General features: G+C 44.8%; 571 protein-coding genes, 3 tRNA genes and 1 pseudogene. 303 read left to right on the top strand and 272 right to left on the bottom strand.

Annotated features, from left to right (window positions below):
• From tnpA to B5X68_RS07180, 3 genes are all read right to left on the bottom strand, one after another.
• Window positions 1-267 (bottom strand): IS66 family insertion sequence element accessory protein TnpA (tnpA, locus tag B5X68_RS07190; RefSeq protein ID WP_141110203.1); only part of this gene is annotated, 267 nt, incomplete at its 3' end.
• A 46-nt stretch (window positions 268-313) separates the two neighbouring features.
• Window positions 314-811 carry an ATPase gene (locus B5X68_RS07185; RefSeq protein ID WP_141110202.1) on the bottom strand — a complete coding sequence of 166 codons (498 nt, stop codon included), beginning with the start codon at window positions 809-811 and terminating at the stop codon, window positions 314-316.
• A 33-nt stretch (window positions 812-844) separates the two neighbouring features.
• Window positions 845-1,267, bottom strand: a complete 423-nt coding sequence (locus tag B5X68_RS07180; protein ID WP_082213910.1) for a helix-turn-helix domain-containing protein — start codon at window positions 1,265-1,267, stop codon at window positions 845-847.
• A 189-nt stretch (window positions 1,268-1,456) separates the two neighbouring features.
• On the opposite strand from B5X68_RS07180, the gene B5X68_RS07175 reads away from it, so the two are divergent.
• Together B5X68_RS07175 and B5X68_RS07170 are read left to right on the top strand one after the other, a co-directional pair.
• Window positions 1,457-1,705 (top strand): hypothetical protein, encoded by a 249-nt coding sequence (locus B5X68_RS07175; RefSeq protein WP_082214047.1) that lies wholly within the window; start codon window positions 1,457-1,459, stop codon window positions 1,703-1,705.
• Window positions 1,706-1,788: 83 nt separating this feature from the next.
• Entirely contained in the window at window positions 1,789-2,454 is a 666-nt protein-coding gene (locus B5X68_RS07170; RefSeq protein ID WP_082213909.1) for a hypothetical protein, read from the top strand.
• Between the two features lie 169 nt (window positions 2,455-2,623).
• On the opposite strand, the gene B5X68_RS07165 is transcribed toward B5X68_RS07170, so the two are convergent.
• From B5X68_RS07165 to B5X68_RS07130, 8 genes are all read right to left on the bottom strand, one after another.
• Window positions 2,624-4,003, bottom strand: coding sequence for a putative oxidoreductase C-terminal domain-containing protein (locus B5X68_RS07165; RefSeq protein ID WP_082213908.1), 1,380 nt, complete (start codon window positions 4,001-4,003; stop codon window positions 2,624-2,626).
• 45 nt (window positions 4,004-4,048) lie between these two features.
• On the bottom strand, window positions 4,049-4,825 hold the full coding sequence (locus B5X68_RS07160) for a glucosamine-6-phosphate deaminase (protein WP_082213907.1): 777 nt from the start codon (window positions 4,823-4,825) through the stop codon (window positions 4,049-4,051).
• Between the two features lie 12 nt (window positions 4,826-4,837).
• The gene (gene nagA, locus B5X68_RS07155; protein ID WP_082213906.1) at window positions 4,838-6,019 is read right to left on the bottom strand and encodes an N-acetylglucosamine-6-phosphate deacetylase; all 1,182 of its coding nucleotides are present in this window, start codon (window positions 6,017-6,019) and stop codon (window positions 4,838-4,840) included.
• 30 nt (window positions 6,020-6,049) lie between these two features.
• On the bottom strand, window positions 6,050-7,372 hold the full coding sequence (locus B5X68_RS07150; RefSeq protein WP_082214046.1) for a sugar MFS transporter: 1,323 nt from the start codon (window positions 7,370-7,372) through the stop codon (window positions 6,050-6,052).
• 1 nt (window position 7,373) lies between these two features.
• A complete protein-coding gene (locus B5X68_RS07145; protein ID WP_082213905.1) occupies window positions 7,374-8,762 on the bottom strand; it encodes a Gfo/Idh/MocA family protein in 1,389 nt (462 codons plus the stop codon).
• A gap of 34 nt (window positions 8,763-8,796) precedes the next feature.
• A complete protein-coding gene (locus B5X68_RS07140; protein WP_082213904.1) occupies window positions 8,797-10,170 on the bottom strand; it encodes a neutral/alkaline non-lysosomal ceramidase N-terminal domain-containing protein in 1,374 nt (457 codons plus the stop codon).
• Window positions 10,167-11,162 (bottom strand): Gfo/Idh/MocA family protein, encoded by a 996-nt coding sequence (locus B5X68_RS07135; RefSeq protein WP_082213903.1) that lies wholly within the window; start codon window positions 11,160-11,162, stop codon window positions 10,167-10,169. The genes B5X68_RS07140 and B5X68_RS07135 overlap by 4 nt, the downstream gene beginning before the upstream one ends.
• 173 nt (window positions 11,163-11,335) lie before the next feature.
• Window positions 11,336-12,394, bottom strand: a complete 1,059-nt coding sequence (locus B5X68_RS07130; protein WP_082213902.1) for a LacI family DNA-binding transcriptional regulator — start codon at window positions 12,392-12,394, stop codon at window positions 11,336-11,338.
• A 347-nt stretch (window positions 12,395-12,741) separates the two neighbouring features.
• Here B5X68_RS07130 and B5X68_RS07125 point away from each other — a divergent pair, with 347 nt between their 5' ends.
• A complete protein-coding gene (locus B5X68_RS07125; RefSeq protein ID WP_082213901.1) occupies window positions 12,742-14,196 on the top strand; it encodes an arylsulfatase in 1,455 nt (484 codons plus the stop codon).
• A 28-nt stretch (window positions 14,197-14,224) separates the two neighbouring features.
• Here B5X68_RS07125 and B5X68_RS07120 read toward each other — a convergent pair whose 3' ends face one another.
• From B5X68_RS07120 to B5X68_RS07100, 5 genes are all read right to left on the bottom strand, one after another.
• The gene (locus B5X68_RS07120; RefSeq protein WP_082213900.1) at window positions 14,225-14,932 is read right to left on the bottom strand and encodes a hypothetical protein; all 708 of its coding nucleotides are present in this window, start codon (window positions 14,930-14,932) and stop codon (window positions 14,225-14,227) included.
• 77 nt (window positions 14,933-15,009) lie between these two features.
• Window positions 15,010-15,423, bottom strand: a complete 414-nt coding sequence (locus tag B5X68_RS07115) for a putative toxin-antitoxin system toxin component, PIN family (RefSeq protein ID WP_082213899.1) — start codon at window positions 15,421-15,423, stop codon at window positions 15,010-15,012.
• Window positions 15,413-15,625 (bottom strand): hypothetical protein, encoded by a 213-nt coding sequence (locus B5X68_RS07110; protein ID WP_082213898.1) that lies wholly within the window; start codon window positions 15,623-15,625, stop codon window positions 15,413-15,415. The genes B5X68_RS07115 and B5X68_RS07110 overlap by 11 nt, the downstream gene beginning before the upstream one ends.
• Window positions 15,626-15,679: 54 nt before the next feature.
• Window positions 15,680-16,297, bottom strand: coding sequence for a response regulator (locus B5X68_RS07105; RefSeq protein ID WP_082213897.1), 618 nt, complete (start codon window positions 16,295-16,297; stop codon window positions 15,680-15,682).
• Between the two features lie 45 nt (window positions 16,298-16,342).
• A complete protein-coding gene (locus B5X68_RS07100) occupies window positions 16,343-18,265 on the bottom strand; it encodes a tetratricopeptide repeat-containing sensor histidine kinase (RefSeq protein ID WP_082213896.1) in 1,923 nt (640 codons plus the stop codon).
• Window positions 18,266-18,467: 202 nt separating this feature from the next.
• Between B5X68_RS07100 and B5X68_RS07095 the strand changes: the two genes are divergently transcribed.
• On the top strand, window positions 18,468-18,872 hold the full coding sequence (locus B5X68_RS07095) for a hypothetical protein (RefSeq protein ID WP_229208312.1): 405 nt from the start codon (window positions 18,468-18,470) through the stop codon (window positions 18,870-18,872).
• 21 nt (window positions 18,873-18,893) lie between these two features.
• Window positions 18,894-19,799 carry a hypothetical protein gene (locus B5X68_RS07090; RefSeq protein ID WP_082213894.1) on the top strand — a complete coding sequence of 302 codons (906 nt, stop codon included), beginning with the start codon at window positions 18,894-18,896 and terminating at the stop codon, window positions 19,797-19,799.
• 103 nt (window positions 19,800-19,902) lie between these two features.
• Here the strand turns inward: B5X68_RS07090 and B5X68_RS07085 are convergent, their stop codons facing one another.
• Together B5X68_RS07085 and B5X68_RS07080 are read right to left on the bottom strand one after the other, a co-directional pair.
• Window positions 19,903-21,072, bottom strand: coding sequence for a peptidoglycan DD-metalloendopeptidase family protein (locus tag B5X68_RS07085; RefSeq protein WP_082213893.1), 1,170 nt, complete (start codon window positions 21,070-21,072; stop codon window positions 19,903-19,905).
• A gap of 87 nt (window positions 21,073-21,159) precedes the next feature.
• Window positions 21,160-21,657 carry a DUF1579 domain-containing protein gene (locus tag B5X68_RS07080; protein ID WP_082214045.1) on the bottom strand — a complete coding sequence of 166 codons (498 nt, stop codon included), beginning with the start codon at window positions 21,655-21,657 and terminating at the stop codon, window positions 21,160-21,162.
• A 215-nt stretch (window positions 21,658-21,872) separates the two neighbouring features.
• Here B5X68_RS07080 and B5X68_RS07075 point away from each other — a divergent pair, with 215 nt between their 5' ends.
• On the top strand, window positions 21,873-22,880 hold the full coding sequence (locus B5X68_RS07075) for a GlxA family transcriptional regulator (RefSeq protein ID WP_082213892.1): 1,008 nt from the start codon (window positions 21,873-21,875) through the stop codon (window positions 22,878-22,880).
• On the opposite strand, the gene B5X68_RS07070 is transcribed toward B5X68_RS07075, so the two are convergent.
• The 3 genes from B5X68_RS07070 to B5X68_RS07060 all read right to left on the bottom strand — a co-directional run bounded on the left by B5X68_RS07070 (window position 22,877) and on the right by B5X68_RS07060 (window position 28,798).
• Window positions 22,877-27,037, bottom strand: a complete 4,161-nt coding sequence (locus tag B5X68_RS07070) for a carbohydrate-binding protein (RefSeq protein ID WP_082213891.1) — start codon at window positions 27,035-27,037, stop codon at window positions 22,877-22,879. The genes B5X68_RS07075 and B5X68_RS07070 overlap by 4 nt on opposite strands.
• Before the next feature lie 81 nt (window positions 27,038-27,118).
• On the bottom strand, window positions 27,119-28,438 hold the full coding sequence (locus B5X68_RS07065; protein WP_082213890.1) for an alpha-amylase family glycosyl hydrolase: 1,320 nt from the start codon (window positions 28,436-28,438) through the stop codon (window positions 27,119-27,121).
• A 96-nt stretch (window positions 28,439-28,534) separates the two neighbouring features.
• Window positions 28,535-28,798 carry a filamentous hemagglutinin gene (locus tag B5X68_RS07060; RefSeq protein ID WP_082213889.1) on the bottom strand — a complete coding sequence of 88 codons (264 nt, stop codon included), beginning with the start codon at window positions 28,796-28,798 and terminating at the stop codon, window positions 28,535-28,537.
• 121 nt (window positions 28,799-28,919) lie between these two features.
• Here B5X68_RS07060 and B5X68_RS07055 point away from each other — a divergent pair, with 121 nt between their 5' ends.
• The 8 genes from B5X68_RS07055 (at window position 28,920) to B5X68_RS07020 (ending at window position 37,817) form a co-directional block, all read left to right on the top strand.
• On the top strand, window positions 28,920-29,597 hold the full coding sequence (locus tag B5X68_RS07055) for a response regulator transcription factor (RefSeq protein WP_082214044.1): 678 nt from the start codon (window positions 28,920-28,922) through the stop codon (window positions 29,595-29,597).
• Window positions 29,594-30,862 carry a sensor histidine kinase gene (locus B5X68_RS07050; protein ID WP_082213888.1) on the top strand — a complete coding sequence of 423 codons (1,269 nt, stop codon included), beginning with the start codon at window positions 29,594-29,596 and terminating at the stop codon, window positions 30,860-30,862. The genes B5X68_RS07055 and B5X68_RS07050 overlap by 4 nt, the downstream gene beginning before the upstream one ends.
• Before the next feature lie 40 nt (window positions 30,863-30,902).
• Window positions 30,903-31,220, top strand: a complete 318-nt coding sequence (locus tag B5X68_RS07045) for a type II toxin-antitoxin system HigB family toxin (RefSeq protein ID WP_229208311.1) — start codon at window positions 30,903-30,905, stop codon at window positions 31,218-31,220.
• A gap of 8 nt (window positions 31,221-31,228) precedes the next feature.
• A complete protein-coding gene (locus tag B5X68_RS07040; RefSeq protein ID WP_082213887.1) occupies window positions 31,229-31,615 on the top strand; it encodes a helix-turn-helix domain-containing protein in 387 nt (128 codons plus the stop codon).
• Window positions 31,616-31,745: 130 nt separating this feature from the next.
• Window positions 31,746-32,021 (top strand): ArsR/SmtB family transcription factor, encoded by a 276-nt coding sequence (locus B5X68_RS07035; RefSeq protein ID WP_082213886.1) that lies wholly within the window; start codon window positions 31,746-31,748, stop codon window positions 32,019-32,021.
• A 184-nt stretch (window positions 32,022-32,205) separates the two neighbouring features.
• Window positions 32,206-33,282 carry an efflux RND transporter periplasmic adaptor subunit gene (locus tag B5X68_RS07030; protein ID WP_082213885.1) on the top strand — a complete coding sequence of 359 codons (1,077 nt, stop codon included), beginning with the start codon at window positions 32,206-32,208 and terminating at the stop codon, window positions 33,280-33,282.
• Window positions 33,283-33,295: 13 nt separating this feature from the next.
• Window positions 33,296-36,421, top strand: a complete 3,126-nt coding sequence (locus B5X68_RS07025; RefSeq protein ID WP_082213884.1) for an efflux RND transporter permease subunit — start codon at window positions 33,296-33,298, stop codon at window positions 36,419-36,421.
• Between the two features lie 31 nt (window positions 36,422-36,452).
• A complete protein-coding gene (locus B5X68_RS07020) occupies window positions 36,453-37,817 on the top strand; it encodes a TolC family protein (RefSeq protein WP_082213883.1) in 1,365 nt (454 codons plus the stop codon).
• A gap of 98 nt (window positions 37,818-37,915) precedes the next feature.
• Here the strand turns inward: B5X68_RS07020 and B5X68_RS07015 are convergent, their stop codons facing one another.
• Both B5X68_RS07015 and B5X68_RS07010 read right to left on the bottom strand, forming a co-directional pair.
• Window positions 37,916-38,761, bottom strand: a complete 846-nt coding sequence (locus B5X68_RS07015) for a hypothetical protein (protein ID WP_082213882.1) — start codon at window positions 38,759-38,761, stop codon at window positions 37,916-37,918.
• A 31-nt stretch (window positions 38,762-38,792) separates the two neighbouring features.
• Window positions 38,793-39,710, bottom strand: a complete 918-nt coding sequence (locus B5X68_RS07010) for a hypothetical protein (RefSeq protein WP_082213881.1) — start codon at window positions 39,708-39,710, stop codon at window positions 38,793-38,795.
• Window positions 39,711-39,882: 172 nt separating this feature from the next.
• Here B5X68_RS07010 and B5X68_RS07005 point away from each other — a divergent pair, with 172 nt between their 5' ends.
• The 4 genes from B5X68_RS07005 to B5X68_RS06990 all read left to right on the top strand — a co-directional run bounded on the left by B5X68_RS07005 (window position 39,883) and on the right by B5X68_RS06990 (window position 46,591).
• Entirely contained in the window at window positions 39,883-40,710 is an 828-nt protein-coding gene (locus B5X68_RS07005; protein ID WP_082213880.1) for an SHOCT domain-containing protein, read from the top strand.
• Window positions 40,711-40,813: 103 nt separating this feature from the next.
• Entirely contained in the window at window positions 40,814-41,680 is an 867-nt protein-coding gene (locus B5X68_RS07000) for a mechanosensitive ion channel family protein (protein ID WP_082213879.1), read from the top strand.
• A 303-nt stretch (window positions 41,681-41,983) separates the two neighbouring features.
• A complete protein-coding gene (locus B5X68_RS06995; RefSeq protein WP_170916592.1) occupies window positions 41,984-46,231 on the top strand; it encodes a M4 family metallopeptidase in 4,248 nt (1,415 codons plus the stop codon).
• Between the two features lie 3 nt (window positions 46,232-46,234).
• The gene (locus B5X68_RS06990) at window positions 46,235-46,591 is read left to right on the top strand and encodes a T9SS type A sorting domain-containing protein (RefSeq protein ID WP_082213877.1); all 357 of its coding nucleotides are present in this window, start codon (window positions 46,235-46,237) and stop codon (window positions 46,589-46,591) included.
• Window positions 46,592-46,674: 83 nt separating this feature from the next.
• Here the strand turns inward: B5X68_RS06990 and ahcY are convergent, their stop codons facing one another.
• Window positions 46,675-47,991 (bottom strand): adenosylhomocysteinase, encoded by a 1,317-nt coding sequence (gene ahcY, locus B5X68_RS06985; protein WP_082213876.1) that lies wholly within the window; start codon window positions 47,989-47,991, stop codon window positions 46,675-46,677.
• Window positions 47,992-48,290: 299 nt separating this feature from the next.
• Here ahcY and B5X68_RS06980 point away from each other — a divergent pair, with 299 nt between their 5' ends.
• From B5X68_RS06980 to B5X68_RS06950, 7 genes are all read left to right on the top strand, one after another.
• Window positions 48,291-49,394, top strand: coding sequence for a sensor histidine kinase (locus B5X68_RS06980; protein ID WP_082213875.1), 1,104 nt, complete (start codon window positions 48,291-48,293; stop codon window positions 49,392-49,394).
• A complete protein-coding gene (locus B5X68_RS06975) occupies window positions 49,394-50,116 on the top strand; it encodes a LytR/AlgR family response regulator transcription factor (RefSeq protein ID WP_082213874.1) in 723 nt (240 codons plus the stop codon). Before B5X68_RS06980 ends, B5X68_RS06975 begins: the two co-directional genes overlap by 1 nt.
• A gap of 151 nt (window positions 50,117-50,267) precedes the next feature.
• Window positions 50,268-51,737 carry a PKD domain-containing protein gene (locus B5X68_RS06970; protein ID WP_082214042.1) on the top strand — a complete coding sequence of 490 codons (1,470 nt, stop codon included), beginning with the start codon at window positions 50,268-50,270 and terminating at the stop codon, window positions 51,735-51,737.
• 11 nt (window positions 51,738-51,748) lie between these two features.
• Window positions 51,749-52,057: a hypothetical protein gene (locus tag B5X68_RS06965; protein ID WP_141110201.1), complete on the top strand. Its 309-nt coding sequence runs from the start codon at window positions 51,749-51,751 to the stop codon at window positions 52,055-52,057.
• The gene (locus B5X68_RS06960) at window positions 52,044-52,523 is read left to right on the top strand and encodes a hypothetical protein (protein WP_082213872.1); all 480 of its coding nucleotides are present in this window, start codon (window positions 52,044-52,046) and stop codon (window positions 52,521-52,523) included. Before B5X68_RS06965 ends, B5X68_RS06960 begins: the two co-directional genes overlap by 14 nt.
• Before the next feature lie 56 nt (window positions 52,524-52,579).
• Window positions 52,580-53,416, top strand: coding sequence for a TapB family protein (locus tag B5X68_RS06955; RefSeq protein ID WP_082213871.1), 837 nt, complete (start codon window positions 52,580-52,582; stop codon window positions 53,414-53,416).
• Window positions 53,413-54,168 carry a carboxypeptidase-like regulatory domain-containing protein gene (locus B5X68_RS06950; protein WP_141110200.1) on the top strand — a complete coding sequence of 252 codons (756 nt, stop codon included), beginning with the start codon at window positions 53,413-53,415 and terminating at the stop codon, window positions 54,166-54,168. Before B5X68_RS06955 ends, B5X68_RS06950 begins: the two co-directional genes overlap by 4 nt.
• A gap of 82 nt (window positions 54,169-54,250) precedes the next feature.
• Here B5X68_RS06950 and B5X68_RS06945 read toward each other — a convergent pair whose 3' ends face one another.
• The 3 genes from B5X68_RS06945 to B5X68_RS06935 form a co-directional block, all read right to left on the bottom strand.
• Entirely contained in the window at window positions 54,251-54,841 is a 591-nt protein-coding gene (locus B5X68_RS06945) for a carboxymuconolactone decarboxylase family protein (RefSeq protein WP_082213869.1), read from the bottom strand.
• A gap of 12 nt (window positions 54,842-54,853) precedes the next feature.
• A complete protein-coding gene (locus B5X68_RS06940) occupies window positions 54,854-55,405 on the bottom strand; it encodes a peroxiredoxin (protein WP_082213868.1) in 552 nt (183 codons plus the stop codon).
• 218 nt (window positions 55,406-55,623) lie between these two features.
• Window positions 55,624-56,928, bottom strand: a complete 1,305-nt coding sequence (locus B5X68_RS06935; RefSeq protein WP_082214041.1) for a UDP-N-acetylmuramoyl-tripeptide--D-alanyl-D-alanine ligase — start codon at window positions 56,926-56,928, stop codon at window positions 55,624-55,626.
• Between the two features lie 125 nt (window positions 56,929-57,053).
• Here B5X68_RS06935 and B5X68_RS06930 point away from each other — a divergent pair, with 125 nt between their 5' ends.
• The 10 genes from B5X68_RS06930 to B5X68_RS06885 all read left to right on the top strand — a co-directional run bounded on the left by B5X68_RS06930 (window position 57,054) and on the right by B5X68_RS06885 (window position 74,013).
• Window positions 57,054-59,303 carry a T9SS type A sorting domain-containing protein gene (locus B5X68_RS06930; RefSeq protein WP_082213867.1) on the top strand — a complete coding sequence of 750 codons (2,250 nt, stop codon included), beginning with the start codon at window positions 57,054-57,056 and terminating at the stop codon, window positions 59,301-59,303.
• Window positions 59,304-59,350: 47 nt separating this feature from the next.
• The gene (rhaT, locus tag B5X68_RS06925; protein WP_082213866.1) at window positions 59,351-60,433 is read left to right on the top strand and encodes an L-rhamnose/proton symporter RhaT; all 1,083 of its coding nucleotides are present in this window, start codon (window positions 59,351-59,353) and stop codon (window positions 60,431-60,433) included.
• Window positions 60,434-60,449: 16 nt separating this feature from the next.
• Window positions 60,450-61,697 carry a DUF6786 family protein gene (locus B5X68_RS06920; protein ID WP_082213865.1) on the top strand — a complete coding sequence of 416 codons (1,248 nt, stop codon included), beginning with the start codon at window positions 60,450-60,452 and terminating at the stop codon, window positions 61,695-61,697.
• Between the two features lie 119 nt (window positions 61,698-61,816).
• Window positions 61,817-62,413 (top strand): RNA polymerase sigma factor, encoded by a 597-nt coding sequence (locus B5X68_RS06915; RefSeq protein ID WP_170916591.1) that lies wholly within the window; start codon window positions 61,817-61,819, stop codon window positions 62,411-62,413.
• A gap of 93 nt (window positions 62,414-62,506) precedes the next feature.
• Window positions 62,507-63,592: a FecR family protein gene (locus B5X68_RS06910; RefSeq protein WP_082213863.1), complete on the top strand. Its 1,086-nt coding sequence runs from the start codon at window positions 62,507-62,509 to the stop codon at window positions 63,590-63,592.
• Between the two features lie 207 nt (window positions 63,593-63,799).
• Complete coding sequence (locus B5X68_RS06905) at window positions 63,800-67,054, top strand: SusC/RagA family TonB-linked outer membrane protein (RefSeq protein WP_082213862.1); 3,255 nt, start codon at window positions 63,800-63,802, stop codon at window positions 67,052-67,054.
• A gap of 9 nt (window positions 67,055-67,063) precedes the next feature.
• Window positions 67,064-68,647: a RagB/SusD family nutrient uptake outer membrane protein gene (locus B5X68_RS06900; RefSeq protein ID WP_082213861.1), complete on the top strand. Its 1,584-nt coding sequence runs from the start codon at window positions 67,064-67,066 to the stop codon at window positions 68,645-68,647.
• A 142-nt stretch (window positions 68,648-68,789) separates the two neighbouring features.
• A complete protein-coding gene (locus tag B5X68_RS06895) occupies window positions 68,790-71,903 on the top strand; it encodes a PVC-type heme-binding CxxCH protein (protein WP_082213860.1) in 3,114 nt (1,037 codons plus the stop codon).
• Between the two features lie 57 nt (window positions 71,904-71,960).
• Entirely contained in the window at window positions 71,961-73,166 is a 1,206-nt protein-coding gene (locus B5X68_RS06890) for an FG-GAP repeat domain-containing protein (RefSeq protein ID WP_082213859.1), read from the top strand.
• 1 nt (window position 73,167) lies between these two features.
• Window positions 73,168-74,013 (top strand): sugar phosphate isomerase/epimerase family protein, encoded by an 846-nt coding sequence (locus B5X68_RS06885; RefSeq protein WP_082213858.1) that lies wholly within the window; start codon window positions 73,168-73,170, stop codon window positions 74,011-74,013.
• Between the two features lie 58 nt (window positions 74,014-74,071).
• Here B5X68_RS06885 and B5X68_RS29440 read toward each other — a convergent pair whose 3' ends face one another.
• From B5X68_RS29440 to B5X68_RS29080, 4 genes are all read right to left on the bottom strand, one after another.
• On the bottom strand, window positions 74,072-74,347 hold the full coding sequence (locus B5X68_RS29440; protein WP_082213857.1) for a hypothetical protein: 276 nt from the start codon (window positions 74,345-74,347) through the stop codon (window positions 74,072-74,074).
• Window positions 74,335-75,177: a phage tail-like protein gene (locus B5X68_RS06875; protein ID WP_082213856.1), complete on the bottom strand. Its 843-nt coding sequence runs from the start codon at window positions 75,175-75,177 to the stop codon at window positions 74,335-74,337. The genes B5X68_RS29440 and B5X68_RS06875 overlap by 13 nt, the downstream gene beginning before the upstream one ends.
• A gap of 189 nt (window positions 75,178-75,366) precedes the next feature.
• Window positions 75,367-76,893 carry a malate:quinone oxidoreductase gene (locus B5X68_RS06870; protein ID WP_082214040.1) on the bottom strand — a complete coding sequence of 509 codons (1,527 nt, stop codon included), beginning with the start codon at window positions 76,891-76,893 and terminating at the stop codon, window positions 75,367-75,369.
• Between the two features lie 247 nt (window positions 76,894-77,140).
• A complete protein-coding gene (locus B5X68_RS29080) occupies window positions 77,141-77,719 on the bottom strand; it encodes a hypothetical protein (RefSeq protein WP_082213855.1) in 579 nt (192 codons plus the stop codon).
• Window positions 77,720-78,068: 349 nt separating this feature from the next.
• Here B5X68_RS29080 and porU2 (B5X68_RS06860) point away from each other — a divergent pair, with 349 nt between their 5' ends.
• The gene (gene porU2 / locus B5X68_RS06860; protein WP_082213854.1) at window positions 78,069-81,098 is read left to right on the top strand and encodes a putative type IX secretion system sortase PorU2; all 3,030 of its coding nucleotides are present in this window, start codon (window positions 78,069-78,071) and stop codon (window positions 81,096-81,098) included.
• Between the two features lie 75 nt (window positions 81,099-81,173).
• The gene (gene porU2 / locus B5X68_RS06855; RefSeq protein ID WP_082213853.1) at window positions 81,174-84,494 is read left to right on the top strand and encodes a putative type IX secretion system sortase PorU2; all 3,321 of its coding nucleotides are present in this window, start codon (window positions 81,174-81,176) and stop codon (window positions 84,492-84,494) included.
• Window positions 84,495-84,516: 22 nt separating this feature from the next.
• On the opposite strand, the gene B5X68_RS06850 is transcribed toward porU2 (B5X68_RS06855), so the two are convergent.
• The 9 genes and pseudogenes from B5X68_RS06850 to gcvT all read right to left on the bottom strand — a co-directional run bounded on the left by B5X68_RS06850 (window position 84,517) and on the right by gcvT (window position 93,910).
• Window positions 84,517-85,860, bottom strand: coding sequence for an asparagine synthase-related protein (locus B5X68_RS06850; RefSeq protein WP_170916590.1), 1,344 nt, complete (start codon window positions 85,858-85,860; stop codon window positions 84,517-84,519).
• A gap of 42 nt (window positions 85,861-85,902) precedes the next feature.
• Window positions 85,903-86,475 (bottom strand): annotated as a pseudogene (locus B5X68_RS29560) (class II glutamine amidotransferase domain-containing protein); the annotation flags it as partial.
• A 24-nt stretch (window positions 86,476-86,499) separates the two neighbouring features.
• Entirely contained in the window at window positions 86,500-86,649 is a 150-nt protein-coding gene (locus B5X68_RS29435; RefSeq protein WP_141110199.1) for a lasso RiPP family leader peptide-containing protein, read from the bottom strand.
• Window positions 86,650-86,782: 133 nt separating this feature from the next.
• Window positions 86,783-87,487, bottom strand: coding sequence for a hypothetical protein (locus B5X68_RS06845; protein ID WP_082213851.1), 705 nt, complete (start codon window positions 87,485-87,487; stop codon window positions 86,783-86,785).
• Window positions 87,488-87,541: 54 nt separating this feature from the next.
• A complete protein-coding gene (locus tag B5X68_RS06840) occupies window positions 87,542-88,183 on the bottom strand; it encodes a uridine kinase family protein (RefSeq protein ID WP_082213850.1) in 642 nt (213 codons plus the stop codon).
• 4 nt (window positions 88,184-88,187) lie between these two features.
• Window positions 88,188-90,005 (bottom strand): PorZ beta-propeller-like domain-containing protein, encoded by a 1,818-nt coding sequence (locus B5X68_RS06835; protein ID WP_082213849.1) that lies wholly within the window; start codon window positions 90,003-90,005, stop codon window positions 88,188-88,190.
• A gap of 39 nt (window positions 90,006-90,044) precedes the next feature.
• Entirely contained in the window at window positions 90,045-92,018 is a 1,974-nt protein-coding gene (locus tag B5X68_RS06830; protein ID WP_229208310.1) for a hypothetical protein, read from the bottom strand.
• 59 nt (window positions 92,019-92,077) lie between these two features.
• Window positions 92,078-92,788, bottom strand: a complete 711-nt coding sequence (locus B5X68_RS06825) for a 2-phosphosulfolactate phosphatase (RefSeq protein ID WP_082213847.1) — start codon at window positions 92,786-92,788, stop codon at window positions 92,078-92,080.
• 39 nt (window positions 92,789-92,827) lie between these two features.
• Window positions 92,828-93,910 carry a glycine cleavage system aminomethyltransferase GcvT gene (gene gcvT / locus B5X68_RS06820; protein WP_082213846.1) on the bottom strand — a complete coding sequence of 361 codons (1,083 nt, stop codon included), beginning with the start codon at window positions 93,908-93,910 and terminating at the stop codon, window positions 92,828-92,830.
• A 159-nt stretch (window positions 93,911-94,069) separates the two neighbouring features.
• Here gcvT and B5X68_RS06815 point away from each other — a divergent pair, with 159 nt between their 5' ends.
• On the top strand, window positions 94,070-95,239 hold the full coding sequence (locus B5X68_RS06815; protein WP_082213845.1) for an FG-GAP and VCBS repeat-containing protein: 1,170 nt from the start codon (window positions 94,070-94,072) through the stop codon (window positions 95,237-95,239).
• 127 nt (window positions 95,240-95,366) lie between these two features.
• Here B5X68_RS06815 and B5X68_RS06810 read toward each other — a convergent pair whose 3' ends face one another.
• From B5X68_RS06810 to panD, 4 genes are all read right to left on the bottom strand, one after another.
• Window positions 95,367-96,047: a zinc metallopeptidase gene (locus B5X68_RS06810; protein ID WP_082213844.1), complete on the bottom strand. Its 681-nt coding sequence runs from the start codon at window positions 96,045-96,047 to the stop codon at window positions 95,367-95,369.
• Window positions 96,048-96,054: 7 nt separating this feature from the next.
• Entirely contained in the window at window positions 96,055-96,543 is a 489-nt protein-coding gene (gene rfaE2 / locus B5X68_RS06805) for a D-glycero-beta-D-manno-heptose 1-phosphate adenylyltransferase (RefSeq protein ID WP_082213843.1), read from the bottom strand.
• Between the two features lie 81 nt (window positions 96,544-96,624).
• On the bottom strand, window positions 96,625-97,662 hold the full coding sequence (locus B5X68_RS06800; protein ID WP_082213842.1) for a lysylphosphatidylglycerol synthase transmembrane domain-containing protein: 1,038 nt from the start codon (window positions 97,660-97,662) through the stop codon (window positions 96,625-96,627).
• Window positions 97,663-97,707: 45 nt separating this feature from the next.
• The gene (panD, locus tag B5X68_RS06795; RefSeq protein ID WP_082213841.1) at window positions 97,708-98,058 is read right to left on the bottom strand and encodes an aspartate 1-decarboxylase; all 351 of its coding nucleotides are present in this window, start codon (window positions 98,056-98,058) and stop codon (window positions 97,708-97,710) included.
• A gap of 192 nt (window positions 98,059-98,250) precedes the next feature.
• Between panD and B5X68_RS06790 the strand changes: the two genes are divergently transcribed.
• Entirely contained in the window at window positions 98,251-99,723 is a 1,473-nt protein-coding gene (locus tag B5X68_RS06790) for a Gfo/Idh/MocA family protein (protein WP_082213840.1), read from the top strand.
• A 139-nt stretch (window positions 99,724-99,862) separates the two neighbouring features.
• On the opposite strand, the gene panC is transcribed toward B5X68_RS06790, so the two are convergent.
• Window positions 99,863-100,705: a pantoate--beta-alanine ligase gene (gene panC / locus B5X68_RS06785; protein ID WP_082214039.1), complete on the bottom strand. Its 843-nt coding sequence runs from the start codon at window positions 100,703-100,705 to the stop codon at window positions 99,863-99,865.
• Window positions 100,706-100,911: 206 nt separating this feature from the next.
• Between panC and B5X68_RS06780 the strand changes: the two genes are divergently transcribed.
• The 4 genes from B5X68_RS06780 (at window position 100,912) to B5X68_RS06765 (ending at window position 105,293) form a co-directional block, all read left to right on the top strand.
• Window positions 100,912-101,718, top strand: coding sequence for a glycogen/starch synthase (locus tag B5X68_RS06780; protein ID WP_082213839.1), 807 nt, complete (start codon window positions 100,912-100,914; stop codon window positions 101,716-101,718).
• 223 nt (window positions 101,719-101,941) lie between these two features.
• Entirely contained in the window at window positions 101,942-103,780 is a 1,839-nt protein-coding gene (glmS, locus tag B5X68_RS06775; protein WP_082213838.1) for a glutamine--fructose-6-phosphate transaminase (isomerizing), read from the top strand.
• Window positions 103,781-103,919: 139 nt separating this feature from the next.
• Window positions 103,920-104,504, top strand: coding sequence for a gliding motility lipoprotein GldD (gene gldD, locus B5X68_RS06770; protein WP_082213837.1), 585 nt, complete (start codon window positions 103,920-103,922; stop codon window positions 104,502-104,504).
• A 72-nt stretch (window positions 104,505-104,576) separates the two neighbouring features.
• Entirely contained in the window at window positions 104,577-105,293 is a 717-nt protein-coding gene (locus B5X68_RS06765) for a hypothetical protein (protein WP_082213836.1), read from the top strand.
• A 4-nt stretch (window positions 105,294-105,297) separates the two neighbouring features.
• Here the strand turns inward: B5X68_RS06765 and B5X68_RS06760 are convergent, their stop codons facing one another.
• Both B5X68_RS06760 and B5X68_RS06755 read right to left on the bottom strand, forming a co-directional pair.
• Window positions 105,298-106,092 (bottom strand): SDR family NAD(P)-dependent oxidoreductase, encoded by a 795-nt coding sequence (locus tag B5X68_RS06760; RefSeq protein ID WP_082213835.1) that lies wholly within the window; start codon window positions 106,090-106,092, stop codon window positions 105,298-105,300.
• 42 nt (window positions 106,093-106,134) lie between these two features.
• Window positions 106,135-107,853 carry an IlvD/Edd family dehydratase gene (locus B5X68_RS06755; protein WP_082213834.1) on the bottom strand — a complete coding sequence of 573 codons (1,719 nt, stop codon included), beginning with the start codon at window positions 107,851-107,853 and terminating at the stop codon, window positions 106,135-106,137.
• 173 nt (window positions 107,854-108,026) lie between these two features.
• Here B5X68_RS06755 and B5X68_RS06750 point away from each other — a divergent pair, with 173 nt between their 5' ends.
• Window positions 108,027-109,220 carry a serine hydrolase gene (locus tag B5X68_RS06750; RefSeq protein ID WP_229208309.1) on the top strand — a complete coding sequence of 398 codons (1,194 nt, stop codon included), beginning with the start codon at window positions 108,027-108,029 and terminating at the stop codon, window positions 109,218-109,220.
• Between the two features lie 3 nt (window positions 109,221-109,223).
• Here the strand turns inward: B5X68_RS06750 and B5X68_RS06745 are convergent, their stop codons facing one another.
• Complete coding sequence (locus B5X68_RS06745; protein ID WP_082213832.1) at window positions 109,224-109,616, bottom strand: MerC domain-containing protein; 393 nt, start codon at window positions 109,614-109,616, stop codon at window positions 109,224-109,226.
• A gap of 223 nt (window positions 109,617-109,839) precedes the next feature.
• Between B5X68_RS06745 and B5X68_RS06735 the strand changes: the two genes are divergently transcribed.
• Window positions 109,840-110,250 carry a Fur family transcriptional regulator gene (locus B5X68_RS06735; RefSeq protein WP_082213830.1) on the top strand — a complete coding sequence of 137 codons (411 nt, stop codon included), beginning with the start codon at window positions 109,840-109,842 and terminating at the stop codon, window positions 110,248-110,250.
• A gap of 2 nt (window positions 110,251-110,252) precedes the next feature.
• Here the strand turns inward: B5X68_RS06735 and B5X68_RS06730 are convergent, their stop codons facing one another.
• Window positions 110,253-110,807 (bottom strand): hypothetical protein, encoded by a 555-nt coding sequence (locus B5X68_RS06730; protein ID WP_082213829.1) that lies wholly within the window; start codon window positions 110,805-110,807, stop codon window positions 110,253-110,255.
• A 36-nt stretch (window positions 110,808-110,843) separates the two neighbouring features.
• Entirely contained in the window at window positions 110,844-113,165 is a 2,322-nt protein-coding gene (locus B5X68_RS06725; protein ID WP_082213828.1) for a TonB-dependent receptor, read from the bottom strand.
• Between the two features lie 162 nt (window positions 113,166-113,327).
• Between B5X68_RS06725 and B5X68_RS06720 the strand changes: the two genes are divergently transcribed.
• Window positions 113,328-114,098 (top strand): hypothetical protein, encoded by a 771-nt coding sequence (locus tag B5X68_RS06720; protein ID WP_229208308.1) that lies wholly within the window; start codon window positions 113,328-113,330, stop codon window positions 114,096-114,098.
• A 29-nt stretch (window positions 114,099-114,127) separates the two neighbouring features.
• Here B5X68_RS06720 and B5X68_RS06715 read toward each other — a convergent pair whose 3' ends face one another.
• The 5 genes from B5X68_RS06715 to B5X68_RS06695 all read right to left on the bottom strand — a co-directional run bounded on the left by B5X68_RS06715 (window position 114,128) and on the right by B5X68_RS06695 (window position 119,409).
• The gene (locus B5X68_RS06715) at window positions 114,128-115,189 is read right to left on the bottom strand and encodes a 6-bladed beta-propeller (protein ID WP_082213827.1); all 1,062 of its coding nucleotides are present in this window, start codon (window positions 115,187-115,189) and stop codon (window positions 114,128-114,130) included.
• A gap of 70 nt (window positions 115,190-115,259) precedes the next feature.
• On the bottom strand, window positions 115,260-116,219 hold the full coding sequence (locus B5X68_RS06710) for a 1-phosphofructokinase family hexose kinase (RefSeq protein ID WP_082213826.1): 960 nt from the start codon (window positions 116,217-116,219) through the stop codon (window positions 115,260-115,262).
• Window positions 116,220-116,353: 134 nt separating this feature from the next.
• Complete coding sequence (locus B5X68_RS06705; protein ID WP_082213825.1) at window positions 116,354-117,130, bottom strand: SDR family NAD(P)-dependent oxidoreductase; 777 nt, start codon at window positions 117,128-117,130, stop codon at window positions 116,354-116,356.
• Window positions 117,131-117,236: 106 nt separating this feature from the next.
• Entirely contained in the window at window positions 117,237-118,481 is a 1,245-nt protein-coding gene (clpX, locus tag B5X68_RS06700) for an ATP-dependent Clp protease ATP-binding subunit ClpX (protein WP_082213824.1), read from the bottom strand.
• Between the two features lie 253 nt (window positions 118,482-118,734).
• Complete coding sequence (locus B5X68_RS06695) at window positions 118,735-119,409, bottom strand: ClpP family protease (protein WP_082213823.1); 675 nt, start codon at window positions 119,407-119,409, stop codon at window positions 118,735-118,737.
• Between the two features lie 251 nt (window positions 119,410-119,660).
• Here B5X68_RS06695 and B5X68_RS06690 point away from each other — a divergent pair, with 251 nt between their 5' ends.
• Window positions 119,661-120,041, top strand: a complete 381-nt coding sequence (locus B5X68_RS06690; RefSeq protein WP_082213822.1) for a helix-turn-helix domain-containing protein — start codon at window positions 119,661-119,663, stop codon at window positions 120,039-120,041.
• A 53-nt stretch (window positions 120,042-120,094) separates the two neighbouring features.
• Here the strand turns inward: B5X68_RS06690 and tig are convergent, their stop codons facing one another.
• Together tig and B5X68_RS06680 are read right to left on the bottom strand one after the other, a co-directional pair.
• Window positions 120,095-121,444, bottom strand: coding sequence for a trigger factor (tig, locus tag B5X68_RS06685; RefSeq protein ID WP_082213821.1), 1,350 nt, complete (start codon window positions 121,442-121,444; stop codon window positions 120,095-120,097).
• Window positions 121,445-121,610: 166 nt separating this feature from the next.
• Window positions 121,611-121,692 (bottom strand) — tRNA-Leu (locus B5X68_RS06680).
• 171 nt (window positions 121,693-121,863) lie between these two features.
• On the opposite strand from B5X68_RS06680, the gene B5X68_RS06675 reads away from it, so the two are divergent.
• The 3 genes from B5X68_RS06675 (at window position 121,864) to B5X68_RS06665 (ending at window position 126,144) form a co-directional block, all read left to right on the top strand.
• The gene (locus tag B5X68_RS06675) at window positions 121,864-124,155 is read left to right on the top strand and encodes a RelA/SpoT family protein (protein ID WP_082213820.1); all 2,292 of its coding nucleotides are present in this window, start codon (window positions 121,864-121,866) and stop codon (window positions 124,153-124,155) included.
• Between the two features lie 117 nt (window positions 124,156-124,272).
• Entirely contained in the window at window positions 124,273-124,773 is a 501-nt protein-coding gene (locus tag B5X68_RS06670; protein ID WP_026630576.1) for a Fur family transcriptional regulator, read from the top strand.
• 75 nt (window positions 124,774-124,848) lie between these two features.
• On the top strand, window positions 124,849-126,144 hold the full coding sequence (locus B5X68_RS06665) for an adenylosuccinate synthase (protein ID WP_082213819.1): 1,296 nt from the start codon (window positions 124,849-124,851) through the stop codon (window positions 126,142-126,144).
• Window positions 126,145-126,316: 172 nt separating this feature from the next.
• Here the strand turns inward: B5X68_RS06665 and B5X68_RS06660 are convergent, their stop codons facing one another.
• The 7 genes from B5X68_RS06660 to B5X68_RS06630 all read right to left on the bottom strand — a co-directional run bounded on the left by B5X68_RS06660 (window position 126,317) and on the right by B5X68_RS06630 (window position 133,352).
• The gene (locus tag B5X68_RS06660; RefSeq protein WP_082213818.1) at window positions 126,317-129,256 is read right to left on the bottom strand and encodes a DEAD/DEAH box helicase; all 2,940 of its coding nucleotides are present in this window, start codon (window positions 129,254-129,256) and stop codon (window positions 126,317-126,319) included.
• A 207-nt stretch (window positions 129,257-129,463) separates the two neighbouring features.
• Window positions 129,464-130,375 carry a bestrophin family protein gene (locus tag B5X68_RS06655; RefSeq protein WP_082213817.1) on the bottom strand — a complete coding sequence of 304 codons (912 nt, stop codon included), beginning with the start codon at window positions 130,373-130,375 and terminating at the stop codon, window positions 129,464-129,466.
• On the bottom strand, window positions 130,366-130,824 hold the full coding sequence (locus B5X68_RS06650; protein ID WP_082213816.1) for a putative universal stress family protein: 459 nt from the start codon (window positions 130,822-130,824) through the stop codon (window positions 130,366-130,368). The genes B5X68_RS06655 and B5X68_RS06650 overlap by 10 nt, the downstream gene beginning before the upstream one ends.
• A gap of 139 nt (window positions 130,825-130,963) precedes the next feature.
• Entirely contained in the window at window positions 130,964-132,340 is a 1,377-nt protein-coding gene (locus B5X68_RS06645; RefSeq protein WP_082213815.1) for a sensor histidine kinase, read from the bottom strand.
• A complete protein-coding gene (locus B5X68_RS06640) occupies window positions 132,324-133,022 on the bottom strand; it encodes a response regulator transcription factor (protein ID WP_082213814.1) in 699 nt (232 codons plus the stop codon). The genes B5X68_RS06645 and B5X68_RS06640 overlap by 17 nt, the downstream gene beginning before the upstream one ends.
• Window positions 133,023-133,128: 106 nt before the next feature.
• Window positions 133,129-133,214, bottom strand: a tRNA-Leu gene (locus tag B5X68_RS06635).
• A gap of 65 nt (window positions 133,215-133,279) precedes the next feature.
• Window positions 133,280-133,352: transfer RNA gene (locus tag B5X68_RS06630), tRNA-Gly, on the bottom strand.
• Window positions 133,353-133,712: 360 nt separating this feature from the next.
• Between B5X68_RS06630 and B5X68_RS06625 the strand changes: the two genes are divergently transcribed.
• Together B5X68_RS06625 and B5X68_RS06620 are read left to right on the top strand one after the other, a co-directional pair.
• The gene (locus B5X68_RS06625) at window positions 133,713-134,786 is read left to right on the top strand and encodes a TerC/Alx family metal homeostasis membrane protein (RefSeq protein ID WP_082213813.1); all 1,074 of its coding nucleotides are present in this window, start codon (window positions 133,713-133,715) and stop codon (window positions 134,784-134,786) included.
• Between the two features lie 24 nt (window positions 134,787-134,810).
• Window positions 134,811-138,809, top strand: a complete 3,999-nt coding sequence (locus B5X68_RS06620; RefSeq protein ID WP_082213812.1) for an AAA domain-containing protein — start codon at window positions 134,811-134,813, stop codon at window positions 138,807-138,809.
• On the opposite strand, the gene B5X68_RS06615 is transcribed toward B5X68_RS06620, so the two are convergent.
• Window positions 138,804-139,514 carry a 3-keto-disaccharide hydrolase gene (locus tag B5X68_RS06615; RefSeq protein WP_082213811.1) on the bottom strand — a complete coding sequence of 237 codons (711 nt, stop codon included), beginning with the start codon at window positions 139,512-139,514 and terminating at the stop codon, window positions 138,804-138,806. The genes B5X68_RS06620 and B5X68_RS06615 overlap by 6 nt on opposite strands.
• A 127-nt stretch (window positions 139,515-139,641) precedes the next feature.
• On the opposite strand from B5X68_RS06615, the gene B5X68_RS06610 reads away from it, so the two are divergent.
• Window positions 139,642-140,034: an HIT family protein gene (locus B5X68_RS06610; protein ID WP_082213810.1), complete on the top strand. Its 393-nt coding sequence runs from the start codon at window positions 139,642-139,644 to the stop codon at window positions 140,032-140,034.
• 26 nt (window positions 140,035-140,060) lie between these two features.
• Here the strand turns inward: B5X68_RS06610 and B5X68_RS06605 are convergent, their stop codons facing one another.
• The 23 genes from B5X68_RS06605 to aspS form a co-directional block, all read right to left on the bottom strand.
• The gene (locus B5X68_RS06605; RefSeq protein ID WP_229208307.1) at window positions 140,061-141,542 is read right to left on the bottom strand and encodes a capsule assembly Wzi family protein; all 1,482 of its coding nucleotides are present in this window, start codon (window positions 141,540-141,542) and stop codon (window positions 140,061-140,063) included.
• A 103-nt stretch (window positions 141,543-141,645) separates the two neighbouring features.
• The gene (locus B5X68_RS06600; protein ID WP_229208306.1) at window positions 141,646-143,067 is read right to left on the bottom strand and encodes a capsule assembly Wzi family protein; all 1,422 of its coding nucleotides are present in this window, start codon (window positions 143,065-143,067) and stop codon (window positions 141,646-141,648) included.
• 68 nt (window positions 143,068-143,135) lie between these two features.
• Window positions 143,136-144,551, bottom strand: a complete 1,416-nt coding sequence (locus tag B5X68_RS06595; RefSeq protein ID WP_082213807.1) for a capsule assembly Wzi family protein — start codon at window positions 144,549-144,551, stop codon at window positions 143,136-143,138.
• Between the two features lie 41 nt (window positions 144,552-144,592).
• Window positions 144,593-145,594, bottom strand: coding sequence for a sugar transferase (locus tag B5X68_RS06590; protein ID WP_082213806.1), 1,002 nt, complete (start codon window positions 145,592-145,594; stop codon window positions 144,593-144,595).
• A 256-nt stretch (window positions 145,595-145,850) separates the two neighbouring features.
• Entirely contained in the window at window positions 145,851-147,020 is a 1,170-nt protein-coding gene (locus tag B5X68_RS06585; RefSeq protein ID WP_082213805.1) for a glycosyltransferase family 4 protein, read from the bottom strand.
• Between the two features lie 31 nt (window positions 147,021-147,051).
• Complete coding sequence (locus B5X68_RS06580; RefSeq protein WP_082213804.1) at window positions 147,052-148,044, bottom strand: SDR family oxidoreductase; 993 nt, start codon at window positions 148,042-148,044, stop codon at window positions 147,052-147,054.
• 65 nt (window positions 148,045-148,109) lie between these two features.
• Window positions 148,110-149,375 carry a nucleotide sugar dehydrogenase gene (locus tag B5X68_RS06575; protein WP_082213803.1) on the bottom strand — a complete coding sequence of 422 codons (1,266 nt, stop codon included), beginning with the start codon at window positions 149,373-149,375 and terminating at the stop codon, window positions 148,110-148,112.
• A 100-nt stretch (window positions 149,376-149,475) separates the two neighbouring features.
• Window positions 149,476-151,629 (bottom strand): glycosyl hydrolase family 28-related protein, encoded by a 2,154-nt coding sequence (locus tag B5X68_RS06570; protein WP_212567976.1) that lies wholly within the window; start codon window positions 151,627-151,629, stop codon window positions 149,476-149,478.
• Window positions 151,630-151,830: 201 nt separating this feature from the next.
• Complete coding sequence (locus tag B5X68_RS06565; protein WP_082213801.1) at window positions 151,831-152,940, bottom strand: glycosyltransferase; 1,110 nt, start codon at window positions 152,938-152,940, stop codon at window positions 151,831-151,833.
• 38 nt (window positions 152,941-152,978) lie between these two features.
• Window positions 152,979-154,292 (bottom strand): right-handed parallel beta-helix repeat-containing protein, encoded by a 1,314-nt coding sequence (locus B5X68_RS06560; RefSeq protein WP_082213800.1) that lies wholly within the window; start codon window positions 154,290-154,292, stop codon window positions 152,979-152,981.
• A 141-nt stretch (window positions 154,293-154,433) separates the two neighbouring features.
• The gene (locus B5X68_RS06555; RefSeq protein ID WP_082213799.1) at window positions 154,434-155,552 is read right to left on the bottom strand and encodes a glycosyltransferase; all 1,119 of its coding nucleotides are present in this window, start codon (window positions 155,550-155,552) and stop codon (window positions 154,434-154,436) included.
• A complete protein-coding gene (locus tag B5X68_RS06550) occupies window positions 155,521-156,645 on the bottom strand; it encodes a hypothetical protein (protein WP_141110198.1) in 1,125 nt (374 codons plus the stop codon). The genes B5X68_RS06555 and B5X68_RS06550 overlap by 32 nt, the downstream gene beginning before the upstream one ends.
• Before the next feature lie 178 nt (window positions 156,646-156,823).
• Window positions 156,824-157,867, bottom strand: coding sequence for a hypothetical protein (locus B5X68_RS06545; protein WP_082213797.1), 1,044 nt, complete (start codon window positions 157,865-157,867; stop codon window positions 156,824-156,826).
• 25 nt (window positions 157,868-157,892) lie between these two features.
• A complete protein-coding gene (locus tag B5X68_RS06540) occupies window positions 157,893-159,194 on the bottom strand; it encodes a lipopolysaccharide biosynthesis protein (protein ID WP_170916589.1) in 1,302 nt (433 codons plus the stop codon).
• Between the two features lie 10 nt (window positions 159,195-159,204).
• Window positions 159,205-160,041 carry a phytanoyl-CoA dioxygenase family protein gene (locus tag B5X68_RS06535; RefSeq protein WP_082213795.1) on the bottom strand — a complete coding sequence of 279 codons (837 nt, stop codon included), beginning with the start codon at window positions 160,039-160,041 and terminating at the stop codon, window positions 159,205-159,207.
• Between the two features lie 41 nt (window positions 160,042-160,082).
• Window positions 160,083-161,123, bottom strand: a complete 1,041-nt coding sequence (pseI, locus tag B5X68_RS06530; RefSeq protein ID WP_310588617.1) for a pseudaminic acid synthase — start codon at window positions 161,121-161,123, stop codon at window positions 160,083-160,085.
• Complete coding sequence (gene pseG / locus B5X68_RS06525; RefSeq protein ID WP_082213793.1) at window positions 161,101-162,552, bottom strand: UDP-2,4-diacetamido-2,4,6-trideoxy-beta-L-altropyranose hydrolase; 1,452 nt, start codon at window positions 162,550-162,552, stop codon at window positions 161,101-161,103. The genes pseI and pseG overlap by 23 nt, the downstream gene beginning before the upstream one ends.
• Window positions 162,542-163,231, bottom strand: a complete 690-nt coding sequence (pseF, locus tag B5X68_RS06520; RefSeq protein ID WP_082213792.1) for a pseudaminic acid cytidylyltransferase — start codon at window positions 163,229-163,231, stop codon at window positions 162,542-162,544. The genes pseG and pseF overlap by 11 nt, the downstream gene beginning before the upstream one ends.
• Window positions 163,224-164,402 carry a UDP-4-amino-4,6-dideoxy-N-acetyl-beta-L-altrosamine transaminase gene (pseC, locus tag B5X68_RS06515; protein WP_082213791.1) on the bottom strand — a complete coding sequence of 393 codons (1,179 nt, stop codon included), beginning with the start codon at window positions 164,400-164,402 and terminating at the stop codon, window positions 163,224-163,226. Before pseC ends, pseF begins: the two co-directional genes overlap by 8 nt.
• A 10-nt stretch (window positions 164,403-164,412) precedes the next feature.
• Entirely contained in the window at window positions 164,413-165,429 is a 1,017-nt protein-coding gene (pseB, locus tag B5X68_RS06510) for a UDP-N-acetylglucosamine 4,6-dehydratase (inverting) (RefSeq protein ID WP_082213790.1), read from the bottom strand.
• 44 nt (window positions 165,430-165,473) lie between these two features.
• Complete coding sequence (locus tag B5X68_RS06505; protein WP_082213789.1) at window positions 165,474-166,523, bottom strand: Wzz/FepE/Etk N-terminal domain-containing protein; 1,050 nt, start codon at window positions 166,521-166,523, stop codon at window positions 165,474-165,476.
• A 5-nt stretch (window positions 166,524-166,528) separates the two neighbouring features.
• A complete protein-coding gene (locus B5X68_RS06500) occupies window positions 166,529-168,733 on the bottom strand; it encodes a polysaccharide biosynthesis/export family protein (protein WP_229208305.1) in 2,205 nt (734 codons plus the stop codon).
• A gap of 341 nt (window positions 168,734-169,074) precedes the next feature.
• On the bottom strand, window positions 169,075-170,832 hold the full coding sequence (aspS, locus tag B5X68_RS06495) for an aspartate--tRNA ligase (protein WP_082213787.1): 1,758 nt from the start codon (window positions 170,830-170,832) through the stop codon (window positions 169,075-169,077).
• A 92-nt stretch (window positions 170,833-170,924) separates the two neighbouring features.
• Here aspS and B5X68_RS06490 point away from each other — a divergent pair, with 92 nt between their 5' ends.
• From B5X68_RS06490 to B5X68_RS06470, 5 genes are all read left to right on the top strand, one after another.
• Window positions 170,925-171,842, top strand: coding sequence for a PE-PGRS family protein (locus B5X68_RS06490; RefSeq protein WP_082213786.1), 918 nt, complete (start codon window positions 170,925-170,927; stop codon window positions 171,840-171,842).
• A 9-nt stretch (window positions 171,843-171,851) separates the two neighbouring features.
• Complete coding sequence (locus B5X68_RS06485; protein ID WP_082213785.1) at window positions 171,852-173,735, top strand: CocE/NonD family hydrolase; 1,884 nt, start codon at window positions 171,852-171,854, stop codon at window positions 173,733-173,735.
• Window positions 173,736-173,845: 110 nt separating this feature from the next.
• On the top strand, window positions 173,846-175,933 hold the full coding sequence (locus B5X68_RS06480) for a prolyl oligopeptidase family serine peptidase (protein WP_082213784.1): 2,088 nt from the start codon (window positions 173,846-173,848) through the stop codon (window positions 175,931-175,933).
• A gap of 290 nt (window positions 175,934-176,223) precedes the next feature.
• On the top strand, window positions 176,224-178,347 hold the full coding sequence (locus tag B5X68_RS06475; protein WP_082213783.1) for a bifunctional aldolase/short-chain dehydrogenase: 2,124 nt from the start codon (window positions 176,224-176,226) through the stop codon (window positions 178,345-178,347).
• Between the two features lie 126 nt (window positions 178,348-178,473).
• A complete protein-coding gene (locus B5X68_RS06470; protein WP_082213782.1) occupies window positions 178,474-179,757 on the top strand; it encodes a sugar isomerase in 1,284 nt (427 codons plus the stop codon).
• Between the two features lie 181 nt (window positions 179,758-179,938).
• On the opposite strand, the gene B5X68_RS06465 is transcribed toward B5X68_RS06470, so the two are convergent.
• On the bottom strand, window positions 179,939-180,958 hold the full coding sequence (locus B5X68_RS06465) for a GntR family transcriptional regulator (protein ID WP_082213781.1): 1,020 nt from the start codon (window positions 180,956-180,958) through the stop codon (window positions 179,939-179,941).
• A 95-nt stretch (window positions 180,959-181,053) separates the two neighbouring features.
• Complete coding sequence (locus B5X68_RS06460; protein WP_229208304.1) at window positions 181,054-182,337, bottom strand: DUF6600 domain-containing protein; 1,284 nt, start codon at window positions 182,335-182,337, stop codon at window positions 181,054-181,056.
• 313 nt (window positions 182,338-182,650) lie between these two features.
• Here B5X68_RS06460 and arfB point away from each other — a divergent pair, with 313 nt between their 5' ends.
• Together arfB and B5X68_RS06450 are read left to right on the top strand one after the other, a co-directional pair.
• The gene (gene arfB / locus B5X68_RS06455; RefSeq protein WP_082213779.1) at window positions 182,651-183,058 is read left to right on the top strand and encodes an alternative ribosome rescue aminoacyl-tRNA hydrolase ArfB; all 408 of its coding nucleotides are present in this window, start codon (window positions 182,651-182,653) and stop codon (window positions 183,056-183,058) included.
• Window positions 183,059-183,090: 32 nt separating this feature from the next.
• Window positions 183,091-184,332 carry an MFS transporter gene (locus B5X68_RS06450; protein ID WP_082213778.1) on the top strand — a complete coding sequence of 414 codons (1,242 nt, stop codon included), beginning with the start codon at window positions 183,091-183,093 and terminating at the stop codon, window positions 184,330-184,332.
• Between the two features lie 12 nt (window positions 184,333-184,344).
• On the opposite strand, the gene B5X68_RS06445 is transcribed toward B5X68_RS06450, so the two are convergent.
• From B5X68_RS06445 to B5X68_RS06410, 8 genes are all read right to left on the bottom strand, one after another.
• The gene (locus tag B5X68_RS06445) at window positions 184,345-184,686 is read right to left on the bottom strand and encodes a DUF6984 family protein (RefSeq protein ID WP_082213777.1); all 342 of its coding nucleotides are present in this window, start codon (window positions 184,684-184,686) and stop codon (window positions 184,345-184,347) included.
• Window positions 184,683-185,732 carry a hypothetical protein gene (locus B5X68_RS06440; protein WP_082213776.1) on the bottom strand — a complete coding sequence of 350 codons (1,050 nt, stop codon included), beginning with the start codon at window positions 185,730-185,732 and terminating at the stop codon, window positions 184,683-184,685. Before B5X68_RS06440 ends, B5X68_RS06445 begins: the two co-directional genes overlap by 4 nt.
• A 54-nt stretch (window positions 185,733-185,786) precedes the next feature.
• A complete protein-coding gene (locus tag B5X68_RS06435) occupies window positions 185,787-186,131 on the bottom strand; it encodes a DUF5615 family PIN-like protein (protein ID WP_082213775.1) in 345 nt (114 codons plus the stop codon).
• Window positions 186,121-186,366 carry a DUF433 domain-containing protein gene (locus B5X68_RS06430; RefSeq protein WP_082213774.1) on the bottom strand — a complete coding sequence of 82 codons (246 nt, stop codon included), beginning with the start codon at window positions 186,364-186,366 and terminating at the stop codon, window positions 186,121-186,123. Before B5X68_RS06430 ends, B5X68_RS06435 begins: the two co-directional genes overlap by 11 nt.
• Before the next feature lie 75 nt (window positions 186,367-186,441).
• Window positions 186,442-189,885 (bottom strand): HEAT repeat domain-containing protein, encoded by a 3,444-nt coding sequence (locus B5X68_RS06425; RefSeq protein WP_082213773.1) that lies wholly within the window; start codon window positions 189,883-189,885, stop codon window positions 186,442-186,444.
• A 44-nt stretch (window positions 189,886-189,929) separates the two neighbouring features.
• Window positions 189,930-190,256 (bottom strand): HigA family addiction module antitoxin, encoded by a 327-nt coding sequence (locus B5X68_RS06420; RefSeq protein WP_310588614.1) that lies wholly within the window; start codon window positions 190,254-190,256, stop codon window positions 189,930-189,932.
• Between the two features lie 17 nt (window positions 190,257-190,273).
• Window positions 190,274-190,549 (bottom strand): type II toxin-antitoxin system RelE/ParE family toxin, encoded by a 276-nt coding sequence (locus B5X68_RS06415; protein WP_082213771.1) that lies wholly within the window; start codon window positions 190,547-190,549, stop codon window positions 190,274-190,276.
• A 37-nt stretch (window positions 190,550-190,586) separates the two neighbouring features.
• Window positions 190,587-191,792: a DUF763 domain-containing protein gene (locus B5X68_RS06410; protein ID WP_082213770.1), complete on the bottom strand. Its 1,206-nt coding sequence runs from the start codon at window positions 191,790-191,792 to the stop codon at window positions 190,587-190,589.
• 132 nt (window positions 191,793-191,924) lie between these two features.
• On the opposite strand from B5X68_RS06410, the gene B5X68_RS06405 reads away from it, so the two are divergent.
• On the top strand, window positions 191,925-193,217 hold the full coding sequence (locus B5X68_RS06405) for a hemolysin family protein (protein ID WP_082213769.1): 1,293 nt from the start codon (window positions 191,925-191,927) through the stop codon (window positions 193,215-193,217).
• A gap of 15 nt (window positions 193,218-193,232) precedes the next feature.
• On the opposite strand, the gene B5X68_RS06400 is transcribed toward B5X68_RS06405, so the two are convergent.
• Window positions 193,233-195,581, bottom strand: a complete 2,349-nt coding sequence (locus B5X68_RS06400) for a PDZ domain-containing protein (protein WP_082213768.1) — start codon at window positions 195,579-195,581, stop codon at window positions 193,233-193,235.
• Window positions 195,582-195,633: 52 nt separating this feature from the next.
• On the opposite strand from B5X68_RS06400, the gene B5X68_RS06395 reads away from it, so the two are divergent.
• Window positions 195,634-196,056 carry a hypothetical protein gene (locus tag B5X68_RS06395; RefSeq protein WP_082213767.1) on the top strand — a complete coding sequence of 141 codons (423 nt, stop codon included), beginning with the start codon at window positions 195,634-195,636 and terminating at the stop codon, window positions 196,054-196,056.
• A gap of 88 nt (window positions 196,057-196,144) precedes the next feature.
• On the opposite strand, the gene galU is transcribed toward B5X68_RS06395, so the two are convergent.
• From galU to atpA, 6 genes are all read right to left on the bottom strand, one after another.
• Entirely contained in the window at window positions 196,145-197,008 is an 864-nt protein-coding gene (gene galU, locus B5X68_RS06390; protein WP_082213766.1) for a UTP--glucose-1-phosphate uridylyltransferase GalU, read from the bottom strand.
• Window positions 197,009-197,093: 85 nt separating this feature from the next.
• On the bottom strand, window positions 197,094-198,089 hold the full coding sequence (locus B5X68_RS06385; protein WP_082213765.1) for a mevalonate kinase family protein: 996 nt from the start codon (window positions 198,087-198,089) through the stop codon (window positions 197,094-197,096).
• A 154-nt stretch (window positions 198,090-198,243) separates the two neighbouring features.
• Window positions 198,244-198,771, bottom strand: coding sequence for a YceI family protein (locus tag B5X68_RS06380; protein ID WP_082213764.1), 528 nt, complete (start codon window positions 198,769-198,771; stop codon window positions 198,244-198,246).
• Between the two features lie 137 nt (window positions 198,772-198,908).
• A complete protein-coding gene (locus B5X68_RS06375; RefSeq protein ID WP_082213763.1) occupies window positions 198,909-199,640 on the bottom strand; it encodes an outer membrane lipoprotein-sorting protein in 732 nt (243 codons plus the stop codon).
• A 128-nt stretch (window positions 199,641-199,768) separates the two neighbouring features.
• Entirely contained in the window at window positions 199,769-200,653 is an 885-nt protein-coding gene (gene atpG, locus B5X68_RS06370; RefSeq protein ID WP_082213762.1) for an ATP synthase F1 subunit gamma, read from the bottom strand.
• Between the two features lie 5 nt (window positions 200,654-200,658).
• Window positions 200,659-202,236 carry a F0F1 ATP synthase subunit alpha gene (gene atpA / locus B5X68_RS06365; protein ID WP_082213761.1) on the bottom strand — a complete coding sequence of 526 codons (1,578 nt, stop codon included), beginning with the start codon at window positions 202,234-202,236 and terminating at the stop codon, window positions 200,659-200,661.
• Between the two features lie 289 nt (window positions 202,237-202,525).
• Between atpA and bamJ the strand changes: the two genes are divergently transcribed.
• Both bamJ and B5X68_RS06355 read left to right on the top strand, forming a co-directional pair.
• Entirely contained in the window at window positions 202,526-203,284 is a 759-nt protein-coding gene (bamJ, locus tag B5X68_RS06360; RefSeq protein WP_082213760.1) for a BamJ family beta-barrel-assembly machinery protein, read from the top strand.
• 13 nt (window positions 203,285-203,297) lie between these two features.
• Entirely contained in the window at window positions 203,298-205,421 is a 2,124-nt protein-coding gene (locus B5X68_RS06355) for a carboxy terminal-processing peptidase (RefSeq protein WP_082213759.1), read from the top strand.
• 81 nt (window positions 205,422-205,502) lie between these two features.
• Here the strand turns inward: B5X68_RS06355 and B5X68_RS06350 are convergent, their stop codons facing one another.
• Window positions 205,503-205,742, bottom strand: a complete 240-nt coding sequence (locus tag B5X68_RS06350; protein WP_082213758.1) for a helix-turn-helix domain-containing protein — start codon at window positions 205,740-205,742, stop codon at window positions 205,503-205,505.
• 287 nt (window positions 205,743-206,029) lie between these two features.
• Here B5X68_RS06350 and B5X68_RS06345 point away from each other — a divergent pair, with 287 nt between their 5' ends.
• From B5X68_RS06345 to B5X68_RS06325, 5 genes are read left to right on the top strand one after another with little or no spacing between them, the layout of a single operon-like run.
• Window positions 206,030-206,386: a hypothetical protein gene (locus B5X68_RS06345; protein ID WP_141110197.1), complete on the top strand. Its 357-nt coding sequence runs from the start codon at window positions 206,030-206,032 to the stop codon at window positions 206,384-206,386.
• Window positions 206,322-206,906 carry a hypothetical protein gene (locus B5X68_RS06340; RefSeq protein WP_510185899.1) on the top strand — a complete coding sequence of 195 codons (585 nt, stop codon included), beginning with the start codon at window positions 206,322-206,324 and terminating at the stop codon, window positions 206,904-206,906. Before B5X68_RS06345 ends, B5X68_RS06340 begins: the two co-directional genes overlap by 65 nt.
• Window positions 206,907-206,908: 2 nt before the next feature.
• Window positions 206,909-207,919, top strand: a complete 1,011-nt coding sequence (locus tag B5X68_RS06335) for a thioredoxin domain-containing protein (protein ID WP_082213755.1) — start codon at window positions 206,909-206,911, stop codon at window positions 207,917-207,919.
• Window positions 207,920-207,974: 55 nt separating this feature from the next.
• Window positions 207,975-208,802 (top strand): DUF4249 domain-containing protein, encoded by an 828-nt coding sequence (locus B5X68_RS06330; RefSeq protein WP_170916587.1) that lies wholly within the window; start codon window positions 207,975-207,977, stop codon window positions 208,800-208,802.
• Window positions 208,803-208,822: 20 nt separating this feature from the next.
• Window positions 208,823-211,180: a TonB-dependent receptor gene (locus B5X68_RS06325; protein WP_082213753.1), complete on the top strand. Its 2,358-nt coding sequence runs from the start codon at window positions 208,823-208,825 to the stop codon at window positions 211,178-211,180.
• 16 nt (window positions 211,181-211,196) lie between these two features.
• Here the strand turns inward: B5X68_RS06325 and B5X68_RS06320 are convergent, their stop codons facing one another.
• The 4 genes from B5X68_RS06320 to B5X68_RS06305 form a co-directional block, all read right to left on the bottom strand.
• On the bottom strand, window positions 211,197-212,639 hold the full coding sequence (locus tag B5X68_RS06320) for an efflux transporter outer membrane subunit (RefSeq protein WP_082213752.1): 1,443 nt from the start codon (window positions 212,637-212,639) through the stop codon (window positions 211,197-211,199).
• A gap of 54 nt (window positions 212,640-212,693) precedes the next feature.
• The gene (locus B5X68_RS06315) at window positions 212,694-215,846 is read right to left on the bottom strand and encodes an efflux RND transporter permease subunit (RefSeq protein WP_082213751.1); all 3,153 of its coding nucleotides are present in this window, start codon (window positions 215,844-215,846) and stop codon (window positions 212,694-212,696) included.
• Window positions 215,847-215,876: 30 nt separating this feature from the next.
• Window positions 215,877-217,025 (bottom strand): efflux RND transporter periplasmic adaptor subunit, encoded by a 1,149-nt coding sequence (locus B5X68_RS06310; RefSeq protein ID WP_082213750.1) that lies wholly within the window; start codon window positions 217,023-217,025, stop codon window positions 215,877-215,879.
• 167 nt (window positions 217,026-217,192) lie between these two features.
• Complete coding sequence (locus B5X68_RS06305; RefSeq protein ID WP_082213749.1) at window positions 217,193-217,609, bottom strand: hypothetical protein; 417 nt, start codon at window positions 217,607-217,609, stop codon at window positions 217,193-217,195.
• Between the two features lie 293 nt (window positions 217,610-217,902).
• Here B5X68_RS06305 and B5X68_RS06300 point away from each other — a divergent pair, with 293 nt between their 5' ends.
• Both B5X68_RS06300 and B5X68_RS06295 read left to right on the top strand, forming a co-directional pair.
• Window positions 217,903-218,943 (top strand): GNAT family N-acetyltransferase, encoded by a 1,041-nt coding sequence (locus B5X68_RS06300; protein ID WP_082213748.1) that lies wholly within the window; start codon window positions 217,903-217,905, stop codon window positions 218,941-218,943.
• A gap of 4 nt (window positions 218,944-218,947) precedes the next feature.
• Complete coding sequence (locus tag B5X68_RS06295) at window positions 218,948-219,559, top strand: YdeI/OmpD-associated family protein (RefSeq protein ID WP_082213747.1); 612 nt, start codon at window positions 218,948-218,950, stop codon at window positions 219,557-219,559.
• Window positions 219,560-219,605: 46 nt separating this feature from the next.
• Here the strand turns inward: B5X68_RS06295 and B5X68_RS06290 are convergent, their stop codons facing one another.
• The 7 genes from B5X68_RS06290 to B5X68_RS06260 form a co-directional block, all read right to left on the bottom strand.
• Entirely contained in the window at window positions 219,606-220,094 is a 489-nt protein-coding gene (locus B5X68_RS06290; protein WP_229208303.1) for an HmuY family protein, read from the bottom strand.
• Window positions 220,095-220,204: 110 nt separating this feature from the next.
• Window positions 220,205-221,599, bottom strand: a complete 1,395-nt coding sequence (locus tag B5X68_RS06285; RefSeq protein ID WP_082213746.1) for an HmuY family protein — start codon at window positions 221,597-221,599, stop codon at window positions 220,205-220,207.
• A gap of 25 nt (window positions 221,600-221,624) precedes the next feature.
• The gene (locus tag B5X68_RS06280) at window positions 221,625-223,691 is read right to left on the bottom strand and encodes a TonB-dependent receptor plug domain-containing protein (protein ID WP_229208302.1); all 2,067 of its coding nucleotides are present in this window, start codon (window positions 223,689-223,691) and stop codon (window positions 221,625-221,627) included.
• Window positions 223,692-223,812: 121 nt separating this feature from the next.
• Window positions 223,813-224,349, bottom strand: coding sequence for a YceI family protein (locus B5X68_RS06275; RefSeq protein WP_082213745.1), 537 nt, complete (start codon window positions 224,347-224,349; stop codon window positions 223,813-223,815).
• Between the two features lie 27 nt (window positions 224,350-224,376).
• Window positions 224,377-224,715 (bottom strand): avidin-fold protein, encoded by a 339-nt coding sequence (locus tag B5X68_RS06270; RefSeq protein WP_082213744.1) that lies wholly within the window; start codon window positions 224,713-224,715, stop codon window positions 224,377-224,379.
• Between the two features lie 3 nt (window positions 224,716-224,718).
• Window positions 224,719-225,105 (bottom strand): VOC family protein, encoded by a 387-nt coding sequence (locus B5X68_RS06265; protein ID WP_082214035.1) that lies wholly within the window; start codon window positions 225,103-225,105, stop codon window positions 224,719-224,721.
• Window positions 225,106-225,172: 67 nt separating this feature from the next.
• Entirely contained in the window at window positions 225,173-225,982 is an 810-nt protein-coding gene (locus B5X68_RS06260; protein ID WP_082213743.1) for a helix-turn-helix domain-containing protein, read from the bottom strand.
• Between the two features lie 213 nt (window positions 225,983-226,195).
• On the opposite strand from B5X68_RS06260, the gene B5X68_RS06255 reads away from it, so the two are divergent.
• Together B5X68_RS06255 and uvrB are read left to right on the top strand one after the other, a co-directional pair.
• Complete coding sequence (locus B5X68_RS06255; protein ID WP_082213742.1) at window positions 226,196-227,050, top strand: cupin-like domain-containing protein; 855 nt, start codon at window positions 226,196-226,198, stop codon at window positions 227,048-227,050.
• A gap of 75 nt (window positions 227,051-227,125) precedes the next feature.
• Window positions 227,126-229,144: an excinuclease ABC subunit UvrB gene (gene uvrB / locus B5X68_RS06250; RefSeq protein ID WP_082213741.1), complete on the top strand. Its 2,019-nt coding sequence runs from the start codon at window positions 227,126-227,128 to the stop codon at window positions 229,142-229,144.
• Here uvrB and B5X68_RS29430 read toward each other — a convergent pair.
• The 3 genes from B5X68_RS29430 to B5X68_RS06235 all read right to left on the bottom strand — a co-directional run bounded on the left by B5X68_RS29430 (window position 229,141) and on the right by B5X68_RS06235 (window position 230,255).
• Window positions 229,141-229,452, bottom strand: coding sequence for a type II toxin-antitoxin system RelE/ParE family toxin (locus tag B5X68_RS29430; RefSeq protein ID WP_082213740.1), 312 nt, complete (start codon window positions 229,450-229,452; stop codon window positions 229,141-229,143). The two genes, uvrB and B5X68_RS29430, sit on opposite strands and share 4 nt — an antisense overlap.
• Window positions 229,439-229,654 carry a hypothetical protein gene (locus tag B5X68_RS06240; protein WP_082213739.1) on the bottom strand — a complete coding sequence of 72 codons (216 nt, stop codon included), beginning with the start codon at window positions 229,652-229,654 and terminating at the stop codon, window positions 229,439-229,441. The genes B5X68_RS29430 and B5X68_RS06240 overlap by 14 nt, the downstream gene beginning before the upstream one ends.
• 64 nt (window positions 229,655-229,718) lie before the next feature.
• The gene (locus B5X68_RS06235) at window positions 229,719-230,255 is read right to left on the bottom strand and encodes a 5' nucleotidase, NT5C type (RefSeq protein WP_082213738.1); all 537 of its coding nucleotides are present in this window, start codon (window positions 230,253-230,255) and stop codon (window positions 229,719-229,721) included.
• 108 nt (window positions 230,256-230,363) lie between these two features.
• On the opposite strand from B5X68_RS06235, the gene B5X68_RS06230 reads away from it, so the two are divergent.
• Window positions 230,364-231,113 (top strand): DeoR/GlpR family DNA-binding transcription regulator, encoded by a 750-nt coding sequence (locus B5X68_RS06230; RefSeq protein ID WP_082213737.1) that lies wholly within the window; start codon window positions 230,364-230,366, stop codon window positions 231,111-231,113.
• Window positions 231,114-231,126: 13 nt separating this feature from the next.
• Here the strand turns inward: B5X68_RS06230 and B5X68_RS28865 are convergent, their stop codons facing one another.
• From B5X68_RS28865 to ileS, 6 genes are all read right to left on the bottom strand, one after another.
• The gene (locus B5X68_RS28865; protein WP_170916586.1) at window positions 231,127-231,279 is read right to left on the bottom strand and encodes a hypothetical protein; all 153 of its coding nucleotides are present in this window, start codon (window positions 231,277-231,279) and stop codon (window positions 231,127-231,129) included.
• 84 nt (window positions 231,280-231,363) lie between these two features.
• Window positions 231,364-231,759, bottom strand: a complete 396-nt coding sequence (locus tag B5X68_RS06225) for a hypothetical protein (RefSeq protein WP_141110194.1) — start codon at window positions 231,757-231,759, stop codon at window positions 231,364-231,366.
• On the bottom strand, window positions 231,756-232,535 hold the full coding sequence (locus B5X68_RS06220) for a 3-hydroxyacyl-CoA dehydrogenase (RefSeq protein WP_082213735.1): 780 nt from the start codon (window positions 232,533-232,535) through the stop codon (window positions 231,756-231,758). Before B5X68_RS06220 ends, B5X68_RS06225 begins: the two co-directional genes overlap by 4 nt.
• A gap of 6 nt (window positions 232,536-232,541) precedes the next feature.
• A complete protein-coding gene (locus B5X68_RS28860; protein WP_170916585.1) occupies window positions 232,542-232,709 on the bottom strand; it encodes a hypothetical protein in 168 nt (55 codons plus the stop codon).
• Window positions 232,710-232,720: 11 nt separating this feature from the next.
• Window positions 232,721-233,173: a DUF6934 family protein gene (locus tag B5X68_RS06215; RefSeq protein ID WP_082213734.1), complete on the bottom strand. Its 453-nt coding sequence runs from the start codon at window positions 233,171-233,173 to the stop codon at window positions 232,721-232,723.
• Entirely contained in the window at window positions 233,173-236,619 is a 3,447-nt protein-coding gene (ileS, locus tag B5X68_RS06210) for an isoleucine--tRNA ligase (protein WP_082213733.1), read from the bottom strand. The genes B5X68_RS06215 and ileS overlap by 1 nt, the downstream gene beginning before the upstream one ends.
• A 417-nt stretch (window positions 236,620-237,036) precedes the next feature.
• Here ileS and B5X68_RS06200 point away from each other — a divergent pair, with 417 nt between their 5' ends.
• The 8 genes from B5X68_RS06200 to B5X68_RS06165 all read left to right on the top strand — a co-directional run bounded on the left by B5X68_RS06200 (window position 237,037) and on the right by B5X68_RS06165 (window position 244,781).
• Entirely contained in the window at window positions 237,037-238,200 is a 1,164-nt protein-coding gene (locus tag B5X68_RS06200) for a PepSY-associated TM helix domain-containing protein (RefSeq protein WP_082213731.1), read from the top strand.
• A gap of 67 nt (window positions 238,201-238,267) precedes the next feature.
• The gene (locus B5X68_RS06195) at window positions 238,268-239,293 is read left to right on the top strand and encodes a bile acid:sodium symporter family protein (RefSeq protein WP_082213730.1); all 1,026 of its coding nucleotides are present in this window, start codon (window positions 238,268-238,270) and stop codon (window positions 239,291-239,293) included.
• 11 nt (window positions 239,294-239,304) lie between these two features.
• A complete protein-coding gene (locus B5X68_RS06190) occupies window positions 239,305-239,919 on the top strand; it encodes a DUF4230 domain-containing protein (RefSeq protein WP_082213729.1) in 615 nt (204 codons plus the stop codon).
• A 28-nt stretch (window positions 239,920-239,947) separates the two neighbouring features.
• Window positions 239,948-241,324 carry a glutamine synthetase family protein gene (locus B5X68_RS06185; protein WP_082213728.1) on the top strand — a complete coding sequence of 459 codons (1,377 nt, stop codon included), beginning with the start codon at window positions 239,948-239,950 and terminating at the stop codon, window positions 241,322-241,324.
• Between the two features lie 36 nt (window positions 241,325-241,360).
• The gene (locus tag B5X68_RS06180; protein ID WP_082213727.1) at window positions 241,361-242,134 is read left to right on the top strand and encodes a glucose 1-dehydrogenase; all 774 of its coding nucleotides are present in this window, start codon (window positions 241,361-241,363) and stop codon (window positions 242,132-242,134) included.
• Between the two features lie 2 nt (window positions 242,135-242,136).
• A complete protein-coding gene (locus B5X68_RS06175) occupies window positions 242,137-243,528 on the top strand; it encodes an aldehyde dehydrogenase family protein (protein ID WP_082213726.1) in 1,392 nt (463 codons plus the stop codon).
• An 8-nt stretch (window positions 243,529-243,536) separates the two neighbouring features.
• Window positions 243,537-244,235 carry a glutamine amidotransferase-related protein gene (locus B5X68_RS06170; RefSeq protein ID WP_082214034.1) on the top strand — a complete coding sequence of 233 codons (699 nt, stop codon included), beginning with the start codon at window positions 243,537-243,539 and terminating at the stop codon, window positions 244,233-244,235.
• 30 nt (window positions 244,236-244,265) lie between these two features.
• Window positions 244,266-244,781 carry a phosphoribosyltransferase family protein gene (locus B5X68_RS06165; RefSeq protein ID WP_082213725.1) on the top strand — a complete coding sequence of 172 codons (516 nt, stop codon included), beginning with the start codon at window positions 244,266-244,268 and terminating at the stop codon, window positions 244,779-244,781.
• Window positions 244,782-244,787: 6 nt separating this feature from the next.
• Here B5X68_RS06165 and B5X68_RS06160 read toward each other — a convergent pair whose 3' ends face one another.
• Window positions 244,788-246,734: a KUP/HAK/KT family potassium transporter gene (locus B5X68_RS06160; RefSeq protein WP_082213724.1), complete on the bottom strand. Its 1,947-nt coding sequence runs from the start codon at window positions 246,732-246,734 to the stop codon at window positions 244,788-244,790.
• Window positions 246,735-246,916: 182 nt separating this feature from the next.
• Entirely contained in the window at window positions 246,917-248,266 is a 1,350-nt protein-coding gene (locus B5X68_RS06155; RefSeq protein ID WP_082213723.1) for an Nramp family divalent metal transporter, read from the bottom strand.
• A 154-nt stretch (window positions 248,267-248,420) separates the two neighbouring features.
• On the opposite strand from B5X68_RS06155, the gene B5X68_RS06150 reads away from it, so the two are divergent.
• From B5X68_RS06150 to B5X68_RS06100, 11 genes are all read left to right on the top strand, one after another.
• Window positions 248,421-249,083 carry a metal-dependent transcriptional regulator gene (locus B5X68_RS06150; protein ID WP_026630661.1) on the top strand — a complete coding sequence of 221 codons (663 nt, stop codon included), beginning with the start codon at window positions 248,421-248,423 and terminating at the stop codon, window positions 249,081-249,083.
• A gap of 19 nt (window positions 249,084-249,102) precedes the next feature.
• Window positions 249,103-250,179, top strand: a complete 1,077-nt coding sequence (locus B5X68_RS06145) for an LptF/LptG family permease (protein WP_082214033.1) — start codon at window positions 249,103-249,105, stop codon at window positions 250,177-250,179.
• A 2-nt stretch (window positions 250,180-250,181) separates the two neighbouring features.
• On the top strand, window positions 250,182-251,096 hold the full coding sequence (locus tag B5X68_RS06140; RefSeq protein WP_082213722.1) for a DMT family transporter: 915 nt from the start codon (window positions 250,182-250,184) through the stop codon (window positions 251,094-251,096).
• Between the two features lie 91 nt (window positions 251,097-251,187).
• Entirely contained in the window at window positions 251,188-252,138 is a 951-nt protein-coding gene (locus B5X68_RS06135) for a glycosyltransferase family 2 protein (protein WP_082213721.1), read from the top strand.
• Complete coding sequence (locus B5X68_RS06130) at window positions 252,131-253,564, top strand: DUF6056 family protein (protein ID WP_082213720.1); 1,434 nt, start codon at window positions 252,131-252,133, stop codon at window positions 253,562-253,564. Before B5X68_RS06135 ends, B5X68_RS06130 begins: the two co-directional genes overlap by 8 nt.
• Window positions 253,565-253,586: 22 nt before the next feature.
• A complete protein-coding gene (locus B5X68_RS06125) occupies window positions 253,587-255,251 on the top strand; it encodes a hypothetical protein (RefSeq protein ID WP_082214032.1) in 1,665 nt (554 codons plus the stop codon).
• 70 nt (window positions 255,252-255,321) lie between these two features.
• A complete protein-coding gene (locus B5X68_RS06120; protein WP_082213719.1) occupies window positions 255,322-256,269 on the top strand; it encodes a glycosyltransferase family 2 protein in 948 nt (315 codons plus the stop codon).
• A 4-nt stretch (window positions 256,270-256,273) separates the two neighbouring features.
• The gene (locus B5X68_RS06115; protein ID WP_082213718.1) at window positions 256,274-257,734 is read left to right on the top strand and encodes an MBOAT family O-acyltransferase; all 1,461 of its coding nucleotides are present in this window, start codon (window positions 256,274-256,276) and stop codon (window positions 257,732-257,734) included.
• A gap of 82 nt (window positions 257,735-257,816) precedes the next feature.
• Window positions 257,817-258,197, top strand: coding sequence for a co-chaperone GroES (locus B5X68_RS06110; protein ID WP_082213717.1), 381 nt, complete (start codon window positions 257,817-257,819; stop codon window positions 258,195-258,197).
• Window positions 258,198-258,251: 54 nt separating this feature from the next.
• Window positions 258,252-259,568, top strand: coding sequence for a DEAD/DEAH box helicase (locus tag B5X68_RS06105; RefSeq protein WP_082213716.1), 1,317 nt, complete (start codon window positions 258,252-258,254; stop codon window positions 259,566-259,568).
• Window positions 259,569-259,580: 12 nt separating this feature from the next.
• Window positions 259,581-260,510 (top strand): polysaccharide deacetylase family protein, encoded by a 930-nt coding sequence (locus B5X68_RS06100; protein WP_082213715.1) that lies wholly within the window; start codon window positions 259,581-259,583, stop codon window positions 260,508-260,510.
• A 65-nt stretch (window positions 260,511-260,575) separates the two neighbouring features.
• On the opposite strand, the gene B5X68_RS06095 is transcribed toward B5X68_RS06100, so the two are convergent.
• Window positions 260,576-260,767: a cold-shock protein gene (locus tag B5X68_RS06095; protein ID WP_026630672.1), complete on the bottom strand. Its 192-nt coding sequence runs from the start codon at window positions 260,765-260,767 to the stop codon at window positions 260,576-260,578.
• Window positions 260,768-260,880: 113 nt separating this feature from the next.
• Between B5X68_RS06095 and B5X68_RS06090 the strand changes: the two genes are divergently transcribed.
• The 31 genes from B5X68_RS06090 to B5X68_RS05940 all read left to right on the top strand — a co-directional run bounded on the left by B5X68_RS06090 (window position 260,881) and on the right by B5X68_RS05940 (window position 308,070).
• The gene (locus B5X68_RS06090) at window positions 260,881-261,852 is read left to right on the top strand and encodes a YheT family hydrolase (RefSeq protein ID WP_082213714.1); all 972 of its coding nucleotides are present in this window, start codon (window positions 260,881-260,883) and stop codon (window positions 261,850-261,852) included.
• 109 nt (window positions 261,853-261,961) lie between these two features.
• Window positions 261,962-263,869 carry a phosphoglycerate dehydrogenase gene (gene serA, locus B5X68_RS06085; RefSeq protein WP_082213713.1) on the top strand — a complete coding sequence of 636 codons (1,908 nt, stop codon included), beginning with the start codon at window positions 261,962-261,964 and terminating at the stop codon, window positions 263,867-263,869.
• A gap of 86 nt (window positions 263,870-263,955) precedes the next feature.
• The gene (locus tag B5X68_RS06080; protein WP_082213712.1) at window positions 263,956-265,029 is read left to right on the top strand and encodes an aminotransferase class V-fold PLP-dependent enzyme; all 1,074 of its coding nucleotides are present in this window, start codon (window positions 263,956-263,958) and stop codon (window positions 265,027-265,029) included.
• A gap of 249 nt (window positions 265,030-265,278) precedes the next feature.
• Window positions 265,279-265,992, top strand: coding sequence for an RpnC/YadD family protein (locus tag B5X68_RS06075; RefSeq protein ID WP_229208301.1), 714 nt, complete (start codon window positions 265,279-265,281; stop codon window positions 265,990-265,992).
• A 152-nt stretch (window positions 265,993-266,144) separates the two neighbouring features.
• A complete protein-coding gene (locus B5X68_RS06070; protein WP_229208300.1) occupies window positions 266,145-266,762 on the top strand; it encodes an RNA polymerase sigma factor in 618 nt (205 codons plus the stop codon).
• A 63-nt stretch (window positions 266,763-266,825) separates the two neighbouring features.
• The gene (locus tag B5X68_RS06065) at window positions 266,826-268,001 is read left to right on the top strand and encodes a FecR family protein (protein WP_229208299.1); all 1,176 of its coding nucleotides are present in this window, start codon (window positions 266,826-266,828) and stop codon (window positions 267,999-268,001) included.
• Between the two features lie 250 nt (window positions 268,002-268,251).
• A complete protein-coding gene (locus tag B5X68_RS06060) occupies window positions 268,252-271,755 on the top strand; it encodes a TonB-dependent receptor (protein WP_229208298.1) in 3,504 nt (1,167 codons plus the stop codon).
• Window positions 271,756-271,772: 17 nt separating this feature from the next.
• Window positions 271,773-273,695 carry a RagB/SusD family nutrient uptake outer membrane protein gene (locus B5X68_RS06055; protein WP_082213711.1) on the top strand — a complete coding sequence of 641 codons (1,923 nt, stop codon included), beginning with the start codon at window positions 271,773-271,775 and terminating at the stop codon, window positions 273,693-273,695.
• Window positions 273,696-273,723: 28 nt separating this feature from the next.
• A complete protein-coding gene (locus tag B5X68_RS06050) occupies window positions 273,724-274,425 on the top strand; it encodes a DUF3823 domain-containing protein (protein WP_229208297.1) in 702 nt (233 codons plus the stop codon).
• A 35-nt stretch (window positions 274,426-274,460) separates the two neighbouring features.
• Window positions 274,461-278,000: a PVC-type heme-binding CxxCH protein gene (locus B5X68_RS06045; RefSeq protein WP_082213710.1), complete on the top strand. Its 3,540-nt coding sequence runs from the start codon at window positions 274,461-274,463 to the stop codon at window positions 277,998-278,000.
• 48 nt (window positions 278,001-278,048) lie between these two features.
• Entirely contained in the window at window positions 278,049-278,783 is a 735-nt protein-coding gene (locus B5X68_RS06040) for a ThuA domain-containing protein (protein ID WP_082213709.1), read from the top strand.
• 82 nt (window positions 278,784-278,865) lie between these two features.
• Window positions 278,866-279,981, top strand: a complete 1,116-nt coding sequence (locus tag B5X68_RS06035; protein WP_082213708.1) for a Gfo/Idh/MocA family protein — start codon at window positions 278,866-278,868, stop codon at window positions 279,979-279,981.
• Between the two features lie 48 nt (window positions 279,982-280,029).
• Window positions 280,030-280,878: a sugar phosphate isomerase/epimerase family protein gene (locus B5X68_RS06030; RefSeq protein WP_082213707.1), complete on the top strand. Its 849-nt coding sequence runs from the start codon at window positions 280,030-280,032 to the stop codon at window positions 280,876-280,878.
• A gap of 11 nt (window positions 280,879-280,889) precedes the next feature.
• Window positions 280,890-282,995, top strand: a complete 2,106-nt coding sequence (locus tag B5X68_RS06025) for a CehA/McbA family metallohydrolase domain-containing protein (protein ID WP_082213706.1) — start codon at window positions 280,890-280,892, stop codon at window positions 282,993-282,995.
• A gap of 29 nt (window positions 282,996-283,024) precedes the next feature.
• Window positions 283,025-284,080, top strand: a complete 1,056-nt coding sequence (locus B5X68_RS06020; RefSeq protein ID WP_082213705.1) for a family 43 glycosylhydrolase — start codon at window positions 283,025-283,027, stop codon at window positions 284,078-284,080.
• Between the two features lie 24 nt (window positions 284,081-284,104).
• Entirely contained in the window at window positions 284,105-285,253 is a 1,149-nt protein-coding gene (locus tag B5X68_RS06015; protein WP_082213704.1) for a cellulase family glycosylhydrolase, read from the top strand.
• Between the two features lie 315 nt (window positions 285,254-285,568).
• The gene (locus tag B5X68_RS06010) at window positions 285,569-287,110 is read left to right on the top strand and encodes a sulfatase family protein (RefSeq protein ID WP_082214027.1); all 1,542 of its coding nucleotides are present in this window, start codon (window positions 285,569-285,571) and stop codon (window positions 287,108-287,110) included.
• A gap of 68 nt (window positions 287,111-287,178) precedes the next feature.
• The gene (locus B5X68_RS06005; protein WP_229208296.1) at window positions 287,179-288,213 is read left to right on the top strand and encodes a T9SS type A sorting domain-containing protein; all 1,035 of its coding nucleotides are present in this window, start codon (window positions 287,179-287,181) and stop codon (window positions 288,211-288,213) included.
• A 111-nt stretch (window positions 288,214-288,324) separates the two neighbouring features.
• Window positions 288,325-288,933 carry an RNA polymerase sigma factor gene (locus B5X68_RS06000; protein WP_082213702.1) on the top strand — a complete coding sequence of 203 codons (609 nt, stop codon included), beginning with the start codon at window positions 288,325-288,327 and terminating at the stop codon, window positions 288,931-288,933.
• Between the two features lie 117 nt (window positions 288,934-289,050).
• Window positions 289,051-290,175, top strand: a complete 1,125-nt coding sequence (locus tag B5X68_RS05995) for a FecR family protein (protein ID WP_082214026.1) — start codon at window positions 289,051-289,053, stop codon at window positions 290,173-290,175.
• Window positions 290,176-290,384: 209 nt separating this feature from the next.
• Window positions 290,385-293,693 (top strand): TonB-dependent receptor, encoded by a 3,309-nt coding sequence (locus B5X68_RS05990; protein ID WP_229208295.1) that lies wholly within the window; start codon window positions 290,385-290,387, stop codon window positions 293,691-293,693.
• Window positions 293,694-293,719: 26 nt separating this feature from the next.
• Complete coding sequence (locus B5X68_RS05985) at window positions 293,720-295,159, top strand: RagB/SusD family nutrient uptake outer membrane protein (RefSeq protein WP_082213701.1); 1,440 nt, start codon at window positions 293,720-293,722, stop codon at window positions 295,157-295,159.
• 30 nt (window positions 295,160-295,189) lie between these two features.
• Window positions 295,190-296,848: an FAD-dependent oxidoreductase gene (locus B5X68_RS05980; RefSeq protein WP_082214024.1), complete on the top strand. Its 1,659-nt coding sequence runs from the start codon at window positions 295,190-295,192 to the stop codon at window positions 296,846-296,848.
• Between the two features lie 121 nt (window positions 296,849-296,969).
• Window positions 296,970-298,211, top strand: coding sequence for an MFS transporter (locus B5X68_RS05975; protein WP_170916584.1), 1,242 nt, complete (start codon window positions 296,970-296,972; stop codon window positions 298,209-298,211).
• A 41-nt stretch (window positions 298,212-298,252) separates the two neighbouring features.
• Window positions 298,253-298,774, top strand: coding sequence for a gluconate 2-dehydrogenase subunit 3 family protein (locus tag B5X68_RS05970; protein WP_229208294.1), 522 nt, complete (start codon window positions 298,253-298,255; stop codon window positions 298,772-298,774).
• Between the two features lie 37 nt (window positions 298,775-298,811).
• Window positions 298,812-300,524, top strand: coding sequence for a GMC oxidoreductase (locus B5X68_RS05965; RefSeq protein WP_082213699.1), 1,713 nt, complete (start codon window positions 298,812-298,814; stop codon window positions 300,522-300,524).
• A 163-nt stretch (window positions 300,525-300,687) separates the two neighbouring features.
• Complete coding sequence (locus tag B5X68_RS05960) at window positions 300,688-301,353, top strand: RNA polymerase sigma-70 factor (protein ID WP_082213698.1); 666 nt, start codon at window positions 300,688-300,690, stop codon at window positions 301,351-301,353.
• 48 nt (window positions 301,354-301,401) lie between these two features.
• Window positions 301,402-302,412, top strand: a complete 1,011-nt coding sequence (locus tag B5X68_RS05955) for a FecR family protein (protein WP_082213697.1) — start codon at window positions 301,402-301,404, stop codon at window positions 302,410-302,412.
• A gap of 19 nt (window positions 302,413-302,431) precedes the next feature.
• Window positions 302,432-305,902 (top strand): SusC/RagA family TonB-linked outer membrane protein, encoded by a 3,471-nt coding sequence (locus B5X68_RS05950; RefSeq protein WP_082213696.1) that lies wholly within the window; start codon window positions 302,432-302,434, stop codon window positions 305,900-305,902.
• A gap of 29 nt (window positions 305,903-305,931) precedes the next feature.
• A complete protein-coding gene (locus B5X68_RS05945; RefSeq protein WP_082213695.1) occupies window positions 305,932-307,437 on the top strand; it encodes a RagB/SusD family nutrient uptake outer membrane protein in 1,506 nt (501 codons plus the stop codon).
• 132 nt (window positions 307,438-307,569) lie between these two features.
• Complete coding sequence (locus tag B5X68_RS05940) at window positions 307,570-308,070, top strand: hypothetical protein (RefSeq protein WP_082213694.1); 501 nt, start codon at window positions 307,570-307,572, stop codon at window positions 308,068-308,070.
• Window positions 308,071-308,212: 142 nt separating this feature from the next.
• Here the strand turns inward: B5X68_RS05940 and xylA are convergent, their stop codons facing one another.
• The 3 genes from xylA to B5X68_RS05925 all read right to left on the bottom strand — a co-directional run bounded on the left by xylA (window position 308,213) and on the right by B5X68_RS05925 (window position 312,349).
• On the bottom strand, window positions 308,213-309,541 hold the full coding sequence (xylA, locus tag B5X68_RS05935) for a xylose isomerase (RefSeq protein WP_082213693.1): 1,329 nt from the start codon (window positions 309,539-309,541) through the stop codon (window positions 308,213-308,215).
• A 144-nt stretch (window positions 309,542-309,685) separates the two neighbouring features.
• Complete coding sequence (locus tag B5X68_RS05930) at window positions 309,686-311,803, bottom strand: peptidylprolyl isomerase (protein ID WP_082213692.1); 2,118 nt, start codon at window positions 311,801-311,803, stop codon at window positions 309,686-309,688.
• Window positions 311,804-311,860: 57 nt separating this feature from the next.
• Window positions 311,861-312,349: a hypothetical protein gene (locus B5X68_RS05925; RefSeq protein ID WP_229208293.1), complete on the bottom strand. Its 489-nt coding sequence runs from the start codon at window positions 312,347-312,349 to the stop codon at window positions 311,861-311,863.
• Between the two features lie 156 nt (window positions 312,350-312,505).
• On the opposite strand from B5X68_RS05925, the gene B5X68_RS05920 reads away from it, so the two are divergent.
• Together B5X68_RS05920 and B5X68_RS05915 are read left to right on the top strand one after the other, a co-directional pair.
• Window positions 312,506-312,808: an SCP2 sterol-binding domain-containing protein gene (locus B5X68_RS05920; RefSeq protein ID WP_082213690.1), complete on the top strand. Its 303-nt coding sequence runs from the start codon at window positions 312,506-312,508 to the stop codon at window positions 312,806-312,808.
• A 72-nt stretch (window positions 312,809-312,880) separates the two neighbouring features.
• Window positions 312,881-314,335 (top strand): Gfo/Idh/MocA family protein, encoded by a 1,455-nt coding sequence (locus B5X68_RS05915; protein WP_082213689.1) that lies wholly within the window; start codon window positions 312,881-312,883, stop codon window positions 314,333-314,335.
• Window positions 314,336-314,362: 27 nt separating this feature from the next.
• On the opposite strand, the gene B5X68_RS05910 is transcribed toward B5X68_RS05915, so the two are convergent.
• Window positions 314,363-315,082 (bottom strand): pyridoxine 5'-phosphate synthase, encoded by a 720-nt coding sequence (locus B5X68_RS05910; RefSeq protein WP_082213688.1) that lies wholly within the window; start codon window positions 315,080-315,082, stop codon window positions 314,363-314,365.
• 241 nt (window positions 315,083-315,323) lie between these two features.
• Here B5X68_RS05910 and B5X68_RS05905 point away from each other — a divergent pair, with 241 nt between their 5' ends.
• The 6 genes from B5X68_RS05905 (at window position 315,324) to nadB (ending at window position 321,913) form a co-directional block, all read left to right on the top strand.
• Window positions 315,324-315,773, top strand: a complete 450-nt coding sequence (locus B5X68_RS05905; RefSeq protein WP_082213687.1) for a GatB/YqeY domain-containing protein — start codon at window positions 315,324-315,326, stop codon at window positions 315,771-315,773.
• Complete coding sequence (locus B5X68_RS05900; RefSeq protein ID WP_082213686.1) at window positions 315,770-316,333, top strand: CvpA family protein; 564 nt, start codon at window positions 315,770-315,772, stop codon at window positions 316,331-316,333. The genes B5X68_RS05905 and B5X68_RS05900 overlap by 4 nt, the downstream gene beginning before the upstream one ends.
• Window positions 316,334-316,461: 128 nt before the next feature.
• A complete protein-coding gene (gene rlmN / locus B5X68_RS05895; RefSeq protein WP_082214022.1) occupies window positions 316,462-317,514 on the top strand; it encodes a dual-specificity RNA methyltransferase RlmN in 1,053 nt (350 codons plus the stop codon).
• Between the two features lie 104 nt (window positions 317,515-317,618).
• Window positions 317,619-319,040 carry an inorganic phosphate transporter gene (locus tag B5X68_RS05890; RefSeq protein WP_082213685.1) on the top strand — a complete coding sequence of 474 codons (1,422 nt, stop codon included), beginning with the start codon at window positions 317,619-317,621 and terminating at the stop codon, window positions 319,038-319,040.
• A 198-nt stretch (window positions 319,041-319,238) separates the two neighbouring features.
• The gene (gene nadA, locus B5X68_RS05885) at window positions 319,239-320,234 is read left to right on the top strand and encodes a quinolinate synthase NadA (RefSeq protein WP_082213684.1); all 996 of its coding nucleotides are present in this window, start codon (window positions 319,239-319,241) and stop codon (window positions 320,232-320,234) included.
• A gap of 26 nt (window positions 320,235-320,260) precedes the next feature.
• Window positions 320,261-321,913 carry an L-aspartate oxidase gene (nadB, locus tag B5X68_RS05880; protein WP_229208292.1) on the top strand — a complete coding sequence of 551 codons (1,653 nt, stop codon included), beginning with the start codon at window positions 320,261-320,263 and terminating at the stop codon, window positions 321,911-321,913.
• A 6-nt stretch (window positions 321,914-321,919) separates the two neighbouring features.
• On the opposite strand, the gene B5X68_RS05875 is transcribed toward nadB, so the two are convergent.
• On the bottom strand, window positions 321,920-323,269 hold the full coding sequence (locus B5X68_RS05875; RefSeq protein WP_082213683.1) for a vanadium-dependent haloperoxidase: 1,350 nt from the start codon (window positions 323,267-323,269) through the stop codon (window positions 321,920-321,922).
• A 483-nt stretch (window positions 323,270-323,752) separates the two neighbouring features.
• Between B5X68_RS05875 and B5X68_RS05870 the strand changes: the two genes are divergently transcribed.
• The 4 genes from B5X68_RS05870 to B5X68_RS05855 all read left to right on the top strand — a co-directional run bounded on the left by B5X68_RS05870 (window position 323,753) and on the right by B5X68_RS05855 (window position 333,645).
• Window positions 323,753-326,986 (top strand): SusC/RagA family TonB-linked outer membrane protein, encoded by a 3,234-nt coding sequence (locus tag B5X68_RS05870; RefSeq protein ID WP_082213682.1) that lies wholly within the window; start codon window positions 323,753-323,755, stop codon window positions 326,984-326,986.
• 11 nt (window positions 326,987-326,997) lie between these two features.
• Window positions 326,998-328,878, top strand: a complete 1,881-nt coding sequence (locus B5X68_RS05865) for a RagB/SusD family nutrient uptake outer membrane protein (RefSeq protein WP_082213681.1) — start codon at window positions 326,998-327,000, stop codon at window positions 328,876-328,878.
• Window positions 328,879-328,973: 95 nt separating this feature from the next.
• Window positions 328,974-332,360, top strand: coding sequence for a VCBS repeat-containing protein (locus tag B5X68_RS05860; RefSeq protein WP_082213680.1), 3,387 nt, complete (start codon window positions 328,974-328,976; stop codon window positions 332,358-332,360).
• Entirely contained in the window at window positions 332,344-333,645 is a 1,302-nt protein-coding gene (locus B5X68_RS05855) for a vanadium-dependent haloperoxidase (RefSeq protein ID WP_229208291.1), read from the top strand. The genes B5X68_RS05860 and B5X68_RS05855 overlap by 17 nt, the downstream gene beginning before the upstream one ends.
• A gap of 29 nt (window positions 333,646-333,674) precedes the next feature.
• Here the strand turns inward: B5X68_RS05855 and B5X68_RS05850 are convergent, their stop codons facing one another.
• The 3 genes from B5X68_RS05850 to B5X68_RS05840 are packed head-to-tail and all read right to left on the bottom strand — an operon-like array spanning window position 333,675 to window position 336,511.
• Complete coding sequence (locus B5X68_RS05850; protein ID WP_082213679.1) at window positions 333,675-334,841, bottom strand: ATP-binding protein; 1,167 nt, start codon at window positions 334,839-334,841, stop codon at window positions 333,675-333,677.
• A gap of 52 nt (window positions 334,842-334,893) precedes the next feature.
• Window positions 334,894-335,661, bottom strand: a complete 768-nt coding sequence (locus tag B5X68_RS05845; protein ID WP_082213678.1) for a patatin-like phospholipase family protein — start codon at window positions 335,659-335,661, stop codon at window positions 334,894-334,896.
• Window positions 335,662-335,665: 4 nt separating this feature from the next.
• Window positions 335,666-336,511, bottom strand: coding sequence for an MBL fold metallo-hydrolase (locus tag B5X68_RS05840; protein WP_082213677.1), 846 nt, complete (start codon window positions 336,509-336,511; stop codon window positions 335,666-335,668).
• A 216-nt stretch (window positions 336,512-336,727) separates the two neighbouring features.
• Here B5X68_RS05840 and B5X68_RS05835 point away from each other — a divergent pair, with 216 nt between their 5' ends.
• Entirely contained in the window at window positions 336,728-337,876 is a 1,149-nt protein-coding gene (locus tag B5X68_RS05835; protein WP_082213676.1) for an FAD-dependent oxidoreductase, read from the top strand.
• A gap of 4 nt (window positions 337,877-337,880) precedes the next feature.
• Here the strand turns inward: B5X68_RS05835 and B5X68_RS05830 are convergent, their stop codons facing one another.
• A complete protein-coding gene (locus B5X68_RS05830; RefSeq protein ID WP_082213675.1) occupies window positions 337,881-338,075 on the bottom strand; it encodes a hypothetical protein in 195 nt (64 codons plus the stop codon).
• A gap of 63 nt (window positions 338,076-338,138) precedes the next feature.
• Here B5X68_RS05830 and B5X68_RS05825 point away from each other — a divergent pair, with 63 nt between their 5' ends.
• On the top strand, window positions 338,139-339,158 hold the full coding sequence (locus B5X68_RS05825) for a threonine aldolase family protein (protein WP_082213674.1): 1,020 nt from the start codon (window positions 338,139-338,141) through the stop codon (window positions 339,156-339,158).
• Here the strand turns inward: B5X68_RS05825 and B5X68_RS05820 are convergent.
• The 11 genes from B5X68_RS05820 to B5X68_RS05770 form a co-directional block, all read right to left on the bottom strand.
• Entirely contained in the window at window positions 339,155-339,550 is a 396-nt protein-coding gene (locus tag B5X68_RS05820; protein WP_229208290.1) for a DUF1398 family protein, read from the bottom strand. The two genes, B5X68_RS05825 and B5X68_RS05820, sit on opposite strands and share 4 nt — an antisense overlap.
• Window positions 339,551-339,627: 77 nt before the next feature.
• Window positions 339,628-340,320: a DUF421 domain-containing protein gene (locus B5X68_RS05815; protein WP_082213672.1), complete on the bottom strand. Its 693-nt coding sequence runs from the start codon at window positions 340,318-340,320 to the stop codon at window positions 339,628-339,630.
• An 8-nt stretch (window positions 340,321-340,328) separates the two neighbouring features.
• Window positions 340,329-341,084: a hypothetical protein gene (locus B5X68_RS05810; protein ID WP_082213671.1), complete on the bottom strand. Its 756-nt coding sequence runs from the start codon at window positions 341,082-341,084 to the stop codon at window positions 340,329-340,331.
• A 101-nt stretch (window positions 341,085-341,185) separates the two neighbouring features.
• On the bottom strand, window positions 341,186-341,599 hold the full coding sequence (locus B5X68_RS05805; protein WP_082213670.1) for a hypothetical protein: 414 nt from the start codon (window positions 341,597-341,599) through the stop codon (window positions 341,186-341,188).
• Window positions 341,600-341,901: 302 nt separating this feature from the next.
• Window positions 341,902-342,852: a DUF4249 domain-containing protein gene (locus B5X68_RS05800; RefSeq protein ID WP_082213669.1), complete on the bottom strand. Its 951-nt coding sequence runs from the start codon at window positions 342,850-342,852 to the stop codon at window positions 341,902-341,904.
• A gap of 10 nt (window positions 342,853-342,862) precedes the next feature.
• A complete protein-coding gene (locus B5X68_RS05795; protein WP_082214020.1) occupies window positions 342,863-345,271 on the bottom strand; it encodes a TonB-dependent receptor in 2,409 nt (802 codons plus the stop codon).
• Window positions 345,272-345,409: 138 nt separating this feature from the next.
• Complete coding sequence (locus B5X68_RS05790; protein ID WP_229208289.1) at window positions 345,410-347,467, bottom strand: M3 family metallopeptidase; 2,058 nt, start codon at window positions 347,465-347,467, stop codon at window positions 345,410-345,412.
• Window positions 347,468-347,511: 44 nt separating this feature from the next.
• Window positions 347,512-348,432 (bottom strand): SMP-30/gluconolactonase/LRE family protein, encoded by a 921-nt coding sequence (locus tag B5X68_RS05785; RefSeq protein ID WP_082213667.1) that lies wholly within the window; start codon window positions 348,430-348,432, stop codon window positions 347,512-347,514.
• A 66-nt stretch (window positions 348,433-348,498) separates the two neighbouring features.
• Window positions 348,499-349,305, bottom strand: a complete 807-nt coding sequence (locus tag B5X68_RS05780) for a helix-turn-helix domain-containing protein (RefSeq protein ID WP_082213666.1) — start codon at window positions 349,303-349,305, stop codon at window positions 348,499-348,501.
• A gap of 4 nt (window positions 349,306-349,309) precedes the next feature.
• Window positions 349,310-350,197 carry an oxidoreductase gene (locus B5X68_RS05775; protein ID WP_082213665.1) on the bottom strand — a complete coding sequence of 296 codons (888 nt, stop codon included), beginning with the start codon at window positions 350,195-350,197 and terminating at the stop codon, window positions 349,310-349,312.
• Between the two features lie 303 nt (window positions 350,198-350,500).
• The gene (locus B5X68_RS05770; RefSeq protein ID WP_082213664.1) at window positions 350,501-350,737 is read right to left on the bottom strand and encodes a SymE family type I addiction module toxin; all 237 of its coding nucleotides are present in this window, start codon (window positions 350,735-350,737) and stop codon (window positions 350,501-350,503) included.
• Window positions 350,738-350,842: 105 nt separating this feature from the next.
• Between B5X68_RS05770 and B5X68_RS05765 the strand changes: the two genes are divergently transcribed.
• Window positions 350,843-351,058: a helix-turn-helix transcriptional regulator gene (locus B5X68_RS05765; protein ID WP_082213663.1), complete on the top strand. Its 216-nt coding sequence runs from the start codon at window positions 350,843-350,845 to the stop codon at window positions 351,056-351,058.
• Between the two features lie 2 nt (window positions 351,059-351,060).
• On the opposite strand, the gene B5X68_RS05760 is transcribed toward B5X68_RS05765, so the two are convergent.
• The 10 genes from B5X68_RS05760 to B5X68_RS05715 all read right to left on the bottom strand — a co-directional run bounded on the left by B5X68_RS05760 (window position 351,061) and on the right by B5X68_RS05715 (window position 361,563).
• Window positions 351,061-352,056: a glycosyl hydrolase family 18 protein gene (locus B5X68_RS05760; RefSeq protein ID WP_082213662.1), complete on the bottom strand. Its 996-nt coding sequence runs from the start codon at window positions 352,054-352,056 to the stop codon at window positions 351,061-351,063.
• A 23-nt stretch (window positions 352,057-352,079) separates the two neighbouring features.
• Window positions 352,080-353,192, bottom strand: a complete 1,113-nt coding sequence (locus B5X68_RS05755; protein ID WP_082213661.1) for a Gfo/Idh/MocA family protein — start codon at window positions 353,190-353,192, stop codon at window positions 352,080-352,082.
• A 13-nt stretch (window positions 353,193-353,205) separates the two neighbouring features.
• A complete protein-coding gene (locus B5X68_RS05750; RefSeq protein ID WP_082213660.1) occupies window positions 353,206-354,318 on the bottom strand; it encodes a Gfo/Idh/MocA family protein in 1,113 nt (370 codons plus the stop codon).
• A 136-nt stretch (window positions 354,319-354,454) separates the two neighbouring features.
• On the bottom strand, window positions 354,455-354,835 hold the full coding sequence (locus B5X68_RS05745) for a hypothetical protein (RefSeq protein WP_082214019.1): 381 nt from the start codon (window positions 354,833-354,835) through the stop codon (window positions 354,455-354,457).
• Window positions 354,836-355,120: 285 nt separating this feature from the next.
• Window positions 355,121-356,362 (bottom strand): MFS transporter, encoded by a 1,242-nt coding sequence (locus tag B5X68_RS05740; protein ID WP_082213659.1) that lies wholly within the window; start codon window positions 356,360-356,362, stop codon window positions 355,121-355,123.
• 24 nt (window positions 356,363-356,386) lie between these two features.
• Entirely contained in the window at window positions 356,387-357,157 is a 771-nt protein-coding gene (locus tag B5X68_RS05735) for a 3-ketoacyl-ACP reductase (RefSeq protein ID WP_082213658.1), read from the bottom strand.
• Window positions 357,154-358,299 (bottom strand): Gfo/Idh/MocA family protein, encoded by a 1,146-nt coding sequence (locus tag B5X68_RS05730; protein WP_082213657.1) that lies wholly within the window; start codon window positions 358,297-358,299, stop codon window positions 357,154-357,156. The genes B5X68_RS05735 and B5X68_RS05730 overlap by 4 nt, the downstream gene beginning before the upstream one ends.
• Window positions 358,300-358,334: 35 nt before the next feature.
• Window positions 358,335-359,168 carry a sugar phosphate isomerase/epimerase family protein gene (locus tag B5X68_RS05725; protein ID WP_082213656.1) on the bottom strand — a complete coding sequence of 278 codons (834 nt, stop codon included), beginning with the start codon at window positions 359,166-359,168 and terminating at the stop codon, window positions 358,335-358,337.
• Window positions 359,165-360,547 carry a glycoside hydrolase family 88 protein gene (locus B5X68_RS05720; protein WP_082213655.1) on the bottom strand — a complete coding sequence of 461 codons (1,383 nt, stop codon included), beginning with the start codon at window positions 360,545-360,547 and terminating at the stop codon, window positions 359,165-359,167. Before B5X68_RS05720 ends, B5X68_RS05725 begins: the two co-directional genes overlap by 4 nt.
• 92 nt (window positions 360,548-360,639) lie before the next feature.
• Complete coding sequence (locus B5X68_RS05715) at window positions 360,640-361,563, bottom strand: helix-turn-helix domain-containing protein (RefSeq protein ID WP_082213654.1); 924 nt, start codon at window positions 361,561-361,563, stop codon at window positions 360,640-360,642.
• Between the two features lie 170 nt (window positions 361,564-361,733).
• On the opposite strand from B5X68_RS05715, the gene B5X68_RS05710 reads away from it, so the two are divergent.
• Window positions 361,734-363,500 carry an ABC transporter ATP-binding protein gene (locus B5X68_RS05710; RefSeq protein WP_082213653.1) on the top strand — a complete coding sequence of 589 codons (1,767 nt, stop codon included), beginning with the start codon at window positions 361,734-361,736 and terminating at the stop codon, window positions 363,498-363,500.
• Here the strand turns inward: B5X68_RS05710 and B5X68_RS05705 are convergent.
• The 3 genes from B5X68_RS05705 to B5X68_RS05695 form a co-directional block, all read right to left on the bottom strand.
• A complete protein-coding gene (locus B5X68_RS05705; RefSeq protein WP_082213652.1) occupies window positions 363,497-366,055 on the bottom strand; it encodes a penicillin-binding protein 1A in 2,559 nt (852 codons plus the stop codon). The two genes, B5X68_RS05710 and B5X68_RS05705, sit on opposite strands and share 4 nt — an antisense overlap.
• Window positions 366,056-366,137: 82 nt before the next feature.
• The gene (msrB, locus tag B5X68_RS05700) at window positions 366,138-366,530 is read right to left on the bottom strand and encodes a peptide-methionine (R)-S-oxide reductase MsrB (RefSeq protein ID WP_082213651.1); all 393 of its coding nucleotides are present in this window, start codon (window positions 366,528-366,530) and stop codon (window positions 366,138-366,140) included.
• Between the two features lie 76 nt (window positions 366,531-366,606).
• The gene (locus B5X68_RS05695) at window positions 366,607-368,154 is read right to left on the bottom strand and encodes a DUF5723 family protein (protein ID WP_082213650.1); all 1,548 of its coding nucleotides are present in this window, start codon (window positions 368,152-368,154) and stop codon (window positions 366,607-366,609) included.
• A gap of 347 nt (window positions 368,155-368,501) precedes the next feature.
• On the opposite strand from B5X68_RS05695, the gene B5X68_RS05690 reads away from it, so the two are divergent.
• Both B5X68_RS05690 and B5X68_RS05685 read left to right on the top strand, forming a co-directional pair.
• Window positions 368,502-369,932 (top strand): circularly permuted type 2 ATP-grasp protein, encoded by a 1,431-nt coding sequence (locus B5X68_RS05690; protein ID WP_082213649.1) that lies wholly within the window; start codon window positions 368,502-368,504, stop codon window positions 369,930-369,932.
• A 118-nt stretch (window positions 369,933-370,050) separates the two neighbouring features.
• Window positions 370,051-370,782, top strand: coding sequence for an esterase family protein (locus B5X68_RS05685; protein ID WP_082213648.1), 732 nt, complete (start codon window positions 370,051-370,053; stop codon window positions 370,780-370,782).
• Between the two features lie 149 nt (window positions 370,783-370,931).
• Here the strand turns inward: B5X68_RS05685 and pheS are convergent, their stop codons facing one another.
• A complete protein-coding gene (gene pheS / locus B5X68_RS05680) occupies window positions 370,932-371,972 on the bottom strand; it encodes a phenylalanine--tRNA ligase subunit alpha (RefSeq protein WP_082213647.1) in 1,041 nt (346 codons plus the stop codon).
• 332 nt (window positions 371,973-372,304) lie between these two features.
• On the opposite strand from pheS, the gene B5X68_RS05675 reads away from it, so the two are divergent.
• On the top strand, window positions 372,305-372,703 hold the full coding sequence (locus B5X68_RS05675) for a LytR/AlgR family response regulator transcription factor (RefSeq protein ID WP_229208288.1): 399 nt from the start codon (window positions 372,305-372,307) through the stop codon (window positions 372,701-372,703).
• A gap of 103 nt (window positions 372,704-372,806) precedes the next feature.
• Here the strand turns inward: B5X68_RS05675 and B5X68_RS05670 are convergent, their stop codons facing one another.
• Complete coding sequence (locus tag B5X68_RS05670) at window positions 372,807-373,526, bottom strand: porin family protein (protein WP_082213646.1); 720 nt, start codon at window positions 373,524-373,526, stop codon at window positions 372,807-372,809.
• Between the two features lie 167 nt (window positions 373,527-373,693).
• Between B5X68_RS05670 and radA the strand changes: the two genes are divergently transcribed.
• Entirely contained in the window at window positions 373,694-375,067 is a 1,374-nt protein-coding gene (gene radA / locus B5X68_RS05665; RefSeq protein WP_082213645.1) for a DNA repair protein RadA, read from the top strand.
• A gap of 19 nt (window positions 375,068-375,086) precedes the next feature.
• On the opposite strand, the gene B5X68_RS05660 is transcribed toward radA, so the two are convergent.
• Genes B5X68_RS05660 through B5X68_RS05650 form a run of 3 tightly spaced genes read right to left on the bottom strand, consistent with a single transcriptional unit; the run spans window position 375,087 to window position 377,666 of the window.
• Entirely contained in the window at window positions 375,087-376,235 is a 1,149-nt protein-coding gene (locus tag B5X68_RS05660; RefSeq protein ID WP_082213644.1) for a hypothetical protein, read from the bottom strand.
• Window positions 376,236-376,286: 51 nt separating this feature from the next.
• Window positions 376,287-377,201, bottom strand: a complete 915-nt coding sequence (locus B5X68_RS05655; protein ID WP_082213643.1) for a DUF58 domain-containing protein — start codon at window positions 377,199-377,201, stop codon at window positions 376,287-376,289.
• A gap of 12 nt (window positions 377,202-377,213) precedes the next feature.
• Entirely contained in the window at window positions 377,214-377,666 is a 453-nt protein-coding gene (locus B5X68_RS05650; protein ID WP_082213642.1) for a septal ring lytic transglycosylase RlpA family protein, read from the bottom strand.
• Between the two features lie 237 nt (window positions 377,667-377,903).
• On the opposite strand from B5X68_RS05650, the gene B5X68_RS05645 reads away from it, so the two are divergent.
• Together B5X68_RS05645 and ychF are read left to right on the top strand one after the other, a co-directional pair.
• The gene (locus B5X68_RS05645) at window positions 377,904-378,251 is read left to right on the top strand and encodes a DUF3276 family protein (RefSeq protein ID WP_082213641.1); all 348 of its coding nucleotides are present in this window, start codon (window positions 377,904-377,906) and stop codon (window positions 378,249-378,251) included.
• 160 nt (window positions 378,252-378,411) lie between these two features.
• Window positions 378,412-379,512: a redox-regulated ATPase YchF gene (ychF, locus tag B5X68_RS05640; protein WP_082213640.1), complete on the top strand. Its 1,101-nt coding sequence runs from the start codon at window positions 378,412-378,414 to the stop codon at window positions 379,510-379,512.
• A gap of 58 nt (window positions 379,513-379,570) precedes the next feature.
• Here ychF and B5X68_RS05635 read toward each other — a convergent pair whose 3' ends face one another.
• Window positions 379,571-380,857 (bottom strand): type IX secretion system plug protein, encoded by a 1,287-nt coding sequence (locus tag B5X68_RS05635; RefSeq protein ID WP_082213639.1) that lies wholly within the window; start codon window positions 380,855-380,857, stop codon window positions 379,571-379,573.
• 105 nt (window positions 380,858-380,962) lie between these two features.
• Here B5X68_RS05635 and B5X68_RS05630 point away from each other — a divergent pair, with 105 nt between their 5' ends.
• Window positions 380,963-381,541: a Uma2 family endonuclease gene (locus B5X68_RS05630; protein WP_082213638.1), complete on the top strand. Its 579-nt coding sequence runs from the start codon at window positions 380,963-380,965 to the stop codon at window positions 381,539-381,541.
• A gap of 68 nt (window positions 381,542-381,609) precedes the next feature.
• Here the strand turns inward: B5X68_RS05630 and B5X68_RS05625 are convergent, their stop codons facing one another.
• The gene (locus B5X68_RS05625) at window positions 381,610-383,565 is read right to left on the bottom strand and encodes an ABC-F family ATP-binding cassette domain-containing protein (protein WP_082213637.1); all 1,956 of its coding nucleotides are present in this window, start codon (window positions 383,563-383,565) and stop codon (window positions 381,610-381,612) included.
• Between the two features lie 108 nt (window positions 383,566-383,673).
• Here B5X68_RS05625 and B5X68_RS05620 point away from each other — a divergent pair, with 108 nt between their 5' ends.
• From B5X68_RS05620 to B5X68_RS05600, 5 genes are all read left to right on the top strand, one after another.
• Window positions 383,674-384,252 (top strand): precorrin-2 dehydrogenase/sirohydrochlorin ferrochelatase family protein, encoded by a 579-nt coding sequence (locus tag B5X68_RS05620; RefSeq protein WP_082213636.1) that lies wholly within the window; start codon window positions 383,674-383,676, stop codon window positions 384,250-384,252.
• 196 nt (window positions 384,253-384,448) lie between these two features.
• Complete coding sequence (locus tag B5X68_RS05615) at window positions 384,449-387,805, top strand: SusC/RagA family TonB-linked outer membrane protein (RefSeq protein WP_082213635.1); 3,357 nt, start codon at window positions 384,449-384,451, stop codon at window positions 387,803-387,805.
• A 44-nt stretch (window positions 387,806-387,849) separates the two neighbouring features.
• Window positions 387,850-389,322 (top strand): RagB/SusD family nutrient uptake outer membrane protein, encoded by a 1,473-nt coding sequence (locus B5X68_RS05610; protein ID WP_082214017.1) that lies wholly within the window; start codon window positions 387,850-387,852, stop codon window positions 389,320-389,322.
• Window positions 389,323-389,340: 18 nt separating this feature from the next.
• Entirely contained in the window at window positions 389,341-390,267 is a 927-nt protein-coding gene (locus B5X68_RS05605; protein ID WP_082213634.1) for a zinc-binding metallopeptidase, read from the top strand.
• Between the two features lie 22 nt (window positions 390,268-390,289).
• The gene (locus tag B5X68_RS05600; protein ID WP_082213633.1) at window positions 390,290-391,594 is read left to right on the top strand and encodes a DUF4302 domain-containing protein; all 1,305 of its coding nucleotides are present in this window, start codon (window positions 390,290-390,292) and stop codon (window positions 391,592-391,594) included.
• Window positions 391,595-391,691: 97 nt separating this feature from the next.
• On the opposite strand, the gene B5X68_RS05595 is transcribed toward B5X68_RS05600, so the two are convergent.
• The 4 genes from B5X68_RS05595 to B5X68_RS05580 form a co-directional block, all read right to left on the bottom strand.
• Window positions 391,692-393,068 (bottom strand): RagB/SusD family nutrient uptake outer membrane protein, encoded by a 1,377-nt coding sequence (locus B5X68_RS05595; protein WP_082213632.1) that lies wholly within the window; start codon window positions 393,066-393,068, stop codon window positions 391,692-391,694.
• Between the two features lie 30 nt (window positions 393,069-393,098).
• On the bottom strand, window positions 393,099-396,188 hold the full coding sequence (locus B5X68_RS05590; RefSeq protein WP_082213631.1) for a SusC/RagA family TonB-linked outer membrane protein: 3,090 nt from the start codon (window positions 396,186-396,188) through the stop codon (window positions 393,099-393,101).
• Window positions 396,189-396,404: 216 nt separating this feature from the next.
• Window positions 396,405-397,181, bottom strand: coding sequence for a glycosyltransferase (locus B5X68_RS05585; protein ID WP_082213630.1), 777 nt, complete (start codon window positions 397,179-397,181; stop codon window positions 396,405-396,407).
• Window positions 397,174-398,427, bottom strand: coding sequence for a glycosyltransferase family 4 protein (locus B5X68_RS05580; RefSeq protein ID WP_082213629.1), 1,254 nt, complete (start codon window positions 398,425-398,427; stop codon window positions 397,174-397,176). Before B5X68_RS05580 ends, B5X68_RS05585 begins: the two co-directional genes overlap by 8 nt.
• 134 nt (window positions 398,428-398,561) lie before the next feature.
• On the opposite strand from B5X68_RS05580, the gene B5X68_RS05575 reads away from it, so the two are divergent.
• The gene (locus tag B5X68_RS05575; protein ID WP_082213628.1) at window positions 398,562-399,470 is read left to right on the top strand and encodes a class I SAM-dependent methyltransferase; all 909 of its coding nucleotides are present in this window, start codon (window positions 398,562-398,564) and stop codon (window positions 399,468-399,470) included.
• Window positions 399,471-399,594: 124 nt separating this feature from the next.
• Here the strand turns inward: B5X68_RS05575 and B5X68_RS05570 are convergent, their stop codons facing one another.
• From B5X68_RS05570 to B5X68_RS05555, 4 genes are read right to left on the bottom strand one after another with little or no spacing between them, the layout of a single operon-like run.
• A complete protein-coding gene (locus tag B5X68_RS05570) occupies window positions 399,595-400,401 on the bottom strand; it encodes an FkbM family methyltransferase (protein ID WP_082213627.1) in 807 nt (268 codons plus the stop codon).
• Between the two features lie 15 nt (window positions 400,402-400,416).
• Window positions 400,417-401,319, bottom strand: coding sequence for a glycosyltransferase (locus B5X68_RS05565; RefSeq protein WP_082213626.1), 903 nt, complete (start codon window positions 401,317-401,319; stop codon window positions 400,417-400,419).
• Between the two features lie 2 nt (window positions 401,320-401,321).
• A complete protein-coding gene (locus tag B5X68_RS05560) occupies window positions 401,322-401,936 on the bottom strand; it encodes a class I SAM-dependent methyltransferase (RefSeq protein WP_082213625.1) in 615 nt (204 codons plus the stop codon).
• A gap of 41 nt (window positions 401,937-401,977) precedes the next feature.
• Window positions 401,978-403,498, bottom strand: coding sequence for a lipopolysaccharide biosynthesis protein (locus tag B5X68_RS05555; RefSeq protein WP_082213624.1), 1,521 nt, complete (start codon window positions 403,496-403,498; stop codon window positions 401,978-401,980).
• Window positions 403,499-403,628: 130 nt separating this feature from the next.
• Here B5X68_RS05555 and wecB point away from each other — a divergent pair, with 130 nt between their 5' ends.
• Together wecB and B5X68_RS05545 are read left to right on the top strand one after the other, a co-directional pair.
• Window positions 403,629-404,762 carry a non-hydrolyzing UDP-N-acetylglucosamine 2-epimerase gene (gene wecB / locus B5X68_RS05550; RefSeq protein WP_310588624.1) on the top strand — a complete coding sequence of 378 codons (1,134 nt, stop codon included), beginning with the start codon at window positions 403,629-403,631 and terminating at the stop codon, window positions 404,760-404,762.
• Window positions 404,762-405,406, top strand: coding sequence for an FkbM family methyltransferase (locus tag B5X68_RS05545; protein ID WP_082213622.1), 645 nt, complete (start codon window positions 404,762-404,764; stop codon window positions 405,404-405,406). The genes wecB and B5X68_RS05545 overlap by 1 nt, the downstream gene beginning before the upstream one ends.
• On the opposite strand, the gene B5X68_RS05540 is transcribed toward B5X68_RS05545, so the two are convergent.
• On the bottom strand, window positions 405,403-406,350 hold the full coding sequence (locus B5X68_RS05540) for a hypothetical protein (RefSeq protein ID WP_082213621.1): 948 nt from the start codon (window positions 406,348-406,350) through the stop codon (window positions 405,403-405,405). The two genes, B5X68_RS05545 and B5X68_RS05540, sit on opposite strands and share 4 nt — an antisense overlap.
• A 255-nt stretch (window positions 406,351-406,605) precedes the next feature.
• Here B5X68_RS05540 and B5X68_RS05535 point away from each other — a divergent pair, with 255 nt between their 5' ends.
• The 4 genes from B5X68_RS05535 (at window position 406,606) to B5X68_RS05520 (ending at window position 412,951) form a co-directional block, all read left to right on the top strand.
• Window positions 406,606-407,226, top strand: coding sequence for a response regulator transcription factor (locus B5X68_RS05535; protein WP_082213620.1), 621 nt, complete (start codon window positions 406,606-406,608; stop codon window positions 407,224-407,226).
• 210 nt (window positions 407,227-407,436) lie between these two features.
• Window positions 407,437-411,759, top strand: coding sequence for an FG-GAP-like repeat-containing protein (locus B5X68_RS05530; RefSeq protein ID WP_082213619.1), 4,323 nt, complete (start codon window positions 407,437-407,439; stop codon window positions 411,757-411,759).
• 94 nt (window positions 411,760-411,853) lie between these two features.
• Window positions 411,854-412,384 (top strand): RNA methyltransferase, encoded by a 531-nt coding sequence (locus B5X68_RS05525; RefSeq protein ID WP_082213618.1) that lies wholly within the window; start codon window positions 411,854-411,856, stop codon window positions 412,382-412,384.
• Between the two features lie 141 nt (window positions 412,385-412,525).
• The gene (locus B5X68_RS05520) at window positions 412,526-412,951 is read left to right on the top strand and encodes a histone H1/H5 family protein, HCT subfamily (protein ID WP_082213617.1); all 426 of its coding nucleotides are present in this window, start codon (window positions 412,526-412,528) and stop codon (window positions 412,949-412,951) included.
• Window positions 412,952-413,014: 63 nt separating this feature from the next.
• On the opposite strand, the gene pgeF is transcribed toward B5X68_RS05520, so the two are convergent.
• Window positions 413,015-413,785, bottom strand: coding sequence for a peptidoglycan editing factor PgeF (gene pgeF / locus B5X68_RS05515; protein ID WP_082213616.1), 771 nt, complete (start codon window positions 413,783-413,785; stop codon window positions 413,015-413,017).
• A gap of 204 nt (window positions 413,786-413,989) precedes the next feature.
• On the opposite strand from pgeF, the gene B5X68_RS05510 reads away from it, so the two are divergent.
• Window positions 413,990-414,976, top strand: coding sequence for a glycosyltransferase family 2 protein (locus B5X68_RS05510; protein ID WP_082213615.1), 987 nt, complete (start codon window positions 413,990-413,992; stop codon window positions 414,974-414,976).
• Between the two features lie 38 nt (window positions 414,977-415,014).
• Here the strand turns inward: B5X68_RS05510 and B5X68_RS05505 are convergent, their stop codons facing one another.
• Window positions 415,015-415,530, bottom strand: a complete 516-nt coding sequence (locus B5X68_RS05505; RefSeq protein WP_082213614.1) for a DinB family protein — start codon at window positions 415,528-415,530, stop codon at window positions 415,015-415,017.
• A gap of 98 nt (window positions 415,531-415,628) precedes the next feature.
• Here B5X68_RS05505 and B5X68_RS05500 point away from each other — a divergent pair, with 98 nt between their 5' ends.
• Window positions 415,629-416,858, top strand: a complete 1,230-nt coding sequence (locus tag B5X68_RS05500; protein ID WP_082213613.1) for a metallophosphoesterase family protein — start codon at window positions 415,629-415,631, stop codon at window positions 416,856-416,858.
• Window positions 416,859-416,896: 38 nt separating this feature from the next.
• Here B5X68_RS05500 and B5X68_RS05495 read toward each other — a convergent pair whose 3' ends face one another.
• Window positions 416,897-417,088: a hypothetical protein gene (locus B5X68_RS05495; RefSeq protein WP_082213612.1), complete on the bottom strand. Its 192-nt coding sequence runs from the start codon at window positions 417,086-417,088 to the stop codon at window positions 416,897-416,899.
• Window positions 417,089-417,244: 156 nt separating this feature from the next.
• On the opposite strand from B5X68_RS05495, the gene B5X68_RS05490 reads away from it, so the two are divergent.
• Window positions 417,245-418,705 carry a gluconokinase gene (locus tag B5X68_RS05490; protein WP_082213611.1) on the top strand — a complete coding sequence of 487 codons (1,461 nt, stop codon included), beginning with the start codon at window positions 417,245-417,247 and terminating at the stop codon, window positions 418,703-418,705.
• Between the two features lie 63 nt (window positions 418,706-418,768).
• On the opposite strand, the gene B5X68_RS05485 is transcribed toward B5X68_RS05490, so the two are convergent.
• From B5X68_RS05485 to B5X68_RS05465, 5 genes are all read right to left on the bottom strand, one after another.
• Window positions 418,769-421,147, bottom strand: a complete 2,379-nt coding sequence (locus tag B5X68_RS05485) for a TonB-dependent receptor (RefSeq protein WP_082213610.1) — start codon at window positions 421,145-421,147, stop codon at window positions 418,769-418,771.
• 193 nt (window positions 421,148-421,340) lie between these two features.
• Window positions 421,341-421,748 (bottom strand): c-type cytochrome, encoded by a 408-nt coding sequence (locus tag B5X68_RS05480; RefSeq protein ID WP_082213609.1) that lies wholly within the window; start codon window positions 421,746-421,748, stop codon window positions 421,341-421,343.
• Window positions 421,748-422,923: a PQQ-dependent sugar dehydrogenase gene (locus tag B5X68_RS05475; protein WP_082213608.1), complete on the bottom strand. Its 1,176-nt coding sequence runs from the start codon at window positions 422,921-422,923 to the stop codon at window positions 421,748-421,750. The genes B5X68_RS05480 and B5X68_RS05475 overlap by 1 nt, the downstream gene beginning before the upstream one ends.
• A gap of 30 nt (window positions 422,924-422,953) precedes the next feature.
• Window positions 422,954-423,949, bottom strand: a complete 996-nt coding sequence (locus tag B5X68_RS05470) for an aldo/keto reductase (RefSeq protein ID WP_082213607.1) — start codon at window positions 423,947-423,949, stop codon at window positions 422,954-422,956.
• A gap of 126 nt (window positions 423,950-424,075) precedes the next feature.
• Window positions 424,076-426,358 carry a GH92 family glycosyl hydrolase gene (locus tag B5X68_RS05465; RefSeq protein ID WP_082213606.1) on the bottom strand — a complete coding sequence of 761 codons (2,283 nt, stop codon included), beginning with the start codon at window positions 426,356-426,358 and terminating at the stop codon, window positions 424,076-424,078.
• Window positions 426,359-426,495: 137 nt separating this feature from the next.
• On the opposite strand from B5X68_RS05465, the gene hslU reads away from it, so the two are divergent.
• Window positions 426,496-427,890, top strand: a complete 1,395-nt coding sequence (gene hslU, locus B5X68_RS05460) for an ATP-dependent protease ATPase subunit HslU (RefSeq protein WP_082213605.1) — start codon at window positions 426,496-426,498, stop codon at window positions 427,888-427,890.
• Between the two features lie 77 nt (window positions 427,891-427,967).
• On the opposite strand, the gene B5X68_RS05455 is transcribed toward hslU, so the two are convergent.
• From B5X68_RS05455 to fmt, 3 genes are read right to left on the bottom strand one after another with little or no spacing between them, the layout of a single operon-like run.
• Window positions 427,968-428,756 (bottom strand): alpha/beta hydrolase, encoded by a 789-nt coding sequence (locus tag B5X68_RS05455; RefSeq protein ID WP_082213604.1) that lies wholly within the window; start codon window positions 428,754-428,756, stop codon window positions 427,968-427,970.
• A 41-nt stretch (window positions 428,757-428,797) separates the two neighbouring features.
• On the bottom strand, window positions 428,798-429,295 hold the full coding sequence (locus tag B5X68_RS05450) for a dihydrofolate reductase (RefSeq protein WP_082213603.1): 498 nt from the start codon (window positions 429,293-429,295) through the stop codon (window positions 428,798-428,800).
• Between the two features lie 19 nt (window positions 429,296-429,314).
• Window positions 429,315-430,235 (bottom strand): methionyl-tRNA formyltransferase, encoded by a 921-nt coding sequence (gene fmt / locus B5X68_RS05445; protein ID WP_262485857.1) that lies wholly within the window; start codon window positions 430,233-430,235, stop codon window positions 429,315-429,317.
• Window positions 430,236-430,466: 231 nt separating this feature from the next.
• Here fmt and greA point away from each other — a divergent pair, with 231 nt between their 5' ends.
• The 5 genes from greA to B5X68_RS05420 all read left to right on the top strand — a co-directional run bounded on the left by greA (window position 430,467) and on the right by B5X68_RS05420 (window position 434,993).
• A complete protein-coding gene (gene greA, locus B5X68_RS05440; protein ID WP_026630790.1) occupies window positions 430,467-430,949 on the top strand; it encodes a transcription elongation factor GreA in 483 nt (160 codons plus the stop codon).
• A 98-nt stretch (window positions 430,950-431,047) separates the two neighbouring features.
• Window positions 431,048-431,377 (top strand): hypothetical protein, encoded by a 330-nt coding sequence (locus B5X68_RS05435; protein WP_082214016.1) that lies wholly within the window; start codon window positions 431,048-431,050, stop codon window positions 431,375-431,377.
• A gap of 57 nt (window positions 431,378-431,434) precedes the next feature.
• Entirely contained in the window at window positions 431,435-432,505 is a 1,071-nt protein-coding gene (locus B5X68_RS05430) for a M42 family metallopeptidase (RefSeq protein ID WP_082213601.1), read from the top strand.
• 150 nt (window positions 432,506-432,655) lie between these two features.
• Entirely contained in the window at window positions 432,656-433,708 is a 1,053-nt protein-coding gene (locus B5X68_RS05425; RefSeq protein ID WP_082213600.1) for a PA0069 family radical SAM protein, read from the top strand.
• Between the two features lie 16 nt (window positions 433,709-433,724).
• A complete protein-coding gene (locus tag B5X68_RS05420) occupies window positions 433,725-434,993 on the top strand; it encodes an exo-beta-N-acetylmuramidase NamZ family protein (protein WP_082213599.1) in 1,269 nt (422 codons plus the stop codon).
• 404 nt (window positions 434,994-435,397) lie between these two features.
• Here the strand turns inward: B5X68_RS05420 and B5X68_RS05415 are convergent, their stop codons facing one another.
• The 3 genes from B5X68_RS05415 to B5X68_RS05405 all read right to left on the bottom strand — a co-directional run bounded on the left by B5X68_RS05415 (window position 435,398) and on the right by B5X68_RS05405 (window position 438,519).
• Window positions 435,398-436,132 (bottom strand): LytR/AlgR family response regulator transcription factor, encoded by a 735-nt coding sequence (locus B5X68_RS05415; RefSeq protein ID WP_082213598.1) that lies wholly within the window; start codon window positions 436,130-436,132, stop codon window positions 435,398-435,400.
• Between the two features lie 190 nt (window positions 436,133-436,322).
• On the bottom strand, window positions 436,323-437,675 hold the full coding sequence (gene eat / locus B5X68_RS05410; protein WP_082213597.1) for an ethanolamine permease: 1,353 nt from the start codon (window positions 437,673-437,675) through the stop codon (window positions 436,323-436,325).
• A gap of 58 nt (window positions 437,676-437,733) precedes the next feature.
• Window positions 437,734-438,519, bottom strand: a complete 786-nt coding sequence (locus B5X68_RS05405; protein WP_082213596.1) for a phosphatidylinositol-specific phospholipase C/glycerophosphodiester phosphodiesterase family protein — start codon at window positions 438,517-438,519, stop codon at window positions 437,734-437,736.
• 207 nt (window positions 438,520-438,726) lie between these two features.
• Between B5X68_RS05405 and B5X68_RS05400 the strand changes: the two genes are divergently transcribed.
• Entirely contained in the window at window positions 438,727-440,412 is a 1,686-nt protein-coding gene (locus tag B5X68_RS05400; RefSeq protein ID WP_082213595.1) for an amino acid permease, read from the top strand.
• On the opposite strand, the gene B5X68_RS05395 is transcribed toward B5X68_RS05400, so the two are convergent.
• Both B5X68_RS05395 and hxpB read right to left on the bottom strand, forming a co-directional pair.
• The gene (locus B5X68_RS05395; protein WP_082213594.1) at window positions 440,409-441,749 is read right to left on the bottom strand and encodes a sensor histidine kinase; all 1,341 of its coding nucleotides are present in this window, start codon (window positions 441,747-441,749) and stop codon (window positions 440,409-440,411) included. The two genes, B5X68_RS05400 and B5X68_RS05395, sit on opposite strands and share 4 nt — an antisense overlap.
• Window positions 441,750-441,775: 26 nt before the next feature.
• Window positions 441,776-442,450 carry a hexitol phosphatase HxpB gene (gene hxpB, locus B5X68_RS05390; RefSeq protein ID WP_082213593.1) on the bottom strand — a complete coding sequence of 225 codons (675 nt, stop codon included), beginning with the start codon at window positions 442,448-442,450 and terminating at the stop codon, window positions 441,776-441,778.
• Between the two features lie 79 nt (window positions 442,451-442,529).
• Between hxpB and thiD the strand changes: the two genes are divergently transcribed.
• The 6 genes from thiD to B5X68_RS05360 all read left to right on the top strand — a co-directional run bounded on the left by thiD (window position 442,530) and on the right by B5X68_RS05360 (window position 447,487).
• Window positions 442,530-443,351 carry a bifunctional hydroxymethylpyrimidine kinase/phosphomethylpyrimidine kinase gene (gene thiD / locus B5X68_RS05385; protein ID WP_082213592.1) on the top strand — a complete coding sequence of 274 codons (822 nt, stop codon included), beginning with the start codon at window positions 442,530-442,532 and terminating at the stop codon, window positions 443,349-443,351.
• 130 nt (window positions 443,352-443,481) lie between these two features.
• Complete coding sequence (vapB, locus tag B5X68_RS05380; RefSeq protein ID WP_082213591.1) at window positions 443,482-443,691, top strand: type II toxin-antitoxin system VapB family antitoxin; 210 nt, start codon at window positions 443,482-443,484, stop codon at window positions 443,689-443,691.
• Window positions 443,688-444,077: a type II toxin-antitoxin system VapC family toxin gene (locus B5X68_RS05375; protein ID WP_082213590.1), complete on the top strand. Its 390-nt coding sequence runs from the start codon at window positions 443,688-443,690 to the stop codon at window positions 444,075-444,077. The genes vapB and B5X68_RS05375 overlap by 4 nt, the downstream gene beginning before the upstream one ends.
• Window positions 444,078-444,162: 85 nt before the next feature.
• Window positions 444,163-446,481: a TonB-dependent receptor gene (locus B5X68_RS05370; protein ID WP_082213589.1), complete on the top strand. Its 2,319-nt coding sequence runs from the start codon at window positions 444,163-444,165 to the stop codon at window positions 446,479-446,481.
• A 162-nt stretch (window positions 446,482-446,643) separates the two neighbouring features.
• Window positions 446,644-446,919, top strand: a complete 276-nt coding sequence (locus B5X68_RS05365; protein ID WP_082213588.1) for a 2TM domain-containing protein — start codon at window positions 446,644-446,646, stop codon at window positions 446,917-446,919.
• 67 nt (window positions 446,920-446,986) lie between these two features.
• Window positions 446,987-447,487: a pyridoxamine 5'-phosphate oxidase family protein gene (locus tag B5X68_RS05360; RefSeq protein WP_082213587.1), complete on the top strand. Its 501-nt coding sequence runs from the start codon at window positions 446,987-446,989 to the stop codon at window positions 447,485-447,487.
• Window positions 447,488-447,640: 153 nt separating this feature from the next.
• Here B5X68_RS05360 and B5X68_RS05355 read toward each other — a convergent pair whose 3' ends face one another.
• From B5X68_RS05355 to B5X68_RS05345, 3 genes are all read right to left on the bottom strand, one after another.
• Complete coding sequence (locus B5X68_RS05355; protein WP_082213586.1) at window positions 447,641-448,180, bottom strand: YciE/YciF ferroxidase family protein; 540 nt, start codon at window positions 448,178-448,180, stop codon at window positions 447,641-447,643.
• A 228-nt stretch (window positions 448,181-448,408) separates the two neighbouring features.
• The gene (locus tag B5X68_RS05350; RefSeq protein ID WP_082213585.1) at window positions 448,409-450,358 is read right to left on the bottom strand and encodes a glycoside hydrolase family 127 protein; all 1,950 of its coding nucleotides are present in this window, start codon (window positions 450,356-450,358) and stop codon (window positions 448,409-448,411) included.
• Between the two features lie 63 nt (window positions 450,359-450,421).
• Window positions 450,422-451,789, bottom strand: a complete 1,368-nt coding sequence (locus tag B5X68_RS05345) for a sigma-54-dependent transcriptional regulator (RefSeq protein WP_082213584.1) — start codon at window positions 451,787-451,789, stop codon at window positions 450,422-450,424.
• A gap of 362 nt (window positions 451,790-452,151) precedes the next feature.
• Here B5X68_RS05345 and B5X68_RS05340 point away from each other — a divergent pair, with 362 nt between their 5' ends.
• The 13 genes from B5X68_RS05340 to B5X68_RS05280 all read left to right on the top strand — a co-directional run bounded on the left by B5X68_RS05340 (window position 452,152) and on the right by B5X68_RS05280 (window position 477,461).
• On the top strand, window positions 452,152-453,399 hold the full coding sequence (locus B5X68_RS05340) for an efflux RND transporter periplasmic adaptor subunit (RefSeq protein ID WP_082214015.1): 1,248 nt from the start codon (window positions 452,152-452,154) through the stop codon (window positions 453,397-453,399).
• Window positions 453,400-453,459: 60 nt separating this feature from the next.
• Entirely contained in the window at window positions 453,460-454,137 is a 678-nt protein-coding gene (locus tag B5X68_RS05335; protein WP_082213583.1) for an ABC transporter ATP-binding protein, read from the top strand.
• Window positions 454,138-454,167: 30 nt separating this feature from the next.
• The gene (locus tag B5X68_RS05330) at window positions 454,168-454,767 is read left to right on the top strand and encodes a hypothetical protein (protein WP_082213582.1); all 600 of its coding nucleotides are present in this window, start codon (window positions 454,168-454,170) and stop codon (window positions 454,765-454,767) included.
• Between the two features lie 31 nt (window positions 454,768-454,798).
• On the top strand, window positions 454,799-457,228 hold the full coding sequence (locus B5X68_RS05325; RefSeq protein WP_082213581.1) for an ABC transporter permease: 2,430 nt from the start codon (window positions 454,799-454,801) through the stop codon (window positions 457,226-457,228).
• Between the two features lie 86 nt (window positions 457,229-457,314).
• Window positions 457,315-459,675, top strand: coding sequence for an ABC transporter permease (locus B5X68_RS05320; RefSeq protein WP_082213580.1), 2,361 nt, complete (start codon window positions 457,315-457,317; stop codon window positions 459,673-459,675).
• A 47-nt stretch (window positions 459,676-459,722) separates the two neighbouring features.
• Window positions 459,723-462,107, top strand: a complete 2,385-nt coding sequence (locus B5X68_RS05315) for an ABC transporter permease (RefSeq protein ID WP_082213579.1) — start codon at window positions 459,723-459,725, stop codon at window positions 462,105-462,107.
• A 20-nt stretch (window positions 462,108-462,127) separates the two neighbouring features.
• Window positions 462,128-464,518, top strand: coding sequence for an ABC transporter permease (locus tag B5X68_RS05310; protein WP_082213578.1), 2,391 nt, complete (start codon window positions 462,128-462,130; stop codon window positions 464,516-464,518).
• Window positions 464,519-464,555: 37 nt separating this feature from the next.
• Window positions 464,556-466,937: an ABC transporter permease gene (locus B5X68_RS05305; RefSeq protein ID WP_082213577.1), complete on the top strand. Its 2,382-nt coding sequence runs from the start codon at window positions 464,556-464,558 to the stop codon at window positions 466,935-466,937.
• A gap of 232 nt (window positions 466,938-467,169) precedes the next feature.
• A complete protein-coding gene (locus B5X68_RS05300; RefSeq protein ID WP_082213576.1) occupies window positions 467,170-469,626 on the top strand; it encodes an ABC transporter permease in 2,457 nt (818 codons plus the stop codon).
• Window positions 469,627-469,650: 24 nt separating this feature from the next.
• Entirely contained in the window at window positions 469,651-472,071 is a 2,421-nt protein-coding gene (locus B5X68_RS05295; RefSeq protein ID WP_082213575.1) for an ABC transporter permease, read from the top strand.
• A gap of 49 nt (window positions 472,072-472,120) precedes the next feature.
• Window positions 472,121-474,535, top strand: a complete 2,415-nt coding sequence (locus B5X68_RS05290) for an ABC transporter permease (RefSeq protein ID WP_082213574.1) — start codon at window positions 472,121-472,123, stop codon at window positions 474,533-474,535.
• Between the two features lie 26 nt (window positions 474,536-474,561).
• Complete coding sequence (locus tag B5X68_RS05285; RefSeq protein WP_082213573.1) at window positions 474,562-476,940, top strand: ABC transporter permease; 2,379 nt, start codon at window positions 474,562-474,564, stop codon at window positions 476,938-476,940.
• 149 nt (window positions 476,941-477,089) lie between these two features.
• Window positions 477,090-477,461, top strand: a complete 372-nt coding sequence (locus B5X68_RS05280) for a hypothetical protein (RefSeq protein ID WP_082213572.1) — start codon at window positions 477,090-477,092, stop codon at window positions 477,459-477,461.
• A gap of 53 nt (window positions 477,462-477,514) precedes the next feature.
• Here the strand turns inward: B5X68_RS05280 and B5X68_RS05275 are convergent, their stop codons facing one another.
• On the bottom strand, window positions 477,515-478,033 hold the full coding sequence (locus tag B5X68_RS05275; RefSeq protein ID WP_082213571.1) for a hypothetical protein: 519 nt from the start codon (window positions 478,031-478,033) through the stop codon (window positions 477,515-477,517).
• Between the two features lie 7 nt (window positions 478,034-478,040).
• Complete coding sequence (locus B5X68_RS05270; protein ID WP_082213570.1) at window positions 478,041-478,592, bottom strand: RNA polymerase sigma factor; 552 nt, start codon at window positions 478,590-478,592, stop codon at window positions 478,041-478,043.
• A gap of 159 nt (window positions 478,593-478,751) precedes the next feature.
• Between B5X68_RS05270 and B5X68_RS05265 the strand changes: the two genes are divergently transcribed.
• From B5X68_RS05265 to B5X68_RS05190, 16 genes are all read left to right on the top strand, one after another.
• Window positions 478,752-479,099: a DUF6249 domain-containing protein gene (locus B5X68_RS05265; protein ID WP_082213569.1), complete on the top strand. Its 348-nt coding sequence runs from the start codon at window positions 478,752-478,754 to the stop codon at window positions 479,097-479,099.
• Between the two features lie 179 nt (window positions 479,100-479,278).
• Window positions 479,279-481,717, top strand: coding sequence for a TonB-dependent receptor (locus B5X68_RS05260; protein WP_082213568.1), 2,439 nt, complete (start codon window positions 479,279-479,281; stop codon window positions 481,715-481,717).
• 152 nt (window positions 481,718-481,869) lie between these two features.
• Window positions 481,870-484,272 carry an ABC transporter permease gene (locus tag B5X68_RS05255; RefSeq protein ID WP_082214014.1) on the top strand — a complete coding sequence of 801 codons (2,403 nt, stop codon included), beginning with the start codon at window positions 481,870-481,872 and terminating at the stop codon, window positions 484,270-484,272.
• A gap of 24 nt (window positions 484,273-484,296) precedes the next feature.
• Window positions 484,297-486,708 (top strand): ABC transporter permease, encoded by a 2,412-nt coding sequence (locus B5X68_RS05250; protein ID WP_082213567.1) that lies wholly within the window; start codon window positions 484,297-484,299, stop codon window positions 486,706-486,708.
• 11 nt (window positions 486,709-486,719) lie between these two features.
• On the top strand, window positions 486,720-489,095 hold the full coding sequence (locus B5X68_RS05245) for an ABC transporter permease (protein WP_082213566.1): 2,376 nt from the start codon (window positions 486,720-486,722) through the stop codon (window positions 489,093-489,095).
• Window positions 489,096-489,123: 28 nt separating this feature from the next.
• On the top strand, window positions 489,124-491,556 hold the full coding sequence (locus tag B5X68_RS05240) for an ABC transporter permease (RefSeq protein WP_082213565.1): 2,433 nt from the start codon (window positions 489,124-489,126) through the stop codon (window positions 491,554-491,556).
• Between the two features lie 115 nt (window positions 491,557-491,671).
• Window positions 491,672-492,088 (top strand): hypothetical protein, encoded by a 417-nt coding sequence (locus B5X68_RS05235; protein ID WP_082213564.1) that lies wholly within the window; start codon window positions 491,672-491,674, stop codon window positions 492,086-492,088.
• A gap of 183 nt (window positions 492,089-492,271) precedes the next feature.
• Window positions 492,272-494,653: an ABC transporter permease gene (locus B5X68_RS05230; RefSeq protein WP_082214013.1), complete on the top strand. Its 2,382-nt coding sequence runs from the start codon at window positions 492,272-492,274 to the stop codon at window positions 494,651-494,653.
• Window positions 494,654-494,695: 42 nt separating this feature from the next.
• Window positions 494,696-497,074: an FtsX-like permease family protein gene (locus B5X68_RS05225; protein WP_082213563.1), complete on the top strand. Its 2,379-nt coding sequence runs from the start codon at window positions 494,696-494,698 to the stop codon at window positions 497,072-497,074.
• Window positions 497,075-497,104: 30 nt separating this feature from the next.
• Window positions 497,105-499,483 carry an ABC transporter permease gene (locus B5X68_RS05220; protein ID WP_082213562.1) on the top strand — a complete coding sequence of 793 codons (2,379 nt, stop codon included), beginning with the start codon at window positions 497,105-497,107 and terminating at the stop codon, window positions 499,481-499,483.
• A gap of 12 nt (window positions 499,484-499,495) precedes the next feature.
• Window positions 499,496-501,916: an ABC transporter permease gene (locus B5X68_RS05215; protein ID WP_082213561.1), complete on the top strand. Its 2,421-nt coding sequence runs from the start codon at window positions 499,496-499,498 to the stop codon at window positions 501,914-501,916.
• Window positions 501,917-501,927: 11 nt separating this feature from the next.
• A complete protein-coding gene (locus B5X68_RS05210) occupies window positions 501,928-504,345 on the top strand; it encodes an ABC transporter permease (protein ID WP_082213560.1) in 2,418 nt (805 codons plus the stop codon).
• Between the two features lie 187 nt (window positions 504,346-504,532).
• Window positions 504,533-505,948 (top strand): capsule assembly Wzi family protein, encoded by a 1,416-nt coding sequence (locus B5X68_RS05205; protein WP_229208286.1) that lies wholly within the window; start codon window positions 504,533-504,535, stop codon window positions 505,946-505,948.
• A 150-nt stretch (window positions 505,949-506,098) separates the two neighbouring features.
• Window positions 506,099-508,498: an ABC transporter permease gene (locus tag B5X68_RS05200; RefSeq protein WP_082213558.1), complete on the top strand. Its 2,400-nt coding sequence runs from the start codon at window positions 506,099-506,101 to the stop codon at window positions 508,496-508,498.
• 57 nt (window positions 508,499-508,555) lie between these two features.
• Window positions 508,556-508,843: a hypothetical protein gene (locus B5X68_RS05195; protein WP_082213557.1), complete on the top strand. Its 288-nt coding sequence runs from the start codon at window positions 508,556-508,558 to the stop codon at window positions 508,841-508,843.
• Between the two features lie 110 nt (window positions 508,844-508,953).
• The gene (locus B5X68_RS05190) at window positions 508,954-510,162 is read left to right on the top strand and encodes a hypothetical protein (protein ID WP_082213556.1); all 1,209 of its coding nucleotides are present in this window, start codon (window positions 508,954-508,956) and stop codon (window positions 510,160-510,162) included.
• 41 nt (window positions 510,163-510,203) lie between these two features.
• Here B5X68_RS05190 and B5X68_RS05185 read toward each other — a convergent pair whose 3' ends face one another.
• Genes B5X68_RS05185 through B5X68_RS05175 form a run of 3 tightly spaced genes read right to left on the bottom strand, consistent with a single transcriptional unit; the run spans window position 510,204 to window position 513,291 of the window.
• The gene (locus B5X68_RS05185) at window positions 510,204-511,130 is read right to left on the bottom strand and encodes a serine hydrolase (RefSeq protein ID WP_082213555.1); all 927 of its coding nucleotides are present in this window, start codon (window positions 511,128-511,130) and stop codon (window positions 510,204-510,206) included.
• On the bottom strand, window positions 511,127-511,963 hold the full coding sequence (locus tag B5X68_RS05180) for a carbohydrate-binding family 9-like protein (RefSeq protein ID WP_229208285.1): 837 nt from the start codon (window positions 511,961-511,963) through the stop codon (window positions 511,127-511,129). Before B5X68_RS05180 ends, B5X68_RS05185 begins: the two co-directional genes overlap by 4 nt.
• Before the next feature lie 5 nt (window positions 511,964-511,968).
• The gene (locus B5X68_RS05175) at window positions 511,969-513,291 is read right to left on the bottom strand and encodes a hypothetical protein (protein WP_082213553.1); all 1,323 of its coding nucleotides are present in this window, start codon (window positions 513,289-513,291) and stop codon (window positions 511,969-511,971) included.
• A gap of 147 nt (window positions 513,292-513,438) precedes the next feature.
• Between B5X68_RS05175 and B5X68_RS05170 the strand changes: the two genes are divergently transcribed.
• Window positions 513,439-514,008 carry an RNA polymerase sigma factor gene (locus B5X68_RS05170; RefSeq protein ID WP_082213552.1) on the top strand — a complete coding sequence of 190 codons (570 nt, stop codon included), beginning with the start codon at window positions 513,439-513,441 and terminating at the stop codon, window positions 514,006-514,008.
• Window positions 514,009-514,143: 135 nt separating this feature from the next.
• Window positions 514,144-515,493 (top strand): GH1 family beta-glucosidase, encoded by a 1,350-nt coding sequence (locus B5X68_RS05165; RefSeq protein ID WP_082213551.1) that lies wholly within the window; start codon window positions 514,144-514,146, stop codon window positions 515,491-515,493.
• 15 nt (window positions 515,494-515,508) lie between these two features.
• Here B5X68_RS05165 and B5X68_RS05160 read toward each other — a convergent pair whose 3' ends face one another.
• Window positions 515,509-515,739, bottom strand: coding sequence for a hypothetical protein (locus B5X68_RS05160; RefSeq protein ID WP_082213550.1), 231 nt, complete (start codon window positions 515,737-515,739; stop codon window positions 515,509-515,511).
• A gap of 104 nt (window positions 515,740-515,843) precedes the next feature.
• Here B5X68_RS05160 and B5X68_RS05155 point away from each other — a divergent pair, with 104 nt between their 5' ends.
• Together B5X68_RS05155 and B5X68_RS05150 are read left to right on the top strand one after the other, a co-directional pair.
• Window positions 515,844-516,887, top strand: a complete 1,044-nt coding sequence (locus B5X68_RS05155) for a DUF4097 family beta strand repeat-containing protein (protein ID WP_082214012.1) — start codon at window positions 515,844-515,846, stop codon at window positions 516,885-516,887.
• Window positions 516,888-516,995: 108 nt separating this feature from the next.
• The gene (locus B5X68_RS05150; RefSeq protein ID WP_082213549.1) at window positions 516,996-517,973 is read left to right on the top strand and encodes a ComEA family DNA-binding protein; all 978 of its coding nucleotides are present in this window, start codon (window positions 516,996-516,998) and stop codon (window positions 517,971-517,973) included.
• Window positions 517,974-517,994: 21 nt separating this feature from the next.
• On the opposite strand, the gene B5X68_RS05145 is transcribed toward B5X68_RS05150, so the two are convergent.
• Window positions 517,995-518,765 carry an LOG family protein gene (locus tag B5X68_RS05145; RefSeq protein ID WP_082213548.1) on the bottom strand — a complete coding sequence of 257 codons (771 nt, stop codon included), beginning with the start codon at window positions 518,763-518,765 and terminating at the stop codon, window positions 517,995-517,997.
• Between the two features lie 130 nt (window positions 518,766-518,895).
• On the opposite strand from B5X68_RS05145, the gene rpiB reads away from it, so the two are divergent.
• Window positions 518,896-519,327, top strand: a complete 432-nt coding sequence (gene rpiB, locus B5X68_RS05140) for a ribose 5-phosphate isomerase B (protein WP_082214011.1) — start codon at window positions 518,896-518,898, stop codon at window positions 519,325-519,327.
• Here rpiB and B5X68_RS05135 read toward each other — a convergent pair.
• The gene (locus B5X68_RS05135) at window positions 519,324-520,736 is read right to left on the bottom strand and encodes a hypothetical protein (protein ID WP_082213547.1); all 1,413 of its coding nucleotides are present in this window, start codon (window positions 520,734-520,736) and stop codon (window positions 519,324-519,326) included. The genes rpiB and B5X68_RS05135 overlap by 4 nt on opposite strands.
• A gap of 101 nt (window positions 520,737-520,837) precedes the next feature.
• Here B5X68_RS05135 and rbfA point away from each other — a divergent pair, with 101 nt between their 5' ends.
• The 3 genes from rbfA (at window position 520,838) to B5X68_RS05120 (ending at window position 525,115) form a co-directional block, all read left to right on the top strand.
• Window positions 520,838-521,221: a 30S ribosome-binding factor RbfA gene (rbfA, locus tag B5X68_RS05130; protein ID WP_082213546.1), complete on the top strand. Its 384-nt coding sequence runs from the start codon at window positions 520,838-520,840 to the stop codon at window positions 521,219-521,221.
• Window positions 521,222-521,237: 16 nt separating this feature from the next.
• On the top strand, window positions 521,238-522,464 hold the full coding sequence (locus tag B5X68_RS05125; protein ID WP_082213545.1) for an ABC transporter permease: 1,227 nt from the start codon (window positions 521,238-521,240) through the stop codon (window positions 522,462-522,464).
• Between the two features lie 95 nt (window positions 522,465-522,559).
• Window positions 522,560-525,115, top strand: a complete 2,556-nt coding sequence (locus B5X68_RS05120) for a M1 family metallopeptidase (RefSeq protein WP_229208284.1) — start codon at window positions 522,560-522,562, stop codon at window positions 525,113-525,115.
• 21 nt (window positions 525,116-525,136) lie between these two features.
• Here B5X68_RS05120 and B5X68_RS05115 read toward each other — a convergent pair whose 3' ends face one another.
• From B5X68_RS05115 to rplU, 6 genes are all read right to left on the bottom strand, one after another.
• Complete coding sequence (locus B5X68_RS05115) at window positions 525,137-526,201, bottom strand: LacI family DNA-binding transcriptional regulator (RefSeq protein WP_082213543.1); 1,065 nt, start codon at window positions 526,199-526,201, stop codon at window positions 525,137-525,139.
• Window positions 526,202-526,648: 447 nt separating this feature from the next.
• A complete protein-coding gene (locus B5X68_RS05110) occupies window positions 526,649-527,695 on the bottom strand; it encodes a ferredoxin--NADP reductase (protein WP_082213542.1) in 1,047 nt (348 codons plus the stop codon).
• Between the two features lie 26 nt (window positions 527,696-527,721).
• Window positions 527,722-528,813 (bottom strand): hypothetical protein, encoded by a 1,092-nt coding sequence (locus B5X68_RS05105; RefSeq protein WP_082213541.1) that lies wholly within the window; start codon window positions 528,811-528,813, stop codon window positions 527,722-527,724.
• Window positions 528,814-528,894: 81 nt separating this feature from the next.
• The gene (locus tag B5X68_RS05100; RefSeq protein ID WP_082214010.1) at window positions 528,895-529,491 is read right to left on the bottom strand and encodes a NifU family protein; all 597 of its coding nucleotides are present in this window, start codon (window positions 529,489-529,491) and stop codon (window positions 528,895-528,897) included.
• A 156-nt stretch (window positions 529,492-529,647) separates the two neighbouring features.
• The gene (gene rpmA, locus B5X68_RS05095; protein WP_082213540.1) at window positions 529,648-529,947 is read right to left on the bottom strand and encodes a 50S ribosomal protein L27; all 300 of its coding nucleotides are present in this window, start codon (window positions 529,945-529,947) and stop codon (window positions 529,648-529,650) included.
• A 41-nt stretch (window positions 529,948-529,988) separates the two neighbouring features.
• On the bottom strand, window positions 529,989-530,300 hold the full coding sequence (rplU, locus tag B5X68_RS05090) for a 50S ribosomal protein L21 (RefSeq protein WP_026632321.1): 312 nt from the start codon (window positions 530,298-530,300) through the stop codon (window positions 529,989-529,991).
• A 268-nt stretch (window positions 530,301-530,568) separates the two neighbouring features.
• Between rplU and B5X68_RS05085 the strand changes: the two genes are divergently transcribed.
• The 6 genes from B5X68_RS05085 (at window position 530,569) to B5X68_RS05060 (ending at window position 534,742) form a co-directional block, all read left to right on the top strand.
• Window positions 530,569-531,213, top strand: coding sequence for a thioredoxin family protein (locus B5X68_RS05085; protein WP_082214009.1), 645 nt, complete (start codon window positions 530,569-530,571; stop codon window positions 531,211-531,213).
• 20 nt (window positions 531,214-531,233) lie between these two features.
• Entirely contained in the window at window positions 531,234-532,142 is a 909-nt protein-coding gene (locus B5X68_RS05080) for an SMP-30/gluconolactonase/LRE family protein (RefSeq protein WP_082213539.1), read from the top strand.
• A gap of 96 nt (window positions 532,143-532,238) precedes the next feature.
• Window positions 532,239-532,919, top strand: coding sequence for a DUF1361 domain-containing protein (locus tag B5X68_RS05075; protein WP_082213538.1), 681 nt, complete (start codon window positions 532,239-532,241; stop codon window positions 532,917-532,919).
• On the top strand, window positions 532,894-533,268 hold the full coding sequence (locus B5X68_RS05070; protein WP_082213537.1) for a diacylglycerol kinase family protein: 375 nt from the start codon (window positions 532,894-532,896) through the stop codon (window positions 533,266-533,268). The genes B5X68_RS05075 and B5X68_RS05070 overlap by 26 nt, the downstream gene beginning before the upstream one ends.
• Window positions 533,269-533,293: 25 nt before the next feature.
• Complete coding sequence (locus B5X68_RS29395; protein ID WP_082213536.1) at window positions 533,294-534,409, top strand: hypothetical protein; 1,116 nt, start codon at window positions 533,294-533,296, stop codon at window positions 534,407-534,409.
• 36 nt (window positions 534,410-534,445) lie between these two features.
• Window positions 534,446-534,742, top strand: a complete 297-nt coding sequence (locus tag B5X68_RS05060) for a winged helix-turn-helix domain-containing protein (RefSeq protein ID WP_082213535.1) — start codon at window positions 534,446-534,448, stop codon at window positions 534,740-534,742.
• Window positions 534,743-534,803: 61 nt separating this feature from the next.
• Here B5X68_RS05060 and B5X68_RS05055 read toward each other — a convergent pair whose 3' ends face one another.
• On the bottom strand, window positions 534,804-535,304 hold the full coding sequence (locus B5X68_RS05055; protein ID WP_082213534.1) for a DUF2911 domain-containing protein: 501 nt from the start codon (window positions 535,302-535,304) through the stop codon (window positions 534,804-534,806).
• A gap of 179 nt (window positions 535,305-535,483) precedes the next feature.
• Here B5X68_RS05055 and recG point away from each other — a divergent pair, with 179 nt between their 5' ends.
• Window positions 535,484-537,604, top strand: coding sequence for an ATP-dependent DNA helicase RecG (recG, locus tag B5X68_RS05050; protein ID WP_082213533.1), 2,121 nt, complete (start codon window positions 535,484-535,486; stop codon window positions 537,602-537,604).
• 5 nt (window positions 537,605-537,609) lie between these two features.
• Here the strand turns inward: recG and B5X68_RS05045 are convergent, their stop codons facing one another.
• From B5X68_RS05045 to B5X68_RS05020, 6 genes are all read right to left on the bottom strand, one after another.
• Window positions 537,610-538,953, bottom strand: coding sequence for an FGGY-family carbohydrate kinase (locus B5X68_RS05045; protein ID WP_082213532.1), 1,344 nt, complete (start codon window positions 538,951-538,953; stop codon window positions 537,610-537,612).
• Between the two features lie 129 nt (window positions 538,954-539,082).
• Window positions 539,083-539,778 (bottom strand): GDSL-type esterase/lipase family protein, encoded by a 696-nt coding sequence (locus tag B5X68_RS05040; protein ID WP_082213531.1) that lies wholly within the window; start codon window positions 539,776-539,778, stop codon window positions 539,083-539,085.
• Window positions 539,779-539,865: 87 nt separating this feature from the next.
• Window positions 539,866-540,546: an outer membrane beta-barrel protein gene (locus B5X68_RS05035; RefSeq protein WP_082213530.1), complete on the bottom strand. Its 681-nt coding sequence runs from the start codon at window positions 540,544-540,546 to the stop codon at window positions 539,866-539,868.
• Window positions 540,547-540,554: 8 nt separating this feature from the next.
• Window positions 540,555-541,211 (bottom strand): outer membrane beta-barrel protein, encoded by a 657-nt coding sequence (locus tag B5X68_RS05030; protein ID WP_082213529.1) that lies wholly within the window; start codon window positions 541,209-541,211, stop codon window positions 540,555-540,557.
• Window positions 541,212-541,372: 161 nt separating this feature from the next.
• Complete coding sequence (locus tag B5X68_RS05025; protein WP_082213528.1) at window positions 541,373-542,683, bottom strand: TolC family protein; 1,311 nt, start codon at window positions 542,681-542,683, stop codon at window positions 541,373-541,375.
• Between the two features lie 13 nt (window positions 542,684-542,696).
• Window positions 542,697-543,359 (bottom strand): ABC transporter ATP-binding protein, encoded by a 663-nt coding sequence (locus B5X68_RS05020; protein ID WP_082213527.1) that lies wholly within the window; start codon window positions 543,357-543,359, stop codon window positions 542,697-542,699.
• Between the two features lie 198 nt (window positions 543,360-543,557).
• On the opposite strand from B5X68_RS05020, the gene B5X68_RS28855 reads away from it, so the two are divergent.
• Window positions 543,558-543,734 (top strand): hypothetical protein, encoded by a 177-nt coding sequence (locus B5X68_RS28855; protein WP_170916583.1) that lies wholly within the window; start codon window positions 543,558-543,560, stop codon window positions 543,732-543,734.
• A 10-nt stretch (window positions 543,735-543,744) separates the two neighbouring features.
• Here the strand turns inward: B5X68_RS28855 and B5X68_RS05015 are convergent, their stop codons facing one another.
• Together B5X68_RS05015 and B5X68_RS05010 are read right to left on the bottom strand one after the other, a co-directional pair.
• On the bottom strand, window positions 543,745-544,659 hold the full coding sequence (locus B5X68_RS05015) for a winged helix-turn-helix domain-containing protein (protein WP_229208283.1): 915 nt from the start codon (window positions 544,657-544,659) through the stop codon (window positions 543,745-543,747).
• Between the two features lie 60 nt (window positions 544,660-544,719).
• Window positions 544,720-545,181, bottom strand: a complete 462-nt coding sequence (locus B5X68_RS05010; RefSeq protein ID WP_082213526.1) for a hypothetical protein — start codon at window positions 545,179-545,181, stop codon at window positions 544,720-544,722.
• 143 nt (window positions 545,182-545,324) lie between these two features.
• Between B5X68_RS05010 and B5X68_RS05005 the strand changes: the two genes are divergently transcribed.
• Window positions 545,325-546,569, top strand: coding sequence for an MFS transporter (locus B5X68_RS05005; protein ID WP_082213525.1), 1,245 nt, complete (start codon window positions 545,325-545,327; stop codon window positions 546,567-546,569).
• A gap of 153 nt (window positions 546,570-546,722) precedes the next feature.
• Here the strand turns inward: B5X68_RS05005 and B5X68_RS05000 are convergent, their stop codons facing one another.
• Both B5X68_RS05000 and B5X68_RS04995 read right to left on the bottom strand, forming a co-directional pair.
• On the bottom strand, window positions 546,723-549,128 hold the full coding sequence (locus tag B5X68_RS05000; RefSeq protein WP_082213524.1) for an ABC transporter permease: 2,406 nt from the start codon (window positions 549,126-549,128) through the stop codon (window positions 546,723-546,725).
• Between the two features lie 95 nt (window positions 549,129-549,223).
• The gene (locus tag B5X68_RS04995) at window positions 549,224-551,617 is read right to left on the bottom strand and encodes an ABC transporter permease (RefSeq protein ID WP_082213523.1); all 2,394 of its coding nucleotides are present in this window, start codon (window positions 551,615-551,617) and stop codon (window positions 549,224-549,226) included.
• A gap of 346 nt (window positions 551,618-551,963) precedes the next feature.
• Between B5X68_RS04995 and B5X68_RS04990 the strand changes: the two genes are divergently transcribed.
• The 4 genes from B5X68_RS04990 to B5X68_RS04975 all read left to right on the top strand — a co-directional run bounded on the left by B5X68_RS04990 (window position 551,964) and on the right by B5X68_RS04975 (window position 555,540).
• Window positions 551,964-553,034, top strand: coding sequence for a DUF6973 domain-containing protein (locus B5X68_RS04990; protein WP_082213522.1), 1,071 nt, complete (start codon window positions 551,964-551,966; stop codon window positions 553,032-553,034).
• Window positions 553,035-553,079: 45 nt separating this feature from the next.
• The gene (locus tag B5X68_RS04985; RefSeq protein WP_082213521.1) at window positions 553,080-553,520 is read left to right on the top strand and encodes a hypothetical protein; all 441 of its coding nucleotides are present in this window, start codon (window positions 553,080-553,082) and stop codon (window positions 553,518-553,520) included.
• Window positions 553,521-553,544: 24 nt separating this feature from the next.
• The gene (locus B5X68_RS04980) at window positions 553,545-553,973 is read left to right on the top strand and encodes a hypothetical protein (RefSeq protein ID WP_082213520.1); all 429 of its coding nucleotides are present in this window, start codon (window positions 553,545-553,547) and stop codon (window positions 553,971-553,973) included.
• Between the two features lie 82 nt (window positions 553,974-554,055).
• Window positions 554,056-555,540, top strand: coding sequence for a glycine--tRNA ligase (locus tag B5X68_RS04975; protein ID WP_082213519.1), 1,485 nt, complete (start codon window positions 554,056-554,058; stop codon window positions 555,538-555,540).
• 66 nt (window positions 555,541-555,606) lie between these two features.
• On the opposite strand, the gene B5X68_RS04970 is transcribed toward B5X68_RS04975, so the two are convergent.
• Window positions 555,607-555,864 carry a helix-turn-helix domain-containing protein gene (locus B5X68_RS04970; RefSeq protein WP_082213518.1) on the bottom strand — a complete coding sequence of 86 codons (258 nt, stop codon included), beginning with the start codon at window positions 555,862-555,864 and terminating at the stop codon, window positions 555,607-555,609.
• 434 nt (window positions 555,865-556,298) lie between these two features.
• Here B5X68_RS04970 and B5X68_RS04965 point away from each other — a divergent pair, with 434 nt between their 5' ends.
• Entirely contained in the window at window positions 556,299-557,768 is a 1,470-nt protein-coding gene (locus tag B5X68_RS04965) for a nicotinate phosphoribosyltransferase (protein ID WP_082213517.1), read from the top strand.
• An 11-nt stretch (window positions 557,769-557,779) separates the two neighbouring features.
• Entirely contained in the window at window positions 557,780-558,013 is a 234-nt protein-coding gene (locus B5X68_RS04960) for a DUF3820 family protein (protein ID WP_082213516.1), read from the top strand.
• 34 nt (window positions 558,014-558,047) lie between these two features.
• Here B5X68_RS04960 and B5X68_RS04955 read toward each other — a convergent pair whose 3' ends face one another.
• From B5X68_RS04955 to B5X68_RS04945, 3 genes are all read right to left on the bottom strand, one after another.
• Entirely contained in the window at window positions 558,048-560,858 is a 2,811-nt protein-coding gene (locus B5X68_RS04955) for a M16 family metallopeptidase (protein WP_082213515.1), read from the bottom strand.
• A 63-nt stretch (window positions 560,859-560,921) separates the two neighbouring features.
• Window positions 560,922-561,380, bottom strand: a complete 459-nt coding sequence (locus B5X68_RS04950; protein ID WP_141110193.1) for a hypothetical protein — start codon at window positions 561,378-561,380, stop codon at window positions 560,922-560,924.
• A gap of 137 nt (window positions 561,381-561,517) precedes the next feature.
• The gene (locus tag B5X68_RS04945) at window positions 561,518-564,487 is read right to left on the bottom strand and encodes a DNA polymerase III subunit alpha (RefSeq protein ID WP_082213514.1); all 2,970 of its coding nucleotides are present in this window, start codon (window positions 564,485-564,487) and stop codon (window positions 561,518-561,520) included.
• A 56-nt stretch (window positions 564,488-564,543) separates the two neighbouring features.
• Here B5X68_RS04945 and B5X68_RS04940 point away from each other — a divergent pair, with 56 nt between their 5' ends.
• Entirely contained in the window at window positions 564,544-564,825 is a 282-nt protein-coding gene (locus B5X68_RS04940; RefSeq protein WP_082213513.1) for a type II toxin-antitoxin system RelE/ParE family toxin, read from the top strand.
• A gap of 9 nt (window positions 564,826-564,834) precedes the next feature.
• A complete protein-coding gene (locus B5X68_RS04935) occupies window positions 564,835-565,134 on the top strand; it encodes a HigA family addiction module antitoxin (protein WP_082214006.1) in 300 nt (99 codons plus the stop codon).
• A 21-nt stretch (window positions 565,135-565,155) separates the two neighbouring features.
• On the opposite strand, the gene dinB is transcribed toward B5X68_RS04935, so the two are convergent.
• Entirely contained in the window at window positions 565,156-566,385 is a 1,230-nt protein-coding gene (dinB, locus tag B5X68_RS04930; protein ID WP_082214005.1) for a DNA polymerase IV, read from the bottom strand.
• 139 nt (window positions 566,386-566,524) lie between these two features.
• Here dinB and B5X68_RS04925 point away from each other — a divergent pair, with 139 nt between their 5' ends.
• Window positions 566,525-567,301 (top strand): XRE family transcriptional regulator, encoded by a 777-nt coding sequence (locus tag B5X68_RS04925; RefSeq protein ID WP_082213512.1) that lies wholly within the window; start codon window positions 566,525-566,527, stop codon window positions 567,299-567,301.
• A gap of 24 nt (window positions 567,302-567,325) precedes the next feature.
• On the opposite strand, the gene B5X68_RS04920 is transcribed toward B5X68_RS04925, so the two are convergent.
• Window positions 567,326-567,538, bottom strand: a complete 213-nt coding sequence (locus tag B5X68_RS04920; protein ID WP_082213511.1) for a hypothetical protein — start codon at window positions 567,536-567,538, stop codon at window positions 567,326-567,328.
• A gap of 65 nt (window positions 567,539-567,603) precedes the next feature.
• Window positions 567,604-569,385, bottom strand: coding sequence for an ABC transporter ATP-binding protein (locus B5X68_RS04915; protein ID WP_082213510.1), 1,782 nt, complete (start codon window positions 569,383-569,385; stop codon window positions 567,604-567,606).
• 244 nt (window positions 569,386-569,629) lie between these two features.
• On the opposite strand from B5X68_RS04915, the gene nusB reads away from it, so the two are divergent.
• The 6 genes from nusB to coaE all read left to right on the top strand — a co-directional run bounded on the left by nusB (window position 569,630) and on the right by coaE (window position 573,319).
• A complete protein-coding gene (nusB, locus tag B5X68_RS04910) occupies window positions 569,630-570,796 on the top strand; it encodes a transcription antitermination factor NusB (protein WP_082213509.1) in 1,167 nt (388 codons plus the stop codon).
• A 35-nt stretch (window positions 570,797-570,831) separates the two neighbouring features.
• Complete coding sequence (locus tag B5X68_RS04905; protein WP_082213508.1) at window positions 570,832-571,134, top strand: YtxH domain-containing protein; 303 nt, start codon at window positions 570,832-570,834, stop codon at window positions 571,132-571,134.
• A 10-nt stretch (window positions 571,135-571,144) separates the two neighbouring features.
• A complete protein-coding gene (locus B5X68_RS04900; RefSeq protein WP_082213507.1) occupies window positions 571,145-571,585 on the top strand; it encodes a DUF1573 domain-containing protein in 441 nt (146 codons plus the stop codon).
• A gap of 51 nt (window positions 571,586-571,636) precedes the next feature.
• On the top strand, window positions 571,637-571,939 hold the full coding sequence (yajC, locus tag B5X68_RS04895) for a preprotein translocase subunit YajC (RefSeq protein WP_082213506.1): 303 nt from the start codon (window positions 571,637-571,639) through the stop codon (window positions 571,937-571,939).
• A gap of 129 nt (window positions 571,940-572,068) precedes the next feature.
• Entirely contained in the window at window positions 572,069-572,683 is a 615-nt protein-coding gene (locus B5X68_RS04890; protein ID WP_082213505.1) for a YbbR-like domain-containing protein, read from the top strand.
• Between the two features lie 27 nt (window positions 572,684-572,710).
• Window positions 572,711-573,319: a dephospho-CoA kinase gene (gene coaE / locus B5X68_RS04885; RefSeq protein WP_082213504.1), complete on the top strand. Its 609-nt coding sequence runs from the start codon at window positions 572,711-572,713 to the stop codon at window positions 573,317-573,319.
• Here the strand turns inward: coaE and B5X68_RS04880 are convergent.
• From B5X68_RS04880 to B5X68_RS04870, 4 genes are read right to left on the bottom strand one after another with little or no spacing between them, the layout of a single operon-like run.
• On the bottom strand, window positions 573,316-575,094 hold the full coding sequence (locus B5X68_RS04880; protein WP_082213503.1) for a DNA polymerase III subunit gamma/tau: 1,779 nt from the start codon (window positions 575,092-575,094) through the stop codon (window positions 573,316-573,318). The genes coaE and B5X68_RS04880 overlap by 4 nt on opposite strands.
• Window positions 575,095-575,129: 35 nt before the next feature.
• Entirely contained in the window at window positions 575,130-575,966 is an 837-nt protein-coding gene (locus B5X68_RS04875) for a glycoside hydrolase family 16 protein (protein WP_082213502.1), read from the bottom strand.
• Window positions 575,963-576,127 carry a hypothetical protein gene (locus B5X68_RS28850; protein ID WP_170916582.1) on the bottom strand — a complete coding sequence of 55 codons (165 nt, stop codon included), beginning with the start codon at window positions 576,125-576,127 and terminating at the stop codon, window positions 575,963-575,965. The genes B5X68_RS04875 and B5X68_RS28850 overlap by 4 nt, the downstream gene beginning before the upstream one ends.
• Window positions 576,124-576,597, bottom strand: coding sequence for a DUF6934 family protein (locus B5X68_RS04870; protein WP_082213501.1), 474 nt, complete (start codon window positions 576,595-576,597; stop codon window positions 576,124-576,126). Before B5X68_RS04870 ends, B5X68_RS28850 begins: the two co-directional genes overlap by 4 nt.
• Window positions 576,598-576,686: 89 nt before the next feature.
• Here B5X68_RS04870 and B5X68_RS04865 point away from each other — a divergent pair, with 89 nt between their 5' ends.
• From B5X68_RS04865 to B5X68_RS04840, 6 genes are all read left to right on the top strand, one after another.
• Window positions 576,687-577,691, top strand: coding sequence for a GSCFA domain-containing protein (locus B5X68_RS04865; RefSeq protein ID WP_082213500.1), 1,005 nt, complete (start codon window positions 576,687-576,689; stop codon window positions 577,689-577,691).
• 106 nt (window positions 577,692-577,797) lie between these two features.
• On the top strand, window positions 577,798-578,904 hold the full coding sequence (locus B5X68_RS04860; RefSeq protein WP_082213499.1) for an Mrp/NBP35 family ATP-binding protein: 1,107 nt from the start codon (window positions 577,798-577,800) through the stop codon (window positions 578,902-578,904).
• A 67-nt stretch (window positions 578,905-578,971) separates the two neighbouring features.
• Window positions 578,972-579,229, top strand: coding sequence for a NifU family protein (locus B5X68_RS04855; RefSeq protein ID WP_082213498.1), 258 nt, complete (start codon window positions 578,972-578,974; stop codon window positions 579,227-579,229).
• Between the two features lie 164 nt (window positions 579,230-579,393).
• Window positions 579,394-581,103, top strand: a complete 1,710-nt coding sequence (locus B5X68_RS04850) for a D-alanine--D-alanine ligase family protein (RefSeq protein WP_082213497.1) — start codon at window positions 579,394-579,396, stop codon at window positions 581,101-581,103.
• Window positions 581,104-581,191: 88 nt separating this feature from the next.
• Window positions 581,192-583,882 carry an MGH1-like glycoside hydrolase domain-containing protein gene (locus tag B5X68_RS04845; RefSeq protein ID WP_082213496.1) on the top strand — a complete coding sequence of 897 codons (2,691 nt, stop codon included), beginning with the start codon at window positions 581,192-581,194 and terminating at the stop codon, window positions 583,880-583,882.
• 50 nt (window positions 583,883-583,932) lie between these two features.
• A complete protein-coding gene (locus B5X68_RS04840) occupies window positions 583,933-585,696 on the top strand; it encodes a phospho-sugar mutase (protein WP_082213495.1) in 1,764 nt (587 codons plus the stop codon).
• A 58-nt stretch (window positions 585,697-585,754) separates the two neighbouring features.
• Here B5X68_RS04840 and B5X68_RS04835 read toward each other — a convergent pair whose 3' ends face one another.
• Window positions 585,755-586,498 carry a hypothetical protein gene (locus B5X68_RS04835; protein ID WP_141110192.1) on the bottom strand — a complete coding sequence of 248 codons (744 nt, stop codon included), beginning with the start codon at window positions 586,496-586,498 and terminating at the stop codon, window positions 585,755-585,757.
• A gap of 171 nt (window positions 586,499-586,669) precedes the next feature.
• Between B5X68_RS04835 and B5X68_RS04830 the strand changes: the two genes are divergently transcribed.
• Window positions 586,670-587,821, top strand: coding sequence for a carboxypeptidase-like regulatory domain-containing protein (locus tag B5X68_RS04830; RefSeq protein ID WP_082213493.1), 1,152 nt, complete (start codon window positions 586,670-586,672; stop codon window positions 587,819-587,821).
• On the opposite strand, the gene B5X68_RS04825 is transcribed toward B5X68_RS04830, so the two are convergent.
• Window positions 587,822-589,339 (bottom strand): FG-GAP repeat domain-containing protein, encoded by a 1,518-nt coding sequence (locus B5X68_RS04825; RefSeq protein WP_082213492.1) that lies wholly within the window; start codon window positions 589,337-589,339, stop codon window positions 587,822-587,824.
• Window positions 589,340-589,589: 250 nt separating this feature from the next.
• Here B5X68_RS04825 and B5X68_RS04820 point away from each other — a divergent pair, with 250 nt between their 5' ends.
• The 5 genes from B5X68_RS04820 (at window position 589,590) to B5X68_RS04800 (ending at window position 603,815) form a co-directional block, all read left to right on the top strand.
• Window positions 589,590-592,835 (top strand): SusC/RagA family TonB-linked outer membrane protein, encoded by a 3,246-nt coding sequence (locus B5X68_RS04820; protein ID WP_082213491.1) that lies wholly within the window; start codon window positions 589,590-589,592, stop codon window positions 592,833-592,835.
• Window positions 592,836-592,902: 67 nt separating this feature from the next.
• Window positions 592,903-594,645, top strand: coding sequence for a RagB/SusD family nutrient uptake outer membrane protein (locus B5X68_RS04815; protein ID WP_082214004.1), 1,743 nt, complete (start codon window positions 592,903-592,905; stop codon window positions 594,643-594,645).
• Between the two features lie 90 nt (window positions 594,646-594,735).
• Complete coding sequence (locus tag B5X68_RS04810) at window positions 594,736-598,305, top strand: CRTAC1 family protein (protein ID WP_082213490.1); 3,570 nt, start codon at window positions 594,736-594,738, stop codon at window positions 598,303-598,305.
• A 492-nt stretch (window positions 598,306-598,797) separates the two neighbouring features.
• Window positions 598,798-601,998: a SusC/RagA family TonB-linked outer membrane protein gene (locus B5X68_RS04805; RefSeq protein ID WP_082213489.1), complete on the top strand. Its 3,201-nt coding sequence runs from the start codon at window positions 598,798-598,800 to the stop codon at window positions 601,996-601,998.
• Between the two features lie 38 nt (window positions 601,999-602,036).
• The gene (locus B5X68_RS04800) at window positions 602,037-603,815 is read left to right on the top strand and encodes a RagB/SusD family nutrient uptake outer membrane protein (RefSeq protein ID WP_082213488.1); all 1,779 of its coding nucleotides are present in this window, start codon (window positions 602,037-602,039) and stop codon (window positions 603,813-603,815) included.
• A 100-nt stretch (window positions 603,816-603,915) separates the two neighbouring features.
• Here B5X68_RS04800 and B5X68_RS04795 read toward each other — a convergent pair whose 3' ends face one another.
• The 4 genes from B5X68_RS04795 to B5X68_RS04780 all read right to left on the bottom strand — a co-directional run bounded on the left by B5X68_RS04795 (window position 603,916) and on the right by B5X68_RS04780 (window position 605,824).
• Window positions 603,916-604,410, bottom strand: coding sequence for an Hsp20/alpha crystallin family protein (locus tag B5X68_RS04795; RefSeq protein WP_229208282.1), 495 nt, complete (start codon window positions 604,408-604,410; stop codon window positions 603,916-603,918).
• 91 nt (window positions 604,411-604,501) lie between these two features.
• Window positions 604,502-604,762 (bottom strand): hypothetical protein, encoded by a 261-nt coding sequence (locus tag B5X68_RS04790; protein ID WP_082213487.1) that lies wholly within the window; start codon window positions 604,760-604,762, stop codon window positions 604,502-604,504.
• Window positions 604,763-604,892: 130 nt separating this feature from the next.
• Window positions 604,893-605,264, bottom strand: a complete 372-nt coding sequence (locus B5X68_RS04785) for a poly-gamma-glutamate biosynthesis protein PgsC/CapC (protein WP_229208281.1) — start codon at window positions 605,262-605,264, stop codon at window positions 604,893-604,895.
• An 11-nt stretch (window positions 605,265-605,275) separates the two neighbouring features.
• Complete coding sequence (locus tag B5X68_RS04780; protein ID WP_082213486.1) at window positions 605,276-605,824, bottom strand: RNA polymerase sigma factor; 549 nt, start codon at window positions 605,822-605,824, stop codon at window positions 605,276-605,278.
• Between the two features lie 417 nt (window positions 605,825-606,241).
• Between B5X68_RS04780 and B5X68_RS04775 the strand changes: the two genes are divergently transcribed.
• A complete protein-coding gene (locus tag B5X68_RS04775) occupies window positions 606,242-606,607 on the top strand; it encodes a T9SS type A sorting domain-containing protein (RefSeq protein ID WP_082213485.1) in 366 nt (121 codons plus the stop codon).
• Window positions 606,608-606,684: 77 nt separating this feature from the next.
• On the opposite strand, the gene B5X68_RS04770 is transcribed toward B5X68_RS04775, so the two are convergent.
• Window positions 606,685-607,722 (bottom strand): Gfo/Idh/MocA family oxidoreductase, encoded by a 1,038-nt coding sequence (locus B5X68_RS04770; protein WP_082213484.1) that lies wholly within the window; start codon window positions 607,720-607,722, stop codon window positions 606,685-606,687.
• 139 nt (window positions 607,723-607,861) lie between these two features.
• Here B5X68_RS04770 and B5X68_RS04765 point away from each other — a divergent pair, with 139 nt between their 5' ends.
• Together B5X68_RS04765 and B5X68_RS04760 are read left to right on the top strand one after the other, a co-directional pair.
• Window positions 607,862-608,062, top strand: coding sequence for a hypothetical protein (locus B5X68_RS04765; protein ID WP_082213483.1), 201 nt, complete (start codon window positions 607,862-607,864; stop codon window positions 608,060-608,062).
• A 2-nt stretch (window positions 608,063-608,064) separates the two neighbouring features.
• Entirely contained in the window at window positions 608,065-608,457 is a 393-nt protein-coding gene (locus tag B5X68_RS04760; protein WP_082213482.1) for a type II toxin-antitoxin system VapC family toxin, read from the top strand.
• 9 nt (window positions 608,458-608,466) lie between these two features.
• Here the strand turns inward: B5X68_RS04760 and B5X68_RS04755 are convergent, their stop codons facing one another.
• Window positions 608,467-610,560, bottom strand: a complete 2,094-nt coding sequence (locus tag B5X68_RS04755; protein WP_082213481.1) for a pyrroloquinoline quinone-dependent dehydrogenase — start codon at window positions 610,558-610,560, stop codon at window positions 608,467-608,469.
• A 22-nt stretch (window positions 610,561-610,582) separates the two neighbouring features.
• Window positions 610,583-611,536 carry a sugar phosphate isomerase/epimerase family protein gene (locus B5X68_RS04750; RefSeq protein WP_082213480.1) on the bottom strand — a complete coding sequence of 318 codons (954 nt, stop codon included), beginning with the start codon at window positions 611,534-611,536 and terminating at the stop codon, window positions 610,583-610,585.
• Window positions 611,537-611,816: 280 nt separating this feature from the next.
• Between B5X68_RS04750 and B5X68_RS04745 the strand changes: the two genes are divergently transcribed.
• The 8 genes from B5X68_RS04745 (at window position 611,817) to B5X68_RS04710 (ending at window position 621,435) form a co-directional block, all read left to right on the top strand.
• A complete protein-coding gene (locus B5X68_RS04745) occupies window positions 611,817-613,103 on the top strand; it encodes a Gfo/Idh/MocA family protein (protein ID WP_082213479.1) in 1,287 nt (428 codons plus the stop codon).
• Between the two features lie 56 nt (window positions 613,104-613,159).
• Window positions 613,160-613,591 (top strand): tRNA (adenosine(37)-N6)-threonylcarbamoyltransferase complex ATPase subunit type 1 TsaE, encoded by a 432-nt coding sequence (gene tsaE / locus B5X68_RS04740; protein WP_082213478.1) that lies wholly within the window; start codon window positions 613,160-613,162, stop codon window positions 613,589-613,591.
• 37 nt (window positions 613,592-613,628) lie between these two features.
• A complete protein-coding gene (locus B5X68_RS04735; protein WP_082213477.1) occupies window positions 613,629-614,855 on the top strand; it encodes an alanine dehydrogenase in 1,227 nt (408 codons plus the stop codon).
• Between the two features lie 32 nt (window positions 614,856-614,887).
• Window positions 614,888-615,292, top strand: coding sequence for a hypothetical protein (locus B5X68_RS04730; protein ID WP_082213476.1), 405 nt, complete (start codon window positions 614,888-614,890; stop codon window positions 615,290-615,292).
• A gap of 131 nt (window positions 615,293-615,423) precedes the next feature.
• Window positions 615,424-615,858: a hypothetical protein gene (locus tag B5X68_RS04725; RefSeq protein WP_082213475.1), complete on the top strand. Its 435-nt coding sequence runs from the start codon at window positions 615,424-615,426 to the stop codon at window positions 615,856-615,858.
• 175 nt (window positions 615,859-616,033) lie between these two features.
• Window positions 616,034-616,948, top strand: coding sequence for an ABC transporter ATP-binding protein (locus B5X68_RS04720; protein ID WP_082214001.1), 915 nt, complete (start codon window positions 616,034-616,036; stop codon window positions 616,946-616,948).
• Window positions 616,949-616,982: 34 nt separating this feature from the next.
• Entirely contained in the window at window positions 616,983-618,308 is a 1,326-nt protein-coding gene (locus B5X68_RS04715) for an ABC transporter permease (protein ID WP_082213474.1), read from the top strand.
• A 154-nt stretch (window positions 618,309-618,462) separates the two neighbouring features.
• Window positions 618,463-621,435 carry a glycosyltransferase family 117 protein gene (locus B5X68_RS04710; protein ID WP_082213473.1) on the top strand — a complete coding sequence of 991 codons (2,973 nt, stop codon included), beginning with the start codon at window positions 618,463-618,465 and terminating at the stop codon, window positions 621,433-621,435.
• 129 nt (window positions 621,436-621,564) lie between these two features.
• Here the strand turns inward: B5X68_RS04710 and B5X68_RS04705 are convergent, their stop codons facing one another.
• The 3 genes from B5X68_RS04705 to B5X68_RS04695 form a co-directional block, all read right to left on the bottom strand.
• Complete coding sequence (locus B5X68_RS04705) at window positions 621,565-622,743, bottom strand: endonuclease/exonuclease/phosphatase family protein (RefSeq protein WP_082213472.1); 1,179 nt, start codon at window positions 622,741-622,743, stop codon at window positions 621,565-621,567.
• 120 nt (window positions 622,744-622,863) lie between these two features.
• Window positions 622,864-624,027: a molecular chaperone DnaJ gene (gene dnaJ, locus B5X68_RS04700; protein ID WP_082213471.1), complete on the bottom strand. Its 1,164-nt coding sequence runs from the start codon at window positions 624,025-624,027 to the stop codon at window positions 622,864-622,866.
• Window positions 624,028-624,042: 15 nt separating this feature from the next.
• The gene (locus B5X68_RS04695; protein WP_082213470.1) at window positions 624,043-624,663 is read right to left on the bottom strand and encodes a nucleotide exchange factor GrpE; all 621 of its coding nucleotides are present in this window, start codon (window positions 624,661-624,663) and stop codon (window positions 624,043-624,045) included.
• A gap of 112 nt (window positions 624,664-624,775) precedes the next feature.
• Here B5X68_RS04695 and queG point away from each other — a divergent pair, with 112 nt between their 5' ends.
• From queG to ppk1, 16 genes are all read left to right on the top strand, one after another.
• Window positions 624,776-625,723 (top strand): tRNA epoxyqueuosine(34) reductase QueG, encoded by a 948-nt coding sequence (gene queG, locus B5X68_RS04690; RefSeq protein ID WP_082213469.1) that lies wholly within the window; start codon window positions 624,776-624,778, stop codon window positions 625,721-625,723.
• A gap of 107 nt (window positions 625,724-625,830) precedes the next feature.
• Window positions 625,831-626,244, top strand: coding sequence for a DUF1761 domain-containing protein (locus B5X68_RS04685; RefSeq protein ID WP_170916581.1), 414 nt, complete (start codon window positions 625,831-625,833; stop codon window positions 626,242-626,244).
• Between the two features lie 381 nt (window positions 626,245-626,625).
• The gene (locus tag B5X68_RS04680) at window positions 626,626-629,718 is read left to right on the top strand and encodes a SusC/RagA family TonB-linked outer membrane protein (protein WP_082213467.1); all 3,093 of its coding nucleotides are present in this window, start codon (window positions 626,626-626,628) and stop codon (window positions 629,716-629,718) included.
• Window positions 629,719-629,736: 18 nt separating this feature from the next.
• Window positions 629,737-631,284, top strand: a complete 1,548-nt coding sequence (locus B5X68_RS04675; RefSeq protein WP_082213466.1) for a SusD/RagB family nutrient-binding outer membrane lipoprotein — start codon at window positions 629,737-629,739, stop codon at window positions 631,282-631,284.
• A gap of 97 nt (window positions 631,285-631,381) precedes the next feature.
• Window positions 631,382-634,693, top strand: coding sequence for an FG-GAP-like repeat-containing protein (locus tag B5X68_RS04670; RefSeq protein WP_082213465.1), 3,312 nt, complete (start codon window positions 631,382-631,384; stop codon window positions 634,691-634,693).
• Between the two features lie 239 nt (window positions 634,694-634,932).
• Window positions 634,933-638,040 (top strand): SusC/RagA family TonB-linked outer membrane protein, encoded by a 3,108-nt coding sequence (locus B5X68_RS04665; protein ID WP_082213464.1) that lies wholly within the window; start codon window positions 634,933-634,935, stop codon window positions 638,038-638,040.
• Window positions 638,041-638,048: 8 nt separating this feature from the next.
• Window positions 638,049-639,653 (top strand): SusD/RagB family nutrient-binding outer membrane lipoprotein, encoded by a 1,605-nt coding sequence (locus B5X68_RS04660; protein WP_170916580.1) that lies wholly within the window; start codon window positions 638,049-638,051, stop codon window positions 639,651-639,653.
• A gap of 142 nt (window positions 639,654-639,795) precedes the next feature.
• The gene (locus B5X68_RS04655) at window positions 639,796-643,110 is read left to right on the top strand and encodes a VCBS repeat-containing protein (RefSeq protein ID WP_170916579.1); all 3,315 of its coding nucleotides are present in this window, start codon (window positions 639,796-639,798) and stop codon (window positions 643,108-643,110) included.
• Window positions 643,107-644,426 carry a vanadium-dependent haloperoxidase gene (locus B5X68_RS04650; RefSeq protein WP_229208280.1) on the top strand — a complete coding sequence of 440 codons (1,320 nt, stop codon included), beginning with the start codon at window positions 643,107-643,109 and terminating at the stop codon, window positions 644,424-644,426. The genes B5X68_RS04655 and B5X68_RS04650 overlap by 4 nt, the downstream gene beginning before the upstream one ends.
• An 81-nt stretch (window positions 644,427-644,507) precedes the next feature.
• On the top strand, window positions 644,508-645,179 hold the full coding sequence (locus B5X68_RS04645; RefSeq protein ID WP_082213462.1) for an outer membrane beta-barrel protein: 672 nt from the start codon (window positions 644,508-644,510) through the stop codon (window positions 645,177-645,179).
• Between the two features lie 167 nt (window positions 645,180-645,346).
• The gene (locus B5X68_RS04640) at window positions 645,347-646,222 is read left to right on the top strand and encodes a ThuA domain-containing protein (protein WP_082213461.1); all 876 of its coding nucleotides are present in this window, start codon (window positions 645,347-645,349) and stop codon (window positions 646,220-646,222) included.
• A gap of 46 nt (window positions 646,223-646,268) precedes the next feature.
• The gene (locus tag B5X68_RS04635; protein WP_082213460.1) at window positions 646,269-649,442 is read left to right on the top strand and encodes a PVC-type heme-binding CxxCH protein; all 3,174 of its coding nucleotides are present in this window, start codon (window positions 646,269-646,271) and stop codon (window positions 649,440-649,442) included.
• 288 nt (window positions 649,443-649,730) lie between these two features.
• Window positions 649,731-652,289: a beta-galactosidase gene (locus B5X68_RS04630; protein WP_082213459.1), complete on the top strand. Its 2,559-nt coding sequence runs from the start codon at window positions 649,731-649,733 to the stop codon at window positions 652,287-652,289.
• 203 nt (window positions 652,290-652,492) lie between these two features.
• Window positions 652,493-654,193: a hypothetical protein gene (locus B5X68_RS04625; RefSeq protein ID WP_082213458.1), complete on the top strand. Its 1,701-nt coding sequence runs from the start codon at window positions 652,493-652,495 to the stop codon at window positions 654,191-654,193.
• Between the two features lie 117 nt (window positions 654,194-654,310).
• Window positions 654,311-656,266, top strand: a complete 1,956-nt coding sequence (gyrB, locus tag B5X68_RS04620) for a DNA topoisomerase (ATP-hydrolyzing) subunit B (RefSeq protein ID WP_082213457.1) — start codon at window positions 654,311-654,313, stop codon at window positions 656,264-656,266.
• A 170-nt stretch (window positions 656,267-656,436) separates the two neighbouring features.
• A complete protein-coding gene (gene ppk1 / locus B5X68_RS04615; RefSeq protein WP_082213456.1) occupies window positions 656,437-658,755 on the top strand; it encodes a polyphosphate kinase 1 in 2,319 nt (772 codons plus the stop codon).
• Here ppk1 and B5X68_RS04610 read toward each other — a convergent pair whose 3' ends face one another.
• Genes B5X68_RS04610 through B5X68_RS04600 form a run of 3 tightly spaced genes read right to left on the bottom strand, consistent with a single transcriptional unit; the run spans window position 658,756 to window position 663,252 of the window.
• Entirely contained in the window at window positions 658,756-661,230 is a 2,475-nt protein-coding gene (locus B5X68_RS04610) for a bifunctional UDP-N-acetylmuramoyl-tripeptide:D-alanyl-D-alanine ligase/alanine racemase (RefSeq protein ID WP_082213455.1), read from the bottom strand.
• 36 nt (window positions 661,231-661,266) lie between these two features.
• Entirely contained in the window at window positions 661,267-662,394 is a 1,128-nt protein-coding gene (gene corA, locus B5X68_RS04605) for a magnesium/cobalt transporter CorA (protein ID WP_082213454.1), read from the bottom strand.
• Window positions 662,395-662,400: 6 nt separating this feature from the next.
• Window positions 662,401-663,252 (bottom strand): universal stress protein, encoded by an 852-nt coding sequence (locus B5X68_RS04600; protein WP_082213998.1) that lies wholly within the window; start codon window positions 663,250-663,252, stop codon window positions 662,401-662,403.
• Between the two features lie 354 nt (window positions 663,253-663,606).
• On the opposite strand from B5X68_RS04600, the gene B5X68_RS04595 reads away from it, so the two are divergent.
• Both B5X68_RS04595 and B5X68_RS04590 read left to right on the top strand, forming a co-directional pair.
• On the top strand, window positions 663,607-665,007 hold the full coding sequence (locus B5X68_RS04595) for a dicarboxylate/amino acid:cation symporter (protein WP_082213453.1): 1,401 nt from the start codon (window positions 663,607-663,609) through the stop codon (window positions 665,005-665,007).
• Window positions 665,008-665,026: 19 nt separating this feature from the next.
• Window positions 665,027-665,380 (top strand): ArsC family reductase, encoded by a 354-nt coding sequence (locus tag B5X68_RS04590; RefSeq protein ID WP_082213452.1) that lies wholly within the window; start codon window positions 665,027-665,029, stop codon window positions 665,378-665,380.
• Here the strand turns inward: B5X68_RS04590 and B5X68_RS04585 are convergent.
• Entirely contained in the window at window positions 665,377-666,603 is a 1,227-nt protein-coding gene (locus tag B5X68_RS04585) for a THUMP-like domain-containing protein (RefSeq protein WP_082213451.1), read from the bottom strand. The genes B5X68_RS04590 and B5X68_RS04585 overlap by 4 nt on opposite strands.
• 257 nt (window positions 666,604-666,860) lie before the next feature.
• Here B5X68_RS04585 and acs point away from each other — a divergent pair, with 257 nt between their 5' ends.
• Entirely contained in the window at window positions 666,861-668,750 is a 1,890-nt protein-coding gene (gene acs / locus B5X68_RS04580; protein ID WP_082213450.1) for an acetate--CoA ligase, read from the top strand.
• Between the two features lie 69 nt (window positions 668,751-668,819).
• Here the strand turns inward: acs and B5X68_RS04575 are convergent, their stop codons facing one another.
• From B5X68_RS04575 to B5X68_RS04550, 6 genes are read right to left on the bottom strand one after another with little or no spacing between them, the layout of a single operon-like run.
• The gene (locus B5X68_RS04575) at window positions 668,820-668,975 is read right to left on the bottom strand and encodes a FeoB-associated Cys-rich membrane protein (protein ID WP_082213449.1); all 156 of its coding nucleotides are present in this window, start codon (window positions 668,973-668,975) and stop codon (window positions 668,820-668,822) included.
• A gap of 20 nt (window positions 668,976-668,995) precedes the next feature.
• Entirely contained in the window at window positions 668,996-669,529 is a 534-nt protein-coding gene (locus tag B5X68_RS04570; protein ID WP_082213448.1) for a YfiT family bacillithiol transferase, read from the bottom strand.
• A gap of 27 nt (window positions 669,530-669,556) precedes the next feature.
• Window positions 669,557-670,348 (bottom strand): inositol monophosphatase family protein, encoded by a 792-nt coding sequence (locus B5X68_RS04565; protein WP_082213447.1) that lies wholly within the window; start codon window positions 670,346-670,348, stop codon window positions 669,557-669,559.
• A gap of 7 nt (window positions 670,349-670,355) precedes the next feature.
• On the bottom strand, window positions 670,356-671,543 hold the full coding sequence (locus B5X68_RS04560; protein WP_082213446.1) for a lipoprotein N-acyltransferase Lnb domain-containing protein: 1,188 nt from the start codon (window positions 671,541-671,543) through the stop codon (window positions 670,356-670,358).
• Complete coding sequence (rsmI, locus tag B5X68_RS04555; RefSeq protein WP_082213445.1) at window positions 671,533-672,234, bottom strand: 16S rRNA (cytidine(1402)-2'-O)-methyltransferase; 702 nt, start codon at window positions 672,232-672,234, stop codon at window positions 671,533-671,535. The genes B5X68_RS04560 and rsmI overlap by 11 nt, the downstream gene beginning before the upstream one ends.
• A gap of 35 nt (window positions 672,235-672,269) precedes the next feature.
• The gene (locus B5X68_RS04550) at window positions 672,270-672,515 is read right to left on the bottom strand and encodes a 4a-hydroxytetrahydrobiopterin dehydratase (RefSeq protein ID WP_082213444.1); all 246 of its coding nucleotides are present in this window, start codon (window positions 672,513-672,515) and stop codon (window positions 672,270-672,272) included.
• Window positions 672,516-672,777: 262 nt separating this feature from the next.
• On the opposite strand from B5X68_RS04550, the gene B5X68_RS04545 reads away from it, so the two are divergent.
• From B5X68_RS04545 to B5X68_RS04535, 3 genes are read left to right on the top strand one after another with little or no spacing between them, the layout of a single operon-like run.
• Window positions 672,778-673,206 carry an OsmC family protein gene (locus B5X68_RS04545; protein WP_082213443.1) on the top strand — a complete coding sequence of 143 codons (429 nt, stop codon included), beginning with the start codon at window positions 672,778-672,780 and terminating at the stop codon, window positions 673,204-673,206.
• Window positions 673,207-673,247: 41 nt separating this feature from the next.
• Window positions 673,248-674,069, top strand: a complete 822-nt coding sequence (locus B5X68_RS04540) for a thymidylate synthase (RefSeq protein ID WP_082213442.1) — start codon at window positions 673,248-673,250, stop codon at window positions 674,067-674,069.
• A 12-nt stretch (window positions 674,070-674,081) separates the two neighbouring features.
• Entirely contained in the window at window positions 674,082-674,690 is a 609-nt protein-coding gene (locus B5X68_RS04535) for a trimeric intracellular cation channel family protein (protein ID WP_082213441.1), read from the top strand.
• A gap of 313 nt (window positions 674,691-675,003) precedes the next feature.
• Here the strand turns inward: B5X68_RS04535 and B5X68_RS04530 are convergent, their stop codons facing one another.
• Entirely contained in the window at window positions 675,004-675,921 is a 918-nt protein-coding gene (locus tag B5X68_RS04530) for a DUF2911 domain-containing protein (RefSeq protein ID WP_082213440.1), read from the bottom strand.
• 75 nt (window positions 675,922-675,996) lie between these two features.
• On the opposite strand from B5X68_RS04530, the gene B5X68_RS04525 reads away from it, so the two are divergent.
• The gene (locus tag B5X68_RS04525; RefSeq protein ID WP_082213439.1) at window positions 675,997-676,533 is read left to right on the top strand and encodes an NUDIX hydrolase; all 537 of its coding nucleotides are present in this window, start codon (window positions 675,997-675,999) and stop codon (window positions 676,531-676,533) included.
• Here B5X68_RS04525 and B5X68_RS04520 read toward each other — a convergent pair.
• The 5 genes from B5X68_RS04520 to B5X68_RS04500 form a co-directional block, all read right to left on the bottom strand.
• The gene (locus B5X68_RS04520; RefSeq protein WP_082213438.1) at window positions 676,523-678,187 is read right to left on the bottom strand and encodes a S8 family peptidase; all 1,665 of its coding nucleotides are present in this window, start codon (window positions 678,185-678,187) and stop codon (window positions 676,523-676,525) included. The genes B5X68_RS04525 and B5X68_RS04520 overlap by 11 nt on opposite strands.
• 11 nt (window positions 678,188-678,198) lie before the next feature.
• A complete protein-coding gene (locus B5X68_RS04515; RefSeq protein ID WP_082213437.1) occupies window positions 678,199-679,791 on the bottom strand; it encodes an FMN-binding glutamate synthase family protein in 1,593 nt (530 codons plus the stop codon).
• Between the two features lie 27 nt (window positions 679,792-679,818).
• Window positions 679,819-681,054, bottom strand: a complete 1,236-nt coding sequence (locus B5X68_RS04510; protein ID WP_082213436.1) for a 3-phosphoshikimate 1-carboxyvinyltransferase — start codon at window positions 681,052-681,054, stop codon at window positions 679,819-679,821.
• 15 nt (window positions 681,055-681,069) lie between these two features.
• Window positions 681,070-681,684: a hypothetical protein gene (locus B5X68_RS04505; protein ID WP_082213435.1), complete on the bottom strand. Its 615-nt coding sequence runs from the start codon at window positions 681,682-681,684 to the stop codon at window positions 681,070-681,072.
• A gap of 86 nt (window positions 681,685-681,770) precedes the next feature.
• On the bottom strand, window positions 681,771-682,394 hold the full coding sequence (locus B5X68_RS04500) for a DUF502 domain-containing protein (RefSeq protein ID WP_082213434.1): 624 nt from the start codon (window positions 682,392-682,394) through the stop codon (window positions 681,771-681,773).
• A 159-nt stretch (window positions 682,395-682,553) separates the two neighbouring features.
• Between B5X68_RS04500 and B5X68_RS04495 the strand changes: the two genes are divergently transcribed.
• The 10 genes from B5X68_RS04495 (at window position 682,554) to B5X68_RS04450 (ending at window position 693,929) form a co-directional block, all read left to right on the top strand.
• Window positions 682,554-683,633, top strand: coding sequence for an Ldh family oxidoreductase (locus B5X68_RS04495; RefSeq protein WP_082213433.1), 1,080 nt, complete (start codon window positions 682,554-682,556; stop codon window positions 683,631-683,633).
• Between the two features lie 15 nt (window positions 683,634-683,648).
• The gene (gene mltG / locus B5X68_RS04490) at window positions 683,649-684,686 is read left to right on the top strand and encodes an endolytic transglycosylase MltG (protein WP_082213432.1); all 1,038 of its coding nucleotides are present in this window, start codon (window positions 683,649-683,651) and stop codon (window positions 684,684-684,686) included.
• Window positions 684,686-685,099: an acyl-CoA thioesterase gene (locus B5X68_RS04485; RefSeq protein WP_082213431.1), complete on the top strand. Its 414-nt coding sequence runs from the start codon at window positions 684,686-684,688 to the stop codon at window positions 685,097-685,099. Before mltG ends, B5X68_RS04485 begins: the two co-directional genes overlap by 1 nt.
• An 11-nt stretch (window positions 685,100-685,110) precedes the next feature.
• Window positions 685,111-686,034, top strand: a complete 924-nt coding sequence (locus B5X68_RS04480) for a YihY/virulence factor BrkB family protein (protein ID WP_082213430.1) — start codon at window positions 685,111-685,113, stop codon at window positions 686,032-686,034.
• A 121-nt stretch (window positions 686,035-686,155) separates the two neighbouring features.
• Window positions 686,156-687,148, top strand: coding sequence for a glycosyltransferase (locus tag B5X68_RS04475; protein WP_082213429.1), 993 nt, complete (start codon window positions 686,156-686,158; stop codon window positions 687,146-687,148).
• Between the two features lie 30 nt (window positions 687,149-687,178).
• Window positions 687,179-687,805, top strand: a complete 627-nt coding sequence (locus tag B5X68_RS04470) for an L-threonylcarbamoyladenylate synthase (protein ID WP_082213428.1) — start codon at window positions 687,179-687,181, stop codon at window positions 687,803-687,805.
• A 103-nt stretch (window positions 687,806-687,908) separates the two neighbouring features.
• Entirely contained in the window at window positions 687,909-688,568 is a 660-nt protein-coding gene (locus B5X68_RS04465) for a WbqC family protein (RefSeq protein WP_229208279.1), read from the top strand.
• A 66-nt stretch (window positions 688,569-688,634) separates the two neighbouring features.
• Window positions 688,635-691,175 (top strand): ATP-dependent Clp protease ATP-binding subunit, encoded by a 2,541-nt coding sequence (locus B5X68_RS04460; RefSeq protein ID WP_082213426.1) that lies wholly within the window; start codon window positions 688,635-688,637, stop codon window positions 691,173-691,175.
• 160 nt (window positions 691,176-691,335) lie between these two features.
• Complete coding sequence (locus tag B5X68_RS04455; protein ID WP_082213997.1) at window positions 691,336-693,012, top strand: carboxylesterase family protein; 1,677 nt, start codon at window positions 691,336-691,338, stop codon at window positions 693,010-693,012.
• 32 nt (window positions 693,013-693,044) lie between these two features.
• Window positions 693,045-693,929, top strand: coding sequence for a sugar phosphate isomerase/epimerase family protein (locus tag B5X68_RS04450; protein ID WP_082213425.1), 885 nt, complete (start codon window positions 693,045-693,047; stop codon window positions 693,927-693,929).
• 70 nt (window positions 693,930-693,999) lie between these two features.
• Here the strand turns inward: B5X68_RS04450 and atpH are convergent, their stop codons facing one another.
• The 6 genes from atpH to B5X68_RS04420 form a co-directional block, all read right to left on the bottom strand.
• Complete coding sequence (atpH, locus tag B5X68_RS04445) at window positions 694,000-694,536, bottom strand: ATP synthase F1 subunit delta (protein WP_082213424.1); 537 nt, start codon at window positions 694,534-694,536, stop codon at window positions 694,000-694,002.
• A 23-nt stretch (window positions 694,537-694,559) separates the two neighbouring features.
• A complete protein-coding gene (atpF, locus tag B5X68_RS04440) occupies window positions 694,560-695,054 on the bottom strand; it encodes a F0F1 ATP synthase subunit B (RefSeq protein ID WP_229208278.1) in 495 nt (164 codons plus the stop codon).
• A 141-nt stretch (window positions 695,055-695,195) separates the two neighbouring features.
• A complete protein-coding gene (gene atpE / locus B5X68_RS04435; protein WP_026630873.1) occupies window positions 695,196-695,459 on the bottom strand; it encodes an ATP synthase F0 subunit C in 264 nt (87 codons plus the stop codon).
• Between the two features lie 46 nt (window positions 695,460-695,505).
• Entirely contained in the window at window positions 695,506-696,600 is a 1,095-nt protein-coding gene (gene atpB / locus B5X68_RS04430; RefSeq protein ID WP_082213422.1) for a F0F1 ATP synthase subunit A, read from the bottom strand.
• A 24-nt stretch (window positions 696,601-696,624) separates the two neighbouring features.
• Complete coding sequence (locus B5X68_RS04425) at window positions 696,625-696,984, bottom strand: hypothetical protein (protein WP_082213421.1); 360 nt, start codon at window positions 696,982-696,984, stop codon at window positions 696,625-696,627.
• 21 nt (window positions 696,985-697,005) lie between these two features.
• Window positions 697,006-697,254 carry an AtpZ/AtpI family protein gene (locus tag B5X68_RS04420; protein ID WP_082213420.1) on the bottom strand — a complete coding sequence of 83 codons (249 nt, stop codon included), beginning with the start codon at window positions 697,252-697,254 and terminating at the stop codon, window positions 697,006-697,008.
• Window positions 697,255-697,387: 133 nt separating this feature from the next.
• On the opposite strand from B5X68_RS04420, the gene porW reads away from it, so the two are divergent.
• The 4 genes from porW to uvrC are packed head-to-tail and all read left to right on the top strand — an operon-like array spanning window position 697,388 to window position 704,935.
• Window positions 697,388-699,589 carry a type IX secretion system periplasmic lipoprotein PorW/SprE gene (porW, locus tag B5X68_RS04415; RefSeq protein WP_082213996.1) on the top strand — a complete coding sequence of 734 codons (2,202 nt, stop codon included), beginning with the start codon at window positions 697,388-697,390 and terminating at the stop codon, window positions 699,587-699,589.
• 51 nt (window positions 699,590-699,640) lie between these two features.
• Window positions 699,641-701,938 carry a penicillin-binding protein 1A gene (locus tag B5X68_RS04410; RefSeq protein ID WP_082213419.1) on the top strand — a complete coding sequence of 766 codons (2,298 nt, stop codon included), beginning with the start codon at window positions 699,641-699,643 and terminating at the stop codon, window positions 701,936-701,938.
• An 18-nt stretch (window positions 701,939-701,956) separates the two neighbouring features.
• Complete coding sequence (locus tag B5X68_RS04405; RefSeq protein WP_141110189.1) at window positions 701,957-703,090, top strand: glycerate kinase; 1,134 nt, start codon at window positions 701,957-701,959, stop codon at window positions 703,088-703,090.
• Window positions 703,091-703,117: 27 nt separating this feature from the next.
• Window positions 703,118-704,935 (top strand): excinuclease ABC subunit UvrC, encoded by a 1,818-nt coding sequence (gene uvrC, locus B5X68_RS04400; protein WP_082213417.1) that lies wholly within the window; start codon window positions 703,118-703,120, stop codon window positions 704,933-704,935.
• Here the strand turns inward: uvrC and B5X68_RS04395 are convergent.
• The gene (locus B5X68_RS04395) at window positions 704,902-706,176 is read right to left on the bottom strand and encodes a BaiN/RdsA family NAD(P)/FAD-dependent oxidoreductase (RefSeq protein WP_229208277.1); all 1,275 of its coding nucleotides are present in this window, start codon (window positions 706,174-706,176) and stop codon (window positions 704,902-704,904) included. The two genes, uvrC and B5X68_RS04395, sit on opposite strands and share 34 nt — an antisense overlap.
• 92 nt (window positions 706,177-706,268) lie before the next feature.
• On the opposite strand from B5X68_RS04395, the gene B5X68_RS04390 reads away from it, so the two are divergent.
• The 6 genes from B5X68_RS04390 to B5X68_RS04365 all read left to right on the top strand — a co-directional run bounded on the left by B5X68_RS04390 (window position 706,269) and on the right by B5X68_RS04365 (window position 711,739).
• On the top strand, window positions 706,269-707,321 hold the full coding sequence (locus B5X68_RS04390) for a saccharopine dehydrogenase family protein (protein ID WP_082213416.1): 1,053 nt from the start codon (window positions 706,269-706,271) through the stop codon (window positions 707,319-707,321).
• Window positions 707,322-707,360: 39 nt separating this feature from the next.
• Complete coding sequence (gene amaB / locus B5X68_RS04385) at window positions 707,361-708,890, top strand: L-piperidine-6-carboxylate dehydrogenase (protein WP_082213994.1); 1,530 nt, start codon at window positions 707,361-707,363, stop codon at window positions 708,888-708,890.
• 61 nt (window positions 708,891-708,951) lie between these two features.
• The gene (locus B5X68_RS04380; RefSeq protein ID WP_082213415.1) at window positions 708,952-709,221 is read left to right on the top strand and encodes a PqqD family protein; all 270 of its coding nucleotides are present in this window, start codon (window positions 708,952-708,954) and stop codon (window positions 709,219-709,221) included.
• 5 nt (window positions 709,222-709,226) lie between these two features.
• Window positions 709,227-709,667, top strand: coding sequence for a lasso peptide biosynthesis B2 protein (locus B5X68_RS04375; RefSeq protein ID WP_229208276.1), 441 nt, complete (start codon window positions 709,227-709,229; stop codon window positions 709,665-709,667).
• A 16-nt stretch (window positions 709,668-709,683) separates the two neighbouring features.
• Window positions 709,684-710,601, top strand: a complete 918-nt coding sequence (locus tag B5X68_RS04370) for a serine kinase (RefSeq protein WP_082213413.1) — start codon at window positions 709,684-709,686, stop codon at window positions 710,599-710,601.
• Window position 710,602: 1 nt separating this feature from the next.
• On the top strand, window positions 710,603-711,739 hold the full coding sequence (locus tag B5X68_RS04365; RefSeq protein WP_141110187.1) for a nucleotidyltransferase domain-containing protein: 1,137 nt from the start codon (window positions 710,603-710,605) through the stop codon (window positions 711,737-711,739).
• Here B5X68_RS04365 and B5X68_RS04360 read toward each other — a convergent pair.
• The 3 genes from B5X68_RS04360 to rsfS all read right to left on the bottom strand — a co-directional run bounded on the left by B5X68_RS04360 (window position 711,736) and on the right by rsfS (window position 715,300).
• Window positions 711,736-712,683 carry an aldose 1-epimerase gene (locus B5X68_RS04360; protein ID WP_082213993.1) on the bottom strand — a complete coding sequence of 316 codons (948 nt, stop codon included), beginning with the start codon at window positions 712,681-712,683 and terminating at the stop codon, window positions 711,736-711,738. The genes B5X68_RS04365 and B5X68_RS04360 overlap by 4 nt on opposite strands.
• 102 nt (window positions 712,684-712,785) lie before the next feature.
• Window positions 712,786-714,843, bottom strand: coding sequence for an ATP-dependent zinc metalloprotease FtsH (gene ftsH, locus B5X68_RS04355; RefSeq protein WP_082213412.1), 2,058 nt, complete (start codon window positions 714,841-714,843; stop codon window positions 712,786-712,788).
• Between the two features lie 73 nt (window positions 714,844-714,916).
• Entirely contained in the window at window positions 714,917-715,300 is a 384-nt protein-coding gene (gene rsfS / locus B5X68_RS04350; RefSeq protein ID WP_082213411.1) for a ribosome silencing factor, read from the bottom strand.
• Between the two features lie 44 nt (window positions 715,301-715,344).
• Between rsfS and B5X68_RS04345 the strand changes: the two genes are divergently transcribed.
• Window positions 715,345-716,112: a biotin--[acetyl-CoA-carboxylase] ligase gene (locus B5X68_RS04345; protein WP_082213410.1), complete on the top strand. Its 768-nt coding sequence runs from the start codon at window positions 715,345-715,347 to the stop codon at window positions 716,110-716,112.
• 1 nt (window position 716,113) lies between these two features.
• On the opposite strand, the gene B5X68_RS04340 is transcribed toward B5X68_RS04345, so the two are convergent.
• Window positions 716,114-716,443: a transmembrane 220 family protein gene (locus tag B5X68_RS04340; protein WP_082213992.1), complete on the bottom strand. Its 330-nt coding sequence runs from the start codon at window positions 716,441-716,443 to the stop codon at window positions 716,114-716,116.

The raw sequence follows: 716,443 nt of genomic DNA, 5'->3' as shown, positions 1-716,443 counted from the left end.
CCAGCCCTTTTTTGCGAAAAGTTCTTTAAGAATTTGATTGTCCAGGCTCAGGTCGGCAAACATCTTTTTCAGGCGTGAATTTTCCTCCTCCAAATCTTTCAGCCGTTTGACGTCAGATGCTTCCATTCCTCCATACCGGCTTTTCCAGTTATAAAAAGTGGCCTCAGAAATGCCATGCTGCCGACAAATCTCCTTAGTAGTGATGCCGGTTTCCTGCTGTTTGAGGATCGAAACGATCTGGGTTTCTGTGAATCTCGTCTTTTTCATCAGTTTAAAATTAAGTGATATTCTCTAATTTCAAACTGTCTGTCATTTAGGGACACTTACAAAAGGAGTTGTCAATTATAAAGGCAAGATCAACTATTGGTAAGTAGATGTCAAATAAATTTTTGATTCCTTTTACATACCTCCTTTCAATCACATCAGGCTCAATATTATGCCCTCCTTCTGAAACCCTCATCTGTACACGCTCTTTTGCTAACTGAACATCATTGAGCCAGTAAAAAATTAATGTCACTATGAAGCCTTTTTTCTTCGCTTCTTCAATTTTGGGCTTATAGCTTCGTGTAGATAATGTCGTCTCGAATGCAAAACTGTCATTTCCGTTCAGTAGTTCATTGACTCTGCTTAGCATGATTCGCCCGGCTTCTAGTGCAACTTTTTCTGGTTGAAATGGAGACACTCCCTTGGCAATTTCGTCCGCGTTTACAAATTCTTTACAGTCTAAAATCTCCGGTAATATTGCAAATGAGGCTGCTGTTTTTCCGGCGCCATTACAACCGGCAATGATGTATAGATTCTTTTCTAGCATTGTATTTAAGAACGAGGAATTATTGAAAATAGCTCACTTCCCCCCAATCAACCGCTCCAACCGCCCCATCATCTCATCCTTCTCCTTCAACATCCGCTCGTAAAGCTCCATTTTCTCTTCATGTAATCTCCTGATTTCTGCGATTGGATTGACATTAAAAGTCGAATGTGGATTTCCTAAATATGCCTGATCGTGAAATGTATTTGAAATAATATTAATAGCCTGATCTTCATCAAAATTCCGAATCGCCTCGCTCGGGATTTTCAGTATTGCGGAAACCTGCTCCAAAATGTCGGAATCGATCTTTTCTCTTTGTTCCAGTAAGGAAACCTTTTGCTGGTTCCACTCTTCGCCGAGCTCGAAGGCGAGGACGTCTTGCTTGATTCCGAGCATTTCGCGGAAGCGTTTCAGGTTGCGGCCTTCGTGGATTTTGGAGTTGGATGTAGTATGTGTCATGCGGGAAGGTGGTTGGTTAAAAAGGCAATTTATATAAATCTATCGGTAAGTTTCCGAGTAATTTACAAGCATTTCGGAGTAAGATACCAGCGCGATGTGTTGCGTATCATTTCCAGGAATCCGTGCTTTGCCGCCAGACAAATAGGGAAAGCTCCATCAGGCTTCCGATCACACATTCAAAATTGGCAAATGAACACAGAAGCACACACTAACGAGTCGCCCGACTCGAAATGGATCGCATATGGTCGCGAAGTAAGCGCATTGCTCAGCAGCAGCACCGCCGAAAACTGGACCAACGAACTTTGGACGATGTTCAGCGGCTTCATGCTCGCTCAAAACGAAATGGGCCGGTCGGAGAATTTGAGCAATACTTACTTTTCATTTAAGGAGTTGCTGGAGTTTTTTGAGAGGGTTGAGGGGATTCGCAAAGGGACATGATCATTTGTTTGTAATAAGAGAAATTTAAGTAACTTGTTGGTTAATAGTGAGTAATAGTGTTGAAATTATTAACTGCACAGGTTATGAGAATAATAATTTTACTTTTTGCGTCTATTGTATTTAGTTTTTCGGCCATTGCGCAGCAGGCTCCGGGTTGGGAATTAGGCATTCAGTTAGAACACGGCAGAGATTGGTACAATCGTGAATATTACGATTGGGGTGAACTTCCCAATGGCTACATTGAAAGCTTTCCTTCACACTATTCGCGTGGAGTGGGCTTTTACGTAGAACGAGTTGTTAATTCGAGGCTTTCTGCTTTGGCGCAGATCAGCTATCAACAGAAGAAAATGTACGTCGATATGTATGATGAGACGAGCAGGACGCATGGAGGTTGGATTACAAAAGAAATGCATCACCGAGGCGCATTCGACGCCGGGATTCGGTGGTATGTCAATCCAAAATCAAAAATAAGGCTTTTTGTAGATGGAAAAGTAGGAGCAAATATGTTCATCGCCGCTGTGCAGCGAGAAGCAAGGCTAGGAAACATTGTGATCAACAATGCATTTGGTTATGATCGTGTTATTCCAGTGGCCTCGGGTTCCATTGGAGCAAAGTGGCAAAGACTGAGTGTTTCAGTGGAATACAGGCAGGACCTGGCTGCCGTGAAACGGGCAAGGACTGGAACGGGGATAACCGGTAAGGGTGTTTTTGGGAAGGTGGCTTTTGCGTTGTTTCGAGCAAGGAAATAGTAGCTACCGATAACGCAAAAGAAAAACTAGCAAATCGTAACTAACCCTGTCATGCTGAGCGGAGTCGAAGCACGTTACCAAGGAGTAGCGTGCTTCGACTCCGCTCAGAATGACAGGGTTAGATGGCATTGCAGCTAGAATGCATTTGACATTAAAAACGCTTGTTCAATCACTTAGCCTCCTTCAAAGCCAGCGTCGTCAAATAATACTTAGCAATCATATTAGGAACCTCCCATCTCGGCAACTGACCAGCTTTCAAATACTCCATATACTTATTAGCAACTTGTGCGAAATGTGCTTCATGCCCATTGTCATATTTCGCAGGAATAGTTACTTCCCAGCCTGCTGCGTTCTTTTTTAGCTCGATGCCAGGGTATTTTCCCTGGACCATTTTGAAGCTGTTGGCCACTGCGTCTTCGTAGGCTTTTGATTTATCGATGGTTTCAATGTAAAGCACGGGCTTATATTTTTGGTCTTTGCCCTGGCGTACGATCAGGTTCGCTTTGGAGCCCTTCATGATGGAGTAATGTGTGTCGCCTGTGCCTTCGGGGGCTTGGAAATTCCATAATACGGAGACCTTGGCGTGCACACCTTTCAATGTGTAATTCATTGCGCCATTTGCGTAAACGCTTAATGTTGTGTCTTTTACGTCTTTGCTTAGGAAGTCGGGGAAATTATCGCTTTTGGTTACGAGCTTGAATTGCGATTTGGTAAGTTTCGTAGCGGTGCGTTTTGCGGAAAGGAGTTTAATATCCTTTTTGTAGTCCAGTTCGGTGTTTGGGAAACAGCTCCATTGCACAAGATCCACTAAATGCGTGGTAACGTCCACCATACCTTCGCCTTGCTGTTTTACATCAAAAAACCAGGTTGGACGCACAAGCGGTTCTCCCGAAATGTATTTGAAAAAATGGTGTACGCTTTCCTTGGCAACGGCCGGATTTTCTGCCGTTCCTTTTTGCAATTCACCGAAAATCTCGGCCGAAGCCGCTAATTCGCGCTGTAATGCATTGGTGATCTCATAACGCTCGGTCATGATGTCGTAAAGCAGCACTTTGTTTTTCTCGGCGCTTGCAAATGCTTCTTTTAATTTTTCAAAACCGGCGGCGTCAATTGCCATGGGTTTGTCGGCAAGCACATTCAGACCTGCGTCCACGGATTGCTTAATGTAATCGGTCTTTTTTTGGTTGTTTCCAGCCAGTATGACCACATTTCCCTTCTTTTCTGAAAGCATTTTTTCAAGAAAATCGGAGCCTGTGTAAACTTCCTCTTTCCAGCGCGTGGGGTCTTGCGGACTTGCATTGTATTTCTCAACTTTATCCAGATAAGCCTTCACATCCGGGCCTTCGGACGCATATACATGCACGACTGAATCGACATCCGGATACATGGATTTTTGAACAAGTGCCGCGTGAAAGTGCCCGGGTTCGACCACGATCAGGCTTAAAGGTTTTTTTGTTGCTTCGTCTTTGGCTTCTTCTTTCTTCGTATCACATCCTTGATTTAATGCCATAGCGCTCATGAAAGCGATTGTCAAGAGTTTGTTTCTCATGTTGGTGGATTGAGGTAATAATGCAAGATAGGCCCAAAAATGATGTTACGCCTGACTGTATGACGAAATTTCTTTCAACTTCCCTGAACTCGCCTTGTCAATAAACAAAATCGCATGAGGATGTTTGCGGAGGATCGTGGACGGATATTCTTCCTGGATTTCTTCGGCAACGGTGTGATAAATGGCCTGCGCTTTTTTCTCGCCCGGAACCATCGCATAGGCAAATTTTGCCTTCATTAATGTCGGGATTGTGAGCGTTAATGCTGTTTGAGGCACTTCGTCGAATGTGTCAAAACATGCATCATTCACTTGCTGTTGACGGCAAGCCTGATCCAGATCCACTTGCTTTACAATCAAAGGATCATCAAAAAATGCCACATGCGGATCATTAAAGGCCAAATGTCCGTTTTCCCCAATGCCCAGACAAACAATATCAATCGGATTTGCTTCCAAAAGTTTCGCATAACGAATGCATTCGTCCTCGATATTTTCCGCATTGCCATTGAGATACGAAGCCGATTTCAAGGGCACGAAATCGAACAACTTGACTTTGAGAAAATTCCCGAAATTCTGTGGTGCGTCATTCGGAAGGCCCACATATTCGTCCATATGAAAAGCATTGACTTTCTCCCATTCAATTCCTTTTTCCTCTTTCAATGCTGCCAAAAACTCATTTTGAGACGGCGCGGAAGCGAAAATTATATTAACCGAATCCTGGATTTGCTGTAATTCGCGGATTTTATCAGCAACCATTTTGGCTGCATCTATTCCCATTTCCTGTCTGGTGTCGAAAATTTTTATTTCCAAATCGTCAACCTTCATAATTTGTGTTTTTTAAAATTGCTTGTCGTAAATTATTCTGCCTCTTACTATTGTCTTTTGAATGTTAATGTCACTGTCGAAAATGACGATATCCGCGTCTTTCCCTGCGACCAATGTGCCTTTTTTGTGATCTACACCCATAATGCGCGCTGGCGTGGCGGTCATCATCCGCACTGAATCAAGCAAGGAAACATCAGCCATTTGCACCATATTTCTCACCAACCGGTCGGTTGTGGAAACGCTTCCGGCGAAGGAAGTGCGGTCTGGTAACTTGGCAACGCCGTCTTCAACGATCACTTTCAGGCCGTTTTTCAGAGAGCCCAATGTGCTTTCGCCTTCCGGCATTCCGGCTGCACGCATGGCGTCGGTGATTAATGCAATGCGGTCCGGACCTTTTATTTTGTATATCAATTTCAAAAGCGGAGCTGGCATATGCACGCCGTCTGCAATGATCTCCACGTCCATATCAAGTAAAAAAGCGCTTTCAATTGTCCCTGCATAGCGAAACGCATTCTTGCGTGTCACACCAGACATAGCGGAATACAAGTGCGTTGCCAGCGTGTATCCATTCTCGTAAGCTTCCAGCACTTCCTCATAAATGGCATCTGTATGCGCCACGGCAGCCAGAATGCCTTTTTGTTTTAATCTTTTACCAAAATCAATGGCTCCCGGAAGTTCCGGCGCAGCGCTCCACCGCGTGATCGACGAAGAGTAAGCCAGCACTTCTTCGTATTCCTTCGGATCGGGGTTGCGGATGTAACGTGGATCCTGCGCACCACGCTGACTTAATGCGAAATAAGGCCCTTCCAAATGCATTCCGAGGAACTGCGCGCCTTTCAGGTTGGTAGCATTGGCCTCTTCGTAATTGTCCAGAGTTTGCAGCAAATCCTCTTTTTCGCTGGTTAATGTCGTCGGAACCATGGCCGTTGTTCCGTATTTGGCGTGGGTTTCGGCAATGCGCAGGAATGCATGTGCCGTTCCGTCCATAAAATCATGACCGCCGCCCCCGTGAATGTGCAGGTCAATGAAGCCCGGCGCAATGTAATTCCCGCCTGCATCAATGATCTCCGCGTCTGGAAAATCGACGTTACCTTCATGTATGCCCAAGATCACACCATCTTCAACCAGCAATGTTCCGTTCCGGATGTAGCGAAATGGGGTGATGATGTGACCGTTGGTAATTTTCAATTTCATAAGCAATGTTTTAATTCCTGTCGGCAGGTTTTAAAATCCCCATTTTCTCAACTTATGTCCTTTCACGGCATAAAAAACGAGATACAAATAGCAAGGCAACAGCACCCAGTAAGCCTGCCGCACATCCAGCGTGTCTGCAAAATAGCCGTAGAAAAGGGGCATAATGGCGTTTCCGCAAAGTCCCATGATCATAATGGAAGCGCCCAGCTTGGTAAACCGGCCAAGATCATCCAGCGCCAGCGGCCATATGCCCGCCCAAACCAGCGAATTGGCTAATCCAAGCAGCACCACAAACCAGATTGAAACGTCTGCCGCATGTCCGAGGAAATGGATTTCGCCTCTTGCAAAAATGATCAGCAAAGTAAAAATCGTCCCCAGCAAAGTGCAGATCCTGAGCGCAGTAACCTGACTGATGTATTTCGGAATAACCGTGATTCCAATTAAATATCCGCAAATGGTGCAGAAAAGCGTATAGGAGGGGAAAACCTTCGCTTCCAGCAGATCAATGCCCATTGAATTGGCATATCCTATAATGGTGTCGATGGCAATAACCTGCGTTCCTACATGCAAAAAGATGGCTAATGCGCCGAGGATCAGGTGCGGAAACTGGAAAATGCTCGTTTTGCCTGCATTAGCAGTTGCCAAATGCTCACTTTCGTGTTCGGTATCGATCTCCGGTAAGGGTGATTTGTATACCAAAAAACCAAGGATGAAAAGAAAACTTCCAAGACCGATGTAAGGATTAATAACCCGGCGGATCAGTTCGTCCAATGCGGCGCTCCGCTCAATGTCCGTCATCGAGCTCAGTTGCTGGAACATGGCCGTGTCGGTAGGGCGGAGGATGACGGCCGCGAAAACAATTGGCGACAAAATGCCGGCTGCTTTGTTGCAGATTCCCATGATGCTGATGCGCTGGGCTGCACGCTCTTTGGAACCAAGAATGGTAATGTAGGGATTGGCGGCAGTTTGTAAAATCGCCAATCCAATGCCAATTGTGAACAACCCAAGCAAGAAAATCTCGTATGTCCGGGACATAGCGGCAGGCACAAAAATGAATGCACCCAAAGCCATCGCCCAAAATCCAAACATCATTCCCTTCTTAAAACCCACCGCTCTTAATAAGTAGGAAGAAGGCACTGACATCACAAAATAGGCAATGTAAAACGCAAATGCGACCAGATAAGCCTGAAAACTGGTAAGCTCGCAGGCGATTTTGAAATACGGAATGAGGATGGAATTCACCCAGGAAACGAAGCCGAATATAAAAAACATCAGACCGATCAGGAAGATCGAGATCATCGTTTCCCGCTTAGAAAGATCTTCAACTTTAATTGCTATGGAGGCGGTTTTCATATTATACAGTTGGTTCCCAGCCCTTTTGATATTCTCTTTTCCAGAGTTTTTCGGCTTCTTTGTTGTTTTTGATATGGCCATTTGAAGAATCCACATTCAATGTTCCGCCGGAGCGGAAGGCAATGTTACCGAGTTGCGCGAGCAGCGTGCTTTGATGGCCGCCGACGATCTCGGAAGCCAATGGCGTTCCCTTTTTGATCGCATCAAAGAAGTTCTGAATGTGCAATGCGTCCAGTCCTTGCGATGGGTTCATTTTATTCCTTGGATCGATCACGAAGTCATTTTTTACTTCCTTAACAATCTTGTTATCAAGCCCATAAATCGTGTAAGTGTTGCCTTCGCCGATTTGTAATGAGCCCGTTTCACCGTAGAAAACGACGCCTACGCTGGCGCCTTCAATTGTGCGGCCGTTGCAGCTCCGTCCTTCCCAGGTCATGGCCGTGTTGTTGTCAAATTCGAGGTTAATAACTTGTGTGTCAGGTGTTTCCCAGTCGTCTTTATAACGGAAGCGTCCGCCCGAAGAAGTGACGCGGTTGGGATACTCAACCTGCAACCCCCAGCGCATCAGGTCCAGCATATGCGTGCCGTTATTGAGCGCTTCTCCCGTTCCCCAGTTCCAGAGCCAATGCCAGTTGTAATGCACGAGGTTGTCCTTGTAAGCGCGGCGCGGCGCGGGCCCTTGCCATAATTCGTAGTCCAGCCATGATGGAACGGCTGTTTCTTTTCCTACGCCAATAGATGCCCTGTTATTTGTATACCAGCCTTTTACAAAATACGGACGGCCGATCGCGCCATTATGAACTTCCTTAATGCCCGCTGCAACATTGGGCCAGGAACGGCGCTGGTTGCCCATTTGAATCACATTCTTATATTTTTTTGCCGCCGCGATCAGCATTTCGCCTTCGTTTGGGTTGTGGCTGCAAGGTTTTTCGAGGTAAACGTGCTTGCCAGCTTTGGAAGCCAGGATAGCTGCGGGCGCGTGCCAGTGGTCGGGCGCTGCGATAACCAATGCATCCATATCCTTGTTTTCCAGTGCTTTCCGGAAATCAGGCATGTTAGCTGGCTTGGATTTTTGAATGTCGTTAACCGTATTAATGCATTTTTCTGCTGCTCTCGTGTCTACATCAGAGATCGAAATAACCTCACAGTTTGGTTGCAAAGCATAGTTGGACGAAAGTGCCAAACCACGGCTATTTACGCCCATTACGCCTACACGAACTTTTTCATTAGCACCGATAATCTTCGCATAACTTTTTGGACTAAAACCAGGCAGAACGCCTCCGAATGTGAGCAATGCACTTCCTGCCAGCGTTTTCTTCAAAAAATCTCTTCTCTGATCATGCGTTGAATCCGACACGACTTTGCTGTCTTTTTCAAGGTTATTTTTCATAGGGATAAGGTTTTAGAATGACTTTTCAATATAATTAATTTTTTATGAGCCTTGATTCCGGTGTTGCCACACCTGCTTCTTTCGCAAGCTTAACCATGCTGCTAATGATCTGAATTTCAGCATCCGAAGCCCAGGTGGCGGGCAGTCCATAAACGATTTGCGCCACTTCGCCTTCGTAACCGCCTTCTCTCAGGATGGTGGTGCTGGGAATGTAGGTCATCACGTCATTGGAATAACCCATCACAAAAATGTCTTGTCCGAAAATCTGTTTGAGACTGATGGCATAACTCACCACCAATTCACCGCCCAGCGTCATAATCGCCTGGTCGCCAAGCTTCCAGACTTGCAATGGGAAAGGGTAGGCGCTTTGGAAAGTTTCGCCTTTATTGGCCTTATCCAGCATTCTCAGCGCCCATTTCTTTTGGAAACCATCAGATTTCTGCACCATTTTAGTCAATTCTTCTTGGGTCGGGGCAGTGGTTAAAGGGAGGTCAATTTCCGTGTAAGCCGTTGTTAATGTTGGCTCTAATATTTTCATGTCTTCACTCAAAACACGCTCCACAGCAGCGGCAAGCGTCTTGCCGTATTGAACGGCGCGTGGAACCGTGCGGCGGGGAAGTGGGTTTTGGTCGGCGCCAGCGCCTTGAAAAAACAATGCTGTCGCACCGGGATAGAGCTTTTCGAGCTCAATCTGCGCATAACCGGGATAATCGCCCGACCATTGATAATTATCCAAAACCGTAGGATGGCAAGCATAACCAAACGCAACGGCCATCAATTTTCCTCTCGCATCCGTTACTTTCAAAACAGGCACAGCAGCATCGCCAGGGCCGGTTATCTCCGTAAGCCTTTCCAGGGTAGCCGCATCATTGTTGCGGCGGTTCACCTGGAATCGGGCCGCTCCGTTTTGCGATTGTATGGTTGCCGACTGCAGTGATTTTAATGCATTACCAGTCAAAGCCACAAGCTGATCGATCAATTTCGAGGAATACTGGCCAATTTTCCCTTTTTCGGCTGCATCAATAGGGTAAATGTCCGACAGCGCATCGCCCAGGACCGGGCCGGAATGGGTGTGCGAGCTGTTGATAATGATCTGCGCTTTTGACAATTTGAACTGATCATTTATTCTTTTCCGGATCTCGTCGGACATATTTTTGGGCATGCCCAGCAAATCTGTCGTAATCAGCACTGCCTGCTTCCCATTGGCGTCTTCCAGTGCAAGCGCTTTTGCCCACAAATCGTGCAATTTACCATCGGAAGGCTTGGTCCTGGCTGCAAAACCGGCCATCCACATCGGATTTTCGGGCGTGATAACCACACGCGACACGCCAGCCTTCCAACCTTTGTTTTGACCAAAAGCTGCAACTTGAGATAAAATAAAAAGCGTAGTAAAGATCAATAATCTCATTTGGCTTTTTTTAGCACGCTTTCTAATGTTACGCTTTTTCCGCCTTGTCGCTTACTCTCGTCAGCCGCCTCCATAAAGGCAAATATTTCAATGGTTTCTTCCGGCGTTACCGGCATTTCACCTGTTTTGAAATACTTAATAATATCTACCAAAAGCGGTGCATAACCGCCATATGGGCCTAAAACTTTATTGCCGTCTTCTGTGAAAACGGTTCCGCCGTAATCGTGTTTTCCTGTGCGAGTTCCTCGGAATGTGCCCGTGCGTCCATCGCCCCATATGCCCACCACGATGTCCGTATTAGGCGTGCTCACGCGGGTAACGCTTTTACACCCAGTTCCCATGACGGTATAAAGCGTTTCCACACCATGAACCCCATACCAGAAAAAGTCAGGATGGGTTTTTTCCAAAACCGCCGGGCTGTAAGTGTCTGCGCCCAAAACCTTGGCTTTGTCTACGTTTTCGAGCCCTTTGATATATCTTAGCGATGAAGCCGAAAAAATAGGGATTTTATATTTCTCCGCAGCCTTATAGATGGCAATTGCGTCTGATAATGAGCCAGCTACGGGTTTGTCGATAAACATTCTTTTGCCCGTCTTGAAAACTTCTGTTGCCTGTTGCAAATGCAATCGCCCGTCATTTGTTTCCAAAAGGATCACATCGGTTTCGGCCAGCAATTCTTGTATCGAACCTGTGATCTTGACACCCATTTTCTTTACTTCATCAATGTAACCGGGAATGCGTTTCGTGCTGGATTCAATGTCTTTACTTCCATATGGATACGCGGCTGTGACTTTGTACCCGTCGTAAACAGGGTCGGGCTGATCGGCATTCAGTGCCTTTGTAAAAGCAATGCTGTGAGAGGTGTCCAGGCCGATGATGCCTACTCTCTTTCCGTCGGCCGGCTTTGCTAATGCAGGTAAATAATCCAGTAATCCCAATCCTGCGCCAGTTGCGACGGATTTGAGAATGAAGTTTCTTCTGCTCAGATGCATATATGAATAGTAAAGTGTTTAGGAATAGACTCGATCAAGTGAATGAGTTCGGGTACGTACCCGCAAATATATAACTATATTTTTATTAACAACTTATTGGCCGATTTGATTATAAATAATTTTGGCTTAACTCAAAAACAAAAGACTTTGTATGGCTATAATTGATTATCGCCTCAATTTTGATAAAAAGCCTGATTTTCTCTTGTGATGATATCAATGGGCATAAAATGCACTTTTTCTACCGCAGACCCGAGCACCAATGTTTGATACAGGGCCATTAATCCGCGGTAACCTTGTTCTTCCGGCTTGTGGCAGATCAGGAAGTCGATCAGCCCTTCGTTCAGATATCGGACATTCTCTTTGAGAAAGTCGTATCCGATCAGAGAAATGTCACCGCGTTTATTTTTTTCAAGAAAAGAGGCGACCGCGGAAACACGCGAATTGGTCACAAAAATAGCTTCGATGTCTTCATTTGTATGCAGGATGCGTTTAAGGTCTCGCGTCACGGAGAGGTTATCCGTATCTTTAATGTCCACACGAATAATCTCACCTGGAAGACTGTTATCTTTAAAGTAGGAACGAAAACCTTCTTCAATTTGCAGATAATTGTAAGTATCTGTTTCTTTTGAGATATTGACAACCAGTACTTTATGCTTTTCTTTCAACCGGTAAGTCAGCAGCTTTGCGCCTACATAACCGCTCTGAAACAAATGTGGGCCGATATAAGCCAGGTTTTCCTGATCCGGAATGTCAGAGTCAATGAACGTGAAAGGGATTTTCAGTTTGTTACATGCCTTCGCAAACTCCCGGGATTCATCCACAAAGGAAGGCGCCAGCAAAACACCGTGAAATGTGCCTTCCAGAATTAATTTTGTTTGTTCGCTGAAAGATTTATGATCATTCAGATCAAAAAGAAATGTGCTGACCTGGACACCATATTTTTTGATTTCCTGCTGCGCACGGTCTATTCCTTTAAGCGGCGCCTCCCAGAAATCGGTTTCGGGCGAAACCTTCGGAAGCAACACAGCGAGCGAAATGATTTTTCTGGAAGCCAGGCGGCTTGCTAAGATGTTAGGTTGATAATCAAGTTCTTTAATGATCTCATTGATCTTCCTTTTGGTTTTTTCAGAAACCCCTGTGCGATTATGAATAACCCTGTCCACCGTGGCAATCGAAACATTGGCACGCCGCGCGATTTCCTTTACGCCAAAATAAGTATTGTCTTTCTCCATCCGGAAAGGTTAGTAATATTAGATGACCAAAGAAGTTGTATTTCAAAAAATCTACCTGTCAGCGCAGCTTTATTGCTTATGACTATTGCTTGTTTGATTTTTATATCCTTATTTTGTCTATCAAGCAAGTAGATTATATCTTCAAGATCGCATCAGGATAAATACTATTGAACCCTGATACCCTATGAGACAGCTCAGGACCGACTTGCCGGAATTTTCGGTGGTTGTCAATTTCATGCGAGTCGTCTGTGCTGTCGTAGGGTATCAGGGCAAAGATAGCCACCGATTTTCAAGTATTCCAGTGGTTTCAATGTCTTTTTGAAGTATACCAAATTTAGTAGTAAATAATGAAAAACGTTATTGCACTGATTTGCTGCTTGATAGTTCATCTCACCGGAGCAGAATTACACGCGCAGACTCAGGCCTCAAAAGCAGTTCGACCCAATATCATTTTTATTCTTGCCGATGACCTTGGTTACGGGGATGTTGGGTTTAACGGGCAGAAGCTCATTAAAACGCCTAACATTGATCGTCTGGCGAGGGAAGGGATGGTTTTTAATCAATTTTATGCAGGCACCTCTGTTTGCGCCCCTTCCAGATCTTCGCTGTTAACGGGCCAGCATACAGGACATACATATATCAGGGGAAATAAAAGCGTTTCGCCCGAAGGCCAGCAACCCATCGCAGATTCAGTGTTGACGGTTGCTGAAATTTTGCAAAAAGCAGGTTACGTTACCGGTGCGTTTGGTAAATGGGGACTTGGGCCGGTTGGCTCCGATGGAGATCCTAACAAACAGGGTTTCAGCCAATTCTATGGTTACAATTGCCAGAGTCTCGCTCATCGTTACTACCCGGACCATCTTTGGGAAAATGATAAGAAAATAGTCCTCGAAGCCAACAAAAACCTGCTTTACAATAAAGAATACGCACCGGACCTCATTCAGAAAAAGGCATTGAGCTTTATGGATAGCAGGGATGGTAAGCAGCCATTTTTCCTGTTCCTGCCGTACATTTTGCCGCACGCGGAGCTGCTTGTGCCCGATGACAGCATTTTTCAATCGTATAAAGGCAAGTTTGAAGAGAAATTTCACCGAGGCGCAGATTATGGTTCCAATGCAAAAAGTGGTGGCTATGCTTCCCAGGAACATCCGCGGGCCACATTTGCAGCGATGGTAAGCCGTCTGGATATGTACGTGGGACAGGTTTTGGATAAATTAAAAGAAAAAGGACTCGATAAAAATACGCTTGTCATATTCACCAGCGATAATGGCCCGCACGTGGAAGGCGGTGCGGACCCGAAATTCTTTAATAGCAGCGGTGGTTTCCGTGGCGTGAAGCGTGATTTATACGAAGGCGGAGTAAGAGAACCATTCGCTGCACGGTGGCCAGGGGTTATCAAGCCAAATTCAAAAAGCGACTATATAGGAGCATTCTGGGATATTTTGCCCACTTTCACCGAACTGGCCAATGCACAGTCGCCTGCTAACATTGACGGCATATCGTTTACCGACGCATTGAAAGGAAAGCCTACGCAGAAAAAGCACGATTATCTATACTGGGAATTTCATGAACAAGGTGGCCGGCAGGCTGTCAGGCAGGGGAACTGGAAAGCGGTAAGGTTGAAAGCTGCCGGGAACCCGGATGCATTAGTTGAACTATACGACCTCTCCAAAGACCCGGGCGAAACCACCAATATCACGCCCCAATTCCCCGAAAAAGCCAAAGAACTCGGTCAGATCATGAATCGGGCGCATGTGTCATCGGCATTGTTTCCCTTTGGAAGTTTGGTCACAAATGAGTGATGTAGGTGTCGTTTTGAGCCTGGCAGTATTACGGCACATAGGTAACCTGCAGCACCCAGCCCTGGGAGCCGTCGGCGTTCGAGCGTTGCCAGCCTACTGAGACGGGCAGATGTTTCAGGAAGTAAATTCCGACGCCTGTGGAAAGCTGTCCTTTTGAATGGGAGCCGGAAAGCCAGTCGGCTAGTATGTGTATTTTTTCGTACCAGATTCCCGCATCAAGCCCGAGCTGAACCCCTTCAACAGGACCTTCGCCCAGGTAACCATTATTGGCGAAATAGCCTCCGGCTGCTAATTTATAATGATCATCTGCGAGTGAAGCAGCCAGATTGGTGTAAGTAAAATAAACCAAATGCTTTTTGTGGGCAAGATTTGTCCCGATCAAGCCCCCTATGCCAATTCCCAGCACCTTATTAATCTTGAACAACTTCTGCGTATTGACAAGAACCAAAGGTGCATAGGGCTCTACGGCGCTGGAATCGTTATGGACAAAATGATGTGAAGCGCGTTCGTAGTTGATATTGAAAACATTAACACCAACTTCCCAAAATTTGCCCAGGCCGTAGGTTGCGGTGGTTGTAGAGTTGATAACGTCTTGAATTTCAAACTGCTGCTGAAAGCTCAACTTATTCTTTTCCGTAATCTCGGAAGAAGAAACATTAAAAATTGTAAGCTGCGCAAAAGCGCCTGTTACAGAAAAGACCAACGCAAAAAAGAAACAGTAAATCGTTTTAGTCATATGGAAGGATAAATATTCTTAATAGGAATAAAAAATCCTTGCCAGCGACGTTATAGGTGAGATTTTTGGCGGAGTTGTTATATTTTGTGAAGGAAGTTTGAAATAGTCAGTATTTCTGTATCATCAATTTTCTCGATATTCAGAAGGTCGGCGTCCCCGGTCAGCAAATAAGCAGCTTTGCTGTCTATTGCCAGCGAAAGTAGAAAGTTATCCTTGGGATCTCGACAGAGTGTTGTTTCTGTGGTGACGTGAACGAAATCCGCATACGCTTCTATCGATTCCAGGATGGCTTCGAAGTCGTCCGAAGAGAAATGTTTTCTAAACTTTGGCCTGCCTGCGACTTGCAAGAATTCCTGCATAAGCTCTTCGCTAAAAACCAAACGGCATTTCCGGGAGAAGAGGATTTTATCTAGCTTCGAAAAGTCTTTTGAAATGAGAAAACTTATCCAAAGATTGGTGTCTAAAATTATTCTTTCGGGGTTATTTCTCATATCGTTTGCTACGGACCAACTCTACTTCCCTGGTGATTTCATCCATATTGGGAACTGATTTGTTTTTGGAACGTAGTCGTTTGAGAATTGAAGCAAAACCGGAAGCAGACTGCTTTTCAATTGCGATCAATTCAAGATCTGCCAGATCTTTCAGCAATTTTGTCGCTTTTGGGTTTAGTATGCTTACTCTTAATGTTGTCATTCTCAAATTTAATTAATTTTTTGAGTCTTCCACCAATTGAAACTTTACTTGTCATCAAATCAACCCCAACCCCGCTGCAAGCTTAATGAGTGATGCGGTATTTGAAACTTCGAATTTCATGAGAAGGTTTTGGCGGTGGCTGTTTACGGTGGTGACGCTGATGAATAGTTTGTCGGCGATCTGGGGATTGGTGAGGCCTTCTGCGATGAGAATAAGAACTTCTTTTTCCCGGCGTGTCAGGAACGGGATTGTTTTAGGCGTAGGCGCGGCAGCGGCCTGATCAAAATTGACATTCATGAAATAACCGCCCGCCTGGACCTGATCAATGGCTTCCAGTATTTCTTCCTTGCTGGAACTCTTGATCAGATATCCCGAAGCGCCGTTCTGGATCATTCGCGAGACGTAAGCCCGTTCGCTGAATGTGCTTAGCGCAAGTGTTTTCACTTCCGGGAATTGATCCTTAACCTTCTTGCAAAGCTCTATTCCGCTGATATCTGGCAGGTTAATGTCCAGAAAAGCAATGTCAACTTCGTTGGATTTGAGGAATGCAATGGCGTCTATGGCGTTGGTGGCGGTGCCTACGACCGATATGCCTTCACTTTCAGACAAAAGGGATTTCAGGCCTTCCAATACCAGCGGGTGGTCATCTACAATCAGGATTTTGACACTCATAATGTTCAGATAAAGTTGGGATACGTTTTTTTGCTAAAAAGCAATTTATACTACAATTTCTACCAGCACCGAGGTGCCTTCTTCGGGCGTGGACTGAATATCGAGCTTGCCATTGAGATAATCAACCCTGGCTTGCACATTTCTGAACCCTGCGCCCTTGCTCGTTTCCAGGCTGTTAACATCAAAACCTTTGCCATTATCCTCCACTGTGAGGCTGACGTTGCTCCCGACCCGCGTAAGCTGAACCTGCGCTTCCGTAGCTTCCGCATATTTGAGCACATTGTTCAAAAGCTCCTGCACGACGCGGTAAAGCACGATTTCAATGGAAGAATCGAGGCGTTCCTCAAAGCCAAAGTTCTGCATAGTGACTTTAAGTTGTCCGGATGAGCTGATGCCTTCGCAAAAATCATTAAGAGCTTCGATGAGGCCAAACCTGACCAATGTTTCGGGCATCATGCTGTGTGCCACGCGGCGCATTTCGCTGATTGCGCCATCAAGTTGTGTGAGTGCCCGGGTAAAGGTCATAGCGCTTTCCTCGGGTAGAATTACATTTCCTTTCACGGAATTTAAAGTTAATTTGATACCAGATAATAATCCGCCGAGACCGTCATGCAAGTCCCTGGCTACGCGGGTGCGTTCTTCTTCTTGGCCCTTCAAAATTGAATTTGTGGCTACCAGCTGTTTTTCCTGTTGCAATTGTAAAACCTCCTGTTCGGCGATCCGCTTGCGGATCGCGATGTTCCTGTAAACTAAAACCGCTATCAGTATGAATACGACTAAACCTGCTATCAGGCTATAAATTAGTGTGTTACGGGTTTGTTTTTCTTTTTCAAGCGTGACGATCTGCTTTTCCTTTTGCGCTGTCAGATATTTCGTGTCCAGTTCCTGCAATTGTTTTTGAATGTCAAGTCCCTGGATCGAGTCGTTCATGATCGTGTATTTCATCAGATAATCGTAAGCTCCTTTGTAATTGTTTTCGCGCGCCAGATCCGTTGCATAATCCTCGTACAGCTCCACCAAATGATCCGTCATTTCATTGGCTTCGGCAATTTTGAGCGCTTCCCTGGTGTATTTCGCAGAAAGTTCTGGCTGATTGCTGTCTTCTGCTACGAACATTAGTGCACGGAGACATTCCATTTCCAAAAACACATTGCCCGTCTTCCTTGCCAAATCCAACCCTTTTTCTCCATATTCCCGCGCCACATCCAACTTTTTCAGACCCCTGTTAACCCTGCAAAGTCCGCCATAAGCCTGCACCACAAAAATATCCGACTTGATTTTTTGCGCCACTGCAAGTCCTTCGGTGTAAACTGCCAAGCCTTCTTTATAGCGTTTTAAATTGAAGTAACAGCCACCGAGATTTGTCAGAATGTCTGCAAGTGTGAGACTGTCCTTCATCGGACGGGCCAGCTGCAATGCTTTTTGTTTGTATACCAATGATTTATTAAAAAGATTGGCATGTTCAAATGCTGATCCGATGCTAATGTAAAGTCTTGGCAAAAATTCCTTCATTCCCAGCTTCTCAAACTGATCTGCCGATCGTTGGTAATACTTGATGGCTTCCGTAAAATTGCCCATATAGACGTGACTGGTGGCGATATTGGCAAGGCTTTTTCCAATGTTCACCTCGTGTTTCAATTCCCTGGCGATTTCGAAACTCTCTTTGTTCAGTTTGAGTCCTTGATCAAACTTGCCTTGCAAATTCAGAATGTAAGTGTAGTTCGAGCGGAATTTGAACTTACCTATACCATAGTTCAGCTTCTGGCTTAATGCTTCGGCCTTCAAATAATATTTACCGGCACTGTCGAGATTCTGATTTTCCAGCAACTGACCATATTCAATGTACGCCAGCACGCGGTTTGTGTCTTCCTTACTTTCCCTGATCTTCTTCAAAATCGCATCTGCGTTTTGGGCGCTCGCATGTACATAAAGAAAGAAGAGTAGGGCCGTCTTATAAACTAATTTCATCGATTCACGGAGGAGTTGTGGCTGGAAAATTACGGGTGTAAAATTCCTAAATAAAACCTTTCAATAATATCCTCTAAAAGCATGATTTTTCGAAAATCCTACTTTTAGAGGATTGATTGCCTGGCTAGTAGCGGTCTACCTTTGTAGAGTCAAAAAGGACAATTTATAACATCTATCTATTCAATTTTTAATTAAAACAGCCATGAAAAAGATTTTTCTGATTTTATTCCTGAGTACATTATTCTTTGCCTGCGAAGAAGACAAAGACAAGAATCCTGCTCCCGAACTGGCCGCCCAGGTTGCCGGTACTTATAGGGTCACCGAGTTGAATTTGGATGGCACCAACAAGCCACTAAACGGAGCAGTGATCACGGTTCAGCTCGACAAGTTTTCGGCCGAAGTTATCACTGCCAAAATGAAACTGAAACTAGGCGGTGTTTCTGAACCGGACGAAGATCTTGGTACATTAAACCTTAAAAATGCAGGCAGTACAGGCATTGACATTTATGAAGGAACGGAAAAAGTAGGCAGCGTAAAATCCAGTAAGCTCAATATTTTCGTGATTTTCGACGGCCAGGAGATAGAAATGATCGCAGATAAACAATAGTGCCCCCCATTTATTATAGCCATGAAAAATAAAATTAGTATCCTCTTTCTCTACGCATTCTGCCTTTGCTTTTTGAACTTCACCTTTTCGGAAGATTTCTCCGAAATGGGCGCCACCCGGAAGGATTTTCAAGAAAGGTTATGGAACACTTTGCAAAATAATACTGTAAACTCTCCCTATGTAAGCAGCTCTGTAAAAGCGGCATGCCGCGCGATTTCGACGGAAAACCAAGCAGCCGCCATTCACAAAGCCGGTGGTTTCGTGAAGGATTATTTTAAATCCGACGAATTCAAAAACCGTTACAACAATTGGCTCAGCAAGAACTTTCAGCAAACCGATGCGAAGGTCAGCGAACAAAGAAAAGCGGAGATCCTTGCCAGTCGGCTGAAAGGTGTGCAGGGACTGAAAGCTGCGGATATGGCCCCGATCGTCGATATCCAGATACAGTCCGGTGAAACCTATGCAGGCATGGAAGGAATGCTGACAAGCCTGCCAGCCGATCAGCGCGCGGATTTCAAGAAAACAATTGAAAACGGAAAGCAGACAGCCGCGTTTTTCAAGAAGATCAAGCCGCTTTTAAAATCGGATTTTGAAGCGTTTAAAAAGCAATACGCTGAATTTCTTGCTGCCGACGAAATTGCGCAGTCGGAGCAAACGATGGCTAAGAATAACCAGCAGAATGCGGAAGAATATGAGAAGTGGAAAGATCCTAAAAAGGTGCTTTCTGCGCGCTTGACAGAGTTTCTGGACAAAAGCAAGGGCGTTGACTTCGCTGCAAAGACAAAGGTGGTTGATAACCGCGACAAATTTGTGAATGCTGCTTACGAAGGCAAAAATGATGTCTGGAAATTTTGTTACAGAATGGGCGCCGGGCCAACCAATGCTGCACGCGGATTTGCCCAGCAATGGTTAACAGAACTAAAATAGGTTTTATAGAAGATCACAGTCCGAGGCGCTTGCTTCCAGGCTGTATGCAAATCCGGGACAGATTTACCAGTTCATCTGCTCTCGGATTTTTTGTATGCCAATGTTATCTGATTGAAGAAATTTGTTTTGAATATGTTGCCAGCGGCACGGTAGGAATATATCCTTTCGTGCCATTTTCCAGTTCCACCCGGAAGCCTTTCGCCATTTCTCCCAATATCCGCACCGATGTATTGGCAGCAAGGATAGCGATCTGGCCAGACTGTTCAAACTGCGGAGAAATATATAAATTGGCTTTTCGCCGAATGCGGACCGTATCTCCCAGCCAGCGTGATTGCTCAGGCAAGCCGGGAATTTTCTCCTTGCGATTGTCGATGAATGGCAACGGGTTCACCGCTCCGGAACCGCGCGCATAAATGCCAAAGTGCAGATGCGGCGCAGTTGTAATGGCATTTCCTGTATTTCCGACCAATCCAAGCGTGTCACCAACCACTACACGCTCACCTACCGAGACAAGTTGACTGTCCAAATGTGCATAATATAATGAATAGGGACTGCTCATGGAAGATAAGAAAACAACTTTTCCTCCAAGATTATTGGTGCCCGTTTGTGTTACAAATCCATTTTGAGCTGCAATTACGGGCGTTCCGCGTTTTGCCCGGATGTCAACCCCTTCGTGTGAACGGATTCCGCCATCCCGGTCGGCTCCCCAGAAACTGATCACAGAAGACATGCTATGTCCTGAAACCGGGAAACCTAATGCTGGTTCGGTGGTTAATGACAGGGATACTGCTGTTTTTTCGGCAAGGCCAGTCTGTAGGCGCAGCAATAATGTATCGTTATCCTCATTTGTGTAAATCAATGTTTGCGTTTTGTTGCTGATGTAGTCGAGGCGTTGAGGCTTGCCATTGCGTTTGATCTTATAAAGCTCCATAAAAAAATGAGCGGACGTATCACCCGGCTCTCGTGAGGGTGCGATAACTAATTTCCTTCCTTCTGGAATTTTCAACCGGATAGCCTGCGCCGGAACAGAATCGCCCAGGAAAAACCGCTCCTGATAAGGGGCAAGGGAAAACAGTGAATCATTCAAAACGGCCTCACCAACGCTGAACCAGGTTTGGCCAGCTGCGGTCTTCTCCATTTTGGCCTTAAAGAGCTCTTTCTCATAATGTTCCCGCGGTGTCACCGGAAACCAATGCGAAACCGGAACGGGCTTACAGGAAACGACAAACCCCACAACCACCAACACAATCAAAAGTCGGATCAAGTAATTCATTTTTAGCAGATTTGTAACCTCTTACCGATGGTTAACAAATCCGTGCCATTGGGTGATCAATTGGGCAGACACTGTCTGCCCAATTGATCACCCAACTCGCTTATAAACCGTCTCCGTAGCCTTGTCTTCCTGGCCTTCTGGTGAAATGTTGTAAGCTGTGATGATGAGGTTGTCATTGTCCAGAAGTTCGACAACGGTTCGCCAGCCCCAGGGTTCGGGGAAATCAGGGCCGCCGTAACTGCCTAGTACGGAAAAGCCGGATGTTGTGGGAGCGCCGCTGGATAACATGATCCCGGTGCCCATATGGAAACTGTCGATCCAGGCGGACTGGAAATTGTTGTTTGGGATATCGTGGCCGTAAATGGCAATGCCTTCAAATGGCTGATCGGTTAATGATCCATTGTATTCGTGGATGACGAATCTGCCTCCCAGGATAGACCGGATAGTTCCTTCCATTGGTGATTCGTCGGCTACTACTCCCGGTTCGAACCACGTTTTAGTGGTTCCTTTCCAACTTCCGACGAGAGATTGCAACTGATTGTGAACGCCTGATTCCAGAGATGTTTCGAATTTTGATTTGCTCATAAGTTTCGGATTTTTGCCACGGATGCACGGATTTCCACTAATGCTTTTTAGGCCCACTTATGCATCCATGCCATTAATGTTAATATTCGATTTTAGTTTAAAACAAAAATAAGGACAGAATTTGTAACAAGCTGGCTTCAAACGGTCAACTAGCAGGGGCATTTGAGACAAAAAAACAGTATATTGTCCCGCACTTTGCTTAAATCGTTAAAACAATGATACAGTTAGGTCTTTTGATTACAAATAAGCATCGTTTGCTAAGTGTAGCGGCTATCCTGGATGTTTTTGAATCAGCAAACATGTTTTACGAGCGGGAGCACGGCGCTCCCTTTTTCAATATTAATCTTTTCTCACCAGACATCAATCCGCCTCAGTTTTACGGAGCCTATGAAATCAGCTCGGTGACTTTGGCAGAGCAGCAAAATCTCATTTTAGTGCCGGCTTTCGGTGCGGGTGATTTAAAAGCTTCGATTGCGAAAAACCAGATTTGTATTCCGTGGCTTTGGGATCAATACAAGAACGGGGCTGAAATTGCGAGCTTTTGTACGGGTGCCTTCTTGCTCGCAGCGGCAGGTTTACTGAATGGAAAAGAGGCCACAACGCACATTGACGCCGCGATGGCGCTGGCTTCAAACTTCCCGGAAGTAATTATGAAAAGCGATGCTGTTGTAACGGATGACCATGGCATCTACACAAGCGGCGGCGCGACGAGCAGTTTTCATTTAATGCTTTATTTGATCCAGAGATTTTGCGGCAAGGAGTTGACCCTTCGCACTGCTAAAATGTTTGCGATTGATATGGACCGTGAGCAGCAGACTTATTTCGGGACATTTTCACCTTCGCTGGACCATGGGGACGGTTTGGTAAACATGGCCCAGCAGAAAATTGAAAAGGAATATCAGGAGGGGAGCACGATTGAGGCTTTGATCCAGGATATTCCGGCCAGCAGGCGCAATGTGGTGCGGCGGTTCAAGCAGGCAGTTGGGGTTACACCGATTGAATATTTACAAAGAACGCGCATAGAGGCTGCCAAAAAACTTCTCGCACAAACAGATCAAAGCGTGCTTGAAGTGATGTTGAACTCAGGCTATAATGATCTCAAATCGTTTCGACAACTTTTTAAAAAGAGCACAGGCGTTACGCCGAAGGAATATCGGGATAAGTTCAATATTTCCAGGCTGGATGGAAGCAGGATGGCGAACCGCGGGGTGCCCCATTATTAAAGCACTTTTGCCACTTTGCGGAATGTGCTTTGATTTCCCTGCTTCACCTCGATAATGTAAGTGCCAACCGGCAAATGTGTCAAATCAAGCTTATGGGATAATTTATTTGATTGTTTTTGTAGATAACCGTTTTTATAAAGTCTTCCTGTCTTTGCGTCAAAAAGTTTCAACTCAACATTTGCGCTATTTTCATTTGCCAATTCAATGTTGATAAAATCTGCTGCCGGATTTGGGAAAACATTTACATCTTCATGCAGAGGCAATTCGTTAATTAACTCCGGCGCTGCGGCTGCGGTCCGGGCATTTTGAGCACTTGAAGCAATCACGAAAATCGGTGTTTCTGTAACCGTAACTGTCACTTTTCCATCCACAATGCCTTTTTCCTGCATGGCCATGTAATCGCTTCCGGCAGTGGGTGTATAAATTTTCGCAACGCCAGTTTCACCTAAATCAATAGTATACTCCGCTGTGCGGCCCACTTCGTCGGGGATAGCCAGTATGAACAGCGATTTTCCGTTCAGCTCATAGCGATCCACAACCGGGTCAGCATGAATGGTTTCTTTGTAAATGTAATCACCAAACAGGTTTTTGGTTTGAATAAAATAATCTGAAACCGGTCTGCGCGACTGATCGTCGTTTAATAGCCCCGAAGAACCAAACATCCATCCCCAGGCAGGGTTATCATCATACATTTGATAATAAAAAATCTTTTCGATCCCATGACGGGCAGAAAATAGCGACGTGCGCAGGATCCAGTCTGCTTGTGTTTGCATCGGAGATTTATCGCCAATAGGGATCGCTTTCAACGGGCTGGTTTGCGTTAGATCATAACCCGCTTCCGTGATCCAAACCGGCATATCCTGAGACATTTCTTTGGAAGTCTTTACAAAATTATCAAGCGTGATATGTGCATTACCAACCTCAGGAGCCACTCCACGCGTGGAAGTGCCGCTTTGGTTTGATGAAGCATCATCCGTATAAAGGTGGAAATTGACAACGTCCCAGCAAAGGTTTACACTGCCGTCCGGGCGGTAACCTCTGAATTCCTTACACCAGTCAACCATTCCTTTAAGATAATCCGGGCCTGTAACCATTCCTGCGATAACGACCTTCATATTTGGGTCGGCATTTTTCACACCTACGCCTGCGCCCATCGTGTTTTTATGCCCATCGTAGAATGCAGAAATATTGGCTGCATATTCGCGTGCAGTCTGGTAACCTTTTCTGCCTTTCCACCATTTGTCACGCTCGTTATCGCATTCAATGTATTTGATCAGATCCAGGCCAATTTTTACTGTATTGGCATAATCGCCAAACCATCTTGGAATCGTATCCACTTTCAATAATGATGGATCAACATTCACATTGCTGCCGTAACGTGCAACATATTGGAAAGCAACTTTGGCTTGCTCGATGTAGGAAAGCGGATCTTTGAAATCCTTTCCATAGCGAACCGGCACGTTCTCGGAATCTCTTTCTCCTTCGGGGTAAGAGGCCAGCATCCAGCCTGGAAGCGTTTTAAGGCAGGCCAGCACTTCAATGTTTTCCTGTTTTAATCTTTCATAAATCAGGTCATAATTCCAGCTTCCGCTCAATGTCGGGTTATAAGAGAAAACGCCTTCTCTGGATTCCAGTTTTTCCCAATCCATATAATGTCTGAAACCGGAAAAACTTTTGGCAGCGGTCACTTTCGACTCTACAAGCGATTCGGTATGAGCGCCATCCTGGAAATTCCATTCATAACCATTCACGCCCAGCAGATCCTTTAACCGGATGTTCTTTGTTCGTCCCGGCGCGTTGGATGGAGGTGCTGGCGTGTAACTTCCATACAGTTCCAATTCGGTAGGAAGCAGATTTGGAATTGTTAAAACGAGATAACGAATGTTGGAAACAGGCGCGTCCAGCGTGAATTGATTGTTTGAAGCTCTGTCTGGATAAGGTCCCACCCAGCCATTATAAACGGAACCAGTGAATGTTGCCACCTGAATGCGGTTCCATTGATCGTCAATCACAGACAATATAAACGGTTGATTTTCTGTCGAACCTGTAAAATCGAAAAATTTAACACTTTCCAATGTGATTTGCTCACCATCTTTAAGCGGATAATAAGCGTCATAATAGTCAATTGCCTTTCCCCAGCCTGTCAGCACATCCGCTTGAGTGTTACCATCAAAAAGGCCTTCCAATCCGTTGGCGGCGTTGGTCAGCTGGTACCAGCGTTTCGGATCGAGAATAATTTTGGCTCCGGCAATCGGATCTGTTGGGGTGGATTGTTCCGTAACTGTCAAATCTCTGCTCACATTTTCCGCTTGCAGATAATGCTCGCTTGCGCTTTGCGAAGCGATTATTGTAGTTTGTCCCGCGCCAACAAGTGTTGCTTTCCAAACGCCGGTGGCATTAGAAACGGTCGCTACTGCGGTGTTGGAAGAAGAAAAAGTAATGGGCGACTCAATGTTATTGCTACTGGCAACGAGATTAAATGTTCCTTCCTGCAAACCTTTGGTACCAAGCTCGCCAAATGTAATGGTCGATTGTTCCTGAACGGTGCCTGTTGTGATTTCAAACCAGTTCAGATTGAACGCACCGCGGTTTGCATAAATTCGTAAAATCTGACTGCCGGCTGGAAGGTTAACCGTCGTGCGGATTGTGCTGTAATTGTTCCAGCCGCCTGTTTGCGGAACATTAATGTTTCCAAGGACGTTGCCAGCGCCATTTTTGATCTCAATAAGGCCGTTTCCATAACTATTAGAAATCCGGAAACCGATGGTATAAGCGCCAGCCGCTGCAATCTTCACATTGTAATCGAGCCAGTCGGCGTCGTCAATGTAAGTGACCGCTGAGCCGCCGTCTGTGTCGGAGGTTTCTTCCGTTCTCACGTCGCTGGCGAGGTCAAATGTTTCGGCTTCCATTCTGCCCGTAAGCGGGCGCGATGCTTTGGCTTCAAACCAGTTAAAATTCCAGCCGCTTTTCAATGACTGTATTTTTAATGTTTCGTTTCCTGCGGGCAGTGCTGCCAGCATATTAACGGTTCGCCAGCCCTGCATGCCACCCGTTTGTGGGACCGTAATGCGGCCGAGTTCCGTTCCGTCGCCCTTTTTTAAAGCGAAAGAGGCTTCGGGACTATAACCATTTGCCACGCGATAACTGAAAGTGTAAATGCCTTGCTCAGCGGAGTTCACCTTGTATTCCATCCAACTGTCGTCCTGGATCCAGCCTACATTTTCACCGCCGCCGTCATCAGTGGTTGCCTCTGTTCCAATGTTGTTGGACGCGTCAAAACTTTCAGCCTGCATTCTTGCAGGCAATGCTGTACCGATGGTTGGTTCGCCCTGGGAAACGAGTTCAAACCAGTTAAAATTGAATGCACCCTGGGGAGTTGCCAGGCGGATAACCTGACTTCCTGCTGGCAATGTTAGTTGTGTGCTGATAGTGGCCCAATTTTGCCAGCCGCCTGTTTGCGGCACATTCAGCTGTCCCAGCAATGTTCCGCTGCCGTTTTTTATTTCAATAACACCTGAACCATAACTATTGGCAATCCTGAAATTGGCCGTGTAAGTGCCGCCTGATGCGAGTTTAATGTTATAATCCAAATAATCGCCATCGTCAATATAACCCACATTAAGATTTCCGTCCGTATCAGCCGTTGTCTCCGTCCGGACATCGCTTACAGCATCGAAATCTTCTGCCTCTATCCTCCCGGAAACATTGCGTGATGCGGATCCTTCAAACCAGTTGAAGTTAAAACCGCCCTTTTCTGCGAAAATTCTTAATGTCTGGTTGCCTTGCGGAAGCAACGCTACAAAGCTAACGGTCGTGTAGTTCTGCATGCCGCCGGTTTCTGGCAAAATGCGCTGTCCAAGCATGTCGCCATTGGCATTTTTCACCGAAAGCATAGCTTCCGGACTGTACCCGTTGGCAACTCTAAAACGGAATGTGTAGTAACCTGCGACGGTCGCATTCACGTCATAATCCATCCAGCTGCCATCCTGAATCCAGCCAACATTCTGGCCGCCGTCTATGTCTGATGTGCCCTCAGTGCCTACTGAGTTCATTGTGGTGTAATCCTCCGCCTCAATCTTACCTGGAAGCGACTTATATGACTGAGCCTGACTAATAAAGGAGGAAAGCAAAAAGTAAGCTAGTAAAAGTTTTTTCATGCCTGAGGAGTATATTTTTTCTCGGAAGATACAATTTCTTTGAATAATTTCAGGTAGAATGTAGAAATTTTACTAGGTTATTCAGGCCACTACTTCAAGCAGATAAAATCCATAAGGTTCGATCACCAAAAATTCGGCGTCACTGCCGGGTTCATAGTAATCTTCACGCCAATGGTCATACAATTTTTCAGGCGCCAAACCATTGTGCCGAAATGAGTGCCACGTTAAATATGCGCTTTCGTTGCTGTAATTGAAAATACAATAGAGCGCCTTTTCGCGACCATTTCGTACGAAACCCGCAATGTGGATATTGTGCCGGGGCAGCCAGCGCGTATTTTTTGTATCAGCAACCACATTCAGCCTTTTCCGGATTGTGAGCAATTTTTTAATTCCGGAAAAAATCTTGCTTTCAATTGTGCCTTCCAACTCATCCTGGTAAGACAGCATCGGAAGTCCGCCAATTAAGAAACAATTGGCTTGCATGAGCAGTATTTGTTGAAGGGAAGCGGAAGAGTTACCTGTGTTACCGACATTACTTGCAGATGTGATCCAGGTTGTACCGAACGGTTTATTCAGCATAAGAACCTCCGCTTCCGCCATCTCAGTAACCTGCCCGGAAGCCAGCGCATCCCGTTGCAGGGCCGTTTGCGTGGTATTGTATACAAAATCAGCTTCCTTAGCCATATATCGGCCTTCACCAAAAAACGTCATCGCTTCTTCTGCTGAACCAATTGCTGAAACCGCCAGGGCCATTCCTGGCGATGTAACCTGCAAACATTGTTTAACTAACTGGAAAATGGTATGGATATGAAATTGGTTTTCTTTAAAATCAGCAACATCAATCCGTAAAATATCCACTCCGACATTAGCCTGGGTGAAAATTTCTTCTAATAGCTTTACTAATCCAGCGGGATTGGTACAATCAGAAATTGCTTGGTTATTTTGACTCAAATCCAACATAAGGGACATGCCATTTTGATGCATGGCAGCTCTTATTTCGTTAAGATTTGTTCCCGCATTGATGAGGTGAAGCACATTGATCCCGAGATCTTGGAAATAGGGAAATTTGTCTCGCAGTGCATTCAGACCGCCACTGAACCGGTCCATATGAATGCTCATTCCAGCGAGTTCGTTACTGATATACCAGTTTTCGGGCTTCTTGTTATCGCGGTCTTTTAATTCCTGTGGGCGGTTAAGATGTGCGGAAATCAGCACTTCTATCAACTTTGTAAAGTTGGTGCCAAACTCGGGGTGATCATTATATAGTTGTGTGTATAGATCACGAATTTCGGCAGCGTGCAGAACAAGTTTGGTGTAAAATTTTTTGTCTGCGCCGGCAATGTCCAGATTATTGTTTTGTACAGCGTCAAAAAGCGCTGTAACGATTTGATTGTTATCCATGATTCTAAAAATTAAGCCACTTCACTCCAAACAGATTCTTTAATAACGGGAATGTAATAGGAGTTGCTGAGACTTACATCGGTGGATTACCGCGGCTTAATTAAAAGCAGGGATATCGGGCTCGCCACCTGGATCCCGTAATGGTTCCACTTCCGGAACAACAGGCTCAACCGGAGGCATTTCGGGCTCCGGACGAACAGGAGGCGTTTCCGGGTCTCTTTCAAATGGCGGCGTTTCCTCAGGCACATCCGGCGAGGGCACTTCGGGACGCGGATCAAATGGAGGCGTTTCACGCGGATCGGAAGGATCGTTTTCGATGTTCGACCCTTCCCACTGAGAGGCTATTTGGTAAATATCCATGGTTTTCAGACGTTTGTTGTTCAATAGAAATGTAAGTAGGCAGATTACAATAACTGTGCCCGGCAAACGTCGCCCGGCAATTCCAGATTCTTTCCAGTTTTATTTCCCAATTTCGCGGTTGATGAAAATTCTGATAATAGAAGACGAGAAAGAGCTGTCGGACGTGATCCGCCAATCACTTGAAATGGAAGCGTTTCTGGTGGAAACCGCCGGAGATTATCGCAGCGCATTGGATAAGATCATTTCCTTCGACTACGACTGTATTTTGCTGGACATTATGCTCCCCGGCGGCAGCGGGCTCAGCCTTTTGCAGGAGCTGAAAAGCACGGGAAAGTCGGATAATGTCATTATCATTTCAGCCAAAGATTCACTGGATGACAAGCTCGCAGGCCTGAACCTCGGCGCCGATGATTATCTCACCAAACCTTTCCACATCGCAGAACTCACCGCCAGGGTAAAGTCTGTTTTGAGGCGAAAATCTTTCCAGGGCAAACATCTGATCGAGATTGCAAATCTGACACTGGATCATGAGGAAAGAACGGTTGTTGTTGATGGTAATCTGCTGGCTCTGAACAGAAAGGAGTTCGATATTTTAATGTACATGATCCTGAACAAGAACCGGCTGGTGAACAAAACTTCGCTGGCCGAACACGTTTGGGGTGACTATATGGACGATTCGGATGATTATGAATTTATTTATTCCCAAATTAAAAACCTGCGTAAAAAGCTCAAAGAAAATAGGGCGGGCATAGAAATTCAGGCCGTTTATGGTATTGGTTACAAACTGGCACAACTATGAATTTGCTCAATCACACATTAAAATACCTCTCGATCGCATTGTTGGGAATACTCAGTGTGTGGGCTGTGCTATTTTACATCAATATGCTGGATGAGGTTTATGACAGTCTGGACGATGGTTTGGACAACTATAAAATGCTCATTGTCGACAAGGTTAGGGAAGATCCCGCAACGTTATCGCGGAATACTTTTGGGGAAGGGAACTACGAGATTTTTGAAATTTCGGAACAGGAAGCGCGTAAGGTCCGGGACGTTTATCAGGACACGCTCATGTACATGCAGAATGAGAAGGACCTGGAACCTGTCCGCATGTTGTCAACCGCGTTTTTCCAAAATGGCAAACATTATGAGTTGAAAATCATATCGTCCATGGTTGAGGAGGATGACTTGATCGAGGATCTTTTTTTTGCATTGATCTGGCTTTACGTGGCACTGCTTGCGAGTATTCTATTGGTCAATAATTTGTTGTTACAAAAGGTCTGGAAGCCGTTTTACGATATTTTAGAGCAATTGAAGCGCTTTCGGCTGGGTAAGGAGCAGTCTTTTGAACCGGTCGAGACCAATGTAAAGGAATTCCGGGTTTTGAACGAAACCGTCGGCACACTTGTAAATCACGCGGTTGACATTTATAGCAGTCAAAAGCAATTTATTGAAAACGCTTCTCACGAGCTGCAGACGCCAATTGCAATCAGTATGAACAAACTGGAATTGCTGGCGGAAAGAAACAATCTGCCAGAAAGTGATATGGAAACTGTTGGGCAGGTTATCCAGACACTGGAACGGCTCACCAGGCTTAATAAGTCGCTTTTATTGCTTTCTAAGATCGAGAACCGACAGTTTAGTGATGCTGAAAATGTTTCTATTAATTTAATTGTCAAAGATCTCGCGGAGGAGTTTGCTGATTTTGCAGAATTTAAAGACGTAACCATTTCAGTAGACGAAAAAGCAGATCTGCATGTATTAATGAATAAGGATCTTGCCGCAATCCTGATTTCCAATCTGCTAAAAAATGCCATCGTCCACAACACATCCCCTGGAAAAGTAGACATTGAAATCAATCCTAATTCATTTAAAATCACCAATTCATCCAAAGCCGCCGCGCTCGACCCCGAAAAAATGTTTCACCGATTTCATAAAGGTTCAAATGATAAAAATAACACAGGTCTCGGACTGGCAATTGTAAAGGCGATAGTTGGATTTTATGGTTTTGAGATACGATATTGGTTTGATAAAGAGCATGTTATCGAGGTATTTCTAATGGCTTGACAATAGCTGTATTTTCATATTTTGAAATATTTTTCATTTTATGAAAAATGCTATAATTTTGCTTATGGTGATAATCGCAAAGACAGCCTTACTAGACTTTATTAAAGTGCATCACAACGCCGCTGAGCCGCTTAATGATTGGTATGAAAAGGTGCGAAAGAGTGATTGGGCGACATTTGCGGACATCAAGAAAACATTTAATAGCGTAGATGCCGTTGGCAATGATCGGTTTGTTTTCAACATTAAAGGGAATTCATACCGCTTGGTGGCAATGGTCCATTTTAATAGAAGAACGCTGTGTATAAGATTTATCGGGACGCACACTGGCTATGATAAAATCAACTGTTCCACCATTTGAAAAAAGCTATGATCGATAAGATAAGAAACGAGACGCAATACAAGCAGGTTATGACGTTGATCGAAGGATTTATTCAGAAGGCTACTGATGCCGGTGGTTTTAATGCATTGAATGAGAAAGAAACTGAGGAGTTGCACAAACTGACTTTGCTGGCGGAATATTATGAGGATAATGTTATGAACATCATGCCCTTGACTGTGACGATCACTGCCGTTGTTCAACAACGGATCAATGAGATGAACATCACGCAGGGAAAACTCGCGGAAATGTTCGGAATGGGCTCGGCTAAAATCTCGCAAATACTAAATGGGAAAAGACAGCCGGATGTGCCTTTTCTAAAAGCTATACATGAAAAATTGGGAATCGACGGCAACTTTATTCTGGATCGGGTTTAGGCTCGCTTAAAAAAGGTTGGGTCATTTTGGAAAGTTTTTGTTCATCATGGAATTATTTATTCATTTGCTTTGTAATGTCTGCACTGTACAGTTTATTAATACATTCAAATTTATCTATATATCTTAAATCATGGAGGTCAGGAGAGTGGAGCGGATATCGAAAGCGTTGAGCGACCCCAGCCGTATTCTTATTTTACAGGAGTTGCGCCAAAAAGAAGATTGTTTGTATTGTCACGAAATTTCCGAGTTTATTGATTTAACCCAACCCTCGATCTCACATCATGTAAAGCAATTGGCCGATGCAGATCTGATCGTTGTGGAAAAAGAAGGAAGAAACGTGAAATACAAATTAAACAAAGAGGTTCTCAATGAGTACGTTCAGTTTTTGAACAAATTAAAAATCTGAGTTTTTTTACCCTAATATATCGATACATTTCGATATATTAATAAGTAACCAACGTTTACTTAATGTTCATAGACCTGGCAGATAGCCCAACATTTGTCAAGTCTAAATTTTGAAAAAGTACCATTAGCCATGAAAAATAAAAAACCATTTTCTAATCAATCGAAATATTTAAATTAATCTATACATGGAAAAGACCATTCAGTCAGCCAAAATAATATCCGGTCTCATTATTACTGCCGTGATATTGCTATCCGTATTCTTCAAAGGATACACGTCCGAAAAGCCTGAGCCTGCTAAACCAGCAGCAGCAACACAACCAACAGGAACGCCGGTTGACGGCCAGGTGCTCAAATCGGAATCATTAAATGAAGAAATGACCGTTTCAGGGACGCTGATGGCGTATCAGGAAGTGAGCATTTCAAGCGAACTTAACCGCAAAGTAGTTGCGGTGCATGCCAAAGAAGGAAAATTCGTAAATGCCGGGACATTGTTGTTCAAACTGGATGACGCCGATCTGCTTGCCGAACTGGAACAATTGAAACAACAGGAGAAACTGGTTTTGCTTAACGAAAGAAGACTTAAAGATCTGATCGACAGGGAAGCAGCGATTCAGCAGGACTACGATCAGGCATTTACAAACCTGAAAGTTTTGCAGGCGAAAATCGAGCAGTTGAAAGTAATGATTGCCAAAACCAGCATTCGCGCCCCGTTCAGCGGTTACCTGGGCATTGTGAATGTGTACACCGGCGCCTTTGTAACGCCCGGAAGTCCGCTTGCGTTGCTTACCGATAACAGCCGCCTGAAAATCGACTTCGCAGTTCCCGAAAAACATGCAAATACGCTCAAAACCGGTGATGAAGTGCAGTATAATGTTGAGTCCAACGACAAAATTTACAAAGGCAGGATCGTTGCCCATGAAGCCGGACTGGATCAAAAAACCAAAACATTGCTGATGCGGGCCGTTACGGACAATAAAGGCGGAACGTTATTACCTGGCCAAAGTGCACGCCTGACTTTACGTTTAAGCAACACCGGTAATGCGTTACTGGTGCCAAATCAGGCCCTGATCCCATCTTCGAAAGGTTACAGCGTATATGTGGTCAATGCTGGTAAAGCAGGTTTTAAATCGATCGAAGTTGGCGAGCGCAGCGCTTATTCTGTGCATGTTACGAAAGGACTCGCTCCCGGCGACACCATTATTACGAGCAATATGCTGCGTTTGACACCAGGTTCAGCCATTCAATTGGTCTCCATTAAATAAAAATCTATTAGTCATGAGTGCTATTTCACAAGTTAGTATTTCCCGGCCGGTTCTGGCCGGGGTAATGTCCGTACTGCTTATACTTTTTGGGATCGTTGGTTACACATTTTTGGGAACACGGGAATATCCCGTTACAGATTCGCCAATTGTGATGGTAACAACCGTTTATCCCGGTGCCAGTGCCGACATTATTGCTTCCCAGGTTACGAAGCCATTGGAGGAAGCCATTGCAGAGGCGAACGGTATCCGTTCTGTATCTTCGACTTCCCGCGAACAGGTGAGCATTATCACCGTTGAATTTGAACTGAACGCGGACTTGGAAGCAGCCGCAAATGACGTTCGGGACAAAGTTTCCAAATCCCGCCAGCAACTGCCGACGGATATTGAGCCAACCATTGTTGAGAAAGCCGGGCCGGCGGATTTCCTGGTTTTTCTTACAGTTCAAAGCAAGACCAAAACACTCGAAGATGTCACTGATTTTGTTAATATCAACATCAAGGAAAGACTGCAATCCATCCCCGGTGTAAGGCTGGTTGATTCCTACGCTGGCAGAAAACGCGCGATGCGATTGAGAATGGACCCGGTAAAACTGGCTTCCTACGGCCTGACACCGACAGACATTCAAACTGCTTTGCAACGTGAGAATGTAGATTTACCAAGTGGTCGCATTGAAGGCGAAAACACAGAAGTGACATTGCGAACGCAGGGAAGGCTTGTTACCGAGGACGATTTCAACAACATGATCCTGCGGGAAAGCGATGGCGCCATTGTGCGGTTCAAAGACGTGGGCCAGGCCGTCATGTCTTCCCAAAATGAGCGGACTGCGATGATCGTCTATAATGGAAAAACAGCTGATTATGGCGTGGGAACGGGTGTGAGCCCACAACGCGGTGCCAACTCGCTGGCCATTGTGGATGAGTTCAAGAAACGTTTTGAAGAAATTAAAAAGACAGCCCCAAAAGAATACGAAATCGCCCTTGGAAAAGACTTTACAGTTCCGGTAAGAAACTCATTATCAGAAGTAGAGGAAACATTATTGCTTGCCTTCGCATTGGTTTCTCTGATCATATTCGTCTTTCTGAGAGACTGGCGAAGCACATTGATCCCGCTGCTGGCCATCCCTGTTTCCATCGTTTCGGCATTTTTCATCATGTATATCGCCGATTTCTCGATCAATGTGTTAACACTCTTAGGACTGGTTCTGGCGATCGGGCTTGTCGTCGATGATGCGATCATTGTTTTGGAAAACATTTATAGTAAAGTGGAGGAGGGGATGTCGCCCATTCAGGCGGCGCGGGAAGGCTCCAATGAGATTTATTTTGCAGTTATTTCAACCACCATTACGCTCGTCGCGGTGTTCCTGCCGATCCTTTTCCTGGGCGGTCTTACCGGACGTCTGTTCAAAGAATTTGCCATTGTCGTCGCTGGTTCGGTGACCGTTTCAGCATTTGTAGCGCTTACTTTGACGCCAATGATGAGCGCCTATCTGCTCAAATCGGGCACTTCGCACAATTGGCTTTACAAAAAAACAGAGCCCTGGTTCATCGCCATGAACAATGCCTATGCAAGATCGCTTACTGCGTTTATGAAAGTGCGCTGGCTGGGTATCGTGCTGCTTTTGGTGTCGTTTGGGGTTGCTTTCTGGCTCGCTCCGAAACTGCCATCCGAGCTCGCTCCATTGGAAGACAGGTCAATGGTTGGACTTGCCGTAATGGCGCCCGAAGGCACTTCGTATGAAAGTATGGAGCAAAGCATGAAGGAGATTGGGAATTTCGTGAGCGATTCTATTCCCGATCTGAACGAGGAACGCACGTATACAGCCGTTGCTGCTGCTGGCGGAACATTAACACAGCCTGTGAACGGTGGTTTTCAATGGATTTTTCTCAAAGAACCAAAGGATCGGAAAAGCGGATTGACGCAACAGCAAATCTTTATGAAGCTGGTCGGCGCTTCGCAGAAGTTCAGAAATGTGCTTATTATTCCCATTCAGCTTCCAACTATTGGTGGTTATGGAAATACGCAGCCGGTTCAATATGTTGTGCAAGCGCCTGATTTGAAAGCATTAATCGACATTATGCCCAAATTAATGGGCGAGGTGAGCGGCAACAAGAAACTGGTTTTCGCTGACGCAGACTTTAAAATCAACCGCCCCGAGATCAGCATCAGCATTGACCGTCAGCGCGCCGCACAATTGGGGATTTCCACGCAGGCGATCGGCCAAACATTGCAACTCGCACTCAGCAGCAGAAGATATGGTTACTTCATTCACAACGATCGCCAATATGAAGTGATCGGCCAGCTTGATCGGGAAGACAGATCAGCACCTTATGACCTGAAATCGTTGTATCTGAAATCAGGAAGTGGCCAAATGGTGTCCCTGGATAACCTCACAAAGCAAAACGAAGGCATAAGTCCTCCGGCGATCTATCGCTATAATCAATCTTACAGCGCTACTATTTCCGCGACACCGGCCGCTGGCGTAAGCTTAGGCGAAGCCATTCAGGAATTGGATAAAATTACTTCAAAAGAACTTCCTAAGGGTTTCAGTACAGCATTAGCAGGACAAAGCCGTGATTACTCTGAAAGTAGTTCAAGCCTGATCTTCGCATTCATTTTCGCCATTGTGCTGATCTATCTGGTTCTGGCGGCGCAGTTTGAAAGTTTGGTAGATCCGTTTATTATTCTTTTGACGGTCCCAATGGCGTTAACGGGTGCATTGCTAAGTCTTTGGTTTACAGCGCAAACGGTGAATATTTTCAGTCAGATCGGGATCATTATGCTCATTGGTTTGATTACCAAGAACGGTATCCTGATTGTCGAATTCGCCAATCAGAGCAAGGAATCGGGCACTTCAACATTTGAAGCCGCAAAAATTGCAGCTGTCAGCAGATTCCGTCCAATCCTCATGACCACGCTCGCCATGATTTTCGGAACATTACCGATCGCATTGTCTCTCGGAACAGCTTCCGGCAGCCGCCAGTCACTGGGAATCGTGGTTGTGGGAGGCCTGATCTTCGCCGGTGTGCTCACACTTTATGTAATTCCTTCGATCTATTCCTATCTGTCCAGACCGCACAAAAAGCGCAAAGATGATGGAAATGTGGCGGTCGAAGAAGAGGCTTTATTACACACGCATTAATTCCAGGGAATATTAATACCACATTTCAATCATGAAAAAGTCATTTTTAAATCAATATGCCGGGTTGGCGAAAGCATTAGTTATTGCATCAATGCTGAGTCCTTTGCTGTCCTTCGGGCAGGCCCAGACGCTGTCTTTGCAAAAGGCGATCGAGCTCGCGCAAGGTCGGAACCGCGACTTGCGGATCGATTCGATTAACATTCACAAAGCCAAACAACAAACCGCCATCACGCGCGGTTTGTTGATGCCAAACATCAGTTTGACGGGACAGTTTCAGCATTATTTTCAGAAACCGGTTTTCTTCGGTCTCAATGGAAATACAAGTAACTCTGAAAAAATAGGTTATGGACGCTTTGGCGGTGAAGACATTGGTGCTGCGCAAATTTCCCTTGTTCAACCCATTTATAATTCGGGTGCAAAACATGAGATCGAACGAAGAAAACTGCTTGAGAAACAGAGCCAACTTTCTTTCCGCCAGCGAGAGGTGGACGTGGTGGCTCAGGTCAAACAAAATTACGTTCAATTGCTCGTTTTGAATGAAAGACTGAAATTACAAAAGGAAAGCATTGTCAGAAATCAGAAAGCGTTGAATGATTCTCGTTCACTGCTCGCGCAGGGCCGTGCCTTGCGGGTTGACACATTACGGGCATACACATCCGTAAAAAATCTCGAACCCGATGTGCTCAGGCTAACATATGCATTGCAGATCAGCCAGCAGCAACTGAGAAACTTGCTAGGGGACGTTTCTGAAACCGATTATCTACTTTCAGATTCACTCGAACTCAATGCCAACGAATCAGTTCCTGGCGAGGACGGAACCTACAAATTATCCATCCAGCAACGCCCTGATTTGCAAATCCTGTCATTGAACAAAGAGATCAATGACAAAGAAATAGAATTGTATAAATCTGCCAGATTGCCGGTTGTGAGTTTCATCAGCCAATATCAAATCCAGACGCAAACCAATCAATTCCGCTTCGGTAATGCTGCTTATCCTCCCGTTTTCTACACTGGTGTGCAGTTTGCCATCCCCATTTTCAGCGGAAACCAGAACATTAACAAAATAGCATTAGGCAAAATCGAAAGACAGCAAGCCGATGTGATTTACAACAATGCCCAGGAGCAATTAAAAACGGAAGTGAAACAAGTTCTGGCAAGCCTTATTGAAACATCCGAGCGGATCAAAACCCAGCAGAATGTCTCAGAAACAGCGGAACTCAGCTATTCCATCACAAAATACAGATATGAAAAGGGCGTCGCGTCCAGACTGGAGCTAATCGATTCCGAATTTGCATTAACATCAGCCAAATCCAATTATCTGGAAGCAGTTTATGATTATTTATCCTCAAAAATTGAATTAGACCGCATTACAGGCAATGTAAAAGACCAGCTATAATATTTTACTCAGCGTTAATAATGATCAACTGATTGTGTTTAGGTTGTGTATTAAGAAGAACCCCGGATACTGTTTGGGGTTCTTCTTGTTTTTGTAGCTTAATTTGCCACCATTGCGGAAGCGTAAGTTCTATTGCTTATCATATAAGTATTGCCGGTCTTTACATCAGATGCTTCGATGGATTTAACCCTTCCATCTGCATAAAACTTATAATTATAAAGTTCTGCCGAAGTATATTCTTTATGCGGGTGGTAGGTGTGTTCCGTTTCGCTAACCATTTTAATTAGATAGGGACTGAATTTACCGAAAATCGGAAGATACTTACCGGTGCCTGACGCCAGGAAATCTGGATTCAAAGGATACAAATCAGGCATGTTACCAACGTAACTGTAAATCAATTCTCTTGTTTTATAATTTTGCTTATCATAAAATGACACTGAAAGCAATCTTGCTTGACCGTTGGGTTCGGAGGAGTATTTAAATTCCTGACGCTCATTCGGCTCAAATTTGTTAAATGCTAATATTAATTGCTGGTTGTCATTATACTTGTATTGAGTAGTGCCACTGAAACTGTTTCCGACACTGCTTTCAATACAAAGCCCGCTTGCATTTAAGATATATGTACTAGTTGATACCGCCTTTTGGCTACTAATTTCATATTTGGTTGCCTTGATACCTTGCGCTGTGTAAACATAGTCTATGTAGTAATTATAGCTTTCCAGCGTTTCTTTCGCAAGTAAATTTCTAGGCCCTGAATAGGAAAGTTTCCTTGAAAAGTCGCTTATCAACTTACTGTCGGCAGAAATTTTAGCATTCTCATCAACTTTTTCGGCTTGTTCTACGACTGGGCTTACAACCGCATCCTTCTCACTTTGGCAAGATGCTATCAAGCCAGCAGTAATAAACACTTTCGTAATAGTGAGTGCTTTATTAAATAATTTCATACTGTTCATGTTTGTGTTAAAATTGATTTCATTACAGACCTACCATAACTGCCTGCGGAGTGGTGGAGTATTTCCTTTCAACTTTGGATAGTACTTGGCCAAAATCATTTTTTGTTATAAAATCATATGTCGATATTTCTTCTCCCAAAGTTTTTGCAGTCAAGCTATAATTGAAAATCGGGTAAGGATAAATGACTTGACCCGTAAAGCCTTTATGAACAGTTTGTCGCAGGGCGAATCTGCTGAATCTGCCAAAGATTGGCAAATATTTGCTATTGGCTTCGGCAAGTCCCGTTGGGTTCAAAGGGTTATCTTCGTTTGCAGTCTCATAAATATTACCATTAGGATGGTATTGAGTTACGAACTTACCATTCGCATGTTTGAAAATAATTTCTTTTTCTTTTACATCGTATTGATCGTAAAACGTAATCTTGCTCAACGATTTACCCTGAAGGCTGTTATCCGCATCTTGTTCGTATTCAAATACCTGGCGAAGCTTAGGAAGCGTTTTGTGGTAAACCAAGGAAAGTTGGTTAAATTCATTGTATACATACACATACGTTCCTGCAATAACTTTATCAGTGGCGGTATGTACACTTTGTACACATTGCCCTTTTGCATTTAAAGTATAAGTAATGAAGTTTTTGTTAATCGTGATCCCATTTTTTTTGAGGTCACAAGTAATTTTGTTACCGTCATAAGTATATTCTTTGAGGTATCCGGCGCCATCTAATTCTTTCACTAAAAAGTTTCTAATTCCGGAATAGGTGAGTTTCGTTCCACCGTCTTTAATTAGATACTTAACAGCAATTTTTGCATTTGCATCTGTTGCCTGTTCCAGCGAAGATGTTGGTGCGACGATGGCGTCCTTTTCATTTTGGCAGGCGCTCATGAGACCGGCGAGAATCATTGCTTTTGTGATAGCATGTGCACTTTGTAGTAATTTCATACTGTTGTTGTTTTGTTAAAAAAATATGTTTTCGTCATCAAACATAGGGCGGGTCTAATTCTAAATAGAAATTCGATGGACAAGTGGTTGGCCTCAATGAGCCTTCGGTTAAACTACATTTGCTGCGCGATGGCACCATTTTTGTTACGTATACAGAAAAAGACAAGAAATCATGAAAGCATTAACGAGTACGGGCAAACAACATGTTAAAGAGATTGCTGCAAAATATAATCTTAAAAATGAGACTGTTGAGTCGCTGTTGATAGCGGTGATCAGCGGTCGCGGAACAATGGCTCAGTTCAACATTGCAGAGCTCGGCGGGTCGGGGCAGTGGATGAAAGGCGGGATGACGATGGTGGGAGACATGTTCAATAATTCATTGAAAACTACGGTCAACAACCTTTGCAACGAGCTATCTGAACTGGTTACCAGCCAGGTTTTGTATGAAGAAACTGCTGATGAATCGTCAGAATGGCATCAGGAGAGCAAGTCTGCGGCGAGCAGTAACAATGTAAGCAGTTCCTGGCCATCGGTTTTTGGCAATCCAACGTCGAGCGGCGCACAGAACAATTTCCGTTATGCCTATTTTGCACCTGTGCGGAGATTAGTCGTAGAAGAAAATGGAAAACGAACCATTTATGACACCAAGCATCACAACATTACAGGCGTTTCGCAGCAGCAAGGTTCAGGAAACTCTTATAAGTTCACAAGTCAGGAAGGCCCAGTTGATCTGGGAAGTCTCGATTTGATTTCGGAGCCGAGCGGACAAACGCAGCCAACTCCGGAGCCTGTTTATGATGTAACCTCAACGGCGGACCTGCACGGCGAAACTGACCGTAGCCCGACTGATCGCAGTCCGACTGACCGCAGTCCGACTGATCGCAGCCCGCAAGATATAATCATTGCGACGATTGAAAAGGTTAATGTTTTATTTGAAAAAGGTCAGATCAGTGAGGAAGAATTCAAAGCCAAGAAGCAGGAGTTGCTCGCCAGATTGTGATTTAAGCGTATATAGTTCATGAAAGCGGCCGGAAAAATCATTCTCCGGCCGCTTTTTGTATGTTTTGAGGCTTATTCACGTTATTTGCGTCAAATACCCAACCATGATATTTGCTCAAATAACAAAAATTACGGATCCCATCGTCGTTAAGCTGGACAAGTGGTTTGATGAAAGTGTCCGTTTCGTGCCGAACCTTATTATTGCAATCCTGATCCTTGTGGTTTTTCGATTCCTGGCCCGATATGGAAGTCGGTTTATGGAAAAAGGGCTTACAAGGGCATCTCAAAACATTGCATTGGTAAGTCTGATTTCGGCATTAACCCGCATTGCGATCGTTACAACCGGCTTGTTTTTCGCGCTGGGTGTTTTAGGACTAGATAAGACAGTAACATCATTGCTCGCAGGGGCCGGCGTACTTGCATTGGCACTGGGTTTTGCTTTTCAGGACCTTACTACCAATTTTATCTCCGGCGCTTTCATCGCCATCCAGCGCCCTATCAAAGTGGGCGACGTGATTGAAACAAACGGTTTTACCGGCAAGGTGCTTTCCATTGGTTTGCGCTCGGTTAAGCTGGATAATTTTGCAGGACAACTCGTAGAGCTTCCGAGTAAGGACATTTTTCAAAAACCCATAGTAAACTTCACACATTCAGGAGATAGGAGAGTCCAGCTGGAATGCAGCATTGGTTATAAAGACGATCTGTTTTTCGTGGAAAATGTGGCGCTTTCAGCCATCAGGCCGCTCCTGTTTTTGCAAAAACTTAAACCAATAGAATTAAACTTCATCCGGTTCAGTGAAAAGAGCATTGATTTTGAAATCTTATTCTGGATCGATCAAGCGAAAATAGGCCCAGGGCCAGGGAAAAGTTTGGCTATGAAGGCTATCAAGAAGGCCTTTGACGAGAATAATATTGCTTTTCCAACGCCCGCCCGGCCGGTTGAAACGGGGCCGCCGCTGGCAAAGGATTAGCGACAAGTGTAATTCTTCATTCTTCCCGTAGGATAGCTCGGACTAACCGCAGGCTCATTCCATTCGTGCTCCTAAATGACTTATGCCATTCTTCACATCTCAACAAGCAGAATAGCATAAACCATTTTATTATTTAGCACATCTATTTTCATGTTAAAGACACCCTTCTCTCAATGGTGGCATTGCCTGCCATTTGTTCTGATGTTTCTATGCACAGGACTACACGCACAACCGATTTACAATAAGAAAAATGTTACTATGACGCTGCCAACTTATTTTAATGGACAGCAAAATGTACGGCTTATGGTATACTCAACTGATCCCGCTGGATTGAATAAGGAATGCCGGCTCGAAACCTTGCCGGAAAGCAATTTACCAGCGATAGAGCTCATGGCGCTTACAGGTGACGTCGTAAAACAAAAAGTCAATTTTACAGATAAGAACAATGATGGCATATTCACCGACGAACAGCCTAATCCCTTTTCTACTCCTGTTGGTGCAGGTGTGATGTTTTCTATGAAAGGAACAATGGATGTCTTTCAAAAGCACTTTGATTGGAGCGGTTTGGATAATGCAGGATTAACGATTAAGTGTGAGTTGATTGATTCGGCATACAATGATCCTGGTTATAGCCGAGCAGCCAGAAAATTTCAGTTTTTTGGGAACTCAGGGAAGTATGTTCCGGTCACAGGAATTGAATTTGTTGCCCATGAGTACACACATGGTGTTTTTCACCATCGAACCGCATATGGATCAATTTTTCCTATACCTCCATTATCGATACCAACTGCATCAATAAATGAGGCCTTTGCAGATATTTTCTCAGTATTTGTGAGAAAGGAAGTTGAAAAAGCTTTGGATTATAACTGGGTGGTGGGTGAAAACCTCGTCGCGGGGGGGATCAGGAATTTTGTAAATCCTAATCTGACGAAGCAACCCGATACTTACAAGGGCAATAACTGGCAGGATTGGGGCGATCCAAAATTTAAGCCGCACAAAAATGCCGGAATAATTAATCACTGTTTCTATTTATTAGCTGTTGGATCAAATGGTATTCAAAAAAATGATCATGGAACAGAATTTAATTGTGTCGGAATTGGGGTCCCAAAGGCAATAGAAATTTTTTGGGAAACCATGCCCAAATTAACAAGCAATTCGGACTTCTTTGACCTTCGAAAAAAAACGCTCGAAGTTGTACATGAGATGGGTCATCCGATTGGTTCTGAGTTGGACTTGGCTTTACGTGAAGCCTGGAAGGCAGTTGGTTTGGGTATGCGGATCGAGACATTTGGACAGGAGTGCGAGGTTAATAATCCCAAAACGGCCGAATCGATTTACTACGGTTTCGTTCCGCTTGCTACTTCTGAAGTAAAAACGGCACCGGATGCATCAGGTTCTGCGGCATCGATATTGCTGGACTGTTCTCAAGATGGAAGAGTAGGGACATCCATTTTTAATCCCACGCAAAGCATGTATTTTATTGATACAGATGATGCGGATCAAATTTACACTTTGGACAATGACGTGGCGCTTTCACGAAAAGGTGTTTCGGCGCATTTTACAACTTGTCTGGCAAGAGAGCATTTTAAAGACAAGTATCAATTTGTTGGGCTTGACGGGCAGGGCGGTATCGAGATAAATAATAGTGTGGGTCCAAAAGCTCCTTCAATCTCATCTGGATATAATAAGGAAACTAACTATTTTAACTACCTGGACGACGATAATGTATTCACAATTGATCAAATTGCCGGGACGTATTTTTCGGGAATCTACGGCAACGTTAAAAACGTAAAGTTGCCCGAATCGGCTGAATCCATTGCAATCCGTTTTGCATTACAGGATATTTTCGGATCAGAAGTAAATAATCAATATAGGATTTCCAAAAATCAGCAACCTGTATGGACTATCGGTGCGGATGCTTTTGGAGGTGCAAATTATTTACGCAGCCTTTCAGATCCAACCCAAAAAGGACAGTTAAACTTTTACAACGGGCTAGGCTGGGCCGGTGCAACCCCGGAGCAGAGGGCGGGTGTATGGACGCAATTTTATTACCTAATTTCGAACGGGACCGGGCCAAACGGTTTTACAAACGAAAATGGACAGACACGCTTTTTTACGAAACTTGAAGATGACGTTCCGGGAAAAATTATCTTTGAAGCTTTTTCGAAATTCCTGCCGGCAAATCCGACCTTCGATGATATGGCCGTGGCGATCCAGTCTTCCCTGCTCGCCAACAGTTACAAAGAAACTTCTGCGACCTGGAAAAAATGCATGGATGCCTTGACCTGTGTGCTTGGCAAAGAGTTTGTTGATCAGCCCAAAATATGGGCAGTCAATGCTGATGACATTGAAATTAAAGAAGTGCAGGGTTTTGATGCCAGATTTCGTTCGGACGTGTTCTATCCTGGCAAAGAAGAGATTAGTTTAACAGAGGTTTCCGAAGATGTTGCTTTTGACGACCTTATATCACCGGTTTACAGAGCTTTTCAGCATACGACAGAGGTGCTTTTACCTTACATTGACGAAAAAGACCCAGGCAAACAGACAACAACGGCCAAGTTTTATTTAGAGGGAGGTAAAAAATATTTTGTCCGTCGCAGGCTTTATGCTGCAGGTGGACAGGGATGCGCCAGTTTGTTAGGCGGATATTTAGAGTGCCGTAATTTGGAAAAAATGGCAAACAACTGGAGTCCTATCCTAGAAGTAACAACTGCATCCATAACTACCTTACCAATCAGTCCTTTAGAGCATGACAAGATACCTGCATGGAATAGTGTCATTGAATGGCAGGCAACACCCGGCGCGGCAGGTTACATATTAAGAGTAACCGATTTGACAGGCGAAGTGCCTGCGCAGGATTTTCCTGTGGAAGCAGTCGATGACGAGAAGGAGGCGAAGGAATTGGCTTTGGCTAAGGAGCGGGATTATAGCTGGCAAGTGATCGCAACCCATAAACTGGGTTCAGAAGAAGGGGTGACTTGGGATAAAGGCTCGAAGAGCTTTATGAAGACGGGGCTCACTGATACTGATATCTTTGGCGACTGGCTTGACCCCATTTCTTTCCAGACCGATCTGCCTGAGACGCCGCTGCTGGTTCCGCCTAGTCCGGCTGACGGCGAACACGTCCCTCCTTTCGGAAAAGATTTAGTGCTATCAGCCGAAGAAACGCCCGGCGTCAGCGGTTACCGCTTTCACATCCAGGACAAAAAAGATGATATGGAATCTCCACAGGTGCTTTATGACCATGAAAACTTAAAACTGCCTGACCAATCTGACGGAAAAGTATATACATGGGCGTTCGAACCTTATAAGGAGGCAACGCCTCCATTTATCACTGAGAAAGAGTTTGGAAAGAAGTACTTTTCAACATTCGTGCTGGATTATTCGCTGGTGCCTGCCCCGGTGCTGGTAAGCCCCAAAAATGATCAGGTTGTTACGTTTCAGTATGGCGGCGCACAAGGGTTGGCTTGGTCGGAGGTGACTGGTGCACATGAATATGAATATACCATTTATAGAACTAGTGATGATGCCATCATTCCTAATGGGCTCGGCTCAACAATTCAAACCGCAGCTACAATACCTGATGCTTTAATGCTGCCGTTGGACAAAAATGGTGGTTTCAAATGGCGCGTCCGGGCGAAGGCAAAGGATGACAAAGGGGACTGGATTTATGGCCCGTATTCAAAACCGTTTTTCTATTGGTTGCGTCCGGAGAAGTCAAACTTGTTCCATCCCAGCGAAAATCAACAGGATGTGGACATTTCGAAACTGGAATTCTCATGGGCAAATCAATGGGCACCAGATGGCTATCTTTTCAGGCTGCATAAAAACAACCAGGTCGTATTCGAAAAAGCAACAGCGGGAACTTCAATAATGCTTACCAATCTCGAATATGGTGTGGATTATGCCTGGGACGCATTGGCAATGAACGTTACACCAACCGGGACACATTACCCTGATCCGTACACGTTTCATCATTTTTCGACAATGCATGGGGCTAATAATGGAGAAAAGAAGGTGAAAGAATATGATCCTGATGAAGAGCAAACAACCTCTAACGACCCAAATAATCCTGGTAACACCAATGATTCCGACGATGATCCAAGTAAAGTGTTTTATCCACAGTTAGGTTTTACAGTTGATCTCACAGATAATGATTTTTCTGATATACATTCTTACAGCTATCGCGTCACAGTGACAAGTGATAAGGGTTATTTCCGAGAGTGGGACTGTGCGGTAAATGGATTTGGAGTTGTATTTATCCCAGAAGATCTCTTTCAAACAAAAATTAATGGTGATTTGCCCGAGGATACAGCGCTATATCATTTCCACATTGAAATTACCAATCTTAATGGGAAGGACGACAGTTACGCGACAGGTCCTGGTTTTGATTTTCGACTCTATCTATATGATGGTCTTCCCGCGCACTTACAAAATGGCAAAATGCCTTTTATAGACATGCTCCCCAAATCAGGTGTGTTCGGTGGAAGATGGGTCGGTGCCAGCGTTGACTTTGATTTTGATTATATATTCTCTACTAAAAAGCCTTGAAGGATGAAAAAGATCAGTTTAGTTGTATTGACGTTGTATGCAATTTGCGCGCTTCAAGTTCAAGCTCAGGAGAAAGTCATTAGAAGCGAATATGGATTAACGATTTATCCGGTAAAAAAGATAGTCAACAACATAGCCGTTTTTCCAAATCCAGCAGCTGCAAATATCAGCTTTAAATCAACACATCCAGCTGTCGGCTACAATGTGGAAATATTTGATAAGAAAGGGCGCAGTTGTATGAAACGTGAGCATTGGGATGGGGAGGAGCTCGACATTTCTAAATTGCAAACCGGCACTTACATTGTGAGATTTACAAGAGGGAGAGAAGAATATTCGCGAGAACTGGTTGTACAACTTTAGAATTGGCAGTAAAAAAAGCATCCCAGGTTTTCGGCCCGGGATGCTTTTACAAATGTTGACCCCAAAAAGGCCAACCCCAAACATCAATAACGATAAGTCTCCGATTTGAACGGCCCCTCAGTGCTGACACCGATGTAAGCTGCTTGCTCGTCCGACAGCGTTTCCAATTTTGCGCCTACGTGGGCAAGGTGGAATGCTGCTACTTTTTCGTCCAATGCTTTTGGAAGTACGTAAACTTTTTTCTCGTAAGCGGCAGTGTTCGTCCAAAGTTCGATCTGCGCAAGCGTCTGGTTAGAGAACGAGCATGACATTACGAATGATGGATGGCCCATTGCGCAGCCTAAGTTTACCAAACGGCCTTCTGCAAGAATGATAATGTCTTTGCCTTCAACCGAATAAATGTCAACCTGTGGTTTGATCTGCACTTTTGAGGCACCGTAAGTTGAGTTCAGCCAAGCCATGTCGATTTCGTTATCGAAGTGGCCGATGTTACAAACAACCGCTTTGTCGCGCATTTTCAAGAAATGACGATCTGTAATGATCTTGTAGTTTCCAGTTGCTGTCACGAAAATGTTAGCGCGTGTTGCAGCTTCGTCCATTGTAACAACTTCAAAACCGTCCATAGCAGCTTGAAGTGCGCAAATTGGGTCGATTTCCGTAACCAATACTCGGCATCCTGCGCCACGAAGCGATTCTGCTGAGCCTTTACCAACGTCACCGTAACCAGCGACAACAGCCACTTTGCCGGCAAGCATTAAGTCCGTTGCGCGGCGGATTGAATCCACAAGTGATTCGCGGCAGCCGTATTTGTTATCAAATTTCGATTTTGTAACGGAGTCATTTACATTGATTGCAGGCAAATGAAGCGTTCCGTTTTTCAAACGGTCATAAAGGCGAAGCACACCTGTTGTAGTTTCTTCTGAAAGTCCTTTAATGCCTTCGATCAGCTCAGGATATTCGTCGAAAACCATGTTGGTAAGGTCGCCGCCGTCATCCAGGATCATATTCAATGGCTTGCGGTCCTCACCGAAGAACAATGTTTGTTCGATACACCAGTTGAATTCTTCTTCATTCATGCCTTTCCAGGCGTAAACAGGGATTCCCGCTGCTGCGATCGCCGCTGCTGCGTGATCTTGCGTTGAGAAAATGTTGCAGGATGACCAGGTCACTTCCGCACCCAGTGCAGTAAGCGTTTCGATCAAAACTGCTGTTTGGATTGTCATGTGCAAGCAACCGGCAACACGCGCACCTGCAAGGGGCTGTGACGGACCGTATTCTGCGCGGATTGACATTAAACCCGGCATTTCAGCTTCTGCAAGCGTAATTTCTTTCCGGCCCCACTCGGCCAAACTGATGTCTTTTACCTTGTAAGGAATGTACGTTTCTGTTGACGTTGCCATTATTTGACAGTTTAGTTTATATCTTTATTTTAATACAAAACTAAGTAGAAAAACCACGGACGGGAAGAAAAATAGATACAAATTGTGATTTTGCTCTTCAATTTGGATGTTTTATCTTCTGTGAGCTGCATATGGAGTGCTTTGTAAGTGAGGATAAGGTTTGTGGGCAGTCCTGGCAGATATTTTGTCTTGACAGATCTAAAAATCCGCGTGCCATGCCGTTCGTCGACGTTACTGTGGTCTTTGTCGACAATATTTTCGGCGTCAAAAAATAGGCGGTGAATTGGTTATATTTGCCTATGCGCCCAAACGTTTACCCTACTAATCAGGCCCGGTTAAGGATTTTGCAGCATGCCGCGTTCTGGATCGTCGTCCTGATTATCCTGACGGTGATTTATGGTGCCGGAATGCCTGATTACTGGATCGCAATTGGGGTCGTTGCCTTGTTTTTGCCTATACACATTGCTTATTTCTATTCGATCGGGTATGTCATTATCCCGAAGTTTTTCAACAGAAAAAAGCGAATCGAATTTTTTGTCCTGCTCATTGCAGCAGTGGTTTTGTCGACGCTGGCTTTCAGGTTGATGGAAATTTTTGTTGCCGATCCCATCATTTACAGCGCGGTAAAAAAAACAGATCCAACATTTGTTTGGAAAAAACTGGAAGGAACATTCTGGCAGCAGCTTGCAAAACCGGTCTATCTGATCAGCGCTTTTGAGCAGACTAACATTTTTGTCTGGGTGGCTTTATCGGTTAAATTTTTTAAAATGTGGTTTGAAAGAAGGCAGGCGGCGATGGAAGCCGAGCTTAACTTTTTAAAGGGGCAGTTACACCCGCACTTTCTTTTTAATACACTCAATAATCTCTACGCATTAACATTAAACCAATCGCCGCAATCGCCTTCTGTGGTGATGGGACTGGCAGAAATATTACGCTATATGCTTTATGAGGCTAATACGGATGTGGTTGATTTAGAGCGGGATATAAAAATTGTCGAGAGTTACATCGAGCTTGAGAAGATTCGTTATGAAGAGCGCCTGGACATTAATTTCAGCATTAATGGTGTTTCCAGTGAATATAAGATTGCGCCCTTGTTAATCCTTCCGTTGGTAGAAAACGCATTCAAGCATGGCGCCAGCGAGCAGGTAGGGCAGGCCTGGATCAACATGGATCTGCGGGTTAAGAACAATTTTCTTAAATTTAAAATATCCAACAGCAAGCCTGATCGGCCCGATCCGAAAGACGGCCGAAGCCATCACACCAGCATTGGATTAGCTAATGTCAGGAAGCGGATGGAAATTTTGTATCCTTCGGCATACCAGCTCAAAATTTTGGAAGAAGAAGAAGTTTTTGCCGTAATCCTCGAATTGGAATTGGATAAAAAAATTGATATAGCCTCATAATGAAGATAAAAGCGATTTTGGTGGACGACGAACCGCATGCCATTGAAGTGCTGGACAATTATCTCCGGAATTTCAATGAGATCGAAATCGTTGCCCGGTGCCAGGATGCTATTCAGGCTTTTCAGGTTTTGCAGCAGCAAAAAGTTGATCTGATGTTCCTGGATGTAAAAATGCCTGGACTAACAGGGACCGAACTATTAAGGAGTCTCAAAACACCGCCCAAAGTCGTTTTTACAACTGCTTACCAGGATTATGCCGTTGAAGGTTTTGACCTGAATGCGGTGGATTATTTGCTGAAACCCATTCCTTTCGAGCGCTTTCTGCGTGCTATGGACAAGGTTTTTACGGGTTTGAATGTTACCAATCAATCCGTTTCCATCGCGCAAAAAACCGCTGTCAGTAACCAGGATGTGTTTTTATATCTCAAAGTGGACAGGAAAATGGTGAAGGTCAATGTGAATGATATATTTTGGGTAGAAAGCCTCCGGGATTACATTAAGGTTGTTTTGAAAGATAAAGTGTTGATCACGAAACAAAAAATAAGCCTTTTGGAAGAGTTGCTTCCTGAGGACAGCTTTATCCGTGTGCACCGTTCATTTATTGTGGCTGTGGATAAAGTGGAAAGTTACCATGCGCATAAAATTGAAATCGCCGGAAAAGAACTGCCCATTGGCCGCAACTTCCGGAACGATTGTCAGCGACGTTTCAAGCTGACTTTTTAGCAAACGGTCAAAATTAGCGTCTACTGACGCCTTTTGTCGATAAAACCTGCTGTTAATCGACAGCACTTTCTCACATCGCTATTTCGACTTACCATTGCACCGCCATTTAGCCGATGGCGAAAATCAGTGTCCAGTAAAATCAAAAATAGCCATGTTAAAAAGTAAAAGAATTCTGCTTGCCCTCTTTTCGCTTGCCCTTTTTGTAACAAGCTGTAAGGAAGATGAAGACGTAAAACCAGGCAATACGCTCACCGCCCGAGCCGGCGCAGACCAGAATCTGAATGCTGGCGCCATTGTTACCCTCGACGGAAGTGCCTCGACCGACAGCGAAAACAAACCCTTCGATTATCGGTGGACATTCACGAAAAAACCGACCGGAAGCACCACAACCCTCAGCTCGGCTACCGTTAACAAGCCAACATTCAAAACCGACGTTTCAGGTGAATACGAGCTGGAATTGACCATCAGCAATGCGAATGGCGAAAGCAAGGACAAAGTCCTGATCACAGCAGCTGCTATCCAGCCGATCGTGCTGGATGCAAATATTAATGCAAAAACCACACTGGAAGACCGCATTGATAATCCTGACCTTCCCGACTACATTGCTAATGGCAATGTTGCAGTGAATGCCGAACTGACAGTGAAACCCGGCGTGGTCATTGCATTTGCAAGGGACGCTCGTTTCGAGGTGAATGATAAAGGCGGAATCTTGCTTGCGAGCGGTGAGCCTAACAAACCGATCCGCCTGATAGGCCAGGAAGCGAAAAAAGGTTTTTGGGCTGGTGTGATTTTCCGTTCTGCGAGCAGTGCCAATACATTGGAAAATGTGCATGTGCTGCATGCGGGAAGTAAGGTGCTTTATAGTGGAATCAAGGCCGGAATGGCCATTACGGGCGTGTCCAAGGCGGAATTGTCGATCAAAGACTGCCTTTTCGAAAAGAATGACGGATATGGTTTATGGGTTGAAGATGCTGTTATTTTGTCTGCATTTGCGTTTAATGTATTTAAGGACAACACGGAAGCCGGCATTTTGCTGACAGCCCGAAACGTTGCAAAACTGGATCCTAACTCCGTTTTTACGGGAGGCAACGGGCGAAATGTTGTGGAAATATCACCTTCGCAGCTTTCTAAAAGCTCTGCTGGTGAAATTGTTTGGCAAGGTTTCAAAGACAAAACGCCCTACCGTATCCTGGAAAGCCTTACAGTGGATGCCGATTGGAAATTGATGCCCGGAGTGATAATAGAAATGTCCTCAGGCGCGAGAATGTCCATCGACGGCGGTTATCTGAATGCAAAAGGAACCGAAGCGTCTAAAATTATCATCCGGGGCGCGGAAAACAAGCCGGCATATTGGAGAGGAATTATCTGCTTCTCAACCAGTGCGATGAATGTTTTTGAATATGCGGAAATATCAGGCGGAGGAAGTACGGCGCTGGTTTCGGGTAAGAAAGTGAACATTGCCGTTTACGGAAGTCAGGCAAGTTTCCAGATCAAAAATTCCAAGATCTCAGGCAGTGGCGGATACGGTGTTTATGTGAATTATCAGGCAAAAGTGAATGACGATATCGAAACTGCTAACACGTTCGCTGATAACGTGGAAGGCAAAGTCCTGAAAGAATAATAATGCGCACCATGACGATAATGCTTGCGGCCATACTGATGGTCGCAAGCATACAACACGCGCCCAAGTCTCAGAAGAGACCTTTACGACAGCCATATCCCGAAACCGGATTTTGGGTAACCGAAAGCTCATTTCTAAAAAACAGTACGCTCGTGCGATATTATGCCAACAGCAATCACCTTGTTTCCACGGTCACTGAACCCACCAACCTGGATATTACCAAAGTTTCCGTAAGGAGATATCTGAACAAAAAACTTGCAGAAGAGCTAGCGAAGGATACGACAAAAGCCTCTATTCAGAAAATTTATGAAACCAATTGAATTGATCTCCGTCGTCCGGATCATTGGGATAACACTTTACTTTTTTATCGCTGCACAAGGTGCATTTTACCATTTCGGTTTTGGGAAAGCATTGTATAGCATTCCCGCCGATGATTTTATAGTGCTTCGCAAAGCTGTCGACCCGATTGTCCGGGGCAAATTCAAAGTGCTGTATTTGTCTGCATTGGCCGTTATGTTCATCTGGTTTTTGATGAGTAATAAAAGTGCGGGATTCCTTTCCTATGCGCCTGTTTTGCTTGCTTTTTTGCTTTTGGTGGCCGATATGGCGCTTATTTTGAAATTTAGCGAACCGGTTAATGCCCTTATCAATAGCAACTCAATCGACACAAAAGCTGGTTTTCAAGATGCCAGGAATGAGTGGTTAAAGTTTATTTTGATCAGGGGTTATCTCTCAATTTCAGGATTTCTTCTGCTGCTGGTTCATCTTGTTTTCAAAATCCGGTGATTATAGCCTAATACGTATATAGTAATCAGTTTCATATTTTAATTATTACAAAAGCCATGTTAAATAAAATTCAACCTTCCATTACATTCGCCCGACGGACACGGGCAGCGTTTCTTTCACTGGCAATTGCAGCTGTCTCACTGGCATCTTGCAAGGATGACAAAGACAATGTTAAGCCCGATGACGGCAATCCGCCTGCCGAAGACAAAGCATTTTTGCCTGAGAAAGATCAGATTTATACATATAGGATACTGGACAGTGATGGCGAAAAAAGCAGTTCTACATTACAAGTTGTTAATACAAAGGATTCTTCGGGTATTGCCGTTTATGATATTGAAAATGTGATCCAGGAGGGAAGGGTTTTTGTTACAACCAGAAGCAGGGCATTCAGTAAGGGCGGACTTACGACTAACGAAATGCTGCATGAGGATGCCGTGCATGCATTATACGATATCGTAAATGAATTTGCTGAAATTGAAGATGTTACAATGAGTGGCTTTCCTCAAAAGCAAGTGTTGGAAAACAAAGGAACGGTCGGCAGCAACGTTACTTTCGGTAAAGATCCGCTAAAAGTAGACATGGCATTGCTGATACCAATCGATGAACAAAACAAAATCGAAGCAGATTGGGAAACCACATTGACCTATCTGGATGGAAAGGCGACTAAGCAGGAAGAAATAACGACGCCAGCAGGGACATTCAAGTGTACCAAGTGGGAGTATAAATATGAAATGCATATAAAATTATCAAGCCTTTTCATACCAGTTGAGGAAACCGAAGATGTTTGCACAGTTGAGCTATGGACCGCTCCGGGCGTTGGCATCGTGAAGTCGATCGAAACGGTGGGCGAGGATTCTTCCACCACGGAACTGCAAAAGATCACTAAAAAATGAGACGCGTTTCTATATTAATGCAATGCATATTCGTGCTGCTTGCCGTTGCGTGCACCGAAACCGATGGCCCTTCGCCGGATGGATCGGCCCCGGAAGAAGGTTATACAACGGGGAAAGTTATCAATACGGACGGATCGCCGATGCCAGGCGTGAAAGTGGTGGTGGATAACACAATGATCTACGCGTCCTATTCCATCGGAACTTCGGACGAAAAGGGGAATTATAAAATCCAGTTACCAAAAGTGGGCACATTCATGGCCTCAGCGCACATTACCAGGAAATATAATGGCCGCGAATATGAGCTGGACCTGGATCCGGATGTGTATGAGGAGTTCAGCATTAACGGAGCAGTCCGGAATTTTCAATGGAAGCTCACGGGAAAAAGACCTGTGGAGGCGCAAGGCTACTATGGAGTCACTATTGAAGTGAATAAAGCCATAATGAGCAGCATTTACGATTCCGAAAACATTGAATTCACACTTGTGCCGGTTGGCGATCTTATTGACGGTTCAAAGGGTAAAACCCTCAAAATGAAGCATGGAGAGCCTTTTACAAGTGACTATGGGAAGTTGGTTGACATTCCATTAGGCAGATACAAAATGACGGCTTATTACAACGGGGAAGCGGGAAAAGGGCCGTTAAAACTCAGGAAGCATTTTTCTGAGGATGAATATGAAGACGAAATCATCATCGATTTCGAGCCGCAGACAATGTGGGGTGACAATATCGCTTTTGTCAGCTATTCAGAATAGCTAGCGGCAAACATCAAGAAATACGGAGTAAAGAGTAGTAGTGCAAAATTCCCAGGCCATTTCGGACCTGGGAATTTTTATTTTACACCAAAACAGTGAAGCTTTTGAAAATGGCGCCAACCCTTACCGCGTCGAATATACGCGCAGGCGTTCCGCCGTGGTTCAGCACCGATTGCTCGTGTGAAGTCACGCACATTTCGCAGCCATTCAATGCGGAAACGACAAGGCTCAGCAGCTCAAAAAATTCTTTACCCAAAACAGGGTTCACCATAATGCTCATTTTGATTCCCGCAGGCGCATTATCGTAAAATTCCTTGTGCATGAAATGCCTGAAACGATAGAAAACGTTGTTCGCATTCATCAAAGAAACGCAGGCTGTAACTTCCGCAATTTCCTTTTCGTCGGCACCCTCATTAGCAGCCAGTTCTTCGAGCGCTGTGATCAGTGCCGCATTTTTCTCATTTACAGCCACCGAAAGCGCGATCAAAAGCGCTTCTTTTCGGTTCAATGTCTGCGATTTGAGCACATTACCAACATTGATCTTCAAATCTTTGAGATAACGGTGGTCCAATGCGGCCAGCTTATTGATCAGCACGCTTTCAAATTCTGCCGGCAGGTTCACTTCTTTATACAGGGAATCTTTTGTATTCCCTGTTGTCGCGAATGGATACATTTTTGGTTTTGATTAAGCTAATGTTGCTTCTCCTTTAACCCAGTTGCAAGGGCAAAGTTCGTCGGTTTGCAAAGCATCCAAAACGCGGATCACTTCGTCAACATTACGGCCAACAGAAAGGTCGTTAACACTTACCCAGCGAATAATTCCTTGTGGATCAACGATGTAAGTTACACGGTAAGCAATTTTCTCGTTTGCTTCAAGAATCCCCAGTTCTTCTGCAAGAGACTTGGAAGTGTCAGCCAGCATTGGGAATTGAAGGTCACGAAGATCATCGTGGTTTTTTCTCCAGGCCAGGTGAACGAACTCGCTGTCAGTAGAAGCACCGATCAGCATGGTATCGCGGTCAGCGAAGTCTTCAACGTGCTTTCCGAACTCAGCAATTTCGGTAGGGCATACAAAAGTGAAATCTTTTGGCCACCAGAACATAACCATCCACTTTTCAGCGTTTTTGTGATCTTCTGAGGTAATATCGTAGAATTCGTTTCCTTTTTCAAGAGAAACAACGGATGTTTTTTTAAATTCAGGGAAGGTTGATCCCACAGATAAAATCCTATTTGCCATGATTGTGGTTGGTTTATAATTTGTACATTTTTAATGTCACAAAACTACAACCGGCGCTTGCACAAGGCAACTTTTGGGCTGGTACTATATCAGGAAAGAGTTGTTTTAAATAAATGAATTTGATTTTATTTATCAAAAACTGATATTTATCAATTTCATCAATAATGTGATAGACGCGGCCAATATAATTTAACTAATAATTCCTTAAATTATAGAATTCAATCCGGCATCAGGTTCAGGACAGTTTCCAGAGCCATGCCTCTTGAACCTTTGATTAAAATGTATGTATTTTCCTGCGGGTTATCCATAACCCAGTTGTGAAGTGAAAACTTGTCGGGAAAATAGTAAGCCTTGGGCAATGCAGGCAATGCATGTTGCATGAGACTGCCGGCCAGGATCACGATATCAAACTTGTGTTTTGCGATCTGCTCGCCTAATGCCAAATGTTCTGCCGGAGCCGCATCACCCAGCTCGAACATGTCACCCAGGATTATCATTTTACGTGGCGCGTCAATGCCCGCAAAGTTGGCGATAGCCGCCGACATGGAAGACGGATTCGCATTATAAGCATCCATAATGACCGTATTGCTCCCTTTTTTAACGATTTGCGAACGATTATTATCAGGCTTGTAAGTCGCCACGGCCTCGTTTGCATCCTCATCTGCCACATCAAAATGCTTTCCCATAGCGAGCGCGGCGCACATATTATCGAAGTTATAACCGCCCGTCAGCTGCGTGGAAACCGTTTTTCCATTGTTTTGATAAATTACAAAAGGGCTTTCCTGCACCAAAATGGGGTTGACAGCACTATTATCCGAGCAGTAAAAGACGATTTCCCCGAATGCACGGCGCTTGCTCGCCATTTCCATGATCACATCGTCTTTGGTGTTCACGAAAACGGTGCCCTTCTTTTTGGAAAGAAAATCAAAAAGCTCTCCTTTTCCCTTCATAATGCCAGCTATTCCGCCAAAACCTTCCAGGTGCGCCTTACCAATGTTGGTGATCAGGCCGTGTGTGGGAATAGCAATGGTGCTCAGCAGCGCGATTTCCTGCTGGTGGTTGGCGCCCATTTCAACGACAGCCATTTCGTGTTTGGCGGGATCAATGGACAGGATCGTCAGCGGGACGCCAATGTGGTTGTTCAGGTTGCCTTTGGTTGCGTATGTGTTGTATTTCATGGATAACACCTTTGCAATCAGTTCTTTTGTTGTGGTTTTTCCATTGGAGCCCGTCAGTGCGATAACCGGGAATGTGAATGTTTTGCGGTGATGCCGGGCCAAGTCCTGCAATGCTTCCAACACATTTTCAACCAGTAAAAAGCGCTCGTCGGCAACCATCTCCGCATCGTCCACTACAGCATATGCGGCGCCCTTGCTCAATGCTTCTGCCGCGTATTGGTTTCCATCAAAATTGTCACCTTTTAATGCGAAAAACAGGCAGCCTTCGCCGATCTTGCGGGTGTCGGTGCATATGGCAGCGCCGTTTTGGAAGTGGTTATAGAGCGTTTCGGTCGAAGTATACATGAAATCGGGAATCAATATAAAGTTATAAGCGCTTATTTCGTTAGGTTTAAAAGCCAGATCAGTAAACCCGGGTTCGGCGTCCGCGCGCGGCGGGAACCGCAAAACTAATAGATTATTCCTCAACGATGCGAACGAAATTTACCTCCTTTTTCCTCTTCATTCTTAACATTGTAACGCTTTCAAGTGCTTTTTCACAAAAGTCATGGTTTAAAATCGACACGCTGACCAGCGTCACATCCAAAGGCGCGAAACTAACCAATCCCTGGACCGGCGGACTCAATGCTTCGCAATTCCTGAAAATGCATTTGAACAATGATGCGGATGAAGACCTGGTTGTGTATGATCGTACCAATAGCAAAATCACCACATTCCTGGCTGGGCCTGACCCATTGAACCCAGGCAAGAAAACATTCATTCACACGCCTTATTATGAATCCCTTTTTCCCAAAGCAGACAACTGGATGATCCTGGCGGATTACGACGGAGACGGTAATAAGGATCTTTTTACAAGCACGTCATTAGGGATCAGCGTTTACCGGCAAGAGAAAACCGCACAATCCTGGACATTCAGGCAAATGCAGGAAGTGCTGTATACGAAGGGCTTTTCGGGAAATATCAATTTGCAGGTTTCGGGAACGGACATTCCAGGAATTGTAGATGTGGATGATGATGGCGATCTGGACCTTTTGCTGTTTGATTTTTCGGGTAATTATATTGAGCTGCACCAGAATTTGAGCATGGAGAAGTTTGGCAAGCCGGATAGCCTTGGAAATGTGCAAAGTCCTGTTTTTCAGCGTAATGGTGACTGCTGGGGGGATTTTCACAAAGGCACCAACGAAGGTTTTGAATTCGGGTTGGATTGCGGCGTGACGGTGAGTTCGGGTAATCGCGAAATGCATGCGGGGAACTCTATTTTGTTGCAGGATCTGAATGGGGACGGCAAAAAGGACCTTTTGGTTGGGCACGTCAGTAACACGCACATTTCATTTTTAACCAATTCAGCAAGCGGATTGATTGGCAATTTTACGGCTTATACCAACACTTACCCCACGGTAAATCCTGTGCTTTTACACATTTTCCCGGCTGCATTTATGGAAGATGTGAATTTTGATGGCAAAAAAGACCTGCTAATAGCGCCTAACACGGCTTCCAACGATGGTAACCTGACCGATTTCAAGTCCTCCGGCTGGTATTATCAAAATGCAGGAACGGATACCAAACCAGATTTTAAACTCACAAAAAAGAACTTCTTGCAGGATCAAATGCTGGACGTGGGTGAAAATGCAGCGCCTTCATTTTTCGACATAGATGGTGACGGCGACCTGGATATGCTCATTGGGACGGGCGGGATTCCCGGGCAAACCGGTTTCAAAGGTGGTTTCTGGCTTTTGAAAAACACAGGAAATAACACAACACCCGCATTTGAAGTGGAATCGGAAAATTATCTCAATCTGGCTTCCGCATTCGGCGTTTACAACATTAAGCCTCAATGGGCTGATTTCAATGGAGATGGCGTTTCGGACCTCGGTTTCTCCGCGACTTCGACCACGACATTAAAACTGGAATATCGCTACATCCCCAACAAAGCACAATCCGGCGCAGCAGCGCAATTGAACCTCGCGGATGCCGTGACTATTGCCATGCCCGCAGAATCTCAAACCGGCGATTCGCCCCATTTTTACGATGTAGATGGTGATGGAGACCTGGATTTGCTGCTGGGCAAGACGCAGGGAAACATTTATTTTTATGCCAATACAGGAACCAGCAAGCAGTTTACATTCAAGCTGGAAAGTGACGCTTTTGCGGGTGTTACCATCAGTTTCGAGGGACGGTCCCCGCAGCTAGCCGTGGCCGATTTTGATCTCGATGGCCGTGCAGATGTTATTACGGCAGATCATACAGGCAACATTCGCCTTTTCCATGGCGCCGACTGGGGCAAATGGACGGAGCGGGAAACATTGCTCGTGGAGCAGAACGGAAAAGCGTCTGCACCTTCGTTCGGAAACTATCTCTCTGTGGCCGTTGGTGATTACAATGGAGACAAAAAGCCCGATATCGCCGTCGGCAGCAACGCGGGGGGGCTAAGGTTGCTGACCAACATTGTGCCTGTTACCATTACAGGCAACGAACCAGCAGCGGGGCCGCTCGTTAATGTCTTTCCAAATCCGGCTGCCAATTATTTAAAGATAAAATCCTCGAAATCCGCAACATTTGACATTGTCAGTGTAACGGGCAGGAAAATTGTCAAAGATCGAAAGCTGAATGCAAATATCGAGCAGGAAATTGTCACGGAACATTGGCCGGCTGGGTTATATCTGGTTGAAATAAAATCGGGTAACAGCCATGTTGTGAGGAAAGTGATGGTGGCCAATTAGCAAGTAGATAGCCGCAGAAAAGCTCTTACAAGATAAAATTCATTTTCATGCAAGCTCTTCTTGGCGTAATTTTCCATTTTATTGGCGGTTTTGCTTCCGGCAGTTTTTACATTCCATATAAACAAGTCAAAGGCTGGGCCTGGGAATCCTATTGGATCGTTGGCGGGCTGTTTTCCTGGCTTATCGTTCCGCCGCTGGCAGCATTCCTGACGATTCCCGGTTTCACCGACATTATTGCCGCCACAGACGGAGGCATTTTATTGATAACCTACATTTTTGGCGTTTTATGGGGCATAGGCGGGCTAACCTACGGATTAGGGGTCCGTTATCTCGGCGTCTCGCTCGGAAGTTCCATCATTCTTGGGCTTTGCTCCGTTTTCGGCGCATTAATCCCTTCGGTTTATTATCAGTTTTCACCACGGCCCGGCAAAGACACGATCTCTGATTTGTTTACAAACAGCTGGGGCCAGATGGTCTTACTCGGCCTGCTCGTCTGCGTGATCGGCATTATCATTTGTGGAAAAGCGGGTGCGATGAAGGATAAGGACCTCAAAAAGTCGGGATACATTGCCGATGATAAAACGGAATTCAAAATCGGCCTTGGGTTGACGGTTTCTATCATTTCCGGTGTGTTAAGCGCTTGTTTTGCGTTCGGGATTGATGCAGGCAAGGTGATGGCCGAAGAAGCCAATGCAGCCTGGAAAGCGCTGAACCCGGATCAGGGAGAGTTTTTATTCCAAAACAATGTGACTTATGTCGTGATCCTTTTGGGCGGGCTTACCACCAATTTTATATGGTGTATGCTTCTGAATGCGCGTAACAAAACATTCGGCAACTACACCGATTCGCGCACGCCGTTGCTATCCAATTACATTTTCTCAGCACTCGCCGGCACAACCTGGTTCCTGCAATTCTTCTTTTACGGCATGGGCGAAAGCAAGCTGGGCAATGGTCCAAGTTCGTGGATCCTGCACATGGCGTTCATCATATTGGTCGCCAATTCATGGGGGTTGATCCTGAAAGAATGGAAAGGGATCAGTAAAAAGACCCTTACGACGATCATTTCAGGCATTTTGGTGATTGTGTTGTCTGTGCTGATAGTTGGTTATGGTAACTATTTGAGGGAGTAGTTTTAGAGGTTTTGTCATGCAAAAACATCTTTCCGTTTCCTTACTGATTCTGGCGGTTTTTGCAATGAATGCTTGCCGGAGCAATAACCAAAGCAATCAAGAAACATTGGAGCAAACAAATAATGATGCAAAAGGCACATTCGGTTATGATGTAGCTTTTTTGAAAAAGTATAACAATGCATTGACCCTGCAAGCGCCGGATAATGCGGATGCACAAGCCATTATCGTTCCCGAATATCAGGGACGCGTAATGACCAGCACGGCAAGTGGCACGAAAGGAAACAGTTACGGCTGGATCAATTATAATCTGATCGAAAGTGGTGTAAATCAGCCGCATATCAATGCTTTTGGCGGAGAGGAACGCTTCTGGCTTTCACCGGAAGGAGGGCAGTTTTCTGTTTATTTCAAAAAAGGGCAAACATTCGATTTCGCCAACTGGCAAACGCCTGCGATCATTGATACGGTCACTTACCAGGCCGTAGAATCGGACAGCTCATCGGTTAGTTTCCGTGCAAATGCGATCATCGAAAATTACAGTGGGACAGTTTTTGTGGTAGAAATAAACCGCAAAATTTCCATGCTGGACAAAGCTGCGATCATGTCGGAACTGAACGTTGCATCCCTGGAAGGCTGCAAATCCGTCGCATATGAATCAATTAATTCACTGACTAATAAGGATACCGACTGGAAAGCTGAAACGGGAATGCTTGGGATATGGCTTTTAGGCATGTTTCAGCCGACTGAAAAAACGGTGATCGTCGCGCCGTTTTCGACGCGATTATCCAAAAAACCTTTGCTGACCGACGACTATTTTGGCAAAATCCCTTCTGACCGCATTGCAGTGAAAGACTCGGCCGTTTACCTCAGAGCCGACGGGAAATTCAGGAGTAAAATAGGCATTGCGCCTAGGTCGGCGCGCAATGTTGCAGGAAGTTACGATGCCGAAAAAGGCATTCTGACCATCATTCAGTATGATCTCAAAGCAGAAGAAAAGTATCTTAAATCCACCTGGGAAATTCACAAAGACCCTTATGACGGCGATGCTTTCAATGCTTATAATGATGGTAAGCTGGCCGACGGCTCCCAAATGGGGCCATTTTACGAACTCGAATCCAACTCGCCAGCCAAAGCATTAAAAGAAGGCGAAACGCTGACACACCGCCAGCGGACATATCATTTTGAAGGAAGTAAGGAAACACTTGGGGCGATTTCGCAGAGCGTTCTGGGCGTAAGTCTGGACAACATTGCGGCTGCGTTTCAGTAGAAGCATGACAGCGCAGGATAGTTGGCGCAGCGGGATTAAACATATTTACATTCTAAAAGTAAGATTTAATTGGATGTATTGAAGTTTAAACGCGTTTGGCTAGTAAAATCTACACTCCTGTGCATCACTCCGACAATCTACATGACGCATATTTAACCACCCGATGGCAGCAATTTTGCGCAGGTGACAAGCATGCATTTGGGGAAGTAACAGAAAGCTATTATGTAGCATTACACCATTATGGAACGCGTTTCACATCCGACCGCGACCTGATAAAGGACTGCCTTCAGGATCTGTTCCTGGAACTTTGGGAGAAGCGCGAGTCACTTTTGCGGATCACTTCCATTAAACCCTATCTTTTCCAATCATTGCGGAACAACTTGCTGAGGAGCGTTAAAAAGCAGGCTAAATTCCTCGATGCAAGCGATCCGGGCCACGAACCACTGGATGAAGTATACCCGGAATCCGATTGGATCATTAACGAAACCGAGCAACTTACGAGTCACCGCCTCAAAAAGGCTATTGATTCGCTTCCGAAGCGCCAGCGGGAAGCGCTGTATCTGCGTTATTATGAGAACCTTTCTTACGAGGAGATCGCCACAGTAATGGGTTTGCAAAGGCAGGCCGTTGCCAACTATCTGCAACACGGCATCCAAAAACTTCGGGATTACTGGCAATATGTTGCGATAATCCTTTCTATACTTCATTTTGAATAATTAGCATTAAAAATTAAATTTTTTTAATGTTTCGTGGGTACTATTCACTTCCGGGATACTCATCGTATCAGAAGTAAATAAAAACGGCATCCCATGAAAAATTATACCGGATTTGAAATCAAGGACTGGCTGGAAGACATTGCCTTTCAAAAATGGGTTTATAATCAGGAAGCGGACGAATTCTGGCAGCAGTTCCTGAGGGATACGCCGCAACAGGCAACTAACATCACTCAGGCCAAAGTGATCCTGTTATCGGTCCGCGGTGAGCTCGATAACATTCCTGAGGTTGAACTGAAATCCAGGGTTGCTGAAATTCTGGCCGCCATTCCGGAAGAAATACCGGAATACAAAATTCCCTGGTGGAAAGGGAAGTGGCTCCGGGTTGCGGCCGTGCTGTTCCTGACGATTGGAATCGGCCTGGTCAAACTGAACTGGCACAAATTCAGCGGTTCGCAGGAGCCTTATTATACGACGATCGCGAGCCTGGACCGGCGGGAAATTACAGAAGTCGTTAACACGACGGATCACATAAAAATGGTGAGCCTGCCAGACGGAAGTTCCGTGATCCTGAAAAAGGACGCGCGCATTGCTTATCCCAATCAGTTCAATGAAACGAAGCGTGAGGTTTATATGCTTGGGGAAGTTTTTTTTGAAGTTGAAAAAAACCAGGACCAGCCATTCTACGTGCACACTGGCAATATGATTACCAAGGTAACCGGAACCAGTTTCAGCATTCAGGCCAATGAATCCGACGAGGCCGTGCGGCTGGTGGTGAAGACAGGTCAGGTGGAAGTTTCTACTTCTAATGGAAAAATCGGGAATGGTGCAAAAGGTAAATCACTGCATTTGAACCCTAATCAACTGGTAATCATGCAAAAGAAAGGGCAGGATTTGAAAACACGTAATGTTAAAAACGCTGTTTTGCTTGACCTTTCCATTGAATCCGCAGATTTCGTTTTCAAAAGAACACCATTAAAAGATGTTTTCAAGGCTTTGGAAGAAGCGTATGGTGTAACATTCAAATTTGATGCGTCAAAAATTTCCGATTGCAGCATTACGGCCCAGCTAGGCGACGAGCCGATCTTTGAAAAGCTCGCAATGCTTAGTGCGGTTGTCAATGCCAGATATGAACTGAAAGACAGCCAGGTATCCATTTATTCCAATGGCTGCAAGAACTAAAAGATATGTTGATAACCCACTTAATCAAATAAAGAGTGCCTATGGGAGAAGATTTGCCTATAAATAGCCGGCAATGTTTGCAGCATTACCGGCCAGATTGAATAGCTCCGGCGCGGTCTTCGAACCCGGTCTCGCGAACCAGGTTTAACTAGAAAGATAGCTGAGGAGTGGTTTGTAACTCTAAATCACATAACCTAAAACAAAACTATGCAAAAACGTCGACAAACGTGTTTGGTTCTACGCAAACTTATAAGGATTACCGTATTGCAATTGTATATTTCCGTGCTGTTTATCAGCGTTGCAGCTGCCAATGACCTTCGGGCACAGGAACTGCTGGATAAACGTATAGACTTGACGGTTAGCAATCAGGAGATAGAAAAAGTGATTGAACAGATTGGCAATAAGTCCAAAGTCCGGTTTGTTTACAGCCCCGAAGTGATCCAGGCGGATCGTAAAGTTTCCTACAACAGCCAGCATCAGCGGTTAGAGCAAGTGCTCAAAGATATTTTCGGACCATTAGGTGTAGCGTTTGAAGTTGCCAACAAGCGAACTATTTTACTGAAACGCTCCGCCAGGATAATGGCAAAACCCGAAGCAAGCATTAAACCTACGAATCGCGCTGCCCGCGCTGACAGCTCTTTTGTGATCAAAGGCCAGGTTTTTGACAGCAGCGAGCCACCGGTTTCGCTTCCCGGTGTAACGGTTCAGGTAAAGAATACGGATCGCGGCGTCACAACCGACGCAAATGGGAATTATGAAATCGAGGTGAGCAGGGGTGAAACACTCGTTTTTACATTCATTGGTCTTGATACAAAACAAATCGTGATCGAGAATACGCGCAATATGGTTGTGTCACTCAAACAGCAGGAGACAGCATTGAACGAAGTGGTGGTTACAGGTTACTCGGAGCAGAAAGCCAGGAACCTGGCCAATGCGATTGGGAAGCTGGACGTAAAAGCTGCTGTTACCAACAAGCCCATTACCCAACTTTCGCAAGCACTGCAAGGCGGGGTAACTGGTTTAACCGTGATGCAAGGTAGCGGGATGGCAGGAGAGGACCGGTCTAATATTCTGATCCGTGGGATATCGACCATAGGAGGCACTTCGCCACTGGTTTTGGTGGACGGCGTCCCTTTTGACATTAACTCCGTAGACCCGACGACCGTGGAGAGCATTACCGTCCTGAAAGATGCCGCAGCAGCCTCTATTTACGGAGCCAGGGCGGCTAATGGTGTGATTTTGGTTACCACAAAAAGAGGGATTCCCGGGAAGCTTTCGGTTACATACGATGGATACGGCGGCGTCCAGAACGCAACTTATCTGCCCACATTCGTGGATGCGCCCAAGTATATGACGATGGTCAATGAGGCCTACGCGAATATTGGCGGGCTGGAACCTTACAGTGAAACAACCATTCAAAAAACCATTGAAGGCACGGACCCGATCAGTTATCCGAACACAAACTGGTCCGACCTAATGCTGAACAAAAACCCGATCATTCAGAGTCATTCAGTAAGCATTTCAGGGGGTAATGAGCTGGCCCGCTTTGCGGTGAGCGGTAACTATCTTTTTCAGGATGGGCTTACACCCAAGCGGGATTATGAGCGCTTTTCGTTCCGTGCCAACACGGGTGTCACGCTCACGAAGAATGTATCCATGTTGCTGGACCTCGTGGCAAACCGGAGCAGAAACCGTTCGGAGCTGGTCAGGTTTGGGAATTCGCTGCATTTGATTTACTCAACACCACCCAACATTGTCCCGAAATATCCGCTGAAAGACGATGGTTATCAGGCATATGGCAATTTCGGCGAAATGATGAATCCGATGGCGGAACTGGAAAAGGGAGGTTATGCGCAGAATAAGGCCGATCAGATCAATATTAATTTCCAACCGATCTGGCAAATCACCCCTGAATTGAAGTTGCGCGGCCAGTATTTGTATCGGGTTAATTCAAATGGTTATCTCGACAACCGGAATTCGTACAATTTCCTGGACTATTACACGGGTAATCTCGTATTCACTTATGGAAATTCCAAAACGTCCACTGTCGGCAGAAGCACCTATAATTATTTGTCGGGTAACCTTGAATTTTCTCAAACTTACGGCAAGCATTTCATTTACGCCATTGGCGGGCTGGCGCGGGAGGGCGATAACCCGTCCAATTTTGATCAGGTCACGCTTGCTTCTTATTTTTTCAAGTTCAATTATGTTTTTAATAACAAATATTTATTGGAAAGCACCGTTCGCTCGGATGGTTCTTCCAAGTTTGGGCCGGGACAAAAATGGGGGACATTTCCTTCTGTTGCAGTTGGCTGGAATGTGCATAATGAAAGCTTTCTGAAAGACTTTAAACCCCTTACCAGCTTCAAATTACGAGCTTCTTATGGCTTGATGGGTAATAATGGTAATGTAGAACGATACAGATATCAAAGTCTGATCGATGGGGGAAACGGAAATGAAACTTCCATAGGTAACCCTTCAATTACATGGGAAACGGTTAAAATGCTGGATATAGGAACGGATATCAGGCTTTTCAACAACCTGGGAATCACCATTGACTGGTTTCACAAAGTCACGGACGACATTCTGCTCACGCCGCCGCTGTCGCTGTCGTCTGGTGTTAATTCGCTTCCGGTCAACTCGGGTTCGGTTTCTAATAAAGGTTGGGAATTCATGGTTAATTATGCTACGCTGATCAATAAGGACATGGAATTCAGCGCCAGTTTGGGTTATTCCAATTATCAGAACAAAATCCTTTCCCTGCGCGGCGGTCCGTACATCGGAACTACGGATATCCAGCAAATCGGAAGCCCTATCGGCAGTTATTATTTATATAAAACCGATGGCTTGCTCAAACAAAGCGACATTGATTCGGGCATTCCTCTGCTTCCGGGGCAACAAATCGGTGACATTAAATACATTGATGTAAACGGGGACAAAATCATTGATAAGGAAGACCGGGTGATAGCGGGAAATCCGAATCCGCAGGGCAGTTACTTCGCAAACCTTTCATTTACATACAAGCGCTTCGGGTTTGAAACGCAGCTGAATGGTTTTACCAAAAGTCTTGCCTACGCGCAAGGCCGTTTTCAGACTGTTTTGAATGTTACTTCCAACTTTGACGGCGGAACGCCAATGACCTATCAAACAGATTACTGGACTCCCGAAAATCCGGACGCGATGTTTCCCAGATTATCCCCGGCACCGGGCAATAATGCGCTTCCCGCAGATTACTGGCTCACGAACGCAGCTTTTTTGAGAGTGAAATATATGCAGCTCGGCTACAATTTTGAACCAAAAACCGTGGCGAAGCTGGGACTCAGCAATCTCCGCGTTTTTGTAAATGCGCAAAATGCCATCACGCTAAGCAAGATGAAGTATTTCGATCCGGAAACGCGTGGGAAGGAAGACAATTACCCAATGATGAAAGTGTACACATTAGGTTTAAACATCAAATTTTAAGATCGAACCATGAAAAAGATATTTTTTCTGCTGCCGGCATTTTTACTGCTGAGCTCATGCGCAGACGAATTTTTGACCAAAGACCATCCTACTGCCACAACCGACGAAAATTTCTGGAATACGGAAGGCGAGATCAACACGGCCTTGAACATTATTTATGACCAGGTTCCGAGCGGGCAGTTTCGTTACCAGAAAAATACACGTATCACTTTCGACGGCATGACGGACGACGCGGTGTGGTATGCCAACTTTTTTGGGGAGGTTAATATCATTGCATTGGGTAACGCCACTTCGCAGATGCGCGGAACAGGTTGGGATGCGATCCAGCCCGTTTGGGAAGAAAATTATTTAGCCATCCGCAGGGCCAACCGTTTTCTGGAATTTGCGGGAAAAGCGTTGGTAGGGCCCGAATTGAAAAAAAGATATTTTGCCGAAGCACGTGCATTAAGGGCATGGCTGCATTTAGACCTTTTTCTATATTACGGCGAAATCCCGATTGTGACAAAAGTGGTGCTGCCAACGGAAACCGACCTGGCCAAAAATTCCAAGCAGGAGATCATCGATTTTATCGTCTCCGAACTCGACCTCGCTGCCCAGGATCTGCCGTTGAATTACGCAATCAATGATATCCGCAGAATTACAAAAGGAGTTTGCTACACAATGAAAACCGTCGCATTTCTGAACAGTGGCCGTTATCCCGAAGCCGTTGCAGCAGCAAAGCAAGTCATTGATCTGAACCTGTATAAGTTACATCCCAAATATCAAGCGATCTTTAATTACGAAGCGCAAGTGAATGAGGAGCGCATTTTTATTCGTCAGGGCGGCAATGATGATAGTTTTTACAGAGCGGCGCCCGGATATTTGGGCGGTAATGCCTGCCTTAATCCCACCGCAGCTTTGGTAAATACTTATGAAACCAAACAGGGTAAAACGCTGGCAGAGCTTGGACCAGACAGCGCGGCCATTTATAAATTGAGTCCAAACTATAAAAATAACCGGGACCCGCGGATGGAAGCGACCATTGCTTACCCGGGGTCAACATTTTACGGCAACCTCGACCCATTTGATGATTCTCCTAATAATCCCAACCGCCTAGCAGCCAATTATTCCTCAAAAACGGGTTTCTGGTTAAGGAAATATGTCGATCTGGCCGATAAGGGTAGGGGACGGGGGACATTGGATTATGCCGTTTATCGCTATGCCGACCTTTTGCTCATGTACGTGGAGGCGCTCGTGGAAAGCGGGCAATGGAAACATCCAGACGTGATCAAATATCTGGACCAGATCCGCCTGCGAGCCGGAATGCCCAAAGTGAATGTGGCCGTTTATAATACAGAGGAAAAAGTCCGGGAGCTTTACCGCCGCGAGCGGCGCGTCGAGCTTGCTTTTGAAGGCAGTCGTCTTTTTGATATCAGAAGATGGAGGATTGCCGAAAAAGTAATGAATGGTGTTGTGGAAGGCGCGATTAATCCCAAAACCAAGAAGGCGGTAAATGTAGAAACCCGCACATTTTCACAAAAAGATTATCTCTGGCCCATTCCGGCAAGGGAAATTGACGGCAACCCGCTGATGACGCAAAATCCGGGTTACTAACCTCATAGTGTTCTTGTTAATGTCATTCGCCCCGGTCGCAAATCGGGGCGAATTTGCAGTAAAAAACGGGTGCAAAATGTTTTTATAATTGAAGCCTGAGCTACCGGCCGATTCCTAAACCACCTCTTCAAGTTTTTTGCCAATGAAATTGTTTCACTTGACCGGAAAGGCCATTTTACTTCCTGCTGTTCTCATTTTATTTGGCCAGGGCTGCGGTCTTCCCCGGCAAAAAGCCGCTAAATCTTCCGGAAACGTCATTAAAATTCACAAAAAGGACATTTACGCTGAGCATGTCCGAACGTCTGAATTTCAAACACCCGAGCAGGAAAAGCTGGGTTTCAAGCTTCCGCCGGGCTTTGAAATAACATTGTTTGCTTCCGAGCCGGACATTACAAAGCCCATGAACATGGAATTTGATGACCGCGGCAGACTTTGGGTCACACAATCTTCCGAATATCCCATCGCAGCCGGCACAAGCGATGGCAGGGACCGGATCACGATCCTCGAAGATAAAAACGGCGACGGAAAAGCAGACACATTCACGCATTTCGACGACAACCTCAACATTCCGATTGGCATTATGCCCGTTTCAGATGGTGCCATTGCATACAGCATTCCCAATCTTTATTATTTCAAAGACGGGGATCATGATGGCAAGTCGGACAGCAAAAAAGTGCTTGTGGGCGGATTCGGGCATAAGGATACGCATGGCATGGTGAACAACATTATCCGGGGTTATGACGGCTGGCTGCATGTTTGTCATGGTTTTTCCAACACTTCCAACATTGCCGGAACGGATGGTGATTCTGTGAAAATGACTTCGGGAAACACATTTCGTGTGAAAATGGATGGCAGCCGCGTGGAGCAAACGACATTCGGCAGGGTGAATCCGTTTGGTTATGCATATGATGAAAAAGGATATCTGTTTTCGGTGGATTGCCATACGAAACCAATTACACAGCTGATTTTTGGCGGGGATTACCCGCATTTTGGGAAAAAAGTGCCGGCAGGATTGGGCTTTGCGCCGGAAATGATGAGCTATGAATTGGGCTCCACAGCGCTCGCAGGGCTCGTTTATTACACCGGAACGCATTTCCCGGAACAATATAGAAACAGCTTTTTCACGGGTGATGTGGTGACCTGCCGCATCGACCGGAATACAATGACTTACCAAGGCACAACGCCCGTTTCAAAGAAGGAAGAACCATTTTTGCTGAGTAAGGACCCGTGGTTTCGGCCTGTTGATGTGAAACTCGGGCCCGATGGCGCCTTATACATTGCCGACTTTTATAACCGCATTATAGGACATTATGAAGTGGCGCTGAACCATCCCGGCCGGGACCGGGTTAGCGGCAGGATTTGGAAAATTACTTACAAAGGAGATCAGCCGCACACAAATATGACCGTTACGGATTGGTCAAAAGCGTCGCTGGAACAACTGCTTTCAGGACTCAATCATCCGCAAATAAACACGCGCATGAAAGTCGCCGACAGGATCGTGGATTCCTGGAAAGGCAAGGCAGCTGAACCCGTAAAAGCAATGCTGGCCATGGCAGATCCGACGGCATACATTCACGGTTTGTGGATTTTACACAGGCTTAATGCGTTGGATAATACAACATTGGAGAAAGCATTAACCCATAACAATGCATTGATCCAAATCCACGCGCTGAGAATTGTAGGTGAAAACAAGGCGTCATTTGAAAAACATAAAGCATCAGTTGACCATGCCTTAAAAAGCAGAGACCCGTTCATTCAACGGAGCGCTGCCGAAGTGCTGACGCGGTTTCCGAATGCTGAAAATCTAGCCCCATTAATGGAATTGTTTGAAAAAACAGATTCGTTGGACACACATTTGCGCTACACAGCCTTGCTTGGCGTGAGGAACAATCTTCGAAATCCGGGTGTCATGTGGCGCGTGCCCGCCATGGCCTGGAATGAGCCGCAACTGGCATTGTTAACGCGGGCCATGCTGGATGTTCCGTCCAGTGCAGCAGCGGCATTTGTGCTGGATTACACGCGTAATCACGATTTGCCTTCCAAGACATTGGTCAAAAACCTCGAACAGATCGGGCGCTATGTGTTGCCTTATCAGCTCGATCAGGCAATTGATCTGATCAATAACAAATTTGCAAATGAGCCTGAAACGCAATTGTCATTATACAAAACCATTCGAGCAGGTGTGAAGCAAAGTGGTGCGGAACCGGGCCAGAAAATGAGGGATTGGGGTTCGAAATTAGCGACGTCGTTCCTGAGTAGCATTCCCGATAAGAGAGAAAAACCTGCTAAAAACTCAGCATTGCTTGCTTCTCAGCGTGTTTTGGCTGCGGACATAGCCGCCGAATACAGGTTGAAATCCAGTGAGCCCGATTTGCAGAGAATTTTAAAACTGAGTTGGCTCGAATCTGCGGTCAGAGGCGCCGCAGCAGGTGCATTGATGCGCATTGATCCTGATACAAATGAAAAGCTGTTGGCTGAATTGTTCAATGACCCGGCTGAACTTCCTGAATTGCGTGAGAAATTGGCCGAGTTAATCGGTCGGCAGCCTTCGCCCACGGTTTTTGAAATGTTGAAAAAACAAATGGCGGGCGGCGCAAGGAACTTGCAGGTTGCGATTGCGACGGTTCTGGCAAACACTTCCGAGGGTATAACATATCTGCTGAATGCCTTTAAGGAAGAAGAGGTGAATGTGGAAATTGCGAACGAAATTCCGGTTAAAGAGCGGTTTGCGATCAATGCCAAATCGGACCAGCAAAAGCAAATGGACAAATTTCTTGCTGCCGGAGCGGATGAACGTGTGGTAAGACAAAAGCTGATCGACGAACGCATTGCAACATTCACGCCGACTGGGGGCGTTAATGTTCCTGGAAAGGCCGTTTTTGTTCAGAATTGCAGTGCTTGCCATCAAATTCAGGGATCGGGAGGAATGGTTGGACCGCAGCTTGATGGCATTGGCAACTGGGGCCATAAAGCATTAACCCAAAAAATACTTGACCCGAACAGAAATATAACGGAGGCTTTCAGGACTTATAACATTACATTGAAAGACGATAAGACATTGACGGGGCTTTATCGCCGGGCAGAAGGTGAAACGCTGGTTTTTGCAGATCTTACAGGTCAGGAATTTGCCGTAGCGAAGAACGAGATGAAGGAATACCGTGCCTCGAAATATACATTAATGCCCGATCAGTTTAGAAATATAATTGCTGAAAAGGACTTCTATGCATTGCTGGATTATCTGCTCAGTGTAAAATAATGGCAGTAAAATTGATGTTCATTTCATTTTAATAATAGAAATCTAAATCCTTAATAAATGAGAACAATTGCAAAACAATTAAAATGGCTTTGCCTGATCCAGGTTTTATTGCTTATGGCCTATGCTTCAAACGCGCAGACCAAACAGAAAAAGGGCAGCACGGTCTCATTTAAAAAACAGGTTTTGATCAAAAAATTCATTTCCGAAGGCGCAGCCATGGGCGATGTGAACAAAGATGGCAAAAAGGACATTCTCGCAGGCGCTTATTGGTTTGAAGCACCGAGCTGGAAGGCGCACGAGCTCGCAAAACCTGACTCATTCATCGTAAACGGCGGTTATAGCGATTCATTTCTTGATTTCGCCATGGACGTGAACCAGGACGGCTGGATTGATCTGATCCGGATCGACTGGCCTGGGAAAGCATCTGTCTGGCACGAAAACCCAAAAGGAAAACCGGGTTACTGGCCCGCGCACGTAATCCATTCTTCGGTTGGAAATGAGTCGCCCATGCTGGTGGATATTGACGGGGACGGTCGTTTAGACTTATTAGGAAATGATCCCACGGCCAAAAAAGTGATCTGGCTGCGCTGTCCGTCCAAAAAAGGGGAGACAGAGTGGGAGAAATTTACAATTAGTAATGATGAGAAAAATGCCACACATATGTACACGCATGGCATCGGTTATGGCGACATTAATGGCGATGGCAGGAAAGATGTTTTGGTGAAGAACGGCTGGTGGGAAGGTCCGGCAGAAGGGCCGGCAAAGGTCGCGAAAGATGCGGATTGGAAATTTCATCCCGCCGATCTGGGAAAAGATTGTTCGCAAATGTATGTCATGGACCTCAACGGCGACGGCCTGAACGATGTTTTGAGTGCCTCAGCGCACGATTATGGCATTTGGTGGCATGAGCAGGGCAAAGATGAGCAGGGCAATGCAACATGGCGTCATCACAGCATCGACAATACTTTTTCTCAAACCCACGGACTTGCCCTGGCAGACATTAATGGCGATGGAAACATGGATTTCATCACTGGAAAAAGATATTTCGCCCACCATGGAAATGATCCCGGTGAATTTGAGCCGGCGGTAATTTACTGGTTTGAATACAAGCCGGGAAAGGTCCCAAGCTGGACCAGGCATGAGATTGACAATGATTCTGGCGTAGGATTGCATGTTACCGTGGAAGACCTGAACAAAGACGGGCTGCTGGATATTGTTACCGGAAATAAAAAAGGCGTTCGCATATTTACTCAAAGCCGCTAGTATGAAATTTGGCATTAACACGTATTTGTTCTCCTCGCCATTCACCAATGAAAGCGTTTCCTTTTTTCCAAAGTTCAAGGAATGGGGCTTCGATTTTGTGGAGATCGCGGTGGAGGAACCTTCGAACATTGATGCCAGGTATATCAGAAAAGCCTTGGATGATAATGAGTTGGAATGTCGTTCTGTATGCGCGGCAACTGGCCCAGGTCGCGACTTGCGTGGAAACCGCAAGGAGCAGGTTACATCATTGGAATATGTTCAAACATTAATCGACATTGCCCCGATATTGGGAAGCCAGCTTGTTGCCGGGCCAATCTATTCTTCGGTCGGGCGGGCTGACCTTGTTCCTGAGGAAAAAAAGGAAAAGCAATGGACTACGGTTGTAAAAAACCTGAAAATCCTTGCCGACTATGCTGTCCAGCACAATGTGAAACTCGCATTAGAACCGCTAAACCGATACGAAACAGACTTTATCAACACCTGCGAACAAGTGCTCAAAATGATCGCAGATGTTGGAAGCGAAGCATTAATGGTGCATCTGGACTCTTTCCATATGAATCTCGAAGAAAAAGACCCCGCACTCGCAATCAAACTAGCCGGCAACAAACTCGCGCTCCTGCACGCATCCGGCAGCGACCGCGGAACCCCCGGCGGCGACCAAATCAACTGGGACCGCATCTTCGCAGCTTTGGACAACATCAACTACCAGGGCGACATCGTCATAGAATCCTTCACCCCAGACGTCAAGATCATCGCCAAAGCCGCCTCAATCTGGCGGCAGGTGGAGCCTTCAAAGGAGGCGATAGCGGTGGATGGGTTGCGGTTTTTGCGGTCGCTGGCGTTTTGAAGTCGCTTGAAAATATGGTAAAAATCACCAGTTCTTACAAGTAGCCGATTAATGACAGCTATTGTTTGAAGAGTAGTCGTCCGCTAAAAAATGAATCTTGCGGCGCAACACCTAATGTACCGGACTTTGTGGCATTCATTGTTGCCTCAATATGTATTTTATCACCTTGTATCAGTTGAATATCTGTAGAGACTGATGATGGAGCTTGTATTACATCTGTTGCCTGAGATTCGACAATCACCGATGATAAATTGTTTCTTGTAAGAACGAGAGCTATACTATGAAAAAACGTTTGATAGTCGTCACCATCTTCAATGGGGACTACAAAATGCACTTGAGCATCAAAGTGATAAAGGCCAGGAAAAGGTACATTGAATGTGCTGTGCGGGGCTGAGTTGATATCGTATAGTTATTACTTATGTCGTAATTTTGTGCTGCAAAAGCAACTTTCATTGGTACAGTGTTACCTGCAATAATCTCACTCCCCCCTCCCTGCACCCCACTCGCCCGAAAAGCGACATTCCCCGAAATATTCTCCCAAGTAGCATTTCCACTCCCATCAGAAGTAAGCACTTTACCATTCCCAGGCGATTGACCAGGCCCGGCGATTGTTATTGGTCCGCTAACTTCCAACGCTTTTCCATTAGTGTTTGCCGCGGATGCGAAAATCCCCGTGCCTGTTGATGCTGAGTGGCCAACTATCCCTTTGCCAGATAGTGTGGCGCCCCTAAGACCGATTGCATTTGCAGCAAGTCCACTAATTGCAACCGAATTATCATTAGCGTCCTGATTATTAATAAGGAACAGCGGGCCGCTATTCGTCGCAGTTTGCGAAAAAGGCAGCGTCAAACTTCCACCTCCACCAACCAAACTCCAAGAAGGACTGGCAGACGTTCCGGAATTGTAATAAAATCCAGCTTTCCCTAATCCTGCATTTGTATTATAAACCAGCAACGCAGTCGCCGGATTAGGAATCGTAGCGTTGTCTGTCAGTGATTGCAGCGATACTCGTGGAATAAGCAGGCCTTTGTCTGTCCCGACGATGTCAAGAGCGGCGCTTGGGTCGGGTTGTGTGGTGTTAATACCAACGTTTTGTGCGAACGAGCTTTGGCTTGCGAATAAAAGTGCTGCTGCCATAGCGAGTGGGGTAATCAGTTTTCTCATTGTATTGGGTGAATAGTGTGAAACATTCGAAAGTCCAATATTGACGAGACAGGCTAATAAAAGTGAAACCGATGAGCCTGCGGTGCGGTGGGATTAGTATACGGTTTGGGCATAAAAAAAGCGCCGGACCTAAATCCAGCGCTTTTGATATATACATTGTTATCGGCTCGTAAAAAACATTGCGTTCAACTACGCACTGAACTCCTCCGAATAATGCGAAGCACCCAGTTCTAACACCTCGGTCGTCCACGCACGGGTTTTCGCAGCCAGCTCGGCGTCTTTTGCCAAAGATTTGCCAAATGACGGGATGATTTTTCTAAATTCGGCTTGCCAGTCTTCTGATTTAGCTTCTTTGAAGCACTTCTGAATCAGCTCCAACATGATCGAGACAGCTGTGGAGGCGCCCGGAGATGCTCCCAGTAATGCTGCCAGTGAGCCGTCGGCCGCAGTAACCATCTCCGTTCCAAATTCGAGCACACCGCCCACTTTTTTGTCTTTTTTAATAACCTGGACGCGCTGACCAGCCATTTCAAGATCCCAATCTTCCAGTTTTGCTTCCGGCAGATAATCTTTCAAAGCCTCCAGACGATCCTGCGGCGATTGTCTCACCTGGTCGATCAGATATTTGGTCAAAGGAATATTATGAATTCCGGCTGCCAGCATGGGCCGGATATTATCCAGCTTGATGGACAAAGGCAGGTCTAGGAAGGATCCGTTTTTCAGGAATTTGGTAGAAAAACCGGCATAAGGCCCGAATAAAAGTGCTTTTTTGCCGTCAATCATACGTGTGTCCAAATGTGGAACGGACATGGGAGGCGAGCCAACGGAAGCTTTTCCGTAGACTTTTGCCTGATGTTTTTCAATGATTTCGGGATTATTGCAAACCAGCCACTGGCCACTTACCGGGAAACCGCCGAAGCCTTTGCCCTCGGCAATGTTCGATTTTTCAAGAAGAGGCAACGATCCACCGCCTGCTCCGATAAAGACAAATTTGGTCTGAACGCGTGAAGTTTTTCTGGTAGCGCGATCTTTCACTTCAATGATCCATGAGCCGTCTTTCTTTTTTTCAAAGTCGTCAACCTCGTGATTCAGATAAAGGTTTACGCCTTCCTGTTTTTCAAGATATTCGAACATGAATTTGGTAAGTGTCCCAAAATTGACGTCCGTGCCCAGGTCCATCTTCGTTGCCGCGACTTTTTCTTCCGGATCACGTCCTTCCATCACCAAAGGAATCCACGAGTTGATCTCGCTTTTATCCTCGGTATATTCCATTCCTTTGAAAAGGTGATGTTTGGTTAGACCGTCGTAACGTTTCCTAAGATATTCTACATTATCATTTCCCCACACGAAACTCAGATGTGGAATGTTGTGGATAAATGCGTCAGGAGAATCGATAATGCCGGTTTCCACAAGGTAAGACCAGAATTCCTTCGAAACTTCAAAAGACTCAGCGATTTTGATCGCCTTTTTTGTGTCTACCGAGCCGTCTTCCAGCTGTGGCGTGTAGTTTAATTCGCAGAACGCGGAATGTCCGGTTCCTGCGTTATTCCATGGGTCAGAACTTTCGGCGGTAACCCGGTCCAGTCTTTCAAAAATAGAAATGGAAATAGACGGACTCAATTTTTTAAGTAAAACTCCAAGAGTTGCACTCATGATACCGGCCCCTATCAAAACAACATCAGGGGAGATCGTTTTTGAAGATTTTTTGGTAATCATCGGAGAAAAAATGGTATGATACATGGGCTAGCTAGCCCGGAATAGTACAATAAATAAATTGCTACAATGTAGTAAACACATCTTGCCCCAAAAATAGTTTAATTTAAAAAAGAAAAGTTATGGCTGGTTACAAGTTCTTGGTTGCGGGCAATTAAAACTTGGATGGGTTAAAATCTGATACAAAAAATAAGGAAGCACAATCACGTTAAACGCATCATGCTTCCTTACGAACCGAGGCAATCTGGATTTACAGATCCGCCTTGATTATGTCTTTATCCGTAAGCCCCAATGTTGATACAACCTCTTCGTAGTTGTTCCAATCCACCTCGGCATTGCGTCTGAATTTCTCAGATGGTATGATGACCGCTCTTATGCTTTGAAACACACGTTCCGGCGCTTTGTCACCTCCATCAGTCCAGGAAACAGGTCTGATATCAATGAAGAACTGATTGCGTCTGAGCAGCGTGATAAAGTTAAATGTAGTTGACGTAGAGTCACTAAAATCAACTTTTCCCGGTAATGCCCACCATAGGTTTTGGCTTTTTATAAATACAATTACCACACTAGATGCAAGTGCCACGGTATCAGCAGGAGTCAGGTTGTTTTTACCCATTGTGTATCCGCCATTTGTGCTGTTAACTTGTCCTGTTACAAGTTCTCTTGCACCGATTCCGTCCTGGCCAGCAACGCCGGAGTCACCTTTAGGCCCTACCGCACCAGCAGGTCCTGCAGGTCCCGCTGGACCAACATCGCCCTTCTCTCCGTCGCAACCCAGGGATAAACCAATCAGACCAAGCCAGGCGACCACCATTAATTTTTTAAGCATAGTAGTATACGTTTTAGTTAAACAGTGAATAGATTTAAGACAAATAAAATAGGAAATGTCACAAATACCTAAGTTTTGGAAGGGTTACTTCCACGAACGGGCATGGCAAATTTCGCTTTCGTATAGTGATATAAAAATTGTACCAAAATGTGCAAATTAGCTTACCCATCCGATCAGCTACCGACCTGTCGTGGGAACTACTAGGTGCGACCTAGAATTTTTACTAAAAAGTTGTTCTACTATTCAACTTATTGTAGCTTTATTATTTATTTTGTATATAAATTTATATATAAAACACTTATACATTAGAAGCGCATTTACTTAAAAGGGATACACTAACTGGAGATTTATGAGAGCAAGAATTTTTACAAAAACTATTTTTTTATTGGTACTGGTTTATTCATTCACCACTATTAATTTAAAAGTACATGCTCAGTGGAGCGGGACCTACGGGAATGACTGGTTAGCTGGCAAATATTCCCAACCATGGGTGAAGATCAATGTAGGTGTGGTGAGCGGAGCGCTTACGAAGGGCGTTTACCGGGTGGCAATGACTTCGGCAAAGTTACCTGATGCGATCAAGAATGCAGATAAAGCCAAATTGCAGCTTTGGCATCGTGGCAAGCAGGTTAATATCCTGAAAGCTGATAATACTGAATTACTATTTTATGCTGTGCCAAACGATGGAAAGTCAGATGAGTTACTTTTCAGGCCGACGTCATCGAGGGCTAACCCGTATTACAGCATGTATTCCGATGAAAGCTCCTATTTTTTAACAGTTGGGGCCGCTAATGGAGATCGTGCGCCGGAAGAGACATTAAATGACGCCTCGTCGGTTACTTTAACGCAGCACATTAGAACGGAGTCAAAAAACTATCAGTTAGCAAATGAGTACTCACATGCTACAAACATTCCTTTAAGGCCGATTGATCAAAATAGTTTTTTCGAAGATGGCAAGACAAGGACCGGTTCGAGGCTTTTTGACGATGCAAGCCATCCGATTCACACAAAGGATGCTACCAAGGATTTCGATTTCACACTGAAAGCAAGGTCCGGCACCGACAAGCCAAAGGTTGAGGTGCTGATCAACGGACGAACCTTCTTCCCTTCAAATCCGGGTGATTCAAGAAATATTCATATTTACGTAGGAAAGGATGCTGCCAACCTAAGAGAAGTAGGCATGGTGTATATTGCGGGTTTCACTTTTGGCAAGTTCTCATTTGACCTGGAAAATACTGACCTGGATGCAAATGGAAAGGGCTTATTGGGTTTCAAGACCGATGCCAGCCCTGAAAATATCCAGGGCAACACAATTTATGACGTATTTTCCCTGACTTACTACAATGTAACTTATAACCAGCAAATTGATATGCTAGGCGCGGCTTCTGCCGAGTTTCGGTTTGCTGCGACTTCGCAGGGAGTAAAAAATAAAATCGTTATCGCTGGCGCACCTTCCGGGACATTGAAATTTTATGACATCACAGACATCGATAAGCCCCGAATTATCAATGGTACAGCGGCGAGTCTGGTTTTTTCAAGACCGAACGCTAACGAGCTTGTATTATTGGCAACGAATCAGACACCAACAACGGTCGCTGATGCCAAAATCAACCAGGTTAGCTTCACCAACTATAACAAGTCTGATTACAATTATCTGATCATATCCAATACCACGCTTCTGGATGCTGCAGAAGATTTCAGAAAGTATCGCACCGAACAAACGCCTGGCGAGAAATACAAGGCTCCCACCATCTTCAACATCACTGACATTTACAATCACTTCAACTATGGCGAGCCTAGCCCTGTTGCAATCCGTCGTTTTGTTGATTATATGGTTTCCGACGGAAACTTGAACAAATATCTTTTGCTTTTAGGGAAGTCGATCACAAGAAATGATAAGATTGTGGCAAAGGAACTAGTGGACGAAGTTCCAACAGTTGGTTTCCCCGGATCTGATTTTCTGTTGGTTGATGGCCTGGGTGGGCAGCCAGAAGATGTGGAAGCGATTCCGGTGGGCCGGATTCCTGCGATCAGTAACGCGCAGGCTCGTGCTTATCTCAAAAAAGTTGAGGTGTATGAAAACTCGTCAACAGGACTGGACTGGCGTAAAAAAGTGCTGCACATAAGTGGCGGAAAAAGTCTTAGCGAAGTTGGTATACATTCAGGCAATTTATCTACCGCCGGGAACGCTGTTACAGGAGCTTTCGGAGGAACGATTGATGTTAGAAATAAGACTCAGGGCGGGGATGTAATACAGCCTCTGGATATTTCTGCGGCTATTAATTCGGGAGTAGGGATGATTACCTATTTTGGACATAGTGCGCCGTATCAGACGGACTATAATTTTGGCTACGTCTCCGACAACGCCAAAGGATACACTGATCAGAACGTAGACGCAGGGATTGGGAAATTTGCAATCATGTATTATAATGGTTGTGATATCCTGAATGTTTTTAACAATCAGTTTAACGAAACGGTTAATATCAGCTCATCAAGGGCACAATCTCTTGACTGGTTATTGAATCCGAAGAGAGGCGCTGTTGCGGTGTTTGGGAATACATGGGCAGGATATAACCAAAGCTGTAACGAATATTTGCAGGAACTGTATCCAATCATATTCGGACAAAGCGATAAAAACCGGCTTACAATCGGCCAAATTCTTCGCAAGACTGCTATCGAGACAAAAAACAATCCTAATCCATTCAGACTTGGTGCTGACGAAAACGCAAGAATAGCTTCTGCTTCTTACAGCAAAAGACAGGCGCAAATGCACCAAACATTATTGCTGGGAGATCCTGCATTAAAGATCCTGATCAGTACGGAGGGAAGCATGCCGGTCGACTTGTCGTATTTCGAAGCAAAGCTGGTTTCGGCAAATTCTGTGGAGGTTGCTTGGAAAACAAACTCAGAGACAAACAACAGCCATTTCCTTGTCGAGAGAAGCTATAATGCGAAGAATTTCGAGCAAATCGGGTATGTGGAGGGAAATGGTGACATGGTAACAGAAAGCTCCTACAAATTCTTTGATAACAAGCCTTTGCCAGGAACGAGCTATTACCGCCTGGTACAGGTAGATAAAGTTGCCGAGGGCAAAACGGAGGAGGGGAAAAAAACACTATCATCCATTGTATCGGTTAACAGACCTTACACGAATTCGCTTGTCGTTTCTCCGAACCCATCCAGCGATTTTGTTGAAATCAAATTGGATCTGCCGGTTGCTATAAAAAGCTGGAATTTGGTTGATATCAAAGGAAGAGTGGTTAGAAGAAATGAAACCAAGTTAACATTGGACATCTCTAACTTAGCTTCGGGCGAATATATCGTTGAAATCCTTACCGAAAACGGTGACGTGATTTCGAGGAAGCTTGTTAAACAATAAAAATAATTAGCAAAAAAAGCATAGGTTGTGTCACACACTGCAACCTATGCTTTTTGTATTTTTGAACAAAAATCAATGATGATAAAGCACACTCTCTACATCCTTTTCTCTCTTTCGCTTACATTCTTTTACGTCACGGAAGGATTTGCGCAATCAGCTGCACCTTATGCGAATAGCTGGATCAATTATGAGCAACCCTATGTAAAAATCGCAGTTAATGCGAAGGGCATGCATAAAGTGCCACTTTCTGCTCTTCCTGCATCTTTCCCGGTTAACCAGCCAGAAAAATTACAACTCTGGCATTTAGGAAAACAGGTTGCTATTATCATTGAGAGTAAGGAAATATCATTCTATGGTGTTCCAAATACCGGAGAAAGCGATTCACTGCTATATCGGCCAATGAGTTCCAGGCTGAACCCATTTTACAGCATTTATTCGGACGAATCCGCTTATTTTCTCACCGTATCTTCATCAAAATCACTTCGTGCAGAAACTGTCAACAGGGCAGTCAACGATGCAACACCAGCGCTGGCATATCACATTGCAAAGGCATCAACAGTGCTCAGCACAGATTACTCGCTCGGCGCAAACAGCCCGCTTCGCCCGAACTTCTTCAATAGCTTTTTCGAGAAAGGCGCCAGTAGGACCGGCCCTAACATTTTAAAGAATGTGCAGTCAACATATCCTATTCAATTAACTAACCTGGTAAGCAACTCTATCAAACCAAAGGTAAAATTGCTCGTTCATGGCAGAAGTAATAATGAAAGAAAGGTTGAAGTATACATAGGTAAAACGGAGCAAACGCTGAGATTAGCGAAAGTCTTGGCCAGTTCCAATTTTGAAGGTGTAGATGGTGAATTCGAAATTGAAAAAGCAGATCTGGACGCCAATTTTAAGGGAATAATTGCATTAAAGTCGGTTAGCACGGATCAATATGAGCGGTTTTCGCTGGCTTACTTCACTGTAACTTATCCACAAAGTTTTTCAATTGCTTCCAGGAAGTCGATTGAATTAACACTAGATCCGCAAGCAAGCACATTGAGCAGAGTTGCAACTACGGGGGCACCGGCGGGCGTAAAAATATACGATATAACCGACACATTGCGTGTCATTGCTGGTAATGCAGGCAATTTCATGGTTCCCAGAAAATCAGGCAAAGTGTCAACATTGTTGGTCACAAATGAGGTAATCACAGTCCCTGCCGCGAAAATCAGTGCAGTAAACTTTCAGAAATTTGACCCGAAAGCTGCGAACTACATTATTGTAAGTGGCGAGAACTTGTTAGCCGGATCGGCGGAATATGCGGCGTACCGCGCTTCACAGGTTGGCGGAGGTTTTAAAACAGTTGTAGCCAACATTAAGGATGTATATAATCAGTTCAATTACGGCGAACCAAGTCCGCTCGGCATTCGTCGATTCGCGAGCTATATGATTTCGGACGGCGTGAAGGACAAATCGCTTTTTCTCATCGGGAAGTCTATATCGTTGACCGAACGTATGAAAAAAGAATTGCCAGAGGAGGTTCCAACTATCGGCTTTCCAGCCTCAGACATTCTTCTGGTAGAAGGTTTAGGTGGGGTAAGTCGTGACGTTCCCGCTTTGAATGTGGGTCGCTTGCCCGCGATGACGGATCAGCATATTAAGGACTATCTGGAAAAAGTAAAAGAATATGAATTAAATGATGGTGAGGAACTGGGTTGGAGGAAGCAAATTTTGCACTTGAATGGAGGGAAGTCGGCTAGTGAAATAACCCAGTTGAAAAATGTTCTCGAGACGCTTAAACCGGCTGTTGAAAATGGGTTTGTTGGAGGCCGGGTAACGCCTTTTGTAAAACAGCAGGCCATTTCTGAGGTTGAAAAAGTAAATATCACGCCGCAGGTTAACGAGGGCGTCGGCATGATTACTTATTTCGGACATGGCTCTGCAACCGTTACTGACCTGGATATGGGCTACATTACAGATGCCGACCGGGGATACAATAATTATAAGAAATATCCTTTCATGTTTTTCAACGGATGCGGTGTAGGAAACGTTTTTGCTGCAAGGTATAACGCCAGTCCGACGGCATCAGATCGGAGACCGCTATCTATGGATTGGATACTAACGCCGAAGAAGGGCACGGTTGCCTTGGTTGCCAATTCATTTGAGAGTTATGTGAGTTCATCCAGTAAATACCTGAGTAATCTCTACAACACCATGTTTGCAGACGAAGCGACTTCCAGTGCTTCTATCGGCAGGGTCCAGGCCGTAGTTGCTCAGAAGATCGTTACTGGCGGTGCCAACCAGTACGATATCGCGAACATTCATCAATCGTTGTTGCAAGGAGACCCGGCTATTGAAGTTGTCACGGTAAGTAAACCCGACTACGCAGTTGGAGCGGATGATGCCATTATGCTTTATTCCGAGTCCGCCGGTAAAACGATCGACAACTCAGCGTCTGTAAGGGCAGTTGTCAAATTAGCAAATGAAGGACGCTATATCAAGGATCAAAAAGTGCCGGTCCAGGTCGAAATACAATACAGCGATGGCAAAAACGACGTGAAAAGTGAGACCGTTTCGGCAATGGCTTATAAAGACACACTGTCATTCTCATTCGCAAACAAAAAAAATATTAAGAGGATTCTTTTCAAAGTAGACCCTGCTAATACGCTGCAGGAATTGAGCAAAGGGAATAACAATTCTGAGCTTGTCGTCGAATGGGATGTTGCCAAAACACTGAATTTCTATCCAGGTGCTCCTTTAAAGGATTTGATCGCACCACTTTTGGAGGTAAAATTTAATGATAGGATTATTGAGAACAAGGATGTTGTCGATCCATCTACATTGATCACTATTAAGCTCGAGGATGATCGCATTCTGTCTCCTGATACTTCGCTGGTAAATGTTTTCATCAAGCCTTGCGAGGGTAGCGATTGTGACTTTACCAAGCTTTCCTATTCGAGCAATGACCTCAAAATATCATCCTTGTCCGAGCGGTCACTCAGCATAGCTTACCAGGCTGAGAGTTTGAAGCCAGGCATTTACGAATTATTGGTTAATGCAAAAGATGGCTCATCCAACGCTTCTGCCAATCCATATCGCATTGTATTTACGGTAACCGAAGAAAATCAGGAGAACCAGCTCACAGTGAGCCCGAACCCTGCCTCATCCTATGTTAGATTTCGTCTGGAAGCTGGAAGCAAGGAAGCTGATCAGTCAGTTCACTGGACCATGTACTCGCTTAAAGGAGTCGCCCTGGACGAAGGGGAAGTTCAGTTGGGAGGTTCTGGTATCAAGGACTGGTATTGGATTCCTGGCCTACATATTCCGTCCGGAACATATGTTTATAAGCTTAATTTAAAAACGGGCGCTGAAACAAGAAAAAGCTTTGCCGGCCGAGTGGTAATCCTGAAATAAGCCGGTTACCGCGGGTTGAATGCTAAGAAGCTGTGAGAAGTAGATCATTTTTTTTCAGCCAGTGGAACCAAATGGCCAGCGAAATGGCGCGCGTGACATGGAATTGTGATAATGTGTGATTGGACTCGGACGCGCTTGGGTCAACCAAGATCTTTGCTGATTCAATGTATTTCTGTTGATCTATAAAGTTCCAGACAATATTGCTTCCGTCGTTCATAAGCTCCTTGGACTGATGGTACAAACGAAGCGCAGCTTCTCTCCCATAAATGCTGAAATTAGCTTTGTTTGGCCTGCTCCTGACTGTCTCGGGCAGCAAACCTTTCATCGCTTCTCTGAAATGCTCACGACCGATGCCTCTACCAAATTTTATCTCCATCGGGACGGAAATGCATAATTCAAACAGATCTTTATCATAGAACGGGAATCGGTTTTCCAGGCCGTAATGATTTCCAAGTGCGAAAAACTGCTCGCTGGCGATAATGGTCTGACCATTAAAAACATCGTCAAACCAGACTTTATAATTCACCGGTAAATCTCCTCTAAGTAAATCGGCCAGGTTTTCCCGTTTAATAACTTTAACGGCAGCAAATTCCGGTTTAAGAATTGTCGCTTCAAGTGTTTTCGTTCTAATGAGCTTCTTCCAGAGCCGTTGAAGGCCCGCTGAGAAAAAATGCCATAATGAAACATCCATTTCTCTCGAAGATTCATTGAGAAGCTTCACAATTTCAAAAGGTTTAAGCCTTCTGGTTTGCTCGAAAAACTTGCTTACAATCAAATGCTTCGTGTATTGCCTTATCTTCTCGTCAATATTGAGGGATCCCCACTGTGGAATTGCGCGGTTGATCGAGGCATACGGGGCTCTTTTTATGATAAGCGCTTTTAGCTCGGCCCAATTTCTTTCAAAATATGCTTTTGTCAACTTTTCGAGACCACTTCCTACAACAGAGTCGCCGTCATGGCCTATCAACAGAATCTTACATCCAAGATGACTCGCGAACTCCATGAGGCTTCCCTGGGATGAAGGGCTTATGACCATACATTCAGGATGCCCGTACACAGACGTATAGCGGGATATCATTTCAAAATCCTCATTCGAGGGAGGCACTTCGTGGTGGATCGAACGGATCTTTTCTGCTACTTCACCAGCAAATTGGATCTCGTCCGAATATTTTGTTTTCGTATCCAGATATAACGTGTGCAATGAAAGTTCCGGATCTATCGCCTTCACGACAGCACTGATGGAAGAAGAGTCCATCCCTCCACTCAGGTGAGCGCCCAGCTTTGCTCCATCTTGACCAATGTTCTGCTCGACGGATTTGAAAAAGAGATCTTTAAAAGCTTTCGCATAATCTTCGATCGAATGCAAGTGGCTCCATTTGCTGGGGTCAAAACTGGCGAATCGCTTAGTTGTAACTTTTTCGGAAGTTATGGAAATAACGTGTCCCGGAAGGACAGTCTTGATGTTTTTAAAAAATGTACCGGAGGAGTAACTGCTGGACTGATCGCCTCGAAACCGGGAGTATGAAACTATTCTGTCGGAATCTAATTGCAAATATGGTCGGCAAATTGGCATTTTTAGCAACGAGACCAAACTAGTCGAAAATGCCACGAAAGAGCCTGGGATATGAATGTAGTAAGTAGGAATTACGCCAAAAATATCCCTTGATAAGTAAAGTGTCTGCTGGATCTCATCAAACCAAGCCCCGAAATCACTCAATTCCCTTCCTGACTGGGAATCCGGGACATCAGAAGCAGAATGAAAGACCCGGGAATGTTGTCTTGCGTATGCTCTGTTTAGATATTGAGGCTCCCTGTCACCCAAAAAATTAACCCCTAGTGCAAAGACATGTTGCAGTCTCGTACTAGGGGTTAATTCTAAGGATGAGAACCATCCATTGTTCCAGGTAATGATGTTTTTAGTTTTTTCTTCAGTAATGGTATACGGAAGATCACTAAAACTAACTACGCCTTCAATAATCACCAGGGGAAATTATTTTATCTTGGATCAAAGATCGTCGAAATCAAACGTAGGGCCCAAATCAGCGGCGCTGCCTAATTTTCCTTTTGTCAATTTAGCAACGTTTCCGAACCTGTTCAAGGTTGGTTTGCGATAAGACTTTTTCGTCTGTGTAGAGTGCGAATTCACTGTTTTCATTTTGAATTTGTTATATGATTAATACCAGTATCCAGCGTAAATTTAGTCAGATAAATTTAATTTGCAAACATTAACGCCATTCAATGTGAAAAAAAACAGGTTAGATATTTGCTGCGATGCTTAAAATGTACTATTAACGTTTACCGAATTCTACAATAATGCGGGCCCTATGCGTCCCAGATTCTATTTTGCCGGAGCCTATACAATCCTCGCTCTGGCACAGTTCAAAGGCGGTTTGATCATCAGAAATTAACCCTACGCCCAAGCCATACTGCTTAACACCAATGTATCGATTGATGATCGAAGAGTCTTTCCGTTCCACCACTACGAGCGCCTTATCGAAAGATTGGGTCCCAACCTGAACCGGCTTGTTCAAATCTTCATAATGGTAATTTTGTGCGTCCAAACTGTTATAGCTGTTTCCGTTCCATTGAACTTTCGGATCAACGGGAAATGCAAGAGAAAAGAATGTTTGGTTATCAATGTTGGTCAGCAGCTTGTCGGGATATCTTTGCACGGTAAATTCCTTTTCCTTTTGCCAATACTCTGCTGCACTATTTCTCCTCGATCTTGAAATGATGTAAGTAGGGATTCCCTCGTCATCGGTTGAAACCCTGTCGACCTCATCTTTTTCCTGCCAGCTCTTCTTTACAGGATTCGCTTGCCCGGCCGAATAAACCTCTTCCTTCACATCATAGATGAGATAACGGCCCACTTCCAGAGGATAGTAATTGTTGGAATCCACAGGTTCAGAGCGATCACGCTTGCATGAAATGATCAGACTTATTGCCAAAAGGGAAAAAATACCTGATCTGATAATGTGTGTAAAATGTTTCATTCTTAAGAAGGTTTTTGTAAAACTTATATATTAAGTAAAAATAGGGAAAGCTTGTCAAACTTTTCGCTCCGCCAGTTTTCCTTTCAAAAATCCTTTCAGGACTTCCAGGCCTGTGTCAAAGCGGGTGTTGTTATTAATGATCATATCCGCTTCGGAGCGCAGTGGCAGTATAAACTTGTCATACGTCGGTGCCACATGATGTTCCCAGCGGTAGAGCACGTCATCCAGATCGTAACCGCGCTCGTTATTATCACGAATAATTCTCCTTTTTATTTTAACATGCTCTTTGGCATCCACAAATATTTTCAGATCGATCAGCCTGGCGATCTCAGGGAAATAGAAAACGAAAATGCCTTCGACAATGATAATGGGCCTTGGTTCAAAGACAAGGATTTCGGGTTTGATCAGTGGATTGTTGAATGTATATTCTTTCTGATGCACTTCACGACCAGCCCTCAGTACGGCAATGTGTTCGGCAAATAAGTGGTGGTCAATGGTCTCAGGAAGATCAAAATTTTCCACGCCATTCTCATCTCTGGGAATTTCGTGAATGGGACGGTAATAGTTGTCCTGGGAAATTCTGGTGATTTCTTCTTTTTCAAACGAATCGATCAGGCTCTTCATAAAGAACGTCTTGCCGGATGCGCTTCCGCCGGTTATGCCTACAATATAGGGTGCAAATTCTGGGGTTGTCATAGTTTTAGTTAATTACTGCCAGTTTTCCGGCAAACGTCTCGTTCCCGTCGGAGGTCACAATGAGGACCATATAAATTCCGCCTTTGGCACGTCTGCCAGTGTAGTCAGTTAGGTTCCAGGAAGCAGTGCCACCCTGCGATTTCGTTTCATAGATCAGTCGGCCGGAAAGTTCGGTGATCTTCACGACCGATCCGGTCATTAAGCCAGTTATGCCAATTGTTCCTCCAAATCCGGGATGAACCGGGTTGGGGAAGATCTTTACATCCGAAAAATCCTCAGACGAAGTGGTTGAGTTGCTTCTAAATGACACCATTCCATTGGGGGTGTCAATAAATAAAATGCCTTTTTGTGGATCAAATTGTAATGCACTAATGGAGTCGGAGGGCAAAGGACTCTCTGATGCGGTGATTTTTTGGATCAACTCGGTTCCATCTTCATTAAATAAATAAAGGCCATTTCGCGTGCCTATCCATTTCCGATTGCCTGGTTCAATGGCAATAGCGGTGCATTTTTCATTAGCGAAAAGCTTCCTTTGGCCATAAACGGGTAGAACAGCATCGACCCGGGCCGCATTCAGAATGTCATCGGTAACAAAATAGCCAACGCCTCTATCGCTCGCAAACCAAATGTTCCCATCCACATCCAGGGCCAGACTATTGATAACGGAAGAAGGTAAACTGCCGCTTCCCAAATTTGTCGTGAGGACGCGTTGTTGATTTTGGGCATTTTTCACCAGAATGCCACCGCCCAGATATTCCGGAAGTCTCGTCCAGCTTAGTGCATTCAAATCAATTACCGAGGAATCTTTCCTGGGGAAAATAGTGGTGTCGGCTTGCAAAGCAGTGAAAGATTGAAATGCTTGGTTCTCGTTATGTAGCAAGCCGTTTTGCGCATCTGCCACCCAAAATTTACCAACATTTGTCTGTATGGATTCCTTAGGAAATTTGAACAAAGGGCTTGCAAACGCTTTTGCCTCATTGTTTTGGTTAAGCGAAACAACCCTGTCGTCCAATGTTACAGTCAAATTGTTTGCCAAGGCAGTAAAAGAATAAGTTTCGCTGCCCGACGGAAAAACAGATTTCCAGTTTCCATTTTCTTTTTGATATAAACCTTTGCCTGCACAACCTATATACAACTGAGAAGCATTCACAGCAATGGCTACTGCTTTTGCCGGTGTGGCTATTGTTTTCCAATTGGCGAAATACTGCCTGTTAACAGCCGGCGACATGGAAGTCGCAAGAATTCCATGTGATGTTACCGCGAAAAGCGAGTCCGAAGTAAAAGCGATATCGCTGACAGCAACCTGCGTTCCGTTTGCACCTATATAGCGGTAAGTTTCTTCGACCTGCTGATTTTTGGTATCCAAAATGACAATTCCAAAACCCGTGCAGAGATAGGCCAGGTTTTCCCGAAAGATGACGCGCTTAATGTTTTTATTTTCAGGTAAATCCGGATTTTGAGAAAAGATAGGCCAGGAAATAATTTCTTCTTTCTGAGCGGATTGATCCAGATAAACCAGATCAACATTACCGTCTCTATATGCCAAAAGCAAAAGGTTTTGCTCCTGATCAAATGCCATGCTGCTGATTCCGGTGCTGGTCAGGCCATCCGATTTCGACCAGGTTTTTATCTGTTTATCAATAGTATTAATGCTGAAAAGGCCGTTGTGCGAGGCGCAAAAAATATGATCGTTAACCTGGACAACGTGTTTCGCAGAAAGATAATTGAAATGCGTTTCCCATTGGGCTATTGGCACATTCTGACCTAAACTCATCCGAGATAGGGGGCCGCAAAGAAGCACAAACAAAACCAGCCGCTTCATGATCACTTCCTTTTACGGCGATAAGCTGCCTTTTGCTTTCTAATTAGAGACCGTAACTACTGCCGAACCTTTGCCTGTTCCTGCACCGCAACCACTTTTCAGGGAGCTGATCGTATATTCTGTGGTTGTCGCGGGAGAAACGGAAATCAGATAAGGGTTCAGGAATGTTCCGTTGATAGCGGTTCCGTCCGATAATGTGAACGACCAGGGAGGCAAGCCGTTCTTGAATTTCAACTGAATGCGCGTTGTTCTGCCGGCAGTAATGGTGCCTTTGCCTGAAACCTCTCCCAAAGCCTTGTCCGGTGCGATCACGTCCAGCTCTTCAATGGCGCTTGAAACGGCCGGGGAAGACGAAATAATCCTTATTTTTTGTGTCCTGATGGTATCGCCCTGGGCTGCATTGCTGATTTTTACCTTCATTGCAGTAGGTGTTACCGTGGTCGGCAAGCTCACAAAACGACCCGACTTGTCCGTAATCTGAACACTAAATTTGTTATTAGGGTTATACCGGCCTTCTGTTTTGTAAGGTATTTCAATGGTAGAGCCGGCGCAAACCATATTTTGAGGCAATTTCTCCAGCGTTATGCTGGCAGGAGGACTTTTAACAGACACTTTTGCAGATCCCGAAAATTTACCAACACCGCACAAGCCGCCAGCGGAAGTGATCTGATAATTGGTGTCAAAAACAGGCTTAACTTTCACTTTATATGGAGATTCCTGAATGTTGTTTTCGTAGGTTCCGTCCGAAAGCAGAACGAACCAAGGGCCGCCGCCTGTAAATTTTACAGTCAGCTCTCCTGTTTCATTTTCCCCTAATCTCAAAGAATCCCTTTGCAATGTGGCAACGGTGGGTGAAACGATGGTAACATTGGTGGTCTGGCTTACCAGATAAGGCGCAGAAGAAACTACGCGCAATTTGTATTCGCCGGGTTTGTAATTTGTTGGGATTTGCGTCGTAATGTATCCGGTCGTGTCGGGTGTTGAAATGGTTTTAAATGCACCCGTGCGTTCTGCGATCTGCACAACGAACTTGTTTCCATCCTTATATTTCCCTGTTGCATTGAAAGGAACCTGAAATGGAATCCCGCTGCAAAGCTTCGCGATTTTCTCCACTTCCTTTAATTCCAGTTTCGGCTCAGGATTGTTGTTAACATTCACAATGGCTTCCCCTGAAACGGTTCCGCTGCCGCAAGCATTGGCAACGCCCATTAATTTATAAGCTTTTACGTCCTTGGGTTTCACAGTCAGATAATGCGGATTGGACAATGTTTGATATACAACTGTGCTATCCGACATCAGGAAAGACCAGGGCGCTGCACCCGTAAAATTTACCTTCAAATTAACCTCCTGCCCCGGCATAATGCGCACAGATTGCGTCCCATCGATCACTTCGAGCCTCGCGCTGGCATTTTGCAACAAGCGGATCGGCACTTCTTGGCTCCTTACAACAGGAATAGAAGCCACAATTTGTATCCGGTAAACTTCGCCGCCTATTTTATAAGAAGGAATGACAGCCTTAACGGGACTTTTGCTTACCGGTAATGATATAGGAACTGATTTTCCGTTTGCATCAATCAGCTGTGCAATGAATGTGTTGCCTTCATCGTAAGGTCCAACTGTTTTAAAAGGGATGTTAATTGTCGTTCCCGGGCAAACGGACAAGTAAGAAATGTCGTCAATAATGATTTTGAAGGACTTAACACTGTCCGCTGCCGGTTCGGTTTTGGCGAGCCGTTCTTCGGCTTCTTTTTCCGTAAGTGTGTCTGAGGAAATCTCAATGTTGCTGCTGTCCGGCGTAATAATGGTGTCCCGGACGGCATCTCGAACGGCCGTTGTATCAGCGACAGGCGCTGCTACTGGTGCCGCCTGCGTTGCCTGAGGGACAGCAATAGTGTCTGCCTTAGGCGTCGTAGCCGGCTGGTTAGGAACAGGAGCCTTTTTCTTTGGAGCAAGAATTTGTCTTTTCGGTGAACTTGTTCTTCGCTGGGCATTGGCTTGATTTGAAAAAATCATTAACCCACAAAAAATAATAAAGACGAATCTGAACATGTAAGAATTTTTAGTTTTTTAACTTAATTCATTGCTACCAAAGTGCTTCCGCGCAAAACAGGCACGACATCATAAAGGTCTTTTTGCAAACAATAAGAAATATCTTTCTGGATTCCCAGGCGCTGTAACCTGCGCACATGGGAAGAATTGGAAACGCTTGCGAGCAAATTATCGCGGCTTTGATCGTATAGCCGTTGCGCCATAAGCGTGCCGTCTTCCAAAAGCATAAATTGGTCTTTTAGCGCATCCGCAAGTGCACCTGCAAAAAGCGTGTCTTCCAGGTTAGGCCTGCCTTTCCAGCCCGCGCAAAGCACCAGAATGTCATAAGGTTCCGAGCGCAAGTGGTTCGCCAATGCACCCAGGTTCAGGAATGATCCGATCATTACTTTCACAGCAGAGGCTTTCGCTTTGGAGATTGATAACGTTCCGTTGGTTGTTGTCATTGCAATTTGGGAGCCGATCAGCCGCTCATTCATATAACTGAAAGGCGAATTGTCGAGGTCAAAACCTTCCACTTTCCGCGCATCGCGTTCCGCAGCTGCTATGAAGCCTTTATCCTGTAGAAATTTACATTCTTCAATACTGGCAACCGGCGTAATGCTTTTTACACCATACGCAAGGCCGGTAACCATGCATGAAGTAGCCCTGAAAACATCAGCAACGACTACAATTGAATTATCCAGTTTGTGTAAATGAAGCAGGTCGGGTGTAAGGCAAACATCAAGTTGTTTCATAAAATGCAATCGATACTATGGAGTGGATTTGAGGAGATATTAGTTTTTTACAAAAGGAAGTTTAACAACTTTCACTTTTAATAATCTGTCACGGACTTTTACGAAAATTTCCGTTTCAGGCTTGGCAAATGCTGTCGGGACATAACCCATTCCGATTCCTTTTTGCAATGTGGGCGACTGCGTGCCCGAAGTCACTTCTCCCAATTTGGCGCCAGACTCATCGCACAGTTCATAGTGTCCTCGTGGAATTCCTCTGTCGATCATTTCAAAACCAACCAGTTTTTTCTTCAAACCGGCTTCCTTCTGGTCTTTCAGTTCTTTTGCATCAATAAAATCTTTTGTGAATTTGGTAACCCAGCCCAGGCCCGCTTCCAATGGCGATGTGTTATCATCGATATCGTTTCCGTACAGACAGAAGCCTTTTTCAAGTCTTAATGTGTCACGGGCGCCTAATCCCACAGGTTTTATGCCAAATTCTGCTCCCGCTTCAAATATGGCTTCCCACATCTTAATTGCGTCCGCGTTTTTTACATATATTTCAAATCCGCCAGCCCCTGTATAACCTGTTGCAGAGATAATTACATCCGAAATGCCAGCCATTTCGCCGATCTTGAATGTATAATAATCCATTGCACCCAGATCAACAGAAGTGAGCTTTTGTAAAGTAGGTGTCGCATTAGGGCCCTGAACTGCGAACAGGCACAGCTCATCGGAAACGTTTTCCATTTCAACGCCTTCTGTATTGTGGCTTTGGATCCAGTTCCAGTCCTTATCAATGTTGGATGCATTCACAACCAGAAAATATTCATCTTCTTTTACTCTGTAAACCAGCAGATCGTCCACCACGCCGCCTCGTCCGTTGGGAAGATAACTGTATTGAACTTTTCCATCAAACAACGCCGAAGCATCATTTGAAGTCACTTTTTGAATCAGATCGAGTGCTTTTGGGCCTTTAACACTAAATTCTCCCATGTGAGAGACGTCAAAAACGCCTACATGATTTCTTACAGTGTGGTGTTCATCCAGATCCGAGGAATAGCGTACAGGCATTTCAAAACCTGCAAATGGGACCATTTTGGCACCCAAATCAATATGGACCTGATGTAAAGGGACGGTTTTCATGAATGGTAAATTGGTTCACAATAATTTACAAAAGTAGGCAAAGCCGATCAAAGCCACACAAAAAAGTCTTTTTTCAAATGCTGCTGTGCACTTTTTGAAGTATATTGTGAAAAAATATGCTTAAATAATTAGCGGGGCAAATGCTCTGAAACGGAGATTATGAAGAAAAAATTATTGTTTTTTGCCCTTACACTGGTTGCTGCACAAGCGGTTGCGCAAACCGCGACTTTTGTGGGGGAAGTTATTGATGATAAAATCAGTATCGGCTATGGCGTTACGTCCGGTGATGTGGACGGAGACGGCAAGGCGGACATTTTGCTGGCGGATAAGAAGGAAATTGTTTGGTATAAAAATCCCGGGAAAAAGACCGAAAAATGGACACGCAATGTGATTGCAAGAGATTTGACGGAGCAGGACAATGTGTGCATTGCTGCCAGGGACATTGATGGGGATGGAAAAGTGGAAGTGGCAGTGGGTGCGCAGTGGAACCCTTCGGAAACAAAAAATATAAAACAATCCGGCGCGGTTTATTATTTATCTGCGCCTAATGACCGTACGCAGCTTTGGGAGCCGGTTCGCTTGCATCATGAAGTAACAATCCACAGAATCCAATGGCTTAAAAAGGCCGACGGAGGGTTTCAGCTTGCGGTACTTCCGTTACATGGCGAAGGTAATGCAGGAGGTGAAGGCGCTGGCGTAAAACTGATTGTATTTGACGTTCCCGAGAAAAAAACAGGCATTTGGGGCTATGAATTAGTTGAAACAGGCATGCATATGACGCACAACATGCAGCCTATGGAAGTGCCTGGCAGAATGCTTGGACTTGCAGTGGCAGGCAAAGAAGGAGTTCAGGTTTTCCTGAGCGGCGCAGATGGATGGGCTCCATCAGGAACGTGGATGGTGCCTGGAACGGGAGTAGGGGAGATCAGAACGGGAAGTTTGGGGAAAAACCAATTATTTACAGCCACTATCGAGCCAATGCATGGAACCAGCGTCGTAGTTTATTCAAAAGATAACAGAACCGTCCTAACCGATAGAATAAAAGAAGGCCACGCACTGGTTTGCGCCGATTTCTTCGGACAAGGTCGTGACCAGGTCGTAATGGGCTGGCGTAACCCGAATGTTACGGGAGAAACAGGCGTAAGAATTTTTGTAGGATCAGATCCGGAAGGCAAAAAATGGCAGGAATACGCGTTAGACGATAAAATCAAGATCGCTTGCGAAGATGTTGCAGCGGCGGATCTGGATGGAGACGGTGATCTGGATATTCTGGCCTCGGGCCGAGCTACGCATAATGTAGTTGTGTACTGGAATCAGAAAAAGAAATGAAAAAGGGCTAAGAAGCCATGGTTTCTTAGCCCTTTTCCCTTGTCAGCCTGAGCGGAGTCGAAGGCGCGCTACTTGTCGAAGGCGTCATGCACGTGCCTTCGACTCCGCTCAGGCTGACAAACGCTTGTTAGTCTCTTCTGCCCATCAACAAGCTCACATAATAAAGCAATGTTGCAAGAGAACCGATTGCAGCAACCAGATAAGTCCTGGCAGCCCATTTCAATGCATCGGCAGACATAATGTATTCTCTTTCGTTCACAATCCTGTTGTTCTTAATCCAGGCAAGCGCTCTGTTACTTGCGTCATATTCAACAGGCAACGTGATGAAACTAAATAAAGTGGTTGCTGCAAACAATGCGACACCGACCATTAATGGAATCGGGGTTGTGTTCAGCAGAATGATCCCGCCCAAGATTATCCATTGCATATATGAGGATGCGATGCTCAGAAATGGCACCATTTGCGACCTGAACTGCAACCATTTATACGCAGTCGCATGCTGTACAGCGTGGCCGCATTCGTGGGAAGCCACAGCCGCAGCCGAAACGCTTCGTCCGTGATAAACATCCGGGCTCAGGTTAACTGTCTTGTCCTGAGGATTGTAATGATCAGTCAGCCGTCCTTCGACAGATAAAACCCTTACATCGTATATTCCGCTTTCGCGAAGCATGGTTTCCGCGATTTCTTTTCCGCTCATGCCATTGCTCAACCCTACTTGCGAATATTCTTCAAATTTACTTTTGAGACGCCATTGTACATAAAGGCTAATGAGCATCACCAAAATACCAATTACATATGCACCAGCCATATTTGTGTCAGTTATATCCTTGTTTAATTTTCTCAATCAGCGCGGTAGTCGAGTAGCCTTTTACAAGAGCTATCGTTTTCACCTCGCCTCCTTTACCTAAAACAAAATCCGCGCCAGCAATAGTTTCAACTGTATAATCGTCTCCTTTGACCAAAATGTCAGGTTTTACAGCTTCAATTAACTGACTAGGCGTCGGTTCGTCGAACAAAATGACAGCATCAATGAATGAAAGGGCTGCCATCAACCGGGCTCTCGCGTACTCATTGACCACCGGTCGCAATGGTCCTTTGAGGCGGCTTACAGAAGCATCTGTATTCAAGCCCAAAACTAGTCTGTCGCCCAATGCGCGTGCTTTTTCAAGATAATCAATGTGCCCTAAATGAACAATGTCGAAGCAGCCGTTTGTGAAAACTACTTTCTGTCCGGCACGTTGCCAGTCTTCCACGGTTGTGATGGCTTCTTCCAGTCTTAAAATTTTGCTCTCGGTAAGGCTCATTGGATCAGCTGAATAGGATATGGATGATTATAATACGGTATCATACGGCATTTTGATATGACCGGACTATGAAAACAATAATTAATTTTCGATTGGAACCTCAGTACTTTCGGAGACCGATTTTTTGTTTTGTACTAAAACGTATAGGAATGCAAGTGCGCCGATAATCAGCATAAAAATCATTTGGGCACCATGAATAAATGTGGCTAATGTAATGCCATCATTTTGTGATAACCCATACAAGATCATCACATTACCAACCAGCAAATGATACGCGCCGATCCCTCCTTGCGTGGGTGCAGTCATGCCGATGGCACCCACAACTAGTAACGTGAGCCCTGCTAATGGTCCAAGATCAGAGGTTTCAGGAATACAGAAAAACAAAACGTAGGAAACGAAATAATAGAAAACCCAGATGGCAATGGTGCTAAGGATGAACAATCCGGGGCTTTTCAATTTGCGAATGCTTAAGAAGCCATCCAGCATTCCTTTTCCAAACGAGACTATTTTTTGAACCAGTGCATTTTGCTGTATTTTGTCCCTAAGCGCGATGTTTTTAAAGATAATAAATGCCGCTACCACCACAGCTAACATGAATACAATGAGTATGCCCAGCAGCATTCCGCTACCGGAGCCGCCGCCTTGCCCTCCTGAAACTTTGCTTTGAAAGAAATCAGTGAAAAACTTACTCAGGCGATCAAATTCGAGAATGAAATTCAACCCGATCATGATTAATAAAATCAGGACGTCGAATATACGTTCGGCTACAACGGTTCCGAAGCTCAGGTTTACGGGAATGCGTTCAAGCCGGTATAATGTGCCGCAGCGGGTTACTTCTCCCATTCTTGGCACAATATAATTGGCGAAATAACCGGTGAGTACGGAAATAGAGCTGTTAAAAAGGCCAGGTTTGTGTCCCAATGGCTCCATTAGCATTCCCCAGCGCCATGCTCTCGTAATATGTGCGCCAAGCAGCAAAACGCACGATAGCGCAATCCATCGCCAGTCTGACTTGGCAAACCTGTCAAGCATTTCTGCGAAGTTGATGTCTTTGAAGACAAACCAGATCAGGCCGCCTGCGAGTGCGAGCGATATGGCGTAACGTAAGGCGCTTTTCATAGCTGTTTAAAAAATTTGGGAACCCGTAAAGAAAGGAAGTTTAGGTCAGACCACAAGATGATTATTATGATCCGGGAAGACTACCATCGGCTTGAATGACTTTGCCTCTTCCTGGCTCATAGAGCCGTAAGCAATGATTATGATAATGTCACCGATCTGAACCCTTCTGGCGGCCGCTCCGTTCAGACAAATCATTCCTGAACCTCTTTCGCCCTTGATTACATAGGTTACAAAGCGTTCTCCGTTATTGTTATTGACAATGTGAACCTGTTCATTTTCAACCAATCCGGCAGCGTCGATCAGGTCTTCGTCGATCGTGATGCTGCCTACATAATTCAACTCCGCCTGAGTCACCTTAACCCGGTGAATCTTCGATTTCATGAGTGTTATTTGCATTACCAGGTAATGTAAGTCGGGAATTTATTAATGTCCTTATTCACCCCAAAGTTAAGGGAATAATATACAGCCTTCAAAACATCCCCGTTATGGTTACGGTTCCCGCTCACAATTCGGGCAGCTGCAAGTAATTATCATGACAAGTATGCTTTAAACAATATTATCCACTTTATCTTTTTACTATCAAATCAGATGAGTTCAGAAAATAAACCAAAAGATGTAAAGCGCCGGGATTTTTTGCAAAAAACAACGGCGGCAGCGATTGGAAGTTTCTTTATTGTCCCACGCCATGTTTTGGGCAAAGGCTTCCTGGCACCCAGTGACAAATTAAATATTGCGGGAGTAGGCGTTGGAGGAAAGGGTTTTTCAGATACAAATAATGCATGGAATAAAGGTGCGGAAAATCTTGTAGCGCTTTGCGACGTGGACTGGAACCAGGCCAAAAAGAATTTTGAGCTTCATCCGACTGCGAAAAAATACAAGGATTTCAGAAAGATGTTTGATGAAATGGAAAAGGACATTGATGCCGTAACCGTTTCAACAACCGACCATATGCATGCAATTATCGCTATGGCCGCTATGCAGCGCGGCAAGCACGTATATGTGCAAAAGCCGTTGACGCATGACATTTATGAAGCGCGTATGCTTACAGAGGCAGCGCGTAAATACAAAGTTGTAACACAAATGGGAAATCAGGGCGCTTCAAATCCTGCGCAAACCCAGATGAAGGAATGGTTTACCAAAGGCCTAATCGGCAATGTGCATGAAGCGCACGTTTGGACCAACCGTCCGGTGTGGCCGCAAGGAATTCCTGTTCCTACTGAAAAATTCCCTGTTCCTGCTGACATTGACTGGGAACTTTGGGTAGGATCTGCGGACTGGGTGGATTACAATCCCGCGTGGCACCCATTCAAATGGAGAGGCTGGTGGAATTTCGGAACAGGCGCACTAGGCGACATGGGCTGCCACCTGATCGACCCGGCTTTCCGAACATTGGGATTGGGTTATCCAACAGAACTGGAATGCAGCGTAGGACAAGTTTTCATTAAAGACTGGACACCAGAATACATTCCGGAAGGCTGCCCGCCATCATCACGTGTTCAATTGAAATTCCCGGCCAACAAGATCAACAAATCCGAAGTAACATTAACGTGGCACGACGGCGGTTTGCGTCCATTCCACCCGGAAATTATCCCTGCAAACGACCCGCTGGGCGAGCCAGACAGCAGCAATGGTGTTTTGCTAATCGGTGAAAAAGGCGTTATGACCTGCGGAACTTACGGTATAACCCCGAAACTTTACCTGAACGATGGCACGAAGCTGGAATACAAGCAAGGTGATTTTGGAAACAAATACACGACAATGCCGGAATTCGGTCACCATGTTTCCTGGACAGACGCTTGCAAAGCAGGTTTCAACAGCAAAGAGCACAAGGCATTAACGTCATCATTTGACTATGCGGGACCTTTGACCGAAACCGTAATCATGGGTAACCTCGGAATCCGCAGCTACAACTTGCGCACAGCAAAAGCAGATGGCAAAGGTTTCGACTATCCAGGTCGTAAGAAATTGCTTTGGGATGGAAATAATATGAAGATTACTAACTTCGACGAGGCGAACCAGTTTGTGAAAAGGAAATACAGAGGAGACTGGAAGTTGTCGTAAGCGGGAGCACTTGCCATCTTATGCTTGTCAGCCTGAGCGGCCCGGGCCGCCGGGCGGTCGAAGGCGCGTTCACCAAGAAGTAGCGCGCCTTCGACTCCGCTCAGGCTGACAAGCTTTAGGCTCCTGTTTTAACAGCCTTCTAAAACACAACATTATCAATCAGCCTAACCGGGCCTAAAAACGCTGCTACGCAAATAGCGTTCGTTCCGGCTGTTCCTATGGCGGAAATGGGTTGTAATGTTTTCACATCCGCTACTTCGAAATAATCAAGCTTAAATTCAGGGATAATATTAAATGCATGGGTTGCCGTTGCGATGACTTGCTTCACGTCCTTACCTGCTTCTAAACTACTTTTCGCTTCTTCCAAAATCCTGTAAATGTGCGGCGCGATGGCGCGTTCGGCGTCATTAAGTCTGCGGTTGCGGGATGACATAGCCAGGCCGTCCGTTTCTCTGATCGTTGGGCAAACGATTAGTTCGAGATTAAATGCCAGGTCGGCGACCAATCTTTTTATGATTGACACCTGCTGCAAATCTTTTTGTCCAAAGTAGGCGCGGTGTGGGCTGACTATGTGAAAGAGCTTTGATACAACAATGCCAACACCATTAAAATGTCCTGGCCTCGAAGCGCCTTCCATTACGCTTTCCAGTGGGCCGAAATTGATCACTAATGACGATTTTTCAGGATACATTTCTTCCACGGACGGAGCGAAGACGGCTGTGCAGCCTGCTTGTTCCAGCATAGCACAATCTGCTTCTAACGTACGCGGATATTTCAACAGGTCTTCCGGGTTGTTGAACTGGGTAGGGTTGACGAAAATACTGGCGACAGTGATGTCATTTTGTTTAATAGATGCGTCAACGAGTGAAATGTGACCTTCGTGCAAAGCGCCCATGGTGGGGATCAGACCGATTGTCTTTTGCTGTGAAAGTTGTTGATCGAGGAAATTGCGCAGGCCTTTGATTGAAGTAAATACTTCCATTGAAAAAGTGAAATCAGAGGGAGTAATCAAACCGTAACTGTTGCTTTTTAATATCGAGTCTGGCAACAGAAAGGCGATGAAAATAATTTGGAATGGGAAATCCCAAACTGAGCGCAATATTACATTTAGTTTGGAATATTTTTTGATTTTGCCATTTTTTTTGTATAATTTTGCAAAACTTTTTTTCACAAACTGCTAAAACATCTATGGAGAAACTACGAATTTTGTATGTAGCCAGTGAAATCAATCCTTTCCTCCAAACCACCGATGTTGCCGATTACGTTAGGAAGCTTCCTCAGGCAATGCAGGAACGAGGTGCAGAAATCAGAATTCTTGTTCCCCGTTTTGGTCTTATCAATGAACGCAAAAACCGGCTTCATGAAGTAGTTCGACTGTCAGGAATAAATATTACCGTAGGAGATGAAGAAAAGCCATTAATCATCAAAGTTGCTTCCATTCCAAATGCGAAGCTCCAAGTCTATTTTATTGATAATGATGACTATTTTCACCGTAAATCGGTGTTTTTCGATAAGGAGAACAACTTTTACGATGACAATGACGAACGTGCCATTTTCTTCTGCAAGGGTGTATTGGAAACCGTAAAAAAATTGGGCTGGGCGCCTGATGTTGTTCACTGCAACGACTGGATGACCGCCTTGATTCCATTGTATCTGAAAACCACTTATCGCAATGATCCGATGTTTAAGGATACGAAAAGTGTGTTTACAGTTCATAATAACGCTTTTGACTTCAAGTTTGATGCGGATTTACAAAGTAAAGCAAAAGCAATGGACGTAAGCGACGAAGCTTTGGCTCACTTGCATTCTGCTGATTTTGAAGGATTTGTTAAGATTGGATGTGCATATGCAGACGCTGTTTTGAAAGCGGACGATCATTGCAGCGAAAGTCTGAACCAGATTTTTAACAATGCGCCAAAACGGGTTGAGCTCGATGAGCAGGATGAGAAGTTTTCGGAATCGTATTACAATCTTTATACGGATCTGATGAACTGATCCAGATCATATTCACTGAAAACGATGGCGACCATAATGGTCGCCATTTTTTTGTGCGAAAGACGAAAATCGGATCTGATAATATTTCGCACGCGTGTTCGAGCACTCTCGGATAATTGGATAATTTTTAGTAATTAATTAAAATATAGCTTGTTAAGCATTCCTGATTGCTATTTATTTGCACCGTATCATTTAACATACACTCAAACTTAATCTTGGAAATATGTGTGGAATAGTAGCTTATGTAGGAAGCAGAGAGGCTTATCCTTTAATTTTGAAAGGTCTGAAAAGGCTCGAATACCGGGGATATGACAGTTCAGGAATTGCTTTGCTGGAAAATGACAAATTGGATATTTATAAGAAAAAAGGTAAAGTATCCGACCTTGAAAGCGAGCTGGCTTCTAAACATTTAACCGCCACGATTGGCATTGGGCATACCCGCTGGGCGACACACGGCGAACCGAATGATGTAAACGCTCACCCACATTATTCCAACAATCGCAAACTTTCTATTATTCATAACGGAATTATAGAAAATTATGCTTCGATCAAACAGAACCTGATCACAAAAGGGCATAAGTTTCTCAGCGATACAGACACAGAAGTTTTAATTCATTTTATAGAAGATATTCAGCAGGAAACAGGCGGCTCGCTGGAATCTGCCGTAAAACTTGCGCTGAAAGAAGTCGTAGGAGCATATGCGATTGTGGTTATGTCCGTGGAACATCCCGGACAGCTGATTGCTGCAAGAAAGGGAAGTCCGTTGGTAATCGGTATTGGTGAAGATGAATTCTTCTTTGCATCTGATGCAACGCCAATAATCGAATACACAAAAGATGTTGTTTACCTGGATGATTATGAGGTGGCTGTCATTAGCGAAGGGCGGTTAAGTATTCAAAATCTGGACAATACTGAAACAATTCCTTACATCCAGAAACTGGAAATGGAGCTGGAAACCATCGAAAAAGGTGGCTATGACCATTTCATGATCAAGGAAATTTTTGAGCAGCCCCGCTCCATTGCGGACAGTATGCGCGGCCGGTTGCGCGCAGACGACTCACACCTGCAACTAGGCGGACTAAGCAATTATCTCGATAAACTGGCACAATCCGAGCGGATCGTGATCGTGGGCTGTGGCACTTCCTGGCATGCAGGCCTCGTGGCAGAATATCTTTTTGAGGAGCTTGCCCGGGTCAATGTAGAGGTTGAGTATGCTTCGGAATTCCGTTACAGGAATCCGGTTATTAATGAAAAAGACGTTGTTATTGCCATTTCGCAATCTGGGGAAACGGCTGATACACTGGCTGCTATTGAGCTTGCCAAGTCAAAAGGAGCGACCATATTCGGTGTTTGCAATGTTGTGGGATCGTCCATCGCCCGTGCGACGCATGCAGGTGCTTACACACACGCTGGACCGGAAATTGGTGTAGCGAGTACAAAGGCGTTCACGGCGCAGGTTACAGTGCTCACATTAATTGCCATCGCAACTGCAAAGCGTAAGGGCACAATTTCCGAAGAGACTTACCGTCAATTATTGATTGAATTGGAAACAATTCCTGCAAAAGTTGATAAGGTGTTCGAGAATGCGGACAAAATCAAAGAGATCGCGTTTATTTTTACCTATGCACGCAACTTTATTTATTTGGGAAGAGGATTGAACTTCCCGGTTGCGCTGGAAGGAGCTTTGAAACTGAAAGAGATTTCTTACATCCACGCGGAAGGTTATCCTGCCGCCGAAATGAAGCACGGGCCGATTGCGCTGATCGATGAGGATATGCCTGTGGTTTTCCTGGCGACAAAGGATGGCTCTTACGAGAAGATCGTTTCCAACATTCAGGAAGTGAAAGCGCGGAAAGGGCGGGTTATAGCCATTGTTACTGAGGGCGATACGCTTATTCCGGGTATGGTTGACTTTGTGATTGAGGTTCCAAAGGTTCATGAATTACTTACGCCGCTTGTTTCGGTGATCCCGTTGCAGTTATTGTCTTATTATATTGCCGTCATGCGTGGCAGAAATGTAGATCAGCCGCGAAATCTTGCAAAATCGGTGACGGTTGAGTAGCATTTGATTTATCATTCCAAAAAGCGAAGTTGTCTCCCAGGCAGTTTCGCTTTTTGTTTTAGACAAACCTTTGCAGGAAATAATGTAAAATTGTTTTCGTTAAGTTTGCGCGTCCAGTTTTTCCAAAGACATTATTTCAATGCTGAAAAAAATACTGCTTTTCTCTGTCATTTGCATTGTATTGGCATCATGTAGTAAAAAAGAGGAGCGTTATGTGCCCAAGCCAAAAGGGTTCAACCGGGTGAATTTGCCGCCGCACGCCTACCAAAAGCTGGCGGAGGTACATCCTTACACATTTGAAATTTCCAAATTTGCAGAAGCTGTGCCAGACACTTTCCGGACCGCAGGCAAGCACTGGATTTTTATTAATTATCCTCAGTTTAAAGCCAATATTCAGATTACCTACAAGGAAATTGGCAATAACCCTGCCTTGTTGAAATCGTACATCGATGATTCCTATAAGCTTGCCAGTAAGCATCAAATCCGGGCTTCGTCCATCCAGGAGCAGCGGGTTTTGAGTAAAAGCGGCAAGACCGCAATCCTCTTTAAGATAGATGGGGATGTGCCCAGCCCTTATCAGTTTTATACTACGGACAGTACAAAACACTTCATGCGGGGCGCTATTTACTTTCCAACGGCCACAAAAAACGATTCGCTGGCACCGGTTATTGACTATCTGCAAAAGGACATGATCCAGCTTTTGAACACACTAGACTGGAGATAAAAAGCCGAAAGGTTTTGCTGCGGAAGGCGCAAGGCCGTATCTTTGAAGTTCTGACCTCAACTTCCAAACACTATGGGTAAAAAGCAACCAAAGAACCAGCTACTTCTCGATTTCTCGGTGCGTGGTAACCGGATCGTCCTGCATCTTGGTCAAGTGGAAAGTCAGCGCCTGGCTGACCAGCTTTTTGAAGGATTAGTGAATGGAGATTGGATGATCGAGCCTGCGGGTGCTGTTGCAGACATCTCGTATGCACAGGACATTGTGCATCAAATCGGTCATAAACTGCCTTACCCTGAGGGAATTAAAATTGCCCAGCTTCACAATGTTGATCCGGGTTTCAAAGGATTTTCTGCTATTTATCGTCAGAAAGGGTGGGTGTTTGTAAATGCCGCTTCGGAGATCAATGAGCGTAATTATCACATTCATTTGCTTACGGTGTCATTGGGCTTGCATACATTATATGCCAATACAATTTCGCTTGCGGCGCGTTCGGAGCAGTTGATATTTGACGCGTTGCTGCCGTTTGAAGAAGTGGAGAGCTTTTTCCGGAATGATATCTCCAAAATTCCTGATTTCCTGGCATCGGATATTGCCAATTTCTTTAAAGTGCCATTTCCTATGGTGCTGAAAAGGGCCCTGGCGCTGAAAATTATCAGCGACGATCAATATCGCACATTTATGACGGTTACTCCTGTAGCGTCTTCCAAACCACGCGAGCTTTTTGTTTCCAAAGACGGGAACATTGATGACCTGGAAGCACAGCTGTTTTCCCAGGGAATGGAAGACTGATCACCTATTTTTTTACTTGCAAATTGCTCAGGTCGGGGAGGGGACTTACCGAAGTCCAGCCGCCGTCCACTACAAGGCTTTGCCCTGTAATATGCCCTGAATGCGGCGAAAGCAAGAATAACGCGGCATTGGCAATGTCTTCGCAGATCGCCGGACGGCCCATAGGCGTTATAGCGGACCACATTTTTGGATAAGTCGGATCTTCGGCCAATGTCCTTTCCGTCAGTGTTGCGCCCGGCGCGACCGTATTAATGGTGATCCCGTGCGGGGATAATTCGAGTACCAGGTTTTTAGCCAGCATTTCCAAGCCTGCTTTTGTCATGGCATATGCACCAAGGAACTGGTGTGCCTGATGTCCCACAACAGATGACATCAGCAATACTCTCCCTCCCGTTTTTTGCGTGCGCATTTGGCGTGCTGCTGCCTGCGTCAAGAGGAAAGATCCCATGAGATTTACTTCCAGGACCTTTCTCAAATTCTCTTCCGGATAGGTAAAAAAATTTCCAAAAAGCGTAATGCCTGCGTTGGCAACCACAATAGAGAGTTTTCCAAAGCATTTGACAGCTTCTTCAACCATTCCTTCGATCACCTCCATTTTCGAAGCGTCGCCAGCGAATGCAACACATTCACCTGCCGTATCCCTGATTTTGCGGGCTGCCTCTGTTGCCAGATTAGCGTCGTAGTCGTTCAGAATTACGCACGCTCCTTGGGCAGCAAGTTGCCTGGCTATCTCAAACCCGATCCCTTGTCCTGCCCCGGTTACAATTGCTACTTGATTATCAAATAATTGGCTGCTCATTACAATGTTGTCAATTTCAAAGGCGTTGAAACAGCCTGTACTTTAATGCGAATCCCTTGTCACTTTATCCCCTGAACCTCCTTTTAAAAAGTCAAGATCTGCGCCTTCATGTGCCTGCATAACATGGTCGATGTGCAGTTTCACATATCCCCGGTTATAGCCCATATCAAGCGGTTTCCATGATTTGCTGCGTTCTTCCAGCTCTTCATCGGACACTTCCAGATGCAGCTTCCGGTTCTCAACATCCAGCACAATGTAGTCGCCGTCCCGCACCAATGCGAGTGTTCCGCCGACTGCTGCTTCGGGAGAAACGTGCAAAACAACCGTTCCAAACCCTGTTCCGCTCATTCGCCCGTCCGAAATCCGGACCATATCAATGACCCCTTTTGCAAGCAACTTTTTAGGCAAAGACATGTTTCCCACTTCCGGCATGCCCGGATAACCTTTTGGTCCGACGTTTTTAAGAACCAAAACACTATTTTCATCTACATCCAGATCGGGATCGTCCAAACGCGCTTTGTAATCATCAATATCCTCAAACACAACTGCCCTTCCGCGGTGTTGCATAAGCTCCGGGTTCAATGATGCCGATGGCTTGATCACCGCACCATTCACACAAAGATTACCACGCACAACGGCCAATCCTGTCAGGTCCTTCACTGGTTCTGCCAAGGTCCCGATCACTTCCGGGTCGAAGCATTCAGCTGTGCTGCAGTTTTCGGCCATTGTTTTTCCATTCGCAGTGATTACATTCTGATGCAGGAGCCCGATCATTTCCTTTATCACCACAGGCAAGCCGCCCGCGTAGTAGAAATCTTCCATGAAGTAACCGCCGGATGGCTGCAAATTGAGCAGCAAAGGGATCTTAGCACAAAGAGCATTGAAGTCATCCAATGAAAGGTCTACGCCGATCCTGCCTGCAATTGCCAGAAGGTGAATGACAAAATTCGTTGAGCCGCCAATTGCTGCATTGAGCATAATGGCGTTTTCAAAAGCTTCTTTTGTTAATATCTGAGAAAGCCGAAGATCTTCATGCACCATCTGCACAATCCTGCGTCCCGATAGATGTGCTATCCTTTTCCTGCGTGAATCCGCCGCTGGGATTGCAGCATTTTCAGGCAATGTTAGTCCAAGCGATTCCACCATACATGCCATCGTCGAAGCTGTGCCCATTACTGCGCAATGTCCATCGCTGCGGCACATGCAGGCTTCCGCCGTGGCAAATTCTTCCTGGGAAAGTTCACCTCTCCGATGCATTTCACTGAACCGCCACACGTCACTGGTGCCGATTGTTTTGCCTCTGTAACGGCCAGTCAGCATTGGTCCGCCGGAAACGACAATGGTTGGAATATTTACACTGGCAGCGCCCATCACGAGCGATGGCGTGGTCTTGTCGCAACCGCAAAGCAGCACAACACCGTCAATTGGGTTTGCGCGGATTGATTCTTCAACATCCATGCTGGCCAGGTTTCGGTAAAGCATGGCGGTGGGCTTCATCAATGTTTCACCCAGCGACATCACCGGAAATTCGAGCGGAAAACCGCCTGCCTCCCAGACACCCCGTTTTACAGACTCCGCCAGTTCACGAAAATGACCATTACAAGGCGTTAACTCAGAAAATGTATTGCAAATACCGATTACGGGCCGTCCTTCAAACTCATCCGCAGGGTAACCCTGATTTTTCATCCAGGCCCTGTATATAAATCCATCCTTACCCGATTTTCCGAACCATCCGCGGCTGCGCAATTTGTTTTCTTCCATTATTTCGCCATTGTTTTACATTCAAATAAGTAAAGGCCGTTATCAGTAAAATATAATTCAAGTAACCCTTTAAAATAAATATTGTATCTTCGTTTTACACGTGCCCAAGGATTTCCATGATTTTGTTTAGAGGTTATAAATTGTTGCTACACTTGCTTTTATCATTGGTTGCATTGCCCTCTTCAGCACAATTTCAAGCCGATAATTTTATTGAGAAATTACTAAAAAAGCACCCCGAACGGTTCGCAGAACTCCTCAAAGACCCGGACAAATACCAGATCCAGATCCTTTATACGAAGATTGACAGAAACCGCAAGAACGAGCCGCATTTCACAACGCATCGTTACCATGTCAACAATGCGCAATATTTTTACCCCGCAAGCACCGTTAAGCTTCCTGCCGTTGCGCTGGCATTTGAAAAACTGAATAAACTGGGCATTGATAAAAACACGCCGATGTTCACCGGTGCGGACAGGCCGGAGCAAACCGCTGTCAAATCAGATTCTACTGCTGAGAATGGCCTTCCTTCTGTTGCACATTATGCCAAAAAGATTCTGCTCGTTAGCGACAACGATGCTTTTAACAGGTTATATGAGTTTATAGGACAGGAAGAGTTTAATGATTCGCTTCATAAAAAAGGCTTTACGAATGTGCGGATCACCCATCGCCTGGAATCGCCGATCGGGCCTGAAAACAACAGATATACCAACCCGATCCGGTTTGAAAAAGACGGGAAAGTAGTTTTTGAACAACCTGCGAAATACGCAACAAAAGAACTTAAATCCCCGCAGCCTATTTTAAGGGGCAAAGGTTATATGAAGGGCGACGAACTGGTAAATGAACCTTTCGACTTTTCATCCAAAAATTATTTCGCATTGGAAGATCAGCACAGATTGCTGAAAACACTTTTCTTTCCGGACGAAACACCTGCCAGTCAACGTTTTAATCTGACGCCTGATGATTACAGGTTCATGTATCAGTATATGTCGCAATTTCCCGTGGAAACAAGTTTCCCGGAACATTATACAGACGATTACTACGATGGATATGCCAAATTTTTGCTTTTTGGTGCTACTAAAACACGGTTACCGAGGCACATTCGCCTTTTTAATAAAGTTGGGGACGCTTATGGCTTCCTGCTGGACAATGCTTATATCGCCGACTTTGAGAAGGGGATTGAATTCATGCTAACAGCGGTGATCTACTGCAATGAGGATGAGATCTTCAATGACAATAAATACGATTATGACACGGTGGGATTCCCTTTTATGGCCAATTTGGGCAAGACCATTTTTGAATACGAATTGAGCCGGAAAAGGGCGAACAGACCAGATCTGAGCCGGTTTGAAGTTGAATACGACAAGTAGCAGTTAAGAAACCTTCCACTTCATTTTCGGCGCGATCTGACAAATGTACAGATTCACCAAATGGCCGATGATCAGCAAGCCGGAGCCGATGTAACCTAACCAGGTAAATACCGGATGTGCTGCTTCAAATATCAATGAGACGGAGAACAATGCTAAGGCTCCCCACAAAATAGTCCTTACTACTAATGATTTATGGTTTTTGGTTGCATAAAAAACGGCAACCCCATTGATCAAAATAAAAAGATAATCAAGTGAGATCAGTCCTGCGTGTTCGTGATGCGAGCCCAGGGTGGTGCCGAATGCCAATGCAGGCATGAGGAGGCAATGCACAATGCATAACACAGAACCAAGGATTCCGATATAATCTGCTTTGCTATGTGAGTGTTCCGCTTTCATCCTATATACAATAATGTTGCAAAAATAAACCTATCCTGTATCAGTTGCAACAAAGTTGCACAATTATTTTTTCACGTCAATGGCGACTTCGCTTACTGTATTAGCCAACAGACTTTGAAATTGACGGCATTAGAACTTAACTTTGACGAGAAAGGTTTTATAAAAAGGATACCAAAAATGGAATTCCAAGATTCCATTGAAAAAATATAAAGTATTGGAGACAATGGAGCAGTTAAGAGAAACATTGAAAGGGCATCACCTGAGAACAACCACATGCCGTGAAGATGTGCTTTCGACATTTATCAGCAAAAAAAATGCATTATCTCACGGTGATCTGGAAGGGGCGCTGGGCGAAAATTATGACCGCGTAACCATTTACCGCACGCTAAAAACCTTTCTTGAAAAAGGCATCATTCATAAAGTGCTGGACGATGAAGGCTTACGCTACGCGTTATGCTCGCACAATTGCTCAGAGGAAAAACATCAACACGACCATATCCATTTTAAATGCAGTGAATGTGGAGAAACCAATTGTCTTGAGAATCTGCACATTCCTGCGGTTCAGTTACCCAAGGGTTATCAACCTGAAAATTTCAATTTACTGATCCAGGGTGTTTGCCCCAAATGCGGTTAGTCTTACTGCACTTTCAGGTTAAATTCCAGATTTACGTCGTCGCTGCCAGGACTTGGCGTGCCGTTTTTGCTGCCAGGCTGATGACGCAGCTGAACCTTTAATTTTCCCGTTCCCGCAGTTGTGGTCACCGCTTTTCCGGTCAATCCGATCCCGTAATTATTCGCATCCTTATCGCCATACGTGTAAGTTAGCAATGTGGATGGGGTAGGCGTGTAAACAAATAAATGCTCATCCGACTCTTCCGCAACTTCTTCCGTAATGTTGCTCGCCGGTGTTTTGCTTTCGTCGAGCAATTCAATTGCCAATGTGTAGGTCTTGTTGGGTTTCAAAGCGACCGTATCAAACTGCGTAGGCGCATTTCCCCCATCTCCGTCAGCATCCTTATAGGAAAATGATGTTGTGTTCGTCGTGCCTTCCTCAGTAAACTTCAAGGTAACAGAAGTGATCAATTCGTTTTCGTCATCGATTTGAACATCATCTCCGGCATCCTTGCATTGAGTAAAAGACATTGCCGCAGCCAAAAGTATCATCCAGGTGATTTTGCGGGTCATTTTCATATTTAACGGATTTATGTAATTGAGTAAAAAATCATTTTAAGCGCCGAATTTCCATTTCAGGCGCAGCGAAACATTACGCCCCATGTCATCGGCATAATAGCGGAAGCGGTTCAGATAATCGCGATAGGCAACATTGAAGAGGTTTTGTACAGCAATGCCCACTTCCAGCTGTTGTTTTTCGGAAAGATTGAATGTTGTCCCAGTCTGTACATTCCATAGCGAATATGCCTTGGGCGGCGCCATAAAATCGCTTGCAGGTGGCACACGCTTTTGCTGCGCGACAAACAGATTGCCAATTGAAAAATAGGCTTTGTGCCACTTTGCATCCTCGGGCAATTCATATTTTATCTGATTGTCGATCCGGTTGGAAGGGATCATTACCAGATAATTATTATTGCGTTGGTCATAAACGCGCAGATAACTCAGCTTGCTCGAAATCGTCGTGTATTTTACAATTTCCCAGCTTGCCGAAAGATCAATTCCCTTGAATGTCGCGTCTGTTTGTGTGTATTTGAAATATGGAAATGCACCACGGACAGTCAAAATAGGCTCTGATTGTGGTTTGAGATAAATAAAATCTGAGATAATGTTATAGTAACCACCCAATTCCGCTGTAAACTTCGGACCGGCATATTTGATGCTCGCAATGGTGTTAAGCGCCTTTTCGGGTTGTAATGTTGCATCACCCTTTTCAAAAGCCGCAGCGCCGTGATGCACGCCGTCGCTGAATAACTCACTCACATTAGGCGCGCGCCAGGCCGTTCCGAAATTCAGTCTTGCTGAAAATTTTTCGCTAAAATTTCTGGTCGCCCCTAATGTTCCCGAGAAGTTGGAAAATTTGAAGTCCTGTGACACTTTTTCGCGGTTCACGATCCTGAACGAGGTTAATGTTCGATAGTCGTAACGCATGCCCGCTTCCAGTTCCCAACCATTCTTCACATAGCGCTCCATCCAGAAAAATCCAATGTTAAACTGGTTAAAGTTTGGGATCAGCGGCCGTCCGTCCATCAGGTTATATTGGTATAATGTACTGATCCCCAGCTGACCGGCCAATTTTCCGGCTATTGGCTTATGATCCCAGATCACATCGTTAGTCAATGTTGTGAGTTTAAAAGTCAGTTCAGGATGGTTCAGGGCCGCTATGGAATCATTTCTGGGCCGGTGTAAATCAAATTCGTTCCGGTCATTTAACTGCCGCGCAATGGTCCATTGAAAGCGGTTGCCATTTTGAAAATGATAATGTGTTTCAGCCTTAATAAGCTCATGACTTACATTCTGATTTGGCCGACCAATGTTATAACTGAACCCCGACTTTACGAACGGCTCCCCATTTTCGATCACGCTCAGCAAATCCGTGACACTGCCAATGTGAGATCCGGAAAATATGCCGATTTTAGTGTCAAAACGGCTGTAAAACACATCAATACCCAATCCTTTCTTTCGATAGCCCGCAGCGAGTGAAAAGTTTTTCTCGCTAATGCCCGTATTATCCAGGAAATAGTTGGGTGTCCTTATATTTCCGCCTCTTTTGATCGTTCCCTGCGCCCTCCATCCAAAACCTTTGAAACCCTTAATGCCGCCTTGCAATGTGCCGGACAAAACGCCTTGCCTGCCATTTGTAAAACCCACCGCGTTAAGTTCACCACTCAATGATTTATCAAACGGAAGCTCCTCCGGCTCCACGAGGATTACGCCGCCGATAGCATCCGAACCATATCGCACGCCAGCCGCGCCTTTCACCACAGACAATCGCGTTGCGATAAAAGGGTCAATTTCGGGTGCGTGCTCAGAGCCCCATTGCTGGCCTTCCTGCCTCACACCATTGTTCATAATGAGAATTCTGTTGCTGTGCAGACCGTGAATGACGGGTTTTGAGATTGATGAGCCGGTTTGCAACGAAGTAACGCCGGTAAATCCTTTTAAACTTTCTGCCAGATTTTGCCCACGTGTTTTTTCAAGATCGCTTCCGCTAATGGTTGATAGCGGCTGGGAACTGGGCGCATCGGTCCTGTGCGCCGTTATTTCTACATCTTTTAAATGCACTTCCTGTTCCAGCAGGTTAAAGTTCTCTTCGTGGCCCGCCGTCAAGTCCAGTTTTTCGCGGAAAGGATTGTAGCCGATGATCCTGCATTCCAATGTATAAGCGCCGGGGCAAAGATTGCGCAACTCGTAACGCCCGTTTTCGTCTGTAAAAACACCACTATTCTGACCAACGATCAAAACAGTTGCGCCAACAATGGGCTGTCCGGTGTGCTGATCTTTCACCACTCCCTTTACAAAACAAGCACAATCCGAGGTTTGGGCACGCGCGATAAGGGAAGTAATTACAAAGAAAAAACTGAAAACAATCCGGTTCATTGTCAGCACGATATGCCCGATAATAGAGGTTTGCGTAACATTAACGTGTTACAATGTTGCAAAAATATATTATCTGCAACTGTGTTGCAAATAAAAGAGTGAACAATTTTCTGATTTTAACAGCGATTTAATGGCTGAAATGTAAATTTGTGATCACATTTTATGCCTGCTGCTTTGTCTGATCTGCTTCTTGCCAAAATTCTGCTTATGCCTCCGCTCATCGCCGGGGTAACACTTGCTGTCAGAAAATGGGGAGAGGGCCTGGGCGGCTGGATTGGTGGGTTTCCCTGGGTTGCAGGGCCAATCTCTTTTTTTATTGCATTGGAGCACGGACCCTTGTTCGCAGCGTCAACTATTACATCAGCTTTGCTGGGCTCCGTTGGAACAATGCTTTTTGCATTGGTCTACTCCATTGTATCATCCCGACTTTCCTGGTTACCAACCGTTCTGATCAGTTATGTGGTCTTTTTTATCGTTGCGGTTTTGTCTCTGGGTAACACTATTTCGCTGGTTTCCGCAGTTTTGCTGAATCTCGTCGTGTTAACGGCAGTTTTATATTTTTTCCCAAAACCAAAAGGAAAAGGTGAGTTCAGGAAACAGCCTGTTTATGACATTCCTTTGCGAATGCTTGTTGCGACGTTTTTCGTGGTGCTGCTAACGCAGGCAGCCGATTATCTCGGCCCGACTTGGAGCGGCATATTGACGCCTTTTCCCATTATGACCTCAACATTGGCTGTTTTCACGCATTCGCAGCAGGGATCCGACGCAGCGGTGCGGATTCTTTACGGTTTGCTTTTGGCGGGATATGGTTTTGTAGCTTTTCTCGTAGGGGTTGCTATGCTTGTGCCTCAAATGTCAATCGGCGCGGCTTACGGGATTTTGACCGTTGGCACAATGATCATTAATGGCATTACAATCAGGCTGATCCGCTAATGCTGAGCAAATCAGCCCGATTGTTGGAATTAAACTCTTTCTAATTTTACAGGATACGTCTTTTTGGCATTCCACTGACACACGTAAATGTTTTCATCATTGTCAACGCAGACATCGTGACAATGCATGAAAATTGGTTTTTCCTGCAACATTAACTGCAATTCACCCTTTTGATAAACTGGCGCCGTTCCTCCGGGATTTGAGATGACCTTGTTGTTTTTATCAATAATGGTTACAAAACCTGAGTTGGGCGTCTGGTTCAAATAGCGCAATCTTGACCAGCAAACGCCTGCAAACAGCGTATCGCCATGGAACACAGGGCGACAAACAAATGCACCCGGCAAGAACAATGTGCTGATATATTTCCCGTCTAATGTAAATTTCTTGAAGGCGTTGTGTGCGCGCGAGGTTACCAGCAATATTGGATTTGCCTTATCGCGGTAATCGATCGCTATGCCGTGTGCTGTTGAAAACTGGGCATCGCCATCTCCCGAACCACCGAATTTGTCGATAAATTCTCCTTTTTGGTTGTATCGCAAAATCCACTGAGAACCGTAGCCGTCTGCAACGTAGATTGTTCCGTCCGGTCCAATTGCCGTTTCTGTTGGCTTAAACGGATCGGCTTCCTTGTATGCGCCTACTTTTGAAGGGTGCTCGATGGTGAGCAAAATTTTACCTTTTAAATCTGTTTTGAAAACCTTGCCAATGTTCGGATCACTAATAAAAAGGAATTCCTCACCATTAGCATTCCAAAGCGTCAGACCGTGCCCGCCTGGAAATTCGTGTCCCCAGGTTTCCAGCAATTTGCCGGATCTATCGTAAATGAGAATATTATTTTTGATTTCATCACCGACCATGATCAGCCTGCCTTTACTGTCCTGCACCATTTCGTGGCAGTTATTGACAGGAAATTTCGAAGCATCCAGATTTCCCCAACCCTGATGGACCTTATATTTATAAGATCCATGGCCGATCACTTCGCCATCCACTTTTGGCTTCGCATGAAGAATGTAAAATGGCTTGAATGTAATCGCAGCAGCAGTAAGCGCTGTTAGTTTTGCAAAATCGCGGCGGGTGTGTTGTTCAGGCATAACTAATGTTTTCTAAGCAAAAGGCGGTTCCAATAAATTCTTACTATTTTACCTTTTGACATTAAAAGAATCAGCTCGCGGAATAGCGTTTGCCGTAACGGTTGAGCCAATCCAGAAGGCGGTTCACGTCCTGCATCTTAAACAATTCGCTGCCAGAGTTCATCGTAGCGGCAGTTCCGCAGGCAACGCCCATTCTTACCGCTTCGCGCACAGATTTTCCCTGAGATAATGTCCATATAATGCCGGCGAGCATGCTATCACCGGCACCAACCGTGCTTTTCGGTTCAACTGGCGGAGCCGGAATATGTTCAACCTGATCTTCGGTGACCAGCATTGCACCCATTGCGCCCATGGAAACGACCACAATTTCGCATTGTCCGCGAATGATTAATGCTCTTGCTGCGTCGTCCACTTCATCCAGTTCCAGTTTTTCAACCCCCACCAGCTCGCTTAGCTCGTCAATGTTTGGTTTTAATAAATAAATTCCTGCTTCTGTCGCATAGCGAAGTGCGTCACCGGATGTGTCCGCAATGAATTTGGCACCTTGCTGGTTTGCGATCTTGGCAATTTGTCCGTAAAAATCTATGGGAACTCCCGGCGGTAAGCTTCCACTCGCGATAATGTATGAGGGTTTTGGATCCAACTCTTCCAATGTTTCCAGAATAGATCTTACTTCCGTGGGCATCATTTCGGTTCCAGGCATCCCGAAGCGATATTGGAATCCGGTGCTCGTTTCCAGCACGTGGAAATTTTCCCTTGTCCATTGCTTGGTCTCTATCACCATTGTCTCAACGCCCTCAGCCTTAACCAATTTATGCAAACGCTGACCCGTGGGGCCGCCTATTGTAAATATGGCTATGGGATTTCCACCCAATCTGTGCACGGCTTTGGCAACATTAATGCCGCCGCCGCCTGCTTCAAAGTTCGGGGCATCACAGCGCAATTTATTGTCGGGTACAATGCGTGAAACATTTGAACTCTTATCAAGGGCAGGATTGATTGTAAGCGTTACAATGGGGCCGGTTGCCATATAATTTGTATTGCGTGAGTTAAAAACCAATAAGCTTATTTGACTTATTGAACGAATTTACGCGAATAAAAGAAAAAAAGTGATGTCTGGTGCAGCCGACTCAATTTCTTCACAAAACAATGGCTTCCTCTTAACTAATATTGCCCGTCGGTAATCTCCCAGCCTCCGTCCACTGTGAAAATCTGCCCGGTTGTAAATCGCGCGTAATCAGACATAAAATAGACCGAAATGCCGTCCAGATCATTGGGTAAGCCATAACGGCCGCCATCGAGTGGTTGTTTGCTTTTGATAAATTTGTCGGAAGCCTCCGTGCTGTTTTCCAAGCCCTCGATAATACCGGGCGTTAAAACATTCACGCGGATATTTTTGGAAGCATAGGAAGCTGCGATGGATTTGGAAAAACCGATCACTGCTGATTTGGCGGTCGCATATGCGTGATTGGCAAAATGCTGCGCGGCGGGTGCATGCGCAAGCACTGAACTCATATTCAATATGCTGCCGCCTTTGTTCATGCCCATAAATGTGCGGATAGCAGCCTGGTTTGAGAGCATTAAGGATGTTAAATTAAGATCGAGTGTCTTATTCCAGCCTTCCAGGGATAGTTCGTGCAAAGGGCCGTCCCCGAATTTTTCGCCGCTTCCGCCGGCCACATGGTATAGTCCGTCAAAACTTCCAAATTCGCGAATACAAAGCTGAATGGCATCCAATGCAGTTTGCGGATGTGTGGCGTCTCCTTGTTTCGCTCGGGCTGTATTGCCCAGATGAAGCTCAGCCACGAGGCAGTTCTCAGGGTTTCGGCCGACTACAACCACATTTGCCCCATTTCTTACAAAAGCCTTGGCAGCAGAGAAGCCCAGCCCAGTCGTTCCTCCAATAATTACAATAGACTTGTTTGCTAACCAATTTTCCATTTTTCGAATCAATTTTGATGCAAAATAGGACTATTGCCATAAAAAGTAAAACGCCCTGAATTCCGATGAGGAAAGCAGGGCGTTTTAAATGCAGTTAATCGCTTTTTTAAGCCACTGAGCGTAGTAAAGACATGGAAGATTTCTCAAACTTGTCTTTTGCGTAGTCCAGCGAAAGCGTGAATTCCTTGACGTCTTTTTGGGATGGCAAATCAAACATGGCATCTGTCATGATGGACTCGCATATTGCACGCAAGCCACGTGCCCCTAGCTTGTAAGTCATTGCCTGATCCACAATGAAATCCAGCACTTCGTCTTCAAAATGAAGGGTTATCCCTTCCATTGAGAAGAGTTTGGAATATTGTTTTACCAAAGCGTTTTTCGGTTCTGTTAAAATCCGGCGCAATGTTTCGCGGTCCAATGGATTTAAATGGGTCAAAACGGGCAAGCGGCCGATTAGCTCAGGGATCAAACCAAATGATTTCAAATCCATGGCAGTCACATAACGCATCAGATTTCCTTTATCAAAGATCTCGATAATGCGGTTATCGCCGGAGAAACCGATCGGACGCGTGTTAATGCGCTTTCCAATGTGTCTTTCAATGCCGTCAAAAGCGCCGCCGCAGATGAACAGAATGTTCTCTGTGTTCAAAGTGATCATTTTCTGATCCGGGTGCTTGCGTCCTCCTTGCGGTGGAACATTGACAGACGAGCCTTCCAGTAATTTCAAAAGTGCCTGCTGAACGCCTTCGCCACTAACATCACGTGTAATTGAAGGATTATCCGATTTACGGGCGATTTTGTCGATTTCATCAATATATACAATCCCGCGTTCCGCTGCCTCTACATTGTAATCCGCAGCTTGCAGTAATCTTGTCAAGATTGTTTCCACATCTTCACCCACGTAACCAGCCTCTGTCACAACCGTCGCATCCGCCACGCAAAAAGGAACTTGCAGAATGCGTGCGATGGATTTAGCAAGATAGGTTTTGCCTGTTCCTGTTTCGCCCACCATAATGATGTTTGACTTTTCGATCACCACATCATCTTCGGAAGTCGGCTGATTCAGACGCTTATAATGATTGTAAACTGCAACCGCCAATGAACGTTTTGCTTCGTCCTGACCGATTACATATTGTTCAAGAAAATGCTTGATTTCGTGTGGAGGAATTGGTTTAAGCTTGGGTAACTTCGTTTTTTTCTCCTTTTTATCTTCTTTGGAACCCAACTCCTCTGTTATAACCTGATGTCCCTGCGCAATGCAGTGATTACATATGTGTGCATCGATTCCGGAAAGTAATAAATCTACTTCGTTTTTCTTACGTCCGCAGAACGAACAACTTACTTGTGCCATTGATTTCGCTATATTTTAAAAATTTGCCGGGTTGCTGCCGACTGGCAAGTCCTGAAAGGATCAAACAAACCAGAAGTCACATTAACAAGAAGATAGAAATTATTGTTTCACAATCTTCACAACATTCGTTGATGTAGTGACAATTACAAATTTCCGGTTTTTTGTCCGGGATACCAAATTGCCGATAGGCCATATAATAAAACAGCCCGGACAAGTTGTTTGTCCAGGCTGTTGAAATTGGATCTGTTAATCGTTATTTGTCTCTTGTCAAAACCTCATCGATCAAACCGTATTCCTTTGCTTCCAAGGCTTTTAGCCATTTGTCGCGGTCGGAGTCAATCGCAATCTGCTCAGGAGTTTGTCCCGTGTGATTGGCCAGGATTTCATACAATTCGTGACGTAATTTTACGATTTCGCGCGTAGTGATTTCAATGTCGACAGATGTTCCCTGTGCGCCGCCTGATGGCTGGTGGATCATGACGCGGGCGTGAGGAAGGGCTGATCTTTTACCAGCCGCACCGCCTGCAAGAAGCACCGCACCCATAGAAGCCGCGAGGCTCGTACAAACTGTGGCAACATCAGGACGCACATACTGCATGGTATCGTAAATGCCTAATCCTGCATAAACCGAACCGCCCGGGCTGTTAATGTACATCAGGATATCCTTTTTTGCATCCGCAGATTCGAGGAACAAAAGCTGTGCAACGATAATGTTAGCAATGTTGTCGTCAACACCAGTTCCCATAAAAATAATGCGGTCAGCCATAAGGCGTGAGAACACATCTACTTCACGGAAGTTCATCGGACGCTCTTCGATAACCGAGCGCGTCATATTTTCAACTGTGTGGTTTACGTAGCCGTCAACTGTAAGGCCATTCATTCCAAGATGGTGAACGGCGTATTTTCTAAATTCATTTCCGTGATTCATCGATAAACTTAAATTTTAATTGAATTTATATTTAAAGGGCAAACTAACTAAAAGAACAAAAAGCACTATATGTTAGTTTCTGATAATAATCAGGCTCTTTCATTCTTTGGTTTTCACAAAATTGATTATTTCATTGAATAATCCTTGTTTATTCTAGCGATAAATTATCGAAAATTGCGAGAGCCAGCAAAGAAAGTGTTGATTACATTGCATTATAAATTGATCCATCGACATTTAAAATAGATTTAGCTATGAATGTTGCATCTAACTTATCGGAGAAAATCAGGATGATCCGGTTGCAGAAAGGCCTTTCCCAGGAAAACATGGCTGATATGCTCGGGCTTTCCACCACAGCATACGGCGATCTGGAACGAGGCAGGACCGAATTGTCGGTTTCACGTCTTGAAAACATTGGCAAATTATTAGACGTCCCGCTTCCCGAATTGCTCGGTTTCGACTCATTAACAATGTCGGAAACGGAGTGGCTCCGCCAGGAAAATACCCGGTTGCTGGCCGAAAACAGGCGAATGCAGAATGAGCTGGACCAATGGAAATTAAAATTCCGTCAATGGTTTGGCGATGGAATTATCCGTCACATTGGTGAGGAACGTGAGCGGATAGGCTTTAAATAAAAACACCGCCCCGAGCGATCGGGGACGGTGAAAAAAAATATTATTAAAACTGATTAAGCAGCGACTTCTTCGCCTTTTGCCAGTTTTTCAAATTCACTTACTTCAATGGTCTGCTCGTCCGTAGAAACCTGGCTGCGGATGATCTCCATTACTTTGTTATCAAAAACCTGGTTGAAAACATTGGTATAGTTGTCGCGCTCTTTGTCTGCAAGATAACCCTGCGCAACGCGATCAATTGTTTCTTTCATGCTTTCGTCGTCACCGTAGATTCCGAATTGTCCTTTTACCATGTTGCGGGTAAATTCAAGGATTTCAGGATATTCAACTTTAACGCTTTCTCTGTCAGCAACTTTATTTTTGATCAGGCTCAATTTCAATGATTTCTTAAAATCTTCGAATTGATCTTCAATCTGCTCGCGGGTAAATTTGCCTTCGTTCGTACGCTCCAGCCAATCTTTCAGAAAGTCACCTGGAAGTTCGATTGCAATGCTGTCAAGCAAAGCGTTCTCAATGTCGCGGCGAAGCAATGCTTCTGTTTCACGCTCGTAATTTCCTTTGATGATTTCAAGCAATTTTTCGTTGAACTGCTCTTCGCTTTCAACTTGTCCTACGCCCAAAACCTTGTCGAAGAGATCCTGGTTCAATTCCGATGCTGCCGAACGCGTTACGTCCTCAACAACCAATGTGAAATCGCCGGAAAGTTCTGCTACGTCTTCTTTCTTTTTTCCGGTCACATGCGCAATCGCAGCTTCGTCAGAAAATGTATTTTGAATGTCGAAAACAACTTCGTCGCCTTTCTTAACACCGATGAATTTCGCCAGCGTGTCTGCTTTTACCTGTTTGGTAGGGATTGCAGTGCGGGTTGTGAATTCAGAAGATTCCTGTTTCAGTTCTCCAAAAATCATATCGCCCTCTTCGCTTACTTCCGGGTGGATATTTTCGGCAAAACGCTCACGAAGGCTTTCAATGGTTTTAGACAATTCAGCATCGTCCACATTGATTGTGTAACGCTTTACCGCAGGAAGGTCAGAAAAATTGACTTCGAAATCGGTTGCAACACCCAGGTCATAAATGAATTCCAGTTCGCTTGGGCTGTCCCAGTTTACTTCGGCAGCTTTTTCGCGGTTTGGGACAGGGTCACCAACAACCTGCAATTTATTTTCTCTGATATAGCTGCTTACCGCAGTGCTCAACAGGTTGTTCACTTCGTCAACCAGAATGCTTTTACCATACATGCGCTGAATCACATGGGATGGCACTTTGCCGGGACGAAAGCCTTTCAGGTTAACCTTTTTAGAGTAATCCTTGATCGTTTTATCAATTTTTGGCTGATAATCGTCTTTTGTCAACGTTACTTTCAGAGAGGCTAATGTTGGCGAATTTTTTTCTAATACAACTTCCATGTGTCGCTTATGCTATGGGTAAATACCTTTTAGATTAAACAGAAAAGAAAAACAAAAATGCCCTCAAAACTAAGTCCTGAGGGCATTTGACGGGTTTTACTTCGGAGCAGCTCATTTTTCTTATCGAGATAGGAATCCTGACGCCCCGTCATTCCCTTGTAATTCGTACGGGCGGAGGGAATCGAACCCCCACGCCTTGCGGCACTAGATCCTAAGTCTAGCACGTCTACCAGTTCCGCCACGCCCGCTCACTTTTTATCCCGTTTTCGACGCCTTTTGTCGAATTGGGAGTGCAAAGGTATTCTTATTTTTTAGATACATCCAAATTTTTTTGAAAATTTTATCTTTGGGTAAAATAAAATTGAAAACTGTCGCCGGAATTTGTTATTTTGGTGAAGCATACCAATTAAAATATAGCAGTGGAGCAACTCGTTGAACCCCTCACCATTGATCTGGAACAGGAGCGTAAGGATATTCTCAAAAAATACCGGAGGTTATTACGAACAGCCAAGCCCTTTTTGAAGGATAATGATGCAAAATTAATTAAAAAAGCCTTTTACACCTCCGTTGACGCGCATAAGGACATGCGTCGCCGGTCAGGTGAGCCTTATATTTACCATCCGCTTGCTGTTGCCCAGATCGTTGTTGAAGAAATTGGTTTGGGAACCACAGGCATCGTAGCCGCATTGCTTCATGATGTTGTTGAAGATACGGATATGCGTATCGAGGACATTGAGCGACTTTTTGGAAAGAAAGTCGCCAAGATCATCGATGGCCTGACCAAAATCTCGGGCAGGTTTGAATATGGAAGTTCGCAGCAAGCTGAAAACTTCCGGAAAATGCTGCTGACGCTTTCGGATGACGTGCGGGTGATCCTTGTGAAGCTGGCCGACAGGTTGCATAACATGCGGACGCTGGACAGCATGCCGCGTGACAAGCAGCTTAAAATTGCTTCCGAAACGATCTTCATTTACGCGCCACTTGCACACAGGCTTGGACTTTACAGCATTAAATCCGAGCTGGAAGAACTGTACCTGAAATATACTGAGCCGCAGGAATATCGCGCCATTGCCCGGAAGTTGAGAGAAACCAAAGGCATTCGTGATCGCTTCATTGCGAAATTCATGGAGCCTATTGCGCAGGATCTGGAATCTGCCGGTTTAAATTTTATTCTCAAAGGCCGTCCCAAATCGATTTATTCGATCTGGAACAAAATGAAGAAGCAGAATAAGCCTTTTGAAGAAATCTATGACCTTTTTGCCATTCGCATTGTGCTGGAATCTTCGGCGGAGAATGACCGGGAAAAAGCGATTTGCTGGCAGGCATATTCCATTGTTACTGACCATTATAAGCCTAACCCCGATCGTTTAAAAGACTTCCTGAGCACGCCTCGCGCGAACGGTTACCAATCGTTGCACTCTACCGTGATGAGCAAGAGCGGGCAGTGGGTGGAAGTTCAGATCCGGACGTCACGTATGGATGAAATTGCTGAAAAAGGTTACGCGGCGCACTGGAAATACAAGGGCAATGATACCAAAGTAAGAGGCAACATTGAACAGTGGATCACGCAGGTCAGGGAGACATTGGAGAATGGTTTTGGCGACAAAACAGCCGCTATCGAGTTTCTGGATGAGTTCAGGAGCAATTTGTTCAATGAAGAGGTTTTTGTTTTTACACCAAAAGGAGAATTGAAAGTATTGCAAAGCGGTGCTACTGCGCTGGACTTTGCATTTGATATACACTCGGAAGTAGGCGCGCATTGCATGGCAGCAAAAGTGGGCGGCATCCTGGTTCCGATCAGTTATGTGCTCAACAACGGCGATCAGATTGAAATTATCACTTCCAGCAAGCAGAAACCTAATGAAGACTGGCTGCGGATCGTTGTAACGTCAAAAGCCAGGGCGCGGATTAAGGACTTTCTGAAAGAAGATAACCGTCGTTACGAAACGGACGGTCGTCAAATGGTTGAAAAGAAGCTGAAAATCCTGGGAATGGATCTGACAGCCGAAGTTGTAAACCAGTTAAGGGCGTTTTTTGAATGTAAAACAGCGGCCGATTTCTTTTACAGAATTGGAAAAGGATACATTCAACTCGATGAATTAAAGCGTTTTAAGAGAGATAAAGAAGCCAAGGAACGCAAAGCCACGGACACCGGTAATGCTACACCGCCTGCGAGCAGCCAGTCGGGTGATGGCAAAACGCTGACCAAATTTTTAAAACACATTCATGGTGACCGGGCGGATAGTGATACGCTGCTGATCGGTGACGATATGGATAAGATCGATTATAAGCTTGCCGTGTGCTGTAATCCAATTGCCGGTGATGACGTCTTTGGTTTTGTGACGATTAATGAAGGAATCAAAATCCACAGAACAACATGCCCGAATGCCGCAGAATTGATGTCCAAGCACGGAAACCGCATCATTAAGGCCAAGTGGGAATCGGGTAAGGACGAGGCGTTCCTGGCGGGGCTTTACCTTTCGGGAACCGATCGCGTGGGCCTGGTTAATGATGTTACCAGGATCATTTCAAATGAGCTGCACATTAATATGAGAGGGCTCACTATTGATACAAAAGATGGAGTTTTCAATGGTGATATCAAACTTTATGTGCAGGATACCAAGCACTTGGATATCCTGATCGGGAAATTGGAACAAGTTGAAGGCGTGTACAATGTGCAACGTTTTGACACAAACCTGAACGGCAAATAGCAGCAGTGAACGATTAGCATGCTGATGTGTTATAAAATTGGATAGTCTGAACTAAGACTGTGAAAGTGACTGTGATTTAAGTAAAAAAGCGTATTTTCGCGCAAGAATATCAGAGATATGCCACAAGCCAGCAAACCGAATTTTGAAGCCGCAAAGAAAATCTTAACGGCTTACCTGGAAAATAAAGGACTGCGTAAAACGCCTGAGCGTTTCGCGATCCTGGAGGAGATCTACACCAGGGAAGATCACTTTGATGTAGATGAGCTTTACATCAGCATGAAAAACAAGCGTTACCGGGTTAGCCGCGCGACTGTTTACAATACATTGGACGTTCTGGTGGATTGTGACCTGGTTACCAAGCACCAGTTTGGTAAGAACCTGGCGCAATTCGAAAAATCCTATGGTAACAAACAGCACGATCACCTGATCTGCACAGATTGCCATAAAGTGATGGAATTCTGCGATCCGAGGATCCAGTCTATCCAGAACATGGTGGGTGAAATGCTGAATTTCAGCGTGATGCACCATTCGCTTATTTTTTATGGAAACTGCACCAAAGAGAACTGCCAGAACCGGAACGAGGTCCGGGAAACTTCTGCTGTTTACGAAGACAGATAATACTTTATTGGGCCGGACAGCATTCGCCTGTCCGGCCAACCTTACACCATATTAGTTTCAGTAATCATAAATTGAATGAAAGTTGACGTATTACTTGGTCTTCAATGGGGAGACGAGGGAAAAGGAAAGATTGTGGATGTCCTGGCGCCACGTTATCAGGTTGTAGCCCGTTTTCAAGGAGGACCTAATGCTGGTCATACATTGGAATTTGACGGAATTAAGCATGTTTTGCACCAGATTCCATCAGGCATTTTCCGTAGCGATATCCAGAATATCATTGGAAACGGCGTTGTGCTGGATCCAATCGTTTTCAAAAGAGAAATTGAGAATCTCGCAAAATATAATCTTGACCTGATCAGTAATCTTTATGTTTCCAAAAAAGCATCGATTATTGTTCCTACCCACGCTTTGCTGGATGCTGCTTATGAGCGTTCGAAAGGCGATTCCAAGATCGGTTCAACATTGAGAGGAATTGGCCCGGCTTACCAGGACAAAGTAGCAAGATTAGGCCTGCGCGTAGGAGACGTTCTTTCTCCGAACTTTGCTGCCAAATATAAAAAACTGGTTGACGCACATAAAGTAATCCTTGATTTCTATTCATTTGATTACTCGGAGGTGCTTCCAAAATCGGAAGAAAACTTCTTTGGTGCCATTGAGTTTATGAAGCAGTTTTCGTTGGTAGACAGCGAGTACGTTGTCAATGAAGCATTAGCGGAATCAAAAACTGTTTTGGCAGAAGGTGCGCAAGGATCATTGCTTGACATTGACTTCGGTTCCTATCCTTTCGTTACAAGCTCCACAACCATGACGGCTGGTGCTTGCACCGGTCTTGGCATTGCACCAAGTCAGATCGGAGAGGTTTTCGGGATTTTTAAAGCTTACTGCACACGCGTAGGAAGTGGCCCTTTCCCAACAGAATTATTAGAAGAAACAGGTGAAAAAATGCGCCAGGAAGGTCGTGAATTCGGTGCTACAACTGGACGCCCGCGCCGTTGCGGCTGGCTCGACCTGCCTGCATTGAAATATGCAATCATGATCAACGGCGTAACGCAGCTGATCATGATGAAAGTGGATGTCCTTACCATTTTCGACAACATCCGCGTTTGCACCAATTACCGCCTGCCGGACGGAACATTAACAGATCATTTGCCATACGATCTGTGTGACGAAACGGTTGAGCCTGTTTACAAAGATTTTAAAGGATGGCAACAATCATTAGACGGAATACACGATTTTGACGCAATTCCTGACGAATTGTTGGCATATGTGAAGTTCCTGGAAGAAGAATTGAAATTGCCGATCACGTTTATTTCAACTGGGCCGGATAGAGAGGCGTTGATTAGTCGGGAGGCTTCGGCGCTGTCGGTTTAAGGAATAGAAGAAGAGATACTTTCTCTGTCAGCCTGAGTAGAGTCGAAGGCACGTTACTGGGAAGTAGCGTGCCTTCGACTCCGCTCAGGCTGACAATTTTAAGGGGGCTCGGGCTGACAGGATTGAGGGGGCTCAGGCTGGCAAGCCGTAGGGCGCTCCGAATGACGGGCTTTTATGCCAGCAAATTCAACACATCTTCCCTGCTCAACGACTTAATAAATCCTTCTTCATTAGAAATCAAGTCATCCGCTAGCTGCTTTTTCGTTCTCTGCAACGCAAGGATCTTTTCCTCTACTGAATTTTTGGTGATAAACTTATATGTGAAAACCGTACGGTCCTGACCGATTCGGTGGGCTCGGTCTATGGCTTGGGCTTCGATGGCGGGGTTCCACCAGGGGTCGAGGATGAAAACGTAGTCTGCGGCGGTGAGATTCAGACCTAATCCACCGGCTTTCAGCGAAATAAGGAAGATTTTAATGTCGTTGTTGTTTTGAAACAGCTCGACTTGCTCCTGACGATTTTTGGTTGAACCATCCAGGTAAGCATATGTTATCTCCTTCTCATTCAGAAATTGTCTGAAAAGGTCAAGGTGTTTAATGTATTGGCTGAATATCAATATTTTATGGTTCTCGCTGATGACAGTCTGCATTTTGTATAACACATCTTCAAATTTCCCCGAACCATGTGCATATTCCGGATCGACCATAGATGGATGATTGGCTAGCTGCCTGAGCTTGGTAAGACCTTGTAAAACAACGAGCTGTGATTTCGAAATGCCTTCTGTATCAATGCTTTGCAGGATCATATTGCGGTAATATGCTTTCGCTTCCTCATAAGCTTTTTCCTGTTCCTCAGACATGTCGCAATATTGAATGCTTTCGACCTTCTCCGGCAGGTCGGTGGCAACTTGTGATTTTAATCTTCTTAATATGAATGGTTTAATTAGATTATAGAGCCGTTTTGTCTTTTCTTCATCCCCGCGTTTTTCAATCGGGATTTGAAATTCATCCCTGAAAAAGGATTGGCTGCCCAAAAGTCCGGGGTTGACAAAAGACATCTGAGACCAGAGATCCAATGTATTATTTTCAATTGGCGTACCTGTAAGAACGAGCCTGTTAGCGGAATTGAGCTTTCTGACTGCTTTTGTAATGATGGAAGCCGGATTTTTAATCGCCTGAGACTCATCCAGGATCACGTAATTGAAACGATAAGACTGAATCAGCTCAATGTCCAGGCGGACAATGCCATAAGAAGTTAAGATAAGGTCGTAGTTGTCGAATTGTGCTGTATCTTTTTCGCGATTGGTGCCTGTATAGAGCAGCACTTTCATATCAGGCGTGAACTTTTTCGCTTCTAGTTGCCAGTTGTAGAGTAGGGAAGTGGGCATAATGAGCATGGACGGCTCTTTTACACCGGTCTCTTTCTCGGCCTGCAGCAATGCCAGCGTTTGGACGGTTTTCCCCAAACCCATATCGTCCGCGAGGCATCCGCCAAAGCGATATTGTTTCAAAAACCTTAACCAATCATAACCTGTTTTTTGATAAGGACGCAATGTTCCTTCGAAATGCAGCGGCGGTTCAACGGCTTCAATATGGTTAAAATCGCGCAGATTTTCCAGTTTCCGGCTGATTGTGGCGGTGGCAAGATTTTCTTCCTTTAACTCCTGTACCAATGCTAGATGGTGCATACGCAGCCGCAAGGGATCATTCTCACCATCGTGTTCGGTAAAGGAGAAGAACTCGGAATATTTTGTAAACCACCATTCCGGAATTACCGCGATCTCACCGTTGGGAAGCAAAAATTCTTTCTTACGGTTCAGTATATAGCTTCTTAGCTGTATAAACGGAATTTCAAATTCGCCGAATTTTACTTTTGCATTAATATCAAACCAATCGCGTCCCTCCTGAATTGAAATGTCGATGGAGGAATAGCCCAGGAAATAACGTTTTGCATCACTCGTGTTTTGCCTGACCGCAATGCCGTTTTCAGCCAGCAGATTTGCATTGCCCTGCAGCCAGCCGAAAGCTTGTGACTTGGGCATCTGGACCTTGCCATTTCTAATGTTAAGCCCCCATTCTTTCAACAGGGCCACATTCTGACTTTCTATTTCAATACTGCGTTTTACTTTATTGAAAAGATAATCATTGCCTTTCTTTTCCATATGCACGCTCGACGCGTGTGCAAAGCTGTCGTAATGGAAAGAGAAACTGGCATATTGAAATGACAAATCGAAAGCGACGTCGTTGTCCTCCTCTTCGTCAATCACCTCCACGTCGGAATCCTGGAAAAGGGCAGGGGCTTTCTTGGTGGAACTGTATTCAGAGATAGTCAGAACGGTTTTGGGTGTGGAAGACACATTTCGGATTTCGAAACCTCTGGCGACCACGTCATAGGAGGCAATGAGAGGCGCTACAAATCGGCCATAATATTGTTCCTCAACCTGCCCGGGAATGGCAATAAATTTTTTGGCCAAAAATGGTTTGATCTTTTTACCATCCACATGCCCTTCAAAATGCAATAAATGTCCGTCCAGTACGAGCCAGGCTGGTTCTTCGCAGATCAGAAAAGCGTTTTTATACTGAAAATCAACTTTTTGAAATTTGTGGCGGATCGTGGGGAAGTAATGTGTGTTATCCTCGTTTCTGATAAAATGGAAGCGGATCGTTGCTTTTTCGGATTCCCACATTACAGGTTTCCAAAGCGGGTTTCCATCACTTCCCATGATAAAAATATCCTTGCCGCTAAGCCTTTCCAGAATCTTAGCCTTACAGCTTTCAAGATAGGTCGAAATGGCTTCCTGGACCAGTTTATCGCCCTTTTGCGTGTCATAAACTTTCAGGAAAAAATCTACTGCGTTTAATTTCTTAGGATTAAACTTCCGGAGGATCACATCTTGCTGAATGTCGTCGATGAGTCCCACCAGTTCGACGTCACGCTGGTCAATGCCGGTGCGGAATTCCTTAATGTTTTTTGATGAAATGTTCTGGATCTGAAAGGAAAAATCGCCCTGATGATTCAATTGAACCACAAAGGATTCAAAAATGTATCCCAAAAATTCATGATTGAGAATGGAATAAACAATTTTAAACGGCTCTGTGGGAGAAACTTTCATTCTTTTATAGTTGGCTAGGCGTGAAGTGCTTTGTAAAGCGCGGCTCTTGGAATTTAAGAGCCTCTTTACAATTTGGAAAACTTCAAATATAGGTGAAAAGCGACCAATAAAAAAGACTTCCACGCGGAAGTCTTTTTTATATTTTATAGAACAAGTTCCTAGTTTATTGTCGCATAAATTCACGTAAAAAGAGGGCTTACGCGCGGCCTACAAAACATAAAATTGTTCAGGCTGCGGCACCATTACCGGCATTTGTTTATCACGCATCATTTGTTTCAAATCGCGCTCAATGTTCCGCGAAATAGTCAGCATAGGCGTATCCGTAGGTTTGTTTTCGAATGGATCCTGCAAATGGATTGCCATTTTTTCGATCAGAAAAAAGCATCCGGTGATCACGATCAGCACAGGAACCATCAGGAAACCGAAAAGTTCTACCAGTCCGAACGGGAGCAGCAAAATAAAGAAGTGCAGCGCCAGATGAATGTAAAGGCTATACGTTGACGGGAAAACAGTGTTTTTGATCCGTTCGCATTTACCCATCGAGTCCACCAGGCGCGTGAGCGTTGCATCCATCTCAATTTGCTGATAAGGATTTACCCAACCCTGCTTTAATGCATTATTATAATCGCGCGCATGCAGCTGAATTAATCCAACATGCTTATTATCATAATCTTGCAATGATTCGCTTTCTTCTGCTGATACATATTTTTCGATGGCAGGCATTGGGTCTTCTTTTCTAAGACCGTGCGCCAATGCATAGCACCATGCAATTTGGCGTTTAATAATGCGGTTTTTAAATCCATCTATCTGATCCGGATTATAAGGATCATCGATCAGGAACATTACCTGGCGGGCCAGTGTCCTGGAATCATTAACCACAGCTCCCCAAATCTGACGGGCTTCCCACCAACGGTCGTAAGCCTGGTTGGACCGGAATGCGAGCAGGAGTGAAATGATCGTTCCCAGCACCGTAGGCACGGTCATCGGGATTGAGATCTCTGTAATGTTGAAATTTTTATAGATGATCTCAATCGCAAATCCATAAATGGCAACGAACAAAATTTCGTATTTGATCTTGCCAAAAATGTATTTAATGGGAATATTTTTTTTCAGAAGCATATTTCTTGTGAATTTGCTGGTTCCTCTATCTTATCAACATTAATCAGCTCTACGCCAGACTTTTTTATAACGGGTAATGCGTCCAGACTGCTTTTTGACAATTTTGGGATGCCATTGTTTTCTGAGTAAGCAATGAAATCGGCGTCGTGGGCGTCAAGGAAATTTTTGAATGCGGCCAATTTGTTGCCATAGAAAAATTCCACTTTGATGCTATGGACCTTATTTCCGTACAAATTTTTAATAACGTGACACTCTTCCCAGAAAGCTTCTGAAACGAAGTCGTATTCTTTCTTTCTGTAAGTTGAGAAAAGCAGGTCCTGAATGTCGTCTGCCACATGGAAAAGATGTGTAAAGACGATTGAAAATTTTTCCTGCGCATTTCTGGCCAGGATGTGCGCAACCTGCAAGCTTTCAGGGGAAAAGTCAGCCGGGATAACTACAGTCTTCATATTTTCTCGCGTTTTGTTGATAAATACATTGATTAAAATGATAATACAATGTTACAGCGAGGTTGTTAGCACCAATTAAAAGCGGCGTTATAATACAATAAGAGAGTTATTAAAACCGGGTTAGATTATTAAAATGAGATTAGAGCCTGGCTTGTGAGAATGGCAGGAATATTTTAAAGCTCGTTCCCGTACCCACCTGACTGTTAACGGCTATGGTCCCGTTATGCTTTTTGATGATGTTGTTAGCCAGCGGAAGCCCTATCCCATAACCTTTGTAGCGTTCGGTGTTGGATGCCCTGAAAAACGGGACGTAGATTTGGGCGATCTCGCGATCAGGAATGCCGATTCCTACATCCACTATTTCTACAATGGAATGTTTTTCATCAGCAGAAATTATAATGTTCACAGGCTTGTTGTCAGAGTATTTGCAACTATTAAGCACAATATTGGACAATGCGGCCGTCAATAATGTCTGATTTCCATTGATGGTTAATTTAGCTTCGTCATCGGGCAAGTGATCAAAATTGATTTCAACCCTGTTATCTGGAATGATCTTGTCCACAGCTTCTTTTACAGACAGCACAAGTTCATCCACCCGAATAGAGGACCATTGTTCTTTTGTGCCATCAAAGCCCGTCTGAGCGAGTTTCAACATGCTGTTTGCCAAATGTTCCAGCTTTCCGGCTTCATGGTAAATGACTTCGAACGATGTTTTTGCCGCCTCGGGAATACCATCCAGTGAAAGACCCAGCTGCGCTTCGCCACTGATCACCGTAAGCGGGGTTTTAAATTCGTGAGAAGCATTGCTTACGAAGTTGTTTTGTATTTCAAATGTAATTTCAAGCCGATTGAGCATGTCGTTGAATGTGTGTGTAAGGTCGTCGATCTCGTCCTTACTCCCGGCAACTTCCAGCCGCTGATGCAGATTGTGCGCGCTGATGCCCTTCACATTGCTGACAATGCGCCTGATTGGATTAAAAACCTGGGTAGAAAACAGTTTCCCAAATGTGAAAACGAAGAACATTGAAATGAAAAAGCCCACAGTAAGCAGTTTTTTCAGGTTTTCAATCTCTTCCAGACCGTAAAGATCCACCGCAGACGACAGTATAATAATTGTTTTCCCTCCCTGGCTAATGTTCAGACCAACGTAAGAAGTGTCGTTTTTGAAAAAACGGGCAGGTTCTTTCCGGACAATGTTGTCGTAGAAAGAAGGAGGCATGGGCAATTGCTCTTTCAGTTTTTTTGCCTTATCAACTTCACCGTTCTTTATAATGTGATGTTGCTCAAAAGGCAAGTCACCCAAATGCCTTTCTTTAATGTCATAATAAATGGAAGTGGTAGATTTGCTTTCCTGTAATGCTGCATGTCCGATGATGTCGGACCTCACTTCCAGGCGGTGATAAAAGCTGTTCGAAACGCTCTCCGACCCGAAAGTATAGATGAATATACTCAGCGCCACAATGATGCCCGAAGTGAGCATCGTGAAAATGAGTGCAATTTTAGTTTGTATCTTCATAAGACTGGCGCATCACATATCCCATGCCGAAAACGGTATGTATCAGCTTATTCTTTTGATTTTTATCCACTTTTTTGCGGAGATAGTTGATATACACATCCACGACATTGGTGCCCAGATTGAAGTTAATGTCCCAAACATTTTCCAGGATCTCCATTCTGTTCAGCACTTTATTTCTGTTGTTGATCAAAAATTCGAGCAGGCGAAATTCTGTGGCGGTGAGGTCAATGGTTTGCCCGTTTCTTTGCACGATCTTGGTCTCGGTATTCAAAATCAGATCTGCGATTTTCAATGTTACGCCATTATTTTCTTTTTCAAGTTCTTTTCCCCGTCTTGTCAGCGTCCGTATGCGGGCTTCGAGCTCGGCCAGCTTGAATGGTTTCGTCATGTAGTCGTCGGCACCAGCGTCCAGTCCCGACACAATATTTTCAGTTGTGCCTAGCGCGGTGAGCATAAGGATAGGAGTAGCAAAGCCAGCGCTGCGGATCTTTCTGCAAACCTCCATGCCATTGATCACAGGCAGCATCAGGTCGAGAATAATCATATCGAATGCATGGTGCGTGGCCATTTCCAGCCCGGATTTGCCATCCATCGCCACCGTTATTTCATGTCCCGAAGCAGAAAGACTTCTTTGAATGAGGGAGATCACACTGGGTTCGTCTTCGATAAGCAAAAGCTTCATGCGGGCAAAAATTGAAAAATCGTCAGGATGATAAATGTAGAAAAGTATTGCTTAATTAAAGCATAAGGGCAAGAAAAAAGCCTCTGGTGAGATTCCAGAGGCTTTGTACCGGGGACGGGAATCGAACCCGTACGAGCGTTTCGGCTCACAGGATTTTAAGTCCTGCGTGTCTACCAGTTCCACCACCCCGGCATTAGCCACGTAATTAAGATGGCATATAGAGAAAAAAAGCACCGTTTCCGGTGCTTTAACCTCTGAGCGAAAGACGGGGTTCGAACCCGCGACCTCGACCTTGGCAAGGTCGCGCTCTACCAGCTGAGCTACTTTCGCATAACCGTTTTTGATTATGGTGGTGCAAATGTAGGTACAGGCAGTATGTGACGCAAGTTTTTGAGTGAAATATTTAGTAAAAAAATCTCGACTTTTTATTAACAAATTGTTACTCAATCGGTAGGCAATACATATTTTTTTATTTGGAGCGGAATTTTCTAAAAAATCAGAATGTAACGCAGGGCTTTCGTAGCAAGTGATTCACGGGCTGGCATAAATTTTCTACCGCCCGTCCTATTTAATTCTAGCACTTTATATTTTAGTTACCTTTGCCTCCTTTGACAGGATTGCTTAGATTACTGTTTCAATGACAGATCCTGTCTTCGTTCCGATTTATTTGTTTTAAAAAATATTGTATTCATGTTTTCTAACGAAGTTCTGTTTTTTGGCGGGTTTATATTGGTCATCAGCGTAATGCTGCTTTTGGACCTGGGCGTTTTTAATAAAAAAGACCATGTTGTAAAATTTGGTGAAGCTGCCGCCTGGACGGTTGCCTGGATTTTCCTTGCCCTTGTCTTCTATGTGATCATTAATACACACGGTGACCTCGTGCACGGAATGAACAATTTTGCCGACTTGTCCGCAGTAAAAGACAAGTATGCGCCGCATTTAAAGCTTATTCCCGGCGACTATGAGGGCAGTCTCGAGATTTATCGAAAGAACATGTCCCTTGAATTTATCACGGGATATCTGCTTGAATATGCGCTTTCAGTCGACAACATATTTGTCATTATCCTGATATTCTCATCTTTTGGTGTCAGGCCGATATATTATAAAAAAGTGCTTTTCTGGGGTGTTCTGGGCGCAATTATCATGCGTTTTATCTTTATTTTCCTTGGTTCCGCACTAATGCAGCGCTTTGAATGGATCATTTACATTTTCGGTTTACTGCTGGTTTACCAGGGTGGCAAGATCTTTTTTGAAGGTGGCGAGGACGAAAAAATTGACCCGGCCAAACATCCGGTTGTAAAGTTTGCTTCGAAATACCTGCCGGTTTTTCCAAGATATGTCCGCGAACACTTCTTTGTTTTGAAAAAAGGCAAGTGGATGGTAACCCCGCTTTTTGTCGTTGTCCTGATCGTTGAATTCACCGACCTCATCTTTGCAGTTGACTCAGTTCCGGCCGTTTTTTCGGTTACAAAAGATCCTTACGTCGTATTCTTTTCCAATATTTTCGCCATCATGGGGCTTCGTTCCATGTTCTTTTTCTTGAGCAACATTATGGGCCTTTTCCGCTTTCTTAAATACGGATTGGGTGTTTTGCTCGTGTTTATCGGTGGGAAAATGCTTTTCCATACACAACTGGAAGCGATCGGATTTGAAACTGTTTATTCCCTTTATGTGATTCTGGGCATTTTGGCGGTTAGTATCCTGGCCTCTGTAGTGTTTCCGGAGAAAAAGGAAGTAACTCCTGAGACCATATCCAATAGTTAAGCAGTCAGGCTCGTTTGAGTATCTATGAATCGCATTCTAAAAGCTTACTTAAAACGCCTTACAAATCTTAGCACACGCAATAAATCGCTATTGCTGTCCGGGTTACCATCGGAACAGTTTCTGGATCTTCATGAAACCGATTTTTTGCTGGAAAAGCCGTCTGTTGAGCTGGTAAGGCAATTGGTGCTTGGAAAGACCCGTATTGCGCTTTGCGACGTTGCCGATTCCCGGTTCGAAAAAGTGAATGAAGTCAGCAAGAAGCTGCGGAAAATTGCGCGTACGGAAAGATTTATTGAAGAGGAGCGGGGTTCGCGGGATTTGTATGTAGGTTATCCGTTTGTAAAGGGAAAACTTTCAGATGGAACCCCCATTCACGCGCCGTTTTTGTTTTTCCCGGTCACATTGAAAATGGATAGGGAGCAATGGTGCCTTTTTGAGGTTCCCGAAAGTGAAGTAATCCTCAATTCGAGTTTCGCGCTTGCTTATGCGCATTTCAATGAGTCGCCGATATCAGACGAAGTTCTCGAAAAGTCGTTTGAAGACTTTCCCAAAGATTTTCTGGAATTCAGGACGCAGGTGTATGAATGGTTGAAGTCTACTCCCCTGAAAATCAATTTCAATCAGGAGCTCTTTGACGATAAAATTGTGGCATTTAATGCACAGAAAAGCTCGGAACTGATTGCTAATGAGCGTAACGGGGAATTGAAGCTTTTCCCGGAAGCGGTGCTCGGGATTTTTCCTCAGGCGGGTTCCTATCTTGTTCCGGATTATAATTTGCTCCTTGAAAAAGCGCAGGATGACTCTTTTTCCATTCCGCTGCTCGCAGAAGACGAGCTGGAAACGGACTGGGATGGGCAAACGGACACTGTAGATTCACCTTTCAAAAACAAAACGGTAAGGGAAGAGGAGATCTTGACGCCATTTCCTATCGACCAATCTCAGGAGGAAATTATTCTGGCTGTAAAGTCCGGTAAATCGGTGGTTGTGCAAGGTCCCCCCGGCAGTGGCAAATCGCAGCTTATTTGTAATCTGATGGCGGATTTTGCCTCTAGAAGAAAGCGTGTATTGCTGGTTTGTCAGAAAAGGGTTGCGCTCGATGTTGTATATCAAAGACTTCAAACGATTGGTATGACCGGTTTCGTGGGCCTTATTCACGATTTCAAGAATGATCGTCCTGCGCTTTACAGACAGCTGGCCTCACAAATTGAAAAGGTTGAGGAATATAAACAACAAAATTACAGTCTGGATGCGGTTTTTCTGGAAAGGCAATTTACGCAGCAAAGCAGGGCAATAGATCGTACGGTTCAGGATTTGAATGCATTTCGCGAAGCATTATTTGATGAAACGGAATGTGGGGTAAGCATCAAAGAACTTTATCTGAAAAGTGATCAGAAGGGCCCGAATGCCGATATTAAGGAGCATTACCGGTTTTTCCGGATGGATAATCTGGATCATTTCAGAAGACGACTTAAGACGTATAGCGTGTATGTTTTGCATTTTTCTGCCGATCACGTCTGGGCAAAACGCAAAAGCTTTGCCAATTTTGGGTTAAGCGAATTGCGAAGCATGGAAAAGATGCTTTCTGAATGGCCGGAGGTGTTTTCCAAACAAGTGAAAAGGTTTGAGTTTTTGACCAAACAGCCTTTTTCTTTGGATTATTTACAAAGGAAAAGTGAGATCACGGAGCGCCTGACGGACATTACCGCGCTGATTTCCAGTGCAACTACATTTGATCTTTTCAAAAAATATATATCTGACCTTGCGAGCGGACACGAGCGGCTCGCATTCATCAGGCAGACGACGGATGCACTGGAAGGTTATCTTTCCGAAGATGGTATCGAATTTTCCCTTCCAAAAGACAAACTGCATTCCTTTCTGCAATCTCTGAGAAAATCAATCGATGCCAATAGTTCTGCGGTTTCAGGGCTTTGGTGGAATATGTTTGGAAAAGAGAAAAAGGAAGTAGAACGGGTTGCAAAGAAAAATGGGCTGTCAACCTCCCTGGATGATCTTTCGGCACTTGAAATAAAAGTCAAAAACCGGATTGAGCTGGAAAGTTGGCTGACAAATAAGAATCTAAATTTTGACCCAAGGTACGTTGATCTGGATGAAGGCAATGTGGGTGCGCAGTACGTTTCGTTTTTTCAAAATTCCGAAGCCGCAGCCGATGCAGCGGTGAGGGCAACATTAGATCCCTGGTTTACGACTTTGAAGCTTATTGCCCACGAAAGTGTAACCGCAGACGTATTTATTCAAAGCCTTGACGATCTGATATCCTGGATCGGGGTTTGGAGTAAATTGGAAGCAGCAATGTCTCCATTTCTGTTGCCGCAACAAATCAAGAAACTGCTGGAAGACCCGGGCTTATACAGTGAGGAAATGCTTGCGTCGCTCACCAGGGATTTTGATTCATTGGTGGATATGGATAGTTTGTTTGAAAATATGACCTTCCCTGAGCAAGCCATGACCAGGATTATCGTGGACCAAAGCAAAAAGTTGGGATTATCGAACGCGGAGGACCTCGTAAATTTCTTTGAAAATAGCATCCGGCTTGCCTGGATCGAACATATCGAAACAAAATTTCCTGATTTGCGTGCAGTTACTTCATTGAAAATGAAACAATGGGAGACAAATCTGCAAGAAAGCATTACAGAAAAACAGAAGCTGAGCACAGACATTACCGGCATTAAATTGCGTGAAGCCACTTATGAGGATATCGAAAAAAACAGGCTCGGTAACCGCGTTACTTACCGGGAACTGGGGCACCAGGTAACCAAGAAAAGAAAGATCTGGCCGATCAGGAAACTGCTCGAAAGTTATACAGACGAGGTTTTTTCGTTGGTTCCGTGTTGGATGGCCTCGCCAGAAGCAGTCTCTGCCATTTTTCCAATGCAGTCAGCCTTGTTTGACCTGGTGATATTTGACGAAGCGTCGCAATGTTATGCCGAGTATGGCTTGCCGGCCGCGTTTCGTGGAGCACAAATTGTGGTTACAGGCGACAGCAAGCAGCTGTCTCCTAGTGATTTGTATAAAATCCGATACGAAGAAAAAGGGGAGGAGGAAGAATACTCAGCGGCTATCGAAATTGAATCATTGCTCGACCTCGCAGCGCAATCGCTTGACCAATATCAACTTACAGGACACTATCGCAGCCTTTCGCTGGATTTGATTGATTTCTCGAATCGGAATTTTTATAAAGATACATTGAGGTTGCTTCCGGATTTTTCAAGAATAAATGACGATCAGCCTGGAATCCAATATATTAAAACGGATGGAGTTTGGAAAAACAACATTAATGTTGTTGAAGTTGAGCAAGTTATTGAATTGATAAAAGAGCTTGGTGAAACCGGTAAGAGCATTGGCGTTGTGACGTTTAACTTTTACCAGCAAAATGCCATTCAGGATGCATTGGAAAAGGAAAATGTTTCCGTTAAAGATCTCTTTGTCAAGAACATCGAGAATGTTCAGGGCGACGAACGCGACATCATTATTTTTTCAATGGGATATGCACCTGATGAAAAGGGAAAGGTTTCCATGCAATTTGGAAGCTTGAACATGCAGGGCGGCGAAAACAGGCTTAATGTGGCGGTTACGCGTGCGCGGGAGCGAATTTACTTCGTAACGAGCCTCTGGCCATCACAGTTGCAAACGGATCAAACGGCCAATGCAGGCCCTAAAATACTGAAAGCATATCTTGAATACGCACTCAATGTATCAGAAGGGAAATTTCACCCTGAGCCATTTAAAGCCGGAAAATTCAGGTCCGACTGGCTTCTGAAAGACCAGCTGTTGAAGCAAAATGATGATTTCGGAAAGGAGCTTCCGTTTGGGGACATTACAATAAAAAAAGAAGGGGTTTATAAGGGTTTGATCCTCACTGACGATGATTTGTACCATTACAGTAAATCGTCAAAAGAACCGCACGCTTATCTACCCCTTCTTTTGCAGCAGAAAAACTGGCCTTACAGCCGGATTTATAGCCGCGAGTATTGGACTAAAACGGTGAATTACGAGCCATTATAGCTCCTTAATCCGGATATTTCTGAAAGAAACTTTGTTGCCGTGATCCTGTAAAGCGATTTTGCCTTTTGCAGAAGCACCAAATCCTTCCCAGGTTTTGAATTTGCTGTTGGAAACCAATTTATCCCATTCTCCGCCTTGCGTTGGGAAATCGACCAACTTCTGGCCATTCAACCAACTTTCACCACGACCGCCTTTCACTACTATTTTTGCTTTGTTCCATTGTCCCGCTGGTTTCACAGCTGCGAAATCTTTTGGAGGAAGCATGTCGTAAAGTGATCCGGATTTGTGATTTCCTGCCTTACCCGCTTTTGCGTCAGGGTGTTTCACGTCATCCAGGATCTGGATTTCAGGTCCGGTTGAATATGGACAGCAATATTTTTTATCTTCAATTACATGATAAATAATGCCGCTGTTGCCGCCTTCGGATATCTGCCATTCCAATTCTAATTCGAAATCGCCGTATTCTTTGTCCGTAACAAGATCCTTGCCGCCTTTTTCCGCAAGAACAATAGCGCCGTTTTCAACTTTCCATTGTGGCAACACCTCGTCCGACTGCCAGCTATGCCAGCCGTTCAGGCTTTTTCCGTCGAATAATTTCACCCATTTTCCCTTTTCCTGCGCCTCTGCGGTGTTTGAGATAAAAGCCAGTGAAAATAATGCAACCACGCCAGCCTTAGTGAAAGCACGCCAATTTGTAAAATTCATATCCTTGTTGTTAAAGTTTTGGAACACAATATTAAGTACTTTTCAGTTTTTAATTACTTATTTGAAAAAAGTTAAGGCGCGATTGTCGTGCGCGTCTTCAGCACAACGATATTTAATTGATAATCTGATGGCATCTATATTTTCAAAAATTGTAAAAGGTGAAATTCCCAGTCATAAAATTGCCGAGAATGATGATTTTCTGGCATTTCTGGACGCATTTCCTATTACAGCAGGGCACACATTAGTTATTCCCAAGCGAGAAATTGACTACATTTTTGACCTCGAAGAAAAGGCGTATTCAGACCTTTTTCTTTTTGCCAGAAGCATTGTCCCTGCTTTGCAAAAAGTTGTTCCGTGCTTGCGTATTGGTCTGACGGTAATTGGATTAGAAGTGCCGCATACACACATTCACCTGCTGCCTTTGAACAGCATGGCAGATGCAGATTTCTCAAAAAAGATAAAGACTTCTCAGGATGAACTGGCTGCGCTGGCTGCGAAGATCAGGGCTGAAATTCAGTAGGCAGTCTGGAATCTTATAGGAGTCGATCAATTAAAGGAAAAATCTTTTCTGATTGCCAGCATAAACCCGTGGGTTTTGCGATATAAATCCCCGATATCGCTTGCATAAGATCCTTTAATAGTCATTCCTCCGAGAACATTAACATCCGTTTGAGCTCCGATAAGACCAGAGAATTGTTTTGGAGAACCTACAAAACGTTCTCTGTATGATCCCGAATTGCTGGAAAAAGACATTTTTGTATGCCATTGCACCTTTCGGAATAGTGTTCCCCTTAAACCCACGTGCCAGACCAGCACACGATTGTTACTGGTGAAATTGTCGGCGTAATTTGGCCATTTCCAATTTGTCTGTGAAGTAGGAGGGATAAATGGCGTTCCTATGGTGCGATCGTGGTAGGACCATCCGTCGCGAATTTGTTGATTGTTGAAATAATTATCATTACCACGTTTCTTACCATTCCCCAGCTCAAACTGGTCGCCGCCTTGATCCTTGGTGAAAAGCATTTCCAAAACGCCTTCGGTTATTTCGAAGTTAGCTCCGTATGAATTCTTCCTTTTGATACGAAGGCCCGTCAATCCATCCTTTATGCCTTCCATATAAAATAGGGAGCCATCTTCGTAAATGAACTGCCGGTACAAATAAATGGTGCTCCCGTAGGTCTCAACTTCAATTGCTAAATCTAACGAGCCTAAATGGTTCCCTACGCGGTTAGTGCTGTCAAAATGGGAAATATCGTTTCCAGTTCCTCCTATCGTTCCAAAAACGGCGTAAACGTAATTAGCGAAGCCATCCGGTAATTTCCCACTCTCTGGATCTTTGATTAAATATTTTGTTTTCCCGCCCCATTGCACTTGATGGTTGAACCCACCATACAATTTAAGTTTTGAATTAACTTTTCCTATCCGAGCATAGAAGGCCTTTTGATGAAATTTGAGACCGCTGGTTACGGGCCTGCCTTTCTCAAAAAGTCCGTCTGAATAAAACGCATTGAATGAAATCCACCCTTTTGTAAACGGAACGGCCACAAAGCCGTTTGTTCCAATGGATATCTTGGGTATTGGCAGGGCATTTCCTGACCAGGCATAAGAGCCCGTGCCCAATGTGGAGTCGGCAAGGCCGACATATTGTTTTTTTCTTCCTACAAAAAGTTCCCAGTTTTTGTATCTCAATGTCGCATGCAGTTGCGGTATGAGCAATTTTTTGTTTTCGTTAAAATTCCCGACCGCTTCAACACCAACTCCGGCACGCCAATTGGAAGAAAGAGGCCAATAGTTTTCAAGGGAGATACGCGCTGTTCCGGCTGGAACGTCGAGCGGCACAGTGCCAAATTGATTGGCCTGGATCCAGAATGGAGTGTGCGTATTGGTGCTTCCAAAACCTGCTATCTCAATAAAATTATTAGTAGAATCCGCATATTCGGTCACCTGGCCAGACTCCTCCGATTGAGAAAAACCGGCTAATGAAACACAAAGCAGAAATAGTAGGATCGGAAAGATTTTCATAGGCATACCCTCAAGCTTTTTCGTAATGTGTATACTGTGACATCTGACAAAAATAAGTATAACTTTTTGCTATTCATATTGGACATATTAGGAATAGCAAAAAGCGATCCTAATCCAAAAATCCACTTTTCCTTAAACCAATGATCAAGCCATGTGAATCAGGGTAAAGTTGGCCAAAATCAGATGTAATATTGGTAAAAACACTACAACCGTTTAATAATTTAAGGTTTCTTTCCGCAGTAAACGATAAAGAAACTTGCTCTTTCATAGAGTCAAAAGGACTCAATAGAGAGCCAGAATTTCTTGAAAAAGTGCCTTTCAAGCCAAAATACGTTTTAAGCCAGGAAGCCGTAATACCAGTATGAAACGCCCAGAAACGGTTATTATTAGTAAATTCCGAAGCATTGACGGGCAGAGATCCACGTGTAATGCGAGACGACGGAGCCAGTGGCGTGCCAATTCCCCTGTTGAAATACGACCACCCGCGTTCATAAATGTAACTATTGTAATAATTCCCTTTCTCATAAATTGCCAGGCCCGACAACGGCGATTTGTTTGTCTGACTATTAGTGCCAACAGCTTCCAATAGAAAACTCTGAAATGCGAAACGGGATGATCCCGCGGGCAAAGGTCTTATTCTCTTTACCCTGATCCCGTTCAAGCCATCATCTAAATTGATAATGCTGAAAAGTGAGCCTGTCTCGTAAATGTTTTGTCTGTAAACAAAGTAAGACCATGTTTTTCCCCGCCATTCTGCTCCGATGTCAACAGTTCCGAAATGATTGCCAACCTTATTGTATTTCAAAGTTTTACCGGAAATTGTATACCAATAGGCTTTCAGGGGGTCCAGATTATAGAGTGGAGTAATTTTTTCCTGTCCACCCCAAACTGCCTGATGATTGGCTCCCAGGTAAACATTCAAGCGGTCAGTGGGTTTTCCGAAGCGGAAGTACAAAGATTTCTGGTGGAAATATGTATATGAAACTTCCCTTTCGACTCCGTAATTAAGTCTGCTGTTTCCCAGATAGCCTTCTGAATAAGAAAACTTCAGTGACACAAGATTTTTCGTAACATACAGCGGAAGATATTCCGGAATTGATATTTGTATTCGGGGAAATGGCCGGGAGTTTCCGGCAACGGACATTGAACCGGATGTCATGGTAGTGTCCATAAGTCCAACCACATTGCTTTTTTGACCAGCCAGGATTTCCAGTTTGCCTACTTTTCCGGCTATGTAAGCGTCCGATAGAAATACTTTTCCCGTTTTACCATAACTCGCAATCCCCTGAATGCCAGCGCTCCATTGGAAAGTCCTTGGATTGTGCGGATTATAAATTTTGTATACACCTGCATTAACAAGGCCAAAATTCCCATCCATTGGAATGTTACCGTTCTGGTTTGCATGTGCCCAGAAGGGAGTTTGATCCGTTGCGCCAGACAACATCAGGCTGGCTCGATAGTAAACAGTTGAGTCTTGGGCGTGAGCATTTAACGCGAGACAGATAATTACGGCAAAAAGGCAGACTCGCATCTGAGAGATTGGGACCGGCATTTAAATGTAAAAATTACTCATTAAGGGACTGAGTTGATTTCCCAAAGTTATCTGATAAAACCGGATTTTCTCCATCCTATCAAAATAGCAGTGTTGTTTGGGTAAAAATGTCCAAAATCCGTGCCTAAAGACAGGTTCAAATGGCTTTCGTTCATAAATGTCAAGGGTATTTCAGTGCGTGCGAGCAAAGACGTCTGGTTGAGCGAACCGCTAAACGGCCTGTTATATGTCCCTGAATTAATGGAGTGGCTTGCTTTCAACAGAAATGTGACTTTGTTAATCGAGCCGTCTATTCCGGCATGAAGTGCGATAAGGCGATTATTTGCTGTAAAAAGGTTTGGCGAACTTCTCAATTCGCCTCTCATCAGATGTTGAGGAGCAATTAGTGGCGTGCCGAGCGTTCTGCCCTTATATGACCAACCTTGACTGTAAACGTAATGATTGAAGTAATTATCACGGCCAAAGGTGCCTGTTACAAAGTCAAAAACGTCTCCACCCTGGTATTTTGTGTACACGTATTCCAGCAGTATTGTATTTAAACGAAAACTGTCATATTGACGGGTGTTTCTCTTAAACCTCAGCCCGTTAAGTCCGTCGGTGATGTTGGAAACGTTGGCTATCGAGCCGTCTTCGTAAATACTTTGGCGGTATAAGAAAGTTGTCCAGCTTTTTCCTTGTAATTGTACTCCGACATCAATCGTACCAAAGTGATTTCCTACCCTGCTGGCCGCCCAGGGCTTACCAAGGACGACATAACCATAGGCTTCGGAGCGTTTGAGCCCACCTGAGAAAATCTTATCTTCCCCACCCCACATTACCTGGTGGTTAAATCCTGCAAAAAGATTTAGAATGTGGCTCTTCTTCCCGAGTTTAAGGTAAATGGATTTTTGGTGAAGATATGTTTCAGGCACGGTTATCCTGTTTCCGTAAATTGATTTTGCCGGTCCAAACAAACCATCAGAATAGGAAAACTTGAATGAGATAATGTCGTTCCCCGGAATAATGTTGACGAAGTGGGGCGTTGAGATCTGAATTTTAAGGTAGGGTCTCGCATTGGAAGATATTGCAACACTCCCGGTGGTTAATAAACTGTCACCCAGCCCATAAAACTCTTTGCGTTGTCCAATGCTAACCTCTACCGGGCCAGCTTTGGCCGCAAGAAAAAGGTCAGTAAAGAATACCGAGGATGATTTGTTTGCCCTCGCTACAAACTCTGCTCCCGCTGACCATTGAAAAAAGCGGGGATTGTGCTGGTTATAAAGCTTATGGAAACTTGCCTGAGCGAGCGCAAACGAACCGCTTGTTGGGATTACACCATACGTATTTGTGTGAAATAAGTATGGTGTTTGTGTTGAAGCCAGGGCGCCTTTAATTTCCGCAGAATAGTGTAAAGTTGAATCTTGAGAGAAACCGCCTGCTTGCGTTGCTACATAAAGTAGCAGCATTAAGAATAAATTCCTCATGCAGAACTTTTTAACTGCGAAAAACAAATCCGGGAATTAATCTAGCGACCTCTCTTGCCGAAAATTACAACGGCTGTAAGCAGGATAATTTTCAATTCCAGATACAATGACCAGTTTTTGATGTAATAAAGATCGTACATCAGCTTATGGCGCGCATCGAAAACGCCTGCTCCGTAGGAATACATAACCTGAGCATAACCTGTAATTCCGGGTTTGATAGCATGCCTGCTATTATAGTAAGGAATCAGTTCGTCGAAGGTTTCTGTAAAAACCTGTCTTTCCGGCCTTGGGCCTATGAGTGACAGATCTCTCTTGAATATATTGATAATCTGTGGAAGCTCGTCAATCCGGCTCATTCTCATAAATGATCCGTACGAAAATGTTCTCGAATCGTTTTTCTTGGAGAAAGTTGCCCCATTGGATTCTGCATCCAATGCCATAGAACGAAACTTGATACATTTGAATGATTTGTTATCCATACCAACCCGTTCCTGATAATAGAAAACAGGACCAGGAGACTGAAACTTGATCCGGAAATAACTTAAAATCCAGAGCGGGAGGGTCAGCGTGAAAAGGATGATAGAGACTGAGACGTCAATAATCTTTTTAGGATACCTGACTCTTTTGCCGAAAGCCGGCATGTCCGTAATATTCGGATTAAGTTCAGAAATGTCGTCAGGAATGTAAACCTTCTTTAAGTTTTTCTCGCAAAAGTCGTAAACCGTTGTGATCCGTATCGACTTGTTTTTACGAATAACCAACTCGTAAATTACTTTGTTTCGCTTGTCGTAATGTGGATTTGTGACAAGATGGACTTTTTCAAATTTGTCCAGCAAAGGCCGTACCGTATAATTGATCAGATAGTCATCGTCTGCGGTATGCGGAACTAAAATAATCTCCCTGTAAATCCCTCGCAGAAGCTTGAGGTCGTATTTCTGAAGAAAATAGTCATAACTTGTGATAATCAGAATTTCATCGGTAGAAGCGTTTTTGCTTAACAATCGATGTACGTACTTTCGATTAGAAACAGAAGTTTGATCCATATGTGTGCGGCAATAGTAAATTAAGAGCGTGTGCAAAAAGAATGCAATTATAACCTAAAATTTCTTAATTTGAAACATTTAGCTTGTTATAGTGAACCTTCGGTGCGTTTCAACTATTTTAAGGCCGATAATCCGAACCAATGCAAAACAATGAATTGGGCAAATTATGGAAGGGGAGGATGTCGTTAAGTATTCTATAAAAGATAAGTGTGATTGATTTATACTGGTGTGCAAGTTATTATTTTTTAATTTTTTTTCAAGACTTATGCGGGGATAAATGTGCATTGTAAAATGTGTGTATCGCTTTCCATAATTGTTGCTGTTCAAAATTCTTGAGAACAAATTGTTGCGCTAACATCCCCATCTTTTCGCTTGCCTGCCGGTTTCCTATCAGTTTTTCGCAAGCTTCAACAATCGCTTCAACGCTTTTGGGCTGTATGAGAATTCCGGTTTTTCCATCCTCGATCATTTCATTGCAGCCGTTAATGTTGCTTGCTATGCATGGAATGCCCATAGCGCTCGCTTGTAAAAGTGCCTGGGGAAAACCTTCTCTGTAACTTGGAAATACGAAGATGTCGGAAGCGGCCAGAAACTTTCGCACATCATTTTGGTGTCCGACCGCGATGATAGATTTGTTATTAATGATTTCACTATCAGTTGTTTCCTCTAAGGGATTCAAATCCTCAGGCGCGCCAATCAGTATGAGTTTGAGATTTTGATGACGCTTTTCGAGAATTTGAAACGCTTTTACTAACTCATTAACTCCTTTATAATTGGCAAGCCGGCCCATAAAGGCCAGAACTGTGTCGTGCTCTTGAATGCCGTGCTGTTTTCTGAAATCCCTGCTTTCTGCCAGTAATTTTGCATTTACAGCGAAATAATCCAGGTCGATACCATTGCTGCTGCCATTTCCCACTACGCTCACTTTTGATTTATCCGAACTCAGATTGTTGTCCAGGATGAATTGTTTAAGCTCCTGAGAGTTAGGTAATACCCAGTCTGCGCACCAATAAGTCAGAGACTCTACAAAGTTGAGCAGTTTCCTTTTTGGGCCTGTCACTTCCATCAGCGGTAAGCCGGCAACGGTGTGCATTTTAAGAGGAACATTGCAGATGTATGCTGCCAGCATTCCAATAATTCCAGCCTTGGGTGAATGTGTGTGGACAACATGCGGCTTAATTTTTCTGATCAGCCGAATGGCCTTGAACAAGGCAGCCAAATCTTTAAACGGCGTCAGCTCTCTGGAAAGCTGGAGTGGATAAAAGTGCGCTTTCTGACTTTCCACCATCTCCGGAACATGCTTGTCGGGCGTGCTGGACATGTATACATCCATCCCGTTTTCCGACATATATCTCAATTGTCCTTTGAGTAGTATACGTAGCGAATAAGTTTCGGTGGTTATTCTAAGTAATTTGATTTTGTTCATCTAGGTGTGCTGCTGTTACATCCAAAAATTATCAGGACGCGCCAATTAATTCCTGAAAATACGTGATGGTTTCCTTCAAGCCATCTTTAAATAAAATCTCAGGTTGATAATGCAATTGATTGCTGGCTTTTGAGATATCTGCAAGGCTATGCTTTACGTCCCCTTTTCGTTCGGGCTTATAAACAGGTTCCAGCGAGCTGCCTAAATTCTCGGTAATGGCAGATACAAGTTCTGTCAGCGAAGTTTGCTCGTTGCAAGCGACATTAAAGACTTCGTGCTTTACAATATTGTCCGTAAGCAGCGCCTTAATGTTTGCCTGAACTACATTTGATACGAATGTGAAGTCTCTGGAAGTAAGTCCATCTCCATTGATTACAGGTGTTTCACCATTTAAAATTTGAGTAATAAATAGCGGAATCACTGCGGCGTAAGGCCCATTAACATTTTGTTTAGGCCCAAAAACATTGAAATACCTCAAACCGATACTATGGAATTGATATGTACGGGAATACACATCCGCGTAAAGTTCGTTCACATATTTGGTGACCGCGTAAGGCGATAACGGATTTCCTATGACAGCTTCCTGTTTTGGCAGCGTAGGGCTGTCGCCATAAGTGGACGATGAAGCTGCATACACCATTCGTTTTACTCCGGCTTCTTTGGCTGCTTGCAATACATTCAGAAAGCCGCTGATATTGACATCATTGGTTGTAATTGGATCATTGATACTTCTCGGCACCGATCCAAGTGCTGCTTCGTGCAAAACAAAATCAATTCCTTGCATGGCCTCTGTGCAGGTTTTGTAATCGCGAATGTCCCCTTCAATAAATTGAACTTCACCCCTTTCTATAAATTCAGCAATGTTCTCCAGATAACCGGTTGACAAATTATCGAGGACAACAATCTTGGCAGCTTGATATTGAACAAGATAAGCGACAAGATTTGAGCCGATAAAACCGGCACCTCCTGTAATTAAAAACTTGGAGGATGAGATATCCTGCTGATGATATTTATTGAAAGTCATGGGATACAAAACGACGAATTGTGTACTGAGAAAGCAATTGCAATTTATAATGAGCAGGCATGGAATTACAGCCTGGCGTACATTTTTTCTTTTGGAAATATTCCTTTTACATCGTAAACGATAGGGCCATTTTCTCCTGAGGGTATTTGAAGATCGAGCAACTGATCATGACCAACGGCTGCGATAATGCCCTGGTATTTTTCGATTTCTTCCAGATTATCGATTAATGTAATCCCATATTCGTGCTGAACCTCCTTTTTGTCGGCCCAGGGATCATAAACATGAACATTCATTTCATAAGATTCCAGTTCCCTGATAATGTCAATAACTCTGCTATTACGAATATCAGGGCAGTTTTCCTTGAAAGTAATCCCAAGGACCAGCACATCCTGGCCTTTTATTTTACGTTCACTTTGTATGAGCAGTTTGATAAACTGGGTGGCAACATACGGACCCATTGAGTCATTTAACCGGCGACCAGCCAGAATGATCTCCGGATGATAACCTACTTCCTTGGCCTTTTGCGCCAGATAAAAAGGGTCAACACCAATGCAGTGCCCGCCTACCAGTCCCGGTTTGAACGGGAGAAAATTCCACTTCGTTCCCGCTGCTTCTAGCACTTCGCTGGTGTCGATTTTTAGCAGGTTGAAAATTTTTGCGAGCTCGTTAACAAAGGCAATGTTGATGTCACGCTGTGCATTTTCGATCACTTTGGCGGACTCGGCCACCTTGATGCTCGAAGCTTTAAATGTACCGGCCGTGATGATAGCGCCGTACAAGTTATTTACTTCTTCTGCAATCTCAGGAGTCGATCCAGAAGTCACCTTTCTGATTTTCGTCAAAGTGTGATGCTTGTCGCCGGGATTGATCCTTTCCGGAGAATAACCGCAGAAAAAATCCTGGTTAAATGTCAACCCGGAAATCTTTTCCAGGATCGGAACGCAGTAATCTTCCGTAACGCCAGGGTAAACGGTTGATTCATAGATGACAATGTCACCAACTTTTAAATTACGCGCAACAGTTTCCGTAGCCTTCCTGACTGGAGTAAGATCAGGATTATTGAATTGATCAACCGGGGTAGGGACTGTGATGATAAAGATGGAGGCTTGCTTAATGTTGTCCGGATCTGAGGTAAACCTCAATTTAGCAGCAGCTTTTAAACCGTCCGAATCAACTTCAAGTGTTCGATCAAAATGATTAATCAGTTCATTAATTCTTTGCTGATCAATGTCAAGCCCTATTGTTTCAAAAATTTTACCAAATTCAACTGCAAGAGGCAGGCCCACGTAACCAAGGCCGATTACACAAATTGACTTATTTTCTAGGTGCATATAGTCTGTTATAATTGTCAATAATTGACAAAAATAGTTGATACGCGGAAAAATCGGTTGCCTTTGATGTAAAAATGTTTAATGCCGACTTAAAAGTGCGTCAAGGCTGCACTGTCCAGGTTCCTATCATTTCCTTTACCTGCCAGGAATTTGTGGTGGTTTTGCGCAAGGTGATCTTATTACCTACCACATTACTTTGAATGTACTTTCCTTTATTAACCGATATTGGAAGGATGTTGTCATTTATGGTCGGTATCAGTCGTAGGATCTGTCCGTTACGCACTTCAAAAGTTATTTCAGGATAGTTAGCAGGCAAACCATTTAGTGAAATAGTTCTTGTTCCGGTTGAAGTTGCGTTATGGAATATCCTTTTGTAAAAACCATAAGTTAGCGTTCTGTTAAGTTGAGCAATGTCAAAAGTCAGCTTCTCGTGCTTGTCGGACAATGCAAAATTGTCTAAAACAGCAAAGTGTACATATTTTAAGACATCAAGACCTTCCAGCGTCACCGGGTCTATAAGGCTGCAATTTTTAACGGTTCCTTTTTTGGAAATGTCTTCAAATGCAAATGCAGAGACAATCTTTCTAACGCTTCTTGTATCGTGGACCTTGGGCCGGATAATATGAACATTTCCAACATTTGCGTCTCCTATTGCGCTGGCTTCGCGATACACCAGTAACGCAGAGCCGAAGACCGCGTGCGTTGAACCAGCTACATTGCAATCGATCACCGTGGGATCATTAACTTGAACCGTACAGGCATTTGAACTGTAATTGCTGGCGCAGAAGCCATTATGGCGATTATTTTTCCAGACCGGATTTTGAAATGTGATGGTTCCGGCAATAGCACCTGTCGCCCTGGAAACATAAGCCCCATACACGCTGCCGTCATCATTGTGATTGGTAATGGTAATGTCTACCACGCGATTTGTCCCCTTAAAATCATCAATAAGGATCACTATGCCGGGCCCGGCGTTGTTTCTTGTGGTCGGATTTGTGATGCGGATGCCTTCCAGAAATTCGTCAGGATTGTTGGGTTCAATGTCAATTCCCGCGTTTGGAGCAGTGCCATTTGAATTAGAAAACACCGAACTAACTACCTCAATGTTCTTACCGGAAACAATTGAAAGACCTTGCCTTCTGTTATTGTCGGCGCTTACATTGAGCAGTTTTACATTTTCCGAGTATTTTTGAGTGGAGCTCGCACCGATGTAAAATCCGTCGCCACCACTATTGTTCGCAGCAACTCCTTCTATTGTAACATTGGTCACGCCCAGCATTGCAAAAATATGCCGCTGTTCTCCAGTGGTATATTTTGCCTTTTGATCTTTAAATACAACATTGGTTCCTTTGATGGAGATGTTTTGCACATTGTTCATCATGATCATTCTTTCCTCCGCACCCAATGTGCCAAGGCCCTCAATCACCGTCCCCTCGTCCAAAGTGATCGTTTTGTTAGAGCGGAGATTTAATCTCTTAATCCGATATGATACAGCGGGTTTTGGAAAATAGATGCTGCTGATATCTGCTCTGTCCAGCATTGCCTGTAACGCCGCAGTGTTATCGGTTGCTCCATCGCCTACTACTCCAAACCACTCTACATTTACCGGGCCTGAATAAACGCGTTCATATCTTTTTCCCGACGTAATGATTGTGAGGGCACCATCATCTGCTTTGGTCGAGGATGGGTTATGCTTGAAAATTCCAGCTCCGCCCTGATCTGTGATGAAAACACTGGTGGCGGTATCCGTAATGGATCGCAGGGCTGACATGCTAAGATAAGGAACGTATGAAATGGTTCCTGCGAGTGCGATGCGGGCATTGGCCGCCCCTTCCTGCAAGCCCTCAGTCATACCGAACGAAAGTCTGTCGACTTCAACGAAGTTGCTCGCACTGTTTGCGGATTTATGGCTTCTCAGTAACTGAAAAACACCGGCCCTTTCGGCAGTGACGAATTTTCCTTTGATTGTATAGAAAGCGGAAGGTTTGCTACCACTCAATTCGCCCTCAATGAAGTCGTTATAGGAACCGCCTGTTTGCCGGAATCCTTCGGGCAGTACAACCTTTAAGCGGAATGCACGGGCACTTTCGAAAACATAGACTGTATTGGTAGGGATATTTAGAAGATCTGCCTTGATCTTGATCTCAAACTCTTCGTTAACCAGAACTTCTGTTGCAGATGTGCTTATTGAAAAACGGATAGGGTCAATTGCAATGGTGTGTGCGGATGAAAGTGTTAGGATACTAACCAACACGAGACAAAAAATTTTTGATAAACAAGTTGTCATGTTACAATGTTTGATTAAAAATGTCCGAACCTAGAAGTAGTTTCTAAATTTGTAGAACAAATTTAATTAGCAAAATAACAATAAACAATGTTGTTTGTAGAATATTTACGAACTGCTACTATAAACAATTTGATTTGGTATAAATAATCTGGACTTGAAAGTTGCCTTTTAGCGGTGTAGCATTGTTTTTTCGTACAAAAGAATATACTTATCAACCATATATTCCATGTCAAATTTCTTTACAAATGTAGTAGCTATTGAAGTCATCTTTTCGGGCAAGTCGGTACTTTGAAAAATAGATGCAATCTTATCGGCTAAATCTTGCTCATCGCCGGGCGCAAAAAGAAAAGATTTATCAGGTACAATTTCACAAATCCCGGCAACATCTGAACCAAGAAATGGAACTGCGGCAGCAAGCGATTCCAATGTAACACCAGACATCCCCTCGTATGCGGATGAGAGAATGTTCAAATCCACCGTTTTCATCAGTGAAGAAATATCCGTCCGGAAGCCCAGGTAATGAACTTGACTCTCTACGCCGCATTCGACCGCAAGTGCCTGGGTCTTTTCTTTTAATTCCCCTTCTCCTGCAAGCAGGACGTGGTAACCTTTTCCCAAAATTGCACAAGCTTTAATGACCGCTCCCTGATCTTTCGGATATCGGAAGCTGGCAGCCATTAACATCAGCTTTGCGTTTAATGGAATGTTCAGCTGGGTGCATAAAACTGTCCTGTCAAGTTTCGGGGCATTCGCAATGGTTGTGAGGTCCACACCATTGTTGATCGTCCGGATTTTATTGCCCTGGCCAGTCCAGTCACTTAACTTTTCGTTTACGCTATCAGTAATCGCGATAATGGCAGCGTAGGGCCTGTATGCGGCTTGCTCGATTTTTTGCAGATATTTTTTATCCCGTCTTTTGTTGTGATTACTGTGCTCGGTAAAGATTAAAACCGGCTTGACTTTCATTAAAGAGACAGCCAAGCTTGCCCAATAAAGCGCAGGAAATAAGTGGACATGAACAATGTCGTAGGAATTTTCCCTTAGAAAATCCCGGATTTTCCAGGCACACAACGGATTATAAAAGCTACTGATGCCAAGATCGTGAATCGTGATACCGGATTTTTCGATATCCGACAAAAAAGAGGGTACGGATCCTTTTGCATTAAGCAGCAGGAGGGAAATATCAATGCCTTTCTTTTTAAAAATCGGAAGAGAAGAGGCCAGGAGCTTTTCTCCGCCGCCCTGTGAAATATCATTGGTGATTACTAATACTTTCATTAAAGCTTTTTATACGGTTATCGCGTAAAGGGAGCGACTTAATCTACCAATACATTATTTCGAAAGACATTCTCGGGACTTGATGTTCGCAATGTACTAATGCTTCTTGCGCTTTTGGACTGAACCTCATCCCTGATATCGATTTTTTTATCTTCCAAAAGAATGATTTTGGTGCCGCTGATCCTGTTATTAACGAATTTGTATCCTGTATTTTTCCTTCCAAGATTGATCGCCCGGGTTGAACTCTTAATGTCACAACCCTCAAAGGTGATATTTGATGAGCCTAATCCAAATTTCGCCAGAATTTCTCCGGAGCTGTTATTACTGAACTTGCAATTGGTGAACTTAACATTGGTCACCAGTTTTTCTTTTCTTTTTGCATCGATCTGAGCTTCAATGTCTACGCCTGTTCCTGTGGATGCATACATACAACGGCCGGTGTTGGTGAGGGAGGTGCCGGTAATTTCCATCTTATCGCCGCCAGTCAGCGCCAGGCCGGTCCGGGCGTTAAAGTCGAGCTTGCAATCTATAATTTTTACATTTTTCTGATCAGGGGCTGTATGTGAATTGGCAACCTGTATGCCGTCTAATCCAAATCTTTCCGCTGTGACTTTCTTGATCGTAATGTCACCGGAATGTGAGACAAACACGCCGTAATGTGCCAGCTGGATACCGCAATCGCCGTAACCACCTCCAATGTTAATCTTTTTCGGATCGAATGCTGTGCTTTTCTTACCCATGCATTTGACATTATAACTGTTCATATTATTGAGGGTTTCGGAGTAGAAATTGCCGTCCAGTTCCAGATTCTCAACAATCACATTGCTGCTGCTTGCAATGACGATACATCTTCCCAGGTCGGCCCGCTTGTTGGATGTCGTTTTGGTTTTTGGCGTACAGTCCATGGTGATGTTTGTACTGGCCCCATCTGCCGGATCAAACGTGCCGAACCTGAATCCGACGTCATACTTCAGCTTGGCACCGGCTTCACCTCTAATAGTAACATTCTTCGCATTTAAAATTTGTATGACATCGGTGCCGCGATAGAAGTAGTCCCGGTTTTTCAATTTTTCTTGCTTACCTACAATGTAAGTTCCCTTAGGAATGACCAATACACAATTTCCTTTCCTGCGGTTAATGAACTCAGACGCGGCCTGGAATGCGGCATGATCATTGATTGTGTCGTTTGGGATTGCGCCAAAATCTTTCTGGATATTTAATTGGATAATCGCTTTGCTAACTCTGCTTGAATGCTTCAGTGAATCGTAGGACAGGACTTTCCGCTGAGAATAGGCTTCCAGGTTTAAAAGTTGCAGAAAGATAAGCGTTGCCGAGAGTGCTAAGAGTTTCATAAATGGAGTATTTAATTTTCAAATGCGACAGACCAGAATTTGCCTGATATGATTTCAGGTAACATTCAAGTTCATCGTTGGACAGCAATGGAGTGTGTCCTTTAGATACACTTGGACGGATAACAATCGTGCCAAGTTTCCCTACTTTGACATCATTTTTTGACTGTATAAGCCGTAGTAATTTTCAGCAGTTGAGCGAATGTGGTAATTTTTGGCAAATGTTTGAACACAATTTTCTTTTATATCTTCTTTATTATCAGATAGATGAAAGTTCAGGATCGCATCCAGGTATGCTTCCTCGCTTGTGTTGCTGCTGAGGAAGCCATTCACGCTATCGGTAAGCATCTCTTTGATACCGCCAACGGGGGTGCATATGGGGATGCAGCCGAGAGACAGTGCTTCGATCAGGGAGATGGGCATTCCTTCATAAAGGCTTGACAAGCAAAAAGCATCAGCGATGGACAGATAATCCACTACATTTTCTTTTGCTCCAATCAGATCGATGAACGGATCTGCTTTAACAAGTTCCCTGAGCTGACTTGCAACATGCTGTTCTCTTAGGTCCCCAATAATCAGCAGCCGGCATTTTTTGTCAGAAACCTGCCGGTTAAAAGCCTGAACAGATCGAACCAGCATAGCCTGATTTTTCGCCTCCACAACCCGGCCTACATTCAACAATAAATATTCATCTTCACGGGCCGGATATCTTCTTTTCACCTCCGGCAATTCAGGGGTCACATGTAGCTCCGGCCGGCCGTTTACAATTAAGTGATCGTTATTAAGGCCATAATATTCGCTGAATGTGGCCCTTCCGTCCCGGGAAATGGTGATTGGCACCACGCTGCCTGTTTTGTAATAATAGCTGCGAATTTTTTTTAGGACGTTGTTAGGACATTCCTGAGCAGCCCTGTTATGGACTGTATGAAAAACTTTGACGCCAGACGGGAAATTGAAAAAAACATTAATGTTCAGATACTCGAACGAACTGGTATGTGTATTGACAACATCCGGCTTCACCCGGTAAATCCATTGAGCGACTTCCCATAAAACTTTGGGATCAAATCCTGCTTTTTTTCCAAATGAAGTATAAGTCACCCGGTCGCTTATTTCTGATACAAACGAATCGAGGGCTGCATTATCTTTTAATGAAATCAAAAATATCTCTGAACCCTCGATATTGGCAAGTTCGTTGCATAAATCGACAACAAATCTTTCTGCCCCACCTCGGCTAAGAGACGGAATAATATGGACTATTCTCATTATTTGGATCTATTTCTTCAGACTTATTCTCCGCTTGCATTTCAAACAGCTTCAAACCAACATACACCAATAAAAAGTAATTAAGTGAATACAGCATGGGGCGCTGGAAAAATACGAGCATTAAAATCAGCATAGAAATGAGGCTGAATATGAGATACTTTCGCCAGGGATGAAAATAAGCGAATAGGAATGTCAGATAAACAAGGATGAGTATCCCGCGTTCCAGAACAAACACCCGGTATGATAGTGTCGATCCCCCGTATACTTTTAACATATAATCCTTTCCACGGCCCGTATACAGGTCTGCGTCGCTTTCATCAATGAAACCCTGATACATGGATTCAAAACCTCTGATACGTGTGTCCCGGTTATTCACAACACCAACAATCCAATCGTTTTGCCATTCGAAACGATTGTAAACCCTGTGCGACAATATTGGATCGTCCTGTGTGCTCCTTGCTGCGAAAACGAAGGTCACGTAGGAAATACAAATAAACACAGTAGAAAAAGCAATGCGAAAGGCTAGCTGCTTTGTTCTTAATAGTCGAGTGTTAGAGAAATATATTACAGGTAAAAAAACAATCAGGAAGAAGAGGGATAAAGAAAGCACTCCGGATATAATCAATACCCAGAATTCAAAACGACTTAACATACGTCGATAGTAAAACATGATGAGGGGAATAATCGTACCGACAACGCCTGGCTCATCAAAAACTGAGCTGAACCGATTTTCCACTCCTGCCCGGCTCCAATAAAAGAACAGATAATTGTCATAAATCCGTCCTTTTCCCACTTCACCTCGTTGAATAGAGAATAACGGGGGAATATCAAATAGGTTGATGAGCAGATAAATGGGTAATCCGATTATCAGTAAAGAGATAAATAGCTTTATATACCATTGAGCTACTTTAAATCGCTCCTCGTCTCTCAGTAGCGCAAAGGTTAAAACCGGCAGAATACCAGAATATAACAATTGAATTGAAATCAGCAGAGAGCTTTCATTATAATAGGCCCACCAAACAGGAAATATTAATGCAGCGAGAATATAGTTTTTGTAGCTGTTCCTGAGCAAAAGCACCAGAAGAGCATACATATTGAGAAATTTCAACCCATATACAAACACACGAACCGGCACAATGGTGCTATAAACTGGGTATGAGTCAAAAAATGCAATTAGCACAAGGTTGATACATATCAATTTCCGGATATCAATTTTGAGATCCTTTTTGATAGAGATATGTAGTGCCGGTACTTTCATACACAATGAAGAACTAGTTAAGTAAAATTGATTTCAATTCATCAGGTGTTCTAACGTAATCAAAACCCCAAATATATCTTACTAACTCATATTGTTCCGGAGTAATCTTTTCTTCAAAAACATTAAATGTGTCGTAAAGCTGTTGATTATCCTTGTTTTTTGTATTCTTCACTTCGGTTTGATAGTGGTTACGCAACAAGTTATCACCGCTTTTTGATTTTGAAACCAGGGTGACGTCTTGCTTGAAAAGGAAATTCGGTTTGTTCAGAAAAAGGCTGTACCCAATATGCGTCCCCGTGCTATTCGAGATAACCATATCAGCAAGTGAGATGATTGATTTCAACCTGTTCAAAAAATACAGGTCGTCTCGGTGCCCCGCGGTCGTAAGCTTGTAACCCATTTTTTGATAATAATCATGGTCACCATTCTGCGCGTCTTTCCAGTACATACACACCAGAACGGTATCATATCCGGCTTTTCGCTTCTCGATTTCCAGGCAAAACTGATGCTTGTCGTATTCCGCAGCAACTGCACCGATGGAATGACTTGGAAATACCAGGAGAACCCTGCCTAAGCTCTTTTTGATTTTTGATAAAGCTTCCTGATCAAGAATTCCCTCAGCATAGTGAATGTATGGGCCAATCAGCATAGGCAATTTACCTGTCTTTTCTAAAATGAATTGCGCCCTGTAATCACTGTAAGTCAATGTCTTCTTCGCAAGATTAACCGAATCTGCGCGAACAAGATTTCCGATGACTATCCCATGTTCGAGGTAGATTTCGTGGAGAGGGAGATTGCTGTCAGTGATATCAATTTTACTATATTGTAAAAGCTGAAAAAGAATTCCGTAATAGTTACAATCGTCAAAATAAAACTGAGGATAATAGGGCAGGGGGGCACTCAGCTTTGGAAGATCAAAAATGTCAGTTGATTGCCGTGACTTTACTTGTTCAGGGAAGTCGGCAGATTTGGATCTCTTGAGGGCACAATATATTTTCCGGAAGATTTTCGTTTTCTCGGCTTGTATTACAATCTGTCTTTTTAAATCATTAATCATTGCGTATAGTGAGTTTGGTATAGTGCTACTTAGCCAGGAGAACGCGAAAGTTGAACCAGGGCATTGGATAGACTCTTGCACTAAGAATCATCACAACAATACAGTTGAGCAGACTGATTGCGAAGTTCGAATAAGCAGCACCCAGTGGTCCGATATTGCTTACGAGGTAATATGATGATGCGACTTGTAGTGCGGAGCACATAAAAGTAACAATTGCCAGCGATGCGGATCTCTTTACATAAAAAATGTATGTTGCATACATTAGATATACTCCCTGAAAAGCTTGTGAAAATAAAGCCCAGCCCACATACATTTTTGCATCACTATATTTTTCTGACAAGAAATTGTCAATCAACAAATCCGAAGCAAGAGATGCAACGAATGTAAGTAGCAGTAACGAAGCAATGTATAGATATGTAAACTTGACCAATTTTTGCTTCTTTGCGTCAAGAACCCCTTGGTCGGAGATTGATAGTGTCTTATAAACGAAGGGTGTAAAGGCGTTATTAAATGCTAATGTCAAGAATGAAATGATCAGGCTAAACTGGAACCCTGCGGCATAAATGCCACTTGCTGCAACCCCTGCTAGATTTGATATAATAAGCCTATCAGCTCCTGCCCTGGCCCAGATGCTGATCGCATGAGGAACCAGTGGAAGACAAAATGTGAAAATGTCTTTGATATATTGTCGATTATAGGAAATGTTCAGATAACCCCGTTTCCAAAGTATTATAACGCTTAAAAATGCATACAGTATTGAGCTTGCACCAATTCCTATAATTCTTCCCTGCCAGCTCATCTGAAACATGATAATCAGAATTAAGGAAAGCGTAACATCACAAACAGTCTGTGAAATCTGATAGCTTCCAAAATACAACGGACGCTCTTCAAGTCGCCAGATTATCAAATTGATTGCACTTAATACCTGTGATGTAGCAATAATGAGGCCGCTCATCACGAAAGTCATACTAACAGATAAGAAACTCCTGATTTGTTCATTGAACAAAAGTACTACCAGCCCACATATTGTGAGCGTGGCAGCAATTACAAATAGGATATTGAAAATGTATTTTCCAATTTCCGCTTTATCAATTCTATAAAAATTTATTGAAATAATACTCTGAACATTGATACCTATAAATATTACCAATAAATTGATATACACATTATAATTGGCAACTATTCCGTAATCTCCCGGTAAAAGATAATGAGTGAGTAACGGAAGGATCAAAAACGGCACTGCCTTATTTACAGCATCCGTAATAACATAGAGTACGCTATTTTTAACAAGTGGATGTTTTTTTAAATTTCCAATCTTATTCCTCAAAATGGGCTTTCTAATTAGGTAACTCAACATGACCTTTATTTAATGTGCTCTCGTCAATGTCCTTGACCTGAGGGTACATATCGATTAATGTAATATTCTTACTCTTTGCAAAGGTAAAGCAAGAATCGTCGTATTGGGATCTTTTCCAGCCTTGAACCATGTACTCTCTGGTTTTCAAATAACGTAGGTAACGATCAAGCAAGGGGCTTTTCCGGCCGAATGTCATAAAATATGCAATTCGGTATTTTTCTTCCGGTACGAACATTGAATCCGGTACAAATCTGTAAAGAGATGTGTTTAAAAATAATTTTGGAGCAATTCGCAAGCGTTTTGAATAGCCTGCATGAGTTGTTGTTAAATACCACACACTAAGATCTCCGACTTGATTGTCAACGTAAAAGGCAGTTCCAGTCTTGATATTATTCGTTTTGTGAGATTTATCTCTGATTGCTAAGGCACCTGAAAAATTGTCATGATTTTGAAGATAAATACCTAACCGAATTACTGGATATTCTTCTTGCCAGTCAGGTCCGTTACCATTTATCTTATCAGGATTGTCTTTATGAAAATGAGCATTTCCGGGTTTCTTAGCAATCGTACAACTAGAGTCGCCGAAATATACCAGTTCATCCGTTCCCAACAATTGTTTCACAACTTTTAGAATGCGATCATCGAAAAGAATGCCTCTGGTCAAAGGATGACCAAGAAGGTCGCCGTCGTAGTGGTCAGTTTTAAGTTGATTTGCGATGTCGCGATATTTTTCAATTTCGCTGTTAGAGAAGACATTTTTAATTAATGCCCAACCGTTTGTTTTGAATTCTTCCGTAAGATTTAGAATGTGTTGCATAGTGGAGATAATTGTTATGGTGAATAAAAAACCGATAATAGCTATGTAATTTTATCCAGCGACATCCGGGACCCTTTCTTAAGATCCTCCTTAACAGGCTTTCCGATGATGTCTTTCAAATGTTTTGGGTGAAGACCGAAGCCCGGGCGGATTGAGCGAACGTTTGATTCTGTTACCAGCTCTCCTGCCGCGATGTCTTCAACTACATATAAAGATCGAGAAAAGTCTTTTCCTTTTGCTTGCTTTTCCGTCAATTTATAATCTACAACACCGATCGCCTGCTCCGCCTCTCTCACCAACCTCACCATTTCTGAGAATTCCGATTCGTTCATCGAGAATGATGCGTCCGGACCTCCGATAGCCCTGTCTAAAATAAAATGCTTTTCAATGATTTTTGCACCAAGAACTGTGGCTACAACGGGAACCGTATTGCCGATGGTGTGGTCAGAAAGACCGCTTATGACATCAAAACGCTCTGTAAAGTCTTTGATCATAGCCATATTTGCCTCAGCAATCGGGGCCGGGTAGCTCGATGTGCATTTAAGTAAGGCAACCTGATCATTACCCTGTCTTGCACAAGCGTCCAGAGCAAGTCGAATGTCCTCTTCGGTGGCTATTCCAGTGGAAATAATGACCGGTTTGCCCTTCGACGCTACTAGTTCAATCAAAGGGATATCGGTAATTTCGAACGAGGCAATCTTATAAGCAGGCACATCCAGCTCTTCAAGAAATTCAACGGCAGTAGGGTCGAAAGGAGAGGAAAAACATATTAACCCCTCTTCTTTTGCTACACGAAATAATTCCGCATGCCACTCCCAGGGCGTATATGCCTCCTTGTATAAATCAAAAAGATACTGACCGTCCCAAATCGTCCCGCCGATGCGAAAATCATCCAGGCGTGAGTCAATAGTAATCGTTTCGGCTGTATAGGTCTGCAATTTTATGCAATCCGCACCTGCTCTTTTGGCTGCCCTGATAGTCTCTATCGCTGTTTCAAGGCTGCCATTATGGTTAGCCGACAGTTCTGCAATGATAAATACAGGACTGTTCTTATCTATTTCAAATGTTCCTATTTTCATCATGAATGTTCATAGTGTATTTGTAGTTCTCACCTTCAACCTGTTTCTCAAATCCAAATCGTTCAAATGTTTTACAAGACGAAATGTTTTCGGGCATCACAATCCCGGAGACTTGTGTTATTTTGTGCCCTGTAACTTCGCAGAGGGATAAAATTCCCTTTTTTAGCATCACAGCGCCCAAACCCTGACCATGGTAATCAGGATCCAGCAGATAGCTAATCACCGCCTCTTGATCGCTCAAATCAAATCTGATCGAACCGACAGGTTTCCCGCAAAACAATGCAATATAAAATATACATTTCGGATCCGTCAATTTTCTGGCTAGCCAGGCCGTGTGCTCGTTGAATTGTATTGTGCTTTTGTTAAGGGAATATTGGCGGACCTTCTGGTCGGAGGCCCATTGATATGTCAGTTCTGCGTCTTCGCTTGTTAATCCGCGAAGTTGAAAGAATTGCTCATTAGCCAGTTGCTGGAAATGTTTTTTAATGCGTTCCCCAGATTTTCCATCGACCAGCGGGGCATTACTAACATGCTCTTGGGAAAGGTAATTTTTTACTGCCGCAAACAGATTTTCCTCTGAAAAATTTTCAGCGCTGATGAAAGCATTTGCCTTTTTATAGTTTTCAAAGACAAACCGCTGGTTATCAACATACATCCCGGAAATGATCTTTGCTCCCGAAGTAAGTGCTTCCGTCAAAATCCCACTTGCAGGAACGATGCAAAGATCGCTTTCGGCCATTCTTTGCGCCATTTCCTCAGCACGGATGTTATGGTAATGCACAACATTGGCTTGCTTGTTCACTAGATCAGCCAACGACTCCTGATGCCTGTATGCAGCCCCGGTTATGATACATATATTTTTAAACTGGCTGAATGTCGAAACCACATTCAGTGCTACTTTTGTCAAATTTCTGCTGTCCGAGCCACCAAAACAAATCAGCACGGAGCCATCACCAGCTTGTCGGCGGCTTTGTCTGGCCAGCTCTAAAAAGGGCGGACGAATCAAGGCGTAGGAGGGACCCAGTGCAAATTGAGTGTAAGGTCGTGCTTCGTATTCCTGAGGAGAAACACAGGGCGTATGGTTCAGAATCAAATCTGCAAACGTCGGCTTCTCATGCAGATCATCAATAGAAATTAGCTGGCAGCCAATTTCCTTTATTGCTTTTTGGTAATCGCTTTCGATCTCATAGCTATCAATAACGATCAAGTCATCCGGTGACAAAAGAGATAAAAGATCGTTGTCATGTTCGAGAAGAAGAAAGACAAAACCCGCATCCTCGATCTCGGTAATGATACTACCCGGAACTTGCTTACATGCAAAATGAATGTTAAAGCTGTCATCCAGCATTTTGGCCAACGCTATACACCTGACGAGATGGCCGAGGCCAATGGCGGGACTTCCATCCGTTCTGATATATAGTTTACTTTTCATAAAGCAATTTGTATTTCATTTCCGCCATCAACCAATCCGAAGGCGTATCTATATCCTGCACTTCCTCTTCCGATAAAATTATCGACGCTGTATTTGACGTAAAAAGAGAGCTCGTGATCTTTGAGGGATTGTACCAATACCATTGACCTGCATCATGGTAAACTGGTTTCAGGTCCTGTGATCTTACATTTTGATTTTCCGGCCAGACCATTTTTACTCTGCCATCCGTCACTTCCAATCCCCTCCAGATAGGATAAGAAAAAGGAACAACCGGAAAGACAGAGTCAAAGTCAGATTCCCTCATCAATGACAACCCGGCACTCAAATGCTCCGTTTTAATTAATGGAGCAGTAGGATAAATACAGCAAATTTTATCGAATACAAGTGAAAATCGGGCCTCATACTCTTTCTCCACTTCTTTGATAACGTCAACAGTGGAAGCGAAATCATTGGAATTGGTATGACTTCTCAGAAATGGAACAGATGCGCCATAGGTTTTTGCAATTTCAGCAATTTCCGGATCATCCGTTGAAACCATTACATCACTGAATAAGCCACAATTCAAAGCGGTTTCGATAGCGTAAGCGATAATCGGTTTCCCCAGAAAATCCTTGATATTTTTTCTTGGAATACGTTTGCTGCCGCCCCTTGCCGGGATGATTGCTAAGAACTTATCCATGATGATAGTAATCGTTAACAGCGTCAATCACGAATGACTGTTCTTCTTCTGTCAGCGTTGGATACATGGGCAGGCTGATACAGCCACGATAGTAAGCCTCAGCCTTGGGCATATCGCCCGTTTTCCAGCCTAAGCTTTGGTAGTAAGGCATCAAATGGCAAGGAATGTAATGTATCTGTGCAAAAATCTCTTTTCCCCGCAAATGGTTATATAAACCTAAACGATCTTCAACTTCAATAATATACAAGTGATATGCATGGCCTTCTACCACGCCACTTTGTCCGTATACAAATGCTTTGTCGGAAAAGCCAGCTTGATAAGTTGCAGCAATTGCTCTGCGTTTTTCAAGGCCGGCGTCGGCTCTTTTTAGCTGACTTACGCCCAAAGCAGCCTGGAAATCGGTTAAACGGTAATTATAACCCAGAGTTTGCATTTCCATATACCACCCCGGATACTGTTCCGATCCGCCAGCCAACTCGATGCTGTTTACATACAGATCATTGGATTTAACAATGCCGTGTGTTCTAAGTGCAAGCAATTTTTGATACAGCTCCAAATCATTGGTTGTAATCATTCCGCCTTCTCCACAAGCAATATGCTTAACGGGATGGAAACTGAAAATGGCAAGGTCCGCAAAGTTGCTGTTTCCGCAAAGCTGTTTATTCCCTGCCGAATCTGTAAAAAAACCACCCGGCGCATGGCAAGCGTCTTCAATGATCCATAGGCCATATTCGTCGGCCAGATTTTTGAAATCTTCCAGATTAACAGCGGCGCCTGCAAAATCAACAGGGATAATCCCTTTATATGTCCCTTTTGGAGCACTTTCCAGCAAGTTGCGTACTGCATCAATATCGATCAGATAACTTGATGGATCTATATCTGCAAATACAACTTCTCCTCCGCAATAACGGATGCAGTTGGCAGAAGCTGCAAAAGTAATCGGGGTAGTTATCACTTTGTCACCTGGACTTACGCCTAATGCAAGCGTACACAAGTGCAGGGCTGCGGTGCCATTTGCCACAGCAACTGCGTATTTCGCTCCCACATATTCAGCGAACGCAGTTTCAAATTGCTGAATGTTAGGACCCTGGGTAAGATAATCGGATTTTAATACCTCGGTTACGACTTTAATGTCTTCCTCGGTAATATTTTGCTTTCCGTACGGTATCATTCAAGAAAAATTAAACTGTGAAGTCGGGATCTACGTGTTCTATGATTAAGGCCCGCAAACTTTCAACCGTTTCCCATTCTGTGTTGTTTCCGGAATTATATGAAAAGCCGTCCGGCACTTTCTTGGCATCGAAGTGACTAATGAAGTCCGAGATACTCCATGTAGGCGTCTGGGGGACTATGGCGTAGTATTTACCTAAATCATACGTGAAAAATGAGTCAGAAGTAGTGATCATTTCTTCATGAATCTTTTCACCGGGGCGGATCCCAATGACACGGTGCTCACACTCCGGACCGATTGCTTTGGCAATATCAAGAATGTTGTATGACGGAATTTTAGGGACAAAAAGTTCTCCGCCCCAGGCTGTTTCCAATGCATGCAAAACCATGTCCACGCCGCCTTGCAGCGATATATTGAAGCGGGTCATGCTTTCCACTGTTATCGGAAGCACGCCTTCTTTTTTCTTATTGATAAAAAATGGGATTACGGATCCGTTTGAACCCATCACATTGCCATATCTGACAACAGAAAACTTAATAGGATTGCGTCCGCGAATATTATTAGCCGCAATAAACAACTTATCCGAAGTTAGCTTAGTAGCACCGTATAAATTGATCGGAGCCGCCGCTTTGTCTGTTGACAATGCAACTACATGGCTTACTTCGGTATCCAGCGCAGCGTTAATGACATTTTGCGCACCGTTAATGTTTGTCTTAACACATTCGGTGGGGTTGTATTCAGCAATAGGCACATGCTTCATTGCAGCAGCATGTATCACAAAGTCAATTCCTTTAAAAGCTCTCCGCAAACGTTCCTCATCTCTTACATCACCAATAAAAAAACGAATCTGTGGATATTTTTCTGGTGTGTATTCCTGCGCCATCTGAAATTGCTTTTGTTCATCTCTTGACAAGATGACCAGCCTTTTCACATTGGGCCATTTTTTGAAAATTGTTGCGGTTAATGCTTTACCTAAAGAACCAGTTCCTCCTGTTATAAGTATTGATTTACCGGTCAAATCTAGCATGTTAATTGAAATTTAGTTAAAAATAGTTTTACAGATGTATAGTGCTAAACAAGTTGCTTGTGAAGCTTTTCTTTGAAGAAAATAATGTAGGTAAGCGTAATAAAAACTCCCAGAACCGAGAATATGATACCAATAAAAAGGCGTTTCGGGCTGCTTTTTGCAAGAGGAACACGCACGGGTTCAAGAACTTTGAAAACCGGTTTCTCTTCTTTCTCACGAATTTTGAATTGTTCCAGCTTTGTTGACAAGTCAGAATAAATAGCCTGGGAAAGAACGTATTCGGCCTGTAATCTTTGTTCTTCAATCCTTGCCACATTCAGAAACGTGTTTCTATGTGTGTCTCTGTATGCTTGCAAGGAATATTCAGCGCTTTGCTGCCTTTTTCTGGCTTCCTGTACGCGTTTTTCAAGAAAGTCGACCTGTTGTGTTGTTTTGGATATGGTGTAATCGCTTACGTAGTCTATCAGATATTTCTCGCTTGCATCCACCACCATTGCTGCAACAACCGGATCGGTCATTTCGCTTTCAATTGTGATAATACCATCCGTGGTTCCAACTGTTGCCTGTACCAAGCCCTTTGCAGCATTCACCATCCTTTCCTGTTTTGACGAAAATGCAAGGATCTTGATGTTGGGATTAGGCGATTTAGCCTTGGGCTGATCTTTTGATGACCTTCCGAAAGATAATAAGCTGGACAAAAAACTCTGTGAACTGTCTTTGGTCATGTAGTTTTCCAAAGTAGGGTAGGAAACATCATTTTCGTCAACTACCGGAATTTTCAACAAGTACTGACCAAAAGGAACTGTTGAAAGGATGTTGGGATACAGTTCAGGCACCAATTTGCCACTGGGATCAGATCCGGCACCCAGCGCCATGCTAAAAAAAGAGCTGTTTCTACTGGAACCTAATTCGGGCAACAAAATGGTCTGCGCTGTGTATTTCTTAGCAAGCAAGAAACTGAATGCCACGCCAATAATGGCCGACAAGATTGCAGCTGCAATAAGAACCAATAAATATCTCTTGAAAAACCCTACAACTTCAAAAAAGCTAATTTCAAGTGTGTCGGTGTTTTTATCAGGTTGTATCTCGGGCATACCGTTTATAGAATTCTTATTAAAGCAATGGCTAATGTTGTGAATAGCGAGATGATAGCTAATCGTTCACCGCGAGACATGGGTTGCTCAGGTTTTGGTTCCTTCACGGGAACTGTCACAGTTGAACCGGGTTCCACCTTTGGATAAGACCGGAAAAATAAAAACTTGCTGGTTCTGTGTGTTCTTCCGTTCGGATAAGAGACATAAATCCTATTTTTTCGTGCTCTTTCGATAAATCCACCAGCCTGTGAAATGTATTCCTGGAAATTAAACCCAGGGTCAAAATTTACCAGTGATGGATTGTAAACTCCTCCTTGAATCCGAACCATTTCCGACTTCTTGGGAACATAAATCGTGTCTCCGTCAGCAAGAAGCAAGTTAGCTGGGATGGAAGGTTTGTCTAAAATAGCTTTCAAATCCAATGCGACCAGTTCTTGTTTCCGGTAAAATCTTGCACCCTCAATGTATGCTTCTTTCTTCATTCCGCCCGCTTTTGGGAAGAGGTCAGATATTTTTTCGAAATTATTAAGGATCGTGTAAGTTCCCGGATAAGTAACCTCGCCAAAAATTGTTACCATTTTCTGCGATTCATATCTTGGAGATTTGCGCACAAGCACAATGTCATACGGGTGCAGCGCGAACTTCTGATCCAGCTCATTTAATGTTAGGTTGTCTGCAACGTCCAGGGTGAAAATTCGTACATTCTGATCGTTGGGAAGTCCTGTTGTATCGTTCTTAACCCTTCTGGATACTTCAATGCGATAGGGAATACCGCCTTCTGTGTAGCCACCTGCCTGAAAGATCAAGTCGGCGATGGTAATGTCTTTATAATAATAGTATTCACCCGGATTGATCACGGAACCCCGAACGGAGAGAAATGTAAATTCCTTTAAATCTTCGACAGACTTGATTGTAAGGATATCGCCGGGCAATAACTCTATGTCCGGAATTTCATTGTTTAACAATTTTCTCAGATCAATGGCGACAAGCCCTGTCTGCGTGTCTCCGCTGGATCTTTCAAGTAATGCGCGATTTAAGAACGCTCTTGGACTGATTCCGTCTGAAATTGTTATTAATTCTTTGACGGTCTTTGTACGCTCGTCCAGCGGATAAACGCCGGGCCTTGTAACTGCACCGCGAATTTCAACTTGGTTAGCAACCACATCAAGGATTCTTTTGACACTAAATATGTCGCCGTTCTTTGGTGTAAATGTGCCAACCTGAACGGAATCAATGCTCCCGATAACAAAATTATTGCCCGTATTCCTTTGATACTGGATCAGTTTGGTGAAGGCTTCGGGCGTGAAGCCGCCCGCATATTTTAGCAGATCTTTCACTGTCTCGCCCGCTTTCGCCTCAAAGATCCCGGTCTTTTTAACTTCGCCGGTGAGTTCTATACGGGTATCATACGGCCGAATTAAAATGATGTCCTGGTCTTGCAAAGAAATATTGTCCCGCAAATCCGCGTCTATCAAAAACCGGTAGAGGTCAATTTGGCGAATGACCTGATTATTACGGATCACTTCAATGTTACGGTAAGATCCGTTACGTCCTGGACCTCCTGAAACGTAAAGTGCGTTGAAAGCAGATGATAACGAGGAAACTGTGTAGGTTCCTGGCCGTACAACTTCTCCGGTTATCATGACACGGATACTGCGTACATTCCCAAGTGTGATCGTGGAATGGGTTCCTGAACCTGGGCGGTTAAGATTCGAATAAGCTTGTCTTAATCTGTTGACAATCCGTTCGCTGGCTTGTTCAATAGTGAGGCCATTAACATAAACTGGCGCCAGATTGAGCATCTTAACCGTTCCTTCCGGACTGATTTTCATGCGGAAGTTATCCACTGAATTTCCGTAAATGTCAACAACAAGTTCGTCATCCGGCCCGAGTATATAGTTTCTCGGAGTTGGTATTCTGAGATTGGGCTCGAATGTGGTGGAACTCCTGCGGAAGAACGACGAACCGAATGTCCTGTTAAGTCGTCTATTTCTTGCTCTTCCTGCGGCCGTTGTATCTCTTTCGTTATTTGTTTCGTCTTCTAACTCATCCAGGTCATCCTGTTCCCTGGTTTCGTCCAGCTGGTCACGATTGGGATCGTTTTTCGTGTTGTCTTTTGTCGTCTGTTCCAGGCGTTTGCGCATGGCAGAAATATCGTCCAGCGTGTAACCTCTCTGCAAAGCTGCTTTTTCAATGTCCATATCAGACATCCCCGACTGCTTGGCTTGATTATAAAATTCAATAGCCTGTGAGTTGGAAACGGGAGGCTGAGTCGTTTGTGTTGGATTCGGTTGACTCGGTACGGTAGTCGGAGTTTGTGGTGCTGGATCTTGTGCTCGAGTAGCTGTACTTACCAGTAGGATAAAAAAAGCTATCCGAATGGCGCTTAATTTTTTAGATAAATAATGCATGCAGTGTTAATTATATTAAATGGCGTCGAAACGCATTTTAAATTGATCCGGGGTGCTCGAACAAGCAAGCAGCAAAACTACGAAATCTTACAATAATTAAATTCCCCGTGATAAATATATTAATCCAATAAGTATTTAAACTATTCTACTTTGATGGCCAATTCTTTTAATTGTGCATCGGATATAACAGACGGAGAATCAATCATTACGTCACGTCCGGAGTTGTTCTTTGGAAAAGCGATAAAGTCCCTTATCGAGTCTGCTCCGCCGAAGATTGAACACAGACGGTCAAATCCAAACGCGATTCCTGCGTGAGGAGGAGCGCCAAATTCGAATGCATTCATTAAAAATCCGAACTGCTCCTGAGCCTCTTCTTCGGTAAATCCAAGTATTCCGAACATTTGCTTTTGAAGCTCTTTTTCGAAAATCCTTACAGAACCTCCGCCCACTTCAACGCCGTTGATCACCATATCGTATGCATTGGCCCGAACCTCTCCTAAATTTTTGTCCAGCAAAGCAATATCTTCCGGCTTCGGGCTGGTAAAAGGATGGTGCATAGCAAACCAGCGGTTTTCGGCTTCTCCGTATTCCAAAAGCGGGAAATCCAGCACCCATAATGCCCTGTATTCGTCTGGATTTCTTAGCCCTAACCTCGTTCCCATTTCCAGACGAAGTTCATTCAATTGCTTTCGCGCCTTATCTGATGCTCCCGAAATGATCAGTATCAGATCTCCCGGTTTAGCATTAAACGCCTCAGCCCATTTCTTAATGTCTTCTTCGGCGTAGAATTTGTCAACGGACGATTTCAGTGAACCATCGGTATTATATCGCACATAAATGAGCCCTTTTGCTCCGATTTGTGGACGCTTCAACCATTCTGTTAATTCGTCCAGCTGCTTGCGGGTGTACACGGCACTATCCGGTGCACAGATGCCCACGACCAATTCGGCGTCATCAAATACACTAAAACCTTTACCCGAAGTAAGGTCCTGAGCTGCGCCCTTTAATTCAACGAACTGCATATCAAACCGGATATCCGGCTTATCTGAGCCATAAAGTCGCATCGCGTCCGCGTAAGTCATGCGGGGAACCTCCGGCAGGTCAAGCCCTTTAACTTTGGCGAATAAATTCCGGATAAGCCCTTCAAATGTATTGAGGACGTCTTCCTGTGTTACAAATGACATTTCACAGTCTATCTGCGTAAACTCCGGCTGGCGGTCAGCACGCAGATCTTCATCCCTGAAACATTTCACGATCTGATAGTAACGGTCGAAGCCTGCTACCATTAGCAATTGTTTGAATGTTTGCGGTGATTGGGGCAAAGCGTAAAATTCACCCGGGTTCATGCGGCTTGGAACCACAAAATCCCGCGCGCCTTCCGGTGTGGATTTTATTAATACCGGTGTTTCAACCTCTATAAAATCAAGATCATCCAGATAAGCACGTGTATGACGCGCAACCTGATGTCTTAATTGTAAATTTTTACGAACATTATTTCTTCTCAAATCCAGATATCTGTATTTCATACGGATATCATCGCCACCATCCGTTTCATCTTCAATCAGGAAAGGCGGTAATTTTGCCGGATTTAATATATTGAGTTCAGAAATGCGGATTTCAATGTCACCGGTTGCGATTTTATCATTTTTGGAAAGCCTTTCTATCACCTGGCCTTTTGCAGAAATAACAAACTCGCGGCCCAATGAACGCGCGATTTCAAGCACATTAGCCTGTGTTTTTCCTTCTTCAAACAGAAGCTGAGTTATTCCATAGCGGTCACGCAAATCAAGCCAGATCATGCCGCCCTTATCGCGGACACGCTGAACCCAGCCACACAATACAACTTCTTGATTTACATGTTCTAAGCTTAACTCTCCACAGGTATGGGTACGTAACATATAACTTTTTTAATACTGATATAGTGAAACTGCCTGATAATAAATGGCGCAAAAGTACGTATTTTTAGCAAATCTAACATGAAGTGTTTTTTATGAAATTATATAAAAGGCTGAGCGGACAAGTAGGAGTGGTTCTGTTGTCCCTTATTTTTTGTGCTGCTTTTTCATGTGATCCTCCTCCAAAGCCCGATGAAACACCAACTGCGGATTTTGAAACAACCCCCCAGAAAGTTGCCATTACACCAGGCATTATTGATGAAGCTTCGGGAATTGTTCCGAGTTATAACCTACCCGGGAATTTCTGGATCAACCAGGATTCCGGTCAGCCTAATTCACTGTATCTGTTAAGTTCAGACGGGAAGAATATTAAGCAAATGAACATCCCAGGGTCGGTTAACCGTGATTGGGAAGACGTTGCCGCTGGCCCCGGACCCAGTGCAGGTATAAATTATTTATATATCGGAGACATTGGCAATAATAATGAACCGAAAAGCCAGGTTGGGGTCATTTACAGGATCCCGGAAATAACCGATCCAAATGCAAGTTTTGACGGATCGAAGCTGGAAAAAATCACATTCAGTTATCCCGACGGCCCCAGAGACGCTGAGTCATTGATACTTGATCCAGGTACAAAAGATATTTATGTTGTTTCAAAGGAGGCCCAAAATACTGGAATTTACCGGCTTGCCTTTCCACAATCCACAACTGAAACCACCATCGCAGAAAAACTGGGAACCGTTCCCGGTGTAGGGTTGGCAACGGGTGCAGATATTTCAAAAGATGGCAGCGAAATCCTCATCAGAACGTATCTTGCCGTATATTACTGGAAAGTAAAGACAGGAGAATCTGTCGGGCAAACGTTGACTCGGCCTTCCGCAAAGCAGTTACTGGTTGCGCTCGAACCTCAGAGCGAGGCCGTTTGTATGGATGCTGATGCCAAAGGATTTTACACAATCAGTGAAAAATCTAATGCTGCGAGCGTCACTTTGAATTTTTATAAGAGAAAATAAACAAAAGCCATGGTCAAAAATCTACTAAGCATCGTTTTGATGCTCGTTGTCACTGTTGCTAATGCGCAGAATGGGGATGAAAAGTTTATCCGCGAAAATTACTCCAAAGCTGAATATGACATTCCGGTTCGTGATGGCATAAAGTTGCACACGATTGTTTACAGCCCGAAAGACGCTTCTGCCGACAAAAAATATCCCTTTCTAATGCAGCGCACTTGTTACAGCGTCGCGCCGTACGGTCCGGACAATTATCCGCCAAGGATCGGACCGAGCCCAACATTGATGCGTGATAAATTCATTTTTGTTTATCAGGACGTGCGTGGCCGTTATATGAGCGAAGGTGAGTGGACCAATATGACGCCACACATTGCGCAGAAAAAAGGTAAAACGGATGTGGATGAGGCTTCGGATACTTATGATACGATTGAGTGGCTATTAAAAAATGTCCCTAACAACAATGGGAAAGTTGGGCAATGGGGCATTTCTTACCCCGGCTTTTACACCACTGCCAGCGCACTTTCGGAGCATCCGGCGTTAAAGGCGTCCTCACCACAAGCACCCATTGCCGATTTCTTTTTCGACGATTTCCATCATAATGGTGCATTTACGCAAGGTTACTATCTGACATTTCCGGTTTTTGGGATTAAGCCTCCAAAGCCGACGACGTCTTCCTGGTTTACTTCCGAAATGGTGGAAGCCAAGCCCGATGGTTACACATTCAACATGAACATTGGTTCACTCAAAAATTTCGATAAATATTATTCAAAGAATTTCTATTGGCAGGAAACAGTCAATCACCCAAATAAGGATCAATTTTGGCAAAAAAGGGACATTCTGCCACATTTGAAGAACATTAAGCATGCCTTTATGACCGTCGGCGGCTGGTTCGATGCCGAGGATCTTTATGGTCCTTTGAACACTTACAAAACCATTGAAAAAAATAATCCTTCCACGTATAATACGATCGTCGTGGGTCCTTTCGGGCATGGGCGTTGGAGCAGGGAAACCGGGCACACATTGCATAATGACATTTATTTCGGGGATAGCATCGCCACATTTTATCAAACCAACATTGAGGCCAAGTTTTTCAAACATTTCCTGAAAGAGTCGGGCGATGGAAAAACGGGTTTGCCGGAAGCATATATGTTTGATACAGGCAAAAAGACATGGGAAACTTTTGACAAATGGCCTGTGGCGGCTGTCGAGAAGCGTAAACTCTATTTCCACGAAGCCGGAAAGCTGGATTTCAAAGAGCCTGTACAAACAAAATCTGTGAGCGAATATGTGAGTGATCCTGCAAAACCGGTTCCTTATACGGCAAATTACAAGCAGATGTCGGGTTTTACGCCATTTGAATATATGTCGGAAGATCAGCGTTTTGCTTCCACGCGATCGGATGTGCTGGTTTTTCAAACCGACGTGCTGGATCAGGACATTACATTAGGCGGAGAAATTACAGCATTATTGAAGATCAGCACGACCGGAACGGACGCGGATTTTTTTGTGAAGCTGATCGACGTGTATCCGGGCGATGAGAAAAACCACGGGTATCTGCCGAATCCTACAACTGTCCTGGCGGGTTACCAGCAAATGGTGCGAAGCGAAATCATGAGATCCCGATTCCGCAATAGTTTTGAGAAACCGGAAGCATTGGTTACCGGAAAAATGACCGACATTAAATTCCGCTTGCAGGATGTTTTGCACACATTCAAAAAAGGTCACCGCATTATGGTCCAGGTCCAGAGCACAGCATTCCCGCTTTTCGACCGCAACCCACAGAAATATGTGGAGAACATTTATAAGGCAGAAGACTCCGATTTTATCAGCGCCAAACAAACTATATATCACCAGGCCGGGGCAGCAAGCTCGCTTGAAATTGACGTGATCAAATGATACGACACCATTCAGTGCGACACCATTCAGTGCGACACCATTCGGCGCGACACCATTCGGCGCGACACCATTCGGTGCGATCTTATTTTTTGAATTTTAAAATTGTTGGAATGACTATCATTGCCGCTTCCATGCTGAACAACGGTTTGGCCCAAAAGCTTGATTACCCATTAACAAACCGCGTTGATCACGTTGACGAATATCACGGAGTGAAAGTTTCGGACCCTTATCGCTGGCTGGAAGATGACCGCTCCGAGGAAACGGGTCAGTGGGTTAAGGCCCAGAATGCTGTTACATTCAGTTATTTGGATAAAATCCCTTTCAAGAGTAAGATTTTTGTCGATCTGGAAAAGGCCTATAATTACCCCAAATATTCGGCTCCCAGGAAAAAGGGCGACTATTATTATTTTTATAAAAACGATGGACTGCAAAATCAGGCCGTACTTTATCGTCAAAAGGGCGAAAACGGAATTCCAGAAACAGTCATTGATCCCAATAAACTTTCTGCGGACGGAACGACCCGGCTTACTGTTTTCAGTCTTTCAAAAGATGGTAACCATGCTGTTTTAGGCTTTTCCAAAGGCGGGTCCGACTGGCAGGAATATCAGGTTATGGAGATGAAAAGTCTCTCAATGCTTTCCGACAAAGTCGAATGGGTTAAAATTTCAGGCGCTGCGTGGCAGGGAGATGGTTTTTATTACAGTCGTTATCCAAAACCGGAAGGCAGCGCATTAGCGGCCAAAAATGAAAACCACCAGGTTTATTTCCATAAAATTGGAACAACTCAAAACGACGACAAACTTATATTTGAAGATGCTGCAAACCCGCAACGCTTTCATACGATAGGAACAACTGAGGATGAGCAGTTTGCCGTGCTGAGTGTAAGCGATAGGGGAAAGGGAAAGGATGGAAACGGGTTGTGGATTCTGAAAAAAGGAGAAACAACATTTACACCGATCAAGGAAGAGATAACCGATTTTCAATATGGTGTTATAGAGAACATTGGCGATGATTTTTTAATTGAAACCAACGAGAATGCGCCGAATAGCAAGGTTATGCGCTACGTTTCGGCGGCAAAGAGCTGGAAAATTGTTCTTCCGGAAAAGGATGAACCACTTTTAGGCGCCGGACTTGCCGGTAACAAATTATTTGCCTCTTACTCCAAAGATGTAAGCAGCCGTGCATATGTTTACAGCATGGATGGCACATTGGAAAATGAAGTGAAATTGCCTGGACTGGGAACTGCCAGCGGCTTTGGTGGTGAGCGGGAAGATAGCTTTGTTTTTTACACCTACACATCATTCAATTACCCGCCGACGATCTTCAAATACGACATTGCCAGCAAGAAAAGCACAGTTTTCCGTGAGCCGGAAGTCTCATTCAATCCGGAAGATTACGAGACGGAGCAAGTTTTCTATCCGAGTAAAGACGGCACCAAAATCCCTGCGTTCATCACCTATAAAAAAGGAATGAAACGCGATGGCTCAAATCCGACGATTTTATACGGTTATGGTGGTTTTAACATCAGCCTAACCCCGGGTTTCAGCCCTACCCGTATTCCATTTCTGGATCAGGGTGGCATTTATGTGCAGGCAAATTTGCGCGGAGGAAGCGAATATGGTGAGAAATGGCACGAGCAGGGAATGAAGCTCAAAAAACAGAATGTCTTCGACGACTTCATTGCCGCAGCTGAGTTCTTGATCAAAGAAAAATATACATCTGCCGCTAAACTAGCCATTCAGGGTGGTTCTAATGGTGGATTGCTGGTAGGAACCGTCATGAACCAGCGGCCGGAGTTGTTCAAAGTAGCTTTTCCCGCAGTAGGCGTCATGGATATGCTTCGTTTTCACAAATTCACCATAGGCTGGAACTGGATCGCAGACTACGGAAGCAGCGATAACGCCGAAGAATTTAAAGTGCTATATGCGTATTCACCCCTGCACAATATTAAAGAAGGTGGAAAATATCCGGCAACAATGATTACAACCGCGGATCACGACGACCGCGTAGTGCCCGCACATTCATTCAAATACGCGGCAGAACTTCAAGCCAAAGCAGGCAAATCATCTGATAACCCACTTTTGATCCGCATCGACACCAACTCCGGCCACGGCGCGAGCAACACGAAAAAGGCACTTGAAACCCAGGCGGACATTTATGCATTTTTGTTCGCGAATATGGGGTTGGTTTGGCAATGATATCTGGCTGTTGAAAAAAACTAATATTTCAAAAGTAACCGACTAAGGTAAAACGCCCGGAAAATGGTCTGAACAGTTAATGGCTGGTTCAGACCATTTTAATTTTATGTAAACTTCCAATTTTCCCATTATTTCTTAATTTATTTCTACATGCAGGATACAACAGGACGGTGGGAATAGGTAAGTTTTCTAATCTTGTGCCCGTTACAGAGTAGTATTTGTAATTTGAAACCCTTTCAGGAAATGGGACCTTTTACCTCAAAAAATGATAATTAATTAAATAAGAAAATATGAGCAGTTCTAATGTAAGCCAGTACAGGTACGTAAGCTATTTATGGGATGAAAGTAAAGCGGCTTCGCTCGGTGATGATCAGGTAGCACTTCTTTTGTACCGTTCGAATTTGTTGGGTGCAGACCTTCGTCTTACCAATTATGCGGGCGGTAACACAAGTTGCAAGACCATTGAAAAAGATCCGCTGACTGGCAATCCGGTTGAGGTAATGTGGATCAAAGGTTCTGGGGGTGATATTGGCACTTTGACAAGAAGTGGCCTTGCCGGACTTTATCAGGACCGCTTGCACAATTTGAAAAACATTTACCGTGGACTGGAATTTGAAGATGAAATGGTAGAGCTTTTCAACCACTGCATTTATGATCTCAAATCCAAAGCACCTTCCATTGATACGCCCCTGCACGGCTTATTGCCCTTCAAACATATTGATCACCTGCACCCTGACGCATTGATCGCCATCGCGGCATCCAAAGAAGGAGAGGCTATTACAAAAGAATTATTTAACGGAGAACTGGCGTGGGTGCCCTGGCAACGTCCCGGATTTGATCTTGGATTAAAACTGGAACAGGCATTGGCAGAAAACCCGGGAATCCGCGGAATCGTATTGGGCGGACACGGTTTGTTTACCTGGGGTGATACAGCTTATGAATCTTATATCAATACGCTGGATACGATTGAAAGAGCATCGGAATATCTGAACGAAAATTATGGCAAAAACCGTCCGGTTTTCGGAGGTCAGCGCCTTGAAAGCGAACCGGAAGCACGCCGTTCTGAAATTGCGGGTAAGCTGGCTCCGTATCTGCGCGGGCTTGCTTCTGAGCAACAGGCGATGATCGGTCACTTTACGGATGATGCGCGTGTGCTTGAATTTATCGGCAGCCATGATCTTGATAAGCTGGCTCCACTAGGCACAAGCTGCCCGGACCACTTCCTTCGTACGAAGATCCGTCCGTTGGTTCTGGATTTCCCATTTGATAAGCTTGGCGGAACAGATCAGGAAATTCTGGATCAAATTCGTCCGCAGTTTGAAGCATATCGCGTTGATTATCAAGCATACTATGATCGTTGTAAACATGATAACAGCCCGGCTGTGCGTGACCCGAACCCGGTGATCATATTGTTGCCAGGCGTCGGCATGTTCTCGTTTGCGAAAGACAAGCAGACAGCGCGTGTGGCGGCGGAGTTTTATATCAATGCAATCAATGTGATGAAAGGCGCGGAAGCAATTTCTTCCTACGTTTCATTGCCTGAGCAAGAGGCGTTTGACATTGAATACTGGCTTCTTGAAGAAGCTAAATTGCAGCGTATGCCAAAAGAAAAGTCAGTTTCACGCAAAATTGCGATCGTTACCGGCGGCTCCGGAGGAATTGGAAAAGCCATTGCATTAAAACTGTTGCAAGAAGGCGCCTGCGTGGTGATTTCCGACATTGACGAAAAAGCATTGGCTGAAACCAAAGCCGAATTTGACGCAAAGTTTGGCAAAGACTTTTCAGCTACGACCATCGCAAATGTACTGGAAGTAGATCAGATCAAAGCTGCATTGCATACTACGAAGTTGAAATATGGCGGCGTTGATATCATTGTAAACTGCGCCGGTTTGTCTATTTCAAAACCACTGGCTGAAACCACCATTAAGGATTGGGATATTTTGCAGGATGTGTTGGTAAAAGGCCAGTTCCTGGTTTCTCAGGAAGCGGTTGCTATCATGCGCCAGCAAGGATTGGGTGGTGATATCATCAACATTGCCAGCAAGAACGGCATCGTTTCAGGGCCAAATAATGTGGCATACGGAACTGCAAAAGCGGCTCAGCAACATATGTCACGCCTTTTAGCGGCGGAATTAGGGCCTGATAAAATCCGTGTCAATGTCGTTAACCCTGATGCTGTAATCGCAGGAAGTAAGATCTGGGAAAGCGGCTGGGCAGCAGGACGCGCGAAAGCTTATGGTATTAGCGTAGCGGAACTGCCTGCATATTATGCCAAAAGAACCGTTCTGAATGCAGAAATCCATACAGAAGACATTGCAAACGGAGTTTACATTTTCGTGAGCGGTCTGCTAAACAAAAGCACAGGAAACGTGATCAACGTGGATGGCGGTGTTCCGGCAGCGTTTTTACGGTAAGCGATAGCGAAATATTCCCGCGCCTTTAAAGTCGCGGAAATAACTACAATATTTTCAAATTTCAGAATTTTCAAATTAGACTTTCTAAGTTTCTATAACTTGGAAAGTCTTTTAAATTTCAACAAAATGAAAATCGACCAGTATCAGATTGACCAGCATAACGACAGCTTATTGTCGCGCCATAACAACCAGTTTATTTTCTTAAAAGAGCAACTTGGCGAGCAGGGGATCAATGCCAGCGAAGTAATAAGTGCTTTGGAGGCTTTTCAGGTTGCCATTCCGAGCTGGGCCCTGGGCACGGGCGGGACGCGTTTCGGGCGATTTTCAGGTGGCGGGGAGCCGCGTTCTTTGGAAGAAAAAGTGGAGGATGTAGGTCTTCTACATGCATTGAACCGTTCAAGCGGATCTATTTCGCTGCACATCCCCTGGGATATTCCCCAGCAGGCAGAATCAATTATCAGTCTGGCTTCTTCATTGGACCTGAAATTTGATGCAGTTAACTCGAATACTTTTCAGGATCAGAAGGATCAGGAGCATTCCTATAAATTCGGGTCACTTTCGCACGTTGATCCTGCCGTTCGAAAACAAGCTGTTGAGCATAACATTGAAGTGATAAAATATGGTAAAGATTTGGGATCAAAAGCATTGTCGATCTGGCTCTCAGACGGTTCTTGCTTTCCGGGACAATCCAATTTTGTACAAGCATTCCAAAATACGCTCGAATCTTTGCAGGAAATCTACGCCGAGCTGCCTGCTGACTGGAAAGTTTACGTGGAATACAAAGCCTACGAGCCGAATTTCTATTCAACCGTAATCCAGGATTGGGGAAGTTCATTGCTTTTCTGCCAGAAACTGGGCCCGAAAGCCGATGTGCTGGTGGATCTTGGTCATCATTTACCTAATGCCAACATTGAGCAAATTGTAGCGACATTAATGATGGAAGGCCGCCTGGCAGGTTTCCATTTCAACGATTCTAAATATGGTGACGACGATCTTACCGTCGGCAGCATTCGTCCTTATATGCTGTTCCTGATATTTGTTGAACTGGTAGAGGGCATGAAACGCGCAGGAAAAGGAAGTGATGGTTACGCCTGGATGATCGACGCCAGTCACAATGTAAAAGATCCTTTGGAAGATTTGCTTCAATCCGTGGAAGCGATTTTGATTTCCTACGCACAAGCATTGCTGGTCGATCGCCAAAAACTGGAACAAGCCAGGAATCAAAATGACGTCGTTCTGGCGCAACAAATCCTTCAAAATGCATTCAGAACGGATGTACGGCCATTAGTACGTGAATCCATGCGCCTAAGCGGCGGTTCGCTGGATCCGATTGGGTTGTTCAGGAATTTGAAGGTTCGGAATGAGCTGATGAATGAGCGGGGTAGGGTTACTGTGGCTACTGGGCTTTAAGGGTTGCGAGGAGCATTGTGGACGTGCCTTCGTCTCCGCTCAGGCTGACAGAGCTTGGTTCAATGCTTGTTAGCCTGAGCGAACAGCGCCGCTGCGCCACCGAAAGGAAGAACCGCAATGCTTTGTCACACTGAGCGGAGTCGGAGTGAAGTCCACAATGCCCGCCAAGAAGCACATTGCATCAAAGCGACTTCCTCCGAATCAGCGTAAACGGATTCTTGATAATCGCCCTTCTATTCTCGGTTATCAACTCCGCTGCAGTCTTTCCCATTTGCTCGTGATCGGTGGAAATGGTTGTGATTCCATCCAGCAGGATCTCTTTTAACGGCGTTTCGTTGTAGGAAATAATGCCAATGTCTTTGCCGATTGTAAGTTGCTGCTCACGGCATTTTTTGATGAGATTAACCAGATCATTTTCTTCAATAACCACATATGCTGTGTCTTTAACAGCAATGCTGTTTTCGTGAAAATCGTACATGATTTCATGTTCGAACTCATGCTGAATGCAAAAAATCCGGAAGCCTTTGATGATTTCTTTGGGATAACGGATAATGGTTGGGAAAATAAGGATCAGCTTTTTGTAGACTTTGAGCAGGTCAACGGCTTCATTTAATGCAGAAACAATGTCCTTTTCGAAGTTCTGGAATACAGACGAATGCTTTTTACTATTCAGTTCAATGTCCTTGTCCAGTAAAATCAGCTTCTCGGGCGGGATCATTTTCAATGTTTCAATCGCCTCTTCTGCCTTTTCGTAGAAATGCGGCATGATTACGTAATAATCGTATTCGCCCAGACTGTTTTTAATCAGGTTTTTAAAAATATTGGCATTAGAATGGTGAATATGAAGATCAACATTCACATTGCGCCCTACATTTTCAACAAATGCATTATAAATCTGTTTTTTATAATTACTTATTTTATTGAAAACCAGCAGGATACGAACCGATGTTTCAATGTCGACACGATTAATAAAGTAACCTTTTCCCCGGACGGAAATCAACACGCCATCTTTAATGAGGTGTTTGTAAGCCTTTTCAACAGTGTCCCGGGAAAGCAGATATTCTTCACTTAACTGATTGATCGAAGGAATTTTATCGCCACGTTTCAGTTTCCCCTTACTAATCGCCTGCAAAAGCGACTTGATGATCTGCATGTATTTTGGCGCACTTTCCTTAAACTCAATGTCAAATTGTATTTCCATCAAAAACAGTGATTATAGGCCCGGTAACAATAAATAAAAACAGCCGAGGAAGAAAACTACTTTCTCCCCCGGCTGTTTATTGCGCTTTCTGCTAATTATCTTGGACCTCTGCTGCTTCTCTCCGAGCCGCCACCGCCACCTCTTGATCCTCTTTCAGAACCTCCCGATGAACGTTCATTAGGAGCGCTGCTTCTTGATTCGGAAGAACCTCTATCCACTGATCCACGTTCCGAACGGCTTTCGCGTTGAGCCGGGGCTTCGTAGGATCCTCTGTCTGACCGGCTTTGTCTTGGCGCAGGCGTTTCATAGGAACGGTTTTCACGTTGCGCAGGAGCTTCATAGGAACCTCTTTCGGACCGGCTTTGTCTTGGTGCCGGCGACTCGTAAGATTCTCTGCTCCGGCCAGGGTTCACCGATTCGTTACTGCGCTCAGATCTATTGCTTCTTTCTGAGCCGTAGTTTGGCACGTTGCGATCTGGCGAACGTTCGGCACGGGTCGGTGCTTCATATTCCCGATTGGTGCGGCTGTTGTTATCGCTACGGTTGGCTCCATATCCCGGGTTTCTGTCATTGCCTCTGCTGCTGCGATCTGATCCTACATCAACGGTTGATCCGCGGCGATTGGATTCATTGATTCTGCTGTTACGTTCATTGGAACCGCGGCTGTTGTCGTATCTGTCGTTACCACGGCTATTTCCGGCCACAACCACTCTTCCCCGGTTACGCATATCAATATCACGAACTGCTACGCTTCTCCTGGTTACGCGTTCGATTTCATCTCGTCTTGGGCCGTAAGCATATGTCCGGTTGTTGTTGTAATAGTAATTATTTATGATCGTCGTTCTGCCGTAATAATGCGAAACGCGGTTGCGCGGAGCACAGTAATCATACCAACGCGGGCTTGAAATGTAACGTTGCGGCACGAAAACCCACCAGAAAGAAGGAAGATTCACCGAAATGTTTACCTGCATTCCCGGGCCCAGCGGTGCCCAGCCATAATAACCTCCACCCGAACGCCAGTTTACCCAAGCCGGCCCCCATTCATAACCTGGGATCCAGAACCAGCCATTATAATCATCAAAAGACCAGCGGCCATAATGAAAAGGCGCCCAGCCCCAGTCGTAATCCGAAACCCAGGTGTTACCATATTCGGTCACTTCCCAGTATCCGGCGGTGGAGTAAGGCTGGAAGCCCTGTGGCGCATCAGGCACCCAAACGGAACCATATTGCGGCGTCCGGACCCACCTTCCGTAAGGGGACAATTCTTCGTAAAATGTTTGAAATGAAATGTTAACCCCGGGCTGAGCCTGCGTCTTGGTGAATGTGGAAACACCGCCAAGCATTAGCAAGATCAGGCCCAGTATCCGAAGTTTTCGCATGATATTCATGGCTATATGGATTAGTTGTTTTTCTTTATTTAATTCGTTTGTAAGACACTGTTTTTTTGTTTTGGTTTAAACGTTACGGAGTGCAGTAATCGGTATAAACGAAACTTCCCGGAACGGTGCAATCGTTTGTGGTTTGATCGGTTCATTGTGCTTGTTTGGTAAATAGTTGATAATTAATGCCTTATTTTATTTTGACAAAAGAATTCGTCAGTTGTTTGCTTGCTCTAAGACATTTGTAAACTACTTTAGCCCTATCTGCCATCATCAACATTAACAACACGTTAACAATATTTTCAGTTAGCCAATGATCAACCCTGAAATTCTCCATAACGAACTTGTCTTCCAAACTGCGCGCAGTGGCGGCAGCGGAGGCCAGAACGTCAATAAAGTTGAAACAAAAGTTGAGTTGAGATTTGACATCAAAAACTCGCAGCAACTTTCCGACGAGCAGAAACAAACATTGACTGATAAACTCGCTAACAAGCTTACTAACGATCAGATACTCGTCCTGTATCATCAGACGGAACGCTCTCAGCTGGCCAATAAAGAAAAGGTTATCAGCAAATTCAATGATCTGATAAAAAAGGCATTTACAGTGCGAAAAAGCCGTAGGGCAACCCGGCCGACCCTTGCTTCAAAATTAGAACGGCTTCAAACGAAGCAACGTAATTCAAGCATTAAATCACTGCGAAAAAAGAGTTTCGAAGATTAATTTATCTGCATTGCCAATTCATCATTTAGCCAATGAATGTGATCACTCCTGCTCAACCAAAAATAAGTGCCGTTCTTACGCTTCCTGTTATCGTTGCCTCGCTCGGTTACTTCGTGGATGTTTATGATCTGCTTTTGTTTAACATTGTTCGTGTTCCAAGCCTCAAAGACCTGGGGTTATCAGAAGAAGAAATATCCCGCATTGGTGCCAACATTTATAACTGGCAGCAGGCCGGACTGTTGATAGGAGGCTTTATGTGGGGTATTTTGGGTGATAAGCTGGGCAGGCGCTCGGTTTTGTTTGGTTCCATATTCACTTATTCACTTGCCAACATTGCCTGCGGTTTTGCTAATAATGTGGAATTATATTCCTTTTTGAGGTTTGTCGCAGGTTTAGGGCTTGCCGGAGAGCTTGGCGCGGGCATCACGCTTATTGCCGAGATTTTACCAAAAGAACTGCGCGGTTACGGTGCGTCCGTTGTGGCCAGTGTAGGTCTGGCCGGCGCGATCGCCGCATTTTTTGCAGTAAAACTTACAGACTGGCGTATTGCTTACTTTATTGGAGGAGGAATGGGCCTTTTATTGCTGGTTTTGCGGATTAATGTGCTGGAATCCATCATTTTTGATAAAAGCATTGAAAAGCGAGGGAATAAGCCTGTGCCCTGGTGGACGATTTTTACGAGCTGGGCGCGCTTTGTGCGCTATATCCGCTGCATGGGCATTGGATTGCCTACTTATATGGTGATTGGAATTTATTCAACTTTCGGAAACGAATTCGCAAAAGCGCTTGGCATAGCGGCCGACGTACAAGCAGCATCGTGTGTGCTTTACACCTACATTGGCGTCGTGACCGGCGACTTTTTTAGTGGAATTTTGAGTCAATGGCTGCGATCCAGGCGTAAAGCCATCTTGCTTATGATGTCCATGACGCTTGGTGGCGTCATATGGCTGCTTTATGGTGGCATTCAATCTTCTGCTGCGCTATATGCCTGCTATGTATGGCTTGGGTTTTCAATTGGCTACATTGCCATGTTCCTGACCACAACGGCTGAGCAGTTTGGAACAAACCTGCGTGCAACAGTCACCACTTCGGTCGCTAACAATGTAAGGGCAACGGTGCTGATCACATTACCTCTTTTCCAACTTTTGAAGCCTGGCTGGGGAGTTTTAAATTCCGGTGCAATCGTGGGAGCAATATGCTTCTCGCTCGCCCTGTTGTCCTTATGGAAGATGGAAGAAACTTACGGCAAGGAGCTGGATTATGAAGAAGCCTGATTCCGGATGCTCCTAATCGGCTTTTTGTGAAAATATAAGCTGATCCGGCCGCGGGTAATCGATCAGTTTTGAAAAATCAACTTTCCAAAAATCCAGGTCCAGAAGATGGTTTTGATTGTCCTTGGTGAGCGTTATAACGACCGGCGTCCCATCAGTATCCACGTATTCCGCTTGGATCAGATCACCATCGTAGGCGTCCACTTTGCCTCCCAAACTAATGCTGCCCATTTTTCCACCCTCGTATTCGTCCACTTGCTCGGTGATCGGGTAATCCTGGGGATCGAGGTTTAATTTGGAAAGCAGGAAATGGATCAGGTCAATTTCATTCTGCCTTATGGGCCTGATATTACTCATGAGTCCGCTTTTGAAATGCTGTTTCCCTTGTTTCGCAGCTGCTCCGCCTTTTTTCCGACAAACCAGAAAGACAGCGCAAGAATGGCGAAGAAAATGCCTTTGTTGGTTCTGTCCCAGAAATATTCAAAATATCTTGTATAAATATTTACAAGAAAGAATACCAGCCCCAAATCCCGTAATGTATCCAGTTTATTCTGGAATGCATAAACGAGCAGCAATGCCAGCATAATGGAAAAACCCAGGGCCCAATACCAGAAATAGCTCTGCTTAATGGCCGTCCAGCCACTCAGATCATCATAATTTCCAAATATAGAGAGCGTCCAGGCTGCCAGTAAAAAGAGGAACAGTCCAATGGAATAGGTGGTGTCTTGAAAAAAAGGCAACAGTTTAAGCCTCTGCAAAGCGATAGAAAACAGCCAGATAGCAAGTCCGAAAACGGTCATCCGCAGTGGATAATTCATTCCCAGGAAACGGTAACTGCCGCCTGACCAAAAGTGGGTTTGAGCGCCCCACCAACCGGCCAGAGAAATGATCATTACCGTCCAGAGCAATGTAGAGCGAAGAAAAACCGCCGCACTGCCGTAAACAATCGTTGCTATCAATAGAGGAATAGCATAATTTCCTTCAAAATTCGTAAAACTGCGCGTCCAGTAAGTGATCGCAACGCCGATCGTCAGGATGATGGTAATGTTATAGGTTTCGTTGCTTGCTTTTGACGCGGGATATTTGGCTTGTCTTCTTTTTGCGAGATAAACAAATAAGGCCGCCAATGCAGTAAATCCAATCCCGAAAATGGTTTCGGAAAACCCCCACTTATTACGCAACTGTTCAAGCCATTTTTCATCGAGAACCAATGCACCAAATGCCAGTAACCCACAGGAAACCGCGGAAATCAATGCGTAAACGGCAATTGCATCCACATTGGCATTCCGCAATTGATAACTATTCTTCAAGTCCTCAGCCAGTTCCCCCGAAATTTTGTTGCTGTCCTGCCAATACTGAATAGCTCTATTAACAGTCTCCGCCTCTTTCTTATCTAATTCCATTAATGTCCAGCGTTGATGAATGCAATTGCGGCTCAGCTGTAACTAGCCCGTTTATTAATTAAAAGCCTCAATTTTATCATTAAAAATAACGACCAATTTGTATTCCTCACTTAATGCCAAAACTTCTTCCCAGATCCTCGATACCAGCATATGAAAATTCTTCATTGACATGTTGCCGGTTCGGAAATGTATAATTCTTGGAGGAGGGAAGGTTATGAGGATGCGATTGGAAAAATCAGCGTCTTTTGAAATAATGGTCATCTGCATTTTTTTCGCATTTGCCCAGATGTCCGAATCAACAGCGGTTCTTTCAATGTCCAGCTGATGAACGTATTTTTCGTTATTCCAAAGAGAAAAGTAATAGGGCAAATTTACGTCAATCAGATACTTAGGCGACATGCTTAATCTCTTTGATGAAATAATTTCGGTTCATCATTTCAATAGCAAACTGATAACAAGCGTCAATATCTTCACTTTCAAGGCTTGGATATTGATATAGTAACTCCTCCCGACTTGTGCCAGCGAACAAGAATTCCAAAACGGTCTGCACAGTAATTCTCATCCCGCGTATTACAGGCCGACCGTTGCATATATCCGGATTTACGGCTATTCTCTCCGTCAGGTAAGTTGTCATCACATTTACTTTTTTGCAAAGATAAGTATATAAATCGTCAAGGTCCGAATCGCCCGCGACCCGGACCTTTGATGATTATTTGCCGCTTTTTAATCCGGATAAAAACTCAACCACATCCCTGATCTCTCTTTTGGACATGATAGTGCCCATGGGTGGCATGCTGGACGGAACGTTTTCGCGTTTGGCGATCCGGGCTGTTGCGATTTTTAATGGTTCGGCTTCTGATGTTTTTAAAACCAGTTCATGATCATTTTCCTGCGCGAGGATTCCCGCAGCGGATGTGCCATCTTTCAAAGTAAGCATCACCATTCCGAATCCTGGGGAAAGTCTTGCACTTGGCTCAATCAGCGCTTGCAATATTTGCTCTCTCGACAGCACATTGCCTATATTGGAAAGGTTAGGCCCAACTTCGCCGCCCTGACCTCCGATGGAATGGCAGCGCACACATTCAGCTGCCGAATTTGTCATAAAATATCTGCGACCTAATTGCGCATTTCCACCGAAAAGTGCATCCTGATAATCAGTAACGGTCATCCCGGTTGTTCTTAATGGCGCCAGCTTGGCAATCAGCGTACTTGATTTGGTTGAATCTACTGCTTCTGAGAGATCCAGCGCAAGGCTCTGCGGCAGTTTTTTATCAGTCATTTTGCCGATCAGATCTTCAAAAATTCCTTCTGTTTTAGCAACTGGAATGGTTCCCAGCACGCGCAACATTTGTTGTTGCTCTCTGACACTTCCTTTTTCAAAAATACTCTTAGAAATGTCAGTCAATGCTTCCTTGGACATATTCACGCTTCCTGCCATTCCTAATGCTGCCGTACGAACATCGGCATCGGTGTCAGTCATTCCGAGTTTCATGGCGGTTTCCATGTCTGCATATTTCAGGTCATTAAGCGCCACGAGCATAGCTGTCCGCACTTTCGGGTTTTTATGAGTGCTCAGGATTTTAGCCAAAGCAGCGTTGTTTTCTGACATACCCAGGTTTGTAACCATCTGAGCCGCTGCGATCAAAGTTTCAGCATCGTCATCATTCAACAGCTCAGCAACAACAGGCTGCACTTTAGATTTAACAAGTGCCGGGTCGCGCTCTACAACACCTCTGTAACGGCCATCCACGCGATCCATCACGGACGGACTTGCCCACGTTCCCAATGCTGCTAATGCCTCCGTGCGGACGCCCTTTTCGACATCCTTCCGTTGTGCAAAAGCAATAAGATTATCCAATTGATCATTCGTTCCAACGCGCAGGGACGCATTGATGGCCCTTCTTAATAAGGGCTCCGAAGTGAACTTTTTGTCCTTCAAAAGCGCCGCTAATGCCGGCAGGGAAGCAGGAATTGAAAGGTCGTCATTGATCGCACGCGCTGCTTCTGTCACAATGTATTCGTCTTTATCTTGCAAGAACAAACTCACTTTTTCACTGCGTAACCTTCTCAATACGAGTACTGCCGCAGTTCTAAGGGACTTTTCAGGACTCGATGATAATGCTACGATCGGCTCTACTTCACCAATGCGTGACAACGCAAGCACAGCAGCGTGCCTCAGGTAAACATCCTCATCATTGTTGGTTTTAATCATGCTGATAAGGGGCGCCACTGCCTGTTTGTCGGCAATGCGACCAAGCGCCTGTGCGCCAAAGAACTGCATTCTCGGATTCTTAGATGAAAGCATCGGGATCAGCATTGGTCCCGCCTCGGCAATTTTCGCGTCGCCTAGCACCTTTGCAGCTTGAACAGAAATTTCTTCGTCCGAATCTTTCAGTAAGGTCATCAGGACATTCGCGTAGGATTTGTCCTGGCGTGCCAATTGGCCCATTCCCCAGATGCCATGAATTCGTTCCAGTTGATTGCCTGTTTGTGCAATTGCTTTGCTCAAAACGGCTGCGCCTTTTGCTCCGCGCGTTGCCAGTTCAAACTGCGCTTTCTGGCGGATGCGCATATCCTGGTTCCCGAGCAGGGATAACAGCATTTCATCCGTTTGCTTTGCGTAATCCAGCTGCATAAGGCGTTTTGTGATCGCCCGTACGTCTTTTAGGTCATTTTTATCATCGGAAACATCCAGTTTCCAGACTCTTCCGTAATTTTTTGTATCCCAGCCATTGATCCAGTCGGCCACATACAATGCGCCATCCGGCCCGAAGCGAATGCCTGTTGGCAGGATTCCGTTCAAAATATTTTTCTCACCATCCAGAACAAATGAAGCGCCTTTTGGCTTTAAACCAAATGCCCAGATCGGTGAACGAGCGGGGTTACCAACAAATTCAACCAGGAAAAATTTGTTTTTCCAAGCCGATCCCAATGCTGTTCCGGGATTGTATTGCATGCCGGTAGGGCCATTGTGGAAATTCTGAATCGGCGGGATAATGTATGCCGCCTGACCGTCCCAGCGTGGTTTGTAAAGTTTTTCATCCATCCAGACTTTATAGGAATTGTTCTTTGGATCGGTATATTTTCCATATTGCCAGTTGGATCTCCAACCTGCATCTGAACCTTCCACGACGTGCACAAGTCTTTCGCTTTCTCCTGGGTGGTCACCATCATTATCTGAACTGATGAGGTTTCCGTACTCGTCAAAAACAAATTCGTGCGTATTTCTCAAACCATGCGCAAAAACCTCAAAATCGCTTCCATCAGGATTGGAGCGGGCGATGATGCCGGAATTCGGATGCTCATGTTTTACGCCTTCCGCTGTTGTAATGTTGGCGCCAATGTCCCCGATGTTCCAGTAAATCTTGCCATCCGGGCCTTCGATCGGGTTTGACATACCATGTCCGCCAAAACCAATGTGAACCCCGTAGCCGTGGCTAATGGATGTTTTCTGATCCAAAACCCCATCGCCGTTTGTATCTTTCAATCTCCACAAATCAGGTGCAATGGCAACAAATGCATCGTGCGCACGGATAAGCACACCGCCCGCTACGTCTGAAACTTCTTCAAAAAAGTCGTCCAGAATTCGCATCGAAACATCCGCTATGCCATCATTGTCCGTGTCTTCAATGCGCCAAACTTCGTCCTTTTCAACAGCAAGGTCCTTCCAGTCGTGGCTTCCATCACCGTTAAGGTCTTTAAGCCAGCTGTTTTCTTTGCTTTTTTCAGGAGCAAAAGTGCTGCGCAGAAATGCCCGGCGCTCTTCCACAGTCTGCAAAGCAATAGAAGCTGTCATCCAGTTGCGGTGGCCACGAATGTCAAATTCTGAATTTTTCTGTCGGTTTGTCCGGTTCAGGTAAACCCTCCCCATATCATCCACCGAAATAGCCACCGGATCCGGTGCCAGCGAATCGGAGGCCCAAAGGTCTAGTTTGAGGCCGTCTGCCAGTTTTACAACGGTTTTGTTACGAATTTCTTTGGCCCTTGCTTTGCCGGTTGCAGCGTCTTCTTTAATAACAACCGCCGTACTGTTGGTTTTCGAAGTAGCGCCCGTCTTAGAGCTCGTCGGGGACATTTTCATACAAGAAACCACCACAACAGCAGTGACAGCAAGAAGAATTAACGGTTTTTGTAAATGTTTTTTGGGGATCATTGAGTTAAGGCTTAATCATTTAAATTGTAGATAGGGCTGTATGCTTATGCAGTTTGCAACCCTTGTTTGCGGTTAGGCAAAAAATGCCTGATATCAGATCGGTTTACTTTCTTCTCGGCATGCCAAAGCTCATAATCACGTTGAAGTTTCAGCCAAAATTCCGGGGGCGATCCAAAAGCCTCCGAAAGTCGGACGGCCATCTCTGATGTAATACCCTGATGTTCGTTCAAAATATTTGAAAGCGTTTTAGACGCAATCCCTAAACCTTCCGCCACCTGCCGAATGGTCAGATCTTGGCCTGTTTCTTCTTTAATTCCCTCAATAACATCCCTGATCATCGAACCAGGATGCGGAGGCATCATTCCCCTCATTACCATATATATTTTACTTAATGATAGTCTATGTAATCAACATCAAAAGTGTCAACATTAAACCGAAAAGTGATTCTGTAATTTCCATTAACCTTTATTGACCAATGGTTCTTCAAATCGCCTTTCAATTGGTGAAGACCCCAACCTACGATATTTACTTCCTCGATTGAATGAGCTTCGTCCAATCGATAAAGAATTCTTCTAATTTTTTCAATGTGGTGTGGTTGCAACTTGGATGGATCATTGTTTTCAAAAAATAATCTCAATCCCTTATGCTTAAAGCTTTTGATCATCGTGTTTCAAATGTAATACATAACACGATGTTGTACATCAAAACAATTCTAACTGACCATTGAGGCCTTTCGGCTTTTTTGCTTTGCCCATCACGGTTCTTCCTTCGTATTTCCAGGAATTGTTTCGTTCTTCTTCGATAATGTCATTAAAACGATTATTAGGTTGGAAATCTTTTTCGAGCTGGATGGACACTTTTGATAGATTTTTAAGCGCTTCCAATTTATCATTTTCACCTAGCTTAGCCTTTTGAATGGCTTTATCCAGAGTCATAATGGATTCGTCGTAAACAGTGATCGGCACAGGGAACGGATGTCCGTCCTTGCCGCCGTGTGCAAACGAAAACCGTGCCGGATCTGAAAAACGGGATGGTGTGCCATGAATAATTTCACTAACCAATGTAAGCGATTGCACTGTCCGGGGCCCAACGCCTTCCAAAAGCAACAGCGACTCCATATCATTCACCGGGTTGTCATGCGCCAGCGCCAGCACCGCCCCTAACCGTTTTAAATTCACATCTTCGGCACGCACATCATGGTGTCCGGGCATGACGAGGCGGCCAACTTCCCGCATAATTTTGTCCGGATTTTCCTTTGTAAGTTCCAGAATACCAGTCCGTGTGGGCGCTGCATCTTTGTCTGTCAAATTTAAGATCTTGCCTTGATTTTCTCCGTAAATGAAAGAATGTGGCTCCTCAACAAAGGATTTAATTTCAGGAGAATGCCAATGGTAACGTCTGGCCATTCTGCTGTCTGTGTTCATGCCTTGCTGAACCACCGTCCAGTTGCCTTCTTTGGAAAGAACAAATGAATGCAGATACAATTGAAAACCGTCCTGAATTGCGGTGCTGTCGATTTTCGCCGATAAGCGGCTGTTATGCACCAAAAGCTGGCCGTCCAAACCGGTTTTTTCAGCAATTGCCAACAATTCAGCAGGAGTTTGTCTCGAATACTTTCCGCGACCTCCACAAATGTAAATGCCTAATTCGGCGGATTTTCTGTTCACCGCATTTTTCAATGCGCCCATTACCGAAGTTGTAATGCCTGAGGAATGCCAGTCCATGCCCAAAACGCAACCTAACGACTGGAACCAGAACGGATCGCTCATTTTCTGTAAAAATGCATCGCGGCCGTATTCGATGACAATCGATTCCACAATGGCGCCTCCCAGCGCGCTCATGCGCTGGGCCAACCAAACGGGCACTTTTCCGTAATGCAAAGGCAGATCTGCGTGGCCACTTTTCATAGTTAGGTGTAAGTTACAAAAAAACCAAACCCGGCGTAAAGTCGGCACCGGTATGCGCTTCCGTTATTAATTGGAATAATTTTTTCATAACATGCATTGCATTACCCTTTTTGTTCCAAAAACACATTTTGAATGGCTATCCAGGTTTTAATCACATTAGTACTCGTCTTGTTAAATGGTTTTTTTGTAGCGGCAGAGTTTGCTATCGTGAAAATCCGGGCTTCACAATTGGAGCAAAAAGCGCAGGAGGGAAATGCGATGGCCATTTTGTCTAAAAAAATTGTTGCTAATCTCGACGGATATCTTGCTGCTACGCAATTTGGAATAACGCTTGCAAGCCTTGGTTTGGGTTGGATAGGCGAGCCGGTTGTTTCTAAACTACTGATCGGCGGAATGGAGTTGGTGGGCATTTCACTGGATCCCGAACTCGCGCATCAGATAGCATTACCCACTGCCTTTGCCATTATAACCATTCTGCACATCGTTTTTGGCGAGCTGGCACCCAAATCCATCGCGATACAACGTCCCGAAGCGACCACCTTGTTCTTATCTTATCCGTTGCACGGCTTTTACCTTGTTTTCCGACCTGTTGTCTGGATGTTAAATGGCATTGCCAATTTTATCCTGAAAGGCGTAGGCATCACACCCTCGCACGGAAGCGAAGTGCATAGCAGTGACGAATTGCGCTATCTGGTTCAGCAGCAAAAAGATAGCGGAATGATCGAAGCCGCGGACTATGACCTTATCAAAAATGCATTTAACTTTTCAGAAAGGATTGCGAAACAAATTATGATCCCGAGGCCACAGGTTTTTGGCATTGATATCAATGATTTTAACGAGGCAAAACTGGAAAAGGTCATTGAGGAAGGCTATTCCAGAATCCCGGTTTATGAAGATACTTTGGATCAAATTGTAGGCGTGCTGCATTTGAAGGACTTGCTTTTGAAAATGCGTCAGGGCAAAGAAATCGTGCTTACGGAACTGATAAGGCCTATTTCAACAGTTCATGAGTCCAAGCCAATTGGTGCCTTACTCCGCGATTTCCAGCTGAACAGGCAGCAAATGGCCGTAATCATCGATGAATACGGCGGGGTCGACGGCATTGTGACAATGGAGGATATTTTGGAAGAATTGGTGGGTGAAATCCAGGACGAATATGATAATGAGATCCCCATTGTGAAGAATGAAAGCGACAATACATATACAGTGCTAGGTTCCGCGTCGATCACAGATATTAATGATAAGCTTCCGCACGATATTTCAAAGGAAAGCGATTACGAAACATTGGCTGGTTATCTGATCTACAAATTTGGCAGAATTCCGGCGGTAGGAGAGAAGTTTAAAACAAAGCATTTTGAATTCACAATCCTGAAAAAGCAGCGCGCCACCATCTCACAGGTGAAAATCACAGTTTTTGACTCATAAGGCAGTTTTCCTTAGCTATTTAAGGTTCAGTTTCAATGTTAATGTCTGCTGATTACGCAAGACTTCTACATCCATTTGCCCCGTCCAGTTGATTTGCTGACGGATGGCTTCGAGTCGAACAACATTGTCTGTTTTCTCTTTGTTAGCACTGATAATTACGTCGTTACTTTGCAATCCGCTTTTTGCTAAAATGTTATCTGACGGAACATTCACAATGACAACGCCTTTTTCATCCGGCAACCCAAATGCAGAGCGGTCTCCAAGGCCTCGTACATTCCTTATTTTTACACCCAGCCAGGTCATTTCCTGCATGTCTTTCTCCAAAGCAGCATTCAGTAAAACAGGATAGGAAACCTTTCGCGCTATTTTCTTAAATGCTTCTTTTTGTACACCAAATTGATCCATAGGGAAATTTTTAAATCCCAGGACGAATGCCGGACTTTCAGATTTTACCTGATAATTGCCGTTTTTAGGATCCATAAAAATCGCGTCGCCAAAACTGCTATGCGCGTCTGTTTTGTTCGCCTGAGCGTTTTTCAGGTCATTTTCATTGGGGAAAAGATTGTAGTCAATTTTTTTGCCCCAATCTTTAACAAGGATTGGAAAATAAGGCCGCATCAGGATATTTTTCCTGAAAATGTCACCGCTGTTTTTAAACCAAACATGCGGATGAAAGCTGTTATTGAGGAAGATATTGTTTTCGGCAATGCGCTGAAACCCTTCCCGGAATTTTAATCCGCCGCTCATAAATACATTGTTATAAATATGATAATTGCTGCTGCCATCGTCCAGGTCCACATCCCAGCCATGGTCGCATCGAAAACGGTTGTTGCGAATGATTACCGTTTTTTGCGCATCCAGCAGAATAAGTTCGGGATGCGAAACAACAATGCTATCCATGGTTTTGCGGTCGGGGTGCCAGAAACGATCGCGTCCCCAGGAATTAAATGCGCCATGGTCGCCGGTTTCCAGCACCGTTTCGAACACGTCATTATGCTCGATGATATGCCCTCCCCAGGCTCCGTCGCCAATATTTATCCCGGCACGCGGCACCTGATAAATGGTGTTATGACTCACAAGGATTTCCGAAGCCATTTCAATTTGCACACCGGTGCACTGTTTTTCTGTTTTTCCAATGTTATGGATCAGATTATCCTCAGCAAAGCATTTGAGGGGATACTTATTATTCTTAGGCCCGGGTGTGCGATCTATTTTCGAGAGGGGAATAAAGTTTTCATATCCAATGGCGGCCGAGCGAACGGCTGAGGAATCGCCTATGAAGCATATGGCGCTGGATCCAATGTTGTAAATATGCGATCCGGTTACACCTGAACCAACATTATAGCCGCTGATCATCACCGCATTCCCTCCCAGATTTGTGAATTCGGAATCCTTTACCACGCAGTTTTCCGAGTTCTCCATCAGCACGGCCCCACCCCGGTAGATCATCCAATCACTTCGCAATAATGGCTCGTAATGTTCCATAAATGTGCGTTCCGTATGTTCAAACCGAACATTGCTAATTATTACGTTCTTGACTGGCTGCTTGTCGGTTCCAACCAGTTCAATGATGTGTTTAAGGTTAGAGACTTCAATGTCAGCAGTGTTAATGTTCAGGTTTTGAGGAGGATATAAATAGAGTAATTGTGATTTTTTATCCAAAAACCATTCACCGGGGGCATCCAGATCTGTAAAAACGTTTTCCACAAACCGATGCTGTAAATGCAATGTCGATGGCCGGTTATTCTGCCAGCCGCCTTCCAGATCGGCCTCTCCGTTTTTAATCCCCTTGATCCGGTAATGAAAACTTCCCCACTCAGACTTATGCAATGCATGCACATAAGCACCTGCCATATCGCCTGACTTCGCAATTCTCGCTGGTGAAAGTGCATCTTCGGCGGTTCCGTTGAAAACGCGGGCTGTCGAATCGAAATTGGGATAGCGTGCCATCGGCAACTGTTTGCCATTGATAAAAAGCATTTCGAAATGATTGCCCGAGACTTTGGCTTTTAAAATATTTTGGTTGTGCTTTTCCCACTTCAATGCTAATTTTCTTCCTGCGCTTAATGTTACGGGTTCATTTTTGTAAGCTTCAATATTGAGCGATTTCCCGTTTAGCGACTCAGGATCTATTTTCAGAGGCTTATTCAGATAATAAATGCCGCGGCGGAGAAAAATGGTAACCTTGGATTGGCTTACCCGTTTTATTTTGGCGATGGCAGCGAATGGCGTTTTCAACGGCGCCTGCAATGTGCCTGCATTTGCATCATTTCCGGCAGGCGACACGTACAGATTTTGCGCGTGACTATCTGCAACCAATGTTATCAAATTGAACAAAAGGAGACCGAGGATCCGATAATGCATTGATGCGGCTATATTTATGGAATGACTGACTTCAAATTAAGACTTAAATTCTATGAAATGTCCTTATTCGATCATCATTTTAATGGTGGCGGGCTTTAACCAGCTCGTTTTCGCTCAGAAGAAAGAGAAAGGTTCTTTCCCTACTTACGACCAAATAAGAGGGAATAAGTCTGAGATTTACGATTTTGTAGCCCCTCAAAGCATTCAGGTTAACCCAACCTCGGCAGTTCCCGAAACAGGTAAATACACGCTTATCAAACGCAGCATTGTCACTGAGCATGGATTTGACGTTTTTGGTTATCCCAAAGACAGCGTTACTTATATTTTGAACGGAAGAAAGGAAAAAGACGCGCAACGCGCAGAGAAGGAAATCAGGACTAAGAGTAAGAACATTACCGATATTTCTATCGGGGCAGTTGATAGTAAGGGGAGGCGCGTGATTCGGATTGACTATGAGCAGGCGCCGCAGCACTGAATGAATGTAGGGAGTTTACTGGCCTTGTCAGCCTGAGCGGACCGCCCGGCGGTCCGGTCCGCTCAGGCTGACAAGGCCAGTAAACTCCCTACTTATTCAAAATATCAATCAAAAACTGCCTGAAAGGCTCTGCGAACTCTTTTCTTTTCAAAGCAAATTCAACCGTCGTTTTCAGATAATCCAGTTTGTCACCAATGTCGTGGCGTTTGCCTTCGATGTGGTGGGCGTAGATGTTTTCGCGTTTTAAAAGCAGCAATAACGAGTCGGTTAGTTGAATTTCGTTGTTTTTGCCTTTTGGTGTTTGCTCGATCGTGTTAAAAATTTCAGGCGTTAGAATGTAACGTCCGGCAATTGCCAGATTGGAAGGTGCAAGATCGATGGCTGGTTTTTCAATCAGTGTACTAAGCTCCAATATCGTATCACTTAATGACGTGCCGCCTACAATTCCGTAGCGGTTTACTTTGTTTGCAGGCACTTCCTCAACCGCGATAACGGAGCCGCCATATTGCTCGTAAGTGTCCATTAACTGCTGCGTAACCGGGATTACAGAATCCATAATGGTGTCGCCCAGCAGCACTGCAAATGGTTCATTACCAACGTGATGGCGTGCGTAGTAAATGGCATCGCCCAATCCGTTAGCTTCTTTCTGACGTACAAAATGCACATTGGCCATGTCGGCCAGGCGGCGCATTTCGTTGAACCACATTAAATCTTCTTTCTCTTCCAAACGGCTTTCCAGTTCAACATTGCGGTCGAAATGGTCTTCAATGGCACGTTTTCCTTTTCCTGAAATGATCAAAATGTCTTCAATTCCCGAATCAACTGCTTCCTGCACCACATATTGGATCGTAGGAATGTCGATAATGGGAAGCATTTCTTTGGGCATCGATTTGGTTGCGGGAAGAAACCGCGTTCCAAGTCCGGCAGCAGGAATTACAGCTTTACGAATCATAAGTTGGCTTTCGGCCGTCAGCTTTCGGCTTTCGGTTTATAAGTGTTTGTAAATAAATATTTTAAGGCAGTATGACAGCGAAAATTTACACAACAAATGGCCTGATAACCCGCGCGTTGTGTTTTTTTAGCTCCACAAAAAGCTGGTTCAGCATATCATCGTCGTGATAAATGCCAATGATCGTTCCGCCGGATCCCGCAAATTTTGCAGATGCGCCGCATGATCGGGCTGCGTTAATCAGTCTTTTATTGGATTCGGGCACATTGTAAATTTTACAGCGCAAGTCGAAATTCTCATTCATCAACTGGTGCAGATCATGCGCGCGGCCTTCCAAAAGTGCTTCGCGGCCATCAGCCGCTTTTTTCGCAATCTGGCCCAAAACGTCAATCACATCGGTTTCGCCGCGATCAAAACGCGTCCGGACATCACTATGTACTTTCCCTGACACTTTACTGAGGTTGGTGTTATATGCAACATAAAGCTTAGGCAACAGCGCCGGGTTAATGCGCTCGTACATTCCATAACCCTGATTATCAATTAGTTTTTTATCGAAATCCATATAGACACAGCCTTCGTAACATTGTATAACCCGATCCTGCAAACCGGCAGTAATGCCCAGTTCTTCAGTTTCGGTTACCATGACAAGCTGCGGAAGGATTTCAATGGGAATTTCAACCTTATAAAACTGCATAAGCGCCCTGAAAAGCGCAACCACGATCGCGCTTGAACCCGACATTCCTACCTGACGTGGGATCGAAGAGCGGTAACGAACGGTGAAATTGCGGTTAGGAAGCCGGATCCCGTTGTCTTCACAGTAGTCGCCGAATTTTTTAATGCCGGCTTTGATCAAAGGAATCCCGCCGTTGTAACCCAGCATGCTAACCGTGTCCCGCAAGTGGAAAATGCTGCGAAATGTGCTTTCATCCTGCGGCTCCGATTCAATGTGGAGTTCGGGAGATTCATATAATGAAATGGAAGCGCCAAAATTTCTGACAGAAATGGAAATTGTTTTGCCAAAAAAACCATCAGAAGGATTGCCAAGCAGCCCGGCCCGGGCGTATGCACGTGTTTCAATTATCAAGGTGAAAATCTTTTTTGGTCAAAAGTAATAACTTAATGACGATACAAAGCGATTTTGCCCTGATATGCTGACAATTATTCAAAAACGACCGGGCACAAAAAAAGCGGGACGATTCAACGCCCACGCTTCACTGAGACTGGTTTACTGATATATCTTATTGTTTTACAACCTGAATATTAGCGATCAATTTCACGTCGTCGCCTACAACCACGCCGCCTGCTTCGGTAACAGCGCTCCATTCAAGACCAAATTCTTTACGGTTGATTTTACCCGTAATTTCAAAACCTGATTTGTTGTTTCCGTAAAAGTCGGTCATGTTACCACCGTATTCGACAGCAAATTCAATTGCTTTGGTCACATCTTTCACGGTCAGGTCGCCTTGCAAAGTGTAGCTTTCGTCTCCTTTTTTAACTAATGTTCCTTTAATAGTAAGCTTAGGATGTTTCGCCGCGTCAAAGAAATCACCTGATTTCAAGTGCTCATCGCGCTGTGCCTGATTTGTATCTATACTGGTAACGTCTGCTGAAAACTGAACAGTTGCACCGTCAAAATCCTCAGTTTCTGTTTTTACTGAACCTTCGAAAGATTTGAAAGAACCTGTAACAGTTGAAATTACCAAATGTTTCACTTTGAACTGAACCTCTGAATGTGTCGGGTCAATAACCCATGTTGTAGTAGCCATGATCTATAAATATTTAATGTTTTTACATTTAATGTATATACATGTATTATTAAAAATTAGTTTCAAATTGGTTAAAAAAAATCCCGGATATTTTCTGTCCGGGATTTTTTTTAACCAATTGTTATGTCTGCAAAATGTCACTTTGGCATCTCGAAAATCTTGGGATCTATTTTTGGATTAACTTCCAGTGAGCTGATTTTTAATACCATAGTTGTTCCCGGCATGGCGGTTGTGGAAACTTCCGACGTGTAAGGATAAGTTACGCCATCAACCTGGCGGAAATCGGATTGCGTATTTTCAGATTTCACCTCCTGTCCATTGATCGTGGTCTGAACGATCATTTTGAGAATGTAAAATGTGTCTTTTGAAATATAATTAATCCGCTTGGTGCCATTTTTCAAAGCCATAGACACTTTGTAAACTTTTGCACCAGCTAAATCCTCCTCGCCATCAAGGGTTAGGGCATAACCCTTTTGCTTGTAATTATATAAGCCGGTTAAGTCCGTTTCAGTAGCCATGGCTTTTACCGATTCTTCGGGTAACGCCGTTGCCGTGGTTTGTCCGGCCATCGGATTAATGGTCCAGCCTGTATTGCCGCTGATCGCCTGCACAACGGTCATGCCTTGCACCGTCGTTTCACTGCGAAAACCCTTGTCCTGCACTATGATAGTGCTGATGGGCACTTTCATATTCATCACCTCCATGTCGGCTGTGATTTTCAGACTTTGCAATTTGGATAATTTGTCCGCACCGCCCATTGCTTTGATATGTTTGTCAATGATTTCGTCCACATTCTGAGCGGCAGCAAAATGTATAACTCCCAGGAGAAATATGGCGACCAGTGATCTGAATAAGATTGATTTCTGCATGAAATGTTCGTTTGTTTTAATTTGAACTCCCGCGGAGCTTCGATATTGTGAATATGGCAAGATTTGAAACAAAAACGGGCAGATAAATCAATATCCGCCCGTTTTAATAAAGATATTTCTTAACCCTGTTAGTTCTTCAAAGCTTCTGCTCCGCCAACAATTTCAAGAATTTCAGTTGTAATCGCAGCCTGACGCGTACGGTTGTAGACTAATTTCAGTTCTTTCAAAAGCTCCTGAGCATTTTCGGTTGCCTTATCCATCGCAGTCATACGAGCGCCTTGTTCGGATGCATTGGATTCCAGAACAGAGCGATAAAGCTGGATTTTCAATGATTTTGGAATTAACTCAGCAAGAATTTCTTCCTCAGTCGGTTCGAAAATATAGTTAACCTCAGCTGTTTTTGTTCTTGTTGTCTTATCCTCTGCTGTAATCGGCAAGAAACGATCTGTGTGGATGATCTGGGTTGCTACGTTTTTAAATTCATTGTAAACCAAATCAACAGCATCGTACTGACCGTCTGAAAACGCTTTCATGATTTCTTCCGCAGCCTGTTTAACAGCCACGAAATTCAATCTCCCAAAAAGGTCCATGTAGTTTTTATTCACTACGAAACCTCTTTTTGCGAGAGATTCTGCACCTTTTTTTCCGATTGCAAAAATCTCGACATTTCCTCTGGCAGCTTGCGCAGCATATTTCTGCTCAATCAACAGCAATGTTGCTTTCACAATATTGGTGTTGAAAGCACCACACAATCCACGGTCAGAAGTTACAACCACGATAAGCACCTTTTCAATCGGACGAACCGTTTTCAAGGGGCTATCCACCGCACTTTCTGCACCTGAAGAAACAGTTGTAAGCATTTCACCGAGCTTCTGGGCGTAAGGTCTCATTTGCATGATGTTATCCTGTGCCCTGCGCAACTTTGCAGCCGCAACCATTTTCATGGCTTTGGTGATTTGCTGTGTGGAATTAACGGATACGATCCGGTTACGGACTTCTTTTAAGCTCGCCATAATGTTTAACGATATTTTACAGCAACTTCACGCGCAACTTTATCAATCACGTCGGTTACACTGTTATCCAGTTTTCCTGCACGCAAGGCCAATAAAGTGTCTTTATGCTGAGCGCTCAAAACAGTAAGGAAATCTTTTTCAAATTCCTTCACCCGGTTAACGTCAACTAAGTCAAGCAAACCTTTTGTAGAAGCATAAACCGTTGCCACTTGTTGCTCAACAGGAACCGGTGCGTATTGAGGTTGTTTCAAAACTTCCTGGTTACGGCGACCTCTGTCAATCGCAAGTTTCGTAGCCGCATCAAGGTCAGAACCGAATTTTGCAAACGCTTCCAATTCACGGAATTGCGCCTGATCCAGTTTCAATGTTCCTGAAACCTTCTTCATCGACTTGATCTGTGCATTACCACCCACACGTGATACCGAAATACCCACGTTGATGGCTGGACGGATACCAGAGTTAAACAAGTTAGACTCCAAGAAGATCTGACCGTCGGTAATAGAAATTACGTTTGTCGGAATATATGCTGAAACGTCTCCCGCTTGTGTTTCGATAATTGGGAGAGCAGTTAACGAACCACCACCTTTAACAATTCCTTTCAATGAAGGAGGAAGGTCGTTCATGTTTCTTGCAATTGTATCATCCGCGATGATTTTCGCTGCACGCTCCAAAAGGCGGCTATGCAGATAAAATACGTCACCTGGATAAGCTTCACGTCCCGGAGGGCGGCGAAGAAGCAGGGACACTTCACGATATGAAACCGCTTGCTTCGAAAGGTCATCATAGATAACCAAAGCAGGACGGCCTGTATCACGGAAGAATTCACCAATCGCTGCACCTGTAAATGGCGCATAAAATTGCATTGGTGAAGGATCCGATGCTCCGGCAGCAACGATAACTGTATAATCCATTGCTCCGTAGCGACGAAGTGTAGCTTCAATCCCTTTGATGGTTGATGCTTTTTGTCCGCAGGCTACATAAATACAGAATACAGGTTCGCCTTTGTCGAAATATTCTTTTTGATTGATAATCGTATCAATAGCAACTGCCGTCTTACCAGTCTGGCGGTCACCGATGATCAATTCCCGCTGGCCACGGCCGATGGGGATCATTGCGTCGATTGCCTTGATACCAGTTTGAAGAGGCTCAGTTACAGGCTGACGGAAGATAACCCCTGGCGCTTTACGCTCAAGTGGCATTTCATAAAGGTCACCTGTCAACGGACCGTTTCCGTCGATTGGTTCAGCGAGTGTATTTACAACGCGGCCTATAATTCCGTCTCCAACCTTTACAGAAGCAATTTCTTTTGTACGCTTCACGGTGGCTCCTTCCTTGATGTCGCTAAAATCACCCAGCAACACGGCTCCGACGTTGTCTTCCTCGAGGTTAAGCGCGAGGGCTTTAAGGCCGTTCTCGAAAACAAGCAGCTCACCTGCCTGCACCTGGGAAAGGCCATAAATGCGGGCAACACCGTCGCCAACCTGAAGGACTGTTCCTACTTCTTCGAGTTCTGCTTCTGATTTAGCTCCTGCAAGTTGTTCGCGCAGGATGGCCGAAACTTCATCCGGTCTAACAGATACCATAGTATAATTGACTTATTGAAAGTATAGTAGTAAGTTTTTGAAAACTGCCGCAAAGGTAGCGTTTTATTTTGGTATAAAAAGAATGTTTGGAGTAAAACCTGTCACTAAAAATTAGATTTTTCCAAGGCATTTCGATTACCTGCTTCACGGGAAAAGAATTTGCCGTTCATCCCTCATAATTAACATTTTTAAAACTTTTTTAGGTACTATTTGTGTTTTTGTTGTAATTGAGTTCGTTAATAACACTTATAAATCGAATTTCAATTTAATTGACCATTCTCCAATCGTAATGTACAAATTAGAAAAAACCATTTTAGCAGCCTTCGTTTTAGCAGTTTTGGTAACAACAGGAAGCACAGCACAGACTATCAAAAAGACAACAAAACCGGCAGCAGCAGTTAAGAAGGCGCCGGGCACACCAGTAAAAGCAGCAGCAACCCCTGCCGTACTCAAAAATCAGATGGATTCTTTGTCGGCGGCGATCGGTGTAAGCTTCTCAAATTCATTAAGTTCACAAGGAATCACGGATATTAATACAGAAGTTTTGACAAAAACCATCAATGCTTCGCTTAAAGGTGGAAAAACGGCCTTTACGCCAGAGGATGCCAACAAATTTATAGGGGAATATTTTCAAAAAATAACTGAAGAAAAAGGGGCCGTGTTTAGAGTCGAAGGAGAAAAATTTCTAGCAGAAAATAAGAAAAAAGAGGGGGTTACTACTACTGAAAGTGGCCTTCAATATCAGGTTATTAAAACAGGGGATGGTCCTAAGCCTACCGCCACAGATAAAGTGAAGACCCATTATCATGGGACATTAACCAATGGAACGGTTTTTGACAGTTCGGTGGATCGAGGCGAGCCTGTAGAGTTTCCGGTTAACGGTGTGATTAAAGGGTGGACAGAGGCGCTACAGCTTATGCCCGTTGGTTCGAAATGGAAATTATTCATTCCTTACCAGCTTGCATATGGAGAGCGTGCAGCAGGCCCTCAGATCCCGGCTTATTCAGCGCTGGTATTTGAGGTTGAATTATTAGAAATTGTTAAATAGCAAACGTTCAACAATGAAAAAGTACTTAATCACGCTTATTCCGGTAGTATTACTGGGCTGGCAGAAGGGGCCTGTTCAGGAAAAAGCGGCTTTAACACCAGCCGCAGAGGTGTCAATGGATGAGGATATCAAGCCTATTCCTGCTCAGTTTAAAGCTGAGGAGCTGACGACCCGTATTCTTTCGAGTTATCACTACAGAAAGACCAGGCTCAGCGATTCGCTATCACAGGCGATCTTTGATAAGTACGTTGACGCAATAGATCATGGCAAACTTTACTACCTGGCCAGCGATCTTAAAGATTTTGAACAATACAAAAATTCATTTGATGACTATCTCCAGAAGAGAGAACTGGACGTGCCTTTTAGCATGTACAATGTTTTCAGAAAACGCTACAAGGAGAGAAGTGACTACATTCAGGCGTTGCTGAAAGAGCCAAAACCATTTGACTTTACAGCAGACGAATCCATGAACACAGACCGCGAGAAAGCTACCTGGGCTAAAACTACGGATGAGCTGAATGATACATGGCGGAAATATTTGAAAAGTGAAGCCCTTGATCTGAAACTTTCTGGAAAAGCGGATACGGCGGTTGTGACTATGTTGAAAGACCGTTACAAAAACCGTGATCGCGCGTTAGGCCGCATTCGTACGGAACAGGTTTTTCAAATGTATATGAATGCCTATGCAGAGTCTATGGACCCGCATACGAGCTATATGGCACCAACTTCGGCAGACCGTTTCAAGCAGGAAATGAGCCAGTCCCTGGAGGGGATCGGAGCATTGCTTCGCGAGGAAGATAATTATATCAAAATTGTGGAAGTAATCCCTGGCGGACCTGCATTTAAAGGAAAGCAACTTAAAAAGGAAGATAAGATCATTGCCGTAGCCCAAGGTGACGAAGGCAAAATGGTTGATATCGTTGGCTGGTTTGTTGACGACGCTGTGAAGTTGATCAAAGGCCCAAAATCAACGGTTGTTCGTTTGCAGATCATTTCGGCAGATGCGCTTCCAGGGACACCTCCAAAAGAATACAGATTGGTGCGTGAAAAAATTAAGCTGGAAGAGCAGCGTGCGAAAAGCGAGATCGTTTCTGTAAACAATGCTAATAAGGAATACAAGGTCGGTGTAATTGACATTCCACTTTTCTACCGCGATTTCGAAGGTGCTCAGCATAAGGAAAAGGAGTTTTCAAGCACAACACGCGACGTCCAAAAGCTTATTACTGAGCTGCAAGCTTCTAATGTGGACGGAATCGTGATCGACTTACGAAACAATGGCGGTGGTTCTTTGACCGAAGCAGTTTCGCTAACAGGTTTGTTCATTAACAAAGGACCGGTTGTACAGGTTAAGGAAGGCCAGGGAGAAGTTGAAGTGCAGTCTGACAATGATCCAGCCGTTGCTTATGATGGCCCAATGGCTGTTATGGTAAATCGTTTCAGCGCTTCTGCATCAGAGATTTTTGCAGCAGCCATTCAGGATTACAAACGTGGTATTATTGTAGGGGAGCAGACATACGGGAAAGGAACCGTTCAAACATTGATTGACCTGAACCAATGGGTGCCAAAAGAGACGGATCAGTTGGGACAAGTGAAACTAACTGTTGCTAAATTCTACAGAATAAACGGAAGCAGCACGCAGTTAAAAGGTGTAATGCCTGATCTGGAATTGCCAACCGCATTTAAAGTAAATGAATATGGAGAAGGTTCTCAACCAAGCGCATTACCCTGGGATCAAATTGCTTCTTCGCGCTATGAGCCAACCAACAACATTAACGCGAAAGTTGTTGACCAGCTTAAAAGCAAATACAACCAGCGTTTGAAAACTGATGAAGAATTGAAAACATTGGTTAAAACACTTGATGAGTTCAAAGTGGCGCGTGAAAACAAAATGGTCTCTTTGCAAGAGTCAAAACGCAAAATAGAACGTGACGAAGCTGAGAAGAAAAGATTGGCTATGAAGCAACTGGGAGAAGATAATGCAGATGGTGATGATGAGGAAGAAGACGGCAAAGCTGTTGAAGCCCCAAAAGAGGTTAAGAAAAAGAAAGATATCTATTTGACTGAAACCAGCCGCATGCTAGCCGATTTGATCGTGATCTCGAAAGAGCCAAGCTTGGCGGGAACTAAGAAGAAGTAGTTTTAATAATCATATTTTTATGGCCCGGACTGCATACAGTCCGGGCCTTTTTTGTGTCTTTGCTGGTTTTTTTTCAAATGGTCAGACTTTTTCCAAGCAATGTTTATGGATATGTTTCTCATAAAATACTTCCATCTCCTCTTTGCTTCGAAAGCCTAAATAATTCGCAATCTTAGCTGCGATCTCATCACTGATGTTGGTTTTGTCATTTTCCAACTTGCTAATGGACTGCTGCTTGACATTTAAAAAACAGGCCAATTCCGATTGTTTAATCCCTTTCATCATTCTGACAGCACGGATTTTTTCACTAAAGGCGGGCATGGAAGGTTTGGTTTAGTGTGTATAAAGACTGGTGCAAAATATACTTTTTACGCAGAACCGTCAAGTTGTAAAATACAACCAGCCGAGGCGTATTGTACAACCATATAATTTTGGTCTTGGTGAGATAGATGTATCTATTTGTAGAGTTATTTAAAATCTAAGTTCCACGAGATATGTCATCACACATTACAAGAAATCGATTAATACTGCCCTTTTTTCTGTGCGCACTATTACTATTGCAAGCGTGTCAAGATGAAGTTGCTCTGACTTCTGACACATCGCAAATTATGAATGCGTTAGATACAGATGGAGCTTCAATTTCCAGGGCGATCGAAAAGATCGAAACCGCTTACAAGGAGGGGGAGATCAAGGTTGAAACTGGTGGGTCCATAGAACTAGAAAGCCAGGCTTCGCCTGAGGTTATGGCAGTGGTCAAATCAAAACTCCTGGCCTATCAACAAGTTTTTGAATCTAGATATAATGAGACTAGTGATTTCTCAGAGGCCTATCCTGTTGGTGTCATTCCTTTAAATGATGCATGTCCAGCTGGTTCCACTAAAATTAAATTTATGATGGACAATCAAGACAACGGAAGTTCTTCCAACGTCTGGTTGGACGGGATCTTGGTATTTAAATGCCAATAATAATGGTGAGCATACCATATGTTCTGTTTGGGGAGGTGCCTTCACATTCATGACCTTAAACACTGCTACCCAATATTTGCTGGTTCGTCTGGGAAACAATAAAACAACGTTTATGGAGCCCAGAGTTTGGAATGTCTATTTTGATAATGAAGACAATAGCAATAAAAATACACTCTATTCCGGTGACCTTGGTCCAAACACATTAAATAGCCAAGGAATCAACCTTCAATTCTGGGCAATTGCTGGCAAGAATACGCCAGGAGTCAATCAAGCGGCCGAGTTTCCCGATCTGGGTTTTGCTTATGGAGTTTTTGGGACATTTACTTCACCTGTTGTAGGCGGAGCAGCTGGAATGGGGACATTTCATACAGATGACGAAAATAAAAATAATGCTAATCAGCTCTATTCTGTGGACTGGACTACTAATGCAATTACACACGCATCATCTGTGCAGGGCAAGGGTGTAGACCGTACTAACGATCCTGCCAATACAACATTTAATATCCGTCGGGTTAGGTAAGGATGGGTCTAAAAAGTAAATCCGTAATCATTGGATTGCTCCTTATTATTCTTGCTAGCTATTACTCGTGTAAGAAGCAGTCGAAAGGAAGAACAGTTGCAAAGGTGGAAGGCGAGGAGATTACTATGGAGGAAGTTGACAACCTTGTCAAAAACTCGCTCTTCGAATATCTTTTTGCAATCTACGATGTCAGGAGAATTGCAATGAATGAGCTCATTTACAATAAGCTGATAGCAAAGGAGGCAAAGGCACATCACATCAACGTGGACTCAGTTACTGCTCTGAAAATTGCAGAATTGAAGAGAAAATTAACAAAAGACCAATACATAACGGATAATGCTTTAATGTGTGGGGTGGTTGATGAAAAAAATCCATTTAAACTTATTCCGTTAGATACGCCAGAAGGCCAGCGGATTTTGGAAGAAAGCTATGTGAAATTTCTGAAGCTTACTTCCAACAAAGAGCTAAGAGCGAAATACGAAGTAAGTATTTCACTTGAGCCGCCAGAAACACCTAAACTGGATTTAAGAGGCGTTGTGACCTACAAAAGAGGAAATCTACAATCGCAAAATTCCGTCACCATTGTATCAGATTTTGATTGTCCAGTATGTCAAAGTAAGGAACCGGTCTTGAAAAAGATCTTTAAAAAGTATGGGGATAAGGTTCGCTTTGAATATCTACGTCTCTCATCATCGCTTAACAAATCAATATTATTTTCTGAGTGTGCTGCCAGGCAAGGAAAATTTTGGGAAGCGCATGAATTGTTATATCAAAAGGGAGAAAACAGTTCTACCAGAATAGAGGACTTGATTTCAGACTTGAATCTAGACAAAACAGTTTGCGAAGCTTGTATGCATGATGGACAGGTTGCTACCGAAATAAATGCTAACATGGAGCGGTTGAGAGCGCTGGGCATTACGGTCACGCCCACAATCATTATCAATAACAGAATTTATTATGGTGAGATATCGGAAGAAGTTTTGGGCCAGTTTATTGAGAAGTCTCTTAAATGATGTGTACTTACCCGTCTCTATATCGTTCTTGCTGTTGCTGACTCCTTTTTCATGCGTGCAGAATGTCGAGTTGCATTTGCTTAAAGGCAATGAAAAAGTGCTGGTTGTGGAAAGTGAATTTAATAATCTGAATACGGGAAACTATGTACGCCTAACATGGCTTCGCCAAGTGCAAGATAAGCAGGTTCTACCCGTAGATGATGCGCTCATTGTAGTCAGTTCTGATAGTGGTGAAAGCGATACTCTTGAGCAAGGATACAATTACGATGACCTTTTCAAAGGATACTATTTTTCAAACAATCTGATTTGTAAGCCTAATAGAACCTACAAGTTAAAAATAGATGTGGGTGGGCAAATCTATGAGGCAACTGCCACTATGCCTCGCCCACCAAAGATCGACTCACTAAGGTTAGATTCGATATATGGATCTTCAGGAAAATTTAACAGCACATTACCATTCATATATTTTAAGGAGCCACTTGAAGAGAAAAATTATTATATGGCGAAAGTTTGCTATGATGCTAGTAACGAACCAAAAAATCCTTGCGAGGTGATATTCCCTAAGGGCCACTGGGGTTTATTGCTTCTGGATGATCAATATTTACCAGCGTATGTCAACGGCATCAATGTGAACCTGCCGTCCATGCCAAAAGATGACTTTGTACAAAATCTTAGTGGAAATTATCTAGCCATTCTTTATTCAGTCACTCCAGAATGCTTTGCCTATTATCAGGCATTATTAGATGCTTTAAAAAGCGATGGTGGTGTTTACTCGCCATCACCGGCAAATCATCCAACAAATATCAAAAGCGATCATAAAGTAGTCGGGTTTTTTCACGTAGTCAGCCTTGATTCATATCCTTTCCATGCGCTATCTTTTTAGACGAACCTCTACTAACTTTCATGGCTAAACTGCTTTTTGTAGTCGCAATTTTCTTGTCATTTTCGATCTGCGCTCAAAAATTTAATGTCAGCGGCAAGGTTACGGATGTCGTTTCCGGAGAAAGCCTGGCAAATGCCAGTTTCCGGATCGCCGGACTCGAAACTGGCATGCAGAGCAATGGATATGGCTACTATTCGCTGAGTCTCATGAAAGGAATTTATCAGATAGAAATTTCTTATCTGGGTTATACCAAAAAAATAGTTCGTGTTGATTTGCTTGGAAACATGAAGCTGGATATACAATTAAATCCTGTAAATCAACAGCTTAGGGAAATTCAGATTGGAGAGCGCGATCAGGTTGATTTAAGTAACATCGTCCTGGGAAAAGCCAGCATCCAAATGAGCCAGGTGGAAAGTATGGGCACTATGACTGGAGAAGCGGATATATTTCAAGCGCTGCAATATCTTCCAGGAATTAAAGCTGCGGTCGAAGGAAATACGGGCCTTTCAGTGCGTGGAGGATCATTTGATCAAACGTTAATTTTACTGGACGAAGCGCCCGTTTATAACGCATCGCATGCATTAGGCTTCTTTTCCGTGTTTAATACTGATGCTATCAAGTCGGTTGACATCTATAAGGGAACAATTCCCGCTCAGTTTGGCGGAAGATTGTCCTCCGTGGTTTACCTAAAAATGAAAGAAGGCAACATTAATAAACTAAATGTCTCAGGTGGATTGGGAGCAATTGCCAGTAAATTAACCATCGAGGGACCGATTCAAAAGGAGCAATCGTCATTCATTGTTTCCGGCAGATACAGCTATGCGGGTAACACAGCAAATTTATTGGGCAAAACGGCACAGTATCTGCACATCTATCCATTTCGAAATTTCACAGAAAATAATGATATCAGATTTTATGACCTGAATGCCAAAATAAACTGGAAACAGAAGAATGGTAGAGATCAATTTTTTTTGTCGGGCTACGCGGGAAAGGACTGGTTCAAATATTATCTTTTTCAACAAGGCACTTTCATGAAGTGGCAAAACAATACAGTTTCTTTCAGGTGGAACCATATTCAGAAGGATAATCTGTTTTCAAATACAGCAGCATATTTTAGCAACTACGGTTATAATTACAGCTTGCTCATGGATCGCCGGGATTTTGAGTGGAAAGCAGGTTTGCAGGAAGTTGGCTTAAAAAATGAATGGGATTACTTTATTGATCACATCGCCTCATTGAAAGCGGGGACTTCACTAACGTATACACGATACAGTCCGGGATCGATCAAGCCAAGGTCTGATAGTTCACTAACGCGACCGTTTGACTTGGAGCGTAAGCATACGCTCCAAGTTGTGGTTTTTGTAGGTTACTCCAAACAATTTACCAAGCAGTTATCTGCCTGTCTTGGTGTCCGAATGGTGACTTATTCCTTGCTTGGTGAGGGAGTTGCCTATCAATATTCTGAGGACAGGAAAACGGTAAAGGATTCGACACATTACAATGGTGGCCGTGTGATCAATTTCAGATCTGGTGTTGAGCCCAGGTTGTCAATGAATTTTACTCCGGACAGCAATTCTGTATTTTCATTTGCTTTCAACCGTTCCAGGCAATATGCCCATTTGTTGAGTTCTTCCGCTGTTGGCTTACCGACTGACATTTGGCTTCCCTCCAATAGAATTGTCCGACCTCAGTCAGCCAACCTGATTTCCTTGGGCTACAAATATTTATTTAGACATTATGCAGTTTCAGTAGAGGGTTATCAAAAATGGATGTATGGTGTAATCGATCTTATTGATAATGCAAACCTGTTTGTAAATCAATACGTGGATTCACAAGTGCGCTCGGGAAAAGGAAATGCGCGCGGGCTGGAAACAATGCTCGAAAAGAAGACAGGACGGGTGACCGGCTGGGTTACTTACACATTGTCCAAAACCGATCGTACGATTGAAGGGGTTAATGCTGGGAAAGCTTATCCTGCCCGGTATGACCGCAGGCACAGCTTGTCATTTGTAACAACATTTCATGCAAATAAGAAGATTGCACTTTCCATGGACTTTCAATATAATTCCGGCGGTGCAGCATCATTTCCGATCGGTGCATATGAATACATGGGTGCAACTTTCAATTACTATAACAGCAGAAACGGTTACAGGTTGCCGGCTTTTCACCGGCTTGACCTGCAAGCTATGTTTACCAAAACAAGGAAGAAATGGGAAAGACAATTCGTCATCGGTATCTTTAATGTTTACGATAAACGAAACTTGTTCTCTGCTCAAGTCGAAACCGATACTTTTAGTCAGCCTTATACGCTTTCCCGTGTCTCAGCCATATCGCTTTACGGTGTAATGCCGTTTTTTAGCTATGGATTTAAATTTTAAAGATTAGTAGTAATCATTATTCCCAACCGCCGCCTAGCGAGCGATATAATTCTATTAAAGCCAGATATTGGTTCTTCTGAACATCCGTTAGCGACAGCTCAGCTTCCAAAACGCTTCGTTGCGCGGTGATCACTTCCAGGTAAGATGCATAACCTGTTGCAAACAAGTCTTTTGAGGTAACCACGGCTTGCTGCAATACTTCCACTTCCTGGGTTTTGAAGTCATTGACTTTTCTGTTGTTTTCCAGCTTTTTCAGACTCGTGCTTACTTCCTTGAAACCAGTGAGGACAGCTCTGTTATAAGTGTACAATGCTTCTAAGCTTGCGGCCTCGGTTCTTTTTTGCCCCGCTTTCAATGCTTTCCTATTCAAAAGTGGTGCAGCAAGCCCTCCGATCGCGTTATAGGCGATGGAGCCGGGATTGAGGAGCAAATTGCTTTTGAATGAATTAAAACCAAGAAATGCAGTAATGTTTAATGACGGCAGGAACGCCAGTTGCGCTGCCTGCTGCTCAGAATAATTGGCAAGGAGGTCAAACTGGGCTTGCTGAATGTCCGGTCGTCTTCTCAGCATATTGGCAGGAACTCCCGCCTGGGCGGTTTGGGGTAATGTTTGTTCTAAAATCGTGCTGCGCACAATGGGCTGCGGAAACCGCCCCAGCAGCAAATTGAGTTTATTTTCAGATTCAATGATCTCTTGTTGTTTTTCAACTTCAAGACTTTGTGTATTGAATAATTGTGCGCTAAGCTGTTGCACGCCTAGCTCGTTAGCCCGGCCGCCCTCTTTCTGGATCTTGATGGTCTCCACTGCCGACTGTTGCAAGGCAATGTTCTTCTGAATGATCGCCATTTCAGTATCCAGCGCGATCAGCTCGTAATATGCACTTGCAATTTCTGCAATAAGGCCAGTAACGATTGCATGGCGTGCTTTTTCAGTGGCCAGCAAGCGGTTATAGGCCGCTTTTTTTTGCGTTTTCAGCTTGCCCCAGATGTCGATTTCCCAGGCGCTTCTCAATCCAACAAAATAGTCGGGTAGGAAAGGAGCGGGGAGTCGGCGGTTCGCGTCAATGTTATCTGAGAAATTCGTATCGTAGTTTCCCACGCCGTCCATGGTGTAATCGCCGAATTTCCGGCCTCCACCGGTCACTTCCGCCGAGACGGAAGGAAGTAATGCGCCTTGTGCTGCTAGAATGTTTGTTCTGGCCATTTCAATCCGTTGCGCAGCAATTCTGAGATCCAGATTGTTTTGAAGAGCCGTATCGATCAGCGCCACCAGTTGGGCATCTTTAAAAAATGATTTCCACTGAATGGCTGCTATGCCCGTTGAATCGATTTGGCCGGCGAATGTCTGAGGCGCAGCAATGCGCGCTTTCTGCTCAATGGGCTGCGTAAGCTTGCACCCAGCTACACCTGAAAGTGCACCTGCGAGCAGAAGGTTATATATAATTTTATATGTTTTCATTAATCTAAAATCTGTGAGAAGGCAGCCGAAGCAGTTTGCCCGGCTGCCAAATGATTATTCCAAAACGACTTCCGCGTGTTGCTTCGTCACTTTCGGTTTTTTAGGTCTGACCATACTTGCGAACAGCACATACAATCCAGGGATTATAATCACCCCGAACAATGTTCCGATCAGCATCCCGCCAGCAGCAGCGGTCCCGATAGACCTGTTTCCGATCGCGCCGGCACCTGAGGCCATTACTAATGGAATAAGTCCGGCTACAAATGCGAGTGAAGTCATGAGGATCGGGCGAAGCCGTTCCGTGGCGCCTTCCAATGCCGCTTCAATCACAGAACGTCCTTCTTTTTGCCTGATTATCGCGTATTCTACAATCAGAATTGCATTTTTACCCAATAACCCAATGAGCATGACGAGCGAAACCTGCGCGTAAATGTTGTTTTCCAATCCCATCAATTTCAATGCGAGGAATGCTCCGAAGATCCCCGTCGGCAGGGAAAGTATAACAGGCAACGGCAACAGGAAGCTTTCATACTGCGCTGCCAGCAGCAGATAAACGAAGATGAGACAGATGCCAAAAATGTAAATCGCCTGGTCGCCTGACAGGATTTCCTCTCGCGTCATTCCCGACCATTCATATGTGAAACCTCGTGGCAGGCTGGTGGCAGCAACACGCTCAACCGCCTTAATGGCATCCCCGGAGCTATAACCCGGCGCCGCATCACCATTGATCATGGCAGAAGTGTACATATTATAGCGCGTCAGCAACTCTGGTCCATAAACCCTTTCGAGGCGGATGAATGTCGAGAACGGCACCATTTCGCCGCGGTTATTCTTTACATAAAGCTTCAAAATGTCCTCAGGATTTTTCCTGAAACTCGGATCAGCCTGGACCATCACTTTATACATTTGCCCGAAACGGATAAAGTTCGAAGCGTACAAACTGCCGATCAATGTCTGTAAAGTGCTCATCGCTACATCCACCGAAACGCCCTTTTTTGCAGCTATATCCGGATCAACGTGAATCATATATTGCGGAAAACTCGCGTCGAAGCTGCTGAATGCACTTGCTATTTCCGGCGAGTCCATCAGGTCTTTTACAAATTTGTTGGTGATCTCTGCGGTTTTTTGCAGATCATCACTGCCTGTGCGGTCCTGCACGCGAAGCTCAAAACCACTTGAATTACCAAATCCGGGGACGGTGGGCGGAGGGAAAAACTGGATTTCCGCGTCAGTAATATGCTTGGTTTTCGCCTCCATTTCGGAAATAATATCCTGAACAGACACCGTCCGCTCATCCCAGGGTTTCAGGTTGATCATGGCCATACCGTATGAAGAACCCGCAGATTCCGTGATCAGGCTGTACCCTGAAAGTGACGAAACGGACTCGACAGCTTCCAATCCCTGTGCTACTTTTTGTATTTCGTCCAAAACGGCCTCCGTCCTTTCAACGGTGGCAGCAACAGGCGTGGTAACATTTACATTGATAACGCCCTGATCTTCTGTGGGAATAAAGCCTGTTGGAAGGACGGTGTTGATGCCGTAAGTCGCAACGCAGAATGCTAATAGCAGCCCGATTGTGATCACTCTTCGATTAACGATCAAGCCAAGCAGCTTTCTGTATTTCGCTGAAATCCCGTCGTAACCTTTGTTGAATCCTGCAAAAAATCTGTCTAGTAATGTGTTCTTTGACGGTTGTCCGTGGGTATTTTTCAACATTAAGGCGCAAAGCGCAGGGGTTAATGTCAACGCATTGATCCCGGAAATGACAATGGAAATGGCGAGTGTAATCGAGAATTGACGATAGAAAATCCCGACCGGGCCAGACATAAACGCAACCGGAACAAAAACCGCCGACATTACCAGCGTGATCGCGATGATCGCGCCGCTCATTTCTTTCATCGATTCTATGGTTGCTTCGCGGGCATCCAGGTGCTTTTCGGCCATCTTCGCATGGACGGCCTCGACGACGACAATGGCATTATCCACCACAATCCCAATCGCAAGGACAAGCGCAAACAATGTTAAAAGGTTGATCGAAAACCCGAATAACTGCATAAATGCAAACGTTCCGATCAATGCAACTGGCACCGCAAGCGCGGGAATCAGCGTGGAGCGGAAATCTTGCAGGAATATGTAAACAATGATGATTACCAGAATAAATGCTTCGATCAGCGTGCGCACAACCTCATGAATGGACGCGTCGAGGAAGCGGGAAACGTCATACGAAACCATATAATCCATGCCGGGAGGGAAGGTGGTGGCTTTTAGTTCAGCCACTTTCTTTTTCACATTGGCAATTACTTCCTGCGCATTGGAACCCGGGCGCTGTTTCAACATGATGGACGCCGAAGGCTTACCATTGGACTTGGAAGCCATATCATATTCCAGCGTACCAAACTCAATATCAGCCACATCCTTCAATTTCAGCATGGAGCCGTCCGGATTGGAGCGTAAGACGATATTTTCATACTGGGCTGGCTCAAACAACTTTCCGGTATATTTCAACACATATTGCAACGCCTGCACCTCGCGGCCCGAACTTACTCCCGTTTTACCAGGAGCAGCCACAACATTCTGTTCACGGATCGCCTTAACCACATCATCTGCCGAAATATTGTAACCATTCATACGGTCGGGCTTTAACCAAACACGCATGGAATAATCACGGCTACCCATAATCACGGCGCGGCCCACGCCATCGATCCTTTTCAGCTCTTTGAGCAGGTTAATGTCTGCGAAATTATATACAAAGTCCTCAGCCACAGATGTATCCGAACTCATAATGTCCAGATACATGAGCATACTGTTCACTTCTTTTTCGGTGGTAACTCCCGCCTTGATTACTTCTTCGGGGAGCTCGTCAATCACGGTCTGAACGCGATTTTGCACGTTTACCGCTGCCAGATCCGGGTCAATCCCAACATTAAAGGAAATTGTAATGGTTGTAACACCATCATTACCAGACACGCTGGTCATGTAGGTCATGCCGGGCACACCATTGATGGCGCGTTCGAGCGGAACAGCAACGGCGTCCACACCAACCTCGGAATTGGCACCGGTGTAGGTTGCGGTTACAACGACCGAAGGCGGCACAATGTCCGGAAATTGTGAAACGGGTAAGTCTACGAGCGCAAAAAGCCCGAGTAGGGTTATGAAGATCGAGATGACCAGTGATAACACGGGCCGCTCTATAAATTTTTGAAACATGATTTGAAATTCAGGTGAGAAAAATGAACCCTAGCGTGCGGTCAGCTCTATTTTTGCTGCTTTCACGTTCAGGCTGTCAAGCGGAATGTTTTTAGGCGTAATGGTCGCCCCGTCCTTCAATCCCTGAAGTCCTTCATACACAATGGTTTCCCCTGATTGCAAACCTGACTTCACCACATAATATCCGGCTAACCTCGATTTTGGGACAAAACTGCGCGTTTTGATCACATTATCTTTTCCCAGCACATATACAAAATTCTTATCCTGTATTTCAAAAGCGGCTTTCTGCGGAACAAGGATCGCATTTTCCACCGTGTTCGTGAGTCTGATGGTGCCGGTGGATCCGTGTTTCAGCAATTTTTCGGGATTCTGAAAGCGCGCCCTGAAAGCAATAGAGCCAGTTCCTTCGTCGAAAGCGCCTTCCATTGTTTCCACTGTTCCTTTTTGTTTGAAATAAGAACCGTCCGCCAGTTCGAGTTCCACCACTGTTGCACTTTCTGCTTTTCCGCGTGCTTTCACATATTCCAGGTATTCATTTTCAGAAACATTGAAATACGCAAAAACACTTTTCGTATCCGAAAGCGTTGTCAGCAAGGTTCCCTCGTCAATCAGGCTGCCCATTTTATGCGGAATACGGTCTACTATGCCGTCGAAAGGTGCTTTTATTTCTGTTTGGGCCAGGTGAATGGCTGCTTTGGATTTTTCAGAACGTGCTTCCTCGATCCTTGCGTTCACAGCCGCCAGTTTTGCTTCTGCAACTTCTACTTCCGATTTAGCAATCACATTTTTTTCAACCAGCAGTTTTACCCTTTTCAATTCAAGTTCAGCACCTTTGGCTTCTGCGATGGCGCTTTGAAGGTTCGCCTTGGCTGAGGCTAGCTGCGCCTGATATTCCTCATTGTTTATTCTGAACAATGTTTGTCCTTTTCTTACTTCTTTACCCTCGTCTACATAAACCTCTTCGAGATAACCTTTGACACGGGCATATATTTCAACATTCCTGACAGCGTGAATGTCACCCACATATTCGCGGTGCACTTCGGTTTTCTGAGGGACTAACTCCGTAACGGGAATGGTTGGGATAGCGGTTTCTTTTTTAGCTTCACTCGCACCTTCCGAAGTACATCCATACGCAAACACGCATGACAAGGCAAGCAGAAACCATCTGAAATTTTTCATAATAAGTTGATCGTTAATGTGATAATGGATTTTGGGGATAGGAATAGCCTAATGATGGCGGGGTGGCCAACAAGATATATGTGCTGATCCGGGGCAGATAAACAGCGCTTTTTAGGCACAGTGAACCTGTCCGTCAGTAATCAAAACATAACACGCACAATGAGAAATTAGAATGGGCAGAGGCGGTGCAGAAAGCCGTAATAACCAGGAAGCACAATGTTCCTGTCACTGAAATTTACCGATAGTAAACTTTCACGGATAAACCCGGGCTTGCGTAGAAAAAAGTAATTTGAAAAAACAACGGTTTCAAAAGAAGCGAACCGGTAACTGGAATGGCGGTGCCGAAGCAGCTTTGATAAATTCTCGCGCCATTTGCATCCATCTGCCTTTATGATGGTGCGGTTTGGATCAATTGTGTCGTCCAAAATCACCACATCTGCCGATTCAACGCTAGTTTCAACTGAATAGGGCGAGAATCCGGTTCCGTAATCAAGCTTGCACAGCGTAGCCGGCTGCTTTGCGGACAGCGAGAGAGCCAGAAAGTGAATTAGGCTGAAAAACAATACAAAAGTTCTTTTTGTCATGATGCTGATTTAATCAGAACATTGAAAAATCCATACTTTTATAATGAATTCAAGAATGATTGGGAATAATGGAAAGGAATCTTAATAAATTGATGCTTACTGCCAAATATAATAATTCAAATGTATACCACAAATTTTATCAATTGTTAATGACTGTTAATTAGCAAAAAAGTTGATAAATCTCGCTGAATTTGAAATTTTTCCTTTGAATTTTATAAAATTACAAGGAGGGAATAATGTGACTTATTTGGGAAACAAAGTATATTTAGAGAAGTAATCTACGTTTGGCCCTAATGAAAGTTAAAACCATAAGCACGGAAAATTTCGTGTTGACCAAAATGACCGCAGCGGACGGGGACAAATATTTCAGGTTGAGCAATAATGATAATGTAATGAAATATGTGACGGGACACGCGCTGGACCGTCAGGAGTCAGACAAAATGCTGCGCACTTTTCTGGCTGAGTATGGAAATGACACTTTCCTGGGAAGATACTTAATTGAAGGCCGTTATTCCGGCGAATTAATTGGTACGGCAAAACTCGATATGGATGGAAGCGAGGCCGAGATTGGTTACCGGATTATGGAAGAGCATTGGGGGAAGGGGATTGCGACTGAGATTGCACGCGGGCTCATCCATTTTGCAAAGCAAACGCTGAATGCAAAGCAGGTTATTGCTTATGTGAATGTTGATAATGCCGCGTCGATCCGGGTTCTGGAAAAGGCCGGAATGGTCAATGCAGAGCGCATAGAAGATCTTGATGAAGTCAAGTTTAAATTTATTTATTCACCTCAAAAAAAATCCCGTATGAAAAAAGTGCTCTACGTTATCCTGGGACTAATTGCTATTGTCCTCGTTGCGGCGTTCATTATGCCAAAAGATTACGCAGTTGAAAGGGAAGTCATCATTAACCGCCCTAAATCCCAGGTTTTCGAATACATTAAATCCCTGAAAAACCAGGACAACTGGAGTGTCTGGATGGGAAAAGATCCGAACATCAAGAAGGATTACTCGGGAACAGACGGAACAGTGGGCTTTACGTCCATGTGGGAGGGGAATGAGGATGTAGGAAAGGGTGAACAGGAGATTACAAAAATAACGGAAGGCGAGCGCGTAGACACGCAACTCAGGTTCATTGAGCCTTTTGAAAGCACTAATGACGCTTATATGATCACGGAGGAGGTTGATCCGAGTGCCACGAAGGTGAAGTGGGGCTTCTCGGGTTCGATGCCTATACCCATGAACGTAATGCTTCCGTTTATGGGAATGGAAGAGTCTGTCGGAAAGGATTTCCAGGACGGATTGAACAATTTGAAAGGACTTTTGGAAAAATAAACACATGAAAAAGACGGATCCGAGGATAGACACTTACATTTTGAAGTCTGCGGATTTTGCTATTCCCATTCTCACTTACCTGCGCGAGCTGGTTCACATTTACTGTCCCGACGCAACGGAAACCATGAAATGGAGCTTCCCGCATTTTGAATATAAGGGAAGTATACTTTGCAGTATGGCATCGTTTAAGCAGCATTGTTCGCTGGGATTCTGGCACGGTTCCCGGCTCTCTGATCCTAACAATTTGCTGGCATTGGGCGAAAAAGCTGCGATGGGGCATCTTGGAAAAATTCAGAAAATTGACGATCTGCCGGATGAGTCGGTCCTTGGCGATTTTATTGTCCAATCCATGCAACTGATCGACAGCGGCGTAAAGATCGCCCGTGAACCAAAACCCGCTGTAAATAAGGAGCTTGAAGTTCCGGAATATTTTCTGAATGCAATGACGTCGAAAGCGCGGCAGACCTTTGATAACTTCTCCTATTCCCAAAAGAAGGAATACGTCATGTGGGTTACCGAGGCAAAAACAGAGGCAACGAGAGAAAGGAGAATTGCCACGTCTGTGGAGTGGCTGGAAGAAGGGAAAATCCGGATGTGGAAATATGCCGCTAAATAAAAAAGCCCGGAAAGCTTCAAAACTTTCCGGGCCTGACCTGCTGAACCTAAAATTTACCGCTTTCGTCTGCTAAGGCATAGCGAAAAGTGAAATAGCTGGACTCTTCCGTCGGCACTTCTTCGGGTGCACCTTTGTAATAACTAATGATCTGCACTTTGGCATATTTACCGTCCGACGTTTTTACCAAAAGCGTCCTTCCGACAATCGGTCTAATTGCGTGCACACTCATATCGTATTTATACCACGAATTTCCGCTTCCTCCGGGAATGGCGAATGTATCGTCGTGATCCGATTTATATCCGTCTTTGGGAGCGTCGGTTATCGACTCAAAAGGCTGCTCAACAACTTGCGCGCCTGCCTGGCCCGGGCCGCTGCTGCCGCTGTTTACCGCAATGGTTGTTTTGCTGAATGCAATGTCCCAGTTTGCAGTTTTGGCATCGTCGGCGGAAACGGCTTTTCCAGTTGCCAGACTGAAATACGCATATGGCTTCGCATTTGCGTCCAGATCTTTGATGACAATTATCTCAGATTTCATATGATCAGGTTCCTTATGTTCTTTTTGCGTTGAAAAAATTGCAAAGGACAAGATAAGCGTTGTTAGTAACATCATTTTCTAAATCTTGGATTTGATGACAAAATATTTGATCAGGCGCCTTTTTTAACCAATTTGTATTCCAGTTTCGGCTTGCCTCTTACACCACCATCTTCCGCGTGAAAGCTTACAAACCTTAGCTTATACACATTTCCGGCAGAATCTTTAATCACATAAAACCGGTCGGTTTTAACGCCCACTGTGCCACCCGAAGTAACCCGCCACTTCGAACCGATCGCATCTGCGTCTGTGCTGAATGTGAGGCCTGCAATGTTGCTTTCAGCGAATGCATCATAAGTTACTGCGCTTGTCAGCACTTCTGCGGCTTCGGTTTTTGCTTGTTTGTTGATAAACACAAGATCCGAAAATCCGTAAGGGATCAAGCCTGTTCCAAAATTGGTGTAGTACATGCTATAACCCCAGTTCAGGTCCCAGCGTGTTTTCACCGGCTCTACGTCCACCGTTGCGCCTTTTTCAAGCGAAACATATTCAAAGTTGTAGGTTGCGTCTTTGGTTATATCAATAGTCTTTGAAGTCGTTTCGTTAAGCTTTGCATATTGCAATGCATAACCCGTTCCTTTTCTCAAAACCCGGATCTTGTAAATCTGATCAGCAGGAAGAACGGTGGCGCTTCCGCCTTGTCTGTTCAGGATGTACACTTTGTTGTCGGCATCTGTTGCGGAAATCTCCTTGATCGCTGTTTTTGTCAGATCACCCTTTGCATCGTCAACCAGGCTCAGTTTGCCCATTCCCTGACCCACAGCCAAAGAATCCAGCACAATGTCTTTTGCTGACACAGCATTAATGTCTGTTTTATTGACCATTAGCACCGAGGCGCCGTTCGTTGCATTGATCACCACGCGGAAATCAGCATCATTATAAAAACCCAAATCCCAGCTGTTGCGTAACACAGGTGTTTGAATGTTGCTGCTCAGGTCCAGAAATACGGAATTAGCGGCGTTGCTTCCAAGCTCGGTTCCTGCAATTCCGTTCAGTTGAATGCTGGTTCCTTCCGAAACGATTGCTTTGAAGCTTAGTTTAAGCTCGGTGTTGGTTCCTGTTACTGCGGGAGCGGCAACGGAAGTAATTTTAAATGCTACGCTTTCGTCACCATCCAGCAAGACGCCAGCTTTCCTGGTAACTTTAATAGAAGCCGATGACTGCCCGGCCGGAACGGTCAGGGCAATTGTGTTATTTGTTGCGGCCGGTGTTGTTGTGAATTCTGTGCCGTAAACAAGCAGTGTTGGCGCAAGCGAAACGGTAATAGGCGTGGCAGCATCCACTGCTCTGGACAAAACGATCTTTATTTCTGCTTCTTCACCTTCAAAACCTTGGGCTGCGCTTTCAAAGCTGGCTGTGTTGTCGGGAAGTGGTGGCTCATCATCATTACAAGCATTAAAGCTGGCAAGAAAAGCGATCAGTAAAAGGGATTTGGCTATCTTCTTCATGTTTAACTTGTTATTAGGGTAAATATTAATTTTTTGACCATTGAAAATTGAGTCCCAGAAAGTAGGATCTGCCATAAGACAGCGGCACGGAGCCACCCGTGCTGTGTGCGCCGCCTGTGTCTGTGGATGAATTGTTAAGGGTTGTGACGTCGAACAGGTTTTTTACGCCCGCCAACAGGTTGATATATTTTCCAAAATTCTTGCTGAATGTAAGATCGGCCATATGGAAACCATCCGTTTCAGCCAGTTTCACAGTAACCTGGTCTGTGGTCTCGTAAATAGGCCTTTTGCCTGAATATTTGTAAAACAGGTTCACGCTCGCGCCGATTCTACTGAACTTGTAAAGCAGATTGGCATTAATTTCTGGCGACCATACAAACTCTGGAAGTGAGCCAAATTGTTCAGGATCGGCTGAAAACTGGTTATAGCGGCCAATGTAAGAGCCTCCCAATGACGCTTGCAGATTTTTCAGGAAAATCTTGTTGTCAAGGGTGAAGCCAGTGGTTTTGAAAAGGAAAATATTCAGATATGTGGTCTGCGTGCGGTCGTTTGGATCTACGCCGGTGTCGATGAGATCGTGAAAAATGTTATAAAACCCGCCTAATGTTGTGTTAAGCCGCATTGTAGGTTTGCTCACCGACTGCCAGACCAGGAACGAATTGAAACTATTGGAATATTCCGCTTTCAGGTTCGTGTTGCCATTAATGGAGTGGGATGCGTCATGGAAATCAAAATACAGCTCCCTTAATGCCGGCGAGCGGAATCCGCGCGCATAGCCAGCCCGCAGATCAAGCGTTTTGGTTATAGAAAGTTTTCCATTGATGGAAGGGATCACTGGCGGCGCATCATAAACCGAGTTTTTCAGGAAACGCAAACCGGGGCTTAATTTGAAGATGCTGCCAAATTTAAATTCGGGAGCCACGAACAATGCATATTCGAGGATTTTCGGGGAGCCGAGGATGCGCGCGCCGGAGCTTTGGTTATCGGAAAAATCAAAACCTGCGAGAAGTGAAAAGTGGGGATTGGCTTTATAAAAAGCGGTTCCTCTGAAAAAAGTTGTCGTAAAAACCGATTTGTCCTGCGAGCCCGGTTCCAGCGAGAGTGTTTCGCGACCGCTAGCATCTACGTTCGTGCTTAATGTTTTGCGGGAATAGTCGGTGTAGGAAAGCACACCGTTAACATTCAGCTTATCATTGATTTTCAACTCTGACTGGATTTGATGAAACCAGCGATAGGTGTTATAATCTTTATCAGCTGCGATTTGCGTGATGGGATTGCGGTTTCCTTCGAATTGGATCGTTTCGTCCGTGCCATTGAACCGATACCAAACATTCCACTTACTGCCCTGATATCTGGCAGAAGCGCTGTAAAGCATTTGATCTTTGGGCATCCAATCCTTTGAACGTCCCGTAGAGCCTCCTTGCCAGCCGCCGAAATTGTTGCGGGTAACGTTGCCCGAAAATTGGAGCGCTTTATTTTGCCAGGTTATGCCAAGACTTTCGTTGTGCGTGCCTTTTTTCGATAATGCATTGTATTCTTTTCCAGCAGTTTCTTCCTGAATGCGCGCATTTAATATCAGATTATCACCGCTATGCACTTTTTTAGTGATCAGATTAATAACCCCGGCCAATGCGTCTGTCCCGTAAATGACCGACATCGGCCCTTCCACGATTTCGATTCGCTCAATGGTGTTAATGTCAATCTGGCCAAGGCTCTCACGGGTGCTCCCACGATCGACCATAGGAATGCCGTCCAGCAGAATTTTCACGTTTTGGCCAGACATGCCCATCAGCTGGATGTCGCTGGTTCCCAATGTGAGATCATTGGAAAAGCGGATGCCAAGTTCTGTATTAAGGATGGATTGCAGATTGGTGGCGCCTCTTGCAACTATACGTTCACTATCAATGGTGCGGACCTGGTAAACAGAATTTTTCAGGGATTGTACTTCAAATTGCCCGGTAACCACAAATTCGTCCAGCGAAATGGAATCCTTAGCAAGTGAATCACTTTTCATACGTCCACGATCCGGTTGTCCTGTCACCGGACAGACTGCCCAAAGCAAAAAGAATGTGATAGTAGAAAGATGCTTCATGGAAGGTTATTTAGAATAATTGCAAATAAAGATATTATTTAGACTAAATCAAATTAGAGAATCAGAATAAATAAAAACCCGGTCCAAGTGAACCGGGTGCAATGCTGGAATCTTTTAAATCTTACCTGATAACCGCCTTCAAATCAACGGTAACCACATCTTTAAGCTTCCAATCTTTTGTGCCGACTTTGTAATCGAGCCGGTTGACTTCGAATGTGCTGGAAAGGGCGTAACCGCCATCAGCATTCTTTTTAGCATCAAAGGGAAGCGTAACCGTCTTGGTAACGTCTCGGATGGTTAGTTTCCCGGTTGCCTCGTATTTGCCATTCTTTTTCTCCACTTTGGTGGATTTGAAATGGATATTGGGATACTTTTCGATATAAAAATACTTGTCGCTTTTCATATCCTTATCCCGCGAATTATTGCCGGTTTTGAATGTATTAGCCGCTATCTCAATGTCGAATGAAGCATTCTCGGGCGATTTTTCGTTAAAAACAGCTTCACCTTTCGGCGCATCAAATGTGCCTTCACAAGTTCCAAGCACGTACTTTACCTTAAAATTGGTAGCGCCTGAAACGACTTTGGAAGTTTGCCCGAAAGCGAAGGTTGAACCAATAAATGCAAAAATGAAAGCGATGATTTGATGGCGGTTGCGCATATGAACAGAATGAACGGTTTTTAAAATCTATATTTCTTCCAATAGCGATTCGCCTTCGGATTGATCCCCGGAAGTCCATTGCCATTTCTCATGCATACGGATTTTTCCGTTTGAGAGTTGCTCAGGCGTCGATTTGCATATGCCCGTTGTGATCTCGCCTTTGTCGTTCACCTGATGGTAACGCATATCCAGGTTTCCATTTTCGTCCGCCAAGGCAATCAAATGTCCGGTTTGAATCCTGCCGCCGGAATACGTGGAAGTGACAATGTTACCATTCTGTTTGTATACAAATTGCATCGAAAGGTCAACCTCGCCATTTTCTGAATTGGAAAGTGGAACGAAGACTTTGTTATTATAATTGATCATTTTTTAAAGAACTGACGTGATCCACCAAACATTTCCGCAAGGATCTTCTACTCCGCAGCTGCGCCCGTAATCCTGGTCAGCAGGCTCCATAACCGACTTTCCGCCTTCCGTTAATGCTTTTTGATAAGTGTCATCCGCATTTTCCACATATACAAACATATTCGCAGGCTGGGCCGGCCACTCCGCACGACTGTCGCAAAACATGATCGTGCTGTCATTAATGCTCACTTCACTGTGCTTGATTAGATTTGGATCGTCCTTCTGAAAATGCGTATGTGTGACAACGCCGTCAAATACATTGGTAGTGAAATCTTTGAATTTGGAAGCGCCATCCAACATTAAGTAAGGCATAACTGCCTGATGGCCATTTGGAATTTTTACCGTGCTCATGATTTTATTTTTTAGTTTATGCAAATGTAGCGGTGTCCCAAGCACCCAAAATTGGAAAAACACGACATTATTCATCCCGATATGCTTGTCCTTCGGATCTTCCGGAAAAGTAAAAGCGCGGGTGCTGCCCGGAAAAGGATTTGAAATCATGAATGAAATGGGATTGATCATAATAACCACATTCATAAGCGATCTCGGTCAGCGATTTTTCTTTATCCCCGTAAGCATCCAACGCCGCGTGAAATCGGGCAATGCGGAGGTAAAGTTTTGGGCTGAATCCGGAGAACTCCTTGAATTTCCTTTCAAATTGTCGGGTTGACAGAAAGCTCTGCGCCGCAAGTTCCTGGACATTGGTAAGCCCTTTATTTTGGATAATTTGATTAATGACCGAGAAAACGGCCGGTTCGATTGTCCGGGTTTTTGCAAGCAGCGATTCGAGGAACGACGAAATAATGGCAACGCGCTCCATGTGATCTGCCGCAAGCATCATCCGCTCTTCCAGGCCGACTGCTTGGTTACCCAGAAAAGTATGCAGGTCCGGCATTTGTCCGGTAAGTTCCGTGGAAGGCATCCCAAAAAGCACGGGAATGGCAAACGGATATAAGTAAACCCCGAAGATCCCGAAATCTTCGTGAATTATGAACCGCCGGAATGTCTGCGACTGCCCGTGAATGCCCGAATGAAACGAGGGTTCGGTTTTATCCGCTGTAACGAATTCATCAAACCGGCCTTTGTAATGAAATATCAGTTCCGCGCAACCATCGGCCATGGTGCGGTGAATGTAAGGCTGTCCGGATCCAACTTCATGTTCTAGCACCCAGAAAAACCTAACATATTTGGCCAGTGCGGTGGATGGTGGTATGGTAAAATATTTCATTGCAGCAGGTTAAATGAACATTCTACTATTTCTATATATTAATGTTGCGTTTAAGGAATGGTTCAGAAATTTATATTTTTGAAATCTCTTTAATACATTTGATCCAGCTAAGATTCATATAAATTTAGAATTATTCGCCTGCAATGGATGTTAGAAAAATAATTCAATCGTTAGCTTTTCAATAGTCGATTACCTTTTTACTCAGTTTCTGACATGAAATTAGTGCCCATAGAGAAACGAAGCGGGCTTACCCGTGAAGAATTCATTGAAAATTATTTAAAACCAAGTCGCCCGGTCGTTTTTACAGACCTCGCAAAAGATTGGCCTGCGGTCCAGAAATGGACATTTGAATGGCTCCGCGAAAACCATGGGAATATTGATGTGCCATTGGTGGATAATCACATGCACGACGCAGACAAATACTTTCAGATTGCCAAAACAATGAAGTTTGGCGATTACCTGAAACTTATCGAAGGCGGCCCGACAGATCTTCGCATTTTCCTTTTTGATATATTTAAAAAAGCACCGGAACTTGCCAATGACATTCGTTTTCCAACCATTATGGATGGGTTTTTGAAGTCTTACAAGTTTGTATTTTTCGGTGGACAGGGGTCGATTACGAGTTTACATTATGATATGGACTGCTCCAATGTGTTTTTGACCCAATTTCAGACCCGTAAGCAAGTAATTTTGTTCTCGCCCGAGGAAAGCAGAAGGTTATACCATCACCCGTTTACAGTAATGAGCAAAGTGGATCCGATTAACCCGGATTACGAGCGATTCCCTGCATTAAAAGGTGCAGTAGGTCACGAAACCACATTGCTTCATGGTGAAACGATTTTTATTCCGTCACTTTGGTGGCATTATATCCGCTACGTTGATGGCGGTTTCAGCCTGGCGCTTAGAGCCAATAATTCAATATTTACAGCAGTTCGTGGTGGCATGAACCTTGTGAGACATACATTCGTAGACAAGAGCATGACCAAGCTGCTTGGCCTTGGCTGGCAGCATTGGAAAGAGAAGAAGGCTGTTGAAAATGCACAAGAAGTGTTAACAGAACAGGCGTAGAAGTATTCGGGACGCATTTCAAAGAAACTAATCTATCTTTGAAATGCGTTATCTCTGGAATGCTTACAATACGTTATGGACTTTGAAATAACCTCTGAATACCAGCCAACAGGTGATCAACCTATTGCTATCCAACAACTTGTACAGGGAATTGAAGCCGGAGAGCCTGCCCAAACGCTCCTGGGTGTAACTGGTTCCGGTAAGACTTTCACCATTGCCAATGTGGTGAAGCAGGTTAATAAACCGACCCTTGTATTAAGTCACAACAAAACACTCGCTGCCCAGCTTTACGGGGAATTTAAGCAATTCTTTCCGAAGAATGCTGTCGAGTATTTTATCAGTTACTATGACTATTACCAGCCGGAAGCCTTCATTTCCAGCACCAACACCTATATAGAAAAGGACTTGCAGATCAATCAGGAGATTGAAAAACTGCGTTTGCACACCGTTTCGTCGCTGATGAGCGGACGACGTGATGTAATTGTGGTAGCCTCAGTTTCCTGCATTTATGGCGCGGGTAACCCTAATGAATACAAGAAAAGCATCGTCAGCGCCAAGCTGGGTGATATTGTGAGCCGTAACCAGTTCCTTTTTCGTTTGGTTGAAATTCTTTATAGCCGGACAGAACTTGAATTCAATCGCGGAACATTCCGCGTGAAAGGGGACACCGTCGACGTTTTTCCAGGTTACGCGGATTTTGCGTACAGGATCATCTTTTTTGGGGATGAAATTGAAGAAATACAACGCATTGAGCCAGAGACAGGTAAAAAGATATCTTCTGAGCGTGCAATCGCTATTTTCCCTGCGAACCTTTTTGTTACGGGAAGAGATGTGCTGGTACAGTCGATTAAAGAAATCCAGGATGACCTGGCTATGCAAATCAGCTATTTCACAAAGGAAGGCAGATTAGCAGAAGCGGAGCGTGTTAAAGAGCGAACAGAATTTGACATGGAAATGATGCGCGAATTGGGTTATTGTTCCGGGATTGAGAACTACTCACGTTATTTCGACCGCCGCTTGCCGGGTCAAAGGCCATTCTGTCTGCTCGATTATTTTCCGGATGATTTCTTAATGGTGGTGGACGAAAGTCACGTTACCATGCCGCAGATCCGCGCCATGTGGGGTGGGGACCGTTCGCGTAAGGAGCAGTTGGTGGAATATGGTTTCCGTTTGCCTTCGGCTTTGGACAACAGACCATTAACATTCCAGGAATTCGAAGACATGACGCCGCAGACTATTTTTGTAAGTGCAACACCCGCTGATTATGAGCTTCGCAAATCAGAAGGGGTTGTCGTTGAGCAAATTATACGCCCGACCGGCCTGCTGGATCCTGAAATTGAAGTAAGGCCAAGCTTAAACCAGATAGACGATCTGCTCGAAGAAACCCACAAGCGCATTGCCATGGGTGACCGCGTTTTGATTACAACACTCACCAAAAGAATGGCCGAGGAATTGAGCAAATATCTGGATCGCGTTGGAGTGAAATGTCGCTATATACACTCGGAAGTGAAGACGCTGGACCGTGTGGAGATTTTGCGCGAGCTAAGACTAGGCATTTTTGATGTGTTGGTTGGGGTTAACTTACTTCGTGAAGGGTTGGATTTGCCGGAAGTTTCCCTCGTGGCAATTATGGATGCGGATAAGGAAGGGTTTTTAAGAGACACACGCTCCATGATTCAGACTATTGGTCGCGCTGCGCGGAATGACCGGGGAAAAGTGATTATGTATGCGGATGTCATGACAGGTTCCATGCAGCTCGCTATTGATGAGACGAACAGGAGAAGGAATATACAGCTGGAATACAATATGGAAAATGGCATTACGCCCAAAACCATCCTGAAATCCAAAGAAGCAATCATGGAACAGACTTCCGTGGCCGATTCAAAAGTCCGCAAAGTTTACGTGGAACCGACCGAAGTACGCATTGCCGCGGATCCTGTCGTTCAGTATATGGGTAAAAACGATCTTCAAAAGCTCATTTCCGAAACCCAGCGCAAAATGGAAACCGCTGCTAAGGATTTGGACTTCCTGGAAGCAGCGCGGTTAAGAGACGAGTTGTTGCAATTGAAAGAGCGAGCGAAGCAAGCGGCTTAAATACTGCCTGGCTCAAATTTTTTCGGATTACGGCTAGTGTGAAAAATAGAGACAACGAAGACTGTCTTTAATGTCTCATCAACCCAATATACGATTACGAAAGGGAAAATTTTTAACGTTGCAAAGTGAAGTTCGTTGCCGTATTTGGCAGCGAACTTATAGGGGTTTTCGGAGATTGAAGATAGATATCTTGAAACCTCGCCGAAAAACTTTTTCCCTAGGCCTACAAGCTGTTTGTTGTACCACTCAAAAGCCTGATCAAATTCAATTTCTGCCGGTTTTAAAATTTCAATCCTATATTGACTCATAACGAGCCTTTATTTCGGACCATGATTTTGAAGAAATGTTTCCGGCAAGAAACTCTTTCTTACGTTTAAGAAGTTCAGCTTTCGCTTCCTCTGAAATCACGTAATCGTCTTCCAATGCACTTTTGATCTGGATTTTTTCAACTTCATCCATGCCGTTGATAACTTCTATGAGCTGATCAACTGAGATATTTATTGATACCATAACTTTAAATGACTTGACAATAAGTTAACACCATTCTAAATTACAAATATTTGAACGAATGCCATTACTTTTCCTCTTGTAATTCCAGCAGTGCCAGCGCTTCTTTCCAATTATTTACCCGCTTGTGCCTGGTCACATTCACATTATGGCTTGCAGTGAAAAGAATGGGTGTGCCTTTGCAAAAATCAAGATTTTTTAAGTGGTCGTCGATGAGATAATCGGTGTCGATGATTCTTTTGTCTCCGCAGAAAACGATGTTTTTCCAGGAAATAAACGGGAAATGTTCGTTAAGCCAATCGTATTTTTCGGGAAGAGAATTAGGGAATTCCATGGCGGCGGACACGATGAAGATGTCATAATGTTCCTGCAATTTCAATAGCGCTTCCTGCGCACCGTTAATGATAGGCGCATAGCGGAAAAAACCCGTTTTATAGATCAAACTCCTGGCAGCAATAGGATCGGGGAAAGCGTCGTCTTCTGGTATGCCCAGCAAATCTTCTTTATCAATTCTGACTCCGAATTCTTTTTCGTACCAACCTATCCAGTTGGTTTCAATATCAACGATGACATTATCCATGTCAATGGCAATCGATTTTTTCATAATCTGAATTTACTTTGCAATTTTATGCAACAAATGTAAATTTAATCTGCAATATTTTGCAATTTTATTCCAGCTAAATTTCTATTTTTGCATAAAACAGATGTGATAATGTTAAAAGAGGAACGGTTTCAACTCATACTGGATCGGCTTAATAATGATCAGAAAGTATATCTGGCAGGCCTGAGCACGTTATTGAATGTTTCTGAAGATACAGTTCGGAGGGATATCAAAGAGCTTGCTGATCAGGGACTATTGAAATCCGTGCGCGGAGGAGCTGTGCCGCATTCTCCGGGTCCGCATCATTTTAGGGACAGGATTTTGCATGACAATGAGCAGAAGCAAATTATTGCAAAAAAGGCTTTGGATTTCCTCAAAGACGGTCAACTCGTCATTTTTGATGGAGGAACGTCTGCTATGCTCATTGCCAAGTCGTTACCAAAAGACATCCGGTTGACGGTTGTGACAAACAGCTTTCCGATTGCATCTACTCTCGAAGAACACGAGCATGTTGAGGTGCTGTTTGCAGGCGGGCGTCTGTTAAAAAACTCCTTCGTGACAGTTGGTTATGACACAATCCAGTTTTTGAAGAAATTTCGAGCTGATATTTGTCTGCTTGGCATATGCAGCATTCATTCCCACTTAGGCGTTACAGGTCCGGATTATGAGGAAAGCGAGGTAAAAAGAGCAATGATTGAATGCTCAAAAGAAGTGATCGCACTCGCATCCGTAGAGAAGCTTGCGACCGCAGAAGCACATTATGTCTGTCCGGCTGAGCAGTTATCTATAATCATTACCGATCAGCCGGCAGACAAGGAAGAGTTTAAAATTTACACCGATATCGGGATCCGAATGGTTTGAGGTTTATATTGACTTAACCTTTCTTTTCCTTTTGAACTTCTTCTGTTTTAAAAAAGGTGTCGTCCACATTCTTAACTTCTTGATTAATTGCGTTGGCAAACCCGAGCATATAAGCCATAGCAACTCTTCTGAGCCACTTTTTAGCGGCTGGTAGAAACTTCTCCATTCCATTCCTTGATTTAAAATGAGAAATAGCTCATTCCTTTCGGGAAAGAGCATAACATCACACTGACAGCATGTCAAATGTGTTTCAGGAAAGAAAATGAAATGGTTCTTCGGAAGATTGGCGCCTTATTTTAAGATGCCGGCCAGTCGCACGCATCAGGATAGGAAGCAAGTTGGGCGCGGTGGAAATGGCTAAATCAGCGTGTATTTGACTGGATTGGGAAAGAAAGCGAAGGCGTTCACATTGCAATCTATATTTATTTGAATAAACGAATTGCTTACCAGTCTTTTGGGAGGAATGGAAAAATGCTCCCGTTTTCGCTGAGATTGCCTGATTTCCCGAACCCGCAACAACTTCCTCAATCCTGTAAATGGATCTTGGGGGATTGAAATTCTGAGAAACAATGCCCGTAAGCAACACGGCCAGGAGTAACCAGCGCCACATTGAGTTTCCATCCAAAAGTTTCGCTGGCTTTCTCACTTCGGACTCATTCTAATGGCCCCGTCCAGTCTTATAACTTCACCGTTCAGCATTGGATTTTCAACAATGGATTTTGCCAGCAAAGCATATTCTGACGGCCGACCCAGACGTGAGGGAAAAGGAATTTGCTGTCCCAATGAAATCCGGGCTTCTTCGGGCAAGCTGAGCATTAATGGCGTTTCAAAAAGCCCCGGCGCAATGGCCATAACCCGAATGCCGGACTTTGCCAGATCACGAGCGACGGGTAACGTCATACTTACGATTCCGCCTTTGCTGGCAGCATAGGCAACCTGACCCATTTGTCCGTCAAATGCGGCCACGGAAGCCGTATTGATAATCACACCCCGTTCTCCTTCATCATTTGGAGTGTTCTTTTCCATAGCAAACGCAGCCAATCGCATCACATTGAATGTGCCGATCAGGTTGGTTTTAATGGTTTTTTCAAAAAGATCAAATGAATGCGGGCCATAAATACCATCCGCTTTTCCCACGATTTTCCGGGCAGGCGCAATGCCCGCACAGTTCACCGCGATGCTTATAAAGCCAAATGTTTCCAGCGCAAGATCGACGGCTTTTTGCACATCGCTTTCGCTGGAAACATCAGTTTTTACAAATTTTATTTTATCAGGAAATTCGGATTGCAACTTTTCTCCGGCAGCAACATTCAGATCAAGGACAACGACATTAGCCCCGGATTCAACAAACAAGCGCGCTGTCGCCTCGCCAAGTCCGGAGGCCCCGCCTGTTATTAATGCCGTAGACTTTTGTAGTTGCATAAGGCGCTATTTCCTTAGCAAATGTTCTGGAATGGGATGTTTTTTAAGGGATTCGCGAGCGCGCTCCATCTTTTCTAAAACGATCTGAGGAACTGGCAAATTATCCAAAGCAGGATCATAATTGCTTTGGGGAGACTTTACAATCTTATCCGAATATTTATCAAGAACCTTCATTATCTTAGAATTTAGTAATTCAAGTTACGCTTTTTTTTAATTAAAAAACTCTCAAAATTGATATTAGGTTCGAAGATCGACCAGTTTTCACCTTTACTTCCTTGAATTAAAAATTCTGATTCATCATAGTTGTAAATCTTGGAAATTGCAATTTGATACAACCTTGTGCGTGCCGGAGAACTTCCTTCGAAGTATATGGTCTTAGTGGGATTTATGTTTAGAAATATTGTTACGGCTTTCAGTACTGTTGCAAGCACCTCAGGCATGTCGCCATTGTCTGTCACAGAAATATCATTATATTCCTCTGTTTCAACATTATAATCTACCAGCGCCAGATTATAAATGTCATCGCTCATTGCAGTGATGAAAATTACTTTTTCAAAAACACCACGCTTCCCAACACTTTGGAATTGGAAGCGGGTATTTTCGCTATTACTAGTAAAACAATAAGCCTCGTAATGCATTACGAAACAACCTCAATCTTAACTTTCAATAAAAACTCATCCATTTCAATCTCGTTTGCTTCGCCGTTGAGATCGTTGATGAGGGTTAGTTCGAGTGCCTGCACTTCCTGGCAAATGTAATCTTTGTTGGCAGTCACGGCACTGGCCAGCAGGGCATCGTTGTCTTGTAATGTGATCTTTATTTTATCTGTCACTTCATAGCCGCTGTCTTTGCGAAGGTTTTGAACACGGTTCACAAAGTCACGCGCGATTCCTTCCAGGCGCAACTCATCAGTGATTGTGATGTCAAGTGCAACGGTTAAGCCGCCTTCACTTGCTACTAACCATCCCGGAACGTCTTCTGCATGGATTTCAACATCAGTAAGGGCGATTTCGAGTGGCGATGCTGCTCCATTAAGCGTTATCGAGCCGTTTTTCTCTATTTCTTTAATCGCCACTTCATCCATTGCAGAAATTGCTGCCGCAACTTCCTTCATTTTCGGGCCAAATTTTGGTCCTAATGTCTTGAAATTTGGCTTGATTTTCTTGGTCAGAATACCGCTGTCGTCATGGACGAACTCAATGGTCTTTACATTAACCTCAGATAAAATGATAGCCGTAACCTGCTCAATCTGACGTTTTGTATTATCATTCAAGACCGGGATCAAAATCTTGGAAAGTGGCTGGCGAACCTTAATCTTATGTCCTTTACGGATCGAGTGAACCAGCGAACTGATCGTTTGTGCCTGCTCCATCGCCGCTTCCAGGTCCAGATCAACCGCTTCGGTTTCGATCTTCGGCCAGTAAGTCAGGTGCACTGATTCGTATTTATGATCTGTGTTATTTGCGATCGAAGCGGCGCGGTCACCATCTGTAAGGTTTTTATATAACCATTCCCCAAAAAACGGAGCGATAGGCGACATCAGTTGCGAAACTGTTACAAGGCAATGCTGCAATGTTTCGTATGCCGCTTGTTTGTCTTCCGTCAAACCTTCGGCTGTATCCTGTGACGGATTCCAGAAACGGCGGCGGTTTAAGCGGATATACCAGTTGGAAAGCTGATCCGTAACAAAGTCCTGAACCAGTCGGCCGGCTTTGGTCGGGTTGTATTCATCAAATTGCTCGCCTACCTCTTTTACCAGCGTATTCAGCTTAGAAAGGATCCAGCGGTCCAGTTCAGTGCGTTTTTCGATCGGCACAGAATTGGTCTCATGGAACTCATAACCATCCAAATTGGCATATAATGCAAAGAAATTATAAGTGTTAACAAGTGTTCCGAAGAACTTACGCTGCACTTCCCCAATGCCTTCAATGTTGAATTTCAGGTTATCCCAGGGCTCGGCGTTGGTGATCATATACCAGCGTGTAGCGTCCGGGCCGTATTTGGAAAGCGTTGTAAATGGATCCACTGCGTTACCAAGGCGCTTGGACATCTTGTTGCCGTTTTTATCCAAAACCAAACCGGTGGAAACGACATTTTTAAATGCCACAGAATCAAACAACATTCCAGCGATCGCGTGCAGTGTAAAGAACCAGCCACGTGTTTGATCCACACCTTCCGAGATGAAATCCGCAGGGTAACTTTGGTCAAATATTTCCTGGTTCTCAAACGGATAATGCCATTGCGCGTAAGGCATCGCACCGGAATCAAACCAAACGTCGATCAGATCGGGTTCGCGGTGCATAACATTGCCCCTTTTTGAAACCAGCACAATGTTGTCCACATACGGTCTGTGCAGATCGAAATCACCGTTTTCGAGTTTTAGTAAATAATCCGAATTCCGTGCAGCCTGCTCTCTTGTCAAATGTTCCGAGATCAATGCTTCTTCAAGCAAATCCTTCAATTGCTCAATCGATCCCACGCACACCTCATCTCCATGATCGTTACGCCAGATCGGCAGCGGCGTTCCCCAGTAACGCGAGCGTGAAAGGTTCCAGTCTACCAGATTTTCGAGCCAGTTTCCAAAACGACCTGTTCCGGTGCTTTCAGGCTTCCAGTTGATGGTTTTGTTCAATTCTACCAGTCGATCTTTCATTGCAGTGGTTTTGATAAACCAGCTATCCAATGGGTAATATAAAACCGGCTTATCCGTACGCCAGCAATGTGGGTAAGGGTGCTCGTATTTTTCGACCTTAAATGCTTTTCCCTCTTCTTTCAGCTGGATCGCAATTAAAACATCGGTTGCCCTGAATTCGGGATCTTTTTGCTCTTCATCGGAATAATATTCCGGTTTCACAAAGCGACCTGCATAATCTGTAATTTCTTTGACAAAACGGCCGCGGCGATCTACAATCGGAACATCCTTTCCAGTTTCATCTTTCACCATAATGGCAGGAATTCCATTGGCTTGCGCCACCCGAAAGTCATCGGCGCCAAAAGTTGGTGATGTATGCACTACGCCCGTTCCATCCTCTGTTGTGACAAAATCACCAACAATAACACGGAAAGCGGGCGATGCAGGCTGGATATATGGCATTAGTTGCTCATATTCAATGCCTTCCAGGTTTTTCCCCTTGAATTCTTTCAAAATCGTCCACGGAAGCAGTTTTTTATCGCTTGCTTCGTAGCCTTCGAAGTCACCGTCGCGTCCTTTTTCCGAGAAATATTTGGCAATCAGGTCTTTGGCCAATACTACGGCCACCGGCGCATGCGTATATGGGTTAAAGGTTTTTACCAAAACATAGTTAATGTTGGCACCAACCGTCAGCGCCGAGTTCGCAGGAAGTGTCCATGGCGTTGTTGTCCAGGCAAGGATTCTAATGTCCAGACTGTTGGCATCCTGATTTTCCAGGTTACCAAAGACGGTGTAATTCCCAGGCGTTTTCACCTTGAACATCGCCACAATGGTCGTGTCTTTCACATCCTTGTAAGTGCCCGGCATATTGAGCTCGTGGGATGAAAGGCCTGTTCCGGCAGCTGGCGAGTAAGGCTGAATCGTGTAACCTTTGTATAGCAAACCTTTGTCATACAGCTTTTTAAGCAAGTTCCAAAGGCTTTCAATGTATTCACTCTTATAGGTGATATATGGATCTTCCAGATCAACCCAATAACCCATTTTCTCGGTCAGGTCATTCCATTGATCTGTAAACTTCATCACCGTCTGACGGCATTTTTCATTATATTCTTCAACGGAGATGGTTTTGCCAATGTCTTCTTTGGTAATGCCCAATTCCTTTTCCACCTGCAATTCAACAGGAAGCCCATGTGTGTCCCAGCCGCCCTTTCTCTTTACCTGAAATCCCTGCAATGTTTTGTAACGGCAAAAAATATCTTTGATCGAACGGGCCATAACGTGGTGAATACCAGGCGTTCCGTTAGCAGATGGCGGTCCTTCAAAAAAAGTGAATGATGGTGCGCCTTCACGTGTTTCAACCGATGCTTCAAATATCTTTTTGTCCTTCCAGAATTGCAGAACTTCGTCTCCTATTTGCGGATAACTCAGGTTTTTATATTCGCTGTATTTCATATGTGCTGGTAGCTTTTAGCGCTCGACTATTAGCTTTCTAATGTAAATGCAATGTATTGTTAACACCAACCGGGAATTTAAGAGCGCAAAATTACGATTTTTTTTCTGCTAAAAGGATGTATGGCTTTCAATGAATGTGAAAGCAGATTGCATTATTTTGAACCGTTTCACAGGGACTACATAACTACACAAAACGCATATGGAAGCAACGTCAAAGATGTGTACGACAAACATGAAACAGAGCTTGAAGCCATTACAGAACAAGGAAAACGTTTTGACAGGCATTTACAAATATCAGTTTGACTAAAAAAACAAGGAATCCTGGTCGTAATCGATCAGGATTCCTTGTTTTTTGAAATGTTCGCATTACATTAGTAATTTGATTGAGTCTAAATAGTAATTGCGAACATTGTGTCAATGAAAAAACTGATCGGGAAATTACATCTTTACCTTGGTCTGGCATCCGGGATTGTGGTTTTTGTGGTGGCCATAACCGGCTGTATTCTGGCATTTGAACAGGAAATAAAAAGTTTCACGCAGCCTTACATGTTCGTGGAGCCGCCAGCCAATGCAAAGGTTTTACCGCCATCGGTTTTACAGGCCAGCGCAGAAAAAATGCTTCCCGGCAAAAAAGCAAACGGCGTGCTCTATGGCGTCCCGACTCGCAATGCCGAAGTCGGGTTCTACAATGCTGATCCGGAATACTACTATGTGGTTTATGTCAATCCTTATACCGCGGAAGTAAAGCACGTTTGGAATGAAGAAGGCGATTTTTTCCATTTCATATTACACGGACATTACTATTTATGGCTACCGCCCACAATTGGCCAGCCAGTGGTGGCATCGGCAACATTGATATTCCTCGTAATGCTGATCAGCGGATTAGTTCTTTGGTGGCCAAAAAATAAGTCAGCTGCAAAACAGCGTTTTTCGATCAAATGGGACGCGGCGTGGAGACGGAAAAATTACGATCTGCATAATGTTTTTGGTTTTTATGTTTTGTCAATTGGCTTCCTGCTGGGCTTTACAGGTTTAGTTTGGGGTTTCAAATGGTTCTCCCAGGGACTTTACACGGCCACCGGCGGCAAAGGGTCCGACGAATATTATAACCCGGTTTCTGACTCGACATTGCAGACAGGCGTTTTTAAACCCATTACAGCTGTTGATAAAGCCTGGAATTCGTTACGGGCAGAATATCCTGTTAATGAAGGCATTAATATTTCAATCCCACATACGAAATCAGAATCCATTTACTCCTATGTGAATTTCAGAGCAGGGACTTATTACAATGTGGACTACAATTATTTTGATCAATATTCCCTCAAAAAAATAAAAGTTAACGGTCCTTATGCCGGGCGTTATAAGGATGCTGATTTTGCGAACACATTGCGGCGAATGAACTATGACATTCACGTTGGGGCCATTTTAGGACTTCCGGGCAAGATCATCGTTTTTCTGGCCAGCCTTATTTGTGCCAGCCTGCCTGTAACCGGGACCATTATCTGGTGGGGGAGGAGGAAAAAATCCAAAAAAACCAAGAAGAATCTTCGCGCTTTAAAACCCGATCTGGTAATCCGGTAACATTATTCTCATCTAAATTTGGCCCAATTTTTCTACTTCCATAGGAAAGAGCCTATATTGGGAAAAGATGAGTAAAATATTTGACACAGCTAAAAAAGCCGGACTGGACGGGTTCATGCTGGCATTGCTGGCTATGATTTTCCTGGCCTGGCTTTGGCCCTATCCCGGCATGAAAGAAAGTCCGGTGCCACTTTCGGACATATCCAGTGTTGCCGTTTCCATCATTTTCTTCTTTTACGGATTAAGGCTGAGTCCCGAGAAGCTCGGCGCAGGGTTGGTTAACTGGAAATTGCATGTAATGGTGCATTTGTCCACCTTTATCCTGTTTCCATTGCTGGCGCTGGCATTCAGGCCGCTTTTCAACTCAGATGACAGCCAGACTTTATGGCTGGCAATCTTCTTTCTGACCGCGCTGCCTTCCACAGTTTCTTCCTCCGTTATCATGGTTTCCATTGCGAAAGGAAATGTTCCGGCTGCCATCTTCAATGCAAGTATTTCCAGCCTGATTGGCGTCTTTATTACACCATTATGGATGGGTTTAGTAATGGACGCCAGCTCCGGACAAGCCAGCCAGGGGCATTTTGATCTACTTTCAGTAGTCGGAAAGTTGTCTTTACAAGTATTATTACCGGTTTGTGCGGGCATTGCATTGAACAAAAGATGGGGACATTTTGCCGAGCAGCACAAAAAATACATCCGCTATTTCGACCAGTCTTCTATTTTGCTTATTGTTTATACTTCTTTCTGCGAATCCTTCGGCGAGCATTTGTTTAGTTCGCTGGGATTAAAAGAAATTGTATTTTTAGGGATAGGAATGCTGACGCTGTTTTTCGGGATTTATTTCCTGCTCACATTCATCAGCAACCTGTTGCATTTCAACCACGAGGATAGGGTTACGGCTGTATTTTGTGGTTCCAAAAAATCCCTGGTGCAGGGAGCCGTCATGTCGAAAGTGCTTTTTCCAGGCGCTCAGGCGGGCTTAATGCTGCTTCCGATTATGATTTACCACGCTTTGCAGCTGATAGCGGCGAGTATCATTGCACAACGAATGGCGGCTCGTTTGGACGAGGACGAAGCGAGGCTTATTCATTAAAACAAATTTCTATGCGTTGGATAGTGCGTTTGCTTGTGTTGATCCTTTTACTTGCCGGGCTTCAATCGATATGGAGTAATTTTCGGGCGGGTAACTGGGTGCCGGACTGGCTGAGCAACACAGAGAAGTCAGAAACGACGCATGCGCTTGTTTTGCAGGAGATCAGTGCGATGGGTAAACTGGAATTAGTAAAATATAATTTCAAAGACGTTGTTGAACAGCAGATTACGAAAATGTGGCTGCCTAATGCGAAAGCAATCCTTATTGTGCAAGGCGAGGCGATTGGCTGTATAGATCTGACAAAAGTTGAAATTGCTGACATTACATCCGAAGCAGAGACGCTGGTTGTGAATCTGCCCGAGCCTGAGCTTTGTGTCTTTAAAATAGATCATAGTAAATCGAGGGTTTACAATACGGAATATGCTTTTAATGAAGAAGCCAAGCTTGTTCAGGAGGCATACAAACAAGCAGAAAAACAAATTCAAAGGTCTGCGCTCGATATGGGAATTTTGGAGCAGACCCAAATCAATGCCGGCAAAATACTGACGCCTGTTTTGGAAAAAGCTTCGGGTAAAAAAGTGGTTTTGAAGTTTCCATTGAATGCCAAAATAGAAAAGTTGCGCTGATATAAATTCTAAAAAATAGCCCTTTCCAATGAGTAAAAGAGGATTCCTTACGCAAGAAGAACTTACAGTTAAGATCGGGGAAGGGTTGATAGAAACGATAGTTGTCGCTTTCACCGACCATTACGGCCGCCTGATGGGCAAGCGTGTAGACGCAGATTATTTCCTGGATTCTGTGATCAAATCGGGCACGCACGGTTGTAATTACTTGCTTACCACTGATATGGCGATGGAGCCGGTTCCGGGTTATAAATATGCTAACTGGGAGCTCGGTTACGGCGATTTTCATCTGGTGCCGGATCTTCGCACATTGCGCATTGCCGACTGGCTTGAAAAAACAGCATTGGTAATCTGTGATTTGCATAATGAGAAGTCGCACGCGATGGAATCCATCGGTCCGCGCTCCATTTTGAAAAAGCAGTTGCAGACACTGGAAGCGGATGGTTTACAATGCTTTGCGGCGTCCGAGTTGGAATATTATCTTTTAGAAAACAGCTACAAGCAGGCTTTCCAACAGGGCTATCAAAACCTCACTCCGGCAGGCTATTATCTTGAAGATTACCACATTATGCAAGGAACGCGTAATGAAAAATACACATCGGCGGTCAGGCGGCATTTGAAAAACTCCGGCATTGACATTGAAACTTCCAAAGGAGAGTGGGGGCTGGGGCAGCATGAATTGAATGTAAAATTCGCAGAAGTACTTCCTATGGCCGATAACCACGTGGTTTACAAACAATGTTTGAAGGAAGTGGCTGATGCAATGGGCGTTTCTGTTACATTCATGGCCAAGTTTCAATCGGACCAGGCAGGTTCCAGCAGTCACATCCACATGAGTTTGTGGAAAGACGGTCAGAATGCTTTTGTCGGCGATCAGGAATTCGGGCCGGTAAAGGGTTCGGATTTATTTCGCTGGTTTTTAGGTGGTTGGATCAAGCACGTGCCGGATGTTATGCCCTTTTACGCGCCGACCATTAATTCGTACAAACGTTTTGTGGACGGTTCCTGGGCACCAACCCGGCTTGCATGGAGTTATGACAACCGCACAGCAGGTTTTCGCGTGGTAGGAAGCGGCGCAAGTTTGCGGATCGAATGTCGCATCCCGGGCGCAGATTGCAATCCTTATCTGGCATTTGCAGCGTCGCTAGCATCTGGTCTGGATGGGATTAAAAACAAAATTGAGCCTCCGGAATGTTTCATTGGCGACATTTACGCAGCGGCGCATCTGCCGCGAGTGCCTTACACATTAGCAGAAGCCACAACTCTATTCGAAAACAGCGAATTCGCTAAAAGTACATTCGGAACCGAAGTTGTAGAACATTACAGCCATTTTTTCAAAACCGAGCAACGGGCATATGATACGTCTGTAACGGATTGGGAACGGAAGCGCTATTTTGAACAGATATAACTCAATTACTATTAAACATTAACCTCATAAAAACCAATGCGTTTAGAAAATAAAGTGGCCCTGATAACCGGCGGGAGTGGTGGAATCGGGCGCGAAACTGCGCTTTTATTTGCCAAGGAAGGAGCTAAAATTGTTGTTACGGACGTCAATGATGCGGCCGGGCAGGAAACGGCTGACGAAATTGTTGCGAACGGAGGCGAAGCTTTTTTCCTGCATTCCGATGTTTCGAAAGCTGCTGATAATGAAGCGGCAGTTGCTTTTGCAGAGGAGAAATTTGGTAAGCTCAATATCATTTTCAACAACGCAGGCATTATGCACAGCGACGATGACAATGCGATGACGACGGACGAATCCATCTGGGACCTGACGATGAATATCAATGCAAAAGGCGTGTTTTTAGGCTGTAAATACGGCATTCCGGCTTTGCAACGGGCAGGCGGCGGCTCAATCATTAATACTGCATCTTTCGTAGCCATATTGGGTGCGGCGACTCCTCAGGTGGCTTATACGGCAAGTAAAGGCGCTGTTTTGGCTCTTACACGTGAGCTGGCAATTATTCATGCGCGTGAGAATATCCGCGTTAACGCATTATGTCCCGGCCCGTTACGCACGGAATTGCTGATGAAATTTTTGAATACAGAAGAAAAGAAACAGCGCAGATTGGTCCACATTCCCATGGGCCGTTTCGGTGAGGCCAAAGAAATGGCTTATGCCGCATTATTCCTTGCTTCCGACGAATCCTCATTTGTAACAGGAACCGATTTTCTGGTCGATGGCGGGATCACTTCTGCCTACGTAACGCCGCTCTGATCATGCCAACGCAAAAAACAATAAGCCCCATTGACGGCTCTGTATATGTAGAGCGTACTTTGGCGGAGCCACAAGAAGTGGAAACAGCATTGGTAAAGGCCGTTGCTGCCCAAAAAGAATGGCGGAAAATTTCGCTGGATGAGCGGGAAGCGATCTGTCGCAAAGCGGTCGAATATTTTTTGAATAATGCGGATGAAATAGGCCTGGAACTGACCTGGCAAATGGGGCGGCCGATCCGTTACACAGCCAATGAGATCAGAAAGGGTTTTCAGGAACGCGCTAACTACATGATTTCCATTGCTTCAAAAGCATTAGCAGATGTGGAAGTGGAGGAAATTTCAGGATTTAAAAGATTTATCAGGCGCGATCCGTTGGGCGTAGTCTTCGTAGTGGCACCCTGGAATTATCCTTATCTGACTTCCGTAAATTCGGTTATTCCTGCGATTATGGCTGGTAATGCGGTGATTTTGAAGCACGCGCAGCAAACGCCGCTATGTGCCGAGCGCTACGCCGCCGCATTTGAATATGCGGGTTTACCGGATGGTGTTTTTCAATATTTACATTTAAGCCATGATCAGGTTGCACAGGTAATTGTGGACAGCCGCATTGATTACGTAGCATTTACAGGCTCTGTTGAAGGCGGGCATGCTGTTCAGAAAGCGATCAATGAGCGATTTATCATTGGCGGACTTGAACTGGGTGGCAAAGACCCTGCCTATGTGCGTTCGGATGCCAATTTAGCAGATGCGGTCGAAAACCTGGTGGATGGTTCGTTCTTTAATTCGGGACAATCCTGCTGCGGAATCGAGCGGATTTATGTCCATAAAGATGTTTACGATCAGTTTATTGCAGAGTTTGCTGCTTTGACAAAAACCTACACATTAGGAGATCCTACCAACAGCGAAACGACGCTCGGACCCATGGTTCGCACGTCAGCGGCGGAATTCGCTCAGAAGCAAGTGGAAGAGGCGGTTGCGCAGGGAGCAGAGGCACTGATTGACCCAAAACTGTTTCCCGCACATCAGTCCGGGACGCCTTATTTTGCACCGCAGGTTTTGGTAAATGTGAACCATAATATGGATGTAATGACTGAGGAAACATTTGCGCCGGTCGTAGGGATCATGCCTGTGGAAAGCGACGAGGAGGCCATTAAGCTGATGAATGACAGTCAATACGGGCTTACGGCTTCTATTTGGACAACCGATATTGACGCTGCTTTGGCGATCGGCGAGCAAGTTGAAACCGGAACCTGGTTCATGAACCGTTGCGATTACCTGGACCCGGCTTTGGCATGGACGGGTGTGAAAAATTCGGGCAGAGGGTGTACACTTTCGACGGTAGGATATGAAGCATTAACCCGCCCGAAATCATTCCATCTGAAAATCAAGGCATAATGTCAGCAATGAAAGTCGGATTACTGGAATGTGATCATGTTCGGGACGAGCTGCGTCACATTGCAGGCGATTATCGGGATATGTTTCCGGGATTATTTTCAAAGGTTGCTGAGGAATGGGAATTTCAGTTTTATGATGTTTGTAATGGCCATTTTCCCACTTCGGTTGGCGAATGTGACATTTACATTTGTACCGGTTCTAAAAGCTCTGTTTATGATCAGGACGACTGGATAGTCCGGTTAAAGGAATTTGTTGTTGCCCTTTATCAATCCCAAAAAACCTTCATAGGCGTCTGTTTCGGGCATCAGATGCTGGGTGAAGCATTAGGCGGCAAAGTTGAGAAGTCACCGGTTGGCTGGTGCGTTGGCGTACATCGTTTCCAGCTAACTGCGCATGAAAGCTGGATGCAGCCTTTTACAGATTCATTCAATTTGCTGATGATGTGCCAGGACCAGGTGGTTCAATTACCGCCGGGCGCAACATTACTGGCAGAAACGCCCGATTGTCCGCACGCTATGTTTCGGGTTGGTGAACGCATGTTGGGGATCCAGGCGCACCCAGAGTTTCCCAAAGAATATGACAAAGCATTAATGGAGCTTCGCGTGGAGCGCATTGGTGAAAAGAAGGTGGAACTTGGCGTTGCAAGTCTGGAATTGCCAACGCAGGAAATCATGTTTGCGCATTGGATAAAGAACTTCTCTTCTTAATTTTATCCCAACAAGCATTAAGCACACCCAATGACGGATAGTACAATTTCAAAACGCCAGATTTTAAGTCCTCTTCAAACAAGTCAGAAGATCCGCAGGATTGCGTTTGAAATATATGAGCACAATTTTGAGGAAACGAGCATTATCATCGCGGGCATAGCAGGCGAAGGTTATGCCTTTGCAAAAAGACTTGTGGCCGAGCTGGCAGACATTTCACCTTTGCATGTGGAGCTGATCGAGCTGCGTTTTGATAAACACATTCATTTTCAAAGCCCGATCATCTTCGATAAGGAAGTTCAGGTCGAAAACCAGGTCATTATTATTGCCGACGACGTGCTGAACACGGGCCGTACACTGGCTTTTGCTTTGGAACCGTTCCTGAAAGTGAGTATGAAAAAGGTGCAGGTTGCAGTGGTCGTCGATCGTAGCCATCACAAATTTCCCATTCACGCGGATTATGTGGGTTATGCGCTAAGCACAACCCTTACCGAGCATGTAGAGGTGGTTTTGAGCCGCCCCGAAGAGGAAGGTGTTTATTTGAAATAGATTATTTTAATTAAAAACCCGCCGCAGCTTCACATTTTCCACCGGCCTGATAATCAACGGCACTTTCTCGATTTTAACAGAACTGCTATCCAGGCCGAACCATTTATCCTCAGCCGTCGTAAAGTCTTTCACAAAGAAATAAGTCTTCATAACGAGCTGCTCGAACAGAGGAAGATCGTTTTCAAAGGACAGGAAGCGTTCCAGCACGACGAAACGGAAATCACCTGTAATGTTCTGTCTGCTAAGCGACTCGTAGCGGCTGGTAATGTCCACTTCTTTGTTCATTACCATATCTTCCACCACTTTCCGGAAGAACATGTTGATCCGCTGATCCACGCGGAATCCAAGCCGGAAATTGATCTTGATTACATTATCGTTGTTATCATCGTCGGACAGCACTTTGTACTCCATTGTGTATGGATCATCCGTAATATCAACGTGGATAAACCAGTAAACGTCAGCGCGTTTGGGTCTTTTCTGGAATATAGAATAGATGACTTTCGTTTCAATTTCCGTTGCCCGCGAAGCATTGGTCATGAACACGAGGTGCGTGGTGTATTTTGGAATACTAATGTCGCGGCTGAGCTCGTGCAGTGCGGGTAAGTATTTTTCCAGCTTGGTATACTCGGTCAAACGCAGCTTAATGTAGAATGCCTTGAGCCAGACGGTCATCAATCCGGCAACGATTGTTCCGACCAGAATTGTGAACCACCCTCCATGCGTGAATTTGAGGAGGTTAGCGCCCAGGAACATGCCTTCAATGCATAAGTAAAAGAGCATAAAAACGATCACAACCCACAGATTAACCCGTTTGATATACAAATAATAGGAGAACAGTATGGTGGTCATGATCATGGTCAGCGTGATAGCCAGACCGTAGGCCGCCTCCATATTGGATGATTTGCCAAAATACAAAACCACCCCGCAGCAGCCCAACCACAACAGCCAGTTGATACTAGGCACGTATAACTGCCCTTTTTGATCACTTGGATAAATTAACCGCACCTTTGGCCAGAAATTCAAGCGGATTGCTTCGGAAATCAATGTAAATGAGCCGGTTATAACGGCCTGGCTAGCAATAATTGCAGCTAATGTTGCGACTACAACACCCGGGAGCAGCCACCATTCCGGCATGATTTCATAAAATGGTTTGCGCGCTTCCAGGAGGTTACCCATTTCAGAAATGAGCCACGCGCCCTGGCCGAAATAGTTGAGTAACAAGCATATTTTCACAAAAATCCAACTCACCCGAATGTTCTCACGACCACAATGCCCAAGGTCAGAATACAAGGCTTCGGCTCCCGTTGTACAAAGGAAAACAGCACCCAGGATCCAGAAACCGCCGGGATGTTTGGTGATCAGGTCGTACCCATAAACCGGGTTAAGGGCTTTCAATATTTCGGGATGTTCCAAGATCTGGTAAAGCCCCAAAACACCCAGCATCACAAACCAGGTGATCATTATCGGCCCAAATGCGCGCCCGACAACCTTGGTTCCAAATGCTTGAATGACGAATATCAGTGTCAGAATGCCGATGACGATGGGGACAGTCTGAATGTTGGGATAAATGAGTTGTAAACCTTCAACGGCGGAGGAAACGGAAATAGGAGGGGTGATAATCCCATCGGCGAGCAACGTACTACCGCCTATGACTGCCGGGACAGTGAGCCATTTGGCATGTTTTCGGACGAGTGCATAAAGTGCAAAAATCCCGCCTTCCCCTTTATTATCCGCTCGGAGGATCAGGATTACATATTTGACGGTTGTCTGTAAAGTAAGCGTCCAGAAAATGCAGGAGATAGCGCCGTAAATGATCTCTTCCGTGATGATCTCATCGAGAATGATCGCCTGCATTACGTACAGCGGAGAAGTGCCTATATCTCCATAAATAATCCCGAACGCAACCAGGACACCCGCTGCCGTAACCTTATCTAATTTATGCTTTGATTCCATTCACTTTAGGTCGAAAAACGGCGAAAGTTAGGAAACCGCATGCAAAATGATACTTCCCGCAATGAAATTAATTTTCAATCGGACACTTCTTGCGGAACGTATGCGCTGGTTATTGCGTTTTGAGGCCCGGACAATGGTGTCGGGCTGAGGCGACTTTGTTAAACTAAGTTAAATTTTACACCTTAGGAAAAGGTTTTCCACAGCAAAAAGAGGTTCAAACTGATGATAACCGAGGTGATAACCCAGGCCAGAACGGTCAAAATTTTCGAGTTTGCAAAGCGTCCCATGATCTTGCTGTTGGATGTAAAGAACACCAGCGGCACCACGGCAAAGCTTAACTGCAAAGACAAAATCACCTGACTGAAAACCAGCAGATCAGCCGTTCCTTTCTCTCCATACAAATAGGAAACAATCAATGCAGGAATGATGGCGATGCCTCGTGTTATAAGGCGGCGCAGCCACGGTTTCAGACGAATATTTAAAAAACCTTCCATTACGATCTGCCCCGCCAATGTGCCTGTTAATGTGGAACTCTGCCCGGAAGCAAGAAGGGCAAGCGCGAAGAAAATTCCCGCCAGACTTACGCCTAAAACAGGGTCAAGGAGGTGATATGCGTCGGTAATGTCCGCAATTTCAAAGTGTCCGTTCGCATGAAAAGCCGTTGCGGCAAGGATCAAAATGGATGCGTTGATGAAAAAAGCAAGCGCGAGCGAAACCGTGGAATCTATCGTAGCGAAGCGTATGGCTGATTTTTTGCCTTCCTCGTCCCGGTTAAATGCCCGTGTTTGCACAATGCTGGAATGCAGGTAAAGGTTATGCGGCATCACCGTCGCGCCCAAAATGCCGATAGCAATGTATAGCATTCCCGCATCCGTTACGATTTGTGTTTTTGGGATCAAACCATCCACAATTCCGGCCATCGAAGGCTGTGAAACGATCATTTCGTAAATAAAGCTGAGCAAAATAATGCCCATCAAGCCGGCAACAATGCTTTCAATAATGCGAAAACCTTTTTGCTGAAAATAGAGGACAATTAGGACATCAAAAGCCGTAAAAAGCACGCCCAGTGGCAATGGAAGGCCAAAAAGGAGATTTAACGCAATGGCTGAGCCAATCACTTCTGCCAGATCCGTTGCTGCTATGGCGATTTCCGAAAGGACCCAGAGAACGAAAGAAACAGGTCGGGAGTAATAATCGCGGCAGGCTTGTGCCAGATCGCGGCCGGATGCAATGCCTAATTTAAGCGAAAGATGCTGCAAGAGCATCGCAAAAAGATTGGAAATCAGGATTACGGAAAGTAATGTATAACCGAATCGTGAGCCGCCTTCAATGTCCGTAGCCCAGTTGCCCGGGTCTATATAACCCACGGCGACCATCAATCCTGGTCCCGTAAATGCCATCAGTTTCTTCCAGAATCCTGCACCTTCCGGAACGGCTATTGAGGAGTGCACTTCCGATAATGAAGCGAGCCTTCCGCCTTCTCCGGGAGTGGTGTTATGCGAGGGTTCCTGAATTTTCAAACTATCAATCATTTTTTAAAGCAGTTGTAATAAACAATTTAGTTTACTAAAAACAAAGATAAAAGATTTTACAAATATATTTTTAGGTTAGTCTAAATTTTTTATTTTCCGATTAGTAAGTCGTACTTTTGTTCATATAAAGATTAATGCCCTGGTGCCGACTTCGATGCAAAACTCCTTCACAGAAGAAAACTATTTAAAGATCATTCACTCACTTTCCGGCCGCGAGGGCGTTGAAGTAAGTACGAATGCGCTGGCGGAAAGCACATCCACCCGCGCTGCTTCCGTGACTGATATGTTACGAAAACTCGCAGAGAAGGGATTAATTCATTACAAAAAATATCAGGGCGTAAGACTTACCGACAGCGGTGAAAAGGTGGCGATCAAGGTGATTCGCAAGCATCGGCTTTGGGAAGTATTTTTGGTTGAAAAACTGGGCTTTGGCTGGGACGAGGTGCACGACATTGCGGAAGAATTGGAACACATCCCATCTGAGATCCTGGTCGAAAAGCTGGACACATTCCTCGGTCACCCCCGGTTTGACCCGCACGGAGATCCGATCCCGGATGCGAAAGGCAATCTTACGGAACCGGATTACACCATTCTGACAGACATTCAGGTGGGTGAGAAAGTGTTGATGATGGGTGTTCTGGACCACGCGCCGTCCTTTTTACAACATCTGGACCGGTCGGGCATTACTTTGGGTGCAGTGATAGAAGTGAAGGAGATTAATGAATATGATAAATCGGCTTCTGTACAAATAAACGGCGGTCAGACGTTGTTTATCAGTCTCGAGGTGTCCAAAAATTTACTGGTTCAGCGCCGATGAGACTTTCCCAGCCATGAGATTGAAAATACTGGATCGTTATCTGATCAAAAATTTCCTGATAACCTATGTTTTCGTTGCATTCGTAATCGTGCTCATCATTTGCATGATCGATTACACGGAAAAGGTGGATGATTTTCTGGACAAAAAAGCGCCGCTCAATGAGATCATCATTGATTATTATTTCAACCTCATTCCCTACTGGATCAATTACATCAGTCCGCTGATGGTGTTTATTGCCACCGTTTTCTTCACTTCCCGGATCGCGGCGCGTACAGAAATCATCGCCATGCTCAGCAGCGGGATCAGCTTCGGGCGTATGCTTTTGCCATACATGATCGGAGCGACTGTTTTGGGTTTCCTTACATTCATTCAGGTGGGATGGATCTTGCCGAAAGCGAATAAAGTCCGCAACAGTTTCGAAAAGACTTATGTAAAGCAGGAATTCTATTTTAGCGGGCATAATGTGCATATTACCATTGCCCCGGATGTGTATGCATATCTGGAAAGCTATAATACAATGACCAAAACGGGCAATAAATTCACGATGGAAACGATCAAGGGCAATGTGCTTTTGCAGAAATTCTATGCGGATAAAATTGTCTGGCAGCCCAAAAAGGGCAAATGGACTTTGCAGAATTACCAGGTTCGCACATTGGATAGTCTGGGGGAAAAGCTTCGCGCCGGTGCAGAAATAGACACGACGATCAATTTATCGCCCAAGGATTTTGAAAGTGATTATAACCTTTTTGAAACATTCACCTTACCCGAGCTGAATGCTTACATTGATCTTTTGAAAAGTCGGGGCGCTGACGGTCTGGAAGTTTATCTGATTGAAAAATACATTCGGTTTACCCAACCTTTTGCCATCCTGATCCTGACTGCGATTGGCGTCATTGTATCCGCCAGAAAGAGCCGCCGTGGCGTCGGCTGGCAAATTGCGCTCGGTTTTATGCTGGCATTTATTTACATCTTATTTTTCCTTTTATCGAAAGGCGTGGCCGAGGCAGGCACGATCAATACATTGTTTGCAGTTTGGCTGCCAAACATTGTTTTTTCGTGCATAGGGCTGATTTTGTATAAAACATTGCCCCGATAACCATGTTCTCACCTACGGCGCTGCGTTCCTATCTGCATCTTCATTTTCTGGTTTTGATCTGGGGTTTTACCGCCATAGTTGGCCTTATGGTTACTATTTCGCCGGTTGCGCTGGTTTTTTACAGGACATTGTTTGCGGCAATCGGGTTAGGCGCCATTATATTTTTTAAGAAAAAGCAATTCAAAGCAGATAGTAGGGACATCATCCGGATGCTGGCCGTCGGCTTCATTCTATCGGCGCACTGGATGTTGTTCTTTGCATCGGCACGCGTTTCCACGGCGTCGGTTTGTCTGGCAGGAATGGCCACCACATCATTGTGGACTAGCTTAATAGAACCATTGGTGAACAAAAGAAGCGTCCGTCCGCTCGAAGTTGGATTAGGCATTTTAGCGTTTGCGGGTTTATATGTTGTATTCAAATTCGAGTTCGACCATGCTTTGGGCTTAATGCTGGCGCTCGCGTCCGCATTACTCGCTGCCATGTTTACCGTGGCCAACAGCAGGTTTGTACAGCGCATTGACGCTTATGTCATTACTTGTTACGAAATGATCGGCGCAACGGTTTTCTCGCTGTTTTTTTTGGGCATATTCGAATGGCAGGGATGGTCCAATGGCGAACCTTACATTCCGGTTGCCAAAGATTGGATCTGGATATTGTTCTTGGCCTTCGTATGTACGGTTTACGCCAGCACCATGGCCACGCAACTGATGAAGCAGTTTTCTGCCTATCTGATCAATCTGACCATCAATCTCGAACCGGTTTACGGAATTGCTTTGGCTTTTTTCTTTTTTGGCGAGAAAGAGCGGATGACTACCGAATTTTACATGGGCACATTACTGATATTGCTTGCCGTGCTGCTTTACCCGCTACTGATTAATACGGTTTTAGGTAAAAAAGGCACATTAACGGAGAAATAAACATTCAAACCTAAATCCCAAGACTCCACTGATAAAAAGAGCATATTAACTTATTACTGCTATTTTTGTCGACTCAACCAAAAGGTGTTCTATGAATCCAGCGCGTTTACTTCTGGTAATTCCCTGCTACAACGAAGAGGCGATATTGCATCTGACCTATTCTAAACTGAGCGTTTACTACAACTCGCTCAAACAGCAGGGCCTTATCACAGAAGACAGTCGCATTTGTTTCGTGAATGATGGAAGCCGCGACAAAACCTGGAACATTATAGAGCAACTTTGCCGGCAGGATTCCAACATTATCGGCGTAGGCTTATCCCGAAATTTTGGCCACCAGAGCGCAATTATGGCTGGTTTGGAAAAAAACATTGATAATTTCGACTGCTTCATCACCATCGATGCCGACTTACAGGACGACATGAATGCCATTGCAGCCATGGTCGAAAAGCACCGCGAGGGCGCTATGGTCGTTTACGGCGTGCGGGGTGACAGGAGTTCGGATAGTTGGTTTAAGCGTGTTACTGCCGAGAGTTTTTATGTATTAATGCAAAAAATGGGTGTCCCGGTTGTCTTCAACCACGCCGATTTTCGGTTGATGGACCGTCGGGTTTTGCAAGAGCTGGGCAACTTCAAGGAAATTAATATGTTTCTGCGCGGCATTGTGCCATTAGTCGGTTTCAGGAACGATAAGGTTTTTTACAACCGCCTGGAACGTGAAGCCGGAGAAACCAAATATCCGTTGAGCAAAATGCTGCTTTTCGCGTGGAATGGCATTACTTCGTTTTCCACATTCCCGATGCGTCTGGTGCTGTATTTCGGCGTATTCAATTTTTTGGTCGCGATGATCATCGTGGCTTACATTCTTTTCTCCTATCTGGTCGGTTACACCGTTCCCGGCTGGACTTCAACCATGTTGCCGCTCACGTTTTTTAGTGGTTCAAACATGATGGCGCTGGGGTTGATCGGAGAATATATTGGCAAGATTTACGAAGAAGTAAAAGGCCGTCCCCGTTACATTATTGAAAAAACTTTAAATGAATAGATTTTATCGAAAATATCGGATCGTAGGCAATTGGATCAACATTTTACTGATGGTCACAGTCCTGGCTCCGTTGTTCGCGCTCTCTTATTTTAATCACCCTTCGCCGGCCGACGATTATTGTTATATCGATACGGTGTTCAAATTCGGCTGGCTTGAAGCCATGAATTATTACTATTCCGGCTGGACGGGACGTTATTTCGGGATTTTTCTCAACCATTCCAATCCATTGCTATTCCATTCGGTCACTGGTTTTAAAATATTACCGGTTATCCTGATCTCGGGCGTCGTTTTCGCATTATATAGTCTGTTCAGGTATCTTACGCCTACATTATCGAGAATGGCGCATTTAGGGTTTGCGGGTGTTGTTTTCTTCCTTTATATGCTAAAAATCGCCAGCATGTCTGAGGCATTTTACTGGATGGCGGCTTTTGTAACTTATACCATTCCCAACATTTTTACATTGCTGTGGATCGTGCTTGTGCTGCGCTGGTATCGGCAGGACACGCAAACGGCGAAGATTTTATTAAGCACATTGGCTGGATTCATGGTTTTTGCCATTGTCGGAAGCAGCGAAACGAACTTGCTGATCATTGTTTTACTCATCGGCGCATGGTGGGTATACCGCATTCTGTTTCACAGGAAAGTGGACGGTTTTATGATCGCTATGCTGGCCGTTTGCGCGGTTTCCTGCTATTTGTATTTCAGTTCTCCTGGCAATCAGGCGCGTATCGGCGGGAATCCTTTGGGGGGAAACATTCCGTTTTCTGTGATGTCTTCATTCAAAAAACTGGCTGTTTTAAGTTTTGACTGGATTTTCCGCACACCGCTGATTTTCTTTTCTTTAGCCTGGCTGGTTGTGCTTTCCCGATTGTCTGCCGGAGCAAGAAACTATTTCTCCATTCCGGTTTGGTATGCAGTTCTGTTATTTATTGGTGTGCTTTCCGCGCAACTTTTCCCTTCTTACTATGGAGTGGGAATTGAGCCTACGCCCCGCGTGATCAACTGTGTTTATTTCTTTTTCCTGATCGGCTGGTTTTATGTGATCGGTGTAATTTTTCATTATTTCAGAAAGAGCAAGACTAATCAATTTCAGTTTTCAGTTGTGCGCTACGGGATACTCTATGCAGTTTTGATCCTGTCCATCAGTCTTTCATTTTTCCGCAGCGCCAATGTCCGCTTAATGTATTCGGACCTGATTCACGGCAAAGCAGCGGCATTTGATAAGGAAATGTATGAGCGCTATGGAATGTTGCGCGACTCGAAAGAAAGCACCGTTTATTTGCCACCCATCCATTCCAAACCGTTATCGATTTTTGTGGATGACGACATTAAGGACAATCCCGATCATTGGTGGAACAAATGCATGGCTGGATATTTCGGTAGGAAAGTTATTATCATGAAAGATTCGCAAAGTGAACAGCAGTAAAAGATTAGCCATAAATGCCGCTATGACACTGCCCGTGCTGCTTTGGGTGTTTGTCATATTATATTATTCCGTCAACCTACCCTGGTACGACGATTTCGATCCGTTTCCCGATTTTCTAAGAAAATGGATTACCGATTCGTCTTTTTCAGACAGGTTAACATTACTTTTTCAGCCCAATAACGAGCACCGCATGGTGATCGGAAAGCTGGTAACGCTTGCTTATTATTGGGTAACCGGACATTTGAATTTTACATTCCTGCACATTGCAGGCGCTTGTTTCACGCTCGGAACATTAAGGATTTTCTGGCTTTCATTTGCCAAAACCAAAATTAACTGGTGGTATTTTTTGCCGGTTCCTTTTTTGTTATTCCAATTGCAATATCACCTTGTCTTTCTATGGGCGATATGCAGTTTGCAGCACCAGCCTGTGGTGTTTTTTATCAGTCTTTCCATGTTCCTATTGTCAAGAAACCGGTTTGGATGGGCGGTTTTGGCGGCGTTTTGTGCCACGTATGCCATGAGCAACGGGATTTTTGTCTGGCCGGCGGGTGTGATGATCCTTTTACTAAGATCGAATTATAAGCAGCTTGCAATCTGGATTTTAGCGGGCGCAATCGCAGTAGGATTCTATTTTTACGGCATGTCAGCGCAGGGCAATGAATCCAGCATGGAATTCTTCGCGAAAAATCCACATTTATCCGTTTTAGGCTTCTTCGCGTTTCTGGGCGGCTTGTTCGACTTCTTTCCCGAAAAAACAATTGTTGTCCGCTCCGCATTACCGGTTTTGATGGGCTTTTTGGTTACGATCTGGGTTGTAATTTGGTTGTATAAACAACTCATTCCCTGGCTCACCCGCACATTCAACTGGCCAAAAAACATACGTAACACAAATGCTGAGACATCTATTGATAAGAAAAACCAGGATATGTTCTTATTGGGTATACTGACATTCTTGTTGGTTAATGCACTCATTATAGGTTTGTTAAGGCCTCGTTTTGGATTTTTTGTAATGATTGTAAGTAATTATAAAATGTATCCTGCGCTGTTTTTAACCGTTGCTTATCTTACGTTCATCAATGCCATTTCGGGGAAGCAAATCCAGGAATGGATATTTCAATTTGCTTTAACAACTAGTGTAATTATTTGGGGATTCTCCATTTACGGTTATCTGCCTGTCATTGCGGAACGGAATAAGTATCTGACAGTCAACGGCTACAATCAGGAACACAATGCGTTTGGACTCGGACATGTGCCCTTTTCCAGAAGCGCTTTTTACGTGGATAACATGATGAAGGAAATGGTGAACTTGGATGTATATAAATATCCGGATACACCCGAAATACTCGCAAATGAAATTGGCAAGATACAAAATCCTGTGTCAGCCGACGAAGGCATAACGGTATCTGTGCGCGATAGTATTTTGTACATTAATGATCCGCAAAGCCGTATGTCGCTGAACCGCAATAATGGTCAGTATGCCTTTGTCAGGGACGGTAAACAGCTTTATTTCTTCAAAATGACCCCTCACAATTACACGGGACGAAACATTTTTAAGCAATACGATAAGGGTTCAGACACAGAAATTCCGATGACTTCCCTGAGGCCGGGATTGTATGATTTGGGCATCATTAACATCGAAAACGGAAAGTCAGAAGGCGGTATTCTTAGAAAAATTACAATCCCATAAATAATTTGGGCACTTGATAATGCGCTGAAAGGTGTATTTTTGCCGCCATAGCAAATAGCCAAACAGAAGAATGTCTCAAATCCCTCAGATATCCATTGTTGCCCCGCTTTATAATGAGTCAGAGTCGTTTCCGATGCTTATTCAGCGAATCAATGCATTGATGGATTCCAGTCCGCTTGCCATTGAAGTCGTGCTGATCGACGACGGAAGCAGAGATGACACATCGCTCAAAATCAGGCAGCTGGCGTTAACAGACGAGCGTTATCATGGTGTTTTTCTTTCCAGAAATCACGGCCACCAACTCGCATTAACAGCCGGAATTGCCGCAGCAAGAGGAAGTGAGGCACTTTTCGTGATCGACGGCGATTTGCAGGACCCACCCGAATTGCTTCCCGATTTTTATAAATTATTATTGGAAGGAAATGATGTTGTTTACGCTGTTCGCAAGAAGCGTAAGGAAGGTTTTGTGAAGAAAACAGGCTATCATTTGTTCTATCGCATTCTTCGCTCCATTTCTTATGTTGAAATTCCGCTGGACAGCGGCGATTTTGCATTGATCAGCCGACGGGTTGTGGATGTTTTGAATAAAATGCCCGAGGAAAGCCGTTATTTGAGAGGAATGCGTTCCTGGATCGGTTTCAAACAAGTCGGTTTTGAGTACGAAAGAGATGCACGGGCCGCGGGAGAATCCAAATATTCTTTCAAACAACTGTTTCAGCTGGCTTATAACGGGATCTTCAATTTCAGCGAATTTCCGATCAAATTCATGAGCCGCGTGGGCATTGTCGCGATCCTGATATCGTTGGTCTATTTTGTTACCGTGGTAATCAAAAAAATGTTTTTTGCACACGTTATTGAGGGTTTTACTTCCTTGCTATTCGTAATTATTTTGTTCAGCGGCGTACAGTTACTGGCGCTGGGCATCATCGGGGAATACGTTCTCCGCATATTTTTTCAGTCCAAAAATCGCCCTTTGTTCATTATTAAGGAAGAAATAGTCAACCGAGAGTACATTTGAACTGATGCTGTTTACCGATATACAATTCATTATTTTCTTTATTGTCGTCACGCTGGCTTATTTCAGCCTGTCGTGGCGTGGGCGCTGGATGCTTTTGCTCGCAGCCAGTTGCTACTTTTACATGGTTTTCAAGCCGATCTTTATCCTGATCCTGTTTGGAACCATCGTAATCGACTATTACGCAGGAATTTGGATTGAACAATCAAATGATCAAAAGCGAAAAAAGCTGCTGCTGATCATTAGTTTAATTTCCAACATTGGTATTCTCGCATTCTTCAAGTACTACGACTTTTTGCAGGATTCCATCAATAGCGTGCTGGCGAGTTTCGATTTACGTCCGGCCGTTCCTGCATTAACCAGGCTCATTCCCAGTCGCATAGCAGAATGGATGACGACGGGAGAAGGCAAAATTCTGCTTCCGATCGGCTTGTCGTTTCACACATTTCAGGCAATGAGTTATACTATTGAAGTCTATCGCGGCAATCAAATTGCCGAGCGAAATTTTGGTATTTATGCATTGTATGTCATGTTTTACCCGCAGCTGGTCGCAGGTCCGATCGAGCGTCCGCAGAACATGCTTTTTCAGTTTCATTCGTATTTTAAGTATGATTTTGAGCTCGTAAAGTCAGGTTTAATGCAAATGGCCTTCGGGTTTTTCAAGAAAATGGTCATTGCAGATCGTCTTTCCGTCTTTGTAGATTATGCCTATGATCCGGCCTCAGACCATAATGGACTCACATTGCTGACTGCCACAGCCTTTTATTCATTCCAGATTTACTGTGACTTCTCCGGCTATTCGGACATTGCTATTGGCGCTGCGCGGGTGATGGGTTTCACATTAATGGACAATTTCCGGTCACCTTACGAAGCCAGATCCATTCCTGAATTCTGGGGAAGATGGCACATTTCGCTTTCGACCTGGTTCAGGGATTATTTATATATTCCGCTCGGAGGCAACCGGAAAGGAGAGTTTATGAAATACCGCAATCAAATGATCGTGTTTATGGTCAGCGGGTTATGGCATGGAACGAGTTGGAGTTTTGTGATCTGGGGTGCCCTGCACGGATTTTACCAGATTATGGCCTCGTTGCGGGATAAGTATATGAAAAAGGCGAACATTAAAATGCCTGATAATTTCTTTTTTCGGATCGTTAATATTCTGATAACCTTTGCATTGGTAACATTGGCCTGGATATTTTTCCGCAATTCGTTGAGCCGCTCGATGGTGATCTTTGAGAAAATAGGAAACCTGTCGTTATCGGATAAAATTTTAAGCCCATTCAATCATCTTGAAATGTGGTTCTGTGTTTTCCTGATTGGTTTTTTGCTCTGGAAAGAACATTACTTTGAAAAAATACCAACCACAAATACCGTGGTGTTTTTCATATTATTCCCCCTCATTGCTTTCCTGACCTACTTTTTGGGCGTCATCACTGAAAATCAATTCATTTATTTTCAGTTTTAAAAGGATAAACATTTGCGCTTAAATATTTGTTACCAGAAATGGGAGGAATGATCAACGTCCTTTTAATTAAAGTTTTGATAAAATGTACGAAGTAACAGCTGATAATAAGTTAAGAAGCCTCATAGTGGTTGGAGATCGTGTTTTGATCCGCCCTAAAAGTCCGAGTGACCGCACAAACAGCGGTCTGTATTTACCTCCAACCGTGACGGAAAAGGAGCAGGTGCAGAGTGGTTACGTGATCAAAGTGGGGCCGGGTTATCCGATTCCCGTTGCAGCAGAAGACGAGCCCTGGAAAGAAACAGAGGAAAAAGTGAAATATATGCCTTTGCAGTCCAAGGAAGGTGATCTGGCAATCTATTTGCAGCGTAACGCCATTGATTTGGAATATGATGGACAGAAATATGTGATTGTCCCGCAAGCGTCCATTTTAATGTTGGAACGTTCGGAGGATCTGTACGATTGATAGCCTGGATAAAATAGCCTGGATTTAAATCCGGGCTAACCGTTATCTTTGGCCATGACAAATCCGGAAAATATTACAATAAATCTCGCTGGCCTGGGCATAACTGAGCTGAACGAAATGCAGCAGGAGGCCAATGAGGCCATTCAGCAAAATAGTGAGGTTGTGTTGCTGGCACCTACTGGATCGGGTAAAACGCTTGCTTTTTTACTTCCGGTTCTGTCCATTTTGAAGCCGGAAACCGATCATGTGCAATGCATGATCATTGTGCCAACGCGAGAGCTCGCACTTCAAATCGAGCAGGTTTGGAAAAAATTATCGACCGGATTTAAAGTAACGTGCTGCTATGGCGGTCACGATATGCAGACCGAAATTCGGAGTCTTGTTGAGGCCCCCGCATTGATCGTAGGAACACCTGGCCGCATTCTTGATCACATTCGCAGAAATTCGTTTTCGGGACGACACATTTCCACGCTTGTTCTGGATGAGTTTGACAAATCTCTGGAATTGGGTTTCCAGGAAGAGATGTCGGAGATCATCCGCAATTTGAGAAATGTAAAAAAGAAAGTTCTGGTTTCTGCTACGACTACTAAAATCCCTTCATTTACCAGTATTAAGGCTCCTGTTACGGTTGATTTTGTAACAAATAGAAATAAAAGTGCCGGGCTAACACTGGTTCAGGTTTTGGCTGAAAAGGACAAAATGACTACGTTGGTCAAACTATTAACATTCCTGGGTGCTGAGTCTACATTAATTTTCTGTAACCAAAGAGATTCCGTCGAACGCATTAGTGCGGTGCTGAAAGAAGAAGGAATCGATTGCGCATTTTTCCATGGTAAGCTGGAACAAGAGGAACGCGAACGCACATTAATCCGCTTCCGTAATGGCTCCGTGCTGTTTCTGGCAGCAACAGACCTGGCAGCACGCGGCCTCGACATTCCGGATATGAAACACGTAATCCACTTCGAATTGCCGATGAAAGGCGACGAATTCACGCACAGGAACGGCCGCACTGCCCGGATGCTGGCTGAGGGAACGGCGTATATTTTGATGGACAAGGAAGAGAAATTGCCCGAATATATCACTGGTAAGCCAAAAATCCTGGATCTTCCCGCAAAATTGGCCGCGCCACCGGTTTCGGATTGGGTAACGATCTATATTAGCGGAGGGAAGAAAAGCAAGCTCAATAAAATGGACATAGTGGGCTTTCTTTTGCAAAAAGGCAAACTGGAAAAACAAGATCTTGGCCTGATCGAAGTGAAGGATAACATATCCTTTGCGGCTGTAAAGCGTAGCAAAGCAAAGGCAATGTTGCAATTAATTGCTACAGAAAAGATGAAAGGAAAGAAGTATAAAATAGAAGTCGCCAGATAGAAACTGTTTTTTATGAGAAAAACAATAATCCTGGCCGCATTGATCCTCCTTTGCGGCCTCTCTTTCGCCCAGCAACGAAGCGTTTCCATCACCATTGACGATGTTCCTAATGTCCATCTGGCTACGGCGCACGGTTCGTCCGGCCTGCTTCAAAAGCTGGATTCGCTGAAATTGCCCATTGCCATCTTTATTAATGAGGCCAATTTGAAGCAAACGCCTGCTGCCGAAAACAATAAAGCACTGCTCAAATCCTGGGTTCTGCGCGACTATGTTACCGTAGGCAATCACAGCTTTTCGCATCCCAATTACGCAGAGGTTGGTTTTGACGCATTTAAAGAAGAAGTCATCAAAGGTGAAGTTTTGACCAAAGAGCTGATCGAAGGCTCAGGCAAATCGCTGGATTACTTCCGGTTTCCGTTCAACAGCATGGGCAGGGACAGCATTGATGTCGACAGGATGCAGGCCTTTTTAAAGGAGAAAAAATACATTAACACGCCTTACACGGTCGAAAGTGAAGATTGGCTTTACGCGCAATTGTACGACAAAGCGTTAAAAGACGGTAACGCAGCCAAGGCGAAGCTTATCGGAACGCAGTATGTGGAAACGAGTGTAAAGATCTTTGCCTTTTTCGATAGTCTGTCCGTAGCGACCTTCGGCAGGCCCGTTAAGCAAATTTATCTCTGCCACGACAGCCAGCTGAACACGGATTATTTACCGCAACTGGTTCAGAAGCTGAAAGATCAGCATTACAACTTTATAAGTTTGAGAGACGCCATGGCCGATCCGGTTTACAAATCCAAAGAATATTACAAAGGACCGTTTGGCTATTCGTGGTTTTATCGCTGGATTGAAGACCCGGCAAAACGACGTGCAATGATGCGTGCGGAGCCTTCAAACGAGGTTATTCACAAGGCTTACGAAGAGATGAATGCTAAAAAGTGAGCGGAAAGGGCATAAAAAAAGCATGCAGTTCAGCATGCTTTCGAAATGTCTTATTATGACTAAACTTAGATAACGCGAACGTTAACTGCATTTAGACCTTTTTTTCCATTTTCTACGTCGTAAGACACTTTGTCATTCTCACGGATGTCGTCTTGAAGACCTGAAACGTGAACGAAAATGTCCTTCTCACCAGTTGATGGTTGGATGAAACCAAATCCTTTGGAATCATTGAAAAACTTTACTGTACCTTCTGCCATTAGTATTGATCTTATATTTTTAAAAACCAAATGTATACAGAAAATATATATAAACAAGATTAAAATTAAAAAACGCTTAGAATTATTCTAGTTTATTCGCTCACCTTTGTTACATGGCATTGATAGAAACGGCAAGCACCATATCCCCTTATTGGCTTCCAAACGGACATTTTCAGAGCATTTACCCTGCTTTGTTCAGGAAGGTCCGTGGTGTTGATTATCAACGGGAAAGAATTGTGACACCCGATGAGGACTTTCTGGATTTAGATTGGTCTTACGCAAATAACCCGGAATCTAGGAAGTTGGTTATCCTTTCTCATGGACTCGAAGGCAACAGCACGCGTCAATATATATTAGGCATGGTCAGGCTGTTAAACCAGCATGGATTTGATTGTCTGGCTTGGAATTTCCGCGGCTGCGGCGGTGAGATGAACAAAACCGCACGCTTTTACCACAGCGGAGCAACGGAAGATCTTGATATCGTAATTCAAAATGCATTAAGCAGGCATTACGAAAGTATTCATTTGCTCGGTTTCAGCCTGGGCGGAAATCTGACGCTGAAATATCTGGGAGAATCGGGTGGCAATCTCAATTCTAAGATCCGCAATGCATTGGTTTTTAGTGTTCCTATGGATCTCCGTGCATGCAGCCTATCCATAATACAGCCTGAGAACAAAGTATATATGCACCGGTTTTTGAATACATTGAAACCGAAAGTAAATGCCAAGGCAGCGTTCTTTCCTGACCGGATCAATATCCATGATCAAAAACATGTGCGCACGCTTTACGATTTTGACCACATTTTCACGGCCCCCCTGCACGGGTTTAATGGTGCCGATCATTATTACGAGCAATGCAGTTCCAAATTCTTCATTCACGACATTGCCGTTCCTACCCTGATTATCAATGCCAAAAATGATCCGATTGTGCCTTATGAAAGCCTTCCGTTGGAAGAATTGAAAGCCCATGCGAAAGTCTGCCTGGTAGCAACGCCCGACGGTGGACATTGCGGGTTTAGGCCCACCATTGTGAAAAACGGCGCTTATTGGTCCGAGGAGCGTGCTTTGGAGTTTCTTTCATCATAAAACTGATTCAGATATTATTTTGTTAGTGTGATATGTTTCAGATTCGTAATTTTGCGGCTGTTAACACCAATTCTATTTAACCGATTAATATTCAGTTATTTCCCGTTTCATGTCCACATTAACACTTAATCCATCACCGTACATTATCATTGATTTTGACAGCACTTTTACCAAAGTGGAAGGGCTTGACGAATTAGCAGCGATCGCCTTAAATGGCCATCCAGAACGTGATCAGGTTGTTCAGAAAATAGCTGATCTGACAAATAAGGGCATGAACGGCGAAATGTCGTTTGCCGACGGGCTTCGTCAGCGGATAGCACTGTTGAAGGCAAACCGTTCCCATATCCAGGAGCTGGTTTCTTTTTTGCGGACTAAGATTTCTGATTCATTTCAACGCAACAGGCAGTTTCTGACTGAAAATGCAGATCAGATATTCATCGTTTCGAGCGGTTTTAAGGAGTTTATTGTGCCCGTTGCAACGGAATTAGGTATTCATGCGGATCACGTTTATGCCAATGAATTTCTATTCGATGAAGACGGGAACATTACGGGGGTGGACGAGGAAAATGTGCTTTCGACGGATGGTGGTAAGATCAAGTTGCTTTCTTCCCTGAATCTGACAGGCGACGTTTTTGCGATCGGTGATGGTTATACAGACTATGAATTAAAAGCATCGGGTCTGGCAAGTCGTTTTTATGCGTTTACAGAAAACGTTGAGCGTCCGCGGGTTATGGCGGTTGCGGACCACATTGCGACATCTTTCGATGATTTTTTATATGATAATAAAATGAGCAGGAGCCAGTCTTATCCAAAAAGCCGGATTAAGGTGCTTTTGCTTGAAAACGTGCATCCGGCAGCGCTTCGCGCTTTCGAAGAGCAAGGTTTCAATGTTGAGTTTGTCAAAGGCGCATTAGATGAAGATGAGCTTTGCGAGCGTATTAAGGACGTTTCCATCATTGGAATCCGCTCCAAAACCAACATTACCAAGCGCGTTCTGGATAATGCGAACCGCTTGATGGCGATCGGTGCATTTTGCATCGGAACCAATCAAATTGATCTGGAAGAGGCTGCGAAAAAGGGAATTGCTGTTTTCAATGCACCATATAGCAACACCCGTTCTGTTGTGGAATTGGCTGTGGGTGAAATGATTATGCTTATCCGCAACATTGTAGGAAAAAGCAATCAGTTACACCAGGGAATTTGGGATAAATCAGCAAACGGAAGTTTCGAAGTTCGCGGGAAGAAATTGGGAATGGTGGGTTACGGAAGCATAGGAACCCAGCTTTCTGTTGTTGCCGAGGCGCTCGGAATGGAAGTTTACTTTTATGATTCTGTTGAGAAATTGTCTCTTGGCAATGCAAGGAAAGTGAACACATTGGAAGAGCTTTTAGCTATTTCTGATGTGATCAGTATGCACGTGGACGGTCGCAAGGAAAATACCAACCTGATCGGCAAACGCGAATTCGATCTGATGAAAGACGGCGTTATTTTTCTGAACTTGTCACGCGGTCACGTTGTGGACATCCAGGCACTTGCGGATGCGGTGCGAAGCGGAAAAGTGGCAGGAGCAGGCGTGGACGTGTTTCCCAAAGAGCCAAAAACGAACGACGAAATTTTCGAAAGCGAGCTGAGAGGCTTGCCTAATGTGATCCTGACGCCGCATATTGGCGGAAGCACTGAGGAAGCGCAGGAAAACATTGGTCATTTTGTGCCTTCCAAATTATTGGAATTCATGAATAACGGAAGTTCTTATGGAAGCGTGAACTTCCCTGAAGTTCAGTTGCCAAAGCTGAAAGATTCGCACAGGTTATTACACATTCATGCAAACGTTCCGGGGATTCTGGCGAAGCTGAACCATATTTTTGGTAAAAACAATATTAACATTACAGGTCAGTATTTGAAAACCAATGAGCATATTGGTTACGTGATCGTAGACATTGCCAAAGATTACACCGAAGAATTTATTCAGGAAGTGAAAGACATTGAGGGCACAATCAGGTTTAGAATGTTGTATTAAGATCCGGAAAAAAACTGCTCAGCGGTTATTTCATCGCGGCAGCGCCCTTTCATTCATTCACTCATTCGAAATTCAGTCATTAAACAATGTCTCTAACATTCTTCACGCCAGGTCCCGCTCAGTTATATCCAACATTTGAGCAACATTTGCAGAGCTTCGTCAGCGGCCAGCTGGGTTCGATCTCGCATCGCAGCCAGCAGTATCGCGACTTGCACAAATTTACCGTGGATCAGCTACGCATCTTGTTGAATGTTCCTGATACACATGCCATTATGTTCCTAGGCTCTGCATCGGAAGCATGGGAGCGCATTCTGTTCAGTTGTGTTGAACTTGAAAGCTTTCATCTCGTTAACGGCTCGTTTTCGAAGAAGTTTTGCGAATATTCAACTGCATTGAATAAATATGCCCACAAGTTTGAAAAACCGATGGGCGAAGGCTTCACGGCGGACGAAATTGAAGTTCCCGAATATGCTGAGTTGATCTGCGTAACGCATAATGAAACGAGCTCAGGCGTTCAGATGCCGGTGAGCGAGATACATAAGCTAAAACAGAAAAATCCCGATAAATTGATCGCCGTCGACATGGTGTCATCTGCGCCGTATCCTGATCTCGACTACAATTTAATTGATACAGCATTCTTTTCAGTTCAAAAAGCGTTTGGGCTTCCCGCCGGACTGGGGGTTTGGATCGTGAGTGAAAAATGTCTGGAAAAGGCAAGACAGATCAAGAATCAATATTCTATCGGCGCTCACAACGATTTGCCTACACTTTGGAAAAATGCGTTGAACAATGAAACGCCAGCAACGCCTAATGTGATGGGAATCTATCTGTTAGGTAAAATTGCAGAGGACTTTAACAAAATTGGTGTTGGAGAAATCAGGAAAGCGACCGAGCAGAAGGCAGCGCTTATTTATGATTTTGTTGAGAAGACAAGCGGTTTTTCTTCATTTGTAAAGGAAGTTCAGAACCGTTCTCAAACCGTCGTGGTGGCAAATGTTGAGGCATCTTCGGCAGACATTATTAAGAAAATCAAAGAAAAAGGCATGGTGATAGGCAGCGGTTACGGAGAGTTCAAAGGCTCTCAGCTCCGCATAGCCAACTTCCCGGCAACCTCCTATGATGCAGTTGAAGAGCTGGTGCAGGAATTAGGAAACATTTAAAAATAAAGATTGCAATTCCAGTGACCATAGGGATGACGGGACGTATCAATGTCCTATCATCCCTATTTTTTGTGAAAAGAAACGACATACTCTGGAAATCAATATTGGAAGACACCTTCGAAGATTTTTTGAAGTTCTTCTTTACCGAAGCCAACGAATTATTCGATTTTTTCAAAAGATTTCGAATTTCACGATAAAGAACTCGAACAGCTTTTTCCACCTGAAGGCGATCACTACGCCAGCAAATTCGTGGACAAGCTTGTTAAAGTCTTCACAAAGGAAGGCAACGAAGAATGGATCCTCGTGCACATCGAAGTGCAAGGTTACATCGATTACTCGTTCGCCGATCGCATGTTCACCTACTATTATCGAATTTGGGACAAATACAGAAGACGTACAACGGCGCTTGCGATCCTGGCGGATGACAACAAGCATTACTATCCTAGCTGTTTTGAACAGTCATTCCTAGGCACTTCAATTAGATTTGAATTCAACACATTAAAAATCCTGGATCAGTGTGATAGAAAGCTAGCCGAAAGCGACAATGTGTTCGCACATGTTATCATGACGGTAAAAATTGCGCTTAAAAGCAAAAAGGTCAAACAACAAGATTTGTTTGACCTGAAGATTCAGCTAGCCAAACGATTGTTATCACAAGACATTCCGAAATGGAAAATTGGAAAGCTCATGGATTTTTTGAAATTTTATGTGGTCTTGAATGATCCTTATTTAAGAGAATCTTTCAGTGAAGAAATTAACAATTTAACACTTAAAACATACACGGCTATGGGAATGGATGAAGCGGTACTTTACATTACCAGGGAGGAAGCAAAGGAAGAGAGAAGTGCAATTCTCATTAAAAATCTGTTAAAAGACGGGCGTTTTGGTCTGGAGGAAATTGCAAAATTAGCTGAGGTTCCTGTCGCTTTTGCTCAGGAAGTAAAGGACAGCATCGATTCTTAAATTAAAATAGGTTGAAAAAAAGCGCAGGGCCAAAGTGCACTGCGCTTTTTTCATTCCCCACGGTTGTGACCGAATTAAAACCAAAACGTTTCAAATAGTATTTTAGGAATATTTATTTAGCTTTATGCCTTGTTAGCAAAACGGACAAAGCGGTGATCAATTTTGATGCCTTCATCGGGGAAAAAACGGACCAGCAATTATGGCAGCAAATTCGTGAGGGAGATGAGCAGGCTTTTACAGTCATTTTTGAAAAATACCACCGCACACTTTACAATTACGGAAGCAAACTTTCGCCAAACTCGGCCATCGTCGAAGATGCAGTTCAGGACGTTTTTATTGATGTATGGCGACTGCGTAATAACCTTACTGAGAAAATAACTTCGGTCAAATTTTACCTTTATCGTGCTTTACGCCGACGAATCCACCTGGCGCAGGATAAATTTCCGGTTACAGAAGAAATTACTTTGTTGGACGACCAGGAAACGCCGGCGAACGGCGGAGATTCAGAAACACTTCTTATTGACGTCGAGTCAGCATCATTACGGGCCAGGCAAATTCAAAATCTGCTTGCGCAGCTTCCTGAACGGCAAGTTGAAGCACTAACATTGCGTTATTTTGATGATTTCAGTGTTGAAGAAATTGCTGGCATTATGGGCGTGAGCGAGAAATCCGTCCGTAATTTCATCTATAAGGCACTTACATCCCTTCGCCATAACCGGCAAATTCTGCTTATTTCCAGTCTCATTTTCTGCCTGTTAGGTATTTTTTAGAATTTTTTTGTAAAAAAATTAAATTTTCGAGGGGTCATTTCCTGAATTGAGCGCTCTTTCCTTATGAAAGACGAAATCTTGCATCCCGTTGATATGACGCATGACCCTTATTCTCTGACGGAATTGATCCGAAGCGATGAATTTATCGCATGGGTGATGCATCCGGACGCATTGAGCGATAAAAAGTGGCAGGTTTTCTTAGAAAATAATCCTGACAAAAAACAAACTGTTGAAGCTGCGCGTGAATATGTAATCCTCCTCGCGAAAGATACGGGCAGAGATCAGCCTACCAAAAAGCAAAGTGAGCGCATGTGGAATGCCGTCGAGAGCCATATGCACAATGCAGCGGGTGAATTTTTGGAAACAGAGGAGCCGGCAGTTCATGGCAGAGTGGTCTCAGGATGGCGCTGGATCCGGGTTGCTGCTTCTGCAGCGTTGATTTTGAGCATTGGATCTGTGAGTTATTGGTTCTATTATAAGCATGGCCTGGGACGTGTAGGGGAGGTTGCTGTTATTGAGAAAACCGCCACCACGGGCACCATTCACAGGAACAATGATACGAAGAAACCCATGACGATCCTGCTGGCAGATGGCAGTTCGGTGGTTTTGCAGCCGGGAGGCCATTTGAGCTATTCGGAAGTGGCAAATACGAAACGGAGAGAAGTTACATTGACAGGCAAGGCTTTTTTTGAAATTGTGAAAAATCGCGAAAAGCCATTTTTGGTTTACAGTTATGGTCTGGCTACCAAAGTGTTAGGCACCAGTTTTATGATCGATGCTTCCGAGACGAATAAAGATATACGTGTAGAGGTGAAAACTGGAACAGTCTCCGTTTTTTCAATCAGTAATTTGGATAAAAAGGAAATTGACGAAGAATCGGATAAACCGGAACTGACCGGCATTACACTTGGCCAGGATCAGAAAATTGCATTCTCGAAAGAAAGTGGGAAGATCATTAAGCTTGACGATCACAGTAAGGAACTGGCCGGGGATATGGATATTTTAAAACAAGGTTTTGTCTTCGATGAAACGCCGGTGCATGAAGTGTTCCGCACTTTGGAGCATGTATATAATGTGCAAATCAGCTACGATAAGGTTAAAATGGGTAACTGTACATTAAATGCAACGCTGATCGGCCAGCCATTTAAAGAAAAGCTGGAAGCGATTTGTAATGCGCTGGATGCGCAATACGAGATCAATGAGAACCTGATATCGATCGTTGGAAAAGGCTGTAAGTAGAAATCGGGTAGCCTTTTAAAGTATTTATTTAACAATTGCCGGATGTACAAAATCAAGTTTAAACTCAAAATGCCGCTGCGTATGACATAGACCTGTCCGATTTTACATAAAAAAAGACCAGCCATGTTCCAGCATGACTGATCTCAGGATTCCCCGAAGTAACTGACATTACTTTACATCCACTTTTCCAGTGAATGCAAGGGAAGATTTCGTTGAATAATCTCCTTAACCAACAAATTCATTCAAAAATATGAAAAAAGTTCGACGACTTGAAGACTTTCTCATCACACTCATGCGAATAACATTTATTCAATGCATCCTGGCAGGTCTCTTCGTAGGCATCTCATGGGCACATGACGGAAGAGCTCAATCTGCATTGAGCCAGAAAGTTACGGTTGACATTCAGAACGAGGATATCAAAAAGATCCTCGGACAGTTGGAGAAGCAAACCAATGTGAAGTTCGTTTTCAGCTCGAAACTGATCCAGTCAGACAGAAGAGCGTCCATAAGGGCTCAAAATGGTGCATTAGCAGATGTTCTGGATGCACTTTTGAAGCCGATGGAACTGAATTATAAGGCAAAAAATAATCTGATCGTAATCAAGCCGGTTAATGCGGCAGAAAAAATTTCGGAACCCGCAACGGAGCCAATCCTTTCTGAACCAGTTACTAATGCAGTTGACAAAACAATAACAGGAATAGTTAAGGAAGAATCAGGCGCAGGTTTGCCGGGCGTAAGTGTGGTGCTCAAAGGCACTCAAACCGGAACATTAACCGACGAAAAAGGGAAATATTCGATCACCGTTCCGGATGGTGAAACTACGCTGATATTCTCTTTTGTAGGTTTTTTGTCACAGGAAGTGCTGGTTGTGGGGGCGCAGAGCACATTTGACGTAACATTGAAAGTGGATGACAAATCACTGGAAGAAGTCGTTGTGGTTGGTTATGGAACGCAGAAAAAGGAATCGTTAACCGGTGCGATTGCAACAGTAACCAGCAAGGACCTGGACCGTGTGCATGGCGGCTCAACCGTGAGTTCCGGACTGGCCGGAAAAATACCAGGCGTAACATTCAGGATGCCTGACGGTCGTCCGGGAGCAAGCGCCACTGTGCAAATCAGGAACATGGGGAATCCGCTCTTTGTAATTGATGGAATCCAACAGGACGACAAGCAATTTAACAACATTTCGCCCAATGATATTGAAAGCATAACCGTCCTGAAAGACGCTTCCGCGGCAATATACGGGGTTCGTGCGGCAAACGGTGTTGTGGTTGTCACAACAAAACGAGGAAAGACTGGAACCAAGAATACGATCAATCTGGATGCTTACACCGGCTGGCAAAATTGGTCCAGGTTCCCGAATGTCGTGAATGATTCTTACCAATGGATGTTGGGAAAAGCAGAAGCGGAAATGAACCAGTATGGTAAAACTTCTATCACCCAGGCTGAGCTCGATAAGTACAAAGCAGGCACTGAAATGGGTTATAAGAGCTTTAACTGGAAAGATTTTATCGTAAAGAAGAATTCGCCGCTCACATCTGTAAACCTGAATATGACGGGTGGATCGGATAAGATTTCCTATTATATCTCAGCAACGCGCCTGAGCCAGAACTCGGTTTTGGGCCGTGAGTTTACATTTAAAAGAAACAACCTGCAAAGTAATGTTGATGCCAAAATTACGGATGGTTTGAAAGTTGGAGTACAAATCAACGGGCGCATTGAAACCAGGGACCAGCCGGGCATTCCAGGAAGTGACGATTATTGGCTGCCACGTTTCGCAATTCTGAGAAACCGGCCGTTCGAACGTCCTTATGCCAATGACAACCCATTGTATCTCAATGATATCAAGCATAATGAAACAAACTGGGCTTATAACAACAAAAAGTTGGGCGGTTACCAGACTGACATCTGGCGCGTATTGCAAACCAACATGACAGCCGAATACAAAATTCCAGGTGTTAAGGGCCTGGTTGCCAAAGGAATGTACTCCTACTACATCGGGGACCGTGTTTTAAATGGACATGAATATACTTACGAGGCTTACACTTATAATCCAACTGACGATACTTACAAAGTAACTGGCGGAAGCACGAACCCCTGGCGCGAAAGGCGCACGCAGAAGATCATGCGCAATGTTTATCAGGGGCAATTGAACTATAATAACACCTTTGGCAAAAGTACAATTGGCGCCACTTTCGTAGCGGAACGCCAGGAAGAACGCGATCAGGAACAATGGGCGCACTCGGTTCCTAAAACCAATGTGCTTCCACTCATGTACTTTGCAACGATGGATACGTACGACGACAAGGATAATCAGCTTGCGCGTATAGGCTATATCGGTAGGGTTAATTATGACTATGCGGGTAAATATTATGTAGAGTTATCCGCTCGGCGTGACGCATCGTGGAAGTTTGCGCCGGACCGCCGCGTCGGCTATTTCCCGTCTGCTTCTGTGGGTTGGAGACTAACCGAAGAGTCATTTGTAAAAAATTTGCTGGGTTCGCATAGTATTCTGGATGATTTGAAACTGCGTGCTTCCCACGGGATTCTTGGAGACGATAATATTCTTTTCAACAATGATGTGAACCGTCCTTTGGATCCTTACGCCTATTTGCCAGGTTATAATTACAATCAGGGAAATGCGATTTTGAGTGGAACGGCAGTAGTTACTTCTCGTGACAAAGGCCAGATTATCAACAACATTTCCTGGTTCAAAAGTAAAATTACCGACGTAGGCGCAGACTTTTCATTACTGGGCACAAAGCTGACGGGATCGCTCGACTATTTCTACCGGTTGCGGACAGGTTTGTTAGGTCGTAAATACGACTTGCTTGTTCCCAGTGAGTTAGGTTATAGTTTGCCGGATGAAAACGTGAATAGTGATTCACAGCGAGGATGGGAAGTTGCATTGACCTACAATGGAAAATCCGGAGACATTGGATATTCTGTGGGTGGCAATGTTTCGTTTTCCCGCACCAGGTTTGTTTCTTCTTATAAACCTGTTTTCAACAATTCCTGGGATCAATACAGAAACTCCAATGAAGGCCGTTACAGCAACATTTTCTGGGGTTATGAGGCGATCGGGCAATTTCAGTCGCAGCAGGAAATCAATGAATATCCGGTTAATATCGACGAGCAAGGCAACCGCACATTGCTGCCGGGTGATTTGATTTATAAGGATATCAACAACGACAATGTCATCAACGGCCTGGATGAGCGCCCCATTGGTTATACGACAAATGGCCAGCCAAACATTAATTTCGGGTTGAATTTTGCAGTTACCTGGAAAGGGATAAGTTTTAATGCAGACTTCTCTGGCGGCGCCATGTATTCCTGGAATCAGAACTGGGAGCAGAGATGGGCTTATCAGAATGATGGAGCCTTGAATAAAATATTTCTCGACAGATGGCATCGCCAGGATCCTTTTGACTTGAATAGTGAATGGGTTCCGGGAAAATATCCGGCGCTTCGCTATAATGACGGCGGGCATAGCAACTATAAAAGAAATTCGACTTTCTGGCTGCATAATGTGAAGTATATCCGCGCCAGGACCATTGAATTGGGTTATTCTTTGCCTAAAACACTGTTAGAAAAAGTAAAACTGCAACGCGCCAGAATCTACATCAATGGCTACAATCTGTTCTCAATTGACAACCTGAAAGAATTTGGCATCGATCCCGAAGTCGCGGATGATAATGGTCTGCAATATCCGCAGAACAAATTTGTCAACGTAGGGATCAATCTTTCAATCTAATAAACCAGTAACTCGCGATGAAAAAGATATTTTATATACCCGTTTTTGTAATGCTTTTGCTTAGCTGGGGCTGTAATGACGACGAATTTTTGAACCGGCCGCCGACCAATATTTTAACCGAAGAGCAGGTTTGGGGTGATGAGGGCCAGGTGCTGTCCCTGCTGGGGAATTTATACAACCGTTATGTCGATCTTGGCAATTTCCGCGATTTTGAGCGGCCAGGCCTGGATAATCTTACGGGTTGGACGCGTGTAGCGGATTTCAATGAGGCATTCTGGTCGGAATCGGGCCGTTATAAAGAGTTCCAGAATAGTGGCTGGGACCTCAACACCTGGTCGATCTGGGATTACGGTTACATTCGGGAGATGAATCTATTCATTCAAAAATGTGAGGCGGCTGAAAAGTTATCACCAGAGGTTAAAGACCGTTACCTGGCAGAAGCGAGGTTCCTCCGCGCTTCCTATTATTTTGAGCTGGTAAAGCGCATGGGCGGCGTTCCATTGATTTTGGAACCGATGACTTACGATTTCAGCGGCGATCCTACTTACCTGCAACATGCAAGGGCGAAGGAGTCGGAAATTTACGATTTTGTGATTAAGGAGGCAGACGAGATCAAAACAAAGCTTCCTGCCAATGCAGCTGAAAAATCGAGGGTTACGCAGGCCGCTGTGCTCGCTATGCAGGCGAGGGCTGCGCTTTATGCCGGTTCATTGGCCAAATACGGTGTAAATACGCCTTCCGTTTCATTGCCAGGAGGCGAAGTAGGGATTCCGGCCACACTGGCCACAGGTTATTACACCAAAGCATTAAATGCAGCCAAAGAAATCATTAGCGGAAGCGTTGGGACTTATTCTCTTTACAACAAAAAGCCTGATCTCTCGGAAAATTTTGCCAGCATTTTCTATGACAAGGCCAACAACCCCGAGGTGATCTTCGCGGACGATTATAAGCTGCAAAGCGGCAAAGTGCATTATTTTACAGGCTCGAACCAGCCTCGCTACGGCGCAGAAGAGGAAGAAGGCGGCAGGATTAACCCGTCGCTGAACTTCGTGGAAGCATTTGAAAAACTGGACAATACTTTTGCCCGCATTCCCACAACGAATGCAGCCGGCGCGCCTTTATATTATGCCAATCAAACGGACATTTTTGAGGGGCGCGACGCAAGACTTGGCGGGACGGTCATGTTGCCCGGGACGACATTCAAAGGAAGAACAGTTGACATTTGGGCCGGTTTTCAGCTCGCAAATGGTTCCATCGTAAGCGGCGATGACCGTGGCGCGCAAAAAACATTGCCCGGAAAAACCGTTCCCGAACAAGTTGTAGGATTTGACGGTCCCATCGACGGTTTTGAATTCACTGCGCAAACCGGTTTTTACCTGCGCAAATATCTGGACCCGGTGGTGGGATCGGGGCAGCGCGGGGTGAACAGCGAAGTCTGGTTTATCCGTTACCGATATGCCGAGGTGCTTTTGAATGCAGCAGAGGCTGCTTTTGAACTGGGACAACCTGCCGCCGCAGCCGGATACATGAACCAGGTGCGTGCAAGAGCAGGACTGGTAAAACCACTCGTTGCGGCAGAAATCACATTTGATCGCGTTGCGCACGAGCGTCGCGTGGAGCTCGCTTTTGAAGGACATTACCATTATGACATTCAGCGCTGGAGAATTGCCCATATCATTATGGACGGCAATGCAATCAGCGCAGCGGACCTCTCAAAAGACCTTGGAAAAGCAACCAAAAGAAATACGCAACCCTGGGCTTTGTGGTCTTACAAAGTGTATGAGCCAGGATCTCCTAATAATGGTAAATGGATTTATAAACCTGTGAAATTGAGCCGTGTAACCGGAGCCGACCGTTTTCAGTTGGGGAATTATTATTCTCTGATCACAGACGAGGTAATCAACAACAATCCGAAGATCATCCGGAACCCAAATCACTAGGCAATCACATTCAAAAAGATCAGATATTATGAAAATCAGATTTCATTTTATACCACTTCTGGCACTGCTCGTCCTTGTCGCATCGTGCGGAAAAGACAACTTTACGGAGCCAAAATCTACATTATCAGGCCAGATCGTGTACAAGGGCGAGCCCATTGGCGTGGAATATAATCAGGTAAGGCTTCAACTTTGGCAACCGGGTTTCGGCAAGCTGGCGGCCATTGATGCACAGGTTGACCAGGACGGTTCCTACTCCGCATTGCTTTTTAACGGTAAATATAAAATGGTTGTACCAAAAGGAAGAGGGCCTTTTAAAACGCTGGAAAAAGATGCTGCCGCCAAAGACACATTGTTTGTAACACTGGAAGGCAACCAGCAGGTGGATTTGGAAGTGATGCCTTACTACATGATCCGGACGCCGCAGTTTGCGGGAGCTGAAAACAAGGTTACAGCAACATTAAAACTAGAAAAGATTATTACCGATGCCAGCGCAAAAGGCATTGAACGCGTGTCACTATTTATCAATAAAACAGAATTCGTTTCACGGGCGACCAATGTCAGCGTAACGGATATAGCAGGCGCAGACATCAAAAACCTGAATGCGATCACTGTCGAAACGGAAATTCCTGCATTGGTTCCAACCCAGAAATACGTGTTTGCAAGAGTCGGCGTGAAGATTAAGGATGTTGAGGATATGATTTTTTCACCAGTTCAGAAAGTGGAGTTCTGATAATGGCTTCAAGTGAATTTAAAACAGCATAGTTAATGAGGAATTACAGTTTGGTGTTGCTTGCCGCGTTATTCATATTAGGGTGTGCCAAAAGTAAAATAAGCTCTTCCGGGTCAAAAACCAGTTCGTCGCAAGGTAGAAGAGCAGAAGTGCTGTTCCTCGGACATACCAGCAAACACCACGATTCCGGGAAATATGCCCCCTGGCTCTCAGTAAAACTGTTCAAAAGCGGGATCAACATGACTTACACGGTTGATCTCAGCGATATCAGTACCGAGAATCTGAAAAAATACGACGGCCTGATCATTTACGCCAACCATGATTCACTCCCGCCTGCACAGGAAAGTGCAATGAAAGCCTTTGTCGAAGGAGGCAAAGGTCTAATTCCGCTGCATTCCGCTTCCGGCTGTTTCAGGAATTCAAGTTGGTATATCAAAACGATCGGCGGCCAGTTTGCTTCTCACAAAACAGGCAGTTTCAAAAACACAGTCCTCAAACCGGATCATCCCATTATGCAGGGCATTACGGATTTTGAAACGTGGGACGAAACTTATGTGCACAAAAACCTGAACCCGGACAAAACGGTTATAGGCGAGCGCGTCGAAGGCGATGTGCACGAGCCTTACACATGGGTGCGCAATGAAGGAAAAGGACGTGTTTTTTACACCGCATATGGTCACGAAGACAGCACCTGGACGAACAAAGGATTTCTGGATTTAGTTAGAAATGGCGTTTTGTGGGCAGTGGGGGACAATGTAAAGGAAGAGATTGCAGCATTGAAATTGCCTGATGTGGACATTTACCAGTCTGATACAATTGCCCATTATACCAAACGGCATGTTGTTCCAAAGATGCAGGAATCGCTTTCACCGTCGGAATCCAATAAGCTAACGCAGGTCCCGGCTGACTTTGAAATACAACTTTTTGCAGCTGAACCGGACATTACCAACCCCATTGCCATGGCATGGGACGAAAGAGGGCGTTTATGGGTCGTGGAATCGGTGGATTATCCCAATACATTCAAAGAAACAGACGGAGCAGCCAATGACCGTATCAAAATTTGTGAAGACACGAATGGTGATGGAAAAGCAGACAAATTCACTGTTTTCGCAGACAAGCTGAACATTCCTACCAGCATGGTTTTCTCAAATGGTGGGATCATTGTTTCCATGGCGCCGGATTTCGTTTTCATGAAAGATACCAATGGCGATGATGTGGCGGATGTGCGTGAAGTGATCATTACAGGCTGGGGCAAAAACGATACGCACGCCGGACCTTCCAATCTTCAATATGGATTTGACAACAAAATCTGGGGAGTGCTTGGCTATTCTGGTTTCAAGGGCACGATCAATGATAAGAGGATGAGTTTCTCGCAAGGAGTTTACCATTTCAAACCGGATGGGAAAGAGTTCGCTTACCTTGGAAGCAGCAGCAATAATACGTGGGGATTGGGGGTGACGGAGGATAACAATGTGTTCCTATCAACCGCTAATAACACGCACAGCGCCTTTTATTCCATGCCTGGCCAGTATATGCAACGGACCATTGGCGATGACGATGCGGCTGCTGTGTTATCCGTACAAAAGATAGACGGACATTATGACGCACACTCGCTGACACCCAATTTACGGCAAGTTGACGTAGTAGGAGGGTTCACCTCCGCTGCCGGGCACCATTTTTACACGGCAAGAAGTTTCCCCAAAGAATATTGGAACCGCATTGCATTTGTATCAGAACCGACGATCCGTCTGGTGCATAAGGCAATCCTGGAACCGGATGGAGCAGGTTTTAAGGAAAAAGACGGCTGGAATTTTATGGCCAGTTCGGACGAATGGTTCGGTCCCGTACAAGCCGAAACCGGCCCGGATGGAGCGGTTTGGATCGCCGATTGGTACAACTTCATTATTCAGCACAATGTGTTCGTGCCGGCGCAATCTCCCGCCGAATTCATTATGCCATTCAAAGAACAGCCTCACGGACCTGGAAATGCATTCAGCAGTCCTATGCGCGACCTGAATCATGGTCGGATTTACAGGGTTATTTATAAAAACGGCAAAAAAACGCCTCCCATGAAATTGTCGAAAGAAGATCTGCCTGGACTTGTGGCGGCATTGGAAAACGACAACATGTTCTGGCGCATGACCGCGCAGCGTCTTTTGGTTGAATCAAAAAAGCTGTCCGTCGTTCCTGACTTGTACAAAATCATTAACAATCCCAAAGTGGACGAAATAGGATTGAACAGTCCGGCTGTTCATGCCTTGTGGACATTGCACGGGTTAGGTGTTTTGGATGGTTCAAATGTTGAGGCCTTACAAGTTGTTAACAAAGCACTGACGCACCCTGCGGCAGGCGTTCGGAAAGCGGCTGCAAGCGTTTTACCAAAGAATGAGCAAAGTTTTGAAATACTTCAAAAAAGTATGAAAGACGCCAATCTGAACACACGCCTGAGTGTTTTCGTCGCTTTGATCGAACTGCCTTCTTCTGAAAAAGTAGGCGAAGCAGTTTATGAAGCAGCATTGGATGAACAAAATGCAAAAGATCCATGGCTTTCCAAAGCATTGTTGGCAGCCGCTATTAGCCATGAAAAAGGATTTTTGGCTGCTTCCCAAAAGCAATCGCCGAAATCTAAATTTACCGAGCAAGTCACGACGGCGCTTTACAAAGAAGTGTATCCGCTGGGCCGCAGGAATACACTGCAGTTCCCGCCTGACGTGTCTGGCAAAGAGATTACCATTAGAGCCAGCGTAACCAAAGCAAAAGACAAAGTATTACAAGGTTTTATCGCAGGCCAAGGAGGAAAAGACGGAGGTTATGCATTGTACATTCAGGATGGAAAGCTCGTCATGGCTGTAAAACAGCACGGTATGGTTAGCCAGGCAGTAACCACCGGGCCGCTTCCGGATAAGTTTGACGTGGTGGCCAGTTTGACGAAAGCAGGAGAAATTACTATCGCAATAGATGGAAAGGAAGCTGCAAAAGGGAAAGCGCATATGCTGTTTGCAACGCCGCTCAGCAATACGGTTCGCACCGGGGAGGACATGGAAGGCGAGGATAAAATAGGTTCTTATGAAGGCAAATTCGGGTTTGTCGGTAATTTTCAAAAGGCATCATTAGAATTAAACCGACCATCGGAAGGGAATTCCGCGGCTACGGAAACTGAAAAATCCACTCAGACCAATGCTGCAAAGTCATCCAATGCAACGGTCATTGAGCTGAAAGTGGAAAAGGAAATAATGCAGTATGACAAGAAGCTGATTACTGCAAAAGCCGGACAAAAAGTAGTTATTAATCTCGAAAATCCGGATGGTATGCAGCATAATTTGCTCATTATCAAGCCCGGAACATTGCAAAAAGTTGGTCAGGCGGCAGACGAAATGCTAAGGGACCCCAAAGCTGCTGAGAAGCAGTATGTTCCGAAAATTGCGGAGGTTTTGTATTCAACCAAACTCGTGAACTCCGGCGAGACCGTAACACTTGAATTTACTGTTCCCAACGAGCCCGGTGACTATCCTTATGTATGTACATTCCCTGGCCACTGGCGCGGAATGAACGGAATTTTAAGGGTAGTTAAATAAAACAAAAGGCCTTTTAAGCCCAGAAGCTAAACTTTTAATTTCTTCCAAATGACAAATTCATTTTTAAAAATTGCCTTCACCTTTATGCTGCTGCTCACTTTTGTAGCGGCAAATGCAGAGAACGGCGTTGATAAGCCAATTAAAAAGGCAATTCGTGTTCTGCTGGTAGGCGGCGGTTCTTCCCACGATTTTGATAAATGGTATAAAGGGACAGACGTGGAAACGCTGCAAAAAGATGGGTTTGCGACCGTTGAATACACGAGCGATCCAACCACCATTCTACCCAAATTAAAAGACATTGACGTGTTACTCCTGGCCAATAATCAACCCATTGCCGACGACGCAACGCGGAAAGCCATATTTGCATTCGTTGATGCAGGCAAAGGCCTTGTACTCGCGCACCCCGCACTTTGGTACAATTGGAAAGACTGGCCGGAATACAACCAGAAACTCGTGGGCGGAGGCTCAAAAGGACATGATAAATACGGTCCCTTCGACGTTACGATCACCAAGAAGCATCCCGTGACGAAGAATGTGCCGGAAACATTTCATCTGGACGATGAGCTATATTACCAGATTCCGGACCAATCGGGAACGCCGATAGAAGTTTTGGCAACCGCAAAAGCAGCCACTTCGGACAAAGTTTTTCCAAGCATTTTCATTGTGAAATATCCCAAAGGAAAAGTCGTAGGGATCGCATTGGGGCATGATGCAGCCTCGCACACCATTGCTCCTTATCAGACTATTCTGCGAAATGCTGTTCAATGGGCGTCCGGCCAATAATCCTGTTGCTCCGGATCGGAGGCTAAAAAACAAATAACCACTTCCCCCGGGTTTCAACCCTGGGATTTAAACAAAAATAAAAATGAGTCAGAAGCAAATCACAGTCGTTATCGTTGGAATGGGTTTTGGAAAAGAGTTTATTCCCATCTACCAAAGTCACCCGAACATTAAAGCCGTAGGAATTTGTACGCGCAGCAAAGAAACCCGTGATGAACTGACTGCTAAATTCAATCTGGACCCTAGCCTGGTTTTTGAACATTTCGAAGATGTTCCGAAGAGAGAAGATGTAGACGCGATCCACGTGGTAACACCGGTTCCAGAGCACGCGAAAATGACATTAGCATCATTGAATGCCGGAAAACATACCGCCTGCACCATTCCTATGGCCATGACCGTAGAGGACTGCACGGCAATCGTGGAAGCAAAGCGCCGTTCCGGGAAAGTGTACATGATGATGGAAACTGCCCTTTACACGCGTGAGTTTTTATATGGTTTGAAACTTGCTGAGGCGGGTGAACTGGGACGCATTCAGTTTGTTCGCGGCTCGCACATTCAGGATATGAGCATGGAAGGCTGGGGCGAATATTGGAAAGGTTACCCGCCCATGTTGAACGGAACGCACGCGATTTCTCCACTTTTAAAAATCAATAACACCATTGCTGAAACGGTTGTATGTCATGGATCAGGTAGATTGAGCGAAGATCTGGCCAGTCGTTATGGCTCCCCGTTTGCTGTTGAAACTGCCACATTTACATTAAAAAACTCAGATGTGGTTGCAGAAGCGACACGTTCCTTATTTGATGTAGTGCGCCAGTATCGGGAAAGTTACGATGTATATGGGACCAAAATGTCTTTTGAATGGGAGCAGTTACAGGATGAAAGTCATATCATTTTTGACGGCGGTGAAAATGCAAAACGCATTGATGTTCCCGATACAGACGAACTTTTGATCGAACCGATCAAACATTTCACCAAACGCGAGAAAATAGACGATCCGAATCATGTATCCTTCCTGCAGGGAGCCGGCCACGGTGGATCTCACCCGCATTTGGTGCAGGAATTTGTAGCCGCAATCGTTGAAGGCCGCGATTCCGCAGTCGATGCGGCGCTGGCAGCGAATTACACCTGCGCCGGTATTTGCGCACACGAATCAGCCATGAAAGGCGGCGTACGGGTTAATGTGCCTAGTTTTGAGTAAATGTCAGGCTGACATTATGGAGTTAATTTATCAGTAACCGACTTTCAAATGTTATTCGGAGCAAGCACTTTTATTTGGGTTTCCCCATTCTCAACGCAGAACATTGACCTGCTTACCAAGGTAAAAAACATGGGCTATGACATTATTGAAATAGCCGTTGAAGACACAAACATTATAGATTGGGATACAATTAAAACCGTTGCGCACGACCTGGATTTGAAGATCACGGTCAGCGGAGCTTTTGGGCCGGAACGTGACATTTCCAGCACCGAACCTCTGCATCGCGAGCTAGGAAAACAATACATTATCGACTGCATTAAAATTGCACAAAACGTAGGAAGCCCCATCTTCGGGGGGCCGGTTTATTCCGCCGTTGGAAAGACCAGGATCGTTTCCGACGAACAGAAAAAACAGGAACGCGCGTGGTGTATTGAAACATTGGTTGAAATTGGAAAAATAGCAGCTGACCATGGCGTTGTCGTTGGTTTAGAGCCCCTTAACCGCTTTGAAACAGACATGGTCAACACGGTAGATCAGGCACTCTCGATTGTGCAGGAAGTTTCCAGCCCCAATCTGAAAATTGTTCTTGACACATTCCATTCCAACATTGAAGAAAAGGACATTCCGGCATCTGTTCGAAAAATCGGGAAAGACTTGCTATGTCATGTTCAAGGCAACGAAAGCGACCGCGGAACACCGGGGACAGGGCATTTGGAATGGGAGGGAATCCGGGATGCGCTGGTGGAAATCGGTTATGATGGCGCTGTTGTAATTGAAACTTTCGGTCAGCCTTCAAAAGAGCTTGCGCGTGCGGCGTGCATCTGGCGTCCGCTTGCTAATAGTGCCGACGAACTGGCCGAAGAAGGCTTGGCCTTTTATAAAAAAATGTTTTCTTAAAATTTCAAAGTATGCGTAAAGTCCTGTCGTTCCTTTTTGTCTTATCCAATATGCTTGCTTATGGTCAAATCCCGGTTGATTTGACTGGTTTTGATAAAAAGAAGGGAGTTAAGCTTACAAACGAAGGCAATTTGCTGCACGTGGAATGGCCCGCGGGAAATGCAGAATCCGGAAAAATTATCATTGATCTGAGCAAAGGTCAGCCTGTTATCAGCAGTTTGGTGATCGGGAAAAATAATGCTTACAAAACCATCGCAAAAAACCTGGATCCCGCCATTATTCTTACAGTCGGCAAGCGCGACCTTGTTTCGCAAAACGGTTGGAATATTTTCTTTGATAAAACGGCCTATCTGCCTTATAAAACTTACCCTGTAAAGATGGATAAAACCGGGGTGAAAGTTGTAAGTTCCGGCTCTCACACGGAGATTATCGTCTCAGGCGCAACGGGAGGACCTTTTTCAGGCTCGTATAATTTTACCCTTTACAATGGCAGCCCGTTAATGAACGTTGCTGCTGTAATGGCCACCGATGTGGATTCGCTGGCGGTGGTTTATGATGCCGGACTAGTAAGTCCCGGACTGGTAAGTCCCGGACTGGTAAGTCAGCAATCGCCATGGGAGAATCTGTTTTGGTCTGATACAGAGAGCAATGTTCGGAATTTGAGGGTTGCGAAGATGGACACGGCACATATGATGGCTGTGAAATACCGAACAATTGTCGGTGAAGGGAAGGAGGGAAGCTTAGCCGTTTTTCCAGCGCCGCACCAATTTTTTTACCCGCTCGACAACGCTTATAACCTGGAACATATTTGGTATGGCAACAATTACAGGAATCAGTTTGCCGGTTTCGGCATAGGCCTCCGTCATGATTTGCTGGGCGACCGCCGCTGGGTTCCCTGGTTCAATGCGCCCCCTAAAACACAGCAGCGATTCAATTTCTTTTGCTTGTTAAGCGCTGAAAAAGATGGTAAAGTGCTCGAAAAAGTGAAAGCTTTTACGCACAACGACACTTATGAACCTTTGCCAGGCTATTATACTATGTCCAGCCACTTTCATCAGGAGCATGTGGACGAGGTGCTTACGCGCAGGCCCATTCCTGAAATGCCAGGTTTTGTAAAGGCATTCCGGAATACAGGCGTCAACATTGTCCATCTCGGAGAATTTCACGGCCCGGGAAGTCCGCGTGGACCCGAAGCGAAACGCTGGCCGGAATTGAAAATGATGTTTGACGAATGTAAACGTCTTTCCGACGGAAATTTCCTGCTTTTACCGGGCGAAGAGCCTAACAATTTTTTTGGGGGACATTGGATGAATATTTTTCCAAAACCCGTCTACTGGTTAATGTCGCGGGAAAAAAGTCAACCTTTTGTTGAAGAAAATTCAACCTACGGCAAGCTTTACCGCATTGGAAATAAGGATGAAATGTTAAAACTGCTCGAACTGGAAAAGGGTCTCGCCTGGACTGCCCATGCGAGAACAAAAGGTTCAACGGGCTTTCCAGATAAATATAAAGATGAAGCATTCTATAAATCGGACCGTTTTTTGGGAGCAGCCTGGAAAGCAATGCCAGCGGATTTGTCTCAACCAAAATTAGGCAAACGCGTGCTGGACCTGATGGACGATATGGCCAATTGGGGACAGAAGAAATATGTGATCGCAGAGGCAGACCTGTTTCGGATAGAGCCAAATTATGAGCTTTATGGGCATTTGAATGTTAATTACATGCAATTGGAACAAATGCCGAAGTTTGAAGACGGCTGGCAACCTTTGCTGGACGCCATGGAAAAGGGCAAATTTTTTGTTTCAACGGGTGAAATCTTGCTGCCATCATTCACTATTAATAATGTAACGTCCGGTGAGACCACGAAAGTGGATGCCAAAGGGAATGTCGAGATCAAATTGAATGCAAAATGGACGTTCCCGCTGAACCATGCAGAAGTAATTTCTGGCGATGGGAAAGAGGTTTTCCATGATGTGATTAATCTGAATGACACGGAGGCATTCGGAGAAAAGTCGTTTACTTTTACCAAAAATCTGAAAAACAGAAAATGGGTGCGGGTTGAAGTTTGGGACGTTGCTGCCAATGGCGCATTTACACAAATTATCTGGCTTGAATAGGCCGGCTTTCTACAAATGTTTTTGAGCAAATGAATAAAATACTTTTTGCAGTTTTTGGCGTTATCGCATTGACTGATCCGGCCTTTTGCCAAACCGCCGAGAAACAGGTTGTCACTGAAAAGTCAAGTTATCAAAACCCTGTCTTCGAACCGATTTTAGCCGATCCTACGGTTGTTAAAGCAGAGGACGGCTGGTTTTACGCCTATGGAACAATGGATGATTGGGGCGATGGCAAAGGCGCACATTTGATCCCGGTGGTCCGTTCGAAAGATCTTGTGAAATGGGATTTTGTCAAAGATGCGTTTCTCAAAAAACCTTCCTGGAAAGAAAAAGGCGGCATCTGGGCTCCTGATGTGGTAAAGGTGAACGGGAAATACTATATGTATTACGCATATTCAACCTGGGGCGATTCAAATCCGGGCGTTGGGCTGGCAGTGGCGGATTCGGCGGCTGGACCATTCAATGATCTGGGAAAGCTGTTTTTAAGTGATGAAGTCAATGTACCAAATTCCATTGACCCGTTTTACATGGAAGCCGAAGGCAAAAAATACGTTTTCTGGGGAAGTTACAGCAATGCGCCTACCCAAGGCACTTATGGTGTTGAACTGTCGGCTGATGGCAAAACGGTTCCGGATCTTTCCAAAAAATTCAAGATTGCAGCCGGGGATTTCGAAGCGGTGATGATCCAGAAAAAAGGCGATTACTATTACTTCTTCGGTTCCCGGGAAAATTGCTGTGATGGCGCCAAAAGCAGATATCATATCCGGGTCGGTCGTTCGAAGAATGTTACCGGGCCGTATTTGGATAAAGACGGAAAAGATTTAAAGGAACGTAACACAGGATCGACGTTGATCCAACCCAACGAAAAATACGCGGGAACGGGTCACAATGCAAGACTAATAACCGATAATGCAGGAACCGACTGGCTGCTTTATCATGCCATCGACAGAAGCAAACCAACTGTTTCCACAGGTGCAAACCGTCGCGTTTTAATGCTAGATAAAGTAACCTGGAAAGACAACTGGCCAGAAATTCTCAATGCGCAGCCAAGTATAGAAAAGACGGCTGCACCTCTTTTAAAATAGTTATAATTTAAAATCCTTAACGGAATGAAATTTTTAAAAACAACAGTCTGGGCGCTCCTCATTTGTCTTTCGTTTCAAAATTGCGCGAAAAAGGAAGAAGCTGCCAAGGAAGAAGTAATCGTCCCGCGTGAAATCTGGACAAAAGAGCAGGCAAAAGAATGGTACGGTAAGCAAGGTTGGCTTGTAGGAGCTGACTTTTTGCCAAGCACTGCCATTAACCAGCTCGAAATGTTCCAAAAGGCCGATTTTGACACAGCTACAATCGACAAAGAACTGGGCTGGGCAGAGGAAATTGGCATGAACACGATGCGTGTTTATTTGCATGATTTGCTATTTGAGGAAGATTCAGCCGGTTTTGTGCAGCGTCTCGACGTATTTCTGGACATCGCGGAAAAGCATAAAATCAAGCCTCTGTTTGTTTTGTTTGATTCATGCTGGGACCCTTTTCCGAAGCTTGGAAAACAGCGGGCGCCAAAACCTGGCGTTCATAATTCAGGCTGGGTGCAAAGCCCGGGACTTGAAGTGCTGAAAGACAGCACAAAATATCCGCGTCTCGAAAGATATGTAAAGGGAACAATTAAGGCGTTCAGAAAGGATGACCGCGTGCTGGGCTGGGACGTGTGGAATGAACCGGATAATCCCAATACAAGCTCTTACGGCAAAGTGGAATTACCCAACAAAGTGGACTACGTGCTGCCATTACTTGAAAAGGCGTTCGTTTGGGCGCGTAGTGTGGATCCTTCGCAGCCATTGACTGCCGGAATTTGGGATGGCGACTGGACTTCTCATGAAACCCTGAAATCTATCGAAAAACTCATGATTGAGCAATCGGATATTGTTTCCTTCCACAATTATCAGGACGCTGCGGATTTCGAAAAGCGCATTAAGCAATTGCAACGTTACGACCGACCGATGATTTGCACAGAATACATGTCGCGCGGAAACGGCAGCTTTTTCAAAGGCTCTTTGCCCATCGCCAAAAAATACAATGTTGGGGCCATCAACTGGGGACTTGTTGACGGGAAATCTCAGACGATCTATCCCTGGGACAGCTGGAAGAAAACCTACACATCCGAGCCAGAACTCTGGTTCCACGATATTTTCCGCAAAGACGGAACGCCGTATAAAAAGGATGAAGTTGAGTTGATTAAGAACTTGACTGCGGCTAAGTAAGAAGGCGCTCCAGATAAAATAAAACCTGCCAAATCGTATCTGGCAGGTTTTATTTTATCGATTCTTCGGTCCTTGAAAGAAAGAGAGGTCAACATTTTTAAGAATCTCCATCAACTGATCGTTCTTAAACTTCCCCAACTCCTCCACAGTCTTAAACCGCCTTTCCTCTGGCCTAGGAGGTTTTGTTGGTCTGATTTTGGTTCGAATTTCCATTGTCTATGTATGTTAGTGCCATGTGAATTTCAGATTTTTTCTACAAATAAAAAAGCCCTTATAATTTTTATTCTTGCAAAACACTTCTGGTCTTATCCGTTCATGAAAAGAAATTCCTTCTCTACACTTTTCGCCGTCTGGGCGGCTATACTATTTTCAACGAGCACATTTGCCCAAAAAAAGCAGCAAAAACCTAATGTGATTTTCATTTATGCCGACGATGTGGGCTATGGGGATCTGAGCAGTTATGGAGCTACTAAAATCGCTACGCCGAACATTGACCGGATTGGCAAAGAGGGAATTCGTTTTACAAATGCGCACACGACGTCTGCAACTTGTACGCCTTCGCGGTTTGGATTATTAACAGGAAAATATCCCTGGCGGCAGAAAGGAACAGGTGTTTTACCGGGCGATGCATCGTTGATCATTCCGACGGATCGGCTGACTCTGCCCAAAGCGTTTCAAAATGCAGGTTATAAAACCGCCTCTGTCGGTAAATGGCATTTGGGACTAGGTGAAAATAACAAGCAGATCAACTGGAACGAGCCCATTACGAAAGGCCCGAATGAGACCGGCTTCGATTACGCTTACTTTTTTCCCGCAACCTCCGATCGTGTCCCAACGGTTTTCATAGAAAATCATGATGTGCAGGGTTTGGATAAATCGGATCCGATAATGGTGGATTATGCTAAAAAGATAGGCAACGAACCCACAGGTTTGGAAAATCCTGATCTGCTGAAATTGCCCGCATCGCCGAATCACGGCCATAATAACACCATCGTGAATGGCATAGGCCGCATCGGATGGATGACGGGCGGGAAACAAACCCGCTGGACGGACGAAGAAATTGCGCATGTGTTTTTAAGCAAAGCCGAACAGTTTATAGAAGAAAATCAAAAGACCCCGTTTTTTCTCTATTTCTCACTGAATGATATACACGTTCCCAGAATGCCCAGCAGCCAGTTTAAAGGCAAAAGCCAGATGGGCTTGCGCGGCGATGTGATCCTGCAAATGGACTGGACTGTGGGTGAGATCCTGAAAAAGCTGGATGAACTGAAATTAGCTGAAAGCACATTAATTATTTTTTCGAGCGACAACGGTCCCGTTTTGGACGACGGTTATGCGGATAAAGCAGTGGAATTGGCCAAAGGTCACAAACCCGCCGGCGCATTAAGAGGAGGGAAATATAGTGCGTTCGAGGGAGGAAGCCGCGTGCCCTGGCTCGCGCGCTGGCCTCAGACGATCAAGCCGGGAACCGTTTCGGATGCATTGATCTGTCAGATCGATATGCTTTCATCTTTCGCCAATTTTTTTCAACAAAAAATAGAAGTTGATGACGCTCCGGATAGCTTTAACACGATTGACGCTATCCTGGGAAAATCGAAAACGGGTAGGCCCTATCTTATAAAACAAGGCGGAGCATTGTCTATCACCAGAGAAAACTGGAAATATATCGAGCCCAGAGAAGGAAAAGCTATTCAGGAGCTTACGAATACGGATACAGGAAATAATCAGGCTCCGCAACTTTACGATCTGAGCAAAGATTTGGGAGAAAAAACAAATCTGGCAGCCAAATATCCGGCCAAAGTGAAGACTATGGCAGCAGAATTGGCGAAGATTAGGGAGGCCGGAAGGAGCAGATGAAAATTTACTGAAAAAACTTTGTGACCATTACAAAGATGTGACGTCTAAAAGCATAAAACCCATGTTTTATGACGTCACATTTCTTTCAATTTGCCAGAGTTTTTGCTGTTGTTTTGGTGTCTATGGTATTTCAATGTGCAATTGCCCAGACAATTTATTTTCACCAGGATTTTTTGAAATCAGGTCCATTTGTGAATGCTGAGCCTGATTCAAGTCAGTATAGCCACATTGTCCAAACCGTCCCTTCACTTTCTTATTCGAAATTTTCAAAGGGTTTTATGGATCTCGTACGGACGCAGGAAGATTCTGCAACCGGTGGAATCATTCGTGTGTTGCGGGCTACTCCTTTTAAGCCTAATCCAGAGACATTATTCATCCAAATCACCATTAGTGCCGAATCCGTACAGTCTGCGGCTTTAAATGCGATGTATTTTTATGTGGGTGAAAAATTTAATCCGGATAACCATTCCTTTCCGGGCAATGCATTGATGTTTGCCAAGTTTTCACTCAACTTTCTGGAAGGAGGATTCAGCATCAAAGATTTTGCAACCCAAAACACCAGTAAACTCATCGCAAGAAAGAAGCAGGTTACACTGACCTGGGTGCTGAATAACTCGAAAAAGCTTCTGGCTTATAAATTGACCCCGAACCACACACTCACATACAATGCATTGCCCGGAACCTACGACTTATGGGTTGATAATGAGCCCGTAAGTCTTAATAGCAAAGCTTATCCCGGTAATTCACTGTTTTCCGACACCAAACTTTCCAATTTCGAAATGCGGTTCAGGAATGGTCAGGGCAAAATCCGTATTCATGAAATATTGATCCGTAACGGCTCGTCCGAATTGAAGCCGGGAGAAGCAGTCGTCGCGCCTAACCCTGCGACGCGAAAATTAGTGACGTTGAGAGCTGAAAATGTCGAGCTGAAATCAGTCCGCATGTTTAATATGTGGGGAAGAGATGTGAACATTTCAGCGGAGATCATTGCTGCCGATAAGATAGAAATTCATCCTGCCGAGGAGCTGTCATCGGGAATGTACGTCGTTTCATTTGAAAATAAGCATCATCAAAAACGATCTGTCAGGGTGATGATCGAGTGAAGCAGCGCACAAAAATTTTTTGGTATAGGATGAAAATTGGATTAAGTTTGATTAATCGTTGTAATAAAGCAGGCTTGCGTTTGTAATCTTGTCCAACTTTTACAATGCGTTATGAAACCACATTCTCAGCCTCCTCGATCTTCTGATGACAATGTCCTCTGGCAACGGTTCCTGTCGGGAGATGTGGTTGCGTTTGAACATCTGATGTCTTCTCATTTTCGCGTGCTTTTCCGTTACGGCTGCAAATTTTCCAGGGATCAGGAGTTTGTCAAGGATTCAGTCCAGGATCTTTTTTTGCATTTATGGGAAAAGCGCGAACGTTTGCGTGCTGACGTAGCCGTGAAGCCTTATATGATGGCTTCGCTGCGCAGACTTATGCACAGAAGCACATCTTCGAAATCATGGGTAGGAGAGGGCGACCTGGAAAAAGCGGATGAAGCATTTGACCTCGAGTTTTCTGTTGAACAACAATACATTAACAACGAATCCACGCTCGTACGCACACGCCAGCTCGAAAAACTGCTGATGGAGCTTCCTAAGCGGCAAAAAGAGGTTGTTTATCTTAAATTCTTTCAGGAACTCAGCCGCGAGCAAATCTCCGAAGTCATGGCGGTTTCTCCGCAAACCGTTTCCAACTTACTGCAAATCGCCATTAAACAATTGAAAAAGCATTGGAAAGCCGAATTCCTGACCTTCTTCCTGATTCATTTATTTATATAAAAATGGGTCATAATGCCATCGGAAATGCTGTTTTGTTGATTTTTTTAGAAATAATTTAAAATTTATTGGTATCCCGGTCGGGTTTGTGTCTATCGTATGTTAGAAGCAAGCTCACCTATGGATCACTATAAAGATTTTACCGTTGAAGATTTTGTCTGGGACACCTTTTTCCGCCAGTGGGTCCTGTCTCCCACGCGCGAGACAGAAGATCTTTGGGAGGAATGGATCGAAAATAATGCGGATGCGCATGAAAAAATTCAGCAGGCGAAGGGCATCGTGCTTTCTTTACGTCTCCACGAGCCGGAAATAGCAGATACGGAGATCACACGCATCGTCAATCAGACCGTTGGCCGGATCAATGCTTCTGATAAGTATCCGTTTTTCGAAGAACCGGCAAAGCAACCAAAAGTATATAGTTTTCCCTGGCTTCGCATCGCCGCATCAGTTGCATTTCTGCTCATTTCCGGCTGGATCATTTATTCGCTTTCAACCAAAAAAGAGCCACAAAAAATCAGTTTCGCGAAGCCCATTCAGGAGCATAAGGATAGCATTACCGAGAAATGGAACTCTTCCATGAAGGCCATGACGGTGCTTTTAGAAGACGGCAGCAAGGTTACGCTCGCTGCGAATGGTCGCATCCGTTATGCCAACAAATTCCTTGCCGCCAAGCGCGAAGTTTTTCTGGAAGGAGAGGCGTTTTTCGACATTGCAAAAGACTCTGAACGCCCGTTTTTTGTGTATTCCAATGGGTTGGTTACCAAGGTTCTAGGGACGAGTTTTACCATTAAAGCTTATGGGAATTCCAATGAAGTTACGGTGGAAGTAAAGACCGGTCGTGTTTCCGTTTTTGCAGAATCCGATCCGGAATTGGAGCAAAAAACAGCCGGGCGTGAGCTGCAAGGAGTCGTGCTGCATCCTAACCAGAAAATTATTTATTCAAGGGAAGAGGTGAGAATGGTGAAAACGCTGGTTGAAAAGCCGGAAATGGTTGTGCTCAAGGCTGAGACCCCGCAATTTGAGTTCGAAGATACACCGGCAAGTGAAGTCTTCGAAAAAATCGGAAAGGCATATGGTATCGAGATCCTGTATGATCCGGAAATTTTAAAAGACTGTCCGCTCACAGCAACGCTTGATAATCAGACACTTCACGAAAAGCTTTTTATCATTTGTCAGGCAGTGGAGGCAAGTTATGAGATTCTCGACGGGCAGGTCGTGATCCATAGCAGAGGATGTAAAAATTAGTCGTACAGGACCTTGTAAATCAGTATTATAATTTAAACCCGCTAGCTAAACATTCGAATAAGAAACAGAAAGATTAACCTAAAAAAAGAGCCGGCAATGTTCCCGCATCACCGGCTCAAATAAATCCCTTTGGTTGTCGCCATTTTCCTCCATAGCGGAGGCAGGGATCGTTTTGCCAGTTTTCAAATCTTAACAAAACAATCAAATCTATGAAAAAACCCTTTAAATACCGCCGGGTATTACTTTGGACGATGCGAATAACAGCCACACAATTGATGTTTGCCTTATGGTTCATTGGAACCGGCTATGCCCACAATAGCAATGCGCAATCACTTCTTTCCGAGAAGATTACGGTTGTAGCAGCTGGCAGTGAAGTGAGGAAGGTCCTGAACCAGGTCGAAAAACAGGTTGATGTAAGGTTCGTATTCAGTTCCAAATTAATCAAGTCGGCGAGAAAGGTGACGGTTAGTGCCACTGACAAGCCCTTATACGAAGTCCTGGATCAAATATTGACGCCATTAGGGCTGCAATATGAGGTTTCAGGCAAAATTATTATTCTTAAAAGACAAGACGCGCTTCCAACCGAAGTTCCCACAAAAGGCATTTCACCAAAACGCAATTTAACCGGAAAAGTGGTGGATGAAACCAATACGCCCCTTCCGGGCGTCAGCATTGTGGTGAAAGGAACCCAAACCGGCACGACGACCAACGGCGACGGCGGATTTGAACTCGACGTGCCGGATAATGCTGTGCTGGTGCTCAGTTTTGTAGGTTATACAACCAAAGAAATTCCCGTTGAAAACCAGAGTGTTATCAATGTTACGCTGGAAGCGGATGTAAGAGCATTGAATGAGCTGGTGGTGGTGGGTTATGGTGTTGTCAAAAAATCTGATCTCACGGGTTCCGTAGCGTCCATCAAATCAACAGAATTGAATGCTTATCCGGCAACCAACCTCATGCAATCATTGGCCGGACGCGCAACCGGTGTGCAGATCTCGCAAAATACTGGTGCTCCGGGCAGCCCTATCAGCGTCCGGATCCGGGGAACGAACTCGGTCCAGGGTGGTAACGAGCCGCTTTACGTGGTGGACGGCTTTCCTTATTCGGGTAATCCCACACTGCTGAACAATGCGGATGTAGAATCCATCGAGATCCTGAAGGATGCTTCTGCCACAGCTATTTACGGTTCCAGAGGTGCAAATGGTGTTGTTTTGATCACAACAAAAAAAGGGAAATCCGGCAGGGTAAGCGTGGATCTGGACACATATGTGGGTTTTCAAAAGCCCAGGAAGAAGATCGAAATGATGAATGCCAGGGAATATGCGCAATTCTATAACGAACAGGCTACCAATGACGGACTTGCGCCGCACTTTACGCAGGACGAAATCAACGGTCTGGGGGAAGGGACAGACTGGCAGGATCTTGCGCTGCGGACGGCTGCTATCCAGAACCATTCTGTTTCGGTGAATGGTGGAAGTGAAAAAACGCGTTTTTCTGTTTCTGGAAGCAATTTTAATCAGGGCGGGATCATTATTGGAAGCAATTACGTCCGTAATTCGGTCCGTGCTAATCTCAGCACTGATTTCAGCAAAAAGTTTAAATTCGACATCAACACCATTTTAAGCCGCATTGACTCTGATCGCAAAAATTCGGAAGGTGGAAACCGTGGTTCGTCACTTATTTCCGCCATGCTTTCGGGATATCCAACTGTGGCCCCGCTGACGCCGGAAGGGAATTATTCCAATCTGGCAACAGTCTATTCATGGGGTTCCAATGTGATTACCAATCCGTTGAACTTCATTGAGCAACAATCGGATCACATTCGCTCCAATAAAGTCCTCGCCAATGGCGCACTGACTTTTATTCCCTTTGAAGGACTTTCCATTAAAATTTCAGGCGGCATTGAAAATACAGACGACCGGATAGACGGCTATACAACCAAGAAGTTTGTAAACTCCTTAGGCTCAGCTTCGATCTCTACCACACAAACCACCAGCTTGTTGAACGAGAACACGGTAAGTTATGTGAAGGAGATTGGCAAGCACAACATTTCGGCTGTCGCGGGTTTCACTTATCAGGATTTGACAACAACGCAGCTGAACACTACGGGAAGTGGCTTTGTGAGTGACATTCAGGAATCGTTTGACATTGGTGCAGCTGCTACGCAGGGCGTTCCGGTTTCAAATTATACCAAATGGTCGTTATTGTCTTATTTGGCAAGATTCAACTATTCTTTCAATGACAAATTTCTTGCTACGGTCAGTTTCCGGGCGGATGGTTCCTCGCGTTACACAGAAGGACAAAAATGGGGTTACTTTCCTTCCGGATCCATTGCTTACCGCTTGTCGGAAGAGAATTTTATCAAAAATATCCCCTTCATTTCTGACCTGAAAATCCGAGTTGGTTATGGCGAAACGGGAAGCACGGCGATTAATCCTTACTTTACATTGAACCAGCTTGCTTCGGGAAAAGTGGTTTTTGGTGATGCATTAACGACTTATTACGCACCTGGTTTGCGTTTGGCGGGACCATTGAAATGGGAAACCACTTCCCAGTCTGACATTGGGTTGGACATTGGTTTCCTGCAAAACCGCTTCTCGCTGACATTGGATTATTATATTAAAAACACGCGGGATCTGCTTAATAATGTGCCTTTGCCTTCTTCTTTGGGCTATGGTTACACCATCAATAATGTTGGTAAAGTGCAGAACAAAGGTTTCGAGATTTCGGCCAATGCCAACATCCTGAGCGGTAAATTCAAGTGGGACGTTTCGGCGAATGCTTCTATCAACAAAAACAAAGTGTTGAAATTATACGGCGGCAACGATGTGCTTGGCGAGGCGATCAACATTTCGGTGATCAATGACAACATTAATGTTTTGCGGGAAGGTGAATCTATCGGGGCGTTTTATGGCTACGTGGAAAAAGGCTATGACGAAACCGGGAAGATCGTTTATGAAGATTACAACAACAACGGAACCCGCGATATCGGCGACAAACGCATCATTGGAAATCCAAATCCGAAGCTGATTTATGGTTTCAACTCCAATATGTCTTTCAAAAACTTCGAGCTGAATATATTCGTCCAGGGTTCCAAAGGAAACGATATTTTCAATTTGAGCTCGGTGAACCAGACCATGGATTATGGCCAGGCGCTGAATATGCCGCGCGAAGTTTTTGAAAATCACTGGACCCCCACCAACACGAATGCGAAATACCCGCTGATCACCGGCAAAGTTTCCCAGGCGCAGGTTTCCAACCGGTTTGTGGAAGACGGCTCTTATTTGCGTGTCAAGAACATCCAGTTGAGCTACAATCTGCCGGTTAAAGACATTAAGTGGCTTACCAATGCCCAGATCTACGTAAGCGGGCAAAACCTGTTCACATTTACCAAATATTCATGGTTTGATCCTGAGATCAGTTCCTATGGCGGTTCCAACTCCATCCGCATGGGCATTGACCATTATAGTTATCCTACTGCAAAAACGACTACCATTGGCCTTCGCGTAGGATTCTGATCAATCAATTTAAAATCTTCACTATAATGAAAAATATAGCCATTTGTTTATTCCTCGCGCTTGCCCTTTCCGCGTGCGAAGACGTTTTAAAAGAAGAACCAAAATCGCTCGCAGCGGAAAATTTTTACAACACTGCGGACGAAGCGCGGGCGGCAGTAAATGCGATTTACGGCCCAATGCGTGTCGATAATGCACTTAGTATCAATTATCCGTCGCAGCTGGAAGGCTTGGCAGACTACGGAAATTCAAGGGGTAGCCAGACGCCTGTGAGTTTGTATCAGGGACTGGACAACACCAACATTAACCGCGTAGGCACGATCTGGGACAATTTTTACCAGTCTATCCGGAATGCGAACATTGTGATCCAGAACATTCCAAAAGGAACCGAGATCACGCCGGAGGATGCTGCCAAATTTGTTGCCGAAGCCAAATATCTCCGTTCACTGATCTATTTTGCCATGGTAAGGAACTGGGGTGGCGTTCCTTTGCGCACCGAAAACAATATGACCGAATTCGATGTGAAGCGCGCGACTGTGGACGAAATTTATGAACTGATCCTGAGCGACGCCCTCAATGCCGAACAATTTCTTCCCGATTCACCTTCGGAAGTGGGCCGTCCTACCAAATGGGCCGCCAAAACATTGCTTTCGGAAATTTACCTGAACAGGGAACTATGGAAAGAGTCGGCTGAAAAAGCGAAAGAAGTGATTGCTTCGGGTAAATATTCGCTTGTGCCGGTGAGTGTTTCGGAGGATTTTCAAAAAATTTACGGGCCGGAAGTAGTATCTACGCCTGAGGAGATTTTTTACTTCAAGTATTCACGTCAGCAAGGTTTTGGGCTCGTATCGTATGCCCACCGCGCCATTGGTCAATATCGTTATTACGGTCCTGGCGGCGTATACGCACAATATACCGATTCTACGTCCAATTCATTTATCAAAACCTGGGACATGAAGGACCTGCGTAAAACGCATATCCTTTATAATGTGGACGTAGGACTTGGCCCGAACACCTGTTTGTACCGAAAATTCCGCGACCCGGCTGCGACCAATGGCGGAGGAAATGATTATCCGTGGTATCGTTATGCCGATCTGTTGTTATTCCATGCCGAAGCTGCAACAAGAGCCAATGGCGCGCCAACCGCAGAAGCACTGGAAAGTCTGAATAAAGTGCGCCGCAGGGCATATGGTTATAATGCTGAAACTGCGTCGGCTGTGGATTTTAAACTGGCGGGCCAAACGGCAACGACATTCATCGACCTCGTTGTGCGCGAAAGAGGTTACGAAACCATGTACGAAGGAAAGCGTTGGCTCGACCTGAAACGCCTGGGCATTGCCAAACAGCGGATCAAAGAAGTGAAGAACATTGACGTTGCAGAAAAGCACATGATGTGGCCCATCCCAAATTCTGAATTGCTTTATAATAAGGCGCTGGACCCTGCAAAGGACCAAAATCCAAGCTATTAATTCCCTTTTCCTAACCAACCATTGATGAAAATGAAAAAGTATTTGGTTTATCTTATTGCGCTTATTTTTATTGCAAGCAGCCCTTCCTGCTCAGAAAAACAAAAAGAAGAATCAGCTGATTACACTGCCGACGTGATCGTTTACGGAGGAACTTCCGCGGCGGTTACTGCTGCCGTTCAGGTCATTAAGTCTGGTAAAAGCGTGCTTGTCGTTTCGCCGGACAAACATTTAGGCGGGCTTTCGGCTGGCGGGCTTGGATTTACTGATACAGGAAATAAATCCGTGATCGGAGGCCTTGCGAGGGAATTTTATCACCGGTTATACCAGCATTACGACAAGCCTGAGGCCTGGAAATGGCAGAAAAAGGAAGAATATGGCAATAAGGGTCAGGGAACTCCCGCCATGGATGGCAACGAGCGCACCATGTGGATCTTCGAGCCGCATGCTGCCGAGCAGGTTTTTGAAGATTTTGTTAAAGAAAACAACATTAAAATCTACCGTGACGAATGGCTCGACCGCAAGGGCGGAGTTGAGAAAAAGGATGGTAAAATTGTTTCTATCAAAACACTTTCGGGAAAAACTTTTGCGGGCAAAATGTTCATCGATGCTACTTATGAAGGCGACCTGATGGCTGCGGCGGGTGTAAAATACCATGTCGGACGAGAAGCAAACAGCGTTTACAATGAAAAATGGAACGGTGTGCAGGCTGGCGTTTTCCAGCACGGACATTATTTCAAGAAAAACATCAGCCCATACAAAGTGGAAGGCGATCCTAAAAGTGGCCTTTTACCTTATATAAGCGATGAGAAAATTGCAGAAAACGGCTCCGGTGATAACAAAATTCAGGCTTACTGCTTCCGTATGTGCCTTTCTGCCAATCCCGATAACCGCATTCCTTTCGAAAAGCCGGCAGGTTACGATCCCGCTAAATACGAATTGCTGTCAAGGGTTTACAAAGCGGGCTGGACAGAAACATTTGATAAATATGATCCTATTCCCAATAAAAAGACGGATACCAACAACCACGGACCATTCAGCACCGATTTCATTGGCCAAAATTACGATTACCCGGACGCAACTTACGAGCGCAGAAAAGAGATCATTAAAGAGCATGAATTGTATCAGAAAGGCTTAATGTATTTCCTGACCAATGATCCAAGTGTTCCAGCGGACGTGCGTAAGGAAATGAGCCAGTGGGGGTTGCCAAAAGATGAATTTAAAGACAATGGCGGCTGGCCGCATCAGATATACGTGCGTGAAGCGCGCAGAATGATCGGGCCGACGGTAATGAACGAGAACCACACGCTAGGTTTGGAAAAAGTTGAACAGCCGATCGGAATGGGTTCTTATGCATTGGATGCCCATAATGCACAGCGTTACGTAAAAGCAGACGGTTTTGTTCAGAATGAAGGAGACATTGGTGTACATCCAAAAACGCCTTACAGCATTTCCTACGCGTCTATTGTTCCTAAAAAGGAGGAATGCCAGAATCTGTTTGTTCCGGTTTGCTTGTCGAGCTCGCACATTGCTTACGGCTCGATCCGTATGGAGCCGGTTTTCATGATTTTGGGTCAAAGCGCAGCATCGGCAGCCGTGCAGGCGATTGATGCCAATGTTGCTGTTCAGGACGTGGATTACAGCAAATTAAAAGAGCAGCTTTTAAAAGACAAGCAAAAATTAGAATTGTAATATATTATTTTGTCAATTACATTTGCAGCCTAATTTTTGATGTATAAAAGGTCGATAGCCGGGTGAAAATCCGGCTATTTATATGAATTGAAATAACTCCTTAACCCGATAATAAATCAGAATGGCTACCATTACTGCTGAGCGATCAGATTTTTCCCACCTGTTTAGTGCCCCCGTCATTGTCGCTGCCCTCGGATATTTTGTTGATATATATGACCTGCTGCTTTTTGGGATAGTACGGCTGCCCAGCCTCGCGTCGCTTGGGCTTTCGGAAACGGAAATTTCTCTCACAGGCGCCAGCATCCTCAACTGGCAAATGACAGGTCTGCTGCTGGGCGGCATTCTTTGGGGTGTATTGGGAGATAAAAAAGGGCGCTTGTCTGTGCTTTTCGGCTCCATTATCACTTATTCGCTTGCCAACATTGCCTGTGGTTTTGTGCAGGATCCTGCAACTTATAAACTTTTGAGGTTCGTAGCAGGCATAGGCCTCGCTGGCGAGCTGGGTGCCGGAATTACACTGGTTTCGGAGATCTTGCCAAAACATTTACGCGCCATTGGCACATCGTTAGTGGCCGGAATCGGTCTTCTGGGCGCAGTGGTCGCCTATTTTACAGTGGAGTATTTCGATTGGCGTTATGCCTATTTCATCGGCGGCGGATTGGGGATATCATTGCTTTTATTAAGGATTGGTGTTTTTGAATCAGGGATTTTTAAAGATATCAAAAACCAGAAGCACGTTGAAAAAGGTAATTTCTTTGCGCTTTTTACGAATAGGGACAGGCTTTTCCGTTATCTCAAATGCATTGGAATCGGCCTTCCTACCTGGTTTGTGATCGGGATTCTGGCCACTTTCAGTAATGAATTCGGCAAAGCGCTGGGCATTGAAGGAGCCATAAAACCCGGGTTGTCCATCATGTGGTGTTACGTGGGTTTGTCTATGGGTGACTTGTGCAGCGGCTTTCTCAGTCATTGGTTAGAATCGAGGAAGAAGGCTGTATTTTATCTCATGATATTTACGTTAATATGGAGCGTCGTTTATTTGTATGCAGGAATTAAATCTGTGTCAACATTTTATGGCGTGGCAGCATTGCTGGGATTTGGGATTGGTTATTGGGCCATGTTCGTAACCATTGGTGCTGAGCAATTTGGGACAAATTTAAGGGCCACGGCCGCCACCACAGTGCCCAATATGGTGCGCGGGACGGTAGTGCTTATGACAACTTTATTTGCTACTTTTAAAGACTCGTTTTCGGTAATTAACTCAGGGGCGATGGTCGGAATTATTTGCTTTGCGATAGGCCTCTTTTGTATCCTGACGATTCCTGAAACACATGGCAGAGACCTGGATTTCTTAGAAGAATAGGGTTTGAAATACGTAATAACAACATTCAAAACATATAAAAAATGGAGAGACGCGTAGCGCTTAAGAGCATGGCAATGGCCGTGGGCGCAATGGCGGGCCTGCCTGCATGGGCATCCGGGTGGAGCAAAAGCACTTTGGAAAAAGGCACATTGCTTACAGCCGACCAGTCTAAAATATTAACTGGAATGGTGGAAACCATTATTCCAAAAACGGACACGCCGGGTGCGGGTGAACTGGGCGTAGGCGGTTTTGTTCAGAAAATGGTGACCGATTGCTATGACAGCAAGGCGCAGGCAAGCCTGAAAAGCGGCATTTCCAATCTGGACGAGCAGAGCATTCAGCGATTTGGAAAATCATTCGCGGATGCTGGAAAAGATCAGCGCATGGAGCTTTTGCAGGACATGGGCAAAGGCAGCGACGCGGGCCAGAAAGCGTTTTTAGGCATGGTTAAAAACCTGACCATTCAAGGTTATATGTCGTCCGAGTACGTGATGACGAATTTGACCCATTATGAAATGATCCCGGCACGTTACCACGGTTGTGTTCCGGTCAAAAAAGGCTAGAAGACCCTTTATCTTCCTCCTTTATTACAAAAAAACTATGGCGAATTTTAATATTGACAGTAAGAAAGCCCGCACCTACGATGCCATTGTCATTGGCTCGGGAATCAGTGGCGGCTGGTCGGCGAAGGAGCTGACTGAAAAAGGTTTGAAAACCTTGGTCTTGGAACGCGGCCGCGATGTGCAGCACATCAAGGATTATCCTACGACGAACATGATGCCGTGGGAATTTGAACACCGCGAAAGGCTTCCCAAAGAGATCACCGACGCGAACCCGATTGCCAGCAGATGCTATAATTTCAAAGAATCGTCTGCGCACTTTTTCGCCAAGGACAATGAGCATCCTTATGTACAGGAAAAGCCGTTTGACTGGATCCGGGGTTATCAGGTTGGAGGCAAGTCGCTGCTATGGGCACGCCAGACGCAGCGCTGGAGCAAGTACGATTTCGAAGGTCCGGCAAGGGACAAGTTCGCCGTTGAATGGCCGATCGGTTATGACGACATTGCGCCCTGGTACAGCCACGTTGAAAAATTTGCAGGCATAACCGGAAATAAAGATGGCATTGATACATTGCCGGACGGTGAATTCCTAGCTCCGCACGATCTGAACTGTGTTGAAAAATACTTTAAAGAATCAGTTTCAAAACAATATAAAGACCGCCATATTATCATTGGCCGTGCGGCGCATATTACCGATCCACAGCAGATTCACCTGGATCAGGGCCGTGCGAAGTGCCAGCATCGCACCATTTGCGAGCGCGGCTGTCCGTTTGGAGGCTATTTCAGCAGTAATTCTTCCACCATTCCGTGGGCGATGAAGACCGGGAATATGACATTGCGCCCGCATTCGGTTGTGCATTCGATCATTTACGACGACAAGAAACAAAAGGCAAGCGGCGTGCGGGTTATTGACGCGAATACAAAAGAAACAATGGACTTCTACGCGGACATTATTTTTGTAAATGCCGCCGCATTGAATAGTAACCTCATTTTGTTGAACTCAATATCATCCCGCTTCCCGAATGGCCTGGGCAATGACAGCGGTGTGTTGGGCAAATACGTAGCCTTCCACAATTATCGCGCAAGCATTTCCGGCGAGTACGAAGGCTTTCTGGATTCCACTACGGAAGGACGGCGCCCAAACAGCGGCTACATTCCAAGATTCCGCAATGTTTATAAGCAGGAAACGGACTTTTTGAGAGGTTATGCAGCCGGTTTCGGAGCTAACCGCCAGACATACAATGACAGGAACGGAATGGGTGAATCATTGAAAGCGGGCCTTTTGGAAACCAAATATGGCAATTGGAGCGTGGGCTCACATATGATGGGCGAGACGATTCCGAAAGAAAGCAATTATGTGGCGCTGGATCAGACGATGAAAGATCCGTTTGGCATGCCCCAGCTCAAAATATCCGTAGGATACGATGATAATGATGAGAAAATGATCAAGGATTACGTTGAGCAGGTGAGCGAAATGTTTGAAAAAGCCGGTTTTAAGAATGTAAAAGCCAATGACGGGCACAGAAACCCTGGTAACGACATTCACGAAATGGGTGGCGTGAGAATGGGCAAGGACCCGAAAACTTCTATGCTCAATAAGTTCAACCAGCTGCATGCCTGCAAGAATGTGTTTGTTACCGATGGTGCTTGTATGACTTCAACCTCAACACAAAATCCATCACTGACTTATATGGCTTTGTCTGCAAGAGCGGTTGATCATGCGGTTAAGGAAATGAAGGCCAAAAATTTATAATTGCTACAATGTATTGCAAACCGCCACCTGACCTGTGGCGGTTTTTTTGTTGTCCATACACTGCAAACCGTATAATAAAAAAAGTTTTAGTTTTTTTTTAATTAAGACTAAGGGGATTTGAGTACAAAAAAGTCTTTTAATTATTACATTAAATAAAGACTCAATGCACGATCCTTTGCTTAACCAGGAATCAAAGCGCACAAGTACATTTGTGTCTCCTTTATACGAAGGGAAGAGTAGTGTCAGTGAAATCGATTCTGCCGTCTTTTTAAAGGCAACATTTGAACAAAATCCAGGTAAAGGCCTCGAATTGTTGTTCAGGCGTTATTACAACCCGCTTTGCAGTCATGCAGTAAGATTTGTTTACTCCAAACAAATTGCAGAGGACCTGGTTAGCGAAGTGTTTTTTCAGTTTTACAGGACCAGAGCATACGAGAATATTACATCTTCTTACACGAGCTATTTGTTCAGGTCGGTACGGAACGAATGTTATACGTATATGCGTAGAGAGTTCGGCAAAATGGCTTCGCTGGAAGCAAATGAAGAAAACACAATTTCAACCTACCATCAGCAGCCGGACGCTGAAATACATTACAATAATCTCTTCCTGAAAGTGAATGAAGTCATTGCACGCCTGCCCATGCAATGCCAGAAAGTCTTTTTGCTCAGCCGTTTCGAAAACAAAAAATACCACGAGATCGCGGACGAGCTGCATATTTCACCCAAAACGGTGGAAGTGCATATTTCCAAAGCATTAAAACACCTCAGGCTCGCGCTGAATGGGGAGTGGATGATATCTGCCGGGCTCACATTGCTGAGCTTCGTGTAAAACCTGTGATCAGGCTCACAATGAGCCCTACTTCGAACTGAAAACATTATGAAAACAATTGTATCGAAATACATGCTGTTCGAGTACTTGGCGGGACGCGCCAATCCTCTGGAACGGCAATTGGTGGAGGATTGGATCCGCGATCAGGAGAATGCGGAAGCCTTCAACCAGTGGCTGATGGAATATGAAACAAAATGCCCGCAATTTGTTCCGGACCAGGATGCCGCCATCAGTATTTTGCTGCATCGCCTGGAAACAGATATTGAACCGGCGGCGGAATTTTCAAAATCAATCGTACAAAATCCCAGACCCAACTTTTTCTCAGCCCGTTCCAATAGTTTTTGGCTGATGGCCGCTTCGGTTACATTCTTTGTCGGAGCTGGCTGGTGGTTTCGCGAACCGTTGCAATACAAAACTTATCAAACCGCCTATGGGCAAACAACTGATGTGTATTTAGAAGACGGCAGCCGCGTGGCGCTTAATTCCAATTCAAAACTAAGAATTCCAAGATTTGGCTTTAATGACGAAGTCAGAAATGTGGACCTGGAAGGGGAGGCTGAGTTTTCTGTGAGCCATACCATTGATCATAAGCGGTTCGTCGTAAAAACTTCGGATCAATTCCAGGTAGAAGTGTTGGGAACAACATTTTCCGTTTTCGCCCGTCCGCGTGGAACAAAAGTGGCTTTGAAAAGCGGAAGTGTCCGCATTGATTATTCTCAAAACAATGAGCGAAAGGAAGTAATGATGGAGCCAGGCGACCTGGCTGTGGTAGATCATGCAGGAGCAGTTAAGCTTGCCAAAAAGCAGGACACCAACACATTTGCTATGTGGAAAGAGCAGCGCTATGTCTTCAATTCTACATCTGTTAAAGACATCTTGGCAATGATCGACGAAAATTTTGGCCAGAAAGTGAAGCTTTCCAGCGCAGAAATGGCACAGCGGACCATTACGGGAAACTTCAAAACGAAGAATGCTGACGAGCTTTTGAAAACAGTTTCAGAAGTTCTCGACATGAAAATTGAGCAAAACGGAGATACGGTCCTTTTAAAAAACCAATAAATACCTAAATCAATTGACTATGAATATAACGCTATCAGCTAAGCAATGGGCAGCGATCGGGATTGTGCTGATGACGCAATCCTCGCTGGTTGCCCACTCCCAGATTATCGCTTACGCCTCAATCCCAACCAGACAGCACCATGCTTTTGGTCAGGAAATGAAGCTTAAAAACGTACTGCTGGACTTGCAGAAACATTACGGAGTAGAAATTATCTTTGAAGATCGTCTTGTACGGTCTGTTAATGTTGCAATGGGTACATTGGATTTCAATCAGTCACTTGAAAAAAATCTGGGCTTATTGCTGCAGCAAAATGGTCTGACATTCAAAAAGACAAGAAAAAATACTTTTGTAATTACCGAAGTCAAAGCAAAAGAGGTTGCTCCTATAAAGGAAGAAGCGAAGGAAACGGGAGGTTTACCAGAGCAGACCCTTAATCCTGAAACCGTCATTTTCTCAACAACTTCACAGCAAGCGACCGTTGACAGGACCATTAAAGGTAAGGTTTCGGACGAGGCGGGAAGTGGCTTGCCTGGTGTGAGCGTGGTTTTGAAAGGAACACAGCGAGGAACCTCCACAGGTTCAGGAGGTGAATTCACATTGGATATTCCGGATGGCGCCGGCCAGAATGTGCTCGTAATGAGCTTTGTAGGTTATAAATCGCAGGAGGTTACGGTTGGTAGCCAGTCGAGCATTAATGTGGCCATGCTGCCCGACGAAAACGCGTTGGATGAGATCGTTGTTGTGGGTTACGGCTCTGTAAAAAAATCTGACCTTACGGGGGCCGTAGGAACCATTAAAGGTGAAGTTTTGCAGGAACGTCCGGCCTCATCATTGAATCAGGGACTTTCCGGCCGCATTGCCGGGGTGAATGTTTCATCCAACTCGGGCCGTCCGGGTGGTCGTGCTAACATCCGTATCCGTGGAGCCAGCTCCATTTCTGTGTCCAATAACCCGCTGTATGTCATCGACGGAGTGATCCTGAATGCAGTTGAGCTTGGAAACGGAAGTACGCCCATTGATTACATTAACCCCAATGACATTGCTTCTATTGAAGTTTTGAAAGATGCCTCATCCACAGCTATTTATGGTGCGCGCGGTGCTAATGGCGTTATTCTTGTTACGACCAAGCGTGGAACATCCGGTGGTGGTAAAGTGACTTACGACAGCGATTTCAGCATTGGTGTTGTTCCAAAAAAATTGCCTGTTCTAAATTCGAGAGAGTTTCTGCAAGTAGAGGAAACCCTATATGCCAATGCTGCAAAATATGATCCCGTGGGCTGGGCAACCGGCACAAAATATACCGACCCCAAATTGAAGCGGACCAATCCACTGCTTTTCGATTCCAGTGGCAATCCGCTGTATGACACAGATTGGCAGGATGAAACATTTCAAAAAGCATTTACCCAAAATCACCAGCTTGGGCTGACGGGCGGGAGCGAAAAGGGTAGCTATGGTGCTTTTTTAAATTACCGCAATGAAAACGGGATTGCACGCGAATCATGGCAGAAACGTTTTGCAGGCCGTTTTGTATTCGATAGCCAGATCAAAAGCTGGCTGAAAGTGGGCGGAACGCTTGGTTATACAGATCAGAACGAAAAACAAATTGATCAGCTGGGAGGCGGCGGGATCACTGCGATGCGCCAGGTTTTGGAAGCATTACCTATTATTCCTGTAAAATATCCTGACGGCAAATGGGCCAGTAACAGGGATTACCCGGGTATGGAAGGAGGCGATAGTCCCCTTAGGGTTGTTGCAGAGCGCCTTTTCTACCTGCGGACGCAAACAATGCTTGGGAATATGTATGCAAGCATCAGACTGGCCGACGGACTTGAACTGAGATCAACAGTTGGAACCAATGTGATCAACCAGCGTGAAGATTACTTTGCTGCCGCTGGCCTTCAATACATTTCTAATAATGGTGACGCTTCCATAACCAGCAGAAGGTTTAATTCATGGCAGTTTGAAAATTACCTGACCTATGCAAAGGAATTTGGTAAAATACACGCTGTAAATGCAGTGCTGGGGTTATCCTGGCAGCACGTGGATCGTTTCGACAATGCGGCGAGAAGCCAGAATTTTACGGATACTTATTTTCAGTTCAATAACCTCGGTGCAGGCGCTACCGCACTGGCGCCATCTTCCAGCGCTTCTGCGTACGGACTTAACTCTTACTTCGCAAGACTTAATTACAGCCTGATGGATAAATATCTGGTGACATTCACCGGTCGTCTGGATGGTTCGTCCAAGTTTGGGGATGCCAACCGTTATGCATTCTTCCCATCTGCTGCTCTCGCCTGGCGGGTAAGTGAAGAAGAATTTCTTAAAAATGTGGCTGCAATTTCCAACCTGAAAATCCGTGCGAGTTATGGAGCGACAGGAAACTCTGAAATTCCGGCTTATCGCGCTTTGGCAGGTTTACAGAGCTATGACGTCATATTTGGAGGTGTCCGTAACATCGGAACGGGTGTGAACCGTATGTCAAACTCAAATCTTCAGTGGGAAAAAACACAGCAGGTGGATTTTGGTATCGAACTGGGAATACTTTCCAACAGACTCAGCTTCGAACTGGATCTGTACAGAAGAAAAGTAAACAAAATGTTGCTGGATGCGCCGCTTCCATTGAGCAGCGGTTATGGAAGCATTTTTACCAATGTCGGCAGCATGGAGAACAAGGGTGTTGAATTTGCGGTGAATTCCACAAACATCAAGAGTGGTGATTTTTCATGGAGCACAACATTCAATATTTCTGTGAACAAAAACAAGGTGCTGGCGCTATCGGGAGGCAGTGACATTTTTTCGGGAAATACGATTGTGCGGGTAGGAGAGCCGGTTGGATCGTTCTTTGGGCGGGTTCATGAAGGGACCTGGTCTACGGCAGAAGCCGAGGTGGCCAAAAAATATAACATGCTGCCCGGTGATGTTAAGTACAAGGACCTTAATAACGACGGGGCCATAAATGATAATGACCGTGCGATCATTGGAAAAGGGATTCCTGATGGTTTTGGGACATTCCTTAACACATTTCAGTACAAAGCATTGTCCTTGACTGTTGACTTGCAATACATGTACGGCAACGATGTTCTCGACAGAAGTATTCACTCTGCGGAGGACAGGCAAGGCATTGCTAACAGCTACAAAACGGTCCTGAATGCATGGACCGAAACCAATCAGAACACGCCGATCGCGCAGGTGCGTCCGATCAACGCCTATTACACGACCAATAATGACAGCCACAAGGTGACCGATGCTTCATTTATCCGCGGACGCAACCTGCTGCTTGCGTATACATTCCCTGCTTCTATGGTGTCGAGGCTTAAACTGGATCGTTTGAGGGTTTACGGTTCGGTTCAGAACTTCTTCGTGACAACCAAATACAAGGGTTATGACCCCGAAGTTTCTAACTCAGGTTCGCCTTTTGACCAGGGATTTGGCTTGTACGATTATCCGAAGCCAAGAGTTTTCATGCTCGGCTTGAACATTGGTTTATAACATCATTAAAGACTCTTACTTGAAGTAAAATGAATAAATTAACTAAAAGAATCGGCCTGCTCACAACATTTTTGAGCGTATTCTGGGCAACGGGATGCAGTGACTTCCTGGACGAGTCCGATCCCAGCAATTTTACGGTAGAGAATTATTTCACGCAGCCTGCACATGGCAGGAGTTCTGTAAGTGCCATATATGCACCTTTGCGTGATCCGCTAGGCAGTGGATTCGGTGGCGGCCCCTGGATGATGACCGAATTCGCAACCGGTCTGGCAGGAACGGATTTGGGGCAGGCTGTGAACAGCTATTTTGTCAAAGACCTCCGAAACACTTCGGATAATGGTTATGGCCAAACTTATTGGGGCTCCTATTATCGGGGAATTGCGAACGCAAATTTATCCATCGCCAAAGTGCCGACTATTCCGGCCATGGATGCCGCGGAAGTGAAGAAACTCCTTGGGGAAGCATATTTTCTTAGAGCGTTTTATTACTTCAATCTCGTTCGGCTGTTTGGTAACATTCCACTGGTCACTGAGCCCGTTAATCTGGATTCGGAACAATTGAAACCGTCCGCGTCGAGTCCTGAAGATGTATATAATCTAATTGTTTCCGATTTGAAGCTAGCCGAAGAATCGGGTTTGCCGTGGACAGATGCAACAGGAAAAGTAAGTATGGGTGCTGTAAAGTCGTTGCTATCGCAGGTTTACCTTACTATGGCAGGATTTCCTTTGCAAAAAGGCGCTACACATTACGCACTGGCAGCAGCAAAAGCAGCAGAGGTGATAGATTCAAAGCAATTTAAACTATTCACTACTTATGCAGATCTGCACAATCCGGCTAAAAAGAATGTGGAAGAGAACATCTTCATGATCCAGTTCCGCACGCAGCTCCTTCCTTCAAGCTGGCAGGTTTCGATCATTCCTTACAACAAAAACATCTCACAATATTCGGATGAAACGGGTGGGATTTATTCGACAGGGGATTTTGTGAAATCGTACGATGCGGCCGATCTACGGATTCAGGAGAAACAATTTTTCTATACTAAATTCACCAATGAGACAGATCGCACCAAAGAAGTGGATCTGGGTGGATATTTTATTTACAAACATTTTGATAACGTAGCGCAAACCAGCACTGCGAATAGTGATCTGAACTGGCCTGTAATCCGTTATGCCGATGTTTTGCTGACATATGCCGAAGCTGCCAACGAAGCAACCGGCCCGTCTGCCAAGGTTCTTGAATCGGTTAATGCCATCAGAACCCGTGCGCAACTGCCTGCATTGGCAGGACTAGCGAAGGACAAATTGCGTGAAGCAATCTGGAAAGAGCGCTGGCACGAGCTGTGTTTCGAAAACATCACCTGGTTTGATATGGTGAGACTGAGGAAAGCGTTCAATGTAAAAACCAAAACTTTTGAAAATTATGTGGGTCATAAATTCTCTTACGGGCCAACTGTGACAGAAAGGGAATTGCTGTTCCCGATCCCTACTTCTGAAATTCGCAACAACACCAGCTTGCGCCAGAATAATGGATATTAAGTTCTGAATGTAGATTTGGGTTAGTTATTGAGCTTTATATAGTATAAGCCGCTGAAAATTTTCAGCGGCTTTTTTATTGCTGGCATCGTATTTGAAGGTCAGGAGATAACATCACCAAACTTGATACTAACAATGAGAAAGTTAACAAGAACCATTTTTGCAAATTTAACTATTGCAGCCGGCGTGTTGCTCGTTAGTTGTAACTCAGGATCTGATAAAGACAGAAAGGAACTGGCAAACGCCGAGGAAAAGGCGCTTGAAACAGCGGATGAAGCCAGTGAAGAAGTTGCCAACACTTCCGACACAACGGACATGGCCGATGCGAAAGAAGATTTGCTGGAAGCGAACCAGAAGCTCAACGAAAAGCAGCGCGATTACATGGCCTCGTTGAAAAAAGAAGAATCAAAATTGCAGGAGCGCATTGCAAAGCTTAACGATAAAATAAAGTCTTCGGATGGAGATGCTAAAAAGCGCTTAACGGCAAAAATGGATAAAGCAGTAAAAGAGCGCGATCTGCTGCAAGCCAACATTCTCGAAATGGCCAAGCCAATGGAGGACAAGCGGCTGGAAACTGTGCAAAAAGAAGTACAGCAACGGATCGTTGCTATCAATAAGGAATTGAGTGAAGAGTAAAAACAGAACGCCCTTATAGTTGTCATGCTGAGCGTAGTCGAAGCACGTTACCAAGGAGTAGCGTGCTTCGACTACGCTCAGCATGACAAGTATAGGAGCGCTCAGGCTAGCAGAATAAGTTAGCTTAGGTTCACGGATTTAATCAGATAAACCGATTGATCAAATTCTCCAAATACTCCTGCTTACCTGAAAGCGTTGCAGGTTCGCCTTTGCTTGCTGCCAGGTCGAACAGATCTTCCAGTTTTAATTGTCCTTTTTCGTAATCTGCGCCTTTGCCGCTGTCGAAGCTTGCGTAACGGTCGGTGCGGATTTTGTCATATTCACCGTTTTGGATGATCTTATCTGCGACGATTAGGGCTCTTGCCACTGTATCGATACCACCGATGTGTGCGTGGAATACATCTTCAACATCCGTTGAGTTACGACGACGTTTTGCGTCAAAGTTGATTCCGCCGCCTTGCAGTCCACCACCTTTCAGGATTACCAGCAATGCTTTTGTCCATTCTGCGATGTCGTTCGGGAACTGGTCTGTATCCCATCCATTTTGATAATCTCCGCGATTGGCATCGATAGAACCCAAAATTCCTGCATCAACAGCAACTTGTAATTCGTGTTCAAAGGTGTGTCCAGCCAATGTAGCGTGGTTCACTTCCAGGTTTAATGCAAAGTCACCCAGCAAATCGTGCTGGCGAAGGAAACCAATGACCGTTGCCGCATCGTAATCATACTGGTGTTTTGTAGGCTCGCAAGGTTTTGGCTCGATAAAGAATTTGCCTTTAAAACCATTTGCACGTGCATAAGCAACAGCCATTTTAAGCATTTGCGCGAAATGTTCCTGCTCACGCTTCATATCCGTGTTTAGCAAGGTCATATAGCCTTCACGACCTCCCCAGAACACGTAATTTTCTCCGCCTAATGCGATTGTAGCGTCCAAAGCCATTTTCACCTGTGCACCTGCATGCGAAACAACATCAAAGTCGGGATTGGTAGAAGCACCATTCATGTAGCGATGGTGGCTAAACAGGTTAGCAGTTCCCCAAAGTAATTTAACACCGGATTCTTTTTGTTTTTCACCCAAATAAGCCGTCAATGCTTGCAGACGCTTTTCGTTCGTCTTCACATCGTCGTCATAGTCTACAACGTCCAGATCGTGGAAGCAATAGTAAGGAACGCCTAGCTTGGTGATAAATTCAAATGCCGCATCAGCCTTATCTTTTGCACGGTCAACAGCATCTGATTTTTTGTCCCAAGGGTAAAAAAGTGTAGGGCCTCCAAATGGATCAAGTCCCGAGCCGCAGAATGTGTGCCAGTAAGCAACAGCAAAGCGAAGGTGGTCTTTCATGCTTTTACCGGCTATAATGCGGTTCTCATCATAAAAGCGATACGCTAGTGGATTATCTGTTTCAGGACCTTCAAATGCGATTTTGCCGATTCCTTTAAAATACTCCTGTTCTCCGAGTAAGATGCTCATTGTGATTTGTTCTTTATTAATAAGTGTAAGATTGACATTTCATGCTGCAATACTATCACTTTTTTCTGAATTATTTGCAGTGAAAATAAAAAGAGGAGCAGAAATCATTTCTGCTCCTCTTTTTCAATAAAAATTTTGAATCGCTCAAAAGAACTTCGCGCGGCGATCTTCGATTTTGGCATTCTCGCGAATGGCTTCATTTACCAGATACGACATGCGGCTTTCCAAAGATTGTGTCAACTGCGTCTTGTATTGCGTATAGTCAGCGATCTTCGGCGCTTCTGTTTTGCTAACCAACTCCATGATGAAAACACCATTTTCGCCAGTAAACACACCTGATTTCTGACCTGGTTTCAAGCCAAATGCTTTACCCAGTGCAATTGGATCAAATCCTGCGCTGGTAAGAAAACCGGTTGCAAGGGAAATGTCTGTTGCGTTTTCAACCAATGCACCTGCGCCATATTTGGCAGCGATTGCAGGAAGATCACCCGTTGCGCCTTTCAGCTTCGCAGTGATTTGCTCAGCCTTGATCTGGTTACGCACTTTTGTTGTCAGTTCATCGCGGAAGTCAGCCACTTTTACATCCTTCGCGTCGGACTTGCCAACCAAAACAGCTACGATATATTGTTCCTCGGTTTCAAATACAGGAGAAACTTCGTTAATGTCTGAATCATCCTTAAATGCCCATCTTACGATATCACGGCCGTTCTGAATTGCATTAATGTTCGTTGCAGATTCAGGGATACGGTTTGCATTGGCTACAACCAATGCTTTATTTTTCTTAACAGCTTCATCAAATGCTGTTTTTGTTTTTACAGTGTTCGCAAATTCATCCGCCTTTCTGTAAGCCTCGTCACGTGTTGCCTGGCTTGGGGCAATCGTTTTTCCAATGGCTGCAATGCGGTACAATGTGTTTGATTTCGGATCGGTAACCTTGATAATGTGGAAACCAAACTGGCTTTCTACCAATCTCGGGATCAAGCCCGGAGCCGTTGCAGAAAAAACAGCTTCTTCGAAAGGCTTAACCATTTGCCCATTATTCTGGAAATAGCTCAGGTCGCCTCCACGCTGTGCAGACTGCGGATCAGCGCTGGTTGTTGCTGCTAATGCTTCAAAATTGGCACCGGCACGAATCTGTGCAAGAATGCCTTCTGCTTTCGTACGAGCCGCAGCTTTTGCAGAGTCAGATTGGTTTTCAGCACGGATCAGAATGTGACTTGCTCTTGCAGAAGCAACCGTATCAACGCGTGTTCCGCCGTATTTGTAAATATAATAAGTGTTGCCTTCGCGGTAAGGACCGTAAACACCACCCGGAACGAATGTTTTCACGGCTTCTTTCAACTGGTCAGACATGGTTCCCAATGACATATTAATAGGAAGTGGAATGTCTGAGTTCATGCTTGCGAAAGCCGAATCGTTTTGTGCCGTAGCCAGGCCGCGTGCAAGTTCTTTGATTTCGCTATACAATGCAGCGCTGTCGTCTTTGGCAGGCTGGATCGGAAATGTAACGTATTCGATTGAACGTGTATCTGTTCCTTTGTATTCCGAACGGTGCGCGCTCAGATAATCTTCAAGTTGTTTGTCTGTAACTTTGATTGTTGTATCTACCACCGAGAAATAAGGCACATACAGGTAACGCAATGTTGCTTTGCTGGTTTGAGCCACATATTCCTTTTCAGCTTGCGCTTTCGGAATGTAGGTGGAAAGTTTCAGCATGTTTTCATATTTGGCACGTGTGCGTTCTTCACGAAGGCTTTTCTCAAAATTCTCCCATGATTTTTGTTGTTCAACAGGAAGTGTTTTCAGGTTTTTCAGATAATTAACAACGGCGTTTTTATCAAATTTACCCGTAGTAGGATCAGAAAAAGCTTGTAGAATCGATGGGCTTATGTGATTTCCCTGAACCATGTCAACCAGTTCCTGGTCAGTAACTGTCAGTCCAAGATCTTCAAATTCTTTTTTGTAGGCAATGTCAACTACGAATTGGTTCCAGGCCTGATCCCTCAGCGAAGCCAGCTCATTTTCGTTCAGGCTGCGTCCCGACTGCGCTTCGTAATTTTGACGAAAGCCGTCTACGCGCGCTTGAAAGTCTTTGATGTTAATGTCCTTGCCGGCGATCTCACCAACAGTCTGGTCATTTCCGCCTCCAAGCATGGAATTTGGGCCCATTAAGTCGCCCCCCACCATAAAAAGAATTAAACTGATCGCGATAACCGTCACAGCGATCCCGGATTTTTCTCTGATTTTTGTAATTAAAGCCATTTTCTCGATTCAAATTAGTCCGCAAAATAAAATCTTTTCTTCGTGGAATGCAAGAGGTTATGCTGAATGCATGTGTTTCAAATTGAAAGCATACATAATTAGCATAAAAATACTGAAGAAGACCCCAGCCATGGATGTAATAACACCCAGCCATCCACCGATCAGAAACAGCGGCAACAGAAATGCAACGGCGATTCCACCCATATATAAGTAGAACCCTCTTTTGTCAAGATTCCACATTAAATAGGCCGCAAAAAGGGACAGCGATTCGAAGATCAGCATTATGATCGCCCCGGTTTTGATCGACCCGGCGGTCGTCTGTTCGATCACGGCTTCAAACATTCTGTCCATGGTCTTCGTATCCGCAGTCGTTGCTTGATTTTCAAGATTTTCGCGCACGCCTTCAAATGTTTCACGGGTTTTGTCGGCCATGATCTCGGGGTTCCATAATCTTTCCGATTGGGTCCAGAGACCAGAAACGGAACTCATAAAAGTCAGGATGCACAATATGGTAAGGAACGTAGGACGATTTACTGTTTCACTCATTGGGTAGTAAATAATATCAGCAGGATTTTCTGATGAAAGATGTAAAATTTGTGGTTTTAGCTGAAAACACCAAAGCCATTTGAATATTCTTATAAGTGAACATACATTTGTCATTTTTAGTCCGAAAATATTACAACAACCCAAAGACCAACTGTTATGAGCTTACAAATTCTGACCGATCGCGTTAAAAATATCCTGGGAACCGACAGCGGCCTTGATGCCACTGTTAAATTCAAAACGGAGGAAGGAAGCGTATTTATAGATACCAAATCAGTTCCCAATTCAGTGACAAATGACGACCTGGAAGCAGATTGCACTTTTGAAGTTTCCACAAAAAATGCCCTTAAACTCATCGATGGCGATCTGAATGCTATGATGGCTTATATGACCGGCAAACTTAAAATCGACGGTGACATGGGTGTCGCCATGAAAATCGCTGAAACTTTCGGGGGACGTTAGTAGGCTTTTGAAACCATTTCCTTTTCACTCCTGACGGTTAAAATTTTAATACAACCTAAATCATGACGTGTTATGGAACAGCAAATTGAACCCGGCAAAAATGAAATCAGGCGCAGGGATTTTATAAAAGCCGGCGCTCTGGCGGCAGGGACTTTTATGATTGTTCCGCGGCATGTTTTGGGCAAAGGTTTTATCCCGCCCAGCGATAAACTGAACATTGCCGCAGTGGGTTGCGGGGGAAAAGCCGATGTGAATATTCGGCTATCCTATAATGAAGGAACGGAAAATATTGTCGCATTATGTGATGTGGACGACCGCCAGGCTGTAAAATATCGCAAGCAATTTCCGAATGCGCCTTATTATAAGGATTACAGGAAAATGCTCGAAAAGGAAGCCAAAAACATTGACGCCGTGCTGGTTACCACGCCGGACCATATGCATTTCCCTATCGCAATGGCGTGTATGGAACTGGGAAAACACGTTTACGTTGAAAAGCCACTTACCAAAGACATTTGGGAAGCGCGTAATCTTACAAACGCTGCCAAAAAATATAAAGTGGTGACCCAAATGGGCAACCAGGGAAGCAGCAGCGATGGCACCAGACAAACAGAAGCATTGGTTCAGTCGGGTGTCATCGGCGACGTGCACAAAATTGAAGTCTGGACAGACCGCCCTGTTTGGCCGCAAGGCGTAAAATCGCCCAAAGACAAAGGAGAATCGCAGCCCGTTCCGCAAGGCGTGGATTGGGATCTCTGGCTTGGAACGGCTCCAAAACGGGATTATCATGAAGCCTATATGCCGTTCAGATGGCGTGGTTACTGGGATTTTGGCACTGGCGCATTGGGCGATATGGGCTGCCATTTCATCGACGTGCCATTCCGCGCATTGAAGCTGGGCTATCCAACCTCGGTGGAATGCAGTGTAGGGTCGGTTTATGCTGACTTTTTTGAGCAAGCGTTTTTCGACGATGTTGCGCCGCCTTCTGCCTCCATACATTTAAAATTCGCTTCCAAAACACCTGGTAAGGACATTAGTTTTTCCTGGTACGATGGCGGAATGCGCCCGCAGTTGCCGGAAGCCTGTGACTATAAAACCGTTTTTGGAAGTGTGGATGGCGGAATGCTTTTCACCGGGACAAAAGGAATTATCAGCGCAGAAATGTTTGGTAACAATCCACGCTTATGGCCGGAAAAGAAATTTGAAACCGTAAGGCCGAATATAAAACCACGCGCATTGGTTCCGGGTGGATCGGAAGGGCATCAGCAGCAATTCGTTCAGGCGTGCAAGAAAGGCCATGGCACTTACACGAGTTCGGCTTTTGAAGAATCGGGTCCTTTAACGGAAATTGTGTTAATGGGAAACCTTGCCGTGCGGTCTTATCTGCATCGGGAGCCCAAAGCTGACGGAAAAGGTGGGTTCAATTTTCCTGGAAGACAAAAACTAATCTGGGACGGAGCCAACATGAAGATTACCAACTTTGACGTAGCTAACCAGTTTGTGAAGAGAGAATATCGTACGGGGTGGTAAATGGCTTAGTGCTAGCCCGCTCCGCCATCACAACTCCAGCTCCCGCAAATACATCTGAATCGTATTTTCCAGTCCCAAATAAAGCGCATCCGAAATCAGGGCATGGCCGATGGAAACTTCATCCATCCACGGAATGCTCTGTTTCAAAAAATGAAGATTATCCAGGCTCAGATCATGTCCTGCATTTAAACCTAAGCCCACTTCCCGGGCTTTTTCTGCTGCTTGTACAAACGGAAGCACGGCTTTTTGACGGTTTTCGAAATAATGTGCAGCGTAAGGCTCTGTATAAAGCTCCACCCGGTCGGCGCCGCAGATCTTAGCGCCTTCGACCATTCTTTCATCGGGATCCACAAAAACAGAAACGCGGATGTTGGCAGATCTAAATATCTGGATTAAATCGGTGAGCTCGCTTCGGTTGTTGATGGTGTCCCAGCCTGCATTGGAAGTGATCGCATGCAATGCATCGGGCACAAGCGTAACCTGATCCGGTTTATTAGCCAGCACAAGCTCGACGAATTTTTTTTCAGAAGGATTTCCCTCAATGTTAAATTCAGTGGTCACAACCTCCTTCAAATCATAAACATCCTGATAGCGGATGTGTCGCTCATCGGGTCTCGGGTGCACAGTAATGCCTTGCGCACCAAACCGCTCACAATCCAGCGCCACTTTAAGAACATTAGGATTATCACCACCGCGGGAGTTGCGGAGTGTTGCAATCTTGTTGATATTAACGCTTAGTCGGGTCATGGGAATAATTTGGAATGAGTGAATGAGTGAATGAGTGAATGTTTGTGAGCCTATGCGCTGAATGAGCACAATTTATAATGATTCGCTTAACTTTGCAGCCCGATTGACAAATTTAATGAGTCATAAGTTGAATTTTAAAATATTCACTCATTCGCTCATTCAGTCATTCAAAATTAATTTTTCATTCACTTATTCAGTCATTCATCGCACCGGCGACCCGGTCATTCAAAATTAACAATATATGTCACTTAAAACCCAAGTTGAATCAGGCATCAAAGATGCTATGAGGGCCAAAGATCAGGATACATTGCGGGCTTTGCGCGCGATTAAGTCGCTTATACTTTTAGAGGAAACAAAAGGCGGCGCGACAGGCGAACTGACTGCGGATGACGAACTTAAATTGCTTACCAAGGCGGCCAAGCAACGCAGGGAATCAGCTGATATTTACAAAACACAGAACCGTCCTGATCTTCTGGAAAAAGAGGAAGCCGAACTGGCCATTATCGAGCAATTTTTGCCAAAACAACTTACAGAAGACGAGGTTAAGGCCAAATTGCAGGATATTATCGCTCGGGTAGGGGCCTCCTCGCCTGCGGATATGGGCAAAGTGATGGGCGTTGCGACCAAAGAGTTGGCGGGACAGGCAGACGGACGTGTGGTTTCTACTTTGGTAAAGAGCTTGTTAGCATGAAATTACTGGATGTTCTCATCCTCATTCCCCTTCTCTGGGGAGCATTGCATGGTTATCGCAAAGGGCTTTTGATTGAAATTATCGGGATTGCCGGGCTTGTGATAGCCATGATTTTGGGTTTCAAATTCTTAGGGTTGGGAATGGAGATTCTCACTCCTTATTTCAGTGATAGTGTGGCCAAGAAAATCCTTCCTTATGTTGGGTTTTCGGCCATTTTCTTTCCTACTATTTTTCTTTTAAACCAATTCGGCTATTCTATCCGCCGTTCGCTTCGCTATTCTATTTTAGGGACGTTTGATAGTGTGGCCGGTGGTATGGTAGGCGTGCTGACCTGGGTTTTCGGGATCAGCGTTTTCTTTTGGCTGGTCAACGCCATTGGCGTGAAAATTCCTGCACATAGAACGGATGACACTTACCTTTATCCGATTGTCGTGCCCGTTGCTCCAAACCTGATCACCAAAGCACTCACATTAATGCCTTCGGGAACTGAACTCATCAAAGAATGGAAGCGGGAATATCTGGACGAGGAAGAGAAGCCGGTTTCTGAGCAAGAGGAGTAATGATAAAGCAAATGCCAGAGTTTTGAACTTTCAAAATTCCTTAGAGGTTACGTTCCGTAGTTGAGTTTCAGTAACTTTGCAGATAAATCGTCCAAATGCTCCTCGCATTGGGCCAACAGAAAGAAAAAATGATTGAAGTTAATAAGCGGCAGGATATCCGGAAAATGGACGTTGAACAGCTAAAAAGCTGGCTGGCCACGCATGGAGAAAAAGGCTTTCGTGCCAAACAAATATTTGAATGGATCTGGAAAAAATCAGCCCATTCTTTTGATGAAATGACAAACTTGTCGCTCGCGACCCGTCAGTTGCTGAACGAACACTTCTTGATCCATTCGCTGGACATTGCGAAACAGCAGCAAAGCAACGACGGAACAATAAAATCGGCATTCAAGCTTTTTGACGGCAATCTGGTCGAAGGCGTTCTAATTCCGGCCGCCGACCGCATGACTGCTTGTGTGAGCAGCCAGGTAGGTTGTTCGCTAACCTGCAAATTCTGCGCTACGGGTTATATGGACCGCAAACGCAACCTGGAAGCAGGAGAGATTTACGATCAGGTTGTAGCCATCGCGAGACAAGCCGAAGGAAGTTTCAAGGCTCCCTTAACCAACATTGTATACATGGGCATGGGCGAACCTTTGCTTAATTATGCCAATGTGCTGGAATCCATCGCTCATATTACGTCGCCGGAAGGCCTGAATATGTCGCCAAGACGCATCACGGTTTCCACAGCAGGCATTGCCAAAATGATTAAAAAATTGGGTGATGATGAGGTGAAGTTCAGGCTTGCGTTGTCATTGCACGCAGCAAATGATGAGAAGCGGAACCAGATTATGCCGATCAACGAGTCTAATTCACTGGACAACCTGGCGGAGGCTTTAAACTATTTTTATAAGAAAACCGGCAACCGGATCACGTTCGAATATATTGTTTTTAATAATTTCAACGACACTTTGCAAGACGCCAAAGAGTTGTGGGAATTTACAAAACGTGTTCCTGCCCGCGTCAATATCATTGAATACAACCCAATTGCCGAGGCGGACTTCAAGAACACCGAGGCGGATAGATTGGATAAATTTGCTGCTTTCCTGGAAGATAGGGGCGTTTCTGTGCACGTGCGCCGCAGCCGTGGCAAGGATATCGATGCAGCTTGCGGCCAGCTGGCCAATAAAGAAGCAGCATAATCCTGAATACTTATTCCGAATCTTGAATTAACAATTTGGTAATATTGCAGCGACAAGGAATAAGTAGTTTTGTCTCCTATTAAATAAACCTATATTCTTCTTTTATGTTTGGTCTTGAAACCGACATTTTTATCCTCCTCGCTTTTAGTATTTTAGCGGCTTGTGCATTCGAGTTTGTAAATGGTTTTCACGATACCGCCAACGCCGTTGCCACTGTTATTTATACCAACTCATTGAAACCCAATGTTGCCGTAATCTGGTCGGGTTTTATGAATTTCTGCGGTGTGTTTCTGGGTGGAATAGCCGTTGCAATGGGGATTGTCAATTTGCTTCCTGTTGAGTTATTGATTGATCAGAATGTCTACCATAGCGCCGCTATGGTTTTTTCATTGCTTTTCAGCGCCATTATCTGGAACCTGGGGACCTGGTATTTTGGATTGCCGAGTTCCAGTTCACATACATTAATCGGCTCCATTCTGGGTGTAGGGCTTGCATTTACATTCATGCCCGAAAACTCTCAAGGTGCAGGGGTTAACTGGACCAAAGCACAGGAATTGTTCACTTCATTGCTGACTTCCCCGATTTTCGGATTTGCACTGGCAATCATCATTATGTTCATCTTGCGGAGAATGCTTTCAAAGCCGCTTCGGGAAGTTGTGTTCAGTGAACCAAAGAAAAACCAGCCGCCTCCGCTTTGGATCAGGGCTATATTGATTACAACCTGTACATTAGTGAGCTTTTTTCACGGTTCCAATGATGGCCAAAAAGGCGTGGGACTTGTTATGCTGATCCTGATCGGAATTGTTCCTGCACATTTTGCATTGGACAACAGCATTGATCCAACGGGGATGAAAACAGATCTGGCAGGCATTGAGCGTGCAGTTAATACGATTGATTCTTCGAGATTGTCAGTTTCAGACCGCCATCATTTGTTTACCATCAAATCAGAAATCGATACACTGAATCAACAGATCAATAAGCCGCTTGTAGATAAAAAGCTGCCTCTGGAAGACCGTATGGATGCGCGCCGTTCCCTTCTGCTGATCAGCCGGAATTTAAAAACGATTCTGGATAACGGACATGCCAACTTGAATGTCGATGACAAAGCATTTTTGAAAATGCAGTCCGGTAGTGAAACCGGGATCAGAAGATATACAGATTATGCACCGGATTGGGTGATTTTAATGATCTCACTTTCTCTTGGATTGGGCACAATGGTAGGCTGGAAAAGAATTGTAGTCACGATTGGTGAAAAAATTGGTAAACAACACCTTACTTACGCACAAGGTGCTTCTGCTGAGCTTGTTGCGGCCAGTACAATTGGTGTTTCGTCTTATTTAGGACTTCCTGTAAGCACCACGCACGTGCTTTCGTCCGGGATCGCAGGTTCGATGGTGGCGAGCAAAGGCGTTAAGAACCTGCAAGGCGGAACGATCCGGAATATCGTGATTGCCTGGGTGTTAACATTGCCGGTTACCATGCTTTTGTCTGGAACACTTTACGTGTTCTTTCGCTGGATATTGTAGGTCTTTTGAGCATATAAAAGGCATTAAAAGGCCGCCGGGAACATTTCCGGCGGCCTTTCATTTTTTGGCCAGCGCACTTTCTTTGCTTTTCATTGGTTTAATATTGTAAATTCGAGTCCACGCGGTGGTCGCCACCCGGTGGCCGCCACGCGGTGGCCGGAATTTTTATGATCAACTAAAAGCCAATTATTCACCATAATGACAACTATTGAAGAGCAGGTCAACCGTTACGGTTATGTTACCGAAGCTGTTGCTGATGATATTGATTTAATTGCCGAGATTAATCGACTAAAAAAAGAGAAGAATGCTGTGATCCTGGCGCATTACTATGTGGATGCTGAAATTCAGGATCTGGCGGATTATATTGGTGATAGCCTGGGCCTTTCCCAGCAGGCAGCTGCGACGGAAGCGGATATGATCGTCTTCTGCGGTGTGCATTTCATGGGAGAAACGGCGAAGGTTTTAAGTCCGAATAAAAAAGTAGTTATCCCCGATCTGAACGCAGGTTGTTCCTTAGCGGATTCTGCACCCGCAGATAAATTTGCCGCATTTAAAGCGCAGTATCCCGATCACATTGTGATCAGTTATATCAACTGTTCGGCCGAAATTAAAGCATTGACGGACATTGTTTGCACCTCTTCCAATGCACTGCAAATCGTTGAAAGTTTACCAAAAGATCAAAAGATCATTTTTGCGCCGGATGCGAACTTAGGTAGATATGTTGCGCATAAAACAGGCAGGGAAATGGTTTTATGGGATGGAGCCTGCATTGTGCACATTGATATTTCGAGGGAAAAATTGAAGCAATTGCGCGACGATAATCCGGATGCACTGCTTATCGCACATCCCGAATGTAAAGAGGATATTTTGATGCAAGCGGATTTTGTGAGCTCAACAACGGGCTTATTGAAATTTGTCAAAGAATCTCCGCAGGAGAAATTCATCGTGGCTACGGAAGCAGGGATTTTGCATAAAATGAAACAATCGGTTCCTGACAAAAAGCTAATCCCGGCTCCTGGTTCCGACAACAATACCTGCGCTTGCTCCGAATGTCCCTATATGAAAATGAATACATTGGAGAAGGTTTATAATGCACTTTTGTATGAGCAGCCGGAGATCATCGTTCCCGAAGATATCCGCCTTAAAGCTTATAAATCCGTAGCCCGAATGCTCGAATTGAGTAAGGGAATTTAAAAACACCAATTATTAATCTTGATACAATGCCCCAATTCGATTTCCTGATTATCGGTTCCGGAATTGCCGGATTAAGTTATGCAGCTAAACTGGCTAGACATTTTGACGAATTAAAGCAGGAAATTTCCATTGCTGTTATTACCAAAGTGCAGGCAGATGAAACCAATACCAAATACGCACAGGGCGGCATTGCGGTGGTTTGGGCCGAATCGGACTCGTTCGAAAAGCATATTCAGGACACAATGGATGCAGGGGACGAGGTTAATAAACGGAACATTGTCGAAATCGTTGTGCGCGAAGCACCGCAGCGGATCCAGGAGCTGATCGACTACGGAACGCGGTTTGATAAAGAAAAAGGAGGAGAATATGACCTTGCCAAAGAAGGCGGGCATTCGGATCACCGCATTCTTCATTTTAAAGACATTACAGGTGCCGAGATCGAGCGCGCGCTGCTTGAAGAAGTTAACAGGCATAAAAGCATTCAGGTTTTTACACATTATTACGCCGTAGAGCTTATTACGCAGCATCATTTGGGTGAAACGGTTTATCGATACAGGGAAGATATCCAATGTTATGGTGCTTATGTGCTGAACCGCCAAACCGGGGAAGTGGAGAAATTCCTGGCTAAAACCACCATGCTGGCAACAGGCGGAATCGGGAACATTTACCAAAGCACAACAAATCCTACCATTGCCACCGGTGACGGAATTGCAATGGCATACCGGGCAAAAGGCGTTTGTGATAATATGGAATTCATCCAGTTCCATCCGACGAGTTTTTACCAGCCCGGCCAAAAACCTTCTTTTCTTATTTCTGAGGCAGTGAGAGGATTTGGAGGAATTTTAAAAAGGGCTGATGGAAGCACTTTCATGGAAATTTATGACGACCGCCTTTCCCTGGCTCCGCGTGATATTGTTGCCCGTGCCATTGATTCGGAAATGAAAAAGAATGGGGTTGACCACGTATATCTCGATGTTCGCCATTTGGATTATGACAAATTCCTGGAGCATTTTCCTAACATTACCGAATACTGTCTCAAATCTGGCATTGATGTCCGAAAAGATATGATCCCGGTCGTGCCGGCTCAGCATTATATGTGCGGGGGAATTAAAGTAAATGAGTGGGGCAAAACCAACATTAATTTCCTATATGCGGTAGGAGAATGTTCCTGCACCGGTTTGCATGGGTCTAATCGCCTCGCTTCCAATTCTTTATTAGAAGCTGTTGTGTTTGGGCACAGAGCCTACGAAAGCACGGTAGAGAGTTTCAACAAGGCAATTACACCCAGTAACATTCCTGAGTGGGACGATTCAGGCACAACGCATCCCGAAGAGCAAGTTCTGGTAACCGAAATGACGCGGGAATTGAACAGCATAATGTCCAATTACGTCGGCATCGTTCGCACAGACCGACGTATGAAGCGTGCATATGACCGTTTGGAATTGCTGCACGAAGAGCACGAGCAACTTTACCGGGAATCCAAAGTTTCCGTTGCGATTTGCGAACTTCGGAACATGATTTCGGTTTCTTATCTGATCATTAAAATGGCAATGGCCCGACGCGAGAACATCGGGCTGCATTACAATTCGGATCACGTAAATTCGGAGCACGCCCATTCAGACCGAGTCCATTCAGACCGAGTCCAATCAGACCAAATACATTCAACCCGAATTCATTAAATCGGGTTAGTTGGCAGCGATTTCGTGCCGGCCTTTTTTGGTAACGGCGCGCCTCCAAACATTCTCACCCACTTTTTCGCCCAGGTAAGTGCCTTGTTCAACGCCATCGCGGTAATGTATGCCGCCGTAAACGCGGCTTATGGATGCATCCCAATAAGCCTCTTTAAATGATTTGAAGGACTTAATGCCGTGTCCGTATTTCTTTTCAGTTGTGTCGGTGAATGCCACATTGTCCCCGATCAAATGTGTCAACACAGTTCCGCAAGCAGCTGAAATTGAACTGTGGCCACTTACGTATTCCGGGAAAGCCGGTGTTTCAAGGAATGGTCGCCAGTTTGGGTCCCAATTATTATTGATGACCGTCTCTGGCCGGATCCGCACTGTTCTGTATTTCTCGTCCCAGCAAGCTGAAAACGCATCGAAAAGGGATAATGCACCCAATGTATACGCTTCCGTGGAGCGCATTAAATCCAGTTTTTTATCCGTCGCCACAGTCCTGATGATCGCCAGCCAATGTCCTGCGGGAGTCATCTTTTTATTGGCAAACATGGCATGGCCTACGACATTAGTTACAAAAGCATTGTCGTCCCAAAAATAAGCCGTTGCCTTTTGTTCGTCTGTTAATGTCTTGCCGGTGTTGTAAACTTCCATCGCCAGATCCATAAACTTGCTCTTTTTATCAAGGTCGTATTTGGCCGGGGGCGGGCAGCGGAACTGTGTTACCGAATCCAGCGCAAATGTCCTCACCGTATTCCACATTGGCTCGCAAGCATCTGCATAAGCAGGCGGCGTGGGCACCCAGGTCCCGGGCGCATTTGTAACCGTATATCGATAACCGCGTATCTCTTTATAATGATCTTTTGCAGAATATGCGAGCACGTGCTTGGCCACAGAATCTCCGTATGCAGTTGAGCGTTCGAAAACGTCATCCGGAATACCCATTTTGCGATATTTTTCAAAAAGGCCTTTTTCATAGTCATCCCACATATTTCCGGAGAAAGTAAGCGTCCGGCCCACCGTAGCAAATGCCTTTATACTCGCCAGCGGGTAACAGTAAGCAAGAGAGGAGTCTGGTTTCGGTGGCATGGTAAACTTTACAAGCTGGCCTCCAAGCGATTGATATTCAGGATATCCAGGCACAAGTGCCTCATAGGCGGCCAAAAAAGAGTAACTATAGATGCGGCTTGCAACAGGCGGTTTGAAAATGTCATGGATGATGACATCGGTGAGATGCGTGGCCGTTTCATGAAAAATTGTCGGGTCAGCTGCTTTGGCATTGTATTCATCCGGTGACACATTTTTAGTACAACCGAAGGCAAGCGAGATACATATCAGGGAGAGTAAACGGAATTTCATTATGTAGACAGTAGGTAACAATTACAACATTACTATATCGCGAAGTTAGTAAACATACATCACATTTTGGAGTCATAATATGTAACTTTTAGTATACAATTTTATAATTATTCAAATTTGGAGTGCGAAAAATTGTTATTTTCGTAGAATGCATAGACTAAAAATAAGAATCCTTTCTTTTGTAAAATATTTAATATCTTTTTGTACAATCGAACGAGTAAATCAAAAAATTCGAAGCTTATCCAATGAGTTTTCCCAGGATGACGAAGCGAATTGTGTACAATTTACACCGAGAAAAAGCTTAACAAAACATTACCCTAACTCACCAAAACTTTAAAGCGAACCTATGTAAATACTTTCCATTCCAAATCCTTTACTTCTCTATTGCCTGGTTTCCATCGAAACCGCAGGTTGACTCTACGTTCCGTGCTTATACGGTTAAGCAACTTTTTTTATTCCTACTATTAAACCAAATTTCAATCTATGAGAATTTCTACTGGATGGACATTTCGTGCCAAATCACGTTATGTTTCTTCTCTTTTGCTGGTCCTGATCACAGTAATAGGTGCATTTGCCCAGAATGTGGTTAAAGGAACAGTTAAAGATGATCAAGGAGTGGCCTTACCAGGCGTGAGTGTCGTGGTAAAAGGAACCACCGCCGGCACTGTAACCGATAATGAGGGTGTGTACTCCGTCGCTGCGGACAAACAAGGCACATTGGTCTTTTCATTTATCGGTTACCTGACTCAGGAAATTCCTGTTGGCAGCAAATCTAATATTGACATCAAACTTATTTCAGACACCAAGGCACTAACCGAAGTGGTCGTTGTGGGTTATGGTACAGCTAAAAAAGCGACGCTGACCGGTTCGGTTACAGCCGTAAAAGGAGCAGAACTTGAAAAAGCACCTGCCGCTAACTTGTCCAACACGCTGGGCGGTCGTCTGCCTGGTATTTCAGCAGTTCAGGCGAGCGGTGAACCTGGAAATGATGGTTCTGCCATTCGTATCCGGGGAACTAACTCACTGGGTAACAGCAATGCGTTGATCGTTGTGGACGGTGTTCCCAACCGTAGCGGTGGTTTGGACCGTATCAATCCAGCCGATATCGAAAGTATTTCCGTTTTGAAAGATGCTGCTGCTGCCATTTACGGTTCGCGTGCGGGTAACGGTGTAATCCTGATTACAACCAAGCGTGGAAAAACAGGCAAGCCGCAATTGTCTTACGACATGAACTTCGGCGCATCTCAGCCAACCAGAACGCCTGAAATGTCTAACGCTCAGGAGTATGCAACGATCCGGAACGAATTGCAAATTTATGATAACCTTCCGGTTGGAGAATGGGGCAATGCATTAACAGCCTTTAATACAGCAGGTTCTTACAAAAGACAGGATAACGGAAACGTGATCAATGCTGTGTTCAATCCGGATGACATGAAGAAATTCGCAGATGGAACCGATCCGCTTTTGCACCCGAATACAGACTGGTATGGTTCGGTGATCCGTAAGTGGGCGCCGCAGCAACGCCACAATCTGCAATTGACAGGTGGCAGCGAGAACATTAAGTATCTGGCTTCTTTGGGTTATATCAACCAGGAAGGTTACTACAAAAATACGGCAACTGCTTACAAGCAATATGATATGCGTATCAATTTGGATACAAAGATCAATAAGTATATTTCTGCAAACGTAGGCCTGACATTGCGTGAAGAAGATCGTAATTACCCAAGTGGTGGAAATGATGCAGGTCCGATCTTCCGTATGCTGATGCGCGGGAAGCCAACGGAAATCGCAATCTGGCCAAACGGAAAAGCGGGCCCTGACATTGAAAACGGTCAAAACCCTGCGGTTATCACAACCAATACGACAGGTTACGAGCGCGACAGAAGAGATTATATCCAAACAAATGGTGGTCTTGAAATCTTGATCCCTGGTGTTCCTGGATTGAAAATCAACACAATGGCAGCATTGGATAAGCAAATCCGCCGTCAGAAAAACTTCGAAACGCCCTGGACATTGTATTTCTGGGATAAGAAAACTTACGAGGCTGATGGCACAACGCCTGTGTTGACAGGAACAGTTCGTTCTACTTTCAAAGATCCACGTTTAACCGAGGCTTCTTACCAGGAATTGTCTATCCAGTTGACCGGCCAGATTTCTTACGAAAAGTCAGTTGGCTCGCACAACTTCAATGTAATGGCGGGTGTACAACGTGAAAAAGTGGACGGTGACGGGTTTTTTGCATTCCGTCGTTACTATATTTCTCCTGTTGTGGACCAGCTTTTTGCGGGTGGAACGCCTGAGCAGAACATTGGTAATTCAGGAACAAACAACGGCGATCTGTTTTCACGTGCCCGTTTGAGCTATTTTGGACGCGCAGGTTACAACTTCAAAGAAAAGTATCTTGCTGAGTTCCTGTGGCGTGTGGATGGTTCTTACGTGTTTCCAAAAGAAGGCCGTTTCGGTTTCTTCCCGGGGGTTTCGGCCGGATGGCGCATATCAGAGGAAGCTTTTTGGAAAAATAGTGTTTCGCGATTTGTTGATAACGTGAAACTTCGCGGTTCATGGGGTCAAATGGGTGCTGAACCTTATTTTCTTGGAACTGAAACTCTCGCAGAATATCAATATCTGTCGACAATGGGCTTTGGTAGCTACATTATCAATGATCAGGTGGCCAAAACTTTGCTTGAAGCACGTGTTGCCAACAGAGACTTTACCTGGGAGGTTGCCAACAACTCAAACTTCGGTATCGAGGGAACATTGCTGAACGATAAGCTTGCATTTGAATTTGATTATTTTATAAACAACCGTTCAAATATCCTGATCCCGAAAGCAGGTTCAACGCCTTCTTCTGCTGGTATCGACGGAAAGCTTCCTCCTCAAAACCTTGGTAAATTGCAAAACAAAGGCTGGGAGTTTAAACTGAGCTATGATGGCAATGCGAGTGACTTCAATTACTCTGTGAGCGTGAATGGTGGTTATGCTAAAAATCAGATCAAATACTGGGATGAAACGCCGGGTGCACCTTCGTATCAGCGTTCAACCGGAATGCCGTACAACTCATTCCTTGTTTACCAATTCGACGGAGCATTTAAAGATCAAGGTGAAATTGATGCCAACAAGCTTGATTACTCACCGATCACAGGTAACCTGAGACCTGGTGACATGAAGTTCAAAGACGTGAATGGCGACGGAAAAATCAGCGCTGATGACCGTTTGAGAACTGAAAAAGTACAGCGTCCATATTTCACGGGTGGTGCTTCTATCAACCTTGGTTATAAAGCATTTGACCTTTCGGTATTGTTCCAGGGAACGTTAGGAGGGTTACAGATTGTGGGTCTTACTGAGTCTGGTGACATTGGTAACTACTTAAAATATGACTTCGATCACCGTTGGACAATCGATAACCCAACGAGCGAATATCCACGTTTGACCAACCGTAACAACCGGTATTATACCAACACAGGACAAGCTGGTATCAACAACTACTTCCTGAAAAGCAATAATTACCTGCGTGTGAAGAACATTGAGCTGGGCTATAACCTGCCATCTGAGCTTGGTTCGAAAATCGGTTTGAGCAAGTTCCGTCTTTATGTAAACGGATTAAACCTGTTCACATTTGACAAGATCAAAGTTTGGGATCCGGAATCCACTAACACCAGTGGTCAATACTATCCACAGGCAAGAATTATCAATGCCGGTCTACGTGTAGCATTTTAAAGACAACAAATATGAAATTGAAATATAAAAGTATAATCTTAATTACGCTGCTGACCGCGGCTGGATTATCGTCCTGCGACACAGATTTCCTGGATGTGACCCCACCGACCGAAATTCCAAGTGAAGAAGCATGGAAAGAGGGACCATTGGCAGAAGGCTTTGTGACAGGGATTTATGCAGGACTTCAGCAGGGAGGATTTAGTGAGCAAATGCTTGCTTCGCTGACCGATGAAGCTGTATTTACCCACACCGGACGTAACATTAACACGGTTAATGAAGGCAGTTTAAGCCCTTCTAACCTGGGATGGGTTGACGCAACGTACGGCTGGGGACAGATGTACACTTACATCCGCGCTTCCAACCTGGCTATTACAAACTTGCAGACCGCGACTTTTACGGACGAAACACTGAAAGCACGTCTGAAAGGAGAAGCTTATTTTCTTAGGGCTTATTACTATCAGCAACTGGTGCGCTATTACGGTGCTGTGCCTATCATTAAAAAAGTGTATGCGCTAAACGAAGATTACACCGTACCCCGCAACACCTGGGATGAATGTGTTCAGCTAATCGTGAGTGACCTGGATAGCGCTGCTTTGCTGCTTGATGGCAAGACATTGGTAAAAGGCCGCGCGTCAAAATTGGCTGCACAAGCGCTTAAATCGAGGGTATTGCTTTATGCTGCGAGTGATCTGCACGACGTGCCAACTATGAAAGCGAAATCTACGGTTTTGGCTGCTTTTCCAAATCCTGAATTTCTTGGCTATGTCTCAGGCGACCGCAAGGCGCGCTGGACAGCTGCCCAGGCTGCTGCAAAAGTGGTGCTGGACGGTAACAATGGTGCTTATAAAATGAACCTTACCGCACCTGCTACGGCTAATGAAGGAAGATTGAACTACATCTCCATAGCAATGGCTGGTGCAAGCGCGGATAAAACACTGGATCCATCCGCAGCGAGCGAGATCCTTTTTGGGCGCTATTTTACGCCAAGTTTGGGCGAAGGTGCACGTCAGACAGGTTTGAACAATGGTCCTAATGGTTACCACAACTGGGCCGGCAACACGCCGATCGGAACGTTGGTTGACGATTATGAACTGATGGACGGAACGCAGTTTAAATGGACAAACCCTGCCAATGCTGCCGCTCCTTACAAAAACCGCGATCCTCGTTTCTACGCAACTGTGATGTATGATGGCGCAGACTGGAAACCACGCCCATCGGATGCGAAAGATCCTGCAAATCAGATTCAAACCGGAGCATATGATCTTTTGGACGACAAAGGAGCATTGATCAACCGCAAAGGATTGGATACACGCAGCAGCTCAATCGAAGACTGGAACGGAAGCCGCACAGGTTATTACATGCGCAAATTCATTGATCCAAACCCTGCATTGTACGATAACACCGACCGTCAGAACATTCCATGGCCGTTTATCCGCAGCACTGAAGTTGTTTTCAACTACATTGAAGCAAGCATTGAACTGGGTCAGGATGCCGAAGCATTGGCATGGCTTAATAAAATCCGCTTCCGCGCAGGTATGCCAGCATTGAAAGTGACCGGCGCAGCGTTGAAAGAAGCCTATCGGCACGAAAGAAGGATCGAAATGGCTTACGAAGAGCAACGTTACCATGACGCCCGCCGCTGGATGATCGCCAAAGAAACATTAGGTCGCCCATTGGAATACATTAACGTGTTAGGCAAATTCAAAGCGGGTAAGTCTATGAAAGAGCCATATCATTACGATACTGACGTTTATACTTACACCTACACGCCGGTTGTTGAGAAATCTCACGAAAACCGCACCTGGGTTGATAAAATGTATTTCCGTCCGTTCAGCCGTGATGAGATTAACAGAAACTCAAAGCTGGCGCAGAATCCAGGTTATGATAAATAGTTAGTCCTCGCTTTATTAGTAAATTTGTGGAACTATGTCTTCGTTATGAAGGCATAGTTTCTTTTTTATACAGTTCAACCTTCGTGGCCCCTATTATGAAGCGAATAAAATCCTGGACCCCAGGAATTATCGTGCTGGCAATCAGTCTTGGTTTTCTGGGATGCAACAAATCCAAAGATTCCGATAATCCGAAAGACGGGAAAACCCAGACGCCTTTGTTCACCCTGTTACCTGCCGAAAAAACCAAAATCGATTTTGCAAACACATTAACAGAAGGCTTGAATACCAATGTGTTGATGTACGAATATTTTTACAATGGCGGCGGTGTGGCAGCAGGCGACCTGAACGGCGATGGGCTGGACGATATTTATTTCACCGGAAACATGGTGCCCAACAAGCTGTATCTCAATAAAGGCCAGATGGCTTTTGAAGATATTACAGCAACCGCCGGCGTCGGTGGCCGGGAAAGGCCATGGAAAACGGGGGTTACGCTGGCAGACGTAAACGGCGACGGTAAGCTGGATATTTACGTTAGTTATTCAGGGAATGTTTCGCCCGAAAGTCTTAAAGGTCAGCTTTTTATAAATAAAGGGAACGATGCAAACGGCATTCCTCAATTTGAAGAATCAGCTGAAAAGTATGGTCTCGGCGCCCCAAGTAACAGCACACAAGCCGCATTCTTCGATTTTGACAAGGATGGCGATATGGATATGTTTTTATTGAATCACAATCCCAAATCGCTTCCCATCCTGGACGAAGCCAGCACAGCAGATATACTCAAAAAAGACGATCCGCTAACCGGAGTGCGGTTTTTTAAAAATGATCCCAAAGCTGACGGAACACCTTATTTTACAGACATTACCAAAAAAGCAGGCATCCAGAGTTCACCGCTGACTTACGGCCTGGGCATAGGCATTGCTGACGTAAACCAAGACGGCTGGCAGGATATGTATATTTCAAACGACTATTCTGTTCCCGATTTCTTATATATCAACAACAAAAACGGCACTTTTACCGACGCGCTCAATGCATCTATCGGGCACACATCTCATTCATCCATGGGTAATGACATTGCCGACTTCAATAACGATGGTTTGCCCGACATTTTTACACTCGATATGTTGCCCGAAGACAACCGCAGACAAAAATTGCTGGCCGGCCTGGATAACTATGAGCTCTTTGATTTTAATGTAAAAATGGGATTCCATCATCAGTATATGCGGAATATGCTGCAATTGAACCAAGGGCAGGGAGGCAAGAGCAAGGTGCCGGTTTTCTCGGAAGTAGGGCAATTGTCCGGCGTTTCCAACACCGATTGGAGCTGGGCATCGCTTTTTGCGGACTACGATAATGATGGCTGGAAAGACCTTTTCATCACCAACGGCAACCTCCGCGATTTCACAAATATGGACTTTGTAAAGTTCATGGGCGACCATTTGAAACGCATCGAAGGGCAGGTGAAACGCGAAGATGTGCTCAATATGGTGTATCAAATGCCATCTTCCAACATGAAAAATTATCTCTTTCAGAATAAAAAAGATTTGACCTTTACTAATGTTGCAGATAACTGGGGATTGGGGGAAATTTCAAACAGTGGCGGCGCAGCGTACTCGGATCTGGACAATGACGGTGATCTGGATCTGATCGTCAACAACATTAACAAGCCTGCATTTATTTATCAAAACGATGGAGAGAAGTTGTTGAAAAACAACTATTTGAAAATAAAACTGGAAGGAGACGGCGCCAATAAGTTTGGGATAGGAGCGAAGGTGACCATTTATAACAAAGGGCAAAAACAATATCTGGAACAAATGCCCACGCGCGGTTACCAGTCGAGCGTCTCACCGGTTTTGCATTTTGGTTTGGGAAAAGAAAACATTGATTCCCTGCAAATTGTCTGGCTCAGCGGAAAACGCGAAAGTGTGATCAACCCCAAGGTTAATGCGCTTTTGACATTAGCAGAAAAGAATGCGAAAGTGGTTAAACCAGGAATGGAAACGGCCAACCCGCTTTATAATGTCGTTCAATCGCCCATTGCGTACAACGGAAAGGCGAGCACTACGAATGATTTCAAGCGGCAGCCACTGCTTATTAACCCGATTTCTTTCTCCGGTCCATGCTTAATAAAAGGCGATGTGAATGGGGATGGGTTGGAAGATATATTCGCAGGAGGCGGCTCGGGCGAAGCAGGTAAGCTTTATTTGCAGCAAAAAGGCGGCACTTTTACAAGCAAACCGATGCCAGCATTTGAAGCGGATAAGCAAAGTGATGATACAGATGCGGTTTTTTTTGACGCCAATGGCGACGGATTCCAGGACCTCTTTGTTGGCAGCGGCGGTTATGCCACATTCATGCCCGAAGATCCGTTGTTGCAGAGCCGTTTATATTTAAATGATGGCAAAGGTAATTTTTCCAAAAGCGCGGGTGCATTGCCTAAAATGATCACCAGCACAAGCTGCGTGCGCGTTGCAGACGTGAACGGAGACAACAAGCCCGACCTGTTCGTAGGCGGTCGGGTAATCCCTGGCCGTTATCCCGAAACGCCGCGAAGCTACGTTTTAATCAATGATGGGTCCGGGAAATTCTCTGATCAAACGGCAAACCTTTCTGCGGAGCTGGCAAACATTGGCCTGGTAACGGATGCAGCCTGGACGGATCTGAATGGTGACAAAAAGCCTGATCTGATCGTCGTGGGTGAATGGATGCCGATAACGGTTTACATTAATGTTAATGGCAAGCTGGAAAACAAAACCAGCACATATTTTGATAAACAATACAGCGGTTGGTGGAATAAATTATTGCTGACCGACCTGAATGGCGACGGTAAGGACGACCTGGTCATTGGGAATTTGGGATTGAACAGTCAATGCAAAGCCAGCGACGCAGAGCCTGTTGAAATGATATATAAAGACTTCGATGACAACGGCTCCATCGACCCGATTATGAGTTTTTACATTCAGGGCAAAAGTTATCCGTATGTAACGCGCGACGAAATGCTGGATCAGATGAGCATTATGCGGACGCGGTTTCAGGATTACAAAACCTACGCAGATGCAACCGTAAAAGAGATTTTCACCGCAGACGAACTTGAAGGAGCGAAAGAATTGAAGGCTAACTATTTGAAGACGGCATATTTTGAGCAAGGCGCCAATGGTAAGTTTGCTGAAAGGCCGCTTCCATTCCAAAGCCAAATTTCACCCGTTTACACCATTACAGCCGTTGATTTTGATAAGGATGGCAATAAGGACTTGCTGCTCTGCGGCAATGTAAGTAAGGCGCGGTTGCGATTTGGTAAGTATGACGCGAATTTTGGCGTTTTATTAAAGGGAAATGGCAAGGGCGGGTTTGCCTACATCAAGCAGGACCGGTCCGGTTTCAATTTGAAGGGAGACGTAAGAAGTGTGCTGCCCGTGGGCGACAAGCTTTTATTCGGGATAAATCAACAGGAAATTAAAGCATATCAAATTGGTAAAGTTCAATAAGGGCTGGCTGTTCATTGCAGTGATTTGCCTGTTTGCAAGCTGTAAGAAGGAATCTCCAAATATTAGTCCGGATGCAATTGGGAATGTGACATTGCAAATGACGGACATAATGATCCATGACGTGACCAATCCGCCATTAAGTGCCAGGTTTTTTGCCTACGCTTGTCTCGCAGGCTACGAAGTGGTTTCACAAAATGATTCGGCTTACAAAAGCATGCACGGCATTTTGAATGATTATCCGCAAATGACCAAGCCGGAGGTTTCGACTTTTTCTTACCAGCTCAGCGCCGTGCTCGCCATGTTGGAAACGGCCAAAAAAATGCAGCCATCCGGCGCACTTTTGCAGACTTATCAAGCCAAACTTTTGGATTCATGCAGAAATGAGGGCGTAAGCGAGGAAGTTATTGCCGGCTCGCAGGAATATGCAGTGGCGATCAGCAAGCAGATCCTTAAATATGCCAAAGCGGATAAATATAATCTTATCAGCAATTTTCCACGATACGAGCCTGAAAAAACGCCGGGGACCTGGTATCCGACGCCTCCGGGCTATTTCCCACCCGTGGAGCCGTATTTCAACACCGTTCGCCCATTCACGCTCGATTCCGCTGCTCAATTTCGTCCCGCGCCTCCTGTTGCTTTTTCCGAAGACAAGAATTCTGCTTTTTACAAGTTGATGAGGCTGAATTATGATGATAAAAAAGAGCCCCAGCATCGTGTTATGGCTGCTTTTTGGGACTGTAACCCGTTTGCTTTGGAAAATAAAGGACATTTGCTGGTCGGGATGAAGAAAATCTCTCCCGGGGCACATTGGATGGGAATCACGAACATTGCCTGCAAGCAAGGCAAAACGGATTTTTCGAAAACAATGTTGATCAATGCGTCCGTGGCCATTGGTCTAATGGACGGATTTATGACGTGTTGGGAAGAGAAATTCCGCAGCAACCGTATCCGCCCCGAAACAGCCATCCGCAAATACATCGACCCGACCTGGACGCCGTTTTTACAAACACCTCCCTTTCCCGAGTATCTGAGCGGGCACTCCGTGATATCATCGTCATCGGCCATAATCCTGACCCATTATTTCGGTGCCAAATTCGAATACACAGACACAGTCGAAGAACGTTTTGGTCTCAAAGCCAGAAAATTCCCCTCGTTCATCGCTGCCGCCGAAGAATCCGGCATGTCACGCTTCTACGGCGGAATCCACTTCATGGACGCCATCGAAAACGGGCAAAAGCAGGGAGTTCAGGTTGGAGAGTGGGTGGTGAAGAAGCTTGGAGAGTGACAGTAATCTATGTTACGACACTTTCTGGGTTATATTTTGCTAAGTTCTGTTTCTAAGAAATCGGATAAACCAATAACCGTTACGGAATGTGAGGTGGTATAAGTGTCGCTGCTTGGTGTAATGATGAATTTATACGCAGGTTCTAAATCCTCTGTACAGCTAATAAAACCTTTTGAGACCGAAGGGGCATTGGTTAATTTAATTTCAATGCAGGCGATCGGGGTAATGCCCCTCACCAGCACCAAGTCACATTCTGCACCAGCCTGTGTGCGATAATAAAACAATTCCAGTCCTTTCGAAAGTCGCTGCGCAATCTGCTCAATGACATATCCTTCCCAGGAGCCGCCAACACCGGGATGGCCAAACAAATCTTCCGTACTTTCAATAAAAAGCAGGCGATGTAAAATTCCGGTATCCCTGATGTATACTTTGGGAGATTTAACGAGACGTTTTTTCGCATTTACAAACCAGGGCTGCAATCGTCGGATCATATAACCTCCTTCCAGAAAACCTGTATATCGCAATACGGTCGGTGCCGTAATGCCCAGTGATCTTGCAAATACCTCGGCATTCCAAACATTTCCATTAGAATGGGCAAGCATTCTCCAAAAGTTTCGAAGCGTAGCAGGTGAAAGTTCAACACCGAAAAGGTAAGCCAAATCTCTTTCTACATAACTTCTGATAAAATCATCGAGCCATTCCTTCGCTGTTACTTCACTATTTGCAAGAAGCGCTTCAGGGAAACCGCCTCTGAACCAATGATGTTCTTCTTGTTGCTTTTCAGTAAGTTCAGACAAGCCTACTGGCGTCAATTCTGTGTAAGATATGCGGCCAGCAAGCGACTCAGAAACGCCTTTTACCAGGGCAGGCGAAGCGGATCCTAACAAAATAAATCTGCCTGGACTTCTGTCTTCGTCGATCAGTGGTCTTAGAAATGAGAACAATTCGGGCATGAGTTGAACTTCATCGATAATTACACAGGAATTTTTCAAGTTGTCCAGATATGTGTAAGCATCAGCTAGCTTAGCCCTGTCCCGGGGATTCTCTACATCAATATAAGTAAAGCTTGCCAGATTAGATTTAGCGATAAATTTTGCCAAAGTCGTCTTGCCGACTTGCCGTGGTCCTAATATGGCGACAGCCGGCGAACGACTAAGTTTTTCCTGAATTTCCTGTGTGATAAACCGATGGATCATTCACAAATATAATGCTTCAACCTAGTAAATCCAAAGTTTAACTTTCGATTTACTAGGTTGAAGAGCCAAAATTAATGCAGGTTTCTTCCAACAATCGTTTCGTATAGCGGTAACCCACGTCAAACAACTGCTCGGCTTTCCTGAAATCGAAGAGGCTGAATTTGCTTAGCTCGGCGGGTTCGATCAATAGGTCACATTTCTTGAATCGCTCTTTATTTTTACTGTGCATGGCCAGGATGAGGCTTCGGTAGACAATCTCCGTGGTTCTTTTCAACGGTTTATCCAGGGTAAATGGATTGCAATGTATGCCGATCAGGAAATCGGCTTCCCGCATAATGGGTTCTACGGGCAGGTTATTAAGCACCCCACCATCAACCAGATCGTGCCCCTGAAAATAAATGGGGCTGAAAATCCCTGGAACGGAACACGATGCGAGCACCGGAATCGCCAGCTCGCCATTGCGGAATTGGATTTCCTCGCCGGACGTAATGTCGGTCGCTGTCACGACGAGGGGGATTTTCAATGATTCAAAAGTATTTTCAGGAATGTATTTGCAAAGCACTGCTTCCAACCGCTTCATTTGCAAAAGCCCATTACCGCCGAATCCGAGCCTTAAATAGGGGTAAAAGCTGGTTTGAACGATCATTTCAATGATCTCGTCAGGCGTGTAACCATGTGCGAGCATCGCGCCGACGAATGCACCGGAGCTGGTTCCGCTGATAATGTCTGGTCTGATTCCTCGTTCCATCAGCGCCTTTATCGCGCCAATGTGCGCAATGCCCCGCGCTCCTCCACCTGATAAAACCAGACCGATTTTCATAACATTAATCAATAAAAGCGCTCAACGCACCGCGCTCGCCAATTGCAATTCCTTTTTCAGTATGCTCCACCACAGCCGCCTCAAAAACAGGATCGTGCTCAAATAATATGATGTGCTTTTTAGCTGCAGCATCTTGCAAAACTTCCCGCTTTTCCTGCATCGTAACAAGCGGCCGCATATCATAACTCATGATCCAGGCCAAAGGAATGTGGTAAGAAGATGGCAATAAATCCGCAGCATAAATGATCTTTTGGTCTTTATAATGAATCACAGGCAGCATCATTTGCTCCGTATGCCCGTCCACATGTATGAAATCAATGTTTGCAAATGGCGATTGGCTTTTCTCAATAAATTTGAGCTGCCCCGATTGCTTTAAGGGAAGAATGTTCTCTTTCAAAAACGATGCTTTTTCGCGTGGATTAGGGTTAACTGCCCATTCCCAATGTGATTCATTGGACCAATAAACGGCATTAGGGAACGTGGGAAGGAGTTGCGATTTGTCCTGATTGTATTGCACAGCCCCGCCTGCGTGATCGAAATGCAAATGGGTTAAAATGACGTCCGTAATATCCGTAACGTCATAACCGCAGTTTCGGATCGAGGAAATGAGGCTGGCGTCGCCGTGCAGATCATAATGTCCGAAAAATTTCTGATCCTGCTTGTCTCCCAGCCCTGTGTCTATTAAAATCAACTTACCGTCATCTTCGATCAAAAGACAGCGCATGGCCCAGGTGCAAAGATTTTTTTCATCAGCCGGATTATGCCTGTTCCAAAGTGATTTCGGGACCACGCCAAACATTGCGCCGCCGTCCAGTTTGAAAAATCCAGTGTCAATAATTTGAATGTTCATATTGGAAAGTTACCTAAATCAGATTCACTTCAAAATTTTCGATGCCTGAATCCTTATCCAATTTGCGATGTTGCGTATGACAATGATGCGTTATAATTGTATTAATTTGTAAATCCTGCAATAATGTTCTGACGGTATAGAGCTATGCAATATAATATTTGTAAAGATTGATGTTCCTCGTTATTTTCGGCAACATCATTTTCCAGCCTGTCCCCAATGAACCGTAGAAATTTTTTTGAAAAAGCAATTCCCGCAAGTTTCGCATTAGGCACCATTGCCTCTTCCTGTGCTCCCAAAACCCAACTTCAATATCCCGACAAACATTTCCATATCGGTCGTGGTTATCATCAGATCCCAAAATTAAGGCTTTCGATGGATCGCATTGTGAAGGAAACGGTTGGGTTGAGGCCATTTCGGGCGTCGGGGCCGAGGCTGGATGTGGAGCAATTGGGAAACAAAACCATTGTGCACAATTACGGGCATGGCGGGAGTGGCTGGTCGTTGTCGTGGGGGACGGGTAACATTGCACGGAACAATGTGCTGGCTACAAATGAAAAGAAAGTGGCAGTGATCGGCTGCGGAACGGTTGGGATTGCAACAGCGCGGTTGCTGCAGGAAAGAGGTTGTGAAGTGACCATTTATACAAAAGACGTCCCGCCGAATATTACGAGTAACCTGGCAACGGGAACGTGGTCGCCAGCTTCACGGGTTTGCGATGTAAAAGTGGCTAAGCCAGAGTTTAAGGCAATTTGGGAGGAAGCAACGCGCTTTTCATTTCGTCGTTTCCAGTTTTTTTTGGGGTTGAACGACATTGCCTGCTGGGCGGAAGAATATGGTGTTTTCAAACAAATGCCCGTTTACACACCCGGGGCCGGTGGAGAGGATTTCGAAATTCATGGCTTAATCCCTGAGCGGGTAAAGCTGGAAGCGAAAGAACATCCGTTTAAAGCTGATCACGTGACCAGGCGCACGAATCTAATGTTCAACATTCCTAGTTATCTGAGACATCAGTTGCAGGATTTCGTCATGTTTGGTGGCAAAGTGAAAATCCAGGAGATTAAAAAGCTGGAAGATATCGACGCACTTCCCGAGAAAGTGGTGGTGAATTGCATGGGATTGGGCGCAAAACCTGTATTCAATGATCAGGAATTAACCCCGGTTTCCGGCCAGCTTTCCTGCCTGATCCCGCAGAGTGACGTGAACTACAAGTTATATACACAAGGCGCGAACTTCATTTCCCGGAAAGACGGCATTTATATTGGCAGCAATGGGATCGTAGGAAATTGGGACACGACGCCGAGCAAAGAACAAACCGAAAAGACGGTTGGGATATTGATGAAACTGATGGAGGAAATGAAAGGCTAATTTATCAGGGCCTCGAAACGTCTTCTTTCAAATGATAGCGTCGTCGGATTTCGTTGACCAGGAATTTTTTCTGGGCAGTGAAACTCTCGGGATGCATGGTAACAAACAACTCTTTCCACTCCGCATAACGGGCCGGGTCCACTTTGCTGAAAGTCTCGTGATCAATTTTTTTCAGCCTTAGATATTCTTCAAATTCCATTATCCCGATTTTTTCGCAATATGCGCATACTTTTGCATATCATTAAAAAATCTGAGTCTGAATATGAAAATTGACCTGCGCAGCGATACAGTCACCAAGCCAACCAAAGAAATGCAGCAAGCCATGTGGGCCGCGGAAGTTGGTGACGATGTATTAGGTGACGATCCGACGGTGAATGCATTGCAGGAAAAGGCTGCGAACCTTTTCGGGATGGAAGAAGCGCTGTTCTGTCCTTCGGGAACCATGACCAACCAACTGGCCATCCGCGTGCACACCCAGCCAGGCAGTGATGTGATTTGTGACAAATATTCACATATTTATTTATACGAAGGCGGCGGCATTATGCTCAATGCGTTGTCGTCTGTAAAGCTGCTCGATGGCGATCGGGGAAGGCTCACGGCTAAGCAGGTCGCAAGCGCAATCAGTCCCGAACACGATATTCACTCCACGGTAACACGCCTGGTTTCGCTCGAAAATACGATGAACAAAGGCGGTGGCTGTTATTATGATTTTGCTGAAATTGAAGCGATTAAAAAGGTTTGTAATGATAAAAGCATTCCATTACACCTTGACGGCGCGCGGCTTTTCAATGCATTGGTTGAAACCGGCGAAAGCGCACAGGAATATGGGCAGGCATTTGACAGCATTAGTATTTGCCTTTCGAAAGGACTGGGATGTCCGGTTGGATCTTTGCTTTTAGGAACGCATGAAGTGATCAAAAAAGCGAGACGTTTTCGGAAAGTAATGGGCGGTGGCTGGCGCCAGGCCGGTTTTCTGGCGGCAGCGGGTATTTATGCGCTGGATCATCATGTTGAAAGACTTAAAGAAGATCACGCGCGGGCAAGAGCCATTGGCCAAATGTTCAAGCACTTGCCGGAAGTCGAAGAAATCTTTCCAGTAGACACCAACATCGTCATTATCAGGCTTGCTGAGGCGATTTCGGAAATTGACTATGTAAATAAACTGGCGCAAAAGGACATTTTAGCGGTAACTTTTGGAAAAAACCTCGTCCGCTTCGTTACTCATCTGGATTTCACAGATGACCATTTGCATGAAATGAGCAAGCGTGTAAGATCATTTTAAACCTCCGGAATCACCTCCTCGTATTCATATTCCGAATTAGGGCCCTGATAAATTACTTTCATGCCCGAAAGGTCGGCTACATATGTGTGTATGCCCGCAGCGCCTATCTCACGCAGGAATGTCGGATAATCGGTTATGCCTTCCTGATTGCGTTTGATAGCGGTTTTTACAGATTCTAGTTCGAATGTTTCTGCACATTCAAACTCAGGAATGTCACCGGGAATCACCAGTTTGTCACCAATAACGGATGTATAAGTACGTTTATGGTTTCCTACCTTGATCTCGTAATTGTCAACACCGATCGCTTTCAGATTTTTCACAAAAAACGGATAAGCCTGGCCCTTGGATCGCTCCTCGGCGGATTTTATTAAGTCGTCGGTTAATTCTACCATATGCATAATAGTATGCTTTTAAATTTTGTTAGTCCTACTAAATACCCGTGCCAGGCTTGTTTAAGCCCTTTTTCAAATCAGCTTAATCGCAAAGTTTTGATTGCGGCCACCCACTCCTCTCTTTTACAAACGGGACAAACGGCCGTTCCCGCTGGCAATTCTTCAACATTTCCACAAAAAGCACAGGCGTGAAGCCCGTCTTTGAAGATTTTTTTACTCTTTGTATGATAAAGATCCGGCAGTAGGGGAAGGCCGTATTTCACATCTTCATCACGATAAAAATAAACGCTCACTTCTCCCGATGGTTCGAGGTAAGCACTGCGCACCTGTCCTAAATGTTCGATGCTTTTGATACGCAGCTCGGAGAAAAATTCGTCCTGCGCTAATGTTTCTTTTTTAAATGCGCTGATAGAAAACCGGCCTTCATGAACCAAACAGACGGTCTTTCCTTCAATGAGCTTTTCAAACCAGGCATTTTTTCCAGTAAGCCACGTTACAAATCGGTAAAGGACGATAATGGTCGTGAAGACGACGAGCGCGGGAATAATGCCCACATCTTCATAAAACATCGGGTCGCCCGCAGCAGAACCCAGGGCGATAATGATTACCGTTTCGAATACAGAAAGTTGCCTCACGCCCCGCTTTCCTGTCACGCGCAACGCAATGAGCAGGAATACAAACATGATTGTCGAACGCACAACCACTTCTGCCAAAAATTTAAAAGGCAGCTCGTTCATCAGGAATCTTTCCCACTCAAAAATTTCTTTCATGCAAATGCTTAGTAATGAAGTTCATATGCAATGTCTTTTATGCCTCTTTCGCCTTTAATGTCCTTAATTGGCGCTTCAATGTTATAAATGCTAAGTATTTTTTTGGCTGGATTAAACTGAAAGGCGTAGACAGCATTCGCCGTTTCGGAATGTAATGTAAGGTTGTTCAAAATCGGATGAACTTCCCCGACACAATCGCCGCTGAAACAGAGCTCAAAAGATTCAAAATCGCCTATGCCCGTTACTTTGCCCTCAGCAGAAAAACTTACTTTTTTACCTGTCGCCTTACCTTTTTCAAAAATTTCATAGGAACCCGCAAGCATTTTTTCATTCAAGACTGTCGGGAAAATCCATTTCGCACCGCTTGGTGAGGCCACTTTTGCAAAAGAGGAATTTTCGTTCGATTGTTTCCAGGTGCTGTCTTCCAGGATGAGCTTTTTACTTTCGTCAATTGAAAAAAGCAAGTCCTTATCCTGCAAAGCCTTTTTGATCGCATATTTTTTTCCCGATTTTGCATAGGACAGCATTGCTTCTTCAAAACCATAAAAGATCTTGACACTGTCGTCGCCTACAAAATCGAGTTCATAACAATAAGTGTTGATCAATCCTGGGATAGAGTCTTCCACAACATCCAGAAACGACTGGTTAATGTAGTGCCCGCGCAAAGCCGCCTCATCCGTTTTATTGTTTTTGTCGTTACAGCCGTGGATTAAAGCAGTGCACACCAGCAAAGCGCAAAACCTGAAAAGAAGGATGATTTTCATGATAATGTTGTATAGCTATTAAAAAAGATGTTACCGGGCCATCTAAATGGCAAAGTAACATCTTAATCTTAACTAATGATGGTATAGGCTAAAATATGCACTTAGTGGGCCATATCATCTTCTTCTGGATGATGCACGATCAGCGAACTGCGCGTGTCGAGCTTCTTGATCATTTCGTTTGACATCGCATCGGCATAAACACCGTAACTACTTACTAATGTGCCTTTTAATCCGTCTTTCGACTCAATTGCATAAAGGATCGACATATCCGACGGGTTCGTCATTCCCTCAAAACGGTAGACTTTAATAATGTCGAAATCCTCTGGGGAAAGGGTCAGGCAAATGCCATCTTCTTTATGCAATTCCAGTGCGTGCGCGGTCATATTGAAATCGTATGTGTAACCTTGCGCTTGTAAATCCTCAAGGGTTTCAATAAGCGTATCCGGTTCGTCCATGTTTTTGTTGGAAGGATGTCTTTTTTGTTCCTTATCCTGATCCGATCCTTGCAAGTCCATAATAAATAGGTTTAAGGTTATGATTTCTTTTATATGTCAATTCACTGACATTAATAGTCTTTTTTGTTTTGAAACCTTATACGACTGCCTTCTTGGGCAGCTGTGAATCTGGCTGAAAACTGATAGTGATGTTTTTCCCAGATATACGAAAAAATTATGCCTTACGGAGTGACTTCCGGTAAATTGCGCCTGCTGTAATTAATGCATAGATTTCTTATAATCGTCGTAAAATACAGACGAACATTTTGAGGTGCTTTGACCACATTTTTTAAGAAAATGTAGAATGCAGCGGTGTTTTGAGATTATGGACGATAAGTAACCTGGCCCGAATTATATGCAGCAAAACAGCCCAATCCGCCACTGATATTTGTATAGATCAAGGATGGTTCGATGAAGGGATTATCCGAACTTCCGCGCATTTCAAGTGACCTGTGATATTTGAAATAATGCACATCCGTGTTGTAAACTTCGAGCATAACCATCGCAATTTTCGCTTTGGGGTAAACTGTAAATTTATTGCCGTTTCCATAGTCATATTCGATCACATTAGGCAAAACGGTGCGGCCTATGGGTGATGTAAATACGGCGCCATCCAGATTTCCGTCACTTTGAAAATCGTTGCGGCCAATGGTCTCGTCCCAGTTAAAATTAAAGCGGTTTTTAACCCTTCTTTCTTTAAATGTCTCTGCATTAGTGCCTTCTGCAACACTGTATTCGAGGTCAACGGAGCTGCGGACGCGATAATAATTGGTGTCGCGGGAAGCATCTGTCCAGCTCATTTGAACCGTTAACACCGTATCCTGTTCAAAAACGTTGCTCGAAAAAGAAGTGTCCAGCTTATAAGAAGATGCCAGGACCTGACCGGCCGGGACAGTGCAGACGCCCGTGGCCACGCGTTTGCCGTCAGATACAAAAAGCGAATATGTTTTCCCTGCAACAATCGGAAACAAAGACCTGTCAATGCTATATAGTGTGCTTGCCGAGTCAAACGGGATAGCGATTTCCCTCGTCCCGTCCGAAATTTTTACCAGCGCGTTTTTTACGACGCCGCCGTTATTTCCGGATTCTGTAAACAACGGGACGGATTCTGTGACCACAACATTAATGCGTGCGGATTGCGGTGAAATGAATGATTGGACAACCAATTTGGATTCGGTCCTGGGCAACTTATCCGCCGGAATGTCCGTAATCAGCGATTCGCAGGCTGAAAGACAAATTGAAATGAGTATGACAATGATATGATGCAGTTTCATGGCGGCGCAATTAGAACTTGAAATTATAACTGAAATAGGGGAGGACGGGGAACAAGGAATAACGTTTGAGTGTGTTTTTGGTGTTGCCTCCGCTTCCGGTCTCAGTGTCATCCGTGTCTATGTCATAAAAAAACGGGTTTCTGCGGTTATAAACATTATATACGCCAAATTCCCAGGTGCGTTCATGCCGTTTTTTCTGTTTGCGAAACTGAATGGCGAAATCCATGCGATGAAAAGGCTCTGCTCGGAAACTGTTTTTTTCTCCGTATTCACTCACAGTAGGGCCGTTCCAGCCAATGGCGGGCTTACCATTTGGGTTCATTCTGGTGATAAAATTGTCGCTTACGCCCGTGTAGGTGGCAATGGGCAATGTTAATGCGTTTCCTGTTCCATAAACCCAAGTGGAAGAAATGGTTATACGTTTGGTGAGTTCATAAATCCCAACCACAGAGAGGTCGTGGCGACGGTCATAGCGAGGGAAGAATGTTTTTCCAAAATTCAATTCAGGGAATTTCCAGTAAGTCCATGATAATGTGTAGCCTATCCAGCCCGAAAGTCTGCCTGTTTTCTTTTGGACCAAGAATTCGCCTCCGTACGACCAGCCCTTACCCGCGGTAACATTGTCTTCCCAGCTCAATTCATTGGCATTTTCACCATTAATGCTCAAAAAGGACGATCCTTCTTTATAATTAAGAATGTTATCCATGTTTTTGTAATAACCTTCCAAGGTCAATGTCAGTGCGGGCCTTTCCAGATCTTTGGCGAAACCCAGCGCAACCTGCTGCGACTGCTGCGGCGCTACGCGGTCTGTTGTCGGAACCCAAAGATCCGTTGGCAGGCCCAGTCCGGTGTTGGAAAGCAAATGCACATATTGATTCATCTGGGCGTAGGAGGCTTTTACCGAAAAATCCTGTGCGAGTCTCAATGCTGCCGAAAACCTCGGTTCTGGGCGGATGTAGGTTTTTGTTTCGGTTTGAAACGCGCTTAACCGGAAGCCGGCATTCATTTTTAATGATTCAAATGGCTGCCAGGTGTCTTCCAGGTAGGCTCCGGCTTCAAATGTATTAATCGGCTTGACGGACCTTTCAATCGGATTGTCTATAAAAGAACCTTCAATGGCGAGTGCCGAAGGGATAAATTTATGCTGCGTAACTTGCGCTCCAAACCTGATCGCGTGCCTGGCAGAGGGATAAAAATCAAAATCCGTTTTAAGCCCGAAATCCCTGATCCGAGAATCATATTCCAGACTAAACTCATCCTGCGTCGCCCCGTCGCCGTTAATGTCTTTGGAATAACTGGAAACGCCGAAATTGAAATTGCTGAAAATAAATGAGGTATTAACGAAGAGTTTTTGGTTCAGCACATGGTTCCAGCGCATGGTTGCCGTAGCATTACCCCAGTCAAGGCCGGCCCTGGTTTCGGAATCCGGGCTTTTTTCTTCTGCATAAAATTTATCCCTTCCAAAATAACCGCTTACATAAAGCTTGTCTTTCGCGCCGAGATCGTAATTCATTTTTGCATTCAGATCGTAAAAATAATAGCCGGGCTTAACCTGGCTTGCATCGCCTTTTTGTGATTGCTTGATGAATGGGGAAGCCAGCAGATCAATGTAAGTCCTGCGTCCGGAGATCAGAAACGAGGATTTTCCTTTTGAAATAGGCCCTTCCAACGTAAGTCTGGACGATATAAGCCCGATCCCGCCTTCGCCGTGCAGCTTGTCTTTGCTTCCTTCTTTCATATTCATTTCCAAAACAGAAGAAAGCCTGCCGCCATAGCGTGCCGGAAATCCGCCTTTGGTGAGTTCCACACTTTTTAATGCATCGCTATTGAATATGGAAAAAAAACCGAAAAGGTGATTGGCATTGTATACAACCGCGTCATCCAGGATGATCAGGTTCTGGTCCGGGCCGCCACCGCGCACGTAAAGTCCGGTTTGTCCTTCCGTCCCTTTTTGGACGCCCGGCATGAGTTGCAGCACGCGTAAAACGTCTTTTTCACCAAAAAATGCGGGCACTTTTTTCAATTGCGCAATCGGGATCTCAATCTGGCTCATCTGCACCGACCGGCTCACATAATCTTCCTGCCGGCGCGCTGAAACAAGCACTTCTTCGAGCTGGTTAATGGTCGCCAAAAAGATGCTTAATTCAAGATTTTTTGACAAACTAACGCGCAGATCCGTTTTTTCGTAACCAACAAATGAAAAGGAGAGCGTTGCGCTGTCAGCTATTGGAACAGTCAGCGAGTAAAAGCCATAAGTGTTGGTAACTGCGCCATATGGTGTGCCCTCGATATACACATTAACGCCGGGCAATTGCTCCTGGCTTCCTTTTTCCTTTACAAAACCGCTGATTGTTATACGTTCCTGAGCGGATACGGCAATTGAAATTAGCAGAAATGAGACAGCAAAAACAAAGCGCATCATCAGCGGGCTGGTTGATTTTTGTAACGACTCTTTCAGTAATAAAGTATTGATCATAGTAAAGGGTAAAATAGGCAATGGACAAAAACCTCCGCTTGCCGTATATACTCCTTTTTGAGTACGTTGGATCAAATGCCGCTATCCCACTTTTGCTAATCCTCTGTTTTCCAGTAAATATTTTTCGTTCGGGGTCCTTCCGCGGAAAGCTTTGTAAAGCGTAAGAGGCTCCACGGTTCCACCTTTTTCCAGAATATTTTTACGAAATGATAATGCTGTCGCAGGATCAAAAATGTTACCGGCTTCCTTAAAAGCCGCAAATGCGTCACTATCCAGCACTTCCGACCAAATGTAACTGTAATAACCCGCCGAGTAACCGCCTGCAAAAATATGCTGGAAATAAGTGCTCCGGTAACGCGGCGCAATCTGTTTGATAAGGCCCCGACCATTCATCACCTTTTCCTCCACACTTTGAGAGTCGATTTCCATACCGACTGGCGCAATGTGATAAAACAGATCGAGCAGTGCGGCGGCAAGATATTCAACCGTAGCGAAGCCTTGATTGAATTTGGACGCATTTTTCATTTTCTCCACCGCTTCATCGGGGATTGTTTCACCGGTTTGGTAATGTTTTGCGTAAAATTTCAGGACTTCCGGTTCGAAGGCCCAATGTTCCATAATCTGGGATGGCAGTTCCACAAAGTCGCGGGGGACCGAAGTGCCGGATAATGTTTCAAACTCGACATTGGACAACAAACCATGCAGCGCGTGCCCGAATTCGTGAAAGAATGTTTCCACTTCTTCCGCTGTCAGCAAAACAGGATTTTCACCGGTTGGCTTAGCATAGTTGCACACAATGGAGACGATAGGAGCTGTGCGCTCGCCATTTTTAATGGATTGCTTGCGATAAGAAGTCATCCAGGCGCCGCCTCTTTTTGAGTTGCGGGTAAAAAAATCCATGTAAAAAATACCAGTCAGATCCCCATTTGCCTCTCTTACTTCATATGCAATAACATCTTCGTGGTATTTTGGAATGTCCCTGATTTCCGTAAACGTGAGCCCGTAAAGGTTTTGAACAACCTTAAAAATCCCGGCTCGCACATTTTCCAGCTGGAAATAGGGTTTCAACGACTCGGCATCATAATTATATTTTTCCTTGCGAACCTTATCTGCATAGTAAAACCAGTCCCATGCTTCAAGCTTATTTGAGCCGCCTTCTTTGTCCATCAACTCCTGCATTTGCAAGGCTTCTGACTTGGCAACTGGTAATGCGGCTTTCCAAAGTCTGTCCAGAAGATCATGAACATTGGTGATCTTTTTTGCCATGCTTTCTTCCAAAACATAATCTGCATGACAATCGTAGCCCAGCAGGCTCGCCCGCTCAGCTCGTAGTTGCGTGACTTGGGCAACGATTCCTTTGTTGTCCAGATCATCGTTGCGGTTGCAGCGGCTGATATATGCTTTATAAATCGTTTCCCGGAGCGGCCGGTTGTCGGCGTGTTGGAGAAAGGGCATTACGCTCGGCTGATGCAGTGTGAATTTCCATTTTCCTTCCTTTCCGACTTCCTTAGCAAGTTGCGCTGCATTCATTTTAAGAGTGTCCGGTAACCCTGAAAGTTGGGACTCATCATCAATAATCAGCTCAAATTTGTTGGTTTCGGCTAATAAGTTTTGCGCGAAACGAACTGTAAGTACAGACAACTGCTTATTAATATCCCGCATTCTTGCCTGATCCGAATCGTTCAAATTTGCACCGCTCCGTACAAAAGCTTTATATCTTTTTTCCAAAAGCCGCTTTTGTGCATCATTTAGGTCAAGTTTGTCCTGCAAATCATTAACCTTTTTAACGCGCTGGAAAAGAGCTGCATTGAGAAAAATGTCGTCGCTATGCTGAGATAATTTCGGTGCAATTTCTTTTGAGAGCGCCTCAATTTCGGGATTTGTATTGGCCGACGCTAAATTAAAAAACACCGAACTGACTCGGGTTAGCAAGTCGCCCGTGCGTTCCAATGCTACAATGGTGTTTTCGAAAGTCGCCTCAGCTTCATTAGAATAAATGGCAGCGATGTTTTTCTGTTGTTCTTCCATGCCTTGTTCGAAGGCCGGTAAAAAATGTTCAGGTTCCACCTCGTCAAAAGGCGGAACCTGAAATGGGGTGTTATAAGGAGATAAAAACGGGTTGTTAGCTTGCTGAGGCATAGTGAACTTGATTTTGGGAGGAACTTTTTTAACCGGCCTTCCGATCATTTCACGCCTTTAACCTTCATTTTCAGTCCATAAACCGCTGTTTCGGCTGTAATGAAAAGCAAATCATTGTTTTTTCCGCCGAAACAAAGGTTAGCAGTCCAGCCATCATGAATAGGAAAATGCGCGATTTGCTGACCTGTTTTATCGAAAACCGTAACACCTTTTCCTGTAATGTAAAGATTCCCTTCCGCGTCGAGGATCATTCCGTCTGAGCCTTTGGAAACAAAAAGTTTTCTGTTGGCCAGGCTTCCGTCGTTCTCAATGTCATAAACGTATGTTTTGTTATCGCCAATGTCTGCAACGAAGAGCCTTTTGCCATCTTTTGTGCCGATAATGCCGTTCGGCTGTTTCAGTTTTTCGTCGACGCGGCTGAGTTTATTTGTCTTGGGATTAACGTAATATACATGCTGACCGTCCTGTTGCATGGCCGGGTCACGCTTCCAGTAATCGCGTTTATACATTGGGTCTGTGAGGTAAATTCCGCCTTTCGGGTCAATCCAGAGGTCATTGGGGCCATTTAGCAACTTGCCTTCATAGTCTTTCACCAAAACCGTTGGTTTGCCATTTTTATCAAATGACCAAACCTGATTATCTTCATCCGAACATGCTACCAAATTTCCTTTATTATCAAAATACATTCCGTTTGCACGGCCTGCATTGTCCGAGAAAACAGAGAATTTGTTCGTTTCTGCATCCCAGCGGATGATTTTGTTGTTTGGTTGGTCGGTGAAAAACACGTTGCCATTTTTGTCTGCAACGGGCCCTTCGGTGAATTTGTAACCGTCACCCAGTTTCTCAACCTGTGCGCCGGGCGCCACTATCGATTTTGAATCCATTAGTTGTGCTGAAAGTAAGGCCGGGAAGAGCAATGCTGCCAACCCGGATAAAATTGAACAAAAACCTGTTGATTTTTTCATATCAAAACAATGCCGGGTTGAGTTGCTCCCGATTGCCTTAAAAGTCTTTGAGTGATCTTTCCTTACTTATGCAACCCGAGACGGTGCAACGCCATAGGCCTTTTTAAATGCAAAGGAAAAGTGCGAAAGGTCCTCAAAACCAGTTTCCAGATACACCTCCGAAGGTGCTTTTCCTTTTTCTTTGATCAGATAATGCGCTGCTTCCAGTCGTCTTTGCAATAGCCAGCGACTCGGGGAAATGTGGAATATTTTTTCAAAATCCCGTTTGAATGTTGCCAGACTTCGGCCTGTCAGATATGCGAAACGCTTCAACTGAACATTAAAATGAAAATTCTGCTGCATAAAACCTTCCAGATCAATCTTGCCAGGCTCACTGAAATCGAACAAAATATGCTTCATTTCGGGATTGGTTTGGAGCAAAACAAGAACCGCTTCCTTCAATTTGAGCAGCATTAACTGCTGGTTGGTCGGTGGCTGAAATTCCTGATAAGGCATCAGCGAATCAATGTAACTCGTCAGCAATCGATCAGACCTTAATTCCAAAACAGCATTCCCATTCTGATGAGCAGCAGCGTCGTAACCAAATTCCAGGCTGAAATTTCGAAGGGTATGCTGGTCCAGATAAATCGATATGGATTTAAATTCGCCATTTTCAGGCGGTTGCTTATTGAATTTGACCAACCGGTTTCGCTTGGTAAACCGAAAGCTGCCTTCTTTACAAACATATTCCCGAATGCCGTCATTGAGATAAAGCGTACCCGAAATCTGGTAACTCAGGACATGCTCAGGCACAAATTGTTCGCCTTCCCGACTTCTGGCGAAGTAACAGGAATAGGCAATTTGCGACAATGTGGTTTCTTCGGCCTGACTCATGGTTTTAAATCCCCTTCATTTTTATATATGACTTTCCGGCTTCTGATTCAAAAAAGTTTTCGGCCTCGTCATGATCCGTGGAAATGCTCACCGGCATCCACGTTTCGAACTCAGCCTGTCTTATCGCATCTGCACGTTGTAAAATACCAACTGCCTCGCTGCCAAGGATCAAATGTAATGGAGGCTCGGGATGATTCGCAACATCTATCATTACTTTTGCAGCTTTTTCAGGGTCGCCGACCGGAACAAAAGCGCCGCTTGTCAGAAATTTGGTAACCCCGCCGATGGTGGTCTCGTAACCTTCAATTTCTGTCGCAAAACTCATTGAGGAACCAGCCCAATCCGTACGAAATCCTCCGGGTTCAATGGACGTAACCTTTATCCCAAGCGGGGCAACCTCTTTGGAAAGTGCCTCGCTAAAACCGCCCAGTCCAAATTTGGCGGCCTGATACATGGTTAAACCCGCTCCTCCAACGCGCCCACCGATCGAGCTGATTTGCAGAATGTGGCCCGAACGCTGCTTGCGCATATGTGGTAAAACTGCGCGGGTCACTTCAATGGGCGCATAAAGATTTGTTTCCAATTGACTGCGGACCTGCTCATCCGTAAAGGCTTCTGCTGCGCCCGTAATGCCAAAACCAGCATTATTGACCAGAACATCAATTTTCTGAAAATGCTGAATGGCATCGGCAACCGCAGCATAAATCTGTTCTTTGTTGGTCACGTCCAATTGGATCGGGTAGATCTGATCCGGGAATTTCTCAACGAATTCCTGTAATTGTTGTGTATTGCGTGCTGTGGCGGCTACTTTGTCACCATTTTTGAGCACTGCTTCTGTGAGGCTTTTTCCCAATCCGCGGGAGCTGCCAGTAATAAACCAAACTTTTGTCATCGTGTTTTTTATTTGAATTAACGATAACAAAGGTCGGCTGGAATGTGCTGGTAAGCTTTGTTAAAAAGCTCAAAGTTGGTTTGTTGAAAAGCTCATCTGTGTTAGTTCAATTCCTAATCCAGCTGACCAAACCTTTCAAAATGCTCCTTATCTAATGTGCCATGACATTTCCTTGGATATCGCAGTGGCCACAAATCTTGATCTGGATTTGTCTGTCTTTCGGAAATAATCAATCAAAACGCTCGTGTCGAGCATCAAGACTTTCTCCGCCAGTGATTGATCGATTTGCGGGTTTCTTAAACGTCAAACACTCCCCCAAATCTCCAACTGCGGATTCTTTCTTAACTCTCCCACAGGTTCAATAATCAGCCGATCATCTTCAAAGCGAACCATAATGTGCTCCCCATGATTAAATCCCATGTCTTCTAGCCATTTCCCGCAAAGCCTGATTTCGGGAACAAATTTGGAATTCCACTGTGAAGTTCTTTGGAACTTCGGATAAATTTTTAATTGGCGTGTCCGTGCTTTGCTTATTGCCATGGTCTTTGTTTGTCGTCATGAATGTTTACAGTAAAGATAAAGCAAGAGCGGGAATGTCAACACTTGTGATGACAAATTTATCACAACAATACGACAGTTTGTGCTGTGGATAAAATTGAACTTCAAAAACTTGTAGGAAAACGGATTATTCAGCTCCGAACAGAAAAAGGTTGGAGCCAGTCAGATCTTGCCCGGGCGTGCGACAAAGACCGGCAATCGATTGAGAGGATAGAGAATGGAAAGGTTTCGCCTTCGCTTTATTCGTTGTATGAAATTGCTTTGGCTCTTGAAATTTCTCTTAAGGATTTACTCGATTTATGACACTATTTCCTCTTCACCACCCCATCAATCTCCGCCAACAGCGACTTCACACCAGTGCTATCCTGCAACAACTGCCAAATCATCACCCCGCTAACCTTCTGCTTCGCCAGCTCGGTCTTCCTCCGGATTGTTGGTAACCCATTGTAATAAACCATCCCGCCATTTAAATGCATCTGATCCTGGTTGATGGAATCGGGATATTGGCGAAGAATGTTTTTGTAGGACATACTTTCAGGAGCGGTGCCGCCGAAACCGTAGCCGTAAAAGGGGACGCCCAGGGTTAATTTTTCTTTGGGAATTTTGCGGGTTTCGAGCCAATATTGAAGATCTTCTTCGGCCATGGAATAGGGGGCGTGAGGACCGGGTTTGTCGGGGCGCCATGGGCCGGTGCGATCGTAGGACATGATGTTGACAAAATCGAATTGAGCTAAGGCTTTATCGGTAAACTGGCTCTTGTAGACGGTGGCAATGGCGGCCGTGATCAGTTTGTTTTTCTGTTTTAATGCAGCTGCAAAATCAACTACAAAGCTTTCGTAGTTAGCATCGATTAATGCGCCTTCCAGGTCTACATCAATGCCGTCGAGGTTGTTGTCAACTGCCAGATTTACAAGGTCTTTTATTAGTTTCTTTTTATTTTCACCAATTAAAAATGACGGGTAATATTCCGGAGCGCCACCGCCGCCGATAGAAGCCATGATCTTTACATTTTTGGAATGAGCCAGCGCTGCGACTTCTTTGAGGTTCTCAGTTCTTGTAAGGTTACCCAACGAGTCGGGATTGATAAAGGCAATGTATAAATGTGTGATTTTGGCAAAATCGATTTGATTGGCTGATGCAAGCAAATCCGTTCGGTTCGGCAAATAGCCGATGACTTTGAAACGGTTATCCGCATCGCGGCCTTGGGAAACGGTGATGCTTTTCTTGCTGCAACTTGTACTTAATGCAAGAATCACCATGAAAACGGAGATGCATTGCTTTAACAACTTCGGAAGTTTCATGGTGATTCTATATGTGGTTAATGTTATTTGGCAGCCAGCATAATCTTCGCTCCGCCTTTACGGATGGATTCGTAAACAGCGTCGACAACGATCATATCCTTTAACCCTTCTGCTCCGCTTACGTTCGGATCTGGTTTATTGTTGAGGATAATGTCGGCGATACCGTCCATCTGGAGGGTTTGATGTGTGATCACAGGCTGGTTCATCGGACCATTGTGTGTCCGGCCTTTAATGGGGCCGTAGCTGAATGCGGGACTGAGTTCCACGAAACCTTTTTCTCCGATGACGTAAAGTCTCTCGTAGTTATTGAAATTGTAGGTTGTGCCGCAACTGGCCACCACGCCGCTTGGGAAGCCAAGCTGGAACATGATCGTTTCGTCCACTTCCTTGAATTTCACTGGATCGGTTTTGGTTTCCTGCGCCGTCACCCAAATTGGCTCTTCGCCCGTTGCATATCGTGCGCCATTTAATGCATAAATGCCCACGTCCATCATCGCTCCGCCGCCAGCCAGGGCTTTTTTTAGCCTCCATTGATTAGGATCGCCTGATTTGAAACCCATATAATTGTTCACATGCATAATTTTGCCCAGCTCGCCCGCCTCGCGCATGCGGATCAGCTCGCGGGTATGGGGTTCAAAATGCATGCGATACCCAATGTAAAACTTCACCCCGGCCTTTTCGCAAGCTGCGATCATTTCGCGGGTTTGCCTCGCATTGTCGGCCACCGGTTTTTCGCAAAGTACATGTTTTCCGGCTGCGGCAATTTGCAAAACATGCTTATGATGCAGCGAGTTAGGTGTGGTAATGTACACCATGTCAATATCCGGATTATCCTTTATTTTGCTGACAGTGTCATAGTTGTAGGTGTTCTTTTCGGGAATGTTGTATTTCTTTTTCCAATCTTCGAGCTTGGCGGGTGTACCCGAAACAGCGCCAACAAGGGTTGCCATTTTACAATCTTTCATGGCCTCTGCAACGCGGGTTCCATAGCTGCCAAGTCCCATAATCGCGACGCGTAATTGCTTATCCGCCTTCGGGCCGGAATAGAGATCGCGAGCAGCGGCGGGTAAATCAGAAAGTGCCGTAGCACCAATCCCCAGAGTCAATTTTTGAAGAAAATCTCGACGAGAATCCATAGTAATTGAGTGATTATTTGTTGATAAATACTTTCGCGCCGTTTTTACGCAGCGATTCGTAAATGGCGTCGATTACAACCATATCTTTTAACCCTTCGGCACCTGTTACATTCGGATCCGGTTTGCCATTCAGGATTGCGTCTGCAATTCCGTCCAGTTGATAGGCCTGGTGATTCACGTCAGGCTGATCGATCGGGCCTTTGTGCGTATTCCCACGAATGGGGCCATAGCCAAACGCCGGATTCATTTCTGCCCAGCCTTTTTCGCCCATCAGCCGCAGCATTTCTACATGATTGAAATTGTAAGTACAACCGCAATTAGCAATAATTCCGCTTGGGAAACCGAGTTGAAAAGTAACCGTTTCGTCCACATCTTTGAATTTAACAGGGTCGGTTTTGGACTCCTGAGCAGTAACCCAAACCGGCTCTTCGCCGGTACAATACCGCGCTCCATTGGTAGAATATACGCCGACATCCATGATAGCACCACCTCCCGCCAATGCTTTTTTCAACCTCCATTGCGTCGGGTCGCCGATTTTGAAACCTGCATAATTATTGACGTGCATGATTTTTCCGAATTCGCCAACCTCACGCATACGGATCAATTCCCGGGTATGCGGCTCGAAATGCAACCGATACCCAATATAAAATTTCACGCCAGCTTTTTCACATGCTGCGATCATTTCCCTCGCTTGTTTGGCATTGTCGGCCACGGGCTTTTCGCAAATCACATGTTTACCTGCCGCCGCAACTTGTAAAACGTGCTTATGGTGAAGCGAGTTAGGCGTTATCACATACACCAGATCAATGTCCGGGTTGTTCTTGATTTCGTGTAAGTTCTCGTAGTTGTAAACATTCTTATCCTCGATCCCATACTTCTGCTTCCATTCCGGGATTTTCGAAGGTGTACCCGTTACGATTCCCACCAGTTTAGCGGTTTTGCATTCTTTCATTCCCCGCGCTACAATGTTCGCGTAACCGCCAAGGCCCATTAACGCAACGCGGAGCTGCTTGTCGGCAGGTGTTTTTGATAGGTTAGGAGCAGCTATGCCGGGAGTGAGATCTGTAAGTGTGGCAGCTCCGATTCCTAGTGAAAGCTTTTGCAAAAAATCGCGACGGGAATTCATGGGCAGTTGTTAAAGTGTTGGAAACAACTGAGAAAGTTAGAAATCGGGCGTATCTCCTTATGTGAGTCGCAGGCGTAGGCATAAACAAAAAAAGCCCCCGGATTCCGGAGGCTTTGGGACTGAGGTTTACGCTTAATTATTTAACCGACAAAGTGCGTTCAGTTTTTTGTTCCGACAATTCGAAAGATTTTGACTGAATCTCTCTGCCGCTGATGACGTCCACTTCATATTTACCAGCGTCCATCTGGTCCATATTCAACGTGCGACCGAATTTTTGATTATCTCTGCTAACAGTTTCGCGGTAAACAACGATTCCAGCTTCGTTTTTAAGTAAAATCGTTGTGTTCGCGTCGTTGTTCAGCTTGTTAACAAGAACATTGATCTTACCAGTTTTGGTTGGGTAAATTCCTGTTCCGAAAGTAGAGGCTCTTTTGGTTTCTTTGTCTTCTGCGTTGGCAGCGAAAGTAGAAGCGATAAACGCTAAGGCAAATGCGAAAGTTTTAATTGTAGTTTTCATGGCTATTTTATTTTTATGGCTATTGTTTAATTTTCTTTTTGTCTCTGAGGACATAACAAAGGTGGCGCATATCCCGGTACTATGTATTACAAAGTACAGGAATGGAAACTTTACGTGAATGAGTGGTTTATATCTTTCATGAGCAATTAAGCGGTTAGTGAAGTTTGGCTCAATGATGGATCGTAGAGCATCATCGTTGCTTCCCGTTATGTTAATAAGTGTTAAAAAAAACGGCTCGCTGCAATGCAGGAGCCGTTTCTTTCAAATGTCATATATAAGTTTGAACTATTCCTTTTCCACAAAATCCATATCCTTCGTAAATGTTTCTTCTAAAAAATAAAGTGCAAGCAATGCTACCAGCGACGTTGCAACCCCAATGAGCAATCCACTCTGGATGACGCCAAGATCTGGCTTGAAGCTTACAAACAACGCAGCTAACGGAATGGTGGCACCCCTTACAAAGTTGGGCACAGTGGTTGCGACGGTGGCGCGTAGGTTGGTTCCGAACAGCTCTGCGGCAATTGTGATAAATAGCGTCCAGTAACCATTACAGAATCCTAGTAATGCGCACATCAAATAGAATGTGAAAAGATCCAGCGTCGGAATCATCAAATAACCAATCATCATCGTCAGTGAGAGCATGATAAACAAGCCGATCACGCGTTTTCTGCTTTTAAGATACTGACTTAATAATCCACTGAAAATATCGCCGAAAACTTGTCCCGAAAATGCCAGCATAACCGCCTTTCCTGCATTAATCCCCTCAATTCCTTTGGCAGCACCGAATTCGGGAGAAAAAGTGATCAGAATACCAACAACAAACCAGATAGGCAGACCGACCAAAATCGCCATCATATATTTTCCAAAACGCTTTCCGTTGGTCAGGATCATCATCACATTTCCGCGGTCCACCGTTCTTTCTTTGACCTGCTTGAACATCCCGGATTCAAAGACATTAAATCTCAGAATCAAAAGCAGCAAGCCCATTCCGCCGCCTACAAAGTATGAGATCCGCCATTCGAACAGATCTGCCACAAAATAGGCAAGGATTGCTCCGAGAACACCTAATGTAGCTACTAAGGTTGTTCCGTAACCGCGTATTTCTTTGGGTAAAACCTCGGTTACCAATGTGATACCAGCACCCAGCTCTCCTGCAAGTCCGACGCCGGCGATGAACCGTAACAATGCATATTGATCCAGAGATGTGACAAACCCGTTTCCTATGTTGGCGAGCGAATACATGATAATGGATCCAAAAAGCACGGATAACCGCCCTTTTTTGTCAGCGATTATGCCCCATAACACGCCTCCGATAAGCATTCCCGCCATTTGGAAATTAAGCAGCCTGATTCCCTCGGTTAATAGTTGTTCGGCGGGCACATTCAGTGCTTTCAAACTTGGAACGCGCACTACGCTAAACAAAAACAGGTCGTACATGTCGACCAGATAGCCCAGCGCAGCTACGATGACCGGCACTTGAAGCAGTTGAGAGAGTAAGGTTGGGCGAGGGTTAGGATGTTCGGACATAAGTGATCTGGTTTACTTTGAAAGCTATAATCTATCAATCAACATTCCGCCATCCACACCAATCACCTGACCGGTGGAGTAGGGGAAATCACCTCTTGTGAGCGATGCAACGGCTTTTCCTACGTCGTCGGGTGTTCCCCAGCGAGGTTGCAACGCAATGCCGCTTTGGAACAGATTGTCGTATTTTTCCTGCACTTTGGACGTCATATCCGTTGCGATAATGCCTGGCCGGATTTCAAATACGGGAATGTTGAATTCCGCCATCCGCACAGCGAAAAGCAGGTTGGTCATGGCCAAGCCCGATTTTGAGATACAATATTCGCCGCGGTTTATAGAAGCGACCGTGGCCGAAATAGACGTGACAAAAATGATCGTTGCCTCAAATGCATGGTTATTTTGCTTCGCATGCGCCATTCTCTTTGCCACGGCCTGCGTCAGGAAAAAGGGACCTTCCAGGTTGGTTTGCATTACTTCCTGAAAGTTTTCCGGCGTTGTTTCCAGAATATCCAGTCGTTCCCGGGGAGCGATTCCTGCATTATTGACCAAAATATTAATTTGTCCAAAAACCGAGTAAGCTTTCTCGATAATGGCGTCACGATCAGTAGCATTGGCAATGCTTCCCTGGCAGTAAACCACTTCCGCGCCCAATTCCCGCAGTTCGTTCAGCGCTTCGGCTGCGCCTTCTTCGTCACGGACGCCGTTAATAGCAAGATTATAGCCTTCGCTGGCAAGGGCTTTGGCTATTCCAAAACCAATTCCACGACTTCCGCCGGTAATTAACGCAGTATTCTTCATAGTTCCTCGATATTAACCCATTGGCGTTTTTCCCAGCTTTCGATGCCCTTTTCGGCCAATTGCACACCACGCGCTCCCGCTTTGAGATCCCATGGGAAAGGCGTGTCTTTTACAATGTGTTTCAGGAACAATTCCCACTGCGCTTTGAACGCATTGTCAAATATTTCTTGTTCAGGCACTTTTGACCAGCCTTCAAAAAACGGGATAGGTTGTGGAATATCCGGATTCCAAACTGGTTTCGGCGTGTTTCCGTAATGTTGCGTGTAGCAATCGCGCAAGCCTGCAACCGCGGAGCCGTGCGTGCCGTCCACCTGCAAAGTCAGCAGGTCATCACGGCGGACGCGGACCGTCCAGGATGAGTTGAACTGTGCAATCACGTCATCTTCAAGTTCAAATGTGGCATAGCAAGCGTCGTCGGCCGTTGCTTTGTATGGTTTGCCATTTTCGTCGATACGCTCGGGGATGTGTGTAGCGCCAAGGCAGGAAACTGCTTTTACTTTGCCAAAAAGATTATCCAATACATAACGCCAATGGCAAAGCATATCCACGATAATGCCGCCGTCGTCTTCTTTTCTGTAATTCCATGAGGGACGTTGCGCCGGAATGCTATGGCCTTCAAACACCCAATATCCAAATTCTCCGCGCACGGAAAGGATTTTTCCAAAAAAACCATTCTCCATTAATCGCTTCAATTTCAACATTCCGGGCAACCAAAGCTTATCCTGAACAACGCCGTTTTTCAGGCCGGCAGCCGTAGCAAGCTCGTATAATTCAAGTGCTTCTTCGGTTGTGGTTCCGGTTGGTTTTTCGCAATAAATGTGTTTTCCGGCAAGAATGGCTTTTTTCACAGCAGCAGCACGGCGGCCCGTAACCTGCGCATCGAAATAAATCTGATACTGAGGGTCGGACATGACAGAATCCAGATCCGTTGTGTATTTCGCTATTCCGGACTGTTTGCAAAGCGATTGCAACTTGCTTTCATTACGGCCAACCAGGATCGGATCCGGCATGATCACTTCATCCGCAGAGATTTTCACACCGCCCTGCTCGATAATGGCTTTTATGGACCTTAGTAAATGCTGGTTAGTTCCCATACGGCCCGTCACGCCGTTCATGATAATGCCAATGTTATGTGTAGTCATGTTTTTTGAATTAATATTTTAATAGAATGAAATGATCAAACAGTTCGCAAAAATGCCTCCGTAATTTCCCCTAGAAACAAATGCTGATCCTTTGCCCAGTGAATGTTCGAGAAAATCTCCACCTCACAAAAGCCTTTAAATCCAGTGGCTTCCACCCAACCTCGAATCTTCTTTAAATCAATGCAACCTTCACCCATTAACCCGCGGTCATTGAGCAAGTCGATCGTATTCACTTTCCAATCACAAACGTGGTAAGCGAGCAGATTCCCATGCGCACCACAGCGGGCGATTTCCTTTTCCAGGTCGCCGTCCCACCACAAATGATACACATCCACTGCCACGCCCACGTAAGGGGAATTGAAGCATTCGGCCATATCATTGGCTTGGGCCAGCGTGTTAATGGCAGATCGGTCAGCCGCGTACATTGGGTGCAAGGGCTCAATGGCGAGTTTTACTTTCAGCTTTTCGGCCAATGGCAATATCGCTGCAATGCCTTCCTTAATCTGTTGCCGGGACTTTTCCATGGATTGATCGGGCGAGGCGCCGCACACAAGGACGATCATGGGAGCACCCAAAGCTGCGGCTTCTTCGAGTAACTTCCGGTTGTGATCAATGGCCTGCGCACGTCCTGCGCTGCTCGTATGCGGGAAAAACCCGCCGCGAACGTAAGAGACGATTTCGAGTCCGGCAGATCGGATCAGCTCTCCGGCACGGTGAGGGCCGATCCGTTCGGTTGCATTCTGCCAGACACTTATTCCTTTCACACCTGCCGCCGCATAATTTTCTACTGCCTGCGAAAGCTCCCATGGCTTCGTGGTAATGGTGTGAATGCAGCAGCGGTCTAATGTTATATCATTGATAATGTTCATTTTACAGCGCCCAGATAAGTGTAGTAAGGCAAGCCTTTATTGACGCGATCCACATAAAGCGCCACTTCGCGGGCGTGGTAATCGCCCCACATGCTGGATTCGCCGCAAGGGATCTTTTGCCCGGCAGGAATGTTGTCCCAGCCATTTGGGCGGTGATATATAGAATGCAGGATCAGTCCCTGATGCGTCGGGTCGGTGGATAGATAGGGCTCTGCAAACAATGAATCCAATGCGGTCAAGCCTGCCTGCCAGTATCTGTTGCCCTGTTCCGTCTCACTTTTATCATTCAAATATTTGCCCAAACGAAGCAATCCTTGGGCGCCGATTGCGGCTGCTGAGCTGTCGATGGGTTCGAATTCGTTGTAGGGATCAGAAGTTCTGGACGTGTAATCGCCTAATTTATAAAGTTGCGGTGCGCCGGTGTCCCAGTATGGAATGCCGTCGGAGGCAGTATTATCAATGTAAAAATCGCAGGTGGCTTTGGCTCCTTTTAAATATATATTCTCAATTTCTGCTCTGCCCCCTAGTGGTGCCAGTTCTTCGTCTGAAAATGCGGATAGCGATTCAAGCTGTTCTGCAAAACCGGCCATTGCCCAGGCTAGCCCGCGTGTCCAGGTTGTGAATCCAGAAAAGCCTTGCTGGGAATTGGGGCAGCGATAGTTGCCGTCATTGGTATTAAACACGCTTTCATGCGCTGTGCGGCCCCAGATGTCGTAACTATCACGGCCTTCGCCGTAATAAACCGCATATTTGGCGGTTGCGATCGAATGTAATGTTCCGCGCTGTAGTAAGCTCGTTTTTACATCATTTTCACCCATTAAACTATGTCCCAGCAAATGCGAAACCATCAGCGCACGCACCGAACGGATCGTATCCACAAATAATGAATGCGGACCATTGAAGGAATGTATAAAACCTTGACCGTCCTTCGTATTGGTCCATCTTTTGGCCTGAACAGCACCTGAAATTTTCAGCGCGATCTCATAAAAGTTGCGTTCCCATTCGTTTTCAGGAATGCGGCCTTCATTCATCAATCTCAGCAGATTGCCGTAAGTGCTCACATTATTAAACCCATGGTCATGCACACCAAAATGGCCCACATGCGAGGCCATGCTGCTCACCGTATTTTTTCGGGCACTTTCCAGAAACTGCGTCTCTCCGGTTGCGTCGAACTGTAAAACTTCGGCGCCATACTGGAACCCTTGTGTCCATTCGGTCCAGCCGCGCAATGTGTATTTGCCGTTAACTGTGAAAACGGGCGTTCCTTTCGAATTGTCGTATTCTCTTGAAATTAGATTGATTTTTTCGGCGGAAAGCTGCCAGAGCTTGTCAATTTTAGGCTGAAGCGAAGCGGCGGTAAGATCGTTGCGAATCTGCATAGTTAATCCTTATAGTATTATTTAGCCATTTTATTTTTGGATAATACAAAGATATCCGCCCATGCAGGCAGGCGCAAGGTACATTTTTGCTATTAAATGGTACTTTTCCGAACATGATCGCGGTACTCGTTTGGGGTGAGCCCGGTTTTCTTTTTGAAGATCCTGCTGAAATAGGAAGGGTCATCCATGTGAATGTGGTAACCAATCTCCTTACTGCTCAGATTGGTGAAAACAAGCAGCCGTTTTGCTTCCAATAATAGTTTGTCCAGAATGTATTCCTGCGAAGGCGTGCCGAGATATTTTTTAATAATCTTGCTCAAATAATCCGGCGACACGGAAAGTTCCTGTGCATACTGCTGAACCTCATGCATTTGCCTGAAATTTTTTTCAACCAACTCTTGAAATCGGCCTACTAATTCGGGCACCGTTTGCAGAGCAGATTCGGCGGGTTGAATGTTCTTAGGTGCAAGAAAAGCACATTTTTGAAGAATCAGGCCTAAATACTTCCCAATCATTGTTTGGTCCGTTTCAGCGGTCAAATGATCAGAAACCATGTTTTCCAGGATATTGTGGAAATAACGTTTCTCGGTTTCTGAGAGCGTGATGATGGGCTGGCGGCGCGTGGGCTGGAAAAAGGGAAGTTGTGAAAGCGACGGATTTACGGGATTGTAAAACGTGTAAAAATCCTCTGAAAAAGCTACTATATAACCTTGGAAGGCAGTCGAAAATGTAAGCAAATGCACTTGTCCGGGCGTCAGAAAATGCAGCCCTGCGCCCTGAATGTTGTAGGAATGAAAGTCAATCTCGTGAAAACCAATTCCTTCTTCGATAAAAAGAATTTCGTAATAAGTGTGCCGGTGCGGCGCATCGGTGGGTAGGGGTGTGATAGGAAGCGAAACGGGCGATTCCTTTTGTTTTCCTTCGCTGTTTTTAAATCTGAAAATCTTTAATGCAGGAACCTGGCTAGGCGTTTTGGGCAGAGAATGAACAGGAATTGCATCTGAGACGAGGGCCATGAACTTAGATTTTTCAAACTCAATAACCTTTACAAAAGCCAAAAAAGCAAGAGAACTACCAATATGGAGGTTATAATAGGAGAATTTTTAATCCACGGGTGACATTTTCTACTTTTACATTGTTGGTCAATAACACAGATAGCAAAACATTACCACTTTAATTTTAGCAGGTGAATCAGGAAACCAAAAGCGGCCAGATATTCGATCTTCCTACATTACGACGTTTGTACACATTCGTCCGTCCGTATGAAAAGCAGTTTTATCTGCTGATTATCATCATCTTACTGAATGCATTGCTTGCGCCGCTAACGCCGCTTCTGATCAAATACACTATTGATACGCCCATAGCAAACGGCGATTACGGACAGTTGACCGTCATGCTGGGCATCATGATCATTGTAACCGTTTTGCAGGGCATTGCACAGTTCTGGAACACTTACATGTCGGGCTGGCTGGGGCAGTATATTATCCGGGATATCAGAGTCCAGTTGTATGAGAAAATCATCGGATTGAGGCTCAAATTCTTCGATAACACGCCGATTGGCAGGCTGGTAACCCGCACGATTTCGGACGTAGAAACGCTTTCCAATGTTTTTAGTGATGGTATGGCTGCCATTGCCGGGGATATTTTGCAGTTGGTCCTCATCATTGCGGTCATGTTTTATACCGACTGGAAACTGTCCATCATCAGCTTGTCGATGATCCCGTTAATGCTGATTTGTACTTACATTTTTAAAGAAAAGATCAAAGACTCGTTCAACGAAGTGCGTGCGGCGGTTTCGAATTTGAATTCTTTTGTGCAGGAACATTTGACCGGGATGGGCATTGTGCAGATTTTCAGCAGTGAAGATATTGAGTTCAAGAAGTTTAGAGAAATCAATAAAGTGCACCGTAATGCGAACATTCGGTCCATTCTTTACTATTCGATCTACTATCCGGTTGCTGACGTGATCGCCGCTGCGGGAACTGGGCTTGTGGTTTGGTATGGTTCAAAACAAATTTTGAATGCAGAAGTGACATTCGGGACAGTTACAGCGTTTGTGATGTTTATTAACTTGTTTTTCAGGCCGATACGCCAGCTGGCCGACCGATTTAACACACTCCAAATGGGCATCGTAAGCACAGACAGGATCCTGAAAGTGCTGGATAGCGATGAATATACATCCAATGAAGGCACTTTTGCACCCGATTCGGTAAAGGGGAATGTGACTTTCAAAGACGTTTGGTTTGCTTATAATGAGGAGGAATATGTGTTGAAAAACATCAACTTTACCGTCAATTCCGGTCAGACTATTGCTTTTGTCGGAGCAACAGGTGCGGGTAAGTCTTCCATTATCAACCTGTTAACCCGCTTTTACGACATTAATAAAGGGAACATTTATGTTGATGGCGTTGAAGTGCATGATTACGACCTCAATGCGCTTCGCAAGCACATTGGCGTGGTTTTGCAGGATGTGTTTTTGTTTTCGGATACTATTGAAAACAATATTCGCCTGGGCGACAGCAGCATTACGCATGAAAAAATTGTAGAGGCAGCAAAACTGGTTGGCGTTCATGATTTTATAGAAAGGCTTCCCGGCGGTTACAGTTATAATGTTATGGAAAGGGGTGCAACGCTTTCAGTAGGGCAGCGTCAGCTGATTTCTTTCGTGCGCGCCATGGTGCACGAGCCGGAGATCATCGTATTGGATGAGGCGACGTCTTCGGTGGATAGTGAAACGGAGGAATTGATCCAAAAGGCCATTGAAAAACTCATGAAAGGCCGGACTGCGGTTGTGATTGCGCACCGGTTATCCACAATTCAGGAAGCAGACAAGATAATCGTTGTGGATAAAGGCGAAATCGTGGAAGAAGGCAACCACGAACAACTGCTCGAAAAGGAAGGCTTTTACGCCAACCTTTATCGTATGCAGTATAAAGAAGTTTTGAAAATCTAGTTTCTGCTCCCCGTATCTAATGGGATCGGCGGTGGACCGATTAAGAAATCATCCTCTTCGTTGCGTTTGGCTGGTGTGCTGTCACCATCAATGCCAAGCGAATCTGCTTCCGCCGGCGCCCACTGTGTCGGACAGTTGTAGTTTTTTGAGATTTTGAATGATGGCTTGGGAAACGGGCCGGGCTCTAATGCCAGCGACTTATTCCTGTATATCTTTTCCAAAAAGCTTCCCACGATTGGTAATGCCGTTTTTGCACCTTCTCCTAAGTCCGTAGACCGAAAGTGGATGCTCCGGTCATCGCCTCCAACCCAGGCGCCCACAACCAGGTCTCGCGTGATGCACATAAACCAGCCGTCGGAGTTATTGGATGTCGTTCCTGTTTTCCCGCCCAACTCGTTTCCATTACGCGTCACATCAAATTTCCAGCGAATGCTTCCCGAAGTTCCTCCGGGCTCTTCAACGCCGCCTTTCAGCATTTGAACCATTAAAAAAGCCGATTCTTCGCTGATTGCCTGACGGTGTTCGGGCTGGAATTCTTCGATCACTTTGCCGTTGCTATCCTCAATTTTCGTGACCAGGATCGGCTGTGTGTACGTTCCGTTATTCACAAACACGCCATAAGCAGCGACCATATCGTAAAGGGAAACGTCAAATGGTCCAAGCCCTATCGAGGGCAGCGCTTTCAAAGGCGTAGTAATGCCCATTTTCTTGGCGTAACGGGCCACATTAGCAGGGCCAACCTGATCGGTAAGCTCGGCAGTAACCGAGTTGATAGATTGTGCCAGTGCTCTGCGCAATGTCATATTTGCATACGAGAATGTTCCCGTTGCATTCCTGGGCCTCCACTCTTTCTGCTCGCCATCTTCCATGTATATTTTTTCAAATGGCTTATCTACAATCTGATCGCAAGGCGACATATTGAATGTTGAGTCGTCGATTGCTGTCGTATATACAAAAGGCTTGAATGTTGATCCAGGCTGTCTTTTGCCTTGTTTTACGGCATCGTATTTGAAATAATTGTAATCCAAACCGCCTACCCAGGCCTTAATCTGGCCCGACTGCGGGTGCATCGCCATCATGCCGGCGCGCAATACACGTTTGTAGTAATCCAAAGAGTCCATTGAACTCCAGTATTTTTTCATCTCGCCACTATTTTTCCAGTCGTACACCGTCATCGTGTCCTTTTTGTTGAGATAATATTTGATACTGTCTGGCTGGTTCGGGAATTTGGCGGCAAGCGATTTGTATTTGCTGGTCCGTTTTACAACATTATCCAGGAAGTCGGTGATCTCTTTTCCCTGCTCGTCGCGCCATGGATTCTGGTTGCGCCAGTGGTCTTCAAAAACGCGCTGTAACTGCTTCATTTTCTGTACCATTGCCTCCTCGGCAGCTTCCTGCATTCTCGAATCAATCGTCGTGTAGATTTTTAAACCATCTGTATAAAGATCATAACCGTTCTCATCGCCCCATTTTTTTACAAAATCAACTACTGCATTTTTGAAATAATTGGCATTCCCATCGTAAGGCGTCTCGAATTTAGTCTTCAATTCAATTGGCAAAGCGCTGATTGAATCCGCTTGCTTGGCTGAGATATAGCCATATTTCTGCATTTGGTTGATGACCACATTACGCCTTTCCAGTGAACGCTTCATGTTACGGATCGGGTTATAGGTCGTGGTAGCTTTTTGTAGACCAACCAAAACTGCCGATTCCTGAATGTTCAGGCTGTCGGGGGACTTGCTGAAATAGGATTGCGCGGCTGTGTTAATCCCATAAGTGTTATTACCATAATCCACCGTATTGAAATACATTGTAAGGATCTCTTCTTTGGTAAAGTTTCTTTCGAGTTTAATAGCGGTGAGCCATTCTTTGGTTTTGTAAATCAATGTCCCAAATCCGGGAACGTAGCCTAAAATGCCGCGTGCGCCCGTTTTTCTGGTCTTAAATAATTTTTTTGCCAATTGCTGCGTGATCGTGCTGCCGCCTCCACGATCCGTTGCACCGGTTATAATGCCGACGGCCACACTCGCCATGGCCTTATAATCGATCCCTGAATGTGTATAAAACCGCACATCTTCCGTGGCTATCAATGCTTTAACCAGGTTTGGAGAAATCATTTTTGCGGTAACCGGCGTCCTGTTTTCTGTATAAAACTTACCGATCATTACACCGTCGGAGGTGTAGATTTCAGAGGATTGTGCCACCTTGGGATTTTGCAGGTCTTCCACGCTAGGCATACTGCCCATTAACCAGAGGAAGTTGGTTTCCACTGAAAAAATATAGACTGCAAATGCGATGAACCCGTAAAAGAAGGTCTTCCAAATGATGACTACCGGCCTGTAATAAGGCGCATTAACATCCACTTTATTATGCCACCAGTCGCTTATCGACCGCTTTTTGCTTCGGTAGGAGTGAAAATAGGCATCGGCACGGTTCTTACCTGTAACTAGTGAAGTTAGCTTGTATGCAACGCGGTTGATGAATGTTGAAAGCTGTGTTCCAATAGATTGAAACAATGCTCTGATTTTATTAAAGAACGATCTGATAACTTCCATCAAACGTTAAGGTTCGTAAGAATTCAAAGATAAGAAAAGCCGGACATTTCTGACTTGGTCCGGCTTTTTGTGAATTATTTGATCAAGCTTTGTCGAATTTCAACGCCGCGCCATTCATGCAGTATCTGAGGCCGGTTGGTTTTGGGCCATCATTGAAAACATGTCCCAAATGACCGCCGCAAGTTCTGCAAACGACTTCCGTTCGGATCATGCCATGTCCTCTGTCGACAATTTCTTCAACATTGCCCGAGGAGATAGGCTGGAAGAAACTAGGCCATCCTGAGCCGGAATCGTATTTGGTATCCGAGCTGAACAACGGCGTGCCGCAAGCTGCGCATACGTAAGTTCCTTCCTCTTTATTGTCGTTATATGGATGCGAAAAAGGTCTTTCTGTTCCTTTTTCAAAGAGTACGAAGCATTGTTGTCCTGTCAGCTCTTTTTGCCACTCTTCTTTGGTTTTTTCTACTTCTCTCATTCTCAGTTTGTGTTTTAAAGATCATGGCAGCAATAAGAAAATTGTACCATATCATTATTAAACGCGGACGGCGCAATTATCGTTTGCGAAAAATGCGTCTAATCCACGAATCTTCTGGTGGCCAGCATTGATTTTGTGATTCGGGCGGACGGCGGAAAAGGCCTGCCGAAATCCCGAAATACAAATTAAAGGATTTTGGATTTCCAATGTTCAGTAATCCGGTAAGATGGTCTGTTCCGATCCACAGCGGCCCCGCACGTCCCGCCAGGCCTATTGCCGGCGATCTGTAACGGTTCATTAAGGTTAAGGGAACGGAAATTTCATACCATTTATGCTCATAACGCGGCGTAACCGAAATGGCCGATTCCGCTTTCATGCCAAATGCATTTTGGGAAATCAGATTCTGGACCCACAATCCGCTAACGTAAACACGGGGTTGAACATTGTAGTCCACACTTGCCTGAAAAGCCGTGGGTAATACAGATTTAAAATTAGGAGCCAGCGGGGCACCGCCGTCCAGTGAACTGTTAATCGCATTAAAAATTCCCTCAGATCCTTCCAGTTTTTGAAATGAATCGTATCTGAGTTCCTTATTGGTTGTATGGATTTCCTGTTGCAGAACGTAAGCTGGATTTTTGAAGTGAACCCGCCCAATATCTGTCAACGAAACAGCAACGCGATATAAATATTTATTTTTGGACGCGTCCCGTTTTCTTTCGCCCTTTTCCGTGTAAGTGTATTTGTTTACATCCGGTCTGTATTCATAGACAGCACCAAGGTCAAAACCCCAGCCGCTTCCCGGAGGCGCGCCGCCAATGAGCCATGCAGGCGACGGTTTAATGTTTTGAAATCCCTCGTCACGCGTCATTCCATAGCGCACATTAATTTCTTCCACGCGGATAAACTGTCGCTTGTTTTCCCAGGTTTCATCCGGCTGGATGTCGTAAGACGAATTATCAATGATGGCATGGGCATTATAAAGTCCAATGAGCCTTTTTACCGTAAATCCGACTTTCAGATAATCGGTTTCATTGTCCATAACGGTTCCTCCCACCGTAAATGCGACTTCGCCCAACCCGTTCAGATGCAGCCTGCCCGACTGGTTATCAAAAAACGGGCCTTGCAGTTCTTCAAGCTGAGTGGTTTTGCTGATTAATCTCGCCAGCGGTTCGGTAACCCCTGATGTATTCAGAATGTATCTGGCCCTAGTTGAGATGCCGACGCCGATTTTCCCTTTAAATAAATTGAACATTACGGAAGGCAGCCGCGTGTCGCCACCTGCGTTCAGATATTTTTGGTTTCCGTTTAATTTTTCCCCCAAATAGGAACGCGGAAACTGTAAAACGCCCCGCTCATTACGGTATTCGTCGGATACAGTGTTGGTGATGAGGCTTAAAAAGGAATAGGGAGCCTCATATCTGACATGGTTGTTGGCCGTATAAAACTGGCTGCCTACCACATTCACATACAGGCTGTAACGACTGTCCGCAACGAAGGCAGGATTGTGATACAACGCATTGGTTCCCGCATAGTTACCCATTGCAACACCCGGCAAATGCTGAGAATTGGCAACCTGTGCCAGTCCCAGAATGAGTGCAATTACAGGTAAACAATGTTTAGACATATCGTAATGAAGACGTTGATTCGGGGCTAATCTGCCTGCAAAGAAAAGCGTAACTGCACGGACTTGCAACCCATCTTGATCGAATGGAAAAATAATGTTTGCATTAAACGAACGGCATGATTTTAATATTTAGCATAACCTGGTATTTATCGGTTTATTTGTTGCAGACGTGCTTTCAGGACGTTAGGCATGTCCAGTTGAAGAGAGTAAGAAGAAAAGTCCTCTTTTTACTCAGAAAAAGGCTATTTGGTCAAAGCTGCGATTTGGTGAATGTTTTGTAAATTCAAACATTGACCATATATTGTTTTGTAAACAACTGATATATACTTATTCAAATTTTGTATTGTATGAATTTTTCATTTTCTAATTATCAAAGCGAAAATTTCTTCGATGAAATGTTCACCGCAGATGGAGAGATACGGCCGGGGTACGAACATTTAAAGAACAAATTTGAAAACCTCACACACGACGACCTTACCAACCGCCAGCTGGCCACAGAACGTGCATTGCTTTCCATGGGGATCACATTTAATGTGTATTCCGAAGGCGAGGGCACCGAACGGATCATGCCCATAGATATTATCCCGCGGGTGCTTTCCAATGCGGAGTGGGAATGGCTGGAAACCGGCCTCAAACAGCGCATTAAGGCGCTGAACATGTTTATTGACGATGTTTATAACGAGCAGAACATCCTGAACGACGGCGTTGTGCCGAGAGAACTGATAGAATCCAGTAAATGCTTTTTGAAACCCTGCCTTGGGCTAAAACCGCCGAAAGGAATTTGGTGCCACATTACCGGCACCGATTTGATCAAAGGTGATGACGGCACTTTTATGGTCCTGGAAGACAACCTGCGCTGCCCATCCGGCGTTTCCTATATGCTGGAAAACAGAGAGCTGTCTAAGCAGATTTTTCCTGACGTGCTGGCCAGAACGGGCGTGAGGCCGGTTTCGGATTATCCTACGCGTTTACTACAAATGTTGCAGCACCTGGCGGACCGCCCTAATCCAACAGTCGCTGTCCTGACGCCCGGCATTTACAACTCAGCTTACTTTGAACATTCTTATCTGGCGCAGCAAATGGGCGTAGAGCTTGTGGACGCGCGGGATCTGGTGGTTTCGGATGGTTATGTGAAGATGCGGACGACAAACGGACTTCAAATCGTAGATGTAATATACCGCAGGATCGACGACACATTCATGGATCCGGAAGCATTTAATCCCGATTCATTGATCGGAATTCCAGGCATTTTTGAAGTTTATAAGAAAGGTCGTGTTGCATTAGCGAACGCTCCGGGAACTGGTGTGGCGGATGATAAGGTTGTGTATGCATACGTTCCGCGCATTATCAAGTATTATTTGGGTGAGGAAGCTATTATTCCAAACGTAAAAACATACATCTGCGGCGAGCAGGAAGATTTCGATTATGTGATTGAAAATATTGCTGAACTCGTTGTAAAAGAAGCCAATGAAGCGGGCGGATATGGCATGCTGATCGGGCCGAAAGCGACTCCGGAAGAACACGAGTTGTTCAGGGAGAAAATCCGCAATAACCCCCGAAACTACATTGCTCAGCCAACGATATCACTTTCGAGGGTGCCTTGTATGGTTGAAGGGCACGCGGAAGGCAGGCACGTGGATCTGCGCCCGTACATATTATACGGGGATGACATCAGCGTGATCCCGGGCGGGCTTACACGTGTGGCACTGCGTAAAGGTTCTTTGGTCGTTAATTCGTCACAAGGCGGAGGGGGCAAGGATACCTGGGTTTTGTATTAATTTATCATTAACAGTTGCTGGCAGGCTGTTGATGATATCGGTTTAATGAAATCTTTAAACCAGATTTATTGACTGCCTGATTTTTATCAATATATAAAGCAACTTAAATGATAAAACAATGCAACGTGAAGTAACCGGTTGGTATAGTCCGGCACTGAATAAGAATATGGATATTGCAGTCTACGGACACTATGGAATAGCCTTGTTAATGATTCCAACAGCAGCGTCGGATTATTTGGAGTACGAACAAAATGGATTAATAGAGAGCATTGCGCCGTATATCAATGCAGGAAAAGTAAAAGTTTATTGTATTAATAGTATCAATGCGGAGAGCTGGCTGAATCCGTATATGCATGGCTATGACAAAGCGGTGCGGCACCAGTTATTTAATGATTATGTGATCAAAGAAGTGATCCCGTTTATTAAGGATACTTCAAGTCAGAACAACGAGATTATAGCAGCAGGAGCATCTTTCGGTGCCATGCACGCGGCAAACCTGTTCTTCAAGCATCCAGACTATATCCACGGCATCATTGCCATGAGCGGGTGTTACGATCTGAGCCAGTATACGGACGGCTATTACGATGATAATGTCTATTTCAATTCGCCGGTGCATTATTTGCCGCAATTGAAAGCAGAGTGGCATCTGTCCATGTATCGCGATAGCCGGCACATTCATTTCGTAACGGGATCAGGCGCTTATGAAGTCCCGGAATATTCCCGAGCCATTTCGTCGATATTAACGTCCAAGAATGTTCCGCATGAGCTGGATATCTGGGGGCCGGATATGCCGCACGAATGGTGGGTTTGGAAAAGAATGCTTCCTTATTACCTGGAGACGAGGTTTTAGGGTGTCTCAAAGTCCTTGAAGAGATTAAAGTTCATAATGTTTAAATTAAAAAGCTCAAAGTTAAAAGAGACAACTTCTCTTCACTTTGAGCTTTTTAATTTACACTATAATGGCTTTTTACTTTGTTATTCGAAACTACAAACCTTGAACTACGCGCCCTCAAATTGTCTTAAAAAGCGCACATCGTTTTCTGTAAACAAACGCAGGTCATTAATGCCATAACGAAGCATTGTAATCCGCTCAATCCCCATTCCAAATGCGAAGCCCGTGTATTCTTCGCTGTCGATACCACAGTTTGTCAACACATTAGGATCCACCATTCCAGAGCCCGCGATTTCTACCCAGCCCGTATATTTACAGATGTTACAGCCTTTGCCTTTGCAAATAAAACACGTTACGTCAATCTCGGCGCTCGGCTCTGTAAAAGGGAAATAGGAGGGACGCAGTCGGATTTTGGACTCCTTACCAAACATCTCTTTGGCAAAGTGGTATAATGTGTCTTTCAAATCTTTAAAACTCACATTCCGATCCACATATAAACCTTCAACCTGGTGAAAAACGCAGTGCGCACGGGCGGAAATTGCTTCGTTCCGGAAAACACGCCCGGGCATAATCGACCTGATCGGCGGTTTTTGTCTTTCCATAAGCCTAACCTGCACATTGGATGTGTGCGTACGCAGCAGCATATCATCTTTAACTTCACCCTCACTTTTTGAAATAAAGAACGTATCCTGCATTTCACGCGCCGGGTGGTTGTCGGCAAAGTTCAAAGCACTGAAATTGTACCAGTCCTTTTCGATTTCCGGCCCATAGGAAACATTGAAACCCATTCGCTCGAAAATCTCAATGATACGCCTTCTCACAATGGTGAGCGGGTGCAAGCTGCCCTGCTGATTGGGAACAACCGGTAAAGTAAGGTCAATAACCATCTCCGGGTTCGTATCAGAGGCGCTTTCTATGGCCGCGTTAAATTCCTGGAAACGGTTCTGCGCAAGGTTTTTAAGTGTGTTCAGCTCCTGGCCCACCGCACGACGGTCCTCCTGAGGAATGTTTTTTAAACCTTCGAACAATTCTGTAACTACGCCCTTTTTGCTGATATATCTGAGGCGGAAAGCTTCCAGCTGATCCTTACTATCAACTGTGATTTGTTCAATTTCCGAAATTAATTCTTTAACGCGTTCGGTAACCATAAACTATTGTTGTTATCAAATGACTGGAGGATGATATGGATCAGGATTCACACCAAAATCGGTGCAAAGATAATTAAAGTTCGGCCTCCTGATGTGAATAGATCGGCTTGAATCACTTTGTAGCTGAGGATTTAGAATTTGAAGCAAATTTCCGGAGTAAGTAAAATTACGCATTTTACTAAGTTTACTTACGTCTTTTGGGTTTTGCTCAAATATTATTGTTTTGATTTTCAATGAGTTACAAACTCGTACGTACTTTTACGTATTTCCGGGATGTACGCTATATGCTAATTTTGATTCAAGAAAACAAAACAACATTAGTCTCTGTTACCATGAAAAACTTTTCAAGCTTTACACACCCCAACCTGTCAGGAAAATCAATTAATGGCAGCGCTTCTTCGATCTCCGTGCAATCTATGGGACGGACCATATATTTAGCTCCTGAAGTAATCACTTTTCTTGAAGGAGAAGGCAATTACACATTTATATATACGAACACCGGCAAAAAGTATCTGGTTTCCAAAACTTTGAAATCTTTGGCCGGTCAGTTAAATCCAAATTTCATGCGTGTTCACAAATCCTATCTTGTTAATTCGGATTACGTGGTGGCGCGCCTTGAAGACGACCGCATGTTAAAATTGTCTTGTGGCAAAGAAGTGGTTGTTTCACGCAGGAAAATCAAAGAAATTACTGGAATGCTTGACCATACGAATCTGCGCATTTCCGCATAAGAACTTTTGGTGAATTAAATTAGTGGGTTATTCATAAAAACAGCAGCCATCGCTCAGATCGAAGGCTGCTTGTTTTGTTTTCAGGCCAACATTAAATCGCTTGTCAGAATAACTTCAAACCAAGCGTTACCTGCCAGGATTTTATTTTTTGTTTCACTGTATCATTTCCGTTCCCGATTGTTTGCCCATTTACCTGGAACGAGGCAAGATTGGTAAAAGAACCTTCCCTTCTCACATCCAGACTGAAACTGCCGATATCCAGCCCAGCACCCAGTTGGTAACCGAATGTTGCTTCGGACATTGCATTGTTAAGATCCGAAGTGTAATGCTCGAAAGCGTCTCTTAAACGCTGATTATCGCCGATTCTAAATGAAGTGACCGGCCCAGCCAAAATACGAAGTGGCCCACCTTTGAAACCGATCAGCAGAGGCACATCAATGTTACTGTATTTGATGTTAACCGTTTCGCTAACCGGACTTTCAAGATCGTTTTTTATAATTTCAAATGACCCGCCTTTAGTTGAAACCAAAACTTCCGGCTGAATAAAGAATGTGCGGCCGAATCTTGCATAAATTCCGCCGACTGCACCTGTTCTTGTATCAAAGCTTTGTTTCAGATTATCTTTCACTTCTTTACCATCATATCCCAGATATGGGTTTCCCGCAGCATCGTATCTTGTCGTAAAAACATCTCCCATCGTCAGGCGTGACAAATTCACACCACCCTTAATACCGAACGCAAAACCTTTTTTCTGAGCTTGTGCAGATGTTATGGCCGTAAGGCATAACAGACACATACAAGCTACTTTTGTCAGGATGTTCATGGATAATATAATTTTTTAAGTAAAACCGGTTAATAACGCCAAAAAATAAAAAACTATACCCAGCCTATATTTTTTTTGATTTTGTGGTTGAAACGTACAAATATTTGGATAATTATTGGCTAAATCGTGTTAGTTTCTAAGGATATATAAATATTACTTTTCTACTTATGGCCAAAGCCAAGACAGCCTATTTTTGTCAGGAATGTGGGTATAATTCACCCAAATGGGTGGGCCGCTGCCCCTCCTGCGGAGAATGGAATACTTTTGTTCAGGAAGTTATTGAAAAAGAAGATAAGAAGACAGCCGTTGCCTGGAAAGGCGTAAACCTGGCCAGCAGGCCGCGATCCATTGCTGAGATAGAATATCAGAATGAGCCGAGGATTACTACATTCGATGGCGAGCTCAATCGTGTGTTAGGCGGCGGAATTGTGCAGGGTTCACTGGTTTTGATAGGCGGGGAGCCAGGAATCGGGAAGTCGACATTAATGCTGCAGATAGCACTTACGCTTTCCAATAAGAAAGTGCTTTACGTTTCAGGAGAAGAATCCGATCAACAGATCAAGATGCGGGCGGAACGCATGGATTCCAAGAGCGACAACTGCTTTATTCTCACCGAAACGCACACCCAAAACATCTTCCGGCAAATTGAAGATTTTCAGCCCGAAATCCTGATCATTGATTCGATCCAGACCATGCAATCGACTTATATTGAGTCGGGTGCAGGCAGTGTGTCGCAGGTGAGGGAATGTACAGCCGAGTTTATGAAATACGCCAAGGAAATGGGTGTGCCTGTTTTCCTGATCGGCCATATAACCAAAGACGGTTCACTGGCAGGCCCCAAAGTGCTGGAACACATGGTGGATACGGTTTTGCAATTTGAGGGTGACCGGCATAACACTTACCGCATTCTCAGGACCGTGAAAAACCGTTTCGGAAGCACATCCGAGCTTGGCATTTACGAAATGCATGGCTCCGGTCTGCGGCAAGTTAGTAACCCCTCTGAAATACTCATTTCCCAGCGCGACGAACCGGTTAGCGGCATTGCAATTGGATCTATGATGGAAGGAAACAGGCCTTTATTGATTGAAATTCAATCCCTTGTCAGCGTCGCCAATTATGGAACGCCACAACGTAGCAGCACCGGTTTTGATGGTAAGCGGCTTCAAATGTTGCTGGCCGTTTTGGAGAAGCGTGGCGGATTCAGGTTAGGCGTTCAGGATGTGTTTTTGAATGTGGCCGGCGGATTAAAGGTCGAAGACCCTGCGATTGACCTGGCTGTCATTGCTTCTATTGTTTCTTCTTATGAAGATAAATTTATTCCGCCTTCGGTCTGTTTTGCGGCAGAAGTTGGGCTTGGGGGAGAAGTAAGGGCCGTGAGCAGGATCGAAAACCGGATCTTTGAAGCGGAAAAGCTGGGTTTTAAAAAGGTTTACATTTCGAAATACAACAGCAGAGGGTTGGACTTAAAAAAATTCAGGATCGAGGTTATTGCTGTTGCTAGCCTGGATGAACTCTTTATGTCCCTTTTTCTTAACACCTAATTATTAAAAAAGCGCCTTATCAGTATTTCGCGTAGTAGGTTTGCAATTTACTGGTAAGGCGTTCATAAATGGGTTTGCTGAATTCAATAAACAGTTGCTGGGGCGCAGGAGGCAATAATTCCTGACTTTTACACTGGCGAATCTGGGCCGCTGTAAGTGCACGTTCATCACCATTGAAATGTGCCCATTCGCACATCCAGTTATATTCCCCATTGAATTTTTCCTGGGTCACCACACGTTTTGTTTTAAAATCCATGATCTGCATATCCAGCAGTCCGGCGGAAAGGACGGTTTTACGACTTTGGGTAAATTTGGCTGTCACCTTATCGTAAACTGGCTTTTTAGACCTCCCCACCTGTTTCTCACCAATTTTTACGCTGTCTTTGCTGATCACAACTTCCGTATTTTTCTCAACGAGCGTATTTCCTACGACGAAGTCATCAAATTGGAGCTTGATAATGTGATCTGGTTGTATTTTAAGGTTTGCGGCTTCTTCCGGCATATAAAACCTTACGAATTTGTTCAGCCGCTTGTTGGTTTGCAGATACTCATTAACCCGCTCCTGAAAATATTCATTGCTCAACTGATAAGTCCTGGAAGTGACAAGCACTTGTTCTACAACCACTTTAAACGAAGCAATTTCATAAGCCAGGTCCAGCTTTTTTTTCACATCATTGAAGTTCGGCAGAATGCTATTCACCACCTCGAAATGCTCGTATGCCTTGCGGGCATTTTCCCGATCGCCTATGGCCAACAATGTTTGCGCTTCTTTGTAACGGACGTTGGCAGCATTGTGCCTGGCCATTTTCTCTTCCTGTGCAAAATTTTGAGCGGTAACAATCTTGCTGCACGAACCACATTGTTCTATAATCTGAAAAAGCCGGTTGAGTTTTTCGAAGGATTGAAGTTCCGCTTCCCATTTGAAAAGGTCCTCGGACTCCTTATTTTGCTTAATATCATTCAGATGCTGTTCAAGCGCTAACGGATAAGCTTGTTTGAGGATATCGATGGAAGAGCTATGTTCCGGGTTACCCCTCAATTTTTCAGCTGCCCGAATGACCGAATCGTCGAAATCACCTCTTTTTAAGGACTTTTCGGCTGATTTGCAATTGCTTAGCAGGGAAATTGTTACGGTAAAATAGAGGAAGAGAGTAAAATATTTTTTCATAGAACTGATATACAGAAGGAGTGGGGATCTGCAATCAAATTTCTGAAAAAATTACCTCATTTTTGAGTGTTTTACCAAATAGGCCATCAGGATCGGATCAAAGCCTTTTGCAATATCAGCTTCAATAAAATCGATCTTATACTGACCGCATTTCAGTTTTAGTTTTTGATAAAAGTCGCCTACAAATTCCTTATAGGAATCTCTCACCTGATCAGGCTGAATCTTGATCCTTTCGCCGGATTCCAGGTCTATGAATTCGTAGGGGCGATTTTCAAAAGCGAACAGCTCTTCGGTATTGCGATCCGTAACGTGAAAAAGGAGCACTTCATGCAGATTGTGCCTTAAATGCTGCAATGCGGAGAAAATTTTGTCGGCTTCTTCCAGGTTATCGAACATATCGCTGAAAATCACAACGAGCGAGCGCTTATGTATCTTTTCGGCTATTTGGTGCAAGACGCTAGCAACGGATGTTTTGAGGAGCGGCCTTTTGCTTTGCAGCACATTATCCAGTTCGAGTATGATCTTGTGCACATGCGAAGGCGTTGACTTCACAGCCGTCTGAATTTCAATGTTTTCTGAAAATGTGCAGAGACTTACGGCGTCTTTTTGTCTTTGCAGAAGATAAGTGAGGCTTGCCGCCGCCATGACACTGAATGTCATTTTACCAAAACTTTCTTCCGGATAATACATGGAAGAGGAAGTGTCCAGCAACAAATGGCAGCGGAGATTGGTCTCTTCTTCGTAACGTTTTACATAAAGGCGGTCTGTTTTTGCATAGACCTTCCAATCAATGTTACGTGTGGATTCTCCCGTGTTATAAAGCTGATGTTCAGCGAATTCAACTGAAAAGCCGTGAAACGGAGATTTGTGCAGACCGGTGATGAAACCTTCCACCAGTTGCTTCGCCAGAAATTCCAGATTGCCAAACTCCCTTACTTTTGCTAGATCAAGTTGTCGGCTGTTCATTCTGAAATTAGGTTACCTATCGCCGCGCATAGCGACTACTTTTCCCGATTTGGCGTCAATTTGTTCGTTGGGGTCGAGGAGGACCATTCCTTCCATACCGACAACGCGTATAGAAACATTGGCAACACCTTTTGCAATTATGCCGAGTAATCTGGCGGCCTCATTACTTAGATCGACCAGCCTGTTTTTGGCATAAGGGCCACGATCATTCACTCTTACTATCACTTTTTCATCATTATCCAGATTCGTTACTTCGAGCATCGTGTTAAGCGGGTAACTTCTGTGAGCTGCTGACAATTCTGTGCTTTTGTGCACTTCTCCGAAGGAGGTTTTCTTGCCGTTGAACCGGGTTGCGTAATACGATGCGTGACCGGTTTCAGTTTTGCCCAGCTTAACTTGTGCGAAAGCGGCTGGTGCGGAAGCGAATGCTAACAGGATGAGAATCAGAATACGATTATAAGTCATATCTCTGGTTTTAGGTGAAACATAATAAGGTAAAACTCCTTATTCCTTACTGTTTATTTGGTAGTTCCTGAAAAATCGGAAACCCACGAATTTCAAAGCTAAGAAAAACTTTTTAAAAAAGAGCAATTTCAAATGCTAAAGTGATAAGCCACATGAAAAATGTACTAGTCAATACTAACAAATTGCTAATAAGTGTCCGTTTTTTTGTTAGCAGCAATAAACTTTATATTTTAGCGTTTGAAAACCTATTTAAAACTTAACATAGTGGAAGACAGAGAGCAAATCTACTCCAAAAGGGTCAGGGCAGGAAAACGGACTTACTTCTTCGATGTTCGCTCGACGCGATCCAACGATTATTATCTTACCATCACAGAAAGTCGCCGCCATCCGCAAGGGGACGGGTTCACGTATGAAAAGCACAAGATGTTTTTGTACAAAGAAGATTTTGATAAGTTCGTTGATGCTTTGAAGGATGCCGTGGATCATGTGAAAACAGAGTTGATGCCGGAAGTTGACTTTTCTCAGTTCGAAGCCAAAGCCGATGAGGTGGACGTAGTTGGCGAGTCGGACCTTAAGTGGGATTAAAAAAATTAAAAGAATGAAAAAGCCTTCGCAATCAATTACGAAGGCTTTTGGTTTTTCTACTCGCTAAATGGTAATTTTGCAAAAATTATCATCTGGCAGACAGGAGTTCTTTGCACTGTTGCATTGAAAACTACCTGCTTTTAACTGCATAAATTATAACATGAGTCTTCAATGTGGGATCGTGGGATTGCCGAACGTAGGGAAATCCACTCTTTTTAATGCCATTTCAACCGGTAAAGCCGAAGCTGCCAATTATCCTTTTTGCACAATAGAACCCAACGTAGGCGTGGTAACCGTGCCCGACGAACGTTTGGACGTGTTGACAAAATTGGTTAGTCCGCAGAAGGTTATACCAACAATCATAGAATTCGTAGATATCGCCGGTCTTGTGAAAGGTGCAAGTCAGGGTGCCGGGTTAGGAAACAAGTTTCTGGCCAACATTCGGGAAGTGGATGCCATTGTACACGTTGTAAGATGTTTTCAGGACGAAAATGTCGTGCACGTGGAAGGTCGCGTTGATCCTGTTTTTGATAAAGAGATCATCGACATTGAGTTACAAATGAAGGATCTTGAATCTGTTGAGAAGAAAATCCAGAAAACAGAAAAGGGAGCGCGTGCCGGTGATGCAAAAGCAAAAGCTGAACTGGAATGGTTGAAAAAATACAAAGCAACGCTTGAAGAAGGCAAAAATGCCCGCAGCGTGGTGATTGACGAAGAAACAAAGGAAGCCGTGATCGGAGACCTGCAGTTGCTTACAGCGAAACCTGTTCTTTACGTTGCCAATGTGGACGAAGGTTCGATGCTGACAGGCAATGAATATTCTGAAAAATTGCGTGAAGCTGTAAAACACGAAGGTGCAGATGTAATCGTTCTTTGCGCGGCTATCGAATCACAAATTTCCGAAATCGAAGATCCGGAAGAGCACGAAATGTTCCTGGGCGAATATGGATTGAAAGAATCCGGGTTGAGCAAGCTGATCAAAGCATCGTATTCGCTGTTAAATTTGATCACTTATTTCACTGCGGGCGTGAAGGAAGTAAGAGCCTGGACGATTGTAAAAGGCTGGAAAGCACCCCAAGCTGCCGGTGTCATTCACAGTGATTTTGAGAAAGGCTTTATCCGTGCTGAGGTTATTAAAATTGCTGATTATGAGCAATATAAAACAGAGGCAGGTGTGAAAGAAGTGGGTAAAATGGCCGTTGAAGGAAAAGAATACATTGTTGCGGATGGTGACATTATGCATTTCCGTTTCAACGTATAGAAGGTTTGTTTTGAAAAGATTGCGGAGCGGCCGGTTGGTCGCTCCTTTTTTATGCTTTTTATCGTCTCCTGTTCCACTCAACAGTCCGGTAACCGATCAGTAAATCGGCCCTTCCGGCCTGTGGACGGTGATATATGAGAATGTCATAGTCATTTTCCGTTGCACCGTAATTGCCTTCAATAAAACCTTCATCCGCTTTCTTTTCGCCGTTTTTCAACATTGCATAATTATAGTTGATAACGCCCTGTTTCACCATCATTTCCGCTTCATAAGCATTGGTAGCAACATTATAGGTCATTTTATTGGCGTCCGTCAATTGCCATAAATTAAAGGCGCCGTTCACGTAAAAAGTGGCATCCGGATCTTGCTCAGTTCGTAATGTAAACAGCACAGGCGTATAATCCGCCTCCACACTTCCGCGACCGGATTCTCGCTGATCTACAATGTATTGACCATTGAAATCGTCGATTTGTATATATGCATTATTTCCGCGGGATTTGTCAGGAAACAACATTAACCTGGTGAAGTCGTCGGAACGCTCTATCTCATTTACGCCATATCCTCTGCCGGTGAGGCTTCTGCTATCGAAATAACGGAATTCGTTTCCGCCAGGGAATGTGTTTTCCAGGTCAAAAAAAGTGTATTCCAATATTTGATCAAAAGGTCTGACATTCGTTGGTTTAAAGTTTGCTCTGATCTCGTCAAACCGAAAGTTTTTTCTGAGCACGACTTTCAAGTCTGTTTGCGGCGCATTCAGCGGATAACCTTTATAATTAACTGAGAAATCAATCTGCTGGTCGGAAAACTGCTGCTGGATTCCTTGCGAGAACCGCGCCTTGGCATCAATGCTCACCCGGGATTCATAAAGCATGAATCTCCTGCTCAGCACGGGCTTCCTATCGCGATCTGAATAAACATAAATCACATAATTGCCTGACAATTTAAGTTTTGGCAATTCCAGCTTGTAGTGGAAATAAGGCACTTTGGTGCTAAAAGATTGCTGGTAATCATTAATCGGATACTCATTGAATTCAAATGTAAACTCAATGTCATTCAAGTTGGATTTGGTCCAATCTGCATTGCAATGAATGATTTTTGCCCGATAACCTGCAAACTGGCCCGAAAGGTCATCAAACTCCAGAACTAGCGGAGAAGGGCTGGTTAGCGGTTTTATTGCCGGAGTGAGAAGCCGGGTAGGGTTTTCAGGATCTTCGAGCGCCGGATAAAGCAAAACCGTCTTGATCTTATCATTATATATGTAGTCTTCCAGCCGGATGTTCTGAGATTGCGCATTGGCTTTTACCCAAATCAGCATTAACCAAAAGAATAGTGAAATCGACCTCATGAAAATGTTTTAAAATAATAACGTGACTTTTTGATACAAGGTACGTCTGAATACGGAAACGTGTTTTGCGCGTTAACAACAATTTTTTAACTTACCTAAATCTAAATGATCGCACAGACTATCAAAATGTATTCAGAAAAAGAATATCTCGAACTGGAAAGGGAAGCCGAGTATAAAAGCGAATATTACCAAGGGGAGATATTTGCGATGGCGGGAGCGAGTCCTAATCACAATCGGATTTTGGGGAATATCTCAGGAGAATGTTACATTGCTTTGAAGGGCAAATCTTGCCAGAGCTTTTCGAGTGACATGCGTCTGCACATTCCGCAAAACGGACTTTACACTTATCCTGATTTGTTAGTGGTCTGTGGAAAGTTGGAGTTTGCAGATAAGGATAAGGATACGTTACTAAACCCTTCTACCATTATTGAAGTTTTATCTAAGACAACCAGCGCTTATGATAGAGGCAATAAATTTCGACTTTATAGATCAATTCCGACACTAACAGAATATATTCTTGTTGACTCTTTATCGGTGTCTGTTGAGGTTTTTAGGAAAGATGGAAAAGGAATTTGGTACTTAGCAATGGAAACCAATAACATAGAGGATCGGATTGCTTTGCCCAACCTCAATCTGCAACTAAATTTAAGTGACATCTATGCGAGAACTAGTGGATTAATTTAGCATTATAGATAAAAGCAGAAAGGGAAATCAAACGATTTCCCTTTCTGCTTTTATAACATTGAGTTTACTTACTTCCCAGCCAGCGTATCCACTTCCAGCATCAGATTCTCCCAAGTCTCCGTGCTTTGATCCAGCTTTTGCTTAATGTCTGCATAAAAACGGTTCAGATCTGCGAGTGCTTTTGAATCGTTGTAAATCTCGGGATTCGCGAGCTTCACTTCCGTTTCTGTTTTCTTAATTTCCAGGTTGTTGATCGTCGCTTCCAGCTCTTCGATTTGCTTTTGCGCTTTCTTTATTTTTTGAGAATCTTCGTTGGAAACCGGCTTTACATTGTTTTTCTGCGCGTTACCATTCGAAGCAGGTTGCGGAGCCGTTTTCTGTGGCGGCGCACTGCTAACAGTCGCTTTATCACTTACGGCAGATTGTAAACCACGTTCTTCAACCCAAACTTCATATTCCTGATATGTTCCAGGATATTGTTTAATCTCATGATCTTCAATATACCAGATCTTGTTCGCGATATTCTCAACAAAATATCTATCGTGGGAAACGACGATGTAACTGCCTTCGTATTGCTGCAAAGCCTGGATCAGAATGTTCACCGACTGCATGTCCAAGTGGTTGGTAGGCTCATCAAGCAGCAGGAAATTGGCTTGTGAAAGCAGAACCTTGGCAAGCGCAACCCGCGATTTTTCTCCTCCCGATAGGACTTTGATCTTCTTAAAAACATCATCACCAGAGAAAAGAAAACATCCCAAAACCGTCCTTAACTCAGTTTCCGTCTTGTTTGGATTCGCATATTTAAGCTCTTCGATCAGGTTATGGTTCACATTCAGCGATTCCAACTGGTGCTGTGCGTAAAACGTGAAAGAAACATTGTGCCCCAATCTTCTTTTTCCTTCAATAGGCTCAGTTCCGGCCACAACGCGTAGAACCGTCGACTTTCCGCGTCCGTTTGCTCCGATCAGCGCGATCTTGTCGCCACGCTCCATGCTAATGTTGGTGCTGTCCAGAATGACCTTTTCGCCATAAGCTTTGGAAGCATCTTCTAGCTGGAAAACGTGCCTTCCGGGCTGTGTCGTAAACTGGAAACGGAAGTGAACTTTTGCGTTTTCATCAATCACCTGATCCACAACATCCATTTTATCCAGTGCCTTTACACGGCTCTGAACCTGGCGGGATTTGGTTGCTTTTGCCTTAAAACGCTCAATGAAACGCTCAGTCTGACGGATTTTTGCCTGCTGGTTTTCGTAGGCGCCACGTTGAATTTCATTGCGTTCCTCTTTCTCCTCCATATAATAGGAGTAGTTCCCGGCATAGTAATTGAGTTTTCCATTGGCAACTTCAACTGTTGTATCAATGGTGTTATCCAAAAACTGCCTGTCGTGAGAAACCACGATTACAGCACCTTCGTAACTTTGTACATATTTCTCAACCCACTGAATAGAAGGCAAGTCAAGGTGGTTGGTAGGCTCATCGAGCATGAGTAATGATGGCTTTTGCAAAAGCAACTTTGCCAGCATTACCCGCATTCTCCAGCCTCCGGAAAATAATCTTAATGGTCTGTGCAGATCGTCCGTTACAAAGCCAAGTCCTTCGAGGATTGCTTCGGCTTTCGACTGGATTGTGTAACCGTCCAATGCCTCAAATTCGTCCTGAACCCTTGCCAGTTTGTCAACAAGGGCATCTGTATAGTTATGTTCCATATCATACAGGATCTTGTCCATTTGGATCTGCAAGATATTTTGCCGCTCAAAAGCCTGCATGGCAACCGACAAAATGGAATCATCACTTTGGTAAGAAAGCAAATCCTGGTTCAGGAAACCGATGGTGCAATCTCCCGATTTGGAAATATTTCCGCCGTCCGGCTGAAATTCCCCGTTTATCATTCTAAGCAGTGTAGACTTTCCTGTGCCGTTCAGACCGATAAGGCCTATCTTTTGTTTTGGCTTGATATGCAGCGAGGCACTGTCATAAAGTGCCCGGTCTCCAAGAAAGTAACTGAGGTTTGTAATCGCGATCATGGCGCAAAGGTACGGCGAAAGAAGGAGATAGAAAAAGTGTAAAAGTTGGAATAGTTATAAAAGGCAAAGCATAACCCGGTAATTGTCAGATTTAATGTAAATTTGGACATGAACAATTTGTTTCCGATCTTCTTAAAACTTGAAAACCTGCATACGCTTATTGTGGGTGGAGGATATGTTGGTCTTGAAAAAATCACTGCTGTACTGGACAATTCTCCGTTGGCTAATGTATCCTTGGTTTCACCGGACATCCGCCAGGAAATACGCGATATAGCCAGTGCGAATTCACGGATTAGTTTAATTGAACGCAAGTTTGAAAACGAGGACCTGGTTGCAAAAGACCTTGTGATCGTCGCGACCAATGATAAGCAGGAGAACGCCAGAATTGCCAATGTGGCGAGATCGCAAAATATACTGACCAATGTTGCTGATACACCGGCCATTTGTGATTTTTATTTGTCGTCCGTAGTGCGGAAAGGGAATCTGAAAGTTGCGATTTCTACGAATGGCATGTCGCCCACTTTGGCCAAACGGCTTAAGGAAGTTTTAGGGGACGCATTGCCGGACAATCTCGAAACTGCGATGGAGCAGCTGAAAGCCGTCAGGGATATGTTAAAAGGAGATTTCGCCTCAAAAGTGGACGAATTGAACCGCATTACTTCAGTTTTGACCGACAAAAAAAGCTGAATCAAAAAATAGCCGAAAAAGGCCTCATTTTGCCACAATAATTTTGTGTCCGAAGTGTTTTATTAATTGCAAACCAAAAGTTTGGCGTTACCCTCCACATCGTTTCGTATTTCTGCGTATTATTGAGATCATTAACAACTAAATCCGTCCAGGCGGAAACCCATTAATTTTGCGTTAGACTTATACTTTCTTCTATATGGATGTTCTCTATCGGATCAGTGGCCTGAGTCGGCTTTCAGTCTTGCTTGCTATTTTAGTTTTTTTCTCCAATTCATTTTCTGCTTTTTCAAATTCGGTATCAAGCGTTGATATTGATATAAAAGGTGTTGTCAAAAGCACAACCGGCGAAGCGCTGATTGGTTCGACGGTCCGGGTGAAAGGGACACAAAAAGGCACGGTAACCAACGAAAAAGGCGAGTTTGCGCTACAGGGAGTCAATGAAGGAGCCACATTGGTAATCAGCATGATCGGTTTTTTACCAAAAGAAGTAAAAGCGGCGAAAAGCGTTTCCATTCAACTTGCAGAAGATGCAGTCGGGTTGCAGGATGTGGTTGTTACTGGTTTTCAGCAGATTGACAAAAATAAATTCACTGGTTCCGCAGTAACATTAAAAACAGATGATGTCAGAATAGACGGTCTGCCCGATGTAAGCAGGATGCTGGAAGGCCGTGCAGCCGGGGTTTCTGTGCAAAATGTTTCCGGAACATTTGGAGCAGCACCAAAAGTGAGGATCCGCGGAGCCACTTCTTTGAATGGTGACAACAAGCCGCTCTGGGTTATTGATGGGGTTGTTCAGGAAGATATTGTGAATATTTCCAATGACCAGCTTTCAAGCGGTGATCCCACAACATTGCTTGGATCGGCCGTCGCAGGACTTAACCCTGCTGATATTGAGACATTTGATATTTTAAAAGATGCTGCTGCGGCCGCGTTGTACGGCGCCCGCGCAATGAATGGCGTTATCGTTATCACAACAAAGAAGGGAAAAAGCGGCAAGCCTGTTATCACATATTCAGGTAATTTCAGCACCCAGCTCACGCCGAGTTACCGGAATTTCAACATTATGAATTCAGCCCAGCAAATGTCTGTCCTGGGGGAGCTTGAACGCAAAGGTTATCTTACTTCCGGCATTCTTTCCAAGCCTGATTATGGCGTTTATGGCAAGTATTACAACTCTTTGACCGGTGATGATCAGGGTAATTTCCCTATTGCCAACACGCCGGAAGCCAAGCGGGACTTTTTGTTAGGATACGCAAGGACAAATACAGACTGGTTCGATGTATTATTCAAGCAAAATTTCATTCAGGAACATTCGGTAAGTGTTTCTTTTGGAACTGATAAATCAACTTCTTACGTATCAACGAGTTATCTTGATGACAATGGCTGGACCATTGCGGATAAGGTAAAGCGTTATACATTAAACTTCAAAAACAACTATCAGCTTTCAGACAAGATCAGCATTGGTTTGCTTACCCTTGCTTCTGTAAGACGGCAGGACGCGCCTGGCTCTTTGAGTAGAAGGAGCAATCCGGTGGAAGGAAAGTTTGACAGGGACTTTGATATCAATCCATTCAGCTATGCGCTAAACACGAGCCGGACTTTGAGCGCCTATGACGAAAATGGAAACCTTGAATTTTTCAGAAGAAATTTCGCACCTTTCAACATTGTATCTGAGCTTGCAAACAATCGCATTAAGCTGAATTTGGCGGATATTAAGTTGCAGGGAGACCTTTCCTATAAGATCACAGACCACATTACTTACGATTTCATCGGCGCGTTGCGATACATCCAAACTGGCCGTGAGCATATTATTACAGAAAATTCCAACATGGCCAATGCTTATCGCGCCGCGGATAATTCCACCATTGCATTAGCCAACAAATATCTTTATACAGATCCCGATGTGCCTAATGCATATCCGGTGGTTGTGCTTCCGAGCGGAGGTTTTTATAACCGTAATGAGGATCAAATGTTGTTCTATAACATTCGGAACAATTTCAGATACAATCAAACATTCAGAGAGCGGCATGCTGTGAATTTGCTTGTTGGCCAGGAAATTAAGTACACCAACAGGCAAAATTCAAATAACACGGGTTACGGCTTCCAGTACGAGCAGGGCGGGACGCCGTTTGTGGATTACCGTATTTTGAAGCAGACAATCGAAGCCAACTTTCCCTACTATGGAATGCGGATGGATTATGAGCGCTTTGCAGCATTTTATGGCAGCGCCGGCTACACATTGGACGATAAATACAACTTCACAGGTTACATTCGTTACGACGGTTCCAATGGCTTTGGTAAATCCGCAATCGCACGCTGGCTCCCGACGTACACAGTGGCCGGCTCCTGGAACTTTGACCGGGAAGAGTTCATCAAGCGTTTCAAATGGCTGAGTATGGGTCGTTTGCGTGCAAGCTATGGATTATCTGCCGATACGGGCCCGGCAACAAACTCCGCTGCTTTATTTCAGAGCATTATCACAAAAAGGCCATACTTGGATGAAAAAGAATCGGCGATCCAGCTGACTTCTCTTGAAAATACCGAACTGACCTGGGAAAAACTTTACAGCGGAAACGTTGGACTGGACCTTGGTTTCTTTGCCAACCGCATTAATTTGAGTGTAGATGGTTATATCAGAAATAGCTTCGATCTGATTGATGAAATCAAAACATCCGGCATAGGCGGACAGATTTTTAAAGTTGCCAACTATGCGGATATGGAATCTTATGGTGTTGACTTTTCGCTGGATGGGGTTTTGTTTAAAACCAAAGACTGGGACTTCCGTTCGCGGATAACGGTTGGGTACGCCCGCACAAGAATCACAAATGTCGATAACAGTCCCGGTATTTTTGATCTGGTAAAAGCAGAAGGTGCGAATGTACAGGGAAAACCGGTCCGCAGCTTGTTTTCGATTAAATACAATTCGCTTGATCCGAAAACCGGCGTGCCAGTCTTCCTTAATGAGAATGGCGAGGTGAACTCTGATGTGTATTTGCAAGATCAGAATATTAGTTATCTGAAATATGAAGGCCCGGTTGACCCGCCGATTACGGGTGGTTTTAACAACACCTTGACTTACAAAGATCTTTCATTAAATGTATTTTTGACTTATCAGGCTGGGAACAAAATCCGCTTGAATCCTTTGTATAAAAGCACATTCAGCGATCTGGATGCAATGCCCCGCGAGTTTTTGGACCGTTGGGTTACAGCCGCTGATCAGGGATCAACGAATGTTCCCGCGATCAGTGACCAGCTTCAACTGCAATATCTGACAGGAACATATCCTTACAACATTTACAATTATTCAACAGAACGTGTTGCGAAAGGCGACTTTGTCAGGCTCAAATCGGTTTCGCTTGCTTACAAGGTTCCTTTGGTGGTTGCTTCAAAATATGGCTTCAAAGGTGCCAGCATTCAGTTGTCCTCAATCAATCCATGGTTGATTTATGCGGATAAGAAGTTGAAAGGACAAGATCCGGAGTTTTTTAACTCGGGTGGAGTGGCTCAGCCCATTCAGAAACAATTTACAGTGGCGTTAAAGCTCACATTGTGATGGTAGTTGGCATGTGTAACACGGATGATTTTAAGTTTTTCAAAATGAACAAAATCAAGCTTTTAAAAAATATCCTGCTCGTCCTGCCGGTTTTACTGCTGTCGGGCTGCGAGGATTTCCTTTCCACCGAGCCTGATAGCACTCGGGCAACCATTAATACGCCGGCGCAGGTTTCTCAGTTGTTAACAACAGCCTATCCGCAAGGAGGTTACGTGGTTTTTGCTGAGTCAATGAGCGATAATGTGGAGGACAAAGGACGTGGAGAAGACGACAAAACGAACCGCGGCTCCTATCTTTTTGAGGAAGTGGAAGCAACCGTTGAGGAGCAGGATTCGCCGGATCAATACTGGGCTGAATGTTATCGGGCCATTTCGGTTGCTAATCAGGCGCTGGACATTATCAGCAAGTCAGCGGATCAATCGCAATATACGGCTCAACGTGGTGAAGCCTTGCTGGCGCGCGCCTATGCGCACTTCATGCTTGTAAATTACTTTTCAAGATTCTTCGATCCGCAGCAGCCCAACACCGATCCCGGCATTCCTTATGTGACGGAACCTGAGACAGTTGTTTTGAAGAATTACGAGAGAAAAACAGTTGCTTTTGTGTACCAGATGATCGAGCAAGACTTACTGGAAGGTTTGCCGCTGATTAGTGACGGAACTTACACGGTTCCAAAATATCATTTTAACCGCGCTGCTGCGAATGCTTTTGCATCCCGTTTTTATCTTGTCAAAAGGGATTATGCCAAAGTCGTCGAGTATGCAAATAATGTATTTCAAGGCAGCAGCATTGCCGATAATCTACGGCCATGGAACAGCACTTATGCGAGTCTTTCGCCACAAGAACTATGGAATATATTTGCCAGGGCTAACCAGAATGCCAACCTGATGCTTGTCGAAACTGCTTCCTGGTTTGGAAGGAATGCCCCCCAGTATCGCTACGGAATGACTTATCGCAAATGGCTGGAAATTTCGGCGTCGGAGCGAATTGTTAACGGCTCCGCAAACTGGTCATATCCATTGTATTATCAGGGCGATAACAATTATTTCATTCCCAAGTTGTTTGAATATTTTGTGAGAGAGTCGGTGAATGCGGACATTGGTGTAGGCTATGTAATGTTGCCCATTTTTACAGTGGAAGAAGTGCTTTTTAACCGCGCTGAAGCCAATGCTTACCTGGGAAATACAACAGCCTCACTAGCCGATATTAACCTGTTTGTCGGCAAACGCGTCGAAAATTACAATCCTTCCACGCATACTGTAAATGCCGCCAGCATGAGAAGATTTTTTGGCACGACCAATCTGCGTGATGGCATTATTAACACCATTCTTGCTTTTAAAAGGGTTGAATTTGTTCAGGAAGGAATGCGTTGGTTTGACATGCAGCGTTACGCACTTCCGGTTACTCATGAAACGGTTCTCGGGCAGGTTATTACAGTTCCTGCAACGGACCCCAAAAGGCTTTTACAAATTCCGCAATCGGCAACATTGGCCGGAATCGCACGAAATCCACGTTGACATTACTCATTGAAAGTCATGATAGGAAAACATTTAAACAAGCTTTTTTTCGCAGCCCTCATTTTTAGTGCGGGACTTAGCGGATGTAAGGAAGAGGAAATAGGGGAAGTGGAGGAGATTCCAGGCCTTGGCGGAGATGAGTGGGTACAAGGCCCGATCGACAAGTGGATCCTGGACAGCCTTGTAACGCCCTACAACATTTCAGCCAAATACAAGTGGGACCAGTTTGAGTTTGGGAACATTACAAAAACACTCGTTCCGCCAGACGAATCACAGGTTATTCCATTGCTGAGCACAATCAAAAAGGCCTGGACAGCGCCTTACGTAGAGGAGGCAGGAAAGGTTTTTTACAACAAATATTCGCCCAAATTCTTCATCTTGTCCGGGAGCAACGAGTATAATGCGGAAGGTTCCGTAACATTAGGAACCGCGGAAGGCGGTCGCAAAGTGGTGTTGTTTGGGGTGAATTTGTTTAAAATCAAAGGAATGCCCGGTTATGATCCCGGCAGAGATTCATCGTTTGTAAAAGACTGGTTTCTGCACACGATCCATCATGAATTCGGCCACATTCTGCACCAGACTGTCCTTTACCCGGTCGAATATAAAAATATTACAAAAGCACTTTATCAGGGAGGGAACTGGATCAACTGGTCCGACGAGGACGCGAGACGAGACGGGTTCGTAACAGCTTACAGCTCATCAAGTTTCGATGAAGATTTTGTGGAGATGATCGCGATGATGCTGACAGAAGGCAAAGTTGGATTTGATAAAATTGTCAACTCCATCCCTGAGGGAACAAGCCCGAGAGGAACAACCAAAGCACAGGCGCAGGCTGCATTAAGACAGAAAGAGGCGATCGTGGTCGCATACTATAAGAACACCTGGAAAATTGATTTTTATAGCCTTCAAAAACGGGTTAGGACGTCAATGAACAAGTTATTTTAATTGAATTTACAAATTACTGAGGATGAAAAAATCCATATTATATCTGCTGCTTTCCTGTGCTCTTCTCACTGCTTGTGATAATAGCGACGACACAGTCTTTGAAGAAACAGCGGACGCGCGGTTAAATGCAGCTTTGGCATCTTACGAAAAACAACTTATAGAAGCTCCTTATGGCTGGAATGCGGTAGTTTATACGGGCGGGGGCGGCACATATGGTTTTCATTTCAAATTCGATGAAAAGAACCGCGTAACCATGTATTCGGATTTTTCTGACGAGACCGCCGCAAAATCCAAGGAGAGCAGTTATCGCCTGAAAGCCGTTCAAACGCCGGTTTTGATCTTCGACACCTATTCTTACTTACACATTCTCTCGGATCCGGATGAGGAAGTGAGTGGCGGTGAACGGGGAGACGGTTTGTTGTCTGATTTCGAATTCAGTATTTTCCCTGATTCAGTGAAAGCAGAGTCAATAACGCTTGTAGGACGGAAAAACAACAGCCGGTTGGTGCTTACCAAGGCAACCCAAGCGCAGGTGGCATCTTACGCAGCAGGCGATTTAGCGAAAGCAGTCCTGTTTAACAATGTCATGAAATATCAGGCTTATTTCAAACGGGTCACTTTGGGAAATGTCACCTATGAGATCACATTAAGCCCAAGAGCCCGCACGATTAAGATGGTCTGGCTGGATGGGAGCGTTCCAAAGACTTTCACAACCAATTATTACTTCACCGCAGCAGGCGTCGCGTTCGTATCGCCGCTTGTTAATGGTTCGCAAACTATTAATGGCTTCACGAATGTAACCTGGAATGCCAATACGTTCCAGGTAGGGATTACCGGCGCTGGATTAAAAGGAACTGTTGTAAGTGCTATTAGACCTCTATCCGTAGACTTGGCCGCAGCCAGAAGATGGTGGCAGGAACCTATCGAATCAGGTGGTTACTGGAATTCCCGGCAAGGTTTTCATGTGAATGGTGTTGATGATGCTTTGAAAGTACAAGATCTCAAAGTCGGAGAAGCACCGTTCTACCGGTACATCTATCAACCTGCTGCCGACGGGAATATTGATCTTTTTGGACCAATATTCTATGAAGATGAAGGTGTAACACTTTTTTATGGGCATGGCCCTGGTCGCCCCACATTTGCAAGCGACGGAAGAATCATATTTTCACAGGTAGCTACTTTTGGAGACCTTCCAACGACTGGCCCAGCCGTAGAGTCAGCCAAATATCTGTTCGAAGCCAGCGGACATTACCTGATCCAAACCTCGGAAACAACTTTCGACATGGTTAGCGCTAAGGATGCTAAATCCTGGATATCCTGGGAATAGTAACTAAACAGGCTTCGAAAGCATTCTAAAACAAAAAACCACTTCCGTAATAGAAGTGGTTTTTTGCTTTTATATCACAAGTAACTTCGAAAATCTCCTAGTTATAACCCTCGTTCTGAACCAATTTTGAGTTTACATCGATTTCGCGTTGCGGGATCGGGAAGATCAGCCTTGGGGAATTGTAAGGAATCGTGCCTATATTCTGCTTGTTACGCTTCGCGTCGTGCACGGCGAGGCCTTCAAATGCAAGTTCCAGGTGGCGTTCTTTCAGAATCGAGGGCAATGTTACGGCGGTTGCAGCTTTCAAGCCGGCTCTCACCCGGATCCGGTTAATATCGGCCAATGGCGTCGCGCCTACGACAGTGCCAAGGCGGAAATTGGCTTCCGCACGTGTCAGATACATTTCGGCCAGACGGAATTGCAGCACATTACCCAGGTTGTCCAGGTGCTTTTGCGTGTAAGTGTTGCTGTTCGGCGTCAGGAAAAACGCACCGCGTTTGTCACCAGCTTCGTAAAGTGCCCTGTGCTTGCTTAAAATACGGATATCGCCCCGCCCGCCTGTTCCTGGAATGTCATCAATAGTTGTCCCGAAGAACGTGTTCAGGTCGTTGGTTCCGTCCTGCGACGTTACGATCATTGAGAAAATGTATTCTCTCGGATTTGCACCACCATTGTTTATAAAAGTGTAAAACAATGATTCGAATGTGCTGTTCAGGCTGTATTCTCCCGATTCAATCACCGTATTAGCCTCATCACGAGCAAGGGCATAATTGCCTTGTTGCAAATAAACACGTGAAAGCTGCGCAGAAGCCGCGTATTTGTTGGCGTAAATGGTGTTGGTTTCAGGCAACAGCGACTTTGCAGCATTAAGGTCTTCCAGCACCTGAGCATACACTTCTGCCACAGAATTTCGGGCCAGCTTATTCTCATCGGTCACGACACGTGTTGGTTCCAGCACCAAAGGAACGCCGGGATTCGAAGCATTATCGCCATCGCCCCATGTTTTGGCATACAGTCTCACAAGGTCGAAATAAACGGATCCACGGATGAACCTCGCTTCACCTTCAATGCGCGCGCGCTTCTCCTCATCCACAATGCTCAATGCAGAAAGAACATTATTGCAACGGTTTATTGCCACGTATGAATCGCGCCATGTAAGCTCAGCTGCAAGGTTCACAGTTGTTAGCTGCTTAGCAGAAATTTCGAGCATATTCTGAAATGTCCCCCCAAAAGCGATCTCATCATTATTGCCCAAAAGCTCAGATGAATACTGAAATGCACCACCGTAAACATCAACATCCTGGATCGCATCATAACAGCCGATCAATGTCACTTCTACGTCTTTTGACGTGCTCAATGCGTCGGTTTCATCAATGCTTTGCGTTGGGTCAACGTCCAGTTTGCTGTTGCAGGCAGTCGTAAAAAACAATCCGGCAGTAAGTGCCACACTATATATGAATATTTTCTTTTTCATGATTTTTTAATTAAATGACCGAAGATGCAATTAGAAACCAATGTTCACGCCGAATAATATCGTCCGTGGCTGCGGAGCGGTGTAAAAGTCGTTTCCAAGCGCAAATTTCAAATCCCTTTCGGAAATGTCATCGGTGTTAACTTCCGGATCCCATCCTTTATAATTCGTAAAAGTTGCGAGGTTCATAGCAGAAACATACAAGCGGACACGGTCCATTTTAAGGCGGTTCGTAACGCTGGATGGCAAGTTGTAACCCAAAGTCATAGATCTCAAACGCAGATACGACCCGTCATAAATGTAACGTGTTGAAGCCTGGTTACCATTTCCTTTGTAGAAACGAGCCTCGGGAATATCAGTGTCTGTGTTCTCAGAAGTCCATGAATTGAGCTGATCTGCTGTTTGGTTATCTTCATAAATCCCGTTGGCAGAGGAATATTGGCCTACGCCGTAGAAGTTGATTTTATTTCCCGCAACGCCATTAAAAAATACATTCAGATCAAAACCTGCGTAGGAAAAAGTGTTGGTGATCCCGCCCACAAATTTTGGGTTTGGATTTCCTGCAACCACCCTGCGCGCACTGTTGTAATTGGATACGGTAGATCTGTCAATGTTTCCATTTTCCTCCGTATTTCTGTAAAAGAGTGCATCGCCGTTTGCTTTGTCTACCCCGGCATATTCAACCGTGTAAAACACACCAACGGGCTGACCTTCCATAACGCGGCTCATACTGCGGATTCCACCTTCAATAATCTGCCCCTGAATGTCGGTAACCTTGTTTTTGTTATTAGCAATGTTCAATGAAGTGTTCCATTTGAACTTGCCTACAATGTTTTGAGTGTTCAAAACAAACTCAACTCCCTTGTTTTCCAGCTTGCCTACGTTGTCGACCCGCACAGCAAAGCCGGACGTGGCAGGAACATTGACTTCCAGCAGCAAACCATTGGTTTTCTTAACGTAGTAATCAATTTCCCCGTTGATACGGTTGTTGAATAAACCAAAATCAAGACCAAAATCCGCCTGGTTTGTCGTTTCCCATTTCAAGTTGGGGTTAGCAAGCTGTGAAGGGCGCTGACCGGCTGCACCAGCATAACCAGCATCTCCCGAAAACAATCCGAGCTGCGGAAAATCGCCAATTTCAGAGTTTCCGGTTGTACCGTAGCTTCCTCTTAATTTAAGAAAGCTCAGCGTATTGTTGTTTTTCAGAAATGATTCTTCCGTCAAAACCCATCCGGCGGATACGGAAGGGAAAAATCCGTAGCGGGAGTTAGCGCCAAATCTGGAAGATCCGTCAATACGGGCGCTGGCAGCCAGCAGATATTTTTCTGAAAATTTGTAGTTCAAACGCAGAAAATAGGAAAGGAAACGGTAATTCGTTTCACTGGAACTTCCGTCCGACTTGGTAGCAGCACTTGCGATTTTTTTGTAAGAGTTGGAAGGGAACTGTGTTCCGGCAGTCGAGCTTATCTTCGTTTGCGATTGCTGATATGACATTCCAAGCGTTGCACTTAAAGCATGCACGTCAAAAGTTTTATCGAAGCTCAAAAAGTTGTTTGTATTATAATTCGTTACAAATGTTCCAAAATTTTCTCCCAGACCATTCGTCGCCTGATCGATATTCCGAATGTTCTGGCTTTGATAATAGCTTTCCTCATTCTGGTTCAATAAGTCAATTCCAAGCTCACTGCGGAATTTCAGCGAAGGCAAAAGGTTGATTTGCGCATAAGCATTGGTCAGGTTTCGGAATGAAGTCGCTGTAAAACTCGCATAGTTGATCGAAATCATCGGATTAAAATACAGTGGCAAATTCACATCCCCCGGAGGAGTTCCGATCGGCAGGCCAGTTTCCGGATCAGTAAATGGCGTGAGCGGTGTTAATGCGGCCATTTGCAGCGGGTTAGAAAATGAGTTGTCTCCCGGCAGGCGCTTATTCACTGTCCTTGCCAAACCCATTGATAATCCTACCTGCAACCAGTTATAAGCCTGATGATCCAGGTTCATACGCCCGGAAATCCGATCCAGCTCATTCCCGATGATAGTTCCTTTTTGATCCAGATATTGACCAGAAAGAAAGAATTTCGTCTTTTCACTTCCGCCATTGAGCTGAAAGTCAAGCTGCTGCATTGCGCCTTTGTTGAATGCCTGATCTTGCCATGGATAATCCTTTTGCTGAGGCGTATTCGCAGTTCCCAAGCTGTAATAGTCCAGCCGGTCAAGGAAGTAAGCCGTGCTTGATTCCGGATCGCTTGGGTCAATTTCGTCAATGCGGTCGCTGTTCAATGCGGCCGCCGTGTAAAATTTCACGTATTGCTCCGCATTCAAAAATTTCACACGTCTCGTTGCTTCCGAAGTTCCAAGCTGATAATTGATGCTGACATTCGTTTTTCCTGCCTTACCACGCTTCGTCGTGATCAAAACCACGCCGTTTGCAGCGCGGGAACCGTAGATAGCACCCGCAGAGGCATCTTTCAGGATTTCAATGGATTCAATGTCGTTAGAGTTGATGTCGGATAACGGGTTAGTTGCACCGCCATCGCTGTTGCTCTGGTCTGAAGTTGTAATAGGCATTCCATCCACCACATATAATGGCTGGCTGCTTGCGCTGATAGATGAATTTCCACGAATACGCACATTAATTGCCTGTCCAAGCTTGCCTGAGCCGCTGTTGACATAAACCCCTGCTGCGCGTCCCTGCAATGCAGCGTCCACACTCGCAACAGGCATATTTTGAATTTCCGTTCCTTTCACCTGGGCAATGTTACCGGTCAGGTCGCGCTTGATCTGTGATCCGAAACCAGTTACCACCACTTCGCTCAAACTGCGCGTGTCACTTGACATTTTCACATCAATGACACTCTGGCTTCCCACAGTGATTTCCTGTGCCGTCATACCCACGAAACTAAACACAATTACAGATGCTGCGGAAGGCGCGCTGATGGTGTAATTTCCATCGGCGTCCGTTTGCGTCCCAACGGTCGAACCCTTGATCTGAACAGTAGCACCCGGCAAAGGGGAAGCATCACTATCCGTTGTGACTTTTCCGGTAATTTGAACACTCTGCCCGTAGACGGACATCCATGTGCTAAGTAAGCAAAACATTGCTAATAGCAGAACTTTTTTCATAATTGCTAGATTTGGTTATTTCAAAATACTGTAAAACAAATTTATTGTTTTTGGCTGGATATCAAAATTTTGTAACCGATATCAGCTTACTATATCTACATTTATATCAATTCTATTATACGCATTACGGCGAAATGCATGGGACGGTTGCTTGCGTTATATTTCGCAAAAAAGAGCCTACAAAGTAGTTTCTCAGAAATCAAAAATTGGATTAAACTACCAATACTTACCGTGGGTACGAGCAAATACAGTGCCACGCACGAATATGCGGAAATGATTATAGATGGAGGGTAACAAGCCGAAATGCTTACGGAGAACATGGAACCGGTCAAGCAGCGAGCGGCGATGATTTTGGATCGAAAGTCCGCCTACCAGATAGCGGCAAAGTGGCGTCTTCATAAAATGTGTTTGATGAGACCTTTTCAAACATTCAATTTCCCAGCCAATGTCTGCGCTGAGATTTGCAATGTCGTATGGTGGCGCGACTGACCTTTTGGCAATAAACGCCTGGTGGCAAACTTTCATTCCAAGCGCAAAATCCTGCCATTTCAGGTTCACAGGCAACGAATGCGGAGTAAACTCACTCCGTAAACCCACCTCGCTTCCATCTTCACGCACAAGCATGGCGTCGCTGTAATAGACATCCGCACTGGATTTCAATGCTTCAAATAGGTTTCTCAGTGTGTTGGGTTCAAAAATCTCATCTCCGGCATTCAAAAACCATACATATTTTCCTTTGGCAAGAATCAGCCCTTTGTTCATTGCGTCATATAAACCGCGGTCGGGCTCTGAGACAATTTTGGAGATAAACGAGAAACGCTTGGCAATTTCCAGCGTTTTATCTTTGGATTTACCATCGATTATTAAGTATTCCACTTCCTCCGGCCGAGCAACAAGGTCCAGCGCAGCTTGCACACTTTTGAGCGTGCGGCCCAAAAATTGTTCCGCATTATAAGTTATAGTTATTATCGTAAGCAGCGGTAACTCATTCATGCGAAAGCAGCGACTGGTAAAGTTGTTGATATTGCGCTGCTACAATGCTTTCGGCATAGGTTTCAAGCACTTTGGTGCGCGCATTTTCCGACATTCTGGCATTGTTTTGATCTTCCAAAACCCACTCAATGCCCTCAGCCAGCGAATGAGCTGACGCCTGTAAAGCGATGTAGCCATTCACCTGATGATCGATCATTTCAGGTATGCCGCCCGTCGCAAACCCGACCGCTGGCGTTCCGCATGACATGGCTTCCATGATCGTGTTGGGCAAATTATCTTCCAGCGAAGGAACGACGATCATATCGGCCGCATTATAGGCTTCCACCATTTTGGCAGGACTGGAAATTTTTCCTAAATAATGGACTGGCAATGGAAATGCAGCCATCATTTTCGGATTGGCTTTCCCAAGCACCATTACCTCAATTTCACTGGCAAGCAACCCGATTTTTTCCAGTGCCTGTTTGAAATATATAAAACCTTTTCTGGGATCGGAAGTGTTGGCTCCTGCGAAGAGAATGAGTTTTTTCGAGACTGGAAGATTTAATCTTCTGCGGATTTCAGTTTTTTCCAGTGGTTTAAATAAGTCGGTATCAATACAATTGGGAATGCTTAGAGATGCGATACCGACTGTCAGAGCCGCTTTTTTGACCAGATTATCCAACCATTGACTTGGCGAGATCAGCGCCATTTTCGCTTTCTTATAAATTTCCTGTTTCCGCTCGAATTGTCGAAATGAAATGTCGTATTCTTCTGGTTTGGCTAGATAAGGGCAGTATTGGCAGTGGGTCAGGAAATTTTCACACCCTCTGCTATAATGGCAACCGCCTGTAAATGTCCACATATCATGCAATGTCCAGACGATGGGCTTGCCTAACAAAAACAGCTTATCCAGCGAATCAATTGACAAAAAACCGAAATTGATCCAATGTAAATGAATGATATCCGCTTGCTGAACCAAAGGATGATTGCTGATATCAGCGCCAAATTCAGCCGGGGAAAATGCAAATCTGACGGATGCGTCTTTTTCCTGAGGGTAAAAATAAAGGCGTTCACCGATGAACCGTGCCAGCGCTTTCCTGGATTCTAATCCATGGTGCGACAAGCCACTAACTCCCAATTCTTCATGCGTCGGCTTCGAAACCAGCAATTGGGATTCAACATTCGATTTCAACAATGCCCGGTGCAAACGCGCCGCAGCCACTCCCGCTCCTCCTTCCAGATGAAAATTACTGAGGTGAAGCACCATTTAAAGCGATCGTTGATTTAAGGTTGCAAAAAGAATGTCCGGCAAATTCAGAGGGGTAAAATTAAATAGTTCTCTGGTTAAATAAATTTTATCCATAAAAGTATCTTTATCAAAAAAATAGTAAACAAAGTAAAATGTCTACGGAAAAGCAGAGCCATGAGGCGCATTCAGGTTGGTATGAGGTGCAGTACGCGACCCAGGAGGCAAAGGATAAGGCGATTGAGAACTGGGAATATGATGAGCAGCATAAAACCATCAATCACTGGATCCACCGTCGGCAACTCGAACTGACGACACCTTTCACCATTGAAAAGAAGTCCTGGCTCACCATTGGCGATGGTTATGGTTTTGATGCCAACTATTTTTATCGCCAGGGACTCGATACGACTGCAACGGACATTTCCGGAACATTCCTGCCATTATCCAAGGCGCGTGGCTTTTTTGATCACTATTCTATTGAGAATGTCGAAAAGCTGAGTTTTGCCGATGATTCTTATGATTATATTTTCTGCAAAGAGGCTTATCACCATTTCCCGAGGCCATATCTAGGTGTTTACGAAATGCTTCGCGTAGCCAGAGAAGCAGTCATATTGGTTGAGCCGCACGACCCAATTTCGAAAATGCCCTTTTTGCTCGCATTAAGAAACATCTTCGACCGTTTTGATACGAAACTTTTGCAGAAATACTGGAAAAACCGTTATTCGTTCGAAGAGGTTGGAAATTACGTTTTCAAGCTTTCAGAGAGGGAAATGGATAAGTTGGCCAACGGAATGGGATTGCCCGCCGTCGCATTCAAAGGCATTAACAACAACTATTATCACCCATCCTACGCCAAAGACAAGGCCGACGATTCATCACCAGCATTCCGCAAAATCAAGCGAAAACTGGCATTTCACAACTTCCTCACCAAGTTCTCACTAATGCCCTCACAAGTGCTATGTGCAGTGATTTTTAAGAAGTTGCCATCTGAAAAAGTAATGGAAGCAATGAAAAGGGAAGGTTTTCAAGTGCATATTTTCCCGCCGAATCCTTATGCTAAGTAATTGAACTATTCAGGTTCTTCCCGGTTAAAACCTATTAAAGCTCTCTGCCTCCCAAACTTGCGATTACAATTTGTGATCTCAAGTTTGGGAGGCGCTAGTCACTAATTAGGAAGACTATTGCACCTTACTCCCGCCACCCAAAAATATTCAGCTGCAAATCCATTACGTCATTTCCTCGGTAACGGTAATTCGTGAATGGTTTCAGGCGGTGCTGGTTCGTGTCGATGTAGTAGCGGAAACCGTTTTCTTCGAAGATCTGGATGATTTCTGCGAGGCCCTGCGGATTGCCGATATAGGAGTGGAATTCTACGAAGAGGTTTTGGACATGGCTTAATGCATCGCGGCAGTCGTTGAGCACTTCTTTTTCAGCGCCTTCAATGTCAATTTTCAGAAAATCAATGTTACTTTCCTTTAATAGGAAGTCCTTTAAGCGGATGGAAGCGATTTTTTTCTTTTCTGAATTGGAATAAATGGAAGAGGAATCGGCGGATTCGCTTCCAAACCAAATGCCCTGGTCGTCTTTCCAAACAGCCTTGTCAATAATCGTGACATCGTTAATGTTGCTGTTTCTGAGATTGTTGTGCAGTAATGTGGCAATTTCAGGTTCGGCTTCAAATGCGGTGATCCGCGCTTTTGGGAAGAGTTTCTTGAAATACAACACACTCATTCCTACATTGGCACCGCAATCATAAATGACGGGTTCCGGGTTCTTCGACTCGAAATAGTAAAATTCATCAGCAAAAATTTCCTTGTGCTGCCAAAGAAAGGACATTGTATCGGGGACCATCAATTTGAAACTCCCGAATTCAACCTGCGTATGCGTATGTCTGCGACCGTTGCCGTATTTCAATAGCAAACCCATAAACTCGCGGTTTGTTGAAGTCCGCAATGCGTTAAAAGGTTCTTTCAGTAAATAGCGCAACCAATACATAAAATTTCTGTTTCGTCAGACCCCGTATTTAATCCGGTTCTTGATTTTTAATGCGAGCGGAAGTTTGTAATAATCCGCAAATGCTTGAATCACTTCCTGATCCGGCTTGATATTCGGGTCTATACGGATTTCACTCTCACTCATTTCTGAGCCGTAATACCCAGTTTTGAATGTAAAATTAGTCCCGCTGCCGTCTGTACCGATATTCCTGATCTTGGAATGCACCGGATACACGCCATAGGCATTATTTATAAATTGACTGAAAGTCCAGCGGATGGCCCAGGAATCGATCACTTTTTTTTGCTGCTTCACGAGCATTGGCCAGAGATCTTCTCCACCAAGGATAAATTGACCTCTTTTAATTTTGTCTTTTTTCAGTTCCGGAAATGCAGTCACATTCCAATCGGCCTTTTCCCACGTATTTAACCAAGTTCCCCATCCCCAGGAGCTTGCCCTTGGCGCAAGATATAAATCGTCCTGGTAACCTACTGGGAAAGAGATCGGCGGGCCGTATGCGCTAACTGAAAAAATATCATTACGATGTTCAAAAACGCTTAATGCTTCATTCATAAAAACCAGAAAATCAGGTGCGCTCAGCATATCATCTTCCAGCACAATAACTTTCTGAAAGTTGCTCAGCACTTCGCTGACTCCATTGATAATGGAAGCGGCCAAACCATTATTCTTTTCAGACTTAATGACAGTAATGGTCTTAAATCCTTCAATTTGAGCTAGATAATCCCTTACTTGTGAAATAAATGGTTCGTCGGACGGGTTGCGAGGTCCGTCTGAATAAATGATCAGATCACTTTCCCTGGCCAGCATATTCTGTTGCAGCGATTCAATCGTTTGTGCCAGATGGGCAGGGCGATTGAAACAAAACAACACGATAGGGGCAAGGCTGGTGGGCAAACTCATTGTTAGCTTTTATAAGCATCGATGATCAACGAAGTATAACCCAGTTTCCCCCCTGCATTTCGGCTATCGTGGTCCGCAGAGCGCCTGATCATACCGTCTTCGGGATTCCAGGGCGACTTGTGAAATTGTCCGTTTTCGTCAAAATACTCGAGCAATTTCACGGTAAAACCGACCGATTCCAGCGAACGCGACATGATCTGGTAATTGTAAAGCAACTTATGGTCGTCCGCTCCGTTGCCTGTTCCGCCCGGTTTTACATAGTTAATGTATTCCTCGCTGGGATTGAAACCATCCGGAACGGCTACTCGCAGAAAGCCACCCTGTTTGAGATAAGTATGGCAATGTTTAAAAGCCAGTTGACCTTCTTCGAGTGTTAAATGCTCCCAAACGTGCTCGGCAAGGATTTTATCAATGGAATTTTCGTTAAAATATTTCTGCCAGTCACTTTCTTTTAATAAGTTAAGTGTCTCAATATCAGAATGTATCCAGCCTTTGTAAAGCGAATACATGGAGCCCACAACCATATTGACCGGCTTCGACGGATCGTATGTAGTCAACTGATATAAGCTGAAAGGCTGTTTGAGAACACCGGCAATTATTTTTTCTTTTAACGACATCAGAAATGGGTCTGTTTTAATGCTCCAAAGATAGCGGTCTCTTATTTTATCCTCAGAATAGTTGTCTTAATTAATTTCCAGCCGCTGCTGAACCCGGCCGAAATGTCTTCCGAAACATTCCAAAGCAAGATTCCGCCCCCAAAAATCACTGTAATGATGACAGACCGCGCCAGAATGATCAGCATTGTGGATATCAGACTGTCAGACTCAGGAAATGGCATGTAGCGAGCCACAAGATAAGCTGCGGTTCCCAGCATAATTACTTTAAATGTTCCAAGAGTAAATGGCTGTATACCAAGTTTTTGTCTGATAAAAAATAGTTTGACAAAATTGTAAACCACCGTTGAAAAAAGCGCCGCCGCGGCTGCACCATTGAAACCGTAAAGCGGGATCAAAAATTGGCTGCTAAACAGGATCAGAATCGTGAAAAACAGCATGAAAACAATGTCGTAGCGATAATATTTCGAGTTGGTCAGGATCTCAGAGTTTAAGCCCGTCATCATATCCACGATCCGGGAAATGCCGACCATCAGCACGACCCATTTTCCTTGTGAGTAAATTTCCGATTTTGGTATAATACCAAAAATAGCATCAATGTTCGCCCAGATGCCAAGGAAAAGAAATGAACCTATAATGAAGAGGTTAAGGGAGGATTTCTTGTAAATCGTATCAATGTGAGCAATGTCGTTGCGGGCGTAAGCCTCCGAAATAATCGGTGCGCTGATCATCACAATGCTGTTTCTGGGAATGGAGATCACAAGTGCAATGCGAGAGGCGATATCGAAAATCGCTGTGCTGCCCAAACCGCCTTTGAATGCGGGAAGAAGCACTTTCTCAATGTGCGGCAGCAGTGCAGCGCTTGCGCCGCCGAGCAAAACCCAGAGTCCGTAACGATACATTTCCTTGAATGCGGGATGTTTGACAAAACCAAAATCCAGAGAAGTGTAAAGGCGTTTTTGAAAATGCAGATAGATGAGCATGGCAACAATGGCGAGCCCGTAACTCAGCACCGTGAGGTTCACCATGGTGTCGAACGTGATGATCTTGTAACCAAACATAATCACAACCGCACTGTTGAATAGCCGCAATCCAACTTCACGTATGAGTGACGGAACGGCAATGCGAAGATTAATTCTGGAATAAGATTCAAGCGCCAGCAAATACACCATTCCGACCGTCAGCGGAATAAAAACATAGTAATACTTGACCAGCATAGGCGAATGGTCAAGGTAAAATTTCAGATAAAGCGGTTTGAAAAGCAGGTAAAGCGCCACGAAGGCCGCCAGGCCAACCAGCGGTGTAATAATGATAAATGTAAAAAGCTGCCTGCGCGACTCATGGTCCTGAAACCGGCTATGGAAGCGCACTGCCACCGAAGGAACACCCAAAAGTGCGAAAGACATGTAAATAACAGGGAATGTAAGGAGGGTCGAAGCGTATAAACCCAATTGTTCCTGGGTCAAAAACTGATTGTAGAGTATCAGGATATTGAAAATTCCGATGACAACTCCAACGTAAGAAACGATTGAACTTTTAAAACCCTGACGTACAATAATCCCCATGAAGGTGCAAATGATTAACAAGGCGAAATAAGACAAAAAGCAGAAGATAGCCTAACCAAGGCGGCCGATTAGTTCCTCTGAATGATTGTGATAACTTTGCTTCCTTAATTAAACACACTATTTCTTGAAAGTGATCAATATCGTTGGGGCTCGTCCCAATTTTATAAAAGTTGCGCCGCTACACCGCGCTTTTTCTTGCTATAAGGACATTGAATCAATTATTGTCCACACAGGCCAGCATTACGATTTTCAAATGTCGGGAGTTTTTTTCGAGCAACTTCACCTTCCGGAACCTGCTCATTTTCTTGGCATTAACAACGGCTCGCATGCACAGCAAACGGCTGGGATCATGCTGGAATTTGAAAAAGTGCTTGTGGTAGAAAAACCGGATCTGGTGCTTGTTGTCGGCGATGTCAATTCCACGCTGGCGAGTGCATTGGTTGCTGTCAAGATGCATATTCCGGTTGCGCACGTGGAGGCTGGACTGCGGAGCGGCGACCGTAAAATGCCTGAGGAGATCAATCGGATTATGACAGACGCGATTGCGGATCAGTTGTTTGTGACCGAACATTCGGGGGTTTCCAATCTCTTGAAAGAAAACATTCCTTCGGCTAAAATTCATTTTGTAGGGAATGTAATGATCGATTCGCTTTTGTATTGCCTGAATGACCATCGTTTTAATGCTATATTAAAAAACCTGAATTCAAGGCAGCCTGATTACATTTTACTGACACTTCACAGGCCCGCTAATGTGGATAAACCTCGTGTTTTAAGTGAAATTGTAGAAATGATCAGGAAATTGGCCGGATTAATGAAAGTGATCTTTCCGGTTCATCCAAGAACATTACGAAACTTTGAAATGCATGGTCTGCTTTCTTATTTACGAAAAATTGAGAATCTGGAAATGATTGGGCCACAGGGTTATGTTGAGTTTCTCGCGCTTATAAAAGGCTCTCGTCTGGTTATCACAGATTCCGGTGGGATTCAGGAAGAAACGACATTTTTGCAGGTGCCTTGCATCACATTAAGGGAAAGCACGGAAAGGCCGGTGACGGTTGAAGTTGGAACAAACCATTTGTTACCGGATTGGAATGTGGAAACGGTTTATGATTTGGCAAAACAAACATTATATCAAGCTATAAAGAGAGGACAAATTCCCGAGTTATGGGATGGAAACGCGGCCGAACGCATCGTGACAATTTTGAGAGAAAAGTACATTAATTCGTACGTTTGTGACGATAAGCGTCAATCGTCTGATTTGTAATGATAAAAAAAATAAAAAATAATACCTGGGATCTGCTGAACGGGATTGGTCTGGGTGGCAGCGTGCAGCTTTTTTTGGATGGCGCATTAAAGCAATACGGCTGGTTCAGAAGTTTTCATACCAAACAATCCGTTGATGCAAATGGCGATCCGCTTCCGTGGTATACTTACCCGTTTATTTTGTTCTTGAAACCCCGTTTAAAGGCTGAATTTACTGTTTTTGAATACGGCTCCGGGAATTCAACACGCTGGTATGCTGCGCGTGTAAAGGAAATTACGGCCGTTGAACACGATGCCGACTGGATAAAGCAAATCAGGCCAAAGCTTCCTGCGAATGCAAAAGTAATTGAAAAGCCTTTGGGAGACACTTACGTTCAGGCAGTTAAGGATGCTGGCCGACTGTATAACATTATCATCGTTGATGGAAGAAACCGAGTGAAATGCGCCAATTTTGCGGTTGATTATTTAACCCAGGATGGCATTTTGATCCTCGATAATTCCGAAAGGGAATGGTATCAGAAAGCCAAAGAATATTTGAAAGAAAGTGGCTTCAGAAGGCTTGATTTCATCGGCATGGCACCGATCGTGGGCATTGAAACGTGCACAAGCGTTTTTTACAGAGATGGAAACTGTCTTGAAATTTAATCTTGAAGATTAATTTCATAAGTCAATTTCATACAATCCTGGCCGCCAATGTTCTTTTTGAAGCGGTTTAAGGAAGGTTTGTGATTCCCATCTTGATCCAGGGAAATTCCAAGGTCCAAAATCCCGATCTTTTCTTGCTGACAATATTGATAAACGGATTCCATAAGTGTTACCAAGGGACTGAAAACGCAATATTCCTGCAAATCACCGCACAGAAAATTATAAAGTATCCGGTCATTAACCCGGACTGTTAAGGTGAGTGCAATGATTTTGGAGCCTTCCATAACGGTAAAAACCAGATAATTATCCGGGAAACGTTGTCTTAAAGAATCTATCTGAGGTAACGTTAATGACATCCGGTAATTTTTCTGAATGCGGCATTTTGTGAGAAATTCAAAAACCGCGGTTGAAGAAATCTCATTAGCCAAGCCGGCTTTAAAACCCGCAATGGCCGCTTTTTTGATCCTTCGTTTCTCAGCTGGCCTGATTTTAGAATAAAAGTCGGTGGAATTGACAGAAATAAAACTATTCAAGTTGGCCTGAATTGGGACAAACCCAGTATTGAGATAGGAAATGTGAAGCAAATTATTTAATGTTGGGTTATAGCAGGAAGGGGCGGTCTTAATAACCAACTTTTTGCCGGAGCGGAAGGTGACCCAATTTTTGATACAATCCAGAAAAAAAGCAAGTTCACTTTTCTGACAATCCACATCACACTGAATTCCCCCAAAAGGAGCATTAGCAGGCGACTCCCAAATATTGCCTGGCTTTTCCACACACTGAAATAGGGCGATCACCTGCTCACCATTTCGCCGAATCAAGCGAAAGGCATGGATTGTATCGGTTGTTTGGGTCGTTAAATGACCTGAGGTCAGATACAAAAAAGGACGGAAATCCGGATCTGGTAAAAAATCGTTTTTGCCGGTATACAGACGAACGTCCAATTCATCGTTTTTCCAGAAATAATGTGCGTTATGTGAGATAATTTTGATGCTAAATAACTTAGTTTAAGAAAGTAACCGACTTTTTACATGTTAACAGGTGATTTCTTGCCTTTATTTTATAAAAGTTGTGAAATATTGCTATACTAATTTGATATTTTTTAGGTTTAATACAATGCTGATTGCTAAATTTGTAAATTAAGCGATCGTTTCAGATAGGCACCTGCATTTTTTACTTAATTGGACTTAAACCCGTACATGAAACACATACTTATTGCCGAAGATCATGCAGTAGTGAGAATAGGCACCAAGCACCTCCTCAAATCACTGATTCCGGACTCGACTATTTCCGATGTTGACGATTTTGATAAAATACTTCAGGAAATTGAAGTAAAGGCATATGATCTTTTGATCCTGGATATTAACATCCCTGGTGGAAATACGACGAAAATGGTAGAAACCATTCGTCAGAAATCTCCCGGGATCAGAATATTGATGTTCTCAAGCTATGATGAGCAGCAATATGGTCTGATGTATCTTCAAGCCGGAGCGGATGGTTATTTGTCCAAAGATGCGCCTGAGGAAGAGTTTAAAACGGCTGTTATGAGCGTTTTAAACAATAAGAAATACATGAGCGAGGATATGCAGCAAATGAATATCAACAGGCTCATTAATCCGCGCGAATTCCTTCCGGATCCGGTTGTAAGTTTGTCCCCAAGAGAAACAGACGTCATGAACCTTTTGAAAGAAGGGTTAGGAACAGCCAAAATTGCAGAAAAACTCAATCTGCAACTTTCAACCGTTAGTACTTACAAGGCGCGTATTTTTGAAAAACTGGGCGTAAAAAATATAGTAGAACTGATCACCAAGATCAAATAACTGTTTCCTTCTAAATATCTGAACCCTGCACTTCGCTGTGCAGGGTTTTTTTGTGGGTTTTGTTTGGGCTCTCAGATTAATTAACCTTCAAATAAGTCTTACCGACCTTCTAATAAACGCATTGCACATCTTGATTTTAGCGAAGTAAAATTTGGTCAGGCAGCTTCTAAGCTCAATGAATCAAATTCTTACTATATCCAAGATTGAAAAATGAGACAATTTTACAAGTCAGTCCTCTCTATTCTGCTTGTCGTCGCGGTTTGTTTTACCATTTATAACGTGCAAGAAGCTAAACCGGAGGCTATTCCAGGATCAGCTGCAAAATCACCGTCGATTAAGCCGGTGTTTAATAAAAAGCTTGAAGATCCTATGCCGCAAAGCTTAATTTCTGGCATTCAACAAAGTCTTGCCAAAAGGGAATACAACATTTCCTTTGATGCTAAAAAGCAATCTCTTCAAAGTCCGAACAGACAGCAAAATCTCAGGGCTTATTACAAACCCGGGCATTTGACTATCCAAAATCGGGTGGACTCAGCAGGACATAACTTTCAGCTGAGACTTGTGAATGAGGGCGTTTACGCAGATGGCCGGAAATTATTTGACGCACAGGCCAATGCAATTTGCGACCATATTGATAACAAACTTCAAATTAAACACCAGGATTTTACGGAAGAATACATTAATAACGAGCAAGGCATTCGTCAGAATTTTATCATAAACCAGGCGCCGGTTAACACGAAGGTTTTAAACGTACACTTGAATGCGGAGGGATTGAATGTGAAAGACCTGGGCAATAATGAACTGGCTTTTTATGCAAAAAACGAAAACGCTATCTCAACCCGGCTTATTTATAAGGATTTGCAGTGCTGGGATGCCAATGGTCAAACTCTGACCGCATCACTATCGAGCAAAGACGAGCAGATTCTTTTATCAGTAAATGTTGCAGGAGCGGCTTATCCGGTCACTATTGATCCGATTGTAGTGAATGGGAACCCGGGTAATGCCAATGCGATTTTACAAAATAATCAAACTTATGCTAACCTCGGCTGGTCCGTTGCAAGTGCGGGAGATGTGAATGGGGACGGATTCAGCGATGTCCTGGTAAGTTCCGTTCACGCAGATAATGAAAATCCATCCCCGGCAACTTCCAATGGCGAAGTCTATATTTATTACGGAGCTGGTATTGGAATTGATCCTTTTTCAGTAAAAGCACCTGACATACTCAAGGAAACTGAGGATCAATACTTTGGATACGGCTGGTCTGCTGCAAGCGCGGGAGATGTGAATGGTGATGGATTCAGTGATGTGATAGTGGGAGATCCAAGCTATAATCATAACGGATCTTACAATGGAGCCGCCTTTATATACTATGGCACTTTATCCGGGATCACGCCTGTAGCTGCTGTCATGCTGACTTGTGATGCAGCTAATGCCAATTTCGGTTTCACCGTTGCTTCTGCCGGGGATATCAATAATGATGGTTATAGCGATGTAATAGTAGGTTCTCCTGATAATGGGCAAGCTTTTGTCTTCCATGGTTCAGCATCCGGAGTTGACAATGTGCCAGAAATTGTGCTGGAAGATATCCAGCAAGACCAATCATTTGGCTGGGCAGTAGCCAGTGCGGGAGACGTGAATGCAGATGGATTTAGTGATGTGATCATCGGTGCGCATGAATATGATCGAGGACAGACGGATGAAGGCGTTGCGTTCATCTATCACGGTGCTGCCGGTGGCTTAACTTCCCAGTATGCAGCCATTCTGGAAATTAATCAGTCTGGTGCCAATTTTGGTCGATGCGTTGGAAGTGCCGGCGATGTCAATGGCGACGGTTTCAGCGATGTCGTTATTGGTGCGCCATACTATGATATCAGTGTTCTGAACACCAATGAAGGAGCAGCTTTTATTTATCACGGTTCTGCATCGGGCGTTAGTAGTGTTTTTGCGCAAAAAATTAATGGCGAGAAAGCAGGTGCATGGATGGGGCACTCTGTCGCAAGTGCAGGAGATGTCAACGGCGACGGATATAGTGATATAGTAGTAGGGGAACATGAATTTACCGGAAGCGTTAATGAAGGCGCCGCTTTGGTATTTCAGGGATCGGCCTCTGGCATCCTTTCTACATCCATTGCAAATGTTAGAAGCGGACAGGCCGATTCTCATTTAGGCTGGTCGGTAAGAAGCGCAGGCGATGTGAATGGCGATGGATTTAGTGATATCATTGTGGGTGCACCTTTCTTCGATAGTCCCGAAAAAAATGAAGGCGCCGCATTCATTTATCACGGTTCTGCTTCGGGATTAAACTACATTTCAAACGCTACGTTGTCTGCCAATCAGAATGGTAGTCAAATGGGTTATGCTGTTTCAAGTGCCGGGGATGTAAATGGTGATGGGTTCAATGATGTCATTGTGGGAGCGCCTTATTTTGATAATGGAGAGACAAACGAGGGTGCTGCATTTCTATACTATGGATCAGCATCCGGGATATCTTTGAATGGATTCGAAACACTGGAAGGTAATCAGGCCGAAGCGAATATGGGGTTTTCAGTTTCAGGTGCCGGTGATATCAATGGTGATGGCTATGCTGATGTATTGGTCGGTGCGCCTCTATTTGATGATGCACAGACAAATACGGGCAGGATTTTTATCTTCCACGGTTCACCGGGCGGACTTAATCCGCAACCCGCATCAACTTTGTCTTTCAACCAGTTAGGTTGCCGTTTTGGGCATGCTGCTGCTGATGGCGGCGATGTGAACGGGGACGGATTCAGCGATATTATTGTCGGTGCGCCGGGATATAGTAATGTTCAAAACGGCGAAGGCGCAGCATTTGTTTATTATGGCTCCGGATCGGGAATTTTGAATAATGCATTGATTTTAGAAAGCAATAAAACAAGTTCGTTCATGGGTGGGTCGGTTTCTGGCGCCGGGGATGTGAATGGTGACGGATACAGCGATGTAATAGCCGGAGATCACTTTTACAACGATGGGCAGGTTCTGGAAGGTGCGGCTTTTATTTACTATGGCTCACAATCCGGAATTGATATGCAGACAGGCGACATCTTGCAAATTAATGTATCTCAGGCCGCATTGGGAACTTCAGTATCCTGTGCAGGTGACGTTAATGGGGACGGTTTTAGCGATGTTATCGTTGGTGCAGACCATTATATAGCGAACCAAAAGATGCAGGGCGGGGCATTTATTTTTCATGGTTCTTCATCAGGTATCGATCCGGTGGCAAAAACCACTCTTTTGGGCAATCAGGAAGCTGCGCATATGGGCTACGCTGTTGCGGGTGCGGGTGATGTGAACGGAGATGGTTATGCCGATGTGGTTGTAGGAGCACCTCAATATAATGGCGGGCAAGCCGAGGAAGGCGCTTTGTTCGTTTACCACGGCTCGCCTGCCGGTATCAATCCAGTTGTAGCAATCAAAATTGAGAAAAATCAAGGAAAAGCACAGTTGGGTTATGCCGTTGCGGGTGCAGGTGATGTGAATGGCGATGGTTATAGCGACATTATCTCCGGAGCTCCATTCGATGCTGCTAATGTGAATATAGGACAGGCTTTTACTTTTCATGGGAACCTGGGGGCTGGTTTGAAAAATAATCTGAGACTGTACAATTCGGACTTGAATACGCTCATTAATCATGACAATATTCCCGAAAGTACGTTTGGTGTAGGGTTATTTGAAAAGTCATTTTTGGGCAGAAATAAAGGAAAGCTTGTTTGGGAGACCAGGAAAGAAGGAGAAGCATTTTCAAAACCTGTGCTGGTCTCTTCAATAACAGGTAGCACTGAATTTACGGAACAGCAATCCGTTTACAGCAGCACAGGGCAGGGCCTTTTTGAGTATAAAAATATTTTAACGAAAATTGGGAATGCCACCAAAGTTCGGGTGCGGATTAAATATGATCCGGTTCTTGCGATCACTGGTCAGGTATATGGCCCGTGGCATTATTCATCTACATTGATGCTGAACGGCGGCGCTGTATTGCCGGTAGAGCTGGTGCGTTTTAATGCTGCTAAATCGGAAAATGTCGTTGAACTAAGCTGGGTAACAGCATCGGAGGTGAATAGTAAGCTTTTTGAGATCCAGCGCAGTTCCAACGCGGAAAATTGGGAGGTGATTGGCCATGTGGAAGCTTCACTGTCCTCGCAGGACGAGATTCATTATGCTTTCACGGATACAGACCCGCAAAACGGTGACAATCATTACCGGTTAAAAATGATCGATCAGGATGACACTTTTGCCCTAAGCCGGATGCGCGTGGTTAATTTCAATGCTGATTTTACACATTTAGCGGTAGAAGTCTTTCCTAACCCCGTCTCCGAAAAGCTTTTTATCCGAAGCAAAAACAAGGAAGATATTGCGAGCATCGAGCTGCTGACTGTTCATGGGAAGGCTGTTTACAAATCACTGAAACCTGTGCAGGAAATTGATGTAAGAAGCGTCGCAACGGGAGTGTATCTGTTACGGATCGCTTATGGAAATGGCACAGAATCCACGCAAAAATTAGCCATTACGAGATAGCAATCCCTGCATTCAGCATCAGAAAATGGCCTTAAACCGAGGCCATTCTATTTCTTTCCCGTACGTTTGCAACATTATCAATTGAAATACATTCATGCGCAAATTGAGGGTCGAGGAAATGGGCCGGTTGACGGTGGACGAATTTAAAGAAGCGGAAAAATTTCCTTTTGTGGTTGTCTTAGACAATATCAGGAGCTTAGCCAATGTCGGGTCTTTCTTCCGTACTGCGGATGCTTTTCGTGCTGAGAAAATTATTTTATGCGGGTATACCCAAAGTCCGCCGCACAGAGAAATAACACGAAGCGCAATTGGTGCAGAATTGTCGGTTGCCTGGGAAAAAAATGACAGCACTGTGAATGCGGTAAAGCAGTTAAAGGCGGACGGATACCAAATTTGGTGTGTGGAGCAGGCCGAAGGAAGCGTAATGTTGCAGAATTTTAATCCAAACAATGAAAGTCCCTGTGCATTTGTCTTTGGAAATGAGGTGGAAGGAGTTGCTGATGAAGTAATTGCCGAGGCAGACGGCTGTCTGGAAATCCCTCAATTCGGGACAAAACATTCTTTTAATGTGTCCGTATCAGCTGGAATCGTGTTTTGGGAATTTGTGAGGAAAAAAATAACATAAATATAATATGAGATATTTGGTGTTTATCGCTTCTTAAGCAGTAATTGCAGGTTATAAATGCGTTAACATATCCTCACGTTTGCATCTCGCGTTCACATAAGTTGAGCCGGGTGACGACATTACTTGTTTTAAAATTACATTATGAAATCTGCTACAAAAAAATTAACGACCGAAATTGCAGAAACGCTTTCCGGCAAAATCGCTGCAGTTTCTGCAGGTTCCAAGAAAATAAAAAAGTCTATTGAAAAAGCGGCTGCCAAACTGGCTAAGAAGGTGGCCAAATTTGAAAAAGAGACTGAGAAAAAGAAGGCTAAAGATGCTAAAAACGCGGAGAAAAAGCTGAAATCGAAAGACAAAGATAAAAAAGGGAGCAAAAAGGAAAAAGCTGCTAAGGTTGCTGCGCTGGTTGCCGCAGCTTCGTCCAAAGCAGCTGTTGCTGCGCCGGCCAAACCAGCTCCAGTCAAAGCCACTCCTGTTAAGCCTGCAGCTTCCCGTGGCACATCACGACCAGCAGCAAAACCAGCCGGAGTTACTGAACAAACAGTTGTAGAAACGCCAGCTCAATAAGATCCAAAAAGATTAACAGCAAAAAGACAGCGCCCGAAAGTGCTGTCTTTTTGCTGTTAATCGCTAGCCAACCATTCCGATTGTCGCCAGCATTCTCCCTGTGAAGCCTTTTTCGAAGCGGTAAGAGAAATAATCGTCGTTGTTAAGGACTGTGGAATATGCAGAAATCTGGATGTTTTCTGCAGACAGTCCTGCAATAATCAACTGATCTCGGTTAGCGGCTTTCAGATCTACAAAATATTTCTGTTTTTCGGCATCAAACCGTTTGTATTGATCTTCAAAATTATCGGAAACATCTTCGCCGACTTCGAAGGAGCATTCATCGATACACGTTCCAACATATGCAATGCAATTTTTTGGGTCTGAGCCGAATTCGGCTTGAAGCATGGCCACGGTTTTTGCTGCAATGCGCTTTACAGTTCCACGCCAACCTGCATGAATAGCGGCAACGCTTTTGGTTATTGGGTCAAAAACCAGGATTGGCGTACAATCTGCAACCGTTACAGCCAATTGAATGTTGAATTTATTGGTGATCATTGCGTCATAACCCTCGAATCGCCCGGGATTACGAACATTTAAAATTTTGTCCTCATGCACCTGATGCGACTTGGCAACTGTTTCGAAAGGAATATTTAATGCATTGAAGAATCGACGATTATTTTCAAGGATATTGGCAGGTTCATCCTGTGAGCCACCCAGGTTCAATGATGCATACGGACTTTTGCTAACGCCTCCGTGTCTGGTGCTTTCGGCCGCGATGAGATCATTAAATTGGGAAAATATGTCAGGAGTTCTGAAAAGCGGCTTTTTCGCGTTGGTTTCTGTTGAAGACATTGAATTGAAATTCTCTTAGTAAAGTTTACAAATGTAGATTATACAAATTAATGACGGTCAATGGAATTTATTTCGTTGTGATATAAGTTTAGTGTCTGGACTGCAAATCGGGAACAATCCCGCCCTGAAAATATAGCAATTCGGGTAAATGGGAATAAAAGATTTAAATTTGCGGTCGAAGTGCTTCAATATTGATTTGTAAATATGATAAAAGTGAGTGTGTGTGTTGTCACTTACAACCACGAAAAGTTTGTAGCGCAGATGCTGGATTCAATTTTGATGCAGCAGACTACATTTCCTTTTGAAATTGTTGTGGGGGATGATTGCTCCAAGGATAATACAACGGCTATTTTGAAAGATTACCAGCAACGGTTTCCCGACAAGATCAGGCTTTTGCTGCATCCGAAAAATATGGGGCTCAACGGAAAATTCAATGCACTTGCTACGTTTGCAGCCGCAAAAGGCGAATATATAGCTCAATTTGATGGCGACGATTATCTTATTTCCCCGCATAAGCTTCAAAAACAGGTTGAAATGTTGGATGCAAACCCGCATTATTCTGCTTGTTACCACAATGCCCGCGTGATATTTGACGATAATGCTGCGCCGCCTTACCTGGTGAATACATTGTCAAAACCGGAAGTTACGGTTGAGGACCTGGTAGGAGAGGACGAGCTTTGTTTTATTGCTACATCAAGCTTGATGTTTCGCAGAGAAGATTTTGCCAAACATCCTGATCCTGAATGGACTAACCTGTCGACAAGCGGTGATATTCCAAGGAATATCATGTTCGCAACCCGAGGCCCGATCGGCTATATTGATGAAGTAATGTCTGTTTACAGGAAAAACAGGGGCGGGGCCAGCTTTGCAGACAACCATTATGGTGCCGATTTCCTTTTCAACCGTATCCAGCTTTATTCTAACATTAATAAGGAGCTGAATTACAAATACGATGACAAATTGAAGAAAAACATTGCGACTTACTATTATAAGTTGCTGTTTTCCAGGGAATATGGCAAAACTTACTGGCCGAGATTGAAATATGCTTTGAAATATCTTGCTACGGGAGACCCTTCGCCGGAGCGGAGAAAGGAAGTGATCCGCGACTTTGTGATCCCGCCGGCATTTATGAAATTATACAGCTTTTTTGCATTGAACCTTTACAATATTAAGTCAAAGGCTAAGGCATAAAAAAAGAAAGGGACCGTTGAAGTCCCTTTCTTTTTTTACTAGAACAACATTTCGTTGGGAGGCGTAGCGCCTTTCATTCGAATGTAAGGAGTTGTTTGTCCCCGGTGGTGCGTCTGGTGCTCAAATGCTTTCTCAAATGCAACGCCAGCCTTCATATCCATTCCGAAAACTTTTACGTCTTTTGCAAGATCCGCTTCCGTCATTCCTTTTAAAGTGTTGATCACAAAATCGTAGCTTTCCATAACAGCCTTCGAGACAGCAGCTTTGGACTGATCGGTCATTTTCTCCGCAGAACCTTCAAAAGGACTTTTCTTGCCCGATGCAGCCGAAACGAATGCGAAATTGGCATCTGCTATATGGTCCATCTGCGCAGCAAATGAACGGATTTCAGGTGTTGGCTTGAAAGCGTAACCAGCATCCGGCATTGCATCCAGATAGGCTTGCGTGTATTTTTTTGCTCTCTCCCAGTCCGCAACTTGTTTAGCGATCATCGTTTGTGCGAATGCCGCACTTGCTGCGAAAAATAACATCAGTGTAATAGTCAGTTTTTTCATTCGATCTTGTGTTTATGGTGGTTGTATAATTTTTGTGAAAGGTAATCAATTAATCATTTTATTTACCGGTAACATCCGACCATCCGCGAATTAACAATATGCCCGAGTCAGCAGAAGACCGAACCAAAAAATACCTGGACCTTGGCCACAGTGAAGCCGAAAATCATGCAAAAACCCAACTCGAACTTTATGAAAAACATGTAAGGGAGACGTCGAGCGTAACCAATGTTGTTTCCAACTTTTTTAAAACCAATCTGTTAGGATTTGCATGGCATTATCTGAAAAGTCGTTTTGGCCCGCGTCATCCTTATCAGGCTTATCCCAGAAACGGGGACACGGGCGTTTATAAATTGCAGTCATCCATTCCTTCAAGAGACGAAATCAGCATCGCGCTGCTTTCCGACTGGGCCAGCGATACGGCCGAATCCGATGCTGTTGCGCATCTGGTTGCCCGCTATACTCCCGATTACACGATACATATGGGCGACATTTATTTCGTGGGCGCGCCAAAAGAGGTCGAAGAGAATTTCACAGCGCCTCACGCGTCGTGGTATTATGGCGCGTCGGGAAGTCTTGCTTTGTCAGGGAACCATGAAATGTATTCCAATGGAAATGCTTTTTTTCAGCATTTGCTGCCTGCGATGTACATTCAGGATGGCGAGATGAAAAAGTCGCAGCAAGCAGGCTTCTTTTGCCTTGAAAACGAACATTGGCGCATTATCGGGATTGATACAGGTTACACATCCGTGGGCCGGCCATTTGTCGAGATTCTCTCCCCGCCCGACTGCCATTTAAAAAAAGAGCAGGTTGCGTGGCTCCGGGACGTTGTACAGCTTGGAAATCCTGACGATAAGCGTGGAATTATTTTTCTGAGCCATCATCCATATATATCTTCATTCAGGGAGGATTATGCAAAGCCCGGCGAGCAAATTCAGGAGCTGATGGGTGAGGTGGCCCGCCCGGTTGTATGGATGTGGGGGCACGATCACAGGCTCGTTATGTATAACTTTGGCACAAATGGTAAAGGGCCTCAGGCTTATGGACGCTGCATTGGTCATGGCGGATTACCCGTCGAAACGGCCATGCCGGTTGGGAACGATCTGGAAAAAATTGGTTACTATGATCGCAGGGTGCGAAAAGTAATTAAAAGGCATGCCCTCGGTTACAATGGCTTCGTCAGATTATTGCTGAAAGACAATGTACTGACTGCTGAATACCGCGACCTGGAAGATCAATGTGTTTTTGAAGAGTCCTGGACGGTGGACACGACAAACGGCCAATTGGAATGGAAAATATTACAATCCATGCCCGAATTGGCCGTTCGTTAAGCTTATAGACGCTCTTTCAACTCATAACGAGTCGTTGATCAATGATGATCGTCGCCGTGGTGACTGTTGTCTTTGTAGAATGCTGCGAATGTCACAACCAGTCCGATCGTTCCCAAAATAAAGGTAAACAGATCTGCAAGTACAGCCAGCAACAAAAATAAAATAATGAATGCTGCGACGTAAACTCCGCTTGAAAGTGAGCTGGATTCGTTATGTGTTGTATCGGACATGATCAAATGTATAAAAATCTTATGCGTTTATTTCTGCGAAAATAACAAATCCATGCCAAGTTGTAGGCAAGATTTCAGATTTTTTGATTTGTTTTAATTAAATAATCGGACTGCCCGGACGGGTTTGCGCCGGCCACTGCCTTTAAATTTTTAAAAATGCCCTACATCATCGGTTGTGATATTGGTACAACAAATGTAAAATGTGTTGCTTTTGATTCCGTTTCAGGTGACATCCTGACTTTACACAGTGAAAGTTATGAAATGTATCATCCCAAGCCAGACTGGAGCGAGCAGGATCCCGATGAAATTTATAATGCTGCCTGCAAAACGATAAAGACAGTCGTCGAAGCCTGTAAAGAACGGGATACATTGCTGGGAATAAGTTTTAGTGCAGCCATGCATGGCGTTTTGGCGTTGGATAAAGACGGAAAACAACTTACGCAACTCATCATCTGGGCTGATAACCGCAGCTCCGACATTGCGCTTAAGCTGCGTACTTCCACAGTCGGCAAAAAAATTTACTATAATAATGGAACGCCGATCCACGCTATGACGCCAGTATGCAAGTTGCTTTGGCTGAGGCAGCATGAGCCTGAAATTTATAAAAAAGCCAGTCGTTTCGTTGGCATAAAAGAGTACATCGTTTATCGCCTCACAGGTAAGTTTGTTGTGGATTATTCCGTTGCCTCTGCCACAGGCATGTTCAATATCCGGGAGCTGAAATGGGATGTTTATACGCTCAAAAAGCTGGGTTTGAAAGCTGAAAAATTATCTGCGGCAGTTTCTCCATACCATATTGAAAAAGTTCCGGCCACAAATGAGGCCGGTTTGCCGGAGGGAACCGCATTGGTGATGGGCGCAAGTGATGGTTGCCTTGCCAACCTCGGCAGCGGTGCAGTCCAGACTGGTTCCATGGCCGTAACCATCGGCACAAGCGCTGCAGTCCGCATTTGTTTTAATAAACCCTATTCTGATCCGCTCATGCAGACATTCTGTTATGTGCTGGATGAACACACATTTATAATAGGAGGGCCATCAAACAACGGCGCGGTCATTTTTGAATGGCTGATGAACACATTTTTTCCAAAGGAAGAATTTGGCAACGTTTTTGAGGAAGCCGCGAAAATCGAACCAGGCTCTAACGGGCTTCTTTTTTATCCCTATCTGCTGGGTGAGCGGGCGCCCCTGTGGAGCTCAACCGTGCGCGGCGGATTTTCCGGACTTGACATTCAGCACACGCGGGCACATTTTGCAAAAGCAGTGATGGAAGGCATTTTGCTGAATTTGTTCGGAATAGGCAAAATATTGATGGAAATGCAGAAAGTCGACACCATCTACGCCAACGGCGGTTTTGCGCGCAGCCCGATCTGGGTCCAGATGCTTTCTGATGTTTTTGGAAAAAAAGTAAAATTGAATGAAACGGTCGAAACAGGCGCGGTAGGAGCTGCTATGATGGGTTTAAAGGCACTTGGCGTGTATAAGCATTATGCTGACATGAAGAATTTCACAACGGTTGGCCAGGAATATGATCCGCATGCAAAAGTGCATAAGTCATATGAAACATTGAGCGGAAAATTCCAAAAAGGCGCTCGCCTGATGATGGCACACGCAGTTTAAAGCAAAACGGGCATTCAGGATTTGAATCGCTGAATGCCCGAAAAGAATATCTGACAAAGCGTTTTAGAATTTGTAAGCCAATCCCAAACGATAGTTCCTCGGCGCTTCCGACTGGGTGTAATAAGCACCCAAATAGTCGTAATAACTTCCGCTGTACAGATATTTATCCAGCACATTGAACACATTTAATGTAAGTCTGATCTTATCCTTTTCCCAGAAAACGCCGCCATCCAACTTGAAGTAATTAGGCAGGTTTTGCTCATTATTGGTCGTGCTCCAGTTAGAAGTGGCACGGTCGATCAGGTAAGTGAATCCGCCGGAAAGCCCGGTGCCTTTTAGTGCACCTTGCTGGATTTTGTAGCTAAGCCATCCGTTAACATTGTGCTTGGCAAAACCCGGGATAATGTCGCCCACTTTAATGGACTGAACACCCTCAGTTACTTTTGTTACTTCGGAGTTCGTATAAGCGTAATTGGCCGTGAGGTTAAGGCCTTTTGCAATGCTTCCGCGGATGTCAAATTCAACACCCTGTGTGCGTTTTTGACCTAAAACAACACTTAATCCTGAATTTGGCGCGCTTAACGGATCTGCTGTAATTTCGTTATTCTTTACAATGCGATAAAAGGATAATGTCGTGTTCCAGCGCCCTTCTGCCCAGTCTCTCTTGAAACCAAGTTCACGGTTGCTCCCGGTAATTGGTTTTGCCGTTCCACCGCCTCTCAATTTTCCGGATTGGGGTAAAAACGCTTCGTCATACAATGCATACACCGAAGTATTTTTGTCAAGCGAAATACTTAATCCAACCCTTGGGGTAAAATGATTGGCTTTATCAGGCGACCCGCCCCAGGCAGACTGACTTACGTGCGTGTAACGTCCGGCCAGCGTCAGCCTGATTTTGTTATCAATAAAACCAAGTTCATCCTGCAAATAAATTCCGGTATATTTCTGATCCATGGTTCCGCCGCCCATCACTGCCCTTGCTTCCAGGTTTAGCGTACGGTCCCACACCGGATAACCGTTATTGGGTGTTCCATAATTAGGATTACGGGGATCAAACAAACCGCCGAGTGTATCCAATGCATGTGATTGCGCCCAATCTGCAAAGTAATTTTTTGTTCCAATGTCAATGCCGCCCAAAATCCTGTGCTGTACACCGCCGGTTTTTACCGAACCATTGATAAATGCCTGTGCAAGCGTCATTTCGCTTTTTGCATCCCAGATTCCCACACTGCGAACCAGTCGGGCATCCGCGCTGACAGAGTCCGGCCACATGCTAGATCCTGTTTGCTGATAGTTGAAGTAACCCACCTGTGCGGTAACTTTCCAGTCGCTGTTGATCTGGTGCTGCAGGTTTAGGAAAAGGCTCTGGTCTTTGATTTTTGTTGGATCCAGTCCCGGAGGCATGGCCGTGAAATCTCTTGCCAATGTTGCATAGCCGTCTGTTGTAAACACATAATAAGAGCCAACATCCGACATTTTTGCGTATTGCATGTTGTATTCCGCAGTCAGTTTTGTCTTATCGTCCAATTGGTAAGAAATGACCGGGGCAATGCTGTAGCGGTTGTTATATTCGAATGAACGGTGCGAATTTTTGTTCTGTCCTGCTACGTTCAGACGGTAAAGCAGCTTGCCGCTTTTATCCAATTTGCCATCCAGATCCAATGTTGCGCGGTAAAAGTCAAAGCTGCCCATCGTGAGGGAAACTTCGCCCTTGGTTTCGCCCGTAGGTTTTTTGGTAACTACATTATAAAGACCGCTCGGATCGCCGTTTGCAAGCATAAAACCAGCAGGGCCTTTCACGAATTCAATGTGATCCACGAAGCTCATATCCTCGGTAAGCGGCCCCCAAAAGGAGCTCACAACATTAAAACCATTGCGGAAAGCCTGAATTTGTGAACCGCGCATGGTAATGTTGGCATACATGTCGCCCCAGTGTTCCAGGCGGGTTGCACCGCTTACATTGCGGATCAAGCCATCGCTCATGCTGATGATCTGCTGGTCAGCCAACACTTTTGACGTTACAACCTGCACATTTTGAGGTGTTTCCAAAATCGGAGTGAGCAATTTCAGACTGGAAGAAACCTGGTCAGATTTGTACGGGTTTCCGCCTTTTACGATAACTTCCTGCAATTGATTGGCACTTTCTGAAAGTGTGAAGGAAACGTTGGCCGTTTCTCCGGCGATTACTTCCACGGGTTTTTCCTGTGTTTCCAGTCCTACGAAGCTCACAAGCAGGGAGTAAGTGCCTGGTTTTACCCTTTCGATGACGAATTTACCCGCTGCGTCCGAGACGGATCCCTTCGAGCTTCCCTTAATTCCGACCGAAACTTGCTCTGCCGGCTGGCCGTCTGAACTTAGGATCTGGCCTGTAATCCTGCCGTTTTGAGCGAACACAGCGGATGCAGATAGTATGAACAGGACAAAAGTATAGATTTGTTGCATTTTATTTAAAATTGGTCTAAATAGTTCCTTTGGTTGGCAAATATCGTACAGCGAATTTCTCTATACAAGTGTTTATTTAGATTTATTTAAAATAGTGCGAGAGATATATTTGGCTCAAAGGATTCAGTATCAGCAAAAAAAACAGGATCGTTTTTAAGGCGATCCTGTTTTTGAAAGAAACTTAAACCTGGACTTATTTCTTTTCCTTGATTTCGTCGACCATTTTTTCGGTGATCATCTTCTTCTCGGACGAATTTCCCCAGGTGTTCATAATGTAATTGGTAACGTCGGCGATCTCGTCATTCCCTAAACCCGGGTTAGGCATCATGTTGTCATAATCCACGCCGTTGACTTTTATTTTGCCGATAAGACCGAATTTGATTGCCTTGATCGCGCTTTCCGGTGTTTCCATCAGGTAATCGGATTTTGCCAATGGTGGAAAAGTCGCCGTAACGCCTTCCCCTGTGCCCATATGGCAGCTTATACAGTTTTCCGAATAAACCATTTTACCACGCTCAATGCTTTTGGCCAGCTCGTCGTCCTGCGGGAGTATCGCAGAGCAGAAAACGAGAGCTGGAATTATTGCAAATATCTTTCTCATTATGATTTAGGGCTGATACGCACAACTTTACCTGAATTTTCCAGCACAACATAAATGTTGCCGTCCCACGCTTGGCGCACATCCCGGACACGGCCTATTTTATCGAAAATAATTTCGCGGCTGATCACTTTATTGCCTTTCACCACCAAATGTTGCAGATACATGAATTTGAGAGAGCCAACCAGCAAGTCGCCGTTCCAATCTTTAAACTTATCGCTTGTCACGAAGGTCATCCCACAAGGGGCGATGGAAGGTTTCCAATAGACAACAGGCTGTTCCAGTCCCGCGCGTGCTGTATCTTTTGAAATAATGCTGTTGTCATAATCTATCCCGAAAGTGATCAGGGGCCAGCCGTAATTCTTGCCTTTTTCAATGATATTGAGCTCGTCACCGCCTTGTGGCCCATGCTCATGCTCCCAGATCACGCCCGTAGTCGGGTGAATGATCATGCCTTGCGGATTGCGGTGTCCATAGGTCCATATCTCGGGCCGCGCACCTGCGGTGCTTACAAACGGATTGTCTTTTGGGATTTTGCCATCTTCGTGTAAACGAACCACCTTGCCCTGATCCCTGCTCAGTTCCTGTGCATTCTGTTTCTGTCCACGTTCTCCAAGGGATAGGAAAACGTAACCTTTTTTGTCAAATACAATGCGTCCTCCAAAGTGCGGATTGCCCTTCACGTTCGGAAGCGCCTTAAACAATGGCTGAATATCGGTAAGCGCATGATCTTTCAGTTTTGCACGCATCAGTGCCGTGTTTGCACCACCCTCATCTCCTTCTTCGCCCGACGCTTTCGGGGATGAATAACTAATGTAGATCCAGCCGTTTGTCTTATAATCAGGGTGTAATGCAATGTCCAGCAAGCCGCCCTGTCCTTTGTAAAATACTTCGGGAATGCCTGTGACCTCTTTTGGGTCAAGTTTTCCGCCTGTTACAAGCCTGAGTTTTCCACCGCGCTCAGTGACCAGCATATCGCCATTAGGCAGCAATGCCGACGCCCACGGCATTGTCAGGCCCGAGGCGACCGTATCCACTTTCAGATCGGCTTCTGTAAATTTCTTCGGTTTTTCCGTTTCAAAACCACTGTTACTCATTAATCCGATAGAGGCAGTAAGCATCAAACCTCCCAATGCAACGGGGAGATATCTTTTCAGTAAAGGAATGTTTTTGTTCATGAAAAAAGGTGAATAAATGTTTGATTAAAATTATTTTACCAATTGTAGTTTGTCCAATTCCTCTGTAATGGTTTTAATTTCTTCCACGGTGAGCGAAATCTCGATTGCCGCAGCGTTTTGCAAAGCCTGGGTTGCGTCTCTTGCTCCCACCAGCGCGATGCTGATCCCTGGTTGCTCCACCGTCCATCGGAGTACGAGCTGGCCAAGCGTCGCGTTTTTTGTCTCGGCAATGGGTTTGATCTTGTCCAGAAAGGCATTAACCCTTTCCAGGTTTTCATCTTTATAAAAATGAATGGACGCGCGGTGATCGTCTGCACCGAATTTATATCCCGGCTTCATCTTGCCCGTCAACAATCCGCGTTCAAGTGGACTGTAAGCCAAAATGGATTTATTGTTTTCAATGCAATAGGGCACCAGTTCTTTTTCAATATCCCGCTTCACCATGCTGTATGGAACCTGATCTGAAACAAGATCAATATACTGCGCTGCTTCACGCATAAGTTCTGCACTGTAATTACAAACGCCGGCATGAAGCACCTTGCCCTGTTTGATCAAATCGGCAACGGCTTCCATAGTTTCCTCAATCGGCGTGGTTTTGTCATGCCAATGTATTTGGTAAAGGTCAATATAGTCCGTTCCGAGTCGTTTCAGGCTGTCTTCACACTCCTTAATGATGCTGTCTTTGGCGGCGTATTTATAAATGTCAATGTCTTCACCTGCATTGTTTTTGCTGTGCATGGCGAAATCCCCTTTGGTCAGATCCCAGCGCATGCCGTATTTGGTCAGGACCTGAACTTTGTCACGGGGCAGGTCTTTGATCGCTTCCCCAACGATTTCCTCACTTAGTCCCTGCCCGTAAACCGGTGCGGTGTCTATGGAAGTAACCCCGGCATGGTATGAAGCCTGAATGGCCTTAACAGCCTCGCTGCGTTCCGTTCCACCCCACATCCAGCCGCCCGCGGCCCAGGCGCCGAACGTAATCACCGAAACTTCCAGATCGGAGTTTCCTAATTTCCTGTATTGCATTGTAAGTTGGTTTAGTTTTATGTGATTTATCAAACAATTATTCCACTTCCCGGAACACTTCACCGACAAGTGGAATAATGATTAAAATTTATTACCAAAATGGCAAACCGAACTGGCTATGGCACTTTATTTCGTCAATGAAAAAGGTGCAGAGTCCGCACTTGCGCCCCAAGTTTTAGAAGGCTGGCTGCCCATATTGAACTGGACCGAGCCGCCTTTCTGAATGTCGGCGTGTTCGAGGAATGTTTTGCCATAAGCTTTACCATTCAACGAAGCGCCCTGAATGTACATATTTGCATCATTCGAGGCCGGAGCCTGCACGGTGAATTTCTTGCCGTCTTCCATAGTCAATGTTGCTTTCTTGAAAAGCGGCGAGCCGATCACATATTGCGTTGTACCGGGTGTTACCGGGTAAAAACCCAGTGAAGAGAACACATACCAGGCCGAAGTCTGGCCATTATCTTCATCGCCGCAGTAACCGTCCGGCGCAGCCTGATAAAGCCTGTTCATCACCTGACGCAGCCAGTATTGTGCCTTATAAGGTGCTCCTGCATAATTATAGAGGTAAATCATATGCTGGATCGGCTGGTTTCCGTGCGCATAGTTGCCCATGTTCATGATCTGCATTTCGCGGATTTCGTGAATGGGGAAACCGTAATAACTGTCATCGAAGATCGGAGGCAATGTGAAAACTGTATCCAGTTTCTGCACAAATGCTTCCCTGCCTCCCACTAAGCCTATTAAGCCTTTAACGTCCTGAAAAACAGACCAAGTATAATGAATGCTGTTTCCTTCGGTGAATGCGTCGCCCCATTTGAACGGGTTAAAAGGCTTTTGGAACTGGCCGTCTTTATTTTTCCCGCGCATCCATTTTGTTTCAGGATCAAACACATTGCGGTAATTCTGGCTTCGTTTCAGATACAGATCCACTTCTTTTTGCGGCTTTTTCAATGCTGTGCCTAGTTGTGCAATGCAAAAATCAGCATAAGCGTATTCCAGCGTCCGCGCCGCATTTTCATTCACTTTCACGTCATAAGGAACGTAGCCCAGCTCATTGTAATATTCGTGACCAAAACGGCCCACAGAACTTACAGGCCCTGCATTTTCCGTGTTTTTGATTACCGCCTCATAAAGCTTGTTGATGTCGTAACCGCGGATTCCTTTAATGTAAGAATCTGCAATTAATGATGCAGAATTAGAACCGATCATACAATCGCGGTGGCCCGGACTAGCCCACTCGGGAAGATAACCGCTCTCGTCGTAGGCATTGGCCAAACCTTCCATAATGTGTGCATTAAGCGTTGGATACATTAATGTAAAGAATGGGAAAACTGCCCGGAATGTGTCCCAGAAGCCATTATCCGTAAACATATAACCTGGTTTCACCTCGCCGCTGTACGGACTGTAATGAACGATCTTGTTGGCTTTATCAAATTCATAAAACTTCCTAGGGAACAAAAGCACACGATACAAGCATGAATAGAATGTGCGGATCTGATCTTTGTTGTCACCCTCAACCTGTATACGCGACAACTCGGCATTCCAGGCTTTCCGGCCTTTTTCCTTCGTAGCTTCAAAATTGTCATTTGCAATTTCACGCTGCAAGTTCAGTTCTGCCTGTTCGGGACTGATGAATGAGGAAGCCACTTTCAGGCCAATTTGTTCCCCCTTTTTTGTTTTAAAACCAACAACTGCACCTGCATGGCCAACTTTCAACTCCAATGTATCCTTAGCTAATGTCTTGCCGTGAAACGCAGAAGAGAATGTGAATGCTTTGTCAAAAACGATGACAAAATAATTTTTAAAATTTGCCGGAACGCCGCCGCTGTTTTTGGTGGTATAACCAATGATTTTGCGTTCGCCAGGGATGATTTTAACGTAAGAACCTCTGTCAAATGCGTCTACAAGCACAAATGAGCTGTCGCTTTGCGGGAAAGTGAAGCGGAATTGTGCAGCTCTTTCCGTCGGTGCGATCTCCGTAGTAACATCATAATCAGCCAGGTAAACCTTGTAATAATGTGGTTTAGCGACTTCGGCTTTGTGTGAAAACCAGCTTGCGCGGCTTTCTTCATCAATTTTCAGCTTTCCGGTGATCGGCATGATCGAAAACTGGCCGTAATCATTGATCCACGGACTAGGTTGGTGCGTCTGTTTGAAACCACGAATTTTTTCGGCGTCATACATATAGGCCCAGCCGTCACCCATTTTGCCAGTTTGAGGCATCCAAAAATTCATTGCCCAGGGCAATGCTATGGCTGGGTAAGTGTTACCGGATGAAAGGCTGAATTTGGATTGCGTTCCCATCAGCGGGTTTACGAGATCTACCAGATTATTATCGGCCGGGGTTTGAGCGAATAGGAATGGTGTGGTTGCAATCAGAAGCGAAAGGGCTTGCAGGAGTTTTTTCATATTGTAAACAAATCTTTTTTACAGAAACTTGAAGAGAAACAAAGGTAGCATGACATTTTGTACCGGCATAATTCTTTACAACCGTATTTAGTAATGACAGCAATTCAATTAATAAGTTACGCATTGATACAAAACACATGACTGAACACTTAAATCGCCTAACCCCACGTCAGATCGTTTTCGAGCTTGACCAGTATATCATCGGACAAAATGACGCAAAACGCAATGTCGCTATTGCATTGAGAAACCGGTGGAGGCGAATGAATAGTCCTGAGGACATACAAAAGGAAATTATTCCAAACAACATATTAATGATCGGCGCCACGGGCGTGGGTAAAACGGAGATTGCACGGCGGCTGGCTAAAATTGCGGATGCGCCATTTGTAAAGGTGGAAGCATCGAAATTCACCGAAGTGGGCTACGTGGGACGTGATGTGGAAAGCATGGTCCGCGATCTGGTGGAACAGGCAGTGGGAATGGTGAGAACGCAGAAAAAAGAAGAAGTGAAGCTCAAAGCCGAGCAGGCTGTGGAAGATATTATCCTGGACGCACTGATCCCGCCGGTTCATGGTTCCAACGCAGTAAGGGTTAAAACAGATAATAATTCCGAGGCTATTCCTGAGGATGACGCCGAGTTGAACCAACGCACCAGAGAGCGCTTCCGCGAGAAAATCCGTAACGGGGAACTCGACAGCCGCAAGATCGACATTGAAGTGCAGCAAAACCAGACGCCCAATGTGGGCATGATCGGCGGTGCTATGGACGATGTTTCGATGATGAACATTCAGGAAATGATCGGTAATATGATGCCGCGCCGGGGGAAAAAACGCAAAGTTACGGTGGAAGAAGCCAGGAAAATCCTTTTGGATGAAGAGGCTTCCAAGCTGATCGATATGGATGAGGTGAAGATGGAGGCCATCAAAAAAGCGGAGAACCTGGGAATCATTTTTATTGATGAAATTGATAAAGTGGCGTCCAGCAGATCGGGCGGTGGCGGCGGCCCGGATGTGAGCCGTGAAGGTGTGCAGCGCGACCTGCTTCCGATCGTAGAAGGAAGCGCGGTGAATACCAAACATGGCGTGATCAATACAGACCACATTCTGTTCGTTGCGGCAGGTGCATTCCATGTCGCAAAACCTTCTGACCTTATTCCCGAGTTACAAGGCCGTTTCCCGATCCGGGTTGAACTGAACAGCCTGACTGAATCTGACTTTTACCAGATCCTGAAAACACCTAAAAACGCCCTTACCAAGCAGTATGTGGCCATGATGGAGTCGGAAGGCGTGGAACTTGAATTTGAAGACGGCGCACTTCGTGAAATCGCGCGGATTGCTTTTGAAGTAAATAGTGAAGTAGAAAATATTGGCGCTCGTCGTTTGCAAACGGTGATGAGCCTGTTACTTAACGATTTTATGTTCGACATTCCGGACGTTATCGGCGCTGATTCCCACATTGTTGTTACGGCCGACCTGGTTTCTGAAAAGCTTTCTGCCTTGGTAAAAAACAGGGATTTGAGCCAATATATTTTATAGTAACATATTGTTTAAAAACGAAAAGGGAGAGCGGCATTCGGCCAGCTCTCCCTTTTCGTTTTTAAATAATATAGATCCTATTCTTCAAAAAATAACCATTTCAGCGCAACTGGAAACTCCTTGCTCCATTGCTCCTCCTTATGTTCGCCTTCCGGATCTATTGAACTCTTGATCTTCACTCTTTTGTAACCAAAGCCTTGATTTTCAAGTGTCTTGTGGAATTTTTCAAAATTAGGAAGCATATTAGCCCCCTCATTTCCTCCGGCATATAAATAGATCCGTGTTTCAAAAGGCTCAAAGAAGTGAATGGCATCGAAATACACTTTCTGCGAGATCCACAGCGAAGGTGAAAAGATCATCAGCCTGCCGAAAACGTGCGGGAACATCAATGCTGCATAAGCGCTCAGCAATCCGCCCACCGAGCTCCCGCCTATGCCTGTATTAAGCCTCTCCGGCTTCGTGCGATAATTAGCGTCGACGTGTGTTTTGAGCGTTTCTACTACGAAACGAAGGAAAAGTGAGCCCAAACCCTTGCCGAGTCGCGGGTTATCATAAGGTGAAAACTCATTGATCCGCTCTTCCTCGCCATGATCGACGGCAACAATGATCACATCTGCTTTATTTTCCTCTGCCAGCAGAGCCAGACTTTTGTCAATTTCCCAGTTGCCATAGGGCGAGCCATTTCCGAACAAGTTTTGCGCATCCGTCATATATAACACAGGATAACGCTGTTCCGGCTTTTCGTAATAATCATGTGGCAAAAGCACATGAACGCGGCGCTTTTTGTTCAGCTGAGGAATTTCAAATGTTTCGGAAAGAACCTCAATGATAGGTGATAGCGCTGTCTTTTCTTCTAAAACTTGCATTGTACTGATAGTCACTTTGGGTTATATGCCAAAGGTACTTATTAAAATTTTTGTTTAATATAATTTACAAATTCAAATTTCCATTTATGTCGCTCATCTGCCTCATGTACAATTCGCTCCGACTCATTCCATGCGTCAGGATCGCTTATTTCGAAAAAAGTATCGCCGTCAACAACCGTCGCAACTTCTGTAACATATAAGCGGTCCGCCAGTGGCTGCGCTAGTTTGTAAATTTCACCTCCGCCGATGATAAATGCTTCTTTTTCTTCAAACTTCCGGGCAACGTCCAGCGCTTCGTCCAGAGAATGTGCGACGAGAATGCCTTCCGCAGCATAATCCTTCTGGCCGGTAACTATAATCGACGTCCTTCCCGGCAAAGGCTTCCCGATTGATTCAAAAGTTTTGCGACCCATGATCATCGGGTGCCCGAGCGTCAGCTGCTTAAACCGCTTCAAATCATCCGGCAACCGCCAAAGCAACTGATTATCCTTTCCAATAGCCCCGTTTTCAGAAACGGCAACAATAATTGATATTAGCATGATGTGTTGTCGTGATTGTTTAAAGCCTGTTCCCCCGCAAAAAATCTCCAATCTCCATCCGCTTCTTACCTTCGAGTTGCAGCGCCTCAATGGAAAGCCAGCCGTCGCCGGTTCGGAAATAGAGATAGGATTTATTGTCTGTTCGGAACTCGCCCGGGACGTCTTTTTCTTCAAACTCTACAACTTTGGATCTGAAAATTTTGCAGGAAAGACCATTAATTGTGGTCCAGGCCGCGGGGTAGGGCGAAAGTCCCCGTATAAAATTGTGGATTTCTACTGCGGGTTTCTGCCAGTCTATTTCGCAGGTTTCGCGGAAAATCTTTGGTGCGGATTTTATTTCAACGGGTTCATTCTGTGGATCTTGCGGATAATTCCCTGCTTCAATGGCTTTGACAGTTTTCACAACCAGGCGGGCACCTTTTTCCATTAACCGTTCATATAACGAACCTGCGTCGTCTTCGGGGTGTATTGGTTCTCTATCCTGGTAAATGATCTTACCGGTGTCAATGTCTTGTTCTATGAAAAATGTGGTGACGCCGGTTTCTGTTTCTCCGTTGATGACGGCCCAGTTGATAGGCGCCGCACCGCGATATTGAGGCAGTAATGAGCTGTGTAAATTGAATGTGCCTTTGGGCGGCATGTTCCAAACCACTTCGGGCAACATCCGGAATGCCACGACAACCTGCAGGTCAGCTTTATAAGATCTTAACGTTTCCAGAAATTCGGGATTTTTTAACTTTTCAGGCTGCAAAACAGGGATGCCTTGCGCTTCTGCGTATAGCTTTACGGGCGATGCGGTTTGCTTTTGCCCACGCCCAGCCGGCTTGTCGGGAACAGTTATTACAGCCACAACATTAGAATTGCTTTCGACCAGACTTTTTAAACTTGGGACCGCAAATTCGGGCGTTCCCATGAAAATTATTCTTAATGGGGTTGACATAGATTGTTACCGCTTTTGGATAAAAAATGGTGATACCATTTACAAATATTGTTATTTTTGTCGTTCTTAACAGAAAATTATGATCCAGACGAAATCATATACGAACCGAAAAGATAGGGTCTTCTAGCCTTCTACTACGAGTGTTGTAACTCTTGTAGAGCGGTCTTAGAGCCGTTCTTTTTTTTTATCCAATTTTCAAAAATTTAAAGACTTGTAAACCAATTTAAGGTCATGGCTAAAATTTCATACTATACGGAAGAAGGATTAAATAAGCTGAGGAATGAGCTGAATGATATGAAAACAAAAGGCCGCACGGAGATTGCAAAACAGATTGCAGAAGCGCGGGATAAGGGTGATTTGAGCGAGAATGCAGAGTACGATGCGGCAAAGGATGCGCAGGGAATGCATGAAATGAAGATCGCCAAGCTTGAAGAGATCATGTCAAATGCGCGGGTGATCGATGAGTCGTCGATTGACACTTCGCAGGTTGCGGTGCTTTCCAAAGTGAAGATCAAAAACCGTAAGAATGGAATGGAAGTTACATATACTTTGGTTTCAGAAGAAGAGGCTGACCTTAAAACTGGAAAGATCTCAGTAGGATCGCCGATCGGGAAAGGCTTGCTTGGAAAGAAAGTTGGGGACACCACCGAAATTAAGGTTCCTGCAGGATTGATGGAATTTGAAGTCCTGGATATCAGCAGGTTCAGCGAATAATTTCGCACTGCATAATTAAGATGTTGGATTGGAGAATGTTTGATCATTCGCAATCCAACATTTTTGTTTTAAATTGGTTTGGATCAGGAGTAGCCGCTATGAAATTCAGAGGGATCTTATTGAACGTTTCTTTCCTTTGGGTGGAGGGTATGGCATTGTTTCCCTTCATTTTGGTGAGAATAAATCCATGCAGCCGCTTCCTAATTAACCACGAGCAGATCCATTTGCGACAACAAGTGGAATTGGGTTTGATTGTCTTTTATATTTGGTATTTTGCCGAATATTTGATCCGCCTGATCCAGTACAAAAAGCATTATCTGGCCTATCTCCACATTTCGTTCGAGCGGGAGGCATATCAGCACCAGGCAGATCTGGATTATCTCAAAAAACGGCGGTTATGGGCCTTTTGGGGCTATTTAAAACAATAGAAAACGCTTATTATGGCATTATTCAACAGCATTTTAAGTAAGTAATTTTGATAAAATATGTCAGATCAAAGCAGAGAATTTCTTTATAAATACCTGAACAATGCATCGCCGACCGGGTTTGAGGCAAGCGGTCAGCAAATATGGCTGGATTACATTAAGCCTTACATTGAAGAGACCATTGTGGACGTCTACGGAACTGCCGTTGGCGTCATTGGCGGAGGCCAGGATTACAAAGTTGTGATTGAAGCACATTCCGATGAGATTTCCTGGTTTGTCAACTACATCACAGATGACGGTTACATTCATGTGCGCCGGAACGGTGGTTCGGATGCGATCATTGCACCTTCTATGCGCGTGAATTTACACACGGGTAAAGGTGTCGTAAAAGGCGTTTTCGGCTGGCCAGCGATCCACGTACGCGATATCGCAAAGGATTCTGTGCCGAAGGTGCATGAATTGTTTATCGATGTAGGCGCGTCCAAAAAAGACGAAGTGCTCGAAATGGGCATTCACGTAGGAACTGTTGCCACATTTGCAGACGGACTGGATGAATTGAACGAAAAATATTATCTGGGACGCGCGCTGGACAACAGAATGGGCGGTTTTATGATCGCTGAAGTGGCGCGCATGCTGCATGAAAACAATGTGCGGTTGCCCTTTACATTATATGTAGTGAATGCAGTTCAGGAAGAAATTGGCTTGCGTGGGGCGGAAATGATCTCGCGTCGTTTGAAACCAAATCTTGCGATCGTGACGGATGTGACGCATGACACGCAGTCGCCGATGTATAATAAAAAGGAACAAGGCGATCTTAAAAGTGGTGGCGGGCCCGTGATCTGCTATGGGCCAGCCGTGCAGAACAATGTACGCGACATGCTCATCCGCGTTGCCGACGAGAAAAAGATTCCCTTCCAGCGTCAGGCAGTAAGCCGTTCAACAGGAACCGATACGGATTCATTTGCTTACTCAACAGAAGGCATCGCTTCCGCATTAATCTCCCTTCCTCTGAAATACATGCACACAACCGTAGAAATGGTGCATAAGGAGGATGTTAAGAATGTAATTCAATTAATGTACGACGTCTTGCTGTCACTGAAAGGCGACGAGGATTTTCGTTATATAAAATAATTTTGACCGGATCTCCGGGCGATGAGTGAATGAGTGAATGAGTGAATGACTGAATATTCACTCATCGCCCGGCGACCCGGTCGCTCATTCAAAATTGAATTCACACACAACTTCCTTAAAACTTCATCAACATCATGATCATCATGAACAATGGACAACAGGGCTCGTGGCCGTGGGGCTGCTATCAACACCCACAACAAATTTTTTAAGCATGAAATAGAATACACATCAGAGGATTGGCAGCAATGGGAGGAACCGGCTGTAAATCCGAAAACGCAGTTCATAGAGGAGCATTCCAAAACATTGCTCAGCGTCTCGGATAGTCCGGATCTTGGACATTTTCACTCAATTAATCCTTATCGTGGCTGCGAACATGGGTGCATTTATTGTTATGCACGCAATTCGCATGAATATTGGGGATATTCTGCAGGGCTGGATTTCGAAACGAAGATCATCGTCAAGAAAAATGCGCCCCAGTTGCTTGAAAAACTATTTAATTCAAAAAATTGGGAGCCTAAGGTCATTCATTTTTCCGGAAATACCGATTGTTATCAGCCTGGGGAAAAGAAATACAGACTGACGAGGCAAATGCTTGAAATTTGTCTGAGATATCGAAACCCGGTGAGTGTTTTGACAAAAAATGCTTTGGTACTAAGGGACCTGGACGTGCTGGAAAAACTTGCAAAGCTTAATCTGGTGCATGGAGCGATTTCAATCACTTCACTAAATGAAGACCTTCGCAGCGCGCTTGAACCCCGGACCGTGACTGGGAAGCGTCGATTGCAGGTTGTGAAAGGATTAACCGACGCTGGCGTGCCCATGGGTGTGATGACGGCGCCCATTATTCCCGGACTGAATGATCACGAGATTCCGGCTATTGTCCAGGCGGCGGCAGAAAACGGCGCATTGTGGGCAAATTATACGATTGTGAGGCTGAATGGTGCCATTTCCACGTTGTTTGAAGAATGGATCAATCACCATTTCCCCGACCGGGCAGCAAAAGTGCTGAACCAGATTGCGGAATGTCATGGCGGAAATTTGAATGATTCTCGTTTTGGCCTCAGAATGGTGGGAGAGGGAAATTTCGCAGAAAACATTAGACAACTTCACGCGCATGCCTGCCGTAAATATTTCAAAGATGTACAGTTACCCGCACTCGATTCATCACAATTTATGAGAGCCGGACAAATGCGTTTATTCTAAAATCAATCCTGAATCCATGAGACCAATTTTCACATTACTAAGCCTCACACTATGCATTTGCCTGTTCAGCAACTGCGTTAATTCCTCCTCGCAAAAAACGCCCGCAATAACAGACAGCGATTCTTTGAATGTTCACAAGAATGCAATCGCACCGGCAAAGTTGCCGGTGACGGGGGCGGATCAGGTTTCGGAATATCTGGATTATCTAAAAGGCAAAAAGATCGGGATTTTGGTGAATCAGACATCAATCATTGGCAAGACGCCGATTGTGGATAGCCTGGTTGCGTTGGGTGTGAACATTGTCATGATTTTTGGCCCTGAACACGGTTTTCGCGGAACCGCCAGCAATGGTGATAAAGTAAGCGACAGCGTGGATCCGAAGACAGGCATTCCAGCCATTTCACTTTACGGTAAACAGAAGAAGCCAACCAAGGAGCAAATGGCGGGCATTGATCTGATGATATTTGACATTCAGGATGTTGGGGCACGTTTTTACACTTATATTAATACATTAGGGCATGTGATGGAAGCCTGTGCGGAGACAAATAAGGAAATGCTGATCCTCGATCGCCCCAATCCGAACGGATTTTTGGTAGACGGGCCGATCCTGGAAGACCATCTGCGTTCGGGAATAGGCATGTACAAAATTCCCATCGCACACGGTTTGACAATCGGTGAATTTGCCCAAATGATCAATGGTGAAGGTTGGCTGCCCGGTAAAATGCAATGCAAATTGAAGATCATTAAAGTGGCAAATTATAATCACAAAACGCCTTATACATTGCCGGTAATGCCTTCTCCAAACCTGAACACGCAGCAATCTGTAATGCTTTATCCGCATATATGCATGTTTGAGGGCACAATTGTGAGTCAGGGACGCGGAACTTACATGCCATTTACTGTCCTCGGCGCGCCATTACTGAAAGGAAAATTCGACTTCGTCTTTACGCCGAAGAGCATAAAAGGCATGAGTGAAACGCCATTACACCAGGACCAGGAATGTTACGGCATTGACCTGCGGAAATTTGATATTTCGAAACTTGAAAAATCGGAAAAGCTTCAACTGAACTGGATCATGGATATGTATAAAGCCTATCCCGACAAGGCGAAATTCTTTGATATGAGCCAGAGCAAGCAAATGGGAAGCATTGACAAGTTGGCAGGCACTGAAAATTTTAAAAAGCAGATCATAGCAGGCGCTTCGGAAGAGGAAATAAGGAAAAGCTGGGAGCCGGGACTAGGTCAGTATAAGGATATGCGTAAGAAATATCTGATCTATCCCTGAATTTTACGACGCTTATAAAAAACAAAACATCCCAGGGAATGTATCCCGGGGATGTCTAATTATTCTCAACGATATTAAAATAAAAAAATACTAATGGTAATGATTTAGTTTAGGTCTGGTATGGTAAATATTGTGTGCGTCAAACTTGTATGTATGCAATGATGTCAATTAATAGCATTTACGTTTTTCGAATTGAAATGGATGCCTGAGCTTTTAAATTATTCTCTAAATGTTGAAGCTCAGGCAGCTATCTCAAAAACACTTGTTAAAAATAGAAGAGGATTTTACGTGTTGTAATAATAATTTGTAGCAGGATCACCGACAAATGAATGTGGTGAAGTAACCGATTTCCGGGGTGAATGATAGAAATGGGAGTGTCTGGCACAAAGCCTTTTAGGGTCTTTTCAGGAGAAAGTTTTTACACGGCTCAGCAGTTCATTTCTGTTATCATTTGTAATCGGAATTTCGATGTCATTGATCATCACATGAATGTAATTGATGGATGTTATGGCATTGAGATTAATGATAAATGACTTGTGAACACGGAAAAAATAATTCGCCGGAAGTTGCTGAAGCATATTTTTCAACGTCTCGCGAATGGTGTATTTCTTTTTCTTGGTGTGCAGCTCGAGATAGTTGTCGTCACTGCGAATGTATAAAATATCCGCCAGGAGGATTTTGGTGAACATATGCTTCTCTTTAATGAAGAGTGCATCTTTGATAACCGTTGAATCCTGTTTTTCCTCCTGATTCGATTCTCCCGCCAAAGCCGCCAGGCGATAGTTCTTCAAAGCGAGCTTTACTGCAGTATAAACCGTGATTTTTTGACAGGGTTTTTGAAGAAATGCATGCGGAGAAGCTTGCAGAGCCGCATTTACGATCGCAATATCTTCGTGGCTGGAAAGAAACAAAAAAGGGATCTTAAAATTTTCCCGGATGTGATGCGCAAGATCTATCCCGGTTTGGTAACCGTTCAAGCTGATATCCAAAACTGCAAGATGGAAAACCTTGCCATTTAGCAGTTCAACAGCTGTGCTGTAATCCGTTGCCACGTCGTTCGCGTCATAGCCAAAGCCGTTGAGTAAATATTGAAGATGTTTTGCTACAATTAGGTCGTCCTCAACAATTAAAATATTCATTCTGGATTTTAAAATTCAATCCCTTGCTCTGAAAGATCAGCGTTGCGAGCAGGGACATTGTTAGCGTTTTCAAAAGTTGCAAGTTTCAGGTTACCGTTGAGTAAAAATTCCAGATTAATGTACGAATTAGTTGGCAATTAAGACCATTTTTTAAAAAACAATTTAGTAACCGGTAGAAACTATCTCGGCCTTATCCTTTTAAATTGCTTTCGGTGATCTTCACGTCCCTGGCAACTTTATGTCTGCCGGTTGCCATGTAGAGCAAGGTAACCAATATGAGCCCCGCAAAGAACCATACACTTAGCATAATGTTGTAGTAGACGATAGCAATGAGGCAGACGATTGACAAAATGAGTGCGATGATAGGAAAGTAGGGGTAGGCAGGCACAGCAAAAGGCCGTTCCAAGGCGGGCTCTTTGCGGCGAAGTTCAAAGAGGGCAACCATGCTGATAATGTACATCACGACCGCGCCCAAAGCTGCAAGAATAATAACCTGATCTGTGGTGCCCAGTTTTAGCGCAACGCATCCGACAATTCCCCCTCCGATCAGCGCCCAGTGCGGCGTTTGGAATCTGGCATTCACATTTCCTAAAAAAGAGGGGAGCAGACCAGCCCTGGCCAATGCGTAAATTTGTCTTGAATAACCGATGATCGTTCCGTGGAAAGACGCTATAAGCCCGAATAATCCCAGGCTTGCAAAAAGCTGTGTAAGGCCGTTATCGCGTCCCAGTACAATGCCCAGGGCGGCAGGTAAAGGGTAATCGATTTCGCTTAAAAGCCGCCAATGTGCCACGCCTCCGGTAAAAATCATGACGGCTAGAGCAAGCACAACCAATGTTAAAATCCCATAAATGTAACCTCTTGAAATGGTCCGTTTGGGGTCCTCTACTTCCTCGGCCACCATTGCAACGCCCTCGATGGCCAGATAAAACCAGATCGCAAATGGTAACGCAGCAAAAACGCCAGGCCAGCCAAACGGCATCGGTTCGGTTACAAAGGTTTCATAAGAAAAATGGGGAGCGACAATGCCGATATAGATCAGCAACTCGGCGACAGCCAGCAAAGTTACCACGAGTGAGAACATTGCAGACTCCTTGATTCCCATTAGATTGATTAATATAAAAATAACATAACAGGCAAAAGCTATATCCAGCACTTCCAGCGAGGGGTAAAGAAAATGGGTGTAACTGCCCAGTGCGAAGGCTATTGCTGTGGGTGTTACCAAAAATTCCACGAGTGTAGCGTAACCGGCAATAAGCCCTCCAAACCAGCCAAATGCGCGCTGCGAATAGGAAAATGGCCCGCCAGCTTGCGGAATGGACGTAGTTAACTCGGTGAAACTGAAAATAAATGTGACGTACATCAGCGTCACCACCAGCGTGGCAATCAGAAATCCGACCGTGCCTGAAACACCCCAGCCATAGTTCCATCCGAAATATTCACCGGAAATCACCAGCCCGACGGCGATCGCCCAAAGATGAATTGGTTTTAAAACTTTTTTGAGCGTGGTGCCGGGCGCCGGATCGCGTTGTTGGGATGACATGCAGGAAAGGTTATACCATTGAAAAAATGTGAAAACACTTAGATTCTATCCCGAAAAGCTAGCGCGGCGCAGTTCGAAGATAATCGCCCATTTCTTTGACTTTGTCTGTGTTCAGATAATCCACACCCAAAGTCATGAATATTTTCCAGGAATTAATGTTGTCTGGCGTTGCCCATAGTCGCATTTTTTTGCCAAGGTCGTGCGTTTGCTTAATCACTTTCTGAATCGTCTTCTTATCCTTTTCGGGCAAAGGGCCTTCGCCGTTCCATTTTGAGTATTTTCCAAATCCCTGACTGATCAGGCCGACACGTTTGAGTTGATCGGGCGTGTAGGTGATCTCTGGCCGGCCGTCGAAAAAAATGAAGTCGGGATATTTTCCAAAATCGGCGGGGTCCGGCGTGTTGCCGCTTACGACAATCATTACATTGCCGTTTGGCGCGAAAATGTGCTTATGCGGTTCCAGCTCCCTGACCAATGCGTCAAGTGTTTCCCTAGCGCCCGTTTTCAGGTCGATCAGAAATTGAAGCGGCACTTCCTTTTGTGCATAGATACTTCCGCCGTTCTTTTCAACGCTCGCAAGGATCGGCTGAATGTAAAGTGTATTTAAAGTTCTTTTCGGATGAATGTCTTTTAGGTTATGCGCCACGAAAAGCGTGTCATTTACCAAAAAAAGATCCGCTTCGACGGAGCCGAACTGCTGATCGTAAGCTTCCAGGAAAGCGCCTTTTCGTTCATAATCATTATGGGAATGCGCTTGTGCGGTGGTGTAAGCTTTAATGTCCTGAGCGTCCAACATCCTGACGGAAAGCAGTATGAGGATGAGTAGCGTAGCGATTTTTTTCATGGAATGTGGTGGGGTTGGCAGTCGGAAAATTAAGTAATTATATGGTCTCAAACACATTGTTTTCGCGTTTGATTTCACCCAAAAGAATTTTCTACGGAAAATTTGTCATTTATTGAACAAAATATCAATGGATGGATAGATGCGTTGAGAATATCGTTATTTTAGCCAACTTATTACATACTGAGACTTTGCCAAATCAGCTCCTGCATGAAACAAAATTCTTCTCTCTTTCGTAAGAAAACTGTTGATCAAATCCTTAGAGATGCTAATTCTGCCGAAAATGGCGGATTAGCCAAAATACTCGGAGTCAGGGACCTGGTTTCACTCGGTATTGCGGCGATTGTGGGAGCAGGGATCTTCAGTACGATCGGAGTTGCAAGTTATAACGGCGGGCCTGCTGTATCGTTATTATTCATTTTTACGGCCATAGCCTGCGTTTTTACGGCTTTGTCATATGCGCAATTCGCGAGCACCGTTCCTGTATCCGGTAGTGCATACACGTATGCTTATGTAGCCTTCGGTGAATTATTTGCCTGGATTATTGGCTGGTCATTGATTTTGGAATACGCGGTTTCCAATATGGTCGTCGCCATTTCCTGGTCGGAGTATTTTACGGGAATGCTCAAAGGTTTTGGCATTGTGCTGCCCGGCTGGCTTACCGTCAACCACGAAACAGCTTCCGACGCATTTGCCAAACTGCAAAGCGCAGGGGCAGCAGAAATGAGCACATATGAGCGTTTTGCTGCGGCTGCCTACGAACAATCTCCCGTCATCGGCGATTTTCATATCATGCTAAACCTTCCAGCCGGACTGGTAACATTGCTTATCACCGCACTGGTTTACATCGGGATCCGTGAGTCGCGAACCGCCAGCAACATTATGGTGGTGCTAAAAATCGGGGTTGTTTTGCTGGTAATTTTTGCCGGGGCGTTTTATGTAAAACCTGAAAACTGGTCACCATTCGCGCCCAATGGCATCAAAGGGGTTATGGGCGGGGTTGCCTCCGTTTTCTTCGCATTCATCGGTTTTGATTCCATATCAACCACTGCCGAGGAATGCAAAAATCCACAACGCGACATGCCCAAAGCTATGATTTACTGCCTGGTTATCTGTACAATTTTATATGTTTTGATTACATTGGTGCTAACCGGGATGGTTAATTATTCAGAGCTGAAAGTCAGTGATCCGCTGGCATTTGTTTTTGAAAAAAATGGCCTTGATTTTATGGCAGGCGTTATTTCAGTAAGTTCTGTGATCGCTATCACGAGTGCATTGTTGGTTTACCAACTAGGCCAGCCACGCATCTGGATGACGATGAGCCGCGACGGTTTGCTTTGGAAAAAATTCTCAAAAATCCACCCTAAATATCAAACCCCATCTTTCGCCACCATCGTTACTGGCTTTGTGGTAGGTATTCCTGCGTTGTTCTTCAAGATGGATTTCTTTGTGGACCTTACGAGTGTGGGGACATTTTTTGCTTTTATCCTCGTTTGTGGCGGCGTGCTTTATTTGGATCACACAGGCATTTCGGCGCAATCCAAATTCCGGGTTCCTTATCTCAATGGTAAATATCTGGTTGGTGCATTATTAATCCTTGCCATCGCGGGACTGAGTATTTACGGACAAAGTGTTGTAGATGAATGGAAAGCAATGTCAGCTATGGAAATCGTTGAGCATAAGCTGTTAACGATCATTTTTTGGATCACATGGTGCATTCTTGCTGTGATGAGCTACAAATACAATTTCTCTATCTTACCAGTTGCAGGAATTTTAACCAACCTTTACTTAATGACCGAGCTCGGCTCATCCAACTGGCTGATTTTCGTGATCTGGCTTGCGATCGGGCTTGTGATCTATTTTAGCTACGGATATCGAAAGAGTAAATTGGCCTAAATAATCAGGGTAAAAACCGTCCCTTTTCCTACTTCCGAAGAAACGTTCAACTGACCGTTATGCTGTTGCAAAATTTGTCGGGAAAGGCTTAGCCCAATTCCTGATCCGGTTTTCTTTGTCGTGTAGAAGGGAATAAAAATGTTTTCAATTGCCTCAGGTTCAATGCCGTCTCCGTTGTCTGCGACATCGATAATGGTTACATTATCAGTTTGATACGCTGTTAATGTGATCAGCCTGTTTGTTTGATTTGAGAATGCCTCGGATGCATTTTTTACCAAATTTATAAGCACTTGCTGGATCTGGCTGGCGTCGGCTTTTACCGTTAATGTTTCAGGCTTGACAGATATTTTCCACAATACGCCCGAACCTGTGAGATCCGTTTGCAGTAACTGGATCACTTCCTGTAAAAGTTCTGCAACGCTTAGGTTGGCAAAAACAGGTTTTGGCAAAGTCGTAAAATCGCGGTAAGCATTCACGAATTGCATCATGCCTTTGCTTCGCTTTTCCAACGTATGCAATGCTTCTTTTAAGTCATTAACCGCTTCCTGGTCACTAGTGGATTTTTCAATGTCCTCATTTACAATCAGTCGCATTGTCCCAACAAGGGAAACAATCGGCGTCATGGAGTTCATGATCTCGTGCCGCAAAACACGCGTAAGGTTTTGCCACGATTCCACTTCCTGCTGTTGAAGTTCCGTCTGGATATTCTGCAAAACCACGATCCTGACCCACATTCCCCTCAATTGAATGGCAGCGCCCTGCAAGGCAAGCGGCTGGTCTGAAGGAGTCCGGTAAAGTTCGCGTACGCCGCTGTCGAGTGTTGAAAGTAATTCGTAAAGTCTTGGGTGCTTGTCTTTTAATTCGCTCAGCTGGTGCAGCCTGTAAATGCCGAGCATTCGCAAAGCAGCATTATTAATGAGGTTAACCTGTCCATTGCTGTCAAATGTAATAAGACCGGTTCCGATATGCTGAACAATGGTATTCAGATATTGCAAATTTGCTTCTTTTTCTGCCCGGGCCTGGCGGAAAGCATGGAGCACTTCATTAAATTGCTGGTTTAGCTCCTTAAAAGTCCGCCCCATTTTATTATCTGAACGGAAATTGATCGTAAAATCCGAATAGCGCACCGATTCGAGAAAGTAGGTCAGCTTTCGGTTGACATTGGTAACATATTGATACAATAACGATCCCTGAACAAAGATAAAAATAGTCCCGAGCACATATACAAGCACTTCGTTCGTGTGCTTGGAAGCGAGCCAGGCCAGGGCAATGACGCTCAGGATAATTACTACTATCCTGATCATGATCACAATGCTGAAATGTCTTAGTCCGATCATTAATAAATGAAATAGAAGATTTGGGTTTAATTTTCAATCGCGCTTTGCGGCACGCCGGACATTTCGCTTAATATGTATTTTTCAAGAGAACTGATCTTATAGTGTGCCATATCGAATTTAGCATCCTCATAAACCTCCATTGCAGGCACTGAAATCGTGATCATTCCCGCTGCATGGGCCGATCGGAGGCCTGCGTGCGAATCTTCAAACGCAACGCATTCTTTGGGAAGTAAACCCAATTTTTTTGCCGTTGTCAGGTAAACTGCCGGGTGTGGTTTGGTGAATTCTTCGAGCTCGCCCGAATGCCAGGTGTCAAAGTAGTCAATAATTTCGAGCCTTTTCAGCACGCCTTCAATCAGATCCATATGGGAAGCCGACGCCACAGCCAGTTTCAAGCCTTGTGCTTTCAGGCTTTTGACCAATTCAATTGCGCCGGGCATGGCCACTGCGTGAGCTAGGATGTTGGTATGGGCATATTCCAGGATCTGCTGCTCCAGTTCTTCAAAACTAGGAGCGTTCCAGGGCTGGATTTTATGACAATATTCAAGGAAAAGTTTAATGGAAAGACCGGTCGTCTGGTTTTTTAGCGCGTCCGAAATTGTAAAATTAACCCGTTGCATCACCTTACGGGCAGCGTCTGTCCAGATTGGCTCTGAATCTATCAGCAATCCGTCCATGTCAAATATGGCAGCTTTAATCATTATTAAGTGAGTCTGTTTTTTTTAGTCTACCCAAAACTACTACTTTCACCGATAAGTATTTACAAATCGCGGACCATTCATGAACCGATATCCAACCATACTTACCATTGCGGGATCAGACAGCGGCGGTGGCGCTGGAATTCAGGCAGACTTGAAAACGATTGGCGCATTAGGCGGCTACGGCACATCTGCAATTACTGCACTCACTGCCCAAAATACGCTCGGAGTAAGGGCGATTTTCCCGGTACCCGGCGAATTTCTGAATGAGCAATTGCTGGCCGTTTTGGAAGATATCAAGGTTGATGCGGTTAAAATTGGGATGATTGGAACAGTTGAAAATGCAATGGTTATCACGGACATTATCGAGCGTTTCAAGCCAGGATTTGTCGTGATTGACCCGGTTATGGCATCTTCAAGCGGCACAAAACTTTCCACAGCCGAAATTATCAGCGTTTTTTGGGAAAAGTTGTTTCCCATTGCCGATCTCGTGACGCCTAACCTTGACGAAGCGAAATTACTATTGGGCCGGGAGATAGATTCACTGGAAACCATGCAGGAAGCAGCTTCGGAAATGATTACCAAAGGCTGCCGTGCTGTCCTGCTCAAAGGCGGGCATATGGTTTCGGAGACATTGTTTGATGTTCTGGCGCAAAAAGATCAGGAAGTTCTTGTCTTCGAATCCGCCTTCATCGCCAGCCGGAACCTGCATGGCACAGGATGCACGCTCTCCTCCGCCATAGCAACCTTCATGGCCCAGGGCAATTCCCTGCCCGAAGCCATCATCTTTGCCAAGGAATACATTTCCAACGCCATCGAAGCAGGTAGAACCGCAAGAACAGGAAACGGCAACGGCCCGCTAAACCATTTTTTTGATCCCGTGCCGTTACGGGCGATGTTCTAGTAAAAAATAATTACTATAGTCGTGACCTAAAAACCAAAACACCGTCTAAACAAATGAACAACCTTAGAGTAAAGGTTACTCAGCTGACATTCAGCGAAAATTTGTAAATTTGTTAGAGCGCTATTTATCCATGACTGACTTAAAACTATACACTAAACTTTCCAATTTGCCTGTGCAACAAAAGGTGCAGGTAGCTAATTTCATTGATGATTTAAAAAAGAAATCCAATTCCATTTCAGCGGATAAAAGCAAAAGACTTGCTGGTAAAGCAAAAGGCCTGATTGTCATGAAAGATAATTTTGATGACGATATCGAGGGATTTAATGCCTATACCGAATGAATTTGCTGCTCGACACGCACGCAGTTATTTGGTTTATCACTGACGATTTAAGGCTCCCGCGCAGAACAAGAACATTACTGGAAGATTCTGATAATAACTGCTATATCAGCATCGCAACGCTTTGGGAAATAGCCATTAAAAACGCTTTGGGGAGGCTCGAATTAAATGCTGATCTTAAAGAAATCTTTTCAATCATTGATAACACCGGTTTCGAACTGCTTCCAATAACGGCGAGCCATATTTTGGCAAACGCAATTTTGCCACATCATCATCACGACCCTTTTGATCGAATCATTATTGCTCAATCCATTGAGGAAAATTTATCGGTTGTCACGAAAGATGAGAAGTTTGAACAATATGAAGCCTTAATTGCGTGGCGCAGATAAGATTCCAATGTCAGCGACAAAATAATTTTTCCAAAAAATTTAGGGTAAGCATTAGCTAGGTTGTCTGAAAGGAAAACTATTAGCTATGAAAAAATATATTCTTGCGCTGATCGCGTTGGCGGTCTTCTCCTTGGCTTATGCCCAGCAACCTGCACAACTTGTTAAAGGACATGTTATCGATGCGGAATCACGACAACCGGTGATCGGTGCGAATGTGATTGTCACTACATTGAATCCGGTTATGGGTGGCACAACGGATGAAGAAGGGGCCTTCCGCATTGAAAACGTGCCCGTAGGACGTCATTCCTTCAAAATCACGAGTCTTGGCTATGATGACGCTTTCCTGCAAGAAATAGCTGTAGGCTCAGGTAAGGAAGTAGAACTGAGCATTAAACTGGCGGAATCTTTCAGGTCTCTGGATGAAGTGGTCGTTAAAGCACAGAAGGAAAATGGCGCCCCGCTCAATGATATGGTGAGTGTCAGCGGACGCTCTTTCACAGTGGATCAGACCAAACGTTTTGCTGCTTCCGTGAATGATCCGGCTCGGATGGCATTGTCCTTCGCGGGCGTAGCAACCAATGATGATGGTGGTAATCAGATCATTATCCGTGGAAACAGCCCAAAAGGAATGTTGTGGAGAATGGAAGGCGTTGAAATCCCTAATCCAAACCATTTTGGCGAGGAAGGTTCCAGCGGCGGCGGGATCAGCGCTTTAAGTGCCAACGTATTGGGTAATTCCGACTTCCTGACCGGCGCCTTTCCGGCTGAATACGGCAACGCAACTTCCGGGGTTTTCGATTTGAAATTAAGGAATGGAAACAATGAAAAGCGAGAATATGCCATGCAAGCTGGCGTACTTGGCCTCGATTTCGCGGCTGAGGGGCCAATTGGCGGCAAAGGCGGGGCGTCTTATCTTGCCAATTATCGCTATTCAACATTGTCTGTGCTTAGCAAATTGGGCCTGAACATTCAGGGTGATGCTTCTACGGACTTCCAGGATGGCGCTTTTAAAATCCACGTTCCCTCTGATGATAAGTCGGTTGTGACGGTCTGGGGAATAGGTGGAATCAGCACTTCCAAGGAAAATACGAGTTCTGAAAAGGAGGTTTTTACGTCAAACCGCGGCATTCTGGGAATCAATTATCTGCGTTATATCAACAACAAAGCTTACGTTGAAAGCATCATTTCCTATGCGGGAACGAAGGTTATGGATGAAACCGACAACATTGGAAAGCAAATTTCATATCGCCAGAGCTTTACCAATCAGGCCCTCAGGATTTCTTCTTTATTTAATTATAAGCTTAATGCCCGCAACACTTTCCGCGGCGGGTTCATCATCAACCATTTGGACTTTAACCTTTTCGACAGGAATAATGAAGACGGTCCTTTTCGTACTTTTCTTGATCAAAGAGGGACTACTCAGCTTTATCAGGCATATGGTCAGCTTAAATCGCGTATATCACCGACAGTTACGATCAATGCGGGCGTTCACGGCATGTTATTGGGACTTAATAACCAGTTTTCTATCGAACCGCGATTAGGGATGAAATGGGCTGTGGCACCAAAGTCGACGATCAGCTTTGGTGCCGGCCTGCACAGCAAAACAGAGTCGATCTCAACCTATTTTGCGCAGGTCAATGCGGAAAGTGGAAAAACGGCGGCTGCTAACAAGGATCTTAAACTCATGAAGTCTGCGCATTTTGTGACTGGCTACGAATTCAGGCCGACCAGTAGTTGGCGGATCTTAACAGAAGCTTATTACCAACATCATTATCATGTTCCGATCGGTTCAGCAAATTCTACGAAACCTTATCTTTTGCACAATTCTCAAATCAATGAGATCAGCGGTTTTACGAATGATTCGCTGGTGAGTGACGGAACAGGCCGAAGCTACGGTGTTGAACTGACCATCGAAAAATCGCTCACCGGCGGCATTTATCTGATGAGCACGACATCATTATACCAATCAAAATACACCGGTCGCGATGGCATTGAGCGTAACAGCCGGTTTAATGGCCAGTTTGTTCAGAATGTTTTGGCAGGAAAAGAATGGAAAGTGGGTAAAAACAAAACAAATGTCTTCGCGGCAAACATCAAGCTGCTGGCTTCCGGCGGGAACCGCGTAACGCCTATTGATCTTGAAAAATCCAAACAAACGGGAAAAACCGAACTCGACTGGACCAAAGCATATTCTCAGCAACTGCCCCATTATTTCCGGTCGGACATTCGCGTAAGCTATACTAAAAACAAAAAGCGCACAGCTTCGACCATCTCACTGGATATCCAGAATGTGACCAACCGTTTGAATGCCTATGAGCAAACTTACGATCCGACAGATAAAGTGGTAAGGAACACAACGCAGACGGGCTTGATCCCGGTGCTCAACTATCGCCTGGAATTTTAAGTATTTGACAACAGGTTTATCCAGCTAATCTGTTCTTTCGTCGCGGTAATTATTAACTCTGTCCGCATTCACTTTTTCTGGGGTTCAGAGCGCTGTAAGTTTGATTTATCAATTAAAATACAATTGGTTAAACATAACATTTCATTCTAAACCGATACAGATATGGAAACGCCGCGTAATGAGTTTATCTGGAGAAAAGCGAAAAAGAGAGCTTCCTTTAAAGTTCATCTCAGCACTTATCTGGTTATCAATGCAGGTTTGTGGCTGCTGTGGGCCGTGACAGCTTTTCCGCACTTTGGCAATGATCATTTACCGTGGCCAATATTTCCAATGGTGGGATGGGGCATCGGGCTCGCAACGCATTTCGCAACGGCATACGGTAATCTGGATGAAAAGGGATTGGCAGAGCGGGAATACGAAAAATTAATGCGCAGTTAATCAGGCCTTGGAATAGTTGTTTTACGATCTCCGGTAAATAAGATCAGAGATTAAAAACAAAACAACTATGGAAAAGGACCTTCAAGATAAAGAGGCAATAAAAAAATTGAAATCACTGGCGGAGGATATCCGGTTTTGTATGTACACGACATACACAAACGGAAGGATCGAATCGCGTCCTATGACGACGCTGGAAATTGATGAGGAAGGAAATGTATGGTTTTTCACCAACCGGAACACGGAAATTGGCGATAGTTCCAACCAGGGCGAAGCCGTTACATTGATTTATTCCGAGCCAAAAAATAACACTTACATCAGCGTTTCAGGCCACGCGGAGATTGTGGAAAGCGAAACCAAGAAGGAAGAATTGTGGAACCCAATGTCAAAAGCGTGGTTTCCGGAAGGGAAAGATGATCCGAATCTGGTGGTTTTAAAAGTGACGACTGAGGAAGCTGCATACTGGGACGCAACGTCATCCAAAATGGTGGTTTTCTTCTCCATGGTAAAAGCAGTCCTTACGGGCACAACGCCAGAAGGCGGCGACCATGGCAAACTGAATCTGGCTTAGTATTTTTTCCCCTATATCCCCTGAAGGGGACTTTTACGGGAAGGTTTTAGAAGCACAAGCCCCTTCAGGGGTTTGGGGGAAGAGAAGCACAATGAGAAAGGGTTGACCAACTGGTCAACCCTTTCTTTTTTAGTCTGATGATGAAGTGTAATATTATTCTGCGCTGGCCTCTTCGTTCACATATGTTTCAGCCAGTTCGGTCAATTTGTGGTCTGTTTCGCCTTCCTGATCAAGTGTAATCTGCAACAAATCTGCCACGTCGCTGTGACCTAATGTTCTTGCAATATTTCTTAATGTTCCATAAGATGCGATCTCATAATGCTCCACTTTCTGTGCAGCCATGATCAATCCGCAGTCACGAACCATTGTTCCTTTGTCAGTGCTGCTGATTATTTCCTCTGCTTCTTCAATTAGGCCTTCCATAGCAGCACATTTTTTTGCTTGTGCCTTTTCACCAACCAATCCGAAAACTTCTTCAAGTCTGGCTGCATGTTCTTCGGTTTCTGCTGTATGTTTTTCAAAAGCGGCTTTCAGTTCTTCCGAAGTAGCGTTTTTCGACATTTTTGTCAATGCTTTTGCCAGGTGCTTTTCTGCCCAGTATATATCTTTCAGGCCGTCTACAAAAAGTTCTTTCAGCTTTTCGCTATCTGTTTCAGTGATCTGGTTAACTAATTTACTTTTGGTCGCTTTCATAATTGTAGTAGTTTGTTGTAGTTGGATATAAAGGATAAATTCATCCTTGTGACCGGGCTACTAAAAATTCATACCAAAATCGAAGCATCCTTTCTGACAATACTGAGCAGATTTTTTGAAGATTTAACTACCCATATACGTTCTCAGAACCCATATTTGGGGAAGTTAAATGGCTTACAAAGCGATTGACACATTTGCCGGAATGATTTTTGAATTTCTGTAAGAGCGTTACTGCGCCTTACTAAACCAGATGACCATTTCATTAGGACCCCGATTGGCCCAGGCGTAGTAGGGGATGAGTGTCACATTGCCTGTCTCCGTTTTCAAGACATTAACCCCTCCAAGCAAGCTTTGCTGATAACTGGCCGCAAATGTCTGATTTTCCGTCATGGGAATAGCCAGCGCTTTTCCATTATTGTCGTGGCCTTCTGCACAATATAGAACAGGCCCACGCTCAATGGCTATCTTGTCCTTATTGGCAGTGATTTTCTCGTTTGATATGATTTTCCTGACCGGCATGTCGAGCATCAATTCAATCTGATCCCCTTTTTTCCAGTTCCGCGCCAGCTTAATGTAGCCTTTTTCAATTGTAGCAGGCATGTTCTTGCCATTTACCCGCAAGGTTACCGGCTTGGAATCTTTGCTCGTGTAAGTGTACAGATTGCCAGGGATCGCCTCGCCCGTCGCCCATCCCGGAATCCGCACAGACAGTGTGAAATTTCCGGCTTTTTCAGGATCAACCAAAATTTTCACATTGCCATCCCATGGATAATTGGTTTGCTGTGCTAGCTTTACCGCATTGTTATTGACTGTAATGGTTGCTTCGTTATCAGCGAACAAATTAACGATCAGCTCGTTGCCTCTTGTTGCGTAAATGTAAGCGGGCATGGAAGGCAGGAAGCGCGACACATTCGTCGGGCAGCAAGCCGTTCCAAACCATGGCTGCCTTTCAGCGCCGGTGCCTTTGTTGAAATCATTCACGCCATTAGAAGCCATGGGATTTACATAAAAGAACTTATCCCCCTTCACCGACATTCCACCCAAAAAACCATTGTAAAGCACACGCTCAAAAACATCCATATATTTGGATTCGCCCGTGTAAAGGAACATTTTGTGGTTCCAAAGCATGTTGGCAATGGCGGCGCATGTTTCCGCATAAGCATTATCATTTGGCAGGATATATTCTTTGTCAAAAGCCTCGCCATCTTCACGCGCACCAACGCCACCGGTTACATATTGTTTCTTTTCGGTTGCATCATTCCATATTTCATGTATCGCATGGCTATGCTCCGGCTCATCTTCGATGGTGAGCATATCTGCCACTGCTGTATACAGATACTGCGCACGAACGGCATGGCCCACTGCCTCTTTCTGTCTTACAAATGGAACCTGATCCTGAAAATAAGCTGGCCCCAGTTTGTGTTCGTCGAGATACAAAGCCCGCTTGTCCGAGCGACCGCGCATGTCAATGAAGAATTTAGAAAGATCCAGATATTCCTTTTTGCCCGTTGTCCGGTAAAGTTTGATCAATGCGAGCTCAATTTCCTGATGACCCGGAACGACTACCAGCTGGCCAGGTTTTGTGCCGAATGTTTTGACAAGATGATCTGCATTTTTGGTTGCTACATCAAGCAGTGTTTTCTTCCCCGTGGCTTCGTAATGGGCAATGGCCGCTTCATAAAGGTGCCCCACATTGTAGAGTTCGTGGCTGCCGTTTTCAAAACCGTAACGGTAAGGGCCGGCAATCCAGTCGTAGGAACCGGTTGTGTCTTTGTTAATGGTGCGGATTGTATATAAATAGCCGTCCGGCTCCTGGGCGGCTGCAAAAAGCGTAATCAGGCTGTCCAGATAATGATCCAGTTTTGGGTCATACTGATTTTGCAACACATAAGCCGCGCCTTCCACGACTTTGAAAACGTCGGAATCATTGAAGCGAACGCCCTCGAATTTCCCCTTTTTCAGCCCGCCGGCCACCGCAAAATTGTCGATCCTGCCCGATTCCTCACATTGCTGCAAAGCGTGCGGCACCGTCACATCGCGAGCCGCTTCCACGCGGGTGTGCCAGAAACCTTGTTTAGTTTTTACATTTTTAAGCGGGACAGGAGTGATTTTGCTGTTTTGGGCAAAAGACAATTGGCAGCAAAACAGCAGGGAGAATAGCGAAAAATATTTGGTCATTATATGAATAAATTGATATTGAGCTAAGCATTTTTATTCGATATAACCCAAAAAACATGCCACTTACAGGCCGTACTTCTCCATTCTCCGGTAAAGTGCCGCACGGCTCAGACCGAGTTCGCGCGCTGCATCTGTAATATTTCCGTTAAATCGTTTCATCGCCTTCACGATCAAAGTCTTCTCCATGTCTTCCAGATCGAAGCCCGTTGCAGTGGTCGGTGTCCCGCCGGAGCTTTTCAGGAAAAGGTCGTCGGGCTGCAATGTTTTTTCCTGCGAAAGGATCACGGCGCGTTCAATGGCGTGCTGCAATTCGCGGATGTTTCCTGGCCAGTTATATTGCTGCATTTTCTTGATCAATGCGCTGCTGATGTCGTTTACCGGGCGGTTGTATTTCTTGCCGTATTGTTTGAGATAATATTCTGCAAGGGCGCTGATATCTTCCGGACGCTCGCGCAGTGGCGGCAGATCCAGTTCAATGGTGTTGATCCTGTAAAGCAAATCCTGGCGGAACGTCTTTTCGGTCACCATTTTTTCAATGTTCATATTGGTCGCGCAGAGCAGGCGAACGTCCAAGGCAATGGGCTTGTTGGAGCCAACGCGTGTAACCCTTCTTTCCTGAATAACGGTCAGTAATTTAGCTTGCAATGAAAGGGAAAGATTTCCAATTTCATCTAAAAAGATGGTTCCGCCCTTTGCCTCTTCAAATCTTCCCGCGCGATCTTCTTTTGCGTCGGTAAATGCGCCTTTAACGTGACCAAAAAGCTCACTTTCAAACAAGCTTTCGCTCAACGCACCCAGATCCACAACCACAAACGGCTTATCGGCACGTTTCGAATGCTGGTGTATATGTTTGGCTAACTGCGTTTTACCCGTTCCGTTCTCACCCAGAATCAGCACATTGGCATCCGTGGCGGCAACGCGTTCGGCAGTAGCCAGCACTTGTTTCATGGATTCACTGGACGCCACAATGGACTCTCCGTTTGACTTGCCTTTTTTGCCGTCGTCCTTGCTTTTCTCTTCCGCAACAGCCAGTATTTTATCATTTCCACCTTCAACGGCAACGCCTATGGTCGCCAGCAACTTGTCATTTTCCCAGGGCTTCAAAACAAAATCCGTTGCACCTGCTTTAATAGCGCGGATCGCCATTTCAATGTCTCCATAAGCCGTGATCATGATCACTTTGGAAGCTGGCTTAATGTCGAGAATGCGATCCAGCCAGTGAAATCCTTCCCGGCCGCTGTTCACATCGCGGGTGAAATTCATATCCAGCAGGATCAAGTTATAATCGCCGTTGGTGACGAGAAATGGCAGTTTTTGCGGATTTTTTTCAATGTCAACCGTTTTTGCATGGCGCTTTAAAAGGAGCTTGGCCGCGCTTAATACGTCGACATCATCATCGATGATCAGGATTTTTGCTTCAGAGAGTTGCATGGCTGGTTTTTGGGGTTGCTAAGGGCTGGTTCCCTTTATTGGCAATTGTTTGGTAAGATAGCAGATGCAATTTGAAATTTAATTTTATAACATGCTAAAAAGTATCTATTTTACCCTGAAAAGCCGCAAAAATGCTTGTCCGCACCCGAACAAAATTGTCCGTTATCGGACATTTCAAACGGTTTTAAATAAGCTTAAAACGTTGATATTAAGGTTTTTGTGGGGCTTTGCCTTCTTTGGCATAGGGATTGGATAGTATAGATCGAAGTTTAACAGCGAATCCAATCACCAACAATATAATGGAAGTCAAAACACCTAACTCATCCAGCACCAGTAACAACGGTTTCACCGGGGGCTCGACAATGGACAAACTTAAACCGAAGAAATTCTGGACCACACAACGCATTGGCATAATCGCCGGTAGCACATTGCTGGTCGCATTTTTAGTATATCAATTCTTCTTTGCAGATAAACGCAGCAAACTGAATGTTGAGCAGGATAAGCTGACAGTTTCCACAGTTAAACAAGGGAAATTTGATGAATTTATCGTGGTTACCGGGGTTGTGCAACCATTGAAAACCATCCAGCTGGATGCGATCGTGGGTGGTTACGTTACGGAAAAACTGATTGAAGGCGGTAACATGGTTAAACAAGGCGATGTGCTTTTAAGACTGGAAAACCAAAACCTGAAGCTAAGCTTTCTGCAATCCGAAACCGAGGCGAGCCGACTGGTGAATGATCTTCAGAATACACGTCAAAGCTTGCGTATTGCGCGATTCAATCTGCAAAAGACATTAAGCGAGCTGGATTTTCAAATTGATCAGGCTAAGGATGCGCACGATCGTAACACCAAGCTTTATAAAGATAAGGTCATCCCGGATGCGGATTATTTGAAAACAAAAAGGGAATTTGAGCGACTTTCGAAGCAGCGTGATATTGAAGTTGAATCTCAAAAATACCAGGAAGAAAACTCCAAAATGCAGATCACACAGCTGGAAGGAACATTGGCCAGCACCCAGAAAAACGTAAATCTTTGGAGACAAACACTTGAAAATCTTTCTGTTAAGGCACCGGTTTCCGGTTTGCTGTCTTCCATGAATGTGGAAGTTGGATCGAACATTAACCAGGGCCAGAACATTGGGCAAATCGATGACTTGAACGGTTTCAAAATGCGTGTTAGCGTGGATGAACATTATATTTCAAGGATCTTCGCAGGATTGACGGGTTCAATGGAATTCAACGGAAAAGATTACGGATTGAAGATCATTAAAATATATCCTGAGGTTTTGAGCGGAAGATTCGAGGTTGATATGCAGTTTGATAAAGGCGCTCCCGAATTGATTAAAAGAGGGCAGTCTGCTCCAATCCGTCTGCAACTTGGCCAACCTTCGCAAGCAACATTGCTTCCTGTGGGCGGCTTCTTCTCCGAAACTGGCGGAAACTGGGTGTACGTGGTAGGCGACGACGGCAAGCGTGCTTCAAAACGCAAAATTACATTGGGCCGCAAAAACCCTGAATATTTTGAAGTTCTGGAAGGTTTGCAGCCAGGTGAAAAAGTAATCACCAGCTCTTACGAGAACTTCGGGGACAATGAAGTACTTGAATTTTAAGAAATAAACAAACTCTATTAGTAAGCAATTAATTGATCAATCATAGCCAAAGAAAACCCAATGATTAAAATTAACAACCTTCATAAGATCTTCTCTACTGAGGAAGTGGAAACCACCGCCCTGAACGGCATTGACATGGATGTGAAAGACGGCGAGTTTGTCGCTATCATGGGACCGTCCGGTTGTGGCAAATCTACATTATTGAACATCCTGGGTCTGCTTGACAACCCTAGTGAAGGCTCTTACGAATTCTATGGCACAGAAGTGGCCAAGATGTCTGAAAGGCAGCGTGCTCAGATCCGTAAAGGCAACATTGGATTTGTATTCCAAAGTTTTAACCTTATTGATGAACTGACTGTATATGAAAATGTTGAGCTTCCATTGCTTTATTTGAAAACACCTCCCGCGGAACGCAAGGAAAAAGTAGAAGCTGCGCTTACCCGCATGAATATGATGCACCGCCGCAATCACTTTCCACAGCAACTTTCAGGAGGACAGCAACAAAGAACAGCAATTGCGAGGGCGGTTGTGGCAACCCCAAAAACCATACTCGCGGATGAGCCTACAGGTAACCTCGACTCCAAAAACGGGGAAGAAGTAATGAACCTGTTAAGCCAGCTTAATGCAGCAGGAACGACCATTCTAATGGTGACGCACTCGCCTTATGACGCAGGTTTTGCGCATCGCATCGTCAATCTTTTCGATGGAAAGATCGTGACAGAAAAAGTGCACGTTTAGAATATCTGACGCCAAATACCAAATCTGACCATGAAAAAACTCCTTACCATTTTACTCGCCGGTGTCAGTACGCTGGCGATTGCCCAGAAGAAAAATCATCTGAGCAGAAGCATTGACGATGATGGTAAAACATTATCTATTCGCGTGACTGGCACTATCGACGGAAAGGGGATTGATTTCGAAAAGTCATTTGATGTAGAAGCGCTCACCAAAGACGAGCGGATGGCACTGCGGGACAAAGTCCTGGATTCCATCGAGGCAGGTAACATGGACCTGCCTTCGCCTCCCGCACCAAAATCGCCTTCGGCACCTACGCCGCCAACTCCACCCGTGCCCGCAGAACCATTGGAACCGGTTATTTATTCTTCCAACGACGCAAGGGCGCACATTTGGGTTTCAGACAATAATAATGAGAAAACCTCGACCATTCCAGGTGAAAATGGTTATACCAAACAAGTAAGGTTCAACCCTGAATCCGGCGAGCTTTTTTTGAAATACAAGTTTATGAAAAGGAATGAGGAATTCATTTACGAAAAGACTGTAAGCGCTGCGGAGAAATCGGAGGAGGAACGCCAGGACATTATCGACGACTTTGAAATCGAAATAGAACTGCCGGGAAGGAGCATTTGAGGGCTTTCCTGATATTCAATATAATATTTACATGCTGCGGAATTACATCAAGATCGCCTGGCGGAACCTGAGAAAACATAAGTTTTACTCGTTCCTGAACATCTTCGGTCTCGCTTTGGGATTGGCAAGCTGCTTGCTGATCACGCTGTATGTTGTGGATGAGCTCAGTTATGACAAGTCTTTTGAACATGCGGACCGAATTTACAGGATTAATGCAGACATACGCTTCGGTGGGGCCGATATGTCCCTCGCAGTTGCGCCAGATCCGCTTGCATTCACATTAAAAAAGGATTATCCCCAAGTTGAGCAAGTCGTCAGGCTTCGCGAGAATGGAAGTCAGCTTGTACGGCGGTCGGAAAACACCGAAAACCTTAAAGAGGAGCATGTTTGCTTTGCAGATTCTACCTTTTTTAAGGTATTTTCTCTTCCGTTATTAATGGGTGATCGGGAAAAGGCCTTGAAAGACCCTTATACTGTGGTCATTTCTCAAAGTGATGCGCTCAAATATTTCGGGAATGAAAATCCGATGGGTAAGGGCTTAACGGTTGATAATGAGCAAACTTACACAGTGACCGGCGTCATGCAGGACATTTCCGCTCAGTCGCATTTGCGGGATATAAATATGTTGCTGTCCATGAGCTCCAACCCGGAAAGCCGGCTGAATGGCTGGGGCAGCCACAATTTCAACACTTATTTATTGCTTAAAGAAGGAGTTGATCCCAAGCAGTTTGAAAATAATTTTGAAACTGTCTTACAAAAATATACGGCCAAATGGCTTGTCAGCTTTCTCGGTGCTTCGCTGGATGAAATTCGCAAGTCGGGCAGTTACCTGCGCTATTCGCTTATCCCGCTTACAAAGATCCATCTGCATTCGGATCGCACGGCGGAAATTAATGTTAACGGCAATATTCAGTACGTATATATATTTGCGGTTGTCGCTTTATTCCTCCTTACCATTGCGTGTGTCAATTTTATGAACCTTGCAACGGCCCGCTCCTCGAACCGTGCAAAAGAAGTTGGTGTGCGCAAGGCGCTGGGTTCCGAGAGATCGTCGCTGGTTAATCAGTTTCTGACCGAGTCGGTAATGCTCAGCTTTTTTTCACTTGCAAAGGCCGTCACTCTGGCTTATCTGGCACTTCCACTTTTCAATAATCTGGCTGGCAAACAAGTAGAATTGCCGATCCGGGAAATTGGGTTTTGGGTCTCGTTATTCGTAACCGGTGGCATTGTGGGCGTTCTGGCAGGCAGTTATCCCGCATTCTTCCTATCTGCCTTCAACCCGTTAAAAGTTTTGAAAAACAGCGTTGAGCTGCAAGGAAAGGGAGGCTATCTGCGCAATGCGCTCGTTGTTTTTCAATTTGTAATTTCTGTAATGCTTATCATTGGAACAGGTGTCATTTATCGGCAGCTGAATTTTATCCAAACCAAAAAACTGGGCTTTAACAAGGATCAAATGCTGATTGTGAACGACGCCTATGCGTTGGATAATCAGGTAAAAGCATTCAAAGAACAGGTAATGCGCCTTCCGAATGTTGAAAATGCTACGGTTACGAGCTTCCTGCCAACGCCGTCGTCGCGCACAGACCACACTTTTTTCCCGGTTGGCCAAATGCAGCAGGACAAAGGCATTAACATGCAAAAATGGGCCGTTGATTACGATTTTGCGAAAACTATGGGATTGCAAATGGCAACCGGCCGACCGTTCCAGGAGGAATTTCCATCTGATTCGACGGGCATTGTTATCAACGAAGCGGCTGCGAAAGTGCTCGGATATGCAGATCCCATAGGAAAAAAAATATTCGGATATGAGGACCAGGAATTAAAACAACGGATTGATTATACCATCATTGGCGTGGTCAAAAACTTTCATTTCGAATCCTTAAAGAAAAATATCGGTGCATTGAGTCTGGTGCTTTCACGCAGCAGCGGAAATGTTGTTTTTAAATTAAATGGCGGCGATGTGGCCCGGACTGTTGATCAGGTTGAGCTGCTTTGGAAAAAAATGGCCCCGGGACAGCCGTTCAGTTACCGGTTTATGGACGAAGATTTCAATAATGTTTACCGCAGCGAGCAACGCGTCGGCCAGATTTTCATCACGTTCGCAACAATCTCCATTATTATCGGGTGTTTGGGATTGTTCGGTTTGTCGGCTTACACGGCTGAACGACGGACCAAGGAAATCGGTGTGAGAAAAGTACTTGGTGCAAGCGTTACCAACATTGTAGCGCTGCTTTCGAAAGAATTTTTAAGACTTATCATCATCGCGATCCTGATCGGCATTCCTATCGCCTGGTTTGGAATGAACCAATGGCTCAACGATTTTGCCTATCACGTGGATCTTGCCTGGTGGATGTTTTTTGCGGCAGGAGCAGTTGCTATCACAATCGCATTGCTCACTGTAAGTTTTCAGAGCATCAAAGCCGCATTAATGAACCCTATAAGAAGCCTGCGGAGCGAGTAGGGTTGCAGGCATCGGCAATTGGAAGGAGTTATAAAATAATTCAATAAAATGATAGCCGATCGACGAAAGCCGGTTGCACCTTTGCTATGCTGAAAAACTATCTCAAAATAGCCTGGCGTAACTTGTTGAAAAACAAGACATTCAGCCTTATTAACATTCTTGGTCTCGCACTAGGGATGGCATGCAGCCTGCTTATCATGCTGTGGGTGCAGGACGAAATTAAAATGGATCGCTTCCATAAAAATGACGCACGGATCTTCACGGTCATGGAAAACCAGCATTATTCTGGGGTGATCAATACATTCGCTGCCACACCGGGAATTCTTGCCGATCACATTGTGAAGGACATTCCCGAAATTGAAATGGCCAGCCAATGGCTGTGGGAACAAGCGCCGGTGCTGGCAGTAGGAAACACTTTCGACAATGAAAAGGGGCGCTACGTTCAAGGTGATTTTTTGAGCATTTTCTCCTTCGATCTAAGTCAAGGCGATGCAAAAACAGCCCTAAGACGTCCCGACGGAATCGTAATTTCCCAAAAACTCGCTGACAAATATTTTAAAGGCCAGGACGCAATTGGGAAAACCATTCGTGTGGACAATAAGGACGATGTGATCGTGACGGGCGTTTTGAAGGAAATTCCAGCCTATTCATCTGTGAAGTTCGATTTTCTGATGAGTTATGATCGCTGGATCAAAGGCAACAAATGGGCGCAGGAATGGGGAAATAACGGTCCGCGCTGCGTTGTCTTGCTCGATAAAAATGCAGACGTCGATAAGGTAAATGCCAAGATCAAGGGTTATCTCAAAACCAAAAATAAAGACAGCAACATTGATCTCTTTCTCGTTAATTATGGTCAATCATATCTTTATTCCAAGTGGGATTCGGGCAAGCAAAACGGGGGAAGAATAGAATATGTTCGCCTGTTCACCATTGTAGCCGTTTTTATCCTGATAATTGCCTGTATTAATTTCATGAACCTCGCCACTGCGCGTTCTGTAAAGAGGGCCAAGGAAGTGGGGTTACGAAAAGTAGTCGGTGCCTATAAGTCCAGTCTGGTAGGGCAGTTTATGGGAGAATCGATACTCATCACATTGCTTGCACTGGTGTTCGCCCTTGTGTTGGTCGGTGTTTTACTTCCTTCTTTTAATGCGTTGACGGAAAAGCAGTTGTCGCTAAATTTCTTTAATCCTACATTGCTGCTCCTGCTCCTGATCCTGACGACCATAACCGGGGTTTTGGCAGGAAGTTATCCAGCGCTGTTTATGTCTTCCCTCAATCCTGTGGTCGTATTGAAAGGTGCGCTGAAATTCAAGCCAAGCGCTGCATATTTTCGGCAAGGGTTGGTGGTTTTCCAGTTTGGCCTTTCTATTCTGCTAATCCTTTCGATGATCGTGGTTTATCGTCAGATTGAATTTATTCAAAACAAAAATTTGGGTTTTACTAAAAGCAATCTTTTGTATATCAGCGATGTAGAAAAAGGAATGGCCAAGAATTTCGCGTCTTTCAAGCAAGTTCTGGAAAACGAGCCCGGCATTAAGGCGGTGACCGTTTCTCAGGCCGGTCCTATGGATTATGGAAGTTCGACAATGGGCGTGACCTGGCCGGGCAAGGACACTACGCAACGCATGCTTTTTAATGTGAACCCTGTTGGTTTTGATTTTGTGAAAACGATGGGCATTAAGTTGCTGGAAGGCAGGGATTTCAATCCGACATTCGGGACGGACACTTCCAATTATCTGCTTAATGAAGCCGCGGCGAAAAAGATCGGTTATAAAGATCCCGTAGGAAAAGAACTTACCATGTGGGGCAAAAAAGGAAAGATCATCGGGCTCATGAAAGACTTCCATATTGGTTCGCTGCATGTCGCCATTGAGCCACTTATAGTAAATCTTCAACCCAAACAGGATAGCTGGGGCGCTGTGCTTATCCTGACAGAGCCGGGAAAAACCAAACTTGCTATTGCCAACATTGAAAAGGTTTATAAGCAATACAATCCCGGTTTTCCGTTCAAATATCATTTTGCTGACGAAGAGTTTGGAAACCTGTACAAGGCTGAGACTGTCGTGAGCAAGCTTTCCAATTACTTTGCCTTCCTTGCCATTTTTATATCATGTCTGGGGCTGTTCGGGCTTGCAGCTTTCACAGCAGAGCAGCGTACGAAGGAAATTGGCGTCCGGAAAGTGCTGGGCGCAAGTGTCACAAATCTGGTGGGGATGCTCTCTATGGATTTTGTAAAGCTCGTAGCAATCGCTGCATTGATAGCCTTCCCGATAGCCGGTTATTTTCTGCAAAACTGGCTCGAAAAATATGCTTACCGGATCGAAATGGAATGGTGGTATTTTCTGGTAGCCGGCATAGCAGCCTTGCTGATCGCATTATTCACAGTAAGTTTCCAGGCAATAAAAGCAGCGCTAATGAACCCGGTAAAGTCCTTGCGGGGGGAGTAAGAGAGGGGCGTTCGGAGTTGATTATATAAAATTTTTCCATCCAAGCCATGATCAAGAACTATTTCAAAATTGCAGTTCGTAATTTGACGAGGAATAAGATTTTTTCCTTTATCAATATTGCCGGACTATCGCTGGGGCTTACCTGTTGCATGCTGATTGTGCTTTATACTAAGGACGAAGTCAGTTTTGACCGGTTTCAGGAGAATAAAGACCAACTTTTCCGGATCAAGGTTACCATGTCGGATAGCCGCGAAACGCGTGAGATCGGCAGCACCAACACCATTCATGGCCCCAGCTTTAAGCAGGAAATTCCGGAGATCAAAGACATTGTGAGAGCACAGAGCAACATGTTTGTTACCAGAAAAGGAAACGAGCTGCTGAGCGAAGACGTGCTTTTTGCAGATAATAATTTCTTCACGGTGTTTTCCATGCCGCTCGTGGCGGGAGATCCCAAAACCGTGCTTGCCAATGTTAATTCCATCGTTTTGACCGAAGAAGTTGCGGAGAAATACTTCAATACGAAAGACGCGGTTGGTAAAACAATGGAGCTGAAAATCGGTGATAACTTTGAAAAGCTGATTGTGTCCGGCATTGCCAAGAAATGCCCGCAAAATTCCTCTATTCAATTTGGTGCTGTAATTCCCTTCGAGTTGCAGGTTACCAGAGGCTGGACTGATAAGGAATGGCTGGGTTTTTACATGAACACATTTGTTTTGCTCCACGAAAAATCTGATTACAGAACGGTCATTCCAAAACTGAATCAGGTTTTCAAAACCAAGTCAGCTGAAGAAATCAGTAAGATCAAAGATTTTGACCAGAGGATCAGTTTTAGTCTGCAACCTTTCCTGGATATTCATCTGGATAGCGAGGTAAGCGATCTGCGCAATGGACTTGGCCGAGGCAGCAGCCCCATTTATTCTTACATTCTCTCCGGCATAGCGATTTTTATCCTGCTCATTGCTTGTATCAATTTTGTAAACCTCACTGTCGCCCGGTCTTTGAAACGCGCGAAAGAAATTGGCATTCGCAAAGTTGTGGGAAGTCAGCGGAAGCAATTAATGTATCAGTTTCTGGGCGAGTCTTTTCTGCTTTCATTTATTGCTTTTTTCTTCGCCATCGTTTTAACGCTAATCGTTTTGCCGACATTCAATGAGTTGGCTAACAAGCAATTGTCACTTTCATACCTTTTGGATATCAAGCTGGTTTCCGGATACTTTTCCTTGTTTTGTATCACGGGATTGGTGGCCGGCTTTTATCCCGCGTTGGTGTTGTCTGGTTTTAGTCCGGCGCAAACTTTGTACAACCGCACCAGGCTTACACAAAAAAATTACCTGACGAAAAGCCTGGTTGTCTTCCAGTTTGCTTTATCGGTGTGCCTTGTTATTGGTACAATCGTCATTTATTCGCAATTCGAATATTTGACAAACAAAGACTTAGGTTATAATGATAAAAACCTGATGAGTTTTAGCCTCGGCCGGGGCCGGTCAGGAGAGCAATACCTGAATGTTGTAAAAGAAGAGCTGGAAACCGTAGCGGGCATCGAAAAAGTGGGCGCTTTTAATGGTAATTATAACGGAACGCTGGCTGATATCGAAACCGGGAAAATCGATTTTGGATACATTGGTGTCGATGAGGATTTTCTCAAAACCTTAGAAATTCCTATCGTTAAAGGCCGTAATTTCTCCAAAAGTTTTCCTTCCGATCCGGTACAATCGGTGGTGGTAAATGAAGCATTCGTGAAAAAGGCAGGCTGGGCAAATCCCGTTGGCAAGGAGATTAATTTTGAATGGAAAAATCAAAAAATGACCGTGATAGGCGTGGTGAAAAATTACCATTATGCCTCGCTGAAAGACACGATAAAACCATTGCTGATGACTCAGGACCCGAATTATGGAAAGAGTACATTGTCCTTAAAATTAGCAGGCGGAAACACGGTTGAAACGGTAAAAAAGGTTGAAAAGATATTCCGAAAGTACGTCCCGTTTATGCCATTTGAATATCAGTTTGAGGACGCAAAAAACCTTAAACGTTACGAATCCGAGGCCAAATGGAAAGAAATGATCACGCTTGCAGCCCTGCTATCCATCTTTGTTTCCTGCATTGGGCTCTTTGGGCTGGCTACATTTAATGCCGAAACCAGGGTGAAAGAAATTGGCATCCGAAAAGTGCTCGGAGCCTCGGCAGCCAGCATTGCAGCATTGCTATCCTCCGATTTTATCAAACTCGTACTGGTAGCAATTGTCGTTGCGCTGCCTTTTTCCTATTACGCGGTTGACACCTGGTTGCGGGATTTCCCTTATCGCATTGCAATCTCTTGGTGGTATTTTGTGGCTGCGGCCCTGTTGGCAATCAGTGTTGCGATTTTAACCGTCGGCTACCAAAGCCTGAGAACGGCCACGATGGATCCGGCTAAGTCGTTGAGAAGTGAATAAACATCTTAAATTGTAATGTAATGCTTGGCAGCCAGATTAAGATCGCTTTCAGGAACCTGCGGAGTGCGGGCCTGTTTACCACATTGAATGTTGCCGGGCTTACCGGGGGAATGGTGGCAGCCGTTTTTATCCTGCTATGGGTGCAAAATGAGCTAAGTTTTGACAATTTCCATAATAAGTCAGATCGTATCAGCCGGATTGTTACGCATTTGAAGGTGAGCAAAGAAGAAACCTGGCATTGGTCGAATACGCCTCTTTTACTGGCTGAGGAAACGAAAGTAATCCCTGAAATCGAAGCGGTTACCCGTGTTAATACTGCTTCTAATCTTCCCGTTTGTATTGGCGACCGGAAGATTGCCGGTGAAAATGCAGTTTATGTGGATACCAACTGGTTTAGCTTGTTTGATTACCAATTCGTGGATGGGTCGGCGATGCAATTTGGCGCGGCAATCCGAAATGTCGCCATTACGGAAGCTAAGGCCCGGCAGTTGTTCGGGCGAACGAATGTCGCCGGGACAATCATGCGGATCGATACGCTTGACTACACGGTTGCGGCAGTTTATAAAAATAACCCGCCAAATTCCAGCTTTCAATACGACTATATTTTGCCGTTAAGCGCATATCTGGCCAATCCACGAACTTATGAGGGAGACAAAAGCTGGAACCAGTTTAATTATCAGACATTCGTTCTGCTCAGGCATGATGCCGACCGGAAAAAGGTGGCTGCGAAACTAACGGCACTTATTTCCAAATTTAAAAAAGATGATGACGGAAAACCCTCTTCAGATATCGTCTTGGAAGCCGAGCCTTTGACAAACATGCATTTCAATACGGAACTTCAGGGGTCTGACAAAAGCAAAGGTGACAGAAAGACGATCTATATATTCTTCGGCATGGCCCTGGTGATTTTACTTGTGGCATGTATCAATTATGTCAATATTACCACCGCACGGGCCAGTATCAGGTCGAAAGAAGTGGGAGTAAAAAAGTTGCTGGGCGCAAAGCATTCGCACCTTTTTGCACAATTCATGACAGAATCCGTACTGACTTGCCTAATGGCTTTCGGTCTGGCACTGTTGCTGATCTTCGTGTTATTGCCGCTGTTTAATGATGTTACAGAAAAGACCTTTGAGCTTTCATTTTCTAATAAACCGCTTTGGTTTGTGTTGATTGGGACCACTGTTATCGCCATTCTGCTGACAGGCATTTATCCTTCCCTTTTGCTTTCTTCCTTCAAACCCTTTGAAATCCTCCGAGGGAGCAATGTTTTGGGTTCTTCCAGTGCAAGTTTCAGGAAGGGGCTGGTCGTTTTGCAATTTACAGTTACAATCGTTTTCCTCATCTCGGCGCTCGTTGTGTTTCAGCAGATGAAATTTATTCGCGAGAAAGAGCTTGGCTACGACCGTGCGCATGCTTTTGGTTTCCGGATGCCCTGGGCGATGAAGAATAAAATACAGCCTACCACTTTCAAAGAGCGACTCTTGCGGGAGTCGAGCATTGCGGATGTGACCATTTCGAGTCAGAGCATTGTGCAGATAAATAGCAGCACCACAGGATCTTACGATTGGGATGGAAGGCCAAAAGATTTCAATCCAATCGTTTCTCAGCTGGCTGTCGAGTCCAATTTCCAATCCATGTTCGGACTTAAAATAGCGGAAGGCCGCTGGTTTGATGACAACCGGACGACCGACAAACAGAATGTGGTGCTAAACGAAACCGCCGTTAGAAAGCTAATGCTTAAAAAGCCGGTGATTGGTAAAAGATTTGATTTTCATGGTAAAAAGGGTGTTGTAATCGGAGTAGTGAAGGATTTTCATTATAAAAGCCTGCGCGAAAAAATTGAGCCTCTGGTGCTGTTCAACGACTTGTCCTGGAGCATGGGAATTTATGTAAAAGCACAACCCGGAAAGGACGCTGAGGCCATTCGCGCTACGCAAAAAGTTTGGGAAGAAATGATTCCCAATTATCCGCTCGAATACACTTTCCTGGATGAAACATATAACAAAATTTATAAAAACGAGGCTAAAACAGCCACCTTGTTCAACACATTCACCACGATTGCGGTCCTCATTTCAAGCTTAGGCTTGTTTGGTCTGGCCACATTTACAGCTGAACGACGGATGAAAGAGATCGGAATCAGAAAAGTGCTTGGTGCTTCCGTAACCGCCATCGTTTCATTGCTTTCGAAAGATTTTTTAATGTTGATATTGATCTCCATCGTCGTAGCCTCGCCTGTCGGCTATTATTTTATGGACAAATGGCTGCGCGGATTTGAATACAAAATCGACCTTAAATGGTGGCTATTCGCAATAGCAGGCTCCGCCGCGATTTTCATTGCAATGTTCACAATCAGTTATCAAAGCATTAAAGCTGCACTGACAAACCCCGTAAAATCATTGAAAACGGAGTGATTATTGATGCCAAACCTTGCTAAAATATTTTTGAAAAATGTTTAAAAATTATTTAAAAATCGCATTTCGAACGCTCTGGAAAAACAGACTTTTTACAGGCATTAACCTGATAGGAATGTCGATGGGGCTTGCCAGCGCGGGTGTTTTGATCCTTTTTACACAAAGAGGAATCACCTTTGACTCTTTTCATAAGGACAATGATCGGCTTTACTACATACAGACAGAAGGAAAATCTGGCCGCTATAACCAAACAGTTTATCCGATCCTGGCTCAACTGTTAAAAACCTATCCGGAGATTGAGACAGGCACACACGTGCAGCGGTGGAATAATGTCTGGCTCAATTACAAAGGCAAAGATATTCAGGCGGATACGAAATACGTAGACAGCACTTTCTTCGATATCTTTTCATTTGATTTACAATATGGGAATTCCCGAACAGCACTGAAAAGCCGGGAGTCCATCGTGATCAGTAAAAAAGTTGCTGGTTCGCTGTTTGGAAATAAAAATCCTGTTGGTGAGACTGTTACAGTTGATGACACGTTGCATTTTACAGTGACCGGCGTACTAAGCGAGGTTCCTTCCAATTCATCCGTTCAGTTTGAAATACTGGTTCCTATACAAAACCTGGAAGCCAGCCCGGATTTTCTAAAGGGCGCCGACTGGTACAACACGTTCGCAACTGTTTATCTCAAATTGAAAAACGGAACTGATGTTCAGAAATTGGAAAGTAAGCTTCCTGCCTTTGCAAAAGCACATTTCAGTAAGGACGTGCGGGATCGAAAAATTCGCATTGTACCGCTGACAGAATATATTCATTACGAGAATCCCGGATTCAAATGGCTAATTACAGGATCCGTTACGATTACGGTTTTTATTCTGCTCATTATCAGCATTAACCTGATCAATCTCAACACAGCAATATCATTCACTCGTGCGAAAGAAGTGGCGGTCCGGAAAGTAACGGGCTCCACGTTGCGGCAGATCCTGGTTCAGTTCTGGACCGAATCGGGCATTGTTTTGGCTGCTTCCTTGGTGATTTCAGCCATTTTTGCGATCTATTATCTTGTGCCGCAGTTCAATGAATTCCGGAAAGAGCGGATGCAGCTTGTGCTGGACTGGCAGCAAGACTATGTAACGGTGCTCATTCTGGTGGGTATTATCTGTTTAATTGCCTTCATTGCAGGGACTTACCCAGCTTTGTATCTGAATAAACTGGATATCCGCGATTCGGTAAAGGGAAAGATTTCGAACAATCCGCAGTCGAAAAGTTTCCTGCGCGGGACCCTTATCGTCGTACAATTCGTCATTTCTTTCGGACTTGTGATCGGCGCTATTGCTGTCCGAAAACAGGTTACTTTCATGCGAAAGGCTGATATGGGATTTGATAAGGAAAATGTGCTCGTGATCAAATCGGATATGCAGTATAAAGATGGGAAAGTTGCAGCAAGCCAGTTCAAAGGCATTATAGACGATCTAACAGCCAATGCAAATGTGAAGAGTGTCGCTACATCCGCAATTGTCCCCACCAAGTACTGGTCAAATTACAATGTTTATATGCCCGACGACGAGGCCAGCAGGGAGATTGTTTTCAAGCATGTGGGCACAAATTCGCGGTATGCCGAAACATTCGGGATTAAAATGCTCGAAGGGCGGGACTTTTCGGATGAACTGGATCAGGATGGTAAAAATCTGCCGGTTGTCATTAACGAGTCGGCAATGAAGGCTTTGGGCTGGGAAACCGCGATAGGGAAGCGTTTGAGGCAAAAAAACAATCCGGAAGTTTACACGGTTGTCGGGGTGATGAAGGATTTTCATTACCAGGAATTAAAGGAGAAAATTGAGCCGCTGCTGCATTGGTATGAAGGCGAAACGGCTCTCAACAGTTATTTGAGCGTAAAATTGCACAATGCAGATCAGGCCAAGGGCTTGCTTGCAGAGCTGGAACAGAAGATGAATAAAATCCCACATAAGAAGCCATTCCAGTATTTCTATTTATCCGACGAATTAAGCCGACAGTACAATCATCTTGACGGCATTTGGAAAATGCTCAATTTTGTAACCATGCTTTCTGTGATTATTGCTATGGCGGGGATTTTCGGGCTGATCACTCTGGCTGCAAATCAACGGGTTAAGGAAGTCGGGATCAGGAAAACGCTGGGTGCGGGTGTTGGCGCGATCGTTGTTTTGCTATCAAAAGATTTTGTCGTTCTTGTTGCCATATCCATCCTGATCGGCATTCCGCTGGGCTACATTTTCGCTCTAAAATATCTCGGCAGTTTCGAATATCACATCATGATCGAATGGCACATTTACCTGACAGTCGGACTCGCAGCACTTGCTCTCACCTTGATTACCGTGGGTTACCAAAGCATCAGAACGGCGCTGACCAATCCTGTAAAGAGTTTGAAGAGTGAGTGATTGGTTCTGACCAGTCCAATACCGAACAAAAGTGTCCGAAAGCGGACACTTTTGTTGTTTAAAATCAAATTTAAATAGCTGATTATAAACTGATTAGTGTATAGTTCTTTGGCTTGGTATAATTATTCATTAGGTAGGGATATCTATTTAGCTATGAAAAATAAAATATCCTCTTCAACCCATTGATATCGCTGGATTTGATGGATATCAACATTATTAAGGAAGGTTAGCCATGATCAAAAACTATTTAAAAATTGCTTGGCGGAATGTGCTTAAAAGTAAGCTCTTTTCCGCCATTAATGTGTTCGGACTATCCGTAGGCATGACGTGCTGCATGTTGCTGCTGCTTTACATTCAAAGTGAGGTTTCCTTTGATCAGCAACACGAACACATTAAGGACCTGTATTTACTGCGTAGCGAAAATGTGCAGTCCAATGGCGAGATAATGGACAATCCGCGCGGTCCGGCGCCATATGCACAAGCGATGAAATCGGAATTTCCGGAAGTAGTTCAAGTAACAAGGCTTTGGCAAAATTTTCTTGAAGATAAGGCCCTGTTTCGCGTAAATCAGCCTGGGCAAGGAGAAAAATCGTTTTACGAAACCAAGGGAATTCATGTGGATTCCACTTTTTTTGATGTCTTTACTTATGAGTTCGTAGAAGGAGACCCGAAGACTTCCATGAACGACGCTCACTCGGTTGTGTTGTCGGACGCGGTTGCGCAAAAGTTTTTTGGAGGTGGTCCAGCTTTGGACAAAACGATCCGCATAGGAGGCAAAACCGGTCATAACGAAAATTTTCGGGTAACAGGCGTTTTCAGAAGTCAGGGTGACAAGTCGCACATTGATGCCAATTATTTTGTCTCGCTGCATGCGGGCTGGGTGGGCGATTATTTGCGGCAGCCCGATCTGAATTTCACCAGTAACAACATGTTTTACCATTATCTGCGTTTGAAACCGGGAACAAGTGCAGAGAAATTTGGCCAGAAACTTCCTTCATTTATTGAAAAATATGCCCGCAAGGATCTGAAAATTGCAGGTTTTGATAAAAAACTGGCATTGCTTCCCGTTAAAGATATTCACCTTTTCAACAAGATTGACAAAATTGTAACAAGCACAACCAGTACAACTTACCTGTATGTGCTGGCTTCTATCGCTATATTTACGTTGCTCATTGCGTGCATCAATTTCATGAATCTTGCTACTGCGCGGTCGGCCAAGCGCGCAGCGGAAGTGGGCATGCGGAAAGTAATGGGCGCGGGCAAAAGCGGCCTGATCGGCCAGTTTTTGGGTGAGTCGCTGGTGCTGACATTTTTGGCGCTGATCATTGCCGCCGTATTTGTTGTTTTGTTCCTTCCTTTTTTCAATCAGCTTGCGGACAAAGCGCTGTCCTTATCCGAATTGTTCAAACCCGAAATCATTGCATCATTTGTTATCCTGGCGTTTATAACCGGTTTGCTGGCAGGAAGTTATCCTGCTTTTTATCTTTCCGTTTTCAACCCACTGGACGTTATCAAAGGAAAATTCGTTAACTCGGTTTCGGCCGCTGCATTGCGTAGGGGATTGGTTGTATTTCAATTCGTGATCTCGATCGGACTGGTTGTGGCAACGATGGTTATTCAAGGGCAGATCAAATTCATGCAGGAGCAGCCATTGGGTTTTACCAAGGAACAGCAGATCGTTATTCCGTTCCGAAGTGAAGAAAGCCGGAAAGCGTATACTGCTCTCCGTAATGAAATTCTGGTGAATAATCAGATCACTGCTGCGTCTGGAACAAGCTATTATCCGGGCATTCTGAACCCAAGCGATATGTCGGTTTTTCTTCCCGGACAAAGTGTAAATGAGGATGGACTGGTAAAAACCAACTGGGTTGCGCCGGATTTTATGGAAACAATGGGTTTCAAAATGGCAGCCGGCCGCATGTTTTCAGCTGCATTTCCCGGTGACACCAATTATAAAATAGTCGTCAATGAGGCAACATTAAGGAAGTTTGCAATTCCCATGGAAAAGGCGATTGGACAGCATCTTGACTTCAATATGGACGAAAATAAAATTGGTTCTTTGGAAATTGTCGGTGTAGTAAAGGATTTTCATTATCAGGATCTGCACAACGCAATAGAACCTTACGCTTTTTTCCTGAGCGGCAATGCAAATCACAATTACATCATCGCCCATGTTAATACAAAAAACGTAAGCCAGGTGCTGCCATTCATAGAGTCAAAGTGGAAGTCGCTGGTTCCGGGCGAGCCATTTACTTATACGTTTCTGGACCAGGATTTTCAGAACAATTACGCTGCGGATGCGCGCACGGCACGCATCGTGAATTCCTTTACCATTATCTCCATTCTTATCTCCTGCCTTGGTCTGTTTGGATTGGCAGCTTTCGCAGCGCAGCAACGGATCAAAGAAATCGGGGTGAGGAAGGTTCTGGGAGCTTCCATTGGCAGCATTGTTGGGTTGCTTTCAGGTGATTTTATCAAACTGGTACTCATTTCGATGCTGATAGCCACACCGCTAACCTGGTATATTATGAACCAATGGTTGCAGGACTTCGCCTATAAGATCAGTATTCAGTGGTGGATGTTTGTAGTGGCAGGTGCATTGGCGGTCATTATTGCTATGATTACGGTCAGCACGCAAGCGATTAAGGCGGCGGTTACAAATCCGGTAAAATCTTTGAAAAGCGAGTAGAAACAATGATAAGCAAAAATTCTGATGTTTAAAAACTATCTCAAAATCGCATTTCGCAACCTTTGGAAGAGCAAAGGTTACGCGCTGATTAATATTACGGGTTTGTCCGTTGCATTCTGTATTAGCGCATTTTTGTTTCTGACGGCATATTTTCAATTGTCCTTTGATAACTTTCATAAAGACAAAGAGCGCATTTTTCAAACTTATTTCTTTTCCAATGATCCGGAAAAGGCGAATGCAGCGAGTTCAATGCCTTTTCCCTTAACGCCTGCTTTAAAGGCTGAATTTCCTGAAATAGAGAGTATTACAAGGGTTGTGAACGGAAGTGATGTTTTGGAATATAAAGGAAAATATTTCGATAAGCAGGTTATGTTCGCTGATCCTGATTTTCTCAAAATCTTTACATTCCCACTCGTAAAAGGCACTGCCGAAACAGCTCTGCAAGACCTTAGTAGCATCATTATCAGCGAAAATATGGCAAAGGCTATATTCGGGAAAGAGGATCCGATGGGTAAGTCGTTACAGGTCGGGCTGGATGCCAATCGAAAAGAATATGTGGTTACGGGCGTGCTGAAAGATTTTCCTGAAAATTCGTCGATCAAATATGATGCATTTGTGAGAACTGAAAATGCCGGGGGATATCAGCAATCCAAGGAGCAATGGGATGCGCATTCTCACCGGGTTTATTTAAAATTAACTCCAAACGCCGATCAGGCTGCTTTTGAAAAACGGTTGAAACCATTTACACAAAAATATTTTGCTGAAAACATCACTACACTAAAAAGACAAGGTGCAAAACCGGACGAGAGAGGGGATATTTTCGCGATCAGACTTGAAAATATGGCAAACCTGCACTTCAATTCGAAGGTATCGGGTGGTGGCGCGGCTCCAATTGCGCTTATTTATGCCTTGATGGGAATTGGTTTCTTCATCCTGATGATCGCTTGTATCAATTTTATTAATCTCAATGTTGCCAGATCTTTTATCCGCGCAAGGGAAGTTGGTGTCCGGAAATCGCTGGGTGCGTTGAAAACCCAACTATTTTTTCAGATCTGGGGTGAGGCTGCAGTGATCTGTTTTTTCGGGTTTTTGACAGGCGTTATACTCGCAGTGTTGCTGCTGCCAAGCTTCAATGCTACTTTTCAAAGTAAACTCAGCCTGGATTACATGTTTGAACCAGACAAAATTGTGCTGCTAGTAGGGCTTTTTATCCTAGTAACTTTGATTGCAGGCGGTTATCCGGCGTGGCAAATGTCCAAGTTCAATGCGGTGGAAGTGTTAAAAGGGAAGGTGACATTGAAAAAGCCGGGCGTGCTGCGTAACTCCCTCATTATTGCGCAGTTTACATTGTCAAGTTTGTTGATATGCAGCACAATCATCGCCGTTCAGCAGGTCAATCATTTGCGCACACAACCGCTGGGATTTGAAAAAGAACAGGTGATCAGCATTCCGGTTGGAAATAAGATTAATGGTAACAAAGTGTTGCGAAGGCTACGAAACGAGCTCGAAGGCGATCCTAATGTACTCGCAATCAGCGGAAGCGCGGTTAATCTGGGTGTAGGTATGGACCGGAGCACTTCCCGGAGTGTGATCGGTTTTACTTATAAGGAAAAGGACATCACCACGGACTGGCTTTCAATCGATTACGATTATCTTAAAGCATTGAATATCAAGCTGCTGGCGGGGCGGGAGTTCAGCCCAGCTTATCCAAGTGATTCGCTCGACAGAGTCATTATCACAGAAAGCATGGCTAAAATGATCCAGGAAAAAGATGCTGTCGGCAAATATTTTCAAACGGATACGGCCGGCGTTAAGTATCAGATCATCGGCGTGATTCCTGACTTCCATTTATATTCTTCGAAAAATGAGAAAAAACCGATCACTATGCATCTGGGTGGTTCAGGGTCAGTTAATTACATTTTCGTGCGGGTGACGCCGCAAAGTTTGCGGATTGCTATGGACAAGTTGAAAAATGTTTGGAAAGAGGTTGCACCTGAAACAGAGTTCACAGGAACATTTGTGGATGAAAACACCAATTCCTGGTACAGAGAAGAAGGACATTTGTCCAAAGTTTTCAGTCTTGCATCCGGGATAGCGATCATACTGTCGTGTCTGGGGCTGTTTGCAGTTGCATTGATTGTGATGGAGCAGCGCACCAAGGAGATCGGTGTTCGCAAAGTCTTGGGAGCCACCATTGCCAATCTGGTTTTTGTATTGTCCAAAGATTTCGTAAAACTTGTTTTGATCGCAATCGTCATTGCCACACCATTATCGTGGTTTTTTATGCAGAAATGGCTTGATAATTACGCCTACCGCATCGAGATCAATCCCTTAATCTTCGTTCTTGTCGGCCTAAGCGCCATCGTGGTCGCTTTGGCAACCGTAGGATTCCAAAGCATTAAAGCCGCGTTGATGAACCCGGTAAAATCTCTGAAAAGCGAGTGACGCCAGGAAGATTACAAACATTCTCCCACAGAAAAGCATCAAAACAGCCATGATCAAAAATTATCTTATCACTTCTTTCAGGAATTTAAGGCGTAACTGGAATTTTACTTTGATCAACATTACCGGGCTTACTCTGGGGCTCGCTTGTTGCTTGCTGATCTTTTTTACGGTTCGGTATGAGCTTAGTTTTGATCAGCAGCATAAAAATGTCGACCGCATTTTCCGGATTTTGAAACATACAAAAGGAGAGGTTGATAAGGGCTATAATACTGGCATGCCACTTCCGGCCCTGGCGGCGTTGCGCAATGATTTTCCCGAAATTCGAAATCAGATTTCGTGCACATATGCCATGCGTGGCGCACTGATCACGATCGGGGAAGGACCAAACCGCAAAAAGCATTTTGAACAAAGCAATGCAGTTTCATTTATCGATCCTCAATATTTTAAACTATTTGATTACAAATGGTTGAAGGGATCGGCTGCCAGCTCCCTTAATAATCCCGGCGCAGTGGTGCTTTCTGAGAGTCAGGCAAAAAAATATTTTGGGAATGCAGATCCGATGGGCAAGACTATCAGGGTGGAAAACAACATGAATTTTGTGGTTACCGGCATTATCCAGGATCCGCCTGCTACCACAAATTTCCCTTTTACGACCATGCTTTCGTTCGCTTCATTAAAAGGTTATGGCGCATTTACGAACTGGGATGACTGGCAAAGCACTTACGGAGGCGGGCAAATGTACATGATGTTGCCAGCAAATGTGAGTGAAGAGAAAATGGAGCAGCAACTGGTTTCTTTTGTCAAAAAATACAGAGAACCAAAGGACGCTGCGGTTGAAGAGTACATTTTACAACCCGTTAACGACATTCACTTCGATACAAAAACTTCCAATTACACAGGCAGGACGATCAGCAAAGGGATGATCTGGGCGATGGTGCTGGTGGGGATGTTTATTTTGATCACAGCTTGCGTGAATTTTATCAATCTCGCCACTGCACAGGCGCTCCGTCGGGCGCGGGAAGTGGGTGTGAGAAAAGTGCTGGGCAGCACGCGCGGACAGTTATTAAGGCAATATTTTTCTGAAACTGCTGTAATTACTGTCTTATCTGTCATACTCGCGTTGATCGTAGCGCAAATTGTGTTGCCCAGTGTTGCCAACATTCTGAACGTTAAGGCGGAGGGTGTAATATTTGTGACGGACATTTCAATAATGGCATTCCTGGCTGTACTGACAGTGATTACAACCGTTCTTGCTGGTTTTTATCCTGCGATGGTGGTGTCGGGTTACCAGCCTATTCTTGCATTAAAAGGTAAAATGAGGACAGCGGGAGGCGGGCAGGCGAGTCTGCGTTCCGGGTTGATCGTCCTGCAATTCACGATTTCTCAGATAGTGCTGATCGGCACATTGATCGCTTATAGCCAGATGAAATATTTTCGTACGCTTGACCTTGGATTTCAGAAGGACGAGATCATTAGTATGCCAATTCCTGCACAGGATCCGGGCGTTTTGGAAGGTTTGTATGCCAAGTTAGTTAATGAGCCTGGGATAAAATCCATGAGTTTCAGCGCCTTTACGCCCATGTCGAGAAGTAATTGGCAAACCGGTTTTAAATATGAAAATGATGCTGAATTCCTCGATTTTGAAGTGGTTATGCGGCCTGCGGATACAGCATACGTAAAAACTTATGGATTAAAAATGGCAGCGGGAAGGATGTATCTGCCCGCAGATACAATGCGCGAATATGTTGTTAATGAAGCTTTTGTAAAAAAACAGGGCTTTAAAAATCCTGCTGACATTATTGGCAAACGGCTTACCATCGGCGGGTCCGAGTTCAAATTGCCGATCGTGGGCGTGGTCAAAAATTTCAATACGTATAGTTTGCACCGTGAAATTATACCCTGCGTGCTCACCACGCAACGTGGAAATTACGGCACATTAGGCATTAAGCTCAATAAAAATGCCGACGCCAAACAAATTGAAAGAATTGAAAAAGTCTGGTCGGCAACATTTCCAGACTATTTATTCAGCTATACATTCCTGGACGAAACGCTCAACAGTTTCTATGAAAAGGAGTCCAAACTATTTGATCTCTTCAAAATACTGACCGGAATTGCCATTTTCATCGGTTGCCTGGGGTTGTACGGCGTTGTCGCTTTCATGGCCGAGTCCCGTATGAAGGAAATGGGCATTCGCAAGGCGATTGGCGCTTCGGCATTCAACATTTTCAGCTTGTTTTCAGTTGATTTCGTGAAACTGGTCGTGATAGCGCTCACCATTGCGTCGCCTGTTGCCTGGTATGTGATGAAGGGCTGGTTGCAGGATTTTACTTATCAGGTTGAAATTAGTGCATGGTTATATGTGCTTGCGGGAGTCGGGGCGATCATTATTGCTTTAATTACAATAAGTTTTCAGAGTATCAAAGCAGCTTTAGTGAATCCTGTGACATCTTTAAGGAGCGAGTAATTTTATAACCTAATCTGCGTAGCCCCATGATCAAGAACTATTTCGTTATTGCATTCCGGAACCTCCTTAAAAACAAGGTTTATTCGTTCATCAATATCGCCGGACTGGCCGTAGGAATTGCGGTTGCGATGCTGATTGGTCTTTGGGTCTGGGACGAGCTTTCTTTTAATAAATATCACAAAAACTACGACCGGGTCACGCAGGCGTACATTAGTCAGACATTCAATGGCCAAACGGGCAGTGGGAGGGCAGTTTCGCTTCCGGCCGTGGCAGAAATGGCGAATAAGTATTCTGCTGATTTCAAAAATACCTCCATGGCGTCCTGGAATTTTGGACATTTGCTGGCCAATGGTGATAAAAAGATCAATAAGGCAGGCATGTGGGCGCAGCCAGCCCTTCCGGAAATGCTCTCTCTGAAAATGCTGAAAGGGGATATAAAAACAGCATTAAAAGATCCCGGCTCGGTTGTAATCTCGGAATCTGTTGCAAAAGCCCTTTTTGGCAAAGAAGACCCTTTGAATAAAACGCTGAAACTGGACATCAAAAAGGATGTTAAAGTGACCGGAGTTTATGAGGACATTCCGTTCAATTCTGAGTTTAATGATCTGAATTTGCTGCTGACGTGGAACGATTATCTGTTGGCGGAAAATTGGGTAAAAGAGGCGCAGACGCAATGGGGCAACCATTCTTTCCAGTTTTATGCACAGGTTGCCGATCATGCAGACATTGAAAAAGTGTCGTTAAAAATCCGGGATGTTGAATTGCCGCATGCTTTCTCAAAAACAGATAAGCCTCAGTATTTTCTTCATCCGATGAGCCGCTGGCATTTGTATTCTGATTTTAAGGATGGCAAAAATGTGGGCGGCGGCATTCAGTTCGTCTGGCTTTTCAGCATAATCGGGATTTTTGTGCTGCTGCTGGCCTGCATCAACTTCATGAATCTCAGCACTGCCCGTTCCGAAAAACGTGCTAAGGAAGTGGGGATCAGGAAATCAATCGGTTCGCTGCGGAGCCAGCTCATCTTTCAATTCCTTAGCGAATCCTTTCTCGTTGTTTCCTTCGCATTGATCCTCGCTATTCTCATCGTATTAATCTCGCTTCCTGCCTTCAACGATCTTTCCGGCAAGCGTGTGAGTTTCCCGTGGCAGTATTTCCAGTTTTGGCTGATGCTTTTTGTCTTCTCACTCTTTACGGGGTTAATATCAGGCAGTTATCCGGCATTTTATCTATCTTCATTCAATCCGCTTTCGGTTTTGAAAGGCACATTCAAGGTGGGGAAATGGTCTGCGGTGCCGCGGAAGGTGATGGTTGTGATGCAGTTCACCGTGTCTATCACGTTGATTATCGGGACCATTATCGTTTTTCAGCAGATACAGCATGCCAAAAGCCGCCCTGTTGGTTATGACAGACAAGGACTTTTGCAAATCAACATTTCGCCCAATCTTTATGGCAAGTATTATCCATTGCGCGACGATCTGTTAAAATCCGGCGCGGTGTTTGAAATGAGCGAATCATCCAGTCCAACGACCGGCATTTATTCCAATCAGATCGGTTTTGAGTGGGAGGGAATGGAACCGGGCTCGTTACCATTGTTTGGCACCATTGCCGTTACGCATGATTTTGGTAAAACAATAGGCTGGAAAATCATAGATGGCCGTGACTTTTCACGATCATTTTCGACTGACACGGCTGCATTTGTTTTGAACGAATCGGCTGTGAAACTGACCGGAATAAAAGACATTGTAGGCAAGACGATCCGTTTCAATGGTAAGCCCAAACAAGTGGTGGGCGTTATTAAGGATATGGTCATGCAATCACCTTACGAGCCAGCCGTTCCGACTGTTTTTCTGATGGATTACGAGTGGGCCAACCTGATCAATATAAAGCTGTTGCCTGGCGCGCCGGTGGATAAATCCCTGAAAAAAATAGAAGCGATATTCAAAAAACATGACCCGGATTCCCCATTCGAATTCAAGTTTGCGGATGAGGAATATGAAGCTAAATTCCGGGCAGAAGAGCGGATCGGTAAATTAGCGCGTGTGTTTGCGGTGCTGGCTGTTTTCATATCCTGCCTCGGCTTATTCGGACTCGCAGCTTACACTGCGGAGCAAAGAACAAAGGAGATTGGTATCCGCAAGGCGCTGGGAGCCAGTGTCGCGCAAATGTGGGCCATGCTTTCAAAAGAATTCGTCTATCTGGTAATCGTATCCTGCGCCATCGCATCGCCGATCGCCTTGTATTTCCTGAGCGACTGGCTGAAAAAATACGAATATCACATTGAACTCAGCTGGGTAGTGTTCGCAATTTCCGCAGTAACAGCCATTTTCATCACATTAATGACCGTAAGTTTCCAGGCCATCAAAGCCGCGCTCATGAACCCGGTAAAATCCTTGCGGAGTGAGTAAGCAGGAAGTACAACAACACCATTCATCGGTGCAAAGTGGCAGATGGTATGGGAAGTGATCGAGTTGGCAGATTGGCTTTTTAGTACGTTAAACGTTTGTTGAAAACGGGCCTCTAACCTACATAAACAAACAATTTAACATTAGAAACCATGAAAAAGACCATCTTAGCAATCGCAACCATAGTAACATTGACAGTAGGAAACGGCTTCGCACAACGTTACCGACATGAAGTGCCGGCAGTCAACAATTCACGTAGCGATAACGCTTTTGAAGAGTTTAAAATCAACAAGCTGGACGAAATAGTGAAGCTGTCCCGTAAGCAGGAGAATAAGATCAAAAAGATCGAAAACCACTATGACCAGCTTATGTCTAACAGAAGATACAGCAGTTTTAAAACTGCAGAGAAGTTGGAAAAAGCAAAACAAAAAGATATTCTGGAAGTGTTAACACCCACGCAACGTCAACGTTTGTTTGCTTACCAAAACAATTTCAACAAAGGACGCTACAACCGCAGAGGATAATGCGATTTAATTATGTCAGACTTGCTAAGCTTGGGCGGGGCAACCAAGACCCCTCAGGACTTAGCAAGTCTTCCTGTTTTTAGACGGAGGAAATAGTCAAATAATATTAAAGAAGCCAACCCAATAATGGCCAGCGAATAAAGCTCGGGAAGCTTATCCATTTTATCCGAAATAATGTATGTCGGGCGTGAAACCTGGTCCATTGCGTTGATGATCCGCGATGTCTGATCCGCCTGGCTCGCAGGAATGAATAAGCATGCCAGCAATGCCAATGTAATGCACGCAGCTACCCATAACCACGTTTTCCTGGAAATAACGGGCTTGTATATAATGACTTTGGGAGCGGGCTGCAGCTTCAATAACAAATCGCTGGTAAAGGAGGTGGATGGCTGGTCAGGCTGCACTGTTTGCAAGATTATTTTTAATGCAAGCTCCTCACTAGCAGCCGCATATTGATTTTCCAATACAATGTTATCGACAACCCGCTGTGTGAAGTTTGCATCCGGGCTCTCGGGCGCAACCGTTTTCAACAGTTTCCTGAACGCTTCTTCGTTATGATTTTCCGTTTCCATGCTCCGCTTATAACAAGAATTGTAGTTCTGTTCCTAAAACCTTCCTGGCCCTGAATAGCTTAACTTTAATGTTTGCTGCTGTAAGGCCCGTAATTTCCTCAATTTCTTCTATCGAATTTTCATTCATATAATACAACGTGATGAGCAGCGACTCCAATTTCGGGAGCTTGCTAATCGCTGCTTTTACAAATTTTTCCCGCTCTGCTGCCTGCAAGTGATCAATTTGCGGCGTCGCGTAGTCGTAACTGTAATTCTCAGTCAGTTCTTCATCCAATGATATCAGCTGCAACTGTTGCTTGTGCAATTTAGAAATCGATGTCCGGTAAACAATGGTGTACAGCCAGGTCGAAAATTTTGAATTGCCCTGAAAAGCATTGATCTGCAAATAGGCTTTCACAAAACTCTCTTGTGCGGCATCTTCCGCATCCTCTGCATTGCCCAAAATCTTCACTGCGATCGTATACGCCATGTTTTTATACTTCTCTACAAGGAAAGTGAAGGATGCCAGGTCTCCTTTTTTAACTTGATCAATATGGATCTGGTCTCCCTGGTTTTTCATGCATTTGGTTTACTCATCAGCTTATGAGACTTGCGTTCTGGCTTGATGGTTACAGATTTGATCCTAAATATTTTGCAAAAAGATTTTTTCTCTGAAATCTGTAACCAATGCTGATCTTTCCTAGTCCAATGGGTACAAAACATTTTTAATCATACGATCATGAACGGAGTCATTATAGCCCTTGGCGCATTTGCAGGAATTTTTGGAATAATTTACGTCTTTTTCGTAACAAGGCACCGGGAACGTATAGCCCTCATCGAAAAAGGTGCGGACGCTTCCATCTTCGGCGACAGGAGCTTCACCAGTTACCCGACATTAAAGTTCGGAATGCTTTTCGTCGGCGTAGGGCTGGGGATCCTAACAGGTAATTTTCTTGAAAATCAGTATGATTTCAATAAAGGTGTGGCCTATTTATCAATGACCTTTCTCCTGGGTGGCGCAAGCCTTATCGTTAATTTCATCATTGAAAGAAGAATGATGCGCAATGACGAAAATAATTTAGCATAGTACCTTGCATCACAAAGTACCTTTCTATACATTTGTTGTGTTGTGTGGCATACATTGCCTTTTAGCGTTGCCGACGACAAAATTCTGAGTGAACACATCGCAGGAAAATTTGAAAAGAGTGAAAACTCTTACCGGATTCCCTATGCCTTTAAAATCTATTAGCCATAAAAATTTTAGCCATGAAAACATTATTCCTATTCTTTCTTTCTGCCCTGATCTCCGGGCTTGTCTGCATTCATTCCGTTACATTTGGTCAGTCGTTACCGGCAGGCGGAGGCAAAATTTCCGGTTTAGTTGCAGATTCCCTGAACAAAAAGCCGTTGGATTATGTGACCATTAACCTGATGACCGGAAGCACGGCCGTGAAAGCTGATTTCACGAAGTCTGATGGATCATTTACTTTTCAAAAGCTAAAACCAGCGAAATATTCGGTTGTCATTGTTGGGGTTGGTTATAAAACAAAAATCATTGCTGCCGATCTTTCCGACAGTACGAAAACCGCGATTGATCTTGGCTTGATTGACCTAAGCCCTGCCGTGGTTGGCCTTAAAGAAGTGACGGTTACAGCCTTCAAACCCATTGTTAAGCAAGAGGTTGACCGCATTACTTATGATTTGCAGGCTGATCCGGAAAGTAAAGTGTACAGCGTGCTGGAAATGATGCGAAAAGTGCCTTTCCTTTCTGTGGATGGTGATGAGAATATTTACCTCAAAGGAAATGCCGACTTCAAAATCCTGATCAATGGAAAACCTTCCAGCATGGTTGAACGCAGTTATAAAGAGGTTTTGCGGAGCATGCCTGCCTCGTCCATCGAGCGCATCGAAGTGATCACGACACCCCCTGCAAAATACGACGCAGAAGGTCTGGCGGGCATTATCAACATCATTACCAACAAAAAAGTGGATAACGGATATAACGGCACATTGAATGTCAGTGAACGTTTCCGGGTCGGCGGCCCCGGCTTTGGCGGTACACTCTCGGCTAAGCTGGGTAAATTCGGGATGACTGCACTGGCTGGTGGAAGCCAGTACGACACGCCTTTGACACGCACTCGAGTCGGCCGGACTGCATTGGGAGCGGAACCCTCCGAGCTTTTCCAAGAGAACTTTTCGAAATCGGGAAATAAAAACGGTTACATTGGTTACGAGCTTAGCTATGAGTTGGATAGTCTCAATCTGTTAAGCGCACAAGTGAATTTTAATGGCAGTAGGTCCGACGGTTCGGGCAATCAGACTTCGGTCATTGATGTAAATGATGAGATTGTGGAAGGTTACCGCGTTAGAAATTATAATAAAGGCCGGGGCAATGGCATGGACGGGGCATTGAATTATCAAAGGGGCTTCAAGGCGGACAAGAACAGGTTGCTGACATTTTCCTATCGTTATTACGGCTTCAACAACAATCAAAACACCAACCTGACAATTTCAGAGCGCATTAACTACAACACACCGGATTACCGCCAGATCAACGACCAGAGCTTTTCTGAACAGACCTTTCAGGTTGATTACGTTTATCCAATTAAGAAGCTGAATATAGAAGCTGGTTTAAAAGGAATTATGCGCGATAATAAAAGTGATTTCCAGTACAGCACGTATGACCCGGAAAGCAAAACATTTGTGATCAATCCGGGGATGAGCAATAAGTTTAACAACACCCAAAACGTGTTTGGCGCTTACAACACGTATCAATATAACTTCAAAAGCTGGGGCCTGAAGGCGGGCGCAAGGATTGAGCAAACCATCATCAATGCAGATTTCATTTCCACCGATTCCAAAGTGAAGCAAAACTATTTCAACGTGATCCCGTCTGTTTCTATTAACCGGAAGTTCAAAGACAATGTTGGCCTGAACTTTGGTTATACACAACGCATTCAACGCCCCGGAATTTACCAGCTGAACCCATTCATCGACCGCACCAATCCTAGTTTTGAAAGAACCGGAAATCCAAATCTGCGGCCCGCCTTTGTGCATGACCTGCAATTGGGTTATAGCAAATCGAAAAAGGGCTCAATCAACTTTGGAGTCGGTTTTACTCAGTTCAAAGATCTGATTTTCGCGGTTGCAGTTTACAATCCTGAAACCGAAATCACCCGTACATCATTCGGAAATACCGGAAGGGCCAGGCTTATCAGCGGAAACCTGAATATGAATTATCCATTTACTAAAAAGTGGAATTTCAGCACAAACTTGCGCATTGCGCACGGTAAAGTGACGGGTGTTGTCAATGGCGCTACGATCACTAATAGCGGAGTGATGTACCAACTTTCCATCTCAACAGGTTATAAACTTGAAAAAGACTGGCGCGTTAATGCAAACTTTGTGAGCATGGGGCCGAGCGTGAATTTGCAAGGCACATCCAATTCTATGATCAGTCCGTCTTTCAGCATTAACAAAGACATTATCAAGGACAAATTATCATTTTCAGCTGCTGCTAATAATCCTTTTACCAAATTCAGGAAATACCATACCGAAACCTCAGGTCCTAATTTTACCTCATTTAACGACCGGAGAGATTATTTCCGCTATTTCAACATGAGCCTCAATTACAAATTCGGCCGCCTGAAAGAAGCCATCAAGAAAAATAAACGCAGCATCAGAAACGACGACGTTCAAAACTAGCGCCTCCCACAGCCGAACGCCCATGTCCATTATCGGACAATCGCCATCGATACAACTTGCTGAAAATCAGTATTTTGTATCGATGGCATAAATTTGTTGCTGGTCAGATAAGTTTTACCGGGCATTCAAAACGCCGAGAACCAAAAAAAGCCATGTTTCGAAACTATCTCAAAATTGCCGTAAGGAACCTGCTGAAACATAAGACATTCAGCTTTATTAATATTTCGGGCGTTGCCATTGGTCTCGCTTGTTTTTTGCTTTTGTCACTTTACGTCAAGGATGAGTTAAGCTACGACCGTTTTCATGCAAATGCGGAACGGATCTATCGCCTGAATCGAACATTCCTGTCAAAAGATGGAACAGAATCCCTGCGTTTGGGGCATGCGGCGCCTCCTTTCGGACCGCTGGTTAAGCAGGATTTTCCTGAGGTGGAACAGGTTGTGCGTTTGCTGGAAATGGGAGGCCTGATTGAACATGGCGAACAGATTTATAATGAGAGTGACGTTTTCGCAGCAGAGGCTAATATTTTCAAAGTGTTTTCCTTTAAAGTCATTCAGGGAAACCCGGACAAGGCACTGGAAAACCCTTTTTCCATCATGTTTTCAAAGAAGATGGCGGAAAAATATTTTGGCAAGGAAAACCCGGTTGGCAAGATTGTGAAACTCGAAAATGCGTTCGATTGCACTGTTACAGGTGTTTATGAATCGTTGCCGAGCCAATCGCATTTTCATCCAGAAGCGTTAATTTCCTTTTCTACATTAAATGACAACCGCGTTTACGGAGCCGACGGGTTGAGGACAAACTGGGGAAACAATTCGTTTTCCACCTTTTTGCTTCTACCCAAAAACTATGATCCGCAAAAGCTTGTAAAAGCGTTTCCAGCATTTCAAAACAGGCATGTTGATCCGAAAGCGTCGACATATTCCATCTTAAATCTCACAAAACTCACGGATATACATTTAAAATCGCACCTTGATTCGGAGATCGAGGCCAATGGGGATATGCAATATGTCTACCTGTTTTCAGCCATTGCGATCTTCATTCTGGTTATTGCCTGCATTAATTATATGAACCTCGCCACTGCGCGTTCAGCGACGCGGGCGAAGGAAGTGGGCATGCGTAAAGTAATCGGCGCGGTAAGGCATCAGCTGATTCGGCAGTTTTTAAGCGAATCCATTCTGCTGGTGTCGGTTTCGTTGTTCTTCGCTCTGGTTATCGTGGTGTTATGCCTTCCTTTTTTAAATGATTTGACCCAAAAACAGCTTTCGTTCAATGCCTTAATGGACCCCGTTTTCCTGAGCATTGTGCTGGCCATTACATTGTTCACGGGTGTGATTGCGGGGAGTTACCCGGCGTTTTTCATGACGTCGTTTCAGCCGTTAAGTGTATTTAAAGGTCGGGTCGCCTCCGCCTTGAAAAACGGAAAACTGCGTCAGGGACTTGTGGTAACGCAATTTGCAATTGCCGTTGTGCTGATCATCTGTACTGCGGTGGTTTATAGTCAAATGAAATATGTAAAGAATTATAAACTTGGTTACTCCAAAGATCAGATCGTGCTGCTGCGTGCCGGGAGCGATTCCCTTATTAATTATGAGAGTATCAAACAGCAATTGAAGGCAAATAGTAACATTCTGGAAGTGGGACGTTCATCGCGTATTCCATCAGGCCGTTTGCTGGATTCATGGGAAGCCTACGTCATGAAAGGCGATTCTATGGCACCTGCCGACATTGGTGTAAAATCACTATCTGTGGATGAAGATTTTATTCCGGCCTACCAGATTGAAATGGCGGCGGGAAGGAATTTTTCGAGGGCTTATTCCACTGATAAAACCAATGGTTTTATTTTAAATGAAACTGCAGTGCGGCTGCTCGGCTGGAAAAATCCTGCTGATGCGGTCGGCGCACGTTTCGGTTATGGCGAGATCCGTGGCCAGATTGTAGGTGTTACCAAAGATTATCATTTCGAATCCCTGCACCAGAAGGTGGCACCTATTGCCATGTTCGCACAAACGGACAGGCTGGGTTGGATGTCTGTGCACATTTCTGGTGGCAACGTTAAGGACGCATTGGCACACGTGGAGTCCGTATGGAAAAAGCAATTCCCGGATCGGCCGTTCGAATACGAATTTCTGGATCAGAAGTTTGGCGTTTTGTATGCAACCGAGCAGACCCAGCAGCTTCTTTTTGGTATATTTTCGGGCATAGCGATCTTCATTTCCTGCATGGGATTATTGGGGCTGTCTATTTTCATGGCCGAGATCCGTACAAAGGAGATTGGTGTGCGGAAAGTTCTGGGCGCCTCCATTACCAGCCTAGTCATCATGTTATCCAATGATTTCCTTAAATTGGTGCTCATTGCAATTGTAATTGCCTCACCCATTGCCTGGTATGCCATGAATAACTGGTTGCAAGACTTTGCTTATCACACAGATATTCATTGGAGCGTTTTTGTATTTGCAGCCGTCGTTTCCATCGTAATCGCCTTAACGACCATCAGTTTCCAGAGTATCAAAGCCGCGCTGATGAATCCGGTGAAGTCATTAAAAAGTGAATAAACATAACCAACCATATCAAAACACATGCTTAAAAATTATTTCAAAATCGCCCTCCGGAACCTTTGGAAGTACAAAACCAACTCGTTTGTCAGCATTATAGGGCTTTCATTGGGGATAGGATGCTTCCTTTTGCTAACCACTTATGTGCTTCACGAAGTCCGTTATGACCGCTTCCAGTTAAATGGAGAACACATTGTAAGGGTTAATTTTTTGTATCAATCCGGCGAGAGTGAGCCGGTTCATGTTGCCGTCACACCGACCGGCGTGGCACCTGCTTTTGCCCGGGAATTCGGTGAAATTAAAGAAGCTGTCCGCATATATCCTTACAGCGGTGGGGGAGCTGTTGCCGTAAAATATAATGATGCGCTGTTCAACGAAAAGAAGGTCCTTTTTGCGGATGCAGCTTTCTTTAAGATTTTTCCCACCGAATTTATCGAAGGCGATCCGGCAACGGCACTCGCCCAACCCAATTCAGTGGTGATTGATGAAACCACTGCCCGGAAATATTTCGGAACGGAAAGCGCGATAGGAAAGTCGGTAACCATGAATGAAAATCTCCCTATGCAAGTGACAGGCGTGATCGCCGATATTCCTTCTTATTCACACATAAAATTCAATTGGCTGGGTAGTTACAACACATTGCCCCGGTCAAAAACGGAGGCGTTTGATTCCGCAAGCGACTACACTTATCTGTTGTTGCAACCGCAGGCAAAAGTGGAGACATTACAGACGAAAGTGGACCAATTTGCTGCCAAAAATCTGAATAACCCGCAGTATCCGTCCACTAAAATCAAATTGGGTCTGGAAGCATTTAATCGTATTCACCTCTATTCCAATGTTTCCGCTGGTTTGGAGGCTTCCGGCAATTACAAATACATATATATCCTTTCGGGCGTTGCATTGCTCATCCTGATCATAGCGTGCATTAATTTTGTAAATCTGGTAACAGCACGTTCTGCAGTCCGGGCGCGTGAAGTAGGCGTGAGAAAGGTGATGGGCGCGGGCAGGACGCAAGTTTTTCGGCAGTATCTGTTTGAATGTGGACTGATCACGGTCACAGCAACTATTGTTGGGTTACTCATTTCTTTTTTAGGCTTTCCTATCATCAGCAGCATCACTGAAAGTTCACTCGGACTGCGAATATGGCCGGCTTATTCGGTGATTTTGCTGCTCATAGCACTGGCGATCAGCGTGACGTTGTTGTCTGGAATCTATCCTGCCGCAGTGTTATCCCGATTTGAGCCCATAAAAGTCTTAAAAGGAAAAGTGCTTGCAGCGAATGGTGGGAGCGGTTTGCGCAGCACCCTGGTTGTTTTTCAGTTTACAGTTTCAATTCTTTTTATCATTGGAACCATCATTGCCAATCAGCAGCTTCATTTCATTCAAAATAAAAATCTAGGCATTAATCCCTCGCAAATCATTGTTATGGATGTCGGTTCCGGTATTTCTACCGGGAAACTGGCGGCGATAAAAAATGAATTGCTAAACAACCCGATTGTAAAATCCGTCACCGCTTCTTACGATTCTCCGGTGAATGTGCAAGGTGGTTACACAATATCCGCGAGCGACAAACCACAGGATTTCCAGATGAACATTACGGCCATTCCGGTGGAAAAGGATTTTGTGCCCACGCTCGGGGTGGAATTGATTGCAGGACAAAATTTCAATGACACCGATATTTTGCAAGCGACCGCCGATTCTGCTGCATTGCGCAAATACGCCTTTATTTTGAACGAATCCGCCGTAAAAGCACTAGGCTGGACAGCCGAAACCGCCATCGGAAAACAGGTTAATATGAATGGGCGCGAAGGACAAGTGAAAGCAGTTGCGAAGGATTTTCATTTTAGGTCACTGCATGAAAAAATAGGCCCTATCGCCATCATTCCGGAATACAATTATTTTGGAAAAGTAATGGTGAAGGTTGCAGGTAACGAAACAACGCAGGCCGTGGACTTGCTGAGAAAGCGTTGGAAAGAAAATTTTCCGATGCGGCCGTTTGAGTATCATTTCCTGGATGAGGAGTTTGACAAAATGTATAAGGCTGAGACACGCATTTCCTCTATCCTGGCACTGTTTTCCGGGATAAGCATTTTTATATCCTGTCTGGGTTTGTTCGCATTGATCGCATTCATTTCGGAGCAGAGAACCAAAGAGATCGGGATCAGAAAAGTGTTGGGTGCTTCGGTTGCAGGCATCGTATTACTGCTTTCAAAAGATTTTGTGAAATTGATGCTTATAGCGATTGCAATCGCGACGCCAGCAGCCTGGTTTGCCTTGAACAAATGGCTCTCAGACTTCGCTTACCAGATTAAAATGAGCCCCTGGACATTCATATCAGTCGGCGTCGCGGCGATCGCAATCGCCTTAATGACCATCAGTTTCCAAAGCATCAAAGCCGCGTTGATGAACCCGGTAAAGTCGTTGAAAAGTGAGTAAAACCTAAGCCTATGCTTCAAAACTATCTCAAAATCGCCCTGAGGAACCTTGCCAGAAACAAGACTTACTCAATTATTAACATTTTTGGGCTGGCATCCGGAATGGCCGTTTCTGTGCTGATCCTCATGTTTGTGATGCATGAGTATAGTTATGACAAATTTCATACAAATCACGAGCGCATTTACAGGATTCTGGCAAAGGTGAAAATGGGCGAAATGGACATGCAGTTCAATTCGTTTTCGACGAAGCTGGGACCGTTTTTAAAAGAATATAATCCGCAGGTAAAAGATTATGTGCGTGTAAAAACGATCGTCGATAAAGTTGTTATCAAAAATCCGGAAAGGCCTTCAGAGGTGTTTTTCGAGAAGAATGTCATGTTCGCTGACCCTTCGCTGTTTAATATTTTCACCTTTAAACTCAAAGAAGGAAATCCAAAGGCAGTGCTGGAAAACCCATTCGACGTGGTTATTTCCGAACGTGCCGCCATAAAATATTTCGGTGATGCAGACCCTGTCGGAAAAACGCTGATATACGAAGGAAAACATCCATTGCGCATCACGGGAATCGCCGAAAACCCGCCGTCAAACTCCACTTTCAATTTTGATTTTATACTCTCATCCCTGACATTTCCTGCGCTAAGCGAACACAACAAAAACGCCTGGGACAATGCCGGAGCATTCAACATTTACCTGCTTCTGGATTCAGAGAAGTCGGTAGCGGCGGTAGAAAAAAATATCAAACGGGAAGGCCAGCGCACCGGCGCATTTGATAATCAGGCCGATTACATGCTTGAAGGCTTCTCCACAACGCATTTAGGTAACAATTTCAATGACTCAGGTAACTCCAAACTAATCACCATTTTTGCCGGTGTTGCATTGTTGATCCTCTCGCTTGCACTGTTCAATTACATGAGCCTCACCACCGCACGCGCCACGCTACGGGCCAAGGAAGTGGGCGTACGCAAAGTGATAGGCGCGGGTAGGAGAGGTTTGGTCCGCCAGTTTTATACAGAGTCCGTCCTTGTATGCCTGCTTGCGTTTTCGCTTGCATTTATTTTTGTATTGCTCTTGCAGCAGCCATTTTACAAGTTGCTTAATCTCCAAATTGATGCCTCCTTCTTGATATCCCCTTCATTCGTAGGGTTTTTGGTTGTCCTGCTTTTCCTTTCTGCTTTAATCGCCGGGAGTTATCCGGCTTTGATCTTGTCCGGTTTTGCTCCACTGGATGTGTTAAAGGGACGGTTTGGAGGAAATCACGGTGGCGCCACATTGCGGAGGTTATTTATGGTTTTCCAATTTACGGTTTCCATAGCGCTCATTATCTGCAGTCTGGTTGTAAAAAACCAGCTGTCATTTATGCAAAACAAGAAGCTGGGACTATATAAGGACCAGATCCTGAGCATTCCGCTGTCAGCGACGGTTGCGAAAAGCTATTTTCCACTTCGAGATGAAATAAGACAACAGGTCGGCGTCCAAAATGTAACGGTCACTAATGCAGGGCTTTTCAAAGGTTATAACATGTGGTTTGTCAAAAATTTCACGACAAAAACGGATGTTGGCCTCGCTAATATGATCACCGATAATCAGTTTGTGAAAACCCTTGGCTTGAAATGGAAAACGGAGCCAGCTGCCGGTGTAATGAAAAATCGTAATCACGTGCTGCTGAATGAGACCGCCATCAAGGAGCTGGGTATTAAGGGAAATCCGGTTGGGCAATTGCTGGGTGAGAAGGATGAGATTGCGGGCATTGTACAGGACTTTCATTTCACTTCGCTGCAAAATGGCATTAAGGCCATGGAATTAATTATCGTGAGCGACACCACCAATATCCTCAATTTTCCAGGATCAAATGGGGTGCTTTACGCCCGGCTGGATCCAAATGCGGAGATTCAGGAGAAGGTCGAATTGATTGGAAAAATTTTCAAGAAGTACGATCGGGAGAAACCATTCGAATATTATTTTTTGGATGACGCTTTCAATGAAACATTTAAAACAGAGATTAGAATGTCTGCAATGTTCTCCGTTTTTACCGGTCTGGCGATCTTTATTGCTTGCATGGGGCTTTTCGGACTGGTTACTTTCACCGCCGAAACCCGTACCAAGGAAATTGGCATCCGCAAAGTGCTTGGCGCGTCGGTTTCAGCCATTGTGACATTGCTTTCCAGGGATTTTGTAAAGCTTGTGGTGATAGCCATTGTGCTTGCCATGCCGGTTGCTTACTATTTCATGGATAAGTGGTTGCAGGATTTCACTTATAAAATTCAGATGCCCGTATGGATATTCGTCGCAGCCGGCAGCCTCGCGATTACCATTGCATTGATTACCATCAGTTTCCAGAGTGTGAGAGCCGCATTAATGAATCCGGTCGAGTCTTTGAAAAATGAATGAGCTGGTCTTAGCCTAAAAATCTAAATTTATGCTTAAAAATCATCTGAAAATTGCGCTGCGGACGGTTTTGCGTTACCGCAATTACACTATCCTGAATGTGATGGGCCTGTCTGTTGGCGTGGCCGCGTGCTTATTGCTTTATGTCGTCTATTCGTACGAATCCGGGTTTGACAAATTTCACAGCAAATACGACCGCATTTACCGCATAGTAAGGCAAACGGATTATGCCACCGGACAAACCGATTTCACACCCGGAAACCCACTCCCATTTTTCGCGGCGTTGAAAGTCGATGTTCCGCAGTTCGAAAAGCTCGTGCCTATTTATGGCACATTAGATCCGCAGGTAACGATCCTGGGAAAAGATGCAAACAAACAGACTTCCACCAAGAAGTTTTACGAGGATAATGAGGGATTGCTCACTGTTCCAGAGTTTTTCGATGTTTTTGATTTCCCATTTTTGGAAGGGTCAAAGGCCGTTTTGAAGGATCCCAATGTGATCGTGCTTTCGCAGAGGCAGGCGGAAAAATACTTTGGCAAATGGCAGGAAGCCATGGGACAATTTGTTAAGATCAATAATAAAACGGTAATGAAAGTGGGCGGGATTCTCGCTAATCCGCCTGTCAATACAGATTTCCCGATTGATATCGTGGTTTCTTATGAATCTAAAAGGCAGCAGCCGTTGTTGTTCGGCTTCGGTGGTTTTGAGAGCTGGGGCGGAACGAGCAGCAGTGATCAGTTATTCGTGCTTTTACCCGAAAAAGTAAAGCCTGCGACCATCGATCAGCTTTTGGTAAAATTCGTTGCCAAACATTACGACAGCAAAAAAGACAATTTCAAGATCACCCATTTTCTCAGCCCGCTCTCCGATCAGCATTACGACGACCGCTTTCCCAATTATTCCGATCATATCATTGCCAAAAACGTGCTTTGGACGCTCGTTATCATTGGAATCCTGATCATTTCGATGGCCTGCATCAACTTTGTCAACCTTGCCACTGTTCAGTCCACCCGTCGTTCAAAAGAAGTGGGCGTGCGGAAAGTGCTGGGCAGCGGCCGTTCGGAACTGATGCGCCAGTTTTTGAGTGAAACTGTGCTTATTGTTGGATTTGCGGTTGTTATGGGTGTGATCATTGCCGTGCTCAGCATGCCGTTGCTCGGTAAAATCTCACGTGTTCCGGCCGATCTGCCTGTTATACAAAACCCCCGGCTCTGGCTTTTTATAGCCGGTTTGGCAATAGTGGTAAGCTTTGTAGCAGGGTTTTATCCAGCCGTGGTTATGTCCGGGTTCAGGCCCATTGAAGCTATCAAAAGCAAGATCGCGAACCGGTCGCTTGGAGGGGTCTCTTTACAAAAAACGCTTATTATTGTTCAATTCGGCATTTCTCAGATTCTGGTTGTAGGCACCATTGTAACCATTGCACAGATGAAATACATCAGCAACCTTGATCTTGGGTTTGTCAAAGAAGGCGTTTATTCGGTGAATTTGGATGAGGCATATAAGAGCCGTTTTGAGACATTCAGAAACCAACTTTTGCAAAATCCTGACATTTCTTCGGCAAGTTTTTCGTCCGATGTCCCGTCATCCGACAACAACTGGTCGGGCAATTTTGCGTTTGATAACAGAGGGAAAGACGAAGATTTCCAATTATTTACCAAATTTGCGGACGAAAAATATTTTAAAACCTACGGAATGGAATTTGCAGCCGGCGGGCCATATCTGGCTGGGGATTCCATTGGATCGTGTGTAGTGAATGAAACCTTTCTTCGCAAGGTCGGCATTAAAAATCCCGAGCAGGCCATTGGCAAGAACATCAGCATTGGTCGAGGCAAATGGCAGCCTATTGTGGGTGTGGTAAAGGATTTTAAGGCTAATTCCGCCCGGGATGCTGCCAAGGCCATGGTAATCCAGCCCAGCTCCGAATTTTACTGGTATGCGGGAATCAAGATGCAGACTAAAAACGTGTCGAGGGCCGTAGCCGCAATCGAAAAAACATACGCGCAGGTATTTCCGGAAGTGACCATGCAAGGGAAATTCTTTAACCAAAGTATTGAAGAATTTTACAACCAGGAACGACAATTGAGCCTGCTATATCAGATTTTTGCCGGACTTTCGATTTTTATCGCGTGCCTCGGCCTTTTTGGTCTTGCCACGTTTATGGCGCAGCAGCGTATGAAGGAAATTGGTGTCAGAAAAGTGCTTGGCGCGTCTGTTTCAAGTATCGTAGGATTGCTTTCACGAGATTTTCTCGTGCTAGTTTTGATCGCCATTTTACTTGCATCGCCAGTTGCCTGGTATTTTATGGATAAATGGCTGCAAGACTTTGAGGATAAAATCAATATCAGCTGGTGGATGTTCGCAGTAAGCGCTTTGTTAGCTATTTTGATCGCATTCACGACGGTTAGTTTTCAGAGCATTAAGGCTGCGTTAATGAACCCTGTTAAGTCGCTCAGAAGTGATTAGCGTATATCGCTTACCGATTAGTAATTTTTGGAATATTCGCTTTGATAATACATAGAATATTTTGTAATATTTGTTGAATCATAGCCATATTTAACTACCTCAAACTACTATTCGTATGCGCCGTACGCTCTATTATTCCCTTGTTTTTGCCTTAATGCTCTTCGCGCAATCCTGCGTGGATCACGAGCTGCCGGGAACCCCGCCACAAATGGAAACGCTGGAATTCAGTTCCGGTAACGGTTGGAAGTGCAGTGTTACCTTTAATCTGGATATCAAGGACGTCGGGACAATTCCCGTGAAAGAATATGGAATGGTGTATACTACATCCGGAAAAGGAAATGCGCCCCTGGCTAATCCGGTTGTTGAAACCGATTTTAAGCAAGTTTTCCCAATGCCATTTTTGCCCGGGAAAAAAACCAAGTTGAATGAAGTTAGCAACACTTGCGGCCCTTATGTATACTATCGGGCATATGCAATTCTGGAAGACGGCACAGTCGTTTATGGCCAGGAGATCGAATTTAAAGATGTTTAATTAAGATTCTTAATGTTCACACTGACAAATCAGCTGTTCGATTTCGGACAGCTGATTTTTTGTTTTAGAGCATAATATATTGATAATAAGGTGTTTGTAATTCATTTGGAATTTGGCACATATGTTTTGGAAAGCCGTTGGGCGCTCCGCCTTCGTGAACTGACAATCCTTCGAACCAAAGCTATGTTTAAGAATTATCTCAAAATTGCCCTTCGGAATTTGTGGAAACACAAAGTATTCTCTTTTATCAATATCATGGGCCTGACAGTGGGGATGTCGGCCTGCTTTCTGATATTTCTTTATGTAAACTTCGAGCTGAGTTATGATGCGTTTAACACCAAATCAGACCGCATTTACAGGCTGGTAACAGACATCAAGACGCCCTCCGAAACCATCAACGCAGGCATTACTTCCTGGGCTTTTGCGCCCAGCATTAAAAGTGATTTTCCAGAAGTGGAGGCCTTCACGCGCGTGAGTGGCGGGAGTTTTCTGGTGAGAAAAGGAGACATTAAGTTCCAGGAAGACAAAACGGTTTTCGCGGACTCAACGCTGTTTCAGGTGTTTGATTTCAAACTGATCAAAGGTGATCCTAAAACTGCATTAAAAGATCAGCTAAGCATTGTTTTCACAGAAAAAGCAGCAAAAAAATATTTTGGGGACGCCGATCCGGTGGGGCAGACATTGCTCCTTTCGGGCGACGGCTTACCGGCAAAGGTGACGGGTGTTATGAAGGACATTCCTGAAAATTCCCAGATCAAAGGCGATATGTTCGTGTCAATGACCACGATGACCCAGCGGTTCAATAAAGGACTCGACGATCAATGGGGTAATTTCGGCGCAACAACTTACTTACTTCTCGTTCCCGGCACGACCAAAACGGCGCTTGAAAACAAATTCCCTGCATTCCTCGAAAGACGTGCCGGCAAGACGATGAAAGAGTCGCAAATGTATTATAAGCTCTTCTTGGAGCCTTTGCGTGATGTTTATCTTAAATCAACAAGGGACACGGCAGAATCCGGCAGCATGAACAATGTATATGTGTTCTCGGTCGTGGCGGTATTTATTCTGCTGATCGCCTGCATCAATTTTGTAAATCTAACCACGGCCCGGTCTGTTGAGCGTGCGAAGGAAGTAGGAATAAGAAAAGTTGTTGGTGCGCCTAAAATGCTAGTAGCGAGGCAATTTATCAGCGAATCCATTCTGTTATGTCTGATTGCATTTGTATTTGCCGTTGTACTGTCCACCGCATTAATTCCTTTGTTCAACAATCTTTCCGGCAAAGTGATCAGCACCGGCATTTTGGACAATCTGCCTTTTGTAGCGGGAATGTTCGTCGCTGCAATTCTTATTGGCATATTGGCGGGCATTTATCCTGCATTGGTGTTGTCATCATTTGAGCCCGTAGTTGTTCTGAAAGGGCGTTTTACTACGAGTGTAAAAGGGATTTTATTAAGAAAATCATTGGTAACCATTCAATTCGCGATATCCATTGCACTGATCATTGCGACAATCGTGGTTTACATTCAAATGGATTTCATGCGCAACCGCGATCTTGGGTTTAGTAAGGATCAAATGATGATCGTAAACTCGCAGGGCGATCCTAAAAAGGATGCATTCAAGCAATCGCTGGCAGATATAACGGGTGTGAAATCGACCGCGGCATCTTCCAGCGTGCCGGGCAGCGGGAATCCTGGGGCGTATTCCGAAATAGAGAATAAGAGCGGGGATTTACAGATCGCAAACCTCGATCTATACTTCGTAGATTTTGACTATATCCCTCAATTTGGCTTGAAAATGGCTGCGGGACGTCCGTTTTCAAGAGATTTCGGGACAGACACAACGCAGGCAATGGTCATGAATGAAGCAGCAGTTAAGCTCTTTGGTTACAGTTCACCCGAGGAAGCCATTGGTCGCAGGTTTAAGCAATGGGGCCGCGAGGGTAAGATTGTAGGCGTTGTCAAAGATTTTCACTTCCGGTCGTTGCAGGAAACCATTAAGCCGCTGACAATGCGCATTGAGCCGCGCGGCAGCGAACTGGTTTCAATCAAGATTGACGGCGGCAACATTAAAGAAACCGTTGCAGCTGTGGAGCAAAAATGGAAGACAATTATGCCCAACCGGCCATTTAGCTACTATTTTATGGACGAGTTCTTCGACAGACAATATAGAAGTGAAGAGCGTTTTGAGAAGCTTTTCTTCAATTTTGCTATCCTTGCGATCTTCATTTCCTGCCTCGGATTACTAGGTCTGGCTTCTTATAGCACGATGCAGCGCACAAAGGAGATTGGCGTTCGGAAAGTGATGGGCGCATCCACGGGCAGCATTGTCGGGTTATTGTCAAAAGACTTCTTGAAACTGGTGCTTATCGCATTTGTAATAGCCTCGCCGATAGCATATTATGGAATGTATCGCTGGCTGGAAAACTTTGCCTATAAAACAGACATTTACTGGTGGATATTTGCGATAGCAGCCTTTCTTTCAGCCGCTATTGCGTTCGCGACGGTGAGTTTTCAGAGTATAAGGGCTGCATTGATGAATCCGGTGAAGAGCCTTAGGAGTGAATGAGTCAATTTTGAATGAGTGAATGAGTGAATGTCTGAATGTTTTATGCTTCGAAATTATTTTAGGATTGCCTGGCGGAATTTGGTGAAGAACAAGGTTTACTCGGCTATTAATATGACCGGATTGGGCATAGGAATGGCTGGGGCGATCATTATTTTTCAGCTGGTTTCTTATCATTTGGGGGTTGATAAGCATCATCAGCATGCGGACAAAATTTTTCGGATGGTGGTGGATCTCCATTTGGAAGACGGTTCTGTGGAGCATGAGAGAGGGTCTGCTTTTCCTTTACATACTACGCTTAGGAAAGAGTTTGCCAATGTTGCCCACGCAGCTTACCTGGCGGATCGGGAGTTGACGGTCAGCATTGAGCAGCCAAACAATACTAAGCGGTTTTTTGAGAAATTATCGGCCGCTTTCACCGATTCGGAGTTCTTTAAAATATTTGACTACCAATTTGTCGCCGGCAATGCTGCTGTTCTGAATTTGCCCAATCAGGCTGTTATTACAGAGCGTTATGCCCGGAAATACTTTGGCAAATCCAATCCGATGGGCCATTTGATCCGGCTTAACAATGTTGAAAATGTGAGTGTTGCAGGAGTCATCAAGGATTTCCCAGAGCAAACCGATTTCAAAAAGGACGTTTTCGTTTCGCTTCCCACGTTGAAAAAGTTGGTCCCCGAGTATGGTTATGAAGACTGGGGCTGGATCGACAGCAACCGGGAAACATTCATCAGTTTGCGCTCGGCGGAGGACAAAGATGCACTGGAAAAGCAAATGATCGGATTTGCGAAAAAGATCCATGGCGCTGACAGCAATGTGTTCCACTATCATTTGCAGCCGCTTTCAGATATCCATTTCAACATCAGCTATGGCGGTAAGATCAAATATTACACGATTGTAATGCTCGCAACGGTTGGTTTGCTTTTGATACTCATCGCGTGTTTCAATTTTATCAACATTTCAACCGCGCAATCTTTTAAAAGAAGTAAGGAAGTAGGGATCAGAAAAGTGCTTGGCGTGTCGCAGTTGCAGGTTTTCTGGCTTTTCATTCACGAAGCTGCCTTATTCAGCATTATATCATTCGTTTTTTCTATAATTCTTTCCAAAATACTGATCCCGATGATCAGTAACTGGCTGGAAGTTAATTTAGATGTTAATCTTTTTGCCGATTATAGTCTGCTCGCATTCAGTGTTTTACTGTTGTTCTTCGTTGTCTGTGTGGCCGGAATTTATCCTGCTTTGATTATTTCCAATTTGAATCCGGTTCGTGCGATCAAGGGACTGTCAGCCGAAAATGAACGAGGTTCATTTTCCGTCAGAAAAGGCCTTGTAGTCGCGCAGTTTAGCATTTCATTTGTTTTGATTGCCGTTTCCATGGTGATCATCCTCCAATCCAGATATTTGAAAAATAAGGACTTAGGCTTAAATAAGGACCTGATTTTGCATGTAGCACTGCCGGAAACAGAAACAGCGAAAATAACTGCGCTTAGCAATGAGATTCCGAGGATTAAAGAAGTTTCGAGCATTTCATTTTTCCGAAATCCACCGTCTTCACAGGCAGGAAACGGTGGCAGCATTAAATTTGAAAACCGTGATTGGGAAAAGTTTGTGGCCAGGTCCAGGGTTGCGGATAACCATTATGTGGCCACTTACGGGCTGAAACTCATTGCCGGTCGCAATCCCACTCAGTCTGATACGCTCAGTGAATTGCTCGTTAATAGTAAGTTAGTCAAGGCGTTGGGATTAAAATCGCCTGAGGAAGCGCTGAATAAACGTTTGGTAGTTGGGGATATGGATAACAAATCTGGCGTGATTGTTGGTGTGCTGTCCGACTTCAATAATGCAGATCTTTATTCCAACATTGAGCCAACTATTATTTATGCTTCCAAAAGACATTACCGCAGCGCAGGAATCAAGCTGCAAAATCTTAGCGCTTCCACGATTCCGGACATTATGAAGGTTTGGCAGAAACAATTTCCCGAATATGTGTTCCAATATAGTTTTTACGACGAAGAGATTGCCGGATTTTACAAAAGGGAAGAGCTGGCCTCTAATCTGACGTCTATGTTTTCGCTTCTTTCCGTATTCCTGTCTTGCTTAGGGTTGTTTGGCCTAGCATTGTTTTCCATTGAACAACGCACCAAAGAAATCGGCATTCGTAAAGTTTTGGGCGCTTCCATTGCGGGTATAACCACTTTATTATCCATGGATTTTCTGCGGCTTGTTGTTCTTGCGATCATTATAGCCAGCCCGGTTTCCTATTATTTTATGAACAAATGGTTGCAGGATTTTGCATACAGGATTGACATCGAATGGTGGATTTTTGCTCTTTCCGCGGTTTTGGCAATCCTCATTGCTTTTCTGACAGTTGGTTACCATTCCGTTAAGGCCGCGCTTGCGAATCCTGTGAAAACGCTGAGATAAAGAAGTAAATCACTCATAAACGGGTTTGCTATGATCAAGAACTATTTGAAAATCGCCTGGCGAAACCTTTTGAAGGAACGCCAGTTTACATTGCTCAACCTGATCGGGCTTTCTACCGGACTGGCCTGCACATTGCTCATTTATCTTTGGGTAAACGACGAGCTGCATGTCGACAAATACAACGAAAAGGACGACCGGATGTATCAGATCATGGCGAACCATAAGAGTGAGGACGGCATTAAAACGATTCAACACACCGCCGGCCCGCTCGCTACTTCCCTGGCTGCGGAGTTCCCTGAGGTCGAAAATGCGGTAACGGTCCTTCCTGCGTCCTGGTTTTCGGATAAAGGAACCGTCACTTTTAATGATACACACCTGAAAGCCGGTGGGCAGTTTGTAGGAAGAGATTATTTCAATGTGTTCAGCTGCCCGGTCATTGACGGCGACGCTAAAAGTCTTTTCAGGGACAATCAGACCGTAGGCATTTCGTATGCTTTGGCACTGAAACTGTTTCATACGACCGATAATATTATTGGTAAAACGATAAAATGGGAACATGGCGAGTTTGGTGGCATGTACAACATTGGCCTGATTTTCAAAGAGAATCCTGCAAACGCGACTGAGCATTTCGACCTGCTTTTCAATTTTGATCTGTATGTGGCAAAGCGGGAGGGCATGAAATCCTGGTCCAACAGCGATCCGAACACCTATGTAATTTTAAGGCAAGAGGCAGACAGTGAGGGGTTTAATACCAAGATCAAGGCATTTCTCACTACAAAGGACAAAGGCACTGACATTACTTTGCTGGCAGTCAAGTTTTCGGATAAATATCTGCATGGACATTTCGAAAACGGCGTTCAGGCCGGTGGCAGAATTACTTATGTTCGGCTTTTCTCTATCATAGCATTATTTATTCTCATTATTGCCTGCATTAATTTTATGAATTTGTCCACCGCTAAGGCATCAGGCAGGATGAAGGAAGTGGGTATTAAGAAGGCGATTGGCGCGAAGCGGGGATCATTGGTGGCGCAATATCTCGGCGAATCGGTAATGATGGCATTTTTAGCATTGTTTGTCGCTATCGCGCTGGTTTTCTTACTATTGCCTCAGTTCAACCAGGTTACCGGCAAGAATATTATACTGGATTTTGATATAAAAATGGTTGCCTCGGCGCTGGTTATCACATTGGTAACCGGACTTATTGCAGGCAGTTATCCGGCCTTTTATTTATCGGGTTTCAATACAATTTCGGTTCTGAAAGGCGCATTCAAAACCTCTGTCAGCGAACTTTGGCTGAGGAAAGGGCTGGTTGTATTTCAATTCACGATCTCGGTTATTTTTATCGTTTCCGTGCTGGTCGTTTACCGGCAGATCAAATTTATTCAGGCCAAAAATCTGGGTTACAGCCGCGATAACATTATCCATTTTGAAATTCCAATGAGCATGGACTCGGCGAGTTTGAAACGTTCCGAAGCGTTTGTAGGTCAGCTCAAAGAATTGCCGGGAGTTAAAAATGTATCCAGTTACTATCACGACCTGACAGGCAGCCATGGCGCCATTTCCGACATGCAATGGCCGGGAAAACAGCCTGGAAAAAATGTCGATTTCGCCAACCTGGAAGTGGGTTACAACTTCATTGAAACAGCGGGTATGCAACTGAAAGAGGGTCGTAGCTTCTCGCAAAACAGTAATTCGCAAAAAGAGATCGTGTTCAATGAGGCGGCTATCAAAAGCATGGGGCTCAAAGATCCGGTTGGGAAGACGGTGAAGTTCTGGGATCAGAAACGACAGATCGTGGGAGTTGTCAAAGATTTTAATTTTGAGTCGCTGTACGAAAAAGTGAAGCCATGCTTTTTCCAGACTTACCCGGTAATGCCTAACATTATGGTAAAAATGCAGGCCGGAACCGAAACACAGACGATTGCGCGGGTTAAGCAAACATTTGCTGACTTCCACAAAGGCAATGTATTTGAATATCAGTTTTTGGATGAGAATTACAATGCACTATACGCATCAGAGCAGCGCATTGGCATTTTATCTCAATATTTTGCGGGACTTGCGATCCTGATCTCATGCCTCGGATTGTTCGGGCTTGCCGCTTTCACCGCACAGCGGCGACAGAAGGAAATCGGGATCAGGAAAGTAGTGGGCGCGACCATACAAGACGTTACCATGTTGCTTTCCGTCGATTTCCTCAAACTGGTCATGATCGCGATGATCATTGCTTTCCCGCTGATTGGCTGGGCTATGAACCGCTGGCTGCAGGGGTTTGCCTATCATGCGGAGATCGGGATTAATGTATTTCTGATTTCTGCGGTTTCTATCTGCACATTAGCATTGGTTACGGTTGGATATCAGGCTATTAAGGCCGCTGTTATGGATCCGGTAAAGAGTTTGAAAAGCGAGTAAAACCACAATCTTATGATACGAAACTATTTGAAAATCGCTTGGCGAAGCCTGTTGAAAAACAAGGTTTATAGCACCATTAATGTATTTGGGCTAGCCATCGGCATCACTACCTGCACGCTCATCACATTATATGTGCTGGATGAGATCAGCTATGATAAGCATCATGTGGACCGTGAGCGGATTTTTCGGGTCGCGTCGGATGTGCAGGGCGAAAAGTGGGTTGCAGCTCCGGGGCCATTGGCAGCTGGTTTAAAGCGCGATTTTCCAGAAGTGGAGCAGGTCACCAGGCTACTGAGAATGCCGGGTATCGATAAATTCCTGTTAAAAAATCAAACGGGCGAAAAGCAGTTTTATGAGACCAATGGCTATTATGTCGATTCAACTTTCTTTCAGATTTTCACGTATGATTTTAAATATGGTGATCAGAAAACGGCATTGAACCAGCCTAATTCGATCATTATAACGGAGGATATTGCAAGCAAGATGTTTGGCAATGTAAATCCTGTGGATAAGGTGATTAATGTTAACCTTCCATTCGCCGTTACTGCGTATACTGTTAAAGGTGTACTCCGGAATAACGGCCACAAGTCACACATTCCGGCCAATATGCTGCTTTCCATGAACAACAGCGATGTAGGCCAATGGGCACGCGGGCAAACAAACTGGGCGTCTAACAATATTTTTCATACTTATTTCAAACTGAAAGATGCAGATCAGGCGGCTGCGCTCGAAGGAAAGCTGGGTGCATTTTTAAAGAGGAATGGCGCAGCGGATTTCAAGGTGATGCAGATTTCAAAAAAGCTTTTTATTCAGCCATTAACCGATATCTATCTTTATTCGAATTTTGATTTTGAAGTAGCGCCAAACGGAAATGTCAAATACCTCTACATTTTTGGATCGGTGGCAGCGTTTCTGTTGCTGATCGCCTGCATTAACTTCATGAACCTGAGCACGGCCAGAAGTGAAAAGCGTGCCAAGGAAGTGGGAGTGAAAAAAGTGGTGGGTGCGGCAAGGAGTTCGCTGGTAGGCCAGTTTTTATGGGAATCACTGCTGCTGAGCATGTTGGCGCTTTTGATCTCGCTGCCGTTTCTCAAATTGCTTTTGCCATTATTTAATCAGCTGACGAATAAGACATTAACCTTACTGCAACATCCCGAGATCTACGGCTACTTGTTTGCTTTGACCATTATAACGGGCCTGCTGGCAGGTTTTTACCCGGCTTTTTATCTATCTTCTTTTTCTCCGATCGCGACTTTGAAAGGGAGATTTAAAAACAATATTTCGGCCGTTTTTGTACGAAAAGGACTCGTAGTTTTCCAATTCACGGTTTCCATCGTACTAATCCTCGGTGCGATTTTGATCAGCCAGCAGATGGAATATATGCGTAACCAAAACCTGGGTTTCAGCAAAAGCCAGAAGTTGATCCTGCCTTTGCAGACGACCGAAGCAGGTCAAAATTACAGGACTTTCAAAAATGAGATTGCCAACATTCCGCAAGTCAGATCGTCCGCTGTCGGCTCCACGTATCCAGGCATCGAGAATGTTTTGGACATGCTTTTTTACGCCGAGGGTAAGACAATGAAAGAAAATGTGGACGTTAGTTTTGCCAACATTGATAATGATTATATCAAAACACTGGGCATTCAATTGCTGCAAGGCAGAGGCTTTTCCAACCAATTTACAGCCGATTCCAATGCATTAATCCTGAATGAAGTTGCCATTAAAAAGCTCGGCTACAATATGGATAATGCGGTAGGGAAGAAGATTTATTCCGATTTTAATGACCGGAAAATTACCATGACGATTATTGGCGTCGTTAAGGATTATCATTTTGAGTCTTTGCAGCAAGAGATCAAGCCACTTGCGTTGACTGTCTCTCCCTTTTTTAGCTCCACAAATACTTATCTGATCGTGGATGTGCAGGGCGGCAATTATGGCGCTTTGATCGGGAAAATAGGGCAAGCGTGGAAAAAAATAAATCCCGGTTCACCTTTTGAATATTCCTTCCTGGACAGTGATTTTCAGAAAAACTACGAAAAGGAGGAACGGACATCCAATCTTGTACGCTATTTTTCATTCATCGGCGTCGTCATCGCATGCCTCGGATTATTTGGCCTGGCCACTTTCACCGCCGAGCAACGCACTAAGGAAATTGGCATCCGCAAAGTTTTGGGCGCTTCGGTAGCGAGCATTACGGGATTGTTCTCCGGCGATTTTCTGAAACTGGTCTTTATTGCCATCGTGATCGCCACGCCGATTTCCTGGTGGGCGATGAATAAGTGGCTGGAAAATTTCGCTTTCAAGACCATTGTTTCCTGGCAGATCTTTGTGATCGCAGGCATAGCGGCGATTTTGGTTGCATTTGTTACCATTAGTTTTCAAAGCATCAAAGCCGCCTTAACGAATCCGGTAAAAACATTGAAAAGTGAGTAAAAACAAAAGCCATGCTCAGAAACTATCTTAAAATCGCACGCAGGAACCTGCTGAAAAGTAAAGGTTACTCGGTTATCAACATTGGAGGGTTAGCCATTGGCATGGCAGTTTCCATGCTCGCCGGACTCTGGATCTATGACGAGTTATCATTCAATAAGAATCATAAAAACTACGACCGGATCGGGATGATCGTAGTTGATCAGGTGTTTGGCGGTGAATTGCAAACGTCAAAATCGGTTCCTTATCCCTTCATTCAGGAGCTGAAAACCAATTATAGCGAGAGTTTCAAGCACATCGTACCATCCACGCATACGAGCGAAAGCATTCTGACAGTAGGGGAGAAAAAACTGAATAGAAAAGGTCAGTTCATTGCGCCCGAAGGTCCAGAAATGTTGTCGCTGGAAATGCTTCGCGGGTCGTGGGCCAGCTTACAGGATCAGCAATCCATCATGTTGTCGGCGTCTGCGGCGAAAGCCCTTTTTGGTAAGAGCGATCCAATGAATCAGGTGGTTACGGTTAACTCGGATCTACATTTGAAAGTGTCAGGCATCTATGCCGATTTTCCGAAAAATTCGCAATTTTACGATGTTCAGTTTTTCGGAAGCTGGGATTATTTTGTTGCCAGGAATCAATATATGCGTGAAAAACAATGGGATAACCATGCATTGACAATTTTCGTGGAGGTTAAGCCAGATATCGATTTTGCGAAGGCTTCGTCGGCGATCAAAGATTCGGAATTAAATGCGATCAGGCATCTGGACAACATGAAAAACGAGGCCGCGACCAATCCGCAAATGTGGGTACATCCGATGAGCGACTGGCATCTTTATTCTAACTTCAAAAACGGGCAGGTGGATTCCGGGCCGGTGCAATATGTGTGGCTCGTGGGAGTGATCGGCTTTTTTGTCCTCTTACTGGCCTGCATTAACTTCATGAACCTGAGTACAGCGCGGTCCGAAAAGCGGGCCAAGGAAGTGGGCATCCGTAAGGCAATCGGATCGTTGCGCTTACAGTTGATCGGGCAGTTCTTTACTGAATCATTCCTCGTCGTATTGCTGGCATTTGCTATTGCGATGCTGTTATTAGATCTGTCCCTGCCGTGGTTCAATGATCTGTCTGCCAAGCAAATGAGTGTCCCTGCAACCAATCTGTATTTCTGGCTTACCAGCATCGCGTTTATTCTCATTACAGGCATTTTGTCGGGAAGTTATCCCGCATTGTATCTCACCTCTTTCCAACCCGTGAAGGTTTTGAAAGGAAGCATTATTCAGGTTGGACGTTTCGCTTCCTTGCCCCGTAAAGTGCTGGTCGTTATGCAGTTCACTGTTTCCATCGCGCTCGTAATTTGCACGATCATTATTTATAGTCAGGTCAATTTTGCCAAGAACCGTCCGGTAGGATATTCGCGCGATGGCTTGCTGATGGTGGAAATGAAGTCAGATGATTTTTATAAAAAGTCGGAGCTCATCAGCGCTGAACTGAAGCGGACGGGCGTTGTGGAAAATGTTGCTCTGTCGCAAAGTCCGGTTACGGATGTCTGGTCGCAGAACGGAGGTTTCAGTTGGAAAGGCATGACGATGGAAAATCCGCCTGGTTTCAGCACACTCACTGTCTCGCCGGAGTATGCGGATGTGGTGAACTGGAAGTTTCTAGCGGGCCGTAATTTTTCCAGTAATCTGGCATCTGATTCCGCCGGATTTGTCATCAACGAAACTGCTGCGAAGTTACTCGGTTTCAAGCAGCCCGTGGGTGAGACGGTAAGCTGGCAAAGTCATTGGATGACGAATGATATTAAAAAGAATTTCAGGATTTTGGGCGTTGTAAAAGATATGGTGATGGAATCTCCGTTCCAAAAAGTAGCGCCCAGCGTTTTTTTTCTATTTGGCGAACCTAACTGGATAAATATAAGGCTCAATGATCAGGTAAAGGCCAGTGCAGCATTACCCGAAATCGAAGCGGTGTTTCGGAAACTCACACCCACTGTGCCTTTTGAATACAAATTTGCCGACCAGGAGTACGATGCCAAATTCCGTTCCGAAGAGCGGATGGGAAAGCTGGCCGGTTTCTTCGCCTCTCTCGCCATTTTCATTTCGTGCCTGGGCCTTTTCGGACTGGCATCGTTTGTAGCTGAGCAACGGACCAAGGAAATTGGGATCCGCAAAGTTTTGGGCGCATCCGTCCGGAACCTCTGGCAAATGTTGTCCCAGGATTTTGTTCAGCTGGTGATCATTGCCGCCGTAATTGCCACGCCCATTGCCTGGTATGCCATGCAGGAATGGCTGGTGAAATACGCTTACCGAACTGAAGTGTCCTGGTGGATATTCGCAGGCACGGGCGTCGGTGCACTGTTGATTACATTACTTACCGTAAGTTATCAGGCCATTCGGGCAGCATTGCTTGATCCCGTGAAAACGTTGAAAAGTGAGTAGCATGAGGAACACCGGATAATAATATTGAAATAATTTATAGGTAGGAAGTATTTGTATAAACGTCTTTATCTTGCAGGGTAATCCTTCATTTAAGTGCGTTATGCTCAGGTTTAGACTGATTTTTTACACCACTATCTGCCTCTTTGCCTTTCGTTGTCTGCGTGTAAATGCGCAAACCGAGAATACTTTGCCCTTGGATTTGAAAGCTGGACTGGAAGCCGGTGCATACATTTCCTCCCCTGAAACGACCCCCTTCTGGCTGCGCACCAATCAATTTGGTATCGTGCCCAAGACCGGCCCGGCAGGACAAATTCAAGGCTCGATCCGGAGAGACTACGTTTTTTTCGACAGCCTTTCCAATCGGCCACGAAAGACAGATTGGGGATTTGCAGTCAATCCGGTTGTTACGTATAGTGACCATGATCAGTTCAATGTCCGGTTGCCCGAAGCGCATGTGAAGGCAAGGTTCAAAATGCTGGAAATTTACGCAGGAAGACGGCGCGAAGTAATGGGTTTGGGTGATACAACATTGTCCTCCGGTTTTTATGCGGGTTCGGGAAATGCATTGCCAATTCCAAAGGTGCAGATCGGGACTATAACATTTGTTCCGTTAAAATTTACACGCAATTTCCTGGCCGTACATGCAGGCTTCTCGCATGGATGGTTTGATACAGATTATATCAAGGGCGTCAGGCTTCATCAGAAATTCCTTTATTTCAGGCTGGGAAAGGTTAAATCCAAAAGCAAATTCTACCTGGGACTCAACCATAATGTACTTTGGGCGGGTCATTCGGAGGAGTTGAAAAAACACCCCGAATTGGCGTTGAATGGTGAATTGCCATCGTCCTGGAAGTTTTATCCTAATGTTGTGCTGGCCTACACTTCTAAAAATTGGTTTACCAAAAACGGTTACGGTTCATTTGACAGCTATCGGTTGGGCAATCATTTGGGGAGTTATGATTTTGCCTTTGAAACCAAGCTGGACGACAAGCAGCTTTTCATTTACCATCAACATCCGTTCGAAGACGTTTCCAGCATGATTTTCAAGAATGTGCCAGACGGGTTATTTGGTATTAATCTGAAAACCAATGCCTTGTCAAATAAATCGGGCTTTGCAGTAACACGCCTTACCCTCGAATTCCTGACAACGAAAGACCAGTCCGGATCTACGTTCTACATTCCCGGAAGCACTTTTCAGGGCGCTGATAATTATTTTAATCATTCTCAATATGCCAAGGGTTGGTCCTATTTTGACCGCACTGTCGGCACGCCGTTTATTGTCCCCGGTAAGGACATGGACCAATCCAATCCGACGAGTGGTCGCTATTTTCCTGGTAACCGTGTCAATGTTTGGTATGCAGGTGTGCAGGGAAGCTGGCGGAATACACTCGCACTCACATTGAAGGTTTCATACAGCCGTAACTTTGGGATGCCCGGAGAAGCATTTAATCCTGTTCGCGGCCAGTTATCCACTTATCTGGCTGGTGAATATGCATTTCCCCACTTGAAAAAGACTATGCTGACGGCAAAATTGGGCCTGGATAACGGCGATCTTTTTGTAAACTCTGCAGGCGGTTATTTTGGTATAAAAAGGACCTGGTAGAAGGGAATTTCAAGCTGTTCACAGCCGAACAAAGTTGTCCGATTTCGGACAACTTTGTTCGTTTTTAAGCGGTTAAGATATTGATAATTAACACATTGGTGTTGGTGGCATAAATTTGTTGCTGATCTCTTATCTTATTCCTGTCATACTATGCTCAAAAATTACCTGAAAATTGCTTTTCGCAATATCTGGAAGAATAAAGTCTTTTCCGGGATCAACATTATTGGCCTTGCGATAGGGATGGCCGCCTGCATCCTCATTATGGTTTTCGTTTTTTATGAAAACAGTTTTGATAAGATCCATTCCAAAAACATTTACCGGCTCGATGAAGTCCAGAAGTTCAAGGGCATGGTGGCACCTCAAAAAGTGGCCCTTTCCATGTTTCCTATGGGCCCGACACTCAAAAACGAGTATCCTGAGATAAAGAATTTCGTTCGCATCCGAAAGTTTGATAACGTCGGATTGCTTTACCAGGAAAAGAAATCAGAGCTGCCCAATGCGCTGTGGGTCGATTCGAACTTTCTGGAAATGTTTGACTACAAGCTCATTGACGGCCAAAAGCAGAATGTGCTGAAAGAGCCGAATACAGTGGTTCTTTCAGAGAAAAGCGTGGCGAGCATTTTTGGAAATCAAAACCCGATCGGCAAATCCATCATGCATTATGGCCAGGATACGCTAACATTTAAAGTGACCGGTGTCATGGAAAATGTTCCGGCCAACTCGCACCTGCAGTTCGACGCATTGTTTTCGTTCAGCACGATTATCAGGCCGGAAAATATGGATAACTGGGGCGGAAACTGGCTGGTAACTTACCTGGAACTCGCCCCCGATGCCAATATAGCCGCATTGGAAAAAAAGTTTCCTGCCTATCTGGGCCGGCACATGAGCAAAGAAGGAGCGGGTAATTATGAACTTTTTCTGCAACCGCTTGCAGATGTGCATGGGAAGTCAACGGAGATTACCCATGATTATATCAATTATCAGAAATTCGACCGCAGTTATACTTACATATTCTCCGTGATCGGCATCATTGTGCTGGTCATCGCCTGCGTTAACTTTATGAATTTGTCCACAGCCCGTTCCACTGGACGGGCCAAGGAAGTGGGGATCAGGAAATCTATTGGCGCACAACGGTTTCAGCTGGCCGGTCAGTTTATAGGCGAATCTATTTTGCTTGCTTTCATGGCATTGGTGCTGGCGATTGTGATGGTGAAGCTGCTGATTCCCGTGGTAAGCAATTTCAGTCAGCGTCAGCTTGATTTTGCCTTTTTTACTAACCCTTCGCTGCTATTAGGCATTTTGTCCGGAACCGTGGTGATTGGCATATTCTCCGGTTTGTACCCGGCCGCTTTTCTGTCGTCATTTCAGCCGATCGCGGTTTTGAAAGGCACATTAAAGACCGGAAAAGCGAGTTTCAGGAATTTGCTGGTTATCGCACAATTCTCGAGTGCTGTGTTTCTGATCATTGCTACGGGCTTCGCTGTAAAGCAGTTACGTTATATGGAACAGAAAGATCCGGGTTTTGACAAAGAACAGGTTCTGATTATTCCGCTCGATTCCAAGTCTGGGCCAAAATATCAGGCGCTGAAACAAGAATTGCTATCCAGCTCATTTGTGTCCGCCGTTACCGGTTCCCAGCAACGGCTCGGCAATAATCTGCACCAGACTGGTGTAACATTTCATGGCGATGGTCCGCAGAAGGAAATCGCTTCCTCGCAAGTGGTTGTGGATCCGGATTATTTGTCTTTATATAAAATTAAAATCATAGCTGGCAGGAATTTCCGTGACGATGCTGCGGATAATGCAAAGGCTTACATTGTCAATGAGTCACTGGCCAAAGAGCTTTTAAAGGATCAACCGAAATTGACGCTGCAAACATTGGTAGGAAAGCATTTTGGTTTTTCAGGCATGGATTCAGCCGGTGTGATCGTCGGAGTCGCGAAGGATTTCAACTTTAATTCGCTGCATCATAAAATAGAAACGCTTTGTCTTTTCAACCAAAAAGATTGGGGTTATGGAGAAATGTCTGTGCGGATAAAAGGCAAGGATGCCAAGCAGGCCATTGCGGGTATTCAGGGGGTATGGAACAACATTGTGCCTGGGCAGGAGTTTAAATATTCGTTTCTGGACGATCATTTTGCAACTTTATATAAGGCTGATAGTCAGGTAAGTGAGATCGTCGGTATTCTTGCCGGGATGGCTATTTTTGTGTCCTGTCTTGGTTTGTTCGGGCTGGCCTCATACTCGGCAGAACGCCGCATTAAGGAGATTGGCGTGCGCAAAGTAATGGGTGCGTCCGTTGCAGGCATTGTTGCGTTGCTTTCCAAGGATTTTTTAAAGCTCGTCATCGCCTCGATCATCATCGCGAGCCCCGTTGCCTGGTGGGCGGTAAGCACCTGGCTGAAAGATTTTGCGTATAGGATCGATATTGAATGGTGGATCTTCCTGCTGGCCGGTGCACTTTCTGTCGTGGTCGCGTTGCTTACCATCAGCTTCCAAAGCATTAAAGCAGCATTGACAAACCCCGTGAAATCATTACGAAGTGAGTAAATCAGATTTTCATTGCTAAATACCTCAGCTATGTTGAATTTCTAATCTATAATAATCATGAGCCATATCGCCATCCCAATCCCACCGCTTCAAGGAAAGCAGGAGATTAAAGTTGAAGTAACAATCAATGGTATCAAGCAGAACTTGTTTTACCGTGTCGAGCTTTTTTATTGGGAAGACTGCTCAAATCCGGTTGCACACCGTGCTGACTGCATCAGTGAAATGCTTTCGCACCACGATCCGGAATGGACGGTTTACTATATAGGCGCACCCAATGACGATTTCGTGCCGATCACATTTGTCAAAAAAGAAAGCCGGAATTTGCTTAGGGAGGCGATTGCTTAGTTTTTTACGATAAATCGGTTACAATTCGAAAATCTTTATTTGCATCATTGTTGCATTATTGAATCTGGTGGTTCTATATTTGCATCATTGTTGCATTTAAAGATTTTTTTATGAAAAAGAATTTATTCAAAACACTCTTGACACTTGGCTTTGTTTTCGCGCTTGCATCCTGCGATAAGGACGACGACAATCAGGTTGAGCCGGTCGCGCAAAGCGAATTCAAATTCATCCGGATCCTGGTTAATGATGAGGTTAGCAAGGAAATTTCACTTGTGGATCCTGTCAAGCTTACGGTTGAAAAGTTTGAAGCCCAGTTTCCGAAATCCGCATTGTATGGAACGCAGGCCGGCCGTTTTGGTGCGCTGGTTAACGGCGCCAATAATTTCGTACAGCTCTTTGATACCGGCTTTGAAGGTCACGGCGACCATGTGGACGTCAAAGGAACGCCCAAATTTGGCGCATTAACCGGCACAGGAAACAAGCCCACGCATTTTAAAAGCAAAGGCGATGAAATTATCACATTCAATGATGGTGACGGGACGCTTGCCATTGCAAAGGAAGCGGATTTTCATACGCCGGGAGCCAAAATGACGGTTATCAACACCGGAAACATTGCCCACCATGGCGCCATGACCAAGTTTGATAACGGCACTTATGCAGTAACTGAAAAAGACGGTTCCGTTGCCGGCACATTACCCGAACGCGTAAAGATCATTGACGCTTCCGGAAAAACACTTTTCGCTTCTACAATTCAAACAAAGGGCATTCACGGCAACGCTACGAATGGTTCAGTATCACTTTTTGGCTCTTCCAGCGGGATTCTGGTTGTAGAACCCAGCGGAAAACAAAGGCTTATAGCGCATCCTGCCGACTTTGGTGACGCGTGGTTCGGATCAATTCTGGAAGCGAAAGGGGCCGGGAAATTTATCGGATACACAGCAGCAAAAGGCGCCTACATGATTGATATAGTTGCTAATACAGTAACGCTCATTTTCGCCAATGCCGACATTATGCAGGTAAAAGTGGATTATGCGGGCAATAACCTTATCGCACTACTGCACAGCGGCGAAGTGCGGATTTTCGATCTGAAAACGAATTCTGAGAAGAAAGCCGGATCCGTAATTCCGCCAACGGCCAAAGATGAAACGCAAAAGCCTCAAATGGAAGCAACTACACGATTTATATACATTACCCAGCCCAAAAACGGAGAATTGCTGCGGATAAATGTCGCCGATTTTTCGAAAGTTGAAAAAATCAAAGTTTCAGCCACGCCTTATCGGTTGAGTGTGCTGGGCATTGAGTCAGACGAAAGTCATTAGCCATGATAAACCTTCCGGGTCGTCAAGATCCGGAGGGTTTTTTAAAACCAGTATTTTTCCGATTCAGGCAACGGTTTCCAGTCGCTTTTCGGTTCGAAGTGGTTCCAGATAATGGCGGATAGCTTGCGGATCAGCACATAGCCTTCGTTGTTCTTTTGCCAGGCCTGATCCTCCTGGTTTTTTGTGGCTACACAAAACACATAATCTCCATGAGGCGCGTGAATGACCAGCACTTCCGACTTGGCCTGATTCACCGCACCGCTCTTGGCAGCGATCTTGATGGTGGGCGGAACCTGCGAAATAGATTCTCCGTCCCAAAACTGCATGCCCAGATAACGATACATGCGCTCGCTTACTGCCGGACTGATCGCCTTACCATTGCGGATCATCGCCACCAGTTCAGCCATTTCGCGCGGCGTCGTTTGACCCCAGCCATATTTAGCCTGATTTTCTTTTCGTCCCGGTGTGCGGGAATTGACGCGGATATTGGCAAATCCGTTGTTATCCAGCCATTGGTTAATCGTTGCGCCGCCACCAGCCATTGCTTGAAGCCATAAACTTCCCGTGTTGTCACTCTGAGAGATCATCAGATGGACAATTTTTGGCAAAGCAATCCGGGTGCTATCCCGGAATGATCCCACAATGCCGTTATCGTATTTCAAAGAATCGCGATAGATCAGCTCCTGGTTGAACGCGACTTCCCCACGATTGATTTTGTCTAAAATTCCGCACAAAATGGGCACCTTAACCATGCTTGCTGTGGGGAAAACGGAATCCGCGTTCACTTCTGCGACACGGTTCGTTTTCAGATTGCGCACATAAATTCCCGCATCGCCTTTGAAACCCGCCATAGCAGCTTCCAGCTTTTTGACAAGCTTGTGATCCACGGTTGTTTTGCCAGCAGCGGATGGCTGGGCGTTTACAAATGATACAGAAAACAGTAGGATTGAAAGCAGGTAATTTCTCATTTAGTATTCTTCTTATCTTTTGAACCAACAAATTGAAGATGACCCCAGAATTCCGGGAAATGCATGTTAATGATGCCTTGCGGCGACCACACCCAATTGTATTCGGGCAGGACTTTACCTGTTTCAGGATTTCTTTTTCGTGCATATTTCCCATCCGCAGATACTTCGTGTTGCCAGTTTACACGGGAAAAGTTGATCCGCCATTGTGAACCGTTTACAGGGATGATCGCAGGCACATTTTCATTGGTGAGTGATGCAAATGGAATGGCTATTTCCAAAGTCCAGCGCTTGTCTGTGTCTTTGGCATTATTGAGCGTTCCCTCGATGCTTACAGCCGATTTGAGATCCTTAATGTCCCATTTCAACTGCGCCCGACCTCCTTTTTTGTAAGTTTTGGGCAGGAAAAGGTCAAATGTGTTGTTGATAGCATTTACTTCAAGCTCATAATAATTCTCTCCGTCGCTATCCGGATCAATAAACACTTCAAAGTCGTTTTCAAGGTAAACGATCTGGTCCTTTTTCTCCTGGTAAGCCCAGATGTGCGTTTCCTCGATCACCGCCGCAATGTATAGATACTCGTTGTCCCACAACATTTTGGCTTGTGTCTGCTGGTAAGGAAGCGGTTTTTTATTTCCTTCGATGTCAACAAACCGCGAAGTCCAGGGCGCTTTTTTCCAGGAGCGCTCGTCTAGCTTGCCATCTATTTTGATCGGACTTGCAGTCTGCTGGCAAATGTATTTTTTGGGATGGTCATTCTGGGCAAATGCTGCTTTGAATGTAATAAGGTTAGCGAGAAGAAGTAAAGAGGTAAGGTTCAGGTAATTCAATTTCACTTGCATTATTTTTTGTCATCAGCCAGCAAATCGCTGGCTTTCATCGGGTTGCTTAATAGTTTTTCAAATGCTTTCCAGCGCTTATCGGAGTCCTGGCCCGACGACTTTTCAATGTAGTTCTTGACCAGGTCCTGCCCGTAATTATAGTTGATCACATAACTTCTGTACTTTTTGATAAATCTGAGATAATCCGTTGCACCTTTTTCGGTCAGCAGGCAATAGTCTGTAAGCCAGCGCAATGCTTCTTTGTCAGCCATGGATTTGTTAACAAGGCCTCTTGCCACTTCATTCCGGGCATAATTGAGCGCCGAGCTGATTTTGAGCGATTCGAAATAAAGATGCGCTCCGGTTGTATCTATACCCGCGAGCGGCATAAGAACTTGCTTGCAATATTGCTCCTGTGAGTCGCCAGGAAATGCGATGGAGATGCCATAGTTGGCGCTTCCTTCGGCAATCAGTGACTGCGGACTAAAAAGCGGATAAAGCGAAATTTCCTGCGATCCTTTGTCGTGATAAATGTTTTTTTCCAAAAGCGCATTAAAAACGTGATGTCCGGGATAACCCTCATGGCACGCGAGGTCAATTGCCCTTTGGATAAAAATAGGCTGACTAATGTTGATTTGGATCAGGCTTTGGTAATTTCCTTTATACCAATTGTATCCCGACCAGGGTTTATCCGTCACATATTCCAGCTTAAAATTTTCGCCAGGAGGCAATGTATAATGTTGCAGCGTGCGCTTTCTGGCTTCTGCGATCGCAACCTGAAATACGGTGTCGATCTTGTCCTTTGGAAGCAAGAACCGGGAAGCCATTTTCTGGAAACGGTCGGGGAGAGGGCCCTTACCCGGCAGAATGCCATCCAATTTTGCGATCAGGTCCTGGAAATGTTTTTCATTATAAATAGGTGCCACCGCATCGAACAGTTCTTTTGATTCCGTGTCAAATGAGGCGCTCTCACCCGAAAAAATCCTGATCCTCCGCTCAAAGGCGGTTAGCTGTGACCCTAGCCAGCCTGCGCGGGAGCGGATGGTGTCATTGGCTGTGGCAGCGGCCAGTTCGGCAATTTGCTCTTTTAGTCTGGAAACCTGGACGATCAGGCTGTCTTTCGGGAAATTGGAAGTGTCCTTGACAGCCGCTGGACGAAGTGAATCCGGGCCATAATAGGCATCCACAAAGTCGGGATCATATTGTCCGATGGTCAGTCCCAGCGCCACATATTTCCGGCCAATTTGTTTGAGCTTTTCCTGATCGCCAGAAGACTGTTTTTTGGACGAACAGGCGATAATTATACACACAAGGATGCATGCAAAGATGCTTTTAAAGGTCATTGGAATGAGTATTAAGGTAAAACACCAGTTCCCACATTGGGTGTAAATTACACAGATTGATCGTAAACAGAACTGGAACAGTATTAATAAATATCAGAGAGTCCGGATATCGATCCCGGAATAAAGAACCCAGATAATAAAAAATATATGACTGCCAGGTATACCTACACAGAACAAGAGCTGACCTCCCTCCTGAAATCTAACGATCGTAGTGCCTTTGAATATCTGTATGATCACTATTCCTCGGCATTGTATGGGATCATTGTCAAGATCGTAAAAGATGAGGAGCGCGCCTGTGATGCAATGCAGGATACATTTCTGAAAATTTGGAAAAATATTGGCAGTTATAACCCTGAAAAGGGGACACTATTCACCTGGATTTTAAACATTGCCCGTAACACCGCCATTGACAAATTGCGTGTGGAGGTCAAAAAAGAGAAAGTTATTAAGCTGGAATCGGTTAGGGACGGAGATCTTTCCTCGATTGCCATATTTAACCCGCTTCCTGCGACCATGGATCTGAGATCGATCGTGGAGCGCTTGCTTCCTGAACGGAAATTGCTGATCGAAATGGTTTACTTTCAAGGATATACGCACGAAGAAGTTGCGGAACGGCTCAGCTTACCCCTGGGAACTGTTAAATCCAGAATCCGCAAGGCATTGCAAGAATTGCGGTATGTATTTGCCGTGGATGCTCCGGAAGCTATTTTTGCATGACATTCAAGCTCACAGCATCTTCATAGTAAGGTAATATTATAAAAAGTCTTAAAAAGCCCTCCATTCGTAATTATCGGATAGAGGGCTTTTCTTTTATAATATGTTGCTAACTTTCCGACTCATTATGCTTTATCAGTGACGGGGGACATTCATTTCAATAAGCAGGATTTTGGCGATGATTTCAGTTGGGGAGTGGCCACAGCTGCTTATCAGATAGAAGGCGCGGTCGATGAGGATGGCAGAGGGCCATGCGTTTGGGACAAGTTTGCCAATATCAAAGGGAAAATTAAGAATGGCGATAACGCGCACACTGCCTGTGATTTTTACCATCGTTATGAAGCTGATATTGAGCTTGTCCGCGCTCTCGGCTTCAAGGAATTCCGGTTTTCAATTTCCTGGTCACGCATTCTGCCACAAGGTTTCGGAGAGATTAATGAAGCTGGTATTGCATTCTATAACCGGCTGATTGACAAATGCCTGTCACTTAACATTGTTCCATGGATTACACTTTATCACTGGGATCTGCCGCAGGGCCTGGAAGATTTGGGCGGCTGGAAAAACAGGAATATTATGGAATGGTTTGAATCCTATGCAACCATTTGTGCAAAGGCATTTGGCGACAGGGTAAAAAAATGGATCGTGTTGAATGAACCCATGGCTGTTGTAGGACTTGGTTATACTACGGGCTTGCACGCGCCGGGTAGGAAAAGCATCGGGAATTTCCTGCCGGTTGTTCATCATCTTGCTATGTGCCAGGCCATTGGTGGCGCTGCCATACGGCAGAATGTTGCTGATGCTTATGTCGGAACGGCTGTTTCATGCTCCTACGTACACGCCGCGAGCGCCGAACTGAAAGACATACGAGCGGCAAAACGCGCTGACGCGCTCATGAACCGCCTGTTCATCGAACCTGCATTAGGGATGGGTTATCCAATCGACGCCTTTGGATTTTTGGGTAACATTAAAAAATATATGCACGCCGGAGATGCTGAAAGGCTTCGCTTTGATTTTGATTTTATAGGAATACAAAATTATTTCAGCGTCGTGGTGAAGCATTCTTATTTTGCACCCGTGGTTTGGCTGAAAGAAGTGCCTGCTAAACTCAGAAATGTGCCGGTAACCGCCATGGGCTGGGAGATCAGCGGCGACGGGATGTATGATATCCTCAAACAATTTAGTGCTTACAAAGGCATTAAGGAGATCATTGTCTCAGAAAACGGTGCAGCATTTCAAGACCATGTTGAGGCCAATGAAATTCATGATACCGAACGGAAATCATTTTATCAGGAATATCTGACCGCAATTTTAAAAGCAAAAAAGGACGGCATCAATGTAAGAGGTTATCTCGCCTGGACGCTCATGGACAATTTTGAATGGGCAGAAGGTTATGCAGCCCGATTTGGACTGGTATATTTGGATTTCCAAAGTCAGAAACGCATTATCAAGGATTCAGGTAAATGGTTTGCATCTTTCCTGAAAACCTGAAACGCCGCCACCGATCTATAAATTCAGAATGTTTTTTGCTTCTTTTTCGGAGTAATAAGGGCCAAGTTCGGCTTCGTCGATGATCTCCTGAACCTGTTCCTCTGAAGCAGGCACAGCTTTGCTGTTTGGGCTATCCTGATGCTGTTCGGTGAAGTCGATCATTCCTTTTTGTTTGAGGTTTTCAAGGATTTTAGTAATCAGTTCCTCTTCTGATTCATTCGTCACTTCAATGTGAAAGGTTTTCATAGTTTCAACTTTTTATTATGAATATATTAATCCAAAAATCGTACCGCTGGTGCAACCTCTCCGCCGTTTTTGGCATCATTCCTGAAAACCTAATCAACTTAGACATGAAAAACAGAAAATTACTAGTGTTAATGCTTTCCTTATTCACTGCTGGTGCTGTGATGGCCCAGAGTGATAGCGATAAGCCTTATGTCACCAAAAACTTCAACAGCGCCAATCTGAAAGAGCTTGCTGTTGAAACTTCCGGCGGGTCCATTACCGTAAATGGTGGACAGAACAGCGGATTTCAGGTTGAAATGTATGTCAAACCTAACAATTGGAACGGGAAGGATAACCTGAGTAAGGAAGACATCGAAGACCGCCTCGAAGACTACGATATTTTGATCGGCACGGAAGGAAACCGCGTCGTAGCAACTGCAAAACGGAAGAACAATGTAAAGTGGGACAACAAAAAAAGTATTTCCATCGGATTTAAAGTCTCTGCACCCAGGAACATTGCAACAAACCTGAAAACCAGCGGAGGCAGCATTCACATTGCTTCACTAACGGGCGAACAAAATTTTGCAACCAGCGGCGGAAGCCTGAAAGTGTCCGATCTGGACGGTGTAATCCGCGGAAGAACGTCTGGCGGCAGCATTGATGTCACCAATTGCAAGAAAGACATTGAGCTGCATACCAGCGGTGGAAGCATTAAAGCGACCGAACTGACAGGTAAAATTGAGCTTAAAACTTCGGGAGGCAGCATTACATTAAACAGCCTCGAAGGCGACATTGAAGCACGCACCAGCGGCGGAAGTGTGAAAGGGGATGATATCAAAGGCGCGCTGAACACAGGCACATCCGGTGGTTCAGTAAGGCTTGCAAATGTTTCCGGCAGTTTGCGGGCAAGCACGAGTGCTGGCAGCATTGAGGTGGAAATGGCCAAATTAGGCGAATATGTAGATCTTTCTAGTTCGGCAGGAAGTGTACGCGTTACGATGCCGATGGACAAAGGCGTGGATCTGGACTTGAAAGGGAATAAGGTTAATATCTCCCTTAAAAACTTTGACGGGGAAGCTGAAAAAGACCGTGTACGCGGCAAAATGAATGGTGGCGGCATTCCGGTTACGCTTTCTGCCAGCAGCGGAAGCGTTTATGTAAATCAATAATATAAATTAACATACACAAGCTGCGAAGATGCGGAAGCGTCTTCGCAGCTTTTTTGTGACCAAATCCCGAAACCAGCGTCAAAGCATAAAAATTCATCGCTTTGACATATGTTTCGTAAAATCAGAGATCTGCTGCAATCGTATTTTCGTATTTCAAAAAAGGAAGCAAGAGGCGCGTTGGTCCTCATGGTGCTTTGTTTGTTGTTACTGTGGTTTCCTTTCATCTTCCGCCGGTTTTTGCTTCCGGTTCTTCCCATTGATAAACAACCCGTTAATCTTAAAATGCTGGATAGCCTGGCGATTGAGCTTGAAAAGGCGAACCAGTCCAGGAACAGAAAATTCAAGCCATTTCCGAAAAAACAGTATACCAAAAAGCCGCCAAAATCCATCCGACTTTTCGATTTTGATCCTAATTCAGCGTCCGTTGAAGAACTTGAAACCCTGGGCATCCCGACCTTCCTCGCAAACCGAATTGAGAAGTTCCGTAGTAAGGGCGGCAAATTTCGTAAGAAAGAAGATTTGCTGAATATTTACGATTTTCCGTCCGAGCTGTTTCACAAGCTGGAAAAACACATTGTTTTTGCTTCTACAACTAATCCGGAAAAAATCAATGCTAAAACAGAAACATTAAAGGAAACCCGGAAAACAACTCATTCCACCTTCAACAGGCCTGCACAACCGGCTATTACACCGTTTGATATCAATACAGCCGATACAACGGAGCTTGTTAAACTGCGTGGGATAGGAAGTAAGCTTTCCATGCGCATTCTGAAATTCAGGGATGCATTAGGAGGGTTTCATACTACGGATCAGTACGCGGAAATTTTCGGGCTGGATTCGCTGGCACTGTCGGAATTGCACAGATACGGCAAGGTAAATAGTGCAGCGAAAAAGATCAACATTAACAGCATAACTGTCGAGGAATTGGGAAAACATTCCTATTTCAAAAACAAAAGGATTACCACGGCCATTATCAATTTTCGCCACCAGCATGGACCATTTCGTGTAGTTGACGATCTCAGGAAAGTGCGGGTCTTGGATGATAATATGATCAAAAAAATAGAGCCATATCTTCGTTTTGATTGAAATATGGCTCCATTTAAATGCTTAAAAGTTGGGTTTCAACATGTATTTGTTGTAGAAATTGTCAATCACTTTCACGGCTTCATCGGGTGTGTCCACGACGCTGATCAGTTTGAGGTCTTCGGGATTGATATTCCCTTCAGTGAGCATGGTTCCTTTAATCCAATCCAGCAGCCCGGTCCAGTAACTGGTCCCGACCAGGACGATAGGGAAGCGGCCGATTTTTTTGGTTTGGATCAAAGTCATCGCTTCAAACATTTCATCCAATGTTCCAAAACCGCCCGGCATGACAATAAATCCCTGTGAATATTTTACGAACATTACTTTCCTCACAAAAAAGAAATCGAAGTTAATGTTCTTGTCGGGATCGATGTAAATGTTGCTGTGTTGCTCAAAAGGGAGTTTGATATTTAATCCAACCGATTTTCCGCCCTGCTCCCGTGCGCCTTTGTTACCGGCCTCCATAATCCCGGGCCCACCGCCCGTGATAACACCATAACCGTGTCTTACCAGCTTGGCAGCAATATCTTCGGCCGTTTTATAATGTGGGTTGTCCGAAAGCGTCCTTGCCGATCCGAAAATGGAAACGCAGGGTCCGATTTTGGCGAGCTTGTCAAAACCTTCGACGAACTCTGCCATAACCTTAAATACAACCCACGAATCCGCACTCTTTATTTCATTCCAATTTCTGTCTTCAAAAGCCTCTTTGATCCGCTTTTCATCTTCGGGAACCGCGGGGTTCATGAGGGAAACATCTATTAACTCAGCATTTGTTGGTTTTGCTTCTTCACTCATATTCGGGATATTCAATTTAGTTGTTGAAGGAGATAATCGTAACTTTGTTGCCTGCTTCATTAAAAATATAAAATATTAACTTTAACCGTCGCTGGTGATAAAGCAGACGGTTACAATTAACAAAAAAGTAATGAGAAAAATTGCTATCGGTTCGGATCACGCGGGTTTTCCATACAAGGAACCGGTCATTAACTGGTTAACGACGAATGGTTTTGAAGTGAAGGATTTCGGCACATACAGTGCTGACTCTGCTGATTATGCAGATTTTGCCCATCCTGTTGCAAGCGGCGTTGAAAGCGGTGAGTTTGAAAAAGGCGTGTTACTTTGCGGTAGCGGCCAGGGTGTGTGCATTACGGCCAACAAGCACCAGGGAATCCGCGCAGCATTGGTTTGGGATTTGCCATTGGCAGCATTAGCACGCCAGCATAACGATGCAAATATTATTTGCATACCCGTTCGATTTATCGAACTGGAAACGGCACTGGCAAGCGTAGGCGCTTTTTTGGCAACGGAATTTGAAGGAGGCCGCCACCAGACGCGCGTAGACAAAATTGCCTGCTAAATTTTGCGCTGGTAAATCCCTTTCCAGGGGCTTAATTCATATTGTTGCCTCAATGCCGGAACCCGATAGAGCAGTTTCGGCATAATGTTCACTTTGTCGATGACATAGTCGGGTGGGTCCTTTTTGAAATTGTCATAAACATGGATCACGCTGTCGAAATTGTCCAGGTTCCTTAAATCGTAGCTGGCGAGCTCCCAGTTGAGATAAGGCGTTGCCGTATAGTTATTGATATACTCCCCTGAATGCTGCCCCAGCACCAGTACGCGTTTCTTTTGTATCTGTTCGGGAAGTTCAGCCTGCCTTGCGCGTAAATTTTCCAGCTTACCCATGGAAAGTCCGGGTATAATGCCGCGTAATCCCTGATATTGAATCAATAGGATCACGGTGCCCATGGTGATAAATTGCAGTTCATCCGCCCAACTTTTCTTTTTGAAGCTCTGAAAATAATGCGTTGCGAAAAATGCGGCAGGCGGGATGAAAATGACAAACTGCATGGGAGCCATGAATTGCATCAGCGGAATAGTAAACACCGCGATAATGAACCATAGGGCCATCACCTGCTGGATCCGTGTTTGGTAATTCACAAAGCGCAATGTGGTGAAGATCCGCATAAAACCCATCACACCGAAGCCCAGCGGCAGCAACAGGGAAGCGATCAGCGAGGCAAAATCATTGAGATTATATTGTTTTACCTGAAAAACAGAGGTTAGCAAGTTTCTGTTAAGGCTTTCAATGCCATTGTTCATGTAAAAGAACAGCACGACCATCAACAAAGGGAAAACGGACCCGAATATCCCCAGCAAATGGTGCCGCACCGTGGAACCGGTGTAGAATAGTAAAGCCAGAAATCCCCAGATCATAAACAATGAAGCTGGCAGATAAAATAATGTTGCTATCCCAATATAAAGCCCCATTTCAAAAACCTGCGGCGTCACTTCCCGCCTTACCAGGATTTTGACAATGGCACCAAATGCAAAAAGAAGGAATGTGTTGGCCATCAGCATGGGCGACAATGTGCCCATGTCGAAAGAAATGTTCAAAAACAGCGCATATAGCGCGCCTGGCAGGAATGTGCGCTCCGGAAAAACTTCCCTTGAGTGTATTACGTAGTTAAAATAGAGAATCTGGACAATGGAAACAGTAATGGCTGCGAGCTGATAAATCCACTGTTCGCGCCCGAAAAGTGTGTCGATAAGCCAGTAAGTAAGGCCCGAAAAAGGGCTCACATTATCCCAAACATCCCGGTATAGCATAAAGCCGCGGCCCATTTGCTCGCCTACCAGCATCCAGCTCAGTTCAGGGATAAGCAGCGGCGCACCACCCAGGAAAAATGGAAGGCGGAGCAGTAAGAAAAATACTACCAGACTAATCGTCTGATACCGTGCGTTGACGCGAAAAAAACTTAACAAGAAGTATGCGGATTATATATCTTATCAGAATAACTTTCACGAAATTACAACTCCGCATTCTACAAAAACAAAATAAGTCCGGATATTTGTACTTTTGAAACATGGAATCTAAAAGACAACAAAAAGTAGGGAGGCAGATTCAGAAGGATCTTGGGGAGATATTTCAAAAGGACGCACATCATTTAACGAATGGCTCTTTTGTTACCATTACGGCCGTTCGTGTTACGCCTGACCTTAGCATTGCAAGAGCATATCTGAGCTTTTTGCCTGATAAAAATAAATCCATTTTGCTGGAAACAATTCAGGAAAACACCCGGTTCTTTCGCCAGAAACTGGCAGAAAGGGTGCGTCACCAGCTGCGGATTGTTCCTCATTTACAATTTTATATGGACGATACTGCCGAGTATGCGGCCAAAATGGATCTGCTTTTTTCGGATCTTGTTATCCCACCAGCCCAGCCGGACGAGGAAGAAGAATCCAATTGATTAAAGCGCATACCAAATGGATCTTTCGTACCGGATCGCTGTCCGCTATTTCTTTTCACGCAACAAACGCAGCTTTATTAGCGTCATAGCCCGCATTGCTATGGCCGGTGTGGCCGTGGGAACCATGGCGATGGTGGTGGTGCTCTCCGTTTTCAACGGAATGGAAGATCTTAACCGTAAAATTTTCAAGACTTTCGACGCAGATATTAAAGTCACGCCGACGGAAGGGAAACGGTTTAAAGTTGACAATTCATTCCTTGAGAAAGTTAAATCTGTGGAAGGTGTAAAGCTGGTCACGCAGGTCGTGGAAGATAATGCACTAGCCCAGTATGGTAATCAACAGATTATCATTCGGTTGAAAGGTGTGGACAGCACATTCGAGCGCCAGGGACAACTCGATACGGCTGTTATCGAAGGCTCACTGCAACTTTACGGTAAAGGCGGGACACCTTATGGTATCATAGCGGAGGGCGTGCGGAATGCATTGTCTATTTCTTTGGATGACATTATTACACCTTTGCAATTAATGTATCCCAAAACAGGTACAAAAACTTTGAATCTCACTTCTGCGGAAGCATTTAATCACTTGTCGCTCAGGCCTGGCGGCATATTTTTTATAGAAACGCGTTACGACGATTATGTGATCGCCCCAATAACGCTCGTGGAAGGCCTGATGGACTACAAAGGCGAAAGGTCATCGCTGGAAGTGCAGATTAAACCTGGATTTAGTGAAGGGAAAGTCAGCAAGGCAATTGCCGAAAAAATTGGAAGCAGATTTGTGGTGAGAGACAGGGATTCGCTCAACTCCGACCTGCTCCGTGCGATCCGTTTGGAAAAACTTTTTGTGGCTATAACCTTGTCATTCATTATTTTAGTAGCTGCAATTAACATTTTCTTCTCGCTGAGCATGCTTGCGATCGAGAAAAAGAAGGATGTTTCCATGCTTTACGCGCTGGGGGCGACGCCGGGATTGATCAGAAGGATTTTCCTGACTGAAGGTGCCATTGTGGCGTTGTCAGGAGCAATATTCGGACTAGGAGCAGGCATTGCATTATGCTTGCTGCAGTTGAAATACGGACTGGTTTCCATGGGCATGGCAACTTCACTGGTGGATGCTTATCCGGTCAAATTAATATGGGAAGATATACTCTATACTGGCATTATTGTCGTTATCATAACAATGCTGGTGTCTTACATTCCGGCAAGGAGAGCGGCCGAGGCAGGGCAAATCCTGCCAACCTGATATTTAAATGAGAAGAACAAAATACTAACCGAATCACTTTGACTTACTTCCACACAATCAATTTGAAAAAAAACGGCCACCATACCGGGCTTTTTTTGAGCCGTTTGATCTATATATGCTACGCAGCTTTTTTATTGCTTTCAGTTCCTTCCTATGCTTCGGAAGTTGCTGATACATTGAGAAGAAGAAATCCGGGAACCGTTTCCAAGCAAGGTCCTTACCGCCCCGAACGGCCACGCAAAAGTGACATTCTTTACACGCGTCTCGATGTAGCATTTGATTGGGAAAAGCAACAGGTCCCCGCATCGGCGGTTTTGATGTTCAAACCTCATTTTTATCCCCAAAATACATTGGAACTGGATGCTAAGGGTTTTGATATCAAAAGCATTTCACTAATGGACACAGTGGGTGATTATGGTACGCTGTCCACGGAGGAGATTCAGGGTAAAATCAAAAAAAAGCTCGAATACACTTACGATAAGCGGAAATTGCTCATTAAGCTGGATCAGAGTTATACCAAAAAGGATACAGTTTTTGTCAAGATCGATTACATAGCGCGCCCGAACGACGTTCCACGCGACAAACCCGGCGACAGCGCTTCTGAAAAAGGCCTTTATTTCATCAATGCCGATGGAATGGATGAAGGCAAGCCAAAGCAGATCTGGACACAAGGAGAGACCGAAGGAAGCAGCTGCTGGTTCCCGACCATTGATGCGCCTAACCAAAAGTTCACCCAGGACATTTACATTACGGTCGACAGCACTTATAAAACTTTGTCGAATGGTTTGCTGGTTGCGCAGAATGAAGGTAAAAAAGGAACCCGGACGGATCATTGGAAACAATCGCTTCCGCATGCACCTTACCTGGCTATGATGGCGGTGGGTGATTTTGTGGTGGCCAAAGATATGATGCCCAATGGCTTGGAGCTAAGTTATTACGTTGAACCAAAATATGGGCAGGATGCGCACGCGATTTTTGGTCGCACGCCCGAAATGATGGGCTTTTTTGCCAATGTTTTCGGCGTTGAATATCCCTGGGAAAAATATGCACAGATCGCCGTGAGGGACTTTGTAGCCGGCGCGATGGAAAACACGACCGCCACGGTTCACGAAGAAGGCGTGCAGAATGATGCTCGTTCGCTGGTTGATGGCAATTCTGACGCCGTGATCGCACATGAATTGGCGCATCACTGGTTTGGTGACTATGTGACTGCTGAGGAATGGGGGCAACTTCCACTAAATGAGTCTTTTGCGAATTATTCCGAGTATCTGTGGAGTGAATATAATAACGGGAAATATGAAGCCGACTGGCAGAATTTGCAGGAGATGAAGGCTTACCTGGCCGAATCTGAAACGAAGCAGGTGCCGATGATCCGCTATTTTTATAAGGACCGCGAAAATATGTTTGACAGCCATTCCTATGCAAAGGGCGGCCGTATCCTGCATATGCTTAGAAATTACGTGGGTGACGATGCGTTTTTTGCCTCGCTTCAAAATTACCTTAAAACACATGCTTTCGGCACCGCCGAGATTGATGATTTGAGAATGTCTTTTGAAAAAGTGACCGGCGAAGATCTGAACTGGTTTTTTGATCAATGGTTCCAGCGTCCGGGGCATCCTACCATTAGGATTCAGCAGGAATACACAGCTGGAAAAGTGCTTTTAAAACTGAAACAAACACAGGATACACTTGCTACGACAGTTTACCGCCTTCCTTTAAAAGTGGATGTGTGGGTAAGCGGCAAGAAAAACCAGTATAACGTCGTGGTCGACAAAGCAACTCAAACGCTTGAATTTCCAGCAGCGAAAAAGCCCGATCTGGTTGTTTTTGACGCAGATGCGCAGTTATTAGGCGTTGTCGAGCACGAAAAGAACCGGCGTGAAATGGAGTTCCAATATGTGAACAGCGACCGTTTTCTGCATAAATACGAGGCATTGGCGTCTTTGGAAGGAAGTCTTACAGATACACTCGCCCGTGCCATTCTCGTAAAAGCAATGACCGATCCATTCTGGAAATTCCGTCAGATGGCGATCAGCAACTTTGCTGAATATGATGGAAATGGCTTTGCTGACATTGAAAAGACCATACAAAGTGCTGCCCGAATGGACGCGCATCCGCAGGTGCGCTCGGAGGCCATGATCACATTAGCGTCTTTCGGTGATAACAACAGCGATTCTATTTTCAGGGAAGCATTGAGCGACAGTTCTTATCAGGTCGTTTCTGTTGCGATCGAGAAATATCTGATGGGACAACCTACGGATGCGAATGAAATAGCGGCACAGTTTGAAAACAGCCCCAACGACGCCATCGTAACTTCGGTAGGTAATTATTACGCAGGCCTTGCGCAGCCAGAACGGTTTGATTGGTTCCTGGAAAAAATGAAATCCATGAAACCGACTGAGAAATATAATTTCTTACAGGTGTTCGGGAAATATCTGATCAAATCCAAGCAGGATGTGCAGCGGAAAAGTATTCCGGTCCTCGAAGGCCTGGCGCGTGATAATCCTTCCTATTTCGTCCGGTTTGGCGCATTTCAGGCTTTGGGTCTGTTGACCGACATTCAAGGCGTGGTGGCTTTGCGGAAAGACATTCGTGCAAAGGAAACAGAGCCTAAGCTGAAAGAAATGTACAGCCAGTTTGGCGATTTGTAGGCGACATTAGGCGCATACAAATCATTGTGGATCCAGATAATAGTCCAGGTTTTCCTTGGTAATAATGTCTAACGGCAAAAATTTGATTGGTTGGATGTCTTTCTTGAATACCAGGAAGTTGGCCAGCTGGTGAATTCCCCAGTAACCCTGTCCTAATGGGTTTTGATTGATCAGGAAATTGATAATCTCTTTTTCCAGATAATTCAGGTTAGGCGTCAAAAGATCGTATCCAACCAGCTTAATGTGCTTCAAAGCTTTTTTTTCCAAATAAGAGGCCACTTCAAATGCCTTTGAATTGGTCACATATATGGCTTTTAACTGCGGCTCTTCTGTTAATATGGCATCCAATTGATCATCCAGTGTCTCGCCATCAGGGAAATTGATCTCCTTGCTGATAATCTTGAATTTGGAATCGTGCTTATCTGATTCAAAATAATCCCTGAAACCAGCCTCTTTTGTAATTAAATGCGCGGAGTTTGAAATATCTTCATTCACGTGCGCCACCAAAACGGTTCCCGGAGACTGCAAGCCAAAACTCAGGATTTTGGCCGCCAGCGAGCCGCTCCGGTAGGAGTCCTGTCCAATGTAACAAAGCGGGTTGACGTGTTCAATTTGTGTGTTAAAAAGCACATAGGGAATGTTCAAACTTGCCCATTCCTCGAAAAACGGCAGTGCTTCCTTATAAAAAACGGGTGCGATCAAAAGTCCGTCCGGATGCTCTTTGGACACTTCCCTGGCTTTTGCAATAAAGGATTGTTCTTCGTGTGAATTAAAAATGAAAAGACTAATATAAACGCCATACTGCCGCAACTCTTTTTCAGCCTTTTCGAGTCCGATTTTTGGGGCTTCCCAGTAAGAATCCGCATCCGGATCAGGGATAAGCACGGCCAGATTATACGTCCTTTGCGATTTTAACGACTGTGCGATAAAGTTAGGTTCGTAATTGAGCTCCTTAATAATGCTTAAAATGCGCTCTCGCACATCGTCGGCGACCCTGCCACGGTTATGCAACACCCGGTCCACAGTTCCTTTCGAAGTTTGGGCCTTTTCTGCTATATCTTTAATTCTGACGATTCTCTTTTTCACTTTCTTTCGGTATTCAGTATTCTTCCTTTTTCGGTTGCTAAGGCGAATATCAAATTTTTATTTGAAGGATATACGGTTTAGGATAAACTAATGCATGTGACACAATACTTTTCAAATTTTTATTATAATAAATTTGAGATTCTCCCAAAATGAATTTAGTTTTACCTTATAAAAATCCAGTTCACTAGAACTGTCCGGGTACGATCCCGAATCGTATTTTTATCTGTGTGCTCGAACACTTTTTTGAATTTTGATTGGATTAACCAATTTTACAATTAATTTTGTCAAGAAGATCTCAATTAAAATATTATTCTACGTTCCTCGTCCTTAACACTTGAAAGAACCTAACCTTTAACCTTTTCCAGAATTACTACCCATTTTTCTGCTAATCCTAAATCCATAATAAAGCGTACGAAGTCACATTCGTGCGCTTTTTACTTGTCGGGGCTAGACTATTTCGATCGAAACGTCCTCTGAATCAGCATAAGCCGAGCACGTAAGTATCCAGCCTTCCTGCAAATCGCGGTCGGTAAGCACTTCGTTTACGCTCATATGCAACGCACCACTCCTGCATATGCCCGCGCAGGTGGCACATCGTCCGCCCTTGCAACTGTATGGCAGGTGGATGCCCGCAGCCAGCGCAGCATCCAGGATAGTTGTGTGTGCCGGAACAAACAGGTCATGTATCTGGCCACGGAAATTAAGCTTCACCACGTGTGGATAAGAAACGGGCGGAGGCGGCGGCGGGGAAGGGATGACAAAGTTCTCTTTCCGAATTTGCATAGAAGAAAATCCCATATAATGAAGGGTGATCTCCACCGACCGCATTAATTCGTACGGGCCGCAAATAAAAAATCGCGCACTCGCGGGCAAAAAATGAAGTGATTTATTGATCAATTGCTCCAACCGCGTATTGTTAATCCGGCCCCGGAGCCCATTCCAGTCGTCCAGCGGCTGACTGTGAATGTGAACCACTTTCAGGCGTTCGGGGAAATTTTCCTGCCACTTTTGAATTTGGTTATGGAAGAGCGCATGTCGTGCATTTCGGCTCGCGTAAAGCAGGGTAATATTGCTTTCTTTTTCCCGGACCAGTGTTTGTTTTAAAATGGAAAAAAGAGGCGTAATGCCGCTTCCTGCTGCAATAAGCACAATGTCGCGCGGCGTGCCTAATGAATCTTCCAACACAAACCGGCCCGATGGCGGCAACACATTAAAATGATCTCCCACCTTCACATGATCAATCCAGAATCTTGAAATCTCGCCATTAGGCACCCGTTTTACGGTAATTGCCGGATTTTCATCCACATCAGGCGCCGAGCTCATGGAGTAGGAGCGCCTGGTTTCATGGCCATGCATGGGGATCAGAAATGTGAGAAATTGCCCGGCTTTGTATGTGAAAGGTTCCTTGTTTGTCCTTTCAAAAATAAATGTCTTTGCATCAGCTGCCTCATCAACAATGTGCTTTACTTGCAAAGAAATTGTGGCTTCGGACATTGGGAAATATATTATTGAATGAAAGCTTAACGTTGATTTTGCTCAGCGTTGTTCCAGAGGGTCTCATATTCTGCCAAAAGGGTCCAGCAATGCGCCTCGCAAATCCAACGCATATGGAATAACGGGCTGATTGCTAATTTGTAAAGTAACGGGTTCTCATAGGAAGTGAGCAGACCGGCTATGAAGAAATAAAAACCCTGAAAGTCCTTTTTCGTGAAATTTTCGACGGGTATCCGTTCCGTTAGGACCCCTAATCGTATCAGCGAAGATGCGATTATCACCTTGTCCATTGGATGTTTGGATGCTTTTAACATCATTTTCGCATCAGCAATCAGTCTGCCTCTGATCGTCCGCAACGGAGCAGGCTCGAAAGCAACCAGCAATCGCGTCACGTGATAAATAATAAGTGGAGTCCTCGGATATTGATGTGCAGACCTGAATGGGGCCTTTATGTGGCGATCCGTTTCAATGATAGACCTGATGTAATATAACGTGTCTTCGTCGTAATAAGTCAGCGGTAAATTATAATGGTAAATGCAGTACATCAGGTTGCTCAGCACGCAAGCGTCAAATTCGACATACATTTTCTTGCCAAACCAGGTGGAGTATGCATACAGATCTTTATAGTCTGGAAATGTATTGCGCACGCGGGAGTTACCGCCATTGGCATGCTGGATCAGTTTATCTTTCAGCCAGGCAAGTTCCGTCTCTGTGGGCTGGGTTGTAAGGTAAATTAGTGATGTATCATCGACATCGTCGGGAATTCTGAAATGTTCGAAACGCCGAAAAATATGGCCATTGGGAAAGTGCCTGGATGGCTTTGTTTTCCAGAAATTGTAGGTTTTAAGACCGTCTTTATTCTGGAAGTCCGGATAGTTTTTTATCACATTATCGCAGATCTGCTTGATCATTTTTTGCTGATCCGCATCTGCATATTTTGCAATGGACTGTAATGTAAAGCAGATAATGGCCGAGAAGAAAATCGTCGTGTCGGGCCGATGGTAACCGATCCATTTGTTTTCCCTGTGTGCCGGGAAAATTCCTGCGGGAAAGTGACGTTCGCCATTGGACTGAAGGTTTTCAATCTGGTCCAGAAAGAATTGCAAAGGTTGCTTCATGTGCCGAAACTAACAAAAGGCAACAAAAAAAGAAACCCCGCCTTAAACGACAGGGTTTCTGTAAGTCAACTTCATATATTTTTAAACGCCTTCAGCAACCACTTCTTTCACGTCCGGCACCATGCGGGTAAGAAGATTTTCTATGCCCGCTTTCAATGTTAATGTAGACGATGGGCAACCGCTGCAAGAGCCTTGAAGCAGGACCTTTACAACGCCGGAATCCTCGTTGAACGAATGGAAGTTGATTGCTCCGCCATCGGACTCAACAGCCGGGCGAACGTATTGGTCTAATGCAGCTTTGATTTTTTGAACGGTGTCCGAGTCTCTCGAGTCAACGATCAAGGTGTTTTTGTCAATTGTTTGCTGTTCAAAAACCGGGTGGTTTTCCTCAAAATAGATTTTGATAAATTGCTTCGTATCTCTCAAAACATCTTCCCAGGCTGTCACCTCATCTTTGGTAATAGTAACAAAATTGCTGGCTATAAAAACTCTTTTTACATGCGGAAACTGAAAAAGATCAGAAGCCAGCGGCGACGCTTTTCCTTCTTCCAAAGCCGCTTCCAGAGAAGGATAATCAAATGAAAGTCCATCCGGCACCAACTCAAAGTTCAGCACAAACTTCATCGAATTGGGGTTCGGACTTAATTCTGTATATACAAAAACCGGGCGTGTTAGCATTTTATTGGAAAGTATGTTTTTAAACGGGTAAATGACTTTGTTTTTGATAAACAAGCAAAGTGAGATTTTGGTTTGATGGCTGCGCTCCAAACGCGAAAAAACCCAAAGGACTATAAATCCTTTGGGTTCCTTAAAATGTCAATGCTGACTTACTGACTAAGCTTCTGCTGTAACAGGAGCTTCGGCAGCAGGAGCTGCAACAGCAAGAGGTTCAATGTGAACGTATGACTTGTTTTGACGTGTCTTACGGAAAACTACATTGCCTTCAACCAATGCAAAAAGCGTATGATCACGGCCGATGCCTACATTGTTACCTGGATTGTGTTTGGTTCCGCGCTGACGAACAAGAATATTTCCTGCTTTGGCAACCTGGCCACCGAATAATTTTACGCCCAGACGCTTGCTTTCCGATTCACGTCCGTTTCTCGAGCTACCTACACCTTTCTTATGTGCCATGATATCTTACTATTAATGATAAGTTCTTTATTTAAAACTGATTAAGCTACGATTTCGTCAATGCTGATCTTCGTCAGATACTGACGGTGACCATTCTTAACTTTGTAACCTTTACGTCTTTTCTTCTTGAAGACGATCACTTTTTCACCTTTAAGGTGTTCAAGGACAGTTGCTTTAACAGAAGCGCCTGCAACTGTTGGAAGACCTACCTGTACTGTGCCTGCGGTATCAACCAGAAGGACTTTGTCAAACACAAGAGCAGCGTTCACGTCACCTTCAAGCCTATGCGTGAAGATTTCGAGACCCTTTTCAACCTTAAATTGCTGACCTGCGATTTCTACGATTGCGTACATGTTAATAAATTATGTAAAACTGATTTCTAAAATGAGGTGCAAAGATAGACACTTGCATACAGAATTACAATGCTTTAACGCAAATGTTGCCTGATTTTCCGGCAAATATTTCGGTGCGTATAGTTAAAGTTTGACAAACCGTTACCTTTATATGATTACCAGCCTTCCCGGCGTTGAATCGTTGAATTAACAAAACTTAACAATCCGATCTGTTACTTTATTCCATATTTTGTGTCTTAATGATAGCATGCGTATAAAATACAGGAAAATGAAAATTTGGTTATGGGTTGCAATGTTTTTAGGTGTAGGATTTACGTCCGATGCAAATGCATTTGAGGAAAAGATCGCACTTATTGAAGTGAAACAATCCGCTGGTTATCAGGTAGGCGACGCTGCCGCAAGTTTCCGCTTGAAAAATACGGACGGCAGCATGGTTTCGCTGAATGATTTCAATAATGCAAAGGGCGTAATCGTCATCTTTACGAGTAACCACTGTCCTTTTGCAAAAGCCTACGAAGACCGCATCATTGCGCTCAACAATAAATTCGCCTCCCAGGGTTTTCCGGTCATTGCGATTAATCCGAGTGATCCTGGAACGCACCAGGACGATACATTTGAAAAAATGAAAGAGCGTGCGGCTTCCAAAGGATACGGTTATCCTTATCTGGTGGACGATTCGCAGCAGGTTGCGAAAGCATTTGGGGCTGGGCGTACACCGCAGGTTTATATTTTGCAAAAAAGCGGCGCGAAGTTTACGGTGCGTTACATTGGTATGATCGATGATAATCCGCAGGATCCGGCTGGTGTTACCAAACTTTATGCAGATGAAGCGGTTAGCAATCTTTTGACAGGCAAGCCGGTTGTAACAACCATTACCAAACCCGTCGGATGCGCGATCAAGTGGAAAAATTAGTGCTTTGACATTCTTAACATATGAATAGATTTTTTCTCCTCCTCATTTTCTGCGCTGCTTTCGTTGAGGCGTCTTTTGCGCAAACCAAAAGTAAAAAATTCTCAACCGAAGGGGAATTCACGAGCAATTGTGAAGGCCCCGCTGTGGATAGTGAAGGGAATGTATATGCCGTCAATTTCGCGCGGGATGGGACGGTGGCCATCATGAGTAAGAAAGGAAGTGCGAGTTTCTTTGTGACGCTTCCCAAAGGCAGCACCGGAAATGGCATTCGGTTTGCGGATAAAAACACGTTTTACGTAGCCGATTTTACCGGGCATAATGTCTTGAAAGTGAACCTGATCACGAAGGATATTTCTGTTTTTGCCAATGAGCCGAAAATGAACCAACCCAATGACCTTGCTATCACGGCAAAAGGACACATTTTTTGTTCTGACCCAAACTGGAAAGAAGGCACAGGCCAGATTTGGCACGTATCACCCGAAGGCAAAACGCGCTTGGTTGCAGAAAATATGGGCACTACCAATGGCATCGACGTGAGCCCGGACGAGAAAAAATTATATGTTAATGAAAGCGTGCAGAGGAATGTCTGGGTTTTTGACCTGGCACCGGACGGATCTCTATCCAACAAAAAACTTTTGCACAAATTCGAAGACGGTGGAATGGATGGCATGCGCTGCGACGTGGAAGGGAATCTGTACATTGCCAGACACGGAAAAGGCGAAGTTGCTGTGCTGTCGCCCGAAGGCAAAGTGATCCAGACAATTACCACGATCGGTAAGAAGGTTTCCAACATTTGCTTCGGCGGCAAAAATGGTAAAACCTGCTACATTACGCTTCAAGATCGCGGCTGTCTGGAAACTTTCAAGGCCAATACTGCCGGAAGAGAATGGGCAATGATGAAAGCATTCGCGGAAGTCAATAAAAAATAATCCCTTAAATTTTCTTGAAAAGGCGCAGGACAAGTTTGAAAACTAAAACTGGTTTCATTTACTTTGCAACTCAAAGTACTTTAAACTATTCACATAATGTTGGAAAAACTAGTACGCTATCTTCAAAGTAATCAAAAAGTCGCTCTGCTGGCTTTTGTTTCATCCGCTGCAATGACACTATTGTTATTCAGGATGCTTATTCATAATTGGGACTTCATTTTTCTTGCCTGGAACCTCTTCCTGGCATGGGTGCCGCTGGTTTTTATCAAATCCGTCTGGGAAATGGAAGCGCGGCGCAGGCTGCCATTCGGTCTGCTTATGGGCTATCTGATGATCTGGCTGCTGTTTTTTCCCAATGCGCCCTACATTATTACGGATCTCAAACATTTGAAAGGTGCTCCTGAAAACATCATCTGGTATGATGCGCTCATGATCTTTACATTCTCAGTCGCAGGTTTCCTGACCGGCTTATACAGCATCCGAATCGTACACAGGATCATTACCCGCCGCTGGAACGAGCGACTTGCCTGGCTGGCAATCTTAATGTCCATGGTAATGAGCGGGTTTGGCATATTTCTGGGCCGTTACGGCCGTTGGAACAGCTGGGATATCGTTACACAGCCGGGTGCGCTAGCTCGGGGCATTTTTAAAAGCATACAGGATCCAATGGCCATAAAACACACATTGACGTTTTCGTTCGTGCTGATGTTGTTGTACTTTGCGTTCCATATTTTCGCAGAACTCAAACAAAATGAACGGACCCATAGATTTTCTTAAAGCCGCGCGCAGCTTTCGTTTCGCGGGTGTGGGGATTTATAATCTATTTCGCTACGAAAACAATGCACGCATTCATTTAATGGCCTGTATCCTGGTATTGATGGCCGGTGTGTTTTTCGATATCTCTAGCGTGGAATGGACCATTATTATCATTCAGATTGCACTTGTGCTGGCTGCGGAGGCATTAAACACGTCTATTGAAAAGCTCGCCGACCTGGTAATGCCTGATTATCATCCTGTTATCAAAGTGGTGAAAGATACAGCCGCTGCGGCGGTGCTGATATTGGCTATCTCTGCTGTGCTGGTTGGCCTTATTATTTTTGTCCCAAAATTTTTGCTCCTTTTTTGATATAACACTTTTTACAACCTGTTTTATGAATTCAAACGAGGACTCCCTGCACACCTTGAACGAGATCCGCAGCCTGATGGAGCGGTCTTCGAAATTCTTGTCACTAAGTGGTTTAAGCGGTGTTTTTATTGGCATTTTTGCACTGATAGGTGCTGTTGTGGCTTATGTCAAATTTAAAACGGATTGGCTTGCTGAGATCACAGCACCCGTTGCACCTTACAGCGAAGGCCGTCACGAAGATGTTGCGCGGTTTTTAGTCATCGATGGCTTTTGTGTGTTATTTTTTTCACTGGCAATCGGCACTATCCTGACCGTTCGCAAAGGAAAGAAAAGAGGGCTCACGGTTTGGAACGGAAGCTCGAAAAGATTGTTGGTTGGAATGCTTGTACCGCTTTTGACGGGAGGGGTTTTTTGCCTTAGCATGCTGCTTTACCATCGTATGATATGGATTGTATTTCCTGCCACATTAATTTTTTACGGCATTGCCTTGGTCAATGCCAGCAAATTCACTTATCCTGAGCTCTTTTATATGGGCATTTGCGAAATAGTGCTCGGCAGCCTGACGCTTTTTTTTACGAACTATTCGCTCCTTTTCTGGTCGCTGGGCTTTGGCGTGCTGCATATTATTTACGGATTAGCAATGTATAACCGTTACGAACGCGAAAAAATAACAGCGACAAGCAAGTCTTCCATAAAAGGTCTTTTCGGAATTTTGTTTGTCCTTGCCTCGTTCGCTTGTCATGCGCAGAGTTCTTCGGACAGCACGGTTCGCCAGGTCAGACGCTGGTATGATAAGGAAACGATTTATCTTCAGGGAAATGGTTATGTAAAGGACAATGTGTATTACAGGGGCCAAAAAGCATTAAAAAACGAGTTTTCGTTTTCGCAGGGAGGATTTGAATTATTTAAAAAGTCGCGCCGTACAAGAGGAATCGCGACGGTCATTTCGGTTGCAGGGGCCGTTGGTTCTATCAGTTCGCTGGTTTCAGGGAACCGGAATAATGTAAAGACATTTTTTTGGGTCTCACTCGGAACAGGATTGGTGTCAACGATTTTGACGGTTCAGGCAAACAGTCAGCGGGATCAGGCGATTTGGCTCCGTAACAGGGACGCTATGCTTTTTTTGGAAGCCAATAAATAATCTATTGTTGTTGACTTGGTTTAAAAGCAAGTATAAATGGAGTGGTTAGAGAAGTTTAATAAAGTTTTTGAGAGTAAAATCAGGCTTGGGCTCATGTCCGTGCTTGTGGTGAATGATGCGCTCAGTTTTAATGAATTAAAAGAACTTTTGCAGCTAACCGACGGAAACCTGGCTTCTCATTTGAAAGCACTGGAAGAAACAAAATACATTGAATTTCAAAAGCAATTCCTGGGCAGAAAGCCGCTAACAACCTACAAGGCAACAGAAGTAGGGCATAAGGCATTTACTGATCACTTGCAGGTTCTGGAAAATATGATCCGGCAGAATTTATAACAAAAAAGAAGGGGCAGCATTGAATTCAATGCTGCCCCTTCTTTTTTGTTATCATATTACACTAAAACTTCAAAGGAACCGAGAAACCCGTTTTGTCCCATTGGAAATCAAGCGACGTAGCCGTTGATTTAAATGTTAGTTTTTCTTCTGATGTAGCATATGTTTTGCTTGGAACTGTCACTTTCAAAACATCTTTGCCTTTATTTTTGTCATAATCGTATGCGCCGGATTGACCCAGGACACTGTTTAGAATGATAGTCCATTCTTTCTCGCCTGGAATTGTGAATAAGCTGTAAGTCCCTGCTTTCACTGCTTTGCCAGCAAACATACCATCTTTCTTGAAAGTGATTTCAGTAGAAGCATTTGCGCCGGTTCTCCAGACTTTGCCATATTTTTCCAAACTTTCACTTCCATCCTTGCCAAAAAGAACCCTTCCTTTTTTCGAAGGCTGACCGTAAGCAATGCTGACATTCGGGCCGTCGGTTGTTACTCTCGGGCTTTGTGCGGACGCCCATGTGAATGCAACCAATGTGAGGAAAAGTGTTAAAAATGTGGTTTTCATAAAAGGTAAAAATTGATTTTAGGTGGATAAAATTAATAATCCAACGAAATACGCACTTCAAAAGTTGTGAACCAAGCCGTCTGGTTTTAAAAACGCCAATAAGCGGTGACATTAACGTTGATTAACATATCCAGGGTTGCTAATCTTTGTTTTTTGTGAATTCGCGCTATATTTGAATAATGACTTCTGATGCAATTCAAACGGTAAGAACGCGCTTTTTTGATACAAAAATCGAGTTTTTGAAAGGAGTAGGCCCGCAAAAAGCGGCCTTGCTCAATCAGGAACTGGGCATATTTACATTCGGGGACCTTATCCAACATTATCCTTTCCGGCATGAGGACCGGACCGTTTTCCATAAAATCAAAGACCTGAACGACCAGCTTCCGGCCGCTCAGATCAAGGGTAGGCTGCGCGAATGGACCATGACGGGAGAGGGGAATAAAAAGCGGCTCGTGGCATACTTTACGGACGGCACGGGAATCCTGGAACTTGTTTGGTTCCAGAGCATTGCGTGGTACGAAAAGAACCTTCGCCCGAATACGGAATACATTGTTTTTGGAAAACCCGTGGCGTTCGGCGGCAGATGGAGCATTACGCATCCCGAGCTGGACCTGATCACGCCGGAGAACGAAAACGGTGGGTTTTGGCAGCCCATTTATCCCCTTACCGAAAAGCTGCGCAGAAAATTTGTAGAAAGCCGGGCGATAAGCCGGATGATGAGATCGCTGCTCGAAATTTCCAGGCCGCACATTCGCGAAACGCTTCCAGAAACGCTCGTTCAGAAATACAGGCTTGTTTCCAAGGCAGATGCGCTTTGGAATTTTCACCTGCCGCAAAGCGCCCAATGGCTGCATCAGGCACAACGAAGGCTGAAATTTGAGGAGCTTTTTTACAATCAGTTTCGTCTGATCAAAAATAAGCTGCTGCACAAAACGGAATATCCGGGAATGATTTTCAGCCATACCAACCTCGTAAAGCAGTTTTATGAAAATCATTTGCCGTTTACATTAACCAATGCACAGATCAGGGTGCTGGCGGAAATTCATGAGGACCTGAAAACCGGCCGACAGATGAACCGCCTTTTGCAGGGCGATGTAGGCTCGGGCAAGACTATTGTTGCATTCATTTCTATGCTTTTCGCGCTCGATAATGATGCCCAGGCTTGTTTGATGGCGCCCACAGAAATCCTGGCAGATCAGCATTACCAGGGTTTAAAGAAATTCGCTGACTTGCTGGGTGTCAATATTTGTAAACTCACAGGCTCCACCAAAAAGAAGGAGAGGGAGCTGATCCATAAGCAATTGCTGGATGGCTCTATGCACATTATCGTGGGAACGCATGCGCTTATTGAAGATATTGTTCAGTTCAAAAACCTGGGGCTGTGCATTATCGATGAGCAGCACCGCTTCGGCGTGGCGCAACGGGCAAAATTATGGGCTAAGAATAGTCATATCAATCCGCATATGCTGGTGATGACCGCAACACCCATTCCGCGCACATTGGCCATGACATTATATGGCGACCTGGATATTTCAGCTATCAACGAACTCCCTGCGGGCCGGAAACCGATTAAAACCGTTCACCGTTACGACGCGCACCGGCTGTCTGTTTTCGGTTTTTTGAAAGACGAGATCGCGAAAGGAAGGCAGATCTATATGGTATATCCGTTAATCGAAGAATCCGAGAAAATGGACCTGAAAGACTTAATGGACGGCTATGAAAGCGTTTCGCGTGCATTTCCGAACGTTCCGCTGAGCATTTTGCATGGTAAGATGAAGTCTGCCGATAAGGATTTCGAAATGGCCAGATTTGTTCGTGGTGAGACGAAAATCATGGTCGCGACCACAGTTATTGAGGTCGGGGTCAATGTGCCTAATGCATCTGTAATGGTCATCGAAAACGCAGAAAGGTTTGGTTTATCCCAATTACATCAGCTGCGCGGAAGGGTAGGAAGGGGCGCCGAACAATCGTACTGCATCCTGATCACCGATTACAAAATCAGCAAGGAGACCAAGCTTCGTATTGAAACCATGTGCAGGACTAATGATGGTTTTGAAATTGCAGAAGTGGATCTTCAATTGCGTGGTCCCGGTGACTTGTCCGGCACACAGCAGAGCGGTCTTTTGGATTTATTGGTTGCCAACCTGGCGCAGGACGGGGAGATACTGAAAGCTGCACGTCAATCCGCGGAGGAAATCCTGAACGCAGATCCTGACCTGCTCCAACCTTTAAACCAACCCATTCGTGCACATATAGAACATATGGGCAAGGAGGCGACCAATTGGAGCAGGATCAGTTAAGCTCTTTATGCTTTTATTTCGTAAATCTCTTTGGAAAATTCGAATGTTTGTGGCCTTGTCACGTGTAATGCAGCACCCAGGGAAGTTGCATAAGGCAAATCCGTTGCATATACGCTGTGATTTGAATAATGACGGGCCATCAGCTTTGTGAAAATCTCATTCCTCGCAAAACCGCCATCAATGTAGATCGCCTGCACATCATTAATCCCGATCAAATCCAGTGAAACGTAAAGCAATTCGGTAAGCCCTTTGATCAAATGGTGATAAGCGCTTTCTGCGGAGGCAAATGCGCTGATCTGCCATTCCTGCGTATTTGGTTCGGGAAAAGGCCCGTTACCAGTCATGCAAGCCGTGTAAAAAGGCGGCGTTTCCGCTTTTAAAATTTCCTCATTAAATACAACCCCTTTATAAAAATCGGGCTCGACACGGAAATATTCTGCAATGCGTGCAACCTGATAATCGTGCTCCCTGCCCATAAACAAGCGGGAGGCCGTAACGCCGCTGCCCTCAGGCGTAAGATAATTCATGCAGTCGCGTTCGAGCTGATATGATGTCATCGGCTTGGAGGCGAAGGAATTGAAATTAATGCACCAGGTTCCGGTTGACAGCAGCACAAATGGTTTTTTAACAGCCATCCGGTAAGGAATCAGTGCAGAAGAGCTGTCATGCAACCCAAATCCGGACTGGATGCCTTTTTCATTATGCCTGTATATAAATGAAGAAGACGCCAGGACCGGCGCAAGCTTTTTATGAATTCCTTCTTCCTTTACCCAATCGTGGTAATCCCACATTTCAAAGCTCCAAAGTGCTGTATGACAGCCTAGCGAGGTGTAATCGCTTACTTTTCTGCCTGTTAATAGATAAAGAATGTATTGCGGCAAATGTAATGTTGAAGCGATCTGTTTGTAAATATCGGGATAAGTGTATTTGAGCCAGTAAAGCTGCATTCCCGAATTGAGCATTCCCATGGCCGGAGATCCGGTTTGCAAAGAAAGCCGCGTAGGGTCGCCATATGTGCTGTAAAATTGCTTTAAAAGATCTTCCGGGAAAGGTTTTAAGTAGGAATATAATGGTGTAAGCGGCTTGTTGGAAGCATCCAAATGAACCAGACTTGCCCCATATGCGGCAACATTTACTGCCTTGATATCGTATTTCGGATCTTCCAGCAATGCGGCCCAGCGATCCTGCACCCATTTGGTCAGCAGCTCAATGTCCTCGGTGGGAAATCCATCTTCATCGGTTGTCTCCGGAAGTGACTCTGAAAATTCATCTATAATCTGATACTTTTCATCAAAAAGTATATACTTCTTATTGGTCCTGCCAATGTCAAAAACCGCTGTTACTTTCATTATTCGAATGCGATATCACTTTTTTATCCGGAAATGTATTTTTCGGTTAATATAGTGACTTTACGTTAAAACCAATACCCTTACCTGTTCTTTTAAAATCTTAGAATTTCGCCGTCTGACCAAACTTTTTCACAACGCCTTTTCTAAAACCGGCTTAAAAACCTTGGTCCACCGGCGGTAGCCCTCGTCGTTCATATGAAGGCTGTCGGCCACGAATATACTGCCATCCGGCCGTCCGTTTTTCAGCATGACTGGCCACACATCTATATAGTGATGTTTCTTGTCTTTTTTAATGAAATCCTGTATAAGCTGATTGGCTTTGATCACGTCATCTTTCTTTGCCCATCTGGATGGTGATGGTTTTAGTGAAACAAAATAAAGCTGAACGTCAGGAAGTTTTGCGCGCACCAGTTTTACAAACGTAACATACTCGTCTCTGACCTGTTCCGGCGTTTTGGGCTTCTTGCCAAACATATCGTTTTCGCAATAGGTCACAATTGTCTTGGGATTGTATTTCAATACATTGCGTGGTGCGTAATAAATCACTTCCGGGAATGTGGAGCCGCCAAAACCACGATTGATAATAGGCAGCGGTGCAAGATCTTCGGCAGCACTCTGCCATTTTGTAAAAGAAGAACTTCCTGTGAAAACGATCCCGCCTGGTGCAGGCATTTTTTCATTGTCCTTTTGTTCAAAGTTGATAATGGAAGCCTCGGATCTTCTCACATCATAATCGGGCTGCCAGGGTTCGGCCAGGTTGGTGGAATTAGGTTTGTGGCAGGCACTTAGCCATACAACAGAAAGAAGCAGGAAGATTTTTTTCATTCGGGGCAAAAAAGTGGATATACCCAAAAAGGCATATCCACAGTATTCTTAATGTAAAAACTTCAAAAAATTAGCAGTAAGGGCATTTCAGTTCGCCAGAAAATAACGAAGGCCCAGACCCACGCTGGGAAAGGTAAAAGAAGGGGATAGGTTGTAATTGATCTGACTGGCTTTTGAAGTGACAGTGGATCCAACATAGTCGTTGTTGATCTTGGTATAAGCCAGTGAAAACGGAGTAGCAAATCCCAGGCTGGCATCCAGCCACCATCTTTCCGACAATCTGTAATATACACCCGCACCAACTCCTAAGGAAAGCGTTGTCGCATGTGACTTTCGATCATTTATATTTTCTTGCTCCATCAGCCTTTCTTTTTTGTAATTGTAGCTGAGGTTTACGTTCGGGCCGGCATAAATGCCTATTTTTTCATTAAAATGTTTATAAAATTGCCAAAACCGCCCAGCGCCGATCCCGTACTGATTGATCCCACTCTGCGACTCATCTTGACCATTGACATAGCGCAGGGTTTTTCCGCCCCCTAAATAGCCGGACAGGTTCCAGCCCACAGCTTTGGTCTGTGTCTTAAACTTCCCGATTCCTATGTTGACATTTCCATTATAGTTGTTCGTTGATTCGGTCAAATCAGGATTGGTGTTTGCGAAATCCAGGCCTATCCCGCCCGAAAGAAAACGCCTTCCTTCAAGCTGCGCCATTACCGCCGTTGCCGTGCAAATTTGCAGTAACAATATAAGTAAAGTAAGTTTTTTCATTTCCTCGATTAGTTAGATTTTTGAATGTACCAGGCAGCCCTTACAGTGAAATACTGCTGAATATCAGATCTCAATCCAGTTTGGAAATTGACGCTGTTATTGTCATTGAAGTTGACATAAGATAAATTCAGATTAAAGACACTTACATCCGATTCAAGCCAGAAACGGGGCGTGAGCCGAAATGCAACGCCGGGTACAATGTTAAGCCCGGCACCATAGCCGTTCTTAAATTCAGATTCGTCGCTGTTGGTGTTTTTGGTTCTCACATAACTGAGATTGACCCCTGAATGAACATATAGCAACCATTTAGGGCTTAGCGACTTGTATTTCCTGATATAAGGTGTCAAATTCACGGCAATCCCGTTGTACTCGTATTTGCTTTCGGTTCCTGACAAGTTGTTCTTTGATCTCGAAAAGCTGATGGACGGACTCAGGTCTACACCGAACATTGTATTATCCCTGAAAAACCAGCCCGTTCTTAATGAAGGATAAATATTTGCGTATTTCGCATTCGATTTGTAGTCAGCGTAATATTTCTGATTGCTTGCTTCTCCGTTCGAAGAAATGGTGGCGCCCCAGTATCGGGTGCCTTTTTGAAGCTGCGCCTGAACCTCGCCAACCAGGCACAAAATGCCTATGGACGAGAAGAGGATAAGTTTTCTCATAGCCGATGTTTTTTAGTTAGTGAAAAGCAAGATAATGATCTTTATGTAACCAATAAGTTATTTAACTTTATTTAAAGGAATAACACAAAAAAGAGGCAGTGATAAGTCACTGCCTCTTAAAAATTACCGATACCAAATTTAACCTAACATTCTTTTATATCTTAAAATACGCCCGTCCAGTTTCCCTGGCGATAGTATTGTAAAAGCCTTTGTTGCATTAAAAAATCATATTTTGCCTGAATAGCATTTCCCTGTGCTTTGGCCAGGTTGGCTTTGGCCAGCGAGTATTCGTACGAGTTGGCAATCCCGGCATTCATTTTACTTTCAATCACGGCGAATGCTGCGGTAAGCGATTCAACCTGTCCTTCCGCAGAGGCTTGCCTGTCGGCCATGGCTTGCAGGTTCAGCACCGCCAGCTCAATAGCTTGTCTCAAAACCTGGTTTGTGACATCCAATGTATTTTGTGCCTGGCGTTCCTGAACTTTGGCCAGTTCTACGCGCGGCTTGGTCAGCCAACGACCCATAATGGGGATATTGAGGTTCAATTGCAGCGAGCCGTTCCGGGTAGCATTCAGCTGATTGAAATAATCCAGATTCTTGTTGGTGGTTGCGTAAAGTGCCCCAAATCCGCCCTGCAATCCCAATGAAGGATAGTTAAGTGCTTTAATGGATTTGACCTGGTAAGCAAAGCTCTGGCGGTACAATTCAGCGCTGCGGATCTCGGGGAAACTCTTCTGTGCATCTTCATAAATATCCAGCGCATTTACCGCGGTCATCGTTGAATCTCTCGGGGCAAGCGGCTCAAATTCAACCTTGTCATCCGGTGTGATATTCATTCTCTGAAAAAGCGCAAGTCTCGCTGTACGGTAATTATTCAGTGCCGTAACCTGGCTGAATTTGTCGTTAGCCAGCTGCGCCTTGACCTCATAGAGTAAATTGACACCAACCGTCCCGGCATTCACCTGTTTGGTAAGCCTGTCAACTTGCGTCTCGGAGGATACAACCTGCTCGGTCCACGATTCGTAAAGTGCCTTGGTTGCCAGCACATTCACATATCCCACCATGAGCAGAACTGTTTGTGCATTCAATACCGCAGTCCGGTTCTGGTCCGCAGATTCTTTCAGCAGCACGCCTTGCCTGATCTGATTTTGCACTTTGAAACCCTGAAAAACGGGCATCTGAAAGTTCACCCCGAGGGAGTTATTACCATAAACCTGGTCTATATACTCATTAGTATACTGGTCGATATTTCGGCCGACATTCACCGTTTGCGTTACCCCAAATGCAATTTGCGGGAGAATTTGCGACTTGGTTTGCCGCAATTGTGCCTGTGCTGCTTCCGCTTCCAGGTTACTTTGCTGATAAATCAGATTGTTCTTGGCGAGCAGGGCTACACATTCAGCCAGGCTGAGCGTAGATTGTGCCTTCCCGAAAACCGGTAAAAGGCAAAAAAGTAAAATTAAATGTTTCATGGCTAATAAATTATTACGCTAACCACCCGTCCTTCAACCGGACAATCCGGTTTCCGTAACCGGCATTAACCTCCGAATGCGTTACCTGGACAATGGTGACTTTATCTTCCTGGTTAAGTTTTTGAAATAATTCCATAATCTCAATCGATTGCTCCGAATGCAGGTTTCCTGTTGGCTCGTCTGCAAAAATTACTTTCGGATTGTGTACAATGGCACGTGCAACACCCACCAATTGCTGCTGTCCGCCGGAAAGCTGGTGCGGGAAAAGGTCTTTTTTTGCAACCATATTAAAGCGGTCGAGCAGCTCTGCAACCCTGCTTTTTCGCTCAGAACCGGACGTGCCTTTGTATAGTAAAGGTGTTTCAATGTTCTCATAAACAGTTAGTTCGTCGATGAGGTGATAAGCCTGAAACACAAATCCGATATGGTGACGGTGCAGTTCAGTTCGTTTTTTCTCAGATAACTTTTGAACGGGTTCGTCAAGGAAAAGATATTCGCCTTCGGAAGGCTCCTCCAGTAATCCCAAGATATGCAGCAAAGTTGATTTTCCTGAGCCGGAAGGGCCCATGATGGATACAAATTCGCCTTCCTTAATGTGTAAATCAATGTGGCGCAACACATACGTTTTGCCAAAACCTGCCGGGTAATATTTTGATATCTTGTCTAACTTAATCATAAAATTTTTTGGGTTTGAGATTTTTGGTATAATTACAGACAAGCTATTTTAAAAGCAAATGCATATACCGCCGTCTCTTATGCCAGTCCTATTTTAAAAAGGCTTGCCAAAAGGTTAAATTATTGATTATGATTAGTTTAAATATTTCCCAGTAAGTCGAACCGTCCGAATTCGTACAAATGTGTACGGTATCGGACGATGCGGAGCCGAGCATTCAAAATGGGCTGGAAAGCCTATTCGGCGCGTAGGGAACGGACGGGATTTTCGAGTGCTGCAAGGAAAGCCTGGGACGAAACTGTAACCAATGTAATCATGGTTGCAAACCCCCGGCAGATGCAGATAGATCGCGGCAGGCAATTTTCAGGAAAGTTTTGATCATCGATTTTTAAGAAAAGACTTCCATTTTGTATCCGACACCATGGACGGCGGTAATTTTTACAGCAGGTTCATTCGCGAGCATTTTTCTGAGCCGGGAAACAAACACATCCACGCTGCGGCCCACGATTACGCCCTCATCTTCCCAAACAGATTTTAGGATAAAATCGCGTTCTAGAACCTGATTCGGGCTTCTTGCAAATAGTGCAAGCAGTTTTGCTTCCCGGAATGTAAGCTGGTGCGTCACACTGCCAGAAATCAATGTCTGATTAATCAGATCGAAAACGGATGATCCAAGGCTGGTTTTTGAATCATTACCCATATTGGCAGTCGGTGCCTGAATTGGCAAAACATTATTCCTATGCCTTGTTCTGTTCCAAACAATAAAGCCCAGGCCAGCTAATGCACTTCCAAAAGGCAACAGCCACCAGTTGCCGCTGGCCGTTTTGGGCTCTTCATTTTCTGATATAAAACTTACCTGCAACCGGTAACAATCCTCTTTTTGCGTTCGCCCACCGCAAGTAACGCCTTCTTTACGATTGAGATCCAGGAAGTTGTAACCCAGCTGCACCTCTCCGTTATCGCATTTCAGGACTGTAACATTGTAGCCGCGTTCTATATGCTGCATTTGCAAGGATTGTTTCAGTAGCTCAGGAAGCTGTTCATAGTCAAACAGATGTTCCATCCTGATCGAAAAAGTGTTGGCATCAATCTGCTTTACGGGCGGGATAGTAGAAAGAGAATCACCGTTTTTAAGCAATAGCAAATGCGCCGTACGCCTGAGCGCAAGATTGGCTTTCTCGGCAAACCGGAAATTTTCGTTATTGGCCAAGGCCTCTGTTTTCAAAATGCACAATCCGATCACAAACATCAGGAAACTGATTTTCCCGAAATTCATTAATGCCTGGGATAATGCAAGTCGCATTGAATGCATTGTGTTGTTATAAAAGAGGTTAAGACAAATTTAACATAACGCCGGCATGATTCAGCAGCCGTCACCTTTTTTATAGAAACCAAACCATTTGAACTGAGGAGTCAACTGGCTGCTTTGCACAGTGATAACGCGCCGCCCGATCTGATCGTCCTTATCAACAGGGTCAATAATCACCTGATCGCCGGCTCTTGCGGGTTTTAAAACCTCATAAATGTCGCCTTCTAAAACGGCATTGTTATGCGCATAGGCCTCGCCATTAACGATCATTCCGGCTCTTCGCAGGTAAATAATGAATGGTACTTTCGTGACCCGGTTAGATTTTTGGTTAAACTTGACCAGCGACAATTTCCCCGCACTGGCAGCTGCGAGTTCGGCGGGGCTAACGGAGCGGCCATTGAGCAAAACGGGGTTCCAGTAAAAGCCGTCCATCGATTCCTTAGGCAGCGCAACAGATGGCGGAAGGGAGAAAAAGACGGTCAGTGCCCCGACTATTTTCCAAAGGTTGTTTTTCATGTGTTTTGAAGTTATAAGGTTGGCTATGTTTTGAATAAACCAAATGTATCACAACCCGAAAAGCCGCAGGAAAAAAGACTGTAAAACATTGTAAACAAAATGTAAAACATTCGTGTTACTGAATAGAACACTTAATCATTGAATTGAAAACAGTATCTTCCCAGGACCCCTACGCTGCTCTCCGGTATTCCGATTTCCGGTTTTTTATATCCAATTCCTTTCTTTTTTCCGCATCGATCCTCATCCAGGAAGTTATCGTCGCATACGAACTTTATAAGCTCACGCACGACCCGCTCGCGCTGGGTTTAATTGGACTTGCGCAGGTGATCCCGTTCGTCATTACTTCAATTTTCGGGGGTTATGTGGCGGATCAGAAAAACAAGATTACGATCATGCACATTAGTCTGGTGGTGATTTTACTGGGTTCGGTGATTCTTTACATGGCATTTCAGCCTTTTATTTATGACGCGCTGTCGTCGGCGCAGCATCTAATCGTCATTTATTCGGTATTTGCATTAATCGGTTTTGCAAAAGGTTTTTATTCGCCGGCATCCAGCTCGCTGAAACCCTTTTTGGTACCGAGGGTGATTTATCACAATTCTTCAACGTGGAGCAGTTCATTTTCGCAGGCTGGGTCCATAACCGGTCCGGCGATTGCAGGTTTCCTTTATGCGTACATTGGCCTCACGCACACATTGCTGATCGTGATAGGTAACTTCGTGATTTGCTGGATTTTACTAGGCATGATCAAAACGCGGCCAGAGTTTCCCAAGATCGTTACGCCTATAATTGAGAGTTTGAAGGAAGGTTTTCGCTTTGTTTTCCGGACGAGGATCGTGCTTTACGCCATTTCACTGGATCTTTTTTCCGTGCTTTTTGGTGGTGTTGTCGCGATTTTACCTGTTTTTGCTGAGGATATCTTGAAAGTCGGGCCCGAAGGTTTGGGATTGCTCAGGGCAGCTCCGTCTATTGGCTCGTTGCTCACGATGTTTGCGATGGCATACTATCCACCCACGCACAATGCCTGGCGCAACATGCTCGTGGCTGTTGCCGGTTTCGGGATCTGCACGATCATTTTTTCCTTGTCCACCAATTTTCTGTTATCCTGCGCCGCCCTATTCGCGACCGGCGTTTTCGACAGCGTAAGTGTCATTGTAAGGCAAACGATCCTGCTCATTTACCCGCCCGATGAAATGCGTGGCCGCGTGGCTGCAGTTAACGGCATTTTTGTAAGTTCATCCAACGAACTAGGCGCCTTCGAATCGGGCTTAATGGCCAAAGCGTTCGGGGCAGTCCCCTCCGTCATGGCCGGCGGCCTGCTGACCATCATCGTTGTTACTTACATTTACATGCGCTCGAAGGATCTGTTTTCCGTGCGGCTGAGTTAAAATGTTGATGAATTATTTCAACCAGGGTTTACAAAAAAGAGATAGAGGAAGTTTTAAAAAAGAAAAGTCACTCAACTCAGGATTATCATAAGATGCTTTGGTCATAGATTTGCAAACCTTTCTCATGCTTCCCCAAAGCTAATTAAACACAAATCACTCACTTCTAAGACTCCTCACAGGATTCATTAATGCTGCATTCGTCGTTTGCAGGCAGACTAATAACGTAACAATCAAACAAAATCCTAATCCAACCATTGCAAAGGGTTCCCAGCTAATTTGGATGCGGTAGGCGTAGGTTTCCAGCCAGCGTTTCATGGTCAGGAATGCAAGGGGAAAGGAAATGAGCATGGCGACGGTCATTACCAGCAGGAATTCTTTAAGGAAAAGCATGATGATCCCAATTTCAGAGGCGCCAAGGACTTTGCGGATACCAAGCTCGCGGGTCCGGCGGGTGACATTAAGGGAAACCATGCCCAAAACGCCAAGCAAGACGATGATTACGGATAAGACTGTTGCAATTTGTGAAGCTTTTTTCAACTGCATTTCGGACAGATACAGCTTTTGCAGAGTATCATCCATGAACGCGTATTCAAAAGGCGCATCGGGCATTAATTCCCGCCATTTGTTTTCTATAACTGTCATAGACTCACCCAGATTGGCTGGGTTAAGCCGGAATGTGAGGAAGCGAAATGCATTTCCTTCTTTCACGTGAAAGAAACCTATTGGCTTAATGACCTGGTGCACAGATGCAAAATTAAAATCTGCGGAAACGCCGTCAACGGTAAGTAAACCAGGTACATTGTGAACCCTTGCTTGCTGACCGACAGCATCTTCGGGATTTGGATAACCTAATGCTTTTGTTGCCGCTACGTTAAGCACGATGCGATTGGACTGGTATGCGCCTTGTTTGCCGTTGAAGAACTTTCCAGCCACTATTTTGATCTGGTAAGTGTCGGCGTAATGTTCGTCTGTGCTCAAAAATTGCGTGTGAATGGCCTGCGTGGAATCCTGTCCGGATTTGTATAATCCTGTATGTCCGCCGTTGTTTCCGTTGGGGATCTCATAAGATAAGCTCACATTGTTTACTTCTTTCAGTTGCGAAAGGTTGTTCCTGATTGCCTCCATTTTTGACAATCCTTCGGGCGTCCAGTCGCGGGGAACAGCGATGGAAACGAGCGATTCCTTGTTGTAACCCAGGTTTTTATTGAAAAAATAATGTACTTGCTGAGAGATGACCATAGCGCCCGCAAACACAAATAATGCAATCACAAACTGCGAAGCCACAAGCACACGCCTTAACATTACATTTTCCCTGATTGATTTGAGTTTGCCTTTCATTGAATCAATGGATGAAATGCCTGATAAAACAAAAGCGGGATAAATGCCAGCCATAAACCCAATGAGCAGCGCACAGAACAATGGCATCCCGATCGAATAGGGGAATAATGCGAATGCAGAGGGCAACGGTTTTCCCAGGATATCCGAAAATGCAGAACGCGAAATTTCGTAAAACAACATCGAAAGAAACATTGCAACCAGTGCGAGAATGATGAATTCGGCCAGGAACTGCCCAATTAGTTGGATTTTATGGCTGCCAAGCACCTTCCGGACACCAATCTCTTTTAAGCGAGAGGAGGATTTTCCGATAGAAATATTCACAAAATTTACAATAGCCATCAGCAGAATGAAGAGCGTTACGCCAGAGAGCGTGTAGATCATTTTGCGTACTAAACCATTATTTGCCTCCTGGTAATAATCCTTCAAAGGCGTGAGATACACTTCGAGATTGGCCTTCGTATTGGCAGATCCGTATGTTGCAAGGGTTTGGGCAACCGGTTTTTCAAGATCTTTTGGTGTAAAGCCATTTTGGAGCTCAATGTAGGTGATCATGTAGGGGAATTCCCAATTATCTTCCGCTCCTTTCCGACCGTTAAGACTGCTAAGCGGAATAAAAATTTCTGCCGGTTTTGGCAGCAGATGGTTCACCGAATTGTTAGGAAGGGTTTTCAAAACCGCCGTGATCTGGAATTCCTGTTTGCCGCCGACGAAATTATGTAATGTTAATGTTTCGCCCAGGACATCTGTTTTTCCAAAATATTTTAAAGCTTTTTCTTCTGAAATGGCCGCTGAATGTTGCTGGGTCAATGCAGTCTTTGCGTCGCCTTGCAAAAGGGGGAATCCGTACATGGCGAGCAATGTTGAATCACCCGTCTGAACTTCCTCGCGAAAGTGTTTTTCCCCTTTGGAAACGGCGACAGTAATGCCGTCATAACGGTAAAAATTCGCGACCAGATTTGGGTAATTGGCTTTCAATGTGGCTCCAAGCGGCCCGAGCGTGGCCATATCTATTCCCATATCCGGATTCTTCCGCCGGCTGCGCACAATGTATTGGTTATCAGCATTACGCAGGTCGCTATTTACCCTCAGTTCGCCCCACACATAGCTCATAATGAGGAAAGTGAATGTCATTCCGACCGAGAGGCCGAAGATCATTACCAGCGAATAGAACTTGCGTTTCAGCAGGTTGCGCCAGGCAATTTTGAAGTAGTTCTGGATCATTTCCAAAACTAGTCAAATTTTAAAATGCGGGTCGCAGCGGACAGGCCGTTTAACTATTTTTAACGGTTTGTAAATCAACGGGCAAGGGCAGCATGTTACTCACTTTTCAGCGACTCAACCGGATTAACAAGCGCTGCTTTAAGTGCCTGGAAGCTCACAGTCAGCAGTGCAATGACCATGGCCAGGAATCCAGCCGATGCGAACACCCACCAGGACAACCCAGCCTGATATTCAAAGTTTTTAAGCCATTCCTGCATTGCATATATGGCCACCGGGATGCTGATTACAATAGCAATGACAACCAGTTTCAGGAAATCTGCCGACAGCAAAAGCACGACATTCTGCACACTAGCACCCAGCACTTTTCGCACGCCTATCTCTTTGGTCCGCGCCTCGGCCGCGAAAGCTGCCAATCCGAACAAACCCAGGCAGGCGATAATAACAGCCAACACTGCGAATGAGAGCAAAACGTTTCCTTGTTTCTGTTCGGCCTGATATTGCATTGCGAAGTTCTCGTCAAGAAAATGGAAATCGAGCTTAGCTTCGGGATCAAATTGTTTATATGCATTGCCGATATAAGCCAGCGCTTCCTGCGTTTTTCCACGCTGAATGCGAACATAAACATTGTCTTTGTCGGAAGGAGCGGGGAGCTGGATTACAAGCGGCTCAATTTTGTGCTGTAAGGAGTAGGTGTGAAAATCTGCGACCACGCCAATGACCTTTGCTTCTCTGGTAGCGCCTTTTTCATCAATAAAATATTTTATTCGTTTGCCTACCGGATCATTCCAGCCCTGTTTTTTGACCAGAGCCTCATTTACCAGGAATGCGGCAGTTTGATCCGCAGGAGAATCATCATGAAATGTTCTGCCCTGCAAGAGCTTAATTTCCAATGTTTTAACATAGTCACCATCGGCAGAGAACTTCTTAATTATTTGCGGTGAATCTGGCATATCCCCTGTTTCAGTTTCAATAAACAAGCCTCCCGTTCCTAAAAAGTTGTTTCCCAGAGGATTACTTGCGGCCGCAACGCTTTCGATGAGCGGACTTTGGGTGAGTTTTTCCTTGATTGCATTGATCTGGCCCCGCACTTCGTTTTTGTCAATATGGAATATCAGAACCTGTTCTTTATTGAAGCCCAGGTCTTTGTGATTGACATAATACAATTGCCGATAAACAATGCCAGAGCAAGCGATCATGACGACGGTGACGGCGAACTGAAAAACCACAAGCGATTTGCGAAACTGCGCACCACCAATCTGGCTGCCTAATTGACCCTTAAGCGCGATTACCGGCCGGAACCCTGATAGCATAAATGCAGGATAAATGCCGCTTACCAAACTGATGAACAGCATAAATGCGACAGCTGTCAAAGCCGTTGACCAGCCGTTATTGTAACTCATTGTCAGCGATTTATCAGACAGCTCATTAAAGAACGGCAACGCGATTTTTACTAATAATGCCCCAATCAGGCCCGCCAAGAAGGTCATTAAAAAAGATTCGGTAAGGAACTGGCCAACCAGTTGCGAGCGCCTGGAACCGACCGCCTTTCGCACGCCGATTTCACGAACCCGCTTCATAGAGCGCGCCGTGTAAAGATTGACGTAATTAATGCAGGCAATGATGAGGATTAGGGCTGCAACGACCGAGAAAATGTAGATTGTATTAATGTTCCCGTTATTGCCGATTTCGTAGCCGAGATCTGAATGTAAGTGGATGGATGTCAGGGGTTGTAACATCATTTTGTACGCTACATCCCCGATTTCTTTTTTGAGATATTTTGGGAAAAAGCCGGCCAGTTTTTGCTCAAATTTTCCTGCATCGACGCCGTTTTTTAACAATATATAAGTGTATAAATCGGATTGCTGCCAGCCGGACGTGTAGTTTTCAGGAAGGGAGCGTAATGCTTCAAAATGCAAATGTGAATTAACGGGTGCGTCCGCCATGACACCAGTTACCGTGTTTGGAAAGTTGTTTGAAAACAAAACCGTTTTGCCCACAGCATCGGAAGCTTTGCCGAATAATTTCTCGGCCAGTGTCTTGCTAAGGACTATTTTTTGCGATCCCTGCAATGCTGTCACGCGGTCACCATAAAGCATTGGGAACGTGAAGACCTCAAAAATCGACGCGTCGGCGAAGAAAATATCACCGGCTTCAATTGCTTTGTCCGCAAACCAGATCGTCCCGCCACCTTCTGCGCTGATCCGCACCGTTTTTTCGATTTCGGGATAATCGTTTTGCATTGCAGCTGCATATGGAGCCGAAGTTGTGGCCAGTTTAAAGCTTCCCGACGCCCATTTTGCCTCGTGCGTTAACCTATAAATACGGTCTGCTTTTTCGTGAAATCGATCGTAGCTCAGCTCGTCGGCCACGTACAAAACCATCAGCCAAACCGCCGCCATACCAATCGCCAGCCCAAATATATTCAGACTGCTAAACATTCGCTGGTTACGAAAATTCCGAAATGCTATTTTGAAGTAGTTAAGGAGCATGATATCAGGTCGTTATTAGTTAGGATCAAGGAAAAACAATGTAATGCTTGCTCTTAAAATTACATGCCATGCTCGTTAAGTATTCATAATCAATGTATAAATAGAGTCTTTTGACATCTATTCTGTTCACTTTCGAACAGTGCTGTCTGGTTTTGAAAAGCGGCTTTACTCATAATTACCGATCGGACATCGGAAGCTGCCGCCAGATAATTACAGCACAACTCCAAGTTATTTCCCACCGAATGTCGAATACCTTGCAAAAGAAAGCCCCGCCCCGAGATTGGCGTCGGAAGGGCGGGACGGAAATCATTTAAATAATATTTCACTATTTAAACAGAGACAATTTATGCATTTAATTTTAAGAAAAGGAGCCTTTCTGGCTGTTTTTGGAGCGATCCTATTGGCTTGCGACACGCCTTATTGGGAGCTGACACCGAATGAAGACGCCTCAGAAACATTAGACACAATTCAGTTCAAAGGTGAGCGGGTTGTTATTCCCGGAAATTTTCCAAAAGAGCTTTTTCATCAGACGCAGGAAGAATTTGATGTTTACTATGAATCGATTTCGGGAAAGGGTAATGCCCGCACATCGGGTGAAGTGGTCTTGATCACTTACGAAGAATTGCTGCCTATTTTAGTGAAGCACAATGCAAAATATCCACTAATCACGTCCGAAGAGGGTATTTTAGAAAAGGATCTCGAAAGGGTTTTCCGTGATTTTCCGGACATTACAACGCACGAGGAAGCCAACGAAAAGCGTGCCCTGATTTATGATTTTTACCAAGCGCTTTGCAAGCGTGATGTTGTGGCAGAGGTGGTTGCGCTGGAAGGAGTTAAAAGGGAGAATGGCCGGATTTTGGGACCTGAGTCGGGAGGGTTGACAACTCCCGAAAAAAATCACTTATTGCTAAATCCAGGATATGCACAGTGGTATGTGCAAGCCGCACAAGATGCTATTAACTTAGCGACAACATTATTTGGAAATGCTGTTGTTGGAAATAAAGGCAACGCCTTTAAACATTCTACTTGGAATGCATTGTCAATTCGTTTTATTCTGAAAGGTTCTCCGGCAAGTGAAAATCAGGCGATTGATTTTACTCAAGATGGATGTTCAAAGCACGAGCAAAACGACAACGGTCTGCAAATCCATGATAAAGACTCAGCTATGGACCTTCACAATAACATGTCGGCCCGCGAGTGGATGGAAAACGAAACTTCTTGGGGTTTTGGGCCTTTTAGGAAGATGCCGAGTGTAGATGAAATAATTAACAATATGCATTCCAAAGCTAATTCTTGCGCTATGCATAACATGGTTGATATTCTGAATTGGCATGGTGGTGACAATTCTGTTACTTGGAATAATTTATTTAACAACCTATATAGTCCCAATCAACATCTAGTCCACGTCATGCCGTAATGTTTTATTTGCTACTATATCAAAAATGAATTGAATCTTTATCCTATGAAAAAAAACTTTTTATTGTACATGATTTTAGCGGCATTGTGTTTAACCAGCTGCCATGAAATCTCACATCCGTATGTGGATACACTTTACATGAAGGGAACAGACAGGGAAAAGGAGCGAGCCGAGGCAATGGTAAATTTGTACCAACACTACATGAACAGTGACAAGGATAAGGAAGTTTACGAGGTTATTTCCGAAAGCAACGGCAGATTTATCCTCAATTATGTTCCTGCATTGAAGCTGTTAACATTAAGCGGAGATCCCGGAAGCGGTTGGTCAAATCAATTCAAAAATGTGGATGAGGCAACGCTGCAAAGGCTGATCGACGAAAATATCACCTTTCAAAATCTCGAAGAGGTCGGTACTATTGGAAGTCAGTTTGATGATGTTTTAAAAGTAAACAGGCCGATGTATAGTGTTAAAACTAATTGGCGCTAATCCATTGATCCTAATCTTTTTTTTATGAAAATGAAACAAGCATTTTTGTTGCTTTCTGTCTGTTTGCTGGCGAGCTGCGGAGAGGTCGTGAACCCATTGATCCGTACAGTCTATCTTACAGAAGGAGATCGGACGTCACAGAGATTGGAGGCAATTGCCAAACTTTACGAATTCTATAACGATAGTGATAAAGACAGGGAGGCATATGAAGTAATATCTAAAAGAAGTGGAGATTTTATTGTGAATTATGTTCCAGGCTTGGGCTTGCTGACACTATGTGGTGAGCCGGGATTTGGCTGGTCAAAACAATTTATAGATGTTGATAGCACTTTGCTTAGAAAATTGGTGGATCGAGGGGCCACCTTCGACGACCTCAACACTGGAAAATTCGATAGTTTGTTAGTTACAAAAACGCCAGTCTTTCGTGTAAATACGAATGGGAAGCCTTTTTAATAAGGCAAAATCCCTAATTTTGCCAAATTGATGATTTTAGTGGATTCAATTGTCGTTTTTTATTGATTTTTAACCAAATAGAATGAACCAAGCACCTGCTACTTCTTTACAAGACATTGTTGGGCATGCCAAAGAATACGGTTTTGTGTTTCCCTCTTCTGAAATATATGATGGATTGCAAGCTGTTTATGACTACGGTCAGAATGGTGTTGAATTGAAAAATAACCTTAAAGCCGCGTGGTGGAAAGCCATGACGCAATTACACGACAACATTGTCGGGATTGACGCGGCCATATTTATGCACCCGCTCACGTGGAAAGCTTCTGGTCACGTGGATGGTTTTAACGATCCGATGATCGACAACAAGGATTCCAAGAAGCGTTATCGCGCAGACCAGTTGCTGGAAGGCAAGGCGGAACAATATGAGGCAGAAGGCCAGGCCGAAAAAGGTAAAGCATTGCTCACAGAAATGGGCCGTTTGCTTAGTGCAGAAGACTTGGCCGGAGTTCGGGAATTGATTATTGCTGAGAACATCAAATGCCCGGTTTCCGGAACCGCTAACTGGACGGAAGTGCGCCAGTTTAACCTGATGTTCAGCACACAAGTTGGCTCGGTTGCTGAGGAATCGAACCTTATTTATCTGCGTCCTGAGACCGCGCAGGGGATTTTTGTGAATTTCCTGAATGTACAGAAAAGTGGCAGGATGAAAATTCCTTTTGGGATTGCACAAATCGGAAAAGCATTTAGAAATGAGATTGTTGCGCGCCAGTTCACGTTCCGTATGCGCGAATTTGAACAAATGGAAATGCAGTTTTTCATTCGCCCGGGCACTGAAATGGCCTGGTATGAAAGCTGGAAAGAAGCGCGTATGAAGTTTCATAAGGCCATTGGACTGCCTGCCGAAAAACTGAAATTCCATGATCACGATAAGCTCGCACATTATGCCAATGCAGCTGTTGACATTGAGTATCAATTTCCATTCGGTTTCCGGGAAATGGAGGGAATCCATTCCAGAACCGATTTTGACCTCAGAAACCACCAGGAATTGTCGAAGAAAAAGCAACAATATTTTGATTCTGACCTGGACGAAAATGGCAAGCCTTATGGAAATTATATTCCCTATGTCGTTGAAACTTCGGTTGGAGCGGACAGGCTTTTTCTGGCAACATTCTGCAATGCTTACACTGTAGAAACAGTTGGAGAAGGCGATAATGTGAAGGAAAGGACTTATTTAAAGCTGCACCCTGCATTGGCACCATTCAAGGTTGCCGTGCTTCCTTTGGTTAAAAAGGATGGTTTGGCAGAAAAGGCACAGGCTATTGCGAACTCACTGAAGTCATCTTTCCGCACAACTTATGATGACGGCGCGGCCATTGGCAAGCGCTACACGCGACAGGATCTGATCGGAACGCCGTTTTGCATTGCGGTTGATTATCAAACCATGGAGGATGACACTGTTACCATCCGCCACCGCGATACCATGGAGCAAGAGCGCGTTGCTATCAGCGATTTGAAAGAAAAAATTGGCTATCAGGTTGCTATTGAGCGAATTTTGGAAGCGATTTGATATATATAAGGCAACAAAAAAAGGGCTGCTTCTGAACGAGGCGGCCCTTTTTCATATGTCATGACATCATTTTGTGGTGTGCAACCGAACCAGATCTTCTGCGTTTGCGCTTAGCAAATCCACAGTATCCACGTCCAGGATGTGCGAAATCTGAATGAGACGTTCCAGCGTGATGCGTGTGTAACCCAACTCTATCTTACTATATGCATTTTGTGAAATGCCCAACTTCATCGCCAGATACTCTTGTGTATAATTTCTGTACTCCCTGATCTTTCTGATATTCAATGCTACAGACCTGATCCTCGTGTCTATCGATTCGTTCATGAAACGTCGTTTTAGTGAACAAGAAACCTCATTTGTTGAGAGATATACGATTTAACAGGGGCGAAAAGATCATTTTTTCCACTATCCGGTGATTACATTCCCGCAATATCTATGTGATAAATAACACGGTAAATTAGAAATGTTAAATTAATCGGTTGATTGTCAGGGAAACGGAACGCTGTTTGCGCAATTTGTCTCTTCCAGCAGGCAATTGTAGATTTTGGAAAAAAAGTTTTGAAAAACACTTAAAGGGCAAATTTTCGGATCAATTGTAGTGCTCGAAAAAGGAACATTGATCGAAGAAGGAAGCCATAAGAAGCTGTTAAGTAAAAAGGGTAAATATTACGAAATGTGGAAACAGCAATTTCCGGCGCTGGAAGAAAGTGTCAATTAATTTTATTAATTAGTCCCTTCATAATGTATCAAAATGCGGGATGATTAATCAATTATACAACACATCACTAAGCTTACTCACTGATTTATATCAACTTACAATGGCATATGGCTATTGGAAAGCCGGAAAAGCGGAGCAAGAAGCGGTTTTTAATCTTTATTTTAGAAAGCATCCGTTTCAAGGCGGTTTCACTATTGCCTGCGGCCTGAGCAGCGTCATTGATTATCTGAATGATTATCGGTTTAGCGAAGAAGACCTTGCCTATGTTGGGTCTATTACTGGAAATGATGGCGAAAAGCTGTTTGAACCAGGTTTTTTGGATTATCTCAAAAACATAGCATTTGCTTGCAGTATCGACGCCATTCCCGAAGGGACTGCAGTTTTCCCGAATGAGCCGCTGCTGCGCATTCAGGGCCCTATTTTACAATGTCAGCTGCTGGAAACGCCATTATTGAATCTCATTAATTTTCAATCGCTCATTGCTACGAAAGCAGCCCGAATGCGTCTGGTCGCCAAAGATGATTCGCTTCTCGAATTTGGTCTGCGGCGGGCGCAAGGCCCTGACGGGGGTGTAACGGCAAGCCGGGCGGCGTATATCGGCGGTTTTGATGCGACTTCCAATGTGATCGCGGGTAAACTTTATGACATTCCGGTAAAAGGAACGCATGCGCACAGCTGGGTCATGTCGTTTGACAGCGAATTGGAGTCATTTGAGACCTACGCGCAGTATATGCCAAACAATGTGACGCTGCTCGTGGACACATACGATTCGCTCAATGGCGTGCGCCATGCTATCAAAACCGGACAGCAGCTTCGTGAGCGAGGTTACGATCTGAACGGAATCCGGCTGGATTCCGGCGATTTAGCGTATTTAAGCATTGAAGCCCGGAAATTACTCGATGATGCAGGTTTTGAAAAAACCAACATTGTAGCCAGCAACGACCTTGACGAGCACATTATGGACAGCTTAAAGATCCAGGGAGCCAAAATCAATGTGTGGGGAATAGGCACAAAACTCGTTACAGCATATGACCAGCCGGCACTCGGCGGCGTTTACAAGCTGGCCGCAATTCGTTCGGAATCGGGTGAGTGGGATTACAAATTGAAGTTATCTGAGCAGGCAATTAAGGTCTCAACGCCTGGAATCCAGCAGGTGCGCCGCTTTAAAGATGCAAAAGGATTTTTGTCTGATATGATTTTCAACATCGAAACGCCTCTGACCGGCAAGGCAACAATGGTTGATCCTTATGATTTTACCAGAAACAGATCATTTTCAGAGCAAGCCGCCTTTGAGGATTTATTAGTGCCAATTTTTGCCAAAGGTTATTTGGTTTACAGCTTGCCGTCTGTTCACGACACGAGGACTCGCGTGCAGGATCAACTTTCGAATTTTCACAAAGGCATCAAACGCTTTGTTAATCCGCATACATATCCTGTTGGTTTGGAAAAAGACCTTTTTGATTTAAAGACAAATCTTATTTTGAAATTACGCGCCGCCAACGAATCTTAAAATACATTACTATGGAGGAAATTTCAGTCCCCGATCCAGCGATTTTGAAGGAATTGCTAAAATATAAAATGCCTTTCGGGAAATATAAAGACACATTGATTGCAGACTTGCCGGTTTCTTATCTGGAATGGTTTCAGCGGCAGGGCTTTCCGGCGGGAAAACTCGGAATGTTGCTCAGCACAATGTACGAGATACAGATCAATGGGCTAGGGGAGCTCCTTCACAGATTAAGGAAGATGCAATAATTTGATGCATCTTCCTTGATATCAAGATATTATCTTACTTTTTCTCAGGCATCAGGACAACCTTGATAAAGTTGTTATCACTGAAATACTTTTCTGCTGCGGCTTTTGTGCTGGCAACGGTAATTGACTTCAATAACTTTTCCTGCAAGAAAATTTCATCCAGGTCATCACCCAGGAAAGTGTTATCGTCCAGGTAATCCAGCCAGAAATTGTTCGTTTTAAGCGCCGTTTCTGTCTTACGCTGTGTTTCTGCTACGAACTTTTCAATGTCTTTTGGATCGGCACCATTCTGCTTAACCTTGCTCACTTCTTCTCTTGCGCGTTTTACAAGCTTATCCACATTCTCAGGCGCACAGCCAAAACCAATGCTAAAACGGTAATGTCCTGACGGGAACTTGTCGGTGCTTTCCGAGACACTCACGCCATAAACGCCACTTTCTTCTTCCCGCAGGGCCTCTATAAGCTTAATTTGCAGCACTTCCTGCAATGCTTCGATCTGGATATTATTTTCCGGACTGTATTCATACTCACCGCTCGAAATCAATGTAACACGACTTTTTGGCTCCAAACCTTTGTAGATTGTCTTGTCGATAGTCCCTTTTGGTGGGAAAATATTGGGATGTTTGAATGTATCATCGCGGTCAGTGGAAGGCAGTCCGCCGATGTATTTTTCAAGCAGCGGCTTGATTTCTTCCGGTTTGAATGCGCCAACGAATGTGAAGACAAAATCGGATGCATCTGAAAACCGGTCCTTGTACATTTCCACCGCATGATCCAGGCTGACTTTGTCGATGCTTTCCGGTTTTAATGGTCTGCGTTTGGGATTATTGCTTGTCAAAACGGCATTCAGCGAGTCAGAATAGACTTTTTCTGGCGTTAAAGTTTTCTGCATATTTTCCAGATATGCTTTTTGGTTCGCCAGAATCCCGGTGACTACGTCCGCATCTTTTCTTGGCGCGGTGAAGTAGGCGTATATCAGCTGCAATGTCGTTTCCAGATCTTTCGGGCTCGTGCTACCGCCTATTCCTTCCGTCAGCTCACTCACATATGGACCGGCGCTTGCGGTTTTTCCTGCCAGAAATTTTTGCAGCTGGGTTTGACTATATGGCCCAACACCGCCTGATTGAATCAGGTAACTCGTAAAAATTCCGGTTTCGCGCTCGTCTGCAAACAGCGAATAGCCGCCTTTACCCGTAGCTTTGATCAGAATTTCGTCATTTTTGAAGTCGGTCGGTTTCAGTAAAACCTTCACTCCATTGGATAAAGTCAACTCGGTTACGCCCAACTTTTCCAATGTTTTTTCGCTGGTAACTTTTCCTGGTTTAGGCTCGTCGGGCAGTAATGGAGCGTCCACGACGTCATCTACATAAGCCGTCACGTCTTTACCGGCCTCTGCTAATAATTTGCGGATTTCGGCTTCTTTGGGCAATTCATCCTTATTTTTTTCCGGGCCCATTACCACCACAGCCCTGTTTTTATCTGTAATGTATTTTTTTGCCAAAGCATTTATTTCTGCCAGGGAAACGCCGTCCAAGTGTTTTTTTACAAATTCAAAATACATTTCGGCGCCCATATAAGGTTTCTCATGCAGGAAGTGGTCGAGATATTCCTGCACGTGTTCTGCGGATTTGGTTTTATCCCGTTCCTTATAATATTGCTCAATGGCTGTATAAAAGTCTTTCTTGGCACGATCCAGCTCCGGCTGCGTAAAGCCAAATTTCTGAACGCGCACATTTTCTTCTAGTAGCACAGTCAGCGCGGTTTTCATGGAAGCGGCGTCCTTCGCCAAAGCGATGGATGTGTAAGAATCCAGGTCGCCCAGGAAATCACCATACTGACTGTCGCCATAAAGAAACGGTGGATTTGCCTTCTGGGTCAGCTCCTGCATCCGTTGCGACATCATTGCATTGTACAAACCTTGGCCAAAATTATCGCGCACATCTTTCAGCGATTTTGTCTTGCTGTTAGGTTGCTTGTAAATAAGCTGGATCAGGTTTTGGGGATATTCACTATCTGTGACAATCGCCACTTTTGTGGACCCATCCAATGGGATCGCATATTTGGTGCGCTTTTTAGCATTAACGGGAACTGGTATCGAGCTGAATTTCTGCTTGATCGTAGCTTCTACTTTATCCACATCAAAATCCCCAACCGCGATTACTGCCATCAGGTCAGGGCGATACCAATCCTGGTAAAATGCTTTTATGGTTTCCGGTTTAAAGCTTTTCAAAATGCTGTCTTTCCCGATCGGAAGACGCTCCGCATAACGCGAATTATTCAGGATCACTTTCAAGAATTTATCGCGCATTCGTTGCTGCGCCCCACGGCCCATTCTGGATTCTTCTAGCACTACGCCTCGTTCCTTTTCAATTTCAGATGGATCCAGCAATGCTCCATGTGCCCAATCTTCAAGCACTTGCAACCCCTTATCGAGCAATCCCGCGGAATCGGTTGGGATGGGAAGCATGTAAACGGTTTCATCAAACCCGGTGTAAGCGTTCAGATCTGCACCGAAACGCACGCCTGTCTTTTGCAGAAAGTTAACCAGCTCATTTTTAGGAAAATTGGTAGTCCCGTTGAAATTCATGTGCTCCATAAAGTGCGCCAAGCCTTGTTGAGCATCGGTTTCCAAAACCGATCCGGCCTTTACCGCGAGGCGCAGTTCAGCACGATTTTTCGGTTCGGCATTTTTTCTGATATAATAGGTTATCCCGTTTTTGAGCTTCCCAGTCCGCACGCCAGGGTCTAGCGGGACTTTTTGTGTTGAAAGATCTTGTGCAAAAGCAACATTCAAAGGACCTATTCCAAGTCCGGCTATATACAAAGCGATCAGCGCCTTTTTCATTTCTTTTATTTTAAATTGATAGCATTCAGGAGGGCGAAAGATATTTAAAAAGTCCCGACTTTCTCAAAATGATGGACACGCGGCAGTTTTAAATACCAAACCTTTGGCAAAATCCAATTTAGAGCGGTCACTGAATTGTATCGAGCCGTTTTTTTCCGCAGCAGGACCAAACCCTTCCACCCAGTTGCCGTCTTTTCTCAAAAAAGCGACTTCGCGTGTCGATTCAACGCCTTCCGACATGAATTTGTAGTTGGCTAACAAGGTATCACCATGAAGCCTTCCATCGATTTTACCGCGATTTTGATCTTTTTCAAACAGTTTATATTCCAAATCACCGTTGACCATGCTGTCAGATGTTATATTAATTTGCAGGAACGCAGAATCTTTTTCGGTAATGTATGCATAGCATGCAGCGCGCGGCATTTCATCATCTTCAACTACCGTCGTAGATTCAGACTCTTTTTTCGCGCATGACGCTAAGATGCAGGACGTTGCTATCAAAAGGTAGATTCGCATTTTCATATTTGTGATGTTCAGAGATTTTGGTACAATCAAGATAGCGCTTTAACTGCTAAACGCTGGATAAAAACGTAAAACGTGGTTCAGAATTATCACAGCGCCGCACGCATCAATCATTCTTTCGGGATTTTTCCGATTATCTATCGCGTTGCTGAATCCATTCTTGTAATCTCAATGACCTCAACGGTCAGAAAACCAAATTCTTCTGTTACAACGCCCCGGATTTTATAGACTCCCTTCACCGAAAAATTGAATTTTGCTGCTACTTGCGGGAAATGGACTGTGTCGATAAACTGCCCTTCCTGATCCAGAAATGTTCCGAATTGCATCGTTTCACCCCTCGCCGTTCGCGTATTTTTGACCGCAACCAGATAGCCATATTGCACAACTTCCCGATTCACATAAACATGCAGATCCTTGCTCATGACGCTTTTCGGCAATGCATTTTTTAAAAGATCAAAAGGACTGCAAAGCGCAAAACCTAGTAGTTCAATCTGGTCATAAGCGTCGTCAATAGGCGACGAATGGAATGTAGGCAGCTGGTAATCTTTCACTTCGGAGTGGAATAGCTGCTTTTGCGGCACTTTTGACGGTGTTTTACTAAGCCTGAAATGCGCTTTCCAAAGCAATGTTTTCTTGTTAATCCCGGTAAACCTGAATGCATCTATCCGGATCAGGATCGTCAATTGTTCGATCGAAATAGCCACACGGTCGATGAAATTGTTCAGTGACAGAAATTCTCCTTCCTGCTCTCTCGCGGAAACGATTCTCAGTATGGTTTTTTCCTCGATTTCATTCAAAAACTGTAATCCCAGGTAAATGTCTTTTCCTTTTATCACCGCCTGGGCATTACTATGGTTTACGCACGGTGCCATAATCGTAGCGCCCATCATGCGTGCTTCGTGCAGATATAACTCAGGCGCATAAAATCCGCCACCATTGTTCAGCACCGCCACCATGTATTCCAATGGATAATAGGCTTTGAGGAAAAGGGTTTGGTAACTTTCCACAGCATAGGAAGCAGAATGTCCTTTTGCGAAAGCATAGCCCGCAAAACTTGCGATCTGGTTCCAGATTTCCTGCGTCGTCTGCGGCTCGTAACCCATATCGGAGCAGTTTTTAAAATACTTTTTCTTTACCCGCTCAAATTCATCACGACCACGAAATTTGCCGCTCATTCCCCGCCTGATTACATCTGCTTCGCCCAAAGTAAGCTTAGCGAAATAATGTGCAACCTTGATCACATCTTCCTGGTAAACCATAATGCCATAAGTTTCGGGCATCAGTTTTAATAATTCGGGGTGTGCTTCCTGAACTTTTTCGGGATTTTGGTGGCGTAAGATATATTCACGCATCATACCACTTTTTGCCACGCCGGGCCTGATAATGGAGCTGGCTGCGACCAATCCAAGATAATTATCAACTTCGAGCTTGCGCAAAAGCATACGCATGGCGGGTGATTCCACATAAAAGCAGCCAATGCATTGCGCACGCTTGATCAGGTCATTGATTTTTGGATCAGTCTTAAACTTTTTTACGTCGTCAATGTCAATCGGTTGCTCGTCGGGGCGATTGTAACGGATTACTTCCAAAGTTTCCTTGATCTTGGCCAGGCCCCGCTGTCCAAGAATGTCATATTTATTCAGCCCGACGTCTTCCGCAATGACCATGTCGAATTGCGTGGTAGGAAATCCTTTTGGCGGCACATCCGTGGCCGTGAAATAATGTATAGGTCGCTCGGAGATCAGGATTCCGCCCGCGTGAATGCTCAAATGGTTCGGCTGATTATTGTCTTGTAAATAACCTGCATACCGGATTACCAGGCTGGATATCTGATCCAGTTTTTTCGGGTCAAATTTTCCATTGCTCAAAGTGTCAATCTCGTAAGCTGGCAAACCAAACACCTTACCGAGCTCACGAACGGCAGCGCTGTGTTGAAAAGTGCTATATGTTGCCAATAGCGACGCCTGGCCGTTTTTACCGAAGGTGTCAAAAATATATTGCGTTACATCCTCGCGGTCACGCCATGAGAAGTCGATGTCAAAATCGGGCGGATTTTTCCGGTGAAGGTTAATGAACCGTTCAAAATAAAGATCGAGTTCAATGGGGTCAACGTTGGTGATATTCAGCAAGTAAGCCACAATGCTGTTTGCCCCACTTCCACGGCCCACATAGTAATATCCTTTTCTGCGTGCATAGCTCACAATATCATGGTTAACCAGGAAAAACGGGACGAAATTTTGCTTTTGAATCAGATCCAGTTCCATTGCGATCCGGTCAAAGATCTCGTCCGTGACCTGCTCGCCGTATCGATAACCTAATGCCTGATAACTGAGGGAATTCAGTTTCTGGTAATCGTCCTTTGCACTTTTGCCGTAAACCCGCAAATTCTGATGCTCCCGGTCGTCACCGAAATTGAAGTGAATGCTGCATTCCTCCATCAGCTTTTCGGTATTCCGGATGATGAAATCAAGGTCTTTTTCTTTGAAATGATATTCAAGCACCTTCAATGGCATGATCTGCTCTGTTTCCTCGGCCGTTTCTGTCGGCGACAGTTTGCTCAATAATGTATTGCCATCAATAGAGCGCAAAAGGCGGTGCATGTTGAAATCGCGCTTATTTCGAAAACTCAATGGCTGCATCACAACAAGCTTTTCCTTATGCTTGAACAAGGGTGAAAAGCGGATCTTGTTTAAGTCTTTTTGTGCAATGCCGATGTATTCATGGGGTAATAGTGTCTCTTTTTTCTCTGTGGAAAGATTTTCAAATGGGTAAATGAAAATGGCGTTTTGGAGTTCGGGCGCTTCATTCGGATATGCTTCTTTTAACAAAGAATGTCGCGACAGGTAAGCATTCAGCTCCTGAAACCCTGCATTATTTTTAGCTAATCCCACAAATTGCTGTTTCACGCCATTACGAAAATCAATTCCAACGATTGGTTTAATGTCATATTTTGGTGCCATCCTGATGAAGTTCAGGCAACCGGATGTATTGTTTATATCGGTCAGTGCAATGCAGCCATAACCGTTTTCCCGGCTTATTTGAAGCAATTCCTGTTCGGGAATAGTCCCAAAACGAAGGCTGAAATAAGAGTGACAGTTGAGTAGCATGGTATATTGGAAATAAACTTTTTTACTTACTTTTGACGTTACTAACGCACTACGATATGATTATTAGTTTTTCGTCCAAAGACACTGAGAAAATATGGATAGGAGAGAGGGTTAAGAATATGCCAATCGAAATTCAGGAAATTGGTCGAAGAAAACTTAGGATGCTTAATAACTCTCAAAATCTGGCCGACCTTCGAATTCCTCCTTCCAATCGCTTGGAAAAACTTTCTGGTAAAATGAAGGACTTTTATAGTATCAGAATTAATGATCAATGGCGAATTGTTTTTTTGTGGCAGGAGGGAAATGCATCCGAGGTTAGTGTTGTAGACTATCATTAAATAATGGCGATGGAAAAACTTAATAATATTCATCCTGGCGAAATCCTTTCGGAAGAGTTTTTAATTCCGCTGGGAATTTCGGCCTATAAGCTAGCCAAAGACACTGCTATCCCTCAAACCAGGGTTAGTGAGATTATTAAAGGGCGTCGGAGGATAACGGCAGACACGGCGCTCCGTTTCAGTAAATATTTTGGAACCACACCTAAATTCTGGCTTGGGTTGCAGGATGATTTTGATTTGGAGGAAGAACAACATTTGATTTCTCAGGATTTAAAGAATATAAAAACATTAGAACATCAGGCGGCGTAAGTTGTCTTTTCGTTGAGCGAATCAAGCATTGCGATGCGCTGGGATAATGGGTGGGTCGCCGTTGAATGGGTTTCCCATACTTGAAATGTTAGGGATGCCGATGGTGGTGCCCCAGCTTAAAATAGAATTTCCCCGGTTATCGGTGCCATATCGGTTCCTGATATAATCCATTGCTTGATAAAGGTTTAGCTTTTCCTCGGAGTCATCAAACATGTTGATCTGATGACTTCCTGTAACAAGATCACTGAAATTTACCCCAACAAGCCTCACCATCATCCTCCGGTTATGCAGCAGGTCGAATAACCTTTCAATTTGTGGGATCAATGTATGGTCAGCAGAGGTGTATGGAATTTTCACTTGCTTTGACACCGTGTTGAAATCCGAATAGCGGATTTTTACGGAGACGCATGAGGTGAGTTTATTGCCATTACGAAGCTGGTACGCCAGATTTTCACCCATAGCCCTCAGCATTTCCCGCATTCTTTTCACGTCCCCCGTGTCTTTGCCGAATGTCCGCTCATTGGAAATGGATTTGCGCTCATGAAATGGAACAATAGGGGAGTTGTCCAGCCCGTTTGCCCTATTCCAGAGTAGTATGCCGTTTTTTCCTAGTATTTCACCCATCATTTCGACTGGCATTTCCTGAATCGTTTTCACGTATTTAACCCCCATATCATACAACACCTTATTCGTTTTCTCTCCAACCATCGGGATCTTTTGCACGTGCATAGGCGCAAGGAAGCTTTTTTCGGCTCCGGCCTCTATTTTCTTATGATTATCGGGCTTTGCTTCACCAGTCGCAACTTTGGAAACGACCTTGCTGGTGGAAAGTCCGCAGGAAATGGGCAGGCCGCTTTCGCGCTTGATGCGTTGCCTAAGCTCCGTAGCCAGCTGATAACTGCCAAAGAACTTATCCATCCCCGACAGATCCGCATAAAACTCGTCAATACTGGCTTTTTCAAACACAGGCACTGTTTCAGCGATGATTTGGGACACTATCTTGGATTCATCGGAATACATACCGCCGTCTCCCCGGATGATTGTTGCTTCCGGGCAAAGCATGCGTGCCATTTTCATGGACATACCTGAATGGACGCCGAAAGGCCTGGTTTCATAACTGCATGCTGCTACCACGCCACGGTCACCGGTTCCGCCCACGAGGACCGGCCGGTTATTCAGTCGACTATCATGCTTTCGCTCAACCGAAACAAAAAATGTATCCAGGTCCAGGTGTAATATCGTGCGATCCATTTGGTTTGGAATTTTTACAAAAATATGGATTATTTCCAAATATATGGAGCATATCCAAAAAAGAAAAGGAAATATTCCAAAAATTTCGTATGTTTGCTATTGATAAGGAGTTACCAATTTTTGACTTGATCAGCCGAACATGCAAATCGACGAAGAGTTCAAGCGTTTTAAGCAAATAAGGGAGGAGTTAAATCTGACCCAATCCGCGTTTGCGGATGAGCTGGGCATTAGTGCCACCACGGCGGATATTGAAAGAGGCAGGACACGCATTCCCGGGCAGGTCGTGAAAGAGCTGCTGAAAAAGTATCACATCAATCCGTTGTGGCTTTTCGGTGATAGCAAGCAGAAATATTTGCAAGCTGATAAGCTGTTAATGAGCCCAAAAGTCGTCACTGTTGATAATGCCGGTAAGGACAACATCGTGCTGGTAAGTGCCAAAGCTGCTGCGGGCTATCCTAATAACATCGGTGATGCACAGTGGTTTGAAAGCTTGCCGGCTTTCACAATTCCGCTTCCCGAGTATCGGAATGCAACATTCAGGGGGTTTCAGGTAGAAGGGGATAGTATGTTACCAGTGTTGCATTCGGGCGAATGGATTGTTGGCAGGGCGTTGGATGATTGGGAAGATGTAAATCCCAAGCAGATTTATGTTGTTGTCACGGTCGACAGTATTTTGGTAAAAAAGATAAGGCAGGAAAGCGGGTCAACTTTTGTGGATCTGATCTCGTCCAATTCCGAATACAGCCCGATCCGGCTTGATCGCAATGAAATCAAAGAAATCTGGATCGTGAACAGCAAGTTAACTTTTGACCTTGAAGCAGATAATCAGCCAGTTAGCCTGCTGAGTTTGCATTCGGAAATGAAGGAATTGAAAGAGGAGATGAAGAAGCTGGTAAAGGATGTCGTTCTTAAATAGCCGTGTTGGTGTCCCAGAGATATTTTATTCCCATCCTCCACGGAGTTCGTCTAACTGCTTGTCAACATGCTGTATCGACTGTTTAGACATTCCTCCTTTATACTTGGCGACTTTCGAATTATTTGTTGGCAAGTTGTCCCGTTCTCTTCTCAAACTAATTAGTTCGAGGCGCTCCATATCCATCAAAAGATTGAGCGCCTTTTCATTAATGATGTCAACTGTTATGGTCTGTCTCATAATTCTTGCAAGTAAAGCGCTATAAATATACGAACATCTGAGAATTATTGTCTCAAAGATGTAACCTAAGCCTCTTCCGCAACCAACTGCTTCTCGTACAGTTCTTTATAGGCCTTGTTGAGTGCCATCAGCTCCGTGTGGGTGCCTTGTTCGATGATCTTTCCTTCGTCTAATACAACAATGCGGTCTGCGAGCTTTGCGGATGATACGCGGTGGGATATGATCACGGACGTCCGCTGGTCCATGATGCGTTTCATATTGTTCAGGATAATGTTCTCCGTGTTAGTGTCGACTGCGGAAAGGCAATCATCGAGCACGAGGATTTTGGGATCGCGAGCGATGGCCCTGGCAATGGATAGGCGTTGTTTCTGCCCTCCCGAGAGTGTTATGCCTCTTTCTCCAAGCAGTGTCTGGTAACCTTGCGGAAAATCAACAATGTTATTATACAAATCAGCATCTTTCACGGCCTGCTCAATTCTTTCGAAAGGCATATCTGTCGTTCCGAAACGAACATTGTTTTCAATTGAATCTGAAAAAAGGAAAACATCCTGGGGCACATAACCGATTTGACGGCGATAAGCGTGTACGTCGTAATCCTTCATAGGAATGTTGTCGATCAGGATTTCGCCTTCTGTCGGATCGTAAAGACGGCATAATAAATGCGCTAATGTACTTTTTCCTGAGCCAGTCGTTCCTAATATCGCAACGGATTCACCTTGTTTTACATGCAGGTCAAAATCGTGCAAGGCCTTGATCCCGGAATCAGGATAGGTGAAGCCGACATGTTTGAATGTGATTGCGCCTTCCAGCGGTTTTTCAATATTTTTTGTAGAAACCAAAGTCGTCTTTTCATTCAAAAACTCATTGATCCGCGTTTGCGATGACGCTGCGCGTTGAATTTGGCTGGTGGTCCACCCGAGCGCCATTACCGGCCAGGTAAGCATATTTACGTATAAAATAAACTCGGTGATGTTCCCTGGTGTAAGATTTCCATTGATAATCTCCTGGCCGCCGACAAAAATAACCAGAATGTTGCTTAGCCCGATCAGCAGGACTATAACGGGATAAAAGAACGCGTCAACTTTGGTAAGGCTGAGCGATTTATTCTTGAAATTTTCTGCCTCTTTCTGAAAATTATTGAATGAATGTTTTTCCTGAACAAATGATTTAATCACCCTGATCCCAGAAAACGCTTCCTGGACATAAGTCGAAAGTCCTGAAAGCTGCTTTTGAATTTCCTGCGAGCGTTTCATGATCATGCTATTAACGATATAAACGCTGATTGAAAGCACCGGAAGAGGCAGCAGAACATACAGAGTCAGTTTTGTGCTCACAGAAAGCATGTAGGAAATCACAAGGAAAAAAAGTACAATTAGGTTGATGCCGTACATTAATGCAGGCCCGACATACATACGCACGTTGCTCACGTCCTCAGAGATCCGCGCCATGAGATCGCCGGTGCTGTGGCGACGGAAAAAGCTGGCTGGTAAGGTTTGGTAATGCTGGTAAATATCGTTTTTCAACGCAAACTCAATGTGCCGCGACATGACAATGATGGTCTGCCGGACGAGGAACAGGAAAATTCCTTTCAAAAGCGCCATGGCCAGGATTAATAAGCCATAGAGCAGAATGCTGAAAGCGAAAATGTCATACATCTCCGTTTGCAGCGCAGCGCCGTTGAACAAATAATAAATGTCCAGCGTCTCCACCACCAGATCCAGCGCATACCGGACCAGCTGGGCCGGGATTATTCCAAAAAGGTTAGAAATAATAGTAAAAATGGTTCCGAGGATCAGATACCATTTGTATTTCCACAAGTACTGGTTCAGGTACTTTAATGCTTTCACTATAAATTATTTTAAACTGCGGATTTTCCTATGCGGGACGGGCAATAACTAACCAACATCCTATCGTTTCAAAACGTTGCAAATTTAAAAGACGGCATTTCATTTTTTCGATTCTAAACAAAATAGTCTATTTTTGCGGTCAATTTTAAACAAAAAATGCAGGGGAAAGTATTCAAACGACCTTGCCAAATGCAGATACGTTCTTTGATTTACTGTACCTTTTATCCAATTAGTGTTCCGGCTTATGCTGAATAGAAGATTATTAAGAACTAAGGCGGTTCAGGCGCTTTATGCCCGTCAGCTTACCACAGATGCCAACCGATTACTGGCCTTAGACCACATTGAAGCGGCTTTTCAGCCTGATCTCAATTCGATGGAGCCTCAGAACAGGACCAAATTGGCAGGAATGAGAAAGCTTGCCGGGATCACCCTCGATGAATTTATCAAACACGGGAAACCCAATGAAGATGAGGAACTTCCGGAGCAGGTGATCAAAGTCGCAAGGAGCGCTTTTGAAGCATACAGCAGACAAACAATTTCAGATGGAGAGAAGATGGTTCGCCGGGTTTTGAATGAAACGGAATCAATTTACGTGGATTTTATCCGGGTTTTATCCATGCTGATCGAACTTTCGCATCAGGCTAAGATTGACCGTGAAAGAAGATACGACGATCCGGAAGCACCTTTTCCAAAAGACGGAGGCCTCGATTCTAACAGTGTTATAAAGGTTTTGATGGCTGATAAAACACTGGAAGAAGAAATTATCAGGAACGGGATCAATTGGAGTAATGAAATGAACCTTATCCGAAAAATCTATCGCGAAGCTTTGCGGAAGGACGAGGAATATACAGCTTATTGCAAAAATGCATCACATACGCAGGAAGAAGACCAAGCCATTGTGCAGCATGTTTTAAGACAAGTGATATTGAAGCATGAAGTGCCTCTTGACTATCTCGAACAACGCGATCTTTACTGGGTCGATCACAGTGAGTTAATCAGAAGTCTGGCTATCAAAACATTGAGATCAGCAGACAATGCTGCTACTTTTCAGCTTTCACCATTAACAAAAGATTGGGAAGAAGATCGCTTTTTTGTTGAAGAACTTTGCCGGATCGTGGTTGAAGAAAGTGATCAGTATGATGGTTATCTGGACGAACACCTTAAAAACTGGGAACTCGACCGGATCGCGCTGGTTGATCTGATCATCCTGAAAACGGCACTCGCCGAGTTGATCCATTTTCCGGGAATTCCCGTAAAAGTAACCATCAACGAGTTTATTGAAATTGCAAAAAGGTACAGTACGCCAAAAAGCGGTAAGTTTGTAAATGGTGTCCTGGACGTTCTTTCTGTTAAATTAGCCAAGGAAGGCGTAATCAGAAAAAGCGGACGCGGATTGATAGATAACAAATAAGCTGCCGCAATTTTTACAGCTAAAAACCAAATGTCATGAGTAAGACCAGCAATAGTTTAATCGCATTTTTGACAGGTTGTGTCACGGGCGCTGCCCTCGGGATCCTCTATGCACCTGATAAAGGAGAGGTTCTGCGCACGCAATTGACATACAGATTGTCTAAATACAGAGAAAAATTAAAAGACGTAATTGAAGATCTGGTTGAGAAAAAAGATCAGCCTGACAATTTTACAAAAACAGAAGGAGAGCGTGTGGTAAACGATGCACGCGAAAAAGCCGAAAAATTACTTGAAGACGTGGATCGCCTGATGGCGCAAATCAAAGGTCAGGCCAGTTGATTTATTTCCTATGAAAATGCGATCATTGGTTTTTTTATTGGGAATTGCACTAACACTTTCCAGTTGTTCCAAAAGCGATAACAAAGAAGATTCAAAACAGGCAGACTCAAAGATGCCTGTTTTTACTTTGAGTGATAGTTCAACCTATGAATTTGGAACAATTCAGGAAGGCGCGATCGTGGAGCATGATTTCAAATTCAGGAATGATGGCGAATATCCCTTGATACTCAATAATATCACTTCATCTTGCGGCTGCACTACACCCGAATGGCCCAAAGATCCGATCGGGCCGAAGCAGACTGCCAGCATTAAGGTGCGTTTTGACAGCAAAAACAAGACCGGTCCGCAGGTAAAAACCATCACGGTTTATGCCAACACCGAGCCGGCTTACACGGAACTCAGGTTAAGAGGAATTGTAAATGCAGCTCCCAAACCCGACACACTCAATTGACTTTCCCTATCACAACCGAAAGGTTAACAACTTACTAATCCATCCATTACAATGAAGTTTTCCATTTTAGCACAAGCAGCATCCGGCGGTTCAGAAGCCATGATTTACCAGGTTATCATGTGGGTTGGTATCATTGGTGTATTTTATTTTTTCATGATCCGTCCGCAGCAAAAAAAGCAAAAAGAGCAAAAAGAGCTTCTTGGCAATCTTAAAAAAGGAGATCAGGTCGTTACAATAGGAGGGATCCATGCCCGGGTTTATACAGTTGAAGACACTACTGTTACGCTGGAATTGGATAAGGGAGTGAAACTTACGGTGGACAAATCAGCGGTTGCGCGTACGATTGCCGCGTAAGTAATTATAAACGGCACACATTGTAATGTGTGTATTTTCAATTTTTTTGCTGTGAGTAACGTACCATCAGGCCAAAATAAAGTTAAGACCTTCTTCGTATGCATTCTGGCAGCCTCTTTTTTTTGGTTAATGAATGTATTGAACAAGGATAATTATTCGATCAAGCTCAATTATCCGCTTGACATTGAATACGACAATTCGGCCTTTGTTCCTATGCAGCCTTTGCCCAAAAGAATTTCTGTGAATGTATCGGGCGACGGCTGGACGTTACTGCAAAAATCCTGGCTTAATTTTAATGCTAATCCGGTGGTTTACAAGGTGAACAATCCGAATGAAGCGAGTTTTATTAACTCAACAACATTGACGGACCAGATCACAGAATTGTTTCCCAACCTGCATGTGAATTATGTCATCGCCGATACTTTTGAATTGAATTTTGAGCGAAAAATCAGAAAGATAATTCCTATCCGGGTCGACAGCGCGGCCATTAACATTCGCGATGGATATGTTATTTCAAGCATTATCAATGTTTCGCCATCACTCATTTCCGTTGATGGGCCTATTTCGCTGATCCGTTCTTATCCCGACACAATCCGCGTCGCCGTGCCTACGCCAAAAATCCAGAACAATTTTGACGAAAGCCTGCCCATTCCGCTGCCGGTTTCACCGTTGGTAGAAGTTAGTCACAGGGACGTTTACATTAGTTTCGAGGTGGCGCAGTATCTCAATGTGATCACGCCGTAAATTTAATCCTAACATCATTTCTCCGCCATGTTACTTCCCCTTCAAATTGGAATTACCGGCGGAATTGGATCCGGGAAAAGCGTTGTTTGTAAACTCTTTTCCTGTCTTGGAATTCCCGTTTACAATGCAGACAGCCGCGCAAAATGGCTGACCAATCACAATCTGCAAATCATTAAAAGTGTTGTCGCTCTCCTGGGAAGCGACGCTTACGACGCAGAAGGGCTGTATAACACATCCTACGTAAGCTCGCTGGTTTTCAAAAATGAAGATTTACTTAAAAAGCTGAATGCGATCATTCATCCCGTTGTTATGCAGGACACTGCTGATTGGGTTGAAAATCATGCGACTTCGCCATATGTTGTAAAAGAGGCGGCCATTATGAACAAAGCCGGCGACCGGAATGCGCTGGATTTTGTGGTTGTAGTAGAAGCGCCGCTGGAATTGCGTGTAAGCAGGATTTTGCAGAGAGATAAGCGGAGTGAAGATGAAATCAGGGCAATTGTAAAAAGGCAGGTTTCCGACGAAGAGCGGAAGAAAGTGGCTGATTTTTTTATTAATAATGATGAAGAATCGGCGTTAATCCCACAGGTTTTGAAACTGCATAATATTTTCAAGGCAGGGAAGATTTCAAATTAAAAGTCCACATCCAATCCCAAAGCTTGTTTCAATTCCAGCAAATAGGGATTTTTCTCCGCCATATAATTAAATTTCTCTGCGGGTGTGTAGGGAAGCCTGTTCACCTCCTGAGGCGCTACACGCGGGTTTATTTCCAATCTCGGTGCGTCGATGCGGCTTTTGAGATAACTGAGCAATTCATAGCGAACATTAGCCATTGCTTCCAGCTGATGCGTGTTGTCCAGCGCGATTTCGATGCTTGTTCCGTCCAGCTTGAACTCTTTATTCAAACTAATCTCTTCCGTTGTTGAATTGCCTGCTATCCTTCGTTTTTCGGCGAATTCATACCAGTGCGTCTGTAATGTTTCAAATGTCAATGCTTCCTTTCTGGCATTGTTGGAAACAGCTGCTGCTACATTTTCACTCTGTCCTTTCGGCGCTTCCTTCACGGCGAGGTCTGCATTAGGCGCAGTTGGGGCTAATGCAATGGTGTTTTTGAGCCGCGACGGAGCTTGTGCGGGCTGGGCGGCACGCGCAGGCGCATCCGCGTAGTTTCCGTTGGTTGGGATTCCATTGGCTTGAATCCCATTGATTTGCGGTTCTGCAGGCGTTACCGGAGCCGGATTTAATGGTTTTAGCTCAGGCTCAACTTTTTTTTTTGCCGTTTCATCAACGGCGGCAAGCGAAGAAAGTTGAAGAACGTGGGGCAGGTTGGCGAGCTTCATCAAACAAAGCTCAACGTGTAACCGCTGGTTTTTGGCCGATTTATAATTGATATCACACTGACTTGCAATGCTCAGCGCCGATAACAAAAAGCTCATATCCGCCAATGCAGATTGCTGCTGATATTTTCGTTCCGCTGATTCAGAAACCTGCAAGAGCGTCACAGTTTGCGGGTCTTTGCAAACGAGCAAATTCCGGAAATGTTCCAAGAGACCGACAACGAATAAGTGTCCGTCAAAGCCTTTTCTTAAAATTTCATCAAACAAAACAAGCGACCGGGCAATGCTGCCGGAAGTTAACGCATCTGTGATCTTGAAATAATAATCATAATCCAGAATGTGCAGGTTTTCCAGCACAGCCTCATAAGTGAGCCTGTTATCAGTCGAAAAAGTTACATTCAGGTCAAACATCGAAAGCGCATCCCTAAGACCGCCATCAGCCTTTTGACCGATTAATTCCAATGCTTCCTTTTCTGTTTCAATGCCTTCTTTCTGAGCGATATCAGCAAGGTGATAAGCTATGTCTTTGGGTTGAATGCGGTTGAAATCAAAGATCTGGCAACGTGAGAGAATAGTTGGCAGGATTTTATGCTTTTCCGTTGTAGCCAGAATAAAAATGGCATAACCCGGCGGCTCTTCCAATGTTTTCAAGAATGCATTGAACGCGGCCTGCGAGAGCATATGAACCTCATCGATAATGTAGATCTTGTACTTTCCGGTTTGAGGCGGGTAACGAACCTGATCAATGAGGTTACGGATATCTTCGACGGAGTTATTAGAAGCAGCATCCAGCTCGTGGATGTTGAATGATGCATTGTTTTGAAAGCTCACACAAGATTCGCATTCTCCACAGGCTTCTACATCGTCGCCAAGGTTCTGGCAGTTAATCGTTTTGGCCAAAATCCTTGCGCAAGTAGTCTTTCCAACCCCTCTTGGCCCACAAAAAAGAAAGGCCTGCGCCAGGTGGTTGGTGCGGATTGCGTTTTTTAAAGTTGTAGTGATGTGTGACTGGCCAACCACCGAATCGAAAGTGACGGGACGATACTTTCTGGCCGAGACAACGAAATTATCCATAGCGCAAGATACTTCCATGCGCTCGAATTTCAAAGTTACTTTTTCTCAACAAGCGGGTAAACACGCACGTAATCGATCTCCATTTTGCGGGGGAAAATGCTGTCATCCACGCCTTTCTGTCCACCCCAGTTGCCTCCAACTGCGATATTTAAAATTAAATGAAAAGGTTTATCAAAAGGCCATTGCGACCAGTCGTAACCCGGCTCTTTGGTAAAAGTAAAATAGTCTTTACCGTCTAAAAGGATCTTTATGGATTCAGGCGTCCACTCGCAGGAGTAGGTATGAAACTCGTCCGAAACGGTTTCGACGATTACATTATTACCCTTATTTGTGCCGATTGCGTGGTTAAATGCTTTGGTATGAATGTTCCCATGGATTTTATTCTGATCAAATCCGACGTGTTCCATGATATCAATTTCACCGTTGTCCGGCCAGCCCTTATTTCCATAATCATTTCCGCTCGCCAGCATCCAGATTGCCGGCCAGGTGCCACGTCCTTTTGGCAGTTTTGCACGAATTTCAAATTTGCCATACGTGAAATCACCTTTGCCCTTAGAAACCAGGCGCGCTGAGCTGTAATTGGCTTTTCCAGATTTTTCCTTTATTGCTTCAATGATCAAATGCCCGTTCTCGACCTTTGCATTTTCGATCTTATCCGTATAGTTTTCCAGCTCATTGTTCCCCCAGCCGTCATCCCCCAGGTCATAGCTCCATTTTTTAGGATCAGGCTTACCGGAATAGTCGAATTCATCCCGCCAGGAAGGAGAGGCGGCGAATTCGTATTTATCCGACTTCTCCGCCAAGATCGAGCCTTCCGGCTGCGCACAGCAGAAAAACACATTGGCCAGGATTGTAATGAATGCCAAGCTCATATTCCTAAACCTTTTTTAGCCTCTTCCCTTTGTTTTCTTCTTTCGTAAATTGGAGACAGATCACTTTTGCTAAGCAATTCATTAGCACGAACAAGTTTTTTTTGTACAATAGGATGGTTAGTCACATCACTCAGAACAACAAGTTTAAATTTCGTTTTCATAGCTTTTCAATTAAATAATAGTCATAGTCTGTATTCGGTTGAAAATATTCTGAAAAGTCGCCGATTACACCTGATACAATGAACAACTTGGAGATTTGATGAATTTCCCTGTTAATAACGATTCGATACATCCTGTGCCTTCGTTCATCACTTCCGAGAAACATAACAACGCAATCGGGGTTTCTTTCGAAAAAATGATGGATAATTTGAAAAACTGTCGCTAAAACTTTTCTGAAATCTCCATTTCTGGTTTCGACAACATCGCACAGACTTCCATCCTGCAATACATCCAGAAGCGCCAGATTGTATGTGCCAGAAGCTCCCGTTCCGACAAACAAAACAACTTTTTGTACTGCTTTGGTTGCGCTGATACTGACGAACTCGTATCGAAACTCAGCATTAAAAACAGAAAAAGGGTAAGGCTTAATGTCCATTAGGTCTGAATAGTGTGTGAATTTGTCCTCAAACATAATCCTTTTCTCCTATTTATGAAAACACATTAATTACTTGAAACTGACCAAATACTCGTAATTTTACGGGAGAGACATTTAATGATTGAATGAGGGAAATTAAGCTTAGTACTGAGGTCGGGATTGCTCCGTCGGAATGGAAAATTAGCCAGCATTCCAGGGTTATGACAATCGGTTCTTGTTTTGCGGATGTGCTTGGAAATCAGCTTGGCGGATATAAATTTCCAGTGCTGAATAATTATTTTGGAACCGTTTTTAATCCCCTGGCGATTGCAAAAATACTGGACGGAATTATAGAGAACAGGCAGCCGAATTCGGCGCTTTTTTTACAGAACCCGGACAAAATTTGGCTTCATCACGATTTTCATTCATCCTTATATGGGCTTGATCAGGCCCGTTTGCAAGCAGAGTTGACAGAAAGGTCAGCGACAGCGAAGGTGTTTCTGCAAGGGGCAGATGTGCTGGTTATCACATTCGGAACCGCGTTCGCATATAGGCACAAGCAGACCAATCAAATAATTGGCAATTGTCACAAGCTGCCTTCCGATCGTTTCGTGAAAGAATTGCTGCATCCAGACCAAATTATGATCGCTTATGAGCAGCTGATACAAAAACTGCAGTCTTTTCGAAGAAATCTTAGAGTTATATTGACGGTAAGCCCTGTCCGGCATACGCGTGACACACTGCCGCTGAACCAGGTTAGCAAGTCCACATTGCGTTTGGTTTGCCATCGATTATCGGAGAAATATAAGCAGGTCGAATACTTTCCCTCTTACGAAATCATGATGGATGAGCTGCGCGATTACCGGTTTTATGAGGAGGATTTAATTCACCCTAATAAACTCGCCGAGGACATTATATTCAATGCGTTTAGCAACGCTTACCTGGACAACAATGCGCTGGGTTTCATGAAAGAATGGGACGCAATTCGCCAAATGATGTTTCACCGGCCACTACACGGCGCCACAGAAAGTCATCAGAAATTGCTGAAAAACGTGCTGACAAAATTGAAAGCGCTTTCTTTACAAATTGACGTGACCAAAGAAATCGCAGAAATTGAAGACAAAATCCTTGAATTTTCGGGTCAGGGTTAAACTCATTGGGTTTAATTCGTGTTGCATAATACCAGAGTAAAAGAATACATATTTTTAAGTTTCAGGGCTTCGTCCAGCATCTTATCACGAGGTCTTAACCAGAATAATGGGAGAATTTACAATCAATAAAGAGAAAGTTTTACAGGCGCTCAGCACTGTTGAAGAGCCGGACCTGAAAAAGGACCTGGTAACGCTGGGCATGATTCAGGACATTGAAATCGGGGTGAATCAGGTGAGGTTTACGGTTGTTTTGACAACGCCTGCATGTCCTTTGAAAGAGTTGATCCGCAGAAATTGCGAAGCGGCCATTCATGAACATTTAAATCCTGACGTTGAGGTTATTATCAAACTCACTGCCAATGTTACTTCCACACGCCAGTCAGGACCGATTATCCCGGGCGTGAAGAATGTAATTGCTATTTCTTCGGGAAAAGGCGGCGTGGGTAAATCAACGGTAACCGCAAATCTTGCGATGGCGCTGCACCGTTCGGGCGCTAAGGTCGGCATTATTGACGCCGATATCTTTGGGCCTTCAATCCCGGTCATGTTCGGTGCAGAGAATATGCAGCCCACGATCACACCGAAGGACGGCAAAAACTACATCAACCCGATCCGCCAATACGGGATTAAAATGATCTCGATTGGTTTCCTGACACCGCCTGATAGCGCCGTGGTATGGCGCGGGCCGATGGCCAGCCAGGCTTTGAAGCAGTTTTTTGCGGATACGGATTGGGGCGATCTGGATTATCTTCTGATAGATCTTCCGCCGGGAACAAGCGATATACATTTAACATTGGTGCAAACGGTGCCCGTTACGGGCGCTGTGATTGTAACAACACCTCAAAAAGTGGCCCTGGCGGACGCTATTAAAGGTTTGCAGATGTTTAAGCAGCCGCAAATTAATGTCCCGATATTGGGTGTGATTGAAAATATGGCTTGGTTTACGCCGGAAGAGATGCCCGATCATCAATATTATATTTTTGGAAAAGGCGGCGGCCAGTTGCTTGCTGATAAGTTTGATGTTCCATTATTAGGTCAAATTCCGTTGGTGCAAGGCATTAGGGAAGCGGGTGACGAAGGCCGTCCTGCGGTAATGGATGTGAATCCGATTGTGAACGACGCATTCCGTGATGCGGCCGAGTCACTGGCGCAGCAGGTGGCAATCAGGAATGCCTCGAAGGAAAAAACGCAGCCTGTTGAAATCCAGGTTTAAGCCGTAAATGTTAACGATTTGATTTTTTGAATATATTCTTGCATCTTAGCAAATAGATTTTTTAACAATGGATTCAAAAGAAAAAACAATAGAACTCATCGAGCAAGCGCTTGATTCGGTACGACCTTACTTGCATGCAGACGGTGGAGATGTGAAATTTGTGGAATTGACTGATGATCTGGTCGTTAAATTGGAATTGCAGGGCTCTTGCCAAAGCTGCCCCATGAGCGCAATGACGTTTCGCGCCGGTCTTGAAGAATCCATTCGCAAAGCTGTCCCGCACGTCAGCAAAGTTGTCTCTGTGAATGTTCCTGAACTCGCCTGAACGGGGCGGTTTTAATAACTGAATTTTAGTAAAAGCAGCTTTTCTAATCGATTAGCTGCTTTTTCATTTAAAATTCTCGGGCAATCCCGCCAGAAATTGATTCGTCCCGATTAGTACGTTATATTGCGCGTAAGATTTAGAAGATTTTACCTGAATATAAGAATATGCGCATCGGAATATTTTTCGGAGGACCGTCCCGGGAAAGGGAAATTTCATTTGCTGGCGGAAAAACTGCTTTTGAATATCTGGACAAGTCACTGTTTGAGCCAGTTCCGGTCTTTGTTGATAGTTTTGGACGCTTTATCCTGCTTGAAAAACAGCTAATGTATTCCAGTGAAATCCGGGAATTTTATCCGTCGGGGAACAATCATCAAACTGGCTACAAAACCTACATAGAGTCTCATCCCGAGCTGGCCAATCAACCAATTCCGTCCGAAATAGGGACATTATTATCTCCTGATCAATTTAAAGAACATTTCGATTTCGTGTTCTTGGCTATGCACGGTCCTGATTGTGAAGATGGTGCGATCCAGGGTTTATTGGAATGGTATAAAATCCCCTACAGCGGCCCGGGGTTAATGGGATCGGCAGTTGGGATCGATAAAATCCTGCAAAACGAAATGATCGCTCTGGTGAACGGACAGCAGAAAAAAAGCTGGACGCTTCGATATGACCAGTGGGTTCCGCGCGAGTATGCTATTCTTTTTCAGGTTCTTAAAAAACATTTAGGCCTTCCATTGGTGATCAAAGCGCCGCATCAGGGATCTTCGATTGGTGTCGCTATTGTGAAAGATGATTCTTTGGAAGAGTTTGTTTCTGCGGTTAATCAATGCTTTTTTCAGGTTGAACTGGATAACATTACCTGGACAGGAATGGGCGTTTCGGAAAAGCAAGCCTGGGCGCAAAAAGTGGCCAATCTTGACGAAGGAATAGGTTTTCCGGTGGTATTAAATGGTGAGACAATTTATCATCCAGCCAAACTGATCACTATCCTGGACGGCTATTTTTGGGAAGGGAATGAGCATGCATTATTAAGCAGTTCAAATGGTGAAGACCAGGTCTTGATCGAAGAGTTTATTAAAGGGCAGGAATTTTCCTGTGGATGCATTCAGCATGCAGATGGCAAACCGCTGGCTTTGCCTCCGAGCGAAGTGATAAAAATGGTCCAGGTTTTTGATTTTAATGCAAAATATAAGCCTGGCGCGAGCCGGAAACGCATTCCTGTTGATACGAGTCTTGAAAAGAATCAGGAAATTCAAAAAGTAATAGCGACTGTTTTCGAGCAGTTGGGCATCAATGTATGCGTCCGTATAGATGGGTTTTTAACGCCAGAGGGAACGATCGTCTTGCACGACCCGAACACAATCCCCGGAATGTCGCCTACATCATTTATTTTCAAGCAAATGGCTGAAATTGGACTGAATGTAACGCAAGCATTAACCTATCTGGTGCGGCAGTCAATACGGGAGAGAATTCGCTCGGGGAAAAATACCTGGCAGCTGAGAAGCCTGCTCGATAGCCTTGATGAAAAGATCGTAACCGAGAATGTGAAAAGTAAGCCGCTTGAATACATTGTTTTTGCTTCGACGGACGAGGAATACGCGGCTGCAAGGGCAAAATATGGAAGGTTGAACGCAGCGGGAGAGATGAAGCCTGTTCCGGTTTTACGTGCTTCGGATGGAAAGTATTATGTATTGACTAACCCGCTGATGTTCAAGGAATACGTGGCAGATGTAGAAGCATTACTGAACACGGAACGCCATCCTTTACTCACCGAAACGTCGGAAAGAGCCGCCGCTACCACAGCATTTTATGCAGGCAAAGTGAATTTTCAGGTAAGCGTTCATAGCCAATTGGAATCACTGGAAGTTTAACTTGAAATTTGCTGATCATTCCTATTTTGCTAATTAACTATTTAGCTTTACGCGGAGATTTCATTCCTTTTAGAAAAATATAACATTAATGGCACACGGCGCTGAAAAAGTAAGATTAAGCCTTCAAAAGGAAAACACAGGTTGGAAGAAGTGGGGACCTTATTTGTCTGAACGTCAGTGGGGAACGGTTCGCGAGGATTATAGCGGAAACGGAGATGCCTGGAACTATATCACGCACGAAATGGCGCTATCCAAGGCCTATCGCTGGGGCGAAGATGGAATTGGCGGCTTTTCAGACAATAAACAACATATATGTCTCTCCTTTGGATTCTGGAATCATAAAGATAAGATCCTGAAAGAAAGGATATTTGGTTTAACAAACCGCGAATCCAACCACGGCGAGGATGTGAAGGAAATGTACTATTATCTGGATAGTACGCCAACGCATTCCTATACAAAAATGCTGTATAAATATCCGCATGAGGCATTTCCTTACGAAAAATTACGTCAGGAAAACGGCCGCCGCGGTAAGGAAGATCCTGAATACGAAATCATGGACACCGGCGTGTTCGAGAATGATGAATATTTTGATATTTTCATTGAACATGCCAAGGCTGACGAAGAGGACATTATGATGAAGGTGACGGTTTTTAACCGTGGTGCCAAAGATGCTCCGATCACCGTTTTGCCCACAATTATGTTCCGAAACACGTGGTCGTGGGGATATGAGGCCTTCAATTACAAGCCAATTATGAATGGTATTTCCAATCGTTTGATAGAGGTTACGCACCGCAAACATGGAAAATACAACCTTTATCTTGACGGGGCGGACGAGTTGCTGTTTTGTGAAAACGAAACCAACTTTAAAAAACTTTACGGAACTGCGAACAACACGGCCTATCCGAAAGATGGGATCAATGACTATATCGTAAGCAATAAAAAAACGACGACAATAAATCCGAACAGCATCGGAACAAAAGCGTCGGCGCGGTTTACCAGAACCATTAAGGCTGGCGAAAGCACTACATTTAGATTGCGGTTTGTAAATCATTCTATATCAGAGCCTTTTGGTGGTTTCGAAGACCTTTTCGCAAAAAGGATCAGAGAAGCGGATGAGTTTTATGACGATTTGCAACGCGATGTGGCGGATGCGGATTTGAGATCTATACAGCGGCAAGCTTATGCCGGTATGTTGTGGAGCAAGCAATTTTATTATTACAATGTTTACGAATGGCTAAAAGGCGATCCTGCGCAGCCAGGGCCTAATCAAGGCAGGAAATGGGGACGGAATTCCGGGTGGAAGCATTTATATGCGGCCAACATTATCTCTATGCCCGATAAGTGGGAATACCCGTGGTTTGCAGCCTGGGACCTGGCATTTCACTGCGTACCACTGGCGCGGGTGGATGCCGATTTTGCTAAAAGGCAACTAGAAATATTGCTGCGCGAATATTATATGCACCCGAACGGGCAAATTCCGGCTTATGAATGGAATTTCTCGGACGTTAACCCGCCCGTTCATGGCTGGGCAACTTGGAAGGTGTATGAGATTGACCGTGAGCAGAATAACGGTGTAGGAGACATTGAATTTCTTGAAAAAATATTTCATAAACTGCTCCTGAACTTCACCTGGTGGGTCAATCAAAAAGATGATACAGGCAACAACATTTTCAGTGGCGGCTTCCTTGGATTGGATAATATTGGTGTTTTTGACCGGTCGACGCCAATGCCGTTCGGCGGGAAACTTCAACAGGCAGATGCTACGGGCTGGATGGCCATGTACACACTGAATATGCTCCGCATTTCGGTTGAAATTGCGCTTGTACACCCGGTTTACCAGGATATGGCTTCCAAATTCTTTGAGCACTTCCTGCACATTGCGGGTGCGATGGAATCCATAGGCGGTAAAAATTCGTCGATAAGCCTTTGGGACGAAGAAGATCAGTTTTATTATGATGTGATCCACATTCCAAACGGACAGAGTATCCTGCTCAAAGTGAGGTCAATAGTAGGTTTGATTCCGCTTTTTGCCGTAGAGATCCTTGATCCTCAGAATCTGGACAAGATGCCTGTTTTCAAGAGGCGTGTGGAGTGGGTTTTGGCAAACAGGCCTGATCTGGCAAGGTTGATCTCGCGTTGGTTTGAATCCGGAAAAGGGGAGAACAGGCTGCTGTCGATCCTGCGTGGTCACAGGATGAAAATGATCATGAAACGGATGCTGGATGAAAACGAATTCCTATCTGATTATGGCGTAAGGGCTTTGTCTAAATATCACGAAGAAAACCCTTACAAATTTTACATTAATGGTGAAGTGCTGCAGGTAGATTACACTCCTGCTGAGGCACTTACGGATATTATGGGTGGTAATTCCAACTGGCGCGGCCCGATCTGGTTTCCGTTGAACTACCTCATTTTTGACTCCCTCATGAAGTTTCACGCTTATTATGGGGAAGATTTTATGGTAGAATATCCAACAAATTCCGGCAATTTAGCGACGATTAAGGAGGCAGCTGTTGCCATTGCCTGCCGCTTAATCGATATCTTCAAACGCGATGCGGATGGCAACCGAGCGGTTTACGGGCACGATCAGAAAATGCAGAAAGACCCGAATTTCAATGAGCACGTGCTTTTTTACGAATATTTCCATGGAGACAATGGCCGTGGCTGTGGTGCAAGTCACCAAACAGGCTGGACCGGATTGGTAGCCGAGCTCATCCATAAAACAGCGAAAGAAACGGTGAAGGAAACGGAAAAAGAAGTGCTTGAAATAGACAAGTAACTCAACAAATCATAACGTATATTTTTCAATTAATTCCATTCAATCAAATTATGACTGCAAAATTGGAACCCAGTGTAATGACCAAAGTGAGCAGCTGGCTCAACGGTGATTACGATATCGATACCAAACAATCCATTCAACAATTAATCGATGAAGGAAACGATACTGAACTTACAGACGCATTTTATAAAGACCTGGAATTCGGGACGGGTGGGCTGAGAGGCCTTATTGGTATAGGTTCCAACCGCATGAACCGTTACACTGTGGGAACAGCGACACAAGGTTTGGCAAATTACTTAAACCAGGCTTTTCCAGGTGAAGAAATAAAAGTGGCCATTGCTTACGACAGCCGCATTAAATCGGATGAATTTGCCAAAATCATTGCTGACATCTTCTCTGCGAACGGCATTACGGTTTATCTTTTCGAAGCACTTCGCCCTACGCCCGAGCTTTCGTTTGCGATCCGCTTGTTAGGCTGCAAAAGCGGCGTTGTTGTAACGGCTTCGCACAATCCTAAGGAATACAATGGTTACAAAGCATACTGGGATGATGGTTCTCAGGTGGTTGCGCCGCACGACACCAACATTATCAACGAGGTGAATGCGATCACATCCATTGATGACGTGAAATTTGATGGTGATGCATCGAAAATCATTAAGATCGGTGCGGATGTCGATGAAAAATATATGGATCACATTCTGTCGCTTTCTATTTCAAAAGGGGCGCTGGAGCGTCAGAAAGGTTTGAAAATTGTTTACACGCCCTTACATGGGACGGGTGTGACATTGGTTCCGGCACTTTTGGCTAAAATGGGTTTTGAGGCGGTCACTGTGATTGAAGAGCAAGCAGAGCCAAAAGGCAACGGACAATTCCCAACGGTGGTTTATCCAAATCCAGAGGAAAGTGAAGCTATGTCCAAAGCCGTTGAAAAAGCAAAGGAAATTGATGCCGACCTTGTTTTAGGAACAGACCCTGACGCCGATCGCGTAGGGATTGCAGTGAAAAACCACCATGGTGAAATTCAGCTTTTGAATGGTAATCAAACTGCCAGCGTGCTGATTTATTATCTTTTGAATGCCTGGAAAGATGCCGGAAAGCTGACAGGCACTCAGTTTGTTTGTAAAACAATTGTTACCACCGACTTGATCGATAAAATGGCGGCGGCCTATGACGTAAAGTGTTATAATACGCTGACTGGTTTTAAATACATTGCGCAGGTTATTCGTGAGAAAGAAGGCGTTGAGCAATTCATTGGTGGCGGGGAAGAAAGTTATGGCTATCTGATCGGTGACGCCGTTCGTGACAAAGATGCGATTGCATCCTGCGCTATGATCGCGGAATTAACAGCTTATGCAAAAGACAAAGGGTTAAGTCTGTTTGATATGCTTATGGAAATCTATAAGCAGTTTGGTTTCTATTACGAAGGACTTATTTCTTTGACCAAAAAAGGGAAATCAGGGGCAGATGAGATTCAGCAAATGATGGCCGATTTCCGTGCTAACCCGCCAAAGACTTTGGCAGGCTCACCGGTGATCAGAATGGATGATTACAAAGCGCTGAGTACTGTTGACTTTACCAGCGGAACTTCACATTCCATTCCATCGGGTGAAATGGGAATTGAGCCTTCTAATGTGCTTCAATTCTTTACCGAAGATGGCACCAAGTTCACTTGCCGCCCATCGGGAACAGAGCCAAAGATCAAATTTTATGTTGGTGTTCGGGCTGCTTTGGAGAAAAATGAGGACTTCGACAGCGTTTACGCGAGCTTGAAAGAGAAAGTAGCCTCAATCGGCGAAGAGCTTGGATTGAAATAATGGTATTTATTAAATGATAGTGAGGCTGTTCCTGGTGAGCAGCCTCTTTTTTTTGTGATCAGTTTGCATACACGATCACGCATTTTTTGTCAAACCGTTCCTTTTTTATTTCGACTTTAATAACCCTGTCAAAAGGCAGCGCATTCAATTCGTCAACATTAACCTTTTTTTCGTTCAGATAGAGTTCAGCATTCCGATACATATCTGTAATCAAAAACGTATTACCAACCGATTTACCGACGCCGCTTCTTTCAAGGATCGCATCAGAAGCTTTTCCTTCCAATAATCTTTTTGGAAAGATGATCCCATTGCCTTCATACGCAAATTTGGCATTGTTCCTCCTGGCATATTCTGTATCACTTTGTTTGTAATATGCCAATGCTTGTTGGTAATCTGTTTTTATCCGTTGACTTAATGGTTCAGGAATATAATTAGATCCTATAGAAAGCCCATTTTTTACCAGATAACCAGAGTAATGTTTGATTGGCATAGCATTCAAACCTTCCGTTGAGCCAAGGCCGGTTGAGCCGGATTTGCTCTTTACAGAAACGGTGATGGCCGTAATATATCTCTTCAAAGGATCAATTTCCAGGTTCTCAACCATAAAGTCGCCCCCGAATTCGCCTATTTTCTTTCGCATTACGCCCAGGTCCGCGATTGTCATTAATGGGGAAATAGACCAGTAAAGCGTATCATTCCGGATCAAAATGCCTGTCTTTCCAGGGTTGATCAATGGCTGCGCGATAACGGGTGTCAATGCGGCCATGAACAGATTTACTTTCAATAAGCAGACGAAAAGCATAGCAGAATGGTTAATGGTGAAACATTTATTCAGCAAACTCATTTAAGCGAAGCACATCATGTTACCACAGGTTTATCTAAAGTAGACATTATCTATTACTTTTTAAAGAAACACAGCGCCTGTATGAGTCCGGCGTTTTATATTTGAGTCGAAAAGTGCCCTGACCAAACAATGCATTTGATAAATAACTTGCTTTTAAATAAATACTTCGGCTCATTCTGGCTGGCGGTTTTCATTACTTTTTGCTACTCGGGACAATTGCTCGCCCAGCAGGGAGGAACCGTGACGCTTACCGGAAAAGTGACTGACGAGAAAACTGGCAAACCGCTCCCGTTCGCTAATGTTTTTATCAATAATTCATCCATAGGGACCAATGCGGACGAAAACGGTAATTACCGACTGACCAATTTGTCCATAGGTAACCTGGAAATGGCCGTATCATTTTTGGGTTATGAAACTGTCAAACAAACATTGCGTTTTGAGCAGCCAGGAGTAAAAACCGTTCTTTTCAAGTTGAGGGAAGGAATGGAGCTGGAAGGGGTGACCGTTTATGCCAAAAAAAATAAAAAACGCGAGAGATATTTAAAGATCATTACGCGCGAGCTGCTTGGGAACAGCCGGTTTAGCAAGCAGTGCAAAATACTTAATCCGCAGGTTTTAAAGATTTCGGAAGATGATGACAAGCATTTAACCGCACAAACAACCAAGCCGCTGATCATTGAAAACCTTGCATTAGGCTACCGTATTCACCAGGATCTGGACGATTTCGATTATTTTAATGGGAAGGTATTTTATGGAGGAAGCACAAGGTTTGAATTGCTTGTTCCCAAAGACAGTTTGCAAAAAAAGCAGTGGCGGGCGAACCAGAAGATCGCTTATCAGGGCTCTGTGAAGCATTTGCTGTCCAGTATGGTTTCGGATAGTTTGCAGGAGCAGGGTTTTAAAGTATATCAGGCTATTCCCGATTCCATGCGGAGGTTCAACACGGTGCGTACACAAAATGGATATAACACCATTGCCAATCACTTGCATAACCGCATTGAGCAGGTGCGCGGAATGAGGTTGATCCGTCCCGGCGAGCTGGTAACCGAGCGACTGGTTGTGTCGGGTACGCAGCTGGAAGTTTTCTTTATGAAGAAGAAAGGGAGGTCGCCTTATTCAGATATGCCTTATGCATACACGCAAATTACTCTGCCACAGGGTTATATGGTCATTACGCCGTCGGGCTGGGTGTCTATTCCGATGGGTTTTGAAATTGCGGGCGATCTGGGAAATGATCGCTTTTCATCCCTCTTGCCCGCCGACTGGAAAAAGGAGGATTAATTACGGCGATTTTGCAGGCAATGTTTTATTCTCGAGCAACACATAAGGCATGTGAACATTCCAAGTGGGCTTTACATTCTCCTGATTCAGAAACCCTTTCGAAAAATTTCCCAGGACAATGTCCTCATCGCCGTCCCCGTCATAATCCTGCACATTCATACAAATCCATCGGCCATCTTTATAGATGGGAACTACGTGAGTTTTGAAAGTTATTTGTGAAGCACTTTTTTCCTGCTCAAAGTATAAGAACGTTTCTTTGGGGCGCTTATCAAAATCTGCAAAGAATGCAATGGTCGCGATATCCATGTCTCCGTCGTTATCAAAATCAGCCGCAACGGCTTTGGTGCATCCGTGGATCGGATAAAAGAACTTTTGTTTAAACCTAAAATCGCCTTTTCCTTCGAATATATAAAGGCCGTGATAAGGCTTTAAAACCCTTGAAAAGTCACTATTGTCGCCCGCTGTATAAATAATGTCCGGTTCTCCGTCATGCGTAACATCGGCAAATTGAAAACTGCTCGAACCATAGACGGATGGAAACCTAAGCAGGCTTTTTGTAGTAAAACCACCCTTTTGATCATTTAAAAATAACCAAATGCCCTCATCACCGTGCGCAAACAGCGTCATTACGTCCGGCCAGCCGTCGTTATTGAAATCGCGTATAATGCTATCCGTTGCCCCCGGGATTTCACGGATGACTACTTTCTCGAAAGTATGATTTTTCTTTTGTTTCAAAATGTACAGTCCACCACGGTTATGGCCAAAAGCACACACCAGATAGTCCTGCCGGCCATCCTTGTTGAAGTCAAGCGGTAATGTTTGGATAGGGCGCGTGAGATTGTCCGAGATCAGGCGCGGCTTGCTGTTGTTTTGCGGGCTAAGGGTAAAAATCTGTCCCTTTGTCACATCAAGCGCACGCATGCCGCCCATGCATGTAATGATCATCTCAGGTTGTTTCGACGAAGGGAAGCAAATGTCAATAGCAGAAGACTGCAGTTTCGTGAATAGTTGCTTGCCCGAATGGTTATCATATCGGTAAATGCCTGGATTTTCCAGGTCACTTGCATAAATACTATTTTTCGATGAATCAATGTCTACGAGTAGCGTGCTGCTGATTACTTGGGTGTCAGCTTTGGGTTTATGTACAGAAAATATGCTCCAATCTTCCGCCGGAGCCACTTTTTCTGTATCTGATAGCATTTCCGGAGCCAGTGTTTCGTAATAGGTCGTCAGCCTGGACCAATCCGCAGCAGACAATGCGGACTGCTTATTGTGCAAATAGACATTGCCTTCCAACACCTCAATTCCCAGCTGCCCGGCCATGGCAGGCAGCACGCCATTAGTCCATGTGGCTCTATCCAAAAGCGTAGGATCGGGTAAAAGATGACAACTGCTGCAATGCCTTTCAGCAAGTGCTTTTCCTGCCAGGATGGTTTCTGACCGCGACGAATGTTTACAAGAAAATGCGCAGAAAGAAAGCGCAACGCATGTCACCAATAAATGATAAGAAGACTTCAAAGCGGAGGATCTAAATAAGTGTAAATGTGGTGACAAGTTGGAGGATACTAAGATTGTACAATATTTTTTTAAGCAAAATAACTTCTCAGGCACTAAATAAACACGCTAAAATCGGTTATCTATGACATTATTTTATCTTTTTATAATACTATTATTTCACTAGATGAAAATATTAATCTAAAACACCCAATTATTTGTGGAAATAATGATAGATTTGATTGCTTAATAATTATTAACCTAACCGCGTATTATGAAAAGAATCTACAAGAACTCCGGAAGGAGTATCTTCTTCTCCTTCATGCTCAGTTTCGCAGCAATTGTTGCATTTGCACAAGAACGTAAGGTAACAGGAAAGATCACAGACCTCGCCGGAACAGGCATTCCAGGGGCAACTGTTGTCGTGAAAGGAACCCAATCGGGAACAAACACAAATGGTGACGGCGACTTTTCTATCAACGTAGGAAACAGCAGCACATTGGTAATCAGTTTTGTTGGTTACAAAACAAAAGAAGTACAAGTTGGCAACCAGAGCGTCATCAACATCCAGATGGAAGATGACATTTCGGCGCTAGAGGAGGTTATCGTAACGGGTTACACCATCGATAGCAGGAGAGAAACAACGGGTGCGGTTTCCACAGTTAAGTCGAAAGATTTAACGGCAACGCCATCCGGTAACGTTGAACAGCAGTTACAGGGACGTGTGGCGGGTGTTACGGTAATCACTAACGGTCAGCCTGGAACAACCAGCCAGATCCGCGTTAGGGGTTTCGGTGCATTTGGCGGTAATGAGCCTTTGTATGTTGTGGACGGAGTGCCAACAGGATCAACAGATTTCCTTAATCCTGATGACATTGAAACTACAACTGTACTGAAAGATGCAGCAGCTGCTTCTATATATGGAGCGCGTGCAGCGAATGGTGTAATTGTTTACACTACGAAGAAAGGAACAAAGAAAGCTAAGAAATTAAGCGTTACTTATGATGGACTTTTCGGGATAACGACGCCTGGTAAAGGACAAACCATGTTGACGCCTCAGGAGCAAGCTGACTGGACCTGGCAGGCAATCAGAAATGATGCATTTCAGGGTGACTCACTTCCAAAATTCACAAACGTGGCCAGCGGACAGTATGGCTCAGGCGACAAGCCGGTTTTGCCAGACTACATTAACGTAGGCGGGAAAACAGGTGTGATTGGTGAACTTGACCTTGCAGCTGAAAAATTGAAATACAATGTAGATCCAAGTCGCGGTTCTATTTATCAGGTTGTACGCGCTAACAAGCAAGGAACAGACTGGTATGACGCGATTACACGCAATGCGCCGTTGCAGAGACATTCACTTGGCTTCTCAGGAGGTGGTGATAACAACCGTTTCTATGCAGGTTTCAGCGTTCAGGATCAAAAAGGGATCATGCTGAACAACGGGTTCAAGCGTTATGCTTTCCGTGTAAATACTGAATTTGATGTGTTGAAAAACCTTAGAATCGGTCAGAATGCACAGTTTACTTATCTGCAGGTGCTTGGACAAGGCGGTGCAGCGGGTGGACAAGGTGTTGCAGCAGACGAAAACGACATCCTTTCCGCATTCCGTATGCCTTCAATCATTCCGGTTTATGACGAATTCGGTGGGTATGCAGGAACGGCTGCGAAAGGTTTCAACAACCCGCGTAACCCGGTTGCGAGCAGAGACGGTCTTGCTAACAACGCAGGTTTTGCTGGAAACGGTTTCGGTAACTTCTACATTGAATTGGATGTGATTCCAGGTTTGACATTGCGCTCAAGCGTTGGTGCTCAATATTCTAACTATGCCAACAGAGGTTTCAGCAGATTACAATATGAAAACTCTGAAAACAACTCGGCATTTGGTTATAATGAAGGCTCAGGACACCGTTTCAGCTGGACATTGACGAACACTGCTAACTTCAAAAAGCAGTTCGGACTGCACAATCTGGACGTGATCATTGGTCAGGAAGCATTGAACACGGGCGTAGGAAAAAATCAGAATTCATCTGGTTTGAACCCATTCTCGACGGATATCAACTACATTAACATGAATAACGTTGGTTCCAAGCAAGTTTTCAGTGACTACTATAAAGGAGTTAACTTCTACTCACTGTTTGCCCGCGCCAACTACACATTCAATGACCGCTACATTCTGACAGGAGTTGTTCGTCGCGATGGTTCTTCCCGTTTCGGAGAAAACAACCGTTATGGGGTGTTCCCTGCATTCTCCGCAGCATGGAGAATCTCTTCGGAAAACTTCATGAAGAGCGTTCCTTTCATTACAGAACTTAAACTTAGAGGTGGTTACGGTTTAATGGGTAACTCCAATAACGTGGACCCTAACAACCAATACAGCTTATATGGAGCAAGCCTTGGCCAGTCATCTTATGACATCAACGGAACCAACTCAAGCGCAGTAGAAGGTTATTACAGAACGCGTATTGGTAACAAGAGCGCGAAATGGGAAACCAGTGTTACCAAGAACATTGGTATCGACGGAACATTCATGAAAGGCAAGCTGGACATCATCATTGACCTTTGGCAAAAAGACACCAAGGATCTTTTGTTCCAGGTGCCGATTACTGCAACTGCTGGTTACGATGCTGCTGCTCCTTCTGTTAACGTTGGTAAAATGTCGAACAAAGGAATTGACTTGCAGATCATTAACCGTGGCCGTATCACCAATGACCTTGGTTATGAAGTGAACTTCACTGCAGGTATTCTTAAAAATAACATCGAATCGCTTGCGCCGGGTATCAACTACCTGACTGTTAACCCTGATTTCCGCGGCATTAAGCCTATCAGAAACCAGATCGGTTATGCAATCTCTTCTTTCTACGGATACAAAGTAATGGGTCTGTTCAAAGACAAGGCGGAAGTTGACGGAGCACCAGCGCAGGATGGAAAAGGCCCGGGCCGCTTCCGTTATGAAGATATCAATAACGACGGCGTGATCAATGCTGACGACAGAACTTATCTTGGAAGCCCTGTTCCGAAGTTCACAGGCGGTATCAACCTGAAATTCACTTACAAAGGATTTGATGTTGAAACTTACATGTACACTTCGATCGGAAACAAAATCTTCAACCTTTCTAAATGGTTCACAGATTTCTATCCATCATTTACAGGAGCTGCTGTTAGTGACCGTGTGAAAAACTCCTGGTTGCCAACAAACACAAACACGGATACGCCAATCTTCGAAAGCACTTCCAATTTCAGCACCAACACGCAATCAAACTCATTCTATGTTGAAGACGGATCATTCTTCCGTATGCAAAACATTACTTTGGGTTACACATTGCCAGGAAACATTCTCAGCAAAATCAGAATGTCCAAACTGCGTGTGTTCGCTTCTACCAATAACTTGTTCACTGTTACTAAATACAAAGGACTTGATCCAGGTGTAGGCGGTAACGCAGATACAAACTTTGGTATCGATGTAGGTAACTATCCGATCACAAGAAGCTACACTTTAGGTATCAATTTAGGTTTCTAAAATCGAAAAATTCAAAGCAATTATTTCACAACATCGGTTTAGACAGATCTTGATAAAAATGAATCAAATGAAAAAATTAATATCAAAAGGAGGATTGGCACTGGCTCTTGCAATGATGCTGATCGGTTATTCCTGTAAAGAAAATTTCCTCGAAATCCCGGCGACCGGGCAGCTTGATGAAGCGCAGCTTTCGACCAAAAAAGGAATTGAAGGTGTGTTGGTATCGGTTTACGGACAGCTTAACGGACGTGCAAACCGTATGGCGAGCGCCAGTAACTGGGTTTGGGGAAGTATCCGCGGTGGTGATGCCAACAAAGGAACGGACCCTGGTGACTTCAGTGACATCAACCCGATCCAGCGTTTCGAGTATCAGACCACGCAAGGTGTGATTTTGGACAAATGGAAAGGAAATTACGAAGGCGTTGCCCGTGCAAACCTCGTGATTAAATTGTTGGGTATGGCACAAGCTGACGTAACAGAAGATGACAAAAAGAGAATCGGTGGAGAAGCCCGCTTCCTGAGAAGTCACTACTATTTCGAGCTGAAAAGAGGATTCAACAATGTTCCTTTTGTTGACGAAACAAAAGATTACGGAACAGGCATCGAATCAGTTCCTAACACGGTGGAGATCTGGCCATTGATCGAAGCAGACATGAAGTATGCCTATGAAAATTTGCCGGAAACGCAAGGTGCGGCTGGTAGGGCTAACAAATGGGCTGCCGCTGCTTATCTTGCCAAAATTTACATGTATCAGAAGAAGTTTACCGAAGCAAAGGCGCTTTATGACCTGATCATTGCGAATGGTAAAACAACCAATGGTAAGAAGTACGGTCTGGTTCCTAAATTTCAGGATGCATTCAAAGCTGCTAACGATAACAATTCGGAATCAGTTTTCGCGATCCAGGCTGCTGCCAATACAGGAAGTGTGAACAATGCTAACCCGGAATTTGACCTTAACTGGCCTTACAACGTAGGTCCGAATGGTCCTGGTAACTGCTGTTCTTTCTTCCAGCCAAGCTTTGAGCTGGGTAACTCTTTCCGTACAGATGCAAGCGGACTTCCTTATCTGGATGGTTCTTACAACACAGCCGGTAAAGAATTGAAAACAGATATGGGTTTGAAATCATCTGACGCATTCACACCGGATGCAGGCCCGGTTGACCCACGTCTTGACCACTCCATCGGTCGTCGCGGTCTTCCATTCCTTGACTGGATCGATCACCCAGGTAACGACTGGATCCGTAACCAGCCTAATGCAGGTCCTTATACGCCGAAGAAATATGCATATTACAAATCGGATGTAGGTTCTTTGCAGGACAACAGTTCCTGGACGCCTGGTTACACAGCGATCAACGTGAACATTATCCGTTATGCTGATGTGCTTTTGATGGCAGCGGAAGCTGAGATCGAAGTGGGATCGTTGGAAAAAGCGAGGGAATATGTGAACATTGTTCGCACACGTGCAGCAAATCCTGAGAGCTTTGTAAAACGCAAGGACGGAAAAGTTGCTGCTAACTATGTGATCAACACATATAAAGCGCCTTTTGCAAGCAAGGATGCAGCCCGCACTGCGGTTCGTTTCGAAAGAAAACTGGAATTGTCAGGCGAAGGCCACCGCTTCTTTGACCTTGTTCGTTGGGAAATTGCAGACTCTGCAATTAATGCTTATCTAACTTATGAAGGTAAAAAACTTAGCGGCGCTTTGGGCGGAACGAAATTCACAGGGAAGAAAAATGAATTCCTTCCAGTGCCTCAAGAGCAAATTGACTTGTTAGGTAAAGATGTACTTGTACAAAACCCTGGCTATTAATACATTTTAGCGTCTGTAATTTAAAAGGAGGTGGTATTAGTTTACCATCTCCTTTTCTTAATTTCGAGAAGTCCAATTTTCTTAAATCCAATGAATCAAATTTTGCCCTCAAAGTATTTGTTAACAGCATTTTTTGCTGCATTGCTATTTTCATCCTGCAAAAAAGAACTTAAAACGTTCACCCAGTTAGATAGTGACGAAACGGGCATTCAGTTCGCCAATCGCATTGCCGAAAATGATACAATGAACATTCTGGCGTTCGAGTATGTGTATAATGGCGGAGGCGTAGCACTGGGCGATTTCAATAACGATAGTCTGCCGGATGTCTATTTCACGGGAAACTCAGTGGATAACAAATTGTATCTCAACAAAGGTGATTTCAAGTTCGAAGACGTGACGCAAAAAGCAGGCGTGGAAGCTAAAAACAAATGGTCGACCGGTGTTGCACTCATTGACATTAACAGCGATAATCTGCTGGACATTTATGTATGCTCGTCCGTGCGGAAAGTGGCCAGCGAGCGTGAGAATTTGCTTTATGTAAATCAGGGCCTGGATAAAAACAAGGTTCCTGTTTTCAAGGAAATGGGAAAAGAATATGGCATTGCCGACACTACGCACACAACCAACGCCGCGTTTTTTGATTATGACAACGACGGCGATCTGGATCTTTTTTTGGTTGTTAATGAAATGGACGACAATAATTTCCCTAACAGATATCACCAAAAAATTATTGACGGCTCTTCAAGAAGAACCGACAGGCTTTACAGAAATGACTGGAATGCGGATTTGAAGCATCCTGTTTTTACTAATGTTTCAAAAGAAGCCGGAATTCTCATAGAAGGTTATGGTTTGGGCGTCAATGTGACGGACATTAACCAGGATGGCTGGAAAGACATTTACGTCACCAATGATTATCTCACCAATGACCTGCTTTACATTAATAATGGCAACGGGACTTTCACAGACAAAGCGCCGTCCACATTCAAACACACTTCGCACTCGGCAATGGGCAATGACGTGGCCGACATTAATAATGATGGGCTTGTGGATGTGATTGCAGTGGATATGATGCCGGCCACCAACCGCCGAAAAAAAATGATGACGCCCGCAAACAGTTACGTTACTTATCAGAATAACGAGCTTTTTGGCTATCAGTATCAGGTGGCGAGAAATACGCTGCAATTGAACCTGGGATCGCCTGACGGCAAAAGCAAAAATCCGGTTTTCAGCGAAATAGGTTTGCTAAGCGGCGTTGCTGAAACGGATTGGAGCTGGACGCCTATGGTTACGGATTTTGATAACGACGGCATGCGGGATATGATCATCACCAACGGCTTTCCCAAAGACATTACCGATCTCGATTTCATAGCTTACCGGAATGAAGTATCAAGCGTGATGGAACCCATGATGATGCTGGATTACATTCCAACCGTCAGGATCGCCAATTTTGCATTTAAAAATAAGGGGAATCTTGGTTTTGAAGACGTGTCGGACAAATGGGGACTGGAAGCGGCGAGCTTCTCCAATGGCGCCGCCTATGCAGATCTGGATAACGACGGAGACCTGGATTTTGTGGTCAATAACATCAACGATTCCGCTTTCGTTTACCGGAACAACAGCATTCAGATCAAGCCCGAGGAAAGCAATTATTTGCGGGTTGCGTTTAAAGGAAGCCGCTATAACAAGGCTGGCATAGGGGCCATTGCTGAGATTACCTATGCAGATACAATGCGGCAGATTTCCGAAAATTCGCCTTACCGCGGTTACCTGTCGACCATTGAACCTTACATTCATTTTGGAACAGGTAAAACCAAAAAAATCGATCATGTAAAAGTTACCTGGCCGGGCGGCAAATCGCAGATATTAAAAGATGTAAAAGCCAATCAGGTAATTACTTTCAATGAAGCAGATGCGAAAAACACCATTGAACCGCATCAAAACGAGCTTTCCGAAATGCCTTTATTTACAGACATTACATCAGACATTAATCTCCCCTACAAACATCAGGAAACGGACATTATTGATTTCAATATCCAAAAATTACTTCCTCACAAAATGTCACAATTCGGGCCGGCAATGGCTGCCGGTGATGTAAACGGCGACGGCCTGGACGATATTTTTGTAGGCGGCCCGATGAATATAAAGGGGCGGTTTCTTTTGCAGCAGCCTAATGGGAAGTTCCAGGTCTCGGACCTGCTTCCGGGCTTGGAAGGGATTACGAAAGAAACAGAAGATATGGGCGTGCTGCTTTTTGACGCTGATAGTGATAAAGACCTGGATCTTTGTATTGTAAGCGGCAGTTACGAGATCCGGGCTGACATGCCAGGGCTCAAAACATTGTTTTACACCAATGATGGGAAAGGCAAATTCGGTTTGGACACAGCCGCATTGCCGCAATTTCTGGTAAATGGTTCTTGCATAAAGGCAGTGGATTATGATAAAGACGGCGATCTGGACCTTTTTATTGGCGGTAGAGTGGAGTCGGGGGCGTATCCTAAACCTGTTTCCAGCCACATTCTGCGGAATGACACACAAAGCAGCACGGTCAAATTCTCCGACGTAACCAAAGCGATTGTGCCGGAACTAGTTAATCTCGGCCTGGTTTGCGATGCATTGTGGACTGATTATGACAATGATGGCTGGGTGGATCTGCTCGTTGCAGGAGAGTGGATGCCGCTGACCTTTTTCAAAAATGAGAAAGGCAAATTCAAAATAACAGCGTCGGGACTGGAAGATAGGAAAGGATGGTGGGGAAGTCTTACAGCAGGTGACTTTGATAATGATGGTGACATGGATTACATAGCAGGGAATCTCGGCATTAATTCCCTCGCGCGTGCTTCCGAAAAGCAGCCCGTGAGCATGTACGCGAAGGATTTTAACAATGACGGTTATTTTGACGCAATCCCCACCGTTTTCTACAAAGCAGATGACAACACCTATAAAGAATTTCCCTACAACACGCGGGACGATATGGGTAAGCAGATTATACAGGTGCGGCAGCGTTTTCAGGAGTATAATAAGTTCGCGCAGGTAGGTTTGACTGAAATTTTGAAGCCTGAGGAACTGAAAGATGCGTTGCACGTCAGTGCATCCTGGATGAAAAGCAGCTATATAGAAAACCTGGGCAATGGTAAATTTGCAGCGCATGAATTACCGGTTCAGGCACAGGTTGCGCCCATATTCGGGATGGTTGCTGACGATTTCGATCAGGATGGCAACCTGGACGTGTTACTCACAGGAAATGATTACGGTTCCGAAGTTTCGGTGGGTCGATATGATGCATTTTATGGCCTGGTGTTGAAAGGCGACGGTAAGGGATCATTCAAGCCAACAACCCTGGCGCAAAGTGGATATGCGTCAATGGGTAATGCAAAAGGGTTGATCAAACTGGCCTCTCCGGGTAACAACTGGATTGCGGCCACTTCCCAGAACCGCGATTCTATCCGTTTCCATCAAATACGCAGAGAGACAAAAAGCTTTCCGCTGATGCCGACGGAGACAACTGTCTTGTTGAAGCTCAAAGGTGGGAAAACGAGACGTGAAGAATTAGGCTACGGTTCTTCGTTTTTATCCCAATCATCACATATGTTGTTTTTGCCAGCTTACGCAGAGCAGGCGACCGCTATCAATTCTAAAGGAACATCTCGAAAACTGAAATGAAATAGTTGACGTCAAGCCTGTAAACACCATGAACCCGGATGAGATTAACTCGTCCGGGTTTCTTTTTGCGGTAGCCAAGATATATAACATTTCAAATATTTGCGAAAAATGTCATACTTACATTTATTGCTAATCTAATTTATTATGTAACTATTTTTATACATAAATAGAACCGTTATAATCATCCGTTTCCCGGCAAAAGGCAAATTAGAATTTGTAAAAAACAGATATTTTGTAACCATATTTTTACTATAAATAGCTAATATACTGTTACTTGTAAAATTGACACTTCCAATTTATTGGATTAAAATTAGATTAAAATCCTCGAAATTTGAAGCATTATTCTAAGAAAAGTTCAAGTTTTCCAGAGTCGTAATTATTAAAATAATACAATAAAATATTTAATAACATATATTATACGTAAGTTGAATTATTTGATGATTAAAAATTATAGTTTTGATCGTAATACTAATATTAACCTAACTAAATACGATGAAACAAAATTACCTTCTCTTGGGAAGTAGGCTCATCTTAAGTACACTTCTGTTCCTCCTTTGTCAAAATGTATTTTCCCAAGATCTAACCATTACCGGGAAAGTTATGGACGAACAGTCGGGTTCAAGCCTCCCCGGCGCGTCGGTTACCCTGAAGGGTTCCACGAGCATTGGTGTCACTACGGATGCGGACGGAAAGTATTCCATTAAAGTGCCGTCCAGCGCACAGTCAATCGTTATTTCTTTTATTGGCTACACCGCAAAAGAGGTTGCGATCGGAAACAGGTCAGTTATTGACATCGCCCTGACCAGCGACGTGAGTGCATTGGAAGAAGTAATTGTCACAGGTTACGGATCCCAGTCGAAGCGGGACATTACGGGTTCTGTAACAACGGTGAACGCGAAGGACCTGCAGTCGGTGCCTGCCACAACATTTGCACAGCAATTGCAGGGTCGCGCTTCCGGGCTTAACATTGTGAATGATGCCACACCCGGCGGAAATGCGACAGTGCGTATCCGGGGTTTTGGTACAATTGGTAACAACGACCCGCTGTTCATCATCGACGGCGTTCCCACTGAAAACCAGGGCAACCTTAATCCCAACGACATCGAAACGATCCAGATCCTGAAAGATGCTTCGTCTGCATCCATTTACGGTTCCCGCGCTGCAAACGGTGTTGTGATCATTACAACAAAACGTGGCAAGATCGGCAAGCCGGTTATATCATTCAATGCTTACTACGGAACGCAGAAAACATATAAGGACGCAGAAGCGCTAAATGCCGAGGAGCTGGGTAAATATTTATTTCTGGCGGATAAATATGCAGGAAAAACGCCCTCGCACGGGCAATATACATTTGGGCCTAATGGCGAGGTCACCATACCGGATTATGTATTTCCGAGCAAAGGAAAAGAAGGCACTGCGGAAGTTGATCCATCTAAATATTCACTCGTACCGGGCAACATTTACGCTATCACAAAATCTGCGGACACCGATTGGTGGAACGAGCTGACAACAACGGCACCGATTCAAAACTATCAGATTTCAGCCTCCGGCGGAACAGAAAATAGCCGTTATGCACTTTCTATCGGTTATTTTAGCCAGGATGGGGTTGTGAAATTCATTGGTTACGATCGCTATACAATTCGTGCCAACACTGAATTTTCTGCTTTGGGCAAAAAGCTTCGTGTAGGCGAAAATCTGGCGGTGTCATTTGATAACAGAAAGGGAGGATTTGGTAATAACCAGGAACAGAATGCGGTTTCAGGAAGCTACAAGCATCATCCCTTGCTTCCGGTTTATGACATTGCGGGAAACTTCGCCGGCTCAAGAGGGGCAAACCTGGGAAATAATTCCAATCCATATGCTACGCTCTATCGTGAAAAAGACAACACTACATATCGTCTGAGGGCTTTTGGTAACGTTTACGGGGAGTTTGACATTATCCCGAACCTTACCATTAAAACGAGTCTGGGTATTGATGGTGTGAGCCAGAGAGGTCGTTACATCGGCCGTGCTAACCCTGAATATGTAGAAGGAAGCTTTAATAACGGATCAACGTCGACAGATTATTATTCCTATCAATGGGTTTGGACCAACACATTGAGCTATTCCCGCAATTTTGGAACAAATCATAAGGTCGATGCCTACATTGGTATGGAAGCGATCCGTGAATTTGCAGAGGAATTTGGCGCAGCGCGCTCGGGATATGCTTTTGAAATTCCCTCCATTATCAATTATCTGAACCTTGGAGATGCCACTAAGGCGACGAATTTTGGCGGTGTAAACAGGGATTACAGCTTGTATTCGCAGTTCGGGAAGGTCAACTATGCGTATGCTGACAAATATCTTTTGCAGTTTATTTTGAGAAATGATGCCTCGTCCCGTTTCCAGGCTGCTTCCAGAAGTGCGTTATTTCCAGCATTCAGTGTGGGATGGCGCTTGTCGGAGGAAAATTTCATGAAGGAATTTGGCTTTATCAACGATCTGAAAATCCGCTACGGGTGGGGTAGGACAGGTAATCAGAAAATCGGTGATTACAATGCGTTTACCACTTACCGTGCCGACATTTTCCACGCTGGTTATCCTATCGACGGTTCGCCGAGCCAGCCTACGATCGGATATGATGCATCCTCATTTGGTAATCCTAATGCGAAATGGGAAACAACAACATCCAACAACTTAGGTCTGGACGCAACATTCCTGAACGACGCACTAACATTTGAAATCGACTTTTGGAATAGGAAAACCGCCGATATGCTGTTCTCGACCCCCATCACATTCACAGCTGGTGACGCAAATGCACCTTCTTTCAATGTGGGCGCGATGACCAACAAAGGCATTGACCTGGGAATCAGCTACCGGAACACATTGCTGAAAGGTGATTTCCGTTATGGCTTGTCTATGAACTACTCGATGTACCGGAACACGGTTGACAAGCTGGACGAAAGTGCCAATACAAAATATTTCGGAGCCGGATCGCGCGTTCCTGCCGTAACATTGACTCAGGCTGGTCTGCCACTGTCTTCGTACTATGGCTATAAAGTGCTGGGGATTTTCCAATCGGACGAAGAAGCGAAAGCGTGGGCTCCTTACGAGAAATATAATAAAGCAGGTAAATTCAAAATGGCGGATATCAATGGTGACGGTAAAATCACAGACGACGACCGGACCGTTATCGGAAACCCGCACCCTGATTTTGTTTATGGTGTGAACCTGAACCTGGGTTATAAAGCCTTCGATCTTACCGTGTTTGGTAATGGGGTTGTTGGGAATGAGATTTTCAATTACCTGCGTTATTTCACCGATTTCAACACATTCCAGGGCAACCGTGCAAAACGCGCCCTTTATGACGCCTGGCAACCGGACCACAAAGAAGGCACTGTGCCCATTATGGATGCGGATGATCAGATCAGCAGCCGGCCGTCGAGCTATCTCGTTGAAAAGGGAACCTATTTCCGCCTTAAAAATGTCCAGCTAACCTACACTTTGCCAAAAGTAGCATCTGCGAAGATTGGTTTCAGCAATGCACAGATTTATGTTCAGGGCCAGAATATGTTGACGGTGACGAAGTATACAGGGCTAAATCCGGAGGTTCAGAGCAACAGCCAGCCAGGACAAGACAACACGCTTGGTTTTGACGGCGGTTTTATGCCCGTTTCCCGGACGTTCCTGGTCGGTCTGAATTTCTCTTTCTAAACAGGCTTTTTCAAACTGATTTAAAATACTGAACATATATGAAGACGACATTATTGAAATATATGCTATCCGTCGGTCTGGCAATCGGGATCGTAACGGCTTGCAAGGATTCATTTCTTTCGAAAGATCCGCAAGGACAATATAGTCCTACAGCACTCAAAACGCCCAGCGGGGTGGAAGGCCTGCTCATTGGCGCCTATGCAATGATCGACGGACAGGGTTTGGACGGACAAGATTCTTGGAACAATGATATCCAGAGCTGGGTTTTCGGCGGATTGGCCTCGGATGATTCCTATAAAGGAACCGATGCAGGTGACCAGCCGGAACAGTCATTTATCGAAAAATATGACTTCCAGCCTACGAATAACCACATTAAAAACAAATGGCGTGGACTTTATAAAGGCATTGCGCGCACAAATGATGTGATCAATACGCTGGCGGATGTACCGGAAGTTGCCGAAGCAAGAAGAAAACAGATCATTGCAGAAGCCCGGTTTCTGCGCGGGTTGTTTCACTTTGAAGCTAAAAAAATGTGGAAAACGATTCCATACATTGACGAGACGATCTACAAACTGGATGACCTGGAAAGCACTAAGATCCCAAATGATAAGGACGTCTGGCCGATGATCGAAGCGGATTTCAAAGCGGCTTCCGAAGGTTTGCCCGATGTTCAATCCCAGGTCGGACGGCCTACGAAATGGGCTGCGCTGGCTTTCCTTGGAAAAGCTTACATGTATCAGGGTTGGAACGTAACTACGGGAGCTCCTAATACGGCCGTTCTGACCAAAGCAAAACCGATTTTCGAGCAGATCATTGCGTCAGGCAAATTTACACTGGCTCCAAAGTTTGAAGATAATTTCATGATCGCAACCCGTAATAATAAGGAGTCGATTTTTGAGATACAGTATTCAGTATCAAGTGCTTCCGGCGATGCGGCGGATGCGGGCGTAGGGTTGGCCCATCCATACATTGACCCATGGGGCTGCTGCGGGTTTTATCAGCCATCTCAGAACCTGGTCAATGCATTCAAAACGAGCGCCACGGGCCTTCCATTGTTGGATACATTCAATGACGCGGACGTGAAAAATGACCAGGGTTTGAAATATACAGATCCCTTTGAACCTTATAACGGACCACTCGACCCGCGTCTGGATCAAACGGTTGGCCGGAGAGGAATTTTGTTCAAAGATTTCAAGATTCACGGAAGCGACTTTATCCGCGATCAGACTTACGCAGGGCCTTACTCACCCAAAAAGCACATTTCCGAAAAAGCAGGATTTGGGGTAAATGGTTGGGGTAACTTGTCCAGTAACAATTACCGCATTATGCGTTACGGAATGATATTGCTTTGGCTTGCAGAAGTTGAAGTGGAACTTGGAAACCTCGAAAATGCCAGGAAACTGGTCAATCAAATACGGACACGGGCGGCAAACCCCGCTGGTTTTGTGAAAAAAGCCGTTCAGGGAAGCAAATCTCGTGACGACTACACCGTTACCAATGAGCCGGCTGCCAATTATGTGATCAAAACTTACGATCAGGCCTGGGCAGATGCCGCCACAGCCCGCAAAGCCGTTCGCTTCGAATCTCGGTTAGAGTATGCAATGGAAGGCCACCGATTCTTCGATTTGCAAAGATGGGGCATAGCGGCCGAAACTTTGAACAAATATGTGACCGTGGAGTCTACCAAGCGGGTCTATAAGAAAGGGGCTGTTTTTACAAAAGGCAAAAATGAATATTTCCCGATCCCGCAGGAAGCGATCGATCGTTCGTATAAGGAAGGAACTGCAACACTTGTTCAGGATCCGGCCTATAAATAAGATCTTTGGTTAGTGTAACCAATATTTGTTAAGCGTTGGTAATTAGAAAAGCCTCTGCATACACATGCAGAGGCTTTCTTCATTTTATTATCATGGCTGATTAGCTGATCCTGATTTCCTGCGCAGGTTTTTCAGAGCCCGGAATGACCGGCAGGGTCAGGTGGAGAATGCCGTTGTTGTACTCAGCTACAATGTTGTCCGAATCCACAGTTTCATCGATCACAAACGACCGCTCGAACGACGCCTTACTGAATTCATGACGGATCCAGTTCCTGTTTTCTTCCTTGTTATTGTCTGACACATAGGAGATGCTCAGTTCGTGCCCTTTAATGCTGATCTTAAAATCTTCCTTTGCACGGTCAGGAGCAAAGACCATCAGTTCGTAATTGGTGTCATTCCTTACAATATTGACGGGAACGCGGTAATTATGGCTCCCGCCAAATTGCTTTCCTGAATATTCGTGACGCATCCCATGGCCACGGTGTCCAAATCTATTATTGCACATTGTTTGGTTGATTTTGAGGTGATTGAAAATGACTTCCGCAGTTGCTATGTCCATGGTGGCCCCATCCGTGGTGCCCCCATTGGCGGTCATGGAACCGGTGTCCTACGGTGAAGTGTAAACTGGCTGCTGTGATGAGCGCTACGCTGATACCCAGTAGCATTCTTGTACTTCTTTTCATGGCTTATATATTTTTTGGATTTTGATAAAATGGGTCTCTTAACCCCTCTTTTCCTTCATAAAAGCGCCGGTTATCCGGTCCGCCAAAATATGGGTCGTAATGTCTCCATCTGTGATAACCGTGGCGTCTTCCCGCAAAAAGTCGGAAGATGAGACCGATAAAAAGGAAAAAGAAAAGTGCCTTGAAGAGCAGGAACGGGATCAGGAAAAGAACGATCCCTACCAGGATACCGCCCACAACGGTTTTAAGAATTTGAATAAACATGGCTTTTGAATTTATGTTAATGAAATGCACCTATCGGGTGTACATTATCGCAGACGGCTGACTGAAAAAATTACTTTAAAGATTTTTATAAAAATAAAAAACCCAGCTTTGCGGGCTGGGTTTGAAGTATTCATTCATTTTCCGGCGGCTTTCCACAGCGCCTTCGCATTTCTTGCTTAAACTTCTTCCGGTCTTCATCAGTCATATCCATCCACTTATTCCTCCACGACGCGCCAAATCCGGGCCCGCCTTCCCCACGGAAATTGCCGCCGAAGCCAGGCTTTCTCCAGCGCCCCGGTCCGCCTCCAAAATTGCCGAACAGGATCCTGCACAAAACGATCAGGCCGACAGCCTGCCAATAGGAGATCGGATTTGCATTTACAAGATCCGGCAAAATGGCATTCCATAACCAGCGCACAATCGCGCCCAGCAGGAGCGCAGCAGCAAACCCGAAAATCGGAAACATCCAAAAGCGTTTCCTGTATGTATGTTGCTGATTCATGATAGACAAATTTAATAATTTACAAATTCCTGATACAATGTTTCCAGTCTTTGCCGCAAATGCTGAACCGCATAGCGTTTTCTGGAAATGAGGGTCTTGATATTTTCTCCGGTCCGGTCTGCGATCTCCTGGAAGGTCTGGTCTTCCAGCTCGTTCCAGATAAAAACCTGGCGCTGATTTTCCGGCAGTTCCTGCAAAGCAATGGTCAGTTCCTCCCAAAATACTTCTTTCATATAAACAGTTTCCGGCGTGTTGCCATCGGCCAGCAGGATTTCCTTAAAATAAAACTCGCCATCTTCATCCTCATACCCGTAATCTTCCAGCGAATCGGGCTTTTGTTTCCTGTATTTATCAATAATGCGGTTGCGCGCGACGCGATACAGCCAGCTTCCTATTTGTTCAATAGCCTCAATCTCAGGCACGCTGCTCAGCTGAAACCAAACATCCTGCAAAATATCCTCAGCATCCTCATCCGAATTCACCCGTTGCCGGATAAACCCCATGAGCTGCTTGCTGTAAGATGAGACAGTTTGAATGATATTTGGCCTCTTTTGCGACAAAGTGAAGGTTGGAAATTAGTATTATCTGGGTAGACGGACATCAAACGAAAATACTTTAAATCTGCCACTATATTATGTGTGTGTTAAGAGCAATCCTTTATGAATGGTTATTATTAAAATAATGCAAAAGTTCGGTTGTGGTTGCAGTTTAATTGCCGTGTCAAATTTTAAACTACTTGTTGCACTTTTACCATAAACATATGATTATTCTAATAATATTAGATAACAACAAAAAGAACTTTAAAGAACTGAATATTTGCTTGTTGCATTCTATTCAATATGTTATCTACATTTACATCATCAAACAGCACAGATTATCAGTGCAGAAGAAGTTTGAGAATGATTTGAAATATAGATTTAGTTAAATATCTGAAAAGTACAAAAAGTAAACTCAAACAAGACATTAACATTAGAAAAATGAAAAAGACTATTTTGACAATCGCAGTTTTGGTGGGAGTATCAGCTGCTAATCTTACAATCGCCGCAGACAAAAACAAAGAAAATAACGCTTCTATTGAACTGGTTTCAACCAGCGAATTGAAATTCAAACTTACGCTTGACAGCGTGAAAGAAAGATCTTCATTGGTTATCAAAGATTTCAACGGAGACATCGTTTACAGCACTGCGCTTCCAAAATCTGAGAACTACTCTAAAATCTTCGATCTTTCGAACCTTGCTGATGGAAATTACAGCTTCATCGTTAACAACGGTGGCGAAACTTCTGCAAAGCCTTTTGTGATCGCAACTGAAACGAAACGTCTGGTAACAGCGGTAGTTAAATAATTTACACGGACCTTCCCGTCAAAAAAACGGCAGTCACATTGTGACTGCCGTTTTGCTTTATTAGTCCGAGTGGGATCTTAATAAGTCATGACCTGCTTTTCGCGGCTGCTTTGGAAAGCCAGATCGATAACCCGCGTCGTGCGGATTATTTCGGCCGGTTTCACAGCCAAACCTGCTCCGTTGACAATGGCGTCGTACACATTCTGGTAAAACGGCGCATAATCGCCCGCCTCGCTTTCAATGATGCCTGTAAAATCTTCGCTGTATAATTTCCCCCAGCGATTTTCCGGCTCAACACCCCAGGGCTTTTCTGTTGGTAAAATATTCTTGCGCAATGTCTCTTCCTGTGGATCCAGGCCACCTTTAATGAATGATCCTTTTGTCCCATGGAGATTATAGCGCAGGAAATTTTCGTAAACCATCAGGCTCGACTTCACAATTACCAGCTTATCCGCATAGCCAAGCCGCACGTCAAAATAATCGTCGATTTCGCTATTCGGTCTTACCGAACGAATCTCAGCTGTAACAGTTAAGGGCTCACCAAAAAGCACCAGCGCCTGATCAATCAAATGCGGCCCAAGATTGTAAAGGTTTCCACCCACCGGAACGCTTTTCTCTTTCCAGGATTCTGTTGGAACAACTGGCCTGAAACGATCGTAACGGCATTCATATTCAACAATGTCTCCTAGTTTATCTTCGGCAATGAGTTTTTTAATGGTTAAAAAGTCAGAATCCCAGCGGCGGTTCTGGTAAGCGGTCAGGATCAATCCTTTTTGTTCGGCCAATGCCACAAGCTGTCGCGCTTCTTCTTCCGTTGCAGAAAACGGTTTTTCGATCACCACGTGTTTGCCGTTTTCCAAAGCGTCCATTGCATAAGGGAAATGTGTATCATTGGGCGTGCAAATAAAAACGAGATCAATGGATTCGTCGCTCAGCAGCTCCTCGACGGATCTCGCATTGCCAATGTTCGGATCAAATTCCTGCGCTTCGTTTTTACTTCTTTCAACAACGGTCTTGATCTTGAAACCCGGATTGGTGCTAAGGAAAGGAGAATGAAAGTAACGCCCGGAAAGCCCAAAGCCAATCAACCCTACATTAAGAATTCTTGAAGCCATAATTTTATTTTTAGACAATAATAACAAAGGTAACTTTTGAAGGGAAATGGGCAACAACCCGCAATCCCGAACACTTTTCGGGATATTTGAGTTTTGGGAATAATGACATTATATTTGACTACGACAAAATGCAGCTGCCATGACAACCGAGGAAAAAAAAATTGATATAATCGGAAAAATTATCAGCACAGAGGATGATAAGTTAATAGATATGGTCAATAATCTTCTTAGTGCTAACGATCAAGATTCTGGGGTAAGAAAACCGGGTTGGGGCAGAGGCATGGTCGGTCGCATTTCAGATGATTTCGACGATTTTATTCCACCCGGATTTCCACACTAAAAATGAATTATTTAATAGATACACACATTTTACTTTGGCATTCAGACAACAATCAAAAACTTTCGGATCAGGTAATTTTTGAATTAAACTCTTCTTTAACCAGTCTTTACGTGAGCCATGCCACTTACTGGGAAATGGCTATCAAAAAAGGTTTGGGAAAATTGGATCTGATCGTTCCCGTCTCTGAATTTCGCAGGACCGCGATGCGAAATTCATTTCATTCCCTGCCATTTGATAATGAGCATTACGATGTGCTGGAACAACTTCCTTTGCTGCACGCGGACCCGTTTGACCGAATGATCATCGCGCAGGCGATTGCCGAAAATCTAACCATTATTACACAAGACAAGAAATTTGAATTATATCAGAACCTTGTTCCTATTCTTTGGAATTAAGATTTGGCGCTAAGGCAGCGAGAAAGCCATATATTTATCGCCTGACTTGGTATTCAACTTCCCGCCTCCGCAGGCTATGACGAGGAATTGTTTGCCGTTCACTGAATAGGTGCTGGCTGATGCGTAACCTGCGGCGGGTAATGTGGCGGTCCAAAGGATTTTTCCGGTTTCTTTATCAAATGCCCGGATCTTTTCGTCGCGGCTGGCGGCGATGAAGATCAGGCCGCTTGACGTAACGAGCGGGCCGCCATAATTGTCTGTGCCGGTAGGTGGGATTCCTTTATCTGTCAGTGCTTTGTATTCACCTAGTGGCACTTGCCAGCGTCGTTGACCAGTGTTCAGATCCACGGCAGTAAGCGTTCCCCACGGCGGCTGGCTTACAGGATAACCATTTTTGTCGTACCAGCGATTATAACCGGTGTTATGGTAAGGTACTTGGCCGGTGTTGGTGCTGACGATCTTTTGATCCGTGTTTTTATTAAGCAAAAAATCAATGATCAGATTTTTCTCTGCATCGGAAATGTGGGAAAACGACGGCATCATTCCCTTTCCTTTTTGCAGAATGGCTGTGATCTGATCTTTGGTCAAACGTTTTTCCACGTTCACAAGCGAAGGATAAGAACCGTCATGATTCCCGGTTTTATCGGCTCCATGACAGGCGGCGCAATTCAATTGATATAATTTGCTGCCATTAACAGCCTGATCGCTCAGCACTTCCTTTTTCTTTAGTGTAGTGTAAACCGGAATTTCTTTCGCGGGAATGTACATCACGCCATCTTGATCCGTCGCGGCCCCGCCCCATTGCGCACCGCCATCTGTTCCGGGATAAAAAATGGTCATATCACCTGTGATGGGAATGTATGCTGTTCCAAATCGTGCTTTTTTCAGTAACCCTTTAAGTGAGTCCCGGTCAGCTACAAATGAGTTGAAGTCTTTTTCGCCAAAAGTCTGACGGGTGAATGGGAGCGGCAATGTGGGAATCGGCTGTGTTTTGCTTGGTTGTTCACCTTCCATCGCATCCATTTGAAAAGCTGTTTCTTTAATAGGAAACAGTGGTTTGCCAGTTATCCGGTCAAAAACGAAAATATAGCCTTGTTTCGTGATCTGCACGACGGCATCCACATGCTTGCCGCCGATGTTAAGCGTTACCAAATTCGGCGGGCATGGCGGGTCGCGGTCCCAGATGTCGTGGTGAACGAGTTGATAATGCCAGAGCCGTTTGCCGGTTGCGGCATCTAATGCAATAAGGCAATTTGCGAAAAGATTATCACCTGGCCTGTTGCCGCCCCAAAAATCAAAAGCCGCAGATCCGGTCGGAATGTAGACGATTCCGCGTTTGCGGTCAATCGCCATACCGGCCCAGGCGTTGGCACCGCCAAATTTCTGCCTCGCTGGCTGCGCTAGCCAGGTGTTGTAGCCAAATTCTCCTTTGTCAGGAATGGTGTGAAATGTCCAAACTATCTTTCCTGTAACCGTATCATACGCCCTTACATCACCCAAAAGCGCAGTTTCATTCTCGGCAACCCTGCCTCCAACAATGATCAGGTTTTTAAAAATCGTGTTAGGCGTGTTGGAAGAAATGAAATCATCGGATCCAGGTCTTTCAATGCCGGTTTTTAGATTTATTTTCCCGTGATCACCAAAAGAATCAATGGGTTTGCCTGTGGTCGCATCTAACGCATATAGCCAGTTTGAAGCGCCGAAAAAAATGCGTTTGCTTTGATTGTCAGACCAGTAAGTCACACCCCGGCTCAATGTTCCTGCCACGTCCGGCAAATTGCTCTTCCAGATTTCCTTTCCCGTCGCTGCGTCAACTGCAAATGCCTGAATGGATGCCGACACGCCATAAAGAATGCCATTGATAATGATCGGGTTACATTGCATCTGGCTGCGATTTCGCGCTGTGTCTGCTCCACCGGAGCCATATGTCCACGCAACTTTCAGCTGAGCAACATTGTCTTTGTTGATCTGATTAAGGGCTGAAAAGTGGCTTCTTTCGCCGTTTCCGTTATATTCCGGCCAATCCGCATCATTTAACAACGGTGCAAGCACAAAACTGGTAACCACCAGGAAAATCAGCGATAGCAGGATGAGACGTTTCATAATGACAGGATGCATTTCATGGTCATGCTTCCAGCCAAAGTTCTTTCGCTCTCTTCAAATCGCGCCTCATTGCGTCAAAAACAACTTTTTTGTCAACCGTAATTTTGTCGGCTCCCTGATCCGCACCACCAAGCGGATATTCCAGATGAAGGCAGATCGGAACGTCTACTTTATTGTCTTTCAGTAATTTGAAGTATGTTTTGAAATCCACCATGCCTTCTCCCAGCGGAACGCTTTTTGGCCCCCATTTACCATTTGTTTTTTCCCACATAAAATCCTTCAACACAATGGTCTTAATGCTCGGCCTGATCAGGTTAAAGCCGGTTTGCCATGAAAGCCCGCCTTCCAATGTGGCATGCCGGATGTCATATTGTGCTCCCATGCTTTTGGGATCTGCCTTTTGTAATATTTGCCAGATCTCAAACATGCTCGCGCCCACAAGCCTTCCCGCATGGTTTTGATAACAGCCGGTTAATCCCAATTGATTATTAAGCTGTCCTAATCCAGCCATTTTATCCTTATACTGGTCCAGAAGCTGCGGAATCGTTTGCTGCTCATTGTATTTATACCAATTCATGCGGTAATATTTGAAACCAAGTTTGGAAGCTGTTTCCAGTAATTTCTTATCGACCGGATTAGCGGCATCTTCCACCGCCGTACAGAACATTAATGGTGTAAAACCAGCCTTTTTCATCGCTTCCGCTGCTTTGGGTAGGTCAGTTTCCACATTTTCAGGCAGTACATGACCTTTTGGACGCACGGTAAGGTCAATGCCGTCGAAACCGAGCTCCTTGGCAGCATCTGCCATATCCGCGTAATTCAGGAAGTGCAGGTGTTTGGAAAAAATGTTGATTTTAGGGACGTCAGCCATTTTAGTGGCGTTTGACGCGAAAGCATTGTCTGCGAGTATAGGGGCAATTGCACCAGCCAATGCGCTATTGATGAGAAAATCGCGTCGGGATATGTTTTGGGACATGCGGTTAGGATTTAATTTTCAAATGAAAACTCAATGTTCATAAGTTTCAGAAAGTGGTTTTTTACTAAATCACAAGCAATTTTCTGTGTTTCGTATTTTCATAGAGTATTTTCCATCGATTAAAATCGACGGGAATTATTGAAAAACTCGCCGTTGATTCCAATCAACGGAATTAAAAAATTGATAGATAAGATTTGCCATTGATTCCAATCAATGGAATCAATTAGTAGAAATATTTTCTTTTTTCTTTTGAAATATCAGAACTCAACTTCTAACTAATATGGAAATCAATACTTTGAATCGCAGGGATTTTCTGAAAGCAGGCGCGGTGATATCATCATTCATGATCGTTCCGAGGCATGTTTTAGGGAAAGGTTATCTGGCGCCGAGCGATAAAATTGCGTTAGGCTTCATAGGCTGCGGTCGCCAGAGCGGCGGTTTGCGCAACCGGTTTCTGGACACGATGGAAACGCAGATTGTGGCTGCTTCCGACGTGTATGCGGTGAAAAGAGAGAGTTTTGTGACGAATGTCAATAAATGGTATGCTGAAAAGGCAACCCAAAGTAATTATAAATCAGCCGTCGGGATCGAGGATTTTCGGGAATTACTTTCCCGTAAGGACATTGATGCCGTGATCATTGCTGCGCCGGACCATTGGCATGCTTCCATGGCTGTACGTGCGGCTGAGGCAGGAAAAGATATTTATTGCGAAAAACCCCTTTCATTGACTGTAAAAGAAGGCCGCGCCATGGTGGACGCAACGCGAAAACACAACCGCGTCTTCCAAACCGGCAGCATGCAGCGGTCATCCAAAGAACTTACCCAGGCAGCGCAGCTGGTGCGAAGCGGCGCTATTGGAACGGTTAAGCAGGTTTTTGTGAATGTTGGCGGACCACCGAAAGCATGGGATTTGAAAGAAGAAACCAAACCAGATGGCTTGAACTGGGATCTGTGGATGGGGCCTAATTCCATGAACAGACCTTACAACAATGAGCTCGCACCGGCTATGAACGCAACTTTCTGGCCCAAATGGCGCGATTACATTGAATTCGGTGGCGGTGGCATGACCGACTGGGGCGCTCATATGTTCGACATTGCGCAATGGGGATTGGGCATGGATGATAGCGGGCCGGTGGAGCTCGTTTATTCGGAACCTACAAAAGGATTGGTTTATAAGTATGCTAATGGCGTTGAAGTGATCCACCGCCCGATGGAAGGCAAGCAACATTGCCATTTTGTGGGATCAGATGGCGAGGTGTTTGTGGCGCGAGGCGAATTACGGACAACACCCGAGACGCTCAAAGACAAACTATTTAATAAAGAAGATTACAAAGTATATGTAAGCGATAACCACTACAAAGACTTTTTGAATGCCATACGCACCAGAAAGCCGCCGATCTGCGATGTGGAAGTAGGGCATAGGACGGCTTCCATCTGCAATCTTGGGAATATCGCGTACCGCCTGCAGCGTTCATTGCTATGGAATCCAAAAAAGGAAGAGTTTAAAAAAGATAAGGAAGCAAACCAGCTTCTGGGACGCGACATGAAGGCGGAGTGGAAGGTTTAACACAACAGTCCATCAATTAATGTCACGAGTTTTTCCAAAATGTGTATTTTTGTAACATGTTTGGAGAGTCTGCCGTTATGCGTTTTAGTGAATTAGAAGAACTGGAAGCAGTCTCTGCTGATCTGCTGCACATGGGCAAGGACATTCCTGTATGGTTATTCGAAGGCCATATGGGTGCAGGCAAAACAACCCTCATTAAAGACCTCTGCAAGAAACTGGGCGTTCGCTCACACGTTCAAAGCCCTACATTTTCATTGGTCAATGAATATGACGCCGGCGACAAAGTAGTCTATCATTTTGATTTTTACAGGATCAAGGACGAAACTGAAGCGCTGGATATGGGCGTTGAGGAATATTTTGATTCAGGCCATTTTTGCTTTGTCGAATGGCCAGGAAAAATTGAATCCTTATGGCCATTGAATTATCTGCTGATCCATATGCAAGCGGATGAAAGTGGCATGAGAATATTAGAAGCAACCAAGGTATAGAGGTCATAATCAATTCGTTTTACTTTCATTTTTTTCAATGGCACAACCTCAGATTACCGGTTTTGAAGAGCTTGCCAAGCAGTCCGCTTTGTATCCGCAGGAATCCCTGATGGCCGTCCGGAAGGATCAGAACTCGTTGCATATTGGCTTGCCCCGCGAAGTTTCGTTGCAGGAAAACCGGATCGCTCTTACACCCGACGCAGTAAAAATCCTCGTTCGCAACGGACATGAAGTTTGGGTTGAAAAGGATGCAGGAAAAGGCGGAAACCTGTCTGATCATGAATACAGCGAAGCCGGTGCGGTGATTGTGCAAAGTGCGAAGGAAGTATATCAGGCCAACGTGATCCTGAAAGTAGAGCCTTTGGTCGAAGAAGAATTTCGCTATATCAAAGCGGGCACGACATTGATCTCTGCGATGAATTTGCCAGCGCTTGAAAAAAAATACTTTGAGAAACTGAATGAGCTGAAAATAACCGGAATAGGTTACGAACTCATTGAAGATAAAGTAGGAGGGAAGCCAATTATCCGTGCTATGGGTGAGATCGCCGGAAGCACCGTTTTGCTGATCGCGGCGGAATATTTATCAACGCCTAATGGAGGACGCGGCATCATTCTGGGCGGCATAACAGGCGTTCCACCCACAAAAATCGTGATCCTGGGAGCGGGAACGGTCGCCGAATATGCAACGCGCGCTGCAATCAGCGTTGGGGCGGATATCAAGGTTTTCGACAAGCACATATATAGGTTACAACGATTAAAATACGCAATAGGCCAAAACCTTTACACTTCAATCATTGATTCGGATACATTAGCGGAGGCCATAGCAAGGGCCGATGTCGTCATTGGCACCATGCGTGCTGAAAATGGCATCAGTCCGTTGGTTGTTACCAAAGAAATGGTCTCGCAAATGAAGCCCGGCTCGGTCATTATCGACGTCAGCATTGACCAGGGCGGCTCTTTCGAAACGTCCCGCATGACCACGCACAAGCACCCGACATTTAAATTCAACGATGTGATCCATTATTGTGTGCCCAACATTCCTTCGCGGGTGGCGCACACGGCCAGCACGGCGCTTAGCAATGTATTTTTGCCGTTTTTATTGCAAACAGGCACCATTGGCGGCATCGAGGAAATGATTTATGCCAATCGTTGGTTTATGAAAGGAGTGTACTGTCATAAAGGAACGCTGACCAACTCGCATATTGCCAGAAGTTTTAATATGCGCTATAAGGATTTAACATTGTTGCTGGCGGCGCGGATGTAAGGCGGCAGCCGCGTTTTTAATTTAAAATAATCATGATCAATAATAGTAACGAAAATGCCCTGATGGATGACGCCAACTCGCCCGAGTTGAACCAAAAGTTGATGGGTTATATATCGCAGGATTTTGTCAAAGTTTCCGACCAGCTCAAAGAGGCATCATACCAGATCCGCAAACGCGGATTTTCTGACTATCCAATTTTTGTTGTAACCAATAATGAACTGGAATTGGGCGCATTGCTGATTGATAGAACCGAGTTAGCCAACAACTACGCATACCGCGCGAGTTTTATGCAGGAGTTTGTCGACAGGAAGCTGATTGGAGAGGAGTCTGTTTTAATGTTCACGGAGAATTATAAAAATGCGGATGAATTTTGCTGCCTGTTTGCATTGATCGGCGATTTTTCGGGTTTTGTTTTTGTGCCGTATCCGGAGGACTAACATGCCACCAAAATGCTGAAAACCGATTAATAAACATTCGGAACGGTTGCGAATTAGGTTAGAAGGGTTGTAAGGTTTTCTTTCTAGTTTTAGTGATTAATTAATTGATATTCAGCTAAACGTCCCTCTTTATGCAATCAAACTTACCATTGGAAAAGGAATTAGAGCCAATTTTTTTACAAAAATTCCCTCCGTTTTCAGAAGCAGTAAAAGAATTTTTGGTTCAGTACGGGCCTTATTTTATGCTCGTATTATCCATTATCGGGATCTTCGGATTACTTACAGCATTAGGCATTGGCGGCGCAGCATTAGGGTTAGGCGCAGTGTCAACAGGCATTGGCTTTAATTTTTACCTGGGCATTGCCCTTGGCGTAATCACTCTTATAATGTATGTGCTCGCGTTTTCGCCGTTGCGTGCCCGCAAACGCCAGGGCTGGAACCTGCTTTACTATGCGTTACTGATCGGTTTGGTTAGTAATTTGATCCAGCTGAGCATTCTGGGCGCTTTGATCAGTGGCGTCATCGGATTTTGGGTTTTATTTCAGATCCGCGAAAAATATATCTGAGTATCTTTTCTAAAACTATCAGAATTGAAGCGTGCGGTGATCCGCCCGCTTTTTTTATTTTACCATTGATCCGGCAATTTTAGGCGCTCATACTGTAACTTTAATCCGGTGGCTGATTACTTTGCATTTTTGGCTGTAAAGCATGCAGCCAATGTCACAGACGGTTTCCATAAATATGAATATTATAGAAGTACGGAATGTTACCAAGGAGTATTCCAATCACGTTGCGCTGGACGATGTCAGTATCAACATTCCAAAAGGATGTATTTTTGGCTTACTCGGGCCCAATGGCGCGGGAAAAACGTCACTGATCCGGATCATTAACCAGATCACAGGGCCTGACAAAGGGGAAATTTTGTTCGACGGACAGCATTTAAATCAAAGCCACATTTCGCGCATCGGTTATTTGCCTGAGGAGCGGGGGCTTTATAAAAAAATGAAAGTCGGGGAGCAACTGCTTTACCTGGCCCAGCTGAAAGGGCTGTCGCAAAAACAGGCGATGGACAAATTGAAAACCTGGTTTATCAAATTTGACATTAAGACCTGGTGGGACAAGAGCGTTTCAGATCTCTCAAAAGGAATGCAGCAAAAAGTGCAGTTTGTCTCCACGGTGCTCCACGAACCCGATCTGATCATTCTCGATGAGCCTTTTTCAGGTTTTGACCCGATTAATGCAAATTTGATCCGTGATGAGATTTTGGAATTGAAACAAAAAGGCAGCACAATCATTTTTTCAACGCACAGGATGGAGACTGTGGAAGAGCTTTGCGATAACATTGCTTTAATTCACAAAGCCAAAAAGGTGCTCGACGGGCCCAAAAAGCTCATTAAAGAACAATTCAAAACCCACACTTATTTCGTTGAATACAAGGGCGATCTGAGTGAATTAGAGAATGTTTACGCGCTTACACCTGAAAAAGAACTGGATAACGGGTTCAGGCGCACCAACATTCATTTGGGAGAAAATGCAAGTCCCAATGATTTGCTGCGCGATTTGCTTCCAAAAGCAGAGATCCGGTCGTTCGGGGAAAACATTCCAAGCATGAGCGACATATTTATGCGTTCTGTCAACGAAGTCCCCGAAGCATAGTTTCAAGCCGTTCCTACATCTAAATCTTCCCACAATGCGCAATATATTTTTGGTAATCAGAAGAGAATATCTGGTAAGGGTCAAGAAAAAGTCATTTCTTATCATGACATTGCTCGGCCCGCTATTGTTCGTCGCTTTTTACGCTACGGTTTTTTGGGTTGCCCTGGGTTCTGTCGATACAAAAACGGTTCAGGTGCTGGATGAGAGCGGTTTATTCAGAAATGAATTCAAAGACAGTGAAACATTGAAATTCGCTTATCTGGATTCTTCAATTGATTCTGCAAAGGCCAAATTCAAAAGCAGCGAGGCAAATGCATTGGTTTACATTCCAAAAAACGTCATCAAAGAGCCTAAAAGCGTGCGGATATATGCTGCCAAAAACGTGAGTATGGATCTCAAATCTGAGATTGAAAAGGTAATTGAGAAAGAAATTGAAGACATCAAACTTGGAGAAGCCGGTATAACGCACAAAATTCTGGAAGATTCACGCGTTAATGTCAATTCCGAAACCATCAGCCTCAGTGAAGAAGGTGAAAAAACCAGCAGTTCCGGCGCAGCAACAGTGATCGGCGGCATTTGCGCATTCCTTATTTACATGTCGGTTTTCATTTACGGCACGCAGGTCATGCGCGGCATAACGGAAGAGAAAACGAGTCGCATCGTGGAAGTGATCATTTCGTCCGTAAAGCCATTTCACTTGATGTTAGGGAAAATTATTGGCGTAGCGTTGGTCGGACTGACGCAATTTGTGCTTTGGATTTTGCTTACCACTGCCTTAACGAGCGCCACTTCGGTGGTTTTAAACAATAAAATGTCTGAGCAATCTCCGGAGGTCGCGTTGGAAATGCAGAAAATGCAAAATGGCATGCCTGCTTCTAATATGCCGGGCGGTAATGTCGAAAACCCCGTTGCAGAGGTTTTGGGTGCCGTTAGTAGTCTTAACCTTCCATTGATCCTGGGTTGCTTTTTATTCTATTATCTTGGCGGTTACCTGCTTTATAGTGCGCTTTTTGGAGCAGTTGGCGCTGCGGTGGACAACGATGCCGACACCCAGCAATTCATGCTGCCCATCACATTACCCATTATTTTCTCCTTTGTTTTCGCTCAGTTTGTCCTCCGCGATCCCGACGGAACATTGGCTTTCTGGACTTCTATCATTCCTTTCACGTCACCGATCATTATGATGGTTCGGATTCCGTTCGGCGTTCCGGCGTGGGAAATTGCGCTTTCTATGTTCCTCCTTGTGCTTGGTTTTATGGGCACAACGTGGCTTGCAGCCCGGATTTACCGTGTCGGAATTCTAATGTATGGCAAAAAAGTTAGTTACAAAGAGCTGGCCAAATGGATCTTTTACAAGTGAAAGCGTTTTGGCTTCTTAACACTTTTTAAGAGAAGGAAAATCTTGGTGTTGTGGTAATTTTGCTAATTTTGGCCGACCATTGATAAAACTGCTCATTGAGAGTCACCATCTTTGCGCATTGTGCATATAACATTTTAAATTTACCGTCTATCAAATGACCCGTTTCAACCGTTCCAACAACCTTACGGGTTGGATTGTTTTCGCAATTGCATTAATCACATATACGCTTACAGTCGAACGAACTGCCAGTTTTTGGGATTGCGGAGAATTCATTGCTTGTGCTTTCAAATTACAGGTGCCACACCCTCCGGGAGCACCTTTTTTCCTGTTAATAGGGCGTATCTTCTCGCTTTTGGCATTCGGCGACCTCAGCAATGTAGCATATTGGATCAACATGGTTTCCGTGCTGAGCAGTGCTTTTACAATCCTCTTTTTGTTCTGGACCATTACGTTGCTTGCACGTAAGCTTATCGCAAAAGCGGATGCGGACCTTACATCAGGTGACATTATACTATTAATGGGCGCTGGAATTGTTGGTTCTCTTGCTTACACGTGGTCCGATTCATTCTGGTTTTCGGCTGTCGAAGCAGAGGTTTACGGAATGTCGTCATTCTTCACGGCAATCGTGATCTGGGCCGTTTTCAAATGGGAGCGCGTCGACGATCCTGCTGCTGAAAACCGCTGGCTGATCTTCATCGCTTATCTGGTTGGACTTTCAATAGGCGTCCATTTGCTGAATTTGGTAACAATTCCGGCATTGGCATTGGTTTATTATTTCAAAAAATATCCCAAAGTCAGCGTTTTTGGAGGCATTTTGGCATTTGTTGGCGGGCTTGTTATCCTGGCTATTATCAACTCCGGCATCATTCCGGGCTTGCCAAGTGTTGCGGGCAAATTCGAGATTTTCTTCGTTAACTCACTCGGACTTCCTTATAAATCCGGTGTAATATTTTTCATCATCATATTCATTGGCGCCATCATCTGGGGAATCCGTTATTCTCACAAAAAAGCCAATGTGCTGCTGAATACAGGCCTTCTTTCCCTGGCTTTTGTTTTGATCGGTTATGCAAGTTATCTCATGGTGCTTGTTCGTGCCGAATACAATCCGCCGATCAACGAAAACAATCCGAATGATGTTCTAAGCTTCGTTTCTTATCTGAAAAGAGAGCAATATGGCAGTCGTCCTTTGCTTTACGGACCATCATTTGTTTCTCGTCCGGTAAGTCAGAAACGCGGTGCGCCTATGTATCGCAAGCAGGATGGGAAATACGCAATTTACGACTATCGTCCTGAGTATGAGTACGAACCGGGAAGCAGCATGCTGTTGCCCCGTATGTATAGCACGCAGTCGGGTCACCCGCAGCTTTACCAGCAAATGACCGGTTTAGCGGAAGGCCAGAAACCAACCATGGGGAACAACCTGTCATTCATGTTCTCCTATCAGATCGGACACATGTATTGGCGCTATTTCCTCTGGAACTTTGTAGGGCGTGAGAGTGACGAGGAAGGGGCTGGAAACATGCTTCCTTGGGATGCCGGTAAGAAATATCCTGCGCCAATTGCCAATAACAAAGCGCATGACAACTATTTCATGCTGCCATTTATTTTGGGATTACTGGGAGTGGTGGTTGTTTATTTCAGACAAAAACGCGATCTGCTCGTCCTGGGACTATTATTTATTCTAACCGGCGTAGCACTCGTAGTTTACCTGAACTCGCCGCCGACAGAACCTCGTGAGCGGGATTACATTTACGTAGGATCATTCTATATTTTCTGTATCTGGATTGGGTTTGGGGTTATTTCTGTGGCTGATGCACTGAGCAGATTCATGAAAAGTGCTACCACAAGAGCAGGAGCAGCCACTGCGGTTTGTTTGGTTGTGCCTGTTATTATGGGCGTAAAAGGCTGGGATAACCACAACCGCGACAATAGATTTCACTCTGTTGATTTTGCCAAAAACCTTTTGAATTCCTGCGCGCCGAATGCAATTCTGTTCACCGGCGGTGATAATGATACATTCCCTTTATGGTATGTTCAGGAAGTGGAAGGTTTCCGTACTGACGTCCGCGTTTGTAACCTCAGCTTGCTAGGAACCGACTGGTATATCGACCAGATGAAACGCAAAACTTATTTGTCCGAAGCACTTCCGATTTCTTTGGATAAAAACAATTACGCTTTTGGTAAGAACGACATTGTTCCTTTCTACGAAATTCCTAGCGTAAAAGCAGGAATCAACCTGAAAGAATATCTTGGATTGGTAAAACAAGAAAACAAAGCCATTCAAGTGCCGCTAACGAGTGGTGATATGACTTCTATCTTGCCATCTTCGGTTCTTTTCCTTCCGGTGAACGCTGAGGCGGTGAAGAAAATGAACATTATCAAAAGCGATCTGATCCCGTTTGTAAGTGATTCCATTAGCTGGACGATTGGTAAAGGTGATTTGTACAAATCAGACCTGATCATGCTGGATATCATTGCTACAAATGACTGGGCCAGACCGATTTACTTCTCATCCACATTAGGCGGATCGAGCTATCTGAACCTGAAAGAGTACATGCAGCTGGAAGGATACGCTTACCGCCTGCTTCCGGTGAAAGTGCCAGGTGCAAGCGATGGTTATGTGAACACAGATGTAATGTATAACAACCTGATGAACAAGATGTTCTGGCGCGAGCTTGACAATCCGAACACCTATTATGATAACACATATCTGGGTTCACCGGTTGCCACGGCACGCATCGCATTCCTTCGTTTAACGGGCCAGCTCATTGCAGACGGGAAGAAGGATGAAGCCAAAAAAGCAATTGAAAAATCATTGGCAACAATGCCGGACAAGAGCATTCCATACGATCAGTTCTCAGCAAACTTTATCGGGCCATTATTTGATCTGGGAGAGACTAAAAAGGCATTGGAAATCGCAGAAACAATGGCAACCCGCGCAGACGAAGTGTTAACCTGGGCCAAAGACAACGGCACCACAAAACGCCGCGACAGCAATGTATATCTCTACATCATGCAAATCATCGTCCAGGAATGCCGCGAAGCCAAACAAGAAGCCATAGCAAAGAAGTACGAGGCCATTTTCCAGAAGCATCTGGCAGCGTTTAACATGTACGGCGGACAGTAGAGCGAAAGGGGCGTCGTCGGACGAGGTAACGCCCCTTCGACTACGCTCGGGTGACAGAGGAGAATGCTTTGTCACCCTGAGCGTAGTCGAAGGGCTACCACGACGCTACCGGCGAGCAGGACGCCAACATCAATCCAATCTTACCTTCACCCAAACCAGCCGGTGATCTGAGCTAGACTCTCTTTTCTCAACCAATTCAGCCAGCGGCTCGCCTTTCGCGGGCCAGAAAACGCCGCTGTCCATAACCTTTAACCCCGCTCTTGACGGCAACACGTAGTCTGCGCGCATGCGCCATACGGCCGTGTGGTTTTTGGCAAATGGGTTGCTGCTGGAATGTTCCGGGCCGCCTTTGCTGGCTGGTGCTGCGTCATTGTTAACTTTTGCGTGGGCTAGCAGCGATTTTATTCCTGCGCCGATGGCGTTTCCCTCGTCGGGCGATGCATTTTGATCTCCAAGTATAACGAAGCTTGCATTAGATGCCAATGCACCGCGTTTTCCTTTATCGTCGTAAATGTAAGCGCCTTCCTCGCCGCTGATGTAATCTTTCCAGAAACGTATTTCGTCGTGGTTGCGTTTGCCATTCCGGTCCTCAGCACCGTCGAAGCTGGGCGGAGTTGGGTGACTCGCAAGGAAATGGATTGTTTTTGCTCCAAATTTGATCGGAATGTCCCAGTGTGATTTGGAAGAAAGCGGAAATTGCTGCCAGGCTTCGGGCACATACCAGTCGCTGTTATCAGGTTTTTTCGTCTGCAAAGCACTCGGCATATCCTTCCATTTGAAATGCTGGAACGTACGGACCTGCTGGGTGTCTATCGGATATTTTGATAATAACACCATTCCATACTGACCAGGATAAAGGCCGAAACCCCAGGCATCCGCTCCAAACTGGTCCGCTTTGCCATTGTTGTCCAGATCGTACGGGCTTGGTTGCCCGGTGTTGGAAGTGGAATAGTAGTAATAAGGGTAATCAATAGCCTTTTGGTCATCCGAATCAACATTTAAATAAGCCTTAACAAATTGCAAGACACCTTGTTTCGGATCGGCGATATAGTCAAATTCATTTAGTAAAATAACGTCCGGCCGCACCGTTCTAATGATTCGTGCGATGTTCTTAATCTGTGGATTCGAGCCGCTGGCGAGCTCTTTGATGAGCACTTGTTCGGAAATGTCTTTGGTGCCTTTTGGAACGTAGTTTTCAGCTTCCATGCTGACATTGTAGGTCGCGAAAGTAAGTTCGGAAGGATTATTTGTTTGGGCAAACAGCATTCGGGAGAGTAACAGGGCAGTGGATAATAATATCGTTCTCATTGGTAATCAGTTGTGTTGAACCGTGTTGGGCTTGTAATTTAATAGATTAAGGTTCAAAATAAACAAGCCGCCTCATTGCTGAAACGGCCTGATCATTATTTAATGATTTATTAAAGGATCTCAGTGGAAGAAATCCTTCATTTTATCAAAGAAACCCTTTTCGTTCTTGCCCGGCTTCGGCTGGAAGTTGGGTGAGTGACGAAGCGATTCCAATGTTTCGCGCTCATCAGAAGAAAGCTGCTGCGGCGTCCAAACATTAATGTGCACCAGCTGATCACCTTTTCCGTAACCATTCAGATCTTTAATTCCTTTGCCTTTCAGGCGTAGAATTTTGCCAGCCTGCGTGCCTTGTTCAATATTGATCCTGGCTTTCCCATCAATGGTCGGTATTTCCACCGAAGTTCCTAATGTAGCATCAATGAAGCTCAGGTGCATGTCGAAAACGACATTGTTGCCGTCTCTCTTCAAATGTGCATCTTCTTCCTCCTCGATCACAATCAGTAAGTCACCCGCCACGCCCCCGCGCGTTGGGACATTTCCTTTTCCAGACATAGACAACTGCATTCCTTCTGCCACACCGCCCGGAATGTTCAATGTGATCAAATCATCCTGTAACAAACGTCCTTCTCCGGCGCAAGAATCGCAGCGTTCGCTGATGATCTTGCCATCGCCGTTACAAGTAGGGCAAGTGCTTGTTGAAACCATCTGGCCAAGCATCGTGCTGACCACTTTCCGAACCTGGCCTGTTCCGTTACATGAATTACAGTTTGTTAATGACGTTCCGTTTTTCGCGCCATTGCCGCCGCAAGTGTTGCAGGTAACGTGTCTTTTAACTTTTATTTTTTTCTCAACGCCGTTGGCAACTTCTTCGAGGTTCAACTTAAGCTTGATCCGCAGATCCGAACCTTTGCGAACCCGGCGTCCACCTCCGCCGCCACCGCGGCCAAAAATGTCACCAAATGGGCTGCTATCCCCGAAAATATCGCCGAATTGAGAGAAGATGTCGTCCATCGAGAATCCGCCGCCGCTGAAACCGCCCGCACCGGCACCCGCGCCTCCTACACCTGCATGACCAAACTGGTCATAACGTGCACGTTTGTTTTCATCGCTAAGAATGCTGTATGCTTCCGCAGCTTCTTTGAATTTGTCTTCTGCAGTAGGATCGTCTGGGTTTTTATCCGGGTGAAACTTAATTGCCAGCTTGCGGTAAGCCTTCTTAATGTCATCTGCGGCAGCGCCGCGGTCTACGCCAAGAACTTCGTAGTAATCTCTTTTCTTTGCCATTTTTTGTTGCTGAAATTAAGCTCCTACGATCACTTTCGCGTAACGTATCACTTTGTCGTTAAGAAAATACCCTTTTTCGATCTCATCGATCACTTTTCCTTTGAGATCTTCCGAGGGAGCAGGGAACTGCGCAATCGATTCGTGAAGCTCTGCATCAAATGTTTCACCCTTTGAAACCATTGGTTTTAACCCTTTGGTTTCCAGTGTTTTAAAAAGTTTAGTGTATATCAAATCCACGCCCTCTTTCAAAGCGTCGATTTCGGTTGTTGATTCAAATGAAACTTTTGCGCGCTCGAAGTCGTCCACGATTGGCAGAATTGCTTTCACCATATCGGCACTTGCACCGGAAATCATTTCCAGTTTCTCCTTCGCAGTGCGTCTGCGGAAGTTCTCAAAATCAGCGTAAAGACGAATATATTTATCCTTTAACTCTGCAACTTCGATCCGAGCTTCTTCAATAGGATCTTTTTCAACCGGCGCCTCATTATGGATCTCCTGGCCTGCATTGTCCAAAGGCACTGTATTTGTTCCGATCGTTTCGTCGTTGTCTAACTTGTCAGCTTCCACTGGCGCTTGTTCCTCGTTCATTTCGTAATTTTTGTCTTGATCTATGTTGGATTCGTTGTTTTCAGGCATAATTCTTAATGATATTGTGACGTTTTGATCAACCTTTTCTAACCTAAATTATTTTGCCACGCCTAAAATACTGACAAGATGGCATTTTACAATCAATTCGTAACTTTGTATCATGACGACAGAAGATCTTGTAAGGCAGCAGCGGAGTCAGTTTATCAAAGCCAGGGCATTGGAAAATGGCTTTGACTTCTGCGGCATTTCCAAAGCAGATTTTCTCGAGGCAGAAGCGCCCCGCCTCGAAAACTGGTTGAACAAGAACCACCACGGGGCAATGGGCTACATGGCCAACCATTTCGACAAAAGGCTTGATCCGCGAAAACTCGTGGACGGCGCCAAAAGTGTCATTTCTGTACTCCTTAACTATTATCCCGAAGAAAAGCTGCCGGAAGGACCAGATGATCTTAAATTATCCAAATACGCTTACGGAACTGACTATCATTACGTTTTGAAAGAAAAACTGGGCGCGCTTTTACAAGCCATTCAGGAAGAGATAGGCGAGGTGAGTGGTCGGATATTCGTGGACTCCGCGCCTGTTATGGACAAGGTTTGGGCAGCAAAAAGTGGCCTGGGCTGGGTAGGGAAGCATTCCAACCTGCTCAACCGCGACATGGGGAGCTTTTTTTTCATTGGAGAAATCATTTGCGACCTGGACCTTGCTTATGACGGCGCTGTGCAGGATTATTGCGGCACCTGCACACGCTGTCTCGATGCTTGTCCGACAGATGCCATAACAGAACCATTTGTGGTGGATGGCAGCAAATGCATCAGTTATTATACCATTGAATTGAAGGAAGCGATTCCGCAAGAAGCTCAGGGTAAGTTCGATAACTGGATTTTCGGCTGCGACATCTGCCAGGATGTGTGTCCCTGGAACCGTTTTTCCAAGCCTCATACAACCAAAGAATTCACATTGCCTGAAAGTCTGGCAGGCTTCACAAATAACGATTGGCAGGAAATAACAGAAGAAGTTTTCCGCGAACTTTTCCGCCGTTCACCCATCAAAAGGACCAAATTTGACGGTTTAAAGCGCAATATCGAATTTGTTCGATCCTCCAAATAAAAAAACACAACTAATTCTGAAACATCTTATATTTGAAATCGGGAGCCCTGTCCTCGGACGTCCCGCCCCGGGAATTCCCGCCGATGACTGAACAAAACACTCGCGAAATGAGAAAACAATCTGTCAATCTTTGGGCCGTGCTTGTATGTGTGGTGTTAGGTCAAATCATACCAGCCTTGTGGTATACCATTTTTTCGGAACGCTGGATGGCTTTGAACGGCTTTACAATGGAACAGATCAAAGCAGAAACCAGTCCGGTTCCCTATCTTGCCAGCATTGTTTCCTCTTCTCTTATGGCATATACTTTGGCGTGGGTGTTTACCAAAATCCCCGTCAGGTCGCTACTTTCAGGTTTGCTAACGGGTTCGCTTTTCGGAGTGGTTTTCGTGCTTTTTGAAATCATTGTAAAAGATATGTTTTCCCTGCGTCCGCTGCTGCTCTCTTTCATTGATGGCGGTGTGAGTGTGCTCGTGTACGCAATAACGGGAGCTATTCTGGGAGCGTGGCGTAAGTATGACTAGTTACCTCGTGTTAAGCGCATAATACATCTTGCAATAATACTAGTTCTGTGCGAATTGTTACGACCGGTGACGCTTGCCCGAGCTTCCTGCTCTTTTTATTTTCCAACATTTTTTCCCTTCCGGTTTCTGCGTTTCATAAATTTTCAGAAACCGCCTCTGTAACGTTGTGTTTCGAGCACGCAAAAAAATCACGACGATTTTAATAAATGTAGGTTAGACAAATAATATTTCTTTCTAAGCCAATATCATCACTTTTAACACTTGGCATATCCAAATTGACGGAATATTAGTTTAGTGCAATTAAAATTTGCCAAATAAATTGCTTGTGTTCTTTATTAATTATAAATTTCATGAAAATTCAATAAACCCAAAGCTCAACCTATGAAAAGAGGTCTACAATGCCTGCTGCTCACGCTACTGGTGACAGCACTTTTTAATTCCGTATCAATGGCCCAGGACCGGCAGCTTACCGGTAAGGTCAACGATGAGAACGGAGCAGGAATACCCGGCGCAAACATCCTCATCAAGGGCACAACCCGAGGAACCAACACAGATGCTGAGGGGAGTTTCACAATCACAATGGGGTCGACAGGGACGCTTATCATCTCGTCCGTTGGCTATACATCTAAAGAAGTGGATGTTACATCTTCGGTTTCCAACATTAATGTAGGCCTGGAACCCGATGTGCGCAACCTTGGCGAAGTGGTTGTAACAGCCCTGGGGATCTCAAAGGAGCAAAAAACACTGAGTTATGCGACCCAAATGATCAATACGGACAACTTTTCGAAAGCACGTGAGCTCAATGTTGCCAACTCGCTTTCCGGACGCGTTGCCGGTTTGGACATCGTGCGTTCGTCTTCCGGTGTGGGTGGTTCCAGTCGCGTGGTTTTGCGTGGTGACCGTTCTATCACGGGAAACAACCAGGCTTTGATCGTTGTGGATGGCGTTCCTATTGATAACTCCAATTTCAGCCCGGGCAACGCAAACGGTGGCCGCGACGCCAGCGATGGTCTTTCCAGCATTAACCCGGACGACATTGAATCCATCAACGTATTGAGAGGAGCGTCCGCAACAGCACTATACGGAAGCCGAGCTGCCAATGGCGCCCTTTTGATCACAACAAAAAAAGGAGCGGTAAGAAAAGGCATTGGTGTAAATATCAGCAGCACTTATCAAGCTGAGAACGCAATGGAGCTTCAAAACTTTCAGAACGTTTACGGACAAGGTGTTGAAGGTAAATTTTTCCCGAACAGCGAATTTAGTTGGGGCCCAAAAATGGATGGACAGCAAGTGGCTGCCTGGGGACCCGATCCTGAAAATAAGGGAAAAACGTATGCATATTCGCCTAACCCAAATTCCTATAAGGATTTTTATTCTACCGGAACTTCATTTGCCAACTCGGTTGCTTTAACTGCTGGTACGGATAAGGTGCAGACTTACTTTTCTTATACCAATACCAACGCGAGAGGCATCGTTTCCAATAACAAGCTGAGCCGTCACAATTTTAATCTTCGCCTTTCGAGTCAAATCAACAGCAAATTGTCATTTGATGGCAAGATTACTTATTTGAGCGAAAAAATTGATAACAGACAAACAACCGGTGAAGCATTTGCCAACTTACAGCGGCACATTCTGCGTTTGCCTAGAAGCATTTCTTTGGATCAGGCAAAGGATTTCGAATACATCGATCCATCAACTGGTCAGTTGAAGCAAAATTACTGGAACCCTGGATCTAATGGTGGTCAAAACCCTTACTGGATCAAGAATCGTGTGCTGGCAGTCGATAACAGAGATCGGATTTACGGCTTTACATCCCTTAGCTACAAGGCAACCTCCTGGTTTACATTAATGGGCCGCGCCGGTTATGACAAGTATATCGATAAATTCGAAGGTAAATGGTATACCAACACCTATACAATCGCCGATTTTGGAGATTATCAAACTCGATTCAGAGACAATGCAGAGCTAAACCTCGATTTGTTCGGATTGGTTAGCAAGCAGTTTGGGGAAGACTTTAAATTAGAGGCAACCATCGGTGGTAACATTCTTCAGAGAGATTATGTAAATCATGAGACGCTGAACAATGGGTTGAACCGCGAGAATTTGTTCGTAACTACCAATTCAAGGAACTCGGTTACAAACAGAACGATCACGCAGACACGTAAACAAGGTGTGTTTGCCTCCGCTGACCTGATTTGGAAAGACGCTTTGACCCTATCAGCATCTGCAAGAAATGACTGGTCCTCAACACTCCCAAAGGAAAATCAATCCTACTTCTTTCCTTCTGTGGGCGCTGCTGCAGTGCTAACTAGTCTTTTCCAATTGCCTGAAGTTATTTCCTTTGCAAAAATCAGGGGAAGTTATGCACTTACAGGAAACGACGCCCGTCCTTATCTGCTGGCCCAGACATATTCTTATGTAGCGGGTGGTGCAAACGGCTACATTATACGGGACAACATCAAGCCATTTCCAGATTTGAAACCAGAGATCACAACGGCCCAGGAAATTGGTTTGGAACTTAAATTGCTTAAAAACAGGATTGGATTCGATCTGACCTTATACAATAGTAATTCCAAGAACCAATTGTTCGAACTTGCATTGCCACCCGCATCGGGCTGGACGACCCAGTATATCAATGCTGGAAATGTGCAGAACAAAGGGATAGAGCTTACGATGAATCTGGTTCCGGTGAAACTGGACAATTTCAGCTGGAATATTGACCTGAACTACGCAAGAAACGTAAATAAGGTAATCAAGCTGTCCGACGAATTGAAAATCCTTCCTTTAACAAGCGATTTCATGAACTTCATGAGAGCAGAGGAAGGCAAAGCGCTGGGACAAATTTACAGCCGCGGCTTCAATCGTGACGATCAGGGACGCATCATTGTAGGGCCTAATGGAATCCCCACTGTAACCTCAGGAACAACTGTTCCGCTTGGAACTTCCCGCCCTGACTGGACAGGTGGTATTACTAACAGATTTTCTTACAAAGGCTTCAACCTGAGCTTCCTGATCAGCGGAAGAATCGGGGGCGTAGTGACTTCGTTTACCAATGCAGTGATCTACGCCGATGGTGTTACGGAAGAAACGCTTGCAGGCCGTGACGGCATGGTGGTAGAAGGCGTTCAGGCAGACGGAAGTCCAAACACGGTTTCAACAACTGCCGAAGCTTACTGGAAATTTGTAGGTGGACGTAACACGCCGATCGGGGAAGCATTTACTTACAGTGCTTCCAACATCAGATTAAGGGAATTGACGCTGGGTTACAGCTTGCCGCAAAGTGTGATCGGAAGGTCGCCTTTCCAGGCAGTATCGCTGTCGCTGGTTGGTCGTAACCTGTTCTTCCTGATGAATAAGGCAAAAGGTTTCGATCCTGAGCTGGTTGCCGGCTCGGCTAACACAACTGTTGGTCTTGAGTCATTCTCAATGCCTCCTACACGCACAGTTGGTGTGAGTCTTAACTTGTCATTTTAATTGTAAATCCTGAGACAAATGAAAAGAAGTCATAAGTTACTATCATTCGCTCTCGTTGCTGCCATTGCCACAGGTACATACTCCTGTACGGACAATTACGATGAGATCAACACAAACAAGACGAAGCTTACGGAACTGGATGGTTCGGCGATCGGTAATGCTTTTGCAGCCGCTCAATATCGCTCAATCCAGGCCAGCTGGCAGACATATCAAAGCCTTTTTGCTGATTTGCAGGGCCAATATTTCGCAAATATCGCCCAAAACTTCTCTTCCGACCGGAATGTGATGGTAGGAAACTGGCTTAATGGTGCATGGAGTGGGTTTTACGGAACGGCCATTCCGCCATTGCTTGGGGTGCTGGACGCAACAAAACCAGGCGGTCCAAACGAAAACCCTGCTCAGTATGCCATTGCTAATATCTGGAAAGTGTACATGTATCTGCCCCGCACGGATTATTGGGGCCCGATCCCGTATTCAGAAGTAGGAAATGGTTTGAGCAGTGTGAAATACGATACGCAGGAAGCCATTTACAAGGACTTTGTAAAAACACTGGCAGAATCGACAGCAGCATTGGGAGCATTTAAAGGGACCAATGTATATGCTAACAACGACCAGATATATGCTGGAAGTGTTGACAAGTGGATCCTCTTCGCAAACACATTGCGCCTGCGCATTGCCATGCGGATGTCAAAGGTTGAGCCAGCATTGGCCAAAACAGAAGCAGAAGCAGCAGTTGCCGGTGGAACATTAGCAAGCAATGCAGACGACGCATTCCTGAAAGTAACGGCCAACTCGTTCAACCCGATGAACCAGGCAACGGCATGGAACGAATTCCGGATGAGTGCAGCGATGGAAAGCGTTTTAAAAGGTTATGCCGATCCCCGTATCAGTAAATTCTATGCGCCGGTTCCCGGAACCACAAACACATTCAAGGGTTTGCGGAACGGTTACACGCAGGGCCAGCTGGGTGCGGACGAAAACAATGCAAACAAAACTTCCAACGTAGCGGACGCATTTCTTCCTGCTGTACAGCAAACCAATCCATTTGCTATCATGTATGCCTCCGAGGCTTATTTCCTGAAAGCTGAGGGTGCATTGAAAGGATGGAATATGGGTGGAACTGCCAAAGATATGTACGAAAAAGGTATTGAGACGGCCATGAAGCAATGGGGAATTGCCGATGCAGCTGCCATCACAGCCTATATCAATGGTACAACAACACCGATCGCATTGAATGACATGGTGAAAACACCTGCGCTGACCAATGTTCCTGTAAAGTTCTCCGCGGACGCGTCCAAGCAATTGGAACAAATTATTACCCAAAAATGGCTGGCCAACTATCCAAACGGCCACGAAGCATGGGCTGAATATCGCAGAACAGGCTTCCCTAAGCTTTACGCGCGGGTAAATTCGGATAACCCAGATTCTCCGGCAGACGCAGTAGTGCGCCGTACGCCTTTTGTAACTGGTGAGTATCAGTCAAACAAAGTTGCTGTGGATGCCGCAGTAGGATTACTTGGCGGACCGGATAAATCCAGCACAAGACTTTGGTGGGACAAGCCTTGATTTCATATAAAATTTTCATATTGTAGCAAAAGGCGGGCACTGTGCCTGCCTTTTTGCTATCGTTTTATGTTTGACAAAACATTCAATACTGGTTACAATGAAAAATAGCCGTATAATCCTCCTCATTACTATTTTCTTTGCGTCTTGTCAAAATAAAGACACACTTTTTTCGCTGCTTAAATCCAATGAAACCGGTATAGAATTCAACAATTTTATTGATGAGGATGCCGAAAACAATGTATTGGCTTACGGCTATTTTTATAATGGGGGAGGCGTAGCAGCGGCGGACTTTAATAATGACGGACTGGTTGACCTCTATTTCACCGGAAATATGGTAGCCAATAAGTTGTATCTCAACAAAGGAGATCTTGAATTTGAAGACATTTCGGAAAAATCGGGCACAGGACTTAATGAAGGTTGGAAAACAGGCGTTTCGCTCGTAGATATTAATGATGATGGCTGGATTGATATTTTCGTTTCCCGCGCCGGTGCGGAAAACCCGCGCCTGAGAAGCAAATTATTGTATGTGAATAATGGCAAAACCGCAGACGGCATTCCCACATTTACCGAAAAATCGGCCCAATATGGCCTTGATGACCAATCCTATACTACACAAGCCGTATTTTTTGATTACGACCGCGACGGCGACACGGATTGTTTTTTGCTCAATCATTCCGTTCAGAAATATGCAGGTTTCAGCAACCTGATAGGCAGTTACAGGGAGCAGCGTAATGAAGCTTATGGGAACAAGCTCCTGCGGAACGATGGAGGCAGGTTTAGTAATGTTACCGATTCATCGGGCATCGTTTCCAATGTGCTGAGCTTTGGACTTGGCGTGAATATCAGTGATTTCAATAACGATGGATGGCAGGATATTTACATTGCCAACGATTATAACGAAAATGATTACCTCTATCTCAACCAAAAGGACGGCAAGTTTAAAGAAGTGATCCGTGAAGCCACGGGACATGTTTCGCTCTATTCCATGGGAACGGATGCGGCCGATATTAACAACGATGGCCTGATGGACATTATGACGCTGGATATGCTCCCCGCTTCGAATGAACGTATCAAACTTACTTCGGGCGACGATAATTACGATAAGTATCAGCAACTCGTCCGCGCCGGTTTTCATGACCAGACATCCCGCAATATGCTGCAATTAAACAATGGTGTCAATGCCAACGGCGTGCCGGTTTTCAGTGAGATCGGGCAGTTGGCGGGCGTTTCAAATACGGACTGGAGCTGGGCGGCGCTTATGGGAGATTTTGATAATGATGGCTGGAAAGACATCTTCGTTTCCAATGGTTACGCAAGGGATTATACCAACATGGAGTTTCTCAAATATTCCACTGATGCGCAGGTGAAGGCCAGCCAAAGCGGAAAGATGCCGACGCAAATGGAAATCATTGCCCAGATGCCGCCGATTGACGAACCGGATTATATTTTCCAAAATCAGAAAGGACTGACATTTGCAAAGAAAATTAAGGAATGGGGATTTGAAAAAACCAATCAATCCAATGGAGCTATTTACGCAGATCTGGATAATGATGGCGACCTGGACATTGTTACGAACAATGTGAACCAGAAGGCGTTTGTGTATAGAAACAATGCAGAAACGAAAATTAAAAGTAACTATCTGAAAGTAAAGCTCGAATCGCCCAAATATGCGTTTACGGCCGGAACGAAACTTACGCTTTTCTCCGATTCACTTACTCAAACGCAGAATTTTATGCCGGTGCGCGGTTTTCAGTCAGCGCAATGGGACCATGTGCATTTTGGCTTGGGGACTGATAGTAAAATAGACTCGCTAGTCGTCACCTGGGCAGATGGGAGTGAGCAAGTTGTGAAAAATCCTGTCGTCAACAAGTCATTGGTTGTGAAATACAGCGATGCTAAAAAGCTGCAAGGAAGGCAATTGGCTAAACCGTTCACTTATTGGAAACCCGTAACAGGCCCTGACTTTACACATCTCGAGGATGCCAGAAATGATTTCCGAATCCAGACATTACTGCCCAATATGCTCAGTTATCAGGGCCCGAAAATGGCGCAGAAGGATATTAATGGCGATGGCACGGACGATTTTTACATTGCTGGCGCACGCGGACAGGCGGGCAGTTTATTTATCAGCCAAAACGGAAAATGGGTCAGATCTGTACAACCCGAGTTTGAAGGAGATGCGGCATATGAAGATGCGGACGCAGCTTTTCTGGATGCGGACGGCGACGGAGACCAGGATTTGTTGATTGTCAGTGCCGGATATGAGCTTAATCCCGAAGATCCGCTGCTCATTCCTCGTTTATATATCAATGCCAACGGTCGATATAGAAGAACGTCGTTTCCTAAACTAGCCGGTAATGCAGGAACGATAGCCGTTTCTGATTTGGATAAGGATGGTGACCTGGACGTCTTCCTGGGCGTTCGCGTAACGCCGGGACGGTTCCCGGAGAGTGCAGGCGGTCTTTTATTTACCAATGACGGAAAAGGAAATTTCACAGACCAGACCGTTCAACTGGCACCTAAGCTTGCAAAAATCGGCATGGTAACAGACGCTGTATTTGAGGATCTGAACAAAGACGGTTACCCGGAGCTGATCCTCACTGCGGATTGGAACCCCATTCGGGTTTTCGGCAATAACCGGGGCAAATTGTCTGACGCAAGTGCAACATACGGGACCGCTGCATTAAATGGATGCTGGAATACGATCAAATCCGCTGACCTGGATGGCGATGGCGATCTGGATTTTGTAGTCGGAAACATGGGTGTAAACTGGCAGTGGAACCTGACTTCTCCTGATAGTCTGGCTCTTTATGCTGCGGATTACGACAATTTACAAAGGATCGTGCCCGTCATCGGTGTCACCGAAAACGGTGTTGAAATGCCCTATGCAAGTCGCGACGAGTTATTGGACCAAATTCCATCCCTTAAAAAGAAATACACAGATTACGTTTCTTACTCCAAAGCAAAACTCTCAGAAATCCTTCCGGGTGAGAAATTAAAGAATGCGCAAAAATTAAGCGCCAAAATCTTCAAAAGCGGCATTCTCGAAAATCGGAATGGGAAATTCATTTTTCATCCGTTGCCCGTTGAAGCGCAGTTCGCGCCGGTTTACGCCATTTCTCTTTTTGATATGGATGCCAATGGCAAATCGGACATTGTTCTGGGCGGAAATCTTAAACAAACACGCGTCCGGGTCGGGAAAAGCGATGCAAATCTCATCCAGGTTTTTCTTAATAGAGGCAACTTTGGATTTGAATATGTTCCCCAGGCCAAAAGTGGATTTTTCACAACCGGTGAAGTCCGGGATCTGGCCATTGTTACCATTGGTCACGAAACGCAACTACTAGCGGCAATGAACAACGCAAAGCTTGTCACTTACAGGCTTACCAACCCGGCTCCTTCCAAATAGTCTTCTCGAAACGCCGATAATGCAAAATTTCCGGGCACCTGCACTATAACAAATTAGTTATTAAAATGAATGTTTCTAACATTAGGATAACATTAAAAAAATAAATATCTGTTAATGCTTTCTTAAAATTATTTAATTAGCAGAGAACTTAGGATATTTGCCGGTCAGGAGACACGAAAGTGTAATCTTCGGCGGATACCAGTTTTAACGTAATTTTAATGTACTAATTTATCCTAACTATGAAAGAAAAGCTATTAAAAAGCTGTTCAAGGGGGTTGATCCCACTTGTCGTTTTTCTGCTGTTTGCTTCATTATCGGCCTTCGCACAGGGGAGAACGGTAACAGGTAAAGTGTCAGATGAGAAAGACCAGGGGCTTCCTGGTGCAGCGGTGACTGTGAAGGGTTCTACACGAGGAACTAATTCAGATGCGGAGGGGAATTTCTCAATCTCAGGAGTTCAAGACAGCGACGTGCTGGTTATCAGCTCGATAGGTTTTCTAAAACAGGAAATAAGTATCGGCAATAAATCGGTCGTTGATGTGAAAATGGTTCCGGACGTAGCAAACCTTGAAGAAGTGGTAGTTACGGCACTGGGTATTTCCAAGGAATCCAGAAAACTGGGTTATGCGGTAACAACCATCGGCGGCGAAGTGATGACAAGAGCGCGCGAAACCAACGTAGCCAACTCACTAGCAGGACGCGTAGCCGGTTTGAACGTAAAAGGAACAAGCAGCGGTCCTGGCGGAACAGCCAAGATCTTAATGCGCGGTATGCCTAGTATGAACTCTGGCGGCTCGCCATTGATCGTCATCAACGGCGTTCCGATGGATAACACACAGCGCGGAAGTGCGGGAGAATGGGGTGGAGCTGATGGCGGAGACGGAATTGGTAACCTTAACCCGGACGATATCGAGTCGATGACCGTTTTGAAAGGTCAGGCTGCATCCGCGTTGTTTGGTGCGCGTGCATCCAACGGGGTTATTTTGGTTAAAACAAAAGCAGGTAAAAAAGGTGACTTTTCAGTTGATTATAACTTGAACTATTCACTGGATCAACCTCGCGATATGACTGATTTCCAGTACGAATACGGTCAGGGAATCGGCGGTGCGAAGCCAACAACGGCTACATTGGCACAACAAACTGCGCGTATGAGCTGGGGAGCAAAACTGGATGGCTCACAAGTAATCCAGTTTGACGGTAAAAACTACGCATACTCCGCGCAGAAGGACAATGTAAAGAATTTCTATCGCACAGGTTCTAACTTCACAAACAGCGTTTCGGTTACAAAAGGTGGTGATAACGGTTCATTCCGTTTATCATTGGCGAACCTGGACAACAAGTCGATCATTGAAAACAGCGGTCTGGACAGAAAAACAGTTAACCTTACAGCAGATCAGAACATTACCAAGAAGCTGAGCATCAACATAATGGCTAACTACATCGACGAAAAAATCAAGGCGAAGCCTATTTTGAGCGATGGTCCTATGAACGCCAACAACGGAATGTTCCTGGCTACAAACATTGATCAGCGCATCCTGGCTCCGGGTTACAATACAGAAACCGGTAAGGAGATCGTTTTCAGCGATGACGAATATGTTACCAACCCTTATTTCGTTACAAATCAGTTTGTTAATGATGTAACCCGCAAGCGTTTGATCTCGGCAGTGGCTGTAAAATATCAGTTTGCAGACTGGATCTACGCGCAGGCCAGAATGGGTTATGACAATGCAAATGACCGCATTTTCAAAGTAACTCCATGGGGAACAGGTTTTTCAAATGCGGGAAAAGGTGCTTTGGATGAATTGTCGAATGCACAGCGGACAGAGCTTAACGTAGATGGTCTTGTTGGTTTTACCAAAACATTCGGCGCTGACGATTTCAGCATTGACGCGATCGTGGGTGCGAACCTTCGGAAAAACAATTATGAAAAAGTACAGGTTGGCGGCAGCCCATTCGTGCTTCCGTATTTGTACAGCTGGAACAACGTCGTGAATTTCAACCGTAACTATGAAGTGAGCAACACAGAAGTTCAGTCTGCTTACTATAACGTTGACCTGGGTTACAAAGGCATTTTAAACCTGAGCACAACGGGACGTTACGACACTTACTCGACTTTACCAAGCGCAGCAAGAAGCATCTTCACGCCTTCGGTTACGGGATCATTCATCTTTACAGACATTGCAAGCATTCCTGAGCTGAGCTTTGGTAAAGTGCGCGCATCTTATGCACGTACGAGCGGCGAGCCTGCAACGGCTTATGGAACAGCCATTTACTATGGTGTTGGCAATGCATTCAATGGAGTGGCAACGGGTAATTTCAGCGATGAGCTTCCAAACTTGTTCCTTAAACCATTCACAAAGAGCGAAGTTGAATTTGGTCTTGAATTGAAATTCTTTGGCAACCGTCTTGGATTGGATCTTGCTTATTATGATCAAAAAACCAAAAACGAAATCATGCCTGCCAATTACAGCAGCGCAACGGGTTACGTGAGAGGTGTGATCGGATCGGGTTCTGTTCAAAACCGCGGTCTGGAAGTAATGTTGACGGGTTCTCCGGTAAGAACTACGAAGTTTGACTGGAATGTTTCCTTCAACTTAACCTCGGTTAAAAACAAAATCCTGAGCACAGATGCAGACAACAACCAGATCACTTTGGGATCTAACCGTGCAACATTGGGTAATGCAGTAACGGCATTCGTAGTAGGAGAGGCTGGCCCACAAATCCGGGCTTATGACTACAAATACTCAGGTAACGGCCAAATTGTTGTTGATGCTTCCGGACTACCGGTTCGAAACGATTCGCTGACAAGCTTTGGCAGCGTGTTGCCAACACTTTACGGTGGTTTGAACAATGAATTGAGATTTGGTGACCTGAATTTGTCGTTCCTGGTTGACTACAACTTTGGAAACAAAATCCTTTCCGCAACCGAAAACTACGCTTACAGACGCGGTTTGCACAAGGCAACATTGGAAGGTAGAGAAGGCGGCATTACAACAGGCGTGTCGGAATCGGGCGCTGCCAACACGGTAACTGCAACTGCTCAGAATTACTATACTGCATTGTCTAACAATGTGACAGGTTTGAGCGTTGTTGACGGCGACTTTATCAAGTTGCGCCAGATCACATTGGGTTACAATCTTCCCGCAAAAATGGTAGAGAAATGGCCTTTGATCCGTGCCGTGAACATTTCACTGGTAGGACGTAATTTGTTTTACCTGATGAAGAAAACAACCAACATTGACCCGGAAGCAACTTTTGGGGCTAACCTGAGATACGCCGGTATTGAAGGGACCAGTTTGCCAGCATCACGCAATTATGGTGTGAATGTAAACTTCAAGTTTAAATGATAAGCAATATGAAAAAGAGACTGTTAACAATAATTATACTGGCGGGATTGCTTCCATTGTCTTGTACAGACGATTTTGACGCACTCAACACCGACCCTACCAAAGCATCCGGCGAAAGCTTCGACCCTAACCTGTTGCTGCCATCGGTTCAACAAAACCACGTAGCGGCCACAGCAGGTTATAATGGTGGTATTTTGTTCCAAAGCATGTGGATGCAGATTTTGGCCTCAACCACTTCCGGCGCGGCTAATTACTATTCCAACGGAGACAAATATGTGATTTCCAGCAACACAAACTCCTACCTGGCAAGCACCTGGAATACGGATTTCCGTGCAGCCAGCCTTGCATATGAAATGGAGCAGCTGACAAAGGACAAACCCGCATTGGCGAACCTGATGAACGTGGCGATCATCATGCAGGTGCAATGCATTTCCAACATTTCGGATACTTACGGGGATGTACCTTATACACAAGCTTTGCAAGCAAAATCGGGCATTACGCTTCCGGTTTACGACACGCAGGAGTCTGTTTATAAATCCTTGCTAACGAGGCTTGAAACGGCTACTGCTGCATTGAGCGCAGACGCGGCTCTTCCTACGAACGATGCTTTCGCAGGTTACAAAGGCGACATTACCAAATGGAAAAAGTATGGTTACTCGCTGATGCTGAAACTGGCAATGCGCTTAACAAAAGCGGATCCAGCTACTGCAAAAACTTATGCAGAAAAAGCAGCAGCAGGCGGCACATTCGCGAGCGTTGCAGACGATGCTTACGTAGTGATGGACGATGCAAATGGTTATACCAATGGAAACGGTGCGGCTTTGTCTACACCAGCTGACATTTATCAGGTAAGATGGAGCAAAACTTTGATCGATTATCTGAGAGCTAACAATGATCCGCGTTTGGGCAAAATTGCAGAAGTTCCTGCGGCAGGTTTAACGGCTAACCAGGAATTTACAACGGCTGGCAACACAGCTCCGGCGGCACAACTTGGTCTTCCAAATGGCTACGACATGAATGGCGGAGCTACGGATATCAGCAAAACGGCTGGCTATCCGGGCGGAACAGGCGCTGGCGCAAATGTTACACCGATCGGCAGATACTCACGTCCGGTAGCAGCATTCCGTGGAAGAAGCGCACCGCTTTTTGTACTTACTTATGCTGAAACGGAATTGCTTCTTGCCGAGGCAGTAACGAGAGGTTATGCAGTAGGCGGAACAGCAGCAGCGCATTATAAAAACGGTGTTTCTGCCGGGATCCAATCGCTTAGCCGCTATGGCGCAACATTGGAAATCCCTGCGGCCACTGCGGATGCCTATGCAACAGCCAATCCACTGGTTGCAGCCAATGCATTGAAACAAATCAATGAGCAGATCTGGGCTACAACAGGAACATTGTTCAACTTCTCAGAAGCATGGCACAACTGGAAGCGCTCAGGTTTCCCGGTGTTGACCCCGGTAAATTATGTGGGTAACTTCTCAGGGGGAGCTATTCCAAGAAGACAGCCATATCCAACAACGGAAGCAACGCAAAACAGTGCCAACTACAGCGATGCAGTAGGCAGGCTTGCCAGCGGAGACAACTGGGTTTCACGTATTTGGTGGGATAAATAAAAAATAAAATTAAAGCGGTAAGAAATGTAAATTTTCTTACCGCTTTAAAACAAATTGATTGCACTAAGTTTTAACTTCAACCTTTCGTTGAAGTTTTTTATTTTACAGAAATCTTCCTCTCTAACATTGGCACAATAGCTTAATGCATACAAAACAGCCCCATCTTTATCTGGTTTTTGTATTATTTCTGACTGTCCATTTTGCCTCAGTCAGAGCACAGCAGCCATTGTTTCAACTTCTTCCTGCCAAGCAAACAGGAATTAATTTCATCAACACCATCACTGAGGACGAAGGCCAGAATGTAATGTCTTACGAATATTTTTACAACGGCGGCGGCGTTGCTGTAGGCGACATTAACAACGATGGTTTCGAAGATCTTTTCTTTACCTCAAACATGGGGCCGAACAAGCTCTATCTCAATCTGGGCACAACTCATGGGCAGGGTCTGAAATTTAAAGACATTACAAACTCAGCAGGCAAAGGTTTGGAAGGCCGGAAAGGCGGCTGGAAAACAGGCGTAACAATGGCCGATGTGAATGGCGACGGCCTGCTGGATATCTACATTTGCTATTCCGGCAAAGTGGACGATGAAAAACGCAAAAACCAGCTTTTCATCAACCAGGGAAATCTCAAATTCCTGGAAGAAGCCGCAGCATACGGCCTGGATAATATCAGTTACAGCACACAAGCAGCATTTTTTGACTACGACAACGACGGCGACCTGGATATGATGCTGCTGAACCATAGCGTTAAGAAAATTGACAATATGGAGCTCGCCAAGTTCAAGCAGGAAACGGACATGCTCGCAGGCAACAAGCTATTTGAAAATCAGAAAAATCAATTTAAAGAAGTTACGCAAAAGGCTGGAATCCACCAGTATCCGCTCACGTTCGGCTTGGGTATGGCCATAGCGGACGTGAACCAGGACGGCTGGCAGGACATTTACGTGACCAACGATTATAACGAGTCGGATTATTTATATATCAATAACCAGGACGGCACATTCAGTGATGTTACCCAGCAGTATTTCAGGCATTTGGCACAATTCTCAATGGGGATTGACATTGCAGATTTCAACAATGATGGCTTGCCCGATGTGATGTCTCTGGACATGCTTCCCGAAGACAACCAGCGGCAGAAATTGTTGCAGTTGCAGGAAAATTATGAAGCATTTGAGCTCATGATGAACCAGAAGCTGCATAAGCAGTATATGCGCAACATGTTGCAGCTCAACAACGGGGACGGTACATTCAGTGAAATCGCACAATTTTCCGGTGTTTCCAACACCGATTGGAGTTGGAGCCCGCTGTTTGCGGATTTCGACAATGATGGTTTTAAAGACCTTTTCGTTTCAAATGGTTATTTAAGGGACTATACCAACAAAGATTTTCTCAAATACTGGGGCGATTATAAAGTAAGGAGGGCAGTGGATAAGGAGCCATTTCAATTGATGGACCTGATCCGGGCAATGCCTTCTACCAAACTGGCGAGCTATATTTTCCGCAATAACAAAGATCTCACGTTCACCAAAATGCAGGAACCCTGGGGTATGGCGCAACCTGCCATTTCAAGTGGTGCCATTTACGCCGATCTCGACAACGACGGCGATCTGGATCTGGTGGTGAACAACATTAATGATCCCGCCTTTGTATATCAAAACATGAGCCGGGAACAAGCCGGCAATGCCTGGTTTCAAATTAAGCTCGAAGACAATACGGGCAATAAAAATGCAGTCGGTGCAAAGGTTTATGTTTATTCAAATAACACACAACAATATCAGGAAGTAAATCCCAATCGCGGTTACTTGTCTTGCACGCCCCTGAGGTTGCATTTTGGAGTGGAAAAAATTACTTCCATTGATTCGGTAAAAGTGATCTGGCCGGATGGAGCAAAAGAAATATTGAAAAATGTGAAGACGAATCAATTATTGGTTCTCGAAAAATCGGCAAAAGCGAATGCAAGGCCACTAACAGCGAAAAGCACGGAGCCCATTTTTCAGAAACAAAACAGCAGCATCACTTATCAGCACGAAGGATTTAATGAAAATGATTTCAAACGTCAGCCATTAATGCTGACCATGTATTCCCAAACCGGCCCGATCGTGGCGAAAGGTGATGTGAATAAGGATGGTTTGGAAGACGTTTTTGTGAGCGGGGACCAGAACAAGCAGGCGAAGATCTGGTTGCAACAAAAAGATGGAAGATTTATGGAAATGCCTGATTTTGCGGTGGGTGATGAGAATATTTCCGCTGCAACTTCCGCGATATTCTTTGATGCCAATGGCGATGGCTTTGATGACTTGTATGTGGCCAAAGGCGGTTATTCCATGTTTGAGCCAAATACGATTTCGTTGCAGGACGAAATGTATTTGAATGATGGGAAAGGCAAGCTTAGCCTGTCTGTTTTATCTCTGCCTAACCTCAAATCCAGCAGTAAATCCTGCGTCCGGTCGTTTGATTTTGATAAAGACGGCGATCAGGACTTGTTCGTTGGCGGCCGCATTATCCCGGGCCGTTATCCCGAAACACCCGTTTCCTACTTGCTGATCAATGACGGGAAAGGCAACTATAAGGTGAAGGACTCACCATTTTTCAAAATTGGCATGGTGACGGATGCGCAATGGGCGGATCTGGATGCGGACGGAAATGTTGAGCTGGTCATTTGCGGGGAAATGATGCCTGTTAAGGTCTTTTCTTTCAGTAATAATGATTTCACAGACAACACATTGAAGTTTTTCAAACGCGAAGAATCCGGTTTCTGGTCGTCCTTGTTTGTCAGCGATCTCGACCAGGACGGAAAGCTTGACATTGTTGCCGGCAATATGGGCCTCAACACGCAGATCAAAGCTTCCGAAAAAGAGCCCGCCGAATTGTATTATGCAGATTTTGACAAAAACGGCTCTATTGACCCATTTTTTAGTTTTTACGTGCAAGGAAAATCCTATCCGTTTGTAAGCCGCGACGAGCTCAATGATCAGATCTACCCCATGCGCAAGAAATTTCCTTACTATAAGGATTACGCGAATGCTTCTATCACCAACATGTTTTCGCCGGAAGACCTCAGCAATGCAACCAAACTGGAAGTGATAGAAATGAGCTCCGTATGCTTCTTGAATAGAAACGGAATATTTGAAAAACAACCTTTACCTGTTCAGGCACAGTTTGCACCGGTAACCATGATCGCATCCGGAGACTACAATCACGATGGGAAAGCGGATTTGGTTTTATTGGGAAACAAAACCGATAACAGGCTCAAAATCGGGAGTATGGACGCCAATTACGGCTGCGTGCTGGCAGGTGACGGCAAAGGTGGTTTTACTTACATTGCCCAGCCACTTTCCGGACTGTCTGTTGTAGGTGACGTGAAATCCTGCATTCAAATCGACATTAATAAAGAGCCTTGTCTGGTTATAGGTGCATTTAATCAGTCATTACAATTTTATAAAAGAGCAAAGTGATCCGTATATTATTCATATTGGTGTTGCTGGTGAGTCAGGTCGCGGTGGGACAAAAAACAAAGGCAGAGCTGCGTACACATTTGCAGCCCGCAGTTTTTTCGGTCACCATGGTGATGATCCACGACGTGGTTAACCCGCCTGCGGCAAGCCGTTTTTACACACATTGCCTCATGGGCGCTTACGAAATCGTGGCGCAACACAACAAGCAAATTGTATCCCCCACAAAGTTTATTCCAAACATTCAACCCGTTGCCATCACAGCCCAGGCCGGTTACAACTATCAGATTGCTGCACTTTACTGCATTCTGGAAACGGGCAGGCTGATTCTTCCTTCGGGTTATATGCTGGAAGAGGACCAGAAAAAGCTCATCATTGCATTGCTCAGGGAAGGACATTCGCAGAAAACCATTGACGATGCCATTGCTGTTGCAGAGGAAGTGGCAAAGAAAATTGTGGCACATGCCAATACAGACGGTTACCTGAAACTAAGCACCAGACTACGTTACCGCCCCAAAAAAGGCGACGCATATTGGTATCCAACGCCTCCGGGATATATGGAAGGCATCGAGCCGCACTGGAAAACGATCCGCCCGATCATGATCGATTCCTGTAACCAGTTTGTGCCAAAACCACCGGTTGAATTCAGTAAGGACAGCACCAGCGAATTTTACAAGCTTTCAAAGGAAGTGTATACCGTAGGCAAAAATCTCTCTGAAAAAGAGCGGTTTATCGCTTCCTACTGGGATTGCAATCCGTTTGCGATCAACACATCCGGCCATATGTCCATTGGTTTTAAAAAAATAAGCCCGGGTGGACATTGGATGAACATTACCAGCATTGCCACCGCAAAAGCAGGCCTTGATCTGGATAAGGGCATTATGATTCACGCCTTAGCTGCCGCAACGTTGATGGATTCATTCATTAGTTGCTGGGACGAAAAATACCGCAGCAGCCGCGTCCGGCCGGAAACAGTCATCACCCGTTACATTGACCAAAAATGGCAGCCGTTGCTGCAAACACCGCCTTTTCCCGAGTATACCAGCGGCCACAGCGTCATTTCCACAGCTGTTTCCGAAACATTAACCTATCTTTTGGGCGATAACTTTGCCTTCCGAGACGATACAGAAGTTATTTTTGATCTGCCTACGCGTGACTTCAAATCATTCAGGCAGGCGGCCGAGGAAGCCGCTATTTCGAGGTTATACGGTGGCATACATTATCGCGATGCAATAGAAAATGGTCAGAGCCAGGGCAAAGCGATTGGTAATTTTATCGTAGAGAAACTAAAAGTAAGCGGTATAAAACCGGCCATTTGACAAATATCAGAATCATACGCCGCCTATTTTTGCTGCTAAATCAGTAGTTTTGGGAACGGCGCATTCAGGTCTACTCACGTAATGAAGAGAATAACAATCATTTTGCTGCTGCTCACATACTTACCGTGCATGCATTTGTACGCACAGGAAACGGCAAAAAAGGAATTGCAGTTAGCAGACTCCAAATGGAAGTTTGGCGTCAATGGCGGTTATGGGCAGCGCGTTTTCAGGGCGGGGCGAATAGGCACTGCGGAGCGGGAGCGATACATTAAAGACTTTAAATCAGGCATTTCCTATGGCGGCGAAGTGGCCTATTTTCCTTGGAGAAAAGTGGGCTTCGGTGTCAAATACGATCGCTACCAGAGCAAAGCCAGTCAGGAAAATGAGCTTACTGAAGATGTTGCGATCCAGTTTTTGGGTGGTGAAATCATTCACAAGGCCGTCATGAAAAACCCCAGAAATGCGGTTTTAACTTCACTTTTACTTGGTTATCAACCTTATCGCAACCATACGCAAGCTGGTGACGATCAGTTCACATTCAATGGTAAAACAATGGGCTGGGGCGTCAGCGTAGGTTTTGAACACCGTTTTAGCCAGAAATTTGCGCTTAACCTCACCGGGTCGGCCATGATGGGCGCCGTCTACCGGCTGCAGCGTAAAACAGACTTCAACACAGAGACACTTCATCTATCCAAGGACGACAGCGTGGATCTTTCCCGGTTCTCGTTTTCTGTTGGATTCAGTTTTTTTTAAATCCCTCTTGCAGAACGCATTCACCGGTTTTTTGTGCCAATGTTGTAAAGTTCTATGAAAAAGTAAGGGAAAAATGGGATGAAACAGTCTTCAATAAGAAGACAGTAGTTTATCGGTAATTTGCATTATATTTCTTCTGTCCAGATTCAGTCCTAAATCTCTTCACCATGTATCTAAATAAGCGTTGTTTCTTCTCCTTCGCATTGTTGTTTGGCTTTTTCCTGCTTGGTAACACCGCATTTGCCCAATCTGCTAAAAAAGATAAGAAGCCGGTAGTCGTATTCGTGACCGGTGACCACGAATACAGCGGGGAAGAAACATTACCCATCATTGCCGCAGAACTTGAGAAAAATTATGGGATGAAAACCATTGTGCTGAAAGCCTATCCCGGTCCCAACAGCGAGAATGATATTCCGGGGCTAGAGGCGCTTAAAGACGCCGATCTGGCTGTTTTTTATCTCCGCTGGCGGCAACTTCCCAAAGAGCAATTAGCGCACATTGACGCTTATCTGAAAACCAAAAAGCCATTAATGGGCTTTCGGACGACGACGCACGCATTTAATTATCCCAAAGGAAATGAAAATGAGAAGTGGAATGCATTTGGTGAATTCGCATTGAACTCGCCTCCGGGCTGGGGCGGCGCAGCCAAGCACACACATTACGGACACACAAGCAGCACAGATGTTACTGTGATTCCAGACCAAGCTAAAAACCCGATCCTGACAGGTGTAACCACGCCTTTTCATGCCAGATCGTGGCTTTACAGAGTCCTTCCCGATTATCCTACCAAAGGTTCTACATTATTGTTAACGGGCAAAGCGGTTAACCCGGAGCATGCTGCGATTGAAAATCCCGTTGCCTGGACGGGGACTAATTCATTCGGTGCTAAAATCTTCATGACCACATTAGGCCACCCGGACGATTTCAAAATCGAGTCGTTTCAGAGATTGGTTATCAACGCCATACATTGGGAATTGGGAATGAAAATCCCGAAATGGAAAGGCAAGATGGACATTAATGTTCAGTATAGAGAAGCAAAATAATTGAAAGAATACATCCTAAATCCCCACTTAAAGTTTACCAACCGAAATGTCTAAACCCAGAAAAATCAGTCTTCACGTATCACTTATTGTGTTTGCGCTGGTGATTATCGCTTTCAGTGCTTTCAAATTCAATCAATCTGCAACGCTTTCCATTAAAAAGGGCTCCCGCATTGTTTTGTTGGGAAATAACCTGGGTTCCAGGATGATGAATTACGACAATTTCGAAACGGAATTGCAGGTTCGCTATCCGGACGACATGCTCTATATCCGCAATATGTGCGATGGAGGCGACACGCCGGGTTTCAGGCCGCACGCGAGCCGCAATTCTCCTTGGGCATTTCCGGGAGCGGAGAAATTTCAGACCGAACTGGCCAATCCGTCACAAAGCGAAGGACATTTCGATACGCCGGACCAATGGTTAACGCGTTTGAAAACAGACGTGATCATTGCGTTTTTTGGTTATAACGAATCATTTCAGGGAAAAGAAGGCCTTGAAAATTACAAAGCTGAACTGGATGCATTTATCAAATACACATTAAGCCAGAAATACAATGGTAGCACCGCTCCGCAGCTAGCGATTGTTTCACCAATCGCCTTCGAAGACCTCTCGGCCAAATTTGACCTTCCCAACGGCAAGAAGGAAAACGAAAACCTGGCGCTTTACACAAAGGGAATGAAGGAGATCGCGACAAAAAACAATGTACTTTTTGTAGACGCATTCACGCCTTCAAAACAATGGTATGCCGACAGTAAGGAGGACCTGACCATTGACGGGTCGCAGTTGAACGAAGCCGGTTACAAAAAGTTAGGTCTTTTACTGACTGATCAGGTTTTTGGCAAAGCTTCACCGAAAGCAGAGGCCAACCGGAAATTGGTGAAGGCTGCTGTGGATGAGAAAAACTGGATGTGGCACAACGATTATAAAATACCAAATGGCGTGCATGTTTACGGCCGTCGGTATAACCCTTTTGGCCCGGATAATTATCCCGCCGAAATCGAAAAAATCCGCGAAATGACGGACATCAGGGACAAGGCGATCTGGCTGGCCGCGTCAAAAGGTGAAAAAACGGATCTTGCGGCTGCGGATAAAAACACAAGACCGCTTCCGCCGGTTAAGACCAATTTCAATCCTGAGAAAAATGGAAGTCTTGAATACTTGTATGGAAAAGATGCATTAGCAAAGTTGAAAGTGCCGGAAGGCTATAAAATCGAACTTTTTGCATCGGAAGAAGAATTTCCTGATCTGGCAAAGCCTATGCAAATGTCTTTTGACAATAAAGGCCGTCTCTGGATCGCAACAATGCCCAGTTACCCACATTACAAGCCTGGAGATACAAAACCAAATGACAAGATCATCATTCTGGAAGACACGAATGGTGATGGCAAAGCGGACAAGCAAACCGTTTTTGCAGATGGCCTGCATTTGCCGCTTGGTTTTGAAATTGCACCGGAAGGCGTTTATATTTCACAAGGAACCAATCTCAAATTATACACGGATACCAATGGCGATGACAAAGCAGATAAAAAGGAAATTCTGCTGAGCGGATACGACGATCACGACACGCACCATAACAGCCACGCGTTCACAGTGGACCCGTCGGGCGCTATCTATTCAGGAGAGGGCGTGTTTTTGCATACCAATGTTGAAACATCTTACGGCCCTGTTCGTGCTACAAACGGCGGTTTTTACAGATACACGCCACAGCGTAAAAAACTGGAACGCACCGCGCAGCTTTCGATCCCTAATCCTTGGGGAATTGCATTTGATGATTGGGGACAACCGTTTTTTGCCGAAACTTCTAGTCCGGACGTGCGTTGGATGATGCCGGGTTCTATTTTGCCCCGCTACGGAGAGGCAAGCCATAAATCAGTTCAGCTGATTGAAGAAAAACATAGGGTAAGGCCAACTTCGGGACTAGAATTCGTTTCGAGCCGTCATTTTCCGGATGAATTACAGGGAGATTTTTTGATCAATAACACAATTGGTTTCCTTGGAACAAAAGAGCATACATTAAAAGACGACGGCACCGGCTACAAAAGCACGCACCGTATGGACCTCATCGTGAGCGAAGACCGCAACTTCCGTCCCGTGGATATGGAGTTCGCACCAGACGGCTCTCTTTACCTGATCGACTGGCACAATATCCTCATCGGGCACATGCAGCATAACGCCCGCGACCCCTTGCGTGACCACTCGCACGGCCGCGTTTATCGCGTAACGTATCCTTCGCGACCATTGGTTAAGCCTGCAAAAGTGGATGGTGCAAGCATTGAAGAACTTTTGGAAAATTTGAAATTACCAGAATACCGCACCCGTTACAGGACCAGACGCGAGCTGAGGGGGCGGGACGCAACGCAGGTTTTGGCTAAGTTAAACACCTGGGTGGCTGGACTTGACAAAAACGATCCTAAATATGAGCATAATTTGTTGGAAGGTCTGTGGGTAAGCTGGGGGCTCAATAAAGTTGATCAAAAGCTGTTGAAGCAGGTTTTGAAAGCAAAAGATTATCACGCCCGTGCAGCAGCAGTACAAGTTGTGCGTTACACGGGACATCAGGTTCCGGACCAGGCTGAGTTGTTAATGCAAGCCGCGCGGGATGAAAACAGCCGGGTAAGACTCGTTGCCATCGTTGCCGCATCCTGGATCGAAAAAGAAAAAGGCCTTGCAGTGCTTGCAGAGGCGAAAAAGATGCCTTTGGATGAATGGACTATCCATGCTTACGACGGAGCCCTGGCGCACCTCAACGGGCAGAATATGAAGAAGGAAAAGCAGGAAGTGACGCAGTCGGCGCTGAAAGGAAAAGCACTTGAACTCTTTACACTGGGCAAAACGATTTACGCCAAGGAAGGTTACTGCGCAACCTGTCACCAACCTGACGGAAAGGGACTTACAGCTTCGGGCTTTCCGCCGCTTACGGGCACAACCTGGGTGTTGGGTAATGACGAAAGGTTGATCAAGCTGGCGTTGAAGGGTTTATTAGGGCCAATTGAAGTTAATGGCCAGAAATACCCCGGACAAGTTCCCATGACGCCGTTTGCCGGATTGCTCAATGATGAGGAAATGGCCGCAGTGCTTACATATGTCCGCAACTCTTTCGGAAACAAGGGGCCGGCGATCATGCCCGACAAAGTAAAACAGGTTCGGGCGGCTACGGAAAGCAAAAAGGACTTCTATTCCCCGGATCAACTTCTAAAAGAGCATCCACTGGAAAAAATGTAGAATAAGGCAAATATTCAATGTAGAAGGGATATTTTCTGGCGACAGAAAATATCCTTTTTTTTATATCCCATCCTTTCCAGAAACTGCCGATTCCGAACATGGTTTTATGGCCTTCCCGGCGGGTTATTCACCGATTAATCACTCAAACCGCCCGATTATTCATTTAAATGCTGGTATAGTATTATTTTTTTAAAATATGCTAAAAAATTATAAAAACATATAACCGTATAGTAGAATTATTTATATTTATGGATCGAATAATTTGTAACTGGTAGGTGATTGTAAAATATGAAAAAACGTATATTCGTAAATTGGCAGATTAGCACACTTTTCTTCTCCTTTTCTCTCTTCTTTGTCCCGCTCGACTCGTCAGCACAGCAGCCTCGCTATTTCGCAGTTTCTCTGGTTAATGAAAATGACAGCCCGTCATTGACAACCATTCAGTCAGCCAAGGACATTGGCTGCAATGCGGTAGCGCTTACTATTCAATGGGGAACCATTGAGGGTAAGATTTCCCGAATCCTCAAAGCCGAAAACGGGCCGAATTACAATGTTTGGAAACAATATGATGACCAGATCAACCTGGCTACTTCGCTTGGTATGAAGGTCGCGATCAATATTGCGATCAGCACGGGTGATGATGTGACTAATGGAATTTCTGATCGTTACGGAGTCGATACCGGCGATGGCTGGAAAAAGGAAGACCGCGTAATGGTTGCCAACTACAATGGTCAGGAAGCTGTTTTTCAAAAGCAGGGAGGTCCTATTCGACCTAATATTAACCTTCAATTTGTAATGACATCCCTCGCCGCGCAATCAACGCGCGACCGGATCACGGCATTTGCAACAAAAGTGATCCAGCGATATAAATACGTGCAGGAACAAAATAACCTCCTGTATGTGAGCTTGATCTATTCCCGCCAGGGTGAAGGGGAGTTTGAGATGGGGTCAACGAAATATCACTATGAGCAGCCATTGGATATGAGCGGCGCCTTGACGGATTACTCTGCGCCAATGACCAACGCTTACAGAAACTGGCTGAAAGGCAAGTATGGCCATATCGAATATCTGAATTCCGCATGGGGCACAAATCATTCGTCATTTAACAATGTCGGCCCGAAAAGACCTTCCAATACAACATTCACCGGCGCGGACGGAACGGACTGGTTTGCATTCCGGACGCAGGTTTTGAAAGACGTTAACAATCTTTTCAAGAACACGGTTAAAGGGATTGATTCCAACATCAAAGTGCTGGCGCATCACGGATCTGTTTATGACAAGCTTTCCAGGTCGCGCGGAACACTGCCTTTCAATGAAATCGGCGCTGAACTGGATGGCGTGAAAATCAACGACGACATTTTTTATGACCACCGTTTTGCGATCGACCTGGTGCGGTCCAATTTGCCGGGCAAAATTTATGTGAATGAGGCTGCATATGTAACAGGAACGCAGTCAATCGTCAACCTAACCACGGAAAGCTATACACACGGTGCCCAGATAGTAACATTGTTCTATCTGGAAAATGCCTTGAAAAACCCAGACGCAGTGAACACGCTGAAATCGCTGACTTCGCAGTGGGTGAAAAACAAAAATGTGACAACGCCCACCGCGACCAGCTCTGACAATTTCACGCTTTCCAGCATGATCGATAACGACGGTTGCTACACGCAGCGCGACAGTTATGCAAACGACTGCGAAGCTTACAAGAAATGGAGAAGCACATTTGATAACGGCGGAGGCAAGCCCGTCAGCATTATGATGCAGAACAATGTGGTTCAGCCTGGCTGCTTCTACAAAGATCTGTCACTCGCTACGAATGGTGCGCAAGCCGCCTCGATTATTCCGGATGGTAAATATTTTCATTTAACCGGTCCCGATTGTAAGCTGATCGGAACGGTGAAAGGCAATGGTTTAACCAATGGTAACGATAAGTTCAAGGCCACTGTGACCGTTGACCCGCAGGTTACCATTCACGGCGACCAGCCGTTGGTACAACGCCACTTCAAGCTGGTTCCCGGCGGTACGAACCCGGGCAGCGCCAGTGTTACCTTATATGTGAGCCAGGACGAGCTTACTGCATTTAATGTAGCAAGTTCGGAAAAGTTGCCTGTAAACAGCTCAGATAATGCCAGTAAGGCCAATCTTCGTGTTTTACAATGGAAGGGAGACATGACTTCCGGTTCCCCGGACGTGATCATTGACCCAAATGACAATGACATTCAATGGGATGCGACACTTAATTTGTGGCGGATCCGGTTTGAGGTGAATGGTTTTTCAACATTCTACATTTCTGCTCACAACGCCGGGCAGCTGCCTGTGACGCTTGTCAATTTCAGCGGCAAGAAGCAAGAGAACGCCGTATCATTAGACTGGCAGACTTCCGAAGAAACAAACAGCGACCATTTCGAAATCCAGCATGGGGTTGATGGCAAACAATGGACCAAAATAGGCGAAGTGGCTGCTTCTGCGGAAAGCAAGGTTTTAAAAACTTATAACTTTATCCATCCTTATCCATCAGCTGGTGAAAACCTTTACCGGTTGAAAATGGTAGATCAGGATAACACATTCGCTTACTCGAAGATCATTTCAGCCGGATTTGAAACATTGGATAGGGTTACACTGTATCCAAATCCCGTGACAGCAGGCGTTATTTCGTTGCAATACACCGGAACAGCTCCGAAAGTCACCCTCAATGACATTACAGGAAGGAATGTGCCGGTCATGACCGAGCAGGACGGACCTGATAAGCTAACGGTGAGGGCAAAAGCAAGACTCACGCCCGGTTTATACATTCTCAATGCAGGCTATGGGGCAACCCAGGTAAGGCACAAGGTTGTTGTGAATTAAGAAAACAAAGCGATTTGAAATAGATAAGAGCGGAGATCATCTCCGCTCTTTTTTGTGCTGCCGGTTGACAACGCAAGTATTGGCCAATGCGTAAAAAAGAAGGCTAAATTTATAAATCCGGTTTTAAAGGTTTAGTTTTGAAACAATAAATGCTGGATTAAACGATAATCCCGGCGATCAATTCAATCTACTTTTTGGTTAATATGAAGTTACGATTTCTCTCGGGTGTCGTTATATGCTTGGTCATTCTTGTATACTTATTTTATAACTACTATTACTCCGTCAACTTTCCGTACCAGGATGATTTTCTATTAATCCAGTTCATTGAAGTGGTTTCTCAGGGGGGTCTCGGTTTCTCTGGCCTCATTACCGAACTTTTCCGTACATTCAACGACCATAAGGCCGTGGTTCCCCGGTTGATTTCCCTCATCGAGTACACTATAACCGGGCATCTTAATTTCCGGTTTTACATCGTACTCGTTTCCATCAACATTAGTTACATTTTCTATTTCATTTATCTTCAATACAAGAAGACCAGGTTGCCGCTTTATTATTTCATCCCCGCGGCATTGCTGTACTTCCAGCCGCTTTACTACGATATTTCAGGCTGGGCCCTGAATGGCATGCAGCATTCATTTCTGACGGCATTCACCGTGACGGCTATCATCCTTGCCTCCCGCCGCACCGATCTGGCGCTTTATGGCGCGATGCTTTGTTGTTTTCTGGCCACTTTTACCCACGGAAACGGCATTTTATCTTTTCCAGCGATTATATTTTACTTCCTATGCTTTAAGGACTTTAAGAGAGCCATAATTACGGGCGGGTTCATGATACTTTGCCTCGTGATTTATCTGGCAGGTTATGAGTCTGGGCAGGCGGTACAGCTGCCCAAGGATCTGGTTGTGTTTTTCTCTTCGCTATTCGGGTTTATTGGTTCAGCGATGTCCCTGTGGGCTTTTCCGGTGTTTTTCTCGGCAGTCTGGGGAGCCATTATCCTTGCGTTTATGATTTACATCGTCTGGCGTGTGGCGGCAATCTATTTCAACAAACCGGTGAACATTAAGCCGGGAACGGCGGAATTACTGACCTTGTTCGCATTTATTTTTATTACAAGCTCTGTTATCGCCCTTTTCCGCTCCTGGGCGGGTAGCACCATAGCGAGCCGGTTCCAGATCTATGCATCGCTTTCAACAGTCATTTTTTATATTCTGCTGCTAGATTATACCTCCGTTGTTCGCAGAAAGACCGTTTTCTACTGCATTACTGCTTTTAGTATCTTCTATTGGGTTTATTCTTACTATAAATTTACAGGCTTTGTGGCTATCAAAAGAACCACGTACCTGGCCGATGTTTACAACTGGAAAACCAACCGCAATATATTTTCGGTGGAAAAGACAATCACACGGAATGGCAGCTTTTATCTGATCCCGGGCTACGAAAAGGGATTTTTTCATTTACCAAAACCTATTGTTGAGCGCAACCAGCTGGATTCCATGTTCAATGCGAATGCCGGGGCAGCACGGGATTACCAGCTCTATCTGGAAAATTGGGATATGGAAAGACTGATCCGCGACGGCGTTGAGCATCTCACTTACTCCTTCGTGGCCAGCAATGTGCTGCCGGAAACAAAAGGACTTGCCGGCGATCGTTTTATGGTTTTGCGCGATCAGAAAACGGGCGTTATACACCTGATGAACGCCAACCCGAAGGTGGCCGCGCGAAAGGATATTCTTACCCGGGGACATTATTACAAAGCAGGCTTTAATACGCAACTCAGGCAGGACGACCTCGCTCCGGGAACCTATGACATGGGCATTCTGGACATTCGTAACAACGGTGAAAAGGTGTTTTATAAATTAGATAAATCCCTTTTTGCATCTGGCTCCGCATATAGCCTGAAATAGTATTTTTGATGTTATCCCAATGTTTTTTCTGCTAGGTTAGACGGTAAAAAAATCGTATCTTTACGGGCTTAAAAAGCCTGAAAATGGTTCTTTTTATCCAAGTGTAAAACAAACTATATGTCAAACGAAACAGTGATTGAAGTAAATAGTTATTCAGCCGAAAACATCCAGGTTCTTGAAGGTTTAGAGGCCGTTCGTAAGCGTCCGGCCATGTATATTGGTGACACTGGTTTTAAGGGGGTGCACCATTTGATTTGGGAGGTTGTCGACAACTCCATTGACGAAGCGATGGCTGGCTATTGCGACACCATCAATGTTACAATTGAGAAAAATAACTCCATTACTGTTCAGGATAATGGCCGGGGGATTCCAACCGGGATGCACCCAAAAGAGAAAAGATCCGCTCTGGAAGTCGTTTTGACGGTTCTTCACGCCGGTGGTAAGTTCGATAAAGATACATACAAGGTTTCGGGAGGTTTGCACGGCGTAGGGGTTTCCTGCGTAAATGCGCTTTCTATACATCTGCGGGCGGAGATCCACCGCGAAGGAAAAATATTTGAGCAGGAGTTCAGCGAAGGCAAGCCTTTATACCCGGCGCGCGTGATCGGGGAGTCTGAAAAAACAGGGACATTTATCCACTTTCTGCCGGATGCTACCATCTTCACCGTTACGGAATTCAAATACGAGACCGTAGCAACCCGTCTCCGGGAATTATCCTATTTGAACAAGAGGATCAGGATCACGCTTGAAGACAAACGCGAAGAGGACGAGGAAGGCAAATTCAGAGGTGAAGAGTTCTATTCCGAGATCGGTTTGAATGAGTTTGTAACTTATCTGGACGCGACTCGTCAGCCATTGATCCCTGAGCCAATCCACATGGAAACGCTTAAAGGTTCTGTTCCCGTGGAAGTGGCGATGATGTACAACACGTCTTACAGCGAGAATGTATTTTCTTATGTGAACAACATTAACACCATCGAAGGCGGAACGCACGTTTCCGGTTTCAGGGCGGCGCTGACCAGGACATTGAAAAACTATGCGGAGAAATCAGGGGTTCTCGCCAAAGAAAAAATTGAGATCAGCGGGGACGACTTCCGGGAAGGACTAACTGCCGTTATTTCGATTAAAGTTCAGGAGCCGCAATTTGAAGGCCAGACCAAAACCAAACTTGGGAACTCCGAGGTAACCGGTGTAGTAAGCCAGGTTGTTTCGGAAATGCTTGACACGTATCTGGACGAGCACCCAAAGGAAGCCAGGGTTATCATTGATAAAGTTATCCTTGCCGCCAAAGCACGTATCGCTGCCAAAAAAGCGCGCGAAATGGTGCAGCGTAAAAATATCCTGACAGGAACAGGCTTACCGGGTAAACTGTCCGACTGCTCCGAAACAGATCCGAATGTTTGTGAACTGTATCTCGTCGAAGGGGACTCCGCGGGTGGAACAGCGAAACAAGGCCGTAACCGAGCATATCAGGCCATTTTGCCGTTACGCGGTAAAATTCTGAATGTGGAGAAAGCACAGGAATATCGGATCTACGAAAATGAAGAGATCAAGAATATGTTCACCGCGATGGGTGTGCAGATCGGAAAAGATGGTGACGAAAGGGCTTTGAACATTGATAAGCTGCGTTACCACAAGATCGTAATCATGACGGATGCGGATATTGACGGTAGCCACATTCGTACATTGATCCTGACGTTCTTCTTCCGTTATATGAAGATCCTGATCGACCACGGTTACATTTACATCGCGCAACCGCCGCTATATCTCGTGAAGAAAGGACGTGAAGAAAGATATTGCTGGACTGAGGCACAAAGAGAAGCTGCTATCCGCGAAATAGGCGCTGGACGTGAAGAATCTGTTAACGTACAGCGTTACAAAGGTTTGGGAGAAATGAATGCGGAACAATTGTGGGAAACGACCATGAATCCCGACAAAAGAAGTCTTAAACAGGTTTCGATTGAATCGGCGGCAGAAGCAGACCATTTGTTTTCAATGCTGATGGGCGACGAAGTGGCCCCTAGGCGCGATTTTATTGAGAAAAATGCAAAGTACGCCCGTGTAGACGTATAGCACTTGACTCCCGATAAGTTTTAGAAACGGATGGCTGTCAAATGCAGTCATCCGTTTCTGTTTTTCAGACTGAAATTTAACAGAAAGTTCATGTCACCAGAAACATTAGATACTTAGATTCGTTAAATTTTTATTGCTATCAGCAAACACAACCCTTAAAGAATAAAAATATGTCCGGCTCAACCGATCCCATATATAGCAACGGCAAAAAAGGCAGATTAAATAATCTTTTCGCTTTTTTTAAAAGTACCAAAGGCCAGGTCTCTGCGGAGGAAAATAAAATAATAGGTCCGTCGAGTGAAAAGGCCAACACACTTGTGCAGCAAAGCGATCTGATCAGCCGCGATCTGAGCTGGCTGAAATTCAACGACCGTGTGCTGGACCAGGCCACCAATGAGGACCGTAACCTGTTTGACAGGTTGAAATTTCTGGCTATCACTTCTTCTAACCTGGATGAGTTTTTTACGATCCGTGTCGGCAGTCTTTATAATTATTTGGATTTTGGAAAAGAACGGCTCGATTATAGCGGTCTGAGGGAAATCCCGTTCCGGAAAGTACTCATGCGCGAGTTGCACGAGTTTGTCAGGAAGCAGAACGATTGTTACAAAAATCAGCTCCTGCCTCTGTTTGAAAAGCATGGGTTCAAGATCATCAAGCTGGATGATGTCCATGACGACGAGAAAGCGGCCGTTGAAGAATATTTCGAGCGGACGGTTTACCCAATGTTGACGCCCATGCTGTTTGACTATACCCATGCTTTTCCGGTATTGCTGGCCAAAGTGCTGATCCTGGGCGTCATTACGCAGGTGAAAGGAACAACCGCCGAGGAAGATCGAAAGCTCTCATTTGTTCAGCTGCCTTTGAACCTGCCGCGTTTTTATGTGATAGATAGGGAGGAGGAATTGTTGTTTTTGCCTATTGAAGACATCGTTAGAGCTTACATTCACAAGCTTTACCGCAATGTTGATATTGTCTCCACGAATCTTTTCAGGATCATCAGAAATGGTGATTTTTCCCTGGAAGAAAGTGACGATGTGGAGGCGGATTTTATTGATGAAATTAAACAAAAAATAAAAAGCAGGCGTTTGGGGCGCGTTGTGCAGGTTTCTATCGAGCACGATACCAATCCTGACTTGCTAAGCCTGATTAAAAAACGCTGGGAAATTGATGATTATAATGTTTTCCCGATTGATGGTTTTATTGATTACACATCATTCTGGGGCATTATAAAGCATCCAGAATTCAAAGACCAGATTCCGGCAATCCATCCGCCTGTGCCACCGCTGGGACTCGACAGGGAGCGGATTCCGGATATTTTTGAAGTGATGCGCGAGCGGGATATCCTTTTGCACCATCCTTATAACAACTTTGAGCCTGTATTACAGCTTTTGGAGCAAGCGGCCGAGGATCCGAAAGTTTTGTCTATCAAACTGACGATTTACAGGCTGGCGAAAAATTCGCGGGTAACCGAAGCGCTTTTGCATGCAGCAGAAAACGGCAAGCACGTAGCTGTTTTGTTTGAAGTTAAGGCACGGTTTGACGAAGAAAATAACATCAGGGAAGCGCAACGATTGCAAAAGGCGGGCTGTTTTGTGATTTACGGTATTGGATTACTCAAAACCCATACAAAATTGCTGCTGATCGTTCGTAATGAGGGAAACCGGGTGCTGCGTTATGCCCATTTGTCAAGCGGAAATTATAATGAGGACACTTCCAGACTTTACACGGACACGGGTTTATTAACTTCAAATGAAGAATATACACACGATATCTCTGAGTTTTTCAATGTTATTACCGGACATTCAATCCCTTCTGAATATCAAAATCTGATTACTGCGCCGCGTTATATGCGCGATAAACTGGTTGAACTGATTCAGCAGGAAGCAGAGAACGCGCGTGCGGGGTTGAAAAGCGGGATTTGTATAAAAATAAATTCACTGGAAGACAGAACCACGATCCTCGAACTTTATAAAGCATCGCAGGCGGGTGTTCCGATTAAGCTAATCGTACGAGGCATGTGCTGTCTCCGGCCGCAAAGGGCGGGATTGAGCGAAAATATTACGGTCAGATCGCTCGTTGGCGACTTTTTGGAACATTCGCGCATATTTTATTTTCACCGAAATGGCGATCCGCTCGTATATGGCGGAAGTGCCGATGCAATGGTGCGGAGTTTTGACAAACGCATTGAATCACTATTCAAACTTGTGGATCCCCGGGTGCGTCAGGAGGCCATTCACATTTTGTACTACAGCCTGCAAGACAATGTGAATGCCTACGAAATGCAGGAAGATGGAAATTATATCAAATGCGAGATCGCCGATGGCACTGAGCCATTGAATGTGCATGAAGCATTCTACAGCGTGACGCTTGATCAGGTTATGGCCACGCACCTTTTCGAAGATGAACCCATTCGTGGAGTGATCTCAGAAAATGTCGAAATCGTTGAACCGGAGCAACTAACCGCAGCGCCGGATCAAACGCAGGCTTAATTATTCTTTGTAAAAGACTCTTTTAACACGGTCTCCGATTCCTGTCAGGATTTCATAGGGGATCGTGTTAATTTGTTTGGAGAGTTCGAGAATCGGCATTTCTTTCCCGAAAACAATCACCTCGTCACCCTCGTTCACGTTGGCCCCGGTAACATCGATCATGGTCATATCCATGCAAATGTTGCCGATAGTAGGGCATAGCAGGCCGTTTACCCAAATCTTACCGGCCCCATTGCCTAACCCGCGGTCATAGCCATCTGCATATCCGATGGCAAGCGTCGCGATAGCAGCGTCGTGATCCAGATGGCCTCTGCGGCTATAACCGACCGTTTCGCCAGCAGAAAGATATTTTATTTGCGACACAACCGTTTTCAATGTTCCAACCGATTGCAAAGCCTGCTGTTCCTGTCCGGTTGCCTCCACGCCATAAAGCCCTATCCCTAAACGCACCATATCCAGCTTATAATCCGGGAAACGGACGATTCCCGCAGAGTTCAGGATGTGCTTGATTGTAGTATAACCCAGTGCTTGTTCTATTCTGGCCGCACCTTCTTGAAAAAGCTCGAACTGCTGTTTTGAAAAAGCATTATGAACACCTTCGTCGGCACCGACAAGGTGCGAAAATATGGATGCTACTTTAATGTGTGGATTTGCTTTCAATGTTTCAATCATCCAGTCCAGGTCGTCCTTTACAAATCCCAAACGATGCATTCCTGTATCGAGTTTTAAATGGATAGCCGGAATTTCAGCGGTTAATTTATTTTTATTCACGAATGCGATCCATTCGGTGAAAATCCGGTGGCTGTAAATTTCTGGTTCCAACTGGTATTGCAAAAGGAGGTCGAATGCCTGGGAAGTTGCATTCATCACCATGATCGGCAATGTAATGCCGCTTTGTCTCAAAACGACACCTTCATCGGCATAGGCAACTCCAAGGTAATCCACACGGTGGAATTGTAATAAAGATGCCACTTCCGAGCTTCCGGTGCCATAAGCGAAGGCTTTTACCATCGCCATGACTTTGGTTTTAGAGCCTACTTTTGACCGGTAAAAATTTAAATTATGCGATAATGCGTCCAGATTAATCTCGAACACAGTCCCATGCGCTTTCTGCTGTAACCGCTGAACGATCTTTTCAAACGAAAATGGCCTGGCGCCCTTAATGAGGACAAGGCTGTCGTACAAAGAGTTAAATGGAAAGTCCTGCAGAAATGTAGCGGTGTCACTATAAAAATGCGTACGTGTAATGTCGAAAGCAGCGGCCTGACCTTGAATTTCCGGGCCTATGCCAATCAATTGGTCTATCGCTTTCTCTTTCAGGAGCTTAGCAACAGTTCTGTATAACTCTCCCGGCGTTTGACCGGTTTGCAAAACATCCGACAGGATCACAGTTCTTTTTTGCCGCTGTTCCTGTTGCGAAAGAAAATTGAGCGCCATGGATAATCCCTGCAAGTCATTATTATAGGCATCATCAATTATGTAATTGTGATTAATGCCTTCTTTGAGCTCCAAACGCATGGAAACCGGTTTAAGCAATCGTATGCCTTCCTGAATTACAGAGCTCGGGAAGCCGAAGTCCAGCAGGAAAACAATGCAATGCGTGAGGTTTTCAAGAGAAGCTTCGTCGGTGAAATTGGTTTCGAATTTCTGGTCACCAAATTTTCCAACGAGAGAAATGGCTGTTTTTATTTTTTCCTTTTGATAAGAAACGGCGATGTCGGCCCCGGATGCCGGTTTGCCCCAGCTCAGGGTTTTTAAAAATGTATTTACAGGCTTTAATATGAGGTTGATCTCCTCATCGAGCTCTGTATAATCTTTGCGGTAAATGAGTTTTTTGACCTTGGTGAACAGGCGGAGCTTTTCGGTGATCTTTTGCTTGCGGCTTTTGAAGCCATCATCGTGGGCGGGGCCAATATTGGTGAAAATTCCAATGGTAGGCTGCATAACCGGTTGCAAATATTCCATTTCGTGAGAACGCGAAATCCCGGCCTCAAATATTCCCAGCGTGTGTTGTTTGCCAATATTCCATACCGATAATGGGACACCGATCTGTGAATTGTAGCTTTTTGGACTGGCAACAATAGTCTCGCGCGGGGATGCGAGCTGGACGAGCCACTCTTTCACAATAGTCTTCCCATTACTGCCTGCAATGCCAACAACCGGCAGGTTAAATTGACGTCGCTTTTCAGCAACCAGCGACTGCAAAGCCCGAATACTGGACGGCACGACCCAAATCCTCGCATCATCCCAGACGGCCGTTTCCCAACGCAGCATTTCCGTATAAGCAGCTTCTTCCACCACAAATTCTCGCACGCCACTCGCATACAATGCCGGCAAAAACTGATGCCCGTCGTGCCGGTCACCCTTGATCGCGAAAAATATGCTTTGACTGGGGAAAGAAATCTGACGGCTGTCCGTGAGCAGGTAAGCGGCGTCGGTGGTGATTGTTTGAAAGCTGTTTACAGTAAGGTTCATTCCAATGCGATTTTCAGGCCACAAAGGTATCAAACCTTACATCCATTTCTTGGATTTGAAGTAAAATATCAGCCCGATGGTTACGGCGATCATTAATCCCCAGACATAATAATAACCATGATGCATCTTTAATTCAGGCATATTTTCAAAGTTCATGCCGTAAACGCCTACAATAAATGTGAGCGGCATAAAAACAGCAGAAAAAATGGTCAATGTTTTCATGACCGAATTCATGCGGTTACTGATGGTCGATAAATGTACGTCTGCAAGGCTGGCGACGAGTTCACGATAGGCATCAATGGTGTCCAAGACCTGCATGACGTGATCGTAGAGATCCCGCAGATAAGGGATTGTTTCTTTGCTGATAAGTGGGTTATCCTCCCGGATCAGTTGATTGATCATATCCCGCAGTGGCCATATAACCCTTCTGGCGATTGTCAGTTCTCGTTTCAGCGAATAAAGTTCTTTGAGTGACAACTCCTCCGTGCCCCGGATCACCTGGTCTTCAACCGTGTCCAGGCTGTCGCCCAGTTTTTCCAGCACAATGAAATAGTTGTCAATCACAATGTCCATTAACGCAAACAGCAGATAGTCCGCACCGTTCCTGCGGGTCTTGCCCACGGAAGCCTGTAATCTATCCAGCACAGGCGTGAAAATATCATTGCTAAGCTCCTCCTGAAAAGAAAGCAAATAATTTTCTCCCAACACAAAACTAACATGTTCAGCAGAAAGGCATATGGGCGATTCTGAATCAATGTGCAGCATTTTCAGCGTCAGGAACAGGTGTCCGTTGTCGTATATTTCGAGTTTTGGCTTGTGCTCTGTGTTCACCACATCTTCCAGCAAAAGGGGATGCAAATGATACAGCTTGCCTAATTTGGCGATCAGAGAGGTTTCATGGATCCCGTCAACGTCAAGCCAGGTAACGGCTTTCTCGCTGGAAACTTCGGGACTGCATTCAAGCAGCGATTTCACCGGCTCGTCCCGGAAGATCTGGTCATTGTAAACGATTTTCCGGATTTTGGTCTTTAACTCAATATCCGGTCCGATATAAGTGAGCGTGCCAGGAGAAGTTAGCAGGTTTTTCCTATATCCCTTCTTCTTCCGGTTGCGGGAAACTAGTTCTTCTGGCTGGAAAGCCCGTTTTTTCTCTGCCTTTTCCAATTTTATTTATTTGAGATGAAAAACCAGCAATGGCACATGCGTGTCGATGATCAGTTTTCTGGTAACGCTCGGGTTGATCAAAAATTCTTCTATAAAGGAACGCTCCCGCGCCGACATGATCAGCAGATCTGCGCGTACTTCGTCGCAATAATCCTCTATGCCATCAAGCACATGGCGGGATTCACGGAAAACAATGGTGTCGTCTTCGATCGTGAATTTAGATTTAATTTCATCAATGTACTGATGGTCAGCCTGGATGTCAGGCTGCGAGTCGGATTGGATTTTCAATAATGTCAAATTTGCGCCAAGTTGGTTCATTAATACAAAAACTTCGCGCAAAACATCTGTTTCATCATATTCAAACTGAGTGGCATATACGACCTTCTGAAATTTCTTCGGCGAACTCTGCGGAGGGATCACCAGCACAGGGCAGGTTGAATGCAGGCCAATGCTTGTGGCCGAACTGCCGATAAGTTTATCCATAAAACCACCGGTTCCCGTCCTGCCAATCACGATTAAATCAGGGTTGTGCGCCTCTATGGCCTCTTCAACCGCGGACTGAACACTCCCGATAGCCCAGATCGCCTCTGCCTGATAACCTTCTGCAACAACATCCTCTATATATCTTTCCAACTTTTTCTGGAATTCTTCTTCCAGCTCACTGGTCATGGAGAGAAAATCGCCGCCGTCAATGCCTGGCAGCACATTACCCGGCGTAATGTTAACGTCCGCAATATAAGGCTGGTAAGCATGCAATATCAGGAGTTGGGTTGTGTCTTTTTCGGCTATAATCTTTGCCGCAGCCAATGCGCGTTCCGCATTTTCAGAAAAGTCAATAGGGATAAGGATCTTGTTCATTGTCAGGGCCTGTTTTTTGATTGGAATGATGTAATTTCCGAACATATCAAATTTACGGACTCAAACCAAAGAATCATGCCCCTTTTAAAACAAAGATAATTTACGGGCTGATGAGCGTTTCAATAAGGCGCGTAAGGCAGGCGTTTTCAAATTTTCCAGACGATTTGAAAATTCAGGCAAACCAATATTTATTTTTCAAATTGAGGCTAGTTTAATACAATCATTAAATAATATTGTCCAAAACCTATCATTTATTTTGTGTTTCGACTTAAATGCGTTTGCTCGGATAGTTGGGCTTAAATTGATTTTTTATAAGTTTACCGTTGAAACGAATTCCTCATTCTAATATCCTGTATGAAGAGCAAGATTACCATCATCAACATTGTCCTTGTTACCATTGCTGCAATAGCCACCGTGCTCAATGCATACGATATCATCTCTTTATCTGACACTGTTTTACTTAGCCTTCGCTGGGCAGCACTTGCAGGATTGATCATTTTTGCGATCCTCAAAAAGAATCTGACCACATCCATTCTGATTTCAATGCTCGTCGGAACGGAGATCGGTTATGATTTTCCCAAGATGGGCACAGAGCTGCATTTCCTGCGGCAGATATTTTTGCAAATGATCAAAACTGTGATCGCGCCGTTGCTTTTTGCTACGCTTGTGACGGGGATTGCAGGACATTCTGATTTGAAACAAGTTGGCAGAATGGGCTGGAAATCATTGCTTTACTTCGAAGTTGTGACGACATTCGCATTGCTGATCGGCTTATTCTTCGCCAACTGGTTTAAGCCAGGCGTAGGAATTATTCCCCCCGAATCATTGAATGCGACTTTGCCGAAAGTGGCAGAGCAGACTTGGCAGGACATTGTTCTGCATTCATTTCCCGAAAACATTGCCAAATCGATTTATCATGGAGAAGTGCTTCAAATCGTTGTATTCAGCGTTTTGTTTGGAATAAGCCTTGCATTGTTGCCGTCTGCCAAGAAAGAGAAATTTGTGCATGGCGTAGAGTTGCTTGCTGAGGTCATGTTCAAATTCACAAAGATCATCATGCTTTTTGCCCCGATCGGGGTAGGCGCTGCCATTGCCGAAACCGTGGGCCACATGGGGATAGACGTGCTGAGAAACCTCGCGCTGCTGCTGGCAACATTATATTGTGCTTTGATTGTCTTTATTCTGATCGTTTTTGTTCCGATTGCATTGTTTGCCAGAATTCCTGTGATCAAGTTTGCCAAAGCCATTTTTGAGCCTGTATCCATTGCATTTGCCACGACGAGTTCTGAATCCGCGCTCCCCAAAGCGATGGAGAAAATGGAGAAGTTCGGTGTTCCAAGACAAATCGTTTCTTTCGTTATGCCAACCGGTTATAGTTTCAATCTGGATGGCTCTACATTGTATTTAGCATTGGCGACGGTTTTCGTGGCGCAGGCAACAGGAACTGAAATGTCTATCGGACAGCAGCTTACAATGGTTTTGCTCCTGATGCTAACCAGTAAAGGCGTAGCGGGAATTCCAAGGGCAACACTGGTTATCCTGTTGGGTGCCATTGCCAATTTCGGGATGCCGGAATGGCCTGTGCTGCTGATCATGGGCATTGATGAGTTGATGGATATGGCGCGGACATCGGTGAATGTGACAGGGAATTGTCTTGCTACGGCCGTCATTGCACGATGGGAAGGTGAGTTGGACGATCAGAAAATGCACAATTCGGACTTGGTTCAGGAAGAGCCGGTTATTACAGAAGTTTAGATTACATTAAATAATTTTTATGTTGACGGTTTACGGAATACCCAATTGCGATACAGTAAAGAAAACACGCACCTGGCTCGAAAAAAATAACATTGAATATGCTTTCCATAATTATAAAACGGAGGGCATTAGTAAGGATAGGATCAAAGTCTGGTTTAAAAATTTCCCTTGGGATAAAGTCGTAAACAAGGCTAGCACAACCTGGAAAGGCCTTCCCGACGAAGAAAAAGCCTTGATTACCGATGAAAAATCGGCAGCGAAACTGATGATGGCGCATACTTCGGTCATCAAACGTCCACTCATTGAAGATGCGTCGGGGAAGGCAGTGGCTATCGGGTTTTCGGAAAAAGAATATGAAGCGAAATTCCTTTAACGCTCCGGCTTTTTAGTGACGATCATTACTTTGGTATTATCAGCGAGTGTGGTGGCGAAGAGATAAAATAAGCCACCATCCTTCAATTTTAATTTTTTCCTCAAATCTTCACTGCTGGCCGGGAAATTTCGGACCGTCAGGTTAGCCTTATCGCCTCCGATGATCTTCTTGATTTCACGGATTGCCGGCTTGCAGACTGCAACCACTTCAAATACCCGTCCGGGAAACCCGTTTAACAAATGCTCTGACGTGTATAACTGACTGTTAATGGCCAGTTTAGAAAGAGAAAAGGTGCTGCAAATGGTCCTGAATGCGCCAGCTTTCAACACTGCGGCGTGCGGTTCGTATAAATATTTCAAAGGAGTTGAATACCGGACATCAGCCAGCTGCTCCGACTCACGTGTTAATTCCAGCAGGTTTTTTGTTTCACCGGATCTGTTGATAATCCGCACTTTAATCTCAAATGTATCTGAGATCCAATCTTTTTTGAGCACAAATAGCAGCTCTTTACATTCCCCTTCATAACCGATGACGTGCACCTCTTTCAGGTTTCTGAGCGACTTGGCGGCCAGGTCAATATCAAGCAGGGGCGAAGTTTTGAGCAGGATATTCGGAGCGCGCTCAAATAATATACTTAAATGCTCGACAATATCAGGCGTGCAATCGGAGAGCAGTACAACTTTTTCGCGGTTTGCATTGCGCCTTGCGGGGTCTGCATAAATCCAGTCCGCATTATACGGCTCAGTTTTCAATGTTTCTATGGAGTCGGCAGTGTGAACACGAATATTGCCGGCGCCTAGTTTCTGAAAATTGAATTTAGCCGCTTCGGCAACGACGGGCTGTTGCTCAAAATACTGCACATGCTGAAAATTGGCCCGCATATAATAACAGTCGACACCCATGCCGCCCGTAATGTCAATCAATTGATGGCCAGACATTAATGTTGCTTTATATCGCGCCGTGGCCTCCGACGAACTTTGTTCGACAGACAGGGCGGGAGGGAAGATCAGTTCCGGATTTGTCGACCATTCCGGAAGTTTCTTTATGGCTTTTTGCCTGGATTGGATCTGTTCTGCCAGTTTTTTGATGTTGAAACCTTTGAATTGCTTGCCGCGCAGCATTAAGTTGCTCACATCGTCTTGCAAATGTGCTTGTATGAATGCGATTTCTGCTTGCGTAAAACCAGCTTCGGCTTCAATGGTGGGGGAAGTGTGCTCTTTCATCAGATTGTGGTGTGTTTAGTTACTGGCCTCGAAAATACGTCATTTTACATGTCTGTCACAGTTTTGCGCACTATAAGGTGGCACTTTACAGAATATTAAAAAACCTCTTTCTAATTGGCGGCTGGCTGGCCGTTGATTATCAATGGGATGCGGTTTTCAGGCTGTATTTTCTGTTTTACATTAAGTAGGACTAACCAAATGAAAATTATAAATTGTCCCCTCATATCCCTTAATCCTAAGTCTAACCTTTATTTATCATGAAAATTAAGACCTTTGAAGCGTATCAGGCTGCCTACAAACAAAGTGTAGACGATCCCGAAGGTTTCTGGGCAGAAGTAGCCCAACAATTTCAGTGGCGCAAACCATGGAAGAAAGTCCTGAGCTGGGACTTCAAAGAAGCGAATGTGAAGTGGTTTGAAGGCGGGGAGCTCAATATTACCGAGAATGCATTGGACAGGCATCTTGCCGAACGCGGTGATCAGCCCGCAATTATTTGGGAATCAAATGATCCCGAAGACAAATCAGTGACCATAACATACCGCGTTTTATACGACCGTGTTTGTCGTTTTGCCAATGTTTTGAAAAAACATGGCGTAAAAAAAGGCGACCGCGTATGCATATATCTGCCAATGGTGCCCGAGTTGACGGTAGCCGTGCTTGCTTGTGCCCGCATAGGGGCGATTCATTCGGTTGTGTTTGGCGGGTTTTCTGCCAAATCCATTGCCGACCGTATTAATGATGCCGAATGCAATATGGTGATTACTTCCGACGGTTCTTTCCGCGGATCGAAAGTTATCCCGATGAAAGAAACGGTGGATGCTGCTTTGGATCAATGCCATAGCGTGAAGCATGTAATCGTGATGACGCGTACGCGCACACCAGTTTCCATGCTGAAAGGCCGGGACCTTTGGTGGGAAGAAGAAGTGAAGCACGTTGATTCCGTATGCCCTGCAGAGCCTATGGACGCGGAGGATACATTGTTTATTCTCTACACATCAGGCTCTACGGGTAAGCCCAAGGGCGTTGTGCATACTTGCGGCGGTTACATGGTTTATGCGACATACACGTTTGCGAATGTGTTTCAATATGAGCCTGGCGAAATCCACTTTTGTACGGCAGATATTGGGTGGATCACTGGCCACAGCTACATTGTTTACGGACCGCTTTGCTATGGTGCCACTTCGGTGATCTTCGAAGGCGTTCCTACTTATCCGGATGCAGGTCGTTTCTGGGAAATTGTTGCCAAGCATAAGGTTAATATCCTTTACACAGCACCAACGGCGATTCGTTCGCTCATGAGTTTTGGTTTGGATTTTGTCAAAAAACATGATCTTTCGTCGCTTACCAAACTGGGATCAGTAGGTGAGCCGATCAACGAAGAAGCCTGGCATTGGTTTAAAACCAACATTGGTCACGATCATTGTCCGCTGGTTGACACCTGGTGGCAAACAGAAACTGGCGGCATTATGATTTCGCCGCTGGCTGGTATTACACCTGAAAAACCAACTTTTGCGACATTACCATTGCCAGGCATTCAACCGGTTTTGGTTGATGAAAATGGACAGGAACTGGAAGGGAACGGCGTGAGTGGAAATCTTTGTGTAAAATTCCCGTGGCCGGGCATTATCCGGACCACATATGGCGACCATGAGCGCGCCAAACAAGCTTACTTCTCAACTTATCCCGGCATGTATTTTACCGGTGACGGCTGTTTGCGGGATGAAGACGGTTATTACCGCATTACAGGCCGGGTTGATGATGTTTTAAATGTTTCGGGACATAGAATTGGCACGGCGGAGGTTGAAAACGCTATTAATATGCATTTGGGCGTAGTAGAGTCGGCCGTTGTAGGTTATGCGCACGACATCAAAGGGCAGGGAATTTACGCTTACGTGATTGCCGAAAACGAACCCGATGATCCGGAAATGTTTAGAAAGGACATTGCAGCCACCGTTTCCCGCATCATTGGTCCGATTGCAAAGCCAGACAAGGTCCAATTCGTAACAGGTTTGCCAAAAACACGATCGGGAAAGATCATGCGCCGGATCTTGAGGAAAATTTCAGAAGGCGACATGAACAATCTGGGAGATACATCCACCCTGCTTGATCCGGCGGTTGTAGAGGATATCAAAAAAGGGGCTTTATAGTATTTAAGCGCTAAAAAGAAACAGGGAGCTCCTAAAAGGGCTCCCTGTTTTTATATCGAATAATTTAAATCACTGATTCTTCACAGTCATTGCCTTGTCTGCGGCGCAGCCGCAACCTTTTGCACATCCGCCCGCGTTTCGCTTGTCGAATGCTTTCCATACGCGCCAGCCCATAAAGACAACTGCTGCCAGAAAAAGGATTAGTATGATGATCTGTTGTCCCATGCCTTAGTAACAGCCGCTTTTTACCAATTGTTCCTGGCTGCGAGCTGAAATGCGTGCTGATAGTGATGTTCGCTGTGCCAGGCGTAATTTGCGATCACTTCGTCGAGGCGGAAAACGCGGCCGGTTGCTGGATGCGTGTAAGTTCTCGCCAAATCCTTTTCATCCATTGAATTAAGCAGCAGAACCCAGCGCAAATGAATGTAACGAAGCAACTGGATCGAAAGCTCCACCTGTGCCATTTTGGCATCCGGAAGCTCGGCCCAAAGCTGCTCTTCATAAGGCTTTATCACGGGATTATCCTCTGTCATCGCTAGCCTGCACCGCACATAAGCATTCATATGGCTGTCTGCAACGTGATGGATCAACTGCCTGATCGTCCAGCCATCCGGGCGGTAGGGCGTATTATATTTATCATCGTCCCAACCTCCCAACAGATTGATAAACTTGGAAGGCAATGCGCTGATGATCTGAATGTTTGACTTAACTTCTGCCGGCGTGTAACTGTCCTGAAATTGAAATTTGCCGATCGGGTATTTGAGCTGCTCTATGTCCATGGCCTGAGTTATGAATGATGCTAATTGTCAGAAATTCTCTCTGATCACTTCTACAAGTTCTTTGTGGCCGCCTGCGGCAGCAATGATGTCGCCTCCAAAAAGGTAATTGTCGCCGCCGTTGAAGTCGGTTACCGTGCCGCCACCTTCTTTGATCATCAGCACACCTGCCGCCATATCCCAGGAATTGAGGTTATACTCGTAAAACCCATCAAACCGGCCTGCTGCGACGTAGGCAAGATCTACGGCGGCTGCTCCCATTCTTCTGATGCCGTGTGTTTTTTGCATAAGCAGTTCGAGAATGTACATGTAACGCTTCTGTTTCTCGAATTTATAGTAGGGGAAACCGGTGGCGATCAGGCTGTCAGCCAGCGATTCTACATTGGAAACCTTCATTTGCTTGCCATTGCACCAAGCGCCACCTCCCTGCCATGCATAAAACATTTCATTGAGACTGGGTTCGTGGATCACGCCAACGAGTAATTCTTTTCCTCTTGCTAATCCTACACTGACGCAATAAACGGGGATTCCGTGAATGAAATTCGTCGTTCCGTCCAGCGGGTCAATGATCCAGTTCAATGCGGAAGGATCCGGTTCCTGGCCGGTTGTGCCTTCTTCGGTGATGAAACTTGCTTCGGGAAGCAGTGCATTAAGTCCGGCCACCAGCAATTTTTCTGCTTCCTTATCGACGTAGGAAACAAGATTGTTGAGGTCTTTGTATTCAATTTTGTCACGCGAAAACAAAGCTGCTTCCTGCTGAATAAAGGATGACGCCTGCCTTACGATTTCTATGGTTTGTTGTGTAAGCTGTTCAAGATTCATTACTATATTATCCTTTCTGGGGAATTTTAGAGAGTGAATTATTCATGTAGTATACCCGGATAACCAATGTTAAAATGATCGGGATTACGACATAATTATGTTTTAACAAATTACCTGTTGCGCAAAGTAAGAGAAATCCGTAAAATATCAACAAGAACGAGAACCACGATGGTTTCTTCTTTTTCGAAATCTGGAAAATCAACGGCATCCAGAGCGGGAACGCCCATAAAATATCATAATTCCATTTGGTATCGTTGTGCTCGGTGGCAAACCATAGCAATGTCAGTAGCCAGCCTGCAAGGCCAACAATTGAAAAAAGTATTTTGTCTAAAAGAAAATTTAACTTCTCTTTTTTAATCTGCCAGTAAGTGATGGCTAACGTGAGCACCGCGAGGGTCCAGAAGACGATCATTGGCGTGAAAATGCCCGTGTAGTTACGCGGCTCGGCTTTGAAATATTCATTCGTGGATTTCACAAGCGGCGTTAAACCCGAAGCGGTTTTAACGCGGGCGTCGGCAAATGCAATGGCCAGGTTATCAGGTAAAAAGGTCGCCTGCTCAGGTGTGGCGATTTCATCCGCGGGCGTTCCCAAAGCAAGGTCCATCCCAAAGTCCGCCCAGGGATTTTGCTTGAATGCATAGCGGTCTATCCACTGTCTGAAACTCAGTTTTTCATGCGTATAACCTTTGTAAACCAAACTGTCGCCGCAGGCTTCTTTCAATGCCACTGCCAATCTGCTCGCGCAGTTGTCGTAGAAAAATTTGTAAGAATAAACCCTGTTTTGAGGCAGGTAATTGGTTTCCAGATAGTTGTATAGCTTTTGCTTTTGCGGAATGCTCAAATTGAGCACTTGTTCGGAAATGGAGCGATTTTCGGCGCGGTAATAATCAAGCTGAGGCCCAAGCGGGTGAACTGAAATGCTATATGGCAAATAGCCGCGCATGAAATTGATATAAAAATTGCCCTGGTCAAAACTGAATGTTCCGTAGCTGTAAGCATTATCGATGCGCAGGACAGGATCGTAAACCCAAAGCACGCTATGTCCAAAACCCGAATATAATTCGTCTCCGGGGCCGAATGTAACGAGACTAACCTTTGCTTCCGGGCTTAATGTGGCAAACTGGGCGCTTGCGAATGTTTTCGTCAGTAAAAAAATGGCGACAAACGCAATGAACCTATAAATTTTAATCCTCATATTTATCTGATTTCTTTTTCTCTTCAACTTTTCCGGCCAGGATGATCACGATTTCGCCTTTGATGGTTTTTTCCGAAAAGTAGGCAATCACCTCGTCGAGCGTTCCCCGGACATTTTCTTCATATATTTTGGTCAATTCGCGGGCAACTGAAACTTGTCTGTCAGCTCCAAAATACTCGGCAAACTGCTGTAAAGCTTTCACTAATCGGTGCGGAGATTCGTAGAATATCATCGTTCGCTCTTCCGATGTCAGATTTTGCAAACGTGTTTGGCGTCCTTTTTTATGGGGTAAAAAACCTTCGAATGTAAACCGGTCGCTCGGTAAGCCGGAGTTAACCAATGCAGGCACAAAGGCAGTAGGCCCAGGCAGACATTCAACCTGAATGCCATGCTTGATACATTCCCTGACCAGCAAAAACCCGGGATCAGATACAGCAGGTGTTCCGGCATCCGAAACGAGCGCCATACTTTCGCCTTTCAGGATCCGTTCCACCACCCGCGTAACCGTTTGGTGCTCATTATGAATATGATAGCTGTGCATGGGCTTGGAAATGCCCAAATGTTTCAACAGCGAACCGGATGTACGGGTGTCTTCCGCCAGAACTACGTCCACACTTTTTAAAACATTGATGGCGCGAAGTGTAATATCTTCCAGGTTGCCGATGGGCGTGGGGACTATATAAAGTTTCATTGAATGCAAATGGGCTCAAATGGCCGGCCACGCAGTTATTTTTTAGTTTTTTCAAAAATCTTATCAATAGCAGCAGCGAGATTTTTGTCTTTTTCTGTGACAATGTCGCCTGCGTCGTGTGTGTTCAGTTCAAATGTCACTTTGTTATAAGTGTTGGTCCAAAATGGATGATGGTCCATTTCATCCACTGTTTTCGCGACCTCGGTCATAAAGGCAAACGCCTCCTTGAAATCCTTGAAAGTGAAGCTCTTCTTCAATTTGTTATCGTCCTCTTTCCACATATCGTTTCGCGTTTATTTTATTAAAATCCTTTAAAACGGCATAATAAAACGAATATACGAGGTTTATGTATCTTTTTAAATTATTAGGTTAAATAGCCGAATCGGGTTTGATGAAGTATATTTGAACTTTGATCAGGTTCATATCCTTATTAAAGTATAATAGCCAAATGGGCGCCGCACCTGACGCGCGGACATCGCTTCAAATGGTCTATGAAACATTTACAATTAAACAAAACTCCGCTGAAACAACGGGGTAAGTATTATGAAAGTAGAACTTGTTCGTGTTAATGACGCCTTTCATTTTGAAGGGAGCGGTTCATCAGAAGTAAAAGTGCATACAGACGGCTCGCCTGAAATCGGCGGAAGTAACCTGGGTGTGCGGCCTATGGAATTATTGTTAATGGGCCTGGCAAGTTGCAGCGCTATCGATGTGGTGCTGATCCTCAAAAAACAACGCCAGGACATTACCGACTTTCGCGTTACCGCCGATGGCGACCGCACCCAGGAAGCGGATACGCAGCGCAAGCCATTTACCAAGATCCATCTGACTTTTAAATTTGCCGGTAACAATCTGGACGAAAGTAAAATAAACCGCGCGATCGGTTTGTCCATGGAAAAATACTGCTCGGCAACAGCTCAGCTGGAAGCGCTTGCAACGATTACTTATGACGTTGAAATCGCAACCGTTTAATTAACATTATCTTCTTTTAAAAAAGCATTAATTACATCGCAATGCAGCAATACCAGGATTTGTTACGCCATGTACTCAAACACGGAGTTCGCAAAACCGATCGCACCGGCACAGGAACGGTCAGTGTTTTTGGTTATCAGATGCGCTTCAACCTGAAAGACGGATTTCCGCTGGTTACCACCAAAAAAGTGCATACGAAATCGATCATTCACGAGCTTTTGTGGTTTTTGAAAGGCGATACCAACACGAAATATCTGAAAGACAACGGCGTCTCGATCTGGGACGAATGGGCGGATGAAAATGGCGATCTGGGACCGGTTTATGGAAAGCAGTGGAGAAGCTGGGAAGGCCCGAATGGTAAGACGGTGGATCAGTTGCAGGAAGTTTTGAAGCAACTTAAAAACTCGCCGGATTCGCGTAGGATTATTGTTTCGGCATGGAATCCGTCACAGTTGTCAGAAATGAAATTGCAGCCTTGTCACGCTTTGTTCCAGTTTTATGTGGCTCCGCCGGATGAAGATGCGGGCGAAACAAAGGGGAAATTATCCTGCCAGCTTTACCAGCGCAGCGCGGATGTTTTTCTGGGAGTTCCATTCAACATTGCGAGTTACGCATTGCTTACCATGATGATCGCGCAGGAATGTGACCTCGATCTGGGTGATTTTATCTGGACCGGGGGGGATACGCACATTTATCTTAATCATTTGGAGCAAGTCGGCTTGCAGCTCAGCCGCGAACCACGTGCGCTTCCTAAAATGGTCATTAATCCGGAGGTCAAAAGTGTTTTTGATTTCAAATTCGAGGATTTTGAACTGCAAGATTATAGTCCCTGGCCGGGAATCAAAGCTCCGGTTGCGGTTTAGCAATTTCGCCGGATGAGCATTCAATATATTTTAGAGATTATTGGGACATTTGCTTTTGCTATTTCCGGCGCCCTGGCTGTGAAAGATCAGAAGCACCAGGACTGGTTTGGCGCAAGTTTCACGGCTTTTATTTCATCCATCGGCGGCGGAACATTACGGGATATTTTGCTGGACAGTTACCCGCTCGTCTGGATCAGTGACATCACGATCATTTATGCCATTATGGCGGGGATTCTGGTCACTTTTATATTCTATAAATTTCTCCTGAAACTTCGCAAAACGCTTTTTCTGTTCGACACATTCGGGATTGCATTATTCACCATTGTAGGAACAGAAAAGGCGTTGCATTTGGGCGTCAGGCCAGAGATAGCAGTCATTATGGGCGTCTTTACCGCTACGATGGGCGGCGTAATACGCGACGTCATGACGAACGAAATACCGATCATTTACCGAAAAGAAGTTTATGCAACGGCTTGTTTTGCAGGGGCTTGCAGTTATTTGTTATTAGATAGCGTCGGAGCGGGACGTAATGTTGCTTTTATCTCTGCATCGCTGGTTATCATTGCCATCCGGATTTTAGCAGTTCGTTATCATTGGAGCGTGCCGCGGTTTTTTCGCTAGCACTGACGAGGGTGTAGCGTCGCAAATGTCGTTTACATGCCTCCGGCATTAACATTTTGCGTCAAATCTTCTTTTTGCTACCAATATTACGTCGCTCTGCGACTTGCGTTCTGGTAGGAAATGCCGGAGGCATGAAATGTTGGTAGAAGTAATGTTTGCGCTGCGTTTAAAATGCCGGAGGCATGCCAACTTGGTAGGAACCATGTTTGTGCGAAAATGGCAAATCCCGGAGGGATGTAACAACCAACATTGAGCAAAAAAAGGGATGCGACAAAATCTGCCGCATCCCCGTATCATTTGAAACATTCTTTTTTTAACTCTTCTTTTTCTTCCCTTTTACAGATGAAACGGCCTGTTTTGGTGCGGCGGAGACTTTGGATTGGATCTGCTTGATTCCGTTTTCAATTTGTCCTTTGTAGAAACTTGTGAAAGCGACATCATTCGCTGTACTTCCAGATGTCAATGCTTTTTGGGCAACCGGCAACGCTTCTGCATTCTTACCAAGTTTGCTCAAAATCTGTGCTTTAAGCCATAAATTTGAATAGGATTCTTTTAGGCCAATCGCTTTGTCAACAAGGGAAAGTGCGACCTGCAGGTCTTTGCCTTTGGACAACAAATAACCAGCGGTGCTTTGTAATGCGGCAACGTCTTCCGGCTTTTCGGCAACGGCCTTGTTCAGGCCGGCCATGGTAAGTGACTCAGTGCTTACTGCCAGCGGCACAGGAACATTAACAGACGACCAAGCAAGGTTCAGGTAACCCGTGCTGTCGGAAGCTGGCTCAATGCTGATCCTGAAACTTTCTGTGAACTCCGCGGAAGTTGGAACGACCATTACTCGTGCTACATCATCTGATTCTTTATAATCCTGCGTGCCTCCCTGGTTAAAGTTTTTATTCAAAATCACTGTCCAGGCTGCTCCTGATGGGATGGAGAACAATGCGTATTTACCCGCAGGCACCTTTTTGCCTCCGAATGAAAAGTCTGTTCCGGCCTCGAAAATCGTTGCCATGTTCGCACCGGTGCGCCAGATCTGGTTATAGGGTGCCAATTCTGAGCTGTCTGCAAATACTTTTCTGCCTTTAAGCGCTGGGCGTGAGTATTTTACGGAGAAATCAGTCACTCCAATACTCTGCATAACCGTAGCGGACGGACTAGCCTGCGGCGTGCGTTGTCCGATGGCTGATGTGACCAGTAATGCGGCAAGGGATACTGATAATAAATACTTTTTCATTTCTTAATAAGGTGGTTTATTTCTTGAAGTATTAAACTTGTGGTGAAATTAGAATGAAAAAATCACATAGCCTACATGAAGCGGAATAGTTTGCTTGCCCTCCTGAATGCCTATACGCCGGAAGATGGAACTGAAAAAGAGATGTATCTGGACACGATTGCTTTCATCAAAGCGCACGCGGATTGCTTCGAACGATCGCTCGAAATTGGCCACATTACTGCTTCGGGGCTGGTGCTTTCACCGGACGAGCAATCGGTGCTGCTCATGCATCATCAAAAACTGGGACGCTGGTTACAGCCTGGCGGACATTGCGATGGCGATCCTGATACAGAACAGGTTGCGCGCAAAGAGGTCTGGGAAGAAACTGGGATTCACCATTTAGAATTGTATCAGCAGGGCATTTTTGACGTAGATATTCACCTTATCCCGGAGCGAAAAGGCCTTCCTGCGCATAACCACTACGACATTCGATTTGCTTTTAGGGCTGCTCCCGGACAGGAAATTGTTGTGAATGATGAGTCGCTGGATGTGCAGTGGATCCCTTTGAACAATGTGGAGCAGCTCAATGATTCTGAGTCTGTTGTGCGAATGATCCGGAAGATTACTGCTTGATGAATTTCAGCGACTTTTCATGGTTATCAACGCGGATTTTAACCAGATATAGCCCCGCAGATAACTGATTTGCAGCAATGGGTTGCACACTGCTTAGCCTTGATTCCGAGATACTCAATGTTGCACCATTCAATCCATACAGGCTTAGTGTTGCTTTTTTGCCAATCAAATGCTGTGGAATAGAGAGGCTTGCGTTTTCCAGAACGGGATTTGGAGACAGTACAATTGCTTTCAAGAAGTCGCTCTCCGTTCCCAGCGGCGTATATTCAGTCTGAATGATCTGCTCCGCTTTCACAGCGCTTGGAACACCATATCCAAGCAAGTTGTCCGGCGCGCTCGCCTGGTGCCCCGATTTTTTGATGACATTAATCAGTTGCTGCGCAGAAAGATTGGGATACGCCTGCCATAAAATCGTAGCAAAACCAGCGATTAAGGGAGAAGAAAAAGACGTTCCGTTACTGCTGGCTACATTTCCTGATGTGTTACCGATCACAGCCCCCAAACCAACGGCCGCAACATCGGGCTTTTGCTGGCCTGCTGCATTAGGCCCGACCGAGCTTAATGCTGTGTACGCACGCTCATAATTGGTTGCTCCGACCGTTAAAACAGAATCAACATCCGCAGGAGCTGTAATAAAATGCCATGCTTTATTTCCCTCATTTCCCGCAGAAACGACCACCAGCATGCCTGTACGCGTGGCATAACGTGCTGCACGGCTTACAATGGTGGTTTTTCCGTCCATATCGTCGTAGGTGTAATTGTATTCCGGCTTATCAAATTCGGCGTCAAACTCACTATAACCTAATGACGAGTTGATCACATCCGCACCTACGCTGTCCGCACGTTCGGCGGCCATAAGCCAGGCAATTTCTTCATAAGGTGATTCCAAAAAATCGTTTTCTGTTCGGTAAAGGGCATAAGTTGCCTTAAATGCTGCGCCAATCATTGTTCCTGACTGGTAGGCGGCCATGGTTGACATTACCTGCAAACCGTGTGAACCGTCGTTGTAAACGTCGGCTTCACGGCTCATGAAATCGTAAGTATCCAGAACCCTGTCTTCATCCCGCAGCGGTTTCAGGAACCCCACCTGGTCACCATTTGCGAAGCCGTTGTCCAGAATGGCGATCAGCATATTTTCTCCGTGGAAACCTTTGTTATGCAGCTCGGGAACGTCCATTAGCGCGAGTTGTGCATTCATGTTCCCGTAATTAAGGTCTTCTGCTGTTGCTAATTTTCGGTTCAAAGCACCAATGCGTTCTACGCCGGGAGATTTGCCACTGATATTGGCAACGGGAAGATCGAATTCGATGCCTTTAAAAAACGCGAGCTTTTTGATATTTGCCAGTTGAGCAGCATTGGCTTCAACCACTGCGCCATTAAACCAGCGGGATGTGAAAATGACCGAAGCACCTAGCTGTTTGATTGCAGATGTATAAGTTTGGTTTACTGGAAAATCACGCGTGGTAACGGGAATATTTTGTTTGGTTCGTCTTTCGATCGCGCGCACCGACAAGTATTCGGCCGGTTTATCAATGGAAAATGTGGTGTTGTTTTTGTCCGTGAACAGGACAAAATAGCGCGGGTTGCTTTGCGCAAGACAAAGGTTCAGGCAGAGAAATGAGGTAAAAAGTGTGGTTAGTATAGTTCGGATCATGGTTGTCAAATTTAGACTGTCTTTTCACCCGGAATCTTTCTGCCTCCCAAATGCGGACAATCGAGCAATGCACGGATGCCAGGGTAGGGAACTATGGTTTTTAAATATCCATAATTGTCTGCCAATGTAATTGTTTTATTATGATCTCCCATGGAAATATCAATGTCATTCATTCCAAACTGACACGGATGTTCGTAACCGGTTGCATGCGTAATTTCGATAATTTCCTTGGCAAGTGTGCTCATATAACTGTTAAAACGCTCGCTTTTCAATGTCGGATCAATGCCCGCTTCGAGCCATTTGTTGTTTGTTGCGATGCCGGTCGGGCAGCGGTTGGTATGGCAGGTTTGAGCCTGGATGCAGCCGATCGACATCATCGCCTCACGGGCAACATTAATGATGTCCGCACCCATAGAAAATGCCATCACCGCCTGAGCAGGAAGTCCGAGCTTCCCCGAAGCGATGAAAGTGATTTTATCAGTAAGATTTCTTTTTTGGAAGATTTTATAAACTGTGCTGAAAGCAAAAACCAATGGTAAAGACACGTGATCGGCAAAAGAAGGTGGCGCTGCACCTGTTCCTCCTTCGCCGCCATCAATGGTAATAAAATCGGGGCCTTTGCCGGTTTCAGCCATAATGTCTGCCAATTCTTCCCACATATCCGTCTTTCCCACAGCCGATTTCAACCCGACAGGCAAGCCCGTAGCAGCTGCCATGGCTTCGATAAAATCAACCATTTCCTTCACATTGGAAAAAGCGCTGTGATAGGGCGGAGAAACCACATCTTTGCCAATAGGCACACCCCGGATCTCCGCTATCTCGGCTGTGATCTTGCTGGCAGGCAGCACGCCGCCTTTTCCGGGTTTTGCACCTTGTGAAAGTTTGAGCTCGATCAATCGTACAAAGGGATTCAGCTGCGTCATTTTCACGAGCTTTTCCATCACAAAATTGCCGTCATCATCCCGGACGCCAAAGTATGACGTTCCCATATTAAAAACCACATCCGCTCCAAACTTGTGGTATGGCGACAATCCGCCTTCGCCGGTGTTGTGGTAATTGCCGAATTTGAATGATCCTTTATTCAACGATTCAATAGCGCGCGAGGAAAGTGAACCGAAGCTCATTGCGCTTACATTCACGATCGAACGAGGTCGGTATGGACGCTTCCGGTTATGAAATTCACCGATTACTTTGGCAGATGGAATAGTATAATGATGCGGATCATTGCCGTTTTTGACATGATGGCTGTGCGTAGAATCGAGCCTGAAAGGCAACATTGCCGGCTTTATGAGTACATAACCCGCTTCTTGCATATTTTGGTCTGTACCAAAACCCTGGTAATTGTTTTCTTTTTTGGAAGAAGCGTAGATCCAGGATCGCTGGCGGCGGTTGAAAGGCAGCTCTTCGCGGTTGTTGGCGACAATATACTGCCGCAATTCGGGGCCGATCGTTTCCAGCATGTAACGGAAATGCCCTACCAGTGGAAAATTATGCTGGATCGTGTGCTTCCGCTGTAAAATGTCCCTTATCGCAATGATTACCGGAATCAGGATCAGGTATACCCAGAAAGGGACAGCAGCAAAAAACGACGCAACATTTTCCATGAACTCAGGGTTTAAATGATCGGAAGGTCAGACCTCTTCCCAGGTTGTAACCACTGAGAGGTCTTTCCAGTAACCAGGATATGATTTTACAACAACGCCTGGTTCTTCAATAATGATAGGAGCGACCATTCCGGCTGGCGCAAATGCCATGGCCATGCGGTGGTCATCATACGTATGAATGGAGGGGGTTTCTTTTAATTCAAAACCCGGGATTTGAGCAACTTCGTAAAGATGGTCTTTTTCCACTTCTTTCAGCGTTGCGCCTAATTTCTGCAATTCCTGCTGCAAAGCGAAAACACGGTCAGTTTCCTTTATTTTCAGGCTTTCAATCCCGGTTAGGGATAATCTGATGCCTTTTACTGCGCAGCAAACCGCAACGGTTTGCGCTAAGTCCGGGCAATCTGTGAAATCCCAGCCTATGGATGCTGCAGGGGCGATTTTGGTTAAAAGAACGCCTCTGTCTGTAAAAACACTTTCCACGCCCAGGTGGCGCATAATGTCAACAATGGCGCTATCGCCTTGTAATGAGTCTTTTTTTAATCCCAACAATTCCACTTCGGCATCTTCGGCCAGTGCCACGATGCTATACCAGTAACTTGCACCGGACCAATCAGATTCAATCGCATAAGGATGCGGCTGATATTTGAAGGGAGGGATAATAATGGTATTTGCATGCCAGTCCGCTTTGTATTCTATACCGAAATGTGCCATTTGATTCAATGTCATTTCGATATAAGGCTTCGAGCCGACTTCACCTTCCAGCCTGATTTTCAATCCGCTTGGTAATCCCGGCGCGATCAGCAGCAATGCGGAAATGTACTGGCTGCTGACATCGCCGCGCATAGCAATCTCATTTTGGCCAGAATAGGTAAAACCGTTCAGTTTCAACGGTGGATAACCTGTTTCTTTTTGATATTCAATGTCTGCTCCCAAAACCCTTAGCGCATCCACCAGGATTCCGATCGGCCTTTCACACATACGCGGTGTACCTGTCATAATTTTGGTCTGATCGGTCACTGCAAAATAGGCAGTTAGGAAACGCATTGTGGTTCCCGCATCAATCACATCAGCAACAGTTTCATTAGAATTGAGCAGCCTGAGCATGGTTTGCGAATCGCGGGCTTCTGAAATGTTGGAAAGCTCGCATTTAAAACCGGTCAAAGCATTAATGATCAAAGCACGATTGCATTCACTTTTAGAAGCTGCAAGTCGTATTTCTGCGCGGATTGATTTTTGGGGTGGGTGGACTAGAATGGATTTCACGTAATTCGGTAAGTATTAATATGTTTCCAGGACTTTGAGTTTATTCCTGCTATTTATTTTAAGCGATGAGAAAGTCAGTTTGTAGCAAACAAAACCCGCTGCAATGAATGCGCCGCCTACAACAAGGGATGATGCATCGGTTGTAAATCTTTTGTCATCAATTCCTTTGTTAAAAAAATCAGCTCCCACGTAAATCAGGCCGGCAAGCGGCAGTAATGGTGCTAATTGTGAAATGAACGGGATCCGACGGGACACTTTCATCAGGCGGATATCTTTCAAAAGGATTTCCTGATAATCCATCCTTCCCACTGCTTCGTTAATGATGGCAATGCTAAAAGAAGAATCGCTGACGCTGGCTATAGTTTCGTTGAAACGGATGGTTTCATTATGCATCCGGAACTTAATGTTGTCGCCGGGGAAAAAGCGGTATCTGTGAAAACCGCCGATCATCGGCGAGGCGTCGAGCACCAGATATTTTTGTCCGGGCGTTGCAATTACCCGGCTTGTATTGCCTTGTTTGAGAAAAAGTTCTTCGCTTGAAAGTGCTTTTTTAGCATCATAATGATCTTGCGACCATGCCTGAGGACTTCCTGTAACTAGTAAAATGACGATAACGAAAAGCTGTCTCATAGCAATAAAAGAATGTTTCAAATATAGGGAATCATTCTTTTAAACGGGCAAAAGTGTTGCATTGTTGCTCATATTTTAAGTGTAAATTAATCTCCCTCAGGTGTTTCTTCCCGCGGAACTTTTACAGAAACTCCACCTGAAACAAGCATTTTCATTACATCTGTTGAACTCGCGTCAAGCACCACCACATGCTCGGCGGGAACAATGAACAATTCGCCTGACAAGGAGTAGGACAGTGGCATATATACGGCCACATGATCTGCGATGTTGAGGTGGCTCAGGTCCGTTTGCGTAATAAAACCGATCTTTTTGATTTGTGTTTCCCTATACATGGTCACGAGCACGGGTTGGTTAAATTTCTTTTTATCCCCCACAAAAGCCAGGATCAGGTCTTTGATAGAATAATAGATCAGGCTCACCAGCGGAATGCGCCGCATAATGCTTTCGGCGAACCGGACGAAGGACTGAGGAACAATGGTAGAAAAGAAAAAACCTAAAAAGATGATGAAAAGAATAATCAGCACTATGCCCAGGCCGGGCAGATAAACATATTGATTGTTTGAAATGGGAATGTCAACCGAAATAATGTTATCCAGATATTCCACGCCCGTCCAGATGATCAGTCCCGTCGCATACAAAGGTGCTACGAGGACAAGTCCGCGGATGAAATAACGGATAATGCGTTTCAAAACAGAATTCTTACTTTCCATTGGTATTGTTTCCGTTAGCTGGCGGAGAGAGCGGTGGAGGTGAACAGATTTTTATGAAATATTGGACGATGCGAATTGAATTAGGATATTTGCAGCGCCCTGCGTGCAAATTCGGGGAATGCAGGTAAAATTAAAAAGAAGTTCACTCATTTGACGTATATGTATCAGGCCAGTTATTTAAAACATTTCACGGAGGAGGTTTTTCTTGCCATAGGATGCTCGCCGGAAGAGGCGAAACTGGCTGCTACGGTCCTGGTAAGCGCCGATTTGCGCGGTGTGGATTCTCACGGAATCGCCCGTTTGGCTGGTTATGTGCGCCTGTATGATCACGGCAGACTTAATCCAAATCCGGAAGTGAAAGTGGTTTATGAAACGCCAAGCACTGCTGTTGTGGACGGCGATAAAGGTCTGGGACTAGTTGTAGCGCCAAAAGCAATGGAGATTGCAATGGAAAAGGCTGAAAAAGTAGGTTCTGGCTGGGTTTCCGTCCGTAATTCGAACCACTTTGGCATTGCAGGATATCATGCAATGCTGGCTTTGGAGAAAGATATGATTGGCTGGACCATGACGAATGCTGCGCCTTTGGTAACACCTACATTTTCACTGGATAAATTGTTGGGAACCAATCCGATAGCTGTTGCTGTACCAGCTTTGACGGAACCGGCATTTGTTGCAGATTTTGCATCAACGGCTGTTGCCTACGGCAAATTTGAAATATTACAGCGTAAAGGTTTGCCCGCCCCATTAGGATGGGCTCAGGACGCGGAAGGAAATGCCACAACCGATTCCAATGCTGTTAAAAGCGGCGGTGGTTTGCTGCCGCTGGGCTCGGATCGGGAACATGGCAGTCACAAAGGTTACGGGCTGGGCGCCATTGTAGACATATTTTCGGGAGTCCTTTCAGGCGCTAACTTTGGCCCCTGGGTTCCACCATTTGCAACCGCTGGATTTATGACAGCCCAGCAAGGTGTAGGATTAGGAACGGGACATTTTCTGGGTGCCATGCGTGTGGATGGTTTTCGCCCGGCCGGGGAATTTAAGCAGGATATGGATAAATGGATCAAAGCATTCCGCGGCGCGCGGGCTGTGGACGGTCAAAAAGTGCTTATTCCCGGTGATCCTGAGCGGGAAAGTGAAGCGGATCGCAGCATCAATGGGATTCATTTACTGGAACCAGTCGTTTTGTCATTAGAGGAGTTAGCCAAAAGATTTGGCATACCCTTTGAAATAAATTTATAATTAGCCGTATCACTTATGTCGCGTAATTTCAAAGTAGGATTGTTTGTCACAATAGCAATTCTTACCACCACATTCACATTTTACTTTTGGCAGATCTTCAAAACACCGAACCTGCAAGTGGACAAGCAGTCGAGCTTTGCTTTGCTGATCCCTGAGAAAGCTACATATAAAACGGTCCTGGATTCGCTGAACAAGCACGATGTGATCAATGATCATATTTCGTTTCAATTTTTGGCCAAGCTTTTGAACTATCCTGACAAGGTGAAGCCGGGAAGATATGTGATCAAGGCTAATTCCAATAATTACGAAGTTGTTAAGAAACTTGCGGCTGGAAATCAGGATGCCGTGAAGCTTACATTCAACAATATCAGACTGAAGGAAGACCTGATTACCAGGATCGGAAGTCGTTTTGAATTTGGTGAAGATAATTTCAGAAAAGCTTTGAATGACCCGGCTGTTTGCAATAAATATGGATTGGATACGCTCACGATCGTTTCCATGTTTTTGCCAAATACCTATGAAATTTACTGGACAACGGGCACTGAAAAATTCCTGGACCGGATGCACAGCGAATACAAGAAATACTGGAACGAAGAGAGAACTGCAAAAGCCAAAGCAATCGGTCTCACACCGGTGCAGGTTTCAATTCTGGCTTCCATTGTGGAAGAAGAGCAGGCGCGGAAAGTGGATGAAAGGGCCAAAGTGGCAGGACTTTACATGAATCGCCTGAATGCGCAGATGCCGTTGCAAGCCGATCCCACTATTAAATTTGCGTTACAGGATTTTGCTATCAAGCGCATTTTGAACGGTCAGCTTTTGATCAAATCACCTTACAACACCTATGTAAACGTGGGCTTGCCTCCCGGCCCAATCCGTGTGGCAGACTTCAATTCACTGGACGCCGTGCTCAATTACGACAAGCACGATTATGTATATATGTGCGCCAAAGCGGACCTCTCTGGTTACCACGCATTTGCGACCAATTATACCGATCACCTGAACAACGCACGCATGTATCAGGCTGAATTGAACCGACTCAAAATCATGAAATAATGTTCATTCACGAAGTTAAGGGCGTAAGGGTCCGGTATGCGGATACGGACCAGATGGGATATGTGTATTATGGAAATTATGCCCGTTATTACGAAATTGGAAGAGTAGAGGCATTGCGAAGTTTGGACTTTCATTACAAAGTGATGGAAGATGAGGGCGTGATGATGCCGGTTTACGAAAATCGGTCGCGCTACATTAAGCCCGCACGCTATGATGATGAGCTTAGTATCCGGGTAACTTTACAGGAAATGCCTGGTATAAGAGTTGTTTTTCATTATGAGATCCGGAATCAGCTCAATGTGCTGCTCAATACGGGTGAAACGACCTTGGTTTTTCAGCGCCGTGACAATGGAAAGCTCTGCATGGCTCCCGAAAAACTCCTTAACAAGCTGAGACCTTATTTCGAAATTTAAAGTAACCGCCTATGCTTGAGAAACTGTTGAAAAATCGTCACGTCAAGCGGCTTATTGTTTGGTTACAGCAGACCGTTTTTCTGGGCGGGACAGTTTCTTTGTACGACGTTTTGGTGAACCTGGTGAGGAGCAACCGGAAATACGACATTGACCAACGCGCTTCTGCGGTTGCTTACAGCCTTACCCTGGCATTGTTTCCGGCGGTAATCTTCCTTTTTACATTAATTCCCTACATTCCGATTGAACACCTGGATCAGCAGATCATGGAATTGCTGCGCGAAAATGTGCCGAGCGGCATCTATGAAGATGCGGATCAGACGATCGTAGACATTATCAGCAGGCCGAGAAAAGGCGTGCTTTCGTTCGGTTTTATTTTCGCAATGATCGCTTCGACGAACGGAATGATGTCGTTAATGCGCTCATTTGATATGGTTTATGATGATAATGAGACGCGTGGGTTTTTGAAATTGAGGATCATCGCGACATTGCTGACATTGCTCTTAATCGTAGTTCTTTTTCTATCAGTAATCCTCCTGATTGTAGGCGATGCCGTGATGAACATTCTCAGCGACTGGAACATTCTGCGAGACAATTGGATCATCGTTTTGCTGAACATTACACGTTATCTGATCAGTTTTGGCTCATTAATGCTGACAATCTCCCTGATATACAGATTTGCACCTTCCCATGGCAGGCAATTTAATTTTATCAATGCCGGCTCCATTATTTCCTCTGTGCTTATCCTTTCTGCGACTTACGGATTTTCATTTTACCTGTCCCGGTTTAGCTCTTATAACAAGCTTTACGGCTCAATAGGAACGATGATAGCGCTAATGATCTGGCTTTATCTGCTGGCATTTGTTATCATTCTTGGTTTTGAGATCAATGCAGGAATTAACACCGCCGCCAGGGCAAAAGCTATTGCCAAACGTTGATTTACCGCAAACTAACTACTTTTCTGACATCATTTGATTGTTGCTAATTTTGTGAATTACAGCTTCATAAAAACTAAAAACAAGGCTGTGGGGACCGGAATCGCGATACTGCGTGTTGAAAATGAAAGAAAAGGAAAAACCATTGGTGACTGTTATTCTGACAGCCTACAATCAGGAAAAATACGTTGGCGAAACACTCAAATCTGTATTTGACCAAACTTACACGAACCTCGAACTCATTGTCATTGACAATGCCAGCACAGACGACTCAATACTTGTCATAGAGGCCTTTAAAAATGCGTCAAGGAATTTTTTATTTATCAAAAACAGAAGAAATTCCGGCTTATGCGCTGCATTTAATCACGGACTTTCTATTGCCAGAGGAAAGTATGTGATTGATCTTTCCGGCGACGATCTGCTCATGCCAGACCGCATTGAAAAACAGGTGGAAGCTTTTGAATTGCTTGCGGAAGATTTTGCAGTTGTTTTTTCGAATGCCAAATACATCAGTCCGGCAGGTAAGGAGCTCGACGATCATTATACCGTGGACCCGAATGGCAGCGCAATCAGGCCAGTTCCTTCCGGGGACGTTTATAAGAATGTGCTGGAAAGATATTTCATATGCACGCCTACCATGATGATGCGTACTAGCACGATGCTTGAACTCGGCGGTTATGATGAAACGCTCACATTCGAGGATTTTGACTTCTGGGTGCGCTCTGCGGCTAAGTATAAATATTTCTATCTCGATGAGATCCTGACCAGGAAACGGATTGTTCCCACTTCACTTTCCTCCATGGTCTATAAAAAAGGAAGCGGTATGCTGGCGTCTTATTATGCAGTTTGTAATAAAGCATACGACCTGAACAGGGACCAAAAAGAATTCGATCTTTTAGCCGCGCGTATCCGTACATTTATCAGAAAATGCTGGTATGCACAAGAATATGAACTAGCGGTTCGTTTTCGGGTTTTACTGAATTATATTGAGAATCCGGGATGGCAAACCGAGCTCATTGTGTTCATGTGCAGACTACATCTTCCTGTTAATTTTGCCTATCGTTTTTATATCAAAAACCTAAAAAAAGCGCTTAGTCAGGAAGGTTTTAGCTTTTAGAGTTGTTGTTTCAAAAAGTTGCTATTGCCTATGCCTGCTGAATTCATTAAAATTTACCCACAAAATCCTGACGAAAGAAGGATCCGTCAGGTTGTCGATGTGCTTCGCAACGGTGGTCTGGTTATTTATCCAACAGACACTGTTTATGGGCTTGGATGCGATATTTACAATTCAAGAGCCGTGGAAAAGATCGCCCGCATCAAGGGAATTAAGCCTCAGAAAAACGACTTTTCCTTCATTTGCTATGACCTGAGCCATATATCGGATTTTGCCAGAGTTGATAATTCGGCCTTCAAAATCATGAAAAGGGTTTTGCCAGGACCTTACACATTCATTCTGGAAGCCACGAGCGCAGTTCCGAAACTTTTGAATACAAATAAGAAAACGGTCGGAATCCGTGTACCCGATAATAACATTGCCCGTCTCATCGTAAAGGAACTTGGTAACCCTATTGTTACTACGTCAATTAAAGATGATGACGAAATTATCGAGTATTCCACTGACCCTGAGTTGATTTACGAAAAATTTCAACATCAGGTGGATCTTGTTATCGACGGCGGGTACGGCGGAAACATAGCTTCAACGATTGTGAAAGCAGACAGCGATGGTTTTGAGATAATTCGCGAGGGACTAGGAGATGTTAGTGTGTTTTCGTAAGTCAAAATTGTAATGTTTTAAGTTCGTTTGGTACAATGCAGCCTGGGCAAAATATTTATTATGAATTTTTTGATAATATCATAAGGCTTTACCATATTTGATAGTGTCAGAAATTTTGAGTAACCGTAACGAGATTACGGGAATACGGATCGAGTTACAGTATTTGCCTTGTCTAGCGTATTTTACCTGTTTATTAAAGTACGACCGTATTTACATTGATATTGAAGAGCGGTATGTGAAGCAGACCTATCGAAACAGATGCAGTGTGCTAACTGCGAATAAAATAGATTTGTTAACGGTTCCGGTCCAAGGATACGAGGCAGCCACCCCCACAAAAGATATAAAGATTGACTACGGCCAGGATTGGATCCGCCGTCATTTAGGCTGTTTGCAATCAGCTTACGGAAAATCCCCGTTTTACGAGTTTTATGCCCCGGAGCTTTTGCAGATATACGACAAAAAATTAGCATATCTCGTTGATTTGAATTATGAATTATTGACAATTTGTCTTAGATTGGTAGGAGTTAAAAAGGAAGTGCAGTACAATTTGTCAGGTGCGGTTATCGAGGAAAGCGGAGCATTTAATGCTATTTCCCTCATTAACAACAAGAAAAGCACATTTCCACCCGAATGTTACAAGCCTGAGCCTTATTACCAGACATTTGGGAATGATTTTGTAAGTAACTTGAGTATTATTGATTTACTATTTAATATGGGGCCGGAAGCAAGGAGTGTTTTGTTAAGATCCTGTAAGTTCCAGTAAAGCTATTTTGAACAAACGAGGATCAAGTAGCGTTTAGAATATTAAACACTTTTTTATTGCTGCATAATGGAAGCAAAATTTTCGAATAGAGTGAAGGAAGTAATCACGATGAGCCGGGAAGAAGCCCTTCGCCTCGGTCATGATTACATTGGAGCAGAGCATTTGTTGCTGGGAATGATTCGTGAAGGAGACGGAGTGGCGATTGGCTTATTAAAGAAGCTTGGCGTTTCTCTCGACGATGTCCGACAGACCATTGAGCAGGCAACAAAGGGCGCAGCGACCAATAACGTTAAGAATTTACAAAATATACCCCTGACAAGACAGTCGGAAAAAGTTTTGAAAATTACCTATCTGGAAGCCAAAATTTTTAAGAGTAATTTGATCGGAACAGAACATTTACTGCTTTCGATTTTGCGTGACGAGGACAATGTTGGCACCCAGATCCTGCATAAATTTAATGTTAACTACGAAGTCATCAAAGAAATGTTAGAATATCAATCATCAGGATCCAAGCCGCATATGGGGCCGGAGACCGAAGACGGAGATGATGAGGCAAGAGGAGGCATGTTTGGAGGAGGAAGCGGCTCCGCATCAGGAAAAGAATCAAAAGGAGCAGAGAAATCACGGACTCCGGTGTTGGATAACTTTGGACGCGACCTGACCAAAATGGCCGAGGTCGGTAAATTGGATCCGATCGTTGGACGTGAGAAGGAAATCGAACGTGTTGCCCAGATCCTTAGCCGTCGTAAAAAGAATAACCCGATCCTTATCGGTGAGCCCGGTGTAGGTAAAACTGCGATTGCAGAAGGTCTTGCATTGAGAATTGTTCAGAAAAAAGTGTCACGTGTGCTTTTCGGAAAACGCGTTGTAACGCTTGATTTAGCTTCTCTCGTTGCAGGAACGAAATATCGCGGACAGTTTGAAGAAAGAATGAAAGCTGTTATGAATGAACTGGAAAAATCTCCGGATGTGATCCTGTTCATTGATGAGCTTCATACGATCGTGGGCGCAGGTGGTGCTTCCGGTTCGCTGGATGCTTCAAACATGTTCAAACCTGCATTATCACGTGGAGAAATTCAATGTATCGGCGCTACGACATTGGACGAATATCGTCAGTACATTGAGAAGGACGGCGCATTGGCACGTCGTTTCCAGATGGTGATGGTGGATGCAACTTCCATTGAAGAAACCATTCAGATCCTCGAAAATATCAAAGATAAATACGAAGATCACCACCATGTGAATTACACGCCTGAATCGATCAGCACGGCTGTTAAGTTGTCTGAAAGATACATTACTGACCGTTTCTTGCCGGATAAGGCGATCGACGTTTTGGATGAAGTAGGAGCGCGAGTTCACATCAGCAACATTACAGTTCCCGAAGACATTCTTGTTCTTGAAGAGCAGATTGAAAATATCAAACAGGAAAAGAACAGGGTTGTTAAGAGCCAGAAATACGAAGAAGCAGCTCAATTAAGAGATCGCGAGAAAAAATTGATCGATCAGTTGGAGCGTGCGAAGTTGGCCTGGGAAGAGGAAACGAAACAAAAGCGTTACACCGTAACCGAACATAATGTAGCCGAAGTGGTTGCAATGATGACCGGCATTCCCGTAACCAATGTTTCCATGGATGAAGGCAAGAAACTGCTGAACATGGCTGACGAGCTGAAATCGAAAGTGATTGGTCAAAACCCACCGATTGAAAAGCTTACCAAAGCCATTCAACGCACAAGGGTTGGTTTGAAAGATCCTAAGAAACCAATTGGTTCATTTATATTCCTTGGACCAACAGGTGTAGGTAAAACAGAGCTTGCCAAAGTGCTTTCTTCTTATCTGTTTGACAAAGAAGACTCGCTGGTGCGCATTGATATGAGCGAATACATGGAGAAATTTAGCGTATCGCGTTTGGTTGGAGCGCCTCCGGGATATGTAGGCTATGAAGAAGGCGGACAGCTGACTGAAAAAATCAGACGTAAGCCTTACAGCGTAGTCCTTCTGGATGAGATCGAAAAAGCGCACCCGGATGTTTTCAACATTCTTTTACAGGTGCTTGACGATGGAATCTTGACAGATGGTCTGGGCCGCAGAGTGGATTTCAGAAATACGATCATTATCATGACTTCGAACATCGGAGCGCGTGATTTGAAAGATTTCGGATCCGGGATCGGTTTCTCTACCAAAGCGAAAACAGAAAATCAGGATGATATTATGAAAGGCACCATTCAAAGTGCTCTTCGGAAAGCATTTTCTCCTGAATTCCTGAACCGTTTGGATGACGTGATCGTTTTTAATTCGCTTCAACGCGAAGATTTACACCGAATCATTGACATTTCACTTGGTAAATTGTTCAACCGTGTGAAAGGTTTGGGATACGAAATAGAATTGACAATTCCTGCGAAGGACTTCTTATCGGAAAAAGGATACGATCCGCAATATGGAGCACGTCCTTTGAACCGGGCGATCCAAAAATATCTCGAAGATCCCGTAGCAGAGGAAATATTGAAAGGCGATTTGCGCGAAGGTGATGTGCTGGTTGCCAATCACGAAGAGAACAGTGAACAACTTGTTATCAGTGTTCGTAAAAAAGAAGAAGAACTTGCCAATTAATCGGCGGATCTTTTAAAGTAACAATTGCTTGAAGAGGCGGGTCATTTGATCCGCCTCTTTTTGTTAACATTCATTAGCAAGAATGAAATGCATATTTTAGTAAATAGTCGTTATGATTTAGTTTATATTTAGCCCAAGAAAATTATCATATCAAATGGGAATGAAATTCTGGAATACGAAGCTTTTTACAATTTTGAGCTTGCTGTTGAGCATTACCTGTTTACAAGCCCAGAAACTTTCTCCCGGCCCGCAAGTCCTCACTTTCCACTCCGATGCTGACGACACTGAGCAGCCTTACGGGTTATATGTCCCTAAGAATTTTGATGAAAACAAAAAATATCCGCTGGTTATCATGCTTCACGGAGCGGGTTCCAATCACCGCCTTGCGCTAAAACGCGTTTTTGGCAAAACTAACGCCGAAGGTGAAACGGATGTCGAAGCTAGCCGCTATTTTCAGTCCTGGGAAGATGTTGATTTTATCGTTGCTTCGCCTTATGCAAGAGGGACAGCGGGTTATCAGGGAATTCCCGAAGAAGACGTTTATGACGTCCTCGATGACGTGAAAAAGCGCTTTAAAATTGATGAAAATAAAACTTACCTGACAGGCTTGTCCATGGGTGGGGGAGGAACATTATGGATTGGGCTCACACGGCCTGACATTTGGGCAGCGATTGCGCCGGTTTGCCCTGCACCACCCGAAGGAACATTTGATCTGGCTTCTAATGCATTGAATTTCCCTGTCCACTTTTTTCATGGCGATGCAGATCCTGTTGTGCCGGTCGATGGGACGCGGAAATGGGTTCAGCATTTGCAGGATATTGGTGTTGAAGTGAGTTATAAGGAATTCGTGGATGTGAAGCACGACAGTTGGGTGAGCGCTTATGACAACGAATTTATCTTTGAATGGTTCGGGCATGCCGAACGCAACCCATTTCCTGACCGCGTGAAATTTGTAAGCAAGCAATACAAATATAATAAGGCGTTTTGGGTTCAGTTTGATAAAATCAACTTAGGGACTTTGGCCGAAATTGATGCAAATCTGAACAAGCCCAATGCTGCTACTATCACTACAAAAAATCTGTCTGCATTCACGGTTAATCTGAAAGGCCACCCGAAATTCAACCCTGCAACTAATGTAACTTTTACTATTGATGGGAAAGCTGTCACAGCCAAAACGGACAGCTCTCTTTCTTTTGTCAAAAACAATAATGTATGGGGAGTCGCAACTAACCCAATCGCGACGGGCTTAGTAAAGAAGGCAGGCGCAGAAGGGCCAATATATGAAGCTTTTTCCAGCCGCCATGTTTATGTCTATGGAACTGCTGACAACCCATCTCCCGAGGAATTAAAAAAGCGCGTTGAAGTTGCTAATCAGGCGGCAGACTGGTCACATTACCGGGGTGAATTCCTGGGAAGGATCATGTTTTTTCCCAGAGTTTTGTCCGACAAAGAAGTGCGTCCCAGCGATCTGGAAACCAGTAATCTCATCTTGTTCGGAACGAAGGAAACAAATGTAATAATTGCAAAATATGCGGACAAGCTTCCTGTACACTTGAATCCAGCTGATAAAGCACATGGCCTTTTTTACATATTTCCAATTGACAAGCACTATGTTGCCGTCAGTTCCGGATTGCCATGGTGGAGCGGTGCAGAGGATAATGGCTTTCCCTTTGTGTCAGTAATGCATAGAAAACTTCCGGAGTTCAAGGACCTTTTGCTATTCAAGGATGCGTCGACTAATGTCATTGTTGGCGGCAATTTTTCAGACGACTGGAAAGTGACCGAAGATATGAAAACGAAGCTTACCAGTTCAGGTGCAATTACGATTACCAAATAATATAACCAACCCCAATTTTCGACATAAGACAGATGAATTACAACGAGAAGATTTCACGGAAGTCATTCATGAAAGCGAGTGCTTTTATGTTGGCAGCTCCCATGCTTTCAAAATTTGATTTGACGGCAAAAGCCCCTTCTAAAATAGGTTTGCAGCTTTATACGCTGAGAACAGACCTGGCGAAGGATCTGGAAGGAACATTGAAAAAAGTAGCGGCGATCGGATATAAGGAAGTTGAGCTTTTTGGATATAATGACGGCAAATTCTTTGGCAAAACGCCTAAGGAATTCAAGGCTATATTAGATGGCTTAGGTCTTGATCCGGTAAGCGGGCATTATGGCGCGGGCGTTCAAATGAAGGATCAAAAAGGAACGCTTTCAAACGACTGGCAGCGTGCTGTGGACGATGCAGCTGCAATCGGACAGAAATATGTGAACTGTGCCTATTTGACAGATGGCGAAAGAAAGTCGATTGAAGATTATAAGAAGTATGTCGATTTGTTCAATAAGTCGGGTGAAGTAGCGAAGAAAGCAGGTCTGCAGTTCGGTTATCACAACCACGATTTTGAATTCAAGAAAATGGACGGTCAGCTTCCTTACGACATCATTGCAAGCACAGACCCTAATTTGGTGAAGCTTGAACTGGACTTGTACTGGATCGTGAAAGCTGGCCTGGATCCGGTTGATCTGTTTAAGAAATATCCTGGCCGTTTCCCGCTTTGGCACGTAAAAGATATGGATAAAGGCGATCAGTCATTTGCAGAGGTAGGAACGGGATCCATTGACTTCAAAAAGATCTTCGACGCGCGTAAAATCGCTGGTTTGGAGCACTTCTTCGTGGAGCAGGATGTTGCCAAACGCCCTGCTATTGAGGCTATTGACATTAGCTTCAAGAATGTTACCAAAATGAAAGTATAGCAACATCTGGACATAAAAAAAGACCTGGCCGCATAGCAGCCGGGTCTTCCAAATTATGCAGATAAAAATATCAGTTTACAAACTGTAATTTAAGCTCGTTAAGACGGCTTCTCAATGACGCGTCAATTTGGCGGTCATCGATGGTAAGCACGTAGCCACCTATTAGATTTGGGTCAATTTTCTCAGCCAATTGCACGGTGCGACCTGTTGCGGCAGTAACAATGTCCGTAAACTGTTTACGAAGTTCGTCGGTCAATGGCGTTGTAGTAGCGACCGTAGCTCTTTGTATGCCCTGAAATAGATTGTAAGCTTTTACAAACTCATTCGCTATTTCATCCAGGATCGCTTCCCGGTTTTTCTTTGTAATAATGGTGAAAATCGCGTAAGAAACCGGATTGACGCGTGCTTCGAAAAGCGCTTTTAAAATATTCAGTTTCTTCTCGTGACGCACAACCGGGCTTTTCAATGCAAGCATTAAGCCCCTGTTTTTATCAGCCGTATCCTTAAATAAAAGCATATCCTGATAAACCGCTTCCAGAACATTCTGTTCTTTGGCAAGCTCGATCAGTGACTTTGCGTATCTGGAAGCAACTATACTTACTGACATCGTAAATTAATTTTGTATACTTTTTAGTTAAGGCGTGCAGATGAAGCAAGTTCTGCGATCAGTTGCTCCTGCGCTTCTTTGTCTTTCAATTCGCGGTGCAAAACTTTCTCTGCGATTTCAAGTGAAAGTGTTGCAACCTCTTTTCTGATCTTGGTAACAGCAACTTGTTGTTCGTTGCGAATAGCTTCACGAGCACTTTCAATCATTTTCTGCGCTTCAACAGCCGCCTTATCTTTTGATTCAAGGATGGTACGGTCAGCTGCGTCTTTCGCATCGCGAAGAATCTGATCACGCACTGCATTCGCTTCTGCGATCAGTTTTTCGTTGTCCGATTTCAACTGCATCATTTCAGCTCTTGTTCTTTCAGCAAGATCAAGTGCGCCCTGGATTTCGTTTTCACGGTCTTTAAGTCCTTTAATGATTGGTTTCCAGGCAAATTTGGCCAGGATGAAAACAACCAGCAAGAATACCACCAGCATCCAGAAAATAAGACCTGGGTTTGGAGTAAGCAATGACATAGTATAATGAGTTTTGAGTGTAAGAACCGCTCTCTTTTATTTCTTAGAAATCGTGGAAGCCTAATGCTTCCACGAAGAATTTCAATGTTACTTCCGACGCCTAATGCAAAAGAAGCAAGGACCGGAGTCCAATTTTTTTTACTACAGCTTGAACGAAATCAGCAGACAGATAACCGCTGCGAAAAGCGCAACCGCCTCGATAAGAGCCGCGATGATAAGCATGGCAGTCTGGATAGCACCAGCAGCTTCTGGCTGACGAGCGATACCTTCAACAGCGCTTCCACCGATTCTACCGATACCAAGACCAGCACCGATAGCAGCAAGACCAGCACCGATAGCAGCACCGAATACAGCTAGACCAGCACCACTTTGTTCTGCAGCTTGAAGCAAGATTTGAAACAACATAATTGTGTTTTGTTTAAAATATATAATTAATAAAAAAGAGATTCAATCAATGTCCGTGATCTGCGTGGCTATGCTCTTCAATGGCACTTCCAATGTACATGGACGACAACAGGGTAAAGATAAAGGCCTGAATAAACGCCACCATGATCTCGATAAAGTTCAGAAACAAGGCGAAAAGCGAAATTACCGGAGCGATAACAATGCTTTGGAAAATGAATATCAGACCGAAAAGACTTAGCAAAATAATGTGACCTGCTGTCATGTTGGCGAACAACCGGACCATTAGAGAGAATGGCTTCATAAATACACCCACAATCTCAACAGGGATCATAATCAGCAACAGAGGAACCGGAACGCCGTCTGGCTTAACAAGGTGTTTGTAATAATTGCCATTTGCATTCAGGTGAACAACGATGAATGTCAGAACGGCAAGTGTCATTGTCACTGCAATGTTACCCGTAACGTTAGCCGATCCCGGAAGCAGTCCCAGAATGTTGTTAACCAGGATAAAGAAGAACAATGTCAGCAGGTAAGGCAGGTATTTTTCGTATTTGGGGCCGATGTTAGGCTTAACAACGTCGTCGCGGATGAAGAGGATAATTACCTCCATAGCAGAGTGAAATCCTTTTGGCGCCTTCCCTTTATTGTTTTTGTAAAATCCTGCAATGCTTGTAAAGATCAGGATCAGAATAACCGCGCTCAATAGCATGGAAGCTACGTTCTTGGTAATTGAGAAATCATAAACCACGCGTGACTCGTCAACCGGAACAATCGTCTCGGCATCACCGTGAACCAGGTGATAACCATTGTATTCGTGGTGATCGTTGTGGAAGTTTGAGGATGAGAAAACTTCAATTCCCCGGTCTGCTGAGTAAAGGATAACCGGAAGTGGAATAACCACACCATGCGTAATTTCCCACTCGTGCGAATCCGCAATGTGGTGCATGATCATCTGACCTATATTGAACTTCTCCTCTGACTCTTCAAGATTATGTTCAATTTTATGCTCGGCCTGATTAATGCCTTCAACCACCTTTTCAGCTTCATGCTGTGTAGGTTCGTCCGCCCTTGCAGGAACATTCAAAAGGCAGGTTGCCGCAACCAGGGCAGTAGTAAAAAACAGTCTCAAATGGGTGTACATAAAGGCTTGAAATGCGATGCTTTGTCAATTGCGGCGCAAGTTACGATACAAACCATATATTTCAAAGCATGTATAAAATAAATAGAGTGCAAAAAAGTTGGTTATAAATAGGAATGAATCACTTAGCCCTTTGAACAAAAACAACGCAATGAAAATCAGGCTGAGAATGATCCTGCCAACGATGACAGCAATGTAAAATGTGACGAATTTTTCACGGTTGTTTCGAAACCCGATTTCCATGAGCCGGTGGGCAAAAAACGACAGCCCAAAAAAGAACACCAGAATGTACCATATATAAGGGTGCAAAAAGCGGTCGAAATGAAAATGCTGAGCAAGGAAAAATGCAATTCCGATAACAATAGTAACAGCAACTGTACGTAACATGCGAGGCGCTTTAAGTGCAATCTATTTTTTTGTGAAACCTTTGATCAGCAGATGTAACGAACCTGCAATGGAGAGCAGCGACAGCACTAATGTCCAAACCGGAACCTTGTTTTGCTGCCATTCGTCCAGCTTATAACCCCCGTAAGTGAAAATCAGGATGGTGCCGAGCATTTGGGTGGCCATGCCGGAATATTTCAGGAAACCCGACGATTGCTTTTGCAACGCCTTTTTTCGCTCGTCCTTTGCCGCGTCGTCATTGTTTGTTTCCATGTATTGGGCCGATAATATTGAGGTAAAATTGCTTCAAATTTTACAATTGCGCTTATCTTCGATACGTAATTATTTAAATTACCGTTTTAGTTTTGCTTATAAGGAGACAAAAGACATCCCTAACTTCATATTTGTGACCAACCGTTTTGCCCTTTACATCTGCCGGACAGTACTTTCACTCACCTTTATTGGTTTGCTGGCTTCCTGTTCACAGTACAGTACAAAACCTGCTGCAATCGGTTTTCACAATCTTTCTGCGCATTACAATGCCTATTTTATGGCTGAACAAAGCCTCGCTGAGGCGGAGTTTCAGATGAGCAAGGCTTACAAGGAGAACTATAATGAATTGCTGCCGATCCTGCTTCCTATGGATTCGGTGCTTTCGCTGCCCGTGAAATCGCAGTTGCAGGACGCCATCAAAAAATCATCCATTGTTGCCGAAAAACACCAGAATAGCAAATGGATGGATAACAGTTACATTGTTTTGGGTAAATCGAGACTGTACCTGGGCGAATGGGCGGACGGGCTGGAAGCGTTGCGCTATGTGTATGCAAACGGGCGGGACGAGAATGATAAAAACAATGCATTGATCCTGCTAATGCGGGCTTATACTATCAGAAAGGATTATTCCAATGCCTTGGGCGTGGCAGAATATCTGAGCCAGCAGCCGCTGAATAAGGCTTCAACCCGCGATTTTTACCTTACGAAAGCCTATTTGCACCAGCAGAACGGCGAGTATCTCACTTCGGTCGCTATCCTGGAAGAGTCTTTCCCGTTGCTAAAAAAATCAACGGAGACGGCACGCATTCATTTCGCCGCCGCACAGATGTACGACCGGCTTGGTCAGTACGCACTGGCTAACAAACATTATAAAGGTGTCAGCAAAAATCGCCCTGGATACGATCTGGGGTTTTATTCTGCTATGAATTCACTTCAAAACGAAGTGGTGCTGAATCCTAAGAAAGACCTGGACGATGTGGGCTTTGACAGAATGCTTCGCGACCGCAAGAATGAAGACCTTAATGATAAGATCTATTTCACAATGGGTTTGCTTGCGGAGCACAGAAAGCAGATTCCGGAAGCCATAGGATATTTGCAAAAGGCTGTTGCTGCTTCCAAAGGAACAAATCTGGAACAGAAGGCATACAGCTACCTGCAACTGGCCAGGATCAACTACGAATCATTGGAGAAATTTGAAGTTTCAAAAGCCTACTACGACAGCGCCCTCGCCATTCTGCCGCAGCAAGCACCGGAATACAAACTTGTTTCGGAAAGAAAAAGGGCTCTGGATGACTTTGTGAAGCATTATAGCATTGTAAGTGCTGAGGATAGCCTGCAAAAACTCGCGCAAATGAATCCTGCCGCGCTGGATAATCGGATAGACGCGATCATTGAAGCACAAGAAACCGCTCGAAAAGAAGCAGAAGCAAAAGAGAGAAAAGCGATGCTGGCCGCTCAGAACACCAATGTCCAGAGCGTGCAAAATCCGCTGATGAATGCGGGTGAACGTCGTTGGGAGCTTTACGATCCGGCGCTGATCAATAAGGGAAAGACGGAATTTAAGAGAGCATGGGGAAACAGGCCGCTGGAAGACGACTGGCGGAGAAGCAGCCGGCAAATGCGCTCATTGGCCGGTAACGACCGCAATGCCCCCGATTCACTCTCAGTGCAGACGGAAGCAGTGGCCGACAATAGTCTGAAAAAAGGAACCCCTGAGTGGGACGCGTTGCACACTTCTTTGAAACAAAATATTCCGCTGACAGAAGGCCAGATGGCAGAGTCGCAAAAACGGAAAGAAGATGCCCTCTACAATCTGGGCAAGATATACCGGTTCGATTTACAGGAATCGCAAAGGTCGATCAGCACATTTGAGCGGGTTTTGGCAGATTATCCCAAAACGCAATACAAAGAAGAGATTTACTATCTGCTTTATCTTACTTATGAGGCTGATAGTGAGAAGAGTACATGGAAGAATAAATTGTTCACCGAATATCCGACATCCACTTACGCCCGACTTGTTGGCAAGTCATCCGATAGTAATGTGGCGGGTTCGGGTAATCCGGTGAAAGAATACGAGGCCGCTTATGCGCTTTATTCAAAAGGCGATTATGCGAAAGCCCTTGAAGACATCGAACAAAACCTTCCGGCTTATAAAGGCCATATTATGGAAGATAAATTTGCACTTTTACGCGTGTTCCTGATCGGTAAAGTGCGGGGTAAAGATGCTTATACACAAGCCATTACCGAGTTTATGAGATTATATCCTTCCAGCATTTACCTTCCCAGACTTAAAGAGATGCAGGAGCTGAATTCCCTTTCCATGGGAAAGAGATAATTGGCCGAAATTGTATATTTGTCTGTTTACAATTAATTAACTCCGTTTTTTATGATTGAATTCCAACCCGGAAAGTATCGCCGCACCATAATCCGTCTATGGCGGTTTATCGGAATTGGACTGGGTCTTTTTATACTTTACATTGTTGCTGTAAGCTTCAATTTTTTCTGGCTTTTCGGCGGGATGCCCGATTTGAAAACACTGGAAAACCCTAAAAGTGAATTAGCCTCCGAACTGATCAGCGAAGATGGTAAATCACTGGGTAAATATTTCTTCGAAAACAGGACGCAGATTGACATTTCGCAGATTTCGCCCAATCTGATCGATGCTTTGGTTGCTACGGAAGATGCGCGTTTTGTGAACCATTCAGGAATTGATCCGAGGAGTTTGTTACGCGTTTTTAAAGGCGTTGTTTCCGGAAATTCAAGCTCCGGTGGGGGAAGTACGCTGACGCAGCAGGTTGCAAAAAACCTTTTTAACACGCGTTCGGAAGAATTTGAGGGTCTGTTGGGAAAAATTCCACTGGTCCGGATTGTGATTGCTAAAACCAAGGAATGGGTGCTGGCGGTAATTTTGGAAAGAAAGTATACCAAACAGGAGATCATGCAGATGTATCTCAACACGGTGTCCTTTGGGAATAACACTTACGGGATCAAGGTCGCTGCAAAGACATATTTCAACAAAGAAGCGTGGGACTTGAATGTTAACGAGGCCGCCTTGCTCGTCGGAATGCTGCAAAATCCGACGCTCTTCAACCCTTTGCGCTTTCCTACCAACGCCCTTAACCGAAGAAACACGGTTTTGGCACAAATGACCAAATACGATTATATTCCCAGGGAGGATTTTGAGCGATACAAAGAAAAGCCGCTTGGCATCGATTTCACGGTTGAAGGCCATAATACAGGATTAGCGCCCTATTTCAGAGAATCCATGCGCGGTTATCTCAAAAGCTGGGTGAAAATGTATAATGAGGAGCATGATATGAATTATGATCTGTATACCAGCGGTTTACGGATTTATACAACTATTGATTCAAGAATGCAGCGTTACCAGGAAGAAGCGCTTACCGAGCATATGAAAGAGCAGCAAAGGCTTTTTGACGAACACTGGAAAGGCCGTAATCCCTGGTCGTTTGATAATGGAAAAGAAATCCCCGGTTTCTTAACAACAGCTGCAAAAAGATCACCCCATTTCATCTCCTTAAAGCGTGATCTGGGTGAAGAAGAAGCATGGAAAGTGATGCGGAAACCATACAAAATGAAAGTTTTTAGCTGGAACGGGGAGAAAGAAGTCATGATGAGCCCGCTCGATTCAATTGCTTATTATAAGCGCTTTCTGAGAGCTGGAATGATGTCTATGGATCCCCGAAACGGCCATGTGAAGGCTTGGGTAGGCGGCATAAACTTCAAATATTTTAAATACGACCACGTTAAGCAGGGATCACGTCAGCCAGGTTCTACATTTAAACCATTTGTTTATGTATCGGCTTTGGATAAGAATTTTCTAACTCCCTGTGACCATGTTACAGATGCTCCCATCTACTTTGGACCTTCTGATGGTGTTCCTGGCGGCTGGTCTCCGAAAAACTCAAACAACAAATATTCCTATCAATCATTGTCCTTGCGACAGGCATTAGGGAAGTCTGTGAATACGGTGAGTGCCTACCTGATTAAAATGGTGAAAGCCAAAACCGTAGCTGAATATGCGCATAAGCTGGGCATTACCAGTAAGTTACAAGAAGTGCCGTCGCTATGTCTGGGCATCAGCGATGTGTCTGTGTTTGAAATGGTGGGTGCTTACAGCGCATTTGCCAATGGAGGCCACAGAACCGAGCCGATGACTATTTTGCGGATTGAGGACCGGTATGGCAACGTTTTGCAGGAATTTTTCCAACAGCAAAATCAGGAAATCAGTGAAAATATGGCTTATAATATGCTGTATCTGATGCGCGGGGCAGTGGAAGATCCGGGTGGAACAGCAGGAAGGCTAAGACAATATGGTGTAACCGACGGCAATGAAATTGCTGCCAAAACAGGAACCACTTCCAATTATTCTGATGGCTGGTTTATGGGGATGACGCAACATCTGGTTTCAGGAATCTGGGTAGGAGGAGAGGATCGGAGCATTCACTTCCGGACCATTGCACTTGGTCAGGGTGGGCGCATTGCTATGCCTGCATGGGGAATGTTTATGCAAAAAGTGTATAAAGATCCAACACTGGTCCAATACAGAAAAGAGCCTTTCAAAAAGCCTGAAAATTACGTGCGGGAATGCGGCGGCGTGTCCACCGACAGCACCGACACATATGTTCCACCTTCCCGCTCGGACGACGAAGGCGTTTTGTTCTAAGGGGTTAATGCGCTGATTGTGAACATTCTTGTCGCACCTGACAAATTTCGTGGCTCTCTTGAAGCAATTGACGTTTGTCGGGCGATCAAAGCGGGTATCTTACTGGCGTATCCTAATACGAACGTTACAACGATTCCGCTGGCTGATGGCGGTGAAGGAACCGCCCAGATACTCACGCAGCAGGCGCGGGGAGAAACGATAACGGTTGAAGTAAATGATCCGTTGGGCCGGGTAATTATGGCTTCCTATGGCCTTTCCGGCGACCGGCAAACTGCTTTTGTTGAAATGGCTGCGGCTTCGGGACTCGCATTGCTCGCTCAGGAAGAACGCAACCCGCTTCTTACCAGCACTTACGGAACAGGTCAGCTTATTAAGGATGCACTCGATAAAGGGGTTAAGCAAATAATCCTGGGTATAGGCGGAAGTGCTACAACCGACGGCGGCATTGGCATGGCTATGGCGCTGGGTTACCGCTTTTATAATGAAAATCATGAGCTGTTGATTGCAAAAGGCCAATCGTTGAACAGCATTAAGCACATTGATAGCAAAGAAAGCGATAGCCGTTTGCGTTCCGTTCTGGTAACAGTTGCCTGCGACGTCACGAATCCTTTGTTCGGGCCCAATGGTGCCGCCCATATTTACGGGCCGCAAAAAGGCGCCGGTCCTGCAATGGTGAAAGTTCTGGATGAAGGATTGGAAAATCTTAGTGAAGTTGCGTCAGCGGCGTTTGGAAAGGACATTGCCGGTCACCCGGGAGCAGGCGCGGCAGGTGGATTGGGCGCAGGTTGTCTTTGGTTTTTAAATGCTGTTTTAAAAGACGGCGTCAGTATTGTCATAGAACAGACACGCATTGCCGAACGCATTCAAAATGCAGATCTGGTCATTACCGGCGAGGGTAAAGTGGATGAGCAAACCTTATCCGGCAAAGTTGTAAAAGGGCTAGCCGATTTTTGTGCCGCCAATCGTGTTCCGCTTGCCGTTGTTTGCGGCACTTTACAGATCACGCCAGAACAGGTCCGTGACGCCGGCATTACTTACGCTGTCTCCGTTTTGAACCGGCCAATGGATTTAGATCAGGCTCAGGCAGAGGCTTTCGAGTTGGTTAAGGACGCAACTTTTCATCTTGTGCGGTTGTTTTTTTCAAATAGATAATGGCACAGCCTGTCAAGAAAATATTCAATGTCTGAATTTAATTATAAAGAAGAACTTACAAAAATTCCGCTTGATCCTGGCGTATATCGCTATTTTGATGAAACCGGGGAAGTTATATATGTGGGTAAGGCCAAAAGCCTTAGAAGCAGGGTTTCCAGCTATTTTCTAAAATCCAACCAGCACGACCGTAAAACCAAGCGGCTGGTAAGCCAGATCCGTCGCATTGAGTACACGATCGTGCACAGTGAATGGGATGCACTTTTGCTAGAAAACCAGCTTATTAAGCAGTTGCAGCCTAAGTTTAACATTCTGCTCAAAGACGATAAGACTTATCCCTTTATATGTGTCACGCAGGAGCGCTTCCCGCGCGTGTATGTAACGCGTAACCTCGACAGGACCAAGGGAACATTTTACGGGCCGTTTGCAAGTTTGCGGACTATGCACACACTGCTGGATATGTTCAAATCGCTTTATACAATACGTTCCTGCCAATTGCCCCTGTCGCAATCCAACATTGAGGCGGGCAAGTTTAAAGTTTGCCTGGAATTTCACATTGGCAACTGCAAAGGCCCTTGCGAAGGATTGCAGGACGAGGACGAGTATAATGCAGAAATCGAGCAGGTGCATAACATTCTGAAAGGCAATTTGTCGCTTCCGCAGCAGTATTTTAAGGAAAAAATGCTGAAAGCGGCCGAGCAAATGGAATTTGAAAAGGCGCATTCGTGGAAAACCAAAATCGAAAGCCTTTCTAATTTCCAAAGCAAAGCCACAGTTACGAATCCCAAGATCGGAAACATTGATGTGCTGACCATTGTGTCGGACGAGGAAGCCGCTTATCTCAATTTTATGAAAATAAAAGAGGGGTATATGGTTGCTACACAGACCGTTGAGGTAAAGAAAAAGCTCGACGAAAGTGATGCTGAAATCCTTGCGTTAATGATCGTTGAAATGCGTTCCAAGTTTGGAGCCGAGGCAAAAGAACTGATCTCTAATATCAAGCCCGATCTCGAAATGCGCCTGGAACTGACCGTTCCGCAAATTGGCGATAAAAAGAAGCTGCTCGATATGTCCATGAAGAATGTGATGTATTTCCGTCGCGACAAAGCGGAGCGCAGGGAAGTGGAAGCATCGGCAACTTCCTCTAAAAAGGACCGCATTTTGATCCGCTTGAAGAGCGATTTGCAGTTAAAAACCCTTCCTCGGCACATTGAATGTTTTGATAACTCCAACATTCAGGGAACGAACCCGGTTGCGGCGATGGTGTGTTTCAAGGATGGAAAGCCTTCCAAAAAGGATTACCGACATTTTAATATAAAAACCGTTATCGGCCCCAATGACTTTGCATCCATGAATGAAGTCGTGGGGAGGCGTTATCTCCGTTTGATAGCGGAAGAGCAGCCGCTTCCGGATCTGATTGTGGTGGATGGGGGAAAAGGGCAGTTAGGGGCCGCTTGTGATGCATTGAAAAGTCTGGGAATTTATGGTCAGGTGCCCATTATAGGCATTGCCAAAAGGCTGGAAGAAATCTATTTTCCAGAGGACTCGCTGCCCCTTTACATCGATAAAAAATCGGAATCATTAAAGCTCATTCAACAGATCCGGGATGAGGCGCACCGGTTTGGGATTACCTTTCACAGAGATAAAAGAAGCAAAGCCAGCCTGATAAGTGAGTTAGATGGTGTGGATGGCGTAGGTAAGGTCACAGCTACGAAACTATTGAAGTTCTTTGGGTCCGTTCGCAACATTCGCGAAAGTTCGTTGGAACAGCTGGCTGGACTTGTTGGCGTGGACCGGGCGAAAAAAGTAAGGGCCTATTTCGATGCGATGGCCGATAATGCCGAATAACTGGCCATGTTTTTTCCGGCAATGTAACCGGTTGTCCAAGCGTTTTGGAAGTTAAATCCGCCCGTAATTCCATCAACGTCAAGCACTTCGCCAGAAAAGTATAGCCCCGGAACTGACTTGCTTTCCAATGTCTCATGATCGATGTCCGACAGGGAAATGCCACCGCAGGTCACGAACTCTTCTTTGAATGTAGTCTTGCCTTTCACGTCAAACTGACTGTTTGTCATTAATTCAGTAAGCCGGTTCAAGGCTTTGTTGGTTGCATCCGACCAGCGCAACTCATCTGGAATCTCTGCCTGAGAAACAAATGCTTTCCATAATCGCGCGGGGATGCCCAGGCGGGAGTGTGATGCAATTTGTTGTTTGGGGGTTTTGATTTTTTCGCCTAATAAAAATTCCCGCACTTGCTGCTCATTCATTTGTGGCAGCCAACTGATCTTGCAAGTAAAGTTGTAATCCTTTTCCGCCAGATCCCGCGCACCCCAGGCGGAAAGTTTCAGTACTGCCGGTCCGCTAAAACCCCAATGCGTGATCAACAACGGCCCTTGCCATTCATGCTTTGTTCCCGAAATCTTCACAAGCGCTTCTTGAACTGAGACCCCGGCCAGCGGCAAAAGGTAATTCTCTGGCGTATTAAATGTAAAAAGCGATGGAAGCGGGTTAACGATCGTGTGGTTATGCATTTGCAGCCAGTCAAATCCGCTGGCTTTTGGATAACCGCCTGTTGCAATCAGTAATTTGTCTGCATAAATCTTTTCTTCCTCGTCGAGCTGGATGGAAAACCCTTTTTGTTCGCCGTTCGTAACTCGGGTAAATGACCTGACCGATATGCCTGTCCTGATTTCAATATTCAGATTGCGAGCCGTTCTGACCATACATTCAATAATCGTTTGAGATGAATCCGTAACCGGAAACATTCTGCCATCGCTTTCGGTCTTTAATTTAACCCCTTTATTTTCGAACCAATTAACCGTTGCCTTTGCATCAAAATGATGCAATAATTTGCGCAGCAGCTTTTCGCCTCTTGGATAGTTTTTGATAAAAAAACGCAGATCCGACGGGTTATGCGTCACATTACAACGGCCGCCGCCCGAAACCCGGACTTTGTTCAAAACCGTCTTATTCTTCTCTAAAATCACGATTTTTGCATCAGGATTTTGCTCAGCCGCGGTTATAGCAGCCATAAATCCAGAAGCTCCCCCGCCCACAACGACAATCTGCATATCACTTTTATTCATCATACAAAAATGACATGTAACTTTTAAAAACTGCAATTTCTTTTCATATCTTTCTCGACAGCTAAAATGTTTACAACCTAAATATTTGCCTATACATGCAGAAAATCCTCGTTATCGGTCTTGGGAAAGTAGGGTCACTGGTTGGAACCCTTTTGAGTAAAAAATTCGATGTTACAGGCGTTGATAAGACCCAACCCGCAGTCGCACTGCCATTTCCAGTCCTCGTCGGCGACATTACCAACCCCGATTTCCTGGATCAGGCGCTTGCCGGATTTGACGCCGTGGTGTCTTGCATGCCGTACAACCTCAATTTGCCCATTGCGCAGAAAGCCTGCCAGAACGGGATACACTATTTTGATCTCACCGAAGATGTTGCCACCACAGCCGCTATACGGGAAATGGCTAAGGAAAGCAGAAGCGTTCTGGCGCCGCAATGTGGCCTGGCGCCCGGGTTCATAGGCATTGTAGGAATGGATCTTGCCAAACGGTTTACAAAATTACGGGATATCGAACTGCGGGTTGGCGCTTTGCCGCGCTATCCGAACGGTCTTATGGGCTATTCCTTTACGTGGTCGCCGGCGGGCGTTGTGAATGAGTATATCAATGACGCCGAAGTAATCCATAATGGCGTCAGGAAGATGGTGCCATCTTTGGAGGGTGTTGAAATGATCAACATTGAAGGGCAGGAATTTGAGGCTTTTATCACTTCCGGAGGTTTAGGCACAATGTGTGAAACGCTGGAAGGCAAGCTCGATACACTGAATTATAAAACAATACGATATCCGGGACATTGCAGCCTGATGCGTTTTATGCTGTATGAACTTTGCTTGAAGGACAAGCGCGAGCTGATCGAGCAGATCCTGACAGAAGCAAAGCCACCTGTGCAGCAGGATGTGGTTTATGTTTACGCCGTGGTGGAGGGCTGGAAAGAAAACCGGTTGGAAAGAGAAGAATTTTACAGAGCATATCACCCTATTGATATCGATGGAAAGCATTGGCGGGCCATTTCCTGGACCACAGCCGCTTCCATAGCGTCGGTTGTAGAAATGGTTGCGGATGGTATTTTGCCGGATAAAGGATTTATTCGCCAGGAAGACATTTTGCTCAAAGACTTCCTGCAAACGCAGAATGGCGCGTTCTTTAATTAATAAGGAACATTACACACAAAGGATTTGATAATGGAAAATATACAAACTGTCCTGGACGCACTTGGCATTCAGCAGCTTAATAATGGTGTCAGCACAGGAAAACTTCACCAGTCAGGGAATGGAGGGGTTTTGGAATCTTTTTCACCTGTCGATGGAAAAAGAATAGCGCAGGCAAATCAAGCCGATCGCTCGGACTATGACTTTGTGGTTCAGAAGGCCCTGGAAGCTTATCAGATCTGGAAGCAGGTCCCGGCTCCAAAGCGAGGTGAGATTGTGCGGCAAATGGGAGATCAGCTCCGAAAATTTAAAATTGAGCTGGGCACATTGGTAAGTTATGAAATGGGCAAAAGCTTGCAGGAAGGTTTGGGAGAAGTGCAGGAAATGATCGATATCTGTGATTTTGCTGTGGGTCTTTCGCGCCAGCTTTACGGGTTGACTATGCATAGCGAACGATCACAGCACCGGATGTATGAGCAATGGCATCCGATTGGAATAGTCGGCATTATTTCAGCATTTAACTTTCCGGTTGCCGTTTGGTCCTGGAATGCGATGCTAGCCTGGGTTTGCGGGGACGTTTGCATTTGGAAACCGTCTGAAAAAACACCTTTGACCGCCTTAGCGTGCCAAAATATCATAAAAACAGTCCTTGAAAATAATGATGTTCCGGAAGGTGTATCGTGTATTTTAACCGGCGGACGCGAGGCCGGAGAGTGGCTTGCCAATGATCCTCGGATCGCATTGGTTTCGGCAACGGGCAGCACCAGAATGGGGAAATCTGTTGGAGAAGCCGTGGCGCGGAGGCTTGGTAAAAGTTTGCTCGAACTGGGCGGAAACAATGCCATTATTGTTACGCCGTCGGCAGATCTCAATGTCGCCGTTCCGGGGATTGTTTTTGGAGCGGTAGGAACGGCTGGTCAAAGGTGCACGTCAACGAGAAGGATTATCGTTCAAGCAGACATTTATGAAGAAGTGAAGCGGCGGCTGGTGAAAGCGTATGCGCAGTTACGGATCGGGAATCCGCTTGATGCGAACATTCACGTTGGACCATTGATTGATAAGGAGGCCGTTTTACAATATCAGCTTACCGTAGAAAAAGTGAAAGAAGCCGGTGGCCGTTTTATTGTTGAGCCGAAGGTGTTCAATGGTGATGCTTTTACGTCAGGATGTTATGTTGCGCCTTGTGTTGCTGAGGTGCTGAATAAATATCCGATTGTCCAGCACGAGACATTCGCGCCCATTCTTTATTTGATTAAATACAATGAGCTGGAAGAAGCAATTACCATTCAAAACGATGTTCCGCAAGGGTTGTCGTCAGCCATTTTTACGCTAAATATCAGGGAATCAGAGCTATTTCTGTCTCATGCCGGATCGGATTGCGGGATTGCGAATGTGAACATCGGGACTTCCGGAGCTGAAATTGGCGGTGCTTTTGGTGGTGAAAAAGAGACAGGCGGCGGTCGTGAGTCAGGTTCGGACGCGTGGAAAGTTTACATGCGCAGACAAACCAACACAATCAATTACGGAACTGCACTTCCTTTGGCGCAGGGAATAAAGTTTGAGATTGAGTAATTAAAATTTTTAACTTTGTACAAAGCAAAACACATTATATCATATAAGAATAGCCCCTTTCATGACAAAATACCAACTTACATCCGACCAGATTTCTTCGAAAGTTGCAGGAGAAACAGTAATCCTTAATCACAACAAAGGAGCCTATTACGGACTGAATGAAGTTGGTGTGCTGGTTTGGGATAATCTGGAAAAAGGGCCGCAAACCCTTGATGCGCTTTGCAATGCCGTGATCAGCGAATATGAGGTCGATCCCGAAACTTGCAAAAGCGACATTGATACACTGCTCAAAGATCTTATTTCTGAGAAACTGGTTGAGGTAATTAAATAACGCGGTTGGGAACATTCAAGCACCATATTGCCAAATGGAACGAGTTGTCCGGCGAAGGAAAGGCTATCTTTCTAAAAGCGACTGTTAGCCTGGTGCTTATTAAAACAGGATTGACAATTTTGCCTTTCGGAACATTCAGGAAACTTTTTCACTGGCTGTGCGATACAAAATCTGTGGGTGAAATATCTCAGGAAAGGATAGATTTAACCGTTTGGGCCGTGGATACTGCGGCTAATTTGCTGCCGTTAGAACTGTTATGCCTTCCCCGAGCGCTCGCAACGAAATATCTGCTGCGAAAAGTCCCGGCATTAACGCTTGAAATTGGAATTGAAGTAAATCCTGCCAAACAGTTTGAAGCGCACGCCTGGGTGGAAAAAAATGGAACTGTGATCATGGGAAACTGGCCGCAATCCGTTCTATATCAGCGCATTTGGGTTTGGAATTGAATTTACTATAACACACATGCATCACTATAAAGCCTTCGGGCTAAATATCCTTTCCGAAATTGAACTTCCCGAATTGAGCGACGGAGATGCCGGTGTAAAGCATGACCTCTATATCAAATCCCAACCGTTTGATGTTCCGACGCTCGAAAATACACAATTATACAGAAGAGGAGTGAGGGCTGGTTTTGCCAAAGATGCGGATGAAAATCTTTATTTGCATTGGCATAACATTGCTTCTTTCAAAGCTATGAACGGCGATTGTCTGGTTGTGAATCCATTGGTCGATGATGGCAACCTGATAAGTCTGTTCACCGTTAGCGAGGCATTAGGTTTAATATTGTTTCAAAGAGGATTTTTTCTGCTGCATGCAAGCTCCGTCCAGGTTGGAAATGATGGCTGGTGTTTCATGGGAACGCCCGGTGCCGGGAAATCAACCACTGCGGCTGCATTTGTTAAGGCGGGTTGTAAATTATTAAGCGATGATTTAACCGCTATCGGATTCAATGACAAGGGATTAGCATACATTATTCCGGCATACCCGCAACTTAAAATCTGGGACGAAACGGCTAATGGGCTGCAATATGAAAAGTCGGAGCTGCAACCTGTCAGTGAAGGCGTTAACAAGTTCTCTTATCAGCCTAAGGCGGGTTTCGTGCATGAACCAGTGCCATTGAAGGAGGTTTTCTTCTTGCATAAAGCACGGAACAGAAAATCGTTGGTGCCATTATCCGCTGCCGAAATTCCGACTGAAATGCTTAAAAATTTCCCATTGCCTAATCAGCTGCTTACAGATGATATTTTAAAAAGGCACTTTTTTCAAAGCTTTCAGTGCACCAGATCTGCCAGGTTATGGAAAAAGAAACGTCCGGACGGATTTGAGAACCTTGAAAAATGGGTAAGTGAAAGCATTCCGGAACAATTAATTGCCGGATAATATGCCAGACCTGAACATTTCACCGGAGCTGGCCATTCTTATTGACGCTGCTTTTGGGGCAGAATCAAAACCACCAACCGATTTATATCAACGAAAAATCAACTGGGCCAAACTTACAAAACTGGCCAATTGGCATCAGATAAGGCCATTGTTACTGGATCATTTGCAAAGCCAGAACGGAGCGCTTGAAATTCCTGGTAAGCACTTGGCGGCTTTGAAGGAGTTTGCAATGGGACAAGCCGTGACGAACATGGCATTTCTCGGAATCTCTGTAAACTTGTACAAGCAGCTTATCGCGGATGATGTCAAAGCCTTTTTAATGAAAGGCGCGTTGTGGGCCTGGCTATTGTATGAAAAGCCTACGCAGCGGGAATTTGGGGACATTGATTTTTTCATCGATCAGGGTGACATTAGCAAAAGCCTCGCGACATTAAAAGGAAAAGGCTTTGCACCGGACGCTTACCGAAAATATCTCTTCAATCGGGATGCTCTGCGCGCAGCGTATCTGAACACCGATTACCAACTTCCGTTAGAGCCCATTAAGAACCACACATTACAATCGCTCGAAATTCAGTGGAGGCCAAGTTATCCCCGTTATTGCTATGACTTAACCTGGGAGGAACTTTCACATAATATGATTTCCGTTGCAATGGCTGGCTCATCCATTCAGATTCCCGGCATGGAAAACCAACTGCTCATGATGGTCATTCACCACGGCGGCGTTGAGCAGTGGGACAAGCTGAAATATATGGCCGACTTTGCCAGGCTTTTACGCAAATATTCCCACATCCTGGACTGGGCTTACATTGAGGACGTTTCCAGGAAAAAGGGCTTTAATAACCTATTGAAAGAGTCAATAGGAATGGTTCGTTTGCTGACTGGCGAGACATTTGCACCGAAAGATTCGGGAAATGCATCGACATTCCCGACGGACAATTTCTGTAATGCGATCCTGAAACACTGGGAGAACGAGCGTCCCCTTTTGAAATCCAAGTCGTGGCGCATATTCGTTTACAACATGCGCCACAGGGACAATTTATCCGTAAAATTTTCGATTCTGCTCGCCCACCTGAGTTATCTGACCAACTGGAAATTACTCATGCAGAAAGCGCTTTGGTACAAAAAGCACCGGTCTTAAATTAAACTCAACGTAATGGCACCATCAATGCTTTTGCCCTGGGCCAGAACATTCAGTCCTTCGCCGGAATTAAATGCATTCACATTCGCTGTTAATGGTTCTATCGCAACGCAGTCGCGTGCGGGTGGCGTGTACACAACCAGGTAATTGAATTTCCCCTCACCTGTTTCCTGCTTGATCCGCAAGGTAATGTCTTGATTTTCGGAGATTAGCTCAGTGACCGCGCTGTTGGTTGCGGAGTCCACGATGAAGCAGTTATCGAAGGCTTTTTGATATAGTTTGGTTGGTCTGTCCACTAAAAATGGCTTTTTGCCGACAGGAATCTGGTTATTATCAAAATCGACGATCTCGCCGGAAGGAATGTTAATTTTCCAGGCGTCCACCTGTTCGTTGCCAAGCAGGAAGTAAGGATGCCAGCCGAACATAATTGGTGCAGGTTCCGCGCCATCATTGACGGCTTCATAGCTTAACACAAACCGGCCATCCGCATGCAATGTATAAAGCACAGAAAACTTCACAGCAAACGGATAACCTTCCAGCTCATTCAGGTCATAGGAAAGCTTAATGGACGCATGATCCGCTTCTATTATTTGCTCTCCCAAAGTAAACTGCTGTTTCCGCACCAAGCCGTGAATGGCGTTCAGATTGCCGGTTTCGTTTTTCGCCAGTTGATATTCCTTTCCCAGAAATTTGTATTTGCCGTCCGGGATCCGGCTCGCAAATGGAAACAGCAACTCACTTGCACTTTTCGTATCCGCGACAAGGCTGTCCGGAGTCGGAGGAGTTTTCAATAACGAAAACAACGTAATGCCTTTGCGAAGCGACAACTGACGAACAATTCCACCCAGTTCGGGGACAACGACGCAACGGTTGCCTGTGGATGCTTCCTGGATGACAAGCTCGGTCAGGTCACCAAATTGCTGTTTAAATATTTCAAAAGACATTTTTTCGGGCGTTGGAATGTGAATATTAGGTTCGTTACAAAAATAATAGCCGGACAACATCATTGCCCGGCTACCGAAAATAAATTATATCAAAAGAACTGACTACTCGTTGGAAGCACCTTTTTCAGCTTCCGCCATTTCCTCTTCTTTTTTATCGTTCTCAAGCGTATGTTTCACAACTTCCTCGTGAATCGCAGCTTCTTCGTTTGAACGGCGGTTAATGTAAGCCTGATAGCTCGTTTCCTTCTCGTAAGGGCGCTTTCCGATCAGTTTTTCAAGATCACTTTGGAACAGAATTTCTTTTTCCAAAAGCTCTTTTGCCAACACTTCCAATTTATCACGCTTTTCGCTCAGCAAGTTTTTAACAAACTGATAAGCCTGGTCGATCAGCTTTCTTACCTCCTCATCAATCGCTTGTGAGGTTGATTCAGAATATGGTTTCGTAAATGCGTAATCGCTTTGTTTCGAATCGTAGTAAGAAATGTTTCCGATACGCTCGTTCATTCCGTACATGGTTACCATGCTGTAAGCAACTTTCGTCACGCGTTCAAGGTCACTTAATGCACCGGTTGAAATTTTACCGAAAACCACATCTTCCGCTGCACGTCCGCCTAATGTCATGCACATTTCATCAAACAGCTGCTCCGTACGATACAAATACTGTTCTCTCGGCAGATATTGGGCATAACCCAATGCCGCAACACCACGAGGGACGATAGAAACTTTAACCAATGGATCGGCGTGTTCCAGGAACCAACCTGCCACTGCGTGACCTGCTTCATGGTAAGCAACGATTTCTTTTTCCTCAGGAGAAATCAACTTGTTTTTCTTTTCCAAACCACCAATTACGCGGTCCATTGCATCCTGAAAGTCTTGCATAGTAACTTCCTCCCGGTTACGACGCGCTGCGATCAATGCTGCTTCATTACAAACGTTCGCAATTTCTGCACCGGCAAAACCGGGTGTTTGAGAAGAAAGCTTCTGAATGTTAACGTCAGTCGACAATTTCAAAGGTTTTAAATGCACTTTGAAAATTGCTTCACGACCAATAACATCCGGCTTATCCACTGAAATCTGACGGTCAAAACGGCCTGGACGAAGCAAGGCAGGATCGAGAACGTCTGGGCGGTTCGTAGCTGCTACGATAATGATACCTGAATCGGTCGCGAAACCGTCCATTTCTACCAATAGTGAGTTCAATGTATTCTCACGCTCATCATTAGAACCTGGCATGGCACCACGTCCGCGTGAACGGCCAACTGCATCAATTTCATCAATAAAAATAATACAAGGCGCTTTTTCTTTCGCTTGCTTAAAAAGGTCACGAACACGAGCCGCACCCACACCCACGAACATTTCCACGAAGTCAGAACCTGACAATGAGAAGAAAGGAACGCCGGCTTCACCTGCTACTGCCTTGGCTAACAATGTTTTACCTGTTCCCGGAGGTCCTACAAGCAATGCACCTTTAGGAATTTTTGCACCCAACTTCTTGAATTTATCAGGGCTTTGCAGATATTCTACGATCTCTTTGATCTCTTCTTTTGCTTCATCCAGGCCAGCCACATCGTTAAATGTGATCTTAACCTTATTCTCAGCATCAAACAATGTAGCGCGTGAACGGCCTATGTTAAAGATCTGACCACCCGGCCCGACTCCACCCGACATTCTGCCCAAGATGAAGTACATAACCAGGATCATGACAATAAAAAAGCCCCAGGTTCCGAGGAAACTGGTCCAGTCGTTACGGGTATCCACTACAAAAGGCACCTTATCATCATCCGGAACACCTTCCTGCATCTTATCGAAATCTTTCTTGAAAGTTTCAGCAGACGTTACCTGGAATTGATAGTGCGATGCAGTTTCCCCACCGAAATAGTTATTTTCCTTTGCAACAACCTTGTATTTATCTTGTTTTAATGCCTCCGGTTTCAGCGTAACCTCAACCGACTTGTCATTAACAATCGTTACCCTTTCCACTTCCTTATCAGCCATCATTTTTTCGAAACGCTTTTGGGTCGTCTCGCGAATGGTTGAGGTCCGGTTCAGGTATGTTATTCCAAGTATAGTGGCAATCAGAGCGGCGATAATCCAGCCCTGATATCCTTTTTGGGGACTTTTAGGACTGAGAGGCCCTCTTTTGTTATCGTTTTCAGACATTCTGTGTTTTTTAATTAAGAGGAAATATACTAAACAACATTCCGGTTCAGGTGAATGTTCACCTGCCGGTCACTTATACCATGGAATCTTCCAGGTATGTTACCTCTGCATCTCCCCAAAGTTCTTCCAGATCATAATGCTTGCGGCGATCTTTATTGAAAATGTGTGCTACAACATCTACATAATCAATCAAAATCCATTCTCCATTCGCCTTTCCTTCCTTCTGCCAGGGTTCTGTTTTGGACATTTTGTAAACTTCGTCTTCAACCGAATTGGCCAAAGCATCTATCTGAGTGTCGGAATTTCCCGAACAAATTACAAAAAAATCGGTTATTGAATTTTTTACTTTTCTGAGGTCAAGTATTGCTATGTCCAAGCCTTTCTTTTCTATCATTCCTTTTGCTACCAGCTCAGAGAGATCTTTTGAGGATAGTTCTTTATTTTTGCGTTCTTTCATGCGTAGTTAATTCCTTTTACAAACCCTAAAGTAAAGCAAAAAAATTGTACAACTCTATACAGGATACCTTAATAATTGGTAAAAAAGTTATATACCTGCCAACTTGTCACTCTACAAACGACATAGCGGCTGAAATAGTACACGCAGGGTTGTTCGACGAGGGGACCATTGTCATAACCGACAATCAGGTAAAAGGCAGGGGGCAAAGAGGGACGGAATGGGTTGCAAATCCCGGGGAGAATCTCACTTTTTCGGTCATTTTAACACCCGGTTTTTTGCCTGTTGGAGATCAGTTTTTGCTAAGCCAGGCGGTTGCGCTGGGCATCCGGGCGTACGCGGGTAAATATGTAGACGATTCCAAAGTCAAGTGGCCGAACGATGTTCAGGTGAATGGCAAAAAGGTGTGCGGGGTACTTATTGAGAATTCAATTCAGGGAAACAAAATTTCCAGCTCGGTCATTGGCATTGGGGTGAATATTAACCAGAAAGTTTTTGCAAATGCCTACGCTACTTCCATTGGCAAGGAAACAGGCAGGCAATTTGTACTTGGAGATGAATTCCATAAACTGCTTCGCTGCCTGGATGTTTTTTATGCCGATTTGCTTTCAAAGGCTTCGCATGACCGCATCCGTAAGGATTATTTGACAAATCTCTACGGATACAATCATTCTGTATGGTTCAAACACCAGAACCGCGTTTTCGAAGGAACTGTCAGCCACGTAACCCAGCAAGGCAAGTTGGTTATGCAACTGCTTTCTGAAAATGGGACATTAGAAGTTGGATTGAAGGAAATTGAGTGGCTAAAAGATTAAATCAACCCCACTTGCCGATCACAACCATTACGATTGTACAAATTCCCAGTCCCAGCGATTCTCTCGCCAATTCAATATTCAGGCTTCTCATAGCTGTTTCTCCAAAAAATATCCCTTCAAATTCCGGTGGCCATTGCAAAATAGCAGCAACCAGATACCCTGCCCCAAGCGCATAAAATACCCAACTCGGCCAGAGTTCACGAATGCTCATAAAACAGGCCAGAGCAGCAAAACTATAAATGGCGATCCAAAGGCCTGAATCTGGGTCATTAAGCTGTAAGTAGGCAAAAATGACGAAAATTATTCCAAATGCTATTTTAAAAAGTCTCAT

Source organism: Dyadobacter psychrophilus, from assembly GCF_900167945.1.
Classification (GTDB): Bacteria; Bacteroidota; Bacteroidia; order Cytophagales; family Spirosomataceae; genus Dyadobacter; species Dyadobacter psychrophilus.
Note: the sequence above shows the minus strand (reverse complement) of the source record. Positions and strands in the feature narration are given on the sequence as shown.

Bases quoted from the DNA above. Each gene is read 5' to 3' on its own strand.
- B5X68_RS07185 (WP_141110202.1), bottom strand. From the start codon at position 811: ATGCTAGAAAAGAATCTATACATCATTGCCGGTTGTAATGGCGCCGGA.
- B5X68_RS07180 (WP_082213910.1), bottom strand. From the start codon at position 1,267: ATGACACATACTACATCCAACTCCAAAATCCACGAAGGCCGCAACCTG.
- B5X68_RS07175 (WP_082214047.1), top strand. From the start codon at position 1,457: ATGAACACAGAAGCACACACTAACGAGTCGCCCGACTCGAAATGGATC.
- B5X68_RS07170 (WP_082213909.1), top strand. From the start codon at position 1,789: ATGAGAATAATAATTTTACTTTTTGCGTCTATTGTATTTAGTTTTTCG.
- B5X68_RS07165 (WP_082213908.1), bottom strand. From the start codon at position 4,003: ATGAGAAACAAACTCTTGACAATCGCTTTCATGAGCGCTATGGCATTA.
- B5X68_RS07160 (WP_082213907.1), bottom strand. From the start codon at position 4,825: ATGAAGGTTGACGATTTGGAAATAAAAATTTTCGACACCAGACAGGAA.
- nagA (WP_082213906.1), bottom strand. From the start codon at position 6,019: ATGAAATTGAAAATTACCAACGGTCACATCATCACCCCATTTCGCTAC.
- B5X68_RS07150 (WP_082214046.1), bottom strand. From the start codon at position 7,372: ATGAAAACCGCCTCCATAGCAATTAAAGTTGAAGATCTTTCTAAGCGG.
- B5X68_RS07145 (WP_082213905.1), bottom strand. From the start codon at position 8,762: ATGAAAAATAACCTTGAAAAAGACAGCAAAGTCGTGTCGGATTCAACG.
- B5X68_RS07140 (WP_082213904.1), bottom strand. From the start codon at position 10,170: ATGAGATTATTGATCTTTACTACGCTTTTTATTTTATCTCAAGTTGCA.
- B5X68_RS07135 (WP_082213903.1), bottom strand. From the start codon at position 11,162: ATGCATCTGAGCAGAAGAAACTTCATTCTCAAATCCGTCGCAACTGGC.
- B5X68_RS07130 (WP_082213902.1), bottom strand. From the start codon at position 12,394: ATGGAGAAAGACAATACTTATTTTGGCGTAAAGGAAATCGCGCGGCGT.
- B5X68_RS07125 (WP_082213901.1), top strand. From the start codon at position 12,742: ATGAAAAACGTTATTGCACTGATTTGCTGCTTGATAGTTCATCTCACC.
- B5X68_RS07120 (WP_082213900.1), bottom strand. From the start codon at position 14,932: ATGACTAAAACGATTTACTGTTTCTTTTTTGCGTTGGTCTTTTCTGTA.
- B5X68_RS07115 (WP_082213899.1), bottom strand. From the start codon at position 15,423: ATGAGAAATAACCCCGAAAGAATAATTTTAGACACCAATCTTTGGATA.
- B5X68_RS07110 (WP_082213898.1), bottom strand. From the start codon at position 15,625: ATGACAACATTAAGAGTAAGCATACTAAACCCAAAAGCGACAAAATTG.
- B5X68_RS07105 (WP_082213897.1), bottom strand. From the start codon at position 16,297: ATGAGTGTCAAAATCCTGATTGTAGATGACCACCCGCTGGTATTGGAA.
- B5X68_RS07100 (WP_082213896.1), bottom strand. From the start codon at position 18,265: ATGAAATTAGTTTATAAGACGGCCCTACTCTTCTTTCTTTATGTACAT.
- B5X68_RS07095 (WP_229208312.1), top strand. From the start codon at position 18,468: ATGAAAAAGATTTTTCTGATTTTATTCCTGAGTACATTATTCTTTGCC.
- B5X68_RS07090 (WP_082213894.1), top strand. From the start codon at position 18,894: ATGAAAAATAAAATTAGTATCCTCTTTCTCTACGCATTCTGCCTTTGC.
- B5X68_RS07085 (WP_082213893.1), bottom strand. From the start codon at position 21,072: ATGAATTACTTGATCCGACTTTTGATTGTGTTGGTGGTTGTGGGGTTT.
- B5X68_RS07080 (WP_082214045.1), bottom strand. From the start codon at position 21,657: ATGAGCAAATCAAAATTCGAAACATCTCTGGAATCAGGCGTTCACAAT.
- B5X68_RS07075 (WP_082213892.1), top strand. From the start codon at position 21,873: ATGATACAGTTAGGTCTTTTGATTACAAATAAGCATCGTTTGCTAAGT.
- B5X68_RS07070 (WP_082213891.1), bottom strand. From the start codon at position 27,037: ATGAAAAAACTTTTACTAGCTTACTTTTTGCTTTCCTCCTTTATTAGT.
- B5X68_RS07065 (WP_082213890.1), bottom strand. From the start codon at position 28,438: ATGGATAACAATCAAATCGTTACAGCGCTTTTTGACGCTGTACAAAAC.
- B5X68_RS07060 (WP_082213889.1), bottom strand. From the start codon at position 28,798: ATGGATATTTACCAAATAGCCTCTCAGTGGGAAGGGTCGAACATCGAA.
- B5X68_RS07055 (WP_082214044.1), top strand. From the start codon at position 28,920: ATGAAAATTCTGATAATAGAAGACGAGAAAGAGCTGTCGGACGTGATC.
- B5X68_RS07050 (WP_082213888.1), top strand. From the start codon at position 29,594: ATGAATTTGCTCAATCACACATTAAAATACCTCTCGATCGCATTGTTG.
- B5X68_RS07045 (WP_229208311.1), top strand. From the start codon at position 30,903: ATGAAAAATGCTATAATTTTGCTTATGGTGATAATCGCAAAGACAGCC.
- B5X68_RS07040 (WP_082213887.1), top strand. From the start codon at position 31,229: ATGATCGATAAGATAAGAAACGAGACGCAATACAAGCAGGTTATGACG.
- B5X68_RS07035 (WP_082213886.1), top strand. From the start codon at position 31,746: ATGGAGGTCAGGAGAGTGGAGCGGATATCGAAAGCGTTGAGCGACCCC.
- B5X68_RS07030 (WP_082213885.1), top strand. From the start codon at position 32,206: ATGGAAAAGACCATTCAGTCAGCCAAAATAATATCCGGTCTCATTATT.
- B5X68_RS07025 (WP_082213884.1), top strand. From the start codon at position 33,296: ATGAGTGCTATTTCACAAGTTAGTATTTCCCGGCCGGTTCTGGCCGGG.
- B5X68_RS07020 (WP_082213883.1), top strand. From the start codon at position 36,453: ATGAAAAAGTCATTTTTAAATCAATATGCCGGGTTGGCGAAAGCATTA.
- B5X68_RS07015 (WP_082213882.1), bottom strand. From the start codon at position 38,761: ATGAAATTATTTAATAAAGCACTCACTATTACGAAAGTGTTTATTACT.
- B5X68_RS07010 (WP_082213881.1), bottom strand. From the start codon at position 39,710: ATGAAATTACTACAAAGTGCACATGCTATCACAAAAGCAATGATTCTC.
- B5X68_RS07005 (WP_082213880.1), top strand. From the start codon at position 39,883: ATGAAAGCATTAACGAGTACGGGCAAACAACATGTTAAAGAGATTGCT.
- B5X68_RS07000 (WP_082213879.1), top strand. From the start codon at position 40,814: ATGATATTTGCTCAAATAACAAAAATTACGGATCCCATCGTCGTTAAG.
- B5X68_RS06995 (WP_170916592.1), top strand. From the start codon at position 41,984: ATGGTATACTCAACTGATCCCGCTGGATTGAATAAGGAATGCCGGCTC.
- B5X68_RS06990 (WP_082213877.1), top strand. From the start codon at position 46,235: ATGAAAAAGATCAGTTTAGTTGTATTGACGTTGTATGCAATTTGCGCG.
- ahcY (WP_082213876.1), bottom strand. From the start codon at position 47,991: ATGGCAACGTCAACAGAAACGTACATTCCTTACAAGGTAAAAGACATC.
- B5X68_RS06980 (WP_082213875.1), top strand. From the start codon at position 48,291: ATGCGCCCAAACGTTTACCCTACTAATCAGGCCCGGTTAAGGATTTTG.
- B5X68_RS06975 (WP_082213874.1), top strand. From the start codon at position 49,394: ATGAAGATAAAAGCGATTTTGGTGGACGACGAACCGCATGCCATTGAA.
- B5X68_RS06970 (WP_082214042.1), top strand. From the start codon at position 50,268: ATGTTAAAAAGTAAAAGAATTCTGCTTGCCCTCTTTTCGCTTGCCCTT.
- B5X68_RS06965 (WP_141110201.1), top strand. From the start codon at position 51,749: ATGACGATAATGCTTGCGGCCATACTGATGGTCGCAAGCATACAACAC.
- B5X68_RS06960 (WP_082213872.1), top strand. From the start codon at position 52,044: ATGAAACCAATTGAATTGATCTCCGTCGTCCGGATCATTGGGATAACA.
- B5X68_RS06955 (WP_082213871.1), top strand. From the start codon at position 52,580: ATGTTAAATAAAATTCAACCTTCCATTACATTCGCCCGACGGACACGG.
- B5X68_RS06950 (WP_141110200.1), top strand. From the start codon at position 53,413: ATGAGACGCGTTTCTATATTAATGCAATGCATATTCGTGCTGCTTGCC.
- B5X68_RS06945 (WP_082213869.1), bottom strand. From the start codon at position 54,841: ATGTATCCATTCGCGACAACAGGGAATACAAAAGATTCCCTGTATAAA.
- B5X68_RS06940 (WP_082213868.1), bottom strand. From the start codon at position 55,405: ATGGCAAATAGGATTTTATCTGTGGGATCAACCTTCCCTGAATTTAAA.
- B5X68_RS06935 (WP_082214041.1), bottom strand. From the start codon at position 56,928: ATGTATACTTCGACCGAAACGCTCTATAACCACTTCCAAAACGGCGCT.
- B5X68_RS06930 (WP_082213867.1), top strand. From the start codon at position 57,054: ATGCGAACGAAATTTACCTCCTTTTTCCTCTTCATTCTTAACATTGTA.
- rhaT (WP_082213866.1), top strand. From the start codon at position 59,351: ATGCAAGCTCTTCTTGGCGTAATTTTCCATTTTATTGGCGGTTTTGCT.
- B5X68_RS06920 (WP_082213865.1), top strand. From the start codon at position 60,450: ATGCAAAAACATCTTTCCGTTTCCTTACTGATTCTGGCGGTTTTTGCA.
- B5X68_RS06910 (WP_082213863.1), top strand. From the start codon at position 62,507: ATGAAAAATTATACCGGATTTGAAATCAAGGACTGGCTGGAAGACATT.
- B5X68_RS06905 (WP_082213862.1), top strand. From the start codon at position 63,800: ATGCAAAAACGTCGACAAACGTGTTTGGTTCTACGCAAACTTATAAGG.
- B5X68_RS06900 (WP_082213861.1), top strand. From the start codon at position 67,064: ATGAAAAAGATATTTTTTCTGCTGCCGGCATTTTTACTGCTGAGCTCA.
- B5X68_RS06895 (WP_082213860.1), top strand. From the start codon at position 68,790: ATGAAATTGTTTCACTTGACCGGAAAGGCCATTTTACTTCCTGCTGTT.
- B5X68_RS06890 (WP_082213859.1), top strand. From the start codon at position 71,961: ATGAGAACAATTGCAAAACAATTAAAATGGCTTTGCCTGATCCAGGTT.
- B5X68_RS06885 (WP_082213858.1), top strand. From the start codon at position 73,168: ATGAAATTTGGCATTAACACGTATTTGTTCTCCTCGCCATTCACCAAT.
- B5X68_RS06875 (WP_082213856.1), bottom strand. From the start codon at position 75,177: ATGAGAAAACTGATTACCCCACTCGCTATGGCAGCAGCACTTTTATTC.
- B5X68_RS06870 (WP_082214040.1), bottom strand. From the start codon at position 76,893: ATGATTACCAAAAAATCTTCAAAAACGATCTCCCCTGATGTTGTTTTG.
- B5X68_RS29080 (WP_082213855.1), bottom strand. From the start codon at position 77,719: ATGCTTAAAAAATTAATGGTGGTCGCCTGGCTTGGTCTGATTGGTTTA.
- porU2 (WP_082213854.1), top strand. From the start codon at position 78,069: ATGAGAGCAAGAATTTTTACAAAAACTATTTTTTTATTGGTACTGGTT.
- porU2 (WP_082213853.1), top strand. From the start codon at position 81,174: ATGATGATAAAGCACACTCTCTACATCCTTTTCTCTCTTTCGCTTACA.
- B5X68_RS29435 (WP_141110199.1), bottom strand. From the start codon at position 86,649: ATGAAAACAGTGAATTCGCACTCTACACAGACGAAAAAGTCTTATCGC.
- B5X68_RS06845 (WP_082213851.1), bottom strand. From the start codon at position 87,487: ATGAAACATTTTACACACATTATCAGATCAGGTATTTTTTCCCTTTTG.
- B5X68_RS06840 (WP_082213850.1), bottom strand. From the start codon at position 88,183: ATGACAACCCCAGAATTTGCACCCTATATTGTAGGCATAACCGGCGGA.
- B5X68_RS06835 (WP_082213849.1), bottom strand. From the start codon at position 90,005: ATGAAGCGGCTGGTTTTGTTTGTGCTTCTTTGCGGCCCCCTATCTCGG.
- B5X68_RS06830 (WP_229208310.1), bottom strand. From the start codon at position 92,018: ATGATTTTTTCAAATCAAGCCAATGCCCAGCGAAGAACAAGTTCACCG.
- B5X68_RS06825 (WP_082213847.1), bottom strand. From the start codon at position 92,788: ATGAAACAACTTGATGTTTGCCTTACACCCGACCTGCTTCATTTACAC.
- gcvT (WP_082213846.1), bottom strand. From the start codon at position 93,910: ATGAAAACCGTCCCTTTACATCAGGTCCATATTGATTTGGGTGCCAAA.
- B5X68_RS06815 (WP_082213845.1), top strand. From the start codon at position 94,070: ATGAAGAAAAAATTATTGTTTTTTGCCCTTACACTGGTTGCTGCACAA.
- B5X68_RS06810 (WP_082213844.1), bottom strand. From the start codon at position 96,047: ATGGCTGGTGCATATGTAATTGGTATTTTGGTGATGCTCATTAGCCTT.
- rfaE2 (WP_082213843.1), bottom strand. From the start codon at position 96,543: ATGAGCCTTACCGAGAGCAAAATTTTAAGACTGGAAGAAGCCATCACA.
- B5X68_RS06800 (WP_082213842.1), bottom strand. From the start codon at position 97,662: ATGAAAAGCGCCTTACGTTACGCCATATCGCTCGCACTCGCAGGCGGC.
- panD (WP_082213841.1), bottom strand. From the start codon at position 98,058: ATGCAAATAACACTCATGAAATCGAAGATTCACCGGGTTAAGGTGACT.
- B5X68_RS06790 (WP_082213840.1), top strand. From the start codon at position 98,251: ATGAGTTCAGAAAATAAACCAAAAGATGTAAAGCGCCGGGATTTTTTG.
- panC (WP_082214039.1), bottom strand. From the start codon at position 100,705: ATGGAAGTATTTACTTCAATCAAAGGCCTGCGCAATTTCCTCGATCAA.
- B5X68_RS06780 (WP_082213839.1), top strand. From the start codon at position 100,912: ATGGAGAAACTACGAATTTTGTATGTAGCCAGTGAAATCAATCCTTTC.
- glmS (WP_082213838.1), top strand. From the start codon at position 101,942: ATGTGTGGAATAGTAGCTTATGTAGGAAGCAGAGAGGCTTATCCTTTA.
- gldD (WP_082213837.1), top strand. From the start codon at position 103,920: ATGCTGAAAAAAATACTGCTTTTCTCTGTCATTTGCATTGTATTGGCA.
- B5X68_RS06765 (WP_082213836.1), top strand. From the start codon at position 104,577: ATGGGTAAAAAGCAACCAAAGAACCAGCTACTTCTCGATTTCTCGGTG.
- B5X68_RS06760 (WP_082213835.1), bottom strand. From the start codon at position 106,092: ATGAGCAGCCAATTATTTGATAATCAAGTAGCAATTGTAACCGGGGCA.
- B5X68_RS06755 (WP_082213834.1), bottom strand. From the start codon at position 107,853: ATGGAAGAAAACAAATTGCGCAGCCGCGGATGGTTCGGAAAATCGGGT.
- B5X68_RS06745 (WP_082213832.1), bottom strand. From the start codon at position 109,616: ATGAAAGCGGAACACTCACATAGCAAAGCAGATTATATCGGAATCCTT.
- B5X68_RS06735 (WP_082213830.1), top strand. From the start codon at position 109,840: ATGGAGCAGTTAAGAGAAACATTGAAAGGGCATCACCTGAGAACAACC.
- B5X68_RS06730 (WP_082213829.1), bottom strand. From the start codon at position 110,807: ATGAAAATGACCCGCAAAATCACCTGGATGATACTTTTGGCTGCGGCA.
- B5X68_RS06725 (WP_082213828.1), bottom strand. From the start codon at position 113,165: ATGAACCGGATTGTTTTCAGTTTTTTCTTTGTAATTACTTCCCTTATC.
- B5X68_RS06720 (WP_229208308.1), top strand. From the start codon at position 113,328: ATGCCTGCTGCTTTGTCTGATCTGCTTCTTGCCAAAATTCTGCTTATG.
- B5X68_RS06715 (WP_082213827.1), bottom strand. From the start codon at position 115,189: ATGCCTGAACAACACACCCGCCGCGATTTTGCAAAACTAACAGCGCTT.
- B5X68_RS06710 (WP_082213826.1), bottom strand. From the start codon at position 116,219: ATGGCAACCGGCCCCATTGTAACGCTTACAATCAATCCTGCCCTTGAT.
- B5X68_RS06705 (WP_082213825.1), bottom strand. From the start codon at position 117,130: ATGGAAAATTGGTTAGCAAACAAGTCTATTGTAATTATTGGAGGAACG.
- clpX (WP_082213824.1), bottom strand. From the start codon at position 118,481: ATGGCACAAGTAAGTTGTTCGTTCTGCGGACGTAAGAAAAACGAAGTA.
- B5X68_RS06695 (WP_082213823.1), bottom strand. From the start codon at position 119,409: ATGAATCACGGAAATGAATTTAGAAAATACGCCGTTCACCATCTTGGA.
- B5X68_RS06690 (WP_082213822.1), top strand. From the start codon at position 119,661: ATGAATGTTGCATCTAACTTATCGGAGAAAATCAGGATGATCCGGTTG.
- tig (WP_082213821.1), bottom strand. From the start codon at position 121,444: ATGGAAGTTGTATTAGAAAAAAATTCGCCAACATTAGCCTCTCTGAAA.
- B5X68_RS06670 (WP_026630576.1), top strand. From the start codon at position 124,273: ATGCCACAAGCCAGCAAACCGAATTTTGAAGCCGCAAAGAAAATCTTA.
- B5X68_RS06665 (WP_082213819.1), top strand. From the start codon at position 124,849: ATGAAAGTTGACGTATTACTTGGTCTTCAATGGGGAGACGAGGGAAAA.
- B5X68_RS06660 (WP_082213818.1), bottom strand. From the start codon at position 129,256: ATGAAAGTTTCTCCCACAGAGCCGTTTAAAATTGTTTATTCCATTCTC.
- B5X68_RS06655 (WP_082213817.1), bottom strand. From the start codon at position 130,375: ATGCTTCTGAAAAAAAATATTCCCATTAAATACATTTTTGGCAAGATC.
- B5X68_RS06650 (WP_082213816.1), bottom strand. From the start codon at position 130,824: ATGAAGACTGTAGTTATCCCGGCTGACTTTTCCCCTGAAAGCTTGCAG.
- B5X68_RS06645 (WP_082213815.1), bottom strand. From the start codon at position 132,340: ATGAAGATACAAACTAAAATTGCACTCATTTTCACGATGCTCACTTCG.
- B5X68_RS06640 (WP_082213814.1), bottom strand. From the start codon at position 133,022: ATGAAGCTTTTGCTTATCGAAGACGAACCCAGTGTGATCTCCCTCATT.
- B5X68_RS06625 (WP_082213813.1), top strand. From the start codon at position 133,713: ATGTTTTCTAACGAAGTTCTGTTTTTTGGCGGGTTTATATTGGTCATC.
- B5X68_RS06620 (WP_082213812.1), top strand. From the start codon at position 134,811: ATGAATCGCATTCTAAAAGCTTACTTAAAACGCCTTACAAATCTTAGC.
- B5X68_RS06615 (WP_082213811.1), bottom strand. From the start codon at position 139,514: ATGAATTTTACAAATTGGCGTGCTTTCACTAAGGCTGGCGTGGTTGCA.
- B5X68_RS06610 (WP_082213810.1), top strand. From the start codon at position 139,642: ATGGCATCTATATTTTCAAAAATTGTAAAAGGTGAAATTCCCAGTCAT.
- B5X68_RS06605 (WP_229208307.1), bottom strand. From the start codon at position 141,542: ATGCCTATGAAAATCTTTCCGATCCTACTATTTCTGCTTTGTGTTTCA.
- B5X68_RS06600 (WP_229208306.1), bottom strand. From the start codon at position 143,067: ATGCGAGTCTGCCTTTTTGCCGTAATTATCTGTCTCGCGTTAAATGCT.
- B5X68_RS06595 (WP_082213807.1), bottom strand. From the start codon at position 144,551: ATGAGGAATTTATTCTTAATGCTGCTACTTTATGTAGCAACGCAAGCA.
- B5X68_RS06590 (WP_082213806.1), bottom strand. From the start codon at position 145,594: ATGGATCAAACTTCTGTTTCTAATCGAAAGTACGTACATCGATTGTTA.
- B5X68_RS06585 (WP_082213805.1), bottom strand. From the start codon at position 147,020: ATGAACAAAATCAAATTACTTAGAATAACCACCGAAACTTATTCGCTA.
- B5X68_RS06580 (WP_082213804.1), bottom strand. From the start codon at position 148,044: ATGACTTTCAATAAATATCATCAGCAGGATATCTCATCCTCCAAGTTT.
- B5X68_RS06575 (WP_082213803.1), bottom strand. From the start codon at position 149,375: ATGCACCTAGAAAATAAGTCAATTTGTGTAATCGGCCTTGGTTACGTG.
- B5X68_RS06565 (WP_082213801.1), bottom strand. From the start codon at position 152,940: ATGAAAGTATTAGTAATCACCAATGATATTTCACAGGGCGGCGGAGAA.
- B5X68_RS06560 (WP_082213800.1), bottom strand. From the start codon at position 154,292: ATGAAACTCTTAGCACTCTCGGCAACGCTTATCTTTCTGCAACTTTTA.
- B5X68_RS06555 (WP_082213799.1), bottom strand. From the start codon at position 155,552: ATGAGAATAGTCCATATTATTCCGTCTCTTAGCCGAGGTGGGGCAGAA.
- B5X68_RS06550 (WP_141110198.1), bottom strand. From the start codon at position 156,645: ATGTATGCTCTTCTGGTGCTTTTGCTCAGGAACAGCTACAAAAACTAT.
- B5X68_RS06545 (WP_082213797.1), bottom strand. From the start codon at position 157,867: ATGATTAATGATTTAAAAAGACAGATTGTAATACAAGCCGAGAAAACG.
- B5X68_RS06535 (WP_082213795.1), bottom strand. From the start codon at position 160,041: ATGCAACACATTCTAAATCTTACGGAAGAATTCAAAACAAACGGTTGG.
- pseI (WP_310588617.1), bottom strand. From the start codon at position 161,123: ATGATGAAAATAGGAACATTTGAAATAGATAAGAACAGTCCTGTATTT.
- pseG (WP_082213793.1), bottom strand. From the start codon at position 162,552: ATGAAAAGTAAACTATATATCAGAACGGATGGAAGTCCCGCCATTGGC.
- pseF (WP_082213792.1), bottom strand. From the start codon at position 163,231: ATGGATAAGTTCTTAGCAATCATCCCGGCAAGGGGCGGCAGCAAACGT.
- pseC (WP_082213791.1), bottom strand. From the start codon at position 164,402: ATGATACCGTACGGAAAGCAAAATATTACCGAGGAAGACATTAAAGTC.
- pseB (WP_082213790.1), bottom strand. From the start codon at position 165,429: ATGCTAGATTTGACCGGTAAATCAATACTTATAACAGGAGGAACTGGT.
- B5X68_RS06505 (WP_082213789.1), bottom strand. From the start codon at position 166,523: ATGCCCGAGATACAACCTGATAAAAACACCGACACACTTGAAATTAGC.
- B5X68_RS06500 (WP_229208305.1), bottom strand. From the start codon at position 168,733: ATGTCTGATATGGACATTGAAAAAGCAGCTTTGCAGAGAGGTTACACG.
- aspS (WP_082213787.1), bottom strand. From the start codon at position 170,832: ATGTTACGTACCCATACCTGTGGAGAGTTAAGCTTAGAACATGTAAAT.
- B5X68_RS06490 (WP_082213786.1), top strand. From the start codon at position 170,925: ATGAAATTATATAAAAGGCTGAGCGGACAAGTAGGAGTGGTTCTGTTG.
- B5X68_RS06485 (WP_082213785.1), top strand. From the start codon at position 171,852: ATGGTCAAAAATCTACTAAGCATCGTTTTGATGCTCGTTGTCACTGTT.
- B5X68_RS06480 (WP_082213784.1), top strand. From the start codon at position 173,846: ATGACTATCATTGCCGCTTCCATGCTGAACAACGGTTTGGCCCAAAAG.
- B5X68_RS06475 (WP_082213783.1), top strand. From the start codon at position 176,224: ATGAGCAGTTCTAATGTAAGCCAGTACAGGTACGTAAGCTATTTATGG.
- B5X68_RS06470 (WP_082213782.1), top strand. From the start codon at position 178,474: ATGAAAATCGACCAGTATCAGATTGACCAGCATAACGACAGCTTATTG.
- B5X68_RS06465 (WP_082213781.1), bottom strand. From the start codon at position 180,958: ATGGAAATACAATTTGACATTGAGTTTAAGGAAAGTGCGCCAAAATAC.
- B5X68_RS06460 (WP_229208304.1), bottom strand. From the start codon at position 182,337: ATGCGAAAACTTCGGATACTGGGCCTGATCTTGCTAATGCTTGGCGGT.
- arfB (WP_082213779.1), top strand. From the start codon at position 182,651: ATGATCAACCCTGAAATTCTCCATAACGAACTTGTCTTCCAAACTGCG.
- B5X68_RS06450 (WP_082213778.1), top strand. From the start codon at position 183,091: ATGAATGTGATCACTCCTGCTCAACCAAAAATAAGTGCCGTTCTTACG.
- B5X68_RS06445 (WP_082213777.1), bottom strand. From the start codon at position 184,686: ATGAGTAATATCAGGCCCATAAGGCAGAATGAAATTGACCTGATCCAT.
- B5X68_RS06440 (WP_082213776.1), bottom strand. From the start codon at position 185,732: ATGGAATTAGATAAGAAAGAGGCGGAGACTGTTAATAGAGCTATTCAG.
- B5X68_RS06435 (WP_082213775.1), bottom strand. From the start codon at position 186,131: ATGTCGCCTAAGTATCTGATTGACGTAAATTTGCCCTATTACTTTTCT.
- B5X68_RS06430 (WP_082213774.1), bottom strand. From the start codon at position 186,366: ATGACAACTTACCTGACGGAGAGAATAGCCGTAAATCCGGATATATGC.
- B5X68_RS06425 (WP_082213773.1), bottom strand. From the start codon at position 189,885: ATGATCCCCAAAAAACATTTACAAAAACCGTTAATTCTTCTTGCTGTC.
- B5X68_RS06420 (WP_310588614.1), bottom strand. From the start codon at position 190,256: ATGAGGGGAATGATGCCTCCGCATCCTGGTTCGATGATCAGGGATGTT.
- B5X68_RS06415 (WP_082213771.1), bottom strand. From the start codon at position 190,549: ATGATCAAAAGCTTTAAGCATAAGGGATTGAGATTATTTTTTGAAAAC.
- B5X68_RS06410 (WP_082213770.1), bottom strand. From the start codon at position 191,792: ATGAAAAGTGGCCACGCAGATCTGCCTTTGCATTACGGAAAAGTGCCC.
- B5X68_RS06405 (WP_082213769.1), top strand. From the start codon at position 191,925: ATGGCTATCCAGGTTTTAATCACATTAGTACTCGTCTTGTTAAATGGT.
- B5X68_RS06400 (WP_082213768.1), bottom strand. From the start codon at position 195,581: ATGCATTATCGGATCCTCGGTCTCCTTTTGTTCAATTTGATAACATTG.
- B5X68_RS06395 (WP_082213767.1), top strand. From the start codon at position 195,634: ATGAAATGTCCTTATTCGATCATCATTTTAATGGTGGCGGGCTTTAAC.
- galU (WP_082213766.1), bottom strand. From the start codon at position 197,008: ATGATTCGTAAAGCTGTAATTCCTGCTGCCGGACTTGGAACGCGGTTT.
- B5X68_RS06380 (WP_082213764.1), bottom strand. From the start codon at position 198,771: ATGGCTACTACAACATGGGTTATTGACCCGACACATTCAGAGGTTCAG.
- B5X68_RS06375 (WP_082213763.1), bottom strand. From the start codon at position 199,640: ATGCAGAAATCAATCTTATTCAGATCACTGGTCGCCATATTTCTCCTG.
- atpG (WP_082213762.1), bottom strand. From the start codon at position 200,653: ATGGCGAGCTTAAAAGAAGTCCGTAACCGGATCGTATCCGTTAATTCC.
- atpA (WP_082213761.1), bottom strand. From the start codon at position 202,236: ATGGTATCTGTTAGACCGGATGAAGTTTCGGCCATCCTGCGCGAACAA.
- bamJ (WP_082213760.1), top strand. From the start codon at position 202,526: ATGTACAAATTAGAAAAAACCATTTTAGCAGCCTTCGTTTTAGCAGTT.
- B5X68_RS06355 (WP_082213759.1), top strand. From the start codon at position 203,298: ATGAAAAAGTACTTAATCACGCTTATTCCGGTAGTATTACTGGGCTGG.
- B5X68_RS06350 (WP_082213758.1), bottom strand. From the start codon at position 205,742: ATGCCCGCCTTTAGTGAAAAAATCCGTGCTGTCAGAATGATGAAAGGG.
- B5X68_RS06345 (WP_141110197.1), top strand. From the start codon at position 206,030: ATGAATGCGTTAGATACAGATGGAGCTTCAATTTCCAGGGCGATCGAA.
- B5X68_RS06335 (WP_082213755.1), top strand. From the start codon at position 206,909: ATGGGTCTAAAAAGTAAATCCGTAATCATTGGATTGCTCCTTATTATT.
- B5X68_RS06325 (WP_082213753.1), top strand. From the start codon at position 208,823: ATGGCTAAACTGCTTTTTGTAGTCGCAATTTTCTTGTCATTTTCGATC.
- B5X68_RS06320 (WP_082213752.1), bottom strand. From the start codon at position 212,639: ATGAAAACATATAAAATTATATATAACCTTCTGCTCGCAGGTGCACTT.
- B5X68_RS06315 (WP_082213751.1), bottom strand. From the start codon at position 215,846: ATGTTTCAAAAATTTATAGAGCGGCCCGTGTTATCACTGGTCATCTCG.
- B5X68_RS06310 (WP_082213750.1), bottom strand. From the start codon at position 217,025: ATGAAAAATTTCAGATGGTTTCTGCTTGCCTTGTCATGCGTGTTTGCG.
- B5X68_RS06305 (WP_082213749.1), bottom strand. From the start codon at position 217,609: ATGACAAAAAGAACTTTTGTATTGTTTTTCAGCCTAATTCACTTTCTG.
- B5X68_RS06300 (WP_082213748.1), top strand. From the start codon at position 217,903: ATGAAAGTTAAAACCATAAGCACGGAAAATTTCGTGTTGACCAAAATG.
- B5X68_RS06295 (WP_082213747.1), top strand. From the start codon at position 218,948: ATGAAAAAGACGGATCCGAGGATAGACACTTACATTTTGAAGTCTGCG.
- B5X68_RS06290 (WP_229208303.1), bottom strand. From the start codon at position 220,094: ATGAAATCTGAGATAATTGTCATCAAAGATCTGGACGCAAATGCGAAG.
- B5X68_RS06285 (WP_082213746.1), bottom strand. From the start codon at position 221,599: ATGAAGAAGATAGCCAAATCCCTTTTACTGATCGCTTTTCTTGCCAGC.
- B5X68_RS06280 (WP_229208302.1), bottom strand. From the start codon at position 223,691: ATGAAGCATCTTTCTACTATCACATTCTTTTTGCTTTGGGCAGTCTGT.
- B5X68_RS06275 (WP_082213745.1), bottom strand. From the start codon at position 224,349: ATGCGCAACCGCCATCAAATCATCGCTTTCATTTTTGCATTTATTGGT.
- B5X68_RS06270 (WP_082213744.1), bottom strand. From the start codon at position 224,715: ATGATCAATTATAATAACAAAGTCTTCGTTCCACTTTCCAATTCAGAA.
- B5X68_RS06265 (WP_082214035.1), bottom strand. From the start codon at position 225,105: ATGAGCACGGTAAAAATTCCAAATGGCCATCAGGCAGTTATGCCTTAC.
- B5X68_RS06260 (WP_082213743.1), bottom strand. From the start codon at position 225,982: ATGAAATATTTTACCATACCACCATCCACCGCACTGGCCAAATATGTT.
- B5X68_RS06255 (WP_082213742.1), top strand. From the start codon at position 226,196: ATGAAATTAGTGCCCATAGAGAAACGAAGCGGGCTTACCCGTGAAGAA.
- uvrB (WP_082213741.1), top strand. From the start codon at position 227,126: ATGGACTTTGAAATAACCTCTGAATACCAGCCAACAGGTGATCAACCT.
- B5X68_RS29430 (WP_082213740.1), bottom strand. From the start codon at position 229,452: ATGAGTCAATATAGGATTGAAATTTTAAAACCGGCAGAAATTGAATTT.
- B5X68_RS06240 (WP_082213739.1), bottom strand. From the start codon at position 229,654: ATGGTATCAATAAATATCTCAGTTGATCAGCTCATAGAAGTTATCAAC.
- B5X68_RS06235 (WP_082213738.1), bottom strand. From the start codon at position 230,255: ATGAAAAAATCGATTGCCATTGACATGGATAATGTCATCGTTGATATT.
- B5X68_RS06230 (WP_082213737.1), top strand. From the start codon at position 230,364: ATGTTAAAAGAGGAACGGTTTCAACTCATACTGGATCGGCTTAATAAT.
- B5X68_RS28865 (WP_170916586.1), bottom strand. From the start codon at position 231,279: ATGGAGAAGTTTCTACCAGCCGCTAAAAAGTGGCTCAGAAGAGTTGCT.
- B5X68_RS06220 (WP_082213735.1), bottom strand. From the start codon at position 232,535: ATGCAACTACAAAAGTCTACGGCATTAATAACAGGCGGGGCCTCCGGA.
- B5X68_RS28860 (WP_170916585.1), bottom strand. From the start codon at position 232,709: ATGAAGGTTCTTGATAAATATTCGGATAAGATTGTAAAGTCTCCCCAA.
- B5X68_RS06215 (WP_082213734.1), bottom strand. From the start codon at position 233,173: ATGCATTACGAGGCTTATTGTTTTACTAGTAATAGCGAAAATACCCGC.
- ileS (WP_082213733.1), bottom strand. From the start codon at position 236,619: ATGAAATACAGCGAATATAAAAACCTGAGTTATCCGCAAATAGGAGAC.
- B5X68_RS06200 (WP_082213731.1), top strand. From the start codon at position 237,037: ATGAAAAAACTGATCGGGAAATTACATCTTTACCTTGGTCTGGCATCC.
- B5X68_RS06195 (WP_082213730.1), top strand. From the start codon at position 238,268: ATGAGTAAAATATTTGACACAGCTAAAAAAGCCGGACTGGACGGGTTC.
- B5X68_RS06190 (WP_082213729.1), top strand. From the start codon at position 239,305: ATGCGTTGGATAGTGCGTTTGCTTGTGTTGATCCTTTTACTTGCCGGG.
- B5X68_RS06185 (WP_082213728.1), top strand. From the start codon at position 239,948: ATGAGTAAAAGAGGATTCCTTACGCAAGAAGAACTTACAGTTAAGATC.
- B5X68_RS06180 (WP_082213727.1), top strand. From the start codon at position 241,361: ATGCGTTTAGAAAATAAAGTGGCCCTGATAACCGGCGGGAGTGGTGGA.
- B5X68_RS06175 (WP_082213726.1), top strand. From the start codon at position 242,137: ATGCCAACGCAAAAAACAATAAGCCCCATTGACGGCTCTGTATATGTA.
- B5X68_RS06170 (WP_082214034.1), top strand. From the start codon at position 243,537: ATGAAAGTCGGATTACTGGAATGTGATCATGTTCGGGACGAGCTGCGT.
- B5X68_RS06165 (WP_082213725.1), top strand. From the start codon at position 244,266: ATGACGGATAGTACAATTTCAAAACGCCAGATTTTAAGTCCTCTTCAA.
- B5X68_RS06160 (WP_082213724.1), bottom strand. From the start codon at position 246,734: ATGGAATCAAAGCATAAATTAGATAAGGTTACGGCAGCGGGTGTCCTG.
- B5X68_RS06155 (WP_082213723.1), bottom strand. From the start codon at position 248,266: ATGATTGATAGTTTGAAAATTCAGGAACCCTCGCATAACACCACTCCC.
- B5X68_RS06150 (WP_026630661.1), top strand. From the start codon at position 248,421: ATGCAAAACTCCTTCACAGAAGAAAACTATTTAAAGATCATTCACTCA.
- B5X68_RS06140 (WP_082213722.1), top strand. From the start codon at position 250,182: ATGTTCTCACCTACGGCGCTGCGTTCCTATCTGCATCTTCATTTTCTG.
- B5X68_RS06135 (WP_082213721.1), top strand. From the start codon at position 251,188: ATGAATCCAGCGCGTTTACTTCTGGTAATTCCCTGCTACAACGAAGAG.
- B5X68_RS06130 (WP_082213720.1), top strand. From the start codon at position 252,131: ATGAATAGATTTTATCGAAAATATCGGATCGTAGGCAATTGGATCAAC.
- B5X68_RS06125 (WP_082214032.1), top strand. From the start codon at position 253,587: ATGACACTGCCCGTGCTGCTTTGGGTGTTTGTCATATTATATTATTCC.
- B5X68_RS06120 (WP_082213719.1), top strand. From the start codon at position 255,322: ATGTCTCAAATCCCTCAGATATCCATTGTTGCCCCGCTTTATAATGAG.
- B5X68_RS06115 (WP_082213718.1), top strand. From the start codon at position 256,274: ATGCTGTTTACCGATATACAATTCATTATTTTCTTTATTGTCGTCACG.
- B5X68_RS06110 (WP_082213717.1), top strand. From the start codon at position 257,817: ATGTACGAAGTAACAGCTGATAATAAGTTAAGAAGCCTCATAGTGGTT.
- B5X68_RS06105 (WP_082213716.1), top strand. From the start codon at position 258,252: ATGACAAATCCGGAAAATATTACAATAAATCTCGCTGGCCTGGGCATA.
- B5X68_RS06100 (WP_082213715.1), top strand. From the start codon at position 259,581: ATGAGAAAAACAATAATCCTGGCCGCATTGATCCTCCTTTGCGGCCTC.
- B5X68_RS06095 (WP_026630672.1), bottom strand. From the start codon at position 260,767: ATGGCAGAAGGTACAGTAAAGTTTTTCAATGATTCCAAAGGATTTGGT.
- B5X68_RS06090 (WP_082213714.1), top strand. From the start codon at position 260,881: ATGGCATTGATAGAAACGGCAAGCACCATATCCCCTTATTGGCTTCCA.
- serA (WP_082213713.1), top strand. From the start codon at position 261,962: ATGTCCACATTAACACTTAATCCATCACCGTACATTATCATTGATTTT.
- B5X68_RS06080 (WP_082213712.1), top strand. From the start codon at position 263,956: ATGTCTCTAACATTCTTCACGCCAGGTCCCGCTCAGTTATATCCAACA.
- B5X68_RS06065 (WP_229208299.1), top strand. From the start codon at position 266,826: ATGAAAGACGAAATCTTGCATCCCGTTGATATGACGCATGACCCTTAT.
- B5X68_RS06060 (WP_229208298.1), top strand. From the start codon at position 268,252: ATGAAAAAAGTTCGACGACTTGAAGACTTTCTCATCACACTCATGCGA.
- B5X68_RS06055 (WP_082213711.1), top strand. From the start codon at position 271,773: ATGAAAAAGATATTTTATATACCCGTTTTTGTAATGCTTTTGCTTAGC.
- B5X68_RS06050 (WP_229208297.1), top strand. From the start codon at position 273,724: ATGAAAATCAGATTTCATTTTATACCACTTCTGGCACTGCTCGTCCTT.
- B5X68_RS06045 (WP_082213710.1), top strand. From the start codon at position 274,461: ATGAGGAATTACAGTTTGGTGTTGCTTGCCGCGTTATTCATATTAGGG.
- B5X68_RS06040 (WP_082213709.1), top strand. From the start codon at position 278,049: ATGACAAATTCATTTTTAAAAATTGCCTTCACCTTTATGCTGCTGCTC.
- B5X68_RS06035 (WP_082213708.1), top strand. From the start codon at position 278,866: ATGAGTCAGAAGCAAATCACAGTCGTTATCGTTGGAATGGGTTTTGGA.
- B5X68_RS06030 (WP_082213707.1), top strand. From the start codon at position 280,030: ATGTTATTCGGAGCAAGCACTTTTATTTGGGTTTCCCCATTCTCAACG.
- B5X68_RS06025 (WP_082213706.1), top strand. From the start codon at position 280,890: ATGCGTAAAGTCCTGTCGTTCCTTTTTGTCTTATCCAATATGCTTGCT.
- B5X68_RS06020 (WP_082213705.1), top strand. From the start codon at position 283,025: ATGAATAAAATACTTTTTGCAGTTTTTGGCGTTATCGCATTGACTGAT.
- B5X68_RS06015 (WP_082213704.1), top strand. From the start codon at position 284,105: ATGAAATTTTTAAAAACAACAGTCTGGGCGCTCCTCATTTGTCTTTCG.
- B5X68_RS06010 (WP_082214027.1), top strand. From the start codon at position 285,569: ATGAAAAGAAATTCCTTCTCTACACTTTTCGCCGTCTGGGCGGCTATA.
- B5X68_RS06005 (WP_229208296.1), top strand. From the start codon at position 287,179: ATGACGTCACATTTCTTTCAATTTGCCAGAGTTTTTGCTGTTGTTTTG.
- B5X68_RS06000 (WP_082213702.1), top strand. From the start codon at position 288,325: ATGAAACCACATTCTCAGCCTCCTCGATCTTCTGATGACAATGTCCTC.
- B5X68_RS05995 (WP_082214026.1), top strand. From the start codon at position 289,051: ATGGATCACTATAAAGATTTTACCGTTGAAGATTTTGTCTGGGACACC.
- B5X68_RS05990 (WP_229208295.1), top strand. From the start codon at position 290,385: ATGAAAAAACCCTTTAAATACCGCCGGGTATTACTTTGGACGATGCGA.
- B5X68_RS05985 (WP_082213701.1), top strand. From the start codon at position 293,720: ATGAAAAATATAGCCATTTGTTTATTCCTCGCGCTTGCCCTTTCCGCG.
- B5X68_RS05980 (WP_082214024.1), top strand. From the start codon at position 295,190: ATGAAAAAGTATTTGGTTTATCTTATTGCGCTTATTTTTATTGCAAGC.
- B5X68_RS05975 (WP_170916584.1), top strand. From the start codon at position 296,970: ATGGCTACCATTACTGCTGAGCGATCAGATTTTTCCCACCTGTTTAGT.
- B5X68_RS05970 (WP_229208294.1), top strand. From the start codon at position 298,253: ATGGAGAGACGCGTAGCGCTTAAGAGCATGGCAATGGCCGTGGGCGCA.
- B5X68_RS05965 (WP_082213699.1), top strand. From the start codon at position 298,812: ATGGCGAATTTTAATATTGACAGTAAGAAAGCCCGCACCTACGATGCC.
- B5X68_RS05960 (WP_082213698.1), top strand. From the start codon at position 300,688: ATGCACGATCCTTTGCTTAACCAGGAATCAAAGCGCACAAGTACATTT.
- B5X68_RS05955 (WP_082213697.1), top strand. From the start codon at position 301,402: ATGAAAACAATTGTATCGAAATACATGCTGTTCGAGTACTTGGCGGGA.
- B5X68_RS05950 (WP_082213696.1), top strand. From the start codon at position 302,432: ATGAATATAACGCTATCAGCTAAGCAATGGGCAGCGATCGGGATTGTG.
- B5X68_RS05945 (WP_082213695.1), top strand. From the start codon at position 305,932: ATGAATAAATTAACTAAAAGAATCGGCCTGCTCACAACATTTTTGAGC.
- B5X68_RS05940 (WP_082213694.1), top strand. From the start codon at position 307,570: ATGAGAAAGTTAACAAGAACCATTTTTGCAAATTTAACTATTGCAGCC.
- xylA (WP_082213693.1), bottom strand. From the start codon at position 309,541: ATGAGCATCTTACTCGGAGAACAGGAGTATTTTAAAGGAATCGGCAAA.
- B5X68_RS05930 (WP_082213692.1), bottom strand. From the start codon at position 311,803: ATGGCTTTAATTACAAAAATCAGAGAAAAATCCGGGATCGCTGTGACG.
- B5X68_RS05925 (WP_229208293.1), bottom strand. From the start codon at position 312,349: ATGAGTGAAACAGTAAATCGTCCTACGTTCCTTACCATATTGTGCATC.
- B5X68_RS05920 (WP_082213690.1), top strand. From the start codon at position 312,506: ATGAGCTTACAAATTCTGACCGATCGCGTTAAAAATATCCTGGGAACC.
- B5X68_RS05915 (WP_082213689.1), top strand. From the start codon at position 312,881: ATGGAACAGCAAATTGAACCCGGCAAAAATGAAATCAGGCGCAGGGAT.
- B5X68_RS05910 (WP_082213688.1), bottom strand. From the start codon at position 315,082: ATGACCCGACTAAGCGTTAATATCAACAAGATTGCAACACTCCGCAAC.
- B5X68_RS05905 (WP_082213687.1), top strand. From the start codon at position 315,324: ATGTCACTTAAAACCCAAGTTGAATCAGGCATCAAAGATGCTATGAGG.
- B5X68_RS05900 (WP_082213686.1), top strand. From the start codon at position 315,770: ATGAAATTACTGGATGTTCTCATCCTCATTCCCCTTCTCTGGGGAGCA.
- rlmN (WP_082214022.1), top strand. From the start codon at position 316,462: ATGATTGAAGTTAATAAGCGGCAGGATATCCGGAAAATGGACGTTGAA.
- B5X68_RS05890 (WP_082213685.1), top strand. From the start codon at position 317,619: ATGTTTGGTCTTGAAACCGACATTTTTATCCTCCTCGCTTTTAGTATT.
- nadA (WP_082213684.1), top strand. From the start codon at position 319,239: ATGACAACTATTGAAGAGCAGGTCAACCGTTACGGTTATGTTACCGAA.
- nadB (WP_229208292.1), top strand. From the start codon at position 320,261: ATGCCCCAATTCGATTTCCTGATTATCGGTTCCGGAATTGCCGGATTA.
- B5X68_RS05875 (WP_082213683.1), bottom strand. From the start codon at position 323,269: ATGAAATTCCGTTTACTCTCCCTGATATGTATCTCGCTTGCCTTCGGT.
- B5X68_RS05870 (WP_082213682.1), top strand. From the start codon at position 323,753: ATGAGAATTTCTACTGGATGGACATTTCGTGCCAAATCACGTTATGTT.
- B5X68_RS05865 (WP_082213681.1), top strand. From the start codon at position 326,998: ATGAAATTGAAATATAAAAGTATAATCTTAATTACGCTGCTGACCGCG.
- B5X68_RS05860 (WP_082213680.1), top strand. From the start codon at position 328,974: ATGAAGCGAATAAAATCCTGGACCCCAGGAATTATCGTGCTGGCAATC.
- B5X68_RS05850 (WP_082213679.1), bottom strand. From the start codon at position 334,841: ATGATCCATCGGTTTATCACACAGGAAATTCAGGAAAAACTTAGTCGT.
- B5X68_RS05845 (WP_082213678.1), bottom strand. From the start codon at position 335,661: ATGAAAATCGGTCTGGTTTTATCAGGTGGAGGAGCGCGGGGCATTGCG.
- B5X68_RS05840 (WP_082213677.1), bottom strand. From the start codon at position 336,511: ATGAACATTCAAATTATTGACACTGGATTTTTCAAACTGGACGGCGGC.
- B5X68_RS05835 (WP_082213676.1), top strand. From the start codon at position 336,728: ATGAACCGTAGAAATTTTTTTGAAAAAGCAATTCCCGCAAGTTTCGCA.
- B5X68_RS05830 (WP_082213675.1), bottom strand. From the start codon at position 338,075: ATGGAATTTGAAGAATATCTAAGGCTGAAAAAAATTGATCACGAGACT.
- B5X68_RS05825 (WP_082213674.1), top strand. From the start codon at position 338,139: ATGAAAATTGACCTGCGCAGCGATACAGTCACCAAGCCAACCAAAGAA.
- B5X68_RS05820 (WP_229208290.1), bottom strand. From the start codon at position 339,550: ATGGTAGAATTAACCGACGACTTAATAAAATCCGCCGAGGAGCGATCC.
- B5X68_RS05815 (WP_082213672.1), bottom strand. From the start codon at position 340,320: ATGAAAGAAATTTTTGAGTGGGAAAGATTCCTGATGAACGAGCTGCCT.
- B5X68_RS05810 (WP_082213671.1), bottom strand. From the start codon at position 341,084: ATGAAAATCATCCTTCTTTTCAGGTTTTGCGCTTTGCTGGTGTGCACT.
- B5X68_RS05805 (WP_082213670.1), bottom strand. From the start codon at position 341,599: ATGGACTTGCAAGGATCGGATCAGGATAAGGAACAAAAAAGACATCCT.
- B5X68_RS05800 (WP_082213669.1), bottom strand. From the start codon at position 342,852: ATGAAACTGCATCATATCATTGTCATACTCATTTCAATTTGTCTTTCA.
- B5X68_RS05795 (WP_082214020.1), bottom strand. From the start codon at position 345,271: ATGCGCTTTGTTTTTGCTGTCTCATTTCTGCTAATTTCAATTGCCGTA.
- B5X68_RS05790 (WP_229208289.1), bottom strand. From the start codon at position 347,467: ATGCCTCAGCAAGCTAACAACCCGTTTTTATCTCCTTATAACACCCCA.
- B5X68_RS05785 (WP_082213667.1), bottom strand. From the start codon at position 348,432: ATGAAAAAATCAACAGGTTTTTGTTCAATTTTATCCGGGTTGGCAGCA.
- B5X68_RS05780 (WP_082213666.1), bottom strand. From the start codon at position 349,305: ATGAGTCAGGCCGAAGAAACCACATTGTCGCAAATTGCCTATTCCTGT.
- B5X68_RS05775 (WP_082213665.1), bottom strand. From the start codon at position 350,197: ATGACAAAAGTTTGGTTTATTACTGGCAGCTCCCGCGGATTGGGAAAA.
- B5X68_RS05770 (WP_082213664.1), bottom strand. From the start codon at position 350,737: ATGGCAATAAGCAAAGCACGGACACGCCAATTAAAAATTTATCCGAAG.
- B5X68_RS05760 (WP_082213662.1), bottom strand. From the start codon at position 352,056: ATGAAACTTCCGAAGTTGTTAAAGCAATGCATCTCCGTTTTCATGGTG.
- B5X68_RS05755 (WP_082213661.1), bottom strand. From the start codon at position 353,192: ATGGATTCTCGTCGAGATTTTCTTCAAAAATTGACTCTGGGGATTGGT.
- B5X68_RS05750 (WP_082213660.1), bottom strand. From the start codon at position 354,318: ATGAATTCCCGTCGCGATTTTTTGCAAAAGCTTTCACTAGGAATCGGA.
- B5X68_RS05745 (WP_082214019.1), bottom strand. From the start codon at position 354,835: ATGAAAACTACAATTAAAACTTTCGCATTTGCCTTAGCGTTTATCGCT.
- B5X68_RS05740 (WP_082213659.1), bottom strand. From the start codon at position 356,362: ATGTCCGAACATCCTAACCCTCGCCCAACCTTACTCTCTCAACTGCTT.
- B5X68_RS05735 (WP_082213658.1), bottom strand. From the start codon at position 357,157: ATGAAGAATACTGCGTTAATTACCGGCGGAAGTCGTGGAATTGGTTTT.
- B5X68_RS05730 (WP_082213657.1), bottom strand. From the start codon at position 358,299: ATGACTACACATAACATTGGCATTATCATGAACGGCGTGACGGGCCGT.
- B5X68_RS05725 (WP_082213656.1), bottom strand. From the start codon at position 359,168: ATGAACATTATCAATGATATAACATTAGACCGCTGCTGCATTCACACC.
- B5X68_RS05720 (WP_082213655.1), bottom strand. From the start codon at position 360,547: ATGCAGATTCGCAACGATCTTACCGCCGCTTCGCTTCAGCCTAAAATT.
- B5X68_RS05715 (WP_082213654.1), bottom strand. From the start codon at position 361,563: ATGGCCCTCGTCTCAGATGCAATTCCTGTTCATTCTCTGCCCAAAACG.
- B5X68_RS05705 (WP_082213652.1), bottom strand. From the start codon at position 366,055: ATGGAAGTTATCAGATCGTTCTTTAATAAAATCAGAGCATTGTTTCAA.
- msrB (WP_082213651.1), bottom strand. From the start codon at position 366,530: ATGAGAGAAGTAGAAAAAACCAAAGAAGAGTGGCAAAAAGAGCTGACA.
- B5X68_RS05695 (WP_082213650.1), bottom strand. From the start codon at position 368,154: ATGTCTAAACATTGTTTACCTGTAATTGCACTCATTCTGGGACTGGCA.
- B5X68_RS05690 (WP_082213649.1), top strand. From the start codon at position 368,502: ATGAATTTTTCATTTTCTAATTATCAAAGCGAAAATTTCTTCGATGAA.
- B5X68_RS05685 (WP_082213648.1), top strand. From the start codon at position 370,051: ATGCAACGTGAAGTAACCGGTTGGTATAGTCCGGCACTGAATAAGAAT.
- pheS (WP_082213647.1), bottom strand. From the start codon at position 371,972: ATGGTTACCGAACGCGTTAAAGAATTAATTTCGGAAATTGAACAAATC.
- B5X68_RS05675 (WP_229208288.1), top strand. From the start codon at position 372,305: ATGAAAAACTTTTCAAGCTTTACACACCCCAACCTGTCAGGAAAATCA.
- B5X68_RS05670 (WP_082213646.1), bottom strand. From the start codon at position 373,526: ATGAACATCCTGACAAAAGTAGCTTGTATGTGTCTGTTATGCCTTACG.
- radA (WP_082213645.1), top strand. From the start codon at position 373,694: ATGGCCAAAGCCAAGACAGCCTATTTTTGTCAGGAATGTGGGTATAAT.
- B5X68_RS05660 (WP_082213644.1), bottom strand. From the start codon at position 376,235: ATGAAAAAATATTTTACTCTCTTCCTCTATTTTACCGTAACAATTTCC.
- B5X68_RS05655 (WP_082213643.1), bottom strand. From the start codon at position 377,201: ATGAACAGCCGACAACTTGATCTAGCAAAAGTAAGGGAGTTTGGCAAT.
- B5X68_RS05650 (WP_082213642.1), bottom strand. From the start codon at position 377,666: ATGACTTATAATCGTATTCTGATTCTCATCCTGTTAGCATTCGCTTCC.
- ychF (WP_082213640.1), top strand. From the start codon at position 378,412: ATGAGTCTTCAATGTGGGATCGTGGGATTGCCGAACGTAGGGAAATCC.
- B5X68_RS05635 (WP_082213639.1), bottom strand. From the start codon at position 380,857: ATGAGGTCGATTTCACTATTCTTTTGGTTAATGCTGATTTGGGTAAAA.
- B5X68_RS05630 (WP_082213638.1), top strand. From the start codon at position 380,963: ATGATCGCACAGACTATCAAAATGTATTCAGAAAAAGAATATCTCGAA.
- B5X68_RS05625 (WP_082213637.1), bottom strand. From the start codon at position 383,565: ATGATCGCGATTACAAACCTCAGTTACTTTCTTGGAGACCGGGCACTT.
- B5X68_RS05620 (WP_082213636.1), top strand. From the start codon at position 383,674: ATGAACAATTTGTTTCCGATCTTCTTAAAACTTGAAAACCTGCATACG.
- B5X68_RS05615 (WP_082213635.1), top strand. From the start codon at position 384,449: ATGGATGTTCTCTATCGGATCAGTGGCCTGAGTCGGCTTTCAGTCTTG.
- B5X68_RS05610 (WP_082214017.1), top strand. From the start codon at position 387,850: ATGAACAAAATCAAGCTTTTAAAAAATATCCTGCTCGTCCTGCCGGTT.
- B5X68_RS05605 (WP_082213634.1), top strand. From the start codon at position 389,341: ATGATAGGAAAACATTTAAACAAGCTTTTTTTCGCAGCCCTCATTTTT.
- B5X68_RS05600 (WP_082213633.1), top strand. From the start codon at position 390,290: ATGAAAAAATCCATATTATATCTGCTGCTTTCCTGTGCTCTTCTCACT.
- B5X68_RS05595 (WP_082213632.1), bottom strand. From the start codon at position 393,068: ATGAAAAAGAAAATATTCATATATAGTGTGGCACTTACTGCCGGATTG.
- B5X68_RS05590 (WP_082213631.1), bottom strand. From the start codon at position 396,188: ATGAAAAAAGTTCTGCTATTAGCAATGTTTTGCTTACTTAGCACATGG.
- B5X68_RS05585 (WP_082213630.1), bottom strand. From the start codon at position 397,181: ATGAATGAGTTACCGCTGCTTACGATAATAACTATAACTTATAATGCG.
- B5X68_RS05580 (WP_082213629.1), bottom strand. From the start codon at position 398,427: ATGGTGCTTCACCTCAGTAATTTTCATCTGGAAGGAGGAGCGGGAGTG.
- B5X68_RS05575 (WP_082213628.1), top strand. From the start codon at position 398,562: ATGTCTACGGAAAAGCAGAGCCATGAGGCGCATTCAGGTTGGTATGAG.
- B5X68_RS05570 (WP_082213627.1), bottom strand. From the start codon at position 400,401: ATGTATTGGTTGCGCTATTTACTGAAAGAACCTTTTAACGCATTGCGG.
- B5X68_RS05565 (WP_082213626.1), bottom strand. From the start codon at position 401,319: ATGAGTTTGCCCACCAGCCTTGCCCCTATCGTGTTGTTTTGTTTCAAT.
- B5X68_RS05560 (WP_082213625.1), bottom strand. From the start codon at position 401,936: ATGTCGTTAAAAGAAAAAATAATTGCCGGTGTTCTCAAACAGCCTTTC.
- B5X68_RS05555 (WP_082213624.1), bottom strand. From the start codon at position 403,498: ATGGGGATTATTGTACGTCAGGGTTTTAAAAGTTCAATCGTTTCTTAC.
- B5X68_RS05545 (WP_082213622.1), top strand. From the start codon at position 404,762: ATGATAAAAAAAATAAAAAATAATACCTGGGATCTGCTGAACGGGATT.
- B5X68_RS05535 (WP_082213620.1), top strand. From the start codon at position 406,606: ATGAAACACATACTTATTGCCGAAGATCATGCAGTAGTGAGAATAGGC.
- B5X68_RS05530 (WP_082213619.1), top strand. From the start codon at position 407,437: ATGAGACAATTTTACAAGTCAGTCCTCTCTATTCTGCTTGTCGTCGCG.
- B5X68_RS05525 (WP_082213618.1), top strand. From the start codon at position 411,854: ATGCGCAAATTGAGGGTCGAGGAAATGGGCCGGTTGACGGTGGACGAA.
- B5X68_RS05520 (WP_082213617.1), top strand. From the start codon at position 412,526: ATGAAATCTGCTACAAAAAAATTAACGACCGAAATTGCAGAAACGCTT.
- pgeF (WP_082213616.1), bottom strand. From the start codon at position 413,785: ATGTCTTCAACAGAAACCAACGCGAAAAAGCCGCTTTTCAGAACTCCT.
- B5X68_RS05510 (WP_082213615.1), top strand. From the start codon at position 413,990: ATGATAAAAGTGAGTGTGTGTGTTGTCACTTACAACCACGAAAAGTTT.
- B5X68_RS05505 (WP_082213614.1), bottom strand. From the start codon at position 415,530: ATGAAAAAACTGACTATTACACTGATGTTATTTTTCGCAGCAAGTGCG.
- B5X68_RS05500 (WP_082213613.1), top strand. From the start codon at position 415,629: ATGCCCGAGTCAGCAGAAGACCGAACCAAAAAATACCTGGACCTTGGC.
- B5X68_RS05495 (WP_082213612.1), bottom strand. From the start codon at position 417,088: ATGTCCGATACAACACATAACGAATCCAGCTCACTTTCAAGCGGAGTT.
- B5X68_RS05490 (WP_082213611.1), top strand. From the start codon at position 417,245: ATGCCCTACATCATCGGTTGTGATATTGGTACAACAAATGTAAAATGT.
- B5X68_RS05485 (WP_082213610.1), bottom strand. From the start codon at position 421,147: ATGCAACAAATCTATACTTTTGTCCTGTTCATACTATCTGCATCCGCT.
- B5X68_RS05480 (WP_082213609.1), bottom strand. From the start codon at position 421,748: ATGAGAAAGATATTTGCAATAATTCCAGCTCTCGTTTTCTGCTCTGCG.
- B5X68_RS05475 (WP_082213608.1), bottom strand. From the start codon at position 422,923: ATGAACAAAAACATTCCTTTACTGAAAAGATATCTCCCCGTTGCATTG.
- B5X68_RS05470 (WP_082213607.1), bottom strand. From the start codon at position 423,949: ATGCAATACAGGAAATTAGGAAACTCCGATCTGGAAGTTTCGGTGATT.
- B5X68_RS05465 (WP_082213606.1), bottom strand. From the start codon at position 426,358: ATGAAAAAACTCCTGCAAGCCCTTTCGCTTCTGATTGCAACCACACCA.
- hslU (WP_082213605.1), top strand. From the start codon at position 426,496: ATGACTGAACACTTAAATCGCCTAACCCCACGTCAGATCGTTTTCGAG.
- B5X68_RS05455 (WP_082213604.1), bottom strand. From the start codon at position 428,756: ATGCAAGTTTTAGAAGAAAAGACAGCGCTATCACCTATCATTGAGGTT.
- B5X68_RS05450 (WP_082213603.1), bottom strand. From the start codon at position 429,295: ATGCTAATATCAATTATTGTTGCCGTTTCTGAAAACGGGGCTATTGGA.
- fmt (WP_262485857.1), bottom strand. From the start codon at position 430,235: ATGTCAACCCCATTAAGAATAATTTTCATGGGAACGCCCGAATTTGCG.
- greA (WP_026630790.1), top strand. From the start codon at position 430,467: ATGGCTAAAATTTCATACTATACGGAAGAAGGATTAAATAAGCTGAGG.
- B5X68_RS05435 (WP_082214016.1), top strand. From the start codon at position 431,048: ATGAAATTCAGAGGGATCTTATTGAACGTTTCTTTCCTTTGGGTGGAG.
- B5X68_RS05430 (WP_082213601.1), top strand. From the start codon at position 431,435: ATGTCAGATCAAAGCAGAGAATTTCTTTATAAATACCTGAACAATGCA.
- B5X68_RS05425 (WP_082213600.1), top strand. From the start codon at position 432,656: ATGGACAACAGGGCTCGTGGCCGTGGGGCTGCTATCAACACCCACAAC.
- B5X68_RS05420 (WP_082213599.1), top strand. From the start codon at position 433,725: ATGAGACCAATTTTCACATTACTAAGCCTCACACTATGCATTTGCCTG.
- B5X68_RS05415 (WP_082213598.1), bottom strand. From the start codon at position 436,132: ATGAATATTTTAATTGTTGAGGACGACCTAATTGTAGCAAAACATCTT.
- eat (WP_082213597.1), bottom strand. From the start codon at position 437,675: ATGTCATCCCAACAACGCGATCCGGCGCCCGGCACCACGCTCAAAAAA.
- B5X68_RS05405 (WP_082213596.1), bottom strand. From the start codon at position 438,519: ATGAAAAAAATCGCTACGCTACTCATCCTCATACTGCTTTCCGTCAGG.
- B5X68_RS05400 (WP_082213595.1), top strand. From the start codon at position 438,727: ATGAAACAAAATTCTTCTCTCTTTCGTAAGAAAACTGTTGATCAAATC.
- B5X68_RS05395 (WP_082213594.1), bottom strand. From the start codon at position 441,749: ATGATCGGACTAAGACATTTCAGCATTGTGATCATGATCAGGATAGTA.
- hxpB (WP_082213593.1), bottom strand. From the start codon at position 442,450: ATGATTAAAGCTGCCATATTTGACATGGACGGATTGCTGATAGATTCA.
- thiD (WP_082213592.1), top strand. From the start codon at position 442,530: ATGAACCGATATCCAACCATACTTACCATTGCGGGATCAGACAGCGGC.
- vapB (WP_082213591.1), top strand. From the start codon at position 443,482: ATGACTGACTTAAAACTATACACTAAACTTTCCAATTTGCCTGTGCAA.
- B5X68_RS05375 (WP_082213590.1), top strand. From the start codon at position 443,688: ATGAATTTGCTGCTCGACACGCACGCAGTTATTTGGTTTATCACTGAC.
- B5X68_RS05370 (WP_082213589.1), top strand. From the start codon at position 444,163: ATGAAAAAATATATTCTTGCGCTGATCGCGTTGGCGGTCTTCTCCTTG.
- B5X68_RS05365 (WP_082213588.1), top strand. From the start codon at position 446,644: ATGGAAACGCCGCGTAATGAGTTTATCTGGAGAAAAGCGAAAAAGAGA.
- B5X68_RS05360 (WP_082213587.1), top strand. From the start codon at position 446,987: ATGGAAAAGGACCTTCAAGATAAAGAGGCAATAAAAAAATTGAAATCA.
- B5X68_RS05355 (WP_082213586.1), bottom strand. From the start codon at position 448,180: ATGAAAGCGACCAAAAGTAAATTAGTTAACCAGATCACTGAAACAGAT.
- B5X68_RS05350 (WP_082213585.1), bottom strand. From the start codon at position 450,358: ATGACCAAATATTTTTCGCTATTCTCCCTGCTGTTTTGCTGCCAATTG.
- B5X68_RS05345 (WP_082213584.1), bottom strand. From the start codon at position 451,789: ATGCAACTCTCTGAAGCAAAAATCCTGATCATCGATGATGATGTCGAC.
- B5X68_RS05340 (WP_082214015.1), top strand. From the start codon at position 452,152: ATGGACAAACTTAAACCGAAGAAATTCTGGACCACACAACGCATTGGC.
- B5X68_RS05335 (WP_082213583.1), top strand. From the start codon at position 453,460: ATGATTAAAATTAACAACCTTCATAAGATCTTCTCTACTGAGGAAGTG.
- B5X68_RS05330 (WP_082213582.1), top strand. From the start codon at position 454,168: ATGAAAAAACTCCTTACCATTTTACTCGCCGGTGTCAGTACGCTGGCG.
- B5X68_RS05325 (WP_082213581.1), top strand. From the start codon at position 454,799: ATGCTGCGGAATTACATCAAGATCGCCTGGCGGAACCTGAGAAAACAT.
- B5X68_RS05320 (WP_082213580.1), top strand. From the start codon at position 457,315: ATGCTGAAAAACTATCTCAAAATAGCCTGGCGTAACTTGTTGAAAAAC.
- B5X68_RS05315 (WP_082213579.1), top strand. From the start codon at position 459,723: ATGATCAAGAACTATTTCAAAATTGCAGTTCGTAATTTGACGAGGAAT.
- B5X68_RS05310 (WP_082213578.1), top strand. From the start codon at position 462,128: ATGCTTGGCAGCCAGATTAAGATCGCTTTCAGGAACCTGCGGAGTGCG.
- B5X68_RS05305 (WP_082213577.1), top strand. From the start codon at position 464,556: ATGTTTAAAAATTATTTAAAAATCGCATTTCGAACGCTCTGGAAAAAC.
- B5X68_RS05300 (WP_082213576.1), top strand. From the start codon at position 467,170: ATGATCAAAAACTATTTAAAAATTGCTTGGCGGAATGTGCTTAAAAGT.
- B5X68_RS05295 (WP_082213575.1), top strand. From the start codon at position 469,651: ATGTTTAAAAACTATCTCAAAATCGCATTTCGCAACCTTTGGAAGAGC.
- B5X68_RS05290 (WP_082213574.1), top strand. From the start codon at position 472,121: ATGATCAAAAATTATCTTATCACTTCTTTCAGGAATTTAAGGCGTAAC.
- B5X68_RS05285 (WP_082213573.1), top strand. From the start codon at position 474,562: ATGATCAAGAACTATTTCGTTATTGCATTCCGGAACCTCCTTAAAAAC.
- B5X68_RS05280 (WP_082213572.1), top strand. From the start codon at position 477,090: ATGAAAAAGACCATCTTAGCAATCGCAACCATAGTAACATTGACAGTA.
- B5X68_RS05275 (WP_082213571.1), bottom strand. From the start codon at position 478,033: ATGGAAACGGAAAATCATAACGAAGAAGCGTTCAGGAAACTGTTGAAA.
- B5X68_RS05270 (WP_082213570.1), bottom strand. From the start codon at position 478,592: ATGAAAAACCAGGGAGACCAGATCCATATTGATCAAGTTAAAAAAGGA.
- B5X68_RS05265 (WP_082213569.1), top strand. From the start codon at position 478,752: ATGAACGGAGTCATTATAGCCCTTGGCGCATTTGCAGGAATTTTTGGA.
- B5X68_RS05260 (WP_082213568.1), top strand. From the start codon at position 479,279: ATGAAAACATTATTCCTATTCTTTCTTTCTGCCCTGATCTCCGGGCTT.
- B5X68_RS05255 (WP_082214014.1), top strand. From the start codon at position 481,870: ATGTTTCGAAACTATCTCAAAATTGCCGTAAGGAACCTGCTGAAACAT.
- B5X68_RS05250 (WP_082213567.1), top strand. From the start codon at position 484,297: ATGCTTAAAAATTATTTCAAAATCGCCCTCCGGAACCTTTGGAAGTAC.
- B5X68_RS05245 (WP_082213566.1), top strand. From the start codon at position 486,720: ATGCTTCAAAACTATCTCAAAATCGCCCTGAGGAACCTTGCCAGAAAC.
- B5X68_RS05240 (WP_082213565.1), top strand. From the start codon at position 489,124: ATGCTTAAAAATCATCTGAAAATTGCGCTGCGGACGGTTTTGCGTTAC.
- B5X68_RS05235 (WP_082213564.1), top strand. From the start codon at position 491,672: ATGCGCCGTACGCTCTATTATTCCCTTGTTTTTGCCTTAATGCTCTTC.
- B5X68_RS05230 (WP_082214013.1), top strand. From the start codon at position 492,272: ATGTTTAAGAATTATCTCAAAATTGCCCTTCGGAATTTGTGGAAACAC.
- B5X68_RS05225 (WP_082213563.1), top strand. From the start codon at position 494,696: ATGCTTCGAAATTATTTTAGGATTGCCTGGCGGAATTTGGTGAAGAAC.
- B5X68_RS05220 (WP_082213562.1), top strand. From the start codon at position 497,105: ATGATCAAGAACTATTTGAAAATCGCCTGGCGAAACCTTTTGAAGGAA.
- B5X68_RS05215 (WP_082213561.1), top strand. From the start codon at position 499,496: ATGATACGAAACTATTTGAAAATCGCTTGGCGAAGCCTGTTGAAAAAC.
- B5X68_RS05210 (WP_082213560.1), top strand. From the start codon at position 501,928: ATGCTCAGAAACTATCTTAAAATCGCACGCAGGAACCTGCTGAAAAGT.
- B5X68_RS05200 (WP_082213558.1), top strand. From the start codon at position 506,099: ATGCTCAAAAATTACCTGAAAATTGCTTTTCGCAATATCTGGAAGAAT.
- B5X68_RS05195 (WP_082213557.1), top strand. From the start codon at position 508,556: ATGAGCCATATCGCCATCCCAATCCCACCGCTTCAAGGAAAGCAGGAG.
- B5X68_RS05190 (WP_082213556.1), top strand. From the start codon at position 508,954: ATGAAAAAGAATTTATTCAAAACACTCTTGACACTTGGCTTTGTTTTC.
- B5X68_RS05185 (WP_082213555.1), bottom strand. From the start codon at position 511,130: ATGAGAAATTACCTGCTTTCAATCCTACTGTTTTCTGTATCATTTGTA.
- B5X68_RS05175 (WP_082213553.1), bottom strand. From the start codon at position 513,291: ATGACCTTTAAAAGCATCTTTGCATGCATCCTTGTGTGTATAATTATC.
- B5X68_RS05170 (WP_082213552.1), top strand. From the start codon at position 513,439: ATGACTGCCAGGTATACCTACACAGAACAAGAGCTGACCTCCCTCCTG.
- B5X68_RS05160 (WP_082213550.1), bottom strand. From the start codon at position 515,739: ATGAAAACCTTTCACATTGAAGTGACGAATGAATCAGAAGAGGAACTG.
- B5X68_RS05155 (WP_082214012.1), top strand. From the start codon at position 515,844: ATGAAAAACAGAAAATTACTAGTGTTAATGCTTTCCTTATTCACTGCT.
- B5X68_RS05150 (WP_082213549.1), top strand. From the start codon at position 516,996: ATGTTTCGTAAAATCAGAGATCTGCTGCAATCGTATTTTCGTATTTCA.
- B5X68_RS05145 (WP_082213548.1), bottom strand. From the start codon at position 518,765: ATGAGTGAAGAAGCAAAACCAACAAATGCTGAGTTAATAGATGTTTCC.
- rpiB (WP_082214011.1), top strand. From the start codon at position 518,896: ATGAGAAAAATTGCTATCGGTTCGGATCACGCGGGTTTTCCATACAAG.
- rbfA (WP_082213546.1), top strand. From the start codon at position 520,838: ATGGAATCTAAAAGACAACAAAAAGTAGGGAGGCAGATTCAGAAGGAT.
- B5X68_RS05125 (WP_082213545.1), top strand. From the start codon at position 521,238: ATGGATCTTTCGTACCGGATCGCTGTCCGCTATTTCTTTTCACGCAAC.
- B5X68_RS05110 (WP_082213542.1), bottom strand. From the start codon at position 527,695: ATGTCCGAAGCCACAATTTCTTTGCAAGTAAAGCACATTGTTGATGAG.
- B5X68_RS05105 (WP_082213541.1), bottom strand. From the start codon at position 528,813: ATGAAGCAACCTTTGCAATTCTTTCTGGACCAGATTGAAAACCTTCAG.
- B5X68_RS05100 (WP_082214010.1), bottom strand. From the start codon at position 529,491: ATGCTAACACGCCCGGTTTTTGTATATACAGAATTAAGTCCGAACCCC.
- rpmA (WP_082213540.1), bottom strand. From the start codon at position 529,947: ATGGCACATAAGAAAGGTGTAGGTAGCTCGAGAAACGGACGTGAATCG.
- rplU (WP_026632321.1), bottom strand. From the start codon at position 530,300: ATGTACGCAATCGTAGAAATCGCAGGTCAGCAATTTAAGGTTGAAAAG.
- B5X68_RS05085 (WP_082214009.1), top strand. From the start codon at position 530,569: ATGAAAATTTGGTTATGGGTTGCAATGTTTTTAGGTGTAGGATTTACG.
- B5X68_RS05080 (WP_082213539.1), top strand. From the start codon at position 531,234: ATGAATAGATTTTTTCTCCTCCTCATTTTCTGCGCTGCTTTCGTTGAG.
- B5X68_RS05075 (WP_082213538.1), top strand. From the start codon at position 532,239: ATGTTGGAAAAACTAGTACGCTATCTTCAAAGTAATCAAAAAGTCGCT.
- B5X68_RS05070 (WP_082213537.1), top strand. From the start codon at position 532,894: ATGAACGGACCCATAGATTTTCTTAAAGCCGCGCGCAGCTTTCGTTTC.
- B5X68_RS29395 (WP_082213536.1), top strand. From the start codon at position 533,294: ATGAATTCAAACGAGGACTCCCTGCACACCTTGAACGAGATCCGCAGC.
- B5X68_RS05060 (WP_082213535.1), top strand. From the start codon at position 534,446: ATGGAGTGGTTAGAGAAGTTTAATAAAGTTTTTGAGAGTAAAATCAGG.
- B5X68_RS05055 (WP_082213534.1), bottom strand. From the start codon at position 535,304: ATGAAAACCACATTTTTAACACTTTTCCTCACATTGGTTGCATTCACA.
- recG (WP_082213533.1), top strand. From the start codon at position 535,484: ATGACTTCTGATGCAATTCAAACGGTAAGAACGCGCTTTTTTGATACA.
- B5X68_RS05045 (WP_082213532.1), bottom strand. From the start codon at position 538,953: ATGAAAGTAACAGCGGTTTTTGACATTGGCAGGACCAATAAGAAGTAT.
- B5X68_RS05040 (WP_082213531.1), bottom strand. From the start codon at position 539,778: ATGAAAAAAATCTTCCTGCTTCTTTCTGTTGTATGGCTAAGTGCCTGC.
- B5X68_RS05035 (WP_082213530.1), bottom strand. From the start codon at position 540,546: ATGAAAAAACTTACTTTACTTATATTGTTACTGCAAATTTGCACGGCA.
- B5X68_RS05030 (WP_082213529.1), bottom strand. From the start codon at position 541,211: ATGAGAAAACTTATCCTCTTCTCGTCCATAGGCATTTTGTGCCTGGTT.
- B5X68_RS05025 (WP_082213528.1), bottom strand. From the start codon at position 542,683: ATGAAACATTTAATTTTACTTTTTTGCCTTTTACCGGTTTTCGGGAAG.
- B5X68_RS05020 (WP_082213527.1), bottom strand. From the start codon at position 543,359: ATGATTAAGTTAGACAAGATATCAAAATATTACCCGGCAGGTTTTGGC.
- B5X68_RS28855 (WP_170916583.1), top strand. From the start codon at position 543,558: ATGCGGAGCCGAGCATTCAAAATGGGCTGGAAAGCCTATTCGGCGCGT.
- B5X68_RS05015 (WP_229208283.1), bottom strand. From the start codon at position 544,659: ATGCGACTTGCATTATCCCAGGCATTAATGAATTTCGGGAAAATCAGT.
- B5X68_RS05010 (WP_082213526.1), bottom strand. From the start codon at position 545,181: ATGAAAAACAACCTTTGGAAAATAGTCGGGGCACTGACCGTCTTTTTC.
- B5X68_RS05000 (WP_082213524.1), bottom strand. From the start codon at position 549,128: ATGATCCAGAACTACTTCAAAATTGCCTGGCGCAACCTGCTGAAACGC.
- B5X68_RS04995 (WP_082213523.1), bottom strand. From the start codon at position 551,617: ATGCTCCTTAACTACTTCAAAATAGCATTTCGGAATTTTCGTAACCAG.
- B5X68_RS04990 (WP_082213522.1), top strand. From the start codon at position 551,964: ATGCATTTAATTTTAAGAAAAGGAGCCTTTCTGGCTGTTTTTGGAGCG.
- B5X68_RS04985 (WP_082213521.1), top strand. From the start codon at position 553,080: ATGAAAAAAAACTTTTTATTGTACATGATTTTAGCGGCATTGTGTTTA.
- B5X68_RS04980 (WP_082213520.1), top strand. From the start codon at position 553,545: ATGAAAATGAAACAAGCATTTTTGTTGCTTTCTGTCTGTTTGCTGGCG.
- B5X68_RS04975 (WP_082213519.1), top strand. From the start codon at position 554,056: ATGAACCAAGCACCTGCTACTTCTTTACAAGACATTGTTGGGCATGCC.
- B5X68_RS04970 (WP_082213518.1), bottom strand. From the start codon at position 555,864: ATGAACGAATCGATAGACACGAGGATCAGGTCTGTAGCATTGAATATC.
- B5X68_RS04965 (WP_082213517.1), top strand. From the start codon at position 556,299: ATGATTAATCAATTATACAACACATCACTAAGCTTACTCACTGATTTA.
- B5X68_RS04960 (WP_082213516.1), top strand. From the start codon at position 557,780: ATGGAGGAAATTTCAGTCCCCGATCCAGCGATTTTGAAGGAATTGCTA.
- B5X68_RS04955 (WP_082213515.1), bottom strand. From the start codon at position 560,858: ATGAAAAAGGCGCTGATCGCTTTGTATATAGCCGGACTTGGAATAGGT.
- B5X68_RS04950 (WP_141110193.1), bottom strand. From the start codon at position 561,380: ATGAAAATGCGAATCTACCTTTTGATAGCAACGTCCTGCATCTTAGCG.
- B5X68_RS04945 (WP_082213514.1), bottom strand. From the start codon at position 564,487: ATGCTACTCAACTGTCACTCTTATTTCAGCCTTCGTTTTGGGACTATT.
- B5X68_RS04940 (WP_082213513.1), top strand. From the start codon at position 564,544: ATGATTATTAGTTTTTCGTCCAAAGACACTGAGAAAATATGGATAGGA.
- B5X68_RS04935 (WP_082214006.1), top strand. From the start codon at position 564,835: ATGGAAAAACTTAATAATATTCATCCTGGCGAAATCCTTTCGGAAGAG.
- dinB (WP_082214005.1), bottom strand. From the start codon at position 566,385: ATGGATCGCACGATATTACACCTGGACCTGGATACATTTTTTGTTTCG.
- B5X68_RS04925 (WP_082213512.1), top strand. From the start codon at position 566,525: ATGCAAATCGACGAAGAGTTCAAGCGTTTTAAGCAAATAAGGGAGGAG.
- B5X68_RS04920 (WP_082213511.1), bottom strand. From the start codon at position 567,538: ATGAGACAGACCATAACAGTTGACATCATTAATGAAAAGGCGCTCAAT.
- nusB (WP_082213509.1), top strand. From the start codon at position 569,630: ATGCTGAATAGAAGATTATTAAGAACTAAGGCGGTTCAGGCGCTTTAT.
- B5X68_RS04905 (WP_082213508.1), top strand. From the start codon at position 570,832: ATGAGTAAGACCAGCAATAGTTTAATCGCATTTTTGACAGGTTGTGTC.
- B5X68_RS04900 (WP_082213507.1), top strand. From the start codon at position 571,145: ATGAAAATGCGATCATTGGTTTTTTTATTGGGAATTGCACTAACACTT.
- yajC (WP_082213506.1), top strand. From the start codon at position 571,637: ATGAAGTTTTCCATTTTAGCACAAGCAGCATCCGGCGGTTCAGAAGCC.
- B5X68_RS04890 (WP_082213505.1), top strand. From the start codon at position 572,069: ATGAATGTATTGAACAAGGATAATTATTCGATCAAGCTCAATTATCCG.
- coaE (WP_082213504.1), top strand. From the start codon at position 572,711: ATGTTACTTCCCCTTCAAATTGGAATTACCGGCGGAATTGGATCCGGG.
- B5X68_RS04880 (WP_082213503.1), bottom strand. From the start codon at position 575,094: ATGGATAATTTCGTTGTCTCGGCCAGAAAGTATCGTCCCGTCACTTTC.
- B5X68_RS04875 (WP_082213502.1), bottom strand. From the start codon at position 575,966: ATGAGCTTGGCATTCATTACAATCCTGGCCAATGTGTTTTTCTGCTGT.
- B5X68_RS28850 (WP_170916582.1), bottom strand. From the start codon at position 576,127: ATGAAAACGAAATTTAAACTTGTTGTTCTGAGTGATGTGACTAACCAT.
- B5X68_RS04870 (WP_082213501.1), bottom strand. From the start codon at position 576,597: ATGTTTGAGGACAAATTCACACACTATTCAGACCTAATGGACATTAAG.
- B5X68_RS04865 (WP_082213500.1), top strand. From the start codon at position 576,687: ATGAGGGAAATTAAGCTTAGTACTGAGGTCGGGATTGCTCCGTCGGAA.
- B5X68_RS04860 (WP_082213499.1), top strand. From the start codon at position 577,798: ATGGGAGAATTTACAATCAATAAAGAGAAAGTTTTACAGGCGCTCAGC.
- B5X68_RS04855 (WP_082213498.1), top strand. From the start codon at position 578,972: ATGGATTCAAAAGAAAAAACAATAGAACTCATCGAGCAAGCGCTTGAT.
- B5X68_RS04850 (WP_082213497.1), top strand. From the start codon at position 579,394: ATGCGCATCGGAATATTTTTCGGAGGACCGTCCCGGGAAAGGGAAATT.
- B5X68_RS04845 (WP_082213496.1), top strand. From the start codon at position 581,192: ATGGCACACGGCGCTGAAAAAGTAAGATTAAGCCTTCAAAAGGAAAAC.
- B5X68_RS04840 (WP_082213495.1), top strand. From the start codon at position 583,933: ATGACTGCAAAATTGGAACCCAGTGTAATGACCAAAGTGAGCAGCTGG.
- B5X68_RS04835 (WP_141110192.1), bottom strand. From the start codon at position 586,498: ATGCTTTTCGTCTGCTTATTGAAAGTAAATCTGTTCATGGCCGCATTG.
- B5X68_RS04830 (WP_082213493.1), top strand. From the start codon at position 586,670: ATGCATTTGATAAATAACTTGCTTTTAAATAAATACTTCGGCTCATTC.
- B5X68_RS04820 (WP_082213491.1), top strand. From the start codon at position 589,590: ATGAAAAGAATCTACAAGAACTCCGGAAGGAGTATCTTCTTCTCCTTC.
- B5X68_RS04815 (WP_082214004.1), top strand. From the start codon at position 592,903: ATGAAAAAATTAATATCAAAAGGAGGATTGGCACTGGCTCTTGCAATG.
- B5X68_RS04810 (WP_082213490.1), top strand. From the start codon at position 594,736: ATGAATCAAATTTTGCCCTCAAAGTATTTGTTAACAGCATTTTTTGCT.
- B5X68_RS04805 (WP_082213489.1), top strand. From the start codon at position 598,798: ATGAAACAAAATTACCTTCTCTTGGGAAGTAGGCTCATCTTAAGTACA.
- B5X68_RS04800 (WP_082213488.1), top strand. From the start codon at position 602,037: ATGAAGACGACATTATTGAAATATATGCTATCCGTCGGTCTGGCAATC.
- B5X68_RS04795 (WP_229208282.1), bottom strand. From the start codon at position 604,410: ATGACCGCCAATGGGGGCACCACGGATGGGGCCACCATGGACATAGCA.
- B5X68_RS04790 (WP_082213487.1), bottom strand. From the start codon at position 604,762: ATGTTTATTCAAATTCTTAAAACCGTTGTGGGCGGTATCCTGGTAGGG.
- B5X68_RS04785 (WP_229208281.1), bottom strand. From the start codon at position 605,264: ATGAATCAGCAACATACATACAGGAAACGCTTTTGGATGTTTCCGATT.
- B5X68_RS04775 (WP_082213485.1), top strand. From the start codon at position 606,242: ATGAAAAAGACTATTTTGACAATCGCAGTTTTGGTGGGAGTATCAGCT.
- B5X68_RS04770 (WP_082213484.1), bottom strand. From the start codon at position 607,722: ATGGCTTCAAGAATTCTTAATGTAGGGTTGATTGGCTTTGGGCTTTCC.
- B5X68_RS04765 (WP_082213483.1), top strand. From the start codon at position 607,862: ATGACAACCGAGGAAAAAAAAATTGATATAATCGGAAAAATTATCAGC.
- B5X68_RS04760 (WP_082213482.1), top strand. From the start codon at position 608,065: ATGAATTATTTAATAGATACACACATTTTACTTTGGCATTCAGACAAC.
- B5X68_RS04755 (WP_082213481.1), bottom strand. From the start codon at position 610,560: ATGAAACGTCTCATCCTGCTATCGCTGATTTTCCTGGTGGTTACCAGT.
- B5X68_RS04750 (WP_082213480.1), bottom strand. From the start codon at position 611,536: ATGTCCCAAAACATATCCCGACGCGATTTTCTCATCAATAGCGCATTG.
- B5X68_RS04745 (WP_082213479.1), top strand. From the start codon at position 611,817: ATGGAAATCAATACTTTGAATCGCAGGGATTTTCTGAAAGCAGGCGCG.
- tsaE (WP_082213478.1), top strand. From the start codon at position 613,160: ATGTTTGGAGAGTCTGCCGTTATGCGTTTTAGTGAATTAGAAGAACTG.
- B5X68_RS04735 (WP_082213477.1), top strand. From the start codon at position 613,629: ATGGCACAACCTCAGATTACCGGTTTTGAAGAGCTTGCCAAGCAGTCC.
- B5X68_RS04730 (WP_082213476.1), top strand. From the start codon at position 614,888: ATGATCAATAATAGTAACGAAAATGCCCTGATGGATGACGCCAACTCG.
- B5X68_RS04725 (WP_082213475.1), top strand. From the start codon at position 615,424: ATGCAATCAAACTTACCATTGGAAAAGGAATTAGAGCCAATTTTTTTA.
- B5X68_RS04720 (WP_082214001.1), top strand. From the start codon at position 616,034: ATGAATATTATAGAAGTACGGAATGTTACCAAGGAGTATTCCAATCAC.
- B5X68_RS04715 (WP_082213474.1), top strand. From the start codon at position 616,983: ATGCGCAATATATTTTTGGTAATCAGAAGAGAATATCTGGTAAGGGTC.
- B5X68_RS04710 (WP_082213473.1), top strand. From the start codon at position 618,463: ATGACCCGTTTCAACCGTTCCAACAACCTTACGGGTTGGATTGTTTTC.
- B5X68_RS04705 (WP_082213472.1), bottom strand. From the start codon at position 622,743: ATGAGAACGATATTATTATCCACTGCCCTGTTACTCTCCCGAATGCTG.
- dnaJ (WP_082213471.1), bottom strand. From the start codon at position 624,027: ATGGCAAAGAAAAGAGATTACTACGAAGTTCTTGGCGTAGACCGCGGC.
- B5X68_RS04695 (WP_082213470.1), bottom strand. From the start codon at position 624,663: ATGCCTGAAAACAACGAATCCAACATAGATCAAGACAAAAATTACGAA.
- queG (WP_082213469.1), top strand. From the start codon at position 624,776: ATGACGACAGAAGATCTTGTAAGGCAGCAGCGGAGTCAGTTTATCAAA.
- B5X68_RS04685 (WP_170916581.1), top strand. From the start codon at position 625,831: ATGAGAAAACAATCTGTCAATCTTTGGGCCGTGCTTGTATGTGTGGTG.
- B5X68_RS04680 (WP_082213467.1), top strand. From the start codon at position 626,626: ATGAAAAGAGGTCTACAATGCCTGCTGCTCACGCTACTGGTGACAGCA.
- B5X68_RS04675 (WP_082213466.1), top strand. From the start codon at position 629,737: ATGAAAAGAAGTCATAAGTTACTATCATTCGCTCTCGTTGCTGCCATT.
- B5X68_RS04670 (WP_082213465.1), top strand. From the start codon at position 631,382: ATGAAAAATAGCCGTATAATCCTCCTCATTACTATTTTCTTTGCGTCT.
- B5X68_RS04665 (WP_082213464.1), top strand. From the start codon at position 634,933: ATGAAAGAAAAGCTATTAAAAAGCTGTTCAAGGGGGTTGATCCCACTT.
- B5X68_RS04660 (WP_170916580.1), top strand. From the start codon at position 638,049: ATGAAAAAGAGACTGTTAACAATAATTATACTGGCGGGATTGCTTCCA.
- B5X68_RS04655 (WP_170916579.1), top strand. From the start codon at position 639,796: ATGCATACAAAACAGCCCCATCTTTATCTGGTTTTTGTATTATTTCTG.
- B5X68_RS04645 (WP_082213462.1), top strand. From the start codon at position 644,508: ATGAAGAGAATAACAATCATTTTGCTGCTGCTCACATACTTACCGTGC.
- B5X68_RS04640 (WP_082213461.1), top strand. From the start codon at position 645,347: ATGTATCTAAATAAGCGTTGTTTCTTCTCCTTCGCATTGTTGTTTGGC.
- B5X68_RS04635 (WP_082213460.1), top strand. From the start codon at position 646,269: ATGTCTAAACCCAGAAAAATCAGTCTTCACGTATCACTTATTGTGTTT.
- B5X68_RS04630 (WP_082213459.1), top strand. From the start codon at position 649,731: ATGAAAAAACGTATATTCGTAAATTGGCAGATTAGCACACTTTTCTTC.
- B5X68_RS04625 (WP_082213458.1), top strand. From the start codon at position 652,493: ATGAAGTTACGATTTCTCTCGGGTGTCGTTATATGCTTGGTCATTCTT.
- gyrB (WP_082213457.1), top strand. From the start codon at position 654,311: ATGTCAAACGAAACAGTGATTGAAGTAAATAGTTATTCAGCCGAAAAC.
- ppk1 (WP_082213456.1), top strand. From the start codon at position 656,437: ATGTCCGGCTCAACCGATCCCATATATAGCAACGGCAAAAAAGGCAGA.
- B5X68_RS04610 (WP_082213455.1), bottom strand. From the start codon at position 661,230: ATGAACCTTACTGTAAACAGCTTTCAAACAATCACCACCGACGCCGCT.
- B5X68_RS04600 (WP_082213998.1), bottom strand. From the start codon at position 663,252: ATGAACAAGATCCTTATCCCTATTGACTTTTCTGAAAATGCGGAACGC.
- B5X68_RS04595 (WP_082213453.1), top strand. From the start codon at position 663,607: ATGAAGAGCAAGATTACCATCATCAACATTGTCCTTGTTACCATTGCT.
- B5X68_RS04590 (WP_082213452.1), top strand. From the start codon at position 665,027: ATGTTGACGGTTTACGGAATACCCAATTGCGATACAGTAAAGAAAACA.
- B5X68_RS04585 (WP_082213451.1), bottom strand. From the start codon at position 666,603: ATGAAAGAGCACACTTCCCCCACCATTGAAGCCGAAGCTGGTTTTACG.
- acs (WP_082213450.1), top strand. From the start codon at position 666,861: ATGAAAATTAAGACCTTTGAAGCGTATCAGGCTGCCTACAAACAAAGT.
- B5X68_RS04575 (WP_082213449.1), bottom strand. From the start codon at position 668,975: ATGGGACAACAGATCATCATACTAATCCTTTTTCTGGCAGCAGTTGTC.
- B5X68_RS04570 (WP_082213448.1), bottom strand. From the start codon at position 669,529: ATGGACATAGAGCAGCTCAAATACCCGATCGGCAAATTTCAATTTCAG.
- B5X68_RS04565 (WP_082213447.1), bottom strand. From the start codon at position 670,348: ATGAATCTTGAACAGCTTACACAACAAACCATAGAAATCGTAAGGCAG.
- B5X68_RS04560 (WP_082213446.1), bottom strand. From the start codon at position 671,543: ATGAGGATTAAAATTTATAGGTTCATTGCGTTTGTCGCCATTTTTTTA.
- rsmI (WP_082213445.1), bottom strand. From the start codon at position 672,234: ATGAAACTTTATATAGTCCCCACGCCCATCGGCAACCTGGAAGATATT.
- B5X68_RS04550 (WP_082213444.1), bottom strand. From the start codon at position 672,515: ATGTGGAAAGAGGACGATAACAAATTGAAGAAGAGCTTCACTTTCAAG.
- B5X68_RS04545 (WP_082213443.1), top strand. From the start codon at position 672,778: ATGAAAGTAGAACTTGTTCGTGTTAATGACGCCTTTCATTTTGAAGGG.
- B5X68_RS04540 (WP_082213442.1), top strand. From the start codon at position 673,248: ATGCAGCAATACCAGGATTTGTTACGCCATGTACTCAAACACGGAGTT.
- B5X68_RS04535 (WP_082213441.1), top strand. From the start codon at position 674,082: ATGAGCATTCAATATATTTTAGAGATTATTGGGACATTTGCTTTTGCT.
- B5X68_RS04530 (WP_082213440.1), bottom strand. From the start codon at position 675,921: ATGAAAAAGTATTTATTATCAGTATCCCTTGCCGCATTACTGGTCACA.
- B5X68_RS04525 (WP_082213439.1), top strand. From the start codon at position 675,997: ATGAAGCGGAATAGTTTGCTTGCCCTCCTGAATGCCTATACGCCGGAA.
- B5X68_RS04520 (WP_082213438.1), bottom strand. From the start codon at position 678,187: ATGATCCGAACTATACTAACCACACTTTTTACCTCATTTCTCTGCCTG.
- B5X68_RS04515 (WP_082213437.1), bottom strand. From the start codon at position 679,791: ATGGAAAATGTTGCGTCGTTTTTTGCTGCTGTCCCTTTCTGGGTATAC.
- B5X68_RS04505 (WP_082213435.1), bottom strand. From the start codon at position 681,684: ATGAGACAGCTTTTCGTTATCGTCATTTTACTAGTTACAGGAAGTCCT.
- B5X68_RS04500 (WP_082213434.1), bottom strand. From the start codon at position 682,394: ATGGAAAGTAAGAATTCTGTTTTGAAACGCATTATCCGTTATTTCATC.
- B5X68_RS04495 (WP_082213433.1), top strand. From the start codon at position 682,554: ATGTATCAGGCCAGTTATTTAAAACATTTCACGGAGGAGGTTTTTCTT.
- mltG (WP_082213432.1), top strand. From the start codon at position 683,649: ATGTCGCGTAATTTCAAAGTAGGATTGTTTGTCACAATAGCAATTCTT.
- B5X68_RS04485 (WP_082213431.1), top strand. From the start codon at position 684,686: ATGTTCATTCACGAAGTTAAGGGCGTAAGGGTCCGGTATGCGGATACG.
- B5X68_RS04480 (WP_082213430.1), top strand. From the start codon at position 685,111: ATGCTTGAGAAACTGTTGAAAAATCGTCACGTCAAGCGGCTTATTGTT.
- B5X68_RS04475 (WP_082213429.1), top strand. From the start codon at position 686,156: ATGAAAGAAAAGGAAAAACCATTGGTGACTGTTATTCTGACAGCCTAC.
- B5X68_RS04470 (WP_082213428.1), top strand. From the start codon at position 687,179: ATGCCTGCTGAATTCATTAAAATTTACCCACAAAATCCTGACGAAAGA.
- B5X68_RS04460 (WP_082213426.1), top strand. From the start codon at position 688,635: ATGGAAGCAAAATTTTCGAATAGAGTGAAGGAAGTAATCACGATGAGC.
- B5X68_RS04455 (WP_082213997.1), top strand. From the start codon at position 691,336: ATGAAATTCTGGAATACGAAGCTTTTTACAATTTTGAGCTTGCTGTTG.
- B5X68_RS04450 (WP_082213425.1), top strand. From the start codon at position 693,045: ATGAATTACAACGAGAAGATTTCACGGAAGTCATTCATGAAAGCGAGT.
- atpH (WP_082213424.1), bottom strand. From the start codon at position 694,536: ATGTCAGTAAGTATAGTTGCTTCCAGATACGCAAAGTCACTGATCGAG.
- atpF (WP_229208278.1), bottom strand. From the start codon at position 695,054: ATGTCATTGCTTACTCCAAACCCAGGTCTTATTTTCTGGATGCTGGTG.
- atpE (WP_026630873.1), bottom strand. From the start codon at position 695,459: ATGTTGTTTCAAATCTTGCTTCAAGCTGCAGAACAAAGTGGTGCTGGT.
- atpB (WP_082213422.1), bottom strand. From the start codon at position 696,600: ATGTACACCCATTTGAGACTGTTTTTTACTACTGCCCTGGTTGCGGCA.
- B5X68_RS04425 (WP_082213421.1), bottom strand. From the start codon at position 696,984: ATGTTACGTACAGTTGCTGTTACTATTGTTATCGGAATTGCATTTTTC.
- B5X68_RS04420 (WP_082213420.1), bottom strand. From the start codon at position 697,254: ATGGAAACAAACAATGACGACGCGGCAAAGGACGAGCGAAAAAAGGCG.
- B5X68_RS04410 (WP_082213419.1), top strand. From the start codon at position 699,641: ATGATTGAATTCCAACCCGGAAAGTATCGCCGCACCATAATCCGTCTA.
- uvrC (WP_082213417.1), top strand. From the start codon at position 703,118: ATGTCTGAATTTAATTATAAAGAAGAACTTACAAAAATTCCGCTTGAT.
- B5X68_RS04395 (WP_229208277.1), bottom strand. From the start codon at position 706,176: ATGATGAATAAAAGTGATATGCAGATTGTCGTTGTGGGCGGGGGAGCT.
- B5X68_RS04390 (WP_082213416.1), top strand. From the start codon at position 706,269: ATGCAGAAAATCCTCGTTATCGGTCTTGGGAAAGTAGGGTCACTGGTT.
- B5X68_RS04380 (WP_082213415.1), top strand. From the start codon at position 708,952: ATGACAAAATACCAACTTACATCCGACCAGATTTCTTCGAAAGTTGCA.
- B5X68_RS04370 (WP_082213413.1), top strand. From the start codon at position 709,684: ATGCATCACTATAAAGCCTTCGGGCTAAATATCCTTTCCGAAATTGAA.
- B5X68_RS04365 (WP_141110187.1), top strand. From the start codon at position 710,603: ATGCCAGACCTGAACATTTCACCGGAGCTGGCCATTCTTATTGACGCT.
- B5X68_RS04360 (WP_082213993.1), bottom strand. From the start codon at position 712,683: ATGTCTTTTGAAATATTTAAACAGCAATTTGGTGACCTGACCGAGCTT.
- ftsH (WP_082213412.1), bottom strand. From the start codon at position 714,843: ATGTCTGAAAACGATAACAAAAGAGGGCCTCTCAGTCCTAAAAGTCCC.
- rsfS (WP_082213411.1), bottom strand. From the start codon at position 715,300: ATGAAAGAACGCAAAAATAAAGAACTATCCTCAAAAGATCTCTCTGAG.
- B5X68_RS04340 (WP_082213992.1), bottom strand. From the start codon at position 716,443: ATGAGACTTTTTAAAATAGCATTTGGAATAATTTTCGTCATTTTTGCC.